At 60.1% G+C, this 922,746-nt stretch carries 794 protein-coding genes, 5 tRNA genes, 1 other RNA gene, 9 pseudogenes and 2 riboswitches (2 of these 811 only partly in view); of the genes and pseudogenes, 288 read left to right on the forward strand and 521 right to left on the reverse strand.

The features are described from left to right. Together M1P90_RS04765 and M1P90_RS04770 are read right to left on the reverse strand one after the other, a co-directional pair. On the reverse strand, window positions 1–749 hold the 5' portion of the coding sequence (locus M1P90_RS04765; protein WP_483701509.1) for a GH116 family glycosyl-hydrolase. Its footprint begins 1,771 nt before the window's first position; 749 of the gene's 2,520 nt are visible here — the first part of the coding sequence; it begins with the start codon at window positions 747–749; the stop codon falls past the left edge of the window. A gap of 955 nt (window positions 750–1,704) precedes the next feature. Continuing rightward, window positions 1,705–3,093 carry an aldehyde dehydrogenase family protein gene (locus M1P90_RS04770; protein WP_483701510.1) on the reverse strand — a complete coding sequence of 463 codons (1,389 nt, stop codon included), beginning with the start codon at window positions 3,091–3,093 and terminating at the stop codon, window positions 1,705–1,707. A 142-nt stretch (window positions 3,094–3,235) separates the two neighbouring features. Here M1P90_RS04770 and M1P90_RS04775 point away from each other — a divergent pair, with 142 nt between their 5' ends. From M1P90_RS04775 to M1P90_RS04790, 4 genes are all read left to right on the forward strand, one after another. Then, entirely contained in the window at window positions 3,236–3,631 is a 396-nt protein-coding gene (locus tag M1P90_RS04775) for a PPOX class F420-dependent oxidoreductase (protein ID WP_483701511.1), read from the forward strand. Between the two features lie 392 nt (window positions 3,632–4,023). After that, entirely contained in the window at window positions 4,024–6,642 is a 2,619-nt protein-coding gene (locus M1P90_RS04780; RefSeq protein ID WP_483701512.1) for a hypothetical protein, read from the forward strand. After that, window positions 6,639–7,529: a UbiA family prenyltransferase gene (locus M1P90_RS04785; protein ID WP_483701513.1), complete on the forward strand. Its 891-nt coding sequence runs from the start codon at window positions 6,639–6,641 to the stop codon at window positions 7,527–7,529. Before M1P90_RS04780 ends, M1P90_RS04785 begins: the two co-directional genes overlap by 4 nt. A 288-nt stretch (window positions 7,530–7,817) precedes the next feature. Next, on the forward strand, window positions 7,818–8,015 hold the full coding sequence (locus M1P90_RS04790; protein ID WP_483701514.1) for a hypothetical protein: 198 nt from the start codon (window positions 7,818–7,820) through the stop codon (window positions 8,013–8,015). Between the two features lie 142 nt (window positions 8,016–8,157). Here M1P90_RS04790 and M1P90_RS04795 read toward each other — a convergent pair whose 3' ends face one another. Then, window positions 8,158–11,292 (reverse strand): S8 family serine peptidase, encoded by a 3,135-nt coding sequence (locus tag M1P90_RS04795; protein ID WP_483701515.1) that lies wholly within the window; start codon window positions 11,290–11,292, stop codon window positions 8,158–8,160. Window positions 11,293–11,919: 627 nt separating this feature from the next. Here M1P90_RS04795 and M1P90_RS04800 point away from each other — a divergent pair. From M1P90_RS04800 to M1P90_RS04810, 3 genes are all read left to right on the forward strand, one after another. Continuing rightward, a complete protein-coding gene (locus M1P90_RS04800; protein ID WP_483701516.1) occupies window positions 11,920–12,402 on the forward strand; it encodes a MerR family transcriptional regulator in 483 nt (160 codons plus the stop codon). 336 nt (window positions 12,403–12,738) lie between these two features. Continuing rightward, entirely contained in the window at window positions 12,739–13,722 is a 984-nt protein-coding gene (locus tag M1P90_RS04805; RefSeq protein ID WP_483701517.1) for an aldo/keto reductase, read from the forward strand. A 15-nt stretch (window positions 13,723–13,737) separates the two neighbouring features. Continuing rightward, window positions 13,738–14,706, forward strand: coding sequence for an aldo/keto reductase (locus M1P90_RS04810; RefSeq protein WP_483701518.1), 969 nt, complete (start codon window positions 13,738–13,740; stop codon window positions 14,704–14,706). Window positions 14,707–14,974: 268 nt separating this feature from the next. On the opposite strand, the gene M1P90_RS04815 is transcribed toward M1P90_RS04810, so the two are convergent. Together M1P90_RS04815 and M1P90_RS04820 are read right to left on the reverse strand one after the other, a co-directional pair. Next, on the reverse strand, window positions 14,975–15,679 hold the full coding sequence (locus M1P90_RS04815; protein WP_483701519.1) for a hypothetical protein: 705 nt from the start codon (window positions 15,677–15,679) through the stop codon (window positions 14,975–14,977). Window positions 15,680–15,754: 75 nt separating this feature from the next. After that, a complete protein-coding gene (locus M1P90_RS04820; protein WP_483701520.1) occupies window positions 15,755–16,336 on the reverse strand; it encodes a GNAT family N-acetyltransferase in 582 nt (193 codons plus the stop codon). A 263-nt stretch (window positions 16,337–16,599) separates the two neighbouring features. On the opposite strand from M1P90_RS04820, the gene M1P90_RS04825 reads away from it, so the two are divergent. Next, the gene (locus tag M1P90_RS04825) at window positions 16,600–18,696 is read left to right on the forward strand and encodes an acyltransferase family protein (protein ID WP_483701521.1); all 2,097 of its coding nucleotides are present in this window, start codon (window positions 16,600–16,602) and stop codon (window positions 18,694–18,696) included. A 346-nt stretch (window positions 18,697–19,042) separates the two neighbouring features. On the opposite strand, the gene M1P90_RS04830 is transcribed toward M1P90_RS04825, so the two are convergent. After that, window positions 19,043–20,584 (reverse strand): hypothetical protein, encoded by a 1,542-nt coding sequence (locus M1P90_RS04830; RefSeq protein ID WP_483701522.1) that lies wholly within the window; start codon window positions 20,582–20,584, stop codon window positions 19,043–19,045. Between the two features lie 136 nt (window positions 20,585–20,720). On the opposite strand from M1P90_RS04830, the gene M1P90_RS04835 reads away from it, so the two are divergent. Then, a complete protein-coding gene (locus M1P90_RS04835) occupies window positions 20,721–21,248 on the forward strand; it encodes a winged helix-turn-helix domain-containing protein (RefSeq protein WP_483699014.1) in 528 nt (175 codons plus the stop codon). 7 nt (window positions 21,249–21,255) lie between these two features. Next, entirely contained in the window at window positions 21,256–21,783 is a 528-nt protein-coding gene (locus tag M1P90_RS04840) for an IS630 family transposase (protein WP_483701262.1), read from the forward strand. A 395-nt stretch (window positions 21,784–22,178) separates the two neighbouring features. Here M1P90_RS04840 and M1P90_RS04845 read toward each other — a convergent pair whose 3' ends face one another. The 5 genes from M1P90_RS04845 to M1P90_RS04865 all read right to left on the reverse strand — a co-directional run bounded on the left by M1P90_RS04845 (window position 22,179) and on the right by M1P90_RS04865 (window position 32,705). Beyond that, complete coding sequence (locus M1P90_RS04845) at window positions 22,179–23,165, reverse strand: prenyltransferase/squalene oxidase repeat-containing protein (RefSeq protein WP_483701523.1); 987 nt, start codon at window positions 23,163–23,165, stop codon at window positions 22,179–22,181. 81 nt (window positions 23,166–23,246) lie between these two features. Then, complete coding sequence (locus M1P90_RS04850) at window positions 23,247–26,648, reverse strand: helicase-related protein (protein WP_483701524.1); 3,402 nt, start codon at window positions 26,646–26,648, stop codon at window positions 23,247–23,249. Between the two features lie 11 nt (window positions 26,649–26,659). Then, the gene (locus tag M1P90_RS04855) at window positions 26,660–27,121 is read right to left on the reverse strand and encodes a type II toxin-antitoxin system VapC family toxin (protein WP_483701525.1); all 462 of its coding nucleotides are present in this window, start codon (window positions 27,119–27,121) and stop codon (window positions 26,660–26,662) included. Continuing rightward, complete coding sequence (locus tag M1P90_RS04860) at window positions 27,118–27,345, reverse strand: hypothetical protein (RefSeq protein WP_483701526.1); 228 nt, start codon at window positions 27,343–27,345, stop codon at window positions 27,118–27,120. Before M1P90_RS04860 ends, M1P90_RS04855 begins: the two co-directional genes overlap by 4 nt. A 164-nt stretch (window positions 27,346–27,509) precedes the next feature. Beyond that, window positions 27,510–32,705 carry an Eco57I restriction-modification methylase domain-containing protein gene (locus tag M1P90_RS04865; RefSeq protein ID WP_483701527.1) on the reverse strand — a complete coding sequence of 1,732 codons (5,196 nt, stop codon included), beginning with the start codon at window positions 32,703–32,705 and terminating at the stop codon, window positions 27,510–27,512. A 225-nt stretch (window positions 32,706–32,930) separates the two neighbouring features. On the opposite strand from M1P90_RS04865, the gene M1P90_RS04870 reads away from it, so the two are divergent. Further along, a complete protein-coding gene (locus tag M1P90_RS04870; protein ID WP_483701528.1) occupies window positions 32,931–33,167 on the forward strand; it encodes a hypothetical protein in 237 nt (78 codons plus the stop codon). Window positions 33,168–33,289: 122 nt separating this feature from the next. On the opposite strand, the gene M1P90_RS04875 is transcribed toward M1P90_RS04870, so the two are convergent. The 3 genes from M1P90_RS04875 to M1P90_RS04885 all read right to left on the reverse strand — a co-directional run bounded on the left by M1P90_RS04875 (window position 33,290) and on the right by M1P90_RS04885 (window position 37,383). Then, the gene (locus tag M1P90_RS04875) at window positions 33,290–33,736 is read right to left on the reverse strand and encodes a transposase (RefSeq protein WP_483701529.1); all 447 of its coding nucleotides are present in this window, start codon (window positions 33,734–33,736) and stop codon (window positions 33,290–33,292) included. A gap of 149 nt (window positions 33,737–33,885) precedes the next feature. Continuing rightward, complete coding sequence (locus M1P90_RS04880; protein ID WP_483701530.1) at window positions 33,886–36,861, reverse strand: ATP-binding protein; 2,976 nt, start codon at window positions 36,859–36,861, stop codon at window positions 33,886–33,888. A 225-nt stretch (window positions 36,862–37,086) separates the two neighbouring features. Then, on the reverse strand, window positions 37,087–37,383 hold the full coding sequence (locus M1P90_RS04885; protein WP_483701531.1) for a hypothetical protein: 297 nt from the start codon (window positions 37,381–37,383) through the stop codon (window positions 37,087–37,089). Between M1P90_RS04885 and M1P90_RS04890 the strand changes: the two genes are divergently transcribed. Continuing rightward, complete coding sequence (locus M1P90_RS04890) at window positions 37,376–37,741, forward strand: hypothetical protein (RefSeq protein WP_483701532.1); 366 nt, start codon at window positions 37,376–37,378, stop codon at window positions 37,739–37,741. The two genes, M1P90_RS04885 and M1P90_RS04890, sit on opposite strands and share 8 nt — an antisense overlap. Window positions 37,742–37,931: 190 nt before the next feature. Here M1P90_RS04890 and M1P90_RS04895 read toward each other — a convergent pair whose 3' ends face one another. The 3 genes from M1P90_RS04895 to M1P90_RS04905 all read right to left on the reverse strand — a co-directional run bounded on the left by M1P90_RS04895 (window position 37,932) and on the right by M1P90_RS04905 (window position 39,812). Next, window positions 37,932–38,219, reverse strand: a complete 288-nt coding sequence (locus M1P90_RS04895; protein ID WP_483701533.1) for a DUF1905 domain-containing protein — start codon at window positions 38,217–38,219, stop codon at window positions 37,932–37,934. A 54-nt stretch (window positions 38,220–38,273) separates the two neighbouring features. Then, entirely contained in the window at window positions 38,274–38,888 is a 615-nt protein-coding gene (locus tag M1P90_RS04900; RefSeq protein WP_483701534.1) for an HD domain-containing protein, read from the reverse strand. A gap of 240 nt (window positions 38,889–39,128) precedes the next feature. Continuing rightward, complete coding sequence (locus M1P90_RS04905; protein ID WP_483701535.1) at window positions 39,129–39,812, reverse strand: hypothetical protein; 684 nt, start codon at window positions 39,810–39,812, stop codon at window positions 39,129–39,131. 804 nt (window positions 39,813–40,616) lie between these two features. Between M1P90_RS04905 and M1P90_RS04910 the strand changes: the two genes are divergently transcribed. Further along, window positions 40,617–41,273 carry a PQLLE family protein gene (locus M1P90_RS04910; protein ID WP_483701536.1) on the forward strand — a complete coding sequence of 219 codons (657 nt, stop codon included), beginning with the start codon at window positions 40,617–40,619 and terminating at the stop codon, window positions 41,271–41,273. A gap of 114 nt (window positions 41,274–41,387) precedes the next feature. On the opposite strand, the gene M1P90_RS04915 is transcribed toward M1P90_RS04910, so the two are convergent. Further along, entirely contained in the window at window positions 41,388–42,209 is an 822-nt protein-coding gene (locus M1P90_RS04915; protein WP_483701537.1) for an alpha/beta fold hydrolase, read from the reverse strand. 125 nt (window positions 42,210–42,334) lie between these two features. Further along, complete coding sequence (locus tag M1P90_RS04920; protein ID WP_483701538.1) at window positions 42,335–42,940, reverse strand: TetR/AcrR family transcriptional regulator; 606 nt, start codon at window positions 42,938–42,940, stop codon at window positions 42,335–42,337. Between the two features lie 132 nt (window positions 42,941–43,072). On the opposite strand from M1P90_RS04920, the gene M1P90_RS04925 reads away from it, so the two are divergent. From M1P90_RS04925 to M1P90_RS04935, 3 genes are all read left to right on the forward strand, one after another. After that, window positions 43,073–44,812: an ABC transporter ATP-binding protein gene (locus tag M1P90_RS04925; protein ID WP_483701539.1), complete on the forward strand. Its 1,740-nt coding sequence runs from the start codon at window positions 43,073–43,075 to the stop codon at window positions 44,810–44,812. Continuing rightward, a complete protein-coding gene (locus M1P90_RS04930; protein ID WP_483701540.1) occupies window positions 44,809–46,710 on the forward strand; it encodes an ABC transporter ATP-binding protein in 1,902 nt (633 codons plus the stop codon). Before M1P90_RS04925 ends, M1P90_RS04930 begins: the two co-directional genes overlap by 4 nt. A 176-nt stretch (window positions 46,711–46,886) precedes the next feature. Then, complete coding sequence (locus tag M1P90_RS04935; RefSeq protein WP_483701541.1) at window positions 46,887–47,651, forward strand: sugar phosphate isomerase/epimerase family protein; 765 nt, start codon at window positions 46,887–46,889, stop codon at window positions 47,649–47,651. 420 nt (window positions 47,652–48,071) lie between these two features. Here M1P90_RS04935 and M1P90_RS04940 read toward each other — a convergent pair whose 3' ends face one another. Continuing rightward, window positions 48,072–49,943, reverse strand: coding sequence for a glycosyl hydrolase family 28-related protein (locus M1P90_RS04940; protein WP_483701542.1), 1,872 nt, complete (start codon window positions 49,941–49,943; stop codon window positions 48,072–48,074). Between the two features lie 388 nt (window positions 49,944–50,331). On the opposite strand from M1P90_RS04940, the gene M1P90_RS04945 reads away from it, so the two are divergent. From M1P90_RS04945 to M1P90_RS04955, 3 genes and pseudogenes are all read left to right on the forward strand, one after another. Next, window positions 50,332–52,983 (forward strand): ATP-binding protein, encoded by a 2,652-nt coding sequence (locus M1P90_RS04945; RefSeq protein ID WP_483701543.1) that lies wholly within the window; start codon window positions 50,332–50,334, stop codon window positions 52,981–52,983. A 24-nt stretch (window positions 52,984–53,007) separates the two neighbouring features. Beyond that, window positions 53,008–53,067 (forward strand): annotated as a pseudogene (locus tag M1P90_RS04950) (hypothetical protein); the annotation flags it as partial. 258 nt (window positions 53,068–53,325) lie between these two features. Next, complete coding sequence (locus M1P90_RS04955; protein ID WP_483704606.1) at window positions 53,326–54,552, forward strand: cytochrome P450 family protein; 1,227 nt, start codon at window positions 53,326–53,328, stop codon at window positions 54,550–54,552. 80 nt (window positions 54,553–54,632) lie between these two features. Here the strand turns inward: M1P90_RS04955 and uxaC are convergent, their stop codons facing one another. The 3 genes from uxaC to dapB form a co-directional block, all read right to left on the reverse strand. Continuing rightward, the gene (gene uxaC, locus M1P90_RS04960) at window positions 54,633–56,066 is read right to left on the reverse strand and encodes a glucuronate isomerase (protein WP_483701544.1); all 1,434 of its coding nucleotides are present in this window, start codon (window positions 56,064–56,066) and stop codon (window positions 54,633–54,635) included. 192 nt (window positions 56,067–56,258) lie between these two features. Continuing rightward, window positions 56,259–57,515 carry an MFS transporter gene (locus M1P90_RS04965; protein ID WP_483701545.1) on the reverse strand — a complete coding sequence of 419 codons (1,257 nt, stop codon included), beginning with the start codon at window positions 57,513–57,515 and terminating at the stop codon, window positions 56,259–56,261. Between the two features lie 268 nt (window positions 57,516–57,783). After that, window positions 57,784–58,590, reverse strand: coding sequence for a 4-hydroxy-tetrahydrodipicolinate reductase (gene dapB / locus M1P90_RS04970; protein ID WP_483701546.1), 807 nt, complete (start codon window positions 58,588–58,590; stop codon window positions 57,784–57,786). A 389-nt stretch (window positions 58,591–58,979) separates the two neighbouring features. On the opposite strand from dapB, the gene M1P90_RS04975 reads away from it, so the two are divergent. Beyond that, window positions 58,980–59,390 (forward strand): VOC family protein, encoded by a 411-nt coding sequence (locus M1P90_RS04975; protein WP_483701547.1) that lies wholly within the window; start codon window positions 58,980–58,982, stop codon window positions 59,388–59,390. A gap of 23 nt (window positions 59,391–59,413) precedes the next feature. On the opposite strand, the gene M1P90_RS04980 is transcribed toward M1P90_RS04975, so the two are convergent. The 11 genes from M1P90_RS04980 to M1P90_RS05030 all read right to left on the reverse strand — a co-directional run bounded on the left by M1P90_RS04980 (window position 59,414) and on the right by M1P90_RS05030 (window position 70,723). Further along, window positions 59,414–60,259, reverse strand: coding sequence for a glycoside hydrolase family 16 protein (locus M1P90_RS04980; RefSeq protein ID WP_483701548.1), 846 nt, complete (start codon window positions 60,257–60,259; stop codon window positions 59,414–59,416). Between the two features lie 121 nt (window positions 60,260–60,380). Beyond that, window positions 60,381–61,001: a dihydrofolate reductase family protein gene (locus tag M1P90_RS04985; RefSeq protein ID WP_483701549.1), complete on the reverse strand. Its 621-nt coding sequence runs from the start codon at window positions 60,999–61,001 to the stop codon at window positions 60,381–60,383. 74 nt (window positions 61,002–61,075) lie between these two features. Then, window positions 61,076–61,816, reverse strand: coding sequence for a metallophosphoesterase family protein (locus M1P90_RS04990; RefSeq protein WP_483701550.1), 741 nt, complete (start codon window positions 61,814–61,816; stop codon window positions 61,076–61,078). 198 nt (window positions 61,817–62,014) lie between these two features. Beyond that, entirely contained in the window at window positions 62,015–62,923 is a 909-nt protein-coding gene (locus tag M1P90_RS04995) for an NAD(P)-dependent oxidoreductase (protein WP_483701551.1), read from the reverse strand. A gap of 127 nt (window positions 62,924–63,050) precedes the next feature. Next, entirely contained in the window at window positions 63,051–63,836 is a 786-nt protein-coding gene (gene otsB / locus M1P90_RS05000; protein WP_483701552.1) for a trehalose-phosphatase, read from the reverse strand. After that, window positions 63,836–64,342 carry a hypothetical protein gene (locus tag M1P90_RS05005; RefSeq protein WP_483701553.1) on the reverse strand — a complete coding sequence of 169 codons (507 nt, stop codon included), beginning with the start codon at window positions 64,340–64,342 and terminating at the stop codon, window positions 63,836–63,838. The genes otsB and M1P90_RS05005 overlap by 1 nt, the downstream gene beginning before the upstream one ends. 12 nt (window positions 64,343–64,354) lie before the next feature. Next, entirely contained in the window at window positions 64,355–65,680 is a 1,326-nt protein-coding gene (locus M1P90_RS05010) for a family 4 glycosyl hydrolase (protein ID WP_483701554.1), read from the reverse strand. A gap of 253 nt (window positions 65,681–65,933) precedes the next feature. After that, window positions 65,934–66,755: a sugar phosphate isomerase/epimerase family protein gene (locus M1P90_RS05015; protein ID WP_483701555.1), complete on the reverse strand. Its 822-nt coding sequence runs from the start codon at window positions 66,753–66,755 to the stop codon at window positions 65,934–65,936. Between the two features lie 267 nt (window positions 66,756–67,022). Further along, window positions 67,023–68,183: a dihydrodipicolinate synthase family protein gene (locus M1P90_RS05020; protein WP_483701556.1), complete on the reverse strand. Its 1,161-nt coding sequence runs from the start codon at window positions 68,181–68,183 to the stop codon at window positions 67,023–67,025. Between the two features lie 204 nt (window positions 68,184–68,387). After that, a complete protein-coding gene (locus M1P90_RS05025) occupies window positions 68,388–69,539 on the reverse strand; it encodes a Gfo/Idh/MocA family protein (protein WP_483701557.1) in 1,152 nt (383 codons plus the stop codon). 116 nt (window positions 69,540–69,655) lie between these two features. Next, window positions 69,656–70,723, reverse strand: coding sequence for a Gfo/Idh/MocA family protein (locus tag M1P90_RS05030; RefSeq protein WP_483701558.1), 1,068 nt, complete (start codon window positions 70,721–70,723; stop codon window positions 69,656–69,658). 514 nt (window positions 70,724–71,237) lie between these two features. Between M1P90_RS05030 and M1P90_RS05035 the strand changes: the two genes are divergently transcribed. The 3 genes from M1P90_RS05035 to M1P90_RS05045 are packed head-to-tail and all read left to right on the forward strand — an operon-like array spanning window position 71,238 to window position 74,201. Beyond that, window positions 71,238–72,350: a Gfo/Idh/MocA family protein gene (locus M1P90_RS05035; RefSeq protein WP_483701559.1), complete on the forward strand. Its 1,113-nt coding sequence runs from the start codon at window positions 71,238–71,240 to the stop codon at window positions 72,348–72,350. Then, window positions 72,343–73,179 (forward strand): sugar phosphate isomerase/epimerase family protein, encoded by an 837-nt coding sequence (locus M1P90_RS05040; RefSeq protein WP_483701560.1) that lies wholly within the window; start codon window positions 72,343–72,345, stop codon window positions 73,177–73,179. The genes M1P90_RS05035 and M1P90_RS05040 overlap by 8 nt, the downstream gene beginning before the upstream one ends. Continuing rightward, window positions 73,176–74,201: a Gfo/Idh/MocA family protein gene (locus M1P90_RS05045; RefSeq protein ID WP_483701561.1), complete on the forward strand. Its 1,026-nt coding sequence runs from the start codon at window positions 73,176–73,178 to the stop codon at window positions 74,199–74,201. Before M1P90_RS05040 ends, M1P90_RS05045 begins: the two co-directional genes overlap by 4 nt. 193 nt (window positions 74,202–74,394) lie before the next feature. On the opposite strand, the gene M1P90_RS05050 is transcribed toward M1P90_RS05045, so the two are convergent. After that, window positions 74,395–80,595, reverse strand: coding sequence for an FG-GAP-like repeat-containing protein (locus tag M1P90_RS05050; protein ID WP_483701562.1), 6,201 nt, complete (start codon window positions 80,593–80,595; stop codon window positions 74,395–74,397). 362 nt (window positions 80,596–80,957) lie between these two features. On the opposite strand from M1P90_RS05050, the gene M1P90_RS05055 reads away from it, so the two are divergent. The 4 genes from M1P90_RS05055 (at window position 80,958) to M1P90_RS05070 (ending at window position 85,907) form a co-directional block, all read left to right on the forward strand. Beyond that, complete coding sequence (locus tag M1P90_RS05055; protein WP_483701563.1) at window positions 80,958–82,034, forward strand: Gfo/Idh/MocA family protein; 1,077 nt, start codon at window positions 80,958–80,960, stop codon at window positions 82,032–82,034. Window positions 82,035–82,090: 56 nt separating this feature from the next. Continuing rightward, window positions 82,091–83,014, forward strand: a complete 924-nt coding sequence (locus tag M1P90_RS05060) for a phosphotransferase (RefSeq protein WP_483701564.1) — start codon at window positions 82,091–82,093, stop codon at window positions 83,012–83,014. A gap of 297 nt (window positions 83,015–83,311) precedes the next feature. Continuing rightward, window positions 83,312–84,412, forward strand: a complete 1,101-nt coding sequence (gene leuB / locus M1P90_RS05065) for a 3-isopropylmalate dehydrogenase (protein WP_483701565.1) — start codon at window positions 83,312–83,314, stop codon at window positions 84,410–84,412. A gap of 115 nt (window positions 84,413–84,527) precedes the next feature. Then, on the forward strand, window positions 84,528–85,907 hold the full coding sequence (locus tag M1P90_RS05070) for an NAD(P)/FAD-dependent oxidoreductase (RefSeq protein WP_483701566.1): 1,380 nt from the start codon (window positions 84,528–84,530) through the stop codon (window positions 85,905–85,907). A 77-nt stretch (window positions 85,908–85,984) separates the two neighbouring features. Here M1P90_RS05070 and M1P90_RS05075 read toward each other — a convergent pair whose 3' ends face one another. Further along, window positions 85,985–88,000, reverse strand: coding sequence for a beta-galactosidase (locus M1P90_RS05075; RefSeq protein WP_483701567.1), 2,016 nt, complete (start codon window positions 87,998–88,000; stop codon window positions 85,985–85,987). A 24-nt stretch (window positions 88,001–88,024) separates the two neighbouring features. Beyond that, window positions 88,025–89,230 carry an ROK family transcriptional regulator gene (locus M1P90_RS05080; RefSeq protein WP_483701568.1) on the reverse strand — a complete coding sequence of 402 codons (1,206 nt, stop codon included), beginning with the start codon at window positions 89,228–89,230 and terminating at the stop codon, window positions 88,025–88,027. A gap of 376 nt (window positions 89,231–89,606) precedes the next feature. On the opposite strand from M1P90_RS05080, the gene M1P90_RS05085 reads away from it, so the two are divergent. From M1P90_RS05085 to M1P90_RS05100, 4 genes are all read left to right on the forward strand, one after another. Further along, window positions 89,607–90,629, forward strand: a complete 1,023-nt coding sequence (locus M1P90_RS05085) for a LacI family DNA-binding transcriptional regulator (RefSeq protein ID WP_483701569.1) — start codon at window positions 89,607–89,609, stop codon at window positions 90,627–90,629. Between the two features lie 115 nt (window positions 90,630–90,744). Continuing rightward, complete coding sequence (locus tag M1P90_RS05090; RefSeq protein WP_483701570.1) at window positions 90,745–92,079, forward strand: ABC transporter substrate-binding protein; 1,335 nt, start codon at window positions 90,745–90,747, stop codon at window positions 92,077–92,079. A gap of 179 nt (window positions 92,080–92,258) precedes the next feature. Beyond that, entirely contained in the window at window positions 92,259–93,221 is a 963-nt protein-coding gene (locus tag M1P90_RS05095; RefSeq protein WP_483701571.1) for a carbohydrate ABC transporter permease, read from the forward strand. A 61-nt stretch (window positions 93,222–93,282) separates the two neighbouring features. Beyond that, the gene (locus M1P90_RS05100) at window positions 93,283–94,164 is read left to right on the forward strand and encodes a carbohydrate ABC transporter permease (protein ID WP_483701572.1); all 882 of its coding nucleotides are present in this window, start codon (window positions 93,283–93,285) and stop codon (window positions 94,162–94,164) included. A gap of 94 nt (window positions 94,165–94,258) precedes the next feature. Here the strand turns inward: M1P90_RS05100 and M1P90_RS05105 are convergent, their stop codons facing one another. Genes M1P90_RS05105 through M1P90_RS05120 form a run of 4 tightly spaced genes read right to left on the reverse strand, consistent with a single transcriptional unit; the run spans window position 94,259 to window position 100,754 of the window. After that, window positions 94,259–95,401 carry a Wadjet anti-phage system protein JetD domain-containing protein gene (locus M1P90_RS05105; RefSeq protein ID WP_483701573.1) on the reverse strand — a complete coding sequence of 381 codons (1,143 nt, stop codon included), beginning with the start codon at window positions 95,399–95,401 and terminating at the stop codon, window positions 94,259–94,261. Continuing rightward, window positions 95,398–98,745 (reverse strand): ATP-binding protein, encoded by a 3,348-nt coding sequence (locus M1P90_RS05110; RefSeq protein ID WP_483701574.1) that lies wholly within the window; start codon window positions 98,743–98,745, stop codon window positions 95,398–95,400. Before M1P90_RS05110 ends, M1P90_RS05105 begins: the two co-directional genes overlap by 4 nt. Next, window positions 98,720–99,307: a DUF4194 domain-containing protein gene (locus M1P90_RS05115; protein WP_483701575.1), complete on the reverse strand. Its 588-nt coding sequence runs from the start codon at window positions 99,305–99,307 to the stop codon at window positions 98,720–98,722. The genes M1P90_RS05110 and M1P90_RS05115 overlap by 26 nt, the downstream gene beginning before the upstream one ends. Beyond that, a complete protein-coding gene (locus tag M1P90_RS05120; protein WP_483701576.1) occupies window positions 99,297–100,754 on the reverse strand; it encodes a DUF3375 domain-containing protein in 1,458 nt (485 codons plus the stop codon). Before M1P90_RS05120 ends, M1P90_RS05115 begins: the two co-directional genes overlap by 11 nt. A gap of 275 nt (window positions 100,755–101,029) precedes the next feature. On the opposite strand from M1P90_RS05120, the gene M1P90_RS05125 reads away from it, so the two are divergent. Further along, complete coding sequence (locus M1P90_RS05125) at window positions 101,030–103,060, forward strand: SPFH domain-containing protein (RefSeq protein WP_483701577.1); 2,031 nt, start codon at window positions 101,030–101,032, stop codon at window positions 103,058–103,060. A 1,230-nt stretch (window positions 103,061–104,290) separates the two neighbouring features. On the opposite strand, the gene nhaA is transcribed toward M1P90_RS05125, so the two are convergent. The 18 genes from nhaA to M1P90_RS05215 all read right to left on the reverse strand — a co-directional run bounded on the left by nhaA (window position 104,291) and on the right by M1P90_RS05215 (window position 125,222). Beyond that, window positions 104,291–105,664 (reverse strand): Na+/H+ antiporter NhaA, encoded by a 1,374-nt coding sequence (nhaA, locus tag M1P90_RS05130; RefSeq protein WP_483701578.1) that lies wholly within the window; start codon window positions 105,662–105,664, stop codon window positions 104,291–104,293. Between the two features lie 197 nt (window positions 105,665–105,861). Beyond that, on the reverse strand, window positions 105,862–106,509 hold the full coding sequence (locus tag M1P90_RS05135) for a class I SAM-dependent methyltransferase (RefSeq protein WP_483701579.1): 648 nt from the start codon (window positions 106,507–106,509) through the stop codon (window positions 105,862–105,864). Further along, window positions 106,499–106,999: a YqhA family protein gene (locus M1P90_RS05140; protein WP_483701580.1), complete on the reverse strand. Its 501-nt coding sequence runs from the start codon at window positions 106,997–106,999 to the stop codon at window positions 106,499–106,501. The genes M1P90_RS05135 and M1P90_RS05140 overlap by 11 nt, the downstream gene beginning before the upstream one ends. Before the next feature lie 110 nt (window positions 107,000–107,109). Next, entirely contained in the window at window positions 107,110–107,715 is a 606-nt protein-coding gene (gene leuD / locus M1P90_RS05145; RefSeq protein ID WP_483701581.1) for a 3-isopropylmalate dehydratase small subunit, read from the reverse strand. Between the two features lie 186 nt (window positions 107,716–107,901). Beyond that, complete coding sequence (gene leuC, locus M1P90_RS05150; RefSeq protein ID WP_483701582.1) at window positions 107,902–109,329, reverse strand: 3-isopropylmalate dehydratase large subunit; 1,428 nt, start codon at window positions 109,327–109,329, stop codon at window positions 107,902–107,904. Window positions 109,330–109,435: 106 nt separating this feature from the next. Then, on the reverse strand, window positions 109,436–110,356 hold the full coding sequence (locus M1P90_RS05155) for a branched-chain amino acid transaminase (protein WP_483701583.1): 921 nt from the start codon (window positions 110,354–110,356) through the stop codon (window positions 109,436–109,438). Between the two features lie 93 nt (window positions 110,357–110,449). Continuing rightward, window positions 110,450–112,036 (reverse strand): citramalate synthase, encoded by a 1,587-nt coding sequence (cimA, locus tag M1P90_RS05160; RefSeq protein ID WP_483701584.1) that lies wholly within the window; start codon window positions 112,034–112,036, stop codon window positions 110,450–110,452. Between the two features lie 181 nt (window positions 112,037–112,217). Next, the gene (pheA, locus tag M1P90_RS05165; RefSeq protein WP_483701585.1) at window positions 112,218–113,084 is read right to left on the reverse strand and encodes a prephenate dehydratase; all 867 of its coding nucleotides are present in this window, start codon (window positions 113,082–113,084) and stop codon (window positions 112,218–112,220) included. Between the two features lie 85 nt (window positions 113,085–113,169). Continuing rightward, window positions 113,170–114,840 carry a 2-isopropylmalate synthase gene (locus tag M1P90_RS05170; RefSeq protein WP_483701586.1) on the reverse strand — a complete coding sequence of 557 codons (1,671 nt, stop codon included), beginning with the start codon at window positions 114,838–114,840 and terminating at the stop codon, window positions 113,170–113,172. Between the two features lie 61 nt (window positions 114,841–114,901). Next, window positions 114,902–115,378: a four helix bundle protein gene (locus M1P90_RS05175; protein WP_483701587.1), complete on the reverse strand. Its 477-nt coding sequence runs from the start codon at window positions 115,376–115,378 to the stop codon at window positions 114,902–114,904. Window positions 115,379–115,437: 59 nt separating this feature from the next. Further along, on the reverse strand, window positions 115,438–116,460 hold the full coding sequence (gene ilvC, locus M1P90_RS05180) for a ketol-acid reductoisomerase (protein WP_483701588.1): 1,023 nt from the start codon (window positions 116,458–116,460) through the stop codon (window positions 115,438–115,440). A gap of 105 nt (window positions 116,461–116,565) precedes the next feature. Beyond that, the gene (gene ilvN / locus M1P90_RS05185) at window positions 116,566–117,117 is read right to left on the reverse strand and encodes an acetolactate synthase small subunit (protein ID WP_483701589.1); all 552 of its coding nucleotides are present in this window, start codon (window positions 117,115–117,117) and stop codon (window positions 116,566–116,568) included. Between the two features lie 96 nt (window positions 117,118–117,213). Next, complete coding sequence (ilvB, locus tag M1P90_RS05190; protein WP_483701590.1) at window positions 117,214–118,947, reverse strand: biosynthetic-type acetolactate synthase large subunit; 1,734 nt, start codon at window positions 118,945–118,947, stop codon at window positions 117,214–117,216. 276 nt (window positions 118,948–119,223) lie between these two features. Next, on the reverse strand, window positions 119,224–120,909 hold the full coding sequence (gene ilvD / locus M1P90_RS05195; RefSeq protein ID WP_483701591.1) for a dihydroxy-acid dehydratase: 1,686 nt from the start codon (window positions 120,907–120,909) through the stop codon (window positions 119,224–119,226). A 644-nt stretch (window positions 120,910–121,553) separates the two neighbouring features. Next, window positions 121,554–122,696: an MGDG synthase family glycosyltransferase gene (locus M1P90_RS05200; RefSeq protein ID WP_483701592.1), complete on the reverse strand. Its 1,143-nt coding sequence runs from the start codon at window positions 122,694–122,696 to the stop codon at window positions 121,554–121,556. A gap of 12 nt (window positions 122,697–122,708) precedes the next feature. Beyond that, window positions 122,709–123,353, reverse strand: coding sequence for a class I SAM-dependent methyltransferase (locus tag M1P90_RS05205; RefSeq protein ID WP_483701593.1), 645 nt, complete (start codon window positions 123,351–123,353; stop codon window positions 122,709–122,711). A gap of 16 nt (window positions 123,354–123,369) precedes the next feature. Next, the gene (ung, locus tag M1P90_RS05210; protein ID WP_483701594.1) at window positions 123,370–124,047 is read right to left on the reverse strand and encodes a uracil-DNA glycosylase; all 678 of its coding nucleotides are present in this window, start codon (window positions 124,045–124,047) and stop codon (window positions 123,370–123,372) included. 35 nt (window positions 124,048–124,082) lie between these two features. After that, entirely contained in the window at window positions 124,083–125,222 is a 1,140-nt protein-coding gene (locus M1P90_RS05215; protein ID WP_483701595.1) for an App1 family protein, read from the reverse strand. Between the two features lie 266 nt (window positions 125,223–125,488). Here M1P90_RS05215 and M1P90_RS05220 point away from each other — a divergent pair, with 266 nt between their 5' ends. Then, complete coding sequence (locus M1P90_RS05220) at window positions 125,489–126,283, forward strand: alkaline phosphatase family protein (protein ID WP_483701596.1); 795 nt, start codon at window positions 125,489–125,491, stop codon at window positions 126,281–126,283. A gap of 266 nt (window positions 126,284–126,549) precedes the next feature. On the opposite strand, the gene M1P90_RS05225 is transcribed toward M1P90_RS05220, so the two are convergent. The 6 genes from M1P90_RS05225 to M1P90_RS05250 all read right to left on the reverse strand — a co-directional run bounded on the left by M1P90_RS05225 (window position 126,550) and on the right by M1P90_RS05250 (window position 134,418). After that, window positions 126,550–129,477 (reverse strand): M66 family metalloprotease, encoded by a 2,928-nt coding sequence (locus M1P90_RS05225; protein ID WP_483701597.1) that lies wholly within the window; start codon window positions 129,475–129,477, stop codon window positions 126,550–126,552. Between the two features lie 486 nt (window positions 129,478–129,963). Next, window positions 129,964–130,464, reverse strand: a complete 501-nt coding sequence (locus M1P90_RS05230) for a transposase (protein WP_483701598.1) — start codon at window positions 130,462–130,464, stop codon at window positions 129,964–129,966. A gap of 114 nt (window positions 130,465–130,578) precedes the next feature. Next, window positions 130,579–130,947 (reverse strand): hypothetical protein, encoded by a 369-nt coding sequence (locus tag M1P90_RS05235; RefSeq protein WP_483701599.1) that lies wholly within the window; start codon window positions 130,945–130,947, stop codon window positions 130,579–130,581. Window positions 130,948–131,508: 561 nt separating this feature from the next. Next, on the reverse strand, window positions 131,509–133,062 hold the full coding sequence (locus M1P90_RS05240) for a tetratricopeptide repeat protein (protein WP_483701600.1): 1,554 nt from the start codon (window positions 133,060–133,062) through the stop codon (window positions 131,509–131,511). Next, window positions 133,059–133,973: a hypothetical protein gene (locus M1P90_RS05245; RefSeq protein WP_483701601.1), complete on the reverse strand. Its 915-nt coding sequence runs from the start codon at window positions 133,971–133,973 to the stop codon at window positions 133,059–133,061. Before M1P90_RS05245 ends, M1P90_RS05240 begins: the two co-directional genes overlap by 4 nt. Before the next feature lie 49 nt (window positions 133,974–134,022). After that, the gene (locus tag M1P90_RS05250) at window positions 134,023–134,418 is read right to left on the reverse strand and encodes a hypothetical protein (RefSeq protein ID WP_483701602.1); all 396 of its coding nucleotides are present in this window, start codon (window positions 134,416–134,418) and stop codon (window positions 134,023–134,025) included. 510 nt (window positions 134,419–134,928) lie between these two features. Here M1P90_RS05250 and M1P90_RS05255 point away from each other — a divergent pair. Then, window positions 134,929–135,405: an alpha/beta fold hydrolase gene (locus tag M1P90_RS05255; RefSeq protein ID WP_483701603.1), complete on the forward strand. Its 477-nt coding sequence runs from the start codon at window positions 134,929–134,931 to the stop codon at window positions 135,403–135,405. Window positions 135,406–135,412: 7 nt separating this feature from the next. Here M1P90_RS05255 and M1P90_RS05260 read toward each other — a convergent pair whose 3' ends face one another. The 6 genes from M1P90_RS05260 to M1P90_RS05285 all read right to left on the reverse strand — a co-directional run bounded on the left by M1P90_RS05260 (window position 135,413) and on the right by M1P90_RS05285 (window position 140,925). Then, window positions 135,413–136,225 (reverse strand): alpha/beta fold hydrolase, encoded by an 813-nt coding sequence (locus tag M1P90_RS05260; RefSeq protein WP_483701604.1) that lies wholly within the window; start codon window positions 136,223–136,225, stop codon window positions 135,413–135,415. 291 nt (window positions 136,226–136,516) lie between these two features. After that, window positions 136,517–137,815, reverse strand: coding sequence for a hypothetical protein (locus M1P90_RS05265; protein ID WP_483701605.1), 1,299 nt, complete (start codon window positions 137,813–137,815; stop codon window positions 136,517–136,519). A gap of 9 nt (window positions 137,816–137,824) precedes the next feature. Next, window positions 137,825–139,009, reverse strand: a complete 1,185-nt coding sequence (locus M1P90_RS05270) for an N-acetylmuramoyl-L-alanine amidase (protein ID WP_483701606.1) — start codon at window positions 139,007–139,009, stop codon at window positions 137,825–137,827. A 20-nt stretch (window positions 139,010–139,029) separates the two neighbouring features. Then, a complete protein-coding gene (locus M1P90_RS05275) occupies window positions 139,030–139,221 on the reverse strand; it encodes a hypothetical protein (RefSeq protein WP_483701607.1) in 192 nt (63 codons plus the stop codon). Window positions 139,222–139,410: 189 nt separating this feature from the next. Beyond that, a complete protein-coding gene (locus tag M1P90_RS05280) occupies window positions 139,411–139,983 on the reverse strand; it encodes a hypothetical protein (protein WP_483701608.1) in 573 nt (190 codons plus the stop codon). Between the two features lie 123 nt (window positions 139,984–140,106). Then, window positions 140,107–140,925, reverse strand: coding sequence for a hypothetical protein (locus tag M1P90_RS05285; RefSeq protein WP_483701609.1), 819 nt, complete (start codon window positions 140,923–140,925; stop codon window positions 140,107–140,109). 83 nt (window positions 140,926–141,008) lie between these two features. On the opposite strand from M1P90_RS05285, the gene M1P90_RS05290 reads away from it, so the two are divergent. The 4 genes from M1P90_RS05290 to M1P90_RS05305 all read left to right on the forward strand — a co-directional run bounded on the left by M1P90_RS05290 (window position 141,009) and on the right by M1P90_RS05305 (window position 144,977). Next, window positions 141,009–144,023 (forward strand): AfsR/SARP family transcriptional regulator, encoded by a 3,015-nt coding sequence (locus M1P90_RS05290; protein WP_483701610.1) that lies wholly within the window; start codon window positions 141,009–141,011, stop codon window positions 144,021–144,023. Between the two features lie 204 nt (window positions 144,024–144,227). Beyond that, a complete protein-coding gene (locus tag M1P90_RS05295; protein WP_483701611.1) occupies window positions 144,228–144,716 on the forward strand; it encodes a hypothetical protein in 489 nt (162 codons plus the stop codon). A 101-nt stretch (window positions 144,717–144,817) separates the two neighbouring features. Continuing rightward, window positions 144,818–144,894: transfer RNA gene (locus M1P90_RS05300), tRNA-Glu, on the forward strand. Window positions 144,895–144,900: 6 nt separating this feature from the next. Further along, window positions 144,901–144,977 (forward strand) — tRNA-Asp (locus M1P90_RS05305). Window positions 144,978–145,077: 100 nt separating this feature from the next. Here the strand turns inward: M1P90_RS05305 and M1P90_RS05310 are convergent. Further along, the gene (locus tag M1P90_RS05310; protein ID WP_483701612.1) at window positions 145,078–147,354 is read right to left on the reverse strand and encodes a SpoIIE family protein phosphatase; all 2,277 of its coding nucleotides are present in this window, start codon (window positions 147,352–147,354) and stop codon (window positions 145,078–145,080) included. Between the two features lie 167 nt (window positions 147,355–147,521). Here M1P90_RS05310 and M1P90_RS05315 point away from each other — a divergent pair, with 167 nt between their 5' ends. Continuing rightward, entirely contained in the window at window positions 147,522–148,661 is a 1,140-nt protein-coding gene (locus M1P90_RS05315) for a nucleotidyl transferase family protein (RefSeq protein ID WP_483701613.1), read from the forward strand. Window positions 148,662–149,193: 532 nt separating this feature from the next. On the opposite strand, the gene M1P90_RS05320 is transcribed toward M1P90_RS05315, so the two are convergent. From M1P90_RS05320 to M1P90_RS05365, 10 genes are all read right to left on the reverse strand, one after another. Next, window positions 149,194–150,558: a GNAT family N-acetyltransferase gene (locus tag M1P90_RS05320; RefSeq protein WP_483701614.1), complete on the reverse strand. Its 1,365-nt coding sequence runs from the start codon at window positions 150,556–150,558 to the stop codon at window positions 149,194–149,196. 130 nt (window positions 150,559–150,688) lie between these two features. Beyond that, complete coding sequence (locus tag M1P90_RS05325) at window positions 150,689–151,675, reverse strand: RIO1 family regulatory kinase/ATPase domain-containing protein (protein WP_483701615.1); 987 nt, start codon at window positions 151,673–151,675, stop codon at window positions 150,689–150,691. Next, window positions 151,672–152,208, reverse strand: coding sequence for a GNAT family N-acetyltransferase (locus M1P90_RS05330; protein ID WP_483701616.1), 537 nt, complete (start codon window positions 152,206–152,208; stop codon window positions 151,672–151,674). The genes M1P90_RS05325 and M1P90_RS05330 overlap by 4 nt, the downstream gene beginning before the upstream one ends. Beyond that, on the reverse strand, window positions 152,195–152,746 hold the full coding sequence (locus tag M1P90_RS05335; RefSeq protein ID WP_483701617.1) for a GNAT family N-acetyltransferase: 552 nt from the start codon (window positions 152,744–152,746) through the stop codon (window positions 152,195–152,197). The genes M1P90_RS05330 and M1P90_RS05335 overlap by 14 nt, the downstream gene beginning before the upstream one ends. A 10-nt stretch (window positions 152,747–152,756) precedes the next feature. Continuing rightward, a complete protein-coding gene (locus tag M1P90_RS05340; protein WP_483701618.1) occupies window positions 152,757–153,686 on the reverse strand; it encodes an N-acetyltransferase family protein in 930 nt (309 codons plus the stop codon). A 185-nt stretch (window positions 153,687–153,871) separates the two neighbouring features. Further along, a complete protein-coding gene (locus M1P90_RS05345; RefSeq protein ID WP_483701619.1) occupies window positions 153,872–154,732 on the reverse strand; it encodes an ABC transporter permease in 861 nt (286 codons plus the stop codon). A gap of 48 nt (window positions 154,733–154,780) precedes the next feature. Next, a complete protein-coding gene (locus M1P90_RS05350) occupies window positions 154,781–155,743 on the reverse strand; it encodes an N-acetyltransferase family protein (protein ID WP_483701620.1) in 963 nt (320 codons plus the stop codon). Window positions 155,744–155,750: 7 nt separating this feature from the next. Then, complete coding sequence (locus M1P90_RS05355) at window positions 155,751–156,350, reverse strand: GNAT family N-acetyltransferase (RefSeq protein ID WP_483701621.1); 600 nt, start codon at window positions 156,348–156,350, stop codon at window positions 155,751–155,753. Between the two features lie 81 nt (window positions 156,351–156,431). Further along, entirely contained in the window at window positions 156,432–156,653 is a 222-nt protein-coding gene (locus M1P90_RS05360; protein WP_483701622.1) for a hypothetical protein, read from the reverse strand. A gap of 288 nt (window positions 156,654–156,941) precedes the next feature. Then, complete coding sequence (locus M1P90_RS05365; protein ID WP_483701623.1) at window positions 156,942–157,493, reverse strand: isochorismatase family protein; 552 nt, start codon at window positions 157,491–157,493, stop codon at window positions 156,942–156,944. Window positions 157,494–157,756: 263 nt separating this feature from the next. Between M1P90_RS05365 and M1P90_RS05370 the strand changes: the two genes are divergently transcribed. Then, window positions 157,757–159,259 carry a hypothetical protein gene (locus tag M1P90_RS05370; protein WP_483698632.1) on the forward strand — a complete coding sequence of 501 codons (1,503 nt, stop codon included), beginning with the start codon at window positions 157,757–157,759 and terminating at the stop codon, window positions 159,257–159,259. 214 nt (window positions 159,260–159,473) lie between these two features. Here the strand turns inward: M1P90_RS05370 and rsgA are convergent, their stop codons facing one another. The 4 genes from rsgA to M1P90_RS05390 form a co-directional block, all read right to left on the reverse strand. Continuing rightward, a complete protein-coding gene (gene rsgA / locus M1P90_RS05375; protein ID WP_483701624.1) occupies window positions 159,474–160,379 on the reverse strand; it encodes a ribosome small subunit-dependent GTPase A in 906 nt (301 codons plus the stop codon). A 9-nt stretch (window positions 160,380–160,388) separates the two neighbouring features. Beyond that, on the reverse strand, window positions 160,389–161,282 hold the full coding sequence (locus tag M1P90_RS05380) for an ABC transporter ATP-binding protein (RefSeq protein ID WP_483701625.1): 894 nt from the start codon (window positions 161,280–161,282) through the stop codon (window positions 160,389–160,391). Between the two features lie 42 nt (window positions 161,283–161,324). Beyond that, complete coding sequence (locus M1P90_RS05385; protein ID WP_483701626.1) at window positions 161,325–161,528, reverse strand: hypothetical protein; 204 nt, start codon at window positions 161,526–161,528, stop codon at window positions 161,325–161,327. A gap of 470 nt (window positions 161,529–161,998) precedes the next feature. Further along, a complete protein-coding gene (locus M1P90_RS05390) occupies window positions 161,999–162,376 on the reverse strand; it encodes a hypothetical protein (RefSeq protein ID WP_483701627.1) in 378 nt (125 codons plus the stop codon). A gap of 252 nt (window positions 162,377–162,628) precedes the next feature. Between M1P90_RS05390 and M1P90_RS05395 the strand changes: the two genes are divergently transcribed. Both M1P90_RS05395 and M1P90_RS05400 read left to right on the forward strand, forming a co-directional pair. After that, the gene (locus M1P90_RS05395) at window positions 162,629–162,883 is read left to right on the forward strand and encodes a hypothetical protein (protein WP_483701628.1); all 255 of its coding nucleotides are present in this window, start codon (window positions 162,629–162,631) and stop codon (window positions 162,881–162,883) included. A gap of 17 nt (window positions 162,884–162,900) precedes the next feature. Next, window positions 162,901–164,034 (forward strand): GNAT family N-acetyltransferase, encoded by a 1,134-nt coding sequence (locus M1P90_RS05400; protein ID WP_483701629.1) that lies wholly within the window; start codon window positions 162,901–162,903, stop codon window positions 164,032–164,034. 162 nt (window positions 164,035–164,196) lie between these two features. On the opposite strand, the gene M1P90_RS05405 is transcribed toward M1P90_RS05400, so the two are convergent. The 3 genes from M1P90_RS05405 to M1P90_RS05415 all read right to left on the reverse strand — a co-directional run bounded on the left by M1P90_RS05405 (window position 164,197) and on the right by M1P90_RS05415 (window position 166,576). Further along, a complete protein-coding gene (locus M1P90_RS05405; RefSeq protein WP_483701630.1) occupies window positions 164,197–165,150 on the reverse strand; it encodes a prohibitin family protein in 954 nt (317 codons plus the stop codon). After that, window positions 165,134–165,343 (reverse strand): hypothetical protein, encoded by a 210-nt coding sequence (locus M1P90_RS05410; RefSeq protein WP_483701631.1) that lies wholly within the window; start codon window positions 165,341–165,343, stop codon window positions 165,134–165,136. The genes M1P90_RS05405 and M1P90_RS05410 overlap by 17 nt, the downstream gene beginning before the upstream one ends. Window positions 165,344–165,529: 186 nt before the next feature. Beyond that, window positions 165,530–166,576: an SPFH domain-containing protein gene (locus tag M1P90_RS05415; protein ID WP_483701632.1), complete on the reverse strand. Its 1,047-nt coding sequence runs from the start codon at window positions 166,574–166,576 to the stop codon at window positions 165,530–165,532. Between the two features lie 447 nt (window positions 166,577–167,023). Here M1P90_RS05415 and M1P90_RS05420 point away from each other — a divergent pair, with 447 nt between their 5' ends. Both M1P90_RS05420 and M1P90_RS05425 read left to right on the forward strand, forming a co-directional pair. Beyond that, entirely contained in the window at window positions 167,024–168,211 is a 1,188-nt protein-coding gene (locus M1P90_RS05420; protein ID WP_483701633.1) for an ArsA family ATPase, read from the forward strand. Window positions 168,212–168,428: 217 nt separating this feature from the next. Then, window positions 168,429–168,746 carry a metal-sulfur cluster assembly factor gene (locus M1P90_RS05425; RefSeq protein ID WP_483701634.1) on the forward strand — a complete coding sequence of 106 codons (318 nt, stop codon included), beginning with the start codon at window positions 168,429–168,431 and terminating at the stop codon, window positions 168,744–168,746. 194 nt (window positions 168,747–168,940) lie between these two features. On the opposite strand, the gene M1P90_RS05430 is transcribed toward M1P90_RS05425, so the two are convergent. From M1P90_RS05430 to M1P90_RS05440, 3 genes are all read right to left on the reverse strand, one after another. Continuing rightward, the gene (locus M1P90_RS05430; protein ID WP_483701635.1) at window positions 168,941–173,242 is read right to left on the reverse strand and encodes a bifunctional RecB family nuclease/DEAD/DEAH box helicase; all 4,302 of its coding nucleotides are present in this window, start codon (window positions 173,240–173,242) and stop codon (window positions 168,941–168,943) included. Between the two features lie 42 nt (window positions 173,243–173,284). Beyond that, on the reverse strand, window positions 173,285–173,935 hold the full coding sequence (locus tag M1P90_RS05435; RefSeq protein ID WP_483701636.1) for a hypothetical protein: 651 nt from the start codon (window positions 173,933–173,935) through the stop codon (window positions 173,285–173,287). Between the two features lie 420 nt (window positions 173,936–174,355). Then, a tRNA-Leu gene (locus tag M1P90_RS05440) sits at window positions 174,356–174,439 on the reverse strand. Between the two features lie 189 nt (window positions 174,440–174,628). On the opposite strand from M1P90_RS05440, the gene M1P90_RS05445 reads away from it, so the two are divergent. The 3 genes from M1P90_RS05445 (at window position 174,629) to M1P90_RS05455 (ending at window position 177,369) form a co-directional block, all read left to right on the forward strand. Beyond that, window positions 174,629–175,642, forward strand: a complete 1,014-nt coding sequence (locus tag M1P90_RS05445) for a C39 family peptidase (protein ID WP_483701637.1) — start codon at window positions 174,629–174,631, stop codon at window positions 175,640–175,642. Between the two features lie 136 nt (window positions 175,643–175,778). After that, window positions 175,779–175,961: a hypothetical protein gene (locus tag M1P90_RS05450; protein ID WP_483701638.1), complete on the forward strand. Its 183-nt coding sequence runs from the start codon at window positions 175,779–175,781 to the stop codon at window positions 175,959–175,961. Between the two features lie 397 nt (window positions 175,962–176,358). Then, a complete protein-coding gene (locus M1P90_RS05455; protein ID WP_483701639.1) occupies window positions 176,359–177,369 on the forward strand; it encodes an LLM class flavin-dependent oxidoreductase in 1,011 nt (336 codons plus the stop codon). A gap of 190 nt (window positions 177,370–177,559) precedes the next feature. On the opposite strand, the gene M1P90_RS05460 is transcribed toward M1P90_RS05455, so the two are convergent. After that, a complete protein-coding gene (locus tag M1P90_RS05460; RefSeq protein WP_483701640.1) occupies window positions 177,560–178,579 on the reverse strand; it encodes an isopenicillin N synthase family dioxygenase in 1,020 nt (339 codons plus the stop codon). Between the two features lie 144 nt (window positions 178,580–178,723). Between M1P90_RS05460 and M1P90_RS05465 the strand changes: the two genes are divergently transcribed. Both M1P90_RS05465 and M1P90_RS05470 read left to right on the forward strand, forming a co-directional pair. After that, window positions 178,724–179,512, forward strand: coding sequence for a TspO/MBR family protein (locus M1P90_RS05465; protein ID WP_483701641.1), 789 nt, complete (start codon window positions 178,724–178,726; stop codon window positions 179,510–179,512). 35 nt (window positions 179,513–179,547) lie between these two features. Next, window positions 179,548–180,063, forward strand: coding sequence for a putative immunity protein (locus M1P90_RS05470; RefSeq protein WP_483701642.1), 516 nt, complete (start codon window positions 179,548–179,550; stop codon window positions 180,061–180,063). Window positions 180,064–180,156: 93 nt separating this feature from the next. Here the strand turns inward: M1P90_RS05470 and M1P90_RS05475 are convergent, their stop codons facing one another. The 4 genes from M1P90_RS05475 to M1P90_RS05490 all read right to left on the reverse strand — a co-directional run bounded on the left by M1P90_RS05475 (window position 180,157) and on the right by M1P90_RS05490 (window position 183,691). Next, complete coding sequence (locus tag M1P90_RS05475; protein ID WP_483701643.1) at window positions 180,157–181,008, reverse strand: precorrin-2 dehydrogenase/sirohydrochlorin ferrochelatase family protein; 852 nt, start codon at window positions 181,006–181,008, stop codon at window positions 180,157–180,159. A 234-nt stretch (window positions 181,009–181,242) separates the two neighbouring features. Then, a complete protein-coding gene (locus M1P90_RS05480; protein WP_483701644.1) occupies window positions 181,243–182,373 on the reverse strand; it encodes an ArgE/DapE family deacylase in 1,131 nt (376 codons plus the stop codon). A gap of 187 nt (window positions 182,374–182,560) precedes the next feature. After that, a complete protein-coding gene (locus M1P90_RS05485) occupies window positions 182,561–183,178 on the reverse strand; it encodes a nucleoside/nucleotide kinase family protein (protein WP_483701645.1) in 618 nt (205 codons plus the stop codon). Window positions 183,179–183,346: 168 nt separating this feature from the next. After that, entirely contained in the window at window positions 183,347–183,691 is a 345-nt protein-coding gene (locus M1P90_RS05490) for a hypothetical protein (RefSeq protein ID WP_483701646.1), read from the reverse strand. 223 nt (window positions 183,692–183,914) lie between these two features. Between M1P90_RS05490 and M1P90_RS05495 the strand changes: the two genes are divergently transcribed. Next, the gene (locus M1P90_RS05495; RefSeq protein WP_483698632.1) at window positions 183,915–185,417 is read left to right on the forward strand and encodes a hypothetical protein; all 1,503 of its coding nucleotides are present in this window, start codon (window positions 183,915–183,917) and stop codon (window positions 185,415–185,417) included. Here the strand turns inward: M1P90_RS05495 and M1P90_RS05500 are convergent. The 8 genes and pseudogenes from M1P90_RS05500 to M1P90_RS05535 all read right to left on the reverse strand — a co-directional run bounded on the left by M1P90_RS05500 (window position 185,414) and on the right by M1P90_RS05535 (window position 189,631). Next, a complete protein-coding gene (locus tag M1P90_RS05500) occupies window positions 185,414–185,752 on the reverse strand; it encodes a PadR family transcriptional regulator (protein WP_483701647.1) in 339 nt (112 codons plus the stop codon). The two genes, M1P90_RS05495 and M1P90_RS05500, sit on opposite strands and share 4 nt — an antisense overlap. Window positions 185,753–186,013: 261 nt before the next feature. Further along, window positions 186,014–186,244, reverse strand: a complete 231-nt coding sequence (locus tag M1P90_RS05505; RefSeq protein ID WP_483701648.1) for a type II toxin-antitoxin system Phd/YefM family antitoxin — start codon at window positions 186,242–186,244, stop codon at window positions 186,014–186,016. Continuing rightward, window positions 186,241–186,639: a type II toxin-antitoxin system VapC family toxin gene (locus M1P90_RS05510; protein WP_483701649.1), complete on the reverse strand. Its 399-nt coding sequence runs from the start codon at window positions 186,637–186,639 to the stop codon at window positions 186,241–186,243. Before M1P90_RS05510 ends, M1P90_RS05505 begins: the two co-directional genes overlap by 4 nt. A gap of 248 nt (window positions 186,640–186,887) precedes the next feature. After that, window positions 186,888–187,205, reverse strand: coding sequence for a DUF2442 domain-containing protein (locus tag M1P90_RS05515; protein ID WP_483701650.1), 318 nt, complete (start codon window positions 187,203–187,205; stop codon window positions 186,888–186,890). Further along, window positions 187,162–187,416: a DUF4160 domain-containing protein gene (locus M1P90_RS05520; RefSeq protein ID WP_483701651.1), complete on the reverse strand. Its 255-nt coding sequence runs from the start codon at window positions 187,414–187,416 to the stop codon at window positions 187,162–187,164. The genes M1P90_RS05515 and M1P90_RS05520 overlap by 44 nt, the downstream gene beginning before the upstream one ends. A gap of 362 nt (window positions 187,417–187,778) precedes the next feature. Continuing rightward, window positions 187,779–187,943 (reverse strand): annotated as a pseudogene (locus tag M1P90_RS05525) (integrase core domain-containing protein); the annotation flags it as partial. A 4-nt stretch (window positions 187,944–187,947) separates the two neighbouring features. Beyond that, window positions 187,948–189,069 carry an ISAs1 family transposase gene (locus M1P90_RS05530; protein ID WP_483696769.1) on the reverse strand — a complete coding sequence of 374 codons (1,122 nt, stop codon included), beginning with the start codon at window positions 189,067–189,069 and terminating at the stop codon, window positions 187,948–187,950. Window positions 189,070–189,295: 226 nt separating this feature from the next. Further along, on the reverse strand, window positions 189,296–189,631 hold the full coding sequence (locus M1P90_RS05535; RefSeq protein WP_483701652.1) for a double zinc ribbon domain-containing protein: 336 nt from the start codon (window positions 189,629–189,631) through the stop codon (window positions 189,296–189,298). 1,058 nt (window positions 189,632–190,689) lie between these two features. Between M1P90_RS05535 and M1P90_RS05540 the strand changes: the two genes are divergently transcribed. Beyond that, the gene (locus tag M1P90_RS05540; RefSeq protein WP_483701653.1) at window positions 190,690–191,037 is read left to right on the forward strand and encodes an IS630 transposase-related protein; all 348 of its coding nucleotides are present in this window, start codon (window positions 190,690–190,692) and stop codon (window positions 191,035–191,037) included. Between the two features lie 5 nt (window positions 191,038–191,042). After that, a complete protein-coding gene (locus M1P90_RS05545) occupies window positions 191,043–191,633 on the forward strand; it encodes an IS630 family transposase (RefSeq protein ID WP_483704608.1) in 591 nt (196 codons plus the stop codon). A gap of 12 nt (window positions 191,634–191,645) precedes the next feature. Here the strand turns inward: M1P90_RS05545 and M1P90_RS05550 are convergent, their stop codons facing one another. The 5 genes from M1P90_RS05550 to M1P90_RS05570 form a co-directional block, all read right to left on the reverse strand. Next, the gene (locus M1P90_RS05550; protein ID WP_483701654.1) at window positions 191,646–191,990 is read right to left on the reverse strand and encodes a hypothetical protein; all 345 of its coding nucleotides are present in this window, start codon (window positions 191,988–191,990) and stop codon (window positions 191,646–191,648) included. Between the two features lie 268 nt (window positions 191,991–192,258). Beyond that, window positions 192,259–192,861, reverse strand: coding sequence for a HEAT repeat domain-containing protein (locus tag M1P90_RS05555; protein WP_483701655.1), 603 nt, complete (start codon window positions 192,859–192,861; stop codon window positions 192,259–192,261). A gap of 278 nt (window positions 192,862–193,139) precedes the next feature. After that, window positions 193,140–193,655, reverse strand: coding sequence for a hypothetical protein (locus tag M1P90_RS05560; protein ID WP_483701656.1), 516 nt, complete (start codon window positions 193,653–193,655; stop codon window positions 193,140–193,142). After that, window positions 193,648–194,376: a DUF5343 domain-containing protein gene (locus tag M1P90_RS05565; protein WP_483701657.1), complete on the reverse strand. Its 729-nt coding sequence runs from the start codon at window positions 194,374–194,376 to the stop codon at window positions 193,648–193,650. Before M1P90_RS05565 ends, M1P90_RS05560 begins: the two co-directional genes overlap by 8 nt. Before the next feature lie 1,258 nt (window positions 194,377–195,634). After that, window positions 195,635–196,087 carry a DUF4145 domain-containing protein gene (locus M1P90_RS05570; RefSeq protein WP_483701658.1) on the reverse strand — a complete coding sequence of 151 codons (453 nt, stop codon included), beginning with the start codon at window positions 196,085–196,087 and terminating at the stop codon, window positions 195,635–195,637. Between the two features lie 266 nt (window positions 196,088–196,353). On the opposite strand from M1P90_RS05570, the gene M1P90_RS05575 reads away from it, so the two are divergent. Together M1P90_RS05575 and M1P90_RS05580 are read left to right on the forward strand one after the other, a co-directional pair. Then, window positions 196,354–196,758, forward strand: coding sequence for a transposase (locus tag M1P90_RS05575; protein ID WP_483700974.1), 405 nt, complete (start codon window positions 196,354–196,356; stop codon window positions 196,756–196,758). Further along, the gene (locus M1P90_RS05580) at window positions 196,749–197,192 is read left to right on the forward strand and encodes a transposase (RefSeq protein ID WP_483700973.1); all 444 of its coding nucleotides are present in this window, start codon (window positions 196,749–196,751) and stop codon (window positions 197,190–197,192) included. Before M1P90_RS05575 ends, M1P90_RS05580 begins: the two co-directional genes overlap by 10 nt. Before the next feature lie 678 nt (window positions 197,193–197,870). Here the strand turns inward: M1P90_RS05580 and M1P90_RS05585 are convergent. The 37 genes from M1P90_RS05585 to M1P90_RS05765 form a co-directional block, all read right to left on the reverse strand. After that, window positions 197,871–198,452, reverse strand: coding sequence for a hypothetical protein (locus M1P90_RS05585; protein ID WP_483701659.1), 582 nt, complete (start codon window positions 198,450–198,452; stop codon window positions 197,871–197,873). Window positions 198,453–198,776: 324 nt separating this feature from the next. Further along, the gene (locus M1P90_RS05590) at window positions 198,777–199,379 is read right to left on the reverse strand and encodes a zinc ribbon domain-containing protein (protein ID WP_483701660.1); all 603 of its coding nucleotides are present in this window, start codon (window positions 199,377–199,379) and stop codon (window positions 198,777–198,779) included. Window positions 199,380–200,013: 634 nt separating this feature from the next. After that, the gene (locus M1P90_RS05595) at window positions 200,014–200,487 is read right to left on the reverse strand and encodes a hypothetical protein (protein ID WP_483701661.1); all 474 of its coding nucleotides are present in this window, start codon (window positions 200,485–200,487) and stop codon (window positions 200,014–200,016) included. Window positions 200,488–201,300: 813 nt separating this feature from the next. After that, the gene (locus M1P90_RS05600; protein ID WP_483701662.1) at window positions 201,301–201,990 is read right to left on the reverse strand and encodes a DUF2711 family protein; all 690 of its coding nucleotides are present in this window, start codon (window positions 201,988–201,990) and stop codon (window positions 201,301–201,303) included. A 178-nt stretch (window positions 201,991–202,168) separates the two neighbouring features. Next, on the reverse strand, window positions 202,169–202,876 hold the full coding sequence (locus tag M1P90_RS05605) for a metallophosphoesterase family protein (protein WP_483701663.1): 708 nt from the start codon (window positions 202,874–202,876) through the stop codon (window positions 202,169–202,171). Window positions 202,877–202,961: 85 nt separating this feature from the next. Then, a complete protein-coding gene (locus M1P90_RS05610) occupies window positions 202,962–203,141 on the reverse strand; it encodes a hypothetical protein (protein WP_483701664.1) in 180 nt (59 codons plus the stop codon). 101 nt (window positions 203,142–203,242) lie between these two features. Continuing rightward, window positions 203,243–203,833: a hypothetical protein gene (locus tag M1P90_RS05615; RefSeq protein ID WP_483701665.1), complete on the reverse strand. Its 591-nt coding sequence runs from the start codon at window positions 203,831–203,833 to the stop codon at window positions 203,243–203,245. A 226-nt stretch (window positions 203,834–204,059) separates the two neighbouring features. Continuing rightward, a complete protein-coding gene (locus M1P90_RS05620) occupies window positions 204,060–204,293 on the reverse strand; it encodes a hypothetical protein (RefSeq protein ID WP_483701666.1) in 234 nt (77 codons plus the stop codon). 426 nt (window positions 204,294–204,719) lie between these two features. Then, the gene (locus M1P90_RS05625; protein ID WP_483701667.1) at window positions 204,720–205,508 is read right to left on the reverse strand and encodes an SIR2 family NAD-dependent protein deacylase; all 789 of its coding nucleotides are present in this window, start codon (window positions 205,506–205,508) and stop codon (window positions 204,720–204,722) included. 228 nt (window positions 205,509–205,736) lie between these two features. Beyond that, window positions 205,737–206,855: a VHL beta domain-containing protein gene (locus tag M1P90_RS05630; RefSeq protein ID WP_483701668.1), complete on the reverse strand. Its 1,119-nt coding sequence runs from the start codon at window positions 206,853–206,855 to the stop codon at window positions 205,737–205,739. Window positions 206,856–207,170: 315 nt separating this feature from the next. Then, window positions 207,171–207,623, reverse strand: coding sequence for a hypothetical protein (locus tag M1P90_RS05635; protein WP_483701669.1), 453 nt, complete (start codon window positions 207,621–207,623; stop codon window positions 207,171–207,173). 358 nt (window positions 207,624–207,981) lie between these two features. Beyond that, the gene (locus M1P90_RS05640; protein ID WP_483701670.1) at window positions 207,982–208,758 is read right to left on the reverse strand and encodes an alpha/beta hydrolase; all 777 of its coding nucleotides are present in this window, start codon (window positions 208,756–208,758) and stop codon (window positions 207,982–207,984) included. A gap of 99 nt (window positions 208,759–208,857) precedes the next feature. Then, a complete protein-coding gene (locus M1P90_RS05645; RefSeq protein ID WP_483701671.1) occupies window positions 208,858–209,661 on the reverse strand; it encodes an alpha/beta hydrolase in 804 nt (267 codons plus the stop codon). Window positions 209,662–209,888: 227 nt separating this feature from the next. Next, window positions 209,889–210,419: a hypothetical protein gene (locus M1P90_RS05650; RefSeq protein ID WP_483701672.1), complete on the reverse strand. Its 531-nt coding sequence runs from the start codon at window positions 210,417–210,419 to the stop codon at window positions 209,889–209,891. Window positions 210,420–210,688: 269 nt separating this feature from the next. Further along, window positions 210,689–211,006, reverse strand: a complete 318-nt coding sequence (locus tag M1P90_RS05655) for a DUF2442 domain-containing protein (protein ID WP_483701673.1) — start codon at window positions 211,004–211,006, stop codon at window positions 210,689–210,691. After that, the gene (locus M1P90_RS05660) at window positions 210,963–211,241 is read right to left on the reverse strand and encodes a DUF4160 domain-containing protein (RefSeq protein WP_483701674.1); all 279 of its coding nucleotides are present in this window, start codon (window positions 211,239–211,241) and stop codon (window positions 210,963–210,965) included. The genes M1P90_RS05655 and M1P90_RS05660 overlap by 44 nt, the downstream gene beginning before the upstream one ends. A gap of 256 nt (window positions 211,242–211,497) precedes the next feature. After that, on the reverse strand, window positions 211,498–212,289 hold the full coding sequence (locus M1P90_RS05665; RefSeq protein WP_483701675.1) for a hypothetical protein: 792 nt from the start codon (window positions 212,287–212,289) through the stop codon (window positions 211,498–211,500). A 277-nt stretch (window positions 212,290–212,566) separates the two neighbouring features. Beyond that, window positions 212,567–213,172, reverse strand: a complete 606-nt coding sequence (locus M1P90_RS05670; protein ID WP_483701676.1) for a hypothetical protein — start codon at window positions 213,170–213,172, stop codon at window positions 212,567–212,569. Between the two features lie 200 nt (window positions 213,173–213,372). Further along, a complete protein-coding gene (locus M1P90_RS05675; RefSeq protein ID WP_483701677.1) occupies window positions 213,373–214,155 on the reverse strand; it encodes a hypothetical protein in 783 nt (260 codons plus the stop codon). A 247-nt stretch (window positions 214,156–214,402) separates the two neighbouring features. After that, window positions 214,403–214,939 carry an imm11 family protein gene (locus tag M1P90_RS05680; RefSeq protein WP_483701678.1) on the reverse strand — a complete coding sequence of 179 codons (537 nt, stop codon included), beginning with the start codon at window positions 214,937–214,939 and terminating at the stop codon, window positions 214,403–214,405. 731 nt (window positions 214,940–215,670) lie between these two features. Continuing rightward, window positions 215,671–216,519 (reverse strand): DUF5131 family protein, encoded by an 849-nt coding sequence (locus tag M1P90_RS05685; protein WP_483701679.1) that lies wholly within the window; start codon window positions 216,517–216,519, stop codon window positions 215,671–215,673. 108 nt (window positions 216,520–216,627) lie between these two features. Further along, the gene (locus M1P90_RS05690) at window positions 216,628–217,740 is read right to left on the reverse strand and encodes a three-Cys-motif partner protein TcmP (protein ID WP_483701680.1); all 1,113 of its coding nucleotides are present in this window, start codon (window positions 217,738–217,740) and stop codon (window positions 216,628–216,630) included. Between the two features lie 262 nt (window positions 217,741–218,002). Continuing rightward, window positions 218,003–218,773 carry an AlbA family DNA-binding domain-containing protein gene (locus tag M1P90_RS05695; protein ID WP_483701681.1) on the reverse strand — a complete coding sequence of 257 codons (771 nt, stop codon included), beginning with the start codon at window positions 218,771–218,773 and terminating at the stop codon, window positions 218,003–218,005. Between the two features lie 999 nt (window positions 218,774–219,772). Continuing rightward, window positions 219,773–220,276: a hypothetical protein gene (locus tag M1P90_RS05700; protein WP_483701682.1), complete on the reverse strand. Its 504-nt coding sequence runs from the start codon at window positions 220,274–220,276 to the stop codon at window positions 219,773–219,775. A 313-nt stretch (window positions 220,277–220,589) separates the two neighbouring features. Then, on the reverse strand, window positions 220,590–221,018 hold the full coding sequence (locus M1P90_RS05705; protein WP_483701683.1) for a hypothetical protein: 429 nt from the start codon (window positions 221,016–221,018) through the stop codon (window positions 220,590–220,592). A 1,281-nt stretch (window positions 221,019–222,299) separates the two neighbouring features. Then, window positions 222,300–222,653, reverse strand: a complete 354-nt coding sequence (locus M1P90_RS05710) for a DUF5615 family PIN-like protein (RefSeq protein ID WP_483701684.1) — start codon at window positions 222,651–222,653, stop codon at window positions 222,300–222,302. Beyond that, window positions 222,650–222,883, reverse strand: coding sequence for a DUF433 domain-containing protein (locus M1P90_RS05715; protein WP_483701685.1), 234 nt, complete (start codon window positions 222,881–222,883; stop codon window positions 222,650–222,652). The genes M1P90_RS05710 and M1P90_RS05715 overlap by 4 nt, the downstream gene beginning before the upstream one ends. A 230-nt stretch (window positions 222,884–223,113) precedes the next feature. Continuing rightward, window positions 223,114–225,120, reverse strand: a complete 2,007-nt coding sequence (locus tag M1P90_RS05720; protein ID WP_483701686.1) for a hypothetical protein — start codon at window positions 225,118–225,120, stop codon at window positions 223,114–223,116. A 292-nt stretch (window positions 225,121–225,412) separates the two neighbouring features. Beyond that, window positions 225,413–225,712 carry a hypothetical protein gene (locus tag M1P90_RS05725; RefSeq protein WP_483701687.1) on the reverse strand — a complete coding sequence of 100 codons (300 nt, stop codon included), beginning with the start codon at window positions 225,710–225,712 and terminating at the stop codon, window positions 225,413–225,415. A gap of 29 nt (window positions 225,713–225,741) precedes the next feature. Beyond that, window positions 225,742–226,572, reverse strand: a complete 831-nt coding sequence (locus M1P90_RS05730) for an IS3 family transposase (RefSeq protein ID WP_483701688.1) — start codon at window positions 226,570–226,572, stop codon at window positions 225,742–225,744. 2 nt (window positions 226,573–226,574) lie between these two features. Beyond that, window positions 226,575–226,844, reverse strand: a complete 270-nt coding sequence (locus M1P90_RS05735) for a transposase (RefSeq protein ID WP_483701689.1) — start codon at window positions 226,842–226,844, stop codon at window positions 226,575–226,577. Window positions 226,845–226,898: 54 nt separating this feature from the next. Beyond that, a complete protein-coding gene (locus tag M1P90_RS05740) occupies window positions 226,899–227,069 on the reverse strand; it encodes a hypothetical protein (protein WP_483701690.1) in 171 nt (56 codons plus the stop codon). 102 nt (window positions 227,070–227,171) lie between these two features. Next, entirely contained in the window at window positions 227,172–227,324 is a 153-nt protein-coding gene (locus M1P90_RS05745) for a hypothetical protein (RefSeq protein ID WP_483701691.1), read from the reverse strand. Window positions 227,325–227,365: 41 nt separating this feature from the next. Continuing rightward, entirely contained in the window at window positions 227,366–227,974 is a 609-nt protein-coding gene (locus M1P90_RS05750) for an NUDIX hydrolase (RefSeq protein ID WP_483701692.1), read from the reverse strand. A gap of 433 nt (window positions 227,975–228,407) precedes the next feature. Next, window positions 228,408–229,874, reverse strand: coding sequence for a transposase (locus tag M1P90_RS05755; protein WP_483701693.1), 1,467 nt, complete (start codon window positions 229,872–229,874; stop codon window positions 228,408–228,410). A gap of 392 nt (window positions 229,875–230,266) precedes the next feature. Beyond that, window positions 230,267–230,830 (reverse strand): hypothetical protein, encoded by a 564-nt coding sequence (locus tag M1P90_RS05760; protein WP_483701694.1) that lies wholly within the window; start codon window positions 230,828–230,830, stop codon window positions 230,267–230,269. Window positions 230,831–231,109: 279 nt separating this feature from the next. Beyond that, a complete protein-coding gene (locus tag M1P90_RS05765; protein WP_483701695.1) occupies window positions 231,110–231,598 on the reverse strand; it encodes a cupin domain-containing protein in 489 nt (162 codons plus the stop codon). A 294-nt stretch (window positions 231,599–231,892) separates the two neighbouring features. Here M1P90_RS05765 and M1P90_RS05770 point away from each other — a divergent pair, with 294 nt between their 5' ends. After that, window positions 231,893–232,102, forward strand: coding sequence for a hypothetical protein (locus tag M1P90_RS05770; RefSeq protein WP_483701696.1), 210 nt, complete (start codon window positions 231,893–231,895; stop codon window positions 232,100–232,102). Between the two features lie 163 nt (window positions 232,103–232,265). Here M1P90_RS05770 and M1P90_RS05775 read toward each other — a convergent pair whose 3' ends face one another. After that, complete coding sequence (locus M1P90_RS05775; RefSeq protein ID WP_483701697.1) at window positions 232,266–232,586, reverse strand: hypothetical protein; 321 nt, start codon at window positions 232,584–232,586, stop codon at window positions 232,266–232,268. 2,068 nt (window positions 232,587–234,654) lie between these two features. On the opposite strand from M1P90_RS05775, the gene M1P90_RS05780 reads away from it, so the two are divergent. From M1P90_RS05780 to M1P90_RS05790, 3 genes are read left to right on the forward strand one after another with little or no spacing between them, the layout of a single operon-like run. Continuing rightward, the gene (locus tag M1P90_RS05780; RefSeq protein ID WP_483701698.1) at window positions 234,655–234,981 is read left to right on the forward strand and encodes a PadR family transcriptional regulator; all 327 of its coding nucleotides are present in this window, start codon (window positions 234,655–234,657) and stop codon (window positions 234,979–234,981) included. After that, on the forward strand, window positions 234,978–235,346 hold the full coding sequence (locus tag M1P90_RS05785; protein ID WP_483701699.1) for a hypothetical protein: 369 nt from the start codon (window positions 234,978–234,980) through the stop codon (window positions 235,344–235,346). Before M1P90_RS05780 ends, M1P90_RS05785 begins: the two co-directional genes overlap by 4 nt. A 52-nt stretch (window positions 235,347–235,398) precedes the next feature. After that, a complete protein-coding gene (locus tag M1P90_RS05790; protein ID WP_483701700.1) occupies window positions 235,399–235,608 on the forward strand; it encodes a hypothetical protein in 210 nt (69 codons plus the stop codon). Between the two features lie 139 nt (window positions 235,609–235,747). Here the strand turns inward: M1P90_RS05790 and M1P90_RS05795 are convergent, their stop codons facing one another. The 10 genes and pseudogenes from M1P90_RS05795 to M1P90_RS05840 all read right to left on the reverse strand — a co-directional run bounded on the left by M1P90_RS05795 (window position 235,748) and on the right by M1P90_RS05840 (window position 243,929). After that, on the reverse strand, window positions 235,748–236,116 hold the full coding sequence (locus M1P90_RS05795) for a type II toxin-antitoxin system VapC family toxin (protein ID WP_483701701.1): 369 nt from the start codon (window positions 236,114–236,116) through the stop codon (window positions 235,748–235,750). Further along, on the reverse strand, window positions 236,116–236,388 hold the full coding sequence (locus M1P90_RS05800) for a hypothetical protein (RefSeq protein ID WP_483701702.1): 273 nt from the start codon (window positions 236,386–236,388) through the stop codon (window positions 236,116–236,118). Before M1P90_RS05800 ends, M1P90_RS05795 begins: the two co-directional genes overlap by 1 nt. Before the next feature lie 302 nt (window positions 236,389–236,690). Beyond that, window positions 236,691–237,533 carry an alpha/beta hydrolase gene (locus M1P90_RS05805; RefSeq protein WP_483701703.1) on the reverse strand — a complete coding sequence of 281 codons (843 nt, stop codon included), beginning with the start codon at window positions 237,531–237,533 and terminating at the stop codon, window positions 236,691–236,693. Window positions 237,534–237,783: 250 nt separating this feature from the next. Next, the gene (locus M1P90_RS05810; protein WP_483701704.1) at window positions 237,784–238,131 is read right to left on the reverse strand and encodes a DUF5615 family PIN-like protein; all 348 of its coding nucleotides are present in this window, start codon (window positions 238,129–238,131) and stop codon (window positions 237,784–237,786) included. After that, entirely contained in the window at window positions 238,128–238,358 is a 231-nt protein-coding gene (locus tag M1P90_RS05815) for a DUF433 domain-containing protein (protein WP_483701705.1), read from the reverse strand. The genes M1P90_RS05810 and M1P90_RS05815 overlap by 4 nt, the downstream gene beginning before the upstream one ends. A gap of 351 nt (window positions 238,359–238,709) precedes the next feature. After that, window positions 238,710–239,925: pseudogene (locus M1P90_RS05820) on the reverse strand (IS701 family transposase). Between the two features lie 36 nt (window positions 239,926–239,961). Next, on the reverse strand, window positions 239,962–240,843 hold the full coding sequence (locus tag M1P90_RS05825) for a hypothetical protein (RefSeq protein ID WP_483701706.1): 882 nt from the start codon (window positions 240,841–240,843) through the stop codon (window positions 239,962–239,964). Window positions 240,844–241,237: 394 nt separating this feature from the next. Continuing rightward, a complete protein-coding gene (locus M1P90_RS05830; RefSeq protein WP_483701707.1) occupies window positions 241,238–242,218 on the reverse strand; it encodes an alpha/beta hydrolase in 981 nt (326 codons plus the stop codon). Between the two features lie 139 nt (window positions 242,219–242,357). Beyond that, on the reverse strand, window positions 242,358–242,627 hold the full coding sequence (locus M1P90_RS05835) for a hypothetical protein (RefSeq protein ID WP_483701708.1): 270 nt from the start codon (window positions 242,625–242,627) through the stop codon (window positions 242,358–242,360). A gap of 174 nt (window positions 242,628–242,801) precedes the next feature. After that, window positions 242,802–243,929, reverse strand: a complete 1,128-nt coding sequence (locus tag M1P90_RS05840; RefSeq protein ID WP_483700943.1) for a transposase — start codon at window positions 243,927–243,929, stop codon at window positions 242,802–242,804. Between the two features lie 206 nt (window positions 243,930–244,135). On the opposite strand from M1P90_RS05840, the gene M1P90_RS05845 reads away from it, so the two are divergent. Beyond that, on the forward strand, window positions 244,136–244,495 hold the full coding sequence (locus tag M1P90_RS05845; RefSeq protein WP_483701709.1) for a hypothetical protein: 360 nt from the start codon (window positions 244,136–244,138) through the stop codon (window positions 244,493–244,495). A gap of 1,535 nt (window positions 244,496–246,030) precedes the next feature. On the opposite strand, the gene M1P90_RS05850 is transcribed toward M1P90_RS05845, so the two are convergent. The 29 genes from M1P90_RS05850 to M1P90_RS05990 all read right to left on the reverse strand — a co-directional run bounded on the left by M1P90_RS05850 (window position 246,031) and on the right by M1P90_RS05990 (window position 272,665). Next, the gene (locus tag M1P90_RS05850) at window positions 246,031–246,984 is read right to left on the reverse strand and encodes a hypothetical protein (protein ID WP_483701710.1); all 954 of its coding nucleotides are present in this window, start codon (window positions 246,982–246,984) and stop codon (window positions 246,031–246,033) included. Between the two features lie 241 nt (window positions 246,985–247,225). Beyond that, window positions 247,226–247,933 carry a metallophosphoesterase family protein gene (locus M1P90_RS05855; RefSeq protein WP_483701711.1) on the reverse strand — a complete coding sequence of 236 codons (708 nt, stop codon included), beginning with the start codon at window positions 247,931–247,933 and terminating at the stop codon, window positions 247,226–247,228. Between the two features lie 237 nt (window positions 247,934–248,170). Further along, window positions 248,171–248,419 (reverse strand): hypothetical protein, encoded by a 249-nt coding sequence (locus M1P90_RS05860; RefSeq protein ID WP_483701712.1) that lies wholly within the window; start codon window positions 248,417–248,419, stop codon window positions 248,171–248,173. Window positions 248,420–248,995: 576 nt separating this feature from the next. Then, the gene (locus tag M1P90_RS05865) at window positions 248,996–249,361 is read right to left on the reverse strand and encodes a response regulator (protein ID WP_483701713.1); all 366 of its coding nucleotides are present in this window, start codon (window positions 249,359–249,361) and stop codon (window positions 248,996–248,998) included. A gap of 18 nt (window positions 249,362–249,379) precedes the next feature. Next, entirely contained in the window at window positions 249,380–249,631 is a 252-nt protein-coding gene (locus M1P90_RS05870) for a DUF7660 family protein (RefSeq protein WP_483701714.1), read from the reverse strand. A gap of 178 nt (window positions 249,632–249,809) precedes the next feature. Beyond that, window positions 249,810–250,196 carry a type II toxin-antitoxin system VapC family toxin gene (locus M1P90_RS05875; RefSeq protein WP_483701715.1) on the reverse strand — a complete coding sequence of 129 codons (387 nt, stop codon included), beginning with the start codon at window positions 250,194–250,196 and terminating at the stop codon, window positions 249,810–249,812. Continuing rightward, complete coding sequence (locus M1P90_RS05880; protein ID WP_483701716.1) at window positions 250,193–250,432, reverse strand: type II toxin-antitoxin system Phd/YefM family antitoxin; 240 nt, start codon at window positions 250,430–250,432, stop codon at window positions 250,193–250,195. Before M1P90_RS05880 ends, M1P90_RS05875 begins: the two co-directional genes overlap by 4 nt. A 1,296-nt stretch (window positions 250,433–251,728) precedes the next feature. Continuing rightward, on the reverse strand, window positions 251,729–252,274 hold the full coding sequence (locus M1P90_RS05885; protein WP_483701717.1) for a hypothetical protein: 546 nt from the start codon (window positions 252,272–252,274) through the stop codon (window positions 251,729–251,731). Window positions 252,275–252,316: 42 nt separating this feature from the next. Continuing rightward, window positions 252,317–252,550 carry a hypothetical protein gene (locus M1P90_RS05890; RefSeq protein ID WP_483701718.1) on the reverse strand — a complete coding sequence of 78 codons (234 nt, stop codon included), beginning with the start codon at window positions 252,548–252,550 and terminating at the stop codon, window positions 252,317–252,319. 400 nt (window positions 252,551–252,950) lie between these two features. Then, window positions 252,951–253,985 carry a hypothetical protein gene (locus M1P90_RS05895; RefSeq protein ID WP_483701719.1) on the reverse strand — a complete coding sequence of 345 codons (1,035 nt, stop codon included), beginning with the start codon at window positions 253,983–253,985 and terminating at the stop codon, window positions 252,951–252,953. 1,268 nt (window positions 253,986–255,253) lie between these two features. Continuing rightward, window positions 255,254–255,499 (reverse strand): type II toxin-antitoxin system Phd/YefM family antitoxin, encoded by a 246-nt coding sequence (locus tag M1P90_RS05900; protein ID WP_483701720.1) that lies wholly within the window; start codon window positions 255,497–255,499, stop codon window positions 255,254–255,256. Continuing rightward, on the reverse strand, window positions 255,465–255,788 hold the full coding sequence (locus tag M1P90_RS05905) for a type II toxin-antitoxin system RelE family toxin (protein WP_483701721.1): 324 nt from the start codon (window positions 255,786–255,788) through the stop codon (window positions 255,465–255,467). Before M1P90_RS05905 ends, M1P90_RS05900 begins: the two co-directional genes overlap by 35 nt. Window positions 255,789–256,584: 796 nt before the next feature. After that, complete coding sequence (locus M1P90_RS05910) at window positions 256,585–257,187, reverse strand: hypothetical protein (RefSeq protein WP_483701722.1); 603 nt, start codon at window positions 257,185–257,187, stop codon at window positions 256,585–256,587. Between the two features lie 215 nt (window positions 257,188–257,402). Further along, window positions 257,403–258,428 carry a hypothetical protein gene (locus M1P90_RS05915; protein WP_483701723.1) on the reverse strand — a complete coding sequence of 342 codons (1,026 nt, stop codon included), beginning with the start codon at window positions 258,426–258,428 and terminating at the stop codon, window positions 257,403–257,405. A gap of 716 nt (window positions 258,429–259,144) precedes the next feature. Further along, a complete protein-coding gene (locus tag M1P90_RS05920) occupies window positions 259,145–259,747 on the reverse strand; it encodes a hypothetical protein (RefSeq protein WP_483701724.1) in 603 nt (200 codons plus the stop codon). Between the two features lie 245 nt (window positions 259,748–259,992). Further along, a complete protein-coding gene (locus tag M1P90_RS05925) occupies window positions 259,993–260,436 on the reverse strand; it encodes a hypothetical protein (protein WP_483701725.1) in 444 nt (147 codons plus the stop codon). Window positions 260,437–260,968: 532 nt separating this feature from the next. Beyond that, window positions 260,969–261,457: a DUF4279 domain-containing protein gene (locus M1P90_RS05930; protein WP_483701726.1), complete on the reverse strand. Its 489-nt coding sequence runs from the start codon at window positions 261,455–261,457 to the stop codon at window positions 260,969–260,971. A gap of 1,820 nt (window positions 261,458–263,277) precedes the next feature. Then, on the reverse strand, window positions 263,278–263,844 hold the full coding sequence (locus M1P90_RS05935; protein ID WP_483701727.1) for a hypothetical protein: 567 nt from the start codon (window positions 263,842–263,844) through the stop codon (window positions 263,278–263,280). A 219-nt stretch (window positions 263,845–264,063) separates the two neighbouring features. Next, window positions 264,064–265,131 (reverse strand): hypothetical protein, encoded by a 1,068-nt coding sequence (locus M1P90_RS05940; RefSeq protein ID WP_483701728.1) that lies wholly within the window; start codon window positions 265,129–265,131, stop codon window positions 264,064–264,066. Window positions 265,132–265,904: 773 nt separating this feature from the next. Next, window positions 265,905–266,411, reverse strand: coding sequence for a hypothetical protein (locus M1P90_RS05945; RefSeq protein WP_483701729.1), 507 nt, complete (start codon window positions 266,409–266,411; stop codon window positions 265,905–265,907). A gap of 323 nt (window positions 266,412–266,734) precedes the next feature. Further along, window positions 266,735–266,965, reverse strand: coding sequence for a hypothetical protein (locus tag M1P90_RS05950; protein WP_483701730.1), 231 nt, complete (start codon window positions 266,963–266,965; stop codon window positions 266,735–266,737). After that, window positions 266,949–267,224, reverse strand: a complete 276-nt coding sequence (locus M1P90_RS05955) for a BrnT family toxin (RefSeq protein ID WP_483701731.1) — start codon at window positions 267,222–267,224, stop codon at window positions 266,949–266,951. The genes M1P90_RS05950 and M1P90_RS05955 overlap by 17 nt, the downstream gene beginning before the upstream one ends. A 229-nt stretch (window positions 267,225–267,453) precedes the next feature. Next, a complete protein-coding gene (locus M1P90_RS05960; RefSeq protein WP_483701732.1) occupies window positions 267,454–267,744 on the reverse strand; it encodes a DUF2442 domain-containing protein in 291 nt (96 codons plus the stop codon). 14 nt (window positions 267,745–267,758) lie between these two features. Beyond that, entirely contained in the window at window positions 267,759–268,019 is a 261-nt protein-coding gene (locus tag M1P90_RS05965; protein WP_483701733.1) for a DUF4160 domain-containing protein, read from the reverse strand. Between the two features lie 284 nt (window positions 268,020–268,303). Beyond that, window positions 268,304–268,705: a hypothetical protein gene (locus M1P90_RS05970; RefSeq protein WP_483701734.1), complete on the reverse strand. Its 402-nt coding sequence runs from the start codon at window positions 268,703–268,705 to the stop codon at window positions 268,304–268,306. A 395-nt stretch (window positions 268,706–269,100) separates the two neighbouring features. Beyond that, window positions 269,101–269,469 (reverse strand): type II toxin-antitoxin system VapC family toxin, encoded by a 369-nt coding sequence (locus M1P90_RS05975; RefSeq protein WP_483701701.1) that lies wholly within the window; start codon window positions 269,467–269,469, stop codon window positions 269,101–269,103. Then, complete coding sequence (locus tag M1P90_RS05980; protein WP_483701702.1) at window positions 269,469–269,741, reverse strand: hypothetical protein; 273 nt, start codon at window positions 269,739–269,741, stop codon at window positions 269,469–269,471. Before M1P90_RS05980 ends, M1P90_RS05975 begins: the two co-directional genes overlap by 1 nt. Before the next feature lie 845 nt (window positions 269,742–270,586). Further along, on the reverse strand, window positions 270,587–271,144 hold the full coding sequence (locus M1P90_RS05985; RefSeq protein ID WP_483701735.1) for a chloramphenicol phosphotransferase CPT family protein: 558 nt from the start codon (window positions 271,142–271,144) through the stop codon (window positions 270,587–270,589). Between the two features lie 399 nt (window positions 271,145–271,543). Further along, window positions 271,544–272,665 carry an ISAs1 family transposase gene (locus M1P90_RS05990; RefSeq protein ID WP_483701736.1) on the reverse strand — a complete coding sequence of 374 codons (1,122 nt, stop codon included), beginning with the start codon at window positions 272,663–272,665 and terminating at the stop codon, window positions 271,544–271,546. Window positions 272,666–273,418: 753 nt separating this feature from the next. Between M1P90_RS05990 and M1P90_RS05995 the strand changes: the two genes are divergently transcribed. Continuing rightward, window positions 273,419–274,039: a hypothetical protein gene (locus M1P90_RS05995; RefSeq protein WP_483701737.1), complete on the forward strand. Its 621-nt coding sequence runs from the start codon at window positions 273,419–273,421 to the stop codon at window positions 274,037–274,039. Between the two features lie 211 nt (window positions 274,040–274,250). Here the strand turns inward: M1P90_RS05995 and M1P90_RS06000 are convergent, their stop codons facing one another. The 4 genes from M1P90_RS06000 to M1P90_RS06015 all read right to left on the reverse strand — a co-directional run bounded on the left by M1P90_RS06000 (window position 274,251) and on the right by M1P90_RS06015 (window position 277,374). Continuing rightward, a complete protein-coding gene (locus tag M1P90_RS06000; RefSeq protein ID WP_483700973.1) occupies window positions 274,251–274,694 on the reverse strand; it encodes a transposase in 444 nt (147 codons plus the stop codon). Beyond that, on the reverse strand, window positions 274,685–275,089 hold the full coding sequence (locus M1P90_RS06005; RefSeq protein ID WP_483700974.1) for a transposase: 405 nt from the start codon (window positions 275,087–275,089) through the stop codon (window positions 274,685–274,687). Before M1P90_RS06005 ends, M1P90_RS06000 begins: the two co-directional genes overlap by 10 nt. 191 nt (window positions 275,090–275,280) lie before the next feature. Continuing rightward, a complete protein-coding gene (locus M1P90_RS06010; protein WP_483701738.1) occupies window positions 275,281–276,309 on the reverse strand; it encodes a DUF4236 domain-containing protein in 1,029 nt (342 codons plus the stop codon). A 276-nt stretch (window positions 276,310–276,585) separates the two neighbouring features. Further along, on the reverse strand, window positions 276,586–277,374 hold the full coding sequence (locus tag M1P90_RS06015; RefSeq protein ID WP_483701739.1) for a hypothetical protein: 789 nt from the start codon (window positions 277,372–277,374) through the stop codon (window positions 276,586–276,588). 1,317 nt (window positions 277,375–278,691) lie between these two features. On the opposite strand from M1P90_RS06015, the gene M1P90_RS06020 reads away from it, so the two are divergent. After that, the gene (locus M1P90_RS06020) at window positions 278,692–279,132 is read left to right on the forward strand and encodes a hypothetical protein (protein ID WP_483701740.1); all 441 of its coding nucleotides are present in this window, start codon (window positions 278,692–278,694) and stop codon (window positions 279,130–279,132) included. Window positions 279,133–279,140: 8 nt separating this feature from the next. On the opposite strand, the pseudogene M1P90_RS06025 reads toward M1P90_RS06020, so the two are convergent. From M1P90_RS06025 to M1P90_RS06035, 3 genes and pseudogenes are all read right to left on the reverse strand, one after another. Further along, window positions 279,141–280,356, reverse strand: a pseudogene (locus M1P90_RS06025) (IS701 family transposase). 591 nt (window positions 280,357–280,947) lie between these two features. Continuing rightward, the gene (locus tag M1P90_RS06030) at window positions 280,948–281,718 is read right to left on the reverse strand and encodes a hypothetical protein (RefSeq protein WP_483701741.1); all 771 of its coding nucleotides are present in this window, start codon (window positions 281,716–281,718) and stop codon (window positions 280,948–280,950) included. A 282-nt stretch (window positions 281,719–282,000) separates the two neighbouring features. Beyond that, window positions 282,001–282,360 carry a hypothetical protein gene (locus M1P90_RS06035; RefSeq protein WP_483701742.1) on the reverse strand — a complete coding sequence of 120 codons (360 nt, stop codon included), beginning with the start codon at window positions 282,358–282,360 and terminating at the stop codon, window positions 282,001–282,003. A gap of 846 nt (window positions 282,361–283,206) precedes the next feature. Here M1P90_RS06035 and M1P90_RS06040 point away from each other — a divergent pair. Continuing rightward, complete coding sequence (locus tag M1P90_RS06040; protein WP_483699168.1) at window positions 283,207–284,298, forward strand: IS4 family transposase; 1,092 nt, start codon at window positions 283,207–283,209, stop codon at window positions 284,296–284,298. On the opposite strand, the gene M1P90_RS06045 is transcribed toward M1P90_RS06040, so the two are convergent. Continuing rightward, entirely contained in the window at window positions 284,276–285,343 is a 1,068-nt protein-coding gene (locus tag M1P90_RS06045; RefSeq protein ID WP_483701743.1) for a hypothetical protein, read from the reverse strand. The genes M1P90_RS06040 and M1P90_RS06045 overlap by 23 nt on opposite strands. Before the next feature lie 1,016 nt (window positions 285,344–286,359). Here M1P90_RS06045 and M1P90_RS06050 point away from each other — a divergent pair. Next, window positions 286,360–286,590 carry a hypothetical protein gene (locus M1P90_RS06050; RefSeq protein WP_483701744.1) on the forward strand — a complete coding sequence of 77 codons (231 nt, stop codon included), beginning with the start codon at window positions 286,360–286,362 and terminating at the stop codon, window positions 286,588–286,590. A gap of 393 nt (window positions 286,591–286,983) precedes the next feature. On the opposite strand, the gene M1P90_RS06055 is transcribed toward M1P90_RS06050, so the two are convergent. Beyond that, a complete protein-coding gene (locus M1P90_RS06055) occupies window positions 286,984–287,412 on the reverse strand; it encodes a GNAT family N-acetyltransferase (RefSeq protein ID WP_483701745.1) in 429 nt (142 codons plus the stop codon). A gap of 165 nt (window positions 287,413–287,577) precedes the next feature. Here M1P90_RS06055 and M1P90_RS06060 point away from each other — a divergent pair, with 165 nt between their 5' ends. Together M1P90_RS06060 and M1P90_RS06065 are read left to right on the forward strand one after the other, a co-directional pair. After that, the gene (locus M1P90_RS06060; RefSeq protein ID WP_483701746.1) at window positions 287,578–288,570 is read left to right on the forward strand and encodes an IS66 family transposase; all 993 of its coding nucleotides are present in this window, start codon (window positions 287,578–287,580) and stop codon (window positions 288,568–288,570) included. Then, a complete protein-coding gene (locus tag M1P90_RS06065; protein WP_483701747.1) occupies window positions 288,500–288,967 on the forward strand; it encodes an IS66 family transposase in 468 nt (155 codons plus the stop codon). The genes M1P90_RS06060 and M1P90_RS06065 overlap by 71 nt, the downstream gene beginning before the upstream one ends. Here M1P90_RS06065 and M1P90_RS06070 read toward each other — a convergent pair. From M1P90_RS06070 to M1P90_RS06100, 7 genes are all read right to left on the reverse strand, one after another. Further along, a complete protein-coding gene (locus M1P90_RS06070) occupies window positions 288,953–289,333 on the reverse strand; it encodes a hypothetical protein (RefSeq protein WP_483701748.1) in 381 nt (126 codons plus the stop codon). The two genes, M1P90_RS06065 and M1P90_RS06070, sit on opposite strands and share 15 nt — an antisense overlap. Window positions 289,334–290,649: 1,316 nt before the next feature. After that, window positions 290,650–291,315 (reverse strand): hypothetical protein, encoded by a 666-nt coding sequence (locus M1P90_RS06075; RefSeq protein ID WP_483701749.1) that lies wholly within the window; start codon window positions 291,313–291,315, stop codon window positions 290,650–290,652. A 106-nt stretch (window positions 291,316–291,421) separates the two neighbouring features. Beyond that, on the reverse strand, window positions 291,422–291,910 hold the full coding sequence (locus tag M1P90_RS06080) for a hypothetical protein (RefSeq protein ID WP_483701750.1): 489 nt from the start codon (window positions 291,908–291,910) through the stop codon (window positions 291,422–291,424). Next, the gene (locus tag M1P90_RS06085) at window positions 291,907–292,425 is read right to left on the reverse strand and encodes a transposase (RefSeq protein ID WP_483701751.1); all 519 of its coding nucleotides are present in this window, start codon (window positions 292,423–292,425) and stop codon (window positions 291,907–291,909) included. The genes M1P90_RS06080 and M1P90_RS06085 overlap by 4 nt, the downstream gene beginning before the upstream one ends. Before the next feature lie 77 nt (window positions 292,426–292,502). Then, complete coding sequence (locus M1P90_RS06090) at window positions 292,503–292,853, reverse strand: IS630 transposase-related protein (RefSeq protein WP_483701752.1); 351 nt, start codon at window positions 292,851–292,853, stop codon at window positions 292,503–292,505. A gap of 390 nt (window positions 292,854–293,243) precedes the next feature. Further along, complete coding sequence (locus M1P90_RS06095) at window positions 293,244–293,585, reverse strand: hypothetical protein (RefSeq protein ID WP_483701753.1); 342 nt, start codon at window positions 293,583–293,585, stop codon at window positions 293,244–293,246. A 190-nt stretch (window positions 293,586–293,775) separates the two neighbouring features. Continuing rightward, complete coding sequence (locus M1P90_RS06100) at window positions 293,776–294,678, reverse strand: serine/threonine protein kinase (protein WP_483704610.1); 903 nt, start codon at window positions 294,676–294,678, stop codon at window positions 293,776–293,778. A gap of 39 nt (window positions 294,679–294,717) precedes the next feature. Here M1P90_RS06100 and M1P90_RS06105 point away from each other — a divergent pair, with 39 nt between their 5' ends. Continuing rightward, window positions 294,718–295,254 carry a transposase family protein gene (locus M1P90_RS06105; RefSeq protein WP_483701754.1) on the forward strand — a complete coding sequence of 179 codons (537 nt, stop codon included), beginning with the start codon at window positions 294,718–294,720 and terminating at the stop codon, window positions 295,252–295,254. Continuing rightward, a complete protein-coding gene (locus M1P90_RS06110) occupies window positions 295,170–295,652 on the forward strand; it encodes a transposase family protein (protein WP_483704612.1) in 483 nt (160 codons plus the stop codon). Before M1P90_RS06105 ends, M1P90_RS06110 begins: the two co-directional genes overlap by 85 nt. Window positions 295,653–296,330: 678 nt before the next feature. On the opposite strand, the gene M1P90_RS06115 is transcribed toward M1P90_RS06110, so the two are convergent. From M1P90_RS06115 to M1P90_RS06130, 4 genes are all read right to left on the reverse strand, one after another. Continuing rightward, window positions 296,331–296,768 (reverse strand): hypothetical protein, encoded by a 438-nt coding sequence (locus tag M1P90_RS06115; RefSeq protein WP_483701755.1) that lies wholly within the window; start codon window positions 296,766–296,768, stop codon window positions 296,331–296,333. A 430-nt stretch (window positions 296,769–297,198) separates the two neighbouring features. After that, window positions 297,199–297,546 (reverse strand): DUF5615 family PIN-like protein, encoded by a 348-nt coding sequence (locus tag M1P90_RS06120; protein WP_483701756.1) that lies wholly within the window; start codon window positions 297,544–297,546, stop codon window positions 297,199–297,201. Then, window positions 297,543–297,773: a DUF433 domain-containing protein gene (locus tag M1P90_RS06125; protein ID WP_483701705.1), complete on the reverse strand. Its 231-nt coding sequence runs from the start codon at window positions 297,771–297,773 to the stop codon at window positions 297,543–297,545. Before M1P90_RS06125 ends, M1P90_RS06120 begins: the two co-directional genes overlap by 4 nt. 244 nt (window positions 297,774–298,017) lie before the next feature. Continuing rightward, window positions 298,018–298,377, reverse strand: coding sequence for a hypothetical protein (locus M1P90_RS06130; RefSeq protein ID WP_483701757.1), 360 nt, complete (start codon window positions 298,375–298,377; stop codon window positions 298,018–298,020). Window positions 298,378–298,454: 77 nt separating this feature from the next. On the opposite strand from M1P90_RS06130, the gene M1P90_RS06135 reads away from it, so the two are divergent. Continuing rightward, window positions 298,455–298,850 (forward strand): hypothetical protein, encoded by a 396-nt coding sequence (locus M1P90_RS06135; protein ID WP_483701758.1) that lies wholly within the window; start codon window positions 298,455–298,457, stop codon window positions 298,848–298,850. A 1,112-nt stretch (window positions 298,851–299,962) separates the two neighbouring features. On the opposite strand, the gene M1P90_RS06140 is transcribed toward M1P90_RS06135, so the two are convergent. Both M1P90_RS06140 and M1P90_RS06145 read right to left on the reverse strand, forming a co-directional pair. Next, window positions 299,963–301,072: a WD40 domain-containing protein gene (locus M1P90_RS06140; RefSeq protein ID WP_483701759.1), complete on the reverse strand. Its 1,110-nt coding sequence runs from the start codon at window positions 301,070–301,072 to the stop codon at window positions 299,963–299,965. 300 nt (window positions 301,073–301,372) lie between these two features. Continuing rightward, window positions 301,373–301,702 (reverse strand): hypothetical protein, encoded by a 330-nt coding sequence (locus M1P90_RS06145; protein ID WP_483701760.1) that lies wholly within the window; start codon window positions 301,700–301,702, stop codon window positions 301,373–301,375. Window positions 301,703–302,241: 539 nt separating this feature from the next. Between M1P90_RS06145 and M1P90_RS06150 the strand changes: the two genes are divergently transcribed. Next, on the forward strand, window positions 302,242–302,592 hold the full coding sequence (locus tag M1P90_RS06150; RefSeq protein WP_483701761.1) for a hypothetical protein: 351 nt from the start codon (window positions 302,242–302,244) through the stop codon (window positions 302,590–302,592). A gap of 291 nt (window positions 302,593–302,883) precedes the next feature. On the opposite strand, the gene M1P90_RS06155 is transcribed toward M1P90_RS06150, so the two are convergent. Together M1P90_RS06155 and M1P90_RS06160 are read right to left on the reverse strand one after the other, a co-directional pair. Further along, window positions 302,884–303,129 (reverse strand): type II toxin-antitoxin system Phd/YefM family antitoxin, encoded by a 246-nt coding sequence (locus M1P90_RS06155; RefSeq protein WP_483701762.1) that lies wholly within the window; start codon window positions 303,127–303,129, stop codon window positions 302,884–302,886. Beyond that, complete coding sequence (locus M1P90_RS06160; protein ID WP_483701763.1) at window positions 303,095–303,418, reverse strand: type II toxin-antitoxin system RelE family toxin; 324 nt, start codon at window positions 303,416–303,418, stop codon at window positions 303,095–303,097. The genes M1P90_RS06155 and M1P90_RS06160 overlap by 35 nt, the downstream gene beginning before the upstream one ends. Window positions 303,419–304,337: 919 nt before the next feature. Between M1P90_RS06160 and M1P90_RS06165 the strand changes: the two genes are divergently transcribed. From M1P90_RS06165 to M1P90_RS06175, 3 genes are read left to right on the forward strand one after another with little or no spacing between them, the layout of a single operon-like run. Then, a complete protein-coding gene (locus M1P90_RS06165) occupies window positions 304,338–304,664 on the forward strand; it encodes a PadR family transcriptional regulator (RefSeq protein ID WP_483701698.1) in 327 nt (108 codons plus the stop codon). Next, complete coding sequence (locus tag M1P90_RS06170; RefSeq protein ID WP_483701699.1) at window positions 304,661–305,029, forward strand: hypothetical protein; 369 nt, start codon at window positions 304,661–304,663, stop codon at window positions 305,027–305,029. The genes M1P90_RS06165 and M1P90_RS06170 overlap by 4 nt, the downstream gene beginning before the upstream one ends. Before the next feature lie 52 nt (window positions 305,030–305,081). Beyond that, window positions 305,082–305,291, forward strand: a complete 210-nt coding sequence (locus M1P90_RS06175; protein WP_483701764.1) for a hypothetical protein — start codon at window positions 305,082–305,084, stop codon at window positions 305,289–305,291. Window positions 305,292–305,459: 168 nt separating this feature from the next. Here the strand turns inward: M1P90_RS06175 and M1P90_RS06180 are convergent, their stop codons facing one another. From M1P90_RS06180 to M1P90_RS06205, 6 genes are all read right to left on the reverse strand, one after another. Continuing rightward, complete coding sequence (locus M1P90_RS06180) at window positions 305,460–306,146, reverse strand: hypothetical protein (RefSeq protein WP_483701765.1); 687 nt, start codon at window positions 306,144–306,146, stop codon at window positions 305,460–305,462. 279 nt (window positions 306,147–306,425) lie between these two features. Further along, window positions 306,426–307,106 (reverse strand): histidine phosphatase family protein, encoded by a 681-nt coding sequence (locus tag M1P90_RS06185; RefSeq protein ID WP_483701766.1) that lies wholly within the window; start codon window positions 307,104–307,106, stop codon window positions 306,426–306,428. A gap of 738 nt (window positions 307,107–307,844) precedes the next feature. Continuing rightward, the gene (locus M1P90_RS06190; protein ID WP_483701767.1) at window positions 307,845–308,999 is read right to left on the reverse strand and encodes a hypothetical protein; all 1,155 of its coding nucleotides are present in this window, start codon (window positions 308,997–308,999) and stop codon (window positions 307,845–307,847) included. Window positions 309,000–309,307: 308 nt separating this feature from the next. Continuing rightward, entirely contained in the window at window positions 309,308–309,796 is a 489-nt protein-coding gene (locus M1P90_RS06195) for a cupin domain-containing protein (protein WP_483701695.1), read from the reverse strand. Window positions 309,797–311,454: 1,658 nt separating this feature from the next. After that, window positions 311,455–312,525, reverse strand: coding sequence for a hypothetical protein (locus tag M1P90_RS06200; RefSeq protein ID WP_483701768.1), 1,071 nt, complete (start codon window positions 312,523–312,525; stop codon window positions 311,455–311,457). 726 nt (window positions 312,526–313,251) lie between these two features. After that, window positions 313,252–313,701 carry a hypothetical protein gene (locus M1P90_RS06205; RefSeq protein WP_483701769.1) on the reverse strand — a complete coding sequence of 150 codons (450 nt, stop codon included), beginning with the start codon at window positions 313,699–313,701 and terminating at the stop codon, window positions 313,252–313,254. 530 nt (window positions 313,702–314,231) lie between these two features. On the opposite strand from M1P90_RS06205, the gene M1P90_RS06210 reads away from it, so the two are divergent. Next, window positions 314,232–314,762, forward strand: a complete 531-nt coding sequence (locus tag M1P90_RS06210; RefSeq protein WP_483701770.1) for a hypothetical protein — start codon at window positions 314,232–314,234, stop codon at window positions 314,760–314,762. Window positions 314,763–315,632: 870 nt separating this feature from the next. Here the strand turns inward: M1P90_RS06210 and M1P90_RS06215 are convergent. From M1P90_RS06215 to M1P90_RS06230, 4 genes are all read right to left on the reverse strand, one after another. Next, window positions 315,633–316,589, reverse strand: a complete 957-nt coding sequence (locus M1P90_RS06215) for a phosphotransferase enzyme family protein (RefSeq protein WP_483701771.1) — start codon at window positions 316,587–316,589, stop codon at window positions 315,633–315,635. A gap of 531 nt (window positions 316,590–317,120) precedes the next feature. Further along, window positions 317,121–317,348 carry a DUF433 domain-containing protein gene (locus M1P90_RS06220; protein ID WP_483701772.1) on the reverse strand — a complete coding sequence of 76 codons (228 nt, stop codon included), beginning with the start codon at window positions 317,346–317,348 and terminating at the stop codon, window positions 317,121–317,123. A gap of 348 nt (window positions 317,349–317,696) precedes the next feature. Then, the gene (locus M1P90_RS06225; protein ID WP_483701683.1) at window positions 317,697–318,125 is read right to left on the reverse strand and encodes a hypothetical protein; all 429 of its coding nucleotides are present in this window, start codon (window positions 318,123–318,125) and stop codon (window positions 317,697–317,699) included. Between the two features lie 187 nt (window positions 318,126–318,312). Continuing rightward, window positions 318,313–318,975, reverse strand: coding sequence for an HNH endonuclease (locus M1P90_RS06230; protein WP_483701773.1), 663 nt, complete (start codon window positions 318,973–318,975; stop codon window positions 318,313–318,315). 416 nt (window positions 318,976–319,391) lie between these two features. Between M1P90_RS06230 and M1P90_RS06235 the strand changes: the two genes are divergently transcribed. The 5 genes from M1P90_RS06235 (at window position 319,392) to M1P90_RS06255 (ending at window position 323,123) form a co-directional block, all read left to right on the forward strand. Further along, window positions 319,392–319,628, forward strand: coding sequence for a hypothetical protein (locus M1P90_RS06235; protein ID WP_483701774.1), 237 nt, complete (start codon window positions 319,392–319,394; stop codon window positions 319,626–319,628). A 33-nt stretch (window positions 319,629–319,661) separates the two neighbouring features. Then, entirely contained in the window at window positions 319,662–320,198 is a 537-nt protein-coding gene (locus M1P90_RS06240; protein WP_483701754.1) for a transposase family protein, read from the forward strand. After that, window positions 320,114–320,596 carry a transposase family protein gene (locus M1P90_RS06245; RefSeq protein ID WP_483704612.1) on the forward strand — a complete coding sequence of 161 codons (483 nt, stop codon included), beginning with the start codon at window positions 320,114–320,116 and terminating at the stop codon, window positions 320,594–320,596. Before M1P90_RS06240 ends, M1P90_RS06245 begins: the two co-directional genes overlap by 85 nt. Window positions 320,597–320,659: 63 nt before the next feature. Next, window positions 320,660–321,310: a hypothetical protein gene (locus tag M1P90_RS06250; RefSeq protein ID WP_483701775.1), complete on the forward strand. Its 651-nt coding sequence runs from the start codon at window positions 320,660–320,662 to the stop codon at window positions 321,308–321,310. A 1,603-nt stretch (window positions 321,311–322,913) separates the two neighbouring features. Continuing rightward, window positions 322,914–323,123, forward strand: a complete 210-nt coding sequence (locus tag M1P90_RS06255; protein WP_483701696.1) for a hypothetical protein — start codon at window positions 322,914–322,916, stop codon at window positions 323,121–323,123. A 665-nt stretch (window positions 323,124–323,788) separates the two neighbouring features. On the opposite strand, the gene M1P90_RS06260 is transcribed toward M1P90_RS06255, so the two are convergent. Next, on the reverse strand, window positions 323,789–324,577 hold the full coding sequence (locus tag M1P90_RS06260) for a hypothetical protein (RefSeq protein ID WP_483701739.1): 789 nt from the start codon (window positions 324,575–324,577) through the stop codon (window positions 323,789–323,791). 1,126 nt (window positions 324,578–325,703) lie between these two features. On the opposite strand from M1P90_RS06260, the gene M1P90_RS06265 reads away from it, so the two are divergent. Then, window positions 325,704–325,913 (forward strand): hypothetical protein, encoded by a 210-nt coding sequence (locus M1P90_RS06265; protein WP_483701764.1) that lies wholly within the window; start codon window positions 325,704–325,706, stop codon window positions 325,911–325,913. Window positions 325,914–326,074: 161 nt separating this feature from the next. Here M1P90_RS06265 and M1P90_RS06270 read toward each other — a convergent pair whose 3' ends face one another. The 4 genes from M1P90_RS06270 to M1P90_RS06285 form a co-directional block, all read right to left on the reverse strand. Then, window positions 326,075–326,629, reverse strand: coding sequence for a hypothetical protein (locus M1P90_RS06270; protein WP_483701776.1), 555 nt, complete (start codon window positions 326,627–326,629; stop codon window positions 326,075–326,077). An 823-nt stretch (window positions 326,630–327,452) separates the two neighbouring features. Beyond that, window positions 327,453–327,971, reverse strand: coding sequence for a hypothetical protein (locus M1P90_RS06275; RefSeq protein ID WP_483701777.1), 519 nt, complete (start codon window positions 327,969–327,971; stop codon window positions 327,453–327,455). 277 nt (window positions 327,972–328,248) lie between these two features. Further along, complete coding sequence (locus tag M1P90_RS06280; protein ID WP_483701778.1) at window positions 328,249–329,769, reverse strand: hypothetical protein; 1,521 nt, start codon at window positions 329,767–329,769, stop codon at window positions 328,249–328,251. A gap of 756 nt (window positions 329,770–330,525) precedes the next feature. Beyond that, window positions 330,526–331,143: a nucleoside/nucleotide kinase family protein gene (locus M1P90_RS06285; RefSeq protein WP_483701779.1), complete on the reverse strand. Its 618-nt coding sequence runs from the start codon at window positions 331,141–331,143 to the stop codon at window positions 330,526–330,528. 1,077 nt (window positions 331,144–332,220) lie between these two features. Between M1P90_RS06285 and M1P90_RS06290 the strand changes: the two genes are divergently transcribed. After that, window positions 332,221–332,469 carry a hypothetical protein gene (locus M1P90_RS06290; protein ID WP_483701780.1) on the forward strand — a complete coding sequence of 83 codons (249 nt, stop codon included), beginning with the start codon at window positions 332,221–332,223 and terminating at the stop codon, window positions 332,467–332,469. 1,678 nt (window positions 332,470–334,147) lie between these two features. On the opposite strand, the gene M1P90_RS06295 is transcribed toward M1P90_RS06290, so the two are convergent. After that, window positions 334,148–334,450, reverse strand: coding sequence for a putative quinol monooxygenase (locus M1P90_RS06295; RefSeq protein WP_483701781.1), 303 nt, complete (start codon window positions 334,448–334,450; stop codon window positions 334,148–334,150). Between the two features lie 1,589 nt (window positions 334,451–336,039). Between M1P90_RS06295 and M1P90_RS06300 the strand changes: the two genes are divergently transcribed. From M1P90_RS06300 to M1P90_RS06315, 4 genes are all read left to right on the forward strand, one after another. Then, window positions 336,040–336,366 (forward strand): PadR family transcriptional regulator, encoded by a 327-nt coding sequence (locus M1P90_RS06300; RefSeq protein WP_483701698.1) that lies wholly within the window; start codon window positions 336,040–336,042, stop codon window positions 336,364–336,366. Next, window positions 336,363–336,731 (forward strand): hypothetical protein, encoded by a 369-nt coding sequence (locus tag M1P90_RS06305; RefSeq protein WP_483701699.1) that lies wholly within the window; start codon window positions 336,363–336,365, stop codon window positions 336,729–336,731. Before M1P90_RS06300 ends, M1P90_RS06305 begins: the two co-directional genes overlap by 4 nt. 52 nt (window positions 336,732–336,783) lie before the next feature. Beyond that, a complete protein-coding gene (locus M1P90_RS06310) occupies window positions 336,784–336,993 on the forward strand; it encodes a hypothetical protein (protein WP_483701696.1) in 210 nt (69 codons plus the stop codon). A 1,573-nt stretch (window positions 336,994–338,566) separates the two neighbouring features. After that, window positions 338,567–338,866 carry a putative quinol monooxygenase gene (locus tag M1P90_RS06315; protein WP_483701782.1) on the forward strand — a complete coding sequence of 100 codons (300 nt, stop codon included), beginning with the start codon at window positions 338,567–338,569 and terminating at the stop codon, window positions 338,864–338,866. Between the two features lie 422 nt (window positions 338,867–339,288). Here the strand turns inward: M1P90_RS06315 and M1P90_RS06320 are convergent, their stop codons facing one another. Continuing rightward, window positions 339,289–339,888 (reverse strand): hypothetical protein, encoded by a 600-nt coding sequence (locus tag M1P90_RS06320; protein ID WP_483701783.1) that lies wholly within the window; start codon window positions 339,886–339,888, stop codon window positions 339,289–339,291. Window positions 339,889–340,225: 337 nt separating this feature from the next. Between M1P90_RS06320 and M1P90_RS06325 the strand changes: the two genes are divergently transcribed. Then, on the forward strand, window positions 340,226–340,573 hold the full coding sequence (locus M1P90_RS06325; RefSeq protein ID WP_483701784.1) for an IS630 transposase-related protein: 348 nt from the start codon (window positions 340,226–340,228) through the stop codon (window positions 340,571–340,573). Window positions 340,574–340,617: 44 nt separating this feature from the next. After that, window positions 340,618–341,157: a transposase gene (locus M1P90_RS06330; RefSeq protein WP_483701785.1), complete on the forward strand. Its 540-nt coding sequence runs from the start codon at window positions 340,618–340,620 to the stop codon at window positions 341,155–341,157. Between the two features lie 12 nt (window positions 341,158–341,169). Here M1P90_RS06330 and M1P90_RS06335 read toward each other — a convergent pair whose 3' ends face one another. Next, complete coding sequence (locus M1P90_RS06335; protein WP_483701786.1) at window positions 341,170–341,763, reverse strand: suppressor of fused domain protein; 594 nt, start codon at window positions 341,761–341,763, stop codon at window positions 341,170–341,172. Between the two features lie 1,132 nt (window positions 341,764–342,895). Between M1P90_RS06335 and M1P90_RS06340 the strand changes: the two genes are divergently transcribed. Continuing rightward, entirely contained in the window at window positions 342,896–343,105 is a 210-nt protein-coding gene (locus M1P90_RS06340; protein ID WP_483701764.1) for a hypothetical protein, read from the forward strand. A gap of 153 nt (window positions 343,106–343,258) precedes the next feature. Here M1P90_RS06340 and M1P90_RS06345 read toward each other — a convergent pair whose 3' ends face one another. From M1P90_RS06345 to M1P90_RS06405, 13 genes are all read right to left on the reverse strand, one after another. Continuing rightward, a complete protein-coding gene (locus M1P90_RS06345) occupies window positions 343,259–343,975 on the reverse strand; it encodes a hypothetical protein (RefSeq protein WP_483701787.1) in 717 nt (238 codons plus the stop codon). Between the two features lie 275 nt (window positions 343,976–344,250). Next, on the reverse strand, window positions 344,251–344,538 hold the full coding sequence (locus tag M1P90_RS06350) for a YcxB family protein (RefSeq protein ID WP_483704614.1): 288 nt from the start codon (window positions 344,536–344,538) through the stop codon (window positions 344,251–344,253). Between the two features lie 178 nt (window positions 344,539–344,716). Next, window positions 344,717–345,244, reverse strand: a complete 528-nt coding sequence (locus M1P90_RS06355) for an IS630 family transposase (RefSeq protein WP_483701262.1) — start codon at window positions 345,242–345,244, stop codon at window positions 344,717–344,719. A gap of 7 nt (window positions 345,245–345,251) precedes the next feature. Continuing rightward, a complete protein-coding gene (locus M1P90_RS06360; RefSeq protein ID WP_483699014.1) occupies window positions 345,252–345,779 on the reverse strand; it encodes a winged helix-turn-helix domain-containing protein in 528 nt (175 codons plus the stop codon). 369 nt (window positions 345,780–346,148) lie between these two features. Next, a complete protein-coding gene (locus tag M1P90_RS06365) occupies window positions 346,149–346,970 on the reverse strand; it encodes a hypothetical protein (protein WP_483701788.1) in 822 nt (273 codons plus the stop codon). A gap of 188 nt (window positions 346,971–347,158) precedes the next feature. Then, window positions 347,159–347,824 carry a hypothetical protein gene (locus M1P90_RS06370; protein ID WP_483701789.1) on the reverse strand — a complete coding sequence of 222 codons (666 nt, stop codon included), beginning with the start codon at window positions 347,822–347,824 and terminating at the stop codon, window positions 347,159–347,161. Window positions 347,825–349,106: 1,282 nt separating this feature from the next. Further along, window positions 349,107–349,817: a hypothetical protein gene (locus M1P90_RS06375; protein ID WP_483701790.1), complete on the reverse strand. Its 711-nt coding sequence runs from the start codon at window positions 349,815–349,817 to the stop codon at window positions 349,107–349,109. Window positions 349,818–350,078: 261 nt separating this feature from the next. Next, complete coding sequence (locus M1P90_RS06380; protein WP_483701791.1) at window positions 350,079–352,325, reverse strand: ATPase domain-containing protein; 2,247 nt, start codon at window positions 352,323–352,325, stop codon at window positions 350,079–350,081. 329 nt (window positions 352,326–352,654) lie between these two features. Further along, window positions 352,655–353,383, reverse strand: a complete 729-nt coding sequence (locus M1P90_RS06385) for a hypothetical protein (RefSeq protein ID WP_483701792.1) — start codon at window positions 353,381–353,383, stop codon at window positions 352,655–352,657. Window positions 353,384–353,628: 245 nt separating this feature from the next. Then, window positions 353,629–354,444 (reverse strand): hypothetical protein, encoded by an 816-nt coding sequence (locus M1P90_RS06390; RefSeq protein WP_483701793.1) that lies wholly within the window; start codon window positions 354,442–354,444, stop codon window positions 353,629–353,631. A gap of 795 nt (window positions 354,445–355,239) precedes the next feature. Continuing rightward, window positions 355,240–355,905, reverse strand: coding sequence for a hypothetical protein (locus M1P90_RS06395; protein ID WP_483701789.1), 666 nt, complete (start codon window positions 355,903–355,905; stop codon window positions 355,240–355,242). 2,018 nt (window positions 355,906–357,923) lie between these two features. Beyond that, window positions 357,924–358,412, reverse strand: coding sequence for a DUF4279 domain-containing protein (locus tag M1P90_RS06400; RefSeq protein ID WP_483701794.1), 489 nt, complete (start codon window positions 358,410–358,412; stop codon window positions 357,924–357,926). A 208-nt stretch (window positions 358,413–358,620) separates the two neighbouring features. Further along, window positions 358,621–359,184: a hypothetical protein gene (locus M1P90_RS06405; RefSeq protein WP_483701795.1), complete on the reverse strand. Its 564-nt coding sequence runs from the start codon at window positions 359,182–359,184 to the stop codon at window positions 358,621–358,623. A gap of 81 nt (window positions 359,185–359,265) precedes the next feature. Here M1P90_RS06405 and M1P90_RS06410 point away from each other — a divergent pair, with 81 nt between their 5' ends. Further along, complete coding sequence (locus M1P90_RS06410; RefSeq protein ID WP_483701796.1) at window positions 359,266–359,661, forward strand: hypothetical protein; 396 nt, start codon at window positions 359,266–359,268, stop codon at window positions 359,659–359,661. A 1,221-nt stretch (window positions 359,662–360,882) separates the two neighbouring features. Here the strand turns inward: M1P90_RS06410 and M1P90_RS06415 are convergent. The 28 genes and pseudogenes from M1P90_RS06415 to M1P90_RS06550 form a co-directional block, all read right to left on the reverse strand. After that, window positions 360,883–361,248 carry a hypothetical protein gene (locus tag M1P90_RS06415; protein WP_483701797.1) on the reverse strand — a complete coding sequence of 122 codons (366 nt, stop codon included), beginning with the start codon at window positions 361,246–361,248 and terminating at the stop codon, window positions 360,883–360,885. 779 nt (window positions 361,249–362,027) lie between these two features. Next, window positions 362,028–362,546 carry a hypothetical protein gene (locus tag M1P90_RS06420; protein ID WP_483701798.1) on the reverse strand — a complete coding sequence of 173 codons (519 nt, stop codon included), beginning with the start codon at window positions 362,544–362,546 and terminating at the stop codon, window positions 362,028–362,030. Between the two features lie 750 nt (window positions 362,547–363,296). Continuing rightward, complete coding sequence (locus M1P90_RS06425; protein ID WP_483701799.1) at window positions 363,297–363,857, reverse strand: Uma2 family endonuclease; 561 nt, start codon at window positions 363,855–363,857, stop codon at window positions 363,297–363,299. Window positions 363,858–364,693: 836 nt separating this feature from the next. Continuing rightward, window positions 364,694–365,182, reverse strand: a complete 489-nt coding sequence (locus M1P90_RS06430; RefSeq protein ID WP_483701800.1) for a DUF4279 domain-containing protein — start codon at window positions 365,180–365,182, stop codon at window positions 364,694–364,696. A 225-nt stretch (window positions 365,183–365,407) separates the two neighbouring features. Further along, window positions 365,408–365,653 carry a type II toxin-antitoxin system Phd/YefM family antitoxin gene (locus M1P90_RS06435; RefSeq protein WP_483701762.1) on the reverse strand — a complete coding sequence of 82 codons (246 nt, stop codon included), beginning with the start codon at window positions 365,651–365,653 and terminating at the stop codon, window positions 365,408–365,410. Then, window positions 365,619–365,942 (reverse strand): type II toxin-antitoxin system RelE family toxin, encoded by a 324-nt coding sequence (locus tag M1P90_RS06440; RefSeq protein ID WP_483701763.1) that lies wholly within the window; start codon window positions 365,940–365,942, stop codon window positions 365,619–365,621. Before M1P90_RS06440 ends, M1P90_RS06435 begins: the two co-directional genes overlap by 35 nt. Before the next feature lie 273 nt (window positions 365,943–366,215). After that, window positions 366,216–367,112 (reverse strand): TIGR02391 family protein, encoded by an 897-nt coding sequence (locus M1P90_RS06445; protein WP_483701801.1) that lies wholly within the window; start codon window positions 367,110–367,112, stop codon window positions 366,216–366,218. Window positions 367,113–367,345: 233 nt separating this feature from the next. Continuing rightward, the gene (locus tag M1P90_RS06450) at window positions 367,346–367,720 is read right to left on the reverse strand and encodes a PIN domain-containing protein (RefSeq protein ID WP_483701802.1); all 375 of its coding nucleotides are present in this window, start codon (window positions 367,718–367,720) and stop codon (window positions 367,346–367,348) included. Between the two features lie 4 nt (window positions 367,721–367,724). After that, the gene (locus M1P90_RS06455) at window positions 367,725–367,952 is read right to left on the reverse strand and encodes a hypothetical protein (RefSeq protein ID WP_483701803.1); all 228 of its coding nucleotides are present in this window, start codon (window positions 367,950–367,952) and stop codon (window positions 367,725–367,727) included. Between the two features lie 256 nt (window positions 367,953–368,208). After that, complete coding sequence (locus tag M1P90_RS06460) at window positions 368,209–368,751, reverse strand: hypothetical protein (RefSeq protein WP_483701804.1); 543 nt, start codon at window positions 368,749–368,751, stop codon at window positions 368,209–368,211. An 822-nt stretch (window positions 368,752–369,573) separates the two neighbouring features. Further along, a complete protein-coding gene (locus tag M1P90_RS06465) occupies window positions 369,574–370,056 on the reverse strand; it encodes a transposase family protein (RefSeq protein ID WP_483704616.1) in 483 nt (160 codons plus the stop codon). Beyond that, entirely contained in the window at window positions 369,987–370,508 is a 522-nt protein-coding gene (locus M1P90_RS06470) for a transposase family protein (RefSeq protein ID WP_483701805.1), read from the reverse strand. The genes M1P90_RS06465 and M1P90_RS06470 overlap by 70 nt, the downstream gene beginning before the upstream one ends. 723 nt (window positions 370,509–371,231) lie before the next feature. After that, window positions 371,232–371,732 (reverse strand): DUF6438 domain-containing protein, encoded by a 501-nt coding sequence (locus tag M1P90_RS06475; RefSeq protein WP_483701806.1) that lies wholly within the window; start codon window positions 371,730–371,732, stop codon window positions 371,232–371,234. Window positions 371,733–372,039: 307 nt separating this feature from the next. Beyond that, window positions 372,040–372,603, reverse strand: a complete 564-nt coding sequence (locus M1P90_RS06480) for a hypothetical protein (RefSeq protein ID WP_483701795.1) — start codon at window positions 372,601–372,603, stop codon at window positions 372,040–372,042. A 252-nt stretch (window positions 372,604–372,855) separates the two neighbouring features. Continuing rightward, window positions 372,856–373,458 carry a hypothetical protein gene (locus tag M1P90_RS06485; RefSeq protein WP_483701722.1) on the reverse strand — a complete coding sequence of 201 codons (603 nt, stop codon included), beginning with the start codon at window positions 373,456–373,458 and terminating at the stop codon, window positions 372,856–372,858. Between the two features lie 753 nt (window positions 373,459–374,211). After that, window positions 374,212–374,460 carry a BrnA antitoxin family protein gene (locus M1P90_RS06490; protein ID WP_483701807.1) on the reverse strand — a complete coding sequence of 83 codons (249 nt, stop codon included), beginning with the start codon at window positions 374,458–374,460 and terminating at the stop codon, window positions 374,212–374,214. Window positions 374,461–374,465: 5 nt separating this feature from the next. Further along, window positions 374,466–374,732: a BrnT family toxin gene (locus tag M1P90_RS06495; RefSeq protein ID WP_483701808.1), complete on the reverse strand. Its 267-nt coding sequence runs from the start codon at window positions 374,730–374,732 to the stop codon at window positions 374,466–374,468. 267 nt (window positions 374,733–374,999) lie between these two features. Next, entirely contained in the window at window positions 375,000–375,443 is a 444-nt protein-coding gene (locus tag M1P90_RS06500; RefSeq protein ID WP_483701809.1) for a hypothetical protein, read from the reverse strand. Between the two features lie 302 nt (window positions 375,444–375,745). After that, window positions 375,746–376,075: a DUF6980 family protein gene (locus M1P90_RS06505; protein ID WP_483701810.1), complete on the reverse strand. Its 330-nt coding sequence runs from the start codon at window positions 376,073–376,075 to the stop codon at window positions 375,746–375,748. Window positions 376,076–376,432: 357 nt separating this feature from the next. Further along, the gene (locus M1P90_RS06510; RefSeq protein ID WP_483701811.1) at window positions 376,433–377,032 is read right to left on the reverse strand and encodes a hypothetical protein; all 600 of its coding nucleotides are present in this window, start codon (window positions 377,030–377,032) and stop codon (window positions 376,433–376,435) included. Between the two features lie 253 nt (window positions 377,033–377,285). Continuing rightward, window positions 377,286–377,717: a hypothetical protein gene (locus M1P90_RS06515; protein ID WP_483701812.1), complete on the reverse strand. Its 432-nt coding sequence runs from the start codon at window positions 377,715–377,717 to the stop codon at window positions 377,286–377,288. A 319-nt stretch (window positions 377,718–378,036) separates the two neighbouring features. Beyond that, a complete protein-coding gene (locus M1P90_RS06520; RefSeq protein ID WP_483701730.1) occupies window positions 378,037–378,267 on the reverse strand; it encodes a hypothetical protein in 231 nt (76 codons plus the stop codon). Further along, on the reverse strand, window positions 378,251–378,526 hold the full coding sequence (locus M1P90_RS06525; RefSeq protein WP_483701731.1) for a BrnT family toxin: 276 nt from the start codon (window positions 378,524–378,526) through the stop codon (window positions 378,251–378,253). Before M1P90_RS06525 ends, M1P90_RS06520 begins: the two co-directional genes overlap by 17 nt. Window positions 378,527–379,265: 739 nt before the next feature. Then, on the reverse strand, window positions 379,266–379,514 hold the full coding sequence (locus M1P90_RS06530; RefSeq protein ID WP_483701712.1) for a hypothetical protein: 249 nt from the start codon (window positions 379,512–379,514) through the stop codon (window positions 379,266–379,268). Between the two features lie 109 nt (window positions 379,515–379,623). After that, window positions 379,624–380,839 (reverse strand): annotated as a pseudogene (locus M1P90_RS06535) (IS701 family transposase). A 604-nt stretch (window positions 380,840–381,443) separates the two neighbouring features. Then, complete coding sequence (locus M1P90_RS06540) at window positions 381,444–381,887, reverse strand: hypothetical protein (RefSeq protein WP_483701809.1); 444 nt, start codon at window positions 381,885–381,887, stop codon at window positions 381,444–381,446. Window positions 381,888–382,175: 288 nt separating this feature from the next. Beyond that, entirely contained in the window at window positions 382,176–382,811 is a 636-nt protein-coding gene (locus M1P90_RS06545) for a zinc ribbon domain-containing protein (RefSeq protein WP_483701813.1), read from the reverse strand. A 264-nt stretch (window positions 382,812–383,075) separates the two neighbouring features. Further along, window positions 383,076–383,735 (reverse strand): hypothetical protein, encoded by a 660-nt coding sequence (locus M1P90_RS06550; protein WP_483701814.1) that lies wholly within the window; start codon window positions 383,733–383,735, stop codon window positions 383,076–383,078. Between the two features lie 1,283 nt (window positions 383,736–385,018). Here M1P90_RS06550 and M1P90_RS06555 point away from each other — a divergent pair. Continuing rightward, window positions 385,019–385,228, forward strand: coding sequence for a hypothetical protein (locus M1P90_RS06555; RefSeq protein ID WP_483701815.1), 210 nt, complete (start codon window positions 385,019–385,021; stop codon window positions 385,226–385,228). Between the two features lie 184 nt (window positions 385,229–385,412). On the opposite strand, the gene M1P90_RS06560 is transcribed toward M1P90_RS06555, so the two are convergent. The 8 genes from M1P90_RS06560 to M1P90_RS06595 all read right to left on the reverse strand — a co-directional run bounded on the left by M1P90_RS06560 (window position 385,413) and on the right by M1P90_RS06595 (window position 393,741). Continuing rightward, the gene (locus tag M1P90_RS06560) at window positions 385,413–386,369 is read right to left on the reverse strand and encodes a phosphotransferase enzyme family protein (RefSeq protein ID WP_483701771.1); all 957 of its coding nucleotides are present in this window, start codon (window positions 386,367–386,369) and stop codon (window positions 385,413–385,415) included. 723 nt (window positions 386,370–387,092) lie between these two features. After that, the gene (locus tag M1P90_RS06565) at window positions 387,093–387,494 is read right to left on the reverse strand and encodes a hypothetical protein (RefSeq protein WP_483701734.1); all 402 of its coding nucleotides are present in this window, start codon (window positions 387,492–387,494) and stop codon (window positions 387,093–387,095) included. Between the two features lie 443 nt (window positions 387,495–387,937). Further along, window positions 387,938–388,261, reverse strand: a complete 324-nt coding sequence (locus M1P90_RS06570; RefSeq protein WP_483701816.1) for a DUF6980 family protein — start codon at window positions 388,259–388,261, stop codon at window positions 387,938–387,940. A gap of 424 nt (window positions 388,262–388,685) precedes the next feature. Beyond that, window positions 388,686–389,189, reverse strand: a complete 504-nt coding sequence (locus M1P90_RS06575) for a hypothetical protein (protein WP_483701682.1) — start codon at window positions 389,187–389,189, stop codon at window positions 388,686–388,688. 1,121 nt (window positions 389,190–390,310) lie between these two features. Then, window positions 390,311–390,817, reverse strand: a complete 507-nt coding sequence (locus M1P90_RS06580; protein WP_483701817.1) for a hypothetical protein — start codon at window positions 390,815–390,817, stop codon at window positions 390,311–390,313. A 310-nt stretch (window positions 390,818–391,127) separates the two neighbouring features. Beyond that, the gene (locus tag M1P90_RS06585) at window positions 391,128–391,418 is read right to left on the reverse strand and encodes a hypothetical protein (protein ID WP_483701818.1); all 291 of its coding nucleotides are present in this window, start codon (window positions 391,416–391,418) and stop codon (window positions 391,128–391,130) included. Between the two features lie 33 nt (window positions 391,419–391,451). After that, window positions 391,452–392,666: an IS701 family transposase gene (locus tag M1P90_RS06590; protein WP_483696970.1), complete on the reverse strand. Its 1,215-nt coding sequence runs from the start codon at window positions 392,664–392,666 to the stop codon at window positions 391,452–391,454. 364 nt (window positions 392,667–393,030) lie between these two features. Then, window positions 393,031–393,741, reverse strand: coding sequence for a PAS domain-containing protein (locus M1P90_RS06595; RefSeq protein WP_483701819.1), 711 nt, complete (start codon window positions 393,739–393,741; stop codon window positions 393,031–393,033). 230 nt (window positions 393,742–393,971) lie between these two features. Here M1P90_RS06595 and M1P90_RS06600 point away from each other — a divergent pair, with 230 nt between their 5' ends. Further along, window positions 393,972–394,253: a hypothetical protein gene (locus M1P90_RS06600; protein ID WP_483701820.1), complete on the forward strand. Its 282-nt coding sequence runs from the start codon at window positions 393,972–393,974 to the stop codon at window positions 394,251–394,253. Window positions 394,254–394,368: 115 nt separating this feature from the next. After that, on the forward strand, window positions 394,369–394,698 hold the full coding sequence (locus tag M1P90_RS06605) for a hypothetical protein (protein ID WP_483701821.1): 330 nt from the start codon (window positions 394,369–394,371) through the stop codon (window positions 394,696–394,698). A 513-nt stretch (window positions 394,699–395,211) separates the two neighbouring features. Here M1P90_RS06605 and M1P90_RS06610 read toward each other — a convergent pair. The 5 genes from M1P90_RS06610 to M1P90_RS06630 all read right to left on the reverse strand — a co-directional run bounded on the left by M1P90_RS06610 (window position 395,212) and on the right by M1P90_RS06630 (window position 402,391). Then, window positions 395,212–395,355, reverse strand: coding sequence for a hypothetical protein (locus M1P90_RS06610; RefSeq protein ID WP_483701822.1), 144 nt, complete (start codon window positions 395,353–395,355; stop codon window positions 395,212–395,214). 1,616 nt (window positions 395,356–396,971) lie between these two features. Next, a complete protein-coding gene (locus tag M1P90_RS06615; RefSeq protein ID WP_483701823.1) occupies window positions 396,972–397,301 on the reverse strand; it encodes a DUF6980 family protein in 330 nt (109 codons plus the stop codon). Window positions 397,302–399,304: 2,003 nt separating this feature from the next. Next, window positions 399,305–399,634, reverse strand: coding sequence for a hypothetical protein (locus M1P90_RS06620; protein WP_483701824.1), 330 nt, complete (start codon window positions 399,632–399,634; stop codon window positions 399,305–399,307). A 1,976-nt stretch (window positions 399,635–401,610) separates the two neighbouring features. Further along, window positions 401,611–402,081 carry a hypothetical protein gene (locus M1P90_RS06625; protein ID WP_483701825.1) on the reverse strand — a complete coding sequence of 157 codons (471 nt, stop codon included), beginning with the start codon at window positions 402,079–402,081 and terminating at the stop codon, window positions 401,611–401,613. A gap of 166 nt (window positions 402,082–402,247) precedes the next feature. Then, window positions 402,248–402,391, reverse strand: coding sequence for a hypothetical protein (locus tag M1P90_RS06630; RefSeq protein ID WP_483701826.1), 144 nt, complete (start codon window positions 402,389–402,391; stop codon window positions 402,248–402,250). A 735-nt stretch (window positions 402,392–403,126) separates the two neighbouring features. Here M1P90_RS06630 and M1P90_RS06635 point away from each other — a divergent pair. The 3 genes from M1P90_RS06635 to M1P90_RS06645 all read left to right on the forward strand — a co-directional run bounded on the left by M1P90_RS06635 (window position 403,127) and on the right by M1P90_RS06645 (window position 404,606). After that, window positions 403,127–403,378 (forward strand): hypothetical protein, encoded by a 252-nt coding sequence (locus tag M1P90_RS06635; protein WP_483701827.1) that lies wholly within the window; start codon window positions 403,127–403,129, stop codon window positions 403,376–403,378. Window positions 403,379–403,491: 113 nt separating this feature from the next. Further along, window positions 403,492–403,761 (forward strand): transposase, encoded by a 270-nt coding sequence (locus M1P90_RS06640; protein ID WP_483701828.1) that lies wholly within the window; start codon window positions 403,492–403,494, stop codon window positions 403,759–403,761. A 32-nt stretch (window positions 403,762–403,793) separates the two neighbouring features. After that, window positions 403,794–404,606: an IS3 family transposase gene (locus tag M1P90_RS06645; RefSeq protein ID WP_483704618.1), complete on the forward strand. Its 813-nt coding sequence runs from the start codon at window positions 403,794–403,796 to the stop codon at window positions 404,604–404,606. 609 nt (window positions 404,607–405,215) lie between these two features. On the opposite strand, the gene M1P90_RS06650 is transcribed toward M1P90_RS06645, so the two are convergent. The 4 genes from M1P90_RS06650 to M1P90_RS06665 form a co-directional block, all read right to left on the reverse strand. Next, the gene (locus tag M1P90_RS06650; protein WP_483701829.1) at window positions 405,216–405,623 is read right to left on the reverse strand and encodes an HNH endonuclease signature motif containing protein; all 408 of its coding nucleotides are present in this window, start codon (window positions 405,621–405,623) and stop codon (window positions 405,216–405,218) included. Between the two features lie 1,591 nt (window positions 405,624–407,214). Further along, complete coding sequence (locus tag M1P90_RS06655) at window positions 407,215–407,649, reverse strand: hypothetical protein (protein WP_483701830.1); 435 nt, start codon at window positions 407,647–407,649, stop codon at window positions 407,215–407,217. A 255-nt stretch (window positions 407,650–407,904) separates the two neighbouring features. Further along, window positions 407,905–408,993, reverse strand: a complete 1,089-nt coding sequence (locus tag M1P90_RS06660; protein ID WP_483701831.1) for a hypothetical protein — start codon at window positions 408,991–408,993, stop codon at window positions 407,905–407,907. A 2,030-nt stretch (window positions 408,994–411,023) separates the two neighbouring features. Further along, on the reverse strand, window positions 411,024–411,467 hold the full coding sequence (locus M1P90_RS06665; RefSeq protein ID WP_483701832.1) for a hypothetical protein: 444 nt from the start codon (window positions 411,465–411,467) through the stop codon (window positions 411,024–411,026). 650 nt (window positions 411,468–412,117) lie between these two features. Here M1P90_RS06665 and M1P90_RS06670 point away from each other — a divergent pair. Next, window positions 412,118–412,309, forward strand: a complete 192-nt coding sequence (locus M1P90_RS06670) for a hypothetical protein (RefSeq protein ID WP_483701833.1) — start codon at window positions 412,118–412,120, stop codon at window positions 412,307–412,309. On the opposite strand, the gene M1P90_RS06675 is transcribed toward M1P90_RS06670, so the two are convergent. The 9 genes from M1P90_RS06675 to M1P90_RS06715 all read right to left on the reverse strand — a co-directional run bounded on the left by M1P90_RS06675 (window position 412,304) and on the right by M1P90_RS06715 (window position 420,475). Then, window positions 412,304–412,813 (reverse strand): hypothetical protein, encoded by a 510-nt coding sequence (locus M1P90_RS06675; protein ID WP_483701834.1) that lies wholly within the window; start codon window positions 412,811–412,813, stop codon window positions 412,304–412,306. The two genes, M1P90_RS06670 and M1P90_RS06675, sit on opposite strands and share 6 nt — an antisense overlap. Window positions 412,814–414,334: 1,521 nt before the next feature. Then, window positions 414,335–414,664: a DUF6980 family protein gene (locus tag M1P90_RS06680; RefSeq protein WP_483701823.1), complete on the reverse strand. Its 330-nt coding sequence runs from the start codon at window positions 414,662–414,664 to the stop codon at window positions 414,335–414,337. A gap of 411 nt (window positions 414,665–415,075) precedes the next feature. Then, window positions 415,076–416,113, reverse strand: coding sequence for a type I restriction enzyme HsdR N-terminal domain-containing protein (locus M1P90_RS06685; protein WP_483701835.1), 1,038 nt, complete (start codon window positions 416,111–416,113; stop codon window positions 415,076–415,078). Between the two features lie 161 nt (window positions 416,114–416,274). Next, a complete protein-coding gene (locus M1P90_RS06690) occupies window positions 416,275–417,489 on the reverse strand; it encodes an IS701 family transposase (RefSeq protein WP_483696970.1) in 1,215 nt (404 codons plus the stop codon). 172 nt (window positions 417,490–417,661) lie between these two features. Continuing rightward, window positions 417,662–418,027 (reverse strand): response regulator, encoded by a 366-nt coding sequence (locus M1P90_RS06695; RefSeq protein ID WP_483701713.1) that lies wholly within the window; start codon window positions 418,025–418,027, stop codon window positions 417,662–417,664. Between the two features lie 18 nt (window positions 418,028–418,045). Then, the gene (locus M1P90_RS06700) at window positions 418,046–418,297 is read right to left on the reverse strand and encodes a DUF7660 family protein (protein WP_483701714.1); all 252 of its coding nucleotides are present in this window, start codon (window positions 418,295–418,297) and stop codon (window positions 418,046–418,048) included. Between the two features lie 223 nt (window positions 418,298–418,520). Beyond that, entirely contained in the window at window positions 418,521–418,868 is a 348-nt protein-coding gene (locus M1P90_RS06705; protein ID WP_483701704.1) for a DUF5615 family PIN-like protein, read from the reverse strand. After that, window positions 418,865–419,095 (reverse strand): DUF433 domain-containing protein, encoded by a 231-nt coding sequence (locus M1P90_RS06710; RefSeq protein ID WP_483701705.1) that lies wholly within the window; start codon window positions 419,093–419,095, stop codon window positions 418,865–418,867. Before M1P90_RS06710 ends, M1P90_RS06705 begins: the two co-directional genes overlap by 4 nt. 801 nt (window positions 419,096–419,896) lie before the next feature. Next, complete coding sequence (locus M1P90_RS06715; protein WP_483701836.1) at window positions 419,897–420,475, reverse strand: P-loop nucleotide/nucleoside kinase family protein; 579 nt, start codon at window positions 420,473–420,475, stop codon at window positions 419,897–419,899. A 339-nt stretch (window positions 420,476–420,814) separates the two neighbouring features. Here M1P90_RS06715 and M1P90_RS06720 point away from each other — a divergent pair, with 339 nt between their 5' ends. Continuing rightward, window positions 420,815–421,024, forward strand: coding sequence for a hypothetical protein (locus M1P90_RS06720; protein ID WP_483701837.1), 210 nt, complete (start codon window positions 420,815–420,817; stop codon window positions 421,022–421,024). 187 nt (window positions 421,025–421,211) lie between these two features. Here the strand turns inward: M1P90_RS06720 and M1P90_RS06725 are convergent, their stop codons facing one another. The 21 genes from M1P90_RS06725 to M1P90_RS06825 form a co-directional block, all read right to left on the reverse strand. After that, the gene (locus tag M1P90_RS06725; RefSeq protein ID WP_483701838.1) at window positions 421,212–421,541 is read right to left on the reverse strand and encodes a DUF6980 family protein; all 330 of its coding nucleotides are present in this window, start codon (window positions 421,539–421,541) and stop codon (window positions 421,212–421,214) included. A gap of 446 nt (window positions 421,542–421,987) precedes the next feature. Next, complete coding sequence (locus tag M1P90_RS06730) at window positions 421,988–422,218, reverse strand: hypothetical protein (protein ID WP_483701730.1); 231 nt, start codon at window positions 422,216–422,218, stop codon at window positions 421,988–421,990. Continuing rightward, entirely contained in the window at window positions 422,202–422,477 is a 276-nt protein-coding gene (locus M1P90_RS06735) for a BrnT family toxin (protein ID WP_483701731.1), read from the reverse strand. The genes M1P90_RS06730 and M1P90_RS06735 overlap by 17 nt, the downstream gene beginning before the upstream one ends. 208 nt (window positions 422,478–422,685) lie before the next feature. After that, on the reverse strand, window positions 422,686–423,393 hold the full coding sequence (locus M1P90_RS06740; RefSeq protein ID WP_483701839.1) for a hypothetical protein: 708 nt from the start codon (window positions 423,391–423,393) through the stop codon (window positions 422,686–422,688). A gap of 710 nt (window positions 423,394–424,103) precedes the next feature. Beyond that, window positions 424,104–424,712: a PIN domain-containing protein gene (locus M1P90_RS06745; RefSeq protein WP_483701840.1), complete on the reverse strand. Its 609-nt coding sequence runs from the start codon at window positions 424,710–424,712 to the stop codon at window positions 424,104–424,106. Then, entirely contained in the window at window positions 424,709–425,161 is a 453-nt protein-coding gene (locus M1P90_RS06750) for a hypothetical protein (RefSeq protein WP_483701841.1), read from the reverse strand. Before M1P90_RS06750 ends, M1P90_RS06745 begins: the two co-directional genes overlap by 4 nt. 470 nt (window positions 425,162–425,631) lie before the next feature. After that, the gene (locus M1P90_RS06755; protein WP_483701842.1) at window positions 425,632–425,913 is read right to left on the reverse strand and encodes a hypothetical protein; all 282 of its coding nucleotides are present in this window, start codon (window positions 425,911–425,913) and stop codon (window positions 425,632–425,634) included. A 2,089-nt stretch (window positions 425,914–428,002) separates the two neighbouring features. Further along, window positions 428,003–428,494: a hypothetical protein gene (locus M1P90_RS06760; protein ID WP_483701843.1), complete on the reverse strand. Its 492-nt coding sequence runs from the start codon at window positions 428,492–428,494 to the stop codon at window positions 428,003–428,005. Between the two features lie 106 nt (window positions 428,495–428,600). Then, window positions 428,601–429,722 carry an ISAs1 family transposase gene (locus tag M1P90_RS06765; protein WP_483696769.1) on the reverse strand — a complete coding sequence of 374 codons (1,122 nt, stop codon included), beginning with the start codon at window positions 429,720–429,722 and terminating at the stop codon, window positions 428,601–428,603. A 1,438-nt stretch (window positions 429,723–431,160) separates the two neighbouring features. Beyond that, complete coding sequence (locus M1P90_RS06770; RefSeq protein ID WP_483701844.1) at window positions 431,161–431,520, reverse strand: hypothetical protein; 360 nt, start codon at window positions 431,518–431,520, stop codon at window positions 431,161–431,163. A gap of 250 nt (window positions 431,521–431,770) precedes the next feature. Beyond that, window positions 431,771–432,412 carry an SMI1/KNR4 family protein gene (locus M1P90_RS06775; protein WP_483701845.1) on the reverse strand — a complete coding sequence of 214 codons (642 nt, stop codon included), beginning with the start codon at window positions 432,410–432,412 and terminating at the stop codon, window positions 431,771–431,773. A 751-nt stretch (window positions 432,413–433,163) separates the two neighbouring features. Then, window positions 433,164–433,886: a hypothetical protein gene (locus tag M1P90_RS06780; protein ID WP_483701846.1), complete on the reverse strand. Its 723-nt coding sequence runs from the start codon at window positions 433,884–433,886 to the stop codon at window positions 433,164–433,166. A gap of 455 nt (window positions 433,887–434,341) precedes the next feature. Then, window positions 434,342–434,917 (reverse strand): hypothetical protein, encoded by a 576-nt coding sequence (locus M1P90_RS06785; RefSeq protein ID WP_483701847.1) that lies wholly within the window; start codon window positions 434,915–434,917, stop codon window positions 434,342–434,344. Between the two features lie 354 nt (window positions 434,918–435,271). Then, window positions 435,272–435,475: a hypothetical protein gene (locus M1P90_RS06790; RefSeq protein ID WP_483701848.1), complete on the reverse strand. Its 204-nt coding sequence runs from the start codon at window positions 435,473–435,475 to the stop codon at window positions 435,272–435,274. A gap of 994 nt (window positions 435,476–436,469) precedes the next feature. Continuing rightward, window positions 436,470–437,258 (reverse strand): hypothetical protein, encoded by a 789-nt coding sequence (locus M1P90_RS06795; RefSeq protein ID WP_483701849.1) that lies wholly within the window; start codon window positions 437,256–437,258, stop codon window positions 436,470–436,472. A 263-nt stretch (window positions 437,259–437,521) separates the two neighbouring features. Then, window positions 437,522–438,319 (reverse strand): alpha/beta hydrolase, encoded by a 798-nt coding sequence (locus tag M1P90_RS06800; RefSeq protein WP_483701850.1) that lies wholly within the window; start codon window positions 438,317–438,319, stop codon window positions 437,522–437,524. Between the two features lie 467 nt (window positions 438,320–438,786). Continuing rightward, a complete protein-coding gene (locus tag M1P90_RS06805; protein ID WP_483701836.1) occupies window positions 438,787–439,365 on the reverse strand; it encodes a P-loop nucleotide/nucleoside kinase family protein in 579 nt (192 codons plus the stop codon). Between the two features lie 361 nt (window positions 439,366–439,726). Further along, on the reverse strand, window positions 439,727–439,930 hold the full coding sequence (locus M1P90_RS06810; protein WP_483701848.1) for a hypothetical protein: 204 nt from the start codon (window positions 439,928–439,930) through the stop codon (window positions 439,727–439,729). Between the two features lie 963 nt (window positions 439,931–440,893). After that, window positions 440,894–441,634: a hypothetical protein gene (locus M1P90_RS06815; RefSeq protein WP_483701851.1), complete on the reverse strand. Its 741-nt coding sequence runs from the start codon at window positions 441,632–441,634 to the stop codon at window positions 440,894–440,896. Window positions 441,635–443,169: 1,535 nt separating this feature from the next. Next, complete coding sequence (locus tag M1P90_RS06820; RefSeq protein ID WP_483701852.1) at window positions 443,170–444,597, reverse strand: aminotransferase family protein; 1,428 nt, start codon at window positions 444,595–444,597, stop codon at window positions 443,170–443,172. 672 nt (window positions 444,598–445,269) lie between these two features. After that, window positions 445,270–446,031, reverse strand: coding sequence for a PIG-L deacetylase family protein (locus tag M1P90_RS06825; protein WP_483701853.1), 762 nt, complete (start codon window positions 446,029–446,031; stop codon window positions 445,270–445,272). An 821-nt stretch (window positions 446,032–446,852) separates the two neighbouring features. On the opposite strand from M1P90_RS06825, the gene M1P90_RS06830 reads away from it, so the two are divergent. Beyond that, window positions 446,853–447,488: a haloacid dehalogenase gene (locus M1P90_RS06830; protein ID WP_483701854.1), complete on the forward strand. Its 636-nt coding sequence runs from the start codon at window positions 446,853–446,855 to the stop codon at window positions 447,486–447,488. Window positions 447,489–447,659: 171 nt separating this feature from the next. Next, window positions 447,660–450,704 carry a PAS domain-containing protein gene (locus M1P90_RS06835; RefSeq protein WP_483701855.1) on the forward strand — a complete coding sequence of 1,015 codons (3,045 nt, stop codon included), beginning with the start codon at window positions 447,660–447,662 and terminating at the stop codon, window positions 450,702–450,704. Window positions 450,705–450,887: 183 nt separating this feature from the next. Here M1P90_RS06835 and M1P90_RS06840 read toward each other — a convergent pair whose 3' ends face one another. The 4 genes from M1P90_RS06840 to M1P90_RS06855 all read right to left on the reverse strand — a co-directional run bounded on the left by M1P90_RS06840 (window position 450,888) and on the right by M1P90_RS06855 (window position 457,162). Beyond that, a complete protein-coding gene (locus tag M1P90_RS06840; protein ID WP_483701856.1) occupies window positions 450,888–451,907 on the reverse strand; it encodes a D-2-hydroxyacid dehydrogenase in 1,020 nt (339 codons plus the stop codon). Window positions 451,908–452,009: 102 nt separating this feature from the next. Continuing rightward, window positions 452,010–452,798 carry an alpha/beta hydrolase family protein gene (locus M1P90_RS06845; RefSeq protein ID WP_483701857.1) on the reverse strand — a complete coding sequence of 263 codons (789 nt, stop codon included), beginning with the start codon at window positions 452,796–452,798 and terminating at the stop codon, window positions 452,010–452,012. A gap of 121 nt (window positions 452,799–452,919) precedes the next feature. Then, entirely contained in the window at window positions 452,920–453,978 is a 1,059-nt protein-coding gene (locus tag M1P90_RS06850; protein ID WP_483701858.1) for a ParB/RepB/Spo0J family partition protein, read from the reverse strand. Between the two features lie 364 nt (window positions 453,979–454,342). Next, window positions 454,343–457,162 carry a metallophosphoesterase family protein gene (locus tag M1P90_RS06855; RefSeq protein ID WP_483701859.1) on the reverse strand — a complete coding sequence of 940 codons (2,820 nt, stop codon included), beginning with the start codon at window positions 457,160–457,162 and terminating at the stop codon, window positions 454,343–454,345. Window positions 457,163–457,305: 143 nt separating this feature from the next. Here M1P90_RS06855 and tgt point away from each other — a divergent pair, with 143 nt between their 5' ends. Beyond that, entirely contained in the window at window positions 457,306–458,517 is a 1,212-nt protein-coding gene (tgt, locus tag M1P90_RS06860; RefSeq protein ID WP_483701860.1) for a tRNA guanosine(34) transglycosylase Tgt, read from the forward strand. 485 nt (window positions 458,518–459,002) lie between these two features. Then, window positions 459,003–460,286 carry a thioester domain-containing protein gene (locus M1P90_RS06865; RefSeq protein WP_483701861.1) on the forward strand — a complete coding sequence of 428 codons (1,284 nt, stop codon included), beginning with the start codon at window positions 459,003–459,005 and terminating at the stop codon, window positions 460,284–460,286. 178 nt (window positions 460,287–460,464) lie between these two features. On the opposite strand, the gene M1P90_RS06870 is transcribed toward M1P90_RS06865, so the two are convergent. The 7 genes from M1P90_RS06870 to M1P90_RS06900 all read right to left on the reverse strand — a co-directional run bounded on the left by M1P90_RS06870 (window position 460,465) and on the right by M1P90_RS06900 (window position 467,865). Further along, window positions 460,465–461,079 carry a cysteine dioxygenase family protein gene (locus M1P90_RS06870; protein ID WP_483701862.1) on the reverse strand — a complete coding sequence of 205 codons (615 nt, stop codon included), beginning with the start codon at window positions 461,077–461,079 and terminating at the stop codon, window positions 460,465–460,467. Between the two features lie 164 nt (window positions 461,080–461,243). Continuing rightward, the gene (locus M1P90_RS06875; RefSeq protein ID WP_483701863.1) at window positions 461,244–462,212 is read right to left on the reverse strand and encodes an ABC transporter permease; all 969 of its coding nucleotides are present in this window, start codon (window positions 462,210–462,212) and stop codon (window positions 461,244–461,246) included. Between the two features lie 76 nt (window positions 462,213–462,288). After that, complete coding sequence (locus M1P90_RS06880; protein ID WP_483701864.1) at window positions 462,289–463,404, reverse strand: ABC transporter permease; 1,116 nt, start codon at window positions 463,402–463,404, stop codon at window positions 462,289–462,291. Continuing rightward, the gene (locus M1P90_RS06885) at window positions 463,401–464,918 is read right to left on the reverse strand and encodes an ABC transporter ATP-binding protein (protein WP_483701865.1); all 1,518 of its coding nucleotides are present in this window, start codon (window positions 464,916–464,918) and stop codon (window positions 463,401–463,403) included. The genes M1P90_RS06880 and M1P90_RS06885 overlap by 4 nt, the downstream gene beginning before the upstream one ends. 220 nt (window positions 464,919–465,138) lie before the next feature. Continuing rightward, window positions 465,139–466,488 (reverse strand): BMP family ABC transporter substrate-binding protein, encoded by a 1,350-nt coding sequence (locus tag M1P90_RS06890; protein WP_483701866.1) that lies wholly within the window; start codon window positions 466,486–466,488, stop codon window positions 465,139–465,141. A gap of 246 nt (window positions 466,489–466,734) precedes the next feature. Next, window positions 466,735–467,181, reverse strand: coding sequence for a TIGR03668 family PPOX class F420-dependent oxidoreductase (locus M1P90_RS06895; protein WP_483701867.1), 447 nt, complete (start codon window positions 467,179–467,181; stop codon window positions 466,735–466,737). A gap of 87 nt (window positions 467,182–467,268) precedes the next feature. Beyond that, complete coding sequence (locus M1P90_RS06900; RefSeq protein WP_483701868.1) at window positions 467,269–467,865, reverse strand: class I SAM-dependent methyltransferase; 597 nt, start codon at window positions 467,863–467,865, stop codon at window positions 467,269–467,271. A 264-nt stretch (window positions 467,866–468,129) separates the two neighbouring features. On the opposite strand from M1P90_RS06900, the gene M1P90_RS06905 reads away from it, so the two are divergent. Both M1P90_RS06905 and M1P90_RS06910 read left to right on the forward strand, forming a co-directional pair. After that, window positions 468,130–468,912 carry a hypothetical protein gene (locus tag M1P90_RS06905; protein ID WP_483701869.1) on the forward strand — a complete coding sequence of 261 codons (783 nt, stop codon included), beginning with the start codon at window positions 468,130–468,132 and terminating at the stop codon, window positions 468,910–468,912. Window positions 468,913–469,026: 114 nt separating this feature from the next. Next, on the forward strand, window positions 469,027–469,713 hold the full coding sequence (locus tag M1P90_RS06910; RefSeq protein WP_483701870.1) for a hypothetical protein: 687 nt from the start codon (window positions 469,027–469,029) through the stop codon (window positions 469,711–469,713). Here the strand turns inward: M1P90_RS06910 and M1P90_RS06915 are convergent. After that, entirely contained in the window at window positions 469,701–470,603 is a 903-nt protein-coding gene (locus M1P90_RS06915; RefSeq protein ID WP_483701871.1) for a methionyl-tRNA formyltransferase, read from the reverse strand. The genes M1P90_RS06910 and M1P90_RS06915 overlap by 13 nt on opposite strands. An 83-nt stretch (window positions 470,604–470,686) precedes the next feature. Between M1P90_RS06915 and M1P90_RS06920 the strand changes: the two genes are divergently transcribed. Beyond that, window positions 470,687–470,989: an oxidative damage protection protein gene (locus tag M1P90_RS06920; protein ID WP_483701872.1), complete on the forward strand. Its 303-nt coding sequence runs from the start codon at window positions 470,687–470,689 to the stop codon at window positions 470,987–470,989. A 17-nt stretch (window positions 470,990–471,006) separates the two neighbouring features. On the opposite strand, the gene M1P90_RS06925 is transcribed toward M1P90_RS06920, so the two are convergent. The 3 genes from M1P90_RS06925 to M1P90_RS06935 form a co-directional block, all read right to left on the reverse strand. Next, complete coding sequence (locus tag M1P90_RS06925) at window positions 471,007–472,251, reverse strand: ATP-grasp domain-containing protein (protein ID WP_483701873.1); 1,245 nt, start codon at window positions 472,249–472,251, stop codon at window positions 471,007–471,009. A gap of 393 nt (window positions 472,252–472,644) precedes the next feature. After that, window positions 472,645–473,010, reverse strand: a complete 366-nt coding sequence (locus M1P90_RS06930; protein ID WP_483701874.1) for a SaoD/DsrE family protein — start codon at window positions 473,008–473,010, stop codon at window positions 472,645–472,647. A 61-nt stretch (window positions 473,011–473,071) separates the two neighbouring features. Further along, window positions 473,072–474,433, reverse strand: coding sequence for a CUAEP/CCAEP-tail radical SAM (seleno)protein (locus tag M1P90_RS06935; RefSeq protein ID WP_483701875.1), 1,362 nt, complete (start codon window positions 474,431–474,433; stop codon window positions 473,072–473,074). A 140-nt stretch (window positions 474,434–474,573) separates the two neighbouring features. Between M1P90_RS06935 and M1P90_RS06940 the strand changes: the two genes are divergently transcribed. Next, on the forward strand, window positions 474,574–476,046 hold the full coding sequence (locus M1P90_RS06940) for a glycosyltransferase family 4 protein (RefSeq protein WP_483701876.1): 1,473 nt from the start codon (window positions 474,574–474,576) through the stop codon (window positions 476,044–476,046). Window positions 476,047–476,055: 9 nt separating this feature from the next. Here the strand turns inward: M1P90_RS06940 and M1P90_RS06945 are convergent, their stop codons facing one another. The 9 genes and pseudogenes from M1P90_RS06945 to M1P90_RS06985 form a co-directional block, all read right to left on the reverse strand. Continuing rightward, window positions 476,056–476,436, reverse strand: coding sequence for a hypothetical protein (locus M1P90_RS06945; RefSeq protein ID WP_483701877.1), 381 nt, complete (start codon window positions 476,434–476,436; stop codon window positions 476,056–476,058). 240 nt (window positions 476,437–476,676) lie between these two features. Then, window positions 476,677–478,299: an FG-GAP-like repeat-containing protein gene (locus M1P90_RS06950; protein WP_483701878.1), complete on the reverse strand. Its 1,623-nt coding sequence runs from the start codon at window positions 478,297–478,299 to the stop codon at window positions 476,677–476,679. 71 nt (window positions 478,300–478,370) lie between these two features. Next, window positions 478,371–479,588: pseudogene (locus M1P90_RS06955) on the reverse strand (IS701 family transposase). Between the two features lie 538 nt (window positions 479,589–480,126). Continuing rightward, complete coding sequence (locus M1P90_RS06960) at window positions 480,127–480,723, reverse strand: PQLLE family protein (RefSeq protein WP_483701879.1); 597 nt, start codon at window positions 480,721–480,723, stop codon at window positions 480,127–480,129. Window positions 480,724–481,273: 550 nt separating this feature from the next. Next, complete coding sequence (locus M1P90_RS06965; RefSeq protein WP_483701880.1) at window positions 481,274–483,925, reverse strand: hypothetical protein; 2,652 nt, start codon at window positions 483,923–483,925, stop codon at window positions 481,274–481,276. An 82-nt stretch (window positions 483,926–484,007) separates the two neighbouring features. Continuing rightward, window positions 484,008–485,255, reverse strand: coding sequence for a glycosyltransferase family 4 protein (locus M1P90_RS06970; protein ID WP_483701881.1), 1,248 nt, complete (start codon window positions 485,253–485,255; stop codon window positions 484,008–484,010). A 2-nt stretch (window positions 485,256–485,257) separates the two neighbouring features. Beyond that, complete coding sequence (locus M1P90_RS06975; RefSeq protein ID WP_483701882.1) at window positions 485,258–486,325, reverse strand: glycosyltransferase; 1,068 nt, start codon at window positions 486,323–486,325, stop codon at window positions 485,258–485,260. Between the two features lie 12 nt (window positions 486,326–486,337). Then, window positions 486,338–489,187 (reverse strand): glycosyltransferase, encoded by a 2,850-nt coding sequence (locus tag M1P90_RS06980; protein WP_483701883.1) that lies wholly within the window; start codon window positions 489,185–489,187, stop codon window positions 486,338–486,340. After that, window positions 489,184–489,603, reverse strand: coding sequence for a hypothetical protein (locus M1P90_RS06985; protein ID WP_483701884.1), 420 nt, complete (start codon window positions 489,601–489,603; stop codon window positions 489,184–489,186). The genes M1P90_RS06980 and M1P90_RS06985 overlap by 4 nt, the downstream gene beginning before the upstream one ends. 119 nt (window positions 489,604–489,722) lie before the next feature. Here M1P90_RS06985 and M1P90_RS06990 point away from each other — a divergent pair, with 119 nt between their 5' ends. The 3 genes from M1P90_RS06990 to M1P90_RS07000 all read left to right on the forward strand — a co-directional run bounded on the left by M1P90_RS06990 (window position 489,723) and on the right by M1P90_RS07000 (window position 491,820). Next, window positions 489,723–490,109 carry a hypothetical protein gene (locus M1P90_RS06990; RefSeq protein WP_483701885.1) on the forward strand — a complete coding sequence of 129 codons (387 nt, stop codon included), beginning with the start codon at window positions 489,723–489,725 and terminating at the stop codon, window positions 490,107–490,109. A gap of 11 nt (window positions 490,110–490,120) precedes the next feature. Continuing rightward, window positions 490,121–491,191, forward strand: coding sequence for a glycosyltransferase (locus tag M1P90_RS06995; protein ID WP_483701886.1), 1,071 nt, complete (start codon window positions 490,121–490,123; stop codon window positions 491,189–491,191). 209 nt (window positions 491,192–491,400) lie between these two features. Continuing rightward, window positions 491,401–491,820, forward strand: coding sequence for a GxxExxY protein (locus M1P90_RS07000; RefSeq protein ID WP_483701887.1), 420 nt, complete (start codon window positions 491,401–491,403; stop codon window positions 491,818–491,820). 81 nt (window positions 491,821–491,901) lie between these two features. Here M1P90_RS07000 and M1P90_RS07005 read toward each other — a convergent pair whose 3' ends face one another. The 4 genes from M1P90_RS07005 to M1P90_RS07020 are packed head-to-tail and all read right to left on the reverse strand — an operon-like array spanning window position 491,902 to window position 498,269. Then, window positions 491,902–493,308: a glycosyltransferase gene (locus M1P90_RS07005; protein ID WP_483701888.1), complete on the reverse strand. Its 1,407-nt coding sequence runs from the start codon at window positions 493,306–493,308 to the stop codon at window positions 491,902–491,904. 9 nt (window positions 493,309–493,317) lie between these two features. After that, window positions 493,318–494,577 carry an ABC transporter ATP-binding protein gene (locus tag M1P90_RS07010; RefSeq protein WP_483701889.1) on the reverse strand — a complete coding sequence of 420 codons (1,260 nt, stop codon included), beginning with the start codon at window positions 494,575–494,577 and terminating at the stop codon, window positions 493,318–493,320. 3 nt (window positions 494,578–494,580) lie between these two features. Beyond that, window positions 494,581–496,428, reverse strand: coding sequence for an ABC transporter permease (locus M1P90_RS07015; protein ID WP_483701890.1), 1,848 nt, complete (start codon window positions 496,426–496,428; stop codon window positions 494,581–494,583). Beyond that, complete coding sequence (locus tag M1P90_RS07020; RefSeq protein WP_483701891.1) at window positions 496,416–498,269, reverse strand: polysaccharide deacetylase family protein; 1,854 nt, start codon at window positions 498,267–498,269, stop codon at window positions 496,416–496,418. The genes M1P90_RS07015 and M1P90_RS07020 overlap by 13 nt, the downstream gene beginning before the upstream one ends. Window positions 498,270–498,377: 108 nt before the next feature. Between M1P90_RS07020 and M1P90_RS07025 the strand changes: the two genes are divergently transcribed. Then, window positions 498,378–499,370: a potassium channel family protein gene (locus M1P90_RS07025; protein WP_483701892.1), complete on the forward strand. Its 993-nt coding sequence runs from the start codon at window positions 498,378–498,380 to the stop codon at window positions 499,368–499,370. Here M1P90_RS07025 and M1P90_RS07030 read toward each other — a convergent pair. The 6 genes from M1P90_RS07030 to M1P90_RS07055 form a co-directional block, all read right to left on the reverse strand. Next, window positions 499,367–499,684 (reverse strand): putative signal transducing protein, encoded by a 318-nt coding sequence (locus M1P90_RS07030; protein WP_483701893.1) that lies wholly within the window; start codon window positions 499,682–499,684, stop codon window positions 499,367–499,369. The genes M1P90_RS07025 and M1P90_RS07030 overlap by 4 nt on opposite strands. A 102-nt stretch (window positions 499,685–499,786) precedes the next feature. Then, window positions 499,787–500,761: a protein translocase subunit SecF gene (gene secF, locus M1P90_RS07035; RefSeq protein WP_483701894.1), complete on the reverse strand. Its 975-nt coding sequence runs from the start codon at window positions 500,759–500,761 to the stop codon at window positions 499,787–499,789. Between the two features lie 153 nt (window positions 500,762–500,914). Continuing rightward, a complete protein-coding gene (gene secD / locus M1P90_RS07040; RefSeq protein WP_483701895.1) occupies window positions 500,915–502,369 on the reverse strand; it encodes a protein translocase subunit SecD in 1,455 nt (484 codons plus the stop codon). Window positions 502,370–502,456: 87 nt separating this feature from the next. Next, a complete protein-coding gene (locus tag M1P90_RS07045) occupies window positions 502,457–502,912 on the reverse strand; it encodes a vitamin K epoxide reductase family protein (protein WP_483701896.1) in 456 nt (151 codons plus the stop codon). A gap of 51 nt (window positions 502,913–502,963) precedes the next feature. Next, window positions 502,964–503,695 (reverse strand): DsbA family protein, encoded by a 732-nt coding sequence (locus M1P90_RS07050; protein WP_483701897.1) that lies wholly within the window; start codon window positions 503,693–503,695, stop codon window positions 502,964–502,966. After that, complete coding sequence (locus M1P90_RS07055) at window positions 503,692–504,213, reverse strand: N-acetyltransferase family protein (protein ID WP_483701898.1); 522 nt, start codon at window positions 504,211–504,213, stop codon at window positions 503,692–503,694. Before M1P90_RS07055 ends, M1P90_RS07050 begins: the two co-directional genes overlap by 4 nt. Window positions 504,214–504,511: 298 nt before the next feature. Here M1P90_RS07055 and M1P90_RS07060 point away from each other — a divergent pair, with 298 nt between their 5' ends. Then, window positions 504,512–505,198, forward strand: a complete 687-nt coding sequence (locus M1P90_RS07060; protein WP_483701899.1) for a histidine phosphatase family protein — start codon at window positions 504,512–504,514, stop codon at window positions 505,196–505,198. Window positions 505,199–505,424: 226 nt separating this feature from the next. Here the strand turns inward: M1P90_RS07060 and M1P90_RS07065 are convergent, their stop codons facing one another. Beyond that, window positions 505,425–507,896, reverse strand: a complete 2,472-nt coding sequence (locus tag M1P90_RS07065; protein WP_483701900.1) for an ATP-dependent Clp protease ATP-binding subunit — start codon at window positions 507,894–507,896, stop codon at window positions 505,425–505,427. 284 nt (window positions 507,897–508,180) lie between these two features. Here M1P90_RS07065 and M1P90_RS07070 point away from each other — a divergent pair, with 284 nt between their 5' ends. From M1P90_RS07070 to M1P90_RS07110, 9 genes are all read left to right on the forward strand, one after another. Next, on the forward strand, window positions 508,181–508,480 hold the full coding sequence (locus M1P90_RS07070; RefSeq protein ID WP_483701901.1) for a hypothetical protein: 300 nt from the start codon (window positions 508,181–508,183) through the stop codon (window positions 508,478–508,480). A gap of 353 nt (window positions 508,481–508,833) precedes the next feature. Further along, window positions 508,834–509,589, forward strand: coding sequence for a FadR/GntR family transcriptional regulator (locus tag M1P90_RS07075; protein ID WP_483701902.1), 756 nt, complete (start codon window positions 508,834–508,836; stop codon window positions 509,587–509,589). 135 nt (window positions 509,590–509,724) lie between these two features. Then, a complete protein-coding gene (locus tag M1P90_RS07080; RefSeq protein WP_483701903.1) occupies window positions 509,725–511,593 on the forward strand; it encodes a peptide ABC transporter substrate-binding protein in 1,869 nt (622 codons plus the stop codon). 87 nt (window positions 511,594–511,680) lie between these two features. Further along, entirely contained in the window at window positions 511,681–512,622 is a 942-nt protein-coding gene (locus tag M1P90_RS07085) for an ABC transporter permease (RefSeq protein ID WP_483701904.1), read from the forward strand. A 2-nt stretch (window positions 512,623–512,624) separates the two neighbouring features. After that, window positions 512,625–514,148 (forward strand): transposase, encoded by a 1,524-nt coding sequence (locus M1P90_RS07090; protein WP_483701905.1) that lies wholly within the window; start codon window positions 512,625–512,627, stop codon window positions 514,146–514,148. A 14-nt stretch (window positions 514,149–514,162) separates the two neighbouring features. Further along, window positions 514,163–514,813 (forward strand): ABC transporter permease, encoded by a 651-nt coding sequence (locus M1P90_RS07095; RefSeq protein WP_483701906.1) that lies wholly within the window; start codon window positions 514,163–514,165, stop codon window positions 514,811–514,813. 203 nt (window positions 514,814–515,016) lie between these two features. Then, window positions 515,017–515,160, forward strand: a riboswitch (cobalamin riboswitch). 286 nt (window positions 515,161–515,446) lie between these two features. Then, window positions 515,447–516,502 (forward strand): ABC transporter substrate-binding protein, encoded by a 1,056-nt coding sequence (locus M1P90_RS07100; protein ID WP_483701907.1) that lies wholly within the window; start codon window positions 515,447–515,449, stop codon window positions 516,500–516,502. Between the two features lie 259 nt (window positions 516,503–516,761). Next, a complete protein-coding gene (locus tag M1P90_RS07105; protein ID WP_483701908.1) occupies window positions 516,762–517,847 on the forward strand; it encodes a FecCD family ABC transporter permease in 1,086 nt (361 codons plus the stop codon). Beyond that, window positions 517,847–518,644 carry a heme ABC transporter ATP-binding protein gene (locus M1P90_RS07110; protein WP_483701909.1) on the forward strand — a complete coding sequence of 266 codons (798 nt, stop codon included), beginning with the start codon at window positions 517,847–517,849 and terminating at the stop codon, window positions 518,642–518,644. The genes M1P90_RS07105 and M1P90_RS07110 overlap by 1 nt, the downstream gene beginning before the upstream one ends. 6 nt (window positions 518,645–518,650) lie before the next feature. On the opposite strand, the gene M1P90_RS07115 is transcribed toward M1P90_RS07110, so the two are convergent. The 6 genes from M1P90_RS07115 to M1P90_RS07140 all read right to left on the reverse strand — a co-directional run bounded on the left by M1P90_RS07115 (window position 518,651) and on the right by M1P90_RS07140 (window position 526,939). Next, entirely contained in the window at window positions 518,651–519,532 is an 882-nt protein-coding gene (locus M1P90_RS07115) for a TRM11 family SAM-dependent methyltransferase (RefSeq protein WP_483701910.1), read from the reverse strand. Between the two features lie 1,168 nt (window positions 519,533–520,700). Then, complete coding sequence (locus M1P90_RS07120) at window positions 520,701–522,173, reverse strand: phospholipase D-like domain-containing protein (RefSeq protein WP_483701911.1); 1,473 nt, start codon at window positions 522,171–522,173, stop codon at window positions 520,701–520,703. A 275-nt stretch (window positions 522,174–522,448) separates the two neighbouring features. Then, on the reverse strand, window positions 522,449–522,841 hold the full coding sequence (locus M1P90_RS07125) for a hypothetical protein (RefSeq protein WP_483701912.1): 393 nt from the start codon (window positions 522,839–522,841) through the stop codon (window positions 522,449–522,451). After that, entirely contained in the window at window positions 522,838–523,449 is a 612-nt protein-coding gene (locus M1P90_RS07130; RefSeq protein WP_483701913.1) for a peroxiredoxin family protein, read from the reverse strand. Before M1P90_RS07130 ends, M1P90_RS07125 begins: the two co-directional genes overlap by 4 nt. Before the next feature lie 174 nt (window positions 523,450–523,623). After that, a complete protein-coding gene (locus M1P90_RS07135) occupies window positions 523,624–524,862 on the reverse strand; it encodes an MFS transporter (RefSeq protein ID WP_483701914.1) in 1,239 nt (412 codons plus the stop codon). 1,375 nt (window positions 524,863–526,237) lie between these two features. Then, complete coding sequence (locus M1P90_RS07140; protein ID WP_483701915.1) at window positions 526,238–526,939, reverse strand: PQLLE family protein; 702 nt, start codon at window positions 526,937–526,939, stop codon at window positions 526,238–526,240. A gap of 833 nt (window positions 526,940–527,772) precedes the next feature. Between M1P90_RS07140 and M1P90_RS07145 the strand changes: the two genes are divergently transcribed. Further along, a complete protein-coding gene (locus tag M1P90_RS07145; RefSeq protein WP_483701916.1) occupies window positions 527,773–528,936 on the forward strand; it encodes a glycosyltransferase in 1,164 nt (387 codons plus the stop codon). A 526-nt stretch (window positions 528,937–529,462) separates the two neighbouring features. On the opposite strand, the gene M1P90_RS07150 is transcribed toward M1P90_RS07145, so the two are convergent. Then, window positions 529,463–533,386 carry a CARDB domain-containing protein gene (locus M1P90_RS07150; RefSeq protein WP_483701917.1) on the reverse strand — a complete coding sequence of 1,308 codons (3,924 nt, stop codon included), beginning with the start codon at window positions 533,384–533,386 and terminating at the stop codon, window positions 529,463–529,465. A 1,049-nt stretch (window positions 533,387–534,435) separates the two neighbouring features. On the opposite strand from M1P90_RS07150, the gene M1P90_RS07155 reads away from it, so the two are divergent. The 3 genes from M1P90_RS07155 to M1P90_RS07165 all read left to right on the forward strand — a co-directional run bounded on the left by M1P90_RS07155 (window position 534,436) and on the right by M1P90_RS07165 (window position 539,459). Next, a complete protein-coding gene (locus M1P90_RS07155; protein ID WP_483701918.1) occupies window positions 534,436–537,099 on the forward strand; it encodes a sensor histidine kinase in 2,664 nt (887 codons plus the stop codon). 281 nt (window positions 537,100–537,380) lie between these two features. Next, complete coding sequence (locus tag M1P90_RS07160) at window positions 537,381–538,076, forward strand: response regulator transcription factor (RefSeq protein ID WP_483701919.1); 696 nt, start codon at window positions 537,381–537,383, stop codon at window positions 538,074–538,076. A gap of 141 nt (window positions 538,077–538,217) precedes the next feature. Then, entirely contained in the window at window positions 538,218–539,459 is a 1,242-nt protein-coding gene (locus tag M1P90_RS07165; RefSeq protein ID WP_483701920.1) for an amino acid ABC transporter substrate-binding protein, read from the forward strand. 474 nt (window positions 539,460–539,933) lie between these two features. Here M1P90_RS07165 and M1P90_RS07170 read toward each other — a convergent pair whose 3' ends face one another. From M1P90_RS07170 to M1P90_RS07185, 4 genes are all read right to left on the reverse strand, one after another. Then, window positions 539,934–540,104 carry a hypothetical protein gene (locus M1P90_RS07170; protein ID WP_483701921.1) on the reverse strand — a complete coding sequence of 57 codons (171 nt, stop codon included), beginning with the start codon at window positions 540,102–540,104 and terminating at the stop codon, window positions 539,934–539,936. After that, on the reverse strand, window positions 540,089–540,661 hold the full coding sequence (locus M1P90_RS07175; protein WP_483701922.1) for a GNAT family N-acetyltransferase: 573 nt from the start codon (window positions 540,659–540,661) through the stop codon (window positions 540,089–540,091). Before M1P90_RS07175 ends, M1P90_RS07170 begins: the two co-directional genes overlap by 16 nt. 42 nt (window positions 540,662–540,703) lie before the next feature. Continuing rightward, complete coding sequence (locus M1P90_RS07180) at window positions 540,704–541,141, reverse strand: VOC family protein (protein WP_483701923.1); 438 nt, start codon at window positions 541,139–541,141, stop codon at window positions 540,704–540,706. 445 nt (window positions 541,142–541,586) lie between these two features. After that, window positions 541,587–542,765 carry a CaiB/BaiF CoA transferase family protein gene (locus M1P90_RS07185; protein WP_483701924.1) on the reverse strand — a complete coding sequence of 393 codons (1,179 nt, stop codon included), beginning with the start codon at window positions 542,763–542,765 and terminating at the stop codon, window positions 541,587–541,589. Between the two features lie 303 nt (window positions 542,766–543,068). Between M1P90_RS07185 and M1P90_RS07190 the strand changes: the two genes are divergently transcribed. From M1P90_RS07190 to M1P90_RS07210, 5 genes are all read left to right on the forward strand, one after another. Beyond that, window positions 543,069–544,268, forward strand: coding sequence for an ABC transporter substrate-binding protein (locus M1P90_RS07190; RefSeq protein WP_483701925.1), 1,200 nt, complete (start codon window positions 543,069–543,071; stop codon window positions 544,266–544,268). A 110-nt stretch (window positions 544,269–544,378) separates the two neighbouring features. Next, the gene (locus M1P90_RS07195; RefSeq protein WP_483701926.1) at window positions 544,379–546,106 is read left to right on the forward strand and encodes an ABC transporter permease; all 1,728 of its coding nucleotides are present in this window, start codon (window positions 544,379–544,381) and stop codon (window positions 546,104–546,106) included. A gap of 13 nt (window positions 546,107–546,119) precedes the next feature. Next, complete coding sequence (locus M1P90_RS07200) at window positions 546,120–547,253, forward strand: ABC transporter ATP-binding protein (protein ID WP_483701927.1); 1,134 nt, start codon at window positions 546,120–546,122, stop codon at window positions 547,251–547,253. A 386-nt stretch (window positions 547,254–547,639) separates the two neighbouring features. After that, window positions 547,640–549,130, forward strand: coding sequence for a hypothetical protein (locus tag M1P90_RS07205; RefSeq protein ID WP_483701928.1), 1,491 nt, complete (start codon window positions 547,640–547,642; stop codon window positions 549,128–549,130). 129 nt (window positions 549,131–549,259) lie between these two features. Next, window positions 549,260–549,505 (forward strand): hypothetical protein, encoded by a 246-nt coding sequence (locus M1P90_RS07210; RefSeq protein ID WP_483701929.1) that lies wholly within the window; start codon window positions 549,260–549,262, stop codon window positions 549,503–549,505. Window positions 549,506–549,516: 11 nt separating this feature from the next. On the opposite strand, the gene M1P90_RS07215 is transcribed toward M1P90_RS07210, so the two are convergent. From M1P90_RS07215 to M1P90_RS07230, 4 genes are all read right to left on the reverse strand, one after another. Continuing rightward, complete coding sequence (locus M1P90_RS07215; RefSeq protein WP_483701930.1) at window positions 549,517–550,395, reverse strand: tetratricopeptide repeat protein; 879 nt, start codon at window positions 550,393–550,395, stop codon at window positions 549,517–549,519. Between the two features lie 184 nt (window positions 550,396–550,579). Further along, on the reverse strand, window positions 550,580–552,277 hold the full coding sequence (locus M1P90_RS07220; RefSeq protein WP_483701931.1) for a S49 family peptidase: 1,698 nt from the start codon (window positions 552,275–552,277) through the stop codon (window positions 550,580–550,582). A gap of 177 nt (window positions 552,278–552,454) precedes the next feature. Continuing rightward, window positions 552,455–553,171: a response regulator transcription factor gene (locus M1P90_RS07225; RefSeq protein WP_483701932.1), complete on the reverse strand. Its 717-nt coding sequence runs from the start codon at window positions 553,169–553,171 to the stop codon at window positions 552,455–552,457. 55 nt (window positions 553,172–553,226) lie between these two features. After that, window positions 553,227–554,885 carry an ATP-binding protein gene (locus tag M1P90_RS07230; RefSeq protein WP_483701933.1) on the reverse strand — a complete coding sequence of 553 codons (1,659 nt, stop codon included), beginning with the start codon at window positions 554,883–554,885 and terminating at the stop codon, window positions 553,227–553,229. Between the two features lie 145 nt (window positions 554,886–555,030). Between M1P90_RS07230 and M1P90_RS07235 the strand changes: the two genes are divergently transcribed. After that, window positions 555,031–555,504, forward strand: coding sequence for an Hsp20/alpha crystallin family protein (locus M1P90_RS07235; RefSeq protein WP_483701934.1), 474 nt, complete (start codon window positions 555,031–555,033; stop codon window positions 555,502–555,504). Window positions 555,505–555,674: 170 nt separating this feature from the next. On the opposite strand, the gene M1P90_RS07240 is transcribed toward M1P90_RS07235, so the two are convergent. The 3 genes from M1P90_RS07240 to M1P90_RS07250 form a co-directional block, all read right to left on the reverse strand. After that, entirely contained in the window at window positions 555,675–556,790 is a 1,116-nt protein-coding gene (locus tag M1P90_RS07240; RefSeq protein WP_483701935.1) for a glycoside hydrolase 5 family protein, read from the reverse strand. A gap of 83 nt (window positions 556,791–556,873) precedes the next feature. Continuing rightward, complete coding sequence (locus M1P90_RS07245) at window positions 556,874–563,638, reverse strand: ExeM/NucH family extracellular endonuclease (protein ID WP_483701936.1); 6,765 nt, start codon at window positions 563,636–563,638, stop codon at window positions 556,874–556,876. Between the two features lie 560 nt (window positions 563,639–564,198). Further along, complete coding sequence (locus tag M1P90_RS07250) at window positions 564,199–565,881, reverse strand: bifunctional metallophosphatase/5'-nucleotidase (RefSeq protein WP_483701937.1); 1,683 nt, start codon at window positions 565,879–565,881, stop codon at window positions 564,199–564,201. Window positions 565,882–566,066: 185 nt separating this feature from the next. Here M1P90_RS07250 and M1P90_RS07255 point away from each other — a divergent pair, with 185 nt between their 5' ends. Next, entirely contained in the window at window positions 566,067–566,576 is a 510-nt protein-coding gene (locus M1P90_RS07255) for a hypothetical protein (RefSeq protein WP_483701938.1), read from the forward strand. A gap of 200 nt (window positions 566,577–566,776) precedes the next feature. On the opposite strand, the gene M1P90_RS07260 is transcribed toward M1P90_RS07255, so the two are convergent. The 3 genes from M1P90_RS07260 to M1P90_RS07270 form a co-directional block, all read right to left on the reverse strand. Continuing rightward, window positions 566,777–567,574 (reverse strand): MBL fold metallo-hydrolase, encoded by a 798-nt coding sequence (locus tag M1P90_RS07260; RefSeq protein ID WP_483701939.1) that lies wholly within the window; start codon window positions 567,572–567,574, stop codon window positions 566,777–566,779. A gap of 16 nt (window positions 567,575–567,590) precedes the next feature. Beyond that, window positions 567,591–568,820, reverse strand: a complete 1,230-nt coding sequence (locus M1P90_RS07265; RefSeq protein ID WP_483701940.1) for a trans-sulfuration enzyme family protein — start codon at window positions 568,818–568,820, stop codon at window positions 567,591–567,593. A gap of 188 nt (window positions 568,821–569,008) precedes the next feature. Beyond that, the gene (locus M1P90_RS07270) at window positions 569,009–570,532 is read right to left on the reverse strand and encodes a hypothetical protein (protein ID WP_483701941.1); all 1,524 of its coding nucleotides are present in this window, start codon (window positions 570,530–570,532) and stop codon (window positions 569,009–569,011) included. 195 nt (window positions 570,533–570,727) lie between these two features. On the opposite strand from M1P90_RS07270, the gene M1P90_RS07275 reads away from it, so the two are divergent. Further along, the gene (locus M1P90_RS07275; RefSeq protein ID WP_483701942.1) at window positions 570,728–571,480 is read left to right on the forward strand and encodes a polyprenol monophosphomannose synthase; all 753 of its coding nucleotides are present in this window, start codon (window positions 570,728–570,730) and stop codon (window positions 571,478–571,480) included. 1 nt (window position 571,481) lies between these two features. Further along, entirely contained in the window at window positions 571,482–573,068 is a 1,587-nt protein-coding gene (locus M1P90_RS07280; RefSeq protein WP_483701943.1) for a DUF4129 domain-containing protein, read from the forward strand. 191 nt (window positions 573,069–573,259) lie between these two features. Here M1P90_RS07280 and M1P90_RS07285 read toward each other — a convergent pair whose 3' ends face one another. The 12 genes from M1P90_RS07285 to M1P90_RS07340 all read right to left on the reverse strand — a co-directional run bounded on the left by M1P90_RS07285 (window position 573,260) and on the right by M1P90_RS07340 (window position 585,340). Then, window positions 573,260–574,666, reverse strand: coding sequence for a hypothetical protein (locus M1P90_RS07285; RefSeq protein WP_483701944.1), 1,407 nt, complete (start codon window positions 574,664–574,666; stop codon window positions 573,260–573,262). Window positions 574,667–574,727: 61 nt separating this feature from the next. Continuing rightward, the gene (locus M1P90_RS07290; protein WP_483701945.1) at window positions 574,728–575,459 is read right to left on the reverse strand and encodes a hypothetical protein; all 732 of its coding nucleotides are present in this window, start codon (window positions 575,457–575,459) and stop codon (window positions 574,728–574,730) included. Between the two features lie 209 nt (window positions 575,460–575,668). Beyond that, complete coding sequence (locus M1P90_RS07295) at window positions 575,669–576,874, reverse strand: cytochrome P450 family protein (protein ID WP_483701946.1); 1,206 nt, start codon at window positions 576,872–576,874, stop codon at window positions 575,669–575,671. Between the two features lie 109 nt (window positions 576,875–576,983). Beyond that, window positions 576,984–577,679, reverse strand: a complete 696-nt coding sequence (locus tag M1P90_RS07300; protein ID WP_483701947.1) for a fluoroquinolone export ABC transporter permease subunit — start codon at window positions 577,677–577,679, stop codon at window positions 576,984–576,986. A gap of 1 nt (window position 577,680) precedes the next feature. Further along, entirely contained in the window at window positions 577,681–578,622 is a 942-nt protein-coding gene (locus M1P90_RS07305) for an ABC transporter ATP-binding protein (protein WP_483701948.1), read from the reverse strand. Continuing rightward, window positions 578,615–579,226 carry a TetR/AcrR family transcriptional regulator gene (locus M1P90_RS07310; protein WP_483701949.1) on the reverse strand — a complete coding sequence of 204 codons (612 nt, stop codon included), beginning with the start codon at window positions 579,224–579,226 and terminating at the stop codon, window positions 578,615–578,617. Before M1P90_RS07310 ends, M1P90_RS07305 begins: the two co-directional genes overlap by 8 nt. Before the next feature lie 157 nt (window positions 579,227–579,383). Continuing rightward, window positions 579,384–579,638, reverse strand: coding sequence for a hypothetical protein (locus M1P90_RS07315; protein ID WP_483701950.1), 255 nt, complete (start codon window positions 579,636–579,638; stop codon window positions 579,384–579,386). Between the two features lie 55 nt (window positions 579,639–579,693). Then, complete coding sequence (locus M1P90_RS07320) at window positions 579,694–580,563, reverse strand: FHA domain-containing protein (protein WP_483701951.1); 870 nt, start codon at window positions 580,561–580,563, stop codon at window positions 579,694–579,696. Between the two features lie 296 nt (window positions 580,564–580,859). Beyond that, complete coding sequence (locus M1P90_RS07325; protein ID WP_483701952.1) at window positions 580,860–582,218, reverse strand: VWA domain-containing protein; 1,359 nt, start codon at window positions 582,216–582,218, stop codon at window positions 580,860–580,862. 290 nt (window positions 582,219–582,508) lie between these two features. Next, on the reverse strand, window positions 582,509–583,633 hold the full coding sequence (locus tag M1P90_RS07330; RefSeq protein ID WP_483701953.1) for an inositol-3-phosphate synthase: 1,125 nt from the start codon (window positions 583,631–583,633) through the stop codon (window positions 582,509–582,511). A gap of 72 nt (window positions 583,634–583,705) precedes the next feature. Next, window positions 583,706–584,407 (reverse strand): RNA polymerase sigma factor, encoded by a 702-nt coding sequence (locus M1P90_RS07335; RefSeq protein WP_483701955.1) that lies wholly within the window; start codon window positions 584,405–584,407, stop codon window positions 583,706–583,708. A 237-nt stretch (window positions 584,408–584,644) separates the two neighbouring features. Further along, window positions 584,645–585,340, reverse strand: a complete 696-nt coding sequence (locus M1P90_RS07340) for a Crp/Fnr family transcriptional regulator (RefSeq protein ID WP_483701956.1) — start codon at window positions 585,338–585,340, stop codon at window positions 584,645–584,647. 106 nt (window positions 585,341–585,446) lie between these two features. Between M1P90_RS07340 and mnmE the strand changes: the two genes are divergently transcribed. The 3 genes from mnmE (at window position 585,447) to M1P90_RS07355 (ending at window position 590,070) form a co-directional block, all read left to right on the forward strand. Next, the gene (gene mnmE / locus M1P90_RS07345; protein WP_483701957.1) at window positions 585,447–586,796 is read left to right on the forward strand and encodes a tRNA uridine-5-carboxymethylaminomethyl(34) synthesis GTPase MnmE; all 1,350 of its coding nucleotides are present in this window, start codon (window positions 585,447–585,449) and stop codon (window positions 586,794–586,796) included. A 65-nt stretch (window positions 586,797–586,861) separates the two neighbouring features. Next, window positions 586,862–587,914, forward strand: a complete 1,053-nt coding sequence (locus tag M1P90_RS07350) for an STAS domain-containing protein (protein ID WP_483701958.1) — start codon at window positions 586,862–586,864, stop codon at window positions 587,912–587,914. A 524-nt stretch (window positions 587,915–588,438) separates the two neighbouring features. Further along, on the forward strand, window positions 588,439–590,070 hold the full coding sequence (locus M1P90_RS07355) for an ATP-binding protein (protein ID WP_483701959.1): 1,632 nt from the start codon (window positions 588,439–588,441) through the stop codon (window positions 590,068–590,070). Here M1P90_RS07355 and M1P90_RS07360 read toward each other — a convergent pair. The 3 genes from M1P90_RS07360 to M1P90_RS07370 all read right to left on the reverse strand — a co-directional run bounded on the left by M1P90_RS07360 (window position 590,039) and on the right by M1P90_RS07370 (window position 593,415). Further along, complete coding sequence (locus tag M1P90_RS07360; protein ID WP_483701960.1) at window positions 590,039–590,899, reverse strand: alpha/beta fold hydrolase; 861 nt, start codon at window positions 590,897–590,899, stop codon at window positions 590,039–590,041. The genes M1P90_RS07355 and M1P90_RS07360 overlap by 32 nt on opposite strands. Window positions 590,900–591,016: 117 nt before the next feature. Then, window positions 591,017–592,201 (reverse strand): glycosyltransferase family 2 protein, encoded by a 1,185-nt coding sequence (locus tag M1P90_RS07365; RefSeq protein ID WP_483701961.1) that lies wholly within the window; start codon window positions 592,199–592,201, stop codon window positions 591,017–591,019. After that, window positions 592,198–593,415 (reverse strand): glycosyltransferase, encoded by a 1,218-nt coding sequence (locus tag M1P90_RS07370; protein ID WP_483701962.1) that lies wholly within the window; start codon window positions 593,413–593,415, stop codon window positions 592,198–592,200. The genes M1P90_RS07365 and M1P90_RS07370 overlap by 4 nt, the downstream gene beginning before the upstream one ends. Before the next feature lie 494 nt (window positions 593,416–593,909). On the opposite strand from M1P90_RS07370, the gene M1P90_RS07375 reads away from it, so the two are divergent. Further along, a complete protein-coding gene (locus M1P90_RS07375) occupies window positions 593,910–594,890 on the forward strand; it encodes an IS110 family RNA-guided transposase (RefSeq protein ID WP_483698797.1) in 981 nt (326 codons plus the stop codon). Window positions 594,891–594,942: 52 nt separating this feature from the next. Here M1P90_RS07375 and M1P90_RS07380 read toward each other — a convergent pair whose 3' ends face one another. From M1P90_RS07380 to M1P90_RS07400, 5 genes are all read right to left on the reverse strand, one after another. Beyond that, window positions 594,943–595,932 (reverse strand): 3-oxoacyl-ACP synthase III family protein, encoded by a 990-nt coding sequence (locus M1P90_RS07380; RefSeq protein ID WP_483701963.1) that lies wholly within the window; start codon window positions 595,930–595,932, stop codon window positions 594,943–594,945. A 298-nt stretch (window positions 595,933–596,230) separates the two neighbouring features. Beyond that, entirely contained in the window at window positions 596,231–597,508 is a 1,278-nt protein-coding gene (locus M1P90_RS07385; RefSeq protein WP_483701964.1) for a glycosyltransferase, read from the reverse strand. Continuing rightward, complete coding sequence (locus M1P90_RS07390; protein ID WP_483701965.1) at window positions 597,496–598,326, reverse strand: MBL fold metallo-hydrolase; 831 nt, start codon at window positions 598,324–598,326, stop codon at window positions 597,496–597,498. The genes M1P90_RS07385 and M1P90_RS07390 overlap by 13 nt, the downstream gene beginning before the upstream one ends. A gap of 275 nt (window positions 598,327–598,601) precedes the next feature. Next, the gene (locus M1P90_RS07395) at window positions 598,602–599,561 is read right to left on the reverse strand and encodes an NAD-dependent epimerase/dehydratase family protein (RefSeq protein WP_483701966.1); all 960 of its coding nucleotides are present in this window, start codon (window positions 599,559–599,561) and stop codon (window positions 598,602–598,604) included. Between the two features lie 3 nt (window positions 599,562–599,564). After that, entirely contained in the window at window positions 599,565–600,620 is a 1,056-nt protein-coding gene (locus M1P90_RS07400) for an LLM class flavin-dependent oxidoreductase (RefSeq protein ID WP_483701967.1), read from the reverse strand. Window positions 600,621–600,783: 163 nt separating this feature from the next. Here M1P90_RS07400 and M1P90_RS07405 point away from each other — a divergent pair, with 163 nt between their 5' ends. Next, window positions 600,784–601,584: an aminoglycoside adenylyltransferase domain-containing protein gene (locus tag M1P90_RS07405; RefSeq protein ID WP_483701968.1), complete on the forward strand. Its 801-nt coding sequence runs from the start codon at window positions 600,784–600,786 to the stop codon at window positions 601,582–601,584. Window positions 601,585–601,591: 7 nt separating this feature from the next. On the opposite strand, the gene M1P90_RS07410 is transcribed toward M1P90_RS07405, so the two are convergent. From M1P90_RS07410 to M1P90_RS07420, 3 genes are all read right to left on the reverse strand, one after another. Further along, window positions 601,592–601,816 carry a hypothetical protein gene (locus M1P90_RS07410; RefSeq protein ID WP_483701969.1) on the reverse strand — a complete coding sequence of 75 codons (225 nt, stop codon included), beginning with the start codon at window positions 601,814–601,816 and terminating at the stop codon, window positions 601,592–601,594. 31 nt (window positions 601,817–601,847) lie between these two features. Next, entirely contained in the window at window positions 601,848–602,327 is a 480-nt protein-coding gene (locus M1P90_RS07415) for a type II toxin-antitoxin system RatA family toxin (RefSeq protein WP_483701970.1), read from the reverse strand. Window positions 602,328–602,492: 165 nt separating this feature from the next. Further along, on the reverse strand, window positions 602,493–603,341 hold the full coding sequence (locus tag M1P90_RS07420; RefSeq protein ID WP_483701972.1) for a DUF2515 family protein: 849 nt from the start codon (window positions 603,339–603,341) through the stop codon (window positions 602,493–602,495). 212 nt (window positions 603,342–603,553) lie between these two features. On the opposite strand from M1P90_RS07420, the gene M1P90_RS07425 reads away from it, so the two are divergent. Continuing rightward, the gene (locus tag M1P90_RS07425) at window positions 603,554–604,024 is read left to right on the forward strand and encodes a hypothetical protein (RefSeq protein WP_483701973.1); all 471 of its coding nucleotides are present in this window, start codon (window positions 603,554–603,556) and stop codon (window positions 604,022–604,024) included. A 9-nt stretch (window positions 604,025–604,033) separates the two neighbouring features. Here the strand turns inward: M1P90_RS07425 and M1P90_RS07430 are convergent, their stop codons facing one another. Beyond that, a complete protein-coding gene (locus M1P90_RS07430; RefSeq protein ID WP_483701974.1) occupies window positions 604,034–604,678 on the reverse strand; it encodes a DNA methyltransferase in 645 nt (214 codons plus the stop codon). A gap of 341 nt (window positions 604,679–605,019) precedes the next feature. Here M1P90_RS07430 and M1P90_RS07435 point away from each other — a divergent pair, with 341 nt between their 5' ends. Both M1P90_RS07435 and M1P90_RS07440 read left to right on the forward strand, forming a co-directional pair. Next, window positions 605,020–606,321, forward strand: a complete 1,302-nt coding sequence (locus M1P90_RS07435) for an STAS domain-containing protein (RefSeq protein WP_483701975.1) — start codon at window positions 605,020–605,022, stop codon at window positions 606,319–606,321. Between the two features lie 128 nt (window positions 606,322–606,449). Further along, window positions 606,450–607,445, forward strand: a complete 996-nt coding sequence (locus tag M1P90_RS07440) for an ABC transporter substrate-binding protein (protein WP_483701976.1) — start codon at window positions 606,450–606,452, stop codon at window positions 607,443–607,445. A gap of 72 nt (window positions 607,446–607,517) precedes the next feature. On the opposite strand, the gene M1P90_RS07445 is transcribed toward M1P90_RS07440, so the two are convergent. The 5 genes from M1P90_RS07445 to M1P90_RS07465 all read right to left on the reverse strand — a co-directional run bounded on the left by M1P90_RS07445 (window position 607,518) and on the right by M1P90_RS07465 (window position 614,094). Continuing rightward, window positions 607,518–608,927 (reverse strand): L-fucose/L-arabinose isomerase family protein, encoded by a 1,410-nt coding sequence (locus tag M1P90_RS07445; protein WP_483701977.1) that lies wholly within the window; start codon window positions 608,925–608,927, stop codon window positions 607,518–607,520. A 63-nt stretch (window positions 608,928–608,990) separates the two neighbouring features. Next, complete coding sequence (locus tag M1P90_RS07450; protein ID WP_483701978.1) at window positions 608,991–610,502, reverse strand: FGGY family carbohydrate kinase; 1,512 nt, start codon at window positions 610,500–610,502, stop codon at window positions 608,991–608,993. Between the two features lie 119 nt (window positions 610,503–610,621). After that, window positions 610,622–611,572: a transketolase family protein gene (locus tag M1P90_RS07455; RefSeq protein WP_483701979.1), complete on the reverse strand. Its 951-nt coding sequence runs from the start codon at window positions 611,570–611,572 to the stop codon at window positions 610,622–610,624. Next, window positions 611,556–612,407: a transketolase gene (locus M1P90_RS07460; RefSeq protein ID WP_483701980.1), complete on the reverse strand. Its 852-nt coding sequence runs from the start codon at window positions 612,405–612,407 to the stop codon at window positions 611,556–611,558. Before M1P90_RS07460 ends, M1P90_RS07455 begins: the two co-directional genes overlap by 17 nt. Window positions 612,408–612,609: 202 nt before the next feature. Next, on the reverse strand, window positions 612,610–614,094 hold the full coding sequence (locus M1P90_RS07465) for a DUF5060 domain-containing protein (RefSeq protein ID WP_483701981.1): 1,485 nt from the start codon (window positions 614,092–614,094) through the stop codon (window positions 612,610–612,612). 265 nt (window positions 614,095–614,359) lie between these two features. On the opposite strand from M1P90_RS07465, the gene M1P90_RS07470 reads away from it, so the two are divergent. Further along, complete coding sequence (locus tag M1P90_RS07470; protein ID WP_483701982.1) at window positions 614,360–615,358, forward strand: sugar-binding transcriptional regulator; 999 nt, start codon at window positions 614,360–614,362, stop codon at window positions 615,356–615,358. Window positions 615,359–615,752: 394 nt separating this feature from the next. Here the strand turns inward: M1P90_RS07470 and M1P90_RS07475 are convergent, their stop codons facing one another. Further along, entirely contained in the window at window positions 615,753–615,974 is a 222-nt protein-coding gene (locus M1P90_RS07475; protein WP_483701983.1) for an MbtH family protein, read from the reverse strand. A 249-nt stretch (window positions 615,975–616,223) separates the two neighbouring features. On the opposite strand from M1P90_RS07475, the gene M1P90_RS07480 reads away from it, so the two are divergent. The 8 genes from M1P90_RS07480 (at window position 616,224) to M1P90_RS07515 (ending at window position 627,274) form a co-directional block, all read left to right on the forward strand. Next, a complete protein-coding gene (locus tag M1P90_RS07480; protein WP_483701984.1) occupies window positions 616,224–618,755 on the forward strand; it encodes a transglycosylase domain-containing protein in 2,532 nt (843 codons plus the stop codon). Window positions 618,756–619,121: 366 nt separating this feature from the next. Beyond that, window positions 619,122–620,717 carry an amidohydrolase gene (locus M1P90_RS07485; protein WP_483701985.1) on the forward strand — a complete coding sequence of 532 codons (1,596 nt, stop codon included), beginning with the start codon at window positions 619,122–619,124 and terminating at the stop codon, window positions 620,715–620,717. Beyond that, the gene (locus M1P90_RS07490; RefSeq protein WP_483701986.1) at window positions 620,702–622,321 is read left to right on the forward strand and encodes a hypothetical protein; all 1,620 of its coding nucleotides are present in this window, start codon (window positions 620,702–620,704) and stop codon (window positions 622,319–622,321) included. The genes M1P90_RS07485 and M1P90_RS07490 overlap by 16 nt, the downstream gene beginning before the upstream one ends. A gap of 41 nt (window positions 622,322–622,362) precedes the next feature. Continuing rightward, complete coding sequence (gene aroC, locus M1P90_RS07495; protein WP_483701987.1) at window positions 622,363–623,439, forward strand: chorismate synthase; 1,077 nt, start codon at window positions 622,363–622,365, stop codon at window positions 623,437–623,439. Between the two features lie 126 nt (window positions 623,440–623,565). Further along, a complete protein-coding gene (locus M1P90_RS07500) occupies window positions 623,566–624,582 on the forward strand; it encodes an alpha/beta fold hydrolase (protein WP_483701988.1) in 1,017 nt (338 codons plus the stop codon). A gap of 198 nt (window positions 624,583–624,780) precedes the next feature. Further along, complete coding sequence (locus M1P90_RS07505) at window positions 624,781–625,680, forward strand: choline/ethanolamine kinase family protein (RefSeq protein WP_483701989.1); 900 nt, start codon at window positions 624,781–624,783, stop codon at window positions 625,678–625,680. 136 nt (window positions 625,681–625,816) lie between these two features. Next, on the forward strand, window positions 625,817–626,710 hold the full coding sequence (locus tag M1P90_RS07510) for a spermidine synthase (RefSeq protein WP_483701990.1): 894 nt from the start codon (window positions 625,817–625,819) through the stop codon (window positions 626,708–626,710). Between the two features lie 30 nt (window positions 626,711–626,740). Beyond that, window positions 626,741–627,274, forward strand: a complete 534-nt coding sequence (locus M1P90_RS07515; protein ID WP_483701991.1) for a 2'-5' RNA ligase family protein — start codon at window positions 626,741–626,743, stop codon at window positions 627,272–627,274. A gap of 121 nt (window positions 627,275–627,395) precedes the next feature. Here the strand turns inward: M1P90_RS07515 and M1P90_RS07520 are convergent, their stop codons facing one another. After that, a complete protein-coding gene (locus M1P90_RS07520) occupies window positions 627,396–628,214 on the reverse strand; it encodes an LLM class flavin-dependent oxidoreductase (protein WP_483701992.1) in 819 nt (272 codons plus the stop codon). A 285-nt stretch (window positions 628,215–628,499) separates the two neighbouring features. Between M1P90_RS07520 and M1P90_RS07525 the strand changes: the two genes are divergently transcribed. The 16 genes from M1P90_RS07525 to M1P90_RS07600 all read left to right on the forward strand — a co-directional run bounded on the left by M1P90_RS07525 (window position 628,500) and on the right by M1P90_RS07600 (window position 646,053). After that, complete coding sequence (locus M1P90_RS07525; RefSeq protein WP_483701993.1) at window positions 628,500–629,477, forward strand: helix-turn-helix transcriptional regulator; 978 nt, start codon at window positions 628,500–628,502, stop codon at window positions 629,475–629,477. Window positions 629,478–629,722: 245 nt separating this feature from the next. Next, window positions 629,723–629,927, forward strand: a riboswitch (FMN riboswitch). Between the two features lie 159 nt (window positions 629,928–630,086). After that, window positions 630,087–630,902 carry an ABC transporter permease gene (locus M1P90_RS07530; protein ID WP_483701994.1) on the forward strand — a complete coding sequence of 272 codons (816 nt, stop codon included), beginning with the start codon at window positions 630,087–630,089 and terminating at the stop codon, window positions 630,900–630,902. Window positions 630,903–631,015: 113 nt separating this feature from the next. Further along, window positions 631,016–632,164 (forward strand): ABC transporter substrate-binding protein, encoded by a 1,149-nt coding sequence (locus M1P90_RS07535; RefSeq protein WP_483701995.1) that lies wholly within the window; start codon window positions 631,016–631,018, stop codon window positions 632,162–632,164. A 132-nt stretch (window positions 632,165–632,296) separates the two neighbouring features. Next, window positions 632,297–632,941, forward strand: coding sequence for a pyrimidine 5'-nucleotidase (locus tag M1P90_RS07540; RefSeq protein ID WP_483701996.1), 645 nt, complete (start codon window positions 632,297–632,299; stop codon window positions 632,939–632,941). Between the two features lie 135 nt (window positions 632,942–633,076). Then, window positions 633,077–635,140, forward strand: a complete 2,064-nt coding sequence (locus tag M1P90_RS07545) for an NACHT domain-containing protein (protein ID WP_483701997.1) — start codon at window positions 633,077–633,079, stop codon at window positions 635,138–635,140. Between the two features lie 61 nt (window positions 635,141–635,201). Then, window positions 635,202–635,474, forward strand: coding sequence for a hypothetical protein (locus M1P90_RS07550; protein ID WP_483701998.1), 273 nt, complete (start codon window positions 635,202–635,204; stop codon window positions 635,472–635,474). 106 nt (window positions 635,475–635,580) lie between these two features. Further along, window positions 635,581–636,612 (forward strand): SDR family oxidoreductase, encoded by a 1,032-nt coding sequence (locus M1P90_RS07555; protein ID WP_483701999.1) that lies wholly within the window; start codon window positions 635,581–635,583, stop codon window positions 636,610–636,612. A gap of 26 nt (window positions 636,613–636,638) precedes the next feature. Beyond that, the gene (locus tag M1P90_RS07560; RefSeq protein ID WP_483702000.1) at window positions 636,639–637,631 is read left to right on the forward strand and encodes an AraC family transcriptional regulator; all 993 of its coding nucleotides are present in this window, start codon (window positions 636,639–636,641) and stop codon (window positions 637,629–637,631) included. 394 nt (window positions 637,632–638,025) lie between these two features. Beyond that, window positions 638,026–640,116, forward strand: coding sequence for an ADP-ribosylglycohydrolase family protein (locus tag M1P90_RS07565; protein WP_483702001.1), 2,091 nt, complete (start codon window positions 638,026–638,028; stop codon window positions 640,114–640,116). A gap of 54 nt (window positions 640,117–640,170) precedes the next feature. Beyond that, window positions 640,171–640,632 (forward strand): hypothetical protein, encoded by a 462-nt coding sequence (locus M1P90_RS07570; RefSeq protein ID WP_483702002.1) that lies wholly within the window; start codon window positions 640,171–640,173, stop codon window positions 640,630–640,632. A gap of 38 nt (window positions 640,633–640,670) precedes the next feature. Beyond that, window positions 640,671–641,600: an acetamidase/formamidase family protein gene (locus M1P90_RS07575; RefSeq protein ID WP_483702003.1), complete on the forward strand. Its 930-nt coding sequence runs from the start codon at window positions 640,671–640,673 to the stop codon at window positions 641,598–641,600. Window positions 641,601–641,945: 345 nt separating this feature from the next. Then, on the forward strand, window positions 641,946–642,359 hold the full coding sequence (locus M1P90_RS07580; RefSeq protein ID WP_483702004.1) for a maleylpyruvate isomerase N-terminal domain-containing protein: 414 nt from the start codon (window positions 641,946–641,948) through the stop codon (window positions 642,357–642,359). A gap of 270 nt (window positions 642,360–642,629) precedes the next feature. Next, on the forward strand, window positions 642,630–642,848 hold the full coding sequence (locus M1P90_RS07585) for a hypothetical protein (protein ID WP_483702005.1): 219 nt from the start codon (window positions 642,630–642,632) through the stop codon (window positions 642,846–642,848). 133 nt (window positions 642,849–642,981) lie between these two features. Continuing rightward, window positions 642,982–644,634 carry a hypothetical protein gene (locus M1P90_RS07590; protein ID WP_483702006.1) on the forward strand — a complete coding sequence of 551 codons (1,653 nt, stop codon included), beginning with the start codon at window positions 642,982–642,984 and terminating at the stop codon, window positions 644,632–644,634. Between the two features lie 87 nt (window positions 644,635–644,721). Beyond that, the gene (locus tag M1P90_RS07595) at window positions 644,722–645,402 is read left to right on the forward strand and encodes a class I SAM-dependent methyltransferase (protein ID WP_483702007.1); all 681 of its coding nucleotides are present in this window, start codon (window positions 644,722–644,724) and stop codon (window positions 645,400–645,402) included. A 126-nt stretch (window positions 645,403–645,528) separates the two neighbouring features. Further along, window positions 645,529–646,053, forward strand: coding sequence for a MerR family transcriptional regulator (locus M1P90_RS07600; RefSeq protein WP_483702008.1), 525 nt, complete (start codon window positions 645,529–645,531; stop codon window positions 646,051–646,053). A 230-nt stretch (window positions 646,054–646,283) separates the two neighbouring features. Here the strand turns inward: M1P90_RS07600 and M1P90_RS07605 are convergent, their stop codons facing one another. Continuing rightward, window positions 646,284–646,739, reverse strand: coding sequence for a hypothetical protein (locus M1P90_RS07605; protein WP_483702009.1), 456 nt, complete (start codon window positions 646,737–646,739; stop codon window positions 646,284–646,286). Between the two features lie 134 nt (window positions 646,740–646,873). After that, entirely contained in the window at window positions 646,874–647,413 is a 540-nt protein-coding gene (locus tag M1P90_RS07610) for a DUF1697 domain-containing protein (protein ID WP_483704620.1), read from the reverse strand. Between the two features lie 121 nt (window positions 647,414–647,534). Here M1P90_RS07610 and M1P90_RS07615 point away from each other — a divergent pair, with 121 nt between their 5' ends. From M1P90_RS07615 to glgX, 6 genes are all read left to right on the forward strand, one after another. Continuing rightward, window positions 647,535–650,078 (forward strand): ATP-binding protein, encoded by a 2,544-nt coding sequence (locus M1P90_RS07615; protein ID WP_483702010.1) that lies wholly within the window; start codon window positions 647,535–647,537, stop codon window positions 650,076–650,078. Window positions 650,079–650,253: 175 nt separating this feature from the next. Beyond that, window positions 650,254–650,658, forward strand: a complete 405-nt coding sequence (locus M1P90_RS07620; protein WP_483702011.1) for a GlsB/YeaQ/YmgE family stress response membrane protein — start codon at window positions 650,254–650,256, stop codon at window positions 650,656–650,658. 242 nt (window positions 650,659–650,900) lie between these two features. Continuing rightward, window positions 650,901–653,240: an amino acid permease gene (locus M1P90_RS07625; RefSeq protein ID WP_483702012.1), complete on the forward strand. Its 2,340-nt coding sequence runs from the start codon at window positions 650,901–650,903 to the stop codon at window positions 653,238–653,240. 288 nt (window positions 653,241–653,528) lie between these two features. Next, a complete protein-coding gene (locus tag M1P90_RS07630; protein ID WP_483702013.1) occupies window positions 653,529–655,178 on the forward strand; it encodes a Na+/H+ antiporter in 1,650 nt (549 codons plus the stop codon). A gap of 14 nt (window positions 655,179–655,192) precedes the next feature. Continuing rightward, window positions 655,193–656,599, forward strand: a complete 1,407-nt coding sequence (locus M1P90_RS07635) for a DUF389 domain-containing protein (protein ID WP_483702014.1) — start codon at window positions 655,193–655,195, stop codon at window positions 656,597–656,599. A gap of 113 nt (window positions 656,600–656,712) precedes the next feature. Further along, window positions 656,713–658,869 (forward strand): glycogen debranching protein GlgX, encoded by a 2,157-nt coding sequence (gene glgX / locus M1P90_RS07640; protein WP_483702015.1) that lies wholly within the window; start codon window positions 656,713–656,715, stop codon window positions 658,867–658,869. Between the two features lie 442 nt (window positions 658,870–659,311). Here the strand turns inward: glgX and treY are convergent, their stop codons facing one another. From treY to M1P90_RS07660, 4 genes are all read right to left on the reverse strand, one after another. Continuing rightward, window positions 659,312–662,296: a malto-oligosyltrehalose synthase gene (treY, locus tag M1P90_RS07645; protein WP_483702016.1), complete on the reverse strand. Its 2,985-nt coding sequence runs from the start codon at window positions 662,294–662,296 to the stop codon at window positions 659,312–659,314. A gap of 158 nt (window positions 662,297–662,454) precedes the next feature. After that, window positions 662,455–663,987: an LLM class flavin-dependent oxidoreductase gene (locus tag M1P90_RS07650; protein WP_483702017.1), complete on the reverse strand. Its 1,533-nt coding sequence runs from the start codon at window positions 663,985–663,987 to the stop codon at window positions 662,455–662,457. Window positions 663,988–664,120: 133 nt separating this feature from the next. Then, window positions 664,121–665,242: an ISAs1 family transposase gene (locus M1P90_RS07655; protein ID WP_483696769.1), complete on the reverse strand. Its 1,122-nt coding sequence runs from the start codon at window positions 665,240–665,242 to the stop codon at window positions 664,121–664,123. A 404-nt stretch (window positions 665,243–665,646) separates the two neighbouring features. Beyond that, entirely contained in the window at window positions 665,647–666,153 is a 507-nt protein-coding gene (locus tag M1P90_RS07660; protein ID WP_483702018.1) for a DoxX family protein, read from the reverse strand. Between the two features lie 145 nt (window positions 666,154–666,298). Between M1P90_RS07660 and M1P90_RS07665 the strand changes: the two genes are divergently transcribed. Further along, the gene (locus tag M1P90_RS07665) at window positions 666,299–666,643 is read left to right on the forward strand and encodes a winged helix-turn-helix transcriptional regulator (protein WP_483702019.1); all 345 of its coding nucleotides are present in this window, start codon (window positions 666,299–666,301) and stop codon (window positions 666,641–666,643) included. Window positions 666,644–667,333: 690 nt separating this feature from the next. Here the strand turns inward: M1P90_RS07665 and M1P90_RS07670 are convergent. From M1P90_RS07670 to M1P90_RS07690, 5 genes are all read right to left on the reverse strand, one after another. Next, a complete protein-coding gene (locus tag M1P90_RS07670; RefSeq protein WP_483702020.1) occupies window positions 667,334–667,777 on the reverse strand; it encodes a pyridoxamine 5'-phosphate oxidase family protein in 444 nt (147 codons plus the stop codon). Window positions 667,778–667,967: 190 nt separating this feature from the next. Then, on the reverse strand, window positions 667,968–668,303 hold the full coding sequence (locus M1P90_RS07675) for a VOC family protein (RefSeq protein ID WP_483702022.1): 336 nt from the start codon (window positions 668,301–668,303) through the stop codon (window positions 667,968–667,970). 136 nt (window positions 668,304–668,439) lie between these two features. Further along, window positions 668,440–668,880 (reverse strand): iron chaperone, encoded by a 441-nt coding sequence (locus M1P90_RS07680; protein WP_483702023.1) that lies wholly within the window; start codon window positions 668,878–668,880, stop codon window positions 668,440–668,442. A 15-nt stretch (window positions 668,881–668,895) separates the two neighbouring features. After that, window positions 668,896–669,690 (reverse strand): ArsR/SmtB family transcription factor, encoded by a 795-nt coding sequence (locus M1P90_RS07685; RefSeq protein WP_483702024.1) that lies wholly within the window; start codon window positions 669,688–669,690, stop codon window positions 668,896–668,898. Between the two features lie 137 nt (window positions 669,691–669,827). Next, window positions 669,828–671,789: a glycoside hydrolase family 43 protein gene (locus M1P90_RS07690; protein ID WP_483702025.1), complete on the reverse strand. Its 1,962-nt coding sequence runs from the start codon at window positions 671,787–671,789 to the stop codon at window positions 669,828–669,830. Window positions 671,790–671,999: 210 nt separating this feature from the next. Here M1P90_RS07690 and M1P90_RS07695 point away from each other — a divergent pair, with 210 nt between their 5' ends. After that, complete coding sequence (locus M1P90_RS07695; RefSeq protein ID WP_483704622.1) at window positions 672,000–672,863, forward strand: alpha/beta fold hydrolase; 864 nt, start codon at window positions 672,000–672,002, stop codon at window positions 672,861–672,863. Window positions 672,864–672,972: 109 nt separating this feature from the next. Here M1P90_RS07695 and M1P90_RS07700 read toward each other — a convergent pair whose 3' ends face one another. After that, window positions 672,973–673,863 carry an SDR family oxidoreductase gene (locus tag M1P90_RS07700; protein WP_483702026.1) on the reverse strand — a complete coding sequence of 297 codons (891 nt, stop codon included), beginning with the start codon at window positions 673,861–673,863 and terminating at the stop codon, window positions 672,973–672,975. A gap of 199 nt (window positions 673,864–674,062) precedes the next feature. Between M1P90_RS07700 and M1P90_RS07705 the strand changes: the two genes are divergently transcribed. Then, entirely contained in the window at window positions 674,063–674,947 is an 885-nt protein-coding gene (locus M1P90_RS07705) for a helix-turn-helix transcriptional regulator (RefSeq protein ID WP_483702027.1), read from the forward strand. 225 nt (window positions 674,948–675,172) lie between these two features. Beyond that, window positions 675,173–677,554 carry a S8 family serine peptidase gene (locus M1P90_RS07710; RefSeq protein WP_483702028.1) on the forward strand — a complete coding sequence of 794 codons (2,382 nt, stop codon included), beginning with the start codon at window positions 675,173–675,175 and terminating at the stop codon, window positions 677,552–677,554. A 4-nt stretch (window positions 677,555–677,558) separates the two neighbouring features. Here the strand turns inward: M1P90_RS07710 and M1P90_RS07715 are convergent, their stop codons facing one another. The 5 genes from M1P90_RS07715 to M1P90_RS07735 form a co-directional block, all read right to left on the reverse strand. Next, window positions 677,559–678,467 carry an alpha/beta fold hydrolase gene (locus tag M1P90_RS07715; protein ID WP_483702029.1) on the reverse strand — a complete coding sequence of 303 codons (909 nt, stop codon included), beginning with the start codon at window positions 678,465–678,467 and terminating at the stop codon, window positions 677,559–677,561. 222 nt (window positions 678,468–678,689) lie between these two features. Then, window positions 678,690–679,049: a PEP-utilizing enzyme gene (locus M1P90_RS07720; RefSeq protein ID WP_483702030.1), complete on the reverse strand. Its 360-nt coding sequence runs from the start codon at window positions 679,047–679,049 to the stop codon at window positions 678,690–678,692. After that, a complete protein-coding gene (locus M1P90_RS07725; RefSeq protein WP_483702031.1) occupies window positions 679,000–681,126 on the reverse strand; it encodes a PEP/pyruvate-binding domain-containing protein in 2,127 nt (708 codons plus the stop codon). The genes M1P90_RS07720 and M1P90_RS07725 overlap by 50 nt, the downstream gene beginning before the upstream one ends. 191 nt (window positions 681,127–681,317) lie before the next feature. Further along, complete coding sequence (locus M1P90_RS07730; RefSeq protein ID WP_483702032.1) at window positions 681,318–682,046, reverse strand: TetR/AcrR family transcriptional regulator; 729 nt, start codon at window positions 682,044–682,046, stop codon at window positions 681,318–681,320. A 139-nt stretch (window positions 682,047–682,185) separates the two neighbouring features. Further along, window positions 682,186–683,001 carry an endonuclease/exonuclease/phosphatase family protein gene (locus M1P90_RS07735; RefSeq protein WP_483702033.1) on the reverse strand — a complete coding sequence of 272 codons (816 nt, stop codon included), beginning with the start codon at window positions 682,999–683,001 and terminating at the stop codon, window positions 682,186–682,188. Between the two features lie 367 nt (window positions 683,002–683,368). Between M1P90_RS07735 and M1P90_RS07740 the strand changes: the two genes are divergently transcribed. Beyond that, window positions 683,369–684,202: an MBL fold metallo-hydrolase gene (locus M1P90_RS07740; RefSeq protein ID WP_483702034.1), complete on the forward strand. Its 834-nt coding sequence runs from the start codon at window positions 683,369–683,371 to the stop codon at window positions 684,200–684,202. A 178-nt stretch (window positions 684,203–684,380) separates the two neighbouring features. Here the strand turns inward: M1P90_RS07740 and M1P90_RS07745 are convergent, their stop codons facing one another. The 3 genes from M1P90_RS07745 to M1P90_RS07755 form a co-directional block, all read right to left on the reverse strand. Beyond that, window positions 684,381–686,945: an IPT/TIG domain-containing protein gene (locus tag M1P90_RS07745; protein WP_483702035.1), complete on the reverse strand. Its 2,565-nt coding sequence runs from the start codon at window positions 686,943–686,945 to the stop codon at window positions 684,381–684,383. Between the two features lie 216 nt (window positions 686,946–687,161). Then, complete coding sequence (locus tag M1P90_RS07750) at window positions 687,162–687,605, reverse strand: hypothetical protein (RefSeq protein WP_483702036.1); 444 nt, start codon at window positions 687,603–687,605, stop codon at window positions 687,162–687,164. Window positions 687,606–687,805: 200 nt separating this feature from the next. After that, window positions 687,806–688,396, reverse strand: a complete 591-nt coding sequence (locus M1P90_RS07755; RefSeq protein ID WP_483702037.1) for a hypothetical protein — start codon at window positions 688,394–688,396, stop codon at window positions 687,806–687,808. A gap of 272 nt (window positions 688,397–688,668) precedes the next feature. Between M1P90_RS07755 and M1P90_RS07760 the strand changes: the two genes are divergently transcribed. The 5 genes from M1P90_RS07760 (at window position 688,669) to M1P90_RS07780 (ending at window position 694,849) form a co-directional block, all read left to right on the forward strand. After that, window positions 688,669–689,940 carry a glycosyltransferase family protein gene (locus tag M1P90_RS07760; RefSeq protein WP_483702038.1) on the forward strand — a complete coding sequence of 424 codons (1,272 nt, stop codon included), beginning with the start codon at window positions 688,669–688,671 and terminating at the stop codon, window positions 689,938–689,940. Window positions 689,941–690,132: 192 nt separating this feature from the next. Then, window positions 690,133–691,383 (forward strand): phosphotransferase, encoded by a 1,251-nt coding sequence (locus tag M1P90_RS07765; RefSeq protein WP_483702039.1) that lies wholly within the window; start codon window positions 690,133–690,135, stop codon window positions 691,381–691,383. Between the two features lie 500 nt (window positions 691,384–691,883). Beyond that, window positions 691,884–693,272: an IS66 family transposase gene (gene tnpC, locus M1P90_RS07770; RefSeq protein ID WP_409569855.1), complete on the forward strand. Its 1,389-nt coding sequence runs from the start codon at window positions 691,884–691,886 to the stop codon at window positions 693,270–693,272. Window positions 693,273–693,464: 192 nt separating this feature from the next. Continuing rightward, window positions 693,465–694,652, forward strand: a complete 1,188-nt coding sequence (locus M1P90_RS07775; RefSeq protein WP_483702040.1) for a thiolase family protein — start codon at window positions 693,465–693,467, stop codon at window positions 694,650–694,652. Window positions 694,653–694,693: 41 nt separating this feature from the next. After that, window positions 694,694–694,849, forward strand: coding sequence for a hypothetical protein (locus tag M1P90_RS07780; protein WP_483702041.1), 156 nt, complete (start codon window positions 694,694–694,696; stop codon window positions 694,847–694,849). Window positions 694,850–694,917: 68 nt separating this feature from the next. Here the strand turns inward: M1P90_RS07780 and M1P90_RS07785 are convergent, their stop codons facing one another. After that, window positions 694,918–695,670 (reverse strand): glucosaminidase domain-containing protein, encoded by a 753-nt coding sequence (locus M1P90_RS07785; protein WP_483702042.1) that lies wholly within the window; start codon window positions 695,668–695,670, stop codon window positions 694,918–694,920. Window positions 695,671–695,897: 227 nt separating this feature from the next. Between M1P90_RS07785 and M1P90_RS07790 the strand changes: the two genes are divergently transcribed. Continuing rightward, a complete protein-coding gene (locus tag M1P90_RS07790; protein WP_483702043.1) occupies window positions 695,898–696,662 on the forward strand; it encodes a GNAT family N-acetyltransferase in 765 nt (254 codons plus the stop codon). Between the two features lie 2 nt (window positions 696,663–696,664). Here the strand turns inward: M1P90_RS07790 and M1P90_RS07795 are convergent, their stop codons facing one another. Continuing rightward, window positions 696,665–697,360 (reverse strand): metal-dependent transcriptional regulator, encoded by a 696-nt coding sequence (locus tag M1P90_RS07795; RefSeq protein ID WP_483702044.1) that lies wholly within the window; start codon window positions 697,358–697,360, stop codon window positions 696,665–696,667. Window positions 697,361–697,459: 99 nt separating this feature from the next. Next, complete coding sequence (locus M1P90_RS07800) at window positions 697,460–699,658, reverse strand: alpha-amylase family protein (protein WP_483702045.1); 2,199 nt, start codon at window positions 699,656–699,658, stop codon at window positions 697,460–697,462. 500 nt (window positions 699,659–700,158) lie between these two features. Here M1P90_RS07800 and M1P90_RS07805 point away from each other — a divergent pair, with 500 nt between their 5' ends. From M1P90_RS07805 to M1P90_RS07850, 10 genes are all read left to right on the forward strand, one after another. Beyond that, the gene (locus tag M1P90_RS07805; RefSeq protein ID WP_483702046.1) at window positions 700,159–700,680 is read left to right on the forward strand and encodes a Rab family GTPase; all 522 of its coding nucleotides are present in this window, start codon (window positions 700,159–700,161) and stop codon (window positions 700,678–700,680) included. Window positions 700,681–700,687: 7 nt separating this feature from the next. Next, window positions 700,688–701,851 carry a sensor histidine kinase gene (locus tag M1P90_RS07810; RefSeq protein WP_483702047.1) on the forward strand — a complete coding sequence of 388 codons (1,164 nt, stop codon included), beginning with the start codon at window positions 700,688–700,690 and terminating at the stop codon, window positions 701,849–701,851. Window positions 701,852–701,956: 105 nt separating this feature from the next. Further along, on the forward strand, window positions 701,957–703,297 hold the full coding sequence (locus M1P90_RS07815; RefSeq protein ID WP_483702048.1) for an amylo-alpha-1,6-glucosidase: 1,341 nt from the start codon (window positions 701,957–701,959) through the stop codon (window positions 703,295–703,297). An 88-nt stretch (window positions 703,298–703,385) separates the two neighbouring features. Next, on the forward strand, window positions 703,386–704,786 hold the full coding sequence (locus M1P90_RS07820; RefSeq protein ID WP_483702049.1) for an ABC transporter substrate-binding protein: 1,401 nt from the start codon (window positions 703,386–703,388) through the stop codon (window positions 704,784–704,786). 662 nt (window positions 704,787–705,448) lie between these two features. Beyond that, window positions 705,449–707,200: an ABC transporter ATP-binding protein gene (locus tag M1P90_RS07825; protein WP_483702050.1), complete on the forward strand. Its 1,752-nt coding sequence runs from the start codon at window positions 705,449–705,451 to the stop codon at window positions 707,198–707,200. Continuing rightward, on the forward strand, window positions 707,197–709,140 hold the full coding sequence (locus tag M1P90_RS07830; protein WP_483702051.1) for an ATP-binding cassette domain-containing protein: 1,944 nt from the start codon (window positions 707,197–707,199) through the stop codon (window positions 709,138–709,140). Before M1P90_RS07825 ends, M1P90_RS07830 begins: the two co-directional genes overlap by 4 nt. Then, a complete protein-coding gene (locus M1P90_RS07835; RefSeq protein WP_483702052.1) occupies window positions 709,137–711,107 on the forward strand; it encodes a GTP-binding protein in 1,971 nt (656 codons plus the stop codon). The genes M1P90_RS07830 and M1P90_RS07835 overlap by 4 nt, the downstream gene beginning before the upstream one ends. 83 nt (window positions 711,108–711,190) lie before the next feature. Then, window positions 711,191–711,658: a MarR family winged helix-turn-helix transcriptional regulator gene (locus M1P90_RS07840; RefSeq protein ID WP_483702053.1), complete on the forward strand. Its 468-nt coding sequence runs from the start codon at window positions 711,191–711,193 to the stop codon at window positions 711,656–711,658. An 82-nt stretch (window positions 711,659–711,740) separates the two neighbouring features. Next, a complete protein-coding gene (locus M1P90_RS07845) occupies window positions 711,741–712,445 on the forward strand; it encodes a hypothetical protein (protein WP_483702054.1) in 705 nt (234 codons plus the stop codon). Window positions 712,446–712,652: 207 nt separating this feature from the next. Beyond that, window positions 712,653–714,248 carry a DHA2 family efflux MFS transporter permease subunit gene (locus M1P90_RS07850; protein ID WP_483702055.1) on the forward strand — a complete coding sequence of 532 codons (1,596 nt, stop codon included), beginning with the start codon at window positions 712,653–712,655 and terminating at the stop codon, window positions 714,246–714,248. Between the two features lie 40 nt (window positions 714,249–714,288). On the opposite strand, the gene M1P90_RS07855 is transcribed toward M1P90_RS07850, so the two are convergent. Further along, window positions 714,289–715,158, reverse strand: a complete 870-nt coding sequence (locus tag M1P90_RS07855; RefSeq protein ID WP_483702056.1) for an aldo/keto reductase — start codon at window positions 715,156–715,158, stop codon at window positions 714,289–714,291. A 231-nt stretch (window positions 715,159–715,389) separates the two neighbouring features. Here M1P90_RS07855 and M1P90_RS07860 point away from each other — a divergent pair, with 231 nt between their 5' ends. The 9 genes and pseudogenes from M1P90_RS07860 (at window position 715,390) to M1P90_RS07900 (ending at window position 723,348) form a co-directional block, all read left to right on the forward strand. Beyond that, window positions 715,390–716,937, forward strand: coding sequence for a carboxylesterase/lipase family protein (locus M1P90_RS07860; RefSeq protein ID WP_483702057.1), 1,548 nt, complete (start codon window positions 715,390–715,392; stop codon window positions 716,935–716,937). Between the two features lie 165 nt (window positions 716,938–717,102). Further along, window positions 717,103–717,271, forward strand: a non-coding RNA gene (gene ssrS, locus M1P90_RS07865) — 6S RNA. A gap of 82 nt (window positions 717,272–717,353) precedes the next feature. Further along, window positions 717,354–718,301: a DNA polymerase III subunit delta gene (holA, locus tag M1P90_RS07870; RefSeq protein WP_483702058.1), complete on the forward strand. Its 948-nt coding sequence runs from the start codon at window positions 717,354–717,356 to the stop codon at window positions 718,299–718,301. Window positions 718,302–718,396: 95 nt separating this feature from the next. After that, the gene (locus tag M1P90_RS07875; RefSeq protein ID WP_483702059.1) at window positions 718,397–719,368 is read left to right on the forward strand and encodes an ROK family protein; all 972 of its coding nucleotides are present in this window, start codon (window positions 718,397–718,399) and stop codon (window positions 719,366–719,368) included. Further along, window positions 719,365–720,438: a Gfo/Idh/MocA family protein gene (locus M1P90_RS07880; protein WP_483702060.1), complete on the forward strand. Its 1,074-nt coding sequence runs from the start codon at window positions 719,365–719,367 to the stop codon at window positions 720,436–720,438. The genes M1P90_RS07875 and M1P90_RS07880 overlap by 4 nt, the downstream gene beginning before the upstream one ends. Window positions 720,439–720,572: 134 nt before the next feature. Further along, window positions 720,573–721,424 carry a sugar phosphate isomerase/epimerase family protein gene (locus tag M1P90_RS07885; RefSeq protein WP_483702061.1) on the forward strand — a complete coding sequence of 284 codons (852 nt, stop codon included), beginning with the start codon at window positions 720,573–720,575 and terminating at the stop codon, window positions 721,422–721,424. Beyond that, on the forward strand, window positions 721,424–722,257 hold the full coding sequence (locus tag M1P90_RS07890; protein WP_483702062.1) for an alpha/beta fold hydrolase: 834 nt from the start codon (window positions 721,424–721,426) through the stop codon (window positions 722,255–722,257). Before M1P90_RS07885 ends, M1P90_RS07890 begins: the two co-directional genes overlap by 1 nt. An 83-nt stretch (window positions 722,258–722,340) precedes the next feature. Continuing rightward, a pseudogene (locus tag M1P90_RS07895) lies at window positions 722,341–722,475 on the forward strand (LacI family DNA-binding transcriptional regulator); the annotation flags it as partial. 123 nt (window positions 722,476–722,598) lie between these two features. Continuing rightward, window positions 722,599–723,348 (forward strand): LacI family DNA-binding transcriptional regulator, encoded by a 750-nt coding sequence (locus tag M1P90_RS07900; protein WP_483704624.1) that lies wholly within the window; start codon window positions 722,599–722,601, stop codon window positions 723,346–723,348. On the opposite strand, the gene M1P90_RS07905 is transcribed toward M1P90_RS07900, so the two are convergent. After that, a complete protein-coding gene (locus M1P90_RS07905; protein ID WP_483702063.1) occupies window positions 723,295–723,570 on the reverse strand; it encodes a hypothetical protein in 276 nt (91 codons plus the stop codon). The two genes, M1P90_RS07900 and M1P90_RS07905, sit on opposite strands and share 54 nt — an antisense overlap. A 121-nt stretch (window positions 723,571–723,691) precedes the next feature. Between M1P90_RS07905 and M1P90_RS07910 the strand changes: the two genes are divergently transcribed. From M1P90_RS07910 to M1P90_RS07930, 5 genes are all read left to right on the forward strand, one after another. Continuing rightward, window positions 723,692–725,194, forward strand: a complete 1,503-nt coding sequence (locus tag M1P90_RS07910; protein ID WP_483702064.1) for an ABC transporter substrate-binding protein — start codon at window positions 723,692–723,694, stop codon at window positions 725,192–725,194. A 112-nt stretch (window positions 725,195–725,306) separates the two neighbouring features. Continuing rightward, entirely contained in the window at window positions 725,307–726,251 is a 945-nt protein-coding gene (locus M1P90_RS07915; RefSeq protein ID WP_483702065.1) for a carbohydrate ABC transporter permease, read from the forward strand. A 1-nt stretch (window position 726,252) separates the two neighbouring features. Next, window positions 726,253–727,164, forward strand: coding sequence for a carbohydrate ABC transporter permease (locus M1P90_RS07920; RefSeq protein ID WP_483702066.1), 912 nt, complete (start codon window positions 726,253–726,255; stop codon window positions 727,162–727,164). Between the two features lie 190 nt (window positions 727,165–727,354). Next, a complete protein-coding gene (locus M1P90_RS07925; protein ID WP_483702067.1) occupies window positions 727,355–727,897 on the forward strand; it encodes a DUF6174 domain-containing protein in 543 nt (180 codons plus the stop codon). 218 nt (window positions 727,898–728,115) lie between these two features. After that, complete coding sequence (locus M1P90_RS07930) at window positions 728,116–729,801, forward strand: glycoside hydrolase family 13 protein (protein WP_483702068.1); 1,686 nt, start codon at window positions 728,116–728,118, stop codon at window positions 729,799–729,801. 197 nt (window positions 729,802–729,998) lie between these two features. Here the strand turns inward: M1P90_RS07930 and rpsT are convergent. Further along, window positions 729,999–730,280: pseudogene (gene rpsT, locus M1P90_RS07935) on the reverse strand (30S ribosomal protein S20); the annotation flags it as partial. A gap of 105 nt (window positions 730,281–730,385) precedes the next feature. On the opposite strand from rpsT, the gene murJ reads away from it, so the two are divergent. The 4 genes from murJ (at window position 730,386) to M1P90_RS07955 (ending at window position 734,117) form a co-directional block, all read left to right on the forward strand. After that, window positions 730,386–732,011 (forward strand): murein biosynthesis integral membrane protein MurJ, encoded by a 1,626-nt coding sequence (gene murJ / locus M1P90_RS07940; protein WP_483702069.1) that lies wholly within the window; start codon window positions 730,386–730,388, stop codon window positions 732,009–732,011. 99 nt (window positions 732,012–732,110) lie between these two features. Next, window positions 732,111–732,782 (forward strand): histidine phosphatase family protein, encoded by a 672-nt coding sequence (locus tag M1P90_RS07945; RefSeq protein WP_483702070.1) that lies wholly within the window; start codon window positions 732,111–732,113, stop codon window positions 732,780–732,782. 74 nt (window positions 732,783–732,856) lie between these two features. Continuing rightward, on the forward strand, window positions 732,857–733,651 hold the full coding sequence (locus M1P90_RS07950; RefSeq protein WP_483702071.1) for an RDD family protein: 795 nt from the start codon (window positions 732,857–732,859) through the stop codon (window positions 733,649–733,651). A gap of 28 nt (window positions 733,652–733,679) precedes the next feature. Next, window positions 733,680–734,117: a GNAT family N-acetyltransferase gene (locus M1P90_RS07955; protein ID WP_483702072.1), complete on the forward strand. Its 438-nt coding sequence runs from the start codon at window positions 733,680–733,682 to the stop codon at window positions 734,115–734,117. A 146-nt stretch (window positions 734,118–734,263) separates the two neighbouring features. On the opposite strand, the gene miaA is transcribed toward M1P90_RS07955, so the two are convergent. Beyond that, window positions 734,264–735,217 carry a tRNA (adenosine(37)-N6)-dimethylallyltransferase MiaA gene (miaA, locus tag M1P90_RS07960; RefSeq protein ID WP_483702073.1) on the reverse strand — a complete coding sequence of 318 codons (954 nt, stop codon included), beginning with the start codon at window positions 735,215–735,217 and terminating at the stop codon, window positions 734,264–734,266. 239 nt (window positions 735,218–735,456) lie between these two features. Between miaA and M1P90_RS07965 the strand changes: the two genes are divergently transcribed. Both M1P90_RS07965 and M1P90_RS07970 read left to right on the forward strand, forming a co-directional pair. Then, complete coding sequence (locus tag M1P90_RS07965) at window positions 735,457–737,703, forward strand: peptidoglycan DD-metalloendopeptidase family protein (protein ID WP_483702074.1); 2,247 nt, start codon at window positions 735,457–735,459, stop codon at window positions 737,701–737,703. Between the two features lie 319 nt (window positions 737,704–738,022). Next, on the forward strand, window positions 738,023–740,680 hold the full coding sequence (locus M1P90_RS07970; protein WP_483702075.1) for a heavy metal translocating P-type ATPase: 2,658 nt from the start codon (window positions 738,023–738,025) through the stop codon (window positions 740,678–740,680). On the opposite strand, the gene M1P90_RS07975 is transcribed toward M1P90_RS07970, so the two are convergent. Further along, entirely contained in the window at window positions 740,638–741,495 is an 858-nt protein-coding gene (locus M1P90_RS07975) for an aminoglycoside 6-adenylyltransferase (protein WP_483702076.1), read from the reverse strand. The two genes, M1P90_RS07970 and M1P90_RS07975, sit on opposite strands and share 43 nt — an antisense overlap. A 71-nt stretch (window positions 741,496–741,566) precedes the next feature. Next, entirely contained in the window at window positions 741,567–742,181 is a 615-nt protein-coding gene (locus tag M1P90_RS07980) for a metal-binding protein (protein ID WP_483702077.1), read from the reverse strand. 212 nt (window positions 742,182–742,393) lie between these two features. On the opposite strand from M1P90_RS07980, the gene M1P90_RS07985 reads away from it, so the two are divergent. From M1P90_RS07985 to M1P90_RS08020, 8 genes are all read left to right on the forward strand, one after another. After that, window positions 742,394–742,912 (forward strand): GNAT family N-acetyltransferase, encoded by a 519-nt coding sequence (locus M1P90_RS07985; RefSeq protein ID WP_483702078.1) that lies wholly within the window; start codon window positions 742,394–742,396, stop codon window positions 742,910–742,912. After that, the gene (locus tag M1P90_RS07990) at window positions 742,912–743,331 is read left to right on the forward strand and encodes a GNAT family N-acetyltransferase (protein WP_483702079.1); all 420 of its coding nucleotides are present in this window, start codon (window positions 742,912–742,914) and stop codon (window positions 743,329–743,331) included. Before M1P90_RS07985 ends, M1P90_RS07990 begins: the two co-directional genes overlap by 1 nt. 109 nt (window positions 743,332–743,440) lie before the next feature. Beyond that, complete coding sequence (locus tag M1P90_RS07995; RefSeq protein ID WP_483702080.1) at window positions 743,441–744,328, forward strand: MBL fold metallo-hydrolase; 888 nt, start codon at window positions 743,441–743,443, stop codon at window positions 744,326–744,328. A gap of 141 nt (window positions 744,329–744,469) precedes the next feature. Then, complete coding sequence (locus M1P90_RS08000; RefSeq protein ID WP_483702081.1) at window positions 744,470–744,868, forward strand: hypothetical protein; 399 nt, start codon at window positions 744,470–744,472, stop codon at window positions 744,866–744,868. Between the two features lie 249 nt (window positions 744,869–745,117). Continuing rightward, a complete protein-coding gene (mutM, locus tag M1P90_RS08005) occupies window positions 745,118–745,960 on the forward strand; it encodes a bifunctional DNA-formamidopyrimidine glycosylase/DNA-(apurinic or apyrimidinic site) lyase (RefSeq protein WP_483702082.1) in 843 nt (280 codons plus the stop codon). Between the two features lie 106 nt (window positions 745,961–746,066). Then, complete coding sequence (locus M1P90_RS08010) at window positions 746,067–747,005, forward strand: ROK family protein (RefSeq protein ID WP_483702083.1); 939 nt, start codon at window positions 746,067–746,069, stop codon at window positions 747,003–747,005. A 5-nt stretch (window positions 747,006–747,010) separates the two neighbouring features. Then, window positions 747,011–748,099, forward strand: coding sequence for a C25 family cysteine peptidase (locus tag M1P90_RS08015; RefSeq protein WP_483704626.1), 1,089 nt, complete (start codon window positions 747,011–747,013; stop codon window positions 748,097–748,099). Between the two features lie 177 nt (window positions 748,100–748,276). Then, window positions 748,277–748,597 carry a hypothetical protein gene (locus M1P90_RS08020; RefSeq protein ID WP_483702084.1) on the forward strand — a complete coding sequence of 107 codons (321 nt, stop codon included), beginning with the start codon at window positions 748,277–748,279 and terminating at the stop codon, window positions 748,595–748,597. A 2-nt stretch (window positions 748,598–748,599) separates the two neighbouring features. Here the strand turns inward: M1P90_RS08020 and M1P90_RS08025 are convergent, their stop codons facing one another. Together M1P90_RS08025 and M1P90_RS08030 are read right to left on the reverse strand one after the other, a co-directional pair. Beyond that, complete coding sequence (locus M1P90_RS08025) at window positions 748,600–749,316, reverse strand: glycerophosphodiester phosphodiesterase (RefSeq protein WP_483702085.1); 717 nt, start codon at window positions 749,314–749,316, stop codon at window positions 748,600–748,602. A gap of 247 nt (window positions 749,317–749,563) precedes the next feature. Next, window positions 749,564–749,854, reverse strand: a complete 291-nt coding sequence (locus tag M1P90_RS08030; protein ID WP_483702086.1) for a hypothetical protein — start codon at window positions 749,852–749,854, stop codon at window positions 749,564–749,566. Between the two features lie 401 nt (window positions 749,855–750,255). Between M1P90_RS08030 and M1P90_RS08035 the strand changes: the two genes are divergently transcribed. The 5 genes from M1P90_RS08035 (at window position 750,256) to rimM (ending at window position 754,578) form a co-directional block, all read left to right on the forward strand. Then, window positions 750,256–751,893 carry a GAF domain-containing sensor histidine kinase gene (locus M1P90_RS08035; RefSeq protein WP_483702087.1) on the forward strand — a complete coding sequence of 546 codons (1,638 nt, stop codon included), beginning with the start codon at window positions 750,256–750,258 and terminating at the stop codon, window positions 751,891–751,893. A gap of 129 nt (window positions 751,894–752,022) precedes the next feature. Beyond that, a complete protein-coding gene (gene ffh / locus M1P90_RS08040) occupies window positions 752,023–753,363 on the forward strand; it encodes a signal recognition particle protein (protein ID WP_483702088.1) in 1,341 nt (446 codons plus the stop codon). 60 nt (window positions 753,364–753,423) lie between these two features. Next, entirely contained in the window at window positions 753,424–753,708 is a 285-nt protein-coding gene (gene rpsP / locus M1P90_RS08045; protein WP_483702089.1) for a 30S ribosomal protein S16, read from the forward strand. Between the two features lie 34 nt (window positions 753,709–753,742). After that, window positions 753,743–753,970, forward strand: coding sequence for a KH domain-containing protein (locus M1P90_RS08050; RefSeq protein ID WP_483702090.1), 228 nt, complete (start codon window positions 753,743–753,745; stop codon window positions 753,968–753,970). Window positions 753,971–754,047: 77 nt separating this feature from the next. Further along, on the forward strand, window positions 754,048–754,578 hold the full coding sequence (gene rimM, locus M1P90_RS08055) for a ribosome maturation factor RimM (RefSeq protein ID WP_483702091.1): 531 nt from the start codon (window positions 754,048–754,050) through the stop codon (window positions 754,576–754,578). A 300-nt stretch (window positions 754,579–754,878) separates the two neighbouring features. On the opposite strand, the gene M1P90_RS08060 is transcribed toward rimM, so the two are convergent. Beyond that, window positions 754,879–756,873 carry an alpha/beta hydrolase gene (locus M1P90_RS08060; RefSeq protein ID WP_483702092.1) on the reverse strand — a complete coding sequence of 665 codons (1,995 nt, stop codon included), beginning with the start codon at window positions 756,871–756,873 and terminating at the stop codon, window positions 754,879–754,881. Window positions 756,874–757,072: 199 nt separating this feature from the next. On the opposite strand from M1P90_RS08060, the gene M1P90_RS08065 reads away from it, so the two are divergent. Further along, window positions 757,073–757,747 (forward strand): phosphatidylserine decarboxylase, encoded by a 675-nt coding sequence (locus M1P90_RS08065; RefSeq protein WP_483702093.1) that lies wholly within the window; start codon window positions 757,073–757,075, stop codon window positions 757,745–757,747. A 146-nt stretch (window positions 757,748–757,893) separates the two neighbouring features. On the opposite strand, the gene M1P90_RS08070 is transcribed toward M1P90_RS08065, so the two are convergent. Beyond that, window positions 757,894–758,868 (reverse strand): glycosyltransferase, encoded by a 975-nt coding sequence (locus M1P90_RS08070; protein WP_483702094.1) that lies wholly within the window; start codon window positions 758,866–758,868, stop codon window positions 757,894–757,896. A 79-nt stretch (window positions 758,869–758,947) separates the two neighbouring features. On the opposite strand from M1P90_RS08070, the gene M1P90_RS08075 reads away from it, so the two are divergent. The 7 genes and pseudogenes from M1P90_RS08075 (at window position 758,948) to M1P90_RS08105 (ending at window position 764,802) form a co-directional block, all read left to right on the forward strand. Further along, complete coding sequence (locus M1P90_RS08075) at window positions 758,948–759,259, forward strand: hypothetical protein (RefSeq protein WP_483702095.1); 312 nt, start codon at window positions 758,948–758,950, stop codon at window positions 759,257–759,259. 15 nt (window positions 759,260–759,274) lie between these two features. Beyond that, window positions 759,275–759,709, forward strand: a pseudogene (locus tag M1P90_RS08080) (DsbA family protein); the annotation flags it as partial. Window positions 759,710–759,925: 216 nt separating this feature from the next. Further along, window positions 759,926–760,615, forward strand: a complete 690-nt coding sequence (locus tag M1P90_RS08085) for a hypothetical protein (RefSeq protein WP_483702096.1) — start codon at window positions 759,926–759,928, stop codon at window positions 760,613–760,615. Window positions 760,616–760,763: 148 nt separating this feature from the next. Beyond that, window positions 760,764–761,423 carry an NUDIX hydrolase gene (locus tag M1P90_RS08090; protein WP_483702097.1) on the forward strand — a complete coding sequence of 220 codons (660 nt, stop codon included), beginning with the start codon at window positions 760,764–760,766 and terminating at the stop codon, window positions 761,421–761,423. A gap of 49 nt (window positions 761,424–761,472) precedes the next feature. Further along, on the forward strand, window positions 761,473–761,718 hold the full coding sequence (locus tag M1P90_RS08095) for a hypothetical protein (protein ID WP_483702098.1): 246 nt from the start codon (window positions 761,473–761,475) through the stop codon (window positions 761,716–761,718). Between the two features lie 126 nt (window positions 761,719–761,844). Beyond that, window positions 761,845–764,259, forward strand: a complete 2,415-nt coding sequence (locus M1P90_RS08100) for a penicillin acylase family protein (protein ID WP_483702099.1) — start codon at window positions 761,845–761,847, stop codon at window positions 764,257–764,259. A gap of 45 nt (window positions 764,260–764,304) precedes the next feature. Beyond that, window positions 764,305–764,802: a DUF427 domain-containing protein gene (locus tag M1P90_RS08105; protein WP_483702100.1), complete on the forward strand. Its 498-nt coding sequence runs from the start codon at window positions 764,305–764,307 to the stop codon at window positions 764,800–764,802. Between the two features lie 98 nt (window positions 764,803–764,900). On the opposite strand, the gene M1P90_RS08110 is transcribed toward M1P90_RS08105, so the two are convergent. From M1P90_RS08110 to M1P90_RS08130, 5 genes are all read right to left on the reverse strand, one after another. Next, on the reverse strand, window positions 764,901–765,725 hold the full coding sequence (locus M1P90_RS08110; protein ID WP_483702101.1) for a purine-nucleoside phosphorylase: 825 nt from the start codon (window positions 765,723–765,725) through the stop codon (window positions 764,901–764,903). 215 nt (window positions 765,726–765,940) lie between these two features. Then, on the reverse strand, window positions 765,941–766,624 hold the full coding sequence (locus M1P90_RS08115) for an SHOCT domain-containing protein (RefSeq protein WP_483702102.1): 684 nt from the start codon (window positions 766,622–766,624) through the stop codon (window positions 765,941–765,943). A gap of 35 nt (window positions 766,625–766,659) precedes the next feature. Continuing rightward, window positions 766,660–767,430 (reverse strand): DNA repair protein RecO, encoded by a 771-nt coding sequence (gene recO, locus M1P90_RS08120; RefSeq protein ID WP_483702103.1) that lies wholly within the window; start codon window positions 767,428–767,430, stop codon window positions 766,660–766,662. 12 nt (window positions 767,431–767,442) lie between these two features. Then, window positions 767,443–769,440 carry a helicase-associated domain-containing protein gene (locus tag M1P90_RS08125; protein WP_483702104.1) on the reverse strand — a complete coding sequence of 666 codons (1,998 nt, stop codon included), beginning with the start codon at window positions 769,438–769,440 and terminating at the stop codon, window positions 767,443–767,445. Between the two features lie 339 nt (window positions 769,441–769,779). Then, a complete protein-coding gene (locus M1P90_RS08130) occupies window positions 769,780–770,751 on the reverse strand; it encodes an acetylxylan esterase (protein ID WP_483702105.1) in 972 nt (323 codons plus the stop codon). 202 nt (window positions 770,752–770,953) lie between these two features. Here M1P90_RS08130 and M1P90_RS08135 point away from each other — a divergent pair, with 202 nt between their 5' ends. Together M1P90_RS08135 and M1P90_RS08140 are read left to right on the forward strand one after the other, a co-directional pair. After that, complete coding sequence (locus M1P90_RS08135; RefSeq protein ID WP_483702106.1) at window positions 770,954–771,886, forward strand: aldo/keto reductase; 933 nt, start codon at window positions 770,954–770,956, stop codon at window positions 771,884–771,886. Between the two features lie 196 nt (window positions 771,887–772,082). After that, a complete protein-coding gene (locus M1P90_RS08140; protein ID WP_483702107.1) occupies window positions 772,083–773,201 on the forward strand; it encodes a Gfo/Idh/MocA family protein in 1,119 nt (372 codons plus the stop codon). 199 nt (window positions 773,202–773,400) lie between these two features. Here M1P90_RS08140 and M1P90_RS08145 read toward each other — a convergent pair whose 3' ends face one another. Then, entirely contained in the window at window positions 773,401–774,513 is a 1,113-nt protein-coding gene (locus M1P90_RS08145) for a PHA/PHB synthase family protein (protein WP_483702108.1), read from the reverse strand. Between M1P90_RS08145 and M1P90_RS08150 the strand changes: the two genes are divergently transcribed. Further along, window positions 774,512–774,679: a hypothetical protein gene (locus M1P90_RS08150; protein ID WP_483702109.1), complete on the forward strand. Its 168-nt coding sequence runs from the start codon at window positions 774,512–774,514 to the stop codon at window positions 774,677–774,679. The genes M1P90_RS08145 and M1P90_RS08150 overlap by 2 nt on opposite strands. Before the next feature lie 121 nt (window positions 774,680–774,800). Here the strand turns inward: M1P90_RS08150 and aceA are convergent, their stop codons facing one another. Next, window positions 774,801–776,078 (reverse strand): isocitrate lyase, encoded by a 1,278-nt coding sequence (gene aceA, locus M1P90_RS08155; RefSeq protein ID WP_483702110.1) that lies wholly within the window; start codon window positions 776,076–776,078, stop codon window positions 774,801–774,803. Between the two features lie 134 nt (window positions 776,079–776,212). Next, entirely contained in the window at window positions 776,213–776,506 is a 294-nt protein-coding gene (locus M1P90_RS08160; protein WP_483702111.1) for a hypothetical protein, read from the reverse strand. A 234-nt stretch (window positions 776,507–776,740) separates the two neighbouring features. Here M1P90_RS08160 and M1P90_RS08165 point away from each other — a divergent pair, with 234 nt between their 5' ends. The 5 genes from M1P90_RS08165 to M1P90_RS08185 all read left to right on the forward strand — a co-directional run bounded on the left by M1P90_RS08165 (window position 776,741) and on the right by M1P90_RS08185 (window position 784,514). Next, window positions 776,741–780,028 carry an AfsR/SARP family transcriptional regulator gene (locus M1P90_RS08165; protein ID WP_483702112.1) on the forward strand — a complete coding sequence of 1,096 codons (3,288 nt, stop codon included), beginning with the start codon at window positions 776,741–776,743 and terminating at the stop codon, window positions 780,026–780,028. Window positions 780,029–780,300: 272 nt separating this feature from the next. Then, complete coding sequence (locus M1P90_RS08170; protein WP_483702113.1) at window positions 780,301–780,843, forward strand: N-acetyltransferase family protein; 543 nt, start codon at window positions 780,301–780,303, stop codon at window positions 780,841–780,843. A gap of 50 nt (window positions 780,844–780,893) precedes the next feature. Further along, entirely contained in the window at window positions 780,894–781,838 is a 945-nt protein-coding gene (locus M1P90_RS08175) for an alpha/beta hydrolase (protein WP_483702114.1), read from the forward strand. Window positions 781,839–781,851: 13 nt separating this feature from the next. Continuing rightward, complete coding sequence (locus M1P90_RS08180) at window positions 781,852–783,435, forward strand: acyl--CoA ligase family protein (protein ID WP_483702115.1); 1,584 nt, start codon at window positions 781,852–781,854, stop codon at window positions 783,433–783,435. Between the two features lie 284 nt (window positions 783,436–783,719). Continuing rightward, complete coding sequence (locus tag M1P90_RS08185) at window positions 783,720–784,514, forward strand: enoyl-CoA hydratase (RefSeq protein WP_483702116.1); 795 nt, start codon at window positions 783,720–783,722, stop codon at window positions 784,512–784,514. A gap of 219 nt (window positions 784,515–784,733) precedes the next feature. Here the strand turns inward: M1P90_RS08185 and M1P90_RS08190 are convergent, their stop codons facing one another. The 7 genes from M1P90_RS08190 to M1P90_RS08220 form a co-directional block, all read right to left on the reverse strand. Beyond that, window positions 784,734–786,275 (reverse strand): SMP-30/gluconolactonase/LRE family protein, encoded by a 1,542-nt coding sequence (locus tag M1P90_RS08190; protein WP_483702117.1) that lies wholly within the window; start codon window positions 786,273–786,275, stop codon window positions 784,734–784,736. A 282-nt stretch (window positions 786,276–786,557) separates the two neighbouring features. Beyond that, window positions 786,558–787,646 (reverse strand): alpha/beta fold hydrolase, encoded by a 1,089-nt coding sequence (locus M1P90_RS08195; RefSeq protein ID WP_483702118.1) that lies wholly within the window; start codon window positions 787,644–787,646, stop codon window positions 786,558–786,560. Window positions 787,647–787,706: 60 nt separating this feature from the next. Further along, the gene (locus M1P90_RS08200; protein WP_483702119.1) at window positions 787,707–788,081 is read right to left on the reverse strand and encodes a hypothetical protein; all 375 of its coding nucleotides are present in this window, start codon (window positions 788,079–788,081) and stop codon (window positions 787,707–787,709) included. A gap of 148 nt (window positions 788,082–788,229) precedes the next feature. Next, entirely contained in the window at window positions 788,230–788,973 is a 744-nt protein-coding gene (fabG, locus tag M1P90_RS08205; RefSeq protein WP_483702121.1) for a 3-oxoacyl-[acyl-carrier-protein] reductase, read from the reverse strand. Window positions 788,974–789,069: 96 nt separating this feature from the next. After that, window positions 789,070–790,257, reverse strand: coding sequence for an acetyl-CoA C-acyltransferase family protein (locus M1P90_RS08210; RefSeq protein ID WP_483702122.1), 1,188 nt, complete (start codon window positions 790,255–790,257; stop codon window positions 789,070–789,072). Between the two features lie 185 nt (window positions 790,258–790,442). After that, window positions 790,443–792,395, reverse strand: a complete 1,953-nt coding sequence (acs, locus tag M1P90_RS08215; protein ID WP_483702123.1) for an acetate--CoA ligase — start codon at window positions 792,393–792,395, stop codon at window positions 790,443–790,445. An 88-nt stretch (window positions 792,396–792,483) separates the two neighbouring features. Next, the gene (locus tag M1P90_RS08220; RefSeq protein ID WP_483702124.1) at window positions 792,484–794,388 is read right to left on the reverse strand and encodes an acetate--CoA ligase; all 1,905 of its coding nucleotides are present in this window, start codon (window positions 794,386–794,388) and stop codon (window positions 792,484–792,486) included. Between the two features lie 260 nt (window positions 794,389–794,648). On the opposite strand from M1P90_RS08220, the gene M1P90_RS08225 reads away from it, so the two are divergent. Then, window positions 794,649–795,131 carry a GNAT family N-acetyltransferase gene (locus tag M1P90_RS08225; RefSeq protein ID WP_483702125.1) on the forward strand — a complete coding sequence of 161 codons (483 nt, stop codon included), beginning with the start codon at window positions 794,649–794,651 and terminating at the stop codon, window positions 795,129–795,131. Between the two features lie 168 nt (window positions 795,132–795,299). Here M1P90_RS08225 and fabG (M1P90_RS08230) read toward each other — a convergent pair whose 3' ends face one another. Continuing rightward, complete coding sequence (gene fabG, locus M1P90_RS08230) at window positions 795,300–796,079, reverse strand: 3-oxoacyl-ACP reductase FabG (protein ID WP_483702126.1); 780 nt, start codon at window positions 796,077–796,079, stop codon at window positions 795,300–795,302. A 443-nt stretch (window positions 796,080–796,522) separates the two neighbouring features. Between fabG (M1P90_RS08230) and M1P90_RS08235 the strand changes: the two genes are divergently transcribed. Beyond that, complete coding sequence (locus M1P90_RS08235) at window positions 796,523–797,683, forward strand: cation diffusion facilitator family transporter (RefSeq protein ID WP_483702127.1); 1,161 nt, start codon at window positions 796,523–796,525, stop codon at window positions 797,681–797,683. 12 nt (window positions 797,684–797,695) lie between these two features. Then, window positions 797,696–797,983 carry a GNAT family N-acetyltransferase gene (locus M1P90_RS08240; protein WP_483702128.1) on the forward strand — a complete coding sequence of 96 codons (288 nt, stop codon included), beginning with the start codon at window positions 797,696–797,698 and terminating at the stop codon, window positions 797,981–797,983. Between the two features lie 637 nt (window positions 797,984–798,620). On the opposite strand, the gene M1P90_RS08245 is transcribed toward M1P90_RS08240, so the two are convergent. Continuing rightward, window positions 798,621–799,241 carry a carbonic anhydrase gene (locus tag M1P90_RS08245; protein ID WP_483702129.1) on the reverse strand — a complete coding sequence of 207 codons (621 nt, stop codon included), beginning with the start codon at window positions 799,239–799,241 and terminating at the stop codon, window positions 798,621–798,623. Between the two features lie 302 nt (window positions 799,242–799,543). On the opposite strand from M1P90_RS08245, the gene M1P90_RS08250 reads away from it, so the two are divergent. Beyond that, a complete protein-coding gene (locus M1P90_RS08250) occupies window positions 799,544–799,939 on the forward strand; it encodes a RidA family protein (protein WP_483702130.1) in 396 nt (131 codons plus the stop codon). A gap of 120 nt (window positions 799,940–800,059) precedes the next feature. On the opposite strand, the gene pth2 is transcribed toward M1P90_RS08250, so the two are convergent. Both pth2 and M1P90_RS08260 read right to left on the reverse strand, forming a co-directional pair. Then, entirely contained in the window at window positions 800,060–800,401 is a 342-nt protein-coding gene (pth2, locus tag M1P90_RS08255) for an aminoacyl-tRNA hydrolase (RefSeq protein ID WP_483702131.1), read from the reverse strand. Then, the gene (locus tag M1P90_RS08260) at window positions 800,398–800,775 is read right to left on the reverse strand and encodes a DUF4180 domain-containing protein (protein WP_483702132.1); all 378 of its coding nucleotides are present in this window, start codon (window positions 800,773–800,775) and stop codon (window positions 800,398–800,400) included. Before M1P90_RS08260 ends, pth2 begins: the two co-directional genes overlap by 4 nt. Before the next feature lie 249 nt (window positions 800,776–801,024). On the opposite strand from M1P90_RS08260, the gene M1P90_RS08265 reads away from it, so the two are divergent. The 7 genes from M1P90_RS08265 (at window position 801,025) to rnhA (ending at window position 808,679) form a co-directional block, all read left to right on the forward strand. After that, window positions 801,025–802,170, forward strand: a complete 1,146-nt coding sequence (locus M1P90_RS08265) for a GAF domain-containing protein (RefSeq protein ID WP_483702133.1) — start codon at window positions 801,025–801,027, stop codon at window positions 802,168–802,170. A gap of 75 nt (window positions 802,171–802,245) precedes the next feature. Then, window positions 802,246–802,902, forward strand: a complete 657-nt coding sequence (locus M1P90_RS08270; protein WP_483702134.1) for an SOS response-associated peptidase — start codon at window positions 802,246–802,248, stop codon at window positions 802,900–802,902. A gap of 401 nt (window positions 802,903–803,303) precedes the next feature. Beyond that, window positions 803,304–804,269: a carbohydrate ABC transporter permease gene (locus tag M1P90_RS08275; RefSeq protein WP_483702135.1), complete on the forward strand. Its 966-nt coding sequence runs from the start codon at window positions 803,304–803,306 to the stop codon at window positions 804,267–804,269. After that, window positions 804,269–805,132: a carbohydrate ABC transporter permease gene (locus M1P90_RS08280; RefSeq protein WP_483702136.1), complete on the forward strand. Its 864-nt coding sequence runs from the start codon at window positions 804,269–804,271 to the stop codon at window positions 805,130–805,132. Before M1P90_RS08275 ends, M1P90_RS08280 begins: the two co-directional genes overlap by 1 nt. Window positions 805,133–805,278: 146 nt before the next feature. Beyond that, complete coding sequence (locus M1P90_RS08285) at window positions 805,279–806,934, forward strand: CRTAC1 family protein (protein ID WP_483702137.1); 1,656 nt, start codon at window positions 805,279–805,281, stop codon at window positions 806,932–806,934. A gap of 231 nt (window positions 806,935–807,165) precedes the next feature. Then, on the forward strand, window positions 807,166–807,933 hold the full coding sequence (locus tag M1P90_RS08290; RefSeq protein WP_483702139.1) for a hypothetical protein: 768 nt from the start codon (window positions 807,166–807,168) through the stop codon (window positions 807,931–807,933). A 20-nt stretch (window positions 807,934–807,953) separates the two neighbouring features. Further along, window positions 807,954–808,679, forward strand: a complete 726-nt coding sequence (gene rnhA, locus M1P90_RS08295; protein WP_483702140.1) for a ribonuclease HI — start codon at window positions 807,954–807,956, stop codon at window positions 808,677–808,679. Window positions 808,680–809,038: 359 nt separating this feature from the next. Here rnhA and M1P90_RS08300 read toward each other — a convergent pair whose 3' ends face one another. The 5 genes from M1P90_RS08300 to M1P90_RS08320 all read right to left on the reverse strand — a co-directional run bounded on the left by M1P90_RS08300 (window position 809,039) and on the right by M1P90_RS08320 (window position 814,217). Beyond that, window positions 809,039–810,499 (reverse strand): sensor histidine kinase, encoded by a 1,461-nt coding sequence (locus M1P90_RS08300; RefSeq protein WP_483702141.1) that lies wholly within the window; start codon window positions 810,497–810,499, stop codon window positions 809,039–809,041. Next, window positions 810,496–811,197: a response regulator transcription factor gene (locus M1P90_RS08305; protein ID WP_483702142.1), complete on the reverse strand. Its 702-nt coding sequence runs from the start codon at window positions 811,195–811,197 to the stop codon at window positions 810,496–810,498. Before M1P90_RS08305 ends, M1P90_RS08300 begins: the two co-directional genes overlap by 4 nt. Before the next feature lie 125 nt (window positions 811,198–811,322). After that, complete coding sequence (locus M1P90_RS08310; RefSeq protein WP_483702143.1) at window positions 811,323–812,843, reverse strand: FAD-dependent oxidoreductase; 1,521 nt, start codon at window positions 812,841–812,843, stop codon at window positions 811,323–811,325. After that, window positions 812,827–813,582, reverse strand: coding sequence for an FAD:protein FMN transferase (locus tag M1P90_RS08315; protein WP_483702144.1), 756 nt, complete (start codon window positions 813,580–813,582; stop codon window positions 812,827–812,829). Before M1P90_RS08315 ends, M1P90_RS08310 begins: the two co-directional genes overlap by 17 nt. Continuing rightward, the gene (locus M1P90_RS08320; protein WP_483702145.1) at window positions 813,579–814,217 is read right to left on the reverse strand and encodes an FMN-binding protein; all 639 of its coding nucleotides are present in this window, start codon (window positions 814,215–814,217) and stop codon (window positions 813,579–813,581) included. The genes M1P90_RS08315 and M1P90_RS08320 overlap by 4 nt, the downstream gene beginning before the upstream one ends. A gap of 524 nt (window positions 814,218–814,741) precedes the next feature. Between M1P90_RS08320 and M1P90_RS08325 the strand changes: the two genes are divergently transcribed. Beyond that, complete coding sequence (locus tag M1P90_RS08325; protein WP_483702146.1) at window positions 814,742–816,685, forward strand: S9 family peptidase; 1,944 nt, start codon at window positions 814,742–814,744, stop codon at window positions 816,683–816,685. 259 nt (window positions 816,686–816,944) lie between these two features. On the opposite strand, the gene M1P90_RS08330 is transcribed toward M1P90_RS08325, so the two are convergent. From M1P90_RS08330 to M1P90_RS08340, 3 genes are all read right to left on the reverse strand, one after another. Then, window positions 816,945–817,886 carry an SDR family oxidoreductase gene (locus tag M1P90_RS08330; RefSeq protein ID WP_483702147.1) on the reverse strand — a complete coding sequence of 314 codons (942 nt, stop codon included), beginning with the start codon at window positions 817,884–817,886 and terminating at the stop codon, window positions 816,945–816,947. A gap of 66 nt (window positions 817,887–817,952) precedes the next feature. Further along, window positions 817,953–818,525: a TetR/AcrR family transcriptional regulator gene (locus tag M1P90_RS08335; protein ID WP_483702148.1), complete on the reverse strand. Its 573-nt coding sequence runs from the start codon at window positions 818,523–818,525 to the stop codon at window positions 817,953–817,955. Window positions 818,526–818,598: 73 nt separating this feature from the next. Then, window positions 818,599–819,024 (reverse strand): GlcG/HbpS family heme-binding protein, encoded by a 426-nt coding sequence (locus M1P90_RS08340; RefSeq protein ID WP_483702149.1) that lies wholly within the window; start codon window positions 819,022–819,024, stop codon window positions 818,599–818,601. A 323-nt stretch (window positions 819,025–819,347) separates the two neighbouring features. Here M1P90_RS08340 and M1P90_RS08345 point away from each other — a divergent pair, with 323 nt between their 5' ends. Continuing rightward, window positions 819,348–820,094 carry an SDR family oxidoreductase gene (locus M1P90_RS08345; RefSeq protein WP_483702150.1) on the forward strand — a complete coding sequence of 249 codons (747 nt, stop codon included), beginning with the start codon at window positions 819,348–819,350 and terminating at the stop codon, window positions 820,092–820,094. A gap of 282 nt (window positions 820,095–820,376) precedes the next feature. Here M1P90_RS08345 and M1P90_RS08350 read toward each other — a convergent pair whose 3' ends face one another. Continuing rightward, window positions 820,377–821,255: a peptidoglycan DD-metalloendopeptidase family protein gene (locus M1P90_RS08350; RefSeq protein ID WP_483702151.1), complete on the reverse strand. Its 879-nt coding sequence runs from the start codon at window positions 821,253–821,255 to the stop codon at window positions 820,377–820,379. A gap of 336 nt (window positions 821,256–821,591) precedes the next feature. Between M1P90_RS08350 and M1P90_RS08355 the strand changes: the two genes are divergently transcribed. Next, on the forward strand, window positions 821,592–822,815 hold the full coding sequence (locus M1P90_RS08355; RefSeq protein WP_483702152.1) for a hypothetical protein: 1,224 nt from the start codon (window positions 821,592–821,594) through the stop codon (window positions 822,813–822,815). Window positions 822,816–822,846: 31 nt separating this feature from the next. Then, window positions 822,847–823,299, forward strand: a complete 453-nt coding sequence (locus M1P90_RS08360) for a YaiI/YqxD family protein (RefSeq protein ID WP_483702153.1) — start codon at window positions 822,847–822,849, stop codon at window positions 823,297–823,299. 61 nt (window positions 823,300–823,360) lie between these two features. Here M1P90_RS08360 and M1P90_RS08365 read toward each other — a convergent pair whose 3' ends face one another. The 3 genes from M1P90_RS08365 to M1P90_RS08375 form a co-directional block, all read right to left on the reverse strand. Further along, window positions 823,361–823,951 (reverse strand): hypothetical protein, encoded by a 591-nt coding sequence (locus M1P90_RS08365; RefSeq protein ID WP_483702154.1) that lies wholly within the window; start codon window positions 823,949–823,951, stop codon window positions 823,361–823,363. A 254-nt stretch (window positions 823,952–824,205) separates the two neighbouring features. Beyond that, complete coding sequence (locus M1P90_RS08370) at window positions 824,206–825,210, reverse strand: NAD-dependent epimerase/dehydratase family protein (protein ID WP_483702155.1); 1,005 nt, start codon at window positions 825,208–825,210, stop codon at window positions 824,206–824,208. 466 nt (window positions 825,211–825,676) lie between these two features. Continuing rightward, the gene (locus M1P90_RS08375; protein WP_483702156.1) at window positions 825,677–826,021 is read right to left on the reverse strand and encodes a hypothetical protein; all 345 of its coding nucleotides are present in this window, start codon (window positions 826,019–826,021) and stop codon (window positions 825,677–825,679) included. Window positions 826,022–826,151: 130 nt separating this feature from the next. Here M1P90_RS08375 and M1P90_RS08380 point away from each other — a divergent pair, with 130 nt between their 5' ends. Then, complete coding sequence (locus M1P90_RS08380; RefSeq protein ID WP_483702157.1) at window positions 826,152–826,772, forward strand: YdcF family protein; 621 nt, start codon at window positions 826,152–826,154, stop codon at window positions 826,770–826,772. 248 nt (window positions 826,773–827,020) lie between these two features. Here the strand turns inward: M1P90_RS08380 and mfd are convergent, their stop codons facing one another. Next, window positions 827,021–830,734 (reverse strand): transcription-repair coupling factor, encoded by a 3,714-nt coding sequence (gene mfd / locus M1P90_RS08385; protein ID WP_483702158.1) that lies wholly within the window; start codon window positions 830,732–830,734, stop codon window positions 827,021–827,023. A 584-nt stretch (window positions 830,735–831,318) separates the two neighbouring features. Between mfd and M1P90_RS08390 the strand changes: the two genes are divergently transcribed. The 3 genes from M1P90_RS08390 (at window position 831,319) to M1P90_RS08400 (ending at window position 836,444) form a co-directional block, all read left to right on the forward strand. After that, window positions 831,319–832,920, forward strand: coding sequence for a cellulase family glycosylhydrolase (locus M1P90_RS08390; protein ID WP_483702159.1), 1,602 nt, complete (start codon window positions 831,319–831,321; stop codon window positions 832,918–832,920). 237 nt (window positions 832,921–833,157) lie between these two features. Further along, window positions 833,158–834,993, forward strand: a complete 1,836-nt coding sequence (locus M1P90_RS08395) for a cyclic nucleotide-binding domain-containing protein (protein ID WP_483702160.1) — start codon at window positions 833,158–833,160, stop codon at window positions 834,991–834,993. Next, on the forward strand, window positions 834,990–836,444 hold the full coding sequence (locus tag M1P90_RS08400) for an NCS2 family permease (RefSeq protein WP_483702161.1): 1,455 nt from the start codon (window positions 834,990–834,992) through the stop codon (window positions 836,442–836,444). Before M1P90_RS08395 ends, M1P90_RS08400 begins: the two co-directional genes overlap by 4 nt. 2 nt (window positions 836,445–836,446) lie before the next feature. Here the strand turns inward: M1P90_RS08400 and mtnP are convergent, their stop codons facing one another. Continuing rightward, window positions 836,447–837,310, reverse strand: a complete 864-nt coding sequence (gene mtnP, locus M1P90_RS08405; protein ID WP_483702162.1) for an S-methyl-5'-thioadenosine phosphorylase — start codon at window positions 837,308–837,310, stop codon at window positions 836,447–836,449. A 183-nt stretch (window positions 837,311–837,493) separates the two neighbouring features. On the opposite strand from mtnP, the gene M1P90_RS08410 reads away from it, so the two are divergent. From M1P90_RS08410 to M1P90_RS08455, 10 genes are all read left to right on the forward strand, one after another. Further along, window positions 837,494–837,569 (forward strand) — tRNA-Ala (locus M1P90_RS08410). A gap of 15 nt (window positions 837,570–837,584) precedes the next feature. After that, a tRNA-Ala gene (locus tag M1P90_RS08415) sits at window positions 837,585–837,660 on the forward strand. Window positions 837,661–838,093: 433 nt separating this feature from the next. Next, the gene (locus tag M1P90_RS08420) at window positions 838,094–839,458 is read left to right on the forward strand and encodes a glycosyltransferase family 2 protein (RefSeq protein ID WP_483702163.1); all 1,365 of its coding nucleotides are present in this window, start codon (window positions 838,094–838,096) and stop codon (window positions 839,456–839,458) included. Between the two features lie 35 nt (window positions 839,459–839,493). Continuing rightward, window positions 839,494–840,324: an ABC transporter permease gene (locus M1P90_RS08425; protein WP_483702164.1), complete on the forward strand. Its 831-nt coding sequence runs from the start codon at window positions 839,494–839,496 to the stop codon at window positions 840,322–840,324. Window positions 840,325–840,336: 12 nt separating this feature from the next. Next, window positions 840,337–841,584 (forward strand): ABC transporter ATP-binding protein, encoded by a 1,248-nt coding sequence (locus M1P90_RS08430; RefSeq protein WP_483702165.1) that lies wholly within the window; start codon window positions 840,337–840,339, stop codon window positions 841,582–841,584. A 56-nt stretch (window positions 841,585–841,640) separates the two neighbouring features. After that, on the forward strand, window positions 841,641–842,930 hold the full coding sequence (locus M1P90_RS08435; RefSeq protein ID WP_483702166.1) for a glycosyltransferase family 2 protein: 1,290 nt from the start codon (window positions 841,641–841,643) through the stop codon (window positions 842,928–842,930). A 1-nt stretch (window position 842,931) separates the two neighbouring features. Continuing rightward, window positions 842,932–844,185, forward strand: coding sequence for a glycosyltransferase family 2 protein (locus M1P90_RS08440; RefSeq protein ID WP_483702167.1), 1,254 nt, complete (start codon window positions 842,932–842,934; stop codon window positions 844,183–844,185). Further along, window positions 844,185–845,435 (forward strand): glycosyltransferase family 2 protein, encoded by a 1,251-nt coding sequence (locus M1P90_RS08445; protein ID WP_483702168.1) that lies wholly within the window; start codon window positions 844,185–844,187, stop codon window positions 845,433–845,435. Before M1P90_RS08440 ends, M1P90_RS08445 begins: the two co-directional genes overlap by 1 nt. Continuing rightward, the gene (locus tag M1P90_RS08450) at window positions 845,432–846,253 is read left to right on the forward strand and encodes a class I SAM-dependent methyltransferase (protein WP_483702169.1); all 822 of its coding nucleotides are present in this window, start codon (window positions 845,432–845,434) and stop codon (window positions 846,251–846,253) included. The genes M1P90_RS08445 and M1P90_RS08450 overlap by 4 nt, the downstream gene beginning before the upstream one ends. Before the next feature lie 20 nt (window positions 846,254–846,273). Further along, complete coding sequence (locus tag M1P90_RS08455; protein ID WP_483702170.1) at window positions 846,274–846,855, forward strand: hypothetical protein; 582 nt, start codon at window positions 846,274–846,276, stop codon at window positions 846,853–846,855. 93 nt (window positions 846,856–846,948) lie between these two features. Here the strand turns inward: M1P90_RS08455 and M1P90_RS08460 are convergent, their stop codons facing one another. The 7 genes from M1P90_RS08460 to M1P90_RS08490 form a co-directional block, all read right to left on the reverse strand. After that, entirely contained in the window at window positions 846,949–847,620 is a 672-nt protein-coding gene (locus M1P90_RS08460) for a B3/B4 domain-containing protein (protein WP_483702171.1), read from the reverse strand. A 63-nt stretch (window positions 847,621–847,683) separates the two neighbouring features. Then, the gene (locus tag M1P90_RS08465) at window positions 847,684–848,271 is read right to left on the reverse strand and encodes a hypothetical protein (RefSeq protein WP_483702172.1); all 588 of its coding nucleotides are present in this window, start codon (window positions 848,269–848,271) and stop codon (window positions 847,684–847,686) included. A gap of 12 nt (window positions 848,272–848,283) precedes the next feature. Beyond that, window positions 848,284–849,483: an MFS transporter gene (locus M1P90_RS08470; RefSeq protein WP_483702173.1), complete on the reverse strand. Its 1,200-nt coding sequence runs from the start codon at window positions 849,481–849,483 to the stop codon at window positions 848,284–848,286. Beyond that, entirely contained in the window at window positions 849,480–852,071 is a 2,592-nt protein-coding gene (locus M1P90_RS08475) for a PEP/pyruvate-binding domain-containing protein (protein WP_483702174.1), read from the reverse strand. Before M1P90_RS08475 ends, M1P90_RS08470 begins: the two co-directional genes overlap by 4 nt. A 506-nt stretch (window positions 852,072–852,577) precedes the next feature. After that, entirely contained in the window at window positions 852,578–855,193 is a 2,616-nt protein-coding gene (locus M1P90_RS08480; protein WP_483702175.1) for a winged helix-turn-helix domain-containing protein, read from the reverse strand. Window positions 855,194–855,525: 332 nt separating this feature from the next. Next, complete coding sequence (locus M1P90_RS08485) at window positions 855,526–856,320, reverse strand: SDR family NAD(P)-dependent oxidoreductase (RefSeq protein WP_483702176.1); 795 nt, start codon at window positions 856,318–856,320, stop codon at window positions 855,526–855,528. 337 nt (window positions 856,321–856,657) lie between these two features. Continuing rightward, window positions 856,658–857,164, reverse strand: a complete 507-nt coding sequence (locus tag M1P90_RS08490) for a cupin domain-containing protein (protein WP_483702177.1) — start codon at window positions 857,162–857,164, stop codon at window positions 856,658–856,660. 149 nt (window positions 857,165–857,313) lie between these two features. Between M1P90_RS08490 and M1P90_RS08495 the strand changes: the two genes are divergently transcribed. Genes M1P90_RS08495 through M1P90_RS08505 form a run of 3 tightly spaced genes read left to right on the forward strand, consistent with a single transcriptional unit; the run spans window position 857,314 to window position 859,436 of the window. Continuing rightward, the gene (locus M1P90_RS08495; protein WP_483702178.1) at window positions 857,314–857,742 is read left to right on the forward strand and encodes an ATP-binding protein; all 429 of its coding nucleotides are present in this window, start codon (window positions 857,314–857,316) and stop codon (window positions 857,740–857,742) included. Window positions 857,743–857,783: 41 nt separating this feature from the next. Next, window positions 857,784–858,176, forward strand: a complete 393-nt coding sequence (locus M1P90_RS08500; protein WP_483702179.1) for an STAS domain-containing protein — start codon at window positions 857,784–857,786, stop codon at window positions 858,174–858,176. A 6-nt stretch (window positions 858,177–858,182) separates the two neighbouring features. Beyond that, window positions 858,183–859,436, forward strand: coding sequence for a PP2C family protein-serine/threonine phosphatase (locus M1P90_RS08505; RefSeq protein ID WP_483702180.1), 1,254 nt, complete (start codon window positions 858,183–858,185; stop codon window positions 859,434–859,436). Between the two features lie 67 nt (window positions 859,437–859,503). Here the strand turns inward: M1P90_RS08505 and M1P90_RS08510 are convergent, their stop codons facing one another. Beyond that, window positions 859,504–860,634 (reverse strand): hypothetical protein, encoded by a 1,131-nt coding sequence (locus tag M1P90_RS08510; protein ID WP_483702181.1) that lies wholly within the window; start codon window positions 860,632–860,634, stop codon window positions 859,504–859,506. Window positions 860,635–860,761: 127 nt separating this feature from the next. Between M1P90_RS08510 and M1P90_RS08515 the strand changes: the two genes are divergently transcribed. After that, window positions 860,762–861,265, forward strand: a complete 504-nt coding sequence (locus M1P90_RS08515; RefSeq protein ID WP_483702182.1) for a shikimate kinase — start codon at window positions 860,762–860,764, stop codon at window positions 861,263–861,265. 10 nt (window positions 861,266–861,275) lie between these two features. Here M1P90_RS08515 and M1P90_RS08520 read toward each other — a convergent pair whose 3' ends face one another. Both M1P90_RS08520 and M1P90_RS08525 read right to left on the reverse strand, forming a co-directional pair. After that, complete coding sequence (locus tag M1P90_RS08520; protein ID WP_483702183.1) at window positions 861,276–862,247, reverse strand: NAD(P)H-quinone oxidoreductase; 972 nt, start codon at window positions 862,245–862,247, stop codon at window positions 861,276–861,278. 213 nt (window positions 862,248–862,460) lie between these two features. Next, window positions 862,461–863,645 carry a M20 metallopeptidase family protein gene (locus M1P90_RS08525; RefSeq protein WP_483702184.1) on the reverse strand — a complete coding sequence of 395 codons (1,185 nt, stop codon included), beginning with the start codon at window positions 863,643–863,645 and terminating at the stop codon, window positions 862,461–862,463. A gap of 305 nt (window positions 863,646–863,950) precedes the next feature. Between M1P90_RS08525 and M1P90_RS08530 the strand changes: the two genes are divergently transcribed. The 5 genes from M1P90_RS08530 to M1P90_RS08550 all read left to right on the forward strand — a co-directional run bounded on the left by M1P90_RS08530 (window position 863,951) and on the right by M1P90_RS08550 (window position 867,911). Beyond that, on the forward strand, window positions 863,951–864,949 hold the full coding sequence (locus M1P90_RS08530; protein ID WP_483702185.1) for an ABC transporter ATP-binding protein: 999 nt from the start codon (window positions 863,951–863,953) through the stop codon (window positions 864,947–864,949). A 24-nt stretch (window positions 864,950–864,973) separates the two neighbouring features. Then, the gene (locus M1P90_RS08535) at window positions 864,974–865,771 is read left to right on the forward strand and encodes an ABC transporter permease (protein ID WP_483702186.1); all 798 of its coding nucleotides are present in this window, start codon (window positions 864,974–864,976) and stop codon (window positions 865,769–865,771) included. A gap of 294 nt (window positions 865,772–866,065) precedes the next feature. Then, entirely contained in the window at window positions 866,066–866,851 is a 786-nt protein-coding gene (locus tag M1P90_RS08540; protein WP_483702187.1) for an ABC transporter permease, read from the forward strand. A 176-nt stretch (window positions 866,852–867,027) separates the two neighbouring features. Further along, window positions 867,028–867,456: a DUF1801 domain-containing protein gene (locus tag M1P90_RS08545; protein WP_483702188.1), complete on the forward strand. Its 429-nt coding sequence runs from the start codon at window positions 867,028–867,030 to the stop codon at window positions 867,454–867,456. Continuing rightward, entirely contained in the window at window positions 867,453–867,911 is a 459-nt protein-coding gene (locus M1P90_RS08550; protein ID WP_483702189.1) for a GNAT family N-acetyltransferase, read from the forward strand. The genes M1P90_RS08545 and M1P90_RS08550 overlap by 4 nt, the downstream gene beginning before the upstream one ends. 224 nt (window positions 867,912–868,135) lie before the next feature. On the opposite strand, the gene M1P90_RS08555 is transcribed toward M1P90_RS08550, so the two are convergent. After that, entirely contained in the window at window positions 868,136–870,526 is a 2,391-nt protein-coding gene (locus M1P90_RS08555; RefSeq protein WP_483702190.1) for an alpha-L-rhamnosidase-related protein, read from the reverse strand. Window positions 870,527–870,719: 193 nt separating this feature from the next. On the opposite strand from M1P90_RS08555, the gene M1P90_RS08560 reads away from it, so the two are divergent. Both M1P90_RS08560 and M1P90_RS08565 read left to right on the forward strand, forming a co-directional pair. Then, on the forward strand, window positions 870,720–871,307 hold the full coding sequence (locus tag M1P90_RS08560) for an MBL fold metallo-hydrolase (protein ID WP_483702191.1): 588 nt from the start codon (window positions 870,720–870,722) through the stop codon (window positions 871,305–871,307). A gap of 247 nt (window positions 871,308–871,554) precedes the next feature. After that, a complete protein-coding gene (locus M1P90_RS08565) occupies window positions 871,555–872,256 on the forward strand; it encodes a hypothetical protein (protein WP_483702192.1) in 702 nt (233 codons plus the stop codon). Here M1P90_RS08565 and bchZ read toward each other — a convergent pair. From bchZ to bchF, 7 genes are all read right to left on the reverse strand, one after another. Then, complete coding sequence (gene bchZ / locus M1P90_RS08570; protein ID WP_483702193.1) at window positions 872,253–873,737, reverse strand: chlorophyllide a reductase subunit Z; 1,485 nt, start codon at window positions 873,735–873,737, stop codon at window positions 872,253–872,255. The two genes, M1P90_RS08565 and bchZ, sit on opposite strands and share 4 nt — an antisense overlap. Before the next feature lie 87 nt (window positions 873,738–873,824). After that, entirely contained in the window at window positions 873,825–875,093 is a 1,269-nt protein-coding gene (gene bchY, locus M1P90_RS08575) for a chlorophyllide a reductase subunit Y (RefSeq protein ID WP_483702194.1), read from the reverse strand. A 93-nt stretch (window positions 875,094–875,186) separates the two neighbouring features. Next, window positions 875,187–875,954 (reverse strand): lamin tail domain-containing protein, encoded by a 768-nt coding sequence (locus tag M1P90_RS08580; protein WP_483702195.1) that lies wholly within the window; start codon window positions 875,952–875,954, stop codon window positions 875,187–875,189. Window positions 875,955–876,255: 301 nt separating this feature from the next. Then, the gene (locus M1P90_RS08585; protein WP_483702196.1) at window positions 876,256–876,990 is read right to left on the reverse strand and encodes a DUF169 domain-containing protein; all 735 of its coding nucleotides are present in this window, start codon (window positions 876,988–876,990) and stop codon (window positions 876,256–876,258) included. A 178-nt stretch (window positions 876,991–877,168) separates the two neighbouring features. Then, complete coding sequence (locus M1P90_RS08590) at window positions 877,169–878,347, reverse strand: chlorophyllide a reductase iron protein subunit X (RefSeq protein ID WP_483702197.1); 1,179 nt, start codon at window positions 878,345–878,347, stop codon at window positions 877,169–877,171. 82 nt (window positions 878,348–878,429) lie between these two features. Further along, window positions 878,430–879,446, reverse strand: coding sequence for an alcohol dehydrogenase catalytic domain-containing protein (locus tag M1P90_RS08595; protein WP_483702198.1), 1,017 nt, complete (start codon window positions 879,444–879,446; stop codon window positions 878,430–878,432). Continuing rightward, window positions 879,443–879,910, reverse strand: a complete 468-nt coding sequence (gene bchF / locus M1P90_RS08600) for a 2-vinyl bacteriochlorophyllide hydratase (protein WP_483702199.1) — start codon at window positions 879,908–879,910, stop codon at window positions 879,443–879,445. Before bchF ends, M1P90_RS08595 begins: the two co-directional genes overlap by 4 nt. A 218-nt stretch (window positions 879,911–880,128) precedes the next feature. On the opposite strand from bchF, the gene M1P90_RS08605 reads away from it, so the two are divergent. Continuing rightward, window positions 880,129–880,764, forward strand: a complete 636-nt coding sequence (locus tag M1P90_RS08605) for a universal stress protein (protein ID WP_483702200.1) — start codon at window positions 880,129–880,131, stop codon at window positions 880,762–880,764. A 124-nt stretch (window positions 880,765–880,888) separates the two neighbouring features. Here M1P90_RS08605 and M1P90_RS08610 read toward each other — a convergent pair whose 3' ends face one another. The 10 genes from M1P90_RS08610 to M1P90_RS08655 form a co-directional block, all read right to left on the reverse strand. Next, a complete protein-coding gene (locus M1P90_RS08610; RefSeq protein WP_483702201.1) occupies window positions 880,889–881,770 on the reverse strand; it encodes an alpha/beta fold hydrolase in 882 nt (293 codons plus the stop codon). Then, a complete protein-coding gene (locus tag M1P90_RS08615) occupies window positions 881,770–882,258 on the reverse strand; it encodes a hypothetical protein (protein ID WP_483702202.1) in 489 nt (162 codons plus the stop codon). The genes M1P90_RS08610 and M1P90_RS08615 overlap by 1 nt, the downstream gene beginning before the upstream one ends. Before the next feature lie 153 nt (window positions 882,259–882,411). Next, a complete protein-coding gene (puhE, locus tag M1P90_RS08620) occupies window positions 882,412–884,148 on the reverse strand; it encodes a putative photosynthetic complex assembly protein PuhE (RefSeq protein WP_483702203.1) in 1,737 nt (578 codons plus the stop codon). Between the two features lie 84 nt (window positions 884,149–884,232). Then, window positions 884,233–885,462, reverse strand: coding sequence for a geranylgeranyl diphosphate reductase (locus tag M1P90_RS08625; protein WP_483702204.1), 1,230 nt, complete (start codon window positions 885,460–885,462; stop codon window positions 884,233–884,235). 88 nt (window positions 885,463–885,550) lie between these two features. Further along, window positions 885,551–886,459, reverse strand: a complete 909-nt coding sequence (gene chlG / locus M1P90_RS08630) for a chlorophyll synthase ChlG (RefSeq protein WP_483702205.1) — start codon at window positions 886,457–886,459, stop codon at window positions 885,551–885,553. Window positions 886,460–886,618: 159 nt separating this feature from the next. Continuing rightward, entirely contained in the window at window positions 886,619–888,067 is a 1,449-nt protein-coding gene (locus M1P90_RS08635; RefSeq protein ID WP_483702206.1) for a BCD family MFS transporter, read from the reverse strand. A gap of 100 nt (window positions 888,068–888,167) precedes the next feature. Further along, complete coding sequence (locus tag M1P90_RS08640) at window positions 888,168–889,130, reverse strand: photosynthetic reaction center cytochrome c subunit family protein (protein WP_483702207.1); 963 nt, start codon at window positions 889,128–889,130, stop codon at window positions 888,168–888,170. 68 nt (window positions 889,131–889,198) lie between these two features. Continuing rightward, the gene (locus M1P90_RS08645) at window positions 889,199–891,160 is read right to left on the reverse strand and encodes a bifunctional photosynthetic reaction center subunit L/M (protein ID WP_483702208.1); all 1,962 of its coding nucleotides are present in this window, start codon (window positions 891,158–891,160) and stop codon (window positions 889,199–889,201) included. Between the two features lie 119 nt (window positions 891,161–891,279). Further along, the gene (locus M1P90_RS08650; RefSeq protein ID WP_483702209.1) at window positions 891,280–891,414 is read right to left on the reverse strand and encodes a light-harvesting protein; all 135 of its coding nucleotides are present in this window, start codon (window positions 891,412–891,414) and stop codon (window positions 891,280–891,282) included. A gap of 18 nt (window positions 891,415–891,432) precedes the next feature. Beyond that, window positions 891,433–891,606 carry a light-harvesting protein gene (locus M1P90_RS08655; RefSeq protein ID WP_483702210.1) on the reverse strand — a complete coding sequence of 58 codons (174 nt, stop codon included), beginning with the start codon at window positions 891,604–891,606 and terminating at the stop codon, window positions 891,433–891,435. A gap of 440 nt (window positions 891,607–892,046) precedes the next feature. Here M1P90_RS08655 and M1P90_RS08660 point away from each other — a divergent pair, with 440 nt between their 5' ends. After that, window positions 892,047–893,066 carry a MerR family transcriptional regulator gene (locus M1P90_RS08660; RefSeq protein ID WP_483702211.1) on the forward strand — a complete coding sequence of 340 codons (1,020 nt, stop codon included), beginning with the start codon at window positions 892,047–892,049 and terminating at the stop codon, window positions 893,064–893,066. A 90-nt stretch (window positions 893,067–893,156) separates the two neighbouring features. Further along, window positions 893,157–893,642: a hypothetical protein gene (locus M1P90_RS08665; RefSeq protein WP_483702212.1), complete on the forward strand. Its 486-nt coding sequence runs from the start codon at window positions 893,157–893,159 to the stop codon at window positions 893,640–893,642. A 68-nt stretch (window positions 893,643–893,710) separates the two neighbouring features. Here M1P90_RS08665 and M1P90_RS08670 read toward each other — a convergent pair whose 3' ends face one another. The 4 genes from M1P90_RS08670 to M1P90_RS08685 form a co-directional block, all read right to left on the reverse strand. Then, on the reverse strand, window positions 893,711–894,538 hold the full coding sequence (locus tag M1P90_RS08670) for an ABC transporter permease (RefSeq protein ID WP_483702213.1): 828 nt from the start codon (window positions 894,536–894,538) through the stop codon (window positions 893,711–893,713). A 164-nt stretch (window positions 894,539–894,702) separates the two neighbouring features. Next, a complete protein-coding gene (locus M1P90_RS08675; RefSeq protein WP_483702214.1) occupies window positions 894,703–895,653 on the reverse strand; it encodes an ABC transporter ATP-binding protein in 951 nt (316 codons plus the stop codon). A gap of 147 nt (window positions 895,654–895,800) precedes the next feature. Continuing rightward, window positions 895,801–896,970: an anti-sigma factor family protein gene (locus M1P90_RS08680; protein WP_483702215.1), complete on the reverse strand. Its 1,170-nt coding sequence runs from the start codon at window positions 896,968–896,970 to the stop codon at window positions 895,801–895,803. Window positions 896,971–896,997: 27 nt separating this feature from the next. Next, a complete protein-coding gene (locus M1P90_RS08685) occupies window positions 896,998–897,591 on the reverse strand; it encodes a sigma-70 family RNA polymerase sigma factor (RefSeq protein WP_483702216.1) in 594 nt (197 codons plus the stop codon). 256 nt (window positions 897,592–897,847) lie between these two features. Here M1P90_RS08685 and M1P90_RS08690 point away from each other — a divergent pair, with 256 nt between their 5' ends. The 3 genes from M1P90_RS08690 to M1P90_RS08700 all read left to right on the forward strand — a co-directional run bounded on the left by M1P90_RS08690 (window position 897,848) and on the right by M1P90_RS08700 (window position 901,690). Continuing rightward, window positions 897,848–898,348 carry a pyridoxamine 5'-phosphate oxidase family protein gene (locus M1P90_RS08690; RefSeq protein WP_483702217.1) on the forward strand — a complete coding sequence of 167 codons (501 nt, stop codon included), beginning with the start codon at window positions 897,848–897,850 and terminating at the stop codon, window positions 898,346–898,348. A gap of 217 nt (window positions 898,349–898,565) precedes the next feature. Then, window positions 898,566–900,881, forward strand: coding sequence for a xanthine dehydrogenase family protein molybdopterin-binding subunit (locus M1P90_RS08695; RefSeq protein WP_483702218.1), 2,316 nt, complete (start codon window positions 898,566–898,568; stop codon window positions 900,879–900,881). A 146-nt stretch (window positions 900,882–901,027) separates the two neighbouring features. Beyond that, the gene (locus M1P90_RS08700) at window positions 901,028–901,690 is read left to right on the forward strand and encodes a Uma2 family endonuclease (RefSeq protein WP_483702219.1); all 663 of its coding nucleotides are present in this window, start codon (window positions 901,028–901,030) and stop codon (window positions 901,688–901,690) included. Window positions 901,691–901,724: 34 nt separating this feature from the next. Here the strand turns inward: M1P90_RS08700 and M1P90_RS08705 are convergent, their stop codons facing one another. The 3 genes from M1P90_RS08705 to M1P90_RS08715 form a co-directional block, all read right to left on the reverse strand. Continuing rightward, complete coding sequence (locus tag M1P90_RS08705; RefSeq protein ID WP_483702220.1) at window positions 901,725–902,024, reverse strand: hypothetical protein; 300 nt, start codon at window positions 902,022–902,024, stop codon at window positions 901,725–901,727. 153 nt (window positions 902,025–902,177) lie between these two features. Next, window positions 902,178–902,480: a hypothetical protein gene (locus M1P90_RS08710; protein WP_483702221.1), complete on the reverse strand. Its 303-nt coding sequence runs from the start codon at window positions 902,478–902,480 to the stop codon at window positions 902,178–902,180. Window positions 902,481–902,653: 173 nt separating this feature from the next. After that, window positions 902,654–904,282, reverse strand: a complete 1,629-nt coding sequence (locus tag M1P90_RS08715; protein ID WP_483702222.1) for a hypothetical protein — start codon at window positions 904,280–904,282, stop codon at window positions 902,654–902,656. 156 nt (window positions 904,283–904,438) lie between these two features. Here M1P90_RS08715 and M1P90_RS08720 point away from each other — a divergent pair, with 156 nt between their 5' ends. After that, the gene (locus M1P90_RS08720) at window positions 904,439–905,482 is read left to right on the forward strand and encodes an STAS domain-containing protein (protein ID WP_483702224.1); all 1,044 of its coding nucleotides are present in this window, start codon (window positions 904,439–904,441) and stop codon (window positions 905,480–905,482) included. A 193-nt stretch (window positions 905,483–905,675) separates the two neighbouring features. Here the strand turns inward: M1P90_RS08720 and M1P90_RS08725 are convergent, their stop codons facing one another. From M1P90_RS08725 to M1P90_RS08790, 14 genes are all read right to left on the reverse strand, one after another. Further along, on the reverse strand, window positions 905,676–906,521 hold the full coding sequence (locus tag M1P90_RS08725) for an urease accessory protein UreD (RefSeq protein ID WP_483702225.1): 846 nt from the start codon (window positions 906,519–906,521) through the stop codon (window positions 905,676–905,678). Continuing rightward, window positions 906,518–907,186, reverse strand: a complete 669-nt coding sequence (gene ureG, locus M1P90_RS08730; protein ID WP_483702226.1) for an urease accessory protein UreG — start codon at window positions 907,184–907,186, stop codon at window positions 906,518–906,520. Before ureG ends, M1P90_RS08725 begins: the two co-directional genes overlap by 4 nt. A 126-nt stretch (window positions 907,187–907,312) precedes the next feature. Then, the gene (locus M1P90_RS08735; protein WP_483702227.1) at window positions 907,313–907,993 is read right to left on the reverse strand and encodes an urease accessory protein UreF; all 681 of its coding nucleotides are present in this window, start codon (window positions 907,991–907,993) and stop codon (window positions 907,313–907,315) included. Window positions 907,994–908,198: 205 nt separating this feature from the next. Then, on the reverse strand, window positions 908,199–908,900 hold the full coding sequence (urtE, locus tag M1P90_RS08740) for an urea ABC transporter ATP-binding subunit UrtE (protein ID WP_483702228.1): 702 nt from the start codon (window positions 908,898–908,900) through the stop codon (window positions 908,199–908,201). After that, window positions 908,887–909,675 carry an urea ABC transporter ATP-binding protein UrtD gene (urtD, locus tag M1P90_RS08745; protein WP_483702229.1) on the reverse strand — a complete coding sequence of 263 codons (789 nt, stop codon included), beginning with the start codon at window positions 909,673–909,675 and terminating at the stop codon, window positions 908,887–908,889. Before urtD ends, urtE begins: the two co-directional genes overlap by 14 nt. Window positions 909,676–909,679: 4 nt before the next feature. After that, window positions 909,680–910,816: an urea ABC transporter permease subunit UrtC gene (gene urtC, locus M1P90_RS08750; RefSeq protein WP_483702230.1), complete on the reverse strand. Its 1,137-nt coding sequence runs from the start codon at window positions 910,814–910,816 to the stop codon at window positions 909,680–909,682. Between the two features lie 176 nt (window positions 910,817–910,992). Further along, the gene (gene urtB, locus M1P90_RS08755; protein ID WP_483702232.1) at window positions 910,993–911,889 is read right to left on the reverse strand and encodes an urea ABC transporter permease subunit UrtB; all 897 of its coding nucleotides are present in this window, start codon (window positions 911,887–911,889) and stop codon (window positions 910,993–910,995) included. A 131-nt stretch (window positions 911,890–912,020) separates the two neighbouring features. After that, window positions 912,021–913,394 (reverse strand): urea ABC transporter substrate-binding protein, encoded by a 1,374-nt coding sequence (gene urtA, locus M1P90_RS08760; protein ID WP_483702233.1) that lies wholly within the window; start codon window positions 913,392–913,394, stop codon window positions 912,021–912,023. Between the two features lie 656 nt (window positions 913,395–914,050). Then, window positions 914,051–915,769 (reverse strand): urease subunit alpha, encoded by a 1,719-nt coding sequence (gene ureC, locus M1P90_RS08765; RefSeq protein WP_483702235.1) that lies wholly within the window; start codon window positions 915,767–915,769, stop codon window positions 914,051–914,053. A 65-nt stretch (window positions 915,770–915,834) separates the two neighbouring features. Further along, window positions 915,835–916,221 (reverse strand): urease subunit beta, encoded by a 387-nt coding sequence (locus tag M1P90_RS08770; RefSeq protein ID WP_483702237.1) that lies wholly within the window; start codon window positions 916,219–916,221, stop codon window positions 915,835–915,837. A gap of 87 nt (window positions 916,222–916,308) precedes the next feature. Continuing rightward, window positions 916,309–916,611, reverse strand: a complete 303-nt coding sequence (locus M1P90_RS08775; RefSeq protein WP_483702238.1) for an urease subunit gamma — start codon at window positions 916,609–916,611, stop codon at window positions 916,309–916,311. Window positions 916,612–917,082: 471 nt separating this feature from the next. Continuing rightward, complete coding sequence (mmuM, locus tag M1P90_RS08780; protein ID WP_483702239.1) at window positions 917,083–918,021, reverse strand: homocysteine S-methyltransferase; 939 nt, start codon at window positions 918,019–918,021, stop codon at window positions 917,083–917,085. A gap of 190 nt (window positions 918,022–918,211) precedes the next feature. Continuing rightward, window positions 918,212–918,808 carry a hypothetical protein gene (locus M1P90_RS08785; protein WP_483702240.1) on the reverse strand — a complete coding sequence of 199 codons (597 nt, stop codon included), beginning with the start codon at window positions 918,806–918,808 and terminating at the stop codon, window positions 918,212–918,214. A gap of 284 nt (window positions 918,809–919,092) precedes the next feature. Beyond that, on the reverse strand, window positions 919,093–920,919 hold the full coding sequence (locus tag M1P90_RS08790) for a patatin-like phospholipase family protein (RefSeq protein ID WP_483702241.1): 1,827 nt from the start codon (window positions 920,917–920,919) through the stop codon (window positions 919,093–919,095). 147 nt (window positions 920,920–921,066) lie between these two features. On the opposite strand from M1P90_RS08790, the gene M1P90_RS08795 reads away from it, so the two are divergent. After that, a complete protein-coding gene (locus M1P90_RS08795) occupies window positions 921,067–921,639 on the forward strand; it encodes a hypothetical protein (protein ID WP_483702242.1) in 573 nt (190 codons plus the stop codon). A 112-nt stretch (window positions 921,640–921,751) separates the two neighbouring features. Here the strand turns inward: M1P90_RS08795 and M1P90_RS08800 are convergent, their stop codons facing one another. Together M1P90_RS08800 and M1P90_RS08805 are read right to left on the reverse strand one after the other, a co-directional pair. Continuing rightward, window positions 921,752–922,207 (reverse strand): CBS domain-containing protein, encoded by a 456-nt coding sequence (locus M1P90_RS08800; protein WP_483702243.1) that lies wholly within the window; start codon window positions 922,205–922,207, stop codon window positions 921,752–921,754. A gap of 109 nt (window positions 922,208–922,316) precedes the next feature. After that, window positions 922,317–922,746: the end of an NAD(P)/FAD-dependent oxidoreductase gene (locus tag M1P90_RS08805; RefSeq protein ID WP_483702244.1), read on the reverse strand. 500 nt of this gene lie beyond the right edge of the window; the window shows 430 of its 930 coding nt (coding positions 501–930); the start codon falls outside the window, past its right edge — the gene reads right to left on this strand; the stop codon is at window positions 922,317–922,319.

Below are 922,746 nucleotides of genomic sequence, written 5' to 3' on the forward strand. Positions count from 1 at the left end.
CCGTCGTCGGTGAAGTCGTCCCAGAACTCGCGCAGGAAGTCGTACCACGCGCCGCGCAGCCATGCGCGCCTGGCGGTGATGTCGGAGTGGTCGGTTGCCAGCGCAAGCTCGCCGAACTGAAGATCATTCGGGCCGAACTGCTCGGAACGCAGCAGCAGGCCGCGCAATCCCGCTTCGTCGCGCAGCTCGTTCACGTTCTGGCCCACGCCGCCCGCCGCGAGGTTGCCGTATGGGTCGAGCGCCAGCCCGCCGACCGGGTTGAACAGCGAGCCGACCAGGGTGAGTTTCACCGAAATGTCGGCCGTGTTTGTGACGGTGTAGGCCAGCACCGCGCCGGGAATGCCCGAGGCGGCGGGATCGAGCGGCACGAGCGGCGTGTAGGCTTCGAGCGACACCTGCACAGGCAGATCGGGCGCGTGGAACTCGATGGTGGCGAACGGGTATTCGCCGCGAAAGGTCGCGCCGGCCATGCGCGGCAGGCCAGCCGCTGTGATCGGGTGGAATCCGTGCGAAAGAGTGTAGGGTGGCTGGATTGGCGCTTCGAGCACGCGCGCGATCGGCGGGTTATCGCCGCTTTGCGCGCGAATGGCAAAGAAGGTGTTGGGCAAGAGCGTGCCCTTGGCGGGCCGATTGAAGATCTCCCAGTCGCGCAGATCGCCGCGCGCGCCGAGCGAGACGTTGCCGGTGCCGACACCGCCGAGCGGGAAGGCCAGCGCGGTTGCGCGCTCGTTGAAGGTACGGGTTGGCATGGTGAATTCCTTTTTTGCCTGCCCTTCGACAGGCTCAGGAAGATCGGCAGCAAGGTATTTCGTGATGTATTCTTGCTGCTTTTGCGCTACGCGCAAAAGCAGCAAGGAACAGAGATGCTGTCATTCTATGCGGGTAGTCTGCGAAGGCAGGCTTCGCTATTTCGAGCCGAGCGCTTCAGCGCCACGGCTCCTGCCCGCTGGTATTACCACGAAGGCACGAAGGCACGAAGGTTTGGCAGAAGACGATATCAGGCAGCGCGTGTGCCTCGTATCTCGTGCCGCCTATCTGTAAAAGGTCGAGCATAGGCTTTTTATGATCGACCCTAAGCTTCTTACGATGCGTCATAAGTCTCTTAGGGTGCATCATAAGCTTCTTACGATGCGTCATAAGTCTCTTAGGGTGCATCATAAGCTTCTTATGGTCGACCCTAAGCTTCTTATGGTCGACCCTAAGCTTCTTATGGTCGACCCTAAGCTTCTTACGGTGCATCATAAGTCTCTTAGGGTGCGTCATAAGTCTCTTATGGTCGACCCTAAGCTTCTTATGCAGGGGCGAAACGTTCTTGCGCAGCAGCGCGGCGGTGTGATGGATCGTTCTGTAGCGCACGGGGCTGAAGCCGCCGCGCTACCGAGCGGCGCCCGCCGAAGCGGGCGTGCCATATGCCGCATTCAAGCCCGCTTCAGCGGGCGTTGCTTCCGAGCCCGGTCGTTTACGGCCGGGCGGTGCGCGAGACAATCATTATGTAGAAAAATCCGTCACACCCGGCGCAGATGTTTCGCGCTTGCGTATGCATCAGCAGCACACCTTTTTTCAGGCAACAAAGAGGAACATCAAGCAATGCCCGCGCCTCGCGCCTTGTATTGCAACATCTCCGTGCCTCCGTGTCGCTGTGGTGAAGCCTTTCGTCGCGGGGCGTATTGCTATGCGCCCATAAAGTCGTTGGCCGTTGCTTGCCTAGATCGTGTGGCGCAGGTGGTACGACTTCGCGCGCGTGAGCGACTCGTAGCCGAGCGTCGAGAGTGATGCGCCGCGCCCGGTGTCTTTTACGCCCGTCCACACCAGACCCGGGTCGAGGTAGTCGCAGCGGTTCATGTACACCGTGCCAGTGGCGATCTGCGCGCCCACGCTCTGCGCCGCTTCGAGGTCGCTCGTCCATACCGACGCCGTCAGGCCGTAGGGGCTGTCGTTCATCAGCGTAATGGCCTCGGCGTCGCTGGCAACTTTCATAATGCCAACCACCGGGCCAAAGCTTTCTTCCACCATCACGCGCATGGTGTGATCGACATCGGTGAGCACTTGCGGCGCGAGATAGGGCGTGCCGGGCTGGTCCGCCGCAAAGCTGGCGGGGTCGAGGTGTGCGCGCGCGCCCTTCGCCACTGCTTCGGCGGTGTGGCTGCGCACAAGCTCCGCGAAGCGCGTAGCCGCCATTGGCCCGAGCGAGGTGGCGGCGTCGAGCGGGTTGCCAAGCACATACTGGCCGGTGAGCGCCACAAACTGCTCCACAAAGCGGTCGTACAGGCTGGCATGCACATAAATGCGCTCCACACCGCAGCACGACTGGCCCGAGTTGAAAAACGCGCCATCGGCCAGGTTTTCCACCGCGTAATCGAGCGCGGCATCGGCGCGCACATAGGCCGGGTCTTTGCCGCCCAGCTCCAATCCCAGTGTCGTGAAAGTTCCCGCTGCCGCCTGCTCGATTGCCTTGCCGCCCGCCACCGAGCCCGTAAAGCTGGCGTGGTTGATCGCGCCCGAGGCCAGCAGGCGCGCGGTTTGCTCGTGCGTCAGCAGCACATTGCTGAACAGGCCGGGCGGCAGGTCGGCCATTGCCATGGCTTCTGCAAAGCGCTCGCCCACCAGCAGTGTCTGCGCGGCGTGCTTGAGAATCACCGCATTGCCGGCGATCAATGCCGGCACGATCGTGTTGACGGCGGTGAGAAAGGGGTAATTCCACGGCGCGACCACCAGCACCGTGCCAAGCGGCTCGCGGCGGATCAGTCGCTCGAAGCCGGGCTTGTCATCGAGCGGGCGCAGCGGCTCCAGCGCGCGCTCAGCAATCGACACCAGGTAGCGCACGCGCTCTTCCAAGGAGCGGAACTCGCCGTTGTAGCGCACTGGCCGGCCCATCTGCCATGCCAGCTCGGGCACAATCGCCGGGTTGAGCGTTCGCATGGCTTCCAGAAAGCGCGACATTGCGGCGGCGCGCTCGGCCACTGGCACCTGCGCCCATGCGCGCTGCGCAGTGCGCGCCGCGTCGAGTGTGCGGCCAAGCGCGTCGTCGCCAGTGGTGGTTCGCCGCGCATACTCGCTGCCGTCGATTGGCGATATGCAGATCACTTCGCTCATACAGCACCTTTTCTTCAACAGAACGCAACAGCGTGCATGATACGCCGGGTGTGCGATTCCGTCGAATGCGCATGGCGGCAGCGATGGCACGGATGTTGTTATGCTGCGCTATGCTGATTTCTGTGAGCGAAAAGGATTGATTGTGAAATTCACCGACAATGTGCTGGCCATGCTGCGCCAGCCAAACCCCTGCTTTCTCGCCACTACCATGCCCGATGGCTCGCCACAAGTTACCGAGACATGGGTCGACACCGATGGCGAGCATGTGCTGATCAACAGTGTGCAGACGCATGTGAAGGTGAAGAATATCGAGCGCGACCCGCGTGTGGCGGTGGCTGTCGCTGCGCGTGACGACACGTCGCGCTATGTGCAGATTCGCGGGCGGGTTGTGTCGGTCACGACCGAGGGCGCGGTCGAGCATATCGAGCAATTGGCGCAGAAATACACTGGCAAGCCCTATACATGGTACGGTGGGCGCGATCAGGTGCGCGTAATCCTCACCATTGTGCCTGAACACATAAGTGGACAAATGCGCTGACAGAAAACGCATTGCCATCGTTCCATCGCGCCATGCACATAGCACCCGTGCATGGCGCGAATTTGTTATAGCCATAACGAAGGGCGTAGTGTTATACGCCCAGGCACTGCCCTGAAAGCGTAACAGCTACCAAAACGCTGCTGATCTGAAACACTTCTGCAAGCTATACAGCGCGCGCAACCACTCCGCGAGCCTATAATAGGCAACAATCAGCCCAATCGCTTAGTGCCTAACGAGGGGAGAAGGAATTGAGCGAGCCTGCTGGCACCTTGCCATTGTCTCGAATGTCGATCCGCTTCTTCCGCCACCCCATAGCAACCGCATTTCTCCTGGGTTTGTTCTGTTTCTTGGTGTACAACGCAAACCTGCGGCAAATTGGCTCGGGCGACACAATGTCTGCCCGCTTCATGCCCCTGATCCTCTGGCACAGCGGCACGCTCGCGCTCGACGCGGATGCGCGCCTGGTTGCGCACGGCCATTCAATGACTGCGCCACGCAATCGGCCGGCCGGCGCTGATGCGAAAGTCGCCTATTTTGAGCCCTGGGCTTACTGGATGATCCGCACGCGCGAGCATAAGATTGCTTCTCTCTACCCGGTAGTTACCCCGCTGCTGGCAGCGCCGCTGTATCTTCCGGCTGTGATCTGGCTCAACCGCACTGGCTGGCAGCCGCCGCAGGTTAATCGCGTTGCCGAAGTGATGGAAAAGCTGTCGGCGTCGCTGCTTGCCTCGCTTGCGAGCGTGCTGATGTACCTGGTGCTGCGTCGCGATGGCACGCGCTGGACCCTGCCGCTGACGCTGGTGTTCGCGTTTGGCACGAATACGTGGATGATCTCTAGTCAGGCGCTCTGGCAGCATGGCACCGGCGAACTGCTGATTGCCCTGGCCTTGCTGCTGGCCCTGGCGCGGGCCACACCGGCGCGCACCGCCCTGCTTGGCGCGGTGTGCATGCTCATGGCGGCCAATCGCCCGCCCGATGCGCTGATTGCGGGCGTGCTCGGGCTGTTTGTGCTGTGGACTCAGCGGCGCGGGGCGGTGTGGTTTTTTGCTGGCGCGGCTGTGCCGCTGGCGGCACTTTTATACTACAACGTCATGTTTATTGGCACTGTTATTGGTGGGTATGCGGTTGGAAAAAATCCAAACGAACCCTTCTTCCATCTCGACTGGACGGGTTTAGCGGGCCTGCTGATTAGCCCGGCGCGCGGCCTGCTGGTGTTTTCGCCGTTTCTGGTGCTTGTTTCCGTAGGCTTGTTTCAGCGCCTGCGAGCGCCAGGAACGAAACATTTGGCCATCGTGCTGGGTTTGGCCGCGCTGGCGCAGTTCCTGGTGTATTCGCAGGCCGACTGGCGGGCGGGTGTGTCGTGGGGGCCGCGCTGGCTCACCGACCTGCTGCCAATTCTGGTATGGATGCTCGCGCCCGCGCCACTTGTGCTGCGCCCGTTTGCACGCGGTCTGCTTGTGCTGGCGATGGTTGCATCCGTGGCGGTGCAGGCAATTGGCGCGTTCTGGTATACCAAGGCGAGCGACGATCTTTTGTATGCCGGGAATGCAGATTCGATGGCCGGTGCTTGGGATCTTGGCAATATCCCATTTCTCACTGAGCTACAGCATGCGCCAGCACGCGCCGAGCTTCTGTACGATGCGCACGGCTCACTTGATCGCGTGGGGCCGGCGCTGGTTCGTACGCTCGACGACGTGCCCAGGCTGGAACCGGGAGCGATGCTCGAAGGGTGGGCGCTCACAGGCGGGCGCACGCCGAGTCAGCTGCTGGTGCTGATCGATGGGATTGTGGTTGGCTCGACGGCTGAGTTTCTGCCGCGCCCAGACGTGAACGATGCGCTAGGCACCACTGCGCCGTCGGGCTGGCGTGTCGCTGCGCAGCTGTGGGGCGTTGCGCCCGGAGAACGCACGCTTCAGCTTGCGGTTCGCGCCGACGCGAGAAGCGATGCCCGGATCATTCGGGAGCAGCGCGTTGTTGTGGTTGCGCAAGAACTCGAGCAGGATGCCGCCACCTTGCCAGCCACGTCCGCAGCAGATCTGGATGCGATGGCAGTGCGCGCAGCGGCGCTGTTGCGGGAACATCAGAGCAAGGAAGGATACTGGCTGACTTCGTATACAGCAGGTGTTCGTTACATAGACCCGGGCCAGGAAATGAATACCTACACGACGTCGGTGCTGATCGATCTGCTTGCACCACTCGCGCGCCAGCATGGCCTCGACGATGCGCTGGCGCGGGCGCGCAGGCACCTTGCGGCGCAGATCGAAAGCAATGGCCTGGTGCGCTACCACGGGCTGCCAGATGCGCCGACGATTGGCACGCTGGGCTGTGCAATCACGCCCGACTCTGATGATACGGCGCTGGTGTGGCGCATCGCTGGGCCGGGTGCTGGCGACCCCAGGCGGCAAGCCATGCTGGAAGAACTTGATCGCTACCGTGATGCGCGGGGCTTGTACCATACCTGGCTCGCTCCTGAAAACCAATACCAGTGTATTGATGCCGGCAGCGACCCGAACCCAAGCGATATCGCAATTCAGATGCATATCTACCTGATGCTGCGCGAGCTTGACCCGCCGGCCGCGCAGAGCCTGTGCAGCGCGCTTCAGCGTTCGTTCTGGGATGAGGATATCTGGCCATACTACGCCAGAACTGCGCTGGTGCCATACCTCCGCAGTGCCGAGCTGGGGCAGCGTGGTTGCCCACTGCCACTACCAAGCGAACGGCTGGCGCTTCCTGCCACGAAGAGGCAGGCGATCTGGAGCGAGGCGGCGCGCTTGCTGGTTGCGTCGCCGCAGGACGTGCAGGTGCGCGATGCCATTCGCAGCCTGCTTGCAGGCATTGGCAGCGACGATTTTGCGGCACTTCGTAAAGGTCCACCGCTGCTCTACCACAACGATCTGAGTGGGAATGTGCGACGCTATTACTGGTCGGAAGATGCTGGCTATGCCCTGTGGCTCCGCTTATACGATGCTGCTCGCGCTGATGCCGGGCAACTTCGCCAACCATCACTATGATTGCTGCATCATCGTTTCGGCAGTACTCCCGCATCGTGCGGCATTTCGCGTCGGCGCGCGCGCCCGAGGTGCTGGCGCTTCAGGCATCGCCGCTGCTTGGTTGCGCATTGGGCGGCTTCAGCCTCGCGCCATATGGCACGCTCAGGCTTGGTATCCTGCTGTTTGGCAGCCTGGCGCTCACCGCCCACATCTTTATTTTCAATGATTGGGTGGGCTACAGCAGCGACCTTCACGACCCGCGGCGGGCCGAGTTCGTGTTTACGCGGCAGGGAATTAGCCGCGGGCAGGTTGCGGTCGTTACACTTGCGCTGCTTGGCGTTGCGAATGTGGCCTTTGTTGCGATTGGCACGCTTGCCACGCTGCTGGGCGCTGCGATTGCCATTTTGAGCGTGCTTTATTCGTGCTCGGCACTCTTTGGCAAGCGCGCGCCGGTGGTTGGCTCGCTTAACCACATGCTGGGCGGCGCGCTGCACTTCCTGCTGGGCTACGGCGCCTTTCACGTGCTGGACACGCGCGGCATTGCGATTAGTCTGTTCTTTGGGCTGGTGTTTGCGGGCGGGCATCTCAACCACGAAGTGCGCGACTACGAGGGCGATTTGCTCAATGGCATTCGCACCAGCGCGGTGGTATTCGGGCGCGAGCGCGCCTTTCTGGCGAGCGTGGCTACCTTTACTGCCGCGTATGCCACTGTCGTCGCTCTGGCTGCGCTGGGTATGCTGCCAAGCTTCCTGCTGTTGAGCGCGCTTGGCTGGCTGGCGCATATGGCGTGGTCGGTGCGCGCGCTGCGGCGTGGCCTGGGCTTTGAAAGCGCGGCATGGATGCAGCGGCGCTATCGCCTGCTGTTCGCGCTGATTGGGGTGGCGATGCTGTGTGCCGGCGCGTTGTGAGGAGTGAATGGTCAGGGCCAGGTCAGCGTCGTAAAAATTCCTCCGCAGATTACAGACTTCATATCTGCGTAATTACTCTGGAAATAAATTTCTTTATACTCAGCTTCCAGGAAGCTCAGGCCAGTTTTGCTTTAACCTGATACTCAGATGAGCTTCCAGGAAGCTTGCCCGTTGTAGAAAAGAACTTTTCTTCCAGAGTAGTAATCGGTGAATAAAGTTAAGAAATGGCATAGTTCTTGCCATGCTGTGGGCAGATAGCAAACCGTTGCAGAGCAAAGGAGCGAAGTGATGAGCCACAGCGATACAGCGAAACCGAAAGTTCCCGCGAAAGCCGAAAGCAAAACGATTCAACCGGAACTGAATACCGAGCGCCGCGTGCCCAAGCCGGAAAGCTCATCGGAGTATGAGGGCGCGCCCAGCCGCGAGCCGAGCGGCAAGCCGGGGGCGGAGATCAAAACCGAAACGTCCAGCTCGTCGGGCGAGTAGATTCCTTTTTGTGTAATAAAAAAGCGAGAAGCTGCGCGCAGCTTCTCGCTTTTTGTTGCCCACGTGCTGGCAGCATTGCGTGGCGAAAAACGACACAGCCCATGCCATTGCTGGCATGGGCTGTGCGCGAAAACTGGGGGTATTAGTTGACGTTCACCACGACATCGCTGGCGCCGACGAGCACGTTCTCATCGGTGCGAACCTGCACGCCGCCGAGCAGCACGCGGCCCGCTGCCGGGGCGGCATTCACCGTCACGGTGCCGGGCGCGGTCCACGACGAGCCCGAGGCATGCAGCGCGTCGGAATCGGTCACGGCCACCGAGCCAAAGCTCGGGTTGACGAACACATCGACGTAGTTGAACGTCGTCGTGCCGGCTGGAACCGAGTAGCCATCGATCAGGACGACCCAGAGACCTGCGGCCGGGTTCGCAACCGTCACCGACTCTTCCGAATCGCCGTCGGCGCTCTGGCCAGCCAGCACACAGCTGCCGGTGGTGCAGCGATACAGGAACAGGTCCAGGTCGGCGGCCGGGTCCGAAGGCCCGCCAATGGTTGCGCGCAGCGAAGTCGAGCCAGCAGCGACATTGATCTGGTACTGCTTCTGCTGCAGGTCGGCAATCGTTTCAACGCTGCGTTTGGCGCTGCCCAGCGCGCCCGTGCCAACAATCCGGCCAGTGAATGCGCCGTAGAGGTTGGTTGCGGTCACGTTGATCGGCGTTACGCTGCCAACCGTGGCGTTCACTGGGTTCGGGCTAACCGTCACGTTCGTGCCCAGGATCGACGCGCTCAGCGTGAAGTTCGACACTGCGGTGTCGGAAGTGCGGCGCGCGTCTACGGCCAGCTCCCACACACCCGGCAGCGGGTTCGAAACCGTGCGGGTGGTGCCATTGCAGGTGTTGCCGGGCTGGGCCGGAACATAGCACGACGAGCTGGTCTGCTCGGCCTCGGCGGGCAAGCCATACGGGTCGAAGCGCATGAAGCGCACCTGGCCGGTGGTGCCCGTCAGGTTGACTTTGAACGCCGGCGTGCCAGCTGGGATGTTGTAGAAGAAGTGCCAGGTCTGGTTGCGGCCCACGGTGCCAGTGGTGGTGGCCGAGAAATTGTTCGCGGCGGTGAACTGGTTGGCCACAATCACCGTGTTCATTGTCTGGAAGTCGACGCCAGCGGTTTTTGTGTCTTCCAGGTTCATCAGCGTCGAGTAGGTGCCTGGGCCGCCGACCTTGACAGTGACTTTCAGCTTGACTTCCTGGTTGAGCGGTAGCGTCACCTTCGCGGGCGCGCTGTAGCTCGACACATCGCCAACAAACTTGACGTGGTAGGTGATTGCGCCAGCCGCGCCCGAGGTGCGCTTGAAGGTGAACTCGCGCACCAGCGTTGAGTTGGCCGCCACGCCTTCGCGCTCGTAGATGCCAATGCCGACGTTCGGGTTGATCAGGAAGCCGCTCAGCGCAGTCTTGACCGGAACCGACGCGCTGATCTCAACCGGCTTGAGGTTCTTGCGCAGCATGTTCCAGGCGCTCTGGACCTTGATCAGGCCATTGCCCTGGTCGTAGGCCTCGAAGCGATCCTTATCCAGGTAGCGCGCCGTCGAGTTGAGCGCCTGCCGCAGCTGCGCCGGGGCATACTGCACATTCGACTGCTTGGCCGCGCTGATCAGCAGGGCCGCAGCGCCTGCCGCCTGGGGCGAGGCCATCGAGGTGCCGTTGAACATGCCATAGCCAGGAGGCAGATCGTACACACCAGCGACCGGCTGGCCTGCCTGCCAGGTTGGAACCGTTGACACAGCCGCGCCCGGCGCGACGATCTGGGGCTTCATGCCGCCATCTTCACGCGGGCCACGCGACGAGTAGTTGTGAATGTTATCGACGTAGGCCGAATTCGAGCCGTAGTTGCTGCGCCACGTCGCATCGGTGACATACGAGCCGAGGCTCATCACCCTGGCAGCCACCGAGGGGTCGCCAATCGTGTTGACGCCAGCGCCGTTGTTGCCCGCCGAGATGAACATCTGCACGCCACCCTCATCGATCAGGCGGTTGTACAGAATGGCGCGGGTGTTGGCCGGGCCATTGTTCTCGCCAGCGTTCAGCGCGGGCAGGCCACCGATCGACATATTGATCGTGTCGACGTGGGCCGTCTCAACCGCGAAAATCATGCCGTTGACCAGCGCCGACGAGGTGCAGCCGCTGATGAACAGACAAACGCGGATCGACACCAGCTTGGCGCCCGGGGCCGCGCCCGTCATCGCGCCGCCGAACAGGTGGTTACCCGCGACAATGCCGGCCACGTGCGAGCCGTGCGCGCCCGACACAATGCCGATGTTGACATAGTTGGTGCTGGGCGAGGTTTGCACCACAAACGGCAGGGCCTCGCTGATCGCGGTCGCCGGGTTGTCGGTGCCGAAGCGTCCAACGTCGTAGCGAACCTTATAGTCGGTCATCGCCTGCTCGTCGGCAAAGTTGCGGTTCTGGTTGGTGTCGACGTAGACGTTGTTGCTGGCTTTGTCCCACAGCACGGCGAAAATGCCCGAGCTGCCGGCCGGGTTGCCGTCGCGGTTCACGTCGTTGCCAAGCTCGCCGCCAAGCCGCGAGTCGCGCTCATTAAACAGCGCGAAGCGGTAGGCTGCGGCTGCCGGCGCGGTGTAGGTTGCGCCGCTGACGGTGAAGGTCGGGCCTGTCACCTGCGTGTTCATGTTCAGCCAGGTTGGGTCGTTGTCGCCGGTCTGGGCGGTGAACGTCACCCAGTCGATGATCTTGCGCTCGCCGGTGGTGGTGGTGGAAAGCGCGGGGTGCGCCAGGTCGATGCCCGAGTCGAGAATGCCGACCGTGACGCCACGGCCATCCCAGGTCGGATTATTCTGCATGAACTGCGCGGCACCAGTGTCACCGATCGGCATGTACGGATTGATCTGCGGGGTCGACGCGCTGGGCGGGGTCTGCGGCGTCGGGGCGGCAATGCCGTCCGCGCGCGGATCTTCCAGCGACAGGATTTCGTCGAGCCCAAGCGACTCAACACCGCTGATGCCAAATGCGCTTTCGGCCTGACCGGTTGGCACATCGGCCAGCACATAGTCGATTTTTTCGTTGGAAACTTCGACTGTGCCGCCCAGCGCCTGAATTTGCTGCGCGACACTGCTGTTCTTGCCGTCTTTTGCGGCAATCAGCAGCCTGACGCTCGCGCTGCCCTGGCTGCGGGCCAGCGCAATCAGCTCGCGGTCGCGCTTGGTGGGCTGGCCGCTGCCGGCGGCATGTGCCGTGGGCTGGCCTGCGACAAGCGGCACCGCAATTGCAAGTGCGAGGACGGAACCTACAATACTACTAAGACGGCGATGCAGAGAGTTACTGCCAGACATGAACGACTTTCTCCTTTAGCCCTTCACTTCGTTGTGAACTGGCCAAGCTTAGTGCAGAAGGAATGCGATGCTCAACAGGAACATCGATACCACGAATCTCATCGGCGGGTAATGATGAGCACGCTATTCATTCGACCAGTTTCACCCAAGTGTCGGAAACAATCACACGATCCGCAGATCACGCCATGAAAACGAGAATAGCTGAAAGGCCCAGGGCTCGTTACAATGCGCCAAAACCCTCCTTTCTTTCTGGGCACCATGCCGCGTGAAAACAGCATCGCAAACTCACGCATGGCGCATGGCGCAGCCTGTGCTATCACACGGTATGGTGAATATACGACCGTTTGGGATTTTCACTATGTGTATAAAGAGCGTGATCCTGGCTGAAAAATACACGAATTCATACTGCGCTGGATGACAAAATGCTCACACGCGGCGGGAAGCAGCGGGATGGCTGAGCCAGGGGCACGGTTCGGTATAATACACATTCCAACTTGACTTAGAGCGCTCTAAGTTTTGTATCATTCCCGCAACGGCACACGAAAGGAGACGCCGATGGCCACGCTGCCAATGCACGAGCCGGCTGAATATACCATCCAGCAAGCTGCCGAGCTGACTGGTATGAGCGAGCACACGCTGCGCTACTATGAGCGAATCGGCCTGCTGCGCGCGGTGCGGCGCGATGAGTCGAGCGGGCACCGCCGCTATTCGGCCGACGACATTCGCCACATGGAGTCGATGGCATGCCTGCGCGCCACCGGCCTGTCGATCGGCCAGATGCGCCGCTATTTCGAGCTGGCCCCGCTGGGCGATGGCGGTGCGCGCGCGCGGCGGCAGATGCTGGAAGCGCACCGGCATGTGCTGGCCGAGCGCATGCGCCAGATGGAAAGCCACCTGGCCTACCTGGAGCGCAAAATCGCCTACTGGCAGGCGGTCGAGGAGCGCGACCCCGAGCGCTCGGCAGCGATCTCGCGTGATATTCACGAGCACCTGCTGGCCGATGCGCTGCAGCAGCATCACGAATCGGAGGAGAACTGAGCGCGGGGAGCGGGGGCGAGGGTTTGAAAGTTGCACGTTGGCGGGTTCACTGACTACTGCCTACTGCCGACTGTTTGGTTCTCAGTTCTCGGTCCCGTAAAGACGCAAAGGACGCGGAGAGCAGAGGGCGAGGGGTTGCAGGTTTACACGTTGCTGGTTGCAAGGTGCAGGCTCAATCCCAAAACCCCAGACCCTAAACCCTCATGCGGTTCCGCGGTTCGCGGTCTGGGCGTATGCGATACGCCGTTCGCGGTCTGGGCGTATGCGATACGCCCTTCGCGGTCTGGGCGTATCGCATACGCCGTTCGCGGAGCTTAGCTAGGAAGGATTCACGCCATGGAGCACGTTCGATTGGGCCGCACTGGCCTGCAGGTTTCGCGCCTGTGCCTGGGCACAATGACCTTTGGTCTGCAGTGCGATGAGCCAGGCTCGGTTGCGATCATGGATCGCGCCGCTGAGGGCGGCATTACCTTTTTCGATACCGCTGACGTCTACCCGCTCGGCGGCGACCTCGCCACGGTTGGGCGCACCGAGGAGATTGTTGGCCGCTGGCTGAAGGGCAGGCGCAGCAACTATGTGCTTGCCACCAAGTGCTTTGGCAAAATGGGGCCAAACGCCTGGGACCAGGGCAACTCGCGCAAGCACATTCTGGATGCGGTGGACGCTTCGCTGCGCCGCTTGCAGACCGACTATATCGACCTTTACCAGCTGCACGGCCCCGACCCAAGCACGCCAATTGACGAGACCCTGCGCGCGCTCGACGATGTCGTTCGCGCTGGCAAAGTGCGCTATGTCGGCTGCTCGAACTTTCTTTCTTACCAGGTGGCGCGCGCGCTTGGCCGCAGCGAGGCGCTGGGCGTGGCGCGCTTCGACTCGGTGCAGCCGCGCTACAACCTGCTGTTCCGCCAGATCGAGCGCGAGCTGCTGCCACTGTGCGCCGAAGACGGCGTTGGCGTGATCCCGTACAACCCGATCGCGGGCGGCCTGCTCAGCGGCAAGCACAGCAGCAGCGCGCCGGAAGGGCGTTTCACGCTTGGCAATGCGGGCAAGATGTACCAGGAGCGCTACTGGCACGAGCGCGAGTTCAGCACGGTTGAGCAGCTGCGCCCGCTGGCCGAAGAAGCCGGCATGTCGATGGTGCAGCTCGCCGTCGCCTGGGTGCTGGCCAATCCCACCATCACCGCGCCAATCGTTGGCGCGAGCAAGCCCGCCCAGCTCGACGACAGCCTGCGCGCCGCCGAAGCGCCGCTGCCCGCCGCGCTCAAAACGCGCCTTGACGAACTGACCACGCCCTACCGTATGGGCGACGCCGCCCGCTAATAAGGAGCAAAACCAATGCAGTACACCCACCTTGGCCGCACCGGCCTGAGCGTCAGCCGCCTGTGCCTGGGCACCATGAACTTCGGCCCGCAAACCAGCGAAGCCGACAGCTTTGCGATCATGGATCAGGCACTGGAGCAGGGGATTAACTTCTTCGACACTGCCAACGTTTATGGCTGGAAGCTGGGCGAAGGCATCACCGAGCAGATCATTGGCCGCTGGCTGGCGCAGGGCGGCCGCCGCGACCAGATCGTGCTCGCCACCAAAGCCTACAACAAAATGGGCGAAGGCGCGAACGAGCGCGGCCTTTCGGCCTACCACATCCGCAAGGCCTGCGAAGACAGCCTGCGCCGCCTGCAAACCGACCACATCGATCTCTACCAGATGCACCATATCGAGCGAACGACGCCCTGGGAAGAAATCTGGCAGGCGATGGAGCAATTGGTGCGCGAAGGTAAGGTGATCTACGTCGGCTCCAGCAATTTCGCGGGCTGGGACATTGCCACCGCGCAGAGCAGCGCGCAGCACCGCCACTTCCTGGGCCTGGTGTCGGAGCAAAGCCTGTACAACCTGAATGCGCGCACGATCGAGCTGGAAGTTATTCCGGCCTGCCGCCACTTCGGCCTGGGCCTGATCCCGTGGAGCCCACTGGCGGGTGGTTTGCTGGGCGGCGCGCTGCAAAAGGCCAGCGAAGGCCGCCGCGCCGACGAGCGCCAGCAGCAGCAGATGGAAAAATATCGCGCGCAGCTTGAGGCGTATGAGGGGCTGTGCAAGGAGCTGGGCGAACAGCCCGCCGATGTCGGGCTGGCGTGGCTGCTGAGCAACCCGGTCGTCACCGCGCCGATCATCGGGCCGCGCACCGCCGAGCAGCTCACCGGCAACCTGCGCGCGCTTGACATCACGCTTTCCGCAGAAACGCTCAAGAAGCTCGACGAGATCTGGCCCGGCCCGGGCGGCGAAGCCCCTGTGGCTTACGCCTGGTAGCGAATTAGGCCACGGAGAGCACGGAGGGAATAGGTTTTAATTCCAAATCTGCAAACAGAAAGCGCATCTGCGAACCAGGCTCTTGGCTTTGTAGTGCGTAGTGCGTAACTTGTAACACTCACCCAGATTTGGTGTAACTCGGTATTCTCTGTGCTCTCTGTGGCTCCTGATTCTGTGGTTCATGGGTCGAAGGTTCGCAGGTTTACATGTTCAGGGTGCAGGCCTAATCCCAAAACCCCAGACCCTAAACCCTCATGCGGTTCTGGCTCTACACCGCCCGGTAGATCAGCGTCCCCACAGCAGCGAGCGTGTACGCAATCACGCTGTATGTGATATACGGGTACTCGCGCAGGTTGCGCCCAACTTTCAGCCACGCGACAATCGAAATAACCGCCAGCAGCACGGCAAAGAACAGCCCCACCAGCACAAGGTCAAACGCGGCGTAGGCGAACCACGTAAAGGCGTAAACGACGCTGTTGAACAGCAGGATCGCCATGTCGGTGTTGTTGAAGCGTTCCATACGCTGCTGCGTTGCCAGCGCCAGCAGCGTGGCGTTCATCATCACGCCGCCTACGAAGAAAATGATATTCCCGGCATAGTAGTCGTTGATGAACAGGCCCTGGCACATCGTCCCCACAGGCGCTTTCGAATCGCAGTAGGTGTTCAGCGTAAAGCTGGCGACCTCGTGCCAGCCCTCGCCCGCGCCATACAGGTAGGCCCCGCACACAAACAGCGCCGCGAGAATTGTGTTGCCCCGCCGGCCCAGCGCGCGAAACTCATCGGTCACCGATTTCAGCACAAAAAACGACAGCGCGACCGTGATCGTCAGGAAGATCACCGTCTGGTTGATTTCGTGCAGGCGGATGAAGTCGTGCGGTTGCAGCAGCAGCCGCGTGGCGGGCAGCAGCCGCTCGATGATGATGACCAGCGCGGTGAGCGAGTAGAGCGAAACCAGCACGTTGGTGCGTTTCATGGCAACTCCATCTGTGTGCGGCTGCGGTTCGCTTGAATATGCGGAGCGCGCGGGCGCGGCGGATGAGTGCGGCGGCTATTCCTGCGCGGCCTGCTGCGCGTGCCATTCTTCCGCCAGCATGGCATACACCACCGAGTCGCGCCAGCGTTTTTTGGTGTAGTAGTTCTGCACCAGGTGGCCTTCGCGGCGCATGCCGAGCTTCTCCATCACGCGCATCGAGGCATGGTTGGCTGGGTCAGCAAAATCGCTGATGCGATGCAGCCTGAGCGTTGCAAAGCCAAACTGCACAATCGCCTGCATGGCCTCGGTGGCGTAACCCTGCCCCCAGACATCGCGCCGCAGCTGGTAGGAAAAGCTGCCCTGCTGCGCCTCGCCCAGCTCGCCGCCCGAGCATGCCAGGTTGATGTTGCCAATAACATCCTGCTCGTGCTGGCGCACAATCGCCAGGTAGAAGCGCGTGCGCGGCTGTTCCTGCGCATAGCCGATCATGCGCGCGACATACTGGCGGGTGCCGTCTTCGGTTTGCGGCGGGAACATCAGGTAGCGCACCACCTCGGGGTCGGAAACGTAGGCGTGCACGGCTGGCCAGTCTTCGGCCACGAAATCGCGCAGCAGCAGGCGCGGCGTCAGTATGCGAAACTCTTCTGTGTTGGTCATTGTTTGGCTCCACTGGTATAGATATCGTGTGTTGCTGCCGGGCGCGGCGTCTGGCGATTTCCAGCTTCGGGCTGGGCTTGCTGGGTGCGACCAGGGATATGGTATAGTACGAAAAATCGGCAGCCAGCAGATTCAATGCTATTTCAGCAGTTTCGCCCCTTTTGTGCTGGACATTGCGAAACCAGCCCGGCACTCCGTGCGCACGCTGGGCGTTGTTCAGCCTGTGCTGCCACCACCGAACGTGACGTGATCTCGAGGTTTCCATGCAGTCAGATAGCCCAGCACCGCTGCACCCTTCCACAGGATACATTCCGCAGATCGATAGCTTGCGCGCAATTGCAGTGCTTGCGGTAATTTTGTATCATCTTGACCCTTCGCTCCTGCCCGGTGGCTTTTCCGGGGTGGACGTGTTCTTTGTTATCTCGGGCTATGTGGTGAGCCGCTCGCTGGCCGCCGATGGCGCGGCATCGTTTCGGCAATTCCTTGCTGGTTTTTATGCGCGGCGTATTGTGCGCATCGTGCCGCCGCTGCTGGCCTGCCTGCTTGCCACGAGTATCGCCGCCACCATGCTTATCCCAAGCTCCTGGCTCAGCAGCACAAGCCAGAATACCGCCAAGTATGCGTTTATTGGCATGAGCAACGTTGCGCTGATCTGGTCGTCGGATGATTACTTCTCGCCACGCGCAGAGAATAACGCATTCACACACACATGGTCGCTGGGTGTGGAAGAGCAATTCTATCTCATCTTCCCCTTGTTGTTTTTTATCTGGATGCGCTGGCGGCGGCGCCCGGGTGCTCAGGGGATCGCTGCGAATGCGCTGCTGGCGCTGCTGTTCGCGCTGTCGCTGGCATATGCATGGTATGCGAGCTCCGCGGCACCAACCCGGGCATTTTATCTTCTGCCAAGCCGTTTCTGGGAGCTGGCATGTGGCGCGCTGCTTTTCCAGCTGCAGAGCAGGAACGATCCATTCTTTCGATCCAGCACTGCCGCACTTGGCGCGGGCTACTTTGGGCTGGCCTTGCTCGCCAGCTCGTTGTGGCTTTCTGCCGAGCAGTCGTTCCCCTTCCCGGGCGGGCTGCTGGCCGTTGCTGGAACTGCCCTGAGCATTGCGGGCGTGCAGGCACCACAGGCACACCATTCGCTGGCGGTGCGGGTGCTTGGGAGCCGAATTCTGGTTTGGATCGGCAAGCTTTCGTATTCGCTCTACTTATGGCATTGGCCGGTCATTGTGCTGCTCAAGTGGACGACTGGCCTTGAAACGCCGCTGCACATGGGGCTGGCCCTGCTGCTCACAGGCCTGCTTGGCGCGCTGTCGTTCTTCCTGCTCGAAAACCCGATCCGGCATAGCCGCCTTGTGCGCACGCAGCCGCGCTGGCGCGTGATCGCTGCGGGCCTTGCAAGCGTGCTGCTGGCCTATGTTGCTACAACGAATGTATTTGCGCATCAAAGCCAGATCAGCCTGAGCGTGACGCGGGATGCACGAACATGGAATGCCTATGCCTGGCCAAACCAGGCGACTCAGGCACGCGCACAGTGTAAAACAAAAGCGAGTTTTACCGAACCAAATGGTGGCAGGGTCACGATCTACGAGCCGATCAACTGCAAGCCGCAGCTCACGCAGCCGCGCCAGCTCTTCGTTATTGGCGACTCGCATGCCGGCGCGTATATGACGATGTTTTATACGCTGGCCGAAGAAAATGCGTTTACCGTAAAAACATACAGCCGGGGCGGCTGCAGTGCAGCCAGCCTTATGAGTTCGCTGAACGAGCAGGAGGCCGAGTGCAATCGGTTTATAAAGGCTGCGCTTCAGGATACGCAACAGCACGCTCGGCCGGGCGACCTAGTGCTGCTGGTAGCTCTCAATCTTCCCCGCCTGGTCGATAAGGCAACAGTGTACGACGAGCAGGTGCTGCTGGCTGCGCAGGAAAGCGATGCAGCACGGGCAGCGCGGGCTACGGCGCTTGCAGAAGCAGATGCGGTGCTCAGCACATTCGAGCAGCAGGGTCTGCGCGTGATCATGGAAGCGCCCAAGCCGGTGTTCAAGGCGCCTGCATTTCGCTGCTTCGACTGGTTCAACCGCAACAACCCGATCTGCGCTGGCGGGCTTGCCATGAGTCGCGATTACCTGCTGAAGTACCGCCAGCCAATCATGCGCTCACTCGATACCCTATCGGCAAAACATCCGAAGCTAATCGTCTGGGATCCATTTCCCATCCTTTGCCCCGCTGATCCGTGCGGCGCTGCCGATCAGGCCGGGCCACTGTTTTACGATGGCGATCACCTGAGCGCGCACGGCGATCGCGTACTCTATCCTTCGTTTCGCGATCTGCTCAGGCAGTTGTGGGCTGCCCAGGCGTAGCCTGTGTCGCATTCACTCTGCGCTCGGTTTAGAATGGCAGATATGAGTTCCAAACGCACAGACAGGGCGAAACGTTTACGAACGTTTCGCCCTGTCTGTGGCTATTACAGCGGTTTGCAGAATGACTGATACTAACTCCGTTTGATCACTTTTGTTTTCTGGTGCTGCGCCCCGGCGAAGCCGGGGCGCAGCACCAGAAAAAGAAAATTCGGGGGCGGCGAAGCCGCCCCCGAACCCCACGGTGTACAAGTATTCTTGCGGATTTGGTATGACCATTCAGGTGCTGGCGAGAACGCGTTGTAGAGCGGTAATATAACTGCCGACTGCAAACTGCTAGAGCTGCGCCCTACTGCTTTGGCGCGAAGATCCAGCGCGCGCCGTTCCACACCCGGTCGAAGTGGTAGGTCGGGTTTTGCGGGTCGTTCGGGTCGGCATAGTAGCAGCGCGCGTCCACCTGCACGTCGTACGCAATGCGCGGGTTGCCGGCGCTGTCGAGCGCAAGCGTGGGCGCGATGCCCTGCCACAGCGCCCCGTCACAGTTGTAAGGAATGGCCTGCGGGTTGGCCTGCTCCATTGCCGCCGCCGTTTCGAGCGTCGTGATGCGCCACTGCCCGTTGTCCGACTCGCACGCAACATCGCAGGCCGCGTAGCCAAGCTCGCCATCCTCGCTGATCCAGACCGCGCGCGGGTGGCCCTGCGCGTCCAGCTCCAGGTCGGCGCTTTCGCCATCGCCCTGCGCACCAATCGGCGCGTAAAACCACGAGTCGGCGTTCAGGCAGGCTGCGTTGCACCACAGGTACAACAGCCGATGGTTAAATTCAGCCGGGCTTAGCCCATCGCCAGTGAAGACGACGATGCGCGGGCGGTTGTTCGCATCCAGCTCGAGATCCCAGCTGGGGTGCGGGTACGAGCCGCCGCCACGCGGGATGAGGAACACGCGCTGCCAGCCGCTGGTCTGGTCGCAGTTTGTGTCGCAGCCATAGTAATAGATGCCATTTGGCGCTTCGCTGCCGTCTTCGTTCATGGCGATCACATCAGCCGCCAGGCGCGGGCGCCCGTCTTTTGTAAAGGTCAGCGAGGTGTTGTGGAAGATTTCGTAGTTGCCGGTGCCGACGATCCAGCGCCCAACCTGCGTTTGCTGCCAGTTATTCGCGTCGGTGCAGCCCGCGTCGCACCAGGCGTAAAACGCGCCATAGTGGTCGGGCTCGATGCCATAGTTGCGATCCTGGTAGACAAAGCGCGGGCGGCCCTGCGGGTCGAGCGCGAAGTAGTGCTGCGGCGTGTGCTGGTCGCTCACGTCGAAGATCGCCGTGCCATCGCTGGAGAACACGCGCTCGGTGGCCCAGTTGGCCGCGCTGGCGCAGCCCAGATCGCACGCGGCGTAGATATAATCCTTGCCGCCCGGGTACAGCACCGAGTCGCCCACGATCAGCAGGCGCGGCTGGCCGGCCGGCGTCAGCGCAAGCTGCACTTCTTCGGCGCGGCTGGTGAGCTGCACAAAGTGCCAGTTCGCCGCGTTGCCGCAGCGGTCGCCGTCCGGCGCGCAGACGCCATACACGGCGGCGGGCTGATCGGCCAGCGGCACGAAATGCACAAAGGCTGCGTGCATGCCGCCCGCCGCATCGACCTGCGCGCTGGCGCTGGCGGTTTTGATCGCTTTCGTGAGGTAGAGCGCGCCCTTGCCGGTATCGGCTGGCGGCGTGGTGCTGGTGCCAATGCTGCGCGCCATCGGCACGAAAATCTTCGATTTGCCAGCCTGCGTGCTGGAGGCGCTGGTTGCGGCCTGGGCCGTGCGCTGCGCCGATATGAATGCGCTGCTTGTTGCGGCTATCAGGAGCGCAAAGAGCAGAAGCGAGATTTTCCCTGGGTGGCGTAGGCGTGAAAACATGATCGGAGTGTCCTCTGTTGTACTTCAAAAAAGAGATCGCCTGCTTGCATTGATGAACAAGCTGAAAGCACACCTGGCGCAATTCCACCTGAGGTTTTTAGGGCAGTGATACCAAATACGGGTGTATACTTACAGCATGAGACGACTGAAACTGGCTGAACATCTGACGGTTGAGGAACTCGGGCAGCGCTATCGCCAGGCCGCCGATCCTGTCGCTCGCAGTCATTGGCAGATGCTCTGGTTGCTGAGCCAAGGCCGTTCCCCTACCGAAATCGCACAGGTCTGTGGTTACTCGCTGACCTGGTTGTACGCGATTGTCCGCCGCTACAACGCCGATGGTCCTGATCACGTCGGCGACCGCCGTCATCACAACCCTGGCCAGGCTCCGCTGCTCTCGCCCGCCCTGCGTGCCGAACTCGACAAAGCCCTCGAAGGTCCTGCCCCCGATGGTGGCGTGTGGACTGGCCCGAAAGTCGCCGACTGGATGAGCAGCAAGCTCGCTCGAAAGGTACACGCGCCACGCGGCTGGGAAGTCTTGCAGCAGCTTGGTTATCGCTCCTATGTCCCGCGTCCGCGCCATATCAAGGCCGATACTGAGGCGCAAGAGCAGTTTAAAAAAAACGCTTCCGCAAGCCGTCGCCCAGATCCAAGCCGAGCATCCTGACGCCAGCGTGGAGGTCTGGGGCGAGGATGAACATCGCATCGGCCTCAAACCGATCCTGCGGCGGGTCTGGTGCAAGAAAGGGCAGCGGCCACTTGTGACGGTTCAGCCGCGTTACAAATGGACCTACCTGTATGGGTTTGTCTGTCCGCAACGGGGCGAGAGTTTCTGGCTGCTGCTGCCACGGGTCGCGGTGGCAGTGTGGACGCTGGTGCTGGCCGAGTTTGCCGCTGCAGTCGGGGCTGGTCCGAGCAAACAGATTGTGCTGGTGATCGATCAAGCCGGCTGGCACAGTAGCAGTAAGGTGGTAGTACCGCAAGGCGTGCATGGAGTGTTTCAGCCGCCGTATTCGCCGGAGGTGCAGCCGGCCGAACGGTTGTGGACATTGAGCGACGAAGCGCTGGTGAATGAGCATTTCAGTGATTTGGACGCCTTGATTGAGGCACAAACAGAACGCTGCCGTCGCTTGCGTGAGCAGCCGGAGATCATTCGCACGCACACCCTCTTTCACTGGTGGCCCAAACCGACCATACCATAAGTGTTCACCCGTATTTGGTATGAAAGGTCGCGTTGCGCATCGCAATCCCTAACCTCCAATCCCTGACCTCTGCGCCGAAAGCACACCTAGCAAGACGCGCTGGTTTTTGGCGGGGTTACACGTTTTAGGAGGATTTTGCTACATCATTTGGCGGATTGTGCGGGGGCGGCTCACGCGGAGGAAGGAGCCGCAAAGAATCCAGAGGGCGCGGAGACTTTGGATGTTGCTCACTTCGTACGCTTATGCAACGGGCAAGCTTCCAGGAAGCTAAGCGGGTTATGAGGTTGAAACAAAACTGGCTTCAGCTTCCTGGAAGCTGAGCGCAGGGAAATTTAATTTTCCAGAGTACTCAGGGTGCTATACAGCCGTTCCTCGCCGCGCCGGGGCAGGGCCACTTACCCTGCTCCTTCGGCATACCAGCGCAGCACGCGCAGGGCGCGCAGGGTGTTCCAGCGGCTTGGCTCGCCCACGCCTGCGTCGATCTCGGCGGGCATGGTGCCGGGGTAGCGCGCGTCGAGCGCCCAGCGCCCGCTGCTGTCGCGCTTGGATGCAACGAGGTCAATCGCCTCGGCGGCGCGTGGGTCGGGCGGGCCGGCGCGGCGCAGGAACTCCAGGCCGCGCAGGATGTCGTAGTGCCACCATGTCGGGAAGGCGAACTCGGCCCAGCTCGCGCCGCCCTTGCGGTCGTGCGTGATGGCGGCGCCCGTTGTGCGCCGGCGAAACAGGTGGCGTTCGAGCAAATATTCCTGCCCGCGCACCCGTGCTGCCGCCACTTTCGCGCCGCCTTCGGCGCGCTGCTCATATTCAAGCAGGGCTTCCAGCACGCAGATCGTGGTGTTGAATGACGAGCGTGTCGAGCCGTTTTCGGCTTCGCAGTTCCACCCGCCGTCGGGCAGCTGCTCGGCCAGCAGGCGGCCCACGATGCGCTCGATGTTCTGGCCGAAGTAGGCGCCAGCCGCGCCAACCTGCCCGTTGATGCAGGGCTCGACCTCGCCGGCAAAGAACGGGTTGCCAACAAAATCCTCTCCCCGCCAGTTGCCGTCCCAATCCCATCCCTGCCACGCCACCTGCTCGCGCACGCGGCCCACCGCACGCTGCGCCGCCGCGCTGGCCGGATCGAGCCCAAACTCGCGCAGCAGCAACAGAACGTGCATCGTCGAGTCCCAGCCGCGATTCCACGCCCCGCCGCCCCACGATCCATCGGCGGCCTGCTGGGCCAGCAGCTGCGCGCCCCAGCCTTCGCTTGCACTGTTGGCGCGCTCGGCGGCAACCGCGTCGGCGGGTTCGTCGGCAAGGTCGCGCAGCACCTGCCAGCGAATCGCCGGGTCGGAATCGAGCAGCCACGCGATGACCGCAGGCTCTGGCTCTTGCGATGTGTTCATTGCTTCCCTGTAAATCTTTCTGGTAAGCGCCCGGCCAGTTCGTCGCAGGCGGCGCGGAGCCTGGCGATGTTCACGGGGTTGTCAGGCATAGATGTATTCATAGCAGATCAGCGTCAGTTGCTCGCGCTTGATGCGCTCGGGCGCGGCGGGCGTGCCGTTCGCTGCGGGCGCGATTTCGCCCTGCTGCTGGGCAAGCGTGCGAACCACGTCGACCAGTTCCTGCGGGTCGCTGGTTGCGCCATAGGCTGCTACGGCTTTGCGAAGCTGCTGGATGGCCGCGCCGACCAGCGGCTGCTTGAGGAATTTGCGCAGGTCGCGCAGTTCGGCGCGGTTGAACGCGGGGTTGTTGAGCTGCGTTTGCAGAATCTGCGCGACGATGTTTTGTTCTTCCGCCACCGGCTTGTTCACCAGCGCCGCCGCTTCCTGCTGCTCCACCGCGCCGAGAATGTTGGCGATCACTTTTTCCTGAATGTCGAACACATCGACCTCGTGATACGGCGGCGGGAAGCGCGGCGTGTCGGGGCGGCAGGCGATCAGTTGCATGATCTGGTAGCGATTGTCGATGATCTTGCGCGTGGTCAGGTCGTAGTAGCGCCAGAAATGCGCCCGCCCGCCGTCGCGTGGCGCAGTGAAATAAAAGAACATCCCCCTGGCGTTCGGGCGTTCCAGCGCGGAATGAATGCCGTCGTCGAGGTCGGTGAGCCATTCCTGCGCCTGGGTGCCCAGCGCGGTTTGCAGTTCGGCCAGCAACGCCTCGCTGCTCGCCAGTTCCAGAAATGTTTCCTGCTCGTCGATCACGGCGCTGTCTTCGTCGGCGATGCGCTTGAGCGTGTTGAAGTCGCGCGGCGTGACGACTTCGCCGAGAATGCTGGCATCCAGAAAGCCGGTCTGGTTGATCACTTCGATTTTGGCGGTCAGGCTGCGCACCAGGCCGAGTAATTCTTCCAGGGCGCGTTCGGGAAACATATTGAAGATCGACAGGGTCGCAAACGTGGTGCCGAGCCGGTCGATCCGGCCCGCGCGCTGCACCATGCGCGTCGGGTTCCAGTGCAGGTCGTAGTTGATCAGGTTGCCGCAGTCTTGCAGGTTCTGGCCTTCGGAAAGCACATCGGTGGCGATCAGAACGTCCACTTCGGCGTCGGTTCCTGCCACGTCGGGGTGGCCAGCGGCGACCGGGGCGAAATGTTCGATGATCCGGGCGCGGTCGGCGGATTTCACGCTGCTGTCGACGCGGCGAATTGTGGGTTCGCCGAGCCGCGCGCGCCATTCGGCCCCCGCTTCGCCCGCCAGCGCGTGGTGGAGGTAGCGCGCTGTGTCTTTGTAGTAGGTGAACAGAATCACTTTCTGGCCGCGCAGTTCGGTTTCCAGCAACTGTTTGAGCTGTTGCAGTTTCGCGTCGCGCTCGATGCTGATGCCGCCGATGTCGTGCCAGATTTCGGTCAGCGCGTCGATGTCGTCCTGAAGCGCGCGGTGCAGCTTGCGCCGGTCGTATTTGGCGGCGTCGAGGCGCGGCAGCGCGCCGATGATCGCGCGGGCGTCGGCGTGCGCGTCGAGCGCGGTGGCGCGCGATGCGGGCGCGTCGTCGGCGTCTTCGTCGTCGTCGTCGAGCAGCCGCAGGGCGTTCTGAAACGAGGCCGCGTCAAGCAGAATGTCGTCCTGCACGTATTCGGCAAAGGTTTTGACGAATTCCAGCGCGCGGCGGATCGAGATGCGAAACGCGTCGATGCTGGATTCGAGTCGTTTCAGAAAGCGGCTTTTGAAGATGCCGACCAGTGCTTCCTGCCGCCCAAGCTCGAAATCATCCTGCTGCTGCGCGGCGCGTTTGAATGTTTCCAGATTGTAGTGCGGCAGGCGCAAGCCTTCGATCCGGCGCACGATTTGCTGGTAGAACCCTTCGTAGGTCGCCTGAAGGTCGTATTCGACGGTGTGCAGACGGCGTTGCGGCCAGCTAATCGCTTCGCCGCGAATCGTGGCTTCGGGGTAGGCGCGGCGAATGAACTGCCGCGTGCGCCGGATGACCACTTCTTCGAGCAGGTTGAAAATGCGCACGCTGCCCTGTTCGACGGATTCGCGCCGCGCCGCCAGAAAATACGCGTACAGGTCGCCGATGCCCGCCGACGCGAAGTAGGTGCGGTCGTTGCCGGTGAACAGATTGATCTGGTTGTACAGGTCGAAAATGTTGTTGTTGATCGGCGTTGCCGTCAGCAGGATGAGCTTTTTGCGCCCGCCCGCGCGCCCGCGCCGCCCATTCGCCGCCAGGATCGTTTCGAGCTGCAAGTAGCGCCGGGCGCGTTTGTTGCGGAAGTTGTGCGCTTCGTCCACCAGGATGACATCGGCATCCGCGACATCGCGCAGATCCACGTCGTCGCCGCCGAGCCGTTCCTGCGTGATCACCTGGGCGGCGATGGTTGCGCCGCGCAGTTCGCGCTCCCACATGGGCCGCAGCGAGGCCGGGCAGATCACCAGCGCTTTCTGGCGCTGATGGTAGGCGTAGTCTTCCAGCAGTTTTTTGCCGATCCAGGTTTTGCCCAGGCCGACGGAATCGGCCACGATCACGCCATCGTACTGCACCAGAATGCGCCGTGCCTTGCGCACCGCGTCGTCCTGAAATTCGGCCAGTTCCACGGCCGAGCGCGTGGCGGGCGCGGCGCTGTCGGCGGCGAGGTCGTCGCGGAAGTATTCGTACAGCGCCTTCATGTAGATTTCGTAGGGGGTGTATTCGCGCCCGCCGAACTTCGAGTTTTCCAGCAGCTCGATCAGTTGTTCTTTGTAATCCGTGGCGCGTTCCCACTGGTCTTCGTACCAGCGCGACAGATCGAGGATCGCCCGCGCGCCGACCTCGCTTTTCAGCAAACGCCCCTGCTCCGGCACGAGGTCGGGCGCGACGGTTGCTTCGGCGTGGTGGCCGACGGCGCTGCGCGCCACCGGGTCGTCGATCTCGTCGTCGTCGAGCAGGGTTTTGTGCACGAGGTTGAGTTCGCGGTTGGTTGCCAGCCCCGGCCCGGTGAAGTTGCTGCTGCCGACGATCCCGACGCGTGGGATCAGGTCGCCCCAGATGCGGCGCGGGTCGCCGCTGCCATAGAACAGGTAGCACTTGGCGTGGAGGAACACGCGCCGCCCCGGTTCGCCGGGCGCGTGGCCGGTGTACAGCCGCACATCCACATCGCCGCGCCGCAGGAAGCGCACTAAATCTTCGACCAGGCGCAGCGTGGCTGGGCGCAGCGGCTCGGCGTTGAGTTCGTGGCGCAGAAACGCCGCCGATTCGGGGCGCACGCCGATGTCTTTGCCGGTGGCCGGTTCGTCGCCAAGCAGCAAGCGCAGCCGCCCGACGCCGGGCAGGGTTTCGCGCACGCGCTCGAAGCCGCGAATGCTGAAATACGCGGTGGCGATGTCGACCTGCTGGCCGGTCTGGCTCGCCAGCAGCGCGTTCAGAATATCCGCGAGCCGGTGTTCGATATTGTCGATGACGTAGGGGATGCGCATTACGAAAAAAGTTACGCCTTTGGTGCGTCCAGTTCAAGATCATCCAATACAAGGATCGCGATGTCGGTAACGCGCTTCACACCAGCGTCGTTCGTCAGAAACGCATCACATCCTGCGGCGATCGCAGTTGCGATATGTATTGCATCCGGCGTGCGCAGGTTGTAGGTGGCGCGCAGTTTGGAGGCCTGACGCGCAACAGGCATCGTCACAGGTTCAAGCCGAAAACTGTGGCTGTCCGATAAGACCGTTTCGTAGCGCTCGGTCAAAGCATCGTCGCCAGCGCGTAGCGGTTGAACAAGCACTTCGGTGAGTGCGATTGTAGAGGCAACGCCCGCAATCAGGCCACGATCGACATAGCGCATGATGAACAGCATCCGATCAAAATAATTCGGATGCCGTTCAACGAAGTAGATCAGAGGCGCCGTGTCAAAGGCTAATTGGCGAATACCGCGCAAAGCAGCCGGTAATTTCATGGGCGCTCGTCCCACTCGCTGCGAAGCTGATCCACGTATTCTTGCGCGTCAATGCCTTGCCATATTTCAGCGCCTAGTCCGGCAAGCTCCAGAATGCTGTGCTTTTCTCGCGCAGGTGATTGCGAGGATGTTGTTTCAAGCGTATCGACAAGCTGTTTCACCAGTTCTTTGCGTTCCTGAAGGCTCAGCGTTTTAGCCTGTTCCAGTATTTCGGCGACGGTCATAGCAGTCTCCCTACTAGTACAGTATTCCAAAAGTTCGTTGCTGGTTGTAGTCGGCAGTCGGCAGTCAGCAGTCACCATCATTACTGCCTACTGGCAACTGCCTACTGCTAGCTAACCCGAAATGGAATTTTTACCGACGTGTACTAGTTGCCACTCATTATACGCTATAAGCGGCGCAGCACCCCCAGCGCCCACGCCCGGATCTGCGCGGCGTCGTCGCGGGCGAGCACTTCGTCGTGCGCGGCGTCGTTGCGGAATGCGACCATGCGTGTGTCGTTGAGCATGGCGACCACGCCGTTGTCGCCGTAGAACGCGGTGGCGGCGTTCGGGATGCGGCTGTCGACAAAGGCGCGCAGGGCTGGCTCGGTGGCCAGAAAGATGATGCCGAACGCGCCGAGCGTGAGTTCCTTCTGCTGGCGCATGAATTTCTTGAGAAAGTCGTTTTTGACGTCGGCGTCGGTGTTGCCGGATTCGTCGCGGAACGGGATGAAGATGCGCTGATAGATCGCGACTTCGACGGCTTTGGTGTACGGAATCACGGCTGTGGAGAAATCCATGTGCGCGGGCAGCGTGCGCAGGTTGTAGTCGCCCGTGAGCAGGAATGTGGGCGCTTGCGGCGGCAGTGTGTTCCAGCCGGGCAGCTCGGCGTTCAGTACGTCTTCGTCGGTTTTCGGCTCCACGCGGTCGAAGAAGCGCTGCGCGGCAGGCAGAATGGATTCGGCGATTTTGTCGATGCGGGCGTCGTCGTCTTTGATCTCGTCGTCGGCCACGACCTGCGCTTTGGCGTCGGCCAGGGCTTGTTCGTACTGCGGGCGCTCGATCAGTTCGATTTCGGCGTCGGTCAGGCCGTACAGCCGGTAGACGATTTTGTCGATCAGCGCATCGGTGCGGGCCAGGTCGCGTTTGATCGGCACGAGGGTTGCCAGCGAACGCTCGTATTCGGTCTGGATTTGTCCTTCGACATCGGCCAGCGCCACGCCGAAGCGCCGCCGGTTCTGGAACAGGCGGTAGTGGAACTCGGCCCACGGTGTTTCCGGCTGGCCTTTCTGATAGTCGCCCAGGTAGTTCTGTAAAATGCTCTTGCCAGTAAGTGACTCAATTCCACCCTGAGATCCCCCGTTGCGGTCGGATATATCCGACCGTGGCTCCGACCGTGGCTCCGACCGTGGCTCCGACCGTGGCTCCGACCGTGGCTCCGACCGTGGCTCCGACCGTGGCTCCGACCGTGGCTCCGACCGTCCCGATGATTCTCTTTGACCTTCATTGTTGCGGTCGGATATATCCGACCGCTGCGGTGATTTTCGAGGAAAATCACCGCCACCAATCCCCAACGTCTCCTCCACCCAGCCCAGGAAGCGCCTCGTTTCGGCCTGTTTGGTTTTGTTCAGCGCGATCATCTGCTCGGCCAGGTGCGCCAGCAGGTCGTGGACGACATCGGTTTTCCCGGTGTCGATCGCGGCGCGGGCCAGCGCCAGCGCGCCGCCGGAATCGCCGCCCGCATAGGCCGCGATGGCTTCCTCCACGCGAGCTTCGCGCTCCGCTGCGGGCGTGGTGAAGTCGATGCGGCGGATTGGTACAGGCTCTAGATACTTTGTCTTGAAGCGTAGGTATCCACCCCGCAAATCCGTTCCAGTATTCTGTAGATAAAACCATATTAGCGAACTATTCAATATAGCAGCTAAGAACGAATGCGACAATTTAGTCTTCTGATTTACCACAATACTATAAAGGGTGGTTGTATGATAATTACCATATTTATCAACCGTAATTTCACCTCTTGCACAAATGTCTGGCGTAAGTATTTTTTCAGCTCTAGCAAAATCCCGCAAATTTTTAGGGTATATGTAGCTCCACCAACCGTCACGGTCCATCTTGCCGTTTTCACGGTTTCGAAGATTCGCCTCAAATTGTTCAAGATAAGCCCAAGTTTTAGGAGCCATTGTAGATATCTTGTCTTTGGAGATAAGCATTGGTGATTTTCCCGAAATATCATATGGAAAAATTACCCAAAGTTCAGGGTCAGGGGGCGTAAAACGCGAAATATCTTTGCCTCTCAATAGTGGTTTCAGGAAATAATTTTCGATTATTAATTCTTGATCTAATTCCTTAGAGTAAACAACCACTTCTTCATCACTAATTCTTCTAATATTTTCAAGGAAATAAATGCTATCTGCACTTGTCTGTAAACCGACGAAAATCTTTTCCGTCACATCTTTTAATCTAACCGAAACTTTATATAGCTTCTCGATTAAGTTCAATGAAATAGCTTGACCCAGCACCCACACTTCGTCCTCACGACTCGGCGGCCTGACTAAATCGGGGTGGGGATTTTGCAAGATCTTCTGAATATCAAGTGAGCTTGCTACATCACCGATTCCTATATACTCTGTTTGCATAACACTTGAGCCAGACATGATAAAAATACACGTGTATGTACTAGCCTCATCAAAGATAAGATTGAAACCGAAATCAACAACGTGCTGGACATGAGGAGCGATTTGTTTTCTGGCTTCTTGTGCAAATTGAGCTTGGAAAAATTTGTGTGGTTCGATAAACCCAATACGTCCACCTAAATTTGTTAATTGAAGAACTTTGAGGTTAAAGATGAGATATATATCGTAACTACCCGATACAGATGGAAATATAGAAGCATAGAAATACAACTGATTTTTGTCTGCTTGTTTCATACCTTGAATACGCTGATACGGCGGGTTGCCCACGACCGCGTCGAAGCCGCCGCCTTCGCGGAGTTGCACATCCTGGCCGCCGGGCGTGGATGGCGCAAAAAAGACTTCGGGGAATTCGAGTTCCCAGTGGAAGAAGCGTTTTTCGGCGGCGGCGCGGGTGGCGGTCGCGGCGATCTGGGTCGCGGGGATCAAACTGTTGTCGAGCGGCGCAGCGGGATCGTTCAGCCACGCCTCGGTGTCGGGGTCTTGCAGAAACAGCCGCACATAATCGCTCTGGTTCTTTTTCGCGGGCGCATTGCCAAACCAGCGCGACACATATGTATCCAGCAGGCGCTTGAACGGCGCGAGATGGTCGCTGGCATCGCGGTAGGCGGCGGCGCTCTGGCGGCTTTGTTCCACGGTGTTGTCGCTCAGGTACGAAACCTGCCGCATCAGGTCGGTTGCCAGCATCACTCCGGCGAACTTGCTGCTGGCGAACATATCCATGGTGTCGGTCGCGCCCGTATCGAGGTAGGTTTGCATGTCGGCAATCCGCGCCCCGATCAGGCTGTTGCCCCATTTCAGGTGGTGGTCGAGAAAGCTCAGCGGCGCGCCCAGCGTGAACGCATCCAGCCACAGCGAGACTTTCGCCAGTTCCACGGCCATGCTGTTCAGATCCACGCCGTAGACGCAGCGCTTCAGCACGGCGCGCTTGAGCAGCGCCACCCGCGTCAGCCGCTCGGCGTCGATCGTCACATGCTGGCGCTCCATTTCGGCCACGATATCGGCGCGGGTGCGTTCCAGCGCGGCCCAGACGGGGTTGTCGCTCCAGCCGTTCAGGAAATCGATCACGCGGTTGCTGATGTAATCCACCACTTCGACCAGAAAATGGCCGCTGCCCATCGCCGGGTCGAGCACGCGAATGTTCAGGCAATCGTCCACCAGGTGTTGCATGGCCGCACTGTTCCAATGGGTATTGGGATTATCCCCCCTGGCCCTGGCGAGTCTGGCATAATCGCGGAAGCCCTTTTGCGCGGCGTGGAGGCGCGGGCGCAGATCGTCGAAGGCGCGGTCGAGCACCGGGCCGACGGTGTGCTGCACGATGTATTTGACGATGTAATCGGGCGTGTAATAGCTGCCGGTGGCTTTGCGTTCGCGCTTGTCGTTTTCCAGGTACACATCGCCTTTGGAGATCGTCGCCAGCGGCTTTTTGGCCTTCGCAAACGGCCCGTAGATTTCGCGGCCTTTTTCTTTGGTCACGGCCAGCTTTTCGCTTGCCACGCGCAGCTTGAATTCCAGCAAACCCTCGTAGATGCTGCCAAGCTGGCGCACGCCGAGCGATTTGAAATCGATAAACACCAGCCCTTTGCTGCGTTCGTCCACATCGCGCGCCAGCCGGTCGAGACCCAGCGCCAGAAAGCGGTCGGGGATGGCGTGCGTGGCGAGAAACTGGCCTTCGGGCGTGGCGGCGCTGAACAAACCGCCGTTGTACGCGGGCATGTTCAGCTCGTCCGCGCCGCGATCGATCGCCGCGAACAGGCGCATCAGCCGCTCGTACAGCGCGGTGGACGACGGTGTGTATTTCGCGGCCAGCTTGCCGCCCGACTGGTCGAGCAGCGTTCCGGCGGCGTCGGCAACCTCGCCCTTGAGCTGGCGCAGGCTGAGTTCGCGGTAGCCGTTCGGCTCGTTCACCGGCAGCAGATCGAGGCTTTCGGCGTACAGCACAAACATCAGCCGGTACAAAAACGTCAGCGTGCCGGTGAACACCGCGTCGAGATCGGCTTCGGCGGGATATATCCCGCCGGTACCGGCGGGATATATCCCGCCGGAAACGAACCCCTTCGCAAACTGCGGGAAAATCTGCGTGAACACGCGCTCCTTGAGGCGTTCGCCCAGCCCCTTGGCGTATTCCGCCGATTCCTTGAGCACTTTGTCGAGAAAGCCCGTGAACGCCGGGCGGCGAAACAAGAGCCACCAGTATTTCAGCGCCGTGATCTGATCCTCGGCGGCGGCGGCTTCTTCCAGATCGACCTCGTAGTAATTCGTGGCCTTGTTGCTGGCGGTGGCGGAATACACGCGCCACAGCTTGCCGTTGGTCACGATCACCCACGGCGCAACCTGCGCTTGCAGCAGCGAAACCACCAGCGCGCCGGGGATTTCGGCGGGCGTCTCGGCATCGCGGGCTTCGTCGGCGTCGTCGAGATTGCGGTTCCAGACATAGGTCAGCGCGGCGGCGACGGGCGTGTCGGGTTTGGCCGGGTCGAACAGCAGGTAATCGGCCTGTTCAGCCGCCGACGCGCCGGGTTTCTGCGCGGCGAAGGCGAAACCAAGCTGCCGGAACAGCGGCTCGTACAGCCCGGCGCGAATCACCTGCTCGTTTGCGCGGGAATAGGTGCGGCGGGCGGTGGCGAGGCGCTCGAACACAAACCTGCCGATCGGGCGCACATCTTCGGCCCACTCCGGCGTGATCTGTGTGTCGGGCAAACGGTGGTTCAGGTAGTGGTCGGAAAACAGCGCGCGGTTGTTGAAATACGGCTCGCTCCATTCGGCCAGCGCAAACGCCGAGCGCAGCTTGTCCCACTGGTAGGTCGCGTCGGCCTCGGTGAACGTAAAGCGTTTGAGCGCCCGCAGCGCAACCGCCGAAGCATTGGCGCGCTCGAAGGCCAGCGGAATCGGGCGGACGGTCTGGCGCAAGGGCGTGCCGGGCTTTTTGCTGGCAGCCAGCGCCCGGTCGAGCAGCACGAATTCGAGTTCGGTGTAATCGCGTGTGAGCACCAGCAGCGCATTTTCGGGGCGCTCGCGGAAGCGCCGCGCAATATCGTTGCGCAGCCGCGCCGTCACCGAGCGCACCTCGAACAGGTAGATCACAATGTCGCCATCGGCGGGATCCACCGCGATGCGCTCGATGCGATTGATCGTGTGGCTGTATTCCTCGTTGGCGAGGCCAAGCGCGGCGGGGCTGGGGATACGAATGCGGCCATCGACATCGTAGCCGAGGCGGGCAAAGAAATGCGCGATTTCGTCGGGGCTTTCGAGGGCGCGCAGGTCGCCGGCGGCAAGCTGAAGATCGTTGGTGAGTGCGTCGTGCGACATTGCAGCCTCTCTGCTATCGGGCGGGGCTTCTTCAGGGATGTGAAATGGCTGGCGGCACTGTAGCATTTTCGGCGGCGGCGTGCAACAATGAAATCAAAGAAAATCAAAGAAGCGGCGGGATATATCTGACCGGCACTCAATGAAGCTTGATGAAAATCACCGTTGCGGCGGGATATATCCCGCCGCTATTTCCGAGGATTCTCTTCGATATACCGCCGAATATTTGTCAATGCTCGCTCGTCGCGAACGATGCGGTCGTGGAAGGTGCGCTGCCAGAGCACGGCCGGCGCGCTGGGGTCGGCGCGGCGGATTGCACGGCTGACGGCGGCTTTGTAGTTGCCAACAATGGTGCTGAGAACCGGGCCGTTCCCCGGCAGCCAGAGCAGCCCGTGAACATGGTCGGGCATCACCACGAACGCATCGAGCTCGACGCCAGCGAAGTGCTCGGGGATGCTGTGCCAGCACGCGGCGGCGACTGTGCCCCACGCGCTGAGGATCATTGCCTTTTGCTCGACGCGGCCAAACCAGCGCCCGCGATGCTGTGTGCAGATGGTGACGAAGTACGCGCCACGGTGCGAGTAATCGTAGCCGGGGAGGCGCTGCAGGCGGCCTGGGTATTGTTTCTCTGGCATTGTTCCCTGCCTGTCGAAGCTGCTGTGCTGCCGACAGGTTAGGGGAAAGAAGAAGAAGCACTGGGGACTCTTTGGTGGCAGAAAGAAAGCAAAGTGATCTCAAGGAAAATCAAAGAGAATCAAAGAAAAGCGCGGAATGGCAAACAACCCTAGCTCAGCGCCAGCGCAATCGCCTGCTCTGGGGTCATCGCCGCGCCTTTCGCCCATGCCAGCGCGTAGCCCACAGCGCCGAGCTGGGCGCGCAGCCGGGGAAGGGCCGCGATTTGATCCTTCTGCTCGATGTACTCAAGTGGCGCTCCAAGCCGAGTACGCAAGGTTGCGGCGGCTGCCCAGAGTTGAATCGCCTGCTCGAAGCGTGCCTCGCGCTCGTTGAGCTGGGCGAGCTGTTCGAATGAATACGCATAGCCGCGCCGCAAGCCCAGGTGCTGGCGAATGCGCAGCGCGTCGCACAGCAGTTCACGCGCCTGCGCATATTCGCCGATTGCCCGGGCGGCGCATCCCAGGTTGTGCTGGGCCAGCGCGACACCGCGCCGGTAGCCGAGCGCCTGGTAGATCTCGCGGCATTCGAGCAGCGCCTGCCGGCTTGCGGCATATTCGCGTACTTCCAGCAGATCTGCGCCAAGGAAGTTCAGGGCAGTTGCAAGGTCAAACGGGCGCTCGAGCTGCCGCCAGAGCGCAACGCTCGAAAGTTCATGCCCAATCGCGGCGGCACTTTCGCCGGTCGTGTACACAATCTGAATTGCCAGCAGCTGCTGCGCCTTTGCCATGCCGGCAGTATAGGCCAGCTGCTCGGCCATGCGCAGCGCCGCGCCGATCTGTGCCTGCAGCTGCGCGAGCTCGCCGGCATGGCGTGCCAGGTCGCAGTACGTCAGCCGGGCGTCGATCTCGCCGCGCTGATCGCCAAGCTGCTGAAACAGATCCTGCGCTTGCTGCGCGCACTGCAAGCCATAGGCGAAATCGGAAATCGCCGAGGACAAGCCCGCTGCCGCCAGCAGGGCGCGCCCGCGCTGGAGCGAAAGCGCGCCTTGTGTTGCCTCCAGGGCCTGCTGAAGCCAGCGCCGCCCTTCCTGAAAAAAGCCGCCCAGCTCCCAGAAATTGAGCGTGCCCAGCCCGGTGACAACCACCAGGGTCTGCTCGCGGTCGTGCGCCAGCAGCCATTCAAACGCGGCGCGCAGGTTGTCGTGATCGCCCAGCACCATGTGCAGGCGCGCGGGGAATGGCTGGGCATCCTGGTTTTCGGCTGCTCGCACCACAAGCCGGGCGTAGTAGCGGGCGTGCCGCGCCAGCGCATCGGCTTCCCCGCCGCTGCCACGCAGCTGCTTTTGCGCAAACTGGCGAATCGTTTCGTGCATGCTGTAGCGCCGCCGGCCAGTATCCGCGCCAAAGGTCAGCAGCGAGTGTTCGACAAGCTCGGCCAGCTCTTCGGCACACGCTTCGCCCGGCACGCCAGTCGCCTCGGCGGCTTCAAGCGTCCACCCGCCCGCAAAAACCGCCAGGCGGCGCAGGATCGCGCGCGCCTGCGGGCTCAGCAGGTCGTACGACCAGTCAATCAGTGTGTGCAGGGTACGCTGGCGCGGCAGGGTGTCGGCTGTGCGCTTGTTGACCCACATAAAACGCTGATCGAGCCGTTCGGCAATCGCTTCCACTGGCAGCGCGCGGGCTTGGGCGGCGGCGATTTCAATCGCCAGCGGCATGCCGTCGAGCTGCTGGCAGATCCGCGCCACCGCCAGCACATTCGCGTCGGTCAGGGTGAACTGCAGCAGTGCTTGCGCCGCGCGGTTCGCAAACAGCTGCACTGCGTCAAAACGCAGCGACTCTGCAACAGTGAGTGTTTCTGCTTCGTCGAGCGCGGGTGTGGCGAATGGTTCCAGCCGCATCACCTGTTCTTCTGGCAGGTGCAAGGCAATCCGGCTGGTCGCAAGCACGGTTACCCCTTCGGCCTCGCGGCACAGCGCCCTCAGCAGCGGCGCGCAGGCTTTTGCCACGTGTTCGCAGTTATCCAGCAGCAGCAGCGCAGTCTTGTCGCGCAGATAGTCCACAATTGCGTCAGCAGGCAGGCCGCCACTGCCTGGCAGCCGCAAAGCTGCCGCAACGGCATCGTCCACCGATTTTCGGTTGGTAACGCTGGCCAGTTCGATCAGGCAGATTGTGTGGGCAGCCATGCCGGCCATTTGGCGGGCGGCCTCGATCGCCAGGCGGGTTTTGCCGACGCCGCCCGGCCCCACCAGTGTCACCAGCCGGACATCGCGGCGCGACAGCAGCTCGACCAGGCGCGTGGTTTCGTGCTGGCGGCCAAAGAAGCGTGTGAGCGCGGGCGGCAGGGATGTGCGCGCATCAACAGGGGCGCGGGCGCGAATTTGCTCGGCCAGCGTCGCTGTCTCCACCGCAGGCGCAAGGCCAAGCTCGCTGGCCAGCACGCGGCGGCAGGTTTCGTAGACTTCCAGCGCGGCGCTGGGCCGATCCATGCCTGTGAGCACGCGCATCAGCTGGCGGTAGGCCGATTCGCGCAGCGGATCGTTTTCGAGCAGGCGGCGGATGGTGCGCTCGGCTTCGGCAGGCTGGCCGGCGTGTTCGTAGAACGCGGCCAGCTGCTCCAGCGCCGCGCTGACCTGGATGTGGATCTGTGCGCGCTGCACAAGCAGCCATTCGTCGAACTGCGGGCAATCGCCAGGCGAAAATTGTTCCAGAAAATCGCCCCGCGCCAGCTGGAGCGCCTCGGTCAGCCGGGCGGCGCAGGCGGCGCACGCATGGGGCGCGGCGTGGCTATGGGTGCGGCAGGCTTCGAGCAATGCGCGAAAGCGCGCAACGTCCAGGTCATAGTCGCTGAGTGGGTTGAAGCGCAGCGTCAGCCGGTCGCTGACGAGGTGGGGCTGCGCGGTTGTTTTCTCTGTGCGAAGTGCTTTCTGAAGGTGCGCCCAGGTGACGCGGAGGTTGTTTTGCGCAGCAGCGGTTGGCAAGTTGGGCCAGAGCAGGCCAAGCAGAAATTCGCGGCTGTGCGCGTGCTGCGATTCAATCAGCAGGTACGCCAGCAAGCCAATCGCCTTGCGGCTGGTGAGGGTGATTGGCCCCAACTGGCGATGCCCGAGCTGCACACGGCCGAGTAGCGAAAAAATTAATTCAGACAAAGTAGCCCAAAATAATGCTGGATTAATGGCGGTTCGCTAGAGTGCCGAAAGTATAGCACAACGGGCGTCAGGGGCCTGACGAATGACGCTGTATGCTGGAAATCGAGAACGCAGGAGTCGCGCAATGTACAAATCGAAACAAGCCACCCTAATCGTCGTGCTGGCCCTGACGCTTGCAGGACTTTTCACCATTCCGATGCAGCTCAATGCCGCGGGAACAAACGTCTATCTCAGCATGGTTACGAATGGCAATGGTCCGTGTGCAAAGTTGCCTGTGCCCACGTCTGCCCCGGCTGCAACGGCGAAGCATCCCAGGCACTGCACGCCCACGCCCACGCGGGTCTGTTCATCATCGAACGAGCGGCACGAAGACGCCAGGAAGCCCAGGCACTGCACGCCCACGCCAGCGGCTGCGCCAAGTGCCACGCCCACCAGAACAGCACTGCCAGCCAGCACGCCAACCGACACCGCAACCTCCACAAATACGCCAACCGACACCGCGACCGCGACGAACATGCCCACGAACACGCCCACGAACACACCCACGGACACGCCCACGAACACACCCACAAATACCGCAACGCCCCTTCCGCCGGCAAACATCACGGTGTATAACACCGGCGGCTTCTTTGTTCAGTATTATGTTTCGTACTATCTTCCCGGCCTGCCGCTGCAAAGCCTGTATAGCGGCGTTTTCAACATCAACCAGGGCGTGACGCTGCCGATCCCAGGAAATGCGACCGGCGTGGGCGTTCTTATTCAGGAATACACGGGCATTACCGGCTGGCAAACGGCCTGTACGCGCTCATACGCGCAGGCGACCAACGCCGTCATTATTGTGAGTGGCACGCCGTTTCTGGCAACCTGCGCGGGTGGGTAGGGCCTTCGCGTATGCCTGCCTTTGCGCTGCTATTCGGCTGCAAACGGGCGTGTGCTTATCGCGCCCGTAGCCGCGCCAGTCGGCGGGGAAAGCCTGAGCGCGCAGTCGCGGCCTTGCAAGGCCGCGACTGCGCGCGTCGATGTTGGGGCAGAATGGCCTGCCGGGATGGTGGGGCCGCGTTTCGGCGGCGCTAGAAGCGAATGGCGAGCCGCAGCGTCACCATGTCGCCTTCGTCCAGGCGCTCGGCCTTGCGCACGCTGGCCCTGATCGGCACAATGTACTGCTCGTCTTTGGGAAACAGCGCGGTGGCCCATTCGGTGGTGCCAATCCGCACGCGCGCCGGGATCATGCCCCAGCCATAGGTCACCATCGGCAGAATCGCCTTGAGTTCGGCGTACTGCTCGGGCGGAACCGTCACGAAATACCACGGGGCCGGGCCTTTCCAGAACCAGATCGGCGCGCTGAACTCAAGTTCCATTGCAATCTCTCTATGGTTGGCTATTATTCTGGAAAGAACGTTCTTTATTTGGTATTAGCTCTCGCCTGGCCCGGCGGCATACAGCCCACGCGCCGTGCTGGCAGCGATCACATCCTGCGCCAGCTCCCAGAGCGTGCGCGAGCCTAGCGCAATGCCCTGCTTGCGGCGCAGCACATCCTGTTCGGCCAGCAGCCCGTCTGGCCCCTCTGGCGAGCCCGACAGCAGGTAGTTCAGCAGGGGCTGAAGTGCGTCGAGTGCTGCGGCAAAGGCTGCCTCGGGCGTTGCGCGGGCATTGAATGCATCCCAGAGCTGGTGGAACTCGGCGGCCTGATCGGCTGGCAGCAGCGCAAACAGCTTTTGCGCGGCCTGTGCTTCCCGTTCGGCCTGCCCAAGCGCGCCCGCCGTGTCGTAGAGCCATGTGTCGCCCGCATAGATTTCTACCAGATCGTGAATCAGCAGCATCTTCACCACGGCGAAGATATCGAGAGCGGGTGTGCTGGCGTGCTCGGCCAGCACCATGGCCATCAGCGCGAGGTGCCAGGAATGCTCGGCGCTATTCTCGAAGCGCGACTGGTCGACCGTTTGGTTGTGGCGATACACCAGCTTGAGCTTTTCGATCTCGTTGATAAACGCAATCTGCTGGGCAAGCCGTGTGTTGCTGGAAGACATGACGGCCCTCGTTGTATCAATGAGGTGTAACACTGCAATAATACACCGAGAGGGGGGTGTGTCGAAGTTGAGCTCATTACTGTGGCAAGAAAGTTCTTTGCTACAACGGGCAAGCTTCCAGGAAGCTCATCTGAGTATCAGGTTGAAAGGAAAACTGGCCTGAGCTTCCTGGAAGCTGAGTACTCTGGAAAATACGTTATTTCATACAACGGGCAAGCTTCCAGGAAGCTCATCTGAGTATCAGGTTGAAAGGAAAACTGGCCTGAGCTTCCTGGAAGCTGAGTACTCTGGAAAATATGTTATTTCATACAACGGGCAAGCTTCCAGGAAGCTTATCTGAGTATCAGGTTGAAGGACAACTGGCCTGAGCTTCCTGGAAGCTGAGTATTCTGGAAAATATGTTATTTCATACAACGGGCAAGCTTCCAGGAAGCTTATCTGAGTATCAGGTTGAAGGAAAACTGGCGTGAGCTTCCTGGAAGCTGAGTATTCTGGAAAATATGTTATTTCATATAACGGGCAAGCTTCCAGGAAGCTTATCTGAGTATCAGGTTGAAGGAAAACTGGCCTGAGCTTCCTGGAAGCTGAGTACTCTGGAAAATACGTTATTTCATACAACGGGCAAGCTTCCAGGAAGCTTATCTGAGTATCAGGTTGAAGGAAAGCTGGCCTGAGCTTCCTGGAAGCTGAGTACTCTGGAAAATACGTTATTTCATACAACGGGCAAGCTTCCAGGAAGCTTATCTGAGTATCAGGTTGAAGGGCAACTGGCGTGAGCTTCCTGGAAGCTGAGCACTCTGGAAAATACGTTATTTCATATAACGGGCAAGCTTCCAGGAAGCTTATCTGAGTATCAGGTTGAAGGACAACTGGCCTGAGCTTCCTGGAAGCTGAGTATTCTGGAAAATACGTTATTTCATACAACGGGCAAGCTTCCAGGAAGCTTATCTGAGTATCAGGTTGAAGGACAACTGGCCTGAGCTTCCTGGAAGCTGAGGGCGAGAAAATTTATTTTCCAGAGAACTCATCCAGATGATGCGGTCGGCTGCTCAAGCAGTGGGTTTCGGATAGCAAATCCTGGCTGTGCGGGCTGTTTGCTGTTCTCGGTTTCTGCTTATTTGGCCGCCAGGAGTATTTGGTTTACGCTGGTTCGTAGTACTTTTGGCACGGCTGCACATACACTCGGTACGCATGGATTACCCTGATTCTGCGACCCAACTCCTATTGAGCCCGTGTTTAGGGTAGCGTATCCTTGTCGGCAGGTGGGGTTGCGTCGCAAGGCACATGATGTGTACTGCTGGCGAAAGAACATCTTGAAATGTGCGCTGGCTCGTATTTTTTACTATTTTTATTCAAACCAGCGTACGGAGTAGTATTTTTTTGTGAGAAAAAATGGCAGACTGAACGCAGAATGTTATTTTTCTCGGAGAATAATGGCAGACTGAACGCAGAATGTTATTTTTCTCGGAGAATAATGGCAGACTGAACGCAGAATGTTATTTTTCTCGGAGAATAATGGCAGACTGAACGCAGAATGTTATTTTTCTCGAAGAATAATGGCAGAATGAGCGCAGAATGTTATTTTTCTCGGAGAATAATGGCAGACTGAGTCCGGGCAAGGGTTTTGCAGAAAAACGCGGAAGCCAGCGCACAACCAGGGCTCTTCTGGCGCAGCACCACCAGCTTTCATCGACGATGTACCTCTGCATCGCACCACAAGGAGCAAGAATGGGTCTATCGAACGAAATCATCGAACGCCAGCTGATGACGGCGCGCATGCTGATCGCAAATGCGCGCGCCAGCTCCGACATTCGCGACGCGCTGGCCGCGCATGGCTTCACCGTAGCGCGGCTTGACGAAGGCGAGGCGCTTTCAAACGACCTGAACACCCTGTGCCAGCGCAAAACAAACCACTATGGCGGGCTGCGCGGCGCAAACGATGCGCTGAGTGCTGCCGATAAGCAGGCCCAGGATCTGTATCGCACGCACGCGAAGATTGCACGCGTGGCATTTCAATCCGATCGCGGCACGCTCCAGGCGCTGCATCTGCTTGGCCCGCGCAAGGCAACACTGGCGGGATGGCTCGGGCAGGCGCGTGATTTCTATGCAACGGCGCTGGGCAACCCGACAATTGCCAGGCGTCTGGCTGCGTTTACGATCACGAGCGAGCAGCTTGAGGCTGGGATGCAGCTGATGGATATGGTGCGGGAGCGCCACGCAGCCAGCTGCCAGCAGCGCGGCCTTGCGCAAGAGTCGACGCGCGAGCGTGATCTGGCCGCCAAAGAGCTGAAATCCTGGATCAACGATTTCAAGCTGATTGCGCGCGTGGCGCTGAAGAGCCGGCCGCAGCTGCTCGAGCAGTTTGGCATCTCGGTGCGGGCATAAGGGCAGGGCAGGTTCCTGGCTTCGCCGGGCAGGTAACACACAGGTAACACAAAGGAGGGTTCGGGCGGCTTTGCTGCCCGAACCCTCCTTTGTGTTACCTGTTTATGCAGGCGATTATGCCAGCGTCGCCAGAAACGCGCGCACAGCATCCAGATAGCCTGAGAGCTGGTCGTGGCGCATGCTGTGGCCGCCGCCGGCAATATGCGCGATCTGCAGGTGCGGAATGTATTCGCGCAGGCTGGCGGCATCTTCCGGGGCCACCAGCGCGCCGTGGGCCGGGTCGCCGGTCAGCAGCAGGGCCGGGCAGCGAATCTGCCGCAGCACTGCCGGCCAATCAGGCGCGGTGGGGGCGGCGGAGAAGGTGCTCAGGATGTTTGGGCTGAAGCGGATTTTTGAATCGGCCCAGCGCTCGATCTCGTCTTCGGGCCAGGCCGGGGCCACGGCGCGCTGGCCTGCGATCAGCTCGGCGCGGGTTTTGCGCTTGAGCTCGGCCATGGCCTGGTGCATTGCCACGCGCCGCCCGCCATCCTCTGACGTAGCGGGCAATCGTGTCCACACTGGCGGCGGGTCTTCCAGCAGAATGGCGCGTGGCACATCCGGCGCGCTGCCCGCCAGCATCAGCGTTGTCATTGCGCCCATTGAGTGGCCCAGCACGATGGGCTGGTGCAAGCCGAGCGCGGCAACCAGGCCGCGCAGGTCGGCAGCGTGCTCAGCGGGGCCATAGCCATGCAGCGGCGCTTCTGAGCGACCGTGGCCGCGCGCATCGGCCATGATAACGTCGTATTGTGGGGCGAGCGCGGCGGCAAGCGCCGACCAGCACAAGCCATCGTCGCCAATGCCGTGCATTGCAACCAGCGGCGGCAGATCGCCGCCGGTGCGGGTGAAGTGCAGGCGCAGCCCCGCAACATCTGCATCGCCGCTGTGCCAGTTTGTCATCGCATGTCTCCTTTTGCAGGGTCAGGCTCAGGGGTCAGCAAGTTTTCCTGCGTTTTCGCCAAACAAAAGAATCTCGTTCTGTGTTCTGCGCTCTCCGCTCCCTCGCTCTCCCGCTCCCCCGCTCCCTACAGCCCTTCCACAAACATGCGGCGCAGCCCGGCCACAATCCGCTCGTTGCTCCAGCCCAGGTCTTCGCGCTGGTGGCGGTAGAAGGGCGGCGCAACCGTGGTGAGGATCGCGCCAGCGGTGAACGGCACATCCAGCGGGGCAAGCTCGCCGCGCGCAACCGCTTCTTCCAGCAGCGCGCTGATGTGCTCGTGCTGCCAGGCGTAGAAGGGGCTGGGCCCTTTGCGATGCGGCCCCAGGTCCATTGTCGCAAACAAGGGCAAATGCGACTCGACCAGGCGCGTTTTTTCGGCAAGCAGCTGCCCGAGCCGCTCCAGCGGCGGCAGGTCGCTGGCCGACTCAAGCAACGCGCCCACGCGCTCCTGAAAGGCTTCGAGGTCTTCGCCAATCAGCCCCTGGCAGAGTGCAGCCTTGTCGGCAAAGTGGCGGTAGAGCGTGCCCTGGCCCACGCCGGCTTCGCGCGCAATCTCGGCCATGCTCGTCGCCTCAACACCCTGCGCGGCAAACAGGCGCTTGGCGACCGCCAGCAGCGCCTCGCGGTTTTCGCGCGCGTCGCGGCGCTGCGGGCGGCCGGCTTCTTCGCCGGTGAGCGTGGCTTCTTCCATGAGCATTCTCCAGTGTGGATAGAAGGGCGTATGCGCCCTTTGATCGATTGACAAACGGACAGTTGTCCGCTATACTCCGCGATACGGACAGGTGTCCGCTTGCATTATACCGCACGTTGGGAAAGAGTGAGCATGCGCGCAACCCGAACACTGCTTCGCTACCTTGCGCCATACTGGCGCTCGGCCCTGCTTGCGCCGCTGCTGATGGCGCTCGAAGTGGGCATGGATCTGCTGCAACCGCGTTTTGTGCAGCGGATTGTCGACCAGGGCATTCTGGCGGGCGACCAGAACGTGGTTGTTCAAACCGCCCTGCTGATGGTGGGCGTGGCCGTGATCGGCCTGATTGGCGGCGTGGGCTGTGGCGTGTTCACCGTGCTGGCGAGCATGCGCTTTGGCGCGGATGTGCGCAGCGCGCTATTTCGCAAAGTGCAGTCGCTCTCGTTCGGCAACCTCGACACGCTGGAAACCGGCGGCCTGATCACCCGGCTGACCAACGACGTCACGCAGGTGCAGGAAATGGTGATGATGGTGCTGCGCATTGGGGTGCGCGTGCCGCTGCTGCTGGTGGGCAGCCTGATCCTCGCGATCATCACCAGCCCGCGCCTCGCGCTGATCTTTCTGGTGCTGGTGCCGGTGATCCTGGGCGCATTGATCTGGGTGATCCGCAAAACCTTCCCGATGTTCAGCGAAGTGCAGCGCCGGCTGGATGCGCTCAACACCGTGTTGCAGGAAAACCTCGCGGGCGTGCGGGTGGTCAAGGCCTTTGCGCGCTCGGCGCACGAAAAGCTGCGCTTTGGCCGCACAAACGACTACCTGATGGAGCAAAACATCAGCGCGGTGCGCGCGGGCGCGGTGACCATGCCCTTTATGATGCTGGCGATGAACGCCGGCCTGGTGGCGGCGCTGTGGTGGGGTGGCCTGAGCGTGATCAACACCGGCCTGGAAGTTGGCGAGCTGATTGCCTTCATCAACTACCTCACGCAGACGCTGATGTCGCTCATGATGATCAGCATGCTGGTGGTGCGTTTCGCCCGCGCGCAAGCCTCCGCCGAGCGCATCTGCGAGCTGATGAACGCTGCGCCGGAAATCCCCGCGCCCGCCGCGCCGCAGCCCGCGCGCGCCGGCAATCGCCTTGCTTTCGAGAATGTCTCCTTCAGCTACAGCCGCGACGGGCGCGAGCCGGTGCTGAAAAACGTGAGTTTTGTGGCCGAGCCGGGGCAGACGGTCGCGCTGCTTGGCGCAACTGGCGCGGGCAAATCCACACTGGTGAACCTCATCCCGCGCTTCTACGACGTGAGCGGCGGGCGCGTCACGCTCGACGGCGTGGACGTGCGCGAGCTGGACGAAAGCGCGCTGCGCGGCGCGGTTGGCATTGCGCTGCAGGAAAGCATTCTGTTCACTGGCAGCATCCGCGACAACATTCGCTATGGCCGGCCCGACGCCAGCGACGACGACGTGATTGCGGCGGCGCAACTCGCGCAGGCGCACGACTTCATTGCGCGCTTCCCCGACGGCTACAGCTCGGTGGTGGGTCAGCGCGGTGTGAACCTTTCGGGCGGGCAGAAGCAGCGTATTGCGATTGCACGCGCACTGCTGAACCGGCCCGGCGTGCTGGTGCTGGATGATTCGACCAGCGCGGTGGACGTGGAAACCGAGGCGCGTATTCAGGAAGGGCTAAATCAGCGCGCTGAGCGCCAGACGCGCGTGGTGGTGGCCCAGCGCATCAGCACGGTGCTGAACGCCGACACCATTCTGGTGCTGGACGACGGGCGCGTGGTGGCGGAAGGCTCGCACCGCGACCTGCTCGAAACAAGCCCGATCTACCGCGAGATTTACGCCTCGCAGATGCACAACGGAGCAATGATCCAATGAGCGACCAGCGCCATGCGCCCGCTGCCACCAATAACAACGAGCCGCCGCCAATTCTTGGCCGGATGGGCGGGCCGCGCCATATGTTCACCCAGGCCGAGCGCGCAAACAACCGGCGCGGCACGATCACGCGGCTGTGGGGCTACCTGAAGCGCCAGCGCAGCGCATTGCTCGTTACGGCGGTGCTGGTGCTTGGCACAACCGCGCTGAATGTGGTTGGCCCCTACCTGCTCGGCCACGCAATCGACGCCTACGTGCTGCCGGGCGACGTGCCGGGCCTTCTGCGCATCAGCCTGCTCATGCTGCTGCTCTACGCAATCAACTCGCTGCTGACATGGCTGCAAACCTACATCATGGCTGGCGCGGCGCAGCGCACGGTGCGCGACCTGCGCAACGACCTGTTTGCGCGTTTGCAAACGCTTTCGCTGCGCTTTTTCGACGCGCGCGCGCACGGCGACCTGATGAGCCGCCTGACCAACGACGTCGAGAACATCAACCAGGTATTAGCCGACGGCATTGTGCAGATCATTTCGGGCGTGCTGGGCATGGTTGGCATCGCGGCGATTATGTTCTGGATCAACCCGGTGCTGGCGGCGGTCAGCATTCTCTCAATCGCCAGCATGACATGGCTGCTGAACACGCAGATTGCCCCGCGCACGCGCGCCGGCTTTCGGCAGCAGCAGCAGGCGCTGGGCGCGCTGAACGGCCTGATCGAAGAAACCATCACCGGGCAGCGCGTGGTGAAAGCCTACCACCGCGAGCCAGTTGTGATCGCGCAGTTCGACCAGCATAATGGCACGCTGCGCGCCGCCGCGATTCGCGCGCAGATTTTTGCCGGCTTTATCGGCCCAATGATGAATTTTACCAACAACACCGGGCTGGCGATTGTGGCCGGCACGGGCGGCTGGATGGCGCTGCAAGGGCTGGCGACGGTCGGCACGATTGCGAGCTTCATTACCTACTCGCGGCAGTTTGGCCGCCCGCTGAGCGAGATCGCCAACCTGTACAACCTGATCCAGTCGGCAGTGGCGGGCGCGGAGCGCGTGTTTGCGACCATCGACGAGCAGCCCGAAGTGGATGCGCCCGACGCGCAGGCGCTGGCGGAAATTCGCGGCGATGTTGTGTTCGACGACGTGAGCTTCGCGTATGCGCCGAACGTGCCGGTGCTCAAGAATGTGAGCCTGCATGCGCGGCCGGGCGAAGTTGTGGCACTGGTGGGGCCGACCGGCGCGGGCAAAACAACGATTGTCAACCTGCTGACGCGCTTCTATGACATCGACAGCGGCGCGATCACGATTGACGGGCACGACATTCGCACGCTCACCAAGGACGACCTGCGCCAGCAGCTTGGCATTGTGCTGCAAGACACCTTTCTGTTCACCGGCTCGGTGATGGAGAATATTCGCTACGGGCGGCTGGATGCCAGCGACGAGGAAGTGGTTGCCGCCGCCCGGCTCGCCAACGCCGACCAGTTCATCCATCGCCTGCCGCAGGGCTATGGCACCACGCTTTCCGAGCGCGCCGGCAACCTGAGCCAGGGCCAGCGGCAGCTGCTGGCCATCGCCCGCGCCATCCTGGCCGACCCGCGTGTGCTCATTCTTGACGAAGCGACATCCAGCGTCGATACGCGCACCGAGCAGCATATTCAGGAAGCCATGCTGCGCCTGATGGAAGGCCGCACCAGCTTTGTGATTGCGCACCGGCTTTCGACCATCCGCAACGCCGACCAGATCCTTGTCATCAACCACGGCGAGGTGATCGAGCGCGGCACGCACGACGATCTGCTGGCGCAGCGCGGCTTCTATGCGCGGCTGTACGCCAGCCAGTTTCGCGCCGACACACAGCGCGCACTGGTGGGCGCACACGCATCGCTTCCCGCCCCCGAAGCTGCGGCGGCGTGATATACTTGCCGCGCCTGCTCGTGGCCTGAAACGCTCCGACCGGGCAAAAAGCTTTTGGAACGGCGTGCAAAAGATTGAGCCACAGAGCACATGGAGAGCACAGAGTGAGGAAACCACAACTCGGTGACCTCGGTGTTCTCTGTGGCTTCCTTGTTTGCGCTTTTAAGGAGATGAGAATGCGTCGCTTTGCGATCTCAAGCTGGAGCCTCGACGGTTCGCTGAACGGCGGGCTGCCCTTGCTCGAAGTGCCGGCAGCTATGGCCGCGCACGGCATCGGAACGCTGGAACTCTGCCACTTCCACCTGCCCTCCACCGATGCGGAGTACATCGCCGCGTTTCGGCAGGCGCTGGCCGCGAGCGGAATCGAGCTGTACAGCGTGCTAATCGACACGGGCGATTTGGTTTCGCCCGACCCGGCGCGGCAGGCCGCCGACCGCGCGACGATTGCGGGCTGGCTGCCGATTGCGGCGGCGCTGGGCGCGAGCCGCGTGCGGATCGATGCGGGCCTGCAGGCGCCCGACGACGCGATTGTGGCGCGGAGCGCCGCCGAGCTGCGCAACCTGGCCGAGCTGGCGGCCACGCACGGCCTGCAGGCGATCACCGAGAACTGGCACGCCACCAGCCAGCCGCCCGAGGCGCTCAATGCCATTCTCGACCGCTGCGACGGCACGGTTGGGCTGTGCGCCGACACTGGCAACGCCGAGGCAACCGCCGACAAATACGCCACGCTGGAGCAAATTCTGCCGCGCGCCAGCTCGATCCACTTCAAGGCGCGCTACGACGCCGATGGTGCGGTGAATGCCGCCGACGCCGAGCGCTGCGCCGCGCTGATCAACGCCGCCAATTTCGACGGCGTGATCACGCTGATCTACGGCGACAAGCGCGACGAATGGGCGCATATCGAGCAGCTGCGCGCGGCCTTGCAGCCGCTGCTTGGGTAGGCGTGCAAAAAAGACGCGCCTTTGCAGGAAATATTCGCAAGATACCGACACGGCGTCTCTTCCGCGCGGAAGAGACGCCGTGTCTGTGTAGTATCGAATATGGATGAGTACTTCGGAATTGTCATGCTGAGTACTCTGGAACATACATTTCCTTACACTCAGCTTCCAGGAAGCTCAGGCCAGTTTTCTTTCAATCTGATAACCCGCTTAGCTTCCTGGAAGCTTGCCCATTGGATGAAATAGCGTATGTTCCAGAGTACTCAGTACTCTGGAACATACATTTCCTTACACTCAGCTTCCAGGAAGCTCAGGCCAGTTTTCTTTCAATCTGATAACCCGCTTAGCTTCCTGGAAGCTTGCCCGTTGGATGAAATAGCGTATGTTCCAGAGTACTGCCTATAATCGGCGGATTGTTTCGCGCTACGGGTAATTCACCACAGTCACCGGCACATCGGGGTTGGCGGCGGTCGACGAGCCGCCGACGCCGTTGATAACATTCAGGATGCCACCCTTGCCGTTGCTCGGGTCGAGGAAGATCGTCAGCAGGTCGTGCATGCTGCCGGCGGGAAGCGTGGTGGGCACCACAAAGGCATTATCGGCGTAGATGTCGACGCCCTGGTTGAAGAAGCTGTAGCTGCCCATGCCATAGCCGTTGAACTTCTTCACGCCATTGGCAACCGTGAGCGCCGGGTAGCCCTTCACATTCGGCGCAGACATCCAGGCGGCCTGGCTCGGCGGGTCGTAGGGCATTTCGTTCTGGTAGAAAATGACCTTGCCGTTGTTGCCATTCCAGATCGTCTCGGTCTTCTGGTAGTGCTCAACAAACAGGCCATAGGCAGTCACGTTGTCGCCATTCACGATCACGCCCGTGTCGGCGGTGTTCTGCGTCCAGCCCACGCCATTGCCGTGGTCGGCGCGCCACGCCCAGATGTCGTCGAGCAGCGTGTAGTCGCTGTTCACAACCATGCTGGTGGTGGCCTTGCCCAGCGCCGCGCCGCCAATGCGGAAGAACACATCCTGCACCGAGGTTGGGTTGTTCTTGTCGCTCTTGTGCGCGTTCCGCTTGCCGATTTCCAGCAGCACGGGCGAATTGACTGGCCCGGCGTCGATCATAAAGCCGGCCAGCTTCACGCCCGCCACGTCGGCCACGGTCATTGCTGCCGAGCCGTTTTGCGGCACCAGCGTGGGCAGGCCCAGGCCCAGCACCACGGTATCTTCGCGCTTGACGTCGAGTGATTTGTTGAGGTTATAGATCCCCGGCGTGAGGATCAGGTTCCGGCCGCGCGCGAGCGCGTTGTTGATCACCTGCGCGCTGTCGCTGGGCTTGGCGATAAAGAACTCGTCGATCGGGAGCGACGAACCGGCCGTTGGGCCATTCTCCCATGTTGTGCCAGAAGAATTGCGGCGCAGCGCAGGGGTGAACACCCGATACTTGCCCGACGCGTCGATATACAGGAAAGGCTTTTCGCGCGTGACCGGGCTGGTGGGCAGCGTAGTGTACGGCCCACAGCCAGGAACGCCGAAGCACTCAGCCGGTGCATTCACCACACCGGAGAAGACCTGGTTCCACACGCCGTTGGTCCAGGCAGTCAGGGTGCTGTCGCGGGTCAGCCACTGCTGCTGCGAGCCGTTGATAACCTGGCCTTCAAACTTCGAATCGGCGATAAAGCCGCCGCTGGCGAACGACGGGCCGGTGCAATAATCCATCAGCGTGATGTTCTGGCCGTTGCCGATGACGTGAACGCGGCGCATTGGCGCGGCCTGCGAGACAGCCCAAAACTCGCCGGTGTAACAGCCGTTCGGGTTGGCCACATTGATCGTCAGGTTCGAAAGCGAGCGCCAAAAGTTGTTGAGGGCTATGCATCCGTTCGCGTCGCACTGGTTGTGCACGTAGATAGAGCCATTGACCGTAACATCGTTTGGCGAACGGCCGAGGCCAGCTACCTCGGTGTAGTAGCCGACTTCGAAGTTGAGCGGGGCCGTGGTGGTGCCATAGCTGCCCGGCTTGAACAGCAGGGCGTAGCGCTGGCTGCCGAACTGGTTCGGCACCTGCTGCGCGGCCACGGCATCGACGGCTGCCTGGATCTGGCTGGTCGGCATGCTCGGGTCGAAGACCATGACATTCGGGCCAAAGTCGGGATTTCTGGGGTCGACTGGCTGCGGTGGCGCGGCCAGCGCTGGCACGGCAGTAGCGGCAATCATCAGGACTCCAATCAGCAGCGCGGCCAAAAGGCGGCGCTGGCCGCGCCAGCGGATGGCGAATGCGCGGCGTAGTGACTGCTCGTGGGTCATACGTGCTCCTTTGCAACACATGCGAAATGGCGGAAATTGCGGTGCCCTGATCTAACCATAGCCGCCACCCCGCCGCAAGCATTTGAGCGATAGGAAAACCGATAGAAAACCGATAGCGGGCAATCGACGAACGACGAATGACGACTTTTCCCCGTCAGGGCACGGAGATACGGAACCACGAAGACGCGAAGGCACGAAGATTTGAACGCGTGAAAACTGCCGACTGCCACCTGCCGACTGCCACCTGCCGCCTGCCGCCTGCCGACTGCTGACTACCAACCGGCAACTCGCCAACCTGCAAACCTGCGAACCTGTAAACGCAGCACTTTCGGGCTATAATACAGCGCGTCTAAGATCGCACATTCCGGCGGCACAGGGGCAGGCAAGTATGCAACGGAGCACCGCCTTCGGCCAGATGATTCGCCAGCGGCGCAAGGCGCTCGACCTGACACAGGCCGAGCTGGCGCGGCAGGTTGGCTGCGCCGAGATCACAATTCGGAAAATCGAAGCTGGTGAATTCCAGCCGTCGCGGCCGTTTCTGGCGCGCCTGGCCGATCTGCTGGGTATCGCCGCAGGCGAGCGCGCCGAATTTCTTGCAGCCGGGCGCGGCGTCGCGGTCGAGCGCCTGGATACATTGCCCATCCCGCCCAACCCGCTGATCGGGCGCGAGGCCCAGCTGGCGGCGGCGCGCGCGCGCCTGCGCGACGATGACGTGCGCCTGCTGACGCTCACCGGGCCGGGCGGCGCAGGCAAAACGCGCCTGAGCCTGGCGATCGCGCGCGAGCTGGCCGGCGATTTCCGCGACGGCGTGTGCTTTGTGCCGCTGGCCGCCTTGTTCGACCCGGCGCGGCTGGGCGCGACAATTGCGCAGACGCTGGGCGTGGACGACCAGAGCGGCAGCGGGCACGACCAGGCGCTTGCGCACTTCCTGCGCGATAAGTCGCTGCTGCTGGTGCTCGATAACTTCGAGCAGATTGTGAACGCTGCGCCGCTTGTGGCTGCGCTGCTGGCGCAATGCCCGCAGCTGCGCGTGCTGGCAACCAGCCGGGTCGCGCTGCATCTTTCGGGCGAGCACGAGCTTGCGGTTCCGCCGCTGGCCCTGCCCGCGCCGCGCGCCGCCTCGCCCGACACGCTCCGCACTTCCCCGGCAGTGGCGCTGTTTGTGGCGTGCGCGCAGGCGGTTCGCGCCGATTTCGGCATCACGCAGGAAAATGCGCCAGCCGTGGCTGAGATTTGCGCGCGGCTGGATGGCCTGCCGCTGGCGATCGAGCTGGCTGCTGCGTGGATCAAGCTGCTGACACCCGCCGCGCTGCTGGCCCGCCTGAGCGGCGCGCAGTCGCTCCATATGCTCGCTGGCGGCGCGCGCGATCTGCCGGCCCGCCAGCAAACGCTGCGCAACACAATCGCATGGAGCTACGACCTGCTTGGCCCGGGCGAGCAGCGGCTGTTTCGGGCGCTGGGCGTGTGCGTTGGCGGCTGCACGCTGGAAACAGCCGAGGCGCTGGCCGCCGACCTGCCGCCCGCCCAGGTGCTCGGGGCGCTGGCCGCGCTGGTGGATGGCAGCCTGTTGCGCCAGGAAACTGGCCGCGTGATCATGCTGGAAACGATCCGCGAGTATGCGCTGGAGCTGCTGGCCGGCGCGGGCGAGCTGCCAGCAATGGCCCGCCGCCACGCCGATGTCTTTCTGGCGCTGGCCGAAACTGCGCGCACCCACCTGCTCGACGAGCAGCAGCAACACTGGCTGGAGCGCCTGGAAGCCGAGCACGACAACCTGCGCGCCGCGCTGGCGTGGTGCCGCGCGCCCGGCGGAGATGCGGCGCTGGGCCTGCGGCTGGCCGAGGCGCTGTGGGAATTCTGGCTGATGCGCGGGCATGTGGGCGAAGGGCGCGCGACCATTGCCGCGCTGCTTGATCTCGACACCGCGCCGTCGCTGGCGCGCGCGCGGCTGCTGAATGGCGCTGGGCGGCTGGCCTGGGCGCAGAACGACTGGCGCGAAGCGGCGGCGCTGCTGCAAGCGAGCCAGCGCCTGTGCGTTGATCTTGGCGATACATCGGGCAGCGCCAGCGCGCTCAACTACCTGGGCGAAGTGGCCGAGGCGCAGGGTGACTACGCGCAGGCGGCGGCGCATTTTGGGCAGAGTCTGGCGCTGTTCCAGCAGCTTGGCGACCGCGAAGGCAGCGCGGCGGTGCTGGTGAGCTACGGCCAGATGATGCAGGCGCAGGGTCAGCACAAGCGCGCCGCCGAGCTTGTGGACGCCAGCCTTTCACTGTTTGAGGAGCTGGGCGACCGGCGCGGGCTGGCGGTGGCGCTCACGGTGCAGGGCCAGGCGCTGCAAACGCTGGGCGAGTTTGCCCGCGCCGAGGAGCTGTTCGCCCGCAGCCTGGAGCTGTTTCGCGGGCTGGGCTACCGCCACGGCATGAGCTGGGCGCTGACCAACCAGGGCCAGACGGCGCTGGCGCGCGGCGAGGCCGCCCGCGCCGAGCAGTGTTTTGCGGCCAGCATCGAGCTGTACGAAGAGCTGGGCGACCAGCGCGGGCAGGCCTGGGCCATGGCCAATCAGGGCCAGGCTGCTGCCGCGCAGGGCGAAGACGCGCGCGCCCTCGATCTGCTCGAACGCAGCGTGGCGCTGTTCGACGCGCTTGGCGACCAGCGCGGCTACGCCTGGGCGCTGTACTTTGCCGCCCGCCGCGTTGCCGACATGGGAGACCATGCGCAGGCAGCAGAACGCTTTGCCGAAAGCCTGCGCATCTTTCACGCGCTCGACGACGCCTGGTTCGGCGCGGAGTGCCTGGCTGGGCTGGCCCACAGCTGCGCGGCAACGGGCCGCAAGCGCGCCGCCACCGAGCTTTTTGCCGCCGCCGACGCCATGCGCGCCACCAGCAGCGCGCACGCTGCCCCGCCCGACGACGCCCGAGCCACGGACGCTCTGCGCGCCCAACTTGGTGAAGCTGTGTTCGCCGAAGCATGGTCCGCTGGGCAGGCACTGGATGCCGAAGCGGCGATTGCGCTGGCAGCGCGGCCACCGACGACCGACGGCTGACGACCGAGGCAGGCCAGGTGACAGGTGGCAGGTGGCAGTGGGCAGTTGGCAGTTGGCAGTGGGCAGTTGGCAGTTGGCAGTGGGCAGTTGGCAGTGGGCAGTTGGCAGTGGGCAGTTGGCAGTGGGCAGTTGGCAGTGGGCAGTTGGCAGTGGGCAGTTGGCAGTGAGCAGGTGGCAGTGGGCAGTTGGCAGTGGACAGTTGGCAGTAAGACAAATCTCTGTGTCTCAGTGCCTCTGTGTCTCTGTGGTGAATACGTCGTTCGTCGGCCGTCAATCTGCGTAATCTGCGTAATCTGTGGATTATTCCCGGCAAATCAACCAGAAACAGCGAAAGGAACGCATATGAGCGCGCCACGAATCTATGAGCTGTACGGGGCGGAGTTTCGCCGTAACGACCGCGCAATTTACGCACGCATGCGCGCCGAAGCGCCGGTGGTGCAGCAGCCCGGCATCGACGGCCAGACGCCGATCTGGTTTGTTACTGGCGCGGCCGAAGTGGAGCAGGTGCTGGCCGACAGCGCGGCTTTTGCGCGCGACCCGGCGCGCATTTCGCCCGAGATGGCCGCCGATTTCCAGACGCCCGACCCGCGCGTGCGCGCGATCACCGACAACCACATGCTCAACTACGACGGCGAAGACCACCGGCGGCTGCGCGCACTGGTGAGCAAGGCCTTCACGCCGCGCGTGATCGAGGCGCTGCGCCCGCGCATTGCCGCAATTGCGAACGAGCTGATCGACGCGGTTGCGGCGCGCGGGCACATGGAGCTGGTTGGCGAATACGCGTTTCCGCTGCCAATTACGGTCATCGCCGAGCTGCTGGGCGTGCCGGGCGAGCGGCGCGACGACTTCCGCATCTGGTCGGATGCGTTTGTGCAGCCGGCCATGACCGCCGAGGAGCAGCAGCGCGCCATGGGCCTGCTGGGGGCGTTTGCCGCGTACATGGGGCAGCTTGTAGCCGAGCGCCGGCAAGCCCCGCGCGACGACCTGATCTCGCGCTTGATTCAGGCCGAGGAACAGGGCGACCGCCTGAACGAAAGCGAGCTGTTCAGCATGATCGCGCTGCTGATTGTGGCCGGGCACGAAACCACCGTTTCGCTGATTGGCGACGCGGCGCTGACGCTGTTGCAGCACCCCGATGCGCTGGCCGAATTGCGTGACAACCCGGCGCTCATTCCAGCCGCGATTGAGGAATTTCTGCGCTACGAGTCGCCGGTTGACCGCGCGCTGGTGCGCTTTGTGGTGCGCGATACGCTACTGGGCGGGCAGCAGTTGCGCCGGGGCGACCTGCTGATCGCGGCGTTGGGCGCGGCCAACCAGGACGAGGCGCGTTTCGCCCGTGCCGACGAGCTGGATATGCACCGCGCGCCGAACCCGCACCTGGCCTTTGGCAAAGGCATCCACTACTGCCTGGGCGCGCCGCTCGCTCGCCTGGAAGGCGCGATTGCGCTTCAAACGCTCATCCAGCGCCTGCCCAATCTGCGCCTGGAGCGCGCCCCCGACGCGCTGGCGTGGCGCGCTGTGCCACTGTTCCGCAGCCTGGTCGAGCTGCCGGTGAGCTGGGATGTGTGATACCAACATTCGCGGTTTGAACTATGCACTACGCACTACGATGCGAAGAACGTAGTGCGTAGTTCGTATATTTTATGCGTTTATTCGGAATGCGTTTCGAAGCGGTACGCGCGTTTCGCCAGGGTATATGCGCAGTCGGCGGCCATTTCCTGCGCGTCGTCTTCTTCCAGCAGCCCCTGCACCACCATGCCCGCCAGCCAGTCGCAGCTCACGCGCCGCCAGACATCGTGGCGGGCCGGGATGGACGCGAAGGCGCGCGTGTCGTCGTTGAAGCCGGCGGTGTTGTACAGGCCAGCCGTCTCGACCACGCGGTCGAAGTAGCGGCGCATTCCATTCACGCTGTCGAAGAACCACCAGGGCGGGCCGAGCCGCAGCGCAGGGTAGTGGCCCGCCAGCGGGGCCAGCTCGCGCCCGTAGGTGCTTTCGTCGAGCGTGAACAGGATCAGGCGCAGGCGCGGGTCGGTGCCATAGGCGTTGAGCAAAGGGTATAAATTGCGCGTCCACTCGGTCGCCAGCGGGATGTCGCCGCCCTTGTCGGGGCCGAAGCGCGCAAACACGGCGGCGTTGTGGTCGCGCAGGCTGCCGACGTGCAATTGCATCACCAGGCCATCTTCGGCGCTCATGCGCGCAAACTCAATCAGCATATGCCCGGTGAAGCGCGTCGCGTCGTCGGCATCGGCTGTGCCGGCCAGCGCCCGCGCAAAAATCGCTTCTGCTTCGGCGTCGCTTAGGCGCGCGGTGTAGGGCGTCAGCGCGGCGTGGTCGGTGGCGAGCGCGCCAAGCTGCTTGAAGAACGCACGCCGCTGCTCAAGCGCGCGAATGTAGCCGGCGTAGCTGCCCGCATCCTCGCCCGACACGTCCGCCAGCGCGGCGATCTGCTCGCGCCAGGCCGGGCTGGCAATATTCACCACTGCGTCGGGGCGGAAGGTTGGGCGGATGTGCGTCAGGCCGTCGGCGTGCATGCGGCGGTGCAGCTCCAGCGTGTCGGTTGCGGCGTCGGTGGTGCACAGCAGCTCGATATTGAAGCGGCGCAGCAGCGCGCGCGGGGCGAATTCGGGCCGGGCGATCTGCGCTGCGAGCTGGTCGTAGATGCGCCCGGCGATCGCGCCATTCAGCCGCTCGCGCACGCCAAACACATTCGCCAGCTCGTCTTGCAGCCACAGCCCGGTGGGCGTGCCGCGAAACAGGGAGAAGTTCTCGGCAAAGCGCTGCCAGATTGCGCGGTGGTCTTTTTCGACTGGCACACCGTCGCGGGTTGGCACGCCCAGCGCTTCCAGCGCGATGCCCTGGCTGTAGAGCATGCGGAAAATGTAGTGATCGGGGATGATGAACAGCTCGGCGGGTGTGCCCAGCGTGGCGTCCGGGTCGGCCAGCAGCGCGGGCGGCACATGGCCGTGCGGGCAGATCAGCGGCAGGTCCTTCACGCTGGCGTAGAGCGCGCGCGCCACACTGCGCTGCGCGGGGTCGGCGCTGAAGCAGCGGTCGGGCGCAGGCGCCCAGGATGTGTCAGACATAACAGGTTCCTTTTGTAGGGCCGAGAACCGACGAAGGGCGTATTGCGATACGCCCAGACCAAAAACCGCAGAACCGACAGCAGGACACGAGACAGGGAGACACGCGACGAGAGCCGCGATACTCGGTATCCCGAATAATCTGCGTCATCTGTGAAATCTGTGGATTATCTACATCTCCCCATCCCCTATCCGCTACACCGCCGCCGCCGCGAGCCGCTTCTGCGCGGCCTGACCAGCCAGGTAGGCCAGCAGCGCGCCAATGCTGTACAGCACAATCGTCAGCACGAAGGGCAGCACCTTGTCGATTGCCGACAGCTCGCCCGCGATCCAGCCAAACGGCGAAGTCAGCAGAATCACGCCAACGTAGATCAGCGACTGCACGCGCGCGCGCTCCTGCGCATCGACCGTGAGCACAATCATCTGGTCAACCAGCGGGCTGACGGCGGCGAAGCTGCATGCTTCCAGAAACACACTGAGCAGCAGCATGCCGTAGCCCTGCTCGGGCGCGCTCACCAGCACGATCTGGCTGGCCAGAAAGCCCAGAAAGCCGATGATCATGGGTATTTTCGGGTTGAGCTTGTTCAGGCGCGGCATCAGCAGGAAGAAGAAACTCAGAATGATCGCCGACTTCACAAATGGGAACAGCGCCAGGTAGCGAGGGGCAATTTGCAGCTTCTGCGTGACCAGGATCGACCAGAAGCCGCCGCTGATCAGGTTCGCGATGCTGATGACCAGCATGATGCCGGCGGTGTACAGGGTTTGCGGCGCGCGCAAAATGCTGCGCGCAACGCCACGATACTCGCCCAGCAATTTCAGCGAGCTTTGGCCGCGTGTTGCCTCCATTCGCACTTTGCCCTGGCGCGTTTCGTCGGTGTAGATATACGTCAGCACTGCCTTGAGCGTGAACATAATCGCCGCGAAAACGTACAGGCCGCGCATGGTCGGCACCAGCGAGAACAGCCCGATCATCAGGCCGGCCAGCGGCGCCACAAAGCCAACGATCTGGTTCGAGATATAGATCCAGGTGTACATATCCACTATCTGCTCGGGCTCGGCGTCTTCCACCAGCAGGCAGCTCCACGAGTTCAGCGTAATGCGCCACATGCTGTTGATCAGGCCTGCAGCAAGAAATACCCAGAAGCTGTTCGCCACCGCCGACAGCAGCGACGGCACCGTCCAGGCAAAAATATCGAATACCAGCGTGGTCAGGCGGCGGCCCATTTTGTCGGTGATCACGCCGCTGAACAGGGCGAACACGATCTGGAAGCCCCAGCTCAGGCTGAGGATCAGGCCGATCTGCTGATCGGACAGGCCGAGGGCAAGCATATAGATCGAGACGTAGGGCGCGTAGAGGTTGAACGGAACGCCCCACAGCGGTTCGGTGTACACACAGCCGCGTGGGTTGCCGCGCAGAGTCACGAGCGCGGTGATCAGCGAGTGACGTTTCAAGGTCGAAGCTCCGTTGTTGTAGAGTTTTGAGTGTTGAGTGTTGAATGTTGAGTTTACAGGTTGGCAGGTTGCAGGTTGCAGGTTGCAGGTTGGCAGGTTTGCCTTCGCCACCGATACAATCTGCAACCTTCGCACTTTTTAACTTGCAACTGTCTCCGTGCCTTCGTGCCTTCTCGCCAGCTGGTAGAACCTGCAACTCCAATGCTTTTGCGCTCTTTGCGCTCTTTGCGGTAAAAATACGCCTGCCGGTGTCGTTCGTCGCTCGTCGCTACCCCAGGTCGAGCACGGTATCGAGGCCGCGGCGCAGGCCGCTGAGCGTGCCAACCTTGCGAATCGCCAGCAGCGCGCCGTCGACATAGGGCTCGGCGCTGCTGCCCGAGTCGTGGCGGATGCTCAGCCGCTGGTCGGGCATGCCAAAAATGATCTCGGCCGAGATCGTGTAGCTGGGCAGGCGCAGCGCGTGCACCTGCGAGCCGCTCATACGCGCGCCACGCGTTTCGGCCACGCCCTGCGTTTGGTCCAGCGGCACGGTCAGCTCCGAATCGCGCACTTTCCCCAGGCGCGCAGCCAGCTCGCGCACCGTGCCGCTTGGCGCATCCTTCTTGCCGTCGTAGGCGTAGTCGATAATCTCCCACTGCGGGATGTACTTCGCCGCCATTTCGGCAAACTTTTGCAGCAGCACCACCGTGAGCGCGAAGTTGCCAACCGCCAGCACGGCGCGGTTCTGCTGCTCGGCCACCGACGCGATTTCGGCGTAGTCAGCATCCGACAGGCCCGAGGTGCCGACGACGACATGCGCGCCGTGCCCGAGCGCGGCCAGAATGCTGGTCTTGGCGACATCGGGCTTGGTGTACTCGAAAAACACATCGCAGGGCTGCGCCGCCAGCGCCTCGGCGGCAGTGGCGAAGATCGGCGCATCGAGGCGCGGCTCGCCCAGCACCTCGCCCAGCGCGCGCCCAGCCTGCGAGCGCCCGACCGCCGCCACCAGCGCAATATCGCCCGCGCCGGCAATTGCGCGCGCCAGCGCCGAGCCGGCCCAGCCGGTCGCGCCGGCAAGACAGACACGAATGCTCATGGTTGTTCACTTTCTTTTATTGGTGGAGCAGTCTTGCGGTGCCGGGGGCGAGTATACCACAGGCCGCAGAACGAGCGGATGCGGCTTGCGAAGGAACCTGTGCCAGATTGAGCGCAGGAAGAAAAGGAGAAAAGAGCGCCCCGGCCGGGCAGCGCGGCTGGCGCGATTTCGAGCGAAGCGGCAAGCGAGAAGCGGATGCAGGTGCCGGCACGGGTGCGTTCCGGGCGCGTCTGGTGGTCTGCTGAAGCGCTTTTCGGCGGCAGGGTGTAGTTGTGGCCTGCATGGCTGCCCCGTTCCCGGCCGCGTGCGTCGGTACGCTACTTGATAGGTTTGGCTGTGTGGAAGACGATCGTGTTTGGCACGGTCGGCATGAAGAGGAGATTTGTACAATGCAGGTCAAACAGCTTGGCTTTGTATTCCTGTCGAAAGATGTGCGCAGTGCATCGGCATTTTATACAACACATTTCGGCTTTCGCGCCCTGGTCGTGCTCGATTGGTTCGCGAGTCATCAGCATCCCGATCACAGCCATATTTTCCTTGATCTGGTTCAGGAAGGTCATGCCGCAGCTGGCGCTGGGCTGCGCAATGAACACACGCGTGGCGTGCTGCTCGCGCTGGTGGTAGACGACTGCGACAAGGAGTTTGTGCGGGTGCAGCAGGCGGGGCTGCCGGTGCTAATGGCACCGCAGGATGAGCCCTGGGGCCAGCGACGCTGCCAGATTCAAGCGCCCGATGGCGTCGTCGTCGAGCTGATACAGCAGATTCCGCCGGATGCTGAATGGATGCAGGCTAACGCATAGCTTCACCGCCCAAAGCGGCGCGCTCAGCTCGTGCCATACCCGCCCAACGGCTGGTAGGCGCGGAAGTAGTCGATCACGAACTCTTTCGGGTAGGCGGCGGGCGGGCGGATGCGCTCGGTCTCTGCGTCAACCGGCAGCTCATAGATGTCGAGCATGAATTGCATGGGGTAGTTTGGCGACTGCTGGACCGTGCGAACCAGCCAGTTGTCGACATAAAAATCCACGCGGTCGGGCATCCACTCTGCGGCGTAAATATGGAACTGGGTCGCGTCGATGGGCAGCTCGGTTTCGGCAAAATCATCGCGGAGCAGCGGGTCGGCCCAGGGGTGGACGCCATGGCCGTTGCGGGCGGTGTTTGGCGTCATGTTCGTGCCTTTGATCTCCATAATCGCGATTTCGCCCGAGCGCTCGGGCGCGTCTTCGAATCCGATCATCCACAGCGCGAACAGGCAGCGCGGGTCGCGCGGGCCACGGGCGCGCAGCTCGAAGTAGCCGTAGTGCGGGGTGTAGGTGCGCTCGGGCGTTTGTTCTTCGCGCACGGTGCAGGCCGCGCTGAAGCGATGCTGGCCGACATTGCTGCCCAGCGGCCCGGCGAACACGCCGGTTTGCACCGACGAGCAGCGGTTGGTGCCGTCGAACTCGGGGCACCACGGCGCGTGGTCGTAGGCGATCTGCAGCGCCAGCGCGCCGTCGCGCAGGGCGTAGCGCGGTGCCGAGCGCGCCCGCGAGCTCCACTGCGGCAGGTACACCGGCAGCCACTTGCCTGTGTCGAGCGCGCCGCCATCGAACTCGTCGTGGAATTCCAGCCGGTAGCCGGGCTTTTCGAGCGGGTTGGGCGGAAATTCGCCAGCGGCGAGTGGCGAGTTCATGCTGCTCCTTCCTCAGGGTTGAGCCACGGAGCGCACAGAGTCCATTGAGCAGGATGGTTCAAAATCGGAGTCCTCTGTGTTCTCTGTGGCCCAATACTTCTGCATCGTGCGATACGCGCGGCTAGGCTGCGTTGGTAGGCTTGCTCACTTCATAGCACGCCAGCAGGTTGCCCGATCCCTGCCATGTGCGCGAGTGAATGAGCTTCAGCGCCACTGGCGGCCGGCCATCGAAGATGGGAGTGCCCGCGCCGGCGATAAGTGGGAAGTAGGTCAGGTGCAGCTCGTCGACCAGGCCGTGCACCAGCAGGTCGTTCCAGAGCATGCGGCTCAGCATCACCAGGATGTCGCGGCCGGGCTGTTGCTTGAGCGCGGCAATTTCGGTGTACGCATCGGCGCGGGCGATCACGCGGGTGTTGTCCCACGGCGCCAGCTCGGCGGCGCTGAGCTTGTCGGAAATGACGAGCTTCTCGACCGAGCGCATCAGGCTGGCGATCTCGCGGCGAATGGGCGTGGCGTTCGGGTCGTTGGGCAGCGCCGTCCAGTAGTTTTTATTGCCCAGAAAGGCGGTGCGGCTCAGCAGCAGGAAATCGGCGGCGCGCAAGCGCTCGGCGTTATACTCGTCGAACTGCCAATTGTTGTGGTAATCGCGATGGTAATATGCGAACAGCGGCTCGATCTGCTTGCCTTCGCCCTCGTAGTAGCCGTCGAGCGTGCAGAAATTGCTGACGATCAGCTTGCGCATAGTTTCCCTCCTTCTCGTGCTGCCTCCCATCCTAGCATATCTGTTCGCTGTGTCAGCAAGCGTCACATGTACGCTCAGTCCACATCCACTTTGCGCCCGCGATAGCGCCCGGTGCGCAGCTCGTTGGCGTAGGCATCGAGCTCGGGCATGGCGAGCGCCGCCGCGTCGCTGATGGCGCGCTCGATGTCGTAGGGCACGCGAACAAGCTGGATGCCGAACGGAGCGGCGGCGCTGCTGCCATACGTGCCTTCGAGAATCGCGTAGGACGCCTGGGTGACGTCGAGCGGGTTGCCGACGCTGCCAGCGTTGAACAGTGTGCGGTTGCGAAAGCTCTTGGCGTAGGCGCTGTGAATGTCGCCATAGCCCACCACGTCGGGCGGCGGGCCGTCGCCGGTGAAGGGCGTGTTGCTGAACATGGCCATATGCTTTTCGCGCGTGTCGTCCATCTGCACGCGGTAGTACACGCTTTCCTGCGAGGCGTGGAACAGGCGAATGCGCTTGCCGCTCATTTCGAATTCCAGCAGGTAGGGCAGGGTCGCGATGTAGTCGAGCCGGGCCGGGCCGAGGCGCTGCTGGTGCCATTGCAGGGTCGGGTTGTCGGTTTCGTTGAGGATGAAATCGTCCCAGTTGCCGCGCACAATCGCCTCGCACGCCGCGCGGCAGATGTCGGTGGCCTGGTCGGAGTGCGGGCCTTTGCCGACCAGGTCGCCCAGGCAGAAGATGCGGGTAATGCCACGCGCGGCGATGTCGTCGAGGGTGGCGTGCAGGGCGGGCAGGTTGCCGTGGATGTCGGAAATGATTGCGATGCGGTCCATAGAGTTCCTCACTCGTCAGAAGTCAGGATTCAGGATTCAGCAATCTGTTTGCCACGAAGTCAGGAAGACACAAAGATCAGAGAAAGCAGCATAGGGATGGGAACGATCCACAGATTACGCCGATTACACAGATTTGAGGTCGTTAATCTGCGCAATCGGTGTCATCTGTGGATGAATTTATAACTCTGGGTGCTGCGCCTAGCCGGTTTCGTCGCGCACAGCGCTGGTGCGCTGCTCAATCGCGTGGAGCACGCCCGACATGTCGATGCGCTGGTGGCCGAGGGCGAGCGTTTCGCCATACAGCTCGCGCGCGCGGTCGAGCATGGGCGAGGCGATACTGGCGGCGCGGGCGGCGGCGGCGATCAGATTCGTGCTGGCGTAGGCGTCGGCCATGGCAGCCTGCACGCTGAAATCACGGGCGACCAGCTTGGGGATTTTCACGCGGCTCATGTCGCTGGCGAGCTGCCCGGCGTTGAGCGCCAGCCCGAACTGCGCGAGGTCGAGACCGTTCTCGGCGGCGAAGTGCGTGGCTTCGGCCAGGCTGGCGACGCAGGTGATGAGAAAAAGGTTGATCGCCAGCTTCATCAGCAGGCCATTGCCCACTGCGCCACACACAACCACCTCGCGGCACATGGGCGCGAGCAGCGGGCGCACATCCGCCACAGTCGCGGGTTCGCCGGCCAGCAGTGCAACCAGCTGCGCGGCCTCGGCGGGCTTGCGCGAGCCGGAAACCGGCGCTTCGGCATAGCGCCCGCCAGCCGCGCGAACCTCGCTTTCCAGGGCGCGGGCGTAGTCGGGCGCGGCTGAGCCCATGTTGACGACCGTGCGCCCGGCGACGAGATGGGCGAATTCAGGCGTGCCGCGCCCCAGCACGGCGTCGGTGGCGGCCTGGTTTATCAACATCAGAATGACGCTGCTGGCGCGTGCAAAGACCTCGGCCACGCTCCCTGCCACCTGCGCGCCGGCGGCGCGAAGCGGCTCGCAGCGCTCGGGCGTGCGGTTCCACACCACCAGCGGCGTGCCGGCGCGGGCGAGGTTCAGCGCCATTGGCTCGCCCATCACGCCAATGCCGACAAAGCCGACCGTGTTTGGTTCGGAAAGAGTCATGCTTGCATCCTCCAGGCGTCTTGCGAACAGCATCGGGTAGATCGGGTGGAAGGTACACGCCTGTGGCTGGTGCGTCAAGGGACAATCTGGACGTGCGGCGGGTGAATTGGAATGCGAATGCGAATGGTCAACGTTCCCCAACCCACTGACCCAAAACGGCAACCAGCTCGGCGGGCGGCGCGATCCACACATCTGCTGCTGTCGGGCGAAACTTGGGCTGCACCAGAAAGCTGACGCCGTGGCCTCGGAGCGCCAGAAACGCATCTTCGTCGGTGGCGTCGTCGCCGAAGCAGGCCGCGCTGGCAAAATTGCCCGGCTGCTCGGCCAGGATGGTGCGCACGGCAACGCCCTTGTCGCGGCCCAGCGCGCGCAATTCCAGCCCGCCGTCGAAGGTGTGCAGGGCGAGCTTTTCGGGAATGGCGAGCGGCTGCCAGCGTTGGGCTGCGGCCTGCCGGATGGCGGCTACATCTTCGGCAGGCAGGCCGCGCCAGTGCACGGTCACGCTGGCAGTCTTGCGCTCGCTGCGTTTCGCCAGGCCCAGCGCAGCTACCGCCGCAGCGGCACGTTCCAGCGCCGCGCCGACCTCACGTTCGGGCGCGGCCTGCTCGGCAGTGCCGTCGGGAAGCTGGCGCTCCCAGCCGTGCGCGCCCCACAGCTCGGGCATGGGGTCGAGCGGGAGCATTGGCCGCAGGTCGGCCAGGGCGCGCCCGCTGATGATCACCAGCCGCGTGCGCCCGCCATCGATGATTGCCTGCAAAAGTTCAGCGACCTGCGGGTAGGGCCGCGCCTGGAAGCGGTCGGGGTGGAAGGGCGCGAGCGTGCCGTCGTAATCGAGCAGCAGCAGGCGTGGCGCGGCAGCGTGCAGGGTGCGAAAAAACGCATCGAGATCGAGCTGTGGGTTCAGAATTTGCACTATGCGCCCGTTTGCTGGTCGAGGTAGCGCAGCAGCTCAGTTGCGCCCGCGCCCTGCGCCAGAATCTCGAACGGGTAGCCCATGCCGCCATAGCCGATGTTCCAGCTTGCCAGCGCCAGATCGGGCGCTTGCGCCAATGCGCGGATCACCCGCATTTCTTCCGCGCCGTGCTGGCCAGGGTAGCCACCATAGCCGCGCACAATCTGGAATTCATTCTGACACGCCTGCATGGTGTGGAAAATATACACATTCTGCTCCGCAACGCCTTCGATGTTCGCAACAATCGCCGCGCGCTGCTGGCTGTCGATATACATGACATAATCGCATTGGCGCTGATGAATCGGACAGTGCTGCGCGTGCGCCTCGTAGAGCGCGAAACCCTGCGGCGCAAGCGCGCAAAATGCCCCGGCAAGGGCGGCCGCGCTGGCGGGCGCAAACCTTGCGCTGAAGCACCAGTCTGGCCCTTTGCCGGCGGCTTCCAGTTCCCAAAACCAATCGTCCCTCATCGCTACTTCCTTTCACGCGAACTGCGGCAGCAGCGCGGCATGCGCCTGGAGCAGCTCGTCGAGCATGCGGGGTGCGGTGCGGAAATCGCGCACCAGCGGGTCGTTCAGCAGCGCCTGCAAGGCCAGCGCGCGCTCGCCGGTCAGCGCCGCCTCGACAATCATTTCCTGGTTGAGCACATGCGGCGCGACGGTGTTCAGCACGCCGGGCGGCAGCGCGCCCACGCTCACGCCGTGCGCGCCAGTCGGGCCGACCATGCCCATGGTTTCGACCACCGCGCCGCGTGGCAGGTTGTCGATCTGGCCCGCGTTGGGCAGGTTGACGATGGTGTGAATGCTGCGCCCGTTCGCCACCGCCGCAATGATGTCGGCCACATGCTCTTCCGAGCGCGCGGTTGCCAGCGGCTTGCTGCCATCCAGCCAGCCGCGCACATTGGCGCGGGCCACGCGGGCCACTTCTTCGCGATGCGGAATTTCGGTGAGCAGCACGCCATAATCGGCACCGGCGTGCGTTGCGTCGGTCAGGAAGTAGGGAAAGAACTCGGCGACATGGCGGTCGCCAGCGGCGGGCAGCGCACCAAACACGTCGAGCAGCGCCAGCTTGACCTGCCAGCGATCCTGGAAGGGCGAGAGAAAGGTGCCGCTGGTGGCCTTGACGGGCGCGGCCTTGCCCGCCGCGACATACTCGCGAATCATCTGCAGGCCGTCCTGCCCGCGAATTTGCAGGTCGAGCAGCCAGATCAGGTGGTTGACGCCGGCCACACGCACGGCGATCTCGTCGTTCGTTGCGCCAAACATCTCGCGCAGGGTTGCGCGCACGCCAAACAGCTCGTGGCACAGCCCAACGACCTTGAGCCGGGTGGTTTTCGCAATCGCGCGCGTCAGCGCGGTCATGGGGTTGGTCAGGTTGAGCAGCCATGCGTCGGGGCACACGCGCTCCATTGTGCGGGCGATTTCGAGCATCGGCGGGATGTTGCGCAGGGCCCGCGACAGGCCGCCCGGCCCAACCGTGTCGCCAACCGACTGGTAAATGCCGTAGCGGCGCGGGATTTCGAGGTCGTGGCGCATTGCTTCCAGGCCGCCAGTGGTAATCGTCACAATCACGAACTCTGCGCCGCGCAATGCCGACCCCAAATCGGTCGTCGCCTCAATTGTGAATTGCGCGCCGGTCGCCGCCAGGATTGCCCGGCCAAGCTGCTGAATGTCTTCCAGCGCGTCGGGCGCGATGTCGTGCAGCACAATCGTGCCCGACAGGTCGGGCAGGGCGGCGAGGTCGCGCAGGATGATTGGGCTCCAGTTGTAGCTGCCCCCGCCGACAATGCAGATGCGTGTTTGGGCCATGGTTGGGTCTCCTGTATGCTTGCAGCGACGAATGACGAAGGAATAATTCACCGCAAAGAGCGCGGTTTACGGAACCACGAAGGCACGAAGACACGAAGACACGAACAACTGCCGAGTGGCGTATGCGATACGCCCCGTCGCAAACCTGCAAACTGGCGTATACAATACGCCCCGTCGCAAATCGGCGTATGCGATACGCCCCGCCGCAAACCTGCAAACTCAACATTCAGCACTCAAAACTCAACACTTCCCGCTAGACGCACTCGCGGTAGCGCTGGCACATGCGCGCCAGTACCTCGTCGCCGGGCGCATCCCAAATCGCCTGGTTGAAAATTTCGGCCTCGATTGGGCCGGTGTAGCCAGCAGCCTCGACCCTGGCGCGAATGCCGCGCAGGTCGATTGCGCCGTCGCCCATCATCCCGCGCCCAAGCAGCGGGTCGGGCAGCGGCACCAGCCAGTCGTTGATGTGGAAGGCGAGAATATTCCTGCCCGCCCGCGCAATCTGCGCGTCGAGGTCGGGGTCCCACCATGTATGAAACACGTCGGCGACGATGCCGAGCCACGGCGACGCAAAGCGCTCAACGAGCGCGTTGGCCTCGGCCAGCGTGACGATCACCGAGCGGTCGGCGGCGTACATCGGGTGCAGCGGCTCGATGCCCAGGCGCACGCCGCACTGGGCCGCATAGGGCAGCGCGGCGGCAATGCCATCGGCGACCATGCCGCGCGCCGCGGCGATATCCTTGTCGGGCGCGGGGCCGCAGACCAGCACCAGCAGGTCGGTGCCAAGCGCGGCGGCCTCGTCGATTGCGCGCAGGTTGTCGTCGATGCGGGCCTGGCGCTCGGCGGCACTCCCAGCCGGGAAAAACCCGCCCCGGCACAGGCTCGACACCTTCAACCCGGCGTCGCGTACCAGCCGCGCGCTGGCGGCCAGCCCGGCCTGCGCCACTTTATCGCGCCACGGCGCGATCCACGGGATACCGGCACGCGCGCAGCCTTCAGCCGCCTCGGCCAGACTCCAGCGTTGGGTAGTGGCGGTATTCAGGCTCAGGCGCGATAGATCAGTAAGTTCTTGCACGGCCTTTTCTTTCTTTTACCACGAAGACACGAAGGCGCGAAGGTTTAGGGATAAATAAACCGCAAAGAGCGCGAAGGGCGCAAAGTGTGAGCGGGTGAAAGGGTGAAAGGGCGAAAAGGTGAAAGGGTGATCACCTGTACTTCATAACCCCGTGTCTCGTGTCTCCCTGTCTCCTCTTCTCAGTCGCCTCCGTGTCTCCGCGCTTTCGTGGTACTTGCAAATTTTAATCGCCTCTGCGTTCTTTGCGCTCTTTGCGGTTCAGTTCTCTCACTTAACCCCCGCCAGCGCCAGCACCGGGCGCATGCGCGCTGCCGCCTGCTCGGGGTCGCGCAGCAGCCCAGCCGCGTCGGCCAGGGCGAACAGCTCGCCGAGGTGGCGGATCGAGCGGGCGCTTTCCTGCCCGCCGAGCATGCGGAAGTGCGGCTGGTGGCCGTTCAGGTAGGCCAGAAAGACCACGCCGGTTTTGTAGAAAAAAGTCGGTTTCTGGAAAATATGGCGCGAAAGCGGCACCGTTGGCGCGAAGATCGCTTCGTACTGCGCCGTGTCGCCCGCGTCGAGCGCGTGGAGCGCGGCGGCAGCGGCGGGCGCAATCGCGTCGAAGATACCGAGCAGCGCATGGCTGTGGCCGTGCTCGTCGCCCGCGATCAGGTTGGGGTAGTTGAAGTCGTCGCCGGTGTACATCTTCACGTTGGGCGGCAAGCGGCGGCGCATGGCGATTTCGTGGCCGGCGTCGAGCAGCGAGATTTTGATGCCGTCGATGTTGCTGGCGTGGCTGGCGATAATCTTCAGGCACACATCCATCGCGGTCGGGATGTCGCGGCTGCCCCAGTAGCCAGCCAGCTGCGGGTCGAACATGTCGCCCAGCCAGTGCAGGATGACCGGCTGCTGCACCTGCGACAGAATCGTATCGTAGACGCGCATGTAGTCGTCGGGGCCGCGCGCGCAGGCCGCCAGGGCACGACTTGCCATGAGGATCACGCGCCCGCCCGCGCCTTCCACAAACCCAACCTGCTCGGCATAGGCAGCCTCAACCGCGTCGAGCGCAAGGTCGGGCGCGGGCGCAAGATGGTCGGTGCCTGCGCCGCACGCAATTGTCCCGCCCACGGCGCGCGCCTCGGCCAGCGAGCGGCGGATTAGCTCCTGACTCCCGCGCCAGTCGAGACCCATGCCGCGCTGCGCGGTGTCCATCGCCTCGGCCACGGCAAAGCCCAGGCTCCACAGGTGGCGGCGAAAGGCCAACGTCGTTTCCCAGTCGATCGCGGCGTCCTGCGTTGGGTGCGTGGTCGCCAGCGGATCAACGACGACGTGCGCGGCGGCATAGGCCACGCGGCTCGTGAACGGCGCGGCGGGCGCATGCCACGCGCGGCCCTGCCCAACGGAATAGGACGCGAGCGTGCCGTCGGCGCGCGGGAGGGTGAGGGTTGTCATGGCTGTAATCCTTTGTGAGACAAGATGACAGGGTGACAAGGTGACAAGGTGATCGGGTGAGTCCAGAACCAAGAACCGCAGAACCAAGAACCACACAGACGCAACCCTGCAACTTTCTCACGTTCAAAAGGGCAAATCGATACCAAAACCTTTGCGCCCTTTGCACTCTTTGCGGTTTATCGTCCGGTTGTCGGTCGTCGGTTGTCACAAGCTTAATTCCGGCACATCCACCCAGCGCCGCTCGGCCCACGACTTCAGGCCCAGCTCGGCCAGCTGCACGCCTTTCGCGCCTTCGAGCAAATCGTAGGGGAAGGGCGTGTCGGCGGCGACGTGGCGCAGAAACATTTCCCACTCCACCTTGAAGGCATTGTCGAACACCTCGTTGTCGGGTACGTTTTCCCAATTCGCGAAGAAATTGAACGGGTTGGGCACGTCGGGGTTCCAGGTGGGTTTGGGCGTGTTGACGCGGTGCTGCGTTTTGCACTCGCGCAGACCTGCGACCGCGCTGCCCTGCGTTCCATCGACCTGCAGGCTAAACAGCTCGTCGCGGTACACGCGCACCGCCCACGAGGAGTTGATCTGCGCGATGATGCCGCCGTCGAGCTGGAAGGTGCCATAGGCTGCGTCGTCGGCGGTGGCGGCGTAGCGCTGGCCCTGCTCGTCCACGCGCTCGGGGATGTGCGTCGCGCCCAGGCAGGAAACCGCGCGCACCGGGCCGAACAGGTTGTCGAGCACATAGCGCCAGTGGCAGAACATATCGACAATAATGCCGCCGTCGTCTTGCTTGCGGTAGTTCCACGAAGGCCGCTGCGCCGCCTGCCAGTCGCCTTCGAACACCCAGTAGCCAAACTCGCCGCGCACCGACAGGATGCGCCCGAAGAAGCCGCTGTCGATCAGGCGCTTGAGCTTGCGCAGGCCCGGCAGAAACAGCTTGTCCTGCACCACGCCGTTTTTCACGCCAGCGTCGCGCGCCAGCCGCGCCAGCTCCAGCGCGGTGCCAACATCGCTGGCAATCGGCTTTTCACAATAAATATGCTTGCCGGCGGCCACGGCGGCGCGCACGGCCTCGGCGCGGCGGCCAGTGGTTTGCGCGTCGAAGTAGATTGTGTCGTCGGAGTTGCGCAGGCAGGCCGCCAGATCGGTGCTCCAGCGTTCGACGCCATGGGCGCGGGCGAGCTGTTCGAGCTTGCGCTGGTTGCGGCCGAGCAGTAGCGGGTCAGGGATGAGGCGGTCGCCGTTGGGCAGCGCCACGCCACCCGCGTCGCGAATCGCCACAATCGAGCGGATCAGGTGCTGATTGGTTCCCATGCGCCCGGTCACGCCGTTCATGATGATGCCAATGCGTTGATCTGCCATTGCGAGTTTCCTTTCATATGTGAATGCGCGGCGGGCTATAAGGAACGGGCCACAGAGAACACCGAGGACACGGAGTTTTGATTATCATCCTCAGTGGCCTCTGCGCGCTCTGTGGCTCAACCGTTTGGCGCGCCGCCATAGGCCGGGTGGTCGGGCGCGAGCGGCAGTGCCACCGGCGCGTTGCTGGCCGCCGAGGCGTAGATCGCCGTGATCAGCTCGATAGAAATGCGCGCATCGGCCAGAGTGACCGGCAGCGCGCTGTCGCTCCGTAATGCCTCATAGAAACGAATGAGCTGGCCTTCAAAGCGCTCGGGCTGTGGCATGAACTGCGCCAGTGCGTCGGCCAGCGGCGCGGCCAGCTCGGGCGTGTCGGGCGTGAAGGTCCACGGCTCGTGGCTGTTCGTGTAGGGCGCGGTGTTGCTTTCGGCCACAAGCTGGCTGAAGGAAAAGCGGTGGCGCGTGATCTCGGCCGCCGAGCCAAGCGTGATGCCCACCGTCGCCAGCGCGCCGCTCGCCAGCTCCAGCGTGATCGCCGCGCAGTCTTCCACCTCGATCGGGTTGACACGTGTGCTGGTGCGGGCAAACACGGTTTTCGCCGGGCCAAGCACGTAGGTCAGCATATCGAGCGCGTGAATTGCGTGGCTGATCACCGCGCCGCCCAGCTCGGTCTGCCATTTGCCGCGCCAGGGCACCCCATAGTAGGCCGCGCGCCGCCGCCACGCCACCTCGACCGTGGCGAGGTAGGGCGTACCGGCCAGCCCGCGCTCGTTCAGGTATTTCAGCTTCTGCAAGCCATGCCCGAAGCGATACTGAAAGATCGGCATGATGCGTTTGCCCGAGCGCGCCTCGGCTGCGGCCAGCGCGTCGACCTCACGCAGCGAGCCGACCAGCGGCTTCTCGCAGATCGCATGTTTGCCGGCAGCGAGTACCTGTTCGATCTGCGCGAAATGCAGAAACGGCGGCGTGCAGATGTCGATCACGTCGATGTCGGGCTGCGCGCATAGCTGATCGAGGCTGGTGAATGCGCGCGGGATTTCGAAGGTGTGCGCAATTTCCTGCGCGCGCGCCGCGTCGAGATCGCAGATTGCCCGCAGGTCGAAATGGTCGTTTAGCGCGCGGTATGCCTCGACGTGCTGCCGCCCAATGCCGCCGCCCACAACGGCGACGCGGATTCGTGGTTCCATGCTGCTCCCTCGCCTCTTCTCGAATGGATGCGCTACGATACCACAAGACGGGCGGGCAGTTGCACGTTTTCAGGTGTGAAAGTTGCAGGTTGGCAGGTTGCGTCGAGCGCCGGCCAGATAATTTTTAACCGCAAAGGGCGCAAAGAGCGCAGAGATTGGGCGGCTAAAAAAAGTTCACCACTGAGGCACAGGGGCACGGAGGTTTGTGTGAAAAAGATAGCGTCCTGAGTAGCGGCGTAGCCGCGTATCGAAGGGCGCGACCGATTACCAGTTATTCCCCACTGAGTCACGGAACCACGAAGGCACGAAGGCACGAAGACCTGAACGTATGAGTGCCGTCCGAGGCTTTATGATCTGGAGTTTTGGGATTGAACACGAAACCTGAAACAGGCGAACCTGAAACCTGTAAACTTTCAACCTGCCAACTCAACATTCAACACTCAGCACTCAAAACTCGGCCCACAAACCGTGCTACACTAGCCCGCACGGAACCGCCACGACAAGGAACACAGCCATGCCCGAACCGCTGCGCGTCGCCCTGATTGGCGGCGGCGCCGTGATTGCCGCGACGCATCTGCAGGCGCTGGCCGAAACCCCCGACGCGCAACTCGTCGCCCTGAGCGACCTGAGCGCCGAGCGCGCCGCGCCGCGCGCCGCCGCCGCTGGCGTGCCATTATTTGCCGACTACCACGCCATGCTGGCGGAAACCAAGCCCGATCTCGCAGTGGTCTGCACGCCGCACCCCAGCCACGCCGCGATTGCGCTTGATTGTTTTGCGGCCGGCGCGCACGTGCTGGTCGAAAAGCCGATTGCCGTGGAGGTGGCCGAGGCCGATGCCATGATCGACGCGGCCGAGCGCGCCGGCCGCACGCTCGCGGTCAGTTTCCAGCAGCGCTTCCGGCCCGAGGTGCGGCAGGCCCGCGCCCTGATCGATGCCGGCGAGCTGGGCACGCTGGTGCGCGTGCTGTGCGTCGAGCCCTGGTTTCGCACCGCCTACTACTACCGCACCGCTGGCTGGCGCGGCACCTGGCGCGGCGAAGGTGGCGGCGTGCTGCTCAACCAGGCCCCGCACACGCTCGATCTGCTGTGCTACCTGGCCGGCACGCCCGCGCGCGTCTGGGGCGTCACGCGCACGCTGCACCACACCATCGAAACTGAGGACACCGCGCACGCCCTGCTGGAGTTCGCCAACCGCGCGCCCGGCTATTTCTTCGCTGGCACCGCCGAAGTTGGCCCGCAGTACCTGGAAATCATTGGCGAGCGCGCCAGCCTGCGCCTGAGCGGCGGCCAGTTGCAGGTCACGCGCTTTGAGCCGCCGCAGCATGAACATATGCGGGTGTCGAATGAGATGTTTAGCGCACCAGCCAGCCATGTCGCCGAGCTGCCGCCGATGCCCGCAGATTTGGCCGGCCACGGAGCTGTATACCGCGACCTGATCGACGCGCTGCGCGAGGGTCGCGAGCCGCTGTGCAATGCGCGCTCGGCCCGCGACTCGCTGGAGCTGGCGAATGCGATCACGCTTTCCAGCTACGCCGGCCGCGCCATCGACCTGCCAATCGACCGGGCCGAGTATGGCGCGCTGCTCACTGATCTTCGCGCCCAAGCAGGAGGAAGCACCAATGCCTGAGACATACCCGCTCGCGTTTAGCACGCTGGCCTGCCCGCGCTGGTCGTTTGAGCAGGCGGCCGAGTTTGCCGTTGCGCACGGCTACAGCGCGCTCGAAATTCGCCTGCTCGACGGCGCGATCATTCCCGCCGACCTGCCCGCCGACGGGCGCGCGCGCCTGCGCGACGTGGCCCGCCAGCACGGCCTCCGCATCATCGGGATTGGCGCGTCCACGCGCTTCGCCATGCCCGACGCGGGTGAGCGCGCCGCGCATGCCGCCGAGCTGCGGCGCTACCTGCAGCTTGCGCACGACGTCGGCGCGCCCATGGTACGCACCTTTGGCGGCACCGCGCCGGCCGGCACGCCCGACGACACTGCCGCCGCGTGGGTGGCCGATGGGCTGGCCGACGTGCTGCCCGAAGCCGAGCGTCTGGGCGTGCAGGTCGCGCTCGAAACCCACGACAGCTTTTCGCGCGGCGAGATGGTGGCGCGTGTGCTGGCGCTGCTGCCCAGCCCGAGTCTCGGCGCGATCTGGGATATTCTGCACCCGCTGCGCTTTGGCGAGCCGGTCGCGACGAGCTGGGAAGCGCTCGGCCCGCGCCTGCTGCATGTTCACATCAAGGACGGCAAGCCCGACCCGGCCGCCGCCAAACCCGAGGACTGGGCGCTGACCCTGCTGGGCGAGGGCGCGGTGCCGGTGCCAGAAATCCTCCAACTGCTGCGTGCGGGCGGCTACCGTGGCATTCTGAGCGTCGAGTGGGAAAAGCACTGGCACCCCGAGCTGGCCGAACCCGAGATCGCCCTGCCACAGCACGCCGCGCGCCTGCGCGAGTGGATGGCGGCGCAATGAGCGGCGGGCGCATTGGCATCGGCATTCTGGGCGCGGGCATGGTTGCGCGCTACCACGCGCAGGCCGCGGCCGCCTGCGCCGACATGGGCGCGCATCTGGTGGGCGTCGCCCACCCCGACCCGGCGCGTGCCCCGGCGATTGCCGAGCAGTTTGGCGCGCCCTGGCTCAGCCCGGCGGCGCTGCTTGCGCACCCCGATGTCGATATTGTGTGCATCTGCACGCCCAGCGGGCAGCACGCCGACCAGGCCATCGCCGCCGCGCAGGCTGGCAAGCACATCCTCGTCGAAAAACCCATGGCGCTCACCCTGGCCGACGCCGACGCCATGATCGCCGCTGCGCAGGCGGCCAGTGTGCGCCTGGGCGTGGCGCTCCAGCGCCGGGCCGAACCGCACTTTCAGGCAATTCACGCGGCAGTTGCGGCCGGCGCTTTGGGCGCTCTCACGCTTGGCACCGTGACGATTCCTTACTTTCGCGCGCAGCGCTACTACGATCAGGCCGAATGGCGCGGCACCTGGGCGCTCGACGGCGGTGGCGTGCTGATGAACCAGGGCATCCACCTGCTCGACGTGCTCCTGTGGCTGATGGGCGACCCGGTGGCGGTGCAGGCTGTTGCGGGCACACTCCAGCGCGCCGTCGAGGTCGAAGACACGCTGGCGGCGACCTTGCGCTTCGCTAGTGGCGCATTCGCGACCGTCGCGGCCTCGACCACCATCGAGCCGGGTTTTCCGCATCGCGTCGCGGTCTATGGCACGCGCGGCGGCCTGGAGATCGAGGGCGAGCGACTCGTGCGCTGGCAATCGGCTGATGGCGTGCCGCCGCCGTGCGACGTAGCCGCGCCACCGAGCGATGCCGGCGCGGCGGGCGACCCGCGTGGCATTGCGCCGAGCGGGCACACGGCTCTGCTGCGCGACATAATCGGGGCGGTGCGCGAAGGCCGCCCGCCGCTGGTGGATGGCGCGGAAGGTCGGCGCAGCCTGGCGGCGGTGCTGGCGATCTATGCGGCGGCGGGCTTGCCGCGATAGAGCCACAGCGAGCACTGAGAACACTGAGCGAGAAAACAGGCGAGTGCGCGCATCCTGAGTAGGCCGCAGGCCGTATCGAAGGTCGCGCTCTATCTGCTCGAAACACTAGCGCCCACTCATCTGTCGATGAGTGGGCGCTAGTGCGGCGCCTATCCCCTATACCCCAACCCCTAACCCCTGCGCCGAAGGCGCATTAGCGCCGGGTAAGCGGCACATACACGCGCTGGAGCTTGTCGAACGCGTAGAGCTGCCCGCCAAAGTCGGCAACCACCACCTGCGGCGCGGCCCCCGCTTGCATCTGCGCCACGACGGGCCGGCCCTTCACGGCCAGGCTGGTGATGCGCGGCCAGTTGTTCACGGGCGTGCCGTTGGCGTGCCACGCATACACATGCGCGTCGTCCGAGCCGGCAAACACTTCCGGCTTGCCGTCACCGTCGAGATCGCCTACGGCTGGCCCGCCGAAGATCGGCGCAGGGGTTGTTTGCGGCCAGCCGGCCACGGTGGTGCCGTCGCCGTGCCAGGCGTAGAGCTTGCCGTCGTCGCCGCCAACCAGCAGCTCGGGCTTGCCATCGCCATCCAGGTCGGCGGCCAGCGGCGTCGAGCGGATGGTCCAGCCGGTGCGCTTGCGGCGAATGCGCGCGCCGTCCTTGTCGAGCAGGTAGACATAGCTGTCGCCGGAGGCAACCGCCACTTCCTTGCCCGCGTGCGTTGCGTCGAAGTCGGCGATTGCCGGCGCACCCAGGATCATGTCGCCGGTCAGGTACGACCAGGCCAGCGAGCCGTTGCCGTTGAAGGCGTAGACCCGGTGGTCGGTCGAGCCAACCACGATCTTCACATTACCGCTGCCATCCAGGTCGGCAATGCGCGGCGAGCTGTTGATGACCTGGCTGCCGTTGAGATCGAGCTGGTTGCCGATGCTGACCGGCCAGCCGGCCTTGGGCGCGCCGCTTGCGCTGAAGGCGTAAAGCTTGCCGTCGGCGGCGGGCACCACCACCTCGACCGAGCCATCCCTGTCGATGTCGGCGACGGCGGGCGTGGCGAGAATACGCGCACTGCTGACGCGCACCGGCCAGCCGGGCACAGGCGTGCCGTTTGCAAACCAGGCGTAGACTTTGCCGTCTTCTGCGCCGGCCAGGATCTCGGGCTTGCCGTCTTTGTTCAGGTCGGCCAGCACCGGGCTGGCTTTCACGCCACCGCCCGTGGCCTGCGGCCAGCCGGGCATGGGCCGGCGCAGGGCGTCGTACAGCTCTACACGATTCGCCAGCAAGTTGCCCAGCGCGATCTCCTGCTGGCCGTCGCCATTGACATCGCCTACGGCTGGGCCGCCGAAGTAGCGTGACTCGGGCGCATCAGCGCTGGGTTTGGCCTGCTGGATGCTCTGTGTCGCGGGCGCATAGCCCCACACCCAGCTCGGCACGGCATTCGCGTCGGCGGCCCAGTCGGTGGAGCGCGTGCCGCCGCTGCCGACATAATTGACATATTGCGGGTACGAGCGCCAGATGCCGGCATACTCAATCGGCCAGCGCCAGTTCGGGTCGAAAATCTGCGCCAGCGGCAGGTCGTAGCCCTTCAGCGGCGTGTTCGGGTCGAAGGCGGTGTTGACCTTCTGGGTGTTGTCGAGGTGGCCTGGCATCACCAGATGCACGTCCTGCCCGGTGTCGTACACGCCAATGAACGGGTCCCACGGCGTGGGCGGCAGGTCTTCTTCCAGGTTCGAAGAAGGGTCGTCCAGCACCAGCGTGAGCGCGGCGGTGTAGCCCTTCAGGTAGGTCGTTTGAATCGGGCGCGTGTTAGTTTGCAAGAGGCCGTTGGGCGGCAGTGATTCTTTGGTTCGCCCGAAAATCAGGAACGACGGCTCGTCGCCCACGACGCTGCTGGTGTGCGAAAGGATCTGCCCCGCGCCGTCGCGTACCGTCAGGTCGGCATGCGCCGTGCCCAGGGTCGGCAGCGCGTGGTGGAAGGCGTGGTCGAAGCCGGCACCGCGCGCGCGCGAGACGTAGTTGATCTTCAGCGCGGCAACCTCACCGGCCGGCGTCAGCCCTTCCTGAATGTTGATCCAGACAATGAAGTCGTTGTAGTCCCAGTCGGTCCAGCCGGTTTTCTTGAGGTCTTCAAACGCAACTGAGGCCGTGTGGGTTTGCCATTGCAGCGGGCCATACACGCGCGCGCCGTCGCTGTCGTCGGGGTCAGTGTCGGTGGCGACGCGGGCCTGGTTGTTTGCCACAATCGCCGCGCCCTGGCTGTCGGTGCCGTGCGCGCTGGCGGTGGCAACGTAGGCCGTGCCAGCCGTGGCTTGCGTGACTTGCGCCTCGAAGCGAAAGACCGCCGCGCTGTGCCCGCTCAGGTTGGGCAGGCTCCACGCGCCGCCGCTCGGGTCGGGCAGTGGCTGGCCGTTCAGCGTGGCGCTGCCGGGCGTGTAGTGAATGTTCGCCGGCAGGGTCAGGCCAAGCGCAAGGTCGCTGGCGAGGCCGCCGCCCGCGTTCGAGATCGTCGCGGTGTAGGTCAGTTTGTCGCCCGCCGAGACGCTGGGCGCGCTGGCAAACATCTCGACAGCCAGGGCCGGCGCAACAAAGGTGTTCGCCACGGTGTTGCTGGGCGCGGCGGCATGGCCCGCATAGCTGAAGCTGGCGGTGTTATTCAGCAGCGCGCCATCCCTGGCGGTGCTGCTATTCGGCACGCGCGCCGAGATCACAATCGTGCGCTGCTCGCCGGGCGGGATGCTGGCGTAGCTCGCCGTCACGCGGTTGCCGCTCGCCACCGCGCCAGATACACTGGTGATCTGCAGGCGGCTGTCGAGCGTGTCGGTAATCGCCGCGCTGTAGACGGTCGCGTTGATTGGCGCGGGCGGCAGCGTGAGCGTGTAGACAATTGGCGTGCCAACGGTCAGTTCGTCGCCGCTGACAAGCGCACTTTTCTGCACTGCTGCCGCTGGCGTGGCCAGGCCCAGCGTCACCAGCGGGCCGCGGTAGCTGCGCTCGTCGCTCTGGCCGTCGCCGTTGCTGTCGGGCGGCGTGCCCGCGCGTGATGAGTAGGTCACTGCGGCCTGGTTGGAAAGGTTCAGGCCGGCGGCGATTGCCGGGTCGACGGTCGCGGTTGCGGTGACGATCCAGGTCGCGCCAACATGCAGGGTGTCGAGCGTGTAGCCGAGGTTGGCCGTGCCGGGCGTGCTGGTGTCCTGCATGCTGGTCGTCACATTCGGGAAGCCGGCCGGGTAGCTTATCGCCATGCCCTCGGTGCGCACCAGCGTCAGGCCGAGCGGCAGCGTGTCGGTCAGCACCAGGTCGAACGCGGCGCTGTTGCCCATGTTGCTGGCGCGCAGAGTCAGCAGCACGGTGTCGCCCGCGCCGATCAGGTCGTGATCCACGCTGGTCGACACGCCCACGCTCGGCTGGCGGATGGTTTCGCTAAAGGTGCCGGCCGGGCTACGCCGCGTGGTTCGGTTCGTCAGCAGCCCGTCGTAGGCAAAGCCCTGGCTGTTGTAGCCCGCGCTGCTGTCGTACCAGCCGACATACACGCTGTTCGTTGCGGTGGCGAGGCAGCAGTTGTTCGGGTAGAAAATCGTCGCGGGCTGGCCGGGCTTGAAGCCAGTGATGACGGTATCGAACTCGATAGTGAAGGTCGCCGCGCTGGCGCCATTGGTGTTGTCAATCGTTTCGAGGAACCAGCGCAGCTCGCGCGCGCCATCGCCAAGCGGGTTTTGCGCGTGGTGCGGCACACCGTCGAGCGTCGCGCCCGTCACGACCGTACTACCGGCGATGTAGGCAAAACCGTCGGGCAGGCTGTTTTCCTGCACCACCGGCCAGTAGCCGATCACGCCGGTCGGCACGCTGCCGGTGAGCGTCCAGTGCACCGTTTCGCCAATCGTCGCAATCGCGGGCGTGGCGGTTTTGGTGACGGTCAGGCCGCGCACGTACACCGTGGCCGATTTGGTGTTGCTGTCGGCGGTGTTGCTGCTGGTGTTCCACTGGTGGCCGGTGTTGTCGGCGCGGCTGTTGTAGGCCACGCTGGCCACGTTCGTCATCGACGCGCCGGCTGGCAGGCCATTCGGGATGGTGGCCTGGTAGGTGAAAGTGTGGGTCGCGCCGGGCGCAAGGCTGGCGACACTGCTCCACTGCAGCACGCCACCCGCGCCGCCAGCCGGGTTGCCGCTGGTGGTGATGTAGCTGCTGGCGCTTGGGCTGGCGCTGCCGCCGCTATTCGCGACGATCAGGTTCGCGGGCAGGATGTCGCGCAGGGCGAGGTTATAGGCGGCGGCCGGCCCAGTGTTCTTGATGCTAATGGTGAAGGTGGTGCTTTGCCCGCCAACCAGCCCGCTGCTTGGGCTGGCGCTCTTGGTCAGCACCAGATTCGGCGCGTTGTAGCTGGTGTTGGCAATGTCGCGCAGGCTGTATACTGTGCCGGGCGTGTTCTGGCCGGTCAGCTTGCCGAAGTTCGCCACGATCCAGCCGGGCTGAACATTCGGGATGTCGCCAATCTGGGCGTCGATGGTGGCCTGCCAGCTGCTGCCGCGCGCGCTGTTGCATAGCCGCCATTCGAGGTATTGCAGGCCGCCAAGCGTGCCAACCGTGGGCGATGTTGGCGCGCTGTCGCAGCCCGTCCCATCGCTGAACGTGCCAGTGCTGGTGTGGCTGGCGCTCGCGTTCACATAGGTCATGCCGCGCGGCAGGAAGTCGCGGATCACAATCGCCTTGGCATCGACATCGGCGGCACTGGCGTAGCTCAGGCGGAAGCGCATGGTGTCGCCGGTGAAGCCGGCTGCGGCGTGCGTCCAGGTGCTGCTGGTTGGGTTCCACACTTCTTTGCTGAAGGTGGGCATGCGCGTGCTGACGCTGGCCGAGGTGCGCGTGGGCGTGAGCGTGCCGTCGCGCGCGGGCGTGGCAACGTCGTGCCAGTCGCCGCTGAGCGTGACGCTGTTGGTGAACTTGTCGCCGGAAACTACCGGCTGGCCGGCGTAGGGCGCGCCGCTGTAGGTCGGGTCGACCAGTGCGGTGAAGGTGAGCGCGCCATGCTGACCGGCGGCGGTGCGCGCCGGGGCCAGCTCCCAGACGATTGTGGTTTTGCCGGTGCTGGGCGTGTTCTGCAACACCTGCGCGGGCGCGAGGCTGGCACTGTTTGTGATATAGGTCATGCCATCGGGCAGCACATCTGTCAGCAGAATGTCGGTTGTGGTGTAATATTCGGAAATCGACCAGTCGAGCGTCCACGCCACCGTTGTGCCAATGCCAACGGTGCCGGGCGTGCCGGCCTTGTGGACAGTTGCGTAGGCGGCGGTGACGGTGGGCGGCGTGTCGTCGGCCGGGGTGGAAATCGTGCCGTCGCTGGTCGACAGGCCGCCGTAGATCGCGCTGGCCTCGTAGCTCACCGGCAGGCGCGTGTCTTCGGGAATGATTGCGCCGTGCATCGGGCCGGCGAACGGGCCTCGTTCGGCCTGTGTGTCGGCGGCGCTGCGCGCGCGGTAGGGAATCGCCGCGCTGAAGGTGATGACGACCGGGTCGGTGTAGCGCGCCTTGGTGAGCGTGCCCAGGCTCCAGCTCAGCGTCAGCGAGCCGTCGGCCAGCAGGTTCAGGCTCGGCGCGGTGCTGCTGGAATTGGGGTTTGGCGCGATTGTGACGCCGCCGAGGTAGGCCACGCCCGGCGGGAGCGTGACGCTGGCGACGGTGTTGGTGCTGGAGCCGACGTTGTTGTTGGCGACGGTGATGCGGTACTGGTAGGGCCAGTCGGCACCCGTGCGCGCGCCGGGCGCGTTTGTCATTTCGCCCGCGCCGGTGGCCTGCTCAATCGCGCTCGACTGCAGCGCAACGACGTTGATGTCAATCGCTTGCGGTCGCCCGGCGAGCTGCTTGGTCACCGAAACCCAGCTGCCGCTGTTGTCGGGCATGCTGTTCACGCGCGCGTTGACGCTATTCGTGAACGATGACGCGACCGTCAGGGTCGAAGCGAGCGCGGCCTGCAGCGAGATGCTGAATCCTTCCTTCGCCTCCAGATCGACAACGTTGTCCCACACGACAAGCGTTGAGCCATTGGCCTGGGGCGAAACCAGTGTTGGGGTTGGCGTGGCGCTGGTGTAGCTCAGGCCAACCGGCAGCGTGTCGCTGATGGTCAGGTTGTAGCCGCGATCGATCACGGGCGTTGCGCCGGTGTTGGTGATCGCAATCGTGTAGCTGATGCTGCCGCCAAGCAGCGGTTCCTTGCTGACGCTCTGGACGAGCGAAAGGCTGGGGTTGCCGCCAGCGGCGAGCGGCGCAGCGCTGGTGCGGGCTGGCGTGCTGGACGCCACCGGCGCAGGGGCGGGCGCTGGGCTGGCGGGCGCGGCAGCCGCGGGCATGGCCGGCTGCAGCACTGCAGTGAGCAAAAACGCAATGAGCAGGCTGAGACGCAACAGGGTCGACTTCATTGCAACGGTTCCTTGAATATAATGGTTGGACGCTTTTACCTTCTTTTAACCTCTTCCGAGTAATGATACTTGTTTGCGCGCCACGAACCAATTGGCGAAGATGACACGGGGATGACAGCACATGAGCGAAGCCATTGCGGAAGTGTGCTGTTCTGCAACAATTGCTGCGCGGCGCAGGAATCGTTCTTTCTCTTGCACACAGTTTTCGCAACGATGAAGGTGTGTCAATTTTGGCGCTCCGCGCCAAAATTGACACACAAAAATAAAGAAGTACCTTGCTGCCGCAGGCAAATACACGCACATCGCAGCAATAGGAGCGATCGAGCGGCGCGGCACCGAGTCGCGCCATAGAGGAGATTCTGATGAGCACAAGTGGCATGAACTATGCGCCACAGGGCCGGCCCGCGCCGGTGGTTGGCCCGGGCGAGTTTGCCTTCGCGGCCATGCACCTCGACCACGGGCATATCTACGGCATGTGCCAGGCGCTGATCGACGCCGGCGCAGAGCTGCGCTGGGTGTACGACCCCGACCCAGCCAAAGTCACGGCCTTTCAGGCGCGTTTTCCGCAGGCGCGCGCCGCCCGCAGCGCCGACGAAATTCTGGGCGACGCGGGCGTGCTGCTGGTGGCCGCCGCTGCCATCCCAAATGAGCGCGGCCCGCTCGGTCTGCGCGTGATGGCCACCGGCAAGGACTATTTCACCGACAAAGCGCCATTCACCAGCCTCGACCAGCTTGCGGCGGCGCGCGCGGCCGTGGCCGCCACCGGGCGCAAATACATGGTCTACTACAGCGAGCGCCTGCATGTCGAAAGCGCGGTACACGCTGGCGATCTGGTGCGGGCGGGCGCGATTGGGCGCGTGATTCAGGTGCTGGGGCTAGGGCCGCACCGCCTGAGCGCGGCCAGCCGCCCGCCGTGGTTTTTCGCCCGCGCGCAGTACGGCGGCATTCTGTGCGATATCGGCAGCCACCAGATCGAGCAGTTTCTGTTCTACACCGGCGCGGCCGATGCGAGCGTGCGCATGGCGGCGGTGGCGAACTGCAACCATCCGCAGTTTCCTGAGCTGGAAGACTTTGGCGAGGCCAGCCTGCAAGCGAACAATGGCGCGTCGGGCTATTTCCGTGTGGACTGGTTCACGCCCGACGGCCTGGGCACCTGGGGCGATGGCCGCACAGTCATTCTGGGCACCGAGGGCTACATCGAGCTGCGCAAGTATATCGACGTGGCGCGCAGCCGCGCTGGCGACCAGCTCTACCTTGTCGATGGGCGGGGCGAGCAGCACATGGAGCTGGCGGGCAAGGTTGGCTTTCCTTTCTTCGGCCAGCTCATCCGCGATTGCCTGGAGCGCACCGAAAACGCCATGACGCAGGAGCACGCCTTCAAGGCCGCCGAGCTGTGCCTGCTGGCGCAGGAGCTGGCGTGGCAGGCGGGGCAAGGCTAAAGTTCACCGCTCTCTGTACCACGAAGACACGAAGGCACGAAGAAGAGGTATGCGCAATGGCAGAAACGCTGAGCGAAGCGGATCTAATCGCCGCGCTGGCAGCCTGGGAGCTGGCTGCGCCAGTGCGGATTACGCCGATGGAGGGCGGCTTCACCGGGCATGTCTGGCTGCTCGAAACGCCCGCCGAGCGGCTGGTGGCGAAGTATAGCTACACCCGCCAGGCCGATTTCGACGGCGGGCTGCGCGCGGCGGCGGCGCTGGTGCGCGGCGGCATGCCGAGCAGCGCGCCACTCCTCGCCCGCGACGGCGCGACGAGTGTGATGGTGCCCGGCCCGCATGGGCGCAGCGAGCCGCTGGCGCTGCTCCGGTTCGTGCGTGGCGAGCCGCTCGACTGGGCTGCGCCCGGCGCGCCTGCGCTGGTTGGCGAGCAGCTTGGGCGCGTGCATCGCATCTGGCACGCCGCGCCCGAGCTGGCAGGCACGCCCGATCAGATTTTCGCGTTTGTGGGCGAGCGCTGTCCCGAAGTAGAGGCGCAGCCCGGCCTGCAAGCATTGCTCGACCAGACGCTGGCGAATGTGCGCGCTTTCGAGGCGGCCACGCCAGTCACCTATGGCGTGACGGTTGGCGACTTCATGGAGTTCTTGCGCGACCCGGCGACTGGCGCGGTGGGCCTGATCGACACTGGCACGGTTGGCTGGGGGCCGCTCTTGTTCGACGTGGCGATTGCGCGGCACCAGTTCGGCCGCGACGGCAGCGGCGGCGTGCAGGACGAGCCGTTTCTGCGCGCCTATGCCGCTGCCGCGCCGATTGACCCCGCCGAGCTGGCCGGCCTGCGTCACTACGAAGCGCTGCACTGGGCGCAGCTCACCAAATATTTTGCGTGGCGTGTCGCGCACAATGTCACCATGGGCGACCGCACACCCGACGCGAACGAACGCAGCCTGCGCGAACTCCGCGACGCGCTGGAGGCTTTGCTGTAGCGAACGCCGTTCAACGAACCCCGAGGTTCAGAGCACCTTAACCACGAAGACACGAAGACACAAGGATTCGATCGGAAAACCGAGCCACGGAACCACAGAACCTGCAACTTGGCAACCTGCAAACCTGCAACCTGCAAGCCTGCAACCTGCAACTCGCCAACCTGCAACCTGCAAACCTGCAACCCAGAATTTTTGCGCTCTTTGCGGTCTTTGCGGTTCACTCCCCTATATGACAGCGCTCCCGCCATCATCGTGTAGAATAGCGGCAGGCAATAGCGAAGCAACAAGGGAACAGATATGCACGCAGTGATTACGACCCTGCCCGGCGATGGCATCGGGCCGGATGTGGTGGCCGAAGGCAGCAAGGTGCTGGCGGCGGTTGGCGAGCGTTTCGGGCATACGTTTGAGCTGAACGAAGCCATGATCGGCGGCTGCGCGATTGACGCGACCGGCACTGCCCTGCCCGAAGAAACCCTGCGCCTGGCGCATAAATCCGACGCGGTGCTGCTTGGCGCGGTTGGCGGCCCGAAGTGGGACAATCCCGAAGCCAAGGTGCGGCCCGAGCAGGGCTTGCTGGGCATTCGCAAGGCGCTGGGCCTGTTCGCCAACCTGCGCCCGGTCACGCTGCACCCGCGCCTGGTGGCCTCGTCGCCGCTGCGCCCCGAGCGCCTGGCGGGCGTCGATATGCTGGTGGTGCGCGAGCTGACCGGCGGCATCTACTTTGGCGAAAAGCGCCGCGAGAAGCCCGAAAACGGCGAAGAATGGGCGCTCGACACCTGCACCTACACCACCGGCGAGATCGAGCGGGTGGTGCGCGCGGCGGCGACCATGGCGCGCGGCCGGCGCGGCAAGCTCACCTCGGTCGATAAAGCCAATGTGATCGAAACCTCGCGGCTGTGGCGCAGCGTTACTACCCGCGTCATGCGCGATGAATTCCCCGACGTGCAGCTTGAGCACATTCTGGTCGATGCCTGCGCCATGTACCTGATCAGCCGGCCGGCCTCGTTCGACGTGATTGTGACCGAGAATATGTTTGGCGACATCTTGACCGACGAGGCCTCGATGCTGGCCGGCTCGATGGGCATGCTGCCCTCGGCCTCGCTGGGCGCGGCCACGGGCAACAACGGCTCGCGCATGGGCCTGTACGAGCCGATCCACGGCTCTGCGCCCGACATCGCCGGGCAGGGCATCGCCAACCCGCTGGCGACGATCCTGAGCGTGGCGCTCATGCTGCGCTACTCGTTTGGCCTGGAAGAAGAAGCCCGCGCCGTTGAGGAAGCCGTGTACGCCACCGTCGACTCGGGCCTTGTGACGCGCGACATCGCCACGCCCGACGAGCAGCCAAGCACCACCAGCACGGTCGGCAGCGCCGTGGCCGAGCGCGTGGCGAAGGCGTAAGGTTCAAACTCGCAACGTTTACCACCAAGACACCAAGAATCTTTTACGTCTTTGTGTCTTGGTGTCTTGGTGGTACGGTCCCTCCTTCACGAGCGCGATTGCGCGGAGCCAGGCCATGACTTCTTCTGCCCAAATTGTGATCTGTGGCGCGGGCATCGCGGGTGTCGCGACGGCCTACTACCTCGCCACCCGCCACGGCATCAGCGACATTGTGCTGGTTGAGCAGGGCGCGCCGCTCTCGCTTACCAGCGACAAATCAACCGAGGCATACCGCAACTGGTGGCCCGGCCCCGGCGACACGATGGTGCAGCTGATGAACCGCAGCATCGACCTGCTGGAAGAAATCGCCGCCGCCACCGACAACGCCATCCTGATGAACCGGCGCGGCTACGTCTATGCTACCGCCGACGCGGCGCAGGTGCCAACCCTGCGCGCCGCCGCAGAGGAAGCCGCCACCCTCGGCGCTGGCGCGCTGCGCGTGCACGATGGCAGCCCCGGCGCGGCAGCTTACCAGCCCGCTGATCCACATGGCTATGCCAGCCCGCTCGACGGCGCCGACCTGATCACCGACCGGGCGCTGATCCGCGCGCATTTCCCCTACCTGGCCGAAGAAATCGTGGCGGTGCTGCATGTTCGCCGGGCTGGCTGGTTCAGCGCGCAGCAGTTTGGCATGGTGCTGCTGGAAGCGGCGCGTGAGCGCGGCGTACGCCTGTTGCGCGGCACCGTCGCGGGCGTGGACGTGCGTGATGGGCAGGTCGAGGGCGTGCGCGTGGAAACCGAGAATGGACCGCAAACAATCGCCACGCGCTGCTTTGTCGATTCTGCCGGCCCGATGCTTGGGCAGGTCGCGCGGCTGCTGGGCGTCGAGCTGCCAGTCTATTCCGAGCGGCACATCAAGATCGCTTTTAACGATCACCTGGGCGTGGTGCCACGCGACGCGCCCATGCTGATATGGACCGATCCGGTGACGCTGCCGTGGAATGAAGATGAGCGCGAGGCGCTGGCCGAAGACCCTGACACGGCCTGGATGCTGGACGAGCTGCCGCCCGGCGTGCATTGCCGGCCCGAGGGCCATGCCGGCGGCGCGGTGCTGCTGATCCTGTGGAACTTCCACCTCGACCCGGTCGAGCCACGCTTTCCAATCGAAGTAGACGAATTCTACCCCGAGCTGGCGCTGCGCGGCATGTCGGTGATGGTGCCGGGACTGGCACGCTACTTCGACCGTGCGCCCAAGCCCTATATCGACGGCGGCTACTACACCAAAACCCGCGAAAATCGCCCGCTGGTTGGTCCGCTGCCGGTGGGCGGCGCGTATGTCGTCGGCGCGCTTTCGGGCTTTGGCCTGATGGCTTCCTGCGCGGCGGGCGAGCTGCTGGCCGCGCACATTGCCGGCGCGCCGCTGCCACCTTACGCCCCCGCGCTCGCGCTCGCCCGCTACGACGACCCAGCCTACCAGGAATTGCTGGCAAACTGGGGCGACGTGGGGCAGCTGTAAACGCAGAAGTCAGGAGTCAGGAGTCAGAAGTCAGCAAAACGACTCCTGTCTCCTGTCTTCTGTCTTCCGACTCCTGGCTACTCCCCGCCGCGCAGCACCGCCACGCCATATGGCCCCAGCTCGATTTCGTCCGCCACATCCTGCCCGCTTAGCGCGTCGGTGAAGCTGCCCGCCAGCGGTAGCGTCGCTGGCGCGGCCGAGTGGTTTAGCGCGAACAGGAAGCGTTGCGCGCCCGCCGCCCGCTCGATCAGCTCGACGGTGGCAGGCACGCCCGCGCGCGCCGCAATGCCAGCCGCGCCCAGCACGCGGTCCAGCAGCCATTCCATGCCCTCGGCATTCAGGCGCGTGCCGCTGTAGAACGCCTGCCCAGCGCCAAAGGCGTGCTGCGTCACGGCTGGGCGGCCGGCGTAGAAATCGCCGGTGAAGCTCGCCAGCGCCTCAGCGCCTTCCAGATCGATCACATCGCTCCACAGATCGCAGGTGAAGGTGCTGCCGTCGCTGGTCTGCACGCCATTCTGCTGGCCGGGAATGTAAGGATCGAGCTCCTCGACGCGCAGGCCGAGCATGCGACGGAATGGCGCGGGGTAGCCGCCCAGGCGAATGTGCTCGTTTTCGTCGGCAATGCCGCTAAAGAACGACATCGCCAGCGTGCCGCCGCCCGCCACATACTGCTCCAGCGCCTGCGCGGTCGCGTCGCGCACCATGTACAGGTTCGGCACCAGCACCGCGCTGTAGGCGCTCAGGTCGCTGTTCGGGCCGGCAAAATCGACGGCGATATTGCGCGCGTAGAGCGGCGCGTAGTAGCGGCGGATCTGCTCCATCAGCCGCACATCCGCCGAGGGCTTGGAATCCAGCTCCAGCGCCCACCAGCTTTCCCAGTCGAACAGGATCGCGACCTTGGCCGGCACGCGCGCAGGTAAAACGTCGCCGAGCTGCTTCAGCTCGTTGCCAAGCTGCACCACTTCGCGCCACACGCGCGACTGCTCGGTGCCAACGTGCGGCACCATTGCGCCGTGGAATTTCTCCGCGCCAGCGCGAGCCGCCCGCCACTGGAAGAACAGAATGCCATTCGCGCCGCGCGCCAGCGCCTGGTAGCTCCACAGTCGCATCTGGCCGGGCCGTTTCAGCACATTCTGGCGTCGCCAGTTCACCTGGCTGGTGGTTTGCTCCATCAGCACCCACGGGTGGCCGCCGCCCAACGAGCGCATCAGGTCGTAGGTCATTGCTGCGTCGGCAACCTCGGCCGGGTTTGACGGGTCGGGGTAGCTGTCGTGCGAAATCACATCCTGGCTGCGCGCCCACTTCCAGTAGTCGAGCGGCTTGAAGAAGCCCATGAAGTTCGTCGTCGCGGGCACGTCGGGCGCATACTCGCGCAGAATGGCGCGCTCGCGCTCGCAGCACTCCAGCAGGCTGTCCGACGAAAAGCGCTTCCAGTCGAGCTGCTGGGTGGGGTTGGCGAAAGTTGGCGCGCGGCGCGGCGGGTTGATCTCGCTCCAGTCGCTGTAGTGCTGGCTCCAGAAGGCCGTGCCCCAGGCGTCGTTCAGCGCGGCAACTGTGCCATAGCGCACTTCGAGCCAGGTGCGAAAGGCGGCGGCGGAGTGATCGCAGAAACATTCTGCCACATGGCAGCCATATTCGTTGTTGATATGCCACATCGCCAGCGCGGGATGCTGGCCGTAGCGCTCGGCAATACGCTGCACCAGCGCGGTGCTGTGCTCGCGGTAGGCATCGCTGTGTGGGCAGTACTGCTGCCGCCCGCCCGGCCAGAGCGTCACGCCATCGGCAGTGACGGGCAGGCTTTCCGGGTAGCGCTGCGCCAGCCAGGGCGGCGGCGAGGCGGTGGCAGTGGCCAGGCAGGCGCGAATGCCGTGGGCGTGCAGCAAATCCATCAGCCGGTCGAACCAGCCAAAATCATAGTCGCCGGGCTTCGGCTCAAGCAGCGCCCACGAGAAAATACCCACCGAAACGAGGTTGACGCCAGCTTCCTGCATCAGGCGCACGTCTTCCTGCCAGATCGCTTCGGGCCATTGTTCGGGATTGTAGTCGCCGCCATACCAGATCTGAGATGGCTGCTGAAACGTGGAATGGGACATAACGGAACTTCCTTTTCTAACGGGTTAATCGCGCAACGTGGCGTTCGAGGTCGCCAGGTAGCCTTCCAGTGCAAATGTGGCCGCGCCAATGCTGGTGGTATGCTGAAGCTGGCACATCTCGATGCGGGCAGCGGCAAGCGGCTGGCTCAGCGCGGTGCGCGCCACGCTGCTGCGCAGCTCGGGCAGCAGAAACTGGCCGAGCTGCATGCCAACCCAGCCGCCCAGCACCACCACATCCGGGTTGAACAGGTTGATCATATTCGCAATGCCCGCGCCCAGGTAGCGCGCCGTGACGCGAACAACCTCGGCGGCAGTCGGGTCGCCGCGCCCGGCAGCGTCGGCAATCGCCGCGATGGTGGCGGTCTGGTCGTCGCCGTGCAGCAGCGGGCTGTCGGGCGCAAGCTCGCGCAGGTGCTCGACAATCCCGGGCGCGCCGACATAGGCTTCCATACAGCCCTGCGCGCCGCAGCGGCAGGCCCGCCCATCCAGCGCGATGGTGGTGTGGCCCCACTCGCCCGCGCTGTTAGTCGAACCGCGGTAGAGCGCGCCATTCACCACAATGCCCGCGCCCACGCCCGTGCCGAGGTTGAGCATCACCAGGTTTTCTACCTCGCGCCCGGCGCCAAACCACAGCTCGGCAATCGCGCAGGCTTTCAGCGGGTTGTCGAGGTAGAGCGGCAGATCGAGCTGCTGCCTGAGCAGCGCGCCCAGCGGCACGTCGTGCCAGTCCCAGTTTGGCGCAAACACCGACACGCCGCCCGAGCGCTCGACCAGGCCGGGCAGGCTGATGCCAACGCCCAGCACTTTCTCACGTGGCATGGCGGCCTGTGCCAGCAGGTCGTTCAGGCCGCGCGCCAGGTGCGCCACAATTTGCGCGGGCTGGTTTTCGGTGGGGTGCAGGGTATGCTCAACCGAGGCCAGCGGCGCGAGCCGCAGATCGAACAGCTCGAAGTCGATATAGGTTTCGGCAATGTCGATGCCAACAAACGCGCCGCTGGTGGCGTTAATGCCAAGCATGGCGCGCGGCCGCCCACCCTGCGAGTCTTCAAACCCGGCCTCGACCACCAGGCCCAGCCCGAGCAGGTCGGTCACAACATTCGCAATCGTCGCCTGGCTCAGGCCCGAGGCCTCGGTGATCTGCTGGCGGCTGACGGGCGCAGCCGTGTAGATTCGCCGCAGCACTGCAAGCCGGTTGCCGCGCCGAATATCCTTCGTGGTTTGCTTGCTCATAGCGCGCCTTTGCAGAACTAAGCAGGGTGGCACTTATGATAATAGTTAGAATAAGTCCTGTCAACGGCTGAAGGGTGGATTTGACGAGACTTAAATTAAGTATTATTATAAGTCCATCACGAGCCGCCACGGAAATTCCCGCTTGACATTTCGGGAAAGCTCGTTAGAATGTAAATCGATTCACGAAACTTTCTTCCTTATATTCATCTGCTCTGCTCGCGTTTTCTGCCGATTAGCAAGCCATTGCTTGCTCGGGCTGTGTTTGCCTGAACTGGCATTATAAATCGATTTCGGTTTGTGCTTCTCTTTTCCGGGTGTGCCAGGAAAAGCCAGCAACCGCGATCGGCTTGGTTTCGTGCACTGTCGGGAGGCAATGATGCCCTTGCGCTCCAAAGCCACGACTATTCAGGATGTCGCGACACTGGCGGGCGTATCACCGGCGACGGTTTCCAAGGTGCTGAATCACGCGCCCCACGTGCGCGGCAGCACCCGCGAGCGCGTGCTCGACGCGGTGCAGAAGCTGAACTTCCGCCCCAACCGCATTGCGCGCAGCCTGAAGGCCAAGCGCACCCTGACGATTGGCGTGGTGAGCGACGACCCCGAAGGCTTGTTCACGATCCCCATGCTGCGCGGCCTGGAAGATGCGGTCAGCCCGCATGGCTTCAGCGTGTTCATGAGCACCAGCTACGGCGATATGGCGCGCGAGCGCGCGCTGCTCGAAGTCTTTCTCGATAAGCAGGTCGATGGCCTGATTCTGATGAGCGGCTACCGCGTGCGCGCGCGTGGCGCGCCAGCCCTGCCGCTGAACGACGTGCCAGTGGTGTACCTGTACCAGTACACCCGGGACGTGGCCGTGCCGTGCGTGATCCCCGACGACAAGGGCGGCGCGCAGCTTGGTGTGCGCCACCTGCTTGAAGCAGGGCGTCGGCGGATCGGCATGATCAGTGGCACGCGCGATTACGAAGCAACAATTCAGCGCGTGGATGGCTACCGCGAGGCCCTGCGCGAGGCGGGCATCGCCTTCAACCCGCTGCTGGTGTGCGAAGGCGACTGGCACGAGTCGGGGGCGTATGCGCTGGCACACGAGCTGATGGCCCAGCCCGAGCCGCCCGACGCACTGTTCTGCGGCAGCGACAGCATGGCGGTTGGCGCGCTCGACGCCCTGCACGAGCGCAAGCTGCGCGTGCCAGAGGATGTGGCGGTGGTGGGGTTTGATAACCGCATCTTCGCGCCCTTCCAGCGCCCGCCGCTCACCACCGTCGCGCTACCATTTTACGAGATGGGTCAGCAGGCCGGCCAGCTTTTGCTGGCTGCGATTCGCGGCGAGGCGCCAACGCCAGCGATTCACCGCGTGCCCTGCTACCTGGTCGAGCGCCAGTCGAGCCGCGTTTCGGCTTAGCTGCGCGGCCTGGGCACCATAGGTTCTGCACCAAGAAAGGAGTTTGGGAAGGAACAGACGGTGGCTGAAGGACAGGCGAACTCCGGTTGGTTTCAACATTGAAAGGAAGCGTACCATGGCGACAGATGCTCAGCGAAACAATGAGAACGGTCAACGATTGAGCCGGCGCGGTTTCCTACGCATGGTTGCGGCATCGGCAGGGGCGGCGGGTTTGCTGGCGGCGTGTGGCGGCAGCACCGGTGGCGGCTCGGCGGCCAGCGGCACCAGCGCCCCGGCGGCGGGCGGCAACGCCATCGAGATCACCCACTGGTACCACCAGTATGGCGAGGAAGGCACACAGCAGGCGGCCAATCGCTACGCGGCCGACTATGCCAAAGTCAAGCCTAACGTCAAGGTGAATGTGGTGTGGAAGCCGGGCGACTACGGCACCGCGCTTAATGCCGCGCTGCTCGGCTCGGATGCGCCCGACGTGTTCGAGAGCCAGCTCAACCGCGACTTCGTGACCTCGGGGCAGGTTGCCGCCCTCGACGATCTGTACGCCGATGTCAAGAGCGACTTCAACGACGTGGGCCTGCGCGCCAACACCGTTGACGGCAAGCTCTACGGCGTGAAGATGATCGACGACATGGGCATGATCTACTATCGCAAGAGCCTGCTCGACGGCGCTGGTCTCAAGCCGCCAACAACGCTCGACGAGCTGGGCGCGGTGATCGATAAGCTCACTGCCGGCCAGGCCAAGGGCTTCTTCGCGGGCAACGACGGCGCCGTCGGCGTGCTGGGCGACGAGCTGCTGTGGTCGTCGGGCCACGATCACCTGACCACCGACAACAAGGTCGATTTCAATAACGACGACGTGATTGCCGCCTTCACTAAGGGCCAGCAGTGGCTCAAGGATCATGCGAACAGCATCCTGAGCGGCGCGCCAACCGACTGGTGGGATCCTTCAGCATTCACCACCGGCCTGGCCGCCGTGCAGTGGACTGGCCTGTGGGCCATGCCGGGCATCAAGAAGGCGATTGGCGACGACTTCGGCGTGGTGCCGTGGCCGCAGATCGACGCTGGCAAGGGCAAGCCCGCCACCTTCTGGGGCGGCTGGTCGCAGTTCGTCAACGCCAAGAGCAAGAACCTCGAAGAAGCCAAAGCCTACGTCAAGTGGCTGTGGATCGACAACAAGGACATCCAGAAGGACTGGGCGCTGTCGTATGGCTTCCACGTGCCGCCGCGCAAGAGTGTGGCCGCCGAGGCCGAGCCACTCAAGAGCGGCCCGGCGTCGCAGGCCGTCGAGTACATCAACAAGTACGGCGTGCCGGGCAACCCAAGCTGGACGGGCGCAATGGGCACGGCCTGGGGCGACGCAGTGAATAACATGCTCAAGAACGGCGCCGACCCCAAAACCGAAATTGCCGCAGCCGCCACCAAGGTTGAAGCCGAGCTGGCCAAGCTGAAATAAACCTGCCGTTTCGGGGTACAATACGGCGGCTGCGCGGGCACTGGCACCTCTCGCCCGCGCAGCCGCGCCAGCATTCCGCGCCGCGTCACTGCGGCACACCGCACCGAGTCAGCGCAGACAATCCCTGCCAGCAACGTACTACCCTGGAGCGACGCCGCTGATCCTGACCAGGAGGGACGATGGGTATACAAAGCATCACACCGGCAACGGCCGCGCGCAGCCAATCGGCGCGCCGCCGCAACATGCGCACCACACTGGCGTTCTGGGCATTCGTTGGCCCCATGTTTCTTGGCCTGATCGTTTTCACCTACATCCCGATCATCTGGGGCTTTGTGCTCAGCTTCTTCGAAGCGCGCCGCACCGTCACGCCCACCCAGTTCGTCGGCCTGCAAAACTACATCACCATGCTCAGCGACACCGCCTTCCGGCAGGCGCTGGCGACCTTTGCCCTGTTCGCCATTTTTATTGTGCCAACAACCGTCGCGATTTCGCTGGGGCTGGCGCTGCTGGTGAATAGCGTGAATCGCGGGCAGGCGTTTTTCCGCTCGGTGTTCTTTATTCCCACCGCCTGCTCGTATGTGGTTGCGTCGCTGGTGTGGAAAATGAACATCTTCAACGGCCTGCCCTTTGGCGTTGCCAACCAGATTCTCAACCTGTTCGGCATGAACTCGATTGTGTGGGTTGGGCCGCCGCAGCCGCCGCTGTACTGGCTCCCGCTGGTAACAGTGCGCCTGTGGCTGCAGGTCGGCTTCTACATGATCCTGTTCCTGGCCGGCTTGCAGGAAATCCCGCGCGCGCTGTACGAAGCGGCGTATGTGGATGGCGCGCGCACCGGCTGGACGACCTTCCGCTATATCACCTGGCCGCTGCTGCGCAACACAACTGTGGCCGTGGTGCTGCTGAACCTGATCGCGGCCTTCCAGGCCTTTGACGAGTTCTTCAACATTCTGGCGGGCGGCGGCTCGGCATCGAGCAACCTGAACCTGGCGCGCCCGCCGCTGATCTACCTCTACCAGATATCCATCGGCGACCAGGATTTTGGGCGCGGCTCGGCCGGCGCATTTATTCTGGCCGCGATCATTATTGTGATCACCGTGATCCAGGGGCGCCTGGCCGGCTTTGGGCAAGGCGATCGGGGATGATGCGCTCGGAACCACGGCACGCTTGTTTGAACCCTTGCGCATCGTCAGAATGAGGTGATTTATGGCAGTTGCAACTCCTCCCGCCGAAACGCGGCCCGTGCGCCCGGCCGGCCGCGCGCGCACGCGCCCTGGCACAATCATCAGCTACGTCGCGCTGACGCTGCTGGCCATCCTGTTCCTGGTGCCCTACTACCTGATCTTCCGCAACGCGCTGCTGACGCAGCCGGAAATCCTGTCGTTCAAGTGGGTCTGGCTGCCCATCCCGCCGCACTTCGAGAACCTGCAGGCGCTGTTTGAAGATCAGGCTGCACCGATGGCGACGGGCCTGCGCAACTCGGCGGCGGTCGCGATCATCCAGACGGTCGGGCAGATCTTTATTGCCTCGCTGGCCGGCTATGGCCTGGCGCGCATTCCCTACCGCTGGTCGAATGTGGTATTCTATGCCATGCTGCTGACGCTCATGATCCCGGGCGCAGTGACGTTTGTGCCGCTGTTCGTGCTGGTGTCGAGCATTGGCTGGGTGAATACCTTGCAGGGCCTGATCGTTCCGGGCCTGTTCAACACCTTTGCGGCCTTTCTGTTCCGGCAGTTCTACCTCGATTTCCCACAGGATCTTGAGGACGCCGGGCGTGTCGATGGCCTGAACTACTGGGGCATCTACCGCTACATTCTGCTGCCAAACTCGCTCGGCATTATGATGGCGCTTGGCCTGATCACCTTTATCGGCAGCTGGAACTCGTTCCTGTGGCCGCTGATCATCGGGCAGAGCGACCGCTGGTGGACGGTGCAGGTGGTGCTGGCGACCTTCCTGACCGCGCAGACGATTAATTTGCCGGCGCTGTTTATGGGCGCGGCAGTGGCGGTGCTGCCGCTGGTGGTGATCTTTATCGTCGCGCAGCGCTACATCGTGGAAGGCGTGACGGTCAGCGGTATCAAAGGCTAAAACTCGGCTGTTCCCAGCCCACGCGCGGCGCCTTCGGGTGCCGCGTTTGTTGTTGGGGCGCGTTCAATGTTTGCTGAATAGCACCCAGGAATATTTATACGAAACGTGCGAGGTAGCGCACAACATACGAAAAGCTAATCCGTTCCTGTTCCAGCCGCAAATTTGAACGCGTAAGATTAGCGAATAACGCTTGTTCGTCGGGTGTCAGCGCTGGGAGTTCCGTGATTGAGGAAGGCGTTCCCGCGACGGCAAACTCGCGGAATGACTCGAACGTCGCGCTATCCATCATCAGCGAAACAACCTGCGGAAACAGCGCGCGCAGCCGGGCGAGGATCTGGAAGCCGTGCGCGTCGAGATCGCCCCAGTACCAGATCGCGCATGTTCTCATCCACGGCAGCTCGCGCAGAAGTTCGACCTGGAAGCCGCTGCCGAAAATTGCGATTGTGTCTGGCATCGGCGGCAGGGTCAAGAACACCATTTTGTTCTCGACAACCAGGCAGCGAAGGCCGTCGCATGGTAACCTGGCGAGTTGCGCGGCTGGCGCTGCCAGATCTTCGAGCGTCAAGCCAAGCCGGTCCCACAACGCCTCGTCGAGCAGTCGCACCCGAATGAGCGCTGTGTCGTAGCGCAAGCCGTAGCGTCGCTCGAAACTCTTTTCGCCCGCGTCAATTGCTTGATCTGGCAACAGCGCGTCGAGCAGGCGCGTGAGAATCGGGGCATGCTGCTCGACAAACTTGGTGTGAACTGCGATTGGCAGCTCGCGGATGTACATGTCTGGGCGCGGGTTCGCCAGGAAATACGCGCACACACGCAGGAGCTCGGGCCACGCGCCGTGGTGTTCGATCACCTGCTGCGGGTTGGCAACAAGCCACGGCTCCAGCGCCGGCTGCGCCGCGCGGATCAGCGCCACATCGGCCACAAACGCATTGAACTCGGCAGTTTTGCCAAGCAGCAACAGCAAGTCTTCGGCGCTTGGCACACGAATGCGCGTGGGCAGCGACTGGCTGCCAAGCGCTCGTGTCGCCCGCGTCTGCATTTCGACGCTATACCCAAAGCCGCGCCGCTCCTTCGCGCCGTCGAGCAGTGCGGCGACGGCCCGCTCCAGGGCACGGAAATCGGCGGGCGGCGCGCCGGCAGGAAATTCGAGCGGGGCGAACGGCTCATCGTGCAGCCACCCGCGCAGGAAGAGGAGGTAGGCGCGGGCGGCTTTCGCGGTGATGTCGGCTGGCGTGATCATGCTTCGGTCCGCGCGAGTTGCTCGAAAGATGCTTTCTGCTCGTAGTACTCACGAATGGTCAGGTTCGCCACACGCGAGTCGTTTTCGTCGGCGGTGTTGCTGACGAAGTGGCACGAGGCGATATATGGCTCGACCACGTGCGTTTTGTCGAGCGGCGTGACGACCAGCAGCTGCAAATTGAGCTGCTTGAACAGGTTCATGGCGTAGCGGGCGTTGTCTTCGTCCGACTTGCTGAACGCCTCGTCCACCACCACGAAACGAAACGTTCGCGCGCGCTGCTCTTCCTGATCCAGACCGTACTGGTAGGCGATTGCTGATGCCAGGATAGTATAGGCCAGCTTGGCCTTCTGCCCGCCCGACTTGCCCGATGAGTCGGAGTAAAAGTTCTTTTCCTTGTCGTCCTCGCGGTAGCGCTCTTCGGCGGCGAAGTCGAGCCAATTGCGCACATCAGAAACCTTATAGGTCCAGCGCTCTTCCGAATCGAAGCGCTCGATCAAGGCGCGGATACGCTGAAAGCTTGCTTCGTTTGATTCGGCGCTGCGCTGGCCGACATCGGGGATGCAGGCGCGCAGTTGGCGGCGAAACTCCTGCACCTCGGTGTCGCGCGCGGGGTCGGCCCGCAGGCGGATATAGGTGGCGGGGGTGTAGTCGATCAGGCGCAGCGAGCGGTTGAGCGTTTCCACGCTTTCGCGGATGGTGTCGACCTGGGTATCGAGCGCGCCCTTGAAGCCAACAATTGAGTCGAGCACCTTGCCGTCGAGCCATTGCTTGAAGCGCTGCCGGTAGGCTGGCAGATCGTCGCGCTCGATCCGATCGAGCATGCGTCGGCATTCGCCCACCGCCGCGATCGAGCTGTCGAGATCAGCAGTGTCGGCCGGATAGTCGCGCTTGAAGTTGACGATCTGCGCGACCACGCTGCTTTCGAGCTTGCCCAAGTTGGCGCTGAGCGTTTTGATGCTGTTGTTGTAGTAGCGCTCGGTCTGGTTTTGCTGCTCGTCGATTGTGTCGAGGGTGAGCGGTTTGCCTTTGAGGTCGGCGTCAATCCGCGCGATGATCGGCTGAAGCGCCGGGCTCGGTTCGGCGGCACGATGCGCGCATTCGGCGTGCTGGCGCTGAAATCGCTGCACGTCGTTTTCGCGCGTGCCAATCAGCGCTTGAAGCTCGGCGCGCGTCGTTTCTTCCGTCTTGATCTGTGCGCTCAATTCGTCGAGTTGCTGCTGAAGCTTTTGAAGATGGTTGGCACTGGCTTCAAGTTCGCGCTGCTGGGCCTGAAGCGTGTTGATCTGCTGTTCGTCGGCGCGCCAGTCGAGGTCGGCAAAATGTTCGAACGCAAGCAGATCGCGCAGCCCTTGCTGGCGCTTTTTCCACTCATCGCTGTCCTGCTCGTTCCTGCCGATTGCCGCACGTATGTCGCGCAGTTCACGATCGCGGGCCTGCAATTCGTCTTTCAGCGCGGCGACCTTCTCGCGGTTGTCCCAGCCGAGCACATAGCGCGTGCGGTCGTTCAGGCCAAAGCGGTCGTCCTTTTCGTGGCGCGCCCCGCCGCTTTTGACCTGGCCGTTGATGCTGAGCGCCCGCCGCTCGCGCTGAAACTGCTCGATCTCTTCGCAGCATGTGTAATCCCAATGTTCGATCAAATCGCCCTTCAGCCAGTCGTGCAAGGCGCTGCCGGGCTTGATTTCCAGCTTGAAGATTAGCGCGTCGGCATCAAGGCCGGTGGTGCTGGGCGAGGCGCGCCGTTCGCCAACACGGTGGTAAACCAGCCGGCCGCGCAGGTTTGCGCCGTCGACGTAGCCAGCCACGCGGCGGTAATTGGCTTCGGTAACGAGCAGTTGCCGGCCATAGCCGCGCAGCAGCCGCTCGATCGCGCCTTCCCAGGGCTTTTCGCTGTCGCGCACTTTCAGCAATTCACCAATGAATGGCATGTCGGCTTCGGGAATGTCGAGCGCGTGGGCAAGCTCGGCGCGCAGCCGCAGGTCTTCCGATGGGATGCGGCTTTTGCGCTGCTGGAGCGAGCTAATCTCGTCGTGCAGCTGCTGGCGCTCGCCAATGAGCCGACCTTCCTGCTGTTTAAGCGTGTCGCGATCGGTTTGCAGCGCGCGCAGTTCGCTGTCGATTGCCGGCAGCTTCTGGCGGATTGTGCGAATTGTTTCGTAGAACGCGGCCTCATCGGTGAGCGCGGGAATGCGGAGCTGCGCTGCTGTCTGGTTATAGCGTTCGGCCTTTTTACGTCGCTCGGCCATGCGCTCGCGGGCGCGCGCAAGTTCCTGCTTGAGTGATTCGAGCCGCTGGCCGATTTGGTCGTTGGTGATCGCGGCGTACAGGTCGCGCTCCTGCTGGCGCAGTGCGGCAAGCCGTTCTTCCAGCGTGGTGCGTGTTGCGGCGTGCTGTGCAAGCTCGTGGCGGGCGGCGCCAATTGCACGTTCCAGCAGAGCGAGTTTGTGGCGGGCGAAATAGTGGGGCGCAACTTCGGCGCAGCGCTCGGCTTCGGCGATTCGCCCCTGGAGCTGGCTGTGTTGATCGGCTTCGGTCAGCAGCGGTCGCAGGCGGGCAAGCTGCTGCTCGGCTTTGGCAATCGCGTCGTGGGCACTGGTCAGGTTTTTGTAGTTCTCACGCAGCAGCTCGATCCGCGCCTGGGCGTCGGTCTTTTCGAGCATATGCTGACGCACAAACTCGTTCAGGCCGCCGATTTCCTTGATGGCCACTGTCTGGTTGAACAGGTCGAGCGCCTTTTCCGAGCGCAGACCAAAGCGCTTGAGGAAATCGCGGCTGTATTTTGCGAAGTCGTCGTACACATCCGCGCCGAGGCCGCGCAGACGCTTCTTGCTCTCGTCGGTGCTTTCGAACTGAAAGTGCTCGTGAATTGCGAGTGCGCGCGGCGCGACGACATACAGCTTCTTCAGTTCATCGTCTCTGCCGAAGAACAGCACCTGCGCCAGCGTCACAGTTTGCCGAAGCTGCTCGTTGACAAAGCGCGCCAGCAGTACGCTGTAACTATCTTTTTTCTCGCGCAGATATTGCACACGGCCTTCGTGGCCGGCTTCGTCGCGAACGCGCCCATATGCGCCACGCACATATGTTTTTTCGTTGCGCTCTTTTTTGAGCGAGCCGGAAGCCTGGTTGTAGTTGCGCGGGCGGCTCGGCACCAGCAGCGTCAGCAGCGCATCGACCAGCGTTGATTTGCCCGAGCCATTCGCGCCGGTCAGGAGCGCGGTTCCGCCCTGCGGCTCGATCGCCCAGACGCGGCCATGGAACGTACCCCAGTTATAGACTTCGAGCCGCTGCATGCGGAAGCCCTCGCGCGGGCGCTCGATCTCGTCAGGAATCAGTGTTCGTTGGCGCATGCTGCTCCAGTGTGTTCAAAAGCTCTGAAAGGGCTTCAGAGCCGATCCGAGCTTTTAAAATTGGGCGAACTTCGTAGCGGTTGTCGGTTCCGATCCGGCGCAGGAAGCCAAGATCAACCACTCGGTTAGCCGTTTCGTCGATTTTCTTCAGCAGCGCCCGCTCGTCGCCACGCTCGCGCATGAATGGCCGCAGCATGTCGCGCAAATTATCGCCCGTGATAATCAGTCGGTCGGTTTCTGGCGTGCTGGCCTCGAACTGGTCGAGCCGTTCGCGCAGCAGCGCGCACATCAGCGTGACATGGTAACTCAGCCGGTCGCGGCGCGTCAGGCGCGGCAGCGCCACACGCTGGCCGTCGTCGCCTTCCCATTCTGGCTGGCGCAAAAAGGCGTAGCCGTCAGGCTCGTTCAGCATCAGTTCCAGCCCGATCTTCGCCAGATACTCGCGCACCGGCGTTTCGTGCGTGAGTAGGATGTTCCACGGGCCGGCGTCGTCGTTCGACAGCGGGCCTTGCAGCAGGCGGAGAACGGCCGGAGCGTAGGGCGCGATCTGATCAGGACGCATAGGCGCTCCGGAATACAATGCGCGGCATGGCGATTTCGCGCTCGCCAAATTCGCCATTCGCCGGCAGCATAATCGGCTCGGCAATGTCGTCGTCGATCTGGTGGCGCTCGTCGCGGCTGGCGATCGCCAGGTAGGCAATCAGCTCGGAGAGGCCTTTTTCGGCGGGGTAGCTGTCGAGCACTTCGGCCAGGGTACATGCCGGGCGGGTTTCGAGCATGGTTTCGATGCGCCGCTGCAGCCGGTTTTCGTCGACATAGAACTGCCGATACAGCGCGCCAATACTTTCGCTGTCCCCAATGTCACCTATTTCTTCTGGCTGCGTGGCGAAGATGGTGGCGATGTTCGGCTCCCACAGCAGTTTTTCCATTGGCATACTTATTTCGGGCGGGCCTTCGACCCACAGCAATGCACCCTCGGTCGGCGCGTCGGCCAGGCGCGCAGCGTGAAGCTTGATTGCGTCGATCAGCTCACGCACGCGGCGGCTTTCGGCCAGCGCGCGGTCGTCGAGCAGGCGGCGCACCTGCTCGGCCAGCCGGTGGTTCGAGAGCACAATCTTTTCGCCCGCTTCCAGCAGTGCGCGGGCCAGGCGGCGCAGGAGCGGGTGGTTTGGTGCAAGCTCGGCCAGCATCGGCAGTGTGTAGACCTGATCCAGCAGTGCATGCAGCTCGTCCTGCTTGGCTGGCACCGTCAGGAATTCCCAAAAGGCGTAGAAGCTACGGCCCTGATCCGAGGCGCGCAACTCCTCGTCGGCGTCGAGCACATAGCCCACGACCGTGCCTTTACGCGCTTCCGGGCGCAGTTGTTGCTCCTGCACATTGCGGGCGATGCCGCGGAAATTCTGTTCGACGGTGGCGAAATCGCGCAGCAGCAGGCGCGCCACTTCGCCGGCCTGTAAGAAACGCTCCTTGACCTGTGTTGACGTGAGTGGCTCGACTCGCCCGCTTGCGCGAATGCGCGCAATCTCGGCGTCAATTGTGGCGCGCTCGTGTTCAAGCTGCGCCAGCCGCTGCTCGACGTCCTCCGTGCTGCGAGCGACGATCTCTTCCAGCAAGTTGAAGATCGACAGAAAGCGCGACTCGGTGCCGACAAATTCGCGCCGGTATAATTCCTCGACCCAGCCGATCGCCCGTTCGGCGTCGGCGGTCAATTCCACGGTTGTCTCGTCATCGCTGCCGCGCACGATGATACGGAGAAGCTGATGTTCCTCGTCGCTCCATTGTTTGAGGTAGGCCGTCGCGGCGAGCGGATAGCTGCTGGGGTTGTGTTCGTTCAGCGTTTCGAGTGTTGCGTCGAGCCGCTCAAGTATCGTGGCATAGGGCAGCGAAACACGTTGCTCGACTTTGAACATGTGGTGCAGAAAGCTCAGAATCAGCGCTGCATTCGGGCTTTTCAGCAGCCGCACACTGGCCGATTGCCGCAGATCGAATTGGAGCTGGTCGTGATCCATTTATTGCTCGCCATTCAGCACGGCGTCTTCACTTTCCATTCGTGATTTCATGGGTATCCGCCATACTGAAATAGGCTGCGATCCGTACCGTAGAGGTACGAGATGGCACATATCGGGTCAGGTGCATCGTTTGCACTTTGCTATAATACATTATAGCAGACGCCAAATCGCCACGACGCGTGTAACATACACCCGCGCGCACACGTATACTCAATAGCACTGCATGCGCACACCAATTTTGCTTTGACGTGGCGCATGCGCAGAAAGGAACGATCATGCTCGGTATTCTCTCGGCAGTGGGGGTATTGATTGTCGTTATTTTGATCCTCATCGCGATCTCGGGCTTCATCCGCTACATCCCGAACAATCGCGTTGGCGTGATCGAGAAGCTCGTGAGCGGGCGCGGCTCGGTGAAGTCGGGCTTTATTGCGCTGCACGGCGAAGCGGGCTTCCAGCCGAATGTGCTGCGCGGTGGCTGGCACCTGTTTACGCCGTTTCAGTATCGCATTCACAGTGTGCCGCTGGTGACGATCCCGCAGGGCAAGATCGGCTATGTGTTTGCGCGCGACGGTCAGCAGCTCCAGCCAACGCAGGCGCTCGCTTCGAACGTGACCGCCAACGATTTTCAGGACGTAGCCGTGTTTCTGTCGAACGCTGGCCAGCGCGGCCCGCAGCGCCAGATTTTGCGCGAAGGCACCTATGCCTTCAACCTGGCGCAGTTCGTCGTCATCACCGAAGATACGATCTATTACCTGCCGCTCGACCGTGGCGAGGACGCGGTGTTCAAGCGCATGGCCGATCTGATCCGCGAGCGTGGCGGCTTCCAGCCGGTTGTCATCAAGGGCGCCGACGATCTGGTGGGCATTGTGACAGTGCACGACGGCCCGTCGCTGCCGCAGGGCGAAATTATTGCGCCAACGGTGGGCGACGCCGCCGGCGAAAAGGCGACCTACCACAACAACTTTCAGGACCCCGAGCGCTTTCTGCTGGCCGGCGGTATGCGCGGCCGCCAGCTGCAGGTGCTGGTGGAAGGAACCTACTACATCAACCGCCTGTTCGCCACCGTCGAGATGATCCCGAAAATCACGATCGAGGTTGGCAACGTGGGCGTGGTGGTGTCGTACACAGGCGACATTGGCAAGGACCTGTCGGGCGAGGAGTATAAGCACGGCGAGATGGTAAGCCAAGGCAGCCGTGGCGTGTGGAATACGCCGCTGCTGCCGGGCAAGTATGCCTTCAACACCTACGCCGGCAAGGTCATTATGGTGCCGACTACCAATATCATCCTGAAGTGGAACCGCAGCGAAACCGGCGCGCACCGCCTGGACGAAAACCTGTCCGAAATCTCGCTGATCACCAAGGATGCGTTCGAGCCGTCGCTGCCGCTTTCGGTGGTGGTGCATATCGACTACCGGCAGGCGCCGCTGGTCATCCAGCGCTTTGGCGACGTGAAGCGCCTGGTCGAGCAGACGCTCGACCCGATGGTGGCGGCGTATTTCAAGAACATCGGGCAGACGCGCACGCTCATCCAGCTGATTCAGGATCGCAGCGTGATCCAGTCGCTGGCGGGCGAGCAGATGCGCGAGAAGTTCCAGCACTACAACCTTGAGCTGGAAGAAGTGCTAATCGGCACGCCAACCTCGTCGGCGGGCGACCAGAAGATCGAGCAGATCCTGACGCAGCTGCGCGCGCGCCAGATTGCCGAGGAACAGATCGAGACCTATAACCGGCAGGAGAAGGCCGCAATCAAGGAGCGCGAGCTGCGCGAGGCCGAGTCGCGCGCGCGCCAGCAGCAGGCGCTGACCGAGTCGGAGATCAGCATCACCGTGCAGAGCAACCAGGGCAAGGCCGAGTACCAGCGTTCGCTGCAGCAGGCCGCCCAGATCCGCGCGCTGGCCGAGGCCGAGGCCGAGAAGGCCGCCCGCATCGGTATTGGCGAGGCGATTGCGATTGAGGAGAAGGTGCGCGCTTACGGCGGGCCGCAGTTCCAGGTCACCCAGCAGGTGATGAATCGCTTTGCCGAGGCAATCGAGCGCGCGGGCGTGGACGTGGTGCCGCGCATGGTTGTTGGTGGCGGCGCGAATGGCAGTGGTGGGGCCGGCGGCAACCTGATGGAAGGCTTGCTGGCGATGCTGCTCTCAGAGCGCATGGGCACGCCGCTGAATGGCAATGGCAACGGCGCCGGCCCCGAGGTCGAGGCGCTGCGCAAGCAGATCCGCGAGGGTTTGCTGGCCAGCCGCGCGCAGGAAGAAGCCCCGGCCATGCCCGCGCCAGTGCCGACCACGCCGCTGGTTCCGAAGAGCTAATTGCGCGCGTTTAGCTCAAGCCACAGGCTGCCTGGGCGGACCCATGTCTGGGCGGACCTGTGTGTCCGCCCGCCCTGATTGCTCAAGCAGTGCCTTCTTCAAACCAGTTTGCTCAGGCCGCAAGGCCGCAGGGGGCGACGCCCGCCCCCTGCACCCCCAGCGCCGGGGCTTGCGCCCCAGACCCCAAATTTTAGGTGGTCAGGGTATTAACTGGTTGTATCTCATGCCTCCGTTGTGCTTACCGCTGGCAGCAGACAAGAGAAGTCAAACCAGTTTGTGGCGCTCTCTCAATGACGATGATTATCTCGTCCGATGCCTTGCCCCTATCCACAACGGAGGCATTCTAGGCAGTGCCTTCTTCAAACCAGTTTGCTCAGGCCGCAAGGCCGCAGGGGGCGACGCCCGCCCCTGCACCCCAGCGCCTGGGCTTGCGCCCCAGACCCCAAATTTTAGGTGGTCAGGGTATTAACTGGTTGTGTCTCATGCCTCCGTTATGCTTACCGCTGGCAGCAGACAAGAGAAGTCAAACCAGTTTGTGGCGCTCTCTCAATGACGATGACTATTTCGCTCGATGCCTTGCCCGCATCCACAACGGAGGCATTCCAGGCAGTACCTCCTACAAGCCAGTTTGCTCAGGCCGCAAGGCCGCAGGGGGCGACGCCCGCCCCCTGCACCCCCAGCGCCGGGGCTTCGCCCCAGACCCCAAATTTTAGGTGGTCATCATAGTGAATGTTCGCTTGTTATGCCTCCGTTATGCTTACCGCTGGCAGCAGACAAGAGATGTCAAACCAGTTTGTGGCGCTCTCTCAATGACGATGACTATTTCGCTCGATGCCTTGCCCTTATCCACAACGGAGGCATGACTGCAAAGCACTTCGCAAGGCGATCACGCTCTTTGCAGGGTCCAGGGACGCAGTCCCGGCCGGGGAGTGCAGAGGGCCGCGGTCGGCCCTTTGCCGCGGGGCACGGGGCCGCGCAGGCCCCGACAGCCATTTATCGAGAGAAAGCCTTTGCCGCAGAGCGCGAGGGCGCGTAGCCCTCGCACCCTTCGATACGCGCTTCCGCGCTACTCAGGATGCGAAGGGAGCGAGAGCGCGAGGGCGCGTAGCCCTCGCACCCTTCGATACGCGCTTCCGCGCTACTCAGGATGCGAAGGGAGTGAGAGCGCGAGGGCGCATAGCCCTCGCACCCGTTCGGGCCGACCGATCTGTCGGCCCTGCGAAATCAACCCTACGCCTCGGCCTGCGGCAGCGCCGCCTCGCGCCGCGCCGGTGCCCGCACAAACAGCAGCATCCCTGCCCCACCCGCCAGCAGCGACGCGATCAGGATCGAAAGCTTCGCCGTCGCCAGCACCTCGGGGCGCACAAACGCCAGCGACGCAATAAACAGCGACATGGTGAAGCCAATGCCCGCCAGCACGCCCGCGCCCAGCATCTGGAACCAATTCACCCCGCGCGGCAGGTCGGCCAGGCCAAAGCGCACCGCCAGCCACGCCGCGCTGGTCAGGCCCAGCGGCTTGCCAATGCCCAGCCCCAGCACAATGCCCAGCACCACCGGCAGCGACTCGCCGCCAAGCTGGCTGCCCGCCAGTGGCACGCCCGCATTTGCCAGCGCAAACACCGGCATAATCAGCAGCGACACCCAGCCGTGCAGCGTATGCTCCATTTTCTGCAAAGGCGCCTGCACCTGCTCGCACGCCTCTTCCAGCTCGATCACCGCGCTCTGCTGCTGCTCGTCGCTCAGCATCGGTGTGGCTGTGGGGTCGCGCCGCTCGAAGACATCGAGGATGGAGCGGGCGCGGGCCAGAAAGGTCGGCGCGTCGATGCGATTGCGCGCCGGGATCGTCAGCGCCACCAGCACGCCCGCGATCGTTGCGTGCACGCCCGACTGGAGAAACGCCAGCCACACCACCACGCCCAGCACTGCATAGATGATCGGCGTGCGAATGCCAAACGCATTCACGCCAAACAGCACCAGCAGCACCGCCAGGCCCACGCCCAGCGCGGCAAGGTTCAGCCCGCCCGAGTAGAAAATCGCAATCACCAGCACTGCAATCAGGTCATCCACAATCGCGACGGCAGTCAGGAAGATTTTCAGTGTGAACGGAATGCGGCTGCCCAGCAGCGCCATACAGCCCAGCGCAAAGGCAATATCGGTCGCCATTGGCACGCCCCAGCCGCGCGCGCCCAGCCCGCCCGCGTTCAGCGCCAGAAAGATCGCCGCCGGCACAAGCACGCCGCCCACCGCCGCGATGATCGGCAGCGTCGCCGCGCGCAGGTTCGCCAGCTCGCCCACCAGCACCTCGCGCTTGATCTCCAGCCCCACCACAAAGAAGAAGATCGCCATCAGGCCATCGTTCACCCAGTGCAGCACGCTTTCTTTCAGCTCGAACGGCCCCGCCACAATGCCGACTTTGGTTTCCAGCAGCGTGAAATACGCCTCGGCCAGCGGCGAGTTTGCAATCAGCAGCGCCAGGATGGTCATGCCCAGCAAAATAATGCCGCTCGACTGTTCCTGCTGAATGAATTCCTGCATTGGCCGCAAAATCCGTGCGATCGATGTCGTGCTCCAGTGGCTGGCAAGCATCGGTTGTTTCTGGCCCATCGTCATTCCTTTCCTCGTCCGCTGCTGCCCCGGCGCCCAAAAGCGGGCAACAAAAAAGAGGCAGCACAAAAACTGTGTCAGCCTCCACCCGTTCGGGGAACGGGCCCCGAAACCCTCTTTAATTGATGCTATCGCCACTGATGCGGGCGCCACTGCCCGCCCCGTATGATACCCGCAAATGCGCGGTTCGGCAAGTGTTACGCGGGCTTGAAACCGGCCAGCAGCGCCAGCTCGCGCCACTTCCAGTAGCAGTCGGCGTGCGCAAAGCCGATCTCGCGCAGCCAGCCAAGCTGTGTTGCCATGTCGAGCAGCTTGTTCGATTGATCCTCGGTTTCGGGGGTGATGCCGAGCGCCGCCAGGAATTGCGCGTGTACTTCGGGCGTTGGCGAGTCGACATGCTCAAGGTTGCAGAACGCGCCACCGGGCACCAGCCGCGCGAACGCCTCGGCATAGATCCCGCGCTTGCGGTCGTCGGTGCAGTGGTGGATGGCAAAGCTCGACACAATCGCGTCGAACTGGCCCAGCTCGGGCAGCGGGTGATCCATATTGTGTTCAACAATCGTGACCAGCGGGTCGCCCGCGAAACGCTCGCGCGCGGCCTGGAGCATGGCCGGCGAAAAATCCAGCGCCACGGCTTCGGCGTGCGGTCGGTCGATTTTCAGCAATGCCAGCAGCCGCCCGTCGCCCGTGCCCAGGTCGAGAATGCGGCGCGCGCTGCGCGGCACCAGCTCCAGCAGCGTGGCCTCGCCCTCGGTGCGGTGCGGCACCCGGTCGGCGCGCGACAGGTAGCCCAGCGCGTGCTCGGCATTGGCCCACTCGTTGATCGGTGCAGGCTTAGTGCTCATTCGCTCCATCCTTCTCTGTTTTGGCTGGCTTGCCCTTCTTCTGCCCGGTGAAATAGGTCAGCGCCACAATCACCAGCGCCACCGCCGCGCCATAGCCCAGCAGCTCGCGCTGGCCGTCCCACGAGATTAGCTGGCCCAGGAACAGCACTGCCATCACCACCACAACCACGCCAATCAGCTTGTCCTTTAGGTCGTCGAGCGTGTGGATCTCCAGCCATGCCGGCAGCGGCAGCTGGTCGTCAATGAACAATTCGTACAGGCCCACGGCGATCACATACAGCACCGTGGCCAGCAGAAACAGGTCGACCAGCTCGATCGCGCCGAGCAGCAGGGTTTTGCTGCCCTTGCTGCCCGTGCCTGCAAACAGGCCAGCGAGCAGCGCATAGGTTTCGGCTGCGCCATAGATCAGCAGCGCCGTCGCAATCAGAAAGATCGCAATCACGGCGATGATGATCAGGAAGCGGCTGGCGGAGATAATCTTGCGGGCCATAGGCGTAGCAATAAAACATCCACAGATCACGCAGATTTCTCAGATTAGGGCGCGATATAGCTCAATCTGTGTCATCTGTGTAATCTGTGGATCATAGAAAAAGAAAGCCGCTAGGTCGTGTGGAAGCTGGACTTGTGGTCGGCCTCAAACGCAGTGATTGCGTCGTCTTCGCCCAGCAAAAAGCCCATCTGGTCGATACCGTTGAGCAGGCAGTGCTTGGCGAACGACTCGATTGGGAAGCCGACGCTCTGCCCGCCCGGCAGCACCAGGCGCTGGTTCGCCAGGTCGACCGTGAGTGTGGTTTCGGGGTCTTCTTCGCACATGCTCACAAGCTGGTAGTAAGTTTCCTGATCGACCTGAATAGGCAGCAGGCCGTTTTTCAGCGAGTTGTTGCGAAAAATGTCGGCGAAGTGCGTGCTGACTACCGCCTTGAAGCCGTAGCCCTGCAGCGCCCAGGGCGCGTGCTCGCGCGACGACCCGCAGCCGAAGTTGTCGCCGGCCACCAGCACCTGCGCGCCCTGTACCTCGGGCCGGTTGAGCACGAAGTCGTCTTTTGGCGTGCCGTCGGCGTTGTAGCGCCACGAGTAGAACAGCCCTTCGCCCAGGCCCGATTTGTCGGTGACCTTCAGGTAGCGGGCGGGAATGATCTGGTCGGTGTCGATGTCGTTGATTGGCACGGCCACAGCCTTGGCCGCAAATGTTTTGATTGGGTCCATTGTATCCTCTTTTACGTATGAAGCAGCCTGACGCTGCCCTGGTGCAGCTGATTGTTGGACGTAAGTTGCGAGAAAATCGGTCGAGCGTTTGCCATGAGGGTACAACGACGCGAAAGAACAGGCTTTTTATTTCTCTGATCTTCGTGCCTTCGTGCCTTCGTGGCAAAACGTTCGACGTCTTTCTGCCTAGCTGTTCAGCAGCTCGCGCGGGTCGGTGATCGCGCCGTTGATCGCAGTCGCAGCGGCCGTGATTGGGCTGGCCAGGAAGGTGCGCGCGCCCGGGCCTTGCCGCCCTTCGAAGTTGCGGTTGCTGGTGCTGACGGCGTACTTGCCGGCCGGAACTTTGTCGTCGTTCATCGCCAGGCAGGCGGAACACCCGGCTTCGCGCCATTCCGCGCCGGCCGCCTTGAAGATCTCGTCGAGCCCTTCTTCTTCGGCCTGGCGCTTGACGCGCTGCGAGCCGGGCACAACCATCATGCGCACATTCGGCGCGACTTTGTGGCCCTTCAGCACGCCCGCGGCCAGCCGCAGGTCGGAGATGCGCGAGTTGGTGCAGCTACCCAGGAAAACCATGTCGATCTGCTTGCCGATCAGCGGCTGGCCGGGCTGCAAGTCCATGTAGCGCAGCGCCTTATCGAGCGTGCTGCGCTGGCTGGGGTCGGGCAGCTCGCTGGGCGTGGGGATGCGGCCAGTGATCGGCATGCCCATGCCCGGGTTGGTGCCGTAGGTAATCATCGGCGTGAGCGCGTTGGCGTCGAGCACAACCTCGGCCTCGTAGGTCGCGCCTTCGTCGCTCGGCAGCGTGCGCCATTTTGCCACGGCCGCGTCCCACTCGGCGCCCTGCGGCGCGTGCGGCTTGCCGGCAATATAGTTGAAGGTCGTCTCGTCGGGCGCAACCAGGCCGGCGCGCGCGCCACCCTCGATCGACATGTTGCAGATCGTCATGCGCTCTTCCATGCTCAGCGCGCGAATCGCCTCGCCCATGTACTCGACCACGTAGCCGGTGCCGCCGCCCACGCCAATCTTGGCAATGATCGCCAGAATGATGTCCTTGGCGGTCACGCCCTTCTGCAGCCGGCCATCGACGCGGATCGCCATGGTCTTGGGCTTGCGCTGGATCAGGCACTGCGTCGCCAGCACATGCGCCACTTCCGAGGTGCCAATGCCAAAGGCCAGCGCGCCAAACGCGCCGTGCGTGCTGGTGTGGCTGTCGCCGCACACAATCGTCATGCCCGGTTGGGTCAGGCCTTGCTCTGGCCCGATCACATGCACAATGCCCTGGTTGATTGTGCCTAACGTGAATAGCGGAATACCGAACTCGGCGCAGTTGCGCTCAAGCTGGCCCAGCTGCGCAATCGCCTGCGGGTCGATCACGGGAATAATGCCGTCTGGCCCGCGCGGCGTGGTCGGCGTCGAGTGGTCCATTGTCGCCAGGGTATGGTCGGGCCGGCGCACCTTCAGGCCACGCTCGCGCAGCTCGGTAAAGGCCTGCGGCGAGGTGACTTCGTGGATGAGGTGCAGGTCGATATACAGCACTGCTGGCGTGTCGGTCGTCTCGGGCCGGACGATGTGCGTTTCCCAGATTTTCTCGAACAGAGTCTTTGGTGTCGACATTGTGCTTTTGCTCCACGAACCGCAGCCCGCAGCCGGCAGTCGGCAGCGTTCGACGCATCACAGCGATGTTCTTGGCTGCTGACTGCTGACTGCTGACTGCTGACTACTAAATATAATCCAGCCAGCCCCACTTGTCCTCGGTTTCGCCGTTGAACAGGCCGAAGAACGCCTTCTGAATCGCCGTTGTGACTGGCCCGCGCCGGCCCACGCCAACCACAATCCCATCGACCGAGCGGATGGGCGAGACCTCGGCGGCCGTGCCGGTGAAGAACAGCTCGTCGGCCACGTACAGCACTTCACGCGGCATATTCTGCTCGCGTATTTCGTAGCCCAGCTCGCGCGCCAGCGTCATCACCGAGTCGCGGGTGATGCCGGGCAGCAGCGCCGCCGTGACCGGCGGGGTGTAGATCACGCCATCGCGAATAATGAACAGATTCTCGCCCGAGCCTTCGCTCAGGTTGCCGCTCACGTCCAGCGCAATGCCCTCGGCGTAGCCGTGGCGCACCGCTTCCATCACAATCTGCTGCGACGAAAGATAGTTACCGCCGGCCTTCGCCATTGCGGGCAGGGTGTTGGGCGCCACGCGATTCCACGACGACACGCCCACATCTACGCCGATCTCAAGCGCGTCGGCGCCGAGGTAGGCGCCCCACTGCATCGCGGCAACCATCACCTCGACCGGGTTTTTCAGCGGGAACACGCCCAGCTCGCCGTAGCCGCGCCAGACCAGCGGGCGCAGGTAGGCGCTGTCGAGGCCGTTTTCGCGCACCACTGCCTTGCACGCCTCGCTGATCTGCTCGGGGGTGTAGGGCAGCTCCATGCGGTAAATCTTCGACGAGTCGAACAGGCGGCGCGTGTGTGGCGCGAGCCGGAAGATCGCCGGGCCTTTGGGCGTGTTGTAGCAGCGCACGCCTTCAAATACCGACGAGCCATAGTGCAGCGCATGCGTCATTACATGCACGGTCGCGTTTTCCCAGGGCACCAGCTCGCCATTGAACCAGATATACTTCGTCGGATTGATCGGCATGGCTTTCTCCTCAATAGGGTTACAGGTTGACGAGTTGAAAGTGAAAGGTTGTGCTCGTGCATATTGTAAGGCAACGAGCGACCTGCGAACCTGCTAATGTGTAACCTTCGTCGTGGCCCGCGCCCGCAGCAGCGGCAGCTCCAGGCTGTCCCACAGCGCTTGCCAGCTGGCCTCAATAATGTTTTCCGAGCAGCCAACCGTGCTCCAGCGCTCCTCGCCACGCGCCGACTCGATCAGCACGCGGGGCTTGGCGGCGGTGCCGAGGTGCTCGTCCACAATCCGCACCTTGTAGTCGACCAGATGCACTTCGGCCAGCTCGGGGTAGTGCGGCAGCAGCGCCTTGCGAATCGCGCCGTCGAGCGCGTTCACCGGGCCGTCGCCCTCGGCGGCCGTGTGCATCACCTCGCCATTCACGCGCAGCTTGACGGTGGCCTGCGACATCACGCCATTGCCGCCGCGCTTCTCGACAATCACAGTAAAATCGAGCAGCTCAAAGGGCGGCTGGTAGTCGGCCGAGGCGCGGCGCACCAGCATTTCAAACGAGCCTTCCGCCGCTTCGAACTGGAAGCCGCCACTTTCCAGCTCCTTGATGCGCTGCAGCACCGCCCGCTCGTTGCCGTTCAGCTCCAGGCCCATCGCCTCGGCGCGCATGCGCACATTGCCGCGCCCGGCCAGCTCGCTCACCACCACGCGCAGCTCGTTGCCCACCAGCTCGGGCTCGATGTGCTGGTAGCTCGCGGCGACCTTGGCGATTGCGGCGACATGGATGCCGCCTTTGTGCGCAAAGGCGCTGCGCCCAACATACGGCGCGTGTGTGTCGGGGTTGATGTTGGCAATCGCCGCGACGACGTGCGAAACCTCGCTCAGCCGCTTGAGCTGCTCGGGCGCGACGCACTCGTAGCCCTGCTTGAGCTGCAGGTTCGCCACCAGCGGAATGAGGTCCATGTTGCCACAGCGCTCGCCATAGCCGTTGATTGTGCCCTGCACCTGCACGCAGCCGGCGTTCACTGCGGCCATGGCATTCGCCACCGCCAGCGCGCCGTCATTGTGGGTGTGGATGCCAAGCTGCGGCTCCAGCCCTTCGGCGCGCAGTTGCTCGCGCACGGTCTTCACCGCCAGCTCGACCTCCTGCGGCAGCGAGCCGCCATTGGTGTCGCACAGCGTCAGGCAGCCCGCGCCCGCGCGCGCCGCCGCAATGATCGTTTCAAGCGCGTACTCGGCGTCGAGCTTGTAGCCGTCGAAGAAGTGCTCGGCGTCGTAGACAACTTCCTTGCCCATGTCGCGGAAGTAGGCCACGCTATCGCCAATCATGCGCAGGTTTTCTTCCAGCGTGGTTTCCAGCACCTTTTCGACATGCAGCACCGAGCTTTTGCCCACCAGCGTCACCACGGGCGTATTGGCCTCCACCAGCGCCCGAATGTTCGGGTCGTCGGCGCAGGTGTTTTTGGCGTGGCGTGTGCTGCCAAACGCGGTGACCCGGGCGTTCTTCAGCTCGACATTCTGGATCTTCTGGAAGAACTCGGCGTCCTTCGGGTTCGAGCCGGGCCAGCCGCCTTCGATATAGTGAATGCCAAGCTGATCCAGCTCGCGCGCGATTTTCACTTTGTCGTCGGCCGAAAGCGACAGGCCCTCGCGTTGGGTGCCGTCGCGCAGGGTGGTATCGTAAAGAAGAACTTGCACTGCTAGCTCCTTGTGTGTTGTCGGTATCTTATCGTCAGGGGCGAATACAACCAGCTAGCAGCCCCGAATGGCGGGCAGCCGCTCACGAAGAGCGACTGCCGGCAGCACCTGTTTGTTCATGAAGAAAACTCTCATTGGGTTGATACAATGACGAAGGACGGATGACGAATGACGAAGGGCGTTATTCTTTCGTCTTTCGTCCTTCGTCCTTGGTCTTCTGGCCGCCGCGCCAGCACGGGTACGAGCCAAACACCTTGAACAGCCCGGTTTTTGCGCGGATGCGCTCAAGCAGGGCGGCAACGTGCGGCTCTTCGCGATGGCCGTTGATATCCACAAGAAAAATGTACTCGCCCAGCGTGGCCTTGCTTGGCCGCGACTCGAGCTTGGTCATGTTGATGTTGTCGCGCGCCAGCTCCTGCAACGTTTCCACCAGAATGCCGGCGCGATCTTCGGCAAAGCCAAAGCACAGGCTGGTTTTGTCGTCGCCGGTGGGCGCGTGGTCGGCGCGGCCCAGCGCAATAAAGCGCGTCACATTGTCGGCGCGGTCGTTGATTGCGCTGGCAAGAATGTGCGCGCCGGTCAGGTGCGCCGCGCGCAGCGTGCTAATCGCCGCGGCGGGCCGCTCGTCGGCCAGTGCCTCGGCGGGCGCGGCGCTGTTCGAAAGCGAGGCCACGGTGGCGACATTCGGCAGGCAGCGCTCGATGAACTTGCGGCACTGCCCAAGCGACTGCGGGTGGCCGTAGAGCACGCCGATCTGCGGCAGGCTGATGCCCGGCCGCGCCACCAGATATTGCGTGATTGGGATGACGATCTCGCCGCTGATGCGCAGGTCGGTCTCGTGGATCAGCAGGTCGAGGGTCGTGGGCACGCTGCCCTCAAGCACATTTTCAACCGGCAGCACGCCGCCCGTCGCCGCGCCCGTCTCCACCGCCGTCACCACGGCCGGCATGCTATTCAGCGGGAGGTAGGAAGCGTCGGGGCCGCCATGGGCCATCGCAGCTTCTTCGCTGAACGTGCCGGCCGGGCCAAGGTACGCGATTGTTGTCATGCGTTCCGAGTTTTGAGTTTTGAGTTTCGAGTGTTGAATGAGCCAGCAAGCAATTCAACACTCAGCACTCAAAACTCAGCACTAACTAGTCGGCTTTGCCCAGCATGCTGTTGCCGAACAGATCGACGGCTTCCAGCGGCGATTCCTGCTGCGCGCGGGCGCGCTGGCGCTCCTGGCGGGCGTAGAACAGCTTGTTCAGCGCGCCAACGTAGGCCTCGCCGGCTGCAACCACCGTGTCGGTGTTCACGCCATAGCCGCTGAACACGCGCGGCTGGCGGCCCCGCTCGGGCTTGTTGCCCTCGGCTTCGGCAGCGCGCGTGCCATATTCCTGCACGCGGATGGTCACTTCGGCGGTGGCGTTGATGCCCTCGGTGATCGCATTCACCGCAAACTCGACCAGCTCGCCCGGCTCGCCAACGATCTTGTTGATCGCCTGGCAGACCGCGTCAACCGGGCCGGTGCCCTGCGCCGACTCGGTATGCGTTTCGCCGCCGGGGCCGCGCATGCGCACGGTCGCCGTGGGGATGACGTCGGTGCCGCAGAAAACCTGCACATAGTCGAGCGTGTAGATCGCGATGGTGCGCTGGGCCTCGCCCGCAATCAGCGCCTCGATGTCGCGGTCGTCCACCAGCTTCTTCTTGTCGGCCAGCTCCTTGAAGCGCGTGAACACATGGCGGAACTCGTCGTCGCTGAGCGTGTAGCCCATGCCCTCCAGATGCTTGCGGAAGGCGTGGCGGCCGGAGTGCTTGCCGAGGATCAGCGCGTTGCCATCCAGGCCCACCGTCTCGGCGCTCATAATTTCGTAGGTCTGGCGGTTCTTCAGCACGCCATCCTGGTGAATGCCGGACTCGTGAGCAAAGGCGTTCGCGCCAACAATTGCCTTGTTCGGCGGCACATGCACGCCGGTGCAGGCCGAAACCAGCCGCGAGGCGCGCGCCAGCTCACGTGTGTTGATCTGCGTCTCGATGCCAAAAAACTCTTTGCGCGTATGGAGCGCCATCACCACTTCTTCGAGCGAAGCGTTGCCGGCGCGCTCGCCAATGCCGTTGATCGTGCACTCGATCTGGCGCGCGCCCCCGCGCACGCCGGCCAGCGAGTTCGCCACCGCCATGCCCAGGTCGTCGTGGCAGTGGGTCGAGATGATCACGTTGTCGGCGCCCGGCACGTTGCGGCGGATGCCGTCGATCATCGCGTAATATTCTTCGGGCGTGGTGTAGCCGACCGTGTCGGGGATGTTCAGCGTGGTGGCGCCGCACTCAATCGCGACTTTCAGCACCTGATAGAGGAACTGCGGGTCGGAGCGGCCGGCGTCCATGGGCGAAAACTCGACATCGTCGCACAGGCTGCGCGCGTAGGTTACCATTTCGCCAATCAGCTCGATCGCTTCCCCGCGACTCTTGCGGAACTGGTGCTCAAGGTGAATGTCAGATGTTGACATAAATGTGTGGATGCGCTTCTTGGCGGCCGGCTCAATCGCGCTCCAGCACTTGTCGATATCGTCTTTGTTGGCGCGCGCCAGGCCGCAGATCATCGGGCCATCGGCGGTGCCAACTTCGTGCGCAATCGCGTTCACCGCGTCCCAGTCGCCGGGCGAGGCAGCCGGAAACCCTGCCTCAATAATATCGACGCCCAGGCGGCCAAGCTGGCGCGCAACTTCCAGCTTCTCGTCCTTGGTCATGGTGCAGCCGGGGGCCTGCTCGCCATCGCGCAGCGTTGTATCGAAAATGCGTACGTGGTCGGTTACGTGAGATTCCATATCGCTATACTCCTGTTAGAACTGAGAACCGCAGAACTACAGAACTACAGAACTCGCTTGACTAAAGATAATCATTATCACCAAAAGGCCAGACTGGCTCTGAGTCGTCCACTCCGTCTGAAACGGTGTACGTCTCGCGGTGTTCTTTAAGCGGGGGACGTTTTTGCTTCTCGTACTGCTCAAGATCGTGAATTTTACTTGTGAGCGAACTCATGATCCACAAGCATTCATGGTGCATCGCTGCTTCGTCTTGCTCAGAAAGATGACCGAGTCGACGCAATAGATCGAGCCAGCTATCCGTTTCGGCCGCTGAACCTTTTGCAATGGAAAGGTGATTGCGATGAGCACCGGGGGTGAAGCGTGCGTGTCCTTCTGCAATATTCGCACTGATTGATGTGACCGATGCAATAACTTGCCGGGCGACAACTGCGTTACCCCATTGGTTTGGCAGTTGCTGCACTTTCTCGATCACCTGAGCTGCAAGCGTTTGAGCCCGCTGCCACAGAATCAAATTGCGATAATTGTAATTGTTACCCACACGCTTCTCGCCGCCGTTGGTTCTGTAGTTCCGTAGTTCTGCGATTCTGCGGTTCTCGGCTACGCTCCGCCCTGCCCGGGGATCACTTCCTTCGGGCCGACGAACGGCATCATCCGGCGCAGATCGCGGCCAACCTGCTCGATCTGGTGATCGACGTCGGCGGTGCGGGCGGCATTGAAGCGCGGCCGGCCATTGTGGTTTTCTTCGATCCAGTCTTCGGCGAATGCGCCGCTCTGGATGTTCGCCAGCAGCTGCTTCATGGCCGCGCGCGTCTGGTCGTTGATGATCTGGTTGCCGGCCACATAATCGCCCCACTCGGCTGTGTCCGAGACCGAGTAGCGCATGTAGTTCAGGCCGCCCTGGTAGAACAGGTCGACGATCAGCTTCAGCTCGTGCATGCACTCGAAGTAGGCCACCTCGGGCTGGTAGCCCGCCTCGACCAGCGTCTCGAAGCCGGCTTTCACCAGCGCCGACACGCCGCCACAGAGCACGCTCTGCTCGCCAAACAGGTCGGTCTCGGTTTCTTCGGCGAAGGTCGTCTTCAACACGCCCGCCTTGGTCGAGCCAATGCCCTTGCCATAGGCCAGCGCGTCTTCCATGGCGTGGCCCGAGGCATCCTGGTGCACCGCCACCAGTGCCGGCACGCCGCCGCCCTGGGTATAGACCTCGCGCACGCGGTGGCCGGGGGCCTTGGGCGCGATCATGCTCACGTCGACGTCCTTGGGCGGCACGATCTGGCCGTAGCGGATGTTGAAGCCATGCGCGAACATCAGCGTCTTGCCCGCCGTCAGGTTCGGCGCAATATGGTCGCGGTACAGCGCGGCCTGGCCGGTGTCGGGCGTGACGATCATGATGACCTGGGCTTCCTTGGCGGCATCCGCCACCGACATCACCTTGAGGCCAGCGGCTTCGGCCTTGGCGCGGCTCTTCGAGCCTTCATACAGGCCAACGCGCACATCCAGACCGCTCTCCTTCAGGTTCATTGCGTGGGCGTGGCCCTGGCTGCCAAAGCCGATCACCGCAATCGGGCGGCCCTTCAGGCGGTCGAGGTCGGCGTTGTTGTCGTAGAAAAGTTCTGCCATGATCTCCTCATATACTATATAGACTCTGCAGGAAGAACCGAGAGCCAAGAACTAAGAACCGAGATTGCGCGGTTGCGTTTCTCGGTTCTTGGTTCTTGGTTCTATTTAATTAAGAATAGCCTCGGCTACTCCGTGGCCGTTGCCGTTTTCGGCAGCCTCGGCTGGCGCTTGGTGCGAATGCGCGCCACGCACCATTGCGATGCGCCCGGTACGCATCATTTCCTTGACGCCGAACGGGCGAATGACCTCGACAAAGTTTTCAACCTTCGACGGCGTGCCGGTCATCTCGATGATCATGGTGTTGTAGCCCACATCGACGATCTTTGCGTCGAACACACCTGTCAGCGCCACGATCTCGGGGCGGCTGGCGGAAGGCGCGTGGATTTTCACCAGCACCATCTCGCGCTCAACTGTCGGGTCGTGCGTGACATCGCTGACTTTCAAAACCTCAATCAGTCGGTAGAGCTGCTTGGTGACCTGCTCCACCTCTTCCGATTCGACCACCAGCGTCAGGCGGCTGATGCCCGGCGTTTCGCTATGGCCCACGGCCAGGCTCTCGATATTGAAGCCGCGCCGGCGGAACAGGCTGACCGCGCGATTCAGCACGCCCGGCCGATCTTGCACCAGCGCGACGATTGTGTGTTTGTTGACCTTCAAGGGTTGCTCCTCGTTTACAGTTGGCAGTTAGCAGTCAGCAGTCGGCGATGCTCGCATTGCAATGCAAACTGCCGACTGCTGACTGTCGACTGCGTTTTACACCTGCGACGCGTCGGTAATCGTCTCGCCAATGCTCTTGCCCTGCGGCACCATCGGCCACACATTCACCTCCCGCTCCACGCGGAAGTCGATCAGCACCGGGCCGTCGGTGGCGTAGGCTTCCTCAATCGCGGCCTCGATGTCCTCGATCCGCTCGACGGTGATGCCCTTCCAGCCATAGGCCTCGGCCAGCTTCTGGAAGTTCGGGCCACTCAGCGGCGTGCCGCTGTAGCGCTTGCCCTCGAACAGCTCCTGCCACTGGCGCACCATGCCGAGGTAGCCGTTGTTGATGACCGCGACTTTGACGTTGTTCAGGCCTTCCTGCATGATGGTCTGCATTTCCTGGTTGGTCATCTGGAAGCCGCCATCGCCGCAGATCGCCCAGACCGTCTCGTTCGGGTAGGCTTTCGCCACGCCCATGGCCGCCGGCACCGCAAAGCCCATCGTGCCCGCGCCGCCCGAGGTGATGTGCGTGCGCGGCCGATACCAGTCGATCAACTGCGCGGCCCACATCTGGTGCTGGCCCACGTCGGTCACGACGCGGTAGTTGCCGCGCTCGTTCACCATTTTCGTGAAAGCGGCGTAGACGTCGTGCGGCATCATCGCGGCCGTGTCGGGCCGGTTGAAGTACTGCTGCTTGCCCTGGTGCTTGCCCTGCATCTCGCGAATATGCTCGATCCAATCGCCGGTGTTCTTGTACAGCTCGGTAAACTCCGCATCGCCGGGCAGCTCGTCGAGCAGGGTTTGCAGCACCTGGCGCGCATCGCCGACAATCGGCAGCGCCACCTTGACGTTCTTGCCAATCTCGCTCGGGTCGATGTCGACGTGAATGACCTTGGCGTGCGGCGCAAAGGTGCTGGCCTTGCCCGTCACACGGTCGTCGAAGCGCCCGCCAATGTTGAACAGCACGTCGCATTCCTGAATGGCCTTGTTGACATGCACCCAGCCGTGCATGCCGGGCATGCCGAGGTTCAGCGGGTGATCTTCGGCCATCGCGCCCAGACCGTGCAGCGTCGTGATCACCGGGATGTGCAGCTCTTCGGCAAACTGGCGCAGCTCCTCGGTCGCGCCCGACTGAATCACGCCGTTGCCGGCCATGATCAGCGGCTTCTTGGCCTGCATCAGCATGCGGATGGCCTCGCGCACCTGCTTGCGATTGCCGACATAGTTCGGCTTGTAGCCCGGCAGGTGCAGCTTGACATTCCAGTTCGGCACGATCTTCGCCAGCATCGCGTCCTTGGTGATGTCGACCAGCACCGGACCGGGGCGGCCCGTGGTGGCGATGTGGATGGCTTCCTTGAACACATACGGCAGCTCGTTGACATCCTTCACCAGGTAGTTATGCTTGGTGATCGGCATGGTGATGCCAACAATGTCGGTTTCCTGAAAAGCGTCCTTGCCGAGCAGGTGGCTGAACACCTGGCCGGTGATCGCCAGCAGCGGCGTGCTGTCCATCATCGCGTCGGCAATTGGCGTGACGAGGTTGGTGGTGCCGGGGCCGCTGGTGCCGATGCACACGCCCACCCGGCCCGTCGCGCGGGCGTAGCCCTCGGCGGCGTGGCCGGCGCCCTGCTCGTGCCGGCACAGGACATGGTGGAGCTGGTCGCGGTATTCCCACATCGCATAATAGAAGGGCATGATCGCGCCGCCCGGGATGCCGAACATCACATCGACACCTTCGCGGATCAGGGCCTCGCACATGATCTGTGCGCCGGTTCGCTGTTCTGACATGTAGTTTCTGCTCCTGTTGGGGCGCAGCAGCAAGAAAAGCTGCCTCGCCTAGTTTGCGTATGTAGCTGCTGTGCCCTTACGGTCGTGTGCCATGTTGGGGCGATGTGTTCGTCGCGTTCGTCGCGTTTGCTGTGTTGGGGCGAAGCATTCGCTCTCAACCCGAAAACGAGTTTTCAAGTGGGGGCGAATGCTTCGCCCTTACGACGTCCCTGCGTCGATCCATCCGAGGGCGAATGCTTCGCCCTTACTACGTCGGCTACGTCGCCACGCTACGTGCTACTCCAGGATCGCGCCGTTGCTTGCGTTGGTGACCAGTTTTGTGTAGCGCGCCAGCCAGCCGCGCTGGTATTTCGGTGCCGGGTGCGTCCAGCCGGTTTTGCGCGCGGCCAGCTCTTCGTCCGATACGTCCATGGTGAGCGTGCGGGCGCTCAGGTCGATGTTGACCATATCGCCGTCGTTGATCAGGCCGATCGGCCCGCCCTCGGCTGCTTCGGGCGAAACGTGCCCGATGCACAGGCCGCGCGTGCCGCCCGAAAAGCGCCCGTCGGTGATCAGCGCGGTGGTGCTGCTCAGCTCGGGGATGCCCTTGACCATGCTGGTCAGCGCGAGCATTTCGCGCATGCCGGGGCCGCCGCGCGGGCCTTCGTAGCGCACGATAATCACGTCGCCCGGGTTGATCTTGCCATTCACCACGGCGTTGGTGGCCGCTTCTTCGCTGTCGAACACGCGCGCCGGGCCGCGGAAATGCATCTCGTGCTGGTCGACCGCGCCGACTTTGATGATCGCGCCTTCGGGGGCCAGGTTGCCGAACAGGGCGCTGAGCGCGCCGCGCTGCGAGTGCGGGTTGTCAACCGGGCGGATGCACTCGTCGCCGCGCCGCTCGGCGTGCTCGAGGTTCTCACCCATGGTGCGGCCCGTCACGGTCGCCGCGTCGAGCTTGAGCACGCCCGGGCGCTGTGCCAGCTCGGCCAGAATCGCCTGCACGCCGCCAGCCGCGTGAACATCCTGAATGTGCCACTGCTTCGGCCCGTCCCACGCCGGCGAAACTTTCGCCAGGTGCGGCGTGCGGTCGGAGACCTCGTTGAAGCGCGCCACCGGGTAGTCGAGGCCGGTTTCGCGGGCCAGCGCCAGCACGTGGAGCACCGTGTTGGTCGATCCGCCCATCGCGACGTCGAGCGCCATGGCGTTGTCAATCGCCTCGGCGGTGACAATGTCGCGGAAGCGGATGCCGCGTTCCACCAGCGCCATAATCTGCGTGGCGGCTTTCTTGGCGAGTTCGTGGCGTTCGGGGGAAACTGCGGGGAGGGTTCCGTTGTTCGGGAGGGCGATACCGAGGGCTTCGCAGAGGCAGTTCATCGAGTTTGCGGTGAACATGCCGCTGCAACTGCCGCAGGTCGGGCAGCTGATCTGTTCGAGCTTGAGCAGCTGCGCGTCGGACATTTTTCCGGCGGCGTGTTTGCCCACCGCCTCGAACACAGTGATCAGATCACTCTTGGTGCCCGATTCATCCTGCCCGGCCAGCATTGGCCCGCCCGAGATAAAGATCGTCGGGATGTTCACGCGCGCCGCGCCCATCAGCATGCCCGGCGTGATCTTGTCGCAGTTCGGGATGCAGATCATCGCGTCGAAGCAGTGCGAGGCCGCCATTGTCTCGACCGAGTCGGCGATCAGTTCGCGCGAAGGGAGCGAGTAGCGCATGCCTTCGTGGCCCATCACAATACCGTCATCGACGCCAATGGTGTTGAACTCGAACGGCACGCCGCCGGCTGCGCGCACGGCTTCTTTCACCACGCGCCCGAACTCCTGCAGGTGGACGTGGCCGGGAATAATGTCGACGTAGGAGTTGCAGATCGCAATAAACGGCTTTTCGAAATCGGCCTCGTCGCGGATCTGGCCGGTGGCGCGCAGCAAGCTGCGGTGGGGCGCGCGCTCGAACCCGCGCTTGATGGTATCGGAACGCATAGCAAAGCTCTCCTGTGGGCATGCTTCCAGAGCAAGCCCAGGCTTGGAACGACCCCGTGGTCTCATGCAGCAGCGCGGCGGTGGTGTGGGCAGCGATGGCGTTTGGGCCAGGCGCGGCGCTGAAAAGAAACAGTGCTTTCAGTTGTGATGCGGGCGGCAGTGCTCGCAGCTGGCGTCCCGGCCGGCATCGGCAGGGGAGGGGCAAGGAACCGACGCGACTAGCGCGTGCGACGTGGCGGCGTGCGAACCGGTATGGGCACGGGTACCGGCGCCGGGCGCTGCGGTGTCAAGAGTTGCTCCAGCAGTTTCTTGAGTTGGTTGATCATAGCTGTCGCTTTCGGCTGGCCGGGCGAAGCTCGCAGCGCCGCTTGCTTCACCCTGTGTGTAATCGAAAGGCCCCTCCGCGCTTGGAGGGGCCTGACAGTTGACTTACGCTGCGCTGACCTTGCTTCCCCCCAAGCAGTTATAGACCCGTGATAATAATCAGGGCTACAAGTACCAGGGATAGGAGGAGGCTGTGGTTTGTGCGCGTCATAGAATTTGTGTCATTTCGTACAACCGAACTGGCGTGAGTATACTCGATCACTGCGCAGGCTGTCAAGTAGGAATCCACAAGTGATCAAACGAGTTGGCGCAGCGCAACATCAGGCGTGCCGGCCGCTGCGCAGATCGTGCGCCACGCGCTCGGCGATGTCGCGGGCGGCGTTGGGGCGGCCCGCCGCCTGGGCGCGCTCGCGCAGCCCTGCCACCCGCTCGGGCGCGGCCAGCAGTTGCTCGATCGTCCACGGCACCCACTCGACCAGGCGCAGCTGCACGCCCGCGCCGCTGCTCACAATGAAGTCGGCGTTCCATTCCTCCTGGCCGGGGATCGGGTCGATAATGACCATGGGCGTGCCGCGCGCCAGCACCTCGCTGACGATCAGGCCGCCGGCTTTGGTGATCGCAAGGTCGCTGGCTGCCACCAGGTCGTCGACATAATCAATCTGCTGGAGCACGCGCAGGCGCATCTGCGCGCCATCGCCCAGGCCCTCAAGCGCGGCGGGCAGCTCGGCATTGCGCCCGGCCACCACCACCAGCATGCCGGGCGTCTCAAGCGCGGTGAGCCCTTCCACAATGCGGCGCGCGCGCTTGGGCACCAGGCCGCCGCCAAACAGGCTGATCACCGGGCCATCGATCGGCAGGTTGTGCAGCGCGCGCATGGCGTGCGGCTCTTTGGGCTCGGCAATCGCCGGGTTGACGGGAATGCCCGTGACATGAATAATCGCCGCTGGCACGCCGCGCTCGACCATGAGCTTGCAGGGGAAATCGCTCGCCACAAAATAGCCGTCGACGCCGGGCGTGATCCACTGGCTGTGCACGGCGTGGTCGGTAATCACCGTGTAGGTCGGCACACGCATATCGCCATCGAGCTTCAGGCGCACCAGCAGCTCAGCCGGCAGGAAGTGGGTGCAGATGATCGCGGCGGGCGCGTACTGGCGGATGAGGTCTTTCAGCTTGTTGACGGCCAGCTCGGCCACCAGCCCGCGCACGCGGTCGCGGATTGGCGCCCACTCGACGTCGCTGTTGTCGGTCGATTCATAGAACATTTGCCAGAGCAGGGGCGCGCGCTGCGACAGCTCGAGGTAGGAACGGGCGTAGGCGGTGCTGAAGATCGGGCTGGCGTAGTCGAGCGTGTCTTCAATGCGCACCTCGCTGTCGGGCAGGCGCTCAAGCGCGTCGGCAAGGGCGTGTGCGGCGCTGCGGTGCCCACTGCCGACGCTGGCGTGGAGGATGAGATATCGGGGCATGCAGGGTTCCTTTCAGCGAGAGCGGGCGTAAAGCACCACCTGCCAGAAGCCGGCGGTGCGATGCTGGCGGCGTTCAAAGCCGTGCGCGCGAATGATGTTTTCGACGGCGGCGCTGGGGTGCGCAAAAACGCGAAAGGCGTTGCGCTGCACCTTGAGCGACAGATTGATTGCGGCGATGCCGGCGCGCACCCACCAGCCATCGCGCGGGTAGACCAGGCCATACAGGCGCTCGGCCTTGGCGACCGAGCCACGCACGAGTGCCGGCATGTCGTGGTAGCAGCACAGCACCCGGTCGAGTGTGACGATCTCGGCGGGCGGCAGCGCCGGGGCAAGCTCGACAAAGTTGCCGTGAATATACTCGCCGCGCTCGCGGTAGCCCTGCCGGGCGGCCTCGCCCTGTGCGGCGGCAAGGTAGGCGCTGGAGGCATCCACATCGGTGACGTGGTCGACGCCGGATTTCGCCAGCTCGTGCTGAATCGCGCCAATGCCGCCGCCAATGTCGAGCAGGCTGGCGCCGCGCACCCCTTCACCAAGCAGCGCGTCGAGCAGCATGCGTGTGCTGCGCGCCGGCCCGCTGCGCTGATATTCGTGCAGTTTGCGCTCGGCTTCCTTCTTGTCGAAGAGCGACTCGATGCCGCGACACTGGCAGCAGTCCATGGCGTGCCCTTTCGTGCTACAAATCGGCGATCTGCCAGTCGATCGGCGGGCGACCGGCGGCGCTGAGCGCGGCATTGATCTGCGAAAATGGGCGGCTGCCGAAAAAGCCGTTGCGCGCCGACAGCGGCGACGGGTGGGCGGATTGGATGACGGTGTGGCGCTCGGTGTCGATTAGCTTGAGTTTTTTCTGCGCATAGCCACCCCAAAGCACAAACACCACCGGTTCGTCCTTCGCATTCACTGCGCGAATAACTGCGTCGGTGAAGGTTTCCCAGCCCTTGTTTTTGTGCGAGTTCGGCTGGTGCGCGCGCACCGTCAGCACGGCGTTGAGCATCAGGATGCCCTGCTCGGCCCATTTTACCAGATAGCCGTTGTTTGGGATGCGGAAGCCCACGTCGTCGCGCAGCTCTTTATAGATGTTGACCAGCGAGGGCGGCGTGCTGATGCCGGGCTGCACCGAGAAGCACAGGCCGTGCGCCTGCCCGTCGTCGTGGTATGGGTCCTGGCCGAGCAGCAGCACGCTGACGCGCTCGAAGGGCGTGAGCAGCAGGGCGTTGAAAACATCCGGCTCGGGCGGGAACACCGTGTGTGCGGCGCGCTCGGCATCGACAAACGCTTGCAGGCGGGCGTAGTAGGGCTTGGCGGTTTCTTCGGCCAGGATTGGCTGCCAGGCCAGCGGAATAGTGGGCGCCATAGTCACTCCTTTCGGTGGTGCGGATGTGCCAGCGCTTAGCCAGCCGGCTCGGCGGGCGCGGCCTGCTCGCCCGCAACGGCGGCGGCCACCTCATCCAGCTCGGCGTCACTGACCCAGCCCATGGCGTGGGCGTGGCGTGCCGCGCCAAGCGTGTCGTCGGCCAGGATGAGCGTGCTGCCGCTGGTAGCAAGCTCCTGCGCGAGCGCCTGGATGGCGGCGGTGCGCGGCGCGCTCGCGCTTGTGACATTGCGGATGTAGACTGCAAGAATGCGGCCGGGAAAGCGCGCGACCACTTCACGATAAATCTCGGGGTCTTCCTGGCCGCTGTCGCCAATCAGCAGGAATGGCAGCTGCGGGTAGGTTTCGAGAATGCGGCTGATTGCGGCGAACTTGTGATCATGGTGGCGGAAGGCCAGCTCCAGCCGGCGCTCAAGCCCCCAGTTGCGCAGCAGCAGCGGCCCGGCCGGGATGCCCCGGATCGCCAGCACGTCGCTCAGCATGTCGTAGATATTCCACGGGCTGCTCGACACATAGAAGAGCGGGTTTGTGCCCGCGCCATGGAGCGCACGGTACAGCGCGGCAACGCCGGGGAAGGGCAGGCGCGTGCGCGCATTCGCCAGCATGGTGCTGCGGAAGGTGCCGAGCAGGCTGGTGGCGTCGGTGCGAATCACGGTGTCGTCGATGTCGCTGATCACGCCAAAGCGCGCTCCCGCTGGCGGCACCAGCACGCGGCCACTGGCGCGCACCGGCTCGCCGCCCGCCGGTAGCGGGTCGAGCAGTTCAAGCGCGACGGCGTGCCAGAGCTGCGTGGTGGGCAGCGGCTCGGCCGGCGCGAGCGTAAATGCGAAAAAGCCTTCGTCGTCGGCGCGGGTTTCGTAGGTTGCGCCGCCAATGTGGGCACGCACGCGCGCGCCCGCGATCTCGTCGCTTTCGAAGCGGCGATACATGTTGGCCAGGTTGCGCCACACGGAATCGTCTTCTGCGGGCGCGCGCAGGCCCGGCGCTTCGAGCACGCGCCCGGTGAGCGCAAGGCGCTCGGGCGTGCCAAAGCCGTCGTAGGCGGCGATGTGAAGCGGCTCGCTGCCAATGCGCGCGTCGAGGCGGCGCTTGAGCGTGTCGATCTGTTCTTCGGCAAGGCCGGCCGCAGCAGCGATCCAGCTTTTCCAATCGGGCATGGCGTTCCTCCCTGCCGCCATGATACCAAACTTTGGCGTGGACGTGTGGCTCGACCAGGGGGTACGCCAAGTTGCCAACATACATCCACAGATGGCACAGATGACACGGATATGGTGTCTATAATCTGCGTAATCTGCGTCATCTGTGTATAGATGTAATTCCCATACTAACTTTGACGTTGCCCTGTGCACCAGCTTTGTAAGAAGTTTGGGCGATTTCGTGTATGATTGGCGCAGTTCGCGGGTTTATAGCGGAGGCACCTGATATGATCGTTTTTATTCTGATCGATGGCTTGCGCCCCGATGCGATCGCGCCGGCCGATTGCCCGAACCTGAAGGGCCTGATTGCGCGTGGCGCGTCGACCTTGCAGGCGCGCAGCGTGATGCCCTCGGTGACGCTGCCCTGTCACACATCCATTTTCCATAGCGTGCCGCCAGCGCGCCACGGCATTACCAGCAACCAGTGGGTGCCGCTGGCCCGCCCGCTGCCGGGGCTGTTCGAGGTGGCGAAGGCGGCGGGCAAGCGCAGCGCGTTCGTGTACAACTGGGAAGAGCTGCGCGACATTGGCCGGCCGGGCAGCCTGGCGCTGTCGCTGTTCTCCAACACCGCCTACCAGGCCGACGGCGATGATATTGTGGCGGCTGAGGCGGCGCGCGCGCTGCCGGGTGGCGGCTACGATTTCGCGTTTATCTACTTCGGCACAGTCGACACGGCCGGGCACTACTATGGCTGGCTCTCGGAAGGCTATATGACGCAGATCGCGACTGTAGATAAGGCGCTGGGCGTGGTGCTCGCTGCGCTGCCCGCCGACACGACGTACCTTCTGCAAAGCGACCACGGCGGGCACGAGCGCAACCACGGCACCGACACGCCCGAGGACATGACGATCCCGTGGCTGGCGGCCGGGCCGGGCATTCGCGCCGACCATACGATTGCCGCGCCAGTGAGCCTGCTCGACACCGCGCCGACGCTCGCGCGGCTGCTGGGGCTTGCGCCGCACCACGAGTGGGAAGGGCGCTGCGTGGAAGAGATTTTTGCCGAGGCACCGACCAGCGCATAGCCTGCCAAAAGACACGCGGGCGAGATTTCACGTCTCGCCCGCGTGTCTTTTGGCATGGAACTAGCGGATTTTCAAGACGGCGATGGGAAAACAGGGACGAATCTCGGCATTCTCATCACCAAACCCCATTCCCCATCTCCCATCCCCTGCGCTGCCAGCGCACCAGCGCATTTCCAAATGACTTGTGCGGCTTTCACTTGTGCTGATTCTGCATCGATATCTGGTTGAGCACAATCGTAAATCCAAAATCGTAAATCGAAAATGCACTAGCGCCCGCGCGCCATTGGCAGGAACATCGAGTAGAACTTCTGGAGCGAAACTGGCGGCGGCTGAATCACTGTCACCGTCACGGTGTCGCTGGTTACGCCACCGTCGCTGTCGGTTGCGGTGAGCGTGATGCTGTGCCTGCCAAGCGGCAGCCCCGCCGGCAGCGACAGCGTTTCGCCCGTGCCGAGCGTTTGCCCCTTGTCGTCGGTCCATACCAGGCTATTGCCCTGCAGGAAGCCATCTTCGAGATCGAGCGCCAGGGCTTGCAGCAGCAGTGCCTGCCCGCGATACTGCTGGACACTCGAGCCACCCGCGATACTGAGCACCGGCAGCTTGTTGCCAATGATGCCAACATCCAGCCCGACGGTGCGCGAGCGGGTGGTATTTTCGGCAATGACCTCGAGTTTCCCACCGATGCCGCCCGGCAGGTTGCGCTTGTCGATTGTAAAGCTGCTGCCGGTTTCTTTCAGCGCCAGCACGCGCCACGACAAGCCATTGTCGGCGCTGTAGCGCAGCGACACGGTCACGGGCGCGCCATCCGGGCTGGATGCCTGCCAGTTCACCGCCAGCGCGCCGGCCGAGTCGCGAACGGTTGCGGTGAGTGTGGGCTGAACGTTCGAGGCGCGCTGCTCTTTGAGCAGGGTGTTGCCTTTCCACAGCTGAATGCGCGCAAGATTATCGATCTGCGGCACCACAAAGCTAAAGCCGTAGTCGGCTGCGTTGGTGTGCGAATCGATCGCGGGCGGAGTGAATGCGCGGCTGTAGGCCACGGCGCCGCTGGGGTTGCGCAGCTCAATGCGGTAATCGCCATCGCCGCCGGCCGGCAGGGTTTCGGTTGTCGAGAGCGGCACGCTGGAGCTCAGCTGGGCGGTTAGTGTGTCGCTGTAGATATTGCCCGACACCAGCATGCCGTCGGTGAGCCCAGCGGGCGCGCGCACTGCTGCGGTTCCTGGCGCAAGCACGCGCATCATGCGCAGGTAGTGGAAGGCCGACACCCAGATCGGCTCGCAGTAGCTCATGAAATCTTTTTCGGCAGAGGCGTGGAACTCGCGGGTGTAGACGTCCACACCCACGTCGCCAATGCGCGCGTCAGCGAAGGGGTAGTTCGGGTCGCCGGCCACGCCACAGGGCGCGTGGTTCAGGCCCAGGTTGTGCCCGATCTCGTGCGCGGCAACGCCCACCGACTCTTCGAGGCCAACGCTGGTGAGGATGTTGCCGCCAACCCAGCCGATGCCAGCGGTGAAGGACGACAGCCCGGCGACGGCGGCCTGTGGCACCACGCCATAGTACACAACCTTGGATGTGCGCGCCGCGCCGCCAAGCTCGCGATTGCGCACGGCCGTGATCTCATTCAGCAGCTGGCTCCAGCCATTCCCGCTCAGCACGCCACGGAAGAGGTATTCGTTGTGCAGCGTGGTTTGCACGTCGGCAATTGGGTAGAGGTTTTGCAGGTTCGTCAGGCCCTGCGTGTTCTGCGTCAGATCGGGCCGCATAACGGGCCCAGCGCCATTCGGCTGGTAGGCGATTGGCACCAGCATGACCTGCAAGGTCGGCACAGTGACAAAGGCGAGCGCCTGATCGGCACTGCGATTGTCGTTGTAGTTGCCCTCGCCAATCGTGCGGTTGGGGTTGACTTCGGCCCACAGCACCAGCCGCCCGCCCGTGGTCCAATCGGCCGGGATCTGGAAGTTCAGCGTGCTGCCGAAGTTTTCGCGATTCTGCGTGAGCGGCGCAACAATGCTGCCGCCGTTGTTGAATGGTGCGAGCGGCGAGTTCGGCAGCTCGACGCCATCGCGCACGCCGTGCAGGCGGCCAGTAACGCCCAGCACTGGCTCGGTGCTATTCTGCACGCCAACGCTGACGCGGGCAATTGCTGGCCGGCCAGCAACCAGTGGCACGCTGTTGCTGGTGGTTTGCACGGCCTGGCTGGTATCAATGCGGCTCACTGTCAGGTTGAGCGCAGGCGGTGCCGGCGGATCGGTGGGCGTGCTGGTTGGGATGTTTGTTGGCGTACTGGTCGGAACGTCGGTGGGCGTGTTGGTTGGAACGTCGGTGGGTGTGTCGGTCGGGCCGGTGGGCGTGTCGGTGGGCGTGTCGGTCGGGCCGGTGGGCGTGTCAGTGGGTGTGTCGGTGGGTGTGCTGGTTGGCACGCCGGTAGGGGTGTTTGTGCGCGTGCTCGTCGCCGTTGGCGCGTTCTGCCGGGTTGCCAGCGTAATGTTATCGACGGTGAAGCCGATATTGTTGAACGATTCGTCGCTGATAAAGAAGAGCGCGATTGTCACATTCGTGCGGCCCAGCATCGAGGAAGGCTGGCCGGGGCAGCTCAGGTTGCTGAGGTCGAGCGTTCCCTGCACATAGCCCGCAGAAAAATCCCCGCTGTACGAGCCGCCGCAGTAGTAGTAGTCGTCGATTGAGGTGGCGACAAAGAGGGTATCGTAGTCTTTCTCGCTGGCCCCGGTGAAGGAGAAGTTTACGATCGAGCTGGCCGCGCTGGTCAGATCGAACGGGCCGTAGGTGGCCAGAGTGTAGACACTATTCGCATATTTGGCGTCGCAGGCCAGGCCAGCGCCATCGGCGCCGCCGCCACCGCCCCAAGCGGCGAAGTTGCCGCTTTGCGGGTTGCAGTCGCGCTTGCCAAACAGATATTCGCCGCCGCTGGTGCCGTAGTCCTGCAAGGTCCAGCCGGCCGAGGGCCACGCGCCTTCGAAATTTTCCGTCATCGAGGCAGAGGCGTTTGCGGCGAGCGCGCCTGATTGCGCCGAGACGGTGCTGCGCGGTTTGCCGGCGGGGCGTGTTCGCGCGACATTCGCAGGCGCAAACACACGCTGCGGCTGCGCCTGCGTTTGCGCCAGCATCGCACTGGATGCCATGATCGGGAAAAGGAATGCCAACAGTCCTGCGAGCCAGCGCGGGTAGCGTGGGTTCATGGGTGCCTCTTTCGCTGTTCGAGCACTAACTGGAATCAGAGCCAGGCCAAAACCGCCCATCGACAACTATCACCATGCCCTGGTGATCCAAATGCCAGTTCATTCGCTCTACGCCATCGCAATTCCTCCTGCGCTCCATGGTTCCGGCCGAAAAGGGCATACGAAAGAGCACCCGGCGCGTGTGCGCCGCGGCGACGATGTGGGCACGGCTGGGCCAATCCTCTTGGGCAAGGCAATGCTGCGAACAATCGTTGCTCGTTGCGCGTGCTGGCAAAGCGGCACGCAACAAACCCGATGTGCGTCACCAATTTCGTTCGCGCGCAGAGCGCGGGCCGTGGCTGTGAAGCAGGAGGGGAATATGCTCTGCGCTGCTCGTATTTACTTTCCGCTTAGTACTATTACGAGGCGTAGCATATCACGAGATGCGGGGGAAGAGAATACGTAATTTTGCTTATCTGTGCGGAGAAATGGGAGGAGTGGGGTGCGTTAGTAGTCGCCGTAGCGTTGCCACCATTGCGCGGGGTTGTGCTTGATATAGCGGCGAATGCGGCGGTGCGCGGCGTCGTTGCGGATGATGTGGTCGTAGTAGCTGCGCTCCCACAGCCGCCGCTCGAAGGTGGGCCAGCCTTCCTGCCTGACGCCGCGAATGTACATGTTGGTGGTCATGGTTTTGAACCACTGCATGATTTTGCTGAGGCTGGGTGGGTTCGCATTGTCTGCTGGCACGCCCGCGCCAAGCGTGATGATGGCGTGCAGATGGTCGGGCATGACGACATAGGTGCCGAGCGCAACGCTCGGGAATGCGCAGGCGACTTCGCGCCACCAGTGCGCAACCATCTGGCCCGCCGGGGTGTGCTGGAGCTCGCCGTCGCTGATGCGCCCGAAGATCGGCGCGCGCCGTTGCAGGCAGACGGTGATGAAGTATGTGCCGGCGCAGGTATAGTCGTAGCCGGCGAGGCGCCACGAGCGGCGAGGGCGGTGTTGCATAGGAGATCTCGGCGCGGAAAAGTAGGTTGTGTGGGCGGACACATAGGTCCGCCCGAACTGCGACACATAGGTCCGCCCGAACTGCGTTGGTGGGTATGGGCGGGGTTTTGCTGGTTAGGATGAGGCGCTGGAGCTGCGGCGCAGAGGCCGGCGGCGCGCAGATTTCTTCTTCAACCCCAGCGATTCGACTTCGTTCGAGTTGGGGCCGTACTGCGCGATTACTTGCGTCTTCGCCGCGAGGATGGCGTTGTGCAAGGCCCAGGCGGCGTCGATCTTGGTGTCGCGCGCGCTGGCGTAGGTCGTTTCGGCGAGCTGCTCGGCTTGCTCGGCGCTGGCAAGCGCTGCCGCAAGCGCGCTGAGCGCCTCGGCGCTGTAGGCGGGGTTGATCGGCTGGTAGTCGCGCAGGTTGAGGATTGCGCGCAGCACCTCAAGGTCGCTGTAGATGCGCTCGTTGCCGGGGTGGCGCGTTTCGTCCATTGCCATAGACGTACTCCTTTGTGCGTTGTTGTAGAACGATGTGAGACGCCAGGTGGCTTCTCTGCGACCGAGTGTATCAGCGTTGGGTCACAATTACGATAGATGTTCGTATTCTTTTTTGTGCCAAAATGGTTGTGATTGTTTGCGTTGCGGGGCGAGGTTTAGCGGTGGGGGCGGACACATAGGTCCGCCCGGACTACACATAGGTCCGCCCGGACCGGCGTTAGCGCTGTGATGCGAGGCGTATCCATGTTTTCGCTGTACTTGCTGTGTACAACATTGATACATCCAGGCGGATCTATGCGTCCACCGAATAATCTATGTATGTCCGGGCCGACCTGCGTGTCGGCCCGCATGACCTACGTGTCGGCCCGCATGGCCTGCATGTCGGCCCGCATGGCCTATGTGTCGGCCCGCATGACCTGCGTGTCGGCCCGCATGACCTGCGTGTCGGCCCGCATGGCCTACGTGTCGGCCCGCATGGCCTACGTGTCGGCCCGCATGACCTGCGTGTCGGCCCGCATGACCTGCGTGTCGGCCCTCAAACCCCACGCACCCCCACAAACTCTATCCCTCCACCCCCGCGCCCTCCACCTCCGCCAGCCGTGCCGCCAGCCACGCCTGTGCGGCGACAAGCGCGGCGTTGGCGGGGAAGGCGCGTGCGATGCTTTCCAGCGTTGCGATCTCGCGGCTGAGCCTGCCAGCGCCCGGCTCGCGCTGCATCATCTCGCGGTAGTGCGCGTCGGCTGCTTCCTGATCGCCGGCGAGCAGCGCCAGGCGCGCAAGCAATCGTGGTGGTTGTATATCGTCGAGTTTGGCAGCGACAAGTTCTGTGGCGCGCTGGAACGCTGCTTCGCTTTCGGCCACTTGGCCGAGCGCGGCCAGAATTACGCCGCGCCAGAAGTGGTTATAGCCATCCTCAGGTTCAAGCTCGATGGCGCGGTTGAGATCGGCCAGCGCGGAGAGGTAGTCATTAAGTTGGTAGTTTGTAAGCCCGCGCCAGTAGTGGTTGTAGCCATCGTCAGGCTGAAGTTCGACGGCGCGTGTGAAATCGGCCAGAGCGGCGGGGTAGTCGTTGAGTCGATAGTACGTCAGGCCGCGCCAATAATATCTATCTCCATCATCAGGCTGAAGTTCGATGGCCCGGGAGAAGTCAAGCAGCGCGGAGGGGTAGTCTTTGAGTTCGTAGTATGCCAGACCGCGTTGATGGTAATTATAGCCAACATCAGGCTGAAGCTCAACGGCGCGGGTGAGGTCAGAGAGTGCCGAAGGATATTCATTAAGTTGATAGTATGTAAGTCCGCGCCAATAGTGGTTATAGCCATTCTCAGGCTGAAGCTCGATGGCGCGGGTGAAGTCGGCCAGCGCTGAAGGGTAGTCTTTGAGTATGTAGTGCGTTCGACCGCGCCCTAGATAATGGACGTACTGGTTAGGCTGAATTTCGATGGCGAGGGTGAGGTCGGCCAGCGCGGAAGGATAGTTCTTGAGTTGGTAGTGCGTCAGACTTCTCCAATTATAGATATAGCCGTTCTCAGGTAGAAGCTCGACGGCGCGATTGAGGTCGGCCAGCGCTGAAGGGTAATCGTTGAGCCGAAAATGCGCCACGCTTCGCCCCTTATACGCCTCGCCATTCTCCGGCGCAAGCTCAATCGCCGCGCTATAGGCGGCCAGCGCAGTTTCATACCCTTCCGCTTCCAAGGCTTCTTTGCCACGTCGCAGGTAGAGCGCAGCCAGGCGCTGTGTTAGCGCAGCATACCTATCGCCCGGCGCGGCACGCCATTCTTCCAGCAGCACGTCGCGCACATTGTCGTGGAACACGTAGCCGCCGCCCGCGTGCGGTTTGACAAAGCTGAAGCTCCTGATCTGTTCCAGCAGCGCCTCGTTGCGCGCCATGTCGTCGGGGGCGTCGCGCAGCACGCCAATGATGTCGGCGTCGAACTGGCGCGGGATGGCGCAGGCGCGCAGCAGCTCGGGCAGCTCGGCGTCGAGCGCGCGGGCCTGCTCGATGTTGATCGCCAGCAGGCGGCGTGTGAACTCTTCGGGCGAGGCGTCACTGGCCAGCAGCGCGGCCATGGCTGCGGCGGCCGCGTCGTTCGGGCTGTTGGGTGGCATATTGCTCATTGGCGGCCTCGCTGCGCCATCTGCATCGACTCGATCGCCTGCACCACTTGCGATGGCGGCAAGCCCCGCTGCACAAATCGGTAAAAGCTATCGACATCCTCAGGCGTGTATTCAAAGCCGTGCACGCGCAAACACTCCTCGACGTGCCGGCGCTCCCAGGTGCTCATCTGCTGCACCGAGCGCAACATATTCTCGCATTCCTGCGGCGGCAAATAATGTGTAAATACTGGCAGCTCGCGGCCCGCCAGCACCACAATCAGCTGCGACGGGCGTTTGTCGCGATCAAAGCATAGTGCTTCAAGAAAGTGTTCGAGCAGCCAGCGTTGCAGCGACGGCGCGCAGCGGTCGTAGGCGTCGAGCATGATCACGGCCGGGGCGGCGGCACAGTGGCGCGCCAGGTCGGCAAAAAACGCGCTGACCGAGGCTTCCTGCGCGATGTTATCCTGCTCGTCGGTGAGCTTGGTAATTGCTGCGCTGATTGACACGCGCTCGGCGCGCTCGACATTCACGCCGCGAATATGGATGTCGCGGGCACCGCTGAAGCTGGCGCGCTCGAAATCCATAAAAGCGCGGATGGACGGGAAATCGCCGGCCATGCGCGCGGTTTCGTTCTGCTGAAATGCCGTGAAATCGACATGCATCCGCGTGAGCTGGCGCACGATCTCGCGGATCAGCGCGAGCGGCGACGCATCGGGCAGCTGGTCGAGCGGGGCAAGGGCGACGGCGATGCGCGGGGGCACAGTTCGGCAGCGGTACAGGAACTTGGCGAGCAGGCTGCTTTTGCCCATGCCGCCGCCGCCACGAATTGCCAGCACGCGTGCGTCGTCGCGCAGGGCTAATAGTTTCTCAAACAGTTCCTGCTCGAACTCACGGTCGATAAACTTGTCGGGGGTAATGTGCGGCTCGATCATAACGTGTGTTGTTGTTCTCAAAAGCGGCGAATAGCAGCGGCGGCGAAATTTATTCTTCGGGATTGTCGGGCGGCGGCGGCGCGGGCGGGGTGCGCGCGCCTACCTGCACGCCCGTGATGCTGATACCCTGCGCGCCAGCAAAGTTCGCGCCCGGCAGGTTGATAATCGACGCAATCTCGGCCTGGCCGATCTGCGGGGCGGGCGCTGGCGCGGGCGGCGCTGCCGCAGAAGGTACTGCGCCGGGTGTTTCGTCCACTGGCACGCCGCGCGCCCGCAATTCGGCAGCGAGGCGCGCAATCTCGGCGCGGGCTTCGTCGCGCTCAAGGATTTTGTCGGCGGGGGCGTGCGCGCTGCCAAACTGCGCGATCTGGGTGTGCAGCACGGCCAGCCGGCGCTGGTACATAGCTAGCTCGGTCTGCAATGCGCGAATTGCGTCGTCGCTCATGGCGTTCTCGAATTGCGCTGCGCCGCATGGTGGGCGGCACAGGATGTTGGGCGTTAGGGTGAGTATACCACAGCGGGCGCAGGTGGCGTATAATTGCGCTGGGCGGGCATGTAGGTTGCGTGGGCGGACACATAGGTCCGCCCGGACGCGTATAGTGCAATTGGGCGGACACGTAGGTCGGCCCGGACGCGTATAGTGCACTTGGGCAGACACATAGGTCCGCCCGGACGCGTATAGTACGGCACAGTAGTATTATGCTTCGGCAGGAGCGCACGAAGCTCGGCAGGAGTGCATTATGCTTCGGCAGGAGCGCACGAAGCTCGGCAGGAGTGCATTATGCTTCGGCAGGAGCGCACGAAGCTCGGCACAAGTACGGTGATGCTCGGCACAATTCGCTGAAGCAACGCAGTCCGGGCGGACCTATGTGTCCGCCCGCATGACCTATGTGTCCGCCCGCATGACCTATGTGTCCGCCCGCATGACCTATGTGTCCGCCGAACGAGGAGCACCATGCCACACGTGATTTTCATCCACGGGCAAGACAGCAGCAGCCGTACCTACAAGGCCTCGCTGCTGCGCGCCGTGCGCCCGGATGCGCTGGTTCCCGATTTCACCGGCACGCTGGGCGAGCGCATGGCCCAGCTCGAGCCGCTGCTGGTCGGCGTGAACGACTGGGTGCTGATCGGGTCGAGCATGGGCGGGCTGATGGCGGCCCTGTGGGCGCGGGCAAACCCGGCCCGTGTGCACCGGCTGGTGCTGCTTGCGCCGGCAATTAGCCAGCCCGAGTTCGCCGATGTGCCGGCCGCGCCACTCGACGTGCCGACGGTGATCTACCACGGCACAGGCGATACCGTGGTGCCGCTCGCGCCGGTGCGCGCGGTGGCCGAGCGCGCCTTTCGCAACCTGGCCTTCCACGAAGTCGGCGACGACCATCGCCTGCATGCCACTGCCGAAACAATCGACTGGGGCGCGCTGGCCGGCGAGTAGCTGCGGGCTATGCGTCCAGCCACGCGGTCAGCCGGGCGTGCCCATCCGTCAGCACGGCGTAGTGGTTGCCAGCCAGCCATTCCAGCTGGCTTGCGGGCAGCGCGCCGCGCAGCCGAGCGCCATGTATTGCAGGCACAGTCTGGTCGCTTTGGCTGTAAAGAAGAAGCGTGGGTATCAGGGGCAGGTAGGGCAGCAGCGGGTCGATGTTCGCCTCGAAAATGCAGCCGTTCGCCGTTCCCGCATAGCTCGGTATGGTGTGGTCCATATAGCCGGCCCACGCGCCCCGCAGCGCGGGCGGCACGCCCAGGTGTTGCAGCGCGGGCCAGGCGAACATCAGCGCGTGGTGGATGAGTTGCGCGGCGGGCTGCCACGTCAGCATGGTGCGGTCGTACCAGTGTGTCAGCAGCTCGTCGCGCAGCGGGAAGCGCGGCGAGGGAAAGGGCGTGGCCGCGAGCGCCAGCCGCTCGGCGCGCAGCAGCCCGCTGGCCAGCAGCCCCAGCGCCACCACGCCGCCGCACGAATGCCCCACCACTGCCCGAGCGTGCGCGTGCCCGCTGTGGCGCAGCACTGCCGCAACGGCGGCGACGTGCCGGTGCAGCGCATAGCCCTCGCTGGGCTTGGAAGAAAAGCCGAAGCCCAGCAGATCGGGAATGATCAGTGTGTAGCGGCTGGCCAGGTCGTCGGCCAGCGGGCGCCAGAAGTCGGCGCTGCCGCCCAGCCCGTGCAGCAGCAGCACCGCCGGGCCTGCGCCCAGCGTGGCATAGGCAATCTGTTCAGCGCCAAAAGGCGCACATGTGCGTGGCAGGCGATCGTAGAGCATGGGTTCCCCGGCTGCATTGCGCATAGGGTAGCACGCGTGCGGCAGGCATGCAAACACACGACCGCAAAACGCTCGACGGGGCGCGCTGGCAGGGGGCATTGGCGCATGCAGATGCGCCAAGCTACGGAGCACAGAGCGCGCACCGAAGCAAAGTCGGCGCTCGCCCTGTGCTTCGTGGCGTTGGCTTGCTCGTGCATTTTCAAGAAAGCGATGCGGACATTCTTTCCTGTCTTCCGCATCGCAAGAACCAAACCCTATTCCCTAACCCCCCACCCCTGCGCTGAAAGCACACTAGCCGCCCGCACTGGCCGGGGCTTCGGCTGGCTTGGGGCGCTGGCCGGCGTTGCGGATGTTCGTAAACTTCTGAAGCACGTCGAACCAGAACGGCGCGCCCAGCGACACCGCCACGATCGTCAGCAGCAGGCCGGGTAGCTTGGTGCCCACCCACAGCCACCAGGCCGCGCCGCCCAGCGGTGGCGCATCGCGGTAGCCAAACATGAAATGCAGGTTGCTCACGGTCGCCTGCGTGTCGAGGCTGGGCTGCGTGGGCTGCGCGCCAGCCTCGGCCGCCTGATTCACAAGCTCGGCCCGGGCGAGCGGGTTGTTCGCCAGGATGCTAATCATCTGGAGCGTGTCGGCGCCAAGCGCCAGCGTTACCAGGGTTGCGATGCTGAGCAGCCATAGCTGAATGCGCCGCTTGTATATGCCCGACACGCGATCCATCGCGCCGTCGTACCAGCCTTCGACGCTACTGCGCACGGCTTCCAGCGTGGCCTGTCCGGCGTCGATGGTGGCAAGCACCGCCGCGCGCGCCGTGCTTTCGGGCGCGAGCAGCAGCGTGCGCCGAATGGAATCGAGCGTTGCGCCAGGATCGAGCACGCTGGCAGCAATATCATTCTTCTCGGGCGTGTCGGGCAGGCGCGTCACCAGCTGGCGCAGGTCTTCCACGCCGACGAGCAGCGTGTTTGGGCTGGCGCTTTGCGCAATCAGGCTGAGCAGCGCCTTGCCAATCGATTGCTGGTTATCGATCATGGCCAGCACAGTGCCAGCTTGCGGGAGCTTTTCTTTCAATGCCAGTATGGCCGCGCGCGCTTCGTCGGTGGTGGTGCCGGCAGGCATGGCCGCCAGAATCTGCTGGCGCACAGCGGGCGCAAGCCCATTCATGCTTTGCACGCTGGCGCGCACCTCGTCGAGCACGCCATTCGCCAGGGCGCGGGCGCGGCACTGCAAACGCTCGACCGTAACCGGGCCGCTGCTGGCGGGCACCAGGGTCTCGAACAGGGCCAGCGCGAAGGTGCGCGCCGGCATGTAGCTGGGCAAGCCAGATCGCGCTGACGGCGCACACCAGCGCACCAGCGGCGTTTCGGTATTTTCGCTGCCGAGCGCCTTGATCAGCGGATGCTTCAATACTGCCTTGGTAATGTCGGGGTCGCACAGCAGGTTGCTCACGCCGCGCTCAAGGTCGCGGGCGCGCAGCTTGAACAGGCCCGACAGCAGCTCGTTGACGTGCGAGCAGATCAGGCTGAGCAGAAAATACACGAACGATAGCCCCAGCACGACTTCGATGGCAGAGCCAAGCAATCCAAACATGGTCGCCTCCTATCCGGCTTTCTGCATTGCTTGCCCGATGGTGGCGAGCTTGCTGCCATAGCCCACGCCCGGCACCGCCCATGTGCCTTCCAGCCCTTTGAGCGTGGCCGCCACGCCGCGCAAGCGGTCAGGCAGCGCGCGCCAGTGCAGGGCAGTGGCAATCAGGCCGCGCTGTGCCGCAGTGGCCTGCGCGTCGGACAGGGCGTAGGCCAGCAGGCGGCCAACGTGCGCGGGGATGGCGTCGTTCGCCCAGCTTGGGAAGCTGATGCCCACGCCGGCCGCGCCGGTGACGCCAATGCCGGCGGGGTTGCGGCGCGGGCGCTGGCTCCAGTTGCTGGCGAGGTTGCCAGTTTCGTGAATCATCTGTGCGACGGCAACCACCGGGTCGATACCAACCTGCTCGCATACGGCCCAGTAGGCCGGCACAATCACGCGGCTGATGTCCTGCCTGCTGTATTCGCCGTGCGGGCGCGCGAGGATGTAGGTGCTGGCCTGCGCGGCAGTGGCGCGTGGCGCGGCAAGAATCCGGCTTTCGGGTGTAAGTGTGGCGGAAGCTGCGGCGACTGTGCTGGCAACCAGCGTGTGCATGGCGGGCGCGGGGCCGGCATTCACGGCGCGGGCCTGCTGGCCATTTGCTGCGGCGGCAATGCGCCCGTAATCGACATGCGGGCCGGGGCAGTTGGGCCGGTCGATTGGGCTGATGTCGCAGTGGCCGATCAGCGTTTTGCCCGGCGCATAGGGCGCGAGGGTGGCGAACTGCCCGGCCAGCCAGATCAGCAGGCGCGTGTTGGTCGCATCCATCGCGTCGGTCCACGGCGTGTCGAAGAAGCCGGCGTGCTCGACCGAGATCGTGTACCAGTTCGGATTCTGGCCGGCGCGCAGGCCCGCCCATGCGGGTTTCACCTGGTGGCCGCCGGGGTCGAACCAGCGCCCGTTGCGGAAGCTCGCGCCATTGCCGAAGGCCGAGTCGTGCACCGACACAAATTGAACGAGCGCGCCATCCGGCCCGATCCCGAAGTGCGCAGTCGCCTCGGAGCCGCCAAGGAACCAGTTGACCATGCTGTTCATTGTGCCTTGCGACACATGCATCACCACCGCGTCGCGGCCCTTGTTGCCCTGCCAGTATTTGTGCGCTGGCACCGGCTTGTGGATTGCAAACGGGCACCAGCCTTCAGCAATTGCTAATTCTGCCATTGTGGGTTCCTCCAATTCGATCAGGGGTTACGTAATTGCTTTACAAAGCCAGTTTTGGCTGCGGCAGCCAGGTAGAAACGATTCTTTTTTGTGTGCGATTTTTCGCGCGCAGCGCGGAAAATCGCACACAAAGAAAAAATAAGTCCCACGGTTCCCGAACGTGATGAAGGGCTGCCGCCTGCGATAAGCTTGTCGAACCGAAAGCTCAGCACGCCAACTCGTAACGTCTATCAATAAACAACCAATAAACAACGAAGCTTCTTTGGAAACCAAAATGCTAAAAACTGATTTCTGGCAGCCGACTACTGTTTTGCAATGAATAAGGCGGGCGCGGCAGGCGCGCAGGGGGGGCGGCTGCTACGGCACTGCGGTGCGCCCGCCATCGCGGAATGTGGGCGACGCTATTTGAGAATAGCTTCGCTCCAGTAATAGGCGGTCAGGCTGAGCATTGCCGACGAGGCCGGGCCTGCGGTTTCGGTGGCCGTAAACAGCGTGGTAATCGTCGCGTTGGTGTTGCTGGGTGCGGTTTCGGGCAGGGTGCCAACTTTATGGAACACATAGCTTTGCGTGCGATCGCCCAGTGTTTGGCTATGAATGGTGAGCGCGCTGGTGATGCCGAGGCTGAAATCGATTGTGCCGTCGGGCGCGAGCTTGAATTCGCCCCCGAAACTGTTTGGCAGGTCGGCATGCTTCCACAGGAGCCAGGACGCGGGCTGGTGCGGCTGCGAGGTCGGAGATCGCACGCCAACCAGGGCCGAGACGGAAGGAAGCTGAATGGCGAGCGCCAGCGCGCCAGCGCCAACGCCATAGTGGCTGTCGTCCTGCTGCCAGATGATGCGGAACTGCACGGTAGGGTGCAAGATTTCGGTCGCCAGCTGGATCGCGCTGGTGTGCAGGAAATCGGCGTACTTCTGAAATGGGTTTATTTGCAGCACTGGCTGCGGGATGGTGCCAATATCAATTCCTTGTGGCATGAGATTGCTCCTTTATACATTACTCAGCGGGAAGATTTGGTGATGGGTGCAGCAAGCGCATCCTGAGTAGCGCGAAGCGCATATCGAAGGGTGCGCGTGAACCTCAGCACTTCGGAATACGGATTACGCCCGCACATCCGACGGGGCCAGGCTGAAGGTCAGCCACTGGCGGCCAGCGTTGTCTGCGCCATAGCCAAAGAACACGGGCGGCGCGTCGGGCTGGCCTTCGGGCTGGTAGAGCCGGCCAGTGTAGATCGTCAGGTCGCCGGTGTGCAGGTTTTCACTCCATTCATAGTTTGTCTGATAGATTTGAATAACCTGCTGGCTCGGGTGGGCCGACGCCGACGCCGGAAAGACCTTTATGCGAATCTCGCCTTTGCTGGCGGGCGTATCCCAAGCATCTTCCTTTCTGCTAATCGCGGCCTCGAACCACGGCGCCGCGAGCGCGAGCCCTTCTGCCAATTCGTGGTTTTCCGCGTGCGCGTGCAGCGCCAGCACGACGTCGGAGTTCGGGCCGTTCGGCTGGGCTGGGTGCAGGAACAGCTCGTCTTTGCTCATCAGCCCAAGCGCCGTGTGAAAGCGCCACTCCCCCTGCGACAGATCGACCAGTGTCATGGGTTCCTCCCTTTCCTCGGCTAGGCCGGCGCGCGGCAGCTGCGTTTCGAGAAAGGCGAGCAGCGCGCCCACGCTGGCGAAGCCGCGCCGCTCGCGCGTCTGCGCGTTTTCCAGCGAGCAGCGCCACTCGGGGGCGCGGCCGTTGCCGGCCTGCCAGATGCGCAGAATAAACGAGCGATGCCTGCTTTGCGCGCCGCGCGGGTTGCCCACGCGCATGCCTTTCTGCTTGGCGGCAGCGTGCCGCGTTGCGCCGGTGCATGGTGTGAGGCCAGCATAGCAGCCGAGCGCCCACAGAAGCGCCCACGCGAACGCCAAAACAACGCCCACGTTTCCCGCTAAATCGATCGCTTGGTTCGTTAACTTCTGTAATACGGCGATTTTATTCATACCACACGATCCTGGGGGAAGCGATGGCTGCGCTGCATCTGGCTTTGCTTGGCTCGTTTCGCGCTGCGCTGGATGAGCAGGAGCTGCACGGTTTTGGCTATGCCAAAGTTCGCGCACTGCTGGCCTACCTGGCGGTTGAGTCGGCGCGCGCGCACGAGCGGCGGGCGCTGGCGGCGCTGCTGTGGCCGGGCGAGCCGGAAGCGATTGGCCGCAAAAATCTGCGCACCGCGCTGGCAGCGCTGCGGCAGGCGATTGGCGACGCCGATGCCAGCCCGCCCTTTCTGCTGGTCAGCCGCGAGCAGGTGCAGTTCAACCCGGCCAGCGACCACACGCTGGATGTAGCGCGCTGCGCCGCCCTGCTTGCCGAAGCGCGCCGGCACGCCCACCCCGGCGGCGCGCTGTGCGAGGCATGCGCGGATGCGCTGGCGCGGGCAGCCGCGCTGTATCGTGGAGCATTTCTGCACCAGCTCAGCCTGCCCGATAGTGTGGCGTGGGAAGAATGGGCCATCCTGACGCGCGAGCGCCTGCATGGCCAGATGCTCGACGCGCTGGCGCAAATGATGGCGCACCACGAGGCGTGTGGCGACGACGAGCGCGCGCGGGCGGCGGCGTGGCAGGCGCTGGGCCTGGAAGCGTGGGACGAGGCCGCGCACCGCTGCCTGATGCGCGTGCTGGCGCGATCCGGTCAGCGCGCCGCCGCCCTGGCCCAGTTCGAGCGCTGCCAGAAGATACTTGCCGCCGAGCTTGGCATCGCGCCCGCTGCCGAAACCCGCGCGCTGGCCGAGCAGATTCGCGCGGGCGCGCTGGAGCAGGCTGTGGGCGTGCCGCGCGCTCCTGCCGAGCACAAGCCGACGCTGATCCTGCCCGAGCTGCCGTCGCCACCTAACGCACTGCTGGGCCGCGACGATACCTGCGCCGCAGCCGCCGCCCAGCTGCGCCGGGACGGCGTGCGCCTGCTCACGCTGATCGGCCCGCCGGGCGTGGGCAAAACGCGCCTGGCGCTGGCGCTGGCCGCCGCGCTGCGCGAACAGTTTGCCGACGGCGTGTGTTTTGTGGAGCTTGCGGCAGTGCGCGACCCGGCGCTGGTGCTGGCGGCAATTGCGCAGCCGCTGGGCGTGAAAGAGTCCGGCGATCAGTCGCTGGCGCAGCTGCTGGCCAGCGACATGCGCGCCAAAGCGATGCTGCTGGTGCTCGACAACTGCGAGCAGGTGATGCGCGCCGCGCCGGCACTGGCCGCCCTGCTGGCAGCCTGCCCGGCGCTGAAAATCCTGGCAACCAGCCGCGTACCGCTCCACATCCGCGCCGAGCATCTGGTGCGGGTGCCGCCGCTGCCGGTACCTGCCGCGCACCTGCCGCCCGGCGAGCTCATGCACGCGCCTGCGGTGGCGCTGTTTCTGCAGCGCGCGCAGGAGGCCGACCCGCATTTTGCGCTAACCGCCGAAAATGCGCGCGCCGTGGCCGCAATCTGCGCGCGACTCGATGGCCTGCCGCTGGCAATAGAACTAGCCGCCGCGCGCTGCTACCTGCTTGCGCCCGCCGAGCTGCTTCAGCATCTCGACCCGCGCCTGCCGCTGCTCACCGGCGGCGCGCACGACCTTCTGCCGCACCAGCAAACCCTGCGCTCGGCCATCGAATGGAGCTACGACCTGCTGGCGCCGCCCGATCAAGCGCTGCTGTGCGCGCTCAGCGTGTTTGCGGGCGACTTTACCTTGCCAGCGGTGGTGGCGGTGTGTGGCGCTGCCGAGGGCCGCGATGCCCCGCCGAAGCTGGCCCTGCTCGACAGCCTGGCCGCGCTGGTGAGCCAGAGCCTGGTGCAGCTGGCCAATTCTGCTGGCGGCGAGCCGCGCTACCGCCTGCTCGAAACCATCCGCGAGTATGCCGCCGCCCGCCTGGGCGCGCGCGAGCGCGCCGTGCTGCACGAGCGCCACGCCCGCCACTGCCTGGGCGTGGCCGAGGCGGCGCTGCCCGAGCTGCGTGGCCGCCACATGCTCCATGCCGCCGCCCGCCTGGCCCACGAGCACGACGCCATGCGGGTGGCGCTGCGCTGGTGCCACGAGCACAACCAGGCCGGGCTGGGATTGCGGCTGGCCGGCGCGCTGTGGCCCTTCTGGCAGCTGCGCGGCCACCTGATCGAAGGGCGTGCCTGGCTGCTCACATTTCTGGGGCACAATGCCGCGCCACACGCGCGCGCCTGGGCCGAGCTTGGCGCGGGCTGGCTGGCCTACGACCAGCATCACTACGCCGACGGGCTTGCGTACGCCGTCGCGTGCGTGCAGCATGGCGCGGGCAACACACTGATCGAAGCGTGCGGGCGCGACCTGCAGGGCTTTTGCGCGGCGGCGCTGGGCGATTACCAGGGCGGAATCACGCTGCTGGCCGAAAGCGTGCAGCTGGCGGCCGCCGCTGGCGACGCCTTTGCGCAGGCGCACGCGCACCTCAACCTCGGCTTTCTCTACCTCGATCAGGATGATGCCGAGCGCGCCTTGCTCTTGTTTCGCGCCGGGCTGGGTTTTGCGCGCCAGATCGCGCAGCCGCTGCTGCTGGCGCGCGCGCTCAACGCGCTGGGCGAGGCGGCGCGCAGCCTGGGCGACTATGCCGAGGCGGGCGCGTGCTACCGCGAGAGCCGCGCGCTCTACACCGCAACCGGCGACCGGCGCGGCGCGGCGGCCTTGCAGCACAACATGGGCTGCGTGGCGCTCGAAGCGGGCGATGCCGCCGACGCGCATGGGTGTTTTGCCGCCTGCCTGGCTGGCTACCGCGAGCTTGGCGACGCAAGCGGCGTTGCGGCGGCCACGGCGGGGCTGGCCTGCGTGGCGGCGCTTGGCGGCGAGCTGGCGCGGGCGGCGCAACTGTTTGCTGAGGCATACACGCAGCGGCAGGCCACTGGCATCCCCTTTCTTGGCATCGACGCGCAGCACTACGAGCGCGCGCTGGCGCGAGTTCGCCAGCAGCTGCCGCCCGAGCTTTTTGCCCAGGCATGGCGGCGCGGCGAGCAAAATGCCGGCGGCAAAGCCCTGTCTGCGGCCGGCGGGGCATGAGAGGATGTGGCGTGGGCTGGCTGCACGCTTCTTTTCCTCACAACCGTGGGCGTCGGCAGGTGACAGCATTGCTTGTATTTTGAAAAGGAGCCGGTGCCGCTGCGACTCTTGAAGCGGGCAGAAACGCAGTGCTATACTATGCGCCACGCGCAGGTGCCGTGGTGCCTGGGCGCTGCACACAGTTTTACGCAAGCCGAGGTTCCTATGCCCGTCTTCCGCAAAGTTCCTGCCGGCGAAGCTGCGCGCTGGCCCATCGGCGGTTCGCGCCCGGCCCACGCCCTGCCCGACACTAACCCCGCCGCGCTGCTGGCCGCATTACCCGACCGGCGCGGCCTCACCCGCATCGACATAGCGGGCGAGCACGCCTGGCGCGCGCGCGTGTATACGCGCAGCATCGAGCTGCACCGCCAGTTCGCCGATGCGCGGCACGGCGGCACCGCCAGCGCCCTGCGCGCCGCCATTGCCTGGCGCGACCACATGCGCAAGCTGGCCGGCCCGCGCCCGTCGCGACCGCCCCGCGCGTGGCGCATCGTCCGCGCCGACTACGAGCGGCTGGCGGGCTGGCTTGCCTACGCCGACCGGCGGCGCTACTTCAGCGATGCGCGCTACGGCGGGCGCGGTGGCGCGCGCGAAGCGGCGGAAGCGTGGATGCAAGAGCGCGGCGAGCCAGCATACGCTGCCGCTGGCGTGTAGCGCGGGCGCATTTTTGGCAGCACAGCGCCAACTTGCACGAACAGCAACACTATGCTATAATCCCCCGCGTTGCGACGGAAGAAGCAGCGATTAACAAATCAGGCCCCATCGTCTAGCGGCCTAGGACGACACCCTCTCAAGGTGTAGATCGTGGGTTCGAATCCCACTGGGGTCACCACAGTGTGGGCTCGTGGTGTAGCGGCCTAACATGGAGCCCTGTCAAGGCTCAGATCGCGGGTTCGAATCCCGTCGAGCCCGCCACACTTGTGGAACCAGAAGCGACGCGCAGGAACTGCGCGTCGCTTTTGCGTTGGCGCAGGGCGCGCGCAATGTTGTGTGTTCGGCGTGGAAACGAGCGCCGCTAGCTGCCACTATAGCGCGCCACCACAATCGCCATATCGTCGTGCATCTCGGCCTCGGCCACGAACGCAGCAACATCGGCGAACAGGTGGGCCAGCAGCGCCTGCGCGCTGTCAGTTGGCCCGCCGGCAATTGCGGCCTCGAAGCGCTCGAAGCCATACATCTCGCCGTGCTCATTCATCGCTTCCACGATGCCATCGCTGCTCAGGATCAGCATATCGCCGGGGGCGAGCCGCTCCTCAACCTCGCGGTAGGGCGCTGCCGCCGACAGTGGCGTGCCCAGCGGCAAGCCGCCAATGTCGATCATGCGCACGCCGCCCTGGCCGCGCACCATTGGTGCAACTGCCCCCGCGTTGGCAATCCGCACGCGCGGGCCATCGAGATACACCAGGCAAACGGCGGCGTTTTGCCCGCGCCCAACCGAGGGCTGCAGCATCTGGTGAATCTGGCTGAGCGTCAGGCTGGGCGCAAGGCCCACCGGGATGGTGCCAGCCAGGGCAGTCGCACACGCCGACATGAGCAGCGCGGCGGGCATGCCTTTGCCTGCCACATCGCCGAGCGCCAGCGCCAGCGCGCCGCTTGGACGCACATAGTAGCCATACAGATCGCCGCCAACCTGGCGCGCGGGCCGCGTTGCCCCGGCAATATCATAATCTTCCGACTGAGGCGCATGGCGTGGCAGCAGGCTGAGCTGCACCGAGCGGGCGGCATCCAGCTCGCGCAGGGTCTGGTGCAGCACTGCAATCGAGCGGTACGTATTGATCGAACGCAGCAGCAGATCGTCGAGGTCGAGATGCCCCTGCCCTTCGCGCTCGACAATGCCAACCAGCGTGCGCTGCTGCGCGCCGGCTTCCAGCGGCATCAGCAGCAGTGCCTCGCCGGGCGCCAGCCAGTGCGCAGGCGGAAAGGCAAGCAGCGGGCCTTGCCACGGCGTTGTCAGCGATTGCATATCGATGCGATAGCCGCTCATCAGGTCGCCGGCGCTGCGCTGCACACTCAGTGCCGCCAGCGGCCCACTGGTGATCAGGTAGCGCAGCGCCGCGTCGATCGACTGATCCAGGCTGTATTCGCGCAGCAGATCGATCACATAGTTGATCGCATTCACGCGGTCGGCGCGGTCGAGATTCTGGCGCGCTGCGTGGGCCTCGGCCACCGTCACCAGACGATTCAACGCTTCCCAGAGGCGGCCGGCATGCTCGCTGCCCTGGCCCGCCCACAACGCCTCCAAGTAGGTTCGAAGTGCCAGCACCTGCCAGCCTTGCCGCTCGCCGCTGGCCACCAGCGCATCGACAACTTCCGCAACAGGGGCTTCGTGTGCGAGCGCGGCCACCAGCGGCGCAACCCAGGCGGCTGCTTGCTCGGGCGTTGCCAGCGCGCCATCGGCAGAAAGCTGCTCGGCGAGTTGTTCCACCGCGCTGCGCTCGCCATTGCTGCCCTGCCCGCACCCGCAGGAAGCGCGCAGGATCAGCTGCGTGGCGAGCGAGATGCGCGCGGGCAGCGGCGTGCCGTTTTCTGCGCGAACCAGGGCGCGCACACTTTCCCAGCCAATCTGGAATGACGACTGGCGAATGGTGGTGAGCGGCGGCTCGAAGGTAGGCGAAAGAACCGAGTCGTCGAAGCCGATCACGGCGACATCTTCAGGAACGCGCAGGCCGGCGCGCTTCAGCGCGTGGATCGCGCCAAAGGCCGACATGTCGTTGGCTGCGAACACGCCGTCGAACGCAATTCCTTCGCGCAGCATTCGTTCGGTGATGGCTTCGGCCTGCAGCATGCCAAACGAGGCATGATCGACCAGCGTTTCGTCATATGGTAAACCCGCTTCGGCCAGCGCATCGCGATAGCCCAGCAGCCGCTCCTGTGCTTCCTTCGATTCGGCCACCCCGGCAAGGTGAACGATCCGGCGGCAGCCGTGGGCGATCAGGTGCGCGGTTGCCTCGCGGCCGCCGGTGCGGTTATCTGGCCCGATCGACGGCTGCCCGGCCTTTTCGCCTGAATAAATCAGAATGTTGGCGCCGTGCTGCGCGCAATACTCAACCACCTCGTCGGTGACATAGGCGGGGAGCACATACGCATCGGCGCCCGCAGGGAGCAGCGGCAGGTCTTTCGGGGTGAGGCGGATATGCGAAAGGCGCGTGTTCAGGGCGCTGTAGAGCACGATTCGGCAGTTCGCCTCCGCGCCAGCCGTCACCGCGCCGCGTACCAGCGGGCCAGTATAATAGTTGCTGAGATGCTCGCCAAGAACAAGACAGATCGTAGCAGGTGCGTTGCGGTCGGCCATGGATTTCTCTTTGAATGGGGTTATTTGCGTGTATTATACACGCTGCCGAATTGAAGTATGGCAGCAAGCTCGATACACGTCATTCCTCAGTCGGCGGGCTTGCGGGTGTGCAGGAAACGCGGATTCGCCCTGGCAGATGCGCCTGTTATTTATGGTACGATACGCCCATGCTTGAACCTGAAATCGAAACACAGATCACCGCCATTCACGCCTCGGCGCACAAGCTGGTGCTGGAGTTTGCCGGCGCGGCCAGCATGGGGCTGTTCTGGCTCCACGCCGTGCCTGGTTCGTCGCGCACCATCCTCGAAGCGACCGACCGCTACGCGCCCGGCTCAATGGCCGACCTGCTGGGCCAGCCGCCCGAGCAGGCTGTCGCGCCCGAAACAGCAACGGCCATGGCCGTTGCTGCCTACCGCCGCGCGCGCCGCCTGGCCGAGCCAGAGGGTGCGTGCCTGGGCGTGGGCTGTACGGCGGCGCTGGTGACCGACCGCGCGCGCCGGGGCGAGGATCGCGTGTGGATCGCGGTGCGCGATGCGGCTGGCGTTTCTACGTATGGGCTGACGATGACCAAAGGGCTGCGCGACCGCCTGGGCGAAGAAGAATTGGTGAGCCGGCTGCTGCTGAATGCGATTGCTGAGGCTAGCGGCGTGGCGGCACTTGCGCTCCCGCTCGCTGCGGGCGAGCATGTGGAAGGTGCGCGCACGCCCATGCCCGACCCGCTCGCACAGCTGCTCGACGGCCAGGCGCGCACCGTGAGTGCCGCGCCCGATGGCACGCTCGCCGCCGATGTGCCCGTGCAGGGCGCGCTGCTGTCCGGCTCGTTCAATCCGCTCCATGCCGGCCATGAGCGCCTGGCGCAGGCGGCCAGCGCCGTGCTTGGCATGCCCGTGAGCTTTGAGCTGCCGGTTGCGAACGCCGACAAGCCGCCACTGAGCTATGCCGAGATCGAGCGGCGGCTTGAGCAGTTTCGCTGGCGCTACCCGGTGGTGCTTTCGCGCGAGCCGCTGTTCGTGGGCAAGGCCGATCTCTACCCCGGCTGTGTGTTTGTGGTGGGTTACGATACCGCCGAGCGTCTGGTGGAGCCGCGCTACTACGGCGGCGAGGCCGGCCGCGACGCCGCGCTGGCGCATATTCGCGCGCAGGGCTGCCGCTTTCTGGTGGCGGGCCGCCTCGACGAGGGTGTGTTCCGCACGCTGCGCGACATTGCGGTGCCGGCCAGCGCCCGCGACCTGTTCATCGATCTGCCCGAGTCGGCTTTCCGCGTCGATCTCTCGTCCACTGCGATTCGCGCGCAGATGGCGGGCTGAACGACAAGCGACAACTGACGACCTACGGGGAATTTAACCGCAAAGGGCGCAGAGCTGTTTGCGAGTTGCAGGTTCGAACGTTGCAGGTTGCCTGCCAGCCGACGATTGGAAGATGCACCACAGAGACGCAGAGGCACGGAGGTTTTGGAGTTGCGGGTTTGAACATTCGGACGTTGCGAGTTTGAATGTTGCAGGTTGACTGCCAGCCGACGGCGGGGAATTTAACCGCAAAGAGCGCAAAGGGCTGAATGTTCGCAGGCTCGAACGTTGCACGTTGGCTGCCAGGAGACGATTGGAAGAGGCACCATAGAGACGCAGAGGCACGGAGGTTTTGGAGTTGCGGGTTTGAATATTCGGACGTTGCGAGTTTGAATGTTGCAGGTTGCAAGTTGATTGCCACGTGCAACCTGCAACCTGCAACCTGCAACCTGCAACCTGCAACCTGCCGACTGCCGACTGCCGACTGCCGACTGCCGACTGCCGACTGCCGACTGCCGACTGCCTACTGCCTACTGCCGCCCCTCCCCGCTCGCTAGTCCAGATTCAGCACCCACGCATTCAGCGGTGGGAACATCGCCTCAAGCGCAAGTTTGGTGTTGCCCTCGGCGCGCACATCCGGGAAGGCGTAGCGCAGCTCGTCCAGGCTGCGATGGCCGAACAGCAGTTGCAGGAACACCAGCGGCGGGAAGCCAGCGGTGGCCTTGGGGCCGTAGTGAATCGCCCGCACATTCCACGGCTCGGCGGTTAGCAGCTTCCCATTCTCGAACACCATACGCAGCCCGCCCCGATAGAAGTTCAGCCGCAGCTCATCGCTCAGCCCGGCCACTGGCGAGGAAGCCAGCCGCGCCTCCAGCACCGGCGCGAGGTGCATGATCAGCGCTGGCAGATCGCGCACGCGCACGTACCACGCATACGGATCGCCGTGCAGCGGGGCCAGATCGCCCAGCGCGTCGTACACCGGGTGCTTGCGCCCCAGCCCGAACAGCAGCCGGTCGAAGGGCGGCGTTTTGGTTCCGGGCGTGTGGAGCTGCGCACCTTGCGCGGCCAGCGCGCGCAGCACGCTCGGCAGCACGCCCGGCAGCGGCACGCCCGGCACGACGTGCAGTGCCACGATCGCCATGTCGTTGCTCCAGCGGTGCCGGCGCGAGAACAGGTAGCCCAGTGGCGCGGCTGGCTCGTTCGCCCGCACGATCAGCTGCGTGTCCCAGCCCTCGCCCGAGGCAAAGCTCAGCCCTTCCATCACCCAGCGCAGGTACTCCGCGCTCATTGGCGTTGAAACCATGCGCGAGGCGCGATCCTGATCGTAGAGCGCCAGCACCTGCGGGATCTCGGCGGCGGTGGCCGGGCGCAGCACGAAAGGCTCGGTCGCGCCTTCGGCCAGCGGCGGGATGGCGCTATTGAACACAACGCGCCAGCCGCCCAGGTCGAGCGCGTACTCGTAGCCGAATTGCCGGTAGTAGAAGGGAATGCCGGTGATGCCCTGCGCCATGTGGCCCTCGGCGTCGCTGCGCGCGTGGATGAGATCGAACACCGCGCGCACCAGCCCGCGCTCGCGGTGGCCCGGCATGCTCGCGACAATCTCGGGCCGACCGACCGGGAAGGTGATTCCACCGTATTCCCAGCTTTGGCGCAGCAGGCAGGTCGCGGCCAAAATCGTGCCGCTGCGCGTGTCTTCCACCAGCGCAAAGTCGTTCGCGACGATGTGCGGGTGCCGCCCGCTCATCAGGTCGTGCGTCCACGCGGCAATCCCCGCGTTCGGCGGGTCGTCCTTGTCGCGGAAGACCTCGCTATACAGCGCCGCAATGCCCTCAACGTCGGCGGGAACAGCCCAGCGCAGCAGCAGGCCGTCGCCCATGTCGCGGCGGTAGTTTGGGTCGTGGAGCGGAAGTTGTGGCATGATGTGCTCCTTTACTGTTTCGACGAAGGACGAAAGACAAAAGACGAATGGCATCTTGGTCCTTCGCCCTTCGTCATTCGTCTTTTTCTCTTCTTCGTATCTTCGCGCCTTCGTGCCTTCGTGGTTACGGTTATTCTTCCGCGCCGAGGTCGCCCATCATCGCAGCGGCGTCCTCGTCGGCGGCGGGGCCATAGCGCGCCCACATGTCGTTAGCCAGCTGCATGGCGTTGGCACGCACACCCTGGCGCGCGAAGTAATCGCACACGCGGCTGATATCGCGTTCGAGGATGGCGCGTGCCTGGCGGTTGGCGGCCAGCGCGGCCACCTGCGGGAAGTCGATCAGCACCACGCGCCCTTCCCAGAACAGAATGTTGTAGGCCGAAAGGTCGCCGTGCGCGAGGTTGTGCTGAAGCAGCAGCTCGATATTGCGCAGCACTTCCTCGAACAGCAGGCCGGCGGCGCGGCGCGGCAGGTTGATCTCATTGAGCGCGGGCGCGGCGCGCTGCGCATCGCCGATATACTCCATCAGAATGCCGTTTTCGGCGGCGGCGTAGGGCTTGGGCACAGCCGCGCCCGCGCCGTGCAAGCGCTGCATGGTTGTGAACTCGTGCATCACCCACGACGTGTGCGACACCTGCGCGCCAAAAGCGGTTTTCTTGCCGATTGCGCGCATCAGGCGGTGGTCGGTTTTCTTCGCAGCGCGCCCATCCGAGGTCAGAATGGAACGGCCCTCGCGGTACATGGCGTCGTTGCGCAGGTTGCGGAACATGCGCGGCCGGTAGACTTTCGCAGCCAGCCGCTCGGTGCCGGTGCTTGGCTCGGCGGCGCAGCAGTAGACGCTCGCCTCCTTGCCGCCCTTCACCTGCGCGAGCACATCGGTGATCAGGTGCTCGTCGTAGAAGGGCCGCAGCGAGTCGCGCAGCCAGACCTCTTCGTAGCGAGCGGGTTGGTAGGTGGTGTGGAAGCCCGCTTCCATGCCGCTGGTTTCGGCCAGCTGAGAAACCACTTCGGCGCGCGGCGGGGCGGGCTTGCGCGTGCGCTTGGCGCTCCGCTCGCGTGGCTCGAACTGCTCGGCGTAGCGCTCGTACGGGTCGGAATCGAGGTCGTCGCTGGTCATCGCTGGCGTGCCTTCCACTCGTCGCGCAGCATACCCATCTGGATGAGGTCGACATACTCGCCGCCAAAGAAGGCTTCCTGGCGCAGACGGCCTTCTTCCACAAAACCGAGCTTTCGGTAGGCGCGGCGGGCGCGCTCGTTGTTGCCCAGCGTGGTCAGCCAGATGCGCCGCCAGTTCTGGATGGTGAAGCCCCAGCGCAGCAGCACGCGAATCGCGTCGGGGCCATAGCCCTTGCCGACGTACTCCGGGTGGTGGATGGCAATGCCAAACTGCGTCGAGCTGTCGCGCCGGTGGCTGTGGTGCAGCCCGCAGCTGCCGATTATCACGCCATCGACTTCGATCACAAACCACGATCGCTCTTCGTGGCCTTCCAGGCCTTTGTCGAACCACTTTTCTCTGGCGGCCAGCGGCTCGGGCTCCCAGTCGCCATCACTCATCAGCACCAGGTCGATATTCTCCTGGGCCAGCTTGTTCAGTGTTTTCAGGTCGTCGCGCTCCACTGCGCGTAAGAGAACTCGATCACCGCGAAGCATGGCTCGCTCCTTTATGACTGGCCCGCCACTCATCGCGCAGCAGGCCCATAAGAATGACATCCTGGTACTCGCCATTGACCCAGACCTGGCGGCGCTGGCGGCCTTCGTGCACAAAGCCCAGCGCCTCGTAGCAGCGAATCGCGCGCTCGTTGCTGCCCCAGGTAATCAGCCAGATGCGCTCGAAGTTCTGAACGAAAAAGGCCCAGTCGAGAAACAGGCCGATTGCCTCGCGGCCATAGCCCTGGCCCTGCGCTTCTTCGGCGTAGATCGCCACGCCAAAGGACGAAACGCGCGAGCGCATGTCGGTGCTGTGCAGGTTGATATCGCCTACCAGCCGGTCATCGACAACAATGCCGAACCAGGATTTATTCTCGCGCTCAAGCTGCTTGTCAAAGCGCTTTTCCATCGCGGCCAGCGAATCGGGCTCCCACGCGCCGTCGGACAGAATGCTCGACTCGATGCGCATGGTCAGCTCGTGCAGGGTTTTTAAGTCGTCGCGCTCGATTGCGCGGAGTGTGACACGTTTGCCTTTAAGCATGAGTGTGCTCCTAACTATGGGCAAGCTGCTTCACCGACGTGATCATGCGGTACGCGACGGCGAAGCCAGCCGCGTGGTAAAGCTGCGGTGCCTGGCTGGCGCTTTCCGCATCCACGCCCAGCTTGGCGAGCGTGAGGCCACTGTCGCGCATGCGCGCCAGGTTCGCCAGCAGCAGCGCGTGCCCAAGCCCACGCCGCCGGTACGCGGGCAGCGTGCCAAGCTCGTCGATCCAGCCTTCGCCGCCCTCGCGCACCGTGCCCCAGCAGAAGGCGCACAGCTCGCCGTCCGGCGCTTCGGCCACAAGGTTCAGGTCGGGCCGGTAATCGGGCGCGGCCAGCCACTCGCGCACATCGTCGAGCGTGTAGTCGAAGTGGTTCCAGTGCTCGCGAAAGGTCTGGTTGAAAAGCGCCGTCCAGGCGGCCGCCTCGCGCTCGCCGTCGAGCGGGCGCAGGGCGTAGCCAGCGGGAATGTTGGGCGCAGGCAGAGCTGGCCCGAGCGGGCGCACCATGCGCAGAAATGTGCGCTGTGGCGTGAAGCCGTTGCGCTTCAGTAGCTCAAGCCGGAACGGAATGTCGTCGCGGCCCAGCGACCGAATGCGCGCTGGCCGGCCGCGCTCGCGGGCGATCTCGCGCATGCGTTCCGCGCCCCACGCAATGATTGCGTCGCCCAGCGCGCTGTTGCGCACGTCGGGCCGCACATGGATGCGCAAACGACCCTCCACCACGCCATCGGGTTCGTCGACAAACAGCTGGCCGAAGCCAGCCGGCTGGCCCTGCGCATCGTCCCAGAGACGAATGTCTGCGTCGCCACTTTGCCCAGCCAGCTCGTCGGCTGTGCTGCCCTGGTCGAGCTGATCAACCGCTTCGCAGGCGGCGATCAGCGCGGCCAGGGCCGGGGCCTCGGCAGGGTTTTCGTAGGGTCTGGCATTAAAGTGTGCCATTGTTGCGCTTCCTGTCAACACTATAGCCGAGAGCGAAATGCTTAAGCCACAGAGCGCACAGAGACCACGGAGAGTGACAGACAAAACTCGGAGTCCTCCGTGTTCTCTGTGGCCCAATACGCCTGCACCTTGCTATAGTGGCTAAATGCCATGAGCAACCCGCAACGGATTTCCGCAAGGATGCATTACCCGTTGCGCTTGAGCTTGCCCGTGGCCTTGGCGTAGCGCTCGGCGCGCGTAAAGGCGAACAGGCCGGTTGGAATGGTGATCAGGCCAGTGATCAGCAGCGGCACAATGTAGGGCAGAAAGGCCGCCTGCACGCTGATGCCTTCCAGCAGCGCCTTACGCATGCCTTCGAGCATATACGCGGCCGGCGAGATCTTGGCGAAGATCTGCATCCAGCCCGGCAGCACGCTGATTGGGTAGTACACGCCGCTTACCAGCAGCACCAGCGTTTTGATGATGTTGGTCATCTGCAAGCCCTTTTCGGGCGAAAGCAGCGGCAGCACGGCGGCAAACATGCCCAGGCCGATAAAGCTCAGGCTGCCGGTGACCACAATCAGCAGCATGCTCGCCACGTTTGCGTGGCTCAGGTCCACGTGGAAGAACAGCGCCACGATCGTCATAATGATCGAGGTGTGCAGCACGCCATACAGCACCGCAAAGGCCGCCTGGCCAAGCAGGTGCGTCAGGCGCGAGATCGGCGCCATGAAGGTATACTCGATCGTGCCTTCCCAGCGCTCCCACTGAATCGCCTCGCTGACCATGTCGAAGACCATGGCGAGGTAGTGCCACACAAGCGTGCCGACCATCAGGAACAGGATGAACGTGTTGATCTGCGCGGCGCTCATCGCCACGCCGGTGATCTCGCTCGACGCCTTGCCGATTAGCGTCACGGCCAGCGAGCTGACGATCGAGTAGGCCAGCCACACCAGCTCCCAGGCCCAGTAGCGCTTGATCAGGTTGGCGTTGCGCTCGACGAACGCATACGCGGCGCGCAGTTCGCGCCCAAGCTCGCCGCCACGGCGGCGCGGTACGGTGGTCATTGGTGCATTCTCCATCACTGCTGCCAGGCGCGTGCCCACCAGCAGGGGTTAGTTCAGGTATTTTTCGTAGTTCTGCCAGCTGTGCAGCACGCTGAAGCCAACCGATTCGTACAGGCGCAGCGCGCCAGTTGGGTTTGCGGCGTCGACATTCAGGCGCGCGTTTTCCACGCCGTTGGACTTGAGATGCTGCAAACCGGCCAGCAGCATAGCGCGCCCCAGGCCGAGCTTGCGGTAGCCGCGCCGCGTGCCAAGAATGCCGATCCAGCCGTCGTTGCGGCCATTGCGCTCGTTTTCCGCCGGGTCGATCTGGCACAAGTCGAAGGCGGCGATCGTGCCGTCTTCGGCCACCGCGATCAGATCGTGCTCGGGCCGGTAGCTCGGGTGCTGCATCCAGTGGCGATGCGTTTCCAGCGTCACCGGGTGAAAGTTGTAGTGGTCGATGAACGACAGGTTGAACGCATCGACCCAGCCCGCCACATCGGCGTCGCTCGCCACATGGCGCAGCGTGAAGCCCGCTGGCAGCACGGCCGGCTCGATCGGCGTGTCGAGCGGGCGGATCATCTGGAAATAATGCCGCACAACCGCCATGCCCGCGTGCTGGGGCAGGGTGTGGCCGTAGGCGAAATCGGTGCGCGTTCCGCAGTTCAGGCGGGCCTTTTTCGACTCGGCCTGCGCCTGATGGAGCACGCGCTCGGTCACCCACGCCATGATTTCGTCCTCGATGCCGCTGCCACGTGCCGACGGCGCGACCCGCCAGTACAGGCCGCCTTCGACCTCGTCGTCGCTGCTGTCCATCCAGACCTGGCCGAACGCGATCAGCGCGCCGTCGGCGTCTTCCCACAGGCGCAAGTCTTTGGCGGTGTCGAGGCGCGGGTCGGCAAACTCCAGCCGCAGGTCCTCGATGGCGTAGTTATCGTCAAGGTGGTCAGCCGCGTCGCAATCGTTCAGCAGCGCGGTGATCGCCGGGAGATCGTTTTCGCCCGCGTAGGGGCGCACAGTTACGGTGTTCATCAGCTCCTCACTTGCCGCCGAGCTGCCCGACCAGGCGTTGCAGCTGCGATGGCCCAAACTCGTCGCGCGTGATATCCATCAGCACGCGGTCGTAGTGCTGGTTGTTGAACAGTTCGCCGCCGCGCAGCCGCCCCGCCTCCCTGAAGCCGGCCTTGGTGTAGGCCCGCCGGCCGCGCGCGTTGAAGTCGGTGTACCACAGGTAGATCGTGTGCAGGCTCAGGAACGTAAAGCCGTAGTCGCACAGCAGACGCAGCGCCTCGGTGCCGTAGCCCTGGCTCCACGCGCTTTTGTCGCCCAGCGCGATGCCCAGCTCGGCCACGCGCTTGTGCTGCTCGATGCGGTTGAACCCGACATTGCCGATCATGCGCCCATCCTCGCGCACCACCACGCTGAAGATCTTGCGGTGGTCTTTCACCATGGCCTCGTACCATTCCTGCTCGTGCTCGATCAGGAAGCTGTTGCCCGGCCCGCCGACATAGGTGTTCAGCTCAAGGTCGGCAAACCAGCGCGCATACAGCGGGATGTCGTCGCGCAGCACGTGGCTGAGAAAGATCTGCTCGCCGGGAATGACCTCCAGGCGGAATGGTGGCTCGGCTGTGTGCGTCATGATCAATCTCCTATGAGTGCGCAGCGATGGCGCGCCAGCGGCTGAGGGGCAAGGTGCCGCTGGCGCACGTGCTGCGTTGGCTTACACGCGCCGCTGTGGGCGGCTCACGTTCTTGCGCCGGTCGGCGCGCTTGCGGGCCAGCGAATCGGCCCCGCCGAAGCGGCGCTCGCCGCGCGAGTCGGTGCTGCGGCCGTCGCGGCGGGCGTCGGGCGCGCTGTGCCCAATGACGTCTTCCCAGTCTTCCTGCTCTTCCATGTCCTCGATGGTGTCGAGATCGTACGCCGGAATATGAATCCTTGGCATTGCAGTGAGTTCCTCTCGTAGAGGCACCGCGCCAGGCACGCGTGCCCCGGATTAATACAGGTTCGTGACGACGGCGGACAGGTGGGCGGGTGGAAAAACACTGGCAGTCATATGCGTGCTCCTTTCGCTCGGCGCGTGCGCGCTTGTTATTCTGATAAATACAGTTCTTGCATTCAGCTTCCAGGAAGCTAATCTGGTAGCAGGTTGATGTAAAACAGGCCTGAGCTTCCTGGAAGCTTAGAGTATTCGGGTTTGAAACCTTCGAGTTTTCGTGCCGTCGTGGTTCGGCTATAGCGCGATCTCGGCGGCAGGCGCGACGCTGATGCTGTGCCGGCCTTCGCCGAAGCCATCCTCGGCGCCAATGCCTTCGAGCAGCGCGGTGATATAGTCGCGTGCCTGCCCGGCGCTGATGATGTGATTGTCGGTTGTGCTGTGGGCATCGGCGGCCAGCGCGACATCGTAGCCAAGCGCAATCGCTCGCGTACTTGTCATAAATACGCAGGCGTCGCTTTTCAAACCCGCAATTACCAGCCGCGTGATGCCGCGCGCCGCCAGCTCGTCGCGCAGGGCCGTTTCGTAGAACGAGTCGGCCCAGGCTTTGCGCAGCACGAGGTCGCCGGGTGCGGGCGCGACCGCCGGGTGAATTTCCCAGCCCGGCGTGCCAACGCCATCGCCAACATCCTTATCCTGAACATACACCACTGGCACGCCGCTGGCTCGGGCGCGCGCGGCCAGGGCTGCGCAGCGATCCAGCACCGACGCGGCTTCGAACACAGGCCGCTCGCCAGCGAGCAGGCCAACTTGCAGGTCGATCAGAAGCAGGGCAGTTCCGCTTGTCATGGGCAACACTCCTTGGTGAATACACGTCAATGGCGGTTGTGTGGACTTTGCGCATGGCTGCCCTCCTTTCTACTCAAACGTGCGTGGTGTCTTTAGCCTTCGGCAGAGCGGTACTCATTCTTTTTTGTGTACTATTTTCCGCGCGTAGACATGGTTTCAGGCAGACCAAGCCAGCTTTACAGTCTTTCCCTGCCTGCTGACAGACAAACTCCCTAGTGGTATGGTTGAAGGGCCAACCACAACCAATCACTAGGGAGAACCCAATGGGTCGCACACATCCTAGCACGCCCGAGATGCGTGCACAATCCGCAGCGCTGCTGCTGGCACATCAAGGCGAGTATGGTATCGTGACACGCCTCAGCCGCATACATCACGTCTCGCGCCCGACCTTGTATGCTTGGCGCGAGCACGCCCGACGCGCCATCACGGCTGCCTTTTCGCCGCCGTCTGCTCACGCGCCTGCCCGCTCCAGCGCTCGCCACATTCTGACGCTGTGGATCGCGCATGCCTCTCAGCGTGGCATTCAAGCCGCGACCCAGGAATTGCTCGGACAGGGCCTCAGTTTGCCCACCATCGTCGCAGTCCTGCACCAGGCTCAGCAGCGCGCTCTGACCTGGATGCACACGCACCTTCCTTCTTCCACTCGCGCCTTGGCGCTCGACGAAATCTTTCCCGCTCACGGTCGAGCCGCCTATCTGAACGTGGTCGATGTGCACAGCGGCGCAGTTTGGGCCTCTGAAGGACCGCTGGCGGTCGATACCGAGAGTTGGACCTTGCTGTTGTGGAGCTTGCAGGAGCGTGGCCTGCGATGGGAGCGGGTTGTGATGGACGATGGCGCACCCATGCACAGTGCCTGCCAGCACGTCACGCCCGATGTGCTGGTGCAACTCGACCACTGGCATCTGTTCCAAGCCTGCTCGCTGGTGCAGGCTCGCCTGCAGCGCCGCCTGAGCCAGATGCACGCGCGTACAGCGGCAGTTGAGCGCCAAGCTGCCTGCCTCGAGCTTGGGACACGTCAGCGCGGTCGGCCGACCAAGCGCACGCTTGAGAGCCACAGCCAGGAATTGGCGGCAGCGACCGATGGTGTCGCTGCGCTGGCCTATTTGACCGACGAGTTGCATCGATTGCTGGCGGTGGTGGTGGTCGGGCGCAAGCGGTTGCTGAGCTTGGCCGAGCGGCAAGACGAACTGGACGCGCTGCTGAGCTTGTTGGACGAATTGGCAGAAAGCAGCGCGGGAGAGCAGCAGGCCGAACTGGGGCGCCTGGCGCGCCGCATTCGGAGGCAAATGCCAAAGCTGCTGAGTTTTGGTGCCCAGGTGCAGCAGGTGCAGCAGGAGCTGAGTGGAGTGCTGGCAGCCGAGCGGCAAGCGCTGCTGGGATGGGCTTGGCTGAGGCGGAAGGAATTGGCGTGGACCGATGCGGAGGTGATAGCGGCGGTGCCAGTGGACTGGCGTGCGGCGGCGCGAGTGCTGCTGACAGCCTGGCAGGAGGCGGTGCAGGTTTCGAGCGCGGTGGAGCGGTGGCATAGCATCCTGCGCCCACATCTGGCGGTGCGGCGAAGGCTGACAAACGGTATGCTGGCGTTGCTGGCAGTTTGGCACAACCATCGTGTGTTTACTCGTGGGAAGCATAAAGGTCAGAGCCCGCTGCATCTGAGCGGGATGCGCGATGCGCCGACTGACTGGCTGGTGGCATTAGGCTATCCACCAGCCAGCACGGAGCATTCACCAGCGCATCTGATGCCTGAGTGGACGCTGGCCGCCTAATCACAAACTGTAAAGTACCTACAAACCATGTCGTAGCGCGGAAAATAGTACACACTCGGTTTGTGAATGATGTGCCGTCGCCAGCGAATCGGTGACGTAAGGCTAGGACATCGCGCAACTACGCTTTCTTGATTTTTATTACCAGGGCGGCGCGGGTGTTTGGCTGGAAGGTCGAAGATTTCCATCCCACACCCCCCATCCTCCATCCCCTATCTCACGCCGCCTCTTCGTAGAGCTTGACGTAACTATCGTAACGCTCCTGAGTGATTGTGCCCTCGGCCAGCGCGGCGCGCACGCCACAATCGGGCTCGTGCACGTGCGTGCAGCCGGCGAAGTAGCAGTCATCCAGAAACGGGCGGAACTCGCGGTAGCACCAGTCGAGCGAATCCTTGGCCAGCCGCCACAACCCCAGCTCGCGAATGCCGGGCGTGTCGGCCACGTAGCCGCCGGCCGCCGACTCCACCGGGTGCAGCTCGGCAACGGTGGTGGTGTGGCGGCCCTTGTGCAGCGACTCGCTGACTTCGCCGGTCGCCAGGCCCAAGCCGGGCTGCACGGCGTTGAGCAGGCTGCTCTTGCCCACGCCCGACTTGCCAGTGACGACGCTGATGCGGCCGGCCAGGCGCGCGCGCAGATCGTCGAGGCCGGTTTGCTGCTTGGTGCTGGTGTAGATCACCGGGTAGCCGATCTGCTCGTACACGGCAAACAGCGCGCGCGCCTGATCGTTGCTGACCAGATCGACTTTGTTGGCGACGATCACGGTGTCCAGCTCCTCGGCCTCGGCCAGCACCAGATAGCGGTCGAGCATGCGCGGCGAAAGCGGCGGGTTGGCGCAGGCAAACACCAGCAATACCTGGTCGACGTTTGCCACCAGCACGTCTTCGCTCCACACGCCGCGCGATCCAGACGCGCGACGGGCCAGCTTGCTGCGGCGCGGCTCCACTGCCTCGATCGCGCCGTTCTTGGGCGACACCTGCTTGACTTCGACGACGTCGCCAATCACAGCAATATCGCTCGACTGGCGCTCTTTCTTCAGGCGCCCGCGCAGCGTGCACTCAAGCACGCCCGCGTCGGTCTTGACCCAGAAAAATCCGCTCTGCGCTTTCAGCACGAGTCCTTGCAAGCTGATCTCCTATTCTGCTTCGGTTTCAAAGTCGTCGTCGAGGCTCTTGCCGGTCAGCGCCAGGAAGACATCTTCCATGGTGGTGCTGCCGTTTTTGCCGCTCTGCGCGCCGATCTGGCGCTTCAGCTCGGCGGGCGTATCGAGCGCCACGATCTTGCCGTCGGCGATGATCGCAATGCGGTCGCACAGCCGGTCGGCTTCGTCCATATCGTGGGTGGTCAGAAACACGGTGGTGTCGTGCTCGCGGCGCATGCGCTGAATGAAGCGCTGCACATCCTGCTTGGAACGCGGGTCGAGGCCGGTGGTCGGCTCGTCGAGCAGCAGCAGCACCGGCGCGGTGAGCAGGCCGCGCGCAATCGCGACCTTCTGCTGCATGCCGCGCGACATGTTTTCCAGCGGCTCGTACAGGCGCTTTTCGGCCATGCCAAGCTTGCCCAGGATGTAGATCGCCTTCTGGCGCGCTTCGTCGATTGGCATATCGTACAGGCGCGCCGCGTACATCAGGTTTTCCAGGGCCGAGAGCTTCTTGAAGAACGACGCCTCGACACTGACGCGATTGATCATGCGACGCACCGCGCGTTCGTCGCGCTGCACATCGTGCCCAAACACGCGAATATCGCCACTGTCGAGAATGAGCAGCGTTGAAACGAGCCGGATGAGTGTCGACTTGCCCGAGCCGTTTGCGCCAAGCAGGCCGAATATCTCGCCGCGCGGCACGCTGATCGAGATATTATCGACCGCGACGGTCAGCTCGCGGGGCTGGCGCGCGCCGCGCTTCCAGAAGGCCGGCTGCGGGCCGGGGTCCTTACGAAAGCGCTTGAACGCGCCGCTAATGTCGAGGGCCGGTAGCTCGGATGCGGCGGGCGTGTTTTGGGTGGTTTCAGGTTCGGCAATCAGGCTCACAGCATTCCTCTTTTCGCATAGGGAGGCCCGGCAGCGCCAGGCTTATTCACATTCACGGACGCGGACATCGACCCGGCGCGCGCCCAACGTGTCGAACGCAAAGGCGATAACCCGCTCGATCAGGCTGTTTTCCTCATCAAGCACGATGGCCGGGATCTCGACGCGGTATGCTGCGTCGTTGTGTTGATTCCGTTTAGGTGGGCGCGGCTCTTTCAAAAGTGAGCCGTCGCGATCCTGGATTATCAAGGTCTTGCTCCTTCGCAATCTGGCGGGGCCCGCGCTTGCGGCCGCCGTGCCAGGCGATGCTTCAGGCTTCGGAAACGGCATTGCGAAAACGTCCTTACCCACAGGCGATTCAGGGGACACAAAAGGCCGTGGGCACCTTCTGCGTGCTGCCCACGGCCATGCGTATGACGCAAAGAGGCCGTGAGCGAACCCGACTGTCGCCCACGGCCCGTTAGCTCAAACTGTGATGAAAATCAACAGTGGCGCTTTCGGAAAATGGGCGCAGCAAGGCCGTGAGCAAATTCACCACGAGGACCGACAAGTCGCTCGCGAGTGATGAAGCTCTCGGTTGTGATGAGCTTCTTGCTAGCCATGCGTACATCCACCTTTCCAATTACATTCTGCGATTACTCTGCTTACTGCCCGCAAGCATATCACGCGGGCGGCAGGCTTGTCAAGCGCGTGCCGCTCCGACTTTCGGCGGATGTTCGTTAGCCGGCACGGCCAGTGGTCAGCGCGCGCAGGGCGATGCCGCACAGGAACAGGCAGACCGTGACGTAAATCAGTTGCTCCCAGCGGTCGTCGCGGCCACGCGTGTAGGCGAAGGTGCCGGGCAGCATAATGATTGCGACAATGCCGTAGAGAATATGAATGCTGGGGCGAAATGGCCGCGCACCAGTGGCAAAAAGCGCCACGCCAATAATGAACTCGGCCAGCATCAGCAGCTCGCCGATCGCCAGCGCGCCCTTGTAGCTGCCGCCAATGCTTCGCCCGCGCACATAATTTATAAAACCCCAGATCGTCAGCGCGCCAAAAAACAGCAGAATCGTTACGACCAGGCGCATGTGTAAAAGGGTCAGCGTCGCCATTGCGAGCCTTTCTGTTCACGAATTACCGGCGCAATTGTAGCACACGGCACGGCTTGCGCAGCAGGCGCTGGTGCTGGTAGCATGGGGGTTGCAGGTTTGAAGGTTGCACGTTGGCAGGTTGCGGGTTGCAGGTTCGCAGGTTTGAAGGTTTGCAGGTTGGAGATCATGCTCGCTGCCAACTGCCAACTGCCGACTGTTTGGTTCAGCGGTTCCGTGGTTCTCGGTTCTTGGTTCTCACAGAAGGAGCCAGCGATGGAATTTGCGCAACAGTTTGTTCGCGATGGCATCTACCTCATGCCGGATGGCACGCAGGTGCGGGCGCGGCTGTATAACCTTGAGTGTTTGCACATGGAGTGGGTATTTGAAGACCTCGACGGCGTGCGGCAGCTGGGCGTGCTGCCCGACGGGCGCGTGCAGGAATATGTCGTGCAGGGGCGCGATTTCCTTGGCCCGGTCTACGATCTGCGCCCGAGCGACCTGACCGTAGAGGATTTGAGCGTGGCCTAGCTGCGCCTGGGAGCACTATGTCACCTGATTTGGAGCGGCGTGCCGCCACGCCCGCCGACGCCGAGCCGCTACGCGCCTTTGCTGCCGCGCAGGGCGCTGCGGCGCTCGCCGCGCTGGAACGGCACTGGCAGCAGCCGCGTGGCCGGCCAGCGCTGACGCGCCTGGCGCTGCGCGATGGTGCGATTGCTGGCTATGCGCTGCTGGCGCACCGCCGCCTGCGCGTGGGCACTGCCACCGTCGAGGCCGGCACGATTGACGCGCTGGTGGCGCCGGGCTTGGCCACCGATGCGTGGGAGATGCTGCTGGGCGATTGCCTGGGCGCGCTGTTTGAGGAAGGCTTGCCGCTGGCGCTGTGGGCGGGCGCGCCGGACGAGCTGGCCGCGTATGGTTTTGCGCCCTTTCAGCTCGCCGCGACGGTGGAATTGTCAGCGCCGCCCGGCCCGGCAGGCAAGCTGCGCCCGGCCAGCGCAGATGACGCCGAGGCACTGGCGGCACTCTACGCCGCCAGCTACGCGCCGCTCGCGCTGGCCGAGCTGCGCGCCGCGCCCGACTGGCGCGCATGGCTTCAGGAAAATCGCGCGCTGGTGCTGGTAGATGGGCAGGGCCGCGCGCTTGGCTATGCTGCGCCGGGGCTGGATGGCTGGGCCGAAGCGGCCGCCGCCGATGCAGGTGCGGCCCGCGCACTTCTGGCAGCGCTGGGCGCGCATTCGGGCGAAGGGCTGCGGCTGGCGTTGCTGGCGATACACCCGGTTGCGCGGGCTGCTTTGCAGCTAGGTGGCATGGCAACGCAGCGCGCCCCCACCCCCGACGAGCGCGCCCCGCTGGCTGGCGTGGTCGATCTGGCAGGCCTGCTGGAGCAACTCGCGCCCGAATTTGAGCTGCGGCTGGCGCGCTCGCGCTATGCCGGGTGGTCGGGGCGGGTGCGGCTGGAGCTGGAAAGCGAGCGCGTGACGCTGATGGTGGATGCGGGCCGTGTGAGCGTGGCCGACGGCACGCGGCCCGCAGATGTTCGCCTGCGCCGCATTGAGCTACCCGCGCTGGCGCAGCTGTGCCTGGGCTACCGCCCCGCCGCTGACCTGCGCGCAACTGGCGGGCTCCAGTGCGACGACGCCGAGCTTGGCCTGATCGATGTGCTGTTTCCCGCCCTCTGAAGAACAATTGTGTGCTACAGAGATCACGGAGAAACACTACGCACTACGCACTAGAGAAAAGTGCGTAGTGCGTAGTGATTACATTTTTTGCCACAGGTCGGAGATAACACAGGGCAACTATTCAATCTGTGCCATCGGCGTACTCTATGGATATTTCCTACGCTAGCGCCCGGATGTTCCGCTAATGATGCTGGTCGCGTCGATCAGCGGGGTCGCGCCACTGCCACTAAACACCGGCAGCTTGCCATCCCAGCGCTGCAGCTGCTGGTAGCGGATCAGATCGGGCGTGAGGCTTTGCGAAAGCAGGCGGTTGGCCTCGGCCTGGGCCTCGGCGCGGATTTTGGTTGCGTCGGCCTCGCCCTGGGCCTGGGCGCGCAAGGCATTCGCCTCGCCCTCGGCCTGCACCTTATCCTGCTCGGCTTTGATCTTCGCCTGGTTGAGCGAGTATTGCTGCTGCTCGGCGGCCTGCTGGGCGGTGATCTTGGCGTCGAGCGCCTTCTGTAAATTGTCGGGCAGGTGCCAGCCGCGCAAATTCAGCGATTCGAACTTGACGAATTTCGCGCCAAAGCGCTTGTTCAGCTCGTCGGAAACGCGGCCAGTGTATTCCACGCGCTTCTCGCCAAAGATCTCTTCCCAGCCATATTGTGACGCAACATCATTCAGCACCGAGCGCGTGACCTGGCGCACCAGGTTGTCTTCGATCGTGTTGATCGGTGCGCCCGCCCAGGTTTGGTAGAGCTGCGCGGCATTGTTGCGGTCGACTGAGTACTGCACGCTGACGTCGGCGAACATCGTCTGCCCTTCGCGCGTGCCCACCTTCACACTATCATCGCCCGTGATCTTGCCCTCGCTGTTTTCCTGCACCATCACCAGGGTTTGCACGCCCACCGGGTAGCGCGTGATACTTTCGGTGAGCGGGTTGATAAATACCCAGCCCGGGTCGAGCGTGTTGGTGACTTTGTGGCTGGCTTTGTCGAACACAATGCCGACATAGCCCGGATCGATTGTGCGCCATGTCGAGAACAGCAGGCTTAGCCCAGCGATCGCGAGCAGCGCGATAATAACCAGCGTACCCAGCCGTGCAGCCGCCCGGTTCGGGCTAGCGGTGCGTGCCATTGTGATGCTCCTTTGTTTGCTGATGCGGTTGCTGATCGTCGTTGGCCTGTGTGGCGCGCTCGGCGGCTTCGTCGACGCTACGACCCAGCCGGCCCAGCCAGCCAAGCACGCTCGGCGCGATGATGATGCCGATCTGCCAGAGCACGACAACCAGAATAATCGCGACAATGAATTCCAACAAGGTTGGACTCATAGTGCCTCCTGCCGAAGGGTTCCATATTCGGCTTTGCCATGATCTACGGGCAAGCGCGTGCCAGGTTGCAGCGCAAGAGCGCGTTTGGGCAGCCGATGTGGGCAGGCATCGGGACCGCACAGCAAACGGGGCAGCCGCGTGGCCACCCCGTCTATTGTACTACGTATTCGCTTGGGCGCGAGGGCGCTATGGTGCCGTGGGCGCGTCGGTTTGCGGCTGGCTCGGCTGGCCTGGTTGCGGGGCCTGTGGTTCCTGCTGAATAATTGTTGGCGCGTTATTGCCGGTGGTCTTGTCGAGCAGCAGAGTCAGATCGGTGTTTGGGTCGACAAACCAGATATTGCCGTTTTTCAGCAGCTCGGTTTGCAGCTCGCGCTTGCGCAGCTCGAACAGCTCGGGGTTTTCGCGCCAGTAGCGCCCTTCAATTGCGCGCACCTGAGAATCGCGGTTGGCAGCCTCAAGCGCGGCTGCCGTGCGGCCCTTTTCGGTGGTTAGCGAAACCTGGGCTTCCTGCTCGGCCTGGAACAGGTTGTTAGCCTGCTGCGCCTCGATCTGCTGGCGGCGCTTTTCCTCGGTTTCGATCTGCACTTCGAGGTTGGCTTTTTCGGCCAGCAGTTTGGCGTAAGCATCGCCAACCTTAATGTCGAGCACTTTCACCGCCTCGAGATTCACATACAGCTGCTCGATTGGGCTGGGCTGGCCGTCGCCGGTTGGCGAGCGCAGCAGCTGGTTGATACGCTGGCTGAAACCGCCGCGATCGGACAAAACCTGATCGAGCGTGAACTGCGTGCTGGCGCTCTTCAGGGCGTCGTTGATAAAGCCGTCGAGAAACAGATTGAGCTGTTCGTCGCTCACGCCGATGCGGCCATACTGCGCCCGCAGCGACGGCTCGTCGGTTTTGCGGCTGTAGTCGACCTGAATGTCGATATCGTAGAGCTGCTTGTCGCTGCTGGCGACGTTCTGGCTCACCTGGCGGGTTTGCCGCTTGACATTCACGGTTTCGACGCGGGTGAATGGCGCGAACAGCCGGAAGAAGATGCCCGGCTCCTGCACACCTTCGACGGCGCCCTGCGTGATGATAATGCCGCGCTGGCCTTCGTCGATCTGGGCAAATTTGAACATCGAAAGCAGCAGGCCGCCAACGATCAGTACCACTGCGATGACGACAACGGTGCGGCCAAGGCCGCGGCCAGCCTGAGCGAGCGGGTTGCGGGGGCTTGAGTCGCGCTGGGTCATGGGGCTTCCTTTCTCATAGAAGTGGGGGTGGCGTGGTGCCGCGCGCCATATTGGGCAGAACGCGCAGCCGCCAAATGCATCATAGCATGTATATGTGTACGTGGGTAGCAACAGCTTGGTTGCAGAAGCGACTACGGACGAAGGGCCGCAGTTGGCAGTTGGCAGGCGGCAGTTGGCAGTCGGCAGTTGGCAGTTGGCAGTTGGCAGTTGGCAGTTGGCAGGCGGCAGTTGGCAGTTGGCAGTTGGCAGTTGGCAGTCGGCAGCCTTCAAACTTTGCAAATCTGGAACATTCGCAGCCAAAACCTCCGTGTCCTCTGTGCCTCCGTGGTGAAATCTCCCCTCGTCGGTTTGACATGCCGAAAGCGCAACCTTTACAATGGCGGCAGCGTATTTCTGATAGAAAACCGACAACCTGCGCGATGGCGCGCATTGAATAAAGGAACAAGCATGCGACTCATTCTGTACCTGGGCAAGGGTGGCGTTGGCAAAACCACCACCGCCGCCGCCACCGCCGCGCGCGCCGCCGAGCTGGGCCACCGCACGCTGGTGGTGAGCACCGACGTGGCGCACAGCCTGGCCGACGCGCTGGATGCGCCGCTGGGCGCGCTGCCCACGCAGCTCACCGACCGCCTGTGGGGCCAGGAAATTAATGTGCTCGACGAAGTGCGCCAGCACTGGGGCGAACTGCGCACCTACCTGGCCGGCCTGCTGCGCCGCAAGGGCGTGGACGACGTGGCCTCGGAAGAGCTGGCGATCATCCCCGGCATGGAAGAGGTCGTAAGCCTGCTGCACATCCGCCGCCAGGCCAAAGAAGGCAACTTCGACGTAGTGGTGGTCGATGCCGCGCCGACCGGCGAAACCATTCGCCTGCTGACCATGCCCGAAACCTTTCAGTGGTATGCAGCGCGCGTGATGGACTGGGACCCTGGCACGCTGAGCGTGGCCAAACCGCTGGTGCGCGCACTCATCCCGGCTACCAACGCCTTCGAGACGCTTAACCGCCTGACCAAGGGCGTCGAGGCGCTGCGCGAAACACTCACCGACCCGGAGATCAGCTCGTACCGGCTGGTGGTAAATGCCGAGCGCATGGTCATTAAGGAAGCGCAGCGCGCAGCTACCTACCTCTCGCTGTTTGGCTACCCGGTCGATGGCGTGGCGCTCAACCGCCTGCTGCCACACAGCGCTGCCGAGGGCGAGTTCATGCGCAAGCTGGCCGAGATGCAGGCCGGCTACCGCCAGGAAGTTCACGATATTTTCGCGCCGCTGCCGATCTGGGAGGCACAGCACTACCCGCGCGATATCAAGGGCGTGGCCGACCTTGCGATGGTTGGGCGCGAGCTATTTGGGCAAGACGACCCGACCAAGGTGTTTTTCAAGGGCGCAATGCAGGAAATCACCAAAGATGGCGACGAGTACGTGATGCGTCTGCCGCTCCCACATGTCGAGATCGGCAAAGTCAGCATGACCAAGCGCGGCGACGAATTGTTCATCGCGATTGGTAACTTCAAACGCGACATGATTCTGCCACTGACGCTGGCCGAGCGACCGGCCAGGCGCGCAGTTTTCCGCAATGGCGTGCTGGAAGTGCGCTTTGGCCCGCCCGAAGCGCCGCAGCCCGCGCCTGCTGCAAACTAATGACGGAAGACGACGGACGACATTCACTACGGAGACACGAAGAAAAGGAGAGGTTTGAAACAAACTTCTCCTCTTCTTCGTGAACGTCTTTTCTTCGTCTCTTCCCAGTAAAACTGCCGACTGCAAACCTTCGACTGCCCACTGCGTTTTGCCCTTCTGAGCGTCCAATGGTATCATTACGAAAGCAACTGCTAGCGAAACAAACAGGAGCACGGCAATGATTACCGAAGAAATGGTGCGCACCGCGCTGAAAAACGTCTACGACCCTGAAATCGGGCTGGATATTGTGAACCTCGGCCTGATCTACAATGTCGATGTGCAGGATCAGGGCAAGAAAGTGCAGATTGACATGACGCTGACCACGCCGGCATGCCCGGCTGGCCCGCAGATCATCGACCAGGCCCGGCGCGAGGTAGGCGCGCTGAAGGATGTCTTCAAAGAGCTGGAAGACGTGAGTGTGAACCTGGTGTGGACGCCATTCTGGAACCCCAGCATGATGAGCGAGGACGCACGCGAGGAGTTGGGCTTCTTTTAGGCACTTGTTGTAAGTTGGGATGAATTTTTTTCATCCGATCGCCAGGCATAAAAATCATTCCTCGAACTGCCGCTACCTTTGGGTGGAGGCAGTTTTTCATTATGCTGGGGTTTCAGAAGTCGTACTGATTCGCAGACACATCTCCAGGCGCTGCTTGGAGATGTGTCTTTGATACTTTGTGATGCGGTAAAGCGTTATTGCGCGTTGCCCCAAACCTCGACCCGTATCCCCTCTCGATCTCCCTGCCAGAGCTGTTCCGTGCAGGTTCGACGCAGCAGGTTCTTCCAGATCTGAGCGTTCGCAAACGTTGCTTCGTCGGTGCTGAACATCGTAAACACCGAACGCGACGCAATCAGGATCATCTTCTGCTTTGCCCGGCTGAGCGCCACATTCAGGCGGCGTGGGTCGAGCAGGAATTCACCAGCGGCGCGCAGATAATCACGGTCGCTTTCGGTTGCGCTCACCAGCACCACTGTCCGCTCGCCGCCCTGAAATCGCTCAACCGTGTCGACAGCACTGAGGCGAATAAGCCCCGATGTTGCGTCGCGTATTGTCAACGCAGGAATAGCCTCCTGCAAGGCTGCGCGCTGCGCCCGGTGCGGTACGACCACGCCAAGCCCCTGGGTCGGATCAAGCCCGTAGGCAGCTGGGTCGGCCAGAATGGACAAAATAGGCGCAGCAAGCTGCTGCTCGAACGGATTGTGTTGCTGGCTATCCGCTTCGTCATGCACAATCACGACAAGTGGGTAATCGGGGTGCAGGGCATTCGCGATGAATGGATCGGATACTGGCAATGGCGTGAGCGTTGCAGTGCGGCGCGAGAAGTAGGCAATACCGTCCTGCTCGTAGATTTCGCGGCGCAGGAAGGCCGCCATGCTGGCATGCAGGCGGAAGCTTTCGGCGAATTTGATCATGGGCGGGTTCTGCCCGCGCAGCATCGAGAACAGTGATTCGAAGGCGCGATATTGCTGGAAGGTGCGCCGCCGCTCATTCGTCCAATCGTGCTTGATAATTGGTGGCATCTGCCGGTCATCGCCGACGACGATCAACTGGCCATCGGGCGCGAGCGGCGCAGCAGCCAGCAGCGCTTCGGGAAGATTCATCTGCGAGGCTTCGTCCAGCACCAGGCAGTGGCAGAACGCCTGCCCCGTCAATGCCCGATCGGCATCTTTCAGCATGCCATAGGTGCCGCCGGGCGTGCTCGCCACGATACAGTGGCGCTGCGCCAGCACCGTCTCCAGTGCCTTCGGGTCATCCGCCTGGCGATCTTTATTGCGCTTCAATGGCGTCACACCAGTCGCAAGGTTTTCGCGCCCTGCCATGCGAAAAAGCGGCAAGTCAAACAGGCGTGAATCAATGGAGCGTTCGACAATCGCTGGATGCGTGAGGCGCCATTGCTGGAGTTGCTGTTGCAGCTCGGCAATCTTGCCAAGCAAGACGTCCGTGGCCGCGTGCGTCTTGCACGAGAGGAAAACGCGCCGCTCGATGTTTGCGGCCAGCGCACCCTGCATTCGTGCGAGCAAGGCGAACGCCGAGGTGTAGCTCTTGCCTGTTCCTGGCGGTCCCTGCACAAGCAGCGTCGGAACATCGCCATTTTCAGCAATATAGCGGCGTACTTCAGCGTCAAACAGCGGCGCATGGGCTGCGCCGGCCGCGTGCAGCGCGTCGATGCCGGCAAGAAAACGCGCCTGCCCCTCGACAGCGGCGGCCGGCCAGGTCACGTGTGCCTGGGTCGGGTCGTTCAGCCGCTCGTAGAGCGTGTTATAGCCACCCTCGCGCACCGCATCAACCATCACCGCGCACCAATAGGCGTACCAGCTATTCGGATCATCGTCGAGCGTATAGAGCTCGCCGTCGCGCAACGGAATATCGCGGCCACCAAACACGAAGCTGCGATAGGCCTCTTTCACATGGGCGCTGAAATCTGACAGCCGCACCTCAACAAAGGCTGCGGTTGCCTGCCCAGCCGCATCGCGCTCTACGACAAGGGTGGCGATGTCGGCGCGGGCCGCGTAGAGCAGTTGCTTGGGGGTCGGAGTATACGGGAATTGCTCATTGGCGGGCAGGCGTGAATCGACATCCCAGCGCGGTGCCAGCAACATCCGGTTCCCAGCTCGGATGTTGGTCAGCAGCAAGGCCTGATCAAGGTTGCAATCGACGTCGGTCAGGTCAAGCCGCAGGCGATAGGGTGCCGGCAAGGGCAGTTCTTCAGTCTCGGCCTTTTGCGCGGGCGTGAGCGTTGCGCGCTTGCGCTTCGGGTTTGCGGCAAGGAAGTCGGCCGTGTACTGCTGGCGCAGTTTGCGCCGACGCTCATTCTCGTGCAGTGTGCTAAGTAACTCTGGCACCTGGTCACTCGCACAGTAGCGGGCGATAAATGTTGTTCCAGCCAGGACGCGCCGCTCGGGCGGCAGCAAGCGCGCAGTCTTCCAGGCGCCAAGCTCGACATGCCGCTCGATCGTCACGAACTCAGCCAGCGACTGAATGAGATTGCGCGCCACACCGGAAAAACCTGCAAGGTCGGGCAGGGCAAACGCCGTTTTCTGGGTCTGGCGATTGCCGCGGAAATCGTTGGCGATGTGCTCAAGCGCATCCAGGCGCCGCGCGTGAAAGCCTGTCAATCGCTCAATGGTTGCTGCGCGGTAGTCGGCGAACTGGTCGTCGCGCTCGGCCAGCGGCAGCGCGTTCCAGGCCGCGTAGGCGTATTCGAGCGGAATATGGCTGCTGAAACGCGCGCGGCTGGTATACCACGTATCGGCGTGTTCGCCGCCAATGAACCGCCCGCGGTCGTCGAACACGCGCCGGTAAAAGATTTCGCGGTAGCGCTCGCCCGCATTCCAGTCGAAGCGCAAATGCGAGGCAACTGCCTGGAGCGATTGGCAGACCATCGGGTAATTCTTTAACTCGCGAATTTCGTCGGCAAGGTAGGTTAGCAGCGACGAGTCGAACGCCGCAATCTGGGTCATAAAGTCGTACAGTGGCGTCGCGCCAAGCACCGTCGCAAAGTGGCGTGCCAGCGCATCGAGAACGATCTGCTGTTCGAGCGCATTAAAGAAGATCAGGTGGATCGGGGCGCGCAGCTGCCCGTCGGCATCGGGCGCGGCAACCTCGGCCAGCGCGGCGATCACCGCGTTGATCCAGTCAACGAGCAGGCGCTGCTCGGTTTCCGGCGTTTCTGGTGGGCCATTTGTGATACGGACGACGCTTCGGCGACGGTCGGGGTGCGCCTCGCCGTTTTCATAGCCCACCAGCAGCGCGCCGAGCATATAGACGCGGTCGTGCAAGTAGTCGAGCTGGGCGTCGATGTAAATCTTGACCAGATTGGGATTATGGTCGGGTGCGCAGTATGGCAGCGAACCGTAGCCTTTGCTGGGGATGTATGAAAGCGCACGAATCTCATCCTTGTTCCAATGGCGGAAGCGCCGGGCACGGTGGATGAGTTCGTCCAGGCGCGGGCCGAGTGGCCAGGTTGTCGAGAGCTGCCGAATGCGCTGTTCGTGCCCCGGCGCAGCAACGAGTTCAGGGCTGTCGGGCGCAGCAAACGCTTTGATGTTCGCGAGTGCTTGCGTGGTCGTGATGCCGTGTTTGTGCAGCGCCTTTTTGTCATTCTCGTGCAGGTGCGGCAACACCGACAGGTCGTCGCGCTCGGCGCTCCATTTCATACAGAATGCGTTGTACAGGCATCCGTCACACTTGAAGCTGAGATGAAAAGTCAGATCGTCGAATGGAACACCGGCGACGCGGTTCGCTACCGAAGCCTGCCCAGTCACCAGATCGCGCACTGAGTCGCGATAATCTTCCGGGCTTGGCACCAGTTCAAGCAGTGCACCGTCAGTGTGAAAGAGTTGCTGCGCAAGCGCGCGCTGGGTTGGGTCGCCCGCTCCTTCAGGGCCACGATACAAAATCGCGGTGCGGATGTCGACGGTGGGCATTCCAGCACTTTGGAAGAGCCGGTCGAGCATTTCATGGTAGAAGCCCACCTGGAGGCGATGTTCGAGCTTGGCGCTGATTGAGCTTTTCATGTCGGCAATGATGACATGCAACTCGCCTGCGGTATCGCGTTCCAGCCGAATGATGTCGACATCGCCACGTACGGCCCAGCCATCCAGATCGACTTCAAGCCGTGGCTGAAACAGAAATTCGACTGCTTCTGGCCCAAGCGCGCGCGCCCGCGCGATCACCAGCGCATTATCGCTTTTCCGCGCACCCGGTGCTGCTGCGACCTTGCACGAGGTCATTGTTGCGGCAGTGCAAACGGCATCCTCTATTGCTTCCTCGAACTCCGCACCCGATTGCGTCAGAATTGGCGGGATCGATTGCGGCGCAACACCATAGTCGTACAAAAATTTCTGCCCAGCAGCCCGCTCGTGCAATCGCAGGCGCAGGTAGCGCTCGCACTGATCGAGGCGAATGAACTGCGAAATATCGGTCGGGGAAATTTTGCGCGGCACGGATGCGCGTTCGAGGGCTGGAAACAGTGGGATGGTTGTGGTGGCCATATGTATTGCTCCAGGAAATGATCTATTGAATAAGATGAATGATCATCGTGCCAGAAACGCCGACATATGAATACCAGGAGCATAGCCCTGCGCAATTGCGCGGACGGTTGAGCGCGGCGTAAGAACCTTGACCGTCATTGCAGGTCGAGTGATGGGCTGACCATAGCCTTCAAACGACCAGGGAACGAGCGCATTCCCGAGTACAAGATACGAGGATCCGCTGGCGTCCAGCTCTACCATCGTACCATCGGGCAAATCGCCCAGCTGCTCGGTGTAGGTCTGCTTCACTTTGTCGCGCTGGTAGAAGTGCGTGCTGATTCGTTCCGCATGTAGCATGGCGTCAATTGCATCCGCGCCTGGCGCTAAGCCACCGGTACTCTCCGCATTCGCAGCACCCCAATATCGGCAGAACGCGACGAAACGCTCGCGCTGACATTCGGCGCAGGGGCGGTGACCAGCGGCCAGCGCGGTCACCTCGTCTAAAAAGAACAAGGATGTGTACTGTCCGGGCGGCATCGGCTCGCGCTGTTGTCCCTTGAAATCAAACACGCAGATGATCCAGCGGCGCACGGCGTACTGGCGCCGAGGGTGATCAGCTTGGTCGTGCAGGCAGCCACGATTGCCCATCAGTGTCCCGCGAGCAGCTGTGGCAACGAGCTGGCCGTATGGGTTAACGCGATTTTGATAGGGCATATAGGATATTGTGCCTTTTGATGAGTAGTGTTCAAGGGATTGCTCAGCGCGGCCAGAAATGCCAGGCGGAAAAGAGTATCGGCTGGTGCCTCGGTTTTCATGATGCGCCATTGCAAGTAGGGTGGTTTATTCTCGTCGAGAATATAGCACAGCTTTGCCGCCCTTACAAACGATTTAGCACTGCCGTGTACGCCCAACACTCTTCTTTCGCGAGTTTCCTGCAAATCGATAGGCGGCATATATACAAAACGCTACGAGGGGTATTCGGAGATTCGAGAGGCGCGGATGAAATCTGAAGCGTGCGAGAATATATAATAGGGTGAAAGCTGCTTTATGCGCGTATTTTCTGCTCAAACGCACAAAAATGCCTTTGCCAAATGTTTTTTTTGGCAAAGGCATTTTATTCAGCAGGAAGCTATCTGGTGGGGACGAAGGGACTTGAACCCTTACGGATTGCTCCACAAGTTCCTAAGACTTGCGCGTCTGCCATTTCGCCACGTCCCCAATTTGCCGCATTGTAGCATAGCGCCGCCGCCGATGCAACACATGCTACAATTCTTTCTGTTGCAGGTTCGCAGGTTGCAATACGCCCTTGTGGTCTGGGCGTATAGCAATACGCCCTTGTGGTCTGGGCGTATAGCAATACGCCCTTGTGGTCTGGGCGTATAGCAATACGCCCTTTACGGAGTTTGTATGCGCGGATTTTTTTCCTGGCAAACGTTCGGCGCGGCCAGCGGCTGGGCCGCTGAAACCATCGATGGCGCGACGCAGTTCACCGGCCCGGTTGCGCGCCCAGCCGCACCCTTCGAGCAGGCGGTACCGTCGTGGTGCGCGGCCACCCCGCCCGGCAGCTGGGTCGAAGTGTATATGCGCGCGCAGTGTGGCGAACGCTGGAGCGCGTTCTACCAGATGGCGCGCTGGGACGCGGCCGCCACCGCGAGCGCGCGCACCAGCTTCGAAGCCCAGCGCGACGCCGACGGGCACGTGGCGACCGACACGCTTATTCTCGCCGCGCCAGCCGCCGCCATCCAGCTGCGCGTGCTGCTCCACGGCGGCGCGGCTGGCATGCCCGCGCTGGCGCGCGTGTCGGTGGCACTGAGCGGCGCGGGCGATGCGCCTGCCCACGACGCGGCCCTGCCCGCAATTGAGCTTGTGGTGCCGCCGCGGGCCCAGCTCGACTACCCCGACGGCCCGAATATTTGCAGCCCGACGGCGCTGAGCATGCTGCTGGCCTACTGGCAGGCCCGCACCGCCGACCCGGCCCTGCTGCCCTTCGCCGAGCGCCGCGCCGTGGCCGAGATCGCCACCCCGCAGGTGTACGACCCGGCCTACGATGGCCATGGCAACTGGCCGTTTAACACCGCGCTGGCCGGCGGCCTGGGGCTGGATGCCTATGTGGCACGCTTCGCCAGCCTGGCCGAGCTTGCGCCCTGGCTGGAGGCGGGTGTGCCGCTCGCGATCAGCGCCGCGTGGGAGCCGGGCACGCTCGACAATGCGCCCATCCCGCGCTCGTCCGGGCATTTGCTGGTGCTCGCCGGCTTCGATGGCGCGGGGCACGCGATTGTGGCCGACCCGCGCGGCGACAGCGAGGCCGAGGTGCGCCGGCTTTACAACGCTGCGCAGCTTGAGCGCGCCTGGCAGGGCAAGCCGAGCGGCACGGCCTACGTCATTCACCCGCGTGGCTGGCCGGTGCCGGCGCTGGCATAGTTCTTGCCTATAAGCAAAGTAGCAACCGTGCTAACGGTTCGTCCAGAATATGTATGGCGAATGGCGCCGCACCTGTGCTACACTGACGTGGTACATGCCAGCAAACACTGCTGCTATCGTTACAGGGAGCAAGAACATGAATACCGATACCGATGCCAAGCGCGCCTACGTTGATAACCTGATCAGCCGGCTGCGCCGCCAGTACGAAGAGCAGCAACCGCTGCCGGGTCGCGAGGAAGGGGAGGAAGGCGAGGCTTTGTCGATGTCGCTTCTGCAACGTCTGTATCGCCACGTCATGAGCGAAGGCTACGGCGAATAAACCTATATACTCGGCGGCGGCGCGGGAAACTGCGCCGCCGCTTTTTTGTGCCCGTGCGCCGTGGTTCGAGAATATGGAAAAAGAAGTCATCGCCGTTTCGGCGCGTTTGCCCGATAGCAAAGCCATGCCAGGTTTGGCGCGGGCGCAGGTGCCCAGGCGGCTTTGCCTGCTAAACACGCTGCACGCCACAAGCGGCGGTTAATAACCGACGGCAGGATGTTCCACGGCAAAGAGCGCCGGGGTTCCGGATTGAAAGTTGGAAGGTTGCATGTCGGTGCAGACTCAACATGTAACTTTCAAAACCTGCAACCTGCAAACTCACCCCGTCACCCTCCGCGCCCACGGGTGTATAATGCCCCGCGAATGCTGAAGGTCGGCATTCCCACGGAGAACCATCATGAAACGAATCCCTCTTTCGGTGCTCGATCTGGCGACGGTGAGCGCGGGCGCGACCACTGGCGACGCGCTGGCCGCCACCACCGCGCTGGCGCAGCGCGCCGAGGCGCTGGGCTACACGCGCTTCTGGGTCGCCGAGCACCATAATATGCCAAGCGTCGCCAGCACCAACCCGGCCGTGCTGATCGCTCACCTTGCGGCGTCAACCACGACCCTGCGCGTCGGCTCGGGCGGTGTGATGCTGCCGAACTTCCCGCCGCTGGTGGTGGCCGAGCAGTTCGCCATGCTCGAAGCTTTGCACCCCGGCCGCATCGACCTGGGCATTGGCCGCGCGCCCGGCACCGACCCGGCCACCGCCGCCGCGCTGCGCCGCTCGCCTGGCGCGCTGGCCGCCGAAGACTTCCCGCGCCACTTGATCGACCTGATGGGGCTGCTGGGCGACCGGCGCGCATCCGAGGGCCTGTGGACGCGCTTTTCGGCCACGCCCGCCGCAGTGGGCACGCCGGAAATTGTGCTCCTCGGCTCCAGCGGCTACAGCGCCGAGCTGGCCGGCCACCTGGGTTTGCCCTTCGCCTTTGCGCACCACTTCGACATGGGCGGCACCTTGCAGGCGCTGGCGATCTACCGCGACAGCTTCAACCCCTCGGTGGCGCTGAGCGAACCGTATGCGATTGTGACGGCCAGCGTGCTCGCCGCCGACACCGACGAGCAGGCGGCATGGTTCGCCGCGCCGGGCCAGCTCATGCGCCTCGCCATCCGCACCGGTCGTTTCATCCCGCTGATGTCGCCCGAAGACGCTGCCCGCCACCCCGACCTTGCGACGGCGCGCAGCATGCCCACCAACCAGATCATTGGCACGCCCGACGCGGCGATTGCGCGGCTGGAGTCGCTCGCCCAGCAGACCGGCGCGAACGAGCTGATGATCGCGGGCTTCACGCACGGCCTGGGCGAGCGCGCCCACAGCCTGGAGCTGCTGGCCGAGCGCTGGCTCGCCGAGGTTGCTGCGGCGTGAGTGCCGTTGGCGGATGACCGACGACCGACTACCGATGACCAGAAGTTTTACCGCAAAGAACGCAACAGGCGTAAAGAGCAGAGTGGTTGAGCCACAGAGCGCATAGAGGGAACTGAGATTGGTTTTCTTGCTCAGTGCTCTCAGTGTTCTCTGTGGCTCAATCGTTTGCCCTTCAAACCTGCAACTCAAACTACGCACCTTCCAGCAGGTCGGGGTGGTGGCGTGCGGCCACGTCGGGGTGCGAGCGCAGCCGGCTCTTCAGGTGGTTCTTGCCAACCTCGCGGAACAGCGGATTCATGGGGTCGCGGGTGAGGCCACGCGCATCGGCCGCCAGTTCGGGCGGCAGATCGAGTAGCGGCACGGTTGCGTCGAGCCGCGCGCCAAAGAAAAATGCCACCGACATGCGATCGGTGCCGGCGGGCGGCGTAACCACGCGGTGGACGTTGGCGCGCAAGAAGCCGTTCGAGGCCAGCTCGAGCACTTCGCCAATATTCACCACAAAGGTGCCCGGCATCGGCGGCGCGCTGATCCAGCCGCCCTCGTGCTTGACCTGCAAGCCCTCCTGCGTTTCCTGCAGCAGAATGGTCACAAAGCCGCCGTCCTTGTGCGCGCCAACCCCCTGGTCGCCCTCGGTCTGGTCGCGGCCGGGGTAGCGAATAATCTTCATCAGGTAGTGTGGCTCGGGCGTGTAGATCTGCTCGAACACATCTTCGGGCTGGCCCAGCGCAACGGCAAAAAGCTTGATCATGCGAATCGCAAGGTCGCTCACGGCGGCCTGGTAGCGTAGCAGCGTGTCGCGCAGCTCGGGCAGGGCGGCGGGCCACTGGTTCGGGCCACGCAGCCGCGCCCATGCCGGCGCATTCGGTTCGCGGGCCAGGGCCTCGCGCTCGGCACCAATGTCGAGCTGCTCGCGCCAGTCGCGCTGGCCGCGCGTCATTTCCATGCCCTTGCGGTTGTAGCCGCGAAAATGCGGCGAGTTGATCATCTCGACCGCCAGCTTGTCGGCTTCGGGCAGCGCGAAAAAGCGCCGCGAGAGCGCCAGCGTCTGGTCGATCAGCGCCTGCTCGACGCCGTGGCCAGTGATGTAGAAAAAGCCGAGATCGTAGGCGGTGCGCCGCACCTCTTCCAGCAGCGCCGCGCGCTCGTCTGCGCCCGCATCGAGGCGGCGGATGTCGAGCACGGGCAGGGCCGACCATTGTGTCGCTGTCATAGCAGTTCCTCGCTTGTTGGGTAAATTCGCGTTCGCGTAGTGTACGAGCGGCGGCGGGGCGTGTCAAACCGAAGGCGTGCGGGCGAGAGCCGTTTTCACACGAAATGCGTATGTGTGTCAGTGAAGAAATTTGAAGGAGGAACTATGAAACCCGGTTTGCTGCGCACAACGCTGAATATTGTGGCCCTGGCGGCCACCCTGCTCGTCAACTGGCTGGCGATTTCGCTGCCACTGAATGGCAAGGACACCGGCCAGCTTTCCGACCAGTACCCGATTCTGACGGTGCCGGCCGGCTACGCCTTTTCGATCTGGAGCATCATCTACACCGCCCTGATTGGCTTTGCGATCTATCAGGCGCTGCCCAGCCAGCGCGAAAACCCGCGCATTGGCCGGATCACGCCCTTGTTTCTGCTAAGCTGCCTGGCGAATATTGGCTGGATCTTCACCTGGCACTACGAGATTCTGAGCGTTAATATGCTGTGCATGCTGGTGCTGCTTGGCACCTTGATCGGCATTTACGGGCGGTTGCGCGCCGGTGGTGAGCAGCCCAGCACGGCCGAGCGCTGGCTGGTGCGGCTGCCATTCAGCCTGTATATGGGCTGGATCACGGTGGCGACGATTGTGAACGCAACGGTGGTGCTGTATGCGGCCGGCTGGCAGGACACTGGCACGCTTGGCGCGGCGCTGGCGGCGCTGCTGTTTGTGGTGGCGGCGGTGATTGCGACGACGATTGCGCGGCGCTTTGGCGACGCGGCCTACGCGCTGGTGATTGTGTGGGCGCTGGTGGCGGTGGCGATCAAGCATGCTGCGGTGCCGCTGGTGGCAAACACGGCCTGGGCGATGGCGGCGGTGATTGGGCTGGTGGCGGCCTATACGCTGGTGGAAAAGCTGCGCGGCGGTTTTGGGCGCGACGAGCGGGCGCGGGCGCTATAATACGGCCTGGGCCGAAGGTGCAGAAAGGCGCAGCCGTGATCCTTCCCAAACAGCGCGACCCGCGTTTTATCACAATCCGTCGCGGCGGCACGCTCACCGATGCCGAGCATCAGTTGCTGGCGCTGTGGGCGGCCGCGTGCGCCGAGCACGTTCTGCCCTTTTTCGAGGCGGTGCAGCCCGCCGACCCGCGCCCGCGCCAGGCGATTGAGCAGGTTCGGGCGTGGGTGCGCGGCGAGATTACGATGACCGAGGCGCGGGCGGCGGGCGGGCATGCCATGGCTGCGGCGCGGGCGCTGCGCGGTGCCGCCCGGAATGCTGCCTTTGCTGCCGGGCAGGCCGGGGTGGTGGCGCATGTCGCCGCGCATGAGCTTGGCGCTGCGGCCTACGCCATCCGCGCCGCGCGTGAAGCCGCGTCCCGCGGCGAGAGTGAGCAGGCTGGCCGGCTCGAGTGCCGCTGGCAGCGCGAACAGCTTCCCGATGCGATCCGCGAGCTTGTGCTGGACGACCAGCGCCTGCGCAATGCGATCTGCTGGCAGGTGTTCGAGTGCTGAGGGGCGCTGCTTGCATTGCAGATAGAGCCACAGAGAACACAGAGAGCACAGAGTTTTGTTCTGCGCAAGCGCTATAAATCGGCACAGTCCATCCTATGATGAATCAGGCTTCTGTTCCTCCAGCCAGAGCGCCAGGTGGTCGCGCAGCCGCCGCGCGCCGGACGGGTCGGTGCCGTGTGTGCTGACGGCAATTGTTGCGCCGGGCGCGCGATGCACCGCTGGCACATGAAAATCACCCTCGGCCGGCGCGTCAGCAACATTGCATAAAATATTGAAGCGAGTGGCTTCCTGCGCCACGCTGGCATTCACGGCGCGCTGGTTGGTGGCAGCGAACGCCAGCCGCGCGCCGGCCAGATCGCCCGCCGCAAAGGGGCGCGGATCCCACTCTAGCTTCCCGGCGTCGGCCAGGGCGCGCAGCTCGGCGGTGAGGGCCGGGCTGATGATGCGCACCGCCGCGCCAGCCGCCAGCAGCCCGGCGACTTTGCGCGCCGCGACTGGCCCGCCGCCCACCACCACGCAGCGTGCGCCGCGCAGCCCGGTGAGCGTGATCGGGTAGACGGCGGCGGGTATGGCGGGAGGGGATGGGAGCGTGGGCGTTGGCGCGGGCACGCCCGGCACGATCTCACTGTGCGCGCCAAGCGCAGCGAGCGCACGGCCCGCAGCCGCGCCCGCCCGAATCGCGTCGCCACTGAGGAGCAGCACGGCAATGCCGCCAGCGGCAGCGTGCCCGGCCAGGGCCGCATATTGCGCGGCGGGCGGTAATTCTGTGCTCCCGGTTGGCGCGTTGGGGGCGACGGCCTGGAGCACAGCGGCGGCGACTGGGTCGGCGGGAAGAACCAGCGTGGCGGCACCGAGCACCGTTTGTGCCCGCAGGGTCAGCAAGTCGGGCGCGCCTGGCCCCGCGCCAACAATATAGACTGTGCCAGGGGCGGGGCAAAACAGCATGGCCTTACACTCCGCTCAAGCCTTCTTTTTCCAAAACTAACCGCCTTTACCACCAAGACACCAAGGCACCAAGAGCCGAAAGAGCAATGCCAAGCTCAACACCTTACAAGAAAGCCAGAAACGTTTACCACAGAGGCACAGAGACACAGAGGCATTCGGAACGTCACAAAGACTCGGTGCTGCTATTGGGCACCAGTGTCATGGTGATTATTTGTATAGTATTCATCTACATTTTCAGGCACAAAAGGCCCGAATAAGCCGGGCGTAGATCGTGGCGCACTGCTGCACGCTCGCCATGTCGACCCACTCTTCGAGCGCGTGCGCGCCCGCGCCCGATGGCCCGAACAGCACGGTGGGAATGCCGGCCGCCGCCAGCGAGGCCGCGTCGGTCCAGTAGGGCACGCCCTGCACGGGCACGGGCTGGCCCAGCACGGCGGCGGCGTGTTCGCGCAGCAGGGCCGGCAGGGGCGCATCGGCGGGCGTTTCCATGGGCGGGCGATCGAGGCCGGGGCGCACCACCGCGCGGAACTGCGGGTTGTCGGCGGCGAGCGACTCGACCAGCGCCGTGATTTCGGCCGCGACCGCGGCGGGCGTTTCGCCGGGGACGGTGCGGCGCTCGATGGCTAGCACGCAACGCTCGGGGTAGGACGACAGCTCCTGCCCGCCGCTGATTAGCGAGGCGTGGAGCGAGCCGCTGCCGAGCAGCGGGTGGCTGGGCCGGGCCAGCAGGCGGCGGTTGAGCGCATCGAGCGCGACCAGCACCTTGCCCATCTGGGCAATTGCGTCGACCGCGCCGGGGATGGAGCCGTGCGCCGCCGCGCCTTGCGTCTCGATCTCCAGCCAGACAAAGCCTTTGTGCGCCACCACCAGCGCCAGCTCGGTCGGCTCGGCGATCAGCGCGGCGTCGGCGTGGTAGCGCGCGGCGGCGTCGAGCGTGCCCAGGCCGGCGTGCTCCTCGTCCATCACCGCCGTGAAAATCACGTCGCCGCGCAGGGGGGAATGGCGGGCCTGGGCAATGGCAAGCATGCAGGCCGCGACGCCGCACTTCATGTCGTAGGCGCCACGCCCATACATGCGCCCGCCGCGCAGCTCGGGCTGGTGCGGCGCGGCCATGCCCGCCGCACCAACCGTGTCGATGTGGCCGTTCAGCAGCAGCGTGCGCCCGCCGCCACTGCCCGGCAACCGCGCGACGACATTCGGCCGGCCGGGGCGAACTTCGTCGAGGTGCACTTCCAGCCCGGCCGCGCGCAGCCATTCGGCCACAAACGCGGCTACTGCGCCCTCGCCGGCGCCGCCCGGCACCAGCGCAGGGTTGACCGAATCGATTGCCACCAAGTCGGCCAGCAGGCGCTCAAGCGCATCCATAATGGTTTCCTTAATAACGAAAAGCGGGTACGTTAGGCCAGAAAGGTCGCAGAGACAGCATTCATCCTCACCATCGTGCTTTAGGTTGCGCGCTTACGAATGTTTGCAGGCTACACCCGCTTCGGCGAGAAGTTCGTAATAGCTTTATCCGCTGCAAGCGCGTGTTGGGCGCGCCCTGCTGGGAGCACTACGGTTGTTTGGTTTGCACAGCACTCACGATCATTTCCACGATTGCTTCGGTTGAACTGGTACCGTCGACCACGAGATCACACTGTTCCAAAACGCGCTTTCTGACTGCAATATAAAACGCTCTGCCGACACTCAAATACCACATCAAAAACTCGCGCAGGTGGTCGATAAATACATCCGGGTTTTGCTCCCAGGGCAAGAAGGCGTTTTGGCGAAGCAGCTTGCGGGCGAGCGCGATTTCAAGCGGAATATCAACGTGAACCACAAAATCAATCAAATCACGCATTTGGTCACGCGCTTTGCCAAATGGTTCTTCCACAAGCAGAACGTGGGTGGGCTGGATGCAGACAGTGGTATCGGGCGCGACGATTGTATTGCCAGAACGTAAAGCGTGCAGATCAGCAACAAATTGCGGTGAGAGAAACGCATTGGGGTCGGCTCCATTAGCGAGCCATTCGGCCGTATCGGGGAATGTAGAGGTTGCCTCGTACTCATCAATCCGTAGCACCACTGCACCACCGAAACGCACAGATAATTCGTGCAGAAGTGTCGATTTGCCCACACCAGAAGGACCGGCGAGAGCGATTACATAGCTTGACTTGCTTGATTGAGACATCGCACATCCAGTTTTCTGCATGCGCAGTGCAAGCTGCTTCAGAGGGAAGCGCCCAACGGCTTGGTGTTCAGTTAGCGCGAGCGCTGCATAGGCTTCTCTCAAAAAACGGGCGATCTTGCGCGCGAAGCGGCGTTCGCTGCAAGCGCGTGTTGGACGGCTGTTTTGGAATTACGGCTGGTGTGTCACATGATCAATCATTGGCCAGGCCGCGCTCTCGACAAGCCGAAGCGGGAGATAGAAAAGCGCGAGTGGCGCCGTTGGTCGGGAGAAATTCACGCCCGCTTCGGTGATCATGTGCTGGCTGAGTGGCGTATACCGGTTTTGTGCCGTATGGACGAGCATACCTTCCGCACGACAGGCGCCATAACTCAAGGTATAGCCAAGCAAAGCAATCAGAAAAGGCATCATCGTACGACGACGAAACGTGAGGGTTAGCGTAACCATTCTTTGCTCCTGTTGCGTCTTGATGGCAAACCAATGGGCGTCGAGCGCGCCACGTGCAATATCGATCATATCCCATACGCTGAGTGTGCGCTGGTCGAGAAGAGCACGAAACTCGGCTTCGTATCGTCGACGCCAAGAACGAGGATACAGGCAAATAAGCCAGTATTTCATGCTAAGACATGGTTTCAGGCAGACCAAGCCAGCTTTACAGTCTTTCCCTGCCTGCTGACAGACAAACTCCCTAGTGGTATGGTTGAAGGGCCAACCACAACCAATCACTAGGGAGAACCCAATGGGTCGCACACATCCTAGCACGCCCGAGATGCGTGCACAATCCGCAGCGCTGCTGCTGGCACATCAAGGCGAGTATGGTATCGTGACACGCCTCAGCCGCATACATCACGTCTCGCGCCCGACCTTGTATGCTTGGCGCGAGCACGCCCGACGCGCCATCACGGCTGCCTTTTCGCCGCCGTCTGCTCACGCGCCTGCCCGCTCCAGCGCTCGCCACATTCTGACGCTGTGGATCGCGCATGCCTCTCAGCGTGGCATTCAAGCCGCGACCCAGGAATTGCTCGGACAGGGCCTCAGTTTGCCCACCATCGTCGCAGTCCTGCACCAGGCTCAGCAGCGCGCTCTGACCTGGATGCACACGCACCTTCCTTCTTCCACTCGCGCCTTGGCGCTCGACGAAATCTTTCCCGCTCACGGTCGAGCCGCCTATCTGAACGTGGTCGATGTGCACAGCGGCGCAGTTTGGGCCTCTGAAGGACCGCTGGCGGTCGATACCGAGAGTTGGACCTTGCTGTTGTGGAGCTTGCAGGAGCGTGGCCTGCGATGGGAGCGGGTTGTGATGGACGATGGCGCACCCATGCACAGCGCCTGCCAGCACGTCACGCCCGATGTGCTGGTGCAACTCGACCACTGGCATCTGTTCCAAGCCTGCTCGCTGGTGCAGGCTCGCCTGCAGCGCCGCCTGAGCCAGATGCACGCGCGTACAGCGGCAGTTGAGCGCCAAGCTGCCTGCCTCGAGCTTGGGACACGTCAGCGCGGTCGGCCGACCAAGCGCACGCTTGAGAGCCACAGCCAGGAATTGGCGGCAGCGACCGATGGTGTCGCTGCGCTGGCCTATTTGACCGACGAGTTGCATCGATTGCTGGCGGTGGTGGTGGTCGGGCGCAAGCGGTTGCTGAGCTTGGCCGAGCGGCAAGACGAACTGGACGCGCTGCTGAGCTTGTTGGACGAATTGGCAGAAAGCAGCGCGGGAGAGCAGCAGGCCGAACTGGGGCGCCTGGCGCGCCGCATTCGGAGGCAAATGCCAAAGCTGCTGAGTTTTGGTGCCCAGGTGCAGCAGGTGCAGCAGGAGCTGAGTGGAGTGCTGGCAGCCGAGCGGCAAGCGCTGCTGGGATGGGCTTGGCTGAGGCGGAAGGAATTGGCGTGGACCGATGCGGAGGTGATAGCGGCGGTGCCAGTGGACTGGCGTGCGGCGGCGCGAGTGCTGCTGACAGCCTGGCAGGAGGCGGTGCAGGTTTCGAGCGCGGTGGAGCGGTGGCATAGCATCCTGCGCCCACATCTGGCGGTGCGGCGAAGGCTGACAAACGGTATGCTGGCGTTGCTGGCAGTTTGGCACAACCATCGTGTGTTTACTCGTGGGAAGCATAAAGGTCAGAGCCCGCTGCATCTGAGCGGGATGCGCGATGCGCCGACTGACTGGCTGGTGGCATTAGGCTATCCACCAGCCAGCACGGAGCATTCACCAGCGCATCTGATGCCTGAGTGGACGCTGGCCGCCTAATCACAAACTGTAAAGTACCTACAAACCATGTCTAATCGTTGCAATCCAATTACCGCAATTGATTGAATGTGCGAAAGCTGTGTGTGGAGCAGGCGTTTTCCAGCATCGGTGAGTTGATACGGCTGGCGTCGGTCTTCGGTAGGCAGCGGCGTAATCAGCTGCTGACGTTCAAGCCGAGCCAAAGCGGCATACAGCGTGCCAGGACCAAGGCGGACAGCATACAGCTGCTCAATATCTTCCATCATGGCATAGCCATGCTTGGGACCATCAGCCAAACTGATGAGAATAAGCAGAGCGGGTTCGAGAAAACGTCCAAGCGGTTCGCCATCGACCATGTGACAGCTCCTGCAAATCAGCCGAGTATATACCGTTTCGCGATATACCGTTTCACGTAATAATAGACGAGAGGAGCGACAGTGTCAAGAGTCAATAAACGGGAGATTGGGCAGAGAGGGAAATGGCTGACGTCCAACGGGTTGCGCTTTAGCGGCGCCGCAAGCGCGCCACAAGATAACCTCAAAAACGGCACGATCTCGCGCGCGAAGCGGCGTCCGCTGCAAGCGCAACCCGTTGGACGTCAGCCTAGTAGTACAAGATTATTCGTAGTTCCGGCGGCTTTCTTGAATACTTTCGAGCAGTTCTTGTTGTGTTATTGGGCGATGTAACTGAACACCGGGAATATCCAGCGGTGATGCTGTTTGCGGTTCCGGCGTCAAGACAAAACTCTGCCCATCACGACGCTGAATACGTACCGCTCCATCTCGTCGCGCCTGCTCAAGAATTGCGGCAAAATTTTGGCGAGCTTCGGAAAACGTATAGCTCTTCATGGTGTTATCTCCACAACGCTAATCTGGGCGGCACGAGCAGCTGTCTTCAACCCTCTATCAAGGGTGATAAGTGAGCACGATTGCTGGCGGGCACAGACGATGAAATAGGCATCATAGGCGTAAATCTGATGTTGTTCGACAACAAGCACAGTATCATCAAGTGGAACATCAAGAAAACGAATGGGTATCTTTTGATATTCAAGTAGAGCTTGACGTGCTTCAGCAAGCGTAATGCGTTCGCGCTTGATCATCGCAGAGAGCGCATTCCCAATTTCCCAGTGAAGAGAAAGAGGGGCGACAAGCTCAGCGCCGGTTGTGAGACGAACAAGTTCAGATTTAGTGGGTTCATTAAGCACCACCGCAAGGATAATGGAGGTATCGATAACTAAGAGCATACGCGCCTCTGTACTCGTACAATTGTACAAGTACCATAACACGCGAACGGTGAAAGATCAAGAGGGTACTGAATGAAGAACGTATGGTGACGCGCCCAACGGGTTGCGCTTAGCCGCCACGAGCGCTTGGTACTGCCATTCAAAATAGCACTGATCTCGCGCGCGAAGCGGTCAACTGCAACGCCGTGTTGGGCGCGTGAGCATACCGAGCCAATGATCGTGGAGAAAACACCTGACAATGCGACGCTTTAGGTGTGGGACGTGCGTCGTTGTTCTAACCACCGAGCGAATGATGCGGGGCTTTCGCTCGATTTTCGTCCAACCAATAATCCCTCAACACCAATATCCTCATCAAGATCTGGCCAATGCAAGCCGAAACCTGCGCCAGCAATTTCCACATTCGCGCGCTCGGCCTCTGTTCCGTGGACAAGACGCGGAAACCAGCCAATTGGTACGGAAATTGTGCGGCCGTCTTCGAGATCGACCGTGAGTGTATCATCGGTGATGGCAACATGAGTCGCTCTAGGTGGAGCTATCAGAACCGATGCAGAATCTGTCCCACTCATTGCGCAGATACTCCAAATGGTCGCGGGCGATCCGTTCGATCTCCCGTAACTCTCTTCGCGAATAGCCGTGATTATCAACCACATAGATGTCTGGATCAAGCCAAAGTTTGGCACTCAGGTGGCCGCGGTCGACATGCATGTGGCGAGGTTCTCCACAATCATACGAGTAAAAATAGAAACGGTACGGCCCGATACGGAGTGCGGTTGGCATTGCACATCTACTCAAACAGATCATCCAAGACAGATTATACCATACGGGAATATGCCTGGAAAAATGATGGGTGTGACGGGGGTGTGACGGAAAGTCTTGCAAGTGGTTATAGTGGCTCAACTTGTCAAGACACTTTTTTCGGCAGTTATCCGTTGACTGCGAGCGCAAAACGATTGACAGTCAAGACGAGCAGCGTCGAGCAGAATGCCTCCGCACTACGCCTGGCGTGAGCTGTCCACAGCCCAATGGAGCGACTTGATTGGCCGACTTGCTCTCTCTCCGGTAGAGCCTGCTGTGGGCAGGTCATGCCGGGCCGCCGAAGGCGCCAAGGTCGGCTCTATCTGCCGTCAGGTAGGCATTCCAAAATACCAGGTCACTGGGGTTTGGTAACCGAGCGCCTCATGTGGGCGCTTATGATTGTACAAACCGATATATCGCGTGATGCCAGCCCGCGCCTCACGTGGAGTGCCATAATCGTGGAGATACACCTCCTCGTACTTGAGTGAGCAGGGCCAACGCATTACAAATGTTCTACAGACGTGGCTCAACCTGAAGCACTTTCATCGCATAGGCATCGTCCCAAGTCGCACGCAGCCGCTTCTGACGTACACTCGCCTTCAACGTCGTTTCCTCGCGCAGCAGGTTCAACACCAAGTGCCGAATAATTGCCAGATTATGCGCTGAGTGACCAATTCGCGCGCGGCTGTCATCGGCGGCAAACACCACATCCAGCACCCAATGCAGCCGGTTTTCGATCCCCCAATGCTGCCGAATGGCGTCTGCAACCCGCTCGGCTCCCAGCGGCAAACTTGATATGTACGAATGTGTCTCCTCGCTCGTCACACCATCACACGTGCGCGTCGAATGCACCCTTACAACCGAGCGCAACTGCGACCAGCGCGCGCGGTCGACGATGCTCTCCACTTGGTCACAGCTGCGATATTCGCGCCGTTCGCTCCGTCCGTGACCTTCCATTGTGATGATGCATCGATCCAGGTGTTCCTCTTCAATCGGCTCGGCAAAGATGCGTGCAATGTCGCGCGCCAGTTGCGGCTGGTTGTCTTTACACGCCAGCACATAGTCACCACCCTGCGCCACAATCTGTTCGGCAATCGCCACCTGGCAGCCCATCGCATCAATCGTCACGATGCAATCGTTGATGTCGAGCAGCGAGAGCAGCAGCGGGATGGCGGTGATCTCATTCGATTTGCTGTTCACGCGAACCTGACCGAGAACCAGGTGATTGGCCGCCGAGAACGCGCTGACGATATGCAGTGGCGACAGGTCGATCGCACGGTCGTGGGTACGACGTTCGGTTTTGCCGTCAATCGCAATCACATCGCCGGGCAGTTTGGCACGAATGGTGTCGACCCAGGCGAGAAAGGCGGATTGGAACGCGGTGGGATTAAGACGCGCAAAGACACGGGCGAAGGTGTCGTGCGACGGAATGCCAGCGGGCAACTCGAGAAACTGCTCCAGCAAGGCGTGTTTGGCGTGGCCATAGGCTTCGATGTCGGTCCAGCCATCAGCACTGCTCAAAACCGCGCAAATGGCAATCGAGATGATGTCGATCAGTTTGTGGTGTTTACAGCGGTCGATACGCGGGTCGGGCAGATCGCCAAAATGGCGAGAAAGCGACGTCGGTAATTCCACCACACACCTCCTGCTGCTGGAAACCATTCAGAGAGGTGATTATAGCATCAGAAACGCGATGGCGAGTTGCTCACTCTGATGCACGAGTGCACGAAAAACAGCATAAAGAACCACATTGCTTTGTTTCGCCCATACTGAAAGCGTTTGACAGACAAAACGTCGTTTTATGCTTCATTCATAATGCGTTGGCCCTGTCGGTCATGCACTCTTCACGTTGCTTCACCACTCATGAAGTGGTTTCTGGTTGTGCATACGCTTCAATATAGCCACAGTGCTGACATCGATAGAAATATACAGGTAATACAAAACGTTGCTGACCATAAAGCTTTTTTGGACCAAACGAATAGTCTGGTAATCCTGCAACCCAATAAATATCTCTTGAATGATCTGTATTGGTTAGAAAACCCACTTCCATTACCGACGCGCATTTTGAACAGGTCTTCACCATACTGGAGGCAAGCCGTTGCGTGCCGCCCGTAAACGAGCCGGGCAATGAGGTGCCACAGAAGCGACATACAAAAGCATCTGGCAGGATCTCTTCGTGGCAAGTCGGGCAATTCATCGCAGATATCTTTCGTACTCATTGCAGAAAAAGAAAGCTGTTGAATATACGCTGAGGGTGATAAAAAGTTCCCGATGGGTTCTCTAGAGTAAAGTGAAACCGGCTTATAGTTTTTGGTGAAGCCTTCAGATGGATAGTTATATTGATAGCCTGTCGCATCAGAAAGCCAAATTCTGAGATGCCTGACAACAGATTAATAAAAGCACAAAGTACTGTGATACTCGCGGAGTATCGTTCAAATGGAAAAACGTTGAAGCGAAGGCCCAACGGTTTGGCATTCAGCTGCCGCGAGCGCGTTGGACAAAGCTTCTCAAAAACCAACGATCTCGCGCGCGAAGCGGTCGGCTGCAATGCCGTGTTCGGCGGCGACATCAGTATTGATTTCATATTTTAAGGCGTCGGTGTTAATGAAACTTGAGTATTTGGCGTCAATTGTGTAGTAGTTGGTGTATTAGACGGTGAAAATGTGGGCGTTTGAGTTGAAGGTATACAAATCGCTTTTATCGGCGGTGCTGATATATATTCAATACCTTTTATCTGTTCCTCTTGAACAATGTAAACTTGCTCGGGTTCGCATAAAGAATTTACACTCCGAAAGAGAAAGTAACGACAATCATTGTGAACTAGTAAATATAGATCCTCATAGATGTAAAAGGTTGCGCCATTGAAAGTCTTTGTTGTAAAGCTTGGTACATCTGTTAGTGTAGGCTCTCTCAAGACTAATCGCACCCCCTCGGCCCTCTCTGTTGCATTGATTCGCCCTACTCTTGCCCCTTCACTATATGCGAAATCCGATAATAGTACTAGAAGAAGATATATCAAGTATATTCCAATAAGGAGTCCGAAAATTCTATTTGACGCATCCGATATTTTTGATGTTTTTCCTTGCCGAGCTGTTGTTGCATCATATGCACATATAGCATATATAAAAAGAGATGAGAATATCAACGCAATATATCTAATTGCCCCAGTAATATTACCGAAGAAAATAACAAAAGGGATCGCAAGAAATATTATAGCAGAGAGCAGAAATAGTGATCGTGTGGTAAACTGACGTTATGGCATATTCAACTGATCTCAGACAACGAGTGCTTGACGCAATCGAACGCGGTATGAAGCGCTCTGAAGCAGTCACCATCTTCGCCGTGAGCGATGGCAGCATCAAACGCTGGCAAAAACTGCGGCGGGACGGCTCATCGCTCACCGCTCGCCGCCCAGGCAGAAAGCGCCAAGCCGCCAACCCACACGATGATGCGGTTATCCAAGGCTTGGTCGATGCAACGCCAGATGCCACCCTCCAAGAATACACTGATCAATGGAATGACCTCCACCAGAAAGGACTGTCGCGCTGGACCATCGGTCGCAGAATCCGTCGCCTCAAACTGACGCGAAAAAAAAGAGTCTGAAAGCGCTGGAACGCGACCGTTTCGACCGAGCGGTATTTCAAGCACTCCAAAGCAGTTGTGACGCCGATGATATCGTGGTGCTTGATGAGTTTGGCTCAAACACGAACCTGACACGCCGCTATGGACGAGCAGCGCAGGGTGAGCGCGTGTATGAAGATCTGCCACGCACGCGACCACGCAACACGACGACGATTGCCGCCCTCACAACCCACGGAATGGGACCGGCGCTGGTCGTTTCTGGTGGGGTCAATCGGGTGACGTTTGAAACATATATTGATGTGGTGCTTGGGCCAAGTTTACGCGAAGGGCAGATCGTTGTGCTCGACAATGCGCGTGCGCATCACGGCGGGCAGATCGCAGCGTTGCTGGCGAAACGTGGCTGTCGGCTGTGGTACTTGCCAGCGTATTCACCAGACTACTCACCGATAGAGTTGGCATTTTCGAAAGTGAAAGCGTATCTGCGCAAAGTGAAGGCACGAACGCGCGAGGCGCTCGAGGAAGCAATTGCACAAGCGCTGGCCTCGATTTCAGGCGCTGAGGCTCGTGCGTTTTTTGCCCATTGCGGCTTCCCACTTTGGCCCATTCCAGATCAATAATGGTGCTCTCTGCTATAATAATAAGAAATTTCTGGCTCTGTTGCCAATAATATGAAGAAAGGCATCTTCCGAATATTCACTGATATATGAGCGGTATACCAACGGTATAATTAGAAAAGATGCCATTAATCCTGCCACAATGAAGGGCCAAGACACTTCTCCATAATCCCATACAGATAATTTCACTTGGTAAAGAGGAATGCGCATTACATCGAACAAACCTGCCCCATACCGTCGGCCTAGATACCATAGCAATGCGGCAAGGATTGCAGTAACGCCTCCCACTATGGCTACTGATTCCTTTACTTTCTCCAACCAATCTTTGCTTCTTTGATTTTCAGAAGTATGCTGTGACATTTGAAATCTTGACATAATACAGCATGAGTAAGTAAATGGCAGAACCTTAATTCTACATTGTCACATAACTATATCACTTTTCACGAAGGAAGCGGCAAAGAGCCGCCGAACGGCCAGCGTTCAGCCGCTCGCTGCGCGAGTACGGCATCGATAAGTCGGTAGTGATTTCAAAATGCCAACGATCTTGTAGAGCAAGCGAAGCGCAGCGAGTCGGCTGGAACGCGTTGTTCGGCGGCCTTCGTAGTCTGATGAGCTGTTATTGCACTTTTTATATTCGCTCTAGCACCATTATTGCCATCTCTCGCGCATCCTCATTAGAACTCTCACTAATAACGCGTTGAACGGCAGGTATTACTATATGACCTAAATGAACCAACGCCCATCCCGCACCTGAACGCACTGACCATGACGGATCATCAAGTGCTTGAATTAGTGCTGGCAGAGCATTAGCATTATTCAGATAATCAAGTGTCCAAGCTGCTCTCTCTCGCACTGTACCTAGTGAATCATGTAAGAGGAGATTGGCAACTGCATCGAGATACTCTTGAAGGCGAAATCTGGCGATGTCCATTAGTGCATCGATGCGATCATCAAAAGAAGTACTTATGAGCTTATCCCCTATACTTTCCAATAGTGCTGTGATATCCTCTACGTCCTCGTCATTTGGTAAATCTTCAACATCAACACTCGAATTACGCAAGACCTTCTTGATACGTCGTATATTAGATCTACAATCGTTAATGGTGTGTACTGTTGCTGGAGGAACGTTAGCGGCACCGTGCATAGCTCTTTGTTGCAGACAGATAGACAAAGTTTGACGATACGTGTTAAGAAGGTGTAATTGTTCAGCAATATCCTGAGAGCTAAGCATGCACGCACCTCTTAGCAATTGGTTTGGGCTTGCCAACTCCATAAATTATACAACGGTTCTGGGGAAGCTCACAAGGATCTGCTCAACCACTCGCTCATGGTTGCCGAAGTCGGCGACGTGGGGCACGAAAGGCCGCCGAACGCCCTGCCGTTCAGCGGCGCGCCGTATAGATCGGAACAACAACCAGCACAAAATCACGTTCTAAAATAGCACCGATCTCGGGGCGCGAAGCGCGTCCGCTGCAACGGCTTGTTCGGCGGCTCTCGCGATTGTGTGGTTTACTTTAATTTGGCGAGGTAAATAAGTTCTTGAACGACGATTCGTAGTTCTGGAACAATATTGTCAATATCGCTGCGATGGGCAATGAAGCGACGACTATGTGCGGATTGATCTCCAATATCCTTAAGGCGAGGGAGAGATCGCTTTGTATTTCTCCCCAGATTCCAGGAAGTTTCGTTGAGGGTCGCAGTTATTAGATCCCGTAGGTACAGAAAATCTCCGTTAGGGCCGAATATTTTGTTCGCAATATTGTAACTCTCAAATGCCTCTATTATAAGTGTTTCGATTAATCTTCGTATCATGACTGCGCAAGCATCAAACCAGCCATGTTCGTATGAGCCATTAATTTGATGCACTATCTTCTCAATATAGCCTCTAGTTCCTTTAACTATTGAGTAAGCTAATACTTGCTCAGTTTCTGCTGACGTGCCGTCGCTAGGAGGTAGACCGCGTCTAGGTACAACGTCCTGTATCTGTTTTGCAGTGTCAAGGATGGCCTTTGCTGCATCACTCATTTACTAAGCCCTGCTTATATAAGTGCTTGGCCATACTTGCAAAGATTTGATCGATCTGATCAGGCGAAGCGTCAGGGGAAATATGAATCTGAATATCAATGTGTAGCTGCGGGCCAAATGATTGAAGCGAATGCTGCTGCTTCTTGTGGGGTTCTGTATTCTCGGTAGCGTTGCCAGTATTTGGTTTAGAGTCTGCACTAGGGTTATTTATAACAGGGCTAGGACGTGATTTTCTTGTAACGGACTCCTTCTTGGTGGTGCTTTTACCGTTATTTGATGTTTTTGCTGAATCCTGCCCTTTAGAAGGATCTGCTTCGCTAAGCACTTGATAAAATGCGACTCTCTTATCAACTAGGGATGCTCCAGCGCCCCCTCTTGCAAACCACCGTACAGCAGCATTGCGATTGCTGATAGGATCTGGTACTGCATCAATTAACTCTTGCGGATAAACTGCTCGTTTCATTTCCTCGCAGACACTGGGATAATCGGCATCGTCGCGCCACCGTCTTGCGAGTTCTGTTGGCCGTCCCTCCTGATCAACGAGGCCGATTCTGCGCAATGCCGGCAAAACGTTTTTACCAGCCGAAATTTCTTCCATACCCAAAACTGTTGCTAGATAGCTAGCGGTAACCGTTCCAGGAATACTCTGCTTAAATCTATTTCTTAATGCCCACCACTGCTTAACAGGCATTTTTGGGTAATCACTTTTCTGATCTGTCATTATTACTCTCCAGATAGTCGCTTATTCATCCTCGTAAATCATAGCACTATCTCCAAATTAAAGTCAATACGGAACATTTGTTCTGTATCTGTTTGACATGTAATAGCCGCCCAACGGGTTGCGCTTTAGCGGCGCCGCCACTGATTGATGGCTGCCACATTGGCGCAGATACCGGCGCGGAAAATAACCCCGATCTCGTTCGACGCGAAGCGGCGTCCGCTGCAAGCGCGTGTTGGGCGTGAGCCTCGATAGAAAGCCAAACTGAGGCAGACGCCAATCACGCTCCATCGACACGAGCAACTGCGCTTGGCGGAATCACGCTGACTTGAACCACTTTCAGCACCACGAGCGTTCGTACCACGCAGGGTTGAGACAACCTGGAACAGGACCACACTCAGCACCACGAGCCTTCGTACCACGCTCCTTTGCGGCAAACGTTGAACGGAACCACAATCAGCACAACGCGGGCGCTTGTACCACGCGGGGTTGAGACAGCGCAACACGGAACCACACGGCATAACTGGCCTTCATCCCACGCTCGATTCGTTCCTTCGTGGTGGCACTACATTGTTTTGCTGCAACTCAATAAAACGCCATTCGAGATCGAGACGACTTTGCGCCTAAGACGCGCCCAACGGGTTGCGCTTTAGCGGCGCCGCCACTGATTGATGGCTGCCACATTGGAGCAGATACCGGCGCGAAAAATAACCCCGATCTCGTTCGACGCGAAGCGGCGTCCGCTGCAAGCGCGTGTTGGGCGTGAGCCTCGATAGAAAGCCAAACTGAGGCAGACGCCAATCACGCTCCATCGACACGAGCAACTGCGCTTGGCGGAATCACGCTGACCGGAACCACTTCAGCACAACGGGCGCTCGTACCACGCAGGGTTGAGAAAGCACGGCACGGAACCACGCGGCATAACGAGCTTTCGAATCACCTTGAAATGCGCGAAACGCTGATTGGAACCACTTCAGCACAACGAGCGCTCGTACGACGCGGGGTTGAGAAAGTGTTGACGGTATCACGCGGCACAACGAGCTTTTATCTCACGCTCAATTCGTTCCTTCGTGGTGGCACTACATTGTTTTGCTGCAACTCAATAAAACGCCATTCGAGATCGAGACGACTTTGCGCCTAAGACGCGCCCAACGGCTTGGCGTTCAGTTGCCGCGAGCGCGCTGCTCAGGCTTCTATCAAAAAACGGGCGATCTTGCGCGCGAAGCGGTCAACTGCAACGCCTTGTTCGGCGTACTTTTATTTACTTTGACGTGTTTGGAATTCTGCGCTGACGTAACTTCATAGTTCTACTTTCTAGGCGTCTTTTCGAGAATGCATATTCAACTGCATGGACGACCAAATCAAACATTTCTCTCGCTTGTTCTATCTCAAGCCCTTCATCTTCATGAAGAGCATGTGCGCTTCTATTCCCCCAATATCTTATTTCTGTTAGTGCTTCATATAATGCCTCATCAATATCACCATTTGACTTTAATTGCCCCAGGATTTTCGTTAATTGCATTGCCTTAACGTTAATTCCAGAGTTGGCAGCGAGTTTTTCAACAGCACGGCGACACATAACTACAGCGGCGTTCAGAGCGCCAACAGCTAAACAATCTCCAGCTTCGCGTATAATACGTATAATATCTTCGGGTATATCTTTAGGAAAATTTCTACCAAAAGGGAACTGTCCTGATAGATTAATTGTCGTCATCCAATCAGGGTTAATAGATGCAGAGATAATGTTTGGCTTGTTAGCGAGAAGCTCTTCTAATTCTTCTTAATCTCTTGCTGATATATGATCTTCCTCTACAACGGTAAAGTTTAGCGAGCTATACATCTGGCATTGTCTACACCTAAGAATAGCCACAGCAATACCGTTTAGTATATCTCCATGAACTAAATTAAACTTCTGGCACGATCCCTGCGGGGATCAGAGAGGAGCCTGCAAGAGGCTCAGAATAAAGCCAGGAGAATTGGATGAAAATCCCGACAGAACTAACCGAGTTGCAATTTCAGACATACGTTGAAGCATATCTGTCAAAAGCAAAGCACGGCTTTGTGAGTGAACAACCGCTCTATCAAATATTCAATCACATTCTCTATAAACTCTATACTGGCTGCCCCTGGCCGGCATTACCGATCGAGAAAGGGCCAGATGGTCTACCCGTGATGTCCTTTCAAGTTCCCTCGTATCATTTCCGCAAATGGAGCAAGGATGGGAGCCTCCAGCGCCTCTTTGATGCAAGTATTCTTTCGGTCAAGGGCGAATTGAATTTATCTGAACTCAACCTCGATGGCAGCCACAGCGCTGCAAAAAAGGGGGCGAAGAAGTCGCCTATCAAGGTCGCAAGAAGGCCAAGACGAGCAACATCTTGCCGGTAACGGATGCGAATGGCTTGATTATTGCCACAACTGGGGTGATTGCCGGCAATCACAATGATAGTTATGAGCTTGTACAGAAGCTCAAGCAGGTATTCGACGACCTGAAACGCTGTGGTTTGAACTATCAGGGTGCGATCTTCAACATGGACAGTGGCTTTGACACACGCGCAGCGCGGAAGCTGTTATGGAATCGCGGCGTCAAACCCAACATTCCCGAGAACAAACGTAATCGCAAAACTGTGAAACGTGGACGAAAACGCTCTTTCAATCCTGAGGTGTATCAGCATCGCTTTGTGAGCGAGCGTACCTTCGCCTGGATTGACAAATTCAAGACGTTGTTAGTCCGCTTCGAGCGCAAAGCAGCCTATTGTCTGGGCTTTCACCATATTGCCTTCGCCCTGATTAATCTCCGCCGCCTTATCGCGGAAGTTTAATTTAGTTCCATAATATGATCGAAGCACAGAATAATCAGCAAAAATGATATCATAGCCTGTTTGGCTATAACAGAAACCACAAGTAAATTCTTTGACTAAGCGCTTTATATTTTTTTCTATCCCAGAGCCTACACTACGTATGGTAGGATTCTTTTGTGATATGTCAGATAACGAAGTGGAAGTATCTATAGGAGCGTCATCGTCTGGATGATCATCAACCTGCACTCCCCAACCTTGTAATATTGTTTTGATTCTTGAAATATTTTGGCGCGCTTCTTTAATACCATGGAGTATACTCGGCGGAGTGTTAAGAGAACCCGTCAATGCAATCTGACGTAGATAATAGGACAAAGAAGCTCGGTAGGTTTTCAGCAATTCAAGTTGCTGCTGTACATCTTCTTACTGCATCGATGTCATAAGCAAAACTAGCCATGTATCTTGGCGGATTTCGATTTTATTTTACCACAGGTGAATGCCTGATTTCTGGATTTTGAGGAAGGGAAGAGTTTTGATTGTACGCCCAACGGGTTGCGCTTTAGCGGCGCCGCTGCAATAAATGGCTGGCACATTGTAACAGATACCAGCGCTGAAAATAACCCCGATCTCGCTCGACGCGAAGCGGCGTCCGCTGCAAGCGCGTGTTGGGCCGCACGTATCGCTGGACAAGCCGCTTGACTTCTAGCTATATAAGAAACGCCATGCATCATCACGTTTCTCAATAGGTGGTTGTATTACGAGGTCATCAAAAGGAACACGTTGCGGGCTGATCAAGATAAGCATTCCATTCACTCCAAGATGGTCACGGATAGCGAATGCAAGCGATTGCTGGTTCTCAGCAAGCCAAACCAGGGCTTGTTTCTCCAAAGGCCAGGAAGTTCCTGGCCGAAACTCCTTGAGGGCTGAACGAAAGGGTTCTTGTGCAAGCGCTGATGGTGCAGGAGATGGACCAAGTAGGAGGAATGAGGATTCGTCCGCTTGGGCCGGCTGATAATCGGGAGGTCGAAGCGTTGGAGTGAGGGTGGCAACTGGCTGCACGGCGATAGCGAGTGTTTCATCAGTATACAGTTGCCATGCAGCTTTTTTACGACGGGCAATCCAAGAGAGCGAGGGAAACCGATCGTTGGTTCCTGTAAATAGTGGTCGTCGCATACACCAAGTCATAGGTAGGCTCATATGGATAGAGATTTGCTGGAGCAGTTCTGCAAACGTTGCGCGTGCAGCGGTTGATGGCTCAGCGAGAATAAAGGTATAGCGATTCAAACGAGGCTCTTGAATTGGATTGTCAAGAACCGTTCGAGGTGCGGCTGGTCCGGGGTCAAGATACGGATTGACACGAAGCGGTTCTTCACAGCCACAAATGATCACAACTACTCAGCCTCTCTTTTGAGAAAGTGGTATCTATTAGCAACTACGAAAGTGTGGCCCAACGGGTTGCGCTTTAGCGGCGCCGCCACCGATAAATGGCAAGAACATTGTAGCAGATACGAGCGCTGAAAAAGGCACGATCTCGCTCGACGCGAAGCGGCGTCCGCTGCAAGCGCGTGTTGGGCCATTGCGTATATTTCTTGTAACAAAGTGCGCGATTTAGACAATACTAACACCATATTTTAGAAGTTGTCGAGGCAAGTAATCATCAAGATTTTTGATCTGCTCATCGGTGAGTTCTATTAAATTCAAGTTGTACTTCCGATAGATTGCTTGTTTTGTTGCCTTTCGTGCCCGGTATTTTGCATCGCGCTCCATACCCCAGTATTCGATATAGACTTTGCCATTAGGAAGGTAGAAATCACAGTAAACGGCTTCTTCTATCGGTAATTGGCGCTCATATGCATGGACGATATTCGCCATATACAACCAATTATCAATCAGCATTTCTGCTTTGGAACGCACCCAATGCCCGTCAGTCGTCCGATGTCGCGCTGGGAATTTTTCACGGAATTGAAGTTCATCATCATGCGAGGCTGATTTATCGCCTGTTGTGGCTTTCCAGTGTTGATAGCAGAGCGCATGACCAGCTTTTGCGACAGGGGTAGTACAGCCAGGGAATATGCAAATCGGCGATTGTGTGCTTTGGCTTATTGGCTGAAGCACTGTTTCAGAAGGGATAGTGACCTTTATATCAGCACCACAATTCGTACAGAATTTTGCATTTGGCCGAATGGAGGCACCACAGGAATGGCACAGCATGGAAAAATTCACTACCGTACAGAAAATCCGTGCTATTCAACAACTTTACCATAACATAGGTTGAAGGTACAGCCCTATGCGGTACGAATACCATTTTTACGCGATATCGGAAGAGTTTGAGCTGTTCGGACAAAGAAACTCTTTACACTTCGGATGAACAGGACGGTGTCCTGCCTGTATTTACGCTCATCTGTTCGATAAAATACGACCTATTTCATCGAACAAATTTTCTGTAGGGTAGTGAATGGAAAAATTATCCTCGCTATCAAAATCGTTCACGGCGCTCTATTATAAACGTGCCCTGTATGATTCACAACTTGAGAGCCAATTTTTAGAGGAAGCGTAATGGCTATGGCCCAACGGGTTGCGCTTTAGCGGCGCCGCCACCAATTGATGGCAGTCACATTGTAGCCGATACTAACGCTGAAAAACGCACGATCTCGCTCGACGCGAAGCGGCGTCCGCTGCAAGCGCGTGTTGGGTGCCAATGGCTAATCAGCTTTCATTTCGATCTCCTCGCTCATGCCGATTCTACGCTTTTTTGGATGATATAGCGATCTCAGTGGAGTTGTAAACGAGTTCCGATAGCTGCCGCACCAGGAGGCTAGTTTCCAAGTAGAGGCAGGCAGCAAGTTTACAAATCACGTCGGATTGCTATAGATGGTAACGCATACGAAGCAGTCCAAAGGAATAAGACGTATTGATCCTCACCTGTTGGTTCCAACTCGTCGTCAACTGATTGGATGTTTCCCCAGCAGATTCTGACACGATACCAACCAGGCGCAATCTTCATTCTGGTTTCCTCATGCGAACCAGATTCTGGTGAAGCGATGCAGATGCATCCAGATCGGCATTCTACGCTGGCCTCGACAACTCGATCCCAATCGCACAGAGAAGCATCACCAGGAGCTTCTTCTAACATGACGACTGAAACTCGGGTTTGTAATCCCCATCGTGCGGTGCCGATCGCCAAACCGCCATCATACACATCGAGAATTTCAGGAATGAACGCATGCAACCACAGGTTGTATTCTGCATCAGAATGTTGGCAATCTTCAAGATAAAACTGAAAATGATCTGTATCAATTGAAAAATCGTGTTGGTGCATCGAAACTACCCTAAATGCTTTCGCTATCGATGCGAGGTCTGGCTAAACGATCATGTAAGCGATAGGCGTGGTTCAAACTGATCAGCCGAGTTCCGTGCCAGGTTGCCCAAATGGCGGCTTCCTGAAGCCGAGAAGGCTGACATATTGGCACCCAACGGTTTGCGCTTTAGCGGCGCCGCCAGCGATTGATGGCTGTCACATTGTAGCAGATACCGAGGCGGAAAATAACACCGATCTCGCTCGACGCGAAGCGGCGTCCGCTGCAAGCGCGTGTTGGGCGCGAGCTTTGATAGACAGCCGAGTTGAGGCATACGCCGGCCACGTTGATCTGATACAAGCAACTGCGCTGACCGGAACCACGCTGACTTGAACCACATTCAGCACCACGAGCGTTCGTACCACGCAGGGTTGAGAAAGCGTTGATTGGAATCACGTTCAGCACCACGAGCGTTCGTACCACGTTGATATGCGTCAAACGCCGACCGGAACCACGTCAGAACAACGGGCGCTCACACCACACGGGGTTGAGCAAGCGCTGACTGGAATCACGCGGCACAACGGGCATTCATCCCACGCTCGATTCGTTTCTTCGTGGCTGCACCGCGTTCTTCTGCCGAAAAGACAGAAAGCGACCCGCGAGATTGAGACGACCTGCGAAACGAGACGCGCCCAACGGGTTGCGCTTTAGCGGCGCCGCCACCGATAGATGGCCGCCCCATTGTAGCAGAAACTGGCGCTGAAAATGCACGATCTTGCTCGACGCGAAGCGGCGTCCGCTGCAAGCGCGTGTTGGGTGGCTGCGTGTTTCCGCACCTAGTTTTTCGCACCTGGTTCTTCTTCCCAAAAAAGCATCATTCCTGGCTCAGCAAAAAAACCTTCCCAGGCGTATCGCTTGGCCCAGGTTGTGAGCGTGGTGCGCGGGCCGGCAACACAGGTATAAAAACTATCCCAGTGCACACAAAATAACACGGTCTGGTCAATCGTCCAGAGAACTGGCTCTACCATCCCGAGACGCGCATCTGGATCAGAACGCAGTACTGCAATCGACCGCTCGTGCGCAATCGAGTCGAACGCACTCGCGAGATAGACTGTTGATTGATCATTCAGAGCGCAGGCATCAAGCATACTATCCAGTAAAAGCTCGTCAAATGTACCATTGGTCGGTTCGAGATAGTGATGCTCCGCTAGGTATTGCTCAAGACGATGTATCGCCTCCGTATCATGTGGGCGAATCGCCCCAAAACTTTGGAGCAATGTTGTATGGAGACTACCTCGATGCGAAAATCCAACACGCGTAGTCATCTCCGACCACGTGATTGGTTTGGCAAGTGTGCGCCATTCCTGTCGGGTCGGGACTGCATTAGAAAGAGTGAACTGCTGATACACATCAGGTGAAACAGCAAAAAAGGGATGGAGTAATACAAATACGGTTTCAAAATGGGGCTGAAACCACGGTAGAAGTTCGACATCGTTGGAGGGAATTGCGACGGGAATATTGACCATACTAGCCCTTGGTATAACGAAAGCCACCCAACGGGTTGCGCTTCAGCGGCGCCGCCACCGATAAATGGCAACTCCATTGTAGCAGAAACTGACGCTAAAAAACGCACGATCTCGCTCGACGCGAAGCGGCGTCCGCTGCAAGCGCGTGTTGGGCGTCATCGCCGTCGTTTGCCATTCATTATGGATCTGGCCGTGGGACGCCACGTTGGAGAACTCGTCTTGCTTCTGCCTCTGTATCGTATGGGATCGCGTGGTGTTCGCTCATCCAATGCCCATCGCGATAGGTAAGCACGGTGAAATGACTGAGCCCATCGTGCCGAAATCCAACGCTCGCGACATTCATGTACAGCCGCCCATCAAGCCAGCGAGTATAGGATGTGTGTGCATGTCCAAACGCATAGATGCTGGCATCCACGCTGCTATACGCGCGTCGTACCGTGTCAGCAGGCGTCCCCGCAGCACAGATTGGATCGTCAATTGCACGTGGTGAGGCGTGGCAAACATACAACCGTTGTTCGGGTGCAACATCGAATGTCAATTCGAACGGCAACGCTGCCAGCAGATGACGTGTGCTTTTGGAAATCGAAGTCTCAAACCAATCGACAACTCCTTGATAATAGGCCATCGAGTTTCGTGTCTGTCCAGGATGCAGACGGGCTTGCTCGGCCAGACGACTGAATTTGTCAGGCGTATCGCTATCACCACGGATGAGCTGAACGTGGTACGCAAGAAGAAGTTCGAGCAGATCATCGCCGCCAGACTCGCCGGTCACGTGATCGCCAGCGGCAATCAGGACATCGGCTCCGCCCAATGCGGAAAGAGCATTGAGCACAGCAGTAAGCCCCATATAATTGCCGTGAATATCAGAGAAGAGCGCGAAACGCACGACGATGCTCCTGCTGACGAATTCAAAAAGACTCGCGGATCATGAAGCAGTGGTGTGAATGGATAGACGCCCAACGGGTTGCGCTTTAGCGGCGCCGCCACGCATAAATGGCTAAACCATTGTAGCAGATACTGGCGGTGAAAAACGCACGATCTTGCTCGACGCGAAGCGGCGTCCGCTGCAAGCGCGTGTTGGGCGGAAGCATTGCGAAACGGCCAAGCTCAAGCATATATTGATCCCATTGAAGCGACATAAACAATTGCATCCTTCAGCTGTTCCTGTGTTTCCGTTTCTTACAACCAATGCTTACATGCATTAAAACTTCGAAGATAGAGGTTTTTAACGATTATTTTCATCACAACCTGCTTAGCGAAAGTACACTGAGAGGATAAGCAAAACTGTAGAGAGCGCAAGTACACCAAGGAAAATCCATCCAGTATCTGTTGGTTCATGATTGTATGGCGGCTGATCTATGGGTTCTAGCGCTGACTCTGGAGCCAATCTGTGTTCAGCACGATAGCTGCGCCTCCACGGATGTGGATCAACGGAGGGTTGTTGTCCCTGTCGAAATGCCTCTACAACCTGAACGAATGCACGAGCTTCTTTCTCAGGTTCCGCGCTGGTTGCAGGATAGATATCGAGTGTACACTGGCGACCGAAGACTGGATGAGTACGATGCAATCGAATAATGACATCTGCGAAGACGCCGATACGATGAGTCTTATGAACTTTAATCGAAGTTGCAGCAATTTCTTCAATCGCAAGCGATGGGAGCGTTTCAAAGTCGAGCGAAACGGGCGTGATAGTGCAACGTTTCGGAATGCGCCAGCGTTTGTCGAATACGCGGCGACGGCGCACGGCCCATACGGCATACCAGAAGATATAAGAGGTAAACTCGGAGTTGTTTTGGGTGTGCAGTAGGTTTGTATTTTCAGGATTGATTTGTGATTGCTTCATGGGCTGTGTTTCTCGGATAGTGGAATATTCCGCCCAACGGGTTTGCCGTTTAGCGGCGCGCTGTCACGGTGGAATATTCCGCCCAACGGTTTGCGCTTTAGCGGCGCCGCCCCCGATTGATGGCAATGACATTGTAGCAGAAACTGGCGCTGAAAAACGCCCGATCTTGCTCGACGCGAAGCGGCGTCCGCTGCAAGCGCGTGTTGGGCCGTCTCTGCAAGAGTTCTTACTCAACTTTGATCGTTATCGTATCTTCGGAGATGGGCGAAATTGTAATAGGTTTTGCTCGATAGCGTCGGCCATTTGTTGCGGTCACTGTAAATTCATCACTGCCTATATCCTTGAGGGTAATACTTTGACCATTGGCTAATTCAATAACGACGATTGTGTCAGTGTCCGTTGCGAAATCATAGACGAGATCCTCTGTTCGTTTTCGATCGTTCTTAACGATGATCTTCATGTTTACCTTTCCAGCAAGTCGTGCAAGACTTGCAACAATCGTTTCCTGCTAATCCAGACACCCAACTAAAGGTTGCGGTTATTCTCCAATGTACCTCTACCTCAAGGCCAATTTCTGACAGACGCCCTCATTTAACCACCGGATGGGTACCTCCACTGAGATTCTAGAAATCGAGAGGGTGTAGGTCCCGTATCTCCGTCATCTTCTATAATACATCTGGTGTCGATATAGGAACAAGAGGCACTGTAAGCTGACAGCATGTTTGAAGATGCGAGCAGGAGCTGATAGACGGCCCAACGGCCTGCGCTTTAGCGGCGCCGCACCGATTGATGGCGACACCATTGTAGCAGATACGAGCACTGAAAAACGCACGATCTCGCTCGACGCGAAGCGGCGTCCGCTGCAAGCGCGTGTTAGGCCCCGTATCTACGCATCTTGGTTTGATACAGCCTTATGTTCTATTGGTGTTGGCCATGCACGTTGCAGGAGTTCAGGAAGCACGACCCCCGCTCGCCCATTCAGGTAATACAGTGGCGGTGTGGCACGATTCGGCACCTCCAAATTGCTCATTACGACCGTCGCTCCTCGGTCTAGCGCGCGATACGGTAGTGAAGCCGCTGGTTCCACAGTACCAGATGTGCCAATCGAGAAGAAAAGGTCAGATTGTTTTGCTGCAATTAGGGCATCATTCAAGTCTTGTTCAGGAAGGCGCTCTCCAAACCATACGACATCAGGGCGTAAGAAGCCTCCACAGCGCGGACAACGAGGTGGAGTCTCTTCAGTAATAGGCAATGCCGCAACCGGTTCGTCTTCTTCAAAGCACTTGAAGCGCGCCAAATTGCCATGCAACTCGATCACGCGTGTACTGCCCGCACGCTGATGCAATCCATCCACATTTTGGGTCAGAATGGTCAGGTTTGGAATATAGTGCTCCAGCATGGCCAGTGCCTGATGTGCTGGATTAGGCGCGACTCCTTGGACGAGCTGTCGACGCCAGGCAAACCATTCCCACACCAAACGGGGGTTTTGCCGAAATGCCTGTGGTGTGCCAAGTTCCTCAGGGCGATACTTTGCCCACAGTCCAGTCATAGGATCACGAAAAGTGGGCAAACCACTTTCTGCTGAGATGCCAGCGCCGGTCAAAACTACGACGTGCTGAGCACGTTGGAGAACTGGCACAAGCTGATCAAGAATGGCACTGGCTTCAGCATTCATGCTCAATATCCTGGTAGCGAGTCAAAACGATCTTATAAAAGCATACGTCGAGTATACCGCAGGACAGGCAAAAGGGGCCTAACGCCCTGCCCATCAGTTGCGCCGCCACCAATAGATCGGGAAGACGCTCATGCCGATCCTATGTTTCAAAAAAGCCCCGATCTTGTGGACGCGCAGCGGCGTCAACTGCATGGGCTTGTTCGGCGGCCTCGTGATGGCTTCTACTCACTAGGGCCAGCCTGGTGGTGGTTCAGCATTTGGTGATGAAGGATTAAGAAATGCGCTATTCGCCAAGTCTAAGCAACCTGGGATATGGTGTTCAAAATAGTCGTCTCTTCCGATATCGAGTATTGATGGTTGCCACGGAAGAGGGCCAGCGTACATTAAGTCGCGCGAATCATCGTTTACATGGCTACTATTCCCAGGTATAGAGTGTGGGGCACAAGCTGCAACGAAACCAAGCGTATGAACGAGTTCGTGAGCCATGACAAATTCCAAATAGCCTGGTTGATCAATGGATGGAGCAAAAGAATTCTCACAAGCGCCAAAGTAAGTACTAGCCACTTTACCAATAATGGTAGGAGGCGCTGCCCCCGTTCCGCCGCAGGGAACTGCACGTCCACCATAATACACTCCGTAGATTTTCTGTGGATGGTCAAATCCTTTTTGCTTTAAATCCTCCTCGATAGCTTCACGAACAAATGCACCTGCTGCCTGGATTTCCTCATCAGATTTACTCAGCCTCACGAAAGTGATATCGTATTGCCCTTGATAGGTGTCAATCCTAAAGGATCGACCGTTCGTTTGTTGCGACATCCATTTCTGGAAAGCCATTACTGAAGTCTTGAGTGCTCCATTGATGTCAAACCTCTGATCAATACCATCGCTTGGTATAGCATACACGATGTGAACTTGATAATCACCAGTATCATCTGGTTGGTCATACGTGTAACGGCCTGGTATTGTAGGCAAGCCTAGCACGACAGGCAAGTAAACAATTCCGGTATCGGTAATTCTGACAGTAATAGTTGTCGCACTGGCAGTCGTCTCTTGTAATAAGATTCTCGTACTTTTATCGCGTACATGCCAAATATGTCCGACAAATGTTGATTGAGTATAGGAAGTTTTGGGATTCAACGTATAGTAGAGCACCTCCTGACACGATTCATCGACCCAATATATGGAGATTGTTTTGAAGAAGCTGTCGTTAACAAAGGAAACATCAGTAGCTATTGTCCCTCCTTGAGAACACCTAGCACCTAAATTACTCTGAGCCTGTGAAGGCATCACGAATAAGAAACAGGCAACCATAACAAAATAATGAACAGAACACATCTTAGTTCGCATAAGAAAATACCGTGGCAATGATGGCGGTTATTCGTAAGTATGAATATACCTTCTGCTCAGGCGCATTGGGTAAACCGGAGTATACTATCGCTGTCTTTTTGGGTCAAGCACTGGTATTTGCTTTTCTGAGGGCAGAGCATTGAAGAGCCGCCGAACGGAATGCCGCTAAGCTGCGCCGCACCAATAGATCGGGAAAACAATCGCTTGTTTCCAGATTCCAAAAAAGGCCCGATCTTGCTCGACGCGCAGCGGCGTCGGCTTGAGCGGCGGGTTGGGCGGGTGGCGGCTCTCACGCATTCTAAGGTGATCGGTTACTCAGGTATCATAGATACCACTGTCCCAAGGTTCGTGAAAGGCCATATAATCGCCAGGTTCAAGACTTACCCACCACCAGTCTATGTCTTTGCCATCGGGCGCATGCGGTATTAGCCCGAATAGAGTGTCAAAGCGCTTGATCTGAAATGGTCGCACCATGATGCGATCGTACTCAACCTCGCCAAGTTCGCGCAAGCGCTGGTCGAATACGTGTTGGGCGTGTTGTTCGTCGAGATCGTCCCATGGACCCAGATCATCGATACGTGCCTCAACGAGCGCGCCATCTTTATCAAATAGAAAGAGTGCAACAAACTCACGCCTCGCCGTATGCTTGTCAATTGGCGGAATGAATGGCGTTGTTAGGAAGAATTGATGTCCATCGCTGGTGTGACCGACATGACTGGCCTTGTAATCATCATGATCAATTGCGATGATGTCTGGGCGAGTAGGCATCAGTGCGCCTCCAAACTGTTTGTGTCGAGGTGGATGCAGTGAGAGTTATTCAGTTTCGGCTGCTTGCTGACGAAATAAGCAGCGTGATTCCTTCCCGATGAAGCAGTTTTACCAGAATCGAGAACCGGTCAGCGTAGCGCCTGCGCCAGTTTACAATTCAGATGGCGTGCTACATATCCACAAATGCGCTACCATCTTTCGGCGCTTGTTGTCGCACGAGAGTTGCTCGGCACCCGCCCAACGGGTTGCGCTTTAGCGGCGCCGCCACCGATTGATGGCGGCCACATTGTAGCAGAAACGAACGCTGAAAAACGCACGATCTCGCTCGACGCGAAGCGGCGTCCGCTGCAAGCGCGTGTTAGCCCGCTTGGTATACTTTGCGTATGCCATGCAGATATGTGAGCGCAATTCCTTCCGGACAGTGACCTTCACCCGGATATATTTCCGTAGTTAGGTGTAAGCCAGGATAGTTTCCTTGCTTCAAAAACGCGATAAGTTGATTGAAAAAGGGTAATTCTCCCTCTTCCAACTCGCCGGTTGAAAGGTAGAGTTGAAGCGAGTTGTCTGTTTCCTGCGCCGCGAGTTGCGTAGCGTGCTGAATGAGATACGGATACGCGATAGAGAATTCACCGCTGCCAGAAAGGTAGCGCTGAAAGGCGTCCGGTTGATGCAACAGGGCGTAGAGCACAAAGAAACCGCTTGAGGAATAGCCATACAGACAGCGATCGGAAGGGAGGGTTTGGTAGTTTGCGTCGATAAAGGGGAGTATCTCCTGTGTGAGTGCCTGGAGAAATAGGTTTGCCACGCTATCTGCTGGCGCATCTTGCAATTCAGGGATCTTAAAATCACGTTCTCGAAGGTGCCCCCATTGCTCATAACTTTCCATATCGTAATTGATACCTACCACGATCAATTCGGGTGTTCCCCAACTCCAATGAATCGCCTGGGTGAGTGCGGCCGCCATACCGAACGTAAAATCCCCGTCGAGCAGGTAGACCACGGGATAAGCTTGCTTGGATGTCGCGTAACTCTCTGGAAGCGCAACTGAGAGATGATACTCTCGGCCAACTGCGGAACAAAATAGAGTACGCTCTTCGGTGTGGAACAAGCCTTTCCGTGGATAGGATGTATTCATGAACTCCTCCTGAGTGCGACTACTTGGAAGTGATAACTGGTGAGTTATCCAGCTATTCTGATCAGCAGGATCTGCAAGTTTCCCTATGGCTTCAGTTTACTACTTGGAAAGAACTGCTTGTATTCCGGCCTGGAAGAGCGGTGCTGGTGCTGCACAATGCGCGCAGTTCTCGAAGACGTGTGTTGTTAGCGAGAATCCTTCGAATTTTCTGCTTTGCAGGCGCGCAACCAATTCATAGAATATCGACACCATTGGCCATTCGACCTCTTCTTCTTCTCCTCCAACTCCTAGATACAGATTGGCCGCCAGATTTGTATGAGCGGCAGCATACTCCGCTTCATACGCAAACGTGACTCTATCTCCATAGCCAAGTGTAGGACTTCCAGCAATATAGCTCTTGAAAAGGTCTGGCTGATGAAACAACGTGTGCAGCACGAACAGTCCGCCCAAAGAGAAGCCGGCAAGCACTCTGTTTGTTGGGTCGGCGCGATACTCTTGTTCGATCATTGGGATGAGGTCTGTTTGGATAAATGAGAGAAAGTTTGATGCACCACCAGACTGGGGACCATACGATAAGGCGGCAATGGGCGTGAGATCTCGCGTTCGTAAGCTCTCCCACTGTGTCATGGCTTCATCGAGCGGATCATCCAATGGATAGCCGATCCCGACGACAATTGTTTCGGGAAACTTCCCACACAAGCTCATGACACGTGTGATGTCAGTGATCAGGCCAAAAAAGGCAATGGCGTCGGTGACGTAAATTGTTGGATAGATTTGTTCTGGGTGTGATGCATACGAACGTGGCAGTGCGACAGAGATACGATACTCTTGTGGAATAGCGGGTGCAGAAAGCGTGCGAACTTCCGTGGCAAGCAGTGTTGCAGAGCCGTCAATCGATGCCACTGGTCCCTCCTTTGCAGTAGAGACTTTAACACTGATACAGCACAATTATATCATTGATGCTGCGGACCGCGCGAACTTAGCGGGCTAACGGATTGCGCATCAGCCGCCGCCACCGATTGATGGCAACCACATTGTAGCAGATACTGGCGCGGAAAATAACACCGATCTCGCTCGACGCGAAGCGGCGTCCGCTGCAAGCGCGTGTTGGGCGGTGCCGTTGATTACCGTCATTGGCCAGGAGGCGTGTTCTCATTATCGAGCGCCCGTTCCGTCTCGGTCGCAAAGATCGAGCGCAGATTGTCGAGAGCAGTCAGTGCATCCGCATCAAATGTGGCGGTGCTGGTTGGGATTGCGCGGAGAAAAAATATGGCGAGTGCAGCAACGATCAGCGGAAAGAGTCCACAATTCCAAGAGAGTTGTCCAAGAATAGCAAAGTAGAGTGGACCAAGGACAAACAGCAGACCAAAAACGAGCGGGATAACTATTCCGATCCTGCTTGTTAGTACGCTCGAACTATGCGGTTGAATGGTTAATGTGATGCTTGCACCGTAAGGTGTCGGCTCTATGACGCCATCGATCTGATTTTCGTAGATGCGTTTGCCCGCTGGGATGCGACAGATTGAAAACTGATAGCCAGTGATCGTTCCTGCGAAAAGCCACGTTCGCGGTCGCGGCTGTAAGGGAAAGATCGGTGTTTGCTTTTCAATGGAACGGGTAAGACGCTGGAGTGCCTCTTCCGCCGGGAGCCGAGTGTTCATGAGAATACGTCGATGTGGTGGCTGAGACGATGGCATGAAAATGTCCTGTTGAACAGTGGCTCACGGCACTATGACTTTGAGGAATGATTGCACGTTCTTGCTTGATGCGGCCCGCCCAACGGATTGGCGTTCAGTTGCCGCAAGCGCAGGCACAAACTTCTCTCAAAAACGATGATCTCGCGCGCGAAGCGGTCAACTGCAACGCCGTGTTGGGCGCGTGAGCATACCGAGCCAATGATCGTGGTGAGAACATCTGACAATGCGACGCTTTAGGTGTGGGACGTGCGTCGTTGTTCTAACCACCGAGCAAATGATGCGGGGCTTTCGCTCGATTTTCGTCCAACCAATAATCCCTCAACACCAATATCCTCATCAAGATCCGGCCAATGCAAGCCGAAACCTGCGCCAGCAATTTCCACATTCGCGCGCTCGGCCTCTGTTCCGTGGGCAAGACGCGGAAACCAGCCAATTGGTACGGAAATTGTGCGGCCGTCTTCGAGATCGACCGTGAGTGTATCATCGGTGATGGCAACATGAGTCGCTCTAGGTGGAGCTATCAGAACCGATGCAGAATCTGTCCCACTCATTGCGCAGATACTCCAAATGGTCGCGGGCGATCCGTTCGATCTCCCGTAACTCTCTTCGCGAATAGCCGTGATTATCAGCCACATAGATGTCTGGATCAAGCCAAAGTTTGGCACTCAGGTGGCCGCGGTCGACATGCATGTGGCGAGGTTCTCCACAATCATACGAGTAAAAATAGAAACGGTACGGCCCGATACGGAGTGCGGTTGGCATTGCACATCTACTCAAACAGATCATCCAAGACAGAGTATACCATACGGGAATATGCCTGGAAAAATGATGAGATGAGAGACCAGGTTCTGGTCTTGGCAGGAAGAAGCAAGTGCCAAATAGCGCTGGAGGCGATAGATAAGGAAAGCGCCCAACGGGTTGGCGTTCAGTTGCCGCAAGCGCGCTGCATAGGCTTCTCTCAAAAACGGGCGATCTTGCGCGCGAAGCGGTCAACTGCAACGCCGTGTTGGGTGGGCTTCCTCGGTGTTGCGCTTCTTACGCTTCAATCAACTTGTTCTGCATTTGCAATCAGGGCGCGTGTCGTTTCCAGTGCTTGCGGATGTATGATAAACGCGGTATTCATAAACAGCTCTTCCGCAAGATCAAGCAGTTGTCGAGCGGCCGCACTCGGAGGCAGTACCAGCAAGCGAATCAGCTTCGCGCTGAGATCCGGATAGCGTTGTTCAAATCGTCGCAGTGAATCGAATGAGTCTGCTTGATCCGACCGCTGTGCGGGAATGTGATGCGTTATCAGCGTCACGAGCTCATCAATTGCGTAGTGGAAGATGTACGCTTGGGCACTCAATCGCTCACCACGCGCCGCCCGATTGACGCCAGTACACAGTGTCACGAGAAAATGACCGAAAGCGGCTGTGGCATTATAGCCGTTGTGCTGTTCCTCCTGTACCTGCGCGACCGTCGCCTTCAACCGTGCCGTGACATCCTGCTTGTCAAAGAGCATGTGAAAATCGGTGAGACGACCACGTGAAAGATCATGCGGTCCAAAAACAGCAAACTCAGCGATATGGCCAGATGAGTAGAGCACGGTGTAGTATTGCTGAGCAGGACGAAGCGCCAAGGCAATCTCGGTATGATCGGGCAGCCAGGACAGATTGGAGAGAAAGTCGGTTTGAGCTTCTGCGGTTGTGACGACCCAGAAATCGTGATCAGACCAGCGGTCCATACGTTCGGGATGTGCAAGCGAGCCAATTGCTACGAGCGCGAGCACGCGCTTATCGGAAGCAAGAGTCGTCTGAAGCGTATGGGTAAAGTTGTGAAACTGAGCGTCATCCATGACACGGTCCGAGCTATAGGAAAGCCATACTTGTTGGTATTGGTGGCGGAGCATACCATATCATTGCGGTGAAGTAAAATCAAGTTGCAAACTGAGGTTTGATTGAAGGGAAGCCACCCAACGGGTTGCGCTTTAGCGGCGCCGCTGCAATAAATGGCAGGCACATTGTAGCAGATACCGAGGCGAAAAATAACACCGATCTCGCTCGACGCGAAGCGGCGTCCGCTGCAAGCGCGTGTTAGCTGGCGAGTTTGGTACTGTTTGAATCTGAAGATCATTACGTATATTGCGTGCCATACTCGGTTGGTGGATACCAAAGCAAGCGATCATTCGTAGGCATCACGAAACCATCCCAACGCACTTTTGGTATTCCCTGCGCGACTTGTACTTTCGCGGCGCTGAAATCAGGCTCGAAGCCGATGACGCCGAATGTGAATGGAATGCGCTTGTACATCTCTTCGGCGATGGTGTAGAACCACTCATTTATGGTCTTCAGCGTGCGTTCAAGTTGTGGTGCAGCAGTGCCAAATGGATAGCCATCAAGAGAATAGATCCTCGCTAATGCACTCATCGGCATATAGATGCCAAGCCAGCGTCCTTCGTTTTCAAAATGGATCGTATAGGTTCCACAGACGCAGCGTTGCTTATCATTGAGGGTAGCAATACCATAGAGATGGCCTTCGATAGGAAGGCTGTTGAGTGTGAGTGTAACTTGCTGAGTCGGTTCAATATCGTGACATGCATAGCAGCCGGATAATTGGGGACTACCCCACAAAGCAGCGAGAGCATTCGCAGTCGTCAGATTATCTTGGGACGGCAACTCGAGAATAAGTTCGTAAAAGCCGCCAGTCCACACATCTGGATCGGTAAAATGAAATTGCATATCTTCAGAAAGAGGATATTGTCTAAGTAGCCACGCCAGTCATACCAGTGCGGTTAAGTAAGATAGTAGAATGATGGCTTGCCAGCTAACGGGTTGGCGTTCAGTTGCCGCGAGCGCGCTGCTCAAGCTTCTCTCAAAAAACGGGCGATCTTGCGCGCGAAGCGGTCAACTGCAACGCCGTGTTCGGCGGCGGCCGACGGCTAACCATCGATACCTTCACCTCGCGTTTGGAATAATTGCCAAGTGGTTCCATCCCATCGCAGACCTTTCTGGCCTAATACTGACGCAACCCAAACACCTGTGACAAGGTCTGGTAAATCCGGTGGTTGGCTCGGTGTCAAATCGAGAGATCCTGTCAAATATGATTCTACTGACCAAGGCGTACCGGCAAAACTAACGAGTACAAATACGTGGCGTTCTGGCGCACCGGAGCGTTGAAGCTTTGATAAGACATCTTGATAGGCAGGATTGCGAAGAAATGAGCCAATCCATTCTGGTACCGAATTTCCTTGTTCATCAACTGCTCCACCAATCCCGGGCATGCCAAAGTGAACTTTACCTGTACCCTTCACACGATAGCAAGAAACGTGGGTAATGCCAAACTCTGTTAATTTAACAAATAGTGGTTCATCTTGCCATCTGAGAAGATAATCTGCACGAAGATCTTTAATACCACGTGCTTCTATCTCTTGAAGAAGTTGTTCGATGTGTTGTTTAATTACCTTAACACGTGCTTCTCTATTAATCGTAATGATCCAATCACCCTTAACAGAAAGTTCCAAAGCTCCTTTAGCTGGACCGACATTCCATGTTTCAGTAAATGCTCTATCGACTGCGCCAACACATTCAATCGCCACCTCAGGTTTATTCGATAGGCCAATACGAAGATCATACATTCCAGGTTTACTACCATCATCGTGGAGTTCAACTTTTCGTTTCAGTTCTTTCTGCACAATTCGACGTGCCCATTCTTCACCAGCCATGACAAGTCTCCGTTTATCCTATCAATCTAGAATTGCGCTTTGTGAAGCCGCCGAACGGGTTGCGCTTTAGCGGTGCCGCTGCTGGTAAATGGCAGTCACATTGTAGCAGATAGTGGCGCTGAAAAACGCACGATCTCGCTCGACGCGAAGCGGCGTCCGCTGCAAGCGCGTGTTGGGCGCGGACTCGGGCTATACTTTTCCGTGAATCTGTCAATAATGCCTTGTACGCTCAAGTTATACGCCGTAATTATGCAATTTGATGAAATACCATTCCTTGAAGATCGTTCATTTCTACCGTTGCTTTGAAGCTGTCAGACATATAGTGCCGATTGCGGATTTGCTCAGGTATCTTAAAGATATGTGCTTGATGAATACAGGGCTCTTGAAAGACATATTTCTCAATGCGCATTATCCGTTGCCCATCAGAGAATTGTTTGAATCGTGATTGCGTGTGATCGAGACAGTCAAGTACTTTGGTGACGTTGACAACATAAAGCGCTTGGGTTGAACAGTTAAGTGGCAGCAACTCGACACAATTGACTATTAGCGGCGAGAGGAGGCGCACAGCACGTTCAGAAAAGACCAGTGGTGTGCCACCGAGGGAGGGAAAATCGCCAGGTAAACCATCTGGTGATAGCTCCACCGCAAGTGGTATCCAGGCTGCACCGATAATTGCGCCTTGGAACCAGCCGTTTGATACGAGGCGGGAGATGTCGTGCGCTGCATTAGGAAGCACTAAGTGCTGGAAAGTGTCGGGGTCGAATGAGATTTCCCAGATCGCCATAGTGTGCCATCTCCTTCAACTGGTTCACAAGAAGCAATCAGTACAGCAGCTTTTTGGTGGCGAAGGCACTTGATGGCCCGTGCCCAACGGGTTGCGCTTTAGCGGCGCCGCTGCAATAAATGGCAAGCACATTGTAGCAGATACCGGCGCGGAAAATAACCCCGATCTCGCACGACGCGAAGCGGCGTCCGCTGCAAGCGCGTGTTGGGCGTGAGCCTCGATAGAAAGCCAAGCTGAAGCATGTTCGGCCAGCGTTGATGCGACACGAGCAGCTGCGCTCGGCGGAATCACGTTGACCGGAATCACATTCAGCACAACGAGCGCCCATACCACGCAGGGTTGAGAAAGCGCTGACTGGAACAACGCGGCATAACGAGCTTTCGAATCACACTGGTGTGAACCAGGCGTTGAACGAAACCACGCCAGCATAACGGGCACTCGCACCACGCGGAGTTGAGAAAACGCTGACTGGAATCACGTGGCACAACGTGCCTTCACCTCACGTTCGATTCGTGTATTCGTAGCGGCACTGCGTTGTTTTGCTACAACTCAATAAAACGCTATTCGAGACCGAGACAACCTCAGAAACGAGACGCGCCGAACGGCATGCCCATCAGCGGCGGCGCACAGGTAGATCGGGAGGCGCTTGGATTAATTCCAACTTTCAAAAAAGCTACGATCTTGTGGGCGCAAAGCGCCGTCCGCTGCATGGGCTTGTTAGCTGGCAGCTTTTAGGGGATTTTCATTGAATGCTCTGCCTCGTCTACGACAGGCAATGCATCCCATGTCTTGTCATCAAGTAATCGGCCCGAAGCCTTCTTTCCTGAACGATGCATATGTTCGCGGAAATTATTGTCTGTAAGTAGTAATTGCTCATAAGCGTTAGTATCAGAGGTGACCGGCGACCACTCACCCCACTGCTTGAAAAAGAAAGGGACATTGGCAGCTAGACACTGATCTCGGATATTGCGCACCCAGAGTGGATTTATTGGTCGCGCCTCACGCCCACTCTCGCCACCAACGATAACCCACTGTATATGATCAAGCCACGGTCGTAAGTCCACAGGCCCTAATAACGGCTCAACTGATAATCCACGTACAATAGCGGGCACCTGAGACAACACAGGAATGCGCTCGTCAGCGTACTCCTGATTTTCTACACTTGTCATTGCCCAAACGTTACTTGGCCAAGAATCTTTCCACGGTGTAAATCGAAGCATGTTTTCCGGACGCTTTGTGAGAAGTAGCCAATCGAGCATCGGCGTCTCCGCAATAAGCGACCATAACCGACGACGCTCGGACTCAATACTCGGGTTGTCTTCGAAGACATCCGCCATTGACGCGCAGAACACGCGCATCCGATGACCTTGCTGCGTCGCTGACCGATTCCATCGGAGTGGGTCTTGCCAATGATGCTCGCTAAAGGTACGTCGAGATTTACGAGGTCCCCAAATATCATGACCATATCGTTCTGACCAGGTTTCTGCGTAGCAATGGGTGCAGCCAGGGGATACTTTTGTACATCCCCACCACGGATTAAACGTATGATCTGTCCACTCAATTGTTGATTGCTGGCCCATGTGCGTCCCTCATCGTTGTATGGCAGCAGGGCATTATAACCCGACTTTAATTATAGAACAAATGTTCTTATGCGTCAAGCGATGAGGAGGGCATATTAAACTGCTCTATCATCTAGTAGTGTGAAATGTGACCAAGACATCATCACCGAATGTATTAGGTTTACGTTTGGTCGCTGGCGGATTTGCTGTAATGCGCCCACTTGCTTCAAGCTGCATTAGCACGTCCTTGTAGTTTCGGCGAATAAATGGCTTACCGACATTATGTTCTTCGTAGATACGCTTCATTGATAACGTCCGGTTCGTAAAGCATTTCAAGAGGTCGTCTGCAAGCTCATCTATGGGGGTTGATAACTCAAATAGAAGAGGCTGTCGTGCATCAGCAGGATTATATTCAAAGGAAGCTACCCCTTGTGTCCTCGCAGAACTCTCCTTCGCCATTATCTCTTTCATGATCTCATAGCCCCTAAAATGCTTACTCACAAAGATCAAATGATGACTTGTGCGATTACCTTTTTCGTTTCTGAAGCGAAATGGCAGAACATACCTTCGGCCATATCCCTTAAGCGCTTGGCTGAGTTCCTCGACGATCATAAGTTCGCGATCCGAAGGCTTTTGTGCAAGTAGTTTTGTTCGTAGCTGTTCGGCCCTATCTGAGCCAAAAAGCGCATCCATATGTTCTTCAACGGCTTCGTTGTTAAGACCCATGTTGATGCGATTGTAGTTGAAGAAAAAAATACAGTCGCACCCCCAGTCCTTCATAACTGCATTGACCAGCCGAAGAGAAAGTCCTTTGTAGCCCCAAGGATCGACAAATATAAGCGTCGGTATAAGACGCATGCGCTCGAACTGGTTGACGATATTGTCGCCGATTTCGTGGTTGTGTACTATTGGAGCGTAGCGCAATGTATCAACATCTGAAAGTTGCGCGATCGCTTCTACCAATGAGCGCGCGTTCTGCTCGTCTTTGTCGTTGAATATCGTGACAAGCATTTGTCGCAGCCGCGCATCCTGAATAGCTGTCTCCAGTACAAGTAATGGTGTTGATTTAGTGCCGTTCTCGTATCGCCCCGGCCCTGCAAACAGATCGATATATGCTATCTTTCCGTTGGCATCCTTTATTGAAGACATAATTACGCGTGCCCAAGCACCAAAATATTTGGAAACGATGGTAGCTTTCACAACTGATTGATCTGTGGGATCGTCAAACCAAGAACTCGCCATATTAAACCCCCTTGAATGTAGAAGTAGTGCATACGGGGCAATCAGCCGGCGTGGGCAGGGTGTCTATAAAGAGGAACGCCAAAACTCATTTAAAGGATTCGCGTAGAAATACAGAGAAGGCAATAGTAAGCTGCCAGCTAACGGGTTGGCGTTCAGTTGTCGCAAGCGCGCCGCTCAGGCTTCTATCAAAAACGGGCGATCTCGCGCGCGAAGCGGTCAACTGCAACGCCGTGTTCGGCGCGCACTTGTCGAATAGGGTTGTTTATTTATTATCTTCCACCTTGAGTAATCTTTCTATTCGCTGTTTTTTCAAACCAATCATACGGTTAGTAAAAGCATCAAAATCTTCTTTAGGGTAATTAGGGTTCGCTTCAAAAAGAAGGCCAAAACCAGCCATTGTAATTCTGCGATCACGGCTTGGTCGAAGTTGACTGTATAAAGCTTTAAGCTCGGCCATTTCTTCATCAAGGTTAAGTTCCTTGCTAGAAGAATATGTTGTTTCTATGCGCCTGTTAATAATGTCTTGTAATTCTTCATATGAAGCTTCTTCAGAGTTTGTAGATCGGCGGACATAAATAGCTGCTCGACGAAGCCTATCTGTATCGGCCTGACATACAAACGGCAAATACTGTGGAAGATCTTCGATGAGAACGACTTGAAAGTTTTTTCCTTGGATCGCTTGATAATCACTCGAATGAAAGGAAAAATCAAGAATTTCATATTCGAGCTGGTGAGGAAGAAACTTTCGAACGCCTTGGATAATGTCCGTCTTATCTTTGATGGCTAAGATCCCTGTTGCTTCGATAGAACCATCATCTTTCTCTGCAACGCCAATTATTAAAGCGCCACCTCCAGAATTTCCCAAAGCCAAAATATGCCGCGCAATCTTGGGCAAGTCAGGCCACTCTTCCTTAAAATCAATTTGTCTATTCTCTCCAAAATTCTTTTTTATCAAATCGCGAAAACTGTCCCGCGTGGGATGCTCGAAAAACTGTGCAAATTCTTCGTGTAGTGATTTGCTCATTTTAGTCATTAAGAACTCCGTGCAAAGTAGCAAAAGGCGTCTATCTGCGATTAGCTTTAGGACGCTATATTGAGTACGCGACAAAGGATGTAGAGTCTTGTGCGCCGAACGGGTTGCGCTTTAGCGGCGCCGCCACTGATTGATGGCAACCACATTGTAGCAGAAACTGGCGCTGAAAAACGCACGATCTTGCTCGACGCGAAGCGGCGTCCGCTGCAAGCGCGTGTTGGGCGTAGCCGAGCCTTATCTTTACAAGTATGAGTATACCATTGGATCATATATTCGATTTTGAGGCTATATATCATTCGGGTATTTTTCAACCCTTACTCGGTGTATCACACATCTCAATGCGTATGTCAGTACAGACGATGTCGAATGTCGAACCATTGGATGTCGTAATGTGATGATGTACTAATCCTGGTATTGGCGGGCGTTGATGGTTTACGAGCGCAAGTAAAGATGATTGTATGCGTACATCCCAAGCATCAATCGTCGATATGCCAGCATAATCGCCAGTACTGTCAGTTTGAAACCGCCACACTGCTCCAAATTGTATACTGACAAATCGCGAGTCAATGCCCAAACTGGTGAGTTCTGATACGTCTTCTTCAGGATTGAGTTCGGTGTGGAGTACAACCTGCATATCACCTTGGGTTGACCAGTCGATCTGCAGGCGATCAAGAGAGGCATCGTGCCAGATCCAAGAAATAGAAGCTGGGTCAGGTATGTGAACACCCATAGCCAGAACTTTCTGCTGGTTGAAGCCGCCGATCAGAAGTAGAGCATAGCAGTGTCATGCCATCTGAGATGAGATTGATGGGCTACGCCCAACGGGTTGCGCTTTAGCGGCGCCGCCACCGATTGATGGCAACCACATTGTAGCAGATGCTGGCGCTGAAAAACGCACGATCTCGCTCGACGCGAAGCGGCGTCCGCTGCAAGCGCGTGTTGGGCAGCAGCCGATACTGGCAGTATGACCGGGGGCTACGTTGATGGTTCATGTGCGTGCTATTCAGCTCGCTGGATGTATTCGGCAAATGCAGCCTGAAACTCTGCCCGCCATTTGGGATGGAAGAACGTTGGCGAGAGCGAAATCTGCGCACCTGGTTCAATGTTTTGAATCTGTCGCAAGAGTTCAAACAGGGCTGTCAAGTTCGCGGCATTCCAATCGTGCCCCATGCGGTAATCAAGCACAATTGCATCTTGAAAAACGAACACGCCAAGATCCGGAATAACGCTGCCGAAAAAGGAAATACCATTAAGCACGGTGTGGAAGATCTCGGCTTCACCGATTACGACTAACGCGGCCGCATTCTGGACTGAGTCAAGCGGCGTTTCGCGTTCAGTACTGTGATGCCAAAACCAATTATCGCCGGCATATTCGACGGCAGCTGTTCGTAAGTACATCCATACGTCAGCCAAACCAGCTGGCGTAATATGGGCAATAGCGATTTCTGGAAGAGAGCCATCGTCAGTATCAAAGATACTGTGGAAGGTGGACCAGAGATTCATGGACTTCCATCACAATCGTCGTGGAATAGAGTGCTTGGTACAAAAGTGATCTAGACTCCTGCGTACTTTTACATCAGGGGTAGTATTATAGTACACGCTTTGATGCTGCGGCCCAACGGGTTGCGCTTTAGCGGCGCCGCCACCGATAGATGGCTGTAACATTGTAGCAGAAACTGACGCTGAAAAACGCTCGATCTCGCTCGACGCGAAGCGGCGTCCGCTGCAAGCGCGTGTTGGGCGCGTCAACGGCACGGCATCTTTCGTGTTGAACATTATTAGCGAATATGATGATTTACGCATTCGTACTACGCAATTATTCTTTTCGTGACTGTGGATGAAATTGCCACCAGATACTTCCGCGAATCAGATAGCCAAAGATAATACTGACCCCTATCAACAGAATAAATCCCCAGGTCACTCCAGTGAGGCCAATGATAAAGCAAACCGCCATCAGCAATGCAAACAAGAAAAGAGAAACAATATAAGGACCGGAACGCATATGCCAGAGGCCGTAGGCAAAGTATCGGAGCAGTACATTACCGACGATAAACGCGTAGATTGGGGGAGTGAGTTGTTGTATTGAGATGCTCATCCAAGAATGTTCGAACCAGAGCGAGAGGATGAGCCAAATCGTACTGGCAAAGCAGAGGAGTGCAACAGCGGCGTAGAGGAAAACAAGAGCGGTAATCCCCACTGGTCGAGCAAAAGATGATGTCGGTGTTTGGTCCGTGGAAGACTGCATACGTGAGCTATTCCTACATGCATGTAATTGAGTGCGTGAGCGTGAGTGATGCTGCGCCCAACGGGTTGCGCTTTAGCGGCGCCGCCACCAATAAATGGCAACGACATTGTAGCAGATACTGGCGCTGAAAAACGCCCGATCTTGCTCGACGCGAAGCGGCGTCCGCTGCAAGCGCGTGTTGGGCGTGAACTTCCATAGAAAGCCAAACTGAAGCATGAGCCACAGACCTTAAAGCGACACGAGCAGCTGCGCTCAGCGGAATCACGTTGACCGGAACCACATTCAGCACAACGAGCCTTCATTCCACGCAGGGTTGCGAATGCCTTGAAAGGAACCACGCGGCATAACGAGCTTTTGAATCACCTTGAAATGAGCGAGACGCTGACCGGAATCACGCCAGCACCACGAGCATTCGCACCACGCAGGGTTGAGAAAACACTGACTGGAATCACACGGCACAACGAGCTTTCATCCCACGCTCGATTCGTTCCTTCGGAGTTGCACTGCGTTCTTCTGCCGAAAAGACAGAAAGTGACCTGCGAGATCAAGACAACCTGCGAAACGAGACACGCCCAACGGGTTGCGCTTTAGCGGCGCCGCCCCGATAGATGGCAGCCACATTGTAGCAGATATTGGCACTTGAAAAACGACGATCTCGCTCGACGCGAAGCGGCGTCCGCTGCAAGCGCGTGTTGGGCGAGCGCTTTGATAAACAGCCGAGTTGAGGCATGAACTACCCACGATGAAGCGAGAAGAACAACTGCGTTTGGCAGAACCACGCTGACGGAATCACATTCAGCACCACGAGCGCTCGCATCACGCCGGGTTGTGAAAACCCTGAACGGAACCACGCGGCACAACGAGCGTTCGTACCACGCCGGGTTGAGAAGACGTTGTCGCGACCACGCGGAAAAGAACCGGCTTTTGTCTGCATCAGGGTTGCAAAAGCGCTGCCCAGAATCACTTCAGCACAACGGGCGCTCGTACCACGTGGGGTTGAGAAGGCGTTGAGTGGAATCACGCGGCACAACGGGCATTCATCCCACGCTCGATTCGTTCCTTCGTAACAGCAAGGCGCTGGTATGCCAAAAAGACAGAAAGCGACCCGCGAGATCAAGACAACCTGCGAAACGAGACACGCCCAACGCCGGCGTTCAGCCGCGCCGCACTAATAGATCGGGAAATCAACAGGGCCGATACTAGCTTTCAAAAAAGCCATGATCTTGCCCGACGCGAAGCGGCGTCGGCTGGAACGCAATGTTAGCCGGGCTCGTGGCACGGCTATATATGAACGATTACGTCCATTCGATTGAGTTCAACAAAGTGATACTGTTGAAAGAGCAAAATGACCTGATCGATGTTTGCACGAATGAGTGCTTCTAATTCGGGATTAGAGATGTTCCCGGTCGAGAGAAGCCAGAGCTTGTGAGGCCGATGTTGCAGATAAAAGGCGTCAACAAAATCCGAGTCTTTGGTAATGACAATACAGTCGTGGGCATCTGCGAACTGCATGATTTCATCATCATTGGTTAAGTTGCGATGCGGAAGATCCAGGGTATGAAAAGCAGCATGCCCATACTCTTGGAAGAGACGGACAAGGCGACGCGGAAGTTGCGCGTCGATGACGAAGTTCATCCAGCCACCGCGACGACACGCTTAATTTGAGCGAGTTTTGCAGCGTAGGCTAAAGCTGCATAGATATCAGCTGGTTCAAGATCCTCGTAATCTGCCAGAATTTCTTGTTGAGACATGCCAGAGCTTAACAGTTCGAGAAGCCATTCAACTGAATAGCGTAAGCCGCGAATGGTAGGTTTACCAAACGCCATATTGGGATTGACGGTAATACGCTGGAGAAGGTCTTCCATAGTCGGCCTCCAAAGATGAAAACTGAGTATGAGTATACGAGGTTCGACGGGAAGCGTCAATCCGTTTTCGGGAGCAGAGCGGGGGTTCCCGGCTAACGGGTTGGCGTTCAGTTGCGGCGAGCGCGCTGCTCAGGCTTCTATCAAAAAACCGGCGATCTTGCGCGCGAAGCGGTCAACTGCAACGCCGTGTTCGGCGTTTTGATATTATTTGTGATATCAATAGGGAGAAATTAGATCCAATCTTCTAAGATATTTTCGAGCTTCTTAAAATGTAATCGCAATTGAGTAAACTGATCTTCATCTGTAGACTTGGAATGGGCATCAATACGCCCATCATTAATGTCTTCCATAATAACTTCTAATTTTTTCTTTTCAACCTCAAATATATTTTTGAAAATATCCCACTCCCTTGATATGATATTTCTTAAATCTAGAAAGAATAATGGACTGTTTTCAATATGTAAAAGGTGGTCAATATCCTTATTAGGTAGCTTTTCTCTGCGATTCTCTGGAAGAGCAGCAACAACTTTTTCTCCTGCCGACTTTCTTCCATAAACAGCTTTTAATTGATTGCGGATAATCTGCCGCAATTTTCTCTCTAAGGAATTTCTTCTTTCAGAAACTTCTGCAATCTTCTGCTCTCGGGTTAGCTGATTATTGACATAGCGATTCTTAGATCTAAGATAGTCTTTCATGCTCTCGATATTAAAAGCATAACCAGAATTGCTTGACTGCAATAAACCATAACCTACAAGATGTGTCGTATAATAATTTGATCCTTTTGCATAAAAATCAAAAGTTTTCGAATCATCATTAGCAAGAAGATTTAGCATCTCATATTCACTGGGATACCATTCTTTTAAAACGTCAACAATCATGTCTAAATAATGCCTTGAATTAGAAAGAAATTTAACCTTAGCTTTTTCATATAATGCTTTATCCACGATACCAGGCCGATCATCGTTACACATTGCATTAATAGTGCTGCTCATATGTCGAATGAGAAAAGGATGGCCTCCGAAGTCGTCGGTTAATTTACTGTAAATTGATTCATCAAATTTTAATCCCATATAACGACCTAGTTTTCTGACCATTTCTCTCGTCTTTTCTATTTCAAAAGCAGGCACATATTGAAATGGAATGGAGCTAAATAAAGGATTGTCATGTACCCCAAACTTAGGTTGTTCTATACAGGCAGGATTAGTTCCTACTAATAAATACGTGAAAATATTACTGTACCGTTGAAAGAAAAAACGCATTGTCTGCCAAAAGTAGACGAAATCCTCGCCTTCTCGCCAATGAACTGATGAACCTGTATAAGGCGAAATTCTCTCAATTTCGTCAAAAATTAAAAGTATTGACTGCTGTTTTTTAGAACGATATATTCCTAAAATATCTTGCTCAAATTTGCGACTTGCCTCTTTTTCGGTATATTCTTCAAGAGCGGATATTTTATATTTAGACTGCTTAACTTCTTTTACAAACTCAACTATTCTATGCAGTAACTCATTCCATCGAAGTTTGTGGATAGAAGGATTTTCACAGTCGATAGTGAGATGTTGACTTCCTCGTGTTTTCAAAAATCTTTCTATTCCAAAAACAATAGATGTTTTTCCACTTTTTCTCAGTCCGAAAAGGCCAGCGTTCTCGTTATTTTGATGGCGATTAACAATATCCTGTATCAATTCACTTCTACCAAAGAAATAAAGATCCGTTTTAAGGGGAGATAGAAACGAAAAAAGATCTCGAGTATAAAAGTAATTTCTAAATCGATTGCGCAGGAAAAAAGAGTCATAGGGAGATTGTAACTCTTGATATGTAAAAGGTACTACGATTGGGCGTTCAGGGTCATTCTTTAAGATATCACTTATGAGGTCTTCAGTTTTTGGATCTTTGCAAATCAAAACTCTGCAAACGCTTTCGATACGCAGTGCTTGATATTGACGTAATGCATAATCGAACGCATCTAAAGTTCTTGGCTCAAAATTGTCATAGGGAGCAAAAATACAGACTATCTCTCGTTGAAGATTAAACATTTCGCTGAAAACGCGGGTTGCCTTCATGAGAAAATATCGAAAAGTTGAAGAGTAACCGAGCTGAAATTCAGAGCCACTATTAGTCAAGTACCACTCTGAACTAAGTCGGCGCAGAATGTCTTGTTCTTCTTGGGGAAACTGACTCATGACAAACTGTTTGTGTATGCCTGGATTAGTGATTGTCTTATCAACAGAAGGCATGGCTGTATTCTCCTAAGAGGTCAAACAGAAAAGAGGTGAAACGAAAATAAGCTGATAGTTAAACATAGCATAGATATACTATAAATGCAATGTTCTACTAGTTATAGTGACGCCGAACGGGTTGCGCTTTAGCGGCGCCGCCACCGATTGATGGCAAACACATTGTAGCAGATACTGGCGGTGAAAAACGTACGATCTCGCTCGACGCGAAGCGGTGTCCCCTGCAAGCGCGTGTTGGGTGGCATTTAAGGTAGCCAGCCATTTTACGCTGTATTTTAAGACGGACGCTGATTTAGGTGCCAGGATTGGCATAAATACTTCGATAGACTAACTCCATTGCACGGCGCGCATTATTCTCAAAGGATTCTTGAAAGGCGGCTACATCATCAAGTAGCTTGGCGGGAAGAGATGCTTGGTGATCTGGTCTTGCGACATGAACAAGACGGTTTCTGAGTAATCGTAACCATTGAAGATCGTCATCATTGCCAAACAACTTCTTGGAGTTACTCTCATAGTCGCCCGCGTCCGTATCGCGAATAGTGGCATCAATAGAGGCATGGGCCAAAATAATAACCGAAATCCATGCTGTCATGAGACCCAGGAACTGGTCAAGTGGCAATGTTAGGGATCCCGCAGTTTTGCCTGGGTTTCAAGCCAGGCTGCTTTGAATGCCAGCGGGGTCAGATAGCCGAGCTGGCTGTGCGGCCGCTCGTGGTTGTAGTGGTGACGAAAGGTGCCGAGCCGGATACACGCCTCAGCCAGCGAGGTAAAGATATGCTGGTTCAAGCACTCGTCGCGCACCGTTCCATTGAAACGCTCCTCCTTGCCATTTTGCCAGGGCTTCCCCGGCTCGATATACAACGTCTGGACACCGCATAGCGCCAACCAGCTCTGTACCGCCATCGCGACAAACTCTGGCCCGTTGTCGCTACGCAGGTTTGCTGGCGCTCCGTGCTGCGCAACCAGTGCAGTCAGCACGCCAATTACTCGCTCCGCCGAGGTCGTCAGCGCCACATCCAGCGCCAGCCCTTCACGGGTGAACTCGTCCATAACCGTCAGAATTCGCAGCGGCGTGCCATCAGCCAAGGCATCCTCGACAAAATCATACGCCCAAATATGGCCGGGATATGCCGCTTGCAAGCGCTCAGGGCGGCGTGGGCGCAGGCGTTTGCGCATCACACGCCGCACCTGCAGTTTCTGCCGTCGCCACAATCGGCGCACCCGCTTCTGGTTGACCTTCTCGGTTCGATTGAGCAAGACTGTGATCCGCCGATACCCATAGCGGGGGTGCTGCTCGGCCAAGGCCTGGATCCGGCTCAGTAATCCCGTATCATCGAGCGGATGCGCGGCGTAACGGAAGGTCGAGCGATGGATGTGGACCAACGCACAGGCCCGCTGAACCGACAATCCACCGGCCACAAAGAACTGCACTGCTTCGCGCTGCTCTGCCATCGTCAGCCTTTTTTTCCCAGCAACTCTTTGAGCAAATCAATCTCGAGCAATCGCTCGGCCAGCAGCCGTTTGAGACGGCCGTTCTCCTTCTCCAGTTCCTTGAGGCGCTGGATCTCGCTGACGGACATTCCGCCATAGATTTTGCGCCAGCGGTAGAACGTGTTCTCAGCAATAGCGTGCTCGCGACATACCGCCGCGATGGTCTGCTCACCCTTCTCAGCCTGCTCAAGGATCTTGATGATCTGTTCGGCCGTATGCTGATTGGTCTTCATGCCGTCCTCCTTGCGGGAGGATCCTAACATACTGACCTGGCCAGTTTATTGGTCTCACGACAATGCTCCTGCACAAAAGGCAATTTCAAGATCATAAGTTAAGAGCGTACCCTGCGGACTAAGCTCAATAGAACCCCATACTCCTGCCGTTTGTTCGTCTATTTGGCGAAGCCATGTATATCGTTCATTCCAAACGTTTTCCGTCACGTGATCGGCATATGCCATATCGAGTGTCCTTTGGGATTAATGCGTCATCTGAACTATTTGGTATGCGGCTATCTTGAACCTCAAGAAGCTACAACAATCGTGCCCTAAACTTTTAAAATATTAGTCTATTTTAAAAGTTATTTGAAAGGGGAAGAAAAACTGAATGATAGTGGTACGGCTTTGCCACCCAACGGCCTGCGCATCAGCCGCCGCAAGCGCCAGTAAAACCATGAAAATCCGAACGATCTCGGGCGCGAAGCGGTCGCGCTGCATGCGCTTGTTAGCCCGCAAGCGAACTGATGTTCTCGGATCGATTACTCATTCTCGTTTCGCGATTGCCTTTCATACGCGCAATAGATGCTCCATGACGCAAGCAATATTCCATTCTGCAATGTTCCATCACAAATGAGCCGATCGATATCGCTCATATCAATCCACTCAAACGCGATCTGCTCCGTTTCTTCTGGTGATGCGATTTGTTGTTCAAGTTTCGTTGCCAGACACACATGACAGCGACTTGCCGAACGTCGATTGTTTGGGAGAAACGAACCGATTGCCTGAATATGATGCGCGTACAGACCGATTTCTTCAAGCAGTTCGCGACGTGCTGTTTCTTCAACAGTCGCGTCTGTTGGTTCGACACCTCCGCCGGGAAGTTCGTCCAGCACACAGCGTGGTGGGTGGTTGTATTGATAGGAAACCAGAAGCTGATGGGCCGTATTGATGCACAGCACAGACACAAAGTCTGTTGTTGCTTTGAAGCGCCACCAGGTCGTGCGTTTGCCAGACGGAAGCACCACATAATCTTCGACAAGCCCACACCAGGGATGATCGAGGAGCGGTTCGGTCGCAAGATGCTGCCAGGGTTGAATACGAGCCTGAGCGGTGGGGTCTTTTTGGATATTTTTGGTGTGTTCAGTCATTGTTCAGCACATCTTCGCACGATGATTTCAGAGTTAGTGAATCGTTATGATGCGGTTGCCCGACAAGCGTGCTGCCACATTTGAGGCGAAGCGGGCTAACGGGTTGCGCTTTAGCGGCGCCGCCACTGATTGATGGCAAGCACATTGTAGCAGAAACTGGCGCTGAAAAACGCACGATCTTGCTCGACGCGAAGCGGCGTCCGCTGCAAGCGCGTGTTGGGCGCCTGTATTGTTTGCCTCAGTCTCCACTCGCTTGTATGCTGGCGTGTATCTGCCGATACTGTGCAGCTTGCAGATCAAATGCGAGATAACTTGTAAATCCTTGCCCTGCAAGTGGTTGTTCGCCGATCCAATCAATAACTGGGAATTGTAGCGTCTGGTTGTGTATTGTGAGTTCATAGGACGCGTTTCACTACCATACAGAAAATCAGGGCTAGACGGCAGGCTTGTGAAATGTGCGGACGAGGGTGACAGGCAGCTCTGAGGGAACCAGAAACCCATCGGGTATCGGTCGCTCTTCCTTGAGACAGCGAGCAAGCAGCCGCACTCCCAGCCGAAACAAACTGAGATCACACCGATCCGCACGATGCAGCAGTTTCATCCAGCCGTCTTGCAACGCACACACGCCCAAATACACCATCCAGATATATGCCAAGCACGAGGCGATCAAGAAGCGACTGAGCCGCGCTGGTTCTGAGAGATGGCTTTTATCGATATGAAACCCGCGACTTTTCTGATCAGAAAAGAAGGTCTCGATATGCGCTCGCTTTTTGTAGAGCCGTGCCGCCTCGTCCAAATCTGCCAGGTTTGTGACGAGATACAGTGCGTCCTGCTCCTGCGCGTCCCAGAGCGCCAGAAGGCTCAGCGGACCATACTGTTTCGCCGTCATTGCGGCGGGACTGACTGCCAGATACTCGCCTGGTGCTGGCTCAAGCGCGCTGAGGTGAAACCTCACACCATAGCAGGTCACCAGGATGTTTGCGGCGGTTCGGCAGACATACTGCCAGCCGTAGCTCTGGAGTTGCGCCTGCAGTTCAATGCCATCAAACTCGCCATCGCCCAAGAAGATCACGGTGGCATCATCAGGCACGAGTGCGTTGACTTGGGAGAGCAGTTCACAATGCAGGTGTTCAGGAAAATGGCCTTTGCTCCCTTGCACCACCAGCCAGCAGAGCGGCAACGCGCGCCCGTGATAGACCACACTCAGCATCAGGGCAATGCAGCCGCGTCCGACCACACTGCCATCCATCACCAGATGGAGTGGCTGTTTGGCCAGCGTGGCGAGCAATTCCCGAGCAACTGGAGAGAACCAGCCGTCGATGGTGTGGCGCTCGTGTTTGAGCCAGCGGCGAAAGCGTTCAATCAGACTTTCTTGCTTGATGCGGCCAGTAGGTGCGTGATCGGCGCAAAGCGAGAGGTGGGCGTGTCGACCGCCGACCAAGCCACAGATCAAGGCAGCCAAGGTGTTGAGATGCTTTTCGCGATGGCCGTGAGGACGCGGGTGATAGAATTGCATAATCCCGTCTTTTATGGCACGATAGCGCCGATACGTGTCGCTCATGGGAGCTTCTCCTGACTGGAAACGGTCGTCAGCAAGGACAAGCATACCAGAAGTGGCGCGTATCAGCTTTTTGAACATGTGTTCTGTATGGTAGTCAAAGGACGCGTCACGATAGACGCCGTGCTGCACGACTTGATATGGACTTGTGCTGTGTGGGGCGAGTGGACCAAATACAAGGCGCTCGTTTGGAAAGGTAATAATGGCTTGCTCAATAGGAATATCGCTGGTGTTTGTAATACGGAAACGCTGCGCTTCGTGACTGCGGAATGAGCAAGCGCCAAGAGTAATTGCAAAGCAGAAAGCAATCCAGAGGTGTAATTTTCGGAAGCGGTAGTTCATAGCTATCGTTATCTTCTATGCAGTAGTGACCGTACCAAACCACCTGAGTGGTGGAAGCAAGCCAAGCACGCAGGCATTGTGCCGAGTTGCCACGTCAATTGTACCCCGCCACGCGATTGGGTTGAAGCGGGTATGGAGTGAGAAAACCTCATTGTGACGGTATACGTTGCGTTGAGAGAAAATAGGCGTTCAAAAACGTGACGAAGAATGCGAGCCGGACATGCATGCGCTATCAGTCCAGAAGGCATTGATGAAATGAATGGACGCCCAACGGGTTGGCGTTCAGTTGCCGCGAGCGCTCTGCTCAGGCTTCTCTCAAAAAAGGCGCGATCTTGCGCGCGAAGCGGTCAACTGCAACGCCGTGTTGGACGGCGGCTCATAGTTGCAGAGCGCTAGGCAGGTTTTGTAAAGAGTTGCGGCGCAAATCGTCGGAGATCATGCGCTAACGCACTCTGGTCGGAATATTGAAAGATAAAGAGCGGTATACGACGCGTCGTATACAGATCGCGTTGATGCAGCGGACTGATGTAGGTTGCAGCAGGCCGGTGTAATAGCAGTGATGGCAACCCACTGCCATGCGTGATTTCTTGGACATTGCTCCAAGTCGTCTTGATGGTTATCCCAGGGCCATAGTATTCGAGCCCTTTGGGGGACAGCATCAAATATGCGGTTCTTTTCAGGTGTCGCGCGACCCAGAATGCAATCAGAATAACGAGCAGAAGAACAAGCGAGATCGTGATTGTTCCTGTGGAAATAACGCCTTGTTGCTTGAGATCATTGCGTATCGCGACAATTGGAATCAGCGCAAAGAGTGGTACGAGCAGTGCCACAATGTACACGGCAACTTGGTTAAATACCTGGGGTTCGTGATAGATTGTACACGTCTCGCCGGTTGCAGCTGGGTGGGAGGCGGTCATGATTTGCTCTGCTGTATTGATGACGTCGCTCTGTCCCATTATACGACTTGCCGACCCTTCGAGTTACAGAGAAAGAGAATAGATGAATGACAATACTGCACCTTGTTCAGAGTGGTGTTGATGGCCGCCGTCCAACGGGTTGCGCATCAGCCGCCGACAAGGCGCGCGGCACCAGAAGGCGCTAAAATAGCATCGATCTCGCGCGCCGAAGGCGGTCTGCTGCATGCGCATGTTGGGCCGCAGGCACTTCCTGACTTTCAACCGTGGTTACTGCCCATTCCTGTCACCAGATTACAAAGTCGTCCTCACGCAAGTTGTTCACACACTCTCGGGCGGAATCACGGCAAAGTTGTATTTCTCAGCCACCGCGAGGAGTTTTGCCACATCCGCTGGGCTAGAAGGCGGTGCAGCAATGCCTGATTGCGCTGGAGTGCCAATCTCATCAAACATCGCTTCCATTCCTGCTGGGACATACAGGAAGAGCATGCGCACCGGCACCGAGCCAACCGTTGCATACGAATGCTTCGTCCCTTTTGGTACATGCACAACTGTTCCTGTTGGCGCTGCGATCGCGCCAGCATCTGTGGTGAACACGATCTCGCCTTCTAGGATAATGAAGGTCTCATCCTCAGCGTAGTGAATATGCGGTGGTGGACCGCCGCCCAGAGGGACGATTGCTTCGAGAAGCGCGAAAGCACCACCAGTCTGCGCACCAGAAAGCTTCAGAGTGTATGTATCGCCTAACAACCACGTTCTAGTGCCTGCGTCCGGCGCGACAGCAATGGCTTGATCTTCTGGAGTAGACATGACTTTCTCCCTAGTTCTACAGGACACGAATAGATAACGAATGCTAGTTTACTCTACAACCCGTGTCAAGATGAGATAGCCTATCTCAGACAGCAAACTATGATGGATTGACGATTAGTTATGCGATGAACTTGGCGAACATGTGTGAACTATCTCGCCATATCGCCGATCACGCTGATACGAGTATGGTGGAGTAGTCCCACGGCGTGATACTATCGCTCAGGTGACGCAGCATCCTAGGTGAAGCTCAGGCACATGATTGACTGTAAAGGGGTCGAGCGGTAGCGGCCCAACATGAAAGTGAACGAATCCGACAGCACCTATTATCGGCCAGGAGCGGCTTTTGCGCAAGTGATTCGTGCTATTGGTGAAACGACCGCCATCACGACTTGGATTCGTCTATTTCGCCAATGGTCGCTGGATTGTGAGTCGCGTGCGTCGAAACTTCAACTGGTGATTCGATCACGAGTCACGCAAAACGGCCTTTTTGCGGGAAGCGGCTGATCGGGTGCCGGCCCAACGGGTTGGCGTTCAGTTGCCGCGAGCGCGCTGCTCAGGGCTTTGTGAAAAACAGGCGATCTTGCGCGCGAAGCGGTCAACTGCAACGCCGTGTTGGGCGGCAACTCGTTTTTTTGCATTGGAATGGAAACATGGGTACGCACTTCTGTCACCAACTTTCTGCGTAGATCAGCCGAAAGATGAGCGGAACATGCGCAAGCACCGCAGCAAGGAGTGCGATGACCAATAGAGTACTATCTGTGAGTAAACGGCTCAAGATGAATGTGGTGCCAATAAGGATAAACGCCATGGCTTGGGCAAGCCAGCCAAGGCGCACCCGTTGTCGTTTACGCTGGTCACTAATCTCAGCAAGTTGTCTATGAATAACGAGATAGCGGCTAACTGGATGCCAAAATGTCCCAACGATTTGGACAAGGCCAAGCACAATCAAAAAACTACCGCTTAAAAGTCGGAAGGTCGTCATTATCATTATTTGCTTTCCTTCGGCGTCGAACAGACGTTAGAGCAGCACCATATAGCTTAATGTGCATCTGATGGAGCGCATCTGAACAGTGAATAGGTAGGCGGCCTCCCCTTCCAGTATACCACGTGCTATTCTCGTAGATCATATACACCATGACCTTGCGTTTCATCTGATGCGTCGTACAAACGTAAATGAAGCCCTGAGCCTGACAGAATTGTAGCTGCCACAAGCTCGATGAAGTTGCCGGCCCAACGGGTTGCGCTTTAGCGGCGCCGCCGCATTAAATGGCAAGCACATTGTAGCAGACACTGGCGCTGAAAAAGGCACGATCTCGCTCGACGCGAAGCGGCGTCCGCTGCAAGCGCGTGTTGGGCGTGAGCACTGATAGAAAGCCAAACTGAAGCATGAGCCACAGACCTTAAAGCGACACGAGCAGCTGCGCTCGGCTGAACTACGCTGACCGGAACCACATTCAGCACAACGGGCGCTCGCACCACGCAGGGTTGAGATCACGCGACCCGGAACCACGTGGCATAACGAGCATTTGTATCACGATAAAGCGCGCCAAACGTTGAACGGAACCACGGCAGCATAACGGGCAGTTGTACCACGCGGGGTTGAGAAAGCGTTGACAGAATCACGCGGCACAACGGGCGTTCATCCAATGCTCGATTCGTTCCTTCGTGGCGGCACTGCGTTCTTCTGCCAAAAAGACAGCAAGCGACCTGTGAGATCAAGACAACCTGCGAAACGAGACACGCCCAACGGGTTGCGCTTTAGCGGCGCCGCCGCAATAAATGGCAACCACATTGTAGCAAATACTGTCATTTGAAAAACGCACGATCTCGCACGACGCGAAGCGGCGTCCGCTGCAAGCGCGTGTTGGGCGTGAGCTTTGATAAACAGCCGAGTGGAAGCATGAGACGCCGACGTTGATGCGACACAAGCAGCTGCGCCCGGCAGAACCACGTTGACCGGAATCACATTCAGCAAAACGAGCGCCCATACCACGCGGGGTTGAGAAAGCGCGACACGGAACCACGTGGCACAACGAGCTTTCGTATCACGTTCAGGTGCGCAAATCGTTGACTGAAACCACGCCAGCACAACGAGCATTCGCACCACGCGGGGTTGAGCAAGCGCTGACTGGAATCACGCGGCACAACGGGCGTTCATCCCACGCTCGATTCGTTCCTTCGTGGCTGCACAGCACTCTTTTGCTAAAAAGACAGCAAGCGACCTGCGAGATCGAGACAACTTTAGAAACGAGGCGCGCCCAACGGGTTGCGCTTTAGCGGCGCCGCCCCGATTGATAGCAACACCATTGTAGCAGAAACTGACGCTGAAAAACGCCCGATCTCGCTCGACGCGAAGCGGCGTCCGCTGCAAGCGCGTGTTGGGCGTGAGCCTCGATAGACAGCCAAGCTGAAGCATGTTCGGCCAGCGTTGATGCGACACGAGCAGCTGCGCTCGGCGGAATCACGTTGACCGGAATCACATTCAGCACAACGAGCGCCCATACCACGCAGGGTTGAGAAAGCGCTGACTGGAACAACGCGGCATAACGAGCTTTCGAATCACACTGGTGTGAACCAGGCGTTGAACGAAACCACGCCAGCATAACGGGCGCTCGTACCACGCGGGGTTGAGAAAACGCGACACAGAATCACGTGGCACAACGGGCATTCATCCCACGCTCGATTCGCTCCTTCGTGGTTGCACTGCGTTCTTTTGGCGAAAAGACAGAAAGCGACCTGTGAGATCAAGACAACCTGAGAAACGAAAGACGCCCAACGGGTTGCGCTTTAGCGGCGCCGCCACCGATTGACGGCTGTCACATTGTAGCAGAAACTGACGCTGAAAAAGGCACGATCTTGCTCGACGCGAAGCGGCGTCCGCTGCAAGCGCGTGTTGGGGTGCTTCTATTTCAAACCGTCCTAATGCGTATCGTCGCCGTTTATGTGTGCGAACTACATCACTGCCTTACTGCCTTTTGTTGCTTGACTTCCACTTAATCTTCTGCTATTATTACGTTTGCTGATATATCGTTATGTGTACTAGTGGATGCAATCAAATGGACGATGATCCTGATGCCTTTTCCAGCTTTGGTCGTTTTGTTGAGCCTGCCCTGCTGATCCTAATAAGCTTATCCGACGGACCAAAGCATGGCTACCTAATGATAGAGGACATTGCAGAGTTTAGTACAACTCGCCTTGGAGCAGGCACGCTGTATGGAGCTATTTCGCGTTTAGAGCATCAAGGATTGATTATACCTTTGCCACTAACAGAACGGCGGCGACCCTATCAACTCACTGATCTTGGTCGCCGTGTTATCACATCACATGTCGTACGATTGCAGCAGATGACACGTACTGGATTACAACGATTATCCTCATCATGAAGCAAATACTCATTCGCTTGTATCCTCATACATGGCGGCATCGTTATGAAGAAGAATTCTTGGAGCTTTTAGAACTACAACCACTTACAATATGGTTGCTTGCTGATATCCTAATGGGCGCATTAGATGCGCATTGGTATACTGCTGCACAATCGATAAGGAGGAATGCAATGGCAAACTGGATATATCGGCGCGAGCAACAAATAGTGCTTCTTCTTTGGATTGGTGTATTGCTAGTTCTTCGTAGCATTATTCATTCTGTTTTCCTCGTATTTAATATAGATATTTTAGCAATTATTGGTGTGGGGCTGCTGTGCAGCGGCTTCATTCTTGCATATTACATTCGATGTAAAAAAGCAATTTAATCTGAAAATCTATCTGCTGGGTGCCAGAGTTAGATTAGAGAAGCAGCCCAACATGAAAGTGAACGAATCCGACAGCACCTATTATCGGCCAGGAGCGGCTTTTGCGCAAGTGATTCGTGCTATTGGTGAAACGACCGCCATCACGACTTGGATTCGTCTATTTCGCCGATGGTCGCTGAATTGTGAGTCGCGTGCGTCGAAACTTCAACTGGTGAGTCAATCACGAGTCACGCAAAACGGCATTTTTGCGGGAAGCGGCTGATCGGGTGCCGGCCCAACGGGTTGGCGTTCAGTTGCCGTGAGCGCGCTGCGCAGGATTCTATTAAAAACGAGCGATCTTGCGCGCGAAGCGGTCAACTGCAACGCCGTGTTGGACCGTGCTTTCGAATGTTTTGAGGAAATTAGCTCTGTTCAAACGGATTGAGCAGCGTTAAACCAGCAATCCAGATAAAATCTGAGGTGTTACGGGTCACAAGTGTCAGGTTATGTGCGAGCGCTGTACCAGCAATTAATGCATCACCCAAGGTCATCTTACGGAGTTGGCGTAGTTTGACTGCTTGATCGAGCACTGGTTGTGTCACAGCGAGAATCGGCGCCGTGTTGAAAAATGCTTCCAGAAGCTGCCGATCTTGTTCGGTGAGCTTATGGTATCCCAAAACTTCCACGTAACTGACTGCTGACACAGCCGGGTTCCTATCGATGATGAGTTGCCGCAGCGCTGTATATTGGGGCTGAGCGGCATAGATAATGATATTGCTATCAATCAGCATCAGGCGGCTCGTTCTGGTAAATGGCGTTCTTCACGCTGTTCACGTTCCCATACACTCGGATCGTCTATCTCAGCGAACGTTTCTGATTGCGCAAGTTGCTCCAAAATGGTTGCCATTGCTGCCCCTGTGTGGAGAGATTGCGAGATGTGGTCTGATGGCTCCAAAATAGTTACATGGACTGCAACCGGCTGCTCGGAACCAAGGTCGGCAGGTGGAGTATCGCTCCACTCTAATCGGTTTCCTCGTAAGATTGCTTTATATGTGTGTAGCATAGATATCATCCTTCCCAAAGCGAAACAAACAGTGACTATATTATACAGGGATTAGGATGAAGAGGAAAATAATGGGAGGAAAACGCGGCAGCGGTTGTACTCAATGCGCATAAAGGTAATCTCGTATGGATAGAGATGCGGCAAGGTCCAACGGGTTGCGCTTTAGCGGCGCCGCCACCGATTGATGGCTGCACCATTGTAGCAGATACTGGCACTTGAAAAACGCCCGATCTCGCTCGACGCGAAGCGGCGTCCGCTGCAAGCGCGTGTTGGGTTGCTGGTCGTGTACAGCCCTACACTGTCTACACTATATCGGCAACCCAGCGTGCAATCAGGCTGGCAAGCTGTGCTTCATATCCGGTATACACATGATCCGCGCCATCAATCAGTTTCCCATCGATGTACTGTGATTGGTGTGCTGTCTGGCGAAGAAACGCAAGCTCTGCTTCTCCGCCAACATCGCCACCGGTTCCGTAAAACGCGAGGATAGGGGTAGTGATTGTGCTGAGATAGGATGGACCGCGTGTGTTGCTATACGCTTGCTCAAGCGCCTGTGCGCGACTGACGAGCGTGCGCGCGGAAAGCTGATACCAAGGCTCGTCGGCAAACAGCGTGAGAAGGGTTGTTGGTTGCCCTGCAGCGACCAACTCTTGTGCCGTGAGCAAGCTGTCGGTCCAGTGTCCATGTACTTCAGGCGAAGCCAGAATGATTGCACGTACCCGAGGATCAGCGCGTTGGGCTTGATAGAAGAGCGTTTTGGTTGCTCCATGGCTATGACCGATCAAAACGATCTTCTGGCTTCCGCGTTCTGCGGCAACGTTCACCCAGGCAGCGAGATCGGCTGGCGCGTCTTCGATGCGTTCCCAGGCGCTGCCACCGGCATAAGGGATGTCATCAGGAAGATGATAGAGCGTGGCAGAAATATCATGACCACGCGTGTTGCAGCTCAGGAATGCAAATCCCTGTCTGACGAGTGCGCGACCAATAGTGATGTATGGCCAATCATAAAATGTGCCGGTGTTGCCGTGGATCCAGAGGAGTGTGATCGGAGGGAATGAGGATGGCTGAGGAGGAGTGATACAGACGCCAGCGAGTAGTAAGCCATCTTCGCTTTGGGTATAGACTAATTCTTCGCAAGTCTGCATGAGAAGCTCCTTTATGCGCAGGAAGTGAATGCGGAGAGTGTAGCAGGCAGATGTGACAGGGGCGGTCACTGGTGAAGCACCGAAGGCAACCCAACGGGTTGGCGTTCAGTTGCCGCGAGCGCGCTGCACAGGCTTCTATCAAAAACGCACGATCTCGCGCGCGAAGCGGTCAACTGCAACGCCGTGTTGGACGCTGCTGTTTAATTCATGCTTATTGCGGTGCAAGGATAATATGTCTCTACAGTTGAGATTATCGTGGTGGCATTGGAATAATTTCGAGCAGACGTTCGCTTGTGTTGGAAAGGAACTGGCCAATTGCGGGCGCGTGTCGGCGAAGTAGAACTTCCACTTCTGTAGTTGTACAATTCCCAATACGGATCCAAATTACTTTTGGTGGCGCACCCCGTAGGGCGCTCAGGTCATTGAAGTCCAGATCTTTGGTGACAATGGTGTAGTCTTGCTGACCTGCAAACCTCCAAATAGCATCATCTTCGGCATTGAAAAGCCCATGGAAGACAACATGGCTTGAAGCTGGAAAAAGATCATCCAGTCGTCCGACGAGCTTTCGTGAAAGGTGATGATCGAAGAGCAGTTTCATGCGGCAGCTACAAGGATCTGATGATCGCGATCGGCGGCAAAACTCAGGCAGGCGTGAATATCTTCCTCGGTCAAATCAGGAAAATCCTCAAGAATTTCTGGAATTGACATTCCAGCGGCCAGATAAGATAGGACATCATAGACAGTATAGCGGAGACCACGAATGGTCGGCTTACCACTTCGGATATTTGGATTAATAGTAATAATGGAACGGTAAGACTTGTCCATACGAATGCCTCTCAAATCGCTGCGCCGAGTGGGGTGCTTGAACGTGACGAGATAATGTGATTGTACCATACTCGTGGTCGCACAGTGATGGCAGCGTCCAACGGGTTGGCGTTCAGTTGCCGCGAGCGCGCTGTCAGATTTCTATCAAAAACGGGCGATCTTGCGCGCGAAGCGGTCAACTGCAACGCCGTGTTGGACGGTTATTCAAAGCGTTGTACCATATTTGCACAAAAATTATCTCCAGTACGAAGCGTATTCTGAGTGTTTTCGCTCCGTGCTAAAGTAATACTTATCAGTAGGAAATTTTCTTAGGGATATTAATACTAAGGTTTTGCAGAAATAGGCGAAAGCTCAGGGTAAAGCCAAACGGAGCTTGATATCGGACAGAGTCATGCCTTGGTGCGATTGTTCGATGGCCCAAGCAAGCGTTTTGCCCAAGGTCTCGCGAGCGATGGTGCGACAGGACTCGCCAATGGTCATCAGGCGTGTGTGAGCCCATTCGAAGGCACGATCATGCTTCAATTGGCGCATCAGAGCCGTGTACGCCAGGACGACGAGGTGCATGTGCCTGGTCTGGCCCATCCCGTCCCTGAGCTGACACTCGCCCATGCCCAAATGCTGCTTCCCGTCCCGATGAAAGGTCTCCGTCCCTGTCCAGCGCTTTTTGTAGACCTTCAAAATGCGATGAGCTTCCCACTGGGTTCGGTTGCTGATCAGGATCTTGCGTGGCGTCGCAGCTTCTGCTTCTGACCACAACACCAGAATACGCACTGGGTGGTTGACATTGGGCAGACGAACGGACTTGGTGAAGCTACCATTGCGTGTGACCGCCGACCGTAAACTTGGTGCGAACAAGCGGCGTGAGCGTTTTGACCCACTCAGTCACGCTGGTCTGCTTCCCGCTGACTACAATCACTCGGTTGGCTTTCAAATCACCGATGTAGCTGCGACCTTTGGCGTGGAGGGTGTTCATAATTGGCGCGTTGGTGAAGTAACTGTCGAAGGTGAAGTCGCCCGGTATGTCCTCAGCGACAACCCAATCGATCAGTTCCTTAGCGAGGTCGGTGTGATTCTTGAACGGGCGCTCGTCGTCGCACTGCTCGCGCTTGCGGAAGCGCCGGAAATCGAGCGGATAATGCTTCCCACTCGGGTTGACGTAGTTGGCAAACAGGTAATCGTGGGCGATCAGGTGGCGTTTGTCGGCATGGTCCCAGAAATAGCCGACATCCTCTATCAGTTTGCCGTCATGATCTATCAAAGTGTTATCGATCGCGATAACGCCGTCGTGACGATAGCGCGTTGCAGCGTCCTGTTGAAGCCATTCGAGCCGGTGCGCGTTGATGCGCTGGACATCCCAGGGCGCTTCAGTCAACCATCGATTGAGAGTGGATTGGTCGGGTGGGGCGGCAAACTCTCGCGTGATACCGCTCACGGTCTTGTGCTCCGCTACAAACAGCCCGGTCAGGTATTCGGCAAAGTGGCGGCGTGAAGGCTCATTTGGAAACAGGTCGGCGAACTGGACCAGCAGTTCCTCGACCACCTGTGGTATCGCGACAATTGCTGGCACCTGTGCCTCCCAACTGGTAGACCAACGCTCGCCTGATCATATGCTCAGAAGCTTGTTGCCGCAAATCTGCAAAAGTCCAGTTAATACAGGCAATGCATAGAAATTTCCTGATGAATTTTTGTCATAAAGTAAAGGAATGCGTCGATCTTTAGTATATACATAACGGTATATTGCTTCCTCGCGGTGCAATTCCTCATATTTAGATAAAACAATATCAAACACATCAGAGTACATTGCATTATGAACCGGTAGAGCAAAGTAATGCGCCAAGCTTTCCAAGTCGTCTCGTTTAACATGCCAATTCTTTATGAACAATTTGTTGATTGCATCGTCCCATTTTTCCCAGTTATCCTCAACACTCTTTGCAATCACTTCGGCTTTCTGTTTTTCGCGAAGCGCAAAAGATTTATAAATAGCATATATGATGAGCACAACTATAAACACCCATGTTATCTCTGAACCTCCCAACTCAAAAATAATATTATATCCAAGTATAGACCAGATAAACCCGAAGGCAACGGTAAATATAGAAAGTATGGGAATGCGAAAGTTGAGAATTAAATCGTTTAGTACAAAACCTAAAAATCTGTTGTCGAATTCATTATGTTCTTTTTTCTTCGACCAAAGTGAACGTAGAAACCCATAAAAGGAATATAGGCTAAGAAACCAGATAGCAAAGAGGTAAATAGGTGGTATCGTAATATTAGTAAAAAGGAATGTCGGAATTTGTGCAGTATTTTTTGTAGACCAAATCAGTGAAACCAGAGCAATACTAGACATAATAGAAGAGGTGATCATCGAGATTAATTCTTTAGAATCTACTATGAAGCCAATAATAGAAGCGAAGATATCAAACCTTTTTTTCCAATGAGATTCGGAGATGGCTTGGTTGTCCTTTGAGTCAGATAGTTCGCTCATATCTTGTAGCTCTCCTGTGTTACGCTGAATTTTATCTTATTGTACGCAAGAGATCACTCGAAGTTACATGGTATGTGAATTAAGCTGAGGAGTGCTTGCCGTCCAACGTCCCCCATTAGTGGCAGGCTGCGAGGCAGATGACATAGATCGGTAGTAGCTTGTACCGCAGTAGAACCACCAAAATCGCCCCGATCCAGCCTGTCCACTACATGGGATTGTTAGGCCGCTGCAAATTGCGGCTTTGAGGCATCAGGATCATGCTTATGTAACCTTATTTATCATGTTCAAAATAGAGAATGCGCTAACCGTAATGCTTGCTGGTAGAACATTCTCTTATGACTGCGTTTTGCACTTTGTACGATAATGCTTATAGGATTCATGGTCTCAATGTATGTTATTTTATATTTGTTTGAACATCTTGGTATAAATTGTTGGTAGATAATTCTCCATCAACAGAAAATGCCTTTCCTGCTTCGTTGTTGTTTTGCAGATAATACATGAACCAAGCTGTCATATACCCGTCAAATTGTATGTATGAATCCCCATGGTCTACATTTTTCTTTCTAGCAATGACTTTATCTGTTGTTGCTGGCAGCATATTATAATTTTCCTGCAATGACCATAGTGGGGCAATGCCTTGTGCTACGCCATTTTTATCATCAACAACCTGGTCTTTACTTGTAGCGTTACCGGCATCCCAATTACCTGTCCCTGCTGTTAAAAATACTGGTATACTTACCTTTGAAATATCATATTCCCATTGGTCACCCATAACCCTTGTATGATAAGATGAGGTTGCACTTGCTGCATACAAAGCCTTTATCATATAGCCATGCTCTTGATTTGCTACCATATTAAATACTGCCGGTCCACCTTGGGAATGTCCGCCAATTCCAATATTGTCTAAATCAATTTTATGATAAAAAATGCTGTCTTTGTTTTCGTTTTCTTGAATTAGGAATTCTATTGTCTTCTCTAATGAAGCACCAGTTCTGGTGTTTTTATCATCATTTCCGATTGCAATAAATCCCCACGATGATAAATGCTCCAAGAACGCTTTATACGTAGAGGAAGTGCTTCCCGTCCCGTTTGCAAATATTACAACAGGATATTTGTTATCACTACTTTTCAAATCATCGGGATACCACACTGCATATTTTCCGATTATTTCATCGTTTGCGTCATACTCTTTATATGATACCTCGTGCTCTCCCAATGCCGTATAGTTCTTTTCAATCTCTCCTGCCGGGGTTGCGTACTTATAATAGTTCTCATTTCTGTTATTCATAACGCCAAACATAACCAAGATACCGCCTATGATCAGCAACACAAGAATCAGTAGTATAATTAGAATTATCTTTATCACCTTTTTCATCAATAGTCCTTTCTTCCATTTTTAATTGACAGCACAATATAGCCATAGACACCTCTCCCGAGAAAGAAGACAAAGTATACCACAAATCGGGATAAAGTCTAATATACTATTAGAACAAATGATCTTGTTGAGGGTTGATTTAAAGCGGCCTAACGGGTTGGCGTTCAGTTGCCGCGAGCGCAGCACAAACCTCCTCAAAAACGACGATCTCGCGCGCGAAGCGGTCAACTGCAACGCCGTGTTGGGCGCGAGCGTTGATAAACAGCCGAGTTGAAGCATGAGCAGCCGGCGTTAATGCGACACGAGCAGCTGCGCTCGGCTGAACCACGCTGCCTGGAATCACCTCAGCACCACGAGCGTTTGTACCACGCAGGGTTGAGAAAACGCTGGCCAAAATCACGTTCAGCACCACGAACCTTCGTACCACGCTCCTTTGCGGCAACCATTGACTGGAACCACAATCAGCATACGGCGGGCGCTCGTACCACGCAGGGTTGAGCAAGCGCTGACGGTATCACGCGGCACAACGGGCCTTCATCCCACGCTCGATTCGTTCCTTTCACTACCATACAGAAAATCAGGGCTAGACGGCAGGCTTGTGAAATGTGCGGACGAGGGTGACAGGCAGCTCTGAGGGAACCAGAAACCCATCGGGTATCGGTCGCTCTTCCTTGAGACAGCGAGCAAGCAGCCGCACTCCCAGCCGAAACAAACTGAGATCACACCGATCCGCACGATGCAGCAGTTTCATCCAGCCGTCTTGCAACGCACACACGCCCAAATACACCATCCAGATATATGCCAAGCACGAGGCGATCAAGAAGCGACTAAGCCGCGCTGGTTCTGAGAGATGGCTTTTATCGATATGAAACCCGCGACTTTTCTGATCAGAAAAGAAGGTCTCGATATGCGCTCGCTTTTTGTAGAGCCGTGCCGCCTCGTCCAAATCTGCCAGGTTTGTGACGAGATACAGTGCGTCCTGCTCCTGCGCGTCCCAGAGCGCCAGAAGGCTCAGCGGACCATACTGTTTCGCCGTCATTGCGGCGGGACTGACTGCCAGATACTCGCCTGGTGCTGGCTCAAGCGCGCTGAGGTGAAACCTCACACCATAGCAGGTCACCAGGATGTTTGCGGCGGTTCGGCAGACATACTGCCAGCCGTAGCTCTGGAGTTGCGCCTGCAGTTCAATGCCATCAAACTCGCCATCGCCCAAGAAGATCACGGTGGCATCATCAGGCACGAGTGCGTTGACTTGGGAGAGCAGTTCACAATGCAGGTGTTCAGGAAAATGGCCTTTGCTCCCTTGCACCACCAGCCAGCAGAGCGGCAACGCGCGCCCGTGATAGACCACACTCAGCATCAGGGCAATGCAGCCGCGTCCGACCACACTGCCATCCATCACCAGATGGAGTGGCTGTTTGGCCAGCGTGGCGAGCAATTCCCGAGCAACTGGAGAGAACCAGCCGTCGATGGTGTGGCGCTCGTGTTTGAGCCAGCGGCGAAAGCGTTCAATCAGACTTTCTTGCTTGATGCGGCCAGTAGGTGCGTGATCGGCGCAAAGCGAGAGGTGGGCGTGTCGACCGCCGACCAAGCCACAGATCAAGGCAGCCAAGGTGTTGAGATGCTTTTCGCGATGGCCGTGAGGACGCGGGTGATAGAATTGCATAATCCCGTCTTTTATGGCACGATAGCGCCGATACGTGTCGCTCATGGGAGCTTCTCCTGACTGGAAACGGTCGTCAGCAAGGACAAGCATACCAGAAGTGGCGCGTATCAGCTTTTTGAACATGTGTTCTGTATGGTAGTCAATTCGTTCCTTCGGAGTTGCACTGCGTTCTTTTGCCGAAAAGACAGAAAGCGATCTTCGAGATCAAGACAACCTGAGAAACGAAAGACGCCCAACGGGTTGGCGTTCAGTTGCCGCGAGCGCTGTATGAGCCTCTTAAAAACACTGATCTCGTGCGCGAAGCGGTCAACTGCAACGCCGTGTTGGGCGAACGCGCTTGTTTGCCGACCACGGTGTTGCTGCCGCAATCATACCACGTTTCATTTGCTGCTGCGTTTGGTTTATGGCTGCGCAACGAGGCGGGCGCAAGGCAGGCGAGTGCTCGCAGCGGTGCTTGTGCCCGCTTCATTGCGCCTGCGCACGCGAACGGCGTTGATCTGCTGACAGCGGGAGCGTTCCGCGTGGCGCGCAGCACGAGATTTCTGGAAGCGACCGTTCGTTTTGCGCGCCGCGCGGTTCGCGACCGAACAACGTATCCGCTCATACGGTGAGTGCGCGAAGATCTGTTGTGTGCCCAAGACGAGAAGGAATTTGCACCTGCAAATTCGAATAATGCATCTGCCGAAAAGGAATTTGCACCTGCAAATTCGAATAATGCACCTGCCGAAAAGGAATTTGCACCTGCCAAAAAGCGTTGCGAGGCGCGTCTGAGGCATCAAACGAAACTGGTGAAAGAGCGGGGAAGCAGAGCAAAAATGGGGATGGTCAGGAAGTGATGAGCAAGGTGCACACGAGGCTGACGAGCGAAACCGGCAAGGCAAAAACATACCTATGGAGGTATATGCTCAGTGCAAAAGAAAGGCAGGCGACTTGAAACAGAAATGATGAGGCGATGGACTGGACTCAAAAATGTGATCAGGATAGCGTTCGCCCAACGGGTTGCGCTTTAGCGGCGCCGCCATTGATTGATGGCTGCCACATTGTAGCAGAAACTAGCGCTGAAAAAGGCACGATCTTGCTCGACGCGAAGCGGCGTCCGCTGCAAGCGCGTGTTGGGCGTGAACTTCGATAGAAAGCCGAATGGAAGCATGAGACGCCGACGTTGATGCGACACGAGCAACTACGCTCGGCGGAATCACGTTGACCGGAACCACATTCAGCACAACGAGCCTTCATTCCACGCAGGGTTGTGAAAACTTTGAACGGAACCACGCGGCACAACGAGCGTTCGTACCACGTACAAATGCGCCAAACGCTGACCGGAACCACGCCAGCACAACGGGCGCTCATACCACGTGGGGTTGAGAAGGCGTTGACTGGAATCACGTGGCACAACGGGCGTTCATCCCATGCTCGATTCGGTTCTTCGTGGCAGCAGAGCATTCTTCTGCCGAAAAGACAGCAAGCAGCCTGCGAGAACGAGACAGCGTGAGAAACGAGACGCGCCCAACGGGTTGTGCTTTAGCGGCGCCGCCCCGATAAATGGCAACACCATTGTAGCAGATACTGACGCTGAAAAACGCCCGATCTCGCACGACGCGAAGCGGCGTCCGCTGCAAGCGCGTGTTGGGCGTGAGCCTCGATAGACAGCCAAACTGAGGCAGACGCCAATCACGCTCCATCGACACGAGCAACTGCGCTTGGCGGAATCACGCTGACCGGAACCACTTCAGCACAACGAGCTTTTGTGCCACGCCGGGTTGCGAAAGCACTGACCGGAATCACACTCAGCACCACGCGCGTTCGTATCACGTTGAAATGTGCCAAGCGTTGAACGGAACCACGTTCAGTACAACGGGCGCTCGTACCACGCGGGGTTGAGCAAACGCTGACTGGAATCACGCGGCACAACGGGCGTTCATTCCACGCTCGATTCGGTCTTTCGAGCAGCACTGCTTTTTTATGCCGAAAAGACAGCAAGCGACCTGCGAGATCGAGATAACCTGCGAAACGAGACCCGCCCAACGGGTTGGCATTCAGTTGCCGCGAGCGCTGCATAGAACGACATTCAAAAAGCAACGATCTCGCGCGCGAAGCGGTCAACTGCAATGCCGTGTTCGGCGGCCTCTGGCTCAGCGTATTGTGTTCAAAAGTCAATAAACTCGCGTAAATCATTAAGAATATCGTTAATCAAGGTATCATCCCTCATCTCCCAATTGCTAATACGGAAGACATCCCATCCCTCTTTCCTAAGTTTTCTGTCTTCCTTAAGCCTTTGCGAATATCGCTCCTCATTGGCAATCCAATCACTACTTATCTTCCGTGCGTAATGACCGATATCATCAAGGAGCAGCGCAAAACGCTTCTGCTTCCAAAATACAACAAAGTCAACGCGGTACAGATCGTCAGCATAGCCAGATGACTGTGAGCGCAAATCTTGCTTAGTCTTTGAATGCCACTGAATCCAGGCTTGGGGAATGAGCAAAGGTACATTTTCATTAAGCATATTAAACATGTTTGCATAGTGCAGAAAAAAAGCTTGTTCGGATGCTGTTTGTATCAATTGGAGTAAAGATGTGCCAAGCGTTGGTTGTGCGACTGACTGGTGAGCTATTAAGGTTTGCGCTTTATTATGGGTAAGGCTTGGGTAAACTTTTTCTCTTAACACGCCTATACCTGGCTCCTCCTCGAAACGAATAGTCTGATTACGTTTGCTTGGAAGAATGGCGACGCTTGGCTTTTTGAGACCAAAAGGTAGTCCTGCAGGGAACTGTTGTTTAAACAGGTCGTTTGGTTCATGTGTAGATAGTGATTCTTTCTCTAGCACACGAAATATTGGGTCGAATTGTGTCCGTAAATATTCTCGTCGCTCCTGATACGAGGCAAACTGGTTTTTAATAAATCCCCAAAATTCGTTCAGTGTACGGTGGTCTTGCACAAAGCTTGGGAGTAAAGGCAGAAGATGGTTCTGGGCGACAATCTCTCGGCGCAAGGTTGTATATGTGTCGATGTCGTCCGGCTCAGCATTGCCCGTAGCGCGTCTCAACAACACATCTTTAAATTGTTCTAATTTCTGGAGGATAGTATTTGCTGTATCCATCGGTGTATCTGGCTATTTCAGACCAGGCCAATAGAGCGATCATTTTACCATAAGCTAGCTACAGATAGGGAAAGCGCGAATGGAAGCCGCCGAACGGGTTGCGCTTTAGCGGCGGCGCCACTGGTAGATGGCAGCCACATTGTAGCAGAAACTGACGCTGAAAAACGCGCGATCTCGCTCGACGCGAAGCGGCGTCCGCTGCAAGCGCGTGTTGGGCGTCTTCGCTGTTGGCTGCCATGCATTACGGATCTGGCCGTGGGACGCCACGCTGGAGAACTCGTTTTGCTTCTGCCTCTGTGTCATATGGTACTGCGTGTTGCTCGCTGAGCCAATGCCCATCGCGATAGGTGAGCACGGTGAAATGACTCAGCCCATCGTGCCGAAATCCAACGCTCGCAACATTCATGTAGAGCCGTCCATCAAGCCAGCGAGTGTAGGATGTGTGTGCATGTCCGAACGCATAAATGCTGGCATCGACGCTGCCATACGCGTGTCGCACTGTGTCAGCAGGCGTTCCCGCCGCACAGATTGGATCGTCAATTGCACGCGGTGACGCGTGGCAAACATACAACCGTTGTTCGGGAGCAACATCGAAAGTCAATTCGAACGGCAACGCTGCCAGCATATTACGTGTGCTTTTGGAAAGCGAATTCTCGAACCAATCGACAATTCCTTGATAATAGGCAAGCGAGTTTCGTGTCTGTCCAGGATGCAGACGAGCTTGCTCGGCCAGACGACTGAATTTGTCGGGCGTATCGCTATCACCACGGATGAGATGAACGTGGTGCTCAAGGAGAAGTTCGATCAGATCATCACCGCCAGACTCGCCCGTCACGTGATCGCCAGCGGCAATTAAAAGATCAGCTCCGCCCAATGCGGAAAGAGCATTGAGGACAGCCGTAAGGCCCGTATAATTGCCGTGGATATCAGAAAAGAGCGCGAAACGCACGGCGATGCTCCTGCTGACGTATTTGTCTCAAAAAGACTCGCGGATCATGAAGCAGTTGTGTGGATGGAGAGACGCCCAACGGGTTGCGCTTTAGCGGCGCCGCCCCGATGAATGGCAGCCACATTGTAGCAGATACCGACGCTGAAAAAGGCACGATCTCGCTCGACGCGAAGCGGCGTCCGCTGCAAGCGCGTGTTCGGCGGCAGCCTTGACAATTCCATTGCCTTGGAGACAGCCTTACAACAAGTCTTTATCTGGTTCGATATCGTCAAGACATAATGCTGTTCTGAGCATTCCAAAGGCGTCGGCTTGGTGTTGCATTATCCCGATAACATCATGCATAGCCATAAGATAACCTGTATGATATGCGCGATCTAGCTCGTTCTCCTGAATGTATTTTTCTGCTTTGGCCTCAACAGCCCGCTCTTTCAGGAGCATTCCAAGATCGTAGAGGTAATTGCTGGTGATTTGGTCGCTGGTGGTCATATCTGTTACTCCGAGGAGCGATAGCACCTGCACTACAAGGCAGCTTTGGCTTATATATAGCGAGTACTGGAAGCGTTATAAGTTCCATCGTTGATCAATCGCGTCATTCAAAACTCGTTGTGGATCCTGTCCTAATTCTTGGAGCTTACGTTTATAGACGTCGATATGCCACCAGGGGCAAGAAGGGTCATTACAGGGTTCATCTGGATCTCCATCGTGCTCAAACTCAAGATGAAAACAGAGCCAGTGCATTCGTTCAAAGACCGTGTAATCTTCGTAAAAGCGAGTGACGGGCTTACCACAACGGACACACAGGTGTTCTACATGACTCATGTCGGCTCCATTCAGGTTCGCCGTTAATACACCTTTGGTTTTGGTCTATGTGTTAAAAATGGCACCATAGGATGATAGGATTTGCTGAGGCGTGTGGTAGATAGCCGCCGAACGGGTTGGCGTTCAGTTGCCGCGAGCGCGCTACTCAGGCTTTCATTAAAAACGGGCGATCTTGCGCGCGAAGCGGTCAACTGCAACGCCGTGTTGGGCTGCCTTTTTGGAAGTTGTTTTGGATATAGACGGTTATTCTAAACTCTGGTTGTTGGGAGCAGCGTTGAGCATTCGTAGATGGTCTATCTTGTCGCCAATCATTAACGTAGGACTATTGAGTTCTTGGTACTGTTGTGGCCTTCCAGTAATAATGAGTATGATGGCGTCACGAAAGTTTGGATGTGCACGTAGTTGCTCAATTGTAGCGATTACATCGAGAGGATATTCAACGACCACAATCGAAATGGCCACAGTGCTCTGGTAATGCGCAATCGCAACTTCAGGATTTGCTGTTGTAATCGTCTCGACTTGAACTGCGTCATTCGTGCTATCACGGATAAAGTACTCAACCAGAAGTTTATAATCAGGCTGGTCACAAAAATGGACAAGGAGTGACATAACTGTTTCCGTATCGTGCTACTCATAGATCTTGCCGCAATAGAGAAACTGTGCACAAGCACGCCAAATGGCTCCTATATCAGATGATGAATGGAGTTGCATTGGCGCGGCCTCCGCCCAAGCTATCGCGGCCTCTAAATAGTCCTCTATCGTGTCATTTTGCCATTCGTCGCGTGTGACCGGGTTGGCGCGATCTGCTTGCAAGGCACGGACAAAGGCGATAAAAGAAGATTGATCATTTACCTGTGCCACGCGATCAATGAGATGCATACCGATTCTCTCCGTGAGATTTTACCAGCAATAGAATGGCAGTGAGCTTGGACGGGTGGCGGCCCAACGGGTTGGCGTTCAGTTGCCGCGAGCGCTGTATAAACCTCTTAAAAACGACGATCTCGCGCGCGAAGCGGTCAACTGCAACGCCGTGTTGGGTGGCTCATCGTGGCAGTGCTTACCAAATAACCTCTACCGGATACGAGCCAAAGATCGGGTCGGTGCTAACGAGTACTGCACCTTCACTACTTGCTTGCGCAACAAGCAGGCGGTCAAATGGATCTTTGTGAGGAGATGGTAAGCCGTCGAGCCGGTAAATATGCTCCTCGGTGATTGGTAAAAGGATAACGCCGTTTGTGGCTTGCTGATGAGCCACGATATCCTGTAATGGTAAGCGAAGACTCAGTTTACCAAGCTGGCGCTTGATCTGCATTTCCCACAAACTCGTCACGCTCAGAAGCAGCTCATTGGCCGAATCGTTGCAAAGAGCCAACGCCGTTTCTGATAATCGGGTGGGCTCGCTATCCCACCAGATGAACGTATGAGTATCCAGCAACAGTTTCATGCTGTGCCCGTCCAAAACTCGTCTGATAGCGGTGTATCAAAATCAGGACTGACAGAGATGCTCCCAACATGCAAACCGGCGACACGTCGTTTCGGAGTGTTTGCAAAGGGCACAAGTCGAGCACGCGGAGTTTGTCCGTCGGTAAGGATGATTTCAGTCCCGGCCGCGACTTGGGCAACGAGTTCAAGCAAATGCTGTTGCGCTTCTTGGAGTTCAATTGTTTTTGTGGTCATCATTCGCCTCCTGAGTTTGGAGGGAATTGTAGCCGAGTATTGGAATGATGTAAAGGCAAATGCATGTGGAGGGAAAGCCCTAGAGGACGAGCTTTTCCCAGTGCGAGGAAATTGGTTGCCACCCAACGGGTTGCGCTTTAGCGGTGCCGCCACCGATTGATGGCTGCCACATTGTAGCAGAAACTAGCGCTGAAAAACGCACGATCTTGCTCGACGCGAAGCGGCGTCCGCTGCAAGCGCGTGTTGGGCGAGAGCTTTGATAAACCGCCGAGTTGAAGCATGAAACGACCACACTGAAGCGATATGAGCAGCTGCGCTTGGCGGAATCACGTTGACCGGAACCACATTCAGCACAACGAGCCTGCGCACCACGCGGGGTTGGGGAAGCGCGACACAGAACCACGCGGCACAACGGGCTTTTGTACCACGCCGGGTTGCGAAAGCGCTGCCCGGAACCACTATCAGCACAACGCGGGCGCTCGTACCACGCGGGGTTGAGAAAACGCTGATGGTATCACGCGGCACAACGGGCGCTCATCCCACGCTCGATTCGTTCCTTCGGAGTTGCACTGCGTTCTTCTGCCGAAAAGACAGAAAGCGACCTGCGAGATCAAGGCCAACTGCGAACCGAGACGCGCCCAACGAGTTGCGCTTTAGCGGCGCCGCCACTGATAGATGGCTGTCACATTGTAGCAGATACCGACGCGGAAAATAACCCCGATCTCGCTCGACGCGAAGCGGCGTCCGCTGCAAGCGCGTGTTGGGCGAGAGCACTGATAGAACGCCAAGCTGAAGCATGAACCGACCACCTTGAACTGATACGAGCAGCTGCGCTCGGCTGAACTACGCTGACCGGAACCACATTCAGCACAACGGGCGCTCGCACCACGCAGGGTTGAGATCACGCGACCCGGAACCACGTGGCATAACGAGCATTCGAATCACGCTGGTGTGTACCAAGCGTTAAACAGAATCACGTCAGCACAACGAGCACTCGTACCACGCAGGGTTGAGACAGCGTTGACGGTATCACGCGGCACAACGAGCGTTCATCCCACGTTCGATTCGTTCCTTCGTAGTTGCACTGCATTCTTTTGGCGAAGCACCAGAAAGTGCAGGTTGTGGTCGGGACACGTTTCGCCGAAGACTCGCCCAACGGGTTGCGCTTTAGCGGCGCCGCCCCGATTGATAGCAACCACATTGTAGCAGATACTGACGCTGAAAAACGCACGATCTTGCTCGACGCGAAGCGGCGTCCGCTGCAAGCGCGTGTTGGGCGCGGCTTTGGTTCTTGATTAACTAAATTGAGCGAAATATGGCATGAAGATTGTTGCCCCACGCTTTCCTTCTATGGTGTCCGCTATTCTCGATCGCACGATAATGCTTTGTATGCATATTTTGCTGGATGAGTAGGCCTTTGTGAAGGCAAATGTTGTTCCATTGTTTCTCACCTCCGAGTGTAGAAGCAATAATATTTGGAGCTATCGAACCCGGAATATACTGCTGGTCATCCCAGGCAAGCAAAAAACCCAAAGCTTCTGCTAATATGGTGTAATCGTAGGCGAGAATATGGGAGCAGTGGGTTGCGAAATTTGTGAAACGCTTGTCTTGGCTGAGACCCAAGCATCCAGCAGCAGGAACACCAGTAACGTTGTAGAAAGATGTATTCAACACAACGTCTTGTCGAGGGGAATAGTAGTTATTACAGCGTGCATCAGGCGGAATACAATCGGTGTTGATTGTGACGTTATGGTTGAAGGCTGCACCAAGTAAATAGACACTGCGTAAATTGGGGAGGGCTGCGTGTTGGTGGGATAGAGCTTGGCGTATGACTTCTGCTCCCAAGCTGAACCCGATTAGATGATAGAAAACCCCTGATTTTCTAACTCATTGACCAAAGTACAAAGTTCTTGACCTGCTTGTTTGGCAGCCTGCTGTGACTGCAAAAAAATTCGCAACTAATACTTGCGGTGTTGGAGGCAGGCTATCCCAAGCAAATGAGCGTAGATCAAAGCGAAGACTAAAACGCTTAAAGAATTTATTCAAAGATACATGAAATGAAGCTGCATTGTCGCGCCCACCAAAACCATTAATGAAAATGACTTGAGGAATCGATTTCAAAGGGCTAATCTCCTAAAGAGCAGTGTAGCAAGGATTGGTGCTGCTTGCCGCGGCCCAACGGGTTGCGCTTTAGCGGCGCCGCCACCGATTGATGGCTGCACCATTGTAGCAGACACTGGCGCTAAAAAACGCACGATCTCGCTCGACGCGAAGCGGCGTCCGCTGCAAGCGCGTGTTAGCCCAGCTAGTGTTTAATCTCAATGTTTGGAATTAGTATAGGTAGATTGGCAGAACGAAAGTTTAGGCAAATAGAGATTATCACGATTTAAGTATAAAATGGCATTAGAGAGCCTTAAACTGCCTATCTGACAAACACTTGTGCTAATGCCTTTTGTGGCGTCCCAAAGAGCCAGACGACATTTGCGAATTTAAATCGTGATGATCTCTAATATATAGAACTTTAAATGATTGATGATCGTCCAATTTGCAAAGCTCGTTCACTCCAATAAAATTCCAAGTAATCAATGTCATAAACTTGAAGTGCAAAAAGTCTATGAACGCTATTTGCCTTTCTAGGAGAAACAAAGACGTGAGTGTTCGGTGCAATAAGCTTATCTGTGGTTAAGTCATTTATAAACCTTATTCTTAACGCGGCGTATTCTTTTTGATTGCTTATATTGATGCTTCTAATTGTGATAAAAGGAAAGTACTCGTTATTTATTAATATGCTATCATGATCTTGATAGTTATAGTTCTCGAATAATAACTTTGATTTTCTCATATCAAATAGTTTTATTTCATCATTATTTCTTCTGATCATAACGAAAGAATTACGGATGTTTACTAATTGAATATGATTAATATCAATATTTCTGACAATTGTACTCTTGTTTGATGATTTTTCATTTTCTGGGTCGAAATAATTGAGCATTGAAGACATTGGCGCTGCAACTCGCATCGATATTTTACTACTTGTGACCTCTATGATTTCTATAGTATTGGGGCGCACTGATAAGGTTAGCGCAACACGCAAACGAACTATATTTTGCAGAGGAGCAGTGATTATCTTATGGTCATGATTTATATCGAATTGCAAGTTTACAGTTTCTGATTTATATTCATTACTTTCATTGTGTAAATTAAGTTTTTTGGTGATATTTTCCGCGCTAGTTCTGATATCATCTATTTCTGTAAGTGTTTCTGGTGCGACATTGTAACCTTCACGTGCAGCCTTTTGCTCCAATATCCGAAGACGTTTTAAATATGTTTCTTCCATCTTTTTCAGATGGAATATCTCATCGCTATTTACCCGGTCCGGTGCATGCGCAGTTTCTGATTTATTAGAAGTTTTTACAGCAAATACTAAATCTTCATTGATCACTTTAAGTAGATGACCGCACGCGCGGCAATAATTGGCCCGAGAACGATTTGACGTGTCGCAATTAATACATAGTTGTTCGAACCTGTCGTTAGAATTCTCTTCGAGATTGCTCATACATATTGCCTATTATTATCTGATTTATTTTAACAGTGTAGACTATATCATGGAACTATATGTGCTCGCAATCAGAACATTTATTCTGTGCCGATTTTATGGGCTAACGGGTTGCGCTTTAGCGGCGCCGCCCCGATTGATAGCAACCACATTGTAGCAGATACCAGCGCTGAAAAAGGCACGATCTCGCTCGACGCGAAGCGGCGTCCGCTGCAAGCGCGTGTTGGGCGTGAGCCTTGATAGACAGCCAAGCTGAAGCATGAAACGACCACACTGAAGCGATATGAGCAGCTGCGCTCGGCGGAATCACGTTGCCCGGAATCACATTCAGCACAACGAGCCTGCGTACCACGCGGGGTTGGGGAAGCGCGACACAGAACCACGCGGCACAACGGGCTTTTGTATCACCGTGAAGCGCGCCAAACTTTGGCTGGAATCACTTCAGCACAACGAGCGTTCGCACCACGCGGGGTTGAGAAAACGTTGACTGTATCACGCGGCACAGCGGGCGCTCATCCCACGCTCGATTCGCTCCTTCGGAGTTGCACTGCGTTCTTCTGCCAAAAAGACAGAAAGCGACCCGCGAGATCAAGACAACCTGCGAAACGAGACGCGCCCAACGGGTTGCGCTTTAGCGGCGCCGCCACGGATTGATGGCTGCACCATTGTAGCAGACACTGGCGCTGAAAAACGCACGATCTCGCACGACGCGAAGCGGCGTCCGCTGCAAGCGCGTGTTGGGCGTGAACTTCGATAGACAGCCAAGCTGAGGCATACGCCAATCACGCTCCATCGACACGAGCACCTGCGCTTGGCGGAATCACGCTGACCGGAACCACTTCAGCACAACGAGCTTTCGCATCACGCAGGGTTGCGAAAACGCTGAAGGGAACCACGCGGCATAACGGGCGTTTATACCACGTACAAATGCGCCAAACGCTGACCGGAACCACGCCAGCACCACGGGCTTTTGCACCACGCAGGGTTGAGAAAATACTGACTGGAATCACGCGGCACAACGAGCCTTCATCCCACGTTCGATTCGTTCCTTCGTGGCTGCACGACGTTCTTCTGCCGAAAAGACAGAAAGCGACCTGCGAGAACGAGACAACGTGAGAAACGAGACACGCCCAACGGGTTGGCGTTCAGTTGCCGCGAGCGCAGGTATAAACCTCTTAAAAAATACCGATCTCGCGCGCGAAGCGGTCAACTGCAACGCCGTGTTGGGCCCGCCGATTGAGCAGCGTTTGTACGTGAGTGCCTCAGCATCATTCTGGCAGATCTTCTAATCGAATACCACGTTTTGCTTGGAGGCTTGCACGCGCTGCTTCGACCCGGTTGAGAAAACGCGGGTCATGCTCTAGACGATACTCAAACCACTCATCCTCTGACTCGAAGCCGATCAGAATACCAGCTGGTTTTCCATGGCGCGTGATCACGATCGCTTCTTCTTCGGCAAGACGAAGATATTTGGAAAGATCATTCTTCACTTCCGAGAGTGGGATCTGTTTCATCAGGTACTCCTTCTCGCTCGAGCCAAGCAGCAGCGTCGGGTTTGTCGATAATAGCAAGAACCTCAACCGCAGTGTCGCGAACATCGTAAAATATCCGTACTTCATCGACGCGTAATCGGTATTGGGGACGTGCTAATCCGCGAAGGCGCTTGATACGGCTTTTGCTGATTTTGGTTGGTTGATGACGAAGGAAACGTTCGAGGGCATCACGAACGGTTGCACGAACATTCGGCTTCAAGTACTGAAGATCTTCGACGGCTTCAGGCGCAAGAATGATTTCATAGGACATAGAAACAATATCCTGACAGCGTGGTCAAATCTGGCTAGAGTATAGCTAGATTCTGGGAAAATTGCAAGAGCAGGTTTGAGAGAAGGAAAGGAGTGGAGAGGCTATGGATGTGGTAAGGGCCCAACGGGTTGCGCTTTAGCGGCGCCGCCACCGATAGATGGCAACGACATTGTAGCAGAAACCGGCACTGAAAAACGCACGATCTCGCTCGACGCGAAGCGGCGTCCGCTGCAAGCGCGTGTTGGGCGCGAGCTTTGATAGACAGCCGGGCTGAGGCATACGCCGACCACGTTGACTTGATACGAGCAACTGCGCTCGGCGGAATCACGTTGACTGGAACCACTTCAGCATAACGAGCCTTCGTACCACGCAGGGTTGAGAAAGCACTGACCGGAATCACACTCAGCACCACGCGCGTTCGTATCACGTTGAAATGTGCCAAGAGTTGAACGGAACCACGTTCAGTACAACGGGCGCTCGTACCACGCGGGGTTGAGAAAAAGCTGACTGGAATCACGCGGCACAACGAGCCTTCATCCCACGCTCGATTCGGTTCTTCGCGGCTGCAGGGCGTTCTTGTGCCGAAGCGACATAAACCGTCGTTCGTGATCGAGACAACTTCAGAAACGAGACGCGCCCAACGGGTTGCGCTTTAGCGGCGCCGCCACCGATACATGGCACTGACATTGTAGCAGAAACTGGCGCTGAAAAACGCACGATCTCGCTCGACGCGAAGCGGCGTCCGCTGCAAGCGCGTGTTGGGCGTCTATTCTGTCGTTTGTTTTCCCCGTTGTCCTCACTGTTTCCCTTTCGCAGTGGCGACTTTGGCAAAGAGTAATTCAGCCCACGACACTCCATCAATCGTCACGTCTGATAACGGCCAAAGAAATTGCGGTGCCCATTGGCGACGAGAATGAGTTGGCAAATCAATCAGGACGTGTAAACACCACGCGAAAAGGCTTGCCGAGGACCACCGTTTCCAAATGATATGATGGAGAAGCGCCAATAGCCCGAGAACTGGAAAGCTATGAAAGATATGGTGTGCCGTTTTCATCCATGCAGGTGGCTCGGGCCATGTGTTTGTAGCGAGAGCAGGGCCGAGTTGCTTGGTGACGAATAGCCAAGGAGGATAGGCACAATAGAAAGGCGCATCTGCAACTAAACCACCAAGAATGGTGCTTGGCTTCGTGTCGATGCAGATGCATGTTATCAGAACATGGGTGATTGGATCCATCACACGATTTCCCAGAGTGCGTGAGGATGCACTGACTTTTATCTGGCGATCGCTCGACTCGTTTGACCATGACATGATTGATTGAAACGGCGGAGAAAAGATAAAATCGGTAATGAGATAAGACTGGCTGTTTTTACGAAAACTCGTCGTGTAGCCTTGTCGCACTTTTATAACCCATTACGAAAAGGCGACATAATGAAGAGAAGATTGATACGCAGAAAAAGGGGACCTGCCGGATTATACTTTGAAAAGTATTTGATGAATAGACGCCCAACGGGTTGGCGTTCAGTTGCCGCGAGCGCGCTGCCCAGGCTTCCATCAAAAAAGGGCGATCTTGCGCGCGAAGCGGTCAACTGCAACGCCGTGTTAGGCCACAAGAGTCATTGGCTGTTTTCACAAGGCTGTAAGCTAAAATTCTCATATACTATGATCTCCTTGAAATTGAGCTCATAACGACTAGTATCTGCAATAGACGCAGATGTTCGATTGTAGTTGGCGTCCAAACTTAATACTACAGAGCCTTTCTGGGCCAATTTGGATAAATCAAGCGTTCCTGCTAACGTGTTATTGAAATAAAGACAGCCTTTTTCATCATAAGTTACTAACTTGACGTGGTTAGATGATCCGATTTCTTTGTTCCAATTCTGAGGTTTGATTAATATAGGATTAGATGTATCGCCCAAAGTGGAAAGATAATAACTCCAAGTTCCTATCTTTTGATTGATATACAACCTATAGGATATGCCTTGATTTGCTCTGAAGTTTATCACTGGAACAGTTGTATAGAAGTATGGATCATTCGGAATATCAAAGGAAAAGTCTAATGTGAAGTTGCTCAAGTCGATAGGTATGTCGATTGAACCGACATATTCTCCATGTCGATATGGGAATATTACATTACTCTCCGAGTATTTTGGTGTCTTATTCAATTCTGGCTCTTTAACATTTGCAGTCACAGCTTCAGAAGTGTTAATGGAATGAATCGATGTAGGGTTGACCAATGTTTTATTTGGTGTTTGACTACCGTACAGAATCGTAGTTGATGAAATTTGTGTAGATGGTGTAGGGCTTATGGTGTCTCGCAAGATCCATGTCCCCATCGCGATGAGGAGAATGAAAAGCGTTGCGAATCCAACCCAATATAGCGGGGTGTGTCGATTTGTTATAGGTAGAGGGGAAAATGTGAGTGCTAAATCAATCCAGGGTTCATTTGGTCGAATGATCTGAAGGTGCCTTATAAGCTCAGACATATGACCAGTACGCGAACAATATTGGATGAGTTCACGCACCTTATCGGATTTTGACGCTCCTCGTAAGTTGTCATAATCGATATGGAGATCGAAACATAAGGTGCGCAGCTCCTCAATATTTATCACATTATCGATTCTAGAACGAAAGTCATTCATAGATGCCCTGTTACAGATTGGATATACAATGGTTATTATTGTATCACAGGCTCATTGATGAGTGGCCTAACGGGTTGCGCTTTAGCGGCGCCGCCATTGGTTGATGGCTGTCACATTGTAGCAGAAACTGACGCTGAAAAAGCACGATCTCGCTCGACGCGAAGCGGCGTCCGCTGCAAGCGCGTGTTGGGCGTGAGCTTTGATAAACAGCCAAGCTGAAGCATGTGCCAACCACGCTCCATCGACACGAGCAACTGCGCTTTGCGGAACCACGTTGTTAGGAATCACACCAGCATAACGAGCATTCGCAACACGCAGGGTTGAGAAAACGTTGAATAGAACCACACTCAGCACCACGAGCCTTCGTACCACGCTCCTTTGCGGCAAACGTTGAACGGAACCACAATCAGCACAACGCGGGCGCTCGTACCACGCGGGGTTGAGAAAACGCTGAACGGAACCACGCAGCACAACGGGCGCTCATCCCACGTTCGATTCGTTCCTTCGTGGCGGCACTGGGTTCTTGTGCCAAAAAGATAAAGAGCGCTGTTCGAGATCGAGATAACCCGCGAAACGAGACGCGCCCAACGGTTTGGCGTTCAGTTGCCGCGAGCGCGCTGCTCAAACTTCTATCAAAAAAGGGCGATCTTGCGCGCGAAGCGGTCAACTGGAACGCCGTGTTGGGTGGCGTTGATAAATGCTTCAGTTTGCAGCCATTAACCACGTAACAGCAAAGGTAGTTGCGATTGGATGCTCTCCCGCGTTGCAGCGAGCAATAAGTCGCAGACCTTGCCAGCGTCAGTTATGACTTCTTCTTGTGATGTCTCTTGATTAATCGTGGCCGTGCTTCCACGTCGATGAATTTTGGGAATGATGGCTCCGAGCTGTACGAGTTCTCTTTGGAGACGTATCACAGAGCCAGCCGAAACTGCGCCCCATGCACCCTCGAACTGTAGCGGACGATCAAAATCGATCGGTAGATAATAGTTGCTCCAGGTCGCTCGAATGAGCAGATGAGGAAACATCAGCTCCTCATCGAGCGTTAGTGCTGGCGGATTTTCCTCATTATACACACAGAAATCTGTACCGCGTGCATAGGCTCGTGCGACGCCGAGTAACCGGTAATAGCGAATACTGCTGCAGGAGGTGTCGGTTGCGCCGCGAACCGGTGAAGGTTCTAGCCACGGGACGCCTGACCATCCGAATGCTTGACAGAGAGCGCGCAGTTCAGCGTATTGGTATTCTTGGTAGTCTGGTGGCCCGAAGGTGTGACGGTCTTTTGGCGTCACAATGCTGTCGACGTCGATGGAGATGCTCATGACACTACCAAAACATATGCAAGCGAGTACGCAACAACACATCAATTATACAGCAAGCAATAAATCGGTGCAGCTTTGATGCGCCACCCAACGGGTTGCGCTTTAGCGGCGCCGCTACTGATTGATGGCAACCACATTGTAGCAGAAACTGGCATTGAAAAAGGCACGATCTCGCTCGACGCGAAGCGGCGTCCGCTGCAAGCGCGTGTTGGGCTGCCTCTAGGGAACGTGTTTGGATAAGTCAATTATGGCGCTATGGCTTGAAACACTTCCAAGATCGGCTTGGCTTCGTCTATTGGAATTTCCTCTTTGACAAGCAATACTGCGTTACGGTTTTGTATCACTCGGTATCGTGTTGACTCTGGATATTGTCGGTAATAGCTATCAGCCACTGAAAAAAGATGCGCCTGCCGCTCATCGGCAAAGACGATAATTGAGCCAGATGGCGTACTTTGTGACGTATTGACAATTGAAAAGGAGATGGACGTTGCTTGAAGCTTGGTCAGAGCAGGTTGCTCCTCCTTCGTCACATGGTCAAATTGGATGCCCTTATTGTGGAATGCGTCGATGATGTGTTGAGTATTTGTCCATTGAGAAGAAAAAAGCGAGCAACTTCCTATGGTCCAAACAAATACTAACAACCAGAGCGAAGTGATACGAAGACGGTAGCAAGACAGAATAGTGTGCATAGTGATGTTCTTGTGCCTGAGTGTAAGAGGCAGAATCCCTTGTGCGGTGCGCCAAGTTATATACAGCCGCAAAATATATTCAAAAACAGTATAGATAGAGATAACGCCAGTATCAGAGGCGGCCCAACATGAAAGTGAACGAAGCGCCTGCGCCTATTATCGGCCAAGAGCACCTATTGCGCAAGTGATTCGTGCTATTGGTGAAACGACAGCCATCACGACTTGGATTCGTCTATTTCGCCAATGGTCGCTGGATTGTGAGTCGCGTGCGTCGAAACTTCAACTGGTGAGTCAATCACGAGTCACGCAAAACGGCCTTTTTGCGGGAAGCGGCTGATCGGGTGCCGGCCCAACGGGTTGCGCTTTAGCGGCGCCGCCACCGATAAATAGCTATCACATTGTAGCAGATACTGGCGCTGAAAAAGGCACGATCTTGCTCGACGCGAAGCGGCGTCCGCTGCAAGCGCGTGTTGGGTTGCACGATTTGTAAGCCGTTTGTTTGAGAAAGCCACAAGGCTGAGCGTCGAACATGTTATGGACTATTTGATTTTGATGGATGCTCTTGTTCCTGCACTTCGTCCTCATCATCGTCTTCATCAACCGACCAGAACTCGAAGCCAATAGTCAAATCAAGTGCTGCCAAGCGCGCCATATTATGCGGTGAGAGCATTGGCCCACCTGTCCCGCCGTCTCGGCACCACAAACAAAATACATCCATCTGATATCCTTCGGCTTTCAAGGTTGCGAGTGTTGCCGCGTTTGGTTCAAGGTGATCGAGAAGCCAATCCAGATGCCGCCGTAAATCGCGAGAGGTGAGAATACCATCGGTGTCAAAGCCCCAAATACCACTACGGGTTGGAATTTGGCGAGAGCCCCGTGGCGTCCCCTTGCTCCAAGACCAGGAGGGAGTAAGCTTCAGCTTGTGTGAAATCACGACAGGGTCAAGCGAGGGATGCATAATGCGAAAGGCAGCTGAGGTTTCTTTACAGGTGCCGTAATCGTCGTCATACGAATCAGACATACATATCTCAGCACAGTTGTAAGGCTATCTTTCGGCTCCAGGAGTGAGCGTAGTTGGACTTGTTTTATGAGCCACACCAGAGTGCGACCCAACGGGTTGCGCTTTAGCGGCGCCGCCACCAATCGATGGCACTGTCATTGCAGCAGATACCGATACGGAAAATAACACCGATCTCGCTCGACGCGAAGCGGCGTCCGCTGCAAGCGCGTGTTGGGCGTGAGGTTTGATAAACAGCCGAATGGAAGCATGAGCCGCCGGCGTTGACGCGACATGTGCAACTGCGCTCGGCGGAATCACGTTGACCGGAACGACATTCAGCACAACGGGCGCTCGCGCCGCGCAGGGTTGAGAACGCGTTGACTGGAATCACATTCAGCACCACGAGCCTTCGTACCACGTTGCTTTGGTTAAACGTTGAACGGAATCACAATCAGCACCACGAGCACTCGCACCACGCAGGGTTGAGAAAACGCTGACGGAATCACGCGGCACAACGGGCGCTCATCCCACGCTCGATTCGCTCCTTCGGAGTTGCACTGCGTTCTTCTGCCAAAAAGACAGAAAGCGACCCGCGAGATCAAGACAACCTGCGAAACGAGACGCGCCCAACGGGTTGCGCTTTAGCGGCGCCGCCATTGATTGATGGCTGCCACATTGTAGCAGAAACTAGCGCTGAAAAAGGCACGATCTTGCTCGACGCGAAGCGGCGTCCGCTGCAAGCGCGTGTTGGGCGTGAGCACTGATAGAAAGCCAAACTGAAGCATGAGCCACCAGCGTTGAAGCGATATGAGCAGCTGCGCTCGGCGGAACCACGCTGACCGGAACCACATTCAGCACAACGGGCGCTCGCACCACGCAGGGTTGAGATCACGCAACCTGGAACCACGTGGCATAACGAGCATTCGAATCACGCTGGTATGTACCAGGCATTGAACAGAACCACGTCAGCACAACGAGCACTTGTACTAGGCAGGGTTGAGAAAGCGTTGACGGTATCACGCGGCACAACGGGCTTGATCCCACGTTCGATTCGTTGCTTCGTAGTTGCACTGCATTCTTCTGCCGAAAAGACAGCAAGCGACCTGTGAGATCAAGACAACCTGCAAACCGAGAGACGCCCAACGGGTTGCGCTTTAGCGGCGCCGCCACCGATTGATTGCTGTCACATTGTAGCAGACACTGGCGCTGAAAAACGCACGATCTCGCTCGACGCGAAGCGGCGTCCGCTGCAAGCGCGTGTTGGGCGTGAGCTTTGATAAACAGCCGAATGGAAGCATGAGACGCCGACGTTGATGCGACACGAGCAACTGCGCTCTGCGGAACCACGCTGACTTGAACCACATTCAGCACCACGAGCGTTCGTACCACGCAGGGTTGAGACAACTTGGAACAGGACCACATTCAGCACCACGAGCCTTCGTACCACGCTCCTTTGCGGCAAACGTTGAACGGAACCACAATCAGTACAACGCGGGCGCTTGTACCACGCGGGGTTGAGACAGCGCAACACGGAACCACACGGCACAACGAGCATTCATCCCACGCTCGATTCGTTCCTTCGGAGTTTCACTGCGTTCTTCTGCCGAGAAGACAGAAAACGACCTGTGAGATCAAGACAACCTAAGAAACGAGATGCGCCCAACGGGTTGCGCTTCAGCGACGCCGCCACCGATACATGGCAATCACATTGTAGCAGAAACTGGCGCTGAAAAAGGCACGATCTCGCTCGACGCGAAGCGGCGTCCGCTGCAAGCGCGTGTTGGGCGCATTTTCGAAAAGAATTAATTATTATTTGTTGATCTGAGACGAGAATTGTTTAGTCAGTCATGGTCTTCTGGGCAAGCGATGAATAATAGAGGTGCATAGCTTTGATATAATGTTATTGAAAATGGCTCTTCGCCGCGCGATAGAGCATGGATCAATGCCAATTCATTTGGTTGTCTTTTCGTATTATCGTTTAATACGTCGCTGGTAACCACCCAATCAGGAATGAAAATGCTTACAGTGACACGGGAGTTACTTTCCATTTGCGCCGATAAGCCATTTCCGCCACGTGAAGTCACATTCCATGAGGAGAAATCGTTGAGATGCTGGTCATAAAAGCTCATTATTTGGTCTACAGATAATTTAGAGCTATACACACTGGTTTCAGTAACAATATCCTCAGGGCCGCAACCGTAAGAATGAAGGATTTCGCCTCCTTCTGGTAACATCCATACACCAGGGGGTAGTGGGATATACTGGAGAGATTGATGTGCCAAGTGCTGATAGAATTCACGCCGCAAATATGGAATGATTGTGAGGATTCCAAAAATAAGCAAAAATAGTATGATAGATATCGTTAGAGGAGTGCGTTGCTGTTTACGACTCGCTATAAAATCTTGCATACAACCTCGGCGTAATAATACATTACCGCACTAGTAGTTGTGCTCGGCGCCCAACGGGTTGGCGTTCAGTTGCCGCGAGCGCAGACACAAACTTTTTAAAAAGCACCGATCTCGTGCGCGAAGCGGTCAACTGCAACGCCGTGTTGGGCCGCTTTAAAATGGGGCTTTGGTGCATTAGGGCACAGAAAAATCAATTCTGAAATGCGACAATATTCGTATCTATAATGAGTAGACGGTAAAATCTTTGAATCGCGTCGATTTACCATCTATAGTGCTTCCACCGTATATGCTTGTTGCTATAAGAACCGGGCCCGAGTTTAATTGGCTTGATACATTGAGAGTTGCCACATATTTGCTATTGACAAATAGATAACCTTTTTCATCTTTTACTATCAGCCGTAGATCATTAAAACCGCCAACCGATGTATCCATATATTTTATTGTTCCTCCTCCTTCTACACTATAACTCGTGCCAGGCTTAGAATTATCATTGATGATGAGTGACCAAGTTTTATCGGCACGAATTATAATGCGGTAATCTTTATGATTATCATCACTTCCTCGGAAAACTATACCATAATCCCATAATTGCTTGGTTGTAACTGCATCAAAAGGATTGTAGAAACGCACTTCGGCAATAAAGTCTCTGAGCTTGAACAAACCACCATTTACATTTAAACCACTACGTTTCGTGTCATGTACTAATTCTCCATCTGTAGGTCCAGAACTTACCTGAGCATTTTTGAAAAACGGAGCTACCGTCTGTTCAATTCGCTGAGCTATTGCGGTTGCTAGCGTTGCAGGAGCAGGAGTAATTGTAGCTACAAGTATCGGTGTAGTAGCTATTACAGGCAAAGTAAGAGTAGGTTGAAACGATGGTGTAGTACTCGCACCACTGGCAATTGGAGAAACCATTGTACTAACAGTTGGAGATGCTAATGAGCCGTTTTGCTGACTTCTGCTACTGATCCAAGCGGCTGCAATCGTAGCGATTGCACCAATAAGCGCAATTATAATGGGAATAGCTTTCGACTGGCTATTCTTTAAATCTCTCCTTATTGGCTCTACTGATTGCCTCTGTATTTCTGGTGAAGGTTGCGAATTTTGTTCCGCAGCATGTAATCGCGTCTGAAGTTTGTCAACAATGATCTGGAGATCCTCTATTTCAATGATCAACTCAGCAGGTGCATTATTTCCAAATGTGGCGGCTCGTTGTTCAAGTAACCGAAGACGGCGTTGATGCTGTTTGAGAAGGGTCTCAATGTGCTGCTGTTCCTCAATATCCACTCGACCAATTCTCCTCAACAGACAGACTTTCCATGAAACTGATTATACAACGAAAAGATTGCGCCGTATTTCACAAGATGAGACTTTATTGAGCGGCCCAACGGATTGCGCTTTAGCGGCGCCACCCCAGTAAATGGCAAGCACATTGTAGCAGAAACTGGCGCTGAAAAACGCACGATCTCGCTCGACGCGAAGCGGCGTCCGCTGCAAGCGCGTGTTGGGCGTGAGCTTTGATAAACAGCCGAATGGAAGCATGAGACGCCGACGTTGATGCGACACGAGCAACTGCGCTTGGCGGAACCACACTGCCCGGAACCACGTCAGCACAACGGGCCTTCGCACCACGCAGGGTTGAGCAAACACGAAACGGAACCACGCGGCATAACGGGCGTTTGTACCACCTTGAAATGCGCGAAACGTTGACCGGAACCACCTCAGCACAACGGGCGCTCATACCACGTGGGGTTGAGAAGGCGTTGACTGGAACCACGCGGCACAACGGGCCTTCATCCTACGCTCGATTTGCTCCTTCGTAGCGGCAGGGCGATCTTCTGCCAAAAAGACAGAAAGTGATATTCAAGATCGAGGGAACTTCGCGCCTAAGACTCGCCCAACGCTCGGCGTTCAGCCGCCCGCGCCGCTATCGGCATCGGTGGATCGAATCTGACTGTCAAAATACGCCCGATCTCGTAGAGCGCCGGACGGCGCGGGTCGGACTGCAACGCCTTGTTGGGCCGGCACGACTCGTAGGCATGTCTCGGGTTAGCCGTATACTACTGCTTGATGCCAATCCAAAGAATTCGGTTATCTGGTGCCACCGATCCTTCGGCGACGTAGTAGATTTTGACTTGCCGGCCGGCTGTAATCGGCCCACCGTGAGACTGTGTTGTATTGAACGTGCCAGTCAGGACATAGTCAGAATAGGCAAACGGAACGCCGTTCACGGTAAAGGTTTCGAGGGCGTGACCCTCATATGGCATTGGCGTGAAATCCCGCACGACACCTTCCACTGTTTGATATTGGCCGGTACGTAAGAGTTCAGGATAGCGCGTATAAGTATGGTTGAGGAAGGCGCCGAGGACAGTCGTCCAAAGCAGTGCAAAAGTAAGAAAGAACGCGCCAAAGACGCGGACATAGGTAAGCGATCGTCGGGTAATCCGGCTGACAGAACGTGCGGCAGCAATCACGAGAATTCCTACCACACTGAAAACTATCCCGATGGCGATGGGTTGCCAATCGAATGACTGTTGGGCGACTGTGTAAGCAACTTGGTAGTCCACGGCGAAACCTCGGGAGGAACTGTCGGACGAGAGCGAGCAAGTAAGAACTATAGTATATACGTTAAGGAAGCCAAAAAGTGACGACATTTCACGAGGAGACGAGCGGAGGGCCGGCCCAACGGCTTGGCGTTCAGTTGCCGCGAGCGCAGGTATGAACTTTCTTAAAAAGCACCGATCTCGCGCGCGAAGCGGTCAACTGCAACGCCGTGTTGGACGGCTGGTAGCGTAGAGGTTTAGGTCTAATACACGCGGAAAATAGCTTCGCTTATGAAGTTCCCGAACGCAGCCGTGAAAGCAAATATTGGCACGCGTCTATGCAGATATTATATGGTTTGCCGGACGCTCGTTTTTGCTACATTGAGCAGTAAACGTAAGGCGTCATTGACAGCTTCTTCGGTCGGAAATGCTGCGGCGACGTCTGGAGCAAGCCGAACAATATTTGACCCCGCAGCGAGCCGCTGCACATATTTACCACGGATGCCATTCCTTAAGACGTTCTCATCATATTCGTCGCGGAGATCATCCTCACGTGGTGTATTACTGTTCTGACTCATATAATCGCCGCTCCTTCGGTTTGAGCGTTCGAGCGCTAATGATACGAATACGATCGCCGCGATCTGTATGAGCAACCATCAGCAAGCGCCCTTCTGCAGATGTGCCAAGAACAATGAAACGATCCTCATCCTGCGAATGATCCGGATCGGCGAACGTGATTACAAGCGGATCAGAAAAGACCGTCGCCGCTTCGGGAAAAGCGACGCCATGTTTGTGGAAATTATACTCAGCTTTTTGATCGTCCCATTCAAAATCCATGCAGTTAGTATAGCATAGTCACGTGAGCCTGGTTGCGCATAATCGATGTGATGGCTGCCGTCCAACGGGTTGCGCTTTAGCGGCGCGCCGTCAAGATCGGAATAGCTTTCCGCACGAAATGACATTCTAAAATAGCACCGATCTCGAGGCGCGGAGCGCGTCCGCTGCAACGGCGTGTTCGGCGGTTCCGTCGCATGTTTGTGTCCAAAGCGATATGGTTTCTTTGCACTTAATGATGTGCTTGGCTCGGCTGTCCCACTTCTTCTTGCGCCCACGGCGGCGTACCTTCATAAAACAAAACATCTGGATCAATGTCTGCCCCATTAGGCCACGCAATTGTACCGCCTTCAACCTGGGCTGAGCGGAAATAGATTTCGTCGCTTCGTACTGGCTCAAAGATGTCGCCACTCGCAATATAGGCGGTTAGGTTGATATCGCGTTGCTCACCATTGGTAAACCGAACCCGCATGACGGGTGGTTCAAGTGGCTCGATTGATTGAACACGAATGAATTGTGCCATAGTTGCCTCCTGGGTTAGGTGAGTGGTGCAATCGGATTGAGCGGTTGCTGTTGACGTGCCAACTCCCAATCTGCCATCAAGTCAGCGCGGTGCAATTCTTCCCATTCCTGAATGAGGCGAAGCGCGCGACGAGAAACCCGACCCTGAAAGACATCGCCAGAGCCAATTAGGATCAGCACTTCCTCGCCATTATATTCGGCATGGAAATGAGGAGGCTGATGGTCGTTGTAGTACATCCAAATCACAATGCCGAAAAAAGCACTAATCCGAGGCATAGAGCCATTCTCCTCCGCAATGTCTCAATGGCAAAAGTATAGCACAGGCAGGGACGAAGTGATGAGCAGAAGGAAAGTAGGAAGGTCGCACGGAGACGAAATGATTTGGGTTCTGAGCAATTCGTGGATGGAGACAACCGCCGAACGGGTTGCGCTTTAGCGGCGCCGCCACTGATTGATGGCAAGCACATTGTAGCAGAAACTGGCGCTGAAAAACGCACGATCTTGCTCGACGCGAAGCGGCGTCCGCTGCAAGCGCGTGTTGGGCGCCTGTATTGTTTGCCTCAGTCTCCACTCGCTTGTATGCTGGCGTGTATCTGCCGATACTGTGCAGCTTGCAGATCAAATGCGAGATAACTTGTAAATCCTTGCCCTGCAAGTGGTTGTTCGCCGATCCAATCAATAACTGGGAATTGTAGCGTCTGGTTGTGTATTGTGAGTTCATAGGACGCGTCACGATAGACGCCGTGCTGCACGACTTGATATGGACTTGTGCTGTGTGGGGCGAGTGGACCAAATACAAGGCGCTCGTTTGGAAAGGTAATAATGGCTTGCTCAATAGGAATATCGCTGGTGTTTGTAATACGGAAACGCTGCGCTTCGTGACTGCGGAATGAGCAAGCGCCAAGAGTAATTGCAAAGCAGAAAGCAATCCAGAGGTGTAATTTTCGGAAGCGGTAGTTCATAGCTATCGTTATCTTCTATGCAGTAGTGACCGTACCAAACCACCTGAGTGGTGGAAGCAAGCCAAGCACGCAGGCATTGTGCCGAGTTGCCACGTCAATTGTACCCCGCCACGCGATTGGGTTGAAGCGGGTATGGAGTGAGAAAACCTCATTGTGACGGTATACGTTGCGTTGAGAGAAAATAGGCGTTCAAAAACGTGACGAAGAATGCGAGCCGGACATGCATGCGCTATCAGTCCAGAAGGCATTGATGAAATGAATGGACGCCCAACGGGTTGGCGTTCAGTTGCCGTGAGCGCGCTGCGCAGGCTTCCATCAAAAAACGGACGATCTTGCGCGCGAAGCGGTCAACTGCAACGCCGTGTTGGACCGTGCTTTCGAATGCTTTGAGGAAATTAGCTCTGTTCAAACGGATTGAGCAGCGTTAAACCAGCAATCCAGATAAAATCTGAGGTGTTACGGGTCACAAGTGTCAGGTTATGTGCGAGCGCTGTACCAGCAATTAATGCATCACCCAAGGTCATCTTACGGAGTTGGCGTAGTTTGACTGCTTGATCGAGCACTGGTTGTGTCACAGCGAGAATCGGCGCCGTGTTGAAAAATGCTTCCAGAAGCTGCCGATCTTGTTCGGTGAGCTTATGGTATCCCAAAACTTCCACGTAACTGACTGCTGACACAGCCGGGTTCCTATCGATGATGAGTTGCCGCAGCGCTGTATATTGGGGCTGAGCGGCATAGATAATGATATTGCTATCAATCAGCATCAGGCGGCTCGTTCTGGTAAATGGCGTTCTTCACGCTGTTCACGTTCCCATACACTCGGATCGTCTATCTCAGCGAACGTTTCTGATTGCGCAAGTTGCTCCAAAATGGTTGCCATTGCTGCCCCTGTGTGGAGAGATTGCGAGATGTGGTCTGATGGCTCCAAAATAGTTACATGGACTGCAACCGGCTGCTCGGAACCAAGGTCGGCAGGTGGAGTATCGCTCCACTCTAATCGGTTTCCTCGTAAGATTGCTTTATATGTGTGTAGCATAGATATCATCCTTCCCAAAGCGAAACAAACAGTGACTATATTATACAGGGATTAGGATGAAGAGGAAAATAATGGGAGGAAAACGCGGCAGCGGTTGTACTCAATGCGCATAAAGGTAATCTCGTATGGATAGAGATGCGGCAAGGTCCAACGGGTTGCGCTTTAGCGGCGCCGCCACCAATTGATGGCTGTCACATTGTAGCAGAAACTGACGCCGAAAAACGCACGATCTTGCTCGACGCGAAGCGGCGTCCGCTGCAAGCGCGTGTTGGGCGTGAGCCTTGATAGATAGCCAAACTGAGGCATACGCCAACCACGCTGAAAGAGACACGAACAGCTGCGCTCGGCGAACCACGCTGACGGAACCACACGCAGCATAACAAGCCTTCATCCCACGCAGGGTTGAGACGACCTTGAACGGAACCACGTGGCATAACGGGCGTTCGTACCACGCAGGGTTGAGAAGGCGTTGCCGTGACCACGTGGAAAAGAACTGGCTTTTGTCTGCATCAGGGCTGCGCAAGCGTTGCCCAGAATCACTTTAGCATAACGAGCGTTCGGACCACGCGGGGTTGAGAAAACGCTGACGGTATCACGCGGCACAACGGGCCTTCATCCCACGTTCGATTCGTTCCTTCGGAGTTGCACTGCGTTCTTCTGCCGAAAAGACAGAAAGTGGCCTGCGAGATCAAGACAACCTGCGAAACGAGACACGCCCAACGGATTGCGCATCAGCCGCCGCGAGCGCGCAGCATAGGAAAGCGCCAAAATAGCGACGATCTTGCGCGCGAAGCGGTCGGACTGCATGCGCGTGTTGGGCCACGATTCAAAGCGCGAATGCGTTGCTATGCAAATTGAGCATACAGACGATGTATTGCTGTTGGCTGCTCCGCAATTGCGACCGCTGCTTTTATGGAAGCCGTACACGCTTCAAACGATGAGATCGAGGTGTCCACTTCGATATCGTACTGCATATGTGCGTGTATCGTGTGAAATTGGTCACGTGCAATGCCGATTTGACGGTCGCCGCGCGCTTGCTCGCGCCGCTCCAACTCCGCTACCTCACAATGAACGCCAACCAACCAGATTGGCAGATCATGAAGTTCTTGCACAAATTGATGCACAAGCTCTGCTGAATAAAAGCCGGTATCAACCAAGAGATTATGACCGGCCGAGACACAGGCGCGAATAGAACGATAGTATGCGAGCATTGTCATGGCAAAAATGCGCTCGCCCGACCCTGGATGTGTCCAGCGTTCGTGATAGGTATTGAACACGAACGAATCTTCTTGTAAATGCATAATGGGATAATCAAGCGCAACCTGCAACAGCTTGCACAGGCTGGTCTTACCAGCGCTCGATGCACCATTCAGCACAATAATGGTGGGTGTTGTAATGTTCACAAAGTCCTCGTGTACATGCCGCTAGCCGATGAAATCTAACGATAGGCGGCAATGAAGATTGAGACCAGCTGGAATATATGCTGAGTGTAGCAGGACAAACTGGTAGAGGTATCAGCCGGAAGCACGAGACAACAAGCCGAATATCGAGAAACGCACAGAAGTGGCCCAACGGATTGCCGTTCAGCGGCGCGCCGTCGAGATCGGTACGACAATTCGCACGAAATTGCATTTTAAAATGGCACCGATCTCGTGGCGCGAAGCGCGTCCGCTGCAACGGCTTGTTGTGCCGCGTTTGGAGCTTGTTTTATCAGGAAATACTTAGTGAATTTTTCTAATTACTAATCGAAGCGGAATTGACTATTTTAGGGTATCAAGCAGGGCCAACGCATTACAAATGTTCTACAGACGTGGCTCAACCTGAAGCACTTTCATCGCATAGGCATCGTCCCAAGTCGCACGCAGCCGCTTCTGACGTACACTCGCCTTCAACGTCGTTTCCTCGCGCAGCAGGTTCAACACCAAGTGCCGAATAATTGCCAGATTATGCGCTGAGTGACCAATTCGCGCGCGGCTGTCATCGGCGGCAAACACCACATCCAGCACCCAATGCAGCCGGTTTTCGATCCCCCAATGCTGCCGAATGGCGTCTGCAACCCGCTCGGCTCCCAGCGGCAAACTTGATATGTACGAACGTGTCTCCTCGCTCGTCACACCATCACACGTGCGCGTCGAATGCACCCTTACAACCGAGCGCAACTGCGACCAGCGCGCGCGGTCGACGATGCTCTCCACTTGGTCACAGCTGCGATATTCGCGCCGTTCGCTCCGTCCGTGACCTTCCATTGTGATGATGCATCGATCCAGGTGTTCCTCTTCAATCGGCTCGGCAAAGATGCGTGCAATGTCGCGCGCCAGTTGCGGCTGGTTGTCTTTACACGCCAGCACATAGTCACCACCCTGCGCCACAATCTGTTCGGCAATCGCCACCTGGCAGCCCATCGCATCAATCGTCACGATGCAATCGTTGATGTCGAGCAGCGAGAGCAGCAGCGGGATGGCGGTGATCTCATTCGATTTGCTGTTCACGCGAACCTGACCGAGAACCAGGTGATTGGCCGCCGAGAACGCGCTGACGATATGCAGTGGCGACAGGTCGATCGCACGGTCGTGGGTACGACGTTCGGTTTTGCCGTCAATCGCAATCACATCGCCGGGCAGTTTGGCACGAATGGTGTCGACCCAGGCGAGAAAGGCGGATTGGAACGCGGTGGGATTAAGACGCGCAAAGACACGGGCGAAGGTGTCGTGCGACGGAATGCCAGCGGGCAACTCGAGAAACTGCTCCAGCAAGGCGTGTTTGGCGTGGCCATAGGCTTCGATGTCGGTCCAGCCATCAGCACTGCTCAAAACCGCGCAAATGGCAATCGAGATGATGTCGATCAGTTTGTGGTGTTTACAGCGGTCGATACGCGGGTCGGGCAGATCGCCAAAATGGCGAGAAAGCGACGTCGGTAATTCCACCACACACCTCCTGCTGCTGGAAACCATTCAGAGAGGTGATTATAGCATCAGAAACGCGATGGCGAGTTGCTCACTCTGATGCACGAGTGCACGAAAAACAGCATAAAGAACCACATTGCTTTGTTTCGCCCATACTGAAAGCGTTTGACAGACAAAACGTCGTTTTATGCTTCATTCATAATGCGTTGGCCCTGGCCTCCGAAGCGTGTCCTAAAGCGAATATGCGATCTACTGAGCATCAAGGCTTATTACATGTTCGAGGCACCAAGAGATAATAACTGGCTAGGCGGGCTAACGGGTTGCGCTTTAGCGGCGCCGCTGCTGATACATGGCAAGGACATTGTAGCAGAAACTGGCGCTGAAAAACGCACGATCTCTCACGACGCGAAGCGGCGTCCGCTGCAAGCGCGTGTTGGGCGTGAGCCTCGATAGAAAGCCAAACTGAGGCAGACGCCAATCACGCTCCATCGACACGAGCAACTGCGCTTGGCGGAATCACGCTGACCGGAACCACAGTCAGCACAACGGGCCTTCGCACCACGTAGGATTGAGAAAGCACTGACCGGAATCACGCTCAGCACCACGAGCCTTCGTACCACGCTCCTTTGCGGCAAACGTTGAACGGAACCACAATCAGCACAACGCGGGCGCTCGTACCACGCGGGGTTGAGCAAACGCTGACTGGAATCACGCGGCACAAGGGGCGTTCATTCCACGCTCGATTCGCTCTTTCGTAGCGGCAGGGCGATCTTTTTGCTGAAGCACCATAGAAAGCTTTTCAAGACCGAGACAACCTTGCGCCTAAGACTCGCCCAACGGGTTGGCGTTCAGTTGCCGCGAGCGCTGTATGAGCCTCTTAAAAACACCGATCTCGTGCGCGAAGCGGTCAACAGCAACGCCGTGTTGGGCGAACGCGCTTGTTTGTCGACCACGGTGTTGCTGCCGCAATCATACCACGTTTCATTTGCTGCTGCGTTTGGTTTATGGCTGCGCAACGAGGCGGGCGCAAGGCAGGCGAGAGCTCGCAGCGGTGCTTGTGCCCGCTTCATTGCGCCTGCGCACGCGAACGGCGTTGATCTGCTGACAGCGGGAGCGTTCCGCGTGGCGCGCAGCACGAGATTTCTGGAAGCGACCGTTCGTTTTGCGCGCCGCGCGGTTCGCGACCGAACAACGTATCCGCTCATACGGCGAGTGCGCGAAGATCTGTTGTGTGCCCAAGACGAAAAGGAATTTGCACCTGCAAATTCGAATAATGCACCTGCCGAAAAGGAATTTGCACCTGCCAAAAAGCGTTGCGAGGCGCGTCTGAGGCATCAAACGAAACTGGTGAAAGAGCGGGGAAGCAGAGCAAAAATGGGGATGGTCAGGAAGTGATGAGTAAGGTGCACACGAGGCTGACGAGCGAAACCGGCAAGGCAAAAACATACCTATGGAGGTATATGCTCAGTGCAAAAGAAAGGCAGGCGACTTGAAACAGAAATGATGAGGCGATGGACTGGACTCAAAAATGTGATCAGAATAGCGTTCGCCCAACGGTTTAGGCATCAGTTGCCGCGAGCGCGCTTGGATAATGCTTCGAACTAAATTAAACTTCCGCGATAAGGCGGCGGAGATTAATCAGGGCGAAGGCAATATGGTGAAAGCCCAGACAATAGGCTGCTTTGCGCTCGAAGCGGACTAACAACGTCTTGAATTTGTCAATCCAGGCGAAGGTACGCTCGCTCACAAAGCGATGCTGATACACCTCAGGATTGAAAGAGCGTTTTCGTCCACGTTTCACAGTTTTGCGATTACGTTTGTTCTCGGGAATGTTGGGTTTGACGCCGCGATTCCATAACAGCTTCCGCGCTGCGCGTGTGTCAAAGCCACTGTCCATGTTGAAGATCGCACCCTGATAGTTCAAACCACAGCGTTTCAGGTCGTCGAATACCTGCTTGAGCTTCTGTACAAGCTCATAACTATCATTGTGATTGCCGGCAATCACCCCAGTTGTGGCAATAATCAAGCCATTCGCATCCGTTACCGGCAAGATGTTGCTCGTCTTGGCCTTCTTGCGACCTTGATAGGCGACTTCTTCGCCCCCTTTTTTGCAGCGCTGTGGCTGCCATCGAGGTTGAGTTCAGATAAATTCAATTCGCCCTTGACCGAAAGAATACTTGCATCAAAGAGGCGCTGGAGGCTCCCATCCTTGCTCCATTTGCGGAAATGATACGAGGGAACTTGAAAGGACATCACGGGTAGACCATCTGGCCCTTTCTCGATCGGTAATGCCGGCCAGGGGCAGCCAGTATAGAGTTTATAGAGAATGTGATTGAATATTTGATAGAGCGGTTGTTCACTCACAAAGCCGTGCTTTGCTTTTGACAGATATGCTTCAACGTATGTCTGAAATTGCAACTCGGTTAGTTCTGTCGGGATTTTCATCCAATTCTCCTGGCTTTATTCTGAGCCTCTTGCAGGCTCCTCTCTGATCCCCGCAGGGATCGTGCCAGAAGTTTAATTTAGTTCTTCTCAAAGAACAACGATCTCGCGCGCGAAGCGGTCAACTGCATGCCCGTGTTAGGCGGTAATTTTAGTGCTGCAATATGTTGGAATGAATTGGCTATTCAAATTGATCATACATTCACACGTTGTGCGATGTCTCGGAAGTTCGGCGCTTCGGCGTAGATTTTCTGAAACTCTTTATTTGCTTGGCTCTTCTTTCCGATAGCTTCATAAGAAACTGCGCGCCAATACAGAGCCTCAACTAGTAAATCTGGATCGCGGTCTTTCTTCTTTTTCAGTGCTTCAGTAAATACAACAATTGCAGCGTCCTGTAAGCCTTTCTCCTGTAAGGCACGTCCACGTAAGATGGTCGTCTCAAGAGTTATATCGTCTATAATCGTTGCTTTTTCAGCACGAGCTATGATGCCATCCCATACACCCGCAGCTGCATATAAATCGCACAATGATAGTGTCAGAGCTGGTTCATCTACCAAATCATCAAGTTCTTCCAAGACGCCTATTGCTTCCGATAGACGCTCCTGCTGCTGATATAGTTCAGCGAGCAAAAGCGCAGCGCCAAGACCATCAATTGGCACAGTCACCTGCACTTCATTTGTGATGTCAAGATTCATCGTTGCAGTTGTGATGTACTTCTGCATGAGCGGGGTCGGAAACTCAACATCGCTAGCGACGACAGTTTCCAGATATGTGGTCGCCTCGCCAATACGATCAGGATAGTGCGACAAGAGCAATCCCACAAGGATCCCAGCACCCGCATCCTTTTGTGCCGCTTCGAGGAAATGCCGTAACGCTTCGTCGCGCTTTCCTTCCTGAAAAGCACTGATCGCTTTGTAAAACGCTTTTTCGTAGGCCGGTGCAAATAACCCTGGTGAAGGGGCTTTAGGTACATTTACTGCGCGCTGTTGTGGTGATGATTTACTAGCTGAGGTACGGCTAGATTTTCCAGTGGCACTCTTGCCACCTAGCTTTTGAGAGTAGCTGAGGCCAGTTCCAGGAATACCAGTCGTCAAACGAGAGCCACGAGGACCAGTGCTGATACGCGCGCCTTTTACACCAGCACTCATACCAATGCCTCTTTTGCTGATATTGACGCGGACATGCTTGCCAAGGCGGATACTTTTGCCAAAACGAAAACCCATTGTTTCACCTTTCTGACTCACCTAATCACATCACGAATACCATTACAAGGTAAGTGGAATCTAGAAGGAAATGTTTACAGATGCTTAATCGTATTTATGTAACTCACTTTAAGCTTGCTGTGATTGTAGAATGCCGCCTAACGGATTGCGCATCAGCCGCCGACGAGGCGCGCGACACCAGAACACGCCAAAATAGCGACGATCTCGCGCGCCGAAGGCGGTCGGACTGCATGCGCGTGTTCGGCGGCGACGCCGATAATTATCGTGTGAGTACTACTAAAATATCCACTTCTCAAAGAGATTGATAAGCTGATCAATGTAATTTGCTAGATCCTCTAGGGTTTCAACAACAGGATCCTCATTTGCAATATTTCCATCACCAAAGGCGATATAAAAAGCAAAGCGATAATTATCAGTTGCAGAATCCGGATTTGATTTTGCTGCTGCTTTTATTTCGAAAACAATGGTGTTATCTAAAAGTGGAAAAAGCTTATCGGCTGGTTGCAAAGCAATAGGAGGAAATTCGACAAACTCTTCCTGCCAGGGAACTCTCATCTTATGTGTGATTTCTATATGTCTGTAGGCCGCGCCTACAGGTAGAATCAAACGATGCTTATCGATAATATCCAATTGATGTAATTTCCAAAGCCGATTATTGCCTCCCTTGTACGGTTTCAGGCGTTTTATTGTTCTGATTGCCTTGTAGCTCACACCGGCAAGTTTTGGGAGACCGTTATTTGTAAAGGCTGACAAGCTTTGATTGATAGGAAAGCAGGTTTTATCAGATGGTGTATTGCCGTTTATGATCACCATTTGCCAAACTGCAAGGTCAAGTGCTGCCCGCAGATTGTGAATGACATCCCCTATCATTCCACCCAATTCTTCCGGTATTTCACGTTCTACACGTGCTCGGTATAGCGTATCTCCTGTCGATATGTTTTCCTCAACAACAATATTATACGGCATAGAGGCAAAGAATTCTTGAATGACAGTGGCGAGTTCAGTCAGATGGCGCCGTGCGCGCTGGATCTTTACTCGTGTCCCTGTTAGTGGACTTGCGGCCATCCCTTCTCTCCTTGTAGCAGGAAAAAGTGTGCGAGAAATTATAGTGCAAGGACAACGGTGCCTAAAGTGGATTGTGTTTGATGCGCCGCCGAACGGGTTGCGCTTTAGCGGCGCCGCCCCGATTGATGGCAAGCACATTGTAGCAGATACCGGCGCGGAAAATAACCCCGATCTCGCTCGACGCGAAGCGGCGTCCGCTGCAAGCGCGTGTTGGGCGTGAGCTTTGATAGACAGCCGAATGGAAGCATGAGACGCCGACGTTGATGGGACACGAGCAGCTGCGCTTGGCGGAATCACGTTGACCGGAACCACGCTCAGCATAACGAACACTCGCACCACGCGGGGTTGAGAAAGCGCGACACGGAATCACGCGGCATAACGGGCTTTCGTACCACATTGCTTTGCGCCAAACGCTGACCGGAATCACGCCAGCACAACGGGCTTTCATTCCACGCTCGATTCGTTCCTTCGGAGTTGCACAGCTTCCTTATGCCAAAAAGACAGCAAGCAGCCTGCGAGAACGAGACAGCTTGAGAAACGAGACACGCCCAACGGATTGCGCTTTAGCGGCGCCACCCCAGTAAATGGCAAGCACATTGTAGCAGAAACTGGCGCTGAAAAACGCACGATCTCGCTCGACGCGAAGCGGCGTCCGCTGCAAGCGCGTGTTGGGCGTGAGCTTTGATAAACAGCCGAATGGAAGCATGAGACGCCGACGTTGATGCGACACGAGCAACTGCGCTTGGCGGAACCACACTGCCCGGAACCACGTCAGCACAACGGGCCTTCGCACCACGCAGGGTTGAGCAAACACGAAACGGAACCACGCGGCATAACGGGCGTTTGTACCACCTTGAAATGCGCGAAACGTTGACCGGAACCACCTCAGCACAACGGGCGCTCATACCACGTGGGGTTGAGAAGGCGTTGACTGGAACCACGCGGCACAACGGGCCTTCATCCTACGCTCGATTTGCTCCTTCGTAGCGGCAGGGCGATCTTCTGCCGAAAAGACAGAAAGCGACCTGCGAGATCAAGACAACCTGCGAAACGAGATGCGCCCAACGGGTTGCGCTTTAGCGGCGCCACCGATTTATGGCAACCACATTGTAGCAGAAACAGGCGCTGAAAAACGCACGATCTCGCTCGACGTGAAGCGGCGTCCGCTGCAAGCGCGTGTTGGGTGGTGGGATTATAACAGACGGTTGTGACATTCAGCATCTTCAATCGGCACGCTGGCGTGCTTATGATCTATCATACCTATCACAGCTGAGTCTCGAAATTATTTCATTGGCTGAATATGCGGGAGGAAAATCAATGATAAGCAAAACACATACGACAACCGAACAGGGCTACATTGGTAGTGCGGGCGTGGGCGGCTTGATCGGGACATTGCTTTTGGTAAGCGAATTGCTCCGTATGACATCAACGATGCCAATAGGAGAACGAATCGAAGCTCGAGGATTTGGAATACCGTATGTAGGCGTCATTGGGTTTGGTGGAGGAGCGATACTGGGTGCTTTAATAGGAGCAGTGGCAGCAAAGATGAGTCGTGTCGCTGGTTGGCGTAAAGGGATGGGTCTCAGCATAGTATTTGGAATATTCGTAGGAGCAATTGGGATTGGATTAGCAGTGCTGAGCATACAAAGCTGGGGGTATAGAAGTGAAAAAGTACCATTGCCACTATGGCCCATATTTCTGGCGTTATTGGGTGGAGCGTTGGCAGGAATAGTTGGTACTAAGGTTTTGCAGAAATAGGCGAAAGCTCAGGGTAAAGCCAAACGGAGCTTGATATCGGACAGAGTCATGCCTTGGTGCGATTGTTCGATGGCCCAAGCAAGCGTTTTGCCCAAGGTCTCGCGAGCGATGGTGCGACAGGACTCGCCAATGGTCATCAGGCGTGTGTGAGCCCATTCGAAGGCACGATCATGCTTCAATTGGCGCATCAGAGCCGTGTACGCCAGGACGACGAGGTGCATGTGCCTGGTCTGGCCCATCCCGTCCCTGAGCTGACACTCGCCCATGCCCAAATGCTGCTTCCCGTCCCGATGAAAGGTCTCCGTCCCTGTCCAGCGCTTTTTGTAGACCTTCAAAATGCGATGAGCTTCCCACTGGGTTCGGTTGCTGATCAGGATCTTGCGTGGCGTCGCAGCTTCTGCTTCTGACCACAACACCAGAATACGCACTGGGTGGTTGACATTGGGCAGACGAACGGACTTGGTGAAGCTACCATTGCGTGTGACCGCCGACCGTAAACTTGGTGCGAACAAGCGGCGTGAGCGTTTTGACCCACTCAGTCACGCTGGTCTGCTTCCCGCTGACTACAATCACTCGGTTGGCTTTCAAATCACCGATGTAGCTGCGACCTTTGGCGTGGAGGGTGTTCATAATTGGCGCGTTGGTGAAGTAACTGTCGAAGGTGAAGTCGCCCGGTATGTCCTCAGCGACAACCCAATCGATCAGTTCCTTAGCGAGGTCGGTGTGATTCTTGAACGGGCGCTCGTCGTCGCACTGCTCGCGCTTGCGGAAGCGCCGGAAATCGAGCGGATAATGCTTCCCACTCGGGTTGACGTAGTTGGCAAACAGGTAATCGTGGGCGATCAGGTGGCGTTTGTCGGCATGGTCCCAGAAATAGCCGACATCCTCTATCAGTTTGCCGTCATGATCTATCAAAGTGTTATCGATCGCGATAACGCCGTCGTGACGATAGCGCGTTGCAGCGTCCTGTTGAAGCCATTCGAGCCGGTGCGCGTTGATGCGCTGGACATCCCAGGGCGCTTCAGTCAACCATCGATTGAGAGTGGATTGGTCGGGTGGGGCGGCAAACTCTCGCGTGATACCGCTCACGGTCTTGTGCTCCGCTACAAACAGCCCGGTCAGGTATTCGGCAAAGTGGCGGCGTGAAGGCTCATTTGGAAACAGGTCGGCGAACTGGACCAGCAGTTCCTCGACCACCTGTGGTATCGCGACAATTGCTGGCACCTGTGCCTCCCAACTGGTAGACCAACGCTCGCCTGATCATATGCTCAGAAGCTTGTTGCCGCAAATCTGCAAAAGTCCAGTTGGTAGTTTCGCAGGCAGACGGCAGCATACGAGTACAACCTGTATCTGTGCGACCTGCGGAGGGTTTGTGCGGTGCGATGCTTTGGTCTGCAAGCATTGCCAAGCTCCATTCTATTCGAATACCAACTAATCAATACACTTGCAAATAGAGTTAAAAACCATATTTATTAGAGATTATCACGATTTAAGTATAAAATGGCATCAGGGAGCCTTAAACCGCACATCTAGGAAACGCTTGTGCTAATGCCTTTCTGGCGTCTTGAAGAGCCAGATGGTATTTGCAAATTTAAATCGCGATAATCTCTATTATGCAAGATGTTATACAACCGGCGGTGGTAGGCTGTGTAGGATGAAGGACCACCCAACGGGTTGCGCTTTAGCGGCGCCGCCACTGATTGATGGCAGGCACATTGTAGCGGAAACCGGCGCTGAAAAACGCACAATCTCGCTCGACGCGAAGCGGCGTCCGCTGCAAGCGCGTGTTGGACGCTGCGCATCGTTCGGAATCACTTATCGTGCGAGTAATAATAGTAACAATATAATCAATAGTACACCGAATAGCCCAAGTTGCAAGCTCGTTCTTTTATTCCACTGGATATTCCTTGTCGCTACCGAACTAAAATTCGAGATAATTAATGCGATCCATCCGATCGGCGAAAGCACGCCGTTCAGTCCTTGTAAAGCCCGATAGTTCGCAGGTGGAATAGCAAGCGCCTCATGTTTTAGGGCAATTGTATTACTGACAAGTCCAATACTAAAGCAGAGTGCTGCAACGAGGAAAACAAGACGGAAGACAATATTCGTTTGGCGCTCGGTTATTAAGCGGTACACGCCCCATCCGATGAAGATCATACCGAGCAATGCGGATACACCCACTGTCATTGAAGGAGAAACATCTTCACTCATCCTTTGCCAAATGAGAAATATGCTTCCGATTGTGCTTGTCAGGATTGCAATACCGCCGAGGAGTGGTGCCGTTGAGGGGCGCTCACGACGGATAAACTGATCGAGCCAAATGGCGATTGGGAGCAGGCCACCAACGATAAAAGAGCCACCCAGCAGCCATGCTGCGGCAATTACCCATTGGCCAGTAAAATTGAACTTCGTGCCAAACAGCATCAGGAAAAGCAAGATTGGTGCTACAGAGATCATCAGAAGCCAAGCGCCACCAATGAGCAAAATCGACCACGTTTGGTAATGGTTAACAAGTGGATGCATTTTGAGGCGATTTTGAGCAATCGGGTCATCTTGGTGAAGCTTCTCCGCAAGTTCGAGCAGCACCTTTGGACTAATACGAGGTCGAGGAGATTGCATAGGCGTCAAGTGGAGAATGTCGCAAACGGATACGAGTACAGCCAGTATACTATGAGTTTGAGTTGGTGAAGTTAAGATATCGTGACGATACAAACGCAGCGTCCAACGGGTTGCGCTTTAGCGGCGCCGCCACTGATAAATGGCTGCCACATTGTAGCAGAAACTGAGGCTGAAAAAGGCCCGATCTTGCTCGACGCGAAGCGGCGTCCGCTGCAAGCGCGTGTTGGGCGCAGCCTCTTGTGTTCCGCTTTACGGCGCGTCTTGCACATAGTGAATAGCGACTGCCTGACCTTGCTCGTCAAACTGCGTGATCAAAGAGATTCCTCGTGCAATCGTGATTTGATATTGGTTTGCTGCCGTCACAAGGAGCTTGTTCTCCCGGTACACCTCCTTGAATTTTGTCTGGCTGTCGCCAAGCCCAAATCCTTCACGCGTGCTTCCATCAAACGGTGGTGTGATCAGAAGTGAAGCAGCAGGAGAATCAGCAGTATTGTCCCAAAAATCAATTGTGATACCGGATTGGTATGTCCATTCTGTTCCGCCTTGCCCGTGAACGATGCCTTCTGTATCTGGTTGTCCGAGAATGGTAGCAATTGTAGAACGTGGCATGCCAAGTGAAATTACTCCAGACGACGTTTGGATTGAGGGCTGAAGCGCAGGGCGATCTGATGGCACGAGGGTAGCGCTTGGAGCGGATTGCGCAGGAGTTTGTATTTGTGGAGGTGAATGAACCGCTGCAGTATCAGGAACAGAACGTCCACAGCATACGAGAAAGAAAACAGAACCGAACAGGACAGTTCGGAGGACTGAGCGTACCATACGTGCCAAATCCTTCTCCCAAAGCGAAAAAAAGCAAGAATAGCAAGGCCGATGTCAGTGGATTTGGAGAACGTGACAGGCGAAACTGACCGATACCATCAAGCACGAGATGAGTTTGAATTGCGCCCAACGCTATGCCCATCAGCTGCGCCGCCCTTGTAGATCGGGAAATCAATCGTTTGTTTCCAGATTTCAAAAAAGGCCCGATCTTGCTCGACGCGCAGCGGCGTCGGCTGGATGGGCTTGTTCGGCGGCGCTGTTTGGTTTGAGGGCCATAACAGCTTATGTGTAACACGGATCTCGAATGATAAACCATAGATTTGTCATCTCTGTCATTGCAGGCCATTTTAGAAGTATCTCGTAAACAGGTAGGTTGGTTTGCTCTTGTAAGAATCTTTTGACTGTCTGCCACCGTCCGTCAATATCATCTTGAACGGAGCGAAGGCGTGGATTTTCTTCGTTGAATTTGTTGATAACTGTGTTTAATGACTGTACTTCATTCTAGCTACCCGACAGTTTCAAGAGAGAGGTGATGGTACAGGTTCACCGACGATATCACGAGCGGCAGTTGATCGACATCGCCCTTCTGAGTACAGTGGTGGCGAACACAATCCACCCTGTCCAAGGAGGAACCAGATGTCGATCAACCGTGTGTATCATACAAGCTTGCAGCAGTTGCAGCAATTGCATCCTCATCAGCGCATTACCCGTCTCCGCACCCTAGCCGCCCTGATGGCCGGTATTCTGCTCGCCAAGTCGGTTCACCTCGCCCACATCGCGCTTCGTATTCCCGGCAAGGCCACCGAACGCAGTATCGTGCGTCGGCTCGAACGACTGCTCGACAATCCTGCCCTGCGTGTTCGTCCGCTGTATGAGCCGTTTGCTCGTGCCTGGCTGCTTGCCCAAGCGCGCTCCACTGCTCAGGTCCGTCTGATTATCGATGCCAGCAAGGTCAGCTTCTCGCATCGGCTCGTGATGGTCGCTGTGGCGTTTCGACGCCGCGCCATTCCGATCGCCTGGACTTGGCAGCCGGGCGCGAAAGGTCACTGCTCGGCGCGTGTGCAACTGGCCCTGCTCAGCGTTGTCCGCCAGTTGATGCCGCTCGATGTCCGTGTGACACTGGTCGGTGATAGCGAGTTCGAAGCCTGCGAGGTGCAGGAGCAACTGCAGGCGTGGGGCTGGAGCTACGTGCTGCGCCAGAAACCGAACAATCAGGTGCAAGCGGCCGAAACGCCGGAGTGGCAGGCATTTGGCCAGCAGGTGGAGCAGGCTGGGCAGCATCTCTGGCTGGAAGGCGCGCGGCTGACACGCACACACAAGCGGCAGGTCAATCTGCTGGCAGAGTGGGCAGCCGGCGAAAAGGAAGCGTGGTTGCTGGCGAGCAATCTGCCGACGCGGCGAGCGGTGTTGCAGGCGTATCGGCGCCGGATGTGGATCGAAGAGCTGTTTGGCGATTTAAAGGGGCAGGGCTTTGATCTGGAACGCTCACATCTGCGGCACTTCGCGCGACTGTCGCGGCTGACGCTGGCGGTGGTGCTGGTCTACGACTGGCTGATGACAAGCGGGGCACGGGTGGTCAAGCGTGGGCTGCGCAGTCAGGTTGACCGTCACGACCGGCGCGACCTGAGCATTTTCCAGATCGGTTTTCGCTGGATCTACCGATGCCTGAAGAACGCGCGGCCGTTTGTGATGCAATTCACTCCTATCAGCAGACAAACTGTCGGGTAGCTAGTACTTCATTTAGGTATTGCACTGTCATTTGCTTGAATCCTTGCTCCCATCCCTGTTGTAATTCATATCGGTCAATCATTCTACTGGATGCCTCTTCGCTCAAAGTCGGAACACCCTCAAATATAAGAAAAGAGGCAAATTCCGAGATCCTAGTATCGTTGATCTTTGGCCATGACCTGAGCAGGTTTGCGTTGTGCGTAACTTCGCTAATAAATGAATATAATGCATCCATTCGGGAATAGTTTTTGAAGTTAAGAAGGATTAGATCTTGATTAACTTCAACACCCAATATTTGTAACGCTGCTGAGTGAATAATTAGTCGAAGAATCGTGGCTTCATCTATTCCTTGTCGGTATGAAAAGTTCCATCGCTTGTTAGGCTTTCTCTTGTCAAGAACAAAATTAGTCCCGACTGCCGGTGTGAACCACCACCCATCCTCTCGTGGTAAGAATATATCCTCGGAGGTAGAGACTTGCCGAGCAATACTACTATGTGTATAGTCGTTGCGTCGTATGTCGAAGAAGTACGTACAGAGCCTTTCGACTAATATATCGGGGTCTTGTTGAGATGGCTCTAGTGGTGCGGTCATCTCTCTGATAGAAACGTTTTGTGTTAGCCACAACTTAAGACATTCAGGCAAATTTTTGAAAAGCCTACGAATATTCCTGCTAACACCATGCTCCTCTTGATATTCGGAAAAAAGATCGGAAATCTCCTTCAATCCTATTTGCCCGACATCTGGCCGCCTTTTCAACCAATCTCGGAAATCTATATAACGAGCCTGTCCAGCTAAGGTATCAAGACAGGTCACGAGAAGATAAATCTCTAAAGACGGTAACTCAACATGGTTAAGAAGAAACTCATCGTGGAGAGAAATAACAGGATTGCGATGCAATGCCAATTCATATCGGATTTTGAGAGATACCCCTATTCGGCCAGCAACTCGCTCTAAACGACGCTGATTATCTTCAGTAAGTTCAGTGAATTTGGATTGGAAAATCTGATTGTCGACACCGCAACTAAAAATACGCTTGACATCCATCGTCTTGCTTAACCTTCTGATAGTACGTTCGCCTCTCGCTAATCCTATTGTAGCTTATTTAGGACCAATGCTATAAAGCTGTAGATAGGGCACTGAGCTGGGTTCGCCGCCGAACGGGTTGCGCTTTAGCGGCGCCGCCACCACTAGATGGCTGTCACATTGTAGCAGAAACTGACGCTGAAAAACGCACGATCTTGCTCGACGCGAAGCGGCGTCCGCTGCAAGCGCGTGTTGGGCGTGAGCTTTGATAAACAGCCGAATGGAAGCATGAGACGCCGACGTTGATGCGACACGAGCAACTGCGCTCGGCGGAACCACGCTGACTTGAACCACATTCCGCACCACGAGCGTTCGTACCACGCAGGGTTGAGACAACTTGGAACAGGACCACACTCAGCACCACGAGCCTTCGTACCACGCTCCTTTGCGGCAAACGTTGAACGGAACCACAATCAGTACAACGCGGGCGCTTGTACCACGCGGGGTTGAGACAGCGCAACACGGAACCACACGGCACAACGAGCATTCATCCCACGCTCGATTCGTTCCTTCGGAGTTGCACTGCGTTCTTCTGCCGAAAAGACAGAAAACGACCTGTGAGATCAAGACAACCTAAGAAACGAGATGCGCCCAACGGATTGGCGTTCAGTTGCCGCAAGCGCGCTGCTCAGGCTTCTATCAAAAACGCACGATCTCGCGCGCGAAGCGGTCAACTGCAACGCCGTGTTGGGCGAACGCGCTTGTTTGCCGACCACGGTGTTGCTGCCGCAATCATACCACGTTTCATTTGCTGCTGCGTTTGGTTTATGGCCGCGCAACGAGGCGGGCGCAAGGCAGGCGAGTGCTCGCAGCGGTGCTTGTGCCCGCTTCGTTGCGCCTGACGCACGCGAGCGGCGTTGATCTGCTGACAGCGGGAGCGTTCCGCGTGGCGCGCAGCATCAGATTTCGGGAAGCGTTTGCTCGTTTTGCGCGCCGCGCGGTTCGCGACCGAACAGAGTAACAGTTCAGACGAGTGAGTGCGCGAAGGTCTGTTTTCTGCCTCAGTCGAAAGAGAATTTGCACCTGTCGAGAAGGAATTTGCACCTGTCGAGAAGGAATTTGCACCTGTCGAGAAGGAATTTGCACCTGTCGAAAAGGAATTTGCACCTGTCGAAAAGGAATTTGCACCTGTCGAAAAGGAATTTGCAGGTGCAGAATCGAATAATGCACCTGTCGAAAAGGAATTTGCAGGTGCAAAACAGCGTTGAGAGCTGCGTCTGAGGTATCAAACGAAACTGGTGATAGAGCGGGGAAGCAGAGCAAAAATGAGGATGGTCAGGAAGTGATGAGCACGGCGTCACGCGAGGCTGATGAGCGAAAACTGGCAAGGCGAAGAAAGACAACTCTGGAGGTGTATGCTCAGCGCAAAAGGAAGGTAGTCCAGTTGAAACAGAAATGACAAAGCGATGGACGCAAAAATGTGATCAGGACAGCGTTCGCCCAACGGGTTGCGCTTTAGCGGCGCCGCCACCGATTGATGGCAAGCACATTGTAGCAGAAACTGGCGCTGAAAAACGCACGATCTCGCTCGACGCGAAGCGGCGTCCGCTGCAAGCGCGTGTTGGGCTACCAGTTTGCCGCCACGTTGCATTGTGATCAACTCACGCTGAAACGGGGTTACTACGAACATACCATTGTAGCGTCCATCGCACCTCAAACCCGACCGCTTCATAGAGTTTCCACGCAGCTTGTTCTTCTGCTTCAACAATCACCATTGCGCGTCCGGCTCCGTGCGCTTGCATTCGGCGCAGACCTTCTTCAAGGACCGCTCGTGCTACTCCTTTGCGGCGAAATTCTGGTGCCGTTCCCACTGGCTCGAACTGCCCAACTCGGCTTTCTCTATCAACCCAGCACATCGCAAAGGCCGCAAATTGCCCATCTGGCGAAACCGCTACCAGATCCAGATCGCGATTGTAGCCGGGCGAGCGCATGAACTGACGATACCGTTCAATCAATGGAGGAGCCTCAAACGCAGCAGCGAGCACCGTTGCGCGTACATCTGCTTCCTGCGCATCATTGACCGCTCGCACAACAAAGCCGGGTGGCAGGTGTGGCTCTGGACAGGGTGTTGTGAGACTTTGGTCGAGATACAGCCAATCACCAGCCGCTTGATAGCCACGTTCCGTGAGAAGCTTTACACGGAATGTGTCGGTAACTGTTCACAGTTATCCTAAGCTTATGCTATACTCGGCTGCATGACGCTTGAAGACGAAGTTGAGCGCCTGCGCGCAGTCAATAGCGATTTGCACGCTCGCGTCGGCGAGCTAGAGCAGGCCTTAGCGGCTGCTCTGGCTCGGATTGCCGAACTGGAACAGCACCACGACGAGCCACCACCCTTCGTCAAACCTAATCGACCCAAACCAGCCTCGCCAAAATCGCCGCGCAAGAAGCGAGCACCTCAGCACAATCACAACCGCAAGCGAATGACCCCGACCCGCTCGGTCGAGCATGCGCTTGAGCGCTGTCCCGACTGCCTCTACCGCTTACAAGGCGATAGCCTCGATTATTCGCGTGAGGTGATTGAACTGCCTCAACCGCAGCCGGTCGAGGTCGTCGAACATCGGGTAATCAAACGCTTCTGTCCGCACTGCCAGCGCTGGCACAGCCCCAAGCTCGATCTGAGTGGTCAGGTGCTGGGGCAAGGGCGTATCGGCGTGCGCATCATCAGCCTGCTCGGCTACTTGCGTACCACGCTGCGCTTGCCCATCCGCCGCATCCAGGCGTATCTGCACAGCGTTCATCAATTGCTGCTCAGCACAGGCGAAATCGTGGAATTACTCCATCAGTTGCGGCAGAGGTTGCAAGCCGAGCTCGAGGCGCTCAAGGCACAGGCGCGTGCCAGTCCGATCCTGCACGGCGACGAAACGTCGTGGCGCGAGGATGGAATGAACGGCTACATCTGGGCGTTTTCAACCCCAGGCGAGCAAGCTGTGCGCTACTACGACTACGACCACTCACGTGGACAGGCCGTTGTGAAACGCATGCTGGCTGGTCAGTTTGAGGGCCACCTGGTGAGCGATTTCTACTGCGGCTACAACATCTATGCCGGCAAGCATCAGCGCTGCTGGGTTCATCTGCTGCGCGCGCTGCGGGAGCTGAAGCAGCAGCACGCCGACGATGCGGGGGTACTCGCAGTGGGCGCAGCAGGTACGAGCGCTCTACGACGATGCCCAAAGCTGGCTGCGTGAGCACGAGCAGCCGATACGCGAGCAGCGCGAGCAGCAGTACGTGCAACTGACGGCACGGGCGCACGCACTCGGGTTCGCCTATGCGCGGGTCAAAAAGCATGCCTGCCAGGCGCTGGCGAAACGGTTGCTGCGGCACGAGGAAGAGTTGTTCCAGTTTGTGCTGATCGATGGCTTGAGTGCGGATAACAATCTGGCCGAACGCAGCATCCGGCCGCTGGTTGTCATGCGCAAGATCAGCGGCGGCTCGCGCAGCCAGCAGGGAACCAAGACTCGGCTGGGCTTGGCAAGTCTGTTCGAGACCTGGCAGGCACGCAAGTGCAACCCGTTTGAGGAATGCGTCAAGCTGTTGAGCCAAGGCGCAACCTCTTCGACCGAATGTTCTTTACCCCAACAGTGAACAGTTACATGTGTCGTTTGAATTGACAAGCGTGGAATTGCGACGATTGCTTGAAAGATGCTGCTCGGCCCACTGGAGCATTTCGGCTTCAAGCGCGCTTCCGCGATGTGTCGGATGGATTTGCAGCGTAAAGCCGCCAAACGGAGGATAGAGCAAGACAAAGCCAAGGATATCGCCGTTCTGATCTTCCCAAAGCTGAACAAGCGAGGCTGGAGGATACTCGGCGAGCATATGAAACATCTGCCAGGTGAGATCGCCGGGATGTAACACGTAGGTATGAGGCGCATCAGGACGCAAGAAGCTGAGAAACTGGGAGAGGCGGGTGAAATCATCAGAATGGTAATAGGGGCGATTGGTTATGAGCATCAACGCTCCTTCTTGTGGTTGACGGAAAACGTATGGCGATATGTTTGATAACTGGTGGCCCAACGGGTTGCGCTTTAGCGGCGCCGCCACCGATTGATTGCTGTCACATTGTAGCAGACACTGGCGCTGAAAAAGGCACGATCTCGCTCGACGCGAAGCGGCGTCCGCTGCAAGCGCGTGTTGGGCGTGAGCACTGATAGAAAGCCAAACTGAAGCATGAGCCACAGACCTTAAAGCGATACGAGCAACTGCGCTGGGCGGAATCATTTTGGCCGGAACCACATTCAGCACCACGAGCATTCGCACCACGCGGGGTTGAGACAACCTGGAACAGAACCACGCGGCATAACGAGCTTTCGTACCACGTACAAATGCACCAAACGCTGACTGGAACCACGTCAGCACAACGGGCGCTCATACCATGTGGGGTTGAGAAGGCGTTGACTGGAATCACGCGGCACAACGGGCCTTCATCCTACGCTCGATTTGCTCCTTCGTAGCGGCAGGGCGATCTTCTGCCAAAAAGACAGAAAGTGATATTCAAGATCGAGGGAACTTCGCGCCTAAGACTCGCCCAACGGGTTGCGCTTTAGCGGCGCCGCCACCGATTGATGGCAACCGCATTGTAGCAGATACTGACGCTGAAAAACGCCCGATCTTGCTCGACGCGAAGCGGCGTCCGCTGCAAGCGCGTGTTGGGCGCGAGCTTCGATAAACCGCCGAGTTGAAGCATGAAACGACCACACTGAAGCGATATGAGCAGCTGCGCTTGGCGGAATCACGTTGACCGGAACCACATTCAGCACAACGAGCCTGCGCACCACGCGGGGTTGGGGAAGCGCGACACAGAACCACGCGGCACAACGGGCTTTTGTATCACCGTGAAGCGCGCCAAACTTTGGCTGGAACCACTTCAGCACAACGAGCGATCGTACCACGCAGGGTTGCGAAAACCTTGAACAGAACCACGTGGCACAACGGGCGCTCATCCCACGCTCGATTCGCTCTCTTGTGACTGTACTGCTTTGGTATGCCAAAAAGACAGAAAGCGATCTGCGAGATCGAGACACCCTGTGAAACGAGACGCGCCCAACGCTCGCGCATCAGCCGCGCCGCCACATATAGAGCAGTAGTGGCTTTGAGCCAAATCCAACTTTCAAAATCGCCCCGATCTTGTCGACGCGTAGCGGCGTCGGACTGCATGCGCATGTTGGGCGCAAAGCCGAATGACTAACTGCATAAAATCATATAACCCCTCATATAGACTAGAAATAATCTATATGAGGGGTTATAAAAGATATAGGATTATTAAGTTGTCAATTTGACTGAGCTACTAAGCTCTCAATGGTAATTCGCTGAACTACCACTCCATCAAGAGTGTCGGTGATTTCTAAAGGGATATTATCTTGTTGTCGATATCTTATAGTGCGTTTTGCCTCTCGCTGATTGGACGCACACGAAGCCAAGCCAGCCTGTTTTTCTATACCCGATGGGTCGGTACAGGGAAGATGCTCGATATACTCCAAGCCTTTTTCACCTACTGCCCTTTCTGCTAGTTGTGTTACTAAGGGCTTATTCATAAGAAATGAAATGTAATCTGGTCGTAGCCACTCAGCGGAAATGTGTATGCCTTGATCTAGTGCGACATTGTTCACCGTCTTTTGACCAGTACGAGGGTCAAAACTGGTAACGGTAGCCCCATCATATTCATCCCAAGCTCCAGCGACTGCGGGAATTGCACTATGAGATAATATCTCGGTTCGCCAATGAAGTGCATCAGTATACGTTAATTTGATCCGCTGCGTGCCAGGATTTCCATTAATGCCTAAACCATATCTCCATTCCTGGTATACCATTGTGAAAGCCGGCCATTTTTGTGATGGCAATACAGGAGCCGCATTACTTTGCTGGAAGAGACTAAAAACAGCTCCTATTACGATTATAGCCATGATCAACATGGCGATAGTTTTTCGATGCGGCATTCTCTACTCCTTGTTATGCATCAACTGTCGAGGCTTCAGCCAGAGCCATTGCCAGCGAACCGCCTAAAACTCGGCTCTGTTTTACAAGTTATGTGGGATCGCTATATTAAGATGAGCAAACGCCTGTGCCAACCTCAGCGGACGTATTATTCCAAAGATAGTGCTCATAAATTGATGAACACCAGTAATATGTTCCAGATGTAGGAGTAGATTCTTGATAGCGATGTTTGAACTGAACCGTCGTTAGATTACTCCTTGTCCGATTATCATTTGCCCAATTGAACCAAGGACTCAGGGTAACATCAGTTCTCCAACCACTTTGCCCCCATGTCTCACGCCAAACCCAAGATCCATTTACTGATTCAAAATCCTTTATCCAATACATTTGCCATTGTTTTGCTCCACCATCGATCGCTCCTTTCCAGTTACGATCACTAATCTGTGCTTGGCTTCCGCTAATAGTATAGATGACCTGAGTACAACCGTACTTGGAAAAAGGACTATCACATCTTACAGGAGTAGAAAGAGCAAAAACCGAACGAATAGCAAAGGTAAATAGAAGGGTTATCCCTATTATAGCAAAGAGCATAATCATTGATCTCGGATCGGCCAGAGGCGGTAGCCACAATGGGCGAAAAAGGCGCGAGCGTCGGCGGAAGAAATCAACGCAAGTGCTTGCTCAATCGCTTGCTCAAGCGCCTCGCGCGTTCGCGCCTTACAGCGGCGTATGTGCGCTTTGATTTTGGCAAACGCCAGCTCAATCGGCGAATAGTCCGGCGAGTATGGTGGCAGATACAGCGCACGACAGCCACGCTGCGCAAGCAGTTCGGCAATTCGCCCACCGTGATGCACTCGCGCATTGTCGAGCACTATCACCTGTCCTGCTCGCAACGTCGGCCCGAGCACATCCTGAATGTACGCTTCGAACATCGCGCGGGTCAGACCGCCACTCATCACCACGCTCGGGCCAATGCCCTGGGTGCTGAGCGAAGCGAGCGTAGTGGTATTACGCGGAGTGTTGCGTGGTGTCTGCTCACACACGCGTTGCCCGTGTGGTGCACGTGCATAGCGACGGGTCATATCGATGTTACTGCCGAATTCGTCCAGCACCACCACATCGTCGGCCGCAACTCCCGTCTGGACTGCGGCAAATACCGCTCGCTGCCACGCGTCACGCTCGCGTGCTATCAGACTCTTTTTTTTCGCGTGAAGCCTAGGCGTCGTGCCGCTCGACCAAAGGTCCAGTGCGAAATCGGCGTGTCGTGCAGTTGATTCCACTGCTCAGTGTGCTCAGCAAGTGTGGCATCAGGAGTGAGTTCGAGCAGGCGACGAACACTGGCATCATCAGAGGGCTTGAGCGTTCGAGGGCGTCCGGAAGGCTTGGTCGGCTCAAGGCTGCTGTGGTCACGTTGCCGTTTGAGCCAGCGTTTGATACTGCCGTCGCTGACCTGAAAGGTGGTCACCACCTCGCTTCGTGGCATTCCTCGTTCAAGCGCGTCGAGCACGCGTTGTCGTAAATCGACTGAATATGCTTTCATGCTCCTCAGTCTACCACACGATCAATCTTTTTGCCCGCTGCTATAAGGTAGCTGCCAAATATTTCGAAGAACGAAGCAAGGGATGAGTCTTCATGCGTTACTCCTTCTACTGTGGAAATTTAGATAATTAGTTGGATTGAAATTAGCGACCATCAAGTGATATCCGAAAAGGCATCATAATCGCGTAAATACAATGATAGAGCATATTTGAAACTTTGTCAAGTTTGCGCCCAACGGATTGCGCATCACCCGCGCCGCATCTGTAGATCGAGATTGCACTGTAGCTGGTTTCTATCTTCAAAATCGCCCCGATCTTGTCGGCGCGTAGCGGCGTCGGGCGCATGCGCTGGTTGGGCGGCGTTGTAAATTATAAATTAAAATCGATACCTCTTAATCCCAGTCGTGCATCCAATCGGCAGATTCGAGATTGGCGAGGGGCTGTAGGGCTTCAGAAGTGATATGCTTTTGTTTTCTTAATCCCTTAAGTACTTGTCTTACTATTCTATCATTCTTATTCACGTTGTAAACACTAAGTTTCGGTGCAAGTACTAGAAACTCATTGACCATGTTGCGAGAGCGTAATTCAGCGTTTTCTAGTTTTATGACCTCGTCATTAACTATTGTATAACCATCATAATAATCAGCAAGTGATATATATTGGCCATTGTAAAAACCAACCTCTTCGTAATCTAAAGTAGATTGTTCAACCGTAGACAAACCAAATGAAGGCATTCACTACCCTACAGAAAATTTGTTCGATGAAATAGGTCGTATTTTATCGAACAGATGAGCGTAAATACAGGCAGGACACCGTCCTGTTCATCCGAAGTGTAAAGAGTTTCTTTGTCCGAACAGCTCAAACTCTTCCGATATCGCGTAAAAATGGTATTCGTACCGCATAGGGCTGTACCTTCAACCTATGTTATGGTAAAGTTGTTGAATAGCACGGATTTTCTGTACGGTAGTGAAATGAAGGCATAGGACCAAGTTGAAGGAGAACGTGCTGAAGCTCATGGGTCTGATTTCTGTAAATCCACAAGTCGTTAATCTGGCATTCGCGCGCTCCAATTAACCAAGTAGTTTCTGAGAGCTGTTCTATAGGACAAGTTGGGTTGTGGCCAAATGCGCTAAACCACCATAGATCATGATCGTTGCAATAATTTTGTAAGCCAAGGAGAACTCTTGAGATTGTTTGGCTATTCTTCGCCTGAACAAAGCCATATGTTCCTGGCATTCTACTTCGTAGCAGGTGATCAAAGTCTTCCTGCTGCTTCAAAAATTTGACCATCCGAATGTTCTCTGGATCATTAGCATATGAGCGCTGTTGGTTAACAAGGTTCTTTACATCATTGACTGATTGAGGTCGCTCTGATGGTGTCTGTTTTACAAGCTGTTCAATCAACTCATCAAATACACCTAAGCTAGGCACTATGCTACTTAATCGTGGATATCCCAATCCCCTAATGACCTGGCCTGTAACACAATAATACAAGATTTGACCTAAAGCATAAAGATCCATTGAGGGTGTTGGATTGCCATAATATTGTCTTTTTATCTGTTCAGGTGCGGAAAATTCAAAGTTTGCTAAGCGTTCATTTGGCTCAGTCACTACAAAACGATTGTGTAAGTTTGGATCAAACCACGCTATTCCAAAGTCTGCAAGAACCCATTGATTATTTGAGCGCAAGAGTATATTTTGAGGCTTAATATCGCGATGAACAATCCCTGCTTCGTGTATAACTTGTAAGTTGTACAATAATCTATCAAGTAGATCTTCAAAATCGTTGGCACTTGTAAGTCTATCTTTATTAGAGATTATCCCGATTTATGATATGATATCTCTCCAAACAGAAGGAGCAATGTCATGCCATTACGATATGAAATAGAACGCGACAAGGCGTATCGGATCCTTGATTTGACCAGCTTGACGGTTGAAGAGTTTGATATCCTCGCCGTCCCCTTTGAAACTGCCTTTCTTGCGCGAATGCGTGACTGGACGCTCGAGGGCAAGCCCCGCACTGGTCGGCGCTATAGCCAGTATGCAACCTGCCCCTTGCCCTCCAAAGAAGATCGCCTGCTCTTCATCCTGACCTATTTCAAGCAAGCCGCGACCCAGACCTTTCACGGCGCTGCCTTTGGCATGGGCCAGCCGAAAGCCAACCAGTGGATCCAGGCGCTGCTGCCTGCGCTCCATGCTGCACTGGCGAGCCTGGGCGACTTGCCCTCACGCAACCTTGCCGACTTGAAAGAACGCCTCACTGCGCTCTCGTCTGAAGCATTCGCGACCCCTTTTTTCACGATGGCACCGAACGACCAATCCACCGTCCCAGTGACCCAGCCGACCAGAGCAGTTTCTACAGCGGCAAGAGCAAGCGCCATACAGTCAAGAATGTACTGCTGATCCGCGCGTTGATGATCCTGTTTCTGAGTGATACCTTCGAAGGGAGTGTTCACGACAAGGCGATTGCTGATCTGACGCCCTACCCGTTGGCAGAGGGCAGCGAACTGGTCGATGATCTGGGCTTTCTCGGCTACGAACTGGCGGGTGTGGAGCACACACGTCCATTCAAGAAGCCGAAGGGTGGCGAACTGACCGCCGAACAGAAAGCGCACAACCGCCTGGTTGCACAGCGTCGAATTGTGGCAGAACACGTGATCAGGAGTGTGAAACGCTGTCGAATAGTCAAAGACACGATACGTCTGTGGAAAGACGGGCTCAAAGATATGGTGATGGAAGTGAGTTGCGGTTTACACAATTTCCGTGTTCGAACCAACCCTTGGCCATCTATTCATTCTTAAATCGGGATAATGTCTACTATACGCTGTATGAAGTGTTTTTTTGCAACGCTCCATGATGAAATATGGTACTCTTACATGACCTATATCTTGTACGCCAAAATGGTACAATGGAACTATCACTCCTGTCGAAACGAGTTTAACTAGGTTTCTGTATTCATCTAAGAACCTGGCATAGCGGGAGGATGGTGGTGATGTAACTGCCTCTGCTAAAAATTTAATAGCAGTACCTCCAGCAAAAGATGACTCAAATACGAGAGCATTTCCTCCTTCTGCAAATTGTGGACCTATATGAACTTCCCCAAGATCAGAGGTGAATTTATGGTTAGACTTAACCCAAGAGCGAATCTGACTTTTTATAGCTAGTTCCGTCATAAGTCAAGTCCTAGTGAAATAACTCATAGTCCTTCAATCTCGTTTATAGATCATTTTAGACGATCGGAAAAGTAGACGCAAATGACAATAAAGATCATAAAGATGACGCACACATGTTCGAATATGATGGATGGCCGATCATCGCCGCCCAACGGGTTGCGCTTTAGCGGCGCCGCCACCGATTGATGGCAAACACATTGTAGCAGAAACTGACGCTGAAAAACGCACGATCTCGCTCGACGCGAAGCGGCGTCCGCTGCAAGCGCGTGTTGGGCGTCTATTCTGTCGTTTGTTTTCCCGTTGTCCTCACTGTTCCCCTTTCGCAGCAGCGACTTTGGCGAAGAGCAATTCAGCCCACGACACTCCATCAATCGTCACGTCTGATAACGGCCAAAGAAATTGCGGTGCCCATTGGCGACGAGAATGAGTTGGCAAATCAATCAGGATGTGTAGACACCACGCGAAAAGGCTTGCTGAGAACCACCGTTTCCAAATGATACGATGGAGAAGTGCCAATAGGCCGAGAACTGGAAAGCTATGAAAAATATGGTGTGCCGTTTTCATCCATGCAGGTGGCTCGGGCCATGTGTTTGTAGCGAGAGCAGGGCCGAGTTGCCTGGTTACAAAAAGCCAAGGAGGATAGGCACAATAGAAAGGCGCATCTGCAACTAAACCACCAAGAATAGTGCTTGGCTTCGTGTCGATGCAGACGCGTGTTATCAGAACATGGGTGATTGGATCCATCACACGATTTCCCAGAGTGCGTGAGGATGCACAGACTTTTATCTGGCGCTCGCTCGACTCGTTTGAACATGACCTGATTGATTGAAACGGCGCAGAAAAGATAAAATCAGTAATGAAATAAGACTGGCTGTTTTTACGAAAACTCGTCGTGTAGCCTTGTCGCACTTTTATAACCCATTACGAAAAGGCGACATAATGAAGAGAAGATTGATACGCGGAAAAAGGAGACCTGCCGGATTATACTTTGAAAAGTATTTGATGAATAGACGCCCAACGGGTTGGCGTTCAGTTGCCGCGAGCGCGCTGCACAGGCTTCTATCAAAAACGCACGATCTCGCGCGCGAAGCGGTCAACTGCAACGCCGTGTTGGACGCTGCTGTTTAATTCATGCTTATTGCGGTGCAAGGATAATATGTCTCTACAGTTGAGACTATCGTGGTGGCATTGGAATAATTTCGAGCAGACGTTCGCTTGTGTTGGAAAGGAACTGGCCAATTGCGGGCGCGTGTCGGCGAAGTAGAACTTCCACTTCTGTAGTTGTACAATTCCCAATACGGATCCAAATTACTTTTGGTGGCGCACCCCGTAGGGCGCTCAGGTCATTGAAGTCCGAATCTTTGGTGACAATGGTGTAGTCTTGCTGACCTGCAAACCTCCAAATAGCATCATCTTCGGCATTGAAAAGCCCATGGAAGACAACATGGCTTGAAGCTGGAAAAAGATCATCCAGTCGTCCGACGAGCTTTCGTGAAAGGTGATGATCGAAGAGCAGTTTCATGCGGCAGCTACAAGGATCTGATGATCGCGATCGGCGGCAAAACTCAGGCAGGCGTGAATATCTTCCTCGGTCAAATCAGGAAAATCCTCAAGAATTTCTGGAATTGACATTCCAGCGGCCAGATAAGATAGGACATCATAGACAGTATAGCGGAGACCACGAATGGTCGGCTTACCACTTCGGATATTTGGATTAATAGTAATAATGGAACGGTAAGACTTGTCCATACGAATGCCTCTCAAATCGCTGCGCCGAGTGGGGTGCTTGAACGTGACGAGATAATGTGATTGTACCATACTCGTGGTCGCACAGTGATGGCAGCGTCCAACGGGTTGCGCTTTAGCGGCGCCGCCACTGATTGATGGCAAGACCATTGTAGCAGAAACTGACGCTGAAAAAGGCACGATCTCGCTCGACGCGAAGCGGCGTCCGCTGCAAGCGCGTGTTGGGCGCAGCCTCTTGCGTTCCGCTTTATGGCGCATCTTGCACATAGTGAATAGCGACTGCCTGACCTTGATCGTCAAACTGCGTGATCAAAGTGATCCCACGTGCAATCGTGATTTGATATTGGTTTGCTGCGGTCACAAGGAGCTTGTTCTCCCGGTACACCTCCTTGAATTTTGTCTGGCTGTCGCCAAGCCCAAATCCTTCAAGGGTGCTTCCATCAAACGGTGGTGTGAGCAGAAGTGAAGCAGCAGGAGAATCAGCAGTATTGTCCCAAAAATCAATTGTGATACCGGAGTGGTATGTCCATTCTGTTCCGCCTTGCCCGTGAACGATGCCTTCTGTATCTGGTTGTCCAAGAATGGTAGCAATTGTAGAACGTGGCATGCCAAGTGAAATCGCTCCAGACGACGTTTGGATTGAGGGCTGAAGCGCAGGGTGATGTGATGGCAAGAGGGTAGCGCTTGGAGTGGATTGCGCAGGAGTTTGTAATTGTGGAGGTGAATGAACCGCCGTGGTATCAGGAACAGAACGTCCACAGCATACGAGAAAGAAAACAGAACCGACCAGGAGAGTTCGGAGGACTGAGCGTACCATACGTGCCAAATCCTTCTCCCAAAGTGAAAAAGAGCAAGAATAGCAAAGCCGATGTCAGTGGATATGGAGAAGGTAACCGGCAAACTGACCGATACCATCAAGTGCGAGATGAGTTTGAGTTGCGCCCAACGGGTTGCGCTTTAGCGGCGCCGCCACCGATTAATGGCAACCACATTGTAGCAGAAACTGACGCTAAAAAAGGCACGATCTCGCTCGACGCGAAGCGGCGTCCGCTGCAAGCGCGTGTTGGGCGTGAGCTTTGATAAACAGCCGAATGGAAGCATGAGACGCCGACGTTGATGCGACACGAGCAACTGCGCTTGGCGGAATCACGCTGACTGGAACCACATTCAGCAGAACGGGCTTTTGTACCACGCAGGGTTGCGAACAACCTTGAACGGAACCACGCGGCATAACGGGCGTTCGTACCACACAGGGTTGAGAAAACGCTGAACGGAACCACGCGGCATAACGAGCTTTCGTACAGCCTTGAAGTGCGCGAAACTTTGACCGGAACCACGCCAGCACCACGAGCACTCGCACCACGCAGGGTTGAGAAAACGCTGACGGAATCACGCGGCACAACGAGCGCTCATCCCACGCTCGATTCGCTCCTTCGGAGTTGCACTGCGTTCTTCTGCCAAAAAGACAGAAAGCGACCCGCGAGATCAAGACAACCTGCGAAACGAGACGCGCCCAACGGGTTGCGCTTTAGCGGCGCCGCCACTGATTGATGGCAATCACATTATAGCAGATACTGGCGCTGAAAAAGGCACGATCTCGCTCGACGCGAAGCGGCGTCCGCTGCAAGCGCGTGTTGGGCGCGAGCTTTGATAAACAGTCGAGTGGAAGCATGAGACGCCGACGTTGACGCGACACGAGCAGCTGCGCTCGGCGGAATCACGTTGACTGGAACCACTTCAGCATAACGGGCGCTCGCACCACGCGGGGTTGCGAAAACCTTGAACGGAACCACGCGGCATAACGAGCTTTTATACCACATTGCTATGCCCCAAACGTTGAACGGAACCACAATCAGCATAACGAGCACTCGCACCACGCGGGTTGAGATAGCGCGACACGGAACCACGCGGCACAACGGGCTTTCATTCCACGCTTGATTCGTTTCTTTGAGCAGCACAGCTTCCTTATGCCAAAAAGACAGCAAGCAGCCTGCGAGAACGAGACAGCGTGAGAAACGAGACGCGCCCAACGGGTTGCGCTTTAGCGGCGCCGCCACCAGTAAATAGCAACGACATTGTAGCAGAAACCGGCCTTGAAAAACGGACGATCTTGCTCGACGCGAAGCGGCGTCCGCTGCAAGCGCGTGTTGGGCCATCTTTCAGATTAACTAGACTAGTTTGATTTTGAATCGTCAATACCGCCATATCTGTACTGTACCATCTTCGTTATGGATAGCAATAATATTTTGTTCCTTACTGCATGACATGGATTTAATGCCGCCAGCTTGTCCTTGGATAATATGTAATAAGCTATAATCTGTCATGCTCCATAACTTAACAGTTCCATCATAGCTTGCAGTTATGAGGATTTTTCCATCAGAGTTCCACGCAATTCCGGTAATCCATTTAGTATGGGCTTGTATTTCATTGATTGGCTCACCATTGTTGCTTTTTCTTAAGTGTATAGTCCCAATTACGTTGCCAACGGCGAGCATTGAACTATCGGGACTGTATGCGATGACGCCTCCTACATCCCTTACTGTGTATTGTAATTTACCATCTTTCAGATCCCAAAGCGATACTCCGTCATCGTGTCCAACCGCTATTTTTTGACCATCTGGGCTATACTCGATTGTGTCTATCGACATTTTTTCGGTTTTTTGTAAGTTTCCCATGATACGACCATCAGAAATATTCCATAAGAGTATATCGCCGTCATAGTTCGAAATAGATACAGTTTTTCCATCTAAACTATAAGCAATTGTTTTTAACAAAACGCCTTTTACTGGCTCATAGGCACGTATTACCTTCCCATCAGCGAGATTGATCAACTCAACTTTAACACCCATTATAACAAGGAATTGACTATTTGGACTAAATATTAATTGCTCGCTTCCGATAAAATGTTCAAATGATTGCTGACGACTACCATCAGAAACACGCCACAAAGATAAATTATCGATGTCGCTTGTCGCCAATAGGAGGCCGCTGGGGCTGACACTAATACTTTCTAGACTACCCTTATATTTTAACTGGTAAAGTTTTTTAGGCTTTGGAAACATGTGAGGCAAAGTATTGTTGATAGTATGCATTGTTGATGAGGCACTGGAGGGTAAATTATCTTGATAACCACTTGGAAGAGTGCTTGTGCCTGATTGTGCTGTACCGCAATAAACGCAGAATTTTGGATTCTCAATCAATATGTGTTTACAATTCTTACATGTATCTGGTTGACGAGAACCACAGGAGGAGCAAAAATGGTTACCATTTGTAACTGATTTTCCGCAAGAGGGGCAGAACATACATGTCTCCTTTAATTTAGAAACTCTGGCTTATTATTACACATTTGCCTATTCTTAGCTATATATTCAAAAAGACGATTACATGCCTGTATAGTAGTGAGTAAGTTTTAATGGATGGCCCAACGGGTTGCGCTTTAGCGGCGCCGCCACCGATTGATGGCAGCCACATTGTAGCAGATACTGTCGCTGAAAAATGCACGATCTCGTTCGACGCGAAGCGGCGTCCGCTGCAAGCGCGTGTTGGGCAGGCCACTGTATATCACTTATACTGCAAGCTCATCCTCAAGCTTCTCTTCAGGCTTATGTGGTTTTTAAGAGCAAAATGCGCTTGAGTGTCAGTCCCTTCCGGCGAAGTCGTGAGAGACCTCCTAGAAAATTGAACGTCGCTACTCCGGCTATTGCCAACAGAAATATGCCGAGCTGCACCAGCAACCAAGTTTCCATTTGGCTGCCGAAACCGCCAATCAGCAGGTTGGTAAGCGGAATGGACTGGCTGATAGCTAAGAGTAGAACGCTTACGGCCAATAAACCAAGGGTGCGTTCTCGGTGGCGAATGGCAGCTATGGTGCTCGTAATGGCAATCCAGAGGAGGATTACGATGACTGCGCTACTCAAAATGGCACCAAACATGCAAGGATACTTTCTACTCTTTAATAGTGGTAAACCTGACGATAGCGCTGATCGACGCAGCTATACACATAATTTTCCTTAGGATGCTCACACCTGCACGAGAATGGGTTGGGATTAAGAACGACCACAGTTTGGCAGTTAGCTTGATGTGGCCAGCCCAACGGGTTGGCGTTCAGTTGCCGCGAGCGCTGCACAAACTTTCCTCAAAAACAACGATCTCGCGCGCGAAGCGGTCAACTGCAACGCCGTGTTGGGCGAACGCGCTTGTTTGCCGACCACGGTGTTGCTGCCGCAATCATACCACGTTTCATTTGCTGCTGCGTTTGGTTTATGGCTGCGCAACGAGGCGGGCGCAAGGCAGGCGAGAGCTCGCAGCGGTGCTTGTGCCCGCTTCGTTGCGCCTGACGCACGCGAACGGCGTTGATCTGCTGACAGCGGGAGCGTTCCGCGCGGCGCGCAGCACCAGATTTCGAGAAGTGTTTGCTTGTTTGCGCGCCGCGCGGTTCGCGAGCGAACAGAGTAACAGTTCAGAGGAGTGAGTGCGCGAAGGTCTGTTTTCTGCCTCAGTCGAGAAGGAATTTGCACCTGCAAATTCGAATAATGCAGCTGTCGAAAAGGAATTTGCACCTGCAAATTCGAATAATGCAGCTGTCGAAAAGGAATTTGCACCTGCAAATTCGAATAATGCAGCTGTCGAAAAGGAATTTGCACCTGCAAATTCGAATAATGCACCTGCCGAAAAGGAATTTGCAGCTGTCGAAAAGGAATTTGCACCTGCAAATTCGAATAATGCACCTGCCGAAAAGCGTTGCGAGGCGCGTCTGAGGCATCAAACGAAACTGGTGAAAGAGCGGGGAAGCGGAGCAAAAATGAGGATGGTCAGGAAGTGATGAGCACGGCGTCACGCGAGGCTGATGAGCGAAAACTGGCAAGGCGAAGAAAGACAACTCTGGAGGTTTATGCTCAGTGCAAAAGGAAGGCAGGCAACTTGAAACAGAAATGACAAAGCGATGGACGCAAAAATGTGATCAGGACAGCGTTCGCCCAACGAGTTGGCGTTCAGTTGCCGTGAGCGCCGCACAGACTTTCTCAAAAACACCGATCTTGAGCGCGAAGCGGTCAACTGCAACGCCGTGTTGGGCCCGCCGATTGAGCAGCGTTTGTACGTGAGTGCCTTAGCATCATTCTGGCAGATCTTCTAATCGAATACCACGTTTTGCTTGGAGGCTTGCACGCGCTGCTTCGATCCGGTTGAGAAAACGCGGGTCATGCTCTAGACGATACTCAAACCACTCATCCTCTGACTCGAAGCCGATCAGAATACCAGCTGGTTTTCCATGGCGCGTGATCACGATCGCTTCTTCTTCGGCAAGACGAAGATATTTGGAAAGATCATTCTTCACTTCCGAGAGTGGGATCTGTTTCATCAGGTACTCCTTCTCGCTTGAGCCAAGCAGCAGCGTCGGGTTTGTCGATAATAGCAAGAACCTCAACCGTAGTGTCGCGAACATCGTAAAATATCCGTACTTCATCGACGCGTAATCGGTATTGGGGACGTGCTAATCCGCGAAGTCGCTTGATACGGCTTTTGCTGATTTTGGTTGGTTGATGACGTAGGAAACGTTCGAGGGCATCACGAACGGTTGCACGAACATTCGGCTTCAAGTACTGAAGATCTTCGACGGCTTCAGGCGCAAGAATGATTTCATAGGACATAGAAACAATATCCTGACAGCGTGGTCAAATCTGGCTAGAGTATAGCTAGATTCTGGGAAAATTGCAAGAGCAGGTTTGAAAGAAGGAAAGGAGTGGAGAGGCTATGGATGTGGTAAGGGCCCAACGGGTTGCGCTTTAGCGGCGCCGCCCCGATTGATAGCAACACCATTGTAGCAGAAACTGACGCTGAAAAACGCCCGATCTCGCTCGACGCGAAGCGGCGTCCGCTGCAAGCGCGTGTTGGGCGTGAGCCTCGATAGACAGCCAAGCTGAAGCATGTTCGGCCAGCGTTGATGCGACACGAGCAGCTGCGCTCGGCGGAATCACGTTGACCGGAATCACATTCAGCACAACGAGCGCCCATACCACGCAGGGTTGAGAAAGCGCTGACTGGAACAACGCGGCATAACGAGCTTTCAGATCACACTGGTGTGAACCAGGCGTTGAACGAAACCACGCCAGCATAACGGGCGCTCGTACCACGCGGGGTTGAGAAAACGCGACACAGAATCACGTGGCACAACGGGCATTCATCCCACGCTCGATCTCGCTCCTTCGTGGTTGCACTGCGTTCTTTTGGCGAAAAGACAGAAAGCGACCTGTGAGATCAAGACAACCTGAGAAACGAAAGACGCCCAACGGGTTGCGCTTTAGCGGCGCCGCCACCGATTGACGGCTGTCACATTGTAGCAGAAACTGACGCTGAAAAAGGCACGATCTTGCTCGACGCGAAGCGGCGTCCGCTGCAAGCGCGTGTTGGGGTGCTTCTATTTCAAACCGTCCTAATGCGTATCGTCGCCGTTTATGTGTGCGAACTACATCACTGCCTTACTGCCTTTTGTTGCTTGACTTCCACTTAATCTTCTGCTATTATTACGTTTGCTGATATATCGTTATGTGTACTAGTGGATGCAATCAAATGGACGATGATCCTGATGCCTTTTCCAGCTTTGGTCGTTTTGTTGAGCCTGCCCTGCTGATCCTAATAAGCTTATCCGACGGACCAAAGCATGGCTACCTAATGATAGAGGACATTGCAGAGTTTAGTACAACTCGCCTTGGAGCAGGCACGCTGTATGGAGCTATTTCGCGTTTAGAGCATCAAGGATTGATTATACCTTTGCCACTAACAGAACGGCGGCGACCCTATCAACTCACTGATCTTGGTCGCCGTGTTATCACATCACATGTCGTACGATTGCAGCAGATGACACGTACTGGATTACAACGATTATCCTCATCATGAAGCAAATACTCATTCGCTTGTATCCTCATACATGGCGGCATCGTTATGAAGAAGAATTCTTGGAGCTTTTAGAACTACAACCACTTACAATATGGTTGCTTGCTGATATCCTAATGGGCGCATTAGATGCGCATTGGTATACTGCTGCACAATCGATAAGGAGGAATGCAATGGCAAACTGGATATATCGGCGCGAGCAACAAATAGTGCTTCTTCTTTGGATTGGTGTATTGCTAGTTCTTCGTAGCATTATTCATTCTGTTTTCCTCGTATTTAATATAGATATTTTAGCAATTATTGGTGTGGGGCTGCTGTGCAGCGGCTTCATTCTTGCATATTACATTCGATGTAAAAAAGCAATTTAATCTGAAAATCTATCTGCTGGGTGCCAGAGTTAGATTAGAGAAGCAGCCCAACATGAAAGTGAACGAATCCGACAGCACCTATTATCGGCCAGGAGCGGCTTTTGCGCAAGTGATTCGTGCTATTGGTGAAACGACCGCCATCACGACTTGGATTCGTCTATTTCGCCAATGGTCGCTGGATTGTGAGTCGCGTGCGTCGAAACTTCAACTGGTGAGTCAATCACGAGTCACGCAAAACGGCCTTTTTGCGGGAAGCGGCTGATCGGGTGCCGGCCCAACGGGTTGCGCTTTAGCGGCGCCGCACCAATTGATGGCAACACCATTGTAGCAGAAACTGGCGCTGAAAAATGCACGATCTCGCTCGACGCGAAGCGGCGTCCGCTGCAAGCGCGTGTTAGGTTGCAGTCGCAGTGTAACTTTACATTTGCAACTATGGTTGTGGTGTCGCAAGTTGTGTCTTTAAGGTATATTTGAGCTCATTAGAAATCCATAAACTATCAATTTCACTATGAATTTGCTCGATAGAAATACCTTGATCCCGACGTGCTCGAAATGTCGAAAGTAATATGGCTTCAATGCCGTATTTTCCGACTGCATCAGCAATAAGGGTCAAAATCCCAAGCGCGACGAGACCACCGAGCATACCAGCTGGACCACCCAGCATAGCTAATGCAGTCGTGACAACTGCGCCACCAGCAAGCCCCATTCCACCTGCAATTGATGCAGCAACAGCAAATGCAATAGCAGGTGCGCCAAGCGACGCGATCTTTCGCCCAATATCATCGAGCGAAAGTGCCTGCGATGCGCTGTCAAAAGATGGCGCGTGTGCTTTTAAGAACTCGGCGGCTTCTTTCACTTTTTCTTCTGAAACCGTGTATGCTTGTTCTGCAAAATCAGCAGCATTTTGGGTGGCCTTGTCGACTGCTGGTGCAACCTTCTCATAGACTTGGCTGGCAGCATCGACAATATTTTGGGCAGCTTTGTCGGCTACTGGCGCAACATTCTCATAAACTTGATTCGCTACAGTGTTTAATTGCTTGCCAGTCTTTTTTAGCTCACCTTCAGCTTTAGAGGCAAGGTCTTGAAGATTTTTGAAAAAGTTGTTGTGCTTGCTCATAACGTGCTCCGATGGAAGAATGGTATCAAGATGGCGTCTGCGTTGACTTTACCATGGTGAGAGGAAGTCGTAAAGAGAGAAGCTCGCAGAGGTCAGGAGAGGTGCACGTTAATTACGAGTTATGTGCGTGAAGAAGTTGATGGACTGCGACCTAACGGGTTGGCGTTCAGTTGCCGCGAGCGCGCCGCACAAACTATCGCAAAAAACGGGCGATCTTGCGCGCGAAGCGGTCAACTGCAACGCCGTGTTCGGCCGCAGCCAGTCTCGGAGGTGTTGACATTACGAACTGTGTTGTGCTTCTGATGGCTTTGTAGTCGCTAAATGGCTACAATCATTGACACTGTTGATCTCGATACGAACTGGAGGATAGAGTGGCCAATTGGGACGCTCCGCTTGCGGATCTGCGATCAGCCGGATGCGCGTTATTGAACCATTCGCAAGTTCAAACCACTGTGGCGTATGACGATCAATACCGAGCATGCTGTGCAACAGATAGTTCGCACAGCCACCATGCGTAACGACGACGATATGGTCGTGGTGTGTAAACTCCTGCTGTATGCGATCAATCACGTGTTGGCACCGCTGCCACAAGGCATTGTAGTCAGTATCACCATGACTCCAGCCGCTCTCGGTGACGGTATCTGCGAACACGGCCCGTGGAAAAGCAGCTTGAAGCTTTCCACGTGGAATTCCTCCATACATTCCGCTAAACCCCTCGCGGAGATCTGTCCACACGTCGAATTGTGAGATCGTGCAGGCAGTAGTAATCATCTCAGCAGTCGCCAAGGCGCGCACGAGCGGGCTGCTGAGCACGTGCGTTACCTGCTCAGATGCGAGGAGGTTGGCGGTTGTGCGAGCTTGCTCAACACCGCGAGCAGACAAGACACTATCTGGATCACTCCAGAATTGAGGATCGCATTGTCCAAGGCATTCGCCGTGGCGAACAAGAGTTATGTGCATAGCCAAAACTCGATAGGAGAAAAGTCAGCGGCATTGTAGCGCAGAATGATTTTATGTGTGAGCAACCGTTTGAGTTGACGGCCGAACGGGTTGCGCTTTAGCGGCGCCGCCCTGATAGATTGCTGTCACATTGTAGCAGACACTGGCGCTGAAAAACGCACGATCTCGCTCGACGCGAAGCGGCGTCCGCTGCAAGCGCGTGTTGGGCGTGAGCTTTGATAAACAGCCGAATGGAAGCATGAGACGCCGACGTTGATGCGACACGAGCAACTGCGCTCGGCGGAACCACGCTGACTTGAACCACATTCAGCACCACGAGCGTTCGTACCACGCAGGGTTGAGACAACCTGGAACAGGACCACACTCAGCACCACGAGCCTTCGTACCACGCTCCTTTGCGGCAAACGTTGAACGGAACCACAATCAGTACAACGCGGGCGCTTGTACCACGCGGGGTTGAGACAGCGCAACACGGAACCACACGGCACAACGGGCTTTATGCCACGCTCGATTCGGTTCTTCGTGGATGCACTGCGTTCTTCTGCCGAAAAGACAGAAAACGACCTGTGAGATCAAGACAACCTGCGAAACGAAAGACGCCCAACGGGTTGCGCTTTAGCGGCGCCGCTACTGATAGATGGCTGTCACATTGTAGCAGAAACTGGCGCTAAAAAACGCACGATCTCATACGACGCGAAGCGGCGTCCGCTGCAAGCGCGTGTTCGGCGATTGGTAAATTTAGCTTTCTTTAATAAATTCAACAAAGTTTTTATCCTTAATATACTCTTCAAGAATAGCCCGAATATAAACATATAAATCAATAATGAGATCGTCAAAATATTCTGTCTTTTCCTCAGTTTTTGGAAGCTTTTTAATATATTTTTCAACCTCTCCAAAATTACCGTGAGCAATATTTGATCTTTGTTGATAAATAGTCTTGAGCCTTTTTTTAATTTGATCAATATTTTTTGATCGATCATTGAGATATATCAAAATGCTTGCTTTTAGCTGAAACTGCTTATTTATAGAATCCTCAACATTGAAACGGCTATTATCAGGATTGTGTGTTACCATAAGTTCGATGATAGTAGTTAACATAACTAATTCTACTCTAACATTATGTACATCATTTCCAGCAATTTTGAGCATATTACCAATATACAATAACTTCTCTGTAGAGCCGTCTAAAAATAATTGTTCAAGGCTAGCTGCAACTTTTTGAATATCGTGAATTGCGTATGGAAAGAATAACCAATGAGCACCTTCTGAGATATCGCTCCTCGAAAAACGATAATGCGCGAGATTATAGGCAAACATCATAAAGTCTCTCCAGATCTCATCAGAAGGCCTAATACCATCCAATTGATCTTTGCCTATAATAAACCCGTTTCCTGAATAATCTCGCTGCTCGCTGTGAATAAGGAGAGAAATCAAATGGGCATAGTCCATTAACATCTCTGAGTTTTTGATAATGGGATGTTCATCATCTAACAAAAATAACCCAGCGCGCCCTTCTTCGGTCATTTTCTTGTGTTGTTCCCGCATGATCTGATCTGTACCCTGATCATCGAAGCGCACAACTACCCATATACGAGCCAAAAACTCAAAAGCACTTTTACGTTTGTATGTTCGAAAAATGCCATCAATATAATTGTCAATAGGGGCAAAAATATCTCTGAATTCGAATAAGCAATGCTCTATAGTAACAACTGGATCGCCTGAAAATATAGGTATCATCTTTCCGTAGCCAAAGCCATGCGTCTTTTGGAGATATTTTTTTACAAGCGATATTTCTTCATCTGTCCGAGGATTGTCAATGTGAAATTTAAGTGTGCTAGAGAGAACAATAGATTCTCTCAGAGGGTATATGTACCGAGAAAGTAAAAAATTCAAGAACGATGCCTCCTATTTGTGAATATACTCGCCGGAAAAAGTTTGTTCACTTTGCACTTTACCCTTTCTAATATAGTACAGACCTGCTGCCGTAATTGTGGGTATGCGTTAAAATAGTCGCCGAACGGGTTGCGCATCAGCCGCCGACAAGGCGCGCGGCACCAGAAGGCGCTAAAATAGCATCGATCTCGCGCGCCGAAGGCGGTCTGCTGCATGCGCATGTTGGGCCGCAGGCACTTCCTGACTTTCAACCGTGGTTACTGCCCATTCCTGTCACCAGATTACAAAGTCGTCCTCACGCAAGTTGTTCACACACTCTCGGGCGGAATCACGGCAAAGTTGTATTTCTCAGCCACCGCGAGGAGTTTTGCCACATCCGCTGGGCTAGAAGGCGGTGCAGCAATGCCTGATTGCGCTGGAGTGCCAATCTCATCAAACATCGCTTCCATTCCTGCTGGGACATACAGGAAGAGCATGCGCACCGGCACCGAGCCAACCGTTGCATACGAATGCTTCGTCCCTTTTGGTACATGCACAACTGTTCCTGTTGGCGCTGCGATCGCGCCAGCATCTGTGGTGAACACGATCTCGCCTTCTAGGATAATGAAGGTCTCATCCTCAGCGTAGTGAATATGCGGTGGTGGACCGCCGCCCAGAGGGACGATTGCTTCGAGAAGCGCGAAAGCACCACCAGTCTGCGCACCAGAAAGCTTCAGAGTGTATGTATCGCCTAACAACCACGTTCTAGTGCCTGCGTCCGGCGCGACAGCAATGGCTTGATCTTCTGGAGTAGACATGACTTTCTCCCTAGTTCTACAGGACACGAATAGATAACGAATGCTAGTTTACTCTACAACCCGTGTCAAGATGAGATAGCCTATCTCAGACAGCAAACTATGATGGATTGACGATTAGTTATGCGATGAACTTGGCGAACATGTGTGAACTATCTCGCCATATCGCCGATCACGCTGATACGAGTATGGTGGAGTAGTCCCACGGCGTGATACTATCGCTCAGGTGACGCAGCATCCTAGGTGAAGCTCAGGCACATGATTGACTGTAAAGGGGTCGAGCGGTAGCGGCCCAACGGGTTGCGCTTTAGCGGCGCCGCCCTGATAGATGGCAATCACATTGTAGCAGATACTGACGCTGAAAAACGCACGATCTCGCTCGACGCGAAGCGGCGTCCGCTGCAAGCGCGTGTTGGGCGAGCCACCCGCTTTCTCACATTATCGTGGAATCGTTTCTCTTTCGATTGCTCTCGAATCTTTTGTTTGAGTAACAGAGTCCATTTATTCCATGCGCTCATATTTTGGTTTGCTCATACCACGTATGCCCACACCACACACAAAGACGAGCGTTTGGTGTTCGGACAATTCGTTGACAAGCTGGACAACGGTTGATGAAAATTTGATCGCTATATGTCGCCAGTAGTCGTGCGCAGACCTTCTGGCGGAAAGCAATCGTACCATCTTGGAGCGCTGTATTGATCGCGGGAGCGTTCGCACCGCCCCAACGTTGTCGAAGCATCGTTGCCATATGTGGATTCGAAGAATGTTCTGCTTGTGTACGTGCGATGATAGCGGTACTCACCTGACGTTCGAAGCTGGTCATCAGATGCGAATAGTGATTCCATATATAGGCGGAGAGGATTTCAGTTTCGTTATAATCCATGGTGTTTTCAAGTGATAGGCAGCGGCGGTGTTGCAAATTACGCGGTCACGCTGTAATTTTACCTATAAAAGAACATCTGGCAATCGAGGATACATGCGACTTCTCACGAGCTTTGTATCTACTCCGCGTTGCGTAGGGTGGCTGCCCAACGGGTTGCGCTTTAGCGGCGCCGCCCCGATTGATGGCTGTCACATTGTAGCAGATACCGGCGCTGAAAAAGGCACGATCTCGCTCGACGCGAAGCGGCGTCCGCTGCAAGCGCGTGTTGGGCGTGAACTTCGATAGAAAGCCAAACTGAAGCATGAGCCACAGACCTTGAAGCGACACGAGCAGCTGCGCTCAGCGGAATCACGTTGACCGGAACCACATTCAGCACAACGAGCCTTCATTCCACGCAGGGTTGCGAATGCCTTGAACGGAACCACGCGGCATAACAAGCTTTTGAATCAACTTGAAATGAGCGAGACGTTGCCCGGAATCACGCCAGCACCACGAGCATTCGCACCACGCGGGGTTGAGAAAACGCTGACTGGAATCACGCGGCACAACGGGCGTTCATTCCACGCTCGATTCGTTCCTTCGTGGTTGCACTGCTTTTTTATGCCGAAAAGACAGAAAGCGACCTGCGAGATCAAGACAACCTGCGAAACGAGACACGCCCAACGGCTTGGCGTTCAGTTGCCGCGAGCGCGCTGCTCAGGCTTCTATCAAAAAACGGGCGATCTTGCGCGCGAAGCGGTCAACTGCAACGCCGTGTTGGGCCGTTCTTGGTCAGCTTTTATTCAGATTTGGCTATAGCACGCAGTAAATCAGCAACTTCCTTGACTTGTGCTAAAACCGTAGCAACTACCTGATCGCGTTCGACTTCAATCGGCAGAAAGAGAGGGACGAGAAGTTCTTCGTTGTTAAGTAGAATTAGACGCGGCGGCTCTTCTAGTTCCAATCGTGCAAGGGCTTCTTTACTTTCTGGTGCGTAATTAAATTCACGGCCATAGATACGCAACCATAATGGAGTTGAGCGGTATTGTGCCCATAAATTCGCAGCAAATTGTAGTAGACAGCCTATGCCATGGAGCCGGAGATATCGACCATACCAGGCCGACGCCGCAGAAGCGCGCAAACCAGTGACTGAGGCAAATCCAGCTGCAACCGCTTTGCTGGTCACATCATCTACTATCTGACAATATTGAACAATACGAGTACCCGCCTGAGCAGTAAGTTCTTCTGAATTGAGCGGCAAAAAGGCATAATCATCCATTCGATTGCAAAGCCCGAAGAGCTGTTGAACATCCGAAGCCGTTTGATGTTGCCCTTCAGTTTCAAGCGCACGCAGAAGATATGAAAGAACAGAGCGCCAGCTTGTAAGCGCAAGAGTTTGTGTTGGGCCGACCTTAACCGCAAGGAGTTCACCACCTATTGTGTGTGGATGTTCGACAGATCGCCCATCCTCTTGACATCGCCGAAGTAACTCGCTCCAGAGTGTTGGAAATCGCATCGCTGGTGCGACAAACAGCAAAACGCCGTCAGTGTGAGTAGGTAGTCGCCGAAGATAGGTCAACGGTTGGTTATTTGTCAACCCTGCCCAAAATTTGGCTTCGACAAGCAGAACCTGTTGTCGTTCAGCGTCAACCCCAACAAGGTCAGGAATCGCTTTATCAGAGCCTACCATTTGTGTTTGGAATGCTAATGTGTTTGGTAGATTAACCCCAATTTGAGCGACATAGTGTAGAAATGCTCGTTTGGCGAGCGAGGAAGAATTAAGAATATAGTGGAGTGCTTCGGTGGCCATGTTCTCAGGATGGCTACTAAACATGGGAGCAAGATGGCCGAATAAGCTATGCTGGTGCATTTTCTCTCCCAAGGCTATGACGGAGGTTATTCGTTTGTATTGTACCGATATTGTCAAGGTTTTGATGGAGGTGGCATTGCCAGAACGGCCCAACGGATTGCGCTTTAGCGGCGCCGCCACCGATAAACAGCTATCACATTGTAGCAGAAACTGGCGCTGAAAAACGCACGATCTCGCTCGACGCGAAGCGGCGTCCGCTGCAAGCGCGTGTTGGGCGTGAACTTCGATAGAAAGCCAAACTGAGGCATACGCCAATCACGCTCCATCGACACGAGCAGCTGCGCTCGGCGGAACCACGCTGACTTGAATCACATTCAGCACCACGAGCGTTCGTACCACGCAGGGTTGAGAAAGCGCTGACCGGAACCACAATCAGCACCACGAGCGTTCGTACCACGCTGTTGTGATCAAGTATTAACCAAAACCACACACAGCATAACGGGCACTCGCACCACGCGGGGTTGAGAAAACGATGACAGTATCACGCGGCACAACGGGCGTTCATTCCACGCTCGATTCGTTCCTTCGGAGTTGCACTGCGTTCTTTTGCCGAAGCACCAAAGAGCGCCATTCGTGATCGATTCAAACGTACGCCTAAGACTCGCCCAACGGGTTGGCATTCAGCTGCCGCGAGCGCGCCCTGACGAGCCTTTCAAAAAGCAAACGATCTCGCGCGCGAAGCGGTCGGCTGCAATGCCGGGTTGGGCGGCAGCCATCGGTAAAACGCTAAATATGCACGAGGATTTGTCGCAGTTTACAATCGAGCAGACGCTCAAGTTCGCGCATTTGACTGACCGACAACAAGACGATATTTGGATTCCGTGCTTCGAGCGTAAATCGCGCAAAACCACACGGCCATTCATAACGCAAAGTGTTTAATGAGAGCGCGGCTCCACAGCACGGCGTCACAATAGTGAGATCCTCAAACTGCTGGGGTGCAGCCCGATCCATGATCTCGTGCCACCATGTGTCGAGCTGCTGACGGCAGCGCGGACAGGCAACAGATTCGAAGTTGACGCCAGCATCAACAAATAGCGGTGTATCGCTGACGCTCGTGATAATTTCGTCCGCCTGTGGCGCGAACTGTTCGAACACGTGCTGTGCCTGAATTTGGCCGTGCGCATCAGGAATAAAGCACGGATCACGTGGAATGATACAGATAAAATGGTCGGACATGATGGTTGCTCTTATCCACCACTCACAAGCATTCCAAGCAAGTACAGTATGTCGGATGACTCCGCCGCGGAAGTTGCGTGGCACACCACCATCAGCATACCATCCGAAGAACTGAGCCTCAAACCACCTTGAAAGTACTGGTGTCAATGGCTGCCGCCCAACGAGTTGCGCTTTAGCGGCGCCGCCACCCATTGATGGCTACCATATTGTAGCAGATATTGGCGCTGAAAAACGCACGATCTTGCTCGACGCGAAGCGGCGTCCGCTGCAAGCGCGTGTTGGGCGAACATGGTAGTATATAGAAAATTTAAGCCCGAATAGCTAGCCTTGAAAGTATGCAAGTAACTCCACTTGGTGAAGCACGTTTATAGAATTGTTGCTAGCGTAACAGACTTTCGCTATAATCTAATTGAAAATTGATAGTGAGGTATTGATGCCCCAAGTATCACTCGGATGATTTTTGATAATTTGACTTCAGGTTTCCCTTATTTTGCTACACATAACTTTTTATTATAGATGAGGATAAATCTATGAATATACAAGATTTAAAAGAGGAAATAGAGCATATTAGTGTTATTGCAAAAAATTCTGCTCGGCGGCTAAAGAAGTTGAAAGAGCAAAGAGCATATTCAGGAATAAATACTCGGCCTGAAATCGATATGGAAATTGAAGATTTAAACGCTGAAATTATTGAATATAACAGGCAGATAGCTGGTCTAAAAACAGAATTTATACAGCCATTAGTTGAAGCTATAGAAAAGGACGCTGAGGAAGCCAAAAATTATATCGTGCTGAAAATATTTTTCAGGGATTATGTTGAAAGCACAGATAGAGCTAAAGGTATAGTATCTATTGTTTCTGAAGATATTTTAAAAAAGTATAACATAGCAATGAAAACTGGAATGCTTTATGATGGGGAGCGTAATTTGAATATTTTTCATGAAATGAAAATTTATATAGGAAAAATTGAACAGCAACTAGATGATGTTGTAGACATAACTAATGCAAGGATTACAGAAAGTCAGCGCATAATTGAAGAAGTAAAGAAAATGGGAATATAGACTCGTTAATTGTAGTCATTAGAGATTATCACGATTTAAGTATAAAATGGCATCAGGGAGCCTTAAACCGCACATCTAGGAAACGCTTGTGCTAATGCCTTTCTGGCGTCCTGAAGAGCCAGATGGTATTTGCAAATTTAAATCGTGATAATCTCTATTTTTCGATGCTTTGTTTATGGAAACGCCCAACGGGTTGCGCTTTAGCGGCGCCGCCACTGATACATGGCAAGCACATTGTAGCAGACACTGGCGCTGAAAAACGGACGATCTCGCTCGACGCGAAGCGGCGTCCGCTGCAAGCGCGTGTTGGGCGAGAGCTTTGATAAAGAGCCAAACTGAGGCATAAACCGATCACGTTGAACGGATACGAGCAACCGCGTTCGGTAGAACCACGCTGACGGAACCACAATCAGCACAACGGGCCTTCGCATCACGCGGGTTTGAGCAAACGTTGACGGTATCACGCGGCATAACGAGCTTTCGTACCACCTTGAAATGCGCGAAACGTTGACCGGAACCACGGCAGCACAACGAGCCTTCGTACTACGCGGGGTTGAGGAGGCGTTGACTGGAATCACGTGGCACAACGGGCCTTTATCCCACGCTCGATTCGCTGTCTTGTGACTGTAGTGCTTCGATATGCCAAAAAGACAGAAATCGTCGTTCTAGATCGAGATGACTTTACACCGAAGACTCGCCCAACGGGTTGCGCTTTAGCGGCGCCGCCAGCGATTGATGGCTGCCACATTGTAGCAGATACCGGCGCTGAAAAGCGCACGATCTCGCTCGACGCGAAGCGGCGTCCGCTGCAAGCGCGTGTTGGGCGTGCTCGCCGATGTGTCTTCAAACGTACTGTCTCTTGTTCTGCGATTACACGGTCGCTAGCTGTGCGATCTGCGCGATTTCAATACTGGCTGCCAAGCGTGATTGTACCTTTTGAAGAAAGAGATCATCGCTGGCAATCAACTGTTGTTCTGCCATATGTTCGCCAACCTGAAAGGCAAGGATAAACTGGATCGCGCTCTGCATCTGCGCCCATTCAGTCTTACTGATCCGCCGTGCGCGCTGGTAGCCATTTAGGATTGCGTGTATTTTATGTGCATCGGCAGTGATCTGGAATGGCTGAGTGAGGTCATAGTGTGCGGTCAAAAGCAGGTATCCTACATCAAGAATGGGTAAGCCAACCCCTGCGCAATCCCAATCAATCAAGACCACGCTGCCATCACGGGTTTGAATGGCATTTTTGTACCAGCAGTCTCCGTGGGTGAGACAGAGGGGAGTATTCTGCGAAGTACAATGGCTGAGCGAATGCCGTAATGTTCTGAGTAATGGTTGAAAATAAGGATCTGCTTGCTCATTGCCGGTGGCGAGTTGCTGCGCCGTTTGGGTCTGAAGCAGTGCGGGATCGCATCGGGAACGAGGGAAGCGGTCGACATGTGTGAGCGGAATCAGGTGGAGTTGCGCTAACGTAAAGCCAAGGTGGGCGAAATCGTTTGAATGCACGTCAAGTACTACGCCGTCGATATAGGAAAGGAGGAGACTCGCCCATCCATTCAGAAAACCAACCAGCTGGCGATCATGAGTGAGTACAAGGCGCGGTGCAGGATAGTGATGCTGTTCGAGCCACTGCAACAGAGTGGCTGTCTGTACGACAGTCGTGACGTCAGATGGCATATAGAGCAGGCGGAGAATCCAAACAGAGCCTTGGGTATCGTGGACGCGGTAAAGGCCACGCCAAGAGAAGAAGGGCGGTAATGCTTCAATCTGAACAATGTGGCGATGGTAAACTGTTTCGATCAACTGCGTGGCAATGTCAAGGTGTTGCATAGACAAAGCCCTTACCATAGATGGAAAACAGATCATCAAGTGAGCGAAGTGGCTGATACACGCCCAACGGGTTGACGTTCAGTTGCCGCAAGCGCTGCACAAACTTCCTTCAAAAACGAGGATCTCGCGCGCGAAGCGGTCAACTGCAACGCCGTGTTGGACGCACTTGTTCTGTATCTGTCGAACGCATTTTACTAGGAGCACCACACATTGATTACGGAATAGGAAATTCGTAATAATCACCTGGCGACAATTGTTCTACAACCTTTCGAATCGCATCGCTCTGTGCTTGAATACGCGGCCAAGAAGTGCTTCCAAGCACAAGAATAGCCAATCGGCGACCTGTGAGTTGCTGCTGATATTTAAGGTTCTGATCGGTTGTAATGAAGATGTCGAAGCCAGCTTGCTCTGCGTTCGCGAGAAGGTGGCCATTTTGCAGTGTTGACCATCCCTGCTCATAGACGGTTGTAACACTGTTGGCTGGTAACGCACGCCGCAGTGGGAGTGGTGTACCCTGATCGAAGAGAATTCTCATGGGGTAGGAGTGGCGCTGAAAAGCAGAGCCTCGTGGTCAAGGACAGCCTGAAGTTGCGTGTAGGTAACACCAGGAAACCACTCAAGAAATTGTTCTATCGTCGCGCCATCACGAAGATTCTCGAACAGGGCCGTAACAGGTACTCGGGTGCCACGAAAGACCCAAGCGCCGCTGACCGTTTGGGGATCACGTTCAATTTCTGGTAGAGCTTCCCATGTATTCATAGTGCCACCTCATAGAGCCGGACACAAACGAGTGACAAGCATTGTACCATACGGCTTTCGGCTTTGCTTGCCACAGGAAAGTAAGAGCGAACTCGTGAAAATATGTGATGGGTTAAAGGAGCGGCACGGGATGAGGTGAGTTTGCGCCCAACGGGTTGCGCTTTAGCGGCGCCGCCACCGATAGATGGCTGTAACATTGTAGCAGAAACTGACGCTGAAAAACGCTCGATCTCGCTCGACGCGAAGCGGCGTCCGCTGCAAGCGCGTGTTGGGCGCGTCAACGGCACGGCATCTTTCGTGTTGAACATTATTAGCGAATATGATGATTTACGCATTCGTACTACGCAATTATTCTTTTCGTGACTGTGGATGAAATTGCCACCAGATACTTCCGCGAATCAGATAGCCAAAGATAATACTGACCCCTATCAACAGAATAAATCCCCAGGTCACTCCAGTGAGGCCAATGATAAAGCAAACCGCCATCAGCAATGCAAACAAGAAAAGAGAAACAATATAAGGACCGGAACGCATATGCCAGAGGCCGTAGGCAAAGTATCGGAGCAGTACATTACCGACGATAAACGCGTAGATTGGGGGAGTGAGTTGTTGTATTGAGATGCTCATCCAAGAATGTTCGAACCAGAGCGAGAGGATGAGCCAAATCGTACTGGCAAAGCAGAGGAGTGCAACAGCGGCGTAGAGGAAAACAAGAGCGGTAATCCCCACTGGTCGAGCAAAAGATGATGTCGGTGTTTGGTCCGTGGAAGACTGCATACGTGAGCTATTCCTACATGCATGTAATTGAGTGCGTGAGCGTGAGTGATGCTGCGCCCAACGGGTTGCCGCTTAGCCGCCGCAAGCGCTGGAAATATCTCCCAAAATGCCAAGGATCTCGTGCGCGAAGCGGTCGGCTACAGCGGCGTGTTGGACGGTAGCTTGGTAGGGCACTACAAAGAGATCATTATACTTCAGTTCCCAAAAAAGCCACGAGTGCTTGCCAGGCTGCTTCAATCCTCGGCCGCGCATAACTGACCGCCTCTTCCGCTACACCCATTAATTGAGGATGCAGAGTAGTGTTGGAAGGATGGACAAATGCTGGTGGAATTAGCTGATTCGCACGGATGGCGGCACGATATGCCTCTAGAATCAGTCCTTTCAAATTGTCCTGTAATGTGGCAATCGCTCCTGCTTGAGTTGCTCTGCGGAATTGCTCATCAAGAAACAAGGAGCCAAGATCTGCACTTGTAGCGTGTTTCGCAACTTGCAAATTGAATTCAAGTTCATCAATAAGTGCTTGCAAGGGGCCGACATCACTATCTCTAGCTGCTTCTTTGAATATCTCCGGTTTGTTCTGGCAAAGATTTATCCACTGTTCCTTGTGTTGCCGCAACTCATCGGGCCGAAATTTGCGACCTCTTGGATGCTTGACATTATAGCTGTGGATTTCCGCATGGCACTCGAAGCAGACAGCTATCGCGTTTGTTATATCATCTGCTCCGCCCTCGGCTCGGGGTAGGATATGATCAAGCTCAATTTTCACGCCGCAAAACCGATGGCAGATACAGCAGCGACGATGGCATTGGACAAGCAGTAAATCGACATCTTTTTGGGGAAATCCTGCCATTTAGCCTCTCCTTGCAATGCAAGTCCATAAATTTCTTAAATAAAGCTTCATCGCTATTATACAAATTACTGCCACAATCGTTTGTTAGAGTTGATGGCTACCGTCCAACGCTTGCTGTCAGCGGCGCCGCTGGCGGGCGTGTGAAGCGAGACGAGTGGCGAGGTGCTGGCAGCACAGGCAAACTGCGTGCGGCCGCCGCCGAGAGCGCGATGAGCTTCGGAGACGGAACGCTGCTCGGCGATCGGTGGGCCTCACACGGAGTCGCCTGCAGGCCGTAGCAGTTTCGCCGGCGAAAGTCGCGCCCAGGTTACGGGCCGCGCCAGCGGCGTCACGCTGCACAGCGATGTTAGCCGGTAACGGATACACAAGACAAAGAGGTTGTGGTATAGTCTAGACTATTATTTAAAGGAGGCGATATGGATTTATATTTCAAAGTAAAAGAGGCTCTTATAACTCTGGAAGAATATATTAAACCTGTGTCGTACATGCATGAGAAAAGTTTAGAATTTTACAATAATGCATTCAAAGCGGCCTTCATTAAGTCTTTTGAGTATTTGCGTTTGATTATTGATATTGATAAAGATCAAGCGATTTTTGTAATGTCATTTTTGCGAAGCATTTGTGAGGACTATAGAGATTATCCCGATTTATGATATGATATCTCTCCAAACAGAAGGAGCAATGTCATGCCATTACGATATGAAATAGAACGCGACAAGGCGTATCGGATCCTTGATTTGACCAGCTTGACGGTTGAAGAGTTTGATATCCTCGCCGTCCCCTTTGAAACTGCCTTTCTTGCGCGAATGCGTGACTGGACGCTCGAGGGCAAGCCCCGCACTGGTCGGCGCTATAGCCAGTATGCAACCTGCCCCTTGCCCTCCAAAGAAGATCGCCTGCTCTTCATCCTGACCTATTTCAAGCAAGCCGCGACCCAGACCTTTCACGGCGCTGCCTTTGGCATGGGCCAGCCGAAAGCCAACCAGTGGATCCAGGCGCTGCTGCCTGCGCTCCATGCTGCACTGGCGAGCCTGGGCGACTTGCCCTCACGCAACCTTGCCGACTTGAAAGAACGCCTCACTGCGCTCTCGTCTGAAGCATTCGCGACCCCTTTTTTCACGATGGCACCGAACGACCAATCCACCGTCCCAGTGACCCAGCCGACCAGAGCAGTTTCTACAGCGGCAAGAGCAAGCGCCATACAGTCAAGAATGTACTGCTGATCCGCGCGTTGATGATCCTGTTTCTGAGTGATACCTTCGAAGGGAGTGTTCACGACAAGGCGATTGCTGATCTGACGCCCTACCCGTTGGCAGAGGGCAGCGAACTGGTCGATGATCTGGGCTTTCTCGGCTACGAACTGGCGGGTGTGGAGCACACACGTCCATTCAAGAAGCCGAAGGGTGGCGAACTGACCGCCGAACAGAAAGCGCACAACCGCCTGGTTGCACAGCGTCGAATTGTGGCAGAACACGTGATCAGGAGTGTGAAACGCTGTCGAATAGTCAAAGACACGATACGTCTGTGGAAAGACGGGCTCAAAGATATGGTGATGGAAGTGAGTTGCGGTTTACACAATTTCCGTGTTCGAACCAACCCTTGGCCATCTATTCATTCTTAAATCGGGATAATGTCTTATATAGTTCTTAAATACATAAAAAGAGAACATGACGACGACGCAGACATGATTATTGGATTGCGGCTAGCTGACGATCTTTATAAACCTTCTATTTCTCAATGGGAGTTTTTTAAAAAGTACAATCCAGATCAAGATTTGTACTATCAGGAGGATTTCCCTGATAGGGAAAGCGAAATTCGAAAAGAACTGCGGAAGATATTTTTAGATAAAAGCATACCTTTAGGTGGAAAGTACGCCTGTTTTCCTACAGTAAAATATATGGCTGAGCAAATAAATGAGACTGAGGTGTATAATTATGTTTATAATGCAACTTCTCTGCTTGTTCATTTTAATACACGTGTTTTGTTGCGAATGGGATGGGGCGAATTGCCTCACTTGACCTTTTCCACTAAGCATTTTAGTGATTATTACAAGCACTTTTCCTGCTTTTGCGGCGTATTTTTGTTTCAGAAGATGTGCGAATTTGCTATACAAAACGGATTGTTAGATGAAGCGGCTCAATCTATTGCTTCTAGGCTACAGGACATCCTGCATGAAGAAAGACGCTGGCCCGAACTGGTTACTTTTGAAGAAATGAATATATCTCGACTTGCAAGAATTATCTCTTACCAATCTCCAAACCAAGCGAGAGATGAAAATAGTCTTGTGAATTTCTTACGGCGGAATAAGAAGGACGATGGCACAGTTGCCGGCTAACGGGTTGCGCTTTAGCGGCGCCGCCCCGATAAATGGCAGTCACATTGTAGCAGATACCGGCGCGGAAAATAACCCCGATCTCGCTCGACGCGAAGCGGCGTCCGCTGCAAGCGCGTGTTGGGCGAGAGCCTTGATAAACGGCCAAGCTAAGGCAGAAACCGACCACGTTGAAGCGATACGAGCAACTGCGCTCGGCCAAATCACGCTGACGGAACCACAATCAGCACAACGAGCGTGCGCACCACGCGGGGTTGTGTAAGCCTTGAACGGAACCACGTGGCATAACGGGCTTTTGCACCACATCGGGTTGAGAAAGCGCTGCCGCGATCACGTGGAATAAAGTTGGCTTTCGTATGCATCAGGGTTGAGAAAACGCTGAGCAGGATCACTTCAGCACAACGAGCGCTTGTACCACGCAGGGTTGAGAAAGCGCGAAACGGAATCACGCGGCATAACGGGCCTTCATCCTACGCTCGATTCGCTCTTTCGTAGCGGCAGGGCGATCTTCTGCTGAAGGACCATAGAACGCTTTTCAAGACCGAGACAACAAAGCGCCTAAGACTCGCCCAACGGGTTGCGCTTTAGCGGCGCCGCCATTGATTGATGGCTGCCACATTGTAGCAGAAACTAGCGCTGAAAAAGGCACGATCTTGCTCGACGCGAAGCGGCGTCCGCTGCAAGCGCGTGTTGGGCGTGAACTTCGATAGAAAGCCGAATGGAAGCATGAGACGCCGACGTTGATGCGACACGAGCAACTACGCTCGGCGGAATCACGTTGACCGGAACCACATTCAGCACAACGAGCCTTCATTCCACGCAGGGTTGTGAAAACTTTGAACGGAACCACGCGGCACAACGAGCGTTCGTACCACGTACAAATGCGCCAAACGCTGACCGGAACCACGCCAGCACAACGGGCGCTCATACCACGTGGGGTTGAGAAGGCGTTGACTGGAATCACGTGGCACAACGGGCGTTCATCCCATGCTCGATTCGGTTCTTCGTGGCAGCAGAGCATTCTTCTGCCGAAAAGACAGCAAGCAGCCTGCGAGAACGAGACAGCGTGAGAAACGAGACGCGCCCAACGGGTTGCGCTTTAGCGGCGCCGCCACCGATAAATGGCTGCCACATTGTAGCAGAAACCGACGCTGAAAAACGCACGATCTCGCTCGACGCGAAGCGGCGTCCGCTGCAAGCGCGTGTTGGGCGAGAGCTTTGATAAACGGCCGAGTTGAAGCATGAACCGCCGGCGCTAATGCGACACAAGCAACTGCGCTCGGCTGAACCACGCTGACCGAAACCACTTCAGCATAACGGGCATTCGCACCACACAGGGTTGAGAAACCCTTGAATAGAACCACAATCAGCACCACGAGCCTTCGTACCACGTTGCTTTGGTTAAATGTTGAACGGAACCACAATCAGCACAACGAGCACTCGCATCACGCAGGGTTGAGAAAGCGCGAAACGGAACCACGCGGCATAACGGGCGTTCATCCCACGCTCGATTCGCTCTCTTGTGACTGTACTGCTTCCTTATGCCAAAAAGACAGAAAGCGCCGTTCGAGATCGAGACACGTTTTCGCCTTAAGACTCGCCCAACATGAAAGTGAACGAATCCGACAGCACCTATTATCGGCCAGGAGCGGCTTTTGCGCAAGTGATTCGTGCTATTGGTGAAACGACCGCCATCACGACTTGGATTCGTCTATTTCGCCAATGGTCGCTGGATTGTGAGTCGCGTGCGTCGAAACTTCAACTGGTGATTCGATCACGAGTCACGCAAAACGGCCTTTTTGCGGGAAGCGGCTGATCGGGTGCCGGCCCAACGGGTTGCGCTTTAGCGGCGCCGCCCCGATTGATGGCTGTCACATTGTAGCAGATACCGGCGCTGAAAAAGGCACGATCTCGCTCGACGCGAAGCGGCGTCCGCTGCAAGCGCGTGTTGGGCGTGAACTTCGATAGAAAGCCAAACTGAAGCATGAGCCACAGACCTTGAAGCGACACGAGCAGCTGCGCTCAGCGGAATCACGTTGACCGGAACCACATTCAGCACAACGAGCCTTCATTCCACGCAGGGTTGCGAATGCCTTGAACGGAACCACGCGGCATAACAAGCTTTTGAATCAACTTGAAATGAGCGAGACGTTGCCCGGAATCACGCCAGCACCACGAGCATTCGCACCACGCGGGGTTGAGAAAACGCTGACTGGAATCACGCGGCACAACGGGCGTTCATTCCACGCTCGATTCGTTCCTTCGTGGTTGCACTGCGTTCTTCTGCCGAAAAGACAGAAAGCGACCTGCGAGATCAAGACAACCTGCGAAACGAGACACGCCCAACGGATTGCGCATCAGCCGCCGACGAGGCGCGCGACACCAGAACACGCCAAAATAGCGACGATCTCGCGCGCCGAAGGCGGTCGGACTGCATGCGCGTGTTCGGCGGCGACGCCGATAATTATCGTGTGAGTACTACTAAAATATCCACTTCTCAAAGAGATTGATAAGCTGATCAATGTAATTTGCTAGATCCTCTAGGGTTTCAACAACAGGATCCTCATTTGCAATATTTCCATCACCAAAGGCGATATAAAAAGCAAAGCGATAATTATCAGTTGCAGAATCCGGATTTGATTTTGCTGCTGCTTTTATTTCGAAAACAATGGTGTTATCTAAAAGTGGAAAAAGCTTATCGGCTGGTTGCAAAGCAATAGGAGGAAATTCGACAAACTCTTCCTGCCAGGGAACTCTCATCTTATGTGTGATTTCTATATGTCTGTAGGCCGCGCCTACAGGTAGAATCAAACGATGCTTATCGATAATATCCAATTGATGTAATTTCCAAAGCCGATTATTGCCTCCCTTGTACGGTTTCAGGCGTTTTATTGTTCTGATTGCCTTGTAGCTCACACCGGCAAGTTTTGGGAGACCGTTATTTGTAAAGGCTGACAAGCTTTGATTGATAGGAAAGCAGGTTTTATCAGATGGTGTATTGCCGTTTATGATCACCATTTGCCAAACTGCAAGGTCAAGTGCTGCCCGCAGATTGTGAATGACATCCCCTATCATTCCACCCAATTCTTCCGGTATTTCACGTTCTACACGTGCTCGGTATAGCGTATCTCCTGTCGATATGTTTTCCTCAACAACAATATTATACGGCATAGAGGCAAAGAATTCTTGAATGACAGTGGCGAGTTCAGTCAGATGGCGCCGTGCGCGCTGGATCTTTACTCGTGTCCCTGTTAGTGGACTTGCGGCCATCCCTTCTCTCCTTGTAGCAGGAAAAAGTGTGCGAGAAATTATAGTGCAAGGACAACGGTGCCTAAAGTGGATTGTGTTTGATGCGCCGCCGAACGGGTTGCGCTTTAGCGGCGCCGCCACCGATAAATGGCAAGCACATTGTAGCAGACACTGGCGCTGAAAAACGGACGATCTCGCTCGACGCGAAGCGGCGTCCGCTGCAAGCGCGTGTTGGGCGTGAGCCTTGATAGAAAGCCAAGCTGAAGCATGTGCCAACCACGCTGAAATGACACGAGCAGCTGCGCTCGGCGGAACCACGCTGACTTGAACCACATTCAGCACCACGAGCGTTCGTACCACGCAGGGCTGAGAAAGCGCTGACCGGAACCACAATCAGCACCACGGGCGTTCGTACCACGCTATTGTGATCAAGTATTAACCAAAACCACACACAGCATAACGGGCACTCGCACCACGCGGGGTTGAGAAAACGCTGACTGGAATCACACGGCACAACGTGCCTTCACCTCACGTTCGATTCGTGTATTCGTAGCGGCACTGCGTTGTTTTGCTACAACTCAATAAAACGCTATTCGAGATCGAGACAACCTCAGAAACGAGACTCGCCCAACGGGTTGCGCTTTAGCGGCGCCGCCATTGATTGATGGCTGCCACATTGTAGCAGAAACTAGCGCTGAAAAAGGCACGATCTTGCTCGACGCGAAGCGGCGTCCGCTGCAAGCGCGTGTTGGGCGTGAACTTCGATAGAAAGCCGAATGGAAGCATGAGACGCCGACGTTGATGCGACACGAGCAACTACGCTCGGCGGAATCACGTTGACCGGAACCACATTCAGCACAACGAGCCTTCATTCCACGCAGGGTTGTGAAAACTTTGAACGGAACCACGCGGCACAACGAGCGTTCGTACCACGTACAAATGCGCCAAACGCTGACCGGAACCACGCCAGCACAACGGGCGCTCATACCACGTGGGGTTGAGAAGGCGTTGACTGGAATCACGTGGCACAACGGGCGTTCATCCCATGCTCGATTCGGTTCTTCGTGGCAGCAGAGCATTCTTCTGCCGAAAAGACAGCAAGCAGCCTGCGAGAACGAGACAGCGTGAGAAACGAGACGCGCCCAACATGAAAGTGAACGAATCCGACAGCACCTATTATCGGCCAGGAGCGGCTTTCGCGCAAGTGATTCGTGCTATTGGTGAAACGACCGCCATCACGACTTGGATTCGTCTATTTCGCCAATGGTCGCTGGATTGTGAGTCGCGTGCGTCGAAACTTCAACTGGTGAGTCAATCACGAGTCACGCAAAACGGCCTTTTTGCGGGAAGCGGCTGATCGGGTGCCGGCCCAACGGGTTGCGCTTTAGCGGCGCCGCTGCTGGTAAATGGCAACCACATTGTAGCAGAAACTGACGCTGAAAAACGTACGATCTCGCTCGACGCGAAGCGGCGTCCGCTGCAAGCGCGTGTTGGGCTGGCGGTTGAGAAAGTTAACAATTACCTCAGCTCAAATCGTTCGATCAGGCGATACGCTGCTTGCACGGCATCTGGCCGATACAATGCTTCCAGATCGGCCTGTGCCCGTTCCACACGTGCCAGTGGTTCTGGACTGTGGTAGGTGCGCGCTGCCGATGGCGGCAGGAAATCAGACTGATCGGCAATAATACAAAATATCGAAAAATCGACATCGGACCAGCAATCGTGATCGAGAGCTTTACAGAGGGAACACAAGCGGCACACACTATCAATGAAATTGGTAGGAGTGTTCAGAACAACTCTTGCAGTTTCTACAACATCGAGTTGCCAGAACAGCCGATCGGTCTCGCTGCCTGGACGAATATCTTGGTAGATGCGCCGTATCAATTGCCGTAAAGAGGCTTCAGCATCTGGCGCTTGATAATCCAAGCCCAGTAATGTCGTATCCCAGCCACTGCCAATCATTTCGCCAAGCGTGTCAGTATGATAAAGCCACTCTGCAAAATGGATAATCGAGAGTTTGCTGATGAGGAAACGGTAGAAGATATCGAAAATAGGATTGGTAGCTGGATTCACTGCGTGCCTCAAGTGTAATTCGCTGATGACACACTCACGTGGATTGGAACAGGCCAATCACTATAATGCCGCCGGCCCAACGGGTTGCGCTTTAGCGGCGCCGCCATTGATTGATGGCTGCCACATTGTAGCAGAAACTAGCGCTGAAAAAGGCACGATCTTGCTCGACGCGAAGCGGCGTCCGCTGCAAGCGCGTGTTGGGCGTGAACTTCGATAGAAAGCCGAATGGAAGCATGAGACGCCGACGTTGATGCGACACGAGCAACTACGCTCGGCGGAATCACGTTGACCGGAACCACATTCAGCACAACGAGCCTTCATTCCACGCAGGGTTGTGAAAACTTTGAACGGAACCACGCGGCACAACGAGCGTTCGTACCACGTACAAATGCGCCAAACGCTGACCGGAACCACGCCAGCACAACGGGCGCTCATACCACGTGGGGTTGAGAAGGCGTTGACTGGAATCACGTGGCACAACGGGCGTTCATCCCATGCTCGATTCGGTTCTTCGTGGCAGCAGAGCATTCTTCTGCCGAAAAGACAGCAAGCAGCCTGCGAGAACGAGACAGCGTGAGAAACGAGACGCGCCCAACGGGTTGCGCTTTAGCGGCGCCGCCCCAATAAATGGCTGCCACATTGTAGCAGATACTGACGCTGAAAAACACACGATCTCGCGTGACGCGAAGCGGCGTCCGCTGCAAGCGCGTGTTGGACGGCGGCTTTGAGTAGATTTGACATCACGCATTTGGAATTGGCAGAAATGCTAAAATTGTATGCTCATCCTGATGCAGCAGATCTCATTGCACAATAGCCCAATCGATCAAATATTTCGAGTTGTAGTGCGCAACTGCTCTTGGATATGTGCAACTGCTGTTTTTGCCTCCACGAGACTGACTTTCATCTGCTGAATATACAGAGATATCGCCTGTAAATGTTCGCCTTTTTGCAGAAGCACGCTGATTTCTTGTATCAGTGTTTGATCTGCTGATATCTGCACTATCGCAGTTGATGATCTATCTGTGAGACTCATATCTACGTCGTGATAGGGAACAATCTTGATCGTGCCATCATCTCCTCGTATCGCAATCATCGGTTGTTCCCAATCCTGTTGCGCACCAGGAAGCGGATCATCAATCATTTCCCATTCAGGCTCTTGGATGTGATACTCTTCGGCTGCACTTTCTTTTGCAAGCTGAATAGTTTCGTACCAGTAGTCAGCAGCACAAGAAGCATCATCAAGGGTAGTATATAGAAAGAGGTATACTCCAGCATCACCGCTATCGTGAATCATTACCTTTTGGTACATTGGGTCATAGTGAATACGTGCTTTAAGACGCATAGCTTCAATTTCTGGTTAGCGCTCAATGAGCACAAGGAGTGAGAGTTGCTGACAAGTATAACTGAATATTGCGGATTCTGGTGGATTGCGTTGTGATGATTACAAATCCCTCTTGCCATAGATAGGGATAATTAACCGAGGAAAGGGTGATGGGCCGCCGTTCCAACGGGTTGGCGTTTAGTTGCCGCGAGCGCACATTCATACTTTCCTCAAAAACACCGATCTTTTGCGCGAAGCGGTCAACTGCAACGCCGTGTTAGGCCATAAGCAGTAAACATTATTCGTATTTTTCCTGATTACTAAAGAGATCTAAAGCTGTTTTTTCTTTGACACTATCGATGCCAGCCTGAGCCATGGACTTCACATATTGAATAAAAGTGTTGAGTGAGATGAATTCATGAATTATTTTACTAGCGTAGTAATGAACATTTTTTAATTGCAATGTTACATCTGTTCCATCATTAAGTTTAAATTGAATAGAGATTGGTATAAATTCCTTCGAAAAATGTCCGGAGTTTTTTGGAAGAGTTGCAACAAATCTTTCTTTATTAAGTGCTTCAACTATCTTTCCAAGATTTACGAAAACGAATATCTCTGTTCTATTCCACATCAAATCGCTGATAACATCGAATGGTAAAGGGTATAGAAAAGGTGGTAATATATGAGGTGAAGTTTCACCACATATATTACTCAAGCTAGAGTCAAACCAAAGAGAATTCTCATTAGTATCTGCAAACCATATAGGACTATTAACCAAGTCATTTGGGATTCTGCTCAAAATGTTCCTATCTTTATCCTTCTCCAATGTATGCCATAAAGGTTCTGAGGCATATATAGCTACATATACAAAAGCATCGTCAACAACACGATGAGAATAGCCTTTAATCTTTGCCTCTAACACAAGCTCTTGGACGGTTTTCCAGTGATGAGAATTGCTCGATAGTTCTATAGATGTAACTATACTTTTATGAGAACCGATCTCCAATATTGTGTCATCTGCAGCATGTTGGAGCAATTTAGCTTTTCTCATGCGCTCGATTTGCCTTTTTAAGCGTGCATCTGGTTGTTGCTGATGGGCGCCTTGCTGCTGCTCTAACGGCAATTGTTGATCAGCCAACTCTCTTTTTGGTATACTCTCGTTTATTTTGTCCCACTGCTCTGGTTTGATATATGTATGTACTTCAACATCAAGATTAACCTGACTATTACTTTCACTCAACAGATGAGTCTTAACTTCGATTGTTATAGGTGCGTCATCATTATCTGTCTGAACGAAACTAATATCACCTACTCGTAGCATATTTGTCATATCATGTAATATCGGAAATCCAGCCCCTGCATTCCAGAGAGATTCTGCTATGTAAAGCATACCTTTAAGTCCGTGCCCCGTGGAAGTAGAAGGGACTTTTGAGTTCTCAGTTAATGGTAAAATATATTTTTCCTTTCTCTTGAAAAATAGCCATGCAATCGCATCTCCTAACCTCTTTGATATGCTTAGTAAGCGTTTCTGTATTTCAATACTATCGTCTAATTGGCAGAGATCATTCTGTATTAATTTTAATCTACTTTTCCAGTTCTTTCGTTTTTGGCTCACAATTAGTTTGATTTGCTGTTGGAGCTCTTGCTGTTTGTTACGTGTATCAATTATTGATGACTGCATTCCTATTTGGTAGTTCACTAGGTCAAGCTGAATTTGCCACAAATCTTGTGCAGATGTAAATTGCGCTTCAAAAAGCTGCCGAGCGATAAGTTCGAGTCTCTGCAAATTTTCTGTAAAAATATTCATCAGGTTGATCATATTATTCTGCCTCACCAGTAATTATAGATGTACACATTGTAACGCAAAATAACCATGAGGTTCAAACTTGGGGGTGTTGAAGATTAACAATGTAGCCTAACGGGTTGCGCTTTAGCGGCGCCGCCACTGATAGATGGCAAGCACATTGTAGCAGATACCGACGCTGAAAATAACACCAATCTCGCTCGACGCGAAGCGGCGTCCGCTGCAAGCGCGTGTTGGGCGAGAGCGTTGATAAACCGGCCGAGTTAAAGCATGAACTGCCGACGCTGAAACGACACGAGCAACTGCGCCTGGCGGAACCACGTTGACTGAACCACTTCGGCACAACGAGCCTTCGCACCACACAGGGTTGAGAAAACGCTGACTGGAACCACGTTCAGCACCACGAGCCTTCGTACCACGCTCCTTTGCGGCAAACGTTGAACGGAACCACAATCAGCACAACGCGGGCGCTTGTACCACGCGGGGTTGAGACAGCGCAACACGGAACCACACGGCATAACTGGCCTTCATCCCACGCTCGATTCGCTCTCTTGCGACTATACTGCTTTGGTATGCCAAAAAGGCAGAAAGCGCCGTTCGAGATTGAGACAACCTGTGAAGCGAGACACGCCCAACGGGTTGCGCTTTAGCGGCGCCGCCACCAATTGATGGCAACACATTGTAACAGAAACTGACGCTGAAAAATGCCCGATCTCGCTCGACGCGAAGCGGCGTCCGCTGCAAGCGCGTGTTGGGCGCGCCTTGCTGATGTTACTGTTTTTTTGCTCGCACAGCGTTCACGATCACCTCCACGATTGCTTCGGTTGAACCGGTACCGTCAACTACGAGATCACACTGTTCCAAAACGCGCTCTCTGACTGCAATATAAAACGCTCTCCCGACACTCAGATACCACGTCAAAAACTCGCGCAGGTGGTTGATGAATAGATCCGTGTCTTGCTCCCAAGGCAAGAAGGCGTTTTGGCGAAGCAGCTTGCGGGCGAGCGCGATTTCAAGCGGAATATCAACGTGAACCACAAAATCAATCAAATCATGCATTTGGTCACGCGCTTTGCCAAATGGTTCTTCCACAAGCAGAACGTGGGTGGGCTGGGTGCAGACGGCGGTATCGGGCGCGACGATTGTATTGCCAGAACGTAAAGCGTACAGATCAGCAACAAATTGCGGTGAGAGAAACGCATTGGGGTCGGCTCCATCAGCGAGCCATTCGGCAGTATCGGGGAACGTAGAGGTTGCCTCGTACTCATCAATCCGTAGCACGACCGCACCACCGAAGCGCACAGACAATTCGTGTAGAAGTGTCGATTTGCTCGCACCAGAAGGACCGGCGAGAGCGATCACATAGCTTGGCGTGCTTGATTGAAACATCGCACATCCAGTATTCTGCAATGCGCAGTGCGAGCTGTTTTAGAGATAAGCGCCCAACGGGTTGCGCTTTAGCGGCGCCGCCACCGATAGACGGCTGCACCATTGTAGCAGAAACTGGCACTGAAAAAGGCACGATCTTGCTCGACGCGAAGCGGCGTCCGCTGCAAGCGCGTGTTGGGCGTGAGCCTCGATAGACAGCCAAGCTGAAGCATGTTCGGCCAGCGTTGATGCGACACGAGCAGCTGCGCTCGGCGGAATCACGCTGACGGAACCACAATCAGCACAACGAGCGCTCGCACCACACAGGGTTGCGAAAACCTTGAACGGAACCACGCGGCATAACGGGCGTTTGTACCACGCTGGTGTGTACCAAGCATTGAACAGAACCACATCAATATAACGGGCACTCGCACCACGCGGGGTTGAGAAAACGCTGACTGGAATCACGCGGCACAACGGGCTTTCATTCCACGCTCGATTCGTTCCTTCGTGAGTGCAAAGCGTTGTTATGCTAAAAAGACAGAAAGTGATATTCAAGATCGAGGGAACTTCGCACCTAAGAATCGCCCAACGGGTTGGCGTTCAGTTGCCGCAAGCGCTGCATAGATTTCTCTTAAAAGCACCGATCTCGTGCGCGAAGCGGTCAACTGCAACGCCGTGTTGGGCGAGCACGATTGTTTGACGACCACCGTGTATTTGCCTCAATCATACCACGATTCATCTACCACTGTGCTTGAATAATGGCGCGCAACGAGGCGGGCGCAACACAGGCGAGTGCCCGCAGCGGTGTTTGTGCCCGCTTCGTTGCGCCTTCCATCAGTTGCGAATGTTCGTTTGCATCGAAGCAGGAGCGGTCCACGTGGCGCGTCGCATAGTCATTTCTTGATGCACATATGCGTATGTCGCGCCGCGTGGTGCGCGACGGATATCGTTTGGCCGCAGCGTTTGCTTTTGCCAGCCGTGCGTGTGGTGGGAGCGGCCTGGATCACTTGAAGCGAAATGTGCTGATCTCCACGTGCGTGTGAAGAGGAAGAGTGACCACACTCGCGAGACGATCAGCTCGCGGATGATTGCAACGTGCCGGAATCGGTGGGTGGACAGTCGCGATTGAAGATCGAGGTCGCTAGAAATGAATTGGAGGTCGCCGGAAAGGAATTTGAGCCGTCGATAATAAATAACGAGGTCGCCGGAAAGGAATTTGAGCCGTCGATACTAGATAACGAGCCGTCGATACTAGATAACGAGCCGTCGATACTAGATAACGAGGTCGCCGGAAAGGCATTTGAGTATTCAAGAAAGAATATCGAGGCGCAAGAAAAGAAGTAAGGCTGTAAAAATGAGGCTTGAAGACAGGCTTTGAAAATCGGAAGATGGAGCGTGCTTGCCCAACGGATTGCGCTTTAGCGGCGCCGCTGCCAATAAATGGCAACCACAGTGTAGCAGAAACTGGCGCTGAAAAAGGCACGATCTCGCTCGACGCGAAGCGGCGTCCGCTGCAAGCGCGTGTTGGGCGTGAGCTTTGCTAGAAAGTCGAGCTGAGGCATACGTTGCCGGCGCTGAATTGATACGAGCAGCTGCGCTTGGCTGAACCATATTGACTGGACCACATTCAGCATAACGAGCGCTCGCACCACGCAGGGTTGAGAAAGCGCCAAACGGAACCACGCGGCATAACGAGCTTTCGTACAGCCTTGAAGTGCGCGAAACTTTGACCGGAACCACGCCAGCACCACGAGCACTCGCACCACGCAGGGTTGAGAAAACGCTGACGGAATCACGCGGCACAACGAGCGTTCATCCCACGTTCGATTCGTTCCTTCGTGGCAGCAGAGCATTCTTTTGGCGAAGCACCAGAAAGAGCAGTTTGTGATCGAGACACGTTTCGCCTAAGACTCGCCCAACGGGTTGCGCTTTAGCGGCGCCGCCACTGATTGATGGCAAGCACATTGTAGCAGAAACTGGCGCTGAAAAACGCACGATCTTGCTCGACGCGAAGCGGTGTCCGCTGCAAGCGCGTGTTGGGCGAGTGCCTTGATACATGGCCACGTTGAGGCATGAACCACAGACCTTGAAGCGATACGAGCATCTGCGCTCGGCGAAATCACGTTGACCGAAACCACATTCAGCAAAACGAGCCTTCGCACCACGCAGGGTTGCGAAAACGTTGAACGGAATCACGCGGCATAACGGGCTTTCGTACCACATTGCTTTGCGCCAAACGCTGACCGGAATCACGCCAGCACAACGAGCGATCGTACCACGCAGGGTTGCGAAAACCTTGAACAGAACCACGTGGCACAACGGGCGCTCATCCCACGCTCGATTCGCTCTCTTGTGACTGTACTGCTTTGGTATGCCAAAAAGACAGAAAGCGATCTGCGAGATCGAGACATCCTGTGAAACGAGACACGCCCAACGGGTTGCGCTTTAGCGGCGCCGCCACTGATACATGGCAAGCACATTGTAGCAGACACTGGCGCTGAAAAAGGCATGATCTCGCTCGACGCGAAGCGGCGTCCGCTGCAAGCGCGTGTTGGGCGTGAGCACTGATAGAAAGCCAAACTGAAGCATGAGCCACAGACCTTAAAGCGACACGAGCAGCTGCGCTCGGCGGAATCACGCTGACGGAACCACAATCAGCACAACGAGCGCTCGCACCACACAGGGTTGCGAAAACCTTGAACGGAACCACGCGGCATAACGGGCGTTTGTACCACGCTGGTGTGTACCAAGAGTTAAACAGAACCACGTCAGCACAACGAGCACTCGGACCACGCAGGGTTGAGACAGCGTTGACGGTGTCACGCGGCACAACGGGCCTTGATCCCACGTTCGATTCGTTCCTTCGTGGCAGCAGAGCATTCTTGTGGCGAAGCACCAGAAAGTGCAGGTTGTGGTCGGGACACGTTTCGCCGAAGACTCGCCCAACGCCCAAGCTCAGCCGCGGGCTTGCCGGAGCGAAGCGGAGGCAAGCCCGTCGGCTGGAGCGCCTTGTTGGGCTTCACTACCCAGGCAGCTTTGCCGCCAGAACGTCAACTTTCTCGATGGACGGCGGCGTGGAGAAAAGCTCTCCGGCCTTAGCCATCAGAGCGGCAGCGACCTTGCCGGCAAGGTGAGCCTGACGGCCCGCCTCATCGGGGAAAGCATCAAAAATGCCAAACGTGGATGGCCCAAGACGAATACCGAACCATGCAGTAGTGGCAGGCTCCGCTTGGACTAGCGGAAGCCCACTAAGCAGAAACTGCTCTACTTCTTTTTCTTTTCCGGCCTTTGCTTCCAAGCGGACGAACAACGCTACTTTGACCATGACACACCTCCTTTGGTTACGGACGCACCACGATACGCCTCATTCTTGTGAAGCCCAACATGAAAGTGAACGAATCCGACAGCACCTATTATCGGCCAGGAGCAGCTTTCGCGCAAGTGATTCGTCCTATAGGTGAAACGACTGCCATCACGACTTGGATTCGTCTATTTCGCCAATGGTCGCTGGATTGTGAGTCGCGTGCGTCGAAACTTCAACTGGTGAGTCAATCACGAGTCACGCAAAACGGCCTTTTTGCGGGAAGCGGCTGATCGGGTGCCGGCCCAACGGGTTGCGCTTTAGCGGCGCCGCCCTGATTGATGGCAACACCATTGTAGCAGATACTGACGCTGAAAAACGCCCGATCTCGCACGACGCGAAGCGGCGTCCGCTGCAAGCGCGTGTTGGGCGTGAGCCTTTATAGATAGCCAAGTTGAAGCATGAAATGACCACGCTGAACTGATACGAGCAACTGCGCTGGACGGAATCACGTTGACTGGAATCACGCTAGCATAACGGGTCTTTATACCACGCGGGGTTGAGACGACCTTGGACGGAACCACGTTGCATAACGAGCTTTCGAATCACCTTGAAATGTGCGAAACGTTGACTTGAACCACGTCAGCACAACGAGCGTTTGCACCACGCAGGGTTGCGAAAACACTGACTGGAACCACGCGGCACAACAGGCGTTCATCCCACGCTCGATTCGTTTCTTCGGAGTTGCACTGCGTTCTTCTGCCGAAAAGACAGAAAGCGACCTGTGAGATCAAGACAACCTGAGAAACGAGACGCGCCCAACGGGTTGCGCTTTAGCGGCGCCGCCGATAGATCGCACAAGCATTGTAGCAGATAGGAGCACTGAAAAACGCACGATCTCGCACGACGCGAAGCGGCGTCCGCTGCAAGCGCGTGTTGGGCGTGAGCTTTGATAAACAGCCGAATGAAAGCATGAGACGCCGACGTTGTTGCGACACGAGCAGCTGCGCTTGGCAGAACCACGTTGACCGGAACCACACTCAGCACAACGAGCCTTCATTCCACGCAGGGTTGAGACGACCTTGGACGGAACCACGTGGCATAACGAGCATTTGTATCACGATAAAGCGCGCCAAACGCTGACTGGAACCACGTCAGCATAACGAGCACTCGCACCACGCGGGGTTGAGAAAACGTTGACGGTATCACGCGGCACAACGGGCCTTCATCCTACGCTCGATTTGCTCTTTCGTAGCGGCAGGGCGATCTTCTGCCGAAAAGACAGAAAGCGACCTGCGAGATCAAGACAACCTGCAAACTGAGACACGCCCAACGGGTTGCGCTTTAGCGGCGCCGCCACCGATTGACGGCTGTCACATTGTAGCAGAAACTGACGCTGAAAAAGGCACGATCTTGCTCGACGCGAAGCGGCGTCCGCTGCAAGCGCGTGTTGGGGTGCTTCTATTTCAAACCGTCCTAATGCGTATCGTCGCCGTTTATGTGTGCGAACTACATCACTGCCTTACTGCCTTTTGTTGCTTGACTTCCACTTAATCTTCTGCTATTATTACGTTTGCTGATATATCGTTATGTGTACTAGTGGATGCAATCAAATGGACGATGATCCTGATGCCTTTTCCAGCTTTGGTCGTTTTGTTGAGCCTGCCCTGCTGATCCTAATAAGCTTATCCGACGGACCAAAGCATGGCTACCTAATGATAGAGGACATTGCAGAGTTTAGTACAACTCGCCTTGGAGCAGGCACGCTGTATGGAGCTATTTCGCGTTTAGAGCATCAAGGATTGATTATACCTTTGCCACTAACAGAACGGCGGCGACCCTATCAACTCACTGATCTTGGTCGCCGTGTTATCACATCACATGTCGTACGATTGCAGCAGATGACACGTACTGGATTACAACGATTATCCTCATCATGAAGCAAATACTCATTCGCTTGTATCCTCATACATGGCGGCATCGTTATGAAGAAGAATTCTTGGAGCTTTTAGAACTACAACCACTTACAATATGGTTGCTTGCTGATATCCTAATGGGCGCATTAGATGCGCATTGGTATACTGCTGCACAATCGATAAGGAGGAATGCAATGGCAAACTGGATATATCGGCGCGAGCAACAAATAGTGCTTCTTCTTTGGATTGGTGTATTGCTAGTTCTTCGTAGCATTATTCATTCTGTTTTCCTCGTATTTAATATAGATATTTTAGCAATTATTGGTGTGGGGCTGCTGTGCAGCGGCTTCATTCTTGCATATTACATTCGATGTAAAAAAGCAATTTAATCTGAAAATCTATCTGCTGGGTGCCAGAGTTAGATTAGAGAAGCAGCCCAACATGAAAGTGAACGAATCCGACAGCACCTATTATCGGCCAGGAGCGGCTTTTGCGCAAGTGATTCGTGCTATTGGTGAAACGACCGCCATCACGACTTGGATTCGTCTATTTCGCCAATGGTCGCTGGATTGTGAGTCGCGTGCGTCGAAACTTCAACTGGTGATTCGATCACGAGTCACGCAAAACGGCCTTTTTGCGGGAAGCGGCTGATCGGGTGCCGGCCCAACGGGTTGCGCTTTAGCGGCGCCGCCACTGATTGATGGCAAGCACATTGTAGCAGAAACTGGCGCTGAAAAACGCACGATCTTGCTCGACGCGAAGCGGTGTCCGCTGCAAGCGCGTGTTGGGCGAGTGCCTTGATACATGGCCACGTTGAGGCATGAACCACAGACCTTGAAGCGATACGAGCATCTGCGCTCGGCGAAATCACGTTGACCGAAACCACATTCAGCAAAACGAGCCTTCGCACCACGCAGGGTTGCGAAAACGTTGAACGGAATCACGCGGCATAACGGGCTTTCGTACCACATTGCTTTGCGCCAAACGCTGACCGGAATCACGCCAGCACAACGAGCGATCGTACCACGCAGGGTTGCGAAAACCTTGAACAGAACCACGTGGCACAACGGGCGCTCATCCCACGCTCGATTCGCTCTCTTGTGACTGTACTGCTTTGGTATGCCAAAAAGACAGAAAGCGATCTGCGAGATCGAGACATCCTGTGAAACGAGACACGCCCAACGGGTTGCGCTTTAGCGGCGCCGCCACTGATTGATGGTAACCACATTGTAGCAGATACCAGCGCTGAAAAAGGCACGATCTCGCTCGACGCGAAGCGGCGTCCGCTGCAAGCGCGTGTTGGGCGTGAGCTTTGATAGAAAGCCAAGCTGAAGCATGTGCCAACCACGCTGAAATGACACGAGCAACTGCGCTCGGCGGAACCACGCTGACTTGAACCACATTCAGCACCACGAGCGTTCGTACCACGCGGGGTTGAGAAAGCGTTGACTGGAATCACAATCAGCACCACGAGCTTTCGTACCACGTTGCTTTGGTTAAACGTTGAACAGAACCACAATCAGCATAACGAGCACTCGCACCACGCAGGGTTGAGAAAACGTTGCCGGTATCACGTGGCACAACGAGCCTTCATTCCACGTTCGATTCGTTCCTTCGTGGCTGCACGACGTTCTTGTGCCAAAAGGCAGAAAGCGACCTGTGAGATCAAGACAACCTGCGAAATGAGAGACGCCCAACGGGCTGGGCATGAGCCGCGCCGCGCTGGTAGATCGGGAAAGCATTGCAGGCAATTCTAGGTTTGAAAATCGCCACGATCTCGCTCGCCGCACAGCGGCGTCGGCTCCATGCCCGTGTTGGGCGGCACCTAGGGCGTATTTAGTCATTTTTTTCGTAGCAGGATCTCTACGTTGAACTCTCCAATTTTGCCCCCTATCCCAGAAGTTGACGGCCCTGAAAATGCTGTCTATCGGGAACGTATACGAACCGCCCATTCCCCGAAAGAAGCCAAAACCTTGGGCCAAACTCGTATGGTGGTACTTCGTGCTGATTGGGAAGCCGTGAAAGAAGCTATTATGCGACATGCCTTGCGCAAGAAGTTGGCGCATCCGAAACTGCACGCGCTGCTATTGAGTACAAAGCGCCGCCCAACTCGGCATTGCAGCCGACCGCTTCGCGCGAGATCGTGCGTTTTTTGAAGGCTCGTTGACATTTAACAGGGGCTATGGTAAAAGTGTACCAACGAATCTGAATAAGGAGACAAATCATGGTTACAGTAGCATTGCTCGTTCGGCTAGAGGCAAAACCCGGAAAAGAGGCGGAGGTTGAGAGCTTTCTGAACAGCGGGCTGTCGCTTGTCGAAGAAGAACCGGACACAACTGCTTGGTTCGCAATCCGCATGGGTCAATCAACGTTCGGTATCTTCGACGCTTTCCCAGATGAATCAGGACGGCAAGCACATCTCTCCGGCAAAGTGGCAACGGCCTTAATGGAGAAAGCCTCAGACCTTCTCGCACAAGCGCCCGTTATTGAAAAGGTTGATGTGCTTGCAGCAAAACTTCCCTAATTAAAGTTTAAATTGCTGTGGGTAGTTGAATCTGAGCAGCAGCTGAAAAGCAAACCCGGTAAGGTCAGTTGAATGGTGGGTCAAAACCTAACAACTCATTCAACCGGAGCGCGGGATAGTGTGGCTTTCATTATTCTTCCTTGTGATTAGGTGGAATGCTGCTCACCCGTGCCCGGTTAATTCGGGCGTTAGGTCGCCGCATCATGTAACATGAACGTCGAACTGAACAGGAACCAACTGTTAGAGGTATTGATGGGTGCGGCCCAACGGGTTGCGCTTTAGCGGCGCCGCTGCAATAAATGGCAACGACAATGTAGCAGAAACTGGCGCTGAAAAACGCACGATCTCGCACGACGCGAAGCGGCGTCCGCTGCAAGCGCGTGTTGGACGGCGTTCATGCGATTACAATCGGTACAGGATACCTACGGCCATGCTTTTGGCCAGTACGTTAGGGTTGTGTCTATTGGCCAGAGATAGCCCATCCATCGGCGCTCAGGTATGCCTGAAAGCACGATCTTCGCGGCATCAACCTCTCCTGTGACTTCATGACCGATGAGTGCAAATTGGTAGACAGCACGCTCAAAAACGTACTTGCCAAGATCGGCAAGCCAGTTGTCGAGTGGTTGCTGCCATTGCCGTTGTGCCTCCGTATCTTGATGCGAAAAAGGAAATCCTTCGAGAGGATATATCCATTCAAGCGCTCCTGTGGGAATATAGAAGTCGAGCCATGTTGTATCTCCAAGATCACGTAAAAGACACGTCCCGCACGGTAAAGAATGATTGTCTGGAAGGTGTACGATGCCTTGGATATGTGTGCGATGTAGAAGGTTAGGAGTCATCGTCAAACGAAGTTGGTCAGCAGGTTCGCGTGTACGATCAAGATAGCAGCCTTCGAGCGCAGGATAGGACCAAAGAGCCTGCAGGATGGCGAGCATGGCTTCGTCCATCGTTGAGCCGACGTCAATGGCTAATTCGTAAAATCCACCAGTCCAACTATCTTCGTGCGTAAAATAGGTCGTCATCGTTCACCAGTAATGATGGAGCGCCAATGCCCTTGCATGACAACGCTTTTATATGAGACGGTGGAGATGGAACGCCGTCCAACGGATTGCGCTTTAGCGGCGCCGCCACCGATAAATGGCTGGCACATTGTAACAGAAACTGGCGCTGAAAAACGCCCGATCTCGCACGACGCGAAGCGGCGTCCGCTGCAAGCGCGTGTTGGGCCGCTTATCCAGTATAGCTATTCTGAAATGATCGATGCGCGTTCTGGGTCAGTGAGCGGATAAACCCCCTCTGCTTTGAAGCGGGCAATTATAGCAGAGAGCAGAAATAGTGATCGTGTGGTAGACTGACGTTATGGCATATTCAACTGATCTCAGAGAACGAGTGCTTGACGCAATCGAACGCGGTATGAAGCGCTCTGAAGCAGTCACCATCTTCGCCGTGAGCGATGGCAGCATCAAACGCTGGCAAAAACTGCGACGGGACGGCTCATCGCTCACCGCTCGCCGCCCAGGCAGAAAGCGCCAAGCCGCCACCCCACACGATGATGCGGTCATCCAAGGCTTGGTCGATGCAACGCCAGATGCCACCCTCCAAGAATACACTGATCAATGGAATGACCTCCACCAGCAAGCACTTTCGCGCTGGACCATCGGTCGCAGAATCCGTCGCCTCAAGTTGACGCGAAAAAAAAGAGTCTGAGGGCACTGGAACGCGATCGGTTCGACCGAGCAGTATTTCAAGCAGTGCAAAGCAGCTGGGACGCCGATGATATCGTGGTGCTTGATGAGTTTGGCTCAAACACGAACCTGACACGCCGCTATGGACGAGCAGCGCAGGGTGAGCGCGTGTATGAAGATCTGCCACGCAACACGACCACGATTGCCGCCCTCACAACCCACGGAATGGGACCGGCGCTGGTCGTTTCTGGTGGGGTCAATCGGGTGACGTTTGAAACATATATTGATGTGGTGCTTGGGCCAAGTTTACGCGAAGGGCAGATCGTTGTGCTCGACAATGCGCGTGCGCATCACGGCGGGCAGATCGCAGCGTTGCTGGCGAAACGTGGCTGTCGGCTGTGGTACTTGCCAGCGTATTCACCAGACTACTCACCGATAGAGTTGGCATTTTCGAAAGTGAAAGCGTATCTGCGCAAAGTGAAGGCACGAACGCGCGAGGCGCTCGAGGAAGCAATTGCACAAGCGCTGGCCTCGATTTCAGGCGCTGAGGCTCGTGCGTTTTTTGCCCATTGCGGCTTCCCACTTTGGCCTAGTCCAGATCAATAATTATGCTCTCTGCTATAAGTCAGCTGAACTTGTTGCCTTCGCATACGCCAACTCACTATTGCTCATTCCAATAAAATGGAGCAGATCCACGCGGCCTGACGCCAAATGAAATGATGGTGGGTAGTGATCGGGCTGCGCGATGATTAAATGCGCTAGTGCTGAAGGCTGCTCAAGCGCGACCGAGCCGCGTAGAGGGATGCTATCACCATAATCGAGTGGTTGAGCGGCACCAAATCGACCGTGGGCAAGGAGGATATCAAAGGCAAGCATGCGTTGCACAATCACAATCGGCCAGATTGCTGCCGTCGGTGTTTCCAAGACGAGTTCCACACCTAATCCAGAATAGTCGCGCGTTTCGATCTGCTCCGGATCATCCTCCCATGGATTGGAAAGACCAGACGAAACGTAGATCCACGTCGATCGGGTTGGCGTGGGTGGTATCTGAAAGACGCCAATATGTAACCATCGTGGATCGATAGAGTCTTGCTGAAAGACGCCGACGAATAGTTCCGTCGAGAGCGGGTAGATTTGCCCGTCGGTTGGGCCAAATAGATCAGGATAGACGAGTTCTTCTCGTTGTGCCCAGACTTGTTCTAGCGTTGTCATGGAGGTATACTCAGCTTCTGCAAGTTAAGTATGTAAGGTGTCAGCGTTGCTGAAGTGACATGATTTCGTCAACAGTGATTCGGCTCTGGCGGCCCAACGGGTTGCGCTTTAGCGGCGCCGCCACCGATTGATGGCAACCACATTGTAGCAGATACTGGCGCGGAAAATAACACCGATCTCGCTCGACGCGAAGCGGCGTCCGCTGCAAGCGCGTGTTGGGCGTGAACTTCGATAGAAAGCCAAACTGAAGCATGAGCCACAGACCTTGAAGCGACACGAGCAGCTGCGCTCAGCGGAATCACGTTGACCGGAACCACATTCAGCACAACGAGCCTTCATTCCACGCAGGGTTGCGAATGCCTTGAACGGAACCACGCGGCATAACAAGCTTTTGAATCAACTTGAAATGAGCGAGACGTTGCCCGGAATCACACCAGCACCACGAGCACTCGCACCACGCGGGGTTGAGAAAACGCTGACTGGAATCACGCGGCACAACGGGCGTTCATTCCACGCTCGATTCGTTCCTTCGGAGTTGCACTGCGTTCTTCTGCCGAAAAGACAGAAAGCGACCTGCGAGATCAAGACAACCTGCGAAACGAGACACGCCCAACGGGTTGCGCTTTAGCGGCGCCGCTATTGATTGATGGCAGCCACATTGTAGCAGATACCGGCGCTGAAAAACGCACGATCTCGCTCGACGCGAAGCGGCGTCCGCTGCAAGCGCGTGTTGGGCGTGAGCTTTGATAAACAGCCGAATGGAAGCATGAGACGCCGACGTTGTTGCGACACGAGCAGCTGCGCTCGGCGGGATCACGCTGACAAAACCACATTCAGCACAACGAGCCTTCATCCCACGCAGGGTTGCGACAACCTAGAACAGGACCACACTCAGCACCACGAGCCTTCGTACCACGTTGCTTTGGTTAAACGTTGAACGGAACCACAATCAGCACAACGCGGGCGCTCGTACCACGCAGGGTTGAGAAAACACTGACTGGAATCACGCGACACAACGGGCTTTCATGCCACGCTCGATTCGTTCCTTCGGAGTTGCACTGCGTTCTTCTGTCGAAAAGACAGCAAGCGACCTGTGAGATCAAGACAACCTGAGAAACGAGACACGCCCAACATGAAAGTGAACGAATCCGACAGCACCTATTATCGGCCAGGAGCGGCTTTTGCGCAAGTGATTCGTGCTATTGGTGAAACGACCGCCATCACGACTTGGATTCGTCTATTTCGCCAATGGTCGCTGGATTGTGAGTCGCGTGCGTCGAAACTTCAACTGGTGAGTCAATCACGAGTCACGCAAAACGGCCTTTTTGCGGGAAGCGGCTGATCGGGTGCCGGCCCAACGAGTTGCGCTTTAGCGGCGCCGCCACTGATTGATGGCAAGCACATTGTAGCAGATACGAGCGCTGAAAAACGCCCGATCTCGCTCGACGCGAAGCGGCGTCCGCTGCAAGCGCGTGTTAGGCCGCATCCTAGAAAATCACCGTCGTCGTTCTGTGATCTTACTACGATCTGACAGTTGAACTACTGGAGCTATTTCCCACTTCCCGGTCTTTTGGAAGTTAGCTTGAAATTGTAGATGAAGAGAAGTACGTTTAGTAGATAAATCTGCCTCAAGAAATTGGCGTAAAGAAGCGATGTGTGCAAGCGCCTCTATGATGAGTGCTTGAGTTATTCCAATCGACTGTTTTTGGACAACACCAATTCCTCCTCCATAGCGCCACTCTTCGCCGTTCTTTCCAATCATAATTGCCACAGCCTCGCACCCTTCAAAATCGTTTACCGAATGCGCTATATGCTTGTCACGCAGAGCGACGAGATAATCGTGAATCTTATCGTTGAATGACACACCTTGGCTTTGTAAGTTAGATGGATTTAGAGCAGGTGCACGAACTCCTGACTTGAAGCAGCGTGCATAACTTACTACTCCTGCAAAGATTAACGCCTTGGAGTGGAGATTGCTGTCGTTTGGTAAACCAATACTGTTCGCGGCGTTCAAACACTCTTCTGAAAACTTCAGATCGCTTAATATGAGATGAAGAGCCGCAAATATAGGTGCTGCCTCTGACTTTAGCTTTGCAGGCGCTATACTTTCACCCGCCTCGATTGGGCCAGGCTCTACCCATGAAAATGATAACTCCGCTGATACAATTTCTCCTTGGGCGGAAATATTGTGAATATCACCAGAATTGTTCATAGAATGCTCCCATCAGAGTAAAAGGCTTGCTCTGCCCGCCACATCAGAAAGCTAACTTGTATAGGTGATCATAAAATATGATAGGCTGCTGTAGTATTGCTCGCGGCCTAACGGATTGCGCTTTAGCGGCGCCGCCACCGATTAATGGCAACGACATTGTAGCAGAAACTGGCGCTGAAAACCGCACGATCTCGGTCGACGCGAAGCGGCGTCCGCTGCAAGCGCGTGTTGGGCTGCCAGGAAGCGTGACTGAGAAGATAACATTGCTGCGAGAGTTATAAACGCACCGCTTTGCCTTCCGCTTTATGGAAGCCTCGAAGCGTTGCAAGGAAATCCTGCATTTCTTTCGCATGTGTGAATGCTCGCTTGGGAATAATCAGGGCAGAAGTCTCGCTAATGTATACGAAAATATACATGCTAGTCTCGACAATTTGAGGTATTCCAGCCCATTTCCAGAGGTGATCACCTTTCAGACCATTGACCAACACTCCTGCAGGTGATAGCGTAATTGTGATGTGTTCTGGCTTGTTGCTTCGTTTTACTTTGTATCGTATATATACCATATTACTTAGCACAGAAACCAAAGTAATTGCACCAATTAGGATAATCAATATACCGAAAAACACGGCTAGTGAGGAGCTTGTAAATGAGCGGGTGCTATTGCGAAGATAAAAATAAATATAAGTAGCGCCACCGATTGCACCATAGATTAAGCCAATTATACCAAATACGGGTGAACACTTATGGTATGGTCGGTTTGGGCCACCAGTGAAAGAGGGTGTGCGTGCGAATGATCTCCGGCTGCTCACGCAAGCGACGGCAGCGTTCTGTTTGTGCCTCAATCAAGGCGTCCAAATCACTGAAATGCTCATTCACCAGCGCTTCGTCGCTCAATGTCCACAACCGTTCGGCCGGCTGCACCTCCGGCGAATACGGCGGCTGAAACACTCCATGCACGCCTTGCGGTACTACCACCTTACTGCTACTGTGCCAGCCGGCTTGATCGATCACCAGCACAATCTGTTTGCTCGGACCAGCCCCGACTGCAGCGGCAAACTCGGCCAGCACCAGCGTCCACACTGCCACCGCGACCCGTGGCAGCAGCAGCCAGAAACTCTCGCCCCGTTGCGGACAGACAAACCCATACAGGTAGGTCCATTTGTAACGCGGCTGAACCGTCACAAGTGGCCGCTGCCCTTTCTTGCACCAGACCCGCCGCAGGATCGGTTTGAGGCCGATGCGATGTTCATCCTCGCCCCAGACCTCCACGCTGGCGTCAGGATGCTCGGCTTGGATCTGGGCGACGGCTTGCGGAAGCGTTTTTTTTAAACTGCTCTTGCGCCTCAGTATCGGCCTTGATATGGCGCGGACGCGGGACATAGGAGCGATAACCAAGCTGCTGCAAGACTTCCCAGCCGCGTGGCGCGTGTACCTTTCGAGCGAGCTTGCTGCTCATCCAGTCGGCGACTTTCGGGCCAGTCCACACGCCACCATCGGGGGCAGGACCTTCGAGGGCTTTGTCGAGTTCGGCACGCAGGGCGGGCGAGAGCAGCGGAGCCTGGCCAGGGTTGTGATGACGGCGGTCGCCGACGTGGTCAGGACCATCGGCGTTGTAGCGGCGGACAATCGCGTACAACCAGGTCAACGAGTAACCACAGACCTGTGCGATTTCGGTAGGGGAACGGCCTTGGCTCAGCAACCAGAGCATCTGCCAATGACTGCGAGCGACAGGATCGGCGGCCTGGCGATAGCGCTGCCCGAGTTCCTCAACCGTCAGATGTTCAGCCAGTTTCAGTCGTCTCATGCTGTAAGTATACACCCGTATTTGGTATTACAAGATATCGCTGACGGGTTTTGGGTTGCTGTTGTTCATAGGCAATAAAAGCAACGTAGTCGTTTGGTGTGATTTCGAAAGATGTTGACATGTATGAACCTCTGGCAGAAGCCACAGCAGAAACAGCCATGCGATTGTACAATGACGACACGTACTACGTTTTAATGAATTGAGGCTCGCTAGCTCGGCGGCCCAACGGGTTGCGCTTTAGCGGCGCCGCCCCGATTGATAGCAACCACATTGTAGCAGATACTGACGCTGAAAAACGCACGATCTTGCTCGACGCGAAGCGGCGTCCGCTGCAAGCGCGTGTTGGGCGCGGCTTTGGTTCTTGATTAACTAAATTGAGCGAAATATGGCATGAAGATTGTTGCCCCACGCTTTCCTTCTATGGTGTCCGCTATTCTCGATCGCACGATAATGCTTTGTATGCATATTTTGCTGGATGAGTAGGCCTTTGTGAAGGCAAATGTTGTTCCATTGTTTCTCACCTCCGAGTGTAGAAGCAATAATATTTGGAGCTATCGAACCCGGAATATACTGCTGGTCATCCCAGGCAAGCAAAAAACCCAAAGCTTCTGCTAATATGGTGTAATCGTAGGCGAGAATATGGGAGCAGTGGGTTGCGAAATTTGTGAAACGCTTGTCTTGGCTGAGACCCAAGCATCCAGCAGCAGGAACACCAGTAACGTTGTAGAAAGATGTATTCAACACAACGTCTTGTCGAGGGGAATAGTAGTTATTACAGCGTGCATCAGGCGGAATACAATCGGTGTTGATTGTGACGTTATGGTTGAAGGCTGCACCAAGTAAATAGACACTGCGTAAATTGGGGAGGGCTGCGTGTTGGTGGGATAGAGCTTGGCGTATGACTTCTGCTCCCAAGCTGAACCCGATTAGATGATAGAAAACCCCCTGATTTTCTAACTCATTGACCAAAGTACAAAGTTCTTGACCTGCTTGTTTGGCAGCCTGCTGTGACTGCAAAAAATTCGCAACTAATACTTGCGGTGTTGGAGGCAGGCTATCCCAAGCAAATGAGCGTAGATCAAAGCGAAGACTAAAACGCTTAAAGAATTTATTCAAAGATACATGAAATGAAGCTGCATTGTCGCGCCCACCAAAACCATTAATGAAAATGACTTGAGGAATCGATTTCAAAGGGCTAATCTCCTAAAGAGCAGTGTAGCAAGGATTGGTGCTGCTTGCCGCGGCCCAACGGGTTGCGCTTTAGCGGCGCCGCCACTGATTGATGGCTGTTACATTGTAGCAGAAACCGACGCTGAAAAACGCACGATCTCGCTCGACGCGAAGCGGCGTCCGCTGCAAGCGCGTGTTGGGTTGCTGGTTTACAGCACATCATTTGGTACGTTTCCATCCCAGTCCCAATGTTTCAGAAAAGTTTTGTCGGTTAGATCATTGTTATATCGTTCGCGCCATCCATTCATGTCGAACGGTTGACAGGCATCTTTCAACTCGGCAAAGACTTTTCGAAATTGCTCAGTCAGCGCATCTCCATCGGGTAGTGCGGGTGTCACAAAAGTCACTGCCTGCACTCCATTACTTACAAACATTTCGAGGTTTCCGCTACCACTGTAGGGAAATGTTGGAACTTCTCGATGACGCGATATACCAAATGGGAGAAATGGAAGTAGACTAAACGCCTGATGGAGACGATAAATTGAAGTATGAAGCATCTGCTTTTCATCGAGGCAGGAGCCGATTTGAACCGTTACTGAAGGCCAGCGTGGTTTCGCACGAATATCGTAGCCGCGTTCCCAATGCGCAATACGAATAATCGGCTGGAGAAAGTTGGTTTCACGATTCACGGTATTGTCAGTAAAAAGAGCAACTGATTGCTTTGTAAGACCAGGCGCATCCCAAGAGATAAGACGAAGTTCTGGTTCGAGCCATCCAAAATTGTCAATCGTTGGAGGTGGGAGTATTGCGCGAGGGCCATCAAGCAGTTGATTGCCAATGGTGAGAACGCTTTTTGCGCTTTGGTATTGTGTCAAGACGACTCCAAATGATGGTTTTTGGAGGAGGAGTGCTATCGTTGCAACCCAACGGGTTGCGCTTTAGCGGCGCCGCTACTGATTGATGGCAAGCACATTGTAGCAGATACCGGCGCGGAAAATAACCCCGATCTTGCTTGACGCGAAGCGGCGTCCGCTGCAAGCGCGTGTTGGGCGCGAGCTTTGATAAACAGCCGAGCTGAGGCATACGCTAACCACGTTGATGGAATACGAGCAACTGCGCTCAGTTGAATGACGTTGCCTGGAATCACCTCAGCATAACGGGCGCTTGCGCCACGTTGGGTTGAGAAAACGCGACACGGAACCACGCGGCATAACGAGCTTTCATCCCACGCATGGTTGAGAAAGCGCTGCCGCGACCACGTGGAAAAGAACCGGCATTTGTCTGCATCAGGGTTGCGAAATCGTTGACCGGAACCACTTCAGCATAACGAGCCTTCGTACCACGCGGGGTTGCGAAAACGCGGACGGTATCACGCGGCACAACGAGCTTTCCTCCCACGCTCGATTCGTTCCGTCGTGGCTGCACCGCGCTCGTATGGCGAAGCACCATAAAATCACATTTGAGATCGAGACAACCTTGCGTCTAAGACGCGCCCAACGGCTTGCGCTTTAGCGGCGCCGCCACCGATTAATGACAATCACATTGTAGCAGAAACTGGCACTGAAAAACGCACGATCTCGCTCGACGCGAAGCGGCGTCCGCTGCAAGCGCGTGTTGGGCGTGAGCCTCGATAGACAGCCAAACTGAGGCAGACGCCAATCACGCTCCATCGACACGAGCAGCCGCGCTCGGCGGAATCACGCTGACGGAACCACATTCAGCATAACGAGCGCCCATACCACGCAGGGTTGAGACACCTTGGAACGGAATCACGTGGCACAACGGGCTTTCGTACAACCTTGAAGCGCGCCCAACCTTGACCGGAACCACGCCAGCATAACGGGCGCTCACACCACATAGGGTTGGACAAACGTTGACAGTATTACGCGGCACAACGAGCCTTCATCCCACGCTCGATTCGGCTCTTCGTAGCTGCACTGCGTCCTTATCCTAAAAAGACAGAATGCGACCTGCGAGATCAAGACAACCTGCGAAACGAGATGCGCCCAACGGGTTGCGCTTTAGCGACGCCGCCGCAGATTGATGGCAAACACATTGTAGCAGAAACAGACGTTGAAAAACGCACGATCTCGGTCGACGCGAAGCGGCGTCCGCTGCAAGCGCGTGTTCGGCCGCAGCCACGTCGCAGCTTTGACTTTAAAATTGTGGTATTTTTACGCCATCCTCGTCAAGATGCCTCCCAAGCTGATTTCGGCATGCCCGTACTACATCCACTGCTTCTATAGTGCGCTGCAATACAGCTTCTTGAGTTGTATCGAGACGCAGTTGTTGGCGAAGCAGATTGATCTGACCATACATGCTCGATATGACAGTGCGCAGTGCGCTCGCAATTGAGATGAGGATTTCTGTGGCAGTGGTTGCAGCTCCTGACCACTGATTGTGGTACCAATCAATAATTGCCTGAGGTGTGCCAGTATCAATGGAGTGGCGGAGTTCAATGGCTTGTTGTGATGATGTACTACTGATAGCGGCAAGCATGTCTTGATTCAGGAGCATGTGGATCACCTGACGATACAGTTCAGGATTGTCACGACTCTCAACAGCTTGTATTTGAGCTATTTGCCAATGAACGGTATGCTCGACGGCCGCAATAACACGCAAAAAGGAGAGCAAGATAATCGCATCATGCTCTTTCAGGATCGCTTGCTCAAATACTTGTTTCGTATCGAAGAGTGTCATTTGGAACCAGCACTTTGTGGTGAGTGATGCTATACCAGTACGCTCAGAATGACTGACTCCGGTATTGAAGAATTGTGATGGCTGACGGCCGAACGGGTTGCGCTTTAGCGGCGCCGCCACTGAAAATGGCTGCCACATTGTAGCAGAAATTGGCGCTGAAAAACGCATGATCTTGCTCGACGCGAAGCGGCGTCCGCTGCAAGCGCGTGTTGGGCCGGGAGTTGGCGGAGCGACGAGCAATGCATAAGTCTACAGAGAGCAAACCAATCTATCGACTGTAGTAATTCAACTCCGAATGGTTTGCTATTCCGAGCGCAACAAGGAATCTCACTACGCAGCCCTGCCAGACCCATCCACCTCGCTTTGCTCCGGTCGGGGTGACACCATTTAATACTGCGCCACTACCTGAGCCGCCGATAGGCGAAGATGCTAGCTTCGGTTAGTATAATTTATCTGAGATCGAAAATGAGAGTAGACTAGTGGTTCCGTTTGTACTTTCGGTCCAATAGGGGAAAATTGAAGTCCTGCTTCTTTATATAGTCCTTTATAATCTTCTCTTATTAGTTCCAAAATTCCGCGAGCGCCAGCCTGTTCGCCACCTGCAAAGCGCACTACTTGAAGCACAATGGCTTCAACATAACTTCCTTGCCCAAACCTCTCGTCCATTTGCGAATGCGAATCAGATTTGTCAGTTAGGTCAGCTTCTACTAGCATCTCTCTATATTGTTCATATGGAATTCTATGAGGATAAAATGACAGAATGAGATCCGCCATAGGAAGAAGCCCATATTGTTCTGCAGGCTGTCCAGGCTCATCTACAGCGATGAATATACTAGTAGCACCCTCACCTGTTAAAAATTCTATTATACCGGGTATAAATATGTTCTCTTTTGCGCATAGGGGAAATCGGCTGGCAATTTGATCTACACTATTAAAAAGAACCGTCAATTTATTACCGTCTTTGACAAGCCTCTTTACGCTGATAAACACTCTATGAAAAAACTCCTCTGGTGTGATGGATCCAGGATGAAAATAAAGGATTTCTAGTTTATTAGACTCTTCGAGATCTCTTCTAGAAATATCGCTATCATTGAATTCTGTGTTAATAATATTGTCAAGTGTTTTTGCCGTCATATTCTCATCATCTCTTAAGGAAATTATAAGAGCAGCTTCTTTCCGCTCTTTAGGAGAGCGTCTTTGAATAATCCGATTTAATAAGTGTAAATACCCAAAATGGCTTTTGTGCCCCCCTCTAGTGCCAATGAATGCAGTACAACGTCCCTCTGGGATGCCATTTTCCAAAACGCCTTTGAGCACAGGTTTTGTCTGCGCGTAGGTTACATCTATATTAGAAGATTGCCTCTTATATAAAGAAAGATAATAATGAATAGAAGGATAGATAAAAATCCCCCCTTCTTTTCTATAAGGATGATATCTCCGTAGTTCTCCATGAATTTGCGAACCTTGAGATAAATATGAGTGCTGAAATACGGGTATTTGAGGCATTTCATACACTTTCAATTGATGCTTGCCCCATACATGGCTTTGGTATCGAGCCTTTACTATTTCAATAGTTCGAATATAATAATCTGTCTGATTTGTATAATCTAGACGCACTACAAAGTCACAAGCATACTCCCAAAGAGCATAATTACCATTACTGCTAGTTGAATCGATGACAAAAATCACTAGCTTACTCCCGGCAGATGTGATAGAATCATAAAATTGATGAAATAGTTCAACTTTATCTGCCCCTGGGACTATGTTAAGACTATCAATCACAACAATATCAGGCGCGAAGCCGGAAAGATAATTATTCTCAAGCCGCTTCTCTAGATCTTCCTTTGCTCCATTAACTATTTGCTTCAAGAGGTTAGCACTCTTTATACGACGTTTGGAGAGAAGATTCTGCAAGGCAATTCGATCTCTTCCATAAACAGAGACGTATCCGCCTCCCCGAGACATCAATTCACTCTGCTCTGCGTGATAATAAACCATAAACTGCCGTACATAATCATACCCGAACCGCTCGGCATTAGAGATTAACCTGTCCGTATCTTGATCTAGCGAGATATATAAAGAGCGCAGGGCATCAAGATTCTTAAGTTCATTTCGCGCTAACCTATAACACATTTCTAATACTAAAGAGGTCTTTCCACTCCCTGGAGGGCCTGCAACTACCATTGTTAGCGGGCGGTTCCCTTCAAATGGCAAATACAATCCATCTCGTAAAAGCTCATCAAACCAAGCGAATGTCGACGGCACATTGTTACTCTGCATTTGAGATGGTGCTTTATGCGCAGGCGCAAACGGTCGCTGTTCTTCTGCACTAGATGGCAAATACCAAAAAGCTTGAGATACGTTCGTGCGATACAGCCTGAACTGTTCTTGGCTGTCACTACGATGAAGCGAAGCCAACTGCTGCCCTAATAATGTCTCGATATTGCTTAATCTCGCCTCAAGAGATGAGGTCTGTGATGTTGATGAGTCATCGCTAAGGGCTGCGTTTTCGATTTCGAGGGCTTTTATTTGCTTTTGGATCTCTTCTATCTCAGTATGGACGTGAGGGAGTGCATGAAATCCTTGATTTGCTGCTTGTACTCTTAATAGATGCAGCCTTTTTCTGTGTGCTTCTCGTATCTCGGCGATATTGTTCTTTTCTTCTTGCTCATTCATAGATACTATTAACCTCTGTGACCATGAGTTGTTACTACTATAACAGCCTTAGTTCTTTTGAGTACCAAAGGAGCTCAAACAGATTATAACATATATTCAAAAACAGGGCGGTGCCACAGATATATTTGCCAGGCACAAGGTTTTGGTTCACAACCGACCCAACGGGTTGGCGTTCAGTTGCCGCGAGCGCAGACACAAACTTTTTTAAAAAGCACTGATCTCGTGCGCGAAGCGGTCAACTGCAACGCCGTGTTGGGCCGACTTACTCTTAGAATAGTTCAATATGAGTGGATTTGTCTGTATTAATGAATTTGAAGATTGAACAATCTTTAACTCTCATGCTCAGCATCAGAACGGGCTCTTTCGAGCCGATTTATAAAATTATGAAGTGTCCGCTGAGTAAAATGTCCAAATCGATCATTCCCAATCGTAAGAACTTTCCGAAGGTCTTCTGGATTTGGTTTTCTTATCTGACTGCACCATCCAATAGCAGATTCACGATCTAAATAGATTGCACGTTCTAGTTTTTTAATTACTGAGATACATTTGTTCCATTGAAGTTTTGCGTATTTATCATCGTTAGATATTGTTGTATTCAAGTTTTCATTATTCGCAATTTCACCTATTATGTTTAGCTCTGCATGGATTAACGCCCCTAATTCCCTCACTGCGAGTGCTGCTCTAACAACTGACTCAATAGACTGAGCTTCCTCTATTGGCATACCTAATCGCAACCGTAATAATTCTAGTCGGGCGCTTCCGGCATAGGAAGCAATTCCCTGAGGAGTATCCAATGTTTCTGCTACTGCAACACGATATTCTACCTCAGCGAGTGACTCCTCGGCTTGAACTGATATAGTTTGCAAACGAGCAATCTCAGCTTCACGTTCTTTTATTTGCTGGCTAATATCCTCTATTTGCATCAGTATATGTGGGTCGGTTTCAATTCCCTTAGTAACATGGTTATGTTCTAGCAGGCGCCGACGGCGGCGCAACGCCTTTACCATTTGACGCTGATGCTCAAGCTCTTCAATTAACTCACTTTCATCGAGCGACATCGTATATCCTGTTCGTTCTAGAAATAGAAAAGTGCTGCTTCAAGATTTACTCTTATAAGTGACATGTGCTAATTTTTTGGCTTCTCGCGGCGGCCCAACGGGTTGCCCATCAGTTGCGCCGCCACAGATATATCGGTACGGGCTTCGGGCCGATGCTGTGTTTCAAAAACGCCCCGATCTTGTGGCCGCGCAGCGGCGTCAACTGCATGGGGGTGTTCGGCGGCAGTTCGCTTCCTGGTTTTAGGCTAGCGATCCTCAACCTGTGGTTGCTGTATCAAGGTGCGGATGGTTTCGCGGGTAACGTTGGCCAAATCCTGTGGGTATCTAGGTATCCCAGATGCGAGACGTTTGTCAGCGACATCGAGTAATCCAAGCGCAGCAACTGGACTGGCTTGTGTGAGACACAGCGTGATCTCTTGCGCAATGGCGGGATAGAGGCGCTCAAAATGCCGTCGTGTATCGAAAGTATTGCGCATCGTTGGATCTTGTGGAGGAATGTATCGATGAATCAGGGTCAAAAGATTATTGACTGCCAAGAAAGAGATGTAATCTTGGCTGCTCAATACCTCGCCGCGAAAATGTCTTTGGACACCAACCAAGAGTTGTAGGAAGAAATAATTGAATATCTTTGTATCTGGTACAGCGTCGTGCTCCGCACGGACTGACGTGAGGGTCTGCGCGTGAATACGCTGCATATCTATGGTAATAGTCGCTTTGTCAAAGAGCACCTCATAGCGATCTGTCTTGCCATTCTGCATCTGATCGCGATCGAATACCGCAAACTCAACACTATGTCCGGTTTGATAGAGCACCGTATAATACTGCGTTCCTTGGCGAAAGGGAAGAATGATATCCTGGGCGTTTGGAAGCCAGGAGAGGTCAGTAAGAAAGTATTCTTGAGCACCCGTTTGCGTGATGATCCAGAAGTCGTGATCCGACCACTGGTCACGCCGTATAGGCTCGGCCATTGAGCCAAGAGCAACGAGGCCAAGTACCCGATCGTCTGCTACAAGGCGCTGGTGTAAGGTCTGGGTGAATTGTTCGTAGGTGCGCTGATCCATATCGATAGCCTTAGACACTGCGGAAGTTAAACGCCTTCCACCGCTGCATTTTAGCAGATCCTTGCAAGGATGGTGATCGGATGACAGCCGCCGAACGGGTTGCGCTTTAGCGGCGCCGCTACTGATTGATGGCAAGCACATTGTAGCAGATACCGGCGCGGAAAATAACCCCGATCTTGCTTGACGCGAAGCGGCGTCCGCTGCAAGCGCGTGTTGGGCGCGAGCTTTGATAAACAGCCGAGCTGAGGCATACGCTAACCACGTTGATGGAATACGAGCAACTGCGCTCAGTTGAATGACGTTGCCTGGAATCACCTCAGCATAACGGGCGCTTGCGCCACGTTGGGTTGAGAAAACGCGACACGGAACCACGCGGCATAACGAGCTTTCATCCCACGCATGGTTGAGAAAGCGCTGCCGCGACCACGTGGAAAAGAACCGGCATTTGTCTGCATCAGGGTTGCGAAATCGTTGACCGGAACCACTTCAGCATAACGAGCCTTCGTACCACGCGGGGTTGCGAAAACGCGGACGGTATCACGCGGCACAACGAGCTTTCCTCCCACGCTCGATTCGTTCCGTCGTGGCTGCACCGCGCTCGTATGGCGAAGCACCATAAAATCACATTTGAGATCGAGACAACCTTGCGTCTAAGACGCGCCCAACGGCTTGCGCTTTAGCGGCGCCGCCACTGATTGATGGCTGTTACATTGTAGCAGAAACCGACGCTGAAAAACGCACGATCTCGCTCGACGCGAAGCGGCGTCCGCTGCAAGCGCGTGTTGGGTTGCTGGTTTACAGCACATCATTTGGTACGTTTCCATCCCAGTCCCAATGTTTCAGAAAAGTTTTGTCGGTTAGATCATTGTTATATCGTTCGCGCCATCCATTCATGTCGAACGGTTGACAGGCATCTTTCAACTCGGCAAAGACTTTTCGAAATTGCTCAGTCAGCGCATCTCCATCGGGTAGTGCGGGTGTCACAAAAGTCACTGCCTGCACTCCATTACTTACAAACATTTCGAGGTTTCCGCTACCACTGTAGGGAAATGTTGGAACTTCTCGATGACGCGATATACCAAATGGGAGAAATGGAAGTAGACTAAACGCCTGATGGAGACGATAAATTGAAGTATGAAGCATCTGCTTTTCATCGAGGCAGGAGCCGATTTGAACCGTTACTGAAGGCCAGCGTGGTTTCGCACGAATATCGTAGCCGCGTTCCCAATGCGCAATACGAATAATCGGCTGGAGAAAGTTGGTTTCACGATTCACGGTATTGTCAGTAAAAAGAGCAACTGATTGCTTTGTAAGACCAGGCGCATCCCAAGAGATAAGACGAAGTTCTGGTTCGAGCCATCCAAAATTGTCAATCGTTGGAGGTGGGAGTATTGCGCGAGGGCCATCAAGCAGTTGATTGCCAATGGTGAGAACGCTTTTTGCGCTTTGGTATTGTGTCAAGACGACTCCAAATGATGGTTTTTGGAGGAGGAGTGCTATCGTTGCAACCCAACGGGTTGGCGTTCAGTTGCCGCGAGCGCCGCACAAACTTCCCTCAAAAACACCGATCTCGCGCGCGAAGCGGTCAACTGCAACGCCGTGTTGGGCGTGAACTTCGATAGAAAGCCGAATGGAAGCATGAGACGCCGACGTTGATGCGACACGAGCAACTACGCTCGGCGGAATCACGTTGACCGGAACCACATTCAGCACAACGAGCGCCCATACCACGCAGGGTTGAGAAAGCGTTGACTGGAATCACGTTCAGCACCACGAGCTTTTGTACCACGTTGATATGCGTCAAACGTTGAATGGAACCACAATCAGCATAACGAGCACTCGCACCACGCGGGGTTGAGCAAACGCTGACGGTATCACGCGGCACAACGGGCGTTCATCCCACGCTCGATTCGTTCTTTCGGAGTTGCACTGCGTTCTTCTGCCGAAAAGACAGAAAGCGACCTGTGAAATCAAGACAACCTGCGAAACGAGAGACGCCCAACGGGTTGCGCTTTAGCGGCGCCGCCACTAATAAAATGGTACTGGCTTCGGGCCGATTCTATGGTTCAAAAAAGCCTCGATCTCGCGGACGCGGAGCGGCGTCGGTTGCATGGGCGGGTTGGGCCGCGCCGTAGAAACAGTAACACGTTACGGTTGAGACTTTCGGCATTTAGGCATACGAAGATGTTGTGGGTTGGATAATCAGGGCAAGATGGATAAAAAGGCCCAGAGCGTTTACCCCGCTGTGATTGTTCGATGAGGAAATACACCATCCGTAAGTGCGCGCCATAGGCCAAAACCGATAAGCAGGAGGCTAAGGGCAGTTATAAGGATAGGCATACCTAAGGCGAAATCGTTAATTTCGCGCCCATTGACAGCATAGGTTAGCCGCCACCTGTCTTTATCGATGACTGTGCCGGGTGGAAGATTCAGATTTTGCATTATGGAACTGTCGGCATATCCGGCGACATAGCGATACGGTGTGCTGCTATTCTGAGCCTGAAGGAGATAGATCGTGTTGCAGCGCAGCGAGTTGGATGGATCGGAACATTCGACGGTACGTTGGATGACTCGCCCATGTACTTCGATTTGGGCACGAGCGAGTACGGGCAGAAGTGCCAAGCACAGTAGTGGAATGCCCCAAATCAGAGCAAGAATGATCGATAAGCGCGGAAGATGAAGCTGGAACGAAGGAGTTGTCATGTCAGTGTTCGGTTGTACATTTACGCAATTGTGATCATTATACCAGAGCCAGAAAGAGCGGGGGTGAGCGGCCCAACGGCATGCGCATCAGCCGCGCCGCGCCGATAGATCGGGAATCCAATCGAGCAAAAACCAGCAGCCAAAAAAGCTCCGATCTCGCTCGACGCGTAGCGGCGTCGGACTGCATGCGCGGGTTGGGCGTGAGCTTTGATAAACAGCCGAATGGAAGCATGAGACGCCGACGTTGATGCGACACGAGCAACTGCGCTCGGCGGAACCACGCTGACTTGAACCACATTCAGCACCACGAGCGTTCGTACCACGCAGGGTTGAGACAACCTGGAACAGGACCACACTCAGCACCACGAGCCTTCGTACCACGCTCCTTTGCGGCAAACGTTGAACGGAACCACAATCAGTACAACGCGGGCGCTTGTACCACGCGGGGTTGAGACAGCGCAACACGGAACCACACGGCACAACGGGCCTTTATGCCACGCTCGATTCGGTTCTTCGTGGATGCACTGCGTTCTTCTGCCGAAAAGACAGAAAACGACCTGTGAGATCAAGACAACCTGCGAAACGAAAGACGCCCAACGGGTTGCGCTTTAGCGGCGCCGCCACCGATTGATGGCAAGCACATTGTAGCAGATACGAGCGCTAAAAAACGCCCGATCTCGCTCGACGCGAAGCGGCGTCCGCTGCAAGCGCGTGTTGGGTTGCACGATTTGTAAGCCGTTTGTTTGAGAAAGCCACACGGCTGAGCGTCGGACGTGTTATGGACTATTTGATTTTGATGGATGCTCTTGTTCCTGCACTTCGTCCTCATCATCGTCTTCATCAACCGACCAGAACTCGAAGCCAATAGTCAAATCAAGTGCTGCCAAGCGCGCCATATTACGCGGTGAGAGCATTGGCCCACCCGTCCCGCCGTCTCGACACCACAAACAAAATACGTCCATCTGATATCCTTCGGCTTGCAAAGCTGCGAGTGTTGCCGCGTGTGGTTCCAGGTGATCGAGAAGCCAATCTAGATGCCGGCGTACATCGCGAGAGGTGAGAATACCATCGGTGTCAAAGCCCCAAATACCACTACGGGCTGGAATTTGGCGAGAGCCCCGTGGCGTTCCTTTGCTCCAAGACCAGGAGGGAGTAAGCCCCAGCGTGTGTGAAATCACGACAGGGTCAAGCGAAGGATGCATAATGCGAAAGGCAGCTGAGGTTTCTTTACAGGTGCCATAATCGTCGTCATACGAATCAGACATACATATCTCAGCACAGTTGTAAGGCTATCTTTCAGCTACAGAAGTGAGCGTACATTGTTTGATGAGCCGCATCAGAGTGCGACCCAACGGGTTGGCGTTCAGTTGCCGCGAGCGCTCTGCTCAGGCTTCTCTCAAAAAAGGCGCGATCTTGCGCGCGAAGCGGTCAACTGCAACGCCGTGTTGGACGGCGGCTCATAGTTGCAGAGCGCTAGGCAGGTTTTGTAAAGAGTTGCGGCGCAAATCGTCGGAGATCATGCGCTAACGCACTCTGGTCGGAATATTGAAAGATAAAGAGCGGTATACGACGCGTCGTATACAGATCGCGTTGATGCAGCGGACTGATGTAGGTTGCAGCAGGCCGGTGTAATAGCAGTGATGGCAACCCACTGCCATGCGTGATTTCTTGGACATTGCTCCAAGTCGTCTTGATGGTTATCCCATGGCCATAGTATTCGAGCCCTTTGGGGGACAGCATCAAATATGCGGTTCTTTTCAGGTGTCGCGCGACCCAGAATGCAATCAGAATAACGAGCAGAAGAACAAGCGAGATCGTGATTGTTCCTGTGGAAATAACGCCTTGTTGCTTGAGATCATTGCGTATCGCGACAATTGGAATCAGCGCAAAGAGTGGTACGAGCAGTGCCACAATGTACACGGCAACTTGGTTAAATACCTGGGGTTCGTGATAGATTGTACACGTCTCGCCGGTTGCAGCTGGGTGGGAGGCGGTCATGATTTGCTCTGCTGTATTGATGACGTCGCTCTGTCCCATTATACGACTTGCCGACCCTTCGAGTTACAGAGAAAGAGAATAGATGAATGACAATACTGCACCTTGTTCAGAGTGGTGTTGATGGCCGCCGTCCAACGGGTTGGCGTTCAGTTGCCGCGAGCGCTCTGCTCAGGCTTCTCTCAAAAAAGGCGCGATCTTGCGCGCGAAGCGGTCAACTGCAACGCCGTGTTGGGCGAACGCGCTTGTTTGCCGACCACGGTGTTGCTGCCGCAATCATACCACGTTTCATTTGCTGCTGCGTTTGGTTTATGGCTGCGCAACGAGGCGGGCGCAAGGCAGGCGAGTGCTCGCAGCGGTGCTTGTGCCCGCTTCATTGCGCCTGCGCACGCGAACGGCGTTGATCTGCTGACAGCGGGAGCGTTCCGCGTGGCGCGCAGCACGAGATTTCTGGAAGCGACCGTTCGTTTTGCGCGCCGCGCGGTTCGCGACCGAACAACGTATCCGCTCATACGGTGAGTGCGCGAAGATCTGTTGTGTGCCCAAGACGAGAAGGAATTTGCACCTGCAAATTCGAATAATGCACCTGCCGAAAAGGAATTTGCACCTGCAAATTCGAATAATGCACCTGCCGAAAAGGAATTTGCACCTGCCAAAAAGCGTTGCGAGGCGCGTCTGAGGCATCAAACGAAACTGGTGAAAGAGCGGGGAAGCAGAGCAAAAATGGGGATGGTCAGGAAGTGATGAGCAAGGTGCACACGAGGCTGACGAGCGAAACCGGCAAGGCAAAAACATACCTATGGAGGTATATGCTCAGTGCAAAAGAAAGGCAGGCGACTTGAAACAGAAATGATGAGGCGATGGACTGGACTCAAAAATGTGATCAGGATAGCGTTCGCCCAACGGGTTGCGCTTTAGCGGCGCCGCCACCGATAAATGGCAACCACATTGTAGCAGAAACTGACGCGGAAAATGCCTACGATCTCGCTCGACGCGAAGCGGCGTCCGCTGCAAGCGCGTGTTGGGCGCGAGCTTTGATAAACAGCCAAGTCGAAGCATGAACCGACCACGCGAAAGCGATACGAACAACTGCGCTGGGCGGAACCACGCTAACTGTAACCACCGCAGCATAACGGGCCTTCGTATCACGCATGGTTGAGACAGCGTTGACGGAATCACGTTCAGCACCACGAGCGTTCGTATCGCTTTACTATGCGCCAAACGCTGACTGGAACCACTTCCAGCACAACGAGCGCTCGCACCACGCAGGGTTGAGAAAACGCTGACTGGAACTACGCGGCACAACGGGCCTTTATCTCGCGCTCGATTCGTTGCTTCGTTGTTACATAGCTTTCTTTTGCCAAGGCGACATAACGCGCTATTCAAGAGCGAGACAACTTCAGAAACGAGACGCGCCCAACGGGTTGGCGTTCAGTTGCCGCGAGCGCTGCAATGACCTCTCTAAAAAACACCGATCTTGAGCGCGAAGCGGTCAACTGCAACGCCGTGTTAGCCTGCGGCTACGTTTTTGCATTGCCCTGAAACAATATACTGACTTCTATGCGCAGTGTTAAAGATTATTCTGGCAGTTCAGCCCCACTAGAAAGGCATAAATTTGAACAACTGACTTTAGGACTTGGCGCAGAAGTAGTATAGTTGAGAAACACTTTACCGGTTTTACCTTTGCCGGGCTCCTCCTGGCCATCTTATTCGGTGATTATCAGGCAACGCCGAGCAACCTTACTTTTGGGCATATGGCACACATTGCTCAAACAAATCCGCTAGCGTAAGTGCCGGTTTCGTTGTCGCTCGATAGCTGAGAGTACCGAGAAAAGTCCGCAACAAACCTTCAAGTTCAGCTTGGTACATAGCTGGGTCGTCGGCCAACCCAATTGTTACTCGTTGACGGGTCGTAGAGAGACTGAGCTTCCGTCCGAGCGCATCATATCCAACATACTCATTATTCTCGACATCAATAGGTTCGAGATACCGCTCGGCGCTCTGCACCGTCGTAAAAATCATCACATCGCCATGCTCATTTATGAGGATAGGAAGTTCGGGTGTTGGCAGGGCATGCTCCGAGTGATTGGAATAAGGTTCAGACATGAGTTCGCCTAATTTCGGCTGGCTGCGTTCGGATATGTGATATAACAGATGACCTATTCACTCGTTTGCATCATACCGCACAGGCTCGTGATTGAGTTGACGTGTGATGAGCCGCGGGCTAACGGGTTGCGCTTTAGCGGCGCCGCCACCGATTGATGGCAACCACATTGTAGCAGATACTGGCGCGGAAAATAACACCGATCTCGCTCGACGCGAAGCGGCGTCCGCTGCAAGCGCGTGTTGGGCGTGAACTTCGATAGAAAGCCAAACTGAAGCATGAGCCACAGACCTTGAAGCGACACGAGCAGCTGCGCTCAGCGGAATCACGTTGACCGGAACCACATTCAGCACAACGAGCCTTCATTCCACGCAGGGTTGCGAATGCCTTGAACGGAACCACGCGGCATAACAAGCTTTTGAATCAACTTGAAATGAGCGAGACGTTGCCCGGAATCACACCAGCACCACGAGCACTCGCACCACGCGGGGTTGAGAAAACGCTGACTGGAATCACGCGGCACAACGGGCGTTCATTCCACGCTCGATTCGTTCCTTCGTGGTTGCACTGCTTTTTTATGCCGAAAAGACAGAAAGCGACCTGCGAGATCAAGACAACCTGCGAAACGAGACACGCCCAACGGGTTGCGCTTTAGCGGCGCCGCTGCAATAAATGGCAACACATTGTAACAGAAACTGACGCTGAAAAATGCCCGATCTCGCTCGACGCGAAGCGGCGTCCGCTGCAAGCGCGTGTTGGACGGTACGCGCGTATGCGATGTCTACACGACCGCATCGAGTGTCTGTGCCAGCATTGGATGCTGAAAAAGCCGCCCTTCACTGGTAGGAAACTGGAGCGTGCTGAATTCTTGCTGAGCAAGCTCGCGTCCGAGCCAGACGTATGCTTGTTTTGGTTGCAAGTTCAGCGCGAGATCATACCCCGCAACAAGCTCCAAATGCGTCAAGTCCTCGGGTGTCAATCGCTTGGGATGAACAATAATATGTGGATGCAACCGTGGATATGGTAGTTTCAATGCGCGAAGTCCATGCTGAATAATCGCTTCTGCCGCTGAGTAATTGCTTATCCACAGGCGCGGATGAGAGAATGGCGCGACCAGACGATAACGCTGAGGATTTTCAGCTATGACGCTGTGTGCGAGTGCTCCCACAGCACGAATGTCATTTTCGCCTTCGACAGCAAGATATGGCTGATCGGAATAGGCTTCTGCTCGCTGTGATGAGCGAATTGAGATATGCTCGGCATCGAAACAAATGTAAAGGATATGTCGATGAAAACGCATAAGGAAATTCAATTCTGAACGTATGTCATTGAGCATCGATTATAGCACGAGAATTGTCGCTGTTCTCTTTCCGAGAAATGGCTAGGATTGTGTAGCGGTACCGTCCAACGGGTTGCGCTTTAGCGGCGCCGCCACTGATTGATGGCAGTCACATTGTAGCAGACACTGGCGCTGAAAAACGCACGATCTCGCACGACGCGAAGCGGCGTCCGCTGCAAGCGCGTGTTGGGCGTGAACTTCGATAGAAAGCCAAACTGAGGCAGACGCCAATCACGCTCCATCGACACGAGCAACTGTGCTTGGCGGAATCACGCTGACCGGAACCACTTCAGCACAATGAGCTTTTGTGCCACGTAGGGTTGAGAAAGCACTGACCGGAATCACACTCAGCACCACGCGCGTTCGTATCACGTTGAAATGTGCCAAGCGTTGAACGGAACCACGTTCAGTACAACGGGCGCTCGTACCACGCAGGGTTGAGCAAGCGCGACACGGAATCACGTGGCACAACGAGCCTTCATCCCACGCTCGATTCGGTTCTTCGTGGATGCACTGCTTTTTTATGCCGAAAAGACAGAAAGCGACCTGCGAGATCAAGACAACCTGCGAAATGAGATGCGCCCAACGGGTTGGCGTTCAGTTGCCGCAAGCGCGCTGCTCAGGCTTCTATCAAAAACACCGATCTCGTGCGCGAAGCGGTCAACTGCAACGCCGTGTTAGCTTGCCGTCGTTTACACTCTGCATATGCTTTTATGCCATATCCTCAAAGAGCGCCTTTACATCGCAAGTAAAACCAGGGAGCAGTGTCGGTGCATCAAGCGTATCATCACGACTGTATGTTCGGGCAAGACCATCGGGTGTATGCGCCACCACTTCTTGAGTTCGTGGGTAGATGACCCAAACCAGCGGCGTTCCAGCGGTCAGATAATCGCGCACTTTTTCACGCACATCCTCAGCTGTTTCATTCGGTGAGACAACCTCAACGGCCAAATCAGGGGAGATTGTCCAAAAGCCTTCGGGTATACCAGTTGAAGGAATGCGCTCGGCGCGGATATAAAAAACATCAGGACCGCGAACCGTATCAGGAGCGCGTTTTAACAGAAAGCCAGATTCGACACCGATACAGCCAGGATGTCCATTTTTCGCCCAGAGACGGAGAAGCATGCTGAGGATTGCTGCAATCAAGCCGTGGCGTCCACCAGGTGGCATGGTCTCGTACACCTCTCCACGCACTAAAGCGCGCTGCATGCCATTCTCCGGGAGCAGCCAGTATTCCTGTGCCGTAAGCAGTTGACGATCAATAATAGTCATGCCCAAGCTCTCCGTGTGAATGGATCATCGATATCATTGTAGGCATGCTACCATAGCAAATAGGGTGATGCAATCGCGTGCGATGTGTGGTGCCTTATGAATGTGTGAAACGACGATGCTGTTGATGGATGGCGAGCTAACGGGTTGCGCTTTAGCGGCGCCGCCACTGATTGATGGCAGTCACATTGTAGCAGACACTGGCGCTGAAAAACGCACGATCTCGCACGACGCGAAGCGGCGTCCGCTGCAAGCGCGTGTTGGGCGTGAACTTCGATAGAAAGCCAAACTGAGGCAGACGCCAATCACGCTCCATCGACACGAGCAACTGTGCTTGGCGGAATCACGCTGACCGGAACCACTTCAGCACAATGAGCTTTTGTGCCACGCAGGGTTGAGAAAGCACTGACCGGAATCACACTCAGCACCACGCGCGTTCGTATCACGTTGAAATATGCCAAGCGTTGAACGGAACCACGTTCAGTACAACGGGCGCTCGTACCACGCGGGGTTGAGAAGGCGTTGACTGGAATCACGCGGCACAACGGGCGTTCATTCCACGCTCGATTCGTTCCTTCGTGGTTGCACTGCTTTTTTATGCCGAAAAGACAGAAAGCGACCTGCGAGATCAAGACAACCTGCGAAATGAGATGCGCCCAACGGGTTGCGCTTTAGCGGCGCCGCCACCGATAAATAGCTATCACATTGTAGCAGATACTGACGCTGAAAAACGCACGATCTTGCTCGACGCGAAGCGGCGTCCGCTGCAAGCGCGTGTTGGGTTGCACGATTTGTAAGCCGTTTGTTTGAGAAAGCCACAAGGCTGAGCGTCGAACATGTTATGGACTATTTGATTTTGATGGATGCTCTTGTTCCTGCACTTCGTCCTCATCATCGTCTTCATCAACCGACCAGAACTCGAAGCCAATAGTCAAATCAAGTGCTGCCAAGCGCGCCATATTATGCGGTGAGAGCATTGGCCCACCTGTCCCGCCGTCTCGGCACCACAAACAAAATACATCCATCTGATATCCTTCGGCTTTCAAGGTTGCGAGTGTTGCCGCGTGTGGTTCAAGGTGATCGAGAAGCCAATCCAGATGCCGCCGTAAATCGCGAGAGGTGAGAATACCATCGGTGTCAAAGCCCCAAATACCACTACGGGTTGGAATTTGGCGAGAGCCCCGTGGCGTCCCCTTGCTCCAAGACCAGGAGGGAGTAAGCTTCAGCTTGTGTGAAATCACGACAGGGTCAAGCGAGGGATGCATAATGCGAAAGGCAGCTGAGGTTTCTTTACAGGTGCCGTAATCGTCGTCATACGAATCAGACATACATATCTCAGCACAGTTGTAAGGCTATCTTTCGGCTCCAGGAGTGAGCGTAGTTGGACTTGTTTTATGAGCCACACCAGAGTGCGACCCAACGGTTTGGCGTTCAGTTGCCGCGAGCGCCGCACAGGCTTCCTAAAAAACACCAATCTCGTGCGCGAAGCGGTCAACTGCAACGCCGTGTTGGGCCCGCCGATTGAGCAGCGTTTGTACGTGAGTGCCTCAGCATCATTCTGGCAGATCTTCTAATCGAATACCACGTTTTGCTTGGAGGCTTGCACGCGCTGCTTCGATCCGGTTGAGAAAACGCGGGTCATGCTCTAGACGATACTCAAACCACTCATCCTCTGACTCGAAGCCGATCAGAATACCAGCTGGTTTTCCATGGCGCGTGATCACGATCGCTTCTTCTTCGGCAAGACGAAGATATTTGGAAAGATCATTCTTCACTTCCGAGAGTGGGATCTGTTTCATCAGGTACTCCTTCTCGCTTGAGCCAAGCAGCAGCGTCGGGTTTGTCGATAATAGCAAGAACCTCAACCGTAGTGTCGCGAACATCGTAAAATATCCGTACTTCATCGACGCGTAATCGGTATTGGGGACGTGCTAATCCGCGAAGTCGCTTGATACGGCTTTTGCTGATTTTGGTTGGTTGATGACGTAGGAAACGTTCGAGGGCATCACGAACGGTTGCACGAACATTCGGCTTCAAGTACTGAAGATCTTCGACGGCTTCAGGCGCAAGAATGATTTCATAGGACATAGAAACAATATCCTGACAGCGTGGTCAAATCTGGCTAGAGTATAGCTAGATTCTGGGAAAATTGCAAGAGCAGGTTTGAAAGAAGGAAAGGAGTGGAGAGGCTATGGATGTGGTAAGGGCCCAACGGGTTGCGCTTTAGCGGCGCCGCCACCGATTGATGGCAACTACGTTGTAGCAGATACGAGCGTTGAAAAAGGTACGATCTCGCTCGACGCGAAGCGGCGTCCGCTGCAAGCGCGTGTTGTGCGCGATTTGATAATATGCGTGTTTTTATTATACGGTGTTAGATTTTAAGATGGTGTCAAGTTGGTCTACAATCTGTTTTATCTCTTTGAAAAGATCATCAAAGAATGCTTGTGTGTTATGTTTTTGGAGATTAAGATAATAGTCTTGAAACTTTCCTGATGTCTGAAAGTTCAAGCTTTTTAATCGCTCTATTGTTTGTTCGGATTTGAAACCTACTATATTCCGGTAGTATTGATTGACTGGCATCCAAATGCCTTGTTCGTTTTCTAACGAAAGTAAATAAAAGACAGTGATCGGATGAACTTTTGCTGCCTTCCAATTGTCTAGCTTTACCCAAGTGTATTTTCTAAAAGAGAGCCATTGCTTTGAAGAAAACCGTGGCTGAAGACCTTCCTTTAAACACTTACTTATGAAGATGCGAGTTCTCTTACCTACAGTTGGTGTTGTAGCTTTTTCCAACTTGGCAATAACTTGTTGAATATTATCTGGTATTACTTCTTGTGTTGGTATGGCCGCGACTTGATCGAGTTTTTTTAATATCAAGTCGATAAGATAAATTAAAGACCTACTCTCTCCTAGAGAATATCCTACAGCTGTATGAGCAGTAGGATTGCGGTAAAGCTTGAAAGCGCCGAGCAACAAGTGCTCTAGACCATCACGCTCTTGCTTGCTATCCCCCAACTGCTTCGCAAAATATCCATTTTCCTTGAATGAAGCTTCAATCATTTGTACGCCGAATGACTTATTGGGGTCCAATAATCGGCGAAGGCGTTCTTCGAGAAGGACAAAAGCATTACGGACTGCTTCATCAAAAGCTTGGATGTGGATTAAATATCCACATCGTTTCACAAGTTCTGGGTCCAAGCCAGCTTGCATTTCAACTGATTGCCTTACGGTACGCATCTCATCATCGGTCAGCAACATGAGCGTTCCTTTAGATTCTATAATACTTGCCTATTTTATAACAAATTTTAATGTGACAAGATCAGAAGCGCCCAACGGATTGGCGTTCAGTTGCCGCGAGCGCTGCACAAGCTTCTCATAAAACACCGATCTCGCGCGCGAAGCGGTCAACTGCAACGCCGTGTTGGCTGCCGTTTATTTGAGTTTGCGTATATATGGGACAAATGTCTCGATTTTCGAGAGGATGTATCGTCCTACCACTTTATCTTTTTGAGGTCGTCGATTTCATCAAAATGTGCATCTATGGTCACGAGTGTAAGGTCATATTGGAGCGCAATTGCTGCAATCCAGATATCATTTTCGGGAAGCGGTCGACCTTTTGCCCGAAGCTTCGATTTCACGTGTCCATAGATTTCAGCCGTTCGTATATCGCATTCTAATACCATAGTCGATGCCGCGAATGCAGAAACTTGCGCCATATTTTCTGCGACTCGACTGGAATTCAGAGCACCGTAATACAGTTCCCCAATGACAATACTTGCTGTAAACACATCACTCGCTGTTGAAAGTTCTGCGACAATATTCGCATCATTTCGGAACAGAGCAATAACAATGTTGGTATCCAGCAAAAATCTACCATTCATCAAGGTTGACCTGTTCACAATCACTGTCGATAGCCTGCTGCATTTGCTGGAGGTCTGATAGTGGTATTGTACCTGCGAAAGGAAGCAGGGTCTGACCGTTTACGCCATCAGGAGTTCGAGTCAAGAACCGTACAAACTCAAGAACTTGACGTTGCTGAGCAGGCGCAAGTTTAGCGAGACCTGTAACGATTTCGTTTTCAAGCGATAGGTTTTGCATGGCGGCACCTCCAAAGCATAACGTGTGTATCGACATTATACCTGACTGCAAGAAAAATCGCTTGGTAACAAAACAACATACATGAAGCACATAACACAGAGGCAGCCAACGGGTTGCGCTTTAGCGACGCCGCCGCAGATTGATGGCAAGCACATTGTAGCAGAAACAGACGTTGAAAAACGCACGATCTCGGTCGACGCGAAGCGGCGTCCGCTGCAAGCGCGTGTTCGGCCGCAGCCACGTCGCAGCTTTGACTTTAAAATTGTGGTATTTTTACGCCATCCTCGTCAAGATGCCTCCCAAGCTGATTTCGGCATGCCCGTACTACATCCACTGCTTCTATAGTGCGCTGCAATACAGCTTCTTGAGTTGTATCGAGACGCAGTTGTTGGCGAAGCAGATTGATCTGACCATACATGCTCGATATGACAGTGCGCAGTGCGCTCGCAATTGAGATGAGGATTTCTGTGGCAGTGGTTGCAGCTCCTGACCACTGATTGTGGTACCAATCAATAATTGCCTGAGGTGTGCCAGTATCAATGGAGTGGCGGAGTTCAATGGCTTGTTGTGATGATGTACTACTGATAGCGGCAAGCATGTCTTGATTCAGGAGCATGTGGATCACCTGACGATACAGTTCAGGATTGTCACGACTCTCAACAGCTTGTATTTGAGCTATTTGCCAATGAACGGTATGCTCGACGGCCGCAATAACACGCAAAAAGGAGAGCAAGATAATCGCATCATGCTCTTTCAGGATCGCTTGCTCAAATACTTGTTTCGTATCGAAGAGTGTCATTTGGAACCAGCACTTTGTGGTGAGTGATGCTATACCAGTACGCTCAGAATGACTGACTCCGGTATTGAAGAATTGTGATGGCTGACGGCCGAACGGGTTGCGCTTTAGCGGCGCCGCCCCGATTGATGGCTGTCACATTGTAGCAGATACCGGCGCTGAAAAAGGCACGATCTCGCTCGACGCGAAGCGGCGTCCGCTGCAAGCGCGTGTTGGGCGTGAACTTCGATAGAAAGCCAAACTGAAGCATGAGCCACAGACCTTGAAGCGACACGAGCAGCTGCGCTCAGCGGAATCACGTTGACCGGAACCACATTCAGCACAACGAGCCTTCATTCCACGCAGGGTTGCGAATGCCTTGAACGGAACCACGCGGCATAACAAGCTTTTGAATCACCTTGAAATGAGCGAGACGTTGCCCGGAATCACGCCAGCACCACGAGCATTCGCACCACGCGGGGTTGAGAAAACGCTGACTGGAATCACGCGGCACAACGGGCGTTCATTCCACGCTCGATTCGTTCCTTCGTGGTTGCACTGCTTTTTTATGCCGAAAAGACAGAAAGCGACCTGCGAGATCAAGACAACCTGCGAAACGAGACACGCCCAACGGGTTGCGCTTTAGCGGCGCCGCCACTGATTGATGGCAACTCCATTGTAGCAGATACTGGCGCTAAAAAACGCACGATCTCGCTCGACGCGAAGCGGCGTCCGCTACAAGCGCGTGTTGGGCCGTGACATAGGGCAATAAGGGTTTACAAAAGATTGCATTATTGCGAAGGGCGTCTAGCATGTGCATAATGACTTAGTAGACATTATCCCGATTTACGAATGGATTGATGGCCAGGGAGTGGTTCGGACACGGAAATTATGCAAACCGCAACTTACTTCCATCACCATATCTTTGAGCCCGTCTTTCCACAGACGTATCGTATCTTTGACCATTCGACAGCGTTTCACACTCCTGATTACGTGTTCTGCCACAATTCGACGCTGTGCAACCAGGCGATTGTGCGCTTTCTGTTCGGCGCTGAGTTTGCCACCCTTCGGCTTCTTGAACGGGCGTGTGTGCACGACACCTGCCAGTTCATAGCCCAGAAAGCCCAGATCATCGACCAGTTCGCTGCCCTCCTGCAACGGGTAGGGCGTCAGAGCGGCAATCGCCTTATCGTGGACACTTCCTTCGAAGGTGTCGCTCAGAAACAGGATTATCAGCGCGTGGATCAGCAGCACATTCTTCACCGTGTGGCGCTTGTTCTTGCCGCTGTAGAAACTGGTCTGGTCGGCTGGGTCGCTGGGACGGAGGATTGGTCGTTCGGTGCCATCGTGAAAAAAGGGGTCGCGAACGCTTCAGGCGAGAGCGCAGCGAGGCGTTCTTTCAACTCGGCAAGGTTGCGTGAGGGCAGGTCGCCAAGGCTCCCCAGCGCAGCATGGAGAGCTGGCAGCAGCGCCTGGATCCACTGGTTGGCTTTCGGCTGGCCCATCCCAAAGCTCGCACCGTGAAAAGTCTGGGTCGCGGCTTGCTTGAAGTAGGTCAGGATGAAGAGCAGGCGATCCTCTTTGGAGGGCAAGGGGCAGGTGGCATACTGGCTATAGCGCCGGCCAGTGCGGGGCTTGCCCTCGAGTGTCCAGTCGCGCATTCGTGCAAGAAAGGCAATTTCAAAGGGGACGGCGAGGATTTCGAACTCTTCGACCGTCAGGCTGGTCAAATCGAGGATACGATAGTTCTTGTTGCGTTCTGTTTCATATCGTAATGGCATTGCATTGCTCCTTCTGTTTGGAGATATATCATACCATAAATCGGGATAATCTCTAGTATGTATGCTTCCACAGCATATACAGGGCCTTACAACATGAAACCCGATATGGAATATCCACGAACGAGCCAAAATATGCACACTACTAAGAAGGCCAGCCATGTCGTCGAAGGTTTCCAGCTTCCAATAACACTTACCAGCACGATGATGTGTGCACTGCATCCCACACTTATCAAAAGTAGAGCTGCAAAACTGTCAGTGAACAGCCAGCTAAAGGCTACGCCAATCAGTAAGATGATGAGATGATGTATAAGGGAAAGTAAGACGGGCAGACAAATTACGAGGCGCAATGCCAAATGAGCGGTGGTAGAAGCTTTAACGAGAGAAGAGTTCAAAGGAGTTACTTTCAATCTATCATTACTGCTATGCCCAATTGTGTCATCACAGGCGACTGTTGAGTTGCGAATTCGTTCGAGATGATAAACCGCGAACACGCTTCATTTCAAGCACTCAGGTGCAATGTATGGCCGACGCATAAATAATTGAGCGAGTTTCGAGATGGCGTGAGCTTAGTCCCGGCCCAACGGGTTGCGCTTTAGCGGCGCCGCCACCGATAGACGGCTGCACCATTGTAGCAGAAACTGACGTTGAAAAAGGCACGATCTTGCTCGACGCGAAGCGGCGTCCGCTGCAAGCGCGTGTTGGGCGGTGTTCTATTGGCTTGCTTCATCGTGTAACTGAACCCTTCACACTATTTGACGGCAATGTCGGATAGGCCAAATCGGTGATTTGTGCTGCAGCTTCAAGTTCGTTGATCAAGCGATGGATGAGTGCAACGCGTGGGCCATCAGTATCTTTTACTGTCAAATGGTTCAGCTCATTATTTTGCCTAAATGCAATTGATAATTCTGGTACATCAGTAACAATGACGTTCGATGCAGGGAGCGGCGGAAGATGTTCAAGCATGTTTGTATATCGTGCTGAAAACTGTTGGATCTGCTCGGCATCGATGTACCCAAGATGGAGACCAGGAGATGCGGTATCGTGCTCGCTGTAGTACATGATCGTGCCGCCACGGAAAACCCACACTGTATACACGGGACAAGAACCAAAGCAGAGTGGATGATCAATCACAAATATCAAGCGCTGGTAAGCAAGCGTTGCAGCAAGCAGAACAGTCAGGGCAATCAGGGATGGAATGCCAAGTAATTTGAGCCAATAGCGCATGTGCAACACCTCGAAAGATTGCTGGAACAGGACGGCGAGTTGATGGCAGAGAAACAATACCTTTAAGTTCGAGTATAGCAGGAATACGAGGGCGCGTGGATGTTGATTTATTTAGGTTCTTGGCCGTCATACAGGAGAGCACAGGCTTATAGTCGGTCAAGTGTGATGATGGACGAACCCGCCCAACGGGTTGGCGTTCAGTTGCCGCGAGCGCTCTGCTCAGGCTTCTCTCAAAAAAGGCGCGATCTTGCGCGCGAAGCGGTCAACTGCAACGCCGTGTTGGACGGCGGCTCATAGTTGCAGAGCGCTAGGCAGGTTTTGTAAAGAGTTGCGGCGCAAATCGTCGGAGATCATGCGCTAACGCACTCTGGTCGGAATATTGAAAGATAAAGAGCGGTATACGACGCGTCGTATACAGATCGCGTTGATGCAGCGGACTGATGTAGGTTGCAGCAGGCCGGTGTAATAGCAGTGATGGCAACCCACTGCCATGCGTGATTTCTTGGACATTGCTCCAAGTCGTCTTGATGGTTATCCCATGGCCATAGTATTCGAGCCCTTTGGGGGACAGCATCAAATATGCGGTTCTTTTCAGGTGTCGCGCGACCCAGAATGCAATCAGAATAACGAGCAGAAGAACAAGCGAGATCGTGATTGTTCCTGTGGAAATAACGCCTTGTTGCTTGAGATCATTGCGTATCGCGACAATTGGAATCAGCGCAAAGAGTGGTACGAGCAGTGCCACAATGTACACGGCAACTTGGTTAAATACCTGGGGTTCGTGATAGATTGTACACGTCTCGCCGGTTGCAGCTGGGTGGGAGGCGGTCATGATTTGCTCTGCTGTATTGATGACGTCGCTCTGTCCCATTATACGACTTGCCGACCCTTCGAGTTACAGAGAAAGAGAATAGATGAATGACAATACTGCACCTTGTTCAGAGTGGTGTTGATGGCCGCCGTCCAACGGGTTGCGCTTTAGCGGCGCCGCCACCGATACATGGCACTGACATTGTAGCAGATACTGACGTGGAAAATGCCTACGATCTCGCTCGACGCGAAGCGGCGTCCGCTGCAAGCGCGTGTTGGGCGTCTATTCTGTCGTTTGTTTTCCCCGTTGTCCTCACTGTTTCCCTTTCGCAGTGGCGACTTTGGCAAAGAGTAATTCAGCCCACGACACTCCATCAATCGTCACGTCTGATAACGGCCAAAGAAATTGCGGTGCCCATTGGCGACGAGAATGAGTTGGCAAATCAATCAGGACGTGTAAACACCACGCGAAAAGGCTTGCCGAGGACCACCGTTTCCAAATGATATGATGGAGAAGCGCCAATAGCCCGAGAACTGGAAAGCTATGAAAGATATGGTGTGCCGTTTTCATCCATGCAGGTGGCTCGGGCCATGTGTTTGTAGCGAGAGCAGGGCCGAGTTGCTTGGTGACGAATAGCCAAGGAGGATAGGCACAATAGAAAGGCGCATCTGCAACTAAACCACCAAGAATGGTGCTTGGCTTCGTGTCGATGCAGATGCATGTTATCAGAACATGGGTGATTGGATCCATCACACGATTTCCCAGAGTGCGTGAGGATGCACTGACTTTTATCTGGCGATCGCTCGACTCGTTTGACCATGACATGATTGATTGAAACGGCGGAGAAAAGATAAAATCGGTAATGAGATAAGACTGGCTGTTTTTACGAAAACTCGTCGTGTAGCCTTGTCGCACTTTTATAACCCATTACGAAAAGGCGACATAATGAAGAGAAGATTGATACGCAGAAAAGGGGACCTACCGGATTATACTTTGAAAAGTATTTGATGAATAGACGCCCAACGGGTTGCGCTTTAGCGGCGCCGCCCCGATTGATGGCAAGCACATTGTAGCAGATACCGGCGCGGAAAATAACCCCGATCTCGCTCGACGCGAAGCGGCGTCCGCTGCAAGCGCGTGTTGGGCGTGAGCTTTGATAGACAGCCGAATGGAAGCATGAGACGCCGACGTTGATGGGACACGAGCAGCTGCGCTTGGCGGAATCACGTTGACCGGAACCACGCTCAGCATAACGAACACTCGCACCACGCGGGGTTGAGAAAGCGCGACACGGAATCACGCGGCATAACGGGCTTTCGTACCACATTGCTTTGCGCCAAACGCTGACCGGAATCACGCCAGCACAACGAGCGCTCGTACCACGCAGGGTTGCGAAAACCTTGAACAGAACCACGTGGCACAACGGGCGCTCATCCCACGCTCGATTCGCTCTCTTGTGACTGTACTGCTTTGGTATGCCAAAAAGACAGAAAGCGATCTGCGAGATCGAGACTACCTGTGAAACGAGACGCGCCCAACGGGTTGGCGTTCAGTTGCCGCGAGCGCTGCGCAGATTTCCAAAAAACACCGATCTTGAGCGCGAAGCGGTCAACTGCAACGCCGTGTTGGGCGAAGCGCGCCGCTATCGTTCGTATCGATGCAATTTTCTCATGCGACGTTCCGCAGTTCTTCCCGCACGACGCGACGCAACAGATCTTCTAAGGAGTGCCGATCGATATGCTCACGCAGCGCTTGGTTAATTGCTGTCTGATAGTTACCTCCGCCAACCTGCTCGACCTGCCCGCGGAACCATTCGATGATATCGTCATCCAATCGAATAGTAATACGGGTTTTGCCTGCGAGTATGTGATCAACTGCGCCGCGCTTGGCTTGACTGAAATCGTATTCGTCGTTCATCGCATTTATCCTTCGTACTGAAGACGTTCCTGACGGTTCGCTTTACGGGCTGAGATGATCCGGATGCGATCCTCGCCACGCCAAGTATAGACAACCACCAAAAGCGTGCCAAAGGCATCTGCTCCAAGGGTGACAAAACGTTGTTCATCAGCGAAGTCGTCCGCCATTGTGAGTGCCAACTCGTCACTGAATACCGCAACTGTATCAGCAAATCGAACACCATGCTTTTGGAGATTGGAGATCGCTTTGTTCTGATCCCATTCATAATCCATCGTACTAACCCTTGGGATGGTTCAAAGAATATTTTTGATTATATGCACAAACGTACACGGAGTCAAGAGAAAACAGAGTTGAAGCTGAGGAAAGTTTGATGCGCGCTTGCCCAACGGGTTGCGCTTTAGCGGCGCCGCTGCAATAAATGGCAACCACATTGTAGCAGAAACTGACGCTCAAAAGGCACGATCTTGCTCGACGCGGAGCGGCGTCCGCTGCAAGCGCGTGTTGGGCTGCCTCTGGAGAACGTGTTTGGATGAAGACAATTATGGCGTTATAGCTTGAAACGCTTCCAAAACTGGCTTGGCTTCGTCAATTGGTATTTCCTCTTTGACAAGCAATACTGCGTTACGGTTTTGTATCATTCGGTATCGTGCTGACTCTGGATATTGGCGGTAGTGGCTATCAGCCAGTGAAAAAAGATGCGCCTGTTGCTCATTGGCAAAGACGATGATTGAGCCAGATGGTGTACTCCATGATGGAGTGACAATGGAAAAGGAGACGGAAGTTGCTTTCAGCTTGGCCAGAGCAGGTTGCTCTTCATTCTTCACTTGGTCAATTTGGATGCCATTTTTGTGGAGTGCGTCGACAATGTGTTGAGTACTGGTCCATCGAGCAGGAAAAAGCGAACAACTTGCGACCGTCCAAACAACCACGAGCAGCCAGAGCGAAGGAAGATGGAGATGGTGGCGCGACAGAATGTTGTGCATAGTGACGTTCTTGTGCATGAGTGCGAGATACTATGGCCATTGTGCGATGCGCCAAGTTGTACATAGGCGCAAAAATATAATTGTGAAAATGATTAGAGATAGAGACAACGCTTGTATTAGAGGCGGCCCAACGGGTTGCGCTTTAGCGGCGCCGCCAACGATTGATGGCAATGTCATTGTAGCAGAAACTGACGCTGAAAAACGCACGATCTCGCTCGACGCGAAGCGGCGTCCGCTGCAAGCGCGTGTTGGGCGTTTGTTTGAAACAGGTGATGAACTGGATTTGCGTACCACGTTTCTGCTTACACGCCAGATGACTTTTCGCGATACCAGGCATCCGTGTTGTATACATCGGGAATAGCCTGTTCGCTTGGTTCATCAAACCCTAATGCCGCAAGCTCATCGCGCCATCGTTCATATTTTGATTTCGGAAGACGCGTTCCACACCACGGGCAGAAACTGATCGTGATACACGAACTTCCACCATCATGAATAATCAAGCCATATTCATCAAATTGTGCTGTATATGTAATTAGTACATCTGGGCAATCGAAGAGGTCAGGATGGTCGGGGCAGCGATGCAGAATTTGGGATGTCATCATATCGCAGCAAAAACGTTGATTCGTGTTCATTTACAGCCTTTGATAGCTATGCGCTGCTTTCACTAGAGCGTGTAATTGTTACGTCAGGTGGTCACGTCATTTGTACACGCACCACGCGATTGGGTTGAAGCGAGTATGGCGTGAGAAAAGCGTACTGCGACGGTAGAGGTTACGTAGAGAGAAGATAGGCGCTCAAAAAACATAACGATGAATGCGGGCCAGACACACATGCGCTATCAATCCAAAACACCGTTGATGAATGAACGCCCAACGTTATGCCATTCACCCGCGCCGCCGTTATAGATCGGGAAAACGTTCGTGTGCTTCCAGATTGCAAAAAATGCCCGATCTTGCTCGACGCGCAGCGGCGTCGGGTGCAATGGCGGGTTAGCCTGCAGGCTTGCGCCATGATAGTAATCGAGAAACCAGATGCTTTTTCGTTTTTATCAGCCTGATCTCGCCGGTTACGCTGTCAATCTGATATCGCTCATTCTGAAAATCGACAACGATAATATGATCAGCTTCAATCGTGATGCTATTCGAGAAGATATCCTTGCCACTTGCTGACCAGATAATTGTACCGTCGAATGCAAGACGTGCGATATCTTGTTCGCCGTGAGTAACCAACCCATCAGAAGCGGGAAGAACATACACACCAAAACATTCGCTTGGGTCAACAGCAGCTTTCCATTGCACCGTGAGCTGTGGAAGTTCGAGAGCAAAGACAAACTGTGCAACCGCTATAAAGCAGATTTGTCCGATAATGATCGCACTGTGTTCACGTGCACCAACACCAATATCGGACGAAAAGAGACAAGAAGCGATCATCTTTCCTTGCTGATAGACTTCAACAACTTTGTGAACGAAAAGATACTCGCCAAGCGTAATGGTGTGCGAATAACTCACCGTTTCGGTCAAGTCAGAAAGACGAGTTTGAGGAAGATCGCGAATGACAATATCGTAGGGCAGAGCTTGAAGATCAAGCATAGAGGTTGCTCACAGATGTACAGAAAGAGTGGAGTGAAGCATATCATGACAACCAAGCAATGTTGAGAACGAGCGTGATGGCCTGCGGGCTAACGGGTTGCGCTTTAGCGGCGCCGCCACTGATTGATGGCTGCCACATTGTAGCAGAAACTAGCGCTGAAAAACGCACGATCTTGCTCGACGCGAAGCGGCGTCCGCTGCAAGCGCGTGTTGGGCGCGAGCTTTGTCAGCACGATTGTTGACTCTACAGAACTCAATTTGCTCCTCCGCATTTGCTAAACTGGATTGTGTCCCGGACAAGTGTATGATGAGCGGTCTTTGTCCAAAGGACGAGCGCATAGGGCTCCCGGCGAATGGTAAAGCGTGTTTGAGTTCCAGCAATGCCGATATCGACTTGATCCGACAGCTGGAGCTGATATGTTCCATGGATCGAAGGATCAGTGACCGATTGCCATGTACCAGTAGAGTCGAAGAGTACGTCCGTCGGAAGTTCAGGTGTATCGCACGAAGCAATGACGCGCCACTGACCAAGTAAGGGGTTGGAAGAGTCAACTTGAAGTTGTTTGAGGGTAAAGTCAGTTGATGGTGCAGCCCAAACGGCAATAATGATAAGAAAGAAACAACCAATAAGGGGAAGCGCACAGCCGAGCCAAATCCAAGAGTTGTCGGAACGAAGCCATGGCATTGGTCTACTCCAAACGATATGTTGTGTTGCGTATAAATAGAGATGAGCCAAGCAAAATAATGCAGCTATGGAACCGTATAGGAAATGGTCTGGCTCATATTTCGCAAGCGCCCAACGGTTTGGCGTTCAGTTGCCGCGAGCGCAGGTATAAACTTTCTTAAAAAGCACCGATCTCGCGCGCGAAGCGGTCAACTGCAACGCCGTGTTGGACGGCTGGTAGCGTAGAGGTTTAGGTCTAATACACGCGGAAAATAGCTTCGCTTATGCAGTTCCCGAACGCAGCCGTGAATGCAAATATTGGCACGCGTCTATGCAGATATTATATGGTTTGCCGGACGCTCGTTTTTGCTACATTGAGCAGTAAACGTAAGGCGTCATTGACAGCTTCTTCGGTCGGAAATGCTGCGGCGACGTCTGGAGCAAGCCGAACAATATTTGACCCCGCAGCGAGCCGCTGCACATATTTACCACGGATGCCATTCCTTAAGACGTTCTCATCATATTCGTCGCGGAGATCATCCTCACGTGGTGTATTACTGTTCTGACTCATATAATCGCCGCTCCTTCGGTTTGAGCGTTCGAGCGCTAATGATACGAATACGATCGCCGCGATCTGTATGAGCAACCATCAGCAAGCGCCCTTCTGCAGATGTGCCAAGAACAATGAAACGATCCTCATCCTGCGAATGATCCGGATCGGCGAACGTGATTACAAGCGGATCAGAAAAGACCGTCGCCGCTTCGGGAAAAGCGACGCCATGTTTGTGGAAATTATACTCAGCTTTTTGATCGTCCCATTCAAAATCCATGCAGTTAGTATAGCATAGTCACGTGAGCCTGGTTGCGCATAATCGATGTGATGGCTGCCGTCCAACGGGTTGCGCTTTAGCGGCGCCGCTGCAATAAATGGCAACCACATTGTAGCAGATAGTGGCGCTGAAAAGGCCCGATCTCGCTCGACGCGAAGCGGCGTCCGCTGCAAGCGCGTGTTGGGCGTGAACTTCGATAGAAAGCCAAACTGAGGCATACGCCAATCACGCTCCATCGACACGAGCAGCTGCGCTCGGCGGAATCACGTTGACCGGAACCACATTCAGCATAACGCGCCTCCGTATCACGCAGGGTTGAGAAAACCTTGCACGGAATCACGTTCAGCATCACGGGCGTTCGTACCACATTGAATTGCGTGAAACGTTGAACAGAACCACAATCAGCATAACGAGCACTCGCACCACGCAGGGTTGAGAAAACACTGACTGGAATCACGTGGCACAACGGGCGTTCATCCCATGCTCGATTCGTTCCTTCGGAGTTGCACTGCGTTCTTCTGCCGAAAAGACAGAAAGCGACCTGTGAGATCAAGACAACCTAAGAAACGAAAGACGCCCAACGGGTTGCGCTTTAGCGGCGCCGCCCCGATGAATGGCAGCCACATTGTAGCAGATACCGACGCTGAAAAAGGCACGATCTCGCTCGACGCGAAGCGGCGTCCGCTGCAAGCGCGTGTTCGGCGGCAGCCTTGACAATTCCATTGCCTTGGAGACAGCCTTACAACAAGTCTTTATCTGGTTCGATATCGTCAAGACATAATGCTGTTCTGAGCATTCCAAAGGCGTCGGCTTGGTGTTGCATTATCCCGATAACATCATGCATAGCCATAAGATAACCTGTATGATATGCGCGATCTAGCTCGTTCTCCTGAATGTATTTTTCTGCTTTGGCCTCAACAGCCCGCTCTTTCAGGAGCATTCCAAGATCGTAGAGGTAATTGCTGGTGATTTGGTCGCTGGTGGTCATATCTGTTACTCCGAGGAGCGATAGCACCTGCACTACAAGGCAGCTTTGGCTTATATATAGCGAGTACTGGAAGCGTTATAACTAAGGTTTTGCAGAAATAGGCGAAAGCTCAGGGTAAAGCCAAACGGAGCTTGATATCGGACAGAGTCATGCCTTGGTGCGATTGTTCGATGGCCCAAGCAAGCGTTTTGCCCAAGGTCTCGCGAGCGATGGTGCGACAGGACTCGCCAATGGTCATCAGGCGTGTGTGAGCCCATTCGAAGGCACGATCATGCTTCAATTGGCGCATCAGAGCCGTGTACGCCAGGACGACGAGGTGCATGTGCCTGGTCTGGCCCATCCCGTCCCTGAGCTGACACTCGCCCATGCCCAAATGCTGCTTCCCGTCCCGATGAAAGGTCTCCGTCCCTGTCCAGCGCTTTTTGTAGACCTTCAAAATGCGATGAGCTTCCCACTGGGTTCGGTTGCTGATCAGGATCTTGCGTGGCGTCGCAGCTTCTGCTTCTGACCACAACACCAGAATACGCACTGGGTGGTTGACATTGGGCAGACGAACGGACTTGGTGAAGTTACCATTGCGTGTGACCGCCGACCGTAAACTTGGTGCGAACAAGCGGCGTGAGCGTTTTGACCCACTCAGTCACGCTGGTCTGCTTCCCGCTGACTACAATCACTCGGTTGGCTTTCAAATCACCGATGTAGCTGCGACCTTTGGCGTGGAGGGTGTTCATAATTGGCGCGTTGGTGAAGTAACTGTCGAAGGTGAAGTCGCCCGGTATGTCCTCAGCGACAACCCAATCGATCAGTTCCTTAGCGAGGTCGGTGTGATTCTTGAACGGGCGCTCGTCGTCGCACTGCTCGCGCTTGCGGAAGCGCCGGAAATCGAGCGGATAATGCTTCCCACTCGGGTTGACGTAGTTGGCAAACAGGTAATCGTGGGCGATCAGGTGGCGTTTGTCGGCATGGTCCCAGAAATAGCCGACATCCTCTATCAGTTTGCCGTCATGATCTATCAAAGTGTTATCGATCGCGATAACGCCGTCGTGACGATAGCGCGTTGCAGCGTCCTGTTGAAGCCATTCGAGCCGGTGCGCGTTGATGCGCTGGACATCCCAGGGCGCTTCAGTCAACCATCGATTGAGAGTGGATTGGTCGGGTGGGGCGGCAAACTCTCGCGTGATACCGCTCACGGTCTTGTGCTCCGCTACAAACAGCCCGGTCAGGTATTCGGCAAAGTGGCGGCGTGAAGGCTCATTTGGAAACAGGTCGGCGAACTGGACCAGCAGTTCCTCGACCACCTGTGGTATCGCGACAATTGCTGGCACCTGTGCCTCCCAACTGGTAGACCAACGCTCGCCTGATCATATGCTCAGAAGCTTGTTGCCGCAAATCTGCAAAAGTCCAGTTATAAGTTCCATCGTTGATCAATCGCGTCATTCAAAACTCGTTGTGGATCCTGTCCTAATTCTTGGAGCTTACGTTTATAGACGTCGATATGCCACCAGGGGCAAGAAGGGTCATTACAGGGTTCATCTGGATCTCCATCGTGCTCAAACTCAAGATGAAAACAGAGCCAGTGCATTCGTTCAAAGACCGTGTAATCTTCGTAAAAGCGAGTGACGGGCTTACCACAACGGACACACAGGTGTTCTACATGACTCATGTCGGCTCCATTCAGGTTCGCCGTTAATACACCTTTGGTTTTGGTCTATGTGTTAAAAATGGCACCATAGGATGATAGGATTTGCTGAGGCGTGTGGTAGATAGCCGCCGAACGGGTTGCGCTTTAGCGGCGCCGCCACCGCTAAATGGCAACCACATTGTAGCAGAAACTGACGCTCAAAAGGCACGATCTTGCTCGACGCGGAGCGGCGTCCGCTGCAAGCGCGTGTTGGGCTGCCTCTGGAGAACGTGTTTGGATGAAGACAATTATGGCGTTATAGCTTGAAACGCTTCCAAAACTGGCTTGGCTTCGTCAATTGGTATTTCCTCTTTGACAAGCAATACTGCGTTACGGTTTTGTATCATTCGGTATCGTGCTGACTCTGGATATTGGCGGTAGTGGCTATCAGCCAGTGAAAAAAGATGCGCCTGTTGCTCATTGGCAAAGACGATGATTGAGCCAGATGGTGTACTCCATGATGGAGTGACAATGGAAAAGGAGACGGAAGTTGCTTTCAGCTTGGCCAGAGCAGGTTGCTCTTCATTCTTCACTTGGTCAATTTGGATGCCATTTTTGTGGAGTGCGTCGACAATGTGTTGAGTACTGGTCCATCGAGCAGGAAAAAGCGAACAACTTGCGACCGTCCAAACAACCACGAGCAGCCAGAGCGAAGGAAGATGGAGATGGTGGCGCGACAGAATGTTGTGCATAGTGACGTTCTTGTGCATGAGTGCGAGATACTATGGCCATTGTGCGATGCGCCAAGTTGTACATAGGCGCAAAAATATAATTGTGAAAATGATTAGAGATAGAGACAACGCTTGTATCAGAGGCGGCCCAACGGGTTGCGCTTTAGCGGCGCCGCCACTGATTGGTGGCAGCCACATTATAGCAGATACGAGCATTGAAAAACGCACGATCTCGCTCGACGCGAAGCGGCGTCCGCTGCAAGCGCGTGTTGGGCCATTGCGTATATTTCTTGTAACAAAGTGCGCGATTTAGACAATACTAACACCATATTTTAGAAGTTGTCGAGGCAAGTAATCATCAAGATTTTTGATCTGCTCATCGGTGAGTTCTATTAAATTCAAGTTGTACTTCCGATAGATTGCTTGTTTTGTTGCCTTTCGTGCCCGGTATTTTGCATCGCGCTCCATACCCCAGTATTCGATATAGACTTTGCCATTAGGAAGGTAGAAATCACAGTAAACGGCTTCTTCTATCGGTAATTGGCGCTCATATGCATGGACGATATTCGCCATATACAACCAATTATCAATCAGCATTTCTGCTTTGGAACGCACCCAATGCCCGTCAGTCGTCCGATGTCGCGCTGGGAATTTTTCACGGAATTGAAGTTCATCATCATGCGAGGCTGATTTATCGCCTGTTGTGGCTTTCCAGTGTTGATAGCAGAGCGCATGACCAGCTTTTGCGACAGGGGTAGTACAGCCAGGGAATATGCAAATCGGCGATTGTGTGCTTTGGCTTATTGGCTGAAGCACTGTTTCAGAAGGGATAGTGACCTTTATATCAGCACCACAATTCGTACAGAATTTTGCATTTGGCCGAATGGAGGCACCACAGGAATGGCACAGCATGGATAAATTATCCTCGCTATCAAAATCGTTCACGGCGCTCTATTATAAACGTGCCCTGTATGATTCACAACTTGAGAGCCAATTTTTAGAGGAAGCGTAATGGCTATGGCCCAACGGGTTGCGCTTTAGCGGCGCCGCCACCGATTTATGGCAACCACATTGTAGCAGAATCTGGCGCTGAAAAACGCACGATCTCGCTCGACGCGAAGCGGCGTCCGCTGCAAGCGCGTGTTGGGCCGGGACGAAGACCGGTAATGTACCAGATGATAAAATGCTTGCTTTTTGTACGCTGCATTTTTAACGAGATACAGTGTTAATCAATTCTAGCGGTGTTGCAACTCTACGCCAAGTAATAGGTTCGTCCGGACGGACGCAAGGACTCGTAATCGCCCAAACTAGAATAGGTGATACTGATGCTGAAGCTCTTGAAATAGCTTCACGTGTATATATACAAATATCTCTCTGTGCGACTCGAGCGCCCAAATATAAGACGTCATCAGGGTGAAGGTTTGGATTCCCTGAGATGACTATCGATACAGTATTTCCACCTTGGGGAATATCTCCATCGATAAAGTATTCTTTGCCGGCAAGCTGTCTCATTTGTCCAGCTGTTCCCCAGGATAGATTTGAAACTTTGGCGTTCGAAAAATAAACATGTTCGTCGGCGAGCGCTTTAAGAAGTAAAGCTTCTGTTTCTTTCCACTCGTTGACTTCCTGTGAAGTAGCGGTTCGTTCGATACTACCTATAGGGCTAACTGGCTGCTGCACTGAGTTTAAATTGCTGTTAGTTGAAGCAAACGTGAGACCTATCACAAGTACTATTAAAGTTGTAAATATCGAAAACACTAGCCTTTTACGTGGTTGCAATGTTGGTTGAATAATGGCAGCAACGATGTTTGAAATCAAACCTAACATTGTTGCTGCTACAACCGATACTGCGATTAATAGTAAATTCATGGCCTATATTGGCTCGCTAAATTAGTAGAGATCATCACGATTTAAATTCGCAAATGTCGTCTGGCTCTTTGGGACACCACAAAAGGCATTAGCACAAGTGTTTGTCAGATAGGTAGTTTAAGGCTCTCTAATGCCACTTTATACTTAAATCGTGATAATCTCTAATGTTTTTGGAATGCAAAAGTATGGCATCCATAATAACACGCACTGCCAGAAGATGTAAGGCAGGCCATGAAGTATAACACGGCCCAACGGGTTGCGCTTTAGCGGCGCCGCCCCGATTGATAGCAACCACATTGTAGCAGATACCAGCGCTGAAAAAGGCACGATCTCGCTCGACGCGAAGCGGCGTCCGCTGCAAGCGCGTGTTGGGCGTGAGCCTTGATAGACAGCCAAGCTGAAGCATGAAACGACCACACTGAAGCGATATGAGCAGCTGCGCTCGGCGGAATCACGTTGCCCGGAATCACATTCAGCACAACGAGCCTGCGTACCACGCGGGGTTGGGGAAGCGCGACACAGAACCACGCGGCACAACGGGCTTTTGTATCACCGTGAAGCGCGCCAAACTTTGGCTGGAATCACTTCAGCACAACGAGCGTTCGCACCACGCGGGGTTGAGAAAACGTTGACTGTATCACGCGGCACAGCGGGCGCTCATCCCACGCTCGATTCGCTCCTTCGGAGTTGCACTGCGTTCTTCTGCCAAAAAGACAGAAAGCGACCCGCGAGATCAAGACAACCTGCGAAACGAGACGCGCCCAACGGGTTGCGCTTTAGCGGCGCCGCCCTGATTGATGGCAACACCATTGTAGCAGATACCGGCGCGGAAAAAGGCACGATCTTGCTCGACGCGAAGCGGCGTCCGCTGCAAGCGCGTGTTGGGCGTGAGCCTCGATAGACAGCCAAGCTGAGGCATACGCCAATCACGCTCCATCGACAAGAGCAACTGCGCTTGGCGGAACCACGCTGCCCGGAATCACATTCAGCACAACGAGCGCCCATACCACGCAGGGTTGAGAAAGCGCGATACGGAATCACGTTCAGCACCACGAGCCTTCGTACCACATTGAATTGCGTGAAACGTTGAACAGAACCACAATCAGCATAACGAGCACTCGCACCACACGGGGTTGAGAATACGCTGACTGGAATCACGCGGCACAACGGGCTTTTATCTCACGCTCGATTCGTTCCTTCGTGGTGGCACTGCATTGTTTTGCTGCAACTCAATAAAACGCCATTCGAGATCGAGACGACTTTGCGGCTAAGACGCGCCCAACATGAAAGTGAACGAATCCAACAGCACCTATTATCGGCCAGGAGCGGCTTTTGCGCAAGTGATTCGTGCTATTGGTGAAACGACCGCCATCACGACTTGGATTCGTCTATTTCGCCAATGGTCGCTGGATTGTGAGTCGCGTGCGTCGAAACTTCAACTGGTGAGTCAATCACGAGTCACGCAAAACGGCCTTTTTGCGGGAAGCGGCTGATCGGGTGCCGGCCCAACGGGTTGCGCTTTAGCGGCGCCGCCAGCGATTGATGGCTGCCACATTGTAGCAGATACCGGCGCTGAAAAGCGCACGATCTCGCTCGACGCGAAGCGGCGTCCGCTGCAAGCGCGTGTTGGGCGTGCTCGCCGATGTGTCTTCAAACGTACTGTCTCTTGTTCTGCGATTACACGGTCGCTAGCTGTGCGATCTGCGCGATTTCAATACTGGCTGCCAAGCGTGATTGTACCTTTTGAAGAAAGAGATCATCGCTGGCAATCAACTGTTGTTCTGCCATATGTTCGCCAACCTGAAAGGCAAGGATAAACTGGATCGCGCTCTGCATCTGCGCCCATTCAGTCTTACTGATCCGCCGTGCGCGCTGGTAGCCATTTAGGATTGCGTGTATTTTATGTGCATCGGCAGTGATCTGGAATGGCTGAGTGAGGTCATAGTGTGCGGTCAAAAGCAGGTATCCTACATCAAGAATGGGTAAGCCAACCCCTGCGCAATCCCAATCAATCAAGACCACGCTGCCATCACGGGTTTGAATGGCATTTTTGTACCAGCAGTCTCCGTGGGTGAGACAGAGGGGAGTATTCTGCGAAGTACAATGGCTGAGCGAATGCCGTAATGTTCTGAGTAATGGTTGAAAATAAGGATCTGCTTGCTCATTGCCGGTGGCGAGTTGCTGCGCCGTTTGGGTCTGAAGCAGTGCGGGATCGCATCGGGAACGAGGGAAGCGGTCGACATGTGTGAGCGGAATCAGGTGGAGTTGCGCTAACGTAAAGCCAAGGTGGGCGAAATCGTTTGAATGCACGTCAAGTACTACGCCGTCGATATAGGAAAGGAGGAGACTCGCCCATCCATTCAGAAAACCAACCAGCTGGCGATCATGAGTGAGTACAAGGCGCGGTGCAGGATAGTGATGCTGTTCGAGCCACTGCAACAGAGTGGCTGTCTGTACGACAGTCGTGACGTCAGATGGCATATAGAGCAGGCGGAGAATCCAAACAGAGCCTTGGGTATCGTGGACGCGGTAAAGGCCACGCCAAGAGAAGAAGGGCGGTAATGCTTCAATCTGAACAATGTGGCGATGGTAAACTGTTTCGATCAACTGCGTGGCAATGTCAAGGTGTTGCATAGACAAAGCCCTTACCATAGATGGAAAACAGATCATCAAGTGAGCGAAGTGGCTGATACACGCCCAACGGGTTGCGCTTTAGCGGCGCCGCCACTGATTGATGGCAGTCACATTGTAGCAGACACTGGCGCTGAAAAACGCACGATCTCGCACGACGCGAAGCGGCGTCCGCTGCAAGCGCGTGTTGGGCGTGAACTTCGATAGAAAGCCAAACTGAGGCAGACGCCAATCACGCTCCATCGACACGAGCAACTGTGCTTGGCGGAATCACGCTGACCGGAACCACTTCAGCACAATGAGCTTTTGTGCCACGTAGGGTTGAGAAAGCACTGACCGGAATCACACTCAGCACCACGCGCGTTCGTATCACGTTGAAATGTGCCAAGCGTTGAACGGAACCACGTTCAGTACAACGGGCGCTCGTACCACGCAGGGTTGAGCAAGCGCGACACGGAATCACGTGGCACAACGAGCCTTCATCCCACGCTCGATTCGGTTCTTCGTGGATGCACTGCTTTTTTATGCCGAAAAGACAGAAAGCGACCTGCGAGATCAAGACAACCTGCGAAATGAGATGCGCCCAACGGGTTGCGCTTTAGCGGCGCCGCCACTGATTGATGGCAAGCACATTGTAGCAGAAACTGGCGCTGAAAAACGCACGATCTTGCTCGACGCGAAGCGGCGTCCGCTGCAAGCGCGTGTTGGGCGCCTGTATTGTTTGCCTCAGTCTCCACTCGCTTGTATGCTGGCGTGTATCTGCCGATACTGTGCAGCTTGCAGATCAAATGCGAGATAACTTGTAAATCCTTGCCCTGCAAGTGGTTGTTCGCCGATCCAATCAATAACTGGGAATTGTAGCGTCTGGTTGTGTATTGTGAGTTCATAGGACGCGTCACGATAGACGCCGTGCTGCACGACTTGATATGGACTTGTGCTGTGTGGGGCGAGTGGACCAAATACAAGGCGCTCGTTTGGAAAGGTAATAATGGCTTGCTCAATAGGAATATCGCTGGTGTTTGTAATACGGAAACGCTGCGCTTCGTGACTGCGGAATGAGCAAGCGCCAAGAGTAATTGCAAAGCAGAAAGCAATCCAGAGGTGTAATTTTCGGAAGCGGTAGTTCATAGCTATCGTTATCTTCTATGCAGTAGTGACCGTACCAAACCACCTGAGTGGTGGAAGCAAGCCAAGCACGCAGGCATTGTGCCGAGTTGCCACGTCAATTGTACCCCGCCACGCGATTGGGTTGAAGCGGGTATGGAGTGAGAAAACCTCATTGTGACGGTATACGTTGCGTTGAGAGAAAATAGGCGTTCAAAAACGTGACGAAGAATGCGAGCCGGACATGCATGCGCTATCAGTCCAGAAGGCATTGATGAAATGAATGGACGCCCAACGGGTTGCGCTTTAGCGGCGCCGCTGCTGATAAACAGCTATCACATTGTAGCAGATACTGGCGCGGAAAATAACACCGATCTCGTTCGACGCGAAGCGGCGTCCGCTGCAAGCGCGTGTTGGGCGTTTGTTTGAAACAGGTGATGAACTGGATTTGCGTACCACGTTTCTGCTTACACGCCAGATGACTTTTCGCGATACCAGGCATCCGTGTTGTATACATCGGGAATAGCCTGTTCGCTTGGTTCATCAAACCCTAATGCCGCAAGCTCATCGCGCCATCGTTCATATTTTGATTTCGGAAGACGCGTTCCACACCACGGGCAGAAACTGATCGTGATACAGGAACTTCCACCATCATGAATAATCAAGCCATAGTCATCAAATTGTGCTGTATATGTAATTAGTACATCTGGGCAATCGAAGAGGTCAGGATGGTCGGGGCAGCGATGCAGAATTTGGGATGTCATCATATCGCAGCAAAAACGTTGATTCATGTTCATTTACAGCCTTTGATAGCTATGCGCTGCTTTCACTAGAGCGTGTAATTGTTACGTCAGGTGGTCACGTCATTTGTACACGCACCACGCGATTGGGTTGAAGCGAGTATGGCGTGAGAAAAGCGTACTGCGACGGTAGAGGTTACGTAGAGAGAAGATAAGCGCTCAAAAAACATAACGATGAATGCGGGCCAGACACACATGCGCTATCAATCCAAAACGCCGTTGATGAATGAACGCCCAACGGGTTGCGCTTTAGCGGCGCCGCCACCGATTGATGGCAACCACATTGTAGCAGATGCTGGCGCTGAAAAACGCACGATCTCGCTCGACGCGAAGCGGCGTCCGCTGCAAGCGCGTGTTGGGCAGCAGCCGATACTGGCAGTATGACCGGGGGCTACGTTGATGGTTCATGTGCGTGCTATTCAGCTCGCTGGATGTATTCGGCAAATGCAGCCTGAAACTCTGCCCGCCATTTGGGATGGAAGAACGTTGGCGAGAGCGAAATCTGCGCACCTGGTTCAATGTTTTGAATCTGTCGCAAGAGTTCAAACAGGGCTGTCAAGTTCGCGGCATTCCAATCGTGCCCCATGCGGTAATCAAGCACAATTGCATCTTGAAAAACGAACACGCCAAGATCCGGAATAACGCTGCCGAAAAAGGAAATACCATTAAGCACGGTGTGGAAGATCTCGGCTTCACCGATTACGACTAACGCGGCCGCATTCTGGACTGAGTCAAGCGGCGTTTCGCGTTCAGTACTGTGATGCCAAAACCAATTATCGCCGGCATATTCGACGGCAGCTGTTCGTAAGTACATCCATACGTCAGCCAAACCAGCTGGCGTAATATGGGCAATAGCGATTTCTGGAAGAGAGCCATCGTCAGTATCAAAGATACTGTGGAAGGTGGACCAGAGATTCATGGACTTCCATCACAATCGTCGTGGAATAGAGTGCTTGGTACAAAAGTGATCTAGACTCCTGCGTACTTTTACATCAGGGGTAGTATTATAGTACACGCTTTGATGCTGCGGCCCAACGGGTTGCGCTTTAGCGGCGCCGCCCCGATAAATGGCAGTCACATTGTAGCAGATACCGGCGCGGAAAATAACCCCGATCTCGCTCGACGCGAAGCGGCGTCCGCTGCAAGCGCGTGTTGGGCGAGAGCCTTGATAAACGGCCAAGCTAAGGCAGAAACCGACCACGTTGAAGCGATACGAGCAACTGCGCTCGGCCGAATCACGCTGACGGAACCACAATCAGCACAACGAGCGTGCGCACCACGCGGGGTTGTGTAAGCCTTGAACGGAACCACGTGGCATAACGGGCTTTTGCACCACATCGGGTTGAGAAAGCGCTGCCGCGATCACGTGGAATAAAGTTGGCTTTCGTATGCATCAGGGTTGAGAAAACGCTGACCAGGATCACTTCAGCACAACGAGCGCTTGTACCACGCAGGGTTGAGAAAGCGCGAAACGGAATCACGCGGCACAACGGGCCTTCATCCTACGCTCGATTCGCTCTTTCGTAGCGGCAGGGCGATCTTCTGCTGAAGGACCATAGAACGCTTTTCAAGACCGAGACAACAAAGCGCCTAAGACTCGCCCAACGGGTTGGCGTTCAGTTGCCGCGAGCGCTGCATGAACTTTCTAAAAAACACCGATCTTGAGCGCGAAGCGGTCAACTGCAACGCCGTGTTGGGCCGCATTGTTCCGCACCTGGGAATCAGCAGCGCGTGCAAAATCGCACGAATAGCATCGAGTGTCTCACGAAGAGCGGGACCACGCAGACAATGTGGATATCTCCCAGATATTTTAGGATGGTGCATGGAGGACTTCTGCGTATCGTGATGGCGTCAGCACCCACATGATACTGCAGCGTATCTTCCACGTGCTTTTCCGCATCAGTAAGCGGTTTGTTTCATTGTCAACGTACGTTTTGCTCGTTCCAATCAGTGATTCGGTGGCGCTGCGTAGGTCCAAAATTAAGAAAACAGAGCAGTAGTTCTACTGCTCTGTTTTCTTAATTTATATGATGCAGTTATTTATCTATAAATGAAATCCATGACGTACTGACCCGTTGTAGCATCAATCACAACATTGAACTCATGACTCACTGTATGAACTGAACCGGGAGGTCCAGATGACTCGGTATCAATCCCCTGGAAGGACAATATCCAGACAAGAGCTGGATTAGCAAGTTGCGGGTCTACACGTTGACCGGCTGTGGCTGCTTGCTGCAATCCTGGATTGCTCATACGCCCTAGTGTCGCATCCACTCTTGTCGTACTTTTCAGTTGCCCATTTTTTTGCTGGGCGACTGCAATTGCCTGATCTCTGGTAAGTGTTGGTCGCGCCTGAGTCGGATCAGTTGGTTGAAAATCCAGGCCGAAATGCTGGCGCAGGGATGTAATATCTGGTATGTTTGCCCCCCCTTGGGCACTCGTTACTGGGGCGCTTGCTAAATTGTGACGTCCCAACCACCAGCCAATACTAAAAACTATTCCAACTATGATAACGGAAATGAGCCACCATGGTGATTTGTTTCGCATTGTTAACTCCTTCTAAGTTGAACTCTGGGCTGTCACTAATTAGTCCAATTCTCGATGTAGGTTGTCCCAGAGAAACCCTTAGCTGCCCTGTAGCGTGTTCCAGCAGTCGTAATATTGGCAAGAGAGTTAGTATTTACTTGGAGCCAAGTGTTCGATGTGTTCTTGAGTGAAATGACTGTCATACGCAAATGGCTTGAGGTGTTGCCGCCCATATCAGCGGTTGTGTCCGATGTTTCTCCTGAATAGGTCAAAATCGGAGCTTGGCCAAGCGGAATGAAGCTTGCCCCTGTGCATACCTTATTCACTCCATCTATTTTTGCACACCAAACGTCATTTGTTGCCATAACGCCAGGGGGAAAATATTCGACCTTGTATTCGTGTGTATTCGCATCAATCTGAGCATATCTTGTCCGACAGTATGGAGTGCATCCTGAATATTCTGTGAAATACCAAGGTAGTGAGTCTCCTGAGAGCTTAATCCACCCTGATTGGATATAGTGACTTGAGCCATCTTGAGCCATTGACCATTCTGCTGAATGGCCAGCGGGTACAGCAGGATTTTTATAGGGTATTTGAGCTGACGCACCTCGATAAGTTCCATTATAACTAAGGTTTTGCAGAAATAGGCGAAAGCTCAGGGTAAAGCCAAACGGAGCTTGATATCGGACAGAGTCATGCCTTGGTGCGATTGTTCGATGGCCCAAGCAAGCGTTTTGCCCAAGGTCTCGCGAGCGATGGTGCGACAGGACTCGCCAATGGTCATCAGGCGTGTGTGAGCCCATTCGAAGGCACGATCATGCTTCAATTGGCGCATCAGAGCCGTGTACGCCAGGACGACGAGGTGCATGTGCCTGGTCTGGCCCATCCCGTCCCTGAGCTGACACTCGCCCATGCCCAAATGCTGCTTCCCGTCCCGATGAAAGGTCTCCGTCCCTGTCCAGCGCTTTTTGTAGACCTTCAAAATGCGATGAGCTTCCCACTGGGTTCGGTTGCTGATCAGGATCTTGCGTGGCGTCGCAGCTTCTGCTTCTGACCACAACACCAGAATACGCACTGGGTGGTTGACATTGGGCAGACGAACGGACTTGGTGAAGTACCATTGCGTGTGACCGCCGACCGTAAACTTGGTGCGAACAAGCGGCGTGAGCGTTTTGACCCACTCAGTCACGCTGGTCTGCTTCCCGCTGACTACAATCACTCGGTTGGCTTTCAAATCACCGATGTAGCTGCGACCTTTGGCGTGGAGGGTGTTCATAATTGGCGCGTTGGTGAAGTAACTGTCGAAGGTGAAGTCGCCCGGTATGTCCTCAGCGACAACCCAATCGATCAGTTCCTTAGCGAGGTCGGTGTGATTCTTGAACGGGCGCTCGTCGTCGCACTGCTCGCGCTTGCGGAAGCGCCGGAAATCGAGCGGATAATGCTTCCCACTCGGGTTGACGTAGTTGGCAAACAGGTAATCGTGGGCGATCAGGTGGCGTTTGTCGGCATGGTCCCAGAAATAGCCGACATCCTCTATCAGTTTGCCGTCATGATCTATCAAAGTGTTATCGATCGCGATAACGCCGTCGTGACGATAGCGCGTTGCAGCGTCCTGTTGAAGCCATTCGAGCCGGTGCGCGTTGATGCGCTGGACATCCCAGGGCGCTTCAGTCAACCATCGATTGAGAGTGGATTGGTCGGGTGGGGCGGCAAACTCTCGCGTGATACCGCTCACGGTCTTGTGCTCCGCTACAAACAGCCCGGTCAGGTATTCGGCAAAGTGGCGGCGTGAAGGCTCATTTGGAAACAGGTCGGCGAACTGGACCAGCAGTTCCTCGACCACCTGTGGTATCGCGACAATTGCTGGCACCTGTGCCTCCCAACTGGTAGACCAACGCTCGCCTGATCATATGCTCAGAAGCTTGTTGCCGCAAATCTGCAAAAGTCCAGTTATAATTGTAACCGGCAAACGAGTACGATGCTGATGCTTGTGCAGAGGAAAGGGAGCCTAGAGCAAACCCACATGCCAAGGCGATTACCAAATGCCATTTGAGTCTGAGTAGAAGCGTCATGGGCGCATCCTCCCTATAATGGCCTGTCAAGGAAATCCTAATACCAAAAGGTGAAGCATGAGAAATCTAGCAGGAATTATAGCGCGTGTCTAGAGAAATCGGGCAAACTTTTTTGCCGGGTCGGGCAATTTTTTTTGCTAAAATATTGAATCTGGTGTACCTTTAATCAAGGAGGTGTTGCTCTATCGCCTCTCGCAGAGCTTCTATTCGTTTCCTTACTCCCAATTTTGCATACACTGATTGTAAGCAGTAACCTACTGTTCTTTCAGAAATAGAAAGCATCTGACTAATCTCTCGATCCGTTTTTCCTTCTTTGATGAGTTGCAAAACTCCAAGCTCGCGTTTGCTAAAGCTTTTTCTTAGATTATCGAGCAAGCGCTCGCGCGCCTGAGTAAGTTTCGCCTCCAATTGCTTTTGCTCAGTTATATCGAGCATAGTTCCGTAGAGGAGTAAGGGAACTCCGCTCTCGTCAGACAATACTGCAGAGTCATCTCGGAACCACTTGATTTGACCAGCACGATTTAGCATACGGTACTCACGTGCGACTGTTTCGCCTCCGGAACGGATTCGAAGCAAATCTGTGAGGATAAGATCTTGATCTTCTGGATGAATTTGCTTGAACCATAGTTGATTGTCCCTCATCCATTCGGCTTGAGTAAATCCCATAACTCGCTCAATTTGCGGGCTAGTATAGAGCGTGCTGCTTGCGTCGTCCATTGCCGCAACATACGTAATTGCCGGAATATGTTCAATGAGCAGTTGATATGTGCATTTGTCTTCCAAGTAATAACCGTGCATACTATTGTTATGCTGCCTAATAAGCATAGAGATATGCTCTCTATTTGTGAGGGATTTCTTCAAATCGTCCAACATTGTTGTTCTCCTCATGAGTGTTTCTCTATGCTTTCAAGATATATCGTATCAGAGGACAATAATAGCTTGGATATTTCGTTCCAAGATATGGCGTTATACACTCCGGTCCAGTTCAATTCGAGAAAAACCTGAGCGCTTTACATGGCAAGAGATACCATACTTTCTATCAAAGGCGCTCGCGACCTGTTAAGGATAGTGTAGCCGCCTTAGTGCAAAGGACTGGTACAGCAATGAATGGCGGCGGCCCAACGGGTTGGCGTTCAGTTGCCGCGAGCGCTGCACAAACTTTCCTCAAAAACAACGATCTCGCGCGCGAAGCGGTCAACTGCAACGCCGTGTTGGGCGAACGCGCTTGTTTGCCGACCACGGTGTTGCTGCCGCAATCATACCACGTTTCATTTGCTGCTGCGTTTGGTTTATGGCTGCGCAACGAGGCGGGCGCAAGGCAGGCGAGAGCTCGCAGCGGTGCTTGTGCCCGCTTCGTTGCGCCTGACGCACGCGAACGGCGTTGATCTGCTGACAGCGGGAGCGTTCCGCGCGGCGCGCAGCACCAGATTTCGAGAAGTGTTTGCTTGTTTGCGCGCCGCGCGGTTCGCGAGCGAACAGAGTAACAGCGCATACGAGTGAGTGCGCGAAGGTCTGTTTTCTGCCTCAGTCGAGAAGGAATTTGCACCTGCCGAAAAGGAATTTGCACCTGCATATTCGAATAATGCAGCTGTCGAAAAGGAATTTGCACCTGCAAATTCGAATAATGCAGCTGTCGAAAAGGAATTTGCACCTGCAAATTCGAATAATGCACCTGCCGAAAAGGAATTTGCAGCTGTCGAAAAGGAATTTGCACCTGCAAATTCGAATAATGCACCTGCCGAAAAGCGTTGCGAGGCGCGTCTGAGGCATCAAACGAAACTGGTGAAAGAGCGGGGAAGCGGAGCAAAAATGAGGATGGTCAGGAAGTGATGAGCACGGCGTCACGCGAGGCTGATGAGCGAAAACTGGCAAGGCGAAGAAAGACAACTCTGGAGGTTTATGCTCAGTGCAAAAGGAAGGCAGGCAACTTGAAACAGAGGCGAGGGCATTGATAAACAGCCAAGTTGAAGCATGAACCAACTACGTAGAAGTGACACGAGCAACTGCGCCTGGTTGAACCACGTTGACCGGAACGACATTCAGCACAACGAGCGTGCGCACCACGCAGGGTTGAGCAAGCGCGACACGGAATCACGTGGCATAACGGGCGTTCGTACCACGCAGGGTTGCGAAATCGTTGACCGGAACCACAATCAGCATAACGAGCACTCGCACCACGCGGGTTGAGATAGCGCGACACGGAACCACGCGGCACAACGGGCTTTCATTCCACGCTCGATTCGCTCTCTTGTGACTGTACTGCTTTGGTATGCCAAAAAGACAGAAAGCGATCTGCGAGATCGAGATACCCTGTGAAACGAGACGCGCCCAACGGGTTGCGCTTTAGCGGCGCCGCTGCTGATAAATGGCAATCACATTGTAGCAGATATTGGCGCTGAAAAAGGCACGATCTCGCTCGACGCGAAGCGGCGTCCGCTGCAAGCGCGTGTTGGGCGAGAGCTTTGATAAACCGCCAAATTGAGGCATACGCTGCCCGCGTTGAAGTGATACGGCCAACTGCGCTGGGTGGAACCACGTTGCCCGGAATCATATTCAGCATAACGAGCCTTCATACCACGCGGGGTTGGGAAAGCGTTGACGGTATCACGCGGCATAACGGGTGTTTGTACCACATCGGGTTGAGAAGTGGTTGCCGTGACCACGTTCAAGAGAATGGGCGCTCGAATGCATCAGGGTTGTGCAAGCCTTGCCTGGAACAACCTCAGCATAACGAGCTTTCGTACCACGCGGGGTTGAGAAAACGTTGCCGGTGTCACGTGGCACAACTGGCCTTCATCCCACGCTCGATTCGTTCGTTTGTGGCTGTACAGCATCTTTTTGCCGAAGCACCACAGACCGTTATTCGAGATTGAGACAGCTTTGCGTCTAAGACTCGCCCAACGGGTTGCGCTTTAGCGGCGCCGCCACCGATTGATTGCTGTCACATTGTAGCAGACACTGGCGCTGAAAAACGCACGATCTCGCTCGACGCGAAGCGGCGTCCGCTGCAAGCGCGTGTTGGGCGTGAGCTTTGATAAACAGCCGAATGGAAGCATGAGACGCCGACGTTGATGCGACACGAGCAACTGCGCTCTGCGGAACCACGCTGACTTGAACCACATTCAGCACCACGAGCGTTCGTACCACGCAGGGTTGAGACAACTTGGAACAGGACCACATTCAGCACCACGAGCCTTCGTACCACGCTCCTTTGCGGCAAACGTTGAACGGAACCACAATCAGTACAACGCGGGCGCTTGTACCACGCGGGGTTGAGACAGCGCAACACGGAACCACACGGCACAACGAGCATTCATCCCACGCTCGATTCGTTCCTTCGGAGTTTCACTGCGTTCTTCTGCCGAGAAGACAGAAAACGACCTGTGAGATCAAGACAACCTAAGAAACGAGATGCGCCCAACGGGTTGCGCTTTAGCGGCGCGCTGCCAAGAACGAAAGAAAACTCTACACGAAATGATCTTCCGAAAAAGCCCCGATCTTGTGGCGCGAAGCGCGTCCGCTGCAAGCGCGTGTTGGGCGCGAGCTTTGATAAACAGCAAAGTGAAAGCATGAGCCGTCGGCCTTGATGCGATACGAGCAGCGGCGCTCGGCCGAATCACGTTGACCGGAACCACATTCAACATAACGGGCGCTCGTACCACACAGGGTTGAGACAACCTGGAACGGAATCACGCGGCATAACGGGCTTTGGTACAGCGTTGAAGCGCACTAAACTTTCATCGGGACCACTTCAGCACAACGGGCGTTCGCACCACGCGGGGTTGAGAAAACGCTGAATGGAATCACGCGGCACAACGGGCTTTCATTCCACGCTCGATTCGGCTCTTCGTGGCTTCATCGCGTTCTTTTGCCGAAAAGACAGAAAGCAACGTGTGAGAACAAGATGCCTTCGGAAACGAGACGCGCCCAACGGGTTGCGCTTTAGCGGCGCCGCTGCTGATAAACAGCTATCACATTGTAGCAGATACTGGCGCGGAAAATAACACCGATCTCGTTCGACGCGAAGCGGCGTCCGCTGCAAGCGCGTGTTGGGCGTTTGTTTGAAACAGGTGATGAACTGGATTTGCGTACCACGTTTCTGCTTACACGCCAGATGACTTTTCGCGATACCAGGCATCCGTGTTGTATACATCGGGAATAGCCTGTTCGCTTGGTTCATCAAACCCTAATGCCGCAAGCTCATCGCGCCATCGTTCATATTTTGATTTCGGAAGACGCGTTCCACACCACGGGCAGAAACTGATCGTGATACAGGAACTTCCACCATCATGAATAATCAAGCCATAGTCATCAAATTGTGCTGTATATGTAATTAGTACATCTGGGCAATCGAAGAGGTCAGGATGGTCGGGGCAGCGATGCAGAATTTGGGATGTCATCATATCGCAGCAAAAACGTTGATTCGTGTTCATTTACAGCCTTTGATAGCTATGCGCTGCTTTCACTAGAGCGTGTAATTGTTACGTCAGGTGGTCACGTCATTTGTACACGCACCACGCGATTGGGTTGAAGCGAGTATGGCGTGAGAAAAGCGTACTGCGACGGTAGAGGTTACGTAGAGAGAAGATAGGCGCTCAAAAAACATAACGATGAATGCGGGCCAGACACACATGCGCTATCAATCCAAAACGCCGTTGATGAATGAACGCCCAACGGGTTGCGCTTTAGCGGCGCCGCCACTGATTGATGGCTGCCACATTGGCGCAGATACCGGCGCGGAAAATAACCCCGATCTCGTTCGACGCGAAGCGGCGTCCGCTGCAAGCGCGTGTTGGGCGTGAGCCTCGATAGAAAGCCAAACTGAGGCAGACGCCAATCACGCTCCATCGACACGAGCAACTGCGCTTGGCGGAATCACGCTGACTTGAACCACTTTCAGCACCACGAGCGTTCGTACCACGCAGGGTTGAGACAACCTGGAACAGGACCACACTCAGCACCACGAGCCTTCGTACCACGCTCCTTTGCGGCAAACGTTGAACGGAACCACAATCAGCACAACGCGGGCGCTTGTACCACGCGGGGTTGAGACAGCGCAACACGGAACCACACGGCATAACTGGCCTTCATCCCACGCTCGATTCGTTCCTTCGTGGTGGCACTACATTGTTTTGCTGCAACTCAATAAAACGCCATTCGAGATCGAGACGACTTTGCGCCTAAGACGCGCCCAACGGGTTGCGCTTTAGCGGCGCCGCCACTGATTGATGGCTGCCACATTGTAGCAGATACGAACGCTGAAAAACGCCCGATCTCGCTCGACGCGAAGCGGCGTCCGCTGCAAGCGCGTGTTGGGCGAGAGCATTGATAAATAGCCAAGCTGAAGCATGAACCGACCACTCTAAACTGATACGAGCAACTGCGCTGGGCTGAATCACGCTGACCGGAACCACATTCAGCACAACGAGCCTTCGCACCACGTGGGGTTGCGAATACCTTGAACGGAACAACGCGGCATAACGGGCGTTTGTACTACACCGGGTTGAGAAAGCGTTGCCGCGACCACGTGGAAAAGAACCGGCTTTTGTCTGCATCGGGGTTGCGAAATCATTGACCGGAACCACTTCAGCACAACGAGCGTTCGCACCACGCGGGGTTGAGAAAACGTTGATAGTATCACGCGGCACAACGAGCCTTCATCGCACGCTCGATTCGGCCCTTCGTGGCTGTACGCCCTTCCTGTGCCAAGATGACATAAAACGCGTTTGAAGAATGAGACAAACGTGCGCCTAAGACTCGCCCAACGGGTTGCGCTTTAGCGGCGCCGCCACTGATTGATGGCAAGCACATTGTAGCAGATATTGGCGCTGAAAAACGCACGATCTCGCACGACGCGAAGCGGCGTCCGCTGCAAGCGCGTGTTGGGCGTGAGCCTCGATAGAAAGCCAAATTGAGGCAGACGCCAATCACGCTCCATTGACACGAGCAACTGCGCTTGGCGGAATCACGCTGACCGGAACCACATTCAGCACAACGAGCTTTTGTACCACGCAGGGTTGAGAAAGCACTGACCGGAATCACACTCAGCACCACGCGCGTTCGTATCACGTTGAAATGTGCCAAGTGTTGAACGGAACCACGTTCAGTACAACGAGCACTCGTACCACGCAGGGTTGAGAAAACGTTGCCGGTATCACGCGGCACAACGAGCTTTCATCCCACGCTCGATTCGTTCCTTCGGAGTTGCACTGCGTTCTTCTGCCAAAAAGACAGAAAGCGACCTGTGAGATCAAGACAACCCAAGAAACGAGAGACGCCCAACGGGTTGGCGTTCAGTTGCCGCGAGCGCAGGTACAAACTTCCCTCAAAAAACGACGATCTCGCGCGCGAAGCGGTCAACTGCAACGCCGTGTTGGGTGGCAACCCGGCGACTTGATCCTCGCGCTCAAAACCGCTCACTCTGTCGCTTGGCAGGCTAGATTTCACCGGTTTCTTCAAGCCGAATCAGTGCTGCTTCTGCATCTCGAAAGAGCGCTTCCAGGGAACGATACCGTGTTGTTCCTTCCCACAGCATTCCACCAGTATCCAGAACGCGGATGAATGAACGACTATATTCATTCTGGCCGAGTTCGATCCAGCCACCACCGTAAACCCAATCAGCAATATGCGGATACACCTGGTCAAGCGTTCCTTGATCTGGGTGAGCATCTTGTGTTGCCTCGGTTTCAGAAGCCTCAAGATTGTGATCGATCGATGATTTGATTTGTTGTACTTCCTCAGCTGTAAGCTTACGAACATTGGGCATGAGTTTCTAGCTCCTTTGCACTTGGCGATTTTGCCTCACCGAAAGCACGCACAACGTGCATATCGAACATCTGACCCAAACCATGCTGAGCGCAAACTCTAGACACTCTGCTTGGTCCAGTGGGTAAATCAACCACGGATCAGTATAGCATTGAGAATCAGATGACGCCAAAGAGCAGAGACTATTGTCCAAGGCATTACGAGGAGTGCGCGCGTACCGAACAAGGGATTGAGAAGAACATTGATTGGTTGCCACCCAACGGGTTGCGCTTTAGCGGCGCCGCCACTGATTGATGGCTGCATCATTGTAGCAGATATTGGCGCTGAAAAAGGCACGATCTCGCTCGACGCGAAGCGGCGTCCGCTGCAAGCGCGTGTTGGGCGTGAGCTTTGATAAATAGCCGAATGGAAGCATGAGACGCCGACGTTGATGCGACACGAGCAACTGCGCTTGGCGGAATCACGCTGACCGGAACCACTTCAGCATAACGGGCATTCGCACCACGCAGGGTTGAGAAAACACTGACTGGAACCACAATCAGCACCACGGGCGTTCGTACCACGCTGTTGTGATCAAGTATTAACCAAAACCACACACAGCATAACGGGCACTCGCACCACGCAGGGTTGAGCAAACGCTGACTGGAATCACGTGGCACAACGTGCCTTCACCTCACGTTCGATTCGTGTATTCGTAGCGGCACTGCGTTGTTTTGCTACAACTCAATAAAACGCTATTCGAGATCGAGACAACCTCAGAAACGAGACGCGCCCAACGTCTTGCGCTTCAGCGGCGCCGCTGCAATAAATGGCAATCACATTGTAGCAGATATTGGCACTTGAAAAACGACGATCTCGCTCGACGCGAAGCGGCGTCCGCTGCAAGCGCGTGTTGGGCGTGAACTTCGATAGAAAGCCAAACTGAGGCATACGCCAATCACGCTCCATCGACACGAGCAGCTGCGCTCGGCGGAATCACGCTGACGGAACCACATTCAGCATAACGCGCCTCCGTATCACGCAGGGTTGAGAATGCCTTGAACGGAACCACGCGGCATAACGAGCTTTCGAATCACCTTGAAATGCGCGAAACGCTGACCGGAACCACGCCAGCACAACGGGCGCTCATACCACGTGGGGTTGAGAAGGCGTTGACTGGAATCACGTGGCACAACGGGCGTTCATCCCATGCTCGATTCGTTCCTTCGTGGCAGCAGAGCATTCTTCTGCCGAAAAGACAGAAAGCGACCTGCGAGAACGAGACAACGTGAGAAACGAGACGCGCCCAACGGGTTGCGCTTTAGCGGCGCCGCTGCCAATAAATGGCAAGCACATTGTAGCAGATACCAGCGCTGAAAAACGCACGATCTTGCTCGACGCGAAGCGGCGTCCGCTGCAAGCGCGTGTTGGGCGTGAGCCTCGATAGACAGCCAAGCTGAGGCATACGTCAATCACGCTCCATCGACACGAGCAACTGCGCTTGGCGGAACCACGCTGCCCGGAATCACATTCAGCACAACGAGCTTTTGTGCCACGCCGGGTTGAGAAAGCGCGATACGGAATCACATTCAGCACAACGAGCCTTCGTACCACGTTGCTTTGGTTAAACGTTGAACAGAACCACAATCAGCATAACGAGCACTCGCACCACGCGGGGTTGAGAATACGCTGACTGGAATCACGCGGCATAACGGGCTTTCATTCCACGCTCGATTCGTTCCTTCGGAGTTGCACTGCGTTCTTCTGCCGAAAAGACAGCAAGCGACCTGTGAGATCAAGACAACCTGAGAAACGAAAGACGCCCAACGGGTTGCGCTTTAGCGGCGCCGCCACCGATTGATGGCAGTCACATTGTAGCCGATACTAACGCTGAAAAACGCACGATCTCACTCGACGCGAAGCGGCGTCCGCTGCAAGCGCGTGTTGGGTGCCAATGGCTATTCAGCTTTCATTTCGATCTCCTCGCTCATGCCGATTCTACGCTTTTTTTTGGATGATAGATGGTAACGCATACGAAGCAGTCCAAAGGAATAAGACGTATTGATCCTCACCTGTTGGTTCCAGCTCGTCGTCAACTGATTGGATGTTTCCCCAGCAGATTCTGACGCGATACCAACCAGGCGCAATCTTCATTCTGGCTTCCTCATGCGAACCAGATTCTGGTGAAACGATGCAGATGCATCCAGATCGGCATTCTACGCTGGCCTCGACAACTCGATCCCAATCGCACAGAGAAGCATCACCAGGAGCTTCTTCTAACATGACGACTGAAATTCGGGTTTGTAATCCCCATCGTGCGGTGCCAATCGCCAACCCGCCATCATACACATCGAGAATTTCAGGAATAAACGCATGCAACCACAGATTGTATTCTGCATCAGAATGTTGGCAATCTTCAAGATAAAACTGAAAATGATCTGTATCAATTGAAAAATCGTGTTGGTGCATCGAAACTACCCCAAATGCTTTCGCTATCGATGCGAGGTCTGGCTAAACGATCATGCAAGCGATAGGCGTGGTTCAAACTGATCAGCCGAGTTCCGTATCAGGTTGCCCAAATGGCGGCTTCCTGAAGCCGAGAAGGCTGACATATTGGCACCCAACGGATTGCGCTTTAGCGGCGGCGCCAACGATAGATGGCAAGCACATTGTAGCAGATACCGGCGCTGAAAAACGCACGATCTTGCTCGACGCGAAGCGGCGTCCGCTGCAAGCGCGTGTTGGGCGTGAGCTTTGATAAAAAGCCAAACTGAGGCATAAACCGATCACGTTGAACGGATACGAGCAACCGCGTTCGGTAGAACCACGCTGACGGAACCACAATCAGCACAACGAGCGTTCGCACCACACAGGGTTGCGAAAACCTTGAACGGAACCACGTGGCATAACGAGCTTTCGAATCACGCTGGTGTGTACCAGGCGTTGAACGGAACCACGCCAGCATAACGGGCACGCGCACCACGCGGGGTTGAGCAAACGCTGACGGTATCACGCGGCATAACGAGCCTTCATCCCACGCTCGATTCGTTCCTTCGTGGCTGCACTGCTTTGTTATGCCAAAAAGGCAGAAATCGTCGTTCTAGATCGGGATGACTTTACACCGAAGACTCGCCCAACGGGTTGGCGTTCAGTTGCCGCGAGCGCTGTATGAGCCTCTTAAAAACACTGATCTCGTGCGCGAAGCGGTCAACTGCAACGCCGTGTTGGGCGAACGCGCTTGTTTGCCGACCACGGTGTTGCTGCCGCAATCATACCACGTTTCATTTGCTGCTGCGTTTGGTTTATGGCTGCGCAACGAGGCGGGCGCAAGGCAGGCGAGTGCTCGCAGCGGTGCTTGTGCCCGCTTCGTTGCGCCTGACGCACGCGAGCGGCGTTGATCTGCTGACAGCGGGAGCGTTCCGCGTGGCGCGCAGCATCAGATTTCGGGAAGCGTTTGCTCGTTTTGCGCGCCGCGCGGTTCGCGACCGAACAGAGTAACAGTTCAGACGAGTGAGTGCGCGAAGGTCTGTTTTCTGCCTCAGTCGAAAGAGAATTTGCAGCTGTCGAAAAGGAATTTGCACCTGTCGAAAAGGAATTTGCACCTGTCGAAAAGGAATTTGCACTTGTCGAAAAGGAATTTGCACCTGTCGAAAAGGAATTTGCACCTGTCGAAAAGGAATTTGCACCTGTCGAAAAGGAATTTGCAGGTGCAGAATCGAATAATGCACCTGTCGAAAAGGAATTTGCAGGTGCAAAACAGCGTTGAGAGCTGCGTCTGAGGTATCAAACGAAACTGGTGAAAGAGCGGGGAAGCAGAGCAATGTCATGAGCCCATAAAACTGCCAAGTTGGTATGATAGGATCTCCGTAAGGAGAAGCTATGAAAATGCCAACCTACAGTGCAGAACAAATACTCAAGATCCTCGAGCAAGCCGACAAAGATGAGCAGACCGTCAGCGCCGTGTGCCGCGAGCACGGGATTGCCGAAGCCACATTCTACCGCTGGCGCAAAACTTATCGTGGGATGAACGTCCAAGAAGTCCAGCGCCTCAAGGAGCTTGAGAAGGAAAACGCGCGTCTCAAGCGGATGCTTGCTGAACGCCTGCTTGAAATCGACCTGCTCAAGGAGGTGGTGGCAAAAAAACCGTAACCAGAGACGAGAAGCGTGAGACAGTAGCGTTCCTGGTTGCTGGTGGGTTATCAGCCTATCGTGCGTGTTTGTTGGTCTCGCTCGCGCCTGCAACCTTTCGCTACCAAGCACACCCGGAGGATGACACCGAACTGAGCACTCGGGTTCGTGACTTGGCAACGCGCTATCCGCGCTATGGCTATCGTCGCATCACTGCGCTGCTACGCCGAACTGAGCGCGTCAATCACAAACGTGTCCGTCGTATCTGGCGCCAGCAGAAGTTGCACGTCAAACGCCTTCGCCGTCTGCGGTCACGGCGTTCACGCTCGACACAGCTTCAAGCAACACGCCCTGGTCAGATTTGGGCCTATGATTTTGTCGAAGATGCGCTTGCGAACGGCACGCCATTCAAGGTCTTGACGGTGATGGATGAGTTTACGCGTGAAGGGCTGGCGCTCGACGTGGCGCACACAACCTCGGCGGAACGAGTGATTGGTGTGCTGGCAGCTCTGTTTGCTCAGCACGGTGCGCCGAGCTATCTGCGCAGTGATAATGGAGCGGAATTTGTCGCTCAAGCCGTGCAGCTCTGGCTTCGGGACAGCGGCGTGCAGACGCTCTACATTGAGCCAGGCAAGCCGTGGCAAAATGGAAAGGAGGAACGCTTCAACGGCACGGTGCGCGATGAGTGTCTGAATCGCTTCGTGTTTGGCTCGATTGCGGAGGCCTGTGTACGCCTGAACGGTTATCGTCACGAATACAACAGCGAACGACCGCATAGCAGTCTTGGCTACCTTACACCCCAAGCATTTCGCGCTGCGTGGAGTGAAGCGCAACAAAAACAGGCAGATCCTCTCACCGGGACTTGACAATTTTATGGGCTCATGTCACTTGCACGACGCGGAGCGGCGTCCGCTGCAAGCGCGTGTTGGGCGTGAGCCTCGATAGAAAGTCAAACTGAGGCAGACGCCAATCACGCTCCATTGACACGAGCAACTGCGCTTGGCGGAATCACGCTGACCGGAACCACTTCAGCACAATGAGCTTTTGTGCCACGCAGGGTTGAGAAAGCACTGACCGGAATCACACTCAGCACCACGCGCGTTCGTATCACGTTGAAATGTGCCAAGCGTTGAACGGAACCACGCCAGCACAACGGGCTTTTGCACCACGCTGGGTTGAGAAAACACTGACTGGAATCACGCGGCACAACGGGCGCTCATCCCACGCTCGATACGTTCTTTCGTAGCTGCACGGCGTTCTTTTGGCGAAGCACCAGAAAGAGCAGTTTGTGATCGGGACAAGTTTCGCCGAAGACTCGCCCAACGGATTGCGCTTTACCGGCGCCGCCACTGATAAATGGCAGTCACATTGTAGCAGATACTGGCGCGGAAAATAACACCGATCTCGCTCGACGCGAAGCGGCGTCCGCTGCAAGCGCGTGTTGGGCCAGCCACCCCGATACAACGTTTACTATTTTACAAGAAATTTTTTCGCTTCCTATCGCCATTACATTTAGAAGAATTGCACTGGTAGCATAGTGGCTGAATATTATCAATATTATCGGTGCCGCCTTCGCTTAAAGGGATAATGTGATCTTTCGTCCAAACGTATTTGTATCTGCGATCAGGTCGCTGCGGAATATCAGTCCATAATCGATTGCATCGTGGGCAACTGTCGTGAAGAGCAAGTTTGGCAAGCCATTCTGCTCTGCTATGAGAGCCGCCATTGACCACTTTACGATGAGAGTATATGTTGGCACGCTGGCGACGACACGACCGACAGTAGCGTTGTTGTTTACCTGTACTTGCAGATGTCCACAAACCGAAATCGGTGCTGCCACATTTACGGCAATATGTTGATGTAGATGTAGTTGTGGTCGTCATTGGTTCTGCTTTGTTTTATGGATGATCTTCTTGATTAGAAACTGCGTGACGGCAGAAAAAGCATCAAACTTTACGTCACTGATACTCGACAATAGATGTGCTGCGAGCCCAAGGTAGCGATAATTATGCGGAATAGCTTATTGCTTTATTCATAGTGTGCTATCACATTGGCATTCGATTACGCGTGACACTTGCTGGGTGGCGGCCCAACGGGTTGCGCTTTAGCGGCGCCGCCCCAATAAATGGCAAATACATTGTAGCAGATGCTGACGCTGAAAAAGGCACGATCTCGCTCGACGCGAAGCGGCGTCCGCTGCAAGCGCGTGTTGGGCGAGGGCCTGGATAAACTGCCAAGCTGAAGCATACGCCAACCACGCTGAAACGACACGAACAACTGCGCTCGGCAGAACCACGCTGACGGAACCACATTCAGCACAACGAGCCTGCGCATCACGCGGGGTTGTGGAAGCCTTGAACGGAACCACGCGGCATAACGGGCTTTTGAACCACGCAGGGTTGAGAAAGCGTTGCTGCGATCACGTGGAATACTGTTGGCTTTCGTATGCATCAGGGTTGCGAAAACGCTAACCGGAACTACTTCAGCACAACGAGCCTTCGTACCACGCGGGGTTGAGAAACCGTTGACGGTATCACGCGGCACAACGAGCCTTCATACCAGGCTCGATTGGTTTCTTCATGGCTGCATCGGGTTGTTTTGCTACAAATCAATAAAACGCCATTCGAGATCGAGACAAATTACGAACTGAGACTCGCCCAACGGGTTGCGCTTTAGCGGCGCCGCCACCGATAAATGGCAACCACATTGTAGCAGATACGAGCACTGAAAAACGCACGATCTCGCACGACGCGAAGCGGCGTCCGCTGCAAGCGCGTGTTGGGCGTGAGCACTGATAGAAAGCCAAACTGAAGCATGAGCCACAGACCTTGAAGCGACACGAGCAGCTGCGCTCGGCGGAGTCACGTTGACCGAAACTACATTCAGCACAACGAGCCTTCATCCCACACAGGGTTGCGAAAACCTTGAACGGAACCACGTGGCATAACGAGCTTTCGAATCACGCTGGTGTGTACAAGGCGTTGAACGGAACCACGCCAGCATAACGGGCACGCGCACCACGCGGGGTTGAGAAAACGCTGACTGGAATCACGCGGCACAACGGGCGTTCATCCCACGCTCGATTCGTTCCTTCGTGGTTGCACTGCTTTTTTATGCCGAAAAGACAGAAAGCGACCTGTGAGATCAAGACAACCTGCGAAACGAGACACACCCAACGGGTTGCGCTTTAGCGGCGCCGCCACCGATACATGGCACTGACATTGTAGCAGAAACTGGCGCTGAAAAACGCACGATCTCGCTCGACGCGAAGCGGCGTCCGCTGCAAGCGCGTGTTGGGCCACGGCCAGAGCACACTTGGTATTGCGGGGAGCCGTAGAGGTAGAGAACATATCACCCTCTGTTTCGCAAGCAGTGATTTGAAAATTTCGAAGACGATACGTGCACTTACTCGCGCATCCTCTGAACACTCAGGTATGGAACAGATAACCCTTTGGTACACTTCTGTCTGTTCGATTACGGCAAGAGAATGATCCGCCCTGCTTTTACTGCGCGCTGTACTTCCGGATCATTCAGATCGAGAAGTTGCCCATTATTTTGAAGTGTTTCAATTTCTGTAATTAACTCAACAGGAGGTGATGCAATCTGTAGTTCTGTTGTGGCTTGTGAAACGCAACATTCTTCCAAACAGTTGTGGAATTGAAGGATAAATCGCAAGAGCGGATCGTTGTGTTTATGAATCAAGTATTCTGCATAAGCCACAAGATTTCCGTAGGGCACCGGAACTTTCTGGCCTTCGCCCGGTAGTGTAAGTTCGTCCGCATAGGCATCGGGCAAACAAGAAAGGGCAGCGAAGGTTAGCGACCCAAGTGGAAAAGGCCGCTGTGTTGAAGCAATCGGCACAAGCTCAACAAATGCACATTTGGAGTGTGAATAGTCAGAACTGCCCATAACAGCCTCCTGATTTATTTATGAATCGCCAACTGAGAGACAAATAGAACGAATTGAATAACGAGAGATTCAACAGGATGAGGCGACTACGTTGAGTGGCCCAACGGATTGCCGTTCAGCGGCGCGCCTTCGAGACTACAATAACACTCAGCACGAAATCACATTCTAAAATAGCACCGATCTCGTGGCGCGTAGCGCGTCCGCTGCAACGGCGGGTTAGCCGCTTAAATGCCCAGTTGTTATCGTACATAATATCTACCAGAGCTTTTTCTCTTCTTGAAAGTAAAGAGTATTATTAGAGCCTGCCCATCTAAATTCACCTGTTAGAGTCGCATGTTCGTCTCGTCTTTTCCAGATAGGTCCGGCACGATAGGCCACATGTCTTTTATAATGCGCTAAGTGCACCGGAGCCATTTTAAGGTTTCCTCTTAAACCTATAAGAGTGACATTGCTTGATTTCACTTCCCAACTATCAACATTGATCATGCGTAACAGATTACCAAAAAGAATGTTTGGTATTTTAATAGATTTATTGGCTATGCGCTTCAATAAATTTTCTTTAATTTGTTTATATCTTGTAGGAAGATCTGATAATTTATGATCAGTTTCGGAGTAAAGATCTAAGGGGAAAGTTGTGGGAATTATGTCAAAAGTTTTAGTCTCATGCACAGTATCAAGTAATTTTTGAGGTACTTTCGGGTCACTATTACATGTGTGAAAAGAAAGTATATCTATATTTTCTGTATATATGGCACTGCAGAAAAACTGTATCCGAAGCCTTTCATCATCTCTAGTGTATATATCAGATGCCAATTTAGTATTAATATACGTATCGTAAAATGAGACGGGTATACTGCCCGTATCTTCTTTAGTTAAAGTTGCATAATAAAGGCCCACACTTCCACCATCAACGTAAGGTTTAAATGTAACTTCAGTAATAGAGTTTTCCTCAATTTGGGCGGAAATACCTAGAGATACGACATGGCCCTCATCAAACTTTTGAATATTAAATTCCTGCTTGTCAAGAGGTTTGGGAGCTTTACCTATTATACCAACGTGAGCTGGAGAAAAGTTCATCAGATTTATTCTATTCAGCAAGACGTCTATATGTTGTGTTGGATGCTCTTGTTGATATAAGTGTAGCATTTCGGAAATGTTAATACGCCCTGTAGTAATTATATTCCCTTGACCTTCGATTTGGGCAATACGCCCGTGTAGCTCCTCTATCTCCATTGTAATAAGAGGATCGGCGGACAATCCGAAAAGAGCTGCTTGGCGTTCGCGCTCCTGAAGTCTCCGTTTTAGCGTTTTCAGGATTTCCTCATTGCCATCTTCTTTTGACATCTAAATAATCTCCTACATCAGATCAATAAAAACTGTAAGCTGCACATCACATACAGGTATATCTAGAGTATATGCTTTCCTCTGCTTTCGCAAGTGCGGCTAACGGGTTGCGCTTTAGTGGCGCCGCCACCGATTGATGGCAAGGACATTGTAGCAGAACCTGGCGCTGAAAAACGCCCGATCTCGCTCGACGCGAAGCGGCGTCCGCTGCAAGCGCGTGTTGGGCGTGAGCTTTGATAAACGGCTAAGTGAAGGCATAAACCGATCACGTTGAACGGATACGAGCAACTGCGCTTGGCGGAATCATGCTGACTGGAACCACATTCAGCACAACGAGCGTCCATACCACGCAGGGTTGAGAAAGCGTTGACTGGAATCACATTCAGCACCACGAGCCTTCGTACCACGTTGCTTTGGTCAAACGTTGAACGGAATCACATTCAGCACCACGAGCACTCGCACCACGCAGGGTTGAGCAAACGCTGACGGAACCACGCGGCACAACGGGCTTTCATCCCACGTTCGATTCTTTCCATCGTAACTGTACTGCTTTGTTATGCCAGAAAGACAGAACGCGCCATTCGTGATCGAGACACGTTTCGCCTAAGATACGCCCAACGGGTTGCGCTTTAGCGGCGCCGCACCAATTGATGGCTGTTACATTGTAGCAGAAACTGACGCTGAAAAAGGCACGATCTCGCTCGACGCGAAGCGGCGTCCGCTGCAAGCGCGTGTTGGGCGCGAGCTTTGATAGACAGCCGAGTTGAGGCACAAAGCCGACCACGTTGAACTGATACGAGCAACTGCGCTGACCGGAACCACGCTGCCCGGAACCACCTCAGCATAACGGGCGCTCGTACCACGCAGGGTTGAGAAAACCTTGAACGGAACCACATTCAGCACAACGGGCATTCGATCCACGTTGCTTTAGTCAAACGCTGAACAGAACCACATTCAGCATAACGGGCGCTCGCACCACGCAGGGTTGAGAAAACGCCGACTAGAATCAGGCGGCATAACGAGCATCCATCCCTCGCTCGATTCGTTCCTTCGTGGCTACACTACGGTTTTTAGCCGAAGCACCATAGAGTCACATTCAAGATCGAGACGAGTTTACGAACTGAGACGCGCCCAACGGGTTGCGCTTTAGCGGCGCCGCCACGGATTGATGGCAATCACATTGTAGCAGACACTGGCGCTGAAAAAGGCACGATCTCGCTCGACGCGAAGCGGCGTCCGCTGCAAGCGCGTGTTGGGCGAGAGCTTTGATAAAAAGCCAAACTGAGGCATACGCCGGACACGCAGACCTGATACGAGCAACTGCGCTGACCCGAACCACGTTGCCCGAAACCACCTCAGCATAACGAGCCTTCGCACCACGTAGGGTTGCGCAAGCCTTGCCTGGGGCCACACTCAGCACCACGGGCATTCATACCACATTGAAATGCGCCAAACGCTGGCTGGGATCACATTCAGCACAACGAGCGCTCGCACCACGCGGGGTTGAGCATACGCTGACTGGAATCACGTGGCACAACGAGCTTTCATCCCACGCGCGATTCTGCCCTTCGTGGCTGCAGTGCGTTCGTATGCCAAAAAGATAAAGAGCGCCGTTCGAGATCGAGACTCCTTCAGAAACGAGACGCGCCCAACGGCCTGGCGTTCAGCGGGCGGCTGGAAGGTATCACATCTCTAGATCGGAACAGCGTTCGAGCGCATCTGAATACTAAAATCGCCCCGATCCAGCCGCTCCGCTGCAACGCCTTGTTCGGCGCCTTGACACAACGGAACTGATCGCCATGGACGGTATACCCAAGCACGATACTGCTCTATGCGACCGCATTCCAGCGCGCTTTCTCTATAACCCCTGACCTATTACCGCATTTGTTGTTATCATGCTTTACCTATGTCGTAGTATAGTTTGGAACCGCTGCCAAGTCCGTTCGCTTCGCCTAGAAGAGCATCCCCCGCGACTGAGGCTACTAATGGCGCTTGCTCTCAGTTAACGACGATAAGTTTGTAGATATGCCCTAACAAGAGTCTCTTTCTACGGGTAAAGGACTCTCTTGTCGTACAATAGAAAGATTGTAGTATGTTGTAGAGCCGATAATGTTTACAGCAGGGTCTGTCCAAGCATACCAACGATTGTCGGTCGCACAACCCGCATATCTGGTAAAGGCAAACCAATTCCATGCTAGTAGTGTACGAAAGCAATACTCATAGACGGTTATAGTCTTACGTCTCCAACCTGGAGGAAAAGCTTGCCAGTATCGTATGCTTCTTGTATAACTTTGAGTGGTACAAAAACCGCTTTCGGCTGCGAGATTATCTCCCTGTTGCTGTTGTTCTTCGCTCGTGGATGGGGATATTAGTAGAGCTTTTCCGAGAGTATGCGGTGTATTGACATAACCACCCAAAGAGATACCAAGCATGAAGACCAGAAGAAGTGCCGCAACTCGTTTTGTGGTATTCATGGCTACCCCTCCTTCGCTTTGTAGGTTAGAAGTTGCTCATCAGGAGTATATCGTATTATTCAGTGGATGAGAAGAGTGCCTGTTGCGCCGAACGGGTTGCGCTTTAGCGGCGCCGCCATTGATAAATGGCAATCACATTGTAGCAGAAACCGGCGCTGAAAAACGCACGATCTCGCTCGACGCGAAGCGGCGTCCGCTGCAAGCGCGTGTTGGGCGAGAGCTGTGATAAACAGCCAAGCTGAGGCATACGCTGGCCACACCAGAAATGATACGAGCAACTGCGTTTGGCTGAACCACGCTGACCGGAATCACATTCAGCATAACGGGCGTTCGCACCACGCGGGGTTGAGAAAGCGCGACACGGAATCACGCGGCATAACGGGCGTTCGTACCACGCAGGGTTGAGAAGACGTTGCCGCGACCACGTGGAAAAGAACCGGCTTTTGTCTGCATCAGGGTTGCGAAATGGTTGACCGGAACCACTTCAGCACAACGAGCGTTCGCACCACGCGGGGTTGAGAAGACGCTGGTGGTATCACACGGCACAACGAGCTTTCATCCCACGCTCGATTCATTCCGTCGTGGCTGTATGACCTTCCTATGCCAAGATGACATAAAGCGCGTTTGAAGAATGAGACAACGTTGCGTCTATGACTCGCCGAACGGGTTGCGCTTTAGCGGCGCCGCTACCAATTAATGGCAAGAGCATTGTAGCAGATATTGGCACTGAAAAAGGCACGATCTCGCTCGACGCGAAGCGGCGTCCGCTGCAAGCGCGTGTTGGGCCGTACATTGTTGCCAACGTGATTGCCATTGATGTCACTAAGCCTCACGCATTATAGAGCATCAGCATCACAGACGTCTTTTGTGCCTTCTAGGCGGCAGTAAAACCCAAACTCGTGATACCCTTGCCACGGAACAAGTGCCTTGCTTTCCTTCTGATTAAAGAAGGTCGCAAGCGTCGCTTGGCCGGGTGCAAAAAAGGTTGGTGTAGACAGTGCGAGATCGGGATGGATATCCAGTTGGTGCGTACCTCCTGCACTGAGCAAGAGCCCTTTCGCCATGTATATGATCGAGATGCTGTAGTTGACGTCGCTCGGCTTACTTTCGCCCGGAAACCCTGCGAGATGTCGTGTTACGATGATATGGCTGGGAGTGCCATACGCAGCAATCACGTCTTGAAGCGCAAACGAGGTGGGATAATTAACTTGGATGCTTTGAATGGTATGAGGAGAACGCTGCGTATCATAGAATACGCGACCACCGATTGCACCATCTTTCCACAGCCAATCAATCTCGCTTGTGCCAAGCGCAATTGGACTGGTAAAAATAGTTGTGGCTCGCACCAGCGGATTCTGTGATAGGAGAGCGTATGCTTGCGCCACCGTCGTCTGGCCCGGTGTAATACCTTCCCAACACGGTGCGCGGCATAGAGCATTTGATTGTAGCCATTGGTGTGTCCAGGACTGTGTCGGCGTCCGGCTGCTAGTACTACAGGCGGCAAGGCAGAGAAGCATGAGGAAGAAACAGACCATCATCAAAAAGAGAGAGCGATGCGGCATAAATACGAGCCTTCACTGGTTTTGATGTGAGGACTGTTTCCAAATGTGGTACAAGCAGCTGATTGTCGCTACAACAGTATATATGTTTGTCGTAGGATACGGCCCAACGGGTTGCGCTTTAGCGGCGCCGCCACTGATACATGGCAAGCACATTGTAGCAGACACTGGCGCTGAAAAACGGACGATCTCGCTCGACGCGAAGCGGCGTCCGCTGCAAGCGCGTGTTGGGCGAGAGCTTTGATAAAGAGCCAAACTGAGGCATAAACCGATCACGTTGAACGGATACGAGCAACCGCGTTCGGTAGAACCACGCTGACGGAACCACAATCAGCACAACGGGCCTTCGCATCACGCGGGTTTGAGCAAACGTTGACGGTATCACGCGGCATAACGAGCTTTCGTACCACCTTGAAATGCGCGAAACGTTGACCGGAACCACGGCAGCACAACGAGCCTTCGTACTACGCGGGGTTGAGGAGGCGTTGACTGGAATCACGTGGCACAACGGGCCTTTATCCCACGCTCGATTCGCTGTCTTGTGACTGTAGTGCTTCGATATGCCAAAAAGACAGAAATCGTCGTTCTAGATCGAGATGACTTTACACCGAAGACTCGCCCAACGGGTTGCGCTTTAGCGGCGGCGCCCCGATAAATGGCAATCACATTGTAGCAGAATCTGGCGCTGAAAAACGCACGATCTCGCTCGCCGCGAAGCGGCGTCCGCTGCAAGCGCGTGTTGGGCGTGAGCCTCGATAGACAGCCAAGCTGAAGCATGTTCGGCCAGCGTTGATGCGACACGAGCAGCTGCGCTCGGCGGAATCACGCTGACGGAACCACAATCAGCACAACGAGCGCTCGCACCACACAGGGTTGCGAAAACCTTGAACGGAACCACGCGGCATAACGGGCGTTTGTACCACGCTGGTGTGTACCAAGCATTGAACAGAACCACATCAATATAACGGGCACTCGCACCACGCGGGGTTGAGAAAACGCTGACTGGAATCACGCGGCACAACGGGCTTTCATTCCACGCTCGATTCGTTCCTTCGGAGTCGCTTTGCGTTCTTCTGCCAAAAAGATAAAGAGCGCCGTTCGAGATCGAGACAATCTGCGAAACGAGACGCGCCGAACGGGTTGCGCTTTAGCGGCGCCGCTGCTGATAAACAGCTATCACATTGTAGCAGATACTGGCGCGGAAAATAACACCGATCTCGTTCGACGCGAAGCGGCGTCCGCTGCAAGCGCGTGTTGGGCGTTTGTTTGAAACAGGTGATGAACTGGATTTGCGTACCACGTTTCTGCTTACACGCCAGATGACTTTTCGCGATACCAGGCATCCGTGTTGTATACATCGGGAATAGCCTGTTCGCTTGGTTCATCAAACCCTAATGCCGCAAGCTCATCGCGCCATCGTTCATATTTTGATTTCGGAAGACGCGTTCCACACCACGGGCAGAAACTGATCGTGATACAGGAACTTCCACCATCATGAATAATCAAGCCATAGTCATCAAATTGTGCTGTATATGTAATTAGTACATCTGGGCAATCGAAGAGGTCAGGATGGTCGGGGCAGCGATGCAGAATTTGGGATGTCATCATATCGCAGCAAAAACGTTGATTCGTGTTCATTTACAGCCTTTGATAGCTATGCGCTGCTTTCACTAGAGCGTGTAATTGTTACGTCAGGTGGTCACGTCATTTGTACACGCACCACGCGATTGGGTTGAAGCGAGTATGGCGTGAGAAAAGCGTACTGCGACGGTAGAGGTTACGTAGAGAGAAGATAGGCGCTCAAAAAACATAACGATGAATGCGGGCCAGACACACATGCGCTATCAATCCAAAACGCCGTTGATGAATGAACGCCCAACGGGTTGCCCATCAGTTGCGCCGCCCTCGATAGATCGGTAATGACTTCGAGTCGATTCTACGTTTCAAAAAAGCCACGATCTTGGGGACGCGTAGCGGCGTCAACTGCATGGGCTTGTTCGGCGGCAACGTCGCTCAAGCCTCAGTTCATTATCTCAGTTTCGTCAAGTGTTAATCATCCCAAAAATGCCGCGTGATAATTTGTATGTCTTCAAGATCATCTAATCGATCAGGTATTTCTATTCCCAATATGGACTGACAAAGAGGCGAGATATAATCTTGAAATTCGATCATTACTTCTTCAGGTATTTCACCATAAGAACCGTTGTCAATGGTGATCTGTATATACCGTATTAATATCGCTGTTAGTCGAGCTAGATGTATGTCATTACTACTTAATCTCTTAGTGTTTGAAGCTATTTCATCAAAATTGATACCCAAAACTCGAATAATTTCTTTCAAAGAGAACACTTTGGTTTTGTATTTAAATGTATGCTCACCGACGCTGATATCGTGGCCAATCTGTCGGAAATAGTCAGAGAAGTAATCGCAGGAGATGCTCAGCTTCTCGCGATTATAATCGTCCTCTACGGTGATATCGTAAAAAACAGCACGAAGAAAAAGCTCTAAACCTGATAGAAGATTGTGGTTTGAAATTGCGTACAGCGGGTGCGATAAATGGATAAATTCTTGAAGCTTGCCGAGAAATTTATTTGCACACTCAAAGGGTATAGGGCGATGAAGCCAATGGAAAAAGGGCTGAATTCTGCCCATAAAAACCAAATAAGATGATAGATTTGTAAGATCTAAAAAGGAAAAGTTCAATGGGATATCTGGGACTGCTACCCATTGCTCATCTAGTTTTCTTGTTACGAGCCACTTGTCTCCATTCGTAAAAACAGCAAATGATGCTTTTAATATATCAGCATAGCTTTGAGCTTGTTGAAGACCTTTTTCAGGACTCTTTTCTTCTTGATTTTTACATTCGATGACAATATATGGTGAATAATCCTTTATAACTACTACATCTGCCCTATGATACCTCGTGCCAACACGAACTTGTCGCTCGATCTCGATATCATTAACGTGAATTTTATAAGTGGAGAGTAACTCGAAAAGAATCCACTGCCGAACTTTTTCTTCAGGCGTAGGAGAACAACCGAAAAGATAGGCTCCGAGCGATACTTCATAGAAAGGACGTGGTGCCATGATTAAACTCTCATTATAATCTCGATATCAGTTTGATTATATCATATCCAGTTGTTCGTGGGGGTAGTGTGTTGTAGTTGCCGCCGAACGGGTTGGCGTTCAGTTGCCGCGAGCGCGCTACTCAGGCTTTCATCTAAGGTTTTGCAGAAATAGGCGAAAGCTCAGGGTAAAGCCAAACGGAGCTTGATATCGGACAGAGTCATGCCTTGGTGCGATTGTTCGATGGCCCAAGCAAGCGTTTTGCCCAAGGTCTCGCGAGCGATGGTGCGACAGGACTCGCCAATGGTCATCAGGCGTGTGTGAGCCCATTCGAAGGCACGATCATGCTTCAATTGGCGCATCAGAGCCGTGTACGCCAGGACGACGAGGTGCATGTGCCTGGTCTGGCCCATCCCGTCCCTGAGCTGACACTCGCCCATGCCCAAATGCTGCTTCCCGTCCCGATGAAAGGTCTCCGTCCCTGTCCAGCGCTTTTTGTAGACCTTCAAAATGCGATGAGCTTCCCACTGGGTTCGGTTGCTGATCAGGATCTTGCGTGGCGTCGCAGCTTCTGCTTCTGACCACAACACCAGAATACGCACTGGGTGGTTGACATTGGGCAGACGAACGGACTTGGTGAAGTACCATTGCGTGTGACCGCCGACCGTAAACTTGGTGCGAACAAGCGGCGTGAGCGTTTTGACCCACTCAGTCACGCTGGTCTGCTTCCCGCTGACTACAATCACTCGGTTGGCTTTCAAATCACCGATGTAGCTGCGACCTTTGGCGTGGAGGGTGTTCATAATTGGCGCGTTGGTGAAGTAACTGTCGAAGGTGAAGTCGCCCGGTATGTCCTCAGCGACAACCCAATCGATCAGTTCCTTAGCGAGGTCGGTGTGATTCTTGAACGGGCGCTCGTCGTCGCACTGCTCGCGCTTGCGGAAGCGCCGGAAATCGAGCGGATAATGCTTCCCACTCGGGTTGACGTAGTTGGCAAACAGGTAATCGTGGGCGATCAGGTGGCGTTTGTCGGCATGGTCCCAGAAATAGCCGACATCCTCTATCAGTTTGCCGTCATGATCTATCAAAGTGTTATCGATCGCGATAACGCCGTCGTGACGATAGCGCGTTGCAGCGTCCTGTTGAAGCCATTCGAGCCGGTGCGCGTTGATGCGCTGGACATCCCAGGGCGCTTCAGTCAACCATCGATTGAGAGTGGATTGGTCGGGTGGGGCGGCAAACTCTCGCGTGATACCGCTCACGGTCTTGTGCTCCGCTACAAACAGCCCGGTCAGGTATTCGGCAAAGTGGCGGCGTGAAGGCTCATTTGGAAACAGGTCGGCGAACTGGACCAGCAGTTCCTCGACCACCTGTGGTATCGCGACAATTGCTGGCACCTGTGCCTCCCAACTGGTAGACCAACGCTCGCCTGATCATATGCTCAGAAGCTTGTTGCCGCAAATCTGCAAAAGTCCAGTTTCATTAAAAACGGGCGATCTTGCGCGCGAAGCGGTCAACTGCAACGCCGTGTTGGGCTGCCTTTTTGGAAGTTGTTTTGGATATAGACGGTTATTCTAAACTCTGGTTGTTGGGAGCAGCGTTGAGCATTCGTAGATGGTCTATCTTGTCGCCAATCATTAACGTAGGACTATTGAGTTCTTGGTACTGTTGTGGCCTTCCAGTAATAATGAGTATGATGGCGTCACGAAAGTTTGGATGTGCACGTAGTTGCTCAATTGTAGCGATTACATCGAGAGGATATTCAACGACCACAATCGAAATGGCCACAGTGCTCTGGTAATGCGCAATCGCAACTTCAGGATTTGCTGTTGTAATCGTCTCGACTTGAACTGCGTCATTCGTGCTATCACGGATAAAGTACTCAACCAGAAGTTTATAATCAGGCTGGTCACAAAAATGGACAAGGAGTGACATAACTGTTTCCGTATCGTGCTACTCATAGATCTTGCCGCAATAGAGAAACTGTGCACAAGCACGCCAAATGGCTCCTATATCAGATGATGAATGGAGTTGCATTGGCGCGGCCTCCGCCCAAGCTATCGCGGCCTCTAAATAGTCCTCTATCGTGTCATTTTGCCATTCGTCGCGTGTGACCGGGTTGGCGCGATCTGCTTGCAAGGCACGGACAAAGGCGATAAAAGAAGATTGATCATTTACCTGTGCCACGCGATCAATGAGATGCATACCGATTCTCTCCGTGAGATTTTACCAGCAATAGAATGGCAGTGAGCTTGGACGGGTGGCGGCCCAACGGGTTGGCGTTCAGTTGCCGCGAGCGCGCTGCACAGGCTTCTATCAAAAACGCACGATCTCGCGCGCGAAGCGGTCAACTGCAACGCCGTGTTGGACGCTGCTGTTTAATTCATGCTTATTGCGGTGCAAGGATAATATGTCTCTACAGTTGAGATTATCGTGGTGGCATTGGAATAATTTCGAGCAGACGTTCGCTTGTGTTGGAAAGGAACTGGCCAATTGCGGGCGCGTGTCGGCGAAGTAGAACTTCCACTTCTGTAGTTGTACAATTCCCAATACGGATCCAAATTACTTTTGGTGGCGCACCCCGTAGGGCGCTCAGGTCATTGAAGTCCAGATCTTTGGTGACAATGGTGTAGTCTTGCTGACCTGCAAACCTCCAAATAGCATCATCTTCGGCATTGAAAAGCCCATGGAAGACAACATGGCTTGAAGCTGGAAAAAGATCATCCAGTCGTCCGACGAGCTTTCGTGAAAGGTGATGATCGAAGAGCAGTTTCATGCGGCAGCTACAAGGATCTGATGATCGCGATCGGCGGCAAAACTCAGGCAGGCGTGAATATCTTCCTCGGTCAAATCAGGAAAATCCTCAAGAATTTCTGGAATTGACATTCCAGCGGCCAGATAAGATAGGACATCATAGACAGTATAGCGGAGACCACGAATGGTCGGCTTACCACTTCGGATATTTGGATTAATAGTAATAATGGAACGGTAAGACTTGTCCATACGAATGCCTCTCAAATCGCTGCGCCGAGTGGGGTGCTTGAACGTGACGAGATAATGTGATTGTACCATACTCGTGGTCGCACAGTGATGGCAGCGTCCAACGGGTTGCGCTTTAGCGGCGCCGCCACCAGTAAATGGCTGTCACATTGTAGCAGAAACTGACGCTGAAAAACGCACGATCTCGCTCGACGCGAAGCGGCGTCCGCTGCAAGCGCGTGTTGGGCGTGAGCTTTGATAAACAGCCGAATGGAAGCATGAGACGCCGACGTTGATGCGACACGAGCAACTGCGCTTGGCGGAACCACGCTGACTTGAACCACATTCCGCACCACGAGCGTTCGTACCACGCAGGGTTGAGACAACTTGGAACAGGACCACACTCAGCACCACGAGCCTTCGTACCACGCTCCTTTGCGGCAAACGTTGAACGGAACCACAATCAGTACAACGCGGGCGCTTGTACCACGTGGGGTTGAGAAGGCGTTGGCTGGAATCACGTGGCACAACGGGCGTTCATCCCACGCTCGATTCGTTCCTTCGTAGCTGCACAGCGCTGGTATGCCAAAAAGATAAAGAGCGCCGTTTGAGATCGAGACAACCTGCGAAACGAGACGCGCCCAACGGGTTGCGCTTTAGCGGCGCCGCCACGGATTGATGACAATCACATTGTAGCAGACACTGGCGTTGAAAAACGCACGATCTTGCTCGACGCGAAGCGGCGTCCGCTGCAAGCGCGTGTTGGACGGCAACCTGTTTTGGCTTTTGATTGAGAAACATATCGGCTGGCGTGTGCCGTGCTTCTCAAGACGCTACCGGCGTCGTTCCATCGTTCCTGACATATGCGAGTGCTGTAGGAATGTACGTTTCAAGCGGCTGTGTTGTGTCAACGACCAGGTAGTTATCAGTTGGCCGCTGCATTGTGTCCATCCACTCACGGAACATGGCATCGTTGATTTCGGTCTTTCCTGTGCCAATTACGGGCGGAACACGTATCCCACTGAGTTGACTCGGCAATCGTGAGCGCGTGCGTAGCCGGTGGTCGAGTGCATCAAGGTCTGCCAGCCGGCACTCAATATAGCGATAGCGTGCGCCAGCCTCGTGGGCGAGGCGTTGCCCGCGTTCGAGCAATTCGACATACAGACAGGGACTGTCAAAAATCACGCTCCAGCCTTGTCGCAGGAGATCGCGGGCAAGAGCGTCCAAAACAGTATACGACGCTGCGCCAGCAGTGGAGGGTGGTACATTTGCTTCAAGTAAAGCGCTTTTGGTGATATCGTGGTCAATAATGACCGCTCCAATCTGTGGTGCGATAGCGCGGGCAAGTGTCGTTTTCCCCGCGCCAGGTACGCCAGACATTTGGATAAAAACCAAGTCAGACATGGGCCGAAACCTTCGTGGACAGACTATCAAAGGAGAAGAAGATACGCTGATTGAGGGATACAGCTATCCAACGCCTCAAACGTAAGAAGAATATGATGGGTTGCCGTCCAACATGAAAGTGAACGAATCCGACAGCACCTATTATCGGCTAGGAGCGGCTTTCGCGCAAGTGATTCGTCCTATAGGTGAAACGACTGCCATCACGACTTGGATTCGTCTATTTCGCCAATGGTCGCTGGATTGTGAGTCGCGTGCGTCGAAACTTCAACTGGTGAGTCAATGACGAGGCACGCAAAACGGCTTTTTTGCGGGAAGCGGCTGATCGGGTGCCGGCCCAACATGAAAGTGAACGAATCCGACAGCACCTATTATTGGCCAGGAGCGGCTTTTGCGCAAGTGATTCGTGCTATTGGTGAAACGACCGCCATCACGACTTGGATTCGTCTATTTCGCCAATGGTCGCTGGATTGTGAGTCGCGTGCGTCGAAACTTCAACTGGTGAGTCAATCACGAGTCACGCAAAACGGCCTTTTTGCGGGAAGCGGCTGATCGGGTGCCGGCCCAACGGGCTGCGCTTTAGCGGCGCCGCCACCGATTGATGGCTGCCACATTGTAGCAGACACTGGCATTGAAAAAGGCACGATCTTGCTCGACGCGAAGCGGCGTCCGCTGCAAGCGCGTGTTGGGCGTTTGTTTGAAACAGGTAATGAACTGGGTTTGTGTACCACGTTTCTGCTTACACGCCAGGTGATTTTTCACGATACCAGGTATCCGTGTTGTATGCATCGGGAATAACCTGTTCGCCTGGTTCATCAAACCCTAATGCCGCAAGCTCATCGCGCCATCGTTCATATTTTGATTTCGGAAGACGCGTTCCACACCACGGGCAGAAACTGATCGTGATACTGGAACTTCCACCATCATGAATAATCAAGCCATATTCATCAAATTGTGCTGTATATGTAATCAGTACATCTGGGCAATCGAAAAGATCAGGATGGTCGGGGCAGCGATGCTGAATTTGGGATGTCATCATATCGCAGCAAAAACGGTGATTCGTATTCATCTACAACCTTTGATAGCCCTGCACTGCTTTCACGAGACCGTGTAATTGTTATATCTGGTTGCCACGTCAATTGTACACGCACCACGCGATTGGGTTGAAGCGAGTATGGCGTGAGAAAAGCGTACTGCGACGGTAGAGGTTGCGTTGAGAGAACATAGGCGCTCGAAAAAACGTGACGATGAATGCGGGCCAGACACACCTGCGCTATCAATCCAAAACGCCGTTGATGAATGAACGCCCAACGGCTTGGCGTTCAGTTGCCGCGAGCGCAGGTATGAACTTTCTTAAAAAGCACCGATCTCGCGCGCGAAGCGGTCAACTGCAACGCCGTGTTGGACGGCTGGTAGCGTAGAGGTTTAGGTCTAATACACGCGGAAAATAGCTTCGCTTATGAAGTTCCCGAACGCAGCCGTGAAAGCAAATATTGGCACGCGTCTATGCAGATATTATATGGTTTGCCGGACGCTCGTTTTTGCTACATTGAGCAGTAAACGTAAGGCGTCATTGACAGCTTCTTCGGTCGGAAATGCTGCGGCGACGTCTGGAGCAAGCCGAACAATATTTGACCCCGCAGCGAGCCGCTGCACATATTTACCACGGATGCCATTCCTTAAGACGTTCTCATCATATTCGTCGCGGAGATCATCCTCACGTGGTGTATTACTGTTCTGACTCATATAATCGCCGCTCCTTCGGTTTGAGCGTTCGAGCGCTAATGATACGAATACGATCGCCGCGATCTGTATGAGCAACCATCAGCAAGCGCCCTTCTGCAGATGTGCCAAGAACAATGAAACGATCCTCATCCTGCGAATGATCCGGATCGGCGAACGTGATTACAAGCGGATCAGAAAAGACCGTCGCCGCTTCGGGAAAAGCGACGCCATGTTTGTGGAAATTATACTCAGCTTTTTGATCGTCCCATTCAAAATCCATGCAGTTAGTATAGCATAGTCACGTGAGCCTGGTTGCGCATAATCGATGTGATGGCTGCCGTCCAACGGCTTGGGCATCAGCGGCGGCGCACTGATAGGTCAGTACTGGTGTCGAGCCGATTCCAACCTTCAAAAAAGCGACGATCTTGTGGGCGCAAAGCGCCGTCCGCTGCATGCCCTTGTTAGCCGCTCGAATCGTTGCTTCTACTTTATTCTTGCCATATTCCGCTTTGAGTTAACTCAAAAATAACGTGCCTTTGCTCTAGTAAATTCGGGATATATTCTTTTGGAGTGTGTACTTGCAGTAATGCACCAATGTTGCAAGATGCAAACAGGCTTTCAAATATTTCCTTGGTCAAGCCATGTTTGAATTTATTCGCAGAAACGGTTTTCGTTCTTCCGTGAATTAGTTTGGCTTCACAGGCGTGCACATATCTTTCGACGCCGCTGTATTTTACCCGATACCAACACCCACAATAACCATTTAATCTTACAGGCGAGATGGTGGGTGGTTTCTTTTTATAGCGACAGACATCGGGACAGTTGCTTAAGAGTTGACTTAATTGATTTTCATCTTTCTTGATCAGAAGCTTCTTATCAGCACGCTTGTATTGAACAAGGGCATACTTTACTCCTTGGATTTCGTAGATTAAGTCAGCACCTGCAATATCTCGTAAGCCAACTCCCGTTTGATGTAGCACTCTTGTAGTTATGGTGACACCATCGATAAAGTGTTCACGAGATTGAGCTGGGGCGATGTCATAATTATCTCGATAAATATCATCCTGTTCCACAGGCTGTAAAAGATTTCTCTCGATTTGACTGTTAATGTTTGCGATGGCTTGCTGATGCTTAATGATGCCATTCACTAAATGGTTGACATCGTAGATAATGCTGTTGTATTCGGCGATTTCCATAGTGGTTTTTATTGTCAACTAGCTGCGAGGTAAGCAGGTAGATTGTAGCACAGTTTGCAAGACAGGTAGGGATACGGCAAGGGGTAGAGAGCAGCTAACGGGTTGCGCTTTAGCGGCGCCGCCACCGATTGATGTAGCAGATACTGACGCTGAAAAACGCATGATCTCGCTCGACGCGAAGCGGCGTCCGCTGCAAGCGCGTGTTGGGCGTGAGCTTCGATAAACCGCCGAGTTGAAGCATGCACCGACCACGCAGAAGTGATACAAGCAACTGCGCTTGGCGGAATCACGCTGACCGGAACCACTTCAGCACAACGAGCTTTTGTACCACGCGGGGTTGAGAAAGCGTTGACTGGAATCACAATCAGCACCACGAGCCTTCGTACCACGTTGCTTTGGTTAAACGTTGAACGGAATCACAATCAGCATAACGAGCGCTCGCACCACGCAGGGTTGAGAAAACGTTGCCGGTATCACGCGGCACAACGAGCCTTTGCACCATTGTCGATTCGTTCTTTCGTAGCTACAAGGCGTTTTTATGCCGAAACACCAGAAAGCGACATTCGAGATCGAGACGAGCGTACGAACTGAGACGCGCCCAACGGCTTGGCGTTCAGTTGCCGCGAGCGCGCTGCTCAGGCTTTCATCAAAAAACGGGCGATCTTGCGCGCGAAGCGGTCAACTGCAACGCCGTGTTGGACCGCCAGTGTTTACGGCTGTAATCGTGCTTGAATAAAACCGTAGCCGTGGTCAAATCGCGGAATCATCGTACAGTTATTCTTGCTGAGCTCATCAACAATATCTGGATTGTCAAAGTCTTTTGTGTTCCTATTGAGGAAACAGCTAGCGAATGAGTTGTTTTGGCGAAGATGTGTAACTACTGATGTGTATACAAGAGCGTCTTGAGGTTTTAGGTCATATGGCGCTTCGTAGTTGACGGCATCTCTTAAGATATCAAGAGTGAGCGGTATGATCTCGGCTACATTTGTCAATCTGTTGCGGAAGTGAATAAACCGTTGTTTCTCTTCCTCGTTACTTTGTATCAGAAGTGTCGCGATATCTTGGATACTGCTTATGCGTGTCGCATATGATGTTGTGCGAGCTAACTGACGTAGTTCGGCTTCGAGATTCTGCTGAAGTTCGCGGCGACTTCTTGCTTGACGTGTGAGTTTTTCATGAGGTTCAGCGAGACAATACGCCGGTACGATTAGATGTGCTTTTCCTGTCTCGCAAAGATTCAGAAGTTGCTCGCAACTTGTATGTTGTTCTTGTTCAAATACCAGTTCGAGTATGAAGTTGGTCTCGACGTAAACATTCACACTAAAACCTCATGGTCAAGACTCCCTCCAACAACGGCATTATATAAGCCTGAGTCAATCAGCCACTGCTGAGCAGAATCTAGCTCATCGGGTGCCTTGTGAATGATTTCATTGAGCCAAGATGAAACGATGAGTTCGAGACTCTGTCCGCTCACGGTATCCAGTGTTATACCAGCCTGATCGAAATATGGTTGAAGTACTGGGCGCGCATCAATAACATATGTCGGCTCGATCGGTTCAAGATTTGGCTCTGTATTTTTCCAAAGGTAGAATCGATCTGGGAATACCATAAGAAAGTATGGAGCATTTGGGAAGGTGCCATGCGCAAGAATATTGCGGCGTAGTCGAGCTGCCCACTCAGGAGGCGCGTTGAGTCTACTCTTAACTTCTACGACAAGTACAAGCTGGTTATCTCGATCGTAGGTTGCTAAGTCCCATCTAGTAGGCATAACAACTCCCTTCCATGTGTGATTGATATAACCAGTATAGCACCTCAGAAGCGATCGTGCTGCGTGGCGTTGATGGCTGGCGGTCCAACGGGTTGCGCTTTAGCGGCGCGCTGCCAAGAACGAAAGAAAACTCTACACGAAATGATCTTCCGAAAAAGCCCCGATCTTGTGGCGCGAAGCGCGTCCGCTGCAAGCGCGTGTTGGGCGCGAGCTTTGATAAACAGCAAAGTGAAAGCATGAGCCGTCGGCCTTGATGCGATACGAGCAGCGGCGCTCGGCCGAATCACGTTGACCGGAACCACATTCAACATAACGGGCGCTCGTACCACACAGGGTTGAGACAACCTGGAACGGAATCACGCGGCATAACGGGCTTTGGTACAGCGTTGAAGCGCACTAAACTTTCATCGGGACCACTTCAGCACAACGGGCGTTCGCACCACGCGGGGTTGAGAAAACGCTGAATGGAATCACGCGGCACAACGGGCTTTCATTCCACGCTCGATTCGGCTCTTCGTGGCTTCATCGCGTTCTTTTGCCGAAAAGACAGAAAGCAACGTGTGAGAACAAGATGCCTTCGGAAACGAGACGCGCCCAACGGGTTGCGCTTTAGCGGCGCCGCTGCAATAAATGGCAGGCACATTGTAGCAGATACCGATACGGAAAATAACACCGATCTCGCTCGGCGCGAAGCGGCGTCCGCTGCAAGCGCGTGTTGGGCGTGAGCTTTGATAAAAGCCAAACTGAGGCATACGCCAATCACACTCCATTGACACGAGCAGCTGCGCTCGGCGGAATCACGTTGACCGGAACCACATTCAGCATAACGCGCCTCCGTATCACGCAGGGTTGAGAAAACCTTGCACGGAATCACGTTCAGCACCACGAGCCTTCGTACCACGTTGCTTTGGTCAAACGTTGAACGGAATCACAATCAGCACCACGAGCACTCGCACCACGCAGGGTTGAGATAGCGCGACACGCAACCACGCGGCACAACGGGCGTTCATCCCACGCTCGATTCGTTCCTTCGGAGTTGCACTGCGTTCTTCTGCCGAAAAGACAGAAAGCGACCTGTGAGATCAAGACAACCTGAGAAACGAAAGACGCCCAACGGGTTGCGCTTTAGCGGCGCCGCCACTGAAATGGCAACCACAGTGTAGCAGAAACTGGCGCTGAAAAACGCCCGATCTCGCTCGACGCGAAGCGGCGTCCGCTGCAAGCGCGTGTTGGGCGTGAGCCTCGATAGACAGCCAAACTGAGGCAGACGCCAATCACGCTCCATCGACACGAGCAACTGCGCTTGGCGGAATCACGCTGACCGGAACCACTTCAGCACAACGAGCTTTTGTGCCACGCCGGGTTGCGAAAGCACTGACCGGAATCACACTCAGCACCACGCGCGTTCGTATCACGTTGAAATGTGCCAAGCGTTGAACGGAACCACGTTCAGTACAACGGGCGCTCGTACCACGCGGGGTTGAGCAAACGCTGACTGGAATCACGCGGCACAACGGGCGTTCATTCCACGCTCGATTCGGTCTTTCGAGCAGCACTGCTTTTTTATGCCGAAAAGACAGCAAGCGACCTGCGAGATCGAGATAACCTGCGAAACGAGACCCGCCCAACGGGTTGCGCTTTAGCGGCGCCGCCACCGATAAATGGCTGCCACATTGTAGCAGATACCAGCGCTGAAAAACGCACGATCTCGCTCGACGCGAAGCGGCGTCCGCTGCAAGCGCGTGTTGGGCGTGAGCTTTGATAAAAAGCCAAACTGAGGCATAAACCGATCACGTTGAACGGATACGAGCAACCGCGTTCGGTAGAACCACGCTGACGGAACCACAATCAGCACAACGAGCGCTCGCACCACACAGGGTTGCGAAAACCTTGAACGGAACCACGTGGCATAACGAGCTTTCGAATCACGCTGGTGTGTACAAGGCGTTGAACGGAACCACGCCAGCATAACGGGCACGCGCACCACGCGGGGTTGAGCAAGCGCTGACGGTATCACGTGGCACAACGGGCATTCATCCCAGGCTCGATTCGCTCTCTTGTGACTATACTGCTTTGGTATGCCAAAAAGGCAGAAAGCGCCGTACGAGATCGAGACAAACGTACGCCTAAGACTCGCCCAACGGGTTGCGCTTTAGCGGCGCCGCCACCGATAAATGGCTGCCACATTGTAGCAGATACCAGCGCTGAAAAACGCACGATCTCGCTCGACGCGAAGCGGCGTCCGCTGCAAGCGCGTGTTGGGCGTGAGCTTTGATAAAAAGCCAAACTGAGGCATAAACCGATCACGTTGAACGGATACGAGCAACCGCGTTCGGTAGAACCACGCTGACGGAACCACAATCAGCACAACGAGCGCTCGCACCACACAGGGTTGCGAAAACCTTGAACGGAACCACGTGGCATAACGAGCTTTCGAATCACGCTGGTGTGTACAAGGCGTTGAACGGAACCACGCCAGCATAACGGGCACGCGCACCACGCGGGGTTGAGCAAGCGCTGACGGTATCACGTGGCACAACGGGCATTCATCCCAGGCTCGATTCGCTCTCTTGTGACTATACTGCTTTGGTATGCCAAAAAGGCAGAAAGCGCCGTACGAGATCGAGACAAACGTACGCCTAAGACTCGCCCAACGGCTTGCGCTTCAGCCGCCGACGAGGCGCGCAGCATCAGAAAGCATCAAAAAAGGCACGATCTCGCGCGCCGAAGGCGGTCGGACTGCAAGCGCGTGTTAGCCCGCAATCGTGGTATGTCGTTTCGTTTGGATTAGTTTGGAAACCATATTCTCTACAGTACCTTTGTTATGGATAGGAGGGTTGTCTACGCTCTCTCGGGCCTTGCCTCGATCCGTAAGATGGCATAGCGTCCTGCAAATTCACGGCTACTTGTATAGTAAATTCTCACGAATAAACCCTCGTGCAATGGTCCGCCGTGTGCGCGCGTGTTATTGAAGGCTGGGGTTATTTCAAAATCAGAGTAAGCAAAGGTGATCCCCTGCACAGTAAACATTTCATCGGCATGGCCACCGTAGGGCATCGCCTGAAAGTTTTCAATCTGACCCTCCACGATTTGGGCTTGATTTTGGGATAATATGCGCTCGTAAGCGTGTTGATTATTGTATTGAAACAAGAATGCACCCAACCCGACAGCCGCACCAATTCCAATCGTGATGAAGGGATGAATCCGCAACCAGCCGCGCCATATCGGGTATTTCAATCCCACCAAACCGAAGCCAATAAAGAATAAGCCAAGGAGCGCCGGAAACCAGTTGTAGCCTTTCTGCGAAACATCAAACAGAACGGAGTAGTTCATTTTCGGGCCTCGCAACTGGGAGGTAGTAATTCAGATTGAAGAACGTGTACCTTTCCACTGACTTTTATACGGAGGATGTGTGCAGGGCCAACGCATTACAAATGTTCTACAGACGTGGCTCAACCTGAAGCACTTTCATCGCATAGGCATCGTCCCAAGTCGCACGCAGCCGCTTCTGACGTACACTCGCCTTCAACGTCGTTTCCTCGCGCAGCAGGTTCAACACCAAGTGCCGAATAATTGCCAGATTATGCGCTGAGTGACCAATTCGCGCGCGGCTGTCATCGGCGGCAAACACCACATCCAGCACCCAATGCAGCCGGTTTTCGATCCCCCAATGCTGCCGAATGGCGTCTGCAACCCGCTCGGCTCCCAGCGGCAAACTTGATATGTACGAATGTGTCTCCTCGCTCGTCACACCATCACACGTGCGCGTCGAATGCACCCTTACAACCGAGCGCAACTGCGACCAGCGCGCGCGGTCGACGATGCTCTCCACTTGGTCACAGCTGCGATATTCGCGCCGTTCGCTCCGTCCGTGACCTTCCATTGTGATGATGCATCGATCCAGGTGTTCCTCTTCAATCGGCTCGGCAAAGATGCGTGCAATGTCGCGCGCCAGTTGCGGCTGGTTGTCTTTACACGCCAGCACATAGTCACCACCCTGCGCCACAATCTGTTCGGCAATCGCCACCTGGCAGCCCATCGCATCAATCGTCACGATGCAATCGTTGATGTCGAGCAGCGAGAGCAGCAGCGGGATGGCGGTGATCTCATTCGATTTGCTGTTCACGCGAACCTGACCGAGAACCAGGTGATTGGCCGCCGAGAACGCGCTGACGATATGCAGTGGCGACAGGTCGATCGCACGGTCGTGGGTACGACGTTCGGTTTTGCCGTCAATCGCAATCACATCGCCGGGCAGTTTGGCACGAATGGTGTCGACCCAGGCGAGAAAGGCGGATTGGAACGCGGTGGGATTAAGACGCGCAAAGACACGGGCGAAGGTGTCGTGCGACGGAATGCCAGCGGGCAACTCGAGAAACTGCTCCAGCAAGGCGTGTTTGGCGTGGCCATAGGCTTCGATGTCGGTCCAGCCATCAGCACTGCTCAAAACCGCGCAAATGGCAATCGAGATGATGTCGATCAGTTTGTGGTGTTTACAGCGGTCGATACGCGGGTCGGGCAGATCGCCAAAATGGCGAGAAAGCGACGTCGGTAATTCCACCACACACCTCCTGCTGCTGGAAACCATTCAGAGAGGTGATTATAGCATCAGAAACGCGATGGCGAGTTGCTCACTCTGATGCACGAGTGCACGAAAAACAGCATAAAGAACCATATTGCTTTGTTTCGCCCATACTGAAAGCGTTTGACAGACAAAACATCGTTTTATGCTTCATTCATAATGCGTTGGCCCTGAGGATGTGTGTGATAGGTTGCGGGCTAACGGGTTGCGCTTTAGCGGCGCCGCTACCAGTAAATGGCTGTCACATTGTAGCAGAAACTGACGCTGAAAAACGCACGATCTCGCTCGACGCGAAGCGGCGTCCGCTGCAAGCGCGTGTTGGGCGTGAGCTTTGATAAACAGCCGAATGGAAGCATGAGACGCCGACGTTGATGTGACACGAGCAGCTGCGCTCGGCGGAATCACGCTGACGGAACCACAATCAGCACAACGAGCGCTCGCACCACACAGGGTTGCGAAAACCTTGAACGGAACCACGCGGCATAACGGGCGTTTGTACCACGCTGGTGTGTACCAAGCATTGAACAGAACCACATCAATATAACGGGCACTCGTACCACGCAGGGTTGAGAAAGCGTTGACGGTATCACGCGGCACAACGAGCCTTCATATCACGCTTGATTGGTTTCTTCGTGGGCGCGCTGCATTCGTAAGCCAAAGAGACAGAAATTGCTTGTGAAGATCGCGATCACGTCACGCCTAAGACTCGCCCAACGGCTTGCGCTTTAGCGGCGCCGCTCCAATTGATGGCAGTCACATTGTAGCAGATACCGAGGCGGAAAATAACCCCGATCTCGCTCGACGCGAAGCGGCGTCCGCTGCAAGCGCGTGTTGGGCGTAAGCTTTGATAAACAGCCGAATGGAAGCATGAGACGCCGACGTTGATGCGACACGAGCAGCCGCGCTCGGCGGAATCACGTTGACTGGAACCACTTCAGCATAACGGGCGCTCGCACCACGCGGGGTTGCGAAAACCTTGAACGGAATCACGCGGCATAACGGGCTTTGGTACCACCTTGAAGCGCGCGAAACTTTCATCGGAACCACTTCAGCATAACGGGCGTTCGCACCACGCGGGGTTGAGAAAACGCTGACGGTATCACGCGGCACAACGGGCCTTTATCCTACGTTCGATTTGTTCCTTGTGAGTGCGCCACGTTCTTGTGCCGAAGAGACATTGGCCGCCATTCGTGATCGAGACAACCTTGCGTCTAAGACGCGCCCAACGGGTTGCGCTTTAGCGGCGCCGCGAGCGCGCTGCTCAGGGCTTTGTAAAAAACAGGCGATCTTGCGCGCGAAGCGGTCAACTGCAACGCCGTGTTGGGCCGCCCGGTTTGTTTTGATTGAGATTACAAATTGTACGACTGGCGATAGGTGCGTGGAGAGCGACTGCGCTCGCCTTGTTCCACAGGATGGTTTATTCGGCATTGTGGTTGACTCGTGGCGGCTGTTGTGCGAAGCTCTCGTACCATTCCTCGTTCGCATTCCATCGTGATCTGCCCACAATATAGCCGAAGGTATAGGATAGCATTGCGATAACAAGCAACACTGGCCAAAATCTGGCACGTATTGGGAGGGGAACAGGCAAGTGGGTGCCGCCCACGAGCAGTACCACGAGCCCAGTCTCCATGAGAAAGAACCAACCGCCGAGAATGAAAAACATGTACGTGCCGATTTTGAGCAAACCGTGGTGGAGCACATAATGACGTTTACCGACAATACGGAGACGCGCCCATTGTTCGAGGCGCGCCGGTGTGGGTAGCTTTGAGTTGAACATCTGCGATAGCTCCTGGTAGAAAGCAGGACTTGAATGTTTATATGATGATACCACATGTAGTGCTTTTGGTATGAGCAGTGGTGAGGGCGGCCCAACGGGTTGCGCTTTAGCGGCGCCGCCACCGATAAATGGCTGCCACATTGTAGCAGAAACCGACGCTGAAAAACGCACGATCTCGCTCGACGCGAAGCGGCGTCCGCTGCAAGCGCGTGTTGGGTTGCCCTCCGGGTTTCACGATGATTTGCGACTGTTACTGCACCTTCGCACCACTATCGTCGTTGTTGTTTTGCTGTTCTCTTTTGAAAGCTACTCGCGAACCATCAGGTAGCGTCGCAATTTGCCGTGCCAGATCGGCAAGAAAGCGAAGCCGTTGCAGGGTCGAAATAGCTCGTAAGGAGACACCATTTGCCGATTCTTTTGAGCAAAACGGCGGATAGACGTTGATGAGTTGACCAGGCGTAAGTGTGCCGCCTTGTTGAAAGAATTGCAGCATGGGCTGTAAGCCCAAATAGCCAACTGGATCGTGTTGAGCTCGCAGGAGGAATTCATCCAAGGTGCAGTCGAGTGAGGCCACCTCGCCGGTTTCGGCACTCAGGTGATAGACAACCGTATCACGCAACACAAATTGATCACCGACACCGTCTTGGCCAAACGGAATATCATCGGGACGAACGTCCGAATAGAGTACGGATAAGGCATGCTCACCAAACCAAACTTCTGTGAGGGAGTGCCATCGTGGTTCAGTACAGAGGCCACGTATATGCAGCCCACCATTAAATTGAATGAAGCCGTTGAGCTGCTGAAGGAGATCTCGGTACTCGTTTGGCAACTGCGTGAGCAAATCACGATCGTCGATTGATGGGCCTTCGTAGATGACATCAAGCAGTTCCATAGGTTCTCCAAGAGGGATTGTTTGCCCAAGCGTTATTATGACACCTTAAACGCCCGCCATATGAGGGAGATGGTTAATGGAGGGCAACCCAACGGGTTGCGCTTTAGCGGCGCCGCCACCGATTGATGGCAATCACATTGTAGCAGATACTGGCACTTGAAAAACGACGATCTCGCTCGACGCGAAGCGGCGTCCGCTGCAAGCGCGTGTTGGGCGAGAGCTTTGATAAACAGCCAAGTTGAGGCATACGCCACCGACGCTGAACTGATACAAGCAACTGCGCTTGGCAGAACCACGTTGACTGGAACCACTTCAGCATAACGGGCGCTCGCACCACGCGGGGTTGCGAAAACCTTGAACGGAACCACGCGGCATAACGAGCTTTCGTACCACATTGCTTTGCGCCAAACGCTGACTGGAACCACGTCAGCATAACGGGCGCTCGCACCACGGGGGGGTGAGAAAGCGCGACACGGAACCACGCGGCACAACGGGCTTTCATTCCACGCTTGATTCGTTTCTTTGAGCAGCACAGCTTCCTTATGCCAAAAAGACAGCAAGCAGCCTGCGAGAACGAGACAGCGTGAGAAACGAGACGCGCCCAACGGGTTGCGCTTTAGCGGCGCCGCCACTGGTAGATGGCAGCCACATTGTAGCAGAAACTGATACTGAAAAACGCACGATCTCGCGTGACGCGAAGCGGCGTCCGCTGCAAGCGCGTGTTGGGCCGATACTTGAGTACGATAGCACGTTATGGTCGTGTATATGTGATTGTTGTCAGATTTGCTTGTATCTCTGGGTAGTTATCGCGCCGTATCCATAGTATCGCTTGCTGGCGATCAATGATCACCGAAACGGCATCCCCTCGCGGAAATGAACATCGTAATGTCACAAGATCGCTGGTGGTAGCCGTGCTGAAGTTTTGGCAATTCTGCCAGGTATCCTCCACGACTTGTTCATAAAATGCTCCATCACTGCGCGTTACAATGAGCACGAGTTCGCCAAAATCAAGATCATTTGAGTCGCGTTGCGTCAAGTGAATGCGATAGCCCGCGATGTTGGCCGACGCCCGATCGGGGGAAGTGAGCGAAAGAATGACAACACTCACGCCAAGAAAAAGAATACAACTGCTCAGAACGCACGCAATCACTGTAATGAGGCCAAACATAGAACGTAGGAGTTGAGGGAGAGCGATATATATTCGTAGCAGTGGCACAGAGACAATATGTGCACCAAGAACGCTGAGCGCAATACTCAGACAAAAGCGCGCAAGGATAATCGGATCGGCAAGTGTGTCTTTGAGGAGATGATCATTCGATTGCCAAGCCTGAACGCCAAGAAGGTCAGTAAGCAGATTGCCGCACAACCAGAGAGCAGCAAACAAGGCAAGGCTTACGGGTAAATAGAACAACCAGACATGCCAAAATGGATAAGCAGTGGATGTAGGCTGCGATGTACGGGATCGATGATGCATGATTGTTCCAAGTGTGAGATTGAGGACAGACTGAGGCCCAACGGGTTGCGCTTTAGCGGCGCCGCTGCTGATAAATGGCAAGCACATTGTAGCAGATACCGGCGCGGAAAATACCTACGATCTCGCTCGACGCGAAGCGGCGTCCGCTGCAAGCGCGTGTTGGGCGAGAGCCTTGATAAATCGCCAAGCTGAGGCATTCGCCGACCATGCTGGAACTGATACGAGCAGCTGCGCTCGGCCGAAACACGCTGACCGGAACCACACCTGGCACAACGAGCGTTGGTATTACGCAGGGCTGAGTAAACGCGACACGGAACCACGCGGCATAACGGGCGTTCGTATGAGTTTGAAATACGCGAAACGTTGACCGGAACTACGTCAGCACAACCGGCACTTGTACTACGCGTGATTGAGCAAACGCGACCCGGAACCATGCGGCACAACGGGCCTTCATGCTACGCTCGATTAATAGCCCCCATCTTCTTGTCAATTTCGTGAAGTATTTTATTAAAATCGGCGTAGCTCATTAACTGACGGCCAACAGGTGCACTAAATACTAGTAGGTGTGTTTCATATTGAGCAAAAACATTACATCGAATAATGCCTAAACCAACCTCACTTTCTACACTAAAGCACTGAATATTCGTTCGATTTGCATTAAGACCGATAAAAGAGATTTCTGGTGGTACGAAGATGGTGCGCCTATTGGTATATTGTTCTGATTTTCCATCAAACTCTGCTTCAGCATCGCGCGATGAAGAAAATCGTAAAATTTCTTGCATAGAGAGTTCGTTTCTATATGAGCCGTACTCAAAAAATATCTCGCTATGTTCTATAATTGTGGCATTAGTATCTTTTTCTTCATTATAAATAATCCTTTTCCATCCTTGTGGATATACATCTGCATCGAGCATGAGAGATGATATAGAAGATTGCGACGGAGAACTATCAATTTCATCCTGAGAAAAACAACTCGCTAATGAAATGACAATGAGTATAATTACTGTCAATCGCAACAAATACTGTTTCATTTCTATATTTCCCAGCAAACTATAAGTACATTTTCTCGCAAAATTCTAATCACATCTCGCAATATAGGTTCTACCATTGGGGCTGGCTTTTAGTCCTCGCCCAACATGAAAGTGAACGAATCCGACAGCACCTATTATCGGCCAGGAGCGGCTTTTGCGCAAGTGATTCGTGCTATTGGTGAAACGACCGCCATCACGACTTGGATTCGTCTATTTCGCCAATGGTCGCTGGATTGTGAGTCGCGTGCGTCGAAACTTCAACTGGTGATTCGATCACGAGTCACGCAAAACGGCCTTTTTGCGGGAAGCGGCTGATCGGGTGCCGGCCCAACGGGTTGCGCTTTAGCGGCGCCGCTACCAGTAAATGGCAATTACATTGTAGCAGAAACTGGCGCTGAAAAACGCCCGATCTTGCTCGACGCGAAGCGGCGTCAGCTGCAAGCGCGTGTTGGGCGAGAGCTTTGATAGAGCGACGAGTTGAAGCATGAGCTGACTATGCTGAATTGATACGAGCAACTGCACTTGGCTGAACCACGCTGACGGAACCACAATCAGCATAACGAGCCTTCACACCACGCAGGGTTGAGACGACCTTGAACGGAACCACGTGGCATAACGAGCGTTCGAATCACACTGGTGTGTGCAAGGCGTTGAACGGAACCACGGCAGCATAACGGGCACTCACACCACGCAGGGTTGAGACAGCGCGACACGGAACCACGCGGCACAACGAGCTTTCATCCCACACTCGATTCGTTCCTTGGTGGCTGCACAACGTTCTTGTGCATAAGTGACATAACGCGCTGTTCAAGATCGAGACAACCTGCGAAACGAGACGCGCCCAACGGGTTGCGCTTTAGCGGCGCCGCCACCGATTGATGGCAAAGACATTGTAGTAGAAACTGACGCTGAAAAACGCACGATCTCGCTCGACGCGAAGCGGCGTCCGCTGCAAGCGCGTGTTGGGCGAGAGGCTTGATAAAAAGCCAAGCTGAGGCATACGCCGATCACGCTGGAAATGCTACGAGCAACTGCGCTTGGATGAACCACGCTGATCGGAACCACATTCAGCATAACGGGCGCTTACACCATGCGGGGTTGAGAAAGCGCGACACGGAATCACGCGGCATAACGGGCGTTCGTACCACGCAGGGTTGAGAAGGCGTTGCCGCGACCACATGGAAAAGAACCGGCTTTTGTCTGCATCAGGGTTGCGAAATCGTTGACTGGAACCATTTCAGCACAACGAGCGTTCGCACCACGCGGGGTTGAGAAAACGCTGACTGGAATCACGCGGCACAACGGGCTTTCATTCCACGCTCGATTCGGCCCTTCGCGGCTGCACCGCGTTCCTCTGCCGAAGAGACAGAAAGCACCGTTCGAGATAGAGACAAACTTGCACTTAAGACTCGCCCAACGGGTTGGCGTTCAGTTGCCGCAAGCGCGCTGCTCAGGCTTCTATCAAAAAACGGGCGATCTCGCGCGCGAAGCGGTCAACTGCAACGCCGTGTTCGGCGCTCATTTCTGACACTATACTTTGCTACTTACTAGATCATTGTTTGCGATAGAGCATTTTGCACTGTCGTCCGTATGCTGACATAGGAATACCTTGCTGGGCAAAAGAATGGGCGAGACCTGCGTGAATGCTCTGCCCGTTGTATGTAAACTCTAGATTGGAGAATCGTGCGCTGTTTTGGGTCGGTTGACCATCATTTTTTGTAAGTTTGAAGCGATACGTGTCGGTGATATGCTCATGAAAGAATAGATCAAATACCGCACCACAGAACAGGATATAGTCTCGTGGGCAAGCACTAATAACATCAAGAACTCGCTCCAAATGAGGACGGATGATTGATGGTGTAAATCCTTTGGTATGAAAGGAATCCGAGCTGTAGGGAATAAGTTCGAGTTGTAGCTTATGATCGAGCACTCGTTCCAAATTGATGAAAGTATCCTCAGGCGTCCGTTCTTCGATGAAATCGATCACACCAAAAGGCTTGAGAAATCGGATTTGCTTGTGGTCAAATGGAGACTTATGGCGGTTTGCCGCTGCTTGACCATAGAGAAAGTGACCCAAGTGCTCGTGATGTGTGAAGTAATCGTCGAACGTTTTTAGCCATAGGTTGCCTGTATAGGTATCAGTATATGTGTTTGGATGCTTTGGATTGAGATGTATTAGAATGATGCGGGAATCCAATGCACCGTTGAAGTAAAGTGGGTATTGGTTGTGATTGAAATGCTGCTTTGTCTGATTTGCTAAGGTTTTGGCCCGCTGCATCTTTCCAGTTGCCAAAAATTCTTCAATGTCGGTGCGGATAGTGGCCTTGAAAGAATCGAACATAGAATGTAGCCTCTACTGTCGGATATACTATTTACACTTTTTGCTTTGACTGACGGAAGGAGTGCGCCGAACGGGTTGCGCTTTAGCGGCGCCGCCACCGATTGATGGCAACCACATTGTAGCAGAAACGGGCGCTGAAAAATGCACGATCTCGCTCGACGCGAAGCGGCGTCCGCTGCAAGCGCGTGTTGGGCGGTTACGATTGAGAACAGGATGTCAGTATCGTCGCTGGCTGTTACAGCTCTCCATCTCAAAGCCTTGCGTTATTCAGATGTGCGTGAAGGTTGATATACCTTGCGAATGCCATGAAGATATGTGAGCGCAACCCCTTCTGAACCGTGCGGTTCGCCTGAGTAGATTTCCGTGCTCAGTTTGAGACAAGGGAAGTTCTCACTGTTCAGGAAATCTATTAGTTGCTTATAGCCCGGTACCATGTCATCCTCTAACTCACCTACAGAGAGATACAGCCAGAGCGGCTCATCTGCGCTCCTAGCAGCCAAGCGCTCAGAATGCTGGATCACATGGGGATAAGCAAGATCGAAGAGGCCACTTCCACACAGATAGCGTTGGAAGGTTTGGGGTTGATGGAATAGAGTATACATGGCAAAAAAACCGCCCGCTGAGTAGCCATAGAGGCAGCGGTCTGAGAAGGTGATGCGATAGTTTGTTTCGACAAACGGAATGATCTCCTGTGTAAGAGCAGTAAGAAATCGGTCGGCAGCGCCAATTGGATCCTCGGGCATCCAATGCATGACCTCAGGGATAAAGAAGTCGCGTCCTCGCAAGTCATGCCACTCGGCATAGCTCTGTATGTTATAGCCAATCCCCACGACAATGGCCTCCGGTGTTCCCACACACCAATGCGAAAGTGGAGTAAGACCAGCCGCCATACCAAACAGCAGGTCGCTATCAAGGAGATAAATCACCGGAAAGGATTGATTGGAGGTTGCGTATGATTCGGGTAGTGCGACGGAAAGGTGATACTCGCGGCCAGTCGCATCACAGAACAGCGTGCGCTCTTCGGTGTCGAACAAACCCCTTCGTGGAAAGCTCTCTGTCATCGTACCCTCCTGTTGTATCGACGAGACCAACACATTGCGTGCGAAAATGGGTTGCCGCCCAACTATAAGTGAACGAATCGCCTGCGCCTATTATCGAGCAGTAGCAGTTTTTGCGCAAGTGATTCGTGCTATAGGTGAAACGACCGCCATTACGACTTGGATTCGTCTATCTCGCCAATGGTCGATGGATTGCGAATCGCGTGCGCCGAAATCGCCGCTGAGGTGCCAATCGCGAGTCATGCGAAACGGCCTTTTTACGAAAAGCGGCTGATCGGGTGCCGGCCCAACGGGTTGCGCTTTAGCGGCGCCGCCACGGATTGATGACAATCACATTGTAGCAGACACTGGCGTTGAAAAACGCACGATCTTGCTCGACGCGAAGCGGCGTCCGCTGCAAGCGCGTGTTGGACGGCAACCTGTTTTGGCTTTTGATTGAGAAACATATCGGCTGGCGTGTGCCGTGCTTCTCAAGACGCTACCGGCGTCGTTCCATCGTTCCTGACATATGCGAGTGCTGTAGGAATGTACGTTTCAAGCGGCTGTGTTGTGTCAACGACCAGGTAGTTATCAGTTGGCCGCTGCATTGTGTCCATCCACTCACGGAACATGGCATCGTTGATTTCGGTCTTTCCTGTGCCAATTACGGGCGGAACACGTATCCCACTGAGTTGACTCGGCAATCGTGAGCGCGTGCGTAGCCGGTGGTCGAGTGCATCAAGGTCTGCCAGCCGGCACTCAATATAGCGATAGCGTGCGCCAGCCTCGTGGGCGAGGCGTTGCCCGCGTTCGAGCAATTCGACATACAGACAGGGACTGTCAAAAATCACGCTCCAGCCTTGTCGCAGGAGATCGCGGGCAAGAGCGTCCAAAACAGTATACGACGCTGCGCCAGCAGTGGAGGGTGGTACATTTGCTTCAAGTAAAGCGCTTTTGGTGATATCGTGGTCAATAATGACCGCTCCAATCTGTGGTGCGATAGCGCGGGCAAGTGTCGTTTTCCCCGCGCCAGGTACGCCAGACATTTGGATAAAAACCAAGTCAGACATGGGCCGAAACCTTCGTGGACAGACTATCAAAGGAGAAGAAGATACGCTGATTGAGGGATACAGCTATCCAACGCCTCAAACGTAAGAAGAATATGATGGGTTGCCGTCCAACATGAAAGTGAACGAATCCGACAGCACCTATTATCGGCTAGGAGCGGCTTTCGCGCAAGTGATTCGTCCTATAGGTGAAACGACTGCCATCACGACTTGGATTCGTCTATTTCGCCAATGGTCGCTGGATTGTGAGTCGCGTGCGTCGAAACTTCAACTGGTGAGTCAATGACGAGGCACGCAAAACGGCTTTTTTGCGGGAAGCGGCTGATCGGGTGCCGGCCCAACGGGTTGCGCTTTAGCGGCGCCGCTACCAGTAAATGGCAATTACATTGTAGCAGAAACTGGCGCTGAAAAACGCCCGATCTTGCTCGACGCGAAGCGGCGTCAGCTGCAAGCGCGTGTTGGGCGAGAGCTTTGATAGAGCGACGAGTTGAAGCATGAGCTGACTATGCTGAATTGATACGAGCAACTGCACTTGGCTGAACCACGCTGACGGAACCACAATCAGCATAACGAGCCTTCACACCACGCAGGGTTGAGACGACCTTGAACGGAACCACGTGGCATAACGAGCGTTCGAATCACACTGGTGTGTGCAAGGCGTTGAACGGAACCACGGCAGCATAACGGGCACTCACACCACGCAGGGTTGAGACAGCGCGACACGGAACCACGCGGCACAACGAGCTTTCATCCCACACTCGATTCGTTCCTTGGTGGCTGCACAACGTTCTTGTGCATAAGTGACATAACGCGCTGTTCAAGATCGAGACAACCTGCGAAACGAGACGCGCCCAACGGGTTGCGCTTTAGCGGCGCCGCCACCACTAGATGGCTGTCACATTGTAGCAGAAACTGACGCTGAAAAACGCACGATCTCGCTCGACGCAAAGCGGCGTCCGCTGCAAGCGCGTGTTGGGCGAGCGCTTTGATAAACAGCCGAGTTGAGGCATACGCTGCCGGCGTTAAACTGATACGAACAGCTGCGTTCGGCTGAACCACGCTGACCGGAACCACATTCGGCACAACGAGCTTTTGTACCACGCAGGGTTGAGAAAGCGCGATACGGAATCACGCGGCATAACGAGCTTTCGTACCACATTGCTTTGCGCCAAACGTTGACTGGAACCACGTCAGCATAACGAGCACTCGCACCACGCAGGGTTGAGCAAGCGCGACACAGAACCACACGGCACAACGAGCATTCATCCCACGCTCGATTTGCTCTCTTGTGACTGTACTGCTTTGTTATGCCAAAAAGACAGAAATCGTCGTTCTAGAGCGGGATGACTTTACACCGAAGACTCGCCCAACGGAATGCCATTCAGTTGCGCCGCCGTCATAGATTGGGAAAGCAATAGCCGATTTCCAGCTGTCGAAAAAGCCCCGATCTTGCTCGACGCGCAGCGGCGTCGACTGGAATGGCAGGTTGGGCCGCGACGCCCACAGCGATTTGCGACCGAAAACACCAGATTCAGACCCGATCAGGTTGGTCTGCCATTATTTCAGATGCCGACGTTGCTCCAGGCTCGGCTTTCCACAGCACGACTCCCTGCCAGATACTCACCATTACGCCGAATATGGCGACCAACCCGTGCGCGTCTGGCAGCAAATACACGAACAGCGAGACGATTCCTGCCACCATATACAACACGCTCAATCCACGCGGAAGGCGGCGAGATGCCCACCCTGCCGACCCGATCAGCAAAAGCGCCCACCCGAGGAAGTGCCAGCCGGCCGCAATCGCGCCTGTCACGAGCGTGGTCCATGCTGGCAAGAGCATTGTTTCCAGTTCGGGATGGTGTGTGAGGTACTCTCGGTTGGCAGCACGGACGAAGGCGACGGTCACGAACATCGCTCCCGCAAGCGCCGCAGCGAGCAATGCCAGAGACATTTGGCGTGGAGCACACTCGCCAATGCGCTCGCGCAGTACGACAAGGGTCATGATCAAGCTGGCGGCACACACTGGTCCAAACAGGAAATCGGCCAAGGCATAGGCGAACGGCCCAATGGCAGCTCGCAAATCGCCCATAAGATAAATCCAAGGTGGAACAATGAACGTGACGGTGAGCAGGAAGGAACACAGGCTGCCCCACTGCTGCACAGTCGCGATTGGTGTTTCCGGGCCTTCTTTGATTTCTGTCCAACCTGCCATAGTGCGCCTCCTAAGAATTGGTGTTTCCGGGCCTTCTTTGATTTCTGTCCAACCTGCCATAGTGCGCCTCCTAAGAAGCGGATGAGCAAGAGTATACCAGAAGCGCGGTAGTAATCCATATGAACAGGCTGAGGGAATGATGATGGGGTGCCAACTCGTGCTCACGCTGCGGATTGTGTATAGCGTGATTGTGTCTGCTCGGAGGTGTAGCGGCCCAACGGGTTGCGCTTTAGCGGCGCCGCCGATAGATCGCACAAGCATTGTAGCAGATACGAGCACTGAAAAACGCACGATCTCGCACGACGCGAAGCGGCGTCCGCTGCAAGCGCGTGTTGGGCGTGAGCTTTGATAAACAGCCGAATGGAAGCATGAGACGCCGACGTTGATGCGACACGAGCAACTGCGCTTGGCGGAATCACGCTGACTGGAACCACATTCAGCACAACGAGCGTCCATACCACGCAGGGTTGAGAAAGCGTTGACTGGAATCACATTCAGCACCACGAGCCTTCGTACCACGTTGCTTTGGTTAAACGTTGAACGGAATCACATTCAGCACCACGAGCTTTTGTACCACGCGGGGTTGAGCAAGTGCGACACGGAACCACGCGGCACAACGGGCCTTTATCCCACGCTCGATTGGTTTCTTCGTATTGCACCGCGTTCTTGTGCCGAAAAGACAGAAAGCAACGTTCGAGATCGAGACTCCTTCAGAGCCGAGACGCGCCCAACGGGTTGCGCTTTAGCGGCGCCGCCTTAATAAATGGCAAGCACATTGTAGCAGAAACCGGCGCTGAAAAACGCCCGATCTTGCTCGACGCGAAGCGGCGTCCGCTGCAAGCGCGTGTTGGGCGAGAGCTTTGATAAACAGCCGAACTGAGGCACAAACCGGCCACGTTGATGCGATGCGAGCAACTGCGCTCGGCCGAACCACGCTGATTGAAACCACTTCAACACAACGGGCGTTTGTACCACGCAGGGTTGCGAAAACCTTGAACGGTATCACGCGACACAACGGGCATTCGTACCACACCGGGTTGAGAAGGCGTTGCCGCGACCACGTGGAAGAGAACCGGCTTCTGTCTGCATCAGGGTTGCGAAATCGTTGACTGGAACTACGCCAGCACAACGGGCGCTCACACTACGCGGGGTTGAGAAAGCGCTGACGGTATCACACGGCACAACGCGCCTTCATCCCACGCTCGATTCGTTCATTCGTGGCGGCTCCGCATTGTTTTGCTACAACTCAATAAAACGCCATTCGAGATCGAGACAAATTGCGAACTGAGACTCGCCCAACTATAAGTGTGCGAAATATTCCCGCCTATTTCCTCACCCACACCCCTAATACGTGAGCGGTGCGCCAGAATGTACTATTTTGGGTGCGACCGCCGCGAACACTCGTGGAAGGCGACGTATAGCCATTGGCGCGCATGGGACTCGTGCTATTGTACCAAAATTCCTGCACATGCGCAGCGTGTGCGCGATGTGCGGAGCTAAGCCGCGAAAATGCGAGTCGCGTTGCTGCGGCGGGCAGGCCCGGAAGGCGTATGCATGCGTTCCAGGCCTGCCCGCGTTTGGTTCACCCTAAGCCCTTACCCGACGCTCACCGTCTGACCGAGCGCGACGGCCTCCAGCGTCGGCTGGGTGCCGAGCTTGCGCCCCAGCGCGTGGATGACGTCGGCCACGATTGCGACGACCTGGTCGGCTTCTTCTTGCGGGATGTTGAGCGGCGGCGCAAGCTGAATCACCGGGTCGAGCCGGTCGTCGGCGCGGCAGATTAGCCCGCGCTGCTTGCACTGGTCGGAGAGCCAGGCCATGAGGTTGGGCTCTTCGAGCGGCGCGTTGCCGATGCGGTCGTGCACGAGCTCCAGCGCGAGGAACATGCCCATGCCGCGAATATCGCCGACGTTGGGGTGCTCGCCAACAGCGGCGCGCAGCTCGCGCAGCATGTAGTCGCCCATGGTGGCGGCGCGCGCCGGCAATTGCTCGCGCTCAAGGATGGCGAGGTTGGCGAGCGCGGCGGCGCAGCTGGCGGGGTGGCCGCCAAAGGTGATGCCATGCATGAATTTTTCGCCCTCGCCGCCCAGGAATTCGTTGGCGACTTCGGGCCGCACCAGCACTGCGCCGAGCGGGGCGTAGCCCGAGGTGATGCCCTTGGCGCAGGTGATGATGTCGGGCACGACGCCAAAGGCGTTCACGCCGAACCAGTGGCCCACGCGCCCAAAGCCGCAGATCACTTCGTCGGCGATCATCAGGATGCCGTAGTGGTCGCAGATCTGGCGGACGCGGCGCAGGTATTCGGGCGGGGGCACGATTGCGCCGCCGCTGTTCTGCACCGGCTCCATGATGATTGCGGCGATTGTTTCGGGGCCTTCGAACTCGATTAGGCGCTCGATTTCGTCGGCGCAGGTGTTGGTGCACTGGGCGTGCAGCGCGCAGTAGTTGCAGCGGAAGCGGTGCGGCAGCGGCACGTGGCGCGCGCCTGGCACGAGCGGGCCGAAGCCGTTGCGGATGCCCGTCAGGCCGTTCACCGAGAGCGCGCCCATGGTTGTGCCGTGATAGACCACGCGCCGCGAGATGGTTTTGTGCCGTTCGGGGAAGCCGCGCCGGCGCTGGGTGGCCTTGGCGAGCTTGAGCGCGGTTTCGACGGCTTCGGAGCCGCCGCTGACAAAGAACGTGCGGGTTTTTGGCCCCATCGGGCTGATGCGGGCGAGCTCGCCGGCGAGCTGGATCTGCGGGGCACTCGGGAAGGAGAAGGGCGAAACAAAGGGGATGTCCATCAGTTGGGCGGCCAGCGCGTCGACAATTTCGCGGCGGCCGTAGCCAGCATTCACACAGAACAGGCCCGACAGCGCATCGATGTACGCGTTGCCGTCCTGATCCCATACGCGCGACCCTTCCCCGCGAACGAGGACCGTCGTGGGCCGCGCGGAGGTACTGGCGGTGTGGCCCATCTGAAAAAAGTGCAGCCAGACATTGTCGGCAAATGTCTGCTGCATGGCCGGATCAAGCGGAAGCATGGGTGTCTCCTTTAAGGCGCAAAAATATTCGGATGCTCAGTGAGACCGTTCATTCGGCTCTGTACGCTTGCGTGCTGCCCCCACCGAGCTATTCTCAGGGGCAGGGCGCGCTCAGTTGCGGTTTGTCTGGTCGGGTGAGATACTCCTTCTGTGATGCCTTTCGGAGATGCTTCCGTCGATTTACGATTTACGATTTGTGATGTACGATCTGCGTGCTATTGCCCGCAATCGTCTATTTCCAAACCAAAATCATAAATTGCAAACGGGCATGTTTCAAGGAACGCGCCGCTGGAAGGCGTCACCAGCGGTTCGACCTGGGAACTTGCTTCGTCATTGAAGCAGGGTGAAAATCAGGCGTCGCCTCCGTCCCAGGCCTGGGCAACGACCCAAGGGGCTGTACGTACCGATGCCATTTCAGTTGGCAGGTTGCAGGTTGCAGGTTGCAGCGGGCATATCAGAAGCAGGCTTGTTGATTGGAAACCTGGCTTCGCTTGCACGCTGAACTGCTCACTGCGCACTGCCGGCTGTTCCGGCTGCACGCCTAAGCCCAGTGGCGGGGTAACGGCTTGTCGATGGCGCTCCTTTCGTTTGGGCGCGGCTGCGGCGCTGGTGGCGGCGGCGGCGGGGGACCAACCCTTCCGCGCGTGCTGCCGGCGCCGCAGTGCGCCAGGGCTATTCGTGAACGGCGCCGCCCTCGGACGGCTCGGGAGGTGTTGCTTCGTCGGGCACGAGCTTCATGACGCGGAAGGCTTCGGCGTAGGCCAGGCCGGCGGCTTTGCCGGAGTTGGCGGCCCACTCGCGCACCCACTGCCCGTCGCCAGGGTCGAGCTGGCTCTTGTGGCAGCGCAGCGCGGCGATCTTCTGCTCGATCGTGCTGCTGATGTCGACATGCGTGTTGGCAGTGGCCTCGTCGCCCGAGATGTACACTTCTTTGACGTTGTGCGGCTCGAAGCCTTCGGCCAGCAGCTCGGGGAAGATCGGGCGCGTGCCGGCGCTTGGGAAGACGGCGTAGATGGCGGCTTCGGCGGCGGCGCGGTGATCGGGATGGTTGATGTAGTCGTTGCCGTAGAACACAGCCGTTGGGTCGCCGGTGACGACGCGGTCGGGCTTGAGCCGGCGGATCAGGCGCGTGAGCTCGCGGCGCAATTCGAGCGAGGGGGTGAGCGTGCCGTCGGCATAGCCGAGAAAGATCACGTCGAGGACGCCGAGCGCGGCACATGCGGCGCGCTGCTCGTCGGCGCGGGTACGCACCAGCTCGGCGAGATCTGCGTTCGGCTCGTTGCTGCCGGCCGCGCCGTCGGTAACGATGCAGTAGGTGATTTCGGCGCCCTGGCTGGCCCATAGTGCGGCGCTGCCACCACACGAGAACTCGGAGTCGTCGGGGTGCGCGAAGATGCCCAGTATGCGCAGGGCGGGTGGTGTTTGGTCGTTCATAGTGCCTCAATGGTGCGGTGACAGTTCTAGTGTACACCAGGGGTTGTGTTTCTGTCTAGGGGTGATTCGCTCAGGCCGCGAGGCCGTTTTTGATGCAGTTTGCTCAGGCCGCGAGGCCGTTTTTGATGCAGTTTGCTCAGGCCGCAGGGCCGCTTTTGATGCAGTTTGCGTAGAATCAAGCAGTGCTGGCGTGAGGCCAGTTTGCTCAGGCCGCAGGGCCGCAAGCAGTACTTATGAGTAAAGCAGCTCGCTCGGGCCGCAGGGCCGCAAGCAGTACTTATGAGTGAAGCAGCCCGCTCGGGCCGCGAGGCCGCAGGGTGCGCCGGCACCCTGCACCCCGGCCGGGGCTTCGCCCCTGGACCCCAAATTTTAGGTGTTCGGCATATTCGACGGGTATTTGTCATGCCTCCGTTGAGGATGGAAGCAGGCAGTGTTTGACAGAGGTGTTGCCAATGTGCATGGCTTTTGTTTGATACAAATCTATCTCGTTCGATGCCCATATATTGGCACAACGGAGGCATGACCGTAAGCCATTTCGCATGCGAACCACGCTCTTTTTGGGGTTCGGGGCAAGGCCCCGACGGCGAGGTGCAGGAGGCCGGCGGCGGCCTCTTGCCGCGGAGCGCGAGGGCGCGTAGCCCTCGCAGAGAAGGATGGGCGGACACATAGGTCCGCCCAGACAAGGTCCGCCCAGACAAGGTCCGCCCAGACAAGGTCCGCCCAGACAAGGTCTGCCCAGACAATTGATGAGCAACTATTATGATAGTGTATACTTACACCTCACCATACTGTGCAGCACGCGCAGGGAAAGAGAAGAGCCGATGAGTATTGAAGCGATTGTTGGCGAGGCGGTGGCGCAGATCGACGCCAGCCACGCCGCGCGCGAGCGGGCGCTGGCCACCTCGCGGGCGCTGGTGCGGCAGTGCGCGAATACCATTCGGGCGGTGCACCGCGGCGAGTTTGCCGAAGCGGCGAAGCTGCTGGCCGGCGCTGCAACCACCGCGCGTGATTTGCGGGCCGGCCTTGCCGATGCGCCCGCGCTCTTGTTTGCGGGCTACACCCAGGACGCGCTGAAAGAATATGCCGAAGCCGCAGTGGTATATGCCCTGCTGCACGGCGACCCGCCGCCCGGCCCGCTGGCCTTGCAGGTCGACCCGGCGCCCTACCTGAATGGCCTGGCCGAGGCGGCATCCGAGCTGCGGCGCGCAATTCTCGATGGCCTGCGACATGGCGAGGTGGCGCGTGGCGAGGCGCTGCTGGACGTGATGGATGAAATCTACGGCAGGCTTGTGACCGTCGATTACCCTGACGCGATCACGGGCGGGCTGCGCCGCACGACCGACGCCTTGCGGGCGGTGCTTGAGCGCACGCGCGGCGATATGACGGCCGCCCTGCGGCAGGAGCAGCTTTCGGCGGCGCTGGCCGCGCTGGAAACGCGCCTGAGCGGCGGTGCATAGTTGCCGATTCAGGGGTGCGGGCATACCAAGCGTGCAGCTTGCCCGGTAGAATAGCTGGATATTGAGCCGCTGATCGCGCCGTGGGCAATTTCCCGGCACGGCCGGCGGTTTGGATTCTTTGCCGCCGTATGTCTATGCTTGTGCGCCATTGCTGACAGGAATGGGGAGCGTATGGAGAAGGACAGTGGTTTGGACACGCCTGCCTCGGGCGAGCATACGATCCAGCATTTCGATCTTGGCGTGCTACTGGCGCATATCAACGATGCAATCATTGTCAGCGATCTGACCTTCACGATTAGCTACTGGGGCGGCGCGGCCAAGCGCATCTATGGCTGGTCGGCCGAAGAGGCGCTCGGCCGGAAAAATACCGATATCATCCCTGCGGTTGAGTTTCTCAGTGGTGGCGACCGTGCTTCGAGCTTTGCGCAGGTGTACGAGCACGGCCAGTGGGCGGGTACGATTGCGCAGCGCCATCGTGATGGGCACCTTGTCTATATCGATTCGTCGGTTCGCCTGCTGCGCGACGAAGCTGGTACGCCACAGGCGCTGGTGGTGGTGAACCGCGACGTTTCCGAGCGGGTGCGCGCCGAGCACGAACAGGCAGCGCAGCGTCGGCGGCGCCGGCTGCTTGCGAATGCAACCGAGATGCTGGCGCGGGTTGAACTGGATGTCGAAGCCACGCTCCACGCGGTGGCGCGGGAAATCGGCTCGGCGCTGGGCGACTCGGTGATCATGGCGCTGGTGGGAGAAGAGCAGACGATTGCCCCGGTGGCGATCTGGCATCACCAGGCCGAGCCGCGCGAGCTGCTGCGCGCAGTGATGGAGCAGGAGCCCATCCAGATTGGGGCGTTCGGGCTCGGCGCAGTGCTGGCCGAGGGCCGATCGGTGCGGCTGGAACATGTTGATTGGCCGCGCATGCGGCGGCGCCTGCTGCCAGCCTACCATCCATATTTCGAGCAGATCGGCGTCGCCAGCATGATGATCGTTCCGCTGACCGTGCATGAGCGCATCATTGGCGCGATCCAGGTGTCGCGCGACCGCGCAGGCCCGCCCTACAGCACCGACGATTTTCAGTTTCTGCAAGATCTGGCCGGGCGCGCGGCGCTGGCAATCGACCGGGCACAGCTGTATCGCGCCGAGCGGGCGGCACGCGCCTTTGCCGAACGGGCGATGCAGCGCATGGCGGCGCTTCAACAGATCACGGCGGCGCTGGCCGAAACATCCACGCTTGAAGATGTATTTGGCGTGATGCTCGACATGGGCCTGCCGGTAATCAACGCCAGCCGCGGTGGTGTGGGTTTGCTGAACGAATCCGGCAGCGCCCTGCTGGTCACGCAGTTCCGTGGCTATGCCACCAGTCTGATCGACCAGTGGCCCGAGATTCCCCTGAGCCTGCCCATGCCGCTGACCGATGCGCTGCGGCGGCGCGAGCCAGTGTATATTCGCTCGCTCGAAGAAAAGCTGGCGCTCTACCCCTACATGGCCAGCATCCCCTCGAATGCCGAAAACCCGGTGCAAGCCGTGCTGCCACTAATTGTCGATGGCGCGGGCCTGGGCGTGCTGCAGTTTGTGTTCGAAACCCCGCAGGAATGTTCTGACACCGATCGCGTTTTTATCGAGGCGCTGGCGCAGCAGTGCGCGCAGGCGCTCAAACGGGCGCAGCTGGCCGAGGGTGAGCGCCAGGCGCACCGCGCCAAGGATCAGGCGCTGGCGCAGCTCAGTATTCTGCTGGCGGCCGCGCCGATTGGCATTTGCTTCTGGAACGCGACCGGCACCTGCCTGCAGCTGAACGACACCTTTGCGGCGCTGAATGGCCAGAGCATTCAGGCGCAGCGCGGGCGGCCAGTTGAAGATATGGCCCCGCCTGCGCTGGCGCGCCTGGCCGAGGACGTGCGGGCGGTGCTGGCCACTGGCACGCCGCGCATCGACCGCGAGGTGAGCGGAATGGCACCGGCCTCGGCCGAGCTGCGCCACTGGGAAGTGAGCGTCTACGCCGTTCGTTCGCGCGAGGCCGAGATCATTGGTGTTGGCGCGGTGGTGGTGGAAAGCACGGCGCGCAAGCGCCTGGAAGCGCAGCTGCTGCAATCGCAGAAGATGGAGAGCGTTGGGCGGCTGGCCGGCGGCATTGCGCACGATTTCAATAACTTGCTGACGGTGATACAGGGCTGCGTGAACCTGGCGCAAACCAGCCTGGACGATGACTCGCCGGTTGCAGACGACCTGCTGGAGATCCAGCGCGCCGCCGAGCGCGCCGCCGGCCTGACGCAGCAGCTGCTGGCCTTTGCGCGCAAGCGAATCATGTCGCCACGCGTGATCGGCGTGAATCGCCTGATCCTGAGCGTCGATACGTTGATGCGCCGCCTGATTGGCGAAGATATCGAGCTGGACACGCGCCCGGAAGCCCAGCAGGATGCGGTGCGCGCCGACCCAAACCAGATCGAGCAGGTGCTGATCAATCTGGCAGTGAATGCGCGTGACGCCATGCCCGAAGGCGGCAAACTCACGGTTGAGACGCAGGTGGTGGGCGCGCTTGGCGCGCAGCAGCTTGGCGCGGATGGGCGCTTTCTGCTGCTGGCGGTGAGCGATACGGGCGCGGGCATGGACGACGAGACGCGCGAACACGCGTTCGAGCCTTTCTTCACCACCAAGGAAGTTGGGCGCGGCACTGGCCTGGGCCTGGCGACCTGCTATGGCATTGTGCAGCAGCACGGCGGCACGATTTCAATCTATAGCGAGCTGGGGCGCGGCACGACGGTGAAAATCTACCTGCCGCTGGTTGATGCGCCAACCGAGCGCGACGCAGCGGGCGATGCGACGAATTTGCTGCCGCTTGGCAGCGAAACGATCCTGATCGTCGAGGATGATGATTCGGTGCGCAACCTGGCGGCGCGCGTGCTGCGCGCGCTGGGCTACCGCGTGCTGGAGGCAGGGAATGGCGAGGCAGCTGCGAGCGTGGCGCGCGCCTACCTGCCCGCGCCAATCGACCTGCTGCTGACCGACGTGGTGATGCCGGGGCAGGTTGGCACGCAGGTGGCGGCGAATATCGCGCAGGTTTATCCCGGCATTCGGGTGCTGTATACGTCTGGCTACACCGAAAATGTGATTGTGCATCACAACGAGATCGATGCAGGGGTGGCCTTTCTGGCCAAGCCGTTTATGCCGGCGGCGCTGGCGCAGGCGGTGCGGCAGGTGCTGGATGAGAACGCCGACGAATGACGACCTTCGTCCTGCAATCAGGCGTATGCGATACGCCCCGGCGGCAACCTGCAACCAGGCGTATGCGATACGCCCCGCCTGCAACCAGGCGTATGCGATACGCCCCGCCTGCAACCAGGCGTATGCGATACGCCCCGGCGGCAACCTGCAACCAGGCGTATCGCATACGCCGTGGCGCCCCCCTCAGTATCCGCGCTCGCGATCGACGAGATTGAAAAGCGGCTCGCCGGCCAGGTAGCGCCGCAGGTTTTCCGCGAACAGATCGGTGGTGAGCGCGTCGTAGTGTTTGCTCATGCCCGACATGTGCGGTGTGATCTGCACGTTCTCAAAGCCCCAGAGCGGGCTGTCGGCCGGGAGCGGCTCGGGGTCGGTGACGTCGAGGGCCGCGCCGCCGAGCGTGCCTGCCTCCAGCGCGGCGATTAGTGCGTTCTGGTCGATCAGCGGGCCGCGCCCAATATTGACGAGCAGGGCGTCGGGGCGCATCGCGCCTAGCTCTGCCGCGCCGATGATGTGATGCGTGGCTTCCACCAGCGGCAGCGCCAGCACGACCACATCGCTGGCGGCCAGCAGGTCGGGCAGTTCTTCCAGCGAATAGTAGCGCTCGGGAATGCTGCCGTCGGCGTCGCCCGTGCCGGCGGGCGTCCAGCCATCGAAGCGCGGCGAGCTGTCGGCGCGCTTGGTGGCCAGCACGCGCATACCGAGCGCGCGCGCCAGCCGGCCCAGCTCGCGGCCAATTGCGCCATAGCCAAGAATGCCAACCGTCCGGCCACGCAGCTCCCAGGCTGTCAGCAGGCGTTCTTTTTCGGCGCCGGGCCATTCGCGGCGGGCCTGAAGGCGCTGCGTAAGCGGCAGATGGTGCGCGTGCGACAGCATCACGGCCAGGGTGTATTGTGCGAGGTGGCCGGCGTGAATGCCGCTGGCGTTAGTGATGCGGATCGGGCTGTTCCAGAGCGCGCTGCCATGCGCACTGTTCACGCCGGCATTGGTGAGCTGCACCCAGCGCAGCGCGGGCGCGTGCTCGGGCGCGAAGTCGGTGCGGCCGGTGAGCAGGATTTCGGTGTCGGGGGTGAGCGCTTCCTGCACGGCGGCGGCGGTAAAGGCCGGGCGCTGCTCGATACGCAGGCGCGGCGACACGGCGCGCAGTTGGTCGAGCTGTGCGGGGGTGAGCCGCTGCGCGGATAAAACGTGAACGGTGTCTGCCATCTCCTCTGCCCTTCTGCTCTGCGGTGGCTGCGGGCTATAGTACCACAGCCGAACGACAACGCCACAGAGATCACAGAGAGCACAGAGTAAGAAGGTTTGGACTCAGTTGTGCAAGAGTCCGAGTTGCTGGCCGAGCCATTCTAGCCGGTCGGCGCGGGCGGCGGCGTTGAGGGCGTGGCCGCATTCGTACCACGCCATGCGCTTGGGTTCGTGCGCGGCGTCGAAGAACTCCTGGGCGCGCTCGGCCGGCACGTGCGGGTCGCCGGTGCCGAACTGGAAGAACAATGGCGCGGGCGCGAGCCGTCCGATCTGCGTGATTGGGTCGTGCGGTGCGAAGGTTGCGCGGAAAGCGACGCGCTCGCCTTCAGGCAGGCGCGGGTAATACAAGTACCAGTCGGGGAAGCGTGGCGTGCCAGCCATCAGCACATAACACGAAGGGCGCGAATCGGCTGCGCCAAGCAGCACGCCATACATCGCGCCGAAATCGTGCCCAACATACGCCACGCGCGCTGGGTCGACACCCGGCTCGGCCAAGAGCAGATCGAGCGCCTGGCGCAGTTCGGCAAGCTGCTGCATGCTGTTGGCGATGTCGTCGGCCTGGGTGCGCTTGTAGAACCAATCGCGATCCGACCACATCGTTTCGACCAGCAGCGAAATCACGCCACGGCGGGCCAGTTCCTTCGCCTCTTCGACAAACTGTGTGCGGTTCGAGTCGTGCGCTTCGGGCTCGTACCAGTGGACGAACAGCGCCGCTGCGTAGCTGCCCGCTACCGATGGGCGGATGATCTCGGCAACGCGGCGCGCGCCGCCAGGGGCGCGGTAGCTGAACAGTCGCTCGGTCACGCCGTCGGCGCTTTCCTCGCCAATCGGCCGAATGTCTGGGTCGCTCATCATTGCCTCCCCGAGAATCGCGTGCCGCCCGCCAAACGCACTGGCAGGCGGCATGTTTATGCACTATATGGCAGACGCGTGAGGCGATGCGGATGTTTCAAGCCGGGTGCGACTCGGCGTTCTACTCTTCGAACTCCCAGCCCTGCTGGCTGGCAAGCTGGCGCAGCGCGCGGGCCAGCGACTCGACCTGCTTGAGCAGCAGGCCGACCTTCATTGGCGCGGCGGTGTCGCTCTTGACCCACTTCACCAGGTCGCCCTCGACATGCGCGCGCGACAGGCGGTCGGTCTCGTCGAGCATCTGGTCGAGCGAGCGAATGCGGAACACGCGCGCCTTGTTCTTGGGCTGGTTCTCGATTGTGTCGTCGACGCTCAGGTAGCCGCCGTCGTCCTTTGGCTCGTCCTCATCGTCCCACAGGTCGCTGTCGTCGTCTTTCGGCTCGACCGAGGCGACGCTGGTTTTGCCCAGTGGCCCGCCAGCAGGCGCGGTCGGCGCGCCCACGATTTCGCGCTTCAGCTCAACGCCCTGCTCCAGCGCGCTGAGCGCGTCGTCGAGCGACAGGTTGGGGTTGGCGGCGAAGTAGGACGACAGGCGGCTCAGCTCGGCGGCCGACATGCCCTCGTCCACGGCGGCGTGCGCAAGCTCGACCTGGGTGCGCGGGTTGGGGATGCGGCGCAGGTGCTGCGCCTGGGTGACGCTCAGGTCGCCAGCGCGCAGAAGCTGCTGGATTTCTTCGGGCAGATCGAGCAGGCCGAGGTAGCGCCGCACCGTGCGCGCCGACAGGCCGACCGCGCGGGCAGTAGCTTCGTCGCGCTCGCCCTCGTTCTGCGGCTGCTCGCTGCCAAGCTGCTCGCGCAGGCGCAAGAAGGCCCGCGCTTTCTCAAGATCGTTCAGATCCTGGCGCTGGACGTTCTCGGTGAGCTGCTGAATGAGCGTGCGCGGGTCTTCGGCGTCGAGAATAATACAGGGCACGCGCTCAAGCCCGAGGCGCAGCGCAGCCTCGCGCCGACGGTTGCCATAGACCACACGATAGTGGCCGCGCCCAGCCTCCACCACGCCGATAGGCTGAAGCAGCCCATACACGGCGATGGTCGCGGCCAGCCCTTCGACATTGCCTGGCTCCTCGCGCACGCCGTTTGGGTCGGCCTCAAGCGCGTTTGGGTCGAGGTAAAGCAGTTCCATCTCTGTCTCCCTAACGCAATGCGTGAACCGTGTGCGGCGGCTGGCGGCGCGCAATTCACGATTCACGGTCGAACTTCAAAACACCTGTTCGGATAGAGAGTATAGCAGAAGAATGCGGCGCGGGCAACTGAGATGGACGACCGGCGACCGGACGACCGGAAATTTACCACAGAGACACAGAGACACAGAGTTTTATAGCAACAACGACTGCGGCCAAACTATTATTCACCGCAAAGAGCGCGAAGGGCGCGAAGTGTTGCAGGTTACAGGTTTGAACGTTTGAAGGTTGCAGCTTCGTGCAAACTCAACATTCAACATTCAACATTCAAAACTTGCAAACTCATCTTGTCTCCTTGTCTCCTTGTCACGCATTCACAGCGCGCTCGGCGGGAAGATTGAGCACCGGGCTGCCGTGCGGCGGCGTGTTCGAGTGGGCAGTGCGAGCGAGCGGCGGCAGTTCGAGCCAGCGCGCGCGGTTGGGCTGGCGTTGCAGGCGCGGCGCAGGGTCGCTGTCGTTCTGCACTTCCATGTAGGGAATGAGCTGCAGCTGCCAGCCTTGCGCGGTTTGCGCCAGCTCGGCGCGCACATAGCTTTGCAGCAGCGGCGGCATGTCGTGGTTGAGCGCGTTGGTGAAGCCACTCGCCAGCGCGCCAACGGTGTACTGGCGGCTCAGCCAGGCGCGCGCCCGCTCGATCGGATTGGTTGGCGGGTCGGGCTGCTGGCTCCATACAAACTTCTGCATCATCTCGTTGAACGTCGGGAACAGGTCGTCGAGCACCACGCAATCGGCCTGTTTGTCGCGTGCAGCGTCGCGGCCCCACACGTCGGGGTGGTAGACCGAGCGGCGGCTGAGCGGCAGCGTCGGGGTATTTCGCACATCGAAATCGAGCCAGCCGAAATCCATTGGCTGCGTCAGGTAGGCCCCGCCGCCGCCATTGACGATATGGTACATCGTGTGCTGCTCGCCCTGCTCGTCGGTATAGCGCACGGTGTAGCGCTCGTAGGCATGCGTGTCGCCGCCCATCACGACATCGACATGGTAGCGGCGCAGCAGCTCGTAAATCTCGCGTGGCGAGTAGGAGCGGCGCGGCACCGAGCGCGTCTCGGTCGCTTCTTTGCTGCCGGCAAACGCGCCATTCACATACAGCGGGTTGCCTACCAGCACCACGATATACAGCTCGGGCAGCGCGCGCAGCGCCTTCAGGCGGCGGGCCAGCCACTGGTATTGCAGCGCGTCGATCGAGCCGGTGACGCCATTATCGAGCGCAAGCACGGCCAGCGGCGCGCGGCCAAAGGTCATTTCGAAAAAGGACAGGCGCTGGTGCGTGGCGCGCTGGCTGGGCAGGCCGCCGACCGAGCGCAGGCGGTAGCGGCGGCGCAGCGCCATTACGCGCTGGCGGTCGATCCTGCGCCAGGGCCGCCAGTCCCACGGCAGCGTTTTGATGCGCGCCAGCGGCGCGGGCGGCGTGCCGAGCGTGGCGTTGTACGCGAAGTTCGTCAGGAAGCCGTGCAGGCTGTCGTACCAGTCGTGATTGCCGGGGATGGCGTAGCACGGCGGCGACTGGTCGGCCACGGCGCTGGGCGCAAAGGTGCGCGTGCCGCCGGGCGCAAGCAGGCGGCGATGCTGGTCGCGCGGGGCGTTGGGGCGGTAAAAGGCGCGCTCGTAATCGCAGATTTCGCCGCCCGGATAGATCACATCCGAGCTGATGATCGTGAAATCAATTGCCTCGGGGTCGTCGTTGATGCCGATGGTGGCGGTGGCTGTTGGGTTTTTGATCAGCGCGTCGAGCAGCTGGCCATTGCTGGCGGGCGTTTTGCGCTCCTGCGTGGCGCGGCTGGCCTGCTTGGCCGCGCCGTGGTAGCTGCTGCCGGGGTAAAGCTGGCTGTCGTCGCCCTCGCCCGGGTCGCCAATGATGTTGAAGCGCAGCGAGCGCACATTCCAGCGTGTGTCGAGCGGCGCGATGCGGGCGTGCTCTTCGACCAGGTCGAGCAGCGCGGCCTCGTCGCTGGTGCCGAACAGCGCCTGCAGGTAGGTGGTACGCACCACGTCGGCCAGCGGCGGGTTGAAGCCGTGGCGAATGGCGAGCCGCAATGCGCTGGGCCAGACGGCGGGGTTCAGCCAGCCGAGGCCGCGCGCAACCGACGGGCGGAAGCGAAAGATGATCACAAAAAACATCACTGCCAGCGTCGCCAGCAGCAGCAGCGTCTGCCGTAAGCCGATGGTTGGGCTGCCAGCCGGCACCGGGCCGGCCAGCCACGCGCCCAGGATCTGGATGGCGGCGACCCAGGCCAGCGCCACGAAAAAGCCGTGCCAGCGGAAATGGTAGCGCAGGTGCGGCAGCGCCACGCGCCAGTTCGGCGGGTCGATCCACGAGAAACCGCGCGCGTGGTTGATGCGGCGCAGCGTGTAGAGGACGAAATACGCCACCGACACCACCGACCAGATAAAGGCCAGCAGATTCAGGCCGGCGGCGATGGTCTGGGTGCGCTCAAGCACGCCCGTGACTTGCAGGCTCATGATCACCGGGGCGGCCAGCGCCATTGCCACCACGTTGAAGAGAATCAGCACTTGCAGCGATGTGCGCAAGCTGTCGACCGTGCCGTGGGCCAGCAAGTCGCCGGTGCGCACGCGCCGCCGCGTTTCGCGGTAGAGCGTCAGGCCGCCGCAAAAGGCCATGTTGCCGAGCAGAAACATGCGCACGACGTAGAGGTTGATCGGGTGGCTGACGCTGGCTTCTTCGGCCAGTGGCAGGGTTGCAATACCCGCCAGCGCGCTGAGGGCAATGGCAAGCTGCAAACCCTCGCTGGCGAGGCCGCGCACGCGCATGCCGCCAATGCTGCGGTAGAAACTTGGCGAAAGCTCCAGCTCAAGCAGCAGCAGAATGCCCGCCAGGATCACCCAGCCAAAGGCTTCGGACTGCATGGCGGTATAGATCGCCGGCACGGGCAGGGGCGGCAGCAGCGCGGCCGCCAGCACCATGATGCCCACCAGCGTCCAGCTGATGCGGTCGTTGCGGCGCTGCATGCGCTCCTGCTCGTCGCGCTTGATGGTGGGCGCGCTGTCGCCCTGCCACACCAGCGCGGCGGCCAGCGCATTAATTCGCCGGTCGAGGCGGACGAATTTCACCACCCACGCAACGAGCACAAGCGCAACCACAGTCAGCCAGCCGACGATCCAGAGCATAGCGGCGTCGCCTTTCCCCAAAGAGCGGATGTTATCTATTGAACGCCCGCCAAACGATTTTTCGGGCAGCCAGAAAAGCTGGTAGAATAACGCGCGGTCGTGCGGCGCTTTGCCGCCCCTATTGTATGCGGAAAAACAAAGCTATGCCACTTTCATTTGACATAAAACATCGTGATACTGGGAGCCGCGCGCGGGCTGGCGTGATCCAGACGGCGCACGGCCCGGTCGAGACACCCGTGTTTATGCCGGTTGGCACGCGCGGCACGGTCAAGGCGCTCACGCCCGAAGAAGTGCGCGATGCCGGCGCGCAGATCATTCTTGGCAACACCTACCACCTGTATTTGCAGCCGGGCCACGAGCTGATTGCGCGTATGGGCGGGCTGCACGGCTTCATGGGCTGGGATGGGCCGATCCTGACCGACAGCGGCGGCTTTCAGGTGTTCAGCCTGATCTACGGCGGCATTGCCGATGAAGTCAAGGGCCGGCGGCCAAGCCAGCACGCCCAGCTCAAGCCGGGCATGGTCAAAGTAACCGAGAATGGCGTGATCTTCCGCTCGTACATCGACGGCTCGAAGCACCTGTTCACGCCCGAGCGCAGCATCGAAATCCAGAAGGGCATTGGCGCCGATATCATTCTGTGCTTCGACGAGCTGCCGCCCTTTCGCGCCGGCTACGACTACACGGCGCGCTCGCTGGAGCGCACGCACCGCTGGGAGGCGCGCTGCCTGCAGTTCCACCAAAACACGCTGGGCGGGCAGAACCTTGCCTTCACCGCGCCGAATCTCGACCAGTCGCTGTTTGGGATTGTGCACGGCGGCGTGTTTGAGAACCTGCGCCGCGCCAGCGCCGAGTATATTGGCACGCTCGGCTTCGATGGCCTGTGCATTGGCGGCTCGCTTGGCAAAGACAAGCAACAGATCAACGAGGTGGTGGACATGACGGTGCCGCACATGCCCGACGCTTTGCCGCGCCACCTGCTGGGCATTGGCGATGTCGATGATTTGATCGAGGGCGTGGCGCGTGGCATCGATATGTTCGACTGCGTGAGCCCGACGCGATTGGGACGCCATGGCGCGGCGCTGGTGAGGAATTCCGCACGCAAGTGGCGGCTGAATGTGCAGAACGCCAGCCTGCGCAACGACGACGCCCCGCTCGACGCGCAGTGCCGCTGCTACACCTGCCAGCACTACTCGCGCGCCTATATTCACCATCTGTTCCGCGCGCAGGAGCTATTGGGCATTCGGCTGGTTAGCCTGCACAATGTCGCATTTCTGTGCGACCTGATGGCGGAAGTGCGCGCCAGCATCCGCGAAGGGCGCTTCGCCGCACTGCGCAAGGAGTGGCTGGGGGCGTAGGATGTACGATTGACGATTGACGATTTACGATTGCGGCGATTGACGAACGATGACCATTTTATTCACCGCAAAGAGCGCAAAGGACGCGAAGGGTTGCAAGTTACAGGTTAGAGGTTGCAGGTTTGAAAGTTGCAGGTCACTACCTACTGCTGACTGCCACCTGCCTACTGCTGACTGCCACCTGCCTACTGCTGACTGCCATCTGCCTACTGCTGACTGCCACCTGCCTACTGCTGACTGCCACCTGCCTACTGCCTACTGCCGACCGGGGGAATAAACCGCAAAGAGCGCAAAGGGCGCGAAGGATTCGCAATTTCGATTTACGCTCTACGCTCTACGCTCACCCCTTCACCTTGTCACCCTTTCACGCCCTCACCTCATTACGCCTCACTGTCGTAACTTTCCATAACACATGGCACCCTTCTTGCAGCTATAATGGTCCCCCGATTTTTGGGGTATCGCATCTGCAAGGAAGGCCATTGGCTATGCCACCGACCCGTCTTCGTCGTCCCCTGCTGGCGCTGCTGTGCGCGCTGGCTGTGTTTGCGCTGCTGGTGCCACCTGGCGCGCAAGCGGCCCCGCTCGATGGCACCTTTGTTGGCAAGCTGCGCGGCCGCGAGGTATCGTTCCGCCATAATGGCAAGGATCGCACCGAGTGGGCCGGGCTGCTGAGCTTCAAGCTGGCCAGTGGCGCGACGGTGCCAGTGTTTTGCATCCAGATCGATGTGCATGTCAGCCCCGGCGACCCGTATCGCAGCGATGGCACGATTCTCGACCTGCCGAACGGCTGCCAGATTCGCTACCTGCTGGGCAAATACCCGGCGGCAAGCGCGAAAACCGCCGAAGAAGCGGCGGCGCGGCAATTGGCAATCTGGGTCTTCTCCGACGGGCTTGACCTTTCGACGGTGACGGACGCGACCGTGCGCGACCGGGCGATTGCGCTAGCAAACGAAGCGAAGGGCAAGCCCTGCCCGCCGCACCGCAACGAAGCGCCCACGCTTACGCTAGATCCGCCTGCTGGGAGCGCGCCCGCCGGTCAGTCAATCGCCTACACCCTGCGGGCCAGCCCATCTGAGGCGGGCGGGAAGGTTACAATTGCCGTGAATGGGCCGGCGGTGTTTTCGGATGCGGGTGGCGCGAACAGCGGGCAGCAGCAGCAGCAGATCACGCTCGATAGGCAGGGGAGCGCGCAGTTCTGGCTGCTTGGCACAGGCGCGGGCGAAAGCGCGATCAGCATTGCGCTGCCCTACAACCTCGGCGCGGGCACAGTCTTTGCCGAGCGCGACCCGAACAAGCCTTCGCAGCGCCTGGTGCTGGCGCAGGGTCAGCCGCTGACGGTGAATGTGGCCGGGCGGGCAGCCTGGGCCGCGCAGGCTCCGTCGCCAACTGTCACCGCCACGCCGACGGAAGCCGCTACTGCTACGCCAACCGCCACACCCAAGCGCCGCCCGCGCGCCACGCCACAGCCTACCGCAACTCCGCAGGAAACCGCTACTGCACAGGAACAAACTGCCACGCCCGCTGAGCAGACTGCTATCCCCAGCGAGGTTCCGCAGGAGCAAACCGCCACGCCCGTTGAGCAAGCCGCGCAGGCAACCGAGGTCGTTCCTACTGCTACGCCCAACGGCGCAACCAGCGCGCAGGTTCGCCCGCGCAGCCTGCCGCGCACCGCCAACGATGGCGGGCCACCGGTGGTGCTTTTCATCATGGGTGTGCTGGCAATCGTTGCGGGTGGATGGATGTTGCGCGTGCAGCGTCGGGGGAAATAAGCCACAGAGCGCACTGAGGGCGCTGAGATACAGAACCAAGAACCGAGAACCGGTTCGGTATCTTCGTTCAGTGAGGTTCGCGATACGAGCAGTTGTGGCTGAAGGTTTGCAGCTACGTACTACGCACTATAAAGCCAAGTGCGTAGTACGTAGTGCGTCACCCATCGTGCCTTCGTGGTTACGAAATTTTGTCGTCGCAGGGGCGGTTGCTCCAGCCCGAGCGGAAGCTGCGCACGCCACTGTCTTCGGGCGTGAAGGCGTGCCGCCAAGTGCAGCCGGTGTCGTTGCCAAGCAGGTGAATGCTCACCGACGGCACAGCCGAAGTGGTCAGCACGCGGTGGATGTCGCCTTCGGGCGGCAGAAGCACGTAGAAATCGCCCGGCAGCAGGTGATTGCGCTCGGTCAGCTCCAGCGGGGCGTGGTGTTCGTCGCCGGGGCCGGCGCGGCGAAACACTTCTTCGTCCTGCTCGCCGGCGTACAGCCCAACGATGCCCCACGCCAGGTGATCGTGCACGGGCGTGGCCGCGCCGGCCGGCACCACCAGCGCAAACAGCGACAGGCTGGCGTCAGCCGCGCCGTAGATCAGCCAGGTGGCAATGCCGCCGCCCATGCCGCCAGCCGTGTCTGGGCTGCGGAAGGATTCTGGCAGCCATGTCTGGTTGGCCAGCAGCGCCGCAAAGGCCGGCTCCATCGCGCGCATTGCCTCGGCGGGCGGCGCGTCGTCGATGGCAGCGCGCACCTGCCCAATGAACTCGCGCACCACAGGGGTATCGAGCACATATTCTTCGCTCATAGAAGACCTCACTGTCTGCTTGGAGAATGTTTACCACGAAGATACGAAGACACGAAGAACTGGTACGAATTTTTACCACCAAGGCACCAAGACACCAAGGTTCATCTTTCTTCACCTTATGATCTTGGTGCCTTCGTGTCTTCGTGGTTCCGTTACCTCAAAGCTTAGCGCCCGCGTTCGCCGCGCACATACGGCACGCCCAACGCAGCCGGCGCGCCCAGGCGATTGCGCACCGCCTCGCGCGAGCCAAGCACCAGGATGATAATCGTGAAGGCGTAGGGCAGCATTTGCAGGAAAAAGCCCAGGTAGGGGTTGTAGAAGAACGGATTGCGCAGGCCGAGAATGACGTTCGGCCCCTGCACGTCGAGGATCAGGCGGCGCAGCGCGCCAAAGGCATATGCACCAAACATTGCGCGAAGCGGGTTCCACTGCGCAAAAATCACCAGCCCCACCGCGATCCAGCCCTGCCCACTGGTCGTCAGCTCGCTAAACCAGCCCGGCGACACGGCTAGGCTGATTGTTGCGCCCGCCAGCCCGGCCAGCGCGCCGCCAACAAACACATACAGGTAGCGCAGCCGGTAGATATGCACGCCCATCGAGTCGGCGGCGGCGGGGTACTCGCCAATCGCGCGCAGGTTCATGCCGGGGCGTGTGCGGTAGATGTAGTACCATGCGGCGGGCGCGAGCAGGTAGCCGATATACACCATCACGCTCTGGTTGGTGAACAGAATCGGCCCGAGGATGGGGATGAGCGACAGACCCGGGATCGAAAATGCCGGCAGCAGCGCGCCGCCGCCCGCCTTGCTCAGGCCCTCGCCCAGCACCAGGCTCAAACCCGTGCCCACAAAGGTCAGCGCCAGCCCGCTCACCACCTGATCGGCCTGCAGGTTGATCGTAATCACCGCATGGAGCTGGCTGATCAGCCCGCCGACGAGCATCGCGGCCAGCACGCCCAGCCACGGATTGCCGGTCGAAAGCGCAACGCTGAAACCGCTCATCGCGCCCATCAGCATCATGCCCTCGACGCCCAGGTTCAGCACGCCCGCGCGCTCGGCGAAAATTTCGCCTACGGTGGCGAACAGCAGCACCGTGCCGCTTGCAACGCCCGCCTGAAGAATGATGATTGGGTCCATACGTTCCCTAATGCTGAATGTTGAATGCTCAATGTTGAGTTATTTCTTGCCCAACTCAACACTCAGCACTCAAAACTTAAACCTTGCGCAGGCGGACGCGGTAGCGCAGCAGAAAGTCACTCGCGATCAGGCAGACCAGCACAATGCCCTGAATCATCTTGGGAATGCCCGAGGGCTGAATCTCGCGCCCGGCCAGGATCAGCGCGCCAAACAGGATCGACACCAGAATGATCGCGAAGGGGTTGAGCTTGGCCAGCCACGCAACAATAATGCCGGTGAAGCCATAGCCCGGCGAGATCTGGCCTTGCAGGCGGTGCACCACGCCGCTGATTTCCGACATGCCCGCCAGGCCGGCCAGCGCGCCCGACAGCATCAGCACCAGCACGGTGTGGCGCGCAATCGGGATGCCGGCGTACTGCGCAGCGCGCGGGTTGTCGCCAATCAGGCGGATCTCGTAGCCCCAGCGGCTGCGGTTCAGAATCAGCCAGACCACCACCGCCGCCACAACCGCGAAAAGCAGGCCCAGGTGCGTCGTCAGGCCGCTGAATGCGCGCACCGAGCGGGCGAAATCGGCCAGGCGCGGCAGCCATGCGTTTTTGGGGAAAACCGGGCTCATCTGGAAGCCGCCCTCGCTCCACACCCCAAAGATAAAGAAATCGTTCCAGGCAATCGCGATGTAGTTCAGCATCAGCGTCGAGATGATCTCGTTGACGTTGAAGCGCGCCTTCAGAATGCCGGGAATAAAACCCCAGGCCGCGCCCGCCACCATGCCCGCGATCATCATGAGCGGGATGACGACCCAGCGCGAGGTTGTGGGCGACACCAGCGGCAAGAGCACCACCGCGCTCGCGCCCCACGCGCCAAGAAAGAACTGGCCCTCGGCGCCGATGTTCCACAGGCGCATGCGGAAAGCCAGCGCGCAGGCCAGCCCCACCAGCATCAGCGGCGTGGCCTTCACCAGCGTGTCGGAAAACACGGCGATGCTGCCAAACGATGAGCGCGCAATCTGCGCATAGGCCACCAGCGGGTTGCCGCCCACCAGCGCCAGCACAATCGCGCCAATCAGCAGCGCCAGCACAATCGCGCCGATGGAAACCAGCGGCGGCAGCCAGCCCGGCACCGTTTCGCGTGGGATCACACGAATGCTGAATGGCAGCCCGCGCCGTGGCAGGGGGGATGGTTGTGCGCTCATATCGCTCCTGTCGACCCGGTCATTAGCTGGCCGATCCACTCGACATCGCCCGATTCCACCTCGCCAACGATTGTGCCTTCGTAGATCACGGCGATTCGGTCGCTGAGCGACAGCAGCTCGTCCAGCTCTTCGGAAATCAGCAGAATCGCCACGCCCGATTTGCGCTGCTCGAGCAGCAGCTTATGCACGACCTCGACCGCGCCAACATCCAAGCCCTGGGTTGGCTGCATTGCGATCATCGCCTTGGGGTCGGTGGTGATCTCGCGCGCCAGGATCAGGCGTTGCAGGTTGCCGCCCGAAAGCAGGCGCGCCTGCGTTTCCACCGAGGGCGCGCTGATTTCATACGATTGCTTGAGGCGCTTGGCGAAGGCATTGGCCTCGCCGGCATCCAGCCGCCAGCCCTGCCCGATTGGCGATTGCATGTACTGCTTCATGATCAGGTTGTCGGTCAGGCTGAGGTTGGGCGAGCTGCCGACTTTGTTGCGATCTTCGGGCACGTGTGCGAGGCCGCGCTCGATCGCCTTGCGCACCGGCTGGTTGGTGATATCTTCGCCATTGAGCTGGATGCGCCCGCCGGTTGCGCGCCGCAGGCCGGTGGCAACTTCGGCCAGCTCGCGCTGCCCGTTGCCCGCCACGCCCGCCAGCCCAACGATCTCGCCCGCGTGTACCTGCAGGTTGAGGTTGCGCAGCGCGGGCAGGCCGCGGTCGTTTTCGGCGCTCAGGTTCTCGAACGAAAGCACCACCGGCCCAGGCTCCTGCGCCTCGCGCTCAACGCGAAACAGCACATCGCGCCCAACCATCAGGCGCGCAAGCTCGCCGGTGGTGGTCGAGGCGGTTGGCACGTCGGCGGCGGTAACTTTGCCGCGCCGCATCACCGTCACGCGGTCGGCGATTGACACGACTTCGTTGAGCTTGTGGCTGATGAAAATGATCGACTTGCCCTGCGCCGTCATGCCGCGCAGTGTCTTGAAGAGTTGCTCGGTTTCGGCGGGGCCAAGCACGGCGGTCGGTTCGTCGAGGATGAGCACATCCGCGCCGCGATACAGCATTTTGAGGATTTCGACGCGCTGCTGCTCGCCAACCGAAAGCTGCCAGATCTTGGCGCGCGGGTCGACCTTCAGGCCGAACTGCTCGCCCAATTCCGCAACGCGGCGCTCGTTTTCGGCCAGTCGCAGGCGGAAGCGCGGGTGTTCGAGCCCGAGCAGAATGTTTTCGGTGACCGACTGCGAGGGCACCAGCATGAAGTGCTGGTGGATCATGCCGATGCCGGCTTCGATGGCCTGGCGCGGCGAGCCAAAGCTTGCTGGCGTGCCATGCACCGCGATTGTGCCCTCGTCGGCGCGGTAGAGCCCGGCCAGAATGTTCATCAGGGTCGATTTGCCCGCGCCATTTTCGCCCAGCAGCGCATGAATCTCGCCGCGCCGCAATTCAAAATCGACATGGTCGCTGGCCAGCACACCAGGGAAGCGCTTGACAATGCCGCGCATGGCGACGACGGGTGGCGTATCGTTCATGGATCGTTTACCTGGCTCTATAGCAGTTTGCAGTCGTCAGGTGCAGTAGGCAGTTGCTTTTTCCGCACTCCAACGCACTTCTTGTTGGTGCTGGAATGGTCAAGTGTTCTGCAAACCGCTCTATGCGACCTGCACTCAAACCAGACAAGGAGACAAGCGGACAGGGAGATACTCAAAGCTCCGTGTCTCTTGTCTCCTCGTCTCCTTGTCTACGGCGAGGCTAGCTCAGCTTCGGCAGCTCGGCGCTGATGCCCTCGGCCCACCAGTACATGCAGAACTTGCAGCCCGACTTGGGATCGAACTGGTCGAGGTCGGCCTGCTCGAGCTTCTGGCCGGCCGGGACGATCTCCTTGCCGGTGTTATCCTTGATCGGGCCGGCAAACACGTCGAAGCGCGTGAACTCGCCTTTCTGCATCTTCGCCAGCGTGTCCTTGACCTGCTGGATCACGTCGGCGGGCAGGTCGCTCACGCCCTTGGTCGGCGTCTGGCCGTCCATGAAGCCATACAGGCCCAGCGCGCCGCTATCGGCGTCGAAGTAGTCGTAGCCAACCTTGTAGCTGCCATCCTGCACAGCTTTGGCAATGCGCGAGTAAACCGGGCCCCAGTTCCAGTACGGCGCGGTGAGGCAGCGCTCAACCTTGCACGAACCCGACCAGTCGTAGGTGATGCCCCACTTGCCCTTTTCCTGCGCCACATCCGCCGAGGCGGGCGTGTCGGCGCCCGTGAACACCACCTGCGCGCCCGCGTCGAACAGCGAGGCCGCGCCTTCCTTTTCCTTCACCGGGTCGTGCCAGGTGTTGATCCAGCGCACGTCGAGCGTGCAGTCGGGGCAGGTTTTGCGCATGCCAAGCGCGAAGGCATTGCCCAGGCGCAGCTCTTCGGGGATGGGGAAGGTCGCCATGTAGCCGATTTTGGGGTTGCCATCCTGCTTGGCGCGCGCGCCGGCCAGCATGCCGGCCAGGTACTTCATGCTTTCCATCGCGCCGAACAGGTTGCCGAAGTTGGTGTTGTTGGTCTTGTAGCCGCTAACGTGAACGTAGGTGATGTCGGGGAACTCATCGGCCACGGTCGCCATCGGGTCCATGAAGCCGAACGACGTGCCAAAGATCAGGTTGAAGCCCTTGCGCGAGAGGCTGCGGAACACCTGCTCGGAGTCGGCGCCCTCGGGCACGTTCTCGACATAGGCGGTGTGGACGTTCGGCACATCCTTCTCAAGGAACTGCAAGCCCTCGTAGTGCGCCTGCGACCAGCCGCCGTCGTCGTGCGGGCCAATCAGCACCATGGCCACGTTGAACTTGCCTTCTTCAACGGCAGGAATCTGGAAGTTGCCTTCGGCGGCGGGGGCAGCGGTCGCTTCCGCAGCTGGAGCAGCAGTGGCCTCAGCGGCTGGTGCGGCGGTTGCTTCCGCAGCCGGGGCGGCAGTGGCCTCGGCCGCAGACGCGGCTGCGGTTGGCTCGGCAGCCGGGGCGGCGGTGGGCGCAGCGGCAGGGGTGCCGCCACCACAGGCGCTCAGCAGCAACGCCATCAGGATCAGTGCGCTGGCCCAGCGCAAAAGTAAGCCCGTTCGCATGGTTCTCTCCTTGTGAAATCTGTTTACCGACAACGATCTCGGTATCGCAGCGCGCCAGTGCGCAGTAACCGCCAGGAAAGGTGATCGAAAACGCGGGCAACCGACTTTCGCCGATGCCCGCGTCGCTGGAATGCATCATGGCCATTGCGCGTAGGAGATAGAAACATATGGCAATCGGGCTGCGCTGCCCCGCTGTACTTGTGCGGCGTTGAGTGGCACGGAGTATAGCCGAGGGCGGGCGAGATGTCAAGAAATTGTGAAATCTTCCAGCCGGCCCCAGGCCACCACGCGCTGCGGCTCGATCACGATCATGGCGTGCTGTTCAATTGGCATAGTTACGTATTGCGGGTAGCGCGCCCGCAGCAGCGCCACCGCTGGCGCGTGCCGCACATCCTCGGGCGGCAGCAGCGCGGCGCGCCCCTGAATGAGCAGGTAGGCCAGCGCGCTCCAGTCCTCGCTGTAGCGGTCGATCACCAGCGCAACCTGCGGGTTTTCGAGAATGTTGCGCACGCGCTTGAGGCGCTCGGGTGGCACGCGCTTGGGCTTGGCATCCAGCGCGATGAACAGGCGCGCGCCGTCGCAGGCGTAGCACACCGGGATGGCATGCGGCATTCCCACGGCGTCGGCGCTGGCCAGCCGGCCCACGCGCTGCGCTGCCAGAAAGCGTAGTTGCTCGGGTGAGAATAGCGTCATTCGGTACCTGGCGGATTTTCAAGAAAGCGATGCGGGAATCAGGGCAGCGTTTCTGCAATGTAATCGCTAAACCCTATTCCCCATTCCCTAACCCTGTGCTGAAAGCGCACCTAGCGGCTTGTGCGCGTCGAGGATGAGCGACACAAAGCCCCACTGCCCGTTCTGGTTGCGGTGGTCGCTGCGCAAGGAGCGGTAGATCGCGCCGTCGGCGGGGTCCCACTGGTTGTAGTGAAAGCGCCCGTTTTCGTCGCAATACTCCAGCAGGTCGACGACGAAGCCCGCGCTGGCGAATATTTCCGCAAAGCGGCGGTACTCATACACAATCTTGTGGTCGGCGGCGGGATGGTCGGCCGGGCCGGGGCCACCAACCTGCGCCATGCGCTGGTACTCGGCGTTCGGGAAGTTGCCGTCGGGCACGGCCACGCGCAAGGTGCCGCCGGGCCGCAGAAAGGCAAAGCAGGTGCGCGCAGCCTCGCGGCCTTGTTCTTCCGTCAGGTGCTCCCAGACGTGCTCGCACAGCAGCGCGTCGGCGCGGCGCGCGCCCAGGCTCGCCGCCCAGCCGGCCGGGTCGAGCAGATCGAGCTGTTCGCGCTGTGTGGCGACCCAGCCGGGGTAGTGTTGCTGGCCCGCGCCAATAATAATCTTCAGCGGCGCATCGGCCGGCAGGGTGCTGAGATCGAGCATTCGTACATTCCTTTTCGCTTGATTGTACCGCATTCTTTTTATTTTAAACTATTTCTTGATGTTTTTGTGAGAATATTCTTGATAGCTACCTGATACGACGCTGAACTGCACAACGGTGAATTTCACACCTGCGGAGTACGCTATTCAGCGAAATATCATTATAAAGTCGGAGCGTTATGTGTATGCTTGATGCAACGTTGAGCTCGACTAAGGCGTCATTAGTAATACGAAACGCCACTGTGGCGCTTCGAAAGTGAGGAAACAATGCAACGATATATACGCATCCTGGGTGTTATCGCCGTTATGGTGGCGTTGGCGGCATCGTTTGCCGCGCCCAGCGGTAGCGCCAGGGCGGCTGGTATTGCAACCGGGCGCGGCTGGTACCTGCGCAACTTCAACACCGGTGGCGTTGCCAGCGTGGGCTTCTTCTACGGCCTGCCGGGCGATATTCCGATCGCGGGCGACTGGAACGGCGACGGCATCGACACCCCCGGCGTGGTGCGCGGGAATGTCTGGTACCTGAGCAATACGCTGTCGGGCGGTATCGCAACCAAGGTGTTCACCTATGGCCTGCCGGGCGACAAGCCGATCGTAGGCGACTGGAATGGCGACGGCTACGATACCATTGGCGTTGTGCGCGGCAGCACCTGGATGCTGCGCAACTCGAACAGCAGCGGCGTCGCGAGCGCGACCTTCAGCTATGGCGCGTACACCGACCGCCCGATTGTGGGCGACTGGAATGGCGACGGCATCGATACCCCTGGCGTGGTGCGGGGCAGCGCGTGGCTGCTGCGCAACTTCAACAGCAACGGCATCGCCAACATCTCCTTCAACTATGGCGCGTACACCGACCGCCCGATTGTGGGCGACTGGAACCGCGACGGCGTCGACACCCCCGGTGTTGTGCGTGGGAATAGCTGGCTGCTGCGCAACTTCAACAGCAACGGTATCGCCAACGTCGCTTTCGCCTACGGCGCATACACCGACTTCCCGGTTGTGGGCGACTGGAACGCCGACGGCTACGACACCCCCGGTGTTGTGCGCTAGCACTATGGCCGAACGCTTGCGGGGCAACAGCACGATCACACGCTGATCGTGCTGTTGCATTTTTGCGCTCTGGCGCGTACGATCGGCGTATGATACCGCTGTATGGAGAAAAACATGCAACCTGCCCGCAACGAAATTCGCTATGCTGCCGAGATCGCGCATGTGCGGGAAGCCACGCTGGCCGGCACGGCCGATCACGACTTCTGGGCGGCGCGGCTCCAGCCCTACGGGCTGCGCGTCTATGCCCCTGCCGGCGCGGCGCAGGTTGTGATCAGCGCAAGCGCGCTGCGGTGGCGGGGCTTTCGCTTTCGCGAGCTGATTGTCTCGATTGCGACCTGCGCCGATGCACCCGCCGCCGAGGCCGACAGTTCCTTTCTCGCCCAGGGCTTTAGCTCGTCGCGCCTGCTGGCGTGGGCCGAACGGCGCTTGTTTGCGACGCCATATGCCTGGGCCGAAACGCGCCTTGATGTCGTCAGGCCACGTATAGAAACGCTGCTCGGCGGGCGGGCGCTGTTTGCCGCGCAGATGGGCGAGCCGCGTGCTGCGCGCCACGACGATGCAGGATGGAGCGGGCGCGTGTTTCTGCCAGGCCTGCCTGCTGAGCCCCGCCGCTTTTTCTCTGTGTCGCTTCAGGGCGCGCAGGCGATCTATCCCTTTGATGCCAGCAGCGATACTATCGCGCTCTCGCCCGACGCGCGCGCCCCGGTATTCGAATGGCTCGTGGCCTCGCACTTCACGCCCAGCGAATGGCGTATCCGCGCCGACGCAACGCACGCACGCTCACCGAGCTACACGGGCTGAGCAGCCGCCCGCGCCAGCAGCACGCCCGGCGCAAGCTGCACGCGAATGCGCTCGCCTTCACGCACGAATGGCACCCCCAGAATTCCTTCTGCTTCGTAGCTCAGCGCCTCTGCAAGCAGCAGGTCGGTGCTGCCAGCGCGCAGGTGGTAGGGTTCGCCCCACTCGGCTGTGCCGCGCATGAACTTGAACGCCCGCCGCGCCGACCAATCCACGCCGATGCGCCAATCCTCCGCGCCGGGCCAGCCCTCGTAGCTGCCGCCGGCTGGCTGTGGCTGGGCCGCCAGCGTGCCCGCCGCCAGGTCGCGCAGCGTGTCGAGCAGCAGCTCCGCGCCCAGGTGGGCGGTGCCCGTTTCCGCAGCCGCCCCGCTCATGCCGTCGGGCAGGGCGAAGCGCGCCTGCCGCACGATTGGCCCGCTGTCGAAGCTGGCGTCCATCTGGTGGATCGTCACCCCCGTGTTCGCTTCACCCGCGCGAAAAGCCCAGAACAAGGGCGCAGGCCCGCGATGCGCCGGCAGCAGCGAGGGATGGACATTCAGAACGCCGTGTGGTGGCAGATCGAGCAGCGCGGGCGGCAGGCGCAGCGGAAAGCACGCCACACACGCCACATCCGGGCGCAGCGCCGCCAGCGTGGCAAGGGTTTCGGGCGCGTCGGCGCGGCGCAGCTCGAACACTGGCAGGCTGCGCGCCCAGGCGCGCTCGGCCAGCGTGGGCGTGGCAGAAGCAAGTGGTAGCAGCGGCGGGTAGAGCTGCGCAATTGGCGCGGGGGCACTGGCGCGCGCCCAGCGGCCGGCCGGCAGCATCACGCCGCAGATTTCCGCCCCTGCGGCAAGCAGCGCACGTAGCACAATCGACGAGGTGGCGCAGGGCATCCCAGCAAACAGCACGCGCATGTTGACACTCGGGCGAAACGGGCTATACTGCACCCACCAGAACCGAACGAACTGCACACGCAGGCAAGCACAAGAGGGCGATCATGGCGCGAATGGTGCACTGTGTCAAATTTGGCCGCGAGCTGCCCGGCCTCGCCGCGCCGCCATTTCCCGGCCCGCTTGGCGAGCGCATTTTTCGCGAAGTGTCGCAGCAGGCCTGGAACCTCTGGCCGGCACAGGCGACGCTGATTATCAACCACTACGGCCTGAACCTGGCCGACCCGCAGGCGCAGCAGATGCTGATGCAGGCCATGGAAGATTTCTTCTTTGGCGACAACGCCCAGCTGCCCGATGGCTGGTCGCCGCCCGCGCGCCCGGCCAAGGGTGGCGCGCCCCGCCGTAAATAAGCCGGCGCTGCTTCCCGCTACAGGCTTAGCGTAAAACTCGGCACGATCTCGAAGTGCAGGCGTGCATGGGCTTCGCGCAGCGCCCGCTCGACGCTGGCGGCCCGCTCGCCGCGCGCGAAAATAAAGCCCAGGTAGCTGTCGCCCTCGGGCAGCGGCACAATCGGGTTATGCAGCGGCGCGGTGATCTCGACATCCTCCACGCCCGGCACGGCCCGCGCCTCTTCCACACCCGACACACCGCGCAGCATGCCGGCGCCCGGGATCGGTATCATCATCACGCCGCCCGCCTGCCCGGCGCGGCTCAATTCCTCAAGTGGCATGCCGCAGGCCTGGCGAATGATCAGCTCCTCTAGCGAGGCGTCGGTGCCGAAGCGCAGCGTTTGCGAGCACAGCCCGCCAATCGAGCGCCCGGCCAGCTCGACGATCCACGGCCCGCGCCGGTTCACGCGCAGCTCGGCGTGCATTGGCCCGGCGCGCAGCCCAATCGCCTGGGCGGCATGCGCGGCACATTCGCCAATGGCAGTTTGCACATCGGGCGGCAGGCGCGACGGCGTGACATAGATCGTTTCTTCGAAAAACGGGCCATCCAGCGGGTCGGGCTTGTCGAACAGCGCCAGCACGCGCAGCACGCCATTGTCGAGCATGCCCTCCAGCGCCACCTCGAAGCCGGGAATGAAATCTTCGACCAGAAAGGGCTTGGGGCCAGGCTGCGGCTCGGTGGTTTCGAGCAGCGCGGCCAGCCGCCGCACCGCCGCCACAAACTCGGCCGGGTCGTCGGCGCGGATCACGCCACGGCTGCCGTTCAGGCGCAGCGGCTTGACCACGCACGGGTAGGCGACCTGCCCGGCCAGCGCAGGGATGTCGTCGCCCGTCGAGCACAGGCGATACGCTGGCACCGGCACGCCATGCCGGTCGAGCGCCTTGCGCATCACATACTTGTCGCGGGCAGCCTCGGCGGCAGCGGGCGCGTTATGCGGCAAGCCCAGTGCGGCGCTGGCCGCCGCCGCCAGCTCGCTGCCGCTGTCGTCCACGGCGATGATTGCGCGCAGGGGCGTGTGCGCGGCAAAATCGGTGATCGCGGCGACGGCGGCAGCCGGGTTTACGAAATCGATCCCAAGCTGGCGCGCGCCCGCTCCGGCCAGCGCGGCCGGCATGTCGAGCGCGGTAATCACCTCGACGCCCAGACGCTCGGCGGCGGCCAGAAAGGCCGGGTTGCGGTAGGAGTTCGCGGTGCTGAGCAGCAGAATGCGGTTTATTTCCATAGCCTTGTTTTCAGGTTGCAAGTTACCGAGTTGCACGTTTACAAGTTAGAAGGTTGCAGGTTGGCAGGTTGCGAGGGTGTCACGAAACGTTCTGCCGCGCGGGGCTGAAGCCGCCGCGCTACCGAGCGACGCCCGCTGAAGCGGGCTTAACAAATGCCAGATCAAGCCCGCTTATGGTCTTTCACAAATGAACCCGAACAGCCCGCGAAGGCGGGCTTCGCCGCAATCTAGCCCGCTGCTTTAGCGGCCGGGCAAAAGTGATTGTTGGATTATTTTGTAAATCTTCATCAGCGGGCATCGCTCATTGCAAGTTACCGGGTTGCAGGTTACCAAGTTGCAAGTTGGCAGGTTAATGACAACTTGCAACCTGTCAACTTTCCAACCTGCAAACCGCTACAGCGTGATCACCTGATCGGGCGGGTTGGGCGCGAGCGCGGCATAGAGATCGGGGAAGCAGCCGACGTGCACGCCTTCGACGGTGCCGCTCGGGACGCACGCGCCCGGCTCGCCCTCGGCCAGGCCGCGCTCAAGCGCGCACTGGTCGCACATCATCAGCAGAATGCCCAGCTCCTTCGCCACCACGGCCAGCCGCTCGCCAATCGGGTCCCCAGCGCGCAAAATGTAGTTGTTGTCGTCGAAGAACATCATGCCCACCACGTCCGCGCCGTGGCGGCGCTCCTCAAGCTGCGGCAGGATCATCTTGCCCAGCTTGTAGCTGGCGGTGTGGCCGGAGGTGCTGAAAATGTAGGCGACTTTCATTTGCTTCCTTTCTGTGGCTTCAAACAAACTCAGGAGCCGACGGCTCCTCATCGGGCTCGGCTCAGCAGTACCAGGGCTCGCTCATATGCGGGATGGGCCGCCAGTCGGCGCGGCGGGCCTGCTCGCGCTGGGCGTGTGCCGAAACGGGCGCATCCAGCGCGGTCTGCGCCAGCCGCAATACCTCGGCAAAGTGCTCGTGCCGCGATGCGCGGCGCACCCGCACCGCGCTCAACACCTGCCGGTACAGCGCATCGACGCCGGGGTCGGGGTGCTGCCAGGGGTAGACCAGCGCCGCGCTGTCGAAGGGCTGCACCAGCGCACGCACTTCGGGCAATTCCAGCAAGCGCGACTGCGCCGGAATGAGCAGGCGAATCGCGTACTGAATTGGCGCAACATGCTCGATCAGGTCAAGCTCAGCAATCAGCTCCAGAAGCTCGACATAACCCCGCCGCGTCGTCCAGGGCGTGAAGGTCACAAAGGTTGGGTTGAGTGTCAGCCCAAGCTCGCGCAGCAGGCCAGCGGCGCGCACAAAATCGGCGCGGGTGTGGCGCTTGTCGAAGCGCGCCAGCGTGGCGTCGTCGGCCGACTCGACCGCGCTGGTGATGAACAGGCAGCCAGTGTCGCGCAGCACCGGCAGCAGCGCGGCGTGGCGCAGCAGGTGCTCGATCTTGATCGTGACATCGTAGGTGAGTGCGGGGAACTCGGCGTGCATTTCCTGCACCAGCGCAATGGCGTGCCCCGGCCCATTGAAGAAATCCGGGTCGCCAAAGGTGATGTGGCCCGCGCCCGCCGCGACCTGCTGGCGCACATCTTCCAGCACCACAGCGCGCTGCACCACGCGGAAGCGCCCGCCATACACCGGCACAATCGGGCAGTGGCGGCAGGTATGCTTGCAGCCTCGGCTGGCCTCGGTGTAGCCAGCGGTGCGATGCTGGCTGCCTTCCAGCGCGACATGCGCATAGTGGGCGAGTGGCGGCAGGCCGGCGCGCTCAGGCGGCAGGAATTCCTGCTTCACCAGCGACACGCGCGGCTCGGGCTGGGCAGCGGGTGTTTCCGACGCGGCCAGCCGACGGTACAGCGCCACCAGCCCGCTTTCGAACTCACCGCCAAGAATGGTACCGACGCCGCGCGCCCGCAGCCACTCCTCATTCAGCGGCGCGTAGAGCCCGTAGGCGCACAGGTGCGCGCGTGGGTTCGCTGCCCGCACCTGCGCGATGGCATCGGCGGCCAGGCGCGTGGCGGTGTGCATGGGCAGGTAAAACGCGACCAGCGCGGCGTCTTCCACCACATCGGCATCGAACTGCTGCACCGCCAGGTCGAGACAGGCGACTTGCGCGCCAGCACGCGCCAGCCACGCCGTTGGCGAAGCCAGCCCAAAGGGCTGGTGGCCAAGCTCGTAGGTCGAAATCAGGACAACGTTCATTGCTCATTCCACTGCTGTTGCGCTGCCGGAGTATACACGCCAGCGCGGCGATGCGCAAGCGCGGTTGACGCGCCCGCCAATCGGCTGTACCATTCGCGCGGTGCGGCGTGCAAAGCGCCGGCAAGCACGTTATGGGAACTATGAGTCAGCACACTCGCCCGCGCATTCTAATCATCAATCACGACGTCGTCGGCCAGCGGATGGCCGGGCCGGGCATTCGCGCCTGGCATATGGCGCGCGTGCTGGCCGCACATGGCGCAGTGACGCTGATCGCGCCACGGCCAATCGATCTTCAGTCGCCCAATTTTGCCTGTGGCGATTATAGCTGGGGCGATGCGGCGTCGCTGGCTGGCTGGCTGGAGCGCGCCGACGTGGTGGTGGCGAATGGCTTTGTGCTCGAAGTTCATCCTGAGCTGGCGAACGTTCCGCAGCCGCTCGCGCTCGACCTCTATGATCCGGTGCTGCTCGAAAACCTTGAGCTGATGCGCGAACAGCCGCCCGAGGCGCGCGCCGCCCGCGCCGCCACCGACCAGCAACTGCTGGCGCGGCAGCTCGCCGCTGGCGATTTCTTTCTGTGCGCCACCGAGCGCCAGCGCGACCTCTACCTCGGCGCGCTGATGCTGGCAGGCCGGCTCACGCCTGCGCAGATCGATGCCGACGCAACCGCGCGCGCCCTGATCGATGTCGCGCCGTTTGGGCTCGACCCGACGCCGCCTGTGCGGCAAGGGCCGGCTTTACGCGGCGTGCTGCCCGGCATTGGTGCAGACGACCCGCTGCTGCTGTGGACGGGCGGGCTGTGGGATTGGCTCGACCCGCTGACGCTGATCGACGCCATGCCGCAGGTAGCGGAACGCCACCCAACGGCGCGGCTGGTGTTTCTGGCCGGGCGGCACCCCGGCGCAGCCACGGCGATGCGCATGCCCGAGCGCGCCCGCGCCCGCGCCGCCGAATGCGGCTTGCTCGGCACGCACATTGTTTTCTACGACGAGTGGGTGCCCTACGAACGCCGCGCCGACTTCCTGCTCGACGCGACGGTGGCCGTCTCGCTGCATCGCAACCACCTCGAAACTGCCTACGCCGCCGTGCGCTCGCGCTTTCTCGATCACCTGTGGGCGGGTTTGCCCAGCCTGGTAAGCGATGGCGACGCCGCCGCCGACCTTGTGCGCGCCCACGGCCTGGGCGCGGTTGTGCCGCCCGGCGATGCCCCGGCAACCGCCGCCGCGCTGATTGCCCTGCTAAACGACCCGGCCGAACTGGCGGCGTGTGGGGCGCGCGCTCACGCGCTGGCGCAGGGTTTTGCGTGGGAGCGGGCGTTGGGGCCGTTAGTGCAGTTTTGCCAGCAGCCACACGCCGGCAAGCGCGCCGCGTCGCTACTGCCTGCCATATATCGCAAGCCTGGGAAAACGGTTATGCGTGAGCAAGAACGCGATCTCATTCGGCATCTGGAAGCGAGCTGGCAACTTGCAGCGCCGGCAGGCGCGGGGCTGCGCGGGATGGCGCAGCGGCTAGCATGGCGTGCGCTTGCGCCGTTGCTGGCGCAGCAGCGCCAGTTTAATGCCGCCTTGCTCAAGCTCCTGTATGTGCGCTCGGAAGCCAGCGATGAGGGGCCATAAAAGAAGCTATTATGCCTCGCGCTCCAGCTGTGCCTCAAGCTCGGCAATGCGCTGGCGCAGTGCCACCTGCTCGTCGCGCATGGCCTTGAGCTGGCTCTCGACTGAGCGCATGCGCTGCTCGCTATGCATGGATTCAAGCGCCTGCACGCGGTTCGTCAGGTGGTACAGATGCGTGATCATTGCGTCGATGCTGCGCACCGCCGCGCCATGGAACTCCTGCACCTGCTGGAACTGCGGTAGGTTGTACCACCATGTCAGCTTGCGTACGGCGCGCTGCCCAAGTGTGAAGGCGCGCCCGAGCCGCCCGCTGCCTTCTACCACTCGCCCCGCATCCAGCGCCCAGTTTGCGTGTGCCTGCCCAACATTCTCTGCCAGGTAAGGATCTGCCATGAAGCGCTCGTCGAGGCGGGAAATTTGCTGCTGGTGATCGACAGCCTGCTCAATTGCTTCAAGTGCCTCAAAAACGGTTCTTTGTTTTGGTTCAATCCAGATAATTGCCATTCAGCTTCCTCGCTCTACTGCGTATGGCTGGGCATTATAGCAGTATTCAGAAGCTAAGATGCAGGCGCATAACAAAAGAGTCGGGAGTGGCACTGCCACCCCGACTCTTTTGCTGGAAAGCCAGATCGCTTAGTTACGCCGCGCTATTGGCGCAAACACGTCGTACACATTGTCTGCCACAACCATATGAATGTCGATCGTCACAGTATTTACCGACGAGGTGAGCGTAACTGTGCCATCGTAGGTACCATTACTCTTGCCACTCGAATCGGCGGTGATGCTGATTGTGTCTGGCGTGGTGCCGCTTGTCGGATTTACCGACAGCCAGCTTTGATCGTCACTGGCCGTCCAGTCGATGGCACCATTGGCAAGATCTTTCACGGCCACTGTGGTTGTGCGGCTGTCGCCGGTCTTTACAATCAGTGTCACATCAGTATCGGTTTGCAGGCCAGGAGAAAGCAGGAGTGCGTTATTGTCGGGGCTGCGCCGGAAGCTCGGCCAGGGCAGCGCCTTCTTCGTTGCGGCGCCGTCGAAATCCCAGGCGAATAGTCCGCCGATGCTCTGGCTGCCACGACCGCTAGCGGCTACAAGCTCCAGCTTGCCGTCGCCATCGATGTCGCCAATAGCTGGCGTGCCGTTGAGCGAGTATTGAGTGTTGAGCGCCCACTGTCCCGCATTACCGCCCGTGAGCTGGACGCCATTCTTGTTCCAGGCCACAACATCAAAGTTGCATGGTACGAAGACTTCCGGGCTGCCGTCGCCATTTACATCAGCGACAATCGGCGAGGCGCTGGTACTCCACCTTACCGATGCTCCCCCGCCAGCGGGAACCGTTGGTTTTTTCGGCCATCCTGCAATCTCGGAACCATTACCTTTAAAAACGTGCACCCAGCCGTCGGGCGCTGTTGTCAGGCCATCTTTGACTTCGGCAGTATTGATCACCACTTCAAGCGCGGCGTCGCCATCCATGTTCGCAAGCGCAGGCGAGCTGAAAGCAAACTGGCCGGGAATTGCGCGCGGCCAGCCCGGCAATGGATTTCCCTGTGCATCCCAGGCGTTGATATACTCGCCAGCGCCCGGGTGCACACGCCCGCCCGAGGCGCAGTTTGGTACATTGTTATAACAGCGCCCTGTGCCTACCACAATATCCGGCGATCCGTCTCCATCGATATCGCCAATCGCCGGAGACGAATAGATCACCTCGTCGATTTGCTTGGGGAAGCCGGCAATATCATTCAGGCTGCTGTTGTAGACATGCAAAATGCCACCATCCAACGTACCCTTGCCTGGCTCAAGGTGGGAATCAACGCCGATGATGATCTCGGGTTTGCCGTCGTCGTTCATGTCGGCAATCGCGGGCGATGACCAGATTGTGTCGCGGACAAAGCGTCCCGCAAGGATGTTGCAGTTATTGTCCATCACGCGCACCTGCGCGTCGAAGCCGCCGAACACAATTTCGCTCTGGCCATCGCCATCCAGATCGGCGACTGCTGGCGAGGCATATACGCCATCGTGCACGCCGTTGCCGTCAAAATCGCCAGTGTCGGTAAAAGCGCAGCGCAGCGTACCATTGTTCCGCAGAATATAAACCCCTGCGCCGCTGTTTGCTGCGGTAAACGTGCTGCCCGCGCTGACAATCACTTCGTTTTTGCCATCGCCATCAATATCAGCAATCGCGGGCTTGCTTTCGATTGCCATATTGCCAGTGTCGTAATCCCACAGCTTGCTGCCATTGCCGGTGTAGGCGTGCACTTTGCCATCGCTTGCGCCAACAACAATATCGTCGATGTTATCACTAAGGTTTTGCAGAAATAGGCGAAAGCTCAGGGTAAAGCCAAACGGAGCTTGATATCGGACAGAGTCATGCCTTGGTGCGATTGTTCGATGGCCCAAGCAAGCGTTTTGCCCAAGGTCTCGCGAGCGATGGTGCGACAGGACTCGCCAATGGTCATCAGGCGTGTGTGAGCCCATTCGAAGGCACGATCATGCTTCAATTGGCGCATCAGAGCCGTGTACGCCAGGACGACGAGGTGCATGTGCCTGGTCTGGCCCATCCCGTCCCTGAGCTGACACTCGCCCATGCCCAAATGCTGCTTCCCGTCCCGATGAAAGGTCTCCGTCCCTGTCCAGCGCTTTTTGTAGACCTTCAAAATGCGATGAGCTTCCCACTGGGTTCGGTTGCTGATCAGGATCTTGCGTGGCGTCGCAGCTTCTGCTTCTGACCACAACACCAGAATACGCACTGGGTGGTTGACATTGGGCAGACGAACGGACTTGGTGAAGCTTACCATTGCGTGTGACCGCCGACCGTAAACTTGGTGCGAACAAGCGGCGTGAGCGTTTTGACCCACTCAGTCACGCTGGTCTGCTTCCCGCTGACTACAATCACTCGAGTTGGCTTTCAAATCACCGATGTAGCTGCGACCTTTGGCGTGGAGGGTGTTCATAATTGGCGCGTTGGTGAAGTAACTGTCGAAGGTGAAGTCGCCCGGTATGTCCTCAGCGACAACCCAATCGATCAGTTCCTTAGCGAGGTCGGTGTGATTCTTGAACGGGCGCTCGTCGTCGCACTGCTCGCGCTTGCGGAAGCGCCGGAAATCGAGCGGATAATGCTTCCCACTCGGGTTGACGTAGTTGGCAAACAGGTAATCGTGGGCGATCAGGTGGCGTTTGTCGGCATGGTCCCAGAAATAGCCGACATCCTCTATCAGTTTGCCGTCATGATCTATCAAAGTGTTATCGATCGCGATAACGCCGTCGTGACGATAGCGCGTTGCAGCGTCCTGTTGAAGCCATTCGAGCCGGTGCGCGTTGATGCGCTGGACATCCCAGGGCGCTTCAGTCAACCATCGATTGAGAGTGGATTGGTCGGGTGGGGCGGCAAACTCTCGCGTGATACCGCTCACGGTCTTGTGCTCCGCTACAAACAGCCCGGTCAGGTATTCGGCAAAGTGGCGGCGTGAAGGCTCATTTGGAAACAGGTCGGCGAACTGGACCAGCAGTTCCTCGACCACCTGTGGTATCGCGACAATTGCTGGCACCTGTGCCTCCCAACTGGTAGACCAACGCTCGCCTGATCATATGCTCAGAAGCTTGTTGCCGCAAATCTGCAAAAGTCCAGTTATCACTGTTGACCTTCCCGAGCGCCACCGAACCAAAGCGCACCACGGCGCCATTCAGCGACACTGGGAAACCGGCATGGACGCTGGGAAGTGCGGCGATGCCTGGGGCCGCGCCAGCGGCTGGGGTGAACAGAGCAGGGAGAACGATCAGGAGGGCCAGAACAGACACGGGAAGAATGCTGCGAAGACGTGCATGAAGCATAGAGTGTGTGCTCCTTCGCTAGGATGTCGCAAGGCTATCAGGGGTACACAGCCACATCAGTAGGTATTATAGCATCCGCGATGCGTTTTTTGCGCTTGCGGCTTTGTAGCAGGATGCGGATGTGCGCACAGCATTACGTACTACAGAACGGTACTTACGTTTTTCTTTGTATGCGGTTGTTCCGCGCTATGCGCGGGACAACCGCATACAAAATAGCACAACTGCACAAGCCCTAACTATGCTGGCAACCCAGGCTTAGCGATTCGGGAAGGCAATTCGCACAATCGCCTGGAAATTGCGCATCCAGGCATCGAGATCGGCAAAGGCCTGCTGGCCCGCGCTTGTTGCTGCTGTGGCTTTGGTGCGCTGCTGCTGGCGCGCAACCAGGGCCGTTTCTGCATTGGTAACCTGGCGCTGGCCTTCAACGAGCTGTTGAGCAGTAATGCCATAGCTGGCCATGTGCTCGAGAATGGCCGAGTTGCCCAGAGCGTTGGTGTAGAACCGTTGCGCGCGCTGCTGCCATTTCGCTTGCGAGCGGGCTCGTGTGTCGCCCAGGCCCAGTGTTTGTGCAAGGCCACGCTCGCTGTGCAAAGCGATCTGGGCGATTTTGCTGTGCAGTGCGAATGTATACTGGGCAGCCGCTTGCGCCACGCGGTATGCGTCGGTTGCGCTAAGCAGCGCGCCTTGTTCAGCGCGTTGTTGCGCGCGGGCGGCAAATGCCCGCGCCTGGATCGCCAACCCTTCTTGCAGGCGTGCCGCAGTGTAGCCATAAGGCGCAAGCTGTGCCAGGTTCTGCTCGTCGTTCAGAAGCGCGCTAATGCTCAGGCGGGCATTGTGCAGGCGCACGTCCATTGCGGCAGCCGAGCTGTAGCCCCGATATGCAAGACGGGTAGTTCCTGTGCCTGACGCAGTAGCCGCAGCGCCTGACGCAGTAGCCGCAGCGCCTGACGCAGTAGCCGCAGCGCCTGACGCAGTAGCCGCAGCGCCTGACGCAGTAGCTGCAGCGCCTGGCGCAGTAGCTGCAGACCCTGACGCAGTAGCTGCAGACCCTGACGCAGTGCTCGCAGTGTTTGGCGCGGGAGGCGCAGAGGCTGGCGTGGTAGTGCCAGAAGCTGGCGCAGTGCTCGCAGTGTCGGACAAGGTTGTGACACGGGGGCGCGTAGTTGTTCCATTGCGGTGCATTGTTGTGCTCCGATGTTGTTGGTGAGCCGCTGAGCCAGGCGCTCATCGGCAATGTACTACATTGCTTCGTGCACCGCTTTCAGCGCCGGGGAGGTGTGGCGAGGTTGATTGCAATTGGGTGTCGGTATGGAGGTGAAATAATTGTGTGTTATGGCGATGTCAGGCTGTGTGCTGCTGTAATAACAATTCGGAGTAGATCGGATTACTGGGAACAGGTACGTCACTGCACTTTTATAACCTCTTCCCAGGGTGGCACCTGCTTGTCCGAAAAGCGATACATGAGTGTGCGTTCGAGATCGAGGCGTAGCTGGTATGTACCCGCAGCTGCGGGAGCTTGCAGCCGTATATCAAATGATAGCTGCTCACCTGGAAGAACGTCTCGTGGCAGCGTGATCGTTCTCGTAGAAATCGTGCGCCCGGTTGCGGTATCGCGCCATTCCGCTACAATCCGCACTGCACCCCAGGGTGCATCGAGGGAATGCGATTGCCAAAGCAGGTATCCATTATTGACGAGAGTGATTGGAAATAGAATGCTTGTGTTCGCTGTAACTGAGCGAGGTACTTTCGCCTGGTAGTTCGCACCGTAGAAGGTTGCGACACGATCATCAGTTAACGGCTGCTGTCTGCGCTTGAAAATATATGGTATTTCGCTGGTTTGTTCGTAATACTGATGAAACTCTGCTGAATAATAAAGCGCCGAGCTGCCAATAAAATCGGTTGGTGCCCAGCTATTCGCGTAGTGACCCAGATGCATATGAATATAGGTGGGCTCCTGCGCCAGTACGTAGCCGTTATCATATTTGCTCAGAAATCCGCCTGGCAGATGGGCAATGTGGTTATCATTGAGCCCAATCATGTCAATGATATGCGCATCAGTAAAGAATGGTATTGCTCCTGCGTCGATTAAGGCAATCGTATCGTCACTATGGGCAATTTCCCCAACCCGCCTGCCAATTTCATTGGTGATCTCAACATTATGAGCAATAGTCCGTAAGTATGTGTATTCATTATTCGAAGATTGCCAGGTACTATTCGTTGCCCAAAACGTAAGAGACACGAGCAGTGCCGTACCAACTACTGGGCGAAGCCGTGACAGCCAATTGCTTAACGACACGATCAACTGCCCAAGCATGAGGAAAATCAATGGCAGAACAGGGATAACAAATCGATGTGCTGGCATCCAGTCGCCGCCAGACGCTACAATGAAGAAAAAATATGCTGCAATTGTTCCTGCCAGCAATACGTTTGCAAAGCGCGGTTGTCGTATAAGCAAAAAAGGTGTGCCTAAAAGAGCAAGCCCATAAACGAAGCGATTTTGCTGGAACCATACAGAAAGATACGCTACACCTTTGGTGATCTGATCGACAAGATCACCTGTTTTCGCATATACCGTTGTTGGGAGTGGGTAGCCATAGTAGTAAGTGTGCCAGCACACAAAAACGGCATAGCCAACGAATGGCGCGGCTAATCCTAAAAACGCGCGCCGTTCCCATTGGCCTTTGCGCGCCAGCCAGTACCAGCCCAGGCGCATTGCCTGGAGCGCAACTACCAGGCCAATGCCTTCCGGGCGTGTTAGCGCAAGCCCAAGCAATGCCACCCCCGACCAGGCAATGCTACCGTGTTGTTCTTCTGCAATAATGAGCAAGATGGAAGCAAGCAGGAGTAGTGCAAAACCGGTCGTTTCTAACCCTGCCACCGACCATACAATAAACGGGCTTGCAAATGCTAGAAGCAGCGCTGCGATCAGCCCTGTGGTGATGTTTCCTAAGTACCGTTGGCTCAAAAACGGAAGCAGGAGCATAATACCAAGACCACACGCTATTCCCAGGAGTTTTGCAATCAGCAAAAGATCTGCACCGCTCATCCCGATGAAAGAAATGATGATCACCCACAAAAAGTTCGAATACCCGGCCACATACGTCCCATTAAACGTTAATCCCTTGCCATGCAAAAAGTTTTTTACATAAACGAGCGAGATATATGTGTCATCGATCATGAAATTGTAGTGAAGCGAAACGTGCCACAGGAAGATCACAATAGGGATAATGAACGATGTACTCACCAGAAGATATGTGAGCCTGGTGCTGCGAAGATGTTTTTGACCATAGACAAACAGTGAACTAAAAACAAGGATAGCGCAACTAAAAAACAAAAATCGATCGATACCTGAGCTATCGAATGTTGGGTCGTTACGGGTATACCAGCCTATGAGTGTGACGAGTGCAAGGCTGGGTACAAGCCATAACCACAAGTTCCGGCCGAATGAGAAGATCAGGCCAATGAAAATGAGAAAGACAATAATTCCCACGAAACTGGTAGCTATGATATGAGCGGGCGGGGTTGCAGGCGATACTGATTGTATAGCAATTTGTTTGATGAATACCCCTAATGTGCGCGGATCGTCTGATATTTTCTGGCCATTACTTACTATTTGGAATTGCAGATTGCATTGTGTATCGGTTGGGACAAGGATCTGGAACCGGCGCACCGAACTAACAGCACCAAGATCATTACTCATTGAGTGTATGATAAACGTCGCTTTTGTAATCTCTTTTCCTGCAGGCGCACCTAATTCAAGCGTCACTAAAAAATTGCCACACCCAATACTCGGCCAGTTCGCTTCTATATTGCCATCCGAATAGGCATATGCAAACTGCGAATTACGCTCAACCGGATACAAGCCATCAAGAAAAGCCGGGCGCGCGCTCATATCGAACTGTTGCGTAAAGGGAATGAGGTAGATGACGCTGAGAAGGAGGGTGCTAAGCAGAAGTGAAATAATTGCTCCTAAAAGAAGAAGCGGAAACCTTGAGCTTTGCGGGCGATCCTTTTGTAGTCGAGCATATTGAGGTATAGCGTTTCGCAGATCCATTGCGACACATCCCTTGAATTATATACTTTGCTCACATTCATAGCTATCTCACAATGACGCATTTGCGGAAACTATGCAATAATCAACGGGTCGCCTGAATAGCCTTGCTATACACAGCAAGCGTCTCGCGTGCCGTGCGTTCCCACGAGAACTGGGCGGCGCGCGCCGGCCCTGCCTGCCGCAGCCGGGCGCGCAGGGCCGCGTCGCTCAGTAGTGTTTTCAGGGCCTGGGCAATACTCTCGGTGTCGAGCGGGTCGCAGTACAGGCCAGCATCGCCCATCACTTCGGGCAGTGAACTTGTGTTGGTGGAAACTGTGGGCGCGCCGCAGGCCAGCGCTTCGAGCACGGGCAGGCCAAAACCCTCGTAGAATGATGGGTATACAAACACTGCCGCACCAGCCATAACCAGCGGCAAATCGGCGGCGGGTACCTTGCCGAGCCAGCGCACATGTGGTGCTACGCCGGCGCGTTCGGGCGCGGCCAGGATATCCTCGAACTTCCAGCCCCGTGCGCCGGCAATCGCCAGCGGCGGCGCTTCTACCCCTTCGGCGGCGAGCGCGGCGCGTAGGCGGGCGTAGGCGTCAATCAAGCCCACATGATTTTTGCGCGGCTCCAGTGTGCCAACCGTGAGAAGGTAGCCATCGCGCTGCAGGCCATAGCGGTCGAGCGCTGCCTGCACAGCATCGGGCGGGTATGCGCGAAACTGCGAACCGGCAGCAGCATGCACCACAGTGATGCGCTCGCCCGGAACGTGCAGGTATTGTTCGACATCGCGCTTGGTAGCGTGAGAGTCTGCAATCAGGTGCGTGGCGCGCGTGGCGGCGAAACGCTCTTTGCCGCCGTGCATGGTGGTGGTATCGCTCACATGCCATTCGGGGTGCGAGAGCGACGTAAGGTCGTGAATGGTGAGCACGGCCGCGCCGCGCGGCGGCATATACTGAAACTGATCCGAGCAGTGGAATACATCGGCGCGGCCAAGCGCGGCGCGCAACTGCATGCCCACCGCGCCAACCGCAGCGAATTCCCATGGGCGGTCAAGCGCGTGATCGGCCTGTTCGGCCAGGGTGTGGGCCAGGCCCGTGCGCGCGCCGGGCAGCATGCTCAGGTAGCCGCGCTGCAAGGCCGATACACGCACCACACGGCTGTTTGGTGCGTCGAACAGGGTTGATGGCGCCTGCATTGGCCGGCCCGGGTTGAGCGGCAGCACATCGAGCAGCGTCCACGAATGCTCGGGACTGATGCGCAGCAGTTCGGCCAGAAGGGCATGGGTGTATTCAAGCACGCCGGCCTGCGCGATCCGCAGCACCGAAATGTCGAAACCAATCCGCATTATTAGAGCTCCTCCAGTCGTGCTACAATACGCTCCACGGTGTGCCGCCAGGTGAAATGTTCAGCCACATGTGCAGCGGCGCGTGCGCCAACGGCCTGGGCGGCCTGGCGATTCTCGTAGACATAGCGCATCTGCGCCACCAGGTGATCAAAGTCGGGTTCGGCCCAGCGCAGGCCGGTGTAATACTCGCATTTTGCCTCGGCGGGAACGAGTGCGCGCACGCGCACCATGAAGCCAAGGTCGGGGTTGATAAACTCAGTCTGCCCGCTCCAGTCGGTTGTGATCACCGACAAGCCGCAGGCCATTGCTTCAAGCAGTGGCATGCCCCAGCCTTCGCCACGCGTAGGCAGCACAAAGCAGTCGGCGCTGCGGTACAGGCTGCCAAGCTCGGCGGCGGCAATCTGCTGGTTCAAAAGCAGCGCTACGGGCGGGCCACGGTGCGGTAGGTGCAGATCGTTGATTTGCCGGCCGACATCCACATCGCCATCGAAATTATTGGTGCGAATGATTAGCAGCACGTCGTCGTCGGGGCCAAAGGCGGCATTGTAGGCGCGCAGCAAGAGGTCGGGAGCCTTGCGCTCGCCCCACTCGAAGATCGACAGAAAGGTGAAGCGGTCGCGCACAGGCCGGCCGGGGAGGCCCGGGTGAAAGCGCGCCGGGTCGAAGCCGAGTGGCATTGCGCGAATCGGGCGCGTTACCCCGGCGGACGCGAAGATTTCCGCCCCCCAGCGGCTGGGCGTCCACACTTCGTCCATGGCATTGCAGGCTGCCACCCAATCGGCGGGTAGTCCGTCGACCTCAAGCGTTGTGTAGCCGATCTTATAGCCTGGATGCGCCGTGTAGAACAGATCAGCCTGGTCGTAGCTGATCTGCGGCACATCGTCGCGCAATGGGCGGGCGGCAGCTGCTTGCAGCACCGGGTGCTTGATGCGCGCCGGGACGGGCCAGGGCGTGGGGCGATGGATGACTTCCACTCCCAACGAATCGAGTAACAATGCCATTTCTTCGGAATGGATTGCATAGCTGGTTGGGATGCCCCAACGCGATTGCCAGACGATCGTATGATTCATTTCAGTGATCTTTTAATCTCCAATGGCATCAAGCCGGGCGAGTATCTTTGTGGCGGCGCGCTGCCACGTCCATTCCTGCGCCACAATCTCGGCGGCGCGTGCGCCCACAGCGCGGGCTTCCTCGCGCTGCTCGTATACATGGCGCAGCAGGTACACCAAATGATCGAAGTCGGGGTCGGCCCAGGAAAAACCAGCGTAGTAAGGGTTACGCGCCACCGCCGGCACGAGATCGCGCACGCGTAGTGGGTAGCTGATGCCTTCGCGCAAAAAGTCGCTAGGCGCGCTCCAGTCAGTGGCGATCGCCGGCAGCCCGCACGCCATCGCTTCAAGGATGGGCATGCCCCAGCCTTCGCCGCGCGTGGGCAGCACAAAGCAATCGGCGCTGCGGTACAAGCTGCCAAGCTGGTAGGCCGGCAAATCCTGGTTCAACAGCAGCGCCACGCGCGGTCTGTCGGCGGGCAAGCCCAGATCGGCAATTGCGCGCGCAACGTCGATGTCGGGGTCGCGGTTATCGACTTTCAGCACCAGCACCACGTCGTCGCGCGGGCCAAACGCGGCATGAAAGGCGCGCAGCAGCACGTCTGGGGCTTTGCGCTCGCCCCACTCAAACACCGACAGGAAGGTGAAGCGCTGGCTCATGCGGCGCGCGGCAATCTGCGGGTGAAAGTAGTTTGGGTCGACGCCGAGCGGCACAACGTGGATAGGCCGGGCCACGCCGCTGTTGCGGAACGTTTCGGCGTTGAAGTGGCTCGGTGCCCAGATCTCGTCGAGCTGGTTGGCCTGGCGCACCCACTCGTCGGGCAGGCCGTCGATTTCGAGCATGGTGTAGCCAATGCGGTAGCTGCCACTATTCTTGTGGAACATGTCGCCGGGGCCATACAGCACCTGCGGCAGGCTGGTATCGCGGGCGCGCTGGCGCATCTGCTCGATGCGCGGGTCGCCGCTGCTCTTTTCGGCATAGGCATTGCCGTACAGGTAAGCCAGGCGCACGTCTACACCGCTTTCGTCCAGCGCCAGCGCGAGCTTGCGCGACGACACGGCGTAGCCGCTGGGCGCGCTGACCTGGGCGTGCCAGAGCAGGTGATGCGTGTATTTGCGGCGGTAATACTCTTCCCATTTTGCGCGAAAGATCGCCTGCGATGCACCATACATCTTCCAGAAGTTGGCGTTGTTCAGCTTGGTGCTGACATTCTCGTAGTGCAGCACGCGCACTGTGCCATCGACCACAATCGTGTAGCCAAGCTCGGTGGCGCGCAGGCAGTAGTCGGTATCTTCGTAGTACGAAAAGAACTGGTCGTCGAGCGGGCCGATTGCGTCGAAGGCGTCGCGGCGGATGTACATGCACGCGCCAATTACGCCCTCGACCGCGCGCACGCCGGGGAACTGCCCAATGTCTTCCTCATTGCCGCCAACCTGCCAGCCCCACAGCGCCTCGGTAAGCATGTAGGTACCGGCGTGCGCCAGCCGGCCATTGGGTGCCACGAGCTTGCAGCCGACAATCCCGATTGCCGGGTCGCTGTGCGCAGTGGCGCGCAGGCGCGCCAGCCAGTCGGCGTGCAAAATCAGCGTGTCATTGTTGAGCATCAGGATGTCGGCGTTGCGCCAGGCTGCCAGGAAGCCGCGATTATTACCGCGTGTAAAGCCCTCGTTGGTTGGGTTCTCGATCAGCGTGATCCAGTCGAGCGTGCGCAGGTACTCGCGCGTGCCGTCGGTGCTGCCATTATCGACCACTACAAGCTGGTAGTCGACACCTTCTGTCAGGCTGCGCAGGCTGTCGAGGCAGGCGCGCGTGTAGTCGAGGCCGTTCCAGGTGAGCATCACAATCGCCACAGGCGGCAACTCGGCCGGGCGCGGATCGGGCCGGGGCGCGTGGGCAGGCGCAACTGCACGAGCGGGCGCGGCTGTTTGGTGCTGGCGGCCTGTGTGTGTGGCGCGGGCGCGCAAATCGGTGAACAGTGCTGCAACAGCGTCGGCCTGCTCGCGCCAGGGCGCGCTGGATGCGAGCGCGGGCAGCATCAGCAGTGCGTCGAGATAGGCGCGGCGCAGCACGCTTGCGCTGCCGTCGTGCAGGCGCGCGGCCAATTGGCGCTCTTCGGCGGCGCGAAACTCGCCCAGGAGCTGCGCGGCGGGCATATGCTTGAGCACCAGGCGCAGGCGGTTGCGCTCGATCAGCGCGGCGTGCCCGTAGTCGCCAGCGGCGGCGCGCGCTCCTTCGTGGTGCGTCAGCACGGCGCTGGGTTCATAGACCACGCGCCAGCCGACCGCGCGCGCGCGCAGGCACAGGTCGGCATCTTCGAAATAAGCCGGGTTGAAACCTTCGTCGAACAGCCCGATTGCGTCGAGCATGGCGCAGCGCAGCGCCACACCCACGGCAGCGACATATTCCGGCTCGGTGCTTACTGTATCGGCTGGTGCCCCGCCATAGCCAATGTTGCGGCCATAGCCCAGCGGCCACAGAAGCTCCGCGCCAGCGTGCTGCACCGTGCCATCGGGAAAGCGCGCCTGGCTGCCAACCATTCCAACCGAAGGATCGTGCTCCAGTGGGGAAACAAGCGCCGCCAGCCAGCCCGCTTGCGCCTCGGTATCCTGGTTCAGCACCACAATCGCGTCGAGCAATGCATTATGCTCAAGCGCGGCGCGAATGCCGCAGTTCACCGCGCCAGCAAAACCCAGCGCCTCAGCACTGTGCACCAGCTGCACCTGGGGAAAATCGGTGGCAATCAGGTCAGCGCTACCGTCGTTTGAGCCGTTATCGACTGCGACGATGGCGAAGGGTGCGTATTCCTGTGCCAGCAGCGACCGAAGGCAGGCGCGCAGGAAGGCCGCGCCATTACGCACCGGGATGACAACCGCAACCTTCATGCGCGCGTCGCCTCGCGCTCGTTCAGGCGCAGTTCGAGCTGCACCAGGCGCGCGGCCAGTGCCGTTTCGGCCGCGTCGATATCGGCCAGGTGCTGCTCGATCAGTTCAGCGCGGCGGGCAACATTCATAACCTGCACATTGAAATTTTGCAGGTGAACTTGCAGATTGTGCAATTGGTTTTGCAGCTCATTCTGGCGCTGATCATCGCTCGCTGCCAGCGCCTGGCAAGCATGAACCAGTGCAGCATTACACGCATTTTGCTGCTCGATCAGGCTGCCGATCAGCTGATATGTTGCGGTGGAAACAAACGCTTTCGCTGGGCTTAGAAGCGAGTTGGGTGTTGTGTGCGGGCGCGGCGCTACATGCCATACATCATCAAGCTGCTTGATGGTTATATTGCGGGTTGTATCGTCCATGGCTGTCCTCTGCGGGCAAACGCCGATTTAATGGTATGATACGCGGCGTGCGCAAACCGGGCTATTCTAGCATAGCGCCCGCGCATTGACAAAGGCGGGCCGCCTATGAAAGCTTCCCGATGAAGAATTCTGAACATTCCTCTTTGTTTTCGGTTGGTCCGGCGGCAGAAGGCGAGCCGCTGCTGGCCGCCGTCGAGCGCGCGCTGGCCGATCGCGCCTCGCCGCTCGACGCGCTGCCAACGCTGACGAACGTGGCACTGGGCGACCCATACCTGGCCCAGCAGCTGGCCGATCTGCACGCGCAATACCCCTTGCGCCCGCCGCCCTCGCGTGGCCTGCTGGCGCGGCTGCGCACCCGCCTGGCCTGGTGGCTGCTCGGCCCCGAGCTGGCGCAGCTCAATGCCACGCACGCCACGTTGGTTCGGCTGGCCGACAGCCTGGTGGTGCAGCTCGACGAAGAACGCAGCGCGCGCCGCCGCATCGAAGATCATCTCGCACAGCAGTAGCTCGGAGCACTATGCTGACCTGGCATTCCTCTTTTGCCGCGCTCACCGGCTACAGTGGCTCGTCGCTGGCGTATGTGCTCGGCCTCGATGCGCTGGGCATTCCGGTGCGGCCGCTCTACCTCTACGGCACCGACTATGACGAACAGGTGCAGGCTGGCGGTATGCATCCGCGCATCCGCGAGCTGCAGGCCGGGCCACTGCGCCTTGATGCGCCGCAGGTGGTGTATGCGCCGGGCGACCGCTTCAGCAAGAATAGCGGGCGCTACCGCATTGGCTTTACCATGCTGGAAACCGACCGCCTGCCAGCAAACTGGGTCGAGCAGGCCAACCAGATGGACGAGCTGTGGACGCCCAGCGCCTGGGGCGCGGATGTGTTTCGCGCCAGTGGCGTGCGCCCGCCGGTGCATGTCGTCCCGCTCGGCGTCGACGCAACACGATTCCGGCCTGCCACTGCCCCGCGCACAAGGCTGCGCGACCGCACGATCTTCCTGTCGGTGTTTGAGTGGGGCGAGCGCAAAGGCTGGGATGTGTTATTACGCGCCTGGCGCGCAGCTTTTGCGCCGAATGACCCGGTGCTGCTGCTGCTGAAGATCGACTGCCGCATGCCGCTGCCAAACCCGGTGCGCGAGCTAAGCGCGGCGCTCGGTAGGCCGCACGCGCCGATCGGGCTGATCTACAACCAGCCGCTCAGTGGCGCGCAGCTTGTTGAGCTGTACCAGAGCGTGGATTGCTTTGTGCTGCCGAGCCGTGGCGAAGGCTGGGGCATGCCTATTCTGGAAGCAATGGCCTGTGGCGTGCCCGCAATCGCCACCGACTGGAGCGCGCCGACGACCTTCCTGAATGCGCAGAATGGCTACCCGCTGCCGACCCGTGGCCTTGCTCCTACCGGCAGCGATGCGCTGCACTATCGCGATGCCCAGTGGGCGGTGCCCGACGAAGACGCGCTGGTGGAATTGCTGCGGCGCGCAGTGCGCAACCCCGACGAGCGAACGGCGCTAGGTCGCGCGGCGCGCGAAGAAGCCGAGCGCTGGCCGTGGTCGCGTGGGGTGGGAGTGATTGCTGAGCGGCTGCGCGCAATGTGACTGGACGCAGGCGAACGCTGGTTGATTTGGACGCGGACGAACGCTGGTTGATTTGGACGCAGGCGAACGCGGACGAACGCGGATGAGAATATGAGTGAGTGTGCTAATGAAGTTGCCTGCACACAGGCGAACGCGGATGAGAAGCAGAGTAGTGTGGTAATGAAGCTGCATTATGCTATCAATATATTAGCATAACGCAGGGTCGAACAATGCACAACAATGAGCAGCTTAAATACGCCGATATCACTGATAAAATTCTTCATGCGTTTTTCAAAAAGGTCTATCATCGCCTGGGATATGGTTTTCTAGAAAAAGTGTATGAGAATGCACTATCGCTTGAATTGCGGCGTATTGGTTTGAAAGTCGAGCAGCAAGCTAAAATTGCTGTGTTTTATGAAGGCGAAATTGTAGGGGAATATTTTGCTGATTTACTTGTTGAGGATTGCGTGATTGTTGAACTCAAAGCTGCCCAGCAGATCGTTGACAGTCACGAAGCGCAGCTATTAAATTACCTGCGAGCCACACCTTATGAAGTTGGGCTGTTGCTAAACTTTGGACCAAAGCCCGAATTTAAACGCAAAGCGTTTACGAATCATCGAAAATCATCAGTGACCTGGCAAGTTTTATAAATAGTTTTCCTCGTCGACTGCGTTTTCCACGTCCAATGCAACTCGTCCTCTCCGCCTAGTCTGCGTTTTCCGCGTCCAATTTTACTTGCGTAGTCTGCCCAGCTGGCTCCGAAGCCGGGCAATAATGCCCCGCTCGTGCTGCTGGAGGCCTGCCACAGCGCGCTGATATTCCTGCTCGACATGCGCCACATACCGCCCCCGCTCATCAAGTGCCGCCTGAAGCTCAGCCACGCGGGTATCGGCGGCGGGCGTGATCGCTGGCAGGCGGCGCGGCTTTGCGCAAAACGCAATCAATGGCTGTGCGACCTGTTCCCATGCCCAACGTTCGGCAAGCGTGCTGGCGGCAGCGCGCATGGTGTCACGTGCTGCAGCTTTGTGGTAGTGTGTGCGAAATGCGTCAATCCAGGCTTGCAGGTCGTGCGGCGGCACCAGCTGCGCGCAGCCAGCGGCGGCAAATGTTTCGCCCAGGCTGTCGCCGGCTGTGCAGAGGACGGGCAAGCGCGCCCACAGGTAATCGAGCAGGCGCGTGCGAAAGGCGAAGTGCGTTTCAAGGCCCGGCAGGTGCGCCGAAACCCCTGCATCGGCCTCGGCCAGCAGCGCGCCGCGCTCGGCGTAGGGCACCCAGCGGTCGAGAAACACCACACTCTGATTGAGCACGCCCAGCTCGGCGGCCAGCGCCTCGGCGGTGGCGCGCTTGCCAGTGGTAAACGGCTCGCCATGCGGGTTGGGCCGTGCCCCGCCAAAAAACACTAGCCGCAGACGCGGGCATTCGTCGCGCAGCGCAGCCACGGCGCGCACCAGAATCTGTGGGTCGAACCAATCCCACAGGCCGCCAGCCCACAGCGCCATAACATCATCGGGGCCAAGCGCAGGGTGCGTGCCGCGCAAGGCAGGCACGCGCGCACGCGCTGGCGCAGTGGTGGCAATTCCCGAAGGCACCAGATCGATCAGCTCGCGCAGGTCGCGGTCGGCAATGCGTGCAATGCGCGGATTGATCCGGCCCACACCGGTGAGCGCGCCCAGCCAGTAGTCGCGCTGCGCCTCGGTTGCGCAGAAAAAGAAATCGCCGCGCCACAGCTGCGCCTCGGTAAGCGCCTGATACTGCGCATGCTGGGCCTCGGCAGTAGCCAGGTCTGCCCCGGCGTAGAGATCGAGCCCCTCGATGATCAGTGGGTCGTACAGGTCGATCGCGATGGGCAGCTCGCTGGCTAGGAGCTCGGGGTGGTAGGCCAGCGCAAAACCCTGCCCGACGATCGCGTCGGCGCTGGCGAGGGCTGGCAGGAGCGCGCCGGCTTGCCCGAAGTGGTAGGGAAACAGCTCTACCATCGTGCTGGGCGGTGGGGTGGCGCTGTCGGGCGCGGCCAGCGTGACCGGGCCATGCGCTGCCAGGGCGTGGGCCAGCTCCCAGGCGCGGATGCCAGGGCCGGCCATTGCTGGCCCCACAATGTCGCTGCTGACAAACAGAATATGCGGGCGGCGCTCGGACATAACGATGTGCTACTTCTGCGGGCTTGCAGCTGGCTGCTGCTCGTCTGTGGCAGTCCAGTGCCAGCGATGCGGAATGGCGAACATACCATAACGATCGCGAACATCGTCGCTCTGCACAATCATGCGGAAGCGCCGGTCGTGAACATCATAGGCATGCAGCTCGCTCTGATCGTGCACAGCGGCGCTGATCAGGTAGCGACCGGCCAGCAATGGTAGCTGTGGAATAATGAAATCGACATAACCTTCGCCGTATACTTCGGGGATGTCGACATTATCGAAGTGTGTATTTGGCCCATAGATCCACACGCCATTCTCGTGGTGGATGGCCATGCCAAACACGGGCCGCACGATGCGCTGGTGCGCGTGGTAGTGCATGCGCACGGTCACAGGCGCGTGTGTTTGAAACACAAGGCGTTCCTGGCCCGCGCCATCCAGCAGCTCGACGCGCGTGATCTCGACTTCGCGCGTGCCGTGGCGATTGCCCACGCCTTCCTCGGCGGCAGACGACTGGCCCAGGGCTTTTTCCTGCTCGCGGCGGTTCACATCGGCCAGGTAGGCGTCGATCACCTCGCCAGCCGCGCCAGCCGCGCGTGGTGTGCCGTGATCGAGCCAGACCGCCTGGTCGCAGAGTGCCCGCACGGTATCGAGCGCGTGCGACACAAAGATGATCGTTTTCCCAAGCTGGCGGAAGCGGTAGATGCGATCCATGCACTTGCGCTGAAACGACTCGTCGCCAACCGCCAGCACTTCGTCGGTAATCAGAATTTCGGGGTCGACAGCGGTGGCGACGGCGAAGGCCAGGCGCGTATACATGCCCGACGAGTAGTGCTTGACTTCCATATCGATGAAATTACCAATCTCGGAAAACTCGATGATTTCGGGCAGCTTGGCGCGCATCTCGCGGCGGCTGAAGCCGAGCAGCGAGCCATTCAGGAACACATTCTCGCGCCCGCTCAGCTCGGGATGGAAGCCGCTGCCCAACTCGAGCAGCGCCGCCACGCGGCCATTCATGCTCACGCGCCCGCTGCTTGGTTCGAGAATGCGGGTCATGAGCTTGAGCGCGGTGCTTTTTCCCGCGCCGTTGTGGCCCACCAGGCCCAGGCTTTCGCCCTTCTTCACGCGGAAATCGAGATTGCGCAGCGCCCAGAACTCTTCGACACTGCTGCCGCGGCGCAGCATACGCGCAAAGCGCCCCTGAATGGTGTCGGCGCGCTCGCGATTGATCACAAAGCGCTTGCTGACGTTTTCGAACTCAATCACGTTGGTCATGGGTTAAATATCTTCCCCAAACGAACCGCTGCGCCGCTGGAAGAACCAGTAGCCCAGCGCCAGGATGCTCACCGCTGTCACCAGCACGCGCAGCACACTGGTGAGCGCGGGCAGGCCGGGCGTTGGGATATTCGGCACCGACACAGCCTGACCGTAGAGCACTTCGCGGTAAAACTCGATCAGCGACGCCATCGGGTTGATCCAGCGAATCGCGACGGCGAGCGGAATACCAAAAACCGTGCTATTGAACGACTCGATCGCGTAAACCACTGGCGTCAGGAAGAACCAGAACTGCATCAGAATGCCGATCAGGTGTACGAAATCGCGGAAGCGCACTGCCAGCGCGCTCATCAGCAGCGCCAGGCCAGTGAGCAGCATGGTTTGGATGACAAGCAGCACCGGCAGGTAGGCTATCGTCCACGCGAAGTTCAGGCGGCCCAGCGTGCCAAGCTGCACGGCAGCCATGAGCAGGAGCATCATGGGCAGCGAAAGCAGGAAGTTGAGCAGGCTCGAAAGCACGCTGACCAGTGGCAGCACTTCGCGTGGGAAGAACACCTTCTTAATCAGGCTGGCGCTGTCGATAATGCTGCGCGCGCCGCCAACCACCGCCTCGTTTGTGAAGTTCCACGCCAGCAGGCCGATGATCAGGAACACCGGGAACATGCTGATTGTGGACGACAAGAGGCGGCTGAAGACGAACCAGAACACCAGCATCAACAGCAGCGGCGCAAGCTGCGTCCACAGGTAGCCGAGCGCGCTGCCTTTGTAGCGCACGCGCATGTCGCGCAGCACCAGGTTGATGATCAGCTCGCGGTAGGCCCACAGCTCGCGTACTTTGCGCATCACGCCGGCGCTGCGGTCGACGGCCACGCCTGCGCCGCCAAACACCAGCCCCACAATAGCAGCCAGCGCCAGCAGCGGCGCAGTGTAGCGCGGGATTTCGCCCCCTGTGGGCGCGGCGGCGCTGCGATACACGCCCGACTGCTGGGCAGGGTCGAAAGGCGCGTTGAGCAATTGAAGCGCGCGGCGGATCGCATCGAGGCCCGTGATCAGGTGCGTCTCGGTCTGGCAGTCGGCGGCGGCCTGATCGCCACGGGCGGCCAGTTCGGCGCGGCAGTTGAGCCCGGCGGCGCGGATGCGTGCTTGCAGCGCGGGCAGATCGACCGTGCTCAGCTCGACGTCGCGCACTTCCAGCGCGCGCGCAAGGTCGCTGCGCGTTTCGGCATCGAGCTGCTCAAGCGTGATCCGGCGCGTATCGGGGGCGGGTGGCTTGCTGAGCGGGAATGCCGAGTTCAGGAAGATTGTGCGCAGCTGCGCCTCGAAGGATGTGGCCGGCGGCGCGCCCTGCTCCAGCGCGTTGACAAGGTACGAGCCAGTCAGCACGCGAAAAACCTCGCGCCCGCCAGCAGCGCGAATGCTGCGGGCCATGGCTTCGGCAGCGTCGTCGGCCAGGCGCTGGGCTTGTTCCGGTGTGGGCGCAACCGCCGTCACGCGAATGCTGCCGTCGGCCTGCGGCTCGTAGCGCGCGCCAAGCGTGGGCGAGCCAAGCGTGGGGTAGCGCGGGGAAGTGCCGTCGCTGAGCGCCCGGAGCAGCTCAATCGCAATTGATTCGACGGCGTAGTAATCGGCGTTGGGCTGCTGGGCGGTAAACAGCCCGCCACGGTGGCGCGCATCGGCGGCGACACTCGCGCTGGTGGTGAAGATCACCGGCTGCGCAAGAATGCGCGGCGCGGCGGTAAGGAGCGCGCCAGCGGTGCAGAGCAGCAGCCACAGCCACTGGTAGGTGCGCAGTGGGCCGCGCTGGCGCGCGAGCGCGCTGGCCCAGCCATTGGGAAGGGCTAGACGGGCCATGCATGTACCTCCACCGTCTGCCCAGCGCGCAGCGTCATGGTCAGGTCGGAACCGTTCGCGGCGAACCAGGGCGCGCTGGCCACGCCATTGGCAAGGAGCTTGCCTGGCGCAAAGGGCAGGGCGAGCGTGATTCCTGCGAGGTCGCGCGTAGCAGTGTTTGTGATGCGAATATTCACGGCGGGGGCACGTTCCTGTGTATGAGCGGCGGGCGGCAATTCGGTAATGTTCACGTGCGCCAGCGCCTGCTGCCAGTCGGCAATTTCGGCCAGCGGCGCGATCCACAGCTGCCCGGCGTCGCGCAGCTCGGCGGCGCGGCGCACCACGCGCGCCCACGCAGCGACTTGTTCGGGCGAAGTTACTTCTTCGGTGTGCGCCCACAGGTCGATCATGCCAGCGGCAGTGCGCGTGCTGTCGAGCAGGGCCAGCGCCTGATCGGCGCTGCTGGTGGTCAGGTAGAAATCCGGGCAGGCCAGGATCGTCTCATGCCCCGGCACTGGCGCGCAGTATGGGCTGCTTGGCGACATCAGCTGGTACTGGCTCTGGCTGCGGTTGGTGCGCGTCACCGAAGTTATGCCGGCGCGCTCCAGCACCTGCCAGTCGGCGTCGCTCATGCCGCCGCTGCTGCTCCACGGAAATGCCAGCGAGCGCGCCGGCGCGACACCCTGCGCGGCAGCAGCTTGCTGCCACGCCTCGAAATCGGCCTGCCACTCGGCGGGGCTGGCGTAGCCGCCATACAGGTGGCTAAAGGTGTGGGTTTGAATGTCGTGTCTGGCAGCTTGCAGCATTGGTATCAGGTCGGCAAAATAATAATCCGGGCTGGCCGGCAGCGCCGTGTATGGGTCGGTGCTGAACCACGGTCGTTTCGACCAGTCGCTTTTCCAGCCATTTTCGGTTTTGGCCCAGGCAAAGGTCGGGCCGCCCAGAAAGGTGCGGCGCTCGGCGTTGCCATGAAGGAAATTATACCCGGTTGCGTAGTATGTTGCGCGGATGTCGTAGCTGCGAAACAGCTCAAGCGTGGTGGTGATACCCTGGCGCATGCGCAAGCCGCGCTCGCGTGGATCCTGGGCGTTGTTTGGGTCGTCGGCGGCGAGCGAGCGCGAATGGATCAGCCCGCCCATGGTTGTTTCCCAGTCGAAGGAAAACGACAGCGCCGCCTGCGCGCCCTTCGGCCAGGGCCGCAGCGCCACTGGCGAAACCTGCGCTACCGGCGTTTCGGGCGCTGCCGCGCTGATCGCGCGCACGTGCATGGCGTCGAGGTAGAGCCGATTGTCGGCGGCGGGCTGGATGCGCACGCGCAGCTGGGCCGCGCCATCTGGCGCCGCAAATGCGGCGCGCAGCGGCGACCAGGCTGCCGCGCCGGGCTGCCACAGCGCGACCGCCTGCCAATCGCTCTGCGAGCTTGCAACCGTGCCGCCCGCTGCGTCGAGCCAGCGAAACTGCAGCTGCACGCGTGTCGCGCCTTTGCTGGGCTGGTCGGTCAGCGCCGCGCCGCTGAAGCAGTAGCTGCGCCCGGCACGCACATTCATGGCTGGCGTTTCGACATAATTTGCAATGCCAATCAGCTGCAGCGCGCGGTCGTTGCCATCGAGATCAAAACCTTTTCCCTGGCTGGGATGCTGTAGCTCAGCGCCGCTGCTGGTGTGGAATGCCCACTGCGCCGCCACGGTTGGCGCGGCCGCGTCGGGCGCGAGGCTGGCGTTTGGCAGCAACTCGCCGCCCAGCACGGGCACGGGCAGGCACTGCGCTTCGCGCCGACCGGCCAGCCAGGCCAGCGCGCTTGCGCCCGCTACCAGCACGATCAGGAGTGCAGTCACAAAGAGAATTGTAGGTCGTTGGCGCATCAAAACGGCATATTCTAGCATAGGGGTGCTGGCTTGACAACCGTGCGGCGTCCGTTAGAATCGCGTACAATAGCCACGAGCAACGGGTAACTGGGCAGAGGCTGCGCCATGGTAATACGCAACTCGCGAATGCAGCTGGGGTGTGCCTTGCTGGCGGGGGTGGTGCTGGTTGGCACGGTTGGCTTCATGCTGATCGAGGGCTGGTCGGCGATCCAGGCGCTCTACACGGTTGTGCTGATCGTTTCAACGCTTGGCTTCAGCGATCTGCGCCCTTCCGACACGCCCGGCCAGCTGCTCACAATCGTGCTGATTGCGATGGGCGTTGGCACGCTCTACTACCTGGTTGGCGCGCTGGCGCAAAATCTGATCGAAAATCAGTTTGACAGAAGCAGGCGACGTTCGATGGAGAAACGCATTGCGCAGCTGAAAGAGCATTTCATTGTCTGCGGTTTTGGCCGGGTTGGCCGCGAAACTGCCCAGCAGCTCAAGGCCGAAAATCAGCCCTTTGTGGTAATCGATAACGAAGAACAGCGCCTGCAGCGTATTGGCGAAGCGGGCTACCTGTTTGTGCGTGGCGACGCTGCCGACGACGAGGTGCTGAAGCGCGCCGGCATCACACGCGCCCGCGCGCTGCTCACCGCCGTGCAAACCGACGCCGCCAATGTCTACATCACCCTGTCGGCGCGCGCGCTCAACCCGCAGCTCATTATTGTTGCGCGGGCGGCAACTGCCGAGGCCGAACATAAGCTCAGCATTGCCGGCGCGAACCGCGTGATCTCACCCTACATCCTGGGTGGCCGCAGCATGGCCGGCCACGCGCTGCGCCCGGCCGTGATGGATTTCCTCGACGTACTGGTGCATAGCGAAGAGCTGGGGATGTGGCTGGAGGAAATGATCATTCGCGCCGACTCGTGGCTGAATGGCATGTCGCTGGGCGATGCGCAACTGCGCCAGACCACCGGCATCACGGTGCTGGCAGTGCGCCGTGCCAATGGCGAAATCGTCGTCAGCCCGCGGGCTGATCTGCGGCTGCTTGAAGGCGACACACTGATCGTTCTGGGGGCGCGCACCGATGTCGAGCGCGTCAGTCGCCCGCGCTAGTCGGTGCCGAAATCAAGCTCGCCGAACAGGCGCGCCGCTTCCTCGGCTTCGGTGGCGGGCACCCACAGCTGCACTACGCCCAACGGCCCACTCACCACGCCATACAGGCTGCTGGCGCTTTCGGCCCGCAGGTGCACCGTGACGCCAGCCTGCTCAAGGTAGGTGCGGGCGATCTCGGCGCGCAGCGGCCCATCGACCGTGCCAATGCAGACTGGCTCGCCGCCGCCGCCCGTTGCCACCCGGCTGGCGCTCGACGTCTCTTCTTGCTCGGGTTCGCCACCAAAGGGCAGCCAGCGTAGCATGCGCTCGCTCATCGCGCCTCCTTGCGGTCGAAAAAAGCGAAAGGCGCAGCATCAGGGCCACGTGCGCCTTTCGCTCTTACGTAGAGGGAAATTGTGCCAAACTACGCGGCAGAGCTAGGCGGCTGCCTGCTCGCTGCGCCCGCGGCCAAACCAGTTGCGCCACTCCTGATGCTCCCACACCACCAGCAGCTGCGCGGCGTTGAAGATCGACGAGTAGGTGCCACTAATCAGGCCGAGCAGCAGGATCAGCACAAAATTGAAGATGCTGGCACCACCAAACAGCAGCAGCGCGGTGAGCGTGAACATTGACGTCAGCTGTGTGTTGATCGAGCGCGGCAGCGTCTGCACAATGCTGTGGTTCACAATCTCGTCGAACGGTTCGCCCGAGCGGGCGTGGATCAGGTTCTCGCGCACACGGTCGAACACCACAATCGTGTCGTGCACCGAGAAGCTGATGATGGTGAGCAGCGCGGTCAGGAACAGCGCGTCGACCTCCAGGCCGAAGAAGTAGCCCATAATCGCGGCGACGCCCAGCACCACCAGCACGTCGTGCAGCATGGCGACGATTGCGCAGACGCCGTAGCGGATCGGGTGAGGGGCCTTGCGGAATGCCAGCGTCAGGTAGATCAGAATGGCCAGGCTAGCGCCAAGCACGGCAATCACCGCGCTGCGTGTGGATTCCTGGCTGACGGTTGCGCCAACGCTCTGCACCTGCTCGCGGCGGGTTTCCTGGCCATATTTTGCCTGCAGGGCGGCCAGCACATTGCGCTGCTGCTCTTCGCCGGTGTTGGCGTCAAGCGACTTGGTGCGCACCAGCACAGCCGGGAAGGAAGCGCCCTGCGTGGTCACAGTGCTGAGCTGCACCTTGGCGTCTTCAAAACCCTGCTGCGCAAAGATTGCGGCAACCTCGTCGGTGTTGAGGTCGCTGGCCTGCTTGCCGGGGAACTGAAATTCCCACAGCGCGCCGCCGCTAAAGTCGATGCTGGGGCGCAAACCGCCGCCGGGCATCAGCAGAAAGACCACGCCCGGAATAATGATCAGCAGCGAGATCAGGAACCAGATATAGCGATGGCGAACGATACTCTCCATAATGTGCGCTACTCCACGTCTATGCTTATTGGTGGTTTGTCGGGCCAGGCGGCAGGAAGTGAAACAAACGGCTTGGCAGCATCCTCGCGCCCTTTGTGCCTTCGAGTCTTCGTGGCAATCGTTTCTTGCCGCCTTACTTGAAAGCTATTGGTATCAGGCCATTGCCTCGCGTTCGCGTTCGCGCTCAAGGCCGGGCGCGGATTCGAGCTCGAACATCCAGGGATTCTGGGCCATGCGCAGCGGCACAATCAGGCGCAGGAAGGTGCGCGTAACAGTGATTGCCGTGAACAGACTCACCAGAATGCCCAGGCCAAGCGTCAGCGCGAAGCCCTTGATAATGCTCACACCGAAGCTATTGCCGAACAAGAACAGGATCGCGCTGGTGATCAGCGTCGAGGCGTTCGAGTCGCGGATGGCGGGCCACGCTTCCGAGAAGCCAGCTTCGACTGCAGCGCGCAGCGATTTGCCGCGCCGCAGCTCTTCTTTCAAACGCGCAAAAATCAGCACGTTTGCGTCGACTGCCAGGCCGATTGAGAGAATAAAGCCGGCAATGCCCGCCAGCGTCAGCGTGATTGGGATCAGGCGGTACAGCGCAAAGCTGATCGCGGTGTAGATCAGCAGCGCCACCGTTGCCAGCACGCCCGGCAGCCGATAGTAGAGGATCATAAACAGCGCAACAATGATCAGGCCCACCCCGCCGGCCAGCAAACTTGCGTTCACCGAGTCCTGGCCGAGCGTTGCCGACACCGTGCGGCTCGATTCGACCTGCAGCGAGACTGGCAGCGCGCCGTATTTCAGCTGCGTGTAGAGGCGTTCGGCCTCGGCGCGGGTGCCAGTGGTGATCTGCCCACTGCCGCCGATCAGCGCGCTCTGGATGGTGGCGCAGCTATTCACGACATTATCGAGCACGATGCACATCAGGCGGCCAACATTCTGGCTGGTGAAGCGCTCGAGCTGCGAGGCCGAGTTGCCGTTGAAGGCAAAGCCCACCGCAAACTGGCTGGCGCCTGGCGTCTGGTTGTTGCCGAACTGCGGCTGCACCTGGCTGGTGTTGAGGTCGCGCCCGTCGGTGATGCTCGCATACACCGGCCCGGTCGTCAGCGTGTTGGAAAGCGCCGCCGTTGACGATAGCTCGGTGGTGCTGCTGGTTGGTGTGGTTGAGCGAATGCGAGGCGTTGGGCTGCCGCTGGTGCGCACGATCGAGCCCTGCTGGGGCGCGTCGGCACCAGAAAAGCCCTGGCCATCGACATTGGCAATAAATTCAAGCTTGCCGGTGCCGCGCAGCGTCTCGCTCACCTGCTCGGGGTTGGTCACGCCCGGGAGCTCGACAATAATGCGATCGTTGCCCGAGAGCTGAACAATCGTTTCGCTCAGGCCCAGGCCATTCACGCGCCGATCAACCACTTGCTCGGCTGTTTCCATAACATCGCGCGCCACGTTGGGCTCTTGTGCGCGCAGCAGCACTTGCGTGCCGCCTTGCAGATCAAGCCCCAGACGCGTTCGGACGTCGCGGTTGAGCCAGCGATTATCGGGCGCGAAGTCGATCCAGAGCGCGAGCCCGGTAACAATGAGGGTTAAAACGAGTAGGGTTGCATCTCGACTACGCACAGCTTCTTTGCCTCCATGACGGGAAACTTTGTGAAAACCGATGCATTATAGAGCCAGCTTGGGCGAATGTCAACGCATCGGCCTTGCTCACGCGCCGGCAGCTTCGGCTTGCCGGGCTGCTCGCCAGTTGAACAAGGCTGCCAGCCAGATGCCCAGGTCGAGCAGGGCGGCGATGGCGCACCAGAAGCAGATCGCGCCAATCACGGCGACTTGCAGGTAGCTGAAGTAGATGCCGGCCAGCAGCGCAACGCTGGCAAGCGCCAGCAGCACATCCGCCAGGCGCACGCCGGCCACGGCTTCCATGTTCAGCGATAGCAGGGCAGCCAGCAGGAGCGCGGCATAGCCCGCCACACCAATAAATGCCACTGGGACGCCCAGCATACTAGCGTATGCGCTGCTTTGCACGGCCTCGCAGCCGCCGCCGACCGGGCAGACCAGCGCGCCGCCGGTCAGGCGCTCCAGCGAGAGGTAGGCCGCGTCGAGCAGGCCCAGCAGCGCCATAATGGCGATCGCCATGCGTGGGAAAGGGGAGTATTCTGTCATAGTGCGGCACAAACGAGCGCGGCGCGGGTTATGGCCCGCGCCGCGCCTGGCTTATTGCTTGGCGGCCAGCGCGGCATCAATCGCGCCGCGCAGCTGGTTCGCGTTGAGCGGCTGCCCGTCGATGGTGAAGGTCGGCGTCTGGTTCACGCCCGCTTTCAGCGAAGCATCGTAGGAGGCTTTCACGGCGGCGGTGTACTTGCCGCTGTTCACGCATTCCGCAAAGGCATTGCGGTCGAGCTTGAGCCCATCGGCCAGCCCGGCAAAGAACACGTTTGGCTCGGTGCTGTTTTCCCACTGCGCCTGCGTGGCATACAGCTGGTCGTGCATCGGCCAGAATGCGTTCTGGTCGCCGGCACAGCGCGCAGCCTCGGCGGCGGGCACGGCATTGGCGTGCTGGCTCAGCGGGAAGTCGTGAAAGAGGAATTTGACCTTGCCGGTATCGACATAATCTTTCAGCAGCGCCGGCTCCATGGTCGAGTAGAAGGTGCCGCAGGCCGGGCACTGGAAGTCGGCAAATTCCACCACCGTCACCGGGGCATTGGCGTCGCCGCGGGCGGGCAGGCTGCTCAGCGGGATGCTGCTGACGACTTTGCGCTGGCGGCTGGCTGCATCCTGGAGCGCGCTGTCGCGCAGGGTCTGGGTGTTGCTCAGCAGCACGCCCACGCCCACCACAGTAATCAGCACAAGGATGACATAAAATGCGGTCATGGGCACGCCGCTTTTTCTGGTGGGCGTGCCGCGCCCGCGCTGTGGCCGCCCAGCGGCCGCGCGTTTATCGCTCATGAATGGCTCTCTTCCGATGATGTTTCGGTTTCGGGGGCGTCGAAATCAACTGCGCAGCCCAGAGGCAGCGCGCTGCGCCACAGGTCGTTCGTGCTGGCGCTGAAGCTAAACGCCTCGTACAGGCGCTTGGCCGCGCGGTCGCCCGAGCGCACCGCCGCCTGGATGAATGCCGCGCCACGCCCTTCAGCCCGCGCGCAGGCGTAGTCGAGCATGCGCGTGCCAATGCCCTGCCCGCGCGCTTCTGCCGTCAGGTAGAAATCTTCGATCACAGCGTAGGCGGCCAGCTCCCAGGTCGAAAGGCGGTAGTTGATCTGCAACACGCCAACACTGCGGTCGCCAATCTGGGCCAGCACGAAATCGCTGAACTGGCTGATCAGCAGGGCGTGCACAATTTCCGCCAGCGCATCCGGGTCGGGCGCTTCGCGGCCCGAGGCGGCAACCTGCGCCTGGATCATCGGGACAATCAGCGGGGTGTCGTCGGGCTCGCACAGCTTGATAGTCAGCACAGTATCGGTCATGGTTCTGCTTTCTCAAATCTCAGGCGCACGGCGCGCTCGCGCTCCATTATAGCGGCGGCGCTGGGGGGCGTCAACCAAACTTTGTGTGCTAATTCACGAAACCCGCGCGGCTCAGCGGTGGTATAGTAAGACCAATACTTTTCAAATAGCCACAAAGACTCGAAGACTGCAAGATTTTATAGCATGCTTATGCTCTTCGTGCCTTCGATTCTTCGTGGTAATCGTTCTTGGCTGCCTTATCTGAAAAGTATTGCTAGAAAGACCGGCTGAAGGGAGATCAGGAGCAAAGCACACACCCATGAATACTATCTATCTGGTTCGGCACGGCGAAAACACTGCCAACCTCACGCGCGAGTTTTCGCATCGCAAAGTCGATTATTCGCTCACGCCCAAGGGCGTGCTGCAGGCCCAGCAGACGGCGGCCTTTTTTCGCGGCAAGCCAATCGATGCGATCTACGCTTCGCCGCTCAAGCGCGCCGTCGAAACGGCCACAATTATTGGCGAGGCAATAGGCCTTGCGCCAACTATCGTCGAAGAATTTCGCGAGGTGAATATTGGCGCGCTGGAAGGTCGCCCGCCCAACGACGACGACTGGGTCGAGCACGACCGCATTGTGCGCGCGTGGCTCACTGGCCAGCCCGATCTGCGCTTCCCTGAGGGCGAAGATTACCATACCCTGCTTGGGCGCATGCGCGCCGGGCTCGGGCTGGCGCTGGCTGGCCGCCACAACCAGCGGGTGATTATTGTCGGCCATGGCGGCATTTTTACCTTCACGATCAAGGATATTTGCCGCGACATCGACCTCGAATCGCTGATCCGCCACCCCAGCCGCAACTGCTCGATCACCGAGATCGAGCTGGATGAAGCCGACGGGAGCGCGCCCGGTCTGCTGCGCGAATGGTCGTCGCACGCGCATATTGTCGGCGATGCAGTGACCCAGATCATTGGCCACCCGGGCTTCGATGGCAAGCGCGGTGTAGGGTGAACAGCGGCATTGCTGCCGATTGGGAAAGGGTTTTTGATCCGCAGATTACGCAGATTACGCAGAAAACGAAAGATTCTATAGCGATTCTATTCTCAAAACGCCAAGCTCGTTCTGGTTTGAGCGGCTCTTGGGTCCTGATTCTGCTCAATCTGTAGATAGTTTTCCATTCGAAAGGCAAGAAAAAACCCCTTCTCCCAAAACGAGAGAAGGGGTTCTTCGTACCAGTTTATGCGCCAAGCGGCTCGGCGGGCTTTTTGTGGCCCAGCTCCAGCGTTTCGCGCTTGTCGAAGGTTAGCTCGCGGCCGTTCGCGTCGACCACAATCGTGTCGCCGCTCTTGAACTCGCCCTTGAGCAGCGCGCGCGACAGGCGCGTTTCGACCATACGCTGGATGGTGCGGCGCAGCGGGCGAGCGCCGTAGGCCGGCACATAGCCTTCGCGCACCAGCAGCGCCTTCGCCGCCGTCGAAAGCTGCAAACCCATGCCCTGTTCGCGCAGGCGATCGGCCACTTCGTTCACCAGCAGATCGACGATCTGGGTCAGCTCGGTTTCGGTGAGCGCCTGGAAGACCACAATATCGTCGATGCGGTTCAGGAACTCGGGCCGGAACGCCTGGCGCAGCGCCTCAAGCACGCGCTCGCGGGCGGCATCCTCGGCATTGCGGTCGTGCTGTCGCACCAGGCCAATGCTCTGCTGGCGCACGTGCTCGGTGCCGACATTCGAGGTCATGATCACGACGGTGTTGCGGAAATCGACGGTGTGGCCCTGGCCGTCGGTCAGGCGGCCATCGTCGAGCACCTGCAGGAGCGTGCTGAACACATCCGGGTGCGCCTTCTCGATCTCGTCGAACAGCACGACCTGGTAGGGCCGCCGCCGCACGCTCTCGGTGAGCTGCCCGGCGTCGTCGTAGCCAACGTATCCGGGCGGCGCGCCAATCAGGCGGCTGACGGTGTGGCGTTCCTGGAATTCGCTCATGTCCACGCGGGTCATGGCGTCTTCGCTGTCGAACATAAACTCGGCCAGCGCTTTGGCAAGCTCGGTTTTGCCCACGCCGGTCGGCCCGACGAAGATAAACGAACCAATCGGGCGGCCGGGGTCTTTCAGGCCACTGCGCGCGCGGCGAATGGCGTCGGACAGCGCGACAATCGCTTCGTGCTGGCCGATCACGCGCTCGTGCAGGCGCGCTTCCATGTCCACCAGCTTTTCGCGCTCGGTTTCGAGCATGCGATTGACGGGTACGCCGGTCCAGTTCGAGACAATCGCGGCGACATCTTCTTCATCCACCACTTCGTCGAGGTTCGAGGTTTTCAGCCAGGCGTCGCGCGCGGTGCTGAACTCCTGCTCAAGCGCCAGGAAGCGGGCGCGCAGCGTGGCGGCGCGCTCGTAGTCGCGGCGCGCACCCGAATCTTCTTCCTCGCGGCGGAGCTTTTCAAGCTCGCTTTCCTGCTCGCGCAGGTCGGCCGGCATGGAGTAAATGTCGATGCGCAGCTTGGCGCTGGCCTCGTCGATCAGGTCGATTGCCTTGTCGGGCAGGAAGCGGTCGGCGATGTAGCGGCTGGAAAGGCGTGCCGCCGCCTCAATTGCCTCGTCGGAGATCGTCAGCGCGTGGTGCTCTTCGTAGCGCTTGCGCAGGCCGCGCAGCATCTCGATCGTGGTTTCGACATCGGGTTCTTCCACAAACACCGGGCTGAAACGACGCTCCAGCGCGGCGTCTTTCTCGATATGCTTGCGGTATTCGTCGATGGTGGTTGCGCCAACGACCTGCATGTCGCCGCGCGCCAGGCCGGGCTTGAGCATATTCGAGGCGTCGATCGAGCCAGCGGCCGCGCCCGCGCCCACCACGGTGTGCAGCTCATCAATAAAGAGGATGACCTGACCCTGGGCGGCGCGCACTTCTTCCATCACGGCCTTCAGGCGCTCTTCGAACTCGCCGCGGAATTTCGAGCCCGCGACCATGCCGGCCAGGTCGAGCGCGAGCAGCTTGCGATCTTTGAGTGGCAGCGGCACATCGCCCGAAATAATGCGCTGGGCCAGGCCCTCGGCGATGGCGGTTTTGCCGACGCCGGTTTCGCCCACCAGCACGGGGTTGTTCTTGGTGCGGCGGCAGAGAATGCGGATCACGCGGGTAATTTCGGAATCGCGACCGATCACTGGGTCGAGCTTGCCCTGCTTGGCCAGCTCAGTCAGGTCGGTGCTATACTTGCCCAGGATTTCGTAGCGACCCTCGGCGCCGGGGTTGTCGGCGCGCTGGCTGCCCCGGATGTCCATCAGCGCCTGGTAGACGCGCTCCTGATCGATGCCGAAGCTGTTCAGAATGCGCGACGATGCGCCTTCACGCTCGCCGCTGATCGCGATCAGCAGGTGCTCGATGCCGACATACTGGTCGTTCAGGCGCGCAGCTTCTTCTTCGGCGCGCTTGACGAGGCGCTGGGTGCGCGGGGTGATATAGACCTGGTTGCCATAGCCATACTGGCCATACACTTTTGGAGATTTCTCAAGCTCGCGCTCAACGCGCTGCGAGATGGTATCGGTATCGACGCCGAGACGGTTGAGCGCCCGGTTGGTCAAGCCGTCGCGCTGACGCAGCATCGCCAGGAAAATATGCTCAACGTCGAGCTGCGTGTGGTGCTGCTCGTGCATAATTTCCTGCGCTTCCTGAAATGCTTCCTGCGCCTTGTCGGTAAACCGTTCTAATCGCATGATTCTGCCCCCGTGGGTGTCGCATTACACGATCGTAATACGTCAGGGGCAGTATAGCATAAAGTATGTTAGATCCGTGTTAGATTAACGATTGCGATAGGACCGAGAAGGGCAGAACGGCGGAACCGGCGAAGGCCGTATTGCTATACGCCCAGACTGAGAATCACAGAACTGAACAGTTGGCAGTTGGCAGTTGGCAGTCGGCAGTTTGCACTACGGGGCAACCTGCAAACCTGTAACTTGTAAACCTGCAAACCTGCAAATCTGCAACCATGAGGGAAACGATGACTGACGAATTTGTGTACGATTGGCTCCTTGCCGCGCCGATTGAGGCGGTGGCAGCACAAGTAGAGGAAGTCTGCGCCGCGCAGGGGTTGGGCGGCACATGGTATTCCAGCGCGCCGGGCGGCGTAGCGGTGAAGGGTTGCCGCCTGAGCGCCGATGGCACAAGCACGCTGGCGGTGCTGACCCTGCAAGCCCGCGCAGCAGCTACCACACACCTGCGTTTGCAGCCTGCCGCCCGCGCCGCCGACCCCGCCCGTGTCGCCGCCCTGGCCGAGGCGCTGCAAGCTGTGCTGGGGTGAAAGGGTGAAAGGGTGAGAGCCAGCAGTCAGCAGTCAGCAGTCGGCAGGAGGCAGTCAGCAGTCAGCAGTCAGCAGGAGGCAGGAGGCAGTCGGCAGGAGGCAGGAGGCAGGAGGCAGTCGGCAGTAACCTTCAGACCTGCAACCTTCAGACCTGCAACCTTCAAATCCGTAACCCGCAACTCACACCCTTTGCGTCCTTTGCGGTTTATTCTCCCGGTTGTCAGTCGTCGGCCGTCGGTGTTGACAATCAGATCATCTGATGATAATATCCCCGGCCACACCCCACGAAAACAAGCGCTGAATCCGTATAGCGGCCAGGGCGGCATGTGCGGCCCAGCCACGCGCTCCGTGCCATGAGTGCAAACCTGAAGCGTCCACGCCGGCAAAGCCTGACGCAGCAGTGCGTGGACAGCATGAAGCAGCATATTCAGCAGCAGGGCCTTGCGCCTGGCGCGCGCCTGCCCACCGAGCAGGAATGGGCCGAGATGCTGGGCGTCAGCCGGCTGGTGGTGCGCGAGGCGCTGCAGGTGCTGGCGGGCATTGGCCTGGTCGAGATCCAGCAGGGCCGCGGCACCTTTCTGCGCGACATCGCGGAAAGCAGCTTGTTCGACCAGCTGACCTTTGGGCTGGACCTGCAGCGCCTGAGCTACGCAAACGTCTTCGAGGCGCGCGCCATGCTCGACCTGACGGTGCTGGAGCTGTGCATGCAGCGCGCCGACGCCGATGCGGTTGCCAGCATGGAAGCAACGCTTGACGCGATGCAGACAGCAGTTCCCGAAACGCCAGCGTACCACGCCCTGCACCGCGAGTTCCACCGCCATATGCTGCGCGCCGCCGGCAACCCGCTGCTCGAGCGGATCGGCCTGATGCTGATCGATACCTTCTGGCAGCTTGGCGCAACCATGCCGGCGCTGTTCTACCCTTCGGGCCAGAGCCACGCCGACCAGATCGCCGCGCACCGCCACCTGATCGAAGCGATCAAAGCCGGCGACCTGGCGCAGTCGCGCGCGCTGGTGCGCCAGCACCTGCCGGTGCCGCCAGGGGCGCAATACCTGTTTCCCGGCGCGCTGGCGGCCGAGCTTGGCGACGCGCCGCGCCATTCGCACTAAGCGCCAGCACCTGTAGAAAGGAGGCCCACCCGCAGCATTATTGGGATTGCCGCACGTTGGAAATCGCTGACCGCTCAGATCCACGCCCGATCTGCCTTGACACCGTCTGTCAGCTCGAACACAGGAGGCTTACCCATGCGTACAACCAGATTCTCGCGCTTTGCCCCGGCGTTTATCCTGCTCCTGCTTCTGTCGCTGCTGCTGGCAGCCTGTGGCGGCGGCGCGCCAGCCACTGCCGAGCCAACCGCCGCATCCGCGCCCGCCGCTGGCGCAACTGCCGCCGCGCCCGCCGCCGAACCCACGGCCGCCGCACCCGCCGCTGAGGCTACCGCCGCGCCCGCCGCCGAGCCGGCCGCCGGTGCCACTATGAATGGCGTGACGCTGCCCGCCGATGCTGCCCCGCCTGAGCAGCAGGTCTTTGTCGTTCACTACGACAACACCGCCGACTTCACCACCATCGACTTCTTCGAGTCGGTCTACAAGCGCGGTGGCGCAATCACCGACGTGCTGTCCGACCCGCTGGTGCGCCTCGACAAGAACTTCAAGGTCAATCCCGGCGCAGCCACTGAGTGGAGCGTCGATGCAAGTGGCCTGGTGTGGACCTTCAAGCTCGATCCCAACCTGATCTGGAGCGACGACACGCCGGTGACTGCCGACGACTATGTTGCCACCTTCCGCTACGCCGCCGATCCCAAGCACGCCTGGGACTTCACCTGGTTCTTCCAGGGCGTGATCAAGAACTGGAGCGAGGTCGTCGAGGGCAAGGTGCCGGTCGACCAGCTGGGCGTGGCTGCGGCCGATGCCAACTCCTTCACCGTCACCACCGTTTCGCCCGCGCCCTACCTGCCCGCCATGATGCTCTACAGCAACGCGCTGCAGAAGAAGGCGCTGGATGCACATGGCGGCCTGTACAACTCCGACCCGGCTACGTCGGTGTCGGCGGGCCCGTTTGTGCTGAAGGAATGGCGCAAAGGCGACCGCCTGGTCTACGAGGCCAACCCGAAATACAAAGGCACGAACAAGCCTTTCATCCAGAAGATCATCTGCATTGGCGCGAACGTCAGCAACGACTTCACTTCGTACCAGGCCGGTGAGATCGACTTTGTGGCCGGCCCGAACCTGTCGCCCGCCGACAATGAAATCATCGGCGCCGACCCAGACCTGACCAGCCAGACGCACTCGCACTACGGCGACTTCCGCACCGACTACCTGTTCTTCGACACCAAGAACCCGCCCTTCGACAACCTGAAAGTGCGCCAGGCGTTCAGCCACATCATCGACCGCGACACAATCATCCAGTCGATCATCAAGCCGACGCAGGGCATTCCGGCCTACTCCTTCCTGATGCCGGGCTTCCCCGACGCAAACTCGCAGGGCCTGAAAGATATCCAGAACTACGACCCGGCCGCTGCCAAGGCGCTGCTGGCTGAAGCTGGCTACCCCGACGGCAAGGACTTCCCCAAGCTGACGCTGTGGCTGCGCAATGAGGCTCCGGTGCGCCAGGCCATGGCCCAGGCAATCGCCGCGTCGATCAAGCAGAACCTGAACATCGACGTCGAGGTCTCGAACAAGGAAAACAAGACCTTCACCGACGCGATGAACGCCAAGCCGACGCAGATCCAGTTCGGTATGGTTTCCTACGGCTTCGACTACCTCGATGCCTCGAATATGCTGAGCGTGTGGCTGAGCGGCGGGCGCCATAACTGGAACAACACGCAGTTCGACGACCTGGTGAAAAAGGCTGCGGCCTTCACCGGCGCTGCGGCTGAACGCACCAAGATGTTCCAGGACGCCGAGAAACTGCTGGTGTCGGATGTAGGCGGCATTTTCATCTACCACCGCACCGTCAGCGACATCTACAAGCCCTACCTGAAAGGTACCGAGCTTGAGGCCGATGCGAACGGTGTGGCCGCGATGCACTGGCCGGGCTACTCGGGCTACAGCCAGCTCGTCGGCTCGATGTACATCTCGAAGGATGTTGGCAGCCGCCAGATTCCGCAGTAGCCAGTGTTGAGTTTTAAGTGTTGAATTTTGAGTTAAACCTAATTCAAAATTCAACACTTAAAACTCAAAATTCCAAAGGGGATGACTATGGCGCGTTACCTGCTCGGCCGGCTCATCGGCATGGCCATCGTCTTTATTATTGTTTCCATCGCTGCATTTCTGCTGATGCACTCGGTGCCTGGCGGGCCATTTGACGAAGAAAAATCGCCGCTGCCGCCGGCTGCGCGCGCCAACATCCTGCGCAAATACGGCCTCGACAAGCCGCTCTACGAGCAATATGCGCGCTATATGTGGAATGCGCTCCATGGCGATTTTGGCACCTCGTTCCAAAGCCCCACCGAAACCGTTATTCAGCTGATTGGCCGCGCCTGGCCCACCAGTATCATGCTTGGCGGGCTGGCGATGCTGATTGCCTTCACGCTTGGCCCGCTGTTTGGCATCCTGGCTGCGGTGAAACAGAACAGCTGGATCGACTACGTGGTCACATTTCTTTCCACGCTGGGCCTGACTGTGCCCAGTTTTGTGATCGCGCTGTGGCTGCTGCTGCTGTTTTCGGTGCGGCTGCGCTGGCTGCCCACGGGTGGCTGGCCCAACGGCACGCCCGGCGACTGGAAAACCGTGATTATGCCTGCAACCGCGCTGGCGCTTGGCCCGCTTGGCGTGGTGGCGCGCTACACCCGTTCCAGCCTGGTCGAAGTGGTGCACGCCGACTATATTCGCACCGCGCGCGCCAAGGGCCTGTCGGAGCGTATGGTCGTGATCCGCCACGCGCTCAAGAATGCGCTCATCCCGCTGATTACCGTGTTCGGCCCGCAAATCCCCAACCTGATCACCGGCACGATTTTTGTGGAAGTGCCGTTCCGTGTGCCGGGCCTGGGCAAGTTCTTTGTGTCGAGTATCTACCTGCGCGATTACCCGATGATCATGGCGACGATGCTGCTGGTCGCGATGCTGTGGAGCTTCACCTACCTGCTGAGCGATATTTTGTACACGCTGGTCGATCCGCGCGTCCGTCTGTACGGAGAGTAGCCATGAGTGTTGCAGCCCAACCGTCGTCTGTCGCGGCCCTGGCCGAGCCGCAGCGCAAGCCAGCCAGCCTGTGGCGCGATGCCTGGCGGCGCTTTTTCAAGAACAAGCTGGCCGTTGGCGCGCTGGTGGTGATGGGCGTGCTGGTGGTGCTGGCTGTCGGCGCTGATGTGATCGCGCCCGCGCCCTACGATTTTTCCGAGCTGAAAGACGCCAACCAGTTTCCCTTCCAGAACACCAAGCACATCCTCGGCACCGATACGGTTGGGCGCGATTTCCTGAGCCGCCTGATCTATGGCGCGCTTGACTACCATACAGAACACATGTTCAAAAAGCTGATACGCGCCACTTCTGGTATGCTTGTCCTTGCTGACGACCGTTTCCAGTCAGGAGAAGCTCCCATGAGCGACACGTATCGGCGCTATCGTGCCATAAAAGACGGGATTATGCAATTCTATCACCCGCGTCCTCACGGCCATCGCGAAAAGCATCTCAACACCTTGGCTGCCTTGATCTGTGGCTTGGTCGGCGGTCGACACGCCCACCTCTCGCTTTGCGCCGATCACGCACCTACTGGCCGCATCAAGCAAGAAAGTCTGATTGAACGCTTTCGCCGCTGGCTCAAACACGAGCGCCACACCATCGACGGCTGGTTCTCTCCAGTTGCTCGGGAATTGCTCGCCACGCTGGCCAAACAGCCACTCCATCTGGTGATGGATGGCAGTGTGGTCGGACGCGGCTGCATTGCCCTGATGCTGAGTGTGGTCTATCACGGGCGCGCGTTGCCGCTCTGCTGGCTGGTGGTGCAAGGGAGCAAAGGCCATTTTCCTGAACACCTGCATTGTGAACTGCTCTCCCAAGTCAACGCACTCGTGCCTGATGATGCCACCGTGATCTTCTTGGGCGATGGCGAGTTTGATGGCATTGAACTGCAGGCGCAACTCCAGAGCTACGGCTGGCAGTATGTCTGCCGAACCGCCGCAAACATCCTGGTGACCTGCTATGGTGTGAGGTTTCACCTCAGCGCGCTTGAGCCAGCACCAGGCGAGTATCTGGCAGTCAGTCCCGCCGCAATGACGGCGAAACAGTATGGTCCGCTGAGCCTTCTGGCGCTCTGGGACGCGCAGGAGCAGGACGCACTGTATCTCGTCACAAACCTGGCAGATTTGGACGAGGCGGCACGGCTCTACAAAAAGCGAGCGCATATCGAGACCTTCTTTTCTGATCAGAAAAGTCGCGGGTTTCATATCGATAAAAGCCATCTCTCAGAACCAGCGCGGCTCAGTCGCTTCTTGATCGCCTCGTGCTTGGCATATATCTGGATGGTGTATTTGGGCGTGTGTGCGTTGCAAGACGGCTGGATGAAACTGCTGCATCGTGCGGATCGGTGTGATCTCAGTTTGTTTCGGCTGGGAGTGCGGCTGCTTGCTCGCTGTCTCAAGGAAGAGCGACCGATACCCGATGGGTTTCTGGTTCCCTCAGAGCTGCCTGTCACCCTCGTCCGCACATTTCACAAGCCTGCCGTCTAGCCCTGATTTTCTGTATGGTAGTGAATGGCGCGCGCATCTCGCTGATCGTCGGCTTTTCGGTGCAGGCAATCGCCCTGCTGATTGGCATGACTCTGGGCACGCTGGCGGGTATGTTCGGCGGCTGGGTCGACTATATTGTGATGCGCTGGGTCGAAGTTTTGACCGCCATCCCGATCTGGCTGTTTGCGCTGTTCCTGATCTCGGTCTGGCGCGCGTCGGATGCCGACAGTGGCGGCGGGCTGCTGAAGGTGGTTGTGGCGATTGGCGCGATTGGCTGGGTGGATATTTGCCGCCTGACGCGCGCCCAGCTCCTCACGCTGCGCCAAAAGGATTATGTGCTGGCTGCCCGCGCAATTGGCGCGTCGCCCTTCCAGATTGCGGTGCGCCACCTGCTGCCGAACGCGCTGGCCCCGCTGATCGTGGCGATCACGCTGGGCGTGCCGGCTGCGATGTTCACCGAGGCGGGCTTGAGCTTTCTGGGCTTTGGGATCAACGACCCGCTGCCAAGCTGGGGCAAAATGGTGGCCGACTCGAATTCCTATATTCGCGTGTACTGGCACCTGGGCCTGTTCCCCACGCTGATGATTGCGATTACGATGCTGACCTTCTCGTTTGTGGGCGATGGCCTGCGCGACGCGCTCGACCCGCGCACGAATAAATCGTAGAAGACAGGAATCAGGGGTCAGCGACCAAGTCCAGGGCCAAGTCAAAGTTCCAAAAATTCATCCACAGATTACACAGATGACGCAGATCATAGACCTCAAATCTGTGTAATCTGCGTCATCTGTGGATATCACGTTCTCATTCCAATCTGATCTCCGACTCCTGACGTTTGATTGCTGCTATAATGCGCGGCTGCGTACTTCAATAATCGAATATGCCTTGAGGTGACCCGCAAGCCCGGAAGCTAGGGCGTAAAGGTGGAAGCTGGTGCGAGTCCAGCGCTGTGCCGCAACTGTATGCAGGCTGCAAGCCTGCGAGCCAGGATACCTGCCTCAAGCACGCTGCCGCGCCCTTCTCGTCGCAAGAAGGTGAAGCTGGCCGCGCCCGCTGGCGTTTCGCTGGCTGCGCGGCGCTCGTTCGCCCGATCTTCGCTTGAAGACCGGGTTTTTGTTTGCGCCAGCGAAGCGCACGAAAAACGCGAGTAAGGTCATAGAGCGCACACAGGCCACGGAGATAGAGCCAACCTGAGGGTTTAGGGTCTGGGGTTTTGGGATTGAACATACAACGTGCAAACCGTCAGGGCGTCTCGCTCTCTGCGTGCTTCGTGGCTCAAACTCTTTTGAAAGGATCGTATGATGTATAAAATCTCTCTCCGCCTGCTGGCTGCCGCATTGCTGGCGCTGGTATTAGCCGCCTGCGGCGGCACACCGGCCAGCGCGCCAACATCCGCCCCGACCGCCGCGCCAACATCCGCCCCGACCGCCGCGCCAACATCTGCCCCGACCGAGCTTCCGCCCACGGCCGCGCCAACCGAGCTTGCGCCCACAGCAGCGGCCAGCACGCCCAGCGGCGAGCCGATCTCGCTGACCGACGCGGCGGGCCGCACGGTAACACTGCCCGGCATTCCGCAAAAAATCGTTTCGCTCTCGCCAAGCACCACCGAGATCGCATTTGCGCTTGGGCTTGGCCCGCAGGTCGCGGCGGTCGACGACTTTTCGGATTACCCGTCCGAGGCGAAGAGCCTGCCGAAGATCGGCAGCACCAATGGCGTCTACAACACCGAGCAGATTGTCGCGCTAAAGCCCGACCTTGTGCTGGCGGCGGGCATCACCGCGCCCGAGGCGATCAAGCAGCTCGAAGACCTCAAGCTGACTGTGCTGGTGCTGGGCAGCCCACAAACCACGCTCGACTCGATCAACAATGATATTCTGCTGGCGGGCAAGGCGACGGGCAAGAGCGGCGAGGCGCAGCTTCTGGTGAACACGATGCGCAGCCAGCTCAACGACCTGAAGGCCAAGCTCTCGACCGCAACCAGCAAGCCGCTGGTGTACTGGGAGCTGGACGCGACCGACCCGACCAAGCCGTACAGCGTTGGGCCGGGCAATTTCGTCAACGATATTATTGCACTGGCGGGCGGCACGAATGTGTTTGCCAGCGCCGATTCGGCCTACCCGCAGGTCAGCGCCGAGCAGGTTGTTGCCGCCAAGCCCGAGGTGATCATCCTTTCCGACGCGGCCTACGGCGTGACGGTCGATTCCGTGCTGACGCGGCCGGGCTGGGCAGGCATTCCCGCCGTGCAGCAGCAGCGCGTCGAGCCGATTGACGACAACCTGGTGAGCCGGCCTGGCCCGCGCATCATCGAGGGCGTGAGTGCGGCGGCGAAGATTATTCACCCGGAATTGTTCAAGTAACGGTTGGAAGGTTTGCTGGTTGCGGGTTTGCACGTTTGAAGGTTGCAGGTTGGCGACGAACGACGAACGAGGATTAAACCGCAAAGTGCGCAAAGGACGCAAAGATTTTGAGATGGCGACCGATGAAGTGTAAATGACTGATGGCGTCCTGAGTGCGGCGCAGCCGCGTATCGAATGGCGCTGAACGCAAAATGCACTGCGGTCTGCCGATTGCTGCCTGCTTACTGCCTACTGCCTACTGCTTACTGCCTACTAAATCATGACGACCAACGAACAATCACAGGCTCACACGCCCACGCGCTTGCCCGCTCACCCATTGCGCCGGCAGTGGGCGCTGTTTGGTGGCGCGCTGCTTGTGCTGGCGGCGATTGTGGTGCTGAGCGTGGCGATTGGCAGCGTCTATATCCCGCCCGGCACAACCCTGCGGATCACGCTGGCGCAGCTGCCTTTCGCGCGCATCGCTGCCGACTGGCCCGACACCTACGCGACGATTGTGCTCCAGATTCGCCTGCCGCGCGTGGCGCTGGTGGGCCTGACCGGCGCGGCGCTGGCGTGCTCGGGCACGGCCTACCAGGGGTTGTTTCGCAACCCGCTGGCCGATCCCTACCTGATTGGTGTGGCGAGCGGCGCGGGCCTGGGCGCGGTTGGCGCGATGCTGCTGCGCGCCGCGCTGCCGGTGCTGGGTGTGTGGCTGGTGCCGCTTGGCGCGTTTGCCGGCGCGCTGGCAACGGTGGCGCTGGTCTATGGGTTGGGCCACACCGGTGCGGCCTCGCCAATCACCGCGCTGCTGCTGGCGGGCGCGGCGGTGGGCGCGCTGGCAACTGCCGGCTCGACCTTTCTGCTGCTGCGGATGGGCAACCAGGCCGTGCGCGTGCTGGCCTTTCTGATGGGTGGCTATGGCAGCGCCGGCTGGGGCGGAGTGCTGGCGGTCGCGCCGTTCACGCTGCTGGGCTTTGCCTTGCTGTATCTCTATGCGCGCCCGCTCAACCTGCTCTTGTTCGACGCCGAGCAGGCGCGCCAGCTGGGCGTGGATGTCGAGCGCGTGACGCTGATTGTGGTGGTGGCAGCAACACTGACCACGGCGGCGGCGGTAGCGTTCAGCGGGCTGATCGGCTTTGTTGGGCTGATCGTGCCACACACTGCGCGCCTGCTGGTAGGCGCGGATCACCGCCGCCTCCTGCCGCTGGCAACGCTCGGCGGCGCGGGTTTCCTGCTGCTGGCCGACCTGCTGGCGCGCACGGTGATCGCGCCCGAAGAGCTGCCGCTGGGCGTGATTACGGCGCTGGTGGGCGCGCCATTCTTCCTGTGGCTGCTGCGCCGCGCCCGCCACGGCACGGTGCTGTGATGCTGACGATTGCGGGCCTGAGCGCGCAGTATGGCGGCACACAGGTGCTGCGCGACATCATATTCGATGCCGCGCCGGGCGAGATCATTGGCCTGATCGGGCCGAATGGCGCGGGCAAGAGCACGCTGCTGCGCGCGATCAGCGGGGCGATTGCGCCAAGCGCGGGCGCGGCGCGGCTGGATGGGCACGAGCTGGGGCGGCTTTCCGCGAACGAGCGGGCGCGGCTGGTGGCGGTGGTGCCGCAGATCGCGCATATGCCGGCGGGTTTTTCCGTGGCCGAGGTGGTGCTGATGGGTCGCGCCCCGCACCTGCCGCGCTTTGGCGGCGAAAGCGCGCGCGACCGCGAGATTGCGCGGGCGGCGCTGGCCCGCACCGATACGCTGGCGCTGGCCGGGCGCGCTGCCCACACGCTTTCCGGCGGCGAACAGCAGCGCGTGCTGATTGCGCGGGCGCTGGCGCAGGAGCCGCGCGTGCTGCTGCTCGACGAGGCGACCGCGCACCTTGATCTGAAGCATCAGGTGGGGGTGCTGGGGCTGGTGCGCCAGCTTGCCCGCGACGGCATGATTGTGATTGCGGCGCTGCACGACCTGAACCTGGCGGCCGTGTACGCCGACCGGCTGGCGCTGCTGCGCGGCGGCGGGCTGCTGGCGCTCGGCACGCCCGCGCAGGTGCTCACGCCCGACTGGCTGCGCGCCGCCTTTGACGTAGACGCCCTGGTGAGCACGCACCCTCTGTATGGCACACCCCTGGTGGCGCTGGCAGCCGGCGATCCACACGCCAGCGCGGCCGGCTTGTAGCACTGGCTACGCATCAGCCGCTGCTTCTTTTTCCTTCCGAAAGATCAGAATAAACTGGTGCACCTGATTCGCCACAAAGGCGTAGGGGTAGCCAAACGGGTAGAGGTTCTGGCTTTGGTCGTGCCAGATGCGGTAGCCGCGAAAGGTGAGATCGGGCAGCTGCAGCAGCTCGGCGACGATGTCGGCATGGAGCATGTTGTGGTGCTCGCGCGTGGGCTGCATGTCTTTGGTGAACAGCACGAGGTAGCCACGCGGCCGCAGGTGGGCGAGCGCCGCGCCGAAGATTGCGCGCAGCTCGGCCAGGAAGTCGCGGTAGCCCAGGTTGCCGAGGTCGGCTGGGTCGAGGGTGAAGGGCGTGGCCTCGCCCTGGCCGCGCTTTTTGCGCTCGCCGGTTTTGGGCTTGGCCATCATCTGCGCGTAGGGCGGATCGCTCAAAATCAGGTCGAATGGCGCGGCCGTAACTTCGGGGTACTCGCCCAGGCGGCGCGCATCGCCCACCACCATTGTCTGCGGGGCCAGCCCCAGCTCGGCACAAACCTGCGCGTACAGCGCGGCGTACTCATCCGACAGCTCGATGCCCACGCCCGCGCGGCCTTCCAGCGCGCAGCCAAGCAGTGTGCCGCCCACGCCCGCAAACGGGTCGAGCACGCGCCCGCCCGGCTTGGTGAAGAAGCGGATCAGCTCGGCCATGAGCTGCGGCGGCTTGGGCGAAGGATGGGCGCGGCGCAGCGCGTGGGCGTAGCCCTCGGGGCCGGTGGTTGGGTAGCGCGTGGCGAGCACCGAGCGCAGCGCGTAGGTCCACTCGCGGCCGGTCAGGTCATTCAGCGTGTTGCGCGGGTCGATCTCGCCGCCGGGCGGGCTGGGCTGCGGGTCGTCGGGCTCGGTCATGGGTGGGCCTCGGGCAGTGCGTCGGGTCGGGCGCATCATACCATGCTTTTTTGCTCGGGCCGCAAGCAGTGCCAGCTTCAAGCCAGTTTGCTCGGGCCGCAAGGCCTCAAGCAGTGCCTGCTTCAAATCAGTTTGCTCAGGCCGCAAGGCCGCATCTTTCTCTATATCTGCAAGCAGTGCCAGCTTCAAAGCAGTTTGCTCAGGCCGCAAGGCCGCAGGGGCTATGCCGCCCCTGCACCCTGCACTGGGGCTTGCGCCCCAGACCCCAAATTTTAGGTGGTAACCATTTGCAAGTTTGCCTGTCATGCCTCCGTTATGCTCATCGCTGGCAGCGAACGATGAATGAAGGTGGCGGCTGTGAAGGTTTGCCTGTCATGCCTCCGTTATGCTCATCGCTAACAGCGAACGATGAACGAGGGCGGCTGTGAAAGTTTGTCTGTCATGCCTCCGTTATGCTCATCGCTAACAGCGAACGATGAACGAGGGCGGCTGTGAAGGTTTGCCTGTCATGCCTCCGTTATGCTCGCCGCTGGCAGCGAACGATGAACGAAGGTGGCGGCTGTGAAGGTTTGCCTGTCATGCCTCCGTTATGCTCGCCGCTGGCAGCGAACGATGAACGAGGGCACATCTTTCTCTATACCGGCAAGCAGTAGCAGCTTCAAAGCAGTTTGCTCAGGCCGCAAGGCCGCAGGGGCTATGCCGCCCCTGCACCCTGCACTGGGGCTTGCGCCCCAGACCCCAAATTTTAGGTGGTAACCATTTGCAAGTTTGCCTGTCATGCCTCCGTTATGCTCGCCGCTGGCAGCGAACGATGAACGAAGGTGGCGGCTGTGAAGGTTTGCCTGTCATGCCTCCGTTATGCTCATCGCTGGCAGCAAACAATCAGAAAAGTTGCGGCGAACAAGCTGGTGCAGCAATCCTCGTTCGATGCCTTGCCTTCATCCACAACGGAGGCATGACACATCGGCATTTCGTGAGTCGATCACGCTCTTTGCAGGGTCCAGGGACGCAGTCCCGGCGGCGAGGTGCAGGAGGCCGGCGGCGGCCTCTTGCCGCGGAGCGCGAGGGCGCGTAGCCCTCGCAATAAACGAGGGCGGACACATAGGTCCGCCCAGACAAGCCCTCAGATAATACGAGGGCGCGCAGCCCTCGCAGCGCCACAAAAGAATCACGGATACGTCAACCGACTCACCTCCGCACCAGTGGCATCGCTCAGAATGGCCGTGTCGCCGCTGTTGTTCCACACCGCCGAGCTGCGCCCCCAGAACAGGTTCGCCTCGTTGTCGGTGCCAGCCTTGACCCACACGCGCACCTCGGCGCCTGCCGCCAGCGTGAATGCGGGAAAGGTATAAACATTTGGCGTTGATGCCAGATCGCGCAGGGTGTAGCCAGTCATGTCGAGCGCGGCGCTGCCAGTGTTCGCGATCAGCACCGACTCGTCGAGCGCGACGGGCGGCGCGGCATCCACGGCGATGATCGCGGCCTGGCCGGTGCTGGGCGGCGTGCCGGCGGTGGCGAGCGGGATAAAGATGTCGGCGTTGCAGCGAAACTGGCTGGGCTGCGTGATCGTCTCGCGGCTCAGGCGCGCAAAGTCGTCGGCGTAGGCGCTGGCGAGCGCGGCGTCGTGGGCGATCAGCATGTTTTCGTCGTTCGCCGTGACGGCGTTGCTGGTCCAGTTGGTGCTGCCGGTGATGATCTGCGGGTCGCTGTCGGTGCCGGCGTCGATCACGGCGTACTTATCGTGCAGCTTGGATTTCCAGCCTTCCACGCGCAGCACAACGCCCGCCGCGCACAGTGGGTCGCGCTGGCTGAACTGGCTGCCGTCGGCGGTGCCATCGAGCAGCACGTCGACTCGCACGCCGCGCGCGTGGGCGTCGATCAGTGCCTGCGCCAGTGGCGCGCTGGTGAAGGTGAACATCGCCACCTGAATACTGGTGTCGGCGCTGGCGAGCGCAGCGATCATGCGCGCCTCGACGCCGTCGGTGGGAGCGAAGGCGATCTCAAGCGCGCTGCCTGCGACGGTGGCGCTATGCGGCGTGTTGTCGGTCTTTTTGGTGTGGAACTTGCCGCCAAACATTTCGTTGAACTCGGTGGTGTAGATGTCGGCAACAAGCGTGGATGTGATCACAAGCGCATTTTCGCCGTTGCGCACAAAGGCGTTGTCGGAAAAGTTCGCGCTGCCGGTCCACGTCACGCCGCCGTCGAACACCGCAAACTTGTTGTGCATCAGCGCGGAGTTGGCGGTGCCGCCCGCGTTGCGGTCGGTGACGAGCGGGATGCCGGCGCTGGTGAGCGCGCCGTAGAAGGGCGCGTACGAGGGCAAATCGCCGTCTTCGTCGTCGCCCACGACGCGCACCGCCACGCCGCGCGCCTTGGCGGCGAGCAGGGCATCGCGCACGCTGGCGCGGTCGAAGTCGTACAGCGCAATGTCGATGCTGGCGCTGGCCTGCGCCGCCAGCGCGGTGAACATGGCGTCGGCCGCAGTTGGCACGGCAGTGTCGGAGTTTTGCAGGCTGCCGAGGAAGATCGGCGTGATGCCTTCGGCGGGCGCGGCGGCGAGCCGGGCGGGCGCAGCGGCAGCAGCGAGCCAGAGCAGCAGGAACAAGGCGGTAAGTGTGCGGCGAGTTTGTGTGTGGTGCATGGCGATCCTATCCGCAGTAGTTTGAATGTTTGCAGGTTGCAGGTTCACAGGTTTCACGTGCGCTCAAAATCTTTGCGCGCTTTGCGGTTCATAAAAAATTGGCAGTGGGCAGGAGTTTTGAGTGTTAAATGTTGAATGTTGAGTTTGCAGATGGCAAGTCAGCAGATTTCACGTTTCACTCAAAACCTTTGCGCTCTTTGCGTTCTTTGCGGTTCATAACAAATCGACAGGCGGCAGTAACCTTCAAACCTTCAACCTCTCCGTGTCTCTGTGGCTCATTCACCGGTCGCCCGAAAGCGCGCATAGCTCAGCATCAGCAGCAGCCAGATCACAATCAGCGTCGGCAGCGCGATCGGCAGGATTTCGTCGATCGCGATATGGAAGAAAAAGATGTCCATCCAGTCGCGGTGGTAGGTGCCGCCGAGATACAGCAGGTCGGGCAGATTGGCCCACAGCGCCAGCGCCAGCGGGGCCACGCCATCCAGTCGCGTTGCCGCCAGCCCGTAGTAGCTGGCCGCCAGCAGCGCCAGCAGCGCAACATCCCAGCCCATCAGAGTGTGCAGAAAGAAGTGCTGCGCGCCGCCGAAGTACAGCTCAATCGCAAACAGCGGCGCAAGCGCCAGCGTGGGCGCGAGCAGCAGCGCGAACTGCATGCGGCGGCCCGTCATGGCTGCGCCCCCTCGGCCAGCGCCACGATGCGCTCGGCGGCAATTGGCGCGCTGGGCTGCACGGCGACCGCGCGCACCGTGCCCGCGCCGTCGATCACAATAATCGCATTGGTGTCAACCGGGCCGTTGCTGCCGTCGGCGCGGTGGTAGACGCCATAGGCGGAGGCGACTGGGTGCAAGCCGGCAACCGGCGCTTCGGCAAGCAGGCCAAAGCTCAGGCCCAGCTGGCGCGCAAAGCTGCGCTGCACCGACGACAGGTCGGTAGAGATGGCAAACACCGCCGCGCCACGCGCTTCCAGCTCGGGCAGCGCCGTTTGCAGCGCGGCAAGCTGTGCGCGGCATGCGGCGCAGTTCATCGAGGGCACAAAGGCCAGCACAACGACATTGCCGCGCTGCTCTTCCAGGCTGGCGGTGCCACCCGCCGCGAGCGGCAATGTCCACGCGGGCGCGGGCTGGCCCACCAGCACCAGGGGAGTGCGCGATTGCCGCTCAACATACACGCCGAAGCCGCCGAGCGCAAGCAGCGCCAGCGCGCCCAGCAGCACCACCGTGCCAAGCTGGCGGCGCTGCGCGGGGGGAAGCTCGGTTGTGGCGGGGCGATGCGGCATAGCAGTCGGCAGTCGGCAGTCGGCAGTCGGCAGTCGGCAGGCGGCAGGCGGCAGTCGGCAGTCGGCAGTCGGCAGGTTTGAGTGTTGAATGTTGAATATTAAGTTCTCTGTGCCTCTGTGTCTCTGTGGTTCAATATTTTTAGCTCTTTGCGGTTGTTCTCCCGTCGTCGATCGTCACTCCCCGGCGGGCAGCAGCGCCGGCGAGAAGAACGCGACCAGCGCGAGCGCGGCGGTGCCGAGGATCAGGCCATTCAGCGCCAGCACGTTTGCCAGCGCTCCCCCCAGCCCCGCGCCCAGCGCGCTACCCAGCCCGAGCAGCAGCGTATAGATGCCCATGGTTGTGCCGCGGCCCTCGCCGCGCCCGGCCACGTCGGCCAGATAGGCCAGCCCGGCGGGAGTGAAGCCGCTTTCGACGACGATGGTGAGCGCGAGCACGGCGGTGAGCGCCCAGCGCAGCGCGGGCGGCCACGCCTCGGCGCTGTTCAGCAGGTAGATCCACGCGCTGGCGACCAGCATGGCGGCGATGGTGATTCGCAGCGCCCGCACGCGCGGCATGCGCGCCAGCAGGAAGCCCCACAGTGTCACGCCAATGCCAAACACCACGGCGTAGCCGAGCAGGATCGCGCCGACCTGGCCGGGTGTGAAGCGCCCGACGAGGAACTGCCCCGCCACGGGCGGCCCGCTGAGCTGAAAGCTGATGTGCGTCAGCCACAGCCCCACCACCGCATTCATTGCCAGCCACGCCGGCGACAGCCGCCGCAGCAGCGGGTCGCGCAGGGCGCGGGCGAGGCCGCCCAGCGGCGCTTCGGCGGATGTGTGCGACGGCGCGGCTGCGCCCTCAGGTGTAACTGTGCCCCAGAAGAACAGCGCGGCCGCCAGCAGGTAGACCACCGCGAGCGCGCTGAATGCCAGCGCCGCCAGTTGTTCCCACAGCACGCCGCCCAGCAAGCCGCCCAGCGCCAGCCCGCCCAGCAGCGACAGCTCGTAGAAGCCCATGACGCGCCCGCGCCGCGCCGCATCATCGCGCGTGACGTCGGCAAGGTGGGCCAGCAGCGCCGGGCCGCCCGCCGCCGTTGCCACACCCTGGAGCGCGCGCGCCAGGTAGAACAGCAGCACCAGCGCACCCAGCCCGAAGATCTGTGTAGCCGCCGCGCCGAGCAGCGCACCCGCCACCAGCAGCGCGCGCGGCGACCAGCGGTCGGTCAGAATGCCCACCGGCACCGCGCCGGCCACTTCGGCCACGTTCACCACCACGCCCAGCGCGCCAACCAGCCCGGCGTCGAAGCCCTGGCCTTCGCGGGCGAGCGCGGCAAGGTAGAAGCCAATCAGCGCGCCCGCCGCCGACGAGGCGATGCGCAGCAGGGCGTTGGCGATCAGCACGGCCAGCAGGCGGCCAGATTCGGGGCGCGTCATGGTTCCTCGGCGTAGCACGGCGGAGCAGCGTCTGCGCGGGTATTGTAGCACAGCGCGCCGCAGCGAGAGAGCAGAGGAGCGGAGAGTGAATGAGCGGGCGAGGAGATGACAAGATGACAAGATGAAGGGGTGACAAGGTGAAAGGGTGAAAGGGTGAGCGTAGAACGCAGAGCGCAGAGCGCAAAACGATAAAAACTCATACCAATCGCAAATCGTAAATCTTCGCGCCCTTAGCGCTTTTTGCGGTTTATTTTCCCGGTCGGCAGCGAGCAGTCAGCAGGAGGCAGTTCGCGACAACCTTCAAGCTGAGCTTTTTACGGCGATGGGACTGGATGATTATGCTGAGCAACACCGCGCTGCCGCTACGAAGGTGGATAAGTCGGGTGAGGATGCGGGTGCTGGCGCGCGGGGCTAAAGCCGCCGCGCTACCAAGCGACGCCTGCTGAAGCAGGCTTAGGGTTTCGATCATAGCCCGCGTAGGCGGGCTTCGCTGTATGTAGCCCGCCCGTTTACGGGCCGGGCGCGGTGCGGGCGCGGGCGGGTGCGCCCCGCCGCACGATACGCGCTGCGCGCCGCTCAGCATGCAGGTGGTGGTGATAACGGCGCAGGCTGGGTATGATGCGCGTGGCGAAAGAACGAGCGCATCCTGAGTGGCCGTAGGCCGTATCGAAGGATGCGCGATGTGGGGGGTGCATCCGCGCGGGGCTAAAGCCGCCGCGCTACCAAGCGACGCCTGCTGAAGCAGGCTTAGGGTTTCGATCCTAGCCCGCGTAGGCGGGCTTCGCTGTATGTAGCCCGCCCGTTTACGGGCCGGGCGTGGTGCGGGCGCGGGCGTATCGCGCCCTTCCGCTTCGATACGCGCTGCGCGCCGCTCAGCATGTGGGTGTTGTACCTGTTCTGCGAGGGCTGCGCGCCCTCGCGCTCCGCGCCAGGAGGCTGCCGCCAGCCTCCTGGACCTCGCCGCCGGGACTGCGTCCCTGGACCCTGCAAAGAGCGTGACACGTAAACGAAATATCCGCGTGTCATGCCTCCGTTGTGCCATTGAGCAGGCATCGAACGAGAATTGCCATACCAACTTGTTCGCTGCAACTTCTCTGATTGTTTGTTGCCAGTGGTAAGCATAACGGAGGCATGAGCGTCCGGCGCTATGGAAGAGAATGCCTGAAATTTGGGGTCTGGGGCAGCGCCCCAGCCGTAGGGCGGGTACCCACGAAGTGGGTGGGGTGCGCGGCCGCACCCTTGCTGCGGGGAACGGGGCCGCATAGGCCCCGACAAGCCTGTAGAAATGCGTCCTTCATCCACAGATGGCACAGCGTTCGCGTGCACAGCAATCTGCGAAATCTGTGTCATCTGTGGATGATCGCTCTCAGGGGCTTTACACCGCCGCGCGTTTGGGCGTGCGCGGGCGGGCACGCCTGGCCGCGCCCAGGCTCACCAGCTGCTCGGGTGTGTCGGCCAGCGCGATGCGCGCCACCTTCATGTACATGCCCACCCACTTCACCAGCGCGGTGATCGCATCGTTCTGCGTGCGCGTCGCGGCCTGCGCAGCGCCCGCCGCCGTGCCGCGCGCCTCCAGCGCCGCTGCCAGCGCAGCGGTTTTGGCGTAGTCGGCGGTGAGCCGCGCTGTGTCGAAGCCATAGGTGCCCAGCGTGGCTTGCAGCTCGCGATTGCTCAGCGCGTTGCCATACATACGCTCGGCCGCCGAAAGAAAGCCGCTGATGCTTTGCGGCATGCGCACATCCAGGCCCAGCGCCACGCGCTGCGGCGAGCCGGGCGCAAACACGGCACGCGCGATCTTGGCCAGCGCCTGGTAGCGGTCGCGCGCCGCCAGCTCGGCAGCGCCAAGATCGGCCACGGCCCGGCGCAGGTCGCCCGCTGCGACGCGCTGCGCATTCACGGCGGCGTTGGCGGTGGTCAGCAATGCCTGCCCCTCGGCAATACGCTCGGTCGTGTAGCCATACTCTTCCACACGGGCCAGCAGGGCGGGGTTGTTCAAGGTGTTGTTGATCGCCAGCCGGGCCGTGTTAAGCCGGTTGGCAATCGACATGCTGCGGTGAGTCCGCGAACTGCTTTTCATGGTTGCTCCTGATTGTTAGGTTGACGCCAGCGCAAAATCGCGCGGCTTGCTTGGATGGACGGTCGGCGGCGAGCGCGCGCCCGCCGTGGAAGGTGCTGCGCCGGTCGCGCAGTGTAAAACGCTCCTTTCGCTGGTTCGGGCGCACTTTGCGCGATGTGCGGCGGCGTCTCGCACGCACGGTTGCGGCCTGCGCAGGCACTTTTTCCGCCGACGCCGCACTGGTATACCCCTGCGCACAACACTGCTGCTACCAGCGCATCGCTCGTATACCCCTGCGCACAACACTGCTGCTACCAGCGCATCGCTTGTATACCCCTGCGCACAACACTGCTGCTGCCAGCGCATCGCTTGTATACCCCTGCGCACAACACTGCTGCTACCAGCGCATCGCTTGTATACCCCTGCGCACAACACTGCTGCTACCAGCGCATCGCTTGTATACCCCTGCGCACAACACTGCTGCTACCAGCGCCGCACGTGCATTGAGGCATCTGCGCAGTGCCGCGAGTATAAAATAGTATGGCGCTGTGTAGTATTCCAAAAGCGCGACTGAATCATTGCGATTGCGGAGCGTTGCCTAACGGCGGTGATGACAAGATGACAAGATGACAAGGTGAAAGGGTGAAAGGGTGAGCGCAGAACGCAGAGCGTAGAGCGCAGAACGATGAACGTTCGTCCCAATCGTAAATCGCAAATCGACAATCGTAAATCCCCAGCCCTCCGTGCCTCCCTGCCTTGTCTGAAAAGCCGCCAGTCTTTTGGCGGGCCAACAAAAGACCACTCCGTGGTTCATTCTCTCGTCGGTGGTCGGTGGTCGGTGGTCGCAACGAAGTATGCTACACTACACCATCACGCCGCTGTGTGCGCCAAACGAAGCTATGCACATCCTGCACATCTATAAGGACTATGCCCCGGTGCTGGGCGGGATCGAGAACCACCTGCGCGACCTGAGCGAGGCGCTGGCGGCGCGCGGCCACCGCGTCACCGTGCTGGTCACCAGCCTCGACGGAGCGACGCACACCGAGCAGCCCGCGCCGGGCCTGACGGTGATCAAGGCGGCGCGTGCGCTGCACATGGCCTCGACGCCGCTGAGCCCGGCGATGATCGAGGCGGCGCGGGCGCAGCGCCCCGACGTGGTGCACCTGCACTTTCCCTACCCGCCCGGCGACCTGGCCGCGCTGGCGGTGCCGGGCAAGCCGCCACTGGTTGTGACCTACCACAGCGACATTGTGCGCCAGCAGACGCTGCTGCGCCTGTATCGCCCGCTGCTGGAAGCGACACTCAGCCGGGCGGCGCGCATCCTGCCCACCAGCCCGAACTACCTTGTCTCGTCGGCGTTTTTGCGCCGCCACGCCGCGCGCTGCACCGTCGTGCCGCTGGGCATCGACACAGCGCGCTTTGCCGCGCCCGATGCGCGCAAGGCCGCGACGATCCGGGCGCGCTACCCCGGCCCGCGCCTCTTGTTCGTCGGGCGGCTGCGCTACTACAAGGGCCTGCATCACCTGCTCGACGCCATGCCCAGCGTACGCGCCGAGCTGCTAATCGGCGGCACTGGCCCCGAGCGCGAGCGCCTCGAAACTCAGGCGCAGCGGCTTGGCATTGCCGCGCGCGTGCACTTCCTGGGCGACGTGCCCGACGAGGATTTGCCCGCGCTGTTTCAGGCCGCCGATCTGTTTGTGATGCCGGCGCATCTGCGCGCCGAGGCGCTTGGCCTTGCCCAGATCGAGGCGCTGGCAAGCGGGCTGCCCTGCATCAGCACCGAGCTTGGCACCGGCACCAGCTTCGCCAACCTCGATGGCGTCACCGGCCTCGTCGTGCCGCCCGCCGACCCGGCCGCGCTGGCCGGCGCAATCAACACGCTGCTGAACGACGCCGAGCTGCGCGTGCGCTATGGCGCGGCCGGCCGCGAGCGCGCCAGCACGGTCTTTTCGCGCGATCACATGGTCGATCTGGTCGAGCAGGTGTATCGTGAGGTTGCGAGCGGGCGGGGCAGGTAGGAGGCAGTGGGCAGGAGGCAGGAGGCAGTGGGCAGGAGGCAGTGGGCAGGAGGCAGTGGGCAGGAGGCAGTGGGCAGGAGGCAGAAGGCAGGAGGCAGGAGGCAGGAGGCAGTGGGCAGGAGGCAGTGGGCAGGAGGCAGTGGGGAGAAAAACATAGCATCCTGAGTAGGCCGTTAGGCCGTATCGAAGGGTGCGTCTTGCTTCACCGCGCCCTTCGATACGCAGCTGCGCCGCGGGGCACCCTTTGGGTCCAGGACGCTATGTGTGTGCCATTTGCCGCTGGCCCCTTTTACGCAAACATCCCCCTGCACCTGCGCACGCACGGCGTTGGCCTTGGCTGGCGCACCAGCGGCGCACGATGACACCGGCATCATTTTTCTATAACAAGGCGGCGGGGCGGTCGGGGGCGGGTCGGGGTGTTCGGGTCGGGGTGTTCGGATCGGGGTGTTCGGGTCGGGGTGTTCGGGTCGGGGCGTATTGCATACGCCCCGACCCGAACACCCAAACCCTATACCCTTCCCCGCCGTTACCAGTTATTCCCGCTTACGCGATTGATCACGAACTCCGGCGCGCGGCCCTCACCGTAGATCGGCGCGACGCCCGAGCCAAAGACCTTGACGTTGGTGAACGACACCGCGCCGACCGGCGGCGTGTCGCTGGTGCCCTCGGCGCGGATCACCAGCTTGATGCCGTAGCGCGGCGCGCCGTTGATGTTGATATTCTCCAGGCGCACGTTCTGCATTGGCGGCTTCTCGGGGTACTTGGTCTGGAACATCACGCCGAAGTAGACAGGGTTGTTGATGTCCACATTGCGCACCACGATATTCTTGAAGGCCCGGTCGCCCGCAAAGAACCAGATCGCCGCGAAGTTCTGGTAATCGTTGATATGATCATCGCTGCCGACACTGGTCCAGAAGTCGCCGCCGGTGCGCTCCAGCGTCACGCCATCGAACACACTGTCCTGGTCGCCAAAGCCCAGCGTGTTATAGCCGAAGCTGAGGCTGCTGATCGTAATGCCAGGGTAGGTCAGCGTGTCCGCGCCATACAGGTTCGTGTAGGTGTTGCCCGAGCCGCCGTATACCGCGAATGCAGCGGCGCGCCGCACCAGAATGGCGGTCAGGTTCGAATACACATTGCCGACGTTGTACGACCCGCCCGCATCGACGGCGCTAAACAGCGCGAAGGCGTCATCACCCGCGCCACGGCTTTCGGAATTGGTGATCAGGTTATTGCTTGAGCCGTTGGTCATGTTGATGCCGTCGGCAAAGGTGTTGCGGATGCGCAGGTTCCTGAAGGTGTTGTTCGATGAGCCAACGCCCCAGTAGAAGCAGACGAAATGTTCGGCCCAAACGTTATCCACCGTCACGTTCTGCATGCCGTTACCGTCGATGAACTTGCCGGGGCCATCGATGCGGTTGCGATAGTTGCCCCAGACCGAGAAGTTCTTGACGATCGAGCCGTTGGCAGTGGATGCGATGTTGAAGCCGACATCGGTGTTGGCCATGCTCTGCGGGGCGACCAGCCGCGTGTGCCATGGGCCGGCGCCGATGATCTGCGTGGCGCGGCCATATACAAAGATCTTGCTGTCGAGCGCCCAGGTGCCCGCCGGGATGAAGATGCCAAGCTTGGTGCTGTCGGCGCGGAACTCCGTCAGCGCCGTGTCGATTGACTTGGTGGCCGACACCTGCACATAGCGCGCTGGGTCGGGGTTGCTGGCCGCTGGCGCAACATTCTCGAACTCCGCAAAGTCGACATACACCCACTGCACGTCGCCCGCGTCCTTCTGCAAGCGCAGCTTGGTGCCGGCAGGGTAGGTCTGGTCGAGCATCATGTTGGCTTCTTCGTACAGCCAGTAGGGCGTACCGCCCGGCGTGTTATTGTAGCCCAGGTTGCCAAGCGTGGTGGGCGATGCGTAGACATACGAGAACTTGGATGAAACGACCAGGTTGCCTTTATCGGCGCCGGCCGCATACACACTCAGGGTCGCGTCAATGCCAGCGCCGTCCGCCGAGTTGGGAATGGCGTTGCGCACCACAATCGCGTTGGCGGCCGTGGGCAGGGTAAACTCGACATACTCGCCGGTTGCGTCGAGCAGCACCGCCGAGCGCCCCGAAGCCTCGCCCGCGTAGTCGGACAGGTTGTAGTTCGGCGTCAGGCGCGTGCCGGTGGTTGCGTTCGTCGCCAATTCAGCTTCGATGCGCGTGTAGGGCATAATTGCGCCGCGCCCGACGCCAACCGAGATCGCCAGCGCATTGTTGGTCTCGTTCGTCTCGGCAATGATGTTCGTCGCGTCGGCGGTTGCGGTCGCCGGGTTCGAGCCATTCACCGCCGTCCATGTCCCCACCGTCACATTCACGGTTGCGCCCGCCGCAATTGCTGGCGTGCTGGCGTTGTTCAGCGTTGTCGAGCCGATCACCACGCGCGTGGTGGTGCCCGCAGCAACGCTCGTGGTGCCACGGTTGTTCACAGCGACGACAAAGGAGACAGCATTGCCGGCCAGCGGATTCGGTGGGTTGGTCGTCACACTCAGCACCTGCAAATCGGGGCCGGGTGCCTGCGCGACATTCATTTGCGTGGACGAGGTGTAGGTGTTGTTGGCGTCGTTCTTCTCGATCACCGTGTTGCCGGGGTCGGCAGTCGCTGCAACCGTGTAGCTGCCCTGCCCGCGCGTGCCAATTGCCAGCGACACCGTCTGCGATGCGCCCGCCGCCAGCGCGCCGACGTTCGCCGTGCCTGCTGCGGTGCCGCCCACGCTGAAGTTCACCGTTGTCGCAGCCGAGGATGCGTCGCCCGCGTTCTGCACAGTGGCCTGCAGCGTAATTGCCGACGTCTCCGTCGGCGCGCTCGGCGTCCACGCAACGCCCGTCACCACCAGATCGGGGTTTGGTGCCATGGTGCCGATCACCTGGAACTCAGCGATCTGGCCGGCTGGCGCGCCCGAGTTGCTGCTGATATTCAAGCGCACCGCGCTGGCCGTCGCCGCCACGTTGATCGTCACGCTGTTGCCGGTGGAAGGGTTGAAGGTGTAGGTCGTTGCGGCGACGAGCTGGCTAAAGGTCGTGGTGGTCTGGTTATGCCCTAGCACCTGGATGGTCTGCGTGCGTGTCGCCCACGACGGATCGGGGTTCAGCTTCAGCACAATCGACGTCACGTTGGCATTCGCGCCAATATCGACCGTGAGCGTGCTGGGCTGGGCTGTCCCTTCCCAGTAGGTCGTCAGGCTGCCATCGTTCGCGTTCGTCGCCGGGTACAGCGCGTGCGAAGTCGAAGCGCTAATCGGCTTGTTCAGCGCGAGATTCGTGCCGTTCGGGTTTGGCGTCGCCGTTGGCCCGCTGGTTGGCGTGTTGGTTGGCGCGGGCGGCGTGGTTGGTGTGTTTGTGGGAACCGGCGTGTTCGTCGGCGTCGCCCCGCCCGAGGTAAACGTCAGGTAGTTCAGGTTGAAATCGTCGCCAAGCACATACACGCGCATCACCTGCTGGCCCGCGCTCAGGCTGACGGACTTGCTGATGCTTGACCATGTTTGCCAGCCGCCGGTGCTTGCCACCGCAACGGTGCCAGTTTTGTCGACGCCGTTGAACTCCACGCGGAAGCTGCCGGTGCTCCCGCCCGAGGCCACGCGCGCGGCCAGGGTGTAGGTGCCGGCGCTGCCGACATTCACGGTGTATTCGAGCCACTCGGTGTTGCGAACCCAGCCGACATTGTAGCCGCCGCCAGTATCGCCGGTCGCCTCGATGTCGACGCCGGTGGTGCGGTACTGCCCGCCGTTGTTTGCGGTGTCGATATCGTGGAAGGCCACGCCCTCGCCGCCATTATCGAAATCTTCGGCCTGAATCGTGCCGGGGATGGCGCGCGCCGTGCCGCCGTAGGGCGTCTGCGAGCCGGTAGACGTTGGCGTGGGCGTGTTCGGTACGGTGGTTGGCGTCGCGGTTGGGCCAGTTCCCACCGTCTCGATCAGCCACTGCGGGCTATCCCAGCTTGTGGGGATGTTGGTGTGCTGCGCGTAGCCGCGTAAGTTCTCGACGTTGAGGATTTCGGTGTTGTGCCACACGCTGCGGATGATTGTGTAGCCAGCGGCTGGCGCGTTCTCAAGGGTCCAGCGCGCGCTTTCCCAGGTATCCTGAATGGCGATACTTTCGACATAATCCTGCACATGCTCAATCGCCATGTAGTTATTGGTTGCGCGGTTCTTGATCCGCTTCACGCCCAGGTAATCTTCGATCACCCAGTGCGAGCTGGTGTCGCTGGCGGCGGGGGAGCCGTAGCGCACCTGGTTGGCAGACTCGTAGAGGTAGGTGCCCTGCCATTTATTCTTGAGCCGAACATACGTGACCGTCTGCGCGGCGGCCGGCCGGGGCGTGATCCCGACCGCGAACTGGACGGCCAGCAGCGCCAGCGCGAGCAGCAGAAGCGCAAGCCGTGTAATGCGCGAACCGTGCGAAATACCTACCATCTCATTCCTCCTTGAAAGGGCCACGAATCATTGTGGACGCGATAGGCGGTTCAGCGGAAGCGGCGGTGCGGGTCTTTCTCCTTTCTCCGTGTATGGTGCGGCGAGCGCCGGGCGGGCAAGTAGCAATGCGCGCTGTTATTTTCCCGACGCCGCGTGTTTTCTACCTTGAAACGGTTCAAATTCAAACCAAATCGACGCCCGACGAGCGAACAGATGGAAGAGCGGAAGCAGGGCGCACACAACCAGGCTTGCCGCCCGTGCAGGGCCAAGCTTAGCGACTGGAAGGACGGCACGCGCCCGGCGAAAACGTAGCGTTCCCGCCGCGTCGTGCGTGTGTGCATTGGTGCGAGTCATGTTTGAACCGATTCAAAAGTTAGCACGGTCTGTCGTATTTGTCAAGATATGGTTTTGATGATTCGCCGCTGAGAAGTAACGAAGCGACTAATCCGCAGATTACGCAGATTTTTATTTCGGCAAACCCATTCGCGCGATTGCTTCGTCATGCTCAGCCACAGGCGCATCCTGAGTAGGCCGCCAGGCCGTATCGAAGGGTGCGCGGTATATCGCGCCACGCCCGGCCGTAAACGACCTGGTTGCGCATGCAAAACCCGCCTGCGCGCACTCCATCTATTGCATTCAAGCCCGCTTATGGTCTTTCACAAATTAACCAGGACAGCCCGCGAAGGCGGGCTTCGCCGCAATCTAGCCCGCTGCTGTAGCGGCCGGCAAAGTGGTTGCCGCATTATTTTGTAAATCTTCATTAACCCCGCGCGCGCAGAACGATGCGCCACACCCACGCACGCGCCGCCATTTGCGATTGCCCCGCGCTTGCACTATACTGCGCCCACCCTCACCCCAACCCATACGCCGCCGACGCCGGGGTGCGGCCGTGCGAACAATAGGCCACAGAGCTGCTCATGCGGCTGCGCCACACATTGAGATATAAAGATAGGATACTGATAGGTTTCGGTTAGCAGGTTCAATCCCAAAACCCCAGACCATCATTCGGTTCTTGGTTCTGCGGTTCTATTTCGCGTTAGGAATGGCTTATGCGTGGCCCTCCGCGCCAGTCGCTGCTTGTGCGCCTGCTTGGCGTCTACCTGCTGTTCACGGTTGCCGTGCTTGCCATGGGCTTTGTTGTGAACCTGGTGATGCAGCGCCAGCTGCGCGCCGACGCGCAGGCCGCCGACCTTGCGCTGGGTCAGGCAATTGCGCGCGACGTCGATGCCAAGCTGAACACTGCGCGGCGCTCGCTGGAGCGCCTGAGCGAGCTGGATGCCGTGCGCCAGGGCGACGCCGACGCAATGGAGCCGGTGTTCCGCGCCTTTCAGGCCGCGCGCCCCGATCTCGACCGCGTCTACTGGCTCGACGCCGCCGGGATCATGCGCGTCTCGGTGCCGGCCAACGTCCGCACGCTCGACACCAACTTCTCGCAGCGGCGCCTGTTTCAGCACGCCAGCGCCGCCGCCGACTGGATCATCGAGGCCGGCATTGTCGACCTGAGCACCTACCACGCGGTGGCGGCGATTGCGCGACCCGTGCGCGCCAACGGCACGCTGCGCGGCGTGCTTGCCACCAACCTGCTGCTCGACGACTTCAGCGCATCGCTCAAGGCGATTGTGGATGAGCAGGCGCACCAGGGCAAACCGCTGCTGATCAGCCTGGTCGATGCGCAGGGCGTGCTGGTGGCCTCGCCCGATCAGGAGCGCTTGTTGCAGCCCATGCTCGACGAGCTGCCCGGCGCGGCCGACGCACTGGCGGGCCGGATCGCCGCGCAAATGGCATCGGGGCCGCGCAACCAGGAGTGGCTGTTCAGCGCCGTGCCGGTGCCGAGCAGTGGCTGGGCAGTGGTGGTGCAGCGCCCCGCCGCCGAAGTGCTTGCGACCGTGAAAACCTTCAACTCCTACCTGCTGCTGGCGGCGGTGCTGTTCGCGGCGGGCGTACTCCTGTTCTGGGCTGACTTGATGCGCCTGGTGATTCGTCCGCTCCAGCACCTCGCCGCCGACTACCGCGCCCTGCCGCCCGCCGCCGATGTTCCTGCCAGCCGCGCCGCCCGGCTGGCTGTGCGCGCCGACGAAGTTGGCGGCCTGGCGCGCGCGCTGGAGCGCCTGCGGCGCGATGTTGGCTCGCAGATGCGCGAGCTGCGCACCCTGCTTGACACATCCAAGGTGGTGGTTGAAACGCTCGACCCGCACCACGTTGCCGAGGCGATTATTCACGAGGTGCGCCGCCTGGTGGATGTGCAGGCCGCCGCCGTGCTGGTGATGGAAGCGAGCGGGCAATTGCGCGTGCTGGCGAGCGAAGGCCGCAGCCAGGGCTATGCCGAGGCACTGCGCCTGCGCCCGCGCGACGCGATCTCGCCAGCAGCACAGGCGCTGCGTGAAGATCGCCCGGTGCAGATGGTTGCTGGCGGAGAAGTTGTGTTCCCACCGGTTTCCTACGCGGAGGGTTTTCGCGCCTTGCTGGCGCTGCCCATCCGTAGCCCGCACGCCGAGGGTGTGGTGCTGGTGGTACATCGTACTGCGCCCGCGCCCTTTGGCGACCATGACGTTGAGCTGCTGATGACCTTTGCGAACTACGCCGCGCTGGCCTGGGAGCACGCGGTTCTGTACGAGCGCAGCGACGTGCGCCTGCGCGAAGAGCAGCAAACCCTGGCGGCCATTATGCGCAGCATGAGCGATGGCCTGGTGCTGGCCGGGGTGGATGGCACAGTGCTGTATGCCAACCCGGGCGCGGCGGCGCTGGCCGGTAGTCCATCCGCCGCACTCGAAGGCGTGCCAATTGATCACATTCACGCCACGCTGCGCGAGCGCGCCGCCGCACCTGCCGCCTATGATCGCGAACGCGCGCGCGCCGAGGCGGGCGAGATCGATAGCTGGCTGCTGGAGATCGGCGCGGATCGTTTGCGGCAGGCCATCCAGTTGCGCGTGTTCGATGTGCGCGACGAAACCGGCCAGCCGATTGGGCGCGGCCTGCTGCTGCGCGATGTGACGCACGAACAGGAAGCGGCGCAGTTCAAAACAACCCTGCTGGGCGCGGTGGGCCACGAGCTGCGCACGCCCCTCGCGGTGATCAAAATGCACGCCTCGACGCTCTTGCAGCAGGATGTGGAATGGTCGCCAGCCGAGCAGCGCCAGTTTGTGCGCGAGATCAACGACGAGGCCGACCGGCTTGCGCAGCTGGTCAGCACGCTGCTCGACCTTTCGCGGATCGAGGCGGGCTTGCAGCAGCTTGATCGCGCGCCGTGCCGGATCGAGCGGCTGGTGGCGGGCACGCTACGCCGCCTGCACGAGCCAATCCCGCGCCTGGAGCTGGCGATTGCGCCCGATCTGCCGCCGGTCGAGGCCGACGAAGCGCGCCTGGAAGTGGTGCTGCGCAATCTGCTGGCGAATGCGCTGGCCTATGGCAACGGGCTGGTGTGCATTGCCGCCGAGCAGCGCGGCACCGGTCTGCTGCTGCGCGTCACCGACGACGGCCCCGGCGTCGCGCCCGACGAGCTGCCGCACCTGTTCGAGCGTTTCTATCGCGCCGAGCGCGGGCAGCAGCGCCGCGCAGGCGGCATTGGCCTCGGGCTGGCGATCTGCAAGGCGTTTGTCGAGGCGCACGGCGGCACGATCTGGGCCGAAAGCGGCGCGCAGGGCACAACCTTTGCCTTTCTGATCCCGCTTGAAGTGCCACCCGCGCTGGTGCCGGCAGAGGCGCTGGCGGCGTAGCAAGGGCCAGGAGTCAGGAGCGTCTTGCTCTTGGTTCGGACGTATGCAATACGCCCTTGCGGTTCTCGATTCGGACGTATGCAATACGCCCTTGCGGTTCTTGGTTCGGACGTATGCAATACGTCCTTCGCAGTTCTTGGTTCGGACGTATGCAATACGTCCTTCGCAGTTCTTGGTTCGGACGTATGCAATACGCCCTTCGCAGTTCTTGGTTCGGACGTATGCAATACGCCCTTCGCAGTTCTTGGTTCTCAGTTCTCAAAGTAGAGAAAGGCTCTCCGATGACAGCACGCGCGCGCCGCATTCTGGTGGCGGAAGATCAGGAAACCCTGCGCGCATCGATTGGTCGCAACCTGCGCGCGCGCGGCTTCGAGGTGCTTGAGGCGGCGAACGGCCTGGAGGCGCTGGCGCTGTGGGATGCCGAGCAGCCGCACCTGCTGATCCTCGACGTGATGATGCCGCGCATGGATGGGCTGGAGGTGTGCCGGCGCGTGCGCGAGCACTCAATCGTGCCGATCATCATCCTGACGGCGATGGACGCCGAAAGCGATAAAGTTGCAGCCTTCGATATTGGCGCGGATGACTATCTGGCGAAGCCGTTCAGTGTCGAGGAGCTATTGGCGCGGGTGCGGGCGGTGCTGCGCCGCGCCGAGTGGCACGCTCAGCCGGCGAATACCACAGTGCAGCGCTTTGGCGAGCTGGAGATCGACCTCGATGGCCACACGGTACGGCTGCGCGGCGAGCATATTCCGCTCACGCCCACCGAGTTCGCGCTGCTGGCGCAGCTCGCCGCCAACCCGAACAAGGCCGTTTCGCACCACGCCCTCTTGCAGCGTGTGTGGGGCCGCGAGTACAGCGGCGAGGCCGAGTATCTGCGCGTATATATTGGCCGCCTGCGCCGCAAGCTCGAAGCCGACCCGGCCAACCCGCGCCGCCTGCTGACCGAGCCGGGCGTGGGCTATCGCTTTGTGCCATAAAGGAACGAGTGCCACGAAAACTCGCAGGCACGAAGAGTATTTTGATACGTGCAGCGTTGATTCACCTTTTCATTCTCGGTGCCTTGGTGTCTTGGTAGTTCAAAACAGTTTTCGTCTGTGCGTGCCAAAGGAGTTACCATTGTGTTGTGGCGACGATGCCTGCTGCTGAGCATAACACTGCTGCTGGCCGCGTGCAGCGCGCCGGCTTTGGGTGGCGGCGCGCGCGCCAATGGCGACACAATTGTGTTTGGCGCGTCGCTTTCGATTACGGGCAAAACCGCGAAAGAAGGTGAGTACGCGCGCGACGGCTATCTGATGGCCATCGAGACGATCAATGCGCGTGGCGGCGTGCGCGTTGGCGGCCAGACCTATATGCTCAAGCTGAAATACTACAACGACGAATCGGTGCCTGAGCGGGCCGCCCAGCTCTATGCCAAGCTGATCGCAGAAGACCATGTCGATTTCCTGCTGGGGCCGTATGGCTCCACCCCAACCGGCGCGGTCGCGCCAGTGGCCGAGCAGAAGAAAATGCCTTTGATCGCGGGGCATGGCTCGGCCGACAGCATCTACGCCAGGGGCTACGATTACGTCTTCAACCTGCAAACGCCGGCCAGCAAATACCTGCACGGAATCATCGATCTGGTGCTGGCGCGCGACACCCAGGCGCGCACGGTTGCGGTGCTGAGCGAAGACGATTCGTTTTCGCGCGAGGTGGCGGCGGGCGCGGCCGCCTATGCTCAGGTGAAGGGCATGGATGTGGTGTACAACGAGGTCTACCCCTCGAACACGCAGGACGTAAGCGCGCTGCTGGCGGCGGTGCAGGCGCGCAACGTCGATCTGCTGCTGGGCGCGGGCCATCTGCAGGATGCGCTGCTGATTGTGCGGCAGGCGCACGTTCTGGGGATTGAGCCCAAAGCGCTGGGTCTGAGCGTCGGGCCAACGTCGCCGGAGTTTCGCGAGAACCTGGGCGCGCAGGCCGACTATATTTTCGGCGCGACGCAGTGGACGAATGCGCTCAACTACAATGGTGACGACCCGTGGAAGACACCGGCCGCCTTCGCCGATGCGTTCGTTGCGCGCTACCCCTACTATAGCTCAGTGCCCTACCAGGCCGCCGAGTCGGCGGCGTCGCTGGTGGTGTTTCAGCACGCGCTCGAAGCTGCGGGCACGCTCGACCCGCTGGCAGTGCGCGATGCGATCGCCCGCACCAACATCGATACCTTCTTTGGACACATTCTGTTCGACGCGCGCGGCGTCAACTCAACCAAGCCCATGGCGGTCGAGCAGCTTTTCCCCGACGGCAGGACCTACACCGTCTTCCCCACGAGCATGGCCGAGCGCGCGCCGCTCTACCCCATGCCGCCGTGGGCGCAGCGGCAGTAGATTCGGTTGCAGGTTGCAGGTTGCTGCCGGGGTGTATCGTATACGCCTGTTGCAGGCTGCAGGTTGCTGCCGGGGCGTATCGCATACGCCTGTTGCAGGTTGCTGCCGGGGCGTATGCGATACGCCTGTTGCAGGTTGTATGTGGCTGCTCGCCACTTGCCAGCAACCGGCAGAACACTGCCCCGAAATGTGCGCTAGACATGCGTGCTAACTCTTCAAACGTGCGCGCATACGTTTCATGCGTCCGCGCATAGCTTCTATGCATGGACGCAAACACTCCAAGCATGGACGCAAACACTCCAAGCATGGACGCAAACACTCCAAGCATGGACGCAAACACTCCAAGCATGGACGCAAACACTCCAAGCATGGACGCAAACACTCCAAGCATGGACGCAAACACTCCAAGCATGGGTGCATATGTTATATGTTCGCGTGCAAACAGTCCAAGCGTATGCCATTATGCAATAACAGCTAGAGTTTGGCGGGCTGGTAGACCAGCGCAAGCGTGCCAGAGCGGAGCGTTTTGCTTTCGACTAGCCGGAGCTTCGTCATTGGCGTTCTCTCAGGGAAGAAACGCCTTCCTCTTCCCATCACAAAAGGCTCGGCCAGGAAGCGATACACGTCGATCAGATCGGTTTCCATTGGTGCTGGCTGGAAAGAAGCAATTCGAAGCAATCTTCGAAGTCGGTTTCGGATTGTGGATCGCCGGGGATGCTGCGCACGACCTGAAAACCGACTTTCTCAAGCATGCGCCGCGAAGCGAGGTTGCGCTGAAGCACTTCGGCATGAATTTCTGCCAGACCGAGTGTGCTGAAGGCATAGTGTGTGACGAGCTGCGCGGCGGCGGTGCCGATACCCTTGCCCCAGAATGCGCGCCCGATCACGATGCCGAGTGCTGCGTGGCACCGCTCTTTGGATGTGACGGTTAGGCCAATCGACCCGACGCTACCGTTCGCGCCAGTCGGCACGATCGCCCATTGCATTCCGGTTTGCTGCCGAAACCGCTCGCGGTGGCGCTGCAGCCAGTGCGCGCCCATCTCGATTGACTCTGGAATAGGATCGCCGGCCAGCACCGCCGATTCAGCATCAGACGCGCGCGCAAACCACGCCGGCACGTCATCTTCACTGAGCGCGCGCAGGTACACTCGTTCGCCAACAAGTGTGGGTATCGCATCGGGGAAATGAAATGTCTGGGGCATCAAGCTCTGCCTTTGTGCTGCGGGACGCTAGACCAGAGTATGTCATCCAATCTGCTCGGCAATTCCGATGAGAATTCCTTCGGGGCCACGAATGTAGCAGAGCCGATACACATTCTCGTACTGCATCACTTCGCCAACAAGCTGCGCGCCAAGCTTTTCGAGCCTGGCGAGCGTATCGTCGATATCGGTGACGGCGAACATCACGCGCAGGTAGCCAAGCGCGTTGACTGGCGCGGTGCGATGATCGGCGATGACCGGCGGCGTGAGAAATCGCGAAAGCTCGAGCCGGCTGTGCCCATCGGGCGTGACCATCATGGCGACCTCGACGTGCTGATTGCCCAGCCCGGTGACGCGCCCGGCCCACTCGCCTTCAATCGTCGCTCGCCCTTCGAGCGTCATGCCAAGCTCGGTGAAAAAAGCAACTGCAGTATCAAGCGATTCGACCACAATGCCGACGTTATCCATGCGCTGAAGTGCCATAGCCGTTTCCTCCTGTAGAACACCTGTGTGCTCGTATTCTAACGCACACACGCGACAGCGGCTGTCACATGCTTTGGCGGTATTTCGCTTCACCATCGCGAAGCGCAGATCAGCCGAGCCACAGAGCGCACAGAGAACACTGAGCTTGAGTATATGTCCGGCGATCTCCGTGTTCTTCGTGGCCGTTTGTCTCTTGCTGATATAGCCGTTTGCAGAACAATTGACCACTCATTACTCTGGAAAATACGTTATTTCATACAACGGGCAAGCTTCCAGGAAGCTCATCTGGTTATCAAGTTGAAGCAAAACCGGCTTCAGCTTCCTGGAAGCTGAGGACAAGGAAATGTATTTTCCAGAGTATTCATGCACTGGCAAGAAGCGTGTTAGAGTACGGAAAATGCAACTGCCTTCTGCATCCTGCCGACTGCAACCTGCTACAGGTGCACTAGATCGCCCCGTCGGCGCGCAATGCAGCAATCGCCGCGCCGTCGTAGCCGAGCGAGCGCAGAATCGCATCGGTGTCGGCGCCGAGCGCGGGCACGCGATCCATGCGCGGCTCGATACCGCGCAGCGTGACGGGCGGCAGCAGCGCCGCAACTTCGCCCACCTCGGTCGCAACCGTGCGCCAGCGATTGCGCGCCGCCAGCTGCGGGTGATCCCAGAACTCCTGCACCGAGTTGAGCCGTGCATTCGCCACGCCAACACGCTCAAGCAGCGCCACCACCTCGGCCGCGCTGAGCGCGGCAAAGCGCGCTTCGATGATCGCATCCAGCGCGGCGCGATTCGCCAGCCGCAGCGGATTGGTCGCAAAGCGCGGGTCGCTCGCCAGGGCGGGCTGGCCCAGCACCTCGGCGCAGAAGCGCGCCCACTCGCGGCTGTTCTGGATGCCCAGAAAGACCGTCTTGCCATCGCCGCACGCGAACGGCCCGTAGGGCGCAATCACGGCGTTGCTCGCGCCAGTGCGCGCGGGCGGCTGGCCGCCATAGGCGGTGTAATAGGCCGGGTAGCCCATCCACTCGCCCAGCGCGTCGAACAGCGAAACATCGAGCACGGTGCCTGCGCCGCTCTGCGCGCGCGCATACAGCGCCGTCAGGATGCCGCTAAACGCATACATCCCGCCAGCAATGTCGGCCACCGAAATACCCGCTTTGGCGGGCGCGTCGGGCGTGCCGGTGATCGACACCACGCCGGTTTCGCACTGCACCAGCAGATCGTAGGCCTTCTTCTGCTCGTAGGGGCCGCCCGCGCCATAGCCCGAAATGCCGCACACAATCAGGCGCGGGTAGCGCGCCAGCAGCGCCTCGCCGCCAAAGCCCAGGCGCTCGGCCGCGCCGGGCGCGAAGTTCTGCACCAGCACATCGGCCTGCGCCAGCAGCCCGTGCATAATCTCCGCAGCAGCCGGGTGCTTGAGATCGAGCGTGATGCTTTCTTTCGAGCGATTGAGCCACACGAAATGCGCCGCCATGCCGTGCACCGCCGTTTCGTAGCCGCGCGCGAAATCGCCCGCGCCGGGGCGTTCGATCTTGATCACGCGCGCGCCCAGGTCGGCGAGCTGGCGCGTAGCAAAGGGCGCGGCCACGGCCTGCTCAAGCGCAACCACGGTGATACCTGCGAGGGGAAGCATAAGCCCGCCTTTCTCCTGCCTGGCGATACCGGCATCGCCGCCACGGCTATGGTACACCATCGCGCCTGCGCAACTGGCGGCGAACGGCCAATGTTTATAAATTTTTTATATCGCGCCCCGGCTATTTATGCGTTTTTTACCCCCGCTGTGCCACAATAGCGTCATCCCAATTTCACATCGTAGCACCTGGCTGCCTGGGGCGCCCTGCGCTCCTGCGCCCGTGCCGGCCTACGTTCGCCGGCACGCCAATGCTGGCTGGCGTCTGGCACATCGTTTGTGTATTCAGGTATCAGGAGGATGGTCATGGCACACTCCCCACGGCTCCGCAATGCGCTTCTGCTCGTGTCGATTATTGCCGCGCTGCTGCTGGCTGCATGTGGCGGCGGCGGCACCGCTGCCAGCCCCACGGCTGCGCCTGCTGCGGCCGAACCGACAGCAGCCCCCGCCGCTGCTGGCGGTGCAGCAACTGCCGCACCGGCTGCCGCAAGTGGCGACAGCGCCGCAATGGTTGAAGCATCCAAGAACGAAAAAGATGGCCTGCTCGTGTACTCGATCATGAGCGAAACGAACTGGAAGCCGGTGCTGGAAGGCTTCGCCGCCAAGTACCCGTGGATCAAGGTCACCACCACCGACCTCGGCGCGTATGAAGTGTTCGAGCGCTACTACACCGAAGCCGCTGGCAATGTGCGCACGGCCGACTTCATTGCCACCACTGCGCCGGATGGCTGGATCAACTTCGCCAAGAAGGGCGAGGTCGATCCCTACGTGTCGGCGGAAGACGCCAACGTGCCCGACATTGGCAAGGTCGACAAAGGTATCTACGCCGTCTCGACCGACCCGATGGTGTTTGTGTGGAACAAGGCGCTGCTGGCCACCCCGCCCAAGACCATGGCCGAGCTGGTGGACATGATCGCAAAAGACCCGGCGACCTTTAACGGCAAGCTGATCACCTACGACGCGGCCGGCGAAGGCTTTGGCTATGGCCTGAACTGGTTCTACACCAAGGCCAAGGGCGACGACGGCTGGAAAGCACTCCAGGCGCTGGGCAGCACCAAGCCGAAGATCCAGACCTCGGGCGGCAAGATGATTGACGCCGTGCTGGCGGGCGAGGCCGTGCTGGGCTTCTTCGTTTCGAACATCACCGTGCAGCCGCGCCTCGCGAAAGCCGCCGAACTGCTGGGCTACTCGTTTGTGCCCGACGCGCAGGTCGTTGCGGTTCGCCCCATGGCGGTGACCAAGCACGCCGCCAGCCCGAACTCGGCCAAGCTGCTGGTCGACTACATTCTTTCGGCCGAAGGGCAGATCGCCTTCGCCAAGGGTGGATTGACCGCCTACCGCACCGACGTGGCCGACAAAGCACCGCTGCACCTTTCGCAGGTGAGCAAGGCGGTCGGCGGCGACGACAAGCTGATCTTCTCGCGGCCCGAAGCGGATATTGCCGACCAGGCCAAGCACGACGAGTTCATCACCAAGTGGCAGCAGGCGCTGCAAATCCAGCGGTAGCTGATCGATAGTGGGCAGTCGGCAGGCAGCAGGCGGCAGTCCTGTTGAACCTACCGGCTGCCTGCTGTTTCCTGCAACCTGCTTACTGCCCACTGAGGACGGAGGGATCGATGGCGACTCTGGCTCGAACGCGGACGGCTGGGCGCGGCGTGAATCGCGGGACACGGCTGGCCGTTGGGCTGGCGCAGTGGGGCATTGCGCTGCTCACGCTGGCGCTGGTGCTGTTTCCAACCTGGCCGATCATCTACCAGAGCTTTCTGCGCCAGCCGCTCTATGAAGCGAACCAGGCGCTGACGCTCAGCAACTACCCGCGCGTGCTGACCAACCCGGCGATCTGGAAGGTGATTGGCAACACGGTTGTGTTTATGGTGGGCAGCACCCTGCTTGGCACGGCGGTGGGCATTCTGTTCGCCGTGCTGCTCACGCGCACCAACCTGCCGGGCCGCGGCATCTTCGCCAGCCTTGTCACCATTCCTTACTATGTCTCGGCGCTGATCCTGGCCTTTGCCTGGCGTGTGATGTATGGCCCGCAAGGGTTTATCACCGTTGCAGTGGGGCGAATGGGCCTGCCGACGTGGAACCTCTACTCAATGGGCGGGCTGATCGTGGTCTCGGCGCTGTACTTCATGCCACTGACCTACCTGTACTGCTCGTCGTCGCTGCGCCTGGCCGACCCGCAGCTCGAAAATGCGGCGCGCATTAGCGGCGCGCGGCCCTTGCGCGTGCTCACCGCCATCACCATCCCGCTGATCCGCCCGGCTATGCTGTATTCGCTCTTGCTCACGCTGGTTTCCGGCATCGAACTGCTGTCGATCCCGCTGGTGCTGGGCGTGCCGAACAACATCGACGTGCTTTCGACCTTTCTGTACCGCACCGCCATCCAGAGCGGCACAACCGACTATGGCACGCTGGCGGTGGTTGCGCTGATGGTGGTGGTGTTTGTGACCGTGCTGGTGCGCATGCAAAGCGAGCTGACCAAGCAGGAACGGCGCTTTGTCTCGGTGAGCGGCAAAATCTCGCGTGGGCGGCTGCTTTCGCTGGGCGTGTGGCGCTGGCCGCTGGCAATCGTCGTCGGCGCAATCGTGTTTCTGCTGATTGTGGTGCCGCTGGCAGGCATTATTTTGCAGGCATTCACGCCCTTCCTCAGCCCGCTGGTCAACCCGCTCAAGAGCCTGTCGTTCGACAACTTCCGCGAGGCGCTTGAGTTCCAGACCTACCGCCAGTCGATCCTGAACAGCCTGTTCCTTGCTGCTGTCGGCGGTCTGCTCGCCACGATCTTTATGGCGCTGTGCGCGCTGGTGGCCTACCGCTCGTGGTTCCCGGCGCGTGGCGCGGTGAAATACCTGGCGCTCTACCCGCGCGCTTTTCCTGGCACGGTGATTGGGCTGGGCTTTCTGTGGGCGCTGCTCTCGGTGCCGGCGCTTGGTGGCCTGCGCAACACGCTCTGGATCCTTGTGATCGCCTACTCGATGCGCTACCTGCCGCTGGGCTTCAGCTCGATCAGCCCGTCGATCCTGCAAATCTCCGACGAGCTGGATCGTGCGGCGCGGGTGAGCGGCGCGAGCTGGCTGGGCGTGCTGCGCTACATTCTGCTGCCGCTGCTGCGCCCGGCGCTGATCGCCACCTACCTGCTGCTGTTTATTACCTTCCTGAAAGAATACTCGGTCGCGCTGTTTCTGAACGCGCCCGGCTCGGAGGTAATTGGCACAACTATGATCCAGGTGTCGGAGCAGGGCGGCATGGGCCCGGTGGCGGCGCTGGCAGTGATTCAGCTGCTGATTATTGCGGCGGTGATGGGCCTGAGCCAGCTGGTGCCAGGCGTGAAAGTGCGTGAATAAAGGAGTTGAACGTATGACTGCTACGACGCAGCACGAGCCAGCCGGCCTGCAAATTCAGCACCTGACGAAAATCTTTGGTGGCACGGTGCGCGCCATCGACGATGTGTCGCTTTCGATTCAGCCGGGCGAGCTGGTGAGCTTTCTGGGGCCGTCGGGATGCGGTAAAACCACCACGCTGAACTGTATTGCCGGGCTGGAGCACCCCGACCAGGGCGTGATTCGCGTGGGCGATTTCACGATGACCGACACCGCGCAGCGCGTGCTGCTGCAGCCCGAGGAGCGCGGCCTGGGCATGGTCTTTCAGTCCTACGCGCTGTGGCCGCATATGACGGTGGCCGACAATATTGGCTTTGGCCTGAAGCTGGCGAAAGCGCCGCGCACCGAGATCAATCGGCGCGTGAGCGAAATTCTTGAGCTGGTGGGTCTGGGCGGCATGGGCGCGCGCTACCCGTTTCAGCTTTCAGGCGGGCAGCAGCAGCGCGTGGCCCTGGCGCGGGCGGTGGTGAGCGAACCGCGCCTGCTGCTGCTCGACGAGCCGCTTTCGAACCTCGACGCCAAGGTGCGCGAGGCGGCGCGCATCTGGCTGCGCGACATTCAGAAGCGCCTGGGCATCACCGCCGTCTATGTCACGCACGACCAGGCCGAGGCGCTGGCGATGTCTGACAAAATCGCGGTGATGAATGCTGGCCGCGTCGAGCAATTCGCCACACCGCAGGAAGTGTACGACCGCCCGGCCTCGCGCTTTGTGGCCGAGTTCATTGGCGCGACGTCGTTTTTGCGCGGCACGCTGCTCGAGCGCAGTGGCGACCAGCTGCGCGTGCGCCTGCCCGAGCTGGGCGAGCTGAGTTTGCGCGCCGACCGTGGCCCGCGCATCGCCGATGGCGACCTGGTAGTGGGCGCGCCGGTCACCGTTGCGATTCGCTCGGAGCGCGTGGAAGTGGTGGGCGCGAACGCACCGACCGACAACACCATGAGCGTGCGCGTTGCCGAGTCGGCGTATGAGGGCGCGCGCTGGCTGCACCTGGTGGAAACGCCAGTTGGCACGCTGCGGCTCGAAACACTCGATGCTGCGCCGGGCCAGCAATTGCGCCTGCACCTGCCGCCCGAGGCGCTATTCCTTGTGTCCGACAGCGCGAATGCCACGTGAGAAGTCAGGAGTCAGGGATCAGAAGGGTGTACTTCTGGAGGCGCGAACACGAGCCGTTCGCGCCTTTTGATGTGCGCAGCCTGGCTTGCTGGCTAGGGTTGGCGGAACTTTCTGCACAATGCTTGTTTCGCGCACTGCCCGGCCGTAAACGACCGGGCTTCGAAGCGACGCCCGCTGAAGCGGGCTTGAATGCGGCATATGTCAAGCCCGCTTCAGCGGGCGCCGCCTGGTAGCGCGGCGGCTTCAGCCCCGCGCGCCGCAGAATCTTCTGCTACATCCTGCTGGATTGCTGCTTCTTGGTTTTCGGGGCGCAAGCTGCTATACTGTGTGCGGAATAATTCGCACCTGCGCGCGCCCAACGGCAAGCGCACGAACACGGAGCCGCCATGCAACGTCTCGCCATCACGCTCAGCGCGCTTCTGATCATTCTCGTCATGATCGTCAATCTGGCGCTGTTTCGCCAGAACACGCAGCTGCGCAGCCAGCTTGCCGCGCCGCAGCCAACCGTGGCCGCCGACAACCCTGCCCAGGCGGCGCGCATCGCCGAGCTGGAAAAAGAGCTGAAGCGCTCGGAAAACGATCGCATCAAGGCCACCCGCGATGCCACTGCCGCCCGCGACCAGCTTGCGCAGCTTCAGAATGCCGCGCAGGAGCGCGACGCGCTGAAGGGCCAGCTGCAAAGCTCGCAGCAGGAAAACAGCCAGCTCAAGACCGAACTTGGCAACCTGCAAACCATGAACACGATCAACGGGCAGGTATCGCCGCTGCGCGATCTTGCGCCGTTGCAGGCGGTGCCGCGCACCTTTATGAACCACGCCCAGTTGCGCGACTACTTCACGGCTCTGCTCGACAAGGAGTGGCCTGCCGAGGCTGAAGCCCGCGAGTCGGCAAGCCTGCGCGCGCTCGATATGGGCGGCGGCGAAAGTGGCGACCTGCGCCAGAGCCAGATCGACAGCATGGTCAACAACATTCTTGGATTCTACGACCAGCGCACCAAGCAGCTTGTGGTGGTCACCGAGCGCAGCGCAATGGGCGTGCGCGACCGTGTGACCTACGCGCACGAGTTTACGCACAGCCTGCAAGACCAGCACTACAACCTGACGGCGCTGTTCGACCAGACGGCCGGCAATTCCGACGCTGAGCTGGCGATGAAGGGCCTGGTGGAAGGCGACGCCACGCTGACCATGAGCCTGTATGCGCGCAACAACCTGAGCGCGCTCGACATCGCCAACTACCAGCTTGAAGAATTCCAGAGCATCGACCTTGGAGGTCTGTCGTTTGGCGCGAGCGGGCCGCAGGTCGAGTCGGCCACCTACTTTCCCTACCGCGAGGGCGCGAGCTTTGTGGCGGCGCTCTACCAGCAGGGCGGCTGGAAACAGGTCGACGCCGCTTTTGCGCACCCGCCGCGCTCGACCGAGCAGGTGCTGCACCCCGAGCGCTATTTCGCGGGCGACGCGCCGGTGGCAGTGCCGCTGCCCGCGCTGGCACCGCCCGGCTGGCGCGTGCTGGCCGAAGACACGCTGGGCGAGCTGTATCTGCGCATCTACCTTGAGCGTGTGCTGACGGTTGACGAAGCCAGCATGGCGTGTGAAGGCTGGGGCGGTGACCGCTACCAGGTGCTGGGCGACGAACAGGGGCACCTCGCGCTGGCGCTGAACACGGTGTGGGATGACGCAGCCGCCGCGCAGCGCTTCGCCGATGGTGTGGGCGTACTGGTGAGCGGGCTGGGCAATGCAAGTTTGCTGCAATCCGATGCGCAGGGCGCGCGCTGGCAGCTTCCGGGGCGGCAGTTCCTCATCCGGCTGAGCGGCACGCGTGTACTGGTGCTGCATGCGCCCGACGCGGCCACGCTCAATACCATTGCGGCAAAATTCTAGAGTAGTTAGCATTAACCACGAAGGCACGAAGACACGAAGAGTATTTTGGTAGCCGCACCAAATACGGACGACTACTTCTGAATTGTCATACTGAGCGAAGTGAAGAATCTCCTATCATATGAGCGGGAGATGCTTCACTTCGCTGCTGCTCCGTTCAGAATGACAAAGGAGAAGTGTTTACCTGAGCTTGAAATTTCTTGGCACGCCAACGTGCAAAAGCAAGTTTGTGTGATTTTCCACGCTGCGCGTGGAAAATCACACAACAATGATCAAGAGTACCTTGCTGCCGCAGGCAAACAGCACGGCGTTTGCATCGCATTATTTCCAATTAAAAAGCGGCATCCGACAACATCGGATGCCGCTTTTGAAATGTGATCAGAGAAAAACTAAAACAGCAGATTTGCCAGCTTGCGGCGGGCCGGCGCAACCAACGGGTGCTGGTCGCCCAGCACAGCAAACAGCGCCAGGAGCATCTTGCGCGCGCCGTCCTCGCGAAAGGCGCGGTTGCGCCCAACGATTGCCAGCAGTTGATCGATTGCGTCGCCGTAGCGGCGGTTGCGTGCCTGCAACGCGGCGAGCTTGTAGCGCGCATCGATGTCGCCGGGCTGGGCAGCAACCTGCGCCGCTAATGCGTCGGGCTTGCTGGTGCGCGCCTCGCCAAAGAAGTCGGCCAGCGCAAGCCAGCCCTGCGCAGCATCGTATTGCGGCGCACTGGCCGGCACTTGCTTCAGCGCCTCGCTGCCCTCGGCCTCGCCCTGCTGCACCAGCAGGCGGCCCAGCGCCAGCAGCGCGTCGTGGTCGTCGGGGTTCTGCCCGAGCGCGAGGCGATAGCGGGCAGCGGCCTCGTCGGGCGCGCGATCTTCGAGCTCACGCGCTGCCGCCAGCGGGTCGTTCTGCTCGGCGGGCAGCAGGCGCTTCAGCCAGGCGCGCACCTGCGACTCGGGCAGCGCGCCTTCGAACTGGTCGGCCAGCTTGCCGTCGCGGAAGGCTTTCACGGCCGGGATGCCCTGCACGCGAAACATCTGCGCCAGGCGCTGGTTGTTGTCGACATTGATCTTCGCCAGCACCCACGCGCCATTCGCTTCTTTCGCCAACTTTTCGAGCGTGGGGCCAAGCACACGGCACGGCCCGCACCAGGGTGCCCAGAAATCGACTACCACCGGCACGCTGCGCGAGCGCTCAAGCACCTGCGCCTGAAAGCTGCGCTCGTCGACCTCGATCACGGCTGCGCTGGCCGCGCTGCTGCCCAATATCTGTGTTGCCATACATCTACCTTCTTACCGCGAAGCGTTTTGCTCAATGATACCACACGCGACACGAAGGCACGAAGAGCGAGAGCGAATCAGGGCAAAGTTGCAAAATTCATCCGCAGATAACACAGATTACGCAGATTAGAAAACACATATCTGCATAATCTGTGGATCGATCACGTTTTCATGCCAACAATGTTTACACTTCCCCGATGAACGGCAGAAGCGCCAGCACGCGCGGGCGCAGCGTTTCATCAATCAGCGCCGCAAGGTCGCTTGGGTCGGGCGGGAATGGTTGTGGCGGCAGAGGAACGCGCCCGCCGCGCATCAGCAAAAGCGGGGCGGTGGGATCGGGCGCAAGCTGCGCAAGTTCCTGCGCGCGCACGATTGCCTCGGGCAGGCCGCCCAACGCATCGACCAGCCCGCGCTCGGCAGCCTCGCTACCCAGCCAGACGCGCCCGCCCGCAATCGACTCAAGCGCGTCGCCGCCGACGTTGCGCCCCTCGGTCACGCGCCGCTTGAACTCGTCGTAGTAGTGGAACACAACCTCGCGCTGCGCAGCGCGCTCGGCGTCGTTGGGCGGCTGGCTGGCCGAAAGCAACCCGCTGTGCGCGCCCCGGCTAATCACCACGGTGTTGATCTCGGCGCGCTCAAGCAGCCCGGCGATGATCGGGCGCAGCGAAAACACGCCAATGCTGCCGGTGAGCGTGCCGGGCTGCGCCACAATCGCGCTGGCCGGCGCAGACACATAGTAGCCACCCGACGCAGCCAGATCGCCCATTGCCACCACGACGGGCTTCTTGCGGCGCAGGCGCAGCACCTCGCGCCAGATCAGGTCGGACGCCAGCACGTCGCCGCCGGGCGAGTTGACATACAGCACCACCGCTGCCGCCTGCGCGTTTTGCTCGGCCTGACGCAGCGCCTGGATCACGCTGTCGGAGCCGGCTTGCGGGCCGCCCAGCAGCGGCACCGGGATGGGCAGGTTGCGGCTGCGCCCCGGCGCGATCGTGCCCTCGATTGGCACCACAGCAATCATCTGGCGATGGCGGCGCAGCATGGGCAGGCGCAACGCGCGCGAAGCCGCGCCCCAATCCTGAATCAGCGCGTGCTTGCGCTTGTCGTCCGTTGCTGGCTCGCCGCTGCGGAGCAAGTTTTCCAGCTCGTCTTCATACAGCACCGCGTCGACCAGCCCGCGCTCGCGGGCGGCAGGTGCGGGCAGTGGCGCGGCATCGATGGCGGCGCGCACAGCTTCTTCAGGAAGATTGCGCGCCGCCGCAACCGCTGCTACAAAGCCGGCGAAGCGACCGTCGGCCAGGCGCTCGAGCTGCTCGCGATTTTCGTCGGACATATCGCTGCGCACGAATGGCTCGCCAGCCGCCTTGAACGCCGAAACAGCGGTGTACTCGACGCTGACGCCATACTTCGCCAGCGCATCGCGCAGGAACTGCACCTCGGTGCGCACGCCCAGCGTGTTAAGCATGACCGAGGGCGGAATGACGATCTGGTCGGCGGCGCAGGCCGTATAGTAGCCGGCCATGTCGGCGCTGATCAGGTAGGCGACCACGCGCTTGCCGCTTGCGCGAAAGCGCGCCAGCTCGTCGCGCAGGCTTTGCAGCGTGGCCCAGCCGCCCGTCAGCCCGTTGATTCGCAGCACCACCCCGCGCGTCTGCGGGTCGGCGGCGATGCGCTGAAGCTGGCGGCGCAGCCCCTGCAGGCTGGCGGGCTGGCGCATGCCCAGGAAGCGGCGCTGCCACCAGCGCGGCGCGGCGGCAAACTCGGGCAGCGCGCCGTCAAGGTCGATGCGCACCCAGGCGACGCGGCGGCGCAGCAGTGCGCGCCAGCCGTTGCGGGCGCGGCGAACGAGGTTAATGCAAAATATGATGATATTACCAAACATTGATAGTTTGCGCGTAGCGGCGCGATAGAACGCGTAGCGGCACGATAGAACGCGTAGCGGCACGATAGAACGCGTAGCGGCGCGATAGAATGCGTAGCGGCACGATAGAACGCGTAGCGGCACGATAGAACGCGTAGCGGCACGATAGAATGCGTAGCGGCACGATATATCGTGCCGCTACGCGTTATTCTTATTGAAATCCACAAAGCGATAGCCCACGCCGCGCTCGGTCATAATGTACTTCGGGTTGGCGGGGTCTTCCTCGATCTTCTGGCGCAGGTAGGTGACGTACAGGCGCAGGTAGTGCGTCTCGTCGCGGTATTCCGGCCCCCACACGCGCGTCAGCAGCATTTCGTGGGTCATGACATAGCCGGCATTCTGCACCAGATGATAGAGCAGGCGGTACTCGGTTGGGCGCAGGTTGACGCGTTCACCATTCACCAGCACCTCGCGCCGCGCAAAATCGATCGTCAGGCGGTCGTCGATTTTGACGGTGGTTTGGGGCGTGGGCGGCGGCGCGTAGTGGCGGCGCAGCACGGCGCGAATGCGGCTCACCAGCTCGCGGTGGCTGAAAGGTTTGCCAACATAGTCGTCGGCACCCAGCTCCAGCCCCTTGATGCGGTCGTCCTCGTCGTCTTTGGCGGTGAGAATCAGCACTGGCACCTGCGAAAAGGTGCGCAGGCGGCGCAAGGTCTCGAAGCCATCCATGCCCGGCATCATAATGTCGAGCAGCACGACATCGGGCATTTCTTCGCGGGCCTTGTCCAGCGCCTCGCGGCCATTTGGCGCGCTGATCACGCGCGCGCCTTCCAGCTCGAGGTTCATGCGCATGAAATTGATCATGCGATTTTCGTCGTCAACGACCAGGATGAGTTTATCTTTGATTTCGGACATAGGGCTTTCTCGCAGTATTCAGAAGTCAGGAGACAGAATATTCATAACACAAGCATTATTCATCATTCGCAGTAATCTGCCGGTCGCTGCCCAACGGCGGCGCGACTTCTACCAGCGGCGCTGCGACGGGCGGGCCGGAATCGTCTTCGCCGAGGTCGGGAAGCTGCGGGGTGGCCAGCGGCACCGTGAACGAGAAGCGCGAGCCGCGCCCAGGCTGGCTTTCGACCCAGATGCGCCCGCCCTGCGCCTCGACAAAGGCGCGCGCGAGGAACAGGCCCAGCCCCGCGCCCTGCGTCTCGCGGCGCAGGCGATTGTCGACGCGATAGAAGCGGCGGAACAGCTTGCCCTGCTCTTCGGGCGGGATGCCAATGCCCTGGTCGCTCACCGACACAACCGCGTGCTCGGCGGTGATGCGCCCGGCCACGCGAATGCTGCCACCCTCGGGGCTGTATTTCACCGCGTTCGAGACAAGGTTTTCCAGCACCTGCCGCGTGCGCTCGTAGTCGGCGTGCACGGGCGGGAAATCGGGTGGAAAGCGCAATTCGAAGTTGAAGCGCTCGCCTGCGCCGGCTGCGATGCGCTCGACCACCTGCGCGGCCAGTTGCTGCAGCGGCCAGTCGGTCAGTTCCAGGCGCTGGCCGCCGGCCTGCAGGCGTGAGGCTTCGAGCAGCCCGCCGATCTGGCGTGCCAGCCGGTCGGCTTCTTCTGAAATTACCTGCAAGCCATCGCGCAGCGTCGCCTCATCCCACGTGGCATCTTCGCGCGCCAGCGTCTCGGCGTAGCCCTTAATGATGCTGACCGGCGTTTTCAGCTCGTGCGAGATCACCGAGATAAAGGTGTTCTGCATCTCGGCTTCGATCTGCTGCTCGGTGATGTCGCGCACATTCGCGATTGCGCCCAGGAACTCGCCGGCTGGCCCGCGCTGAATGGCGTAGCGGCTCTGCACATACAGGCGGCGACCGTCGCGGCTTTCGATCCAGCCTTCGACCATGGGCGTGAGCAGGGGTGGGCGGCGCTGCAAGGGGCAATCGACCAGACAGATGTTGGCGCCATTTGGCGAGGTGATGCCAACCACTTCCGCACAGGGGCGGCCCAGCGCCTCGTCACGCGGCCAGCCGGTCAGGTTCTCCATCGCGCGGTTGAAGGTCGTGATTCGCCAGCGCGCATCGAGAATCATCACGCCGTCGGCGCTCTGCTCGATCAGCGCATCGAGCTGCTGTTTGTCGTGCAGCACGCTCTGGTACAGGCGCGCATTGCTCACCGCGATCGCGGCCTGGTCGGCAAATGCCTTCAGCAGCTCTTGCTCTTCGGTGGTGAAGGCGACATTCAGCGCGGCGCGAAACACATAGAGCACACCAACCCGTGTCTGGCGAAAGGTCAGCGGCAGCGCGATCACCTGGCGCAGCGGCAGGCGCGTGTTGCCAGCAACTTCCTGCAGGCGCAAGCCCATGCCGCGCCGGTCGTCGAGCGAGGTGCCGAGCAGGCCGCGAAAGGCCGGCCAGCTTTCGCGCGGCAGGCCCTGCGCCGAATGAACCTGCAGCGCGCCGGTTTCGTCGGGCAGCGCGATCAGGCCGGCGGTGCCGGCCAGCAGATCGACGGCGACATCGATCACCAGATCGAGCACGCTCGTCAGGTCGAGCTGGGCTGTGATTGCGCGGCTGACGCGCAGCAGCAATTCGCGCTGGCGCAGGCGCTGGTCGTTGGTTTCTAACATCGTTCTAACGCTCCGCAGACGTCATTCTAACACAGGGCGGCTATACTCTACAACACATACAGCGCGCGCGGCAAACGGGTTTACGCGATGCTAATGCCCCGCACGCAAACTGTACAAATATAACACGACATAATGGAGGTTTATCATGGCGACGATGACCCGCTGGGATCCCTGGACCGATATGCTCTCGCTGCGCGAGGCAATGAACCAGCTGATGGAAGAAAGCTATGTGCGCCCGGACGCGACGCGTGGCGGCACCAGCTTTGTGCCCGCGCTCGATGTGAGCGAGACGCAGGATGCTTTTCTGGTTGAGGCGGCGGTGCCCGGCCTGAAGCCCGAAGACTTGGAGATCACGGTTGAGAACAGCGTGCTGACGATCAAGGGCGAGACCCGCCAGGACAGCGCGGCCAAGGAGCGCAATTTCCACCGCATCGAGCGGCGCTTTGGCTCGTTCCAGCGCACGATTGGCCTGCCGAAGAGCGTACAGGCCGACGCGATTAAGGCGACGCTGGAGCAGGGCGTGCTGAAGCTGGAGATCCCGAAGGCCGAGGAGATCAAGCCGCGCAAGATTTCGGTGAATGTCACCAACGGCAAGACGATCGAGGCCAGCAACAACTAATTTCCGGCACACGGGCGGGGCGATTGGAGTGATCCAGTCGCCCCGCTTTTTTGTTGCGTATGAGGGCAACAAGCGGATGAGTTGAGCTACAGAGCACACAGAGGGCACCGAGTTGGGTTTCTTGCTCAGTGCTCTCCGTGCTCTCTGTGGCTTAATTATTCTGCCTTCGGCTATAGCGGCTTACGCGCAGCATCACGCACGGCCCAATAAATCGCCTTGGGCGTGCCATCGGGCGCAACAAACGACCAGTTATCCTGGTAGGTGTGGGTAGCCCAGGGCGTGCCGAACTGCCACAAACACATCGCCGCCAGCCAGTCCCACTTGCGTGCCATGTCGTAGGCCTGGAGCGTCCAGCGCAAACGTTCGGAAGGCAGCACGGCGCCGTGCCAGCGCGGGCTGTCGTTCCAGCCGCCTTCGGTGATAATGATCTGTTTCGCGCCGTCGCCGTGCGCCAGCATGAGTGCGCGCAGCAGCTCGACGCGGCGCAGGTTGATTGTGTCTGCGGCGGGCGGCGTTTCGGGCGCAAACCTGCCGCCATAGCTGTGCGCCGCCAGCATGTCGAAGAATGGCGCGGCAGCATTTGCATACAGCGCCTGCAAATAGTCGAGGTCGCTCTGGTGCTCGCTGCCGTCGCTCGTTGTGTCGGTTACAGGCGCGAGGCCAGCGGCAATCACCACCGCGTCGGGCGCGGCGGCGTGGGCACGCGGGTACACTTCTTTCAGCAGCGCGGCGTAGGCAGCCGGGTCGGGCCGCTGGCGCCCCCACTCGAAGGCAAGATTTGGCTCGTTCCAGATGATGACATGGCGCAGGCCGTAGGGCCGGTAGCGCGCCAAAAATGCGGCGACGTAGTTTGCGTAATCGACATAATGTTTGGTTTCAAGCAAGCGGTCGCTGCTGCCCGCCGGGCGCGCCCACTGCGGCACAATATCCAGCCGCGCCACCAGCGTGAGCCCTTGGCGCGTGGCGTGCTGCACCAGCATGTCGAAGCCGGCCCAGTCGTAGCCATAGCGCGAGCGCGGCTGCGCATAGGCCCAGGGGAAAAGCTCGACGACCCAGCTTGCGCCCATTTCGCGCACCTGCACAAAGGTTCGCTGGATGGCGGCTTCGTCGCCCGTGCCGGCCATGCGCGTGTGAATGCCGATTTTGGGGTTGTTGGTGGCGACCTGCTGCTGCGGCGGCAGGTGCAGCGGGCGTGGGCCGCGCAGCGCCCACAATTGCATCGCAAGCAGCGCGGCGAGGGTTAGCACAAGCGCAGCGCGAGGCAGGTGGCGAGAAAGGTTTTGCACACCGCTATTGTATGCGAAGATGTGCAGGAGAATCAAACAGGGCGGGCGTTCGATTGAACGCCCGCCCTGTGTGCAAAATAGCTTTATGGAACGCTGACCTTGGTATCGCCTTCGGCAGCATTGTAGTCGAGCGCCTGGTCGTTGCCTGGGCCGCCATCGAACAGGTCAGCGCCAGTTCCGCCAGTGAGCTTATCGTCGCCCTGCTCGCCATACATCTGGTCGTTGCCGTCGCCGCCGTTGAGCTGATCCTGGCCCTGGCCGCCGTACAGCGTATCGTTGCCGATGCCGCCAGTGAGCTTGTCATCGCCCTGACCGCCATACAGTGCGTCGTCGCCCTGGCCGCCGTCGAGCTGATCCTGGCCCTGGCCGCCGTCCAGCACGTCGTTGCCGTCGTTGCCGTACAGCTTGTCGTCGCCCTGGCCGCCGCACAGCAGGTCGCTGCCGCCATTGCCGGTGAGTGTGTCTTGCGCGCCACCCGCGAACAGCATGTCGGCGCTGGCCGTGCCGGTGAGCGTGTCGTTGTTGCTGGTGCCGGCAATGACCGTAATGGTGGTGGTGGTTGTGTCCGTGCCATCGCTGACACTGATGGTCACAACCGCCGTTCCGCTCTTGCCATTTGCCGTGGCAATCGTGACGGTGCGGCTTGCGCCGCTGCCGCCAAAGGTGACATTCCCGTTCGGCACCAGCGTTGTGTTCGACGAGCTTGCGCTCAGCGTCAGGCTGGCCGCCGAATTGTCGACGTCGTCGAGCGCGAGTGTGTCGACGCCGCGGAAGTCGGCCGCGCACTGGCCCGCCGCCACCATAACGGTTGGCGGGTCGTTCACCGCCGTGACCGCGATGCTAACCGTGGCTGGAGCCGAGTCGCTCGCGCCATCGTTGACGGTGAAGGTGAAGCTGTCGCTGCCGTTGTAGTTTGCGGCGGGCGTGTAGGTCACATTCGGGCCTGTCCCCGTCACAATGCCGTGCGCTGGCTGGGTGTAGGTATATGTCAGCGCGTGGCCTTCGGGGTCGCTGCCGCTGAGCGTGATGTTGACTGGTGTGTCTTCGGCGGTGGTCACGTTCTGGCTGTTGGCCGTCGGCGGCGTGTTGACTAAGTTCAGGCCCACCACCACCGGGTCGTGGTCCGATGTGCGATACGCATTAGGTTCATACAAGGCATCCTGTGCGGCCGGCTTGAACGACGTGTCGTAATCCAGCACATCGGGCTCATCCGAGTTGATGTGCCAGTCGGCTGCGCCAGTTACCTGGGCCGCCATGCTGGCGTTCGCCAGCGCGTGGTCGAGGTAGCCAGCCTGCCCGTCGAAGGTGTACGAGTAGGCATAGTCGCCCTGATACTGCGCGATCAGGTTGGTGAAGTCGTCGCTCGTGCCAGCCGTGTCGTCGGCCCCGGCCTTGATCTCGTCGATTGTGTCTTCCTTGGCGTACGAGTTCAGGTCGCCCAGGATCAGGAAGTCGGGGTCGCCGCTGCCGGTCGGGTCGGTCGCGAGCCAGTCCACCAGCGCCTTCGCCGCCGCCCGACGGGTCTGGCTGCAGTTGCCCTGGCCGTCGTTCAAGTCGGGGTCGCCGACGTCGGTGCAGGCTGATCCCTTCGACTTGAGGTGATTAACCACCACCGTGAAGCGCGCGCCAGTGGCATTGACCTGGAAGGTCTGCGCCAGCGACGGGCGGCTCTTGGTGTCGATGAAACGCGGGTCGACCGCCGAGGTCAGCAGTTTGTACGGCCCGACCGGCGTCACGACGCCCGAGCGGTAGATCAGGCCGACCTTGATCGCGTCGGTGCCGATCGTGCCGGTGTCGATGTAGGCGTAGCCCGACATGCCCGACGTGATGCTCTGGAGCGGCTCGACACCGGTGCTGTTTTCCAGCTCGTTCAGCCCGATGACATCGGCGTCGAGGCCCGTCAGCGCCTGCAGCAGCTTGTCGCGCTGACGTGTGAACTCAGTGGACTGATCGCTGTCCCAGCCGCGGCATTCCTGGTTGTTGGCCGGGCCACACTTGTTGTCCAGCGCGTTGCCTGTTGGGTAGTCGGCGGTGACGAAGAAGTTGAGCGTGTTCATCGCCGCCACGCGCAGGTTGCCGCCCACGGCACCGGGCGCGGCCGGGCGCGGGTTTGCAGCGGTGTAATCGGCCGGGCCGGTGGGCACGAGCCGGTACAGGCTGAAGTCGTAGCCGAGCACGCCGATCGCATTCTGCACCGTATCACCGCCACGGAACAGGTTGTTCAGCGAGAATGGCTGGCCGTTCGGGTGGCGCAGCACGGGCGGGTTCTGCGCGCTCTGCGCGTCGTCGAGCGTGATTCGGCTGAGCGCATTCGCGGCCGTGCGGGCGTTGGCTGCCGCGCCCGGCTCGTCGAGCGCCGTGCCGGTGAAGGGGCGTGGTTCGCCATTCAGCGGCTTGGCCAGCACGATCTCGCCGAAGCGGTCGTAGTTGAAGTATTCGGCGATCACCAGCGGCTCGGGGAAGCGCACCAGCATGCCTTCGTAGCGCTCGGGGTCGGTTGCGCTGGCGAACGGCAGGGTCACATCGGTTGCTGGCACGGAGCCGGTGCCGCAGACGAGAATATTTGCGCTCGTCACGGCGGCAGAGTCGCTGTTCGAGCCGTTCAGCGCAGTCTGGCTGAAGCGCTCGCGGGCATAGCCGGTCACGCGCACAACCTGCCCGATGCTCACGGTGTCGGCGCTGCCAGTGAAGACGAAGATGCCATCCGAGGTGGCCGTGTTGCCGTCACCAGTCAGGTCTTGTAGGTAGAAGCCGGAGGCGGCGGCAGTGCCCTCAAAGTCGCCAACAACCACACCCTGCGTGGTGACGTCGCCGGTGATTGCTGCGGCCGTGCCACTGCCCTGAATGCTGTAGATGTGCGTATAGTTGGCCGAGCAGGGATCGATGGCCGTGACAGTCAGCGCAATTGCGCCACTGCCGGTGCGGCCTTGCGCGTCGGCAACCGTGAATGGCAGGCTTTTCGCGCCGGCAACCGTATTCGCGCTCACTGTTGCGGTGAACGAGAAGTTGTTATTGCCATTGTCGGTGAACGCCTGCGTCGCCGAGCCGCCAATCGAGCTCAGGTCGGCCGTGACGGTGGTGCCGGTGCTGGCCGGGTTTGTGCCGGGCGTCACCACCACCGTCAGGGTCGTCTGGCCGCCTGCGGTCACAGTGCTCGGGCTTGCCGTGCCGGTGCCGCTCGGGTTGGTGGGCGTAGTCACACCGCACGGTGTAAGCGCCGAAGCAAGGTTCTGCGGTGTGCCTGGCGTGACCATTGCAAAGTCAGCCGAGTTGTCATCGGTATCGACGCACTCATTGTTTCGTCGGTAGCTGCGGTCGCTGTTGGCCGAACCAAAACTTCCCAGCCGCGTGCCCTCGCCATAAGCCGAGCCGCTGCTCATGCCGACCTGATCGATGATTACGTTGCTGGCGCTGAGCAGTGCAACACCACCATCGTCGGCGATGCCGGTTGTCAGGCCAGTGGCATTATCGCCTGCCACAGTGCCTGAGTAACCCGATGAAGCTGTGCGATTTACCGCAAGATAGTGCTGCCCTGGCTGTAGCACAATGTTCGACCCAAGAGTCAAACGCGTGCTGGTTGCACCGGCGCTGCTTGAGCCATTGATCTTCCAGCCGCTGATGTCAACCGCGCTGGACGAGCTGTTGAACAGCTCATAAAACTCGTCGTTGCCACCAACTGGGCCGCGCGTGCGGAACTCACTAATCACCACGCTTGCGCCCGCCGCCGGTGCCTGCACGGTCAGGCTGATCGTGCCGCTGGCGCTGCGCCCTTCCGCATCGGCAATGGTGAATGGCAGGCTCTTCGCGCCGGCGGCGGTGTTCGCGTTCACGGTTGCAGTGAACGAGTAGTTGCCACTGCCGTTGCTTGTGAATGCCTGTGTTGCCGAGCCGCCAATCGCGGTCAGGTCGGCCTTGACGGTGATGCCCGTGCTGGTTGGGTTAGAACCCGGCGTCACAACCACCGTCAGCGTGGTGCTGTCGCCCGCAGTGACCGTGCTGGGGCTGGCCGAGCCGGTACCGCTCGGGTCGGTCTGCGTCGGCGTACCGGTCAGGTTCAGGCCCACAACCACCGGGTCGTGATCCGAGGCGCGATACGGCGTGGGGGTGTAGAAATCCTGTGGCTTGAATTCAGTGTTGTAATCAATCACCGAAGGTTCGTCGGCGTTGATATGCCACTCGGTCACGCCGCTGATCTGGCTGTTCAGGCTGCTCGTCGCCAGCGCGTGGTCGAGGTAGCCCGACATGCCGTCGAACACATACGAGTAGGCGGAGGTGCCGATCTTATCCTCAATGGTGTTGATCAGGCCGCCGGTCGTCAGCGCCTGAATCGGGTCTTCCATACCATAGGCGTTCAGGTCGCCAATCACCAGCACATCCGGGTCGCCAACGGCGGCCTGGCGCGCGCTGATGAAGTTCAGCAATTCCTGGGCCTGGCGGGTGCGCTTGACGTTCCAGCAGCCCTGGCCGTCGCCCTGGTCGGTGTCGACGCCGCTGGTTGGGCAGCTGCCCTTCGACTTGAAGTGGTTGACGATCACGGTGAACTTCGCGCCACTGGCGCTGTGCTGGAAGGTCTGCGCCAGCGGCGGCCGGTCAAACAGCGCGCCGTAGGTTGCGTCGGTGAACTGATAATTGACTGCCGCGCCAACCGGGCTGACCAGCGCGGGCTGGTAGATCATCGCCACCTTGATCTCGTCGGTGCCGGGCGCAGGCTCGACGACAAACGCATACGTGCCCGCGCTGGTGGCGGCATTCAGGCCATTGACGAGATCCTGAATGGCGCTGAGCGCGTCGCTGCCGTCGTTCTCCATTTCCATCAGGCCGGCCACCGCTGGGTCGATCGCCGTGATCGCGGCGATGATCTTGTCGCGCTGGCGGGCGAACTCGGCGGCAGTGCTGGCACCGCGCGACGTTGGGAAGCCGCCGCCCGAGCCATTGCCGTTGAAGTAGTTCAGCACGTTGAAGCTGGCGACTTTGGCGTTGCCGCCAACCGCTTCCGGCGCGCTGGTGCGGTTGTTCACGCGGGCGATAGTCACCGGCTGAGTCGGCTGAAGGCGATAGTCGCGGATGCTGGTGTCGGAGTTGACCGCGCCGAAGTCGAGCGCGCCCACCAGGTTGCTGGCGGTGTCACCGGCACGCAGGGTGTTATTTTGGCCAATGTATGGAATCGGACTCGGATTCTGCGCGCTGTTGCCATCGTCGAGCACGATCAGGCTGCGGGCGTTTTTGTTTGCCTCATTAATAGCTTGCGTACTACCGGCATCGAATAGGTTGGTCGGCTGATACAAGCGTCCGCCCGCGCCCAGCGTAACCTGGCCGTAGCGGCCCTGGAAGAAGTTCTGCTGAACCGTCAGCGTCTCGGGGATGCTGACGAGCATGCCTTCATACTGTTCCAGGTCGCCTTCGGTTGTTTCGGGCAGGTGAACGGTTGTCGGCGTCAGCGTCTGGTTCGTGCCACACTTGACAATGCTGGTAACGCTGGTCAGTTCGGTCAGCCCCTGGAACTCCGAGGCCGTGCCGCTCACCTGCACCGCGTCGCCAACGGCCACGTCGAAGCCGAACCAATCGGTGTTTGCGCTTGGCACAAACACAAACAGGCCATCCGACGTTGCAGGGTTGCCATCGCCAGCCGGATCCTGAATGTAGAAGCCGTTCTGGCCGGGGCTGCCCTGGACATCCGCAACCACAACGCCGCGAACGGTGCGATTCTGACCGTTGGCGGTATTCGTGTCAGTGGTGCCTTGCAGCGCCGGGATGCTAACGAGCGTCGAGCTCGGCGTTGGGCAGCTGCCGGCCGGCGGGTTGACCGTGACTGCGACGGTTGCCGTTGCTGTCTGGTTCGTAGTATTGTCGAACCGAATGTCGACGCTGTAGGTGCCAGCAGGTACGTTGCCGTTGACGTCCAGCGAGACGCTGGCGTTGTTCCCGCCGCTGAAATTATTCAGCGAGATGCCTGCAACCGCTGCGCTCGTAATCGTCGCGCCCGTAATCGTGCTGTCGGGGTCGCTGGCTGTCACGGTTGCCGATGCCGCCGTGCCCTCGGTGGTCGTCAGTGTCGTTGCGCCGCCCGTCGTGATCGGCTGGTCGGCAACGACGGTGCCGTGAGGGGTCAGCGAAAAATCGTCAACCGCCAGACCATCGTCCGAGCCTGTGGCGTTGAAATCGGTCCAGCGAATCCAGAATGTCGCGCCATTAGCGATTGTGAGATTGCTGATCGAGCCACTGATCGCAGCGCGGTTCGCGCTTGCGTTGCCATCGAGCGCGCCCACAGCGGCAGCGGTCTTCACAAGATTGGTGAAATCTAATCCATTAACATCAGTCCAGGTACCAGTCGTAAGGCTGGTCGCATCGGTGCTGTACTGGAAGTCCATGCGATCGTCGCGCGCAGTGCTGTTGTTGCCAATGCGCCACTGCTCGCCGACATAGGCGATGTCGAGCGAGGTAATTGTGGTGCCGGTATCGTTGGCGAAGCTGGCACCAATGGTTGGAACAACACTGCCGCTGAGAAGGCCACCGAAGGCACGATCGGTTGCGGCAGTTGCGCCGAAACTGTAGGTGTCGCCAGCGGTGCCCGAGCCTGTTCCGGCAGTGTAGGTTGTATTTGCACCTGTGCCGGATTCGCTGAAGTTCCAGCCCGCTGGCGTATTTGCGGCCAGCGTGCCTGTACTGGAGCTAACAAGCGTATTGAAGTTTTCGGTATATGCTGCGCCATCGGTTGTCAAGCTCACGCTGCCAGCCGCAAAAGCGGGCTGCGCGACACCCAGCAACTGGGTGAACAAAAGCGCAAAAGCGATGACGGCGCGCGCCCAGCGCCACCGTGCCGGGGAGGACGATAATCCCACCAATGCCATGACCTTTCTCCTTGCTGGCCCACTCTCCAACTGTGGGTGTGAATACCACATGCAACACTGACGATCGAGCCGCATACAAACGGCGCATGCATGAGCACGCGCCACGAGTTCGCGACTCACGCCATTGTGGTCTCGCGCTGTATTGATGGTCCCTGATGCAGATGCTGGTATCCTAACAAATCATATGCCGTTTTGTCAAAGCTATGGTGCAGCCGCGCAATGAACCGCAGGAGCACATTAGTATTCTGGAAAATACATTTCCCTGTACTCAGCTTCCAGGAAGCTGAAGCTAGTTTTGCTTCAATCTGATAGCCAGATGAGCTTCCTGGAAGCTTGCCCGTTGTAGAAAAGAACTTTCTTTCCAGAATAATTAGGATAAGCTGAGGTTAAGTGCGAATAAAACGTAATCATGGGACGCCGCGCACTTGCCTGGGTGGCTGGCCGAGCAATCCACCTGAAATATTGTCACCCGTCGTCATCGACGGTTGTTTGCGAGCGATATGTTCGGGGAAAATGGAGCGGCCGGGCGCGGATGTTCCGGCCCGACCGCTGGTGAATGCTTACGGCAGTTTTGTGATGCGCCCCTCGATGGTCGGGCTAATGGTACCCTTGCCCTGGATGTAGGTGAGCAGGTCGTTCGCCATGATGTTGCGCGTCACACCCTGGCCGTCTTTGAACATCGTGTAGGAGTCGCCGCCGGCGTTGGTGAAGTCGTTCGTCACGAAGGTGTACGACACGCCGGCGTCATTCGGGATGGGCGTGCCATCTGTGAGCGCCACAGACACAACCCGGCTACCCGACGCCGCCGAGCACGAGAAGCTGAACTTGAAGCCCGAAATCTGCGGGAAGCGGCCATCGGCACCGTTGCAGGTGCTGACGCTGATCTGGCTGACGCCATTCTCAAGCGCGGCCCACAGCTGAGCGCCGGTTACGGTTCGCGTTACCGATGAGTTACCGAACGGCAGCACAGCAAATACGTCGCCAATTACCAGATCATAGGGCGGGCCAGCAGCGTAACCAGCTGAGGTGCGGCGCAGCGAGGTGTTCTGTGGTGTGTAGCTTGAGGGTAGCGGGGCACGCAGACCGCCGGAGTTGGTCAGAGCCAGCTGAGTGCCATAGGTGGCGCGCAGCGCGTCGGCCACCAGATTGCCAATGGCCACTTCGCCACTGCGCTCGACATTACTACCGCGCGGGAACAGGCCCGTAGCAATGCCGATCTGCTGATCAAAGGCTGCAGCCAGCTGAGTCCGATACGGAGCCAGCATATTCACAACCGCCGGATCGGGCGTCACTGCGCTCGAAAGCGGCGTGACAAACGTCACGTTTTTGCTGCTCACGCGGCCGTTGGAAGGGTCAACTTTCAGCGTGACACGGCTGTACGTGGCGCCCTTGCTCTTGTTCTCGGTCACCAGCGCGTTGTTGATTGTGCCACTATACTGAAAATCGGTGTGGTCGCCCAGGATGACATCGAAGCCGCCGACGTTGCTGGCGAAATCAATCAGCGGGCCGGTTGGGTTGCCATTGGCGTCTGCGCCCGTCACACCAGCGTGAATCAGCACCACAAAGACCTGCGCACCAGCCGCCTTGGCAGCCGCTCGGGTTTTGTTTGCGGCGGGGATCGGGTCGGTGATCTGGATCGAGCCAAAGTTGCCGGGGAACACCAGCGTCGGCGCTTCGGGGTTCGTGATGCCAATCACGGCAACCTTCACGCCGCCGACTGTGAAGATTTTGTACGGCTGAATGCCAGTGACACTGTTCTGGCTGAGATTCTTGAGGTTGGCCGACAGGTAGGTGTATGGCGTTCCCACCTCGGTTGTCGAACCGGCGAGATTGATCTGGCTTTGCAGACGCGCCAAGCCCGCGTCGAAGTTGTGGTTGCCAAGCGTGTCGGCGTCGAAGCCCATCAGGCGCATCGCCTTGATTGCCGGCTCATCGGCGAAGAAGCCCGACAGCGGCGGCGTTGCACCCACGCCATCGCCAGCAGTCAGCGTTAATGTATTCGGGTTGGCGGCGCGATCCTGCTTGAAGTAGGTTGAGAGTTGCGCGGCTCCACCAACATTTCCAACACCTGTGATCGAAAGGGGGTCGAGCTGCCCGTGCCAGTCCGACACATTCAGGATCTGGATTTCGACGGGCTGCCGTGCTGCAGCATTGACGGTTGTGATGAGGCATGCGATGGCGAGCAGGGCAGCCAACAGGCCTACCCAGCGGGCGCGAGGATGCGCCCGGGATCCGCTGAACATAGCGTTTCTCCTAATGCAGTTGTGCTGACTCCGAACTGAAGCGGGGAATACTGACATATACAAAGAGCAGCTTTCGGGCAAAAAAATACATGGCCCGAGGCGCTTCCGACCTGGCCTGCCCGGCACGCAGCGTGCGCGCAAAGACCGTATGCTATAATCGCCGCATTTCATACATGGGGTGAAGCATGCCTGGTTCAGCGATGCACCGTGTTTTCCTCTTCCTGATGCTGTGCGCAATTGTTTTGTCGCACGCTGGTGCTGTGTCCGCGCATGGTGGGCCGCCCCGCGTCGAGATCGGCGACACGCACGCAAGCGCAGGCGATTCGCTGGAGGTGCGCGGCATTAATTTGGGGGCTGATCTGGAAGTGGCTGTGACGCTGGTCGGCGGCGATACTGTGATTCCGCTTGGTAGTGCCATTTGCGATGGGCAGGGCGACTTCACGGCTTTTTACAATTTGCCACAGAAGCTGGCCGCTGGCTCATATACCGTGCGCGCAGTGAACTCGTCCGACCAGCTCGTTGAAACTCACCTCGAAATCGAAGGCGCAGTAAGTGTTGCGCGGCTCCAGCGGTGGATGGCAAGCCTGCCGGGTGTTCAGTGGTCCCTGTTGCTTGGCGCACTCGCCCTGGTTCTTGGTATCATTGCCGGGCTTCTGCACTGGAAAGAACGTCAGACCGCAGTAAAAGAAGGATGACAATATTGTCATCTGCGGATGTGGGCAAGCATCTCACATTCGTTTACCATGGCAACGCCCCGGCTCAACATCGAGTCGGGGCGTTTTGTGTGCTCGCATCGCCATTGATGCGGGCCAGATGGCGGCCAACGGTCGCGGGGTGGGCACGCCAACGTTTTTGGGTGATTGTTATACCGACGCGCGTGGCTAACGGTTACGCGCTAGCGGAATAATTCGAGCTGCTGCAGGTGCCGGTCGCTTTCCCACACCAGCGGGGCCTGGCGCGGCAGCGCATGGAGCTGAATGCACGACACCGCTGCCATCGAGAGCACATTGGTGATGATGTTGAGCGCAATATGGGGCGAGTTGGCGCGCTCGGACATGTGCGCCAGCCAGGCGGTGCGCCGCCGGCCATCCGCACCCAGGCGGGCCAGCAGCGCCCCCGCGTCGACGTTGTCGAGGTGGCCGCGCGGGCTGAAGATGCGCTGTTTCACGGCCCAGTCGTAGGGGGCAACGCGCAGCTTTTCGCGGTCGTGGTTGGCTTCCAGCACCACCAGATCAGCGTCGCGCAAGCCTTCCAGCACCGTTTCGTCCCAGCTGCCCAGGTCGATTGCCACGCCCACGCACCAGCTGCCCACCCGCACGCAGTAGCCCACCGGCGCGGCGGCGTCGTGCGATACGGGGAAGCTGCGCAGACTGAACGGCCCGATTTGGAGCGCGCCGCCCACCTCCATCAGCCGCACCTCCGCGCCGCTGAGCGCGCCACTGAGGACGCTGGCGGTCGGGCGGTTGGCGACAACAGGGATCTGGTGGCGGCGCGCCATCGGCCCCGCGCTGTGGGTGTGGTCGCCGTGCTCGTGCGTCAGCACAATTGCCGCGAGGTCGCTGGGCTTCAGGCCGGCGTGCGCGAGGTGGCGCTCGATCCGGCGCTGCGGCAGCCCGCAGTCGATCAGCAGCGCGCTGCCGTCGGCGTGGATGAGCAGCGCATTGCCGCTGCTGCCCGATGCAAATGAGGTCACACGCAGGTTCACGGCGCTAGCCCTCGCCGCCGGCCAGCGCCTGGCGCAGATCGGCAATAATATCGTCGGCGTCCTCGATGCCGATCGACAGGCGCGCCATGCCTTCGCCAATGCCACGCTCGGCGCGCTGCTCGGCCGTCAGGTCGCGGTGCGATGAGATCTGCGGCAGCGTGATCAAGGTGTAGATATCGCCCAGGCTGGTGGCGGGCAAAATCATCTGCAGCCGGTCGACAAACGCAAACATCGCGGCGCGGTCGGCGTCGCGCAGGTCGAACGAGACCATCGCGCCAAAGCGCCCGTCGAAGGCGCGCGCCGCCAGCTCGTACTGCGGGTGCGAAGCGAGGCCGGGGTAATAGACATGCGCGACTTCGGGCTGGTCGGCCAGCCACGCGGCCACGGCAGCGGCATTTTCGCACTGCTGGCGCACGCGCAGGGCCAGCGTTTTCACGCCGCGCAGAATAAGCTGCGCCTCGAACGGGCCGAGCAGGCTGCCCAGCAGCTTGGAATAGCGCCGCAGCGTGTCGCGCACGAGCGAGGCGCGCGCCACCACCACGCCGCCGGCCGCGTCGGCATGCCCACCCAGGTATTTCGTGGCGCTGTGCACCACCAGGTCGGCACCGAGCGCGAGCGGGCGCTGCACAATCGGTGTCGTCATGGTATTGTCGACAATCAGGCGCGCGCCGATGGCCTTGGCGCGGCGGGCCAGCTCGGCCACATCGACGACCTTGAGCAACGGGTTCGAAATCTGCTCGACCAGCATCACGTCGGGGGCGTGCGCGGCAATCGCCGCATCGACTGCCGCAAGGTCGCACATATCGCAAAACGCCACTGGCGTACCCTGCGAGGCGAAGAAATCCTGCAGCAGGTTGGTCGTCGCGCCATACAGGTCGCGCGCGGCCAGGATGCCGCGAATGCGCGGGTGCGTGCCGCCGCGTGGCGTGCCAGCCACCAGCAGCGCGGCATGCAGCGCCGCCATACCCGAGCCAAAGGTCACCGCGCCAATGCCCTGCTCCGCCGCCGCCATCACGCGCTCAAGCGCGTTCACCGTTGGGTTGCCATAGCGCGCATAGACATAATCTTCGCCATTCGCAAAGGCCTGGTCGAGGTCTTCGGCGCTGTCGTAGACGTAGGTGGTGGCGGTATAAACCGGCGTGGCGGTCGGGCGGCCGGCGGGCGGCTGGCTGCGCTCGCCTTCGTGGATCAGGCGCGTCGCGAGGTTCCAGTTCGGGTTGGCGCGTTTGGGCATTGCAAGCGGCTCCTGTGTTGTTCTGGGCTGGCGCAGAGTATAGCACAGCTTTGCTGATTCGTTGCGACGACCGACGACCCAGCAGGCTATGTTAAAGCTCTCAAAACCATCCACAGATTACGCAGATTACGCAGATGAGAGACCTCATATCTGCGTAATGTGTGTAATCTGTGGATAGATCTCGTTTCCTATTGTCGCTCGTAAATCTCGGCGCGTGTGTCGGCATAGACGCGCTGCCAGCGTGGGTCGGCGGCCAGGGCGGCAGCCAGGCGCGGCATGGTCACCGTATCGAGCAGCACGCGCCCCACGCCATACTTGCCGAGCAGCGCATTGTAGTCACGCGCCTCGCGAATCGCCACATAATCCTGCCACAGCGCGTTGGGGTACAGCTCGATGCGCGGGTCGATAAATACCTGCGCCGCGGGATAAAGCGCCCAGTCGAGGTAAGAGCCGTAGCCCATGTCGTTGAATAGCCGCCCACCGGGGTGTGCGCGCAGGTACTCGGTCGCCGCCACCGGCGTTTCGTTGCTGAACAGCTCGGGCGCGCCCGGCACCGGCGCAAACAGCGCCTTGTAGGGCGCAGGCAGGCCCAGCGCGGCCTTGAACGGCGGCTGCACCACCACGACCAGCGCCACGAGCGCCAGCGCCATAATCGTGCTCGGCCCCTGCAGGCGCGGCGCAGTTGGGCGCGCACCCAGGCCGCGCGGGGCCGACAAGCTCTGCGCCAGGAGTGGCATTGCGATCATTCCATACCACACCACATTGCGCTGGCTGCCCCATGCCAGCCACAAAAACGCGCAGGCCAGCAGCAGGTCGGTGAGCGTTGGGCGGCGGCGAGCAAGCGCAAACGCGGCCAGCAAGGCCAGGATGGAAAAGAAAAAGACCGTGTTGGCAATTCCACGCGGCGCGGGCGGCTGCCACTCGCTCACCAGCGATTGAATTGAGCCGTTCGAGAGCAGCGTGCGCACATAGCCAAAAATGCCCGCGCCGCTCGGGTTGATCAGCGTGGCAGCCACCGTGCCAGCCGCCGCAAGATACAGTCGCGCCAGCCTGCTCCCGTCGGGCGCGCCGGCCTGGCGCAGCAGCCGCCGCAGGGTTTCGCCCGCCACCACCACCGCCAGCATGCCCAGGCCCAGCGCAAACGCGCCATGCACATTCACCCAGAAGGCCATGATCACGGGCAGCGCAATGAGCACACGCGGCCGTGCCTGCCAGGCGGCATACGCGCCCAGGATCAGCGCAAACAGCGCAAACGGCACCCACGACCAGTTTTGCGTGCGCGTGGGCAGGTTGTTGATCGTCATCAGCGCGGCCAGCAGCGCCGCCAGCCCAGCCAGACGCCACGAGCCGCTGCGCCGGCGGGCCTCGGCCGCCACTAGCCCGAAGGCGGCCAGCGCCAGCAGGTTGCGCGCCATCACCGCCGCGCCCAGCCCGCCAGCGCGATAGAGCGCGTAGAACAGCCACTCGCCCAGCCAGGTCGCGTAGGTATACGGATACTCGGCTGGCAGTGTCCACGCAAACAGGTTTGTGCTGGGGATTCCGCTGGTCGCTACCAGCTCGCCGGCTTTGAGATGCCACCAGAAATCGTGCGGCGGTGTGGGCACCAGCGCCACAAATGCGCCGATCAGCGCCAGCGCCATAATCGCCCATAGCTGCTCGATGCCGGGCAGCGGCAGGTGGCGCCGGGCGGGTTTTTGCTCTGCCTGAGACATGCTCATCCTCGCGATTCACGCCGGGGAAGGCGCGTGTGCAATCGTCATGGCATTGCCGCCGATTCGCTGCTGATATCGCTCAGAGTTTCGGCTATGCTTGCGGGTACGGCGGCATGTGGCGCCGCATTTGAACGAACCGAAACGCCAGCGTATAATACCCGATACCCGCGGCTTCGGCGAATAACAAGGTGGAGCATGATTCTACAAGCGATCGAACACGACCAGGCGAACGAGCGGCTCACCACCGTCGCCGATTGCACCGTCGTCATCCCCACGTATAACGAGCGCGAAAATATTGGCGAGCTGATCCCGCGTGTGCTGGAGCTGCCGCGCTTCCGTGTGCTGGTCGTCGACGATAATTCGCCCGACGGCACCGCCGAAATCGTGCGCGACCTTGCGCGCGACGAGCCGCGCATCGGGCTGCTTTCGCGCCCTGGCAAGCAGGGCCTGGGCCGCGCCTACCTGGCTGGCTTTCGGCGCGCGCTGGCCGAAGGCGCTGAGTTTATTTGCGAGATGGACGCCGATTTCTCGCACGACCCGCGCTACCTGCCCGATCTGCTGGCCGCCGCCGAGGCGCGCTACGACCTGGTGCTTGGCTCGCGCTATGTGCGCGGCGGCGGCACCGTCAACTGGGGGCTGGCGCGCCAGCTGATCAGCCGGGGCGGCAATGTGTATGCGCGCGCCATTCTTGGCCTGCCCGTTTCCGACGCGACGGGCGGCTTCCGCTGCTACCGGCGGCGCGTGCTCGAAACGCTCGACCTCAACGCCATCCAGTCGAATGGCTACTCCTTCCAGATCGAAATGGTCTATCGCACGCGCCGCGCCGGCTTTCGCGTGGGCGAAGTGCCGATCATCTTCCCCGACCGGCGCGTCGGCCAGTCGAAAATGTCGCGCCGCATTGTGCTGGAGGCGCTGCTGACGGTCTGGCGTCTGCGGTTCGGGCGCTGATATGCGAACGTTCAACCGCCAGGGTCTGCTGCTGGCCGCGCTGATGCTTGCGGCGCTGGTGGCGGCGCTGTGCGGGCCGATCACGCGCTTTGTGGTCGATTGGCAGCCAGCCTACCTCGTTGGCGCGAGCTTGCTGATCGCGCTGGAGGCCGGCGTGATCCACATGGTCTTCCGGCGCAGCGCAATGTGGTTCGATGAGCTGCTGCGCTACCTCGTGCCCGAGCTGTTTGTGATGGCGGTGCTGATGCGCCTTGCGACCGCGTTAGCGCGCGGGCAGCTGCTCGAACAGGCGCGGGCCTGGCTCTACGATCCCCTGAGCGTGTTCGATATCGGCTTTATGTTTGCGCTCATGCTGGGCTTTCTGGTGGGCTTGTTCGCGCACGCAATTATGAGCGACCTGCTGGTGCTGGAGCCAAGCGATGCCGAAAAGAACCTGCGCGTGCGCGACGACATGCAGCACGCTGTGACGGTCGCCACGCAGGATCGGCATGCGGCCCTGCGGCGCATTGGCGCGCGCTTTGTGCAGGGCGGCGCGCTGCTGCTGGTGGCACTGGCGATTGAGTCGGTGAATGTTGGGCAGATCAGCGCGCCGGGTTTGCCACCGTCAACCCTCAGCAGCGTGGCGGCAGTGGTCTACTTCACCTGCGGTTTCTTGCTGTATAGCCAGGCCCGGCTGGCGCTGCTGCGCTCGCGCTGGCAGCTTGATGGCGCGCAGGTTGCCGCCGAAGTGCCGCGCCGCTGGTCGCGCGTGAGCTGGCTGATTATTGGCGGTGTGCTGGGCGTGGGCGCACTGCTGCCGCGCGCCTATGGTCTGGGCTTGCTGGCTACCTTGCAGCATACCCTCGGCCTGCTGGGCTATGGCATTGCGCTGGCGGGCTATGCGCTGACCACGTTGATCAGTTTGCTGGCGGTGCTGCCGCTGCTGCTGATTTCGTGGCTTTCCGGCCGCAGCACCACCAGCAGCGAGCCGCTGGGCTTGCCGCAATTTCCCCCGCCACCCGATGCGCCGCCGCCCGCCGCGTATGAGCCGAATCTGGGCGCGTCGCTGATTTTCTGGATGTGCATGGTGCTGCTGGCGGTTTACGCCGGCTCGATTGTGGTGCAGCGTAACCCTGGCCTGGTGCGCGCGCTCACGCAGCGCGGGCCGATTCTGTGGCTGTTGCAGCGCCTGAGCTGGCTGTGGCGCGACACGCGAGCCTGGGCCGGGCATGCCGCCGAGCGCGCCCGCACGCTGCTGGCGCGGCCAGCTGAATCGCGCCGCCAGCGCATTCCGTCGCTGCGGCTTGGCCGGCTTGCGCCACGCGAGCTGGTGCGCTACTTCTATCGCTCGACCTTGCAGCGCGCCGCTGCTGGCGGATTGCCGCGCCGCCGCAGCCAGACGCCCTACGAGTACAGCGCGCGCCTTGCCGAGCAGATCCCCGATGCCCAGCCCGACCTTGCCGAGCTGACCGAGGCGTTTGTGCTGGCCGAATACAGCCCGCGCCCGCTCGACGCCGAGGCCGCGCGCCGCGCCCGCCGCCCGTGGGAGCGCGTGCGCCGAAAATTACGCAAGCTCGCCCACCCAGAAGATAGCCCTCCCGCTAGCTAAGGTTTTAACGTTCGCAGGTTGCAGGTTCACAAGTTCTTCGGTCGTCGCTAATCTCCAGAACCTCCGTGCCTCTGTGTCTCTAGCACGAAAATAGAACCGAGAACCAAGAACCGTTCGCGTTCTATTTTCATCCATCAGGGTGCGGCGCAGCCGCATGGACATCTGTGGTGAATTTTCCTGTCGTCCTTCGGCTAGCCTACTGGCGGCGCGGCCCGCATCACATACAGCGCGGCGCCAAGCGTAATGAGCACCACGGCAGCGAGCGCGGTGCCCGCCACCCAGCGCGCCACGGGCGGCGCAAGTGCTGGTCGGTGGAAACCTGCCAGCGCCGCGCCAGCACTGCTGCCCAGCCAGCTCGCGACCACGCCCACCACTAAGCCAATGCCCACCATGAATGGTGCAGTGGCCCAGTTCACGCGTGGGTAGACCATATTTGCGGCGATTGCGGGCAGCCCGAGCAGCAGAAACGCCGCACCAGCAACGAGCGCGCCCAGCACCTGCTGTGCCGGAAATGCAGCACCGGCGGGGCGGCGCAGGTGCCACAGATCGAGGACGACGAGCGGCGGCAATACGAGCAAATGTACGAGCAGCCAATCGCCGCTGTGGGCCGGGCTGGCGCGCATGGCTAGCGCCACGGCAGCCCGCACAATCAGCGCCAGGATGCCCGCCAGGGTCGCCACGCCAGCGCGGCGCAGCGCATGCTGCACCAGGCTGCCGCTGAACAGCGCGACCGCCAGCACCACCACCGGGAACAGCCACTCTGGCCGTTCCCAGAATGCCCGCCCAAACACATCGCTGTGCTGACTGCTGATTTCTGTAATGCCTGCCCACTCGATCGTGCCGACCAGCAGCAGCTGACTGAGCGACATGCCGGCCAGCCCGATCACCACAAGCTCGCGACCCGTCAACCCGCCGAGGCCGCGCCAGGGCGCAGGCGGGATCACGCCCAGCTGCATCGCCATCGCCGCCAGGATGATCAGCGTGTAGCAGACCGCCAGCATCACGTGTGGCAGGCTCCACGCGGTCAGGTCGGCACCGTACAGGGCGTGCCAAAGCTGATCGGACGGCACGCCGAGGATCATATAGAACGCGGTGAGCCCGATCAGGCCGACGAGCGGGTCGGCGCGAAACTGCCGCCGCAGGTCGCTTGCGCCGCGCACCAGGAAGAGCATGCCCAGGCCAGCGAACAGCGCCACCAGCGCGAAACTGGCGTAGAGCAGCATGTGCGGCGGCCACAGGAAATCGTCGCCGAAGCCGCCGTAGAGATCGTGCCATTCGGCGTCCCACACCGCGCCAAACAGCGAAAGAATGCTGCTGACCCCGACCAGCAGCACGATCAGCTGGTAGAGCCCAGCCGACCGCCCGACCTGCGCCGGCGCTGCACCAGGAATGGGGCTGCGGTACAGCCACCACGCCAGCGCGGCCATGGCGCTAATCATTCCCATACATATCAGCACGCCCAACGCCAGCAGTGGCCCCGGCCGCGCAACCCCGCCCCAGCGCAGGATCAGCAGCATTGCGCCAAGCGTCAGGGCAGCGATTGCGGCGACTTTCAGGCGGGCGCGGTGCGGGCGCAGGTGCGCGATCAGTTCGTTCACGGGCGGCACTTTCGAAGAAATAGCACAATGCTGCGTATTCTATCACAGTGCCGTCCACGCCCTAAAGATCGGCCTTGCTGAAGCGCCGCGCCAGCGCCACAATCAGCAGCAGCTGGTAAGCCAGCGCCGCCGCGAACAAGGGCCACGCCAGCGCGCTGCCCTGCTGAAACAGGCGGTACAGCGTGCCGGGCCAGAAGGTTGGCACAATGCCAAAGGCGTACTGCCAGGCGGCGGGAACGAACAAGGCCGCCAGCGGCGCGGCCAGCAGCACGCTGCCAGCCTTCATCAGGGCCAGGCCCTGCACTTTGTTGGCGGCGAAACAGGCCAGCGCCAGCGCCACCAGCGGCGTATGGAGCGCGGCCACCAGCGCGGCCAGCAGAAGGGCCGGCACGTTCGCGCCCGGCAGGCCGGCCAGCAGCAGCGCCGCCACCGACACGACATAGCCCAGCGCGGTGGGCGCGGCCAGCCGGTAGAGCAGGTAGGATCGCACCGGCAGCGGCGTCACGCGCAAGGCCGTAAGCGTATTTTCGTCGCGCTGGTCGAGCAGCAGAAAGCCCACCAGCAGGCCATACAGCGCCGGGCTGATCAGCAGCAGCGCGGCCGTGGCGATGCCCGGGTAGTAGGCGTCGAGCGGCGTGCCAAAAACATCGCCCAGGCGCGCGAGCAGCACTGGCAGCACGAAGCGCACTGGCACGACCACCAGCAGCGGCAGGGCTGGCAAAATCCGCATCAGTCCGTCGCGGCCAATGCTGCGCGCATCGAGCGGGGCCAGGCTGGCAAAAAGACGAAGCATGGGAAGCTCCTTGACGAAGAACCGAGAACCGAGAACCACAGAACCACGGAACCGAGAACAGAGAACCACGGAACCGCAGGAGGGTTTAGGGTCTGGGGTTTTGGGATTGGGCGTGCAAACCTGCAACCTGCAACCTGCAACCTGCAACCTGCAACCTGCAACTCGCACCTCGCCAACCTGCAACCTGCAACCTGCAACCTGCGCACCGCCTAAAACGCCAGCGGCAGCTGCCTCAGGCCGCGCACGAACAAGCCCTTGTTCCAGCGCAATTCGGCGGGCTGGCGCACCAGACGCAGCGCGGGCAGGCGCTCGATCAGCGTGCCAATCGCAATTTGCCCTTCCATACGCGCCAGCGGCGAGCCCAGGCAATAGTGTGCGCCCTGCCCAAAGGCCAGGTGCTTGTTCGGCTCGCGCGTGATGTCGAGCACATCGGGGTTGGCGAACTGCCGCTCGTCGCGATTGGCCGAGCCAAGCACCACCAGCACCTTCTCGCCGCGTGGGATCACCACGTCGTGGACGGGAATGTCTACGCGGGCGTAACGCTCGGTGGCCAGTTCGACCGGGCTGGTGAAGCGCGCCAGCTCCTCGACGGCGGGCTTGATCAGCGCCGGTTCATTTCGCAGCCGCTGGAGCTGACCGGGGTGTTCGAGCAGCGCCAGCGTGCCACTGCCAATCAGGTTGATCGTCGTTTCGTGCCCAGCGATCAGCAGAATGACCATCATCGCCAGCAGTTCGTCCTCGCTCAGCGTGTCGCCCGCTTCCTCGGCCGCGATCAGCGCGCTGGTCAGGTCGTCGCGCGGGTCGGCGCGGCGCAGTGCAATCAGGCGGCGCAGGTAGCGCAGAAACTGCCAGAGCGCCGGCAGCAGCCGCACCATGTCGGCTGGCGTGGACGTGGAAACCATGCGCGTGCTCCAGGCGTGGAAGCGCTCGCGGTCGGCCACTGGCACGCCCAGCAGCTCGGCAATGATGGTGGCGGGCACCGGCACGGCGTAGTCGTGAATCAGGTCGAGCTGCCCACGGCGCTGCGCGGCGGCCAGCAAGTCATCGCACAGCCCCTGAATGCGCGAGCGCAGCCGCTCGATCAGGCGGGCCGTGAAGGCTTTGTGCACCAGCCCGCGCAGGCGCGTATGGTCGGGCGCGTCGAGATCGAGCATGTTCTGCGCGAGCGGCCGGAGCATCGCCGGCACCCACGGTGCCTTTGATCCGGGCGCAAGCGCGTTGCGGCGATCTTTCGCCAGACGGTCGTCTTTGAGCAGCGCCACCGCGTCGTCGTAGCGCGTGACCAGCCAGGCTGGCTCGCGGCTGGGCAGTGTGGTGCGGAAGATTGGCGCTTCGGCGCGCAGGCGGGCGTAGAATGGATATGGGTTGGCCTTGAACTCGGGGCTGGCGAGATTCGGCACGGTGATAGCGTTCATAGCTTTCTCCTTCAAGTATTAAACCGGGACGAAAGCATCCACAGATTACACAGATGGCACAGATTGTTTTGGCATACGAATGCTTTATCTATGAAATTTGCGGATTCGATTAACTCACACTACGGACGCGCTCCAGGCTGCGGCAGGCCAGCCCGAAGGCCAGCGCGCCCGCCAGCAGCGTCAGAACAAGGCTTGCGAATTGCTGCCAGCCCGGCACTGGCTCGATGGCGGCGCGCATCAGCGTGAACGACCCTTGAATTGGATGCAGGTAGAACAGCCAGTGATCCCAGCCAAGTGTGTAGGGTAGCATTGGCGCGGCCAGCACGCTCACATACAGCAACGACGGCAGCAGGTAGGTGTTGAGCGAGCCGTAGCGCGCCACCGCCACCAGCCCGAACAGCGCGTACAGCAGCGCGGCGGCAAACAGCCCCGGCCCGAGCGCCAGCGCCACGCGCGGCCCGGCGATCAGCGCGGCAATAATGCCGTTGTACACCACGCCCAGCAGCGCCAGCGTAAGCGCCTTGGAGGCAACATACTCGCGCGTGCGCAGCGGCGAAACCACCTGCGCCGCAATTGTGCCGTCGCTGCGCTCCAACAGCACCATGCCCCCGGCAAAGTAGAACGAGGTGATCAGCAAGTTGTTCACCGCCATGGCGGGCAGCAGCCAGGCCAGCCGCGCGCCGGGCAGCGGCAGTTGCGTCAGCGCCACAGCGTAGATACCCAGCACAAAGATCGCTGCATAGAAGAAGCCATTGCGCTGCTGCAAGCGCACATCGGTCTGAATCGTGGCAAGAAGTCGTTTCATATCAGCTCGCGTTCACCGCTGCGGCGCGGCCTTCAACCTTCGCCCTGCGTCCTTCGCCGTTGGGCATTCGTCCTTCGGTGGAACGCGCTTCGCCCAGGCTGCGCCCGGTGACGCGAATGAAAATGTCGTCGAGCGTGGCTTCCTGGGTGTGAATGGTCTGCACGGCGTGCTCGCGTAACACCTGCGCAAAGGCCGCGTTTTCGCCCAACTTTTCGAGCGCGAAATCGGCGTGGCGCAGTTCGCCGCCCTGCTGGTATTCCACGCGCACGCGCGGCGCGCCATAGCGCAGCTTCAGTGCGCGCGGGCTGTCGATCAGCGCGATGCGCCCATCGGCCACGAATGCCACGCGGTCGCACAGCTCGTCGGCGGCGCCCATGGCGTGGGTGGTGAGAAAGATCGTCGTGCCGGCGGCCTGCCGCTCGCGAATAATGTCTTTGATCCGGCGCGCATTCACCGGGTCGAGGCCCGAGGTTGGCTCGTCGAGAAACAGCAGCTCGGGGTTGTGCTGCAGCGAGCGCGCCACGCTCAGGCGGTTTTTCATGCCCTTGGAAAAGCGCTCGACCGGCGTGTCGATATCGTCGGCCAGACCAACCTGCTCAAGCACGGCGGCCGGTGACATGCACGGGCGGCGGTACAGCGCGGCGAAGTAGGCCATGTTTTCGCGGGCAGTCAGCTTCAGGAAATGGTTGGGCAGCTCGAACGAAACGCCAATGCGCTCGTAGTAGTCGCTGCCCCAGCCGGCCAGATCGCGCCCAAATGCTTCGACCCGCCCGCTGTAGCCGCGCAGCAGCCCGATCAGCAGTTTCTGCGTGGTTGATTTGCCCGCGCCGCTTGGCCCAAGCAGGCCCAGCACTTCGCCCGGCGCAACGCTGAAGTTCAGATCGGACACGGCCGGCGCGGCGGTGCCGCTGTAGGTGAAGGTCAGATTCTGCACGTTAATCATGCGCGTCCTCTTTCAGCAGGTAGGCGGTGGTTTGTTCGATCAGCACGCGAATTACATCGCCAAACAGCGCCCGCCCGATTGTTTCTTCCTGCAGGTTCAGCAGCACAATCGCGCGCAGCAGGCCAGTCATCATTTCAGGCGTGGCGGTGATGTTGATGCCAACCGTGCGCCCAAACGCGATCAGGCGCTCGGTAAACAGCACGTCGCTGTTTTCGTTGGCGGCCAGCCGCTCGGGCGGGATTTTGCGCGCCATGTAGGCCATGTCGTCCTGGCCGAAGTGCGCGAACAGCGGGTGCGAACGCCACATGGTCACGGCTTCGTACAGGGCCGCAGCCAGGCGCGTGTGCGCGGGCTGGCTGGCATCGCCCAGGCGGCCGAGCATGCGCTCGCGGTATTCGGCCTCGAAATGTTCCAGAATGTCGTAGAACAGCGCTTCTTTCGATTCGTAAAAAAGGTAGAACGCGCCCTTCGAGATGCCAACTGCGTGCGTCAGCTCTTCGACATTGGTTTTGCGCAGGCCATAGGTGCCAAAGAGCTGCCGGGCCTGTTCGCGCAGGCTGCTGATGATGTGGGCGCGCTCTTCGTCGCTGAAGCCCTTGGGCATGGTCGTTTCCTTGTGTCCATATGACTGTATTAGTTTTTCAGTCACAGACACTATACCATTTTATTTTCAAGGTAAAATCGGTCGCTGGGTGGAGATCGCGGCGCAAACAAAAAGCCCCGCGCACGGTGCGCAGGGCCCGGGGGGAAGGGTGAAGCTTTTAGCCGGGTGTCAGCTCGTCGGCCGGGTCGATCACATCCTCGACGTCCTGCGCATAGCGCTTGCGTGCCACGGGTGCAGGCTTGTCAGGCGTTTCGGCCCCGGGGGGCGTCAGCGGCTGAACGTCGTTTTCAGTTGCGCCAAGCTGCTGGGCTGAAGCTGGCTCGCTGGCCTGGCCGCGCGCTTCCTGCTCGGCGGCAAATTCCGTAGATTTTTTCGGGTTATTCTTCTTACTGCGCTTCTGCTTCTGCTTCACAATACCACTCCTTGCTTGCAATACAGCGATAGTATAAAGCAATTTTGGTGCCGCGCTAGCCCCGCCCGATGAACTCCAGCGCGGTTTCGCCCAGCTGGATGCGCTCGCCGCCGCGCAGCGGGACGGCGCTGCCGGGCGCGATTGGCTGGTTGCCGATCAGCGCGCCGTGCCCAGCCTCGGGCGCAATTTCCAGCGCGAAACCCTGGCCGGTGCGGCGCACCAGCGCATGGTGCCAGGCCAGCGAGCCGTCGGGCAGGTACAGGTCGCAGCCGTCGTCGCGGCCAATCGTTGCAGTGTCGGTCACTTCGCGCACCAGGCCGGCCTGGTCACCATTCAGCACGCGCAGCTCGCCGCGCGCCAGCACCTGCCGCGCCAGCGGGATCAGCGCGCCAATGCACGCGCCCAGCACAATCAGGCCGACGCCGCCCACCACGATCTGCGCGCGGTCGCTGCGCGCCAGAAAGGCCTGGGTGAGCAGCTCGTACAGCACGCCGCCGACCAGCCCGCCGGCCAGCCCGCCCAACGTGCCATAGAGCGCGCGATTGAGCCGCCGCTGAAGCAGGATGTCGCTCGCACCGATCAGGCCGCCCAGCGCCATCCAGCCGCCAGCGCGGGCCAGCAGGCCGCCGCCCAGCGCCAGAAAGCCCACTTCGGCCAGCAGCAGCCCGGCCAGCCCGGCCAGCCCACCAACCAGCGCGCCCGCCAGCGCATCGCGAAGGGCGCGGCGGGCACTGCGCTTGATCAGCGCGCCGTCGGTCGCGGCCACGCAGCCGCCAATACACGCGCCCAGGCCCAGACCAACCAGCGGGTAGGCCAGCCAGACGTTCCACGCGCCGGTTGGCAGGCTTCCCATGATCCACCAGCCCAGCAGACCGCCCAGCGCGCCCAGCACGGCGGTGTAGTAGATTTGCAGCGTTTTGCTCATCGTGAACCTCTTGCAAGGATATCAGTATTCTGGAAAGAAAACGGGCAAGCTTCCAGGAAGCTCATCTGGTTATCAGGTTGAAGAAAAACTGGCTTTAGCTTCCTGGAAGCTGAGTACAAGGAAATTTATTTTCCAGAGTAATAAGTTTACGAATTTACCACCAAGGCACCAAGACACCAGGGTTATGTGTAAGCAGGTGTTCGCTCAAAGTTTGTATGAATATTCGTTATACCTTCGTGCCTTCGTGTCTTCGTGGCTGTAACGAACCCACTTCTTCGTGCCTTCGTGGCGAAAAATTACGCCTGGAGGTTGGAAGTGTGCGCAAGCGAGGTTGCACCGCAGTGGGCGCAGAAATGTGCACCCGCCCGCATGGGCCGGCCGCACTGGTCGCAGAAAGCGCGGCGATCGCCGGCCAGCTCGCCGGTTTGCGGCCGGCCACATTCAGCGCAGAAGTGCGCGCCCGGCCGGAGGAGTGGCGCATCGCAGCTCAGGCAGCGCGCAGAATCGCCCGGCAGCACCTGCACTGTCGCTGGCTGCACGATTGTCGTGGCACCAGCCGTAACACCGGCGGGCGCAGGCGCGGGCGTGCCACCCGGCGGGCGGCGGCGCAGCCCAAGTGGAATGAGCAGCGCGCCGGCAATTGGCAGCAGCAGCAGCAGGCCCACCAGCGGGTCGGAATGCACGTTGATCAAGTGCTGCTCGACATAACCGCTGCTGGCGGATGCCGCGCCGCCCACGCTCACCTGAATGTCGCGGCGTGTGCCATCGTAGAAGGGGCGCGGGCTGGTGTAGGTCAGGCTGTATTCCTGCTGAATGCCGGCCGAAAGCGTGCGGTAGAGCGTGGCTAGCTCGCCTGCGCTGGGCGCGTAAAAGTACTCGCCGCCGGTTTCTTTTGCAATGCGCTGGAGCGCGGCCTCGTCGATGCCTTCGCGCTCGTCGGCGCCGCGCTGCCCCAGGCCAACCACATACACCGGCTGGGCGTGAGCGTTGGCGTAGGCAATTGCTTCCTCGAGGGTGTGCTGGCTGCCGTAGGACGACGGGCAAATCTCGGAATCCTGGCAGTCGCGCCCGTCGGTCAGCAGCAGCAGCGCGCGCCGCCCGCCCGCATTCGCCAGCGCGTCCACGCCATCGATCAGGCTATCGTAGAGGGCGGTGCCGCCAGCTGGGCGCAGCCGCCGAATCGCGCGGTCAAGGTCGCGCTGGTCGGCGGTGAAGGGCGCGAGCGTTTCGGCCTGCTCGTCGAAGGCAATCAGCGTGGTGCGGTCGGCGCTGCGCATCTGCTCGACAAAGGCCTGCGCGGCTTCCTGCGCGCCGTCGATCTTGTCGGCCTCGGCCATGCTGCCCGAGCGGTCGATCACCAGCGCGGCCGAAACCGCGCCCGCGCCGCCGGCAAACGCGCCAATCGTCACCGGCTGGCCGTCCTCGGTTACCGCAAAATCGCGCGCGCTCAAGCCGCCGACTGGCTGGCCGGCGGCGTCGGTCACGCCAACGTAGAGCGTTACGTCGGGGTAGTGCGAGCTATCGACCTGGGCGACCTGCGCGCCCGGCGTGCCGGGAACAGCCGGTGTGGCCGTGCGCTCGGCGCGCAGCGGCACGAAAAAAGCGGCGAGCAGCAGCACAATCAACAGCGGGGCAAGCAGCAAGGTTCGGCGCATATGCGTTCTCCTGGGCGCGAGAAATTGGTGTGTGTGCATATGACGACGAGATTTGGATTTTGTTCCAGCATATACGCGAAAATCTGTGCGGATTTATCTGCCTGCGCTGCGCGCTTTTGCCTGCGGCAGCAAGGAAGCCAAATTTATTTATGCCTGCTTTTCCGCGCTACGCGCGGAAAAGCAGGCACAGAGGGAGGCAGACGCAAAACCGAAATGAAGCACTACGCACCACGCACTATGGAACCAAGTGCGTGGTGCGTAGTTTAGAAACAGTCTCCAGACCTGCGCGCTTACTTCTTCGCCACCGCCACCTTGGGCGTCAAACCCTCGATCGTTGCCGGGGCTTCGCCGTGGATGAAGGCGGCCGTCATCTGGCGGGCGATGTCGTCGGTGTACTGCTTGGGCGGCGTTTTCATCAGGTAGGCCGACGGTCCCATCAGCGGGCCGCCAATGCCACGATCCATCGCGAGTTTCAGGCAGCGCACCGCGTCGATCACCACGCCCGCGCTGTTCGGGCTATCCCACACTTCCAGCTTGAGCTCGGCGTTCAGCGGCACATTGCCGAAGGTGGTGCCTTCCAGGCGAATATACGCCCACTTGCGGTCGGTCAGCCAGGGCACGTAGTCGCTCGGGCCGACGTGCACATCCTCGGCGGGCAGCTGGTAGTCGAGCTGGCTGGTCACCGCGCCAGTCTTCGAGATCTTCTTCGACTCAAGGCGCTCGCGCTCCAGCATGTTGAAGAAGTCCATGTTGCCGCCGAAGTTCAGCTGGTAGGTGCGATCGAGCTTGACGCCGCGCTCGCGGAACAGGTTGGCCAGCAAGCGGTGGGTGATCGTCGCGCCAACCTGGCTCTTGATGTCGTCGCCAATGATCGGCAGGCCCTTGTCGGCAAAGCGCTTGGCCCAGTAGGGCTGCGAGGCGATGAAGACCGGGATGCAGTTCACAAAGCCAACGCCGGCCTCCAGGATCTGCTCAACATACCACTTTGTCGCCATTTCCGAGCCGACCGGCAGGTAGCTCACCACCACGTCGGTGCCGGTTTCGCGCAGCGTGCGCACCATGTCGACGGTTGAGCCCTTGGCCTTGCGGACGCGGGTGCTCAGGTACTTGCCAACGCCGTCGTGGGTCATGCCGCGGTCGACGCGCACGTTCAGGTTCGGCACATCCGCGAACTTGATTGTGTTGTTCGGCTCGGCAAAAATCGCCTCGGAAAGATCCAGCCCGACTTTGGTATCCACCACGTCGAAGGCGGCCGAAAACTCGATGTCGTTGATATGGTAGCCGCCCAGGTTCACGTTCATCAGGCCAGGAACCTGCTCGGACTCGGGAGCATTGCGGTAGAACTCAACCCCCTGCACCAGCGACGACGCACAGTTGCCGACACCAATGATCGCAACACGCACTTTTTTCCCCATGATGAGTTCCTCCTTATCAAAAAACACAGGTAGTGGGCGCACAGAACAATAGTCGCATTCTGGCGCGGAATATCACACTTCGACACCGTCAAAGTATTCGCGCAGTGCGGCGCTGCGCTGAAGATGGTTGAGCAGATGCCGCTTGGCCATATAGACGTCGTGAATGCTGTCGAAGAGGTCGGGATGGCGGGCCAGAATGTCACGCGGCGGCAGCTCGTGCAGAAAACTCTCGATCAGCACCACGCGCTCCTGCGGGCAGGCCACTGCGTCGATGGCGGTTTGCCACAGCTCGGCGCGCTCCAGCCGCTCGCACACCACATCTTCGGGCGTGCCAATCGGCGCGGCGGTGAGGCGCTGGTAGGCGCGGTCGCGGGCACCCTGCGAGCGGGCAGTGTCGATGGTGGTGGCCGAAACGCAGGCGCGCAGGTAGCCCAGCAGCGCCGGCAGGTTTGGGAACTGGGCGAAACGCTCAGGCGAGAGCGCGGCCCAGGCGCGGGCGAAGGCGCGGTCGGCAATATCGTCGCACTGCTCGTCGGTGGCGCCTTTGGCATTCACCTGCGCGGCCCACGAGATGAACATCGGCCGGTAGCGCAGGCTGATTTCCAGCCAGGCTACCTCGTCGCGCAGCATAATGGCGCGGCGGAACAGCTCGAAGCCGATATCGTCGCTGGTGGGCGCGGCGCTGCGGCTCGGGGCCGTGCGCGGGGCGTGTCGGCGCTGCGCGAGTTGTGTGCTGGTACTATAAGTCGTTTGCGTTGCGTACACGGTGCTCACCTCGTTTCCGTTTCAGGTTCTTGGGTACGAGGCTAGTGTAGCCCGAACGCGGCGCTGCAACAGCGAATTGCGTTACACCGTGAGTGTGCTGTTTTTCACACCGGGCTGACGAATGACGAAGGACGAACGACGAAGCGTGTCTTGCGCATTCGTCCTTCGTCCTTCGCCTCAGCATATATGTGTCGAGCGTATCGGCATGCGAAGTGCGTCAATCGCATATCGCCAATCGTAAATACGCTAGAGAATGTGGCGTTCCAGCGCGGCAGGGTTGAGGATGGTAATGTGGTAGTTGCGGCCAATTTCGATCAGGCCACGCTGCTTGAAGCTGGTGATGACCTGGTTGACGCGCTCGCGGGTTGCGCCAACCAGCGCAGCCAGGTCGCTCTGCGTCAGGCGCACGGGGATGACGAGCGTGCCATTCTGGCCGGGCTTGCTGTACTGCCGGCTGAAGGCCAGCAGCTGCCGGGCCACGCGGCCATACACATCCAGCGCGCACAGCGCCTGAATGCGCTCGTTCGCCAGCCGCAGCCGATCGGACATAATGCGCAGGAGGTTGAAGCTGATCTGCGGCATGGTGCGCAGGCATTCCTGAAAGGCCAGCCGGTCGAGCCAGAACACCGTGGTTTGCTCCTGCGTGACGATATTCGCCGAGCGGATGGTGCTGTCGATGATGCTCATCTCGCCTTCGATGTCGCCCGGCCCGCCAAAGGCAATAATGACGTCGTTACCGTCGGACTGCGTCACATAGATCTTGACTGTGCCTTCGTAGACGATATAGACGACCTCGCCGGGCTCTTCCGCGCTGATCAGGTTGGTGCCGGTGGGGAAGGTTTTGCGGCGCAGGATCGTATTTACGCGCGCCAGATCGTCGGGCGCAAGGTCGCGGAACAGGGGGATTTCGGCAAGCTCAGCCGGTTCGGAAACAACCGCCATGCGCGTGGCCTCTGTGTGTCGCTTCAAAGTTGCCATACTATAGCCGAGAACAGGGCGAATTTCAACCCGCGCCCGCCGCGCCCGCTGCCGTGCTATAATCGGTGCGATGCTGTACGACGACACAATTGCCGCAGTTGCAACGCCGCCTGGCGAAGGCGGGATCGGGATCGTGCGCCTGAGCGGGCCGGATGCGCTGCCGATCTTGCAGCGCCTGTTCCAGCCGGCGCGGCCCGGCGCGTGGCGACCCTTCCGCATGCGCTTTGGTCGCGTGCGCGCCGCCGACGGCGCGGTGGTGGATGAGGCGCTGGCCGTGTTTATGCGCGCGCCGCACAGCTTCACCGCCGAAGACGCCGCCGAAATTTCGTGCCACGGCGGCCCGCTGGTCACCAGCCGGGTGCTGGCGCTGGCGCTGGCCGCAGGCGCGCGCCCCGCCGAGCCGGGCGAGTTTACCATGCGCGCCTTTGCGAACGGCCGGATCGACCTGACGCAGGCCGAAGCGACGCTGGATGTTATTCAGGCGCGCACCGACGCGGCGCTGGCGCTTGCGCAGGCACAGCTGGGTGGCTGGCTCGCAGCAGAATTGCAGCGCATCCGCGAGCTGATCCTGCCGCCGCTGGCCTACTGCACCGCGCTGGTCGATTTCCCGGAAGACGAAGTCGAGCCGCTGCCGGTGGCCGAGCCGCTGGAGGCCGCGCAGGGCGCGCTGGAGCACCTGCTGGCCAGCGCCAGCCAGGGCATGATCTACCGCCAGGGCGCGCGCGCTGCGCTGGTGGGCCGGCCTAACGCCGGCAAATCGAGCCTGCTGAATGCGCTGCTGCGCGTCGACCGCGCAATCGTCACGCCCATCCCCGGCACCACCCGCGACACGCTGGAAGAAACCGCCAGCCTGTGCGGCATTCCGGTGGTGCTGGTGGACACGGCTGGCATCACCGAAACGGCCGACCCGGTGGAGCAGCTTGGTGTGGCACGCAGCCGCGCCGCGCTGGCCGCCGCTGACGTGGCGCTGCTCGTGATCGACGCCAGCGCGCCGCCCGACCCCGCCGACGCCGAGATTGCGGCGCTGGTGGCGGGCAAGCCGACGATTGTGGTGCAGAACAAAAGCGACCTGCTGCCAGCCAGCGCGCTGCCCAACGGGGCAGAAACACGCGCCGTTGCTGTTTCGGCGCGCACGGGCGCCGGGTTGGATGCCCTGGCCGAAGCGATAGCCAGTATCCTGCTGGGCGGCGCGCCCGCCGGCGCCGAACGGCTGGTGAGCAACCCGCGCCACCGCGACGCCCTGGCGCGCGCGAGTGGCCACCTGCGCGACGCCCGCGCCGGCCATGCCGCCGGCATTCCTCCCGACCTGCTGGCCGTCGACCTGACCGCTGCGCTCGCGGCGATTGGCGAAATTACCGGCGATGGCGTCCACGACAACCTGCTCGCCACGATTTTTAGCACCTTCTGCATTGGCAAGTAGCTGCACCCACGCCGCCGCAGCTCCTGCCCACTCGCCCAGATTACATTGGCTCTAGCGGAGGCACCATGACCCAGATCGCCCGCACTGATGCTTCCAGCACCGTTCTTGCGCGCACGCAAAGCCAGCGCATGCGCCTGTTTGTGATCACACTCGCGGTGCTGAACCTGCCGCTGATCCTGATTGGCCTGCTCGACCTGCGCTCGTCGCCAGTGACGCTGATGCTGACGCTTACCACAACGGCGTATTATGGCTTGTATTACTGGCTGGTGCGCGCCGGCTATGGCGTCCCCGCCACCTATGCCTGCGTGATTCTGCTGGCCGTGCTGCTCGCCTTTGGCGTGCATAATGGCGGCGGATTCCTCACCGCAATCAGCTCGCTCTACTTCCTGCTGCTGGTTGCCGTTGGGCTGGTGCTTGATGACCCGCGCGCGCTGGATGTGACGCTGGTGCTGTGCGTTCTGAGCTATGGCGCGCTGGCCTATGCCGAGCTGGCCTTTGCGCCGCCGCCCGTGTTTGCCGCACTCTACCGCAGCACGAATCGCCTGGCGGTTGGCTCAAGCGTGGTTGCAATGCTGGTGACGCTGGCGGGCGTGTGGCGGCTGATGCGCGCAAATGTGCAGGTCGTTCAGCGCGCCACGGGCGAGCTCGAGCGGGCCCGCAGCGCGGCCGAGCAGCGCGCGCAGGAAAATGCCACCCTTGCCGATCAGCTCCAGGCGAATAACGCCACCCTGCGCGATACCGAAGCGCGCCTGCGCGAAACCGTCGACGCGCTGGCCCTGCCGCTTATTCCGCTGGAAGCGGGCGTGTCGCTGCTGCCGCTGGTCGGCTACCTCGACGAAGTGCGCGCCGAGCAGATGGTGAGCGGCTTGCTGGCAGGCATTCACGGGCAGAATGCGCGCGCCGTGGTGATCGACATCACGGGCCTGCGAATGGTGGATGCGCAATCGGCGGCGGCGCTGCTGCGCGCAGCCCACGCGGCCCGCCTGCTTGGCGCGCGGGTGGTGCTTTCGGGCATTGGCCCAGAGGCCGCGCAGTCGCTGGTGCTGCTCGACACCGACCTGAGCGCGATTGAGGTGGCTGGCAGCCTGAGCAACGCGCTTGAGCTGCTGGCGGTGTGAGTGGGGAAATCACGAAGACACGAAGACACGAAGGTTCTGAAAATAGCCTCATCAAAGAAGCGCACCACAAACATTCGTTGGCATCCTGCTCAGCCTGAGGCCGCTTTTCACACAAGAGACACAGAGGCACGGAGGTTTTGGATTTCAGGATAAAGGTCTGAACGTTTGAAGGTTGGACGTTGCAAATCACGCTTGCTGCCAACTGCCAAATGCTCTGCGCTCCAACGTCCTGCGCTCTGCGCTCACCCTTTCACGCATCCACCGCTCCTAACTCAACATTCAGCACTCAACACGTCTTCGCAACATCCGGCCAACTCCCGAAATCGTATATAATACGGCTACTAAGCCCCGCGAATTATCAGCCAACCTGAGTTTGCGCCTGGCAGCAGCGCCCTTGCCCTGCGCTACGCCAAGCAAAATACTGGTGCCCGTAAACGTTTCCAGAAAGCGAACTGCATATGGCGGATGACACCACGTCGCGTCATTATTTCCCGTCGCACGGCTCAGCCGAAATGGCGGCGCGTATGACTGCCTTCGATTGGCAGGCCACGCCGCTTGGCCCAATCGGCGCATGGCCGGCGAACCTGCGCACGGCGCTCGGCATTCTGCTGGGGTCGCGCTTCCCGATGCAGCTGCTGTGGGGGCCGGAATATATCCACTTCTACAACGATGCCTACCTGCCAATTGCCGCCAACAAACACCCCGCCGCGCTTGGCTGCCCCGGCGCGCAGATCTGGCCCGAGCTGTGGGATCAGGTGCTGCCAATGCTTGAGCAGGTGCGCCTTACCGGCGAGCCAACCTGGTCGGATGATCAGCTGCTGCTGCTGAACCGGCGTGGCATGCTGGAAGAATGCTATTTCACCTTTTCCTACAGCGCAATTGAGGACGACGGCGAGCAGCCGGGCGGCGTGTTTGTGACGGTGGCCGAAACGACGCACCGGGTGCTGAGCGCCCGCCGCCTGCAATGCGCGCGCGACCTGGGCGTGGCCCTGGGGGATGTGCAGGACGAGGCGCAGGTGTGCAGCGTTGTGCAGGCAGCCCTGGCGCGCAATTCGGCCGACATTCCCTTTGCGCTGCTCTACACACTGCACGAAACCGGCCAGTTCCAGCGTAAATGCGCCATTCATCTTGCGGAAGATCACCCGCTGGCGCCCCAAACATTGCTGCCCACTGCCGAACGCCCCTGGCCGATTGCGGCGGCACTGGCTGGCGTTCAGCCGCTCGATTGCCTGCTGCCCGAAACGGGCGCGCCGCTGCCGGCCGGGCCGTGGGGCGAACCGCCACATGCGGCGCTGCTCATTCCCCTGCGCTCGGCGCACTCGCCCGTGCCGCTGGGCGCGCTGGTGGCTGGCCTGAGCCCGCGCCTGCACGCCGACGACGAATACCGCGCATTTCTGGTGCAGGTCGCCAGCCAGATTGCCAGCGCCCTTGCAATGGTGCGCTCGCATGCCGCCACAGCAGCGGCGCTGCGCCTGCGCGACGATTTCCTGTCAATTGCTGCTCACGAGCTGAAGAACCCGCTCACGCCGATTATCGGGCGCTTGCAGCTGCTGCGCGGTCGGCTGGAACAAGAGCATGTTTCGGCGCGGAACCTCGCCTCGCTTCAGACCGTGCTTGCCGACGCCCAGCGCATGACCGAGCTGATCGACTCGCTGCTGGATGTGTCGCGGCTGCGTGATGGGCAGCTCATCATCACGCGCGCGCAGCTCGACCTGGGCGCGCTGGTGCAGCGCCTGTCAGCGACGCTCCAGCCCGGGCTGGATCAGCACACTGTTGCCGCGACGCTGCCACCCGCCCCGGTGGTGATCGACGGCGACGAGCTGCGCCTGGAACAGGTGGTGCGCAACCTGGTGAGCAATGCAGTGAAATATAGCCCGGCTGGGGGTACGATCACGCTGGCGCTGAAGGCATCGCCAACGCACGCGCTGCTGTCGGTTTCCGACCAGGGCATGGGCATCGCGCCCGAGGAGCTGCCGCATGTGTTCGAAGGGTTTTATCGCGGCGGCAGCGCGGATGTGCGCTCGGTGAGTGGCATTGGCGTGGGCTTGTTCGTGGTGCAGGAAATCGTGCGCCACCACGACGGCACCATTCAGGCGCAGAGCGCGCTTGGCAAGGGCAGCACCTTTACGGTTGCGCTGCCGCTGGCGGGCGCGTAGCAGCTCCTGCTTCCAGAAATTCCTGAATCATCGCGATTTGTTCAGCCGGACTGCTGACGGTGTCGGAATGGCGGCCCTGCGCAAAGCTGCGGCGCTGCGCCTGCGGGTAGAGCGCTGCAAGGGCGGCGCGCTCGGCTGGCCGCACCATGCCGTCGTGCGCGGCCTCGGCCAGCAGCAGCCGCCCCGGCCATTCGCGCAGGTCGGCGGGCGTGAAGCGCATGTTCTGATCGAAATCGAGCATGACACGCAGGCGGCTGGTGTAGGCGCGCCGTTCGAAGCACGCAATCATTGCCGCGAAATGCCCGCGCAGGAAGCGCTGCGTTGGCCCGCGCCCCGGCAGAAACGCGTAGTTCAGGGCATATAAAGCGCCGCGCAGAAGCGGCATTGGCAGCGTGGCGAACAGCAGCAGCACCGGCAGAAGCCAGCGCGCCCGGCGCGGCGCGGGCGGGGTGGTGTGTGACAGGATCAGCGAGCTGACCAGCGCGGGATGGCGGCGAAGCAGCACCTGTGCCACCGCGCCGCTGTACGAGCCGCCCAGCACATGCGCGTGGCGCACGCCCTCGGCGGCCAGCACTGCCGCCACGCCATCGGCCAGGGCGGCGGCGGTAGTGTGTGCGGCCGGGTAGCTGAATGAGAACACGCGATATGTTTTGCCCAGCGCCAGCGCGTAGCGAAAGGCAGTGCTGGCCGCGCCAAAGCCGCCCGGCAGCAGCACCATCACCTCATCGCCTCCGCCGCACGCAAGATACTCCCACACCACGCCATCAACCGTGCGATAACGTGGCGGGTGCGCGGCGCAAAATGCGCGATACTGTGCTTCGATAGCCATGCGAACGACCTGTTTCAGCAGAAATATGCGCACTACGCACTACAAGGCCAAGAACGTAGTGCGTAGTGCGTAACAAACTAAACTACCCCAACCTCTGCGCCCTCTGCGCCTCTGCGGTTATTCATCCCCCGATCGCCGCCGCACAAAGCGAAATGTGCCGCCGCGCTGGACTTCCATGGCGTGCCCGCGCCATGTGATGCGCTGCGGAGCAAGCAGCGCGGCCAGCAGTTGCAGCGGGAAGGTGAGCTGGATGAGCGGCACCAGCCAGGAATAGCGCAGCGGCGCGGTTCCGCCGAAATAGCGCGCGTTGAACAAGAGGAAGATGGCGTAGCTGGCCGCAAAATACGCCCCTGCCACGCCGATTGTCCAGACGTTTGGTCGCAGCGCCACCAGCGCCAGCGCCAGCCAGGGAAAAAACACCGGCACAAGCGCCAGCGCGTACAGAACGGCCAGATCAGCGCCGTGCAGGTGGCGCAGCAGCGACTCGCGCGGGAAAATGAACCAGCGCTGGATTAGGCTCAGGTAGTGGCGGGCACCGCGCACCGAGGTGCTGACGCCGTGGCAGAGCGGCGTTTGCACCAGCCGCAGGCCGTGGGCGCGCACGCGCTGCGCCACCGCAAAATCGTCGGCCAGGGTGTGCTCGAGCCCCGCAAAGCCGCCGATCGCATCATACGTTTCGCGGCGCAGCGCGTAGAACATGCCGTTGATCGTGATTGGGGAACGCAGCATGGTGTAGGGCACATAGGTCAGCAGGCTGTGGCTGTTCACAAAATACGCCACCAGCCGCGACCAGAAGGTGCCAAAGCTGGTGTAGAACGGCAGCCCAAACACCAGGCCGGCGCGTGGCTCGGCCAGAAACGCCAGCGCGCGCTCCAGCCCGCCATCCGGCAGGCGCGTGTCGTCGTCGAGCACGCACAGCACCTCGCCATGCGCGGCCTGCGCGCCGGCCAGCAGCTTGATCAGCTTGGGATTTTCGTCGGCGGCGGGCGGCGCGAGCAGCACGAGCTGCACAGTGCAGCCGGGGTTGCGCGCTATGAGTGTGCGGCAGATCGCCTGCCCGGCCGCGTCGTCGGTGTCGACCAGCCAGATGAACTCGCGTGCGATGCTGCCGGCCGCACGCAGGTTGTGCTCCAAACACGCTGGCAGGTCGGGGTCGCCGCTGAGGATGGGCTGCAGCACGCTCACCAGCGCGGCCGGGAAGGGCGGCGGCGGCGGGCGGCGAAAAAAGCGCTCGACCATGCCGAATTTCCAGGCGCGCTCGGCCAGCACCAGCAGCGCCAGCGCGGCGAGAAGCAGCGTCACGACAACACCTCGAAGCTGCCGCCGCGGATCAGGCGCAGGCGCCGGCCACGCCATTCGATCGTGTCGCCCGCCAGCAAGCCAGCGATGACTTCCAGTGGCCCAAACAGCGCTACGATCAGCACCAGTGGCCAGCGCCCAAGCGGTGTGCTGCGCTTCAGCACGGTGTGCTCGCACCAGGCGTAGCCGCCCGCGAAGCACAGCAGCGCGCTCGCTAGCGCGCCCCAGCCCGCCCGATCTCTGCGCAGCAAGGCCAGGCAAAACAGCAATGGCACGATCAGGTTTCCCACGCTGCCGAGCGCCGAAACGGCTTGTTCGCGCCGCGTCATAAACGGCACCAGGGCCATGCGCGGCATCACGAACCAGCGGCGCATCTGCGCGTGGAAGGCGGCCAGTGTGCCAAATGTATTATCGACGTCGTAGATCAGGGGAGTTTGCTCGGCGCGCAGCCCCAGCGCCCGCACGCGCCGCGCCATTTCGTGGTCGTCGCCGAAGTGATCCTGTAGGCGCTCCATTCCGCCAGCGGCATCCCACACGGCGCGGCGCAGCGCAAAGCAGTGGCCCGTGATCGTGAAGGGCTCGGCCAGAAAGGTGAGCGGGATGTAGCTCGGCAGGGCGTTGGCATTCACGAACGCGCTCATCAGCGCCGAGGGCGCGTTCGACCAGTTGGTGTAACAGGCGACCCCGAATGTCGCGCCGACGCCGGGCTGGAACAAGGGCGGAATGAGAATATGCAGCGCATCGGGCCGCAGCGCAATGTCGTCGTCCACGCACACATATGCCGCGCCAGTGGCGTGTGGCAGCGCCGCCATGATCTTGGTGATTTTCGAGGCGAGCACGCCATCATCGGGCGCGGCAAGAACGAGCTGTGCCCACCAGCGTGGGTGCTCGGCCATGAGTGCGCGCACAAGCGCCTGAGACGCGGTGTCGGCGGCGTCGCATACCAGCAGGTGCTGCTGCGGCGCAGGGTAGTCGAGCGCGGCGCGCGTGCGCAGCATGGCCCGCAGATCGTGCGTGGCGCGTGTGACAGGCTGGATGAGCGTGACGGCGGGCCATTCCTCGGGCGCGGGCGGCGCGGGCCGGCGGAAAAAGCGCGCCACGGCCAGCAGCTTCAGCGCGCGGTCGGCGGCGTAGAGCAGCGCCAATGCGATGAGCAGGCGGTTGCGCGAAGTGCTGAATTTTGAGTGTTGAGTGTTGAGTGTTGCGTTTTTTGGCATAGTAGTCAGTTGGGTGAAAGGGTGAAAGGGTGAGCGCAGAGCGTTGGAGCACAGAGCAGTTGGCAGTGGGCAGGCGGCAGAGAGCGCGATTTGTAGTCTACCAACCTTCAAACCTGCAACCGTATGAGGGTTTAGGGTCTGGGGTTTTGGGATTGGGCTTGCAAATCGCAAACCTGCAACTTTCAAACGTTCAAACCTTTAACATGTAACCCAAAACCTCCGTGCCTCTGTGTCTTGTCTAAAAAGCCGCCAAGTGGGGCGGGTCAACAAAAGACCAATGAAGGCTCGCAGAAGTGGCTTGGCTCTGCTATCCTATGCCTTGATGCATCTCAAGGCCGCAAAAGACCGATGCGCTCGACGCTGTCACAGAGAATGGCTTTCGATGCATCGTATCGCTTGTTTCACAAGACCGTGTAAGATCCCAGTGCCCACGAGCACGTAGCCTCAAGACTGGTCCGAAACAAGCTCCTTTTCTTGTCCTTTGGAGAGCTATCATGCACATTCTCGGCATTGACCTCGCCAAACTCACCTTCGATGTCACCCTGCTGCGTGAGGGTGGCGACCGTCGCCACAAGCAGTTTCCGAACACCTCCGCTGGTTTTGAGCAGCTCCAGCAGTGGCTTCGCTCCCAGCACATTGAGCACGTGCATGCCTGTATGGAGGCAACCAATGTCTATTGGGAAGCGCTGGCTGCCTTCCTCGCCGATGCTCAGCACATCGTCAGTGTGGTTAACCCTGCCCGTATCAAGGGTTTTGCCCAAAGCCAGATGATGCGCACCAAGACCGACAAACAGGATAGCCGCATCATTGCGTTGTTCTGCTTGCAATGCCAGCCCGAAGCCTGGACACCACCCTCTGCCGCCCAGCGCCGCTTGCGTGCGCTCACACGCCATCGCGACGACTTGCTCCAAACGCGCACGCAACTGTCCAATCGCTTGGGCGATACCAGCGACACGGTGGTGCGCACGTCGCTTGAAACGGTTCTGGCAAGCGTAGAGGAGCAGATCACAAGCGTCGAGGCACAACTCAAACAGCATCTCAAAGACGAGCGTGACCTGGGCGAGCAAGCTGCGCTTCTCACGGCGATTGTCGGAATAGGTACAATCACTGCCGCTAAGTTGCTGGGGGAGTTCTGCGATATCGACGCGTATACATCGGCCAAGGCGCTGGCGGCAGACGCGGGAGTAACACCGGCGCAGCACGAATCGGGAACGAGTGTGCGGCGGCGAACACACCTCTCGAAAGTGGGCAAGGCGAGCGTGCGAGCGGCGCTGTACTGGCCGGCAATTGTGGCGATGCGACGATGCGAAGGGTTCAAGGCGTTTGCGGAACGGCTGGCAGCGCGCGGCAAAGCCAAGGGTGTGATCATCGGTGCGGTGATGCGCAAGTTGTTGCACGTGGTCTATGGTGTACTCAAGCATAAAACGCCCTTTGACCCAAACAAAGTCCTTGGCCCGACCCGTTCTTCAACGTAATATCTCTGTGGTTCATTTCCTGGTCGTCAGTCGTCCTTCGTCATTCGTCGGGCTAAAACACCAGCGCAGCCGCGCCCAGCGTCAGGCCCGCGCCGGTGCCGATCAGCGCCACGCGCTGGCCGCGCTCGACCCGCCCGGCCGCGACGGCTTCGGCCAGCGCCAGCGGGATCGACGCGGCGATGCAGTTGCCGCGCACCGCCAGATTTGCATACACCTGCGCGGGCGCAAAGCCGAGCCGGCGCGTCAGCTGCTCGACGCCGTGGCGGCTGGCCTGATGCGGGATCACAACGTCGGTGGCGGAGCGCTGCCAGCTCACCTGCGTGAAGAATTCATCCAGAAACGGCGCGATCAGGCGTGTCGCCTTCTTGAAAATTGCCGGCCCGTCCATATGAAACATATTCTGCTCGCGTGTCGTGGCCGGGTCGTTCGGGTGGTGCAGCGAGCCGCCACCCGGCAGGCGCGCAAGGTCGGCGCCGCTGCTGAACGTGGCGAAGCGCGCTCCGCACAGGGCGCTCGGCTCGCCCGGCTCGGCGCGCGTGATCACGGCGGCGGCGGCGGCGTCGCCAAACAGCACCGCGCTTTCGCGCTCGCGTGGGTTGCGCGAATGCTGGGCCGTTTCGCTGCTGACGATCAGGAGGCGGCGGTAGACGCCGGCATGGATGAACTGCGCGGCAGTGTGCAGGGCAAACAGAAAGCTCAGGCAGGTGGCGTTAATGTCGAAGCAGGCGCTCGCGCCGTCGGGCGCGCCTAGCTCGCGCTGGAGCAGCGCCGCCGTGCAGGGGATGGTCTGGTGCGGCGCGCTCGATGCGCCAATGATCGCGTCGAGGTCGGCCGGGCGCAGGCCAGCATCGTCGAGTGCCTGTGCGGCGGCGGCGGCACCCATGCTCAGCGCGGTTTCGTGCGTGACATACCGCCGTTCGCGCACGCCAGTCACCTGCTCGATCCAGCCAGACGGAATGTCAAGCTGGCGCTCAAGCTCGGCGCTGGTGACGATGCGCTCGGGCAGGTAGGCACCCAGGCCGGCGATTTTTACTGGCAGCATGCGCGTTCCTTTCGAGATAGATGAAGCTGCTACAGCGCGCGTGAAAGAGCCAAGAACAACAGAACCGGGCAGTGAGCGGTCGGCAGTATGCAGTCAGCAGTCGGCGTTCGGTCAGCACCCTGTAACCTGCAACCGCACGAGGGTTCGGGTCTGGGGTTTTGGGATTATGCCCCTGCAACGTGCAAACGTGCAACCTTCAAACCTGCAACCTGCAAACCTGCAACCTGCAAACCTCCGCGCCTCTGTGTCTCTGTGGTGAACGTGTCTGTCGTCCTTATTGTGTGGTTACGCTTCAGGTTCAAACAAGCTGCGCAATCAGCTCGGCCGCAACCGCCGCGCCTTCCTCTGCACGAAGCTGCGCGCCCAACGCAGCCGCCCGCTCGCGCATTGGCGCGTCGCTCAGCGCGTGCTCGATTGCCTGTGCCAGCGCGGGGGCCGTGAGCGCGGCGCGCGGAATCGGTGGCGGCCCAATGCCCAGGCGCTGCACCTGCGCGCCCCAAAAGCGCTGATCGCCAAAGAATGGCACGACCACCGGCGGCACGCCCGCACGCAGCGCCGTGGCAACTGTCCCGGCCCCACCGTGCGTCACCACAGCGGCGACACGCGGGAACAGCCAGGCATGTGGCACCGCGTCGGTGGCGAAAATAGTCGCAGGCAAAACCGAATCGTCCACATCGCCCCAGCCGCGAAACAGCACCGCCCGGCGCCCGCCAAGCGCCTGCACCAGCGTGCGCGTCACGCCCGCCGGGTCGCGCCCGAGCAGCAGGCTGCCAAAGCCCACATAGACAGGCGGCGGGCCAGCGGCAAGAAATTCCGCCAGCGCGGGTGGCGGCCCGTAGTCTGCTGGCGCGGGCTGCGTCCAGTAGCCGGTTACCTTCTGGCGCGCATCCCAATCGGCTGGGCGCGGGGCCAGCAGCACGCTGTAGGCATTCAGCGTCAGCGCGGGCGCGCTGGTGGCGACGCGGCGGGCCTGTGCCAGCGGGCCAAGCGCGGGCAGCCCCAACACCTTGCGGCGGGCGCGGTTCAGCGCGCCGCGCAGCAGCTGCCACCTGCCATGCGCCGACAGCGCGTGTGTCAGCCGGTTGTACCTGCCGCGCATTGGCAGCCACGCTGGCAGCACAGGAAACGACACATCCGGCCATGCGCGGGTGGCGCTGAACGGGTGCATATGCGCCGGGACGAGCGGCACGCTCAGGCGCTCGGCAATGCCCGCGCCGGGCAAGCCGCCCAGCGACGAGGCCACCAGCGCGTCGCAGCCCTGCGCCGCCGCCCAGCAGTCGGCCACAATCTGCCCCACCAGCGGGTCAACATGCTCCAGAAAGCGGCGCGCAAACCCGATCGGCAGCGCGTGTTTGCTGGCGTCGAGCGCCTGGTACACCAGCTCGAAATCCATCAGCTCGCGAATGAAGCCGCCAACCGGCGCGAACGGCACGCCCGCATCTTCGGCCAGCGCCCGGTAGTCGGCGGCTGCGGCTAGGCGCACCGCGTAGCCACGCGACTGGAGCGCCGTTCCCAGCGCCACAAAGGGCTGCACATCGCCGCGCGAGCCAAGCGCCAGGATGACTATGGTTCGCATAATTCGGCGTAGGCTTCCGGGCAGTGTGTCGGCACAATCAGCACGTCGGGGCAGGCCAGCGCAAAGGCGTGCAGCGCCGCAAGGGTGTCGCGCACCGCCGCCACATCATCCACCAGCAGCCTGGTCATTGGGTGCGGTGGGCGCAGCTCGCGGTAGGCGCGGCGCATCCACGCGCCGTCGGCGGCGAACAGCACGCGCCCGCGCTCGGTATTCGCCAGCATGCCAAGTTGCCCGCGCGCATGGCCCGGCAGCGCCACCAGCAGCAGCGAACCGTCGCCAAGCAGGTCGTGCGTGGGGCCGAGGCCAGGCAGCGGCGGGCCGGCTGGCGGGCCGAGCAATTGCGCGCGCCCGGCGAAATCGGCGGGAACAAGCGCGGGCACATAGCCGCGCCGCAATGCGGAAAAACCGCGCCGGCTTGCAAAATCGTCGTAGGCTGCGCGCGAGGCGACAAAGCGCGCCGCCGGGAAATCGCGCAGCCCGGCGACGTGATCGGCATGAAAGTGCGACACCACAATCGTGCCGATGTCGGCGGGCGCAAGGCCGAAGCGCGGGAGCTGCGCCGCCGCCGCAAGCTCGGGCCGCAGGCGCAGCGGTGTCATGCGGCGGTACAATCGGAACGGCAGGCGCTCGGTTTCCGCAAGCATATGCGGCGCGTAGCCAGCATCCCACAGGAGCCAGCCGCGCTCGGGGTGGTGGAGCAGCGCCACCAGCGCGTGGCACTCGACGGTTGCGCGCCGGCCGCCCTGGATTATCATCGATTCGCTGGCGAGGCAGTAGCCAGTGTCGAGCACATGGCAGCGCAGGGTTGGTGGGTTCATAGGCGTTTGGGTTTACAGGTTGAAAGGTTGCAAGTTTGCACGTTGCAGATTCGCGAACGGCGACCGAAAGAATCAACCGCAAAAAGTGCAAAGGGCGCGAAAGGTTGCAGGTTGCAAGTTCACAGGTTACAGGTTTGCAAGCCCAATCCCAAAACCCCAGACCCGAAACCATCATGCGCTTGCAGTTTGCAGGTTGTTGAACGACGACCGATTTTCGACTGCCACCTGCTTACTGCATACTGCCACCTGCTCACTGCATACTGTAAACTCAGCACTCAAAACTTGCGCAGCGTGCGCTCGACGCCTTCGGCGACAGAGATGCGTGGGTGGTAGCCCAGGTCGCGCCGCGCCCGGCTGATGTCGTAGGTTTGCGTGCGGCCAAGAATTGCGGTGGAATAGCGCGTCAGCATCGGCTCGCGGCCGCGAATGTGACCGCTCACTTCCATCAGCGTGGCGGCGGCCAGCGCGGCAGGGAGCGGCACGGCTTGCAGATCTGCCGGGATGCCCAGGCGGCGCAGCACCGAGCGAATCAGATCCCACAGCCGGATGTGCTCGCCATTCGTGATCGTGTAGGTTCCGCCAGTCGCGGCCGGGCTGCGCAGCGCCAGCAAGGCTGCGTCGGCCACATTTTCCACATAGGTCAGGTCGACCAGATTCTGCCCATCGCCGATCTGGCGCAGACGGCCCGCCCGCGCAGCCTGCACAATGCGCGGCAGCAGTGCGCGGTCGCCCGGCCCAAAGATCGCTTTGGGGCGCAGAATAACGGCCTGCAAGCCCCGCGCGCCATTCACTAGATCTTCGCCGAGCTTTTTTGAGCGCGAGTAGCGCGAGGCGAAGTGGCGCGGGTAGGGCGCATCTTCCGTCAGGTCGCAGTGGTCGCGCCCGGTGAAGATCACGCTGGGCGACGAGATATAGACCAGCCGCGCGCCGCTGCGCTGGCAGCCCGCCACCACGGCGGCGGTGGCGCGCACATTCGCCGCGTAGAACGCGGCCCAGCTACCCCACGCCGCCGAAAGCGCGCCAGCATGGCACACCGCCTCGGCATTGGCGCACGCATCGGCGAGGGCGCTGGCATCGCGCATGTCGAGCGTGAGCGCCTGCGCGCCGGCACGGAGCAGCGGCTGCACTTCGCGGAAATCGCGTCCAAGCAGCGTCGGCGTGTCGCCATTCGCCAGCAGCGCGCGCGCGATGTGCCGCCCCAGAAAGCCAGTCCCGCCAGTGACAAGCACGCGCACAGCTTAAGCGCTGCCTGCGCGGCGCGCAATTTCGGCGCGGGCCACTGGCGCGATGCGCGTGCCAAGCAGCTCGATCGCCCGCAGCATTGCGCTATGCTCGATGCCGCCCAGCCCAAGCTGAAGCAGCAGCCGCTGGTGGCCGAATAGCTCGTGCTGGAACAGGATTTTCTCGACGATCTCATCCGGCCCGCCCACAAAATCCGAGCCGCGCAGCGTGCGCGCCGCGTCGAACTGCGGGCGGCTCACCGGCGGCCAGCCGCGCTCGCGGCCAATTTTGTTCATTGCGGCGGCGTAGGATGGATAGTAAAGCTCGGCGGCCTGTTTCGCGTCATCAGCAATAAAGCCGTGCGAGTTGATGCTGAGCGGCAGCGGTGTTGTGTGGCCAGCGCGCGCAGCCGACCCACGGTACAGGTCGGTCAGTGGCACAAAGCGCTCGGGCATCCCGCCAATGATCGCCAGCGCCATTGGCAGGCCCAGCGTAGCCGCCCGCACCACCGACTCGGGCGTACCGCCCACGGCGATCCACACCGGCAGTTGCTCCTGCACCGGGCGCGGGTAGATGCCCTGCCCGTGCAGCGGCGCGCGGTGCTGCCCGGCCCAGGTGATGCGCTCGGCGTCGCGGATTTTCAGCAGCAGGTCGAGCTTTTCGCTGAACAGCGCGTCGTAGTCCTTCAGGTTATAGCCGAACAGCGGAAACGACTCGATAAACGAGCCGCGCCCGGCCATGATTTCGGCGCGCCCGTTCGAGATTAAATCGACGGTGGCGAATTCCTGAAACACACGCACCGGGTCATCCGAGCTCAGCACCGTCACGGCGCTGGTCAGGCGAATGCGTTTGGTGCGGGCAGCCGCCGCCGCCAGAATGGTTGCGGGCGACGAAGCGGCATATTCGGGGCGGTGATGTTCGCCAATGCCAAAGACATCCAGCCCAACCTGATCGGCCAGCTCGATGGTTTCGAGCAGCTGGCGCATGCGCTCGGCTGGCGCGGCAGTCTGCTCAACAAACGAGTACACGCCAATTTCAAACGGGGGCGCGGCGGGGGAGGTTTGCGGTTCCATAGCACTTCCTGTTGCGCGCCAGCATGCTGCGTTGGCGCGGCGGCATTATAGCATCCCGGCCGGGCGCCCACAACCGCGCCTCAGCAACACGTCAGTGCCGCTTCATCAGTTTGGCGCGCGGGGCGGGCTATACTGGCGGCACCGCAGACAAAAAGGAGAAACGATGAGCATTGCTCTTCCTGCCGAGGCGCAAGCCGTCCTGCGCGCCTATCGCGATTTGCTTGGGGTTGGCGCACCCGGTCTGGTGACGGGCTTATACCTGTACGGCTCGCTGGCGCTCGACGCCTTTAGCCCGCAGCTCAGCGACATCGATTTTGTGGCCGTCACCAGCCGCCGCTGCACACCCGACGACATTGCCGCGCTGGAACGTGTACACACGGCGCTGCTGGGCCGCTTTCCGCGCCCGTTTATGGAAGGGAATTACTTCACTGCTGAGGACATGGGGCGCTTGCGCGACGCGCTGCCGCCGCTGCCGCATGTGGTCGAAGGCGTGTTCCAGCCGAGTGGCTACCGCGACATTAGCCTGGTGAACTGGTGGGTGCTGCGCGAACGTGGCGTGGTGGTGTGGGGGCCGCCAGTGGCCGAATATAGCTATACCATCGGCTGGGATGAGCTATTAGCAGGCATGTACGAAAACCTGAACAGCTACTGGGCGGCCTACACAGCCAACCCGCGCGCGCTGGCCTGGCTCATGACCGACGCCGGGGTGGAGTGGACCGTGCTGGGCGTGCTGCGGCTGTTCTACACCTTCCGCGAACGCGACATAACGTCCAAAGCGGGCGCGGGCCGCTACGCACTGGAGCATCTGCCGGCGCGCTGGCACGGCCTGATCCGCTACGCCCTGAGCGTGCGCCAGGGTGAGTCGCCCGCGCCCTACCGCTCGCGGCTCACACGCGCACTGGAAACACGCGCCTTTGTGCGCGATGTCATTGCCACCTGCAATGCCGAGCGCGCCGCTGCCTAGCTGCCCGTTAGCGCGCCCTGCGCATCAGGATGCGCGCCGCAGCGACGAGATTTGCCAGCGCGAACAGCAGCAGCGGCGTGGCGCAGAAAATCATGCGCAGCTCGCGCCCGGCGTTTGGGTTGGAAGCCCAGCTTGGCTTAGGCGCGGGCGCTACGCCGGCCCAGATTGCGCCAAGCAGCGCGATGCCGGCTATGAACAGACAGAAGAGTGCTGAGTTTGGCATGCGTCGCATCGTGTGTTCCTCGTGTGCTGATATGGCGTTTCTATACCGCCGCGAATGCCAGGCGCTCCAGCAGGTCGGTTGTTTCGACCGTGCGCTTCAGCGCGACGAGGCGCTGCATCACGTCGTGGCCGAACACGCGCTTGAGAATCGGATCGAACGCGAAGCCGAGCCAGCGTGGGTTTGCCGCAATATGGTAGCGAAAAATCACGCGCGTGATGCCATTGCCCTGTTCCTGAAAGCGCCACGAGCCGGCAAATGCCGAAATAATCGCCGGGCCGCGAGTCATTTTCACTGCCACCACGCGCGGCGGCCGAAACGACACATACTCGGTTTCCATGCCCAGGCCGTTGCGTGCCACGCACCAGGCGCGCGCGCCCAGCCCCGCCGTCGTCGCGCCGCCCACCAGCCGCGCTTCTTTCAAAAACGGGTCCCAATCGAGCCGGTGGTCGTAGTCCTGCGTCAGGCGGAACAGCGCCAGGGCGTCGGCGCGAATATCGATCTGCTGCTCAAACGTTGGCATGGCGTGCTTCTTTCTGCAATAACTGACGATGGACGAATGACGATGGGAAACTACCGCAAAGACGCAACGGGCGCAGAGATTGACAATTTACGATTCGCAACCTGCAACCTTCAACCTGCAAACCTGCAACCTGCAAACCCGCCAACTTGCAACCTGAAAACCCGCTCACGCCAGCGCGATCTTCCAGCCGAGCGCGCGGCGCTTCAGGCGCATCGGCAGCGGGAAAGGCGGCCCGCCGATCAGCCAGCCTTGCAGCTGCTCGGCCACGCGCGCGGGCTGCGCGGCATCGAGCGCCTGCCAGCGCGGCAGCATGCTGGTTTCGATCCAGCGCCAGCGCTGCTCGAAAACCGCCATATTCGCGCCCGGCTCGAAGTCGTCGATCGTTTCGAGGTGGCCGGGAATGGGCGACAGCACCCAGCCCGACATGCGCCGCCACAAGCGCTCGTTCCCATCATATACCGCTGGCTGCAAAATCGTGCGCTGCTCGTAGTGCAGCAGGCCGCGATTGCCCGCCCACACCAGCGCGGGCGTGCCCGTGCGGCGGCCATCGTCGATCTGGCGCCAGGCGTGGTAGACGGCGCGCGGCACCTGCCCGGCGCGGAAAGCCCGGCGAATTTCCGGCAGGCCGCCGCTCTCGTAGGCCATGTGCTGCCAGTAAATATCGTGGAAGACGGCCAGGTTACCCACGCCCAGCGTGCCCGCAATTGCTGCCACCTCGCGCCCAAACAGGTTGATTGCGGTGGAAAGGCGCGACTGATGCAGGTAGTGGGTCATATACATCCCGCGCCCCACCGCCGCCGAGGTGAGCGCGGCCATGCCGGCCCACTTGTAGATCGCGGGGTTGCGCAGGTACATCTCGGCATAGGCTGCCGTCACGAACTCGTTGCGGCGCACCACAGCAGCGTGGCCGCCCAGCGGGCCAGGGTTATACTCAATGCGGCGGTTGGCGCGCGCCTGCCAGCGGCCACGCATGTCGGCGCTCTGCTCGGCGTGTGAAAGTTGCGGGCTTGTCATTGCGTGCTCCTGGCTTGCCTTTTTGCTTCTGGCACATACGACGCCCCGGCGCTGGGCAGGGTTACGCCCGCGCCACGAAATCAGCCCTTTGGCGGAGCAGCCCGCATCATAGCTCCGTAAAAAGTACCAGCCGCGAATATCCCTTGATTCCTATTTCGCGGGTGCAGAAGGCGTGCTACAGTGTGCTTCGAACAATCTATTCGGAGGCATTCTTGACAACATCGACCCCTTCCTCCTTCACCACCGTTGCGGAGCACGAGGGCCCAACGGTACCCGGCGAGGCCTTGCCCGCCGGAATGTGGCCGCCCGCCAGCACACTTGAGTTTGTTGTGGAACAAGCTGAGCCGGTGGCGGCTTCAAACATTGTGGTGTATGCCCCGCCGCCCATAGTCAGCCCGCCAATTGCCCCCAACCCAGTGCCAATTGCCGAACCTGCGCAGGCACAGCTGCGTGGGCGGGTTGCGCGGCGCCAGGCACCTTTCCTAATCATGCTTGGCGTTTCAACGCTGGTAGGCGGGCTGGCGCTGCTGGCAATGGGGGTATTGCGGCTGCGCATGCTTGGCGCGGTGCCGGTTTCGCCAATCTACTTTCGCAACATGGCCGCCGCGCTCGTTTCGGGCACGCTCATGGTGCTTGGCGCGGGCATTGGCCTCGCCGAAGTGCTTGGCTTGCTGCGGAAATAAGGCTTCACCTTACCCCGGCGCGCGGAACACCAGGCAGTAGCTGTGATCGTAGCCATAGGCGTAATGATCCCAGCTCACCACAACTTCCCCTTCAAAGGCAAGCACTTCCCCAACTGCGCGGGCGGCATCCCAGGCCAGCATGGTCGTGCCGCCCGGCCCCTTCAGGTTCGCAACCTCGAGCACAGCACGCGCCCCCGGCCGCAGCAGCGGCGCAATGCCCGCATAGATCTGCGTGAGCGTTGCCAGATAAGCCGCATAGGCGTCGGCGCGCTGCTCGCCGGTAAGCACGTTTTCCATTTCATCGTGCGCCATAAACGGCGGCGAAGTCATGCAGAAATCAACCGGCGGCAGGCCGTAGCCCGCCAGATGCCGGGCGTCGCCGTGGCGCAGCCGCTGCGGGTGCGCCAGCAAGGTGCGCGCATAGGCCACGCGCCGCGCGTCGGCCTCGACGCCGTAGCCAGCGCGATCCATTGCCTCGCAGGCGACGAGCGTAGTGCCATAACCCGCGAACGGGTCGAGCACCGTGTCGCCGGGGCGCGTGTACTGGCGCACGAATGTTGCAACTAGCTCCTCGGGGTAGCGCAGCTCTTCATCGCGGAATTGGTCGGGCAGGCGGCGGCGCTGCTGATTTTTCAGGCGGATCAGGGTGCGCATAAGGTCAGCTCCAGCAGGGCGCGGCGGATGTGCTGCACGATACGTGCTTGTGCGCAGCTTGTCAATTGGCCGCGCCGCAAATGCCAATTTGCTACAAGGTGTCGCACTATACGTTCCAAATCGCTCAATTGCCCCGCCACACCAGCTTGTACACGAATAGAACGATTTCGGTACAATAGTGTTTTTTTCTGAAAAAAAGAACTATCGTATTATTCGTGGTGAGCGACACAACCCTAAAGCGTCGTCGGTGCAACCATGTTGATGCCCGTCTTCACTCCGAACGTCACACTCGCGCGCTTTGCCACGAAAGCGCGCCAACACATTTTGCCCAGGAGCACCCAATGACCATGGCAAGCGGCAACCCATCGCGCCTGACCTTTCAACTGCGCCTTGTGCTGGCCCTGGGCGTGCTGAGCCTGCTTGTTGCGATTATTGCCGGCCTGGCCATTTGGGGTGTTGCTAGCTTGCGGGCATCGGCGCGGCAGGCTTCGAACGACAACCAGCTCAGCCAGCTTGCCAGCAACGTGGTGATTCAGGCGCTGTTGTGCCGCGGCTACGAGAAAGATTTTTTTCTCAACGCCGGGAACCTCGACGCTCAGGATCAGCCGCTGCAGCACTGGCATGAAGTGAGCCTGGATCTGCGGCGGGCGATTAAAGATTTTGAAGCCGCAGCCACCACCGATGCCGACCGCCAGCAGGCGCAGATGTGGCGCGATTCGTGGGGCGTCTATATCAAGGATTTTGGCCGCGTCGAGATTGCTATCAATGTTGGCGAAATCAAAACGCCGCAGGATGCCCTCGATAGCTTCGAACCATATCAGGATAATATTCAGGCGATAACTCAGCAGGCGGTTGCAGTCGCAAAAAGCAAAGCCGAGTCGGCTCAGGCGTCATCACAGAATGCCGATATCGTTGCTGGGAACACGACGTGGGAGATTGTGGTGGCGGCGGCGCTGGTGTTTATTGCCTCGGTTGCGTGGTCGCTTCTTTTCCCGGCCTGGCTCACCCGCCCAATTAAAGTGCTTCAGCGTGCGGCAACCCGCCTTTCATCCGGCGATCTGAGCGCGCGCGTTGGCCTGGCTCGCCAGGACGAACTGGGCGCGCTGGCACAAAGCTTCGACCGCATGGCGCAGATTATTCAATACAACACAAACGACCTGGAGGCGCAATACGCCAGCGCCTCGGCGGCGCGCGCCGCAGCAGAGGCGGCTCGCTGTGAAATTGCCGAGCAGCTTGCCACAATCGAGCAGCAGCGCGCCGTGATTTCGGAAATGAGCGTGCCGATCCTGCCGCTGAACACGCAAACGCTGGTGATGCCACTGGTTGGCGCGCTCGACAGCACGCGGATCGTGCAAGTGCAGTCGCGTGCGCTCCACGCCATCGAAAAATCTGCCGCGCGCTACCTTATTCTTGACATCACCGGCGTTCCAATTGTCGATACCCAGGTGGCGGCAGGCCTGCTGCAGGTTGTGCAGGCCGCGCGTATTCTGGGCTGCGAAGTGATGCTTGTCGGCATTCGGCCCGAGGTTGCGCAGGCGGTCGTGGGCCTCGGCATTGACCTCGGCGCGATTACCACGCGCAGCACGCTGCAGGATGGCGTGAACGCCTTGCTGCGGCGGATTTACCGCCAGGAAATGGCCTAAACACACCCGCCGAAAGGCAGAATACTCACGCGCCGCGCTGCGCCCGCGTCGATCCCCGATCGGGCTTGGCTGTGCCAAGAATGCGCACGTTCTTCAATTTAACCAGCTTCGTTGCAAAGGAAAGAACAATGAGGAAGAATCGACTGTTTGCACATCTGCTGATCGGCCTGTGGCTGATCGCGCTGGCGGGCTGCGGGGCAGCGCCCGAGGCCAGCGCACCGGCAGCGGCCACCAACAAGGCGGGGAAGACCTATAAGGATCTGGTGATTGGCTATGCGCAAATCGGTGCCGAAAGCGAGTGGCGCACGGCCAACACGCAGTCGATTCAGGAAACCGCGCTCCAGCTTGGCGCGCAGCTGAAGTTTTACGATGCGCAGCAGAAGCAGGAAAACCAGATCAAGGCGATTCGCTCGTTTATTGCGCAGAAGGTCGATGTGATCGGTATCTCGCCGGTTGTCGAAACGGGCTGGGACGAGATATTCAAGGAAGCAAAAGACGCGGGTATCCCGCTCATTCTGGTTGATCGCCACGCCAAAGTTGCCAACGACATGTTCACCGCGTTTATTGGCTCGGATTTCAGGCTGGAAGGCGAAAAAGCCTGCCAGGAAATGGGCCAGTTGCTTGGCGGCAAGGGCAATATTGTCGAGCTGGAAGGCACGGTTGGCTCCGCGCCAGCGATCGACCGCAAGGCCGGCTTCCACGACTGCCTGACCGCCACGCCGGGCATGAAGGTGCTGGCTTCGGAAACGGGCGACTTCACACGCGCCAAGGGCAAGGACGTCATGCGAACGTTTCTGAAGACCTATGGCAAGGAGATCAACGCCCTGTACGCGCATAACGACGACATGGCGCTGGGTGCGATTCAGGCGATTGAAGAAGCGGGCATGAAGCCGGGCGTGGATATCAAGATCGTCTCGGTCGATGCGGTGCGCGGCGCGTTCGAGGCGATGATCGCTGGCAAGCTGAATGTGACGGTGGAATGCAACCCGCTGCTTGGCCCGCAGTTCTTCGAAACGGCGCTGAAAATTGCGAATGGCGAGCCAGTGGAGAAGTGGGTGAAATCCAAGGAAAGCGTGTATCGCCAGGAGGTCGCGGTTAGCGAGCTGCCGAACCGCAAGTATTGAGGCATTGGCCGCAGGCACACAAACCCCGCAGCGACGTTCATCGCTGCGGGGTTTGTGTGTTTGGCGGGTGGCTTAACCCTGATGATAGTAGGTTTCCCAGCCAAAGTAGGTTTCGAAGCTTTCTTTCAGCACCGCCGCGACGTGCGAGCCCGACATGGCGACGTGGTGCTCGAAGCCGTTTTTGCAGATATACTGCATCAGCTTGGGCAGGCCGCCAACCTGCACCACCGCGCGGTTGCCAAAGGTCTGCAGCGGGTCGTTGGTGAAGTGGCCTTCGCCAACATAGGCCTTGATCCGGCCTTCGCGGTCGTCGGTGGAGATGCGCGCAAAGCTCATTGGGCCAGCGGGTGTGCGGCCGGCCAGCGCGCCATAGGTGTTTTCGACGCCGAGCGTGCTGCCCAGGATCGGCGCGACCGAGATCTCGATGTCGGGCAGGAAGCTCTTGGCCCAGTTGCCGCAGTGGAAAAACACGCACTTGTCGGGGTCGCCCGCGTAGTTGTTGTTCCAGTCGACCAGTGCGCTGGGCGTGCCCGAGGCGAGCTGGAGCGCGTACATTGCCAGCACGCCAACAATGTCGACTTCGCAGGCGCTGGGCATGAGCTTTTCGCTCATCATGCTCATGATCGTGCAGGCGTTGACGCCGTAGTTGAGCTGGAGCGACGACCAGCATTGTATTGCGGTTGCCTGAATTTCGTTGGCTGCCATCCAATCGCCCAGCGCGATGCCGAGCTTGGCCATCAGCGTGAGCGAGCGCGCCGGCACGCTGCCCGAGGCTGCATAGGCGCGAATTTCGTCGAGCTTGGCCTTGACGCGGGCGTGGTTGTCGGGCAGGCGGTTGGCGTCGCCCAGCACCTCGGAGAAATCGACCGTGACGACGGTGATGCCCGATTGCTCAAGCAGCTTCTCGCTGAAGCGCACGGTGTTGAAGTTGCCGGGCCGCGCGCCCACCGCGCCCAGGCGCACGTTGCGCAGGCCGCGCCGCACCTTGGCACCGGCCGCAAAGCGCAGCAGGTCGGTCTGGAAGCTGGGCGAGCTGGGGTGCACAGTGTGTTCTTCGGTGAGCGTGTAGGGGATGCCATACTGGCGCAGGTTGTTGCACACCGAGATTTTGCCGCAGAAGGCGTCGCGGCGGCGCTCGACGCTCAGGCGGCCCAGGTCGTCGGGGTAGGCTTGCACCAGCACTGGCACGTCGAGCGCGGCCAGGCGCAATGTGTCGGCCACGCCCTTTTCGTCGCCAAAGTTGGGCAGGCACACCAGCACGCCGTCGATATTGGCGCGGTTGGCGCTAAACAGCTCGGCGCAGCGGCGGGCGTGCGCGTAGGTTTCGACCGAGCCGAGCTTGGTGTCGGTTTCGTCGAGAATGACGGGTTGGATGTCGAGCTTCTCAAACAGCGCCATCAGGTCGGTGCGCGCCTCGCTGATCAGCCGGTCGGGGAAGAAATCGCGGTTGCCGAGGATTACGCCCAAAGTAGCATGGGCCATGGTTGCCTCTCTTTCGTCGCGTCTGTGCGAATGGCTTCTCTTGGTGTGTACGTTTTCCCAGGGTTAAGCGAATGCTCCTGTGGCGGTGCCAAGCGTAGCGCGCGCCACGGCGGCCTGCCAGCCTGCATAGCGGCGGGCGCGCTCGGCGTCGGGCATGTGCGGCGGGAAGGAATCGCGCGGGCGTGGCAGCGCGGCAATCGCGTCGAGCGAGGGCCAGATGCCGGCTTCGAGCCCGGCCAGGTAGGCCGCGCCCAGCGGCGAGGCTTCGGCCGAAACGCTGCGCAGCACCGGGCAGCCGATCACGTCGGCCTGAAACTGCATGAGCTGGTCGTTGCGCGTGGCCCCGCCGTCGGCCAGCAATTGTGTGAGCGGCGCGCCGGCCTCGGCCTGCATCACGTCAAACACGTCGCGCACCTGGTAGGCAATTGCGTCGAGCGTGGCGCGCGCAAGCTGTGCAACCGTCGAGCCGCGCGTCAGCCCGGCAATCAGCCCGCGCGCGGCGTCGTTCCAGTGCGGCGCGCCCAGGCCGACGAACGCCGGCACGAGGTAGATGTCGCCGGCATCGGGCACGCTGGCGGCCAGTTCTGCCACTTGCGCGGCGGGCTGCGCCAAGCCCAGAAATTCGCCCAGCCACTGCACCGCCGCGCCCGATACGGCAATGTTGCCTTCCAGCGCATAGGTGATCTGATCGGGGCCGAGCGCCCAGGCGATTGTGGTGGAAAGGCCGTGCCGCGAAAGCACAGGCGCGGGCGTGGGCGTCATCAGCGAGGAGCCAGTGCCGTAGGTGGCTTTGATCGTGCCGGGCGCGAAGCCGGCCTGCCCAAACAGCGCGGCGTGCGAGTCGCCAATCATGCTCAGGATGGGCAGGCCAGCCGGTAGCCGCCCGAGCGCCACGCTGCGTCCGAAATCCGCGCGCGAAGGCAGCAGCGCGGGCAGGCCCGCGCGTGGCACACCAAACAGGTCGAGCAGCTCGCCGTCCCAGCGGGCGGTGTGAATGTTCAGCAGCTGCGTGCGCGAGGCGTTGGTCAGGTCGCAGGCGTGGGTTGCACCGCCGGTCAGGTTCCACAGCACCCAGCTATCCATTGTGCCCAGGCACAGCTCGCCGCGGCTGGCGCGCCCATGGCCGTCGGGTGTATGTTCGAGCAGCCAGCGCATTTTGCTGCCGGAAAACAGCGGGTCGATCGCAAGGCCGGTGCGCTCGGCCAGCATGTCGCTCAGGCCACGAGCGCGCAACTCGGCACAGAAGTCGGCGCTGCGCCGGCACTGCCACACGACCACCGGGCCGAGCGGCTGGCTGCTGGCGCGATCCCACAGCGTGACCGACTCGCGCTGGTTGGTGATGGCGATTGCCGCCAGCGCGTCGAGGTTCGCGCCAGCCAGGCACTCATCAATCGCTGCGCGCACGCTTTGCCAGATTTCGCCAGCGTCCTGTTCGACCCAGGCCGGCTCGGGGTAGCGCTGGGCCAGCGGGCGCGATGCCTGCGTCACAATCGCGCCACCCGCATCGACCAGCAGCACCTTGGTGTTGGTCGTGCCCTGGTCGATCGCCAGGATCAGCTCGTTCTGCTTCGCCATTGAATGCCTCTTGTATGTGTTCCGCAGCTTACATAATCCACAGATGACGCAGATTACACAGATAAGGTTCTAAAGTGAAACATAATCTGCGTCATCTGTGTCATCTGTGGATGACGACCCTACCCCCGCACACTCTTCTCACCCACGAGCTCCAGCGCAGCATCGCGAATGCCCGCCGCGCTCAGGCCGAAATGATCGAGCAGCCATTCGGCCGAGCCGGTGGGCGCAAACACGCCCGGCACGCCCAGGATGCGCATTGGCACAGGATGGCTTTGCACCACCACCTCAGCCACGGCGCTGCCCAGCCCACCATACACGCTATGCTCCTCGGCAGTGACGATATGCCCGGTTTCGGCGGCGGCCGCCAGCACTGCATCGCGGTCGAGCGGGCGCACGGTGGACATATTCAGCACGCGGGCCTGCACGCCTGCGGCGGCCAGCAGATCAGCCGCCTCCAGCGCACGCGTTACCATCACACCATTGGCGATCAGCGTGACATCGCTGCCTTCGCGCAGGCGCGCGGCCTTGCCAATCGTGAACTGGTAGCTGCTGTCGTGCACCATCGGCACGGCCATGCGGCTCACGCGCAGAAACAGCGGGCCGACGGTCGCCGCCGCCACACGCGTGGCCTGCTCGGTTTCGAGCGGGTCAGCGGTGACGACCACAGTCATGTTGGCGATGGCGCGCAGCCAGGCCATGTCTTCGATCGAGTGGTGCGTCGGGCCAAGCTCGCCATAGGCCATGCCCGGGCTCATGCCCACCAGCTTGACGTTCGTGTCAGAATAGGCCACGTCGGCCTTGATCTGCTCCAGCGCGCGCCCAGTCAGGAAGCACGACGCCGCACAGACAAACGGGATCTTGCCGCTGTTCGCCAGCCCCGCCGCCAGCCCAACCATGGTCTGCTCGGCAATGCCGACGTTGATCAGCCGGTCGGGGAAGCGCTTGCCGAAGCCGCCGATCTTGCTGGAGCCGACCGAGTCGTTCACCACCGCGCAGATGCGCTGGTCCTGAACGGCAACATCTTCAATTGCGGCGGCGAAGGCGTCGCGGCAGTCATAGCGCTGGCTCATAGCCGTCTCCTCCCTCGTCGAGTTCTTGCAGGGCGCGGGCATATTCTTCGGCGGTGGGAACGCGGTGGTGCCAGGCCGGCCGGTCGCGCATGAACGAAACGCCCTGGCCCTTGTGCGTGTGCGCGATGATGCAGTTCGGCTTGCCCCACTGGAAGGGCAGTTCCTCGAACACGTCCAGCAGCGCGCCGTAATCGTGGCCATTGACCTCGCGCACGGCAAAGCCAAATGCAGCCCATTTGTCGGGTAGCGGGTCGAGGTGCATGGTGCGCTCGGTGAAGTCGCCCTGCTGCAAGCCGTTGCGGTCCACAATCACGGTCAGGTTGTCGAGCTTGTAGTGCGCGGCAGACAGCGCGGCTTCCCAGTTGCTGCCTTCTTGCAGCTCGCCGTCGCCGGTGAGCACAAAGGTGCGCCAGGCCGCGCCATCCATTTTTGCGCCGAGCGCGCAGCCCACCGCCACCGGCAGGCCATGACCGAGCGGGCCGGTGTTGGTTTCCACGCCGGGCACTTTGGTGCGGTTCGGGTGGCCGTTCAGGCGCGAAAGCGGCTGCGCAAAGGTCGCCAGCTCATCAATCGGGAAAAAACCGGCGTGCGCAAGCGTGGTGTAGAGCGCCACAGCTGAATGACCTTTGCTGAGAATAAAGCGGTCGCGGTCGGGCTTGTTCGGCTCGCGCGGGTCGATATTCAGCACACTGAAGTAGAGCGTCACCAGAATATCGGTGGCCGACATTTCGCCGCCCACATGGCCGAGTTTTGCGTTGTAGATGGTTTGAATGTCGCGCCGCCGCACCGCCGTCGCCAGCGCCCGCAGCCGCTCGATCTGTTTGCGGTCGATCATCGTTTTCCTCGCTCGTGCCGCTTGCAAACCGCATGCGGCAGCCTGCGCTGCAACTTATTCATCGCAGAAATAGAGACTTGTCGCCTTAATCAATTAGTCATTCGTCGAGCAAACGCCGTTTTGGATAACCACCACGACACCAGGGCACCAAGAAAATATGCTAAAACCTTCGTGTCTTCGTGGTTATTGGCGGCTCTTGGCATCAAACCGCTCGTTGCAGGAGCAGCGCCTGGAAGGGCTTTGCTGGCAGCGCCACGATCGTGCCATTCGCCACCGCGCCGTCGAGCGGCGTGCTCGTCATCGCCCAGGTATCGACCACGGTCGCGCGATACTCTTCGCCTTCGGGCAGCGCCAGAGTCATACGCGCGGGCTGATGCACGCCAAAGTAGGTCAGGTAGTAGTCGTGCGGCTGGCCGGCGCAGGGGAACATGCGCAGCACGCCGTCGATTGGGTCGAGGCCGGCGGCCGGCCCGTCTTCCAGCAAGGTGCGCAGGAACGCCAGGCGTGGCGCGCTTTCGCCGTGCAACTCCCCGCCCTTGGCCCACCACAGAATGTCGTCCGGGTGCTCGTAGGTTTCGCCGTGGCCGACATAGCCGCCGTACACAGTGCCGAGCCAGAAGCGGTGTACCATTTCCTGCGCGGTGATGTTGCCCCAGCCCTGCCAGATATTGCCTTCGTAGCAGCACTCGTCCACCACCACCGGCTTGCGGAACTGCTCGCGCCATACGCGCGTCTGGTCGAGGTCGCGCCGCTGGATGCTCTGGTGCGTTACCCAGGGCTGGGCGTGGTCGTACATGACGCGGCCGTTGTGGATTGAGCGCAGGTGGCCATACGGATCGCTTTCCTGCACGACGCGGAAAAAGCGGTCCCAATCGGCCATGCTTTTGCTGTCCATGAAGTCGAACTCGTTCGCCATCGACCACCAGACGTTGCGGTAGGCGGCCAGCCGCGCCACCACGTAGCGCAGGTAGCGGTCGTCGGTCGCGGCGTCCATGGTCGCGAAGCCCCAACGGTCGTAGGGGTGCAGCAAAATGATGTCGGCCTCGATGCCCAGGTCGCGCAGTTGCGCCACGCGCTGCTCGAAGTGGCGGAAGAAATCCGGCTCGAAGTGCTCGAAATCGAACTTCCATCCCTCTTGCACGTCAACCTTGTAGCTGCCAGTCCACGCGCTCGATCCGCGCGATCGGAGCGGAAACGGGTAGCGCTCGGGCTCGTTCTCGTTGAAGGCGTAGTGCTTGGGGAACACGCACATGCGCATTTTGTTGAACGGCGCGTTCGCCAGCGTTGCCAGCGTCTGCTCTTCCAGCTCGTCGCCCTGGTGCGTCCAGACGTAGCAGGTCGTGCCGATCTGCTTGTAGGGCGTGCCATCGGCGTAGGCGAAGTGGAAGGTGTTGGCGACGCGCACCGGGCCGTGGTTGCCCGCCCCCGGCGCAACGCAGGTGAACGCGCCTTCGGTGCCGCTCAGCTCGTCGCGGTTGCTGCGCGTGCGGTACTGCCAGCTTCCCTGTGTGTCGGGCATGAAGCGCACGCGATATACGCCATCGCCGTCGTAAAAGCCGTCGACCTCGACCGTGCGGTGCTTGTGCGTGAACTGCGCGCTCAGCTCGACATCGAGGAATGGATTGCCCTCGGCGCTGCCGTGCAGCTCCAGCTCGAAGATATCCCATTGTTCGACGGTGCTTGTCATCTTGCGTTTCCTCTCCGTATGCCTGGGCAAAGCAGTCTGCACATCGCTGCTGGTGCAGAACGCTTCAATTCTCTTCTACTGGTAGTTCTGAATAATTATTCAATTATGGCATAATATTCTAAATGACCCGATTATACAGGTCAAGCGGTTGAATGTCAAGAGGGATTTACTTTTGCGGCGCGTGCGCGAAAAAGTTGCGGATGTGCGCAGGATGCCGCATACTATGCCCCACACATCTGTGAACAATGCAACGGGAGGTTGCGGTTTGGCGCGTATCGACGAACTTCGACTGATTGCCAAGGTGGCGCGCCTGTACCACGAGCATGGCGCGCGCCAGGCCGATATTGCCCGGCAGCTCGATCTTTCGCAGGCGACGGTGTCGCGCCTGCTGAAGCGCGCCGAGGAAGAGCGGATTGTGCGCATCACGGTGAGTGTGCCGCATGGCGCCTACACCGAGCTGGAAGAAGCGCTGCAAGCGTTCTATGGCTTGAAGGAAGCGATTGTGGTCGATACGGTCGACGACGACGAGCAGATCATGCGCGACCTGGGCGCGGCCACGGCCTTCTATGTGGAAACAACCGTGAAGCAGGGCGAGGTGATTGGGCTTTCGTCGTGGAGCTCGACGCTGCTGGCGATGGTGGATGCGATGCACCCGCTGCCGCGCAGCAGCAGCACGCAGGTGGTGCAGATCCTCGGCGGCGTGGGCAACCCCTCGGTCGAGGCGCACGCCACCCACCTCACGCGCCGCCTGGCCGACCTGACGCGCGGCGAGGCGTTTTTCCTGCCCGCGCCCGGCGTGGCCGGCTCAATCGAGACGGCGCGCGTCTACCTCGACGACCCGTTTGTGCGCGCAACCGTCGAGCGCTTCGGGCAGGTGACGCTGGCCCTGGTGGGCATCGGCACGGTCGAGCCATCCAAGCTGCTGGCGAGCAGCGGCAATATTTTCAGCGGAAATGAGTTGGATCTGCTGCGAGCGCGCGGCGCGGTGGGCGATATCTGCCTGCGCTTTTTCGACGCGCAGGGCGCGCCCGTGCCAACCCCGCTGAATGATCGCGTGATCGGCATTCCGCCCGAGCTGTTTCGCAAGGCCGCGCGTGCGGTGGGGATTGCGGGCGGCCAGCGCAAGCGCGACGCGATTCGCGGGGCGCTGGCCGGGCGCTGGATCAATGTGCTGATCACCGACCGCCATACCGCCGAGTGGCTGGTGGGCGCGGGCCGGCCAGCGCTGGCCCCGTCGCATGGGAATGGGGTGGCTCCGGGGTAAGGCGGCAAGCGACAAAGGGCGTATAGCAATACGCCCAGACCAACGAAGGGCGTATCGCATACGCCCAGACCAACGAAGGGCGTATCGCATACGCCCAGACCAACGAAGGGCGTATCGCATACGCCCAGACCAACGAACCGCATGAGGGTCTGGAGTTTTGGGATCGGGCCAATCATTCCATACCTTGCAACCTGCAACCTGCAACCTGCCAACTCGCAAACCTGCCAACTCGCAACCTGCCAACTCGCAAACTCAGAAACAGAAACCGAGAACCCCTAAGCAGCGCGCCTGCTGTGGTTCTCGGTTTCTGTTTCTGGGGAATATTGCTGTATAACGCTTGCCAGACCTTGCGCTGCACAAGAGCGATGCATATATGTTCGTCGATGCTGGCCGCCTAACCGCCGTGCCCTTCTTCCATCTTCTTCCGCAGGCTCAGCGGGCGCATATCTGTCCACACTTCCTGAATATACGCCAGGCATTCGGCTTTGCTGCCGGTTTTGCCGACGTCGCGCCAGCCAAGCGGGTTTTCGCGTTCGGCTGGCCAGATCGAGTATTGTTCCTCGGCATTCACAACAACTTTGTAGACCGTTGTGTCCTCCTGTTCATCACGGTTCATCGTCTCCTCCTGTGGTATCGCCGTTGGGTAACAGAATGACAATAATGGCAGGCAAGCGTTAATTCTAGTATACGGCGATAAGTTACAAAGTTCAATGATATGTAGGTTGTGAGTGCACCCTTTGCGCCGCTACATACTTGCGCGGCCATATCTCCCGATTTCCGCCGTGACCGAATCGCCACTAGCAGGCGATGGATTCACCCAATGCCTACGCACCACACCACTTGCAGCCGTGCTATACTGCCGCGCATGGCACCAACGTCGCGCTATCGTGTATACCCGCGCCGCCCCGCGTCCGTCTGGCGCGCGCTTGGCTTTGGCGGCCGGCTATTCCTGGCCTTTGCCAAGCTGCTGCTGCTGGCGATCGAGCTGGCGGTGCTGGCTGGGCTGTGCCTGTACTACTATTATGGGCGCGAGCTGGAAGGGCTGGAAGCGGGCATTGGCAGCCACCGCCCGGCAGAAACCACCCAGATCTACGCGCGCGATGGCGAAACGCTCCTGTTTGAGCTGGTCGACCCGAACAGCGGGCGGCGCACCGTGGTCGACCTTCAGCGCATGCCTACGGCGCTGCGCGATGCAACCATTGCGGTTGAGGACGCCAACTTCTACGAGAACCCCGGCGTGGATGTGCGCGGCATTGTGCGCGCCATGCTGCAAAACTACCAGTCGCAGGAAGTCGTCAGCGGCGCGTCGACGATCACGCAGCAGCTTGTGCGCAACGTGCTGCTGCCGCCCGACCAGCGCACGGCGGTGTCGTTCGAGCGCAAACTGCGCGAGGCAATTCTGGCCTTCAAAGTTTCGCAGAAATACAGCAAGGACCAGATTCTGGGCTTGTACCTGAACGAGGTCTACTACGGCGCGCAGGCCTATGGCGTCGAGGCGGCGGCGCAAACCTTTTTTGGCAAGCACGTCTGGGAGCTGAATCTGGCCGAGTCGACGCTGATCGCCGGCCTGCCGCAATCGCCCACGGTGCTCAACCCACTGACCAACCTTGAAGGCGCGAAAGAGCGGCAGAAAATCACGTTGGGCCTGATGGTGAAATTTGGCTACCTGACGGCTGCCGAGGCACGCGCAGCCTATAGCGCGCCGCTGAATTTCGTGCCGCAGCAGTCGAGCGTGGTTGCGCCGCACTTCGTCTTCTATGTGCGCCAACTACTCGAACAGCGCTATGGCCCGGATGTGCTGTACCGTGGCGGCTTGCGCGTGATCACCTCAATCGACCTGCACTGGCAGGCCGAGGCCGAACGCATCGTGCGGGCGCGTGTGGCCGAGCTGCGGGCGCGCAATGCCAGCAACGCCTCGGTGGTGATGCTTTCGCCCGAAGGGCAGGTGCTGGCCATGGTTGGCAGCGCCGATTACAACGACAAATCGATCGACGGCGAGGTGAATGTTGCGCTGGCGCCGCGCCAGCCGGGATCGGCGCTCAAGCCAATTGTTTATGCCGCTGCGATGCGCAAGGGCTGGACGCCCGCAACCGTGCTGTGGGACACGCCTACCGAGTTCAGGCTGGCCGACGGCACCACCTACGCCCCGCACAACTACGACGACGCCTGGCACGGCCCGCAGCGCCTGCGTATGGCGCTGGCCAATTCGCTCAACATCCCGGCAGTGCGCGCCATTGAGTTTGTTGGCGTCGAGGCGTTTGTCGAGCAGGCGCACGCCATGGGCATCACCACGCTGAACGACACGGCTGCGTATGGCCCGGCGCTGGTGCTGGGCGCGGGCGAAGTGCGCCTGCTCGACCTGACGAATGTCTACAACACGCTGCGCAATGCCGGCTTCCGCCGCGACCCCACGCCGATTCTGAAGGTCACAAACTCACGCGGCGAGGTGCTGGAAAACATCAGCGAAGCGCCCGGCCGCCAGTCGCTTGGCGAGCACGGCGAGCAGATTTCCTACCTGCTGACCGACATCCTGAGCGACAATGTGGCGCGCGAGTATATGTTCGGCCCCGGCAGTGTGATGGAATTGCCCGACGGCCGGCCCGCCGCTGTGAAAACCGGCACCAGCAACGACTGGCGCGATTCGTGGGCAATGGGCTACACGCGCGATGTCACGATTGGCGTGTGGGTGGGCAACAGCGATGGCGCGCCCATGGAAGAGGTTGCCGGCGTGAATGGCGCTGGCACGATCTGGCGCGACCTGATGGACGACTACCACGCTGGCCGGCCGATTCTGTCTTTCCCACCACCAAGCGGCATTTCCACCGCCGCAATCTGCCCGATCACGGGCGCGCTGGCCGGCGACGCCTGCCCGAACGGCATCGAAGAGCGCTTTGTGGCCGGCACCGAGCCAAAAACCAGCGATGTGTTTTTCAAGACGGTGAAGGTCGCGGGCGACGGCAACTGTCTGGCCGCGCCATTCAGCCCGCCTTCGGAGGTGCGCGAGCAGCGCTTCCCGGTTTACCCGGCCGAGTTTCAGGAGTGGGCGGCCAGCACTGGCCTGCCGCAAGCGCCAACGAAATACTGCGCGCCGCCCGAGAACAAGCCCAACGCCACGCTGGCGCAGATAACAATGCCTTCCGACGGCGCTACCATCACCGATACTCAGGTGCTGGTGCGCGGCACCGCGCGCGGCGGCTACACGCTGGATTGGGCGGCGGCGAACGCGCCCGACCGCTGGCAGCCGCTGGGCGAGGGCTTGTTTGGCGTGGTCGATGGCATTCTGGGCGTGTGGCCTACCGGCGGCCTCGCGCCGGGCGATTATATGCTGCGCCTGCGCATTATTACGCCCGAAGGACTGCCGCTTGAGTCGAAAATCACCGTGCATCTGCGGCGCTAGCCATTTTGGATTTACGATTTTGGATTTACGACTGCCTCAGACCACATACTGATGCGAAAGAAGCTTCGCTGAATCTGCATAGGTTGCTTGCAAATCCGCTAGCTTGGCCAAACAATGCCGTACTTTTTGCCACGAAGACAGGAAGGCACGAAGGTAAAGGAAAGGCAAGGTATTGTGCCTTCACAGCCTGCTATATGCACATGCAAAACAGATGAGCCATACGGGCACGACGATCGCTGAATAGAATGATCAAAACTCCGTGCTCTCGGTGCGCTCTGTGGCCTGATCATTCGCGCACACAAACCATTTTTTGACAGAATCGCCACGCATCCGTACCATGCAGGCACGCAGCAACAGGAACCAGCTATGCCAGCAAGCATCCTCTACAACGGCACGATCTACACGCTCGACCCGGCGATGCCGCGCGTGCAGGCGCTTGGCATCCGCGATGGGCGCGTGATTGTGGCGGGGAGCGAGGGCAAGGTGCAGGCAGCCTTTGGTGGCCGCGCCGAGCTTGTGAACCTTCAGGGCCGCGCCGTGGTGCCCGCGCTCACCGACGCGCATGTGCACTTTGTTGGCTATGCGCTCGGCCGCCGCGAGCTGCGGCTGGAAGGCGTGACCGACTACGACGCGGCGCTGAGTCGCGTCGCCGCCGCCGCCGATGCCCTGCCCGCCGAGGCCTGGCTGCTGGGCGGCGGCTGGGATCACAGCGCGTGGGGCGGCTGGCCGCGCCAGACCGATCTGGATGCGCGCACGCCGGGCCGGCCCGCGCTGCTCATTCGCAAAGACGGGCACTCGGCCTGGGCGAACAGCCGCGCACTGGAGCTGGCTGGCATCGACGACACCACGCCCGACCCGCCGGGCGGCGCAATTCAGCGCGAGAAAAAGCGCGCCACCGGCATCCTGCTCGAAAACGCGATCGACCTGGTGCGCGCCCACATCCCCGCGCCAAGCCCCGAAGATCGTTTGCACGCCCTGCGCGCCGCAATGGTCGAAGCGCATTCCTATGGCATGGCTGGCGTGCACATTCCGCCCGGGCTCACGGCTGGCGATGGCGCGCAGGTGCTGCGCGACATGCAGTCGCTGCGTGCGGCTGGCGAGCTGCGGCTGCGCTGCCTCGTGCACCTTGGCCTCGATACGCTGGACGAAGCGCTCCATATGGGGCTGCGCAGCGGCCTGGGCGACCGCTGGCTGCGGCTGGGCGGCGTGAAAATGTTTGCCGACGGCTCGCTCGGCTCGGAAACCGCCGAGATGCTGGTGCACTACGAAGGCCGCCGCCACTTTGGCACCGCCACACTTTCCACCGAAGAATTGAACGACGCCGTGGCGCGCGCGCTGGCGGGCGGCATCGCCGTCACCATCCACGCGATTGGCGACGCCGCGAACCGCCGCGTGCTGGACGCGATCGAGCTGGCGCAGATGGCCGGTGGGCCTGCCCCGGCACTGCCAAACCGCATCGAGCACGCGCAAATCGTGCATCCAAAAGACATTGCTCGTTTCGCGCAGCTGGGCGTGATCGCCTCGATGCAGCCCATTCACGCCACTGCCGACATGGACACGGCCGACCGCCTGTGGGGCGAGCGCTGCGCGACCGCCTATGCCTGGCGCGCTTTGCAGGAGGCTGGCGCAACGCTGGCCTTCGGTTCGGATGCGCCGGTTGAGCCGCTCAACCCCTGGCTGAGCATCCATGCCGCTGTGACGCGCCAGCGCGCCGACGGCACCCCGCCCGAAGGCTGGTATCCCGAGCAGCGGATCAGCCTGACCGACGCCCTGCGCGGCTTCACCGTCGGGCCGGCGCTGGCGGCGGGCGCGGCCCACGAGCAGGGCACGCTTGTGCCGGGCATGCTGGCCGACCTGGCGGTGCTTTCGGCCGACCCATTCAAGATCGCGCCCGCCGACCTCCACGCCGTGAACGCCGAGCTTACCATGATCGAAGGTGAGGTAGTATGGACCCGGCCGTAGCCACCTTGCTGAAGCAGGGAATCGCCGCCGCGCGGGCGGGCCGTCGCGCCGAGGCGCGCACCCTCCTGCGGCGCGTGCTCGACGACGATGCGCAGAACGAACAGGCGCTGCTGTGGCTCGCTGGCGTGAGCGACGAAGCGGCGGAGGTGCGCGCCAGCCTCCATGCCGTGCTGGAGCGCGACCCGAACAACGCCGCAGCGAAAAAGGGCCTGGCCTGGGCCGACCAGCGCTTTGGCCCGGTGCTGCTGGAGCGCGCCGTTGGTGAAGCGCCCGCCGTGCCTGCGCCAAGCGCCGCCAACCCCATGACGACGACAACCGTAAGCATGGAGCAGGTGCAGGTTGATCAGCGCGCCATGCCTTTCGCTGACAGTGCGCCAGCCCCAAAGCCCGCACCAAGCCCGCCGATATCACGGCTGCGCGAAGGCGCGGTGTTCGACCCGCTGAATCCCCGGCATGTCACTGCGCCGCCCGCCCGCCCCGCCGAGCGCCAGCCCACCACGCGGCTGCGCGAAGACGCAGTGTTCGATCCGCTGAGCCCGGCGCATGGCCCGGTTGCGCCCAAACCCATGCCCGAGCGCCCCACGCGACCGGCCGCGCCAACCATGCTGATGGAAGCGGTTGCGCCTGCGCCGGCCGTGGCGGCTGCCCCGCCGGTGCCGGTTGCCGCCCCCGTGCTGGCAACGCCACCCGCACCTGCGCCCGCACCGGCGCGCACCGCCGACCCAATCATCGCTGCGCCGCCCGAAAACCCCTGCCCCTACTGCGGCGCGCCCACAACGATCAAGCAGCAGCGCTGCACGCAATGCCACGCCAGCCTGATGGAGCGCGCGCCGCGTGCCGAGCGCCGCTCGCTGGCGCTAACCGTGCTGAGCGTGATCTGGATGGTTGGCGGGGTGGGCATGCTGATCGGCGCTGCCCTGCTGGGCATGCTGCTGTTCCTGCAACGCCAGGCCCCGGTCGGCACGGCCCTGCCGAGCAGTTTTCTGGCGATTGTGCTGGCCGCTGTGTTCCTGTTTGGCCTGCTGTGCTTTGGCGTGGCGCGTGGCCTGCTGGCGCGCGTGCGCGAGTTCTACTTCCTGAACATCGCGCTGATCCTGATTGGGATTGTGGTGCGCGTGGGCCTGCTCCTGCGCGGCGTATCGCTCTTGTCGGGGATTTTGCAGCCTGCCAGCAATGCCAGCCCCTGGTCGGGCGTGCTCTCGACGACCGCGCTGGTATTGCCGATTGCACTGGGCGTGCTGCTGGTGCTGTTTCCCCTGATCCTTTCGATCCTGAGCTACCGCGATTTCTTTCCGCCGCTGGTGCGCTCGAACCCAACAGTCGAGCGGGGCGACCACGTCGAGCACTACAATCGCGGCCTGAGCTATCGCGACCGCGGGATGTGGTATATGGTTGCGCAGGAATGGTTTGCCGCTGCGCGTATGCGCCCCGCCGAGCGTGCCTACCTGCCGGCGCTGGGCCTGGCCTATGCGCAAATTCGCAAGCTCTACCCCAATTCGCGGGCCTACCTGAGCGATATCGAAGCCTTTTTGCGCGGGCGCAAAGCCGAGCTCTACGCCGCCGCGCCTGAGCTTGAGCGCATGAATCTGCTCGATCAGAACTGACCATTCTACTGAATTGACGTACATAAAACTGTGGAGATAGCATGCCAGGGAGTAGTTTTGGGCAAGCGTTTCGCCTGACCACCTGGGGCGAATCGCACGGCCCCACCGTCGGCTGCGTGGTCGATGGCTGCCCGGCTGGGCTGGAACTGTCGGTCGAGGCGATTCAGCGCGAGCTGGACCGGCGGCGCGTTGGGCAGAGCAAAGTCTCGTCGGCGCGGCAGGAAGCCGACCAGGTCGAGATCATGTCGGGCGTGTTCGAAGGGCGCAGCACCGGCACGCCCATCGCCATGATGGTGCGCAACACCGACGCCAAATCGTCGCACTACAACAACATCAAAGACCTGTACCGGCCCGGCCACGCCGATTACACCTGGGATGTGAAGTATGGCTTCCGCGACTGGCGCGGCGGCGGTCGCTCCAGCGCGCGCGAAACGATCGGGCGCGTGGCCGGCGGCGCGGTGGCCAAGCTTCTGCTGGCGCGCTATGGCGTGTCAATCGTCGCGTGGACGGCGCAGCTTGGCGATCTGGTGGCGCAGGAGTTCGACGAAGCCGAGATCGAGCGCAACATCATGCGCTGCCCCGATGCCGCCGTCGCTGCGCAAATGGTCGAGCGCGTCGATGCCGCGCGCCGCTCACTCGATTCGCTTGGCGGCATTGTCGAAGTGCGCGCGCGTGGCGTGCCGCCTGGCCTGGGCGAGCCCGTGTTCGATAAGCTGCAGGCCGACATTGGCAAGGCCATGTTCAGCATCCCGGCGATCAAGGGCGTGGAAATGGGCGAGGGCTTTGGCGTGGCGAACCTGCGCGGCTCCGAGAACAACGACCCCTTCATCCGCCGCGACGATGGCAGCATTGGCACCACCAGCAACCACCACGGCGGCATTCTCGGCGGCATCAGCACTGGCGAAGAGATTACGGTGCGCCTGGCGGCCAAGCCGCCCGCATCAATCGCCCAGCGCCAGCAGACGGTTGACCGCGAGGGCAACCCGAGCGACATCGAGATCCACGGGCGGCACGATCCCACGGTGCTGCCGCGCCTGGTGCCGATTGCCGAGGCCATGCTCGCGCTGGTGCTGGCCGATCACCTGCTGCGCCAGCGCATGGCCCGCGTCGAGTTTTAAGTTGCTGCGCTGCTCTAGCGGTTTGCAGAATAACGGCTACTCTGCGCTGGTAAGAAATACATGGCGCTGCAGGGAAAGTAACTGCTTTCTGCATCCTGCCGACTGCAACCTGCCATAGGAGTGTTCATGTCGGCCGTTCTGATCGGGCTTGGCGCGCTATTGTTGCTTGTGCTCCTCGTCGCGCTGGTTGTTGGCGCGCGGGCCAAGCCGCGGTTGCGCGCGAAATTCCCGCCGCCCGGCGCGCTGGTGGATGTGGGCGGCTATCGGCTGCATCTGGTCTGTGAAGGCGAAGGCTTGCCAACCGTAGTGATGGAAGCCGGCATGGGCGATCCTTCGTCGATCTGGGCGCTGGTTCAGCCACAAATCGCGCAGACGACGCGTGTGTGCACGTATGACCGGGCTGGCCTGGGCTGGAGCGACCCGAGCCCGCAGCCGCGCACTGCCGAGAATATCGTCTGCGAGCTGCACGCGCTGCTGCATAAGGCTGGCGTTCACGGGCCGTATGTGCTGGTCGGCCACTCGATTGGCGGCATCTACATGCGCCTGTTCGCGCACACCTACCCCAACGAAGTGGCGGGCATGGTGCTGCTCGATTCGTCGCACGAGGCGCAGATGACGCGCGCGCCGCAGGCCTTTGCCGAGTATATGCAGCGCTCGCTGGCAAAAGCCCGCCGCCAGATGTCGCTCTACCGCCCGCTCGCCGCGATGGGATTGTTTGCCGCCGCGCCCGCGCTGGTCCCAGCCGACACGCTCTTGCCGCAGGCCGCCCGCGACGCCTACCAGGCCACCGCCGCGCAGGGCACGAACTTTCTCACCGCTGTGATGGGCGAAATGCAGGCGCTTGACCGGAGCTTCGCGCAGGCGCAGGCCGCGCAGATCACCGCGCTGGGTGACATTCCGCTGGTGGTGCTGAGCCGCAGCAAGCCGGTGCTGACGCCCGAAGAAGGCCTGCCGCCCGACGTGATGGATGCCGTCAATCGCGGCTGGCACCTTATGCAGGGCGAGCTTGCGGCGCTTTCGCCGGCTGGCGCGCTGCGCGTGTCCGAGGAGTGCGGCCATTATATCCACCTGGAGCAGCCGCAGCTCGTTGTTGACGCGATTCGCGAGGTTGTTGCCAGGGCGCGGGTTAGAAGGTTACCGTAGTGGCAAATCTTGTCTTTGCCCGGGTTGACGGGTTGCAGGTTGCAAGGTATGGAATGATTGGCCCAATCCCAAAACTCCAGACCCTAGACCCTCATGCGGTTGCGGGTTGAAAGTTGCTGATCCGTGTTTACTGCCAACTGCCGACTGCTAGCTGCTTGGCTCTGCGGTTCTGCGGTTCTCTTTTCAGAAGGGGGGTCTATGCCCACCATCGAGGACGTGATTGCGCGCATCCCGGCGTGGCAGGGTCGCGCGGTCGAGGCGGCGCCACTCACCGGCGGGCTCACCAACACCAACTACCGCGTCACAGTCGACGGCGTGCCCTATGTCGTGCGCATCCCCGGCGCGAGCACCGAGCTGCTGTCGGTCAACCGTGAGTACGAGTACCACAACACCCTGGCCGCCGCGCAGGCTGGCGTTGGCGCGCGCATCATTCACTACCTGCCCGAGTTTTCGGTGATGGTGCTGGAGTTCATCGACGGGCAGACCATGACGAGCGCGCGTTTGCGCGAGCCAGCGCAGATCCCGCGCATTGCGGCGGCGGCGCGCGCGCTGCATGCCGGGCCGGCCTTTGCCAACCGCTTCGACATGTTCCGCACCATGGATTTCTACCTCGACATTGTGCAGCGCCACGGCTTCCGCATCCCCGAGGGCTACCTGGACTATGTGCCGGTTGCGCGCCGCATCGAGGCGGCGCTGGCCGTGCGCCCGCTGCCGCTGGTGCCGTGCAACAACGACCTGCTGGCCGAAAACTTCATCGACGACGGCACGCGCCTGCGGCTGGTCGATTACGAGTATAGCGGCACCAACGACCCCTGCTTCGAGCTGGGCAACATCTGCAACGAAAACGACTTCGCGCCCGAGCAGGTCGGGCAGCTCTGCGCGGCCTATTTCGGCCAGGCAACGCCCGCGCTGGTGGCGCGCATGTGGCTGTTCTACTGCATGTCGAACATTGGCTGGGTGCTGTGGGGCAGCATCCAAAACAGCATCAGCACCATCGATTTCGACTTCTGGGGGTGGACACTGGTGAAGTGGCGCAAGGCGCAGGAAAAAGTGGACGCGCCGGAGTTTGCGCAGTGGCTGTCTGATGTGCAGCGCTAGTGTCTCCAACGCTGAACGAGTGGTTTCCATACACACCAGCAGGCTCACTGTCCGCTCAGGCACTCTACGCACTATGCACTATAGAGCGTAATGCGTAGTACGTAGCAGTATCCTCGACTTGCCCGAGACACAAACTGTGCAAGCTACTCCCTCATCCTGGCAACGCGCCAATCTCGCCGCCATCGCTGCGCGGCTCGCTCCGCTGCGCGCCCTGCCCGACGGCACGCTCTACGATGCGCGCGCCGGCCTGCTGCACATCCGCATCATCAAGCAGGGCAGCCAGATCGCCGCCTACTTCGTGGCATCCAGCGGCGCGCTGGATGGCCCCATGTCGCGCATCGACCTTGAGCGCCCGCTGCGCCTGCTCGCGCCCTACACGCAAGCCCTATTGCTCGCGCTGCTGTGGCGGCCCGCACCGGCGCGGGCGTGCATTCTGGGCTTTGCCGGCGGGCGCATGTCGCTGGCGCTGCACCACCACTTCCCCGAGCTGCTGATCGACAATGTCGAGATCGACCCGGCTTTCGCCACACTCGCGCCCGAGTTCTTTGGCATTGCCTTCGACGAGCGCCAGACTCTGCACCTTGCCGACGCGCGCGCCTTTCTGGCGGGCAGCGCGCAGCGCTACGATTTCATTCTGATGGACGCCTTTGCCGACGACAGCGACGAGCTCGATCATCTTGCCACCGCGCAGTTCTATGCGCTGTGCGCCGAGCGGCTGGCGCGCGGCGGCGTGTTTGGCGCAAACATTCTGCGCTCCGATGCGCTCGCGGCGGCGAAAATCCGCACCCTGCGCGACCAGTTTGCGGCCATGTACATCGTGGAATTGAAGCACTCGCTGGTGGTGTTTGGCCTGCCCGAGGCGCGGCGCGACGTGGGCTTGGCGCAGCGCGCCGCCGAGCTGGCCGCCCGCCACGGCTTTGATTTCCCCTTTGCCGAGCGCGCCGCCGAGTTGCGCCCCGCCCGCGCCATCGACCCCGCGCTGCTGAGCGAGCTGCGCCGCGCCGCGCCCCTTGACGATTCTGCGCTATAATCGCCCAAACGCTTGCGAGAAAGGCCGGGAATGTTCAACGAATACAGTGTGCTGGTGGCCATGGCCCCGCACGCCGACGCCGTGCTGCGCTCGTTTCGGGCGCGCTATGTCCTCACGCCCGCCACCGAAATGCCCGCGCACGTCACGATCTACGTGCCCTTCCTGCCTGGCGAGGAGATTACCCAGAAGGTGCTCGACGATCTGCGCGCCTTGTTTGCGCCGGTCGCCCCGTTCGACGCGACATTTGCGCGCATTGGGCGCTTCGAGCGCGCCGGGGTGCTGTACCTCGCGCCCGAGCCTGCCGCGCCCTTTGATGCCCTGCACGCGCTGGTGCAGGCGCGCTACCCGCAGCTGCGCTCGCGCTTCACGCCCTACACTATGCACCTGACGGTCGCGCAGGGCCAGACCACTGGCCGCCTGGATGTTGTCGATTCGCTGTTCTACCAGACCCACAATGCTGATCTGCCGCTGCGCGAAACCATTCGCGAGATCGGGCTGTTTGTGAAGCACGAAGGAAGCTGGTCGCCACGCGCGACTTTGCCATTGGGCGGCGCGGCGAAATAGCTGGTTGCGTAGCTGCGAGCAAATGGTTTGAGCCACAGAGCGCACCGAGAGCACTGAGTGAGCAATAAACTCAGTGCCCTCTGTGCCTTTGTGGTTTTATCAGCCTGCCGCTAATCGGGGTTTACAGGCGCGGCGGTCCTTGGCGCAGCCGCTCGCGCACCGGTTCCAGGCTCGGCGCAGTCCAGATCGCTTCAAGCCACCATGTTGCGCCGGCATCGGCAAAGGGCTGCACAATCGCCGCAACGGCAGCCGGGTCGGCGCCGGGCGTTTCGCCTTCCATCACAATATCGAAGGGCGTGTCGCGCGTGCGCCGCTGGTCGATATACGCCTTCATCGCGGCGATCTGCTCGGCATTGGCGCGGCCATGCGAGCCATCCTCGTTCATCACATTTGGCAGCAGGCCATCCCAGTGCAAAACACGCTGCATCGACTTTTCGCGCCGCCATGCGCCCACCATCCACACGGGGATGCGCGGCTGCTGAATCGGCGGCGGCGGCGCGTGGAAGGTTGTTTCCTTCACGTGGTAGTGCTTTCCGTCGAAATTAAACGGCTGGCCGCGCCACAAGCCCTCGATAATCGCCAGCCCCTCGTCCATCAGCTCAGCGCGTTTTTTGCGGTCGGTTTCTTCGCCAAAGTTCGCAAAGCCGGTGTCGGGCGCGCCCAGCCCCGCCGCCAAGATCACGCGCCCGTTCGAAAGCTGGTCGAGCGTGGCGGTTTCGCCGGCCAGCGTCCAGGGCCGCCGCCGCGAGATTGGCGTCAGCATCGTGCCGAGCTTGATTGTCTTTGTCTGCACCGCCACTGCCGCCAGCGTCACCCACGGGTCCACGCCCCACACCGAATCCCACACAAAATAGCCATCCCAGCCGCATTTCTCGGCCTCAATGCCGAATTCCACGGCGGTCTTGCCATCATTGCCGGGGAACACAAAGCCATACTTCATTGCGCGCTCCTTCCCTGATTTCTGCCACAACCCCACTATACCCGCAAAATATGACACCTCCTGTCATATTTCGCTGCTATACTTGCGGTGGTTTGAATGTTGCAGATTTGAATGTTTACAGGTTGCAGGTTTGCAGGTTTGCAGGTTGGAAGTGACAGCCGGGGCGTATCGCATATGTCTGCAAGTGACAGCCGGGGCGTATCGCATATGCCTGTAAGTGACAGCCGGGGCGTATTGCATACGCCTGCCGACCGCCGCCTGCCGACTGCATTGAAACGAGGGCGTATGCGCGCCGACCGATTGCTATCGATTCTGATGCTGCTTCAGGTCCACCAGCGCGTCACCACGCGCGAGCTTGCGCGCCGCATGGAGGTGTCGGAGCGGACGATCCACCGCGACATGGAGGCGCTTGGCGCGTCGGGTGTGCCGATTGTGGCCGAGCGCGGCAGTGGCGGCGGCTGGTCGCTGCTTGAAGAATATCGTACCAACCTCAACGGCCTGAACGACGCCGAGATCCAGGCGCTCTTCCTGGGCCAGCCCAATTGTCTGCTGAACGATTTGGGTTTACGCCAGGCCGCCGACGCCGCGCTGCTGAAGCTGCAAGCCGCCCTGCCGAATCACGAGCGCCGCGACGCCGAGCATGCCCGCCGGCGCATTCATATCGACGGCGGCGGCTGGGGCCAGTCGAGCGAAGCGGTGCCACTGCTGCCGCTCATTCAGGAGGCGGTCTGGCGCGACCGCAAGGTATTCATGCGCTACGCCCGCGCCGACGACAGCACCGTCGAGCGGCTGGTCGACCCGCTTGGCTTGGTGGCGAAGGGCAGCATCTGGTACCTGATCGCGGGCGTGGACGACACGATTCGCACCTACCGGATCGCGCGCGTGCAGCACGCCACCATCAGCGAGCAGCCCTGTGCCCGCCCGCCCGATTTCGATCTGGCGGCGCACTGGGAAGCCTCGAAGCAGCAGTTTCGCACGAATCTGCCGCAGTTCCATGCCGCGCTGCTGATCGACGCAGACGCATTTGATTATCTGCGCGCAGTGGCCCGCTACACGCGCGTGCTTCACGCTGGCCCGCCCGACGCCGATGGCCGCATGCGCGTCGAGATGCTATTTGAAGGCGAGCAGCACGCCTGTGAGCAAACGCTGAGCTTTGGCACGCGCGCCGAAGTGATCGAGCCGGCTTCGCTGCGGGCGCTCGTGTCCGCAACCGCGCGACGCATTGCCGCGCAGTACGCCGAGCCAGTTGCCGCGCTGGCCTAAGGTCCAAGGATATATCTATCCACAGATTACACAGATGGCGCAGAGTATAGACCTCATATCAGTTAGGTCGTATGCTGCTGCGCTTTTTGGCATCACCGAGCGCTAACTGCGTAAGCCATAATCTGTGTCATCTGCGAAATCTGCGGACAAATTCCTTCCCCATTTCAATATTGACGTGCTTCTGCCTGACCGATTGGTCAGCTTGACAAGGATCTGGCGCGGTGCTATGCTGAATGCCAACTTAATAGGATCTTCGGGGCAGGGTGCAATTCCCGACCGGCGGTGATGCTGGCAGTTTTGAGCTTTGAATGCTGAGTTTTGAATGAGAGACATTCTGATTCAAAACGTAAACATCAACACTCAACATTCCCAGACAAGCCCGCGAGCCGCAAGGCAGGAGCTGGTGTGATCCCAGCGCCGACGGTACAGTCCGGATGGGAGAAGGTCCGCAGGCTGGGCTATGTGTGCGCGCTGCGCATGCATGGTCTGCTGACGGCATGAACGCTGCTGTTGCGCGAAGGTGCGCGCTCCGGCGCTGTTGTGTGCTGCCCGGCCCTGCGCATCCCCGAAGTCAGGCGACTTCGGGGTTTTTTGTTTTGGAGGAAACCCATGGTTCGCCAACAGTCGTTGTCGTATTCGCCGGCTGCGCCAGCCGCGCCCACGGTTCGCCGCGAGCGCCGCGCGCCCGCCGGGGTTGGTCTTGCCGTTTCGCTGGTGCTGGTGCTGGGCGTGTGGAAGGCGATTGTGGCGCTGCGCGACTACCCGGCCTTTATTCTGCCAGCGCCCGAAGCAGTGTTTAGCCGGCTGGTGCTGGAACTGAGCAGCGGCACCCTGCGCCACCACGCCCTGCTCACCCTCACCGAGTCGCTGGGCGGCTTCGCGATTGCGCTTGGCATAAGTTTGGCGCTGGGCTACGCGCTGGCGCACATGCCGCGCCTGGAGCGCATTCTGGCGCCACAGCTTGCGGCCACACAGGCTGTGCCGGTGGTGGCAATCGCCCCGCTGATCATCCTGTGGGTCGGCTCCGACATTCGCTCGAAAATCCTGGTTGCTGCGCTGGTCACCTTTTTCCCGATCCTGAGCAGCACGATTGTCGCGCTGCGCAGCGTACCGCGCGAGCTGCTGGAGATGGCGAAAATTAGCGGCGCGAACGCATGGCAGGCGCTCTGGCATGTCGAGCTGCCGCTGGCGCTGCCGGGCATTTTTGGTGGCGTGAAGTCGGGCCTGGCGCTGGCGACCACGGGCGCGGTGGTGGGCGAGTTCGTGGGCGCGCGCGATGGCCTGGGCGCGCTGATCAACATCTCGCGCGGCTTGTTCGATACGCCGCTGATGTTTGTGGCGCTGATCACCCTGGCCGCGCTGACGCTCTCGTTCTACCTGGCTGCTGTGCTGCTCGAGCGCGTGCTGGTGCGCTGGGAGACGTAAGCACCGAGCCATGGGTTTCCCCAAGCAGATTGCCGATGCGCTGACGCACTCGTGCGCGCCGTGCAATCTGCTTTTTGTTAGCTTTCGATTGTGGATTGTGTTGAGGAGGATTCATGTTCCGCCGATTGATGCTTGTTGCGCTGCTGGCTGGCTTGCTGGCCGCATGTGGCGGGGCCACGCCCGCAGCGCAGCCAACTGCTGCGCCTGATCTTGCGCCGACAGCCGCGCCCGCTGCCGAACCAACCGCTGCCGCTGCCCCAACCGCAGATGCCCAGCCCACCGATGCCTCTGCCGGGCGCGCAACCGCCGCACCAGCCGAAGCGCCTACTGCTGCCAGTGCCCAGCCTTTGCGCGAGATTGTCCTGGCGATGCCGTATATTCCCAATGTGCAGTTCTCGCAATACTACCTGGCCGACCAGAAGGGCTACTATGCCGCCGAAGGTCTGAAGATCACGTTTGACTACAACTTCGAGACGGACGTAGTGCAGCGCATTGCGCAGGGCACCGTGCAGTTCGGCATGGCCAGTGGCGACTCGGTGCTGCTGGCGCGCGCGAATGGCCTGCCGGTGCAAACCGTCGCCACGATCAACCAGAAATTCCCGACCGTCTTCTACAGCAAGGCCGACGCGAATATCAAAACCGCCGCCGACCTGAAAGGCAAGAGCGTTGGCATTCCCGGCCATTTCGGCGCGAGCTACATTGGCCTGCTGGCGCTGCTGTATGCCAACAAGATGCAGGAGAGCGACCTGAATGTGCAGGATATTGGCTTTGCGCAGGTGCCTGCACTGACCGAGGGCAAGGTGCAGGTGGCCAGCGGCTATGGCAACAACGAGCCGATCCAGCTTGAGCAGCAGGGCGTGAAGCTGAATGTCATCAGCGTTGCCGACGCCTTCCCGCTGGCCTCGGATGGCATCCTGACGTCGGAAAAGATGATTGCCGAGCAGCCCGAGGTGGTGCGCGGCTTTGTGCGCGCCACGCTCAAGGCCATGCAGGATGTGATCAACGACCCGCAGGCGGCCTTCGATACGGCGCTGGCCTACATTCCCGAGCTGAAAACTGCCGATCAGGCAACCCAGGATTTGCAGCGCAAGGTGCTGGCCGCGACACTGCCCTACTGGCAGAGCGACGCGACCGCCGCGTCGGGGCTGGGCTTCACCGACATGAAGAGCTGGGAGGCGACGCATACGTTCCTGCGCGACAGCAACCTGCTGAAGAGCGATGTTGACCTGAGCAAGGCCTTTACCAACGATTTCCTGAAATAGCCGTTTGGCAAACGGCGACGGGGCAGGCGTGGCTGGGCCATGCCTGCCCCGTTTTTTTGTGGCACGCGTGCTACAATACCCCGCAGCATTCGTGAGAAGCGCGCCGGGCCTGGCGCGGTGTGAGGCGAGGCAATGGCAATTTCAACTGTTCTGTTCGATCTTGATAATACGCTCTACCCGGCCACCTCGGGCGTAATGACCGGCGTGGATGGGCGCATCAGCGCATATGTGCAGAAGCTGCTGGGCCTAAATGAAGCTGAGGCGCGCGTGATTCAGAAGCGCTACTACGGCGACTATGGCACCACGCTGGGCGGCCTGCTCCAGCACCACCAGGTCGACGCCGAAGACTACCTGCATTACGTGCACGATTTTGCGCTGGAAACACTGCTGGCCGCCGACGCCGAGCTCGACCGGCTGCTGGGCGATCTGCCCGCTACCAAAGCGGTATTTACCAACTCGCCCACAGAATATGCGCGGCGTGTGCTGGCTGCGCTCGGCATCGAGCAGCATTTCTCGCATATTTTCGACGTTCGCTTTGCCGAGTTCAAACCCAAGCCCGACCCGCTGGTCTACCAGCGCGTGATCGACGCGCTTGGGGCCGACGCGCGCGCCAGCATTCTGGTCGAAGATACGCCCAAAAATCTGCCGCCCGCCCGCGCCCTCGGCATGACGACGATTCTTGTGGGCGAGCCGCGCGCCGATTTCGTCGGCTTGATCGATTACACTGTGCCGGATGTGCTGGAAGCCGTGCGTATCGCTACCTCGCTGGCGGGTTAAACTCAAAACCTTTCACATACGCTCGCCTGGGACGTTTGCCACGAAGACACAAAGGTACGAAGGGCTTATTGCGGCGGCGTGTACAATACCAGCGCTGACACCAAAGACACCAGAGGGCGCAGGTAGAAACACACTATGCTTTCAAACAAAAAGATTGCCAGACTTACAGAAAAGCGCGAAGTGCTGCGCCGCAAACTTCATGTGCTTGATCTGCAACGTACGCAAATAGGATTTCACACCCCGGTACATGTCATCCTCGAAATCGAAGACATTGAGCAGCAGATACAAACCATCGACCAGCGGCTCGAAGCGGCTGGTGTGCTTACACACGACGACGATGATCCCACACGCAGCGGCGAAACTATCACCGGGCGTGACCGCCAGAACATCCTCGATAAAGTAGATCGCTTCTGGGTCGCTGGCATGCTCGATTCTTCGCTGGCCGATATTCCACCTCTCGCGCTTGGGATGACGTATGCGCCCGACAAAATTACCCATCCCCTATACAGCCTCGTGCAGGAAACCGCCCGCCGTGGCGATGTTCCACCTAATCTGCCCATACCGAACCTGTTTGAACAGGCTGGAAAACATCTTCTGATACTTGGTGCGGCTGGCGCGGGCAAAACCACACTCTTGCTCGAACTGGCGCGCAGCCTGCTGGCCGAAGCGCGCAAAGATTCCAATGCACGCGTGCCGCTTGTGTTTCCTTTGGCACGCTGGAATGGCGCGTCGCAGATGTTCGCGGACTGGCTGGCGAGCGAGTTGCATACTGTGTATGACATCCCGCAGGCACTGGCCGAGCGCTGGTTCGCCAGCGACGCATTGATCCTGCTGCTGGATGGCCTCGACGAAGTGGCCGAAGGGCAGCGCGACGCCTGTGTGAAGGCGATCAACAGCTACCGGAATGAGCATCCTGCTGTGCCAATTGCCATCGGCTGCCGCGCAGAAGAGTATGATCGCCTTGATCAGAAGCTCGCGCTGGAGATGGCGGTTCGGCTTGCGCCGCTCACTCCTGCTCAGATTATGGCGCAGCTCGATGCCGATGCGCGACTGGCCGGTCTGGCGGCGGCTTTTCACGCCGACCAAACGCTCTGGGAAGTGCTCGATACGCCACTGATGCTCGCAGTAGCAGCACGCACTTACGTCGATAGCACTGCCACGCCATTTGCCGGGGCCAGCAGCACCGGACAGCGCCGCAGCCAGCTATTTGCACAGTACGTGCAGGCAATGTTTCAGCGACACAGCGCGGCAGGGCCCTACTCGCAGCAGCAAACTGTTGAGTGGCTGGCGTGGCTGGGGCAGCAATCGCTGGTGCACACCCAGCCGATTGTCTATATCGAACGCATGCAGCCCGAATGGTTGCCGCCCGCCGACCAGCGAATCTTCGACCGTATCACTGGCACGGTGCGCGGGATCGTGCTTGGCGCGGCGATTGGCATTATTGCCGGCTTCGCGCTGCCTTTCGCGTTCGGCATCATCGTGCCTGCCCTGTGGGCCTGGCTTGGTGCGCTGGGCTTTTTGCTCTGCGCGCTCGTGGGGGTGCTTGTTTTTTCCATGCTGTTTGCAGCAATTGGCTGGCGCGCTGCCGGGAAGGGTGCAACCGAACGTATTGCGCTGATCGAAGGGCTCGTGATCGAGCCGCGTTCGGCGCGCTTCGCCATCCTGCTTGGCGCAGTGGCCGGTATGGTAACCGGCGGGGTGTTTGGCTACGCCTATGGCGCGCTGCTGGGCATTGCCCTGGCGTTCGCGCTTGGCGCGACGCTGGCGCTGCTGCTGATCGCGCGCGATGCACGCCCTCGCGAAGATGAGGATAGCGTTCGCATGCGCCCGAACCAGGGCATTGCGCGCTCGACCCGCGTGGCGCTGACCATGAGCGCGGCGCTCGGGTTTTTTAGCGCCTGCGCCACGGCGCTGATCCTCAGTCGCTTGATTGGCACGGGCGTGAGCATTGCGCTCGGGCTGCTTGTTGGCTTGGCGCTTGCCATCCTGATGCTGCTGTTCTTTGGTGGCGAAACCTTCTTCAAGCACTGGCTCCTGCGCGCCCTGCTGTGGCGGCGCGGGCTTGGCCCGTGGAACTACCCGCGCCTGCTCGAGTATGGCGTCGAGCGAACGCTGCTGCATCGCATTGGCGGCGGCTACACCTTTATCCATCGCATGCTGGCGGAATACCTTGCCGGGCTGCGCAATGGGCGCGCATGATTGCGCGGGTGCGCTGCTGCGTGCGTGGGCGCCTGTCCATGACCACGCGCATAAGCTTGTTATGATCGACCCTAAGCTTGTTATGATCGACCCTAAGCTTGTTATGATCGACCCTAAGCTTGTTATGATCGACCCTAAGCTTGTTATGATCGACCCTAAGCTTCTTATGACGGACCATAAGCTTCTTATGACGGACCCTAAGCTTGTTATGATCGACCATAAGCTTCTTATGACGGACCATAAGCTTCTTATGACGGACCCTAAGCTTGTTATGATCGACCCTAAGCTTCTTATGACGGACCCCAAAGATAGTAATCAGGGTGCAGGATTGTGAACGATTGGCGCGCTATGCCAATAAGGTGGCGCGCTGTGCGAATGACGCGCCCAGCCAGATGCGCTATAGTAGCTGCAGCACAGACGTAATTCATCAGGAGATAGATATGAGCGAGGATTTGGTTCTGGTTACGGGTGGCTCGGGATTTGTTGGCGCGCACTGCATTGCCGCGCTGTTGAACGCGGGCTATCGCGTGCGAACCACCGTGCGTTCGCTGGCGCGCGAAGCCGATGTGCGGACCATGCTGGCGCGTGCGGGCGTGGATGCTGGCGCGCGGCTCACCTTTGTCGCCGCCGACCTGACCGCCGACGCACACTGGCCGGAAGCGGTGGCTGGCTGCACCTATGTATTGCATGTTGCCTCGCCCTTCCCAATGGTCCAGCCGAAAAACGAAGACGATCTGATCATCCCGGCACGCGAAGGCACTTTGCGCGTGCTGCGGGCGGCGCGCGATGCGGGTGTTAAGCGTGTGGTGCTGACGTCGTCGTTTGTTGCGATTGGTTACGGCCACGCGCCCACCGAGCAGCCGTATACGGAAGAAAGCTGGACCGACCTGCGCGGCGATGTTACCGCCTATGCGAAATCGAAAACGCTGGCCGAGCAGGCCGCATGGGATTTCGTGCGGCGCGAAGGCGGCTCGATGGAGCTTGCCGTGGTCAACCCGGTTGGGATCTTTGGGCCGGCACTCGGCCCCGATCTTTCCGAGTCGGTGCATATTGCCGAGATGATGTTGAATGGCGCAATGCCGGGCATTCCACGCATGGCCTTTGGCGTGGTCGATGTGCGCGATTTGGCCGACCTGCACCTGCGCGCAATGACCGACCCGGCCGCCAAAGGCGAGCGCTTTCTGGCGGTCGCTGATACGGTGAGCCTGCCAGAAACGGCGGCCATGCTCAAGCGGCGCATGGGCAAAGCGGCCGCGCGCGTGCCAAGCCTTGTGTTGCCAAACTGGCTGCTGCTGTTTCTTGCGCGCTTCGTGCCAAGCATTGCGCCGATTGCCTCAGAGCTTGGGCATGTCCGGCGAGGAACTTCGGCCAAGGCGCGGCGTGTGCTGGGCTGGGCACCACGCCCGGCGGAAGACTCGCTGCTTGATACCGCTGAAAGCTTAGTACGTCTTGGTTTGGTTCGGGGCGCGTAAGGTGCAGCGCACGCGATAGGAATGCCATGGATCGCATCCGAATAACGCGCACTGTGCCAGCACAGCTTGAAGCGCTTGGGATCGTGCCCGCCGATATTTTGCGGCGGGCACGCCTGCCACAAACACTGTTCGAGCAATCGCGCGTACTGGTGACCACCGAGCAGTGGTTTGCGCTCTGGCAGGCGTTTGCTGAGATAAACACTGATCCCGCAATCGCCCTGAAGATTGCGCGCTTCGAGGGCAGCGGGCCATACGACCCGCTCTGGATCACTGCGCTTTCTGCGCCCACGTTTCATGCGGCAGTCGCGAAGATCGCGCACTTCAAGCGGCTGTTCAGCACTGAGAACATTTCGCTCACGCAGCAGGGCGACCTTTGGAAGGTGAGCGTTGGCTGGTCGACGACGAAGGAGCCAACGCCGCCGCTGCTGGTCGACCTGGCCTTTGCCTGCTTCATCAACCTGGGGTTGCGCGGCGCGGGCTGGATGCTCACGCCCGAGCGCGTGATGTTGCGGCGAGCCGAGCAGCATCGCGCCATGTTCGAAGGCTACTTTCAGTGCCCGGTTGAATTTGGTGCCGCCAGCGACACCATGGTGTATAGCCACGCCACGATGATGCAGCCGCTGGCGACACGCAACCCCGATCTGCTGGCTATGCTCGAGCCGCAGCTTGAAGCCGAACTGCGCGAACACGGTGGCGGCGGGCGCGGCATTATCGAGCAGGTGACATCGCTGCTGCGCAGCCGCATTGCCGGGCAAACGCCCAGCGCGCAGGATGTTGCCAGCGAACTGAATATGAGCACGCGCACGCTTCAGCGCCGGCTTGCCGATGCTGGCGCACAATTTCAGCAGCTTCTCGATGCTGTGCGCCACGAGCTGGCAAAAGAATACCTGCGCGCGTCGGCGCTGGAGCTGAACGAGATTGCATTCTTGCTCGGCTACAAAGAAGCAAGCTCGTTTCACCGCGCCTTCCACCAGTGGGAAGGTTTGTCGCCCGGGCAGTGGCGCACGGCGCAGCGCTAGTGAATTTACGATTTGCGATTTTGGATTTACGATTGCCTCAACCGCATATAACCACCAAGACACCAAGACACCAAGATTTTATGCAATTGCTCTTGGTGCCTTGGTGTCTTGGTGGTAAAAATGCTCCTGCGCTCTAGCAGCTGACGCAGATATGAAATCTCTATAGCGGTTTGCGGAACAATTGAGCACTCACGCACCGGCAAGAAACGCGTTGGAGTGCGGAAAATGCAACTGCATCCTGCAAACTGCAAACTGCAAACTGCTATAATCTGCGTAATCTGCGTAATCTGCGGATTATCTCGCTCCCCATCCCAGCATTGGTATGATCCTGCTTCCCATTCGCGGGCTTCCGCGCTACAATGGCGCGCGTTCGCCACACTGGGAGGGAAGCCGCATGCCACTACCCGAAAACTACACCGAACGCGTCTATGCCGGCGTGCTCGGCAAGATCATTGGCGTCTACCTCGGCCGCCCCTTCGAGGGCTGGACGTATGAGCGCATCAGCGCCGAGCTTGGCGAGATCTGGTATTACGTCCACGAGCGGCTCGGCCAGCCGCTGATTGTTACCGACGACGACATCACTGGCACCTTCACCTTTCTGCAAGCCCTGCCCGACTACGGCAACACGCGCGATCTGAGCGCCGCGCAGATCGGCCAGAGCTGGCTGAACTACATCCTCGAAAATCGCACGATCCTGTGGTGGGGTGGGCTGGGCAAATCCACCGAACACACCGCCTTCCTGCGTCTTAGCGCCGGCATTCCCGCGCCCCGCAGCGGCTCGATTGCGCTGAATGGCAGTACCATCGCCGAGCAGATTGGCGCGCAGATCTTTATTGACGGCTGGGCGATGGTTGCGCCCGGTGATCCCGCACTGGCCGCCGAGCTGGCTGGCCGCGCTGCCAGCGTGAGCCACGACGGCGCGGCGGTGGATGGTGCGCGCCTGCTTGCGGCGATGGAAGCGCACGCCTTTGTCGAAGATGACATCGACCGGCTGATCGACTGCGGGCTGCGTTTTGTGCCTGCCGACTCGATCATTGCGCGGCTGGTGGCCGATATTCGTGCATGGCACGCCGCCGCGCCGGGCGACTGGCGTGCCGCCCGTGCACAGATCGCCGCGCGCTATGGCTACGACTGCTACCCTGGCAACTGCCATATTGTGCCGAACCATGCGCTGATCATTCTGGGCCTGCTGTATGGCGCGGGCGATTTCCAGCGCTCGCTGATGATTGCAAACACTGCCGGCTGGGATACCGACTGCAACTCGGGCAATCTTGGCTGCCTGCTGGGCATTCGTGGCGGGCTCCGTGCGCTTGAGGAAGGGCCGGACTGGCGTGGGCCGGTCGCCGACCGGCTGTTTCTGCCAGCCGCCGATGGCGGGCGGGCAATCAGCGACGCGGTGCGCGAAACGTTTGCGATTGCGAATATCGGGCGGGCACTGGCAGGGCATGAGCCGCTGACGCCCAAAGCGGGAGCGCGCTTTCATTTTTCCCTTCCTGGCGCAGTGCAGGGCTGGCAATCGTCCACACCCGACACCCTGCGCGTCGAGCATGCCGAAGCCGAAGGCACGCACAGCCTGGCACTGCGCTTTGCGCACCTTGCGCCGGGCCGTGCCGCGCGCGCCAGCACGCCCACGTTTATCCCGCCTGCCGCAATTGCCATGCCCGGCTACAGCCTGCTGGCGACGCCGACCCTTTACCCCGGCCAGCATATTCGCGCAGCGGTGCGCGCCGACGCCGCCAACAGCGGGCCGATTATGTGCGAACTGCTGCTGGAAGTGTATGGTGGTCACGACACGTTGGAACCGCTGGCCGGGCCGAGCGTCATGCTCCTGCCCGGCGCGCAGCATGCGTTTGCATGGCGTGTGCCCGACACTGGCGGCGCGCCGATCGCAACGGTTGGGCTGGAATTGCGCGCCGACACCCGCGCCGATGGCAGCGTCTCCCTCGATTTCCTGACCTGGGATGGCCCGCCCGACCTGACGCTGAAGCGCCCGGCCCATGGTGGCACGCTATGGCGGCGCGCCTGGCTCGATGCGGTCGATCATTTCGAGGATCGCGGGGCGCGGGATTTGCGGATCATCCAGAACCACGGCACTGGGCTGCTGTTTCAGGGCACGCGGGAGTGGAGCGACTACGCCGTGAGCGCGACCGTCACGCCCGGGCTGGCCGAGCGGGCCGGGCTAGCGGCGCGCGTGCAGGGTTTGCGCCGCTTTTATGCGTTTGTGCTGGCGCCAAACGGCACCGCGCAGCTTGTGAAGTCGCTGGATGGCGAGACGGTGCTGGCCGAAGCGCCCTTCGCCTGGGAATACGAAGCGCCTTACCTGCTGCGGCTCGATGTGCAGGGCACGCGGCTGCGCGCTTGGCTTGGCGAAACGCTGCTGCTCGAAGCCGAAGATGCCGAGCGCCCGCTGCTGGGCGGCGGCGCGGGATTGATCTGCACCGCCGGCCTGCTCAATGCCGATGCTGTGCGCGTGGCAGGTTTATGAAGTATGGCCAATAACGCTGGATGATATGCCCCGCAGGATAATGGAGTAGCGCACATGGACCGAGCAGGAATTGCGGAGGCGCGTGCCTTCGAAAGCTGGCAAGACTATCAGGATGCCCTCAAGCGAGCAATCGCGCCGCTGAGCGGCGAGCAGTTGCAGCGGCGAATCATACCTGCGCTGCGTACACCCGGAGAAATTGCAGAACATATCGTCTTTGGGCGGGCGTTCCATCTGCATCGCACGCTGGGGGAAGAAGCGGCGGAGTTAGTGCCGCTGCTTCAGTGGGAGAAGGCCGGCGACCCACCGCATACAGCCGCTGAGATTGTGCATGGGCTGGAACTGACATGGCGATTCATCACCGCGTATTTGCTGCGCGGCTCGCCCACCGACACACTCCCCAAGCAAGAAGTTCTGATCGTGCAGACGATCTGGGGGCTTCTCGACCACGATCTGCCCCATGCCGGGGAGCTATCGATGCTGTTAGGCGCGCAAGGGCTGGCTGGAGTTGAAATGTAGCCTGCCGCTGATGCGCAATCTGATCGAAGGAGCATGTAATGGCGACCCACCACTTCACGCCAGATCACTACCACACGACCATGGGCGCGCACGAGCCGGTGCTGCGCATCGCCGATGGCGACACCGTGATCACCAGCACGGTTGATGCGCGTGGCTGGGACGCTGCGCGCATGCAAGCCGGGCCGCGCGGCAACCCGCAAACTGGGCCGTTCTATGTCGAAGGGGCGGCTCCCGGCGACACGCTGGCGCTGCGGCTCGACCGGATTGTGCCAAGCCGGCGCTATGGCTGGAGCGGCACGCTGCTGGCGCACAATGTTGTTGACCCTGAGTATGTGGCGAAGCTCGGCTGGCCCGCCGACGACCGCTCGACGCTGGCCGAGTGGGATGTGGACGCCGCCGCTGGCACCGCCCGGTTGCTCAGCCACGACGGTGGGCTGGGCGCGCTGGTGCTGCCGCTTGCGCCGATGCTTGGCTGCTTTGGCGTTGCGCCACGCGGCGGCCAGGCGATCTCTACCGCGACCTCGGCCGAGCATGGCGGGAACATGGACTACCGTGGCTGCGTGGCTGGTGCAACACTCTACTTCCCGGTATTCGAGCCGGGCGCACTGATCCACGTTGGCGACGGGCATGCGCGCCAGGGCGATGGCGAGATCGCCGGCACCGGCATTGAGATCTCGATGGACGTGGAGTTCACGGCCTGGCTGATCAAGGGGCAGCGCATCGAATGGCCGCGCGGCGAGAATGCCGACTCCATCTTCACCATCGGCAATGCGCGCCCGCTCGACCAGGCGCTGCAGCACGCCACCAGCGAGATGCATCGCTGGCTGCAAGCCGACTATGGGCTCGCTCCGGCGGGCGCAGGCATCCTGCTTGGGCAGTGCGTCGAGTACGACCTGGGCAATGTCTTCGACCCGGCCTACACCATGGTCTGCAAGCTGCACAAGTCGTTTTTACCGCATCGGGTATAATACGCGCATCCTATAGCAGGTTGCAGTCGGCAGGATGCAGAAGGCAGTTGCATTTTCCGCGCTCCAGCACGTTTCTTGCCGCGCATGAGTACTCTGGAAAGAAAGTTCTTTTCATACAACGGGCAAGCTTCCAGGAAGCTTATCTGGTTATCAGGTTGAAAGAAAACTGGCTTGAGCTTCCTGGAAGCTGAGTACAAAAAATTTATTTTCCAGAATAATGAGTGGTCAATTGTTCTGCAAACCACTATGGAACACGCAATGGTTCATTTGCATGCTGCAAGGAGGCAACGATGCCCACATCATTCGATCGTGACGCCATGCTCGCCGCGCTGGAAAGCGAGCAGAATGCGCTTACCGCCGCTGCCGCGCTTCAGCGACGCCCAGTGGCGCGACGCCAGCCGCGCCGATGGCTGGACTGCCCAGGACATTGCCAGCCATGTGGCCGACTCGATCTATGGGCTGGCGCGGCTGACGCTTGGCGAAATGGAGCCAATGCTGCCAACCGACCCAGCGACCGGCTGGATGGACGCCAGCGACTACAACGAGCAGCGCCGCCAGCAGAACCGCACCCTGCCGCGCGAAAAGCTGGCCAGCCGCATGGCTGCCGCCTTTGGCACCGCCCGCCGCGCCATCGAAACCGTGCCCGACCCCGAGGCAGCTGGCCCGTATGGCCCGCAGCACACCAAAGCCCAGTGGCTCCAGCGCATCGTTGATCATGTGCACGAGCACCGCAGCGAGCTGGAAGAACTGCTTGGCTAAGCATAAAGCAGCCAGGCCACAGAGCACACTGAGTTTTGGTCTTTCTGCTTGGTGTTGCGGGTGCGCTCTATGGCGAATCTCTCTGCACCCGGCTATACATAGAAGATTACGCCGCTATCACAAGTGCTCAGGAAGCTATCAGTTCGCTGCAAGTTACCGCCCATTTCGCCACATCCTGTAGTATGATAGGCTATCGCCATCGTAACAGATGAGCGGAAGCCGGCGCACGGAGGAGTGGAGGAAGTGAGGCCGGCGATAAAGGAGCGATCGATGCACCAGGCAACCGAGCGCGCGGCGCGGCAAACCCGCAACATTCAAGAGCTACGCCGCCGCACGCAGGAACTCGAACGGATGCTGGAGATTGGCTCGTACGAAACGAAAATACGGCAGCGGCAGGCCGAAATTCAGTCGCTGCTGCAGCGCAGGGCCGCGCTGGAAAGCGAGCTGCACCATCTTCAGCGCACACTAAGGCAGCTGGAGACCAGTTAGCAGCCAGGTGAACAGACGTTGGTCGGGCGGGCGGTGCTGTGTGCATCGCCCGCCTGTTGTTGGCGGCCCAAGCACTTTTTTGCGCCAACCGATACAAACAGCATGAACAATGCTGACTATCGGGAGGACGTTCATGAAACGATCGATGCTGCTGGTGCTTGTGCTGCTGGCTACGCTGCTTGTGTCGTGCGGAGGGGCGGGCACCGCGCCAGCCACGACGATCTTGGGCAAGTGGCAAAGCGAGCTTGGAAAGTATGGCTACGAATTCTTCGACAATGGAATTGTGCTCGAAACCAAGCTCAGTGGCGCGCAGTTTGGCGGTAACTACACCCTTTCCGACGATGGTAAAACCCTCATGCTGAGCAATGACCTGGGTCAGGTAAGCTATGCACTCAGCTTTCCCGACGGCGACACCCTGGTGACCGACGAGCGCGCCCGCTTTCACCGGATTGCCCCGGCCGTGGCGGCTGATGAGCGGCCGGCTGCCCAGCGTATTGTTGGTTCGTGGGCGTTCAATCAGTATGCGGGCGCGTCCGCCGACGAATTCACCGGCTATGATTTCTTTCCCGACGGCACCTATGCAACCTACCTGGTTGGCCAGCCGAGTGGGCGCGGGCGCTACGAAATCAGCGCCGATGGCGCCAGTATCCTCATGTCCGTGGAGGGCGGCGAAAGCGGCACGCGCCCGATCAAACTGCTGAACAAGCAAACCCTGGTTTTCGAGCTGGTAAATGTCTACCTGCGCAGCGCCGACACACCAGCGCGCCCGCTTCCCGGCCCGATTGGGCAAGACCAACCAGGCGGTGCCGCCGTGCCCGCAGGCGATGGGAGCGCCCCCGCCGCCGATGGTGTGACTGCCGTGCCACCGCCAACAATCGGCCCGCCGCCAGCCGTAAAAGACGTTGCGCCCGGGCAGGTCGCGACGGTCGCACCTTATGCGATCACTGTGCACGGTGCGCAGATACTGGAGTACGAGCCAGCTGGTTTTAACCGCACCACCGGCAAATATCTTGTGGTCGATTTCTCGGCGCGCAACGATAGCGCGGCTGCGACTGGCGGCGTGATTGGCTGGAGCTATGCGATCCTGAGCGCAACGGGCGAGCGCCTGAACGAAGAAGGCACGGTTGGGCTGGGTTTTGCGAAAGCGCTGCAAGATCAGCTGCCTGACCCGAGCTGTGCCGATCAGCGGTTTTTCCCAGTGCCAACGGTCGATCTTCAGCCGGGCCTGCCGTTCCGCAGCTCGGTCGGCTTCAAGCTGACGCCGGGCCTGGAAGCCGAGAAGCTGCAGTTCGAAGTGACGATCAACCAGAGCAGCCCGGGCATTTCGTTTGGCGAGCGGAAGCAGCTTGGCACGGCGACCTTCCTGCTGAGCAGCACCCGCGACGATACGCCGCTGCCGCTGGCCCAGCCGCCCGCCGCAAGCTACAGCGCCGACGGTCTGGAATGGTCGAGCGCGACACTGGGTGCCGCCAAAATGGTGCAGGAACAGCAGCCCTGCACGAGCGTGCGCGAAGCTGTTTTAACCGTCAGCAACACCAACCCGAAAACGGCAGGCCTGCCGCTTGGCCAAAGCTCGGTGTACCTGATCGCCGCCGACGGGCATTGGTTTGCGCCCGACAGCTCGATCTTCAGCCATGTGATGGATGGCAGCTACGCGCTTGAACCGAAGCAATCCAAGCAGGTGGCAATACCCTTCACAAACACGTTTGGCGTAAAAGGCGCGCCTGCCGCGCTTGTGATCAGCAGCGCTGGCAGCGGCTGGCACACGCTTGCGATCAGCCAGTAAGCTCCGTGCCGCGCCCGATTGGGCCAGTTGCAGCCGCTGTGCGGAACTGGCATAATCGGGCGCGATCGTGTGCACAAGGAGCGAACCATGACAGAATTCTTTCCCCCAACCGCCGACGCAGCCATGCGCGAATACTACAACCAGCGCGCCGCCGAGTACGACCAGTGGTACCTGCGCGAAGGCGTGTTTGCCGGGCGCGACAACGCCGAAGGCTGGCATGCTGAGGTTGCGCAAGTGCGGGCGCGCGTGCAGGAATTTGGCTATGGCCGCCTGCTGGAAATTGCCAGCGGCACCGGCTGGTGGACACAGCACCTCGCCCGGCGCGCGGCAGTGACGGCGCTGGATTACGCGCCCGCGATGCTGGGGCAGCTGGCGGCACGCCTGCGCGAACAGGGTTTGTACGCCGAGCGCGTGCGCGGCGACGCCTATGCGCTGCCATTTCGCGGGGCGCGTTTCGACTGTGCGTTTTTTGGCTTCTGGCTGAGCCACGTGCCGCACGCGCGCCGGCCCGCCTTCCTGGCCGAGCTGCGCCGCGTGCTCGTGCCGGGCGGCATGGTGATGGTGGTAGACAGCGCGCCAACCACGCCTGAGCAAACCCCCGGCGCGGAATTCCTCCATGAGCGCGTGCTCAACGACGGCTCGCGCCACCACGTGCTGAAAATCCTGCATACGCCAGCGAGCATGGCACAGGCGCTTGCGCCGCTGGGCAGCATCGCAGAAAGCTGGAGCACTGGCACATTTTTCACCGCCGCGATTGTCAAAATTTAGTCAAAATCCTCATTTACATATGAATGAATCGTGCTATAATCTGTAGTAACCCCAGACAAAACGTTAGGCAGGAGTGAGTGCGCCCCGATTTATGCGCGCTTGCCAAAGATCAATGGGAGAGCGACAATGGCCGATCATCGGATTGCCGAAGTCGCGGATCTGCTGGGCATTAGTGTGTCGATGCTGCGAGCCTGGACGCTTGAGCTGTCGGCATACCTGAGCGACGGTGCCCAGTGGATTGCGCCTATCGCGGGAAACCGCCCGGCACCACGCTACACCGACGGCGATATCGTGGTGCTGTGCCGGGCACAACGCCTGCGCGAGCAGGGAATGACCTTTGAACATATTCGCGCCCAGCTTGCCGAGGCCGGCGAGGCTGCCGAATCGGGCGAGGGCGCTGCGCACGCTGCTGAGGAATCACCGGCGCGCGCGAAATATGCCTACGAGCTGGCGCTCGACGCGCTGCGCGACGCAATGCGTGTGCAGAGCACCCTGATCCAGCGCTTGCAGGAAGAAACCCGCGAGCTGCGCTCGGCGCACGACCAGCTGCTCGAAGAGCACAGCACGCAGCGCTCGCACTACCTGGCGATCATTCGCACATTGCTCACGCGCGAGTTCAAGCGCGTGCGCCGCCAGCAGGTGGGCGTTTAGCAATCTCATCAAACAGGGCTATGCCAACGTTGGCATGAGAAACGACATCCATCCGCAGATTACGCAGATTCCACAGATATGAGGTCTCTCATCTGCGAAATCTGCGAAATCTGTGGATAGATTTTGGGACTTTGTACGAGTCCTGCTGACGCAACGAAGGACACCCCGAGCACGAAGCAAAACGTTTCGTGTTCTTGGTGTCCTTCGCGGTTTCGCCAGCCGGCTGATGTTTAGTTGTTCTCGTCCAGCCGCGTGGTTTCGCCAGTGGCGGCCGCGTCGTGCTCGACGGGCACGTTCTGCACGGGTGTGCCTTCGGGCTTGTTCGCCTCGTACTCGATGCGATCGACAACCTTGCGCAGCTGCGTGTTTAGCTGGGCCAGACCATTCACGATCGTCTCCTGAATGTCTTGCAGCACCTTGCTTTCACGCGCCTGCGAAATCGCCTGGCGGCCGCGCTCTTCGGCCTGCTGGAAGCGCGTGTCGCTCTGCAGCGACTTCACCGCCGACTGCACCTGATTGCTCAGCTCGCGCACGCCGCCGGCAATATCCTGCTGCAGCTGCTTGGCGCGGTCGCTCTCGACTGCGGCGCGGAAGGCTGCCTCAAGCTGCTTGCCCATTTCGCGCAGCTCCTTCGCCAGATCCGAGTTGGCGTCCTGCCCTGCGTTGGGGGTGTTATTCTCGCTCATTGTGAAGTTCTCCTCCAAATACTATAGGTCCATCGCGCACATACGCACGATTCGTTCCGCTGGTGTCTCGTGTGGTAGGACGGTGAGCAATTGGGGATTGTTGCGCCAAAGTATAGCATATTCGACACATTGCGTCATGCGGGATATTTCGCCGCCAGCTTGCGCACGGTGGTGACGTTGCGCGCCGTCGTGGGCACGCCTACCGTTCTGGGCAGCAGCGTACCCGAGGCCAGGGGCGAATCGGGCAGGCGCACGCGGCACAGCCAGTAGAACTCGCGGCCATGCGCGTGAAACAGGTCGGTTTCACTGTTCAGCGCCAGCAGGCGCGCTTCGGCGGCGGCACCGAGCGGTTCCTTCATGAACGACACATACAGCGCGTGGAAATTCGTTTCGAGCGGGCCGAACGGCACATAGCGCGCAACCGCGGCCAGCTCCTCGGCCGTGCGGATGAACGTCAGCACCTCGTAGCCCAGCGCGGCGTGCAGGTGGCGCTCCAGCTCGGCTTCCAGCGCGGCGGTTGGTGTGGGCGGTGTGTCGAAGATCACATTCCCGCTGGCAATAAACGTCGCCACATTGGCGTAGCCCAGCTCGGCCACCAAAGCGCGCAGTTGGTCCATCTTTACCGTGTGGCCGCCGACATTGATCGCGCGCAAAAAGGCAATTGAGCGTTGCATCTGGCTCACAAGCACCTCCGCTACATTCGTTGCTCGCCAGTATTCTATACCGAAACGCCGGGTGCTGGGCCAGAGCATGGTATGCTGTAGGGCGCACGGTTCGCCAGGGAAGGAGCACGCTATGGTTTCAACAGCACCGGCACTGCCGCCGGGGCAGGCGCTGCTGCCACGCGCCCAGCGCGCGCTGCTCGGCGGCCTGCTCTTTGTGGTGATCTTGCTGCTGGCACTGATCAGCCTGCCGCCGCTGGCAAATGGCCGCGCCGAGGCGCTGCGCGCGCACCTGGATAAAGATGTGCAGGCCTATGCCGACGCCCTGATTTCGATTGAAAACAGCGTGCAGGAGATGCAGGCCGCCACGCGTGGCTACCTGCTGACGCAGCAGCCATCGTTTCTTGAACAGTATCGCGCGGCGCAGGATGGATTGCCTGCCCGCCTCGACGATTTGCAGCAGCTGGCCCCGCAAGTCGATGACTCGATGGTTGCGCAGGCCGCCGAGCTGGTGCAGGTGGTGGGGCGCTGGCAGCGCGAAGGCAGCGACCGCCAGCTTGAGCTGGCGCAGGCGGGCAATGCGGCGGCGGCCAGCGCCGAAGTTGCCAGCGGCAAGAGCCAGGGCATCTTCGACGCATTTCGCGGCCGCGTGAACGATTTGCAGGAACAGACGCAAGCACGCCACGACGACCTGATCTCGCAGATCAACCGGGCGCGCACGCTCGAGATCGCGCTGACGAGCGGGCTGGGCGTGCTGGGCCTGCTGGCAGTGGGCTTTGTGCTCTACGGCTTTCGCAGCCTGCTCGGGCTGATGCGCGCGCTGCAGGCCGAACGCGAGCGCGCCGCCACCCTGGCCGAAGCCGCCAGCATCGACCGCCAGCGCCTGCAAGCCGTGATTGACCATTCGCCCGAGGGCCTGGTGGTGGCCGAAGCGCCGCATGGCCGCATCAGCCTGGCGAACCCGGCGGCGGTGGCGCTGCTCGGCCCGATCGACATTGGCAGCCAGCTCCAGGGCCAGCCCTGGCTGCACCGCCTGTTTCGTCCCGGCGGCGAACCCTTTCCCACCGACGCCTTTCCGCTGCTCCATTCAATTCAGCAGGGCGAAACCAGCCGCGCCATCGAGCTGACGGTGGAGCAGCCGGGCGGCGCGCGCGTGCCGCTGCTGGTGACCAGCGTGCCAGTGCATACCGGGCAGGGCCGCCTGAGCAGCGCGGTAGCAGTGCTGCACGATCTGCGGCTGCTGCGCGAAGTGGAACGCCTGAAATCGGACTTTGTGGCGCTGGTGAGCCACGAACTGCGCACGCCACTTACGGCCATCCAGGGCTGCGTGCAAACGCTGCTCAGCGGCGGCGAGGCCGACCCGGCACGCACGCACGAGTTCTTGCAGATCATTGACGAGCAGGGCGAGCGCCTGCAAGAATTGATCGACAACTTGCTGAGCCTTTCGCAGGTGGAGGCCGGCGCGCTACGCCTGCGGCGCGATCTGGTGCGGCCCCAGCAGATCATTCAGACGGTGCTGCGCCAACTGCGCGACCGGCTGGGCGGGCTGCGCATCCAGGCCGACATTCAGCCCGACCTGCCACTGATCAGCGCCGATGCGCGGCGGATCGAACAAGTGCTGCTGAACCTGCTCGACAACGCGCGTAAATTTTCGCCACCGCAGGGCGCGATTACTGTTCGCGCAGAGTATAGCCCCAACAGCGTGATAATCAGCGTGCGCGACCAGGGGCCTGGCATCCCCGCCGCCGAGCGCGAGCGCGTGTTCGAGCGATTCTACCAGCTTGAGCAGCCAGCCACGCGCAATGTTGGCGGCAGCGGGCTGGGGCTGGCGATTTGCAAGGCGATTGTGGAAGCGCATGGCGGGCGCATCTGGGCCGAAGATGCGCCAGCGCGCGGCGCGCTGTTTGCCTTTACGCTGCCCGCCATGCTCGCGGCCGACGCAACAGCGCTGCCCAGTGGGCCAAACGTGCTGGTGCAGCCGCGCACCGGCGCCACGCGCGTGCTGGTCGTCGACGACGACCCGGCGCTGCGACGCCTGCTCGAAAGCAGCCTGCCCGACGCAGGCTACCACGTGCAGGCAGTGGTTGAAGCGCAGGCCGCAGTCGACAGCGTCATCCGGCAGCCGCCCGACCTGATTTTGCTCGATCTGATGCTGCCAGGCATGGATGGTTTCACGCTCTGCAAGCAACTGCGCGAGTGGACTGCCGTGCCGATCATTATGCTGACGGCGCGCGCGGCCGAGAAAGATGTAGTGCTGGGCTTACAGATGGGTGCTGACGACTACGTCACCAAGCCATTTCGCGCCAACGAGCTGATCGCGCGCATGGAGGCCGTGCTGCGCCGCGCCCAGCCCGATACCGCGCCGAGCAGCCTGTCGCTCATTCAGGTTGGCGACCTCGCGATTGATCTGGCGCAGCGCCGGGTGACGCTTGAAGGCGCGCAGATCGAGCTAACCCCGCTCGAATACCAGATCCTGGCGCTGCTGGCGCGCCACCCGGGCCAGGTGCTCACGCACGCGCAGATTTTGCAGGACGTGTGGGGCGAAGCATACAGCACCGAGAATCATTACTTGTGGGTGCATATTGCCCACCTGCGCCAGAAGCTCGAGCCCGACAGCAAGCGCCCGCGCTATATCCTGACCGAGCGCGGCGTGGGTTACCGGCTGGCGAAAGAGTAAACGACGCGTCGTTGCAGCCGCCTCTTGTGCGTATGACCAAAGACGAAGGACGAAGGACGAAGTGAGCTTGCTCCTTGGTCCTTCGCCTTAGCGCGCAGAAACATCGCATTGCAATCGCCAATCCCCTATTCCCCAAACCCAAACCCCTGCGCTGAAAGCCTCTTGAACGATCTTCTTGCTGCTCCTCAAGCCTTCTCAAGGCAATCTCAAGGTTGCGCCGGCCTGCATTAGGGCAGCCGCAAGGTTGCTGCCTTACCTTCCCCCATGCCGATGCAGCGCGCATCTGCCAGATGATATGCGCCGAAGTGTGGGGGAAACAATGATCAACGTTTGCCTGTGGCTGTTAGGCGGGCTGCTCGCCGGTGGGATTGCCAGCCGCCTGCCGCGAACACTGACGCCGATCAACATGATTGCCAATAGCATCGCGGGGGCATTTGGCGCACTTCTGGGAGGCGTTGTCTTCCTTATTTTCGACACAGCGCCGCTCGGCAGCGTAAATTTGTGGGCATTGCTGATTGCGCTTATCAGCGCGGTTATTGCCATCTCGCTGATGCGTGCCACATTTCGCTATATCCCATAGCACGCCGGTTACGCGGCCACGACGCTGCGTAAAGGTCGTTCAGGAGGGCCGTGATCATGCACGATCACCTTTGCTTTCCACCTGCTGCGCGCCCATGGCTGTTGCCGAACCACGAATGTTCGGCACTCGCGCAGGTTCTCACGATGATGTTTCAAGGCCAGCTTCAGCGCGACCAGGCTGGCCGCTTCGGTGTGCAGCCAACAATGGCGTGAATATCTCACCCACAGCAAAAGGACCGTCTCATGAAACAATCTACCGACCATGTCGCCCTAAGCCGCGATCTTGGTCTTTTCACCATCACACTGATTGGGGTCGGCGCAATGATTGGCGCCGGCATCTTTGTGTTGACCGGCATTGCTGCGGGGCTGGCTGGCCCGGGCTTGCTGCTGGTGTATGTGCTGAATGGCATTGTCACAACACTCACAGCAATGGCCTATGCCGAGCTTGGCTCGTGTTTCCCCGAAGCGGGTGGCGGCTACCTGTGGGTGAAAGAAGGGGTTGGCGGCACGGCCGGCTTTCTGAGTGGGTGGATGAGCTGGTTTGCGCACATTGTGGCGTGCAGCTTCTATGCGATTGGCTTTGCAACATTTACGGTTGAGCTGGCGCACCTAGCCGGGCTCGATAGTGTTTCACGCGAAGGGCCGATCAAAGGATTGCTGGTGCTGGTGGTGCTGGCTTTTACCGCCATCAATGTGCGCGGGGCGTCCGAAACCGGCCTGATCGGCAATGTCGTCACCATTGCGAAAGTTGCGATTTTGGGCTTGTTTGCGGTGTTCGGCCTGCTGGCGCTGTGGCGCATCCCAGAATGGCCCAGCGCCTTCACCACCGACTTCCTGCCCAACGGCCTGGGCGGCGTGGTGCGCGCCATGGGCCTGACATTTATTGCCTTCGAGGGCTATGAAATTATTGCGCAAACCGGCGAAGAAGCGCGCGACCCGCGCCGCACCATTCCACGCGCGATCTTTCTGTCGATCGCGATCTCGGTGGCGATTTACCTGCTGATTGGGTTTGTTGCGCTGGCTGCCGTGCAGGCGCCCAACGGGCAGGCGTCGTGGCAGTGGCTGGGCGGGCTGGGCGAGCTTGGCATGGCAGCGGCGGCGCGGCAATTCCTGCCCTATGGCAATGTGCTGCTGCTGATTGGTGGAATCATGTCCACCATGTCGGCGCTGAACGCCACGATCTACTCGTCGTCGCGGGTGTCGTTTGCGATGGGGCGCGACCGCAACCTGCCCGAGCGGCTGGGGCAGATCCACCCGCGCTTCCAGACGCCCGCCGCCGCCGTAGTGGTGTCGAGCGTGCTGATTGTGGTGGTGGGCGTGGCGCTGCCGATTGAAAAAGTTGCCAGCGCAGCCGATATTATGTTTCTGCTGCTGTTTCTGCTGGTAAACATGGCCCTGATCGCCCTGCGCGTGCGCCGCCCCGGCCTGGATCGCGGCTTTTACGTGCCATTCTTTCCCTGGCTCACCGCGCTGGCAATTGTTTGCAACCTGGGCCTGGCCGCCTATCTGTTCTCGTACAGCCCGCTGGCCTGGCTGATCGCGGGCGCGTGGATCGCGCTGGGCCTGGGCTTGTACTGGGGCGTGTTTGCGCGCCGCACCGCCATGGCCGAAACACGGACGATTATTCACGAAGAGCTACTGGTTCGGCGCGAGCATTCGGTGCTGCTGCCGCTGGAAAACCCGGCGCAGGCGCAGCTGCTGGCCGACCTTGGTTTGGCACTGGCCCGCGCCAGCGACGGCGAGGTGCTGGCGCTCCATGCCGTGCGCGTGCCGCCGCAGCTTTCGCTCTTCGATGGGCGGCTTCTGCTGAAGGAAGGGCGGCCAGTGTTTGACGCAATGATTGCGGCGGGCAAGCAGGCCAATGTGCCTGTGCACACCATGATCCGCCTGGGCCGCGATGTCAGCCACACCATTCGGCTGACTGCGCAGGAACAGCGCTGCGACATGCTTTTGTTTGGCTGGCCGGGCGCAACCTCGGCTGCGGCGCAGCCCTTTGGCAGCGTGATCGACCCGCTGGTGGCCAGCCCGCCGGTTGATATTGCGGTGGCCCGTTTGCGTCAGCGCCACCTGCCGCAGCGCATTCTGGTGCCAACAGCGGGCGGGCCGCATACCGCCCTGGCGCTGCGCGTGGCGGCTGCCCTGGCGCAGGCTGCGCCGCACGGCCCGGGCAGCGTGAGCTTGCTGTATGTTGCGCGGCCGGGCGCGCCCAACAGCGTGGCGTCGTGGTGGGCGCAGGTGGGGCCGCTGGCCGAAGCCGCCGGCATTCCGGTCGGCACAGTGGTGGTTGAGTCCGACACAGTGAGCGCCGCAATCGTGCAGGCCGCCCTCGATTTCGATGCGGTGGTGCTGGGTGCAACCCGCGAGCCGCTGTTCGAGCGCATGCTGTTTGGCACCATCCCCGAGCAAGTGGCTGAGCGCTGCGCCCGCACCGTCATTATGGTGAAAAGTGCGCCCCACCCGCTGGCGGCCTCGCTGCGCCGCATTGCCTACGCAATCGACAGCACGGCGCGGGCAGGCGCGCCCGCCACTGGCAAGGTTCTGGCGAGCGCGCCGGGCTCGCGGCAGCCGCCCGCAGATAGCTGACACAGCACAAAACCTTCGTCTGGTGCTGCACATGGGCATTCGGGCGCGGCACCAAAAGAATGTTTCAGGGCGGCTTGCCAGCATCTACCCCAGTTCTTCGGAAAAGATCTGCGCAATTGCGCACGAAAACCGAAGCATCAAGTACAATACAGATCTGCCTAACTCTATAGCAGTTTGCAGTCGGCAGGAAGCAGAAGGCAGTTGCATTTTCGCTCTGCATTGCGTTTCTCGCCAGCACCTGAATGGTCAGTGGTTCTGCAAACCGCTGTGTAAATTAAAGGAATGTGCATGCACGTTGCATCGCTTGATATTGCAATTATTGCATTGCTGCTGATTATCTCGGCAGTTGGTATTGCCACACGTTCGCTGCGAGTGCCCTACCCGGTGGCGCTGGTGATTACTGGCGTGCTGCTGGGCATGCTGCTGCGGAGCCCGCTGCCGATTATGAGCGGGCTGGAGCTGGATGAACTGCACCTGACGCCACACCTGATCCTGGTGCTGTTTCTGCCGGCGCTTTTGTTTGAAGCAACGCTGCATATCGAAGCGACCGCCCTGCGCAAAACGCTGCTGCCGATTGGCTTGCTGGCCATCCCCGGCGTGCTGCTCACGGCGGCGATCACTGGCGCGCTGGTGCACTGGGGCGTCGGGCTCGACTGGCCTACGGCGCTGCTCTTTGGCGCGATTGTCGCCGCCACCGACCCGATTGCGGTGCTGGCGATCTTCAAGCGCACTGGCGCGCCGCACGACCTGGCGGTGCTGATCGAGGGCGAAAGCCTGTTCAACGATGGCACCGCTGTGGTTCTTTCGCGCATTTTGCTGGGCGTGGTGCTTGCTGGCACCTTCGACGCCGTGGAAGGGGCGCTGAACTTTGCGATTGTCGTGGGCGGCGGGCTGCTGATCGGCGCGGTGACGGGCTGGCTGGCCTCGCGGCTGACCGCGCGCATCGACGATCACCTGATCGAAATTACGCTTACCACCATTCTTGCCTATGGCACGTTTGTGGTGGCTGAAGCCTTTGAGGTATCGGGCGTGATCGCGGTGGTGACGGCCGGGCTGATACTGGGAAATGTTGGCGCGCGCAAAGGCATGTCGCCCACTACGCGGCTGGCGCTGCTGAATTTCTGGGAGTATATTGCCTTTCTGTTCAACTCAGCGATTTTCCTGCTGATTGGTCTGGAGGTCAATCTCAGCAGTCTGCTGTTCGATCTGTGGCCGGCGCTGATTGCGATTGGCGCGGTGCTGCTGGCGCGCGCGGTGGTGGTGTATGGCCTGGGCCTGATTGTATTGCCGCTGCCGCCAGTGCTGCCGCGCCACTGGCTGCATGTGTTGTTCTGGGCGGGCCTGCGCGGCGCGGTGAGCCTGGCGGTGGTGCTGAGCCTGCCCCGTGATCTGCCAGGCCGCTCGCTGCTGCTCGACCTGACGTTTGGCGTGGTGCTGTTCACATTACTGGTGCAGGGGCTAACGATGGCGCCGCTGGTGCGCAGCCTGGGTTTGGCCGCCACAGATCGCCGCCGGCAGGAATACCAGGCCCGCCGCGCCGAGCTGATGCTGCTGCGGGCGGGCTGGCGCGAGCTGCGCCGCTTGGAAGACGATGCCGTGGTGCCGCCGCGCGTGTTTGCCCAGCTCGACGCGGAGTATCGCGCTGCGGGCCAGCAGATCGACGATGCGATTGACAGCCTGTACCAGAACGAAAGCGACCTTGAAGCCAACGAGCTGCGCGACACTCGCCTTCACCTGCTGCGCGTTGAGCGTTCGGCATTGCAGGAACTCCAGCGGCAGGATTTAGCCGATGCCGAAACGGTGCATGCTTTGGCGGCTCAGCTCGACGCTCGCACGGTCGCGCTCCAATCGGGAGGAAATGCCGCGCTCCAGCGGGAAGCACCGCAGCCTGCCGCGCCTGCCGAGCCAGGGGCGCAATCGCCGGCCCCACCTGTATAGGCGGCAAGGAACGTATGCAACGCTTATTCACGCCAATCGACCGTAGCCGCAAAATTGTCGTCATTCGCGAGCTGGATCAGGCTGGCACCTTCAGCAACGATTATCTGCTGCTGGTCATCCTCAGCTGCGTTATTGCAACGCTTGGCCTGGTGCTCGACAGCGCGGCAGTGATCATTGGCGCCATGCTGATCGCGCCGCTGATGTCGCCCATCCTGCGCTGCGCGCTGGCGCTGGTGCGCGGCGATCTGCGGCGGGTTGGGCATGCGCTGGGCACGCTGTTCCTGGGCGCGCTGCTGGCCGTGGTGATCAGCGCGCTGCTTGGCACGCTGGTTTCTTCTGGCCCGTTTAATTTCCTGGAAGAGCTGCCGCGCGAGGTGCTTGGCCGCACGCGCCCGAACCTTTTCGACCTTGTGGTGGCGCTGGCCGGCGGCACCGCTGCTGCCTATGCCCTGGCCCAGCCACGCCTGTCGGCGGCGCTGCCGGGGGTTGCCATCGCCACCGCGCTTATGCCGCCGCTGTGTACGGTTGGCATTGGCCTGTCGCAAGGGCAGATTCTGGTCAGCGGCGGCGCGCTGCTGCTGTTTCTGGCAAACTTCACCGCTATTCTGCTGGCCAGCTCGCTCACGTTTGTGCTGGTGGGCTTTCGGCCAGCGCGGCGCGATCAGCACGAGGCGATTCTTACCCCGGTGCTGGTGATTGAAGGTGGGCTGGTGCTGCTGGTGATTGTCGCGCTGAGCGGGCTAACGTTCCAGATCATTGGCGATGCCCGCGACAATCGCACGATTCGCCAAACGCTGATGGATGCGCTTGCCAACAAGGAAGACAGCAGCCTGGTGAGCTTTGAGCGCCAGGAGCAGGACGATCACCTGACGATTGTGGCGACGATTCGCGCGCCGTACACGCTTTCCTACGCTGCCGCCAACGAGCTTCAGCACGACCTGGCCGCCCGTTTGCAGCGCACCGTCGCGCTCAAACTGCTGCTCATTCCCGTAACCAGCCTCGATCCGCTTGTTCCGCCAACACGTACGCCCACGCCAGAGCCAAACGCCACCGATACGCCTGCCCCCACGATCACGCCGAGCCCGCTGCCGAGCGCCACGCCAACGGATACACCATTGCCGCCAAGCGCCACCGCCACCGCCACGCCTACGCCCACCAGCACGCCCCTCCCAACCGCCACGCCACGCAGCTATGCAATTGTGGCGGGCACAGTTGGGCGCGGCGTCAGGCTGCGCGCCGATCCAGGCACGGGCGCTTCGCTTGGCACGCTGGCCGAGCGCGCCCTGGTGCAGGTGCTTGGCACGCGCGCCCTGCCCGATGGCAGCACCTGGGCCGAAGTGGTGCTGCCCGATGGGCGCAGCGGCTGGGTTGCGGCGCGCTACCTCTCGCCTTACACACCGTTCGCGCTGCCGGGCGAGTAGCACGCGGAAAGAAGGGCGCTGTGTTGCCGCTGCATGCCACCTGCACGATTGCCCGCTGCCCACAGCAGTGCTACAATCGGCACATGACTCGCCCGCCGACAAACAGGGGATCCATGGAAACAACACACCACTACGAGGTCTGGCCTGGCAAACCCTACCCGCGTGGCGCAACCTGGGACGGCCAGGGCGTGAATTTCGCGATCTTCGCCGAGCACGCCACTGGCGCCGAGCTATGCCTGTTTGATTCAGTCGATGCACTGCACGAGGTTCGCCGCATCCCCATGCGCATGCACACCGACCTGGTGTGGCACGTCTATGTGCCGGGCCTGCAGCCTGGCCAGGTCTACGCCTACCGCGTGCACGGGCCTTACCTGCCCGAGCTTGGGCTGCGCTACAACCCGAACAAGCTGCTCGTTTGCCCCTACGCGCGCGCGCTCACCAGCACTATTCAGTGGGACGACGCCATGTTCGGCTATACCGTCGGCCACCCCGACGCCGACCTGTCGTTCGATATTCGCGACAGCGCGCCCTTCATGACGCGCAGCATCGTGGTCGACCCATCGTTCGACTGGGGCGACGACCGGCCGCCCGCCACGCCACTGCACGACTCGGTGATCTACGAGCTGCATGTCAAAGGCTTCACGCAGCTGCACCCCGAAGTGCCCGAAAACCTGCGCGGCACCTATAGCGGCCTGGCATGCCCGCCCGTGGTCGATTACCTGCAATCGCTGGGCGTAACGGCCGTGGAGCTGCTGCCCGTGCATCAGCGCATCGACGACCGGCAGCTGGTCGAGCGCGGGCTGGCGAACTACTGGGGCTACAACACGCTGGGCTACTTCGCGCCCGACATTCGCTACGGCAGCACAGGCATCCCCGGCGACCAGGTGCGCGAGTTCAAAGCCATGGTGAAAACACTCCATTCCGCCGGCATCGAAGTGCTGCTCGACGTGGTGTATAACCACTCGGCCGAAGGCAGCGAGCTTGGCCCAACGCTTTCGTTTCGCGGGCTCGACAACCCGGTCTACTACCGCCTCAACGACGCGAATCCACGCTTCTATATCGACCACACCGGCTGCGGCAACAGCCTGAACCTGCTTCAGTCGCGCACGCTCCAGCTGATTATGGACAGCCTGCGCTACTGGGTCACCGAAATGCACGTCGATGGCTTCCGCTTCGATCTTGCGACCGCACTGGCGCGCGGCCTGCACGAGCGCGACCGACTTTCGGCCTTTTTCGACATCATTCACCAGGACCCGGTGCTCTCGCAGGTGAAGCTGATCGCCGAGCCATGGGACGTTGGGCCGGGCGGCTACCAGGCTGGCAACTTCCCGGTGTTGTGGTGCGAGTGGAACGGGCGCTACCGCGATGCAACGCGCCGGTTCTGGCGCGGCGACCCCGCCCAGGTGGCCGAGCTGGCCTACCGCCTGACCGGCTCAAGCGACCTGTATCGACATAATGGCCGCCGTCCCTACGCCAGCATCAACTTCGTGACGGCGCACGACGGCTTCACGCTGCGCGACCTGGTCAGCTACAACCGGAAGCACAACGAGGCCAATGGCGAAGATAATCGCGACGGCGATAACCACAACAATTCGTGGAACTGTGGCACCGAGGGCGCGACCGAATCACCTGCGATCAACGGGTTGCGGGTGCGCCAGCAGCGCAACATGCTGGCGACGCTGCTGCTCTCGCAGGGCGTACCCATGCTGCTGGCGGGCGACGAGCGCAACCGCACGCAGCATGGCAACAACAACGCCTACTGCCAGGATAACGAACTGAGCTGGATGGACTGGCGGCTGGACGACACTGGGCGCGACCTGCTCGACATGACGCGCCGCCTGATTGCGCTGCGCAAGGCGCACCCGGTGCTGCGGCGGCGCTCGTTCTTCCAGGGGCGCAGCATCCACGGCCCGGAGATTCGCGACATCGAGTGGTTCCGGCCCGATGGGCGCGAAATGGCCGACGAAGAGTGGAACAATAGCTTTGTGCGCTGCCTGGGCATGCTGCTCAATGGCCAGGCGATGGACGAGTGGGGCGAGCGCGGCGAGCAGATCCGCGACGACATTCTGCTGGTGCTGCTGAACGCCTACTGGGAACCAATCGCGTTTCGCCTGCCCGCACCGCGCCCCGCCGATGCATGGGAGGTGCTGGAAGATACGCAGGAAGTTGGCCCTGCCCAGCGCGAGCCGCTCGCGCCCGGCACAATCTGCGAGCTTGCGCCGCGCTCGCTGGTGCTGCTGCGCTGCCGGGTCGAGCCGGGCCGCGACTGAACAAGCACCGCATGAGGGTTTAGGGTCTGGGGGTTTGGGATTGAGTCTGCATCCTGGACTCTGCGAACTGCGGAAGGGCAGAGCTGTGCACCACGCACTACGCACCATAATGCGAAGAGCGTAGTGCATAGCTCTTCTTGTGAACTTGCAATTATCTGCGTCATCTGTGGATGTATCTACCCTTCCAGCCGTGTCATACCAAATACGGATGATTACTTCTGAATTGTCATGCTGAGCGTAGCGAAGCATCTCTTGGCGTTGTCAAAAGAAGATTCTTCACTCCGCTGGCGCTTGGTTCAGAATGACAAAATGTAAGTGTTTACCCGAACTTGCTATTACTCGCCTTGGCACGACCTCGGGAGAAAGTGCAAAGCTTGCTTTCCACTGCCTTCGTACCTTCGTGCCTTCGTGGTGAAATAAAATCGACTTCGGCAGATCACGCCTACCCTTCCAGGCGCGTCAGCAGCGCCAGCGGGGAATTGCGGCACAGCGCCGCCAGCAGCAAGCTGGCCTGCCCGTCGCGCCAGCCAACCGTGAAAATTTCCCCCGTCAAAACGTGCTCATAGCGCCAGCCAGCCTGCTCGGCGGGCAGCGCCAGCCAGGTGTCGCCCCAGGCAGCCGCGCCCAGCGGAAGCCGCAGCTGCTCGCCGCCGAGGCTGGCAAACCAGCGCGGCGCAACTGCCAGCACCGCCGCCGACGCATACTGGCGGGCAAAGGCACATACATGCTCGTGCCGCGCGCCACGCGCTTCCAGCGGCTGGTAGCTGCCGTGCGCAAAAAGCTCGGGCTGCTCGCGGCGCAGGTTGAGCGTGCGCTCGGTCAGGTAGAGCTTGATGCGACCGTCGTGGCTGGTGCGCAACAGTTCCTGCGCGAGCGGCACGCGGTTGCTTCCAGCCTGCGCGATCTGTTCCTTCAGGCCGGCCAGCAGCTCGCGCCGTTGCGCATAATCTACTGGGCGGCGGTTGTCGGGGTCGACCAGGCTGAAATCCCATAGCTCGTTGCCCTGATAAATGTCGGGCACGCCCGGCGCGGTCAGCTTCAGCAGCACCTGCGACAGCGCATTGAACTGCCCGTAGAATGCGACCTGGCGCAGCAGCGGCAGCATCAGCTCCCAGAACGGGCTGCTGCCAGTTTCTTCCAGCACCGCGTACACGAACTTCCGCACGGCAGCGTCGTAGGCCGCGTTTGGGTTGACCCAGCTGGTATGTACCTTCGCTTCTTTGGTGGCCTTGAGCATATACGCCGCGATGCGCTCAATCAGCTCGGCTGGCGGCTGCGTTGCGTCGGCTTCGGCCAGCAGCTCGAAGGGCCACACGCCCAGCAGTGTCTGGTACAGCAAATACTCATCGTTCGCATCGGGTGCCAGCTCGCCATCAACCAGGGTTTTCTTGCCGGCATTGCACTCGGCCCAGCGCGCCAGCCCGGCCAGCCAGGCCGCCGGCAGCTCGGAAAGCACATTGATGCGCGCACGCACATCCTCGCTGCGCTTGGTGTCGTGGGTGGAGCTGGCAAGCATAGCGTGCGGCCAGCGCGCCTGCCGCTCGGCGTTTTGCGTGTAAAAATCGGCCAGCGCCGTGCCAAAATGCTCGGGGTGGCCACCAACTTCGTTCAGCGAAACCAGCCGGTTGTAGCGGTAGAACACCGTGTCTTCCACGCCCTTCGCCATCACTGGCCCGCTGAGCTGCTGAAACTTCATCACAAAATCGGTCAGGCGCGCGCGATCGTCGGCGGCAAAACGCTCGACATTGCGGAACAGGAGCGTGTCGCGCAGAAAGTCGAAAATCGCCTCGGCGGTGCGCGGGTTGCGCTTCTTGGCCTCGCCCACCGCCGCCTCGATCGCGGCCTGGTCGCGTGGCGTCACCGATTCCGGCCCGGTCATGTACGTGCGGTAGATCGGCAGGCACGCGATCACTTCGCGAATGGCGAAAGTTAAGCTGCCCAGCGTGAAATCGCGGTAGCGGCGGTTGCACTCGGCAATACGCTCAAGCTGGTGGCTCAGCTCGTTGATCTCGCTCGCCAGCGATACCAGCATGATCATCTTTTTGGCCGAGTTGGCGAGCTGGCCGATGTTTGTGGTGTCGCCAATGAAATGGCTGTAGGTTGTTTGGAACACTGCCGCATTGTCCCGCTGCACAAACAGGCCGTTCATGGCATTCAGGAAATCGTAGCCGGTGGTGCCATTAATCTCCCAGGCGCGCGGCAGCGTTTCGCCGCTGGCGAGGATTTTTTCGGCCACCACGTAGAGTCGCCGCTCGGGCTGCGCGGCGCGCCCAGCATGCCCCCAGCCGGCGTCAGCACGGGCTGCCACAAGCTCGGCGTAGCTTGCCTGCAGCTGGCGGAAGTAGCGCGGCGGGTCCCACAGGCCATCGGGATGGTCGATCCGCAGGCCGGTGGCCTTGCCTTCGGCCAGCAGGCGCAGTGCCAGCGCATGCGTCGCCTGAAAAACCTCGGGCTGCTCGACGCGAATGGCGGCCAGCTCGTTGATGTCGAAAAAGCGCCGGTAGTTGATCTCCTCGGCGGCGACGCGCCAGTAGGCCGGGCGGTAGGCTTGCTCTTCCAGCAGATTGTCGAGCAGATCGAAGCTGGCGGGGTCGCGCACATCGCCGTTGAAAGCGCGCAACGTGGCGTCGAGCGCGGCTTGCACGGCCGGCGCACTCGTCACCAGCGCGGCCAGCCGTCGTTTGATGATTTCTTTTTCGCGGTTGCGCTCGGCGCGTTTGCCGGGCGGCAGCGCCAGGCGCGGCGGCAGGTAGTGAATGGCGGTCAGGATGCTTTGCAGCTCGTGCACAAATGCGTGCTCGCCGCCAAGCTGCTGTTCGAGCAGATTGAGCAGGGGGCGCAGCATGTGGCGGTAGGTGCGCGGCGCAACCGGCAGGCGCGTGGCGTAGTAGAAAATGGTGAATGCGCCATCTTCGTAGGCCAGGCGCAGCTTGCCGGCTTCGAGCACATTGCCATACTGGTCTTCGAGCAGTGGCAGCAGCACTTTGTTTTCAAGCTCGGGGCGCACTGGCTGCCAGTCGATATCGAAGTAGGCGGCATAGGTCGATCCGGGGCCATTTTCCAGCACATCCGCCCACCAGGGGTTGCACGAATCGCCAATGCCCATGTGGTTCGGCACGATGTCGAGGATCAGGCCCATGCCCCTGGCCTGAAGCGCGGCTGTAAAGGCATCGAAACCAGCCTCGCCGCCCAGCGCGTCGCGTATTCGGCTGTGGTCGCAAATATCGTAGCCGTGGGTGCTGCCGCTGGCCGATTGAAAGATAGGCGAGGCGTAGCAATCGCTGATGCCAAGCGCGTCGAGGTAGGCGATCTGCGCCTGTGCGTTGGCAAAGGTGAAGCCGGGGTTGAACTGCAGCCGGTAGGTGGCGCGGGGAATGCGCCGCTGCGCGGGCGCCGCTGTGGCGAGCGCGGGTGGATGATCGTTCATAGTGCTCCTTTTACATACAATGCCGCCCGTGCCAGCACCCATCACAACGGAACATTGCGGTGGCGGCACGGGCGGCATTGCCCAGGGCGTATGGTAGTGGAAGGAGCTAAACGCCACCTAAAGCACGGCGGCGCAAACCTTAAGATTGCCTGTAGGCGCTAGAGCGCGATATTCAGCCGCCCGATCGGGCCAAGCAGCTCATCTTCCTCGTAGGCAAGGTGCGAAAGCAGCATCGTGTTGAGGTCGCCGGCCACGCGCCGCACATCCACAACCTTGCCCGGCTCGTCCATCATCACCACCAGCGCCTGGTCGAAACGTTCAAGCTGCTCGGCAATGATCTCGTGCTCCCAGCTCAGCCGTTCCAGCACCGGGCCAAGCGCGCCGTCCCTGCGCCCCAGGCTCGGGAACACGCGCTCGTCCTCGATCGTGTGGTGGATGCTGACCACCCGGCAGTATTGCGCGCAGAACGAGCCAAGTGTCCAGAAGTTCTGGCGCAGCGTAAGCTGGTAGATCAGCGAGCGCGCGGCGGCTGGCTCCATCTGCTGTGTAGCAACTTGCTCGGCCGCGTCGCGGATCTGCGTCAGCTCTTGCCGCAAGTGTTCGTGTACCTGAATAAGCATTTCCTGGCTTTGCCGCCCATTCGCACTGACCGGCGCAGTGCTTTGTGGCAGGCGTGGGCGCATGCTTTCGTCCCACGCCGTTGAGATGGGCGCTGTGCTGCTGCGGCGTGGCGACGCCGTAACTTCTGGCTCGGGCTGCAAATAGCTCCCCGCTGCCGCTGGCGACGGCGCGGCAACGCCGCCGGCACGCGCCTGCGACACCAGCTCGCGCACTACTGGCGCAACCTCTTCGGCAAAGCGCTGCAAATCGTTTGCGGCATCCGCGCCCGGCGCGGTGATGAACACGCTCATGCCCTGCTGGAGCGCCAGCTCGGCAAGCTGCCCGGCCCACAGGCGCGGCGGGCCTTGCAGAAAGCCGCGCTCAGCCGCCCCAAAGCGCCCGTTGACGTTATACACGCGCCGGATCGACGCCGGGTCGCGCCCGGCCGCCTGCGCCGCCGCGTCAATCGCGCGCGACATCTCAGGCAGCTGCTCGGGCGGCGCATAGGGCGAGGACGGAATCCAGCCGTCGGCCAGCTCGCCGGTGAGGCGCAGCATGCGCGGCTTGTACGCGCCCAGCCAGATCCCAACCGGGTGCGGCGGAAACGGGCCGGGCTGCGCGCCACGCAGCTGGTAGTGCTGCCCGGCAAACTGCACGGGCGGGCCGGGTGCCCACAGCGCCCGAATCACATAAATCGCCTCGGCCAGCGCGTCGATCGACTCGGCTGGGCTGCGAGCCGGCCCACCCATGCCCGCCACTGCGTCGGCAAATGCGCCCGCACCTAACCCCAGCTCGACGCGACCGCCGCTCAGGACATCCAGGCTCGCCACCGCGCGGGCCAGCACGGCCGGCGGGCGCAGCGGCAGGTTGATCACATCCGGCACGAGGCGAATGCGCTCGGTCTGCGCCGCCAGCGCCGAAAGCAGCGTCCAGGTGTCGAGAAAGCGCGGCTGGTAGGGATGATCCTGCACGCCGATCAGGTCAAGCTCAAGCTGGTCGGCCAGCCGCGCCATGGTGATGATCTGATCAGCCTGGCGGGCATCCGGCGTCAGAAACGCGCCAAACCACAGTTCATGGCCATAATCGCCCATGGATGTTCCTTTGTACCCAGAAGGGCATATTGCTATTGTACCGAGAAGGGCGTATTGCTATTGTACCGAGAAGGGCGTATTGCTATTGTACCGAGAAGGGCGTATTGCTCAGGGCCAACGCATTACAAATGTTCTACAGACGTGGCTCAACCTGAAGCACTTTCATCGCATAGGCATCGTCCCAAGTCGCACGCAGCCGCTTCTGACGTACACTCGCCTTCAACGTCGTTTCCTCGCGCAGCAGGTTCAACACCAAGTGCCGAATAATTGCCAGATTATGCGCTGAGTGACCAATTCGCGCGCGGCTGTCATCGGCGGCAAACACCACATCCAGCACCCAATGCAGCCGGTTTTCGATCCCCCAATGCTGCCGAATGGCGTCTGCAACCCGCTCGGCTCCCAGCGGCAAACTTGATATGTACGAATGTGTCTCCTCGCTCGTCACACCATCACACGTGCGCGTCGAATGCACCCTTACAACCGAGCGCAACTGCGACCAGCGCGCGCGGTCGACGATGCTCTCCACTTGGTCACAGCTGCGATATTCGCGCCGTTCGCTCCGTCCGTGACCTTCCATTGTGATGATGCATCGATCCAGGTGTTCCTCTTCAATCGGCTCGGCAAAGATGCGTGCAATGTCGCGCGCCAGTTGCGGCTGGTTGTCTTTACACGCCAGCACATAGTCACCACCCTGCGCCACAATCTGTTCGGCAATCGCCACCTGGCAGCCCATCGCATCAATCGTCACGATGCAATCGTTGATGTCGAGCAGCGAGAGCAGCAGCGGGATGGCGGTGATCTCATTCGATTTGCTGTTCACGCGAACCTGACCGAGAACCAGGTGATTGGCCGCCGAGAACGCGCTGACGATATGCAGTGGCGACAGGTCGATCGCACGGTCGTGGGTACGACGTTCGGTTTTGCCGTCAATCGCAATCACATCGCCGGGCAGTTTGGCACGAATGGTGTCGACCCAGGCGAGAAAGGCGGATTGGAACGCGGTGGGATTAAGACGCGCAAAGACACGGGCGAAGGTGTCGTGCGACGGAATGCCAGCGGGCAACTCGAGAAACTGCTCCAGCAAGGCGTGTTTGGCGTGGCCATAGGCTTCGATGTCGGTCCAGCCATCAGCACTGCTCAAAACCGCGCAAATGGCAATCGAGATGATGTCGATCAGTTTGTGGTGTTTACAGCGGTCGATACGCGGGTCGGGCAGATCGCCAAAATGGCGAGAAAGCGACGTCGGTAATTCCACCACACACCTCCTGCTGCTGGAAACCATTCAGAGAGGTGATTATAGCATCAGAAACGCGATGGCGAGTTGCTCACTCTGATGCACGAGTGCACGAAAAACAGCATAAAGAACCACATTGCTTTGTTTCGCCCATACTGAAAGCGTTTGACAGACAAAACGTCGTTTTATGCTTCATTCATAATGCGTTGGCCCTGGCGTATTGCTATTGTACCGAGAAGGGCGTATTGCTATACGCCCAAACTACAGAACCGAGAACGTATAAGGGTTTAGGGTTTGGGGTCTTGGGATTGGGTCTGTATTGTGTCTGTAAGCCGCAAACCTGCCACTTTCAAACGTGCCACCCTACTACCGAGAACCGAGAACCAATCCCTATGCCCTATACCCTATACCCGCGCCGCAGCGCATTAGTGTGCCAGCGCCGCCTGTCGCCGCGCCAGCGACACGCCATATGCTACCACAAGTGCCACGCCGACCACGCCCGGCCAGAACAGCAGCGCGGCGGGCAGGGCCAGGCCCAGCAGCGCATCCAGCGAGTAGGCGCCCGGCCCGGTCAGGCCCAGAATGGCCGCCGCGACGAGCAGCACCAGCGGGAATTCGTAGCCGCCCTTCTGCCCCCAGAAGCCCTTTGACCAGTGCACCAGCACGATTGCCATCGCCATTGCGCCAATCACCGCCAGCGGGCCAAGCGGGTTGAGCAAACCAGCCGCCAGCAGCAGCCCGCCGCCAAATTCGCCCAGGCCACCCAGCATGCCCCACAGCCAGGCGGGCTGCAAGCCCATCGCGCCCATCATGCCAGTGAAGCCTTTCATGCCTGGCCCGCCGCCCCAGCCAAACAGCTTCTGCGCACCATGCGCCGCTACCACCAGCCCCACCAGAACCCGCAAGATCAGAAGCGCAAGATCGATCGACATGGATCTCATTCCTTTCAATTAGCAGATTGTATCAAATAATCTGCTTACTAAATGTAAGCGAAAGTATATCCATCAAACTTCCTATTGTCAAGCCGCTTCTTTTTTGATAGCATGTGCGCAGATAAACCGAGCAATGAGGCCAGAAATGGAGCACAGCGAACAAGGGTGCCAGCAGTATCAGCACGCCATCGAGCTGATCGGCAAGCGCTGGACGGGTTTGGTCATTATGGTCCTGCTGGATGGCCCGCAGCGCTTCGGCGCGATTGCCGAGCAGCTGGGCGGTGTAAGCGACCGCATGCTTTCCGAGCGGCTGAAGGAACTGGAAAGCGAAGGCATGATCGAACGGCGCGTGTATGCCGAGATGCCGGTGCGGATTGAGTACCGGCTCACGCGCAAGGGCGCGGCGCTCGCCCCGGTGATCGAGGCGGTGCAGCAGTGGAGCCGCGCCTGGCCGCAGGCAGAAGCCGAACCTCAGGAAGAAGCCGCGTAGATCGCCCGAACCAACACCACGAGGGCTGGCAGTTCGTCTGCCAGCCCCTTGTTTCATGTTGCAGATTTGTGCGCGCTGCGGCCTAAATAATCTGTTCTTTTCTTTATGCCTCAGTACTCTGGAAAATACATTTCCCTGTACTCAGCTTCCAGGAAGCTCAAGCCAGTTTTGCTTCAACCTGATAACCAGATAAGCTTCCTGGAAGCTTGCCCGTTGTATGAAATAACGTATGTTCCAAAGTACTCAGTACTCTGGAAAATACATTTCCCTGTACTCAGCTTCCAGGAAGCTCAAGCCAGTTTTGCTTCAACCTGATAACCAGATAAGCTTCCTGGAAGCTTGCCCGTTGTATGAAATAACGTATGTTCCAAAGTACTCAGTACTCTGGAAAATACATTTCCCTGTACTCAGCTTCCAGGAAGCTGAAGCCAGTTTTGCTTCAACCTGATAACCAGATAAGCTTCCTGGAAGCTTGCCCGTTGTATGAAATAACGTATTTTCCAAAGTACTCAGTACTCTGGAAAATACATTTCCCTGTACTCAGCTTCCAGGAAGCTGAAGCCAGTTTTGCTTCAACCTGATAACCAGATGAGCTTCCTGGAAGCTTGTCCGTTGTATGAAAGAACGTATTTTCCAGAATAATGAGTGATCAAGTGTTCTGCAAACCGCTATAGTGTGAGCTTTCTTCGCTTACTGACTGTTGATGCGCCAGCGCCGGCGAACCGTGTTGTCGCCCTGGTAGATCGTTGAGCTGGCCTGCTCAAGATCCAGCTCGAACAGAACGTAGCGCTCGGCCGGCGCGTAGCTTGCGGCGCTTGCCGCAGCCTGGCGCAGCTGCGGGTCGTTCAGCAGACGCGCGCGGCCGGAAACGAAAAACTCGCCAGCGCCGCCGCCCGAATCCGCCACCGCGCAATGCATGGCGTAGCGCCCATCGCGCTGGAGGTCGTGGCCTTTGGGCGAGCTTGGCTCCATAAACAGGAACAGGCGCCCTTCCCCGATGATCGGCGTCACCGGGTGCACGCGCGGCCCGCCATCGCTGCGGATTGTCGCAAGGTAGGCGACACCGCTGGTAAAGCGTGCCGCGCCAAAGGCTGCCAGCTCGGGCTCGGCTGTTTCAAGGGCGTTCCAGCTCATTGGGTTTCCTCCTTCGCGCTTTTTATTTCACAATTTACGCAGTGACGCTATTTTGCATCTCTCAGCGGGTAGCCGGTGCTGTGCTTTTCGCCTGCGGCAGCATGGTAGAAACGATTCTTTGTGTATGCGAATTTCCGCGCTACGCGCGGAAATTCGCATACACGAGTCAACGAAAGGATGTTGCCAGATTTTAAGCGAACTGGCGCAGCCCAATGATATTGCCCGCCGCGTCGCGCACCGAGGCGATCAGGCCGCCGCCGCCAATATCGCGCACATCCTGCACCAGCTCCGCGCCGGAATCCAGCAGCGTTTGCAGGTTCTCCCTGATATTGTCGACGGCATAGTAGGCGGTCATGCCGGCCTTGTGGCCGTTTGGGTCCAGGCCAATATCCATGTCGCCCACCTTGAAGCCAACATAGTAGGGCGAATCGGCATAGGGCTCGACGCCCAGAAATGTTTTGAATGTTTCTTTGGCCTTGGCAAGATCGGCGACGGGGTAGACGACAACTTTAATACCCTGGTTCATGAGACGCCTCCTCATTGCGGGAGATCGCTCGCCCGCTCGATTGCGCGCCAGCGTTGGGCGCACTTAATACAGGCAGCCACGCGTGCAGCCGCCACGAAATATTGCCAATGCGGAAAATACGTGATACGAGCGAAGTTTAGCTCACGGCTTGTTTCACAAGCGCGCGAATTGTTTCTTCTTCGGTGGGGGTGAGTTGCATCAGCGCGAATGATGTCGGCCACATATTGCCCTGGTCGATCTTCGCGGTGTCGCTAAAGCCAAAGGTGGCGTAGCGCGAGTTGAACTTCTGCGCGCTCTGGAAAAAGCAGACGATCTTGCCATCCAAGGCATAGGCGGGCATGCCATACCAGGTTTTCGGCATCAGCACGGGCGCGCTGGCTTTGATGAGTTCATGGAGCCGCGTGGCCATTGTGCGTTCGGGTTCGGGCATCTCGGCAATTTTCGCCAGCACCTCGTCTTCGCCCTCGGCCCGATCTTTAGTTGCGCGCTCTTCGGCTTTCAGCTCTTTGGCGCGCTCTTTCATTGCAGCGCGCTCTTCGGCGGTGAAGCTTTGCGCGCTCTTTTTGGTTGGGCTCATGGGAAGCTCCTTCTGCTAATAGCCCTGCGGCATTGGCTCGCCGGTTTCCAGCAGGGTCTTCATGTTGCTCAGAATCCACGGCCAGCCACCGCTCTGCATGCCCTTGTAGGTGGCGGTTTCGGCCTGGAAGTCTTCGTGCAGCACCGTGACTTTCGTGACGCCACCGGGCAGCGCTTGCAGCTCCCACGTGACTCTGGTGGGCGCGTCTTCATTCATCGGCGGCCACAGCGAGTGGTAAGTGTGTACCAGGCGCGTTGGCGGCTCGGATGCCACAACTTCGCCTTCGACCACTGGCGCGCCGTTGGGCATGTGGTAGGTAAATGGCGAACCGACGGCGAGGTCGCTTTTGAGCGCGCTGCCATAATAGTAGCGGCTGGTGAACTCGGGCTTGGTAATTGCGTCCCACACGCGTTCCTGCGGGGCGTTGATGATGATTTGGTAGACAAGCCTGGGTTTTGAAGCGGTATCCATCCGTTCTTCTCCTTCAAGCACGGTTTTGAGATCGGCCAGGGTGCTAGCGCGCGCGGCCGCGTATTTGCTGATCCAGCGGTCGGAAATGAGCTGAATCGGCACGGGGTTGAGGTAGTGCAGTTTTTCGCGGCCTACTTTGCGCGTGGTGATGAGCGCGGCCTCTTCGAGCACATGCAGGTGCTTCATCACGCCAAAGCGCGTCATTGGCAGCTCAAGCTCCAGCTCGCTCAGCGTGCGGCCATCGCGCTCGAACAGCAGGTCGAGCAGGTGGCGGCGACTCGGGTCGGCCAGGGCGCGAAACACGGCTTCATCTTCCATTGCTGTATTATACGTGACCATATGGTCACATGTCAAGAGGCAATTTCAGAAGCAGGGAACCATTAAGCCACAGAGGACACCGAGGTCACCGAGTTTGGCTTTCAGACTCTGTGCTCTCTGTGAACTCTGTGGCTCAATTTTTCGCGCTTTGCGCTGTGCTAGGCGCTCAGCCGCACGGCGCGGATCATGTCGAAGCAGGCGCGTGCGCCGTGCGCGCCGATGCCCAGCAGCGTCGGCCGCGCCTCGGTTGGCAGCGCGCCAACAACCTGGCCTTCCCAGCGCGCAACCAGCTGCCCGCCCTGCATATGAAACGCGACGTGCCGTGCAGCATTGAGATCGGTGCCAGCGGGAAGCGGCCAGCTGCCGTGGGCGTCGTGGGTCTGCCAGCGCAACTCCCACCCGGCATCGCCCATGCCAAGCGACAGGGAGATCGTGTCTTGCGGGCGGTCGCCAAGCAGCGCCCAAGTGACCGTTCCTGCTGCGCTTTCTGCCTCGATGCGCAGGCTGGATTCGACCGCACAGTCGGGCGGCAGCGGCCCTTTGGTCAGGTACTCGCCTGCGCGCTGGCTCTGCCCGCACAGCACGCCATCCACGATCTGCCAGCCGCTGAAATCACCCGCCCAGCCCGTTTCCGCGAGCGTCGCCGCCGTGTCGAACTGGTCGTCCCAGCCTTCGGTGAGCGCGAAACTGGCAAAGGCGGCCAGCCCGCCCGCGCTGAGCACGAGTGTCTGGGCTGGCCCGGCAAGCACGCCATTCCACGCGCCCGGCACGTCGCCCAGGCTCGCCCGCGCCAGCGCACCATTCAGCTCAACGCGCAGCAGGTGGGTCGCTGTGGCGTCGAAGCTGGGCGGCAGGGCGAGCGGCTGCACCCGCCACTCGCCGCCGTCGCGCAGGCCGATTTCCAGCGCGCCGCGCTCGGGCACCAGCATGCAACGCAACAATTCGCCCGCCGCACCGCCGATGCTGATGCCGGCCTGCGCTGCCCTGTCGCTCAGGCGCATGTTTACTTCCACCAGCACATGCGGTTTTTCGAGCGCGAGCTGCGCCCGCCCGTGCGCCTGCGTGTCGGTTTGGCGCAATTCGTCATTGGCGCGCTGCCATTCTCCACCCTCGAAACTCCACTCGGCGGCGGGCTGACCGGCGCGGAAGGAATCGGCGATGGTGGGCAGGTTCGGCGCGGGCTGCGGGCTATCGCTCGGCCCCCACACCAGCAGCCGCTCGCCGGCCCAATCCAGCCGGTCAATCGCCATCTGCCGGCCAGAGCCGTCGCCCGCCCAGCGGTGATACACACAATACAGCGCGCGATTATCTGGCCCGCGCACTGCCGAGTTATGGCCCGGCCCAATCACGTTGCCGGCGCTGCGCAGGATCGGCAGCACGGATGCGCCATCTGCCACCTGCTGCCACTCGCCGTCGGGCTGAACCTCGCGACTGGTGCCATAGCTCACGCCGTAGCTTGGGTTCTGCCAGTTGCCACCGCTGAAAAGCTGGTAGTACACGCCTTTCCGCTTCAGCGTGAACGAACCCTCGATGGTGTGCCAGCGCACGCCGCCCTTCTCGGCGCGCTGCGGGTCGTAGATCTGCCAGTCGAAGCGCGCCCGTGTGACGGGCGTTGGGCGGCCCGCCAGCGTAAACGGGTCGAGCAGTTCGTCCACTGCGGTGCCGGTGCCGATGCACGAATGCTCCAGAAAATCGGTGGCGTAGAAGAGGTATTCGCGCCCGTCGTCGTCGCGAAACACGTGCGCGTCGATGGCGAAGGGATCGTGGGTGAGGACGTGCCCGCTGTCCACGAATGGGCCAGCCGGCGACTCGGCCACAGCGACGCGGATGTGCATGCGCGTTTCGTTTCCGGCGCTGTAGTACAGGTAGAAACGGCCGTTCCGCTCGGTAACTTCGGGCGCCCAGTAGCATGGCCAGTCGCCCGGCAGCGGTGTCATCGCGCCGGCATGTTCCTGCCAGTGCACCAGATCGTGCGATGAAAGAATGCCAAACACCCGCCCGTCCGACCAGACGCCAGTGGCGTAGGCCCAGTAGACGCCGCAGTGCTTCAGCACAAACGGGTCGGCGAAGGTGGCGCGATACACCGGGTTCGTATAGGTCGGGTCAGTGGTGGATGTCATGCTTTGCGCTCCGCTTCCAGATGCGGGCAAAGGCCGCCCGCTCGGTGAGCGGAGTATACCACCACTGAACTTTGGCCCGGCGCGAACCGCGAAAGATGACGCCACCCGCTCTCGATGGTACTATACGGCAGGCAGAAACGCGCGGGCATGCGCTGATGAGGCGCCGCTGCGGGTCGGACGATTTTCCTCTGATGAAAGCGATGTGCTGTGATGGAAGCAACCGAGACATTTCTGGTGGTCGGCGACCTGCGCTTGCACCTGCGCGACTGGGGCGGGCCAGACAGCGCGCCGCCGATCCTGCTGGTGCACGGCCTGGCCTCGAATGCGCGGATCTGGGATCTGCTTGCGCCGCTGCTCGCGCCCAACTTCCGCACCGCCGCAATCGACCAGCGCGGACACGGGTTGTCGAGCAAAACCGAGGGCGGCTACGATCTTGGCACAATCGCCGCCGATCTGGCGGGCGCAATTGCCGCGCTGGGCTGGCAGCGCCCGCTGGTGGTCGGGCACTCGTGGGGCGCGAATGTGGCGCTGCAGCTTGCCGCCGACCACCCGAACGTGCCGGCCGGCATTGTGCTGCTGGATGGCGGAACCAGCGAGCTGGCGTCGGTTATGCCGCTGGCAGAAGCGCTGGAGCGGCTGGCACCGCCGCGCCTGGCTGGCACGCCACGCGCTCAATTTCTTGAGATGCTGCGCACCCGCTGGGCCAATGGCGCGCTCAACCCGGCGGTCGAGGCCGCGATCATGGGGAATTTCGCTACCGACGCCGACGATCGCATCGCGCCGCACCTGACCTTCGAGAACCACCTGAAGATCGTGCAGGGCATGTGGGAACAGCGGCCAAGCCAGCTTTTCGCGCGCGTCGCCTGCCCAACGCTGATCATCCCGGCCGAGATGCCGCCCGCCGACCCGGCTGCCGCCGAGTGGCTCGAGCGCAAACGCCGCTCAGTCGAAGCAGCGGCGGCGAGCATCCCGCATGCTCGCGTCGTTTGGGCGCACGACACCATTCACGATGTGCAGCTTCAGCGCCCTGAGTGGCTGGCCGACGAGCTGGCGGCATTTGCCCGCTCGCTGTAGATGAAGGACGAAAGACCAAGGACGAAGGACGAAATGCACTTTCGTCCTTCGTCCTCCGTCCTTCGTCCTTCTTAACCAGCACCTGCGCTGAAAGCGCACGAGGTCGCCACTAGCGCGCGCCGCCGAAGTAATACGCGTGGTCGAGGTCGGCCAGCAGGCCGGGCTGGGCTGGCCGCCAGCCGTAGCGCTGCTCAGTGAGTGCACTTGACGCCAGCACATCCATCGAAAAGAAGCTCCCCAGCCAGCCGAAATGCTCGCCAGCCTGCTCGGCGGGCACGCTCACAACCGGCACCCGCAGCCAGCGCCCGATCACCTCGGCAATTGCGCGGGTTGGCACGCCCTCGTCGCCGACCGCATGCAGCCGCGCCCCAGCCGGCGCACCTTCCAGCGCCAGGCGGAACAGGCGGGCCGCGTCGAGCCGGTGTACTGCCGCCCAGGCGTTCGCGCCGTCGCCCACATAGCCCGACACGCCGCGCTCGCGGGCAATTTCGATCAGGCGCGGCACAAAGCCATGATCGCCCTGGCCGTGTACTGATGGCGGCAGCCGCATGACCGACGCGCGCACGCCGCGCTCGGCAAACTGGATGGCGGCTTGCTCAGAAACGCGCGGGATATGCGGATTCGGCGCATCTTCTTCGGTCGAAGCACGGCCCGGCGTCAGCGCGGCCATCCCCGCCGTCACCACAAGCGGGCGGCCCGAGCCTGCCAGCGTTTCGCCCAGCGCCGTGATCGCCTGCTGATCGACGGCGGTTGAGCGCGCAAAGTCGGAAAAATCGTGAATAAAGGCGGTATGAATCACGCCGTCGGCGGAAGCGGCGGCGCTGCGCAAGCCATCCAGGTCTTCCAGCCCGCCGCGAATAACGTCCGCGCCAGCCGCAGCAACCGCCGCCGCGGCGGCATCGGAGCGCGCCAGACCAAGCACCTGATGCCCGGCGGCCAGTAATTCCGCAACCACAGCCGAGCCAACAAAGCCGCTCGCGCCGGTAACAAACACTCGCATGACTTTCCTCCATAGAACGAGAACCGCGCTCGGGCCGCGCCATTCGCGTGAACGCCCGCGCTTCGGCCTCACCAAACGCAGCGCCAGTGTATAATGAGCCGGGCATTACAGCCAGAGAAGCGTTTATCCTGGGATTCGCACTTCCTGCCTGCGCGGCTGGCCGCAAAGAATATTAAAGATCGCAAACGGAGTGTTTCGCGTGGCAATACAGCAACACAATCACGGAATCGCCGATCAGCTCGAACTCGATCGCCGGCACGAGCTCGCCGCGTTTCTGCGCAACCGCCGCGCCCGCGTGCTGCCCGAAGATGTTGGCCTGCCGCATGGATTGCGGCGGCGCACGCCCGGTTTGCGGCGCGAGGAAGTGGCCGTGCTGGCGGGTGTCAGCCCGGAATGGTACACCTGGCTGGAGCAAGGGCGCGACATCACCGTTTCGGTGCAGGTGCTGGAAAGCCTGGTGCGCGTGCTGAGGCTCGACGAAATCGAGCGCGACCATCTTTTCCTGCTGGCATTGCGGCAGCCCGCGCCGGTCGAAACTTTTACGCCGCCGACGGTCAGCCCAACGGTGCAGCAATTTCTCGACCAGCTTGGCACAACGCCGGCCTGCGCGCTCGATGTGCGCTCGAACATCATTGCGTGGAATGCCGCCCACTGCGCCGTATTTGGCGACTACTCGGCGCGCAGCGGGCGCGAGCGCAACCTGATCTGGACGCTGTTCACCACGCCTTCGCCCTATGTCTGCACGCCCGAGTGGCAAGAGCTGGCGCGCATCTACCTGGCGCAGTTTCGCGCCAGCTACGGGCGCTTCATCAACGACCCGTGGTGGGCCGAGCAGATCGCCGAGCTGAATCGCGTCAGCCCGGAGTTTCGCGAGCTATGGCCGCGCCACGATGTGCTGAATGTCTCGGAAGGGCACAAGACGATGCACAATCCGGTTGTCGGCGCGCTGAGCTTTGATTTTCTGTGGCTCCAGGCGGTCGACTCTGGCGATTTGCGCTTGCTCATTCACACGCCGCGCGCGGGCACACCCACCGCCGAGCGCATCGCGCACCTGCTGGCTGGCGCTGCCAATTCTGCTGTTTAGGAAGAACTTTTCAAACACAGCCATCAGGAACGATTGCCACGAAGACTCGAAGGTACGAAGGTCTTCAGGAGGCTCTAGCAAAGTGTATTTCGCCACAGAGAGCAACGGGCGCTCCGAGTTTTGACTCTTCTGCTCAGTGTCATCTGTGCGCTCTGTGCCTCAACCGTTTTGCTCCGCTGGCAGGTGTCGGTTCTCGGTTCGACTGGGTTTACTACAGGAACATCTATGCAATCGTCTTCACTTGCGTCTTCTCCGCAAAACTCCGCCGATGGATGCCTTTCATTTTTGCTGTTTGCCGTGGCCGCCGCATGGATCGCGGGCGTGACGCTGGTGCTCCAAGCTGGCGCATGGCTCTACGATCAGGTTTCGCAGGCGCAGGGCGAAACCGTGCCGTGGTGGTTCTGGCTTGCGCTGGCGCTCCTCCACGCGCTGCTGGCGGGCGGGCCGGCTGCGCTGCTGGCCGGGCTGGTGCGCAGCCCACGCTTCCGGGCGATCTACCGCGTGTGGCTGGTGGCAGTTGGCTTTGCCGCATTGCTCAGCCTGGCGCGGCTTTTCCCGGTTACGTGGACGCAGTCGGCCAGCCTTGCGCAGATCGCGCTGGCGCTGCTGGCAATTGGCGCGCTATTCTTCTGGCAGCCGGGGAGAAATGCGTCAGCAGTGCGCCGGAGCTATGGCCTGACTGGCGGCGCGCTTGGCCTGCTGGTGCTCCTGCCCTGGCTGCAATCCGGCGCGCTTGGCTCACCCACCGATGTGCTGCTGAATGGGCTGTCCGCGCTCGCGTTAGGCGGCTTCGCTGGCCTGCTGCTCGACCGCTGGCTGGCCGCGCCGCTGCTGGAAGCGCCACTTGGCGCGTGGCAGGATGTTGGGCTGGGCGGCATTGCGGCGGGCGTGGCGCTGCTGGTGCTTGGCGCGGGCTTTGGCGCGGGCGGCGCGCAGGTTCCGCTGATGCTGGTGCTGCTGCCACTTGGCGGCGCGGCCTTTGCGCTGGCGCGCTGGGCGCGGCTTGGCGGGATGGGCGGCTGGCTGGCGGTCGCTGCGCTGGTGGCAGTGGCCGCGTTCGGCCCGCTGGCGCTGCTCGACCCCGACGAATTTTCGCTGCTGCTTGGCACAACCGAGCTGGGAATCACCTTCCGCGCCACGCTGTTTTCGCAGCTGATTGGCGCGCTGGTCGGCCTGATGTTGCTTGGGCTGAGCGCAGGTTTGCGCGCCGGGCTGCCGCGCCTTGCTGGCGCGGGGGCGTTTGCGGTGGCGGCCGCGCTGGCGCTGGCGCTGTATTTCTTTGGCGGGCAGCCCGGTTTTTATGGCGAAAAGCTCTTTGTCGTCATGCGTGACCAGGCCGACCTGAGCCCGGCGAGTGCCATTAACGACCGCGCCGAGCGCCTGCGGTTCGTTTACACAACGCTGACCGAGCGCGCCAACACCAGCCAGGCCGGCCTGCGCGCCACGCTCGACCGCTTTGGTGTGCGCTACAAGCCCTACTATCTTGTGAATGGCCTCGAAGTCGATGGCGGGCCACTTCTGCGCGCCTACCTCGCCACGCTGCCCGAAGTCGACCGCGTGCTCGATAACCCGGAATTGCGCCCGCTGTCGGTGCCGCTTGTGGCGGAAGAAGGCAGCGCCGCGCCGCCCGACGGCCCGCAGTGGAACATCCGCATGATTGGCGCGAACGAGGTGTGGGACGAGCTGCATGTCACTGGCGCGGGCATTGTGGTGGGCGAATCCGACAGCGGCGTGCAGGGCGACCACCCGGCGCTGCGCGACGCCTATCGCGGGCGCGATGGGCAGAACGACTACAACTGGCTCGATCCCTGGTTTGGCAGCAGCGCGCCGACCGACCTGGGCGGCCATGGCACGCACACCACCGGCACCATCGTTGGGCAGGGCGGCATTGGCGTGGCCCCTGGCGCGGAGTGGATTGGCTGCGTGAATCTTGGCCGCAACCTGGGCAACCCGGCCTACTACCTCGACTGCATGCAGTTCATGCTGGCGCCCTACCCGCAGCGCGGCAACCCGCTGGCCGATGGCGACCCGGCCCGCGCCGCGCATGTGCTGAACAACTCGTGGGGCTGCCCGCCAATCGAGGGCTGCGACGCCGCCGCGCTGGGGCCGGCGGTGCGGGCGCTGCGTGCGGCTGGCATCTTTGTGGTGGCGAGCGCCGGTAATGAAGGCCCGCGCTGTGGCAGCGTCAGCGACCCGATTGCAATCTACGATGCGGCGTTCAGCGTTGGCGCAATCGACCAGTCCGGCGATCTGGCGAGTTTCAGCAGTCGCGGCCCGGTCGAGGTCGACGGCAGCGACCGCATCAAGCCCGATGTTGTTGCGCCGGGTGTGGATGTGCTTTCGGCGCTGCCGGGCGGCACCTATGGCGAGAACAGCGGCACCTCCATGGCCGGGCCGCACGTCGCCGGGGTCGTGGCGCTGATGTGGTCGGCCCAGCCGCGCCTGGTCGGCGACATCGACCGCACCGAGCAGATCCTGGCCGAAACGGCGCGGCCCTATGATGGCGTGCAGACCAGCTGCCTCGACGCGGGCGTGCCGAACAATGCTGCGGGCTATGGCATGGTGGATGCCTACGCGGCGGTTCAGGCCGCGCTGGCGCTGCCATAAAATCTCAGATCGAACGCGCCGCTGGCATGGCCGCAAGAAACTCCTGCATGGCCTGGTTCACCAGCTCGGGCTGCTCCTGCTGCACCCAGTGCGAGCAATTTGGGATGTAGTGGATGCGTAGGTTGGGCGCATAGCGCTCGGTGCGGTAGGTCAGCTCTTTGCCGAGCGCGGCGTCGTTCTCACCCCAGATCAGCAGCGTGGGCGCATGCACGCGCATGCCAGTGCCGCGAAACATGCCGCGTGCGCCCTGCTGCACAATCGCGCGGTAGTAGTTCACTGCCGCAGTTGCTGCGCCCGGCGCGGCCATTGCCGATTGGAAAATGCGAATATCGTCGGGCGTGAAGCGCGCCGGGTTGATGGCCATGGCGGTGAAAGCGCGCTCGATTGCAGCGTAGCCATTGGCGCGAATCGCCAGCTCGGGCAGCCAGGGCAGCTGAAAGAAGCCAAAATACCACGAGCGCAGCGATTGCCGCCAGTTGCGCCCGATCGCTTCGGCAAACAGCGCCGGGTGCGGGATGTTCATTGCGATCAGGCGCTGCACCAGCTCGGGGCGCGCAATCGCCAGCGCCCACGCAATGCCGCCGCCCCAGTCGTGCCCGCCAACAACCGCGCTGCGATGCCCAAGCGCGCGAATCAACTCGACGACATCCTGCACCAGCACGTCCAGCTCATAGCCCCAGCCTGGCCGGTCGGTTTCGTTGTAGCCGCGCAGGTCGGGCGCGACGAGCGTGTAGCGCGCCGCCAGCGCGGGCGTGTCGCGAAACAGCGCCAGCTGGTGCCGCCAGGACCACCAGCACTCGGGGAAGCCGTGCAGCAGCACAACCAGCTGCGGGCCATGCCCGGCCTGCGCGTAGTGCATGCGAATGCCGTTTAGCATGACATAATGATGTTCGAAATCTTGCGGATGCAGCATAGTGTTCCTGTTGTGGGGTTGAAGGTTTCATGTTTGAAGGTTGCAGGTTACGGGCCATCGACGAAGGACGAATGACGAAGGACGAATGACAGCCAGCAGTATGTTTACCGCAAAGAGCGCAAAGGGCGCAAAGTTTTTGAATGCAACCAGCAACTTGCAAACCTATACGCTTCCTAACTCAACATTCAACATTCAGCATTCAGAACTTAAAATTGCAGCAGCCTACCCCAAAATCTCGACTGTGCCACGCACGCCATCGACGCGCAGGCGGTCGCCGGTGTGGATGCGCATGGTCGCGTTGCCGCAGCCCACCACCGCCGGGATGCCCAGCTCGCGCGCGACAATTGCGGCGTGTGAGAGCGGCGCACCCACATCCGTCACCACGGCGGCGGCGCGCGGGAACAAAGGTGTCCAGCCGACGTTCGTTACCGTCGTCACCAGAATTTCGCCGGCTTCGAGCGCGCCGCCGTCTTCGGCGCGGGCCAGCACACGCGCAGTTCCTTCCACCACGCCCGCCGCGCCGGGGAAGCCGCTAATTGTCGCGCTGGCGGGGGGCGGCGGTCTGCGCAGCGTCGAACACATCGCTGCGGCGGGCCGGGTCGGCGGCCCAGCGCTCGGGTTCGAAGTGGCCGCGAATAAAGGCCGGGTAGCTTGGCAGCGCGACATACTGTTCGTATGCGGCGCGACGGGTCGGGATGTGCTCCAGCGCCGCGTGTTCGCCTCGCAGCAGCGCCAGAATTTCTTCGACAGAGAGGAAAAAGATGTCGTCGCCAATGCCGCTAAGCGTGCCGGCGCGCTGCACAAAAGCGCGCAGCGGCCAGAACACGCGCACCACCTCGGAGCGCGCAGCCTCGCGCATGCGGTAGGCCTCGGCGGCCTGTGCAGTCTTGCGGCGCAGGCGGGGCAACCGCGCGGGATAGCGAGAAGCAAGCCGCGCCCAGGCGGCAGTTTGCGCAGCTTTTTGGCGCGCCAGCAGGCCATCCACATCGAGCGGGGCATCGCGCAGGCTGGCTAGTTGCGCATCGATCCAGGCCGGGTCCTCGGCCGGGCGCGGCACCGAAACCTCGAACTCGTATGGGCCGCGATGCCCCCAGGTGCGCGCAAAGGTCGCGCGGTCGATCTCGCCGCGTTCGAGCTGCGTCAGCCCAAGCAGTGGGCCAAGGCTGGCGAGCGGGCCGCTGCCGCTGTTCAGGCCAGCCAGCAGCGCATTCGTGTCGGCCTCGCCCACCAGACGCTCCAGCGTGCGCCGCACCCACACAATCGCTGAGCCGTCCTGGCGCGCGCCCGCTTCGAGCATGTGGCTGCATTCGCGGAAGAATGGCAGCAGCTCCTGTTCCCACAGCGCCAGCAGCTCGGCGGCGTCGCGGGCGTTGCTGGCGCGCTCACGCAGGGCTGTGCTGCGGGCCGGCGCGCTGGCGAGAAAGGCAGCCAGGCGCGACTGGTTGGCCGCAACGCGCCGACGCATCCGCACCGCCTGCGGCAGCACCTCGCGAATAATCTGCCAGCGCCCAACCGGGAGCGTCGGCACGCCCAGGCCAGCCGGCACATAGCCAAACACCTGCTTGTTGGCTTCGGCAAAGCGCTCCTGGCCCAGGCCGAAGCTTTGCGCCAGCGTTGCCAGCAAACTTACATTCATATATGCCCGGCCGCCAATGTTGCCCACCAGCGGGTGGCCCTGCACCGCCGAAAAAACCATGGTGTCGGCCATAAAGATTTGCATCAGCGACCAGGTTGCGGGCGTCATCACGTTTGGCATCGCTTCGCCAAGGTTGTTGCTGGTCCACAGGTAGTCGCCCTTCAGGCTGTCGTTCCACACTTCGGCGGGCGGCTCGCGCAGCGTCGTGATCGGCCGCGCCTGCACGATTGCGAACTTTCCGCCGCTCAGCGCCCACTCGATGTCCATGGGCATGCCGAAATGCGCCGCGATCTGCCGGCCTAAACGCGCAAGTTCGGCCGCCTGCGCCGCATCCAGCACGGCGGCGCGCTGCTGCGCGGCTGGCACCGCTTCCTCGCGCGTGCCGTCTTCGCCGCGCACCGTCATGAGTTCTTTTGCACTGATCTGCTGCTCCAGCAGCGCGCCGCTGGCCGCGTCGACCACCAGCGTGTCGGGGGTGACATGCCCGCTCACCAGCGCCTCGCCCAAGCCCCAGGTTGCGTTGATCTGCATCTGGTCGCGCGCGCCGCTGAGCGGGTTTGCGGTGAATAGTATGCCCGATGCCTCGGCCGGCACTAACACCTGCACCACCACGGCCATCTCGTGCGCAGCGTCCAGACCCTGCGCGGCGCTGTAGGCCGCCACCCGCCCGGCGTGGCGCGAGCGCCGCACCGCTTCAATCGCGGCGCGCACCTGCTCGTCGTCGTGCACGTCGAGCACACTTTCAAACTCGCCCGCAAACGACGCGCTGGCCGAATCTTCGCTGAGTGCCGAGGAGCGCACTGCAAAGGCCGCGCCCGGTTGCTCGGCGCGCAGGGTTGCCAGCGCGGCGCGCGCCCCTTCCCACGCTTCCGGGCGCAGCGCGTCGCCGTCGAAAGAATCTGCCAGCACCACAAAGCCATTCGGCACTGGCACGCCCGCATGGCGCAGCTCGGCCAGCGCGCGACCCTTGCCGCCAGCCTGCGCGGCCTGCTCGGGCGAAAGATCCTGAAAGAATGCGATCATTGCGTGTGCCTCGATTACATATCCACAGATTACGCAGATTACGCAGAAAAATCTAAAACGAGCAACTGAAAAGGTTCTGTGAATAAAGAATTCTTTTATACCGGCTGGTTCTTGGTTCTCGCCCTTCGATACGGCCTTCGGCCTACTCAGGACGCAATTCTTGGTTCTTGGCTCTCGACTCTCGGCTCTGTCTAGCCCAGCTCTTCACGAAGGCGCTCATCTGCCCGCGCCGTCGCCCGGTCGATATAGCTCAGAAACGATTCTTGCAGCTCGCGCAGCTCCCCATCTGAAAGCTCGCGCTCAGGCTCCAGCGCGCGGCGGGCGGCAAGCGCCATCAGCTCGGCCACTTCGTCGTCGGGGCGGCGCAGCTCGGGCGGTAGCAGCGGCGTGGCAAGAAAGAAGCCGGCGAAAATCGCGCTGAATACCAGCAGTTGCTGATCGGCGCTCAGGTCGGTGCGCAGCAGCCTGCGTTCGCGCAGAAACGCCAGGTACACGCCAAAGCCGGCCATCCGCTCAGCAAAAGCGGCACTGCTGTGCTCACCGCCCGCCAGCCTGCCAAGAATCGCCGGGTCGCCCAGCAGCAGCGCCTTGAGCAGCGGGCGCTGCATCAGCGCCAGCGCGGAGTGTTTGAGCAGGCCATGCAGTGTGCCGCCCGCCGGGTCGGCAGCGACGCGCGCGCGCAGATCGGCGCTCATGGACAAGCGCTCGCGGTGGATGAGTGCGGCGAACAGCTCTTCGCGCGTGTTCCAGTGCAGGTAGATCGTTCCCTTCGCCACGCCCGCCTGGCGCGCCACGTCGTCGATGGCGGTTTTGTTGTAGCCCCAGCGCAGAATCAGCGTGCCGGCAGCATCGAGGATGCGGTGTGCGCGGGCGATGCGGCGCTCGGTTTTGCTGGCTGTGCGATCTGATTCTTCAGTCATATGACTATTTTTGATTATTTGGTCAAAAATCTGGCGGTAGTATAGCGCGCGCCACCACGACTGTCAACCAACAAGAAAGCGCGCGGGTGTGAGCCGCGCGCCGTAGAAGCATCATATTCAGCATTGCTGAGTCGGTTGTTTATGCATCGAGCACAAACTGAAACGCCAGCATGCTATGGTCGGAGGCGGCCGCGTTAGCTACCACCCGCTGCTCCTGCGCTATGCCGCCGCGCACATACACCCGGTCGAGCTCGTGCCCGCGCACCGATTTGATGCCAGTGGGGAAGCTGATGCGCTGCAAGCCAATGCGGTGCGTGATCGACTCGAGAATGCGCACGCGCCCGCGCTCCCAAGTATTGAAATCGCCCACCAGAATGATCGGGCCTCGGTGGTGGCGCAGATGTTCCTCAAACTGGTGCATCTGGTCGAGGAATGGCTTGCGCAAGCGGAAATTGATGCCGTGGCTGTTGAACACCAGCAGTGTCTGCTCGGGCGCGCAGTCGTCGCAGTCGATCGGGTAGCAGGTGCAGATTGCCATTTTGGGTGTGCGCGTCACTGGCTCGAAATAGCGCGACAGCACGAGTTGCGTGTCGGTCGAGCGCACGCTGGAAACCGTGCACACTCCCGTTGGCGAGCTCTGGCTGGGGCGTGTGTAGAAGCTAATCGCCAAGCCGGCGTCGCGCTCGGCGAAAAGCGAGCCATGCGCTGATTCGAGCAGTGGGTCGTGCCGAAATTCCTGCAGCAGAATCAGATCGGCGTTGCTGCCATGCTCGGCAAGCACATCGTAGTAGCGTTCGCGCTTGCCTTTGTAGGTGTTCCACACCACGACATTCAGCGGCTCGCCCCGGGAGAAGAACGGGCGGCGGGCATTCGCGGCAATCGAGAGGTAGGCAGACTCGGCTTTGGGCTGTTCGGGCCGGAAGCGGTAGGTAAAGTTACTGATATGTTGATTCACGAACACGCTCGCCATAAGTGCGCGGCGCGCATGCGATTGGGTCGCTGACTGCGCCGCACTGCTACGTATGCTCTTGCCGAATGTGCAGTATCTGTGCCACCGGCATCTCAAAGAATGATACCACCGTTTCGGCCACGCAAGCCGAGCAGATCGTGAGCACAAGCGCCAGAAACAATGGCATTACTTGGAGGTCAACCGGTCAATCAGCCAGATTGGCCGGTCGGCGGCGGGGATCGTGTTGGGATGAACGCCGGAGAGTGTACTTTTGGGATATTGGTGCAGCAGGTGCGCTCTGCCATCAGGCCGGCAATTGGCAGTACAATAGCCAAAACACACTGGCGCGTGCCGCAGTGAGAAGGAGAACTCCATGAGTATGCCATCGAGCGCCGACCTGATCGCCCAGATCGACCGCCTGGCGGTGCCGCCCGGCCAGCTGGCGCTGTGGGCGCTGGGCCAGGCTGGCTTCGTGATCAAGGGCGGCGATATGATCGTGTATATCGACCCATACCTGTCGGGCGAGGTGGCGCGCGATGGCGGGCATGGCCGGCGCTTCCCGGTGCCAATCGTGCCCGGCGCAATACGTCACGCGCAGGCGGTGTTCGCAACCCACGAGCATATGGATCATGCCGATGGCGCGACGCTTGGCCCACTGATGGCGGCCTCGCCGCAGGCCGTGCTAATTACCTCGCCGGGCGGGCGCGATGTGGCGCTGGAAGCGGATGTGCCGGCCGAGCGGATTGTGCTGCCGCGCCTGGGCCAGCCCGCGTCGATTGGCGGGCTGCGCTACACAGCCATCCCGGCCGCGCACTACAGCTACGAGGTCGACGACGAGGGCCATTCGCGCTGGATGGGTTTTCTGCTGGAGTGGAACGGCGTGACGATCTACCATTCCGGCGACACGATTATGATCCCCGAGATCGCCGCTGCGCTCGATGACGCGCGAATCGATCTGGCGCTGCTGCCGATCAACGGGCGCGACTATTTCCGCGATCAGCGCAATATTGTGGGCAACCTGTGGCCGGGCGAGGCCGTGCAGCTGGCGACACAGCTAGGCGCGCGCGTGCTGATTGGCGTGCATAACGATTTGTTCGCCGGCAATCGCGTGAACCCGAGCCTGCTGTTCGACGAGATCGAGCGGCGCGCGCCATTCCAGCGCTGCCATATGCTCCAGCCGGGCGAGCTGTATCTGTATGCGGGGTAGCGCGCTTGAGCTGAGACGAAGGACGAATGACCACGTTGCGCTTCATCTTTCGTCATACCAAAAGTGAAGTGCAAAAAGTTTGGGCCACAGAGCGCACAGAGACCACCGAGTTTTGGGGTACATACTCAGTGATCTCTGTGCGCTCTGTGGCTCAGGCCATGTGTTCTCTGCTAGTAGCCTAACCGCGCCGCGCCAGCGGCACATACACCTGCGGCTCGGGCAGAACAAAGAAGGGCAGCGCGTTCGATGTTCCGCCGCCCGGCGCGGGGTTGCTGACGGTAACGGAGAAGGTGCGCACTGCGGTAAGCAGGCCGGCCGGCACCGTCACCACCAGCTGCGTGGCGCTGAAGCCGCTCGGGATCAGCTCGATGTCGCCGAACTGCACGCGCGAAAGGTCCGTAAATCCACTGCCAGTAATCGTCATAACGATTGACGAACTGCCGACCCATGCGACGTTCGGCAGCAGCGCCACAATCGCCGGCACCGGGCTTTCGCCCAAGCCGGAGATCGTGAAGGTGAGCGCATTCGACTGGCCGCCGTCGGCGGGCAGGTTCAGCACGCTCACGCTGACCGTGCCGGCGCTTGTCAGGAGGTTCGCCGGGATTTGAACGGTGATGGTGGCACTGTTCAGCGTTGCCGGCGTCAGGCTGGTGCCGCCCCACTGCACCGTCGCGCCCGGCGCAAAATTGCTGCCGTGCAGCGTGAGCGTGAAGGCCGGGCTGTTGACTGGCGCAGAAGCTGGGCTGAGCGAATCGAGTACGGGCGCGTTGCTGCTGGTGATTATGAACTTCAGTGCGTTTGATTCGCCGCCAGCATTCTGCGGGTTTACCACACGCACATTCACTGTGCCGGGGGTGGCAAGCAGCGCGGCGGGAACCGTGGCAATAATCTGAGTCGGGCTGAACGATGTGATTTGCAGCGTGGTATTGCCCCACGCCACGGTCGCGTCCTGATGGAAATTCTGCCCGTTCAGCACCAGCGAGAAGGTCGGGCTGCCGGCGGCGGCGGTATTCGGGCTCAGGCTGGTGAGCAGCGGCACCGGGTCAACCGAGGTGCCAGTCACGGTGATCGTGCCCGACATGGTATTCGGGTGGAACGAGCAATGGTAGGCAAACGTTCCGTTGGTGTTGAACGTGTGCAGGAAGGTGTCGCCCGGGCCGAGTGCTGGCGAGCTCCACGAGTCGAAGCTATTGACGTTGCTGATCGTGCTGTGGTTACTTGCGCCGAGGTTCTTCCAGCGCACAGTTGTGCCGGCCGGCACGATCAGGTTGCCCGGCTGAAACGCGAAATCGATGATTGAGACGCCCACCAGCTCGAACGCGCCGATGTCGCAGCGGCCCATCTGTGGCCGGCCAATGCCGCGCTGATCGCTGGCGGCGCAGGCAGTGCCGCCGCTGCCGGGCGTGGCCGGGCTGCCCGCATCCAGCGCCGCCGAGCTGGGCTGCAGGCCGTGGGTGAGCGTCGCGCCGCCATTATCTTTCAAGCTCATCAGCTGCGCGTCCTGGTTCGGGCGGTCGCCAGTGGCGGTGTTGACCACGCACGCGCCAGCGACGGTGCCAACCAGATTGTAGCCCTGCGACGTGAGCGAGCCGGCGCAGTCGGGCGCGGCGCTGCCAGTGTTTTCGGCCAGAATTGTGTTGCGCAGCGTCGCCGTCTTGCCGGCGTCGTTCACCAGGCCGCCGCCGCTGCCGCCCGTGGCAATGTTGCGCGCCACGGTTGCGTTGGCCAGCGTGGCGCTGCTGGCGTTAGCCAGGCCGCCGCCGCTGCTGGCCGTGTTGCCGCTGATGGTGGTGTTGGTGGCTGCCAGCGCGCCAGTGTTGAGGATGCCGCCGCCGCGCGCGCCGCCCGCCGCAGTGTTGCCAGAAATGGTGGACTTATTCAGCGTGAGCGTGCCGCTGCTGAAAATACCGCCGCCGCCAGTGCTGCTGGCAGTGTTGCCGCTCACGGTGCTGCTGTTCAGCTCCAGCGTCGCACCGGAATGAATGCCGCCGCCCGCCAGCGCGGTGTTGCTTTTCACGCTGCTGGTGGTGAGCGTTGCAAAGCCCGAAGCCGCCAGCCCACCGCCATTGCCAGCGGGCGCATTGTTGCTCGTCATTGTCACATTATTCAGGGTGAGCGTGCCGCTGCTGAAAATGCCGCCGCCGTTGCCGGTGCTGGCGCTGTTATTGCTCACGGTCGAGTTACTCAGCGTCAGCGTGCCCTGGTTCGCGATCGCGCCGCCGCTGCCAGCCGTGTTATTACTGAACGTGCTGTCGCTCAGCGTCAGCGTGCCCTGATTGAGCAGCGCGCCGCCACTGCCGCCCGGCAGCTTGCCATTGGCGATCACGAGTTTGCTCATCGTCACGGTGACGCTGGGCAGAATCTGAAAGACGCGGTCGCTCCAGTTGTTGAGCAGCGAGAAGGTAGCGGTGCCGGCCATTTGAAAGATCACCGCCTCGCGGATGTCGAGGTCGCCGGTGGCGCTCATGTCCTCGCCCGGCCCGGCAATGTCAATCGTGAAGGTGCCGCCCGGCACGGTGATTGTGTCTTCGCCGGGGTTGGCATTCGCCGCGATAATCGCCTCGCGCAGCGAACAATCCGAGCTGTTGCACGTGCCGTCGGCGCTGTCGGTGAATTTCGTCACCAGAAAGGTTTGCGGGGCCGCCTGCGCCGCGAGCGCCGGGCCAAACGCCAGCAGCGCGCCGAGGCACAGCAAAACGGCGCGCATCAGGCGCGCAGCAGGGATGGGAATGCGTGGGTGCATGTGCAGCGAGCTCCTCTCACCAGTGAAATATCGCGTGACATGCGGGCAATACCTATTGTAGCATGATTACGCATCCCTGCATACGTTAGGCAATCGTACCTTTGGGCTACTCAGCGCTGGAATGGGAACACAATCGATACACAGATTACACAAATATAATGTTTCCCATCTGTGTAATCTGCGTAATCTGTGGATAAATTTCGGCCCTAATCCCACCTACTCGATTTCTTCCTCGGCCGCCGTTTCGCCGCCAACAGCCGGGAACTCGATGGCAATCGCCTGCATTGGCTCGCCGTCGGTCCAGGCTTTGTGCAGCGATCCTGCCGGCCAGAGCACGGCGTAGCCGGCGTGCACTGCCTCGGCCGGCGCGTTCGGGCCACCCACGCGCACAAAGCCGCTGCCGCCAATGATCAGAAACACAATCGGGTATTCGGCGCTGTGCTCGTCAATCGCGCCCTGCGCATCAAAGAACAGCGCAAACACACCAACCGGCTGTTCCAGGATGATCGGCAAACCCTGGTAGCGTTCAGCTAATTCTTCGCGGCTCATGAGGTTGGCGATGGCGCTGGGCAGCTGAATAACACTGGCCTGCACGCCATGCGCGCCCGGCCGCTGGATGGGCCGGCTCATCTCGGTGCCAAACAAACGCATCTCGGCCATGGCTGGCTCCTTTTTTCACTCCTTGCTGCGCTCAGTCTACCACGCTTGCGTGCCAACGGCAGCGCCCGCGACAAGAATGCCGTGGGCGCTGAATGAATTACAGGTTCGTGAAGGATTTTAGAAAAGCCACAGAGCACACCTGGTCTAAATCCTATACTCCGTGCGCTCTGTGCTCTCTGTGGCTCTATTCTTTCGCTCTCCTACGCGGTTCGGCGGCGGCCCCAGCCCAGGTACAGCCCCGCGCCGATCAGCAGCAGCGGCAGCCACACCAGCCCGCCGGCCAGCAGGCCCGGCAGGTTCGCCGCCGCTACGATCAGGCCAACCGCAAACAGGATCACCGCAGGGATGGCCGGCCACGAGTTAGTCTTTCCGAACAGCGTGCGCCCCACGAACAGGATGGCCAGAAAGCCCAGCGCCAGGCCCCACAGCACCGATACGCCATTGGTCAGGTCGGCAAAGGTGACGCCGGCGCTCAGGCCGGCCAGGATGCTGCCGGGGATGAGCAGGCCATAGATTCGCTTCCAGAACGAGAAAAACAAAAAACAGCTTGCGATCGTCAGCAGCACCATGCCCGGCGCGAGATCAACGCGCACGCCCGCCACACGCCCAAACAGCAGCAGCGCGCCAATCGCGATCAGGCCCAGCGCGACGGGGTTGTTGCGGTTGCTCGTGGGCAGCGCGCTTGGCGCAGCCAGGGGCGGCAGGCCAAGTTGCTGGGTCGGAATCCCTGCCGAGGTGCCCTCGGCGGCGCGGGCGCGCTCGGTGTCCTGCTCGGAATAGTTGGTGCTCATGCATCCTCCTTTTCTATGGAGCATTATCGTAGCTACCTAACAGACGAGGGGAATGAATTGAAGGTTGCAGACAGCAAGTTTGTTAAGCAGGGAGCGGCATTCGGAGTACGCCAGAAGGACGATTCGCGCTGTGCGACGCAGGGGCGTAGCTCTTCGTCCAACAGTTAACAAACAGATCACACAGTGTGAAAAATATCATTGGCGATGTGGGCAGGCTGGGCTATGCTAGGCCCACGAACGAAACGGTTGACGAAACGTGAGGGAGGACCGACATGCAGCGAGTGAAGAGCCAGAGTGTGACGCCACGCTTGATGATGTATTCGCAGGATGGGCTGGGATTGGGTCATATGCGCCGCACGACCTCGATCGCAAACCAGATTGTGCGCGCAAACCCCGATACCGCCGTCCTGACGATGGCCGACTCGCGGCTGGGTCAGTTCTTCGAGAGCAGCACCAACCACGACTACCTGAAGCTGCCGTCGATCGTCAAGGCCGGCCCGGGCGACTGGCGCGCAGTGAGCCTGCCCATGTCGTTCGAGGCCGTGTCGAACATGCGCCGCGAGCTGATCCGCAGCGCGGTGCTGAGCTACCAGCCGCATGTCCTGCTGGTCGACCACATGCCGCATGGCGCGATGGGCGAGCTTCTGCCCACGCTGGCCGCGCTGCGCGCCACGGGAGCGCCCACCAAAATTGTGCTGGGCCTGCGCGACATCCTCGATGCTCCCGAGGTCGTGCGGCGGCGCTGGGATGTCGAAGGCGCATACGACGCAATCGAGCGCTACTACGACAGCGTGCTGGTCTATGGCAAGCGCGACGTGTTCGACCTGGCCGATCAGTATGGTTTCTCCGCCGACGTGCGCGACCGCATGCTCTACACCGGCTATGTTTGCACGCCGCAGACTGCGCGCTACACTGCGCGGGCGCGCGCTAAATACATCAGCAGCAGCGACAGCGAAACCAAGCTGATTGTTGCGATGGCTGGCGGCGGCGCGGATGCCTACCCAATGATGCGCGCCCTGATCGACGCGCTGCCCGCGATCAGCGCCTTGCAGAAGGTGTATCTGGCGATTGTGGCCGGGCCGTTCATGCCCGCCGACCAGCGCCGCGACCTTGAGGCCCGCACGCGTGGCCTGCCCGCCCGCGTTTCGCTCTCGGTCAACGATACGCTGAGCTACATCGAGGCGGCCGACCTGACGGTTGCGATGGCTGGCTACAACACCACCATGGAAATCCTGCGCTCGGGCAAGCGCGCCATCCTGATCCCGCGCCGTGGCCCCAGCGCCGAGCAGAAAATGCGCGCGCGCCTGTTCGCCGAGCGCGGCTGGGTGGAAATGATCGACCCCGACGCGCTGGTGACCGAGCATGTGGCCGCGCAGGTCTGTGGCGCGCTGGCGCGTGGCCCGCGCATGCCGGCCCTCAACCGCCCCGACATCACGGGCGTGGATACGGCGGCGGAAATGCTGCTGGGCATGATGAACGAGGCCGGCGCGGGCGAAACGCTGGAATCATTCGAGCTGGGCATGCGCCTGCCGGTGGCCGCATAATCGCAGCACCATCAGGGCATGTTCTGTTGGAATGGGGAACGAGATCTCTCCACAGATGACACAGATGACACAGATAGGAGGTTTGTATCTGCATCATCTGCGTCATCTGTGGATGAATTTTGGGACTTTGATGTAGAATAGCACTGTCCACAATGCTCAGCCTGAAGAATGTAAGCCCAAACTGGGGGTGTGATGAGCGATCCATATACGTTTGACGCGGATCTGCCCGCGCTGCCGCTCGCCTTCGATCTCGACCGCGTGGCGCGTTTGTTTGCCGAGCAATGGCCGGCCGGCGGCAGCCCGGTGACGATCAGCAAGATCAAGCTGCAAGACACGAAATATCAGCCCCACACGCGCTGCGTCACCACCTACGCGCTTGCCGCCGAGCAGGATGGCGCGGCCCTTCCAACCATTGGCGTGCTGGAAATCACCCCGGCCGGCGCGGCTCACCGTCTTTATCACACCGACACCAAGCTGCCCTGGCTGGCCCAGGCCACCGACCCCGAGGTGATGCGCGCGCATTTCGCGGCGCTGCTGCCCAACGCCACCATCGAGCGCTGCACGGTCACGCCGGTGCGCTACCGCCCGAATGTGCGCTGCGTGTTCCGCTATGATCTCGACACCTCGGCTGGCCCGCAGACCTTTTTCGGCAAGCTGCTGAACGACGGCGGCGAGCTGTCGCTGGCGACGATCACCGCGCTGCACGGCGCGCGCGAGCGCAACCCCGGCATGCCACGCGTGCTGCCGCCACTGGTCTACTGGCCCGACATTCATGTGCTCATTCAGGATGAAGTGCAGGGTGGCGCCGAGCTGAACGACCTGGCTTTCGACCCCAAGCAGGATGCTGCTTTGCGCGAGCGCTGGCTGCGCGATGCTGGCGCGCGCCTGGCCGGGCTGCATGGCTGCACCGAAGTGGCTGGCCCGCCCCGCACCATGGCCGATGATCTCGACGAACTGCGCGAATATATCGCTCCCATGGCCGCCGTCGATGCCGCGCTGGCCGAGCAGTACTGCGCCGCTGTCGAGCGCATTGCCGCGCTGGCGGCCGAGCAGCCCGAACCCAGGGCCAGCGCGGGGCACGGCGCCTTCCGCACCGACCAGTTTATGATCGAAGATGGCGAGCTGGTGATGATCGACCTCGACGGCTTCTGCTGGAGCAACCAGGCGCGCGATCTCGGCAATTTCATGGCCTACCTGCGCTGGAAAGCCATTCGCAAGCCGCAGGATGCCGCGTTTATCGAGCATGTCGGGCAGGTGTTTCTGGAAGGCTACGGGGCTGCCGGCCGGGCGATCGACACGCGCTGGCTGCGCCTGTACGAGGCCGACTCGCTGCTGAAAATCATGGGCCGGCGCTTCCGTAGCGTCACCGCCAAAGAATGGCACCTTGTGCCGCGCCTGCTCGAAGCCGCCAATGCCGTGCTCGACTTGGAGCGGACGGTGTAATTCTATAGCAGTTTGCAGCTGGCAGGAGGCAGTGGCATTTCCACTTTACAATGAGTTTCTCGCCAGCAATGAATGGTCAATCGTTCTGCAAACCGCTATAAAAACAGCGCAATTCTGTAGCTCTGCACCTACGCACTACGCACTAATTTTGGCTTTGTAGTGCGTAGTGCGCAGGTGCATTATGCCTTGCTTGCCCTTTCTGCCACTGAGTAATTTGTACACTCCAGCCAATTTGCGGGTGTGACGGATATTTCTGCAGGGCGGGCTGAAGCCGCTGGAAACAAGCCGCCACGCTCCATTCACCAGCTCACCCGACCGTGAACGGTTGGGCTGAAGCCACCAAGCCTTTGCAGGGCTGCTGCTCGCCAGCCTCGCAGAGGCTTTGTACGATCAGACCGGTCGTTTACGGCCGGGCAGTGCGTCAAACAAGCTGTGTGCAGAACTTTCCGTCACACCGTAACTGTTCACAGTTATCCTAAGCTTATGCTATACTCGGCTGCATGACGCTTGAAGACGAAGTTGAGCGCCTGCGCGCAGTCAATAGCGATTTGCACGCTCGCGTCGGCGAGCTAGAGCAGGCCTTAGCGGCTGCTCTGGCTCGGATTGCCGAACTGGAACAGCACCACGACGAGCCACCACCCTTCGTCAAACCTAATCGACCCAAACCAGCCTCGCCAAAATCGCCGCGCAAGAAGCGAGCACCTCAGCACAATCACAACCGCAAGCGAATGACCCCGACCCGCTCGGTCGAGCATGCGCTTGAGCGCTGTCCCGACTGCCTCTACCGCTTACAAGGCGATAGCCTCGATTATTCGCGTGAGGTGATTGAACTGCCTCAACCGCAGCCGGTCGAGGTCGTCGAACATCGGGTAATCAAACGCTTCTGTCCGCACTGCCAGCGCTGGCACAGCCCCAAGCTCGATCTGAGTGGTCAGGTGCTGGGGCAAGGGCGTATCGGCGTGCGCATCATCAGCCTGCTCGGCTACTTGCGTACCACGCTGCGCTTGCCCATCCGCCGCATCCAGGCGTATCTGCACAGCGTTCATCAATTGCTGCTCAGCACAGGCGAAATCGTGGAATTACTCCATCAGTTGCGGCAGAGGTTGCAAGCCGAGCTCGAGGCGCTCAAGGCACAGGCGCGTGCCAGTCCGATCCTGCACGGCGACGAAACGTCGTGGCGCGAGGATGGAATGAACGGCTACATCTGGGCGTTTTCAACCCCAGGCGAGCAAGCTGTGCGCTACTACGACTACGACCACTCACGTGGACAGGCCGTTGTGAAACGCATGCTGGCTGGTCAGTTTGAGGGCCACCTGGTGAGCGATTTCTACTGCGGCTACAACATCTATGCCGGCAAGCATCAGCGCTGCTGGGTTCATCTGCTGCGCGCGCTGCGGGAGCTGAAGCAGCAGCACGCCGACGATGCGGGGGTACTGCAGTGGGCGCAGCAGGTACGAGCGCTCTACGACGATGCCCAAAGCTGGCTGCGTGAGCACGAGCAGCCGATACGCGAGCAGCGCGAGCAGCAGTACGTGCAACTGACGGCACGGGCGCACGCACTCGGGTTCGCCTATGCGCGGGTCAAAAAGCATGCCTGCCAGGCGCTGGCGAAACGGTTGCTGCGGCACGAGGAAGAGTTGTTCCAGTTTGTGCTGATCGATGGCTTGAGTGCGGATAACAATCTGGCCGAACGCAGCATCCGGCCGCTGGTTGTCATGCGCAAGATCAGCGGCGGCTCGCGCAGCCAGCAGGGAACCAAGACTCGGCTGGGCTTGGCAAGTCTGTTCGAGACCTGGCAGGCACGCAAGTGCAACCCGTTTGAGGAATGCGTCAAGCTGTTGAGCCAAGGCGCAACCTCTTCGACCGAATGTTCTTTACCCCAACAGTGAACAGTTACGTCACACCCCCAATTTGCCCGAATCCTCTTTTTCTGCTATGATGCGCAAGCCTTGACCGCAAGACGAGCACGCCGCTGTGTCCGCCTCGCTGCTGACCCGCGTGCCCGCACGGCGGGATTTTTTGTGCCCAGGAAGAAAACGATACGCCTTCAGAGCGTTGTTTCTGGTTTTTGGTGAATAGATATGAACGATCAAGATATTGTGATCGTGGGCGCGGCGCGCACACCGATTGGCAAGTTCCAGGGTGCCTATGCCGGCACCAGCGCTACAGCCCTGGGCGGCGCTGCCGTGCAGGCGGCCGTGGCGCGCGCGGGCATCGACCCGGCGCTGATCGACGAGTGCATTCTGGGCAATGTTGTTGGCGCGGGGCTGGGCCAGGCGCCTGCGCGCCAGGCCGCAATCGCTGGCGGCCTGCCCGCGAGTGTTGGCGCGCTGACGATCAATAAAGTGTGCGGCAGCGGCTTGAAGGCCGTAATGCTGGCGGGCGCGCTGATCCGCAGCGGCGAGGCGCGCGCAATTGTGGCTGGCGGCATGGAAAATATGACGCGCGCGCCCTACCTGCTGCCCCAGGCCCGCGCCGGCTACCGCCTCGGCAATGGCGAGCTGGTCGACGCAGTCGTGAATGACGGCCTGTGGTGCGCCTTCGAGCACCATCACATGGGCCAGTCGGCCGAGTGGATTGCGCGCACCTTCGACGTGAGCCGCGCCGCGCAGGATGCCTTTGCCGCCGAGTCGCACGCCCGCGCCATTGCTGCGCAGGATGCGGGCATGTTCGCCGACGAAATTGCGCCGGTCGAGGTTATGGCCGGGCGCGGCAAAACCACGACCATCCGCGCCGACGAGCCGCCGCGCCGCGATACCGACGCGAAGGTGCTGGCCGGGCTGCGGCCCGCCTTCGCCAGCGATGGCAGCGTGACGGCCGGCAACGCGCCCGGCATCACCGACGGCGCGGCCGCGCTGGTGGTAACGAGCGGGGCTGCCGCGCGCGAGCTTGGGCTGACGCCACTGGCGCGCATTCTCGGCGCGGCGCAGGCTGCCGTTAAGCCGCTGGAGCTGTTCACCGCGCCAGTGTTTGCCGTGCGCCGCCTGATGGAGCGCACCAACACTACGCTCGACAGCTACGACCTGTTTGAGATCAACGAGGCATTTGCCGCCCAGGTGGTTGCCAATGGCCGCGAGCTTGGCATCGACTGGGACCGGCTGAATGTGCACGGCGGCGCAATTGCGCTGGGCCACCCAATCGGGGCTAGCGGCGCGCGCGTGCTGGTGACGCTTCTGAATGCGCTGCGGCGGCGCGGCGGCCAGCGCGGGCTGGCATCACTCTGTCTGGGTGGTGGCGAGGCGGTGGCACTAGCCGTCGAGCTGCTGTAATTCTGCGACCTCTCAATTTACATACATCAGGAGGACCTGGCATGACCACCGAAGATCTGCTCGCAATCATCGAAGAAGGGCTGGAGAATGGGCGAATTCCGCCATACCTGGCTGCCTATATTGCTGCCGAGGTAACCGGTGTGGACGCGATTGCAACAGGCTTCGACGATCGTGTGCGGCTGGAAGGCGACGAGTAACTTCTTCTGCACCAACACCGAGGCGGCTGCGGGCGAAATGCTCGCAGCCGCCTTTGTGTTACAAGAAATTATTCGCCCCGCATGGTCAGCGCAAGTTCAACAATCCGCTCGCCATAGCCATCGCCGGGGACGGCCCAGCGCCCATTCAGCCCGCAGATCGTTGGCGCGCTGCCGCGATAGCTGGCCGGCAGCGGGCGAATACCCAGCGCGTAGTCGATCAGCTGGCGCTGGGCGTCGCTGGCGGCATCGTCGGTGAGGGCGTAGGCCAGCAGCCGCCCAAGGTGCGCGGGAATGCCGTGGTCGTCCCAGGTGGGGAAGCTGACGCCTTCGCGCCACAGCTGCACACTCTCATCCCACACCCAGTTTGCGCCGGGCGGGCTGTCGCTGCTGCTGTAGGCGGTGCGCCCGGTCACGCCGATGCCAGCCGGGTTGCGGCGCGGGCGCTGCGACCACCACGAACTCATGTGGCCGGTTTCGTGGCCCATCTGCGCCAGCGCCAGAAACCAATCCATGCCCGCCCAATCACCTAAATCGCGATAGCGTGCCACAATCGTCTCAACGTCGTAGGCGGTATAGCCAGCCGAGCAGCGCGCGCCGAACCATGCGCTGGCCTGCTCGGGGGTGCCGCTGGCCGCGCCAACGATCGGCGCATCGCTGTGTCTGAGTGGCGGTGGCTCGGGCGGTGGCGCGGCATTGCCCTGCGCGATTGGAATATACACCTGCGGTGGCGCGGAATCCTGGGCGCGCGCAGGCAGGCGCTCGGCGGCGCAGACTGCCAGCGTTGGAAGGGCAAGACGCAGGAATTGGCGGCGTGATGGCATGATGTTCCTGTACTTGGCAAGCGGCACGGAGCAGAATCGACCAGAATGAGCAGGCAGTTCGCCTCGATTGGGCGATGCTATCGCGGGGCCATGCGAATTGCCTTAAAGGTACCGATCAAGGTGATGGATACGACACGCGCACAACGGGCGAGATCGAGCGGGCGTATTTGATTGCCCGAACCTGTTGCGTAGGCTATAATATCACATCTTTATGAAAGTGAGTGTTTATGCTCTCGATTGCAGCATTGCAAGACTATTTGCGGCGCGCGGCGGCTCCACTGCGCGAAGTAGTGGAGATCGATCCGTTTACGCTGTTCTTTTCGAAAAATAGCCCCGAAACGTATTATAACTATGCAGCACCTAACCATCCATGCGGGGGCGATCTGGCCAAACCGCTGGCCGCGCTGCGCGCTGTGTTCGCGGCGCATGGCCGCAAGCCGCGCTTTGAGTTTATTGCCGAGTATGCGCCCGACCTGCCTGCCGCGCTCGAAGCCAGCGGCTTCACCGAAGAATCGCGCTTGCAGCTGATGCTGTGCACGCCAGCCACGCTTGCGCCGCCGCCCGCCCGCGCCGATCTGCGCGTGGCAACGATCGATCAGCACGCGCCGGCCGAGGCGTTGCGCGAAAATATGAATGTGAACGAGCTGGGATTCAACCCCAACGCCACGCCAGTTGGCCTGGCCGAAGCCGACGATTTTCGCTACCGGCTGGGGAATGGGCGCATGTTCACGGCCTACCTGGGCGGGCAGGCCGCCGGCGCAGGCATGTATACCGCCCCGCTCGATGGCCTGACCGAGCTGGTGGGCATTGCGACACTGCCCGAGTTTCGGCGGCAGGGGGTGGCGGCCGCGCTCACAGCGCACGCTGCGCAGGAAGCATTTGCGCATGGCGCTGCTGCTGTGTTCCTTAGTGCCGCCGACGCGAAGGCTGGCCGGGTGTACGAGCGGGTGGGCTTTCAGCCGTATGCGACGGCCTTGTCGTTTCTGGGGTAGCGCTAGCTGGCCGCGCGCGTGATGTAGATCTCGCGGGCCAGCCGGCGGTCGATCGCGTGCGAGGCAGCGCCGATGCGCACGGTCAGCGGGCCATCGAACGGCGCGCTGGCCAGCACTTCGAGCTGCGCGCCCGGCACCATTCCAAGGTCGGCCAGGTAGCGCAGGCGCTCGGGGTGCTGGTCGCGCACGCGGGTGATGCAGCCGTGCTCGCCAATGGCCATGTCGGCCAGGCTGGCGGCCTGGTTGGTGGGCATCGTGCCTTCGCGGGTGGGTATCGGGTCGCCGTGCGGGTCGGCGATTGGCTCGCCCAGGTGGGCAGCAATACGCGCCTCGAGCTTTTCGCTGATGTGGTGCTCAAGGCGTTCGGCTTCTTCGTGCACCTCATCCCAGCTGAAGCCAAGCGTCTGCACCAGAAACAGCTCGATCAGGCGATGGTGGCGCACCACCTCCAGCGCCAGCCGCTCGCCGCTTGGCGAAAGCTCGACGCCGCGGTAGGGCGTGTAGCTCACCAGTTGCAGATCGGCCATGGTTTTCAGCATGCCCGTGACCGAGGCCGGCTTGAACCCCAGATGATCGGCCAGCAGCGATGTGCTGACCTGCGGGTTGGTGCGGCCCAGGGTGTAGATCGCTTTCAGGTAATCCTCAACCGCCGGGCTGATGCGCTCGCCGTGGCCGCCTGGCGCGCCAACAAGTGGCATAAGAATATCCCTCGTTTCTCTCACTCTGGGGGGAAAAACCCTCGCTTCTGCGCTAACTATACCCTACGGCTCTGGCAGCGTCAAGGGCGGGTGGCGCGCCTACTTGCCGGCAACGGCGGCAGCGCGCGCGGAGTACGCCGCCAGCGAAAGCGCGCCCAGCGGCTCATCGGTGGGGGTGGTGGCTGGCGCGGCACGCACCGCCAGGCAGTAGGCGGTGAATGGCTCGAGCGTCATTTGCAGCGCCAGCAGATCGTCGCGCGCCCAGACCTGCTGGCCGGCCTCGGCCCAGGTTCGCCGCGAAAACAGCTCGTACAGCTCGTACTCGCCTTCGGCCAGCGCCAGCCGATCGACTGGCAGGCTCAGCACCACAGTATGCTTGTGCGGCCCAACATTCAGCACGCCAATCAGGTGTTCGTGCTCGGCGCTGCGCCACACGGCAAACACCTGCGGGCTGGAGCAGGGCAGTGCGTTATAGACGGCGCTGGCCTGGCGCAGCGCGGCGAAATCGGCCCGCGCCCGCAGCAGGTTGCCAATAAACGCGCCATCGACGCTATCCTGATCGTGACCGATCAGCGGCGTAAACCCACACAGCACCATCCCCGCCAGCAGCATGCGGCTCAGGCGCGAGCCGCGCAGGCCATCGGCCAGCGGGCTGACCAGGCGCGTGCGATAGTATTCGGTGAAGCAGATCGGCGTGGCGCTGCGCGGCAAGGCCAGCGCGGCATCTTCCAGCCACGCGCCAAGCTCCATGGGCGATATCTGGCCGAGCCCAAGCTGAATAAACATGTGGTGCGCAACTTCGTGCATCGCGCCATCGTGCAGCGATTCGTAGAGTGGGCCGGCCAGCGCGCCAACCAGCACGGCATCGCTGCGCAGGGCCAGCATGCCACGCCGCAGTTGCTCGATCAGGTCAAGCGCGCCCATGCGCAAGTTTGGCAGCGCCGGGCGCGCGCCAGGGTGTGGCGGCGTGACGACGCGCGGCATCAGGATGCGGAAGCCATCGAGCGCATACGATTGCAGCTGCGCAAGCGCCCATTCGAGCATCGAGGCGCGCAGCCCAGCCTGATCCCAATCGAACGGGGCAATGCCCGCATGCTGGCCAAGCCGGGCGACCTGGCCGGCACTGTCGTAGCAAAACCATTCAGGGTGGTGCTCGACCAGTGGCGCGTCGGTGGCGCAGCCTTCCAGTGGCAGATCGAGCAGCACGCGCATCCCAAGATCGTGCGCAGCATCGGCCAGCGCGCGCAGCTCGCCTGGTGGCCCAAGTGTCGGGTCGGTCTGCTGGAGATCGCGCAGAGCGTACAGGTCGCCGGAACCTCCCCAGTTGCCATCCCAGAGGCCACCGCTGAGGTTTGCAAAATCCCAGACTGGCAAAAGGCACAGGGTATTCAGCCCCAGCGCGCACAGTCGGGGCAGCTGGGCGCGTAAGCCACTGAAACCACCCCACAGCGCCGGGTGCGTTTCGTAGATCGCTGCGTCGCGCAGCCAGGCGGCCGGCTGCTCAAGCGGCTGCAGGCCGCACAGGGCCCAGGTGCGGCGCACAGCGCTCAGGGCTGCGGGCCAGGGCTCGCGCAGCAGCAGCAGCCATTGCGTGCCTGCCACAGTGCACTCATCGGCCTGGAGCACTTCGTCCAGCTCGACTTCATGGCACAGCGTCAGGGCGCGGCCATTGCCATGCACCTGCGGAGTGGCGGTGCCAACCGAGCTGAAATACCAGCATGCCAGCGTTTCTTCGCTGGCTGGGTCGTGCAGCATCAGCACGCCTGGGCCTTCGGTGGGGGCGCGCTCGAACTGCGGGGCAGCTGGCGCATTCGGCCCACTTTGCGCAACCATCGCCAGCGGGGCGTGCGGGCGGGCGCGGTTGCCGGGCGCATCGAAACGGCACGAATCGAGCGCGCCGACACAGGCCCAGGGCAGCAGCAGCCGCACGCCGCGCAGGTGCAGGGCATCTTCGCCAGCATTGCACAGCGTCACGCGGCGGGCCAGCAGCGTGCCGGTGATGCGGTAGCTGTCGCGCACAATCAGCGGGCCAATGCCGATGGTAATCGTCAGCTCAGCGCCTTCGCCTTCGTGGGTGCTGTGGCGCAGGTAGCGCACAAAACTCTGGCCAGCCAGCCAGCCCCGATCGCTCAGCTCGACATCGACCGTTGGGGCGGGCGCGCCAAATCCAATGATGTTTGCCCCGCCGGTGCGCCGCAATTCGCGCAGCCCGCCATCTTCCCGCGAGAACGCGACCATCAAATCCGAGGTCGTGATGGTGACGCTATCGCGTTGCTGATTAGTGGTGAAGCTCGCCATGGTGCCTGCCCCTGGGAATGTGCTCGACGCGGCGGAACGAAGTGGCTGGAGAATCTCGCGCTATTCTACCACATGCGCTGATGCAGCAGAGGTTTTGCCTGGCGCATTTGCGCGGGCGTTTCGCGCCAACCCCGGCCGGTCAGATTATACTTTTATATGTAAATGATCGAATGTTTATATATACATAGTGATGTACTGGCGAAATTTGCAATCATACAGACAGTTCGTACTTTTATGAGAGGGTAAGTATTCATAGCTGCTGGAATTTACGGCTCTACTGTGCAGAAATTTTGTGTGTTCATATTTTCGCTTGTATATATTACGCATTCGCTAGCAAAACCGCCGATGTTGTTGTATACTAACCGGGTTCCGAGAGCGTGTATGTGTTTCTGGCCCAGGTTGGCTTGTCAGTCGTTTGCCGCTATTTGTGCGCAGATATTTTTACTGCATTATTATTTTTTTGTTAAGAAATAAATAGTTTTCGGTACTTTTGCACAACCATGGCAATCAACAAAAAGATTTGTTTACTCGGTGGTGAACTTTCTGGGAAGACCTCGCTGGCGCGCCGGTTTGTGCACGGCCAGTTTGAGGAGGCATACCGGCGCACCAGTGGCGTTCGTGTTCTTCGAAAACGGCTCGGTGCACCCACGCGCCACGGTATCGCTGATCTTGTTTTGCTGATTTGGGATGCAGCTGGTGCGATTGCGCCTGCTCAGTATAAAAGTTATGTACGCGGTGCCGATGGCGCAGTGCTGGTATGCGCCCTGAATGATCCTGTGTCGCTTCAAACCCTGCCGCCGCTGCTGGCCTTGCTGCGCAGCGTGGAGGCGGGCGCGCAGGCGATTATCGCCGCCACCAAAAGCGATATTCCCGGGCAACAAGTAGCGCGCGCAGACCTTGCCGACTGCGCCGGGCAGCTGGGCTTGCCGTTCGGCATTGTGAGCGCGAAAACTGGCGATGGCGTGCATGCGCTGTTTGTCCAGCTGGCACAAATGGCTGCCGATGGCGGCCAGCAACAGTGAGGCTCGTATGGACCACGCAATTGTCGATACGATTTTGCAGACGCAGCGCCTTGCGTATATGCTCGCTGAGGCCAGCCTCGGGATTGCCACGGTGCATGGCGCTGCCACGCTTGCAGCACCGGCGATGCGCCAGCTTGCGGCAGGTTTACCGCTGCTCAGCGTCTTCCCCGAGCTTGCCGAGAAAGCAAGCCAGCTTGAAGCGGTACTTGCCGGCACCCTCCCGCAGCTTAAACTTCCCTTGCTGGCCCGCCCGCACGATGATGGCGGCACTGCATTTTTCTCGCTGTCTGTCAGCCGCTACCAGGCGCCTGCTGAAGCAGCACAGCTGCTGGTGCAACTGGCCGATGTCACCGAGCAGTGCCGCTTGCACATCCAATCGGCCGAGCACGACGCAGAACTTCACTACCTGAGCAGCCAGCTAAACCAGCGCCACACCGCGCTGCAAACCGTTTCCGACGAGCTGCGCCGCGCCGACCAGGCCAAAACGAATTTTGTGAAGGTTGCCGCGCACGAGCTGCGCAACCCGCTCACCCCGCTGCTTGGCTACCTTGAGCTGCTGCTCGACGAGGAATGCGGGCCACTTGCGCTCGAGCAGCGCGCCACGCTTGAGGTGATGCTGGAAAATGTTCTGCGCCTGCGCAATGTCACCTCGAACCTGCTCGACCTTGCGCAGATCGAAATGGGGCTGGTTGAGCTGGTGCTGCACCCGACCGACTTGCTAACGCTGGTGGAAATGGTCTATGTGGGCTACCACGAGCAGCTCGCACGCAAAAAGCAACAGCTTGAACTGATCGTTGGCGATCTGCCACTGGTGCTCTGCGATGAAGTGCGCGCGCCTCAGATTATCGACCAGATCATCAGTAACGCCTGTAAGTACACGCCGCCTAACGGGAAAATCACGGTGCGTCTGGAGTGCCACGACGACGCACTGGTTGTGCTGACGGTGCAAAACAGCGGCGCTGGCGTGCAAGCCGCCGACCAACCCTACCTCTTTGATGCGTTTTTCCGCACACCGGCCGCGGCAGTGGCGAGCAGTGGCACCGGCCTGGGCCTGCACCTGGCGCGGCTGCTGGTTGAGCTGCATGGCGGCTCGATCTGGTTCGAGCCACGCGATGGCGAAGGCGCTTTGTTTGGCCTGACCTTTCTGGCCTGCGAGGCCACGCCAGTTTGACAAGCGCACCCCCACCTGCTATAACATCCTGCGCAGCACCGCCCATCATCACGATCGCCACGAACCGCCACCTGGCCTGCGCATGCAGGTATCGCGAGATTCTCAATGACCAGTGCATCACAGCTCATCGACGAAACCCGCCAGCGCGCCCATGAGGTGCTTGGCCGCTGCGTCACAACCCACGGCTTTCGTGCTTCGGGGCTGGCAGCTGGCTACCCGCAGATCTGGGCGCGCGACAATGGCGTAGTCTTTCTGGGCGCGCTGGCCACCGGCGACGCGCAAATGCTTGCCACAGCCCGCGCCGCGCTCGATACCATGGCGGCGCACCAGTCGGCGCGCGGCCTGATCCAGCTGAATGTCAACCCCGACACTGGCTACGTGAGCACCGAAAATGCCGGCGCAACCGACTCGAACCTGTGGTACATCCTGGGCCACTACCTGCATTTCCAAACCAGCCGCGATCTCGCCTTTCTCCAGCGCCACTGGCCGAGCATCGACCGGGCGCTGCTGTGGCTGGAATACCAGGACATGAACGAATGCGGGCTGATCGAAGTGCCCGAGGCTGGCGACTGGATGGACCTGCTGGCGGTGCGCTACAACACGCTGTACGATAATGTTCTTTACTATGGCGCGGCGCTGGCGCACGAGCAGATGGCTGCTGCGCTCGCGCCCACGCAGATTGCCACCCATAAGCTCGCAGTCGGCGCAGCCGGCATTCACGAGCGCCTGAACCTGCTGCTGTGGATCGACCGCTGCTGGGTGGCCGAGCATTTCGCCACGCAGCTCGAACGGCTGAAATCCTTCCGCCTGGAGTGGTACATGCTGTATCACAACATTGGCACGATCTCGAGCCGGCCCTATTACCTGCCCTGGGTGGCATTCCGCGAATATGGCGACTGGTGCGACAGCCTGGGCAATGTGCTGGCCATCCTCACTGGCGTGGCCGACTGGCACCGCGCCGAGCATATTTTGCGCTTTATGCGCCAGGTTGGCATGCACGAGCCCTACCCGACCAAAGCCATTCACCCGCCGATCTACCCTGGCGAAAGCAACTGGCGCGAATATTACCGCAGCCGCAACCTGAACCTGCCGCACCAGTACCATAACGGCGGCATCTGGCCAATGATCGGCGGCTTTCATGTGGCGGCGCTGGTGCGCCACAAATGGGCCAGCCATGCCGAAGAATTGCTCGTGCGGCTGGCGCAGGCCAACCAGCAGGGCATCACCGCCGACTGGGAGTTTAACGAGTGGATGCACGGCAATAGCGGCCACCCCATGGGCTATTCCCAGCAAGCCTGGTCGGCCTCGATGTTTTTGTACGCCGAATCGGCGCTGCGCACCGGCACGCTGCCCTTGTTCGACGATCTGCTGGCCGCCAAGCCGGCGGCGGCGATCGCCAACGAGGTGAACGACATGATCGAGCGCGCGGGCGGCGGGCCGATCTAGCCCTTCCCCAGCCTATTGATCCACGGCGCCGCGCAACCGCCGCGCCGATGGTCGTCATAGGAAGTGTTCTGTTCAGAGGAGGTAGTTCATGCACAGGCTCAGATCTCCCAAGCTCGCCGCGCTCCTATTGATCGCCATGCTCCTGCTGGCGGCATGTGGTGGCGGCGGCGCGACACCCTCGGGCAGCGCCACCAGCGCGCCGGCTGCCGGCGAGCAGCCCACCGCAGCAGCAAGCGCCGAGCAGCCCACTGCGGCGACGGCAGCCAGCGGCCAGCAGGTCACCGTCACCTGGGGCTTCTGGGGCAGCCCCGAAGAAAAAGCCAGCCACGAAAAAGTTGCGGCTGAGTTTATGAAGACCCACCCCGACATCAAGATCGAGATCTGGCACCAGCCGTGGGACGATTATTTCACCAAGCTGAAGACGCTGTGGGCCAGTGGCGATTCCAGCCAGATTCCCGACGTGCTGTTCCTGTGGCCCACGCCCAGCTATGCCGCCACCGGCGTGCTCGAAGACCTGACGCCCTACATCCAGAAGAGCAACTACAACACCGGCGACTACTGGCCGGCGCTGCTGGAGTCGGCTTCCTACCAGAACAAAATCTACGGCTTCCCGCGCGATATTGGCGTCGAGGCGCTGTACTACAACAAAGACCTGCTCGACAAGGCTGGCGTGGCCTACCCAACCGACAAGTGGACCTGGGACGACCTGAAGGCCGCGCTGCAGAAGCTGAGCGTGGTTGAGGCGAATGGCCGCGTGAAGCAGTATGGCCTGGCCATGGAAGGCGGCAAGTGGTCGCTGTGGCTGAACCAGAACAAAGCCGGCATGCTCGACGACATGCGCAACCCTTCGAAGTGCACGCTCACCGAGCCGGCCGCGCTTGACGCGATCAAGTTCTTCGCCGGCCTGATGAACGACAAGCTGGCCATGCGCGATGCCGACCTGAGCCAGGCCGGCGGCGACGCAGCCGTGTTCCAGAGCGGCCAGGCGGCCATGATCATCCAGAACTCCAGCCGCGTTTCGGCCTTCAATGCCGCCGGCCTGAAGTATGATGTCGCGCCAGTGCCGATCCCGGTGAACGGCCAGCGCGCCGCCAGCGCCGGTGGCGCAGCCTGGGTGATGAGCGCCAAGAGCGACAACAAAGACGCCGCGTGGACTTTCCTCTCGTGGCTGCAAAGCGCCGACGGCGGCGAGAAGCTCTACACGCAGTCGGGCGAGATCTTCCCCGCGCTCAAGACCGTGGCGCAGTCAGATGCTTTCCTGAAGAGCAACAACCCGCCGGCCAATCGCCAGGCCTTCCTGACCGAGGCCGAAAACGCCAAGGTTGGCCGCTTTGGCTACTTCCCCGACTGGGACGAGCTGGGCGGCTCGATCATCGACTCGGGCTTGCAGAAAGTGTGGGCCGGCGAGCAAACTGCCGACGAAGCGGTGCCCGCCGTCTGCACGCAGGTCGATGCCTTCCTGAAGGATAAGGGCTACCCCAAGCAATAGCCCGCACACACCCGCATTGCAGCGCGCCTCGCCATCCTCGGCGGGGCGCGTTTGTTTCTCGGCCTTTTGGCGGTTTGCCAGCCCCGCCCGGCTATGGTAGACTTGCCGCAGATCGGAAGATTATATGAAAGGAGCGACGATGACATTTGCAGCGTACAATCTTGAGCTTCTCACTGTGGCAGGTGAGCGCTCGCTCTAAGTGCGCTTGGTGACCAACACATTCCTCGCGCGATTCTCGGCAGCATCGATGATTTGACATAAAACGGCGGTAGTTCGCTATCGTTGCGTTGTGATCGATTCACTGGCTGCTCGTTCGCGGCGATTTATACTGACATGGCCACGGGTGTATTCGGCCCCGTGGCGTTTTTATTTGAACGGCCACGGGTGTTCCGCCTGTGGCCGTTCTTGTGCGCGGCCACAGGGCGACCTGTGGCTTTTTGTGTTGGCGGCGCAAGCGGCTCTGGAGCCAATGCGATCTTTTTTTGGCTGGAAATGATTAGTACTTTGGAAAATACATTTCCTTGCACTCAGCTTCCAGGAAGCTGAAGCCAGTTTTGCTTCAATCTGATAACCAGATAAGCTTCCTGGAAGCTTGCCCGTTGTATGAAAGAACGTATTTTCCAGAGTACTTAGCTTGATTTGTAGTTTTCAAGGAGGCGCGTTTGCGCTCGTTTCGCACGCTCAATCGATACTGGCAATTACTCGCGCGCTACTTGCGCCCGCAGTGGGCGCGTATGGCGCTGTTGGCACTGGTGCTGGGCGGCACCATCGCGGTGCAGGTGGCTGTGCCGCTCGTCGCCGGGCGCTTTATCGACCGTGCAACTGGTGGCGGCGCGCTGCGCGAACTGGTTATGCTGGCATTTGTGACCATGGCTCTGGCGCTGGTGGCGCAGGGCATGGCCGTGGCCGAAACCTACCTGGCCGAGCACGTCGGCTGGGGCGCGACCAACGCCCTGCGCGCCGACCTGCTGGCCCACCTGCTGCGGCTCGACGCGGCCTACCACAACGCGCACACGCCCGGCGAGCTGATCGAGCGCGCCGACGGCGATGTGGCCACGCTGGCGCGCTTCTTCTCGCGCTTTGTTGTTTCGGTGCTGGGCAATGGCGCGCTGATCCTGGGCGTGCTCGTGCTGCTCATGGTTGTGGATTGGCGCGTGGGGCTGGGGCTGGGCGTGTTTGTGCTGTTCGCGCTCTTTGTGATGCTGCGCATTCGTGCCGCTGCCACGCCGCTGTGGGCAGCCGAACGCCAGGCCAGCGCCGATTTTTACGGCTGGTTGGGCGATTATCTGGCCGGGCTGGAAGATGTGCGCTCCAGCGGCGCGGGCGCGTTTGTGCTGCGCCGCTGCGCGGAGCTGATGCGCGCATGGCTGGTTGTTACGCGCCGGGCGGGCATGCGCGGCTATGCGCTGGTGGCCTCGAGCCACGGCCTGTTCGCGCTTGGCACCGTCGCCGCCTTTGCGCTCAGCGCAATGCTGTTTCGCGCAGGCACGCTGACGCTTGGCACGGTTTACCTGATCTTTCGCTACACCGACATGTTGCGCCGCCCAACTGAACAACTTCGCAACGAGGTGCAGGATTTGCAGCAGGCCGACGCCAGCATCGGGCGGATCGAGGCGCTGCTTGCCACCGCGCCGCGTCTGCACGACGGCCCCGGCGAGACGCTGCCGCCCGGTCGCCTGACCATCGAGCTTGACCACGTTTCGTTCGCGTATGGCGAGCACGGCGAGGCCCTGCGCGACGTGACTGTGCGCATTGCGCCGGGGCGCGTGCTGGGCGTGGTTGGGCGCACGGGCAGCGGCAAAACCACGCTCACGCGCCTCCTGCCGCGCTTCTACGACCCGGGCGCGGGCGCGGTGCGGCTCGGTGGCGTCGATCTGCGCGATGTGACGCTCGCTGCCGTGCGCTCGCGCATTGGGCTGGTGACGCAGGACGTGCATCTGTTCAGCGCCAGCGTGCGCGACAACCTGACCTTGTTCGACCCAACGGTGCCGGACGCAAAGCTTTGCGAAGTGCTCGGCACACTCGGTTTGGGCGGCTGGCTCGCGGAATTGCCGCGCGGCCTCGACACCGTGATTGGCGCGGGCGGCGTGGGCCTTTCGGCCGGGCAGGCGCAGGTGCTGGCCTGCGCGCGCATTTTTCTGCGCGACCCCGACGTGATCATTCTGGATGAAGCGTCGTCGCGGCTCGACCCGGCCACCGAGCGGCTGGTGCACACCGCGCTGGAACGTTTGCTGGCGGGGCGAACTGGCATCATCGTCGCCCACCGGCTCGACACGGTCGCCTTTGCCGACGACATTCTGCTGCTCGAAAATGGGAGTGCGCGCGAGTATGGCCCGCGCCACGCGCTTGCCAGCGACCCCGATTCGCATTTTGCCGCGCTGCTGCGCGTTGCCGCCGAGGAGGTGCTGCTATGAGACCACTGCCAACCTGGCGCTACCTGGCGGGCATGATTCGCAATGCGCCGCATCTGTATTTCTCACACGCCGCGCTGTGGGGCCTGATGGACCTCTCGGGCCTGCTGCCGGGCCTTCTCGCGCGGGCGTTTTTCGACACGCTGACTGGGGCGGCGCCGGTGCCGATCGGCATCACCGGCTTGCTCCTGCTGCTCGCCGCGCTGGCGCTTGGCCAATCGGCGCTGTGGCTGATCGCCGGCTCGGTTGAAATTTCCACGCGCTTCACCATGAGCGGCTTGCTGCGCCGCAACCTGCTGCAACACGTTCTGAACCGGCCCGGTGCCGCCGCGCTGCCCTTTGCCGTTGGCGAGGCGATCAGCCGCTTCCGCGACGACGCCTACCAGGCCGAAGATAGCGTGGACTGGTCGGATGAAATTACTGTGCACGGGGTCTTTGCAGCGGTGGCGTTTCTGGTACTGCTCTACACCAACGCGCGCATGACGCTGGTGTGCATTCTGCCCCTGCTGATCGTGACGGTGGTTGCGCGGCGGGCCAGCGCGGCGCTTGGCCGCTACCGCGAGGCCAGCAGCCAGGCCACCAGCCATGTCACCGGCGCGATTGGCGACATTGTAGCGGCGGTGACCACCGTGCAGGCGGCTGGCGCGGAAGCGCGGATTGTGGCGCACTTTCGCAGCCTCAACGAGCGCCGCCGCAACACTATTCTGGCGGATCGGCTGGTGACGCAGGCGCTGGACGCGATCACCGCAAACACGGTCAGCATCGGCACCGGGCTGATCATGCTGATGGCGGCGGCTGGCCTGCTCGACGCAAGCCTGACCGTCGGCGATTTCGTGCTGTTCGTGTCGTACCTGGGCGTCATTGCCAGTTTCACCGACAGCCTGGGCAAATTTCTGGCGCACTACGGCCAGACCGGCGTGGCATTTGCGCGTATGGACGCGCTGCTCGGCGATGCGCCGCCCGAGGCGCTGGTCGCGTCGGCACCGCTCTTCCTGCGTGGCGAATTGCCGATGGGCGGGAACGTTAACCACGAAGGCACGAAGACACAAAGTACAGACGGTGGGAACCGTAACCACGAAGACACGAAGACACGAAGAGCGGAGAAAAGTTTTTCCGAAACCTTCGAGCCTTCGAGTCTTGGTGGCAAAACCCCGAACCTGCTGGAAGCCAGAGGAATCACCTACCGCCACCGCGACGGCGGGCGCGGCATCGAGGGCATCGACCTGCGGCTTGCGCGCGGCACGCTGACGGTTGTGACCGGGCGCGTGGGCGCGGGCAAAACCACGCTGCTGCGCGCGCTGCTGGGCTTGCTGCCGCGCAACGCGGGCGAAATTCGCTGGAATGGCGAGCCTGTGGACGATGCGGGCGCGTTCTTTGTGCCGCCGCGCGCCGCCTACACCGCGCAGGTGCCGCGCCTGTTCAACGAAACCTTGCGCACAAACATCCTGCTCGGCCTGCCCGACAGCCCGGCGCTGGAAACGGCTGTACGCAGCGCAGTGCTCGAACACGACCTCGATGCGCTGGAACACGGGCTGGACACCCTGGTTGGCAGCGGTGGCGTGACGCTTTCGGGCGGGCAGGTGCAGCGCGCAGCGGCGGCGCGGATGTTCGTGCGCAACGCCGAACTGCTGGTGATCGACGACCTGTCGAGCGCGCTGGATGTGGCGACCGAGCGGGAGCTGTGGGAGCGCATCAGCAGTCAGCAGTTGGCAGTCGGCAGTCAGCAGGCAAGCCATAACGGCACACTGCCAACTGCCAACTGGCGACTGCCAACCGTCCTTGCTGTGTCGCACCGGCACGCGGCCCTGCGGCGGGCAGATCGCATTGTGGTGCTGAAAGATGGGCGCGTGGAGGCCACAGGCACGCTGGACGAGCTGCTGGCGACGTCGGAGGAAATGCGCGCGCTGTGGGCCGGCGAGCCGAACGAAAGCGAGCGCCAATGAGCTACTTGAACCTGGGCATTCTGGCACATGTCGACGCCGGCAAAACCAGCCTGACCGAGCGGCTGCTGTTCACCACGGGCGTGATCAGCCGGGTCGGCAGCGTCGATGCGGGCAGCACGCAAACCGACACCATGGCATTGGAACGCCAGCGCGGCATCACAATCAAGGCGGCGGTGGTGTCGTTTGCCATTGGTGATGTGACTGTGAACCTGATCGACACGCCCGGCCACCCCGATTTCATTGCCGAGGTCGAGCGGGCGCTGAGTGTGCTCGACGGCGCGGTGCTGGTGATCTCGGCGGTCGAGGGCGTGCAGGCGCAGACACGCGTGCTGATGCGGGTGTTGCAGCGCCTGCGCATCCCAACGCTCCTGTTCATCAACAAGATCGACCGGCGCGGCGCGGATGTCGAGCGCGTGCTGGCCAGCGTCCGCGAGCGCCTATCGCCCGCGATTGTCGCGCTGAGCTATGCGGTTGAAACAGGCTCGCGCGATGCGCAGGCCGTGCCATTTGGCCCCGCCGATGCCCAGTTTGCAAACCTGCTTGTGGAGCTGCTGGCCGAGCGCGACGATGCGCTGCTGGCGGCCTACGTCGCCGACGAGCGGGCTGTTTCCTACGAGCGGCTGCGCCACGAGCTTGCAGCACAAACCCGGCAGGCGCTGGTACACCCCGTCTTTGTCGGCTCAGCAATCACGGGCGCGGGCGTGGGTGCGCTGATTGACGGCATCAAGGAGCTGCTGCCAGCCCGCGACGGCGATGCCGACGGCCCGCTCGCCGGCACGGTCTTCAAAGTCGAGCGCGGGCCGGCTGGCGAGAAGATCGCCTATGTACGCATGTATGCTGGCACGCTGCGTGTGCGCGAGCGGCTCGTGTTCGGCAATGGCAAGGAAGGGCGCGTAACTGCGTTGGGCGTGTTCGAGCACGGCGCGGCAACGCAGGCGCACGCAGTCGCCGCCGGGCAGATTGGCAAGCTGTGGGGGCTGGGCAACATTCAGATTGGCGACACGATTGGCGTGGCGCGGCCCGGCGCGCAACAGCACTGGTTCGCCCCGCCAACGCTCGAAACGCTGGTGGTGCCGCGCCACGCGGGCGAGCGCCGCGCACTCCACGCCGCGCTCACCCAGCTCGCCGAGCAGGACCCGCTGATCAACGTGCGGCGCGACGAGCTGCGGCAGGAGCTGTTCGTGTCGCTCTACGGCGAGGTGCAGAAGGAAGTGGTGCAGGCCACGCTGGCCGACGACTATGGCATCGCGGTCGAGTTTCTCGAAACAACGACGATCTGTGTGGAGCGGCTGGTTGGCACGGGCGCAGCGCTCGAACTGCTTGGCAAAGATGGCAACCCCTTTCTTGCAACGCTTGGTCTGCGCGTCGAGCCGGGGCCAGCGAATTCAGGCATTGTGCTGGCAACCGATGTCAGGCCGGAAACCGTGCCGCTGTACGTCTACAAAACCTTCGAGGCATTTCAGCAGGCGCTGGAAGAAACCGCGCAGGAAACACTTCAGCAAGGGCTGTATGGCTGGCAGGTGATCGACTGCAAAGCCACACTGACCCAGTCGGGCTACACTGCCCCTTCGAGCACGGCCCGCGATTTCCGCCTGCTGATGCCGCTGGTGCTGATGGCGGCGTTGCAGCAGGCCGGCACCGAGGTATGCGAGCCAATGCACCGCTTTCACCTCGAAATTCCCGCCGACACATTTGGCCCGATGCTGCCCGTGCTGGCACGGCTGCGCGCCCTTCCCGATGCGCCGGTGATGCGCGGCACGGTCTGCCTGCTCGACGGCGACATCCCGGCGGCGGAGGTGCACGCGCTTCAGCAGCAACTGCCCGGCCTGACGCGCGGCGAAGGCGTGCTCGAAAGCGCGTTCGATCACTACGCGCCCCTGCGCGGCGAGCCGCCCACCCGCCCGCGCTCGGATCACAACCCGCTCAATCGCAAGGAATACCTGCTGCACATCCTGCGGCGGGTGTAAACGCAATATATTCGATAACATAGAATATATTGACAACATCGATGGAATGCGTTACTCTGCCGCAACGAACAAAAGGAGCAAGCATGGCGGGTGAACGCACAGCCGTGATCGCGGCGATTCTTCGGGAGCAGCAGAATATTAGTCGTGCAATCAGCGCCTCGTCGCGGCAGATCTGGGTCGAGCTTGATCTGTCGATGGCGCAGCTCAAAACGCTGATCACGCTCTACGACGCGGGCGCGCTGCCGATTGGCCAGATTGCCGAGGCGCTGGGCATCGGCCAGCCCACCGCCAGCCACCTCGTCGATCGGCTCGTGCAGAGCGGCTATATTGACCGCACCGAAGATCAAATCGACCGGCGACGCACGCTGGCCGAGCTATCGCCCGCAGGGAACGAGCTGGTTGAGAAGCTGCGCGAGGTGCGGGTCGAGCCGATGCAGCGCTGGCTGGCCCAGCTCGACGACGCCACGCTTGCTGCGCTGCACCTGGGCATTGTGGCGCTTGCCGCAACAGCAAAGGCCGAAACCACTTCTTCGATTCCCAAAAGCTCTTGATCGCGCCTGCTTCGGCGCACGGCTGCTCTGCTGGAGAGCGGCTGGCGTATCGCTGCATAGCGCGACTATGCCGGAGATGGCTATGACCACTGAAACGGTTCCAACCGAAGCAGCCAGCGTGCCGCGACCCCGGCCACGGCGGCGCGCGCGACCGATTATTCTGGCCGTTGTCGGGCTGATCGTGCTTGGCGTGCTTGCGCGCTTTGGCTACACCTATTACCTGAACAGCACGCTCTACGTCAGCTCGGACGACGCGCTGGTCGATTCGAACATGGTGTCGGTTGCGCCGCTCGCCTCGGGTACGCTGGAAACCTGGCGCATCAAGCCGGGCGACCGAGTGCGCGCCGGCCAGGTACTTGGGCAGATCAAGCCCGCCACTGGCACCGTCTACACCTCCATTACCTCGCCAATCGACGGCACCATCCTGCGCGTGGATGGCAAGGAAGGGCAGGTTGTCGCGCAGGCGCAGGCAATTGCCTACGTGGCGAATCTCGATGCCATGCGCATTACTGCCTACATCGACGAAAGCGAGATCGGGCGCGTGCGCGCTGGCCAGCCGGTTGAAGTGACGGTTGACGCGACTGGCGGGAACGTTTATCAGGGCACGGTCAGCGAAGTATTGCCCGCGACGGCCAGTTCCTTCGCGATCATCCCAAGCACCGACCGCTCGACCGGCAATTTCACCAAAGTCACGCAGCGCATCGAGGTGCATATCAGCATTGGCTCAACCTCTGGCACCAGCCTCTACCCCGGCGAAAACGCCTATGTACGCATTCGCACGGCCTAGCGCCTGCGGCACAGGGGATGGAGGATGGGGCGTGGGGGAATGGGCAAGCAAGCAATCGGGCTGCGATACAGTTTCCGACGAGCACAAAGCGAATGAGCGATGCCGTACAGATCATACGGAGGGCTGAAAATCGTTTCGTCCTCTATGATCTCCGTGTGCTCTGTGGCTTGGTTATTCTGCTCGCAGCGATAAGCAGGAGACGCGGCGATGAGCGCTGCTGAAACAATTCGCGCGGGCGCTGGCGGCCAGCCGGCGGCACGAAACTTTCTGGGCCTGGAATACAAATGGCTGGTCACCATCGCCGTTATCTTCGGCCTGTTTATGGCCGTGCTCGACCAGACTGTGGTGAATATTGCGCTGCCCAAGCTCCAGGCCGTCTTCGGTGCGACGCTGAACGACATCCAGTGGGTGGTGACCGCCTACACGCTCGCGCAGACGGTCAGCGTGCCGCTGTTTGGCTACCTGGCCGACCGCTTTGGCACCAAGTGGATCTACATGATCTCGCTGGCGCTGTTTACGCTCGCCTCGATGCTGTGCGGAATCTCGTGGAATGTTAGCAGCATGGTCTTCTTCCGCATTCTGCAAGGTCTGGGCGGCGGCGCGCTGCTGCCAATCGGCATCGCACAGGTGTACGCCGTGTTCCCGCCCGCCGAGCGCGGGCGCAGCCAGGCCGCGATTGGCGTGCCGGTGCTGCTTGCGCCCGCGCTGGGGCCAACGTTGGGCGGTTACATTGTGCAATATTTCAGCTGGCGCATCATTTTCTACCTGAACGTGCCAATTGGCATTGTGGGTCTGTTTATGTGCGCCATTCTGCTGCGGCGTGGGCGCGTGAACGAGCGGGCGCGGCTCGATATCCCCGGCCTGACGCTTTCGACGCTGACCTTTGCGTCGCTGGTGTATGACGTGGGCGAGGCGGCCAGCGACGGCTGGGGATCGACCAGGGTGCTGGGCTTTGGGATTTTTGGCCTGCTCTGCCTGGTTGCGCTGGTGATTGTCGAACTGCGCACGCCCGACCCGCTGCTGGATGTGCGACTCTACCGAAGCTGGAACTGGACCAGTGCGCTGCTGATCACGATCGCCACAACGCTGGCCTTGTTCGGCGCGCTGTTTCTGGTGCCGCAATACCTGCAGGTGCTGCGCGGCCTGAACCCCGAGCAGGCTGGCCTGGTGCTGCTGCCGTCCTCGCTGGTGACGCTGATCGCCCTGCCGCTTTCGGGCTTCGCAACCGACCGCTTTGGGCCGAAATATTCGATCCTGATCGGCCTGGTGGCGCTGGGCGTGGCGAGCTACCTGCTTTCGGGCCTGACGCTTACCACACCGACGCGCCTGCTGCAGATCTGGCTGATCGGGCGCAGCATTGGCATCGGCTTCGCCAGCCAGCCCGCCAGCGTGATCGCGCTGAGCGACGTGCCGCGTGCGAAGCTGGCGCGTGGTTCCTCGTTCTTCACACTCCAGCGCCAGGTCTCGTCGGCGTTTATTACCTCGTTCCTTGCTACCTACGTCAAGGATCGCACCATACCGCACTACGCCCACCTTGCCGAGCAGGTCACGCAGTCGTCGCCGCTGTATTCCTACCTGAGCGGCGCGGTGGCGCAGGCCGCCATTCAGGGCCGGTGGACGCTGCCAGTGCAGGCGCAGTTGCTGCGGCAGGTGGTGCTGCAATTGCGCCTGCAGGCCACGGTGATGGCCTATCGCGACGCGCTGCTGCTGATTACGGGAACCATTGTCGGCGCGTTTGTGCTGGCATTTTTCGTGGGCAATCCGCGCGCGGGCGGCAATGCTGGCGCCGAAGTGATGGAGTAGGCGCGGTATGTTTGAGGCGCCGCACGTTCATTGAAGACCATCACCCATTCAGCTTTCCGCCATAGACTGGGAACATGCTGGCATCTCCGTAATCCTCGATACGCTTCACGTTTCGCAGGGTGTCCATATCCGCGTCCGAGATCACGAAATCCACCGCGGCATTGCTTTTCATATGTGCCGGGTTTGCGGTCTTAGGCAAGGGCAGCAGACCAAGCTGCAAGGTGTAGCGAATCGACAATTGCGGGATCGACACGCCATAGCCCTCGGCAATGCTCGCGACCTCCTGGTTCTTCATTAACTCGCCGTGGGCGATTGGCGAATATGCCTCAACCAGAATGCCCTTGCTCTGGGAGTAGTCAATCAAGGCTGCCGGTGTGTTGCTGATATGCGCCAGAATCTGGTTCACCATGGGCGCGACGGAGCACGAGCCAAGGATGTTGTCGATGTCGTGCTGCTCGAAGTTCGACAGCCCGATCGCGCGCAGCTTGCCCGCTGTGTACGCTTCCTCAAGCGCGCGCCATGCTTCACGGTTCCCCTCGAAGTAGCGATTGCGATCGCCAAACTGCTGCCAGGGCTGCGGACTGTGAATGATCATCAGGTCGATGTAGTCCAGCCCCAAACGTTGGAGTGACTCATCAATCGATGCGACAGCCTCGTCGTATGCCTTGACTTCCGCAGCAAGTTTGGTGGTCACAAACATCTGGTCGCGGGCCACACCAGAAGCTCTTAATCCGTCCCCCACGCCGTCTTCGTTACCATAGGCCTGGGCGGTGTCAATGTGCCGATACCCAATCTTCACCGCATCCACCACGGCCTGCCCTGCATCATCATTCGCAATAAACCAGGTGCCAAGCCCCAGCTTGGGAATCGTGACCCCATTCGAGAGTGTATATGTTTCTTCGAGAATCATCGTGAACCTATCCTTCCTGTTTTCCCCATAAGCCGCGGAACAACGAACGTATTGTGTGGTGCGAAGTGCTTAAGCATCTTCATTCCGCTTGGCGAAAAGCCCAGCCGCCTGCCCGACGCCCAATCACTGTTTGTTGTTCGAGAGCCATGGTAAGGGATCAGGCGCATAGAGTGGTAGAATGATCGTCCAGAATTGTTGGAGATTCCTGCAAAAAAAGGCATTGCACCAACCATGAATACGATCGACGTTGAAACCGCGTACGGCACAATTCGCGGCCTCAGACACGAAGGTGTCACGATCTTCCGAGGAATTCCCTATGCTGGCAGGGTTTCGGGCGACCGCCGATTTCGCGCGCCGGCTGAGCTGGAGCCATGGCCCGGTGTACGCGATGCGCTGCACCTGGGAGCGCCTGCCATCCAGCCATTTCGGCAGAATGAGCCGGAACCTGCCGAGGACTGCCTGTTCCTGAATATCTGGACTCCTGCGACCGACAATCAGCGGCGACCAGTGATGTTCTATAGCCACGGCGGAGGATTTGTGATTGGCTCGGGAGGTTCCGCTGCTCAGGATGGAACAAACCTGGCGCGCAACTTCGATGTTGTGGTAGTGCAGACCAATCACCGTTTAGGCTTGTTGGGCTTTCTGTACCTCGACGAGTTGGCTGGCGAAGAGTACGCAGGCTCGGGCAACCAGGGCCTGCTGGATATTGTCGCGGGGCTGGAATGGGTGAACACACATATCGGCCGGTTTGGCGGCGATCCAGACAATGTGATGATTTTTGGCGAGTCGGGCGGAGGTGCCAAGACCTCCTGCCTGTATGCGATGCCGGCGGCTGCGCCCTATTTCAGCAAGGCGTCGATTGAAAGCGGGCCGGGTGTGCGCATGCTCACGCGCGAGATGGCCGCCGAAACGACCTCGCTGGTCTTGCAGGCACTCACCATCGCTCCGAACGATTGGCGGAAATTACTTGACGTGCCGGCTGCCGATCTGCTGCGCATCCAATCGCAATTCCCACCGATACCACCACACCAGCGCCGTAAGGCTGCGGGAAGCGCCGAGGCACGTATCCACGGCTTCGGGCCGGTGGTAGATGGCGAAATTCTCCCCGCGCATCCGTTCGACCCGACCGCACCTGCCATTTCGCGCCATAAACCGCTGATCACCGGCTGGAATGAAGACGAGTACACATTTTTTGCATGGGAGCGTGGAGATACGAGCGCATTCACGCTGGACTTTAACGGCCTCCAGGCAAAACTCGAGTCGCAGCACGGGGCGGATGCGCGGCAGATAGCTGATACCTACCGTCGCGCCATGCCCAATGCTACCGCGCCAGATATCTTTGTGGCGATTGCCTCCATCACCATGATGGGCCTGGGGTCGATCGAGATTGCCGAGAAGAAGGCGGCACAACAGGGTGCGCCGGTGTACCTGTACCAGTTTGGCTATAAGTCCGAGATGACCATACCAGGGACGGAATATGCGGTAGGCACACCGCACGCAATGGATATCTCGTTTAAGTTCAACAACGAAACCCCGCAAAACAGTCCCGGTTTTCTCTCGGGCCACCGCCCCAACCGTTTTGTTGCATCGCACACAATGGCCGAATTCTGGACAAGTTTCGCCCGAACAGGAAAACCAGCTGCGGTTGGAGTGCCAGAATGGCCAGCCTATACGCCTGAGGATCGGTCAAGCATGCGCATTGATACCCAGTGCGAGGTTCTGCACAACCGATACAGCGAGGAGCTTGCCATGTGGCGTTCGATCGGCATGGTAGAGTGAACGAGGGTGGCGTATTGTCCATCTTCTCGGCGGGAGGTTTGGAGGGCGGCAAGCCGCCCCAAAACTCCACCGCGTAAGTTGTGTAATTGCAATACGTAGAACCAAACCATCCAACAACTTCAGGCCACACAAGTTGCGCAAAGCCTGCGCCCATGCTATCATCCCGGTGCCCTGCGCTGAGCGTGGGCGGGTGTTGTTTCGATCCAACACAGTTTCGAAGGGAGCCTTGCTCCAATGCAGGTTATGCGGCGGGCCGCAGATGCCTGCGGGCGGGCACCCACCTGCTTTCTGGCAGGTTCGAAACGATCCCGTCTGCGCCAGATGTAGGGCTTTCGATTTTTGATTTTGGATTTAGATTTATGATTTACGATTGGCATTGAGCTTTCGTAAATCGTAAATCGTAAATCGTAAATGCGATGATTTACCTGCTCTACGGCCCCGAGGAATTTGCGCGCAGCGAGGCGCTGGCCGAGTTCAAGCGCGCCATCCCGCCCGACCTTGCCGAGCTGAATATCGCCACGCTCGACGGCCGCCGGCTCAAGCTGGATGCGCTGATCGCCGCCTGCGAGGCATTTCCGTTTCTGGTGGAGCGGCGGCTGGTGGTGGTGAACGACCTGCTGAAGCACCAGAAGGCTGGCAAGGAGCGCGACGAACTGCGCGCCTACCTGGAGCGCGTGCCGGCCACATGCGATCTGGTCTTTGTCGAAAATGACGATATCGACAAGCGCAATGCGATCTTCACCTACCTTAAAAAATCCGCCGACACGCGCGAATTTTTGCCCAAAGAAGGGGCCGAGCTGCTGCGCTGGCTGAGCGACCGCGCCCGCAGCCTGGGCGTGGCGATCGAGCCGGCGGCGGCGCAGCGGCTGGTGAGCTTTGCCGGCACGCAGGGGCGCGCGCTGATCAACGAGCTGGGCAAGCTGGCCAGCTTTGTTGGGCGGGGCGGGCGCATTGGCGTGGCTCAGGTCGATCTGCTGGTGCAGGATGGGCAGGAACAAAACCTGTTCGCGTTTATCGACGAGCTGAGCGCCCGCCGCCGCAATGCCGCGCTGCAAAGCCTGCGCCGCCTGCTCGACGACGGGCAGGCCGCCACCTACCTGCTGTTTATGATCGCGCGGCAGGTGCGCATTCTGCTGGGCGTGAAAGAGCTGGCGACGCAGCGCATGCGCCCCGACGATATTGCCGCCAAGCTCGGCCAGCGCCCCTTTGTCGTGCGCAAAGCGCTCGATCAGGCGCGCGGCTTCACCGATGCCGAGCTGGCCTACCTGCACGATCAGGTGCTGGCGATTGATCATGCCAGCAAAACCGGGCGAATCGACGCCGAGGCTGGGCTGGAGGTGCTGGTGGTGGAGCTGTGCCGCTAGGCGGCAGCCTGCGGGATATCAGAAAGCGGGGTTCTGCATTGCGCAGAACCCCGCCTTTTCTCGGTTCGTTCTTACCGGGGTAAAGGGCGGAGCCTATGAACTACAGCATTGGTGTGGACCTCGGCGGCACCCAGATCCGTGCCGTGCGGATCGACCGCGATGGCCAGATACACGCCCACCAGCGCGTTGCAACCGCTACCACTGGCCCGCAGGATGTGATCGCCCAGATCGAACAGCTCATCGCGGCAATGGTTGGCGATGTTCCGCCAGAAGAGATCATTGGCGTCGGGGTTGCGTCGCCCGGCCCAGTGGATTTGCGCACCGGGGTCGCGCTGCGTGCGCCAACAATAGCTGGCTGGTTCGATATTCCGCTGAAGGCCCTGCTGGAAGAACAGACCGGGCTGCATGTCGATCTGCAGAACGATGCCAATATGGCGGCGCTGGGCGAATGGCGCTTCGGCAGCGGGCGCGGCTGCGCGCATTTTGTGTATGTCACAATCAGCACGGGCATTGGCGGCGGCGTGATTGTCGACAATAAGCTGCTGCTTGGCCGCAAGGGCATGGCCGGCGAGGTCGGGCATATGACACTTCTGCCCGATGGGCCAGCCTGCACCTGTGGCAATCGTGGCTGCTGGGAAGCGCTGGCCTCGGGCACGGCGCTGGCGCAGTTCGCCGCCGACGCGCTCGCGGCAGGCCAGCCCTCGCTCATTCGCGAGATCGCGGCCGGCGCGCCAGTGCGCGGCGCGCATGTTGCCGCCGCTGCCGAGCGCGGCGACCCGCTCGCCCTCGCGCTGATGCAGCGCGAAGGCGAATGGATCGGCATTGGAGTGACCAACCTGCTGCTGCTGTATTCGCCCGAGCGCGTGGCGATTGGCGGCGGCGTCAGCCAGAATATGGCGCTGCTCGAGCCGCACATTCGGCGAAGCGTCGACGCGCGCGTCATGCCGCCATTCCGCGATGTGCCGATTGCTGCGGCCCAGCTTGGCGACAACGCCGGCGTGATTGGCGCGGCGGCATCGCTGGTGGTACAGAACGAATTTCACGACCACGAATCGAGGGCATTATGAACAAAGAAGCGCGACTCCTGCGGATCGGCGTGCTGGGCGCGGGGCCGATTGCGCAGGCCGGGCATTTCGAAGCGTGCCGGAAGGCGCGCAACGCCGAGCTATACGCCATCTGCGACGCGGCTGAGGATCTGCTGACGAAGATGGCGGCAGTTCACGACCCGCGCGCGACCTATACCGACTATGATGCCATGCTGGCCGACCCAGAAGTCGAGGCGGTGCTGATCGCCGTCGCCGACCAGTTTCATATTCCGCTGGCCCGCAAAGCCATCGCCGCCGGCAAGCACGTGCTGGTCGAGAAGCCGTTGGGCGTCGATATTGAAGAATGCGAGGCGCTGCGAACCGAGCTAAAGGACACCAGGCTGGCGTTTCAGATCGGCAATAACCGGCGTTTCGACCCTGGCGTTGCGTTTGCGCGCCAGTTTGTGCAGGAACAGCTTGGCCAGCGCCTGGCATTCAAGGCCTGGTACTACGACTCGCTGTACCGCTACACAATGACTGATAACCTCCAGCCGCTGATGCAAACCAGCGCGCAGATACGCCGCCCCGCCGGCAACCCCAAGGCCGACAAGCGCCGCTACTTTGTGCTTGGCCACGCGAGCCACCTGGTGGATACAACGCGCTTTCTGGGCGGCGAAATTGTGGGCGTGCAGGCGCGGCTGGTCGAGCGCTTCGAGTCGTACTGCTGGTTTGTGGCGGTCGATTTTGCCGATGGCAGCGTCGGCCATATCGATCTGATCATTCCAGTGCGCGGCGATTTCGAAGAAGGCTTTCAGCTGTTTGGCGAGAACGGCAGCGTCACCGGCAGAATTCCGCTGACGTGGTACCACAAATCAAGCGCGGTAGAGTGTTTTTCGACCAAAGACCGGCAGTATCACCGGCCACTCGGCGAGGATTCGTTCACCTACAAGCTCCAGATCGAAGGCTTTGCCGACACGATTCTGCATGGTGTACCCCAGCACGGCGCAAATATCGACGACGGAATTGCAGCTATGCGCGCCATGGTCGCAATCGCGCGCTCGGCCGAAACCGGCGCGGCCGTGCGATTGGCCGACGTCTCGGGCGCGGTATAAGCCGCTGCTAGAAAGTAACCACCAAGACACAAAGACACCAAGTTTTTATCTGAAAGAATAGCCGAAGCATACAGCGAGAGAATGAAGGCTTTTCCGCGTGTTGCCGGGGTGGTAAAGAAAGGACTTCAGAATTTATGCAGATCGGCATTTTCGCCAAAACCTTTGTGCGCCCAACGCTGGCCGAAACGCTCGACGCGGTGGCGGCACACGGCATTCGGGCAGTTCAGTTCAACATGGCCTGCGCTGGCGTGCCAAGCATGCCCGATCAGATCGACCCGGCGCTGGCGGCCACGATTCGGCGCGAGCTGGCCGACCGTGGCATTGCGATGGCCGCCGTTTCGGGCACATTCAACGTCATTCACCCCGATGTTGAGCAGCGCCAGGCTGGCATTCGCCGGCTGCGCGTGCTGGCGGCGGCCTGCCACGAGCTGGGAACCGATGTGATCACCCTTTCCACCGGCACGCGCGACCCCGAGAATATGTGGCGGCGGCACCCCGACAACGACACGCCCGAAGCCTGGCGCGACATGGTCGCATCGCTGCGCGAGATGGTGCAGATTGCCGAGGAACACGCCGTGACGCTGGCCTTCGAGCCGGAAGTGAGCAATGTGATTGATTCGGCGGCGAAGGGGCGGCGGCTGCTGGATGCGATTGGGTCGGCGCGGCTGAAGGTTGTGATGGATGGGGCGAACCTGTTTCACGCGGGGGAATTGCCCCGCATGCGCGAGATCCTGGAAGAAGCGTTTGCGCTGCTGGGCAACGACATTGTGCTGGCCCACGCCAAAGACCTGAGCCGCGACGGCGATGCCGGGCACGAAGCCGCCGGCACCGGGCTGCTCGATTACGACCACTACATTGCCCTGCTGCGCGGCGCGGGCTATCGCGGCCCGCTCGTCCTGCACGCGCTGGCCGAAGAACAGGTCGATGCGTGTGTTGCGTTTCTGCGCCAGAAGGGCGTGGCGCTCGGCAGCGCGGAGGCTCGCTAATGCCCACATTCCAGCGCGACGGCATCGCGTTTCACTTCCGTGATGCCGGCCAGGGCGTTCCATTCGTGTTTCAGCACGGTTTGGGCGGCGATGCCAACCAGACCTTTGGCTTGTTTGCGCCGCCGCCCGGCTACCGGCTGCTGACCATGGAGTGCCGTGGGCATGGCGAAACGCGCCCGCTCGGCGACGAGAAGAAGTTTAGCCTGGCCGCGTTTGTCGACGACCTGTGCGCGCTGCTCGATCATCTGGCGCTGCCGCAGGTCGTGATTGGCGGCATCTCGATGGGCGCGGCTGTTGCGCTGATGATGGCGCTGCGCCGCCCCGAGCGCGTGCGCGGCCTGGTGCTGTCGCGGCCGGCCTGGCTGGATCAGCCGCTGCCGCCCAACGCGGCGCTCTACCCGGTGATCGCACAGCTGATTCGCGAAAACGGAGCAGAGCGCGGGCTGGAACTATTCGTCCAAACGGCTGAATACCTGGAGATTGCGCGCACCGCGCCCGATGCTGCGAAGTCGCTGCGCGGGCAGTTTATGCACCCGCGCGCCGAAGAAACCGTGGCAAAGCTGGAGCGTATTCCGCGCGACGCACCCAGCCACGACCGCCAGGAATGGAAAGCGATTGCGGTGCCGACGCTGGTGCTGGCGAATCGTCAGGATCCCATTCACCCATTCGCGTATGGCGAGGCGATAGCGCAGCTTATTCCGCACGCCGAGCTTCGCGAGCTAACCCCCAAATCCACCGACCCCGAGCGCCACGCACGCGAAACGCAAGAGTTCATTCAGTCGTTTTTGCTGCAGCATTTTCCCCGCGCTGAGCACGCGTCGATTGGCGCTTGACAATTCTTAACCAGTCGTGTACGATGTAAGAGCTTTCATTCTAGCCACTCCAATACTGTTGTGTCAATAGCAGCGTGACACGTATGGCAGCCGCGACGATTTATGACGTCTCTAGGCATGCTGGTGTTAGCATCGCGACGGTTTCGCGCGTACTCAACTCTCCGGATCAAGTTGGCCCGGAGACGCGCGCGCGTGTTCTCAATGCCATCGACGAGCTTAATTTTGTCCCCAAATTCGAAGCACAGGCGCGCGCACGGAAAGGGATTGGACGCATCGGCGTCCTCACGCCGTTCTTTACCTCCGACTCGTTTATTGATCGTTTACGCGGTGTTGTAGCCGCTTTGGCTGGGCAAGCCTACGAGCCGGTGATCTACGATGTTGCATCGGCGGCGCAGCGTGATGGCTACCTTGCGAACCTGCCGCTGACGCGCCGCGTTGATGGTATCGTCGTCATTGGGCTGCCATTTGGCGACGAAACGGCCAAGCGCCTGCAGAAATTCCGCATGCCAACCGTGCAGATCGTCTCGACGGGCCAGATGTTCAACCAATCGGTTAGCAGTATTGTGCACGACGACACTGCGGGTGGGCGTATGGCTGCGGAATACTTGCTTGAGCGCGGCTATCGCCGTTTTGGCTTTGTCGGAGATACAGACATTCCCGATTTTGTGGGCGTGCTGGAAGACCAGAAACTTGGCGCATTTCGGCAGGCGCTGGCCTTGGCCGGCATTGAACTGCCCGACTCCTATGCTCGGCTTGCGCCGTTTGGTATGGAACATGCCCGGCAGGAGGGGCGTGCGCTGCTCGATCTGCCCGAGCCGCCCGAGGTCATTTTCGCGGGCAGCGATACACAGGCAATTGGTGTTATTGGCGCGGCCCGCGAGCGTGGCCTGGCCGTGCCGGGCGATCTGGCGGTGATGGGCTTCGACGATATCCACATTTCCGACTTCATTGGCCTGACAACAATTCATCAGCAGCTCAGGGAATCCGGCCGTTTGGCAGTTGAGCTGCTGCTGGCGCAAATAACCGAAGAAGGGATGTCAGCGCAGCAGATCGACCTGCAATTTACGCTGATGCAGCGCGCAACTGCCTGATATTCGCGCCGGATGGGCAATTGGCAAAGAAGCCGCGCCATGCGGCAGATCGAAAATACGCAGCGCGAAACGGCCCGAACAGCGATACAATTGGTCATCCAAAAATCGACGCCAGCCGTACCCTAGAAAACCATCTTTCACGCATCCAAACATCGCACCATATTCGCAAGCAACATTCGTACCCGGCCGCCGCTCGCGGCGCAGTGGTTTGCCGTATTGCATCCACTTTTTTTGCCGGCTCTTGTGCGCAAGGCATGGAAGGAGGTGAGGCCAGTTACCGAGCTGAACCAAGGTGGGGTTTTACATCATCCTCGTATCAACGACTGTTAGGAGGACAGCTCTAATGTACAAGAAGAGTCTTTCGGTCTCTCTGCTGGCGATGCTTGCCAGCCTGATCCTGGCTGCTTGCGGTGGTGGTACTGCCGCAACCCCGACACAAGCTCCCGCCGCGCCGGCCGCTGGTGCTGCAACTGCTGCACCGGCTGCTGCTGCCGCCACCGAAGCCCCGGCTGCTGCTGCCGCCACCGAAGCCCCGGCCGCTGCTGGTGCCGCCACCGAAGCCCCGGCCGCCGCCGCCGCAACTGCTGCCCCAGCCACCGAATTTGGCGGCACTATCGTGATGCCACAGGGCCTGCGCACCGACCTCAAGGGTGCGTCGATCAAGTGGATCGGCGGCGCCGACGGCCCAACCACCCCATTCGAAGATGCTGCGGCCAAGAAGTTCTCGGAAGCCACTGGCATCAACGTCACTGTGGTGCGCGGCCAGCAGAGCGCGACCGACCGCCTGGCCGAATATCGCCAGCAGCTCAGCGCCGGCTCGTCGGACATCGACGTGTACCAGATCGACGTGATCTGGCCTGGCATCATGGCTGAGTTCGCCGAAGACCTGAGCCCGGCCTTCCCAAGCGCCAAGAGCGACTTCTTCCCGGCGATTGTTGACAACAACACCGTGCAGGGCAAGCTGGTTGCCGTTCCGTGGTTCACTGATGCCGGCCTGCTCTACTATCGCAAAGACCTGCTCGAAAAGTATGGCATTGCCAACCCGCCCGCAACCTGGGCCGAGCTCGAAGCCGATGCCAAGAAGATCCAGGATGGCGAGCGCGCCGCTGGCAACAACGACTTCTGGGGTTTCGTGTGGCAGGGCAAAGCCTATGAGGGCCTGACCTGCGACGCGCTGGAGTGGCAGGTTTCCAACGGTGGCGGCTCGATCATCGAGCCCGACGGCACCATCAGCATCAACAACCCGCAGGCGATCGCGGCCTTCGACCGCGCCAAGGCCTGGATCGGCACCATCTCGCCGACGGGCGTAACCGGCTACCAGGAAGAAGAGGCCCGCGGTGTGTGGCAGGCCGGTAACGCCGCCTTCATGCGCAACTGGCCGTATGCCTACTCGATCGGCCAGGCCGACCCCAAGCTCAAGGATAAGTTCGACGTCGTTCCGCTGCCCAAGGGCGATGGCGACAAGGCCCGCAACGCCGACACGCTCGGTGGCTGGCAGCTGATGGTGAACAAGAACTCCAAGAACAAGGACGCCGCGATTGAGTTCGTCAAGTACATGACCAGCGCCGAGCTGCAGAAATCCAACGCGATCGAGCGCTCGCTGCTGCCGACCCGGCCAGCCACCTACCAGGATGCCGACGTGATCAAGGCCAATCCGTTCTACACCTCGCTGCTGCCGGTGTTCTCGGGTGGCGCTGTTGCGCGGCCTTCGACGGTTTCGGCCGACCTGTACAACGACGTTTCGACGGCCTACTTCACGGCGGTCAATCAGATCCTGACCGGCCAGGTAGACTCCAAGACGGCGGTTGCACAGCTCGAAACCGATCTGCAGAAGATCCTCAAGTAGCGAACTGATCGCACGCCCCGCTTCCGCCGCGCGCGGAAGCGGGGCCTTGGCATAGTATCTCTCTGGGGGAGGAGCCGTCCAACCTCGGGCAAAGCAGCCATGGGAGGAGCATATGGGCCAGCAAGTCGCCAATGTGAAGCAGCCTGCAATTGCGCGCAGGCGCCTGTTCGAAGCGCCACAAAGCGCTGAAGGGCGCCGGCGCGAACGCCTGGGCTGGATCTTGACCGCGCCGACGATCGTTATCATCTGCATCGTGGCGCTGTACCCCGTCATACGTACCTTTTTGCTCAGTTTCACCAACGCGCGCCTCAGCACCACACGCGCCGTCAGTTTCGTTGGTATTTCGAACTACACCGATTTGCTCACCGACCGGCTGTTCTTGCAAGCAACCTGGAACACCGCAATATTCTCGGTGTTTTCGGTGTTCTTTGAAACAGTGCTGGGCCTGATTATCGCCCTCACCATTCACTCGAATTTCAAGGGCCGCGGCGTGGTGCGCACCGCTATGCTGATCCCCTGGGCCATTCCTACGGTCGTCTCGGCGCGTATGTGGGCCTGGATGTATAACGACGTGTTTGGCGTGATCAACGATCTGCTGGTTACCCGGCTTGGCCTGCTCGATCACAAGCTCGCCTGGGTTGCCGACCCGGTGCTGACGCTGCCCTCGCTGATCGCGATTGACGTCTGGAAGACGACGCCGTTTATGGCACTGCTGCTGCTCGCTGGCTTGCAGGTCATCCCCGACGATATCTACGAGGCGGCCGACATCGACGGCGCATCGCGGTGGCAGCAGTTCTGGTCGATGACACTGCCGCTGCTGCGGCCGGCGCTCATGGTCGCGCTGATCTTCCGCACGCTCGACGCATTCCGCGTGTTCGACCTGCCGTTTGTGGTGAAAGGCACCGCGCCAGAGTCGATTACGCTCTCCATCCTCGCCCGCCAGACGATGATCGATCTCGCGCGCCTCGGCCAGGGTGCCACGATCGCCGTTGTCATTTTCATCTTCCTGATGATCATTGTTGGTGTGTATACGCGCCTGATACAAGTGGAGGATTAAGATGGCAGCACTTCCCGTAACTCCGGCGTCGTTTCAGCGCCGCAAACGCAATGAAATGATCGGTCGGGTGGCCTTCTGGATCCTGATCGTGATCATTCTGCTGTATACGCTGTTTCCATTCTACTGGGCGATCGTTTCGTCGCTCAAGCCCTCTACCGAGCTGTTCGATACGCCAGTGGCCTACTGGCCGAAGAACCCAACGCTGCAGAACTACCGCGATGTGTTTGCGAACCCGGTGTTTCCGCTGGCGCTGCGCAACTCGGTGATTGTGACTGTGTCGACTGTGATTCTGGCCCTGATCCTTGGCTCGCTTGGCGCATATGCGCTGGGCCGGCTGCGCTTCCGTGGCCGCACGTTCATCTTGTATATGATCCTGGGCATGACGACCTTCCCGCAGATCGCGATCCTGGGCTCGCTGTACCAGATGATCGTTGGCGCGGGGCTGTACAATCGCCTCGGCGCGCTGATTTTCTCGTACACGGTGTTCACGCTGCCGTTTACCGTGTGGGTGCTGACGAGCTTCTTCCGCGCGCTGCCGGGTGAGCTTGAAGAAGCCGCGTTTGTCGACGGGGCCACGCCGCTGCAAACCTTCCGCCTGGTGCTGCTGCCGCTGGCTGCGCCCGCGATGGTTACAACTGGCCTGCTGGCGTTTATCAACGCCTGGAATGAGTTCTTGTTTGCGCTGACCTTTACGCAGGATTACGGCAACCCCGGGAACTTCTTCGATTTCAGTAGTGGCGCGCGTACCGCTATTGTGGCGGTGGCAACCTTCCAGGGCAAGACGCAGTTCGAGCTGCCGTGGGGCAGTATCATGGCCGCCTCGGTTACCCTGACGATTCCGCTGGTGATTCTGGTGCTGGTGTTCCAGCGGCGCATCATGGCTGGCCTGACGGCGGGCGCAGTGAAGGGCTAGCTGAGACTTTTACTTTTCAAAGTACCACGCAGGAACGAAGGCGGGAAGCTCACAAAGAGAAACAAGCAGCTGCTTCGTGTGATTCTTCGTTTCTTCGTTTCTTCGTGGTGAGTCGCTCGTACTGCTGTTTCCAGGGTGTTGCGCTTGGTTCCGGCGGCGCTCGGCCGTACACCAGAAGCTGGTGGTTGCAATGCGGCTTGTTTCGAAGTTGGTATTAGGCGGCCTGGCCGCGCTGCTGGTAGCACTGCTCGCTGGCGTTGTCGCACTGGTTGCGCCATTCGCGCCGTTGCAGTACCAGCGCGCGCGCCAGCGCTGGGAGCAGCAGGCCCCACGCCACTACGAAGTTGACATATCGTGGGCGACGGGGTGGAATTATGGTACTGCCCGGGTGGAAATGCGCGACGGCAAAGCCGTCAGGGCGATCGACACCGCCACGGGCCAGCCGCTTGCGCCACACAAGCTGTATAACGCCGCCTACTTCAGCTCGGTCGACAATCTGTTTACCATTATTCAGACATATGTCCTGCCCGAGCTGAATTGGCGCAACCTGCTTGCGCACCTGGTTCCCGCGCTGGCGCATCGGCTGGTTTCGTGCGACGCGCCGCTGCCGAGTGTTTCGTATGATCAGCAGTATGGCTACCCGCGCGAAATCTGGTATAACGACAGCTGGTGCGCCAATACGTTTTTCAACTATTCCAATGTGAAAGTGACGAACTTCAGCCCACTGCCCTGACTCTGCCGCGTATCTCATCCGCCTGGCGCATCGCCCGAGCTACTCGCGCATGCGCCAGCCAGGCGTTCTGGTTTCGGCACCAGGCGCCTGGGTTTGCTGTGCGCGGCGACGCCCCGAGTGTATGGGCGCGGACTCGCGCTTCGGGTGCGAATGGCAGGCGCATGGCTACGAATTATGGCGCGCAAGCGCACAACAAACACATGAATGAGGTGAGCACTATGGCAGCGCTCAAATGGTGGCAGCAAGCCGTTTTCTACCAGATCTACCCGCGCAGCTTTGCAGACGGCAATGGCGATGGTGTTGGCGATTTCCCTGGCATGACTGCGCGGCTGGATTACCTGCGCGGCCTGGGGATCGATGCGATCTGGCTTTCGCCACACTACCCTTCGCCGTTTCTGGATTGCGGATACGACATCACCGACTACACGGGAGTCGCTGCGGAGTATGGCACGCCACAGGATTTTGCCGCCTTTCTGCACGAAGCACACGCCCGTGGCATCCGCGTGATCCTCGATCTGGTGCTCAACCACACGTCCGATCAGCACCCGTGGTTCGTGGAATCGCGCTCCAGCCGCGACAACCCCAAGCGCGACTGGTTTATATGGCGCGATGGGAAAGACGACGGCCCGCCCAACAACTGGGCCTCGATCTTTGGCGGCCCGGCCTGGGAGCACGACGCGGCAAGCGGGCAGTATTACTATCACGTCTTTCTCAGGGAGCAGCCCGATCTCAACTGGCGCAACCCCGAGGTCAGGCGCGCGATGTGGGATGCTGTGCGCTTCTGGCTCGATCTGGGGGTCGATGGCTTCCGGCTCGACGCGGTCGCCACCATTTTCGAGCACCCCGATCTGCCCGATCACACGCTGGCACGGCGCGCAGAGGATATTTTCGACGCGAACCGCCTGCCTATGGACGAATACCGGCAGCTGCTGGCCTTTCAGATCCACCAGCCCGGCATTCACGAGCTGATGCGCGAGCTGCGCGCGCTGGTCGACGAATACCCAGGCGATCGCGTGCTGATTGGCGAAGATGAGGATGTTGCGTTTCACGGCGCGGGCGACGACGAGTTGCATCTGGTGTTCAACTTCCCGCTTATGCGCACTGAACGGCTGACACCCGCACACATTCGCGCAAACCAGGCCGTTCGCCTGGCCGAGCTACCAGCCAGCGCGTGGCCGTGTAATACCCTTGGCAACCACGATTCGCCGCGCGTGTGGACCCGCTACGGCGATGGCGCGCACAACGCCGAGCTGGCGCGCCTGCACCTTGCGCTGCTGCTCACTCTGAAAGGCACGCCGTTTCTGTACAATGGCGAAGAGATTGGCATGCCCGATCTTGAGCTGGCCGACGCGCGCGATTTGCGCGACACAACGGCTGCCAACCTGTATCACACGATGATCGAGCGGCTTGGGGTATCGCCTGCGGAAGCGCTGCGCGCGGCTGCCGCAGCAACACGCGACCGCTGCCGCAGCCCAATGCACTGGAGCGGCGAGCCAAATGCCGGTTTTAGCCCAACGGGTGTGCAAACCTGGCTGCCTCTCGACCCCAGCTACACGCAGGGGGTCAATGTCGCCGCCCAGGCAGCTGATCCCGGCTCGCTGCTCGCGTTCTACCAGCGCCTGCTGCGGCTTCGCAAAGCCACGCCCTGCCTGGTGGCCGGCGACTACCAGCCGCTGCACCCGCACAGCGATGCCTACCTGGCCTTTCTGCGCCGCGACACGGTTTCGGGCCAACGCTGCCTGGTGGTGCTCAACTTCTCGGGCGAGCAGCAGGTTGTGGATTTTGCGCTTGGCGAGCAGACCGCGCGCCTGCTGTTTGCAAGCTCAGCACGCAATGCCACGCCGCTCGCGCTCGGCGGGCTGAGCTTAGCGCCCTTCGAAATCGTGATTGCCGAGCTGGCGTAACAGGACAAGGCGTCTTCCCGAAACAGACTTCAGGCCGGCTACAGCTCAAAGCGGCTGTAACCGGCCTGAATCGTAGAAACCAAAAAAGGCCGCGAAACGCGGCCTGATTGGCAGCAGCTTGCGAGACGGCCTTAGGCCTTCGCGGTGCGCTTGGCAGTGGTGCGGGTGCCCTTGCCTGCCTTGGTCGTCTTGGCGGGAGCCTCGGCGGCGGCAGCAGCAGCGGCCTGAAAGCGCACCAGCCGCTTGACCAGGCGCGACTTGCGGCGCGCAGCGTTGTTCTTGTGAATGACGCCCTTGCCGGCCGCCTTGTCGAGCGTGCTCATGGCGAGGCGAATCGCCTCGTCGCTCGGCTGGCCCGCGAGGATCACTTCTTCCGCCTTGCGGATCAGCGTCTTCACGCGCGAGCGGTACATCTGGTTCTGCACGCGCTTGCGCTCGTTGGAACGGATACGTTTCTCGGATGACTTCGTGTTCGCCAAAGTGAGGATCCTCCCCTATAATGGGCAACTATCTACGCAATACATACACGTCGAGATACTTTCGTCACGGCGTGTGATTATAGCAGAAAGCATCAGAACGCGCAAATGGCTGCTCCGCCCGTTTCCCCCGCCCCGGCGCGCGCCCGGCTTGGCCCGCTGATCAACACCCTGATCGTCGCCGCCGGCTACCTGCTCAGCCGTGTGCTCGGCCTCATCCGCGACATTATCATCTCCGCGCAGTTTGGCACCCTGCCCGAGTATGGCGCCTACCGCGCAACCTTCAATGTTCTCGACCTGATCTATATTGTTGTGGCGGGCGGCGCGCTGGGTTCGGCATTTATTCCGGTATTTTCGGGTATGCTCGAAGAGCAGCGCGAGGACGACGCCTGGCAGCTCGCCAGTGGCCTGCTGAACCTCGCCATGATCGGCCTGGTGCTGGCATGTGTGCTGATTGGCGTGCTGGCCGAGCCGATTGTGGCCTACACGATTGGCGCTGGCTTCCAGCCCGAGCAGCGCGCGCTCACGGTGCTGCTGCTGCGCCTGATGCTGGTGCAGCCGGTGCTGCTGGGGCTGGGTGGCCTCGCCAAAGCCACGCTCGAATCATTCGACCGCTTCTCGCTGCCAGCGATTGGCGCGAACCTGTATAACATTGGCATTATTGGCGGCGCGCTGCTGGCGCCCTGGCTCGGTATCTACGGGCTGGTGTGCGGCGTGATTGCTGGCGCGGTGCTGTTTCTGCTGGTGCAGCTGCCCGGCCTGCTGCGCACCGGCGCGCGCTACGTGCCCACGTTTGCGCTCGGCACCCCCGGCCTGCGACGGGTTGGCCGGCTGCTGGCGCCGCGCCTGTTTGGCCAGGCGGCATGGCAGATCAACCTGATTGCAATCGGCAGCTTTGTTTCGCTGTTTGGCGAAGCAGCAGTGGCGGCCAATGGCTACGCGCTGACGCTGATGCTGCTGCCGCACGGCCTGATTGCGCTGAGCCTGGGCACGGTGATGTTCCCGCAGCTGTCGCGTCTCCACGCATCTGGCAACACCGCCGGTTTTCGCGATACAACCCTGGCATCGCTGCGCAGCGTGCTGTTTCTGGCGCTGCCCGCCGCCGCGCTGCTGGCAGTGCTGGCCGCGCCGGTGGTGCGCGCTTTGTTCGAACGCGGCCAGTTTACCGCTGAATCTACCACGCAAACGGCACAGATGCTGATGTTCTATGCGCTTGGGCTGGCGGCTTTCGCCGGGGCCGAAATTATTGTGCGCAGCTTCTACGCCATGCAGGACACGCGCACGCCAGTGCTGGTTGGCATCGCGATGGTGGCGCTGAACATTGGCCTGGGCTGGGCGCTGCTGCGCGCCGGCGCTGGCCTGCCCGGGCTGGCGCTGGCCTTCAGCACGGCGAATACCGCCGAGGCTGCCACGCTTTTGTTCTTGCTGGAGCGGCGGCTGGGCCAGTTGGGCGGCGCGTTCTGGCGCGCGCTTGGCGCAATGGCGCTGGCGGCGCTCGCCGCTGCCGGGGTGGTTTTCGCCTTGCGCACAGTTTCGCTGCCCTGGCTGCCTGCGCTCGCGCCAGCGGCGGCGTACCGCTGGCAGAGCGGCTTTCTGCCGCTGGCGATCTGGCTGGCGGTGGCGGGCGCGCTTGGCGGGCTGGTGTATGGCGCGGTGGCGGCGCTGCTGCGGCTCGGTGAGCTGCAAAGCCTGCGCGTGCGGGTGCTGGGCATGCTGCGCCGGCGCAGGCACTGATTGGTGACGTAACTGTCATACGAATTGCGCGTTGCGCGCTTGTCGTTGCCATCCAGCAATGCTATACTCACGTACGGTCGGCTTGTTGAAGAGAAGATCGTGAAAACAACCCTGTACCTGATTCGCCACGGCGAAACCGACTGGAACCTAACGGGCCGCTGGCAAGGGCACGCCGATATTCCACTCAACGCGATTGGCCGGGCGCAGGCGCGCCGCCTGGCCGAACGAGTTAGCACTCGCGGGCCGCGCTTCGACGCGATCTTCAGCAGCGATTTGCAGCGCGCCTGGGAAACTGCCAGCATCCTCGGGCAGGCGACCGACCAGCCGCCCCAGCCGCTTCCCGCCCTGCGCGAAATTGATGTTGGCAGCTGGAGCGGGCTGACCAGCGCCGAGGTGCGCGAGCGCGACGGCGAAACCTATGCGCGCATCCAGTCGGGCGAAGACGTGGCGCGCGGCGGCGGCGAGCGCTTTCTCGACCTGTACGCGCGCGTGGTTGGCGCGGTTGAGCAGCTCACCAGCAGCCATGCGGGCCAGTCGCTGGCGCTGGTGACGCACGGCGGGTCGGTGCGTGCCGCCCTGCTCCACGCCGCCCGCGACAAGCGCGGCATCAAGCCCTACCGGATCCACATCGGGAATACGTCGATTACGGTGGTGATCTGCGCCGATGGCGCGTGGGAATTGGGCGCGATCAACGATATGGGGCACCTGGAAGCCAGCCCGCAAGCCCACGACATGATGTCCGCCCCGCCCGACGATACGGAACGACCATAGCGAGTGTTGAGTGTTGAGCGCTGAATTGTGCTTGAATCACTCACCATTGAACATTCAAAACTCAAAACTTGACCATGGATGATCGTTACACAATTGACACCCCGGAAAATATTGAGTTTGCCTACGATATCGCCGGGATCGGCTCGCGCTTTCTGGCGGCGATTGTCGATACGCTGCTGATTGGCGTGGCCGAAATCATTATTATTTTGCTTATTGCGCTGACCATGTCGGCGCTCGATCTCGATTCGGGCGGCAGCGGTGGCGTGCTTGTTGCGGCTGGCACGCTGCTGGCCTTTGTGATCCTGTGGGGCTACTATATTGCCTTTGAGATGCTGTGGAACGGCCAAAGCCCCGGCAAGCGCCTGATTGGTCTGCGCGTGGTGCGCGAGGGCGGCCGGCCGATCACCTTCATCGGCTCGGCGATTCGCAACCTCATTCGCATTGCCGATTTCCTGCCAGCGATGTATGGCCTGGGTGTGGTGGTGATGTTTATCGACCGGCGGGCGCGGCGGCTGGGCGACCTGGCGGGCGGCACGCTGGTGGTGAAAGAGCGGCGCGGTATCACGCTCGAAAGCCTGAGCGCGCCCGGCGCCGTGCTTCCGCCGCCGCTTGAAACAGGCGCGCCGCTGGCTCAGCCGACCATGCCAAATATCGAGCTGGTGAACGAGCGCGACTATACGCTGATTCAGGAATTTCTCCGCCGGCGCAGCGAGCTGGGCAGCGATGCACGCACGCGCCTGGGCGCGCAGCTTGCCGAGGGCTTGCGGGCGCGCATGGGTTTGCAGCCAATTGGCGACCCCGAGCGCTTTTTGCAGGATGTGGCCGGCAACTATCAACTCCTTCGCCGAAGCCAGCAGCTTGAAGGATAGCTGCCATTGTACCTGAGAGGAGACCCCCATGGACGATTCAACCGAGTCGGTGGAAATACCTGTCACGATTCTTGAGCGCGCGCCGAGCGTGGATGAGTTTGCGCGCCTGCGCGCCAGCGTGGGCTGGGCCAACCCCAATCGCATTGCGCTTTCCGATGCGCTGGCGGCCTCGCGCTTTGCGGTGTGCCTCGCGCGCGAAGGCCATGTGATCGGCTGCGGGCGCGTGATTGGCGACGGCATGATGTTCTATGTGCAGGATGTGATTGTGATGCCCGAATTCCAGCGCCACGGCTATGGCCAGCAGATCATGACGGCGATCATGGGCTACCTGGAAACGGCAGTGCCGGCGGGCGGCTTTGTTGGCCTGATGGCGGCGCGCGGCGCCGAAGATTTCTACACGCAGTTTGGCTTTGTGGCGCGCCCAACGCCGCAGTTCGGCTCGGGGATGTGCCTGGTGGAGCGGTAGGCGTGTGCGGGTGACAGGGTGACGGGGTGAACGCAGGCAGTACGCAGTTGGCAGGCGGCAGGCGGCAGTACACAGAAACCTGCAACCTTCAAACCTGCAACCTAAAAACCTCCGTGCCTCTGTGTCTCAGTGGTAAATTTCGTTCGTCATTCGGCCTGCCCTGAGCTTGTCGAAGGGTCGTTCGCTTGGATCGCGGCGAGTGCCTCGTCCAGCAGGGCCGGGCTGGCGGCGGCAAGCTGCGCGACATTGGGCAGGCGGCGAAACCAGTTCGCCTGGCGGCGCGCAAAGGCGTGCGTGTTGAACTTCAGGCGCTCAACCGCCTGGGCAAGCGTGGCCTCGCCGGCGAAGTAGGGCTGAAACTCGCGGTAGCCCAGGCTCGACATCGCCGGCAGTTCCCAGCCGTAGCCCTGCGCAACGAGTCCGCGCACTTCGGCTTCCAGCCCGGCGGCGAGCATCGCGTCCACTCGCGTGTCGATGCGCGCGTAGAGCTGGCCCGCTGGCAGCGTGAGCCAGAGCGTGCGCGTGCGAAATGGCGGCGCTTGCTTGCCCTGCTGCGCCGAAATTGGCTGGCCGGTGATTTCATACACCTCCAGCGCGCGGATCACCCGGCGCACATTGGTGGGCAGAATGCCCGCCGCTGCCGCCGGGTCGATTGCGGCAAGGCGGGCGTGGAGCGCTTCAGCGCCTTCCGTGGCGGCCTGCTGCTCAAGCGCGGCGCGCAGGGCTGGCTGCGGCGGCACGCGCGGGATCTGCCAGCCTTCCAGCACGGCAGCAAGGTACTGCCCAGTCCCGCCCACCAGCATTGGCAGCCGGCCTCGCCCGGCAATTGCGTGAATCGCGGCGTTGGCCTGCTCCTGGTACGTCGCCAGCGAAAAGTCTTCGTCGGGCGCGGCAATGTCGAGCAGGTGGTGCGGCGCGGCGGCGCGCTCGGCGGCGCTGGCCTTGGCGGTGCCAATATCCATGCCGCGATAGATCTGGCGCGAGTCGGCCGAGACGATTTCGCCGCCGAGCGCGCGGGCCAGCGCGAGCGATAGCGCGGTTTTGCCCACCGCCGTCGGCCCGACAATCGCAAGCAGCGGAATTTCATGTGCGTGGTGCATGGCGCGCATGATACACCAAGCGAGCGCATCGCCGTGCAGCCGCTTGATACATTCATCCACAGATGACGCCAATTTCGCAGATGCGAGACGTCATATCTGTGTAATCTGCGTCATCTGTGGATCGATCTCGTTCTCACTACAATGTTGACATTGCACTGGGATGTCGTTGGCCGCGATTGACGCGACCCGCCGCCCATGCTAGGATTGCAGCCGACCTGTTTCTGCCAGTGGGAGCCACCGTGCCTGCTCGTTTCTTGCGCCTGCTCTGGGGTGTGCTGTGTGTAATCGCGCTGGCGATGCCGCCGGCCGCGCACGCTGCCCCCGCCCCGCCGGTTGAAGCTGATCTCCAGGCCTTTCTCGACGCCCAGCCCGGCGCGCTGAAAGCATTCCGCGACAGCGGCCACAGCGCCGCCGAGATCATGCAGGCAACCAGCGCGTACTATGGCGTCAGCCCGCGCATTCTGCTGGCCCTGCTCGAAGCAACGGGCACACTGCTGAGCAACCCCGCCCCATCCGGCGCGCTGTTGCAACGACCGTTTGGCGCGGAAGGGCCAGATGGCTTTGCCGCGCAGATCGACTGGGCCGGGGCCGAGCTGCGCGCTGGCTTTGGCCCCTACCAGCGCCCGCCAACCGTGCGCTTCACCGACGGCACAACCCTGACACTGACGCTTCAGCAGGCCCCCGAAGGGGTGGCAGTGCAGCGCCTGCTGGCGCGCGGTCGCAGCCAGGCCGAGTGGCGCGCGGCGTTTGGGCGTTTCAGCCAGGCCTTTCAAACCTATTTCAATAACGAGCTGCCCGAAGAAGCGCAGCCACAGCCCGCCGCCACCAACGGCTTCCTGAAGCGGCCCTGGGCCGCCGGTACGCGCGTGGTGCATCTGGCCTACTTCGACCATATGTACCCGACGGTCGATACCGGCAAGCGCGACAACGGCGCGGTGGTGAACTATCTCGGGAATGGCAAGGTGCAGTACGACGGCCACGATGGCCACGATTTCTATTTCCCCGACCAGCCGATTGGCACCTATATCTATGCCGCAGCCGATGGCATTGCGCACGCCAGCACGCATCGCGGCCGGGGCGTGTGGATCGAGCACGCCAATGGCTATGTGACGGTCTACTGGCACCTCGACAAGTTCGCCAAGAAATTTCGCGGCCTGGTCGATACCGGCAAGGGCGTGCGCGTGCGCGCTGGCGACCTGATCGGCAGCAGCGGCAAAACTGGCTTTGTGGTTGGCACGCCGCACCTGCACTTCGAGGTGCGCCACAATGGCAGGGAAGTCGATCCCTACGGCTGGTATGGCCCGGGTGCCGACCCATGCCCGCAGTACGCCGCCTGCGAGGCCAGCACCTGGCTGTGGGATGCGAGCCTGGCGGGAGAGTTCGATTTCACGCCGCCCGGTGCGGCTGCCCCGCCCGACCAAACGCCGCCGCGCGTGCTGCTCTCGGCCAGCCCGCCTGCCGACCTGCTGCTGCTCGACCATTTCGACGGCGCGGCGCTGCCGCAGCTGGGCGTGGGCTTGCCAACCGTGGAAGGTGGCGCGGCCCTGGTCGATACGCGCACCGGCCACGGCATGCGCGTGGCGGGCGCGGCGCGGCTGGCCTTCCCAACCAATGGCAACCTGAGCCTCGCCGCCGGCACAATCGCCTTCTGGGCGCAGCTGCCCGAGCGCTGGCCGTCCACGCCAAACAAGCGCCAGTACCTGCTGGCCGCCAGCGCCCACCCCGACGAAGGGCCGGTCTACACCGGCACGCTGGCGCTGCGCCGCGACACCGGGCCAGATGGTGCGCCACGCTGGAATTTCTGGACCACGCCCGAGAGTGGCGCGCCCGGCCGCGACGACCTTGCCGCGCCCGATACGCTGCGCCCCGGCTGGCACCATTTCGCGGTGAGCTGGGAACGTGCCAGCGGCACGAAGGCGCTGTTCATCGACGGCCAGCGCGTGGCAAGCACAAGCGGCGCTGCGCTCCCCGCCGACGTTGGCGCGCTGCTGGAGCTGGGGCGCTGGGCGCCCGGCGCACAAGCCGCCGACGTGGTCTACGACGAGCTGGCAATCTACAATCGCGCGCTCGACATAACGGAGGTTACCGCGCTGGCCGCCCGCGACACGCCGATTGCCGCCAGCGCAGCCGTCGTGCACAGCCCTGAGCTTCAGCTTGCGCTCAAGGCCGAAGACGATGGCGGCGCGATTGTGAGCATGCAACTGGGCGTGAATGGCGATTTTGCCGACCCGCAGCCCTACGCCGAGCGCCCCGCCGTGCTGCTGCCCGCCGCCAGCGGCACCTACACCGTCGGCGCGCGCCTGCTCGACCGCGCCGGCAACAGCGCGATTGTGAGCGCAACGGTGGAGCTGGCGCTGCCCGAAGTTCCCGCGCCCACGCCCGCGCCGCAGCCGCTGCCATCTCCTGCGCCCGCGCCAGACCCTGCCCCCACCGCGCCGGTTTTGCCCGCGCCCGAAGGCTCGCGGCGCGTGCCTAACGCGCGCTAGCTCTGGGTAGCTGGTTTGAAGGTTGCAAGTTTGAATGTTTGAAGGTTGCGTATTTGCAAGCTACAGGTTCCTGCCCCCTGCAAACTGCGCTCTGCGTTTTGCGCTTACCCCTTCGTCCTCCGTCCTCTTCGAGCCTTCGTGGTTACGGTTCTTCCCAAGGGATTGACAAAACGCGCAGCCAGTTTTATAATAACACTTGAACACTTGCTCAATTGATATATTGTTCTTGAGCATGCGTCTCAATAGCGTCTTTTTTTGCACGTAACACCGGGCTGGGCCGCGCTGGCAATCGGCCCGCAATATCAGACAGGACGCGGCGATGAGCATACAAACCGTCACCTTGGCGCGGCCGCAGCTGCTGCCCCAAAGCGCCGATTGCGATTGTTGCGCCGGCCACCTGGCCGAGGCATTGCGCGCCCGCGCCGGCGTGGCCGATGTGCGCCTCGACGGCGCGCAGGTCGTGGTGCAGGCCGACGCGGCCATCGCCTCGCCCGCCGACGTCGAGCAGCTTGCCCGCGCCGCCAGCCAGCAAATCGCCGCCCGCTACGACCACCCGGTTTTTGCCGTCGAGGGCATGGATTGCGCCGACTGCGCCAAAACCATCGAGCGCGCCATGGCGCGGCACGCTGGTGTGCACTACGCAATTGTCAACTTCACTGCCGGGCGGCTGCGCCTCGAATACGACCGCGAGCAAACCTCGGTCGAAGCGATTGTTGGGCTGGCGCGCAGCCTGGGCTACGGCCTGCTGCCCCCGCAGACGCCCGCCGCGCTTGGCACGCTGGTCTGCTCGGTCGATGGCATGTGCTGCGCCGTCGAGGCCGGTACCATCGAGCAGGCTCTGCGCGCAATGGCTGGCGTGCGCCAGGTTTCGGCCAACCCCGCGCTGGCGCGTCTTTCCGTCGGCTACGACCCGCAGGCGCTTGGCGCGGCCCAGATCGTCGCGCAGGTCGAGCAGCTTGGTTTTCGGGTGCTGGAAGAAGGCGCGCCGGTATCGGTGCATGACCATGAGCACGACCACGAAGCCGGCGGCTGGGCGGGCCGCATACGCGAATTCCTGCACGACCGCCCGAAAGACGCGCTGACCTTCGCCTGTGGTGCCTTGCTGGCGCTGGCCTGGGCGGCCGAGCTGCTTGGCGCACCGGCCCTGCTGCCCGCCACGCTCTACGTTCTCGCCACCCTTGTCGGCGGCGCATTTGTTGCGCGCAACGGCTGGGCCACCCTGCGCGCCACCCGCACCCTCGACATCAATTTGCTCATGACCATTGCCGCCGTTGGCGCGCTGATCATTGGCGAGTATGGCGAAGGCGCGACGGTTGTCTTTCTGTTTGCGCTTGGTAATGCGCTCGAAGGCTACACCATGGAGCGCGCCCGCCGCTCGATCCGCGCGCTGATGCAGCTTGCTCCCGCCACGGCCCGCGTGCTGCGCGCCGAGCGCGAGCAGGCCGTTCCCATCGGCGAGGTGCGCGTTGGCGAAACGATTGTGGTGCGCCCCGGCGACCGCGTGCCGCTCGACGCAGTAGTGCTTGCCGGCGCAAGCGCGCTCGATCAGGCACCGATCACTGGCGAAAGCGTCCCGGTCGCGAAATCCGCTGGCGACGAACTTTTTGCTGGCAGCATCAACGGCGACGGCGCGCTTGAGGCGCAAGTGGCCCGCGCCGCACAAGATTCCACGCTGGCACGCATCATCCACATGGTCGAAGAAGCGCAGTCGCAGAAATCGCAGGCGCAGCGCTTTATCGACGTGTTTGCGCGCCGCTACACGCCCGCCGTGGTTGCGCTGGCGGTGCTGGTAGCCGTGCTGCCGCCGCTCGTGCTGGGCGGCGCGTGGGGCGTGTGGGCCTACCGCGCCCTGGTGCTGCTGGTGATCGCCTGCCCCTGCGCGCTGGTCATTTCCACGCCGGTGAGCATTGTGAGCGCAATCTCGGCGGCGGCGCGGGCGGGCGTGCTGTTCAAGGGCGGCGCGTCGCTCGAGGCGGCTGGCGGCCTGCGCGCCATCGCCTTCGACAAAACCGGCACGCTCACGCAGGGCAAGCCCGAAGTCACCGACATCATCCCCGCCGCCGGCTACGACGAGGCGCACATCCTTGCGCTGGCCGCCGCCGTCGAGCTGCGCAGCAGCCACCCGCTGGCGCGCGCAATTGTCGCCGCCGCCGAAGGGCGCGATCTGCCGCCCCTGACCGCCGCCGATCTGCAAACCGTGCCGGGCCGTGGTGCGCTGGCGCAGGTTGGCACGCAGCGCATTGCCATTGGCAACCGCGCCTTGTTCGCTGGCACGCCCATTCCCGCCGATCTGGATGCGCAGGCGCGGGCGCTGGAAGCGGATGGCCGCACGGTAATGCTGCTCGCCAGCGACGGCGCGATTATTGGCCTGCTCGCTGCAGCCGATGGGCCGCGCGCGGCCAGCCGCGCCACAATCGCATCGCTGCGCCAGAAGGGCATCGCGCATATTGCCATGCTCACGGGCGATGCCGCGCCGGTGGCCGCGCGCGTCGCCGCTGCCGTGGGCGTGGATATGGTGCGCGCCGAGCTGCTGCCCGCCCAAAAGCTCGAAGCGATTGGCGAGCTGATTGCGCAGCACGGCAGCGTAGCCATGGTTGGCGACGGCGTGAACGATGCTCCCGCCCTGGCGCGGGCCACGGTTGGCATTGCAATGGGCGGCGCGGGCAGCGATGCCGCGCTGGAAACCGCCGATGTCACACTGATGTCGGACGACCTGAGCCGTCTGCCATTCGCAATTGGGCTGAGCCGCGCCGCGCGCAACGTCATTCTGCAAAACGTGGTATTTGCGCTGGCGGTGAAGGCGGTGTTTCTGGTGGCAACGATCCTGGGCGTGGCGACGCTGTGGATGGCGGTGTTTGCCGACACGGGCGCGGCGCTGATTGTGATTGCAAATGGCATGCGCCTCTTGCGCCAGCGCCCGGCCGAGGAAGCCGCTCAGGAAGCCGGCAGATTTTCGGCCAGCCAGCGCGCTGTGTAGTCGTGCGCGTCTTGCGGGTAGGTGCAGCCCAGCGCCTCGGCGGTTTCACGCGCCACCCAGCCAAATAGTTCCAGCGTCGCGAGCAGGGCGCGCGCAACATCGGCCCCATCGTAGTGGGCGTATGCACTGCGCAAACCTTCAATCACCCGTGGGTCGGCCCACTGTTCGAGGAAGCGCCCGCCGTGCCAGGTGTCGGTGTTCGGGCCGCCCAGGGCACGCGCATGCCACGCGATCATTTCCAGCAGGCGCGTTTTCATATAGCCATCGCAGCAGCTTCGCGCCACATACAGCTCGCCGCGCCGCAGCTTTTTCGCCGTCCAGATCGCGTGGTACAGCTCGTCGTTCACAAGGTTGTCAAACGCGGCCGGGCTGGGTGGCGGGGCGACGGCAGGCGCGGGCAGTGGCCCGTTCAGCAGTGCGCCGAGCGTGCCGTCTTTGTCGAACAAGAGGCGCGCGCCGCGTGCAAACACCGCCGCAACATCGGGCGGCAGCCCCGCCTGCGCGATCCGGTCGAGCATTGCGCGCGGCAAAAAGCTCAGGTCGGCGTCGAGTGCTGGCTCGAACAGCACGCGCCGCTCGACCAGCCCACCGACCGCCGTTGGCTCCAGAAAGGTCATGCGCACGCGCCCAAGCGCGTCGAGCCACGCGCCCGAGTCGAGATAAGGCTGCGGGTCGTTCGCTACGATCAGCAGGTCGAGGTCGGCCCATTCGTCGGCGGGCTGCACAGTGCGCGCCCGCGAGCCAAGGATCACGGCGGCGCGCAGGTCGTCGCGGCTTGCCGCCCAACGTGCCAGGGCCTCGATCAGCTCGTTCATGGTTTGCGCCATGGCCTCACCCCAATGCCAAACCGCTACTGATTTCTGACTTCTGACTTCTGAATACTGTTTTAGTAGCGCGCGCGCCGCCGACGGCTGTAGCCGCGCCAGCGGTCGTGATCTGCCAGGTCGATACGCACCACAAAGCCAAATCGGCGCAGATAGCGCTTGCCACCCGTCACCAGCCAGTCCGCCACGGAATGCGCGGCGCTGCCCGTCACAAAGCCCACTAAGAAGGACCAGACTTCGCGCGGGTGGCGCGTCACGACGCCAAGCACGGCGTCGCTCACTACCAGGTGGAAGTTCGGCAGCGCAATGCCAATGCGCCCAAACAGCCAGGCCGCGCCGATCAGCACGCCCACGACCATCCAGAAGAAGTAGAACAGGCGCAGCAGCGGCGGCAGCACCAGACCGTGGCTGAGCCAGCGGCTGCGATGCGGCACGGCCCACATATATGGCCGCCAGATCCAGTAGAAAATGCCCCAGCGGTTGTCAATCGCGCTGTCGAGGTCGAGGTCGGGCGAGAACATAATGCCCGAAAGCAGGTGCGCGCCCACCACCACGACGGTTTGCTGAAGCGCAAGCTGCGCGTCGATCCCGAGGGCGAGGTTGGTCGAGAAAGTGAGCGGCGCGATCGCCACGCCAGTGACGACCGTGATCAGATCGTGAGTGTGCGCGCCGGGCATAGGAATGCTTTCTGCTGTTCGCTTCTGCCTGTTTGCCAGAATAGCACAATCATGCTAAAGCGGCAAATATGCTGGAATGTGCAACCTGCGCCGCTGCTGCTTCGTCCGCACTGGCATGAAATGTGTTGAAGCGCGAAAAAGCAACTGCCTTCTGCCGACTGCAAACCGCTATAACCGGGTTTCTCGCGCTTGTTGCTGTGGGTAAATGAAGCATGATTCTGTTTGAAACGCCGCGCCTGCTGGTGCGCCAGCTTGCGCCGAACGACCTTGACGCGCTGTTCGCTATTTTCAGCGACCCGATTGTGACGCGCTGGACTGGTGACGGCTCGCCACTGACCCGCGAGCAGTGCATGCGCTGGATCGAGATTTCGCAGCGCAACTATGCGACGAAAGGATTTGGCGCGTCGGCAGTGGCCGAGCGTGCCAGCGGCACCATGATTGGCCTGTGCGGGATTGTGTACGCGCCGGGCAGCAGCGAACCCGAGATCATCTATATGTTTGGGCAGCCGTGGTGGGGCCAGGGCTACGCGGGCGAGGTCGTGCCGGCCATGCTGCGCTACGGTACGGAGCAATGCGGCCTGCCCCGCGTCATGGCGACGATTGCGCCCGAAAATGTGGCCTCGCAGCGCGTGGCTGCGCGGGCCGGCATGCGCTACGACGGCGAGATCATCGACCCCGACGATGGGCTGCCAGCGCGCGTGTACTATTATGAGCCAGAAAGCGAGGGCTAATGCGAAACGAAATTGATGTGCGCCCGGCCACCCTTGCCGAGCTGGCCTTTGCCGGGCAGGATGGGTACATCACTACGCCCATTCTGCAGCGCAAAATTGCCGAGCAGGAAGTGTTTGTTGCGTCGCTGGGCGGCGAGCTGGCTGGCTACCTGCGCCTCGAACACCTCTGGTCGCAGGTGCCGTACATCGCGCTCGTCCGCGTCATGCCGCCGTTCCGCCGCCGGGGTGTGGGTCGTGCGCTGCTCCACTACGTCTGCGAGCGGGCGCGCGCACAGGGCCATCGCACGCTGTACAGCTCTTCCACCGGCAATGAAGCCGAGCCGCAGGCGTGGCACCGCCATATGGGCTTCGAGGAGTGCGGCCTGATCGCCGGCATCAACGACGGCGTGGGCGAGCTTTTTTTCCGCAAAGCGCTGTAACAGTATTCAGTTGTCAGGATTCAGAAGTCAGTATTACGGCGCTCACAACTCGTTGTCCTCTGTGTTCTCTGTGGCCCAATTCTCTTCCACTCCGCTGTAGAAGGAGCAAATGGCATTGCAAAAAGAACTGACCTTGCAGCAGATTGGCCCGCACAGCTACTGGCTGCCGCCCGACTCGGCCACCGACCGGCCCGCGCTGGGCGTGGTGGCGGGCACGCATGGCGCGCTGCTTGTGGATGTCGGCAACTCGCCTGCGCATGCCAATGTTCTTCAGCGCGAGCTGGCGGCGCACAGGATTACGCCGCGCTTCGCCATGCTCACGCACTGGCACTGGGACCATGTATTTGGCGCGGCAACGCTCGATCTGCCGACCTTTGCCCACGCCGAGACGGCGCGAATTGTGCGCGTGATGGCGGGGCTGGACTGGAGCGACGCAGCGCTGGACGAACGTGTGGCCGCCGGCACAGAAATCGCCTTCTGCCGTGACATGCTCAAGGCCGAAATGCCCGACCGCAGCGCGCTTGTCATCCGCCCGCCTGAGATTATCTTTGAGAAGCAGATCGCGCTTGACCTCGGCGGCGTAACATGCACCATAATGCATGTTGGCGGCGACCACGCGCACGATTCGAGCATTGTTTCGGTTCCTGCCGACCGGGTCGCTTTTCTGGGCGATTGCTTCTACGACGATTTGCACCACGGCGACCGGCGCCTGACCTGCGTGGAGCTGTTTCCGCTGCTCGGCCGGCTGCTTGCGCTGGGAGCGGAAACCTACATCGGCGGGCACGACCCCGCGCCGCTCACGCGCGCAACCTTTGCCGAAGATGCCGCGCTGCTGCGGCAGATTGGCGAGCTGGTAGCGGAAATTGGCGGCGACCGCGCGGCGGTGCTGGCGGCCTTGCCGGGGCGCACAGGGCTGCCAGTGGTGCCGGATCATATCGAGATCGCCGATGCATTTCTGGCTGGCCTGCGCCTGCCCTGCGTGCCCAGCGTGCTATAAACGCACAACGGTGAAGAAACCTCTGCCATTGGTGTGGAATTCTCCCCTTTTCCTGCGCGCCCTCGCTCGCTATACTCAGCGCACACCTACCGAATCGCCGATCTGGGCTTGCGCACTCGCCCGCGTTCAACGAGGACCGCTATGAATGCCAGCTACGATCACCTGCTTGTTCCGCACCTGCTCGATTCGCGCCTGAAGCTGCATCTGCTGCTCCACTACTGGATTCATCCCACGCTGGCGCTGTCTGCGGGCGCGCTGAGCGAGCGCCTGCGCGAAAATCCGTGGGCGCTTGCCGACGCGCTGAACGAGCTGGCCGACGCTGGTCTGCTGGCACGCCGCGCAACCGACGACGGCATTGCCTTCCAGCTTGGCGTGCAGCACGAACACCGCCTGGCCCTGCATCTGCTGGTCGAAACCTTCAACGACCCGCTGCTGCGCGATTTGATCTACACTGGCGTGCATAACGCCTGCCGCGAACGGCAGTTTGCAAGTTGCCCGACTGGCAGTGGCTGGGGCGCGGCGGGCCTGCCGATTTGCTGATATGGGCGTGTGCTTCCTCGGTTCTGCGCTTCTGCAGGCCGTGTTAACGTTTGATTGGAAAGGCGATCTATCCACAGATTACGCAGATTACGCAGATGATAGACCTCATATCTGTGTAATCTGCGTAATCTGTGGATAAATTATTGGATTTTGACATGGCTCTGGTGTTGCCTTGGCTCTCGGCTCTTGGTTCTGCGGCGCGTCTTGCGGTACAATACGCCATTCGCACTGAATGGAATGAAGACCGCAATGCCCGAACTACCCGAAGTTGAACACGCCGCGCGCAGCCTGGCCGAGCAGATCCTTGGCCGCCGCATCATCGCCGTCACCAAGCTCGATTGGGAGCGCATGGTCGAAACGCCAGCGGTCGACCAGTTTCTCGACCTCATTCAGAACCGCGAGGTGCAGGCAGTTGGCCGCCGCGCCAAGTGGATCGTGCTGACGCTTGACGACGGCTGGACGCTGGCCCTGCACCTGCGCATGTCTGGCTCGGTGACGGTGGAAGAGTCCGACGCCCAGCCAGACGCCTACACCCACCTCGTGCTGCTGCTCGACAACGGCCAGCAGGTCTTTTTCCACGACACCCGCAAATTCGGCCGCGCCCGCCTGCTCGACGCGCCCGGCCTCAGCGCGCTCGACACGGCCCACGGCGTCGAGCCGCTCACCGACGATTTCACTCCCGCCGTGCTTGGCGCGCTGCTCGGCCGCCGCCACACCCGCATCAAGCCCCTGCTGCTCGACCAGCGCGTGATTGCCGGAATTGGCAATATCTACGCCGACGAGGCGCTGTGGAATGCGCAAATTCACCCACTGCGCTTTGCCGACAGCCTGAACGACGACGAGATTGCGCGCCTGCATTCCGGCATTCGCATCGCGCTGCTTCAGGGCATCGAGCATGGCGGCAGCACCTTGCGCAACTACCGCAATGGCTATGGCGCGGCCGGCAGCAATCAGGAACACTTCAATGCCTACGACCGGCGCGGCCAGCCATGCCCGCGCTGCGGCACTCCAATCGAGAAAATCACGGTGGGCCAGCGCGGCACGCACTTCTGCCCCTTCTGCCAGACGCTCGAACGAGAGGTTAGCGGCTAAACGCGCCCGATGACACAATCGTCACGCGCGCACCCGCGCGTGTCATTGGGGCGCACGCACCTGCGTGCTATACTCTTTGTGTGATTGTAATAAGGAAAACAGCCTCATGCGCTATGTGATCGGTGTGGATTTGGGCGGCACGCAGCTGCGGGCGGCGCTGGCCGACGAAACCGGGCGTATCTACGACGAAGTGCGCACGCGCACCGATACCCCTGGCGGCCCGCCCGCCGTGATCGCGCAGATTGTCGCCTGTGTCGAGCGGGTGCGCGCCGCGCTGCCCGAAGGTGGCGAGCTGCTGGGCATTGGCGTGGGCTCGCCCGGCCCGCTCGATCCCTTCGAGGGCGTGGTGCTGAACCCGCCGAACATTCCCGGCTGGGATCACATACCGCTGCGCGACATCCTGGCCGAGCGCACGGGCCTGCCTGTGGAGCTGGGGAATGACGCTAACGCCGCCGCGCTGGGCGAGTGGATGTTTGGCGGCGGGCAGGGCCGGCGCAACATGGTCTACGTGACGGTCAGCACCGGCATCGGCGGCGGCGTGATTGCCGATGGCCGCCTGCTGCTGGGCTACCGTGGCTCGGCGGCCGAGGTTGGCCTGCATATCATCGACCCGGTGGGCCTGCACTACTGGGAAGATCTCGCCTCGGGCACGGGGCTGGGCCGCGCCGCCGCCGCCGCCATGCCCGATGAGCCCACGAGCATGCTGCACGGCCTTGCAACGCCCGAAACCGTCAACGCCGCAGATGTCTCGCATGCGGCGGCGGCTGGCGACCCGCTGGCGCAGCACCTGATGCGGCGCGAAGCCGAGCTGCTGGGCCTGGGCTTTGTAAACCTGCTGCACCTGTTCGCCCCTGAGCAAATTCTGGTTGGCGGCAGCGTGATCACCAACAACCCGTTTCTGCTCGAAGGGGCGCAGGCGGTGGTGCGCAAGCGCGGCCACGCAATCTACCAGGACGTACCAATCGAGGTTGCCGCGCTGGGTGAGCGCGTTGGGCTGCTGGGCGCGGTCGCGCTGTTTCTGCACATGCGCGAGGGCCGCGCGTGAACTTGATGCTGACCTCGGAGGCGCGGCTGCGGGCGCTGTATGGCCGCGCTGGCGCGGAGCGCGTGCTCGATGCCGCCGAGCAGTTGCGCCTGGCCCGCGTGCTGCGCGGCGCGCCGTCGCGGTTGGTCGTGGTCGAGCAGGGCGCGCCCGACTGGGGCGTACCCCCCGCGCTGGTCACGCCCGACGGCATTGCGCGCCAGATCGCCGCGATCTCGGCTGCGCTCGACCGGCGCGAAAGCCTGCTGGAAAGCGTGCTGCTCATCGGCGGGCCTGAGATTGTGCCATTTTTCCTGGCCGAAAACCCCACGCCATACGACGGCGACGCGGCGGTGCCTTCCGATGGCTACTATGGCGCGGCCAACCCCTACGCGCTGCTGCCCGACTGGGCGGTGGGTCGCATTCCCGGCGCGGCCGGCCCCAACCCGGCGCTGCTCATTCAGTTGCTCGAAACGGCCGCCGGGCTGGACGTGCTTCATCCGCATGAGAAAGTATTTGGCTATGTGACCGAGGTGTGGCGCGAGGCTGCGAAGATCGTCTATGCCGAAATTGACGATCCTGCACACCTGCTGGTGTCGCCGCCCACGCTGGCCGCGAGCTTCGACCGCAACCGGCTGGATGGCGCGCGCCTGATCTACTGCAACCTGCACGGCGTGCCCGAAGGCCCACCCTGGTATGGCCAGTCGGAAGCGCAACCCGCGCTGGTGGCGGCGCTGCGCCCTTCCGATCTCGCCGGGCTCGATCTGCGTGGCGCGATTGTAGTGAGCGAGGCGTGCTATGGCGCGCTGATCGCCGGGCGCACGGCCGAGACCACTATGCCGCTGGCATTTCTGGCGGGGGGCGCAGCCGCATTCATTGGCGCGACGGCTATTTCCTATGGCCCAACCGCGCCGCCGCCCGGCGAGGCCGACCTGATCGCGCTGCACTTCCTGCGGGCACTCAAGCAGCCCGGCATCACCGTTGGCGCAGCCTTTCTGGAAGCGCGGGCCGGCCTCTTGCGCGATACCATGGCCCATCAGTCAACGCTGGACGAGGACGACCAGAAGACGCTGCTGGAATTCGTGCTTTACGGTGACCCAACTCTTGTGGTAGTATAAACGCTACCCAAGAGCACGGCGCTTTTCGAGCGTGGTGTTCTTGCTGTCTCAGGCGCAGTTGCCGAACCGCCATCTGGCGAAACGAGTTTGCCACCAATGCTGCGCGTGGGCGCAGTATACTAGACATAAGTCCCGCCGAGCAGCGCGGGCAGCATGAATTTTGGGAAGGAGATCGCGATGGGTAGACGTCCTCGTACGCCGGCCGACCCCGTTGCGGCAGCGCGGGATGTTGCGCGGGCAGAAGTGGCCCGCCGCTGGCCCGAACTAGCAGGCGTTGAGCCAACCGTCACGCCGCGCAGCCAGTGCGTGCCTTCCGCGCCCGAGCTTGAGCGCGCTGGCGCAGCCGGCCCGTCGCAGCCCGCCACGCCAGCCGGCGCAGAATACACCTTCACCTTTGCCGGCCACACCCACACCCCCGACGGCTACACCATGCCCCGCATCGCACGCGTCACCGTCGATTCGCAGCGCCGCATCGTCAAAGCCACCACCTCGAAATAGCCCTACGCGCCGCCAACAACCTGCCGCAGCACATCAGGCACGTCGGTGATAATGCCATCGACGCCGAGCGTGTGCAGCGCCTGCATGGTCGGGATGTCGTCCACCGTCCACACATTCACTGCGAAGCCCGCCGCCCGCACGCGCGGGATGATCTGGTGCAGCAGCGGCAGTTGGCTTGATGGATGCCAGGCGCGCGCCCCAATGCGCCGCAGCGCGCCAAACGGCCACGCCTCGCGGAAGCGCACATCGGGCCGCCAGGTGTCGTTGCCCATCAGGTAGGCGCGCGCCACACCGGGGCTGGCCGCCGCAAACTCGTGCAGCGCCGTTTCGTTGAACGACGACACAATCACCAGTTCCTCGATGCGCTCGGCGTGCAGCATGCGTGCCACATCCGCGCCGAAGCCCGCGCCTTTCAGCTCGACATTCAGGCGCATCTGGTGCTCGCGCGCAAAAGCGCACACTTCTGCCAGCGTTGCCACGCGCTCGCCGCCAATGCTGAGCTGCTGCAGCTCGGCCAGGGTGCAGCTGGCGGCCATGCGTTTCTGGCCATCCCAGCGCTCGGTCGTGTCGTCGTGAAATACTACCAGCACGCCATCGGCGCTGCGCAGCACATCCAGCTCGCACATATCGGCGCCCTGGCGCGCGGCCAGCTCGAACGCCGGCATGGTATTTTCGGGCGCGTAGCCCGATGCCCCGCGATGGGCAATCACAAGTGTCATGCAAAATTCCTCTAGGCTGAACAGAATACAGGACTCAGGAGTCAGGAGTCAGAATAATCGTATGCGCACCCAAAATCTGTGCAATCGGTAGATCTTTCTTTCCCTCAGTGCGCTCGGTGCGCTCTGTGGCGCAACCGTCTTCATCTTGGCCGCGCTATTATAAAGGATGGCGCTGGTGTGGCTTGCGCCGCGCAATAAAAAGCCCCCATCGGGCGATGGGGGCTGAGTAGTCGTTGTTAGGGGGCCGTCAGCTCATTGCGACAGCCATCTCGTCGGTAGTAGTGATAGGGCTGGTTGCTTCGCGCGCCTCGGGCGCAAGCATGGGGTCAAAGATTTTCTGGAAGGCCATGACATGGGCGCAGGTGTTCCACATGCGGAAAAAGCTGCAATCGCAGGACCAGTGGTTTTCGTGAAGCGTGATGACGTGATCGCTATTACCACCATGGAAAGTCGCTTTGAGCTCGTTAATCGCGATTCGCTCGGGTTCCTGGGCATAGCGTCGCGCCTTTTCGATCTTTCCAATCAGATCCGAGTGCATACGCGCCTCCTCTTGTCAGATGGCCGGGCGGATCGTGCAACCATGTTTGCACACATCCCGGCCGCAATACACCAATCGAGTTCCTGGGCGGTGGCAATGCGAATAGCTGATACCTGGTAAAACACAAGGGCGGCAGCAGAACACGTCTGCGCCGCCCTCAAAATCCCAGATATTCTATTGGCTTTCCCATTCGCATAGCCGTGCATCCTTGCCATGTCGCCGCGAGGTAAACCAATCGGATGTGTTAACGGCATTATAACGATTCGCCCCCGCTACGTCAAGACGTGCCACGTCGAGATTCCGCCCAATTTCGTTGACATCCCTTCACTGATGCGGTACAGTGAGTATCCGGCAACACTGCGCGCTCCGGCGCACGACACAGCATCATAAAGAGGTGATCTATGCCGCCGATTTCAACCGAACAACGCCAGCTTCACACGCTCGGGCAGCTCCTTTCTGCGGGCGGCTACCAGGATGTGCCAGCAATGCTGCGCGCGTCGCTCGAGCGGCTGGTGAACTTCTGGCCCGCGCAGGCGGGCGCGCTGCTCTACCAATCACCCAGCAACGAGCAGATTGCAATCGAATATGGCGAGCTCGACGCCGATGCAGCGCGCATGATTGGCGAGGCGCGCGAGGTGTTCGCCCGCCGCGACGAAAGCTCCGACCCGGCAATTGGCTACTACGCGCTCGACGACGATTGCCAGTTGATGGAAATTTCGCTGCGCAGCGCAAACCAGACGGTTGGCCTGTTGCATCTGCTGGTGCGCGAGCGCGATGTCGAGCGTTCCGAGGTGGCGCAGCCCGGCGAAGACATGGCGGTGCTGCTGGTGCGCGCCCTGGGTGGCGAGGCCGACAAGCTGGCCATGCTGCGCCACGCCGAACACGATCTGCGCGAGCTGCACCTGCTGTACCAGGTCAGCCAGTCGCTCGCCACCAACCTCGATCTGCCGAGCCTGCTGGAAGAAATTCGCCGCCAGGTGCCTGAGGTCATGGGCGCCGAGCGCTGCTCGATTATGCTGCTCGACGAGGCGACCCACGAGCTCGTGTTGCACACCACCGACACGCATACCGGCGAGACGCGCGAGTTCCGCATCCCCACCGACCGGGGCATTGCCGGCTGGGTTGCGACCAACGGCATCGGCCAGATCGTCAACGATGTGGAGTCCGACCCGCGCTGGTTCGATGGCGTAGCGCGCGACATCGACTTTGTGACGCGCTCGATCCTGTGTGCGCCCATGCGCCACGGCGAGCGGATTGTTGGCGTGGCGCAGGTGCTCAACAAGCGCAGCGGCGAGCCATTCAACGACCAGGATTTGCGCCTGCTGACGGCGCTGTGCAGCCAGGCCGCGATTGCGGTGGAGAATGCGCGCCTGGTGCGCAGCCTGAAAGAAGAGCGAGACCGGCTGCTGGCGAAAGAAGCCGAGGTTCGCGCCGCCATTGCGCGCGACCTGCACGACGGCCCGACCCAGAGCGTGGCCGCGATTGCAATGAATATCGAGTTCGTCAAGAAATTGCGCCGCGCCATGCCCGACCGCGTCGAGAGCGAGCTGAACGTGCTTTCCGAGCTGGTGCAGAAGACCTCGGCGGATATTCGCACGCTCCTGTTCGAGCTGCGCCCGCTGGGCCTGGAAACGCAGGGTCTGCTTTCGACCTTGCAGCAGTACGTCGGGCGTTTCCGCGACCCGAGCGGGCAAACGCGCCTGCGCCTGGAAGCACCTACGTCGATTCCGCGCCTGCCAGTCGAGATCGAAGGCGCGATCTTTATTATTGTGCAGGAAGCGGTGAACAACGCCCGCAAGCACGCGCGCTCGCCCGAGATCGTGATCTACCTGTATGTCGAAGAGGGCCAGCTTGTCGCCAGCGTGCGCGACCGCGGCAATGGCTTCAACCTTTCGGCGGTAGAATCGACCTACAACACGCGTGGGTCGCTGGGCTTGCTGAACATGCGTGAGCGCGCGCAGTTGATCGGCGGCGACTGCCGCATTCGCTCGGTTGAGGGCGAAGGCACGACGGTGGAAGTGCGGGTGCCGCTGGCGTAATGCGTTTCCGGCCCCGCTGGCGCGGCGAAAACCCGGCGCAAGATTTGACGCAGGGCATTTTTGCCGCTACAATATGCAGGTTCAAGCGCGGGATTCGCCGCTTTTTTGTGTGTAGCGCAAAGAACAACTATGTTTGAAAGTCTTTCCGACCGTCTGCAGACGGTTTTCCAAAAATTAGGTGGCAAGGGCAAGCTGACCGAAGACGACGTTCGCGAGGCAATGAAACAGGTGCGCCTGGCATTGCTCGAAGCCGACGTCAACTTCAAGGTCGTCAAAGAATTTGTCGCTAAAGTCACCGAGCAGGCGATTGGCGAGGAAGTCACCAAGAGCCTGACGCCCGCCCAGCAGGTCGTCAAGATCGTCAATCAGGAGCTGGTCGAGCTGCTTGGCAGCGCGAACGTGCCGCTGGTCGAGGCTAAGCCCGGCCCGACGGTGATCATGATGGTGGGCTTGCAGGGCGCCGGTAAAACGACGCTTTCGGCCAAGCTGGCGCTGTTCCTGCGCAAGAAGGGCAAGCGCCCGCTGCTTGTTGCTGCCGACGTCTATCGCCCGGCCGCGATTACGCAGCTCGAGTCGCTTGGCAAGCAGCTCAACATCCCGGTTCACTCCGAAGGCACCGAAGCCAGCCCGCCAGCAATTGCGCGCAACGCATTGCAGCGCGCCCGCGCCGAGGGCCTGAACTATGTAATCGTCGACACCGCCGGCCGCTTGCAGATCGATGAGCGGCTGATGGACGAGCTGGAGCAGATTGTCGCGGCCGTGAACCCGGCTGAGAAGCTGCTGGTTGTTGATGCGATGATCGGCCAGGAGGCCGTGAAAGTCGCCGAAGAGTTTAATCGCCGCGTCGACCTCACGGGCGTGGTGATGACGAAAGTCGACGGCGATGCGCGCGGTGGCGCGGCCTTATCGGTGCGCTCGGTCACAGGCGTGCCGATCAAGTTCCTTGGCACCGGCGAAAAGATCGACTCGAACACGCTGGAGCCGTTCCACCCCGAACGTCTGGCCTCGCGCATCCTTGGTATGGGCGACGTGCTGTCGCTGATCGAGCGCGCCGAGCAGATCTACGACGAAGCAGAAGCCAAGAAGATGCAGAAGAAGCTCGTCAAGGGCTCCTTCGACTTCGAGGACTTCCTGAACGCCATGCAGCAGATGCGCAAGCTTGGCCCGCTGCAGCAGATCCTGGCGATGATCCCGGGTATGGGCCAGCTTTCCCGCGACGAAGAGCTTGTCAGCGAGAAGGACATGAAGAAGATCGAGGCGATCATCTTCTCGATGACCAGGCAAGAGCGCCGCAACCCCGATATGATCAAGGGCCGCCGCAAAGAGCGCATTGCAAAGGGCAGCGGCACGCAGATGCAGGATGTCACTGCGCTGGTTGGCCAGTTCAAGCAGATGCAGCGCATGATGAAAAAAATGGGCGGCGGCGGCAAGGGCCTCGACCCGCGCGAGCTGATGCGGCGAATGCGCTAAGCGCCGCCTTTTTCAGAGTACCGTTAATAAGGACCTAGTGTACGGAGGAATTCACAGGATATGGTAGTTATTCGTCTTCGGCGTACCGGCAAGACCAAGCAGCCTAGCTATCGTCTGGTGGTGAGCGACAAGCGCTCGCCGCGCGATGGCAAGTTTATCGAGATCGTTGGGCACTACAACCCGGTGCGCCAGCCGAAAGAGCTTGTGGTCAAGAACGACCGCGTGCGCTACTGGCTGGGCGTCGGCGCTCAGCCGTCCGACACGGTCGTGCGCCTGCTCAAGCAGGTGAACGTGCTCGACGGCGAGGGCAAGGTGATTGCCGAGCCCGCAACCGCCGAGAGCTAGTTGCTCGGGCGGGTGGGCCGCAGTTCGAGGAAATATGAAAGCACTGCTGGAATACCTGGCGCGCAATCTCGTCGATAACCCCGAGGCTGTGCAGATCAAAGAGCGCGTTGGGCGCTATACGGTGACGTATGAGCTCACCGTCGCGCCGGATGAGACGGGCAAGGTCATCGGGCGCAGCGGGCGCGTTGCCAAGTCGATCCGCGACTTGATGAGCGTTGCAGCGGCGCGGCAGAACAAGCGCGTCCACGTCGATATTGAGTAATTTGCGATGGGCGATGTACGATGTACGGTTGCTTCACAACCAATCGTCCATCGTCCATCCTCTATCGTAAATTGAGCATGGCAGAGCAAACCCCAACCACCGATAACACCATTCTGATCGGCCAGATCGTGGCCGCTTTTGGCGTGCGCGGTCAGGTCAAGATGAAGGCGATCACCGACCAGATCGACCACCTGCGCCGCCGCATTCGTACCGTCTATGTTGGCCCCAAGTTCCAGACGCACACAATCAAAAGTGTGATCGAGCACAAGCCGGGCCTGCTGATCCTGACCCTCAGCGACGTCACTACGCGCGAACAGGCCGACGATTTACGCGGCCAGGAAGTCGCCATTCTCGAAACGCAGGCCGCGCCGCTGGAAGAAGGCGAGTACTTCATTCACCAGCTGTATGGCCTGAAGGTTGTGAGCGACGACGGCGAGGAGATTGGTACGGTGCGCGAGGTGCTCGAAACCGGCGCAAATGATGTGCTGGTGGTGAAGCGCCCCGGCAAGGCCGATGGCCTGGTGCCGATGATTCACGACGTTGTGCAAGAGCTGGATACCACTGGCGGGCGCGTGGTCATTCACGTGCTGCCGGGCCTGCTCGACTAAACGCAATACCATTCAAATAAGGACGAGAGGAACGTTTACCACAGAGACACAGAGGCACGGAGGGCTTTAGAATGCTACAAAAACTTGGTGTCTTGGTGTCTTGGTGGTTATTTGAAAGGTATTGAGACTAAACGTTAACGACAAGTCGGCAGCGCTGCATATGTGCAGCGCGGCTGGTTTTTATTTTTACGCGACTGTATTTGCCACGAAGACTCCAAGACACGAAGTTTTCTATCTTCGAGTCTTGGAGTCTTCGTGGCATAGCGCCTGGTCATTCGTCCTTCGTCCTTCGTCGTTGAACTATGCGATCAGCGCGGTCAGCAGGCCCGTGGCCGCCAGCGCAATGGTGAAGCCGAGCGCCGCCAGTGTCAGCAGCGAGTAGTACACGCGCTCGCCAGCCGACCAGTAGCCGCGCGCCCAGGCCAGCCCCGCGCCCACCAGCATCCCCAGCGCCAGCAGCCCGATGATCGGCGCGAGCGCCAGCACCGGCAGCGCGGCGCGTGGAAAGCCCAGGTAGAGCACCACCAGCCCTTCCAGACCATTCGAGAACAGCACCACCGCAAGGCCAATAATGAACACCAGCCCGAGCAGCGCCACCAGCACAGCCGCCAGGCTGGCGAGCCGCGCCGCCGTCGGGCGTGGGGCTGCCCGCCGCCCGCTGATCACGCGCACCAGCCAGATGATCGGCCAGATCAGGAACAGCGACAGCAACACCACCAGCGCACCGGCCATCACGCCCGGCCAGAGCAGGCCGCGCAGATTCAGCCATTCCAGCACATTTGCGCCCGCGCCGGTGAGAATGGTATTTTCGCGGGTTGTGAAAGTTGGTGGCGCGAGGGTCGCGGTGCAGCTCGATTCCGGCGCGCGGCTCGGGTCGTCCCAGAACGACTCGGCAATGCTGCGCGCGCAGTCGATCGAGTTGAGCGCGCCGTGCCCGGTGTTCGGGAAGGTGAAGCTATAGCTGTCGGGCAGCGATTGTGCTACTTCGGCTGCGTAGGCGGGCGGCGTGATCGGGTCGAAGCGCCCTGAGAACAGCAGCGTCGGGATCGTGCTTTCCACCGGCGCGTCGACCGACGGGCCCAGGTCTTTCACACCCCAGCGGCTGCACACCTCCTGCGTATAGGCCGCATCGTCGCGCGCGTCCTTTGCGAACATCGGCCGCAGGTCGTCGACCTTGATTGCGTTCGGGTCGTAGTCGGCATCTTCCGCGCACAGCACCGAGTAGTACATGCCTGTGCTGACAGTGTCGTCAAACACAAACACCGACATAATTTTCGAGAAAAAGGTGTAGTTCTCGCGCGCCACGGCGTCGATTGCGGCGGGCAGCAGCGGCACCAGCTCGGTGGCGTAAATCGTCTGGAACAGCGCTCTCTGGAGTTTGTCGCCATCAAGAACGGCACTATAGGTCTTGCCACTGTCGGGGTCAGGCAGCGGGATGCGGGCCGGGTTCGCATTCAGGCGGTCGATCTGTGCATTGAGTGTCGCCTCCAGGTTCGGGTAGCTGGCGTTGCATGCCGCGTCGGCGGCACAGGCGGCAAACAGCTCGCCAAAGGAACGGTTGCCCGAACGCGCCACATCCGGCACGAAATTAGTGCTGGTTGGCACCACAGCGTCGAGCACCACGCTGCGCAGCGCCTGCGGGAAGTTGCGCATGACGTGCTGGGCCAGCAGCGTGCCATACGAAACGCCATACAGGTTGATCTGGCGGTAACCCAGCGCCTGGCGCAGGTCGTTCACATCGGCGGCATTTTCCAGACTATTGAACGCTGCCAGGTTCACGCCATCGCGCTGCAGCCGGTCGTGGCACGCGGTCGTCGCTTCCAGGCTCAGGCGCTGGTCTTCTTCGTGGCTCAGCCGCTGCTCGAGCGTGCGGTCCAATAATTCGCGATCTTCCGTGCATTTAAGCGCGGGTTTCGAGTACAGCGTGCCGCGCTGATCGAACAGCACAATGTCGTGGTTTACGCGCAAGCTGGCGCCACTGGTGAACAGAATCTGCGAGTAAGTGTCGATGGTCGAGCCACCGGGGCCGCCCTGAAGCATCACAATCGGCTCGGGCGCGGGGCTTGGGCTGGTGCTGCGGATGATCATAACCGCAAGCTGGATGCTTTTCCCGCCTGGGTCGCTGTGCAGTTCTGGGACGGTCAGGTAGCCGCAGCTCACATCGCGCCCTTCGCGCGCGCCATACTGCGCAACGTTCACCATACATGGCGCGCTGGCGAACGAAGGGCCCTGTGCCGAAACCGGGCGAGCCGCACTGCTGGCGAGCAGTACGAGCAGAAGTAGCAAACGTCGCATGTGTTCCTCGTCGGTAGGCGGGCGGCGAGGCGCTGCGCCCGCGCGGCGGCATTATACTGCACTGCGCATTCCGCCGCGATCTTGGTTGATTTTTGCTGGTGCGCGTGCTAGAATCGAAGAGGGCGCTGCCCTCACCGCCCACTCGGCCCACCAACCATGCTCTCGCGACCCGATCGGAAGAGCCCACGGAAAGAAGCCAATGCCTCAGCACACTGCACCCACCGCCCGCAAAGCCAAGCTTCCCGGGATTGACTCAGAAGCAACACCCGTTCTTGGTGTCGGCCTGGGCCTGACGGGCCTGCTGCTGGGTTTGCGCCCACGCATGGCCGCATGGCCGCTGGCACTCACCGCCCTGACGGCGCTGCTCTACCGCGACCCCGAGCGCCACACGCCCGCCGAGCAGCACACGCTGTTTGCGCCGGCCGACGGCCAGGTGCTCAGCGTCGATGAGCTGTACGAGCATCGTTTTCTGCATACCGATGCGGTGCGCATCGCCATCGCGGCGTCGCCGTTTGATGTGCCGGTGGTGCGCAGCCCGCTGCCCGGGCTCATTGCCTACCTTGAGCACAGGCCCGGCGCGTACTTTCCCGTGGCCGATCCGCGCGCGGTCGAGCAGAACGAGCGGCAGTTCATTGGGATCAACAGCGTGTGGGGCCCGGTGATGCTGCAAATCACGGGCGGGCCGCTGGCGCGCCGCGTTCGCACGCAGGTGGTTGTGGGCCAGCAGGTGCGCGCCGGCGAGCGAGTGGGCGTGGCGCGTTTTGGCGCGCGCGTCGATCTGCTGCTGCCCTACGACATCGCCGAGCAACTGCCGGCCATTGGCAGCCAGGTTGGCGCTGGCATGTCGCGCATCGGGCATGTCGTCGCGCAGTAGCGTGTGTCGCAAGCCATTGAGGGCCAGGCGAACGGAGGGCGCTGCCCTCTGTTCGTTATTTTCGGCAGGATCAATTGTCACAGCGCAGCGGGACGGGCACTCGTGATTTCTGCCTCCTGACGGCTGAATACTGGACGCAAGAACGCCTACTTAAGGCCGCGATATTCCGCAACTGCGCGCTGGATCGCAGGCGAGCGCCGCCGCAGGCGCCCGAATGGGTAGCCCGCCAGTTTCGCCAAATCGCCAACCAGACGGATGAGTGGGATATATGCCGCCGCGCGCGCAAGGTCGCCGCCACGCAGCGCGGGGGCGCGCCGCCGCAGCCGCCCGAACGGTGCGCGACTATAGGCTGCACTGCCCGCCAGCAACAGCGCGAGCGCCCACGGGCGGCGGCGCGCCAGCAGGAGCAGCAGCCCGCCAAAGCCATAGGTCGCGTAGCGCAGCGCATGGCGGCGCGGCCACAAGCCTGCCACGCCATCGCCACGCGCATACAGAAAGTACTGCCGCGCAAAAGCCACCAGCGACGTGCGCGGCCGGAAGCGCACCAGCGCGCGCGGCTCGAAGGCAAAGCGCGCGCCAAGGCGCTGTAATGCCATGTCGAACAGTAAATCTTCGCAGTGGCTGGCCCACTCCGGGTAGCCGCCCACCCGCGCCCAGGCCGCCTTGCGAAACGCCACGGATTGACCGAACGGCAAAAATGTGGCTGGGTCGATCTCATCCGCGTCGCGGTAGTTGGTGGCGGCCAGCACCAGCTCAAAGCGGCTGCGCGGCGCGGGCGCGAAAAAGCCGCCCACCACATCGGCCTCGCCGCGCGTGAGCGGCGCGACAATCTGCGCCAGCCAGTCACGGTCGAGCGTGAGCCCGGCGTCGGTGCAGGCGATTAGCGGGCCGCGCGCGTGGCGAATGGCGTTATTGCGCCCGGAAGGGATGTTGTGGCCGCCGCGCACCAGACGAATTGGGTGGCCAGCGGCGATGTAGCCTTCCACAATCGCGGCCGTGCGGTCGCGACTGTTGCAATCGTTGACGACGATCTCGTCGGGCGGGCGGCTTTGCGCCAGCATCGAATCGAGCAGCGCCGCGATATTGTCGGCTTCGTCGCGCACCGTGCAAACAAGCGACACACATAATGCATCCATAGCGGCGTTTCACTCCGTTAGCTTGTATAGGGATTTGTGCTCTGTTCAATCAGAAAGGACCCACATGATCCGTTCGTTCTTTGTGTGGCTGTGGGCGCTGGCGGCTGTGTGCCTGCTCGCTGCCTGTGGCGCAAGCGCGGCCCAGGCGCCAACTGCGCCCTTAGCAGCAACTGCCGCGCCACCAGCCACGGCGGCCCCCGCCGCGCCAGCCGCAACTGCTGCACCTTCAAACAACCCGGCAGCTGCCACGGCTGCGCCCGCTGCTACTGCTGCTGCGAGCGGCGGCATCCCCGAAGGCGTAACCGCCGAAGGCTACCACACGCGCGGCCGCGCCGACGCGCCCGTAACGCTGGTGATGTATTCCGACTTCCTTTGAACGGCATGCGCTTTCCACGTTGTGGAAACTGAACCCCAGATTTTGAAGGAATACATTGCTGCCGGCAAGGTCAAACTGATCTATCGCCACCTTCTGCAGCTTGGCGACGGCTCGGTAGCCACTGCCGAAGCCTCGGAATGTGCCGCCGACCAGGGGCAATTCTGGCCCATGCACGATGCGCTCTACGCCCGCCAGCGCGAGGTATATGGTGCCAGCGATCTTGGCGCGACGCTAACGGGTTTCGCCAAAGATCTGGGCCTCGACACCGGCACCTTCAACAGCTGCATGCAGCAACACACGCATCTGCAATTCGTGCAGGACGATTATACCGCCTCGAAGCGCGATGGCGTGCAGTTTCGCCCAGTGTTCGACATCAATGGCACGCGCCTCACCGGCGCGCAGGGTTTCAACGTCTTTCAGCAGCAGATCGAGGCGGCGCTGCCCAAATAGCGTGGCGGCACGCGCCTTGTGGCAGGCTGCCACGCCGGGCGTGGCAGCCTGCCCGTTTGTAAGCGCGTTGTCAGGTTGCGCGCGCACCATCGCCGAAATGAATGTGGTATAGTTTACAAGATGACGCACGCAGGCATCACAATGCCAACGGGTGCGAATGGCGCCAACGTAGTGGACGAACAAGCCAGCGCCACATTCACGAAACGAGGAGTTTGCATGCACCGGCAACAGCTCAGTAGCCCGCTCATTATTTTGCTTGCCGGCGTGACCATGATCGCGTTACTGCTGGTTGGCACAAGCGCCAGTACCAGTGCGATTACGCGCCAGCGGCCATCGGCGCAGGATTTCACGCCCTGCCCGAATGACGACTCTGATGCTCAGTATGAATGCGAGGACGAGCGGGCGCTCATGACCGAGGCGGCTGCCGAGTGGACGCCCACCACCGACACCGGCTACCCTTACAACAGCCCTGGCACGACCACTGCAACTGGCACCTCCACCAGCGCAACAAGCGCAGCTACTGCGACGGCTACCATCACCGAATTAGCCACCACCGATGCCAGCCGCACCGGCCTTGAGGAAACACCAACGCTTGCAGTTGCTTCAACAGCCGAAAGCACGAGCGGTGTGCCTGATGTCGCGCAGGGCGTGCCAACGCCATCGCCGCTTGCCGACCTGATCTGCGCGCCTGGCATCGCAGCCACGGTCACGGGCACGGCGCCAGCCTATGCGCCGCTGCTGCTGTTTTTCGATCAGCGCCCGGTTGGCGGCGGCAGTGCTTCGTCCAGCGGCACGTTTGCATTGAAGCTGCTGGTGGGCAAGGAGCGCAGCGGCCTGTATCAGGTAACGGTGCGCGTGCGCGGCACCTCGCAGGTGGTACGCGAGCTGAAGTGCGCGGTGCCCTGAGGCAGCGCCACAGCAAGAATTGCGAGACGGGAGCGGCCTGGCTGCTCCCGTTTTTTTATGCCCATATTTCCGGCGCTTGCGCGTCGCGCTGGTCTGTGCTATGTTCTACAGTAAAGCGGCACTATGCCGCCCGACATTGGAGGATTGCGTGCCAGTCGACGACAGGGCGAGCCAGGCGGAATGGCGTTTGCGCGTTCGGGCGGCGGTTCAGCCCGGCCCGCCGGTTCCCCGCGATGACCTGCTGCTGGTGCGCGACGATGCCGGCCAGCTGATGCGCCGCTTCGAACCACCGCCCGGCGCTGTGCCACGGCTTGGCGCGGTGCTGGTGCTGCTCTACCCGGATGGCGACGATCTGCGCTTCCCGCTGACGGTGCGCAGCGACAAGCTGCCAAGCCACCGTGGCGAGGTGTCGCTGCCGGGTGGCGCAATCGACCCCGAAGACGCTGGGGTGGAAGACGCGGCGCTGCGCGAGTGCTATGAAGAACTGGGCGTCGACCCAGTCGACATCCAGGTGTGGGGAATTCTCTCGTCATTTTATATTCAGCCCAGCAATTTTCAAATCACGCCAGTGGTGGGTTTCATTCCGCACCCGCCGATGTTTGTGCCCAACGACGCCGAAGTCAGCTCGGTGCTGACCCTCACGCTGCGCGAGCTGCTCGACCCGGCGCGTGTCGTAACCGAGCGCTGGAACCTGCGCGGAATTGAAGCAACAGTGCCTTTTTTTGCGGTTGGTGAACATAAAGTCTGGGGCGCAACCGCTGTTGTGCTGAGCGAGTTCGTCGCGCGTATTCGCCGCATTGCTGCTTGATGTGCGGCGCGCGCTACTAGTCCAGTAATATATAACAGGAGGATACTCTATGACGATTGACGATGCAATTGCCGATCTGACGGCGCGCATAAACGAGGCCAGCCCAAATGCGGTGATCCGCGTCAAACGTCGTTCGGCGGAAGAAGCGTCGATTCGCGTGTATGCGCCAGCCGAACACGAAGAAGCTGTGAAATCGGCCACGCAGGAGCATACGCTGCGCCTGCTGACCGAAGATGGCCTGGACGTGCAGGTGCTGGTGTACGACATTGCAACTTCGCTGCCGCCCGATCAGTAGGCAGGTTGTGTTTGGAAAACAAAGCGTTCGATGCCGGGCGGCTGTGCCGGGTGTCGAACGCTTTGGTGCGTGTGCGCTGGTCGCGCAGCCGTTGGGTATTCGCCCTACGTGAGGAAAGGTGACACGATGCGATATGGGCGCACAATTGGCGCGGCGCTGGGCGCACTGGGCGGGGCGGCGCTGGCAGGCGGCGCGGCGCTGACGTTTTTGCGCCGTCCGTTGCCGAAAACATCTGGCCGCTTGCATCTCGCTGGCTTGCGCGCGCCAGTGCAGGTGCTGCGCGACCGCTGGGGCGTGCCGCATATCTACGCAGAAAACGCGCATGATCTGTTTCTGGCGCAAGGATATGTCCATGCCCAGGATCGGCTGTGGCAGATGGAATTGCAGCGCCGCACGGGGCATGGCCGCCTGGCCGAGCTGTTTGGCGAGATCGCCCTCGACACCGATCGTTTTGTGCGAATTATGGGCTTTGCGCGCGTGGCGCGCCGCGAGCTGCCGACCCTGAGCGAGGAAGCGCGGCAGGCGATCGACGCCTACGTCGCGGGCGTGAACGCCTTTATCGAGGGAAACCGCCGACGCCTGCCGCTGGAGTTCGTGCTGCTGCGCGCACAGCCCGAGCTATGGCAGCCAATCGACGTGCTGGTGTGGGGCAAAATGCTGGCGCAAAACCTGGCGCGCAGCTGGATCACCGAGGCACTGCGCGCGCAGATTGTGGCCGCCGTGGGGCTGGAACGCGCCGCCGCGCTGGAGCCGGAATACCTGACCGGCCACCCACTGACGGTTCCCGCTGGCGCGCGCTACACCCGCGACGCTGGTGCCGAGGCGCTCGGCATGCTGGGCGCGGCTTCGCGCTGGCTGGGCAATGGCGAGCTTGGCCAGGGCAGTAACTCCTGGGCGGTCAGCGGCGCACATACGGCCACCGGCCGCGCCCTGCTCGCCAACGACGTGCACTTGCTGCTGCAAACCCCTTCGCTCTGGTACGAAAACCATCTCAGCGGCGGCGACTACCATGTCACCGGCGCAAGCCTGCCCGGCACGCCCGGCGTGGTGATTGGCCATAACGAGCGCGTGGCCTGGGGCCTGACCAATGGCGAGAACGACGTGCAGGACCTGTACATCGAGCGTTTTGACCCGGCCGACCCAACGCGCTACCAGTTTCGCAGCGAATGGATGACTGCCGAGATGGTGCGCGAAGACATTGTGGTGAAAGGCCGCGCCGCGCCGCATGTCGAGACGGTGCGCATCACCCAACATGGCCCGATCATCTCGCCGCTGATCGCGGGCGCGCCCGCCGAGACACAGCCCTTTGCCGAAGCGTTTGCCCTGCGCTGGACGGCGCTCGACCCCAGCCAGACGATTGACGCCGCGCTGGCGCTCAACCGCGCCCACGACTGGCCGAGCTTTCGCGCGGCGGTGGCACGCTGGACCTCGCCAACCCTCAATTTTGTCTACGCCGACGTCGAGGGGCAGATCGGCTATGCCTTTGGCGGGCACATGCCCATCCGCACGCAGGGCGATGGCCGCCTGCCCGTGCCCGGCTGGGATGGCGCGCACGAATGGCGCGGCCTGATCCCGCCCGACGAGCTGCCATTCACCTTCGACCCGCCCGGCGGCCGGGTGGTGACGGCGAACAACAAGATCGTTGGCGATGATTTCCCACATCCCATGCCGTCGGAATATCTGCCCGGCTACCGCGCCGAGCGCATTACACAGCTGCTGGAGCAAAGCGCCCGCCACGATGCCGGTTCGTTTGGGCGTATTCAAAGCGACCAGCGCAGCCTGCCGGGGCTGGAGCTGGCCGCGCTGGCTGGGCGCTTGCCGGCCGAAACACCGCTGACGCGCGCGGCTCGCGAAGCACTGGCGGCCTGGGACGGCGAGCTCGACGCCAAAAGCGTCGGCGGCGCAATTTACTCGCGCCTGCGCGAAAAGCTGCTGGCAGCCGCCTACGCCGAAGTAAACGCCCCGCTGCACCAGGTGGGCGGATTTGGCGCGTTTGCCGGGCTGCTGGGTGATACCTATCTGTGGCGCGCTTTGCCGCTGCTCTTGCGCCGCCTGGCCGCGCGCGACGACGCGTGGCTGCCACCAGGCCGCAGCGGCGACGAGCTGCTGGCCGAGGCGTGGGCGGCGGCGCTGGCCGAGCTTGAACGCGAGCTGGGCAGCGATGTTCGCACATGGCAGTATGGTCGCTTCCACACCCTCACGCTGCGCCACCCACTGGGCGCGGTGCCGGGAATGGCGCGGCTGCTCAATCGTGGCCCGTTCCCCACCGGCGGCGATGCCGATACCGTGCGCATGGGCTACGCGCCGCGTCAGTATGCCGTGCAGCCCTTCTATGTCGCGCCTTCCTACCGCCAGATCTGCGATCCTTCCTACTGGGATCGCAGCCAGAGCATCCACCCGGGCGGTCAATCGGGCCAGCCCGGCAGCCGGCACTACGCCGATTTTGTGCAGCCCTACCTGAAGATGCAATACCACCCCATGCCCTGGACGCGCACCGCCGTCGAGGATGCTGCCGTTGGGCGGCTAACGCTGGAGCCATAGTGACGTTGATTGGCAGGTTTACCACATGGAGAAAGGATGAAACAGATGGCGTCGCCACAACCAATTGCGCCCGGCCCCGGCCAGGAGTCGGTGTGGGACTACCCGCGCCCGCCCCGCGCCGAGCCGAGCGCCAAACACGTGCAGGTAATCTTTAATGGCGTTACTATTGCCGATACACAGCGGGCGATTCGTGTGCTGGAAACCAGCCACCCGCCGGTCTACTACCTGCCGCCCGACGATGTGCGCATGGAATATTTTCAGCCGATCGAGGGCGCGACGTTTTGCGAGTACAAGGGCGTGGCTTCCTACTACACAATTGCTGTTGGCGGGCGGCGGGCCGAAAGCGCGGCGTGGACCTACCCGCAGCCAAACGCGCCGTTCGCAGGAATTGCGCGCTACATCGCGGTATACCCGGGCCGAATGGAGGCGTGCTTTGTGGATGGTGAGCGCGTGGTGGCACAGCCCGGCGATTTCTATGGCGGGTGGATCACCAGCGATATTGTGGGGCCGTTCAAGGGCGAGCCGGGCACCAGAGGCTGGTAGGCAGTTTTTTCTTGTTTGCCTTCGGCAGAGCCGTACTCACTTTTCGTTGTGTGCAGTTTTCTCGCGGAGCGAGAAAACTGCACACAACGAAAAGCCGCTCACATTCGCGCCAGCACGCCCTTGAGCAGCGCGGCGAACTTCGGCTTGGCTGCCTCGCCGGCTTCCAGCACCTCGATATGGTTGGCGGGTGGGCCGTCGGGCAGGGCGATGTTGGTGATCAGCGAAATGCCCAGCACGCGCATGCCGCCGTGCCGCGCCACCACCACCTCCGGCGCAGTCGACATGCCCACCGCGTCGGCAAATGTTCGGCAAAAGCGCAATTCGCCCGCACTCTCGAACGTTGGCCCTGTTAACATAAAGTAGCAGCCTTTGCGCAACGTCGTACCTTGTTCTTCAGCAACGGCGTGCGCCAGCGCGGCCAATTCGGTGTCGAAGGCATCGACCATGGCGGGGAAGCGCAGGCCCAGACGCTCGTCGTTCGGGCCGACCAGCGGGTGGTGGCCGGCCATGCCGGGGAAGAAGATCTGGTCAGCGATCTGCATCAGGTCGCCCACTGCCCAGTCGGGGCGCAGGCCGCCAGCGGCGTTTGTCACCAGCAGCGTGTCGCAGCCAAGTGCCTTCATCACGCGCACCGGGAAGGTCACCTGCTGCATCGTATAGCCTTCGTAGAAGTGGAAGCGACCGCGCAGCACCATCACCGGCTGGCCGGCCAGCGTGCCAAGCGCCAGCTCGCCCCGGTGGCCGTGGACTGTTGAGCGCGGGAAGCCGGGAATGTCGGCGTAGGGGATCACGGTCGCGTCTTCCAGCTCGTCGGCCAGGCCGCCCAGCCCCGAGCCGAGGATCAGGCCGACCTGGGGAACCAGCGCGGTGCGGGCGGCGATGGCGGCGCGGGCGGTTTCAATCTGCGTGAACAAATCGTTCATAGCTGTATCTCCACACAATGCTTTCTACAGCGGGCAAAAAGAGAGCAGTGGTCAGGCTTCTGTTTTCGCTTGAGTATTTCTGCCGCTCCCGAGGGTAAGAGTCATCAGACCAATCCTTCGCGCAGGCACCCTTCGATACGCGCTGCGCGCTACTCAGGATGCCCAAAACACGTCCTGAATAGCGCGCAGCGCGATCGAAGGGCGGGTTTTGAGGGCTAAATGCGGTTGAGCAGGTCGCGCTTCTTGGCTTCGAACTCGTCAACCGAGAGCAGGCCCTGGTCGCGCAGATCGGCCAGTTTTTGCAGCGTCTGCTGGATGTCGGGCGGGGTGTTGGGCGGCGCTGGCTGTGAATAGGCAACCATTCCAGGGTCGAAATAGCCAAAACCGCGATTGAAGTGATGCTTGGCTTCGAGCATGGCGCGCTTGAAATCGAGGGGGTGCGCAATTCGGCGCATCTGGTTGATGCCCACGTCCGAAGCGGTCAGAATCTCAATCGTGCCATAATCGAACATGCGGCCCAGCCAGCTTTGGCGCAGCTCGACGTCGTTGATCTTATCCAGCGAGGAGTCGATCACGTCTTTATTCAGCACGCCACGGATCTGGATCACGCGCTGGTCGGTGACGATATACTGCTCGTTGTTCCAGCGCAGGTAATCGAAAAAGGCGCTTACCAGCACGAACAGGCTGATCAGGCCGCAGGCGAGCAGGATCAGGCGGCCCACCGGCATACCCAGCGCAATCTGCGTGGCAAAGGCGGCCTGCGCGGCCACGCCCGCCGCAATCAGCACGCCAATCAGGATCATTTCCGTTAGAATGTTGCCAATAAGGACAAAGGTGTGCTGGCGGCCATCGTAGAGTATTTTTTCGTCGCGGGCCAGGAGTTCATCGATGTAGGCCATGGTCTACTCCTTATGGCTGGAATGCGTCGTTATTGCTATGCTTCGGACGCGCCAACCGCGCGGCCAACCTCGTCGAGAAATGCGACCGACTTCAGATCGCGCTCCAGAATGCGCCGAATATAGCTGCGCAGCAGCTGCTCGGCTTCGGTGCGCGTGGCTGGCGAGATCGTCAGGCGCTCGATCGCTTCCAGTGGCTGGGCCTGTAAGAAGCGCAGCAGCTTGAAGGCGCTCAGGCTCATCGTGATTGCGCCGCGATCAAGCGGGGCGCAGCGCGGGCAGAGCGCGCCGCCCGCCCCAACGCTGAAGCGGTTAGTGTCTTCGGCCAGCGTTTCCTGGCAGTTCGCGCAGTGGTACAGCTGCGGGCGGTAGCCCAGAAAGCCGAGCAGGCGCAGCTCGTAGGCGCGCAGCACCAAGTCGACGTTGCGCGAGCTGTCGAGCGCGGCCAGCGTGCCGACCAGCAGCTCAAACGCCGGGCGGTTTTCGTCTTCTTCTTCCAGCAGCCGGTCGATCAGCTCGGCGGCGTAGTAGGCCGCGCTGATGCGCCCCAGGTCGGCGCGCAGGGTGTCGAAGCTGTGCATGATCGCGCTTTGCGTGACGATATCGAGCGTGCGGCCAACCGCCAGCAGCAGCGTGGCGTGCGTGAACAGCTCGATATGCCCGGCCAGGCGGCTGGTGGTTTTGCGCGCGCCTTTGGCAATCACGCGGCGCTTGCCGCCGGGAGTGATAAGCGTCAGCATGCGGTCGGCCTCGCCGAAGTCGCTGCGCCGAATGATGACTGCTTCTGTTCGATAGATTCGCTCGCGCATGGATTAGTTCACTCAGCTCCCGCCGGGCTGGCCGGCATCGTGTTCGGGTGGCGTCGCCGCCAGTTGCTCGCGCAGCCGCTCCAGCGCGGCCTGGCTGGCGCGGTGCGCGCGGTTGAGCTGCGGCTCGGGCAGCAGCCGGGCGACGCGCCGCCGCAGCGCCGCGCTGGCTGAATGCTCGGTGCCAAGCGCTTCGCACGCGGCGGCATAGAATTCCAGCGCCGCAACAATCACGCCCATATCGTGCTCGCGCAGGGGCGCGTGCGCGGCCTCGGCATCGCCAGCGACGCCATAGCCGGCATGGTGCAGGCGCTCAGCCAGGGCTGGCGCGTCGGCCTCGCGAAGGAGCCACGTTTGCGCATTTAAGGCTTCGGTGTGCGGCAGGCGCACGCGGCGGTCGTGGCGGATCTGCTCCAGCAGAAGTGGGTCGTCGGCGGCGAGCAGCGCGCCGCGCCGCAATGTCACGCGGCCATACTGGCCGGCCCAGTCGCGCAGCGTGGCGGCAACATTGGCGGGCATGCCGGTGGCGCTGTATTCACCCAAAAAGCGAATCATGTCGTCGGCCTGGATGCCGCGCTGCAAAGCCGATTGAATACTCCGCCGCGTGATGCGGTACGTTTCAACCGTTTGCGCGTCGGCGCGCTCGGCGATGCGGCCAAGCTGAAAGCGCGCATAGGGCGCAAGAAAGGGCGGCGCGATGATCTCGAAGTTTGGCTGCACCAGCAGCAGCTCGCGCGCTTCTTCGGCGGGCGGCGCGGCTCCGGCCAGCAAGGCCGCGCCCAGCGCATTCAGCCGAAACGCCACCGGCACGCCATTTTCCTCGCCCAGATCAACCAGGCCGAGCCAATGGAGCGTGCCTTCGACGATTGCGCGAAGCTGCTCGCCTTCCACCGCCGCCCAGTTGATGAAGCCATCGAGCGGCTGGCGCGTGCGGCTCAGCAGGCCCCATGTGTCGTAGCGGCCGTCGGGGCGCGCAAAATCGGGCGCGACCTGCCGCACCCGCGCGACAAATGCGTCGAGCGCGACCCACGTGCCGGCAGGAGCTTGCGCCACCAGCTCGAGCACGGCGCGCTTGGCGGCGGCGAGGTCGCGAAACATGCCGCGCTGAATCGCCAGACCCGCCAGCTGCACCAGTTCGTCCCAATCGGCCGCGCACCAGCCCTCAAGGAGCAGGCGGCTGCGCTCGAATGCGGGCAGTCGCAGCCATTCCAGCGCGGCGCGCGTGGGCCGCAGCGTGTCGTCGCCGCTGCGCTTGAGCAGGCCCGCGCCGCCGGCAACCTGGCGAACGAACTGCATGCGCAGACGCTGGGCGTCGGCGGGCAAGTTCAGGCGCTGGCCGATCTGCTTCAGCGCAGCGCGACTCAGCGCGCCGCCCGGCGTCAGGTCGAGTTTGCCATCCTGCGCGAGCGACAAAATCGCCAGCAGCATGCGCTCAGTGGCGCGCGCATCGCCCAGGACGATTGTGGGCGGCGCGGGCACTGCTTGCAGAGCAAGATCGCGCTCGGCGGGCGGCGCGGGCGGGAGCAGCGCCAGCAGGTCGTTGGGAATGGTGTAGGTGCGTCGCGCCTGCTCGGGCGCCTGGATCAGGCCAAGCAGCCACAGGCGCTCAGTTGGCGCGGCCGGGCGTTCCAGTGCCAGCAGGTATTCGCGCGGGTTGGGGTAATCGGCAATGGCGCGCACCGCACCGAACTCACGCTCAAGGATGGGCGCGGGAATGCTGCCGTTGTGTTGCTGCACCAGCGCCAGCGCAGCGCGCTCGCGCGGGCGCAGGCCCGCCAGCATGCGCTCAACCGCCGGCGCGCTGAGCATCGCGTCGGCCAGGATTTCGGCCGATTGTGCGGCCGGCTCGGGCAGCGCCCACAGCCGGGCAAGGGTTGCGCGCTCCGAGCCGCTGCGCGTTTCCAGCCAGCGCCGCAGTGTCGGCAATTGATATGTCAGCGCCTCGGTTTGCAGCGTGAAACTCCCGACTACACCGGCACGTTTCGCGCCTGTATTATAGGCGATTCGCAGCATAGTGGTCAACAGTTCGGCAGTCTGTTCTACCGAAGCTCGTATTGTAGCAGGTTTTGGCTGGCTCTGCCGGTAGGGGAAATGTGAGCCACAAAGACACGAAGGCACGCAGATTTTGGGATCATTTACCACAAAGACACAAAGGCACGCAGATTTTGAGAACATTTACCACGAAGACACGAAGGCACGAAGATTTGGGAACATTTACCACGAAGACACGAAGTCACGAAGGATATATTGCTCTTCATGCCTTCGTGCTACCAAAAACCAAACTTGGACGAAGGACGAAAGGCGAACGACCAAGATCATTCGCCCTTCGTCTTTCGTCTTTCGTCCTCGGTCCTAGCCCCACAGCTCGCGCAGGAAGCGGATCTGCGCCTGCTTCTGGAAGGTGCCGCCGCCCTCGTGGTGGTTGTAGCGCCAGTTCTCGATGTTTTTCTCACCGGCGTAGTGGTTGAATGCGGCATAGACCGTCGACGGCGGGCAGATTTCGTCCATCAGGCCGACCGAGAAGAGCGCCTTGGCGCGCGCGCGCGCCGCGAAGTTCACGCCATCGAAGTAGGCTAGCGTGCCAAACACCGCCGCCTCTTTGTCGCGGTGCACCATCAGGTAGCGCGCAATTTCCTGGTAGGGGTAGCCGTCGGTGATCTCGGTGGCGCGGCGGTAGTAGCACAGGAAGGGCACGTCGGGCATGGCCGCCTGCAAATCGGGCACCAGCCCGCTCACCGCCAGCGTGATGCCGCCGCCCTGGCTGCCGCCCGCCGCCGCGACGCGCGCCGGGTCGACAGCGGGATGGCTGCGCGCCGCCGCAACTGCGCGCACTGCGTCGGTGAATACGCGGCGGTAGTAGTAGGTTTGTGGCTTCAGAACGCCGCGTGTCATAAAGCCGGGGTGCTGCGGGTTGCCGCCGTCCATCTCGGGGTCGGGCGTGTCGCCCTTGCTCCACGAGCTGCCCTGCCCGCGCGTGTCCATCACGAAATGGGCGTAGCCCGCGCTGGCCCACAGCAGCCAGTCGGTGGCGAATCCGCGCCCGCCCCCATAGCCAAGATACTCGACCACGCAGGGCAGCGGCCCTGAGCGCGCGCGCGGCAGAACCAGCCAGCCCTTGACCGGCTGGCCACCATAGCCGTTGAAGGTCACGTCGAAGGTTTCGACCAGGCGCATGCCGCTGTCGAACGGATCAAAGCGTGCGTCGAGCGGGCTGCGCTCGGCATCGGCCAGGGTGTCGCGCCAGAAGGCGTCGAAGTCGGCCGGCTCGTCGCGCGGCGGGGTGTAGGCGCGCAGCTGATCGAGCGAGAGATCGAAGAATGCCATGGTTCCTCCATTCTGTTGCGGCTTGGCAACCCCAGGTGGGCGCGCATATAGTACCGCAAAAACGCGCGGCACCAATCGCGGGTGGCGGGCGAATTCAGGGGCCAAATTCTACGGCGGCGGAAGAAACTTGTAGTATGCTTAGGGCCTGCGTTTCAAGCTAGCGGAAAGCCGAGCGATCATGAAGTATGGGGCAATCCCTGGAGTGACAAAACCGGTTGCGCATGTCGTGCAGGGCACGATTATGCTCAGCTCTGCCGAGCGCGACCGCAGCTTTGAACTGCTCGACGCAGTGTTCGAGCAGGGCGGCACAACCTTTGACACGGCGCATGTGTATGGGCAGGGCGATGTCGAGCGCACGCTGGGCGCGTGGGTGAACGGGCGCGATCTGCGCGAGCGGGTGGTAATCATTGGCAAGGGCGCGCACCCCATGCAGGGCCGCCAGCGCGTCACGCCCGCCGACATCGCCAGCGACGTGGCCGAGTCGCTGGAGCGGTTGGGAACCGACTACATCGACCTGTACCTGCTGCACCGTGACGACCCGAGCCAGCCGGTTGGGCCGATTATCGAGGTGCTGAACGAGCAGCTGAGCGCCGGGCGAATCCACGCTTTTGGCGGCTCGAACTGGAGCCACACGCGCGTGGCTGAGGCCAACGCCTACGCCGCCGCGCACAATCTCACGCCCTTTGTCGCCAGCAGCCCGAACATGAGCCTGGCGGTGCAGCTCAAGGCACCGTGGGAAGGCTGTTTGAGTTTGAGCGGGCCGGATGGCGCGGAAGGGCGCGCATGGTACGCCGCGCACAACATGCCGCTGTTCACATGGTCGAGCCTGGCGGGCGGCTTTTTCTCGGGCCGCTTCAAGCGCGATAACCTGGACAGCTTCAGTACCTACCTCGACAAGCTTTGCGCCGAGACCTACGGCTCGGAAGAAAACTTTGGCCGGCTCGACCGCGCCACGCAGCTTGCCGGCGAGCGCGGAATTTCGGTGGCGCAGGTGGCGCTGGCCTATGTGCTGAGCCTGCCACTCGATATCTATGCGCTGGTGGGCTGCTGGACGGGCGCGGAATTCGGTGAGGCGGTGCAGGCTTCCGAAGTGCAGCTTACGCCCGACGAGCTGGCCTGGCTGGAGAACGGTTAGCTGGTTGCAGGTTCGCAGGTTTGCAGGTTTGCAGGTTTGCAGCCGAGGCGTATTGCATATGCCTGTTCGCAGGTTTGCAGGTTTGCAGGTTTGCAGCCGAGGCGTATTGCATACGCCTGTTCGCAGCTTATAGAAAACGTTCAACATGTAACTTTCAAACGTGGAACTATTTTCGTAGCGTAACAAAGGTGTTTAAATGAGCATCAAACCCGTCAACGTCGGCATCATTGGCTGCGGCAACATCAGCGGCATCTACCTTGAAGCCGGCCAGAAGTTCGACATCCTCAATATCGTGGCGTGCGCCGACATTGACATGGCGCGGGCCGAGGCGCAAGCCGCCAAGTACGGCATTCCCAAGGCGTGCAGCGTGGCCGAGCTGCTGGCCGACCCCACGATCGAAATCGTCATCAACCTGACCATTCCGGCTGCGCATGGCGACGTGGCGCTGGCTGCGCTCGAGGCCGGCAAATCGGTGTATAACGAGAAGCCGCTGGCGATTGAGCGCGACGACGCGCAGCGCATGCTGGCGCTGGCCGAGTCGAAGGGCCTGCGTGTGGGTTGCGCGCCCGACACCTTCCTGGGCGGCGGCCTGCAAACCTGCCGCGCCCTGATCGACTCGGGCGTGATTGGCGTGCCGGTGGCGGCCACCGCCTTTATGATGAGCCATGGCCCCGAGAGCTGGCACCCGAACCCCGATTTCTTCTACCAGCGCGGCGCCGGCCCGATGTTCGACATGGGACCCTATTACCTGACCGCGCTGGTGTCACTGTTCGGCCCGGTGCAGCGCGTAACCGGCTCGGCGCGCGTGTCGTTTGCCGAGCGCAAAATCACCAGCCAGCCACTCAACGGCACGATGATCGCTGTCAACACACCTACGCACGTCGCCGGCCTGCTCGATTTCGCCAGCGGCCCGGTGGCAACGCTCGTCACCAGCTTCGACGTGTGGTACGCCGAGCTCCCGCGCATCGAGATTTATGGCTCGCTGGGGACGATGAGCGTGCCCGACCCGAATACCTTTGGCGGGCCAGTGCGCGTGCGGCTGGCGGGCGAGAAGGAGTGGCGCGATATGGAGATCGGCCACGGCTACACCGCGAACAGTCGCGGCCTGGGCGTGGCCGATATGGCCTACGGCCTGCGCACGGGCCGCCCGCATCGCGCAAGCGGCGCGCTGGCCTTCCACGTGCTCGACCTGATGCACGCCTTCCACGATGCCTCGCTGGCGGGCAAGCACATCGACCTGACCAGCGGCTGCCCGCAGCCCGCGCCGCTGCCGGCGGTCTGGCCAGCCGACGTTGAGGAGCCGGTGGCGGTGTAATTCACGGGACGAAAGACCAAAGAAGGACGAAGGGCGGATGAGCGCCTTTCGTGACGAACGACCAAAGACGAAGGACGAAGGGCGGATGAGCGCCCTTCGTCCTTTTTGGCTTTATAGTGCGTAGTTCGTAGTGCGTAGAAGTTTGCTCGTGCCACCCCATCACTCCCATTCCCTATCCCCCATCTCCCATCTCCCGCCCTTAGTCCACCTCGTCGGGTTCGGCCGAGCGCGCGACCAGCCAGTCGGCCAGCTGCGGCCAGAGCTGGGTGGCGGCGTCGTGGCCGGCGACGATGCTGGTGTGGCCGCTGGGCAGCTCCAGAATTGCGCGGTCGGGGCTGGAAACCAGCTCGTTCAGCACTTTTGAGGATTGCGGCGGGCAGATCATATCGCGGGTGGCGACGACTGTGAGGAGTGGCGCTTCGATCTGGCTGAGATCGACGCGCCGCCCGCCGACGACGAGCTTGCCCTGCACCAGATGATTTTCCTGGTAGCACTCTTTGATGTAGGTGCGGTACGCTTCGCCCAGAAAGGGGATGTTGTCGTCGAGCCAGAACTGGAGCGCCAGGAAATCCTGCGCGGCCTCGGTATCGCCAAACTGGTCGGCCAGCGCGATCTGCTGCGCGATCTGGTAGGTTGGCTTCAGCATGCGGAAGCTGGCCTGCATCAGCGCGGCGGGCATTGCGCCCAGCGTATCAACCACCAGATCGACATTAAAGCGATCTTTGCGCGTCCACTGCGACATAATGCCGTCGTCGTGGAAGTCGATTGGCGCGGCGAGCTGCACGAGGTTGGCGACATAGCGACCGTATAGTGTGGCGAAAATCGCGGTGAAGGTGCCGCCCATGCTGTAGCCCAGCATGCTGATGCGATCTTGCCCGCTGATGGCGCGCACACGCTGCGTGGCACGGCGGAGCGCCCCGGTGATGTACTGGTCGAAGGTCGTGCTGCGGTCTTCCGGGCCGGGCGTGCCCCAGTCGATCAGAAAGACGTCGAGGCCGCGCCCAACGAGATATTCGACCAGGCTGCGGCCAGGAACGAGATCGAGCAGGTAGTAGCGATTGATCAGCGAAGGAACGATCAGCAGCGGCACCGGCGCGGGCTGCTCGTCGGCGGGGCGGTAGCGCAAGAGGCGCAGCTTGCCCTCGGTGTAGACTTCGTCGGCGGGCGTTTGGGCGACGCGCTGCGGGTCGGCGTGGAGCAGCAGCTTGTAGATTGCGCCAAAACGATCCTGCATCCGTTCCAGCTCGTGCTGGAGCGACTGCATCATGGCGCTGGTTGTGGCTGTGGGCAGCCCCCAGAGGCGTGAAAACATGGTGGCACCAGGCGAACAAGCGGTGCGCGGCAGCCCACGCGATCGGGAAGATCGCGAGTGTGCTCGCCGGCCCTTGCTGGGAACGATGCCAGCATACGCGACTCGCGCCTTCCTGTCAATGGCAGGGCTGCGCGCTGGCCGCCTGAGCGGCAAGCCGCCCGCGTAATATACCTGCGGTACTCAATTTTTCTTTGTATACGGTTTCTGCGCTACGCGCAGAAACCGTATACAAAATTGTGATGACCAAACCCTATTCCCTAAACCCTAAACCCTGCGCTGAAAGCGCACTAATGGAACTGTTCTTCCTCAGTCGAGCCGCTCAGCGCGGTGGTCGAGGCCGCGCCGCCCGCAATCACCTGGGCGACTTCGTCGAAGTAGCCGGTGCCGACTTCGCGCTGGTGTTTGGTGGCGGTGTAGCCATACTGCTCGCCCGCAAACTCGGCCTGCTGCAGCTCGGAGTAGGCCGCCATCCCGCGATCCTTGTAGCCGCGCGCCAGCTCGAACATGCTGTAGTTCAGCGCGTGGAAGCCCGCCAGCGTGACAAACTGGAACTTATAGCCCATTGCGCCAAGCTCGCGCTGGAACTTCGCAATGGTGGTGTCGTCGAGCTTTTTCTTCCAGTTGAACGACGGCGAGCAGTTATAGGCCAGCAGCTTGCCGGGGAACTGCTTGTGGATGGCGTCGGCAAAACGCCGGGCTTCGTCCAGGTTTGGCTCCGACGTTTCGCACCACACCAGGTCGGCAATTGGCGCGTAGGCCAGGCCACGCGCAATCGCCTGGTCGAGGCCGGCGCGCACCCGGTAGAAACCTTCGATGGTGCGCTCGCCCGTGCAGAAGGGCTGGTCGCGCTCGTCGATGTCGCTGGTGAGCAGATTGGCGCCGTTGGCGTCGGTGCGGGCAATTACCACGGTTGGCACGCCCAGCACGTCGGCGGCCAGTCGCGCCGACACGAGGTTCTTCACGGCCTGCTGGGTGGAGATCAGCACCTTGCCGCCCATGTGGCCGCACTTCTTCTCGGAGGCAAGCTGATCTTCAAAATGCACGCCCGCCGCGCCAGCTTCGATCATGGCTTTGGTCAGCTCAAAAACATTGAGCGGGCCGCCAAAACCGGCTTCGCCATCGGCCACAATCGGCGCGAACCAGTAGGTGTCGCCCTTGCCCTCGGCAGTCTGGATCTGGTCGGCGCGCTGCAATGCCTGGTTGATGCGCTTGACGACCTGGGGCACGCTGTTGGCCGGGTAGAGGCTCTGGTCGGGGTACATGTGGCCGGCGAGGTTGGCGTCGGCTGCGACCTGCCAGCCGCTCAGGTAGATCGCCTTCAGGCCGGCTTTGACCTGCTGAACGGCCTGGTTGCCGGTGAGCGCGCCCAACGCTGCGATGTAATCTTCGGTGTTGAGCAGCGACCACAGGCGCTCGGCACCAATGCGCGCCAGGGTTTGCTCGATCTGCACCGAGCCGCGCAGGCGCATAACGTCTTCGGCAGTGTACGGTCGCTCGATCCCCTTCCAGCGGGCATCGGACATCCAGCTTGCGGCCAGCGCTTCGGTTTGGTGGTTACGCGTCATTGCCCTACCCTTTCTCCATCAGCTTGCTACGTGTCGCAGGGATATAAGAGGTCTGGGAGAAATGGTGATCTCCCAGACCTGCCGATGTGCCTGTTGTGCGCGTGAATGCGGCATTTGCGGGGAAGTGGCGCGGCCTAGCTCTGGCGCGCGCGGTTGACGATTTCGCCGACGCCCTGGACGTAGCTCTGCCAGCTCTTCAGGCTCTGCTGGTACAGGTTGCGGTAGCCATGCAGCGTCTCGCTGGTGAGCTTGTCGGCCTGGGCGCGGGCGTTGAGGCCATAGTTCAGGCTCTGCTCGACGGCGTCGAAGGTGTAGGCAGTGCTGGTGGCAGCCAGATCGACCCAGGCGCGCCATGCCGTGCTGGCAGCATTCTCGGCAACTTTGAACTGCTCGCGGGCGGTCTGTTGAACGGTTTTGGTCTCGGCCATGATGAATTACTCCTGTCATATACACCCGCAGTTGCCTGCGGCTAAGCGTGTGTGCGTCGTTGCGTAAGGCCATGCTAGCGGCGCGCAGTTACAATCAAGTTCGGTTAGGCGGCGATTTGCTGCAAAAAAGTTACAGCCCTGTGCGCGCGCACAACACGTTGGCCGGGCTGGCTGAGCTTGTAACTTCTTGTGCTACAATACGCGCCAGCCGCCCTTTCTACCAGAATTACCGCCATGTTTGGGGATGATATTGTTGTCTATACCCGGCTGATGCCGCCGCGCCTGCCGCGCCGCTGGCTGCGCCGGCCACGCCTCGACCGGCTCCTGGCGAATGCCGTGGAGTACCCGGTGGCGCTGGTGAGCGCAAGCGCGGGCTACGGCAAGAGCAGCGCGCTGGCTTCGTTTGCGGCGCGCGGCGGCTGGCCGGTGATGTGGTATAGCATGGGCGAAGGCGTGGCCGACCCGCTCGTCTTTCTGCTGCACCTGACGCACGCCTGCCGCGCGCTGACGCCCCACGCCGGCGAGCGCACGATTGGCCTGCTGGAACAGCACAGCCAGGGCACGCAAGCCTGGACGCAGGCGCTCGACGCGCTGATCAACGACCTCACGCGCATGCTCGACGACGAGACGATTCTGGTGCTCGACGACTACCACGTCGTGGACGACCAGCCCGAGATTGGCGCGCTGGTCGAGCGCCTGATCATGCAGGCCCCGCCGCAATTGCACCTGCTGCTTTCCAGCCGCCAGTGGCCGCAGCTGGCTTCGCTGCCGATTTTGCAGGCGCGCGGCGAGCTGTTTGTGGTCGAAGAACAGAATCTCGCGTTTACGCAGGACGAAGTGGCGACGCTGTTTGAGGTGGACGACGACGACGACGCGACTGTGTCGCAGGCCGCGCTGGTGAGCGAGCAGACCGGCGGCTGGCCGATTGCGCTGCAAATGATGTGGCAAAGCGCGCAAAGCCGCAGCGAGGATGAGCGCCGGCGCGCGCAGGATGGTGGCGCGCCTGCTGCTTCCGCGCTTGGCGCGGCCTCGCCCTCGCAGGACGTGCTGTTCGCCTACCTGGCTCAGGAAGTGCTGGCTGCTCAGCCCGACGAGATCCAGTCGTTTCTGCTGCGCGCCGCGGTGCTGGCCGAACTTGCGCCCGCCACCTGCGACCGCGTGCTGGGCGTGCGCGACTCGGCCGAGCGCTTGCGCGGATTGTATCGGCGCGGCCTGTTCCTCACCGCCATCGGTGCCGATCAGTACCGCTACCATCCGTTGTTCCACGCCTTTCTGCAACAGCGCGCCCGCGCCGCCCTGCCCGACTGGGCTGAGCTGCATGCCCGCGCCGCCGCCTACTACCGCGAGATCGGTGCGGGTGAAAGCGTGCTGTACCATCTTAACGCCATGGGCGATAACGACGGCGTGGCAGCCGAACTGGCGCGGCTGGCGCAATCGTGGATTGACGAAGGGCGCTCGATCACGCTGATCGACTGGCTCGACCACCTGCCGCCCGCCGCGCTGGTCGCCCACCCTGAGCTGCTGGTTGCGCGCGGCGATGGCGAGCGCCTGCTGGCGCGCTTTGAAGACGCCCTGAAGTCGTATGCCGCCGCCGAAAGCCGCTATGCCGCGCTCCATGACCCGGCCGGGCAATCGCGCGCGCTGAAGGGCCAGGCGCAGATCTACCTCGACACCGTGCGCCCCGCGCCGGCCACCACGCTGCTGCGCCGCGCCTATAAGCTCCTGCCGCCCGAGCAGCTTGGCGCGCGCGTCGCCATTCTGCGGCGCATTGCCGAGAACCGCCTGAATGGCGGCAACCCGGCCCAGGCGCTGCGCCTGTACCGCCTGGCCGAGCGCATGAGCGGCGAGCCGCAAACCGACCCGCGTGTGTTTCTGCGCCTGGGCCAGCTCAACGAGGCGCGCACGTTTCTTGAGCGCCAGCTCCACGACGACCGAACGACGATCTACGCCCGCAGCGCCGAAGCCCACCGCGAACCAACCCTGCTGCTCTCGCAGATTTGCGCGCTGCTGGGCGATCAGGCCGCCGCGCTGCAGTACGCGCAGGAAGGGCTCGACGCCGCGCGCCAGCTTGGCTCGGCGCTCTCGGAAGCGGTGGCGCATATTCGCCTGGGCCACGCGCTGCAACTGCAAAGCCCGCCCGATATTGCCGCCGCCAACAGCCACTACCTGCACGCCATGGCCTTGGCCGATGCCTTCACGGTGCAGCGCAGCAAGGCGGCTGGCTACCTGGGCATGGCGCTGCTGCACGGCTTTCAAGGCGACCTTGACGCGGCGCGGGCGGCTGTGCGCGAAGGCTTGACCATTGTCGAGCGTACTGGCGACACCTGGACGGCCGCGCGCATGTGGACGGCGCTGGGCGCGATTGGTGCGTCGGCTGCCGCGCCCGAGGCGGGCGAGTGGCTGGAAGAAGCATGGCGGCGACAGGTGCAGTGCGGCGATGTCTACAGCCAGGCGGTCATTCAGCTGAGCTTTTCGATCTGGCACCACCGTTCGGGCCGGCTCGACAAGGCGCAGCACTACGCCCGCGAAGCCCTGCGCCACGCCTACCGCGGCGGCTACGCTGGCCTGCTCACCCGCCCAACGCTGTTTGGCCCGCGTGACCGCATGGCGCTGGTGCCGGTGCTGCTGGCGGGGCGCACGTTTGACGCCAGCAAGGGAGAAGGCGCGCTGCGCCTGTGGTCGCACGAGCTGCTGGCGCAACACTTTCCCGCCATCGCCACCGACGACGCGACCCAGACCTACCATCCCGGCTCGACATTGCGCATTCAGGTGCTGGAGCGGCTGCGCGTGTGGCGCGGCGGCGACGAGGTTGAGGCGCGCGCGTGGCAGCGCAAAAAAGCCCAGCAGATGCTGGCATTGCTGCTCACGAATCGGCACCGCTGGCTGTTGCGCGAACAGATCTGCGACTGGCTGTGGGCCGACGACAGCGAGGCCGACGCCGAAACGCAGTTCAAGGTGACGCTGAACGCGCTCAACGCCGTGCTGGAGCCGGCCCGCCCGCCGCGCACCCCCCCGTTCTATATTCGCCGGCAGGGCGGCGCGTACCGCTTCTGCCCGCCCGACGGCGTGTGGATCGACGTGGTCGAGTTCGAGCGCCAGCTCGACGCCGCCCGCAAGCGCGTGGCTGCCGGCGAGGGCGACAGCGCCGAGGTGCATGAGCAGCTGGCACTCGCGCTGAGCCTCTACCAGGGCGATTACCTGGGCGATTACCTGTATGAAGACTGGACCCGCGAAGAGCGCGAGCGCCTTTCGAACCGCTACCTTGAGGCCGCGACGCTGCTGGCTGAGCTGCTGCTCAAGCGCGGGCAGCTTTCGGAGTCGATCCGCTTCTGCGAGGGTATTCTCGCGCGCGACCCGTGCTGGGAAGACGCCTACCGCCTGCTGATGCGCGCCTACTCGCGCCAGGGCAACCGCCGCCAGGCGCTGGCCACCTACGAGCGCTGCGTGCGCAACCTGCGCGCCTACCTGGATGTGGCGCCGCTGCCGCAAACGACCAAAGTGTATGAAGAGGTGAAAACATAGGCCGGCGACAAGGAATGAACCACAGAGACGCGGAGGGTTACAGGTTGCAGGTTTGAAGGTTTGCACGTTGTAGGTTCAATCCCAAAACCCCAGACCCTAAACCCTCATGCGGTTCTGTGGTTCTGTGGTTCTGTGGTTCTGCGGTCTTCTCGGTCTGGGCGTATAGCAATACGCCCTTTGTCGGTTCTCGGTGTAACCTTTGTGTAACAGCCCGAGCCTATACTCGCCGCAATCCCTTCGTGCTAAAGTTCACGCATTAGAGGAGCCTAGAGATGGTCGAGCATCACGCCGCGACAGCGCGAGCGACGCTTCGGAACGGCCAGGAAGCAGCAATTCGCCCGCTTGCCGAAACCGACCGCGCCGCGCTGCTGGCCTTTGGGCAGCAACTGCTGCAAGACGATCTGCTCTACCTGGAAGACGATTTCCAGAGCAGCGAAATCATTGCGCGCCTGGTTAACGCGCACCAGGCCGAGAACTGGCGCCAGCTGGTTGGCGAGGTCGACGGCGAGATTATTGGCTACAGCTCGGTGCGCCGGTTGGTCGGCTGGTCGAGCCACGTCGCCGACATTGTGCTGCTGATCAATCCCAAGTGGCGGCGGCAGGGCGTGGGCGTGCTGCTGGCGCGCGCAATCTTCGACGCCGCCCGCTCGTTGGGCGTGAACAAAGTGATTGTTGAAATAGTCGAAGAGCAGGAGTCTGGCCGCGCAATTTTCGAGCAGCTTGGCTTCAAAGTCGAAGGCACACTCTCGCGCCACACCCGCGACCGCCAGGGCAATTACCACAATTTGCAGATTCTGTCGTATCATATCGACTAACGAATTCCATCCCAAGCTGGCCGATCTGCTGAACCGAACCGAGCGTGGGGATGCCCGACGACCGATCGAATGCAGCCGCCGTCACTGCGCCGCGTGCCCCTGGCATGTCGGATCAGGATCGCGCGGCCTTCGACCGGAGCTGCGCGGGCAATGAGCCCTACACGCTTGGCCGCGACTCGCTGCCGCAGGCGGGCGTGCCGCGCGGCACGATCACGCGCGCGTCGTTTGCCAGCAGCACAATCTACCCCGGCACCGCGCGCGATTACTGGCTCTATGTTCCGCAGCAGTACGACACCGCGCAGCCCGCCTGCCTGATGGTCTTCCACGATGGCGAGCGCTACCTCCGCGCCGATTTCAACGTCCCCACCGTGTTCGACAACCTGATCCATCGCGGCGAAATGCCGGTGACGCTGGGCCTGTTCGTCAACGCCGGCAGCCCCGGCCCGGGCAACCCTGTCTATGGCGGCGACGACAACCGCAGCTGGGAGTACGATTCGCTGGGCGACGCCTATGCGCGCTTTCTGCTCGAAGAAATCTTGCCGCCCATTCAGACGCGCTACGCCATTACCGACGACCCGGCCGGGCGGGCGCTGTGCGGTTATAGTTCGGGTGGTATTTGCGCCTTCACAGTGGCGTGGGAACGCCCCGACGCCTTTCGCAGGGTTGTGAGCCACTGCGGCAGCTTCACCAATATTCGTGGCGGCCACGTGTATCCCTGGCTGGTGCGCAACACGCCGCGCAAGCCGCTGCGCGTGTTTCTGCAAACCGGCAGCAACGACCTAGACGTGGTGATTGGCAGCTGGCCGATTGCCAACCACGACATGGCTTCCGCGCTGGCGTACAGCGGCTACGATTATGAGTTTGTGTTCGGTGAAGGCGGCCACACACTCATGCACGGCGCGGCGATTTTCCCCGACACCATGCGCTGGCTCTGGCGCGAATACTCGCAGCCCGCGCCCCCTGCCAGCACACAACGGCACGAAACGAATAGCTGAATGGGAGGTTGCGATGCAGCAACAGAGCAAGGTGTACCATAGCGACCTGACGCCGGTGAGCTTTTTGCAGCGCAGCGCCTACATCTACCCCGACAAGGTGGCGGTGGTGCATGGCGAGCGGCGCTATACCTACCGCGAGTTTGCCGAGCGCGCCAACCGCCTGGCCTCGCATCTGCGCGCCGACGGCTTGCAGAAGGGCGACCGCGTCGCCTTTCTCTGCCCAAATATCCCGCCCATGCTCGAAGCGCACTTTGCCGTGCCGGCCGCCGGTGGCGTGCTGGTGGCGATCAACACGCGCCTGAACAGCGACGAGATTGGCTACATCCTCCAGCACTCTGGCGCGCGCACGCTGTTTGTGGACGACGAGCTGGCCCCGCTGGTCGCCCCGCTCGACCTGGGCGACACGCGCGTGGTGCGCATTGCCGACACTGGCGCGCCCGACGACCCTTACGAGCAATATCTGGCGGCGGGTTCGCCCGAGCCATTGGCGAGCTGGCTGGAAGACGAAGACGACACCATCACGATCAACTACACCTCGGGCACCACTGGCCGCCCGAAAGGCGTGATGTACACGCATCGCGGCGCTTATATGAACGCGCTCGGCCAGATCATCGAGGCGGGCATGAGCAGCGATTCGGTCTACCTCTGGTCGCTGCCGATGTTCCACTGCAACGGCTGGTGCTTCACCTGGGCGGTTGCCGCGATTGCCGCCACCAACGTCTGCCTGCGCAAAGTCGAGCCGGCGCGCATCTGGGAGCTGTTCGATAGCGAGGGTGTGACCCACTACTGCGGCGCACCGACGGTGCAGATCGGCCTGATGAACCACGCGAGCGCCCGCCGCCTTGAGCAGCCGGTGACGGTGTTTGTGGCCGGCGCGCCGCCTTCGCCCACGCTGCTGGGCCAGCTTCAGGCAAGAAATTTCAAGCCGGTGCATGTGTATGGTCTTACCGAAACCTACGGCCCGATGACAAGCTGCGCCTGGCATCACGAATGGGACGACCTGCCCGCCGAGGAGCAGTCGCGCCTGCGCGCGCGCCAGGGCCAGGGCCAGATCGCCGCCGACCTGGTGCGCGTGGTCGATAACGACATGAACGACGTTCCATGCGACGGCGAAACCATGGGCGAAATGATCATGCGCGGCAATATCGTCATGAAGGGCTACTACAATCAGCCCGAAGCTACCACCGACGCCTTTCGCGGCGGCTGGTTCCACAGCGGCGACCTGGGCGTGTGGCACCCCGATGGCTATATCGAGCTGCGCGACCGCAAGAAGGACATCATCATCTCGGGCGGCGAGAATATTTCGACCATCGAGGTTGAGCAGACGGTGGCGAAGCACCCGGCGGTGCTGGAGTGTGCCGTGGTCGCCATTCCCGACGAAAAGTGGGGCGAGCGCCCGAAGGCGTTTGTGACGCTCAAACCCGGCGTGGACGCCACCGAGCGCGAGATCATCGACTTCTGCCGCAGCCTGATTGCGCACTACAAATGCCCGGTCGCCGTGGAGTTTGGCGAGCTGCCCAAAACCTCGACCGGCAAGGTGCAGAAGTTTGTGCTGCGCAACAAAGAGTGGGGCGAACGCACGAAGCGAATCAACTAAATGTTGAGTGTTGAGTGCTGAATGTTGAATTTAGCATTCTATAACGTTCAACCTGCAATCTATAAACCGCCGCATTTCGCACCCTTTGCGCGCTTTGCGGTGACAAACGTGACGTTCGTCCGTCATTCGTTTTTGGCATCCTGAGTAGGCCGCAGGCCGTATCGAAGGGTGCCACACGTCTTTCGTCTCGCAAACCGTTTGCGCTCTTTGCGGAACACATCGGCCTTCGGTCGCGAAACGTGCAATCTTCAAACCTGCAAACCTGCAACCCATACGAGGAAGCCATGACAGCGCTCACAGAACAAACCTACCAGCACATCCTGTTCGCGCAGGATGGCCCGATTGCCTCTGTAACGATGAACCGCCCCGCCAAGCGCAATGCCCTCTCGGTCGCGCATATGCAGGAGCTATTAAGCTGCTTTCAGGCCATCGGGGCCGAGCGCACGGTCGCCGCCGTGATCCTGCGCGGCAACGGGCCAGTGTTCAGCGCCGGGCACGACCTGGGCGAGATGGTCGGGCAGTCGCGCGAGTTTTACGAGCACGAGTTTGCGCTGTGCAGCGAGCTGATGGAAATGATTGTCGGCCTGCCCCAGCCAGTGATTGCCGAAGTACACGGCATTGCGACGGCAGCGGGCTGCCAGCTGGTGGCGAGCTGCGACCTGGCGGTAGCCGCTGAGGAAGCGCGCTTCGCCACGCCCGGTGTGAAGATCGGCCTGTTCTGCTCGACGCCAATGGTCGCGCTGAGCCGCGCAGTGGGCCGCAAGAAGGCCATGGAGATGCTGCTGACTGGCGAGTTCATCTCGGCGGAGGAAGCGCGCCAGTTTGGGCTGATCAATCGCGTGGTGCCGGCCGGCGAGCTGTCCGCCGCGACGCGCGCCCTGGCCGAAAAGATCGCCGCCGCCAGCCCGCTGGTGGTTGGCATCGGCAAGGCCGCCTTCTACCGCCAGGCCGAATTGCCCCTGCACGATGCCTATGCCTATGCCAGCGAGGTGATGACCGGCAACGCGCAGCTTGAGGACGCGCAGGAAGGTATGTGCGCCTTTCTTGAGAAGCGCCAGCCCGAGTGGCGTGGACGCTAGCCATTTACGATTTAAGATTTTGGATTTACGATTAAAATCGGCGTTTTTCTTGTTTATTGTGCCAGTTCTGCGCTATGCGCAGAACTGGCACAATAAACAAGAAAATACCTTGCTGCCGCAGGCGAAAAAGCGCGGCATCCTGATGCTGGAAATAGAGAAGCGCCGCTGGTTACGAGCCAGCGGCGCTTCAACGTTAGAATGCGCAAGTGCGCAATCGGTTTATGGCGCGGGCACGCTCACAACCGTGAACGGCAGCACCGGCTTGACATTGTCGCCACGCTTGTTGAACTGCGAGTTCACCACCAGCAGGTTTGTGTCGGCCTTGGCGATGGTGGTTGGGTAGGCGAACAGCTCGTTGCTGGTGCTCGATACCACCGTGCCGCTGGCGAAATCGCTGGCCAGGGTGATCTTGACGATCACGCCATTCTGGTTACGCACAACATACAGCGTCTGCCCGTCGAGCAGGATGCCGTCGCCGTTCGTTACCGTCTGCCCACCCAGGCTGATCTCCATCACTTCCTTGGTGCTGGTGCTGATGCGGAACAGCTTGCCCGTGTTCGACTGCACGACAATCAGGTAGGCGCCGTCGGCGGTCGAGGCAATACCATTCAGGTTGAAGCCCTGCTGGTACTGAATGGCCGTGCCGTTAAGCTCAAGCCAGGCCTCGCTGGCCAGCTTGCCGTCAGTGCCGGTGTAGACGCGATACAGCACCGGGCTCTGCGAGTCGGTGAAAAAGGCATCGCCATTTGGCAGCACCGTCACGTCGTTGATAAAGGTCGGCTGGCGCATGCCGCTGAACTTGCCCAGCAGCGCGCCATCGGCGGTGTTGTACGCAAACATCTGGCCGGTTGCGCCGCCCGAAATGAACAGGCGACCCTTCGAGTCGACTTTCATGCCGGTTGCGCTGGTGCGGCCATCGCTGCCACCTGCCAGGAAGGTCTGCGCAGCGGCGTTGCTCTTCACGTTTGCGCGGAAGATCGTGCCGTCGGTGGTGCTGCTAACGTAGAAGTTGCCGTTCGAGGCGTCGTAGGCCACGCCCTCGGGGAAGACGGCATTGCCCGGCAGCACAAAACGGCTGCCGTTGGCTTCCATCTCGGCGTTCAGGCGGCCCAGCAGCACGTTATAGGGCGGCTGGTTTTCGGGGTGCAGCTCGAAGCGCGCGCGCTCGAACCACTGCACGGTGTACTCCTTGCCCTCGACCATTTCGGTCATCTCGTCACTCAGCGGCAGGCCGAACAGCGCAAGGTTTTCGGCCTCGCTCTTGCCGTTCTTGCCGTCGAACTCCAGGCCGCTGGCATGCCATGTCTTCAGGATGTCGCCGCAGACGTTATGCCCGGTTTCGGGGAAGAAGCGGCAGCCGGCCTTGGCCTCGCTCTTCGGGAATGTAAACCAGTCGCGGCCCTGCTGCGCCAGCGTATCGGCACCCAGGCGGCCCAGCAGCACGTCGTAGGGGCGCGCATTCTCGGGGTGCAGCTCCAGGCGCGTGCGCTCGAACTGCTGCGCCTGGTAGGTTTTACCTTCGATCTGAAGGTCGTGCTGCGCGCCAAGCGGCAAGCCAAACACCGACAGGCCGCCATTCTGCTCCCAGAACTCGCGGATGCGCCCGCTGATGCACGAGCCCGTCTCGGTGAAACAGCGTTCGCTGGTTTGCGCGGCGGCGCCAGTTGGCGCAAGCCCCACCAGCAGCGCGGCAATTGCCAGAATGCCAGGGAATGGCAAGAAATTCCAGCGTGCGCGTCGTCGCGTCGTGTGCGTCTCCAAATGCTCTCTCCTTCCTTGTGCTGGCCTCCACCAGCACCATTCCTGCGCTTGCATGAAGCAAGCACCTGGCAGCGCGTCCGTCGGGCTGCCGCATGTCTAGCAGCAAGGTCGGTGCCACAAAGTGGGTTGGAGGTTTGAACGTTTGAAGGTTGAAAGTGCAACGACCGCCGAGCAACAGTGTCTCGCTATAAAAGAGAAAGGACGAACAACCAAGTCTCCTTGGTCATTCGTCCTTCGTCTTCGGCCGTACCAGAACGCTCTGCGCTCTGCGTTCTGCGCTCTCTAGTCAGATCGCTTCGCCAGCCAGCTTTCGATATGCGGCCAGGTGTTCTTTTCCGCGCCGCTGCCCGCCATCATGCCAATGTGCCCGCCGCGAATGCGGAACAGCTCCTTGTCGGCGCTGCCGATCTTGTCCATCGCGCGCTCCGACTGGCAGGGCGGCGTGATATGGTCGGCCTCGGCGATGACATTCAGCAGGTTGGCGTGTAAATTCGCCAGGTGCACCGGCTCGCCGCGCGCGACCAGTGTGTCGTTCATCAGCCGGTTTTCTTTATAGAAGTCGTTGATCAGCTGGCGATACGCCCCGCCCGCCATCGGGATGACTTCGCGCACCCAGGTGTTCATTGCGTGCCACGACTCGACCACCTTGGGGTTCTGGATGTTATCCCAAAGATTGACATAATTGCTGACGTAGTTTTCGACCGGCTTGAGCGCCTTTGCGCCATAGTCGATCATTTCGCCAGGAATATTGCCCATGGTGTCGACGATGCGGTCGGCATTAAAGGCCTTTTCGCTGGTCCAGCGAATGAAGCCGCCGGCCTGCTTGTCGGAAAAATCGAGCGGCGCGGTCAGCAAAATCAGGTTCTTCAGGCCGTCGTCGCCGCGCACGCTCGCGTAGATCGTCGAGATCAGCGCGCCCAGGCACCAGCCAAGCATGCTGAACTCATCCGAGCCGCTGAACGATTTCAGCTTGCGGATCACGCGTGGCAGGTATTCCAGCGCATAATCGTCGAACTTAAGGTTGCGATCTTCCGGGCCGGGAATGCCCCAGTCGAGCAGGTAGACATCGAAGCCTTTGTTGAGCATGTATTCGACAAAGCTGTGGCCGGGGCGCAGATCCAGCACATACGGCCGGTTCATAATCGCGAAGACTAGCAAGAGCGGAGTGCGATGCCGTTGGGCGGCTGGCACAACCGGGATGTAGTGGTACAGCTTGGCCTTATTCAGCGACCAGATCGTTTCTTTGGGGGTTTGCGCGATCTTGGCGTCGGTGGAAAGCAGCCGGCCGAAGGTACGGGTATTGTCGGCAATGCGCTCCATCTCGGCATAAAGCTCGGCCAGCGCCGGCGATGGGTTTTCAATCGCGGTCATAGGTGTCTCCATAGAGCGGCGGCGCGAGCAGGCAAAACGCCCAACTGCGCCGCCGGGCGATTACGCGCTTTCTTTCGGTTCTTTGGCCTTGGGCGCGGGCTTGCGCGCCGCGCGCTGCGCCTCGTCGAGGCGGGCTTCCATGTCGTCCAGCCGCATCTCGATGTTGGTCAGGCGCTCGGCCATGCTGGTGATGTCGGTGCGCGTGGGCATGTTCAGGTTCGTCAGCACCTGCGTCATGGTCGACTCAAGCGCCTTGCGGAAGGGCGTCGAGGTCGTCAGCCAGGCGTCGAGCATCGCGCCAGTGGCCTGGGCGTAGGCGTCGGTGTTGACAAGCTGAACCATCATTTTCGACCAGGCATCGAGGCTTGAGTCGCGCATGTTCTTGAGCATGCCGGTCGGGTCGAAGGGGTTGATATTGTCGTTTTTCTGGCTCATCGCAGTTCCTTTTCTGTGTTTCGCACGGGCGCATTGTAGCGCGAAAAAGTTACACGCGGGTTTCATGCGGCCCAAAATCGAATGCGTAGTGCGCCGGCAACCCGACACGCACTACGCACTCATACGCGGTTTAGGGCAGCAGCGCGCGCTACATGTACACGCCGCCGTTGATGTTGATCTGCTGCCCGGTGATGTAATCGCCCTCGGCGGCCAGGAAGGTCACTGCCTTGGCGACTTCTTCAGGCATGCCGAAACGACCCATCGGGATCTTGGCCTTGATCTGATCCTGCACGTTTTCGGGCACTTTCGCCAGCATGTCGGTGAGCGTGAAGCCCGGCGCAATCGAATTCACCGTGATGTTGTAGCGCGCCAGCTCAATCGCGGCGGTTTTGGTGAAGGCGATGATACCGCCCTTGCTGGCCGAGTAGTTGGCCTGACCGAAGTTGCCGGCCTGGCCGACATACGAGCTGATGTTGATGACGCGCCCAAACTTCTGGTCGATCATGGTGGGCATGGCGGCTGAGGTACACCAGTAGACGCTGTTGAGGTTGGTGTTCACCACGCTCAGCCAGTCGTCGTCGGTGAGCTTGCGCATGGATTTGTCGCGCGTGATGCCGGCATTGTTCACCAGAATGTCGAGCCGGCCATACTGCGCGACCACGCGCTGAACCATGTTGCGCGCTTCTTCTTTGTTGCCCACGTCGGCCTGGGCGAGCATGCAGTTGCCGCCGAGGTTGGCGATCTCGTCGGCCACGGCCTGTGCCTCGGCCTCGCCCGAGCGGTAGTTGAGCGCCACTGCCGCGCCAGCAGCAGCAAGATCGAGCGCAATGGCGCGGCCAATGCCACGCGACGCGCCGGTAACAATCGCGACTTTGCCGTCGAGTTTGCCCATGGTAATCCTCCTTATTAGGCTGTTGGGGCGCAGCAGGCACGTATGCCTTGGCTTATGAAAGGCCGCCGAGCCTGCTGCGCCCTTACATGGTGTTTATTACAGCTTCTCGAAGATCGCCGCAATGCCCTGCCCGCCGCCGATGCACATCGTCACCAGTGCGTAGCGGCCGCCGCTGCGCTGAAGTTCGGCGAGCGCCTTGACGGTGAGAATTGCGCCGGTCGCGCCGATCGGGTGGCCGAGCGAGATGCCGCTGCCGTTCGGGTTGACCTTGTCCATCGGCAGGTCGAGGTCGCGGCAGACGGCCAGCGCCTGGGCGGCAAAGGCTTCGTTCACCTCAAACACGTCGATGTCCTTGACGCTCAGGCCCGTGCGGTCGAGCAGCTTGCGCACCGCCGGCACCGGGCCGATGCCCATGTACTTTGGCTCGACGCCGGCGTGGCTGTAGGCCACCAGCCGGCCCAGCGGCTTGTAGCCGCGCGCCTCGGCGGCTTTGCGCTCCATCAGCACCACGGCCGCCGCCGCGTCGTTGAGGCTGGAAGCGTTGCCGGCCGTTACGCTGCCGCTCTTGTCGAACACCGGGCGCAGCTTGGCCATTTTTTCGAGCGAGGCGTCGCGCCGCACGTTTTCGTCGGTGTCGAACGCGGCCGTGCCACCCTTTACCTTCACCTCAACCGGCATGATCTGGTCCTTGAAGCGGCCCTCATCAATCGCGGCGGCGGCGCGCTTGTGGCTCTCGACCGCCAGCGCATCCTGGTCTTCGCGGCTGATCTCCCAGCGCTTGGCGACATTCTCGGCGGTGATGCCCATGTGGCAGTCGTCGAATGGGTCGCTCAGCGCGCCAACCATTGCGTCGACCATCTTGCTGTCGTTCATGCGCGCGCCCCAGCGCATGCTGGTGGCGAGGTAGGGGCTGCGGGTCATGTTCTCGGCGCCGCCCGCCACAGCCGCGTCAGCATCGCCCAGCAGAATGGCCTGCGCGGCGGAAACAACCGCCTGCAAGCCGCTGCCGCACAGCCGGTTCAGCGTCAGCGCGGGCGTCTCGACCGGCAGGCCGCCCTTGACGCCGGCTATGCGCGCCAGGTAGTGGTCGTGCGAGTCGGTGTGAATGACGTTGCCGAACACGACATGGCCAATTTCTTTTGGCTCGACGCCAGCGCGGCTCACGGCCTCGCGCACGACCATCGCAGCCAGCTCACTGGGCGGAATGTCTTTCAGCCCACCACCAAAGGTACCGATTGCGGTGCGCACACCGCTCAGCACCACGACTTCGCGTGAATCGCTCATGAGCAAAACTCCTTTATTGTGCGGTTGTTGATGCGGCGCAGGGGTGGGACGTCGCAATTATTATGGCTGGATGAGGCCATTCGCGTGTTGTGTTTTCACAACGTTAGGCGCGAAATTGGCAATCCTGCAATTGAGGGCTAGTCTGGCAGGGCGGCGAAACATGCCGCCGCCCTGCCTGCGCCGTGTTACGCTTCGAGCGTGCTGGTATCGCCTTCGGGCAGGCCCAGCGCGCGCGCCTTGAGCACGCGGCGCATGATCTTGCCCGAGCGCGTTTTGGGCAGGCCCGGCACGAAGTTGATCGTTTCGGGGCGGGCGATTGGGCCCATTTCCTTGCCCACGTGCTTGCGCAGCTCTTCGGCCAGCGCGTCGCTCGCCTCGTAGCCCTGTCGCAGAATCACGTAGGTGTGAATGGCCTGGCCCTTCAGCTCGTGCGGCAGGCCGATTGCGGCGGCCTCGGCCACGGCCGGGTGCGAAACCAGCGCCGACTCGACCTCGGCGGTGCCCAGGCGGTAGCCCGAGACCTTGATCACGTCGTCGATGCGGCCGATCACCCAGAAGTAGCCGTCTTCGTCCTTGCGGGCGGCGTCGCCGGCGGTGTAGAAGCCGGGCAGGCGCGTCCAGTACTGCTCGACATAGCGCTTGGGGTCGCCATAGATCGTGCGCAGCATCGAGGGCCAGGGCTTCTTGATCACCAGCAGGCCATCATCCGCGCCAGTGGCGGGCTGTCCTTCCTCGGTCAGCACGTCGGCCTCGATGCCAAAGAAGGGCTTGGTGCCCGAGCCGGGCTTGAGCGGCGTGGTCGGGTTTGGCGTGATCATAAACGCGCCGGTTTCGGTCTGCCACCATGTGTCCATAATCGGGCAGCGATCCTTGCCGATCACATGGTGGTACCAGCGCCACGCCTCGGGGTTGATCGGCTCGCCCACCGAGCCTAGCAGGCGCAGCTTGCTCAGGTCGTACTTGTTCGGCCAATCTTCGCCAAAGCGCATCAGGCCGCGGATGGCGGTCGGCGCGGTGTAGAGGATCGTCACGCCGTACTTCTCGGCAACTTGCCACCAGCGCCCGGGGTTCGGGTAGCTGGGCGCGCCTTCGTAGATCACTTCGGTGGCGCCGAGCATCAGCGGGCCGTAAACGATATAGGAGTGGCCGGTGATCCAGCCCGGGTCGGCCGCGCACCAGTACACATCGTCGGGCTTGATGTCGAACACGAAGCTCAGGGTGGTAGCGACCTGCACCTGGTAGCCACCGCAGGTGTGCACCAGGCCCTTAGGCGCACCGGTGGTGCCCGAGGTGTAGAGCATGAACATCGGGTCTTCGGTGTCCATCTGCTCGGTGGCGCAGGGGTCGTCCATACCCGGCTGCGCGGCCAGCTCGTGCCACCAGAAGTCGCGGCCTTCCTTCATGGTAATGTCGTGGCCGGTGCGCTTCAGCACAATCACCGATTTGACGATATCCTCGGCGCGATCAACCGCTTCGTCGGTGATCTTCTTCAGCTCGACGATCTTGTTGTTCATCCAGCCGCCGTCGCCGGTGATCAGTACCTTCGACTTGGCGTCCTCGATGCGCGAGTGGAGCGCCTCGGTGCTGAAGCCGCCATACACCACCGAGTGCATCGCGCCGATCTTGACAATCGACAGCATGGCGATGACCAGCTCGGGCACGCGCGAAAGGTAGACCGTCACGCGGTCGCCCTTCTCAACGCCCTGCGACTTCAGCACATTCGCGAAGCGGTTGACCTCGGCGGCGAGCTGGGCGTAGGTGTAGGTTTTGGTTTCGCCCTGCTCCGATTCCCAGATGATCGCGATTTTGTCTTTGTTCGCGCCAGTGGCGTGCCGGTCGATCGCGTTGTGCACGACGTTGGTTTTCGCGCCGGTGAACCACTTGAAGAAGGGCGCTTCCGAGTCGTCGAGCACTTTCTCCCAGGGCTGGTACCAATCGAGGAATTTGCTGGCCATCTCGCCCCAGAACTGCTGCGGGTTCTCGATCGTCCAGGCATACAGCTCGTCGGCGTTGGCGAAGCCTTTTTCGCGCGCGTAGGCAGTGACGTTGGCGTTATCAACGACATTCTCGGGCGGGTAGTAGAACTTCGGGTACTCGCCCGCAGTCTCGTTCGGTGGGGTTTGCTGGTCAGTGGTCATCGTCGAACTCCTTCCTGGCAATTGTTCGAATCGGAAGCTTGGGGACTTCAAGTGTACGCGGAAGCCCCCAAACCTGCAAACGGGCTATTTATGCCTTCACCTCGGCCTTCAGCTGCTCGAAGGCATGGCGCGCTTCTTCCACCGAGGTTTCGTCTTCAATGGTTGAGGTGTCGCCGGGCGGCACGCCCATCGTCACAGCCTTGAGCACACGCCGCATGATCTTGCCTGAGCGCGTTTTGGGCAGCATGTTGACGAACTCGACATCGCCAATCACGGCGACCGGGCCAAGCTCGTTGCGCACCGTGTCGATCAGCTCTTTGCGCAGTTGATCCGAGGGCTGGAAGCCCTGTTTCAGCACCACAAAGGCCGAAATGACTTCGCCGCGCAGCTCGTCGGGCCGGCCCGTCACGCCGGCTTCGGCTACGGCGGGGTTCTTCAAAAAGGCGGTTTCAACCTCGATCGTGCCGAGGCGGTGCGCGGCGATCTTGATGATCTCGTCGGCGCGGCCCGCAAACCAGACATAGCCGTCCTCGTCGATGTGGGCCGAGTCGCCGGTGGAATACACGCCCGAAATGCGCTCCCAGTAGTCGCGGCCATAGCGCTCGGGCTCGCCCCACAGCTCGGCGGTCAGACCGGGGAAGGGGCGCTTGATCGCCATGATGCCTTTTTCGCCGGCTGGCACAGGCTGGCCGTCGGGCGTCAGGATCACCGCTTCGATGCCGGGCAGCGGCACGCCCGAGGAGCCGGGCTTGATCGGCAGCAGGCCCAGGCCGTAGGGGTTGCCGAAAATCGGCCCGCCCGTCTCGGTCTGCCACATATGGTCGATCACCGGTATGCGGTCTTTCAGCACGGTGCGCTGCAGCCACTCCCAGGCCGGCGCGTTCAGCACCTCGCCGGCGCAGAAAATGCGCTCCACCGAGGAAAGGTCGTGCTTCTCAACATGCTGCTCGCCATAGCGCATCAGCAAGCGCACCGCCGTGGGCGAAGTGAACAGGCCGGTGATGCCACACTCTTCCACCAGCGCCCAGATCGCGTCGGGGCCGGGGTGGTCGATCGAGCCTTCGTAGACGATGGTGGTGCAGCCGCGCAGCAGTGGCGCGTAGACCATGTAGGAGTGGCCGACGATCCAGCCGATGTCGGAGGTCGCCCACCAGACGTCGTTCTCGGTCATGCCAAACATCCACTTGCCCATGCTGTGAATGTGCACCTGGTAGCCGCCCTGCTTGTGGATGGCGAGCTTGGGCTTGGCAGTGGTGCCCGAAGTGGCCAGAATAAAGGCCGGGTCGTTCGATTCCATCGGCTCGTAGGCGCCGCTCTGGCCTTCGCCACGCGCCATAAAGTCGTCCCAGCTCAGGTCGCGCTCCTGCGTGGCCGCCTCAACGCCGCCGCGCGTGAGCATAATGACATGCTCGACCTTGTCGCAGCCCAGCGCCATGGCATTATCGACCAGGCCCTTGAGCGGCACGTCTTTGCCCTTGCGGTAGGTTTTGTCGGCGGTAAACACCAGCCGCGACTCGCTGGCCTTGACGCGATCGGCAAGCGCGCCCGCGCCAAAGCCGGCAAACACCACCGAGTGAATCGCGCCGATCCGCACCGTCGCCAGCATGAGCATGATCGACTCGGGGCAGGGCGGCATGTAGATCGTCAGGCGGTCGCCCTTGCCGATGCCCATGCCGCGCAGCGCCGCCGCAACTTTTTCGACGCCGTGGAGCAGCATGGCATAGGTCAGCACGCGGCGCTCGCCACGCTCGGTGGCGTAGATCAGGGCGGCATGGCCGCCGCGCCCGCGCTCCATGTGGTAGTCGAGGGCGTTGTAGGCCAGGTTGGTCTGGCCGCCAACAAACCAGCGGAAGGTGGGGTATTCCCACTGAAAAGTTTGGTCCCACGGGCGCAGCCAGGGCAGCTCGGCAGCTGCACGCGCCCAAAACTGCTCAGGATCGTCTGCGGCATCCTGACGCCAACGCCGTACATTCGGGTGAATGGGTTGCATCATCGCACCTCTTTCCTTGGCTCATCCCTGAATCGCTCGCAAGGAATCCGTTGACTGGCTGGGCTTGTACGTTATAGTGGGGGTGCTGTGCTGGAATATGGTACTACTATACGCGGGAAGTATCAAGCGCGGTCAAGATTTTTGTGAATTTTCTGTAAATGTGATTTCAGGCACAAACGCTGCCCGGCGCAGAAAAACGCACTCTATTCGGGCGCTCATTCATTTTGTGTAAAGAAATGGTAAGGCATCGGCGGAGGAAGGTTATGGCTGCGTATGAAGTTCGGGCGCTGGGCGACGCCGACCGCACGTGGGTACAGGCATTTGTGATCGCACACTGGGGCAGCGAGATTGTGGTTGGGCATGGGGTTGTGTTCCACCCGCACACGCTGCCAGGCTTTGCTGCGTGGGATGGCGCCGAGTGCGTGGGGCTGCTGACCTACCAGATCGCGGGCGCTGCCTGCGAGATTGTGACGATTGACAGTGTGCGCGAGGGCGCGGGCGTGGGCGGCACGCTGATCGCGCAGGTGGCGCAGACCGCGCGGGCGGCTGGCTGTGCACGCCTGTGGCTGGTTACCACCAACGACAACATGCGCGCCCTGCGCTTCTACCAGCGGCGCGGCTTCCGCATTGTGGCGGTGCACCCCGGCGCAGTCGATCGGGCGCGGCAACTCAAGCCCGGCATTCCGCCGCTTGGCTTTCACGGCATCCCGCTACGCGACGAGCTCGAATTGTCGATAGAATTGTGAACTTGGAGACGGTTTTTTTACCACGGAGGCACAGAGGCACAGAGGATTTGGGGTCTGGGGATTAGGGTTTGGGGGTTCAGAACGTTCAAACACGCCCTTTCACCCCTTCACCCCTTCATCGTGTCATCGTGTCGTCAGATATACTGCTGACCGCCGCCTGCCAACTGCCTATGTTCCCAGCACCAGCCCGCCGTCGACGCTCAGCACCGTGCCGTTGATAAAGCTCGCCTCGTCGGAAGCCAGGAACAGGTAGGCGTTCGCGATGTCACGCGGCTCGCCCATGCGCCCCACGGGCGTGTGCTCGACCATCGAGGCCAGCACCTTGTCGGGCATGCCGCGCGTCATGTCGGTGGCGATAAAGCCCGGCGCAACCGCGTTGGCCGTTACGCCGCGCTTGCCAAGCTCGCGCGCCCATACTTTGGTCATGCCCACCACCGCCGCCTTGGTGGCGACATAGTTCGTCTGGCCGAAGTTGCCATACAGCGCCACCACCGACGCCGCGCTAAGAATGCGCCCGAAGCCCTGCCGCACCATAATCGGCGCAATCGCCTGCGTGCAGGTGAACACGCCTTTGAGGTTGACATTCAGCACCGCGTCGAACTCGGCCTCGCTCATCTTGCCAACAACCTCGCCGTCCTTGACCTTGACCAGCTGCGCGTCGCGGGTAATGCCGGCATTGTTCACCAGAATGTGGATCGTGCCGAACTGCGCCACGGTGGCCGCCACCGCCGCGTCGACATCGGCGGCTGAGGTGACATTCACGCGGAAAAAGGCCGCCTGGCCGCCATTGCCGCTGATCTCTTCCACCAGCTCCTGCCCGGCTTGCTCGACCATATCCCAGATCGCCACAGCGGCGCCTGCATTCGCAAATGCCAGCGCGGTGGCGCGCCCAATCCCGTTGGCTCCGCCGGTAATTACTGCAACACGGTGTCGTAGTTCTATGCTCATAGCAGTAGGTCTCACTTCCTTGTTCATCTCTACATAATGCGACTATACCAAGCAAATGTTACACCAGAGTTACATGAATCAGCCGATTCATCGCCTTGCGCCTGATGCGATATGAAGCTCAGGGATCTGCAAATTCGGGCGTGCAAATGCAGTTTCGTGGCCTGAATTTGCATCAGGTGGCGGAACGTGTTGTGCTAACGAAAGTATACCGCTCAATCGTGGCGTCTGGTGCGCGTGGAGGTCTGCCAGCTGTGTGGCGATATGGTACTATAGCAAAGTGCAGAAGGAATTTGGCCACAGAGAACACCGAGAACTCCGAGTTTTGACTATCACCCTCAGTGGCCTCTGTGCACTCTGTGGCTCGACCGTTTTGCTCTCGGCTATATATCGCTTCACAGGAACAGCCATACTGTACTGGCTTGCGTGCGAAAAGGAGTGAGGCCATGAGCGAACCGCACCCGCACGACCACGACGCGCACGATGATCACACGCACGATGACCTTGCCCCTGCGGCGCACGACCACGACGACCATGAGCACGACGCACACGACGACCACGACCACGCGCATGGCGACCATGATCACGACGATCACGACCATGCGCATGCTGGCGGGCTGCGCGGGCTGTTCGAGGGCGTATTTCACACCCACAGCCACAGCGCCTCGCGCACCGACCGCGCTCTCGAATCGAGCGAGCGCGGCATCTGGGCACTGAAAATTTCGCTGCTTGGCCTGCTGGCCACGGCAATCTTTCAGGTTGTTGTTGTGTTCATCAGCGGCAGCGCGGCGCTGCTAGCCGATACCATCCACAACTTCGCCGACGCGCTGACGGCCCTGCCGCTTTGGCTGGCGTTTGTGCTGGGCCGCCGCCCGCCAACGCGGCGCTACACCTATGGCTATCGGCGCGCCGAAGACCTGGCGGGCATTTTCATTGTGCTGGTGATGCTGGCCAGCGCCGCGCTGGCGGCCTGGGAGTCGTACCAGAAGCTGATTAACCCGCAGCCGCTCGCCAACCTCGGCTGGGTGATTGCGGCCTCGATCATTGGCTTTGCGGGCAACGAGCTGGTGGCGCTGTTTCGCATTCGCGTCGGGCGCGAGATCGGCAGCGCCGCCCTGGAGGCAGATGGCCTGCATGCGCGCACCGATGGCCTGACCTCGCTGGCGGTGCTGGTGGGCGCAATCGGCGTGGCGCTGGGCTTCCCGCAGGCCGACCCGATCATCGGGTTGCTGATCACCATCCCGATTTTGCAGGTAGTCTGGGGCGCATCGAAAACCGTGTGGGAGCGCCTGATGGACGCGGTCGATCCGGCGCTGGTCGATTCGATTGAGCGCGAGGCGCAGCGCGTGGCGGGGGTGCAGAGCGTGGGGCAGGTGCGCGTGCGCTGGCTGGGCCACAACCTCGAGGCCGAGCTCCATGCCGCCGTCGATGGCACGCTTTCCACAGTCGAAAGCCACGCCATCGCGCAGGAGCTTGAGCACAGCCTGTTGCACGCGCTTCCCCAGCTCGAAACCGTGACCGTGCATGTCGACCCGATTGGCACCGCCGACGAGGATTATCATGCCGCGACCGCGCATCATCGCCCGGCGCGCACGCCTTCAACGTAAAAGAGGAGCACTATGAGCCAGAACATCGAAGTGACGCATAACATCGCTGCCAGCCGCTTTGAAACCACCGTCGACGGCTTGCAGTCGATTGCGGAGTACAGCCGCAGCGGCGACCAGATTCTATTTACGCACACCTATGTGCCGGGCCAGCAGCGCGGGCGCGGCATTGCGGGCGAGCTGGCCCACGCCGCGCTGGAATACGCCCGCGCTGAGAACTTGCAGGTTGTGCCGCTGTGCTGGTATATCGCGCAGTACATTCGCCGCCACCCCGAATACCAGCCGCTCGTGCGCGACACGTAGGGCAGGTTTGCGGGTTGCAGGTTGGCAAGTTGCAGGTTGGCAAGTTGCAGGTTGGCAGGTTGCAGGTTGGCAGGTTCAGTTTGTGCTGCTTGCTGCCAACTGCCTGCCGCCTGGTTCTTGGTTCTCGGTTCCGTAGTTCTGCGGTTCCGTAGTTCTGCGGTTCAGTGCGTGCTGCTTGCTGCCAACTGCCTGCCGCCTGGTTCTTGGTTCTCGGTTCCGTAGTTCTGCGGTTCAGTGCGTGCTGCTTGCTGCCAACTGCCTGCCGCCTGGTTGTGCGGTTCTCGGTTTCGTAGTTCTGTGGTTCTTGGTTCTCGGTTCTTGGTTCGGTGCGTGCTGCTTGCTGCCTACTGCCTGCCGCCTGGTTCTTGGTTCTCGGTTCCGTAGTTCTGCGGTTCCGTAGTTCTTGGTTCAGTGCGTGCTGCTTGCTGCCTACTGCCTGCTGCCTAGTTTTGCAGTTCTCGGTTCCGTAGTTCTCGGTTCCGTAGTTCTGCGGTTCCGTAGTTCTGCGGTTCTGCGGTTCTCGGTTCCGTAGTTCTCGGTTCCGTAGTTCTCGGTTCTGTGGTTCTTCGCTCTGCGGTTCAGTAGTTCGGCGCCTACTGCCAACTGGCGAGTGCCAACTGCCGCCTGGTTCTTCGCCCTACGCCACACCGTCGAAGAACTCGACCGCGCCGGTTTCGAGCGAATACTCCGCGCCAACCACCAGCAAGCCATCGTGCTGGCTCATCTGCTCAAGCATCTCCGAGCCGTGGCGCAGCTGGTTGGCCGAGCTGCGCACATTGGCGCGCACTGCCTCGCGCATCAGCGCCGCCGGGTCGTGGCGCAGATCGGTGGCAAGCAAGCCCTGCACGGCCGGGCGGATGCGGTTGACAATCGACTGCAGGTTGCGCGACTGTATTTCGGTAGGCTGCTGCAGCTCGTTGATGGTAGCAGTGACGGCCCCGCAGCGCGTGTGGCCCAGCACCACCACCAGGCGCGTGCCAAACTGCTCGGCGGCAAACTCCACGCTGCCAATCTGCGAAGGCGCAATAATATTGCCGGCGATGCGGATCACAAACAGATCGCCCAGCCCCTGATCGAAAATAATTTCCACCGGCACGCGCGAATCCGAGCAGCCAACCACCACGGCGAACGGCTCCTGCCCGCCGAGGATTTCGTCGCGCCGCGCCTGGCCGGTTTGCGATGTCATGCGCCATTCGCCCGCCACAAAGCGCTGGTTCCCTTCCTGCAAGCGCGTCAGCGCTTCAGTTGCTGAGAGCATTGATAATCTCCTGTTTCCGTGCTGCTACCCCCGTGCGCTGCGCGCCGTCGGCAGCATGCGCCCTGCGCAAACGTGGCAGGCGGCGCGGGCATATCCTACTGCATAATTGCGAATCGCGGTGCAGCTTGCTGGCGCGCACCGCTTCGGCTATGATCGGCCGGGCGCGGACAGTTTGGGGGAAAAGAAGCGCGTACCTTGTGCAAACGCTGCGCCAGCTTGAGAGCGTGCAGCCAGCCCGAACGCGGACGCAGGTGCAGACACGCCTGCTCGCCCGGCTGGTTTTCGTCGTAAAGGAGCATCGCATGTCGCCCAAAGTCGAAACCTCGACCCCGCCCGGCACGCCCACGCCGATCGGCCCATATAATCACATCGCTAAAGTCGGCGCGTGGATCACCATCGGCGGCACCGCTGGCGTCAACCCTGCCACTGGCCAGCTTGCCGGCCCCGATGTTGCCGCCCAGACGCGCCAGATCCTCGACTCCTTTGCCGTCATGCTCGCCTCGGTCGATTCCGACCTGGCACATGTCGTGCACATCACGATCTTCCTCAGAGATATGGGCGATTTCGAGGCGATGAATGCGGCCTATGTGGAGAAAATGGACGACCACCGGCCTGCGCGCACGGTCATTGGCGTGGCCGAGCTGCCCAAGCCAGGTGTGCTGCTCACCATGAACCTGACGGCGGTGACGCGCGCGTAGGGTTTTATAGCAGTGTGCAGTTGGCAGGATGCAGAAGGCAGTTGCATTTTCTGCTCTGCAACGCCTCGCTCGCCAGTCTATGGATGCTCAATTGTTCTGCAAACCGCTGTAGGGCATTTTCTAGCGCAGCAGCGGCAGCATGCCCGTGAGTGAGTCGATGCTGCTGGCCGGTGCCGGGCCAATCCCCAGGCAGGTGATCGTCCCGGCGGCAACAACCGTTCGGCCAGCGTCGCGCACCAGGCAGCACGGCAGCTCGCTCGCGCGGGCGGCCGTTTCCAGCGCCAGCAGGGCAGCTTCGTCAGCGCCGCCGAGCACGATTTTCGGCATGCCAGCCTGCAGCCAGGCCATTTGCGCCGCGCCGCCCGCCGCGAGAAATGCGCCAACGGCAGCGTGCGCCACCTGCGCTGCCAGTTTTCCCGCTGGCAGCGCTAGCGCGCCATTCACCACAATCACCTGTTTCATGCGCTGGCGGCCACATGTTGCAGCCAGGCCAGCGCCTCGGCGCGCTGCGCAAACCAGCCAAAATGCGTGCCACCCGCCTCGTCGGCAATCATCTCATTGAAGCGGCTGCTCAAGGCAAACTCGCCGGGCGGGCATACAACAGTCAGACGAATGCGATAGTTACGCAGCTTCTGCAAAAGCTCGCCCGCCTCGCCCGTGCTGATGTCGAAAAAGCCTACTGGCAAATTGGCAGCGTACAGCAGCACCGTCGTAACATCATAGCTGAAGCACGCCTCGATCACGCGCGCGGTGTCGGCCGCGCTCACCAGCCAGCCTTCGCCGGGCACGCCTTCCAGAAACGAAATACCCTGCTCGGAGCGCAATTCGAGTTCCATCGCTCGTTCTTCTTTCACACTTTTCTGCACAACCGCCCCCATCGTACCGTAGGCTGGCAGTGCCTGTCAATCGCTTGGCCAGCCGCTTGGCCAGCTACGACCACAGCGCGTAAGCGCATCATGCATTTGGCGTGCGGGTGCAACCAAACCGCTATGCTTTTTCGGGCAATCTGCGGGTATATCTATATGCACGCCTGGCCACCCAGTTTCAGGCGCGCCGTGTTTGCTTCTGTTGCCCTGAGGCCATCTATGAATACGCCACAAAGCCGCCTCGCAATCGCGCTCCACGACGAGCGCCGGCTTGCCGCCCTTCGCGAAGTGCTGCCACTTGGCGGCAACTCAAGCACCGATTTTGATCGGCTCAGCAACCTTGCCGCGCGTGTACTTCGCGTGCCAGTCACCTACATCTCGCTCCTGGGCGCAGATAAGCAGGAATTCCTGGGCTGGCATGGCTCACCGCCTGTCGCACTCGAATCGGGCGAATCCCATGGTATCTGCCGCTCCATGGTTGCCTCGCGTGAGCCAATCATCATCGCCAACCTGCAAGAGTATGCCGCCGAGCAGAAACGCGCGCCACTTATTGCGCAGGGCTTTCAATCCTACCTGGGTTTTCCGCTGATCACAGCCGATGGCTTTGTGCTGGGCACGTTCTGCGCGCTCGACACGGCCCTGCACGCCTGGAGCGAGGACGATATCGCTTCACTGCGCGATCTGGCTGCGGCGGCCAGCACGGGCCTTGAGCTGTGGCGCGATATCCACCGGCGCGAGCGCGTCGAGGCCGAGCTGCATGAATACAATGCCCGTTTTGCCAGCGCGTTCAGCAATGCCGCAATTGGCATGGCTCTGGTTGGGCTGGATGGCTGCTGGATTCAGGTCAACCGCGCGCTTTGCGCGCTGCTTGGCTACGAAGAAGCCGAGCTGCTGGCAGTGCCGTTTCGCAATCTCACGCACCCCGCCGATCTGGAGAAAGATTTCGAACATTTCCAGCGTATGGCTCGCGGTGAACAAAGCATCTACCGCACTGAGAAGCGCTATATTCATAAGCGCGGCCGCCTGGTGTGGGCCGAACTGAGCGTGTCACTCATCTGCGATGTCGAAAACCAGCCCTTGTATTTCGTTTCGCAAATTATGGACATCAGCGCGCGCAAGCAGGGCGAGTGGGAGCGCGAACGCCTGATCGAACAGCTCAGCGAGGCGCTCGATAGTGTGAAAGTGCTGCAAGGCCTGCTGCCAATCTGCTCGGGCTGTAAAAAGATTCGCGACGACAGCGGCTACTGGAATCAGCTGGAAGGCTATATTCAGCGCTATGCCGATGTGCATTTCTCGCACGGCATTTGCCCCAACTGCGTGCAGAAACTCTACCCCGAAATCGCCGACCCGCCCGGCAAAGAGTAAGCCCGCCTTGTGACACTCCCTGTCACACATATGTGCTACAATCGTACATATGAGTTTGTACAGGAGGGATGAGCAATGTGTGGTCGTTATGTGCTGGCGCCGGCTGAGCAGGTGGCCGGGCGCTTTGATGTTCAGCAGGAACCGCTGGCCCTGCATTCTCGCTACAATGTCGCCCCCAGCCAGATGATGCCGGTCGTCGTTCGCAACAGCCCCAATCGCCTGGTCGAGATGCAGTGGGGCCTGATCCCGGCGTGGTCGAAAGAGCCGCGCACCCAGTTTTCCACCATCAACGCCCGCGCCGAGACGCTGGCGAAAAGCCCGGTGTTTCGCGGCCCATTCAAGAGTCGGCGCTGCCTGGTGCCGGCCAGCGGTTTCTATGAGTGGCAGGCACAGCCGCAGGGCAAACAGCCGTTCTGCATCCGGCTGGCCGGCGGCGAGCTGTTCGCCTTCGCCGGGCTGTACGACATCTGGCGCGACGACGCGGGCAACGAGCTGCACAGCTACACCGTCGTCACCACCGCGCCAAACGAGCTGGTCGCGCCGATCCACAACCGCATGCCGGTGATCCTGCGCCGCGAAAATGAGGACGCCTGGCTCGACCCCGGCAGCGACACCGCGACATTGCTGGGCCTGCTGCGCGCCTACCCGGCCAGCGCCATGGAAGCCTACCCGGTGTCGCGGGCGGTGAACAGCCCCGCCAACGACAGCGCCGAGCTGGCGAAGGCGATATAGCCAGAGCAGAATAAGAGAGCCACAGAGCGCACAGAGGCCACTGAGTATGGAATTCAAAACTCGGTGTTCTGTGGCCCAAAACTTCTGCTCTTTGTTAGTGCAGTATCAAGAAAGCGATGCGGAGATCAGGGAAAAGTTTCTGCATAGTAGTCACTAAACCCTATTCCCCATTCCCTAAACCCTGCGCTGAAAGCGCATTAGGCTATTTCCATGCTGTTTTCGCGCGCCCACCTGTCGCAATTGGCAGGTGGGCGCGCCGCGTCTGGCGCGATATGTGCTACTATGTCGCCATACCGAACGCACTCGCCACCACCACGAAGTACGCCTGGCAGGGAGGCGCGGCACCTGCTGCACCCCTCGGCGCGCATGGCGCTGATGCACCAGAAACAGGGATGATTTCTATGGCGACACAAGCTGAGCGGCAGACGCTGCCGCGTGCTCGGCGCGGCGGGGGCGGCTGGCGGCCCGGCCGGCAGAACGAAGCGTACCTCTTCCTGCTGCCGAGCCTGCTGGGCTTCCTGCTGTTTATTGTCATTCCGGTGCTGGGATCGCTGGCGCTGAGCCTGGTGCGCTGGAACCTGCTCACCCCACCGACTTTTATCGGGCTGAACAACTACGTCGAAATCTTCACGCGCGACCCGCTGTTTTTCCAGGCGTTTGGTAACACGCTGTTCTATGCTGTCACAATCGTGCCGCTGCAACTGCTGGCTGGCCTGACCATCGCGCTGGCGCTGAACCAGGGCATTCGCGGCGTGAAAATCTACCGGCTGATCTACTTCATGCCGGTGGTGTCGAGCGTGGTGGCGGCGGCGCTGATCTTCCAGTGGATGTTCAACCGCGACTTTGGCGTAATCAGCGCGATCTTCTGGTGGCTGGGCGATGTGACCGGCCTGCCAATCGCGCCGCCGGACTGGCTGAACAGCTCGTTCTGGGCCAAGCCCGCCGTGGTGCTGCTGACCGTCTGGAAGAACATGGGCTTCACCATGGTGATCTACCTGGCCGGCCTGCAATCGGTGCCCGAGGAGCTGTACGACGCCGCCAAAGTCGATGGCGCGAGCGCCTGGCAGCAGCTGCGCAATATCACGCTGCCGCTGGTAAGCCCAACGACTTTTTTCCTGCTGATTATTCAGATGATTGGCGCGTTTCAGCTGTTCAGCGAGCCATTTGTGATGACGCGCGGCACCGGCGGCCCAGCCGGCGCAACCACCTCGATTGTGCTGTATATCTACCAGGCCGCGTTTAAGTACAGCCAGATGGGCAAAGCCTCGGCTAGCGCCTGGGTGCTGTTCGCGTTTATTTTCGCCTGCACGCTGATCCAGAACCGCTTGCAGAAGCGCTGGGTACATTACGAAACGGGGGACGCCTGATGGCTACCGATCTGCTGGCCGAGCGTCCGCGCCGCCGCATCCAGTCGCGCCCGGCCGCGCTGGCCCTGCACGCCTTTCTGCTCCTGGGCAGCGTGGTGATGCTGCTGCCGTTCATCTGGATGCTCAGCACCTCGCTGAAAACGCCCGCCGACACCTTCGCCTACCCGCCGGTGTGGATTCCTTCGCAGATTGTGTGGGGCAATTACACCAAGGCAGTGTCGGTGATGCCATTTGGCCGTTTCTACCTGAACAGTCTGTTTGTGACAGTGTCGGTGACGGTGCTGCAGATCCTGACTTCGTCGCTGGCGGCGTTTGCGTTTGCGCGGCTGCGCTTTCGCGGGCGCAACATGCTGTTTCTGCTCTACCTCGCCACGCTCATGATTCCCTTCCAGGTCACGATGATCCCAAACTTCATTCTGGTGCGCTTGCTGGGCTGGTACGACACCTACCAGGCGCTGATCCTGCCGCCGGCCTTTTCGGCGTTTAGCACTTTTCTGCTGCGCCAGTATTTCATGGGCATTCCGCTCGATCTCGACGAGGCCGCGCGCATCGATGGCGCATCGTCGTTTCGCATCTGGTGGAGCGTGATCCTGCCGCTCAGCGGGCCGGTGCTGGCCGCGCTGGCGATTTTCGTTTCGCTGAACACCTGGAACGAATTTCTGTGGCCGCTGATCATCACCAACTCGCCCGAGATGCGCACGCTGCCGGTGGGCCTGAGCACTTTCCAGGGCCAGTTCAAGGTCGAGTGGAACCTGCTGATGGCCGGCTCGGTGATTGCGATGCTGCCCGTGCTGATTGTGTACATTATCGGCCAGCGCTGGTTCATTCGCGGCATTGCGATGTCGGGGATGGGCGGGCGCTAAAGCGCTGGCGCGCGGGTATAGGGTCTGGTGGATAGGGTTTCGATTAGTTTTGGGCTTGACCGCAGGGTATATTGAATCAAAACTCTGAGCCTGCCAAAAAGTCTGTGTCGCCTACTGCCAGTCACATCGTCTGAATACTGACTGCTATGCGAAAAAACGCCTCGTTCATTGCGATTGTGCTTGTGCTGGCGGGCTGCGCTGGCACGCCTGCCGCTGCGCCGGTTGCGCCACTGGTTGGGCCGCGCGCGCCTGTGCAGGTGGCTGCAACGCCGTTCCAGGCGGATACACCCTGCACCGGCGCGTTTGTCGCGCACGACCTCGACCACGCCACCAGCACGCCCGGCCCGGTGGCGCGCATGTTCGAGGGCAATGGCGCGGGCGTGGCAATTGGCGATTTCGATGAGGACGGGCGGCTCGACGTGGCGCTGGCGAATAGCCACGGCCCGAACACGATCCTGTGGAACGCGGGCGGGCTCGATTTCCGCACCGAGCGCATGCCGCAGGGCGATTCGCGCGCCGCCAGCGCGGTGGATGTGGATGGCGATGGTCGGCTCGATCTGGTGTTCACGCGGCGGGCGGGCGCGCCAAGTTTCTGGCGCAACACCGGCGACCCGGCGGCGCGCTTGGTACCCGAGCTGCTGCCCGGCGTGGCGCGGCCCGCCTATAGCATGGCCTGGGGCGACCTGAATGGCGACGGGCGGCTCGATCTGGTGGCGGCTTCCTACGACGCCGAGCTGCTCACCGAGCAGGGCAACGATTTCCTGATGGGGCCGGGCGCGGGCGTGTATGTCTACACTCAGACAGCCACGGGATTTTCGGCCCGGCAGCTGGCGCGCAAGTCGCAGGCGCTGGCGCTGGCCTTGTTCGACCTGAACGACGACGCGCAGCCCGACATTCTGGTGGGCAATGATTTTGCGGTGCCTGATCAATACTGGCTGCAGCAGGGCAGCGGCTGGCGTGCGGCGCAGCCATTTGCCGCCACCAGCCACAGCACCATGAGCTTCGATCAGGGCGATATCGACAACGACGGGCGCGCCGAGCTGTTCGCCACCGACATGAAACCCTATGACAAAAGCGTGGCGACCCTGGCTTCCTGGCAGCCGATGATGGCCGAAATGTGGAGCCCGGTGCCACTTGGCGACCCGCAGATTGTTGAGAATGTGCTGCAGGTGCGCGGCGCGCAGGGCTTCCGCAACCAGGCCTATGCGCGCGGCATGGATGCGACCGGCTGGAGCTGGAGCGGCGAGTTTGCCGACCTCGACAATGATGGCTGGCAGGATCTGTATGTTGCCAACGGAATGATCGAATCGGAGCTGTTCAACTACCTGCCCAGCGGCGCGCTGGTGGAGCAGAACCAGGCGCGGCGCAACGACGGCACAGGCAATTTCGTGCCAGCGCCCGAGTGGGGGCTTGGCTCGTCGCGCAGCGGGCGCGGCATGGCAATTGCCGACCTCGACGACGATGGCGACCTGGATATTGTGGTGAATAACCTGAACGCGCCGGCCCAGCTATTCGAAAACCGGCTGTGCGGCGGGGCGAGTCTGGCCGCCGACCTGCGCTGGCCGGGCAGCACGAACACGCGCGCGCTTGGCGCGACGGTGCAGCTACAAAGCGGCGCATCGACCTACACGCGCACCGTGCGCGCCGAAACCGGCTACCTTTCCAGCCCGCCTTCGCGCGTGTATTTTGGCTTTCCCAGGGGCGAAACGCCTGCGCGGCTGGTGGTGCGCTGGCCCGACGGCGCGGTTTCCACTGTCGATGCGCCCGCGCCCGGCACGCGCCTGACGATCACGCGAGAGTAGGGCAGTTGGCAGTCGGCAGTTGGCAGTCGGCAGTGGGCAGTGGGCAGTTGGCAGGTGGCAGGTGGCAGGTGGCAGTTGGCAGGTGGCAGTCGGCAGTCGGCAGTTGGCAGTCGGCAGTTGGCAGTCGGCAGTTGGCAGGTGGCAGTCGGCAGTCGGCAGTAACCTGCGAACAGGCGCATGCAATACGTCGCGATCGCAACCTGCAAATCTGAAACTGGCCCAGGAGACATTATGGCCGCACAAGCGATAACGCCGCGCACGCCGCGCTTTCCCATTCTGGCGCTGTTGAACCCACGCGAGCGCACGGCGCTGGTGTTGGGCGCGCTCGGCCTTGGGCTGGCGCTGGGCAGCGTGGGCATGCGCCTGCTGGCCTGGCCGCTGTGGGTCGCTTCAGCGCTTGGTTTGGGCATCCTGCTGCTGGTGGGTGTGCTCAAATGGCGCGACGACCTGCGCCGCTACGGGCTGGTGGTGATGCTGCTAAGCGTGCTGCTGGTTGCGCAGGGCTTTCATACCGTCGAACACCTTGTGCAGATCGTGCAGTACCACGTATTGAAATGGCCGCCTTTTGCGTCGAGCGGCCTGATCTCGGCGGCGAATGCCGAGTGGGTGCATTTTGTGTGGAACTGGCTGGTGGTGGCGCTGGCGGCCTGGCTCGTTCGTGGCGGCATGCGCGGCCTGTGGGGCTGGCTGTTCCTGCTCTGGGCATTCGCGCACGCCAGCGAGCACAGCTATATGATGCTGCGCTACCTGGAAATGAGCAGCGAGTTGCAACGCCTGGGCTTTCCGCAGCTTTCGGCGCAGGGCCTGCCCGGCGTGCTTGGCCGCGATGGCTGGCTGGCGCGCAGCCCGGCGACACAGGGCACATTCCTCTGCCGCCTGCCGGGCGTCACCACCGCGCCGCGCATTGACATTCACTTCTGGTGGAATGCGGGTGAGGTCGTGCTGCTGGCGCTGGCGGCAAACAGCTTTCTGCGCGGGCGAATACACACGTTCGACTGACACACATACTGACAGGACATATGGCAAAACAAAAAATTTACGCGGTAGTAAGCGGGCGCTCGCCAGGCCTGTATGACGAATGGTTTGGTGCCGACGGCGCGGAGGCGCAGGTCAAGGGCTTGCCGAATGCGATCTATAAGAGCTTTCAGTCGCGCGCCGAGGCCGAGGCGTGGTATCGCGAGCGGGCCGGCCGCGCGCCAACGAATATTCGCATCCGCCGCGCCGAACAGCCGGGCGAAGATTATTTTGGCCTGCACCGCGAAGCGCTGGCTGCCGGCAAGGTGGTGGTGTACACCGATGGCGGCGCGATGGTGAACCCGGGCGTGGGCGGCTATGGCGCGGTGCTGCTGCACCACGACAAGCGCAAGGAGCTGTCGGGCGGCTTTGCGCGCACCACCAACAACCGCATGGAGCTGATGGCATGCATTGCCGCGCTCCAGTTGCTGAAAAAGCCCGCCACCATTGTGCTGTTCAGCGACTCGTCCTACGTGGTGAATGGCATTGCAAAGGGATGGGCGCAGCGCTGGCGCGCAAACGGCTGGCAGCGCGTCGAAGAGGGCAAGCGCGAGCCAGTGAAAAATGCCGACCTGTGGGCGCTGCTGCTCGAAGAATGTGAGCGCCACACCGTGCAGTTCGTGCAGGTGAAGGGCCACGCCGGCGCGACCGAGAACGAGCGCTGCCACGAGCTGGCGAGCGCAGCGATGGCGCGGGCCAATCTGCCAGCCGACGACGGTTTTGCAGGGTAGGCGCTTAGTCGGGCGGGAAGCGGCGCATCGACTTTTATAGCAACCAGCTGATCAGATGGGCCACAGAGCACACGAGGGTAGGCGCTTAGTCGGGCGGGAAGCGGCGCATCGACTTTTATAGCAACCAGCTGATCAGATGGGCCACAGAGCACACGGAGGACACTGAGTACTCTGGAAAATAAATTTCCCTGTACTCAGCTTCCAGGAAGCTCAAGCCAGTTTTGCTTCAACACGGTAGCCAGATGAGCTTCCTGGAAGCTTGCCCGTTGTAGAAAAGAACTTTCTTTCCAGAGTACTGAGTTTGCTTGTATAGCTCGATGATCTCCGTGTTCTCTGTGGCTCCATCGTTTGGCACTTGGTTAGCGCAGGCTGGCCGGCTGCGCGCTGGTGAACGGCTGGGTCACTACGGGCTGGCTGCTCGCTGGCGCGGGCAGTTCAAGGCGGGCTTGCGTCCCTTCGCCCGGCACGCCGCTGCTGGTCACGCGCAGTGTTCCGCCATACTGGCGCGCCACCGCCGATACCAGTGCCAGCCCAAGCCCCACGCCCGGCACGTCGCGCGTGTGCGCCCGATCAACGCGGAAAAAGCGCTCGCTGATGCGCGGCAGGTCGGCGGGCGGGATGCCCACGCCTGTGTCGTTTACCGCGATGGTCAGCATATCCGCGCGCCAGGACGCCGCCAGACTAATATGGCCACCTTCGGGCGTATACTTGATCGCATTGTCGAGCAGATTGCCGACCATCAGCGTTAGATCGGACGGCTGGATGTACAGGTCGGGCAGGTCGTCGGGCAGGTGGGTTTCGAGCTGCTGGCGGCGCTGGGCTACGCGCGGCGCCGCCGCCCGCGTGCAGGATTGCAGCTCATCCAGCACGTCGATTGCCTCAGTGGGTGGCGAAAAAACACCGCTCTCGGCGCGCGAAAGCTGGAGCAGGTCGCCCACGAGCCTGGCCAGCTGGCCGACATCGTCGTTGATCTCGGCGGCATACTGCTGCGCCCGCGGCCCGGCGATACTCTGGCTGGCCAGCGCCTCGGCGCGGATTTTGATCGCGGCCAGCGGTGCGCGCAGCTCGTGTGAGGCATTTGCCACAAAATCGCGCTGTTCCTGCACGGTTTGCTCGATTCGCGCCGCCATATAGTTGAACATCGACCCAACGGCTGCCAGTTCATTCACAGTGTCGTCAATCGAAACGCGCGCGTCGAGCCGGCCTTCCGCCATCTGCTGGGCCACGCCGCGCAGTTGCGAAAGCGGGCGCGTAAGCTGCGCTGCCACCCACATCGCGATCACAAACGCCAGCACCAGCGCGCCCACCGCCGCGCCAGCCAGTGCCAGCCAGCGCCCGAGCAGGCGCGCATTCACCGGCGCAATGTCGGTGTCGAGCTGAAGCACGCCCAGCACGCTGCGCCCTTCATGAATGATCGGCACGGCGGTGTACAGCCGCCCATCAATAATCGAGCTGACGACGCTGCCCTGCAAGACGCGGTCGGCATCCACTGCCAGCCGCCCGTTGCTGGTGTTGCTCGCCACTAGCGCGCCTGCGCTGGTAAAGACATTAATGTTTGTGCTGGTGGAGAAGTCATTTTCCAGCAGGTCGCGCCGCGAGATCCAGCTTTGCAGGAGCTGCTGGGCGCGGCGGCGCTCGAATGCTTCGGGGAAGGAGTTCGCAAGTGCCAGCGCCTGGGCCTGCTGCTCGTGGGTGAAGGCCTCCATGGTCATGCGCGAGATCTGGCTGCCCGCCATGATCAGCAGCAGGCCAAGCCCCAGCGCCAGCACCGTCAGGATTGCGGCGGCAAGCTGCACGCGCAGCGAGCGAAAAACCTTCACAGCAGCACTTCCTCGGCCGTCGCAAAGCGGTAGCCGACGTTGCGCACCGTCTGAATATACTGCGGTGCGGATGGATCGTCTTCGATCTTCTGGCGCAGCCAGCGGATGTGTACGTCGAGCGAGCGCGTGTCGCCAAACCACTCGGTGCCCCAGACCTGGTTGAACAGCGTTTCGCGCGTGAGCACTTTGCCGGCCTGCTGCATCAGCAGCGACAGCAGCTCGTACTCTTTGTTGCGCAGCACCAGCTCCTGCCCACCCTTCCATGCGCGATGCGCGCCGGGGTCGAGCGCAACCGCGCCGATGCGTACCTGATTATTCGCCAGCAGGCTCTGGTCCCACTGCACGCGCCGCAGCAGCGATTTGATGTGCGCCACCAGCTCGTGAAACGAAAATGGCTTGGTCAGATAGTCGTCAGCGCCGAGCTCCAGGCCGCGAATACGGTCGATTTCCTGCCCCAGCGCAGTGAGCATGATGATCGGCACCTGCGAAAAGCGGCGCGCTTCCTGGCACACCTGCCAGCCATCCACGCCCGGCAGCATAATGTCCAATACCACCACGTCGGGCCGCGCGCTCAGGATCATGCCCAGCCCGGCCGGCCCATCGGCCGCAACCGCGACGGTGTAGCCCAGCGCTTCGAGCTGAAATTGCATTGGCTCGGTCAGGCGCGCGTCATCGTCAATTAGCAGGATTGTTGTCATTAAGGCTGAAACGCTTGGCAAAGCAGCAGCGCGCTAAAGAAATAAGCCACAGAGCACACCGAGATCGCGAAGAAACTTGTGGCCTCGGTGCGCTCTGTGCTCTCTGTGCCTATTGGTAACCGACGCTACGACAGGCCGGCGAACAGGTCGGTGCGGATCTGGCTGGCCGGCACATGCATCTGGGCCAGCATGTCGCGGAACGATTCGACCATGCTGGGCGGGCCGGACAGGTAGAACACGCACTGCTGGTAGTGTGGCACCTCGGCCATAATCAGCTGCGGGCCAATATGCCCGACCCGCCCGCGCCACGACTGCGGCAGCGAGCTTGTGTCGCTGATAGTATAGATCGTTTTGATGCCAAGGTCGTAATATGCCTGATCGAGCACATCGCGGTAGACAATATCTTCCACGCGGCGGTTGGCGTAGAACAGCGTGATTGGCCGGCGCTGACGCGTGTCGAGCAGGTACTTCAGCATGCTGCGGAAGGGCGTGATACCAATGCCACCGGCGATAAACACGCAGGGCTGGGCGGGGTTGCTGGGCAGCACAAAGTCGCCGGCCAGCTGCGCCGCCACGATTTCGGTCTGGCCGTCCATCGCTAGCATCGCGTGCTTGAAGCTGCTCGACTGCGGGTAGAACTTCACGCCCAGGCGCAGCGTGTTTTCGGTTGGCGACGAAGCGAGCGTGAAGTAGCGGCGGTTGCCGCGCCCGTCGGGGTCGTTGTGGCCGAGCGTCCATTCCATATACTGGCCGGGCGCAAAGGCAAAGCGCCGCGCCGGCGTAAAAACGAAATCGTACACGTCGGGCGCGATCTGGATTTTGTCGCGCAGCGTCAGCAGCTGCGTGGCCTTCGGGCTGAGCAGGAAGGAGAAGAAATTGCCGATCAGCATGGCGATTTCGGGCGTGGTGTAGAAGCTGCCGAGGTGAAACTGCGGCACGAACAGCACACCCACCAGCGCGCCATAGCCCATCTGCAAGCGGCGCGTCGGCGGCGCGGTCAGCGGCTCGGTCAGAATAATGAATGCAAAGAAGAACAGCGGCGAGTAGAGCACGGTTTGCTGAAGCGCGGCGGCCAGATTCGCATGGCTCGCGACCGACAGCAGCACCACGGCCACCAGCGCAGCCGCCATGAAGCTCAGCACCAGGCCGAAGCGGCGAATGCGGCGCACCAGCAGCAAGCCGCCCAGCAGCACAAACGGCAGCATCACGGGCGTTCCCACCCACCAGCTTGCCGACTGATTGAGCGCCAGGTAGGTAATGGCGACGGCAATTGCCACGGGGTTGAACAGGTGCTTGTGGCGCAGCGCCAGAATATACTTCGAGGCCATGGCCAGCACGCCCGCCCATGCCACAAACCAGATATCCTGGCTCGACCCGATCGGCGTGATGATCAGCGCGAGGATCAGCGCGGTGATGTAGGACGATTCGGAGTTGGCTGGCACGCCGTAGGTGCGGGCAAAAATCGCGTTAGTGATGCCGCATGCGGCCAGCGCCACGCCCACGGTGAACAGGAGCGCATAGGGGTCGTAGGGCAGCACGCCCGCCCACGAGAACATCACCGCCACGGCCAGCAGGAAAACCAGGTAGTACAGCGCCAGGCGGTACATGGTCAGCCGGTTCAGCAAATTATCAATCAATCGCATCATGGGTGCTATACCTCATAAAGCCGCCCGTGGCGGTGGCCTGGCCGCGCGCGTCGATCTGGTAGCCTTCAAAGCCGTCGAGCTGCTCGATGAACAGGATGCCCGCGCGGCCCATTGCGAAGGCTGCTGTGGCGAAACAATCGGCTTCGTAGATGTCGGGGCCGATCACCGTCAGGCTGACGATCTCCTCAAGCGGCTGGCCGGGTTGCAGCGGGTTGTAGATGTGCTGGCCGCGGATCGACGTGCCCGAGGTGGCGACGCCACAGTCGGTCAGCGCCAGCACTTTCACGATTTCATCCATATTGAACGGGTTGCGAATGCCGATCCGCCAGAGCCTGCCGGCGCTGTTGTTTCCCGCCAGCTGAATGTCGCCGCCCGCATCGACATAAAAGTTCGCGCAACCGCGCTCGCGCAGCCGCTCGGCGGCCTGGTCGATTGCCCAGCCCTTCACAATGCCCGAAGGGTCGTAGCTGCCATTCTGCCTGATGTTGAAATAGCCGCCGGTAGCCTGGCGCGTCTGCTCGGCCAGCCCGAAGATCGCGCGCATGTCGTCGCTGGCCTCGGCAAGCGCGATCTCGCCCCGGTTGATCCGGCTGATCTCACTTTCGGGCTTGTAGGTGCTAAACGTCGCATCCACATACTCGAAATAGTCGAAGGCAATATTCAGCAGTTCTTCGCTCGCGCCGGCGTCGGCGATTTCCACCGTTACCGGCATGCCCATCTGGATGCGCGTTTGCCTCACAGGCTGCCTGTGCTCCTGGCGGCATTCAGCGCCGACTGGAGCGATTGTGCAAAGGCTTCGCTGCTGAGCGTGGCGCCCGAGATCGCGTCGATGTTCGCGCTCTGCGCCTGAATGGCTTCGTTCACCAGGTAGGGCAGCGCGACATTGTTGATGCGAACGGAGGTGCGGCGATCGTTTGGGAACTCAAGGATCTGCACGTCGGCCAGTTTGCCCGACTGGATCACGGCCTGCACTTGCATATTGCCATAGTAGGCGTCGGTGACCGGGCCGCTATACGAGCCGTCGCGGTACAGGCCCTGCGCGGCGGGCGCGGCGGTGGGGGCCGGCGCAGCAGTTGGCGCAGGAGCGTTGGTTGGCGGCGGAGGCGGCGCGGTCGGCACGCTGGCCTGGGCGGTGGCTGGGGCGGCAGTTGCGCGTGGTGGCGCGCTGGTGGGCAGGGTTGCGGCGCTTTGTGCCGGCGCGGGCCGTTGGGTGGCGGCTAGCGGCAGTGGCGTCGCAATTGCGCTCTGGGGCGGCGCGCCAAAATGCTCATGAAGTGCATAGGCGGCAAAGCTTGCCACCACAAAGCCCGAAACCGAAAACTTCCGCACGGCGCGGGCGAGCGGGCTAACGCGGCGAGGCTGAATGTTCGACATACGATCTTCCTTGTTGCATTCTTCCTGCGAGCAGTGTAGCGGTTTCTCGATTGGGGCGTGTTAAATTGGCGCGCGCGAACCTTAAATTCAGCTTAAATACTTTGTGTACGGCCGTGGCGCGTACTCTGCAACAGCGCTTACCACGAAGGCACGAAGATTTTGAGGTAAAGCCTCAAGCTGCGTGCCTTTGCTATTTGGAATAACGGGCCACAGAGCGCACCGAGGACACTGAGTTTTGGCCATCTCATTCGTTAATCTGTGCGCCCTTGCAGTTCAATCTTTTGCGCTCATTGGCAATATGCAAGAAATGAGTACAATGCGCAAAGGCAGAATGCAGGCGGATATACGATGTTCGCCGCTGCAACTACGCACCACGAACTATATTTTTGGCTTTGTGGTAAATAATGCGTATATGTTCAAATTATATACTTCGTGTCTTCGTGTCTTCGTGGTTAGGTTCTTTTTGTACCTGGTGCCTTGGTGGTTCAGTTTTCCCCCGCGTATATGCGCAGAAAGGCCCGCCGATGAACCCCGCCCCGATTTCCCCCGAAGCAATGGCCGCATTCACGCGCGTCGAAGATGTGCAGATCAGCCCGGATGGCGCGCTGGTGGCAATGGTGGCTGGCCAGTATTTCACCAGCGGCACCAGCAACCCGACTAGCCAGATCTGGCTTGCGCCAGCCGACGGCAGCGCACCCGCCCGGCCCTGGAGCAGCGGCCCGCGCACCGACACCACGCCGCGCTGGTCGCCCGATGGCACGCAGCTCGCCTTTCTTTCCGACCGGCTGGAAGACGGTAAGCCACAGGTTTTTCTGCTCAGGCGCGACGGCGGCGGCCCGCGCCAGATCACCAATTTGCCAGGCGCGATCGAGGAGCTGGAATGGTCGCCCGACGGCACGCAGCTCGCCTTTCTGGTGCGCGACCCCGAGCCGGAAGCCACACAGGCGCGCGTGGCGCGCGGCGACGACGCGATTGAGGTTGAGCTATTCCACCGCTGGCGGCGCGTGTGGGCCGTGGACGTGGCGAGCGGCGCGGCGCGGCAGGTAACCGGCGACGCGCAGGTGTGGGAGTTCTGCTGGATGCCCGACGGCGGCTTTGCGCTGCTGATCGGCGCGGAGCCGTATGAGTGGGCCTGGTTCACCGCGAAGCTGGCGCGCGTCGGGCCGGGTGGCGGCGCGCCCGAAACGATCTACAGCGTGCCCGAGAAGCAGTTCGCGTTCTCGCGTGTTTCGCCCGACGGGCGCTGGCTGGCGTTTCTTGCGTGCATCCTGAGCGACCGGGGCATCAACGGCGGCGATGTGCTGCTGCTCGATTTACACGACCCCAGCCAGCCGCCGCGTAACCTCACTGCCAATTACCGAGGCAGTGTGTGGGCGCTGCAACGGCGGCCCAACAGCACGCAGATCGACTTTCTGGCGTTTGAAGAAGGCGAGGCCGCGCTGGGATTGATCGACGTGGCGGCGGGCACGCGCACCACGCGCTGGCGCGCAGCGGTGGGTTTGCACGAGCACTATGGCGGGCAGTTCCGCGCGCGCGACGCCGACGTTTTTGCGGTGCTGCGCGACGACGCCACCCGCCCGGCCGATGCCTGGGTTGGGCGGGCGGCGGGCAACGCGCTCGAATGGCAGCGCGTCACCGATTTCCACCCGCAGCTCGCCACCTACGCGCTGGGCGAAACGCGCCGCCTGAGCTGGCCTGCCGCCGATGGCTTGCCAATCACTGGCCAGCTCATTCTGCCAGTAGGGTATGAAGACGGCCAGCCCGTGCCGATGATCGTCTGGGTGCATGGCGGGCCGGCCTGGCTGTGGATGCACGGCTTCTATGGCGCGGGCCGGCTTGCGCCGCAGCTGTTTGCGGGCGCGGGCTACGCCGTGCTGCTGGCCAACCCGCGCGGCAGCATCGGCTGGGGTGTGGAGTTTACCGAGGCGAATATCGGCGACTTCGGCGGGCGCGACTACGAAGACATCATTGCGGGCGTGGATGCGCTGGTGGCGCAGGGCATTGCCGACCCGGCGCGGCTGGCGATTGGCGGCTGGAGCTATGGCGGCTTTATGGCGGCCTGGGCGGTCACGCAGACCGACCGCTTCCAGGCGGCGATTATGGGCGCGGGCATTTGCCACTGGCGCTCGTTTCACGGCGTGGCCGAAATCGGCACCTGGGACGCGATTTCGCTGCGCGCCAGCCCCTACGAGCAGGCCGGCCGCTACGACCACTTTTCGCCCATTCACTACGTCGCGAATGCGCGCACACCCACGCTCGTCATGCACGGCATCGAAGACACGATTGTGCCCGTCGGGCAGGGCTACGAGTTCTTTCGCGCGCTCAAGGATCATGGCGTGCCGACCGAGCTGGTGCTGTATCCGCGCGAAAGCCACGCCTTCAAGGAATACGCCCACAATCTCGACCGGCAGCGTCGCTTTCTGGCCTGGTTCCAGCGCCATGTGCAGGGCGAAGGGGTGAAAGGGTGAGCGCAGAGCGCAGTGCGTAGAGCGCAAAACGATAAAAGCTCATTACTTTGGAAAATAAATTTCCCTGCACTCAGCTTCCAGGAAGCTGAAGCCAGTTTTGCTTCAATCTGATAACCAGTTTAGCTTCCTGGAAGCTTGCCCGTTACACAAGAACTTTCTTTCCAGAGTATTCATCCCAATCGTAAATCGCAAATCATCAATCGTAAATTGATAAACCTCTGTGGCTCTGTGGTTATAAATTCTGGTTGTTGGTCGCCGTCTACGCAGGCGGGAATTGCGCGCCGGTGAGCTGCTCGGAAACCTCCCACAGTCGCCGCGCGTCGGCGAGGCTGGTGGCGCGGCGCGGCGTGTGCGCAACAGCGGGTGGGCCGCTCAGCTCGCCATAGCCGCTCGGACCGTAGTATTCGCCGCCGCGCGCGAGCGGGCTGGTGGCGGCAAACAGCGCCGGCAAACAGCCCTGCTCGACTTCCTGCCAGAAGCCGGGGATGTGGCTGGTAAGCCGCAGAAACAGGCTGGGCCGCGTGCGCGCCGTGCCCATGTTTGGGCCAGCGGTTTGCAGGTTCGTGTGGGTCGCGCCGGGGTGGGCGGCGTTGCTGCCAAGGCCCCAGCCAAGCGCATCGCTGCGCCGCTGCAGCTCGAACGCGAACAAGAGGTTCGCCAGCTTCGACTGGGAGTACGCGCCGCCGGGGTTGTAGCTCCGCTGCCACTGCAGGTCGTCGAAGTGAATGCGCCCAAAGCTGCTCAGCCCGCTGCTCATGGTCATCACGTGGGCGTTGCCGGCGGCGCGCAGCAGTGGCAGCAGCCCGGCGGTCAGCGCGAAATGCCCGAGGTGGTTCGCGCCAAACTGCAGCTCAAAGCCGTCGGCGGTGGCGTTGCGCGTGGGCGGGGTCATCACGCCGGCATTGTTGGCCAGCAGGTGAATCGGGCGGCCAGCGGCGTTCAGGCGGGCGACAAAATCGCGGATCGAGGCGAGATTCGCCAGGTCGATCAGCTCCATTCCAAGCTGCGCCTGCGGGTTTTCGGCGCGCAGTTGCGCAATTGCCTGCTCGCCTTTCGCGGCATTGCGCACCGCCAGAATCACTTCTGCGCCAGCGGCAGCCAGCCGCCGCGTGATGCCAAAGCCCAGCCCGCTGTTCGCCCCCGTGACCACCGCTAGCTTGCCGTGCTGATCAGGAATGGAAATGTCGAATGTGCTGCTCATGATCTTTGTTCTTTCTTGTGTGAAAAATGATTGAGTAATCAATCATTACGTGAATTAAAAAAGCGATTAGCCAGTTGTAATGCCACGCCAGAAGATTTCGAAGCCGGCCGCACGATAATCCTGTTCGCCAGTGCCCGCAGCCATTGCCGCCATGGTCGTTTCGACCATGCTGTTGAACAGCGCAGCCACAAACGGGATCGGGTAGTTCGCGACCAGCCCACTTGCAATGCCCTCGTTCGCCAGCCGTTCGATTGCGGCGAATGGCGCAAGGCCGATCGCCTGGCTTTCCGCCGTGATCTGGTCGGAAACCTGCAGCTGCGCCAGCACCTTGATTTTGTCGGGGTTCGCCACGCCCCAATCGACATAACGGTTCCACAGGTGCTGGAGTTTGACACGCATGGGAGCATTTTCTGGGAAGTCGCCCAGCAACGCCTCGGCCAGGTCGTGCTTGAGCTCGCGGTACAGCTCGTTCGCCAGCGCGTCTTTGCTCGCGAAATAGGTGAACAGCGTGCCCTCGGCCACGCCCGCCGCCCGCGAAATTGCTGAGGTGGGCGCGAGCCACACGCCGCGCTCGGCAAAGATGCGGATGGCCGCCGCCAGGATCGCTGCTCGTTTGTCCTCACTTTTTGATCGCGCCATTCCCTGAACCTTAAATGACTGAGTACTTACTCATTATAAATACGTTGCGCGGTTTGTCAAGCGCGAGTTTGCGCTATTCCGCACTGCTGGTGATAGCCGCCACGCCAATGCGCGCCAGCTCGATGTCTTCCATTTCGGGCAGGCCACTCACCGCCACCGCGCCCACCACCACGCCATCGATCATCACCGGCAGGCCGCCGCCCCAGCCGATATAGCGCCGGTCGCCGAAGTAGGCCATATCGAAGCCCGAATCGGGGTCGCGCGCGGCCTGCCCTAGCTCGCGGGTGGCCTTGCGCTCGCGCGCCGCCGTCCATGCTTTGTTGGTAGCGATCAGGATCGGCGGCAGCGGCGCGCCGTCGAGGCGCAGGAGCGCAATCAGCTCGCCATGCGCGTCGGCAACGGCAATCACAGCGGCGGCACCACGCCGCTCCAGCTCCTGTTTGATTGCGTCTATCGCCCGCTGCGCTTCGGTGTGGCCCAGGTTGGGTTGCTGAAACATGGCTTGCTCCTGTATTCGGCATTTTGGCGTAGTATACGCGAGAATCGCCAGGGTGTGAGCAAGCCGTCAGGTATGTGGCGCTGCGCACGGGCGTGACTGTGCGACAATAGAAGCGTCAAAGGGCGTATTGCTATACGCCCAGACCGCTGAAGGGCGTATTGCTATACGCCCAGACCGCTGAAGGGCGTATTGCTATACGCCCAGACCACAGAGCCGAGAAGCAGGAACCGCAAGGGCATTTGCATAGCGTCATTCAACAAACCTGAGATTGATCTTGTGCTCTGTGCTTTCTGTGCCCTGTGGCCCAATTCATAAGGAGTGGTATGCCAAAAACGATTCTTGTCACGGGCGGCAGTCGCGGCATTGGCGCGGCCACGGCGCAGCTTGCCGCCCAGCGCGGCTACACCGTGTGTATTTCCTACGTGCAGAACCAGGCTGCGGCGGAAAGTGTTGTGGCCGATATTGCGGCCCTGGGCGGGCATGCGCGTGCGTTTCGCGCCGATGTTGCGCTTGAAAGCGATGTTGTGGCCTTGTTCGAGCGCATCGACGCGGAAGTGGGGCCGCTGGCGGCGCTGGTGAATAACGCGGGCATTCTGGAGCGGCAGATGCGCGTGGATCATATGGATGCGGCGCGCTTGCAGCGGATTTTCGCCACCAACGTCATCGGCTCGTTTCTCTGTGCGCGTGAGGCCGTGCAGCGCATGTCGACCAACTACGGCGGCGCGGGCGGCGCAATTGTAAATGTGTCGTCGGGGGCGGCGCGGCTGGGCGCGCCAAATGAATATGTTGATTACGCCGCGTCGAAAGGCGCGATCGACACCTTCACCGTTGGGCTGGCGAAGGAAGTGGCAACCGAGGGGATTCGCGTGAATGCGGTGCGGCCGGGCGTGATCTACACCGAAATTCATGCCAGCGGCGGCGAGCCGCAGCGCGTGGATCGGGTAAAAAGCGGCGTGCCCATGCAGCGCGGCGGCAGCCCCGAGGAGGTGGCGCGCGCCATTCTGTGGCTGCTGTCGGATGAGGCGTCGTACATTACCGGCACCTGTCTGGATGTGACGGGCGGGCGCTAGTGCGCGTGAACGCGCAGGGGTTAGGGTATGGGGATTAGGGTTTGGGGAGTACGATGCGCGCAGGTGTCATATCAAGATACAACGGACAAGCTTCCAGAAAGCTTATCGTACTGCTGCGCGTGAACGCGCAGGGATTAGGGTTTGGGGAGTACGATGCGCGCAGGTGTCATATCAAGATACAACGGACAAGCTTCCAGAAAGCTTATCGTACTGCCAGGCTGAAGCAGAACTGACCTGAGCTTACTGGAAGCTGAGTGCAAGGAAATGTATTTTCCAGAGTATTTAGCAGCCGAGCAGGCCGGTGGGGTCGACGTTCTGCGTGCCATGCCAGATTTCATAGTGCAGGTGTGGCCCGCTGGTCATGCCGGTGCTGCCGACGGTGCCCAGCAGCGCGCCCGTTTCGACAAGTTGATTATCAGCCACGGCCACGCTGTCGAGGTGGGCATAGGCGCTGCTCCAGCCGGCCTCCTTGTTCTCCACGCGCACATAGTTGCCGGCCGGCCAGCTGCCCAGGTAGACATGCGCGACGCCGCCAAGCGTGGCGCTGATCGGCTGGCCCTGGGTGGTGCCCGGCTCGGCCTCGCCATCGCCATCGCCGTCGATGCCAAGATCGACTGCGCCCCAGGCGTCGGCGGGCGCGTGCGTGCCCACGCCATAGCCCTGCGTCATCACCACGCGCCCATCGGCGGGCGCGAGCGGGCAGCCGCGCGGCCCGTCGGCGGCGAGCGCGAAGCGCGGCGTGGCGGTTGGTGTTGGCGGAAGCGTCGCCGTAGGTGTGGCGGTGGGCGCGGGCGTGGCGCTGCGCTGCGGCGCTGCCAGGGCGGCCGCGCGCGGGGCAGGGGTGGAGCGGGCACGAGCCGCGACGGGTGGCTGGTTGAACAGCGACGCGGCCAGCACAAACAAACTGGCGCAGATCACCAGAACTGCGCCAAATGCGCGGCGCGGCCAGGCCAGGCTGGGCGCGGCTGGCTCGAATGGGGCCGAGCCAAGCTGCGCAGCCGGCACATTCAGGATGCGGGCAAACTCCTGGCGTTGCGCGGCACTGAGCGGGCGCAGGCCCTGCTCGATCTCGGCGAGTGTGCGGGCGGGCAGCCCGCTCAGGGCGGCCAGGTCGGTGAGTGTGAGGCCACGGCTGCGACGGATGGTACGGATGTCGATCACACAAACTCCTTCTGTGCTTCGTGCAGAGCATACGCCAGCGCGGGCAGCTTGTGGATGACATGGTGTTTACAGTCACCAGTGCGGCGGTTTGCACGACGCGGTGTAGCAGGTTCTTCAAGCGCGGCGCGCGGGATGGATCCACCGGAGCACGGTTCGTCGTATGCTTATCGAGCGCAGAAAGAGACCTTTCTCTGTGCCATCTGCCTCATCTGTGGACAGATCGTGTTCTTATTCCAACGCTGACCTGACCCTGATGCTTTACCGCCTGGGCTTGCCGCCCGCGATCACGCGTGCTATGCTACAGCCCTGCACAGTATGTTTCCGAAGGAGGCGGCCATGACGACCCGACGGGTGTTAGTGATCGCGATTGGGCTGTTGTTCGTCGTGGTGCTGGCGGGTGGTGGCCTGCTGGGCTGGCTGGTGCTGCGCACGCCGGCCGGCGAAGCGGCGCGGCTGGTGGTAGCCGACGGCACATCGCTGCGCGTGTTCGACGACGCGGGCGAGCGCGTGCTGGCCGAAAATGCGCTGACCACCAATTTCAGCTACCCCGCCACCTCACCCGATGGCCGCAAGCTGGCCTATGTCGCGCGCGACGGCGATGCCTCGATTATTGTGGTGGTGGAAATCGCCACCGATGCGCGCATCGAGCTGTTCCGCAGCCAGACGAATGTGCCAATTGATCTCGCGTGGTCGCCTGATGGCAAGTACCTGGTGTTCCTGAGCGGCGGCCAGCTCACCGCCGAGATCGTGCCCACCGACGGCTCGAAGCCAGCGCGCCTGATCGCTGAAGGATCGCCTTCCTTCTTCGCGTGGAGCCCCGACAGCGCCAACCTGCTGCTGCACCTCGGCGGCCATACCGTGCAGGGCGGGCGCATGTCGCTGTTCCAGCCCGGCCAGGACATGGCGCACCCATTGCTTGGCGACCCGGGCTTCTTCCAGGCGCCGGCATGGTCGCTCGATGGTCAGCACTTCTTCTATGTGGCGCAGCCGCCGTTTGGCAAGCCCGACCCAACGATTGAGGATGTGAAGAGCGAGATCATGCGCGTCACGGCGGCGGGCAAAGACCCGATCAAGCTTGCGAGCGAGGCGAAATCGGATTTGCGGATCATTCGCTCGCCCGTCAGCGACCAGATCGCCTATATGGTTGTGGGCGTCGATGGCTATGGCCCGCTGAAGCTGGTGGATGGCGCGGGCGGCGACCCACGCACGCTCTCGCAGGCCGATGAACGGGTCACTGCCTTCTTCTGGTCGCCCGACGGCACGCAGATCGCCTACCTCACGCACGACGGCGAATTCGACCCGGGCGGCGAGCGCACCTGGAACATTGTCGATACAGCCAGCGGCACGGTGCGCTCGTTTGGCTCATTCCAGCCCAGCGACTCGCTGGTTGGCCTGCAATCGTATTTCGATGCCTACACCTTCTCGTTCAGCCCCTGGTCGCCCGACGGCAAACAGCTTGCTTATGGAGCCAAGGATGGCGTGTACCTGCTGAATGTGGCGGCGGGCACGGCGACGCGGCGGGCAAATGGCGCGCTGGCGTTGTGGATTGGCGGGAAGTAGACGGCGCGCAGCGCCGGGAGAAAGCTGACGCATGGAGATCTGGATCGACGCGGATGCCTGCCCGCGCGACGCGAAAGAGCTGGTGTTTCGCACCTCTGCGCGCCTGGGCCTGCCGGTGCGGCTGGTAGCGAATCGCAGCATGGCCGTGCCTGCCTCGCCGCTGATCACGCTGGTGCAGGTGCGGCCCGGCAGCGATGTCGCAGATGCCTATATCGCGCAGCACGTCCAGGCCGGCGATCTGGTGATTACGGCGGATATTCCCCTGGCGGCGCTGGTGGTCGAGCGCGGCGCGATCGCGCTCGACCCGCGTGGGGAGGTGCATACCGCCGACACGATTGGCGAGCGGCTGGCGGTGCGCAACCTGATGGAGGAACTGCGCTGGGCGGGCGCGGCGAGCGGCGGCCCGGCCGCGTATAGCGCTACCGACCGGCGGCGCTTTGCGAACGCGCTCAATCGTGCCACCGAAGGTCAGCGCCAGCGTTAAGGCAAGCAGCAATCGGGGGCGACAAACAACCCCCGATTTTTTGTGCCAACCAGTGCGGCCCTTAAGCCGCCATTTCTGCCCGCGTCTCCGGGGCAGCCGTGTCGCGCCGAAGCATCCAGCGCAGCGCCAGCCCGGCCAGCACCTGAAAGACGACTGCGCCAGAAGACCCAAACACCGTCCATTGTTGTGAAAGATCGACCCCGGCCGAGCGCGTGATCATCCAGCCAAGCACCCAGCCCAGCGCCACCGTGATCGCCCAGGCCGGCGCGCGGCTGCTGTGCTCGCGCAGCACCAGGGATTGAGCCGCCCCCACGCTGGCACCTGCAAGCAGCCCGCGCAGCAGCAACGCCGCGCCCTCTGTGTCTGTTCCGAACAACGTAACGCCCAGCGCAATCCCGGCCGCCATCCCCAGCGCAGTGGCAGCAACCCACCACAGCGACAGCGGCAGCCGGCGGCGCAGCGCCAGCCACTGCACTGAACCCAGAATCGCGCCCGTGAGCATGCCACTCAACGCGCCAGCCAGTGGCGTTGCAACGGGGCCGCTCAGCGCCCAGGCGGCCAGCCCGCCAAGTGGAAAGCCAAGAAACGCGATCGCCCAGCCAAGCCAGAAACCCCATCCACGCTCCGTCCCCGCCCTATTCGAATACTGCATCACGCTGCTCCTCATTATTCTGGAAAATACGTTATTTCATACAACGGGCAAGCTTCCAGGAAGCTTACCTGAGTATCAAATTGAAGCAAACCTGGCTTGAGCTTCCTGGAAGCTGAGTACAAGGAAATTTATTTTCCAGAGTACTTCTGGCCTAGTGCATATCAAGAAAGCAATGCGGGAGTCAGGTAAAAGTTTCTGCATTGTAATCACCAAACCCTATCCCCCATTCCCTAAACCCTGCGCGTGAACGCGCACTAGCTGTTGGATGGTGCCGACGCCGCGGGTGCCTGCGAATTGCGGGCGGCCTGTGCGTTGTACCACTGCACAGTCGCGCCAATGGCCTCGCGCAGTGGTGTCGCGCTCCCGCCAAACGTGGCGGCGTATGCGCTGTGATCGACAATGTATGGCTCGTAGCTAATATAGAGGTTTTCCGCCAGCCCGCGCAGCGTGGGGACGCCAAGGCCCAGCAGCGGCAGCAGCGCCCGCGTCACCGCCCGTGGCAGCGCCGACACTTTTGCTGCGAGGTTCGCTTCTTCGCCCAGCAGGCGCACAAACTCGCGCAGCGTGACCGCTGGCGCATTTGGCGCGTGCCAGGCCCGCCCGAGTGCCGCGTCGTGCGCGCCAACCGTCACCAGCGCCTGGCCCACATCGCGAATGTAGCTTACGCTATGGGGAATATCCAGGTTCGCGAACACTTGCGCGGGCTTGCCGGCCAGCAGTGGCCCAAACAAGCGCTGCCCAACCAGCGACTCGGTGACGTGCGGGCCAAACAGATCGGAGGCGCGCACGCTGACGGCCCGCACTTTGCCGCTGTGGTGCGCCGCGAACAATTCCTCGGTCATGCGAACGCGCGTGGTGCTGCGCAGCCCACGGCCATTGAGCGGCATGCCCTCGGTCATTGGCACGCCACCGTGCGGGCCGTACATATACATGTTTTCCATCACAATCAGCTTCGCGCCATTGGCTGCCGCGCCTTCCAGAACGCCCCGCTGAAGCGGCGGAAATTGCTCAGGCCAGCGGTGGTAGTCGACCGGGTTGGTGCAGTTGTACACATGGCTTGCGCCCGCGCAGACAAGGCGGGCATTGGCCGGGTCGGTCGCGTCGCCGCGCACCATCTCAGCCTGCTGGGGTAGGTGTTTGCGCGCCACACTGCGCGTCACGACCTGCACCCGCTTGCCCTGCGCCAGCAGAATTTCGACCACCGCCGTCCCGACCGGACCGCTTCCGTACACCACGTGCAGCTCATTCGCCTGTGTCATGATGGCATCCCTTCGCTTCAAATCAGCCAGGGCGAGGTGGGCGGGTCTTTGCGCGGAAATGCTCAGCCCATCTTGCGCTGCTGGAACTCGCACCTCAATCAGAGTAATTACTCTAATCGAAGAATAGAGTAATTACTCTAACAAGTCAAGTCAGTCGTTCGACCGAGATTCATTACTCTGGAAGGAAAGTTTTTTGTACAACGGGCAAGCTTCCAGGAAGCTCATCTGGTTATCAGGTTGAAGGAAAACTGACCTGAGCTTCCTGGAAGCTGAGTGCAAGGAAATTTATTTTCCAGAGTACTCGTGTAAGTGCGTGTGAGGAAGGAAATCGCAGCAGTGAGGCTACGCGGAGCGCGAAAGTGTGGCTACGGCGCGAGCGCGCCAGCGAGATGAGGAAGCTGGGTTTGCGCGTGAACAATGCGCAGCGGCGCGTGAGGAAATCTCACGCGCCGCTCTTCACGTCTATTTATAGCCCGAAGCTGCTCAGGCCAATCGCGCCCGCGGCCAGCAGCAGCACCACGCCAATAATGAAATACAGCGCCGCCGGGCCAATATCGCGCATGCGTGGCAGTGCCGGCCCGCGCCGCTGTGGTGCAACCTCGATGCGCTGGCCGCGCCAGTAGGTTACGCGCCCGCGCTCGGGCGGGCCACCTTCGCGCACCCACACGCGCCAGCCCATCATCAGCAGCCACACGCCTGCGCCGCCCACCACCAGCGCGGTGACCAGCGGCGGCAAGCGCGAAGAATTTGTCAGCACCACCAGCACCGCAATCACAGCGACCCAGCGCCAGTCGAAACGAAGCCCTCGCACGGTTCAACTCCTTGTTCTGCGGGCAACCCTGCGCCCACACCCATATGACGCCAGCCGCGTGCATTTTGTTGAGCGGCGCGCAGAATTATAGCACTTGCGCGTTTGCCACTCCTCTCGCATAATGCCCGCCATGCAAATACAAACCACATTCTGGCGCTGGCGCGGCGCGCTCCGCAGCCTCGCAATGGCCGCGCTCGCCATCGTGGGCGTGATCGTGCTCGTAAGCGTGCTGGTGCTGCTCGAAGGCCGGCGCGACGACTTGCGGCAGGGCACGGTGGCGCGCGTTGGCGCGGCGATTGTGCTGGGCGCGCAGCTCGAAAACGGCGCGCCTTCGCCCACATTTCAGGCCCGGCTCGACCATGTGTTCGACCTGTACCGGCGCGGGCAGGTGCGGCAGATCATTCTGACTGGCGGCATCACTGCGGGCAGCACCGTGGCTGAGGCCGCCGCAGGGCGCGACTACCTGCTGAAGAAGGGCTTGCCTGCAGAGGCTTTGCTGGCTGAAGAAGATAGCACCAGCACCTTGGGGAACCTGCAGAACGCGCTGCCGCTGGCGCAGGCGAACGGCATCCAGACCGTGGCACTGGTCAGCGATTCCACTCACATGCTGCGGGCGCTCAAAATGGCGCGCGACCTCGGCTTCGAGGCCTATGGCTCGCCGGTGCCGCCACCCGACAGCGCGCTGCCCGCCCTTGGCGCGGCTTTCAGCGAAGCCGCAAAATACCTCGCCTACCTCTTCGCCCGCCGCTAAGCGAGATTATAAGCGACCATACCACCAAGACACCAAGACACCAAGTTTCTGATAGATATTTCAGATCTTGGTGCCTTGGTATTCTGGAAAATAAATTCCCTCGTACTCAGCTTCCAGGAAGCTGAAGCTAGTTTTGCTTCAATCTGATAACCAGATAAGCTTCCTGGAAGCTTGCCCGTTGTAGAAAAGAACTTTCTTTCCAGAATACTTGGTGTCTTGGTGGTTATATTCTCGATCGATCCAGTAGCCTATTTCCCCAACGTTTCCAGCAGCTCGGTTAGCGGTTCGATCCAGCCGTCGGCAGGCAGCGAGCGCCGGTCGAGGCGCACGAACTGCGGGCCAACTTTAATTGCCGGGTTTTTGCCAAAGCGCCGCCGCAATTTCTCGCGGTCGAGCGCGTCGCCCTCGGGCAGGCGCACAATAAACTCCTCGGCCGTCGTCACCACCGACGTGACACCCACCGCCAGCGCCAGCGCCTTAATGTTCAACCAGGTCAGCAGGCAATCGGCCGGCTCGGGCAGCTCGCCAAAGCGGTCGCGCAGTTCCTGGCGCAGCTCGCGCACGGCGCGCGGCGTTTGTGCCTCGGCCATGTGCTGGTACACCGCCAGCCGCACCCGGTCGTCGGGGATGTAGTCGGTCGGCAGGTAGGCATCGAGCGGCAGATCGAGCGTCACCAGCGGCGAAATCAGCACCTTCTCGTCGACCTTGACCATGGGCTGCCTGCGCGATGTGCTGGCGCGCTGCGCGGGCGCCGGGGCGCTGGCGTCGCTCTTGGCTCCATTCTGTCGTGTGTCTGCTGTCTCCTGATCTTCGCCCTGCTTCGCCGTGTTTGGGCGCTGGAAGTTCGTTTCGATCAGCTTGGCCTTCATCGTGCGCACGGCCTGCTCCAGCAGGCGCGAGTACAGGTCGAAGCCGACGGCGGCGATATGCCCGCTTTGCTCGGCGCCCAGCAGGTTGCCCGCGCCGCGAATCTCCAGATCGCGCATGGCAATGCGGAAACCCGCGCCCAGCTCGGTGGCTTCCTGAATGGCCTGCAGGCGCTCCTGCGCCTCGGGCGTCATGCGGTGGTCGGGCTTGTAGAACAGGTAGGCGTAGGCGCGCTGGGCGCTGCGGCCCACCCGCCCGCGAATCTGGTAGAGCTGCGCCAGGCCGTAGGTTGTCGCGTCGTCGATGATGATTGTGTTGGCGTTTGGCACATCCAGCCCACTCTCGATGATCGTCGTGCACACCAGCACGTCGTCTTTGCCGCTGAAGAAATCGAGCATGACCCGTTCGAGCTGATGTTCGCCAAGCTGGCCGTGGCCCACGCCAACCTCGGCCTCGGGCACCAGTTGCTTCACGCGGTCGGCGGTATAGTAGATGCTTTGCACGCGATTGTGCAGGTAATAGGCCTGCCCGCCGCGATCCAGCTCGCGCAGCACCGCTTCGCGCACCAGCTGCTGGTCGTAGGGCAGCACATAGGTCTTGATTGGCACGCGATCCTCGGGCGGCGTGTCGATCACGCTCAGGTCGCGGATGCCAGCCAGCGCCATGTGCAGCGTGCGCGGGATGGGCGTGGCCGTCATGGTCAGCACGTCGACGTTGGCGCGCATCTGCTTGATGCGCTCCTTGTGGCGCACGCCAAAGCGCTGTTCTTCGTCCACCACCAGCAGGCCCAGGTCTTTGAAATGAATGTCGGCTGAGAGCAGGCGGTGTGTGCCGATCAGGATGTCGATCTCGCCCTTAGCCAGCTCGACGGTGATCGCTTCCTGCTCTTTGGGCGAGCGGAAACGCGAGATCACATCCACTTTCACAGGAAAGGCGGCCATGCGCCGGCTGAATGTTTCGTAGTGCTGCTGGGCGAGTACGGTGGTGGGCACCAGCACGGCAACCTGCTTGCCGTCCTGCACGGCCTTGAAGGCGGCGCGCAGCGCGACTTCGGTTTTGCCAAAGCCCACATCGCCGCAGATCAGGCGATCCATGGGCTGAATCTGTTCCATGTCATGCTTGACATCGGCAATCGCGCGCAGCTGGTCGGGCGTTTCGTCGTAGGGGAAGGTGTCTTCCAGCTCGTGCTGCCACTCGCCGTCGGGGCTGAACGCAAAGCCCTGGCTGAGCTGGCGCTTGGCGTACAGCTCCAGCAGGTCGTTCGCCAGCTCCTGCACGGCGGCGCGTGCCTTGCGCTTGGCGCGCTCCCAGTCCTGCGTGCCAAGGCGCGTAAGTGACGGGGCAGCATCGCCCGCGCCAATATAGCGCGACACACGGTCGATCTGGTCGATCGGCACATACAGGCGGTCGCCGTCGGCGTAGCGCAGGTTCAGGTATTCGCGCTCGGTTTTGCCGACCGTGCGGCGGATCAGCCCTTCGTACACGGCGATGCCATGCTCGATATGCACGACGTAGTCGCCATTCTTCAGCCCGCGCAGGAAGGCGGCGCGCTCTTCGGCGTTGCGGTCGCGCTTGCGCTTGCGCTCGGCGGTTGGGCGGCGCTGGCGGTAGCCGAAAATCTCGGCGTCGGTGTAGAGCGTGCGATGGAGGTCGGGCGAGCGCCAGCCCGCGTCGAGCGCGCCATGTACCACATGCAGCAGCCGCATCAGGGCGCGCAGCACCGGGTCGGCCTGTGAGTCGACCGGGCCAATATGCCCTTCGGCCTTGATCTGCTCGGACACCATTTCTTCAATGCGCGCGGCCTGCGGCGTGACCACAATCACCTGTTCGTCGGCGCGCAGCCGGCGAATAATGTCATCCACCAGCTGGCGCAGCTGGCCGCCAAACAAGTCGGCGCTGGTGAACAGCGTGGCGGGCAGCGCAAGCGATTGCGGCTGCGCGCCCGGAACGTCCCATCCGCCGATGTCGAGGTCGTTGTTGCTGAAATTGACCAGCGTTTGCGCCGCGCCCTGCGCCAGCAGCTCGCTCCACACGAGGTAAGGGCGCGGGAAGTCGGGCGGCAGCTCGCCCGCGTCGATATGCGCCTTGCGCCGCTCGTCGGCGTGGTGGTGCTGCTCGGCGGCCTGCTGGGCCAGCAGAAGCATGTCGCTGAACACAATCGGCGCGCCGGCCGGCAGATATTGCAGCAGCGACGAAGGCTGCTCCGCGCTTTCCAAACCCCAGAAGAAGGGCGCGTACAGCGCGCGACCCTCGAAGCGTTCGCCATTCGCGATCTTGTCGACCACGGCATCCCACTCGTCGCGGGCCTCGCGGCGCAGCACGTCGGCGTCGAGCGCGCGCATCTGTGCCAGGGCCGCGTCGCGCCGCCAGAAGGCAATTTCGTGCGGCGGGCCAACCAGCACCTCGCGCACCTGCGCCTCGCTGCGCTGCGTGATCGGGTCGAAGCGGCGCAGGCTGTCGATCTCGTCGCCAAAAAACTCAATGCGCAGCGGCAGCTCGTCGCCGGGCGGGTAGATATCGAGAATGCCGCCGCGCCGGTTCAGCTCGTCCGGCTCCTCAACCGTTGGCGCGGTGCGGTAGCCCATCGCCAGCCAGCGCTCGATCAGCGCGTCGATGGTGTGCTCGTCGCCACGGCGCAGGCGCACAGTCGCGCCCGCGTAGTCGGCGGGGGCCATGGTGGGCTGAAGCAGCGCGCGCACGGGCGCAACAATTACCAGCGGGGCGGGGTCGGCGGGCTGGCTTTGCAGCTTCTGCAAGGCACGCAGCACGCGCAGACGCGCCGCCACCACGTCGTTGCCCGGCGACATCGGCTCGTAGGGCATGGCGTCGCTGGCCGGGAACAGCATCACCTGCTGGTCGTCGAGCCACTGGCACAAATCTTCGCGCGCCCGCAGCGCCAGGTCGGTATTCTGCACCAGGTAGAGCAGCGGCTGCGCATTTTGCTGCGCCAGCGCGGCCAGCAGCGGCGGGCGCGCGGCGGTGAGCGCGGGCGCGACATGTACGCGCCTGCCCGGCTGCGCAATCTGCTGCGCCAGCGCGGCAATGCTCGGCTGGCCCGCCAGCGCCGCGAGTGTCGGTTCGAGTTCAGAAGCCATAGATTTCTCGATAGTTCGGCCAAACAACACACGCCGAACGAGGGCATGATCGCATAGACCAGCCCCTGCGCGTGCGGCGGCGCCATTGTCCGGCGGCGTGCCAGGGATGTTATAGCACGAAATATGCCCATCGTAAAGCGCCGCAAGGCTGAACTGAAGGGCCGCAGAACCGCAGAACTGCATGAGGGTTTAGGGTCTGGGGTTTTGGGATTGAACCCGCGAACGTGCAACCTGCAACCGCATGAGGGTCTGGGGTTTTGGGATTGAATCTGCAAACATCAACTCTCTGCACCCTTTGCGGTGAAAACAGGCCGTCGTTCGTCGTTCGTCGTTATCAAAACCTCCAAACTTTCAACCCTAAACCTCCGTGCCTCTGTGCCTCTGTGGTGAAATCTTGCCGTTTTCGCTGGCATCAACCTGCCACCCTGCAAACTTGAAACCTGCCAACTTGCCAACCTGCCAGCCTGCAAACCTGCAACTTTCAAACCGAAAAACCGCCTTGCCACGCGCCCACCCGCACGCTACAATGCACGCGGAATCGAACCAGAGCCTAGAATCCATCGCCGTCAATGAAATTCCTGCTGTTGCTCCTGTTTGCAATTCTGCCCCTTCTGCCGCCCGTCGCACCCCCAAGCCCTGCGCCGCGCCCGGGTGGCTTTTTGCGCGCCAGCGGCGCGCAGGTCACCGTGTTCGACCAGCCGGTGATGCTGAAGGGCGTAAATTATTACCCGCAGTGGCGCCCCTGGGCCGACATGTGGCGCGTCTGGGATGCGCCGCAGATTGCCCGCGAGCTGCGCCAGGCCCGCGACGAGCTGGGCATCAATATTGTGCGCGTGATGCTCCCCTACAACATTTCGGGCAAGAAGAACGGCGATGGCGAGCTGCCGCCCGAGTACATCGACCGCATTCGCCAGTTTGTGCAGATCGCCGGCGAGCTTGAGATTCGCGTGCTGTTCACCCTGTTCGACTTCTCGCCCGGCTTTCCCGCCGCCGGTAGCCCCGACGAAGCGCGCCAGCTGGCCTACCTGCGCACTCTGCTGCCGCTTTTTGCCGACGACGACCGGATTGCGATCTGGGACATTCATAACGAGCCAGATAATTATGGGATGTGGGGCGAAGGGCGCAGTGCCGAGGTGCTGAGCTGGCTGGGCCGCATGGCCGACGCCGTGCATGCGCTCGACCGTAAGCACCTTGTTACGGTGGGCATGGGCCTGCACCCAAATGTCTGGTTTCCCGGCCCCGACGGTCGCCGCGTGATCGACTACAGCGACGTCGTGAGCGTGCACAACTATGCCGCCGACACGGCGATTCAGCAGCTGGAAGCGGTGCGCGCCCACACCGACAAGCCCATTCTGGTGGAAGAGTTTGGCTGGCCGACTGGCCCGTCCTGCCTGGCGGGCTACAACGAAGCTGCCCAGCACAGGCTCTTTCAGGCTGAAATGGCAGCAGTTGGGGAAAATCGTGCAGTGGGCGCGATTGCGTGGGTGCTGCGCGACTACGACGCCGCGCCAACCGGGCGCTGGGATGGGCGCGAGGAATATTTTGGGCTGTACCGCGCCGATGGCAGCCTGAAGCCGGCGGCGGCGCCATTCCGCGCGCTGGCGGTGCCGCCGCTGCCAGGCGCGGTCACCAGCGCGCTCTCGCTCACCAGCAGCCACCCGCGCTTCCCAAGCAACAAGCAGGGGCCGCTGCGCATCGCCGGCACGCCATACTCGGTCAAGCGCGCATTCCGACGTGCGTGGGAGCTGTTTGGCGGCGCAGATAGCTTCGGCCCGCCGCTCACCGATGCCTTTGAGCGCCAGCCCGATCGCCAGGTGGTGCAATATTTCCGCGATATGGTGCTGGAATACTACCCCGAATATGGCGGCGACGCCAAAACAACCCCAGAAACGCAGCAGGTGATGTGGGTGGCTCGCCCGCGCGCGCTTGGTGCCGAGGCAGTGGCGGGCCGCCTGCTGCGCCCTGCCCCGCCACGTGGCGCTTTTCTCGCCTTTTACGGGCGCGTGAATGGCGCGTGGCGGCTTGGCGAGCCACTGTCGGGCGAGCTGCGCGAGCGCGTGAACGGCACGGATCTGACCGTCCAGTACTTCGAGCGCGGGCGGCTCGAGCAAACGCCCGACGGCGCGGTGCGCTTTTCTCCACTTGGCGCGCAAGCCTGGTCAGCCGAATGCGGGCAGGCGGGCTGAGCCTACATTCAGCGCTCCCACAAATCCCTCAGGGCGTAAAACAGAGCAACAGGCAGCGACGGGTGTCATAGCCGCTGTGCTCTGCTGCCTATTTGCGCAATTTCCTCACGTTTTGCTTCAAATTTGCCCTCCAGCTAATGATGAACTAATGGTGCGCTAGCGGTCGCCCACTATAGTAGCGCCATAAAGCTTCACTAAAGGCTCCTGAAACGAAGATTGTAGCTGGCGAGGTTTCTTATGCACCAGATCGAGCTGCTCGATCGGCACGCCCCCGCAGCCGTGCGCATATGGATCGAACAAACCTACTATGCGCGCATCAATGCCCAGTCGCAGCTCGAGGCCGCGCTGGCCGACCCAACCTTCTACACCGACCCGGCCGCGCACCTGGCGCTTTTTAACGACCATGGCATCGTGCACGTGCGCGATGTCGCGCAGCAGGTATTGCGCGTGCTCGATCATATTCACGGCAGCCTGATCGCGCGGCGTGAAGAAGAGCGGCTTCAGGGCTTTATGAAGAGCTACGGCCTTCTGTCGGCCTTGCTGCACGACATTGGCATGATCGACTTCCGCCCGTTTGGCCGCGCTATGCACCCCGAGTTCGCCAGCCAGGCCGTCTTTGATTCCGCCTTCGACCATATCATTGACGCGATCTGGCAGAGCGACTGCGGCGGCATTGCAGCGCGGCTGCGCGAGCTGGCGGGCGCGCTTGGCGAGGAGCCTCGCCTGGTGCTGCGCGAGCTGCTGGCGCTTTCAAACTGCCACAGCAAGAGCAAAGTTCCCGTGGCTGTGCTGAATGATCGTTTGCGGCTGCGCGCGCATATGCAGCAGACGATTGGCGACGATTTGCAGGTGCACTATCTGCGCTATCAGGCTCAGCGGGCGCGCACTGCTCTCGCCCGCGCGCAGCAGGCCAATCGGCCCGCCGCCGAGTGCGCGGAGCTGGCGGGCCGATTGGCGCAGGCCGAAACAGCCCTGGCCGCCGCCGACCCACACGGCGATTTAGCTGACGCCCGCCGCGCCGTGCTTGCCCGCTACTATGCCAACTTCTCGCGCGATGCCTTTGGCTGGCTTGTTGCTGACGACCCCGGCGTGCAGGCGCTCGCCGTCGACGTGGTGGACACCCTGCGCGCCCTGCGCTGCGCCGACGCGCTGCGGCAGCGTGGCTCGCTGCTCAAAACCTCGGCCGGCTACGAAATCTTTGTCGACCAAACCTCGGCCGACGCGCTGTTTGCCCTGCGGCGCGGCAAGCAACTCCTGCTCGCCTCGCTCCATGTCCCAATCGCCGCCGGTGAGTCGAACGTCGCCAGCAGCACACTCGACGCCGCCGGCAACCTGCGCATTGCCTTCCATCGTGGCGCATTCATCTGCCACGACGTGGTGGAGCGCGCTGCCGCCTACGCAGCCTGCGCCGTGAACGACATCCAGGCCGACGTGATCGAAAGCTTTCAGCCGGATGCCAACCAGTCGGAGCAGCTCAACAGCACGCTCCAGATTGTGCTTGAGGAGCCCGACGATAATCCCGCATTTGCGGCGCTGGTGCGCGAACAGCTTGGCCTTCTGAACTCGCAGCTCCATGGCCGCGTGCAGCTGGTGTCGCGCAGCTGGCAGGCCCAGCCCGCCGCCGAGCCCGCCGACGAAGCGGCCCGCTACGCCGCTGCTTCGCAGCTCAGCTGGAGCCGCGCTCAGCGGCGGCGCGCAGCGGCACGGCTGGCGCACAGCGGGCACAACATGGCTGCGGTTCAACTCGACACCGCCTTCGAGCATGTGCGCCTGATTCGCCTTCGCGCGGGCGAAAGCCTGGTCGAGGCTGGCACCGCCGCGCGCTATGTGTATATTCCCCTGCGCGCCGGGCTGATGGTGATGCCGCTCGGCGGCTACCAGCCCTTTGTCGCGCCGGCCTGGGCGCCGCTCGGCAACACTGGCGTGATTCGCGGGGCGCAGCGCAACGCCAGCATCTACGCCACGCGCGACCTGACGCTGCTGGTGATCCCCGAGGAAAGCTACCTGAATGACTGGCACCGCCCATATCAGCAGGCCGAGCTGGTTGCACGGCTGGAAGGAGCATGTCGATGATGACGACAAATGGCGCGCTGCGTACAGCGCATAACTCGTTCTCCGCCTGGATCTCCCAGCACTTCCAGGTGGCCGAGCGCCGCAGCAGCCTGCGCACCGAGCTACTTGGCGGCCTTACGACGTTCACGGTCATGGCCTATATTATTTTCCTCAATCCGCTGGTGCTGACGCTCAACGGCACCGCCCAGGCGCCGCAGGTTGCGTCCTTTGCTGGCATTGCCACGGCTACCTGCCTGTCGGCGGCATTGCTGACGCTCGCAATGGGCCTGTATACAAACTACCCGTTTGCGCTCGCGCCCAGCGTCGGCATCTCCACGGTGCTGGCCGCCGACCTGATCGCCACGCACGCGCTTTCGTGGCAGGCAACCATGGGCCTGCTGCTGGTGGGTGGCCTGCTGGTTACGGCGCTGGTCGCGCTTGGCCTGGGCGACGCGCTGGTGCGTGCCATCCCGCTGCCTCTGAAACGCGCGGTTGGTGTGGGCATTGGCCTGCTGCTGCTCTACCTCGGCATGCTGAATGCGGGAATTCTGCATGTGCAAACCGAGCAGCTACGCGCGACGCGCCTGCCCGTCAGCCTGGGGTCACTCACCGACCTGCCCACTGCGCTGGCACTATTTGGCCTGCTGGTCACGCTTGGGCTGATGCTCCGTGGCTACAAGGCCGCGCTGCTGTATGGCATTCTGGCCACTACGGTGCTTGCGGTTGGCGTGAAGTGGATCATTCCGGGGGCCGTTGTTTCGCGTACCAGCGGCGTGGCCGATCTGCGGCATTTTGTTGCGCTGCCGCTCGACATCGGCACCATCGGCGCGGGGATGAACCTGACCGCGTTCAACAGCCCGCTGGCGACGGCCAAAGGGCTGGGCATGAGCGCCGCGCTGCTGGTGATGGTCACGCTGATGCTATCGAGTTTCCTCGACACAGTGGGAACAATCGTGGGCATTGGCGAGCAGGCTGGCCTTGTCGACGAACGGGGCGAGCTGCCGCAGGCCAAGCGCGTGCTGGTAATCGACTCGCTGGCGACGGCTGTTGGTGGGCTGTTCGGGGTTTCGGCGCTTACCACCTATGTGGAGTCGGCGGCCGGCGTGGCGGCTGGTGCCCGCACTGGTCTGGCCTCGGTTGTCACAGGTCTGTGCTTCCTGCTGGCGCTGGGAATCACGCCGTTTGTCGGGCTTATTCCGCCCGAAGCCACCGCGCCCGCCCTGATGATCGTCGGCTTCCTGATGTTCCAGACCGTGCGCGACATCGACTTTAGCGAGCTGGGGGCAGGTTTTGCGGCCCTGCTGACGCTGGTACTCATCCCGCTCACGTGCTCGATCACCAATGGCATCGGCGTTGGCGTGATTGTATATGTGCTGCTGAATGCCTTGGGCGGCCGGGCGCGGGGCATACCGGCGCTGCTGTGGGTGCTGGCGGCGGCGTTTGCGGGCTACTTCCTGATGATGATGATCTGAATCTACAAATACTTCTCGACCAGCAACTGCACCTGTTTGCGCTTGGCAGGCGCAATCGCCGCACGGTCGGTGATGATTGCACTGGCCAGCGCATGATGCGACGGGCTGTCAAATCCATCGCCAATCAGCGGCACCACCTGGCGAATGATCTCCTGCGCCAGCGCGGCATTGCTTCGCAGCACCTGAATCACCGAATCAACGGTTACTGCGTCGTGGTCGGGATGCCAGCAGTCATAGTCGGTCACCAGCGCCAGCGTGGCATAGGCGATCTCGGCTTCGCGCGCGAGCTTGGCTTCGGGCAGCGCGGTCATACCAATCAGCGAAAAACCAGCGCGGCGGTTTTCCTGGCTTTCGGCCAGGGTCGAGAACTGCGGCCCTTCCATCACCACCAGTGTCCCACCGCGATGGCATGTCGCCCCGGCGGCGCGCGCGGCCTGCTCGATCAAATCGGCCAGCGTGCGGTCGAGCGGTTTGTCGAAGGCAACGTGCACAACCAGACCTTCATCGAAGAATGTGGCCGGGCGCAGGCTCTTGGTGCGGTCGTAGAGCTGGTCGGGCACGACAACGTGGCCAGGCGCGTATTCTTCGCGCAGGCTGCCCACCGCGCTCACCGACACAATATACTGCACGCCAAGCTGCTTGAAGCCGTGAATATTCGCCCGGCTTGGCACCTCGCTGGGTGAAAAGCGGTGGCCCACGCCGTGGCGCGGCAGGAACGCCACCCGCCGGCCGGCAATCGTGCCGAGCACATAGGCATCGCTCGGCGCGCCAAAGGGCGTTTCCAGCGTCACCTGTTCAACCTCCGCAAGGCCGGCCATCGCATATAAGCCGCTGCCGCCAATCACGCCAATCGTTGCTTCCGACATGGGAAGGCTCCTTCAGTGTCAAACGAAATTTTGATAATGGCTGTGCGATGGTGTACCATAGCCTGCCGGGGCTGTCAAGCACGCGGCGCGGAAATGGTATGTTGGTAGAAACGGCGCGTGTGGCTTCTGCAAGAGGCAATTTGACAGATCGGCACTTGCCTGCTATACTGCCGCGGTGTCGACGGGGGTGTAGCTCAGCTGGGAGAGCGCGACAATCGCACTGTCGAGGTCAGGAGTTCGAGCCTCCTCACCTCCACCAACGACAACATTTTGTGGGGCTGTAGCTCAGCTGGGAGAGCGCAACACTGGCAGTGTTGAGGTCAGGAGTTCGATCCTCCTCAGCTCCACCACACGCAAACCGCTTGCCAATTGGCAGGCGGTTTTGCTTTTGTAAAAAGCAGTACTTCCACACACGCTGGCCCGGCTGCACAATTGCGTACGACAAACTGTATTATGATGTAAAGTAAATGATATTGCAAAAATGTCGCATTTTCCGCATATCTAAACAGAATAGTGAGCGGTTACAATATGGATCGGCTTTAAAAATCAGCATCTCGAACATAGGCTTCTTATAATCAAATGACTAAAACTATTATCAATAATAATGGTAAAAGTAATTTAATAAATAATTTTGTATTACAAACAAATAATAATGTATTTTCGATGCTAAATATCACTCTTCTTCAGTAAACACAGTTACTGCTACTACGGCATAGTCCTTTCATTCTTCGAGGCAAAAAACTTTACGACGCTGCAAGATCATTTTACTCGGGACACGTTTTTATGCCATCGCAGCCAACCCGAGCTTATGCGCCACGCTGGATCACCACGCCCGCGCTTGTCGCCGACATCGAGCTGACCGATAGCAGCACGGTGCTGGCGCCGCCCGATCAATACCGCGCAGTACGGGCGCTTGTCCGCATTCATGGCTACCCAGTCGGCTATGCGGATATTGCGCTAACACCACATCGCATACTTCACCACAGCCACATCATCGCCGCGCTCGACCCTGACACAGTGCAGCGCGCCTCCGAGCACCTGATTGCCGACTTGCTGCAGGCTGGCGTTGCGCTGCCCGCCTACCGCCCCTGCCTGGCCGATTTGCTGGCGCTATTGGCGGGCGCAGGCGACATTACCTGCCTCACCGCAAGGCCGCGTACTGGCCGCCTGATTTCGGTGGCAGTGTGCACGCGCAACCGCCACCACTCGATTGGCACGACGCTCGAATCACTCCAGCATCAGCAGTACGCCAACTATGAAGTAATGGTGATCGACAATGCGCCGTCGGATGATGCCACCGAGCGCGTGGTGCGCGGGCTGCACCCAGGTGTGCGCTACATCCTCGAACTGCAACCCGGCCTCGACAATGCGCGCAACCGGGCCATGCGCGAGGCGCGCGGCGAGATTGTGGCTTTTATCGACGACGACGCGATTGCCGACCCGGGCTGGCTGCAAGCCCTCGCGCCGCTGTTCGACGATCCGCAGGTGCTGTGCGCTACGGGGCTGGTGGTGCCAGCGCAGCTCGAAACCGCTGGCCAGGATTTGTTCGAGCGCTACGGCTACAGCAAAGGCTTCCGGCGCGTGACTTTCCGGCTCGATGCGCCGCCGCACGTACCAGTTTTTCCCTACAAAGGCTATATCGGCACTGGTTGCAACTGCGCGCTGCGCCGCGACACACTCGATCTGGTTGGCCCATTCGATCCCGGCCTTGACATGGGTACGCCAGTGCCGGGCGGCGGCGACCACGACATGTTTGCGCGGATTATTCGCGCCGGCTACACACTCGTGTACGACCCAACGCCGATTGTGTTCCACCAGCATCTGGCGGATCTTACCCTTGTCGTTATGCGGCTCGGCCAGTATCAGGAAGCGTTTCTGGCATTTATCACCAAGGCGGCACTTTCCGACTGGGCCTATACCTGGCCGCTCGTGCGCCATATGTCGTACTGGTACACGCGCAAAACGGTGCGCGGCCTGGGCGCAGTGCTGAAAAAGCGCGACCGGCCGCTGGCGCTGGTGGTGAGTGAAGCCTGCGGCGCCTTGCGCGGACCAATCGCGCTGTGGCGCTCGCGCCGCTGGCTTAAGGCTGAACGGCAGCGCACCTTTGGAGAAGTATCGCAAGACCCTGGCCATATTCACATTCTCTAGGCAGCCATTCAGGTTGACGTATCTGGAGCAGAGATATGCAAACATCAACGGGCCGGCTACGCGCAACCCGCCTGGGGGCGCCGGGTAGCCAAAACCCGCAGGTACGGCGTTGGGTTCATTTCTTTGACTTGTTGCGCCACCTGGTCTGGCGCGATTTCAGTTTGCGCTATAAGCGCTCGGTGCTGGGCATTTTCTGGTCACTTCTGCTACCGCTCGCCCAGCTGCTGGTGCTGGTGTTTCTGTTTCAATCGGTGGTGCCGCTCAGCATCGACGCCTACCCAGTGTTTGTCTTCACTGCGCTAATGCCCTGGTCGTGGTTCAGCAGCAGCGTTGGTTCGGCCTGCACCTTGTTTATGAGCAACCGCGACCTGGTGCGGCGGCCCGATTTCTCGCCGCTGACCCTGATGCTGGTGAATACGCTTTCGAATCTGCTCACCTACCTGATCTCGCTGCCGCTGGTGCTGGCGATGCTGTGGTGGTACAGCATTGTGCTCACGCCGGCGCTGCTGCTGCTGCCGGTGCTGCTGGTCATCCAGTCCGTGTTGATCATCGGCCTGAGCATGATCGTCGCAACGCTGAATGTGTTTTATCGCGATGTTCAGCATATTGTGAGCATCGTGCTGACGCTGCTGTTCTACCTGACGCCAGTGTTTTACCGCTCGCAGTCAGTTGCATATGGCTACCACCTGATGTACACGCTCAGCCCGTTTGCGGTGCTGATCCAGTGCTACCGGGCAGTCTTCTTTTACGGTGTGCTGCCGGGCTGGCTGCCGCTGGCGTTTGTAAGTGCGTGTGGGCTGCTGCTGTGCGCCATCGGCTCGCTGATCTACAGCTGGCGCGCGCACGAAGTCGTCGATCTTTTGTAGCGGGGATGCGATATGTCGGCTGTTCTTGTTGCACAATCAGTTTCAAAATCTTACCAGCGCTTTCGCAACCGCCCCGTCACCATGAAAGAGTCGGCGGTGCGCTGGCTGAACCGGCGCGGCGATGCGGGCGCGCAGCACTGGGCACTGCGCGATGTGTCGTTTTCGGTGGCGCGTGGTAGCTCGCTCGGCATTGTGGGGCATAACGGTGCCGGGAAAAGCACGCTGCTGCGCCTGCTCTGCGGGCTTAGCCGGCCAAGCAGCGGGCGAATCTTTCACTCCGGGCACGTGAGTGGCCTGCTCGATCTTGGGAGCGGCTTCCACCCCGACCTGACCGGCCGCGAGAATATTCACACTGGCGCGCTGCTCAGCGGCATGACGGCCCGCGAGGCGCGTGAGTGCGAAGCCGAGATCATTGAGTTTGCCGAGCTGGAAGAATTCATCGACCAGCCAATTCGCACCTACTCCAGCGGCATGTATCTGCGCCTGGCCTTTGCGACGGCGATGCAGTTCAACCCGGCGGTGCTGGTGATCGACGAGATCCTGGCGGTGGGCGATATTCGCTTCCAGCAGAAATGCCTGAACCGCCTCGAGCACTTTCGCACCATGGGCAAAACGCTGATCCTCACGTCGCACTCGGTTGAGCAGATCCGCTCGCTGTGCGATGAAGTGCTGGTGCTGGATGAAGGCCGCGTGGTGATGCAGGGCGAAACAGACATTGCGCTCGATTGCTATGTGGATTTGATGCGCCAGCGCACCGAGCGTCGCGCCGCCCAACTGAGTGGCGAAAGCCGCCCCGCGCCGCTGGCACGCACCGGCAGCCGCCAGGGCACACACGAAGCGACAATCGCCGAAGTCAACCTCTATAACCTGACTGGCCATCGCATCGAGCAGCTAGTGACGGGAAGCGGCGTGATTATCGAGACCAAATATGAGCTTCATGCCGCGTTGCCCGATATGGCTTTTCTGGTCGGCGTCTACAGCGAGTCGGGCGTGAAGTGCTACGAGACATCGATCGACTCGGTGGTGGCGAAGTTTGGCAAGCTGGGCGAACAAGGGCGGCTGGTGTGCCGCCTGCCGGCGCTGCCACTCCAGCCGGGCCGCTACTACATCAACCTGGGTTTCTACCCGGCCGACTGGGGCTATGTGTACGACTACCACTGGAACATTCACGATTTCACAATTATCGGCATTGACGAGCGACGGATGGATTCGACCGGGATGCTGATGCTCCAGGCCGATTGGGGAGCAAAGGCCGAATAAAGAGTTGGAATTTTCGAAAAATGATTATTTAGGATGGTGCAGGAGTGTGAAGAACAATGGGAACACGCCAGGAACGCCAGCGCACTGCGGTGTGCGAAGTACAACTTGAACAGCTTGAGCTCGGTATTGGAAACTTACGCGGCTACGAACGCGCCCTGGTCATCTTTCGCGCGCGCGGGCAGGTGGTTGGGCAGGCATGGGTGCCAGTGATGCACGGCTCAATCGCGCCATCGACGCTGCGGGCGCACGTGCCGGTCACGGCCTGGCCGCTCTGGCAGCACAACGCCGCCGAGGCGCCAGCAACCGGCCCGCTACCCAGCGCATCAGTGGTGGTGTGCACGCGCGACCGCACCGATGACCTGGTGCACTGTCTGCCTGGTCTGCAACGGCTGGCGCAGCAGGGCCACGAAATTATTATTATTGACAGCTGCCCAAGCGATCAGCGCACCGCCGATCTGGTGGCGCGCTACCCGCTGATTCGCTATATTCACGAGCCGCGCCCTGGCGCTGGCATTGCGCGCAACCGTGGCCTGCTGGCCGCCACCCGCGACATCATCGCCTACACCGACGACGACGCCCAGGTCGATCCCGGCTGGCTGGAGGCTCTGCGCCGCAATTTCGCCGACCCGCTGGTGGCAATTGCGACTGGCATCACTATGCCATTGGAGCTGGAAACCGAGGCGCAGCTCTGGTTTGAAGAAACCCACGGCTTTGCGCGCGGCTTTGTGCGCCGCAGCTTCGATCTCGGATCGATCAATCCGCTGGCGGCGGGCCTGGTGGGCGCGTCGGTGAATATGGCGGTACGCCGCACCATGCTGCGCGATATTGGCCTGTTCGACGAAGCGCTTGGCCCCGGCACGCCGGCCTGCTCGGGCGAAGATCACGAGTTCTACTACCGCACGCTGGCGCGCGGCTACCGGATTGTGTACGACCCGGCCGCGCTGGTGTGGCACCGCCACCGCCGCGAGTGGGATTCGCTGCGCCGCACGATCTTTGGCTATGGCGTGGGCGTGTTTGCCTGGTGGATGCGCGCCTTCCTGATCGAGCGCGAGATGCTGCTGCTGAAGCTGGCGCCGCGCTGGTTCTGGCAGCACCATGTGCACCAGCTTGCGCGCGCGCTGCTGCGCCGGCCCAACCACGTTCCACTCGATCTGGCGTGGGCCGAGTTCCATGGCGCGATCGTCGGGCCGGGCCGCTATTTCGCCTCGCGCAAAAAGCTGCGCAGCCTGCCGCCACCCACGCCAACCCCGCCTGCCCTGCCTGCGAACGGCACACTGCCGGCACGCGCCGCTGATTTCACGCCCGCCACACCCAAGGCCACTGCAAAAACGCCGGAGCACGCCTGAAATGAAACAACCACTGCTAAGCATCGTTATCCCCACCCACAACCGGCGCGCGCAGGTGCTCGAAACATTGCGCGCCCTGGCCACACAAAGCTGGCCAATGGCCAAAGCCGAAGTGATTGTGGTGGCCGACGCCTGTGAGGACGACACCGTTGAGCAGGTACGCGCCTACGGGCCGGGCGCACCATTCCGCCTGCTGGTGCTGGCGCACAGCGCGCGCAGCGCGGCGCGCACGCGCAATTATGGCGTGCAGCACGCCTCGGCCCCAACGCTGCTGTTTCTCGACGACGACGTTATTCCCTGCCGCGACCTGGTGCGCGCGCACGTTCAGGCGCAGCGCGATACGAATGTGGTATTGGGCTATTCCAAGCCCATGGTGCCTGCGCGCGCCAGCTGGTTCCAGCGCGATGCGCGCCGCTGGTGGGAAGATACGTACCGCGAAATCGGGCGCAGCGGCCATCGCTTTACCTACCGCGATTTCTTTAGCGGCAATGTCTCGATGGCCACATCGCTCTTCCGCCAGCTCGAAGGCTTCGACGAGACAATCACCGGGCGGCTGGAAGACTACGAGCTGGGCGTGCGCTTGCTGAAGGCCGGGGCACGTTTTGTATTCGAGCCGGCTGCACTGGGCTTTCACCACGACTATACCGATCTGGAGAAATGGCTCCTGCGCATCCGCATGGAAGGTGTGGCCGACATCCAGATCGGCCAGCGCCACCCCGAACTGCGCTCGCAGCTGTTCGGCCATTTTGAAACATTGCATGGCCGCTGGACGCGGCTGCTGCGCGACGCGGCATTCATTTCGCCGATGCGCGGCGCCAAGCCGCTGCGCTACGCGCTGGCGCTGGCCGGCCTGCTCGAAGCGCTGCGCATGCGCCGCACCTGGCAGCGCACTGTGCGCGCCATGCGCAAATACAATTACTGGCGCGGCACCGCAGGCATAATCGGCAGCAAGCGCCAGCTGCTGGCATGGCTGCAGGAAGCGCCGCTGGCCCCGCCAATGGCGAGCGACGCCGTAACGCTCGACCTTGCCGCGCTGCCGATTGGCGATGATCTGGCCGCCTGCCTCCTGGAAGGCAGCCAGAAAGGCGTGCGCCTGCTGCTCAACGGCTACGAAATGACAACCATACCGCCCCAGCCCGGTGCCGAACCGCTGCGCGTAGAGCACTTGCGCGCCGAGCTGCGCGCGCTGGCCCGCCGCGAGTTTGTGCCTGGGCTGGCCATCCAGCTTGCGCAGTCGATGCAAGGGAGCCTGTGATGCGAATTAAATTGACAGATATTGATCTTTCCCAGCCAATTGAGCCGATTTTCGTCGACCCGCGCTACACGCGCATGTTTGCGGTGGTGCGCTGGGGCTACCGCCCGCTGGGCATGCTGATGCTGCACTGCCAGCCCGGCGTGCGCACCTTCAGCGCCGAGCAGCTGCGCCATGAAGTGACACGCCAGTTTGGCTGGCAAGTGTGGGAGCAATCGGTCAGCGGCACGCTCAATCAGGTGAACAGCGGCACCGCGCGCACGCTGCCACCGATCAGTGTAGTGGTGTGCACGCGCGACCGCGCACTGTCGCTGGAGCGCACCCTCGAATCGCTGGCTCAGCTCGACTACCCCGATTACGAAGTAATTGTGATCGACAACTGCACGCGCGACGGCTCGACCCACGCGGCGGTGGCGCGCAGCGGCTTCCGCTATGTGCGCGAAGATCGGCCCGGCCTCGATTGGGCGCGCAACCGCGGCTGGCAGGAAGCCCGCCACGAGATTGTGGCCTATATCGACGACGATGCGATCGCCACGCCAGGCTGGCTGCGCGGGGTTGCCCACGGCTTTGCCAGCCCCGAGATTATGGCAGTGACGGGCATGGTGCTGCCAGCCGAGATCGAGACCGATGCGCAGGACGATTTCGAGCGCTACGGCGGCATGAGCAAGGGCTTTGTGGGCTACACGATCTACCGCGAGCAGCTGAGCAAGCGCGATATGTTCTGGGCCAGCAACTGGGGCGTGGGCGCAAATATGGCCTATCGGCGCAGCGTGTTCGACAAGATCGGCGGTTTCGACATTGCGCTGGATGTTGGCACGCCCACCAGCGGCGCGGGCGACATCGAGTTCTTTTTCCGCCTGGTGTCGGCCGGGCACGCGCTGCGCTACGAGCCAGCCGCGATGATCCGGCACGTGCATCGCCGCGATCGCGCGACCCTGCGCCGGCAGATTTTCAACAATGGCCGCTCGTTCCCGGCCTATTTGCTCACCATTGCGCGCAACGAGCCGCAGCGCCGCCGCGAAGTGCTGGTGTTCGCACTGCGCTGGTGGATCTGGCCGTGGCTGCTGCGGCGGCTGCTGCTTGGCATCAAACAGCGCGACTGGTGGACCGTGCGCATGGCCTGGCTGGAGCTGCGTGGCAGCTTCACCGCGCTGCGCGCTTATCGCGAATCGCAAGCAATTGCTGCCCGGCAGCGCGCGTCTGAGTCTTCAGCCGTGCCAGCTACCGCAACAGAAAGGCAACTCGCATCGTGACATCGGCGCAAGAGTGGTTTGAAAAACTTGGCCACCCCGAGCTGGCCTACGAGCCACAGCTCATCCCGCCGCGCCACCTGATGGCACGCGAGGGCATCCTGGTGCTGGAAGACTGGCTGCGCTGGGCCGAAGAGTGGGCCATGCTCCTGCGTGTGTATGGAGGTCTGGCGCGCACCAGCACCGTACTGGAGCTAGGCTGTGGGTTAGGGCGTATTGCATTCCCACTGCGCTACATTCTGCTGGATGGCGCATATGAGGGCTTCGACGTGGATCGCGAAAAAATCGCGTTTTTGAGCAATGGCTTCCACCAGGCCCACCCGAATTTCCGCTTTATCTGGGCCGATGTTGTGCATCCCGACGCAAATCCAAACGGTAGCACGCAGGCCGATTCGTTCCGCTTCCCCTACCCGCGCAACTCCTTCGACCTGGTGTTTGCGGCGGCGCTGTTTAATCAACTGCTGCCCGACGCAACCGCAAACTATTTTGCGCAGACGGCGCGTGTGCTGAAGCCGGGCGGCCGGGCGATGTTCAGCTTTTTCCTGCTCGACAACCTGCGCCCGCGGCAGTCGCGCCCGTTTGGCTTCAGCCGGCCAATGTTTGATTTTGCGCACACGCTGCCGCAATGGGGTGATGGCTTTGCCGTTGGCGTGGCCGAGCACCCGACCGCTATGACGGGGTATCGGCTCAGCCTGATCAAGCAGATGGCGGAGCAGGCTGGGCTGGAGCTGGAGCAGCCGCCACTACCAGGCCTGTGGTCAGGCCAATTCGCAAATTGGGTCTGTGCTGAAGATGTGGTTGTGCTGCGAAAGCACGCGTAGCGCAGCAAAGGTGAAGTAGAGTGAAGCGAATGATAATTCTCTACCGAATCAGCGGCGCGATCCTGATCGTGCTGCTAGGGCTGGCGGGTGGGCGCGTAACTCAGGCCGCGCCAAGCCGGGCGATGGTTGCGCACGAAATCCGCTACCGCGCGCCCGATGCTGGCGAGGTCGCGCTGGTGTGGGGCGTCAATGGCTGGCAGCAACTCCCGCCTTCGGGTCGCCCGGCCGGCACGACACTGATCACTACCAACCGCGAGGTGATGCGCACGCCAATGCAGAATAGCCAGGGCTTGTTCCATGTCGTCATTGAAGTTCCAGAAGGCAGCGTGATCAATTTTGCATTCCAGATCACGCGCTCGCGCAGCGGGGTGGGAGCGACAGTGTGGGATCTGAATGGTGCGGGCGAGCCAGCCTTCACGACCACCACGGCAACGGCTTCGACCGAGGTTGCGCAGACAGTTTCGGTTGGTAGCCGCATTTTCGCAACTGCGGACGACGAGATGATGCAGCTGATTGCGTTTGGCGTGGTGCTGGCGCTTGCTCTGGCCCTGGGCGCATTCGCCATTCGTAAGGCTCGGCGCAACCCGTATCTTGATTTCTAGCTGGCTGCTTGCAAAATGAATACTTGATGGAATGCAGCGACTGGGTGCATCCCGGTCGTTTGCATTTATGCCCCAAGCTGCCAGCGCGGCGCTTCAGCAGTCAGGATGGCGCGCTGCGAAGGCACAAAACCAACTGCCCGCAGCCCGGCTTCGAGCGTGTTGAGCAGGGCGGCCACGCCGGCGCGCGCCGCTGGGTGCAAGCCCTCGCTGACGATCAGGGCGCGGCGGGTGGCTTCGCTCACCGTCGAGCGGCGGCTTTGCCGGAAGACCCAGCGGCGCGCGTGCACCTGGCGGGCCGCGTCGGCAAAAAATCACCTCGCCCGGCTCGGGCTGCTCGGCCTCGCCGCTGAACGCGGCATACTGCTCATCGCCATCGGCGTGCCGCACCTGAATGAACTCAGCCACCTGATCGAGATCGAACACTGCCACCGGCAGTGCGTGCGCCAGCGATGCGGCGTTGCACAGATCGACCAGCGGGTGAAGCATGGGCAGGTTGTTTTCCTTGCGGAAGCGCCGCAGGAGCGCCTCTGCGGCCGAGCGATACTGGGTGGGCTTCATGCCCATCTGGCTGAACGCGCGCCGCCACGCCTGGATTTCGGGCATGTCGCCCTCGGCGCTTCTTGCGAGCTGGGTGCGGGCCTGCTCGAACAATGGCGCAAGCTGCGCGGACACATCCGCCGCCGCATGGACATTCTCGACCAGCAGCACGCCGGGAACGAGCGCAGGAAATTCGGCCCAGATCGCGGGCGTGTGTTCGAAAAACATCCCTGTCTCCAAAGCTCATACCTGCATCTGTGTCATCTGCGAAATTTGCGGATGCATTCGTTCTCAGGCCGGGCGCTCGATGCGCCCCAGAATGAAATGCGGCGGCAGCGGCTCAAGCGCCTGCGCCGTGACAATCGTGACATCGCTGCCAGCCTGGAGCAGCAGGCGCATTCGCCCGTCGCCGGTGCGCGCTTCCCAGCGCCCGCCAATGTCGCTCACGAGCACGTGCGTATTATGAAGCTGGCGGATCGCGCAGCGCAAGTGCGCGCCAGCGGTGATTCGCGTTTCGCCCGCGCCAAGCTGCCCGGCTTCCACATCGGCCAGGCCGCCCGCCGAAACGTGCAGCAGCGTGCCCGTGTTGCGCAGAAACGCGCCCCCGCCTGCGTGTATGGCAATGCGCCCGCCTACACCCGTAACCGTGGCGCTTTTCCCCGAGTAGACTGTCAGGTTGCTGCTGGCGGGCAGGCGCACCACTCCATCGCCGCCGATTTCCACGGTGAAGGTGCCGCGCTGCTGGCCAACACGCAAGCCCCAGCGGCTGTCGGTCTCGGCGTCCAGGCGGTCGCCCGCCGCGCCCTGCACCTCAACGGCACCGCCAGCGCGGATCAAAATGGTTGGCTCCAGGCCCACCAGCAGCGAGCGTTGTGTCATTGTTTCGCGTTCCTATGCCTCAGCCGGGCGAACACTGGCACGCCAGCCAAGCAGCGGCACCAGCGCCAGCAGAAGCAGCACGGCCCCAGCCCAGAAGGGCGCGCTGGGCGCAAGCGCGTCGTAGCTCGCGCCGGCCCACAGCGGGCCAACCACGCTCATCAGGCTGGCCAGCGCGGCGCTGACGCCATTCAGCCGGCCTTGCTCATTCGCGTCGGCAGCGTTCGCCAGCAGCGCGGCAAGGGCGGGGCGCAGCGGCCCCGCCCCGGCACTCGCCAGCGCGCTGATAGGATACACCAACCAGAAATTGGGCACAAGCGCGAGCGCGGCCAAGCCAGCCGCCTGGAAGAGCAGGCTCGCCACGACCATGCGGCGCTCGCCAAAGCGCGCCACCAGCCGCCGCACCAGCACGGCCTGAACGAACAAGTTGGCCCCGCCCACGGTCGCCAGCAGCGCGGCCATTGCGCCCGGCGACGCGCCAAAGCGCTCGATCAGGAATACCGGCACGATTGTGTTGTAGCCCATAATCACGAAGTTGAACAGACAGTGTGCCACAAAAAGGCCGCGCAAGCCAGGCCGCCCCAGCAGCCCGCTAAACGGTGCAAGCGGGTTCAGTTCGGCCAGGCGCAGCGGGCCATTCGTGCGGCGCTCAGCGGGCAGCGACTCGGGCAGCATGAAGAAGCCAAACACGGCGTTCAGGAGCGTCAGCGCCGCCGCCAGCCAGGCGGGCGCGGCCAGGCCATACTGGCTCAGCGCGCCGCCGATTGCTGGACCGAGAATAAAGCCCAGCCCAAAAGCCACGCCCAGCAGCGCAAACGATCCGGCGCGATCCTCGCGTGGCGTGACATCGGCAATATAGGCGGCGGCGGTGGAAATATTGCCGCCGCTCAGACCATCGATCAGGCGCGACAGAAACAAGACCCACAGCGCCCCGCCCAGCCCGAACAGCACGTAGCCCGCCGCCGAGCCAAGCAGACTGAGCAGCAGCACGGGCCGCCGCCCAAAGCGATCCGAAAGTGCGCCAAGCACGGGCGTGGCGACGAACTGGCCGGCCGCGTAGATCACCGACAGCAGCGTGACGGTGAGCGCGTTGCTGTTGTAGACGCGCACGATGTAGGCGGCCACTGGGAAGAGCATGCTCATCCCAATCACGTCGAGCAGCACCACGCCGAACAGAAAGGCCAGCGCGGCGCGTGGCGCAGGGGTGCTTTTCATTGCGCCCCCCCTTCCGCCACAATCGTTACAATGCCGCGCGTGCCATCGACCAGTACGCGCTGGCCGTCGCGCAAAGCGCTGGTTGCGCCGGGCACGGCCACCACGGCGGGAATGCCATATTCACGCGCCACAATCGCCGCGTGCGACACCGGGCTGCCGATCTCGGTGACGACCGCCGACGCCAGCCGGAACAGCGGCGTCCAGGCCGGTGCGGTGAATGGCGCAACCAGCACCGCGCCCCTGACCATGCGGCCAAACTCGTGCGGCCCGCGAATGACGCATACCGGCGCGGTAATTTGGCCCGCGCTGGCGGCCAGCCCGCTGAGCGTGTTCCCGCCCGCCGATTTGGCGGCGCGCTGTGCGGCTTTCTTATCGATCACGGCTTCGGGCGCGACCGAGCCAGTTGCGACCAGCCAGTGCTGCCCGCGCTCGTGCGCCGCGACGATGGCGGCATAGCCGCGCTTGCGCCGTGCAATCCGCTCGCGTGGGTCGAGCGTGCCTGCTCCCACATCTTCCAGCTCGCTTGCCAGCAGAAAGAAAATGTCGCCAGGCTCGTCAATTCTGCCGTCGCGGGCGAGCTGCGCGCCCAACGCCTGCGCCAGGCGGCGGATGCTGTCGGTGAGCGCTTCCATGCGGAACAGGCTGTCCTCGCGGGCAACCTGGCCGTTCCGAACGCGCTCCAGGCTCGTGCGGAACCAGCGTCGCAGCGGTGCCCACATTTTCGCTTCGGCCTGGGTGCGGGCGGCCTGAAAATCAGCCTGTTCGCGGTGCAGGGCGGCATCAAGCGCGAGCGCATCCGGGTCGGCCAGCAGCGCATCGACGAGGCCCAGCACCTGGGCGGGGTCTTCGCGCCAGCTTGGCGTGCTGGGCAGCGTTGCCATGCCGCGCGCCGGGCGCGTGCCCCATTCGCCCATGAACGCGGCCAGCGCGGCTTCGAACGCGGGGCTGGTTTTGCCATGGGCAGCGGCAACCTGGGCCAGCCGCACGACGGCCTGATTTTGCAGCGCCGTGCGAAATGGCGTGGCGCGCATCAGCCGATCTTCGAGCTGCGCGGCCCCGGCACGCCCACCGAGCAGACGCGCCCACAGCTTGATTTGCAGCAGATATTTGATGCCTGAGAAGAAGACCGCACCGAAGCGCTGGCCCAGCAGTTCGCCAAATTCGCCCATGGCCTGCTCGATCAGCCGCCCGCGCGCTGCCGCGTCGGGATTGGCTGCAAACGACGTATTCCAGCTCGTTTCGGCGCGATCCATGGCATTGCGCACCACCTGCCAGCGCGCCAGCGGGTCGCCGGGCGTGAACAGCAGCCGCCCCGGGATCTGCCACAGTGCGGCGGGCGTGAACGTTGGGCTGCTAATGCGCGCGCCGATGCGGCCATCGGGCTGTTCGACGGGCACGGGCAGCGCGCGCGCCGGGCGCATGCCGAACATGCCATAGAGCGTTTTGCCGCTGCGCGAGGTTTCGCGGAAAAAGGAGATGTCGAGCGGCGTGGGCGGCTCGGGCCAGTATTCCAGCAGCTGCTTGACGCCAAAAACCTTGCGGTTGATCGGCGGCGCGCTCAGGTCGATGGCAGGCACGGATTCTTTGGCCAATGTGGTGATTGGGCGCGATTGCAGCAGCGCCAGCCGCTCGCCGCTAATTGCCCACTCGGTGTCTTGCGGCGCGCCATAGTGCGCCTGCACGCGTGCGGCCAGGGTCGCTAATGCGCGCAGGTCGGCATCGCTCAGGCAGAAGCGGGCGCGCAGGTTGGCGGGAACTGGCTCGGCGCGGGTGCCATCGCCGTCGGGCAGGATGCGCGTTTCTTTCGCGCCAAGTGTGCGGGCGCGCACCGCACCGTCGGGCGCGAGCACAAAGGTGTCGGGCGTGACGCTGCCGCTCACGACCGATTCGCCCAGCCCATAGCTGGCGCTGATCAGGATTTCGTCGGCGCGGCCCGAAACCGGGTTGGCGGTGAACATCACGCCAGCGACCTCGGCCGGGGCCATGCTCTGCACCACCACTGCCAGCGCCACCGCGCCGTGTTCGAAGCCCATGCTGGCGCGGTACGAGATCGCCTGCGCAGTCCACAGGCTGGCCCAGCAGCGCCGCACGTGTTCGAGCAGGGCCGCCGCGCCGCGAATGTGCAGAAAGGTTTCTTGCTGGCCGGCAAACGAGGCGTCGGGCAGGTCTTCAGCGGTGGCGCTCGACCGCACCGCCACCGGCAGGTTATTCGCTTCTGCACCTTCGCGCGCGCATAGTTCGGCGTAGGCGCGCTCGATTGCGGCGGCGAGCGCATCGGGAATGGGCGCAGCGACGATCCACGCGCCAATTTCGGCGCTGGCGGCTGCAATCGCCGCGAGGTCGTGCGCGTCCAGCGCGGCAATCTGCGCCGCGATGCGGGTGTCGAGTTCGCTGGCCGCCAGCGCAGCGCGGTACGTGCCGACAGTGATCACAAAGCCAGCGGGGACGGGCAGACCGGCGCGCGTCAGCTCGCCCAGGTTCGCGCCTTTGCCGCCGGCCTCAGCCAGCGACCCGCGATCAAGCTGTTCAAACCAGCGGACTGCCTGAAGGTCGCTTGATGATGCCGGGGGTGCAATTTCTCGCAACATGCTTGTGCTCCTGTGTGAACGCATTTCCTGCACACAGGGTAGCAAGCAGGCGGGTGAGCGCGCTATCACCCGGGGCGGGTGATGCGGCGGGTGATTGTGCGGGTGAGGGCGCGGGTTTAAGGTTGCAGGTTTGCAGGTTGCGCGACAAATGACGAACGACCGAGGACGAAAGACGGTAAAATTTCACCACGGAGGCACGGAGGCACGGAGTTTGAGAGTGGAGGTTTACAGGTTGAATGTTGAAAAGTTGCAGGTTTTGAAAACGACGAACGACGAATGACCGATGACGGCCAGTTTTCACCGCAAAGAGCGCGAAGGGCGCAGAGGGTTGGATGTTTGCAGATTCAATCCCAAAACCCCAGACCCTAAACGCTCGTGCGGTTGCAGGTTCGCACGTTGAAGCCTACTGCATACTGCCACCCGGCTACTGTCACCCTGTCATCTTGTCACCTTGTCAGCGTGTCACCCGTTCACTCCTGACCCCTGATCCCCGACCCCTGACCCCACTATCGCAGCAGGTTTAGCTCGCGCACGGCGGCGCGCAGCTCGTCGCGGGTGGCAACGGCGAGTTTGCGGTAAATGTTTTTGACGTGCGTTTTCACGGTGTTGGGCGAAACGACCAGCTCGCCAGCGATTTCAGCATTCGAGCGCCCGGCGACGAGCAGACGCATCACGCGCTGCTCCTGCGGGCTGAGCGGTTCGAGCAGCAGGCCCCGCGCCGCCGTGCCGCCCGGTTCGAGCGCGGCAAGCAGGCTGGCGGCGTAGGCCGCGCTGGCGCGCTTGAGGGCGGGTAGCTGGGCACGCAGCAGGTCGGCCAGCGGCGTGCCCATGTCGAGCAGCGTGCGGCGCAGTTCGCGTGGCTGCGCCAGCGCCAGCGCGCGCCCGAGCAACTGGCTGGCCCGCGCCGTGTCGGGCAGGGCAGCGGCGGCCAGCGCCTGCACGAGCAGAATCGCGATTTCGCTGCGGGTGCGGCCATGACGCACCGCCTCGACGCGCCACGGCTCCAGCGCGGCGAGCGCGCCAGCAGGGTTTCCCTGCGCCAGCTGCAGGCGTGCCGCGATCACGGCTTCGTGCTCGTGCTGAAGGCGCGCGGCCGGCGCGGGCGATTGTGTCAGCTCGCTGCAAAGGCGCTCAGCCGCTTCCAGGTCGCCAGTGGCGAGCGCGTGCCAGGCCTGCCAGCTTGTTATCTCGCGGCGAATCGCGGGTGTGTGCGCCTGCGTTGCAAGCGCCTGAAGCTGCTGCTGGGCTGCGCCACTCTGGCCGCGCGCCTGCGCGATTCGGGCTAGGATCACGCCGGCCTGGGTGCGCAGCCGCTCGGCGTGGCGCTCGCGCGCCAGCTCGCGGGCGCGTTGTGCCCGTTCCTCAGCAACTTCCAGCTCGCCGCGCTCATAGGCCACCGCCGCAAGGCCGAACTGCGCCTCGCTCTGGTCTTCATACATTTCCGGGCCGCCGGCCGCACTGGCAAGCCATTCTTCATACAGGCCCGCCGCCAGATCAAGGTTGCCCTGGTGCATGCCAGCGGAGGCCAGCACAAAGGCCGCAGCCAGCACGCCCTGCTGATTCTGGCTGATGATGCACAGCGTGCGCGCTTCCAGGGCCATGCTCTGCGCGTCGGCAATTGCGCCATTCAGCAGCGCCTCGACGGCGATGAACAAGCGGCAGATGCCCTGGTAGGCGGTGTCGTAGGGATCGAGCAGGGCGCTGGCCTGGTGGGCGAGCGCGAAAAGCGTGCTGATGTTGTCCTGCCAGAATGCCACCATTGCGCGCAACGCCGCCACGCGCCCGAGCATTGGTTCGTTTTCTTCAGCCAGCCACGCCACCTCGGCGCGCTGCACCCACGTCTCGACGGCGTGCGCCGTACCTGGGTTGTAGCGGTCGCCGGTGAACAGCAGCGTGCTGGCGTAGCCAAGCGCGACACGTGGGTTGGCGGCGCGCGCCGGCTCGGGCAGGCGCTCGATCAGTTCGCGCAGGCGCAGGACATCGCCCAGGCTGTCGCGCTCGGCTAGCTCGCCAATCAGCGCGGCGGCCTGTTCCCACTGCTCGGCCAGCAGTGCGGCGCGGGCGGCTGGCTCGATCAAGCCACGGGTGGCGTACCAGGCGCTCGCCGTTTCGGCCAGTGAACGGCTGGCTGCTTCGCCCAGCCGCGCCCGCGCCTGCGCACGCATGGCCTCGGCAAACAAGGGCTGAAAGCGATACCAGCCGCCAGGGGTGGCATGCAGAAACAGCGAGTCGGCGGCACAGCGCGCCAGCATCTCCGCGCCATCGGAACGGCCAGTCAGCGCGTCGGCAAGCGCGCCATTGAGCTGGCTCGCTGCGCCCGTGGCAAGCAGAAATTCCTGCACTGGCGCGGGCTGGGCGGCCAGCACTTCATCCGTGAAGTAGGCGGCGACAAAGGGGTGCGCGCCGCTGAACGACTCAAGCGTGCCTTCGGCGGTTTCGCCACGCGCCGCGAGCGCGGCCAGGCGCAGCCCGGCAGCCCAGCCGGCAGTGTGCTGATGCAGGTGTTCGATGGTGGCGGGCGCGAGCGGCGCGGGGATGGCGGCAGCCAGAAAAGCGCGTGTTTCAGTCGGTGTGAAGCGCAGATCGGCTGCACCAATTTCGTTCAGCTCGTTGCGTGCGCGCCAGCGGGCCAGCGGCAGCGCGGGCCGGGTGCGCGCCGCCAGCAGCAGGTGGCAGCCGCGCGGCAAATGCTCGACCCAGCGTGCCAGCTGTGCCAGTAATTCAGGGTCGCTGAGCGTGTGCGCGTCGTCGAGCACGATTGCGCGCGGGCCGGGCAGCTGCGCCAGTTCGTTTGCGAACTGCGTCAGCGCAGCATCGAGCGACGCGGGCGCGAGCGCGCCGATGCCCCACGGGCGTGCGGCGGCGAACAGGTATGCCCAGAAGCGCGCCGGCTCGTTGTCGCCCGCGTCGCAGGTGAGCCAGGCGATGGGGAATTCTTGCCCGGCGGCCCACTCGGCCAGCAGCGAGGTTTTGCCCGACCCGGCCGGCGCGGCCAGCAGCGTCAGCTTGCGCGCCCCGCCCGCCGTAATCTGCGCAAGCAGGGCCGGGCGCGCGATCACGGGCGCGGGTGGCTGGGGCCGCGCCAGCTTGGCGAGCAGGAGTTCGCTTGCGCTTCCGGTCATGAACAGCAATCCCTGTCCAAAATTCATCCACAGATTACGCAGATTACGCAGATTATAGACTTATATCTGTGTCATCTGTGCCATATGTGTAATCTGCGAATAAATGCCGTTCCCCATTCCAACTATAGCTACGGCCGCCAGAAGATTGCCACGGAGGCATAAAGACGCGAAGATTGTCTGAACCCTCTATACTCTTCGAGGCTTTGTGGCTATATGACTGGTATTATAGCGGTTCGCAGAACTATTGACACTCATGCGCTGGTGAAAAATGCATTGTAGCGCGGAAAGTGCAACTGCCTTCTGCATCCTGCCGACTGCAAACTGCTGTAGTGCTAAAAACTCGGCCCGGTCGTCACGCCGCCATCGACGCACAGGCTCGCGCCCGTGATCCAGCGCGCGCCCGGCGAAGCCAGAAACAGGCAGGCGTCGGCAACGTCGGCGGGTGTGCCCAGGCGACCGAGCGGCGCGGCGGCGTGCCAGCGCGCAACGCCATCGGGCCAGGCGCTTTCCAGCCCGTCGCGCCAGATCAGGCCCGGCGCAACCGCATTCACGCGGATGCCGTGCGCGCCAAGCTCGGCGGCAGCTGCGCGCGTGTGCATTAGCACGCCCGCTTTGGCGGCGTTGTAGTGGCTGTGCATGGGCGCGGGATGTTCCGCTTCAATTGACGTAATGTTGATGATTGCGCCGCCGCTGCCCTGCGCAATCATCTGGCGGGCGGCAGCCTGCGTGCACACGAATACGCTGCGCAGCGTGGCGGCGATCATGGCGTCCCAATCGGCGGCGCTCATGTCGAGCAGGCCGGCCAGCGATTGCTGCGCGGCGTTGTTCACCAGCACATCCAGCCGCCCAAAGCGCGCCACCACCGCTTCGATTAAGTGCGCCGCCGCTTCACTTTCGGTTAGGTCGGCGGCAAAGGTGGCGGCCTGCCCGCCCGCCGCTACGATCTGGTCGGCCAGCGCATTTGCTGCTGCATCACTGGTATGGTAGTGAATAGCTCCTGTTGCGCCAGCCTCGGCAAAGCGCGCCAGAATGCCCTGGCCGATGCCGCCCGCGCCACCCGTCACCAACACGACTTTGCCGGTGAAATCGAGCAGCGCGCCGATTGGGGGAGCCGAAGGTGCTTCCATAGCAAGGCTCTTTCTGTGTGTCGAAACGTCAGCAGTGTACAGTTTGCAGTCGGCAGTCGTCAGTCGGCAGTTTGCAGTCGGCAGTCGGCAGTTTGCAGTCGGCAGTCGGCAGTCGGCAGTCGGCAGTCGGCAGTTTGCAGGAACGAACGGGTGACAAGGTGAAAGGGTGAAGCTATAACCTGGAACTTTCAAACCTGTAAACCTTCAACCCTTAAACTCTGTGTCTCTGTGCCTCTGTGGTAAATTCTTCCACTTTCATCATTGGTCGGTCGTCATTCGTCGCGCAACCTTCTAACCTGCAACCCTTCGCGCCCTTTGCGGTGAAACTTCCCGTGCGCTATTCACGCGTCAGCGCGGTGATCATGTCGGCGCAGGCGGGGTATGCTGCCGCCAGCGCGTCGTGCATGCCGATCTCGAAATCTTCCTGCTCGTAGGCCGGCGCCATGGTCGTGCCGAGCAGCGCGCAGCCGCCGCCAGCAACCAGGCGCGATCCCTGCCATGCGCCACGCGGCACCACCAGCTGCACGGACTGCCCGGCGCGCAGATCGGTGCCAAGCGTGTGCAGGCTGTGGCTGCCGTCGGCGTGCAGCATTAGCAGCTCCACCGGGTCGCCCAGATAGAAGTGGTAGATTTCGTCGGTGCGCAGGCGGTGCAGCGCCGAAAAATCACCCGGCCCGAGCATGTAGTAGATCGCGCCGCAGAAATCGCGCGGGCTGCCATAGCGCGCCGGTAAGGCCTCGGCGCTAACCGTGTCGGCGGCGGTGTAGGTGCGCCGGAAGAAGCCGCCCTCAATCGGCAGCGGTTCGAGCTCAAGCAGCGCAATCAGTTCGCTGGCTGTGTACATCGGGCGCTCCTGTCCCTTTCAGCATGAAATTGCAAGATCGGTGAACAGTACGTATTTTACCTGATCTCAGGGATGACGAAGTGTGGTACCATACGCTTCACGAAAACAGTGGGAATACCAAAGCAGAGCAAACAGCAGGGATGGGCACAATGCCAACCCCCGCCACACTCAGCATCCCGGCGAACGAGGAAGGGCTGGCGGCGTTGCGCAATTTTGTCGAGGTGCAGGCGCGCGCGGCGGGCTTGCCCGAGGCAGAAGCCTGCGATCTGCTGGTGGCAGTTCACGAACTCGCCGTGAATACCGTGCACTATGGGTATCGCGGCGCTCCCGGCACGATCGAGCTCGAGCTCGAAACTGTAGCGGGCGGGGTTGTGGCGCGCCTGCGCGACCATGCTCCGCCGTTTGATCCAACGCGTGTGCCCATGCCTGATACGCAGCGCCCACTTGAGCTGCGCGCCCCCGGTGGCTTTGGCATTCAGCTCGCTCGCCGCTTCACCGACACGCTGGAGTACCGGCAGACCAGCGATGGCGGTAACGAACTGACCCTGTTCAAACGTCATGATAATGTGGGCTTGTAAGCAAAGCGCATCAGGCGATCGCGGATACAAGGAGGAAGTGCATGGACATCTCGACGTTGCGGGAGTTGCGGGAGCCGCCGGTGACGGTGCTGCGGGTGACGGGGCCGATTACCGAGAGCGCCGCGCTTGTCGATCAGGCGCAGGCCGCGTTCGACAAGGGTGCGCGCCACATCCTGATCGATCTTTCAAATGTGCCCTACATGGCTACATCGGGCCTGCGCGCGCTGCATTCGATCTATATGATGCTGCGCGAGGCTGCCGGGGCCGATGCAGCGGCGGTTGGCAGCGGCATCAGTGCTGGCACCTACGCCTCGCCCAATCTTAAGCTGCTTGGCCCGAACAAGCATGTGCTGGAAGCGCTGAAAACGGCTGGCTATGATATGTTTTTGCAAATACATACCAACTACCAGCAGGCGCTGGATTCGTTTGTGTAGGTTCGCATGAATACAACTCGCCACATCGACCCGGCAATCATTGGGCGCGTCCCGCTATTCGAGGATTTTCCGCCCGACGAGCTTGAACGCCTGGCCGCAACACTTGAGCCAGCGACATTCGAACCTGGCACCCTGCTGTTTCGCGAAGGCGATACGGGCGATCACTTTTACGTGGTGCTGTCGGGCAGCATTGCCATCATCAAGGCGCTCGGCACGCCCGACGAGCGCCTGGTGGGTGTGCGCGGCGTGGGTGAGTTTGTGGGCGAAATGAGCCTGCTCAACGCCGACGGCCTGCGCACTGCCAGCGTGCGCGTGTATGATCGCGCCGACGTGCTGATTTTCAGCCGCGCCGCCTTCGACGACCTGCTGGGCCGGCACCCGCACCTTGTGTATACCATGCTGAAAATCCTCAGCACGCGCCTGCGCGAGTCGCACGAGGCGGCGGTGCACGACCTGCAGGCGAAGAACCAGCAGCTTGCCAAAGCCTATGTCGAACTGCAGGCCGCGCAGGCGCAGCTGATCGAGCAGGAAACGCTGGCCCACGAGATGCGATTGGCGCACGGCATCCAGATGCAGATGCTGCCACAAACGCTGCCCGCGCTTCCCGGCGCGGAGCTGGGCGCGTGCATGCTGCCGGCGCGCAGCGTTGGTGGCGATTTCTACGATGTGGTTGTGCTGGATGACGACCGCGTGGTGCTGACGGTTGCCGATGTTTCGGGCAAAGGCATGCCGGCCGCGCTGTATATGGGCCTGGCGTCGAGCCTGCTCAATGCCCAGGCCGCCCATGCCGCCACGCCCGAGGCGGCGGTGCGCGCGCTGAACGACCAGCTGCTGCGCCGCGAAATGGGTTCGATGTTTGTGACGGTGATCTATGGTGTGTTCGAGCTTTCCACGCGCACGTTTTCGTATGTGCGCGCCGGCCACCCCGCGCCGGTCGTGCTCGACGCGCAGGGCAACGACTGCTCGCCCGGCGTCACAACCGGGCAGCCGCTGGCCCTGTTCGACGACCTGCTGCTGGATGTGCAAACGCTCACGGTGCCGCCCGGTGGCGTGCTGCTGCTGTACAGCGATGGCGTGACCGAGGCGCACGATCCTTCCTACGAGCTTTATGGCCCCGAGCGTTTGCTGGTTGCGATGCGCGAGGGCGCCGGCCTGTCTGCCCAGGTGCTGTGCGACAGCCTGCTCCAGCAGCTGCTGCACTACCACGGCACCGCCGCCCAGGCCGACGATATTACGCTGCTGGCGCTGCGGGTGGCGTAGCTTCAGGTTTCACACAGGCAAAAGCGGCGCGCGAGCAAACAATCGTGTGCCGCTTTTTGTGCGCCAGCTACTTGGGCTGCCCGGGGGTGGCGCGTTCGGCCAGCACGCGCAGGGCATTGCAGACAAACACAGACGAAAGCGCCACCGAGGTCATCAGAAAGCGGTTGCTGAAATTGCTGGCCCGCCAGTCGTCGTATTTGGCGAAGAAGAGAAACTGCGCCACGCACAGCAGCAGAACGAGCAAAAGCTGCTCGCGGCGGGCGCTTTTGCCGAGCCACAGCACGCCCGGCAGCGCAAGCAGCAGCACCGGGTTGCTTGGCAGGATGCCGTTCTGGGCATCGAAGAGCGATTGCGCAATGCCCTGCATCAGTGGCTGGTTGAACTTAGCGACATGATCGTCGATCAGCACTGTGCCGTTAGGCCCCGCAACTGCGGCGCGCTGGTAGCCCGTCACAAATGGCGAGCCGAACAAGAGGTAATTCGTGTACAGGAACGGCAGCAGAGCGAGCAGGAACAAGGTGGTGATGGCGGCCATACGCGCAATCCGCCCCAGCGCAGCTGCCTGCGCAGTATCGCGCCAGAGCACGGCAACCGCATACAGCAGGATCGGCGCGGCCAGCAGGGCGTTGGGCGTTTTCGCAAACACCGACAGGCCGAGCAGCAGCGCGCCACTATATGGCCTGTGTTTCAGAACGAGATACAGCCCGGCCAGCAGCAGCACTGTAGCAAACACATCGGGTGAGTAGTTATAGACATAATTAAGGAAAAGCGTGCAGGTCGCGTAGAGAACTGTTGTAATGCCGGCCAGCCAGCCTTCGAAAAACAGCGTATTGAGCGCAAAGATCAGCAGCAGCAGCGCCATGCTGTCGAGAATATTGAACAGCAGCAGGCCCTGGTCGCCAAAGAGCGCGTAGAAGGGCAGCGACACCACCGGCATGAGGATCGGGTGCTTGGGCACGAGGCCGGCGCTGCCCAGCGCAAGCTGGCCGTCGAGCGGGTTGCCGGGGATGTTATTCGCCAGCAGCAGGTCGCCGTCTTCCAGCATCGACACAATCATGGCGCGGTAGTAGACCGAATCGCCCTGAATGGCCTGATCGCCGGCAGCTTCCCGTGCAATGATAAACGGGAAGTACAGCAGGCACAGGTAGATGATCAGGCCAAGAAACAAGGTTTTCGTGGGGATGCGCTGCGTGTTCATGCTGCTCGCCCATTTGCGGTTTGCCGATGCGTTGCTGGCATTGCAGCATTATAGGCGATGCGCTCGCGTCCCTCGCAACGACTGGTGAGCGCAATGCGGGCGATATGATAGCGCAAAAGGTGGTTTTGTGAAACGTATTTTGCTCACTGGTATGTCGGGCAGCGGCAAATCGACGGTGACGCGCGAGCTGGCGGCGCGCGGCGCGCGTGCAGTTGATGCCGACTGCGATGAGTTTTCTGAGTGGGCGACGCTCGACGCCGCTTCAGACGCGCCGGGTACACCGGTAGAAGCGGGCCGCGACTGGGTCTGGCGGGCTGACCGCATTCAGGAATTGCTCGACACCGAGGACACCGACGTGCTGTTTCTCAGCGGCTGCGCGCCCAACATGCGCGAGTTTCTGCCACGTTTCGATCACATCATTCTGCTGAGCGCGCCGGCCGAGATTATTCTGGAGCGGCTGGCGAATCGCACTGGCAACAGCTACGGCAAAGCGCCCGGCGAAGCGGCGCGCGTGCTCGATTTGATCCAAACCGTCGAGCCGCTTTTGCGCCGCGCCGCCGACTACGAACTCGATACCAGCGCGCCGCTCGACGAAGTCGTGGCGGAAGTTTTGCGCATTGCGCAGCAGTAGCACGCGCTTTTTATTCGCCTACCAGCACCACCTTGCCCGCATTCGCATTCGATTCGACATAACGGTGCGCTTCGCCGGCTTGCGCCATGGGGAAGGAGCGGTCGATCACCGGGCGCAATTCGCCGCTCATGAAGCGATCGAGTGCGAAGGCGCTGAACGCCTCGGTGAGCGCGACCTTCTGCGCGAGTGGTGTGCGGCGCAGCGTGGTGCTGGCGACGGTGAGCGATTTGCCCATCAGCGCGCCCAAGTCGAGCTGGCCCTGCGATCCCCCCAGAAAGCCGATCAGCATCAGCCGACCGCCCAACGCCAGCGCGGCCATGTTGCCGGCCCAGTAGGGCGCACCAACAAAATCGAGCACGACATTCGCGCCCGCGCCGCCAGTGGCAGCCATCACCCGCTCGGCGAACTGCTCGGTCTTGTAGTTGATCGCCAGCTCGGCGCCAAGCTCGCGGCACAATGCCAGCTTGTTTTCCGCGCCAGCGGTGGCGAACACACGCGCACCGGCGGCGCGCGCCAGCTGAATGGCCGCCGTGCCAACGCCGCTCGCGCCTGCGTGTACCAGCGCGGTTTCGCCCGCCTGCAAGCGGCCGAGCGTGAACAGGTTCAGGTAGGCCGTCAGAAAGGCCTCGGGGATGGCGGCGGCTTCTTCAAACGAAAATTGCTCGGGGATGCGAATGGCCATACCAGCCGGCACCGCCGCCAGCTCGGCGTAGCCGCCGCCCGTCACCACCGCCATCACGCGGTCACCGGCCTGCCACGCGCCGGCTGGCTGCACCACCTCGCCGGCCAGCTCCAGGCCCAGAATTGGCGACGCGCCGGGCGGCGGGGTATAGCCGCCGCGCCGCTGGAGAATATCGGCGCGATTGACGGCGCTGGCACGCACGCGCACCAGCAGCTCGCCGTCGCCGGGCTGCGGGTCGGGCGCGTCGGCGTAGCGCAGCACATCGGCGTCGCCGGGCGCGTCAAAGACGATTGCTTTCATGGTTTGATCCTTTCAAAGATTGCCCGCAAGAGTTTTAACCACGAAGACACGAAGGCACGAAGATTTTGAGGGCCAAACTGAACCTGGTGTCGTATCAAAACAGCCATGCGGAAATCAGGGAAGAGTTTCTGCGTCGTAATCACCAAACCCTACCCCCTATCCCCTGCGCTGAAAGCGCACTGGTGTCTTGGTGGTTATTTCAAATAGCGCTTCCTACTCAGCAGACAGGCAGCGCAGCGCGGCGTCGCACAGGATCGCCACGCCCCGCGGCATGCAGCGCTCATCGAAATCGAAGCGCGGGTTGTGGTGCGGGTAGCACAGGTCGCGGGCTTCGTCGCGTGCGCCGAGGAAGAAGAAGTTGCCGGGCACGCGTGCCAGCACTGCCGAGAAATCTTCGCCGCCGGTGGTGCGGTAGCTGGTGTTGATCGCCTCCGCGCCAAGCACCTCGCTGGCGGCTGCATACACGGCTTCGGTTGGCGCGGGCGCATTAACCGTCGGGTCGACGCAGTTGGCGACGCGCACGTCGGCCCGCGCGCCCAGCGCCGCTGCCACGCCCTCGGCCACTTCTGCCACACGGCGATGCAGCAAGGCGCGCGTGGCCTCGTCGAAGCTGCGGATGCTACCGCGCAATTCGGCCTTTTCGGCAATGATGTTGTGGGCCGAGCCGGCATGCAGCATGCCCACCGTCACCACGCCGGCCTGCTCGGCACCCAGATTGCGCGCCACAATCGTCTGCAAGGCCACCACAATCTGGGCGGCAGCCAGCACCGCATCGACAGCCTGCTCGGGGTGGGCAGCATGGCCGCCGCGCCCGTGCACCGTGATGTCGAATGTGTCGGCGGCGGCCATGAGCGCGCCACTGCGCACCACGGCGGTGCCGGTATCGAAGCCTGACCAGACGTGTAAGCCCAGCGCGGCATCCACGCGTGGCCCTTCCAGCACGCCATCGCGGATCATGGCATTTGCGCCGCCCAAACCTTCTTCGGCGGGCTGAAACATGAGCTTGATCGTGCCGCCAAAGGCATCGCGATGGCGCGACAGCAGCGCCGCCACGCCCAGGCCAATCGCGACATGCCCGTCGTGGCCGCAGGCGTGCATCACCCCTGGCGTCTGCGAGCGGTAGTCGGCGGTGTTGGCTTCCTCAATCGGCAGGGCATCCATATCGAAGCGCAGCAGCACCGTGCGCGCGCCGGGCTGCTCACCCGCCAGCAGACCAACCACGCCGGTCTTGCCCACGCCCGTCACGACCTCGTAGCCCAGCGCGCCCAGCCGCTCGGCCACAATGCGCGCGGTGCGAACCTCCTGAAAGCCCAGTTCGGGGTGCATATGCAGGTCGCGGCGCGTCGCCACCAGCTCGTCGTAAAGCGCAGTGGCCTCGGCCAGAAATGCGTTGCTCATCGCGTGTTCCTTTCTGTGTGCGGCTGCGGGGATTATACCAGTATGCAGTTGGCAGGTTGCCAAGTTTTGAATGTTGAGTTGGCAGGCGGCAGTACGCAGTCGGCAGTAACCTGCAACGTTCCAGCATTCAACCTGCAAACCCTCAGTTCTCTGCACTCTTTGCGTTCTTTGCGGTGAAATTTCTTTCGTCCTTCGTCGGTCGTCCTTCGTCATTCGCCGCCCCGGTATCCTGCCGAAGAATGATTTGTGATGCGAATATGTGTGCTACAATGCGGCGACGTATTCTCACACCAGGCGAAAGCAGCATGAAGCAACGCGACGATCAGCGCGACGCGCCAATTGTGGTGGCGGGGCTGAGCAAGACCTATCAGGTGCCCGAGCGCGAGGGCGGCTTTGGCGCGGCCGTGCGCAGTTTTGTGCGCCGGCGCTATCGCGATGTCCACGCCGTGCAGGAAGTGAGCTTTACGATTGGCGCGGGCGAAGTGGTTGGCTTCCTGGGGCCGAATGGCGCGGGCAAAACCACCACGCTCAAGATGCTGGCCGGCCTGCTGCACCCCACCGGCGGCAGCGCGCGCGTGCTGGGCTACACACCCTGGGAGCGCAACAACGACTACCTGCGCACCATGACGCTGGTGATGGGCCAGCGCAATCGCCTCTCGTGGGACATCCCGGCCGCCGATTCGTTTCTGCTCAACCAGGCGATCTACCGCATCAGCGACGAGGATTACCGCCGCACGCTGGGCGAGCTGGACGAACTGCTTGAGCTTTCGCCAATTATGCGCAAGCCGGTGCGCAACCTCTCGCTGGGCGAGCGCATGAAGTGCGAGCTGGCGGCGGGCCTGCTGCACCGCCCGCAGGTGCTGTTCCTCGACGAGCCAACCATCGGGCTGGATATTACCGCGCAGGTGCGCATTCGCAATTTTCTGCAAGAATACAACCGCCGCACCGGCGCAACGATCCTGCTCACCAGCCACTACATGGCCGACGTAACGGCGCTGTGCGAGCGGATCGTGATGATCCACCACGGCCAGCTCAAGTACGACGGCAGCATTGCCGACCTATCGCGCCGGATCGCGCCATTCAAGCTGGTGGGCCTGGCGCTGCACGATGGCGCCGCGCCCGACCTGAGCCGCTACGGCACACTCCTGCCAAACGACGACGGCGATGGCAAGCAGCGCCTGCAAGTGCCCGCCGCCGATGTCGCTGCCGTGACGACGCGCCTGCTTTCGGAGCTGCCCGTGCTCGACCTGACGATCGAAGACCCGCCGATTGAAGATGTGATCGAGCGCGCCTTCCACGAATAGGCACCCTGAATTGGAGGCATCCGAATGCTTCAGATCTACCGGCGACTGTGGCAGGTGAACTGGGCCGAGCAGTGGCAGTACCGCGCCAACCTGCTGATGTACCTCCTGTTCTGGCTGGTGTCGCCGATTGTCTACCTGGCGGTGTGGACGACCGTGGCGCGCGAGCAGGGCAGCATCAGCGGGCTGAGTGCGAACGACTTCACGACCTACTACCTCGCGCTGCTGATTGTCGACAACCTGACCACGCAGATCACCATTCACATTCTGGCCTACAAAATTCAGGATGGCACGCTTTCGGGCGAATTGATGCGGCCCATCCACCCGATTCTCACTAACACCCTAGTGAACAACCTGGCCTTCAAGGCGCTGATGCTGGTGGTGCTGATCCCGGTGTGGCTGATTCTGTGCCTCCTCTTCCGCCCCGACTTCAGCGGCGTGACGGCGGGAAATGTGCTGCTGGCGGTGCCGGCGCTGGCGCTGGGCTTTGGCATCAACTTCCTGTTTGGCGCGATCATCACCTGCGTGGCGTTCTGGACCACGCGGGTCTACTCGCTGAACGAATTTTACGAAGCGCTTTCGATCATGTTTGGCGGGCAGTTTGTGCCGCTGGTGCTGCTGCCCAACGGCGTGCAGCAGGTCGCGCAGTTTCTGCCCTTTCAGCTACGCCTGTTTTTCCCAATCGAGCTGATCCTGGGCAAGCTCGCGCCCGACGTGATTGCGTGGAATTTTGCGCTGGGTGTGCTGTGGTTCGTGATCGCACTCGTGCTGTTCGGCTGGGTCTGGCGCGCAGGCGTGAAGCGCTTTTCGGCAGTGGGGGCGTGAGGGATTATTCACCGCAAAGAACGCAAAGGGCGCAGAGGGTTTGAAGGTTGCAGGTTTACAGGTTGCGGGTTGACAGCTTCAATCCCAAAACCCCAGACCCTAAACCCCATATAAGGTTGCAGGTTCACCCTTTCACCCTTTCATCTTGTCACGTGCCGACTGCCGACTGCCGACTGCCGACTGCCAACTGCCGACTGCCGACTGCCGACTGCCGACTGCCGACTGCCGACTGCCCAGTGCTAACTGCCGCCTGCCAACTGCCGACTGCCGACCCCTGATCCCTACGGAGACGCTATGTTTCGCCTGAAACTGCTTGGTACGCTGTTCAAAATCAATGTTCAGCAGGAACTGGCCTACCGCGCCGATACGGTGGTGAATATTCTGCTGAGCATCATGTGGCTCGGGTGGGAGTTGCTTGGGCTGCGAATTATTTTCAGCAACACGGCCACGCTGGGCGGCTGGGGTCCCGGCGAGCTGCTGGCGCTGCTGGGCGTGTGGCGGCTGATCAACACGTTCATGGCCGCGATTGTCTGGCCGAATACGCAGCGCTTCAACACCAGCGTGCGCGACGGCTCGCTCGACTACATGCTGCTCCAGCCGGTCAGCAGCCAGTTTCTGGTGAGCTTTTCGCGCATGGTGCTCTGGCGGGTGTGGGATATTGCGCTGGCAATTATTCTGATTGTGGCGGGGCTAAGCATTGGCGGCGATGGCGTAGGGCTGGTGCAGTTCGCGAATTTCCTCCTGCTGACGGTGACGGGCGGCTTGATCCTGTATAGCCTGTGGATCGTGCTGATCGCCTGCACCTTCTGGTTTGTGAAGTTCGATAACAACGTCACTATTTTGCAGGCGCTGCTCGACGCGGGCCGCTACCCAGCCACGGTCTACCCAGCGTGGCTGCGCCTGATCGTGACGTTTATTGTGCCGATTGCGGTGGCGACAACTGTGCCGCTGCAAGCGCTGCGCGGCGAACTGCTGTGGTGGCAGGTGCTGATGTTTGTGGGCATCAGCGCGGCCAGCCTGATCATTTCGCGCAGCGTGTGGCTGGCGGGCGTGCGGCGCTACAGTGGCGCGAGCAGCTAGTGCGCTTTCAGCGCAGGGGTTAGGGGATGGGGAATAGGGTTTCGTGATAGCAATGCGGAAAGTTTTTCCTTGATTTCCGCATTGCTTTCTCGATACTGCACTAGCGACCAACATCCGTAGATTACGCAGATGCCAGATATAGGGCATGGCCTTTGGGAAAGCGAAGGAGTGTACGCGTGGCAGAGCTGAAAACCAAGCCAACCGAGCAGAGCGTCGAGGCGTTTCTGGAAGGGATTGCCGACCCGCAGCAGCGCGCCGACAGCCAGGCAATTGCGCGCATGATGGAGGAGGTCACTGGCGCGGCACCGCGCATGTGGGGCGCGGCGATCGTCGGCTATGGCGACCGGCACTATCAGTACGCCAGCGGGCGCAGCGGCGACTGGTTTGTGATCGGGTTTTCGCCGCGCAAGCAGAACCTGACGATCTATGCTTATGGCTACCTCGAACAATATGCTGACCTGCTCGCGCGCCTGGGCAAGCATACGACCGGCAAGGGCTGTTTGTATATCAAACGGCTGGCGGCTGTGGATGAGGGCGTGCTGCGCGCGCTGCTGGAAGAATCGGTGGCGCGGGCGGCTCAGGAAAGCGGGGAAGCGGGCGCATGAGCGAAACAGCCCCCGCACTGCGCCGCGCCACGCCCGCCGACGCGCCAGCCATCGCCGCGCTGACCGATGCGGCCTACGAGAAGTATATTGCGCGCATAGGCCGCCCGCCCCAGCCCATGACCACCGACTATGCGCAGATCGTGGCTGAGCACCCGGTGTGGGTGCTGGACGAGGGCGGGCGGCTGGCGGGTGTGCTGGTGCTGATGCACGAGCCCGACGCGCTGCTGATCTACAGCGTGGCAATTGCGCCCGGCCAGCAGCGGCGCGGCCTGGGGCGGCAACTGCTGGCCTTCGCGGAGGACGAGGGGCGCGCGGCTGGCTACACGCTGATTCGCCTGTACACCAACGCCCTGATGACCGAGAATGTCGCGATGTACGGGCGCATGGGCTACCGCGAAACTGGCCGCGATGCGTTTGGCGACCAGACGCGGGTGAATTTTGCTAAAGAATTATAGGAACCAAACCACCAAGACACCAAGGCACCAAGAAGCAATAGAAGTACTAACCACGAAGACACGAAGGCACGAAGCATTTTGGCTATATAGCACCGTGCAGAAACGAGCCATAGAGTGCACAAAGAACGCCGAGTCTTGAAAATATACTCAGTGGCCTCTGTGCGCTCTGTGGCTCAACCGTTTGGTTCTTGGCTATAGAACTTAGAGTCTTCGAGGCCTTATGGCTATTCAAACGTATTACTGCCAGCGGCTAGCGGGCGCGAGTCGCCGGCGATGCGCAGGGTGCCGCTGACGCCGTCGGGCAGGGCGACCATGCCGTGGAGCGCGCCGTTCTCGTGGCGCAGCTGCACCGTGATGCTACCGCGCGGGTGAACCAGCGTGCCCTCAACTGCGCCGAGCGGGCCTGGAAGCGGCGCGACCTCGACCTGCGCGAATCCGGGCGCGGTTGGGCGGATGCCCAGCAGCGTTGCGAAGCAGTGGAAGTAGGGATGCGCGCCCCAGCCGTGGCAATCCGACCGGCTTGGCTCGGGCTGCTCGGGCGTGGTGGTGAAGCCCTGCGCGGGCAGATCGAACCAGAGCTGTAGGCGCTCGAACAGGGCGTCCGACGCGCCGAGCAGGCGGTAGGCCTCGAAGAGATAGTGCGTGAAGTAGATCGTCGTGCGCGCCAGCGCAGGGTCGTGCAGCAGGCCGTGGGCGACGCGCTCGCGCTGCTGATCGGGCAGCCGCCCGCCGATCAGCGCCAGGCACTGGCAGTGCTCGGAGAATTGGGTGCGCGCCAGGTCGTCGGCATAGAGACCACGTTCTTCATCCCAAAAATGCCGGGCCACAGTGCTGGCAAGCGTGTCGCGCTCGCGGCGGTAGCGCAGGGCCAGCTCGGGCGCGCCGGCCCATTCCTCGATCTGCGCGGCCAGGCCGAGCGTGTAAACGAGCTGCCAGTTGAGCAGGCCGTTCGGGCCACGCCCGCCCTCGGGCGGCACACCCCCGGGCCACGCGCCCACCCAGTCGCTGAAATTCCAGCCCGGCACCACGCCAAGCAAGCCATTGTCGTCAATATGCGTCGAATAAGTATCGAGGATGGCGCGCGCGGTGGGCAGCAGCCCGGCGACAAAGGCGAGATCGCCGCGCCAGAGCGCGTAGTCGTGCAGCATGGCGACCCACCAGAGCGCGAATGGCGGGATGATCTGCTCATCGCGGCCGGGCGCACGGGCGGGCACCAGGCCGCTGCTGGCGCGCGCCTGCGCGAACAGCGTGAGCGCCTTGCGCGGCAGGCGGTCGTCGCGGCTGAGCGCGTAGGTGGTGAGCGCTTCCAGGCGCGTGTCGCCCACATACATCATCTGCTCGTAGTAGGGGCAGTCCATGTAGGTTTCGTGGGCGCACATTTGCAGGCCGCGCAGCATAACCGGCAGGCTGGCCTCCAGCGCGGCGTGGTCGCTGCTGAAGCGGCTTTCGGCCTCGAGCGGGTAGCGCGTTTCTTCCAGCGCCAGCGTCCCAACGGTGAGCGGCTCGTCGCCGGTGGTGACCAGCAGCTGCACAAAGCGGCCAGCACGCCACCAGATCGTTGGCCAGTGACGGGCTTCGCCGCCGTCGGGCAGAAAGACATCGCGGTGGGGCGCGGGGAAATAGCCGCCTTCGGCTGCGTCGCGCTGGCCCTTGCGGTGGCCGCGCGCGTCGGTCGCAAGCGCCTCGGCCCAGCCCACGACGACGCGGCTGCCGCGCCCGCCCGAGGTGCGCAGCTGCGGGTAGGCGCAGGTGTACTGCCCGAGGTCGAAAATGATCTGCTGGCGGCTGTGCGGCGCAATGGTCAGTGGGGCCGCGCCGTCGGCCAGAGCTTGCCACGCATTTGCCAGCGCAGGATCGCTTGCGCCGGCTGGAACATCGACAATCTGCTCACTTTCCCAGGCGGCGCGGGCCGCAGCATAGCGCGCCGTGCCGACCGGGCGCGGGGCGGAAAATTGCGCGGGCAGGGTGGCGGGAACAAGCGCGTGGGCCGGCGCGATGCCATAGATCGCACCTTCGTCTTCGCGGCGGGCGCGTGCCGGCAGCCAGCCTTCGCCTGTGCCGGTTTCGGCATCCCAATCGAGCGCCGCGCCGTCGAACTGCTGAACCGGGCCGGTGAACCAGGGCGAGTGGCCGGTTGGGTCGGGCGGCGCGAAGGAGTAGCCGCCTAACGCCTTCACCTCCCACGGCGCGACCCCGGTGGCGAGCAGGGCGGTGTGGGGCGCGTCGGCGGCCAGCAGCCAGCCGGGCGCGGTGCTGACCTGAGCTTCGGGCGCGAGCCAGCCCAGCCGCCAGACCCGCGCCAGCAAAATATGCTCGCCGGGCGCGAGCGCAAGCTCGAAGCTTTCGTAGCGCCACGCGCGGGCAGTGCCACGCTCGGGGCCGCGCCCCAGCCGCGCGCCGTCGAGCAGCAGCTCGTAGCGCTCGTCGGCGCTGACGTGGATGCGGGCAGTGATCGCTTCTGCAAGCGAAAAGCGCAGGCGGTAGGCGTCGACGGCGGGCGTTGCGCCGGGGGTGGCGGGCGCGAGCCAGTGCGGGCGCGACTCGGGCGCAGCGGCCTCGGCGGTGAGCGGGTCGTCGATCGGCGCGAGCGGATTGTGGTCGAGCATAACGCGCATAGCTTGTTCTCCGTTGGCAGGCAGTTGCAATGCGCGCTATGATACTCGATTTAGGGGGCCGACACGCAGGTCGGCCCGAACAGGTTGTGGGGGCCGACACGTAGGTCGGCCCGAACAGGTTGTGGGGGCCGACACGTAGGTTGTGGGGAGCCGGCACGTAGGTCGGCCCGAACGAGCGGGAAAGGAGAAGCGAGTGAATATTTTGAATGTGGGCTATGATTCGACGAACTACTATTTGCTGGGCGAAGGGCGCGGGCGCTTGCTGGTGGACATTGGCTGGCCGGGCACGCTGCCGAAGATGCTGGGCGCGCTGAAGCGCAAGGGCGTCGATCCCGGCGAAATTGGCACGATGCTGGCCACACACTACCACCCCGACCACGCCGGCCTGGCCGAGGAGATGAAGCAGTTCGGCGCGCGCCTGATCGTGCTGGAAACGCAGGTCGAGGCCATCCCGCTGATGCTGAAGTACACCAAGCCGCGCGACAAGTTCATGCCGATTACGGGCAGCAACATGCAGCTGCTGCGCTTTGCCGAGAGCGCGAGCTTTCTGCGTGGCATTGGCGTCGCCGGGTCGATTATTCCAACCCCCGGCCACTCGCCCGATTGCGTGACGCTGGTGCTGGAAAGCGGCGAAGCCTTCACCGGCGACCTGACCCCGGAAATGATGGCTGACCCCGAGACGAACCCCGAGGTGGCGCAGAGCTGGCAGGCAATTCGTGCGCTCGGCGCGACGATGATCTACCCCGGCCACGGCCCAGTGCGACCACTCGCGCTAGAATAAAGGGCGGAAGGTTACGGTAACCACCAAGATACGAAGACACCAAGATTTTAGCAAAGTATTCACAAATGAGAATTTAGTGTGTTCTTTGCTTTCTGGAGCCTTTGTTAAACATCCAAGCGATTCAAATTTGTGTTCTTGGTGCCTTGGTGGCTTGGTGGTAAAATTCGGCGCTCCCGAAACAAAGCCAGCCTTCCAGCGTCGACTCTATGCTCTTGGTGGTGATGAGCGCTCGTTCAAGGAGGAAACAATGAACTATCTTGAACGCTACAGGAATGGCGAGCACGCGCAGGTGTGGGCGGAGCTGCAGGCGCTGGGCGCGGGCGTTCGCGAGGCGCAGTATCTTCCCCACGCTGAAGCTGTTGCCGCCGAGACGATGCGGCGCGTGCGGCGCAACTGCGAGCGGCTCGTGGCGCGACTGAATGCGCTGGGCTACGTGTTCGGCACCTTCCCCGACGGCACGCGCCGCTCGTACCCGGCCGAGCCGCTCAGCGCGCCTTTTGCGGGCCAGAACGATGAGATTGACGAGCTGGAAGACGAAGCCGGCCCGCTGCCGCTTGCGCTGGTGGCGTTCTGGCGCGAGGTCGGCGCGGTTGATTTTGTGGGCATGCACCCGCGCTGGCCCGCTGGCCTCGACCCGCTGGTGGTTGATCCGCCCGAGGGCGCGCTGTCGTTTCTGTTCGACGGGGAAGACGACGAGGGCGCAGGCCAGTTTGCCGGCCTCGCGCCCGATGATTTACATAAAGATAATACCAGCGGCGGCGATCCGTATGGCGTGCGCCTGCCGAACCCCGCCGCCGATTTTCTGTTTGAGTACGAACGCCACGGCCTGCTGTTTGTGCCCTACCTGCGCCTGGCGATTCTGGAGTGGGGCGGCTTTCCGGGCCTGGAAGGGCGCGATCAATCCTTCCCGCCACTCGACGAGCTGCACGCCGGGCTGGAGCCGTTCTAGTTGCGCTGCGCCAGCGCGGCCTCCACCAGCTCGGGCGTGACCTCGGTCTGGCCGCGCTGGCGGGCGGTTGCCTCGACCTGCATCTGCAGCTGGCGGCTGGCCGAAATGCGCGGAATAAAGGGCAGCTGCTCCAGCGCGGCGTCGAGCAATTCTTTGGCGGCCGGCTGCCAGGGCAGGTTGCCCGCGCCGCTGGCGGCTGGCGCAACCGCCGCCGCGCCCGCGCCTTTCGCATAGGCCGAATCGACTGGCAGGAAGTTGAACAGCGCCTCGTACAGCCGATTGACGATTTCCTGCACCACATACACCGCGCCGCGATAGCCCAGAAATGGCGTGCCGACCGCGCGCCGCACCACCGGGCCGGGAAATGCCGCCGGGATGAAGCTGGTGTATTTTGCGCCCGCCTCGCTCAGGTAAATTTTTTCGTTGATCGAGCCGAACACAAACGCCGGCGCTTTTTTGTGCAGCTGCTGGCGCAGCGCCTCGTTATCGGGCTCGTCGGCGCGGCGCGGGCGGCCCGAAACGAACGCGATTGGCATGCCCAGCTCGTCGCCCAGAAAGCGCTTCAGGCCGTCGGCGTGCGCGCGCCCGGCGACAATGCCAATGTCGGTCGTGCCAAACCAGTCGCCCTGCGGGCCGCGCCACAGGTCCCATACTGCCCGCAGGGTCGTGCGCTTTTCTTGGGCAATAAACGCCTCAGCCTGCGCGCCCGTGCCAAGCAGGCGGCCCAGCTCGCGAATGAACGTGGTGGTGTCGCGCATGCCAAACGGCGCAAGCAGCGTCGGCTGGCCCAGCTCTGCCGCCAGGCCCTGCCCAAACTCCTTGAACAGCACGACATTCACCTGCGCGGCAGCAAGGCGCGGCGTGTCGGCCAGCTCGGCCTCGAAGGGGTAGACCAGGTTGATCTGCCCGCCCGCGCCGGCGATCAGCCGTTTCAGCTCATCGAGGTCGGCGGGCGAGTTGAAGCAGCCATAGGTCGGGCCGATGATATTGACGGTGCCCGGCGCGGGCGCAATTTCGGCGGCGTGTGGCGCGCCGTAGTGTTCCCACAGCCAGCGCAGCACGCGGCCGCGGCCGGCCCACTCGTCTTCCGCCAGCGAATTGCTATAGTAGAACAGCGTGCCGGGCTGGAGCTGCTTCACCAGGTCGGTCAGGTCCGAGCCGATCATCTCGCTTTCGGCAGTGGAAACGACGATCAGGCGCTTGCCGTCGAGCGCGCCCGTATCGCGCAGCTGCTCGTAGGTGCGCTTGACCGCCGGGCCGGTGCCTTGCCCACCAACTTCCTGCTCGGTCATCACCGAGGGCGTAATATTCTCGATATGCGGAATGGCGTCGGTGTAGTCGGGCACGGCCGTCGCCACCAGATTGAAGCAGCCAATCGGCGCGTCGCAGATCACATGCACATCGGGCATGCAGCACATGGTCCACACCGCCGCCCAGTAGCCGCTGGTGTCGGAAAGATCGCGAATGATCGTGGGGGGCATATACACCTCGATTGCAGGCAGTCGGCAGTCGGCAGTAAGCAGACGGAATGACCATCTGCTTACTGCAAACTGTTCGCTGCCTACTGGCTACTCTGCGAAAAACTCCTGCATTTCCCGATAGCGCGCGCCGCGCTCGATGGTGTCGCGGATGAGCGCGAGCGTTGCAGCCATGCCGCCGCTCAGGAAGAATGGGCGCGAGGCAAGCTGATTGGTGAAATACAGCCCCGGGATGCCGCGATCCTTGGCCGCGCTGGAGAAGGGCGTTGTGCCAAGCACCAGATCGGGCGCATAGCGGTCGAGCGCGCTCATGTCTTCTTCCAGCGATTTGCGATAGATCACTTCTTTGGTGCCGCGCGCCTTCAGCCACATTTCGTCGGGCAGCACCATCGCGTCGGGCGCAATCGAGGTCGAGACGTAGGGCACTTCTGCGCCAGCTTCGACCAGCAGGCGCGCATAGGCCAGCTCGGTGCCTTCGTAGCCGGTGACCAGCACACGGCCAGCCAGCGGGCGAGCGCTGACCATTGCCTGGGCGCGCTCGCGCTCTTCGTCGGCCACCTGCTGCACCAGCGCCGGGTCGAGTTCGAGCAGCGCGCCGAGCGCTTTCAGCCAGGCATACGAGCCGCTAATACCCACAGGCGCGCCGCCGACCACCGGCACGTTCCAGCTGCGGAAGACCTGCGTGGTTTCTTTATAAAATGGGTGCAGCGGCGCCAGCGCGCCAGCGCGCCCAGCCCGGCGCAGGTCGTCAATTGAGCGGCCGGGCAGCGTGATCGTTTGCTCCACACCCATGCGCCGCAGCGTCGCGTCAATCGCCAGCGGGTCGGCGGGGAACACTTCGCCCAGCAGCACGACCGTGCGCGGCTCGCGTGGCCCTTCCTGATCGCCTAAACGGCGCAGCAGCGCGGCCATTGCCACGTCTTTCGCCTCGGGGTGGGAGTGGATGGCGTAGGCCGGCACGCGCACCAGCACCACGTCGGCATCGCCAGCGCGCTTGGGCAATAATTCTTCGGGCATGCCGGCCGTTTCGGCCACGCACAGCGAGATCACCGGGATCAGGCGGCAGCCCGGCTCGCGCGCCGCCGTCTCAATCGCCGCGCGCGTGCCCTCGACCACCTGCCCGCTCATCAGCTCGGCGGTGCCAAGCTGCGGCGCGAGGATCGACTTGCGCGCCCCGTAGAAATGCGTCACAAAAGTTAGGCCATACAGGCAGCCCGTGTCGGTCGCCATCACGGGGTGCGAGCCTTCGATGCGCGTCAGGATGCGCAGCGAGCCAAAGGCCGGGCACATCGACTGCGGGTGCAGCTTGCAGGGCTGGCCGGTTTGCTGTTCGGAATGGAGCGCGATCCGCTCGGTCATGGGGTGCTCCTCGCCGTGCTTACTGAGCAAGGGAGACAAGGAAGCAAGGAGCCGATCTCCCTGCCGCCTTGTCTCCGCGTCTCTGTGGGCTGGTTACTTGGTTCCCTCGTACGAAAAACGGCTGACGACATTGCCAGATGCGTCGCGCAAAATGGCGGTATCGCCAGTGTTGTTCCAGATCGCGCCGCGGCTGCCCCAGAACAGGTTCTCGGCGTCGTTCGTACCCGCGCGCGTCCAGAGCATCACAGCTGCGCCGCTGGCGAGCACAAAGGCCGGGAAGGTGAACACATGCTGGTTGGCGCGGTCTTGCAGCGTCCAGCCAGTCATGTCGAGCGGCGCGCCGCTGTTGTTCTCGATCTGCACATACTCGCCGGCCTGGTCGCTGCCCTCGGGGTTGTACATCACCGTGGTGATGCGCGCGCCGGCCGCAGCAGCTTCGGGCTCCTGATCGACTTTGGGCAGGTTGATGCCTTTGACTGCGCCAATGTCTTTCGGCACGCTGCTGGCCGGCGCACCCGCGAACGAAGCTGGCACATCAGGCGCGGCCGGCGGTGGGGCGGCTTCTTCCGGCACTTCCACTTTCGCGCCATACTGGCCGAGCGACACGGTGACCTTGCCAGCCGACGCGCCCAGGCTGCCGGCGGGCGTTTCACCAACCGCAGGTGGGCGGGCCGCCAGCTCCTCGGCGGTGCTGTTGGCCGCCACAAACGGGTTGAATCGCAGGTAGGGCCGCGATGCGTGGCGGTCGGTCAGCACAAAGAAGGTGATCAGGCCCAGCACAATCGCCGCCAGTGGGATAAAGCACAGCATGAAGCCCGATGCTGGCACTGGCCCGCTCCCCTGGAGCAAAATCAGGTTCATGGCACTCCCTTTCCGATTGCAGAATCTATTCTTTTCCGGGATTGAGATGACCGTTTTTCACCGCAAAGAGCGCAAAGAGCGCGAAGGTTTGAATGGTGCAGGTTGAAGGTTGGAAGGTTGCAAGTTGTTGAGAACACCTATTTTCACCACAAAGAACGCGAAGGTTTGAATTGTGCAGGTTGAAGGTTGGAACGTTGCAGGTTACTGCCCACAGCGTACTGCCTACTTTTCACCTTTTCACCCTTTCACCCCGTCATCTTGTCACCCCTTCACCCACTCACCCTGTCTCCCCATCTCGCGTCTACTCCCCGTCTCGTCGGGCGTGCGAGGGCATGATCAGCGCGCGCATCTGCTCGGGGTCGATGCGGAAATTCTCGACTAGCTCGATGATGTAGCGGAAATGCTCACGCGGGATGCTGATGAACATCTCGCTCGCGCCGACGCGGTTGTGCATGCGCCCGCCGCCGTCGCCGGTGGCAAACACGCTGTTGCGCGTCAGGCGCGGCGTGGCGAAGATCGACGCGCAGGCCGAAGGGCCGACTTCCCCGATTGGGAAGGTGCCTTCGCGCACCGAGGCCGCGCCCGCGATCTGCATGGCGTGCATCGGGTCGGTGATGCAGATCAGTGCGTCGACCGGCACGCCATCCGGCACTTCGTCGAGCGGCGCGGCTGCCAGCGCGGCAATTGCGCCCGCCGGCAGCGAGCTGCTCTGCGCCTTGTTGCGGCGCGCGCCTTCGGGCGTGAAAAAGCCCTGCGCCATAGTCAGGTACTCGCCGTCGGTGATCAGCGGCGGCGGCGTGGGCAGCCAGCCCAGGTGGTACTGCCCGACCCAGCAGTCGTGGTGTTGCGCGTCGACATACACGCGCCGGCCTGCTTCGGCCTCGCGCACAATCGCGCAGGCCACCACATTCGCTGGCTCGTAGCCCGGTGGCGGCGCGTCGGTGCAGTAGGTAATCGCAACTGGCCGGCGCTTGACTTTCATGCGCTCGACCAGCAGCTTATTCAGGTATTTCAGATCGACGTCTGTTTCGGTCATGGTGCTCATCCGTTGAGGCGTATGCGATACGCCGGTTCGCAGGTTGCAGGTTGAATGTTGAAAAGTTGCAGGTTGGAAGGTTGAAGGTTGTTGGCTGCTATTAACTGTTTAGTGAAAGACAAGCTTTGCCGCCAAAATCACCCCTTCACCCCTGCCTACTGCCCACTGCCTACTGTTCTCAACGGTAGCTCGGCGCGTCGGCGTAGCGCAGATCGATAAAGCTGAACTCCTGGCCCGAGCGGCGCAGCGCCGAAAGAAACGCGACCTTGCTGTCCATATCTTCGTCGGCGCCCAGGCGCATTTCCAGCGCGCCCGAGGTGACGGTGATGCCGTTCTTCTCGCTGCGGTCCATGTCGGTCACATGCAGGCCAATCGACTCGATCATACGCTGGACTTTGAGCAGCACCGGGTCGCTGACCTGCACCTGCGGAATCACTGGCGTGAGCGTGAGCGTTGGGATGCCGCCGACTTTTTTGTTCTTGCCGAACAGCTCGCCTGCGCTGGCGGGCGTTGGGCTGCCTTCCGGCTCGGCCGCGCCAAACACGCGCAGGAATTCGTCGTACTCAAGCGGCGTGTAGTCGGCGCACGGGGCGATTTCGCGCCGCGCAATGCGGCCGGCCAGCTCGCCAAAAATCGCGTCGAACTGCGGTTCTTCCAGCGCCAGCTTGCAGGCATCGGCCAGCTCGCGCACGGTGCGGCTGAGCGGTACGCGCGCCAGAATGGGCAGGCCCACAGCGCGGGCGTACAGGTCGGCGGTGTCGCTGCCGTCGTCACGGTTCACCACCAAGCCCAGCACGTGGGTGCTGCCGCCCATCGAGCGGAAATACTGCGCGGCCTTGGCGATGTTGTTCGCGGCATAGAGCGACTGGCGGTCGTGCCCGACGACGATGATCACGTGCTCGGCCAGCGAGCGCGCCAGCGGCGTGGCAAAGCCGCCGCACACCACGTCGCCCAGGAAATCCATCACAATGTAGTCGAGATCCCATTTGCTCATGCCCAGCCCTTCGAGCGTCTTGAAGCCCGAGGAGATGCCCTGGCCGCCGCAGCCGCGCCCAACTTCCGGCCCGCCCAGCTCGCAGCCGAAGATCGGCACGTTCGGCCGCAGGTCGTTGCGGAAGATCACATCGCCGACGGCAAGCTGGTCTTCCTTGCCGGCTTCTTTGAACAGCCGCCACTGCTCGCCAAGCGTCGGCAGCGAGTAGCCGCCAAAGATCGTGTTGCACGAGTCGTGCTTGGGGTCGCAGCCGAGCTGCATCACCCGGAAGCCGTCGAAGGTCAGGCGCGCGGTCAGGTTCGAGGTAAAGAAGCTCTTGCCCATCCCGCCCTTGCCGTAGATTGCGAGCATACGTGGCGCCATGGTGTCTCCCTTCGGGAGTTTTGAATGCTGAGCGTTACGTGTTGAATTGCCTCGCAGCAGCCCAACGCTCACTCGTCAGCGCTCAAACCTCAGAACTCCAATCAAGAATCAGCTTCAAACAATCCGGCTCGTGCAAGGCGGTGTGGTAGGCTTCGGAAACCTGCGCAATCGGCAGGGTGTGCGTGATCAGGCTGCCCACTTCCAGCGCGCCGCTGGCAATCATGTCGCGGCAGCGCACCAGGTCGCCGGGCGCCCATTCGCGGGCGGTCAGCAGCCGCGCCTGCTTGAGAAACAGCGGCATGTAGGGCAGCTTCAACTCGTCATAATATCCAAGCAGCAGAATCGCGCCGTCGGTCTTCAGGTGCGGCAGCGCGCCGGCCAGCGCCTCCATGCTGCCAGTCGCCTCAATGATCGCGTCAACCGGGCCGCCAAGCTCTTCGGCCAGATCGCCATCGCCGGCCAGCGCCACCACGTCGGCACGCGAGCGCTCCAGCCGGCTGGCTTGGCGGTCGGTCACTGCCACCCACGCGCCCTGTGCGCTGAGCAGCCGCGCCGCGATCTGCCCGACTGGGCCTTGCCCGAGGATGAGGATGCGGGGGCCAGGGTTTGGGGGTTGGGGGTTAGGGTTTAGAAGTTTCTCACCTTCCCCTGATCCCCAGCCCCCAGCCCCCAGCAAATCCACCCCATGCAGCGCGGTCGCGGCCAGTGCCAGCAGCACGCCCTGCTGCGGTGGAATGCCTTCCAGCGGAACCACGCGCCGGTGGTCGGCAATCAGCACGGCGGCCTGCCCGCCCCAGGCCGGGTTCACACCCTGGAAGCAGCGCGCGCCGCCCAGGTAGACCCACTGGCCGACCATGCCGGGTGGCACGTTCGCGCCCACATGCGCCACGCGCCCAACGCTTTCGTAGCCCGGCACAACCGGGAATTGCAGCATTGGGTGGGGCAGGCGGCCGGCCAGCAGCATGCGCTCGGTACCCGCGCTGATCGAGGTGTAGAACACGCGCACCACTACATCGTCGGGGCCGGCCTCGGTCAGCTCGACCTCGCGCAGCTCGACGCGCTTGGGCTCGGGGATCACAATTGCGTAGGTCGTTGTCATGCGTTCGTCGCTTCTGCGCGGGCTGCCAGCCGCCGCTGCCGCCCTGCCACAATCCCGCGCCGCACAAACTGCGCGCAGTTCACAAGGTAGGTGCAGTAGGCCAGTAGCATCAGCCCCATCACCGCCTGGTCGGGCCAGTGGAGCGCGCGGGCGAGAAAGTACAGATTGTGCGTCAGCATCGCCACGGCGTTGCCCACATCTTCCCAGAAAAACTCGCGCGCCAGAAAATAATGACCGAAAATCTCTTTTTCCCAGATCATGCCGGTGATCGTAATCGCCCACAGCAGCGCGATTTTGATCAGCACACTGATTGTCGCAATGGCATAGCCCTGCCCGGTGAGCAAAAAGCGCACGACGAGTGCAAAGCTCACCACAAAGGCCAGAAACTGCACCGGCGCGAGAACCGCCTGCACCCGCGTCCACGGGCTGGCATTGCGGCGCGCAAGCTGGGCGGCTGTGTACATAGGTCCTCGGAAACTGTTTACAGCGCGAGTTCGTTTCTGCGGAGGAAATCGCAGCCCTTAGTGAAAGATACTACAATTCAACCGCATCGTATTGAGATATTTACTTGAGTATTCGCGATAGCTGGATTATAATACGAAACACAGCAATTGCAAAGTTGTACAACATTTACGCAAAAGCTCTACATCTGCGAGCGCGTTTTGCGCGCAAAGGAGGCGCTATGACTCTGCTCTCCGAACCGCTGGCTGGCCCGGCCGTGCTCCCGCCGCTGGCCGCAGCGTTGGGCGGCGATCTCATCACGATTCCACTGGCCACGCGCCACAGCCTCGCTCGCGTGCTGGTCGGCAGCGGCATCGAAAACTCGCTGCGGCGCGGTGGCCCGCCCGTGCTGGCCCTGCCCGCTGGCGCGTCGGCCACCTCCATTTCGCGCGTGCTGTTCCCCGCCGACTTTGCGCCGCGCTCCGAGCCAGCCTTCCAGCAGACGCTTCAGCTCTGCCAGGCGCTCGCCGCCGAGCTGCACCTGCTGCACGTCTATGGCGACGACCGGCTGCTGCCCGACGAAACCGACCTGGCGCGACGGGCGGCGACCAGCAGCGTGCGCGAGCTGTTTACCATCGACCAGGAGCGGCTGGGCGGGTTTGCTGCCCGCGCCCGCGAGCTTGGCGTGCCAGCCAGCGCCGCCACCGCCGAGGGCCGCGCCCACGACGCAATTGCCCGCTACGCCGCCGCCAACGCCATCGACCTGATTGTGATGGCGACCCACGGCCCGCGCACCACCGAAGACATTCTGCTCGGCACCACCACCGCCCGCACCGTTGGCGCCGCCCGCGTGCCGGTGCTGGTTTTTATGGCGTAGCAGCGACCACGAAGCGTGACTCTTTCTTGATTAACCACCAAGACACGAAGACACCAAGATTTGCCGCTTCCCAAGGCCCTTTGTGCCTTGGTGTCTTGGTGGTAAACGCTCTAACGGCGTTATTTCAAAGAATAGTGCTGCTAAACCTGCCGCCAGCAATTGTGATAGTTTCCTCCTCAGCGCGTTTGCTCAGGAAATCGCGCACCTGCGCCGCATAGGCCTCGGCGTGCTCGATCATCGGGAAATGCCCGCATTCCTCGAACCAGCGCACCCGGCAACCCGGAATACTCGCCTGAGTGAATGGCACATTCGCCGGCGGCATGATCTGATCCTGCCGCGCCACGATCAGCAGCGTCGGCGCACGCACCCGCCCCGCCGCCGCGTTGATCGCCGGGTCGGCGGCCGAGCGCGCGCTGGCGACGGCGGTTTCGCGATCCATCTGCAAGTAATCGAGAAAACCGGCCCGCAGCAGCTCGGCGTCGTTGGGCACGCGAAAGAAAAAGCGCGTGGCGAACTGCCGCCGCAGCAGATCGAGATCGGCCATCCACGGCGCGCGCAAGTGCATCAGCGCGCCCGAAACCTCGGTGATCGCGCGAAAAAACGTGCGCTCGGCGTCGTTGCGAAACAGGCTAATCGCAGTGAGTACCAGCCGATCAACCAGCTCGGGTTGGCGCGCCGCCAGCAGAATCGCGAGGCCGCCACCCATCGAGTGGCCCACAAGCTGCACGCGCGGAACGCGCAGATGCACCAGCAGCGCCTCCAGCGCGGCCACGTGCATCTCCATGTCGAAGGCGCGCCTTACCGGCAGCGAGCGCCCCACGCCCGGCAGATCAGGTACGATCACGTCGCTGTGCGCGCGCAGGCGCTCGGCAGTGCCGCGCCAGTAGCGCCCCGAGCCGCCCCAGCCGTGGATCAGCAGCACCGGCAGGTTCGCGCTGGGCGTAGCAGCCGCGTACACATCGGCCACCAGCGGCGCGCCCTGGACGGTGATCGTGACGGTATGCATCAGGGCGCCCGATCCACGCGCGGCCAGGGCGACCACGCCGCGAACAATGGCCCGCTGAGCAGGCTAACCGCGAGGCTACAGCAGTACAGGATCGGGAAGTGCAGCACTATGTCGGGGCGGGAAAGCGCGTGCGCGCCGTTGGGAAACACTACGTCGCCAAGCGGGATGTGCGCGGTCAGCAGCGCCACTGCCGCCATATAGACCGTGGCGGGCGGGAAGGAGCTGGCAAAACCAATATGCAGCCCGGCCCGCCAGTCGGCGCGGGCCAGCCGCGCGCGCACCGCCAGCCACATCCCCAGAGCAACGCTGATCATCAGCACCCACACAAAGCCGAACAGAAACAGCATCCAGGCGAAGCCCAGGCTGCCGCGCCCAAACGCTGCCCCGCTGAACGCGCCCAGCACGCCGCACAAAGCCAGCGCCAGCGGCTGCGCCAGCCGCCAGCGAAACGCAGGACGTTGGGCGATGTGAAATTGTGCGATGTTCATGACATGATCCCGGGTTAGAGTGTCGAAAAAGGTCACCACAGAAGTACCGAGATGGTTACACGTTAAAACGTTAGAAGGTTGCAGGTTGTATTGGCGAGCGAAGACAAACCTGCAACGTGCTAACCTTCAACCTGCAAACCTGCAAACCTGGCCCTAAACCGCCGCTGCCAGGCGCGCAACGCCTTCGCCCACGTCGAGGCGGCAGCTCGCCAGCGCCGCTTGCAGCTGCGCCGAGTCGATGTTCGCGCCAATTGCCACAATGCGCGGCGGCTCGCCAGCCCGCGCGGCAAAGGCTGTGACGCTCGGCTGCCCGCCCGCCAGGTCGAAGTTGACCCAGCCGCGCCGCACCTGCGCAATGCCCTTCATGCGCAGCAGCTCGCCAAAGGTGCCCGCCGCCGCCGCGCCCAGCACCTCGCGCAGCGCCGTTTCGTCGTACACGCCCGTCAGCGCGTCGCTCCACGACACCAGACCCAGCCCGGTTTCGTGGTCGTGCTCGTGCTCGTGCGCGTCTTCCTCGATTGCGGCGGGCGCGGCCAGCGGCGCGTGTTGCAGCGCGGCAGCATCTTCCACCACGCCATAGCGCGCCGGCACGATCCGCGCGGCCGGGTTGAGCGCCCGCAGCGTCTGCTCGACCGTCTGCATCTCGGCGGGTGTGGCAAGGTCGGCCTTGTTCACAATCAGCACCGGCGCGATGTTCGCCTGCGCGTGGAAGTACTCGGGCATGCGCGCATAGTGCTGCAAGAAGCTGCCCGCATCGACCAGCGTGTACACCCGCACGTCGCGCACCGCGTCGGAAAGCGAAGGCTGGCCCAGCACGCGCAAGAGCGTCGCCACTTCGGCCACGCCACTCGGCTCGATCAGCAGCCGCTCGGGCGACCAGCGCGCCACGACTTCGCGGATCTGGCGGCCCAGGTCGCTGCGCAGCGAGCAGCAGATGCAGCCGTTGGGCAGCTCGACAACATCCGCGCCACGATTATTCAGCAGCGCGCCATCGATGCCAACCGCGCCGAAATCATTCACCAGCACCACCGTGCGCACATTTGGGTCGGCAGTGGCCAGCAGCCGGCGGACAAACGTGGTTTTGCCCGCGCCCAGGAAGCCAGCGATCACCTCGACGCCAGCCGGCCGCAGCGTGGCGCGCGAGCGCAGGCCCCAATCCCAGATTTTGCTGGGGAAGGGCAGCACCAGCAGCCAGTGCTCAAGAATAGCTAGCGCCATCAGGAAGCCCAGGAAGGTGAAGCCAATCGCCTGAAAGTCGCTTGCGCCAGCGGCAAAGGCCCGCCCGAACAGCAGCGCCGTGATCACCGTCGAGACCGTGACCGAAATCGGGAAGAAGACGTTCATCGGTTTTTTGGTGAGGAAGCTGCGCAGGAATTGCAGGTGCTCGGGCAGGAACTCTTCGCTCAGGTTGCGCACGCCAAAGAACACGTTCAGCTTGGCGCTCTGGTGCATCCACCACATAATCAGGAAGGTCCATGTGCCGATCTGGTTTGCGCCGCCCCAGGTAAGCGCCAGCACCGCCGCCGCCGCCGCGACCACCGCCAGCTCGTGGTAGAGGCTGGTCTGGATCGCGTGGCCGAAGTGCTTCAGACCGCTGCAGCCATCCGGGCAGGGCGTGCGGCGCGGGCCGGTCACATAGCCCATGTAGAAGCTCATTTCCTGCCAGCCCCACGCCAGCGTGCCCCAGGTAAAGGCCAGGTACGCGCCCATCACACTGGTGTCGTTGCGGGTGGCGGCCAGGCCCCACAGCGCGGCGAACATCAGCAGCGTGCCGCCCAGAAAGCTCCATTTGAAGGTGCGGCGCGGCAGCCCGTCGAGGTAGATGATGACGCCGGTGCTGAACCACCAGACAAACAGGGCAAACAGCATGGGGAAGAGGTGGAGTCGCATAACGTGTCCTTTTGATTGTGTGAAAGGGTGAAAGGGTGAAAGGGTGACATTCGCGCCCTTTCACCTCTTCAGCCGTTCACCCCTTCAGGCTGGTAATGACTGCCCACGGCTGGTGCCAAAACCTGGCACATAATGGCGCACCTGCGCGGCGATGATGTCGCCGGTCATGCGCATTTGCGCGAGCCAGGGCATGGGCGCCATGTTTTTGTGCATATACGATTCGAAAGTCAGGCGCTGGACATCGCGGTTGCGGCACATGTCGGTGAACACTTCCATCTGGCGTTCGCCGCCGTAGCCCCATTTTTGCAGCCAGCGCAGGAAGCGGTACATCGTGCCGTAGTTCTTCCACCATGTGCGCTGGTAGCGCATCAGCTGCGCCGCACTCGGGTTGGCGATGTTGTCGGCCAGCACTTCGGCGGCCAGCTTGGCGCTTTTCATTGCCCAGTAAATGCCCTCGCCCGAGGTGGCAACCACCAGGCCAGCCGCGTCGCCCACGAGCATGGCGCGGTCGAAGGCCATTTGCGGGCGCGGGTGCATGGGCAGGGCGTGCGCTTCTTGCAGAATGATCTCGCCGCCGGCCAGCTCGGGTGCAATGCGCTGCTTGAGGTTTTCGAGGTGCTGGCGCGCGGCCTTGGTGTGGCCCTGGCCCGCGCCCATGCCCACCGCGACGTGATCCTTCTTGGGGAAGGCCCAGGCGTACAGGTCAGGGCTGACTTCTGCGCCGAGGTAGAGGTCGGCGGTGTCTTCCCAGCGCGCCATCTTGTCGGCGGGCAGGCGGATGCGCTCCTGAATCGCCACGCAGCGCGGCAGGTTGGGCAGGCCCAGCGCGCGCGCCGTGGGCGAGTAGGCGCCATCCGCGCCGATCACGGCGGTGGTGCGCAGGGTGCGAACATCGCCGCTGGCCTTTTCGCGGTAGGTGCTGGTCACGCCTGTCGCGTCAACCGCCACGCTCAGCAGCTGGCCCTCGACAAGCGTCGCGCCGCGCTCGACCGCCCGGTTGCGCAGAAACTGGTCGAACTCTTCGCGGCAGCACATGGCAATGTAGTCGTCGTCGCTGTGCGGGCGCGTGCCGATCACATCAATCGCCACAGTGCGCTCAGACGGCGAGTGCACCAGCGCGTGATGCACTTTGCGCGAAATCAGGCGCTCGGGGATGTCGAACTCTTTGAAGGCGACGGGCGGCACCGCGCCGCCACAGGGCTTCACGCGCGCAAGGTCGCGTTCCAGCAGCACCACCGGCACGCCTGCGCGCACCAGCGTTTCGGCTGCCGTCGAGCCACCCACCGACGCGCCAACCACGAGAACTTCATCCATAACGCCTCCATTTACGATTGACGATTTATGATTTACGATTGGGAAGCCACAAATCGCAAATCGTAATTCGCAAATCTAAAATCGCAGATTACTGAACGCCAATCGCCGCGGCGAGCATGCCCCACACAAACAGCGTTGTGCCGCTGGCGTTGTAGAAAATCGCCCGGCCGCGCGGGTCCTGCATGAACTTGCGCTGGAGCGGCAGCTGCGCCACAAACAGCGCCGCGATGATGGCGGCAATCAGCCACTGCTGCGACACGGCAAACAGCATAATCACAAACAGCTGGGCGACGTTCATGGTTAGCACCGCCATCCAGGCCGCGCCCCACTCGCCCAGCATCACCGGAATGGTTTTGATCCCGCTGACGCGGTCGCCGTCCATGCTCTTGAAGTCATTGATTGTCATAATGCCGTGCGCCCCAACCGAGTATAGCGCGGCAACAATCACCGACGGCACGGTCAGGCGGCCAAAAGCCAGCTGGCCGGCCAGCCAGGGCAGCGCCTCGTAGGAAACTGCCACCAGGCCGTTGCCGATCCAGCCGTTGCGCTTGGCGCGAATCGGGTGCGCGCTGTAGACGACGGCCAGCACCATACCCACGGCGGTCAGCAGCGCAACCTGCTCGCCCAGCGCCCAGGCGATGCCCAGCGCCAGCACGGCCAGCACGCCAATCGTCACAAACACCTGCGTGGCGGACACCAGGCCCGATGGGATCAGGCGGTTCGGCTCGTTCAGCGCATCGACCTCGCGGTCGCAGTAGTCGTTAATGACCTGCGACAGCCCGCACAGGATCGGCCCGGCCAGCAGAATGCCCAGCGCCATGCGGCCCATGCTCGTGACCGACCAGCCAACGTTCGCGCTGGCGATTGCGCCACACAGAAACGCCCACGCTGGCGCAAACCATGTCACGGGTTTCATCAGCGCAATCGAGCGCGCCAGCGGCGTGCTTGGCACGCGCGGCTTCGCCAGTGGGGTGGTGGGCAGTGGTTGCTCGGTCATGGCGCCATCCTATGCTTGATGGGCGTATGCGATACGCCCTTCTCGGTTAGGCGTATGCGATACGCCAGTACGTTTGGGCGTATTGCATACGCCAGTACGTTTGGGCGTATCGCATACGCCAGTACGTTTGGGCGTATTGCATACGCCCTTCTTCGGCCCTCAATAAATAATCTGGTCGGCGGGGATATCTTGCAGGCCCTGCCACGGCGAAGTCGCCGCGTCAGCGCGCATGCGCGCCAGGCGCAGCCGCGTCAGCAGCAGCAGCGCAACCAGCAGGCCAGCCAGCGCCGCGCCATACACAGCAGTGTAGCCCAGCACAACGCTGCCGAACCGCGCCGCCGCCAGGTCGCGCGCCAGGCCGCCGCCCACCACGCCCAGGCCCTGCGCCAGCGACTGCATCACGCCCCACAGGCCCAGGAACAGGCCGGCGTGGTTGCGGTCGGTCAGCGCCATCACCAGCGCCACGCTGCCCACAATAAACATGCCGCGTCCCATACCAATCAGCCAGACGCCCGAGCGGAACGCAATCGCCAGCGCGGCATCGCTCGCCAGGCTGACGACCAGAAAGCCCAGCGCGCCAACCGCGCAGCCGAGCAGAATGGGCAGGGCGGGCGAAAAGCCGCGCCACAGCAGCCAGCCCGCCGCCGGGATGGCCACCAGCATTGCCAGGCCCCACAGCGCAGTGAGCTGCGTGGTGGCGCTGACGCTCATATGCAGCACCTGCGCGCCGTAGGGCTCCAGCAGCACGTCGTGCGAGGCGAAGGCCGCCGTGCCGAGGAACAAGATCGCAAACACGCCGCGCAGCAGCGGCTGACGCGCCAGCAAGCGCAGCGACTGCCCGAGCGACATACGCACGCGCGGCGCGGCGTCGGGCTGGTAGCCCACCACGCGGCCATCGGGGCGCAGGCGTTCCTGCTTCCACAGCGACAGAAAGCTCAGGATCAGGAAGACGAGCGCCGAGCTTTTCAGGATGGCGATCATCTTCTCGTCGCTGTACTCGGTCAGCAGACCGCCCAGCAGCAGCGAGCTAACGATCGTGCCAAGCACCAGCATCATCCACAGCACCGCCAGCACGCGCCCACGCTCGGCCGGCGGCGTCAGGTCGCTCACCAGCGCGAGGTAGGCGGTTTCGACAATGTTCACGCCAATGCCGTAGGCGAGGAAAATGAGCAGGCAGACGATCAGCGCGGGCACAAACGGCAGCGTGCCCTGCCCGCTCAGCAGCAAGAGCGAGAAGGGCGTGTTCGCCAGGCCGCCAAAAGTCAGGATCGCGCCCATCACAATGTAGGGCGTGCGCCAGCGGCCAACCGCGCGCTGCTGATCCGAGCGAAAGCCGATCAGCGCCCGCACCGGCGACACGAAATAGTGGATGGCGATCAGCAAACCCACCAGCACCGCCGGGATGCGCAGGCTGTCGATCAGCACGCGGTTGAGCGTACCCGTGATCGGCGCGAGCGTCAGGCCCATGCCGAACTGGAACAAGCCCAGCCGCAGCACACGCAGCCAGAGCGCAGCCGTTCCGTGGCGTTCCAGCCACTCGCTGGCCGCCGTTTTCAGGCGTCCGAACGGCCGCAGCAGGGGCGTGAATACTCGTGGTCGTTTGCTCACGCGCGTTTGCTTCCTGATAGTGCGTAATGCGTAGCGAGTAGCGCCACTGGCCTACCCGCTACGCACTCGCGTGCTCATCCGCTTCAGCAGCCTGCAAGGGCTACTGTGGCTTGTAGCCCAGCACCTCCGGCACCTGGCCGGGGTTGGCCGAGCCGGGCGGCAGCTGCTGGCCGCGATGGCACATCCAGCACGAGGGACCCTTGTTGTTCATAATTGGCTTGTAGGTGGCGTTGATATGCTGCGCCATTTTGAGCATAATCAGCGCGTGGGCCTTGGGCGGCTGCTCGTTGCCGGGGAAGTAGTTCGCGTTGTGGCAAAATGCGCAGCCATTGCCCAGCGCCTGCGTGAAGTGCGTCATGGTCTGCTGGTTGTACTGCACCGCCGCCAGGTCCGGATCCTTCTTGCCCGTAATCAGCAGCAGGTCGAGGTCGGCTGGCGATTCGAGCTTGAGCTGGAAGGTATCGGGCAGCGGGCTCTGGTCGGCCGGGTAGTTGCTCAGCGCGCCCGAGTTGCCGCCATTGAAGTTGACCGGCTTGCCATTGTGGCAGGTCGCGCAGGTCACTTGCTTGCCACCAACCGAGGCCGGCAGCTGCGCCACGAAGTTCTGGTTCAAGTCCTGCGCCATCAGCATCATCTGGCGGGCTTTGGCCTTCTGCGGGTTGGTATCGTCGGCGAAGTTGCCGTTGGTCAGCACATGGCAGTAGGTGCAATCGACCTTCAGGCCACCAGCGACCATGCCAACCATATAGTTAGCAATCGCTGCCGTGTCCATGCCTTTCAGAACCTGCACGTTCTGCGGCTGGGGGTGCTCGGTGATGTACTTGCTCATCGCCGCGAGCGAGGCCGGCTGCAAGTAGGGCTTGGCCGGGTCGGCGGGGTCGGTGGAGTAGTTGGTGTACATGGGCGACGTGGCAGCCGGCGTGCGCGTGCTACTCAACAGGCTGTTGATCCACGACACTGTGCCGATACCGCCGCCAACCAGGATGAGCGTCACCACCCCGAACACCAGAAAGAACAAGGTGCGCTCGCTAAACAGCGGTGCAGCATTGCGCTGGTTGTACATGGGCGTTCCTTCTTTGCCACACTGCGGCGTGGGGCGGCACCGGGCGCGCCACCACGCCGCAGATCACATTACCGCTGAATAAACTGCGACCAGTCGTAGTTCGGGTCGGGCGGGGCGACAATATGCACCGACTGCGCCCAGCTGTACCAGTCCTTGATCACCGTGCCCGAGAGCAGCAGGCCAACCGCGCCCGCGACCACGCAGAGAATGGCGAACCAGAAGGCCCACACGTGGATGCTGGCCGCATTCGCGTTGAAGCCCATCGTCCAGCGCCAGAACAGCTGCGCGCGGTGCGTGCCAGGCCCCTCGATCTCAATCTCTTTCAGCTCCAGCTCCGCGCCGTAGCGCGCCGTCGCCACAATCGTCGCGCCGTGCATGCCCAGCAGCATGGTCGAGCCAAGCAGGCCAAAGATCGAGATCATATGGAAGGGGTTGTAGTAGAAGTTGCCATAGCGCACGCTGACGTTGTTCGTCCAGTCGAGCATGGCCTTCAGGCCGTGGCCCGGCGCTTCCGACCAGGCACCCAGCAAGAGCGGGCGTACCAGGTAGATCGTGAAGTACAGCACCAGCGCGGCAGAAAAGGCCCGCGCCAGGTTGCGATCCAGCCCGGTGGCGTTGGCGCGGGTGTAGACGCGCGCCCACCACGCCAGCACGCTCAGGTGCAGGAAGAAGGTGGCCGCCAGCCAGTTGCCGCCATTGAACCAGCCCGGCCAGCGCAGGCCAAAGGTCGCGGCGGGCGGGTCAACCGAGAGATTTGCAAATTCGCGCAGGAACAGAATAAAGTTGTAGTGCACCTGCGCCGAGGTAATGTACGAGATCAGGATGATGAACACCGTGGCGCTGAAGCACAAGAGCGCCGTCAGGCCCCAGGTGCCCAGGTAGAACGGCCCAACCTGCCCGTTACCAAACAGCTGATCCATAATGCTGACATGCGATTGCCGCGCAATGCCGAAGCTGGTTTCGTTGCCGGTGCCGGGCTGCTCCAGCGCGTGGAGGTCGATGTCGTCGTAGCTTTCGCGCCCGCCGCGCCCCGCCGCCACAATCGACGCCGCGCCGGCAAAGCTCCACCAGGGCAATTTGTCCCAGAACGACCAGAACGACGCCCAGCTATGCACCAGCGTGCCCGACAGGAAAATACACACATTCGCCGTCAGCACGGCCAGCGCCGCGATCCAGAAGGCCACGCGGTGAATGCCGATTTCGCCAATGCTGTAGCCAGCCGCAATGCCGCGCCAGAACACGTCGATGTTATGGACGGTCACGCCCGGGCGGTTCATACCGCTGCGGATGGCCGAGCCGTGCATCGCCAGCAGCATGGTGCTGAAGAACAGCAGCGAGATCGCAATCGCGTGGAACGGGTTGTAGAAGAAGTTGAAATACTGGTAGCCGATGTTCGACACCCAGTCGAGATGGTGCGTAATGCCCAGCGGGAAGCCATTGCCCCACGAGCCCATCGCAATCGGCCGCAGCCACTGCAGCGTCAGCCACGACGACACCACCGCGTAGAAGGTCATTGGCACCTCGTAGCCCATGCGCAGCTTGCGGCAAATGTCGATCTCGCGCAGACCCCAGGTAATGAACGCCACCGTCGCGCAGATCACAATGATTTGCCAGTTAAAGCCAGGCTGGCCGGGCGTCTGAAGGTGCAGGCCAAGCGCCAGTGGCGGCGGGTCGATGCGCGCCTGCAAAATGTTGTAGGTGCCTTCGACCACCACAAACTGGTAGAAGTAGAAAATCGCGCCGATCGCCGCGAAGGCGACCGACAGCAAACCCCAGATGCCGACATAGAAGCGCCCGATCCAGAAATCGAGCGGATCGTTGCCGAACAGTTGGGCGAACAGCGTGCCGCCGGGGCGTTTGTAAAATTCTTCGACAATCGAAAACGGAATAACGTCGCCGGCCTTGGCATCTTCCGCAGCGAGCACTTTCGACGCCTGCACTTCCTGCGCAACCACAGGCGCAGGCTGCTGGCGAGAAACCGGCGGTCCCTCGTCGGGCTGCAGCGGCGGATTATTGGGAAGATCTGACATCTCAAGCTCTCGCTTTCTTCGCCTGCCGAGACGGGATGCGCAACGCGGGCAGGGGCTGAGCCGCAACGTGCTTCAGCCCACTGCCAAGCACCTGCACGAACAATCGCTGGAAGGGCGGTTTAACCGCCGACCAGCGCCAACCAGTTGTACCGTGGCGAACTCAGAACGACGAAGTGGATGACGAGGGCCATGATGATGCCAAGCAGCGTGTAGAGAATCACAACGGTACGAAACTCGATCGGGGCACGACGCATGAAATTCTCCTTGATCTGCTATTGCAGCCACGGCCTCCAAAACCACACCAGCGCATGAGCGACCAGCACGATCACAACCATCGCGTAAGTCGATTGCACCACGATGCGGTGAATGAGCCACTCCTCGTTTGAGAAAAGCGTTTTCCACGGCGAGGGTACGAGATCGCTCGATACTTCGACGGAATCTGGCATCCAATTCACCCCCTTTCGGAAGGCTTGCATATGATGTGCACAGCCAGCGCAGTGCTGGCAACACACAGCCGACGCCCATGCATGCGCAGGAGCGGCCAGGCTCGCAAAAGTGTTAAGATTAAATTTTGCTCGATGCGCTCATTATGCGGCGCGCAAGAAAAAGAGTCAATCGAAATGATTGACACATTTATTACGCAAATGCTACGCAGATAATGTGCAGCGCGCCGTAATTTCCCCGCACCTCCACACCACTCCGCCCGCTTCTGGGCAGTGCCATGGCTGGCTGGGGCAACGATGCGTTTGACATTCAAAGGACATGCAAATATAATGAACACATCCTGAACAGGCGTCACAGCTCCATCCACTCGCTGCCTGCGCGCGTATGTCCTACGTCTGGCTGGCTTGCTTCGTCGCCATCGTGACGAAAAACGGGGTGCTCTATGAATGAGCATATCAAGCACCTGCTGGCGCTCTCCGATGCGCCACGCTACAACATCAAAGCGGTTGTTCAGCAAACTGGCGTAAACATCTCGACGTTGCGCGCATGGGAGCAGCGCTACGGCGTTCCCCGCCCCAAACGCTCCGACCATGGCCACCGCCTGTATTCGCAGCGCGATGTCGCAATCATCAAGTGGCTCAAGCAGTGCACCGAAGAAGGGCTGGCGATCAGCCAGGCGGTGACCTTCCTGCATGAGCTGGACACGCTCGAAGCAGGGGCACTGCCGCCCGCCGCGCCACCCATCCCGCAGCCTGCCACCCAGCCGCCTGGCGGCAGCAACTGGCCCGAAATTCGCGTGCAGCTGATTGATGCGCTGAACAGCGTGAACCTGCGCCAGGCCCACATGATGGTTAACCATATCTGCACCATGTTCCCGATCGAGACCGTGATCTTCGAGCTATTCGAGCCGATTATGTTCGATCTGGGTGAGCGTTGGGCGCGCGGTGAAATCAGCATTGCTGAAGAGCATATGTTTTCGAACTTTATTCGCCAGCGTCTGCTCGGGCTGATGCAGATGCATGCGCCATTCGCGCAGGGGCCGCGCCTGCTGTGCGCGTGTGCCCCCGATGAACAGCATGAGCTTGGGCTGCTGATGTTTGCGTTACTTATGGAGCAGCGCGGCTGGGAAGTGGTGTACCTGGGCCAAAGCCTGGAAGCCGAAGGCAGCGAAAACTTTCTCAAGCGCCTGGCGCCGGCACTCGTATGCATCACCAACTCCATGGTTGAGCACATGGCCGGCATGCTCGAACTGTGCCGTATGATCGCATCGCTGAACAACTACCGCTTGCAGCTGGTGTACAGCGGCTCGGTCTTTGAAAAATACCCCGAATTTCAGGCGCGCGTGCCAGGCATCTACCTTGGCATCGAACTGCGCACCGCTGCCAATCGCGCCGAGCAGCTTGCTGACCTTGTCGCACCCGACCGGTGGTATAATGCCGTCGGTACGCAACCCCGCATGTAACCCGTATTCATACATCGCACTCTGGCCAGCCGCACAGCGGTGCTTTGCACGTGCTGCCTGCGCTGGCACGGGCGCCCAGGAGTTCTGGCGATGATGACGCTTGAGGCATGGTTGGAGCAAAATGGCGCGCGCGTGGCCGATTCTCTCGATCTGCAGCGCGACACGCTGTGCGAGCTCCTGACCAACCGCCTGGCGACGGCTTTTCCTTCCTTGTGCTTTGATGCGACGCGCCCCGACGCGGTGACGTTTCAGCAGAATGTGTTTAAAGAAACACCGCGCCGCTTTCATCGCCTGATCCAGGTGGTGCTGCGCTTCCAGACGCTGATGGTGATCGAGCGCGAGTATCAGTGGGGCTGGGCAATCATGCCGCGCTTTGGCGTTGCGCGCCACCATATGCTCAACCACGCGCGCTGGTACTTCGACACAATTCGCGTGGCGGGCATGGTTAGCCGCGACGACATGATCTACCTCGACCAGATCGCTACCCGTGCGCTGCAGATCATCGAGCAGGTGACGGCCGCCGCGCCGCCCGGCGTGAAGCGCCCGGGCACGCCAATGCTTGGCTCGCGCGTGTAGCAGTAGAAAGAGAAGCCGGGGCGAAATCGCTCCGGCTTCTTTTTGTGCTGCGGTACTGTGAGAATCCCCTACAAATCGCGCCGCCCAAAGCTGCGCATGGCCAGCAAGAGCATCACCAGCCCGTAGATTGCGGCATAGATGACCATGGCCTGGCTGGGCGGCGACGAGCCGCTGAACGGCGTGGGTATTGTGCTCATAAGCTGCGGCTGCATCAGGTAGGCTGCGCGCCGCCAGAGCGCCTCGACCGGCAGCAGCAGGCTGGCGACAATGCCGACATTCACGGCAGCGTGCGACTGCAGCAGCGCGCCGATCTGCTCGACCCACGCGCCAATAAAGGCGAGCCCATACAGCATAAACAGAAATACGCCATTGGTGAGCGTAGAAAGATATGTGCCGCCCAGCAGGGAGAGTGAGAGCAGCACCAGCGCTTCGAGCATCAGCAGCAGCACGGCGTTGGCGTTGGGCGGTGTGTAGCCCGACAAAAAGTAAACCACGCCCATTATTCCACCGCTCAACCCACCCAGATACAGCACAATCATTGCTGCGTAGCCGAACCATTTGCCCAGCACGATCTGCCAGCGCTGCACGGGCTTGGTGGCGAGCGCCTGAATGGTGTGGCTGGCGATCTCGCCGGCAATCGTGTCGACCGAGGCGAAGATTGCGAGCATGACGGTGAGGAAGTGCACCACATACAGGCCGGCCATGAGCAGCAGGTTGTAGGCAAAGTTCAGCTCAATCGCGCGCATGCCTTCGGCGCGCATATTGGTGGTGATCAGGTGGAAGCCGATGCCGAACAGCAGCAGAAAGACCGCGCCCAGGCCAAGCGCGGCCTGCACCATGCGCCGCCGCCACGCTTCGCGAAATGTGAGCCAGGTGATGGTTGTGATTGTGTTCATAGTGTTGCAGGTTTACAGGTTGGCAGGTTGCAGGTTGGCGACGACCGACGACGAGAGAATTTTACCGCAAAGACGCAAAGGGCGCAGAGTGCTTGAAGGTTGCAGGTTACTGCCAACTGCCAACTGCTCACTGATTTCTGACTCCTAGCTTCTGACTCCTGGTTTCACTGCCCGCTGTCCTCGTCGCCCACGACCTCAAGGAAAAGCTGTTCGAGCGAGGCGCGGCGCGGCGTGAGCGCATAGAGTTTTGCGCCTGCGGCCAGCGCCTGCTCGGCAATCTGCGGCAGTTGCGCTTCGTCGGGCAGGGCCAGCTCGATGCTCCACCCCGGCGCGTGATCGCCGGCGCGCGGCAGCTCGTGCACCTGCAAGGTAGGATCGAGCGCGCGCAGGGCGGCCAGCAGCGCGGGTGGCGCTTCGCTGAGCTGGACGGTGACATGCAGCTGCCCGGCGGCCATGTCGGCCAGCGTGAGCGTTTGCAGCACGCGCCCCTCGCGAATAAATGCCACGCGGTCGCAGGTCGCCTCGACTTCGCTGAGCAGGTGCGAGTTCAGGAAGACGGTGGTACCCTGTGCCTTCAGCTCATGAATGATCCGACGCACCAGCATGCGGCCAAACGGATCGAGCGCGGAGGTTGGCTCGTCGAGAAAGACCAGCGCGGGCTCGTTCAGCAGCGCCTGGGCCAGGCCAATGCGCTGGAGCATGCCTTTCGAGAAGCCGGCGATTGGGCGGCGGGCGTGCTCGGCCAGACCCACGCGCTCCAGCAGCGCGGGAATGCGGCGGCGGCGCTCGGGCGCGGCGATGCCATACAGGCGCGCATGCAGGTCGAGCAGCTCGCGGGCTTGCAGCCACTCGTGGAAGCGGAAGTGCTCGGGCAGAAAGCCGATCCGCGCCATGGCGCGCGGGTCGCCGGGAGCGCGGCCCAGCAAGCGCGCCTGCCCGCCGCTGGGCGCTACCAGGCCAAGCAGCATTTTCACCGAGGTGCTTTTGCCCGCGCCATTCGGCCCCAGAAAGCCAAATACCTCGCCGCCCGGCACGTCGAGCGTGAGGTCGGCGACGGCGACTTTCGGGCCGTACACTTTGCGCAGGGCGCTGGTTTCGATGACCAAATTCGTCATACGCGCACAGTTTCAGAAGCTGGAAGGCAGGAGTGCCATAACCACCAAGACACCAAGACACCAAGAACTATTCAGTGATTTACCTATGCATCCTGGTGCCTTTGTGCCTTGGTGGTAAGCAGGTGAGGCAGAACTGACAACAGCCGGCTATTGCACCGACTCAGCTGTGCGAACGAGCAGATCGGCAATTTCCTGGTCGCGCATGCCGGCGAGGTTGCTCCCTTGCAGGATGTAGATCGTGCCGCCCTGCTGCCAGTAGATCACGCCGCCCTGGCTGTTGCGCGGGCCGTTGGTCATGAGCATGGCCGGCTCGCCGTTCACCGTTACCTGGCGCAGGTTGTTGGCATCGGAAGGGAATGGCACCAGCAGCGTGCTGTTCCAGTTGATCTGGCGGCTCAGCAGTTCGGCTTGCTCGGGCGAGGTGCCAAGCACGCGCAGGGCCGCGTAGCCAAGCTGGGCCATATCCACCCCATCGGGCAGGGTGACGCTCGGGCTGGTGGCCTGGTGCAGCGTAAGCGCATAGCCGGGGCCGACATACTCGGTGCTGGCCGAAGCCGCCATGTCGACCTGAATGGGCGTGCTGCCAAGCGCATCGGGCAGCGTCACATCGTGGATGTCGAGCGCGCTGAGCAGCTGGCGCGCGGCCTCGACGTTGACGGTGAAGCTCTTGTTGCCGCCGTCGTTCACTTTATAGGTAGTGCTGGTGGGCGCTGCCGGCAGGCTGGCCGGCTCGTGCAGGGCATAGCCGGTCGCGGCGGCGGCCTCGGCGGCCGAGCCAACCGTGCGCGGCGGTGTGCGCTCGGCGCTGTCGGGCTTGCCCATGAACAGCAGGCCCTGATCGTTCTTGAGCTGGCTGATCTGCTCCAGGCGGTCGCGGCCAACTGGCACGAACAAGACCTTTTGAACGCGGAATACGCTCAGCAGGCTGTCGGCGGCGGCACGCACTGGCGGCAGGGCCAGCAAGCCCACCAGCACGAGCACGACGGCGGCAGCGGCAAAGGCGCGTGAGCGGCCACTGCCAAAAACACGTTGCGAAAGCATGGTGATTCTCCTTGTGTGGGCCGGGCGCGTGGCGGCGGCCGATGGTTGCGGAACAAGCGCCGCCGCGCGAACACGCGCCAGCGCGGCCTGTGCATTCGGTGTGGGCGCGGGCGGCAGCAGCGCGCGCAGGCTGGCAGCGCGGGCGCGCGCCTCGGCCAGCGCGGCGGCGCAGCGCGGGCAGCTTTCGGCGTGCGCGCCCAACGCGGCGCGCTCAGCAGGCGCAAGCTCGCCGTCGGTGTAGGCGCGCAGCTGCCCTTCATCAAAACATGTGCTCATAGCCCGAACCCTTTGTGTGAAGATAGTTTACGCAAAATCGTTGGGCGCTTTGCCGAAACGCCGCTGATAGGCGGCCAGAAACGCGGTTTCGGCGCGTGCCAGCAGTGTGCCAACCGAGCCCGGCGCAATCTCCAGCGCGGCCGCGACCTCGGCGTAGGAAAGGCCAGCATGGCGCAGCAGCAGAAGCTGGCCCTGGCGCTCGGGTAGGTCGGCCAGGGTGGCGCGCACAGCGGCGCGTTCTTCGGCACGCAGCAGCTCGCCGGCCGGGTCGGGCGCGTCGTTCTGCTCGGGCCCTGCGCCAACCTGGGCAGCGCGGGCCTCGGCGCGGCGCTGGCTGCGCAGGGTGTTATAGCCGCGATTCAGCGCCACCCGGCACAGCCAGCCCAACAGTTGCGCGCCACTGCGCGGCGGCTGGTGCAGCAGCGCCAGAAAGGTTTCCTGCGCGGCGTCCTCGGCTGCTTCGCGGCTGCCAAACAGGTGAAACACCGCACGATACACCGCCGGGTAGTGGCGCAGAAACAGCCGCTCGAAGGCGTCGGCGTCGCCGCGGCGCAACTGTTCGAGCAGCGCCTCGTCCGACTCTCCCACGGCTTGCCCTTTACTTGCGAGCTGACTTGTCATAACTCTTACATGCTCCAGCCGCCCGGCCGGTGCGCGGCTTTGTGCATGAAACACCGCCCGCGCAGATTTTGTGACAGTGTGGATTGTATCACGCCGGCTTACGGCACGCAGGTTGCTTCCTTTCTACACATAGCTTGTGTGGCTGAATGTTCAGCAGGAGGTTTGGAGGGTCGTAGACCCTCCAAAATTATCCCTTTTAGCGGGTGCGCGCCACATTCGTGGCGCGCACCCGCTAAAAAGAAGAAAGGAATATCCAATGACAGATCATCCAAGCCGCGCCGAGGCGATCACAAAGCTCGGCGAGCTGATTAAGGACATCAACATCGCCATGCTCACCACGGTCGAGGCAGATGGCGCGCTGCGCAGCCGCCCAATGGCAACCCAAAAAAGCGAGTTCGATGGCGACCTGTGGTTCTTTCTGGGCACAAGCTCGCCCAAGGCGCAGGAAATTCGCAAGGACCCGCGCGTCAACCTGAGCTACGCCGACACGGACGACCAGCGCTACGTGTCGGTATCGGGGCGCGGCGAGCTGGTGCGCGACCCGGCCAAAATGAAGGAATTGTGGAATCCGCTGTTCAAAGCGTGGTTCCCCGATGGCCTGGACGACCCCGACCTGGCTTTGCTGAAGGTGAATGTCGAGCAGGCCGAGTACTGGGACTCGCCTTCCAGCACATTTGTGACGCTGATGGGCTTTGCCAAGGCGCTTGTGACCGGCCAGCGCGCCGAGGTGGGCGAAAACGCCAAGCTGGATCTGTAGCAAGAATCAACGCAAGCGAGATATCCGCAGATTACACAGATTGCACAGATTAGGTTTTGCTTCAGAAGCCATCTGCGTAATCTGCGTAATCTGTGGATTGCGAATTCTTTTGATCGCGCCAGGTGTGAGCCTCGCGCGATTTTTGCGCCTTGCCCTGCGCGCCGCTTTCGCCTATACTAGCGCGCATCCTGTCGTTACATACACATGAGGCGATGCAATGGCTTATTCTGCCATGATCGGCGCGCGCGTCAAGCGCAAGGAAGACCCCCGGCTGATCACCGGGGCGGGGAACTACGTTGGCGATATCAAGCTGCCCGGCATGCACCACGTGGCGTTTGTGCGCAGCCCCTACGCACACGCCCGCATCCGCAGCATCGACGCGGCCGCCGCCCTGCGCCGCCCCGGCGTGGTGGCGGTGATCACGGGTGCCGACCTGCCGGCGATGTGCGGCCCCATGCCGATTGGCGGCGGCGAAGGCGGCGCGGCCGACGACCCGGCCAACGACACGCGCCCCACGCACTACGCCCTCTCAATCGACCGCGCGCGCCACGTGGGCGAGGCCGTCGCCGCCGTGATTGCGGCCACGCCCGAGCTGGCCGTCGATGCCGCCGCCGAGGTGGTGGTGGATTGGGAGCCGCTGCCGGTGGTGGCCGATATGCTGAAAACCACCGAGGCGGGCGCGCCGCAGCTGTTCGACAGCATGCCGAACAACATCGACCACGTGTGGACGCGCAAGCGCGGCGATGCCGACGCGGCCTTTGCCGGCGCGCACCGCGTGGTCAGCCAGCGCATCGCCAGCCAGCGCCTGTCGGGCGTGCCGATGGAGGCGCGCGCCGTGGTGGCCGCGCCCGACCCAATCAGCGGCGGCCTGACCGTCTGGACGAGCTGCCAGGGGCCGCACCTGAATCGCGGGAACCTCGCCACCGTGCTGGGCATGGACGAAAACCAGATCCGCGTGATCGCGCCCGACGTGGGTGGCGGCTTTGGCGTCAAAATCTACTCCTACCCCGAAGAAATTCTGCTGGCCGCGCTGGCCCGCGCCTACCGCCTGCCGCTGCGCTGGGCCGAAACGCGCATGGAGCACATGGCCGGCACCGCCCACGGCCGCGCGCAGGTGGCCGACCTCGACCTAGCGGTGCAGGAAGACGGCACAATCACCGGGCTGCGGATGCGCGTGGTGGGCGACCTGGGCGCCTACCCGGTCGACCCCGTCATTCCCGAGCTGACCGGCCAGATGGCGGTGGGCGTGTATGCCATCCCCGCCGTCGATATCGAAGTGACGTGCGTCTACACGAACACCACGCCCGTGGCGGCCTATCGCGGCGCGGGCCGGCCCGAAGCGGCCTACTACATCGAGCGCATGGTCGACATGGTCGCGCGTGAATTGGATATGGATCCGGTCGACGTGCGGCGCAAGAACTTCATCGCGCCCGATAAGTTCCCCTACAAAACGCCGGCTGGCCCGCTCTACGACAGCGGCGAATACGACAAGGCGCTCAGCCGCGCGCTGGAAATTTCGGGCTACACCGGGCTGCGCGCCGAGCAGCAGCAGCGCCTGGCCGACCCGAACGCGCCCACGCTGCTGGGCATTGGCGTGGCCTGCTATGTCGAAATGTGCGGCTTTGGCCCATACGAAAGCGCGGTGGTGCGCGTCGAGCCGACGGGTACGGTCACGGTCTTCACCGGCATTTCGCCCCACGGGCAGGGCGGCGGCACGACGTTCGCGCAGATTGTGGCCGACGAGCTGGGCGTGCCGTTCGACAAAATTATTGTGAAATATGGCGACACCGGCAACACCCCGATGGGCCAGGGCACTATGGGCAGCCGCAGCATCGCCGTCGGCGGCTCGGCGCTGGTGCGCGCCGCTGCGAAAGTGCGCGACAAGGTGCGCCAGATCGTTGGGCATATGCTCGAAGCCGCGCCCGACGATGTGGTGCTGGAAGCGGGCCGCTACCAGGTGCGCGGCGTGCCCGACCGCAGCGTGACGCTGGCGGAAGCGGCGGCGCAGGCCTACAGCGATGGCCTGCCGCTTGAGATCGAAGCGGGCCTGGAAGCGACCGATTTCTTTGTGCCGAAAGTGATCTACCCGTTTGGCGCGCACGTCGCCGTGGTCGAAATCGAGCGCGAAACCGGCGCGGTGCGCATCCGCGACTATTTCACGGTGGACGACTGCGGGCCGCGCCTGAGCCCAACGCTGGTGGAAGGGCAGGTGCACGGCGGGCTGGCGCAGGGCATTGCGCAGGCGTTGCTGGAAGAGATCGTGTACGACGAGAATGGGCAGCTGCTCAGCGGCACGCTGATGGACTACGCCCTGCCCCGCGCCGACGACTTCACGACCTTCACCACCGACGCGACGGTCACGCCGACGCCGTTCAACCCGCTTGGCGCGAAAGGCATTGGCGAGGCTGCCACAATCGGCTCGACCCCGGCGATTGCGAATGCCGTGATGGACGCGCTGGCGTCGGCAGGCGTGCGCCACCTCGATCTGCCGCTGCGCGCCGAGAAGGTTTGGCGCGCGCTGCAAGGGGCATAGCACGCTGCGCAACAAACGCCCAACGACGAAGTCTTGAAATTCATCCACAGATGAGGCAGATGGCACAGATTATAGGTCTCATATCTGTGCCATCTGCCTCATCTGTTGGTGCTTTGTCGTATTTGCGCCAGCCGTTTGAAGCTGCTATGATTGAGCCGCCGGGCGGGCAGCCGCGCCAGCGCAACTATTCAGCAGGCGGAAACAGCATGTCGGTACAGCCACTTCAGCACTGGACTCCCGCTGCGTATCTTGCGTTCGAGCGGAGCCAGCAAGAAAAACATGAGTTCGCGGATGGCCGCGTGCTATTGCGGGCTGGCGGGTCGCGCAACCACGCGCTGATTGGCACGAACATCACCAGCAGCCTGCACCAGCAGCTACGGTTGCGGCCCTGCACGGTGTATGGCAGCGACATGCGCGTGAGCTTGCCGCAGGCACGGCGCTACGTCTACCCTGACATTACCGTCGTATGTGGCGCAGCGCAGTTTGAAGATGAAATTGACGACACGCTCACTAATCCAACCGTGATCATCGAAATTCTTTCGCCCTCGATCGAGCGCTACGACCGGGGCAAGAAGTTTCAGGCCTACCAGACGCTTGAAAGCTTTCAGGAATATCTTCTGATCGCCCAGGATGCCGTGGCGGTTGAGCATTTTGTGCGCCGCTCCGACAAGCTGTGGACCTTCAATTCGATCACTGACGAAACGGCAAGTATCACGCTGGCATCGATTGAATGCGTCTTGCGGCTGGAAGATATCTACGAAAAAGTCGCTCTGCCGCCCGCGCCTGATGCCTCAGACACAAGCAGCTAAGCGACTTTTGAGCAGCCTCTCTGGCCGTTCCGCGCTACAAAATATAGCCGCGCTTGCGGGCCACTTCTTCCTTGTGCTTGCGGAACAGCACATCGCGCTCGGTGCCGCGCAGATCGCGCGAGTAGGTCGCCAGAATGCGCTCGACCTCGGCGTCGATCTCTTCTTCTTTGCGCAGATCATCAATCAGGAAATCGTAGATTTCTTTCACGCGAATGGCGCGGCCAGTGCCGGGCTTGCTGCCGGCGCGCTCCTTGTAGGCCAGCATGTTGCGCTGGGCCAGCTCGTCGTGCAGGCGCTCGGCGACGCGGCGGATTTTATCTTCACTCAGGCGCATTCGTGTTCTCCCTTAGCTGGCGTGTTCGTTATAATCCACAGATTACGCAGATTACACAGATAGCGTTTGTATTGTGCTGATTTGATGCGTATTATAGCAAAATGACGGAAGTTTGCGCTATGTCCTCAGTGCTCGCTGTGGCTCCGTTCTGGCTCAGTGTGCGGCGGCTTCTTCGGCCGGGCCGATTGGCACATGCAGCAGGTTGACAATATGCCAGCCGGTGTTGCGGCCATGCACCCAGACGTTGATCGCCTGCGGGCGGTTGCTGCGCCGATCCCAGGGCGGCGCGTCGTTGCCGATCCGCACGATCAGCTGGTAGCGCAGGTTGGGCGGGAACCAGTGCAGCTGCTCGCTCAGCGCGCCGGTGCGCACCGCCAGCGCCAGTGTGCCGCAGCCCAGCAGCACGGCCAGCAAGAGCGTCACGCCAACGATCGAAACATACGTCAGCTTGGTCATGGCGGCCCCCATGTGGCGGAATCGCGCAGCCATCCCGCCAGAAAACCAGTACAGTATTCCAGAAGTCGTTGCTGGTTGTAGTTGGCAGCTGGCAGTCAGCAGTTACCATCATTCCTGCCAGCTGGCGACTGCCAACTGCGAGCCAACCCGAAACGGAATTTCACCGACGTGTACTAGCTTAGTTTGATCCGCCCCAGCTCCTCTTCCAGGCGGCGCACCAGCGTGCGCAGCACCTTGATGCGGCCAAAACGCTTGTCTTCGGACTCCACCACCGTCCAGGGCGCGGCCGGCGTCGAGGTGCGCAGCAGCATTTCGTCGGCGGCTTGCTCGTACTCCGGCCACTTCTCGCGATTGCGCCAGTCTTCGTCGGTCAGCTTCCACGATTTGTAGCGCACGTTCTGGCGCTCCTCGAAGCGACGCAGCTGCTCTTCGGGGCTGATATGAATCCAGAACTTGCAGACAATCGTGCCAAACTCAACCAGCTGGCGCTCGAACTCGTTGATCTCGGCAAAGGCGCGCTGCCACTCGTCGGGGCGCGCAAAACCCTCGATCCGCTCGACCAGCACGCGCCCATACCACGAGCGGTCGAAAATGCCAATGTTGCCCTGCGGGGGCAACCGCCGCCAGAAGCGGTACAGATAGTGGCGCGATTTGTCGTCGCCCGAGGGCGCGGCGATGGCGTGCACAATATAGCTGCGCGGGTCGAGCTGTTCGGTGATGCGCTTGATCGCGCCGCCCTTGCCAGCGGCATCCCAGCCTTCGAATACCAGCACCACCGGGCGCTTCTGCTCGTACACCTGAAAGCCAAGCAGGTGCAGTTTCGCCTGCAACTCGGCCAGCTCGCGCTCATAGACTTTCGGTTCCAGCTTCTGGCTCAGGTCGGTGCGCTTGAGAATTTCGGGAACAACCAGCGGCACCGGCTCGGGCGATGTGGGCGCGATGGCGGGCGCGTGCGTGCCATTCCCATCGCTCGCAACATCGCGCGCAACCGCCACGGTTGGGCCGCCGCTCTGCACCGCCGAGAGGCCGCGCCGAAACGAGGAGCCGCTCGAGTCGAACGCCTCGTCTTCGCGGTCGGCGCGCAGACTCGCAACCTCGCCAAGCTGCCCTTCCAGCGCGGTAATAATCGCCTCGAACACGCCCAGGCGCGCAAAGCGGCGGCTGGTGGCGGGCAGGATCAGCCAGGGCGCGTAGGGCATATCGGTGCGCGCGGCCATGTCTTCCACCGCGGCATACACCTTCTTATAGTGTTTGTTCTGCCAGCGGTCTTCGTCGGTGATCTGCCAGGCGGTGAGCGGGTCGGCACCAAGCTTGTGGAAGCGGCGCGACTGTTCTTTTTTCGAAATATGCAGCCAGAACTTAAGGATGATCGCGCCGTCGTCGGCCAGTTGCCGCTCGAAGGCGACAATATCTTCGCAGCGGCTGCGCCACTCGGCCGTGGAGGTCTTTTCGGTGGTGCGGGCGGCCAGCACCTCGCGGTACCACGAGCGGTCGAACAGCGCGAGCTGGCCGTAGCTGGGCACCCTTTGCCAGAAGCGATACAGCCAGGGATACATGGTTTCGTAGGTGCGCGGCGGGGTGATCGGGTGCACGCGCAGCACGCGCGGGTCGAGCCGGCTGGTGAGCAGGCGGATGGTGCCGACCTTCGAGGTGCCGGCCCAGCCTTCAAACACCACAATTGCCGGGCGGCGTGCCTCGAACAGCGCCTGCTGCAAATCGTACAGGCGATCCTGGCAGACCTTCAGGCGTGCCTTGTAGTCATGCTTCTCGATCGTGCGCTCAAGATCGATCTGGTCGAGCATGGCAGCTCCTTGCAAACGGGGAACGGTGGCCGCATTATAGCACGCTCGGCGCGCTGCACCATAGGGCCTAGCACAGAGTGACGCCAGAGAACTATAGGAATGCCTCGGATCTTATGCTATAGTCGTCCTAAAATGCCTTTGTTTGGGGGAATATACATGGACGAGCAGCAGCAGCAAGCGCATCTTCGGCAGTTTTTTCGCTGGGTGATCCCGATTGTTGGCTTTTTTGTGGTGGCTTTTGGCCTGCTATTTGTGCTGCGGCCTGAGTCGGAATTCGTTTTCAATGCGCTGATCTCGCTTGGCACGCTGGCGGCGTTTGCTGTGGCGCGTATGCTGCTTGGGCGCGGGCAGTTTCACGCTGCGGTGATGATCGCGTGCGGCACGCTGCTGGTGCTGCCGCTGGCGGCCACAATTATTTCGCCGCACCTGAGCGTGGTGAACAGCCTGCTGCCGCTGATTGGCGCGATTCTGGCGGTGCAGTATATGCGCGGCCCGGCGCTGCGCACCCTGCTTATCCTCTGCTGGGTCACAATCGTGCTGGTGCCGATCCTGGGCGCGCTGCTGCCGAGCACCGTAGAAGTAACGCCTGAAATGCTGTTTTCCGTGAACCTTAGCTCGTTTGGCGCGATTGGCGGCGTGATCCTGCTGCTGCTGTGGCAGCTGAGCAGCCGCTTCGGCGCGATGTTTCAGCAGTTACGCGGGACGAATCGCGAATTGCAGGCCACACAGGGCGATTTGGAAAACCAGATCGCGGCGCGCACACGCGATTTGCAGCATGCACTCGACACACTCCAAACGCGCGCCGATGAGCAGGAGCACCTGCTGAACGAGCTGGCGCAGCAGCGCGCAATTGTGCGCGAGCTGAGCGTGCCAGTCATTCCAGTGAGCGCCGGCACGCTGGTGATGCCGCTGGTGGGCGCGTTCGATGCCGAACGATTACATAATGTGCAGGAACAGGCCTTGCAGGCGATCGAGCATTGGGGCGCGCATCTGCTTGTGCTCGACATAACAGGAGTGCCATTGGTGGACAGCCATGTGGCGCAGGGAATTTTGACCGTGGTGCAGGCCACGCGCCTGCTTGGCGCAGAGACGGTGCTGGTTGGCATTCGGCCCGAGGTGGCGCAGACGATGGTGGGGCTGGGAATCGCGCTGCCGGGCCTGCGCACCGCCAGCAGCTTGCAGGCCGCGCTCGCGGAGTAACCATAATATGCCACAGAGAACACGGAGGCCACTGAGAAAGCGCGAATTTTGATCGTTCGTGTCTTCGTGTCTTCGTGGTTATAGCTGAAAGCAAAATGGTTGAGCCACAGAGCGCACGGAGACCACGGAGAAGGCGCGAATTTTGATCGTTCGTGCCTTCGTGTCTTCGTGGTTAGGTTTCTTCCAGCGGCGATCACATGCTGTGGTCGCCGCCTTTTTTTTGCTGCGCGGCGTGCCAGCGCGCGTACATGCGGCTGAGCGCCCCATGCACCTCGCTTGGCGTAGGGCCGAGCGCGCGCACAAGCAGGCCGGCGCCGTTGGGCAGCACCGTCGCGCCGAGGTTTGGCGCACTCGAAGCGGCAAGCTCGGCCGCCATACCCTCGGCGTCGATCGTGTCACCCAGCAGGTACAGGCTGCCCGCCACTGGCGTGTGCTCAGGAAGAAATGGAATGCTGCGCGCCGGCTCGATCACGGCGCGCTCGGCTACCAGCAGCCGCCCGCCAGCGTCGCACACCTCCAGCCGCGACTCATAGCGCGTGAATTGCCAGCGCTCGCCACGCGCCAGCCGCCCCGGCGCAAGCACATCGAGCAAGGCAAGCTGCGCGCCCGCCGCCAGCGTGATCCGCGTTGTCTGGCTGAAACACGCCCCAGCGAACAGAATCAGCGGCTGGGCCAGCCACGCGAGCCGGCTCCCTTCCGCCAGCACGATTTCGAGCGCGTGCGCGGCGTCGCCTGCGGGCATGCGTAACACCTGCGTGGCGGCGGCCATGGGGATCTGCGCCGCCGCGCCCGGCCCAAGCTCCACCCGCATCTGCACGCGGTCGCCGGCCAGCACGCCACCCAGGTGCAGCAGCGTAAACACCGCCACGCCGGGGTCGGCTGGGTCGTCGTAGCGCAGGCGCGAAAGCTGCATCGGCGGGCTGGCAAAGGCGCGGCGCGGCCGTGTGATCGCGCCATCGCGCTCCAGCAGCAGGTCAAGCCCGCCGCTGGCGGGCGGGCGCGCGCGCTGTGCCTCGGGTAGCGGCTCCGACAGGATCATTGCGCGTGCGGGTGGAGCAGCGCCTGCTCAATGTAGTCGAGCACTGCGCTCAGACCCTCGCCGCTGCGGCAGTTGGTGAACAGAAAGGGCCGTTCGCCGCGCACCAGCCGCGAGTCGCGATCCATTACTTCCAGGCTCGCGCCTACGTATGGCGCAAGGTCGGTTTTGTTAATCACCAGCAGATCGGCCTGGATCAAGCCCGGCCCGCGCTTGCGCGGGATTTTGTCGCCGCCGGCCACGTCGATCACAAACAGGTAGCGATCTACCAGCGCGCGGCTGAACGTCAGCGTGAGGTTGTCGCCGCCACTTTCCAGCAGCAGAATGTCGGCGTCGGGGTAGCGCGCCTCAAGCTCGTCGGCGGCGGCCTGGTTCATGGTTGGGTCGTCGCGCACCGCCGTGTGTGGGCACGCGCCCGTTTCCACGCCCACCACGCGGGCCGCGTCGAGCGTGCCGGCGAGGGTGCGCTTGACATGCTCGGCATCCTCGCGCGTCACAATGTCGTTGGTGATCACCAGCGGCGCATAGCCACGCGCAATCAGCAGCGGCACCAGCGCCTCGATCAGCGCGGTTTTGCCCGCGCCAACCGGCCCGCCCACGCCAATGCGCGGGATGCGGCCCGGGCGCGCCGTGCCGCTGGCAGTGTTGAACACATGGTCAAGATGCATATGTGCCTCGTTTCGGGTTTGTTGGGGCGTATGCGATACGCCCGTGCGAGGTGCAGGTTGCAGGTTTGCAAGTTGCAGGTTTTTGGGTGAAGGCCAAATCGTAAATCATAAATCGTAAATCTTCGTTTAGCTCGCGAACATATGCATTTCGGCGTAGCGGTGGCGGAACTGCATCACGTCGATCTGCGGGGCGAAGCCGCCAATGTCGCGCCAGTCGCTCGCGCGGTTTGCGTCGGCGGCGGCAGCGATCACGGGCTGCGCGCCGAGCAGTATTGCCTGCGCGCCCGCGTGATCGAGCGCGCCCAGACGCACTGCTGCGCCCACCAGACTGACCGTGAAGGTGTGTAATTCGACCAGCACCGCCGCGTCTTCATCCAGCCCGCCAGCCGCGCCCAGCAGCGCCAGCACCAGCGCCTGGTGCGCAAACCCGCCCCCGGCCGCCACGCGGGCAGCATAGTCGCGCAGTAGCGGCGTGCCGTACAGGTCGCGCCCAAGCAGCAGCACGCGCCCGCCACAGCGCTTCGAGGCGGCGCGGGTTTCGGCGGCGAGCTTGGTGGCCTCCAGCCGCGCATCGATGGCGGCCAGCAGCTCGATGTCGCCGGCCTGCGCGGCGCGTACCACCCAGCGCGCGGCCAGGGCATCGGCTGGGCCGGCGCTGTCGCGCAGGTATGCGTGCACAATCGGCGCAAGCTGCGCCGCGCCGGCAGCCCCTGCCGCGACAAACTGCTCGATGCCATGCGACTGGGTGTACATGCCGCTGGGGAAAAACGAGTCGGCCAGTTGGAGCGCGGGAAGCAGTGAGATCATAATTGCAGCCGTCAGAAGTCAGAAGTCAGGAGTCAGCATATTTTAGACTTGCTGAAACCCACTGACATCATCAAAACAATTCGCGTATCAATAGCTTTTATGTTGCCCCAAAGACAGCAAGACACCAAGATTTTATCGCCACCAGAAGACCTTCGTGCCTTTGAGTCTTCGTGGTAATTATTCCTGGCTCTTGGTTCTATTTCGGCTACACCGCCAGGTATTCGCGCGCCATGGCGTCGGTGAAGGTGCTCGCCGCGCCGCTCGCCACAATGCTGCCGGTTTCCATGACATAGAAGCGATCGGCGACGCCCAGCGCGAAGTCAATAAACTGCTCGACCAGCAGAATCGCCAGGTCGCCGCGCTCGCGCAGGGAGCGGATCACATTCTCGATTTCGAGCATGATCGAGGGCTGCACGCCTTCGGTTGGCTCATCCAGCAGTAGCAGCTGCGGGCGGCGCACCAGCGCCCTGCCAAACGCCAGTTGCTGCTGCTGCCCGCCCGAAAGCGTGCCGGCCACGCGCCCGCGCATCTGCTTGAGCACCGGGAAGGTGGCGTACACTTCTTCGATGGCGCTTGGGTCGGGGCGCGCGCCGGGCCGCGCCTCGAAGCCCATCACCAGGTTTTCGTAGACCGTCAGGTACGGGAAGATTCCGCGCCCCTGCGGCACATAGCCAATGCCGGCGCGCGCCCGGACATGCGGCGGCTGCGCCGTCAGGTCGCGCTCGCCGAAGTGGATGTGCCCGCCGCGCGCCTTCAGCAAGCCGATGATCGCCTTCATGAGCGTGGTTTTGCCCACGCCATTGCGGCCCATCAGGCACACCACCTGCCCCGCGCCAACTTCCAGCGAGACATCGCGCAGGATGCGGCTTTCGCCATAGTATACGGAAAGCTTTTCAATGTGCAACATGGCTGTGGCCTTTCGCGGGCGGGCCATCGTGGGCGCGGCCCAGGTACACTTCGATCACGCGCGGGTCGTTCTGCACGGCTTCAACCGGCCCTTCGCACAGCAGCTTGCCGGTATGCAGCACGGTAACGGTGTGTGCGAAGCGGCGCACAAATTCCATGTCGTGCTCGACCACCAGTACCGAACGCTCGCGGGCGATGCTTTGCAAGAGCTCGCCAGTGCGGTCGCGCTCGCGGCGGGTCATGCCGGCCACCGGCTCGTCGAGCAGCAGCAGCTTGGGCTTCTGGATGAGCAGCATGCCGATTTCCAGCCACTGTTTTTCGCCATGCGAAAGCTGGCCGGCGCGGGTGCTGGCGCGCGGCGTCAGCCCGATCTGCTCAAGCGTGTCGATCACCTGGCGGCGCTGCTTGTCGGAGGCGCGCGAAGCCAGCGCCACCAGCCCATCGCGGAAGCTGATCGCGGCTTCAAGATTTTCGGCCACGGTCAGGCTGCCGAAGATCGAGGGCGTCTGGAATTTGCGGCCAATGCCCAGCCGCACGCGCTGGTGCTCGGGCAGGTGCTGAATGGCTGGCAGGCCATCGAACATGATCCGGCCATGCGAGGGGCGCGTTTTGCCGGTAATAATGTCGAGCAGCGTCGTTTTGCCCGCGCCATTTGGCCCGATCAGGAAGCGCAATTCGCCATAGGCCATCGCGAAATCGAGCTGATCGAGCGCCTTGAAGCCATCGAATTCGACCGTGACCAATTGCACGCCAAGGATGATGCCACTCTGAGCCATGGGGCTAATCTCCTGCGCGGGATGCGGTTACAAACCCTTCCTCGGGAACCTCCGTCGGCGCGGGCGCAGGCGCGCCAGTGCCGCGCTGGCTTGGCCAGCGCCCACTCCCCAACTGCCGCACAATGCCGGCCAGACCCTGCGGGAACAGCAGCACCACGCCAACGAACAGCGCGCCCTGGAAGTATTGCCAGATCGTTGGCAGGTTCTCGCTCAGCCCGCTCTTGGCCCAGTTCGTCAGCAGCGCGCCGACGATTGGGCCGATCAGCGTCGCGCGCCCGCCAATCGCCACCCACACCACCATTTCGACCGAGGGTGCCACGCCCATAGCCGAAGGCGAGATAATGCCGACTTGCGGGATGAACAGCGCACCGGCCAGCCCAGCGATGCCGCCTGCCAGCGCAAACACGAGCGTCTTGACCATCACCGGGTTGTAGCCCAGAAAGCGCACGCGGTTCTCGTCGTCGCGCGTGGCGACCAGCAAGCGACCGAGCCGCCCGCCAGCCAGCCAGCGGCACAGCAGGTACACTGCCAAGAGGCACAGCGCCGTGGCGAAATAGAGCCCGCGCTGCGTCGAGCGTTCGCCAAGCGAGTAGCCGAAGATTGTGTTCAGGTTGGTGATGCCGTTGGTGCCGCCCGTGATCGGCTGCTGGCCGATGAACAAGAGGCTGGCGATCAGCGTCAGCGCCTGGGTGATGATCGAGAAATAGACGCCCTGGATGCGGCTGCGAAACACCAGAAAGCCGATCAGCGCGGCCAGCGCGGCGGGCAGCAGCACGGCGGCAAGCAGCGCAAATGCGGGCGAGTGGAAGGGCTGCCAGAACAGCGGCAGGCTGCTCAGCCCGCTCCAGACCATAAAGTCGGGCAGCTGTGTGCCCGACGACTCAAGCTTCAGGTACATGCCCATCGCATAGGCGCCCAGCGCGAAGAACAGGCCCTGCCCAAGACTCAGCATGCCGCCATAGCCCCACAGCAGGTCGAGCCCAACCGCGACGATGGCGTAGGTCAGGAATTTGCCGAGCAGGTTCAGGCGGAAATCGGACAAGGTCAGCGGCGCGATCAGCAGCAGCGCCACGCACAGCGCCAGAAAGCCCGCCCAGCGCCAGATGCGGACGCGCTGTGTGGAATGTTCACGTTCGCTCATCGCTCCATCTCTCCTCTATGACGAGCCGGCCGTTTCGCGCCAGCTGATTCCCGAGCCGCGGATGGCACTAATGCATTTTCGATTTACGATTTTGGATTTACGATTATGCCGAGCCGCATACTGATGTGGTTAATCAGTTCTCGCTCCCAACCCCAAACCCCTGCGCTGAAAGCGCACTAGCGCGTGCGCAGCGCCACCAGGCCGGCCGGCTTCCACTGCAGGAAGGCAATAATCAGCAGGAAGACCAGCACCTTGCCAAGTGTCGCGGTGGTGCCAAGCTCAAGCAGGGTGTTGAAAATGCCGATCAGCAGCGCAGCCATGATCGTGCCTGGCAGGCGACCAACGCCGCCCAGCACCACGACCATAAACGCGTCCACAATGTAGTAGGTGCCGAGCGAAGGGCCAATCGGCCCGATCAGTGCCAGCGCGCAGCCAGCCACGCCCGCCAGGCCCGCGCCCAGCCCAAAGGTCAGCGCGTCAACGCGGCGGGTTGCCACGCCCAGCGCCGAGGCGATCTCGCGGTTCTGCATGGCAGCGCGGATGCGGCGACCATTTGGCGTGCGATAGAGCAGCAGATAAATGCCCGCAATGCAAAGGAGCACCAGCCCAATGATGAACAGGCGCGTGTAAGGCAGCAGCAAGCCCGGCGCGAGGCGCAGGCCGCCGCTTAACCAAGCGGGGCTGGTGACCTGCACATTCGGCGCGCCAAAGATCGAGCGGGCGGCCTGTTGGAGGATCAAGCCAACGCCCCAGGTTGCCAGCAGCGTATCGAGCGGGCGGCCGTACAGAAAGCGGATCAAGCTGACTTCCAGCAGCACGCCCAGCAGCCCGGCGATCACAAAGGCGGCCGGGATGGCGAGCAGAAACCAGATGCCGGCGGGCGCGCCACCCAGCAGCGGCGCGAGTGTGCGCTGAAACAGAAACGTAGTGTATGCGCCAACCATAATGAACTCGCCGTGGGCCATGTTGATCACGTTCATCAGGCCGAACGAGAATGCCAGGCCCAGCGAGATCATCAGGAGAATCGAGCCGAGACTCAGACCGTTAAATAGCTGCGTAAGCCATAGCGCCATAGTGTTTCCTTCCCCTGGCACCCTGAGTAAGCTGCAAGGCTGTATCGAAGGGTGCGAGCAAACTGCCCGCGCCCTTCGATACGCACGCTGTGCTACTCAGGACGCGGGCGCGCCCGATGTAGCAATGTTTCCTACTGCGTTGCCAGGCCCTTCGCCCAGTCGAACTGCTTCAGGAAGGGATCGGGCTTGACCGGGCCGTTGCTGCTCGACACTTCGTCGATCAGGCCGTCGGCGCGGATTTTGCCGATGCGAACGGTTTTCCAGGTATGCTGCGTTTCGCCGTCAACCTTCACCAGGCCCTCGGGCGCGTTGAACTCAATCGAGTTGGTCTGCGCCGCCGCCTTGATCGCGGCCACGTCGGTCGAGCCAGCCTTTTCGGCCAGCAGCTTCCACAGGTAGACGCCGAAGTAACCCGCCTCAATCGGGTCGTCGGTCACGCGGTCGGCGCCGTAGGCCGCCTTGTAGGCCGCCACAAACTTGTCGTTCTCGGGGGTTTTGGTGGTCTGGTAGTAGTTCCACGACACCAGGTGGCCGGCCAGGTAGTCGGGGCCAATGCCGCGCGCTTCTTCTTCCGCGATGCTGACCGACAGCACCGGCAGCGAGTCGGCGGTGTAGCCCGCGTCCTTGAACTGCTTGAAGAAGGCCACGTTGCTGTCGCCGTTGAGGGTGTTGAAGATCGCGTCGGGCTGGGCCGCCTGAATCTTGCTGATGATCGTGCTGAACTCGGTGCCGCCGAGCGGGACATATTCTTCGCCCGCCAGCTCGCCGCCCTTCGCAGCCAGCTGCGCCTTGATGATCTTGTTGGCCGTGCGCGGGAAGACGTAGTCGGAGCCGAGCAGGTAGATTTTCTTCTTGCCCTGGCTTAGCAGGTAGTCGACCGCCGGCACGATCTGCTGGCTTGGCTCGGCGCCGGTGTAGAAGATATTGGGCGACTGCTCAAGGCCCTCGTACTGCACCGGGTAGAACAAGAGGCCGTTGAGCTTTTCGAACACCGGCAGCACCGCCTTGCGGCTCGCGCTGGTCCAGCAGCCAAACACCACCGCGACTTTGTCCTGCTCGATCAGCTTGGTCGCCTTCTCGGCAAAGGTCGGCCAGTCGCTCGCGCCGTCTTCGATCACCGGCTCAAGCTTCTTGCCGAGCACGCCGCCCGCCGCGTTGATCTCGTTGATCGCCAGCAGGGTGGCGTCTTTCACCGACACTTCGCTGATCGACATGGTGCCGCTGAGCGAATGCAAAACACCGACTTTGATCGTGTCGCCGGATGCGGCGGGCGCGGCGGTAGCTTCGGCTGCCGGGGCGGCAGTACCTTCTGCGGCGCTGGTTGGCGCGGCTGCGGCGCTTGGCTCGGCGGCGGCAGTGGCGGCGGGCGCGCTCGTGGGCGCGGCAGCGGGCGCGCCACCGCCACAGGCGGCCAGCAGCGCGGCGAACAGCGAAATAGTGAGCAGCAGCGCCGCATTCGAGCGCGCTTTGGTGGCCTGGCGCGGTGCGCCTGAGATTTTGTGCATGGGTGCCTTCTCGCTTCGGTAGTTTTTTTGCCCGGTTGGCTGCACTGCCAGACGCATCATTGGCCCGGTTCGCCGGCGCGGCGAAGTGCCAGCGCGACCACTCCTTTCCAGGCGCACAATTGCGCCACCTAAGCGGCCCACAAACCCGCGTGCAGGGCAGAGCAAGCCCGTGCTAACGGGTGGGTTTCAGTGAGTTAGGGATTGTCGTGCAGGGGCAAAACGCGCACGGGGCACAACGTGCGGCGAAGCTTCAGCGCAAACCGGATGACACGAAGCGATGTATCATTCGGCTGAACCCGGCCAGGGCATTGGATAAAACCAACAGCCTGCCGATTGGGCACTGGGCCGCGCAGGGCGGCCTTTCTTGATGGAACCGACTGGAAACAGCCAGAGTATAGGGGAAGAGCCGCCGATTGTCAAGGCACGGTTAACGAATACCAGGCGAAGGATATGGATAGTTTGTACAAGAACCGCAGAACCACGGAAGCACAGAACCGAGAACCGCAGAACCAGGCGACAGACGGCAGGCGGCAATCAGCAGTACGCACTGAGCCGCTAAACCTGCGAATCTTCAACCTTCAAACCTGCCAACTTGCAACCTTCAACTTGCAACGTGCAACTCAACAAGCCCCGCGCCTCCGTGCCTTCGTGGTGAACTACACAATATAAAACAGCTGCGTGAGCGGCAGGCGCTCAGCCGGCTCGCAGGTCGCCAGCACGCCATCGACACGCACTTCATACGTTTCGGGGTCGACATCGATGCGCGGCATGGCGTCATTTCGCACAAGATGCGCCTTGCCGACACTGCGGCAATTCTTTACCCCTACGGCACGGCGCGTCAGGCCTAGCCGCTCGGGCACGCCCAGCGCGATCGACGCCTGCGACATAAAGTTCACGCAGGTTGCGCCGAGGGCGCGGGCGTGCGCGCCAAACATCGGGCGGTAGAAGACCGGCTGCGGCGTTGGGATCGAGGCGTTCGGGTCGCCCATTGCGGCCCAGCTAATCATGCCGCCCTTGATGATCATCTTGGGCTTTGCGCCGAAGTAGGCCGTGTCCCACAGCACAATATCGGCCAGCTTGCCCGGTTCGAGTGAGCCAACTTCGTGGGCGATGCCGTGCGCCAGCGCCGGGTTGATCGTGAGCTTGGCGAGGTAGCGCAGCACGCGCGCGTTGTCGTGCTCGGCAGTATCGCCGTCGAGCGGGCCGCGCTGTTCTTTCATTTTGTGCGCGGTCTGGAAGGCGCGCGTGACGACCTCGCCCACACGGCCCATTGCCTGCGAGTCGGAGGAGTACATGCTGATCACGCCCAGGTCGTGCAGCACGTCTTCGGCGGCGATGGTTTCCTTGCGGATGCGGCTTTCGGCAAAGGCGACATCTTCGGCAATGCTGGGGTTGAGGTGGTGGCAGACGATCAGCATATCGAGGTGCTCGGCCAGCGTGTTGATGGTGTAGGGCCGCGTGGGGTTGGTGCTGGAAGGCAGAATGTTCGGCAGCGCGGCGATTTTGATGATGTCGGGCGCGTGGCCGCCGCCTGCGCCTTCGGTGTGGTAGGTGTGAATCGTGCGCCCGCCAATCGCCGAGATCGTGTCTTCGACAAAGCCACTTTCGTTCAGCGTGTCGGTGTGGATGGCGACCTGCACGTCGTATTCGTCGGCCACGCGCAAAGATGCGTCGATCACAGCGGGCGTAGTGCCCCAGTCTTCGTGATCCTTCAGGCCGCACACGCCCGCCTCGATCTGCTCGCGCAGCGCCTCGGGCAAAGATGCGTTGCCCTTGCCCAGCAGGCCCCAGTTCACCGGCAGCGCCTCGGCGGCTTCGAGCATGCGCGCGATATACCACGGGCCGGGTGTGACGGTCGTGGCGTTGGTACCGTCGGCCGGGCCGGTTCCGCCGCCGATAAAGGTTGTGACGCCGTTGGAAAGCGCTTCGTAGACCTGCTGCGGCGCGATCATGTGGATGTGCGAGTCGATCGCGCCAGCAGTGGCGATCAGGTGCTCGCCGGCGATGACTTCGGTGCCGGGGCCGATCACCATCTGCGGATGCACGCCGTCCATGCTGTCGGGGTTGCCGGCCTTGCCCAGCGCGACGATGCGGCCATTCTTCACGCCAATATCGGCCTTGACCACGCCCAGCACGGCGTCGAGCACAATCGCGTTGGTGATGACAAGATCGAGTGAGCCGGCGGCGCTGGTGGCGCTGGCGCGCTGGGCCATGCCGTCGCGGATGGTCTTGCCGCCGCCAAAAACGGCCTCATCGCCGTGGTGCAGCAGGTCGCGCTCGATCTGGATGATCAGGTTGGTATCGGCCAGGCGCACGCGGTCGCCGGTGGTGGGGCCATACAGCGCGGCATACTGCCGTCGTGGAATGAGTGGCATGTCGCCTCCCTTGCGTGAGCGGGTGAAGGGGTGAAATGGTGAAGGGGTAAAGCCTCGTCACCCATTCACCCATTCACCTCTTCATCTATAAAGCCCTGCTCTTTTGCTCGGCGCAGCGCATCGCGGATGCCGCCCGTGGTGGTGGTGCTGCCTTCGGCCAGGCCGTTGAAGCCGAGCGCGCGGCGCAGCCCGCCCAGCTCGACCAGCTCGACCTCGCGGGTGTCGCCCGGCTCGAAGCGCGCCGACAGGCCGGCCGGGATGTTCAGGTGCATGCCCAGTGCGGCGGCGCGGTCAAACTTCAGCGCGCGGTTGACCTCGAAGAAGTGGAAGTGCGAACCCACCTGGATCGGGCGGTCGCCAGTGTTGCTGACAGTGACAGTCACGGTGCGGCGGCCAGCGTTGATCTCAACCGGCTCGTCGCGCAGCAGGTAGCGGTCGGTAGCGCCTGACATACACCCTCCTGGATTTACGATTGACGATTTTGGATTTACGATTGGCTGTTGCGAGCCAATCGACAATCGTAAATCTGAAATCGTCAATCAGATAATCGGATCGTGGCACGAGATCAGCTTGGTTCCGTCGGGGAAGGTGGCTTCGACCTGCACGACCGGCAGCATGGCCGGCACTTCGTCCATCACGTCGGCGCGGCTGAGCACGTGGCGGCCCAGCTCCATCAGCTCGGCAACGGTGCGGCCGTCGCGCGCGCCTTCCAGCAGCGCCTCAGTGATGAGGGCCGTGGCCTCGGCGACGTTGAGCTTCAGGCCGCGGTCGCGGCGGCGGCGGGCCAGATCGGCAACGACATAGATCAGCAGTTTTTCCTGCTCGCGGGGGGTCAGAAACATCGCCAGCCTCCGAACACACTGAAAGCACGCGACCGAAACGCCGGGCGCGCGCCATCGTTGGCAGATATTACGTCGCTGGTGTGAAGATGGCGCAAAGTATATGCGTATTGCCAGAATCGGTCAAATGGTGTGGAACGAAGGGGTGTGACGGAAAGTTCTGCACACAGCTTGTTTCACGCACTGCCCGGCCGTAAACGACCGGGCTTCGAAGCGACGCCCGCTGAAGCGGGCTTGCCATATGCCTCGTTCAAGCCCGCTTCAGCGGGCGTCGCTCGGTAGCGCGGCGGCTTCAGCCCCGCGCCGCAGAAAGATCCGTCACACCCAGAACCAAGGACTGAGAACCGAGCAATGAAAACTGCTGAACTGTCGAAGTGAGAACGCCGTGGGGAACCGCTACCACGAAGACACGAAGACATCAAGGGTTAAGCTAAATATCTTGGTGCCTTCGTGTCTTCGTGGTTTGGTGACTTTCTAGCGCGCCCGCGCCCACTCGGCCACGGCGCGGATCTCGCGCGGGCTGGTGCGGCAGCAGCCACCGATCAGTTGCGCGCCGCGCGCATACCACTCGGCTGCCTGCTCGGCATAGCCCTGCATCTCGCCCGCGCCGCCCCAGCTGTTGCTGGCGGGGCGGTATGTTTCGCCCGAGTTCGGGTAGACGACGATGGGCTTGCTTGTGGCCAACGCGATTGCGCTTACCAATTTGGGGATGAAGTGCGGCGCGGTGCAGTTCACGCCAATGGCGGCCACCTGCGGCACGGCGTCGAGCCACGCCGCGCACTCGGCAATCGGTTCGCCCTGCGAGGTATGCGCGCCGTCGCGGGCGCTGAAGCTGAACCATGCGCTCTGTTCGGGAAATTCCTCCAATAGTCGCGCCAGAGCACGCGCTTCTTCCATGCACGGAATCGTCTCGCAGGCGAACAGGTCCGCGCCAGCGGCGGCCAGCACGGCCATGCGCGGGCGGTGAAACGCGATCAGTTCGTCTTCGCTCAGCCCGTAGTTGCCGCGATACTCCGAGCCATCGGCCAGAAACGCGCCATACGGCCCGATCGACGCGGCCACCAGCGGGCGCGGCCGGCCAGCATGGTTGCGCACATCGGCCCAGAAGGCGTCGCGGGCGTTGGCGGCAAGCTGCACCGCCAGCTGCATCAGCGCAGTGGCCTGTTCTTCACTAATGCCGCGCTGCGCAAAGCCGGGAAAAGTGGCCTGGTAGCTGGCGGTGATCGCGCAATCGGCCCCGGCGGCGAAGTAGTCGGCGTGCACCTGCCGGATCAGTGCGGGCTGCTCCAGCAGAACACGCGCCGACCACAGCGGGTCGTTCAGGTCGCAGCCGCGCGCTTCCAGCTCGGTCGCCAGCGCGCCATCAAGAATCATCACCGGGTAGTCGGCCAGAAGCTGCTCAATCGGGTTCATGGTTTTTCTCCTTTTTGGGGAGTGTACCACGGCGCAGCGCGGCGCGGCATAGCAACACAGCGCGGCGGGAAGGGCTACCTCCCGCCGCGCTGTGTTTCGTTTTGAGGTGAATGTTACGCACTACGCATTACGCACCAGAAGGCCGAGAGCGTAGTACGTAGTGCATATTTCGATTGAGTAGGCGCACTCACTAGCGGACGTAAGCAGCGACGCGCTTGGGCAGGTAAGGGCGCACCGGGCGCAGGGCGCGGCCCGCAATGGAGGCGGCCAGCCGCTCGAAGCCAATCACGCGGGCGCTCTGGTAGCCGGCGATCAGCAGGACGTGCGCCAGGATCACCCGGCCGTCGAAGGCCATTGTGCCAATGCCCATCAGGATGATGTTCGTCACCAGCAGGATGCCACCCACCGAGGCGGCGCGCATCATAATGCCGCTAATCAGCGCCAGGCCGACCGCCATTTCAAGGAAGGGCATGGTGTGCGACAGCATTGGCGTGATGCCCAGGCTGACCATGGTTTCGGCCACGCCGCGATAGAAGGCGAACGGCACCGGCATTGTGCCTTTGGCCACCAGCCTCAGTAGGTCGCCCGAGGGGTCGCTGTTCAGCCAGCCGGCGGTGAACTTACCCAGGCTCATCTGCACCCAGATCATGGCGACATACAGGCGCAGCGCGAGCCACAGCGGCGAGGCGAAGCGGCTGGCGAACGGCCAGCGAACGATGTTGCGGACGGCGGCGATGGTCGTAGTATTCGTGCGAACGGTTCCGTTCGTGAGTTGGCGAGTTGTCATTTCCGTAGGCTCCTTATTGTTGGTGGCAAGTACGTTTCGTTTGATGAGTGAACTATACTGCACACCTTTCCCGCCGTCTTGATATATGTGTCACAATCGAGTCGGGAAATATGTCCCGGCCAGTCGGGAATGGTACCTACGACCTGCGGCTGAGCAGAACTACGGAGCCACAGAACCAAGGAACTGCAGAACTCATGCCGCACGACACATTAGGAACTCGGCGTCGTTGTGCAAACGCCTTCATGTTTCTGCTTCTTGGTGCCTTGGTGTCTTGGTGGTTATTTTTATCTGTTGGCTGCCCCGCGCCACTCGGCAATCTGGCGGCGAGTTTCCTCGTAGCCCATCTCGATCATCTCGGGGTAGATGTCGAAGGCCAGGCGACCAAACGGCCGGTCGGGCATCTGAATGAGCAGATCGGCGTACTGGCGGAAGGCCGCCGAGCGCACGCGATACGCGCTGTTGATCTCGATGGTGCGCGTCAGGCTTTCGAAGAGCGAGGGCGCGCGGCGCGTACGCGCCAGCGGGTTGACGCGACTCCATAGCTGCTGCCAGCCCGACACGCTCGGCCCAAAGTGGTAATCGCGCACTTTGTCGGTGGGCGGCGCCACGTCGATACCGATCACGGTGCCGGCCTCGCAGCGCGTGCGCATCAGGTCGATCGGAAAGTTGTTCAGAATGCCGCCGTCGATCAGTACGTCGCCGTTCGCCTGCTGCACTGGCGCGAAGATCACCGGGATGGCGGTGCTGGCGCGGATCGCCGCCCAGAGCGGGCCGTGCTCGTGGATCACTGGCTCGGCGCGGGTCAGGTTGCTGGAAATGCAGAAGAAGCGGCGCGGCAGGTCGTCGATCTCGGTTTCGCCAAACAGCTCGCGGTACACGGCAGTGAGCTTGCGGGTGGCGTTAAACGCGGTCAGCGGCAGCGTGTAGTCGAGCAGGCGGCGGCTCGACGAGAACAGCGCGGCCATGTCGGCCATGGCGCGGTGGCTGTGCCCGCTGGCGTAGAGCGCACCGATCAGCGCGCCAATGCTGGTGCCGCCAATGAAATCGGCCTGCAGGCCGGCTTCGTCGAGGGCGCGCAATGCGCCAATATGCGCGGTGCCGCGCGCGCCGCCGCCGCTCAGCACCACGCCCAGCGCCCGGCCAGCCAGGCGGCGCGCCAGCCGGGCCATGTCGTCAGGATTTCCTAACCGGGCGTGGTGGTGGGTGTGCACGCTGCGCACAGCCAGCCAGCCAGGCGTCCCAAACGGGCGGGCGGCGTGCGCAGGCTGAAGGAGTACCAGCTCGGCACGCGCCTGCACGCCTGCCGCGCCGCATGCGCGCTCGACCGCGCCGGGGATGGGGCTTGCGCCCGCCCGCCCAACGATCAGCAGACGATCCGCCTGGCGCAAGCAGCGGCGCGTCCATGCCGTCCACTCGTGGTCGGTTTCGAGCACCAGAAAGCGATAGCGTGCTTCCTGCTCGGCCAGCCAGCCCACCAGCGCGATGTTGTCTTCATGCTCGTCGGCCAGCTGCGATGCCCCTTCCCGGCCAAACAGCCGGTCGCACTCGCTGCTGCCGAGGTGCAGCGTTGGGCCGATGGTGGCCAGCGCCGCCGCAAGCTGGCGGCAGAATTCGCCGAGCGGCACGCCATCGCTGGCGGGCAGCGCCACAAATGCGCTCACGCTTGCGCCGGGCGTGCCGCTGCGCTCGGACAGGCGCACGCGCTGGATGATGCCACGCGCAAGCTGGGCCATGGCGTGCGGGTAGCGCTGCAACACGCGCTCGAACAGCGCCTGCGCGAGCCGCACCACGTTGCTGTCGCGCGCGGCAACCACCGTGGCCGAGCGCGGCTCGCCGGTGAGCAGCGCGAATTCGCCCACATACTCGCCGCGCCCCAGCTCGCGAATGGCGCGCTCGCCGCGCAGCACGCGCAGCCGCCCGCCAGCAACAATATACAGCGCGTCGCCGGGCGCGCCCTCGGCAAAGAGCTGGGCGTGCGCCGGCAGCTCGATCAGCTCCAGCTCGGCAAGCAGCGCGGCGCGGGTGGCGTCATCCAGCTCGCGAAACAGTTCGTGCGCGGCCATCTGCGCGGCAATAGCTGGCGGCAGCGGGCGGGTAGCCGGGTGTTCCATCAATTATTTCCGTTGTTCAGGCGATTGCGTGCGCCATTATAGCGCAGGGCCGTGCGCAGATCAGAATTCGCGCAAAATTCACCCGAATTTCCCGAGGTGATGGCACCAGATTTGCAATAGAAGGCCGAAAACGCGAGGAGAAATGGCATGGAACTACGATTGCAATCATTTTCGGAAACCACAGGCCGCACAATGAGCTGGGTCGCAGGGGCGGGCACGCCGCGCCAGTACGAATTGCGCGCCGGCCACGAGCGCTTTGCGACGATGATCTGGCCGTCTGCGCAGGATTCGCTGGCCTATGCCGAAACTGCCGCTGGCGGCTGGCTGCTGACCTGCAAACATGGCCAGGTGCGCGCATTGGCCTCAGCACGACGTGCTACGCTTGGGCGCTTTGAGTTTGGCTGGGATGGCGGTATTTTCTACCTGCCTAACGGCGAAACGTTCCACTGGGGCTATAACGCGGCGCTTGGCCGCTCGGAGTGGGTTGAAAACGGGCTGATTATGCGCGCAACGTTTGATATGCGCCCCGATGGCCCGGGCGGCCAGGTTTCGCTGGCATCGGGCGCGGCCCGCATGAGCGCCCTGCCGCTGCTGATCGCCGTTGATCGCTACCTGATGCACTCGCTGGTCAACAAATACCTCAGCGAGCGCCAGTCGAGCGGCATTATTACCTACGCGCCGCGCCAACCGGCCCGCGCGCAGTACCCGGCGGCTGTGTAGCGCTAAATCCTTTCCTTGTTCACGGGCATAGCGCCTGTTTACATAAAGGAGCGGAGCATGTGAACATATCACATGCGCCGCTTTTGTTTTTGTAATGGGGAAAAATGGCACTTTACGCTTCTTGCGCCTGCTCTGCTGTATGCTCATTCACCGCGCCAATATGCCGCCGAACGATCAGGCGAAACAGGTCGCTCTCGGTGATCACGCCGACGATCTCGCCATCCGCTACCACTGGCACGCCACCGATGCGCTGGTCGAGCAGCACCTGCGCCACGTCCATCACCGGCATGTCGGGCGCAACTGTCGCCACCGCTCGCGTCATAAAGTCGCGCAGCGGCAGGTCGGCCACGCGGTGGTAGAGGTTGTAGTCGCGCACGTCGCTCACATGCGAATCCGAAATGCAGTTGATGTCGCCCTCGGTGACAATGCCAACCAGCCGCCCACGCGCATCCACTACTGGCAGGCGGCGAATGCCGCGCTCGCGCAGCATGCGGCGCGCTTCGGGCAGGGTCATCGTTTCGGGCGCGACGATTGCCGGGCTGCTCATCCAATCACGCACAGCGTCCATTGCACTTCCTCCACCTCATCACAGAATGTTGGGCCACAGAGTGCACAGGGGACACCGAGTTATGATTCCCTCTGTGCGCTCTGTGCGCTCTGTGGCCCAATACATATGCTTAATCGGCGCTTTCGGCGTCCTGCTGGCGTGGCCGCGAAAGCACATACTCATAGGCGCTGGCAGCCGCGCGCGCGCCGTCGCCAATCGCGATCAGAATGTTTTCGCCAAAGGCGGTGGTAACGTCGCCAGCGGCAAACAAGCCCGGCTGCGTCGTGGCGTTCTGGCTATCGACCAGCAGAAAGCCATCGCCGTCGACCTGGGCGAGCTGGCGGGCGATGCCGCTGTTCGGCAGCAGACCCACGTCGGCAAACACCGCATCGACATGCAGGAATGACTCTTCGCCATCGCGCTCGATTGCCAGATACTCTACGCTGTCGCGCCCGGCGATCTGCTTCAGGTGGTAGCTCTGAAACACCTGCACATTCGGCAGCGCGGCCACGGTGCGGGCCAGCGGCGAGGTCATGTTCGTGCCGTCGAGCGCGATCAGG

The sequence above is a fragment of the Kouleothrix sp. 19917 genome (assembly GCF_057073505.1).

Excerpts from the sequence above, each read along its gene's own strand:
- M1P90_RS08435 (WP_483702166.1), top strand. The coding sequence starts at position 841,641 with ATGGGAACACGCCAGGAACGCCAGCGCACTGCGGTGTGCGAAGTACAA.
- M1P90_RS07445 (WP_483701977.1), bottom strand. The coding sequence starts at position 608,927 with ATGGCCCATGCTACTTTGGGCGTAATCCTCGGCAACCGCGATTTCTTC.
- M1P90_RS07020 (WP_483701891.1), bottom strand. The coding sequence starts at position 498,269 with ATGCGCCAACGACCTACAATTCTCTTTGTGACTGCACTCCTGATCGTG.
- M1P90_RS06130 (WP_483701757.1), bottom strand. The coding sequence starts at position 298,377 with ATGCCACGTTCTACAATTGCTACCATTCTTGGACAACCAGATACAGAA.
- M1P90_RS06785 (WP_483701847.1), bottom strand. The coding sequence starts at position 434,917 with ATGAAACAGTATTTGTTGCGATTGACAGTAATTATACTCATTGTCATT.
- M1P90_RS04805 (WP_483701517.1), top strand. The coding sequence starts at position 12,739 with ATGGAGCACGTTCGATTGGGCCGCACTGGCCTGCAGGTTTCGCGCCTG.
- M1P90_RS08585 (WP_483702196.1), bottom strand. The coding sequence starts at position 876,990 with ATGACCGAAACAGACGTCGATCTGAAATACCTGAATAAGCTGCTGGTC.
- M1P90_RS05415 (WP_483701632.1), bottom strand. The coding sequence starts at position 166,576 with ATGACCCAGCGCGACTCAAGCCCCCGCAACCCGCTCGCTCAGGCTGGC.
- M1P90_RS06625 (WP_483701825.1), bottom strand. The coding sequence starts at position 402,081 with ATGCACCAACACGATTTTTCAATTGATACAGATCATTTTCAGTTTTAT.
- M1P90_RS07660 (WP_483702018.1), bottom strand. The coding sequence starts at position 666,153 with ATGTCGATCGATCTTGCGCTTCTGATCTTGCGGGTTCTGGTGGGGCTG.
- M1P90_RS08510 (WP_483702181.1), bottom strand. The coding sequence starts at position 860,634 with ATGAACACGCAGCGCATCCCCACGAAAACCTTGTTTCTTGGCCTGATC.
- M1P90_RS07330 (WP_483701953.1), bottom strand. The coding sequence starts at position 583,633 with ATGGGGAAAAAAGTGCGTGTTGCGATCATTGGTGTCGGCAACTGTGCG.
- M1P90_RS08265 (WP_483702133.1), top strand. The coding sequence starts at position 801,025 with ATGAATACGCCACAAAGCCGCCTCGCAATCGCGCTCCACGACGAGCGC.
- M1P90_RS08125 (WP_483702104.1), bottom strand. The coding sequence starts at position 769,440 with ATGCTGCGAATCGCCTATAATACAGGCGCGAAACGTGCCGGTGTAGTC.
- M1P90_RS08785 (WP_483702240.1), bottom strand. The coding sequence starts at position 918,808 with ATGACAACTCGCCAACTCACGAACGGAACCGTTCGCACGAATACTACG.
- M1P90_RS08525 (WP_483702184.1), bottom strand. The coding sequence starts at position 863,645 with ATGAGCAACGCATTTCTGGCCGAGGCCACTGCGCTTTACGACGAGCTG.
- M1P90_RS06835 (WP_483701855.1), top strand. The coding sequence starts at position 447,660 with ATGGAGAAGGACAGTGGTTTGGACACGCCTGCCTCGGGCGAGCATACG.
- M1P90_RS04990 (WP_483701550.1), bottom strand. The coding sequence starts at position 61,816 with ATGGACCGCATCGCAATCATTTCCGACATCCACGGCAACCTGCCCGCC.
- M1P90_RS04925 (WP_483701539.1), top strand. The coding sequence starts at position 43,073 with ATGCGCGCAACCCGAACACTGCTTCGCTACCTTGCGCCATACTGGCGC.
- M1P90_RS08580 (WP_483702195.1), bottom strand. The coding sequence starts at position 875,954 with ATGAACCTGATTTTGCTCCAGGGGAGCGGGCCAGTGCCAGCATCGGGC.
- M1P90_RS05550 (WP_483701654.1), bottom strand. The coding sequence starts at position 191,990 with ATGTCACAGCATACTTCTGAAAATCAAAGAAGCAAAGATTGGTTGGAG.
- M1P90_RS06310 (WP_483701696.1), top strand. The coding sequence starts at position 336,784 with ATGAAAGTGAACGAATCCGACAGCACCTATTATCGGCCAGGAGCGGCT.
- M1P90_RS05560 (WP_483701656.1), bottom strand. The coding sequence starts at position 193,655 with ATGAGTGATGCAGCAAAGGCCATCCTTGACACTGCAAAACAGATACAG.
- M1P90_RS08275 (WP_483702135.1), top strand. The coding sequence starts at position 803,304 with ATGGCGACACAAGCTGAGCGGCAGACGCTGCCGCGTGCTCGGCGCGGC.
- M1P90_RS05270 (WP_483701606.1), bottom strand. The coding sequence starts at position 139,009 with ATGGCAGAATTAGCAATTGCTGAAGGCTGGTGCCCGTTTGCAATCCAC.
- M1P90_RS06455 (WP_483701803.1), bottom strand. The coding sequence starts at position 367,952 with ATGCAAAACCTATCGCTTGAAAACGAAATCGTTACAGGTCTCGCTAAA.
- M1P90_RS06845 (WP_483701857.1), bottom strand. The coding sequence starts at position 452,798 with ATGAGCGACCCAGACATTCGGCCGATTGGCGAGGAAAGCGCCGACGGC.
- M1P90_RS06575 (WP_483701682.1), bottom strand. The coding sequence starts at position 389,189 with ATGAATCTCTGGTCCACCTTCCACAGTATCTTTGATACTGACGATGGC.
- M1P90_RS07095 (WP_483701906.1), top strand. The coding sequence starts at position 514,163 with ATGGTAGTGAATGGCGCGCGCATCTCGCTGATCGTCGGCTTTTCGGTG.
- M1P90_RS07515 (WP_483701991.1), top strand. The coding sequence starts at position 626,741 with ATGTTCAACGAATACAGTGTGCTGGTGGCCATGGCCCCGCACGCCGAC.
- M1P90_RS06195 (WP_483701695.1), bottom strand. The coding sequence starts at position 309,796 with ATGTCTACTCCAGAAGATCAAGCCATTGCTGTCGCGCCGGACGCAGGC.
- M1P90_RS07760 (WP_483702038.1), top strand. The coding sequence starts at position 688,669 with ATGCAGCGAGTGAAGAGCCAGAGTGTGACGCCACGCTTGATGATGTAT.
- ffh (WP_483702088.1), top strand. The coding sequence starts at position 752,023 with ATGTTTGAAAGTCTTTCCGACCGTCTGCAGACGGTTTTCCAAAAATTA.
- M1P90_RS05460 (WP_483701640.1), bottom strand. The coding sequence starts at position 178,579 with ATGACAGCGACACAATGGTCGGCCCTGCCCGTGCTCGACATCCGCCGC.
- M1P90_RS06720 (WP_483701837.1), top strand. The coding sequence starts at position 420,815 with ATGAAAGTGAACGAATCCGACAGCACCTATTATTGGCCAGGAGCGGCT.
- M1P90_RS05745 (WP_483701691.1), bottom strand. The coding sequence starts at position 227,324 with ATGCAGCGCGACCGCTTCGCGCCCGAGATCGTTCGGATTTTCATGGTT.
- M1P90_RS08395 (WP_483702160.1), top strand. The coding sequence starts at position 833,158 with ATGCACCAGATCGAGCTGCTCGATCGGCACGCCCCCGCAGCCGTGCGC.
- M1P90_RS08285 (WP_483702137.1), top strand. The coding sequence starts at position 805,279 with ATGCGAAAAAACGCCTCGTTCATTGCGATTGTGCTTGTGCTGGCGGGC.
- M1P90_RS05970 (WP_483701734.1), bottom strand. The coding sequence starts at position 268,705 with ATGAACTACCGCTTCCGAAAATTACACCTCTGGATTGCTTTCTGCTTT.
- M1P90_RS08535 (WP_483702186.1), top strand. The coding sequence starts at position 864,974 with ATGCTTCAGATCTACCGGCGACTGTGGCAGGTGAACTGGGCCGAGCAG.
- M1P90_RS05740 (WP_483701690.1), bottom strand. The coding sequence starts at position 227,069 with ATGGCATATGCCGATCACGTGACGGAAAACGTTTGGAATGAACGATAT.
- M1P90_RS06460 (WP_483701804.1), bottom strand. The coding sequence starts at position 368,751 with ATGACACTCTTCGATACGAAACAAGTATTTGAGCAAGCGATCCTGAAA.
- glgX (WP_483702015.1), top strand. The coding sequence starts at position 656,713 with ATGGAAACAACACACCACTACGAGGTCTGGCCTGGCAAACCCTACCCG.
- M1P90_RS06405 (WP_483701795.1), bottom strand. The coding sequence starts at position 359,184 with ATGGGACAGAGCGACGTCATCAATACAGCAGAGCAAATCATGACCGCC.
- M1P90_RS08325 (WP_483702146.1), top strand. The coding sequence starts at position 814,742 with ATGAACCCCGCCCCGATTTCCCCCGAAGCAATGGCCGCATTCACGCGC.
- M1P90_RS05200 (WP_483701592.1), bottom strand. The coding sequence starts at position 122,696 with ATGCCCCGATATCTCATCCTCCACGCCAGCGTCGGCAGTGGGCACCGC.
- M1P90_RS07215 (WP_483701930.1), bottom strand. The coding sequence starts at position 550,395 with ATGGCAACACAGATATTGGGCAGCAGCGCGGCCAGCGCAGCCGTGATC.
- M1P90_RS08485 (WP_483702176.1), bottom strand. The coding sequence starts at position 856,320 with ATGGAAGCACCTTCGGCTCCCCCAATCGGCGCGCTGCTCGATTTCACC.
- M1P90_RS07065 (WP_483701900.1), bottom strand. The coding sequence starts at position 507,896 with ATGCGATTAGAACGGTTTACCGACAAGGCGCAGGAAGCATTTCAGGAA.
- M1P90_RS06505 (WP_483701810.1), bottom strand. The coding sequence starts at position 376,075 with ATGAACACGAATCAACGTTTTTGCTGCGATATGATGACATCCCAAATT.
- M1P90_RS05735 (WP_483701689.1), bottom strand. The coding sequence starts at position 226,844 with ATGAAGACCAATCAGCATACGGCCGAACAGATCATCAAGATCCTTGAG.
- M1P90_RS05660 (WP_483701674.1), bottom strand. The coding sequence starts at position 211,241 with ATGATCTGTTTGAGTAGATGTGCAATGCCAACCGCACTCCGTATCGGG.
- M1P90_RS05640 (WP_483701670.1), bottom strand. The coding sequence starts at position 208,758 with ATGAATACATCCTATCCACGGAAAGGCTTGTTCCACACCGAAGAGCGT.
- M1P90_RS06340 (WP_483701764.1), top strand. The coding sequence starts at position 342,896 with ATGAAAGTGAACGAATCCGACAGCACCTATTATCGGCCAGGAGCGGCT.
- M1P90_RS06885 (WP_483701865.1), bottom strand. The coding sequence starts at position 464,918 with ATGAACGATACGCCACCCGTCGTCGCCATGCGCGGCATTGTCAAGCGC.
- M1P90_RS08645 (WP_483702208.1), bottom strand. The coding sequence starts at position 891,160 with ATGTCAGATCTTCCCAATAATCCGCCGCTGCAGCCCGACGAGGGACCG.
- M1P90_RS08770 (WP_483702237.1), bottom strand. The coding sequence starts at position 916,221 with ATGTCAGGCGCTACCGACCGCTACCTGCTGCGCGACGAGCCGGTTGAG.
- M1P90_RS04935 (WP_483701541.1), top strand. The coding sequence starts at position 46,887 with ATGCGTCGCTTTGCGATCTCAAGCTGGAGCCTCGACGGTTCGCTGAAC.
- M1P90_RS05465 (WP_483701641.1), top strand. The coding sequence starts at position 178,724 with ATGAAACCCGGTTTGCTGCGCACAACGCTGAATATTGTGGCCCTGGCG.
- M1P90_RS05520 (WP_483701651.1), bottom strand. The coding sequence starts at position 187,416 with ATGCCAACCGCACTCCGTATCGGGCCGTACCGTTTCTATTTTTACTCG.
- M1P90_RS06890 (WP_483701866.1), bottom strand. The coding sequence starts at position 466,488 with ATGCGAACGGGCTTACTTTTGCGCTGGGCCAGCGCACTGATCCTGATG.
- M1P90_RS05930 (WP_483701726.1), bottom strand. The coding sequence starts at position 261,457 with ATGTCTGATTCGTATGACGACGATTACGGCACCTGTAAAGAAACCTCA.
- M1P90_RS07520 (WP_483701992.1), bottom strand. The coding sequence starts at position 628,214 with ATGAAGTATGGCTTTGTGTTCCCCGGCAATGATGGCAAGACCGCCGTG.
- M1P90_RS05515 (WP_483701650.1), bottom strand. The coding sequence starts at position 187,205 with ATGAGTGGGACAGATTCTGCATCGGTTCTGATAGCTCCACCTAGAGCG.
- M1P90_RS04940 (WP_483701542.1), bottom strand. The coding sequence starts at position 49,943 with ATGACCCACGAGCAGTCACTACGCCGCGCATTCGCCATCCGCTGGCGC.
- M1P90_RS04785 (WP_483701513.1), top strand. The coding sequence starts at position 6,639 with ATGATTGCTGCATCATCGTTTCGGCAGTACTCCCGCATCGTGCGGCAT.
- M1P90_RS06910 (WP_483701870.1), top strand. The coding sequence starts at position 469,027 with ATGCAACCTGCCCGCAACGAAATTCGCTATGCTGCCGAGATCGCGCAT.
- M1P90_RS08305 (WP_483702142.1), bottom strand. The coding sequence starts at position 811,197 with ATGACAACAATCCTGCTAATTGACGATGACGCGCGCCTGACCGAGCCA.
- M1P90_RS05510 (WP_483701649.1), bottom strand. The coding sequence starts at position 186,639 with ATGCTCTTAGTTATCGATACCTCCATTATCCTTGCGGTGGTGCTTAAT.
- M1P90_RS05770 (WP_483701696.1), top strand. The coding sequence starts at position 231,893 with ATGAAAGTGAACGAATCCGACAGCACCTATTATCGGCCAGGAGCGGCT.
- M1P90_RS05410 (WP_483701631.1), bottom strand. The coding sequence starts at position 165,343 with ATGAGTCCAACCTTGTTGGAATTCATTGTCGCGATTATTCTGGTTGTC.
- M1P90_RS07685 (WP_483702024.1), bottom strand. The coding sequence starts at position 669,690 with ATGGTCACGTATAATACAGCAATGGAAGATGAAGCCGTGTTTCGCGCC.
- M1P90_RS06695 (WP_483701713.1), bottom strand. The coding sequence starts at position 418,027 with ATGTCACTCCTTGTCCATTTTTGTGACCAGCCTGATTATAAACTTCTG.
- M1P90_RS05810 (WP_483701704.1), bottom strand. The coding sequence starts at position 238,131 with ATGAAACTGCTCTTCGATCATCACCTTTCACGAAAGCTCGTCGGACGA.
- M1P90_RS07380 (WP_483701963.1), bottom strand. The coding sequence starts at position 595,932 with ATGCTGCCAGTAAAAATCGCCGGCCTGGGTGCCTACCTGCCCGAGCGC.
- M1P90_RS07460 (WP_483701980.1), bottom strand. The coding sequence starts at position 612,407 with ATGATCGACCGCAAACAGATCGAGCGGCTGCGGGCGCTGGCGACGGCG.
- M1P90_RS08320 (WP_483702145.1), bottom strand. The coding sequence starts at position 814,217 with ATGTCGAACATTCAGCCTCGCCGCGTTAGCCCGCTCGCCCGCGCCGTG.
- M1P90_RS07010 (WP_483701889.1), bottom strand. The coding sequence starts at position 494,577 with ATGACCAACGTGATTGAGTTCGAAAACGTCAGCAAGCGCTTTGTGATC.
- M1P90_RS08800 (WP_483702243.1), bottom strand. The coding sequence starts at position 922,207 with ATGGACGCTGTGCGTGATTGGATGAGCAGCCCGGCAATCGTCGCGCCC.
- M1P90_RS05780 (WP_483701698.1), top strand. The coding sequence starts at position 234,655 with ATGGACGATGATCCTGATGCCTTTTCCAGCTTTGGTCGTTTTGTTGAG.
- M1P90_RS07385 (WP_483701964.1), bottom strand. The coding sequence starts at position 597,508 with ATGCGAACCATAGTCATCCTGGCGCTTGGCTCGCGCGGCGATGTGCAG.
- M1P90_RS04975 (WP_483701547.1), top strand. The coding sequence starts at position 58,980 with ATGCAGGTCAAACAGCTTGGCTTTGTATTCCTGTCGAAAGATGTGCGC.
- M1P90_RS07840 (WP_483702053.1), top strand. The coding sequence starts at position 711,191 with ATGGCGGGTGAACGCACAGCCGTGATCGCGGCGATTCTTCGGGAGCAG.
- M1P90_RS08445 (WP_483702168.1), top strand. The coding sequence starts at position 844,185 with ATGCGAATTAAATTGACAGATATTGATCTTTCCCAGCCAATTGAGCCG.
- M1P90_RS06760 (WP_483701843.1), bottom strand. The coding sequence starts at position 428,494 with ATGAACTACTCCGTTCTGTTTGATGTTTCGCAGAAAGGCTACAACTGG.
- M1P90_RS05555 (WP_483701655.1), bottom strand. The coding sequence starts at position 192,861 with ATGCTTAGCTCTCAGGATATTGCTGAACAATTACACCTTCTTAACACG.
- M1P90_RS04810 (WP_483701518.1), top strand. The coding sequence starts at position 13,738 with ATGCAGTACACCCACCTTGGCCGCACCGGCCTGAGCGTCAGCCGCCTG.
- M1P90_RS08000 (WP_483702081.1), top strand. The coding sequence starts at position 744,470 with ATGAATGCCAGCTACGATCACCTGCTTGTTCCGCACCTGCTCGATTCG.
- M1P90_RS06010 (WP_483701738.1), bottom strand. The coding sequence starts at position 276,309 with ATGGGTTTTCGTTTTGGCAAAAGTATCCGCCTTGGCAAGCATGTCCGC.
- M1P90_RS04875 (WP_483701529.1), bottom strand. The coding sequence starts at position 33,736 with ATGCCAGAGAAACAATACCCAGGCCGCCTGCAGCGCCTCCCCGGCTAC.
- M1P90_RS08610 (WP_483702201.1), bottom strand. The coding sequence starts at position 881,770 with ATGCATACCGTCACGATCACCGTCCAGGGCGCGCCGCTGGTGGCCGAT.
- M1P90_RS06990 (WP_483701885.1), top strand. The coding sequence starts at position 489,723 with ATGAAGAATTCTGAACATTCCTCTTTGTTTTCGGTTGGTCCGGCGGCA.
- M1P90_RS05865 (WP_483701713.1), bottom strand. The coding sequence starts at position 249,361 with ATGTCACTCCTTGTCCATTTTTGTGACCAGCCTGATTATAAACTTCTG.
- M1P90_RS05625 (WP_483701667.1), bottom strand. The coding sequence starts at position 205,508 with ATGAATGCTGAAGCCAGTGCCATTCTTGATCAGCTTGTGCCAGTTCTC.
- M1P90_RS06615 (WP_483701823.1), bottom strand. The coding sequence starts at position 397,301 with ATGAACACGAATCAACGTTTTTGCTGCGATATGATGACATCCCAAATT.
- M1P90_RS05335 (WP_483701617.1), bottom strand. The coding sequence starts at position 152,746 with ATGCTTAAAGGCAAACGTGTCACACTCCGCGCAATCGAGCGCGACGAC.
- M1P90_RS07915 (WP_483702065.1), top strand. The coding sequence starts at position 725,307 with ATGGGCCAGCAAGTCGCCAATGTGAAGCAGCCTGCAATTGCGCGCAGG.
- M1P90_RS05330 (WP_483701616.1), bottom strand. The coding sequence starts at position 152,208 with ATGCTTCGCGGTGATCGAGTTCTCTTACGCGCAGTGGAGCGCGACGAC.
- M1P90_RS05570 (WP_483701658.1), bottom strand. The coding sequence starts at position 196,087 with ATGACGACAATTAATCTATCAGGACAGTTCCCTTTTGGTAGAAATTTT.
- M1P90_RS04800 (WP_483701516.1), top strand. The coding sequence starts at position 11,920 with ATGGCCACGCTGCCAATGCACGAGCCGGCTGAATATACCATCCAGCAA.
- M1P90_RS05650 (WP_483701672.1), bottom strand. The coding sequence starts at position 210,419 with ATGAACACTCGGCTCCCGGCGGAAGAGGCACTCCAGCGTCTTACCCGT.
- M1P90_RS05220 (WP_483701596.1), top strand. The coding sequence starts at position 125,489 with ATGATCGTTTTTATTCTGATCGATGGCTTGCGCCCCGATGCGATCGCG.
- M1P90_RS07560 (WP_483702000.1), top strand. The coding sequence starts at position 636,639 with ATGGATCGCATCCGAATAACGCGCACTGTGCCAGCACAGCTTGAAGCG.
- M1P90_RS05860 (WP_483701712.1), bottom strand. The coding sequence starts at position 248,419 with ATGACCACCAGCGACCAAATCACCAGCAATTACCTCTACGATCTTGGA.
- M1P90_RS05765 (WP_483701695.1), bottom strand. The coding sequence starts at position 231,598 with ATGTCTACTCCAGAAGATCAAGCCATTGCTGTCGCGCCGGACGCAGGC.
- M1P90_RS05455 (WP_483701639.1), top strand. The coding sequence starts at position 176,359 with ATGAAACGAATCCCTCTTTCGGTGCTCGATCTGGCGACGGTGAGCGCG.
- M1P90_RS07600 (WP_483702008.1), top strand. The coding sequence starts at position 645,529 with ATGGCCGATCATCGGATTGCCGAAGTCGCGGATCTGCTGGGCATTAGT.
- M1P90_RS07490 (WP_483701986.1), top strand. The coding sequence starts at position 620,702 with ATGGACCCGGCCGTAGCCACCTTGCTGAAGCAGGGAATCGCCGCCGCG.
- ureC (WP_483702235.1), bottom strand. The coding sequence starts at position 915,769 with ATGCCACTCATTCCACGACGGCAGTATGCCGCGCTGTATGGCCCCACC.
- M1P90_RS07370 (WP_483701962.1), bottom strand. The coding sequence starts at position 593,415 with ATGCCAAAAAACGCAACACTCAACACTCAACACTCAAAATTCAGCACT.
- M1P90_RS08615 (WP_483702202.1), bottom strand. The coding sequence starts at position 882,258 with ATGAACATCGCACAATTTCACATCGCCCAACGTCCTGCGTTTCGCTGG.
- M1P90_RS06210 (WP_483701770.1), top strand. The coding sequence starts at position 314,232 with ATGAATATACAAGATTTAAAAGAGGAAATAGAGCATATTAGTGTTATT.
- M1P90_RS08225 (WP_483702125.1), top strand. The coding sequence starts at position 794,649 with ATGGCTGCGTATGAAGTTCGGGCGCTGGGCGACGCCGACCGCACGTGG.
- M1P90_RS08235 (WP_483702127.1), top strand. The coding sequence starts at position 796,523 with ATGAGCGAACCGCACCCGCACGACCACGACGCGCACGATGATCACACG.
- M1P90_RS04850 (WP_483701524.1), bottom strand. The coding sequence starts at position 26,648 with ATGCGCATCCCCTACGTCATCGACAATATCGAACACCGGCTCGCGGAT.
- M1P90_RS06265 (WP_483701764.1), top strand. The coding sequence starts at position 325,704 with ATGAAAGTGAACGAATCCGACAGCACCTATTATCGGCCAGGAGCGGCT.
- M1P90_RS04815 (WP_483701519.1), bottom strand. The coding sequence starts at position 15,679 with ATGAAACGCACCAACGTGCTGGTTTCGCTCTACTCGCTCACCGCGCTG.
- M1P90_RS06510 (WP_483701811.1), bottom strand. The coding sequence starts at position 377,032 with ATGCTTGATCTTCAAGCTCTGCCCTACGATATTGTCATTCGCGATCTT.
- M1P90_RS05445 (WP_483701637.1), top strand. The coding sequence starts at position 174,629 with ATGCGCGGATTTTTTTCCTGGCAAACGTTCGGCGCGGCCAGCGGCTGG.
- urtC (WP_483702230.1), bottom strand. The coding sequence starts at position 910,816 with ATGAGCGAACGTGAACATTCCACACAGCGCGTCCGCATCTGGCGCTGG.
- M1P90_RS07265 (WP_483701940.1), bottom strand. The coding sequence starts at position 568,820 with ATGCCCAAACGCGCCAACCCGAACTGGAACCTCGCGACGCGCCTGATC.
- M1P90_RS05235 (WP_483701599.1), bottom strand. The coding sequence starts at position 130,947 with ATGGCAATGGACGAAACGCGCCACCCCGGCAACGAGCGCATCTACAGC.
- M1P90_RS08500 (WP_483702179.1), top strand. The coding sequence starts at position 857,784 with ATGGACATCTCGACGTTGCGGGAGTTGCGGGAGCCGCCGGTGACGGTG.
- M1P90_RS07160 (WP_483701919.1), top strand. The coding sequence starts at position 537,381 with ATGACAGCACGCGCGCGCCGCATTCTGGTGGCGGAAGATCAGGAAACC.
- M1P90_RS06595 (WP_483701819.1), bottom strand. The coding sequence starts at position 393,741 with ATGTTGGACGATTTGAAGAAATCCCTCACAAATAGAGAGCATATCTCT.
- M1P90_RS05830 (WP_483701707.1), bottom strand. The coding sequence starts at position 242,218 with ATGAAAAAGGTGATAAAGATAATTCTAATTATACTACTGATTCTTGTG.
- M1P90_RS05050 (WP_483701562.1), bottom strand. The coding sequence starts at position 80,595 with ATGAAGTCGACCCTGTTGCGTCTCAGCCTGCTCATTGCGTTTTTGCTC.
- M1P90_RS06315 (WP_483701782.1), top strand. The coding sequence starts at position 338,567 with ATGGTTACAGTAGCATTGCTCGTTCGGCTAGAGGCAAAACCCGGAAAA.
- M1P90_RS05935 (WP_483701727.1), bottom strand. The coding sequence starts at position 263,844 with ATGCAAGATTTTATAGCGAGTCGTAAACAGCAACGCACTCCTCTAACG.
- M1P90_RS08425 (WP_483702164.1), top strand. The coding sequence starts at position 839,494 with ATGCAAACATCAACGGGCCGGCTACGCGCAACCCGCCTGGGGGCGCCG.
- M1P90_RS06005 (WP_483700974.1), bottom strand. The coding sequence starts at position 275,089 with ATGAAAATCCCGACAGAACTAACCGAGTTGCAATTTCAGACATACGTT.
- M1P90_RS05540 (WP_483701653.1), top strand. The coding sequence starts at position 190,690 with ATGGCATATTCAACTGATCTCAGACAACGAGTGCTTGACGCAATCGAA.
- M1P90_RS08310 (WP_483702143.1), bottom strand. The coding sequence starts at position 812,843 with ATGATGCGATTGATTGATAATTTGCTGAACCGGCTGACCATGTACCGC.
- M1P90_RS04820 (WP_483701520.1), bottom strand. The coding sequence starts at position 16,336 with ATGACCAACACAGAAGAGTTTCGCATACTGACGCCGCGCCTGCTGCTG.
- M1P90_RS05280 (WP_483701608.1), bottom strand. The coding sequence starts at position 139,983 with ATGCCACAAGGAATTGATATTGGCACCATCCCGCAGCCAGTGCTGCAA.
- M1P90_RS08555 (WP_483702190.1), bottom strand. The coding sequence starts at position 870,526 with ATGCGCGTTATGCTCGACCACAATCCGCTCGCGCCGATCGACGACCCG.
- M1P90_RS08715 (WP_483702222.1), bottom strand. The coding sequence starts at position 904,282 with ATGCTCGACCAGATCGATCTTGAGCGCACGATCGAGAAGCATGACTAC.
- puhE (WP_483702203.1), bottom strand. The coding sequence starts at position 884,148 with ATGCGACTCCACCTCTTCCCCATGCTGTTTGCCCTGTTTGTCTGGTGG.
- M1P90_RS05490 (WP_483701646.1), bottom strand. The coding sequence starts at position 183,691 with ATGATCGATATTGCACGTGGCGCGCTCGACGCCCATTGGTTTGCCATC.
- M1P90_RS07745 (WP_483702035.1), bottom strand. The coding sequence starts at position 686,945 with ATGCACCCACGCATTCCCATCCCTGCTGCGCGCCTGATGCGCGCCGTT.
- M1P90_RS08690 (WP_483702217.1), top strand. The coding sequence starts at position 897,848 with ATGACAGATCATCCAAGCCGCGCCGAGGCGATCACAAAGCTCGGCGAG.
- M1P90_RS05915 (WP_483701723.1), bottom strand. The coding sequence starts at position 258,428 with ATGAATGACTTTCGTTCTAGAATCGATAATGTGATAAATATTGAGGAG.
- M1P90_RS08290 (WP_483702139.1), top strand. The coding sequence starts at position 807,166 with ATGGCCGCACAAGCGATAACGCCGCGCACGCCGCGCTTTCCCATTCTG.
- M1P90_RS06335 (WP_483701786.1), bottom strand. The coding sequence starts at position 341,763 with ATGACAACGCTAGAACAAGTCTGGGCACAACGAGAAGAACTCGTCTAT.
- M1P90_RS06680 (WP_483701823.1), bottom strand. The coding sequence starts at position 414,664 with ATGAACACGAATCAACGTTTTTGCTGCGATATGATGACATCCCAAATT.
- dapB (WP_483701546.1), bottom strand. The coding sequence starts at position 58,590 with ATGAGCATTCGTGTCTGTCTTGCCGGCGCGACCGGCTGGGCCGGCTCG.
- M1P90_RS08175 (WP_483702114.1), top strand. The coding sequence starts at position 780,894 with ATGCCCGACGACCGATCGAATGCAGCCGCCGTCACTGCGCCGCGTGCC.
- M1P90_RS05095 (WP_483701571.1), top strand. The coding sequence starts at position 92,259 with ATGGGTATACAAAGCATCACACCGGCAACGGCCGCGCGCAGCCAATCG.
- M1P90_RS06200 (WP_483701768.1), bottom strand. The coding sequence starts at position 312,525 with ATGCACCAGCATAGCTTATTCGGCCATCTTGCTCCCATGTTTAGTAGC.
- M1P90_RS06425 (WP_483701799.1), bottom strand. The coding sequence starts at position 363,857 with ATGACTATTATTGATCGTCAACTGCTTACGGCACAGGAATACTGGCTG.
- miaA (WP_483702073.1), bottom strand. The coding sequence starts at position 735,217 with ATGCACCACGCACATGAAATTCCGCTGCTTGCGATTGTCGGGCCGACG.
- M1P90_RS05350 (WP_483701620.1), bottom strand. The coding sequence starts at position 155,743 with ATGAACACCGTAACTGTGCGCCCCTACGCGGGCGAAAACGATCTCCCG.
- M1P90_RS05155 (WP_483701583.1), bottom strand. The coding sequence starts at position 110,356 with ATGCCGATCAATCCGACGAAGTATATCTGGTTCAATGGCGAGCTGGTG.
- M1P90_RS06870 (WP_483701862.1), bottom strand. The coding sequence starts at position 461,079 with ATGAGCGAAGAATATGTGCTCGATACCCCTGTGGTGCGCGAGTTCATT.
- M1P90_RS08210 (WP_483702122.1), bottom strand. The coding sequence starts at position 790,257 with ATGAGCGATTCACGCGAAGTCGTGGTGCTGAGCGGTGTGCGCACCGCA.
- M1P90_RS06280 (WP_483701778.1), bottom strand. The coding sequence starts at position 329,769 with ATGATCAACCTGATGAATATTTTTACAGAAAATTTGCAGAGACTCGAA.
- M1P90_RS06260 (WP_483701739.1), bottom strand. The coding sequence starts at position 324,577 with ATGGCCGCAAGTCCACTAACAGGGACACGAGTAAAGATCCAGCGCGCA.
- M1P90_RS08075 (WP_483702095.1), top strand. The coding sequence starts at position 758,948 with ATGATCCGTTCGTTCTTTGTGTGGCTGTGGGCGCTGGCGGCTGTGTGC.
- M1P90_RS06305 (WP_483701699.1), top strand. The coding sequence starts at position 336,363 with ATGAAGCAAATACTCATTCGCTTGTATCCTCATACATGGCGGCATCGT.
- M1P90_RS07115 (WP_483701910.1), bottom strand. The coding sequence starts at position 519,532 with ATGACCGAGCCCGACGACCCGCAGCCCAGCCCGCCCGGCGGCGAGATC.
- M1P90_RS06035 (WP_483701742.1), bottom strand. The coding sequence starts at position 282,360 with ATGCCACGTTCTACAATTGCTACCATTCTCGGACAACCAGATACAGAA.
- M1P90_RS06445 (WP_483701801.1), bottom strand. The coding sequence starts at position 367,112 with ATGTTGCTGACCGATGATGAGATGCGTACCGTAAGGCAATCAGTTGAA.
- M1P90_RS05260 (WP_483701604.1), bottom strand. The coding sequence starts at position 136,225 with ATGCTCTACGATCGCCTGCCACGCACATGTGCGCCTTTTGGCGCTGAA.
- M1P90_RS06475 (WP_483701806.1), bottom strand. The coding sequence starts at position 371,732 with ATGCGCTATTGGCTCAAATTACTTGGCATTCCATCCCTGATTGCCCTG.
- M1P90_RS07605 (WP_483702009.1), bottom strand. The coding sequence starts at position 646,739 with ATGAGCGAGAATAACACCCCCAACGCAGGGCAGGACGCCAACTCGGAT.
- pheA (WP_483701585.1), bottom strand. The coding sequence starts at position 113,084 with ATGACAACAATCGCGTACCTTGGCCCGGCCGGCACGTTCAGCGAAGAA.
- M1P90_RS06715 (WP_483701836.1), bottom strand. The coding sequence starts at position 420,475 with ATGTCTGACTTGGTTTTTATCCAAATGTCTGGCGTACCTGGCGCGGGG.
- M1P90_RS08010 (WP_483702083.1), top strand. The coding sequence starts at position 746,067 with ATGCGCTATGTGATCGGTGTGGATTTGGGCGGCACGCAGCTGCGGGCG.
- M1P90_RS05255 (WP_483701603.1), top strand. The coding sequence starts at position 134,929 with ATGCCACACGTGATTTTCATCCACGGGCAAGACAGCAGCAGCCGTACC.
- M1P90_RS07295 (WP_483701946.1), bottom strand. The coding sequence starts at position 576,874 with ATGAACGCTATCACCGTGCCGAATCTCGCCAGCCCCGAGTTCAAGGCC.
- M1P90_RS06935 (WP_483701875.1), bottom strand. The coding sequence starts at position 474,433 with ATGAACGTTGTCCTGATTTCGACCTACGAGCTTGGCCACCAGCCCTTT.
- M1P90_RS05030 (WP_483701558.1), bottom strand. The coding sequence starts at position 70,723 with ATGGAACCACGAATCCGCGTCGCCGTTGTGGGCGGCGGCATTGGGCGG.
- M1P90_RS07835 (WP_483702052.1), top strand. The coding sequence starts at position 709,137 with ATGAGCTACTTGAACCTGGGCATTCTGGCACATGTCGACGCCGGCAAA.
- M1P90_RS06500 (WP_483701809.1), bottom strand. The coding sequence starts at position 375,443 with ATGCACAACATTCTGTCGCGCCACCATCTCCATCTTCCTTCGCTCTGG.
- M1P90_RS07025 (WP_483701892.1), top strand. The coding sequence starts at position 498,378 with ATGGTAATACGCAACTCGCGAATGCAGCTGGGGTGTGCCTTGCTGGCG.
- M1P90_RS06385 (WP_483701792.1), bottom strand. The coding sequence starts at position 353,383 with ATGTCGCTCGATGAAAGTGAGTTAATTGAAGAGCTTGAGCATCAGCGT.
- M1P90_RS05320 (WP_483701614.1), bottom strand. The coding sequence starts at position 150,558 with ATGCCACAACTTCCGCTCCACGACCCAAACTACCGCCGCGACATGGGC.
- M1P90_RS07615 (WP_483702010.1), top strand. The coding sequence starts at position 647,535 with ATGGTTTCAACAGCACCGGCACTGCCGCCGGGGCAGGCGCTGCTGCCA.
- M1P90_RS06170 (WP_483701699.1), top strand. The coding sequence starts at position 304,661 with ATGAAGCAAATACTCATTCGCTTGTATCCTCATACATGGCGGCATCGT.
- M1P90_RS06145 (WP_483701760.1), bottom strand. The coding sequence starts at position 301,702 with ATGTTTGGTGCCATTTTGAGTAGCGCAGTCATCGTAATCCTCCTCTGG.
- M1P90_RS06440 (WP_483701763.1), bottom strand. The coding sequence starts at position 365,942 with ATGTCCTATGAAATCATTCTTGCGCCTGAAGCCGTCGAAGATCTTCAG.
- M1P90_RS07270 (WP_483701941.1), bottom strand. The coding sequence starts at position 570,532 with ATGTCTCAGGCAGAGCAAAAACCCGCCCGGCGCCACCTGCCGCTGCCC.
- M1P90_RS06750 (WP_483701841.1), bottom strand. The coding sequence starts at position 425,161 with ATGCCTACTAGATGGGACTTAGCAACCTACGATCGAGATAACCAGCTT.
- M1P90_RS05620 (WP_483701666.1), bottom strand. The coding sequence starts at position 204,293 with ATGAAGATCATCGTTAAGAACGATCGAAAACGAACAGAGGATCTCGTC.
- M1P90_RS08725 (WP_483702225.1), bottom strand. The coding sequence starts at position 906,521 with ATGATCCTGTCGGAGCCGCTACCCGAGGCACAGCGCGCGCGCCCGCCC.
- leuB (WP_483701565.1), top strand. The coding sequence starts at position 83,312 with ATGCACGCAGTGATTACGACCCTGCCCGGCGATGGCATCGGGCCGGAT.
- M1P90_RS06540 (WP_483701809.1), bottom strand. The coding sequence starts at position 381,887 with ATGCACAACATTCTGTCGCGCCACCATCTCCATCTTCCTTCGCTCTGG.
- M1P90_RS06905 (WP_483701869.1), top strand. The coding sequence starts at position 468,130 with ATGCAACGATATATACGCATCCTGGGTGTTATCGCCGTTATGGTGGCG.
- M1P90_RS07170 (WP_483701921.1), bottom strand. The coding sequence starts at position 540,104 with ATGGAAACCGATCTGATCGACGTGTATCGCTTCCTGGCCGAGCCTTTT.
- M1P90_RS04920 (WP_483701538.1), bottom strand. The coding sequence starts at position 42,940 with ATGGAAGAAGCCACGCTCACCGGCGAAGAAGCCGGCCGCCCGCAGCGC.
- M1P90_RS06850 (WP_483701858.1), bottom strand. The coding sequence starts at position 453,978 with ATGGAACTGCTTTACCTCGACCCAAACGCGCTTGAGGCCGACCCAAAC.
- M1P90_RS05755 (WP_483701693.1), bottom strand. The coding sequence starts at position 229,874 with ATGAACTACCGCTTCCGAAAATTACACCTCTGGATTGCTTTCTGCTTT.
- M1P90_RS04995 (WP_483701551.1), bottom strand. The coding sequence starts at position 62,923 with ATGACTCTTTCCGAACCAAACACGGTCGGCTTTGTCGGCATTGGCGTG.
- M1P90_RS08165 (WP_483702112.1), top strand. The coding sequence starts at position 776,741 with ATGTTTGGGGATGATATTGTTGTCTATACCCGGCTGATGCCGCCGCGC.
- M1P90_RS08700 (WP_483702219.1), top strand. The coding sequence starts at position 901,028 with ATGATTGAGCCGCCGGGCGGGCAGCCGCGCCAGCGCAACTATTCAGCA.
- M1P90_RS08380 (WP_483702157.1), top strand. The coding sequence starts at position 826,152 with ATGCAAATACAAACCACATTCTGGCGCTGGCGCGGCGCGCTCCGCAGC.
- M1P90_RS06620 (WP_483701824.1), bottom strand. The coding sequence starts at position 399,634 with ATGCCCAATGTTCGTAAGCTTACAGCTGAGGAAGTACAACAAATCAAA.
- bchF (WP_483702199.1), bottom strand. The coding sequence starts at position 879,910 with ATGTACACAGCCGCCCAGCTTGCGCGCCGCAATGCCAGCCCGTGGACG.
- M1P90_RS06855 (WP_483701859.1), bottom strand. The coding sequence starts at position 457,162 with ATGCTCTGGATCGTCGGCTGGCTGACTGTGGTTGCGCTTGTGCTCGTT.
- M1P90_RS04830 (WP_483701522.1), bottom strand. The coding sequence starts at position 20,584 with ATGTTTTCACGCCTACGCCACCCAGGGAAAATCTCGCTTCTGCTCTTT.
- M1P90_RS07670 (WP_483702020.1), bottom strand. The coding sequence starts at position 667,777 with ATGAGCTGGAACGCCCTTGAAACAGCCGAGCCCGAGCTGGCAGCCTTT.
- M1P90_RS05665 (WP_483701675.1), bottom strand. The coding sequence starts at position 212,289 with ATGGATGACGCTCAGTTTCACAACTTTACCCATACGCTTCAGACGACT.
- M1P90_RS05705 (WP_483701683.1), bottom strand. The coding sequence starts at position 221,018 with ATGCAGTCTTCCACGGACCAAACACCGACATCATCTTTTGCTCGACCA.
- M1P90_RS05670 (WP_483701676.1), bottom strand. The coding sequence starts at position 213,172 with ATGCAATTTCATTTTACCGATCCAGATGTGTGGACTGGCGGCTTTTAC.
- tnpC (WP_409569855.1), top strand. The coding sequence starts at position 691,884 with ATGACGCTTGAAGACGAAGTTGAGCGCCTGCGCGCAGTCAATAGCGAT.
- M1P90_RS04780 (WP_483701512.1), top strand. The coding sequence starts at position 4,024 with ATGTCTGCCCGCTTCATGCCCCTGATCCTCTGGCACAGCGGCACGCTC.
- M1P90_RS05085 (WP_483701569.1), top strand. The coding sequence starts at position 89,607 with ATGCCCTTGCGCTCCAAAGCCACGACTATTCAGGATGTCGCGACACTG.
- M1P90_RS05245 (WP_483701601.1), bottom strand. The coding sequence starts at position 133,973 with ATGATCGAGCCGCACATTACCCCCGACAAGTTTATCGACCGTGAGTTC.
- M1P90_RS07325 (WP_483701952.1), bottom strand. The coding sequence starts at position 582,218 with ATGCGCCGAACCTTGCTGCTTGCCCCGCTGTTGATTGTGCTGCTGCTC.
- rpsP (WP_483702089.1), top strand. The coding sequence starts at position 753,424 with ATGGTAGTTATTCGTCTTCGGCGTACCGGCAAGACCAAGCAGCCTAGC.
- M1P90_RS07930 (WP_483702068.1), top strand. The coding sequence starts at position 728,116 with ATGGCAGCGCTCAAATGGTGGCAGCAAGCCGTTTTCTACCAGATCTAC.
- M1P90_RS05500 (WP_483701647.1), bottom strand. The coding sequence starts at position 185,752 with ATGGTCGATGGCGAACCGCTTGGACGTTTTCTCGAACCCGCTCTGCTT.
- M1P90_RS05715 (WP_483701685.1), bottom strand. The coding sequence starts at position 222,883 with ATGGAAGACCTTCTCCAGCGTATTACCGTCAATCCCAATATGGCGTTT.
- M1P90_RS05290 (WP_483701610.1), top strand. The coding sequence starts at position 141,009 with ATGGCTGCGCTGCATCTGGCTTTGCTTGGCTCGTTTCGCGCTGCGCTG.
- pth2 (WP_483702131.1), bottom strand. The coding sequence starts at position 800,401 with ATGAAACAGGTGATTGTGGTGAATGGCGCGCTAGCGCTGCCAGCGGGA.
- M1P90_RS07155 (WP_483701918.1), top strand. The coding sequence starts at position 534,436 with ATGCGTGGCCCTCCGCGCCAGTCGCTGCTTGTGCGCCTGCTTGGCGTC.
- ilvC (WP_483701588.1), bottom strand. The coding sequence starts at position 116,460 with ATGGCAGAACTTTTCTACGACAACAACGCCGACCTCGACCGCCTGAAG.
- M1P90_RS08480 (WP_483702175.1), bottom strand. The coding sequence starts at position 855,193 with ATGACCGGAAGCGCAAGCGAACTCCTGCTCGCCAAGCTGGCGCGGCCC.
- M1P90_RS05425 (WP_483701634.1), top strand. The coding sequence starts at position 168,429 with ATGATTACCGAAGAAATGGTGCGCACCGCGCTGAAAAACGTCTACGAC.
- M1P90_RS05485 (WP_483701645.1), bottom strand. The coding sequence starts at position 183,178 with ATGTCTCAATCAAGCAAGTCAAGCTATGTAATCGCTCTCGCCGGTCCT.
- M1P90_RS08735 (WP_483702227.1), bottom strand. The coding sequence starts at position 907,993 with ATGATCTCACTGCTTCCCGCGCTCCAACTGGCCGACTCGTTTTTCCCC.
- M1P90_RS05960 (WP_483701732.1), bottom strand. The coding sequence starts at position 267,744 with ATGGCACAATTCATTCGTGTTCAATCAATCGAGCCACTTGAACCACCC.
- M1P90_RS06670 (WP_483701833.1), top strand. The coding sequence starts at position 412,118 with ATGACTCGCCGAACGGGTTGCGCTTTAGCGGCGCCGCTACCAATTAAT.
- M1P90_RS06165 (WP_483701698.1), top strand. The coding sequence starts at position 304,338 with ATGGACGATGATCCTGATGCCTTTTCCAGCTTTGGTCGTTTTGTTGAG.
- M1P90_RS07795 (WP_483702044.1), bottom strand. The coding sequence starts at position 697,360 with ATGCCACTTGTTGGCGCGCCAGGCGGCCACGGCGAGCGCATCAGCCCG.
- M1P90_RS06360 (WP_483699014.1), bottom strand. The coding sequence starts at position 345,779 with ATGAGACGACTGAAACTGGCTGAACATCTGACGGTTGAGGAACTCGGG.
- M1P90_RS05055 (WP_483701563.1), top strand. The coding sequence starts at position 80,958 with ATGAGCACAAGTGGCATGAACTATGCGCCACAGGGCCGGCCCGCGCCG.
- M1P90_RS05795 (WP_483701701.1), bottom strand. The coding sequence starts at position 236,116 with ATGCTGATTGATAGCAATATCATTATCTATGCCGCTCAGCCCCAATAT.
- M1P90_RS08530 (WP_483702185.1), top strand. The coding sequence starts at position 863,951 with ATGAAGCAACGCGACGATCAGCGCGACGCGCCAATTGTGGTGGCGGGG.
- M1P90_RS04980 (WP_483701548.1), bottom strand. The coding sequence starts at position 60,259 with ATGAACTCGCCACTCGCCGCTGGCGAATTTCCGCCCAACCCGCTCGAA.
- M1P90_RS05600 (WP_483701662.1), bottom strand. The coding sequence starts at position 201,990 with ATGGTCAATATTCCCGTCGCAATTCCCTCCAACGATGTCGAACTTCTA.
- M1P90_RS06550 (WP_483701814.1), bottom strand. The coding sequence starts at position 383,735 with ATGAATTTACTATTAATCGCAGTATCGGTTGTAGCAGCAACAATGTTA.
- M1P90_RS08495 (WP_483702178.1), top strand. The coding sequence starts at position 857,314 with ATGCCAACCCCCGCCACACTCAGCATCCCGGCGAACGAGGAAGGGCTG.
- mmuM (WP_483702239.1), bottom strand. The coding sequence starts at position 918,021 with ATGAACCCGATTGAGCAGCTTCTGGCCGACTACCCGGTGATGATTCTT.
- M1P90_RS06820 (WP_483701852.1), bottom strand. The coding sequence starts at position 444,597 with ATGCTTCCGCTTGATCCGGCCATGCAGCAGACATTTGCCGACAATGTC.
- rimM (WP_483702091.1), top strand. The coding sequence starts at position 754,048 with ATGGCAGAGCAAACCCCAACCACCGATAACACCATTCTGATCGGCCAG.
- M1P90_RS07185 (WP_483701924.1), bottom strand. The coding sequence starts at position 542,765 with ATGCTTCCCCTCGCAGGTATCACCGTGGTTGCGCTTGAGCAGGCCGTG.
- M1P90_RS06965 (WP_483701880.1), bottom strand. The coding sequence starts at position 483,925 with ATGGATCTGCGAAACGCTATACCTCAATATGCTCGACTACAAAAGGAT.
- M1P90_RS07450 (WP_483701978.1), bottom strand. The coding sequence starts at position 610,502 with ATGGCGAAGCAGAACGAGCTGATCCTGGCGATCGACCAGGGCACGACC.
- M1P90_RS06775 (WP_483701845.1), bottom strand. The coding sequence starts at position 432,412 with ATGGAACTGCTTGATGTCATCTACGAAGGCCCATCAATCGACGATCGT.
- M1P90_RS08790 (WP_483702241.1), bottom strand. The coding sequence starts at position 920,919 with ATGGAACACCCGGCTACCCGCCCGCTGCCGCCAGCTATTGCCGCGCAG.
- urtB (WP_483702232.1), bottom strand. The coding sequence starts at position 911,889 with ATGGCGCTATGGCTTACGCAGCTATTTAACGGTCTGAGTCTCGGCTCG.
- M1P90_RS07845 (WP_483702054.1), top strand. The coding sequence starts at position 711,741 with ATGACCACTGAAACGGTTCCAACCGAAGCAGCCAGCGTGCCGCGACCC.
- fabG (WP_483702126.1), bottom strand. The coding sequence starts at position 796,079 with ATGAGCATAGAACTACGACACCGTGTTGCAGTAATTACCGGCGGAGCC.
- M1P90_RS05725 (WP_483701687.1), bottom strand. The coding sequence starts at position 225,712 with ATGACAGCATGGATTTCGGTTATTATTTTGGCCCATGCCTCTATTGAT.
- tgt (WP_483701860.1), top strand. The coding sequence starts at position 457,306 with ATGCCACTTTCATTTGACATAAAACATCGTGATACTGGGAGCCGCGCG.
- M1P90_RS06040 (WP_483699168.1), top strand. The coding sequence starts at position 283,207 with ATGTCGATCAACCGTGTGTATCATACAAGCTTGCAGCAGTTGCAGCAA.
- M1P90_RS07375 (WP_483698797.1), top strand. The coding sequence starts at position 593,910 with ATGCACATTCTCGGCATTGACCTCGCCAAACTCACCTTCGATGTCACC.
- M1P90_RS05880 (WP_483701716.1), bottom strand. The coding sequence starts at position 250,432 with ATGATGACCACAAAAACAATTGAACTCCAAGAAGCGCAACAGCATTTG.
- ureG (WP_483702226.1), bottom strand. The coding sequence starts at position 907,186 with ATGCATCTTGACCATGTGTTCAACACTGCCAGCGGCACGGCGCGCCCG.
- M1P90_RS07505 (WP_483701989.1), top strand. The coding sequence starts at position 624,781 with ATGCCCACCATCGAGGACGTGATTGCGCGCATCCCGGCGTGGCAGGGT.
- M1P90_RS05115 (WP_483701575.1), bottom strand. The coding sequence starts at position 99,307 with ATGCGTCCTGATCAGATCGCGCCCTACGCTCCGGCCGTTCTCCGCCTG.
- M1P90_RS06420 (WP_483701798.1), bottom strand. The coding sequence starts at position 362,546 with ATGCGTTTTCATCGACATATCCTTTACATTTGTTTCGATGCCGAGCAT.
- M1P90_RS07485 (WP_483701985.1), top strand. The coding sequence starts at position 619,122 with ATGCCAGCAAGCATCCTCTACAACGGCACGATCTACACGCTCGACCCG.
- M1P90_RS06105 (WP_483701754.1), top strand. The coding sequence starts at position 294,718 with ATGCCATTACGATATGAAATAGAACGCGACAAGGCGTATCGGATCCTT.
- M1P90_RS08100 (WP_483702099.1), top strand. The coding sequence starts at position 761,845 with ATGCGATATGGGCGCACAATTGGCGCGGCGCTGGGCGCACTGGGCGGG.
- M1P90_RS06815 (WP_483701851.1), bottom strand. The coding sequence starts at position 441,634 with ATGGCAGGTTGGACAGAAATCAAAGAAGGCCCGGAAACACCAATTCTT.
- M1P90_RS08335 (WP_483702148.1), bottom strand. The coding sequence starts at position 818,525 with ATGGCGCGATCAAAAAGTGAGGACAAACGAGCAGCGATCCTGGCGGCG.
- M1P90_RS06215 (WP_483701771.1), bottom strand. The coding sequence starts at position 316,589 with ATGCAACACCTTGACATTGCCACGCAGTTGATCGAAACAGTTTACCAT.
- M1P90_RS08400 (WP_483702161.1), top strand. The coding sequence starts at position 834,990 with ATGATGACGACAAATGGCGCGCTGCGTACAGCGCATAACTCGTTCTCC.
- M1P90_RS05390 (WP_483701627.1), bottom strand. The coding sequence starts at position 162,376 with ATGGCGACGCTGACCCTTTTACACATGCGCCTGGTCGTAACGATTCTG.
- M1P90_RS08595 (WP_483702198.1), bottom strand. The coding sequence starts at position 879,446 with ATGACAACGACCTACGCAATTGTGATCCCCGAGCCCAAGCGCGTCGAG.
- M1P90_RS06900 (WP_483701868.1), bottom strand. The coding sequence starts at position 467,865 with ATGCTCGATCTCAGCACCCTGCCGGCCGATGCGCCGCTGAAGATTATT.
- M1P90_RS06970 (WP_483701881.1), bottom strand. The coding sequence starts at position 485,255 with ATGCGGATTGGTTTCGACATTTCGGTGCTGCGGATCGCGCAGGCCGGC.
- M1P90_RS07530 (WP_483701994.1), top strand. The coding sequence starts at position 630,087 with ATGGTTCGCCAACAGTCGTTGTCGTATTCGCCGGCTGCGCCAGCCGCG.
- M1P90_RS04825 (WP_483701521.1), top strand. The coding sequence starts at position 16,600 with ATGCAGTCAGATAGCCCAGCACCGCTGCACCCTTCCACAGGATACATT.
- M1P90_RS04900 (WP_483701534.1), bottom strand. The coding sequence starts at position 38,888 with ATGTCTTCCAGCAACACACGGCTTGCCCAGCAGATTGCGTTTATCAAC.
- M1P90_RS07340 (WP_483701956.1), bottom strand. The coding sequence starts at position 585,340 with ATGGCGGTTGTTTCCGAACCGGCTGAGCTTGCCGAAATCCCCCTGTTC.
- M1P90_RS07180 (WP_483701923.1), bottom strand. The coding sequence starts at position 541,141 with ATGGCACTTCAGCGCATGGATAACGTCGGCATTGTGGTCGAATCGCTT.
- M1P90_RS08085 (WP_483702096.1), top strand. The coding sequence starts at position 759,926 with ATGCACCGGCAACAGCTCAGTAGCCCGCTCATTATTTTGCTTGCCGGC.
- M1P90_RS06075 (WP_483701749.1), bottom strand. The coding sequence starts at position 291,315 with ATGCCGCATCGAAAAACTATCGCCATGTTGATCATGGCTATAATCGTA.
- urtD (WP_483702229.1), bottom strand. The coding sequence starts at position 909,675 with ATGGCTCAGAGTGGCATCATCCTTGGCGTGCAATTGGTCACGGTCGAA.
- M1P90_RS06925 (WP_483701873.1), bottom strand. The coding sequence starts at position 472,251 with ATGGAAATAAACCGCATTCTGCTGCTCAGCACCGCGAACTCCTACCGC.
- M1P90_RS07955 (WP_483702072.1), top strand. The coding sequence starts at position 733,680 with ATGGACGATTCAACCGAGTCGGTGGAAATACCTGTCACGATTCTTGAG.
- M1P90_RS06755 (WP_483701842.1), bottom strand. The coding sequence starts at position 425,913 with ATGCCTCAGTTTGGCTTTTATCAAAGCTCACGCCCAACACGCGCTTGC.
- M1P90_RS08150 (WP_483702109.1), top strand. The coding sequence starts at position 774,512 with ATGGTGGCACCAGGCGAACAAGCGGTGCGCGGCAGCCCACGCGATCGG.
- M1P90_RS06800 (WP_483701850.1), bottom strand. The coding sequence starts at position 438,319 with ATGACAGAGAGCTTTCCACGAAGGGGTTTGTTCGACACCGAAGAGCGC.
- M1P90_RS07570 (WP_483702002.1), top strand. The coding sequence starts at position 640,171 with ATGGACCGAGCAGGAATTGCGGAGGCGCGTGCCTTCGAAAGCTGGCAA.
- M1P90_RS07855 (WP_483702056.1), bottom strand. The coding sequence starts at position 715,158 with ATGATTCTCGAAGAAACATATACACTCTCGAATGGGGTCACGATTCCC.
- M1P90_RS08695 (WP_483702218.1), top strand. The coding sequence starts at position 898,566 with ATGGCTTATTCTGCCATGATCGGCGCGCGCGTCAAGCGCAAGGAAGAC.
- M1P90_RS05400 (WP_483701629.1), top strand. The coding sequence starts at position 162,901 with ATGTCACCTGATTTGGAGCGGCGTGCCGCCACGCCCGCCGACGCCGAG.
- M1P90_RS08420 (WP_483702163.1), top strand. The coding sequence starts at position 838,094 with ATGCCATCGCAGCCAACCCGAGCTTATGCGCCACGCTGGATCACCACG.
- M1P90_RS05060 (WP_483701564.1), top strand. The coding sequence starts at position 82,091 with ATGGCAGAAACGCTGAGCGAAGCGGATCTAATCGCCGCGCTGGCAGCC.
- M1P90_RS05690 (WP_483701680.1), bottom strand. The coding sequence starts at position 217,740 with ATGGCGAGTTCTTGGTTTGACGATCCCACAGATCAATCAGTTGTGAAA.
- M1P90_RS06585 (WP_483701818.1), bottom strand. The coding sequence starts at position 391,418 with ATGGAACTTATCGAGGTGCGTCAGCTCAAATACCCTATAAAAATCCTG.
- M1P90_RS07110 (WP_483701909.1), top strand. The coding sequence starts at position 517,847 with ATGCTGACGATTGCGGGCCTGAGCGCGCAGTATGGCGGCACACAGGTG.
- M1P90_RS05295 (WP_483701611.1), top strand. The coding sequence starts at position 144,228 with ATGCCCGTCTTCCGCAAAGTTCCTGCCGGCGAAGCTGCGCGCTGGCCC.
- M1P90_RS08095 (WP_483702098.1), top strand. The coding sequence starts at position 761,473 with ATGACGATTGACGATGCAATTGCCGATCTGACGGCGCGCATAAACGAG.
- M1P90_RS07320 (WP_483701951.1), bottom strand. The coding sequence starts at position 580,563 with ATGAGCAAAACGCTGCAAATCTACTACACCGCCGTGCTGGGCGCGCTG.
- M1P90_RS05395 (WP_483701628.1), top strand. The coding sequence starts at position 162,629 with ATGGAATTTGCGCAACAGTTTGTTCGCGATGGCATCTACCTCATGCCG.
- M1P90_RS06230 (WP_483701773.1), bottom strand. The coding sequence starts at position 318,975 with ATGGCAGGATTTCCCCAAAAAGATGTCGATTTACTGCTTGTCCAATGC.
- M1P90_RS05110 (WP_483701574.1), bottom strand. The coding sequence starts at position 98,745 with ATGCGCCAACGAACACTGATTCCTGACGAGATCGAGCGCCCGCGCGAG.
- M1P90_RS05875 (WP_483701715.1), bottom strand. The coding sequence starts at position 250,196 with ATGAAACTGTTGCTGGATACTCATACGTTCATCTGGTGGGATAGCGAG.
- M1P90_RS07085 (WP_483701904.1), top strand. The coding sequence starts at position 511,681 with ATGGCGCGTTACCTGCTCGGCCGGCTCATCGGCATGGCCATCGTCTTT.
- M1P90_RS06840 (WP_483701856.1), bottom strand. The coding sequence starts at position 451,907 with ATGGCAGACACCGTTCACGTTTTATCCGCGCAGCGGCTCACCCCCGCA.
- M1P90_RS06180 (WP_483701765.1), bottom strand. The coding sequence starts at position 306,146 with ATGAGCAAGCACAACAACTTTTTCAAAAATCTTCAAGACCTTGCCTCT.
- M1P90_RS07230 (WP_483701933.1), bottom strand. The coding sequence starts at position 554,885 with ATGTTAGAAACCAACGACCAGCGCCTGCGCCAGCGCGAATTGCTGCTG.
- M1P90_RS05080 (WP_483701568.1), bottom strand. The coding sequence starts at position 89,230 with ATGAGCAAGCAAACCACGAAGGATATTCGGCGCGGCAACCGGCTTGCA.
- aroC (WP_483701987.1), top strand. The coding sequence starts at position 622,363 with ATGCCAGGGAGTAGTTTTGGGCAAGCGTTTCGCCTGACCACCTGGGGC.
- M1P90_RS07875 (WP_483702059.1), top strand. The coding sequence starts at position 718,397 with ATGAACTACAGCATTGGTGTGGACCTCGGCGGCACCCAGATCCGTGCC.
- M1P90_RS06705 (WP_483701704.1), bottom strand. The coding sequence starts at position 418,868 with ATGAAACTGCTCTTCGATCATCACCTTTCACGAAAGCTCGTCGGACGA.
- M1P90_RS08460 (WP_483702171.1), bottom strand. The coding sequence starts at position 847,620 with ATGTTTTTCGAACACACGCCCGCGATCTGGGCCGAATTTCCTGCGCTC.
- M1P90_RS07130 (WP_483701913.1), bottom strand. The coding sequence starts at position 523,449 with ATGCCGCATCGCCCCGCCACAACCGAGCTTCCCCCCGCGCAGCGCCGC.
- recO (WP_483702103.1), bottom strand. The coding sequence starts at position 767,430 with ATGCGCGAGCGAATCTATCGAACAGAAGCAGTCATCATTCGGCGCAGC.
- M1P90_RS07480 (WP_483701984.1), top strand. The coding sequence starts at position 616,224 with ATGGCACCAACGTCGCGCTATCGTGTATACCCGCGCCGCCCCGCGTCC.
- M1P90_RS06560 (WP_483701771.1), bottom strand. The coding sequence starts at position 386,369 with ATGCAACACCTTGACATTGCCACGCAGTTGATCGAAACAGTTTACCAT.
- M1P90_RS08340 (WP_483702149.1), bottom strand. The coding sequence starts at position 819,024 with ATGTTTCAGCAACCCAACCTGGGCCACACCGAAGCGCAGCGGGCGATA.
- M1P90_RS06740 (WP_483701839.1), bottom strand. The coding sequence starts at position 423,393 with ATGGAAATCGCCGAATACAACAGCATTATCTACGATGTCAACCATTTA.
- M1P90_RS05495 (WP_483698632.1), top strand. The coding sequence starts at position 183,915 with ATGGGTCGCACACATCCTAGCACGCCCGAGATGCGTGCACAATCCGCA.
- urtE (WP_483702228.1), bottom strand. The coding sequence starts at position 908,900 with ATGTTGCACATTGAAAAGCTTTCCGTATACTATGGCGAAAGCCGCATC.
- M1P90_RS05800 (WP_483701702.1), bottom strand. The coding sequence starts at position 236,388 with ATGCTACACACATATAAAGCAATCTTACGAGGAAACCGATTAGAGTGG.
- acs (WP_483702123.1), bottom strand. The coding sequence starts at position 792,395 with ATGACCACTGACCAGCAAACCCCACCGAACGAGACTGCGGGCGAGTAC.
- M1P90_RS07885 (WP_483702061.1), top strand. The coding sequence starts at position 720,573 with ATGCAGATCGGCATTTTCGCCAAAACCTTTGTGCGCCCAACGCTGGCC.
- M1P90_RS06090 (WP_483701752.1), bottom strand. The coding sequence starts at position 292,853 with ATGAAAGCATATTCAGTCGATTTACGACAACGCGTGCTCGACGCGCTT.
- M1P90_RS07400 (WP_483701967.1), bottom strand. The coding sequence starts at position 600,620 with ATGGAACCGCAAACCTCCCCCGCCGCGCCCCCGTTTGAAATTGGCGTG.
- M1P90_RS08270 (WP_483702134.1), top strand. The coding sequence starts at position 802,246 with ATGTGTGGTCGTTATGTGCTGGCGCCGGCTGAGCAGGTGGCCGGGCGC.
- M1P90_RS08520 (WP_483702183.1), bottom strand. The coding sequence starts at position 862,247 with ATGAAAGCAATCGTCTTTGACGCGCCCGGCGACGCCGATGTGCTGCGC.
- M1P90_RS05610 (WP_483701664.1), bottom strand. The coding sequence starts at position 203,141 with ATGCAATTGTTTATGTCGCTTCAATGGGATCAATATATGCTTGAGCTT.
- M1P90_RS08565 (WP_483702192.1), top strand. The coding sequence starts at position 871,555 with ATGAACTATCTTGAACGCTACAGGAATGGCGAGCACGCGCAGGTGTGG.
- M1P90_RS08670 (WP_483702213.1), bottom strand. The coding sequence starts at position 894,538 with ATGAACACAATCACAACCATCACCTGGCTCACATTTCGCGAAGCGTGG.
- M1P90_RS08345 (WP_483702150.1), top strand. The coding sequence starts at position 819,348 with ATGCCAAAAACGATTCTTGTCACGGGCGGCAGTCGCGGCATTGGCGCG.
- M1P90_RS05805 (WP_483701703.1), bottom strand. The coding sequence starts at position 237,533 with ATGCAGACTTGCGAAGAATTAGTCTATACCCAAAGCGAAGATGGCTTA.
- M1P90_RS07300 (WP_483701947.1), bottom strand. The coding sequence starts at position 577,679 with ATGAAACGACTTCTTGCCACGATTCAGACCGATGTGCGCTTGCAGCAG.
- M1P90_RS05480 (WP_483701644.1), bottom strand. The coding sequence starts at position 182,373 with ATGGATGCGCTTGAGCGCCTGCTGGCCGACTTGGTGGCAATCGATTCG.
- M1P90_RS06065 (WP_483701747.1), top strand. The coding sequence starts at position 288,500 with ATGCGGGGGTACTCGCAGTGGGCGCAGCAGGTACGAGCGCTCTACGAC.
- M1P90_RS06640 (WP_483701828.1), top strand. The coding sequence starts at position 403,492 with ATGAAAATGCCAACCTACAGTGCAGAACAAATACTCAAGATCCTCGAG.
- holA (WP_483702058.1), top strand. The coding sequence starts at position 717,354 with ATGATTTACCTGCTCTACGGCCCCGAGGAATTTGCGCGCAGCGAGGCG.
- M1P90_RS07720 (WP_483702030.1), bottom strand. The coding sequence starts at position 679,049 with ATGTGTTCGACGCTGCGCAGACCGCCGCCCCCCGCCAGCGCGACAATT.
- M1P90_RS05630 (WP_483701668.1), bottom strand. The coding sequence starts at position 206,855 with ATGCGAACTAAGATGTGTTCTGTTCATTATTTTGTTATGGTTGCCTGT.
- M1P90_RS06940 (WP_483701876.1), top strand. The coding sequence starts at position 474,574 with ATGAGTCAGCACACTCGCCCGCGCATTCTAATCATCAATCACGACGTC.
- M1P90_RS07205 (WP_483701928.1), top strand. The coding sequence starts at position 547,640 with ATGCAACGTCTCGCCATCACGCTCAGCGCGCTTCTGATCATTCTCGTC.
- M1P90_RS07120 (WP_483701911.1), bottom strand. The coding sequence starts at position 522,173 with ATGCACCACACACAAACTCGCCGCACACTTACCGCCTTGTTCCTGCTG.
- M1P90_RS05215 (WP_483701595.1), bottom strand. The coding sequence starts at position 125,222 with ATGCCCGATTGGAAAAGCTGGATCGCTGCTGCGGCCGGCCTTGCCGAA.
- M1P90_RS07710 (WP_483702028.1), top strand. The coding sequence starts at position 675,173 with ATGCAATCGTCTTCACTTGCGTCTTCTCCGCAAAACTCCGCCGATGGA.
- M1P90_RS07305 (WP_483701948.1), bottom strand. The coding sequence starts at position 578,622 with ATGATTAACGTGCAGAATCTGACCTTCACCTACAGCGGCACCGCCGCG.
- M1P90_RS08625 (WP_483702204.1), bottom strand. The coding sequence starts at position 885,462 with ATGGATGAAGTTCTCGTGGTTGGCGCGTCGGTGGGTGGCTCGACGGCA.
- M1P90_RS08475 (WP_483702174.1), bottom strand. The coding sequence starts at position 852,071 with ATGTTGCGAGAAATTGCACCCCCGGCATCATCAAGCGACCTTCAGGCA.
- M1P90_RS05730 (WP_483701688.1), bottom strand. The coding sequence starts at position 226,572 with ATGGCAGAGCAGCGCGAAGCAGTGCAGTTCTTTGTGGCCGGTGGATTG.
- M1P90_RS07790 (WP_483702043.1), top strand. The coding sequence starts at position 695,898 with ATGCTCTCGATTGCAGCATTGCAAGACTATTTGCGGCGCGCGGCGGCT.
- M1P90_RS05265 (WP_483701605.1), bottom strand. The coding sequence starts at position 137,815 with ATGTTTGGATTGCTTGGCTCTGCCATCGAAGTCGTGCTGGGGCTATCG.
- M1P90_RS05070 (WP_483701566.1), top strand. The coding sequence starts at position 84,528 with ATGACTTCTTCTGCCCAAATTGTGATCTGTGGCGCGGGCATCGCGGGT.
- M1P90_RS06710 (WP_483701705.1), bottom strand. The coding sequence starts at position 419,095 with ATGGACAAGTCTTACCGTTCCATTATTACTATTAATCCAAATATCCGA.
- bchZ (WP_483702193.1), bottom strand. The coding sequence starts at position 873,737 with ATGCCCCCCACGATCATTCGCGATCTTTCCGACACCAGCGGCTACTGG.
- M1P90_RS05025 (WP_483701557.1), bottom strand. The coding sequence starts at position 69,539 with ATGGCAGATCAACGCATTGGCATCATCATGAACGGCGTGACCGGGCGC.
- M1P90_RS06120 (WP_483701756.1), bottom strand. The coding sequence starts at position 297,546 with ATGAAACTGCTCTTCGATCATCACCTTTCACGAAAGCTCGTCGGACGA.
- M1P90_RS06960 (WP_483701879.1), bottom strand. The coding sequence starts at position 480,723 with ATGGACGTGCGCCTGCACAATGCCCGCCTGAGCATTAGCGCGCTTCTG.
- M1P90_RS07785 (WP_483702042.1), bottom strand. The coding sequence starts at position 695,670 with ATGCCATCACGCCGCCAATTCCTGCGTCTTGCCCTTCCAACGCTGGCA.
- M1P90_RS07045 (WP_483701896.1), bottom strand. The coding sequence starts at position 502,912 with ATGACAGAATACTCCCCTTTCCCACGCATGGCGATCGCCATTATGGCG.
- M1P90_RS07525 (WP_483701993.1), top strand. The coding sequence starts at position 628,500 with ATGCGCGCCGACCGATTGCTATCGATTCTGATGCTGCTTCAGGTCCAC.
- M1P90_RS07430 (WP_483701974.1), bottom strand. The coding sequence starts at position 604,678 with ATGCGCACCCTGATCCGCCTGAAAAATCAGCAGCGCCGCCGCCTGCCC.
- M1P90_RS07145 (WP_483701916.1), top strand. The coding sequence starts at position 527,773 with ATGCTACACTACACCATCACGCCGCTGTGTGCGCCAAACGAAGCTATG.
- M1P90_RS07290 (WP_483701945.1), bottom strand. The coding sequence starts at position 575,459 with ATGCTTCGTCTTTTTGCCAGCCTGGCCCCGCTCGATGCGCGCAGCATT.
- M1P90_RS05105 (WP_483701573.1), bottom strand. The coding sequence starts at position 95,401 with ATGATCACGCCAGCCGACATCACCGCGAAAGCCGCCCGCGCCTACCTC.
- M1P90_RS05035 (WP_483701559.1), top strand. The coding sequence starts at position 71,238 with ATGCCCGAACCGCTGCGCGTCGCCCTGATTGGCGGCGGCGCCGTGATT.
- M1P90_RS06665 (WP_483701832.1), bottom strand. The coding sequence starts at position 411,467 with ATGAATACCACAAAACGAGTTGCGGCACTTCTTCTGGTCTTCATGCTT.
- M1P90_RS05720 (WP_483701686.1), bottom strand. The coding sequence starts at position 225,120 with ATGCCTTCTGTTGATAAGACAATCACTAATCCAGGCATACACAAACAG.
- M1P90_RS04845 (WP_483701523.1), bottom strand. The coding sequence starts at position 23,165 with ATGAACACATCGCAAGAGCCAGAGCCTGCGGTCATCGCGTGGCTGCTC.
- M1P90_RS07590 (WP_483702006.1), top strand. The coding sequence starts at position 642,982 with ATGAAACGATCGATGCTGCTGGTGCTTGTGCTGCTGGCTACGCTGCTT.
- ung (WP_483701594.1), bottom strand. The coding sequence starts at position 124,047 with ATGGCGCCCACTATTCCGCTGGCCTGGCAGCCAATCCTGGCCGAAGAA.
- M1P90_RS07255 (WP_483701938.1), top strand. The coding sequence starts at position 566,067 with ATGCCTGGTTCAGCGATGCACCGTGTTTTCCTCTTCCTGATGCTGTGC.
- M1P90_RS06375 (WP_483701790.1), bottom strand. The coding sequence starts at position 349,817 with ATGCGTTTTTCAGCGCCAATTTCTGCTACAATGTGGCAGCCATTTTCA.
- M1P90_RS08060 (WP_483702092.1), bottom strand. The coding sequence starts at position 756,873 with ATGCGACGTTTGCTACTTCTGCTCGTACTGCTCGCCAGCAGTGCGGCT.
- M1P90_RS07920 (WP_483702066.1), top strand. The coding sequence starts at position 726,253 with ATGGCAGCACTTCCCGTAACTCCGGCGTCGTTTCAGCGCCGCAAACGC.
- M1P90_RS05475 (WP_483701643.1), bottom strand. The coding sequence starts at position 181,008 with ATGCTGTTTTGCCCCGCCCCTGGCACAGTCTATATTGTTGGCGCGGGG.
- M1P90_RS07000 (WP_483701887.1), top strand. The coding sequence starts at position 491,401 with ATGCACAACAATGAGCAGCTTAAATACGCCGATATCACTGATAAAATT.
- M1P90_RS08180 (WP_483702115.1), top strand. The coding sequence starts at position 781,852 with ATGCAGCAACAGAGCAAGGTGTACCATAGCGACCTGACGCCGGTGAGC.
- M1P90_RS06095 (WP_483701753.1), bottom strand. The coding sequence starts at position 293,585 with ATGCCTTCATTTGGTTTGTCTACGGTTGAACAATCTACTTTAGATTAC.
- nhaA (WP_483701578.1), bottom strand. The coding sequence starts at position 105,664 with ATGGGCCAGAAACAACCGATGCTTGCCAGCCACTGGAGCACGACATCG.
- M1P90_RS08680 (WP_483702215.1), bottom strand. The coding sequence starts at position 896,970 with ATGAGCACATGTTTTGATGAAGGGCAGCTGCGCGCCTACACCGACGGC.
- M1P90_RS07355 (WP_483701959.1), top strand. The coding sequence starts at position 588,439 with ATGACTGCCTTCGATTGGCAGGCCACGCCGCTTGGCCCAATCGGCGCA.
- M1P90_RS05225 (WP_483701597.1), bottom strand. The coding sequence starts at position 129,477 with ATGAACCCACGCTACCCGCGCTGGCTCGCAGGACTGTTGGCATTCCTT.
- mfd (WP_483702158.1), bottom strand. The coding sequence starts at position 830,734 with ATGGCTTCTGAACTCGAACCGACACTCGCGGCGCTGGCGGGCCAGCCG.
- M1P90_RS07810 (WP_483702047.1), top strand. The coding sequence starts at position 700,688 with ATGGACCACGCAATTGTCGATACGATTTTGCAGACGCAGCGCCTTGCG.
- M1P90_RS07850 (WP_483702055.1), top strand. The coding sequence starts at position 712,653 with ATGAGCGCTGCTGAAACAATTCGCGCGGGCGCTGGCGGCCAGCCGGCG.
- M1P90_RS06685 (WP_483701835.1), bottom strand. The coding sequence starts at position 416,113 with ATGGCACCACGTCCTTTCTATGAAGTATCGCTCGGAGCCTATCTTTTC.
- M1P90_RS08720 (WP_483702224.1), top strand. The coding sequence starts at position 904,439 with ATGGACGAGCAGCAGCAGCAAGCGCATCTTCGGCAGTTTTTTCGCTGG.
- M1P90_RS04835 (WP_483699014.1), top strand. The coding sequence starts at position 20,721 with ATGAGACGACTGAAACTGGCTGAACATCTGACGGTTGAGGAACTCGGG.
- M1P90_RS05675 (WP_483701677.1), bottom strand. The coding sequence starts at position 214,155 with ATGGCTGGTGAAGAATGGGCACGTCGAATTGTGCAGAAAGAACTGAAA.
- M1P90_RS07075 (WP_483701902.1), top strand. The coding sequence starts at position 508,834 with ATGAGTGCAAACCTGAAGCGTCCACGCCGGCAAAGCCTGACGCAGCAG.
- M1P90_RS07830 (WP_483702051.1), top strand. The coding sequence starts at position 707,197 with ATGAGACCACTGCCAACCTGGCGCTACCTGGCGGGCATGATTCGCAAT.
- M1P90_RS07755 (WP_483702037.1), bottom strand. The coding sequence starts at position 688,396 with ATGAGCACCAACTATTCCGAGCAGGACACCGAGCGCGCCCGCGCCGCC.
- M1P90_RS05170 (WP_483701586.1), bottom strand. The coding sequence starts at position 114,840 with ATGGAATCTCACGTAACCGACCACGTACGCATTTTCGATACAACGCTG.
- M1P90_RS07995 (WP_483702080.1), top strand. The coding sequence starts at position 743,441 with ATGGCATTGCAAAAAGAACTGACCTTGCAGCAGATTGGCCCGCACAGC.
- M1P90_RS07650 (WP_483702017.1), bottom strand. The coding sequence starts at position 663,987 with ATGGGCGATTATGGCCATGAACTGTGGTTTGGCGCGTTTCTGACGCCG.
- M1P90_RS05010 (WP_483701554.1), bottom strand. The coding sequence starts at position 65,680 with ATGGCCCAAACACGCATCTGCATTGTCGGCGGGGGCAGCTACAACTGG.
- M1P90_RS06070 (WP_483701748.1), bottom strand. The coding sequence starts at position 289,333 with ATGCTCATAACCAATCGCCCCTATTACCATTCTGATGATTTCACCCGC.
- M1P90_RS07190 (WP_483701925.1), top strand. The coding sequence starts at position 543,069 with ATGGCACACTCCCCACGGCTCCGCAATGCGCTTCTGCTCGTGTCGATT.
- M1P90_RS07765 (WP_483702039.1), top strand. The coding sequence starts at position 690,133 with ATGAGCGATCCATATACGTTTGACGCGGATCTGCCCGCGCTGCCGCTC.
- M1P90_RS06220 (WP_483701772.1), bottom strand. The coding sequence starts at position 317,348 with ATGAATACATGGGAAGCTCTACCAGAAATTGAACGTGATCCCCAAACG.
- M1P90_RS07695 (WP_483704622.1), top strand. The coding sequence starts at position 672,000 with ATGGAAGCAACCGAGACATTTCTGGTGGTCGGCGACCTGCGCTTGCAC.
- M1P90_RS08145 (WP_483702108.1), bottom strand. The coding sequence starts at position 774,513 with ATGTTTTCACGCCTCTGGGGGCTGCCCACAGCCACAACCAGCGCCATG.
- M1P90_RS07990 (WP_483702079.1), top strand. The coding sequence starts at position 742,912 with ATGCGAAACGAAATTGATGTGCGCCCGGCCACCCTTGCCGAGCTGGCC.
- aceA (WP_483702110.1), bottom strand. The coding sequence starts at position 776,078 with ATGACGCGTAACCACCAAACCGAAGCGCTGGCCGCAAGCTGGATGTCC.
- M1P90_RS06400 (WP_483701794.1), bottom strand. The coding sequence starts at position 358,412 with ATGTCTGATTCGTATGACGACGATTATGGCACCTGTAAAGAAACCTCA.
- M1P90_RS06080 (WP_483701750.1), bottom strand. The coding sequence starts at position 291,910 with ATGATTATGCTCTTTGCTATAATAGGGATAACCCTTCTATTTACCTTT.
- M1P90_RS06700 (WP_483701714.1), bottom strand. The coding sequence starts at position 418,297 with ATGCATCTCATTGATCGCGTGGCACAGGTAAATGATCAATCTTCTTTT.
- M1P90_RS07250 (WP_483701937.1), bottom strand. The coding sequence starts at position 565,881 with ATGTTCAGCGGATCCCGGGCGCATCCTCGCGCCCGCTGGGTAGGCCTG.
- M1P90_RS08035 (WP_483702087.1), top strand. The coding sequence starts at position 750,256 with ATGCCGCCGATTTCAACCGAACAACGCCAGCTTCACACGCTCGGGCAG.
- M1P90_RS07465 (WP_483701981.1), bottom strand. The coding sequence starts at position 614,094 with ATGACAAGCACCGTCGAACAATGGGATATCTTCGAGCTGGAGCTGCAC.
- M1P90_RS07890 (WP_483702062.1), top strand. The coding sequence starts at position 721,424 with ATGCCCACATTCCAGCGCGACGGCATCGCGTTTCACTTCCGTGATGCC.
- M1P90_RS08605 (WP_483702200.1), top strand. The coding sequence starts at position 880,129 with ATGACTCTGCTCTCCGAACCGCTGGCTGGCCCGGCCGTGCTCCCGCCG.
- uxaC (WP_483701544.1), bottom strand. The coding sequence starts at position 56,066 with ATGTCTGACACATCCTGGGCGCCTGCGCCCGACCGCTGCTTCAGCGCC.
- M1P90_RS07105 (WP_483701908.1), top strand. The coding sequence starts at position 516,762 with ATGACGACCAACGAACAATCACAGGCTCACACGCCCACGCGCTTGCCC.
- M1P90_RS07555 (WP_483701999.1), top strand. The coding sequence starts at position 635,581 with ATGAGCGAGGATTTGGTTCTGGTTACGGGTGGCTCGGGATTTGTTGGC.
- M1P90_RS05790 (WP_483701700.1), top strand. The coding sequence starts at position 235,399 with ATGAAAGTGAACGAATCCGACAGCACCTATTATCGGCCAGGAGCGGCT.
- M1P90_RS05785 (WP_483701699.1), top strand. The coding sequence starts at position 234,978 with ATGAAGCAAATACTCATTCGCTTGTATCCTCATACATGGCGGCATCGT.
- M1P90_RS07210 (WP_483701929.1), top strand. The coding sequence starts at position 549,260 with ATGCTTCACTTCGCTGCTGCTCCGTTCAGAATGACAAAGGAGAAGTGT.
- M1P90_RS07030 (WP_483701893.1), bottom strand. The coding sequence starts at position 499,684 with ATGAGCGAGCGCATGCTACGCTGGCTGCCCTTTGGTGGCGAACCCGAG.
- M1P90_RS07360 (WP_483701960.1), bottom strand. The coding sequence starts at position 590,899 with ATGGCTATCGAAGCACAGTATCGCGCATTTTGCGCCGCGCACCCGCCA.
- M1P90_RS06530 (WP_483701712.1), bottom strand. The coding sequence starts at position 379,514 with ATGACCACCAGCGACCAAATCACCAGCAATTACCTCTACGATCTTGGA.
- M1P90_RS05535 (WP_483701652.1), bottom strand. The coding sequence starts at position 189,631 with ATGAATTGCCCGACTTGCCACGAAGAGATCCTGCCAGATGCTTTTGTA.
- rnhA (WP_483702140.1), top strand. The coding sequence starts at position 807,954 with ATGGCAAAACAAAAAATTTACGCGGTAGTAAGCGGGCGCTCGCCAGGC.
- M1P90_RS04855 (WP_483701525.1), bottom strand. The coding sequence starts at position 27,121 with ATGAAATTACCGGCTGCTTTGCGCGGTATTCGCCAATTAGCCTTTGAC.
- M1P90_RS06320 (WP_483701783.1), bottom strand. The coding sequence starts at position 339,888 with ATGACGACCTATTTTACGCACGAAGATAGTTGGACTGGTGGATTTTAC.
- M1P90_RS06630 (WP_483701826.1), bottom strand. The coding sequence starts at position 402,391 with ATGCCTCAGTTTGGCTTTTTATCAAAGCTCACGCCCAACACGCGCTTG.
- M1P90_RS06610 (WP_483701822.1), bottom strand. The coding sequence starts at position 395,355 with ATGCCTCAATTTGGCGGTTTATCAAAGCTCTCGCCCAACACGCGCTTG.
- M1P90_RS08540 (WP_483702187.1), top strand. The coding sequence starts at position 866,066 with ATGTTTCGCCTGAAACTGCTTGGTACGCTGTTCAAAATCAATGTTCAG.
- M1P90_RS05655 (WP_483701673.1), bottom strand. The coding sequence starts at position 211,006 with ATGAGTGGGACAGATTCTGCATCGGTTCTGATAGCTCCACCTAGAGCG.
- M1P90_RS06285 (WP_483701779.1), bottom strand. The coding sequence starts at position 331,143 with ATGTTTCAATCAAGCACGCCAAGCTATGTGATCGCTCTCGCCGGTCCT.
- M1P90_RS07545 (WP_483701997.1), top strand. The coding sequence starts at position 633,077 with ATGCTTTCAAACAAAAAGATTGCCAGACTTACAGAAAAGCGCGAAGTG.
- M1P90_RS04890 (WP_483701532.1), top strand. The coding sequence starts at position 37,376 with ATGCCCACGAACACGCCCACGAACACACCCACGGACACGCCCACGAAC.
- M1P90_RS07200 (WP_483701927.1), top strand. The coding sequence starts at position 546,120 with ATGACTGCTACGACGCAGCACGAGCCAGCCGGCCTGCAAATTCAGCAC.
- M1P90_RS05125 (WP_483701577.1), top strand. The coding sequence starts at position 101,030 with ATGCTCGGTATTCTCTCGGCAGTGGGGGTATTGATTGTCGTTATTTTG.
- M1P90_RS07690 (WP_483702025.1), bottom strand. The coding sequence starts at position 671,789 with ATGACATCCACCACTGACCCGACCTATACGAACCCGGTGTATCGCGCC.
- M1P90_RS05695 (WP_483701681.1), bottom strand. The coding sequence starts at position 218,773 with ATGACTAAAATGAGCAAATCACTACACGAAGAATTTGCACAGTTTTTC.
- M1P90_RS06480 (WP_483701795.1), bottom strand. The coding sequence starts at position 372,603 with ATGGGACAGAGCGACGTCATCAATACAGCAGAGCAAATCATGACCGCC.
- M1P90_RS07950 (WP_483702071.1), top strand. The coding sequence starts at position 732,857 with ATGGATGATCGTTACACAATTGACACCCCGGAAAATATTGAGTTTGCC.
- M1P90_RS06650 (WP_483701829.1), bottom strand. The coding sequence starts at position 405,623 with ATGACGACCACAACTACATCTACATCAACATATTGCCGTAAATGTGGC.
- M1P90_RS06565 (WP_483701734.1), bottom strand. The coding sequence starts at position 387,494 with ATGAACTACCGCTTCCGAAAATTACACCTCTGGATTGCTTTCTGCTTT.
- M1P90_RS06275 (WP_483701777.1), bottom strand. The coding sequence starts at position 327,971 with ATGCGTCTTAAAGCACGTATTCACTATGACCCAATGTACCAAAAGGTA.
- M1P90_RS05750 (WP_483701692.1), bottom strand. The coding sequence starts at position 227,974 with ATGACTGAACACACCAAAAATATCCAAAAAGACCCCACCGCTCAGGCT.
- M1P90_RS06015 (WP_483701739.1), bottom strand. The coding sequence starts at position 277,374 with ATGGCCGCAAGTCCACTAACAGGGACACGAGTAAAGATCCAGCGCGCA.
- M1P90_RS05565 (WP_483701657.1), bottom strand. The coding sequence starts at position 194,376 with ATGACAGATCAGAAAAGTGATTACCCAAAAATGCCTGTTAAGCAGTGG.
- M1P90_RS06865 (WP_483701861.1), top strand. The coding sequence starts at position 459,003 with ATGCCACCGACCCGTCTTCGTCGTCCCCTGCTGGCGCTGCTGTGCGCG.
- treY (WP_483702016.1), bottom strand. The coding sequence starts at position 662,296 with ATGAACGATCATCCACCCGCGCTCGCCACAGCGGCGCCCGCGCAGCGG.
- M1P90_RS07805 (WP_483702046.1), top strand. The coding sequence starts at position 700,159 with ATGGCAATCAACAAAAAGATTTGTTTACTCGGTGGTGAACTTTCTGGG.
- M1P90_RS08200 (WP_483702119.1), bottom strand. The coding sequence starts at position 788,081 with ATGAGCCAGAAAAACGACAATATCAACCCCTTCGACCCGACCGGCATG.
- M1P90_RS06660 (WP_483701831.1), bottom strand. The coding sequence starts at position 408,993 with ATGTCAAAAGAAGATGGCAATGAGGAAATCCTGAAAACGCTAAAACGG.
- M1P90_RS08640 (WP_483702207.1), bottom strand. The coding sequence starts at position 889,130 with ATGTACAACCAGCGCAATGCTGCACCGCTGTTTAGCGAGCGCACCTTG.
- M1P90_RS07585 (WP_483702005.1), top strand. The coding sequence starts at position 642,630 with ATGCACCAGGCAACCGAGCGCGCGGCGCGGCAAACCCGCAACATTCAA.
- M1P90_RS07060 (WP_483701899.1), top strand. The coding sequence starts at position 504,512 with ATGAATACTATCTATCTGGTTCGGCACGGCGAAAACACTGCCAACCTC.
- M1P90_RS08250 (WP_483702130.1), top strand. The coding sequence starts at position 799,544 with ATGTCGCCCAAAGTCGAAACCTCGACCCCGCCCGGCACGCCCACGCCG.
- M1P90_RS08775 (WP_483702238.1), bottom strand. The coding sequence starts at position 916,611 with ATGTTTCTGACCCCCCGCGAGCAGGAAAAACTGCTGATCTATGTCGTT.
- M1P90_RS07970 (WP_483702075.1), top strand. The coding sequence starts at position 738,023 with ATGAGCATACAAACCGTCACCTTGGCGCGGCCGCAGCTGCTGCCCCAA.
- M1P90_RS07675 (WP_483702022.1), bottom strand. The coding sequence starts at position 668,303 with ATGAACCAGGGTATTAAAGTTGTCGTCTACCCCGTCGCCGATCTTGCC.
- M1P90_RS08370 (WP_483702155.1), bottom strand. The coding sequence starts at position 825,210 with ATGACACAGGCGAATGAGCTGCACGTGGTGTACGGAAGCGGTCCGGTC.
- M1P90_RS07635 (WP_483702014.1), top strand. The coding sequence starts at position 655,193 with ATGCAACGCTTATTCACGCCAATCGACCGTAGCCGCAAAATTGTCGTC.
- M1P90_RS05775 (WP_483701697.1), bottom strand. The coding sequence starts at position 232,586 with ATGATAATGACGACCTTCCGACTTTTAAGCGGTAGTTTTTTGATTGTG.
- M1P90_RS07080 (WP_483701903.1), top strand. The coding sequence starts at position 509,725 with ATGCGTACAACCAGATTCTCGCGCTTTGCCCCGGCGTTTATCCTGCTC.
- M1P90_RS06825 (WP_483701853.1), bottom strand. The coding sequence starts at position 446,031 with ATGAACGACCAAACACCACCCGCCCTGCGCATACTGGGCATCTTCGCG.
- M1P90_RS07860 (WP_483702057.1), top strand. The coding sequence starts at position 715,390 with ATGAATACGATCGACGTTGAAACCGCGTACGGCACAATTCGCGGCCTC.
- M1P90_RS08590 (WP_483702197.1), bottom strand. The coding sequence starts at position 878,347 with ATGGCGCCACGTATGCTCGCAATCTACGGCAAGGGCGGGATGGGCAAG.
- urtA (WP_483702233.1), bottom strand. The coding sequence starts at position 913,394 with ATGCACAAAATCTCAGGCGCACCGCGCCAGGCCACCAAAGCGCGCTCG.
- M1P90_RS06045 (WP_483701743.1), bottom strand. The coding sequence starts at position 285,343 with ATGGATGTCAAGCGTATTTTTAGTTGCGGTGTCGACAATCAGATTTTC.
- M1P90_RS06520 (WP_483701730.1), bottom strand. The coding sequence starts at position 378,267 with ATGAGTCAGAACAGTAATACACCACGTGAGGATGATCTCCGCGACGAA.
- mutM (WP_483702082.1), top strand. The coding sequence starts at position 745,118 with ATGCCCGAACTACCCGAAGTTGAACACGCCGCGCGCAGCCTGGCCGAG.
- M1P90_RS05100 (WP_483701572.1), top strand. The coding sequence starts at position 93,283 with ATGGCAGTTGCAACTCCTCCCGCCGAAACGCGGCCCGTGCGCCCGGCC.
- M1P90_RS06140 (WP_483701759.1), bottom strand. The coding sequence starts at position 301,072 with ATGTTCTGCCCCTCTTGCGGAAAATCAGTTACAAATGGTAACCATTTT.
- M1P90_RS04770 (WP_483701510.1), bottom strand. The coding sequence starts at position 3,093 with ATGAGCGAAGTGATCTGCATATCGCCAATCGACGGCAGCGAGTATGCG.
- M1P90_RS06345 (WP_483701787.1), bottom strand. The coding sequence starts at position 343,975 with ATGAACAATTCTGGTGATATTCACAATATTTCCGCCCAAGGAGAAATT.
- M1P90_RS07350 (WP_483701958.1), top strand. The coding sequence starts at position 586,862 with ATGACCCAGATCGCCCGCACTGATGCTTCCAGCACCGTTCTTGCGCGC.
- M1P90_RS08065 (WP_483702093.1), top strand. The coding sequence starts at position 757,073 with ATGCCTCAGCACACTGCACCCACCGCCCGCAAAGCCAAGCTTCCCGGG.
- M1P90_RS06980 (WP_483701883.1), bottom strand. The coding sequence starts at position 489,187 with ATGAAGGTTGCGGTTGTCATCCCGGTGCGTAATGGCGCGGCCTTCCTG.
- M1P90_RS07575 (WP_483702003.1), top strand. The coding sequence starts at position 640,671 with ATGGCGACCCACCACTTCACGCCAGATCACTACCACACGACCATGGGC.
- M1P90_RS06600 (WP_483701820.1), top strand. The coding sequence starts at position 393,972 with ATGAATGGCGGCGGCCCAACGGGTTGGCGTTCAGTTGCCGCGAGCGCT.
- M1P90_RS08160 (WP_483702111.1), bottom strand. The coding sequence starts at position 776,506 with ATGGCCGAGACCAAAACCGTTCAACAGACCGCCCGCGAGCAGTTCAAA.
- M1P90_RS07665 (WP_483702019.1), top strand. The coding sequence starts at position 666,299 with ATGGAGCACAGCGAACAAGGGTGCCAGCAGTATCAGCACGCCATCGAG.
- M1P90_RS07910 (WP_483702064.1), top strand. The coding sequence starts at position 723,692 with ATGTACAAGAAGAGTCTTTCGGTCTCTCTGCTGGCGATGCTTGCCAGC.
- M1P90_RS06725 (WP_483701838.1), bottom strand. The coding sequence starts at position 421,541 with ATGAATACGAATCACCGTTTTTGCTGCGATATGATGACATCCCAAATT.
- M1P90_RS05040 (WP_483701560.1), top strand. The coding sequence starts at position 72,343 with ATGCCTGAGACATACCCGCTCGCGTTTAGCACGCTGGCCTGCCCGCGC.
- M1P90_RS05975 (WP_483701701.1), bottom strand. The coding sequence starts at position 269,469 with ATGCTGATTGATAGCAATATCATTATCTATGCCGCTCAGCCCCAATAT.
- M1P90_RS08050 (WP_483702090.1), top strand. The coding sequence starts at position 753,743 with ATGAAAGCACTGCTGGAATACCTGGCGCGCAATCTCGTCGATAACCCC.
- M1P90_RS06915 (WP_483701871.1), bottom strand. The coding sequence starts at position 470,603 with ATGCGCGTGCTGTTTGCTGGGATGCCCTGCGCCACCTCGTCGATTGTG.
- chlG (WP_483702205.1), bottom strand. The coding sequence starts at position 886,459 with ATGACCGAGCAACCACTGCCCACCACCCCACTGGCGAAGCCGCGCGTG.
- M1P90_RS08430 (WP_483702165.1), top strand. The coding sequence starts at position 840,337 with ATGTCGGCTGTTCTTGTTGCACAATCAGTTTCAAAATCTTACCAGCGC.
- M1P90_RS06780 (WP_483701846.1), bottom strand. The coding sequence starts at position 433,886 with ATGCATCATCGATCCCGTACATCGCAGCCTACATCCACTGCTTATCCA.
- M1P90_RS05905 (WP_483701721.1), bottom strand. The coding sequence starts at position 255,788 with ATGTCCTATGAAATCATTCTTGCGCCTGAAGCCGTCGAAGATCTTCAG.
- M1P90_RS08240 (WP_483702128.1), top strand. The coding sequence starts at position 797,696 with ATGAGCCAGAACATCGAAGTGACGCATAACATCGCTGCCAGCCGCTTT.
- M1P90_RS05140 (WP_483701580.1), bottom strand. The coding sequence starts at position 106,999 with ATGGCCCGCAAGATTATCTCCGCCAGCCGCTTCCTGATCATCATCGCC.
- M1P90_RS06300 (WP_483701698.1), top strand. The coding sequence starts at position 336,040 with ATGGACGATGATCCTGATGCCTTTTCCAGCTTTGGTCGTTTTGTTGAG.
- M1P90_RS04910 (WP_483701536.1), top strand. The coding sequence starts at position 40,617 with ATGGGTCTATCGAACGAAATCATCGAACGCCAGCTGATGACGGCGCGC.
- M1P90_RS04955 (WP_483704606.1), top strand. The coding sequence starts at position 53,326 with ATGAGCGCGCCACGAATCTATGAGCTGTACGGGGCGGAGTTTCGCCGT.
- M1P90_RS08365 (WP_483702154.1), bottom strand. The coding sequence starts at position 823,951 with ATGCAGTATTCGAATAGGGCGGGGACGGAGCGTGGATGGGGTTTCTGG.
- M1P90_RS05250 (WP_483701602.1), bottom strand. The coding sequence starts at position 134,418 with ATGAGCGACGACGCAATTCGCGCATTGCAGACCGAGCTAGCTATGTAC.
- M1P90_RS08245 (WP_483702129.1), bottom strand. The coding sequence starts at position 799,241 with ATGCTCTCAGCAACTGAAGCGCTGACGCGCTTGCAGGAAGGGAACCAG.
- M1P90_RS07905 (WP_483702063.1), bottom strand. The coding sequence starts at position 723,570 with ATGCAATACGGCAAACCACTGCGCCGCGAGCGGCGGCCGGGTACGAAT.
- M1P90_RS07715 (WP_483702029.1), bottom strand. The coding sequence starts at position 678,467 with ATGCTGCATCCGCAAGATTTCGAACATCATTATGTCATGCTAAACGGC.
- M1P90_RS06415 (WP_483701797.1), bottom strand. The coding sequence starts at position 361,248 with ATGTCTGAACCTTATTCCAATCACTCGGAGCATGCCCTGCCAACACCC.
- M1P90_RS06235 (WP_483701774.1), top strand. The coding sequence starts at position 319,392 with ATGGATTTATATTTCAAAGTAAAAGAGGCTCTTATAACTCTGGAAGAA.
- M1P90_RS04790 (WP_483701514.1), top strand. The coding sequence starts at position 7,818 with ATGAGCCACAGCGATACAGCGAAACCGAAAGTTCCCGCGAAAGCCGAA.
- M1P90_RS08115 (WP_483702102.1), bottom strand. The coding sequence starts at position 766,624 with ATGGCCTACATCGATGAACTCCTGGCCCGCGACGAAAAAATACTCTAC.
- M1P90_RS07700 (WP_483702026.1), bottom strand. The coding sequence starts at position 673,863 with ATGCGAGTGTTTGTTACCGGCGCGAGCGGCTTTGTTGGCTCGGCTGTG.
- M1P90_RS06250 (WP_483701775.1), top strand. The coding sequence starts at position 320,660 with ATGATTATTGGATTGCGGCTAGCTGACGATCTTTATAAACCTTCTATT.
- M1P90_RS06470 (WP_483701805.1), bottom strand. The coding sequence starts at position 370,508 with ATGCCATTACGATATGAAACAGAACGCAACAAGAACTATCGTATCCTC.
- M1P90_RS05505 (WP_483701648.1), bottom strand. The coding sequence starts at position 186,244 with ATGAAGAGCTATACGTTTTCCGAAGCTCGCCAAAATTTTGCCGCAATT.
- M1P90_RS07475 (WP_483701983.1), bottom strand. The coding sequence starts at position 615,974 with ATGAACCGTGATGAACAGGAGGACACAACGGTCTACAAAGTTGTTGTG.
- M1P90_RS05850 (WP_483701710.1), bottom strand. The coding sequence starts at position 246,984 with ATGGATACAGCAAATACTATCCTCCAGAAATTAGAACAATTTAAAGAT.
- M1P90_RS05360 (WP_483701622.1), bottom strand. The coding sequence starts at position 156,653 with ATGCCAAGGATTCATATTCCGGCGTACGATCTCGACACCATCGAGGAC.
- M1P90_RS05315 (WP_483701613.1), top strand. The coding sequence starts at position 147,522 with ATGCTTGAACCTGAAATCGAAACACAGATCACCGCCATTCACGCCTCG.
- M1P90_RS05760 (WP_483701694.1), bottom strand. The coding sequence starts at position 230,830 with ATGGGACAGAGCGACGTCATCAATACAGCAGAGCAAATCATGACCGCC.
- M1P90_RS04985 (WP_483701549.1), bottom strand. The coding sequence starts at position 61,001 with ATGCGCAAGCTGATCGTCAGCAATTTCTGCACGCTCGACGGCTACTAC.
- M1P90_RS07780 (WP_483702041.1), top strand. The coding sequence starts at position 694,694 with ATGACCACCGAAGATCTGCTCGCAATCATCGAAGAAGGGCTGGAGAAT.
- M1P90_RS05900 (WP_483701720.1), bottom strand. The coding sequence starts at position 255,499 with ATGAAACAGATCCCACTCTCGGAAGTGAAGAATGATCTTTCCAAATAT.
- M1P90_RS07050 (WP_483701897.1), bottom strand. The coding sequence starts at position 503,695 with ATGAGCGATAAACGCGCGGCCGCTGGGCGGCCACAGCGCGGGCGCGGC.
- M1P90_RS06580 (WP_483701817.1), bottom strand. The coding sequence starts at position 390,817 with ATGCGAAACAAATCACCATGGTGGCTCATTTCCGTTATCATAGTTGGA.
- M1P90_RS07595 (WP_483702007.1), top strand. The coding sequence starts at position 644,722 with ATGACAGAATTCTTTCCCCCAACCGCCGACGCAGCCATGCGCGAATAC.
- M1P90_RS07195 (WP_483701926.1), top strand. The coding sequence starts at position 544,379 with ATGGCGACTCTGGCTCGAACGCGGACGGCTGGGCGCGGCGTGAATCGC.
- M1P90_RS05365 (WP_483701623.1), bottom strand. The coding sequence starts at position 157,493 with ATGACAAGCGGAACTGCCCTGCTTCTGATCGACCTGCAAGTTGGCCTG.
- M1P90_RS05980 (WP_483701702.1), bottom strand. The coding sequence starts at position 269,741 with ATGCTACACACATATAAAGCAATCTTACGAGGAAACCGATTAGAGTGG.
- M1P90_RS06525 (WP_483701731.1), bottom strand. The coding sequence starts at position 378,526 with ATGGATTTTGAATGGGACGATCAAAAAGCTGAGTATAATTTCCACAAA.
- M1P90_RS07985 (WP_483702078.1), top strand. The coding sequence starts at position 742,394 with ATGATTCTGTTTGAAACGCCGCGCCTGCTGGTGCGCCAGCTTGCGCCG.
- M1P90_RS06770 (WP_483701844.1), bottom strand. The coding sequence starts at position 431,520 with ATGTTCAACTCAAAGCTACCCACACCGGCGCGCCTCGAACAATGGGCG.
- M1P90_RS08260 (WP_483702132.1), bottom strand. The coding sequence starts at position 800,775 with ATGGAACTCGAATTGCGCTCCGAGCAGGGTATTTCGTTTCTGGAAGGC.
- M1P90_RS05325 (WP_483701615.1), bottom strand. The coding sequence starts at position 151,675 with ATGACCAGCGACGACCTCGATTCCGACCCGTACGAGCGCTACGCCGAG.
- M1P90_RS07410 (WP_483701969.1), bottom strand. The coding sequence starts at position 601,816 with ATGCGACGCATGCCAAACTCAGCACTCTTCTGTCTGTTCATAGCCGGC.
- M1P90_RS07820 (WP_483702049.1), top strand. The coding sequence starts at position 703,386 with ATGCACAGGCTCAGATCTCCCAAGCTCGCCGCGCTCCTATTGATCGCC.
- M1P90_RS07310 (WP_483701949.1), bottom strand. The coding sequence starts at position 579,226 with ATGCCCAAGGGCTTCAGCGACGAAGAGCGCGCCCACATCATCAGCAGC.
- M1P90_RS05950 (WP_483701730.1), bottom strand. The coding sequence starts at position 266,965 with ATGAGTCAGAACAGTAATACACCACGTGAGGATGATCTCCGCGACGAA.
- M1P90_RS07725 (WP_483702031.1), bottom strand. The coding sequence starts at position 681,126 with ATGATCGCATTCTTTCAGGATCTTTCGCCCGAGCAGGCCGCGCAGGCT.
- M1P90_RS08330 (WP_483702147.1), bottom strand. The coding sequence starts at position 817,886 with ATGAGCAGCACATTCGACATTTCCATTCCTGATCAGCACGGCAAGCTA.
- M1P90_RS07225 (WP_483701932.1), bottom strand. The coding sequence starts at position 553,171 with ATGTCCGAAATCAAAGATAAACTCATCCTGGTCGTTGACGACGAAAAT.
- M1P90_RS06115 (WP_483701755.1), bottom strand. The coding sequence starts at position 296,768 with ATGGATCCAATCACCCATGTTCTGATAACACGCGTCTGCATCGACACG.
- M1P90_RS08440 (WP_483702167.1), top strand. The coding sequence starts at position 842,932 with ATGAAACAACCACTGCTAAGCATCGTTATCCCCACCCACAACCGGCGC.
- M1P90_RS05680 (WP_483701678.1), bottom strand. The coding sequence starts at position 214,939 with ATGGCGATCTGGGAAATCTCATTCGACCCCGACACTTTCCAGCACTTA.
- M1P90_RS08025 (WP_483702085.1), bottom strand. The coding sequence starts at position 749,316 with ATGACACTTGTGATTGCCCATCGCGGGGCATCGGGCTACGCGCCCGAA.
- M1P90_RS07775 (WP_483702040.1), top strand. The coding sequence starts at position 693,465 with ATGAACGATCAAGATATTGTGATCGTGGGCGCGGCGCGCACACCGATT.
- M1P90_RS05075 (WP_483701567.1), bottom strand. The coding sequence starts at position 88,000 with ATGTCCCATTCCACGTTTCAGCAGCCATCTCAGATCTGGTATGGCGGC.
- M1P90_RS07070 (WP_483701901.1), top strand. The coding sequence starts at position 508,181 with ATGACTGACGAATTTGTGTACGATTGGCTCCTTGCCGCGCCGATTGAG.
- M1P90_RS05240 (WP_483701600.1), bottom strand. The coding sequence starts at position 133,062 with ATGAGCAATATGCCACCCAACAGCCCGAACGACGCGGCCGCCGCAGCC.
- M1P90_RS07540 (WP_483701996.1), top strand. The coding sequence starts at position 632,297 with ATGGCAATTTCAACTGTTCTGTTCGATCTTGATAATACGCTCTACCCG.
- M1P90_RS08795 (WP_483702242.1), top strand. The coding sequence starts at position 921,067 with ATGGAACTACGATTGCAATCATTTTCGGAAACCACAGGCCGCACAATG.
- M1P90_RS05020 (WP_483701556.1), bottom strand. The coding sequence starts at position 68,183 with ATGACAACCCTCACCCTCCCGCGCGCCGACGGCACGCTCGCGTCCTAT.
- M1P90_RS05045 (WP_483701561.1), top strand. The coding sequence starts at position 73,176 with ATGAGCGGCGGGCGCATTGGCATCGGCATTCTGGGCGCGGGCATGGTT.
- M1P90_RS06435 (WP_483701762.1), bottom strand. The coding sequence starts at position 365,653 with ATGAAACAGATCCCACTCTCGGAAGTGAAGAATGATCTTTCCAAATAT.
- M1P90_RS05635 (WP_483701669.1), bottom strand. The coding sequence starts at position 207,623 with ATGCCTACTCGCCCAGACATCATCGCAATTGATCATGATGATTACAAG.
- ilvD (WP_483701591.1), bottom strand. The coding sequence starts at position 120,909 with ATGCGTTCCGATACCATCAAGCGCGGGTTCGAGCGCGCGCCCCACCGC.
- M1P90_RS05005 (WP_483701553.1), bottom strand. The coding sequence starts at position 64,342 with ATGAGGGACGATTGGTTTTGGGAACTGGAAGCCGCCGGCAAAGGGCCA.
- M1P90_RS06515 (WP_483701812.1), bottom strand. The coding sequence starts at position 377,717 with ATGCCATGGCTTCGTTCCGACAACTCTTGGATTTGGCTCGGCTGTGCG.
- M1P90_RS07140 (WP_483701915.1), bottom strand. The coding sequence starts at position 526,939 with ATGAAAAGCAGTTCGCGGACTCACCGCAGCATGTCGATTGCCAACCGG.
- M1P90_RS05090 (WP_483701570.1), top strand. The coding sequence starts at position 90,745 with ATGGCGACAGATGCTCAGCGAAACAATGAGAACGGTCAACGATTGAGC.
- M1P90_RS05895 (WP_483701719.1), bottom strand. The coding sequence starts at position 253,985 with ATGAGCAATCTCGAAGAGAATTCTAACGACAGGTTCGAACAACTATGT.
- M1P90_RS06985 (WP_483701884.1), bottom strand. The coding sequence starts at position 489,603 with ATGGACGATACAACCCGCAATATAACCATCAAGCAGCTTGATGATGTA.
- M1P90_RS06995 (WP_483701886.1), top strand. The coding sequence starts at position 490,121 with ATGCTGACCTGGCATTCCTCTTTTGCCGCGCTCACCGGCTACAGTGGC.
- M1P90_RS05310 (WP_483701612.1), bottom strand. The coding sequence starts at position 147,354 with ATGGCCGACCGCAACGCACCTGCTACGATCTGTCTTGTTCTTGGCGAG.
- M1P90_RS07550 (WP_483701998.1), top strand. The coding sequence starts at position 635,202 with ATGATCGACCCTAAGCTTGTTATGATCGACCCTAAGCTTGTTATGATC.
- M1P90_RS05955 (WP_483701731.1), bottom strand. The coding sequence starts at position 267,224 with ATGGATTTTGAATGGGACGATCAAAAAGCTGAGTATAATTTCCACAAA.
- M1P90_RS05430 (WP_483701635.1), bottom strand. The coding sequence starts at position 173,242 with ATGGCCACCACAACCATCCCACTGTTTCCAGCCCTCGAACGCGCATCC.
- M1P90_RS08655 (WP_483702210.1), bottom strand. The coding sequence starts at position 891,606 with ATGCCAGATTCCGTCGAAGTATCGAGCGATCTCGTACCCTCGCCGTGG.
- M1P90_RS07740 (WP_483702034.1), top strand. The coding sequence starts at position 683,369 with ATGAGTATGCCATCGAGCGCCGACCTGATCGCCCAGATCGACCGCCTG.
- M1P90_RS07975 (WP_483702076.1), bottom strand. The coding sequence starts at position 741,495 with ATGAACGAGCTGATCGAGGCCCTGGCACGTTGGGCGGCAAGCCGCGAC.
- M1P90_RS07440 (WP_483701976.1), top strand. The coding sequence starts at position 606,450 with ATGAGGAAGAATCGACTGTTTGCACATCTGCTGATCGGCCTGTGGCTG.
- M1P90_RS06795 (WP_483701849.1), bottom strand. The coding sequence starts at position 437,258 with ATGTTCGATTCTTTCAAGGCCACTATCCGCACCGACATTGAAGAATTT.
- M1P90_RS07800 (WP_483702045.1), bottom strand. The coding sequence starts at position 699,658 with ATGGCGAGCTTCACCACTAATCAGCAACGCGATAGCGTCACCATCACG.
- M1P90_RS07455 (WP_483701979.1), bottom strand. The coding sequence starts at position 611,572 with ATGAGCCAGCGCTATGACTGCCGCGACGCCTTCGCCGCCGCAATTGAA.
- M1P90_RS06295 (WP_483701781.1), bottom strand. The coding sequence starts at position 334,450 with ATGGTCAAAGTAGCGTTGTTCGTCCGCTTGGAAGCAAAGGCCGGAAAA.
- M1P90_RS07245 (WP_483701936.1), bottom strand. The coding sequence starts at position 563,638 with ATGGCATTGGTGGGATTATCGTCCTCCCCGGCACGGTGGCGCTGGGCG.
- M1P90_RS05825 (WP_483701706.1), bottom strand. The coding sequence starts at position 240,843 with ATGAGCGAACTATCTGACTCAAAGGACAACCAAGCCATCTCCGAATCT.
- M1P90_RS05120 (WP_483701576.1), bottom strand. The coding sequence starts at position 100,754 with ATGGATCACGACCAGCTCCAATTCGATCTGCGGCAATCGGCCAGTGTG.
- M1P90_RS05840 (WP_483700943.1), bottom strand. The coding sequence starts at position 243,929 with ATGAGCGACACGTATCGGCGCTATCGTGCCATAAAAGACGGGATTATG.
- M1P90_RS05685 (WP_483701679.1), bottom strand. The coding sequence starts at position 216,519 with ATGGGCCAGCAATCAACAATTGAGTGGACAGATCATACGTTTAATCCG.
- M1P90_RS07090 (WP_483701905.1), top strand. The coding sequence starts at position 512,625 with ATGAGTGTTGCAGCCCAACCGTCGTCTGTCGCGGCCCTGGCCGAGCCG.
- M1P90_RS07220 (WP_483701931.1), bottom strand. The coding sequence starts at position 552,277 with ATGTTTGGTAATATCATCATATTTTGCATTAACCTCGTTCGCCGCGCC.
- M1P90_RS08220 (WP_483702124.1), bottom strand. The coding sequence starts at position 794,388 with ATGATGCAACCCATTCACCCGAATGTACGGCGTTGGCGTCAGGATGCC.
- murJ (WP_483702069.1), top strand. The coding sequence starts at position 730,386 with ATGGCTGCTCCGCCCGTTTCCCCCGCCCCGGCGCGCGCCCGGCTTGGC.
- M1P90_RS07100 (WP_483701907.1), top strand. The coding sequence starts at position 515,447 with ATGTATAAAATCTCTCTCCGCCTGCTGGCTGCCGCATTGCTGGCGCTG.
- M1P90_RS07015 (WP_483701890.1), bottom strand. The coding sequence starts at position 496,428 with ATGGCCCGTCTAGCCCTTCCCAATGGCTGGGCCAGCGCGCTCGCGCGC.
- M1P90_RS07405 (WP_483701968.1), top strand. The coding sequence starts at position 600,784 with ATGAGCATTGCTCTTCCTGCCGAGGCGCAAGCCGTCCTGCGCGCCTAT.
- M1P90_RS06160 (WP_483701763.1), bottom strand. The coding sequence starts at position 303,418 with ATGTCCTATGAAATCATTCTTGCGCCTGAAGCCGTCGAAGATCTTCAG.
- M1P90_RS07125 (WP_483701912.1), bottom strand. The coding sequence starts at position 522,841 with ATGACGGGCCGCCGCATGCAGTTCGCGCTGCTGCTCGCGCCCACGCTG.
- M1P90_RS08470 (WP_483702173.1), bottom strand. The coding sequence starts at position 849,483 with ATGAAAAGCACCCCTGCGCCACGCGCCGCGCTGGCCTTTCTGTTCGGC.
- M1P90_RS08280 (WP_483702136.1), top strand. The coding sequence starts at position 804,269 with ATGGCTACCGATCTGCTGGCCGAGCGTCCGCGCCGCCGCATCCAGTCG.
- leuC (WP_483701582.1), bottom strand. The coding sequence starts at position 109,329 with ATGTCGACACCAAAGACTCTGTTCGAGAAAATCTGGGAAACGCACATC.
- M1P90_RS08685 (WP_483702216.1), bottom strand. The coding sequence starts at position 897,591 with ATGACAAGTCAGCTCGCAAGTAAAGGGCAAGCCGTGGGAGAGTCGGAC.
- M1P90_RS04930 (WP_483701540.1), top strand. The coding sequence starts at position 44,809 with ATGAGCGACCAGCGCCATGCGCCCGCTGCCACCAATAACAACGAGCCG.
- M1P90_RS08710 (WP_483702221.1), bottom strand. The coding sequence starts at position 902,480 with ATGACCAAGCTGACGTATGTTTCGATCGTTGGCGTGACGCTCTTGCTG.
- M1P90_RS07815 (WP_483702048.1), top strand. The coding sequence starts at position 701,957 with ATGACCAGTGCATCACAGCTCATCGACGAAACCCGCCAGCGCGCCCAT.
- M1P90_RS08140 (WP_483702107.1), top strand. The coding sequence starts at position 772,083 with ATGAGCATCAAACCCGTCAACGTCGGCATCATTGGCTGCGGCAACATC.
- M1P90_RS07390 (WP_483701965.1), bottom strand. The coding sequence starts at position 598,326 with ATGAACCCACCAACCCTGCGCTGCCATGTGCTCGACACTGGCTACTGC.
- M1P90_RS08185 (WP_483702116.1), top strand. The coding sequence starts at position 783,720 with ATGACAGCGCTCACAGAACAAACCTACCAGCACATCCTGTTCGCGCAG.
- M1P90_RS08650 (WP_483702209.1), bottom strand. The coding sequence starts at position 891,414 with ATGCGTCGTGCCCCGATCGAGTTTCGTACCGTTGTGATTCTCTACACG.
- M1P90_RS06390 (WP_483701793.1), bottom strand. The coding sequence starts at position 354,444 with ATGGATCAGCGCACCTACGAACAATTCACCCAGACCTTACACCAGCGC.
- M1P90_RS04915 (WP_483701537.1), bottom strand. The coding sequence starts at position 42,209 with ATGACAAACTGGCACAGCGGCGATGCAGATGTTGCGGGGCTGCGCCTG.
- M1P90_RS06175 (WP_483701764.1), top strand. The coding sequence starts at position 305,082 with ATGAAAGTGAACGAATCCGACAGCACCTATTATCGGCCAGGAGCGGCT.
- M1P90_RS06380 (WP_483701791.1), bottom strand. The coding sequence starts at position 352,325 with ATGAATGAGCAAGAAGAAAAGAACAATATCGCCGAGATACGAGAAGCA.
- M1P90_RS06805 (WP_483701836.1), bottom strand. The coding sequence starts at position 439,365 with ATGTCTGACTTGGTTTTTATCCAAATGTCTGGCGTACCTGGCGCGGGG.
- M1P90_RS07235 (WP_483701934.1), top strand. The coding sequence starts at position 555,031 with ATGGCGACGATGACCCGCTGGGATCCCTGGACCGATATGCTCTCGCTG.
- M1P90_RS06325 (WP_483701784.1), top strand. The coding sequence starts at position 340,226 with ATGGCATATTCAACTGATCTCAGAGAACGAGTGCTTGACGCAATCGAA.
- M1P90_RS06020 (WP_483701740.1), top strand. The coding sequence starts at position 278,692 with ATGATAAGCAAAACACATACGACAACCGAACAGGGCTACATTGGTAGT.
- M1P90_RS07680 (WP_483702023.1), bottom strand. The coding sequence starts at position 668,880 with ATGAGCCCAACCAAAAAGAGCGCGCAAAGCTTCACCGCCGAAGAGCGC.
- M1P90_RS08030 (WP_483702086.1), bottom strand. The coding sequence starts at position 749,854 with ATGCACTCGGATCTGATTGGAAAGATCGAAAAGGCGCGACGCTATGCC.
- M1P90_RS07500 (WP_483701988.1), top strand. The coding sequence starts at position 623,566 with ATGTCGGCCGTTCTGATCGGGCTTGGCGCGCTATTGTTGCTTGTGCTC.
- M1P90_RS07535 (WP_483701995.1), top strand. The coding sequence starts at position 631,016 with ATGTTCCGCCGATTGATGCTTGTTGCGCTGCTGGCTGGCTTGCTGGCC.
- M1P90_RS05575 (WP_483700974.1), top strand. The coding sequence starts at position 196,354 with ATGAAAATCCCGACAGAACTAACCGAGTTGCAATTTCAGACATACGTT.
- M1P90_RS06430 (WP_483701800.1), bottom strand. The coding sequence starts at position 365,182 with ATGTCTGATTCGTATGACGACGATTACGGCACCTGTAAAGAAACCTCA.
- M1P90_RS08490 (WP_483702177.1), bottom strand. The coding sequence starts at position 857,164 with ATGTACACAGCCAGCGAACTGATTGCGCTGCTTGAGCTCGAACCGCTG.
- M1P90_RS06205 (WP_483701769.1), bottom strand. The coding sequence starts at position 313,701 with ATGTCCGACCATTTTATCTGTATCATTCCACGTGATCCGTGCTTTATT.
- M1P90_RS08015 (WP_483704626.1), top strand. The coding sequence starts at position 747,011 with ATGCTGACCTCGGAGGCGCGGCTGCGGGCGCTGTATGGCCGCGCTGGC.
- M1P90_RS06920 (WP_483701872.1), top strand. The coding sequence starts at position 470,687 with ATGGCGCGAATGGTGCACTGTGTCAAATTTGGCCGCGAGCTGCCCGGC.
- M1P90_RS06555 (WP_483701815.1), top strand. The coding sequence starts at position 385,019 with ATGAAAGTGAACGAATCCAACAGCACCTATTATCGGCCAGGAGCGGCT.
- M1P90_RS05230 (WP_483701598.1), bottom strand. The coding sequence starts at position 130,464 with ATGCAACACCGCCCTCGCCGCTCGTGGCGCCTCGCCGGCTACGACTAT.
- M1P90_RS04895 (WP_483701533.1), bottom strand. The coding sequence starts at position 38,219 with ATGGAACTTGAGTTCAGCGCGCCGATCTGGTTCTGGAAAGGCCCGGCC.
- M1P90_RS07005 (WP_483701888.1), bottom strand. The coding sequence starts at position 493,308 with ATGTCCGAGCGCCGCCCGCATATTCTGTTTGTCAGCAGCGACATTGTG.
- M1P90_RS05135 (WP_483701579.1), bottom strand. The coding sequence starts at position 106,509 with ATGAGCACTAAGCCTGCACCGATCAACGAGTGGGCCAATGCCGAGCAC.
- M1P90_RS07610 (WP_483704620.1), bottom strand. The coding sequence starts at position 647,413 with ATGCAACGCTCAATTGCCTTTTTGCGCGCGATCAATGTCGGCGGCCAC.
- M1P90_RS04945 (WP_483701543.1), top strand. The coding sequence starts at position 50,332 with ATGCAACGGAGCACCGCCTTCGGCCAGATGATTCGCCAGCGGCGCAAG.
- M1P90_RS08675 (WP_483702214.1), bottom strand. The coding sequence starts at position 895,653 with ATGACGAATTTGGTCATCGAAACCAGCGCCCTGCGCAAAGTGTACGGC.
- fabG (WP_483702121.1), bottom strand. The coding sequence starts at position 788,973 with ATGGGCAAACTCGACGGCAAAGTCGCGATTGTTACCGGCGCGTCGCGT.
- M1P90_RS08110 (WP_483702101.1), bottom strand. The coding sequence starts at position 765,725 with ATGAACGATTTGTTCACGCAGATTGAAACCGCCCGCGCCGCCATCGCC.
- M1P90_RS05815 (WP_483701705.1), bottom strand. The coding sequence starts at position 238,358 with ATGGACAAGTCTTACCGTTCCATTATTACTATTAATCCAAATATCCGA.
- M1P90_RS07925 (WP_483702067.1), top strand. The coding sequence starts at position 727,355 with ATGCGGCTTGTTTCGAAGTTGGTATTAGGCGGCCTGGCCGCGCTGCTG.
- M1P90_RS06490 (WP_483701807.1), bottom strand. The coding sequence starts at position 374,460 with ATGAACGACGAATACGATTTCAGTCAAGCCAAGCGCGGCGCAGTTGAT.
- M1P90_RS07880 (WP_483702060.1), top strand. The coding sequence starts at position 719,365 with ATGAACAAAGAAGCGCGACTCCTGCGGATCGGCGTGCTGGGCGCGGGG.
- M1P90_RS08360 (WP_483702153.1), top strand. The coding sequence starts at position 822,847 with ATGGAGATCTGGATCGACGCGGATGCCTGCCCGCGCGACGCGAAAGAG.
- M1P90_RS07415 (WP_483701970.1), bottom strand. The coding sequence starts at position 602,327 with ATGCCAACGTTTGAGCAGCAGATCGATATTCGCGCCGACGCCCTGGCG.
- M1P90_RS06125 (WP_483701705.1), bottom strand. The coding sequence starts at position 297,773 with ATGGACAAGTCTTACCGTTCCATTATTACTATTAATCCAAATATCCGA.
- M1P90_RS06790 (WP_483701848.1), bottom strand. The coding sequence starts at position 435,475 with ATGCTGATTGTGGTTCCGTCAGCGTGGTTCAGCCAAGTGCAGTTGCTC.
- M1P90_RS05615 (WP_483701665.1), bottom strand. The coding sequence starts at position 203,833 with ATGAAGCAATCACAAATCAATCCTGAAAATACAAACCTACTGCACACC.
- M1P90_RS05920 (WP_483701724.1), bottom strand. The coding sequence starts at position 259,747 with ATGAGCATCTCCATCGACGTCGACAGCATTGTGACGCCAAAAGACCGT.
- M1P90_RS07565 (WP_483702001.1), top strand. The coding sequence starts at position 638,026 with ATGCCACTACCCGAAAACTACACCGAACGCGTCTATGCCGGCGTGCTC.
- M1P90_RS06240 (WP_483701754.1), top strand. The coding sequence starts at position 319,662 with ATGCCATTACGATATGAAATAGAACGCGACAAGGCGTATCGGATCCTT.
- M1P90_RS08465 (WP_483702172.1), bottom strand. The coding sequence starts at position 848,271 with ATGACACAACGCTCGCTGCTGGTGGGCCTGGAGCCAACCATTTTGATC.
- M1P90_RS08505 (WP_483702180.1), top strand. The coding sequence starts at position 858,183 with ATGAATACAACTCGCCACATCGACCCGGCAATCATTGGGCGCGTCCCG.
- M1P90_RS06735 (WP_483701731.1), bottom strand. The coding sequence starts at position 422,477 with ATGGATTTTGAATGGGACGATCAAAAAGCTGAGTATAATTTCCACAAA.
- M1P90_RS06730 (WP_483701730.1), bottom strand. The coding sequence starts at position 422,218 with ATGAGTCAGAACAGTAATACACCACGTGAGGATGATCTCCGCGACGAA.
- M1P90_RS05420 (WP_483701633.1), top strand. The coding sequence starts at position 167,024 with ATGCGACTCATTCTGTACCTGGGCAAGGGTGGCGTTGGCAAAACCACC.
- M1P90_RS08020 (WP_483702084.1), top strand. The coding sequence starts at position 748,277 with ATGGGTAGACGTCCTCGTACGCCGGCCGACCCCGTTGCGGCAGCGCGG.
- M1P90_RS07135 (WP_483701914.1), bottom strand. The coding sequence starts at position 524,862 with ATGACGCGCCCCGAATCTGGCCGCCTGCTGGCCGTGCTGATCGCCAAC.
- M1P90_RS08170 (WP_483702113.1), top strand. The coding sequence starts at position 780,301 with ATGGTCGAGCATCACGCCGCGACAGCGCGAGCGACGCTTCGGAACGGC.
- M1P90_RS06655 (WP_483701830.1), bottom strand. The coding sequence starts at position 407,649 with ATGGGCAGTTCTGACTATTCACACTCCAAATGTGCATTTGTTGAGCTT.
- M1P90_RS07420 (WP_483701972.1), bottom strand. The coding sequence starts at position 603,341 with ATGACAAGCCCGCAACTTTCACACGCCGAGCAGAGCGCCGACATGCGT.
- M1P90_RS08130 (WP_483702105.1), bottom strand. The coding sequence starts at position 770,751 with ATGGCATTCTTCGATCTCTCGCTCGATCAGCTGCGCGCCTACACCCCG.
- M1P90_RS05405 (WP_483701630.1), bottom strand. The coding sequence starts at position 165,150 with ATGGCACGCACCGCTAGCCCGAACCGGGCGGCTGCACGGCTGGGTACG.
- M1P90_RS06225 (WP_483701683.1), bottom strand. The coding sequence starts at position 318,125 with ATGCAGTCTTCCACGGACCAAACACCGACATCATCTTTTGCTCGACCA.
- ilvB (WP_483701590.1), bottom strand. The coding sequence starts at position 118,947 with ATGTCAGAACAGCGAACCGGCGCACAGATCATGTGCGAGGCCCTGATC.
- M1P90_RS05965 (WP_483701733.1), bottom strand. The coding sequence starts at position 268,019 with ATGCCTCGGATTAGTGCTTTTTTCGGCATTGTGATTTGGATGTACTAC.
- M1P90_RS06185 (WP_483701766.1), bottom strand. The coding sequence starts at position 307,106 with ATGCACATAACTCTTGTTCGCCACGGCGAATGCCTTGGACAATGCGAT.
- M1P90_RS08195 (WP_483702118.1), bottom strand. The coding sequence starts at position 787,646 with ATGACCGCGATTGAAAACCCATCGCCGGCGCTGGCCGAGCTTTATGCC.
- M1P90_RS06880 (WP_483701864.1), bottom strand. The coding sequence starts at position 463,404 with ATGAGCGCACAACCATCCCCCCTGCCACGGCGCGGGCTGCCATTCAGC.
- M1P90_RS06810 (WP_483701848.1), bottom strand. The coding sequence starts at position 439,930 with ATGCTGATTGTGGTTCCGTCAGCGTGGTTCAGCCAAGTGCAGTTGCTC.
- mtnP (WP_483702162.1), bottom strand. The coding sequence starts at position 837,310 with ATGTCGGAAGCAACGATTGGCGTGATTGGCGGCAGCGGCTTATATGCG.
- M1P90_RS06410 (WP_483701796.1), top strand. The coding sequence starts at position 359,266 with ATGGCCGCCGTCCAACGGGTTGGCGTTCAGTTGCCGCGAGCGCTCTGC.
- M1P90_RS08660 (WP_483702211.1), top strand. The coding sequence starts at position 892,047 with ATGAATGAGCATATCAAGCACCTGCTGGCGCTCTCCGATGCGCCACGC.
- M1P90_RS06350 (WP_483704614.1), bottom strand. The coding sequence starts at position 344,538 with ATGGTATATATACGATACAAAGTAAAACGAAGCAACAAGCCAGAACAC.
- M1P90_RS07730 (WP_483702032.1), bottom strand. The coding sequence starts at position 682,046 with ATGACTGAAGAATCAGATCGCACAGCCAGCAAAACCGAGCGCCGCATC.
- bchY (WP_483702194.1), bottom strand. The coding sequence starts at position 875,093 with ATGACCGAGCGGATCGCGCTCCATTCCGAACAGCAAACCGGCCAGCCC.
- M1P90_RS05595 (WP_483701661.1), bottom strand. The coding sequence starts at position 200,487 with ATGCACCAACACGATTTTTCAATTGATACAGATCATTTTCAGTTTTAT.
- M1P90_RS07175 (WP_483701922.1), bottom strand. The coding sequence starts at position 540,661 with ATGCCCCAGACATTTCATTTCCCCGATGCGATACCCACACTTGTTGGC.
- M1P90_RS06945 (WP_483701877.1), bottom strand. The coding sequence starts at position 476,436 with ATGGCAGATCCTTACCTGGCAGAGAATGTTGGGCAGGCACACGCAAAC.
- M1P90_RS07750 (WP_483702036.1), bottom strand. The coding sequence starts at position 687,605 with ATGGCCGAGATGCGTTTGTTTGGCACCGAGATGAGCCGGCCCATCCAG.
- M1P90_RS06155 (WP_483701762.1), bottom strand. The coding sequence starts at position 303,129 with ATGAAACAGATCCCACTCTCGGAAGTGAAGAATGATCTTTCCAAATAT.
- M1P90_RS07150 (WP_483701917.1), bottom strand. The coding sequence starts at position 533,386 with ATGGTAGGTATTTCGCACGGTTCGCGCATTACACGGCTTGCGCTTCTG.
- M1P90_RS08550 (WP_483702189.1), top strand. The coding sequence starts at position 867,453 with ATGAGCGAAACAGCCCCCGCACTGCGCCGCGCCACGCCCGCCGACGCG.
- M1P90_RS06830 (WP_483701854.1), top strand. The coding sequence starts at position 446,853 with ATGAGTATTGAAGCGATTGTTGGCGAGGCGGTGGCGCAGATCGACGCC.
- M1P90_RS06875 (WP_483701863.1), bottom strand. The coding sequence starts at position 462,212 with ATGGACCCAATCATCATTCTTCAGGCGGGCGTTGCAAGCGGCACGGTG.
- M1P90_RS07055 (WP_483701898.1), bottom strand. The coding sequence starts at position 504,213 with ATGACCGATACTGTGCTGACTATCAAGCTGTGCGAGCCCGACGACACC.
- M1P90_RS05435 (WP_483701636.1), bottom strand. The coding sequence starts at position 173,935 with ATGCCCTATCAAAATCGCGTTAACCCATACGGCCAGCTCGTTGCCACA.
- M1P90_RS07625 (WP_483702012.1), top strand. The coding sequence starts at position 650,901 with ATGAAACAATCTACCGACCATGTCGCCCTAAGCCGCGATCTTGGTCTT.
- M1P90_RS08665 (WP_483702212.1), top strand. The coding sequence starts at position 893,157 with ATGATGACGCTTGAGGCATGGTTGGAGCAAAATGGCGCGCGCGTGGCC.
- M1P90_RS05340 (WP_483701618.1), bottom strand. The coding sequence starts at position 153,686 with ATGGCACACTTTAATGCCAGACCCTACGAAAACCCTGCCGAGGCCCCG.
- secF (WP_483701894.1), bottom strand. The coding sequence starts at position 500,761 with ATGGAGAGTATCGTTCGCCATCGCTATATCTGGTTCCTGATCTCGCTG.
- M1P90_RS04860 (WP_483701526.1), bottom strand. The coding sequence starts at position 27,345 with ATGACCGTCGCCGAAATACTGGAACAGGCTAAAACGCTGAGCCTTCAG.
- M1P90_RS05710 (WP_483701684.1), bottom strand. The coding sequence starts at position 222,653 with ATGAACTTCGTCATCGACGCGCAACTTCCGCGTCGCCTTGTCCGTCTC.
- M1P90_RS05590 (WP_483701660.1), bottom strand. The coding sequence starts at position 199,379 with ATGCTGTGCCATTCCTGTGGTGCCTCCATTCGGCCAAATGCAAAATTC.
- M1P90_RS05925 (WP_483701725.1), bottom strand. The coding sequence starts at position 260,436 with ATGCACACTATTCTGTCTTGCTACCGTCTTCGTATCACTTCGCTCTGG.
- M1P90_RS05450 (WP_483701638.1), top strand. The coding sequence starts at position 175,779 with ATGAATACCGATACCGATGCCAAGCGCGCCTACGTTGATAACCTGATC.
- M1P90_RS06930 (WP_483701874.1), bottom strand. The coding sequence starts at position 473,010 with ATGAAAGTCGCCTACATTTTCAGCACCTCCGGCCACACCGCCAGCTAC.
- M1P90_RS06255 (WP_483701696.1), top strand. The coding sequence starts at position 322,914 with ATGAAAGTGAACGAATCCGACAGCACCTATTATCGGCCAGGAGCGGCT.
- M1P90_RS06495 (WP_483701808.1), bottom strand. The coding sequence starts at position 374,732 with ATGGATTATGAATGGGATCAGAACAAAGCGATCTCCAATCTCCAAAAG.
- M1P90_RS07580 (WP_483702004.1), top strand. The coding sequence starts at position 641,946 with ATGCGCTTACCGCCGCTGCCGCGCTTCAGCGACGCCCAGTGGCGCGAC.
- M1P90_RS08355 (WP_483702152.1), top strand. The coding sequence starts at position 821,592 with ATGACGACCCGACGGGTGTTAGTGATCGCGATTGGGCTGTTGTTCGTC.
- M1P90_RS06975 (WP_483701882.1), bottom strand. The coding sequence starts at position 486,325 with ATGAATCATACGATCGTCTGGCAATCGCGTTGGGGCATCCCAACCAGC.
- M1P90_RS07275 (WP_483701942.1), top strand. The coding sequence starts at position 570,728 with ATGATTCTACAAGCGATCGAACACGACCAGGCGAACGAGCGGCTCACC.
- mnmE (WP_483701957.1), top strand. The coding sequence starts at position 585,447 with ATGCTGTACGACGACACAATTGCCGCAGTTGCAACGCCGCCTGGCGAA.
- M1P90_RS07435 (WP_483701975.1), top strand. The coding sequence starts at position 605,020 with ATGACCATGGCAAGCGGCAACCCATCGCGCCTGACCTTTCAACTGCGC.
- M1P90_RS06895 (WP_483701867.1), bottom strand. The coding sequence starts at position 467,181 with ATGACGCTATTCTCACCCGAGCAACTACGCTTTCTGGCAGCGCAGCGC.
- M1P90_RS08705 (WP_483702220.1), bottom strand. The coding sequence starts at position 902,024 with ATGCGCCTGAGTGAAGATAAAATCCGCCGCGTCGCCGAGCGCCTGCAC.
- M1P90_RS05355 (WP_483701621.1), bottom strand. The coding sequence starts at position 156,350 with ATGACGCACACAGCCGAGCCACCATTCCGCCTGGAGGTCATTCCCGGC.
- M1P90_RS07630 (WP_483702013.1), top strand. The coding sequence starts at position 653,529 with ATGCACGTTGCATCGCTTGATATTGCAATTATTGCATTGCTGCTGATT.
- M1P90_RS06060 (WP_483701746.1), top strand. The coding sequence starts at position 287,578 with ATGACGCTTGAAGACGAAGTTGAGCGCCTGCGCGCAGTCAATAGCGAT.
- M1P90_RS05870 (WP_483701714.1), bottom strand. The coding sequence starts at position 249,631 with ATGCATCTCATTGATCGCGTGGCACAGGTAAATGATCAATCTTCTTTT.
- leuD (WP_483701581.1), bottom strand. The coding sequence starts at position 107,715 with ATGGACCCAATCAAAACATTTGCGGCCAAGGCTGTGGCCGTGCCAATC.
- M1P90_RS05700 (WP_483701682.1), bottom strand. The coding sequence starts at position 220,276 with ATGAATCTCTGGTCCACCTTCCACAGTATCTTTGATACTGACGATGGC.
- M1P90_RS06570 (WP_483701816.1), bottom strand. The coding sequence starts at position 388,261 with ATGAATCAACGTTTTTGCTGCGATATGATGACATCCCAAATTCTGCAT.
- M1P90_RS07280 (WP_483701943.1), top strand. The coding sequence starts at position 571,482 with ATGCGAACGTTCAACCGCCAGGGTCTGCTGCTGGCCGCGCTGATGCTT.
- M1P90_RS08105 (WP_483702100.1), top strand. The coding sequence starts at position 764,305 with ATGGCGTCGCCACAACCAATTGCGCCCGGCCCCGGCCAGGAGTCGGTG.
- M1P90_RS07980 (WP_483702077.1), bottom strand. The coding sequence starts at position 742,181 with ATGCCCGGCGCGCACACTCACGATCTGATCACGGTCGTCACTGGCGTG.
- M1P90_RS05205 (WP_483701593.1), bottom strand. The coding sequence starts at position 123,353 with ATGGACTGCTGCCAGTGTCGCGGCATCGAGTCGCTCTTCGACAAGAAG.
- M1P90_RS05370 (WP_483698632.1), top strand. The coding sequence starts at position 157,757 with ATGGGTCGCACACATCCTAGCACGCCCGAGATGCGTGCACAATCCGCA.
- M1P90_RS05345 (WP_483701619.1), bottom strand. The coding sequence starts at position 154,732 with ATGACCACCGTACCGCGCCGCCGTGGCGGCGAGCTTGGGCGCGAACTG.